This is a genomic window from Haladaptatus salinisoli (assembly GCF_020614375.1).
GTDB lineage: Archaea > Halobacteriota > Halobacteria > Halobacteriales > Haladaptataceae > Haladaptatus > Haladaptatus salinisoli.
Window position 1 is genome coordinate 1425035 of record NZ_CP085327.1, and the last position, 877463, is coordinate 2302497.

Consider the following 877463-nt stretch of genomic DNA (forward strand, 5'->3'; position numbering starts at 1 on the left):
GGTTTCCCAGACGGCGTCGACCGGCGGGAGTTCCTCGCGGGCGGCGGCGAGGTGTTCTTCGACATCCTCGCGCATCTCGTTCGCCGCCTCGCCGAACAGTTCGTCGTCGAACGTCGATTGGCTCATGGGAGACGATTCGGCGGGAATACATTTAAACGGTGACCCGAAACTGAAAGTGAAATCCCGCCTTTCGCCGCGCTCGGTGGCGGAATCCGGGGTGAAACCCCGGCACTTCTTTCGATCCGAGCCGAGTCCGCTCGCGGTACGAGCGCCGATCCCCCGCGAAGTTCGGATGGGCGACCGCCCCCGGCGGTCGCTAACCGGTTCGATTGCGGTGGTAATCCGCCGCGCCCCCCTCGTCAGTCCTCCCGAACCGACTCTATCTTCATCAGCGGGTAGCCGTCCTCCATCGCCATCCGCGTGACGACTTCCGTTCCCTCGCGCTCGACGGCTATCTCCACTTCCATGAACCGACCCGTCAACTCGGTGTACCCGTGGTCGATTTCCGCCGCGAGTTTCTCGGTCAGGATGTCAACCGAGACCGACTCGCAGAAGGGTTGGTTTTCGATGCTCTCCTCGACGGCGCGTTCGAGACTCGGCGCGCTCTCGGGGCTGACGGGGGTCCCGGCGAACTGGTGGTAGAGCGCGCCGAACTTGATTCCCGCCTCGAAACAGGCGGCGTCCCGTGCGGTGGGTTCCATACCCGCCGTGAGGCGGTCGGGGGTTAAATTCGTGGTGACGCGCGACACGGAGCACCTTTACGTATCCATCACCTCGTGTGCATATGGATTACAATTCTGCCCTCGACAGAGGAATGGACGCGGTTCCCGATCTCGAAACCAGCGACGAGCGATTCAGCTTTCCCGACCCGGCGGTACAGAAGGACGGTTCGTTCACGCGACTGACGAATCTGGACGACATCGCTGATGCCCTCTCGCGCGACGGCGAGCACGTCCACAGCGCGCTCCAGCGCGAACTGGGGACGAGCGGGAAGTACGAGGCCGGACAGGCGCGGTACAGCGGGTCGTTCTCGCCGTCCGACTTCGATACGGCGCTGGACGAGTACGTAGAGGAGTTCGTCATCTGCTCCGAGTGCGGCCTGCCGGACACCCGCCTCGTGCGCGAGAACCGCAACCTCATGCTTCGCTGCGACGCTTGCGGCGCGTTTCGACCGGTGACGAAGCGAAGTTCGACGAGCCGAACGCAGCAGCAGAACGCGGTTGAGGAAGGGCGCACCTACGAGGTCAAGATAACCGGTACCGGGCGCAAGGGCGACGGCGTCGCGGAGCGCGGCAAGTACACCATCTTCGTCCCCGGGGCGCAGGAAGGAGACGTCGTCACCATCTTCATCGAGAGCGTGCGCGGAAACCTCGCGTTCTCCCGTCTCGCGTAATTTCTCGAACGATTTTCTCGAATCGACTTTCTCTCTCACGCCTGGCGTCGTCACTCGGTCAGCGGGAGGACGATGCCGAACACGAACGGGGAGAGCAGTCCGAGCAGGATGCCGAGGATTTCGAGGTCGGTGAAGAGAGCGTTCTCCCAGCCGGGTAGCGAGCCGTACAGCGCGGTGCCGACGAACTCGCCGAGCGCGCCGAGCGCGAGCAGCGAGACGCCGAGGAGGAAGCCCGTTTTCGTGAGTTTCGGATAGTCGAGGTCGCCGTATCGTCCCATAGAAGCAGTTCCGCGGCTGTCGAGGAAAAGCGTTTTCGTCGAACGCCAGCGAAACGTTCTTGCGTGTCACGTTCGGAGACGGGGTATGTACGAACCGCTCCTCGAAGCCGGCGCGTTTCTGTTCTACCTCCTCGGGTCGGGACTGCTGACCGCGCTCGGCCTGCTCGCAGAGTACGACGGAATCCAAAGCGCCGCGTCCGGCGACAGCGTGCTGGCGGTGTGGCTCATCTACATGGGAACCGTCGCGCTCGTCGCCGGCGTCATGCTCGCCCGAGAGAAAGTCCTCGGGCGCGCGCTGGCGTAACGCCTCGAAATCGCATGGTTCTTATCGGCCTTGTGCCTCTAGCCGACTGAATGGACGACCCCGTTCTGCTCACGGGCTCCGAGGGCCGCGTCGGGTCGGCGATTCTCGGCGACCTCGGTTCGAAGTACGACTGGCGACTGCTCGACCGTGAACCGCCGACGGAAGAACCGTCTCACGAGTTTTTCGTCGCGGACATCACCGACTACGACGCGGTTCGCGAGGCGGCGGAGGGTGCGGGGGCCATCGTCCACCTCGCGGGCGACCCGCGACCGGAAGCGCCGTGGAACAGCGTCCTCGGCAATAACATCGACGGGACGCACACCATCCTGCAGGTCGCCGCCGACGTGGGCGTCGAGAGGTTCGTCTTCGCCTCCTCGAACCACGCGGTCGGGGCTTACGAAACCGAGGAGCGAACGCCCGACCTCTACCGGGACCACGACGAGTTTCGACTCGACGGCAGCGAACTCCCCCGCCCCAGCAACCTCTACGGCGTGAGCAAGGCGGCGGGCGAGATACTCGGGCGCTACTACCACGACGAGTTCGACATCAGCGTCGCCTGCGTCAGAATCGGAAATCTCACCGAGGGCCACCCGCCGAAGGACTACGAGCGCGGGCAGGCGATGTGGCTCTCCTACCGCGACTGCGCCCATCTGTTTGACCGCTGTCTGGCGGCCGAGTACGGCTACGAAATCGTCTACGGCATCTCCGACAACGACCGGAAGTACTACTCCATCGAGCGGGCGCGCGAGGTGCTGGGGTACGACCCGCAGGACAACTCCGCCCACCACGATTAGGGCGTTCGAACCGTCGCGCGGAGCGCCCCGACCCTCCCGCGGAATCGACCGATCGACCGGCGACGTCCCGCCGCCTCGCGGGCGAACCCCAACATTCCCATACTTCCAGCACCTAGGGCCACCCAATGACCGAGACCGAGACAAAATCCACGGACGCGGCGGACGACCTCAAATCGCGGGTCGAACGCTGGCTCTCCGCCCAGATGCCCATCATCCAGATGCACGGCGGGACGAGCGCGGTTCGCAAGGCCGACCCCGAGGACGGCGAGGTCGTCATCGAACTCGGCGGCACCTGCAGCGGCTGCGCCATCAGCTCCGTCACGTCCCAGAACATCGAGGCCGACCTCCTGACGGAGTTCGACGAGATAGACGACGTGACGGTTCGCGTCCCGGACGACGGAACCGGCGAGTGGAAGGTCGACCAGCCGGAGAGCGTGATGGGCATCGACCGCTCCGAAGGCGGCCGGGGCGGAAAGATGGGCACCTCGAACGAGAACGAGCACTTCTAACCACCTTTTACGACGGTCGCAGGCAGGAACGACGCGGTTGTCGTTCCTGCTGGCTCCCTGGAAAAGCCGAACCAAAAGCACGGCGCTCCTCCCTGCGGTCGTCGCTTGGCCCGCTCGTTCGTCACTCCGTTCCTCACTCGCGGCGGGTGTGCTAGCCTTCGGCGGTCGCGTGGCGAAACCGGGTTTCCTTGTCGCAGTTACTTGTCTAACACCCTCTCCACGCTCGCCGCCACGCTCCGGGCCTTCTCGGCCAGTTCCTCGGAGACGTGGTCCGCCTCCACCGCCGCGTCCAGTTCGTCGTCGTCCACCCGCTCGACGCTCCCGTCCGGGCGCTTGACGACGTCGACGTGCAGGTCGACGTAGCGCACGGATTGAGGAAACAACTCGACCGGCGTGCAGACGTTGACGTAGGTTCCCTTCGACTCGCCGTCCTCCCCTCGGTAGGCGGTGGGGTACCACCACCGTCCTTCGCGGAACTTCGTGATGGCGACGTCGCCCGACTCGCGGTCGGTGCCGAGGGCGTCGTAGGTGCCCGACCCGCGCATCTCCCGGCGGACGGTGTACGTCCCCTCCTCGGGATCGCACTCGGTCACCTCCCCCTTTCCGAGCGAGAAACAGCGCCCGTCCGGCTTGCCGTGGTCGACGAACACCTCGCCGCCCTCCTCCGGCCCGAACTGTCGGAGGGTCGCGCCCATCGGAAACTCCCCGTCGGAGTCGTAGAGGTCCTCCGCGAAATCGACCGCCGCGCTCGCCGCCGAGTCGGCGGCTTTGATTCGGTGGTGGCCGGGGATGGTGGTCGTGACGTCCCCGCGCGGGCCGTCCAGTTCGAATCGGGACTCCCTGCCGAACCAGATCCACGCCGTCGCCTCGGGTTCTGCGAGGGTCCGCGGAGCGTCGCTCTCCTCTCCTCCCTCGTCCGCGAGCGCTGCGTCGATGGTTTCGGCGCGCTCGACGGCCCGAGAGAGCGCGGCGTCCATCTCGCTCACGTCCGCGTCGCTCGCGGCGTACTCCCAGCGGACGCCCCACCCGTCGGGGACGTCGGTCCGGAGCATCTCGGTCGTCCGCGCGAGTTCGCGCCTGCCGGCGTCGTCCGGGGCGTCGGCGACGACGCGACTAACGCCTTTCGAGAGGCCGGCGACGCCGCCGAACACACGCACCTCGGTTCCGAGCAGGGGCCGGTCGCGCGCCCACGGCGGCGCGGGTTCGTGCACCTGTACGCGCACGCGGTCGCCCTCGTCGATTCGACGGTCGACCTTCCCGTACGGGAGGAAGCCGTCGCGGTCCCCGAGGTTCACGACGGCACCGCTTCCGAGCGTCTCGTCGACGACGCCGTCGAAGAGCGCGCCGCGGGCGGCGGCGTCCCCCCAGCGGAAGGTGTCGACGCCGATATCCGCCAGTCGCTCGGCGAGCGTTCCGACCGCGCCCGGGTCGCCGAAGATTCCGACGCCCTGCCTGTCGTCGGTCGTCTCGACCGTCGCGTCGTACTCCCCGGTCTCGAACTCGCGGTCGAATCGGCGACGGATGGGCGGCGAAGCCTGCACCACGTCGAACTCCTCGGCGAACAGGGCGGTGAGGGCCGTGGTGTAGATGCCGCGAACGCGAACCCTGCTCATGGCTGGACGCGATGGCGGCGCTCGTCAAGAAAACGGCGGTCGGCGGTCGTCGCGGAAAGGAAGGTAGTTCGCATACCCCTCGCTTGGCGCGGAGGGGTTTTCAGCGTGACGAGGTCGGTCGTCGGCGACCGGGTCAGTCGTCCGCGGGGACGGTGCCGGTCCAGTTCGCGTCGGTTTTCGCGGGCGTCGGTCCCTCGTCGGTCGATTCCGCGGATTCGTCTTCGGCCGACGCGTTCTCGTCTCGTGTCGTTTTCTTCGGCGGTGCCGAGTACAGGATTCCTCGGCTCGGGCTCGTGGGAGTCATCGTGTATCACGACTCGGCGATTGCCGCTATTAAACCCACCCCTACATGAATATATGTAAAATATATTCGTATAAGGTGTACTAGGTCTCCGCCGCCGAACGCTTTACTCCCCGTCCGCGTGAATACGCGCCATGGACGAGAAACGCGACCCGGTCGCGGAAGGAACCGACGACTCGGTCGATCTCTACGGGGTCTCGACGTGGGAGCGGCGAACGCGCCTCGACCGGTTCTCCTCGAAGCTTTACGGGGGCATCGTGGTGACTGCGCGCGCACTCGTCGTCTTACTCGCGCTGGCGATCCTCCTCGTGCAGTTCGCGCTCGGGGGATTGGCGGCGATAACCGAGTCGTGGGTCGGGATGTTCGTCATCCTCTCCATCGTCCCGGCGTTCGCCTTCGCCATCTACATCTGGCGCGCCGACGTGACGATGTCCGAACCGCTGCCGACCCTCGTCGTCACGTTCCTGCTCGGCGTGCTGTTCGCCGGATTCGCGGCGGTGTTCAACTCGTACCTGCAGCCGTTCTTCACGGGGATTCCGGTCGTCGGGATGGTGCTCTTTTTCTACCTCGTCGTCGGCCCGATCGAGGAGACCGTGAAGTGGCTGGCGGTGCGCCTGTACGCCTATCGAAGCGACAAGTTCGACGCGGTCATCGACGGCGCGGTGTACGGCGCGATGGCCGGACTGGGGTTCGCGACCATCGAGAACGCCATCTACATCAGCCAGGAGTACCTCAGCGCCGCGGGAACCGAGCAGTTCCTTCGGACCGGCCAGACCGCCGTCTTCCGGCTGTTCGCCGGACCGGGCCACGTCATCTACTCCGCGTTCGCGGGCTACTACCTCGGGCTGGCGAAGTTCAACCGCGAGAACGCGGGCCCCATCGTCGTAAAGGGGCTCCTCATCGCGGCGTTCATCCACGCGACGTACAACACGCTGGTCGGGTTGGTTCCCGGAGTGGTCTCGTACTTCTTCCCGTCCGTCACGCCCGTGATGGCCTACATCGCGTTCGTGTTCGTCTACGACGGGTTCTTCGGTTACCTGCTCTACCGGAAGATCGAACGGTACCGGGAGCTGTACGACCGGGCGGACCGGCGGAAGTCGGTGGCGTTCGACGACGAAGAGCGGTCGGCCGACTCGGTCGAGTTCGACTCCGAGTAGCTCGTTTCTCGCGACTCCCGGACCGCGTCGTACGATACGACTATCGTGTGCGGCGTCGAATACGAAGCTAGCGTTATCGGTGCTGACGGGGGGGATGTCGAGGAGCGTCGAGATGAACGCTGAAAAAGGGGGGTTACGATGGCAACAGAAACGACCGAGGAGAACAAGCGACTGGCGCGTCGCGTCCCGGAAGAGATAGCCACGGAACGGAACTTCGACCTCGTCGAGGAGGTGTACGCCGAGGACTGCGTCGAACACGCACCGTTCGGGGAGCCCGCGACGGGGAGGGAAGCGACCGAGGAACAGCTTCGGAGTTTCATCGGCGCGTTCCCGGACTTCGAGGCGACGGTGGAGGACGCCGTCGCCGAGGGCGACACGGTCGCCATGCGCGTGACGCTCCGGGGTACGCACGAGGGTGAGTTCATGGGAATCGAGCCGACCGGAAACTCGTTCGAGGTACAGAACGCGGTTTTCACCCGCGTCGAGGACGGGAAGATAGCCGAGCGATGGGTGATGCCCGATACGCTCGGGATGTTCCGACAACTGGGCGTCGTCGAGTCGCCCGTGAACTGACTCGAAATCGAACGGCCTCGTTTTTTGTCGGGTCTCGAACTACTCCGCGAGCAGTCGCTCGGCGTACTTCGCCAGCACGTCGACTTCGAGGTGAACAGGGTCGCCGGGTTCCTTCTCCGAGAGGTTCGTCACGTCGCGGGTCGTCGGGATGACGGCGACGGTGAAGGCGTCCTCCCCCCTGTCTGCCACCGTGAGACTGATGCCGTCCACCGCCACGGAACCTTTCTCCACGATGTACTTCCCGTACCCCTCGGGTACGGCGAACTCGTACTCCCAGTCCTCCCCGACCTGCCGAACGTCCACGACCTCGGTCGTCGTGTCGACGTGACCCTGCACGAAGTGCCCGTCGAGGCGGGCGTCCGCCCGGAGCGCGCGTTCGAGGTTGACGGCGTCGCCCTCCGCTATCTCCCCGAGGTAGGTCTTCGCCACCGTCTCGCTCGCAAGAAACACCTCGAACGTCTCTTCGTCGAACCGCTCGACGGTCAAGCAGGCCCCGTTGACGCTGATGCTCGCGCCGTGTTCCACGTCCGAGAGCGCCTCGTCAGCCGCGATGACGAGTCTCCGACCGCCGTCCGCGTCTTCGACGCGGCGCACTTCGCCCGCCTCCGCAACAATTCCGGTAAACATAACGGAACTGTGACGCCGAGGGGTTGAAAACCGTTCCGAATCGTCCGAACCGCGTCGGGGGGCGGTCACGTTTTCGCCGGTCCGTGGCGGCGGACTTTTGGTCGGCGGCCGGGTACGGGACGGCATGAAACTGGGAATCCTCGACACCATCAGTCTGGCGGCGACGCTGGTGTTCGCCATCCCCATCGCCCTCTTCGGTATCGAACGCCTGCTCGCGGGCCAGACGCTCTTCGGCGGCGCGTTCGTCGTCGTCGCCGTCCTCATGGTCGTCCTCCGCGAGTGGCTGACGACGCCGACCGACGTCCCGGCGAGCGCGGCGCAGAAGGTGGTCGGGAAGGTCGCCAAAACCGAGGACGAGAAGGAGTAGCGGCGACTCGGGGCGGGGGAGAGTCGGAAATCGGGAAATAGAACCCTAGTCGAGGTCGTAGATGTCCGAGTACTTCTCGGTCACGTACTCCAGGAAGTAGTCGGCGGTCAGCGGTTCGCCGGTCGCCTCCTCGATGAGTTCGTCGGTGGTGTACTTCTGTCCCCGTTCGTGGACGTTTTCGGTCAGCCACTCGCGGATGGGGTCGAAGTTCCCCTCGCGAACGAGCTCCGTCGGGTCGTCCAGTTCCTCCTCGATGGTCGCCCAGAGCTGGGCGGCGAAGACGCTCCCGACGGTGTAGTTCTGGAACCCGCCGAACCGGCTCGTCCAGTGGATGTCCTGCAGACAGCCCTCCGAGTCCGTCTCGGGTACGACGCCGAGGTACTCGTCCATCAGCTCGTTCCAGCGACCGGGAATCTCGTCCACGTCGAGGTCGCCGCCGACGTACTCCCGCTCTATCTCCGACCGGAGGATGATGTGCATGTGGTAGGTGAGTTCGTCCGCCTCCACGCGAATCAGATTATCCGTGAACACACGGTTGACCGCCTCGTACGCCTCCTCGACCGTCACGTCCTCCGTCTCCGGGAACCGGTCGCGCACCGTCGGCAGGAACAGCTCCCAGAACGCCTTCGTCCGCCCGACGTGGTTCTCCCAGAACCGCGATTGGGACTCGTGGATGCCCGAACTCCGCGGTTCGCCGAGCGGCGTTCCGTAGGCGTCGTCCCGCAGGCCGAGCTGGTAGGTCGCGTGCCCGAACTCGTGTATCGTCGCGGTGAGGGAGTCGAGAGGGTCGTCCTCGTTGTACCGCGTCGTCACCCGCGCGTCGAACTGCGTGCCGGACATGAACGGGTGGGGCGCGGTGTCGAGACGACCGCGGTTCCAGTCGTAGCCGAGCAGGTCGAGCGCGTCCCGGCAGAGCGCTTCCTGCGTCTCGGCGTCGAACGTTCCGGAGAAGGCGTCGCCCGCGATGTCGGCGCCGTTCTCCTGGATGTCCTCGACGAGGGGAACCAGCCCCTCGCGGAGTTCGTCGAAGATTCGCTCCACGGTGTCGAGCGGGAGGTACGGCTCGCCCGCCTCGAACATGACCTCGTAGGGATCCTCGTCCGGGTCGATGTGGTTCGCGCGTTCGACGTGGAGTTCGCGCAGTCGGTCGAGGTAGGGCGCGAACGTCTCGAACTCGTCGTCCGCTTTCGCGTCGCGCCACGCCCGCTGGGCTTCGCTCGACGTCTCGGCGAGTTCCTCGACCAGTTCGCGGGGAACGTCGACGGCGCGGTCGTACCGGCGACGAACCTCCCGCACCACGGCGGCCCGTTCGTCGTCCAACGCCTCGCGTTCGAGTTCTTCGAGCAGTTCGCCCGTGCGCTCGTCGGTCAGCAGTTCGTGACTAATCGACTGGAGCGCCGAGAGCTGTTTCGAGCGGGCGGGCGTCCCGCCCTCCGGCATCTTGGTCTGCTGGTCCCAGTAGAGGACGCCGGTCGCGTTCCCGACGTTCGAGATTCGTTTCACCCGGTCGAGCAGTTCGTCGTACGCCGATTCGGATTCCCGTTCCGTGGTCGCCATGCGACCCACTGCTCTGCGGGACGGTATCAATGCACGGGTATCGGAAAACGGAAACGAACGGCGTTCGACCCGCCTACTTCGCTTCGACCTCTTCGACTTCCCCGTCCTTCTCGTCGAGGATGTCCTCGACCGACTTCCCGTTCGGTTCGTTGAACAACAGCACGTCGAGTTTGAGGGTCGGCGCGCCGCTGACGAGGTTCTCCATTATCACGAGTCGCTCGCGGGCGCGGCTCATCCCGACGTAGAAGACGCGGCGCTCGTTGTCGGTGAGGATGGGGACGGGGTCGGTTCCGGCGGTGAACTCCCCGTCGATGGGAACGTCGATACCTTCGTTCTCGACCGTCGCCGCCATCTGCTCGACGACCTTCTCGGTGAGGTCGGTGGCGACGAAGACGTGGTCCGCCTCGCGGCCCTTCGCGCTGTGGATGGTGCCGATGCGGAGGCGGTCGCGGTCCATGTCCCGGTACTTCCCGTTGAAGTAGGCGTCCATGGAGCGCTTCTGGTAGCTCGTGACCTTCCGAACCATGTCCGACGCCGACTTGGGACCGGGCATGAACGGCGCGAAGTTCTTCACGAAGTCGGGTTCGAACTCCAGTTCGGTGAGGTCGTCCGCGCCTTCTCTCTCCTTGCGCTCGTCGATGGCGTCGAACATCTCGTCGCGCTCGTTCGTCCCGAACGTCGAATCCGCGAGCATGTCCGCGAGTCTGCGCGCCTGCAACCCGTCGATGGGTTCGCCCGCGTCTATCTGCTCGACGGCGTCCACGTACTGGTTCAGTCGGTCGGTCCACATCCGCTGGTCGGTGAGCGTCTTGAACGGGATGCCCTCGTCGATGAACTCGTCGACGAACCGGAACATCTGGTAGCGGGCGCGGAACAGCACCATCGCGGTGCCGTCGAACTCGCGGATGGTGTAGCGGACGTTCCGCACGAGGTCGAGCATCGACGGGTCGGTGACGGCCTCCACCACGCCGCCTTCCTTGCGCGGTTTGAGGTTCTTCTCCTGTCGCTCCTCGATGTGACTGACCTCCTTCTGGACGACCTTGAGAACGCGGGAGGGAAGTCGGTGCGAGGTGTCGAGAATCACGTCCTCGCCGCCCTCGCCGAGCAGCAGTTTCGGGTCCGCGCCCTGCCACGCGTAGACGACCTGGTCGTCGTCGCCCGCGATGAGGACGCTCTTCATGTGGGGTTTCCACTCCTCGTAGATGTCGAACTGTAACTGCGTGATGTCCTGAAACTCGTCGATGATGAGGTAATCGACGCTCGGGAGGAGCGAGCGCTGTTTCACCCGTTCGAGCATGTCGGCGAAGCCGACGAGTCCCTCGTCGCCCTTGTACGCTCGCCACGCCCGGATGGCCTCCGGAACGTCGAACCGGTCGTCGCTGCTGGGCCACGTCGGGGTGTACTTGTTGCCTTCCTGCGCGTTCGGATCGATGTCCGGCGGGAGTCGAACCGTCTCCACGTCCCACTGGAAGGGAACGTCGTACCAGTCGGCGACCTGTCGGCGCGTGCGCTGGAGCCACTGCGAGGTGGCGATTATCTTGTTCCCGAGCGTGGTCGAACGCGCGGTTCGGCGACCGGAGCCGCTGTACTCGTCCTCGTACTCCAGTCCGAAGTCCTCGCAGAACTCCTTCTTGTGCTTCTCGCCGACCACGTCGCCGCGCGAGAGGTTGAGCAGTTCGTACGCCTTCGCGTGCATCGTACAGACGTTGCCCTGCAGGGAGCGGGGGTCGACGTCGAGTCGCTCCGCGAGTCGTTCGCGGACTTCGTTCGCGGCTGCGCGGGTGTACGAAACGACGAGGAGGTCGTTCACCGTGACGCCGTCCCTGGCGAGAATCTCCTCCACTCGGTCCAGCAGTTCGGTCGTCTTCCCGCTACCCGGGCCACCGAACAACCGGGTTACTTTCGCGTCCGTCTCCGCCGTTGGCGCGGTCATTACACCACCTCAGGGGCTAATGACGTATAAAACGACGTGAATCGAAGCGGATATTTTCGCGGCTCAGGTGCCGCGCGGCGAACGCGCGGTGCGTATCTCGGCACCGTCCCGAATCTTATCCTCGCAGTCGGGACAGACGCGGGGATTCTCCGTCCCCGGCGGCGTGAACACTCTCGCGTAGGCTGCCGTTACGAACGAACCACAGTTCTGACACTCCGGCATTTTTCCCTCCCGCGAACGGTTCACAATATTACAGTATATGTCTATCGACATCGACTCGAACGAAAGTTAAGCCCTCGGCCGAAAATCCCCCGTGATGGCGCTCCCCGTCGAAGTGTACCTCCTCTCGCTCGTTCCCGCCGTCCTCTGGGGGTTCGAACCGGTCGTCTCGAAGCGAGGAATGGCCGCCGGAGGCGGCTCGCTCCAAGCGTCGTTGATCGTCGTCGTCGTGGACTCGACCCTGTTCTGGGTGGCCCTCGTCGCTCTCGAAGGGACGAACCCGCTCGCCGACCTCTCGCGGGCCACCGTCGGCGTCTTCCTCTTCGCGGGATTCGTCGGCACCGCGGTCGGCCGATTGGCCGCGTTCGGCGGCGTCCGGCGCGTCGGCGCGAGCGTCAACAGCGCCGGTATCAGCACGCGGCCGCTCTTCGCCACTGTGCTGGCGGTCGCCGCGCTCGACGAACCGGTCTCGCTCGCCACCGCCGTCGGAATCGTCGTCCTCGTCGCGGGACTCGCGGTGCTCGCGCTGGCGAAGGGCGGCGACCTCGGCGGGTGGGAACCCCGCGATCTCTCGTTTCCGCTGGCGGCCGCGGGGGCGTTCGCGGTCGGTAACGTCGTCCGACGGTTCGGACTGGAGACGACGCGGGCAACGCCGCTCGAAGCGGTCGCGCTGAACGAGACGGCGGCGCTCGTCGCGCTCCTCGGGTACGCCGTCGCGCGGAACCGCCGGGACGTGCTCGCCGCGCCGCGGGAGACCTACGGCCTGTTCGCCGCGAGCGGCGTGCTCACCGCCGTCGCGCTGCTGTCGCTGTTCGCGGCGCTGTCGCTCCCCGACGGGCGGGTCGCCATCGTCGACCCCCTCACCGGAACCGCGCCGCTGTTCACGACCGTCTTCGCGTACTTCCTGCTCCGGGACGTGGAACGGGTCACCCGCGGAATCGTCGCGGGCGCGACGCTGGTCGTCGTCGGTGCCGGTATCATCACCGCGTTGTGAGCGTGGAGAGCGCCTTCGACGCCCTCCACGGAGCGAGCGCGTCTACGGATGCCACCCGCAGACCGAACACTCGCTCGCCGAGAGGTCGTGCAGTCCGCCGCACTCCGGACACTGCTTTTTGTTGTACTCCGGTTCCCAGTCTACTCGTTCGGTTTCGTGACCGCGGTCGGCGAGGAACTGGTCGAAAACGGACTCGTCGTTGCCGGTTGGTGCGGAGGCCATACGTGCTATGGTAAGGCACACCACCCATATAACGCTGGTGGTTGGACGGGTTTCGGAACGCGACTTTCGTCGAAATCGCGCGCGAATAGCCCCGATGCGCCTGATTTCGACTCGTCGCTCGAGGTGCGCGGATGCCGGGACCCGTTCGTAGGCGCGGACTACCGGAGGTAGGCGGCGTCAGCGTCGTTCGAGGGAGGGGCCGAGACCGGTGAACTCGAAGCGCGCGCCGCCCGCCTCGCTCTCGGTGACGGCGTACGTCCAGCCGTAGCCGTCGGCGATCTGAGCGATGAACGTGAGTCCGAGACCGATGCCGTCGCGGCGCGTCGTGTAGCCCGCCTCGAACACGGTCTCGCGTTTCGTCCGCGAAATCCCCGCCCCGTCGTCGGCGACGTAGAAGCCGCGGGCGGAGTCGTCCGTCGAGTCGATATCACCGACGCGAACGGTCACGTCCTCTCCGCCGTGTTCGATGGCGTTCCGGAACAGGTTCTCCAGAAGTTGTTCGATGCGGGTCTGCTCCGCGTGGACGACCCGTTCGGTCGCGACGTCCAGCGTCGCGGCGTCGGTGGTTTCGGCGTCGATGGCGGCCCACGCGTCGGCCGCGGCGTCCGCGAGGTCGACCGCCTCGCGGTTGGCGACCGGGGCGCTCCCGCGGGCCATGAACAGCAGCATCTCTATCATCTCCTCCATCCGGTCGTGCGCCCGGTCGACCTCTTCGTAGGCGGACTCGGACCCTTCCTCCCACGCCCACCCCAGATACCCCTTCGCGATGGAGAGCGGGTTGCGCAACTCGTGGGCCAGCATGCTGGCGAAGCTCTCCAACCGTTCGTTCTTGTCGCGGATTTCCCGCTCGCGTTCCTTCCGCTCGGTGATGTCGCGGACGACGCCCACCCTTCCGTATCGCCCGTCTTCGAGCGGAAACAGCGACACCCGAACCTCGGTCGGGAGGTAGTCGCCGTCGACGGTTTCGAGCGTCGCTTCAACCGTGACGACGTCCTCGTCGCTACGTTCGAGGTGCGCTTGCGCGCGCTCGAACTCCGCGGCGGCGTCTTCGCCGGTCACCATCGTCGCTTTCGACCCGAGCAACTCCGCGCGGGAGTAGCCGGTCATGTCCGCGTACGCTCGATTCACTGCGACGAACCGCCCGTCGTCGTCGAGCGCGTACACGCCGTCGCGCACGGTTTCGAGCATCGCTTCGTCGCGTTTGAGTTCCCCCTCGCGCTCCTTGCGGTCGGTGATGTCGCGGAAGTAGACGGAAACGCCGCTCTCCGAGGGGTAGACGTGAACCTCGAACCAAGCGTCGAGGGGAGACCACCGCTCCTCGTAGGTCACCCGTTCCTGGGTTTCGACCGCTCGGTGGAACGCCTCGTACCCTCTCGTCCCGCGCGAGTCCGGGAAGGTCTCCCAGACCACGCGACCGAGTAACGCAGATTCCTCGCGTCCGAGCAACTGCTCGGCTCGTTCGTTCACGTAGGTGAATCGCCACTCGTCGTCGAGCGCGTAGAACGCGTCGTCGATGCGGTCGAACACCTCGCTCAGTTCCCGCTCCAGATCGTCGCGCTGGCGTTCGAGCGCGCGCTGGTAGCGTTTGACCTGCGTGATGTCCTTCCCCGCCGTGATGACCTGCGTGACCGTCCCGTCGTCGCCGTGAACCGGCTTCGCGTTCACGATGAACCAGCGTCGTTCGTCGGTCGGCCCGTCGACGTAGAACTCGACGTCGTGGACGGGGCGTCCCGACTCGACCACGCGGTTGAACGGGAGTTCGGCGGCGGTGAGGAGTTCGCCGTCTGGGCCGTAGATCCGAGTCTCGTCCGCGACGTCCTCCGCGGCACTCAGGATGTCGACCAACTCGGCGGCGCGCTCGTTCATCCGGAGAACCGCGCCGTCCGCCGAGCGAATGGAGAGGGCGATGGGACTCGCGTCGAACACCTCGTCCAGATGCTCGGTCTTCTCGTCCAGGCGGTGTTCGATGCGCTTCCGGTCGGAGACGTCGCGTAGCACGCCGATGAACCGCTGGTCGTCCGTTTCGGCGTCGACGTGGAACGACATCGAGAGCGGAATCTCGGTGCCGTCGGCCCGAAGGCCGGGTAGCTCGATGGCGTTCCACGGGATCGTCCGCTCGCCGGTTCGCACGTACCGCTCGAACGCGGCACGATGGCGCTGACGGAGGCGTTCGGGAATGAGCGTCGTAAGTTCGCGGCCCTCCAGCGCCGTCGGAGCGTAGCCGAACACGTCCTCCACGGCGCGGTTCGCGAACACGATGGTGCCGTCGCTGGTCGCGATGACGACGGCGTCCGTCGTCTGCTGTACGAGGCGTCGAAACACCGTATCCTCGACCGCCGCGACTTCGGAAGACGCGTCGTCACCTTCGGACGGCGTCATATCGTGCTCACTTGCGGGAGATGTACGCTCTCCTCGTATGTATGTTGCTCTCCGGCGGAGCCCGGCGGACGAGCGCGGTTCGTCGGTCAGGGTGTCGGGTCGAAGTAGCGCGCGAGTTCGACGCCGAACTCCTCGGCCAGCGTGCCGACCTCGTCGCCGGAGAGCACTTCGTACCCGTCCGCCATCGCCGTCTCGACGCGAACCCCCAGCGCGGCGTCGAAGACGGCGTCGCTTTCGAGGTACTCCACGGCGGTCGTGAACTCCCGTTCTCGTTCCACGACGTAGCGGTCGCCGTCGATGAAGGGACCGTAGGCGTCGGAATCGGCGTACTTCTCGTAGAATCCGCCCGCGTGTGAACGCACGTGGACGGGCGGTCCGTCGTGGCGCTCGACCGTCGGCCGCTCCGCCACCGCCAGTTCGAAGAAGAGCGCCGCCGCGTCGTCCGCGAACAGCTCCGCCCGGAGGACTTCGAATCCCCGCCGGTCGAGGACGTCCTCGACGCCCGAGAGCGACTTCTGAAGTTGCGGGTAGAGCTGGTCGTCCACCACGTCCGGCGCGTCGAAGCGGAGGGCGACCGGCGCGGTTCCGCGCTCGGCGACGAACTCGCGGACGTCGGCCGGCGCGAGCGGGGCGGGCGGGTCGGGAAAGAAGAGCGATTCGCGCGGCTCCGCGAGCAGGTCGCGGGCGTAGTGTTGGAGCCGCGCGACGTTCTCGGCGGAGAGGACGGCGGCGACGTTGCGCTCCGGGTCGGTGGGGTCGACGACCGCCAGCGGGTCGTCGAACGACCGCGTCCCGTGGTCCTCCGGGTCGAAGCGGACGGGCGGGTGCCACTCCGCCGCCGCTTCGAGCAGGTCGCGGAAGCCGCCGAATTCGAGGACGAGGAGTTCGGTCAGGTAGCCCGAAAATCCCCGCGTCCGGAGGTCGCTCCCGTACGCGCCGATACCCTTCAAGAACTGCTTGAACAGCAGCACCTCGCGGGCGAGTTCGTCGTCCAACCGCGCTTCGAGGTATCGCGTGTGAAACGGGGTGCGGTCGACCGCCGACTGGATGGCCGACGCCGACTCGACGCGGTAGCAGGGGACGAGGTCGACGTCGAACCCTTCGAACTCGCCTTTGACGTAGGGGTGCTCGGCGAACTCCTCGTGCCCGTCCGGAAGCACCGCGTGGCCGACTTCCAACCCGTAGGATTCCAGCGTCGCGCGGTCGACGTCGGGGGGAAATCGGACGAACAGGTCGATATCCCGGTCGCCGCTGACCCACGTCCCTCGGGCGGTGCTCCCGACCCGCTTCACGTCGGCCTCGACCGGCAGGCGGGCGACCGCTTCCTCGGTTCGCTCCACCAGTTCGTCGCCGACGCGTCGGAGGTGCGCTCGCTCGTCGGCGTCCGGTTCGACCCGTTCGAGAACCGCCGCGACGACATCCTCGAAGCGTTCCATCACGCGATGGTTTTCCACGAACGCGGGAAAGCGTATCGATGCCGCCGGGGGAAAACGAAAGCCCTATCAAAGAACTCCATCTATGGACTGATGCAGTCGGAAGCCGCCGTAGCTCAGTTGGTAGAGCACCTGGTTGTTACCCAGGTTGTCCCAGGTTCGAGCCCTGGCGGCGGCGCTTCTCTCGGGTCCCCGCGCAGTCGCCGAAACCCGGTACGTTAAAGAGGCGCCGTAGATTATCGACTGCCGAGCGGGCCCTTAGCTCAGTCTGGTTAGAGCGCTCGGCTCATAACCGGGTGGTCGTTGGTTCGAATCCGACAGGGCCCATCCGGATTTTGGTCGATTCTGTACCACCGGTTTCACGATCGTGAGCGGCTGTATCGGTCATTTTCGCAGTTGGGCGGTCGGTTGGTAGAATTGGGGTTGGCGTGACCATCCAACTGTTAGACGGGGTCGCTGCCGTCGTGCGTCTGGCTCCGTTACAATCCTCGGTAACAGATAGAAGTCGAGCCCCCGTCACTGAGGCGAGCCGTTACCGTGAGTAGTTCCGTGAGCTAGCGTTGATGCCGGGACGGATTTCGGTGAGGTCCTCCGGAGTTGGCCCGTTCACGACCGTTACGGTTCTTCCGTCACGAACGACGTAGAACGCGTCGGCGAAGCCGCCGTCCGAGATCACCCAGACGTTATCGCTGACGCGCTGAGCGTCGTTGAGACCGAGGAGTTCGAGATACGCCCGGTGGAATTGGCGCGCATCTCGGGAGCTTCGCCACTTCGTGAGCCAAACGTAGCCTCGTTTCGCCCCGTTTTGATACGGGATGAGTCGGTCGTTTACCCATCCTTCGGACGGGGCGCTCGTATAGTTCAACGAATCGTACCCCCTTTGCTCCGGCACGAAGTTCGATCTCGGGTCGATGACGTTCTCCTCGTGACGCTGACTTTGATACCAGAACATCGTGTAGATCCCGGCTTCTCCGACGGTATCCGATCCGTTTTCTCCCCAGACCTGACTCACGGCCGCGTTCCGATAGGTCGTCCAGTTGTTCCGGGACGTGTCCGTGAACGATAGCGGTGCGGTCGTATTGGTCGACTCCTGTGCCGGGTGAATGATCCGCTTGCTCGTCCTCGGCGGGTGTCGGTACGCTTCGTTTACGGCCTCCCATCCGCCGGAATGGAGGAGCTCCTGAACGTAAACCGGGCCGTCCGAATACGGTTGAAATCCGTACAAAGCGAGACCGATATTTAGATTGCTAACGTTATTCGAGTAATCGAATAGACTCCGCGTTTCGTGGCACTTCCAGATGTTGCCACAGCGCGCCAAGTACTGCTGGTGAATGTAGGTCGCATCACCTTCGCTCAATCCCTGCTCCCCGAGTACTTCGTCCCAAGTATTGATGTGCCGATAATAGCGAGCGAGCCCGATGCCGAAGTGCTGGTCTTGCAACGCATGGGTGAACTCGTGAGCAAGAACTACGTCGTTGTACTGGTTCCCCTCGTCGGACTCCGGTAGAACCATGGTGTCAGTAGAGGGGTCGTAAAAGCCGAGAGTGGTCGAACCGACTGTCGCCGCGTACTCGCTTCCGAAATTCGATGGTTCGTCGACGATAAACAGTGCTTCCCAGACCTGATTTTGCCACTCGCTGACCCCGGATTGATTGTAGAACTGGAGCTGGTTGCCCGTTCGGGTGCGGTACTCTGACGGTGAAATCGTCTCGATCGAAACCGGTTGTTCGAACTCGAGTTGCCGGAGATGCTCGACGCGGGCCTTGATCTGAGCGACGTACAGTTGTCGTTCACGCTTCGTCAGGCCGTCGTCCTTGTTCACCTCGATCGGTTCGTTGTACCAGACGCCGTCCTCCCACCCGAGTACGTCCTGATCCGGGTCCCCGTAGGACGATTTTTGGTCGCCAGCGGTGGTATTATTTTGAACGACCGAACCGAAGGAAGCCGCGCGCTTCTCGTTCACACCCACCGGTTCTTGGGGGAGATGGGAGGCGGCGCTGCTCACCGGACTTGCGAGGACGACCAGCGTGAGAACCAAGGCTATCGACCGGGACTTGAATGCTCGCATACCTTTTCCACCTCCCCGGCAGTGTTAGTTATTAGTACGTATCTTCGCGGGTTCTTTCGAGTATTTTCTAATTCGGTGGGGAATTCGCCAAATAATCCCGCGGACGGAGAGGTGAGCATCCGAACGCTGCGGCCGGATCATCGAAACCGAGGTTCGTGGCGTCGTTCGTCGAGGGACATCCGTCTAGCCGTGGTCGGGGCGAGGTTCGTAGCTAGGTTTCCGTTTATCGAAGGCACGAGCCAGCGTTCGGTGGGCCTCGATTTTAGCGGTTCGTGGGCCCGTCAACAGCTAGCCGATGGGGCGACACATTCCGGACGCGCCCCGTCCAAATTTTAACCGATTTCCCGTCGAGTGTCGGCGAGAGCGTTCTGGTCCTATCGATAGCAGAGACAGTTCGCGTCGACACCGTTAGAGGGGAGCCACCCGTAGACTACGGTGAGAGGCGCGGACGGCCGAAAAGCCGGGCCACGGTGCTGCAACACCGCGACCGCGCTTCGGACTACCCAAAGCAATGTCGACCGAACCAACGAATACAAATAACGACATCGAACCGAAGTCCGACGCCGACGATCCGCTGGAGTACACCCGTAGTTCGCCGACCCCCGACGCGTCGGCGACCGATGACCGCACCGCCGGCCGGGGCGAAACTGCGCGGCGAACGTCCCGCGATGCGGGTCCGCGAGCAACCGTCGAGCGTGCTCGCCGACCGACTCGCGTCGGAGTCCGGTTCGCCGACCCCGCCGGGAAGGGTGATGGACGATGGTGCTCTTAGACCGTCGCGACGAGTTCGCGGGGAGCGAGTCCGATTTCGAAACGATCGCCGCGACAGCGCACGAACTCTATCACAGCGACGAGTTCCACGAGGCGTTCGTCCGAGCGGTTCGCTCCGTCCTGACCGCTCACGTCGACGCCGACGAAATCGACGATGCCGCCGAAGCCGTGCTCGCCGAGTGGTTGTGGACGGACGGAAGGGGCGGACTGTTCCAACTCCGTAATCACGTCGTCTCGAACGAACGTGCCGACCTCGCCGAGGGCGATATCATCCGCATGACGAGCGCGGTGGACGCCGACCGCGTCGTCCCGTTCGTCGTCGAATCGGCGGTTCCCGAGGAGACGGGAGTCTCCGCGTGGCGAATCGACCCCGACGACGGAGACGTCAGCAGTCGCGAACACGCTACCGGTCACGTTCTGTTCTGCGACCGCTTCTCCGTCGACCGAAGTCGTCGAAACGCCCACGAGAATCCGTACCTCGTCGTCGAAGAGCTTGCTCGGGAGTTCACCGAAGACGGCGAGCAGGACGAGACGGAACGTTCCGGATTCTGCTCTGACACCGGTTAGTGAATCGCCGAACGATCAACCTTCAGAATGCTAACGACATTTACCATATCATCCATCGACCGTATCCAATTCTGACCGTTTGGGAAAATAATTAGCGGGAGTAGAATCACGTAGGAGTATGCGTCGACGCACCTACCTGAAAGCGACGAGCATTGCACTCGGTGGCCTCGTTCCGACCGGTACGGCGGTCGGAAACGGCGCTAACGACCGTCGCGGGGACTACCGGCCGGGAGGGCCGTGGCCGGGCAACGAGCAGGCGTACAATCTCAACGCCTTCCACTCGAACGAGGAACTCACGGCCCAACTGAAGAAAATCGACCGGCAGAGCGACCGCATCGCGCTCGCCGAAATCGGACGGTCGGCCGGCCGTGGCGATCCGCTCTGGGAGGTTACCGTCGGTGACGGGGACGCGAGCGTTCACCTCATCAACCAGATTCACGGTGACGAACCGGTCGGGACGGAGGTTACCCTCGAGTTGATTCGCGAACTCGCGTTCGGTAACTCCCGCCGAGTCGAGCGATTACTCGACGGGCTCTCGTTCACCATCGTTCCGAGGGTGAATCCGGACGGGGCGATGTTCGAGTACGACATCGACGCCGACGGGAGACGGGAGTGGATCGGCCGCCGGACGAACACGCAAGCGTGGCAGTCGGGAGACTCGAAGTACGAACCGTACTACCACTACGCCGTTCCCGACGATGCGCCGCCGGGGTACGACATGAACCGCGATTTTAACGTCGCTCTCGACGCCGACGCGATCGACGACCAGACGGCGTCGTGGTCCCGGGAGCGGTACTACGACGTGGAGTACGAGGGATACACGCTACGAAGTAGCGGTCTCATGCTCTCGCCCGAAGTTCGCGCGGTCGCCGCCTCCGCGCTCCGTGCCGACCCGGACTACGCAATCACGCACCACCATCAGGGCCGGTACCTCTACCCCGGTTCCGGTGACGGGAACCGACCGTCGAAACAGACCGTCATGAGCGTGATGCCCGCGTACGGCCCGGCGTACCGAAACCGGTCCCCCTTCAACGACCCCGACGCGCCGGTCGAGCAGGTCGTCGACCCGTTCGTCGACGCGGAGACGAGCGAGCGGTCGCTCCAACTGAACGTGCTCGTCGAAGAGGCGCTCGCCGAGCGCGGTAACAGCGTCTTCGACAGCGTCACCCGATACGGGTACTATCCGCTGTGGGGGTCGTATCTCGATACGGTCTGCCCGCGGACGGGCGCGGCCGGGCTTCTCTACGAAGTGACCGGACAGACCGACGACCGGGGCCAGCAGGGTATCGGACGGATGGTTCAGGCGACGACCGTCGGCTTCCTGGCGACGTTCGAAGCGATGGCCGACGGCTCCATCGCGGACGTGGACGCGGAGAAATACTGGGACATCCCCCTCGCGGGTGACCCCCTCGACAATCCGCACGGCGTCGAAGTCCCGACTCGCTAACGTATCGAGTCGGCATCCTCCCCCGGAGTCGTTCCTCGCACCGAACACCGTCCTTCGGTTTCCGTCGAGACTCAACGCCCGACGACGCTCCGATCGATTTCGACGCCGAGGCCCGGTTCGGAGGGTGCTTCGACCGCCCCGTTTTCGGCCGCGATGGTCTCTGTCAGGGGGAAGTCGCGCACCTCGGCCGTCCAAGGGGGCTCTATCGGGAACTCGCACCACGGCGAGCGCGCGGCGGTCATCGAGTGGAGGTTCGCCGCGAGTCCGACGCCGTTCGTCCACGTGTGCGGCACGAACCGAACGCCTCGCTCGCGGGCGCTCGCCGCGATGTTGACGCCCTCCTGAATCCCGGTGGCGAGCATCGCGTCGGGTTGGAGGACGTCCACCGCCCCGTGACGCAGCAGTTCCCGGACCTCGTGAGGGCCGTCGTTGAACTCGCCGCCCGCGATGGGAACGTCGGTCCGCTCGCGCAGTCGGGCGTACCCTCGGTAGTCGTGACGCGGTAGCGGTTCTTCGAGCCACGCGATATCGAGCGGTTCGAGGTCGCGCGCGACCGCGAGCGCTTCGGCGAACGACCACCGCTCCTCCTCGCCGACGGCGCGCACCGCCCAGCCTTTGTTCGCGTCGACCATGAGCGTGAGGTCGGGAAACGCCTCGCGTACCCGCCGGACGATTTCGATGTCTTCGCGCGAGGTAATGCGGAGTTTGACCGCCTCGAACCCGTCGGCGAGGCGGTCTTCGACGTACTCGATGCGCTCCTCGGCGGATTTCACCTCGCCGGTGCTTGCGTAGCACCGAATTTCCCGGCTCATTGCGCCGAGAACTTCGTAAATCGGCTTACCGGCGTCCTTTCCGATGATGTCCCACAGGGCGACTTCGACGTGCCACGGCCGCGGACCGAGGAGGTCGAGCGAGGCGAGTTTTCGGCGGATGCGCGAAACGTCGTGGGGATTCTCCCCGAGCAGGAGCAGTCGAAGCGTGTCGCCGTAATCGATTCCGCCGGGGAAACTCGGACTCGCCGTAACGCCGGTGATTCCGGCGTCGGTTTCGATCTCGAACAGTTCGAGTTCGTGTCTGCTCTGCGGGTACCCCGGTACCCACGTCGGGTCGAAGGAACCGTCCAAGTTGCGTGCGAGGTGGTACTGGTCGACGCCGGTAATCTCCATGTACGGTTCCCCGCCGTCGGGGGGAAAACGGTTTAGCCGCCCATGCGAGCGGTTTTATTTCGGCGACCGTCGCGTAAACGAATGGGACGTCGACCGCCGTTCGTCTCACCGCCCCCGTTTTTCCGCGACCGCTGAGCGGACGGCACCGATGACTTCGAGCCCCCAGAAGACGACGACGGCGATACCGCCCACGGCGAGCAGGGAGAAGACGACGCGAAGTAGGTACTCGAGCGCCGTAAGTTCGAGGACGGGGCCGCCGTGCAAAACGACGAAGGATACGGAGACCATCCGCGATTCGGTCGGGCGCACGCTACCGCTCGGTCGCGTTCAAGCCGCGATACGCCATCACGACGCCGACGACGAAGACGACGGTCGCCGCGTAGATGGGACCCAGGTGGGTCACCCAGTCGTGGGCGAACGCGTCCGCCGTGTAGTGCATCGGTAACGCGAGCGCCAAGCCGGTGACGGCGACGACGACCGCGGTCGCCCACGCCCAGGTGAGCCGCTGGCGCACGCCGTACCACGACAGGGCGGTGACCGCGATCCCCGTCGAGATGATGAACGCTGCGGTGGCGACGTGGAGGTGGCTGATGTAGTACGCGACCGTCGGGTTCAGTTCGGCTTTCGTCATCCCGCCGAGTGTACTGACCCCGAGTTCGAAGCCGCCCCCCACGAAGTTCAACGCGAGGAAGACGATTCCGTATCCGACGAACGCGACGCCCGCGAGCGCCATCAGTAGGGAGCCGTTCCGTAGCTGCGATTCGATATCGACCCGTTGCTGCTGTTCACTTGCGATTGATTGATCTGTTGCCATAGGTATCACTTCCGTGCGCCGAGCGAGATGCTCTTCACGCCGTACTTCTGACACGCGTTCGCGGCCGACTCCGAGACGAACTCGTACTGCGCGTTATCCCGGACCTCCGCCACCTCGAATCCGGCCGCTTCGATGAGCGCCGTGTAGCGGTCGATCTGCTCGGCCCCGCCGATGCAGGCCGCCCACAGGTCCTCGCTGTTCTTGATGCTCTCCGGCATCAGTTTCTCGCTGATGATGTCGGAGACGGCGAGCCGTCCGCCCGGCGCGAGAACCCGATTCGCCTCCCCGAACACCCGTTCTTTGTCCGGAGAGAGGTTGATAACCCCGTTCGAGAGGACGACGTCGAACGCTCCGTCTTCGAACGGGGCGTCCTCGATGTACCCCCGCTCGAAGGAGACGTTGTCCAGTCCCGCCTCGTCGCGCAGCTTCCGCGCGTTCGCGATCTGTCGGTCGGTCATGTCCAGTCCGGTCACGCTTCCGGAGTCCCCGACCCGTAACGCTGCGACGAACGCGTCCGTCCCGGAACCGCTCCCCAGGTCGAGCACGTCGTCCCCTTCCCGCAAGTCGGGGAGGTCGAAGTGGTATCCCACGCCCGCGAAGGACTCCGTGGCCCGCGCGGGAACTCGGTCGAGAACGCCCGCCGGGTAGCCGAGACGTTCCGCCAACGGGCGACCCATCTCGAAGTGGTACTCCTCGTTCGGGGCCTCCGCGACGTCTCGATAGACGCTCTTGACCGCCCGTTCGAGGCGTTCGACGTCGAGTGGTCGTGCCATTCGTCGTCACCTCGTTAGTCGTCGGCCGCCACCTCGGCCGGGGTGTTCACCGTGAGTTGGACGTCCTGGGCGAGCGAGACGAGCGTGTAGACCGGTGCGCGCCGCGCCCACTCGTCGACCTGATCCTTGTCGAGATGCGGGCTCTCGATTTCGACTTCCGCGGTCAGGTTCTCGAAGACGGCGTCGGCCTCTCCGAGGTCCGCCAAGCTGAAGAGGACGCCCGGATCGCAGTCGGTTCGAACCCGAGTCTGGAGGCGTTCGACGTCGACGCCGTTCGCGACGGCGTTGATGGTGATGCCGACGTTGATGCACGAGGCGAGCGCGGAGAGCGCGACCTCGATCGGTTCCATTCGGTCGGTCGGGCCGATCCAGCCGCCCGCGTCCAGTACTTCCCTCCAGCCGCCGTACTGGATGGTGTACTCCCGGGTATCGCGCGCGATGGTCTCGTCGCCGAGCCTGTAGGAGTCCATCTTCGCCAGGCTGTGGGCGCACGTCCCCTCGTAGGTCGAGCGTGCGCCGAGTCCGAGCCGAACCTCGTCGGGGTTCTCGGCCGCGCGCGCTGCGAACTCCCCGAGTCGTTCGACGTCAACGCCGTGGTTGACCTGTCGTTCGGTAGCCATGGTTCAAACGACCTGGAGGTGTTCCTCCCGGAGTTCCTCGTCCGTGTAGTCTCGGCCGTGGACTTCTTTCATGTGATTTTTGGCCAGTTCGACCGCTTCTTCTTCGTTCTCCGATTGGATGATGAACCGGCAATCGGACGCCGCCGCCTCGCAATCGAGTTTGTGTGCTGATGCCATGGTAGTCTTTGTCACCCGGCGTGAGACGATGCGAGGCCGAGCGTTAGATAGCTAACTCGTGGCGCACCGGCAACCGCTGACGTCCGCGCAGACGGTGGACGGTGCTCACTGGCTGCGGGTCGGAGCCGACAGAGAACCGTCTCTCACATCCGACGAGCTTCGAGAACGGCGACGCGGGGACGCGCGATAGCGCGTCGGCGTCTCGCGGTCGCCCGAATAACACCGGTCGAGGTACGACCGCTCTCGCGTGACACTACGGCTTCGCTTCGAAGACCATACTGGTCGGCGTCTCGGCCGCACGGCGGAAGCGCGTGAATCCGCCCTCGGTGACGACTTCGCGGGTCCGTTCCTCTCCCGCTTGCGCGCCGAGTCCGTAGCCGACCTCCTGACTCAACGAGGTCGGCGTACAGGCCACCGTCGAAATCGAGTACGCGAGGCGGCCGAACGGGGTGAGATTGTCCTCGACCCGATCCTCGGCGTAGGGTTCGACGATCATCCACGCGCCGCCCTCGGCGAGCGTCTCCCGAACGTGAGCCGCCACGCCGACGGGATCGCCCATGTCGTGAAAACAGTTAAACATCGCTACGAGGTCGTAGTCGGTTCCCTCGTACTCTTTCGCCGTCGCCACCTCGAAGCTGACGCGGTCGGCGACGCCGGCGGTCTCCGCGCGCTCGCGCGCCACCGCTATCGACTCCTCGTGGTAGTCGATACCGACGAACGACGAGTCGGGGTACGCCTCGGCCATGCGGATGGTCGGTGCGCCGTGTCCACAGCCCACGTCGGCGACGCGCCCTCCCGCTTTCAGCGTGGCGTCCACCCCGTCGAGTTCCGCGATCCAGTCCATCAGATTGGCCCCGTAGGCCGGTCCGAAGAAGCGTTCGGTGCCGTGGAACACGTCCTCGTCGTGTTCGTGCCAGCCGACGCCCTCGCCCGTCCGAAACGCCTCCTCGAGCTTCGGCTCGATCTTGGTCGCCGACGCGACCAACTGGAACGCCCCCGGCATGAACACCGGACTCTCCTCGTCGGCTAACACGAACGCCTGCTCGGGCGAGAGGCCGTAGCGGTCGGTCTCGGGGTCGTAGGTCACGTATCCGCCGGCGGCCTGCGAGCGCAGCCACTCGCGGACGTAACGCTCCGCCGTGTCCGTTTTCTCGGCTAGCTCGGCGGACGTGAGCGGCCCGGCGTCGTCCAGTACCGCGTAGAGACCGAGTTCATCGCCGATGACGGCCAGCGCGGCGTGGACCGTCGCGCCGAGGTCGACCAAGGACGTTTCCACGAGTTCGTTCAGTTTCCGTTCGTCGATCGGGTTGTCTTCCGCACGGGTTTCTGTAGCCATGACTCTGTGCCTTTCGGCGAGCAGCCATTCGGGTGGGACCAACATATCGGCAACTAGTGAAAATCGTGCGACCCCTGACGTCCGTGTAGAGGGTGGAAGAACCCCGCTAGCTGCAAGACGGTGGGTTCGTCAGCCGGTCGGATTCGGACGCCAACCGGGGCGTCAGCGGTACGGCGCTATAATCCGCTACGCTCGAATCGGAAGGGCCGAGAGCGGCGGATTCGACCACGGCCGCTTCGCGTCACAACTCCATGACCGTTTCGAGCGGAACCGTCGGGGTCTGCCGCCGGTAGAACGAGTACTCCGACTCCGCCCACTCGCGCGCTTCCGGCGAGTCGGTGTCGACCAAGACGCGAACGGTTACGCTGTCGGGGTCGTGGCCGCATATCGCGATTCGGTGGTCGAAGATGCCGATTCCGTACGGCGGAAGGTCGTCGTGCAACCGGATGGTGAGATTCCCGCTCGCGAGGGTTTCGGCGGACAGCTCCGGGTAGGTCGAGCGGATGTACCTGGCGACGCTCGGCGGATCGATGATTTCCGTTTGCATGCCGTCGATGACCCGTTGGCAGAACTCGTCCCGACACGGTTCGAGGAGGGCGAGGTCGGACCCGACGAACCGGAATCGATCCGTCTCCCTGAGGAGCGTGAGGAAGCGATGGAGGGGGCCGTACGGATTGTCGGCTTCGGCGACCGTCACGACCGCATCGGCGCACATTTCGATCGTGAACCCGCTCTCCTCGCCGGGAAGCCAGTGCCAGACGTGACGGAGGTTCCGCTCGGTTTCGACTCGTTCGATAAGTTCCGCCATCGCGTCCGCGATGAACGCGCCCAGCGGGGTCGTCTCGTACTGATACCCGTTCCGACGGATCCAATTGCGGTCCTCGAACTCGCTCAGCGTCCGTCGAATGGTGGACGACGAGACCCCGGTCATCTCCCAGAGTTCGGATCGGCTACGGGGACGGACGGTCAGAGCGACGAGCGTCGGAGCACGGTGCTCGGACCGCGCGAGGTACGCGATGTCGTCGATAGGTGAACCCGCGGTCGATCCCATGACACTAGTACGCACGATTCTATAATAACTATTCGCCCCCTCCGATAGCGGGGACGCGCTACTCGACCCGCCCGGCGACTTTTGTGTAGTCGGCACGTACCGAGGACGATGGCACCGGAACTCTCACTCGAGGCGGATTGGAACAGGCTCTATCTCGACGGAGAATGGGTACCCTCGGAGGGCGGCGAGGAAATCGCGGTCGAGGACCCGTCGTCGCGCGAGGAAATCGCCCGGGTCCCCGCGGGAGTCGAAGCCGACGTAGACGCCGCCTACGAGGCCGCCGTCGCCGCGCAGAAGGAGTGGGAACGGGCACCGCCCGCCGAGCGCGAACGGGTCGCGCAGAACTTCGCACGGTTGCTCCGGGAGTACGAGGACGAGATTATCGACCTGTTGGCTCACGAAGCGGGCGGATCGCGAATCATGGGCGAGACGTCCGTCAGAATCGCCGGCGACCAAGCGGCGGAGGCGGCCACCTTCCCGCGTCGAGCGAAGGGCGAACAGGTCGATTCGAACATTCCCGGCAAGGAGAATCTGGTTCGACGCGTGCCGGAGGGCGTCGTCACCGTCATCTCGCCGTGGAACTTCCCCCTCAACCTCTCGGGACGGGCCGTCGCCCCGGCGCTCGCCGCGGGTAACGCCGTCGTTCTCAAGCCCGCGACCAACACCCCGATTACCGGCGGACTCCTCATGGCGAAACTGTACGAGGAGGCGGGCCTCCCCGACGGGTTGCTCAACGTCGTAACCGGCCGCGGTTCCGAAATCGGCGACCGGGTCGCCGGCCACCCCGAGAGCGACGTCGTCGCGTTCACCGGTTCGACTCCGGTCGGTCGGGGGGTCGCCGCCACCGCCAGCGAGAACCTCTCCGTGGCGGCGATGGAACTCGGCGGAAATAACGGACACGTCGTCACCGCCGACGCCGACGTGGAGGCGGCGGTCGACTCGGCCGCGTTCGGTTCGTTCGTCCACCAGGGCCAGGTGTGCATCTCCATCAATCGCCACATCGTCCACGAGGATATCTACGACGAGTACGTCGAACGCCTCGTCGAGCGCGCCGAGGCGCTTCCGACCGGAAGCGCCCACGACCCCGAAACGGTCGTCGGGCCCATCATCAGCGAGTCGCAGCGCGACCAGATGCTCGAGTACGTCGACGAATCCGTCGAGGCCGGCGCGACCGTAGAAACCGGCGGCGAGACCGTCCCGATGGAGGGCGTCGACGACTCGCTGCTCGTCGCCCCCACGGTCCTCTCGGACGTGACCAACGACATGTCTGCGGCGTGCCACGAGCACTTCGGTCCGATCGCCCCGGTCATCCCCTTCTCGGATATCGACGAAGCCGTCGATATTCACAACGACACCGAGTACGGGCTCTCCGGGTCAGTCCACGCCCGCGACGTCGGCGCGGGCCTGCGGATCGCCGAGCGGATGGACACGGGGATGGTCCACGTCAACGACCAACCGGTCAACGACGAAGCGCACGTCCCGTTCAGCGGGACGAAGGCCTCCGGCGTGGGCGGCTACAACAGCACCGACATTCTCGACGAGGTCACCGAGAAGAAGTGGATATCCCTGCAACACGAGCGGCGGGAGTATCCCTTCTAGCGGGCGACTCGAGGAACGTGCCGCGGCCGGCCCGATGATTCGTCGGCCCCGAACGACGCCGGGTGAAGAGTCGAACATTTACCGCTGGACGCCGGAGAAGACGACGTGGGAGCGCTACCGACGCGCGTTGACGAGCGAACCACTTCCCGAAAACCGGTGAACGACCGATGAGCGACCCCAATCCGACCGACGTCGACCCGGCAGAGCGAGCGTCCGTCGCCGAGCGGGCCGCCAAGGCCGGCAGCGACGTCGGACTGAAGTGGTTCCGGGAGCGCCTCGACGTCGATACGAAGACCGGCCCGACGGACTACGTCACGAAGGCCGACCGCGGTTCTCAGGAGCGGATAGTGGAGGTCATCCGCGACGACTATCCCGACGACGTAATCGTCGCCGAGGAGGGAACGGCGCGGAAGACGCTCCCCGCCGAAGGAACCGCTTGGCTCGTCGACCCCATCGACGGCACGTTCGAGTTCGTTCGCGGCCTCCCGCTGTGGGCCGTGAGCGTCGCGTGCGTTCGCGACGGCGAACCGGTCGCCGCGGTCAACGCGCTGCCGGCGCTAGACGAACTCTACGTCGCCGCCAACGCCGCCGCCACGACGTACAGCTTCGTCGACGGAAACGCGGCGACCGTCGACGGGACGCCCGCGTCCGTCAGCGAACGCGACGACGCCGAGACGTTCGCCGCGGGCATCATCGACTGGCACGATTTCGACGCCGACGAGCCGTCGACGGGTCTGGTGAGGGGGTTCGCCGAGCGGTTCGGCGAGGTTCGTCGCCTCGGGTCGTCGCAAACCACGCTGACGTACGTCGCGAGCGGCGCTCTCGACGTCGCAGTTTCGACCAACCCGAACCCGTGGAACAACGTCGCCGGCGCGCATCTCATCGCCCGCGCAGGCGGAACCGTCACCGACGCCGAGGGTCGTCCGTGGAAACCGGGTGCCGAGTACCTCGTGGCCTCGAACGGAACCGCCCACGACGTCGTCCTGGAGACCGTCGGAAACCACCGTCCTTGACCGGCACCGGCCGGTTGCAATCTGGACCCCCTCTATCGGCCGTCGACTCGGACGGCGCGGACGCATTTACGACACCCCTCCGAATCGAGGTCCTATCACGGAGTACGCGAATTTGCCGATACTGTCAGGAAACCGGTCTCGGTCGATGACCGCGGACGCCGCGACCGTCGGCAACGTTTCCGCGACGAAATTTGAGCTTACACTGTCGTTTTTACCGTTTACCGCGGCCTCACCCCCTCTCTTCTGAGGAAACCAACCGACCCGTTCCTCCGCGCATAATTCAATATACCTAACAACTCTCAGAGGGCGTACCGAGGTACCTGCGCTCGACGGCTTCCTCTTATGATTTCAATAACAATGTGGCCGGCAGTCGTGGTGGTAAGAGGAATTATGTCAGATATCTCAGTGGCTGTCGCGGGTGTCGGCAACTGTGCCAGCGCGCTCGTTCAAGGCGTCGAGTACTACCGCGAGAACGACACGAGAAGTGGACTCGCACACCCGGAACTCGGCGGCTATCGTCCGTCCGACGTGGAGTTCGTCGCGGCGTTCGATATCGACCGCCGGAAGGTCGGGCGCGACTTGAGCGAGGCCATCTACGCGGGTCCGAACTGTACGGGGGTCATCAGCGAGTCGGTGCCCGAACAGGGTGTCGACGTGCGGATGGGGCCGCCGCTCGACGGGGTCGCGTCGCACATGAACGAAGCCCCGGCGGAGGAGTCGTTCCGCGTCGCCGACCGCGACCCCGTCGACGTCGCGGAGGTTCTCCGGGAGACCGACGCGGACGTTCTCGTCAACTACATGCCCGTGGGGTCGCAGGAAGCGGTGGAGTACTACGCGACGAGTTGCCTCGACGCGGGCGTCGCCATGGTCAACTGCATGCCGGTGTTCGTCGCCTCCGATTCCGAGTGGGGGAACGAATTCGAGGACGCCGGCCTACCTATCGTCGGCGACGACATCAAGTCGCAACTCGGCGCGACCGTCCTCCACCGGACGCTCGCCCGTCTGTTCGACCAACGCGGCGTCGACCTCGACGCAACCTACCAGTTGAACGTCGGAGGGAACACCGACTTCCTGAACATGCTCGAACGCGAGCGCCTCGAAACCAAGAAAATCTCGAAGACGGAGGCGGTTCAATCCCAGCTCACCGAAAAACTCGACGACCGGGCCATTCACATCAGCCCGTCGGACCACGTTTCGTGGCTCGGCGACAACAAGGTCGCGTTCGTCAGGATGAAAGGCGACGGCTTCGGCGGCGCCGAACTCACGCTCGAAGCGCGCCTATCGGTCGAGGACTCGCCTAACAGCGGCGGGATGGCCATCGACGCCATCCGAGCCTGTAAGCTCGCGCTCGAACGCGACGTCGGGGGGCCCCTTTCCGCGGCGTCCGCGGTCACGATGAAACACCCGCCCGTCCAGTACACCGACGAGGAGGCCGAGCGACGGTTCACTCGGTTCGCGGAGGAGAAATCGCCGTGACGCGGTACGTGGTGTTGGCGGCGGGAGAGGGGAGCCGGATGCGCGAGCGGACGTCGCTACCGAAGCCCCTCGTCGAGGTGGGCGACCGCGCGTTGCTCGAACACGTCCTCGACCGCATCGCCGAGACCGACGTCTCCGCGGTCACCGTGGTGGTCGGGTATCAGCACGAACGCGTCGAAGCGTTCCTCGACGGGGCGAGCTACGACTTCCCGGTCGAGACGGTCGTCAACCCCGATTACGAGCGCGAGAACGGATTTTCGCTGCTGCGGGCCGCCGCGACCGTCGACGGACCGTTCGTGCTCGCCATGGCCGACCACATCGTCGACCCCGAGATCTACCGCCGAGCGGGCCGTCACGACGGCTTCGGCCTCTGTACCGACGATTCGCCGCCCCCCGGAGAGGACGAGGACGAGGCCACCACCGTGCGGGTCGAGGACGGTCGCATCGTCGCCATCGGCAAAGACCTCCGAGAGTGGGACGCGGTCGACACCGGCGTGTTCATGCTCGCGCCCGAGATATTCGAGGCCCTCGAGGAGCGGACGTCGAGTCACGAGGTGACCGTCACCGACGGCGTCCGCGAACTCATCGCCCGCGGTCGGGACGTCGAGACCATCGACGTCGCGGGGTGCCGGTGGGTCGACGTCGATACGCCGGACGACCTGCGGATCGCCGAGCGCGTTCTCGCGAACGAATCGGGAGGCTGAGCGATGAAGGCCGTCGTCGTGAATCCATCGACGGAACGAATCAGCGGCGTGCCGCTCGTCGAGCGACTGGTTCGGGGGCTCGAGGAGGCGGGGATCTCCGACGTCCGCGTCTACGGTCTCGACGACGCGGTGGGGGAAGCGCCGCACGCCGTGTCCGCCGACGGCGGCGAGACGTCGGACGGCGGGGTTCTGTACGTGGACGGCCGCCACTACGTCGACGAGCGGATCTTCGAGGCGGTCGCCGACCGTCAAGGGACGTACCTCGTCGTCGACGACCCCCGCGACGACGGCGGAGCGCCGAACCCGCGCGGGGGAATCCCGGTCGGGGTCGACGGCGACGCGGTGACCGCGGTCGGCCGAGACGGTGATAAACTGTGGACGGGCGTGGCCAGACTGGACGCCGTCGACGAAACGCGAACCGACGCCGAATCGTTCCTCGACGAGGTGGCGGCGACCGACGGCCTCGGATGGTTCGACGTCGCCGAAATCGATACGTACGTCACCAAACTGCGGCGGGACGTGCCGCTGCACTGGTACCGCGTCGACGACCGGAAGAGCCGCCGGGCGGCCGAACGGGCGGTGCTCGACGCGAGCAAGAAGAGTCCGGCCGACCTCGTGGCGACGTACGTCCACGACCCCATCGAGGACCGGGTCGTCCTGCGACTCGCCAACCGTTCGATCACGCCGAACCAGATCACGCTGCTCGTCAACGTCGTCGCGTACCTCGCGACCGCGCTATTCGCGACCGGCTACCTCCTGCCGGCGTCGCTGTTGACGTTCGTCGTCGGACTCGCCGACGGGTTCGACGGGAAACTCGCGCGGCTCACGGGGATGAAGACCCGGGTCGGGGCCATGGAGCACTCCTTCGATCTGCTGTACGAGTTCTCCTGGATCGTCGCGCTCGGATACTACCTCTCCCGGAGCGCCGGGGCGCGACCGCTCCTGCTCGCGGCCGGCATCGTCACCGTCGTGGCCTTCTACCGGGACCTCTACGACCGCTTCATCGACCAGACGGGCTACAGCGTCGACGTTGCGAGCCCCTTCATGGAGCGCTTCCAACTCGTCACCGGCCGCCGGAACGTGTACAACCTCCACATCCTCGCGTTCGTCCTCCTGGGATACCCGCTGTTCGCCCTGTACACCATCGGCGCGCACGCCGTGCTGACCGCTACCGTTTACTCCGTCCAGTCGTTCGTCCGGCTTCGCCGCCTCGATACCGAGTAAGTTCGGCGCCGTCGCCTCGCACCTCCGCACCGAGGCTCGGGGCCGCTACGCCTTTTCGTCTCCGTCGCCTCCTCGTAAGCGATACGCGATGCGCCAGCGAGTCGAACGGGGCGTCCGGCGAGTCGTCCCCGACGGGGTCGCTGATTCCGTCGAGGGAGCGTACGCCGCCGCCCGGCGCGGGATTCGAGCGCGCCGCGCGAACCGGTCGTTCGAGCGACGCGACGCCGGGGACCCGACGTCACCGGCGGCGGACGCGCCCGACCACGTCGTCCTCGTCGTCGTGGACGCCCTCCGCGCGGACGCCCTCGACGCGGAACGGACGCCGTTCCTGTCGTCGTTGGACGGGACGGACGCCGTCGCACCCGCGACGTGGACGTTCCCCTCGGTCACGTCGCTCCTCTCGGGAACGTATCCCCACGACCACGGCGCGATGCGCCGGTCGGACGACTACGAGAACTCGGTGGCGGACGTCACCGGTCTACCGCCGCAGTCGGACGTCCCCCTCCTCGCCGATCACCTCGACGCCGCCGGCTACCGCACGTACGGCGCGTTCGGCTTCGTCGTCCCGTTCCTCGCGCTTCGCGGCCGGTTCGCCGAACACCGGCTCTACGCCGACGCCGACGCCCGCCGACTCCTCGCCGACCACGCCGAGTGGCTGGCCGACCGCCGCGACGACCGGACGTTCTCCTACCTCCACCTCGCGGATCTGCACGAACCCGTCGAACCCCCCGCTCCGTACGCGGCCGAGCACGACGTGGATACCTCCATCCCCGACATCGAGGGCTGGAACTACGAGGACGTGGTGACCTCGACGCCGACCGCGGATCGCTACCGCAGGAACCGGCGGCGTCTGTACGAGGCGGCGGTCGAATACGCGGACGACCGCCTCGCCGCCCACCATCGCCGCGTCGCCGACCTGGTGGACGACGCCGCGTTCGTCGTTACCGGCGACCACGGCGAGGGGTTCTGGGAGCGCGCGCGGTTCCACGCCGATACCTTCGCCGACCCCCGTCCCGCGTACTGCGTCGGCCACGGCGGCGCGCCCCACGAAGCCGTCACCCGGGTTCCGGTGCGAACCGACGGGTTCGCCGTCGCCGGGACGGACCGCCCGACCTCGTTGGTCGACATCGCGCCGACGGTTCTGCGGGCCGCGACGGGAGAAGACGGCGTCGGAGGGGATTCCTCGGCCGACGCCGACCCGGACGCGGGGGGTGTCCCCCTCGACGAACCGGTGCCGGACGACCGAATTCGACTCGTCGAGGGGACGCGCTACGGGTACGAGAAGAAGGCGGTCTACGCCGACGGATGGAAGTTGATGGTGTCTCGTGGCGACGACGCGTCCGTCGGGTTCTCGCTGCCGTCGGAGACGGAGACGACGATTCCGCCGGACGCGGCGACGCGTCTCTCCGACGCTCTCCCGCCGTGGCCGACGTCCGGCGACGCGGCGGCCGTGCGAGACGACGTCGCCGGCGACGTCGCTCGCCGACTCGAACGACTCGGATATCGCTAACGCTTCCGGACGACGTCGTTCGAAAGCGGAGTCCGGGGACGGCGCTCCCACCGGTTGTCTCCGGCAACGACGATAACGGTCTCACCGACGACGTCGAGGGACGCTTCGACGTCGGGGCCGAAGTCGACGGTGATGACGTTTTCCACCTCGTATTCGCGGCGAGTGATCGTAACGTCATCCCGCTCGTTCGCGGCGGACTGAAGCGGGCGCGGAGTTTCCGTACGTCGGATTGACTCGTCGCGCCTAAGTTCCGCGCCCGTCGTTCGACGGGTATCGAAGGGCGCTCAATTCGTCCCGGAGGGTATCGAGGGTCGATTTCCCCGCGAGTCCCCGAAGCTTCCTGAGGGTCTTTCCCTCCTGTCCGAGGTTATCCTCCAGCGGGGTCGTCACGCCCTCCCCGACGCCTATCTTCTTGGCTATCCTGAGAAGTTCCTCGTAGCTCGTTATCTCGATGCGTTCCGTCTCGATTCCGAAATCGAGGTAGCGGAGATTCCGAAGTTCGTCGTCCTTCACGCCGGCGTCGAACCGGTCCCTCTCTTCCAACAGACCGTCGACGACTCGGTTGTCCCGCCGGGTCGGCTCCTTCCCGAGCGCCTCGAACGCCTCCTCCACGCGTCTCACTTGCGTCTCCGTCTCGGTGCGGTGGATGGCGAACCCCGCGCTGAGATTGTCGTTAGTGGCCAGTTGCGACATCTCGTCGAGGGCGTCGACCAGCTTCACCTCCATGTCGTAGACCGCCTCGAGGGTGAACACGAACAGGTCCTCCGGGTTTCGGAGTTCGGTCTGTGGTGCGCTCATGGACGTTCCGTAGACGGTTCGAGAGGGAGTCGTAAAGCCGTTTTTCCGACGGAGTAGTTCGTTCTCGAAGTAACACGGATACCTCGAGAGGGGTTCCGGTCGGGTCGCTGCTCTCGGCGGAGCGCGTTCCGCTGGCTCCTTCGGGCGTTCCGTTCGCGGCGTTCGGTCACCGGTTCTGATACTCGCTCGCCCGATGGTGGCGCGCGAACCACCACAGGAGGAATCGTCTCGCCGGATAGGAGGTGGCGATTCGGACGCCGAAGTCCGTGGCCGGAGTCCGCAGCGACTCGGGGAGCAGGGCTTCGATAACCGTGCCCGCCTTGGCCGCCGACCCGACCTCGTACCGTCGCTTCGGGGCGTCGCTGTTCGCGGCTTCGAGCATGGTTTCGGCGACCGTTTCGGGGGACGCGATTCCCGGCCCGCCGCTTTTGACGGTGTGCAGCAGTTCGAGCACCTCGTAGAGGTCGGTGTACGCCGCTTTGTGGTCGACGTCGACGAGTTCGTCGCGCACTCGGTCGTAGAAGTCCGTCGCGATGGCCGTCGGTTCGACGACGACGACGTCGATACCGTGTTCCCGCACCTCCTGACGAACGGTCCGGCTGACGGTCGCGAGCGCCGACTTCGAGCCGCTGTAGACGCCGTTGCCGGCGATCGGGTAGCGGTCGGTGATGCTCGTGACGTTGATGATCGTCCCCGAGCCGCTATCACGCATGTGCGGCAGGGCGGCGCGCATCAATCGATACGGGCCGAAAACGTTCACCTCGTACTGCTCGCGCACCTTGTCGATCGGAACGTCCTCGACGGGGCCCATCTGCCCGAAGCCGGCGTTGTTGACGAGGCAGTCCAGGCGACCCCGCTCCTCGACGACGCGCTCGACGACCCGCACCGCGTCCTCGGTCGAGGTGACGTCGAGCGCTGCCGTCCTGGCCCCCGCGTCCCCGAGCGCGGCGAGTTCGTTCGGATCGCGGGCGGTCGCGTAGACCTCCCACCCGTCGGCCAGAAACTCGCGAGCGGCCGCGCGCCCGACGCCGGACGAACAGCCGGTAATGAGAGCCGTGGTACCCATCGTGAACGTTCACGCTCCGCAAGCGCATAGGTTCACGGGCGAAACGCACTGCGAACCGGAGACGAGTTACTCAGCTTCCTCGTCGTTCGCTTCCGCCGCTTCTTCCTCGCCCTCCTCGTCGACTCGTTCCTCCGCCTGCTTCTGTTTCTGGACCAAACTCTCGCTATCCTCGTCGTTCGGTTCGCTCCGTTCTTTCTCCTCGACCGCTTCGGTCAGCGGGTCGTCGTTCTCGTCCGTCATGGTTCCCGTTCGGGGTACCTTCCTGAGAGACTTAATCGCGTCGGCGGCTACGGTCGTCGTCCACGACGCGACGAATCGAACGCGACCGGCTTCCGGGTGACTACGAGGAGTACCGACCGTCGTTCGGCTGAGGTTTATCCGTCTCGCCGCCGGAAATGGAATATGCGAGTCGCAGTCGCCGGGACGTTCGGCCCGTTACACGACGGTCATCGAGCGATGTTTGAAGCGGCGCTGGAGCGCGGCGACGAGGGCGTGGTCGTCGGCCTCAGTAGCGACGAGTTCGCGCGCGAGACGCGACGACCAAATCCCCGCCCGATTCCACCGTACGAGGAGCGCAAACGGCGGGTGGAAGCGACCCTCGACGAACTCGACGAGCGGAACCGAGAGGTCGAAATTCGCCGGTTCGGCGACGAACACGGCTTCGCGGACGACGATCCGTCGTTAGATGCGCTGGTCGTCTCACCCGAAACCGACGAGGAGGTCGCCGCGATCAACCGCCGGCGGACGGACCGAGGAATGGAACCGCTCGAATCCGTCGTCGTTCCGTACGCGTACGCCGAAGACGGGGAGCCGATCTCGTCGACGCGCATCGTGAACGGGGAGATCGACGAACACGGCACCCTCCTCGGGTGATTTTTCGCGTAACATCGCGCCGCTCGCCGGGCGCGGTGACGGGGTGCATCGGACGAACCCGACCGACGAAGCGACGACTCCTTTGCAACCGCTCGAACTTCGGTCGGACTCGCTACCGACCTTCGTCGTGAGCGCGTTCGAGCGACCGCGTCGGACGGAAATAATCACCGAACGCTTCGTCGCTGAATTACAGCGACGTTCGACGCTAGTAAAATCGCCGACATATATAAGTAGACCATCGGCTAGCCTCCAACCGGTGGGGGAGAATGTCCGAGAATCCAGAAAACACCGGCGAGACGCGCATCACGACCGACCGGGAGACGATCAGAACGTGGGCCGACGAGAGCGGCTGGCAGCCCGCGTACCGAACCGACGCGGAGACGCGGTCGCCGTTCGCCTACTCGCCGGAACGACACGCCGACGTGGAGGTCGAGGAGGCCGAGTGGGAGGAGTTCCTCGAAGCGTTCGACGACGAGGAGATGGCGGTCATCCGATATCCGGCGACGGACGAGGAGACGGAGCGGTACGAGGTCGTCCCGCGCTCGGAGGTCGCTGAGCGGGCGACGCTCGAAAGCGCCGAGGTCGAACAGGCGCTGCTGGACGGCGAAACCGTCCGGAGCGAAATCACTGAAACTCGCGTCATCGAGCGCGAAATCGTCGAAACCGAGACCATCGAGAGCGAGGTCGTCGACTCCGAAATCGTCGCCGACCGAATCGTCGACACCGAACTCATCCGGCGCGAACTGACCGACACCGAACCGGAGTTCGTCGACGACGACACGCTCGTCCTCGAGTTCGACGAGACGAGACTGGTGCGCCGCGAGGTCGTCGAGCGCAAGCGAATCGAGAGCGAGGTCGTCGACGTCGACGTCGCCGAGCGAGACGTTCTCGAAGAGGATTCGCTCGAGAGCGTGGTCGACATCGAAGGCGTCCAGCGAACGCTCCTCCAGAGCAACCTCTTCGGCGAGATGCCGGTCGAGGAAGCCATCCAAGCCGGGCACATCGAGAGCGAGTTCACGGAGGGCAGGATCATCGAGAGCCTGCTGTTCGAACGCCGACTCGTCGAGGACGAAATCGTCGACCGGGTGGAGAACGTCTACGACTTGACCGAGAGCGAGGTCGTCGAGACCACGACGGCGACCTCCGACCTCGTCGAGAGCGGTATCGTGGACGCGGAGTACGTCGAGCGCGAGTTCGGTTCGGAAGTGGTCGCGGGGACGACCGAATCGGTGACCATCGAGGAGGAGACGACCGAGACGGAGACCGAAACGATGGGGACGACCGAGGACGAGACGATGGAGACGGGGACGACCGAAACCGAGACGACGGGAACGGCGGAGGACGAGGGCGAAGCCGTCTCCCTCAACAACCGCGACACGGGGAAGAAGGTCGTGAACCGCGACGGCGAGAAGATCGGCATGGTCGCCGAAGTCGAAGGGGACACCATCTACGTCGACCCCGACCCCAGTTTCACCGACCGCGTCAAGGCCGAACTCGGCATCGAAGAGCACGACGAGGACACGTATCCGGTCAGAGTCGACCAGATAGACGAGGTCACTCGAACCGAGGTTCGAATCGCCGGATAGCCGACGGTCGAATCGCCGGTTCGGCTCCGCGTCGGGGAAGGACCCCGACGTTCGACCCCTTCGAAACGTTCCCGGCGGCGTTACCGTCCGAAACGGAAGGAGCCGCCGGAAAAACGGAGCGGCGCGATACCATCTCGCTCACCTCCGGCAGTTGATTCTTTAAACGGGCCATAAATAAGGTAGGCGGTGAGAGAGCGTTCCGGTATGTCCATTCGGGGTCGGTACAATCTTCGGAACGCCCTCCGAGTTCTCAGAGACCCGTCTCTCGTTCGCGGAGAGACGCGGCGACTGCGCAAGGACGCGCTGCGGGCGAACGCCTACGTATCCCGGCTGTTGAACGACGAAGAACGGGTGGACGTGATGGCGGAGGAGTGGGACAACCTCGTCATCTTGGACGCCTGCCGGTACGACATGTTCGCCACGCGGGCGAACTTCGGCGACCGAGTCACGAGCAAGCTCTCGCCGGGGAGCGAGAGCTGGGAGTTCATGGAGGAGAGCTTCGTCGGCCGCGAACTCCACGACACGGTGTACGTCACGTCGAATCCGCACGCGTACAAACTCCCCGACGACACCTTCCACGCCGTGGTCAACCTGCTGGACGACCACTGGAACGAGGAGTTCCGGACGGTCATGCCCGAAACCGTGGTCGAACGGACGCTCGCGGCGTTCGAGGAGTATCCCGACAAGCGCATCATCGCGCACTTCATGCAGCCGCACTTCCCGTTCATCGGCGAGAAGGGCCGCGAACTCGGCCACGCCGGCATCGAGATGCAACTCGACGCCGACGAACACAGCGGAGAGCCCCACCCGTGGAACGCCCTGCTCTACGGCGAGGAGACGAACAGGTCGGCGATAATCGAGGCGTACGTCGAGAACCTGGACGTGACGCTCCCGCACGTCGAACGACTGGTGGAGGAGTTGCCGGGCAAGTCGGTGATCACGGCCGACCACGGCAATCTCATCGGCGAGCGAACGTATCCGATTCCGATGCGGACCTACGGACACCCCGGCGGACTCCACAAGCGCGAACTCATCGAGGTTCCGTGGGCGGAGATCGACGCCGACGAACGGCGCGACGTGACGGCGGAACCGCCGGAGTCGCGCGAGGAGATGACGGACGACGTGATAGAAGACAGGCTGCGAAACCTCGGCTACGCGGAGTGACTACAGCGACGCGAGTTGAGCGATGTAGACGAGGCTCGACACGTGGTCGTTCGTATCGAGGTCGGCCGGGCCGGCCGCGCCGAACCGGTCCGCCTCCGAGAACCCGTACATGTACGACCGCAGGCTCTCGTGGGCCGCTTCGCTCAGCCAGCCCACGTCCTCGTAGTACGAGAGCGCGTTGCCGGTGTTCTCGAATCCCGCTTTCTCGACGAGGAGATCGAGCCACTCGAAAACGATGACCTCGGCACCGTACCGGTTCGGAAGCGACGTCAGGTAGGGTTTCTCCGGGAGCGACCCGGACGCCAGTAACTTCGTCTGGAGCTTCAGTAGCTCCTCGCGCCTGCCGAGTCGGTGGAGTTCCGCTGCCGTTTCCCCGTCGCCCCCCGCGGAGAGGTCGAGCGGTTGCTCGTCCTCGTCGGCCATCCTGCGAGACTCGCGCAGGTCGTAGTCGGCGGGTTCGATAGTCATTCTGATATTTCGAATACAACCCCCTCACCATATATAACTCTTGGCACGGCCCGATTGGGGTATCCGATTTCGGAAAAACGTCAGGTTCGATTACTCGTCCGGCGACCCGCCGCGGACCTTTCGCGCGACGACGACGATACCCAGCAGGCTTCCCAGAATCCCCACCGCGCGGGCGGCCTTCCGACCGCGCGCCAGTCGAGAACCGGATTCGTCCGTCTCGGGGTCGGTCGGCTGTTCGAACGTCTCTTCCGTCGCTTCGTCGTCCGACGACGAGCGGAGCTTGCGAAAGAGCATCCCGAGGCCGGCGAGTACGACCAGCCCGAGTACCGGGGCGAGCAGCTTTCCGACCGACCGACCTCCGGACGATTCGGATTGGGACTTCGTCCGCGTACCGGCGGGTACGGCGTCCTCGTCGCTGTACACTCGTTCTTCGACGAGCGCGGGTTTTTCGAGGTTGATTTTGAAGAGCGCCATCACGGTTCCTTCGTTGCCAAGCGTCATTATACCTTCTGGCTTTCCGTCCGTTCGACCGATTCGCGGACGCCGGGAGGGGGTCCGGACGTCCGTCGGGGAGGGCCGGACGAGACCGCGAACGAGTCGGCGGGTCGAGTCGACTGGTCAGGGCGGCGCGAACGTCCCCCGAACCGCCTCGTCGAGCGTGCGCCTGGTCTCCGGACTCGCGGCGAGGAGGACGCCGACGTAGACGATCCCGCCGAGCGAGACGAGCACCGCGAGGTCGCTCCACGACCGGACGGGGAGCGAGGCGCGGGCCGTCGACACGACGACGAACATCACGAGGCTCGCCCCGACTTGGGCGACCATCGGGCGCGAGAGGGGAGCGAACCCCGACACCGCCCGCCGGAGGAAGAGGAGGGTGCCGAGATACCGGAGCGTCTCCGCGACTAGCGTGGCGACGACGACGCCGATGGGACCGAACCGCAGCGTGAACAGGACGCCGAGGACGAGGTTCACGGCCACCGCGACCGCGGAGAGCCGCATGGCGATATCCGGCCTGTCGAGCCCGTTGACGGCCTGGAGGAGCGGACCGCTCTGCGTGCGGACGACGCGATAGCCGGCCAGTCCGACCAGCAGGAGGGCGGCTTCCCGATACGCCGGCCCGTACACCGTCACGACGAGCGATTCGGAGAGCGCGAGCGCCCCGAAGAGGATGGGGAACGCGAGCACCCCGGAGTAGGCCACGGTGTTCGACACGTCGCGTCCGACGCTCGCACCTTGCGCCCTGCGGGCGCTCACCGCCGCCATCAGCCCGCGCCCCGCCACGTCGGCGACGAACACCGCCGGAAGCGTGAGCATCCACGCCACCTCGTAGAACCCGGCCGCGGCGGGCGCGAGCAGGAATCCGAGCAGGAGCACGTCGAGGCGGTCGTAGGTCGTCCCCAACGCCGTCGTCGGGATGCTGTACCGGGCGTAGTCGGCGAGGCTCCGGACGAACGTCCGTGACGGGAGTGCGGGCCGCGCCCCGACGAACGCGGCCGCGAGGGGGAACGTCAGCGCCGAGGCGGCCGCGAGTCCGTACACCATCCCGGCGGCGACGACCGTTCCGGCCGTGCTGAGGAGCCAGACGAAGCCGATCTGGAGCGGGAGGGTGAACACCGACCGAACCGCGTCTATCCACGTCGCGACGCTGATTCGGCCGCGACCCTGGACGAGGCTGTCGACGGTCTCGTACGCCGACTCGGTGGCGAGCAGGAGGACGAGCAGGAGGGGTGCGGCCGCGAGCCCCGTGTAGCTCCGGAGGGCGTCGCCGGCGACGAACGCGGCGATTCCCGCGAGAACGACCCAACCGGCGTCGAACAGCAGTTGCGCTCCGAACGCGGGCGGCCGGAGCGCGTCGGACTCGGAGAGGCGTTTCTTCGCCGCCAGCGACCAGCCGTTCATCGGTCGATCCGCGAGCTTCGTCAGCGCGTACAGCAGGTAGACGCCTCCGAACGCGCTCGGCCCGAGCCACCGCGCGAAGATGACCGTTCCGGCGAACCCGATGGCCGCCATCGTGAACTGGGCGACCGTGCCGCCCAGCGTCTCCTTGCTGAGGCTGATGTCGGCCGCTTCGCTCACGCGTAGCCTAAGTCCCGGAGTTGGTTCTCGACGGCCTCCGAGACGGCCACGTCGTTCTCGACCGCTCTTCGTTCGAGTCGATCCACGAGCGTTTCGATTCGCTCCCGCGGCTTGTCTATTTCGCCCAGTTCGCGGAACCCGTCCGGCGTCTCCCAGCCGTAGTAGTCCGGGGCGACCAGCGCGTGCCTCTCGGCGTCGAGCGGCGCGGTGTCGAAACCGTCCCCGGTGAGCGACGTCCGGTGACGGTTCGTCAGGCCGTGGTACTCCGCCAGCCACGACCGTCCGTCCAGTTCGCCGAGCAGGCATCGCCCCCGGGATTCGGCGTCGAGGTCCGCGACGTCCACCATCGTCCCGTGAACGTCGAGTAAGCTCACCGTCTCGTCGCGGGTTCCGTCGAGTCCGTCGCCCCAGACGCAGAGCGGAATCCGCGTCACGTCGGGGTACAGCCCGCAGAGGTGCTCCCACGCGCCGTACTCGCCGAGCGCCTCGCCGTGGTCGGCGAGGGTGACGACGTAGTCGAACTCCTCGCGGAGTTCCGCGAAGATGTCCCGGTAGGCGTCCGAGAGGTAGCGGACGCAGTCGTCGTACGCCCGCCGAACCCTCTCCGGGTCGGCGTCGGGGGCGTCGAGCGTGGCCCGCAGCCCGTTCAGTTCGGGCGGTTCGACCGTCCGGTACTCCCCGGGGGGCGCGTAGGGCGTGTGAGCCTCCATCAGGTTGACGAAGAGGAACTCGTCGTCGCCGAAGTCCGTCTCGCGGACGAACCGGAGCGCCTCCGTCGCCCCGTCGTCGCGGGTCGTCCGGCCCCAGCCCATATCTCGGAGTTTGAGCAGCGCGCCCCGCTTGAGCGAGGGGAGCGTATCGCTGTCGCCGACGAGCACGTCGCGCAGGGCGAACAGGTAGCGTTCCGGCCCCATCCCCCGCGTCTCGGCGATGAAGCCGTCCCAGTCGAAGACGTTCTCGGAGAGCGCCCTGAGCCGCCAGCTCCCCTGGAACTGGTCGAAGCCGCGGTGGAAGTCGAACGGCCGGGAGACGTTCACGTTCGCGCTGAACGCCCGGGTCGTGTAGCCCGCGTCCCGGAACGACTCCGCGAGCGCCGGTTCCGGGCAGTCGAACAGTTGCGCGCCGGCGTAGACGCCGAGTTCGCTCGGGTACTTCCCCGCGAACAGGGAGGCGTGGGCCGGGACGGTCCAGTGCGACGTGGAGTAGGCGTTCTCGAACCGCTGGCCGGGGAGCCAGTCGAACCGCTCGTCGAAGGCGTCCTTTCGCAGGGTGTCGAGGACGACGAGCGCGACCCTCATCGCTCCCCTCCGGGGTAGCGCACCCTGTCGACCGCGTCCCAGAACCCGCGTCGCCAGAGCCAGTCGTTGACGCGCCCGAGCGTCGTGTCCGGAACGATTCGCTCCTCGTAGCGGGTCGGGTACTCTCGTCGCAGGCGCGCTCCCTTCTCGGCGTCGATGCTGGCGCGCGTGCGGTCGGGGTGGTGCATCACCAGCGTCGGGTCGTAGCGACACGGGCCGTACCCCTCGATGCGCCACCCGAACTCGGTGTCGTCGCGCCAACCGGCGTACTCGCTTCGAAATCCGCCGGCGGCGAGGGCGGTTTCGCGGTCGAACGCGAGGTTGCAGCCGACGTACTTCCCTTCGCCGCGGTAGGTGCGCCCGCCCTTCACGCGCCCCTCGACGCAGACGACGCCGTCCGAGAGCGCCCCGTCCGCGCGGGCCACCCACTCCGGCGGAGGGCGACAGTCGTCGTCGGTGAGGGCCACCGTATCGGCGTTCGCCGCCTCGATACCGGCGTTTCGCGCCTCGCAGATGTCGAGCGTCGCGTCGTCCACCACCAGCACCTCGAAGTCGCGCATCGTCTGTTCGCGCAGGTCGGCGATCACCCGGTGGTGGTCGTTCGCCGGGAGGGTCGGAATCACGACCGAGACGCGGGGCTCAGCTGACTCGTAGGGTTTCCGTATCATCGTCGACCGCGGAGCGCTTCGAGGCGGCTTCCGCGCGAGTTCTGTTGACGAGGTTCAGGAGGCTGTCCGCGAACGTCGCCCTGTCGTACCGCTCGGCGAATCGCCGAATCTCGGCGGCGTCGAAGTCGTCGGAGTCGAACCGCTCTCCGCCCCCGATTCCGGGAAATCGGTCGTGCAACACCGCCGCGTTCCGTGATTCCTGTCTCATTCGTCCACCCCGTGGAGTCTGCCGACCCTACACCACGTTAGAACATAAATTCGGGGACGTCTTTGAAACCGATGGGCCACAAATCCCTCGGGGATACGAACCGCACCATCTAGTATGCCCACGTGTATCGTCTGCGGCACCGAGGTCGACGCCGAGAACCCGCAAGAGACCGACTTTCAGGAGACGGAGTTCGCCCCCGCGACGATGGTGTACGAGGGCGAGACGTACTACTTCTGCTCGTCGGAGCACGAAACCGAGTTCGAAAACGACCCCGAACGGTACGCCGAGTGACGAGGGTTCGGTCGATTCCCGTACGTCCGTCGCCCGCGCACCCCCCGAGTTTTAAATCTTAAGCCGAATCCAAGAGGGGGTGTGAGCCGCGCACCTCCGAGACGAGTTCCCGCACGTCCTCGTTCGCCTCCTCTTCCGAGACCACCGGTTCCATCCCGTCGAACACCTCGTGAACCATCGCGACCCCGTCGGAGAGCGTGTCCAGTCCGTACCCGCCTTCGAGGACGAACCCGAGGGCCGCCCCCGCCTCGTCCGCCGTCTCCCGAACGCGCGCCGTCAACATGCCGTAGCCGTCGGTCGAGACGCGCATCCGCGAAATCGGGTCGTGGCGGTGGGCGTCGAACCCCGCGCTCACCAACACCAAATCCGGGTCGAACGCGGCGAACGCGGGCGCGACGAGTTCGTCGAAGACCGTGCGGTACTCGGGGTCGCCCGACCCCGCCGGAAGCGGCGCGTTGAGCGTCGTTCCCGCTCCGTCGTCAGTCCCCGACTCGTCGATTTCGCCCGTGCCGGGGTAGAGTCCGTCCTCGTGTATCGAGGCGTAGAACACGTCTCCGACGTCGTAGAAGATGTCCTGCGTGCCGTTTCCGTGGTGCACGTCCCAGTCGAGAACCGCGACTCGCTCGGCGTCGCCCGCGTCGATGACCGACCGGGCCGCGACGCCGGCGTTGTTGAAGAAACAGAACCCCATGGCGTCGTCGGCCACGGCGTGGTGTCCCGGCGGGCGTCCGAGCGAGAAGGGCGTTCGGCGTCCGTCTTCGCCCGCTAGCGCCGCGGCCGCCGCCCAGCACGCCAACCCGGCGCTTTCGAGCGCGGCGTCCCACGTCTCCTCGACGGCGACCGTGTCGGGGTCCCAGTTGCCGCCGCCGCTCGCGCAGAACTCGCGGAACTCGTCGACGTAGCCCGCGTCGTGGACGGCGGTTATCTGGGACTCCGTCGCCGGGTCGGCTTCGACGTACTCGACGCCGTGCTTCCGCGTGAGCGCCTTCCGGATGGCGCGGAGGCGGTCCGGATTCTCGGGGTGACGCTTCCCCGTGTCGTGTGCCAGGCAAACTTCGCTATAGCCGAACTTCATTCGAACAGCCTAAAGTAGGTCTCGATGTCTTCGCCCTTAACCGTTCGCCGGTCCGCGTGATGAGCGAGTATCGCCGCCGCGGCCGCGACGTTGTCGGCGTAATCTTCGAGGATGTCCGCCAGCGCGATTCGCGCGTCCATGGCGACGCGGTAATCGTCGTTGATGTCGAGGCGAGCGATGCGGTCGACCGGCGCGACCGGCAGGGTGAGGTCGTCCTTGTCGACGACCTGCTCGACGCCGAAATCCTCGGCCATCAGCGTCTTCCGTCCGTCCGCCGTCGCCCGCTTCGCGGCGTCCTCGGCCAAGTCGGCCCCGTGAACCTGAATGCGCCGCGCGAGTTCCTCGGCGGCACCCGCACTCACTCGAAGGTCACCTGCGTTCCGTCGAATAATCGTGTCGACCGGCGCAAACGGAAGCTCAACGCTCATAATCCAACAGCGGGAGGCGGTCGCCCTTAATCTTTCCCTACCGGCGTTTGCGGCAAATTGCGTTCGGCCGGCTGTGAACCGCCAGTACGAATAAGGAGGTCGGAACCGAATTTTTGAACACGATGAGTGACCCACACGAACGCGACCGAACGATGGCGAAGGAGAAAGAAGAATCGGAGGAAGCGGAAGGGGAGGAGGAAGTCGAACAGCAGCGCGAGGAAGAACTCGAAGACGAGACGAAGGTCGAGAACGACCAGGCTCGCGAGGACGCCGCCGCCGACGAACAGAACGTGGACAATCACCGCGACGAAGAGCCGTTCCAGAGCTAAGCATCCGGAACGACCGTTTTCGAGAGTCCGCGGGTCGAGTGGTCGGCCGATCGAGCGTTAGAACACGTCGTCGGCGTCGAGCGTTCCGTCGCGGAGTTCGCCGCGCGCCGTGACCTCTTGGCCGAGGTGGACGTCGGCGTCCGTCTCGACGCTCACCGTCTCTTGGCCGTCGTCCAGCACGACGGGATTACCGGCCTGCACGACGGTTCCGGTGAACTCGACGTGTTCGCCGCCTCCGCCGGTCGCGTCCGTGGCGGTCGAATCGGTGTCCGTCGGCGTCGTTTCGTCGGCGTCCGCGGTCGTCGATTCGCTTCCGGAGTCGTCGGCGAACGCGTCGAGTCCCGTGGCGTCGCCGTCCGCGTCGCCGTCCGCGGCATCCGTCGGCGAGCTACTGTCGAGGACGGTGACGGTCGATTGCCACCCGGCGGAGCCTTCGATATCGTCCGCCCACCCGTCCTTGACGTCGATATCCGCGAACTGGACTTTGTCGCCCGGGGCGAGTTCGCGGTCGGCCTTCTCCCCCCAGAGGGCGACTCGAATGTCTCCCGTCTCGTCCTGCACGCGAACGTTCTTCACCTGCCCTTCGGAGCCGTCGTCGCGGTCGAATGTGCGCTTCGGGTCCGACGAGCGGATCACGCCCGCGATGTCGACCGTATCGCCGATTTGGAGGTCGGCGATGGGTGTGCTCTCGGGAACGTACTCGATATCTTCCTCTATCTCTTCGACCGCCCCTCTGTTCCCGACGTGGAGTTCGAGGCTTCCGTTCCGCTCGCGCACGTACCCGTCCACGACCTCGACGGAGACGCCCGGTTCGAGCTTCTCGGCGATGTCGGCTCGCTCGTCCCAGAGCGTGACGCGAATTCGTCCGGTGTGGTCGCCGACGGTCAGGTTGGCGACCCTGCCCTCCGATCCGTCGTCGCGGTCGAAGGTGCGGACGCTGTCCGTATCGAGGAGCTTCGCCCGCACGTTCACGTCCGAGAGGCCGAGCGAGAGGTCGGAGACGGCGTAGGTGTCCTGCACCTGCACGTCTATCTCGGTGTCCTCGTCGGGTTCGACCTGGTCGACGCTGACCTCGGTACCGCTGTAGCCGTCCTTCGGGCGGCCCTTGATGCGGAGCACCTGTCCGGGTTCGAGTTCCTCCTCCGCGGCCTTGGCCTGTTCGTCCCAGAGCGAGATGCGAATCGACCCCGTCTCGTCCGCGACGTCGACGTTCAGCACGTGGCCGTCCGCGTCGTCTCCGTCGCGCTCGAACGTTCGCAGGTCGCCGACGCTCGTCACCTTGGCGACGAACTTCGCCTCCTCCATGCCGGGTTCGACGTCCGCGACTCCGTTCACCTCGTCCTCGTCCAGTTCGTGGGCGATGAGCATCGCGGCTGTTTCCTCGTCCGCGAGTCCGCCCATCTGTTCGACTTTTTCCTCGACGGCACTCCGAAACTCCTCCAGAGAGATGTCGGCGTCGAGGTCTCCGTGCACGTCCTCTATAACGCCCATAATCGTACTAAGGTGGTGGGTTGGCCGTCGCTTAAGCGTTGTCTTTGTGTCGGCGGCCCGACGCTGTCGGGCGCTTTCGGTGCGGTGCTACTCACAGAGAATACTGCCCGCGTCCTCTCGGATAAATGTACGCTTCGTCCACCTGGCCGCCTACGTACCGTCGGAGGTGGTCGTAGCGCTCGAACCGTCTCGTTTCGTCGTCGCGACCGTCTTCGTCTCGCCGAGGCTCCGATGGACGACTTTCACCGATTCCGGAATCGGCCCCCCGAACGAGAGGGTCGCTCGATACTCGAGTTCGGTGAGACACTGCGTGCAGGCGGTCGCGCCGTCTTTCTTCTTCGTTTCGACCTTGACCGTGAGGGCTCCGTCTTTCCCCACGTTCGCGCCCGCGAGAACCGGCTTCGCACAGGAGTCGCTGCCGGTGATGGTGCCGGTGACGACGACGTTCTTCTTCGACGGTTCGAACGAGACCGTCGCCGTTTGGGTCTCGTTCCCGCAGTTCGCGCCGAGCACTTTGAACGAGCGGTTCTCGATGGTCGGCCTCTCGGTCGTCGTCGTGGTGTCGCCTCCCGCGTCGCCCGAGCCGTCGTCGGGCGTCCCCTCGCCCGGAGCGCCGCCCCGGCCGAGACAACCGCCGAGTAGGCCGACGGCCGCCGCCGCGCCCGTTCGCTGGAGAATTTCCCGTCGTTGCATACGAGGAACCACCACCCGCGCCGTAAAAATACTCCCGTAGGCGAAAACAGCGATTTGAGTTACCTTCGCGCGGTTCCCGCGGTGCGCGCCGGATGCGCTTCACTCGCACGGCGTCTTCAGACCGTAACCCCTATAACCGAAACCGCGAAAGGCATGAATGAGTCCTGGTAGGGTAGTGGACTATCCTCTTGGCTTGCGGAGCCAGGGACCGGAGTTCAAATCTCCGTCAGGACGCTTTTTCGAGCGTGGCGCGATGAGCGGAGCGGGTCGTCCCCTCACTTCGTCGCCCGAATCAACACCTTCTCGTTACCGAATCCGCGAACCGCACCGTCTTCGACGGTGACGCCGTACACCGCTTTCGCCTCCGGCCGCCGAACGAGCTCGCGAAGTTCCTCCCGCCGTTCCTCGTCGGGATTCGTCCGGTCGACCCACGCTTCGTAGTCCAGTTCCTTCCGCACGGTCGTCGATTCGTCGATGGCGAATCCCGCCTCGCGGAACCGGTCGAGCCACCGTTCGACCGAGACCGCCTCGCCGTGGCTCGGGTCGCGGAGGCGCTCGAACCGGTCGAAGAAGGCGGCGAGTCGCTCGTCGTCCGGCGCGACGTTGTCCTCGAACGCGAAGACGCCGCCGGGCGCGAGCACGCGGACGACCTCGCGGAGGAACGCCCGCGGGGCCGGAAAGTGGTGGGCCGCGATTCGACAGGTGACCGCGTCGAAAGCGTCGTCCGCGAAGGGGAGGCGCTCCGCGTCGGCGACGGTGCCGACCACGTCGAACGCTTCCGCGGCGGTCGCGACCATCGCGGGCGTCGCGTCGGCGGCGACCACCGTCGGGACGCCCGCGTCGGCGAGCGCCGCGGCGGTGTGTCCGGCCCCGCACGCGACGTCGAGCGCGCGGGTCGCGTCGTCGCACCACGAGGCGAGCAGTTCTAAGTCCGCGCCCGTTCGGTGGACGTCGCTGTCGAGGTAGTCGCCCGCGAGTTCGCCGAACGACGCCGTCGTCAGTCGTTTCCGTTCGAGGTCGTCCATACCGAAACGACGCCTATCGGGGGTATGATCGTTACCGTTCGGTCAATTCTGGCCCTCCCGAACGGCGAACGCGCGCCGGTCTGCTATGCGTCCACAGGCCAAATGTCTCCTCGATCGTGACACTTTTTAACCCCTGACGAGTATTTACTCGTGTATGAGTAAAATTGAGAACTACCGACTGTTCGTACAGGACGCGAAGAAGTGGGCCGCGAAGAAGACGGGGAAGTAAACCACCTTTTCTTCCGCACGATAGCGATACCCGTAGCGAAGCGTTTCGGTACCGCTAGTCGGCGACCGGTCGCTCCACCTTCGCCGCGAAGAGGAGGAACAGTCCGAAGAGCCTCCCCGGTTCGCGGAACCGAGCCATCCCCGTCCTCGCGTCGTACTCGACGACGCCCGCGTCGGCCAACTTCGGCAGGTCGACGTTCCGCAAGCGGATCATCGTTCGCTCGCGCTCGTCGTCCGTCACCTCCTCGGACGGTTTCTCGCGTTGCCACGCCGCGACCTGCGTGGCGATGTCGTCGAGCTCGGCGGAGCCATCCAGATCGTGGAGATAGTACAGCACGTATCGTCGCTGTTCGCTCGCTAGCAAGCGGAATATCCTATTGAGCGAACGTTCGTCCGTGACCGGCCCCTGTAACATCCCTCCTTGAGTGGTACGGCACCCGCCCGAATAGTCATTGTGGTTTGCTAACAACTGCCGGTTCGGAAGGGATTTTCGCTTCCGACGAGAAGGTGACGACATGGAGAACTCCCTTCGCGCCGGCGTCGCCATCTACAACGCAGGCGAGTTCCACGCCGCCCACGACGCGTGGGAAGACCACTGGCTGGAACTCGAACGCGACTCCGACGACGAGCGATTTCTCCACGGTCTCATCCAGTTCACCGCGGCGGTGTACCACGCCCGCGGATCGAACTGGGAGGGAGTTCGAGGGCTGGCCGAGAGCGCGGTGGCGTACCTCGACGGGCTTCCGGCGAACTACCGCGGCGTCAACGTCGGCGACGTTCGGGACTACCTCCGCGCGGTCCGCGACGACCCCGAACACGCAGAGCGGGTCGCGCCGCCGCGGTTGACCCATCGCGGGGTCGTTCTCCTGCCCGACGATCTCGATTTCGACGACTCCGCGGCGGCGGCGCTCGTGCTCGCCGAGGAGTTCGGGTACGACGAGAGGACCGTCGAGCGCGCCGTCGAGTTCGCCCGCGACGACCTCGAATCGGGCGACGAGGGGAGTCATTTCGTCACCCTCGTCGTGGATTTCGTGCGGGAGGACGAGAATCGAGGACTGGTGTTTCGACGACTTCGACAGCACGCGGAACGCCGGGCGTCGCGCGAACGCGACGTCGACGGCCTGTTCGAGTAAGAACTCGGTCGAGAGAGCGGAAGTACCGCGGCGACGGTACCGGGTTCCGCCCCGGGTTCTTTTGTCGATTCGCGGCCTACGAGCGCGCATGTCACGGAGCGGAACCTCCACCGCCCAGCGGTTCTACGGTCGGTGGGCGCGGCTGTACGACCTGCTCGCGTCGACGACGCCCGGATTGTCGAGCCTGCGCGAGCGCGCGGTCTCCGAACTCGCACTCTCGCCCGGCGACACCGTCGTGGAGATGGGCTGCGGCACGGGCGCAAACTTCCCGCACCTTCGGCGTCGCGTCGGTTCCGAGGGGAGAGTCGTCGGCGTGGACTTCACCCGCGGGATGCTCGAACGAGCCCGCGACCGGGTGACCCGAGAGGGGTGGGAGAACGTCCACCTCGTGCAGGCGGACGCCGCTACGTTCGAACCCCGCGAAGAGGTGGACGCCGTGCTCGCCACCTTCGTGGTAGGGATGCTGGACGACCCCTACACGACGGTCGGGCACTGGACGAACTGGGTGCGCCCCGGCGGCCACCTCGCGCTCCTCGACGCGGGCCAGAGCGCCAACCCATACTCGTGGCCCCTGAATCAGGCCTTCCGCGGACTGGTCGTCGCCTCGACGCCCGGTAGCGTGTTGGACTTCGAGCGCCCGCCGTGGAACGTGCTGGACGAGCGAATTTCGGAGGCGCGGCGGGCGCTCTCGGAGCGCGCGGTCGAGACGCGGGACAGCGAGCACGTGATGGGAATCGTTCGAATCGCGGGCGGGCGATTGGCGTAGCGACTCGGAACCGGGCTATCGCTTTCCGGCGAACCGAGCGACCCCCCGAAAATAGGCTATCGACCGCCGACGACCGACTCCCCTCAGTCGTCCGCGGGCGACGGCGTTCCCGACATCTCGACCGTTCCGCCGACGCCGAGTTCGTCCAGCGCGACCTGCGCGGCGCGCTTGCCCGAGAGGAGCATCGCGCCGAAGGTCGGCCCCATCCGGGTCAGCCCGTAGGTCGTCGCGGTGGCGAGGCCGGTGGCGACGAGACCGTCGTGAACCTTCCCGGCGTGTTCGACCACCTCGTCCTCGCTCTTGGCGACCCACATCGAGTCGTGGCCGGGCGAGTCGTGGCCGGGCGCGCCGTACTGATCGTCCGCGGTCTTGTCCATGCCCGTGTTGTGTTCCTTCGCGTGACTGAGACCCGGCGCGTCGAGCACGCCGCGCTCCTGAAGTTTCGAGACGACGACGGCGTCGTGGCCCGTCGCGTCGATGACGAGGTCGGACTCGACCGCGATGGGGTCGACGCAGGTGAGTTCCCTCGGCAGGGCGTGAACCGGCGTCCAGTTCATGACGATACCGCCGACGCGGTGGTTCTCGCGGACGACCACGTCGGTGAACTCGGTCATGTTCTGCATCTTCGCGCCCGCGGCGCAGGCGGACTCGATGAGCGACGAGCAGGCGTGCGGGCCGTTCGCGACGTACAGTCCCTCCGCCTCGTCGGACTCCTCGTAGGGGACGCCGAGGTCGTCGAGCACGGAGTGGGCCGGGTCGCGAACCGTGACTTTGTTCATCAGGAACCCGCCGAGCCAGAACCCGCCCCCGAGGTAGTTGTTCTTCTCGACGACCATCGTCTGCACGCCGCGCTCGCCGAGTTCCTTCGCCGCCATCAGTCCGGACGGCCCGCCGCCGACGACGATGACCTCGTTCTCGGAGAACTCGTCGAACTCCTCGCTCCACGCGCCGCCGATCGCTCGAGTCACTTCCGCCTCGCTGACGTCCGCGAATCCGTCGAACCCTTGCATATCACCTAGTGGTATAACGAAGTGGTTAAAAACTGTTTCCGTCCGATGATGACACTATCGTGATGGAAAAATCGGCCCGTCCGACCGCGGAAAAGATCTTTAGTCGTTAACGACGGTCGAGTCCGACCGGTCGAGCCGCGCTTCCGCGAAACGAAAAACCGACCGCGAGAGCGCCTCGGCTGGCCGACTACACCAAGTCGTCGCGGAGTCGGACTTCCGAGTTCCGCACCGCCGTAACCATCGACTCGTCGAGTTGGTGGGTGTCGTCGTCCTCGTCCCAGTCGAGCGTCTCCCTGAGGCCGTCCGGGACGTGGTCCCAGTCCGGGTCGACGTACGCCGTGTCGCCGCTGACGTCGGTGACGGTGCCGATTCGTTCGGTGCCGCTGACGACGGTCTTTCCCCTGTCGTCGTCGGTGAGTTCGGCGGTCATCTCGCGTCGGGATACGCCGTCGCCGCCCATAGTCCCGGCGGCCACCCGGGGCGCGGCCGGTAGATTCTCGGCGGTTCGAACTCTCAGTATCGTCCATGTCGAGCGAGGTCACTGAAAACGACGAGGCCAAGGTCGTCGTCGCGGGAAACGGCGACCACATCGGCATCGTGGACGACGTGCGGGACGGAACGGCGTACGTCGACCCCGATCCGGGCGTCAGTTCGGAGCTGAAGTCGAAGCTCGGCTGGGGGTCGACCGAGCGGGACACCTATCCCCTCCGCAACGACGCCGTCGATAAGATAACGGACGAAGCCATCCACCTCCGGAGCGAGTACTGAGCGGTTCCGCGACGGGGTTCGCAAATCGGAACTCGGAAGGGGATTCCTTCGAGGGTCGTCCGCTCTATTCGTACTTCGGGAGACGCCGGGAGGCGTCGCTTCCCTCCACGAACGGGAGCGCCGCCGATTCCGCGGACACGTCCTCGCCGTCGACTCGCACCGTCAGTTCCGTTCCGTCCGTCACGCCGTAGTCCACCAGCGCCATGGCGACGGGTTCCTCGCGGGACGGGCTCTCGACGGCGCGGGTGACTTCGCCGACCGCCTCGTCGCCGTCGAAGACGGCGGCCCCTCGCTCCGGCACGGTTTCGGGGAGCAGTCCAGCGAGTCGCCGACTCGGCCGCCCGCGGTTCTCGACGCGCGAGACGACCTCCTGACCGACGTAGCAGCCCTTGTCGAAGTCGAGGGCGTTCCGCAGGCCGAGGACGTTCGGAATCTCGCCGTCGAGTTCGAACTCGAACAGCGGCGTCCCGGCTTCCAGCGTCAGCGACTCCCACGTCCGCCTGCCGAAGGGGGCGGCGTTCAGCCCGCGAGTAAGGAGTGTGTTAAAGACGAGTTCGACGTTCGGTCGCGCGCGCCCGATTTCGTCCTCCGTTTCGCCGGTCGTGCAGACGACCTCGTACCCCTCCTCGCCCGTGGGCGCGTCGGTTCTGACGACCGTCACGCCGACGTCGGATATCTTTCCCCGGACGAACGAGAGGTGTTCGTCGGGCGTGCCGGCGTGGTTCAGCACGCTGGCGACCTTCTCGGTCGCCTGCGGCCCGTGGACGCCGAAGACGGCGAACCGGTCGGTCGCCACCGAGATCTCCACGTCCTGAATGAACACCTTCTCGCGCCACTCCTCCGCGAGCGGGGTCGCTCTCCCGGGTGCCGTAAAGAGCAGGAGGCTGTCGTCCGTACAGTAGGCGTACATGTCGAGTTCGATTCGACCCTGCGGGTCGAGGAGCAGGGCGTAGGTCCCCCGCCCGTCCTCCGTGGGAATCGAGTTCGAGACGACGTTGTCCACGAACTCGATGCGGTCGTCGCCGGAGACGACCACGACGCCGTAGGGCATCTCGGCGAGTCCGACGCCGTTCCTGACGGCGCGGTGCGTTCGCTCCGGCCTGCCGTAGTCGCGCGGAACGCGGCGGTTACCGACCGAGCAGAACGTGGCCCCGTGGTCGCGGTGTATCTCTTCGAGAGCGTTCATACGGGTATTCGATGCCCGAGGGGAGTAAAAACGTCGGATGCGCTACAGGGGTAAGCGGTCGATGATTCGGTCGACGATGGACGGCTCTTCGCCCTGTTCGTCGGGGTCGGGGATGACGCGCTCGTCCGGTTTGATTCTGGTTCGTCCGTTCTCCGTTTTCGCGTTGATGAGGTCGTCCTCCTTGAGATTCGCGAGGGCGGCTTCCAAGTCGTCGATGTCGGCCTCCACGTGCGACCGGAGTTCGAAGACCGTCATCCCCTCCTCGCTCCGGTCCACGAGGGCGTCGAGCACCCGGACTTCGATGTCCGCGCGGCGTCGATACTCCCGCTTGGCCTTCATATCCGTCTCTATGTCCCCCCGGTTTTTAGCCTTACCTGCGTTCGTTTCCGAGCGTCGGTCTCGGGCGGAAAATCGAACCGCGGTCGCGGACCGACGCTCGAAGGGACGGCCGACGACGCGGCGGAAACGGCCACAGCGATTTCAAACGTAACCGCCGAACCGGGACGTATGGTCAGGGTTTCCGACTTTTGGGGGGTCGCGAAGCGGGTCGTCTCCGATTTCTCCGAGAAGAACGTGACGTTCATGGCCGCGGGCATCGCGTACAACGCCATCGTCTCGCTCGCCCCGATGCTCCTCTTGCTCCTGTTCGTCATCTCCATCTTCGGCGGCGGCCTCGAAGCGCGCATCGCCGCGGTCGCCGGGAACTGGCTCCCCGGTCCCATCGCGAGCGTCGTCGAACGGATATTCGAAGGGAGTTCGTCGGCCGCCAGCGCCTCGTTCGTCGGGCTGATCGTTCTCGTTTGGGGAACGCTCAAGATATTCCGCGGTCTCGACACGGCCTTCTCGGAGATATACGAGACCGAGACGCGCAACTCCTTCGTCGACCAGCTCGTGGACGGACTCGTCGTCTTCGTCTCGCTCGTCATCGCCATCGTGGCGACGGTGGGCGTCAGCGCCGCCTTCGCGCGGTTCTCCGACGCCGTCCCCTTCCTCGGCTACCTGACGCCCCTGATACTCGTCCTCGGCCTCGTTATCGCGCTGTTCCCCGTGTACTACCGGTTTCCCGACACCGAGGTCGGGATGGACGACGTGCTGCCGGGCGTGATATTCGCCGCGGTCGGGTGGGCGGCGCTCCAAGGACTGTTCCAGATCTACCTCGTCCTCAAAGACCCGGGGTCGGGAAGCTTCCTCGGCAGCGTCGTCGTCATCGTCACCTACCTGTACTTCACGGGGCTCGTCCTCCTGCTCGGCGCGGTCATCAACGCGGTCGTCGGCGACCACTCCTCGGGAGCGCCGGGCGGCGTCGGACGGGGCGCGACGAGCTACGACACCGAGACCACGGCGTCGCTGGACCGCGACGAACTCGCCGACTACCTGCGAGACCTCCGCGAGGAACTGGCCGGTCGCTACGAGGGGATGCGTCCGGCGGGCGACGCCGGCGACGGACACCCCCGCCCCGCCGGCGACGTGGAACTCGTCGAACACTCCTCGACTCGGGACGACACCCGTCAGTGGGCGGTCACGCTTCGGTGGGAGGTCGCCGACGAGGCGAAGTCGACGGACGATTGAAACCGGACGCCGCGACCCGTCACCGTTCGATCTTCGAACTCGCCTCGCGGAACAGCCCGTCGAGAATCTCGGGAGTCGTCGGGTGGAACGCTCTATCGGGAACGTCGCGCACGTCCATCTCGCGTTCGACGACGACCTGCATCGTCTTCGCCATCACGTCGGCGTGGTAGTGGAGGCCCTGATACCCGAGCACCGTCCCGTCGTTCGCGTCGACCACGAGCTTCGCGAGTCCCTCCGGGGCGTACTTCGTCTCGAACACGCCGTCGTCGCTCGCCCGGCGCGTCACCGCCACGTACTCCCTGTCCTCCGAGTCAGCCACGCGCTCCGAGACGCCGACCCTGGCGAAGGGGTAGACGCCGGCGGCCGAGAAGACGACGTGGTGGTGGACGTTCTCGTACCGGTCGAGGTCGTCCCCGCGAGCGTGCGCGAGGATGTTCTCGGCGGCCGTGAACCCCTGTTCTTTGGCGACGTGGAGGATGGGTTCTTTCCCGTTCGCGTCCCCCACGACGAACGTTCGAGGGGCGTCGCGGGCCTGCATGGTGTCGTCGACCCACCCCGTCCCCGGTTCGAGCGCGGTGTTTTCCAGTCCGAGTCCGTCGAGGTTCGGTCGCCGACCCGTGAACAGAAAGAGCCGGTCGGCGTCGATAGCGCGCTCCTCCCCGTCGCGCTCGACGTGGAGGCGAACCCCGTCGTCGGTCGGTTCGACGCGCTTCTCGCGGGTTTCGGTGAGGATTTCGACGTCGAACTCCTCGCGGTATATGTCGAGCAGTTCGTCCCCGAACGCGTCGTCGGCCTCGTCCAGCGGTCGTTCGTCGTGTTCGACCACGGTGACGTCCATCCCCGCCGCCTCGCTCAGGTAGGGGACGAGTTCGATGCCGACGTACCCGAAGCCCATCACGACGCCGGAATCGGGAAACTCGGTCGCGTCCAACACGTCCGCGCTGGTCGCGTACTCCACGTCGTCGATGCCGGGCAGGTCGGGAACGTTCACGACCGACCCCGTGGCGACGACGACGTAGTCCGCCTCGATTTCGCGGTCGCCGACCGCGACGGTGCGGTCGTCCACGAACCGGGCGGAGTCGTGGTGGAACTCGACGTTCTCGCGCTCCGCGAGGTCGTGGACCGCTTCGCGGCGGTGCTCCGCGAAGCCGAGGACGTGCTCGTCCTTGCGGTCGACCACCGATTCGAGGTCGACGTCGGGCGTTCCGGAGAGCCGGGGGTCGTGGCGGACGTGGTAGCGGTGGGCCGCCGCCGACAGCACCTCCTTCGAGGGCATACAGCCTTCGAGGATGCACAACCCGCCGCCCGGAACCCCGTCGTCCACGAGGGTCAACCGGACGTTCGGTTCGTCGGCGAGGCTCCGGGCGACGGCGACGCCCGCGCTTCCGTACGCTCCGACGACGAGTACGTGAATCGCCATGTGTCGGGCAACGGACGACGGAGGTTTATGGGTTGAGGTAACGACGGGAACCGCGGGTGGCCGCGTGCGGTGGTTCCCGTTCGCTCGCCGCGACGGTTCGGACGAACGCGGAATGCGGACAAACGAACGCCTTTTGAGGCAGGGTACCCGAGTGGCACCCATGGCGACTGAACAGGCATCAGAGCGACGGGCGGCCCATCTCCGAAGTATCACCGTCACGTCGCTCGCTTCGATAGCTGGAATCGTCGCAGCGTTCGTCTCCGCCGCGGTAGTGGGGACGACGGACGTGGCGGCGAAAGACCAGATGGGACTGGCCATCATGCTCGCGTTCGTGGTCGTCCAGATTCCGCTCCTTCGATTCATCGGATACGAACTCGACGGGGTCAAAGACCACCTCTTCGTAGCGTTCATGACGTTCTCGCTGTGGTTCATCACGTGGGGGATTCTGCTCATGAACCACGTACAGGTGTAACCATGGCGGAAGACAGCATCGCCGTCGTAGACCTGGAGCGATGCCAACCCGACAGGTGCAACTACGAGTGTAAGAACTACTGCCCGCCGAACCGGACCGGCAAGGAGTGCATCACGCTCCGCGGCGAGGACGCGGACGAGGGCCAACCCGACCAGATTCACATCAGCGAGGAGATCTGTCTCGGCGAGACCTGCGGCATCTGCGTCGAGAAGTGCCCTTTCGACGCCATCGAAATCATCAACCTCCCGCAGGAGCTACAGGACGACCCGACCCACCGGTACGGCGAGAACGCCTTCGCGCTGTACGGTCTTCCGATTCCGCAGGAGGGGCAGGTGACGGGAATCCTCGGCCCCAACGGAAGCGGGAAGACGACCGCCGTGAAGATTCTGGCGGGCGAACTCGCGCCGAACCTCGGTCAGTTCCAGAACCCGCCGGGGTGGGACGCCGTGCTCGAACGCTACCGCGGGACGGAGCTACAGAACTACCTCGAAGACGTGCGGGACGGCGACGTGACCGTCGCGCGGAAGCCCCAGTACGTCGATAAGATTCCCGACCGGTTCGACGGGAACACCGCCGAACTGCTCTCCCGAACCGACGAGCGCGGCGTGCTGGACGACCTGCTCGCCCGCCTCGAAATCGAGCACGTGATGGAGCAGGACATCGACAGTCTCTCCGGCGGCGAACTCCAGCGCGTGGCGCTGGTGGCGGCGCTCGCCCGCGACGCGGACTTCTACTTCCTCGACGAGATAACGCCGTACCTCGACATCAGCCAGCGCGTCAAGGTCGCCCGCCTGATTCAGGAGATGGCGGGCGAGGACGGGCGGTCGATGCTCGTGGTCGAACACGACCTCGCCATCCTCGACCTGGTGGCCGACAACCTCCACGTCGCCTACGGCGAACCCGGCGCGTACGGCGTCATCACGACGCCGAAATCGGTGCGCAACGGCATCAACGAGTACCTCGCGGGCTACCTCAACAACGAGAACATGCGCATCCGCCCGAACCCCATCGAGTTCGACGAGCACGCGCCGCGCGAGGCGACGACCGCCGACCCCCTCGCGGAGTACCCCGACCTCTCGAAGTCCTACGGCGAAGGCGAGTTCTCGCTCGACGTGGAGGGCGGGACGATATACGAGAACGAGGTGCTCGGCATCGTCGGCCCGAACGGAATCGGGAAGTCGACGTTCGCCAAACTGCTCGCCGGGCGACTGGAACCCGACGAGGGGAGCGTGGACTTCGAACTCGGCATCTCCTACAAACCGCAGTACATCGAAATCGACCAGCCGATGCGCGTGGACGCCTTCCTCTCGTCGTTGACCGACGACTTCGGCTCCTCGTACTGGAACACCGAGATAGCCCAACCGCTGCTGCTCGACCGAATCATGGAGCAGAACTTGACCGACCTCTCCGGCGGCGAGCGCCAGCGCGTCGCCATCGCGGCCTGCCTGTCGAAGGACGCCGACCTCTACCTGCTGGACGAACCCTCGGCGTACCTCGACGTGGAACAGCGCGTCCGGGCGACGCGCGCCATCCGGCGCTACGCCGAGATGCAGGACGCCACGGTGCTGGTCATCGACCACGACATCTACATGATAGACCTCGTCTCCGACCGCCTGATGGTGTTCGACGGCGAACCCGCTCAACACGGTCACGCGGGCCGCCCGAAGGGGATGCGAGAGGGGATGAACGACTTCCTCGCCAACCTCGACATCACGTTCCGCCGCGACGAGAACGTGGGTCGCCCGCGCATCAACAAGCCGGGCAGCCAACTCGACCGCCAGCAGAAGGGCGAGGGCGAGTACTACTACAGCTAACTACTCAGTTCTCTCCGGCGAAACCCTAACGAACGAATTACGACCGCTGTTTTCGAGGCCAACCGGCTTCCATGCCCGCGCCGAGGACGATTCCGAGGGCGATTCCCATGGGCAACTCGTTCATCGCGACGCCGATGGCGATACCGAGGACGAGACCGATCGACATCCCCGCGCCGACGTCTCGCCGAGAACCGTCCTCTCCGCTTGCGTCTCCTCCGTTCGCGGAAGTCATCGACTTCACATCGCCGTATTCGACGATAAAACTGCCTGTGAAAGGACCGAAAGGAGTGCTCTCATCGTTCGACCCTCCGGTTCTTCGATTCGGCCATCGTCACTGTTCTTCGACGGTGGTCGCGTCGGCGGGTCGCGCTCCCGGTGATTCACGCGAACGGCCCGCGGCAGCGACGAACCGAATCACCTTTTTTCCGGCCCGATGTAGCGCCCGACAGTGATTTCGACGCTCGTCGCGTGGCTCTCGGTCTCCGACAACCGCGCGAAACTGTTCGCCCTCCTCGCCGTCCTGTTCTTTACGACCGCCGGAGTCGGGGCGCTCACCGCACCCGACCGCCCCCACCCGACGGTCGACGAAGAGCGCCCCGCGAACAACACCCTCGTCGCCCTTCAGGGGTACGAACACGAAGGACGGGCCATCGAGGTGACCCCGCGGGGCGAAGTCGTCTGGGAGTACGCGAAGGCGGACGACGTGTTCGACGTGGAAGCCCTCGGCCCGAACCGCGTCCAGATCGCCGTGGCGGACGAGATTCCGGACGAGCGGTGCCCGCCCCGGTTCCGCGACGACGGACACCGAAACTGCGTGCGAAACGCGCTCCGCGTCGTGGAGAAAGGGACGAAAGCGACCCTGTGGGAGTACGCGTGGTTCGACGCGAAACTCCACGCGCACGAGTTGCACGACGCCGACCGCTACACCGTCGACGGCGAACCCCGCTGGGTGCTCGTGGACATGGGTAACGACCGCGTGTTCGCGGTGAACCGCGCGAAGGAGGTCCTCTGGCGGTGGAACGCGACCGACCGCTACGAGCGCCCGCCCGAGATGGGCGCGGAGGGCGACTGGACGCACGCGAACGACGTCGACAGGATCGAACCGGGCGTCTTCCGGGTCAGCCTCCGGAACTTCGACACGGTGGTCGACCTGCACGTTCGAAACGGTTCGGTCCGCGTCGAACCGGTCGTCGGTCCCGACTCGTTCTCGAAGCGCGGCGACGTGCTCCACGAACAGCACAACCCGGACACGCTCGGCGACACCCTGCTCGTGGCGGACAGCGAGAACGACCGCGTCGTGGAGATTCGAAACGGGAGCGTCGTCTGGAAGTACGGCGGGAGCGCGGTCTTCGATTGGCCGCGCGACGCGGACCGCCTGTCGAACGGCCACACCCTCGTCACCGACTCGTACAACGACCGCGTCGTGGAACTGGACGAGAATGGCGACGTCGTCTGGTCCATCGAAACCGGGTCGCTCCCCTACGAGGCGGACCGACTCCCGGGAGAGGGTAGCGACGGGCCGACCGCGCGCGAGGCGGGGATACCGAACCGGACTAGCGGCGCGTCGGTCGTCCACGAACGCAGTTCGTGGGCGATATCGATGGTGAAGTACGTCGCGCCGGACGGCCTCGCGGAGCAGTCGTTCGTCCTCCTCTTCGGTCTGCTCGCGCTCGTCGGAAGCGGCATCGAGCGCTGGCGCTAACGTTTTTCGGACGACCGTCTCGATCGGACTCGTCGGCGTTCAGAGCACCTGACGCTGACAGGTGCCACAGAGGTTCTCCTCTTTCACGTCCACCTCGCGGACGGTCGGCGAGAAGTTCATGACGCAGCGCGAGTTGTCGCAGTGTTCGAGGCCGAGCGTGTGGCCGATTTCGTGGACGACCTCCTTGCGCACGCGGTCGGAGAACACCTCGTCGGCGGGCTTGGTCGAGATGCCGCCGTCGGAGGAGAGACCGTCCGACGCGGGCTGAAGCCGAAACGTGGAGATGACGCTCCCGCTCCCGTCGAGGTAGGCGAGACCGAAGACGTAGTTTCGACGGCGGTAGAAGAGATCCTGGGGCGTGATGGCGATGTTCTTCTCTCCGGTTCCGATGCGACTTGCCAACTCGATGAAATCCTCCGCCCGGTACTGGTCGCGGTTGGGGTCGTGCGACCCCGCCGGAATCTCCTGTCGGTCGTGTACCATCACGTCGCAGTCGTAGATCGTCCGAAGGGCCGCAGACGCCTCGCGCTTGACCCGTCCCGCTACGTCCCCCACGGGGACGATGTCAATCAACATAGCAACCCCTATGGGGGGACGGCCCATAAACATCCCGCCGTGAACCCGGACACCCGCGACGGAATCGTCGCCCGCCTCGCCGACTACCGGCGCGCCGTCGAGGTCGGAATCGGCAACCGAACCGACGTGGCGGAGGCGCTCTCGGACGCGGGGGTTGCCGTCACCGCGACCGACGTCGCGCCCCGCGACGTTCCGGGCGGCGTTCGGTTCGCGCTGGACGACGTGACCGACCCCGACGCGGCGGTGTACGAGGCCGCGGACGTGCTCTACGCGCTCAACATCCCGCCGGAACTGCACCGCCCCGCGCTGGCGGTCGCGAGCGCCTGCGACGCCGATTTCGTGTTCACGACGCTGGGCGGCGACCAACCGGCGATTTCGGTGCGACGGGAGACGATTCCGGGGGAGACGCTGTTCTGGGCGCGGGAGACGCGCGCCGACCGCGCCGGAACCGAGGCGGAGCGGTGAGAGACGGTTCGCGGAGTCGAGAGCGACCGAGTACCGCTTAGGCTTCGGCTTCGTACCCGAGTTCGATGATCGCCTGACGGACGCGCTCGGCCGCTCCGGGTTCGCCCGCGACGGTGACCTCGTCCGCTTGGGCGTCGGGGTAAACGCTGCTCACCCCGCGGAGGCCCGTCACTTTCTCGCGAACCGCGTGCTCACAGCCTTTACAACTCATGCCGGTCACTTCGATGTTGTACTCTTCCATCTACGGTCGAAGATACGGGCGCTGTTCAGTTAATACCGGTGCACTTTCCGAAAATATTGATTTCACCCTTCGTTTAAATTTCTTCGGAGGGAGAGCGCCGACGTGCGTCGTTTTTACTCGTCCGGTTTGCGCGCAACGAGCGTCTCCGCCGCGTGCCGGTGCGGTTCGCCGCCGGAGTCGTCGTCGAAGACGAACTCGTCATCCGCCAGCACCGTCCAGTCGTCGTAGTAGCTCCGAAGTTCGCCCGGGTCGTAGAAGTGCTCGTTCGCCCCCCAGTCGGGCGGGGTCGGAATATCGGGGTGGTCGACGAAGGCGAACAGGACGTGGATTCCGCCGTCCGTGGTGTCGGCTTTGAACCGTTCGAACTGCCGGACTCGATTCTCCGGGCGGAGGTACTGGAGCGTGCCGCAGGAGTACACCGCGTCCATCGCGGGGAAGTCGAGGTCGTTCACGTCGGCCTCGCGGGTCCGTATCTCGACGCCGCGCTCCTCGGCCAGTCGCTCGGCTTTGTCGAGACCGTTGGGGACGGGGTCGACGGCGAGGACGTCGTACCCCCGCTCCGCGAGGAACACCGCGTCCCGACCCTCGCCGGCGCCGATGTCGACCGCGGTCGGCACCTCGCGGTCGGGGGCGAACTTCGGCACCGACTCGGCCAGTTCGTTGGGCTCCGTTCCCCAGTAGTACTCCTCGCGTCCGTAGAGTCGCTGTAGTTCCTCGGCCTTCATCGGTCGTGCGTGGCAGCGGAACCGACAAAAGCGAGTCGGTAGACCCTTGTCGCGTCGCGCGAACGCCAGCGTATGAACGCGGACGCTGTCGTGCTGGACATCGACGGGGTGCTCGTGGACGTGGCGGACTCCTACCGGCGGGCCATCGTGGAATCGCTGTCGCGGGTTTACGGCGACACCATCCCCAAACCGGACGTGCAGGCGTTCAAGGACGCGGGCGGGTTCAACAACGATTGGGAACTCACGTACGCCGCGGCGCTGTTCGTCCTCGCCTCGCGCGAGGGTCTCGGCCAATCCATCGAGGAGTTCACCGACCGAATCGCCGAGCGGGGCGGCGGACTCGACGCCGCCGAGGACGTCGAGTCCGCCGCCCTGCCCGACGACGCCCTCGCCCGCGTCCGCGAGGCGTGGAGTCCCGAGCGATTGCGCGAGGTGTTCCAGCAGCTCTACCTCGGGCGGGACCTGTACGCCGAAATCGAAGGCGCGGAGCCGACGCTCGACGCGCGAGGCTACATCAACGACGAGCCCGTGCTGGTCGAGTCGGAGACGCTCGCCGAACTCGCCTCGAGCTATCCCGTCGGCGTCGTCACCGGCAGGCCCGCGGCGGAGGCCGACATCGCCCTCGAACGCGCCGGAGTGGACGTGGCCGACGAACGCCGCTTCACGATGGACGACTGGGAGCAGGGTAAACCCCACCCGCACGCGCTGACGACGCTGGCCGAGCGATTCGACGCCGAACGCGTCGTCTTCGTCGGCGACACGCTGGACGACATCCGGACCGCCGTGAACGCGACCGAGGCCGACCCCGACCGCGAGTACTTCGGCGTCGGCGTCCTGACGGGCGGACTGACGGGGGCGGAAGGCCGCCGGAAGTACGAGGCGGCGGGGGCGGCGGCGGTCGTCGATTCGATAAACGACCTGCCCGCGTTGCTGGAGGAAGACTGATACCGAAGCGGTGACATCGAGTGATATGGTCTCCGGCGAACACGCCGTCAAAACCGTCCTGCTCGCCCTCTTGCTCGCGTTCGTCGCGGGCGCGGTTCTCACACCGCCCGACCCTTTCACGCAAGTTCTGTACGTGGTTCCGCTGTTCCTCGTCGCGCTTCCGGTGGCGCACTTCGCGCTGAAGCGCGTCGCGTAGCTCCGGTTCGGCCGGTCCAAGTGCACCCTACGCGGTGTCAGACGGAACATAACAAAGTGGGAAAGTCCCGTTTTCGGCGACGATAGTCCGCTCGACGCGGACGCCGAGAACATGAGATATCGATTCGCCACGAGCCGCCCGCACCGAACCGCGAGGTCGTATCGTCGATGAGCGGACGCACCGCGGTAATCGCCCTCCTCCTCCTCTCCACGCTCGGTACCGCCGCGGCCCTCCCGCCGCCCGGACTACCCGGCGGCGACCTTCCCGACGCGCCGGCGTCCGAGCACGACGTGTACGCCGTCGAACAGGGCGACACCTGCGTCGCGGTGAAACCCATCCAAGGAAACGAGAACGTCGTGCGATTCTACGACTACCGGAACCCCTACACCGAACCGAGCGACTGGTCGTACAGCTCCTTCGCGCCGTCGTCGCTCACCCGCGAGAACGGGAGCACGATGTTCCTCTACGAGGCCCCCGACGGGGTCGTGAGTCTCGTGATACTCCACGACCGGCGACGGGCCGGGCGCACCGGGGAGAACCTCCCGATGAGCGCGGTGTCGTTCCGGTTCGACGGACTGCCGGAGTCGGGGCGGTGGGTGCTCATGGACGACACCTACGAGGGGCGCGAAGACCGGTGGTCGCGGAACCGCATCGACTGGACGTGGACCGGTTCCCGCATCGACGGAGCCGTCTTCCGCGGCCTATCGGGCGACTTTCGGACGACCGTCTCCCCGAGTTGGAACGAGGACGCCGCGCTCCACGACCCGCGCTTCGGGTCGGAGCCGGTGAACTCGTGGACGTTCCTCTCCGGGAGCGCGAGCGACCCGACCGAGACGGACCTCGACATGGGCGCGCCCGTGACCGTCCACCCCGGCGGGTGCGGCGCTCCGCCGGAGGCCGCGCTCAGCGTGCGGGGCGCGGGCGGAGTCGGGACGGGCGAGTCGGTGACGTTCGACGCGAGCGGGACGAGCGACCCGGACGGCGACGTGGCCGCGTATCGTTGGGACTTCGACGGCGACGGGACCGTGGACCAGACGACGAACGAATCGACGGTCGACCACGCCTACGAGACGCCCGGCGAACGCACGGCGCGGGTGACTGTCGTCGACGGCGAGGGGCAAACCGACGAGGCGAACGCGACGGTTCGGGTGGCGGAGGGCACGACCGACGGTCGCTCGTCCACCACGTCGAACGGGCGAACGAGCGGTTCGGCGGACGAATCGACGGACGGAGGGGTGACGCTAGAGCCGAACGCGCTGCCGGGGACCGACGTGCTGGTCGAACACCCCGAGTGGACGACCGTCGGCGTCGCGCTCGCCCTGCTCGCCGGGGCGGTCGCGGCGAGGCGGTGACGAGCGGTTTTTATTCCCGCCCTTCGTAGCGCCCGGCAATGACGAAGATTCTCGTCGTGGACAACCACGGCCAGTTTACGCACCTCGAACACCGGGCGCTCCGTGACATGGGGGTCGAAACCGACCTCGTCGACAACACCGCGCCCCCCGAAGATATCGACGCCGACGGACTCGTCCTCTCCGGCGGGCCGTCGATGGACGACATCGGCCGCTGCGCCGACTACCTCGAACTCGGCGTTCCCGTCCTCGGCATCTGCCTCGGCATGCAGGTGATGGCGCACGTTCTCGACGGCGAGGTCGGCGGCGGCGACTACGGCGGGTACGCCGACGTGACGATCGAGATTACCGACGACGACGACCCGCTCGTCGGGTCGCTCGCACCCGAGACGCGGGTGTGGGCCAGCCACGCCGACGAGGTGAAGCGAGTCCCGTCGGGCTTCGAGCGCACCGCCACGAGCGACGTGTGCGGCATCGAGGCCATGAGCGACGCCGACCGCGACCTGTACGGCGTCCAGTGGCACCCGGAAGTGGCGCACACCGACGAGGGCGAGGAAGTGTTCGAAAATTTCCTCGCCGTCTGCGAGTAGCATTCTTTAACTCTCCCCGGCGTGGCCTTCCTTCAATGACAGCGACCCAAGGCGACTTGGCGAGCCTCTCTCGCTACATCTTCCGTGCCCCCCGGTGGTACGCGAGCGTCACCTTCGCGCTGTTCATCGCGGCCATCGCGGGAATCGGGGCGTTCGACTCGCGGTACGTCCTGCAGGACGCGTGGGAGGGCGTCTTCTTCATCGGGATTCCGACGGTCGCCGCGAGCGTCCTGACGACGCCGGTCGACCGCCGTCTGGGCGGCCAGTTGACGTACAACCGGTCGTCGCTGCTGGCGCTGACGTGCGAGGTGATCGTCGTCGCGGTGATGACGATCGCCGGAACCGTCGCGGCCCTGTCGGGATTCGACCAACAGTTCGTGTTCGACGCTCTCATCGTCAGCCTCGCGTCCGTGTTCGCCTTTCGCCTCCTCGTCGTGATGGCCGTCTCCCGGAGTTCGTTCCTGGTCTCGACCGTCCCCGCCAGCATCCAGACCGGAACCGCCGCGGTGCTCTTTTTCATCTACAGCGAGACGATTCGCGTTATCGAAGTCGGCGGTCCGCTCGTGCAGAAGCTGCTCGCCCGCGGGGACCAGGCCCCCCAAGCGCTCGGCATCATCGAGCCGAGGGATTTTCTCGTCCTCGCCATCGTCAGCGGGATGTACGCCCTCGGCGTGTACGGTTTCCTCACCGTCATCGACCGTCCGTGGCGGCGCAGCCTCGGCGTCAGTTCGCTCGATTTCATCAGGGGGTTCATCGGCCACATCGCGGAGGGAACCCGCGAACTGGAGGACTTCTTCGAACAGATCGGCCAGAAAGCGGTCGTTCCCGTCACCGTGCTCTCGTTCCGCCGGACGGACGGGAACGAGAAGGCCCGGTTCGTCCTGCCGATGATACACCCCGGACCGATGGGCGAGATAGGCGGCGGCAACCTCCCCCGCCGCGTCGCGAGCCAGTCCGAAGGCCTCGCCTTTCCGCCCCACGCCACCGCCGGGCACGACTTCAACCTCGTCACCGAGCGCGAGGTGGACACCATCCTCGAAACCGCAGAATCGGCCTACGAGCGGATCGAGTACAGCGACTCCGCGAGCCGGAGCGTCCGGACGCAGGAGGGCGACGCCAAGTTGATCGGGCAGGCGTTCGGCGACGACGCCCTGCTGGTCGCCACCTACTCGCCGAAGTTCGCCGACGACGTGGAGTACGCGGTCGGACTCGCCGCCACCGCGGAAGCCCGGTCGAGCGGGCTGGACGAGGTGATGCTCGTGGACGCGCACAACTGCAACAACGGACTGCAGGGCGAAGACCTCGGCCACGTCTACCCCGGCAGCGAGCGCTCCTTCCAGATGATTCAGGCGGCGCGGGCCGCCGCGACGGAACTCGGCGCGGCGGCCCGCGGGCGGCCGCAACTCGGCGTCGCGTGGGACGAGACGGCGTGGACGCCCGCCGACGGAATCGGCCCGCTCGGCATCCGAGTCGCCGTGGTCGAGGTCGCCGGACAGCGGACGGCCTACGTGCTCGTGGACGGCAACAACATGGAACCCGGACTCCGCGACCGAATCGTAGACGCGGTCGGGACGGACGAGGTGGAGGTGATGACCACCGACACCCACGTCGTCAACATGGTCGAGTCCTCGAATCAGGTCGGCGGAGCCATCGACCACGACGAACTCATCTCCCTCGTGAATCGGCTGGTCGAGGAGGCCGCCGCCGACCTCGAACCGGTCGAGGCGGGGATGGAGAGCGAGTACGCCGAGGTGACGGTGTTCGGAAACGACCGCACCGAGACGCTGGCGAGCCACGCCAACGCGGTCATCGCCATGGGCGGGGCGCTGGCGGGCGCGGTCATCCTCGCGGTGACGGCCATCAGCATCCTCATCTTCTTCCTCCCCTGAGACCTGTCAGACCGTCCCGCAGTCGCGTTTATCGACTCTTCGCGCCTACCCTATGACGGTGGGGAACATGGCCACGGAGACTATCGAATCGACGGAAGAAACGCTCGAATCGGCGGTCGAGTCGTTCGAATCGGAGTTGAAAGGGGAACTCGTCACGCCCGACGACGAGGCGTACGACGAGGTGCGCCGGGTGTGGAACGGGATGATAAACCGCCGACCGGCATTGATCGCGCGGTGCGAGGGCGTCGCGGACGTTATCGTGGCGGTGACCTTCGGTCGGGAGCACGACCTGCCCATCGCTGTTCGCGGCGGCGGTCACGGCGTCGCCGGGCGGGCCATCGTGGACGACGGACTCGTCGTCGACCTCGAACCGATGAACTGGGTGCACGTACGGCCGGACGACCGGCGAGTCCGCGCCGGGGCGGGCGCGACGTGGGGCGACCTCGACAGGGAGACGCAACTCTTCGGACTGGCCGTGCCGGGCGGCGCCATCTCGGACACCGGTATCGCGGGGCTCACGTTGGGCGGCGGGATGGGCCACGTCCGCCGGAAGTACGGTCTCTCCTGCGACAACCTCGTCTCGGCGGACGTGGTGACCGCGGACGGCGAGTTCGTCACCGCCAGCGAGGACGAACACGAAGACCTGTTCTGGGCGCTCCGGGGCGGGGGCGGTAACTTCGGCGTCGTCACCGCCTTCGAGTACGACTGCCATCCGGTCGGGCCGGAGGTCGCCACCTGCTTCGTCTGGTACGACGGCGACCGGGCGACCGACGCACTCCGGTTCTTCCGGCAGTACACCGAGGACGCCCCAGACGAGGTGAGCGTCCTGCCGTTCTACGCGTGGGTGCCGGAACTGGACGAGTTCCCCGAGTCGTCGTGGGGGGACCCGGCCGTCGCCTTCCTCGGCTGTTACGTGGGTGACCTCGACGAGGGCGAGGAGGCGCTCCGACCGATCCGAGAGTTCGCCGACCCGATCGTGGACCTTAGCGGAACGATACCCTACGTCGAACTCCAGATGATGCTGGACGAAGACTACCCGAACGGGCGGTTCTACTACTGGAAATCGCTCTATCTGGACGAGTTGAACGACGAGGTCATCGAGAGCATCGTCGCCTGCTCGGAGCGGTGTCCGGTGCCGCTCTCGACCGTCGACATCTGGCAACTCGGCGGCGCAGTCGCCCGCGTCGACGGGGACGAGACGGCCTTCGCGTACCGGGACGCCCCGTTCGGACTCAACTTCGAGGCGAACTGGGACGACCCTAGGGAGACCGACGCCGCCGTCGCGTGGGTGCGCGAGAGCATCGCGGAGATGCGCGAGCACCCGGAAGCGCACGGCCAGTACGTCAACTTCCCCGGCCTCGAAGAGGACCCCTCGCGGGTTCCGTTCGGCGAGAACGCGGCGCGACTCGCGGAGGTGAAATCGAAGTACGACCCGGAGGACGTCTTCCGCGCCCACGGGAACATCGAACCCCGCGAGTGAGACCGCAACGACTACGATTTCGAGAACGTTTTTTCGAGCCGGAATGCGCCTCGGAACCGCTCTCAAGCTCTTTTTCGCGCGGTTCTTCGCCACCTTCCTCGTCTCGCTCGGCGTCTCGGTTCCGCGACTCACCGCCCTCGCACTCGCGGCGCTCGCGCTCGTCGTCTTCGTCGCGCTCGCGTACACCGCCGCGAAAAGGCCCGAGGATACCGACGCCCCCGAACGAATCGGGAGGAGCTAGGCGCGCTCGGCGAACAGTTCGTCCACCGCCGCGCGGGCCGCCAGCGCGGCGTCGTTCGCCACCTTCTCCTCGTCGCGGTCCGCGTTCGACGCGTTGAGGTACACGTCCACGTCGAGGATGTCCTCCTCGAACGTGACGGTCACGTCGAAATCCTTCACCTGCGACTGCTTGATGCGCGAAAATATTACGTCTTCGGCCGCCTCCGCGGCGGTTCTAACGACTTCTTCGTCGCTGACCATCGCTTACGCGCCGCCGGCGCCGCCGGGGCCGGTCGGGCCGGACGGTCCCGCGCCCGCGCCGCCGCCGAGCATGTTCTGAAGTTCGCTCTGAAGCTGCTCGAACTGCTCTCGGACGCGATTCTCCTGCTTTTCGAGCGTCTCGACGCGAATTTCGAGGCTGTCGACCTTGTCTTGGAGGTCCTCCTGCGCCTCGTCGTAGTCCGTCTTGACGAACAGTTCGCCGACCTCGCGGAACATGGTCGTGTCCTCGTCGATGTCGTCCAGTTCGTCGAGCGCGTTCTGCGCCCCGTTCAGTTGCGTCTCGGCCTGATTCTTCTGCACCGCGACCTGCTGGGCCGTGTCCTGCAGATCCTGCAGTTGTTCGAGCTTCTCCTGTGCCTCCGGCGGAAGATTGCCCTGCATACCTCCAACCTCGTGGTCGGGACTGAAAAAGCCACGCTTTTAGCCGAGCGCGCGTCAGGGGGCCGAATCGACTGCTTGCGGTCGGTTCGGACCGTGCTCGTCGGTCCGTGCCCGTCAGACTCGCGTGCCGAGCGCGTCCGCGACCAGTCGCGCCTCGGCCCGTCGCAGGAGGTCGGACGCCGTGGAGACGGCACAGCCCAGTTCGTCGGCGACGGCGGTCCCGAATTCAGAACAGCGATTCGAACACCTTCGACTCCGCCTTCCGGAGGTGCTCCGCCGCGGTGCTCGGGGCGCACCCGAGCGCGTCGGCCACGTCCTCGTTGCTCGCTCGTCGGGGAACGTCGTAGTAGCCCAATTCGACCGCGACCGCCGCCGCCTTTCGCTGGCGGTCGCTCAACGACGCTCCGATATCCTCGCCGCCGGTCGCCCGCTCCCCGACCCGCTCGACGCGGAGTTCGACGCCCGGCGGAGCGTCGGCCATCGCGGCGCGGAGGTCGTCGGAATCGCCGACGACGGGCGGGCGACGTTCGCCGTCGTCGTGGTACTCTATCGGCGACACCTGGACAACGCTCTCGCGGGTGAACGCCGCGAACAGCGCCCCGTCGACGGCGGTCGTCTCGTTGTAGACGTAGCAGTAGAACTCGTCGCCGGCGAGGGACGTCACCTCGTAGTCCAGCACCTCCGAGATGCCGTCCAGCCTCGCCGAGAACCGCTCCGCGTCGCCCCGAACGTGGAAGAGGAGCGTGGCGATATCCTCGGCGACGTTTCCGTGGAGGCCGCGCGCTCGCTCGACGCACTCGGAACCGGTCAGAACGTCGTACACGGGGTGCACCGTGGTTTCGCCGGGGTCGAGCGTGAGGCGGAGATACTTCACACCGGCGTATCGGTCGGGATGCTTATAAATCGCCCAGACGACTGCGGCACAACCACTATCGCCGATTCGCGCCAATCACCACCTATGAACGTCTTCGTAGCCGGGGCGACCGGGGTGCTCGGTCGCCGACTCGTCGCGGAACTCGCCGACAGAAACCACGCCGTCGTCGGACTCGCGCGCGACGCGCGAGGCGACGAACTCGTCGTCGAGCGCGGCGGCGAACCCCGTCGCGGCGACGTGCTCGACCGCGAGTCCCTCCGAACCGCCGCGGCGGGATGCGACGTACTGATTCACGCCGCCACCGCGATTCCGACGGGCACGAAACCGACCGAAGAGGAGTGGCTGCTGAACGACCGAGTGCGCGCTGAGGGGGCCAGAAACCTCGTCTCGGTCGCCGCGGAGGTGGACGCCCGCCGACTCCTCCTCCAGAGCGTCACGTGGCTCGCCCGGCGACCGGACGGCGCGCCGTTCGACGAGGACGCGCCGCCGAACCCCGACCGTTCCACGCGCTCCGCGCTCGACGCCGAACGAATCGTCCGGCGGGGCGGCGAGGAACGCGGCTTCGAAGTCGGCGTCCTGCGCTGCGGGTGGTTCTACGCGCCCGACTCGTCCCACACCCGAGAGATGGCGTCCGGACTGCTCGACGAGAAGTTCCCGATTCTCGGCGGCGGTCCCCTCGGGAGACGGGACGCGACCCTCTCGATACTCCACGTCGGGGACGCGGCGCGGGCGTTCGCCGCGGCGACCGAATCCGACGCGACCGGTCTCTGGCACGTCACCGACGACGAACCGGTCGAGTTCGACACCCTCGTGCGCGCGTTCGCCGACCGACTCAACGCCCCCGAACCCCGTCGGATTCCGGGGTGGCTGGCCCGCCCCTTCGTGGGAAGAGAGCCGCTTCGACTGCTGACGCGGTCCGCGCCGACCTCGAACGAGCGATTCCGCGAGACGTTCGACTGGGAGCCTCGCTACCCGAGCTATCGGGAAGGGCTGGCGGACGTGGTCGAAACGTGGCGCGAGGAGGGGACGCTCGCCGAGTTGGCGGGCGCAAAGTCCCCCGTCGCACCGGCCGCGTCCGGGGGCGGGAGCCCCGAGTGACGCGAAAGCGGACGGTCGCCGCCGTCGCGCTCGGCGCGTACCTGCTCGCCAATCTCGCCCACGGCGTTCCGCACGCCGCCGTCCCGGTTCCGCTGACGCCGTTTCAGTCGGCGTTCGTCGCCGCGGTGACGCTCGCACCCATCGTCGGATTCGTGCTCCTGTTGCGCGGGAGCGAGCGACTCGGGAGCGCGGTGTTCGTCGTCTCGATGGCCGCGTCGCTCGCCTTCGGCGTCTACTTTCACTTTCTCGTCCCGAACCCGGACAGCGTGCGCGCCGTGAGCGGTCCGTGGAGCGGGCCGTTCTTCCTGACCGCCGCGCTGGTCGCGGCGGCCGGAGCGGCCGGCGTCGTCGCGGGAGCGTGGCCGCTGAACGGCGAGAGAAGCGAGTCGCCCGAGGCGCGTCGGCGATAGTCCGGACCGCGAACCGTATGCTCCGGCGGGCGACGGACGCCGTTAAGCAGTTAGTGACGGAATCGGTAGTAGACGGCACGGATGAAATCTGACGGACACTATCGGTCGCGCGGAGGTGAGTGATCGTGGCTCGGAGAGGGCGTCTCGACCGCGCGCTGTGGTGGCTGCTGTTTCGGGGAGACCGCCTCGTCGTCGCGACGGGGATTCTCCTCGGGATATTCGCCGTGAACGTCGTTTTCGGGGTCACGAGACTGTTCTTGCTGACCAATCCGGCTCGGCTCATGTGGATGATGAACGGGGTGGTGAACGGAATCCTGACGCTCGTCACGGTCGTCGTGGCCGTGAATCAGCTCATCCTCTCGCAGGAGTTCGGCGGGGTGAGGAACCAAAAGCGGCAGTTGGAGGCGGTGGTGGAGTTCCGGGAGGAGGTCGAAGAGCAGATCGACCCCCTCGTGAGTCCGCCGGAGACGCCGGCGTTCCTCCGCGAGCTATTTCTGGCGCTCGCCGATCGCGTTCGTTCGCTCGAGAGGAAGTGCAAGGGCTCGGACGTTCGAGAGGAGATGGAAGCGTACGTGCGACTGTTCGACCGGCTGAACGACCAGATCGCGAGACTCGACGACCCGCGCGCCGACCTCTTCGTCGTGCTCGCGGTCATCCTCGACTACAACGATTCGATACAACAGTACGAGACGCGGCGGTTCAGGGCGAAACACGACGACGCGCTGTCGGACGCGACCGAACGGATACTCGACGACATTCAGAGCCTGCTCGTCCAACTCGACACGGCGCGGCAGTACTTCAAGATGATATTCATCCAGCGCGAACTCGCACGGCTCTCCCGATACATCCTCTACACCGGCGTCCTCTCCATCGTCGTCTCGGGACTGACGATAATGAGCTACCGGTCCCTCCCGACGACGCCGCTCGGGTACGACGCGCTGGTGGTCGTCGTCAGTCTGGTCGTCACGGTGGTTCTCTCGCCGGTGGCCGTCCTCGTTTCGTTCATCCTCCGAGTCGCGACTGTCGCGCGGCGCACCGCCGCGTTCGGCTACTTCGTTCCGGAGCCGAGCGGGAGATGACCTGCGCCGGACTCCGAAACGTCCTCCGCGACCCCCACCAACGTCTGCCACGTGTTCAGGCCGGCCCGGAGCGCCACGAGGTCGTCGGCGGAAACGCGAACGACGACCGTCTCACCGTCTCGCTCGACGGTCGTCCGCGAACGGTCGCCCGCTATCTCGCCGACCTCCCGTTCGACGCTCCGAAAAATCAGTATCGCACGCTCGTCGGATTCGTAGTCGAATTCGAGAAGCGCGTCGTGGGACACGGCGTTACCGGACGTTGACTTCCTTCACGTCGCGACTTCGCTCTTTCAGCAGGACGCGGTGTCCGCAGTACGGACAGCGGACGCCGCCGTACTCGTCCAGTTCGACGTCCCGCTTGCAGCGCGAGCACTTGTAACTCATTCTTCGTCGGCGAGGGCGGCGCGGATGGAGCGCTTGACGGTTCGTCCGGCCGGCGTCTGCGGGCGGTAGGTGCCGCCGGCGAACTCGAAGCCGCACCGGCCGCACGCCCAGATGCCGGTTCCCTGCCGGTCGACGCTGTCGCTTCCGCAGTCCGGACAGGTGTGGTTCTCGTTCTTGTCCGCCTCGATTTCGGAGACGCGCTTCCGGGCGACGCGACCGTATCGCGCTCCGAACCGTCCGGCGCTGCCGGTTCGTGATTTAGAGTCTTCGGCCATAGTACCGAGAAATTACCCGAGAGGACTGATAAACCCTTTGAGTTCAGTCGCGCGGCGGCCGCGCCAGCGCGTACCCGACCACGAGCAGCGCCCCGACCAGTCCGAGCATCGCTACCGGAAGCGACGTGAACTGCGCCGCCACGAATCCACCGCCCGAGAGCGTCGGAATCGCCGCGAGCACCGCGTCGTAGCGTGAGGTCATGTAATTACATGTAATTAGAGCCACGCCCAAAAGGGCTGTGGCTACCGGAACCCCGTCTCCGCGAGCACCTCGTTCAAGTCGCCCCGCACTCGCTCGCCGCGCTCGCGGTCCATCGCCGTGGTGACGACGCGGTTCTCCTGGACGCTCGACCCGTCGCGCAGGAGGAGGCGGACGTTCCCGTTCTCGTCGGCGCGAGTCGCCTTGGCCCGGACGCCGGACGAGGAACTCGACCCGCCCGCGCTGATGGGTCCGGGGATTATCTTCTTGACGTGCGGGTGGCGAGCGACCTCCCGAATCGCGCGCATCCCGTCCCGGTTGCCGATGAGCGTGGTGTGCGCGCCGCCGAGTTTGTCGCCCGGGGCGGTCTCCACGACCTCCAGCGACCGCTCGTCTCGGCGTTCGAGCACCTCCTCCACCGGGCGCTCGTCGCCCACCCGGTAGAAATCGTGGTGCAGTTGGGCGCGCACCGCCCGAATCACGTCGCGGTCGCCCGCCGCGTACACCTCCTCCGGGCGCTTTCGCCGGACTTCGTCCGCGACCCGCCCGGCGAAGTTGCGGAGTTCGACGACCTCCCGCTCCCCGCCCTCGGGCGTCGTCCGCACGTCGGTCGCGCCCACCACGTCCTCGTCCAGCAGCATCGTCATCGTCGCGTGGTCGCGGTCCACGTCGAGAACCACCGCGTCGGCGTTGCGCGTCCGGCAGACCAGACAGTAGTCGCCGGGACGTTCGAGCGAGGACGCGCACTGCCGACACTCCATGGGCGTCACTTTCGGAGCGGGGCGTTTAGTCTCCACGTTCCGCTCCGGATTCTGTGAGGGAAAGAAACTTATCCGATAGCATACGATTTCGAGCATGCGCCCCCGAACGGTCGCCCTCCTCGCGCTCGTCGTTCTCATCGTGACGCCCGCTGTGGCCGCCCCTCCTCCGCGGCCCGTCTGCGAACCGTGCGGCTCCGGATTCGTCGACGCTTCGACGTGGTACGGCGAGATGCACGGAACGGAGAACCAGACCGGGACGGGCGTCGAACACAGCACCGCCACGGTTCGCGTCTACGGGAACGAGACCGCCGTCTGGACGGTTAAAAACCGATTGACGAGCGAACGCGCGGTTCGGTTCTTCCGCGAGAACGAAACCGCGTTCGCCGAAATTGCCCAGGATGCCGAAGGGTACGGGGAGAAAACCCTGCTCTCGGCCCGAATCGTCGGAAACGACACGGTCGTCCTCCGGTATCGAAGCGACGAGCAAGCCACCCGAACGCGCGGCGGCGTCCTCCGCTTCGACGGGTTCCGTGAGGTAGGGGGCGAGAGATTTTCCGGGTTGGGTGCCGACGAACTGACGGTTCGGGGACCGCCGGGAACCGTCGTCACGCGCGCACCGACCGGCGCGGCGGTGGCCGGAAACGAGTTCACGCTGACCGAGTATCGGGACGGAGGAGACGGCCCGTTCGTCACCTTCGCCCAATCGGGCGGCGTCGTCGGTGAGACGTGGAGTTTCGTCTCGGTGGCCGAGGCGCTCGGCGACGACGTGGTTCGAAACGTGCTCTTCGACGTACTCCTGCCAGCGGGGGCGCTGTTCGCGCTGCTCGTCGGCTTCGTTCGGGTCGGCGGTCGAATCGTGAAACGGAACGAGGCGACGGTCCAATTGGCGGCGAAGGTCGTCGGCGGTCTGGGCGTCCTCGGACTGCTGTTCGGTTTCGCGCAGGCCGTTCAGGGGGACGGACGATACTCGCTCGGCGTCCTCTTCGCGGGGGGCGCGTACGCCGCGCTCGCCCTCTTCGCCACCTCCGACGCCCGTCCGACCCTGAAGCGCGCGTTCGTCGCCGCGGTACTCGCGTGGGTGGTCGGTCTCGTCGTGACGACCGTCACCGTCGCGCTCACCGACCCGTCCCTCGTCTCGCGACTCCTCGAACTGAACTACTACGCCGTGACCGACCTCCTGTTCGCCGCGTTCGGCACCCTGCTGTTGCTCTCGATGTCGGTCGTCGGCTACGCCGCGACCGACCCCAGATACCGTCGCGCGGCCGTCGTTCTCCCGCCGGCGGTGCTCGCGGTCGCCGTCGCGGCGATGCGACCGCTCACCCGCGTCGGGACGTCGTTGGACATCTTTTTCTCCGTCCTGTTCGCCGCGTTCGTCCTCGGCTTCCTCGCGCTGTTCGGCCTGCCGGCGTTCGTCCTCGGTCGCGCGATGCCGACGAGGGAGTGAGGAGCTAGTTCCGCGGTCGTCCCCGTTCTCCCGCCGGAGTACGGGAGACGGCGGAAAATCCTACCCCATGTCGAGGGGGTCGGCTTTCAGAAACTCCCGCAGGAAGACCGTGGCGTACGACCCCGAGGGGAGCGAGAACTCGAACGAGAGCGGGTCGCGCGATAGCGCGAAATCGGTGCGAACGAGGACCGCCCGCCGGGTTCCGGTCGAGTGGAACTCGCCGGGCGAGTCGAAATCGGCGGGTTCGAGGTCGAGGTCGGCGAGCACCTCGCGCTCGATGTCGCCCTGTTCGCCCGCGGCGAGTTCCGTCTCGGTGCCCACCAGCGGCGCGGTGACGAACGCCCGGCCGCGCTCGCAGTGGCGCTCGACGGTGCGAACGCGCTTCTCGGTCACGCGCTGTCGTCGGTCGATATCCGGGACGACCAGTCCGTCGACCGCCTCGGCGAAACAGACCACGTCGCCCGCGACGGGTCCGTCGAACGGAAGCCCCCGGCGGAGTCGCTCGCTCAGGATTCGGTTGAAGACGAACGACTGGGCCGCGTTCACGAGCAGTCGCTGGAGGTTGGTCGGCAGGGCTTCCAACGCGGCCCGGAACTCCTCCGGGCCGGGGTCGCCGCCGCTTTCGGCGAGGCGGTGTACCATCGCCCGCTCGAACCCGAGTCGCTCCGGCAGGGCGTCGAGCGCGGCGTTCCAATCCGGCGCGACCTCCTCGACCCTCCGACGGGCTCGTTGAGTGTCCTCCGGTTCCGTCTCGAAGGGATTGCCGACGTAGGCCATCACCGCCTCCTCCCACTCGCCGCGGACGACGTGCAGACCCACCTCGTGGGTGACCGGCCGCCGACTGCCGAACCGCTGCTGGCCGAAGAAGTTGGGAACCGCGAGGCGTTCGGCGTCCCGCCCGCCGGCGAACGCCCGCAGTTCGTCCGCGATTCGCTCGGCGTTCGCCGGACGGTCGGGGTTCGAGACGGTTATCTCGAACTCGTTGCCCGCGAGGTCGCCGAACTGAAGCGCCCGCCCCGCCCGTCCGACGGGTTCGACGTCGGCGTCCGAGATTTCCGGGAGGTCGTCGGGCGAAACCTTCCGAAGGCTGAACAACTGCGTCGTCACCGCGCGCTTGTCCTTCGTTCCGGCCCACGAAACGCGTTCGCGGCTGATGCCGAGCGCGTCGGAGAGCCTGCGGGCGAAGTCGTTCGTGTCCCACCCGCGGAGGGTCGCCCGGACGACGAGGTGCGGGTACGAACCCGGGTCGGCGTCGAGCGGTTCGGCGTCGAATCGTTCTCTCTCCCGCACTCGGAAGTCGTCGCTCGTCTCCCGGAGTCGGCCGCCCACGCCGTCGGCGTCGCTGACGTAGAACTCCATCCCGACCGCGCTCTCGATGGGGTGTGCCTCTCGCATTCGTTCGGGAGAAGAATCCGAACGGGATTAAAACGTGTACTTCACGAGTTCGAGGTAGGTCGCGGCCGACTCGATGTCGTCTCCGGGGGCGACGAGCCCCGACTCGGGGTCGTAGGTGACGAAACCTGTCTCCGCCATCTTCGGAAGGTCGACGTGGTAGAGCAGTATCTCGACGCGCTCCACCGCGTCGGGCGGTACGTCGTCCGCGGCGGTGCCGGTTTCCAGTGCAGCGATGTGATGGGCGAGGTCACCTATCTCGATGGCCGTCGATTCGCCGTCGAGGCGGGAGCAGATGCGTCGGCGACGCTGACTCCCGAACACCTCGCATAACAGCGCGACCGGTACGTCGCGTTCCTCGTCGGCCAGCAGTGCTCCCCTGTCTACTTTCGTTTCCCGCTCGATCATCGATTGGATAGTGGCGTGTCACGACCAAGTACTCTGTACCTACGTACGTTGGTAGGGCGACGAGCGGGACGCGAACGTCGCCGAAATCGGGGCGACGAGCGAATGCGACGTTCACGTCGCGCTCGCCCGTCCCCGGCGGCCGCCCCGCTAGTCGCCGAAGAACGCGAGTCCGTGGATGCGGTCGTCGGGCGTCAACTCCGGATGAAAGGAGGTTCCGACCACGGGGCCGTCCCGAACCGCGACAGGCCGCCCGTCCCACTCCGCGAGCACCTCCGCGCCGCCGACGTCGTCGATGAGCGGCGCGCGGATGAACACGGCGGGGAAAGGATCTCCGAGACCGGTCACGTCGAGCGGGGCTTCGAAGCTGTCCTTCTGTCGCCCGAAGGCGTTGCGCTGGACCGTCACGTCCGCGAGTCCGAGGTTCTCGACGCGGTCGTCGCCCGCGTCCGCGGCGGCGACGATGAGACCGGCGCAGGTGGCGAGAACGGGCTTTCCGTCCGCGACGTGGGACCGAATTTCCGGGGCGATGCCCTCCGACTGAAGGAGACGGGAGATGGCGGTCGATTCGCCGCCGGGCATGCAGAGCAGGTCGCAGTCCGGAACGACGCCGGACTGGCGAATCTCCGTGACTTCCGCGGTTTCGCCGCGCGCGGCGGCGGCCCGTCGAATCGCGTCGGCGTGCTCGCTCACGTCGCCCTGCACGGCGATGACGCCAGCGTCGAGACTCATACCGGGGGTACGGAGAGCGCCGGGAAAAGGGACTCGTTATAGCGCGAGGAAGTTCATCACCATGATGAAGACGCCGAAGAAGACGCCGAACGCGACGACCGTCTTCGGGTCGATACGAATCGTGTTTCGGTCTTCAGCGTCGAAGTATCGCACGAGTCCGGCGCTGGACATCAGCCCGCCGGAGTTCTGGCCACTGCTCATAGTTGCGATTCGGAGAGCGTCGGGGGTAAACCTTTCGCAACATCGTCAGGCGACTTCGCTCACTACCGTCGAACGGGATTCGACGTCGTTCGCAGTTTCGAAGAAACTGCTCACCGTCGATAGATGGACGTCTACCGTAACTCGCAAGTCCTTCGGACTTGCTCACTGCCGGCAGAGCTAGCGGAGTAAGAAACCCTTATGCACGCGGCGACAGAAATTCAGGAAAGAAACGCATGACAGTCAAGCTACTCGACTTCTACGCGGACTGGTGTGGACCGTGCAAGACCCAAGACCCGATCCTTGAGGACTTGGAGGAAGACTGGAGCGACAGCGTCGAGTTCGAGAAGGTGGACGTTGACGAACACCAAGACGTTGCGAACGAGTACCAAGTGCGCTCCATCCCGACCATCGTCATCGAGGACGACGAGGGCGTCGTCGAACGCTTCGTCGGCGTCACGCAGCGCGACGACTTGGAGCGCGTCTTGGAAGAGGCGGGCGCGTAACTCGCCGGCGAACGCGAACTCGGATTTTTGGACACCGACCCGCGAGCGGTGCGGCAACGCCGCACGCCACTCGCGCGTAGCCTCGTCGAAATTTACGGGAGCAGACGGGAACTGCCCGCAAGATAAAGAGGGTGTATCTCTCGCACCCTCGTTTTCGGCGGATTGGTAGGTTTACGTCGGTGTTAAAAACGAGGCCGGTTCGACGAGACCACCGTTCGTTTGGAGTTATTTACTGAACTCCATCAACTCTCGGTTGAGTTTCTCTTTTTCTTCGTAGAAGAGCGCATGACCGCTCTCCTCGAAGGGAACGAGCTCCGCGTTTGCGATTCCGTCGTGGAGCTTTTCCGCCGTCAGTTCGAACGGACAGGCCTGATCGTGGACACCGTGACAGATGAGCGTCGGAACGGTGATGTCCGTGAGGTCGGAACGAAGATCCATCTCGCCGACCGCTTCGATCGAATCGGCCATGGCCTGCGGCGACGATTCCATGCTCATATTCTGGAGCCAATCTTTCAGCTCGGGACTCGGTGCGGAGTGAAACATCGAATCGGCGAAGTCACTGCTTACCTTCGCCCGGTCCTCGTAGCATCCCTTGGCAAGGTCCGTGAAGACAGCCTCATCAGCGCCTTCCGGAAAGTCCGGTTTTTCGGCCAGAACGGGACTCGCAGCGCCAAGCAGCGCCAGTTTTGCCACGTGTTCTTCGTTATGGCGGCTCATATATCGGGTGACGACTCCCCCACCCATCGAAAAGCCCGCGAGCGTGACGTCCTCGACATCGAGTTCGTCGAGAACCGTCTTGAGATCGTCAGCGAACACGTCGAAGTCGTATTCGCTCCACGGTTTACTCGATTGTCCGTAGCCACGGAGATCGATACCGATACACCGGATGTCCTCCCTCGGAAGCCGGATGTACTGATATTCGAACATCCTCCGACTCAGTGGCCAACCGTGAATAAACACGAACGGAGTACCCGATCCCCAGTCCTGAACGAACAGTTCTACCCCCTGTTTGACTTCTATTCGGGTCATACTGACCAAAGTCCGGTCTCCTGATGAGTGTATATCTATTTTGGCTGTATTTTCGACTGATAGAAACGTTTCCTTCTAGTACGGAGAGGTGGTGTCGAATACTCCCCCGTGGATCGTTCTCTCGTCAGTCGCGTTCTCGACGGCGGCCACGTGTTTGCAGAACGAGCTGCGGTGGACGTGATGCGGACACGCAGAGGCCATCAGTTCTTCGATCACGTCGATCTCAAAATGTTAATTAACAGGATTGGCTCTACAATAGTTCTTTATCGAGACATCTTCGTTCGAGAACGGTAGAATGTAAACTAGTGTACATGTTTGGCTACACTCGGATTTGTAACTGGAGTCATGGACGAGAGTCCCAATCCATCATACTCCAAGGGAAAACGCACGTTTTCTGTGCGAATCAGTAGATCTCATACCGTAGAACCCCATTCGTCTGTGGTCATTCACCCCGCTCGTGAGGGAAGTGGATCGATCATCGCTTTACCGTACGACCATAAAAGAATCCCTAATTCTGAAAGTCGAGGTAGATGTTCGTGTTCGAGACTGATCCTCATTTGTTCCTGTTCGGCAGGAGTAACTTCGTCGAATGGTCGGTTCTTCACACGACTGAAAAGCTCCATTGCCATCCGTGAAAGCGGAACAGCAGTGTCCTGCTCAATCAGGTAGTGAATCAAATACCGTCGGTGTTCATTTGCGAGAAGGCTATAAACTTCGTTTGGCTTCGACTCTAGGACTTTAGAATCGATCGGTTCCATCAGTTGACATAGTTCGTCAGTAATCTCTCCTTCGTCTTTGTCTGTCATTGGCTGTCTTACTCTGGGGGTGAATATGAATTGTCGCGTTTCCATTCATGTACGCCTGACCATTTACCTATGGTTTTAAATATGAAAATAATATCTCCTTCTATTACAGTATAGCGCTCAAATCAAGAACTCACAGGTGATGAGACAAGTTATAGTTGCAATCCATCGATTCGTTTTTAGCCCTCTGAGTTCAATAAAAGATACGCGGGGTGCTATGTTGATTTGAGTTGTTATTCTCTTCACCTCATTAGAATACGTTTAACCGTATTTTTTGCTAACGATCCCGTGGATTTTTGATTGTTCGGCTCTACTGACACAGAGGATTATGAGAGTGGAGAAAGAATCGGACGATGTCCCCTTCATATGCGGTGTCAGCACACCACTCGAATTCAAGTACAACCCGCAACAGGATCTCTCATTGGGTTCCGCTATTATCCAACATATGATCGAAGCAGCAGGTGTGGACCCGACAGACGTTCCCAAACCGCTGTATGCGAACGTGGATCCAGATGCCTTAGAAGCGGTGTTTCAACCACAGGAGGATGGGACCCCACCGACGGCCAGTACAGTATCATTTACGTTTGCAGGTCACTATATCACCGTTCAAGAGGACGGACACGTTCGAGTTGAGTCAGAACTCGGCCGCTTGAGACGGACCGGTGGCAACATTCTGGTCACGGGTAGCGTGCCAGAGGATGTTCTCGACCAACTGAGCGTGCACCTTCTGGGTGAACATTCACTCAATCGCTCGCTTTTCTTTGCCCAGTATGGAAAATCAGCCGAGGGCGCACAAAGACGGCTCTCGCAGATCGGGACACCAGCAGAGAACGCCCATATCCTAACGTACGAAGCAGGTGCAGGTACACGTTCAGCCGCACAATCGTACGTTAATGAGTCGCATCAGGCGAATGTTTCATCCGTGATTGGGACCCTTGAGGAGTTCCAAGCAGCAATTCAAGAGAAGATAGTCGATCTACAGGTACAGTGGAATGGATTTGATCCAGGGGAGCTACGATTCAGTTTCGACTCGCTTCGATTGCTTCTCGAAGAAGAGGACACCGATGCTGCCAGACGATTCATTGCAACAGTCACCAAAACAGTCGAAGACGCGAATGGACTCGGCCACTATCTTCTCCCGGATACATACTATTCAGACACTGTGCAAGCAGTCAAATCCGAATTTGATATCGTCATCGAACTACGGTTGAGTTTTAACGGGTTAGAACAACAACTGCACCTGCACGATACCGATCACACGACAAAGTGGTTCCCGATATAATAGGAATCGAACGAGGGGTTAGTTCGCATTCGCATAGTGGTAGCTCTCCTCCAGTGAACCAACTCCTTTGGGGAGCACCCGCAAAAAATCGCTGGGAGGGATACGTATGAACCCGATGTTCCATGCTTCTGGCGATGCAACTCTTACGATCATTGATCCGATTCAGCGGCGCCAGTATCCACTCCAATTATCCACCAATCCACATCCAGATCCCGTTGATACTAACCGGTTCTATTTTCCAGTCGATAATGCCGTATCAGTAACGACAGAGAACATCGAGTTGCCATATGTTGTAGGCGTCTTCGTTCGAAACCTGTCGGGCGATGTCCTCGTTAAAACGGAAGAGTTTGCCTACGAGGAGCTGCCAGAACGCGAGTATCTAATCGAACTTAATGGACCGATTAAAGTGTATCTCCGTGTCACCAGTGAACTCACGGTTGCATCGTCAACAGATCGGGTGGAGCTTGATTTTGGAGCAGTGACACGAGTCCAGATTGGGGCACGTTCATATCATGAACGACCGGGAATGACGATAACGACGACGAAAGAACCGTCCGACGTGATGAAAGCGATCTCCACGTTTGGTTCAGCATTAAAGACAACGAGCTGTGAGCGCTCACTTCCTTCGCTTCGCGGTCATCCTCCACAGATCACACTCGGTGATGAAATGCAGATTCCGGACGAACTCTCCGCACCTGCGTCCGGTGTCCGTATCGAAGTGCCGCCGAAATTACAAACGATCTACCCAGTGAGTTCCCTTGCATACTATCTTGGAGCAAACGTTGTTCCTGGTCCCCGTCCTCGGCTACTCACAGACCGCGGCTTTTGTCGGGACCTTCGCCGTTCGTCCGGGGACTTTGAAAGCGAAGTTGAGCGAGTGCTTAGACAGGTTTTCTTTTTCGATTGTATTACGCGGACTGAGGGGTATTATCAAGTTGAACTTTACGAGCGGCAAGCGATCGAGGAGCATCTTGACTTGGCGTTCGATGAATTGTATGAGAAATCGCTCGCTGAGCAGCTCGAAGCGTATCTCGAAGTTCCGTACCAGTCAATCCAGGATTATCTTCCCACTTGGCCCTTAACAACGTTTGTGACTGAGGAAGTCCAGAACATCGAATCGCTTCCATTCCTTGTCAATAACTTATCGCTTATTAGAACGGTCGAGAGTAAACGAAACCACGCTACTACACTTGAGTTACCCGACTCGGTTAACGGGTTCGTGCGAAGTACCGGGACTGATCACAGAGGGGAATCCAACAAGAGGTTTAATTCCTACGTAGCACCTCCCGAGACGGACTCTCTAGAACGAGCCTGGCTAGGAACCGGGAACCCTATCGGCGTGAATAAAATCATTAAGAAAGCGTTCGAGAATAAACTCTGCAGGAGAGGTTCTACCGAAGGGATCAAAATTACTGTAGTTTGTAATGATTCGGATATGAGCTCTGAATACGATGACGGTGATAGCCTCTACGGCGAACGCGACGAATTAGAGTTCAACGTCGACGTTCACCGAAATCTGACTGTAGAGGAACTACAGGCTGTATTTGCGACTGAAACCGATTTCCTCCATTATATCGGACACATATCAGACGATAAATTCGTTTGTCAGGATGGTGGCCTAAACATCGGAAAGATGGGCGATGTCGCAGTCGATACATTCCTGTTAAACGGATGTCGCTCTTACGAACAAGGCAAGCGGTTAATCGACGCAGGAAGTATTGGCGGTGTCGTAACTTACAGTCACATCGGGAACAAGAGCGCAACTACAGTTGGTCGACTAATTGCCCGGTTGCTTAATCGAGGGTTTTCGCTTCGGTCGGCACTTACGCTGGCACGCAATCAACAGATCGTTGGAAACCAGTATGTTATAGTCGGTGATGGGAGTGTGGAAATAACCCAAAGTGAAAGTGGGACCCCGATGATGTGCGAAATCAGATCGGGTGGAAAAGAGAGTAGATTCATGACTAAATTAACTACCTATCCAACACTGGAGCAAGGAGTGGGTTCTTACTATTGGCCATACATCGATGAGATTCAAACCTATTTCTTATCGGGAGGAGACCTCCCTCCATTCCCTCTCTCTACAGAAACCCTCTCTCAATTTTTACGTTTAGAACCGTTTCCTGTACTACTTGGGGACGATCTTTATTGGTCAACTGAAATCGATGTTTCGGATGTCCGATCCTTATGAGATCGTCGTACCGTGCGCTGCAGCAGCATTTCCTGTTTGTGTGAGGAGGAGGCAGATGGTGAACAGGACACCAAGCATTCGGGGATTCTCCGCGAGGTACGCCGTGACAGTGTCATTGCTTGTCGTCATGCATAAATTGCTAAGATGCCACTTGTATTATCTTTTGCTAAATAGTGTGAACAGAAGGTGAGTTGAAGATTTTACATCGATCCATGGTTTAACTGTTCCTTTTAGGATTAGTCCAAACCGGCCGCGATTTCGGGAGATAGAGCGCGTGGAAATGGGGCGATCCACGTCCCAAGAAAGCAGTGAAGGTTACGGATACGCGGTTGCTCATACAGATGCAACAAAACCGAGAAAGAGAGACGACGAACCGCTACAAATCGCGCGCTTGAAGCGGCTTACGGCACAATATCGTGGGTCCGTAAGGATGGTTACGATCGTTCCCGCTATTTCGTGAATTCGTCTGACTGATTACCTGCATACCAGATCTGCCCTTCTGGCTGATCGCGTTCAAGCCAGCCACTCTCTTTTAGTTGGTTGAGTACTTGCCGAAGTATGCTATTCGATGGCGGATTTTCTGGAATGTTCAGGCAGTCTTCGAGATCAGGAAGACGAAATGTTCCTTCTTCGGTCGCTACTTCAAGGGCTGCCAGGACGATTTTCGTCGATCGATGCGTAGTCATCAAGAACTCCTCAACTCGCTGTTCGTTCCGAGCGACTCCGGGGAGTCGTCGATACGTACTGCATCCGCCCAAATCCGTTCGAACAGCTTCGTTCCCCAAGTACGCGCCCGCTCTGTCTTCGCGATGAACACGGTCTGGACATCGTATGATCCGTCGAGGAGTGGAAGCGAGAGCAGCAAGCAGTCGTCAGTTACGGCCAATTCGAACGACACGTCGGCGACTCGTATGTCGAGATCCTCGATAGAACCGGAGATCGGACCCCCGTCATTCCGGAGAGCGGAAAGCACAGCCTCTGCTATTATGAGTCGACAACTCTCGCACCTATCGAGCAGCGCGCTCCACTGCCGTTGGTCGTAGATCGGTGCAACAACATCTGCAGAGGTCGTCGCTTCGAAACGATCCTCAACTTCGCGCACCGCTCGCGAGGGTTGTGTGTCAGTCGCTCGAATGATCGATCCCGGAACCAGTTCCGAGAGATCGAATTGAAACGAATGTGGGAGGGCGGTAACATCATGTGACTGCCAATACGTTTGATCCGTCTCGATGAGCTTTTCCAGCCTTTGCTGTCGATGGAGGAAGTTAACAACGAGTGAACCGGATCCGGTTAGGTACCATTGCTTCGACTGTGAATTGTAAACCAGCCCGTGATTCTCTAGATTCGAGAGAGCGTTGTACACTGCGGACTTGCTTGCACTCTCGTGCTCCAGTAATGCTTTGACTGAACGCTGTCCGTTAGAGATCCCTATAAGGACGGTAGTACGCGTCCGCGATCGAAGCACGTACCTGACGAGCGACTCTGATTCTCCCACCATACTTAGATATTTGATTTTTCCGCGTTTGAACCGTTCGATGCCCGATGTCGTTCTTTCTCCCGAATCGGCCGACAGGATGGTTTTTCATTGACGATGAGGGAAAACACACTGCGTCTCATAAACGACACTCCTTGCTTAGGGTAGACCCCGATTTTGTTATTTAGCTCATTCTCGGTGCTCAATCCATACATCCCGACAAGTGTACGAAAAAACACTCGCCGCTAAGAAGGTGTATTTGATATATTACATTTGGCATTAATTTACTTTCGTATCGTACGTTCCTGCGTTTTCACCGCAGGAGTAATTTAGATTCGGGATTCTTTTCGGCTAAATAGCTTTAAACCACCAGATTTAATCCGTGAGGGTTGTGGAAACATAACCATTCTGTTGGTACGCCGACTGTTTCAATCATTGCATTCTGAGCAAAATTAATACCGGCAGCCGATAATTAACAAATGTATTACATATATTCCAGTAACCATGTAATTATCCCGTTTTTGTCCAGTATGTACGGAGGAATCGAATAGTTCTGGGGTATTCTACTAATAGTAGAAAACGGGGCTTGGATTATCTTTCGAACTCCTCTTCTCGAGACACTGTTATCCCTTGTGTATGAAAGTATGTTAATCGGCCCCGGAGATTTTTTCTCTTGGCCCACGTTCGAAGCACGGGAAATTACCGAGGCCGTCACAGTCGCACTCCGCCGGTTCGGACTCGGCTTCGTCCTCCGGCGGGAAGACGTCGAGCGTTCCGCTGGCAGTCGTCGCTCTCAGACGTCCTCACTGACGAACTTCGACAGTCGTGTCTGCCATCAACCACTGGTGATCACTGTCCGCTGGGTTCCGGATCTCAACCCAGCCAGTCTCACAAACCAGCATCTCGAAGGTTGCCCCGTCAGACATTATATGCTGCCTCCGACGAGAGACGCGGTCGTTCGCGAGTGTTCCCGGAATTAATAGTGGTGAATATCAAGCTGGTCATCAGGGTTTCTTGAGGATGATTATTGCTCGAATCCCGCTTTGTTATGAATTCTCTACCGGAAGGATAAAGAGCTCCTACCGGGAAAAACAGTGGCGGTCGGGGGTGAATCTTGGCCATTAGCGCAAGGACGCTTCACGAGCATCACGGCCTTGATCTCCGTCGCCGTTGCGATTATTAAGTTAGTCCCCTCGCGAAAATTCCATACGCCCGGACAACTGCGCGAACAAATGCAGAATATCATCACGTATCGCGACCGCACCGAAGAGACAATCCAGAGAGCTACCATGCCAGCTACGCCGGCCGGCTTCCTCTCCGTTCGGCTTGACGGGACCCGAACGAACGCCCAACGGTTCGGAGGCAGAACCAAGGGCAAAGGCCATGATGACCGACTCGTCGACGAGTGTGACGAGATCGTGTCGACGACCACGGCGAACACCGACGAAATTACCGATGTTCTCTCACGGCCGGTCAAAATACTTGCACTACGCTCGCAGCCAGCTTGCGCATCGATTTCGCGCAGCGGTTAACCGAGGCTCGCCGCCTACGGACGGTGCACGATGACGAGCTGACGGAAGGTTCTAAGGAGGTACTTGAGGAGTTGATAGACAGCGTGGAGCAGGTGGATACCGCCCGGCAGTACTTCGTATCCCTCTATCCAATCCGAACTCGCCCGCCTCTCGCGGCTGTTACTGTACGTCGCCCTCCCGACGATTAGCAGCTCGATCCTGATGCACTCCTCTACGTTGGTGGCCCGAGCGAGGCCGTGGCGTTGGCGGGAATGCCAGCATTCGTCTTGTTCGTGTTGATGCTCGCGTTTAGCGTACTTGCAATCCCCTTTTCACACGTGGTGCGGATTGCGACGGTCGCCCAGCGCACTGCCGCAATTACGCCGCTTTCAACGCCCGCCGAGGAATCTCCTTTCGGAGAATCGAACAACGAAGTTGGATGACTATGCGACGAGTTGCCCAACACCGGAGTCCTCTTCACTAGTCGCCATCCTCCTAATCAACGATTACATCGAACGTCGGCCTACGAACGGTGCGCTGTCAATTCAGCCCGTTCCAAAGGACCTACCGAGAGACCGTCAGAGGTACTGTGCTGAGTACGCGCCCTGCGTTTAGCGCTGCCGTTAAAACCGATCACCAATTGAGGGTTTCAAAAGCTTTCGCGCGTCGAACCTAGTCGAATCGGACGCCGACGTCGTGCATCCCCTCGTTGTTGAGCGCGAGGTTGATGAGCAGCGGCGTCACGCTCTCGACCTCGGCGGCGTTGGCGATACCACCGGCGTCGAGCGCCCGCAAACCCTCTATCTCCTCGGCGAGCGTCCGAACCGTCTCCTTGGCGTCCTCGTCGTCGCCCACGAGGAGGGTGTCCTGCGAGAGTTCGACGTCGAGGTTGGCGAGGCGGTCGGCCGAGAGGTTGTGGAACGCGCCGACCACGGGCACGCCCTCGGGTGCGGACTCCGCGACGAGTTGCGTCACGCTCCCCGCCTTCGGCGGTTTGTAGTGGAAGCCGCCTTCGTCCCGGTCCATCCCGACGGCCGGGGTGACGAGCACGTCCGCCTCGGCGAGGCGGTCCGCGACGGCCTCGACCGTATCGCGGACGTAGAACGGCGGCACGGCGAGCACGACCACGTCGGCGCGTTCGGCGGCCATCCCGTTGGCGAAGCCGTTGATGGAGCGCGAGACGCCCAGACTGTCCAGTTCGGTCTCGTACTCCTCGGCCATCGCGCGGGCCTTCTCCGGGTCGCGCGAACCGATGACGACCTCGTGGTCGGTGTCGTACGCCCAGCGGAGCGCGAGTCCCTGCCCGATATCGCCGGTTCCCCCCAGCAGTGCGATTCGCATACACGGGGTGTCCGTCGGAGCGGGGTTAAGTTCTCCGGAACTCCCACCCTCGACGGCGGTTTCCGCGAATCGTTCGGATATAGATTTCGTACTCCGAACCGCCCGACGCTCGAAATCGCTGCCTCCGCCGGTTGCGAATCCCGCCGGAATTTCCGCCGCCGCAACCCCTTTTTTCGCGCTGACCCTTGCTCCGAGTACGATGACATACGACGCCAGCGACGGCCCGCCGAAACTCGGACTCGGAACGTGGCAGAACACCGACCCCGAGGAGTGCGTCGAGAGCGTGCGGTACGCCCTCGACCTCGGCTACGAACACGTCGACACCGCGCAGGCCTACGGCAACGAGGAGCACGTCGGCGAGGGAATCGAACGGTCGTCGGTCGACCGCGAGGACTTCTTCCTCGCCACGAAGGTCTGGATAGACGAACTCGCCTACGACGACGTGCTCGCCAGCACCCGGGAGAGCCTCGATAAACTCGGCACCGACTACCTCGACCTGCTCTACATCCACTGGCCCGCCCGCGAGTACGACCCCGAGGAGACGCTCGCCGCGTTCGACAAACTGTACGACGAGGGGACGATAGAGCACGTCGGCGTGAGCAACTTCGAGCCCGAACAACTGGACGTGGCGCGGGAGACGCTCGACGCGCCCCTCTTCGCCAACCAGGTCGAGATGCACCCCCTGCTCCCGCAGGACGAACTCGTCGAGTACGCCAGAGCGAACGACGTCAAGCTCGTGGCCTACTCCCCGCTCGCCCGCGGCGAGGTGTTCGGCGTGCCCGAACTGAACGAGGTTGCCGAGAAGCACGACGCCAGCGAAGCGCAGGTCAGCCTCGCGTGGCTGATGCAGAAGGACGTCGCCGCGATTCCGAAGGCGACCGGCCGCGACCACATCGAGGACAACTTCGCCGCCCTCGACCTCGAACTGGACGACGAGGACATCGCCAAAATCGACGGTATCGACGAGCGGGAGCGCGAGGTCGACCCGTCGTTCGCCCCGTGGTAGTCACTCCTCGAAAAACGCGGCGAGCAGCTTCTTCTCGGCCTTGCGGACGTGCTGGTGGAGTGTCGCCGAGGTGACGCCGAGCGCGTCGGCCACCTCTTCCGCGGTGCTCTCTCGTGGCCAATCGAAGTAGCCCGCGACGTACGCCGACCGAAGGGCTATCGACTGACGCTCGGTGAGGTCGACTTCGAGTTCAGCCCGTGACTCGTCGACCGTTCGGGCGGGTCGTTCGCGCTCGCGCTTCCCCACCAGTTCGGAGTCGGGGAACTCGTCTTCGAGCGCTTCGACGATGCCACGAACGTCCGCGTCCGGCGGGAGTTCGGCGACGATGTGCGCTTCGCCGTCCTCCGCGACCGCTTTCGTGATGGACGCGCCCCGTTCGATCAGCGAGAGAACCGGCGACGCGCCGGCGACCGTGATCTCGAACAGCGTCCCCCCGACCAACCTGACGTGGCGAACCGCGTCCGACTGCTCCGCGAGTCGCACCACCTCGCGTTCCGGTATCCCCTCGATGTGAACGTACTCGAGGAGCGTTTCTCTTCGAGACGGAATCATCTCTTGGAGAACGCACGTCGCGTCGAACTGAGCCGATATCGAGGTGAAAAACGCCGTTTCGTCGGTCAGTCGGAACTCCAGTTCGACGACCCGGTCCGCGTGGAGTAGCCGCTTGCTCTCGACGGCGTCGATGACGAACCCGACGAGTTCGCCGAGCGCTTCGAAGCCGGCGGCCTCGCGCTCGCTGAACGCCCCCGGGCGGGTCGCGTAGACGACCAAGACGCCGTAGATCGTCTTCCCGTGTGCGAGCGGAACCGCGATTCCGGATTGGATGTCCGTGTCGGCGATGGCCTCTTGCACCGATTCCGGATATCGGGAGTCGGTGGCGATGTCGTCCACGACCACCGGCGTTCCGGTACGGAGCACCACGCTGGCCGGGCGTTCCCACGCTCCGTCCTCGGTTCCCGCCTCGATGATGTCCCACGCCCCGTCGTCGATTCCCGCTCGGCTTCGCTGCGCGACCGACCCCGTCGTCCGGTCTCGTTCGCCGATCCACGCGAACCGGTAGAGGTTGGAGTCCGCCAAGCGAGTGCAGACCGTTCGCTCGACCTCGTCGCGGGTCGCCGTCGACGCGAGCGCCAGCACGAGTTCGCGGATGAGGGAGTTGATGCGGTCGAGCGTCCGCAGTTCGTCGCGCTGCTGGCGCAGGGTTCGCTCGCGTTCCCGGCGTTCGGTTACGTCGCGCGTGACGCCGACGACCGCCTCGGCCTCGTCGGAGAGGAAGGTGAATCGAGTTTCGACCGGGAGCAGCGTTCCGTCCGCTCGGACGAGTTCCGATTCGAGGGCCGCCACCTTGCGGCTCCCCTCCACCATCTCGGTCGCCTGTTCAACGCCTCGTTCCCACCCCGCATCGCTGCTGATGACCGACGCGTGCATGCCGAGCAGTCGGTCGCGGTCGTATCCGGTCATCGACGCGAACGCGTCGTTGACGGCGACGAACCGGAGGTCGGAGTCGAGAGCGTAGATTCCGTCGTCGACGGTCTCGAACAGGGTTTCGTACCGTTGTAGCTCCTGCTCGCGCTCCTTTCGCTCCGAGATGTTCCGCCCCGTGCCCGCCAACCCGACGACGGTTCCCTCCTCGTCCGTGATGGGCGACCCGTTGAACTCGTACGGAATTCGGTCGCCGTCCTTGGTGAGCAGATGCGCGTCGTACGTTCTCGTTTCTCCGCGTTCGAACACCGCGAGGGCCGCTTTCACCACCTCTTCGCGTTCCTCGTCGGCGATGAACTCCAACGGATGCATCTCTGCGATTTCTTCGTCGGTGTACCCGGTTCGTTCGGGTAAGCGGTCGTTCCAGCGTCGCGGCCGCCACCGACGGTCGATAGCATAGAATACGTCGGGAAGCGTGTCGTAGAGGTCTTTCTCGAACACCCCCCCTTCGGAATACTCCGTTTGCTTCCATTTCCGGTTACTCATGCGGCGATCAATGGCTATTCTAGTTAAGCAACGTACAATATAGATTGCGGCTGTGGAAAATTCCACTCCTTCTGGAATCCCGCGACCGGGCGAACTATGACTCCCGCGGCCAATCTCGTGGACATGACCGATATCGTAACGTTCGGCGAGACGATGTTACGCCTCTCGCCCCCCGATTACGAGCGAATCGAGAGCACGGCCACCCTCGAACTCCGGGCCGCGGGCGCGGAGAGCAACGTCGCCATCGCCGCCCACCGACTCGGAGCGGCGGCGACGTGGTTCTCGAAGCTTCCGGATTCCCCCCTCGGGCGGCGCGTGGTCGCGGGTCTCCGCCAGTACGGCATCGACACCGATATCGCGTGGAGCGACGAGGGCCGACAGGGCGTGTACTACCTCGAATACGGTACCGACCCGCGCGGGACGAACGTCATCTACGACCGCTCCGACGCCGCGGTCACGACGACCCGCCCCGCCGACGTTCCGCTGGACGCGATTCGAGACGCCCGCCTCTTCTACACCAGCGGAATCACCCCCGCCCTCTCGTCGACGCTGGAGTCGACCGTCGGCGAGGTGCTCGCCGCGGCGCAGGAGGCGGGGACGACGACCGCCTTCGACGTGAACTATCGTTCGAAGCTCTGGTCGCCCGCCGAAGCGCGCGACAGCCTGGCCGACCTCTTCCCGATGGTCGACGTGCTCGTGACGGCGGAGCGCGACGCCCGCGACGTGCTCGACCGGTCGGGCGACGCCGAGGAGATAGCCCGCGAACTCGCCGCCGAGTGGGACTTCGAGACCGTTATCGTGACTCGCGGCGCCGACGGCGTGCTGGCGCTCCACGACGGCGAGGAGATACGCCAGTCGGCCTTCGACACCGAGACGGTCGACCCGATAGGAACCGGCGACGCCTTCGTCGGGGGGTTCCTCGCCCGGCGACTCGCGGGCGAGGACGTGCCGACCGCCCTCGAGTACGGCGCGGCGACCGCCGCCCTCAAACGAACCATCCCCGGCGACATGGCGGTGCTGACGCTCGACGAGGTCGAACGGGTAATCGAATCCGAGGGGCGGAACATCTCGCGATAGCGCTTCGAGGAGCGACGGGAGGAGAGGTTGCAGCGCCGACTTCGAGGTCGTTCGGACCCCCCTCACGACGGTCGGAGGTTCCCCTTAGCGCTACTGGTTCGTCGAAACGATCTCCACGACGGAGCGGTGGTCCAACTCCGAACTCGCGCCTATCTGGCGCTCGCTTCGGCAGTCGATGCCGTGCAGGAACCCGTCACCGATGTCGCTGTGGAGGTGGTAGGCGAAGTCCTCGGCGGTCGAACCGCCGGGGAGGAGAAAGCAGTCGCGGAAGACGCCCTTCTCGCTAGCGGTTCCGTTCGCGGAACCGGGGAACACCGCGATGAGGTTCAGTTCGTCGAACAGCGCGGCTTCGATGGCGCGTTGGACCCCCGTCCCGCCGAACTCCGCGGTGAACTCCCGAATCCGCTCCAATCCGGTTTCCTGTTCCTCGCTCACGTCGCCCGTTATCTCGAAGTCGGCGTCGCCCGCGTCGTAGTCGACGACGCCGCGCTCGTCGGCCTTCTTCAGCGCCTTCTCGGCGTGCGCGCTGACCGGAACGACGGTGAGGTGGTCGTAGTCGGGGTCGGACGCGATATCCTCGTAGTTGGTCCGCGCTTCGGGCGTGTCCATCTTGTTCGCCGCGACGACCATCGGTTTGGTGCGCTTGCGAACCTCGCGGGCCAGCGCCTCGCGGTCGTCGTCCCCCCACGTCTCGGGGTCGAGTTCGAGCCCGAGCGAGAGGATGACCTGCTTTATCTCGTCCTTGTTCGTCTTGAACGCGCTCATCTGCTCGGCGAGGTCTTCCTCGACGTGCTTCTCGTCGCCGTCGTAGCCCGACCGGTAGCGTTCGATGCCCTTCTCCAGGATTTCGAGGTACCACATGTCGAGTTCGTTTTCGAGGAACGCGACGTCCTCGCGGGGGTCGTGGCCCTCGGTTGGTTCGCCCTCGATGTCGGTCCGACCGGAGAAGTCCACGACGTGCACCAGCACGTCGGCTTCGTTCAGGTCGGTGAGGAACTGATTGCCGAGGCCCTTCCCCTCGTGCGCGCCGGGAATCAGCCCGGCCACGTCCACGAGTTTCGTGGGGACGTAGCGGGTTCCTTCCTCGCAGAAACCGACGCTGGGGGTGCAGGATTCCTCGAACTCGGGCGCGGCGCAGTCCACCCGGACGTAGGCCTCGCCGACGGAGGGGTCGATGGTCGTGAAGGGGTACGCGCCCTCCGGCACGTCGTTCATCGTCGCGGCGTTGAAGAAGGTCGATTTTCCCACCGAGGGCTTCCCGACCAGACCGATCTTGTAGCTCATTGGGCCGGAGTCGGCCATCCGCGGGTAAAGGGGTTTTCAAACGCCGGCGCGACTGCCGAATGATAGCGATTCGCGCGGGCCTCGGGCCGGTCGCGGCGGATTCGTCACTCGGGGACGACGCCGTGTCCCGGGCCGGAGACCTCGATGGTCGGCCCGCGCTCCGAGGGAACCACGTCCTCCGCGAGCAGGAGGTTTCCGTCCAAATCGACGTGCGAGAACGACCCGACGCCCGCGACGACGTGCGCGCTGGCGTGGATGCCGACCGCGCTTTCGAGCATGCAACCGACCATCAGTTCGACGTTCGCGGCCTCCGCGACGGCCGCGATGTCCCGGGCCGCCAGCAACCCGGACTTGCCGAGTTTGACGTTTATCACGTCCGCGGCGTCCTCGCGGACGACCCGAATCGCGTCCTCGGGGGTGAACACCGATTCGTCGGCGGCGACGGGAACCGACACCGCCTCGCGCGCTCGCGCGAGACCGACCACGTCGGCCGCCGGAACCGGTTGTTCGACGAGCGAGAGGTCGATTCCCCGCGATTCGAGTTCGTCAGCGAATCGGGCGGTCTCCTTCGGCGTCCACCCCTGATTCGCGTCCACCGTCAGTCCCGCGTCGGGCGCGCCATCGCGGACCGCGGCGACCCGCGCAACGTCGTCTTCGACCGTCGTGCCGGTCTTCACCTTCAGGTGGTCGAACCCCTCCGCCGCCGCCCGCTCGGCCCGCGCTCTCGCCTCGTCCGGCGGGAGGATGGGGACGGTGAGGTCGGTGGTGACGGTTCTCGGCGACCCGCCGAACAGTTCCGAGAGCGGCATCCCGCGCTCCCGACAGTAGGCGTCCAGAATCGCGGTTTCGACCGCGAACAGCGCCGACACCATGCCGGGGAACGTCGCCCGCACCTCCGAGACGAGGTCGCGGTAGTCGGCGAGATTCCGCCCGTCTAACAGGTCGGCGGCGGCCCGAGCGGTCGCGAGGGCCGCCGCCTGCGTCTCGCCGGTGACGGGGGTGAGCGGCGAGCCTTCGCCGTACCCGGTCGCGCCGTCGGTCTCGACCGTCACGAGCAGGTTGTTCGCGTGGCGCTGCGTGCCGAGCGAGATTTCGAACGGTTCGCGGAGGGCCAGGTCGAGCGGTTCGACCGAGACGCGCTCGATCCTCATAGCACCGCCCGAACCGCGGCGAGGAGGTCGTCAGGCCCGCCCTCGTCGTAGACGTTCGCGGCGGGGACGGGGTAGTCGACCTCCGCCGGGTCGGCCCACGTCGAGACGGCGGCGACGGTGGCGTCCGAGAGTTCCTCCACGAGGTCCATCTCGGTCTCGACGCCCGCGACCGACCACTGCTCGAAGTGGGTTCTCCCCTCGCGGTCCGGGTGGTCTGCCAGCACCACGGCGTCGGGCCACGCGCCGTGGAGGAGCGAGAGCGTCACGCCCGAGTAAGCGCGGTGGGTGAGCGCGGCCTGCCCTTCGACGAAGACGACGTCGCGCTCCGCGGCGACGGCGTGGACGAGGTCTTCGACGACGCCCGCGGTGAAGTCGGCGGGGACGCGGTCGACGACGACGCCGCGGTGCGCGCCGACCATGATTCCGGTCTGGCCGGTGGCGACCCACCCCGCGTTCAGTCCGGCGCGCTTCGCGGCGCGGTAGAGTTCGAACGTCGTCGTGCGTTTTCCGACGGCGCAGTCGGTTCCGGCGGTCAGCACGACGTCGGCGTCCGCCTCGTCCACCCGCCCGTCGCCCACCCGGAGAGCGTCTTCCTCCGGCGGCTTTCGCACGTCGAAGAGGCGCGCGCCGTGTTCGTCCGCGAGGTTCCGCCACGATTCTCGCTCGGAGAGGAAGACGTGGAGGCCGGACACCACGTCCACCCCTGCGCGGACGGCCTCCTCGATATCTTCGACCCACTCGTCGGGAAGCGCGCCGCCGGCGGGCGCGACGCCGACGACGAGCGCTTCGGCGTCGGGGGCGCGTTCGAGGGCCTCGCTCGTGGAGGCGACGACCGGTACGTCGGCGACGTCCGGTCGGCCGAGCGCGTCGCCGGCGTCCGACCCCGCGCGAGTCGAGTCGACGACCGCCCGCGCGTCGAACAGCTCGCTGTGCATGACGACCCCGTTGGCCGTCTTTCCGTCCATCGTTCCGAACGCCCCCTCCGCGAGAACGATCGCGGGGGCGGGGGCGTCGAAGGCGTCCCGAAGGTTCATGTGCTAAGCAGGCGCACAGCGGACGAAAGTCTTGCCCCCTTTCATAGAAGGGTTCGTAGCGCCGGATGGGGATTTTCGGCCGGGCGTATCGGCGACCGTCCGCCGCGCGAGCGAAACGGCCACAGCCCTGAAGGCCACGCGCGGCGGATTTTCTCCCATGACGGTCGCCCTCACCAAAGACGAGGAAGGAAAGCGCGTCGTGGACGCCGACGGAACCCAACTCGGCATCGTCGAGGACGTACGGCACGGGACGGCGCACGTCGAGGCCGAACCGGCCGTGGTCGAGGAGATGAAAACCGAATTCGGCGTCGGCGGAAGCGACGAGAACACGTTCGCCCTCTCGGAGGACGGAGTCGAGCGAATCGAAGACGACGAGATAATCGTCGAAGCACGGGGCTGAGCGGTCCGTTCTATAAAAAGTATACCTCGTGTACCCCTACCCGAGGTGTCTGAACAGTGATACCGGGACGGTATATACTTTGTGTGTGCCAGTTCGTCCTCGGCAGATAAACCACCCGCATAGGCAGGCACGGTACACACCCGGCCGGCAGACCAACGAGAAGGTATGTCGCTACCCGATAGCGGAGACATTCCCGCCGAGTGGGAACGGTCGCCCCTCCGCGGCGACGAGATCGGACTCCGGCATCGGGACGCGGAGCTCGCGGTGCGGGCGGTGAAAGCGACGATCGCGGGCGAGTGGGAGCTCGCGCTGGTGGACAGCATCGACAATCGGTTCTCGACGGTTCACCCCGTCGGCCGGGTCGACGGGCGCGAGCAGGCCGTCTCGGAACTCGTCTCGTTCGCGGAGCAAGTCGACCGCCTCCGAAGCGAACGTGACGAGGTGCTGGGGGACGAAATCGTCCGCGAAGTGCGACGGGGCGAGAAGACGAAGGTGTGAGCGGGCGGGACGTTCAGACGAGCTTCCGAGCGATGTCCGCGGCCTCTTCCGCGCTGTCGGCGAGAACGTAGGTGATCGGTTCGATACCGTAGCCGCCGGTGTGATAGAGCACCGTCGCGTCGGGAGTCTCGTCCAAGGCGGCGCCGACCGCCTCGCTGAGGTTGTCGTACTCGGCGTCGAACTCAGCGGTTTCGTGCCCGAGGTCCTCGAGTCGCGCGACGATGTCGGGGTCGTACCGAACGTTGAGAGCGGCGCGAGCGTCGACGCCGTGGCTCCGCGCCGCGAGCAGGATGGAGGCGACGTGTTCGCTGACGCCGAACTCGGGTTTCGCGGGGATGGTCGCCCGCCCCTTCACGTCGAAGATGCGGCCCGGAACGCCCGCGACGTCGTCGATACCGTCCGCGCCGGGGAGGCACTCGCAGAGGTTCGACCCGACCGCCGGGATGAGCGACGTGAATCCTCCCGTCTGCTCGATAACGCGGAGCCCCCGGCGCACGGACGAGAGGACGCGCTCCGTCGCCCGGAGTTCGTCGTCCGGGTCGTGGACGTTGAAATCCCCGCCGTGGCCCTCGAGTTCCGGCATCCGCTCCTCGTGAAGCTGCGAGATGAGGTCGTGGTCTTCGAGTCGACGGATGAGCACCTCCACCTCCACGAGCGCCTGTACCCGACTCATGCTTCCCGTCGCCAACCCGTCGCCGATTTCGTCCACGAGGCGCACGATTCGCTCGTCTTCGCGGACTCGGGCGTTCTGCGCCACGTCGCCGTGGGCGTACTTCGAGACGGCGCTCTGGCTGATGCCGAGGGCGTCGGCCACCTCGCTCTGTGTCAGCCCGCGCTCTCTGAGGTCCTCGGCGAGCATCGAGCGAAACGTCGGGAGGAACTCGTCGACGACTATCTCCTCGGCGAACCTCACATCTGCTCACCCCCGTACTCGTGGTCGCTGCCGATTCGGGACGCCTGCGGACCGGCCTGGTCCTGGTACTTCGACCCGCGCTCGGAACCGTAGGGGCGCTCCGCCGAGTTCTTGAGTTCCGTGAAGATGAGCTGCGAGATTCGCGTTCCGGGCGTCAGCGCGACGGGGGCGGTGCCGAGGTTCGACAGTTCGAGCGTTATCTGGCCGCGGTAACCCGGGTCGACGACCCCCGCCGTGGCGTGGACGACGACCGCGAGCCGCCCGAGCGACGAGCGCCCTTCGACGTGAGCCAGCAAATCCGCGGGAATCTCGACGCGTTCTTTCGTCGTTCCGAGCACGAAGTCGCCGGGGTGGAGGATGAACTCGTCGCCCTCGTCGACGACGGTTTCGGTGACGTAGCTCTCGACTTCCTGCTCGCTGTCGGGGTGGATGCAGGGGATGTTCGTGCGCTTGAACTCCAGGAACTCCTCGCCGAGTCGGACGTCGATGCTCGCCGGTTGAATCTGTAGCTCCGGTTCGTCTATCGGTTCCACGACGAGGTCGCCCGCGTCGAGGCGGCGAGCGATGTCGGCGTCAGAGAGTATCATGTCGGTAGAACGGGCGTGGGTGAGTAAAGACCCACCGGTCGTCAGACGGCGCCGAACAGGAACACGAGGAAGGCGACGACGCCGACGGACGTCCCAGCCGCTTCGGTCGAGAGGTTCCGAGCGTGTTTCAGGCCGTACGTCCAGATGTACCAGTGCCAGAGCGAGGCGACCGCGGACAGGAGGAGGCTGCCTCCCCGTATCTTCGAGACGAGCAACCGCAACTGCTCCGCGACCGCCTCCGGACTGCCGCCGAGTTCGGCGTCTCTGAGGGTGAGATAGAGGAGCCCGAATCCCACGGCGGTCTGGAAGAGCGACGGGAGCATCCCCCACGCGGTGATGGAAACCGTGTTGCCGAACGACCCTTCGCCGCCCCCGAACGCGGAGAGGGCGTGAAGGACGATGGCCGACGCTATCCAGACGAGGAACGGAGCGACGAAGACGAACGGGAGCGTCTTTCCGACCAAGTCCCACATCACGTCCCCGAGGGGGACCTTCCTCGGGCGGTCACAGCCGTGGAATCCCACGTCCGTTCCGGTTCGCTCTTCGCACACCCAATCCGGCGGTCGGTTCGGATTGTCGACGCCCGTCGCCATCATCCCCCGGCTCATCTGCCACCCGATCGCGCCAAGCGCGACGGTCGTGACGAGGGAGATGACGAGGACGACGGCGAACGCGCCCCCGAGGCTCGGACGGGGAGCGCGCTTTCGGAAGAAGCTGTCGGGACGAAAGAGGGCGTCGAGGAGCACGTTCGGACGTTCATGTAAGCTATGATGACTCTTCCCGAATCGAGTAGCCAGCGTTTTACCCCATCCTCCCGGACGCACCAGCATGAAACAAGCCATCGTCGCCCGCACCGACGTCGGAATGGGCGAGGGGAAACTCGCGGCGCAGGTCGCTCACGCGTCCCTGTCCGCCTACGAGGAGACGGGACGGAAGGCGCGAAAACGGTGGAAGGGAGAGGGACAGAAGAAGGTCGTCCTGAAAGCCGACGGCGAGAGCGAACTCTTCCGTCTCGCGGAGAAAGCGCGGGCGGAGGGCCTGCCGCACGCGATCGTCCGCGACGCGGGGCACACGCAGCTCGACCCCGGGACGGTTACGGCGCTGGCGGTCGGCCCGGCGGACGACGACCTCGTGGACCGGGTGACCGGCGACCTCTCGTTGTACTAATATTCGCCAGCGACCGCCGCGACCGGGGAGTGCGACGCGCGAAGAGCGGTAAGCAAGTTTTTGGCGCTGGCCCGCTTCGGTTCCGGTATGAACGTCTCAATCGACGCGGTGCGCGTCGCCGCCACGGGTGAAGGCCCGCTCCCCGTAGTCGTGCTCGCGCCGAACGACGGCGACGACGTCCTCCCCATCTTCATCCGCTTCGAGGAGGGCGTCAGCATCGCCCGAGGCATGGAGGCCGAGGACATCGGGCGACCGCTGACTCACGACCTCCTGCTCGACGTGATGGAGGAACTCGGGGGGCGAATCGAGCGCGTGGTCGTCAGCGAACTCAAGGACAACACCTACATCGCCGACCTCCACATCCAGACGCCGCGCGGCCACGAGGTCGTGGACGCGCGGCCGAGCGACTCGCTGGCGCTGGCGTCCCGCACGGGCGCGCCCATCGAGGTCGCGGAGGAGGTGTTCGAGCACGGTCACCAGAAGCGCGCCCAGTTCGACGAACTACAGGACATCCGGGAAGTCGCCCAGATCGGTCCATGAGCGACGTGCTGGACGACCTCTTCGCCGTCATCGAGGACCGCAAGGAAACGCTCCCCGAGGGCTCGTACACCGCGTCGCTGTTCGCGCACGAGAAGGGACAGAACGCCGTCCTCGAAAAGCTGGGCGAGGAGACGACGGAACTCGTGCTGGCCGCGAAGGACGACGACCGCGAGGAGATCGCCCACGAGAGCGCCGACATCGTCTACCACCTGCTCGTCCTGCTGGCGATGAAGGATATGGACTTGGCGGACCTGCGGTCGGAGCTGGCCGAGCGGCGGTGAGTTCGGGCGGTAGCCCGTCGCTACTCCGCCCGCTCGAACCGGTGTCGGTACACCGTCGCGTCGTCGTTCCACTCGAAGTGTTCGTGGACTCGATTCAACCGCTCCCGGTACGCATCCAAATCCTCCGACCCTTCGGCCCGCGCATCTTCGTCCGTCAAATCGCCCAGTTTTCGCTCGGTGACTTCGACCACCTCGAACGTCTCGCCGTCGACGTCGAAGGTGTCGCCCTCGTCGGCGTACCGGTCGCCGCGGTGTAACTGCGAGACTCGTCCCGAGGCGACCGCTCGCCGGATGCGCTCCGCCGGAAGTACCGTGCTGGCGTCGATGTGGGCCATGGCGGTGGTTCGACCCGGCGGCGGAAAACGACTGTCCTTTCGACGCCGCCGACTTCCGCGCCCCCGTTACCGTCCTTTCAGCACGCCGCCGACCGCGCCGCCGACCGCGCTGTCGAGCGCCAACAGGAGCGCGACGAAGGCGGCGGCCAGAAAGACGCCGACGCCGCCGAACAGCGACCCCGGAGGGCCGCCGATCAGTCCGCCGATGACGGTTCCGGCGAGGCCGAGGAAGAGCGCGACGGCGATTCCGCCGAGCGCCCCGGCGAGCAGGCCGTGCCAGAAGCCCCGCCCCAGTCCGCCGCCCGCGACGTAGCCCGCCGCGAACCCGCCGATGAGCCCCGCTCCGACGTGCCCGATTCCGGGGATGGCGAACGCGACGATACCCGCGAGCACCGAGACGACGAATCCGACGAGGACCGCGTACCAGTCGGTCATGACGAAGAAGTACGACTCGGACGAGCAAAAGCTTCCCGCCGAAATCGGTCGAACGACGCTATGGACGGCCTTTTAAGGGGGGAGGCCATACGAAGGACTATGATTTTCGAGACCCTGCCGACGACGCCCACGTCGGAGGAACTCATCGACAAGGCGTTCTCGCGGGCGGCGCGGGCGGGGCGGGCCAAGAGCGGCGTCCAGGCCCAACAGTCCATGCTCCAGACCGCCTCGAACGTCCTCTCCGACAACCTCCAGAACGTCGTCACGTCGTGGCCCGACTTCCGCGAGGTGGACCCCTTCTACTACGAACTCGCGGACGCGGTGGTGGAGGTGGACGAGGTGCGAAAGAGCCTCTCCGAAATCCAGTGGGCCTCCCGAAAGACGAAGGAGATAGGACGCGAGTACCAGGGGAAACTCCGCGGCGACATCGACTACGCGCGCAAAGTTCGCAAACAAGGGTTCGCCCGTCTGGCGGACGTGGTCGAGGAGGTAGAGGACGACTTGGACCGGGTCGGCGCGGCGCGAAACGACCTCCGCAAACTTCCCGACATCTCCCCCGACGCCCCGACCGTCGTCGTCGCGGGCTACCCCAACGTCGGGAAGTCGTCGTTCGTCAACGCCGTGACCCGCGCCCGCAACGAGATAGCGGAGTACCCCTTCACGACCAAGGGCGTCCGGGTCGGCCACTTCGAGCGCGACCACATTCGCTACCAGATCGTCGACACCCCCGGTCTGCTCGACCGCCCCGCCGACGAGCGAAACGCCATCGAATCGCAAGCCGTCTCTGCGCTCACCCACCTCGCGGACTGCATCCTGTTCATCGTCGACGCGAGCGCCTACTGCGGCTTCCCCCTCGACGCGCAGCTCGAACTCCGCGAGTCCGTCGAGGAGCAGTTCGGCGACGTGCCCGTCCTCACCGTCTGCAACAAGGCCGACCTCTCGACCGACGTGGAAGCGGACCTGTTCATGAGCGTCGAGGCGGACGAGAACGTCACCGAGACGCTCGACGCCGCGGTCGAAGCCATCGGCTACGAACCCGAACTCCCGTTCGAGGGGTAGCCGGACCGCGGTTCGGCGACCTGATAATCCCGGTAGCGAACGCGAACCTCGGGCGAACGACCGGTTCGGGCGGCGATACGACGTTGAATGTCTCGGGCGAGGGTGGGATACGACCGATTCGACGTTCGGCTCAGCGTCACGGTGACGGTTCGAGACCCGGAGGGCGCGTCGTACTCGGTTCGAACCGCAACCACGTCGAGTCCGCCGTACGCCGGGCGGCTGAGCACGTCCTCGACCGCGCTCGTCGTCTCCCGCTCGAACGACAGTTGATGGTACGTGCCGAAGAGGACGCCACCGACGACGACGACCAGAACGACCAGTCCGATGATTCCCGTACCGCTCGACGGCACGCTCGAACCGCCCCCGTCCGACCGGTAGCCGAGATACTGGAGCGTCACGATGACGGCGGCGTTGATGACGAGGACGGTCACCGCCAGCAGGAGCGCCGCGCCGAGCGCCACGACGAGCGCCCCCCAGACGAGTGCGATACCGACCGTCGCCGCCCCGGGAAGGAGCGCCGCCGCGATCATCACGCCCACCAGCGCCGTCGGTCCCTCCGTGGTGAGGGCGAAGGCGGCGGCGGACCCCGCCGCGAGACCGATGGCGACCGTGATGAGCGTCGGCGCGAGGCGGACGGTCACCAGTTCCAGCGAGGAGACGTCGAGGCCGACCGGTGCGAACCCGGTCAGGCGGAGAAAGAAGCTGAACAGCGTCGCGGCGACGACCGCCACGACGAGACCGCCCACTTGAAATCCGACGCTGTCGGCGACCATCTTCCGGTCGCCCGTGACGACGCCGACGCCGGTCGTGAGGATGGGTCCGACCAGCGGGGCGATGACCATCGACCCGACCACCACGGCGGGCGAGTCGATGAGCAACCCCCCGGCGGCGATGACTGCGGAGAGGATGATCATCCAGACGAACGAGTACGGGTCGCGCGACATATCCCGCGACTTCGACCGGAGTTCGTCTGTCGCCAGCGGCGAAAAATCGCTCGCGTACCTATTCTCCAGCAGTTCCATCGTGGACGTTTCCGCGGTCTCCGCGGTGCCGACGACGATGTACGACTCCTCGTCCAGACCGGCTTCGTGGAGCCGCCCGAGCACGTCGCTGACGGCGTCGGTCGGAAGGGGAAACTCGACCAGCGTTCCGCCGTCGGCGACCCCCGACGCGGTGATGACGACGTAGTCCACGTCCCGTTCGTCGAGCACCCCGAGAACGTCCTCCTCCCGCTCCTCGGGGACGAGAACGTGTATCAGTCGCACGGAGGCAAGACCACACGCCGAGATAAAAGCGTTCAGGCCGTTACTCGGGTCGCGCCTCGTCGTCACCGCCACCGTCACCGGCCCCGACCTCCGTCTTCCCGCCAGCGTCGGCCCCCGCGGTCGTCTCGGCTTCGACGGAACCGACGGTTCCGCGGTCGAGGCGTTCTCGATGCCGGTTGTCGACGGTTCTCCGCACTCGCGGTGAGTGCGCGTCGCCCGACGATGGGAGGTAAGTACTCAGGCCGCAGACTCGTCGGTTTCGACGTACCGAACCTGCACCGGGACGTCCTGTCCGGTTCGGCGCTCGATTCGGTCGTGCAACCGATCCGCGAGTTCGGGGTAGCGACCGTCCGCCGGTCGTCCCACGGTTACGACCACGCGATCGGGTTGGCGGAACGGGAGATTGCGAGCGTACGCGCTGTCGCCGATTGGAAGCCCCCCACGGTACTGAACTTGCAATTCGATTTTCTCCGCCTGTTGATAATTGGACTCGGAGAGGACGCTCTCGACCGCCCGATTCGTCTGTTGCTCGAACTGCGCGCTCTGATAGGACGAGTAGGTGACGCCGCCGAGGAAGAGCGAGAGCAGTGCGATGCCGACGACGAGAGCGCCGATTCGGCGAACCATCTCCGACCGGGTACGTTCCACTTGGAACCAGCTTTTCGGTCGATATCCCATGTACTGGAGCGTCACGATGGCCGAGAGGTTGATGGAGAGGACGTTTACCAGCACGAGGACGCCCGCGGCGAGCGCGATCGTCGGTTGCCACCACGCGATGCCGATACCGACCGCCGCGATGGGCGGAATGAGCGCCGCCGCGATCATCACGCCCACGAGCGCGACGGATACGCCCGCCGCGAGGCTGACGACGCCCGCCGCCCCGGCACCGAGCGCGACGATGAGCGAGAGGAAATCGGGCGTCAGTCGCCCGCTTATCTGAGAGATAGACGTAATGTCGGTGTTCGGCGGGAAGAGGTAGAGGTTGCGCACGACGAACGCGAAGACGGTCGAACTGACGATGGCGACCAAGACGCCGAGCAGTTGTAGTTTCACGCCGCGGTGAAACAGACCCTGGTCGTTCAACACGGTACCGACGCCCGCGGAGAGCGCCGGGCCGACCAGCGGGGCGATGACCATCGACCCGACCACCACGGCGGGCGAGTCGATGAGCATCCCCGCCGTCGCGACGACGGCGCTCACGACGGTCATGAAGACGAACGTTCGGAGCCGGGGCGACAGCTCCCGCGCCCGCGTGAGGATTTCGTCGCGGGCGATTCGGTCGGTACCGCTCTCCGCGTCGTACCGCCTCGACAGCTGTTCGAACTCGCGGGACGTGTCCGTCTCGGCGTCGATGATGACCGTGTGAGCGTCGTCGCTCAGCCCCGCGTCGTGGAGTTCGTCGATGACCGACTGAACCGCGTTCTGCGGGAGCGGAAAGGTCGCGATGGCGGTGTACTTGCGACCCCCCGCCTCGTCCGTGAGAAAGTAGTCGATACCGATGGATTCGAGCGTCTCGACGACGGTCTGGCGCTCGCCAGTCGGGATGGAAACCTGTACGAGTCGCACGGTTTACGATGAGGAGCCGAGGGTGATATAAGGGACGGCTCGAACGCGAAACACGGCGGTTAAGCGTCGGCGGAGGAAACGGGAGGGTATGTTCGAGAACCGACCCGACAGAAGCGCCGAAATCGTGTTCGTCGGGCGTTCGAACGTCGGCAAGTCCACGCTGATGCGCGAGCTGACGGGCCACCGCTTCGAGACGGGCGGTAAACCCGGCGTCACGCGCCAGCCGAACTACTTCGACTGGGCCAGCGAGGATTTCGTGCTCACCGACCTGCCCGGGTTCGGGTTCATGTCCGGCGTGTCCGAAGAGCGTCGCGAGCAGATAAAGACCGACATCGTGCAGTACGTAGAGGAACACGCGGACGACATCCTCGTCGGCGTCCTCGTCGTGGACGGGAAGAGCGTCGTGGACATCATCGACCGCCACTCCGGCGAGGGCGAGATTCCGCACGACGTGGAGATGTTCTACTTCCTCCGGGACGTGGACGTTCCGGTCGTCGTCGCGGTGAACAAGATGGACAAGGTGGACGACAGGGACGAGCGGCTGGACGACCTCTGCGACCGCCTCGGCCTGCACCCGCCGTGGAAGCAGTGGCGGGACACCATCGCCCCCATCAGCGCGAAGCGCGGGAACGTCGACCCGCTTAACGAGGCCGTCAAGACCCACCTCCACGAGCAGAAGCGCGACGACCTGCTGAAGTTCTTCTCGTAGGCCCGTTTTTCGCGGTTCTCGTCCCTCGCTTCCGGACATCGACGGGTTTGGTCGCTCGATAAGTTATAAACGTTCGTGCGAGGAGAGTTTCGGGGCGTTACGCCGCGCGACGGGCGACTGCGGCCGGAAATACCGGGAGTTTTATTCGAACTGAACCGGGCGTTACCGTGTCAGTCGTTCTCAATAGTTTTATGCCGATGGGGTGTTTCGATTCGTAACGATGATGTCTCAGACCGAGCGGGAAGAGATAGACGACCTACCCCCGAGCGCGAAACTCGTCTTCAAAGTTCTCGAGTACAAGGGGTCGCTTACCCAAAAACAGATCGTGAACGAATCGATGCTCTCCGCGCGCACGGTTCGGTACGCGCTCGAACGATTGGAGGAGATCGGTGTCGTCGAGGAGGATATCTACTTCGCGGACGCCCGCCAGAATCTCTACGAGATAACCGTCCCGACCGAGGTCGAAACCGACCAGTCCGCGGACGCTCAGTGCGCCGAATAACCGACTTTTTCCTTTCTCACGCCGTCGTGACGGTTATCTGGTGGCTCCTGTCGATGGCGCGCTCCAGTTCCTCGGCGATGGCGCTGCCGCGCGAGACTTGGATATCGCCGCCGCGTCCGACAGTCGCGGTGAAGAGGTACTCGCCGTCGGCCTGCACTTCCACCGTCTCCCCGGCGTGGCCGTCCAGCGGAATGACGATGTGCCGGGACGTGATTTCGGGCGTCACCACGTCGCCGCGGGGCGTCGCGGCCGCCCCGCCGTCGCCGACCGACGACGGTTTTTCGTCGTGGGTTCGCACGTCGATGTCGATGCCGAGGCGGTTCTCGATGTCGTCGATTCGCCCGCCGCCCTTGCCGATGACGTAGGAGATGTCGCTCTCGTCAACGTAGACGACGGCCCTGTTCTGCCCCTGAAGGTCGACGTCCACGTGACCGCGCGCGACGGACTGTATCTCGCGCTCTATCTCCTGTCGAGCGAGGCGGGAGACGCCGGTTTCGTCGCGCTCGCCCTCCTGCAGCGGGACGGTGACGACCTGTCGGTTGAAGGTGTAGATCTCGTACTCCGGCGTGCCCGTCTCGAACTCCTCGACGAGGATGACCGGTCGCGCGAGGTCCTCTTCCATCATCCCCTCGGGCACCTTGACCTGCGTCTTCACGTCGTAGACCTTCTCTATCTGCCCGGCTTCGATGTAGACGACGGTGTCGACAATCTGCGGAATCATGCCGAGTTCGACGCGTCCGATGAGTCGCTGGAGCGCGTCGATGGGCCGGGTCGCGTGGACGACGCCGACCATCCCGACGCCCGCGAGGCGCATGTCGGCGAACACCTCGAAGTCGTCCGTCTTCCGCACCTCGTCGTAGATGGTGTAGTCGGGGCGCACCATCAGCAGGGAGTCGGCGGTCTTCTCCATCTCCCCTGCCAGCGCGGTGTACTGCGTGATCTCCGGGCCGACCTGCAGGTCGCGCGGTTTCTCCATCGTCTTCACCGCGAAGTCGTTGTCCGCGAGGAACTCCGCCACGGCCTGCGCGAAGGTCGACTTTCCGGCCCCCGGCGCTCCGGAGATGAGGACGCCGCGCTGGCGTTCGAGCAGTCGCCCTTTGAGTTCGTCGGCGTGCTCGTAGTCCTCCATGTTCGTCTTGACGATCGGGCGAACCGCGGTGATCTCCCACGCGTCGGCGAAGGGCGGTTCCGCGATGGCGATGCGGTAGTCGCGGAACTGGACGATGGTCATCCCCGGTTCGTCGATCTCGATGAATCCCTCGTTGCTCTGTTTCGCGCTCTGGATTATCTCCTGGGCGTACTCCTTGAGTTGGTCGTCGGTCGAGGGGTCGTCGCGAATCTCCTGGTAGTGCATCTCGCCGACCTCCCCTCGCTTCGCCATCGGGGGGACGCCCGCCCGGAGGTGGACGCTCATGGTCTGCTCGTCGAAGTAGTCCTCGACGCCGAGCCGACCGACGTCGCGGGTCTTCGGCGCGATGTATTCCACCTCCAAGCCTTTCGCCTGCGCCACCTCGCTCTGGACGAGGTCGCTGGTGACGAAGGTCGCGTCGTGTTCGTCCGCGAGTTCGCGGATGAGCGCGTCGATTTCGCCGCGGTGGGCGTACCCCTGCTCCTCGGGTTTCGGTCGGACGCCGACGTACTCGAGGTCGATGTCGCCCGCGTCGGCGGCGTCCGCGAGTCGCTGGAGTTCCGACAGTCCGTTCCAACCGCTCTCTTCTCCCCTGTTCGCCTGCGATTCGAGTTCGCTGACGACGGCTTCGGGAATGAGTACCGTCGCCCCCGCAAAGTCGCCGGCGTCGACTTTCTGGGATATTCGGCCGTCGACGACGGCGCTCGTATCCGGCACTACGTTCATGCACGCAACTTCGGACGGTAGCCTGATAAGGGTTTCAGCGTGGGAGTCACGTTTTTGGGACTCCGTGTCGTACTCCGTTCGATGCGCCACGCCCACTTGGTACTCACCGTCGACGCCGAAACCCGCGACCGAATCGAGGCCGACTGCGCGGACGAGACGATAGACGAGTGGCTCCTCGATGCCATCGACCGAAAACTCGACCGACGCAGGGAGTACGAGTTCACCGACGACTGCGGCATCTGAAACCGTCGGCCTGCGTTTGCAAGCGCAATTGTTAGAGCAATATTCGTTCCATTTGGGACAATGTCCACGTCAGAGTCCGCTGCGCTCGACACGATTTTCACCGTCTTGTCAGACTCCGATCGACGCGACGTTCTCTCCCACCTCGCCGACTCGCCGGACGACACCGCGACGGTGGAGGAACTGGCGGGCGTGCTCCGAGACGACCCGAACGCCGAGATCCGCCTTCGTCACGTCCACCTCCCCCGCCTCGCCGCCACGGCGATGATCGACTACGACGCCCGAACCGGAGCCGTTCGCTACCGCGGTTGCTCGCTCGCCGAGACGTTGCTTCGGTGTTGCCTCGACGAAAATCCGGTTCGCACCTGTTGAGATAGGGCACCAGTTTGAATCCGATGGCGAACGTACGCCACGTATGGCCGCGTTCGACGCACTCGTGAGGAAGCGCGACGCTCGCGTCGCGTGGGCGCTCGTCGCGGTGGTGACGGCGTCGATTCCGGCGATGGTCGCCTTCGGAGCGCTCCTCTGGGCCGGGTTCGCCACACTCCTCGTGGCCGTCGCCGTCGTTCCGCCGCTCGCCGCGCGCGATTCGTCCGTGATGCTCCCGTGGGAGACGCTGTTGTTCGCCCTGTCCCCGATATTCGTCCGAGCGTTCGGACCGCCCGCGCTGGACGGCGTCGCGCTCTCGCTGGCCGTCTCGTCCATCGCCCTCGTGCTCGTCGTGGAACTGGCGACGTTCACGTCCGCGAGGCTCGCGCCGTGGTTCGCGGTGACGCTGGTCGCGCTCACGACGATGGCCGCCGTCGGCGCTTGGGCGGTCGTCCAGTTCTACGCCGGCCGCCTCCTCGGAACGCAGTACCTCGGGTCGCAGAACGCCCTCATGTGGGACTTCGTGGCCGCGACGGGCGTGGGCGCGGGCGTCGGTATCGCCTCCCAACTGTACTTCGACCTCTCGGCGGTCGACACCGATATCGACCTGCTCGGCGGTGGTGACCGATGAGCGTTCCCGAGCGGTACAAGCGCCGTCTCGTTCGGCTCCTGCAGGTCGGTCTCCTCGCGCTCACCGTCTACGGTATCTACAGGGGCAAGGTGGGGGTCGCCGTCAACGGCGGCGTCTCGCTGCTCGTGACGTTCGTTCCGGCGCTCCTCCGGCGGGACTGGGACGTGTCGATGAGCGCCGGGTTCGTGCTGTGGCTCACGGCGGCCGTCTTCGTCCACGCGGTCGGCATACTCGGCCCGTACAAGCAGTACCCGTGGTACGATTCGGTCGCCCACGCGCTCTCGGCCAGCGTCGTCGCCGGCACCAGCTACGCCTTCTTCCGGGCCGTCGAACTCCACTCCGAGCGCGTCGAACTCCCCCGCGAACTCCGATTCCTGTTCGTGCTCGTGTTCGCCCTCGCGTTCGGCGTGCTCTGGGAGGTTCTCGAGTTCACGTCGGGTTTCCTGGCGAACGCCCTGGGCAGTAAGCCGGTGCTCATCCAGTTCGGCATGAAGGACATCATCCTCGACCTGGTGTTCGACTTCGTCGGCGGCGTCGTCGTCGTCGCGTGGAGTCGCGCTCGACCGATGCGAATCGCGTGGTCGCTCGCGGCGTCGATGGGGGGCGACGAGCAACAACGCTAACGGAGGTTCGGGTCGAAGGGCCAGTGTGCTCGAACTGTACCAGGCCGAAGACTGTCCGTACTCGACGAACGTTCGCGAGACGATGCAGGAACTCGGACTCTCGTACGTCGCACACAACCCGCGGTCGCACGAGGGCGACGTGAAAAACGAACAGACGCAGTCGGAACTGGAGGCGCTCGGCGGGGACGATCAGATTCCGTTCCTCGTCGACACCCGCCGAGAGGTGTCGATGTACGAGAGCGACGATATCGTGGAGTATCTCCGCGAACACTACGGGTGAGGCCGACGTCGAACCGTCGGCAAGGACGGCGGAACTAAGCCGCTGGGGAAACTGGGGGGTCGCATGGACGAACTGGTCGAGTTGACCCACGATCTCGTGTCGATTCCGAGCCACGAGGGCGAGACGGCGGCTGGCGATTACATCGAGGAGTGGCTTCGCGCCGAGACGGACGCCGACGTGACCCGCGACGGCGTCGGGAACGTTATCGCCCGCAGGGCGACCGACTCTCCGGCCGCGTCCGAGGGCGTCGGCGCTCCCGGGGAGGGTTCCGAGTCGGCGTCGCCCGACGCCGACCGCGAGGGGTCGAGCACCTCGCTAGCGTTGGTCGGCCACCACGACGTCGTGCCGCCGGCCGCGTCGCAGGTCGAAGACGGCGAGTACGTCGTCGAAGGCCGCGACGGACGACTCTACGGCCGGGGAACCGCGGACATGAAGGGCTCGGTGGTCGCGTCGATGCTCGCCTTCCGCGACGCGAACCCCGCCTGCGAACTCGTCTTCGCGAGCTTCGTCGGGGAGGAACTCGGCGGGAACGGGGTGCGCCACGCCATCGGTCACGGCTTCTCCCCGGACTACGCCATCGTCGCCGAAGGGTCCACGAACTACTCGAAGCAGGGGGTCACCGACGTGGTGGTCGCACACCGAGGGAGGCGCGCGAGCACCCTCACGGCCAGCGGCACGGCGGCGCACGCCAGCGAGCCGGACGCGGGAAAGAACGCCATCTACCGGGCGTGCGACGCGGTCGGCATCGTGCGCGACTGCGAGGTTCCGACGGTGTCCGTGCTCGGCCACGACATCTCCGGCAGCGTCGTCGTCACCGAAATCGACGGCGGGAGCGCGTGGAACGTCATTCCGGACACCTGCGAGGTGACCGTCGACGAGCGGACGGTTCCCGGCGAACACGCCGACCTCGGGAGCGTCGAGGAAGTCGAGGGCGTCGAGTGGACGGTCGAACAGGACCTGCCGCCGATGGAGTGCGACGACGCAGAGTTCGCCGAGACGGTGCTCGCCGCGGCCCGCGACGCGCAGGACGGCGACCCGGAGCACGTCACGAAACCGCACGCGACCGACGCCGGGTGGCTCGCGCAGGCCGGAACGACCTGCGTCGTCTGCGGCGCGTCCGAGCCCGGCGAGGCGCACACGAAAGACGAGAGCGTCAGCGTCGACGTGCTACGACGCTGCTATCGGATCTATCGGAACGCGGCGGAGCGCGTGTCGTAGTCGAATCGCGGACGGAGGGAGCCGAAATCCGATCGACGTTCGGCCGCGTGCGTCCTCGGAGCTATTTCGTTCCGAAACCCATTCATTGATAATCGGTGACAGCAAACACCGGACGATGGCAACCGAAGCCGCCACAGAAAACGCCACGTACGAGGAGTTTCTCCAGAAAGTGAAACGGATCTCGAACGTGCAGAACGCCGCTGGAATCCTGGGTTGGGACCAGGAGGTCATGATGCCCGAAGGCGGCACGCCCGCCCGGTCGCAGCAGCGCTCCGCCCTGTCGGCGATCGCCCACGACCTGCTGACCGACGACGAGATGGGCGACTACTTGGACGACCTCGAATCGCAGGAGTTGGACGACGAACAGGCCGCCGTGGTGCGGGAGGTACGCCGCGACTACGAGCGAGCGACCCGCGTCCCCGGCGAACTGGTCGAGGAGATATCCCGCACCACGTCCGAGGCGCTGCCGAAGTGGAAGGAAGCGAAAGCGGAGGACGACTTCTCCGTGTTCGCGCCGACGCTGGAGAAGTTAGTCGAGCAAAAACGGGAGTACGCCGAGCATATCGACCCCGACAAAGACCCCTACGAGGTGTTGTTCGCGGATTACGAACCCTACCTCGGCATCGAGACCGCGGAGGAGACGCTCGCCCGCCTCCGCGACGAACTCGTCCCCCTCATCGAGTCGGTGCGCGAGAGCGACGTGGAGCTCGCCACGCCGTTCGAGGGCACCTACGACACGGAGACGCAGGAAGAGCTCTCGCGGGACGTGCTGGACACGTTAGGCTACGATTGGAACCGCGGTCGACTCGACACCGCGCCGCACCCGTTCTCCAGCGGAACGCAGTTCGACGCGCGGGTGACGACGCGTTTCGACGAGGAAGACCCCCTCGGCGCGTTGATGAGCACCATCCACGAGTTCGGCCACGCGACCTACACGCAGGGGCTGCCGGACGAACACTACGGGACGCCGCTCGGCCAGTCGCGCGACCTGACGGCCCACGAGTCGCAGTCCCGCATCTGGGAGAACCACGTCGGTCGGTCGCGCGCCTTCTGGGAGCGATTCCTCCCGGTCGTCAAGGAGCGGTTCCCGGACGTGGAAGACGCCTCCGTCGAGGACGTGTACGAGGCCGCCAACCGCGTGTACGAGGACAATCTCATCCGGGTCGAGGCGGACGAGTTGACCTACCACATGCACATCGTGGTGCGGTTCGAGATAGAGAAGGCGCTCATACGCGGCGAGATAGAAGTCGAGGACGTGCCCGAACTCTGGAACGACAAGTACGAGGAGTACCTCGGCATCCGCCCCGATACCGACGCGGAGGGCTGCCTGCAGGACATCCACTGGAGCCACGGGAGTTTCGGCTACTTCCCGACCTACTCGCTCGGCAGCGTCCTCGCGGCGCAACTGTACGACAGCGCCGAGGAGGACATCCCCGACCTCGAAGACCAGATTCGGGAGGGCGAGTTCGACGACTTCCACGACTGGCTGACCGAAAACGTCCATCGGTACGGCTGTCTCTACACCACCGACGAACTCATCGAACGGGCGACCGGCGAGGAGTTCACCGCCGACTACTTCGTGGAGTACGTCAACGAGAAGTACGGCGCGCTGTACGACCTGTAAGTCCTCGAAGGCGAACCCCGGACGCGCGAACGCGACTCCGACTCCCGTTTCTCGGCGATAGGAGGGTCTGCGTTCTCGCCGCGTTCGTCGCGGTCGCGTTGCCGTTTCGGTGAGAGAGTTAGTCCGCCGGAGGGAGAACCCCTTACGCCCGCCTGAGCAGTTTCCGCAGGTGGTCCGTCGAGAAGAACGAGGAGGGTCTGTCCATGTGGACGCCGATCTCGCCCGACAGCGCCCTGAGTCCGACCGTCTGAACCGACTCCGGAAGCGAGTACGCTCGGCGCACCCAGTGGCCCAGTCGGATCTCGTTTTTCAAGTCCCGCCGCCACGCTCGCTCGTAATCGGCCAGCGTGCCGGGGTCGTCGGGGTCGACGGTTCGAACCGCGTGGTCCGCCGCGGTCATGCCGTAGAGGATGCCGCCTCCGGTGAACGGTTTCGTCTGGGCGGCGGCGTCGCCGATGAGAAATCCTCGGTGAGCCGTCACGCGCGGCGGCGGGCCGATGGGTATCATCCCCGCGCATAAGCGGTCGGTCTCCACGTCGTACTCGGCGGTGAAGCGGTCGAACAGGTCGCGGACGTTCCTTCCCGGCGGCGCGGCCAGTCCGTACTCGACGCCCGCCGCGCCGCGCGGGATGCGCCACGCGAAGAATCTCGGGGCGGTGAGATGCACGTCCACGAAGTTTCCGCTGTGGGCGTCGGGCGCGAACCCGAGAACGCCCTGTAGCTTCTCGCCCGGTTCCGGCAGGCCGAGTTCCCGCCGGACGCGGGAGACGGGGCCGTCGCACCCGACGACCATCTTCCCGCGAAACGTCTCGGTTCCGTCCGGAGTGCTCGCCGTCACGTCAACGTACTCGCCGTGTTCGTCGACGTCCGTCACGCTGTGGTCTTCGCGCACGTCCGCGCCCGCATCGCTGGCGGCGCGCGCGAGCGTGCGGTCCAGACCCACGCGGTCGATGACGTTGGAGACGACCGTATCCTTGTAGAACGGGTGTTCCGGCGAGTCGGGGCCGCCGACGTGGAAGCGCGCGCCGTAGATTTCGTTCTGGAGGAGGTGTTCGCGCGCACCGTCGGGGGTGAACGCCCAGATGTCGGTACTTACGTGGCCGGAGCAGGCGAGCGGCGTCCCCACCCGTCCTCGTTCGAGGACGAGCGCGTCGTATCCCGCGTCCGCGGCCTGCCGTGCGAACCGCGACCCGGCGGGACCTGCGCCGACAACCACGAAATCGTACATTGTGGTCGCTTACTTGTCCGTGGGTCAAATACCTTCTTTCTCGCCCCAAGTGGGTCGCCGGTTCGCGGCGAGTCTCCTACCGCGCCGAAGGAGGTCGTTCCCCCGTTCCGAGTTGCCGACGCCGGAGGTAGTGGACGAGCGCGGAGAGCGCGAACGCGGCGACGATGAGCACCCCCCATATCTCGTCCGGGATCGTGGTAAACGGCGGAATACCGAGGAAGTCCGCGAGGACGAGTATCGCGCTCACGATGGCGAGACCGAGGTAGTATCGAATCCACGGGAACTCGTCCTGCGGGCGCAGGTAGCCCTCCAGTTGCGCCGCGTTCTCCGAGAGCTCGACGACCCCCCTGCTCTGGTTGTACTCGACGATGCCCGCGTCCGCGAGTTTCGGAAGATGCGTCTGGTACAGCGAGGTGTACACGGACTTCCGTTCGTTCGCGGAGAGCCCCTCGACGGTAGTGTCGTGTTCCCACGCGGCCACCTGTTCGGCGAGCTCGCTCAGCTCGACCGGACGACCTTGCTGTTTGAGGTAGTGGAGCGTGTATCGTCGCCGTCGATTTTTCAGAACGTCGAAGATTAAATCTTCTGACAGTTCTTGAGGGGTTCCATCAGTCGAACTCATGCCACCTGTGACCCGCAATCCGTTGTTGTACCTATGCCACCGCCACCCGGACGTAACACGAGTGCGAAATTACCGCGGACGACACTTTGTTATCCAGTGCTTAGCTGGCGGTAATTTTCAAATTAATTATGTGACCCCGATTTAAGCGTGCAATTCCCCCGAGTAAGCCCGTCATTCCCTCGAAAGAGTGGAACCTCGGTCAGTCGTCCATCGCGGCGGGCGCGGGTCTGTCGGCGCGCGGTCCGTCGAGTTCGACGGCGGGGAGTTTGTCGCGGAGGTAGCGCCCGGTGTACGACTCCTCGACTCGGGCGATTTCCTCGGGCGTTCCGGCGGCGACGATTTCGCCGCCCTTCTCGCCGCCCTCCGGCCCGAGGTCGATGACGTGGTCGGCGTTCTTCACGAGGTCGAGTTCGTGTTCGATGACGACGACGGAGTTCCCCTTGTCCGCCAGTCGCTGGAGCACCGAGATGAGTTTGCGCTCGTCCTCGTGGTGCAGGCCGGTCGTCGGTTCGTCGAGCAGGTAGAGCGTGTCGCCGGTGTCCTTCTTGCCGAGTTCCTCGGCGAGTTTGATGCGCTGGGCCTCGCCGCCGGAGAGGGTCGTCGACGGCTGGCCGAGTTTCATGTAGTCGAGTCCCACGTCCTTCAGGAGCTTCAGCCGACGGCGGATGCGCGTGTCGTGCTCGAAGAAGTCGTGCGCTTCCTCGACGGACATGTCGAGCACGTCCGAGATGGTCTTCTCTCGATAGGTCACGTCGAGCGTCTCGTCGTTGTACCGCGCGCCCTCGCACTCCTCGCAGGGGACGTACACGTCCGAGAGGAAGTTCATCTCGATTTTGACGGTTCCCTGCCCGCCGCACTCCTCGCAGCGTCCGCCCTTCACGTTGAACGAGAAGCGACCCTTCTCGTAGCCGCGTCGTTTGGCGAGTTTCGTCTCGGCGAACAGTTCGCGGACGTAGTCGAAGACGCCCGTGTAGGTCGCGGGGTTCGACCGCGGGGTTCGACCGATGGGCGACTGGTCGATGAGTCGCACCTTCTCGATTTCGTCAATCCCCTCGATGGCGTCGTGGTCGCCGGGGTCGACCGAGGTGTTATTGTTCATCTCGCGGGCGAGTCCCTTGTAGAGGATGTCGTGCATCAGCGTGGACTTGCCCGACCCGGAGACGCCCGTGATGGCGGTGAACTTCCCGACCGGGATGTCCACGTCGAGGTTCTTCAGATTGTGCTGGCGCGCACCGCGAACCGTGAGATGGGCGTCGCTCTCCCGACGAGCGTCCGGCACGGGGATCTCCTCGCGCCCGGCGAGGTAATCGCCCGTGATGCTTCCCTCGTGTGCCATCACCTCCTCCACGTCGCCCTGCACGACGACCTCGCCGCCGCGCTTGCCGGGGCCCGGACCCATGTCGATGACGTTGTCCGCCCGGCGCATCGTCTCCTCGTCGTGTTCGACGACGAGGAGGGTGTTGCCCAGGTCGCGCAGTTCGCAGAGCGTGTTCAGCAGGCGGTCGTTGTCGCGCTGGTGGAGGCCGATGGAGGGTTCGTCGAGCACGTAAAGCACGCCGACCAGCCCCGACCCGATCTGCGTCGCCAGCCGAATCCGCTGGCTCTCGCCGCCGGAGAGCGTCGAGGCTTCGCGGTCGAGCGTGAGATACTGCAGGCCGACCTCCTCCATGAAGCCGAGCCGGGCGCGAATCTCCTTCAGAATCTCCTCGGCGATGCGATTCTCGCGCTCGGTGAGGTTCGCTTCGAGGTTTTCGAAGTGCTCCAGCGCGTCGCCGATGGACATCCGGTTGACCTCCGAGATGGAGGTGCCGTCGACGTACACCGACCGACTCTGGGGTCGCAGTCGGGTACCGTCGCACGCCGGACACTCGGTCACGGCCATGTAATCCTCGATGTGGCCGCGCGCGCGGTCGCTGTCGGTTTCGACGTACCGGCGTTCGAGGTTCGGGATGACGCCCTCGAACGGCTGCTCTTTCCGCCGGATGCCGTTCTTGGTGTTCCACTTGAACAGCACGTCCTCGTCGGTGCCGTGGAGGAACGCCTCCCGAACGGCCGGGTCGAGTTCCTCGAACGGCGCGTTCAGGTCGACGTCGAAGTGTCGCGCGACCGAATCGAGCTGTCGCCGGTAGTACGTTCGCTGGTAGCTCCACGGCTCGAAGACGTGCTTCAGCGGCTTCGAGGGGTCTTGGACGACGAGACCTTCGTCCACCTCCTTCGTCTCGCCGATGCCTTCGCACTCCGGACACGCGCCGTGCGGGCTGTTGAACGAGAAGCTCCGCGTCTCTATCTCGCGGAAGTCGATGCCGCAGTGCGTGCAGGCGAGGTCTTCGGAGAACTCCACGACGAGGCGTTCGTCGCCCTCCCCGCCGAGGTCGCCCGTCGAGCGCGCTTCCGAACCGAGGTTCGCGTCCGCCGGCGGGTCGGGGACGATGAGTTTCATGATGCCCTCGGCTTCCTCCAGCGCCGTCTCGACGCTGTCGGTGATGCGCGAGCGAGCGTCCTCGCTCACCTTCACCCTGTCCACGACGACGTCGATCGTGTGGTCGTAGTTCTTGTCGAGTTCGGGGCGATCGAGGGTGAGGTCGAACTCCTCGCCGTCGACTTCGACGCGGGAGTAGCCGTCCGAGACGAGGTCGTCGAACAGGTCGGCGAACGCGCCCTTCTGGTCGCGGACGACCGGCGCGGCTATCTTCGCCTTCGTCCCCTCGGGGAGGTCGAGCACCCGGCGAACCATGTTCTGGGCGCTCTGCTCGCCGACCTCCTGCCCGCACTGCGGACAGTGCGGCGTGCCGACTCGGGCGTAGAGTAGGCGCAGGTAGTCGTGAAGCTCGGTCACCGTCCCGACCGTCGAACGCGGGTTGTTCGCCGCGTTCTTCTGGTCGATGGAGATGGCTGGCGACAGCCCTTCGACGTTCTCCACCTGCGGTTTGTCCATCTGCCCGAGGAAGTTCCGGGCGTAGGCGGAGAGGCTCTCGATGTAGCGTCGCTGCCCCTCGGCGTACACCGTCTCGAAGGCGAGCGAGGACTTGCCCGACCCCGACAGTCCGGTCACCACGTTGAACTGCTCGCGCGGAATCCGAACGTCGAGGTCCTTGAGGTTGTGTTCCTCGGCCCCCCGCACTTCGATGTAGTCCTTGCTCATCTATTCACAGCCAGCCACCGAACGGGGGTATGCCTGTCGGTTGCCGACGAAAGCGGAGTGAAAGTGGAGTGCGGACGGAGAACCGAAACGGCCGACTGAAAGGGACATATTCGTCGGGGCCTTACGTGAAGTAAGTGTCTACGAATACCGCAGAACAGGAGGGTTCGGACGCGGAACGGCGCACGATGTGGCGGCTCTTTTCCGAGTACGGTCGCGGACACTGGCCGCAGTTCGTCGCGGGGATCGGCGGCACGGTGTTCTCGCGGTTGTCGGGACTGGTGCCGCCGCTCGTTCTCGGTATCGCCATCGACGCGATATTCCTCCACAGGCGACCGTTTCGTCTCCCGCTGCTCCCGGCGGCCTGGACGCCGACGACGCCAGACGGACAGCTCTGGCTCTCCATTGTCGTCGTCCTCGCGTCGTTCCTCGTCGGCGCGGCGTTCTCGTGGCTGGACGGTTGGGGGTGGAACGCGTTCGCGCAGGGGGTTCAACACCGGCTCCGCGTGGACACCTACGACCGGATGCAGCTGCTCGACATGACGTTCTTCGACGACAAGCAGACCGGCGAGCTGATGTCCATCCTCAACAACGACGTGAACCAGTTGGAGACGTTCCTCAGCGACGGGCTGAGTTCGGCGCTCCGCATCGCCGTGCTCATCGTCGGCATCGGCGGGGTTCTGTTCACGCTGAACCCGTCGCTCGCGGTCGTGGCGCTCGTGCCGGTGCCGCTGCTCGCGCTGTTCACGTACGTCTTCGTCAGAACCATCCAGCCGAAGTACGCCAAGATGCGAGCCAGCGTCGGCGCGCTCAACGCTCGACTGGAGAACAACCTCGGCGGCATCCGAGTCATCAAGTCCGAGACCGCGGAACCGTACGAATCCGGGCGTATCGAGGAGGCGTCCCGCGACTACTACGACGCGAACTGGGACGCCATCACGACCCGCATCACCTTCTTTCCCGGCCTTAGCCTGCTGACCGGCGTCGGGTACGCGATCACCTTCGCCATCGGCGGATTCTGGTTACTCTCGGGGGCGCCGGGTCCGCTCTCCGGCACGCTCGACCCGGGCGTGTTCGTCACCTTCATCGTGCTCAGTCAGCAGTTCATCTGGCCGATGGCGCAGTTCGGTCAGATCATCAACATGTACCAGCGCGCCGAGGCGTCGAGCGACCGCGTCTACACGCTGATGAGCGAGCGCGGAACGCTGGACGGGAGCGCCGACGCGCCGGATCTGACGGTCACGGACGGCGTCGTCGAGTACGACGGCGTGAGCTTCGGCTACGCGGACGAGACCGTCGTCTCGCACGTCGACCTGCGGGTCGGTCGCGGTGACACCCTCGCGCTGGTCGGCCCGACCGGCGCGGGCAAATCCACCGTCCTCAAACTCCTCCTCCGGATGTACGACGTGGACGAGGGCGCCATCCGCATCGACGGCACCGACCTCCGCGACGTGAACCTCCGGAGCCTTCGGCGCGCCATCGGCTACGTCAGTCAGGAACCGTTCCTCTTCTACGGGACGGTGAAAGAGAACATCGCGTACGGGACGTTCGACGCCACCGACGAGGAACTCGTCGAGGCCGCGAAGGCCGCGGAAGCTCACGAGTTCATCACGAACCTGCCCGAGGGCTACGAGACGAAGGTCGGCGAGCGCGGGGTGAAGCTCTCGGGCGGCCAGCGCCAGCGGCTCTCGATCGCGCGGACGATACTGAAAGACCCCGACATCCTCGTTTTGGACGAGGCGACGAGCCACGTCGACACGGAGACCGAGGCTCTCATCCAGCGGAGCCTCGCCCACCTCGTCCGCGAGAAGACGACGTTCGCCATCGCCCACCGCCTCTCGACCGTCAAGGACGCGGACGAGATCGTCGTGCTGGACGAGGGGCGAGCGGTCGAACGCGGAACCCACGACGAACTCCTGGCGCTCGACGGTCTCTACGCGAACCTCTGGCGGGTGCAGGCGGGCGAGATAGAGTCCCTCCCGCCCGAGTTCATCGAGCGCGCGATTCGACGCCGCGCCGAGGTGGACGCCGGCGACCTGCCCGCCGACGGGAGCGAGTGACGCTTCGAGCGACCGAACCGCCCTCAATTTTAAATAGCAACCCGCGGCAAACCAACCACGATGGAAGACGCTACCGGGGAGCGCGGCATCGGCGGTATCGGCGGCATCGTCCTCGACGGAAACGAGTACACGGTCGAACAGAGCTACTTCCGGAACAAGTACAAGGTGTACGACGCGAACGGGAGTCTCGTCCTGAAGTCGAAGCAGAAGATGATGAAGATGAAAGAGGAGTTCCCGTTCTTCGACCCGGACGGGAACGTCGTCTTCCGGGTGAAGGCGAGGAACATACTCGACGTCTCCGGCGACTACGTCCTTACGGAAGAGGGGTCGGACGAACCGATTCTGGTGCTGAGCAAGAATTTCACCTTCTTCCACCACCGCTGGACTATCAAGCGCCCCGACGGAACCGTGCTCGCGGAGGTCGCGTCCCGGAGCGCGGTGCTGGAAGCGCTCCGGTCGCTCGTCGACGTCCTCTCGTTCATCCCGCACAAGTACTCCATAACGACGCCGGACGGCGAACCGATAGGCGAAATCGCGGGGCAGTTCTCCATCCGCGACCGCTACCACATTCGCATCGACAGTCCGGGGACGGTGTCGAACACGGCGCTCGTCGTCGGCGCGATCGCCATCGACGCGTTGGAGGGGAACTGAACGAGGGCGAGCGTCGGGCGGGGTCGAGAATCAGACCGTCTCCGGGAGCCACCCCCCGTCGACTTCGACGTTCACGCCGCTCAGGTAGTCGCTGTCCTCGTCGAGGAAGAAGCGCACCGCCTGTGTCACGTCCTCGAATCGGGCGGGCCGCCCGCGCGGTAGGTCGTCGGGGAACGCGTCGGAGTTCTCGACCACGTAAGGCGAGACCGCGTTGACGGTGATGCCGTCGTCCTGCGTGTCGGCGGCGAGCATCCGCGTGAACATCAGGACGCCCGCCTTGGCGATGAAGTAGGGGGCGTTCTCGGGGTTGACCAACCCCTTCTCCGAACTCGCGTAGCCGACGTTGACTATGCGCCCGAACTCCCGTTCGCGCATTCCGGGGAGCGCTCGCTTCGAGCAGAGGTACGTTCCGTTGATGTTCCCGTGGAGCACCGCGTTCCACCGTTCGAACGAGATATCCTCCCAGTGGTCGGGTGCGAACGGACCGACGTTGTTCACCAGCACGTCCACCGACCCGAGGTCGGCTTCGACGGTCGAAAAGAGGTCGTCCACGCCGTCGGGGTCGGTCACGTCGCCCTGCGCGAGCGTGGCGTCCGCGCCCCGTTCCCGGGCGCTCTCGGCGACCGCCCGCGCCCTCTCGTCGCTCGACCGATAGTGAACCGCCACGTCGGCCCCGCAGTCGGCGAGCGAGAGGAGCAGTTCTCGACCGATACCCTTCGAACTGCCGGTGACCAGTGCGACTCGTCCGTCGAGGTCTGGCGCGATCATACACCCCCTTGGCGGCGACGGATAAACTATCTTGATGTCCGCGTTTTTTCAATTCCGAGTTAACGCCCCCAACTTTAATATTCTGCGTGGAGAGGTGAGACCATGGCAATCGAGACGATTCTGCTCGCCGTGGGACCGGGCGACGCAGACCGTACGGACAAACTCGCGGACGCGGTCGCGGACGTGGCCGGGCCGACGGGAGCGACGGTAGTGCTCGCGCACGTCTTCACCGACGAGGAGTTCGACGACGTGGTCGAGCAACTCGACTACGAACCGTCCGGAAATCCGCGGCCGGACGAGGTGGCGGCCCGACACGCGACGATTCGTTCGCTCGCCAACTCGCTGGACGCGGCGGACGTGGGGTACGCGATTCGCGGCGCGGTGGGCGAACACGGCGAGACCATCGTGGAACTGGCGGAGAACGTGAACGCCGACAGCGTCTTCGTTGGCGGCCGGAAGCGCTCGCCCACCGGGAAGGCGGTGTTCGGCAGCACCGCGCAGGAGGTCATCCTCTCGGCACCCTGTCCGGTGACGTTCGTGCGGGATGACTGAGAGAATCCGCGCCGCCGTCACGACGCCCGGTGTTTTCCCGCGACGGCGGGACGAATAGAACTCGGCGGCGAGTAAATGCTTGTAGTTAAGTGCACCCGATAACCTCTGTCCACCTGAATAATGGCCTACTACGCGGGCGTAGACTTGGGGGCGACCAACATCCGAGCGGCGGTCGCCGACGAGGAGGGCAACGTCGTCAGCGCGATCGACTGCGGCACGCCACAGGGTCCGGCCGGCATCGCAGTCACCGAGGCGGTACTCGACAGTTTGCGGGAGGCGTGCGCTGACGCGGACATCCGACCGACCGACCTACGGGCGGCGGGTATCGGCAGCATCGGTCCCCTCGACCTCGCCGAAGGGGCGGTCGAGAACCCGGCGAACCTGCCGGACACCATCGACCGAATCCCGCTGACGGGGCCGGTCGGAAAGCTCATCGCCAGCGACCGGGTGTACCTCCACAACGACACCAACGCGGGCGTCATCGGGCAGCGGTTCCACAGCGAGCGCAACCCCGACGACATGGTCTACATCACGATTTCGAGCGGTATCGGCGCGGGCGTCACCGTCGACGGGGAGGTCCTCTCCGGCTGGGACGGTAACGCGGGCGAGATGGGTCACATGGTCGTCGATTCGCGGGGCAGGCGCACCTGCGGTTGCGGGCGCGACGGCCACTGGGAAGCGTACTGTTCCGGGAACAACATCCCCGAGTACGCGCGGATGCTCGCCGAGGACGGGGAGTCGGTCGAGACCAGCCTCTCGCTCTCCGACCCGGAGTTCTCGGCGAAGGACGTGTTCGACCACGCGCGAACCGACGCCTTCGCGGAGCGCGTCGTCGAACGGATCGCCCACTGGAACGCGGTGGGCGTGACGAACGTCGCGCAGGCGTACGCGCCCATCGTCGTGTACCTCGGCGGCGCGGTGGCGCTCAACAACGAGGAACTGGTCGTGGACCCGATTCGGGAGCGACTCGACGACCTCGTGTTCAACAACGTTCCGGACGTGCAGTTGACGACGCTCGGCGACGAGGTGGTGCTGAAGGGCGCGATAGCGAGCGCGCTGACCGACGGCACCGGCGACCGGTCGAAGGTGCGTTAGTTCCGGCACCCGCGCTTTTATTCTTCTCGCGCCCCACTATCGAGATATGCGACGGCGAGAGTTCCTCCGTGCCGCCGCCGTGGGGGGTGGCAGTGCGACCCTGTTGTCCGGTGTAAGCGTCGCCCGCGAACCGTATCGCCCGCTCGGCAACGTCGCCGTTAGAAACGCGAAAGAAGCGGTCGTCGGAAGCGACGGGAAGATCGCCTTCGTGGCCGCCACGGACGGCTTCGCGACGGTCGACATCGCTGACCCGGCGAATCCGACCGTGTTGGCGGAGCGACGCGGCTTGCTCGGCGGAAAGACCGGCGGCCCGCTCTCGCAGATATGGGACGTGAAGGTCGACGGCGACCGTCTCCTCGTCGCCGGGCCGGCGAACCCGGTCGGCGACGACGCGCTCCACGGGTTCGCGCTGTTCGACGTGAGCGACCCGGCGAACCCCGAGCGGGTTGCGTTCCACGAGACGAAGTTCCCCATCCACAACGCGATGTTCACCGACGGAACGGCCTACCTCACCGGCAACGACGGGGACGGAAACCCCCTCGTGATGGTGGACACGTCGAACGACAGTCCGACGGAGGTCGGGCGGTGGTCGATGCTCGACGTGAACTCGAACTGGTCGAAGGTGGACTCGTGGGTTCGGTCGCTCCACGACGTGTGGGTGCGAGACGGGCGGGCGTACCTCGCGCAGTGGGACGCCGGAACGTGGGTCGTGGACGTGTCCGACCCGAAGAACCCGTCCCACCTCGCGCACTTCGGCGGACGACCGCTGGACGAACTCGCCTCGATTCCGTCGGAGAAGGAACGCGACGCCGTCATCGGTCTGCCGGGGAACGACCACTACGTCAGGACGAACGACGACGGGTCGCTGCTGGTCCGCAACAAGGAGGCGTGGGACACGGACGGGAAGGGCGGCAACGGGCCCGGCGGAATGGAACTCTGGGACGTGTCGAACCTCCGGCGGCCGAGGAAACTGTCGGAGATTCCGGCCCCCGCGACGAAGGACCCGACCTACGACCTCCAGTTTCCGAACCTCCTCCCCGTCGGCGTCGCCTCGGCCCACGGAAAGTGTCACGACTGCACCGGCGGGGCCGGGGCGTCCGGCCAGTGGACGACCTCGCACAACTTCGACATCGCGGGCGACCGCCTCTACACCTCGTGGTATCAGGGCGGCGTGAAGCTGTTCGACATCGGCGACCCGGCGAACCCGCGGGAACTGGCGTGGTGGCGAAATCCGAAGAAGACCGCGTTCTGGACCGCCCAGCGCGTCTCGGACGACTTCTTCGTCGCCAGCAGCATGGGTCGTCACGGCGACGGAAAAGGAGGCCTCTACACCTTCCCGAACCGCGCCGGCGAGCAGGAGAATCCGCCGCCGCTCACGGCGGGCGGCAACGGAACCGGCGGCGCGATTTCGGCTCCGAAGAACGAATCGACGTCGACGACGGAGCAACCGGGGTTCGGTTTCGGCGTCGCCGGACTCTCCGTGCTCGGACTCACCGCGCTGCGCCGATTCCGAAATCGGGAGTAGCTCGTCCGCTGCGCGCTCGCGGACCGAGTTCCGATCGCACTCCTTCTACACGACTCGATTGACCAGTTCCCCGTCCGCGTCGACGTGCTGGACGTTCTCCCGCACCAGCCCCGCGATGTGCCGGTAGTAGTCTATCTCCGCGGCGGCGGCGTGAGGCGTCACGAGCACCTCGTCCATCTCCCAGAGGGGCGAATCGTCGGGGAGCGGTTCCTCCTCGAAGACGTCGAGGGCCGCACCCGCGATGTCGCCCTCCCGCAGGGCCGCGACGAGGGCGCTCTCGTCGGCGCACTTCCCGCGAGCCACGTTGACGAAGTAGGCGTCCTCGCGCATGGCGGCGAACTCCGCTTCGCCCATCAGTCCCCGCGTCTCGTCGGTCAGCGGCGTCGCCAGCGCGACGAACCGAGCGTCCGCGATGGCCTCGCGCAGGTCGGCGGCGGCGAACACCTCGTCGACGTGCGGAACCGGCTCCGCCGAGCGCCGGACGCCCGCGACGCGCATTCCGACGGCGTCCGCCCGCTCGGCGATACCCTGCCCCAGCGTTCCGAGGCCGACGACGCACAGCGGTTCGTCCCGAAGCGTGAACGCCTCGTCCCACTCGGGGCGGTTCCACTCGCGCTCCGTCTGTTGCCGGGCGTAGACGTGCAGTCGACGGGCGAGCGACAGCATCATCCCCAGCGCCGTCTCGCCGACGCTGGTGTCGTGGATGCCCGTGCTGTTCGTCAGGACGACGCCCTCCGACTCGAACTCGTCCAGCGGAAATCGGTCGTAGCCCGCCTGAATCGAGTGTATCCACCGAACTCCGGCGTCGAGGAATTCGTCGCGGTAGGCGAACGTGACGATGGCGTCGCACTCGGCCAGTTCGTCCGCGTCGTCGCCCACGACGACCACTCGCGGGTCGACGGACGAGAGCGCGTCGCGGAGACGTTCGGGCGGGAAGACGGCTCCGACCGATTCGTGGATTCCGAGGTGGGAGACTCGCATGGAGGGGCGTACTCGCGGCGAGGGATTGAATCTTCGGAACGGGGCGGGTCGGGGGAAGGATAGAACGTACTCCGTAGGATCGCTGATCACCTCGCAGAGTAGCGGTGGTTCGGTGTGAAACCCATCATCACAAGGGGCTCAGTGGGGGTAACATCTCGTCATCACCACCGGTCGGCGGTAGCCGCCGGAGCGATTTCACTCTTGTCACTCGGCCCACTCGGCCAGTTCGCGCAGTTCCTCGGCGACGTCGCGAACTCCCTCGCGTCCGAGCGCGCCGCGCTCCGTGAGGTACCCGGACACCAGTTCGCCGGGCGTCGCGTCGAACGTCGGATTCAGCGCCGTCACGTCCGCGTCCCCGTCGTACACCGCCTCCGGGTCGCCCGATTCCAGCGCCGGGTCGTCGTCGGTTCGCACCTTGTCGGTCGCGGCGACGACGAACACCGGCACGCCCTCGCGGTTCGCCGCCAGCGCCGCCGCCCGCGTCCCGGTCTTGTTCACCGCGTCGCCGTTCGGGAGCACCGAGTCCGCGCCGACGACCACGTAGTCCACCTCCTCGGTCGCCAGCACGTGAGCCACCGCGGCGTCGGTGTGGAGCGTCGCGTCCGTCTCGGGCGCGAGCGACTCCGCGACGAAGACGCCCTCGCGCGCCGGCCGCGATTCCGCGACGAAGACGCGCTCCGCGGCGGGGAGCGCGCCGAGCACCGTCCCCGACCGCGAGAGCGTGAGCACCGTCGCGTCCGCGACGAGTTCGCGCGCCGCCGCGGTCGCCTCCTCGTCCGCGCGGTGGGCGCGCTCGATGCCGTCGGCGGCCGCCCGCTCGACCGCCTCCGCGAAGGTCGCTTTCGAGGAGTACGCTTCGGCCAGCGCGCGGTTCACCCGGTTCGCCGGCGCGGCCATGCTCGGGCGGGCGGCGAGCAGGTCGCGCGCGAGACCGGCCAGTTCGTCCCGGTCGGTATCGCCTCCGTCGCCGCGGACGGCGAGCGCCCCGGCCCTATCCCGGAGCACTTCGAGGGCGCGAACGGAGACGTACGCCGAGCCGTGTTCGGCGTCTTCGGCGACCGATTCGACGGAGGGAGCGACGCGCTCGTAGGACGTCCAGAGGTCGGGAACCGTCTCCCGCCGCAGGATTTCGGTCGGCGGAACCCACTCCGCCTCGGTCGTCTCCCAGTCCGTCGTCGCGTCCCGACTCGCGCAGTCGAACAGGTAGGGGTGGACGACCCACCGCGCGTCGAGCGATTCGTCGACCACCTCGAACGGGTCGCCCGAGCGAACGAACTCGCACGCGTCGAGCAGGCCTGTCTCCTCCTCGATTTCCTCGCGCGCGAGAGCGTCCGGGTCGTCCTCCGCGTGCCCGGCGACGCCGCCCCACCGACCCGAGTACGATCCGACCTCGTCGCTTCGCCGGAGGAGGAGCACCTCGCCCCGGTTTCGCAGGAAGCAGGTGACGACGTGGGTTTCGTCCATGGTGGAGTCGTCGGCCGCTCGGGAGTTGAACCTGTGGGACGGAACGGGCGACCTACAGTCCGTACGCCGAGACGACGCCGTCGAAACCGCCGACGACGACCGTCCCTCCGCGAAGCGTCGGCCGCATCCTGATTCCGCTCTCCACCTCGTATCGGCGTCGCCGAGTACCGCCCTCGTCGTAGACGGAGAGCAGGTCCCCGTCCCCTTCGGCGTCGATGGTTCCGACGACCACCGTCCCGTCGACGGCCGAGGGGGGAGCGGAGATGCTCGCGGGAAGCGCCTTCCGCCACCGCTTTCGTCCCGACCTGCGATCGTACGCGAACAGGTAGGGGTTCGCCGCCATCGTCGTCCGGGTTCCGTTCGAACCGACCGACAGCGCCGCGTACACCGTCGATTTCGTCGCCGCCGGAACCGCCGGGGCGTTCCCGACGACGCGCCTGTACCAGCGTTCGCTCCCGTCGCGCGAGAGCGCCGTCACGCCGTCGTTCGACGCGACGAAGACGGTTCCGCGGTCGCAGACGAGACGGGCGTTCTCGCTCGTTGCGTGCGTCCATCGGTGTTCGCCGTCGTCCGCGGCGTACGCTCGCACGTGGCCGGCGGCGCTGCTGACGAACACGCTATCGCCGTCCGTCGCGACCGCCGTCGGCCACTCGTTGAAGGGGCGTCGCCACGCGACCCGCCGGTCGTCCAGGTCGAGCGCGAACAGGCCGAAGCGTTGCACCCGGCCGCTGAACCCCGCGATGAACATGCGAGACCCGTCTATCGCCGGCGGGAACCACCCGAACGAGAGGTACTCGGTGTCGTAGCGTTCGAAACCGTCGGCGTTCAGCGACGCCTCGCAGACGACGCCGTCGGCCTCGACGTACGCCTCGTTTCCGCGGAGCACCGGAGAGGTGGTGGTTCTGGGGAGTTTCGTCACCCGGTCGTACTCGCCGTCGAACGTGACGGTTCCGAGTTCGCTGTCGGAGACGCGCGTGCTCCCGACGACGAGGCCGTTCTCGTACCGGGCGGGGATGCGCGAGAGCAGTCCGTTCAGTTCCAGCGTCCACAGGGTGGTGCTCCGAAGGGCGCTACAACCGCCCCCCATCGCCAGTAAACCGACGCCGGCGGCGCGAAGGAAATCGCGGCGATGGGAGCGACGAACCATACGGGAGTCTTCGAAAGCGAGGAAAAAAGCGTTCTGGGCGAAACGACCTCGAACGCTTTTCTACCGGCGCGCCGAAGCGACGACCATGCTCCGGGTCGCCGTCATCAGCGACACCCACATCCCCTCGCGCGCGAATCGCATCCCGGACTGGGTTCGGACCAGGATTCAGGACGCGGACCACACGATTCACGCCGGCGACTTCGATTCGGCGGACGCGCTGGCGTCGGTGCGCGAACTGACGGACGGCAACCTCACCGCGGTCGCCGGAAACACCGACCCGCGCTCGCTGCGGTTACCCGAGGTGGCGACGCTCGAAAGGGAGGGCGTCGCGTTCGTCGTGACGCACGGCACGGGGCCGAAACGGGGGTATCGAGACCGGGTCGCGGAGACGGTTCGAGAGACGGCGGACGGATCGGGGGGCGCGTCCGTCGTCGGCGTCGCAGGGCACACGCACGAGGTGATGGACGAGACGGTCGACGGCGTGCGCCTGCTCAATCCGGGGAGCGCCACCGGCGCGGCACCCGCCCGGGAGGCGACGATGCTGGTCGCGACCGTCGAAGACGGCGGGATGAGCGTGCAGACGCACGAAAGTTGACCGAATTCGCGGGTTTCGGGCGGGTTTTTATCCGGGCGCACCAACGACTGGACATGAACGTCTTCGCGGTACCGGGGATTCCGGAGGTCGAATCCGGCGACGACATCGCGGCGCTGGTCGAGGAGCGCGTCGACCTCGAACCCGGCGACGTACTGCTGGTAGCGAGCACCATCGTCTCGAAGGCCGAAGGACGCGCGTTCGACCTCTCGGCGTTTCCGGCGAGTCCGCGCGCGGAGGAACTCGCGGCCCGCCTCTCCGAGATATCGGGCGAGGAGAAGGATCCGCGATTCGCGCAGGCCGTGCTCGAAGAGAGCACGGAGATAATCGTGGAAGCGCCCTTCCTGCTCACGGCGACGCGGTTCGGCCACGTCGGCGTCAACGCGGGTATCGACCGGTCGAACACCGGAGACGCCGACCTGCTGTTGCTCCCGAAGCGACCGAGCGAGAGCGCCGCGCGGATTCGGGAGCGCCTCTCCGTCGACGTGCCGGTCGTCGTCACCGACACCTGCGGGCGGCCGTTCCGGCACGGTCAGCGCGGCGTCGCCCTCGGTTGGGCCGGGATGCCCGCGAGCAGGGACTGGCGGGGCGAGCGCGACAGGGACGGCCACGAACTCGAGGTGACGGTCGAGTCGGTCGTGGACGAACTCGCCTCCGCGGCCAACCTCGTGACCGGCGAGGGGGACGACGGGCTCCCGGTCGTCGTCGTCCGGGGCTGGGAGTTCGGCAACCACGAGGGGAGCGACAAACTCTTCCGGGCGGTCGAGGGCGACTTCGTCCGGCAGGCCCTCCGGGGGTGGGAGTTTGCGCGGGATTGAGCTGACGCCCGAAGACCCCGTCTCCGAACTGGTCGCCCTCGGGGAACGCGCGGAGCGCGAGGGGTTCGACGCGCTGTTCGCCAGCAGCCACTACAACAACCGCGACCCCTTCGTCGTCCTCTCCCGCGTCGCGGCGGCGACCGACGACATCCGCCTCGGGCCGGGCGTCATCAACCCCTACGAGACCCACCCCGTCGCCCTCGCCTCCCGAATCGCCACCATCGACGAGGCCAGCGGCGGGCGGGCGGTCTGCGGGTTGGGCGCGGGCGACCGCTCGACCCTACGGAACCTCGGCATCGACCGCGACCGCCCCCTGCGACGCGTGCTGGAGGCGATGAAGGTGTCCAAACGCCTCTGGGCCGGCGAGCGCGTGAACCACGACGGAACCTTCGCCGCGCGGGACGCGGGACTGAACTACTCGGCGGGCGAGATTCCGGTGTACGTCGGCGCGCAGGGGCCGCACATGCTCCGGATGAGCGCGAAGCACGCCGACGGGGCGCTGGTCAACGCCGCGCACCCGCGCGACTTCGCGTGGGCCGCTGAGCGACTCGCGGAGGGCCTGGACGAGCGACCCGACGACCGCGGCGAGTTCGACTTCGCGGCCTACGCCTGCGTGAGCGTCGCCGAGGACGGGGACGAGGCGCGCGAGGCCGCCCGCCCGCCGGTCGCGTTCGTCGCCGCGGGCGCGGCGGAGCAGGTGCTCGACAGACACGGAATCGACCGCGAACGGGCCGGAGAGATCGGCGAGAGAATCGAAGCGGGCGACTTCTCGGCCGCCTTCGAGCGGGTGACCCCGGAGATGGTGGACGCCTTCTGCATCGCCGGGACGCCGGGGACGGTGGCCGACCGAATCGCCGCCGTCCTCGACTACGCGGACAGTTTCGTCGCCGGGTCGCCGCTCGGTCCCGACCGCCACGAGGCCGTGAGCCTCACCGCGGCGGCGCTCGACCGGGCGAATCGGGGATGAGCGGCGACACGAGGCCGCCGAGGGCGAGGAAACCGAAGAAGGCGGACGAGAAGCCGATGAGGAGCGCCCCAACGAGCAGGAGGAGCGCGGAGAGGGGGTGCACCGCCGCGATGTCGATAAACAGACGAATCATTTCGGTGACGTTCGCGATGAGTCCTGCCATGGTCGACAGTGCGTACCGGGGGTACTTGTTTGCTCCGTCACGCTTACGACGGGAGGCTTCGTAGGCGAGGGCGTGTCGAAGGATACGTCGCTGTCGGAGTTCGCGACGACGGACCCCGACGAGGAGGACGGCGATGCGTCCGAGTCCGTCGGCGCGGGCGAGGACGGCGGAGAACCGTCCGAATCGGTCGGCGCGGACGGGGAGGTCTCGGCGACCTCCGAGTCCGTCGCGGAGGCCGAGAAGGACGCGAAATCCGCCGCGCCGGACGACGAAGCGGCGGTCGAACCGGCCGGCGCGACGTACGGGTGGACGCCCGACGGGGCGGCGTGCGAGCGCTGCGGCGAGTCGGTCGAACGGCGATGGTCGGACGACGACGGGATGGTCTGTTCCGACTGTAAGGAGTGGTAGCGAACCGGGAGTCGTACCGTTCGACCCGCGTTCGTCGTGCGCCGACCAACGGTCCGCGTCCGTCTTCGCGCCGCCCGGGTAGCGTCGGTAATCCACAAAGTATTCAATCGAAACATGTACTCCTCTTTGAGTAGCGACAAAAGTTACAAAGGTACGTCCCCACAGTACAGGTAACGAGGGAGACGCCGATGCTGGCGTTTCCAGGACCAGAACCACCCGTCTCGATTTAACCGCCGCACCCAGAGCATGAAGGAAGCTAACAAAGAACCCGAGCCGACTTCCGTGGAACGACCGACAGACGAGTTCGCAGACCCACTCTCCATCGAGGACGCAGCGGATTTGGCCCAGCGAATCATCGAGAACATCGAACACGTCATCGTCGGTCAGCACGACGTGGCCGAACACATCCTCACGACGATTCTCGCTCGCGGCCACCTCCTGCTGGAAGACGTTCCGGGCGTCGGAAAGACGATGTTGGCCCGGTCGCTGGCGCGCTCCATCGACTGTTCGTTCAAGCGCGTGCAGTTCACGCCCGACCTCCTCCCGTCGGACGTGACCGGCGTCAACGTCTACAATCAGAAGGCGAACGAGTTCGAGTTCCAACCCGGACCCATCTTCGGAAACGTCGTCCTCGCGGACGAGATCAACCGCGCGCCGCCGAAGACGCAGTCGGCTCTGTTGGAAGCGATGGAAGAAGAGCAGGTCACCATCGACGGGATGACCCACGACGTGCCGAACCCGTTCACGGTCATCGCCACGCAGAACGCGGTCGAACAGGACCGGGCCTACGAACTGCCGGTCGCCGAGATAGACCGATTCATGAAGAAGCTCTCGCTCGGCTATCCGAGTCCGGAGGACGAGTCCGAGGTGCTCCGGCGCCTCGTCGGCGAACACCCCATCCGACGACTCGACCCGGTCGCGAGCGCGAGCGACATCCGACGGGCGCGTACGACCATCGCGAACGTGACCGTCCGGCCGCCGGTTCGCGATTACGTCACTCGGCTGGCGAACTACACCCGAGACCGCAGTCGACTCGGCGTGAGTCCGCGCGGGTCCATCGCCCTGCTCCGGGCGGCGCAGGCGCGGGCCGTCCTCGAAGGGCGGGAGTACGTCGTCCCCGACGACGTGAAATCGGAAGCGGTGACGGTGCTCCCCCACCGCATCCGCAGCGACACCGGCGCGATGGGCGGCGACGAGGGCGACGCCGTCGTTCAGAACGCCCTCGACAGCGTTCCGGTGGAGTGAGATGCTGACGCGACGCGGACAGGCGTTCGTGGTCGTAGCGGTCGCCGGATTCGTGCTGGCGTTCTCGTTCGGCGCGCGGTCGCTGAACGCCGTCGTCGGTCCGCTCCTCGTCGCGCTCGTCGTCGGGTACGTCCAGTTGAAACGAACCGAGCACCCCGACCTCGACGTGACGGCGCCGAGCGTCGGCTTTCGCGGCGACGAGGCGACCGTCGAACTCGACTTCTCGGCACCCGACCCCTTCGGCGGAAGCGTCTCGCTACGGCTCGCGGACGGACTCGAACACTCGGGCGAACCGGTCGACGCCAGCATCGGCGAGACGACGCTGGCGTTCGACGTTCGCCTCGCGGAACGCGGCGAACAGGCCATCGGCCCCGTTCGCGTCGTCGGGGAGGACGTGTTCGGCCTGTTTCGACGAACGTTCACCCACCAAGTTCGGAAGTCGATACTCGTGTTTCCGCGAATCAAGCAGGTGGACGACGTGAAAACGGTGACCGCGTTCGAGGAGAGCCTCGGCGTCGCGGCGCGACGCGAGTTCGACCAACTCCGCGAGTATCAGCGCGGCGACCCGCTTCGGGACGTCCACTGGAAATCGAGCGCGAAACGACCGGACGACGGCCTCCTCGTTCGGGAGTTCGAAACGGAAGAGGAGCGACAGCGGATCGAAATCAGCGCCGAGGCCGACGCGGGCCGAGTCGACGTCGTCGCGGACGCGGCGGCGAGCATCGCGGCGGCGCTGCTCGACGCCGGCGTCGCCGTCGGGATGACGACCCCGGAAGGCCGCGTCGCCCCCGACTTCGCCGAGGCGCAACGGACGCACGTTCTCACCCTGCTCGCGCGCATGGAGAGCGGTCGCGTTCACGAGCGCGACCGAGAGCGGGCGGACGTCGTCGTCGGCGCGGCGACCGGGCGCGAGGACGCCGAGATTCGGTTCGCCGGGCGCACGGTCGCGTTCGAGGAGTTCGCCTCCGGCGGAAGGGCCGGTTCGGCCGCGCGGGCGGTGCGCGCCGACGGCGGTGCGCGAACGTCGGAGGGCCCGCGACGCCCGTCGTCCGGGGGTGAGCGACGATGAGTACGGCGCGCGACGATGCGTTCCGCCTCGGCGGCGTCGCCGTCCCCTACCACTGGTTCGCCGTCGGTGCGACCGCGGCGCTCATCGCGTCGTACATGCGGATTTTCTACTACATCACGAACGTGGTGGGCGGCACCGACGACCTGCTCCTGTTCGTCGCCGTCGCGCTCGTCGGGGCGACGATACTGGCGCGCAAGCTTCCGGCGTGGACGGCGTTCGTGCTCGGCGGGGTGCTGCTCGGCGGCGGGTTGTTGAGCTACTACTCGACGGTTCCGCAGGCGAACCTCTCCCAGACCGGCCGCATCATCGCGGACAACGTGGCGCTGTTGACCGGGCTGTCGATTCTCCAGATGCGCGCGGTCGGAACGTGGGCGCTGGGCGTCGCGCCGGCGACCGCCTTCGTCCCGTGGTACCTCGTCTTCCGGCGACGGTACGTGCTCGCCGCCGCCAGCGGCGGGGCGGCGCTCGGCTTCTTCGTCCTCACCAGCGACGCCGGGTCGTTCGTGACGCTCACGGGGATGCTCGGTATTCTCGGCATCATCGCGTTCGGAACGATGGCTCGGTACGGCGGGAGCGTCGCGCAGGTGGACGTGCTGGCGGTGGCGTTGGTCGCGGTGGTGCTCCTCTCGACGACCGTGAGCGTCGTCCCGGGCGGAAGCGTGAGTCCGATTCTGCCGAGCGGCGGGGGCGGCGGCTCGGGCGGGGGCGGCGGCCTCATCAGCAACGAGCGACACGTCGCGGTGCAGGGGAGCATCGAACTCTCGCCGAAGGTACAGTACACGGTGACGGCGAACCGCTGGGCGTACTGGCGGGTGGCCGCCTACGACCGCTACACCGGGATGAACTGGATGCGCACCGACGGCAGTCGACCCTACGAACGGCAGTCGCCGCCTCCGGGCGGTTCGTACGAAGTGCGCCAGACGTTCACCGTCAAGGTGAACCGGGTCGACGCCATGCCCGCCGCGTGGAAGCCGATACGGGTCGTCGGAAACCAGAAAGAGAACGTTCGAATCGGGAGCGCCGGAAGCTTCGCGCCGAAGAGCGCGCTGACGAAAGGGCAGACGTACAGCGTCGTCAGTCGCGTCCCCGCGAAAAACCCGTCGCAGTTGCGAGACGCCGGAACGGACTACCCCTCGACCGTCGAGCGCCGGTACACGCGACTTCCCTCGAACACCCCGGATAGGCTGGAGCGACGAACGGACCAGATAACCGCCGACGCGGACAACCCGTACGAGAAAACCGTCGCCATCGAGCGGTGGCTCGAGGAGAACAAGCGATACTCGCTCGACGTACAGAAGCCGAGCGGGAACGTGGCGGACTCGTTCGTCTTCGAGATGGAGAAGGGCTACTGCGTCTACTTCGCCACGTCGATGGCCGCCATGCTGCGGACGCAGGACATCCCGGCGCGGTTCGTCACCGGCTACACGCCGGGACAGCGGGTGGGCGATGACAAGTGGGTCGTCCGGGGTCTCGACGCGCACGCGTGGGTCGAGGTGTACTTCCCGGACGTCGGTTGGGTTCAATTCGACCCGACGCCGTCCGGTCCGCGGTCGGACGCCGAACAGTCGGTGGTCGAGGAGGCCCGCGCGAACAACGTGAGCAACGTCGACGCCGGCGGAAGCGAGAACGGAACGTGGACGCCGGAGACGACGACCACGACCACCACGACGGAATCGACGACGGACGAGAGCGAGACGACGAGCGAGGTGCGAGACGGCCCCCGGCCCGACCGCGGTCAGCGCGGAAACGGCGGCATCGCTCCCGAGACGAGCGCCGGGACGACGAACACGTCGGCGGTCACGACCGCCGCCGGTGGCGGGATTCCCATTCAGATGCCGTCGACCGAGCAACTGGTGTACGGCGGGTTGCTCACCGCCGGACTGCTGCTCGCGGCGCGACGAACCGGCGCCCTCAGGAGCGCCTATCGCGCGGCGTGGGTGCGCTGGCAACCGCGCGACGACCCGGAGACGGACGTGGAGCGCGCGTTCGGCAGACTGGAGTACCACCTCTCCCGGAAACACCGCGAACGACGACCGGGGGAGACGCCGCGCGAGTACATCGACGCGCTCTCGCACGTGGGTGTCGACGAACGGGCACGACGAGTGGGTTCGCTGTACGAACGGGCGCGCTACGCGGGCACCGTGACGAGCGAACAGGCGGACGAGGCGGTGTCGCTCGTGAACGACATCGTCCGCGGGTCGAGGCGTCGGAACGCGAGCGGACAGTGACCTCTCGACATGGCAACATACCCGACAATGTTTAATAGGTTGCTTTCGTAGCCCCATGCGTAATGTCGGAAGTCTGCTCGACGTGCGGGCTGCCTCAGGAGCTTTGCGTCTGCGAAGACGTCGCAAAAGAATCCCAGCAGATCACCATCCGCATCGACGAGCGCCGTTACGGAAAAGAGGTAACGATAATCGAAGGATTCGACCCCAAGGACGTGGACTTGGACAGCCTATCTTCGGATCTCAAATCGAAGTTCGCCTGCGGCGGGACGGTCGAACAGGGCCAGATAGAACTCCAAGGAAACCACACCGGCCGCGTCGAGGATTTCCTGCGCGACAAAGGCTTCAACGTCGCCTGACGAACAGGTCGGTCGATCTCCCGGGCCGGCGAGCGGCATCTTCTTCATTTACGACCGGTTTCGGTAGCGCGCCGAGCGACGGCGTCGAACGCCGCGGACGCGACGGTGCTCCGGTTAGAACGGTGCGTCGGCTTCCGCGTCGTCCGCCGATTCGAGTTCGTAGTCCCAGTCGTCCAGTCCGCCCGCCATGCTCTCGACGCGGGCGTCCGACGGAACGCCTTCGTAGGAATCGATGAGCCGGGCGGCCTGCACGCTCGACTTGCCGAGCGGACAGACGGTGACGACGTGCTCGGCGTCGTCCAGTTCGGAGACCCGTTGCGGAAGCGCGTGGAACGGGATGTTCACGCTTCCGGGGATGTGACCGCGGTCGAACTGCGCCTGCGGTCGGATATCGACGATTCGAGCGTCCGCGTCGGACTCGACGAGTTCGTGGACTTCCTCCGTGGAAATCTCGGCGTCCATGAGCGCGGGCTACGGCCCCCGGCGGAATAAGCGGCCCGGTCGAACGACCGAAGCCTCTCGCGAACCGGTACCGTACTTCGCGGTACGCGACGAAAGGCGACCGTCGTGAAGGCGCTTCGAAATCCGACCCGGACGGCCGGTGTAGCGCGACCATCGAGCGCCGGTCGGGACGCGGTTAGAGCAGTCCTTCTTCGCGTGCGAGCAGCAGCGGCGGGAGCGACCAGCCGCAGGTCGGTGCGGCGCGAACCGCGTCGACGGCGTCCGCGACGGGAACGGTTCGCACGTCGATGAACTCGTCGGATTCGAGGCGCTGGCGGCCCGGGGTGAGCTCCGAGGCGAAGACGATTCCCCGCCGCTTTCGCATCCCCGCCGCCGGGTAGTACGTTTCGAGGTGTCGAACGCTCCCCGCCTCGTACCCCGTCTCCTCGCGGAGTTCCCGTCTCGCCGCCGCCTCGAACGACTCGCCGGGTTCGACGCGGCCCGCCGGGCAGGACACCACCGTCTCGCCGAGGCGCGGCCGGTACTCCTCGATGAGGACGATTTCGTCCCCCGTGCGGGCGACTATCGCCACCGAATCCGGCGGGTCGAACCAGACGCGCCGAACGGTCTTCCCGTCGGGTCGTCGGAGGGTGTCGTACCCCACCGTGTACTTCCCCAGCGAGACGCTCGTCCCCCCGCGCCGCTCCCAGTTCATCCGTCGAGCAGTCCGGCCTCGCTCGCGAGGAGCAACGCCTCGATGGTCGCGTCGTTGGCCGGCGCCTCGCGGGCGGCGGCGAGCGCGTCTTCGACCGGTATCGTCCGCACCGAGAGGAACTCGTTGTCGTCCAGCTCCCGCTCCGCGGGGGTCAACCCCTCCGCGAAGACGATACCGCGCTCGTGGCGCAACACGCCGGTGGCGACCCAGAACGATTCGAGCAGGGCGAGGCCGTCCGCCTCGAAGCCCGTCTCCTCGCGGAGTTCGCGCGCTCCGGCGGCGGTGTAGGACTCGCCGTCCTCCACGATTCCGGCGGGACACTCGAGACAGCGCTCCCGGATCGCGGGGCGGTACTGCTCGACGAACACGACCTTACCGTTCGCGACCGCGAGGACGACCACCGCGGGCGGTAGCTCCGCCCAGTAGTACTTCTTCGTCGTCCCGTCGGGCTGCTCGACGAGGTCGTACCCCCCGGTGTACCAGCCCGTCTCGTACTCCGCCTTCGATTCGAGCACCGACCAGTCGTGGTCGCGCCAGTCGTCTCGCAGGTCGTCGGTCATGGTTCGAGTTGAAGCGGCGAGTGCTTAAAATCGGGAGGAAGTGTCGGAGTCGTCGGGCGGCGAGGACGATCGGGCATGAAGGCTTTATTCCAGCGCGACGAACCCCCTCGGTGTGACCACCACCGCGAGCGAGGCGGGCTCCCCGACGATTCGCCCCGCGGAGGACGCGGACTTGCTCGCCGTCTTCCGCATCGAGAAGGCGTCGTTCAACCAGCCGTGGCCCTTTTCGGCGTTCGAGCGCTTCGTGGGCGAACCCACGTTCCTCGTCGCGGTGGACGGGGGGAAGGTCGTCGGCTACGTCGTCGCGGACGTGATTCCGAACCACGGTCGGGGACTCGGACACGTCAAGGACATCGCGGTGCACCCCGCCCGCCGCGGCGAGGGTATCGGTCGGACGCTGCTCCAGCGCGCCCTCTCCGGACTCCGGGCGCACGGCGCGCACTCCGTCAAACTGGAGGTGCGCGCGAGCAACGAGGGTGCCATCTCGCTGTACCGTAAGTTCGGCTTCCACTACCTCCGAACGGTGCCGCGCTACTACGGCGACGGGGAGGACGCCATCGTGATGGTGGTCGAACTCGACTGAACGGTTTTTCAGTCCGCGCTCCGTACTCGCGGACATGGGATTCGCGTGTCCAGTCTGCGAGACGCCGCAGTCCGACGGGGAGCACCTCGCCAACCACCTCGCGTTCGCCGCCATCATGGGCGACGACGAGCACGAAGCGTGGCTGGACGAACACGCGCCGGGATGGGACGACCAAGGGCCCGACGAACTCGCGCCGCGCGTCGCCGAGCGCGCGCCGGAGACGGAGTATCCGCGGGTGTTCGACGACACGGTCGACGACCGACACGACCACCGGTTGGAGGACGAACTCCGGGAGGCCGGCGGGTACGGGCGGAGCGTCGGAGGCCAGGGCGCCGAAATGGGCGCGGAAGCGCGGGCGATTCTGGACGAGGCGCGTCGGATGACCGAGGAGATGCGGGACGAGGGCGGCGCGGAAGACGAAAACGAGTAGTTCCCGGCCCGGGAATCACCGCGCATGGAGACGCACGGGATACTCGCTCCGGACGGCGCGGAAGACGCGAGAGAGCAGTACGAGGCCGTCGGTCCGGCGGCGCAGACCGTCGTCAAGGAGACGGCGAAGGCGATGCGCTTCGACCGCGAGGAGTACGGCGAACGCGTGACGAGCGACGTGGTCGAAACCGCCCGAGACGCGCTCTTCGCGTCGCTCCTCGAAGTCCGCACCGGAACGCGCGAGGAGTTCGAAGGCGCGGTTCCCGACGGCTTCGACGTTCACGAAGAGGGGAGTCGGAACGTGGCGTCCGTCGCGTGGCACGTCGCCCCCGCGGCGGAGACGGTCGTCGCCGCCACGTACCAGCAGAAAGAGGAGGCGGCGGTCGCGACCCTCCGGCGAATTGCGTTCGGACGGGTGTACCGGGATATCGTCTGACTCAGTGAAGCGCGTCGTCGCGCACGTCGTCGAGACACTCGCTGTACTCGTTCTGCGGCGCGTGACACTCCCCGGCGCACGGGTGGTCGATTCGCTCGCGGAGTTTGGCCGCGACCTCGTCGGAGAGCGCGTTGCCCATCTCCCGCGCCTCCTCGCGGTCGTCTATCTGGAGGTCGTCGGCGAAGAAGTTCTCCGCGAGGCAGTGTTTCCACATCACTTCGCGGACGGTCTCCTCGCCCTCGTCGGTGAGCGTCGCGCCCTTGTACTTCTCGTAGGTCGCAAGATCGCGCGATTCGAGGGTGGCGAGCATCTCGGTCACGCTGGCGGCGCTTACGTCGAGGGCAGACGCCAGTTCGCCGGTTTTCGCCGGGCGGCCGGCACGCTGACTGACGAGGTGTATCATGCTGAGGTAGCGCCCGACGCTCGCTGAAACCTCGCTCATGCTACGAAACTAGCGCGCGGCGGAGGCATAAATCATTCCCCGCGGCCGTTTGCCGTCGTTCGAAAAAGCGAGGTGCTCGTCGCTCCCGTCGGCGACCGTCGTAAAAGATGGAAGCGTCGCGTTCAGTCGTCGGCGGGGGTCGCGCCGCTGTCGCCGGACTCGGCCTGCTTCTTCGTGTGGGGCAGTTTGCCACCGTCGGCCAGAATCTGGCGTTCGCGCTCGGACGCGTCGAGGGTGGCGGTGAGTTCCCAGTCGTCGTTCACGCGAACCGTGAACTCGTCCTGACCGGAGCGGACCGCCTCCGCCACGTCGTCGACGATCTGGATGTCGTCGCCCTGCTCGATCTTCTCGTAGTCGTCCGCGTCGATTTCGAGCGGGATGAGACCGAAGTTGAACAGGTTTGCCTTGTGGATGCGAGCGAAGCTCTGGGCGAGGACGCCCTGCACGCCGAGGTACATCGGGCACAGCGCGGCGTGCTCGCGGGAGCTACCCTGTCCGTAGTTCTCGCCGGCGACGAGGAAGCTGCCGTCGGAGTCGAGCGCGCGCTGCGCGAACGTGTCGTCCACGCGCGAGAGGGTGAACTCGGAGAGCTTCGGGATGTTCGACCGGTACATCAGGATGTCCTGGGTGGCCGGGATGATGTGGTCGGTCGTGATGTTGTCCTGCATCTTGAGCAGGGCCGGCCCCTCGAGGTCGGATTCGAGTTCGTCCTTCAGCGGGACGTCGCCGATGTTCGGTCCCTTGATGAGTTCGTCGTCCACCGCTTCGTCGGGGGAGATGAGGTCGGGGTCGTCGACGCTGGTGCCGTAGTTGTCGCCGAGTTCGAAGCCGGGGTCTTCGAGGTCGCCGAGTTCCTCCGCGAGGTCGCGGGGGTCGATTATCTCGCCTTTGATGGCCGCCGCCGTGGCGACCTCGGGCGAGCAGAGGTAGACCGAGTCGTCCTCGATGCCGGAGCGACCCTCGAAGTTGCGGTTGAACGTCCGGAGCGAGACGGAGTCGGACGCCGGAACGTGGCCGATACCGATGCAGGCACCGCAGGTCGCCTCGGAGAAGTTGACGCCGGCCGCCATCAGTTCGGCAACCCACCCCTTGCGGGCGAGCATCTCGGAGGCCTGCTTCGAACCGGGCGCGACGATCATGTCCGTCTTCCGGTCGACCGTGCGGCCTTCGAGCATCTTCGCGGCGGGGAGGATGTCCTCGTAGCCGCCGTTCGTACAGGAGCCGATGATGACCTGGTCGACCGACTGGCCGGCGACCTCGCGGACGGGCACGACGTTGTCCGGCATCGACGGCTGCGCGATGAGCGGTTCGAGGTCGGAGAGGTCGATGACGAGTTCGTCGTCGTACTCCGCGTCCTCGTCGGGCTGAAGGTCGACGTACTCGTCCTCGCGGCCGAGGCGGGAGAGCCACTCCTCGGTCTTCTCGTCGGTCGGGAAGATGGAGGTCGTCGCGCCGAGCTCCGTCCCCATGTTGGTGATGGTCGTGCGCTCGGGCACCGAGAGCGTCTCGACGCCGGGGCCGGTGTACTCGAATATCTTGCCGACGCCGCCCTTCACGGTGAGGCGACGGAGCATCTCGAGGATGACGTCCTTCGCGGTGGCCCACTCGGGCAGTTCGCCTTCGAGGCGGACGTTGACGATTTCGGGCATCTCGATGTAGTACGGGCCGCCGCCCATGGCGACCGCGACGTCGAGACCGCCGGAACCGATCGCGAGTTCGCCGAGACCGCCGGGGGTCGGCGTGTGCGAGTCCGAACCGAGCATCGTCTTACCGGGTGCGGCGAAGTTCTCCTTGTGGACGTTGTGGCAGATGCCGTTGCCCGGACGGGAGTAGTGCGCGCCGAACGTGCCCGCCGCGCTGCGGAGGAATCGGTGGTCGTCGGTGTTCTTAAAGTCGAACTGGTACGTCTGGTGGTCGCAGTACTGGGCGGCGATCTCGGTCTGAACTTCGTCCAGTTCGAGCGCCTCGAACTGGAGCCAGACGAGCGTCCCCGTCGTATCCTGCGTGAGAACCTGGTCGATCTCGATTCCGATCTCCTCGCCGGTCTCGAGCTCGCCCTCGACGAGGTGGTCGTCGAGAATCTTTTCCGTAAGTGTCTGTCCCATATCGGCTAAATATCGACTCTCCGGAGGTATAAATCCCGCGTGTTTCCGTTTCCATCGTTCGTGGTAAATTCGGCCCTCGTGCGGCAATTTTCGCCTTCGGAACGTGTCCGTTACTCGAACCGAACGTCGCACTCCACGTCGGTCACGGTCGGCGTCCCGTCGTCGGCGCGCCCCCACGAGAGCGTCGGTACCACGTCGTACGCCTCGCTCCCGTTCTGGAGTTCGAGCCGCGCCGCCGCGCCCTCCGCGAGCCGACGGTTCACCTGCGCCCGCTGGTCGGCGGCGAAACGGTTCGTCGCCGCGGTGTCCTTTCCGCGTCGCACCGCGACGACGTCCACGTCGAGACCGTCGGCGCTCGTCCGGAGGTTCACTCGCAGGGGCACCCGCGCGCGGTCGTCTTCGAGGAACGGAAACGAGAGGGTGGCGTCCTCCGCGTCCTCCAGTCGGTCTATCTCCACGCCGAGTCCCTCTCGAACCGCGTCCATCGACTCCTCGACGGTGTCCATGGACTCCCGCACCGAACTCTCTATCTCCCGCCGGAGCCGGTCGCCGAAGTCGGGGTCGAACGGACTCGGATGCTCGCCGCGGGCGCGTTCTCGTCCGCTCGCGTGGGGCGGTTTCGGGGGGTGTCGGTGGTGTCGATGGTGCTCGGCCCTCCGTCCCGTCGATGATCCTCGTCCGCGCTCCAGACCGCGGCGGAGCGCTTCCTCCCACGAGAGGTCGAGTTCCTGCTTCCGGCGTTTCAGGCGCTCGAACACTTCGTCGTCGTCGATGGTGATCCGAATCTCTCGGCCCATGGCCGGGAGTACCGACCCCGCCGCCATAACTGTTGCCCTTCGACTCACATTACACTCACATCGGGCTCACAATTGATGCATAGATTTATGGGGTGGGTCGTGCAACTCCGACTGCGATGGAAACCCACACCAGACGAAACGAGGACGGACGGCACCGAATGATTCGCGTTACGGGGATAACCAGCTTCGAGGAGGTCGACGCGCAGCGGTTCGACGTTTCCGGCGTGGCGACGGTCGACGGCGACGTTCGCGTCGACGCCGCCTCGCTTTCGGGGGCGACCCGCATCGGCGGCGAGTTCCGCTGCGACTCGGCGGAGATTTCCGGAGCGACCGACGTCGACGGGGACGTTCGCGCGGACGGCGTCGTCGTCTCCGGGTCGCTGAACGTCGGGGGAACGACCGTCGCCGACGCGTTCGAGTGCTCGGGGTCGGCCGGTCTCGAAGCGGTCGAGGCGGAGTCGTTCGAGGCGGCCGGCGCGGTCGAACTGGCGACGCTCGACGCCGGGACGGTTCGCGTCCGCGGCGCCATCGACGCCGACGTCGTCGAGGCGGACGACCTCGGCTTCGACCTCGTCTCCGACTCGGTCGTCGGCCGCCTCGTCGCCGATTCCGTGGCGGTCACCCGACAACGGCCGGGCGGGTTCCTCCGAGCGGAGCGCGTCGAGGGTGACGATGTCGCCCTCGACCACGTCGCGGTCGGGACGGTCGCCGGCGACCGCGTGCGCCTCGGCCCCGACGCGAGCGTCGAGACCGTCCGAGCGCGCGAACTCGACGTCGCCGACGGCGCGCACGTCGGATCGGTGGAGCGAACCGAGTGAGAAAGGCAACGATTTTGCCCCCGTGCGAGGTTCCTTCGAGTATGTTCCAGAGCGGAACGTTCGTCGCGGAGCACGTCTCGGAGATCATGAGCGGGCAAGTACAACCGAACGGTCTCGATTTGACGCTCGAAGCGGTCTACGAACAGATCGACTCGGGTCGTATCGGGCGCAACGAAAAGGAGATCGGCGACCGCCAGCGGGTCGAACCCGAGCAGGTGACCGAGAAATCGCCCGAAACCTACTACCTCCCGCGAGGCGGGTACGTCGTCCAGTACGCCGAGACCGTCCGAATTCCGGAGGGACACGTCGGATTCATCTTCCCCCGTTCGTCGCTCATGCGCAACTCCTGCATGCTCAACACGGCGGTCTGGGACGCGGGCTACGAGGGCAAGGGCGAAGGGCTGTTGCAGGTTCACCACGACATCGAACTCGAACGCGGCGCGCGCATCGCGCAACTCGTTCTCAGCGAGGCGGAGCACGAGGGAACCTACGACGGCGATTACCAGGGCGAGAACGTCGAGCAACCGACCGTCGAGTAACCGACCCGAACCGTTATTTCGACGTTATTTCTCTAGACATTGCATCTCCGATTACCTTTCAAATATCGGCGGAAATCGTTTAGTTCGCTCGTGATGTGATGGAAATTGGGATGGTTGACAACCAGTCACATGGACGGCGGCGATTTCTGAAAGCGACCGGCGCGGCGGCGGTCGCGGCGGCGATTCCGTTCAGCGGGACGGCGACGGCGGGCGACGGAATCCTCGACACCGCGTTCGACCTGACGACCAGCGCCCTACAGCAGGCGCTGGTCGTCTTCGAGAGCAACGACGACGTGGACCAGCTCGGCGCGTTGGACCTCGTGAACGGCTATCACAAGTTCGAGGTGCTCCCCATCGGCTTCACCGAACTCACGGTCGGTCAACTGGAGACGCTCGCCGACTGGGATTCGGTCCGGTACGTCCAGAAGAACGTCGAACTCGACTACTACAACGACGACACGCGCGAGGTGACGCGCGTGTCGGAGGTGCAGTCGAGCGGCTACACCGGGGAGGGCGTTCACACCGCGGTCATCGACTCCGGCGTGGACGGCGACCACCCCGACCTCCAGTCCAGTCTCGTGGAGAACTGGCGCTGGGCGGGCAACCCGCTCGGGTCGCCGACGCTCTGGGTGCAGGCGGGGAGCCTCGACACCGACGACAACGGGCACGGCACGCACTGCTCGGGCACCATCGCGGGCGACGGTACGCGGAGCGGCGGGCAGTACAAGGGGATGGCTCCGGACGCCGACCTCACGGTGTACTCGGCGGGGCTGACCCTGCTCATCGTCAAACCCGTCGCCGCGTTCGACCACCTGCTCGCGCGTCAGCGGGCGGGCGAGACGGACGTGTCGGTCGTCTCGAACTCCTACGGTTCCTCGAACGGAAACGCGTTCAATCCGGACGACGCGCTCAACGTCGCCACGTGGGAAGCGTGGAAGGAGGGTCTCCTGCCGGTGTTCGCGGCGGGCAACTCCGGGCCGAGCACGAACACGCTCAATCAGTACGCCAAGGCGCCGAACGTGCTCGGCGTCGCCGCGACGAAGGACAACAAGAAGGTCACGAACTTCTCGTCGCGGGGCCGCAAGCAGAGCGCCGACCCGAGCAACTGGGACCGCAAGACGGCGCTGGACAACCTGGAGCAGTACCGCAACGGCGGGTCGCCGTCCGGCCCGCTCGGCGTCTACCGACCCGGCGTCGGCGCACCCGGCAACGCCATCGTCAGCACGATGGCTCCGACCGACCCCTTACAGGCCGAGAGCGCGGACGACGGACTGCTCTACTACGCGACCATCAGCGGAACGAGCATGTCCTGTCCGGCGGTCGCCGGAATCGCCAGCCTCGTCGTCGACGCCTACCGGCAGAACAACGGTGGGTCCCCGACGCCGGCCGAAGTGCTGAACACCGTCTCGGCGGAGGCGAAAGACGCCGTCAGCGGTTACAAACCGTGGACCATCGGTTCGGGCTTCGTGGACGCCGCGGCCGCCGTGACCCGCGCCGAGAACGGGAGCATGGCGACGCACGGTGATGTCAGTCTCGTAAACTACTGAAACGGGTTCCACTTCTCCGGAACCGACACCCCTATTCTAATCGACTCGCTACCGACAGGCGAAGAGTCGTGACAGCCACGGACGTACTTAAACAGTGTGACAGCTGCGGGGAGAAGATGCTCGATATCTACCTCGACGACGGCTTGTGTTCGAGTTGTCGGAAGAAGTAGACGGGCAAGTCCGCTACTGCTCGCCGTTCCCCGATTACCGTCGAAGACGAAGAGGAGACCCCGGTCGCCGCGACGCCGAGCGTACCCACTTCCGCCGCGCTCGCATCGAGGACGGCGTTCTCTTCGGTGGTTTCCGGTAGCGACCGCTACGTCGCTCGTCGGTGCCGTACTCGACCGAGCCGAAGCCGTACGACCCCGTTCGGTCGAGGAGCGGTGCTCGACGCCGTCCGCGGGGAACCCGCCTCCGTCGGCGAGTCGGCCGACGAACTGAAGCGCGACCCGAGCACCGTCACGCACCATCTAAAACGGCTGGAGAAAGAGGGGTTGGTCGAGCGCGACGGGCGAGCGGTCGTCAGCCGGCTCCCGGCGGGAGCCCGCGTTTTCGCGCCGGAGCCCGGTCGGCGGGGACGACCGAGTACGTCGCGTCGGGAACCGCCAGCGGGTCGCACCGTTCAGTTTCCGAGGTCGAACAGCTCGGCGGCCTGCTCCATGTCCTTGTCGCCCCGCCCGCTCAGGTTCACCAGGATGACGTCGTCCTCGTCGCGCTCTTCCGCCAATTGCTTCGCCAGCGCGACGGCGTGGCTCGATTCGAGCGCGGGGACGATTCCTTCGTACTCGCTGAGTTCGCGGAACGCTTCGAGGGCCCGGTCGTCGGTGACGCCGCGGTACTCGCAGCGACCCGACTCGCGGAACTGAGCGTGCTCCGGGCCGACGCCGGGGTAGTCCAGCCCCGCCGAGACCGAGTGCACTTCCACGTCGTCGTTCAGGATTCGGGTTCGCATCCCGTGCAGGATGTCGGTCTTCCCGCTCGCGAGCGGCGCGGCGTGGCGCTTCGAATCCGCGCCCTCGCCGCCGCCCTCCGCGCCGTACAGTTCGACGGGGTCGTCGCGGAAGGCGTGGAACAGACCGATGGCGTTCGACCCGCCGCCGACGCAGGCGACCGCGGCGTCCGGCAGTCGCCCCACCCGCTCTCGAATCTGTTCGCGGGCCTCCTCGCCGATGACCGACTGGAAGTCGCGCACCATCCGCGGGAAGGGGTCGGGACCGACGACGCTGCCGACGAGGTAGTGGGTGTCCTCCACGTTTCCGGCGAAGTCCTCCAGCGCGGCGTCCACCGCGTCCGCGAGTCCCGCGTCGCCGCGGGTCACTTCGTTCACCTCCGCGCCCATCAGGCGCATTCGGAAGACGTTCATCTTCTGGCGCTCCGCGTCCTTCTTCCCCATGTATATCTCGGTGGGAATGTCGAGGAGCGCGCCGACCATCGCCGTCGCGGTGCCGTGCTGACCCGCGCCGGTCTCCGCGATGAGTCGCTCTTTCCCCGCCTTCTCGGCGAGGAGCGCCTGTCCGAGACAGTTGTTTACCTTGTGCGCGCCGCCGTGAAGCAGGTCCTCCCGCTTCAGGTACACCTGCGCGCCGTACTCCTCCGAGAGGCGCTCCGCGTGGTAGACGGGGGTCGGTCGTCCGGCGAAGTCCGCCAACAAGGAGCGGAACTCGCGCTGGAACTCCTCCGTGTCGTAGATTTCGTCGAACGCCTCCGCGAGTCGTTCGAGCGGTTCTTCGAGCGCGTCGGGGACGTGTCGGCCGCCGAACGTCCCGAACTCGGCCGCTTTATTTTCCGGCATGGGAGAGCAATGATATCCCGATGTACATAAACCTGCTCCGGTGGTCGGATTCGGTGACGGACGAGCACGTCCGTCGGCGCTGGAAGCGCCGCGGACTCCGCGGCCGCCGTCCCGCTCTCGGTCACTTCTTCGGCAGGTTCCGCACCGCCGGCCCGTCGAGCACCTCCCCTTCGGAGTCGAACCGCGACCCGTGGCACGGACAGTCCCACGTTCGCTCCGCGTCGTTCCACTCCACGAGACACTTCATGTGGGTGCAGACCGCCGACAGGCGGTGCAGTTCGCCGTCCTCGTCGCGGTACTCGGCGACGGCGTCCCCGTCTTCGCGGACGACCCGCGCGTCGCCGGGTGCGAGCGACTCGCGCGTTTCCCGCGGCTTTCGCACCCAATCTTCCACGAACCGCGAGCCGACGTTCGCGTTCTCCGAGAGGAATTTCCGGGCGGTTCCGAGCGGCGGCAGGCGGCCCGGGTCGAACACGTCGGCCCACTCGCTTCCGTCGCCCGCGATCTCCTCGGCGAGGATTCGCCCCGCCGCGACGCCGCTCGTCATCCCCCAACCGCCGAACCCAGTGGCGACGAAGACGTTCCGCCGCCACGGGGCGATGGGGCCGATGAAGGGGACGCGGTCGGTCGGCGTGTAATCCTGCGTCGACCAGCGGTAGACGACCTCCTCCACGTCGAACCGGTCGCGCGCCTCCCGTTCGACCTCCCGGTACCGCTCGCTCGTCGACCCGCCCTGTCCGGTCTTGTGGTTCTGGCCGCCGACGAGGACGAACGACTCGTCGTCCGTCTCGTGCGGACGAACCGAGAAGTAGGGGTCGCCCGACCGGTAGTACATCCCCTCCGGCGGCGGGTCGCGCGTGCGGAGCGCCAGCACGTACGACCGCTTCGGGTACTGCCGGGCGAAGTAGCCGGCCGGGTCGGTAATCGGAAAGTGCGTGGCGACGACGACGCGGTCGGCGGTCACCGTCCCGCGTTCGGTCTCGACGCGGCAGGGTCGACCCGCGCGGAGGTTGGTCGCTTTCGTCTCCTCGTAGACGTCGCTCCCGTCCCCCGGAATCTCGTCGGCGAGCGCGAGCAGGTACTTCCGGGGGTGGAACTGCGCCTGGTCGTCGAACCGAACCGCGCAGTTCGCGTTCACCGGAAGCGGCGTGTCCTCGACGAACGAGGCCGGGAGGCCGACGCTCCGGGCGGCCTCGACCTCGCGGCGCACCTTACCGCGGTCGTTCGGATCGTTGACGTAGGTGTACGCCGGACGGCGGCGGAAATCGCAGTCCACCTCCTCGGCGCGCTCGGCGACGATGTCGACGGCCGCCTCGTTCGCGTCCGCGTACTGGCGGGCGCGTTCGCGGTCGAACCGCGACAGCAGTTCGCGGTAGATGAGGCCGTGTTGACTCGTCAGCTTGGCCGTGGTTCGCGCCGTGACGCTCGAAACCACCCTGTCGGCTTCGAGCACGGCGACCGTCTCTCCGGCGTCTTTCAGCTCCGCGGCGGCGGACAACCCCGCGATGCCGCCCCCGACCACCGCCACGTCCACCCGACGGTCGCCGTCCAGCGGATCGAAATCGGTCGGCGGCGTCGTCTCCAGCCAGAGCGATGCGTCCTCCCCCGGTAGGTCGTTCGTTTCCATCGAACCCCTCGATACCCGAGGTTCGACGCCGCGTCGGAAAAGAGAGGTGGCCGCGCGGCGCTCGCGTTCGACGAGAGGTTACTGCATGTAGCCGAGGTCGGCCAGCCGCTCCTCCAAGTTCTCCTCACCCTCCTCGTCCATCGCCGACCCGTCGCCGTTCGCGTACTTGGGGTAGGACTGCGCCCCGGCGTCGTCGACGATGGGAACAACCGTCCCGTCCATCCGGTCGCTGTACGGGACGCCCAGCGCGGACATGATGGTCGGAGCCACGTCGAAGATGTGCGCCTTCGCGGGCATCGCGTCGGGGTCGATTCCCGCCCCTTTCGCGGCGAGGACGCCGTCCAGCTTGTGGTTCCACGGCTCGGTCGGCGGCGCGAAGTGGTCGCCGAGCAGCTGGGCGGAGAGGAACTGGCCCATCTCGTTCGGTATCGTCACGATGTCCGGGGCGTTGTCCGCGTTCTTCCCGTGGAAGTACTTCTCGCGGGGCGAGACCTCGCCGAAGACCGGTTCGCCGTCGGGGGTCTCGACCCCCCGGAGTTTTTCCATCAGTTCGTCGCGCACCTCGTCGTACTCGTCCGGGGAGACGATACCGTTCGGTTCGCGCCCCTGCAGGTTGATGCGCACGCCCAGCTCGGTTCGAGCGCGCATGTAGGCGACCGAGTTCGGAAAGTTGACCTGCTCGTTGGCGGTCCGAGCCACGTTCTTCGGCGCGTACTGTTTGGCGATGTCCGCGAGGCCGACCTTCTCCAGCCCGGTTCGAATCCGGTGTGCGGTCAGTCCGAACTTGGCGGCTTTCGCCGCGATTCGCTCGACGGCGTTCGGTTCCCACGTCCGGGTGTCCTTTCCTTCGCGCAGTTCCTCCTGAATCGGGTTCCACGACGGCATCCCTTTCCCGCCTTTCATCGCCTTCACGTAGCCCTCGTCGCGCAGGAACTCGTTGACGCGGAACTCGTACTTCTCGTAGGGACCCATCCCGTGGTCGCTGGCGATGAAGACCGTGTTGGGGTTGCACTCCTCCAACAGCTTACCGACCTGCCTGTCCGTCTCCTCGTAGACGGTCTTCACCTTCTCCCAGTCGCCGTCGAACTCGTGGAAGACGGTGTCAGGCTTCTGGAACTGGACGAATCCGAAGTCGGGTTCGTACTCGTCGGCGAGGTAACGGAACGCCTCGCCGCGCATCCGGACGAGCGTCGTGTACTCGTCCATCTTCTGCTCGTCGGTGAAATCGGAGTGTTCGCGCGAGTAGTTCGGATAGACGCGGTACTCGCCGATGGCCTCGCGCACCTCCTCAAGCGTTCCCTCGGGGTGGCACTTCGGGTCTTCGGGACCGATGAATCCAGGGATGAGCGCGCCGTCGAACTCGTCCGGCGGATGCGTCACCGGCACGTTGACGACGACGCTCGACCGGTCGTGTTCGTCGAGCAGCGACCAGATGGCGTGCTCTTCGACGTCGTTTCCGCTCACCACGCGGAAGTCGTAGCCGTCGTACGTGACGAACCCGCAGACGCCGTGCTGACCGGGGTTGACGCCGGTGTACAGCGACGGCCACGCGCTCGGCGTCCACGGGGGCATCTGGGACTCCAACGGAGCGGCCGCGCCGCCCTCGCAGATCGATCGGATGTTCGGGACGACGTCGTCCTCGTAGAGACGCTCGAAGACGGGGAGACAGCCCGCATCGATACCGATGAGAAGGACATCGACGTTGCCGGTCATCGTTTTTCACCTCGGATACAGTTTCGGTCCATATATATCGTTTCGTTCGTCGGACAGGGTAACCCACCCTGTTGCGCGACGCTCGCCGGACTCATTGGACACCACTACTCGGTCTACGCATTTTATTATGGCACGCTTAATCTCGACAGCCAAAAATCAGTCGCCTTCGCCGTCCGCGACAGCGACATCGGGGTCGTCGATGACCGTCCGCTTCCACGTCCCCCGCGTGAACCAGAGCGCGGCCGCGACGGCCCCGACGATGTTTCCGAACGCCATCCCGATCCAGATGCCCGTCGGGCCGAGGTCGCGGACGAACGCGAGGTAGTACACCGTCGGCACCCGTCCCAACCACAGCGTCACCATCGAGAACGCCATCGCCGTCTTCGTGTTGCCCGCGCCGCGGTACGCGCCGAGCAGCACCTGCAACAGCGCCATGAACGCGAACTCGGCGGATCGGATCCGGAGGTAGTCGCTGCCGTACTCGATGGTCTGGGCCGCGTCCGGCGTCCCCGTCGCCATGAACACGCTGACGATGGGGTCGGGAAACAGGGCCGCGACGAGCGCGACGGCGAGCATCACCGCGGAACCGACCTTCGCGGCCATCCAAACCGCCCGTTCCGCGCGTTCCGGCTTCTTCGCGCCGAGGTTCTGCCCGACCATCGTATTCGTCGCCCGTCCCAACCCCATCGCCGGGAGGAAAACGAGCGACGCGAGGCGATTACCAAGTCCGTAAGCGCTGACCACGGGGGGCGCGAACTGGACGACCATCACGGTCATCGTTATCATGGCCAGCGAACTGGTGGATTGTTCGAGCGCGCTGGGCGTTCCGAGGCGCACGATGTCCCAGATGTATCCGAGGTCGGGGACAAGGTCGTCGACGCTCACGTCCGGGCCGGCGCGCGCCCCGAAGAGGACGTACAGGCCGAGGACGCTGGCGACGGCCCGCGCGGCGATGGTGGCGACCGCCGCGCCGACGATCTCCAGCCTCGGAAACGGGCCGAGGCCGAAGATGAGGAGCGGGTCGAGCACGACGTTGAGGGCGACGCTGACGAGCATGATGCGCATGGGCGACCGGGTGTCGCCGTAGCCGCGCATTAGCGAGTTGAAGACGAAGAAACCGAACAGGAAGGGGAGACCGAGGAAGTACACCTCCATGTATCGGCGGGCGAGGGGAACGACCTGGGCGGTCGTCGCGGCCTGCGTCGGCATGAGCGTGAGCATCGGTTCGGTGAGGAAGTATCCGGCGACCCCGAGGACGACCGCGAGGACGGAGATGAACGTGAGAACCTGGCCCGCGACCCGTCCTGCGGAGCCCTCGCTTTCGGCCCCGGTGTACTGAGCGACGAGGATGGCCCCCGCCGCGGTGAACCCGCCCGCGACGGAGATGAGAAAGAAGATGAGCGGGAAGGCGATGCTCATCGCGCCGACCGCGTCGGACGACAGTCGCCCCAACCAGAAGGTATCCGCGACGTTGTACATCACCTGTAGAAGCTGGATGACGACTATCGGCCACGCGAGTTCGAACATCGGTCGCACCAGCCCGCCGTCGGTGATAGAACTGCTGGGCTGTGTGCTGGTCATCGTACCTTCGAAACGAAACAGGTCGGTTTCAATATTTCGACTCGCGGACGGAGCGGTAAAATATGACGGCGTTCACTCGATGCTCAGTTCGTCGTCCTCGGGAATCTCGTCGGCGTCCCAGCGAAGTTCGAATCCCACGCGCTGCGTTTCGTCGGGGCTGACCAGCGACGAGTCGGAGTTCACTTCCACGACGAACGAAACGGTTTCGGGCGGATTGACGGTCGCGCTGTCGTTGCCGACCATGAACGTCACCTTCTCGCCCGTGCTGCGTTCGGAGTCGGCGTTCTCGTCCGATCCGATATCCGGTTCCGGGCGACCGTCGCCGCGGTCGCTGCCGTCTCCGCCGTCTAGTTTGTCGGCGAACTGCCGGAGATAGTCGGCGACTTCCGCACGCGAACGCTCTCGCTCGGCGCTTATCTCGGACATGGATTCGTAAAGGACGGACGAGAAAGGATAATTATGGACCGCCTAATCCGCCGAGGCAGAGGGCGGAATCGGGGGCGGCTCGAGTCCGTCGCGGCGCGAAGATCGGAGCGTCGTCCGGTTCCGGAGAGCGCCTCGAACGTCCCTTCGAATTACTCGCGGAGCGTCGCTATCGCGGCGGCGGGCGTGGAACCGCGGGCGGAGCGACCGTCCGCGTCGCTGGCTACCCACTCGCCGTCTCGGATGCGGCGAACGGTCGGACAGTCGGCGGGGTCTCGGATGGGGTGGTCGCGGCGGCGCATGGACAGCCCCTAGGTACGGAACACGTTAGTTACTCGCCACCTGACGTCGCGGTAAGGAACACCTGAGGCGTAGACGAACGCCGCGGGGAGAAGAGGAAAACGGCCGCAAGCTTTTTATCACATCTGTTTGTGTAAGCAACCATAAGTATGTCCGACGATGTTATCTTCAATTCGGGTCTAGATATAAAGGAACGAAAGTACGGCGACGAAGCGGGCCAGAAGTCGCTCGATACCGTTTTCGAGATACTGGCCGACCGCCAGCGGCGATACGTCCTCCGTTATCTGCGCGAGACCGACGACGGTATCGGTTCGTTCGACGAGTTGGTGGAGTACGTCGTCGCTCGCGACCCGGAGTCCGGAGGTCCGGAGCGGGTCGTTACCAGACTCTACCACACCACGTTGCCGAAGTTGCAAGCGGCGAAGTTTCTCGCGTACGATTCCCGGAGCGGAACCGTTCGATACCGCTACGACTCGACGGTCGAGGAGTTACTGGACTGCGTTGCGTACGTCGAGTAGCGCCGACCCGACGCGGCCCGTCCTCCGCCGGTCGTCTCGTACCGAGAACGACCGGACGTCGACCGCGAGACGATTAATCGACGCCTAAATCGCGAGGGGTCGGGAGCGCTCGTCCGGCCTCCACCGAACGAGCACGTGATGTTCACGCGCGAGGAGCGGTCGACGCTCCGGAGGTTTCGCGACGTCCGACGGATCCGCCCGGTTGCCCGCGGTGAATCCGACATCGGCGCACATTTTCCAGCAGGAGAAAGACGTGGAGATTTTATTTCACCGTCCCAGCAAATACGCACCATACCCCCGAGCACATCGACGTAGCCGCCGTCGATGCCGCGATGCAGATTGACTGTTTCGTGCAGTTGGCTTTCGAGTCGTTCGATTCGAAGGAAATCGGCGAAAAAATCACCGAAGACAGGCGGTCGTCCACGACGTCAGAGGAACTCGACGAACGGAAGCCGTCCCGGGACTCCCCCGTCTTCCAGACCGACGGTGTATATCAAGGCCCACGTCCCCGAGAAAACGAGCGACGGAAGCCTATTATCGTGGTCACCGTTACTTATCGCCTTTCGAAGGCCACTCTCGCGCATCAGATTCGACGAGGCCAAGAAGCATCCGCCGTCGTTCGTCTAGTTCCGTAAGCGACGTAGCGAACTCTTTGTCGGAGAGAGTTGGCACGCCGACTTCGTGGATTGCATCGAGATCCGGCGAGGGAGGGGACTGTTCTGCAGGCTCGATAAACGCACTGTCAAGGGTATTCAGGTAGCTTTGGACGCTTGCACGTGCGTTTGTGAGAATCATCTCGCTGGGCTGATTTTGTTCAGGGACGCCGAATCGAAGTATCGTCAACGCTCCGTCGAGAACCGTAATACCGATCGCTGACGCCTGTTCGGGTTGCCTGCTGTAGAAGTAATGAAGAATGGGGTATGCTTTGTGATTCGTGGTGAGGGTGTTGAGCTGTGACGTCAACGTATTCAGGGTCAACTCGAGTCCGCCGAACTCTTCGCCGTTCCAGCTCGCTTGGACGAGGTCTTCGCTCTGCATACCAAGACCAGTGACACTGCTCGCAAAGGCGCGCTTCTGGGTAACCGCGTCGAGCACCGAGAGGACGTAGGTAACGCTCAACGTGACGAAGAGGAGTCCACTCCCTGAAGCGAGTGTCGTGGCGAGCTGCCAGATACCGTCGTGAGGAACGAAATCTCCGGTTCCCAGTGTGAAGAACGTGTAGCCGGTGAAATAGACGAGATCGAACCACGAGATAGGGCCCCGACTAAGCGTGTCAATGAGAGCACTCTCAGCACTGGCGAAGATCAACGTCCACCCACCCCAGAGCAGCAGTATCCACGCTGTAAGGCCGGCGATGAAGATAAATGGGCCTGTGAGGCTCAGGACCCACGAGTTTCGATTCCCCAATCCTCGTGCCGATCGCCACGACCACGCCATCAATCGAGAAGTGAGTGGGCCGGCACCACCTTCGACCCAGACTGTCGTCCACAATAGGTCTACGATAGCGGTAGTGAGCAGGACGATTCCGAGAAGGAAGTGTACGAGATTCATGCTGATCTTGGCGATGAGTGGTGACTACCGAGTTCATCGAGCGCTTCTGTGAGAGATACAGTACCGTAATTGTTCGTACTACTCTCGGTCAACGCTTTCTTTTGCCCCACTATCGTTGTCATCGTGAATGGTCCTTTTTAGTCTCGGCGGCGCTAGGTACCTCGTTATCGCTGACTCGAACCGCGGTCAACGTTTGTGAACTCGAACCGCGCCCCGTCAGACTCACTTTCGGTCACTCGACAGTCCCATTCGTACACGTCGGCGAGCCGTTTGACGAACGCCAACCCGATTCCGGTACCGCCTCGTTCGACCGTCGTCGTAAATCCGAGTTTGAACACGTCGTCTCGGTCGGCGACCGGGATACCGGGGCCGTCGTCGGCCACGAAAAATCCGGTCGGAAGGTCGCCGACCGTAATCGTGACGTCCGGTCTCCCGTGTTCGACGGCGTTATCGAACAGATTCCGGAACAGGTGTTCGACGTACGTCTCGTCGGCGTGTACCGTGCGGTCGATAGAACCATCGACAGTGGCGTCGGGTGCATCTACGTCGTCCCACGCTCTCCGCGCTACGTCTGTGAGATCGACCGGTACTCGCTCGCCAACTGCCTCATGCCCGCGCGTCACCGCCAGTATGACGTCGATCATCTCCTCGATGCGGTCGAACGCCTCCGCGACGTATCCGACTGCCTCCGAGTCGGCCTCCGGTAGTTCGTTACAATACATCTGGCCGATCATCACGGGATTTCGGAGTTCGTGAGCGAGCGTGCTGGCGAAACTCTCGAGGCGGTCGTTCGATTGCTCGAGTTTCTCGACCGTCTTCTCCAGTCGTTGCTCGCGCTCGACGCGTTCGGTGATGTCCTGTGCGAAGCTGAGTCCGGCGAAAATATCGCCGTCCGCGTCGCGCAGCGGGGTCGCCCAGACACGCCAGGTTCGGCCACCGAACTCGGTCGTAGTGCTATCGGTTTCGCCGTCCTCGACCGCTGCTCGAAACAGCGGTTCGAGATCATCGACGGTGTTTGAGGGGAACACCTCCGGCATCGTCCTGCCTTCGAGCTGGTCTCGACCGGGGAGCGTGTCGCCCAGCGTGGCGCCCTGGGTCAACGTGTAGCGGAGGTCGTGGTCGTACACCCCGACCGCGCCGTTCGGGAAGTGCTCGGCGAGCGTCCGATATCGTCGTTCTGACTCCTCGAGTGCTCGCTCGTGCTGTTTCCGCTCGGTGATGTCGCTCGCCATCCCGATCCACTCCTCGATTTCACCGTCCTCGTCCAGCATTGGAATCGCTCGCGAGAACGTCCAGCCTGCGCTCCCATCTTCCTGCTCCACCCGGTGTTCCAACTCGAACAGGCTCTTCGTCCGGATTGCTTCGTCGATGGCCTCCAAGACTCGCGGCTGTTCGTCCGGATGAATGTATTTATCGAGCCAGTTGCTGGTCGGTTCGGCCGTATCAGCGAGGAACTCTTTCCCCTCGAGTTCGTGCATCTCGCTCCAATCGGGGCTCATGCGATACACCACGTCCGAACTTGCGGTGATTAGCGCTCGGAATCGCTCTTTGCTCTTCTGGCGTGCCTCCTCGGCCTGCTTGCGTTCGGTGATGTCGTCGAAAAGGACTGCGACTTGTTGACTCTCGTGCCCTCCAAAAGGAAATGCGTACACGTTGTACCAGCGGTCCAATGCTTCTGCCTTCGCTTCGAAGGTTTCCGGTTCACCGGTCAGGGCGACGTCACCGTAGCGGTCGAACCAGTATTGCTCGTGATCCGGCTCCAAGTCGCGCATCCATTCGCCCTCTGCGTCTGTGAACCCGGTGTGCTCCTCAAACGCCGGATTCGTCTCCAGAAAGCGATAATCCACGGGGTCGCCTTCATCAAACGACATCTCGATGATGCAAAAGCCCTCATTGATGGATTCGAACAACGTCCGGTACTTCTGTGCGGAACGCCCAGTCGAGGAGTCAGCAGGACGCCACCAGACACGTACGCGGGCGCAGACTTTCTTAGTGTGAATTGCACCGCGGTCGTGAAGTTCCTCAAGTTTCTTGTAGGCGGCGCGCCGAGTACAGCCGAGTGCGTCGGCGATTTCGTCCGCCGTGACTGGTTCGTGGTCTGCCCCCACGTTGCCGAGCGCAGTGAACGTCTCGGAGTCAGTCACCCGGTCAGAAGCCATAATCGGTTTTCATAACAGAATGACTAAAAGGCTTCCGCTGACGGGACGGACGGGCGATTGACTACGTGAAAGACGGCGATGACTAATGTTTCACCACCGAACACGATCCACGCTCCGTATCCAGCGGATTGTACTCGTTAGATACCGAGTAGAATGATGGCCAGCGCGTATCCTCACTCCTCTGTGTTAGCCGATTCACAGAGAGATGTCGTTCAAGAGTACGGTCCTTCGGGAGAACCGAAAACGCTGGTCAAGAGCAGGTAATAACGTCGGACCAAGCAATACTCAGATACGGGCGCGGATTGCTGGACAGAATCAGTCGACCGGTTCGACTGTTTCCTCGCCACAGTGGGGGCAATATTCATGTTCTTCGTCCACGGGTTTTTCACATGACACACAGGCGTACTCCGCCCGTCCGCCTTCGATAAACGCCTGTTTCGTTTTCTCGAACTTCCTTCCGACGTTACTGAACAGACTCATTAGGTAAGACTGGATCGCGAGGCGAATAAGCATTAGCCCGAGATTCAGTTCCAGTCCGATGACGATAAACGGGGGCGTAGTGGAAAGATCACTAGATGAATAGCGCATGGCCCGGTAGTTTCGTGAGAGTTCTGGTTAGGAATTGGTATCAGAAATCGTTCACAACACCAGAAGAAACGCTATTCGTCTGAGCTGCCACGTATCTGTCAGTTCCAGGAAGTAGATATTTAGGGAGTGGTCTCGTGGTGCTACACGCATCGCCATGAAACCGTGCCATAACTGTCAGTCGGTCATCGACGAGTATAACTTGGATAAACAACTCGAACCACTGCGCGACCTCACAGTTGACGACTTCAACGTCTGCGCGGACTGCGCGACTATCGTTGCGGATGCGTGCGTGGAGTGCGGCGGCGCGGTGTACGTCCCTCGAAGCGAATCTGTCACCCCAGACTATTGCCCAGCGTGTCGTTCTGACCTTATCAACCGCACCGGTCACGACCCCAGTTGGAATTGCGACCCCATGTCTTCCTGAACGGCACCCTATCTCTCAACCAATATTTCGGCAGACACAGCCATTCAATAGGCGTCTACTTAGCGGTTGGTTCAGCGTCACTGAGGCGAAATAAGCGAGGCATCCATGATGGATACGTCCTCTGTATGCAGCACGACGTTTGTAACAGCAGCTCGGCCCCCAATCAAATCGAAAGATACAGAGGGTACACGTCTCGAACCCAGGGATGGCCGACTAGCAAGACGGGGATGACTGAGCCGCCTTCACTAGCGGTGTATTAGTCCCAGTATCCGACTTCGAGCGTCATCGGCGGAGACGTACGTTTGGTCATCAGTCGAGGCAAGTACTTCTTCGAGAGATTCCGTCCCGCCCTGAGTTTCTATTTCGTAGTCGCCATAGGCCTCGACCAGTTTGTTCGTCGTGGTTGGATAATTCTGGGTTTCGAGTGCTTCGTCAAGGTCGCCGAGCTGTCCACCAGGGTCGCCGGGCATCGCTTGGTCTTCTTGGGCGTGATCACGTACTTCCTCTCGCTTCCGCTCTGGCTGGCGTCGCTCTTCGTCATCTGCTTTTGCATCTCGGCCCTGTTTGTCATCTGCCATCCCTTTTAATAGCTGACCGATTCAGATAAAGGTGTGGTCGTTCCTCGGTGTAACCACTTCGAGCACATCTGAGAGAATTTAGTTCTCGCGAATCACACCACAGCGGCGACCCGCGTCATGCAGCACGACGAACTCTCCCGCCGGAGCACTCGGTCATTTATAAGCAACTCCACGCCATCTGTTAGATGTAAATCGTCATGAAACGTGACGGGCGCGACGGGATTTGCACCACGTCCGAGAACCTACGCTTCGCGCAGAACCTCGGTCTACTTCAGAATCCCACGTGCCGGTTCGCTCGTCACTACGTTCCTCGCTACACGGGCGCGACGGGATTTGAACCCGCGACATCTTGGTCCGGAACCAAGGACTCTGTCCACTGAGCTACGCGCCCTCATCCAGTGCTACTCTCCCGCGAATATTAACCTTGTGACCCGGTCAATCTTCGACGCTGCTCCGCGAGTTCTGGTTCGACTCCGAATCGCGAACGGAAAAGGGCCGAAGACAGAAGACGGTCAGGGCGTCTCGTTCGTTTCGATGCTGATGTCCGCCTGCGGGTACGCGGTGCAGGACAGGATGTAGCCCTGGTCGAGTTCGTCGTCGCTGAGCGTGTCGTTGTTGCTGTGAACGACGTCCTCGGGTTCGCCTTCGGTGATCTTCGCGCCGCATGAGAGACACGAACCCTCTCGGCAGGAGTACGGTAAGTCCCAGCCCTCGTCTTCGCCCGCTTCGAGGAGCGTCTCGTTGTTTGCGACTTCGATGGTCGAACCTTCTTTGACGTACTCGATTTCGTAGTACTCGATCTCGTCTTCCGGGATGGCGGCGGGGTCGAAGCCCTCCTCTTCCTCCTCGGCCCCCTCGCCTTCGAGTTCGCCTTCCGCACCGGCACCGACGGCCACCGCACCGCCACCGCCGATGGAGCGGTTCATCGGTTCGGGGAAGTCGGTTTCGGGGACACTCGCCGCACGCCGGTCGAGCACTTCTTGGGAGATGTCGTCCGCGACGCGCCACTCGGTTCCCTTGGTGAAGTGCAGAGCTACCGCGACGAGCGTGAGCAGTAGCCCGAGTCCCAGACCCAGTTCGTTTACCATATGGCGGAAGCTACGGAACGGTGGTTTAACAGCATTGTGATTGACGCGAGTGCGGGAGGGTACGAGGGGTGCGAGCGGGAGAAGAGTTACACGGGTTCAGTGCGTCGGACCGATCGTGTTCTTCGATACCCTCCTCGACCGCGCTTTCGGGCATCCCTCCGGCGTACTCGGGCGACTCGGCGGAAAGCTGATGGTCCGGTCGAAACGGGCCTTCGCGGGGTGGGTCGTCTCCGAACTCGACCTCGACCCGGACGACCGCGTGCTCGAAGTCGGCTTCGGCCCCGGCGTCGGTATTCAGCGCCTCGCCGAAGCGGTTCCGCGCGGATTCGTCGCGGGAGCGGACGCATCCCCGGTGATGGTCGAACAGGCGCGGAGACGAAACGCGGCGGCGATTCGCTCGGGGTTGGTCGAACTACGGCGCGGTCTCGCGGACGACTTACCGTCCGACGACGACGTCTTCGACGCGGCGATGACGATGAACTCCGTGCAGGCGTGGCCCGACCCGGTGGCCGGCCTTCGGGAGCTACGACGCGTCGTGAAACCCGGGGGCACCGTCGCGGTCGCGTTCACGCCCCACTCCGGGCAGTCGCGCGAAGAACTACCGTCACTGCTCGCCGAGGCCGGATTCGAGGACGTTCGAATAGAGAATCACCGAGACGGGTTCTGCGCCTTCGTCGAGTCGTGAGTCGCGGGTTTCCGTTCGACTACTTCCGCGCGACCTCGTGCCGACCGAAACCGTACCGCAGTCGGTTCGCCAACCGCCGCGAGAAGCGACCCTCCGACCGACTGCCGAACCGCTCCGCGAGCGACTGGTAGATGAGCGGAACCGGAACCTCCTGTTCCAGCGCCTCCTGGACGGTCCACGTCCCGGTCGAACCGCCCGCGACGTGGTCGGCCACGTCGCCCAGGTCGGTCCCCTCCTCGCGGAACGCTTCCTCGCAGAGTTCGAGCAGCCACGACCGAACGACCGCGCCGTTGTTCCACGTCCGGGCGACGGCCTCCAGGTCGAGGTCGTAGCGTCCCTCGCGGAGCAGTTCGAACCCTTCGCCGTAGGTCTGCATCAGCGCGTACTCGACGCCGTTGTGAACCATCTTCACGTAGTGGCCCGACCCCGCCTCTCCCATTCGGTCGTGGCCGTCAGGGCCGGTCGCCACCGCGTCGAAGACCGGGGTTAGCTCCTCGTAGGCCCACTCCGGCCCGCCGATCATCAGCGAGAAGCCGAGTTCGGCCCCAGCAGGGCCGCCGCTCGTCCCGCAGTCGAGGTACGCCGCCGGGGTCGTCTCGGCCCGGCGCGCCGAGTCCTCGAAGTGGGAGTTGCCGCCGTCGACCACGACGTCGTCCCCGTCGAGGTGCGGTTCCAGATCTTCGAGCGCGGCGTCCACCGGTTCCCCGGCGGGCACCATCAGCCAGATTCGTTTCTCGTCGCCGAGTTTCTCCGCGAGGTCGGTCACCGAATCCGCGGGCTCCGCGCCCGCCTCCGCGGCCGACTCGATGGCTTCCTCGGACACGTCGTAGGCGACCACGTCGTGCCCGGCGGCGAGCGTTCTGTCCGCTACGATTCGTCCCATGCGCCCCAGTCCGATGACGCCCAGTTGCATGGGCGTAGGTGGCGTAGGGGGAGAGGTAGGGGTTGCGGTTCCGGTCGGGGATTACGCCGCGACGTTCGAGGCGGAAACGTCACCCCGTGCCGACTGTAGGCGTACGCCGCGATGGCTCCGTTGTCGACGAGCGTGACGAGACCGCCGGGACCGCCGTATCGGAGCGCGACGAGTCCGACCAGCGCGCCCCCCGCGAACGCCACGACGGCGAATCCCCACGCCCACGCTCGCGCTCGGAAGAGTCACGTAGTAGACGGGGAACCTGGCGACGAGGAACGGCGACAGGAGGAGGCTCGTCTTCGCGACGGACGGCGGTATCGCGGTTACCGAGAGCGACAGCGCGGGGACGAACGGGTCGACGAACAGGGCGAGAACGCGGATCGCTTCGATGTCTTCGGGGTCAACCGTCGGCGATGACGCGTCCGTCGGCAGCACGGGGCGTCAGAAGCGCGGAACGACCGTTTCGACCGCGTTCGTCACCCCGTCCGCGTGCTGAATCAACAGCGTACCGAGGATGCTCATGACGAGGACGTACCCCACCGCGAACGCGGGAATCAGTTCGGCGAGCGCGCCGGTGCCGACGCTCGTCGCGAGCGCCGCCAGCACCAGCGAGAATTCGCCTCGGGGCACCATTCCGAGGCCGACGCGGATCGAGCGCCGTCGGTCGAGTCCGTAGAACGTCCCCGACAGCGTCCCGCTCGCGAACTTGCCGACCGTGGTGATGACGACGGCGGCGAACAGGAGCGCGACGACGCCGGCCAGGAGCGTGACGTCGGTCGTCAGGCCGATGGAGAAGAAGAACACCGCGGCGAACAGGTCGCGGACGGGTGAGAGCACCTGTTCGATGCGCTGGACGTGGGCGGTCTGGCTGAACGCCGTCCCGACGAAGAAGGCGGCGACCGCCTCGCTGATACCCAACGCCAGGGCGGCACCCGCGACGAGGACGGTGACCCCGGTCACCCTCAGTAAGAACAGTTCGTTCGACTCCGCGCCGAAGAGGCGTTCGACGTGCTCGGATCCGTACCACGCGACCGCGACGAGGAGGGCGAGAAAGACCAACGACGTGGCGACGGAGAGGGCGGCGTCGGAGGCGCTCCCCTCGCCCAGCGCGACCGCCGAGAGCAGGGCCAGGTAGACGGCGATGAAGATGTCTTCGAAGACGAGCGTCCCGAGGATCGGTTCGCTCTCCGCGTTCGCGATCCACCCCTCGTCGATGAGCGACTTCGTTATCACGGCGCTGGACGAGATGTAGACGATTCCCGCGATAAAGAGCGTCTCGAGCCACGAGAAGCCGAACAGCGCGCCGAGTCCGAGACCGAGCGCGAAGTTGACGCCGAGGTCGACGAGACCGATTCGCACGAGCTTCTCGCGGTTCGAGACGAGCTGTTCGAGGCTGAACTCCAACCCGAGAAAGAAGAGCAGAAAGACGATGCCGAGTTCGGCGAGGAGGTCGATGAACTCGCTCGTCCGGACGAGCCTGAGCGAGATACCCCCGACGCTCGTCGGTTCGTTCGGTCCGACGAGTATGCCGACGACGATGTACGCGGGGATGACGGAGAGACCGACGCGAACCGCGAGCGCGCCGACGAGAGCGATGGCCGTCACCGCGATGCCGAACTGGACGAGGAGCGACCCCGCCATCGTCAGGACTGTGCGTCCTCTGCGTCGCCCGCGTTCAGCAGTTCCGTGAGCGCCGCCTGCTCCTCGCGGGTTCCGATGGCGACCAGAATATCGCCGGCCTCGATCTCCGTCTCGGGGTCCGGGTTCGCGATGGTCTCCTCGCCGCGCTGGATGGCGATGACCGAGACGCCGGTCTGCCGGCGAATCGCGGCGTCGGCGAGGGTCCGTCCGACGGGCGGCGCGCCGTCCTCGACCTCGACCCACTCGATGATGGCTTCGCCGAGCGGGACGTGTAGCTCGTCCATCTCGACCGGTTGGAAGTACGCGCCTTCGAGGATGGAGCCGAGCTGTCGCGCCTTCTTCCCGGTCAGGGAGGCCAGTTTGACGCTGTCCTCGTTCGGGCCGGGGCGGCGGTAGAGTTCGCGCTTCCCGTCGTGGTGGATGATGACGACGAGTCGCTCCTCGCCGTCGAGTTCGAGTTCGAACTTGTGTCCGACGCCGGGAATCTCGGACTCGTAGATGGTCATACGGAACGAGACGGGCGAGAAAGTATAAAAATCACGTTGCGGGGGTCGCCTACGCGCGGTGGGCGTCGAGCGCGTCCCGAATCTCGGCACCCCTCGACAGTCCGTGGAGGAAGACGGGCAGTCGCGGAGCGACCCGATATCGAAGCGTCGCTTTCGCGGTGCCCGACTCGGGGGTCGGCCGAATCGCGGCGACGACGAACCCGGTACCCGTCCGGAATTCGACGGCGCCGTCGGTCCGGACCACGCGAAGGTCGTCCACCGCCTCCCGCACGACGTCGACCGCCTCGTCCGGCGGTATTCGGAGGTCGACGCGCTCGAAGCTAGTCATCTCGGTAGCCCCACCTACGGGACGAACGCGGTAATCGTTTCGGCGAAAGCGTTAGCGAAGTCGTCGAGACGCGTGGCGAGAACGAACGATTCAGTGCGGTCGGATTTTCGGTACGATTAAACGAATTCCGACGAGAACCGAAGTGTGACCGACGATAGAATCGTCCGACGGCTGAACGTCGTCATCGCGCTCCTCGCGCTCATCGCCGTTTTCGTGGCGATGCCGTACCTCCTGCTCGTCCTCGAGCGAGTGCCGCAGTTGCTCCTCCCCGTCATCGCCGCCGCCGCGACCGCAGTGGTGTTCGTTACGATTCGGACGTATCGCGCGATTCGAGGTTGATTCCGGGGTGCCGTCGGACGGGAACCTTTATCAGCGACGACGCGCAGAGTCAAGGTATGAGCGCGATGGTGTCGGTAGTACGTCTCTAGCGCAGACGATGAGTCGACCGTGTTTCTCGCCGAATCACCATCTAGCGACAGCAATCTGCAGCCATGACTGACGTTCCAACCGACTACGACCCCGAGCGCATCGAGCGAAAGTGGCGCGACGAGTGGCAAGACTCCGACGTGTACAGTCCGGACGGCGACCCGGACTACGTCATCGACACGCCGCCGCCGTACCCCACCGGAAACCTCCACATCGGCCACGGTCTCCAGTGGAGTTACATCGACTTCGCGGCGCGCTATCACCGCCTCAAAGGCGAGGAAGTCCTCTTCCCCCAAGGGTGGGACTGCCACGGCCTGCCGACGGAGAACAAGGTCGAGGAGATACACGATATCCACCGGACCGACGTGTCGCGCGAGGAGTTCCGCGACCTCTGCATCGAGCACACGGTGAACATGATCGACTCGATGAAGGAGACGATGAACGAGTTGGGCTTCTCCATCGACTGGAACTCCGAGTTCCGGACCATGGATTCGGAGTACTGGGGGAAGACTCAGCGGTCGTTCGTCGATATGGAAGAGTACGTCTACCGCGACGAACACCCCGTCAACTGGTGTCCGCGCTGTCAGACCGCCATCGCGGACGCGGAGGTCGAGAACGAGGACCGGACGGGGACGCTGTACTACGTCACGTTCGAGGGCGTCGATAACGACGACATCGAGATCGCCACGACGCGCCCCGAACTCCTCCCCGCCTGCGTCGGCATGGCCGTCGACCCCGAGGACGAACGCTACGCCGACCGAATCGGCGAGACCTTCGAAGTGCCGCTCTTCGGACAGCAGGTCGAACTCATCGGCGACGACGCGGTCGACGGCGAGTTCGGTACCGGCGCGGTGATGATCTGTACGTTCGGCGACAAGCAGGACGTGGACTGGTGGGCCGAACACGACCTCGAACTGCGTCCGGCGGTCACCGAGGACGGTCGCCTGAACGACCTCGCGGACGAGTTCGCGGGGCTGTCGATAGACGACGCGAAGGGAGACATCGCCGCGGCGCTGGACGAGGAGGGTCATCTCAACGACTCGGAACCGACCGAACAGTCCGTCGGCACCTGCTGGCGCTGCGACACGCCCATCGAAATCCTCTCCAAGGAGCAGTGGTTCGTCGAGGTCCATCCCGAGGAGATACTGGAGAAGGCGGCGGAAGTCGAGTGGATCCCGGAGCACATGCACTCGCGCTTGGAAGAGTGGACCGAGGGCATGGACTGGGACTGGGTCATCTCCCGGCAGCGCGTGTTCGCCACCCCGATTCCGGCGTGGGAGTGCGGCGAGTGCGGCCACTGGCACATCGCCGAGGTCGAGGAGCTGCCGGTCGACCCGACCGAGACCGACCCGGCGGTCGGCGACTGTCCCGAGTGCGGAGCGGACTCGTGGCTCGGCGAGACGGACGTCATGGACACGTGGATGGACTCCTCCATCACCCCGCTCCACATCACCGGGTGGCCCGACGACCTCGCGCTCGACGAGTTCGAACCCGTGGCGCTCCGCCCGCAGGGGCACGACATCATCCGAACGTGGGCGTTCTACACGCTCCTGCGCGTCGGAAAGCTCACCGACGAGCGTCCGTGGGACAACATCCTCGTCAACGGGATGGTGTTCGGGCCGGACGGACACAAGATGAGCAAGTCCAGGGGGAACGTCGTCGCGCCGACCGAAGCTGTCGAGAAACACAGCGCGGACGCCTTCCGCCAGTCGCTCGCGCTGGGCGGCCAACCCGGAAGCGACGTCCAGTTCCACTGGAAGGAGGTCAAGTCCGCCTCCCGCTTCCTGACGAAGGTGTGGAACATCTTCCAGTTCTCCGCGAGCCACTTCGACGAGAACACCCCGGAGGTCGCCGACCCGGCCTACCGCGACGCCGACCGCTGGATCCTCTCCCGACTGTCCGAAACCGCCGAGAGCGTGGGCGACGACATGGAGGCCTACCGCTACGACAGCGCCCTCCGCACGCTCCGGGAGTTCGTCTGGGACGACCTCGCGGACGACTACCTCGAACTCGTCAAGGGTCGCCTCTACGAGGGTCGACCGGGCGAGCGAAACGCGGCGCGTCACGCCCTCTACACCTGCGTCTCCGCGACGGTTCGGATGCTATCGCCGTTCTCCCCCTTCCTCACCGAGGAGGTGTACAGCCACCTCCCCGGAACCGAAGGGAGCGTCCACCGCGCGGCGTGGCCCGACGTCGAGATGCACGACGACGAGGCCGAACTCGCCGGGGAGATAATCGCCGAGGTCGCCGGGGCGGTTCGGGCGTGGAAGTCCGACGAGGGCATGGCGCTCAACCAGGAACTCGGTCGCATCGAACTGTACGCCGACTGCGAGCGCAAGCCGGACACCTACGACCTGAGCGAGGCGGTGAACGGGCCGGTCTACCTCGAAGAAGGCCGGCCGAACGTCGAACTCGTCCCGGTCGGCGTCTCGCCCGACCACTCGTCCATCGGTCCGAAGTTCCGGGACCGGGCGGGCGCGGTCATCGGCGCGCTGGAGTCGGCCGACCCCGCCGAACTCAAGGCGCAGTTGGACACCCACGGCGAACTGACGCTGGACGCGGCGGGCGAGGAGGTCACCCTCGCCGGCGATTGGGTGGAGATAGAAGAGGAGTACCGCGCCGAGAGCGGCGAGGAGGTCGAGGTGCTCGAAACCGAGCACGCGACCGTGCTCGTCTTCCCCTGAAGCGGGGTTTCCGAACCGTCATTTTCTCGCTTCGACCGTCGTCAGTGGCGACGTTCGGCGGTCGCCCGCGGTTCTCCTCGCCGCCGCCGGAGCGCCGTATTAACAATCTCGTACCCATGAATAGCAGAAGTTATTAAGATTGGGTACTGAGTTGTTAATAGCATGGCGACCGACATCAGTCGAAGACGGGTACTCGAGATGGGAACCGCGCTGTTCGCCGCCGGGAGCGTCGCCGGTTGCCTCGGGGCCTCCTCCGGCGAGGGCGGAGGGAGCACGAACGCAGTTCGAGCGACGTTTTTCGTCCTGACCGATTTCGCGCGGAACGTCGCGGGGGACGCCGCGACCGTCGAGAGTTTGGTGCCGATCGGCCAGCACGGTCACGGGTGGGAACCATCGGTGCAGGTTCAGCGCGACGCGTTCGAATCCGATGCCGTCGTCTACATGGGCGAAGGATTCCAGCCGTGGGCCGACGACGTGGTCGAAAACGTCCGGAACGAGCGTCCGGAGCTCACCGTCGTCGCGGCCAGACGCGGTATCGACCTCCTCCCCGCTCGGAGGCACGAGGAGCGACACGCGGGCGAGCACGCAAACGAGTCGGAGGAGGGGGAACACCGCGGTCAGGATCGTAACGGAAACCGCTCGGAGGCGAGCGAGGAGGACGAAGGCGGCCGCGACCACGGGGCGATCGACCCCCACTTCTGGCTCGATCCGCGGCGGTCGAAACGGGCCGTCTCGACCATCGAGGACGGTCTCTCCGGGATGGACGGCACCATCGCGGACGCGCTCGCCGAAAACGCCGCGCGTTACCGGAATCGACTGAACGAACTGGACGAACGGTTCGAGTCCGAACTCGAATCGGCGGAGAAGAGCGCGGTTCTCGTCGCGGGACACGACGCTTTCCGGTATCTCGTCGATCGATACGGCTTCGAGGTTCACGCCCTGACGGGACTCGCGCCGGACTCCGCGCCGAGTCCGGCGGACGTTCGACGCGCGCAGGAACTCATCGCGGAACACGAGATCGAACACGTCCTCGCACCGGTGTTCGAGTCCGGCCGAGCCGCGAAACAGCTGGTGGCGGAAACCGACGCGAAAGACCACCTCCCCATCACGCCGATTCCGGGCGTCACCGAGGAGTGGAACGAGCGGGGCTGGGGCTACGTCGAAATCATGGAGCGGGTGAACCTCCCCTCGCTGAAGACGGCGCTCGGGGCGAAATGACGGTCGTCGAAGTCGAAAACGCGACGTTCGGCTACGGAGATCGACCGGTTCTTTCGGGCGTTTCGCTGACGGTCGAAGACGGCGAATTTCTCGGGATCGTCGGGCCGAACGGGTCGGGCAAGAGCACGCTCCTCGAACTCGTTCTCGGCCTGCGCAACCCGGACGAGGGGTCGGTTCGACTGTTCGGCGAACGCCCCCGAAAGGGGAGGGAGAACGGACGGGTGGGCTACGTCGCGCAGAACGTCACCGCGGTATCGGGAATGCCGGCGACGGTCAGGGAGGTCGTCGCCGCGGGCCGCGCCCCTCACCTCGGGTTCGGATTCGCGGGGGAAAGAGACCGGAGCGCCGTCGAACGCGCCGTGGAAACGGTCGGAATCACCGACCTCGCCGACCGCCGCATCGACCGGCTCTCGGGCGGCCAGCAACAGCGCGCCTTCATCGCCCGCGCGCTGGCCGCCGCCGCGGACGTGCTCGTACTGGACGAGCCGACCGTCGGCGTCGACGCCGAATCGCGCGCATCGTTTTACGGACTGCTGCGCGACCTGAATCGGGACGGGTTGACCGTCGTCCTCGTGGAACACGACATCGGCGTCGTCACCGAGCACGCGGACAGAATCGCCTGCGTGAATCGGAAGCTGTACTTCCACGGCGACGCGGACGAGTTCGACGCCGGCGACGCGCTGGCGGACGCCTACGGCGCGAACCAGCGCCAACTTCACCACGACCATGATTGATTTCGCGGAGATGCTCAGCTATCGGTTCATGCGTCTCGCGTTGATCGCGGGGCTCTGCGTGGGCCTCGTCGCGCCCCTCGTTGGGTCGTTCCTCGTCCACCGGGGGATGGCGCTCATCGGCGACACGCTCGCCCACTCGGCCTTCGCGGGCGTCGCGGTCGGGCTGTTTCTCGGAAGTTTGAACGTCGCGACGTCGCCGTATCTCACCGCACTCGCGGTGTCCGTCCTCGCGGCGCTGGCGATACAGACCCTCGCGGAGCGCACCGACGCGTACGGAGACGTGTCGATGGCCATCGTGCTCTCGGGCGGGTTCGCGCTGGGAAGCGTGCTCATCAGCCTCTCGGACGACGGTATCGCGGTCGGCATCGACCAGTACCTCTTCGGGAACCTGGCGACGGTGACGGCGGAGAGCGTCACGATGATGGTCGCGCTCTCGGCGCTCGTCGTCGGCGTCGTGAGCGCGACCCGGCGCCGACTGTTCGCGGTGACGTTCGACGAGACGGCCGCCCGCGTTTCTGGGATTCCGGTGCGTCGGTACAACCGTCTGCTCGTCGTGCTGACCGCGCTGGTCGTCGTCGCCGCCATGCGGATTATGGGCGTCATCCTCGTGGCGGCGATGCTGGTCGTCCCCGTCGCCGCGGCGGCGCAGGTCGCGCGGAGTTTCCGCCAGTCGCTCCTCCTCGGCGTCGTCGTCGGTGAAGTCGCCGTCGTCGTCGGAATCACGCTGTCGTACGCCTACGGACTGGCCGCCGGCGGCGCGATCGTGTTGGTCGCCATCGCCGCGTACGCGGCGGCGACCGTTGTCGCTCGGTGACTCGCTCGTTTCGGGAGTTCGACCGGTGTTCGATAGCGGAGCAACCGACTCGTTAGTGACGGGATCAGCGAGGCGCAATCGCCGCGGTTCTGAATCGCGGGAGCTTTTCGTTCGCCCTCCGAGCGTCGGGTATGGACGAACGAATCCACGAGCACGCGGACGTGTTGGTAGACTGGAGCGCGCGGGTCGAGGACGGCGACGACGTCGTCGTCCTCGTCGGCGAGGAAGCGCACGACCTCGCGGTGGCGGTCGGCGAGAAGGTGGGCGAACGAGGTGCGAACCTGCTGACGGTGTACGACTCCGGCGAGGTCACGCGGGCGTACCTCCGCGCGCACGAGGGGGACTTCGACGAGGACCCCGCACACGAACTGGCGCTCTACGAGAACGCCGACGTAGTGCTCGTCCTCGCCGGCGGTCGGAACGCGACGGCGAAGGCGGACGTGCCCGGCGAGGTGCAACAGGCGCACTCGAAAGCGACGACGGGGATTCAGGAGGCCCGCCTCGGCACCGACTGGGTGTCCACGCTCCACCCGACCCGCGCCGGCGCGCAACAGGCCGGGATGGCCTACGAGGAGTATCAGGACTTCGTGTACGACGCCGTCCTCCGGGACTGGGAGTCGCTCGCCGAGGAGATGGCGAGGATGAAGACGATTCTCGACGAGGGGAGCGAAGTCAGAATCGTCAAGGAAAACACCGACGTCACGATGTCCGTCGAGGGCCGAACCGCGGTGAACAGCTGCGCGTCGGTGGCCTACGACTCGCACAACCTGCCCAGCGGCGAGGTGTTCACCGCGCCGCACGCGACCGAAGGCGAGGTGTTCTTCGACGTGCCGATGACCCACCGCGGAAAACGAATCCGGAACGCCCGCCTCGCGTTCGAGGGCGGCGAGGTGGTGGATTTCGACGCCGAGGTCGGCGAGGACGTGCTGGCCGACGTCCTCGACACGGACGACGGCGCGCGCAGGCTCGGCGAACTCGGCGTCGGGATGAACCGCGGTATCGACCGGTTCACCGGCAGCATCCTCTTCGACGAAAAGATGGGCGACACCGTCCACCTCGCGGTCGGTCGCGCCTACGACGCCTGCCTCCCAGAGGGCGAATCCGGCAACGACAGCGCCGTCCACGTCGACATGATAACGGACATGAGCGAGCGCTCGCGGATGGAAGTGGACGGGGAAGTCGTCCAGCGGGACGGAACGTTCCGGTGGGAAGACGGCTTCGAAGCGTAGCGGAGGACGCCGGCGAGACGCGCTACGTCCACCACCGACTCCGCCGCTCCTCGGCGGACGCGTCCCGGAACGGCGGCGCGAGTTCCGAGTCTTCGAGGCCGAATCCGTACCCCAACCAGTAGCCGACGTACCAACCCACCGCGTCCGTGTCGACGCTCGAGATGGATATTTTCAGTCGCTTGTACTCCTCCAGCGCGCCGTCCCGGTCGGGGTCGACGCCGCGGACGCCCCCGCAGGAACCGCTCGACCCCGAACTGCAGGGCAGTTCGTCGGGGAATTGAATCACAATATCCGCCGCGGAGCGGTCGCGGGTGAACGAGAACGAGACGTTCGCGGGGACGGTGCCCGCGGCACCCCGGGCGTAGTAGTCGAGGGCGTGTTGCACCTGCCGTTTCACGGCGGCGCGGTCGTCGGTCGGGCCGAGGTAGACCGTGAAGTGCGAGTCCGCCCACGGGAGCGGGCGCTCCGTCGCGTTCCGCATCGGGCGCATCGAGAGGGCGGCCTCGGCGGACATTATCGACTGGGGGGCCGAACTGTGGTTCAGCCCGAGCGTGTGGCCGAGTTCGTGTTTCAGGACGAGGACGGTCGAGTCGGTCGAGAAGGAATCGCCCACGTCGACGCGCATCGGTCGCGATACCTGCGAGGCTTTCGTGATGTACGGCGCGCAACCCGCGGCGTGCTGGATGCTGGGACAGCTTCGAACTTCCTCGACGAAGTTGACGACGAGATCGGGATTCTCGGCGTTCGGGGCGAGTTCGTACCGAACGGCGTACCCCGCGTACTGCTCGCTGTGTCGCTCCCAGTAGTCGAGCGCCCGCCGGACTTCGGCGCGACGGTCGCGCGGGTTCTTCGCGCTTCGGTTGATGGCGACCGTTAACACCCGCTCGCCCCACGGATTGGCGCGGTCCACGACCGTACCCTTCGAGGTCGTGCTAGTCGTTCCGGTCGTTCCGATCGTACCGGTCGTTTCGGTCGTGCTAGTCGTGCCAGTCGTCGCGTTCCCGTCGGTCGTCTGCGACGTCGTCGGCCGGTCGAACTGTGCGCCGGCGCACCCGGAGAGAACGATACAGAGGGCGATCAGGAGCGTACGCCGCTTCATTAACGTATCATGGAACGTCGTGATATCAAACTTTGCGGCTCCGGAAGTAGCAGTCGAAATCGAGGGTGTGGCTGTACGACCCCGATTCGACCTGGATGGTCGCGTGGTCGATGTCGAATCGGTCGGCGAGTTCGGATTGGCAGTGCCGAAGCACCGCGTCGGGGTCGACGTCGTCTTCGACCACGACGTGCGCCGAGAGGGCGTGTTTCGTCGAACTGATCGACCAGACGTGAACGTCGTGGGCCTCCACGACGCCCGGCAGGTCGGCGAGGTACTCGCGCACCTCGTCCACCGCGATGCCGGACGGCGTGCCCTGCAGGAGGATGTTCAAGCTCTCCGCGAACAGGTCCTTCGCGGAGTAGACCACCAGCGCGGCGACGGCGAGGGCGAACAGCGGGTCGAGCAGGAGGAAATCGGTGAACGCGAGCGCGATACCGACGGCGATGGCGGCCACGCTCCCGGCGGCGTCGGCGAGCAGGTGGAGGAACGCCCCTTCGACGTTCAACACCTCGCGGTGGCCCGACAGCGCCCACGCCGCGGCGAGGTTCGCCGCCAGTCCGAGGACGCCCACGACGACGACCAGTTCGGCGTCCACCGGTTGCGGGTTCCGAAAGCGGCGGAGCGCGTCGAAGAGTACGTAGCCGACCGCGACGAGCAGGAGGAGTCCGTTGCCGAGCGCCCCGAGCACCTCCGCGCGCTGGTAGCCGTAGGTTCGCTTGGCGTCGGCGGGACGGGCCGAAATCCACGCCGCCGCGAGCGCGAGGCCGAGGCTGGCGCTGTCGGCGAACATGTGAACCGCGTCCGCGAGGAGGGTGAGCGACCCGCTGTAGACGGCCCCGAGGAGTTCGACGACGAGGAAGACGGTGTTGATGGCCAGCGCGAGCGTCAGCGCGCGAACGCTGGCGTCGCCGCGGTCGTGGCCGGCGTCGTGGTCGTGGGCCATCGGCGGAGGGTACGGGGCGCAGCTTAACAGTAGTGGCGGCAATCGGAAGAGGACTCGGCGGTTGGCGGCGCGATGCGGTAGTCGGCGACCGAATCGGCGAACTCAGCAGATGGCGTAGACGACTTGAACCCCGTCGTCCCGAACCGTCACGTGAGCACTGCCGTAACATTTGCTCGTCCGGATGGTCGCGCAGCCACGGCGCGGCGAGTTCGTCGTGGGGGCTCCGGTCGTCGCAGAGTCGACCAGTTCGCCGCAGACGGAGAACGCCTCGACGCCGTCGGGGTCGGCCTGCTTCAGATTGTACGCGCGGACGCCGCCTCCCGACGAGAGTTCGTGCGTCTCGTCGTACGCCGTCTCGCCGGTCTCCTCCCGGACGACTCGGAGGCGGACGACTCTAGCATCGTCGCTCTCGTTCCGGAGGGTGATCGCGTGGTCGGGATCGGGCGTGTTCGAGGCCGCGGACAGCCAATCGTCGGTCGTCGTCTCGTCGACGGCGGTCGTGTCGTCGGACGTGGTCGTGTCGTCGGTGCCCGGCCCGCCGATACCGGTCGGGTCGCTCACGCACCCGGCGGTTACCAACGCGCCCCCGATAGCGGCGAGGACGGAGCGGCGTTTCGGTTCGTGCATACGCCGTGAAAATTCGCGCTCGGGAATAAGTCTTCTATAGGTTCAAACGGCTCTTTGCGTTACGTCGACGGAGGCGAACCGACGGCGGGGTTTCACTCGTCGTCGGGACTGACGCCGGCCAACCGCATCGCGTTGCTCGTCACGCCGAGGCTCATGCCCATGTCGCCGACGACGATGGCGTGGACGACGGTGACGAGGCCGAGCGGCGCGCCGACCGCGAGCACCGCCTTCACCGCGAGACTCGTCCAGATGTTCTGGCGGATGACGCGATTGGCCTTCCGGGCGAGATTCCGCAGGTAGGGAAGTTTTCCGAGGTCGTCGCCCATCAGCGCCACGTCGGCCGTCTCGATGGCGGTGTCGGTGCCCGCCGCGCCCATGGCGATGCCGACCGTCGCGGCGGCCATCGCGGGGGCGTCGTTGATGCCGTCGCCGACCATCGCGACGCCGCCGTCGGCGAGTTCCTCGACGGCGGCGACCTTCTCCTCCGGCAGGAGTTCGGCGCGGTACTCGTCCACGCCGACCCGCTCCGCGATGGTGCGTGCGGTTCCCTCGTTGTCGCCCGTGAGCATGACCACGCGGGAGACGCCGAGGTCGCGGAGGCGCGCGACCGCCTCGCCGGCACCGTCGCGCACCTCGTCCGCGACGGCGACGACCCCCTCCAGTTCGTCCTCCGTGCCGACGATGACCACGGTCTTTCCGTCCCGCTGGAAGCGCGGGACGACCTCCGAGAGCAGGTCGAGGCAGTCGTCCCGACCGTCGCAGATGCTCTCGGTTTCGAGCGAGTCCCCGTCCGCCTCCTCGCCGACCACCATCCCGCCGTCCGTCGTCAGGTGGGTGTGTTCGAGGTCGAAGCCCAACTCGGCGAAGAGCGCCGGTTTCCCGGCGTAGTGGGTCGCGCCGTCCAGGTCGGCGCGGACGCCCTTCCCCGTCAGGCTCTCGAAGTCGGACACCTCGCTCTCCTCGACGCCCCGCTCGCGGGCGTAGTCGACGATGGACTCCGCGATGGGGTGCTCGCTCCGGTGTTCGAGGCTGCGGGCGCACCCGAGCACGTCGTCCTCGTCGTTTCCGTTGAGCGGAACGACGTCGGTGACGGTCAGTTCCCCTTTCGTCAGCGTCCCGGTCTTGTCGAGGGCCACGGCGTCGAGTTCGCCCATCGCTTCGAGGTGGTCGCCGCCCTTGACGAGGACCCCGTTTCGCGCCGCGCTGGTGATACCCGAGACGACGCTGACGGGCGTGCTGATGACGAACGCGCAGGGACAGGCGACGACGAGCAGGGTGAGACCGCGGACGAACCACTCCTCGAATGCCTCGCCGAACAAGAGGGGCGGAACCGCGGCGGTGAGGACGGCGCCCGCGACGACCACGGGCGTGTAGTAGCTCGCGAAACGGTCGACGAACTGCTCGTGTTCGGTCCGGTTGCTCTCGGCGTCCTCCACCAGTTCCACGATGTGCGAGAGCGTCGAGTCGCTCGCCTTCGCGGTCGTTTCGACTTCGAGGTACCCCTCCTCGTTCACCGTGCCGGCGTACACCTCGTCGCCCTCGCTCTTCTCGACCGGGACGCTCTCGCCCGTGATGGGCGCCTGATTGACCGAACTCGTCCCTTCGCGCACGTCGCCGTCGACCGGAATCTTCTCGCCGGGGCGGACCACCACGGTGTCGCCGACCCGAACCTCCTCGACGGGAACCGTCTCCTCGTCGCCGTCCCGGCGCACGGTCGCCGTGTCGGGCGAGAGGTCGACGAGTTCGCGCAGGGAGTTGCGGGCGCGGTCCATCGAGAAGCGTTCCAGCAGTTCGGCGACGCTGAACAGCACCGCCAGCGTCGCGGCTTCGAAGTACAGGCCGACCGCGATCGCGCCGACGATTCCGGCGGCCATCAGCAGGTCGATGTCGAGGCTGGCGTTCTTCGCGGAGTAGTAACCGTTTCGAACGACCGCCTGCCCGCCGACGGCGGCGGCGGCGAGAAAGCCCACGTCCGCGACGGTGAACGTCCGACCGAGGGCGGCGAAGAGGTCGGCGTTCGCGGCGGGCAGCAGGAACTCGACGAAAAGCGCGCCGAGGAGGAAGGCCGCCCCGGCCCACGTCTTCAACGCGCGAGCGCTCGTCCACACCGCCCGCGACGACTCGACCGCCGGTTCGTCGTCGGTCGATACGTCGGACACGTCGTAGCCCGCGCCCTCCACCGCCTTCACGAGGTCGTCGCGGGAGGCGTCCGTGGCGGTGACGACGACCCGGCCCGACGCGGGTTGGGCGTCGAACCCCTCGACGCCGGGAACGTCGCCCAGCGCGTTCTCGACCTTCCCGGCGCAGGACGGGCAGTCCATCTCGGGGACCGAGAGGGTCTCCGTCCGCGCGTCGACCACGTCGTAGCCCGCGCTCTCGACGGCGGCGCGAACGTCGGCGGCGTCGGCCGTCTCGGAGTCGAAGGTGACCACGAGTCGGCCGGCCGCGACCTGCGCGTCCGTCTCGGTGACCCCGTCGACGGACTCGACGCTCGCGGTGACCTTTCCGGCGCAGGACGGACAGTCCATCTCGGGAACCGATAGACGAAGCGTCTCCGTCCGATTGTCGCTCATCGGACGAACCTACTCGCCGGAGCGTTATTAATCGCTCTGCCAGAAAACGGGGTTTGACTAGGAGTCTCTAGTAAATAAGGGGTTATTATTTACTAGGCCGGTCGGTGCGCCGGGGCGTCGGTACCCACGAGACGAGCGTTTCGTATCGTACAATCGTCACTTTAAACCGTTTAATCGGTTATTGTACCGTTGAAAACGGAAACGATGGCGAACCATCGTTCTCACTTATTGAGGTTGGTATCGATGCACGAACCGGGCAGCATGAGGCACATCAAAGCAGGAGCGGGCCTGGCGGTGGTTCTGATCGAACTACTCGCCGTGGTCGCGTTACTGGCGCTCGCGTTCGGCATATGAAAAGCGGCTGAGGGGAGTAAGCCCCCTTCTGTTCGGCCCGGCATTCGGCTGAGCGTCCGCACCGCGGCCGGAGACCGGCCGTGTCCGAGCTACCAAGCGGTGCGGACTTGCACCGGCAAGGATTCGCCGTTCCATCCCTTCTTCGCAGTCGTCCCTCGGTGGGTTAACTCCCTCCCCTTGCGGGTCGGTTCGCGCACCGCATCGGTCGTGCGAAGTGGTCTCGTTTCTGTTCCAGAGCCAGCGGTCTCCCGCTCCGGACTTGCGCCCGGTTGCCTGCCCGGACGGTGGGGGGACTTTCCTCACGTGGGTGTCGGTAACCGACACCGTGAACCGCGGGAACCGGGCTCCCTCTGCCGTAGTAAGCTAGCCCACAGACGCGTTTAAGCCGTTCGGTCCGCGCGGTCACGGGGGCTTAAAGACGGCCAGATTGAAGGGAAGCGTTGAAGATGCTTCTGTGCATAAGGGTAGTCTGTATGTCTGAGGCACAGGCAGTTACCCTCACCTACGAGGATGGCACGCGCGCGGTCGAACTCGCACGGGAGGCGGTCACTTCGTACGTAATCAACGGGCAGCGTGAACAACCCGGCAGCATGCGGGAAGCGTTCTACGCTCGAACCGGCGTCTTCGTTCGACTGGAGTCAACCCGTGGGCGCGGAAGCCTGCGCGGGTGTGCCGGTGCCTACGAGACGAGCGAACAGTTGGGTCACGCGATAGTCGATTCGGCCATCGCGGCGGCCAGCGGGGACTCCTGCGGGTCGGAAGTCGAACCGGCAGAGTTGTCGAATCTCAACATCTCGGTGTTCATCGTCGAGAACACGGTGTTAACCGACGACCCCGCGAACGACATCAAACCGGGACGCCACGGCGTCGCCGTCGAAGGACGCGGCCAGCAGGCGTGGATGTACCCTACCCTGCCCGTCGAGCACAACTGGAGCGTGTTCGAGTACCTCGACCGCACCTGCCGCAAGGCCGGTCTCCCCCACGGCGCGTGGGAGGACGACGACGTGTTCGTCACCCTCGTCGACGGGCCGGTGTTCCGCGAGCGCGAACCCGAAGGGAGCATCGAACGGCTCTAATCTCCGAACCCAACTGCCGCCGCGTCGTCGCCGGCACGCCGGGCCGCATCGTCCACGGCGAACTCCCGCACGAGTTCGCCGTCGCGGAGGAGCGGTTGTAGCAGCGGTTCACCCTCCGCGTCGTGGCGCGCGAGACCGACGTGATGGCCGCCGTCCGCCGTGCGATACGCCTGTTTCCTGCCCGAGAGTTTCCCGCGCTTCGACACCGGTTCGCCGTCGACCTCCACGATGTCGAGCGCGAAGTCGACGGGGTCCGCGTTGCTGATGTAACTGCCGACGCCGAAGCCGTCCGCCACGTCGCGGAGTTCGCGGAGTTCGTTCGGGCCGAGGCCGCCGCTGGCGAAGATGCCCACGTCCTCGAAGCCGCGCGAATCGAGTTCCCAGCGAAGTTCGCGCAGTATGTGTCGGAAGTTTCCTCGGCGCGAACCGGTCGTGTCGATGCGAACGCTGTCGAGCGACTCGCCGAGCGCCGCCGCCGCGCGGAGCACCTCGTCTTTCTCGTCGGAGAACGTATCGCAGAGCGCCACCCGCGGCACGTCGTCGCCGACCGCGTCGTCGAACGCCCGCCACGCGTCCTCCTGATTTCCGTTGCCGAAACAGATGAGCAGCGCGTGGGGCATCGTTCCGCTAGCCTCCGCGTCGAGCAGTTCGCCCGCCGCGACGTGCGAGATTCCGTCCAACCCGGCGACGAGCGCCGACCGCTCCACGACAGCGGCGATGGAGGGGTGGACGTGTCGCGCGCCGAAACTCAGTACGGTCGAGTCCGGGGCGGCGAGGCGCGTCTCGAGCGCGTTGGTCGCCATCCCCGAGGCGTGCGAGAGGAAGCCGAGCAAGGACGTTTCGTACCGCGCGAAGTCGAGGTAGCGCCCTTCGACGGTGAGCACCGGGCCGCCGTCGAACAGTCGTCCCTCTTCCATCGCGTCCACGTCGACGGGGAGCCCTTCGAGGAGGTGGGCCGCGTCTTTCACGCCGGAGAGCAGTTCGAACTCGCCGGTCGGGAACTGGTCGGCGGTCACTTCGGCGACGACGTTCGGATTCTTCCCCGCGGCTTCGAGCGTCGTCTCGGTGCGGAGGAAGTAGGCGTCCGTCGCGGTGCCGTCGCGGATGGCCGCCTCCGAGACCACGTCGAATCGGTCACTCACGCGAACCACCTGTCGTTCATGTGTAGAGGGTTCTCGTAGGAGAGCGAAAAAGCACCGGATTCGTCGAGCGAGAAAGCGGTCGAAACCCCGACCGCCGAGTCAGGCCTTCGGCGCCGCGCCGCTCCGCACGTCCGAGAGGTCGGAGACGGTGGGCGCGTTCACGATGACGACGGTGTTGCCCCGCTGTTGGACGTAGAAGGCGTCGCCGAAGCCGGTCTTCGTCGGCATCGTCCACGTGTTCCGTCGGCCGTCGACTCGCTTCGCCTTCCGGTATTTCAGCAGTTTCTCGTAGGCCGCGACGAACTCCTTGGCGTCTTTCTTCGAGTCCCACTTCGTCTTGAAGACGTAGCCGGTCTCGTTCCGCTTCGCGTTGTCGTTCGTGTAGACGACTATCTTGTCGCCGTCCCAGCCCTCGGTGGGTTTACTTCGGTAGTTTAGCGGGTCGAACTCGTCGAGACTCCGGCCGTTCCCCTTCGTGTTGAAGAACTGCTGGGCCGGGATGATCTGGGTGTTCCCCTGACTCTCGTAGTAGGGGTACATGAACATCGTGAAGAGGCCCGCTTCGCCGACTTCGCCGAAGTTCGGGCGGCCCTTCGGCTTCAGGCGCTTCCAACCGTTGCTCGTCCTGTCTCGCACCGTGACTTGGGCGGGTCTGTCGCTCCGATACTTCTTCGGGTGGATGACCTGCTCGGTGCTGGCGGGCGGGTTCTCGTAGAGGGCGTTGACGCCCTTCCAACCCCGATTTTCTCGTATCTGCTTCACGAACGGCGGTCCGTCGCTGTACGGTTGGTACTTGAGCAGGTACGGGCCGATGTTGGCGAGTTGGCCGCCGCCGACGTTCTGGCTTTTGTTCGGCGTGAGGCAGGTGCCTTTCCACTGGTTTTGACAGCGCTGTTTGTAGAGGTACTGGAGGTAGTTGCTGTCGCCTTCGATGAGGCCGTCGATGGCGTTGTGGCGTTCACGAGTGGACTGGTCGTAGGACCCGATGCCGAACTTCTGATCCTGTAGCGCGTGGAGCAGTTCGTGACCGAGCGTGAGTTCGTCCATCTTCGGCGCACCGTTGTTGCTCGAGATAACCACGATGGACTTCTTTTTCGGGCTGTAGTAGCCACCGACGGACGTCCCGGAGTTTTTGCTCTGCACGGCGACGGAGTCGGTCGATTCGCCGATCATCATCAGCGACTCGAACTTCACGTTGTCGAACAGTTGGCGCTTCGCGGGCGTCGTCTGGTTCGCCTGCTGCTTGCGGAACTGCTCGCGCGAGATGACCTTCACCGGAACCGGCTTCTCGAACTCCAGTTTCCGTATCTTCTCGACGCGAGCCATCGACCGGTTGACCACGGCGTCCATCTCGGAATCGTTCAGACCGTCGCCCCGAGTGACGTTGACAGTCTCGTTGTACCAGTAGCCGTTCTCCCAGCCGAGCACGTCGGAGTTCGGGTCGGGCGGATGAACGACCTCGGTCGGGCCGGACGCCGGGGCTCCGGGCGTCTGCGACGTTCCTGTTGTGCCGGGGTTGCTCGTCGTATCGCCCACGCCGGGAGCCTGCGAACAGCCGGCCAACACGAGCATCAGAGCGACCGCGACGACGGTTATTGTGCGCATTCCTGTGGACGACAACAGGAACTACTGTGTAAAAAAGGTCGTGAAAGAAGAGCGGAACGTTACGTACGATGCGTCGACGGCCTACGAAACCGTTTCCTACGAACCGACCGTAGCGTCGGACATGAACTTCGACCCCGATTCGACCGCCGTCGTCGTCGTCGACATGCAGAACGGCTTCTGCCACCCGGACGGGAGCCTCTACGCGCCGGGAAGCGAGGACGTCATCGAACCGATTCGTGACCTTCTCTCACGCGCACGCGAGGCCGGCGCGTCGGTGGTGTTCACCCGCGACGTTCACCCGCCGGAACAGTTCGAGGACAACCACTACTACGACGAGTTCGAGCGCTGGGGCGAGCACGTCGTGGAAGGGACGTGGGAGACGGAGATAGTGGACGGCCTCGACGTGCGCGAGGACGACCACGTCGTGACGAAACACACCTACGACGCCTTCTATCGGACCGACCTCGAAGGCTACCTCGACGCCCACGGTATCAAGAATCTGCTCTTCTGCGGGACGCTGGCGAACGTCTGCGTCCTCCACACCGCCGGGAGCGCCGGACTGCGCGATTTCAAACCGGTCATCGTGGAGGACGCCGTGGGCTACATCGAAGAGGGTCACAAGGAGTACGCCGTCGAGCACTCCGCGTGGTTGTTCGGCGAGGGCGTCGAGTTGGACGACGTGGAGTTCGAGTGAAGGGAGAGGAGTCCGGACTTGCGAAGGTTTATCCCCGAAGACGGGGCCAGAGCCGCCACGATGTGAGAACGACGAAACGGCGAAATCGCGCGGTAGTTAGCCCAATCCCGACTCAGCGCACGCTCACGGAGAGCGAGTCGCCGACCCGGAACTCGTGGCCCGGACAGACGAGTTTCGCGCCGAACTGGTCGCGCGAGACGAACAGCGAGAGGCCGGTGATTCGAACGCCGTTCGCCAGAATCTCCACGTCGTCCCACGTCACGGTTCGCCCGTCGACGCGGCCGACAGGCGAACCCGCGAGCGAGACGCGATCGCCGTCGGGCGAACGACTGCCCTCCGCGGATAGCGCGCCGCCGCCTTCGTAGTGCGGAAGTCCGCCATCCAGCACGACGGATTCACCGCCGGCGACGCCCGCGATGCCGGCGAATCGCTCGCCGGGCGCCGGATGAGTTGGCGAGTCCAGCACGACGAAGGTATCGGCGGTTGCGACCACGCGGCCGGAGCCGTCCCACGCGAGCGGTTCGACCTCGACCGGGAGGTCGATGGGAAGCGACCCCGATGCGCGCAGGGGGTTCGCGTCGCGCTCCCGAAGGCCGAGGTGGATGTGGTTCGACACCCACGGCGCGAAGAAGCCCGAGCGAACCAACTCGCCGAGCGGGTCGCCGACTTCCACCCGGTCTCCGGGTTCGACGCTCGGGTCGACGTGGAGCATCCGGGCGAGGTGCTCGCCGGTGTCGACCACGACGAGGTGGTCGCGGGCCACGGCGTAGGGTTTCGGCGGTGCCGTCACCGACCGCACCGCGACCACCTCGCCGGCGACGGGACTCGGCGCGCTCGTCTCCCGAGTCGCTTCGCTCCCCGCCCGACTCTCCGGCGGTCGCCCCGCGCTCCCCGGGTAGAGGTCGATGGCGCACCCCTCGTCGTGCGCGACGTACGGCGAGTTGTAGAGCGAAAAGCGCGGATAGCGCGAGAGCACGTCCGGCGGAAGTCCGACCATGTGTCTACTCCAGACCGCGAGCGTTTACATACGTCGGGTTACAATGGGGTGCTATGCGCGTGCTGCGTGGTCGGGCCGAGACGCGAGAGGGTGACGGAGAGGTCACAGCCGCGATGCTCTCGGAGACGGCTGAAACCGGCGAACCGGCGGTTCGGGTCTGGACGCCGCACAGGCAGGTCGCCTTCGGGCGGCGAGACGCGCGAGCCGAGGACTTCGAGGTGGCGAAGTCGGTCGCTCGGGCGTGCGGATTCGAACCGGTCGAACGGAGCGTCGGCGGGCGCGCGGTCGCCTACACCGGGACGACGGTCGCCTTCGCTCGCACGACACCGCTCGAAGACATGCGAACCGGGATGGAAGAGCGGTACGCCGAGGTGACCGAGGCGGTTCAACGCGCCTTCTGGCGGCTCGGCGTCCCGGCCCAGCGCGGCGAACCGCCGCGGTCGTTCTGCCCCGGCAACTACTCGCTCCAGTGGAAGGGGAAACTCGCGGGCGTCGCCCAGCGCGTTCGAACCGGGGCGGCGCTCGTCTCCGGCGTCATCGTGGTGGACGACCACGGGGAGATCGCGGGCGTGCTCGACCCGATATACGCCGCCCTCGACGTACCGTTCGACCCGGATTCGGTCGGCAGTATCGCCAAGGTGGGAGGAGACGCCGACCCCGGCCTCGTGGTCGAGACGGTCGAGGAGTTGCTGGTCGGCGACGCGGACCCCGCGGTCGAGCGGGTCGAGGCGAACGCGCGAGACGAACGGGCCGAACCCAACGCGCGGGCCGAACACGTCGGCGACCGAGACACTTAGGACGCTCGCGGAGACACTGGCCGATATGCTCACTATCCGGAACGCGACGCTCGCCGACGGGAGCAAACGCGACGTTCGCATCGACACCGACGCGGGGCGAATCGCCGCGGTCGGGTCATCGCTCACGGAGTCCGGCGAGGTCATCGACGCCGCGGGGAAACTCCTCCTACCGGGAGCCATCGACGCCCACGTCCACTTCCGCCAGCCCGGATTTCCGCACAAGGAGACGTGGGAGACGGGCAGCAGGAGCGCCGCCGCGGGCGGCGTGACGACTGTCGTCGACCAACCGAACACGAACCCGCCGACCGTCGACGGCGAGTCGTTCGACGCGAAATCGGACCTGGCCGCCGACTCCTACGTCGATTACGGTATCAACGGCGGCGTCACGCCCGACTGGAAGCCGAGAGAGCTGTTCGACCGACCCGTTCTCGCGCTCGGCGAGGTGTTCCTCGCCGATTCGACGGGGAAGATGGGCATCGAAGAGGACCTGTTCCGCTCCGCGGTGGAACGCGCCGCGGACGACTACCTCGTCGTGACGGTACACGCCGAGAACGCCGAGCTATTCGACCCGGACGCGAAATCGCGCGACGACCCGGACGCGTGGAGCGCGTACCGCACGGCGGAGGCCGAAGTCGACGCCGTCGAGCGCGCCTGCGAAATCGGGGAGGAACTCGGGGCACGGCTCCACGTCGCCCACACCAGCACGCCCGAGGGGATCGACGCGGCCCGCGATGCCGGGGCGACGTGCGAGGTGACGCCCCACCACATGTTCCTCTCGCGCGACCACCTCGAAGAACTCGGGACGTTCGGTCGGATGAACCCGCCGCTTCGGAGCGAGGAGCGACGAGAAGGAGTTTTCGCTCGCGTGGCGAACGGGACGGTCGACGTGATCGCGACCGACCACGCGCCGCACACCCGCGAGGAGAAGGACGCGAGCATCTGGGACGCGCCGAGCGGCGTCCCCGGCGTCGAGACGATGCTCCCGCTCCTGCTGGAGCAGGCCCGTAAGGGCAATCTGAGCTACGACCGCGTGGCCGACCTCACCGCCCGCAACCCCTCGGAGGTGTTCGGCCTACCGCGGAAGGGTCGCATCGAGGAGGGCCGGATGGCCGACCTCGTTCTGGTCGACCCCGACGAGACCCGCGAAATTCGGGGCGACGACCTCCACTCGAAGTGCGGTTGGACGCCGTTCGAGGGGTGGGTCGGCGTCTTCCCCGAGTTGACGATGGTGCGCGGGAACGTCGTCTTCGAGGACGGCGAATTCGGCGACCCGGTCGGCGAGAACGTCCGGGGCTGATTCGGCGACGCTACGGCAGGTCGGGGAGCCCCGCTTCGATTTCGTCCCGCCTGCCTTCCAACCACTCGGGTAACACCAGTCGCTCGCCGAGTTCGTCGATATCCTCGTCGACCGTGTAGCCCGGCGACTTCGTGGCGAACTCGAAGAGGACGCCGCCGTCTGTGCGAGCGTAGACCGACTTGAACCACTTGCGGTCGATGATCTCCGTCGGCCTGATACCCCGCTCGATGAGGGCGTCTCGCCACTCGGCTTGGTCGGACTCCGTCACTTGGAACGCCACGTGGTGGACGGTGCCTGCGCCGGGGCGTCCGCGGGGTGCCTGCGGGTCTTCGAGGATATCGACGACGTACCCCAAGTCGCCGTCGGATTCGTGGCGGTGGCGGTCGCGCTCGCGGTCGGTTTCGCCGAACCCCATCGTCTCGAGGAGGTTCGCGGTGGGCTCCGCGGACGTGAGCGAGAGCGTCACGCCGAAGAAGCCGCGAATCGCGCGTCGCTCGGGAACCGGTCCGTCCGGCGGGTCGCCGTCGGGCGCGTCCGCGCGAGCCACCAGTTCGAGCGGGAGTCCGTCCGGGTCGCGAAACGGGAGGACGGTGTCGCCGAACCGTTCGAAGGGGTCGGCGGCGTCGACGTCGGCGTCGGCGAGTCGGTCGACCCAGTAGTCGACCGATCCCTCCGGAATCAGGAACGCGACCGCGCTGACCTGACCGGTGCCGACCTGTCCGGGGCGGGCGGACGGGTACGGGAAGAACGTCATGCTCGTTCCGGGGCTCCCGCCGCGGTCGCCGTAGAAGAGGTGATAGACCGACACGTCGTCTTGGTTCACGCTCCGTTTTACCAGCCTCAGACCGAGCGTTCGCGTGTAGAACGAGAGGTTCCGACTCGGGTCGCTGCCGATGGCCGTGACGTGGTGGATTCCGGGGATGTCGTCCGGCATGGGTAAAACTACCCCTCGAACACGGAATAACCCTGCGGGCCGGGCGGTATTCGGTCGGTTCGCGCCGCGAGCGCATCGGCGCGACCGCATCGGTCGTGACGGGGTTCGAGTCGATTCTCCGCAAGTTCGAAGCGGTTTCGGACGCGATGGAGACCCATGCAAGCAGTCGTCCTCGCCGCCGGAGAGGGAACGCGCCTCCGACCGCTGACCGAAGACAAGCCGAAAGCGTTGGTCGAAGTGGCCGGTGAGCCGATTCTCACGCGCTGTTTCGAGACGCTGGTCGACCTCGACGCGGAGGAGTTGATCGTCGTGGTGGGCTACCGGGGGGAGCAGATTCGGGAATGCTACGGGGAGTCGTTCGCCGGGGTGCCGATAACGTACGCGCGACAGGACGAACGGTTGGGGATGGCGCACGCGCTCCTTCGGGCCGAACCGCACGTTCGGGGCGATTTTATGTGTCTCGACGGGGACTGCGTGATTCGGGCCGACCTCCGACCGCTGGTCGAACGTCAGCGCGAAGACGGGGTTGACGCGGTGCAACACGCCGAGGAAGTCCCGTCCGAGGCGGCGCGCTCGAAGGCGATCTGCGACGTGGCGGAGGACGGCGAACTGCTCGGTATCGAGAAGGAACCCGACGACCCGCCGGAACCGAGCCTCGTCGCGGCGGGATTCGCCGTCTACGGTCCCGGAATCTTCGACGCGTGCGCGGACACCGAACTCTCGGAGCGAGGCGAGTACGAACTCGCGGAGTCGCTCCGGCGGTTCGCGGACGACCACGCGGTGGTGGCGATGACGGCGGACGGCTGGTCGACGAACGTCAACACGCCCGAGGAACGGGCGGCGGCGGAGCGGCGACTGCGTCGGTGATGCACCCGAGTCGTTCGGTCGCTACGGTTACCGGCCTGCGCATCGTGGCTCGATTCGATCCGCCGGGAGGGACGAGCGCGGCGGTCGCCGACCGCACGGCGATCGGTTCGCGTCGCACCTCTAGCCGACGGTAAAACCGTCGCCGACACCGCCGTTACGGGAGGAAGAGCGACGCGAGCACCAGCACTAGTCCGACGAGTAGACACACCAGTCCGTAGACCTGATAGCGCGCGACACCGAACTCGCCGAAGTCGCGGGACGGAACGACCGAAACGGACTGCCTGACGGTGAATATTTCCCGAGGTCTTGTCACCGCCGTGACGCCGATTCCGGCGAGTAGAAGCCCCGCGAGCGTCGATTCGAAAACGACCATACCACTCCCAACTATGATAAATGGCCAAAAATCTTACGGCTCAATATGACGCACGCAAGACAAGCGTCATCGCGCTCGCGCCGACCATCCCGCCGGCGCCGAGACTGCCGACGACCGTCATCGCGCGCCGGGAGTCGGCCTCCGTCCAGTTCGAGTTCGTGTCGAGATACTCTTGTGCGTTCTCGACGGTCCGACCCGCGAACACCGACCCCGACCAGCCGAGCAGGGCGAACCCGAACGCGAGCGTGCTCACGGCGAACGCCTTTCGACTGGCGAAGGCAAGCGACTCGCCCGCCGCGACCGCGAGCAGGACGCCGGCACCGCCGAGGACGATTCCGTAGCGTCCGAACCGCCAGACGAGACGAACGCGGGGACGCAGATAGCCGGACGGGATCATCAGTCGACGGCTTCGCGCATCCGCGGGTCGAGCGCGTCGCGCATCCCGTCGCCGAGCAGGTTGAAACCTAACACCGTCACGGCGAGGAACAGGCCGGGGAAGAACGACCACCACCAGATACCGGTGAGGAGGCCATTTCTGACCCCGTTCGAGAGCATCAGCCCCCACGACGGCGTCCCGACGCTCGCGCCGACGCCGAGGAACGACAGCGCCGCGATGTCGATGATGGCCAGTCCGAAGTTGAGCGTGCTCTGGACGGTGATGGGCGCGAGCGAGTTCGGGAGGATGTGTCGCAGGAGGATGCGCGGATCCTTGGCCCCGAGCGCGACCGTCGCGTCGATGTACTCGTCTTCGAGCACCTTCAGCGCCGCGCCGCGGACGACGCGGGCGAACCGCGGCGTGTAGACGAGCATCAGAGCGACGACCGCGCGCCAGATACCCCACCCGTTCGGGAAGATGGCGACCAGCGCGAGCGCCAGCAGCAGGGCGGGGAACGCGAGCAGCACGTCCATCGTCCGCATGATGACGTTGTCGGTGAGGTCGCCGTAGTAGGCGGCGAGCGTTCCGAAGCCGACGCCGAGTATCGTGGACGCGCCGACCGTGATGGTGCCGTACTTCAGCGCGATCCACGCGCCGTACATCGTCCGGAGGAAGACGTTTCGGGAGAGGCCGTCGGTCCCGAACGGGTACGGTCCGCAGGAGAACGCCGATAGCAGCGCGGGGACGAACGCCCGGTGACCGCACGGCGGTGCCAGCGAGGGATTCGACCCCAGATTCGAGGACGTGAGTCGGGCGAAGTTGAGATTCGTTCGGGCGTACACGGCGATCACCAGCATCAGGACGATGATGGAGAGGCCGACGACTGCGAGCCGATTCGACAGGAGTTCTGAGAGGAACGGCGACGCCCGGAGGCGTTCGACGATGCCCCGGTTCGGCGCTACGTCCTCGCGTTCGGTTTCGGTTTCTGCGCTCATTGTTCGATCCTCGGGTCGAGGTAGGAGTAGGTGATGTCGACGCCCAGGTTCACCAGCGTGAACAGGAACGCGAACATCAGCACGGTGCCCTGAACCACGGGGTAGTCGCCGACTCGAATCGCGTCGACCAGCAGCAATCCGATGCCGGAGATGCCGAACACCGTCTCGGTGAGCACCGCCCCGCCGAGCAGCGTGCCGAACTGGATGCCGATGACGGTCACGACCGGAATCAGCGCGTTCCGGAATCCGTGTTTCATCGTGGTTATCTTCTCGCCCTGCCCCTTCGCGCGGGCGGTTCTCATGTAGTCCTGTCGGACGATCTCCAGCATCGACGAGCGCATCATCCGCGAGATGAGCGCCATCTGGTAGATTCCGAGGACGAGACACGGTAACAGCAGGTGACGCGCCGCCGAGCGGAACGCGGCGAGGTCCGCGTTGAGCAGCGCGTCGACGGTGATGAGACCCGTGAATCGCTCGACCGAGTACGCGGTGGCGATGCGCCCGCTCGTCGGGAGGATCCCGAGCATCTGGGCGAACAGCAGGATGAGCAGCGGACCGCTCCAGAAGATGGGGACGCTGATGCCGGTCAGCGCGCCGACACGGGTCAGGTGGTCGGTCAGCGTGTTCTGTTTGACCGCGCTGAGCACGCCGAGCGGAATCCCGAGGAGGATGCCGAAGAACTGGCCGTAGATGGCCATCTCCATCGTGACGGGGAGTTTATCGGCCAACACCTTTGTGACGTCCGTTCCCTTCCGAATCTGGTAGGACTGGCCGAAGTCGAGTTGCGCCGCGTCGAATAGGAATCGACCGTACTGCACCCAAATCGGGTCGTCGAGCCCGAGCTCGTGCTCTATCTGTCGGACGAACTCCTCCGACGCCCGCTGCCCGGCGATAACGCGGGCCGGATTCCCCGGAGACAGGTGGAGAATCGCGAAGACGAACGTCGCGACTCCCAGCAGAACCGGGACGAGCAACAGGAGTCGTTTGAGCACAAACCGCTTGCTAATCATCATCTAAGCGCATGAAAGGGGCCACTAAAAAAGATGCGTTCGCCGTCTACAGTTCGACCTGCGTGAGGAACGGTCCGCTGATCGGCGCGATGGTGAAGTTCTTCACGTCCTTGTGGACGCCGCGAAGGACCTCGGTGTGGGTCACGAACACCCACGGCGCTTCGTCGTGGGCTATCTGGCCGGCCTGCTTGTAGAACTCCTTGCGCTTGGCGTCGTCGGAGGTCTTCTGGCCCTTGTCGGTGAGGTTCATGAACTTCTCGTTCGCCCACGCCGCGTAGTTGCCCGTGTTCGTCATCTTGTCCCAACTCATCCAGTCCTTGCCGGACGGCGAGGGGGACTGCGGGTGGAGCAGCGGGTAGTAGAAGTTGTCCGGATCGCCGTTGTCGGACATCCAGCCGATGAAACAGGCGTCGTGTTTGCCGCTGCCGATGTAGTTCAGGTGCGGGTCCCACGACTGCTTCTTGATGGTCACGTCGATGTTGACCTTGGCGAGGTCGGATTTGACCGCGTTCGCGGTCTGACTGGGCGACGGGAAGTACGGGCGCGGGTTGGTCATCGTCGCCAGTTCGAACTTGAATCCGTCCTTGTAGCCCGCCTCTTCGAGCAGTTTCTTGGCCTTGTCCGGGTCGTGCGGGTACGGGTCGAGGCTCTCGTTGTATCCCATGACGCCCGGCGGAAGCGGGTGGCTGGCCTGCGTCGCCATCCCCTTGTATATGTTCTCGACGATGGCCTTCGTGTTGATGGCGTAGTTGATTGCCTGTCGAACCTTCTTACTGCGGAACTCCTTCTTGCGGGCCATGTTCATCGGCATGTAGCCGATGTTCATCCCTTCCGTCTTCTCCAGTTTCGCGCCGCTGCCGTTCTTGACCTGCTTCGCGGCCTGCACGCCCAGTCCGTCCACGATGTGGGTCTCGCCGCTGACGAGCGACGACGCGCGCGTGGAGTTCTCGGTTATCGCCTCGAAGACGACGCCGCCGAGTTTCGGCCCGTCGCCCCAGTACTCCTTGTTGGCCGTCAGTCGAATCACGCCGTTTCCGGTGTTCCACTTCTCGAACGAGAACGGACCGGTGCCGACCGGGTCGCTCTTTATCTTACCGGCGTCGTTCTCGATCTGCTTCTTCGAGAGCACGGCGAGCGCGAATACAGCGAGGTTGGCGAGGAACGGCGCGTACTTCTGCTTGAGATCGATGGTCAGCTTGTGCTTTCCGTCCTTCTTGACGTTCTTGACCTTGCTGAGGAGGTACGGACCGTAGACAGACTGGTTCTCGTCGCCGATGAAGTGCTTGTAGTCCGAGTCGACGAACCGGCGGTAGGTGGCGACGAAGTCGTCCGCGGTGAACGACTCGCCGTCGTGGAACTTCGCGTCCTTTCGGAGCGTGAGTTTCGCCTGTTTACCCTGGAGCGAGAACTCCTTCGCCAGTCCCTGCTGGAGGCTGGTTCCGCCGGACTTGAAGTGGATGAGGCGGTCGAATATCTGGTTCAGCACCTTCGCGTCTTCGCCGCTGGTCGTCGCCTGCGGGTCGAGCGTCTGCGAGTCCTGCCCGCGGGAGTAGGTGAGGGTCTTTCCGCCGTTACCGCCTCCGCCGCCGCCGCCGAGACAACCGGCCGTGACCGTCGTCGCCGCCGCCGCCGCACCGCCGGCGGCTTTGAGGAAACTTCGTCTATCGTGTGATACCATAAACCACTGTGCTCACAAGGGCTATAAAAACATACCGAACATTTGTTAGAACAGTTCTAAGTAAAAAATCGACTCGCTGCGGTGATTCCCTCCGGTCGAAATCGGCGGGATAGAAACGGTCGCCGCTACTTCGGTTGGTCGTAGAGGTGGCAGGCCGCCGGGTGCGCCGAGTCCTGCAGGACCGGATTTATCCGCTCGCAAACGCTGGCGAACTCGTCGCGTAGGAGCGACTCGGCTCCCTTCCAGTCGCCCTCCGCGAGGCGGTCGAACGACCGCTCGACGACGGCGCGTGGTTCGCCGGTCGGTTCGGTCTCGAACAGGCGTTCCCACAGCGCGGCGCGCAACGCGTCGTCGGGCGGCGTTCCGCCGTCGGTGGCGGTCGCTTCCCGCGCCGGTGCGTCGCTCGCCGGAACCTCCTCGCGCACCGAGTCGAGGTTGATGGCGCGGTCCTCGACCCGTTCTCGGTAGTCCATCACCTCGCGGTACGCTCGCTGGTCGATGTCCATCCCCTCCGGCGGGATTATCTTCGGACAGCGGGTTCGGAACCGGCAGCCCGACGGCGGGTCGATTGGCGAAGGGACGTCGCCTTCGAGGATGATGCGGTCGTCGGTGTCGACCCGCGGGTCCGGTTCCGGAATCGCCGAGAGGAGCGCCCGCGTGTAGGGGTGTTTCGGGTCGGCGAACAGTTCGTCCGTGTCCGCGATTTCGACGATTTGGCCGAGGTACATCACCGCGATGCGGTCGGAGATGTGGCGCACCACCGAGAGGTCGTGGGCGATGAACAGGAACGTCAGCCCGAACTCGTCCTGCAGGTCTTCGAGCAGATTGATTATCTGAGCCTGCACGGACACGTCCAGCGCCGACACCGGTTCGTCGGCGACGATGAAGTCGGGGTCGACCGCCAGCGCGCGGGCGACGCCGACGCGCTGGCGCTGGCCGCCCGAAATCTCGTGGGGGTAGCGGTCGCGCTGGCCGGGTTCGAGGCCGACCGCCTCCATGAGTTCGGTCACCCGTTCGCCCCGGTTCCCCTTCGCGAGTCCGTGAATCTTCAGCGGTTCGGCGATGGTCTGCTCGACGGTCATCCGTGGGTCGAGACTGGAGAGCGGGTCCTGGAATATCATCTGCATGTCCTTTCGCCTCTCCCGGAGTTCGTCGCCGTCGAGTTCGCCGAGGTCGGTTCCGGCGAAGACCACGCGCCCGTCGGTCAACGCTTCGAGGCGGAGCAGGGAGCGACCCGCGGTCGATTTCCCGCAGCCGGATTCGCCGACGAGGCCGAGCGTCTCGCCTTCGTAGATGTCGAAGCTCACGCCGTCGACCGCCTTCACGCTCTGGTCGTCGTCCGAGAGCCACTTGTCGAGGAAGTCGTCGGCGCGCGAGTAGTGCTTTTTCAGGTCGTCCACCGCCACCAGCGTCTCGTCCGTGGCGTGGCTCTCGGTCGTGACGCTCTCGTACTCCTCGACGTACTCGCCCTCGTCGAAGTCCTCGAGGATGCACTTCGCCCGGTGGTCCACGTCCGCGGGACCGTGCTGGAGGTGCGGAATCTCGCCCTGCGTGCACTCCGGTTGCGCCCACGGGCATCGCGGCGCGAAGTGGCACCCTTCGGGCATGTCGATGAGGTCGGGGACGTTCCCCTCGATGGGCGTCAGACGCTCCTTGTCCTCGCGCGGGACGGATTCGAGTAGGGCGTAGGTGTAGGGGTGACTCGGGTTGTGGAAGATCTCGTCCACCGGCCCGACCTCCACGAGGTCGCCCGCGTACATCACGGCGACCCGGTCGCAGGTCTCGGCGACGACGCCGAGGTCGTGCGTTATCATGAAGACGGACATGCCCATCTCCTCTTGGAGGTCGTTGATGAGGTCGAGAATCTGGGCCTGGATGGTCACGTCGAGCGCGGTCGTCGGCTCGTCCGCGATGAGCAGTTTCGGGCGGCAGGCGAGCGCGATGGCGATGAGCACGCGCTGGCGCATCCCGCCGGAGAACTCGTGGGGGTACTCGTCCACGCGGGACTCGGGTTCCGAGATGCCCACCTCCTCCAGGATGTCGATGGTGTCCTGGAGGAGTTGCTCGTCGATATCGCCGCCGCCGATTTTCGGGGCGATCTCCCGCACCGCGTTCCACCAGTTGTCCTTCCGCTTCCCGTCGTACTGGTGGAGGCGCAGGCTCTCCGCGACCTGCTCGCCCACGGTGAGCGCGGGGTTGAGCGAGGTCATCGGATCCTGGAAGATCATCCCCATCTCGCCGCCGCGGATGTCCCGCATGGCCGACTCCGGCGCGGCCATCAGGTCGACGTACCCCTCCTCGATGGTGAGGAACGCCTCGTCGTTCTCCGCTCCTTCGACCGCGATTCCGTCGGGGTGCTCGCTGGCCAGTCGGGCGGCGCGTTCGGCCTCCGACAGTTCCGGATCGTCGAGGAGTTCGTCGTCGGGAGCGCGGCCCCGGTCGACGGTCGCGCCTTCGACGACGACGAAGCCGCTCCCGGCGTCGGCGGTGACGCCCGACGGGTACTTGCGGGCGAACCGGGCGACGGTTTCGACGTCGTGAAACCGCAGGTCGCCGTCGACGACCTCGCCGGGGTCGTCGATGAGCTGCATCGCCGAGAGCGCGGTGACGCTCTTACCGGAGCCGGACTCGCCGACGAGGCCGACGGTCTCACCCTCGCGGACGGTCAGGTCGAAGTCGTCCACCGCTTTGACAGTCCCTCGCTCGGTGTGGAACTGGGTTTTGAGATTCGAGATGGACAGTAAATCGGACACGATTATCCGGCTATGGTCGTCGGGTCAGCAAAAATCGTTCGATCGAGTGTAGCACGCGGCACGGAATCTCCGCGGTCGCTACAGCCGCAACACCATCTCCAGTTCGAAGCTCTCCGCGTCGGCGGTCTCGAAGCCGACGTTTCGGTAGAGGTTCACCGCGGCGCGGTTCCACCGCTCCACCGTGAGCCACACCTTCTCGACGCCCCGCTCCCGGCCGTGGCCCAACAGGGTGCGGATGAGGTGCGACCCGATACCGGCGCGCTGGTACTCCTGGTGGACGAAGATGGCGAGTTCGTACGCGTCGTTACTGCCGGGGACGAGCGTCGCGTGGCCCGCGACGCGGTCGTCGTGCCACGCGACGACGTTCAGCCCCTCGGCCAAGGTGCTCACCCAGTCGCGCACTCGCGGTTCCGTGGCCGGCGGAATCCCCTGCGCGCGGTCGGCGGGGTCGAAGTCGAGGTACATCGAGACGAGGGCTTCCTCGTCGTCCTCCTCGTAGGGGCGGATCGCTATCTCGCGTCCCTCGCGGTCGTTGAACGAGAGCGGCGGCTCGGAAAACGGGCCGGCCGGCTCGTCCGGAAAGCGACGAGGCTCGCTCATCGTACCAGTTTCACCGTGACGTGCGAGTTCAACAGGACGAACTCGGCGATGTGACCGAGTCGAATCTTCCCCATCGGACTGCGCTGGCCCCCGCCGAGGACGATCTGGTCGTACCCCTCGCTCTCCGCGATGTCGAGCAGTCGACTCCCGGGGTCGCCCGACACGTTTCGAACGGCGGCGTCGAAGTCGGCGTCCGCCAGCACCGCCTCGACCTTCTCCCCGATTTCGTCTTTCGACCGGTCGCTCTCCGGGTTGTCGAGGACGGCGACGGTCAGGTCGTCGTCCGCCGCCTTCGCGCGCGAAACCGTCCGTTCGAGCGCGGTGAAGGAGTCGTCGCTTCCGCCGATTCCCAGTAGCACCTTCATACTTCTCCCATGCCCGCCGGCTATCAAAACAGTTGGGTGCGATACGCTTTTGCGTCCCGCTCGGTAACGACGGCGTATGTCGAACGACCCCTCCTCGCCGAAATCCGAGACGGAGGACGACCGAGACGACGCACCGAGAGAGACGACCGACGCGCCGCGAGAGTCCGACGCATCCCCGGCGTCCGACGAGGTATCGCCGGAGTCAGACTCGCCGGCCGCCGCGCCGGACGACGCCGCCCCGACGCCGGGCGATTCGGACGCGTCCGACCCCGCGTCGGGCGCGCCCGAACTCCCGCCGGACGTGCAGAAGTACGCGCGATTCAAGAAAATGGACGGCGCGCGGTACGAGCGCGTCAACGAGTTCCTGCGCGACCGAACCTACGTTACCGCTCGGGAGTGGGCCATCGCTCGGCTCTGCGCCGACTTCCGAACCGAGACGGGCGTCGAGATGACGAAGATAGGGAACAACCTCCCGCACCTCGTCCCGTTCATGACCGACACCTACACCCCGCAGGCGGTCAATCAGGCGCGGTCGGCGTTCGAGGAGAAGGTTCGGAAGGCCGGCGCGACCTTCCTCTACGGCGCGATGTCGGGGTTCTTCACCGCCGAGGAGTTGGACGACGTGATGTACGAAGTGACCGAGGTGGCGAAGTTCCTGCTCGAAGTCGAGGGCGTCGACCTCTCGGTGGACGAGGAACTCGCCGCAGAAGATCGGATTTCGAGCGTCATGCGCGAGGTGCGCGAGTCGAGCGAGCAGTTGCGCCACGACGAGATGGAGTGTCCGCACTGCGGGCGCGACATCGGCGACACGTAGCTATTCTTCGGCCGTTTCGGACGATTCGTCCGCGTCCTCAGGCTCCGGCGGTCGGAACACGTTCGGGTCGTCGTGGGTGAATCGGATGCGGTCGTCGCTCAGGACCCTGATGTGGGTGCGCATCTCCCCCGCGTCCGCCGCGTCCGCCAGCATCTTCTGGCCGCCCTGCGCGTCGTAGTACGCCGGATAGCAGACCGCCGTCTCGGCGTCGCGGTCTTCCATGACGACGACGAGGAAGACGAGGCCGTCCCCGAGCGCCCGGTAGGCTTCGAAGGCGTCGAACGCGACGCCGTCGTCCAGCAGCGTCTCCAACGCTTCGAACTCGTCGTCCGGTACGAGCACGTCCAGTCCGAACTCGTCGTCCCGCTCCGTCCAAAGGGGCGTCACGTCGCCCGGATGGAGTTGCAAAACGTTCCACCCCGACTCCTCGTACTCCGCCGCCGTCGCCTCCATATCGGCGAGGACGTCCTCCCAAAACGGCATCGCTCGCTGATGCGCCGTGAAATTCGGCGTCGTCCCGTCCATACAGCGATGGGCGGCCTTCGGGGGTAAAAGGATTGTGTCATCGCGGTTTCTGCGGGCGTGAAAGCCGGGCGTCGTCGGAATTTCAGTTCGCGGCAATCCTGGGAGAGACCAGATACTCGACGGAGCCCGCGCCCCCGGCGAACGCGTAGCGAACCGCGAGGGGCAGTTCGGTTCCGAGCCGGAGGTCGAGTTCGAGATCGCGGGGCATCGCCCCCTCTATCGCCTTCAGATAATCGATGGAGAACAGCGAGCGCGCCTCCCCGGGTCTGAACTCGACGAGGTCGTCGGCCGGTAACGCGAGCGACACGTCGTCGGTGTCGCCCTCCGCCTCGACGTAGAAGGCCGCCTCCGCTTCGTCGATGCCGAACGTGACGTGGTCCGACACCATGTCCGCCGCTCGCACCGTGCGACGGATATCCTCGGCGTCGGCGGTGATACCGCCCGCGAACTCGAACTTGAAGTTCGCCCGGTCGGGCGGCGAGCGGACCGTGTCCGGGTCCAAGAGCGCGAGGGTGTACGCGAGTTCGCCGATGCGAATCTCCAGCGCGCGCGTCTCCGCGTCGAGCGCGAAGCGGACGAGTTGGTCGCGGTCGGCCATCCCAACGATATCGCCGAGTCGCGAGACGTCGACGCCGACGTGGGCGTCGCTCGCCTCGTACGCCTCGAACGCGTCGCTTTCCAACCGGAGGTCGACCGCCGCCACGGTCGCCGGGTCCATCGCGGGAATTCGCACGCCGTCGTCGTCGAAGTAGACGTGACACTCGTCGACCACCGCGTCCACGAGTTCGACGGTCGTCTGAATAGCTTCGGCGTCAACCACCGCTTCGAACAGTCGGCTCTCCGCACCGTCGGAGTCGACTTCCGGATCTGATTCGCTCATTGTTTTCCGCGTAATTTATCACGTATCTGTCTCATAAGCGTTTTGTTAACTATCCCATCAGATAACCTGAAACGGGTTACAACTATATATTCTCGGTCTACAATATAACCCGAAGCCGATTATGAAAGGAAGCGAGCGAAAGCGCGGTATTCTGAGTCGGGCGGACAGGGCGTACCTTCGCGGCGAGGCGGACCTCGCGAGCACCCAATCGGAGCGGAACGCTCGCGCGCGAATCCGCGATCGAATCCACGACTCCGTTCTCGACTTCGAACTCCTCGTCGAGTGCCTCTCGGAACGCGACCGCGAACTCGTCTTCGAGAAGCGGTTCGAGAACGCGGACGGGACCGAGGCGTTCGACGCCCTCGTGTCCGCCGTTTCATTCCTGTATCGAGCGATCGAGGACACCGGCTTGGAGTTCGAAACGGTGCTGCACGAGGGAATCAACGTGGCCGAGGCGAAAGACGACCGGGCCGCGACCGTTCGCCTCGACGTGACCTTCCAATCGCTCACCGCGGAGCAGTTGCTTCGCAAGTTAGAATCGGGCGAGACGCTGTCGCTCACCGAGATAGCGTACCTCCACGAGAGCGACGAGGTGCGGGCGGACGAGTTGGCGCGGTACTTCAGGGACGCCGAGGCGACGTCGGAGATAGACGACGGACGGATTCAGTCGAAGGTGACCAACTTCTGAACACCCTCTCGTCGTTCGGAACGGCGATATCAGACCGAAAGGACGGGTTGGCTCGCGTACAGCAGCACGTACTCCGCCGCCTTCTCCAGCACCTCACCGGGTTCGCCCGACAGCGGTTCCCGCGGGATGACGAGGAAGTCGGCGTCGATTTCGTCCGCGCAGTCGAGGACGGCGCTGCCGGGGTGTTGGAGCTTTCGCCGGGTCGAGAAGCCGTAGGCGATGGAGTTGCGCAGGACGACGCCCGCGTCGTCCGCGACGGCGCGGGCGCTCTCGATGAACGACTCGGTTTCGTCGATAACGTCGTCCTCGTCGACGGTGCCCGTCTCTATCGCCCGGGACATTCCCTCGCCGAGGACGTAGAGCGCGTGGACGTCGGCCTCGTACCGCTCGGCGACGTCGACCGCGTACTCTATCGCTCGCACCGACTCGTCGCTCCCGTCGACGGGGACGAGCACCGTGTTCACTTCGACTGGCGACTCGGTCATACCTGTGAGTGTGCGCAGACGAGCCAAAAACCTTCTCCCGCCGCTCGAACAAACCGCAATCGGAGAGATTGCGGTCTGGGTGCAACCTTGCCCCGTCGGGCGATTGATAACACACGGCACAAGGACTTAGCCGTTTGGATAGACGCAATTTAATCCTCGCGTCGAAAGATTAGAACGCGAAGCACCGCTCGCAACGAGCGGGTCGTTCGGGGTGCGACGGTCGCTCCTGAGAGTTTAAGAACGATGGGGCGAGAAAGAAGAACGATGCTAGACACCGTCGTCATCGCCACCGATGGCTCCGAGAGCGTCGTGCGCGCGGTCAGGGTCGCGCTCGACCTCGCGCGCCGGTTCGACGCCGAAGTACACGCGCTCTACGTCGTGGACGCCGGCGAAGTCGACTCCTCCCCCGAGAGGCTCCGCGAGGAACTCCACGCCGCCCTCGAATCGGAGGGGGAGGACGCGCTGGAATCGGTACGCGACCGCGCCGACCGCGACGTGGTCACCGCCGTCCGTGAGGGCGACCCCGCTGCCGAAATCCGGGAGTACGCCCGCGAACACGACGCCGACGTCGTCGCCACCGGCACCCGAGGCCGCCACGGGGAGAACCGATTCCTCATCGGCAGCGTCGCGGAACGCGTGGTCCGCACCTGCCCGACGCCCGTGCTGACGGTTCGACAACTCGAATCCGACGAGGCGTGAAGAAAGTATATATCAACCCGACGCAATTTTCCGGCATGGCCGCCATCGAATTGGACGACGTAACCAAGCGTTTTAGCGACGTCGTCGCCCTCCGCGACCTCTCGCTTCGCGTCGAAGAAGGCGAGGTGTTCGGCTTCCTCGGCCCGAACGGCGCGGGCAAATCCACGACCATCGACATCCTGCTCGACTACGTTCGCCCGACGAGCGGCACCGCCCGCGTCTTCGGACGCGACGCGCAGCGCGAGAGCCGCGCGGTTCACGAGCGACTCGGCGTCCTCCCCGACGCCTACCACGCCTACGACCACCTGACCGCCCGCCAGCACGTCGCGTTCGTCGTCGAATCCCGCGGCGCGGACGACGACCCCGACGAACTCCTCCACCGAGTCGGCATCCTCGACGCCGCCGACCGCCGGGTCGAGGGGTTCTCGAAGGGGATGCGTCAGCGCCTCGTCCTCGGGATGGCGCTCGTCGGCGACCCCGACCTGCTCGTGCTGGACGAACCGACGACGGGGCTCGACCCGAACGGCGCGCTGGCGATGCGCGAAATCATCCGCGAAGAGCGCGAGCGCGGGACGACCGTCTTCTTCTCCAGCCACATCTTGGAACAGGTCGAGGCGGTCTGCGACCGCGTCGGCATCCTCCGCGACGGCGAACTCGTCGCCGTCGACTTCATCGACGGCCTCCGCGAGACGGCCGGAGCCGGTTCGACGCTCACCGTGCGAGTGGACCGGGTTCCGTCGGACGCGCTCGACCGGGTGCGGTCGGTCGAGGGGGTCGCCTACGTCTCCGCGGACGGCTCGACCGTCACCGTCGCGTGCGCCGACCGGGCGAAGAAGGCCGCCCTCGATGCGATCGAGCGGGCGGGCGCGACCGTCGAGGATTTCGACGTCGACGAGGCGTCGCTCGAAGACCTGTTCGCCACCTACACGACGGAGGTTCCCGCGTGAACTGGCGCGTGCTGGCGAAAAAGGACGTGCTCGACGCCTACCGGAAGTGGACGCTCGGAACCCTCGTCGTCTTCTTCGTCCTCTTCTTCGGCGTCCCGACCTACCTCCGGGTGAGCAACGTTCCGGAGAGCGCGAACGTGAGCTTCTTCGGGAGCGTCGCCATCGCGGTCTTTCTCGTCCCGCTGGTCGGCCTGATGATAAGCCACGACGCCGTCGCCGGGGAGCGCGAACTGGGGAGTCTCAAACTCCTGCTCGGCCTGCCCTACACCCGACGCGACGTGGTGATGGGCGCGGCGGTCGGACGCGCGATTCTCGTCTGGGTGGCGACGCTGGCCGGCGTCCTCGCGGCCGCGATCGTCTTCCTCGCGTTCGGCGGGTCGGTGTCGCCGGTCGATCTGGTCGTCTTCCTCGCGCTCGCCCTCCTCCTCGGGGCGGCCTACACCGGGACGGGGGTCGGCATCTCGGCCGCGGTGAGGACGAAGAATCGCGCGCTGGTCGGGAGCGTCGCCTTCTTCCTCCTGACGCTGGCGGGTTGGGCCGCCATCCCGAACCTGCTCCGATACGTTTTGAACGGTTTCTCGACGCCGCGGGGGCCGCGACCCGAGTGGGCGGCGCTCCTCGACGGACTCGGTCCCGTGAACGCGTACCAGACCGCCACGAACGCCCTGCTGGAGACGGGCGGGACGTGGACACCGCCGGGCGACGCCTTATACGACACCGGTTGGTTCGCCCTCTTCGTGCTCGTCTGCTGGGCCGTGGTGCCGGCGGCGCTCGGCTACCGACGATTCCGCACGGTCGACCTCTAAGTACCGGTCGGTGCGCGAAGAGCGACGCGAGAAAAAGGGGTACCGTCGGGATTCGGCCGACATAATTTCAATATTATATTATGATTATCCATATTATTTTAGATTATATATATATATATATACTCTATTAAGAAAGTAATATAAACAACATCGTTGTCTGATTTTTCGGATGGCAAACGAAAATCGTAAGCAGAAGTCGGATCGAATCGCCATCGACTCCGCCAGTTCGCGCCGAGCGTTCGTGCGGAAGATGGGGGGAACACTCGCGGCAACCGCGATCGTCTCGTCCGGAGCCGGCGCGGTTTCAGCCGCCGAAACGCGCCGCTCGTACACCATCCGTGAGGGGACGGAAGACGAAACACGGGTGTACGTCATCGACGCCGGGGAACCGGGGCCGACGGCGGTCGTCGTCGGTGGAATCCACGGGAACGAGGAGTCCGGATACCTCGCGGCGGACGACGTCGCCACGTGGTCGATCGACAAGGGAAAACTCGTCGTGATACCGCGGTCGAATCCCGTCGCCATCGACCGCGGGACGTACGTGAACGACAACGGTAATCTGAACCGGAAGTTCCCGCCGGGCAAGGAGCCGACGACGGCGCTCGCCCGGGCGCTGTGGAACGCCATCGACAGCCACAACCCGAACACGGTGTTGAACCTCCACGCCTCGCAGGGGATTTACCGGGAAGACGACGGACCGGACGGGTCGGGACAGGCTATCTACCCGACGTACTCGGAAGGGGCCGGGGAGGACGCCGTGATGACCGCGAGGTACATGAATCGGTACCACGTTCCCGACTCCTACCCCGAGTACCTCGCGTTCAAACGCGGGAACACCATCGACGCGGATCGGCCGTTGTTGATACATAAAGTCGCGGGGGACATGCGGATTCGGGGGTACATCCTCGAAGTGACGACGTACGACACGGAGCTCGATACGCGCGTCCGGTGGCACCTGAACATGGTTCGTCACCTCCTGCGCCGGAACGGAATCGACAGAACGTACGACTAATCAACGGTGGGGTGCGTCCGGGTCGCGACGGATAGCCCGACCCCTCCCGCGATATCAAGCAACTCTTTGCGCCGGGCGTCTGAGAAGACGTATGGAAGACTGGGTCATCGACGACGAGAACCTCTCGCTCGAACGGAAATCGCTGCTGCCGGGCGAGGGCTTTTTCGTGCCCGATTCGTTCGAGGAACGGAAAGAAGAGCAGGAAGCACAGGAGGCGCTGTCCGGCGCGGACGTGGCGGTGGTCGCCGACCCGGACGCCGACGGACTGGCCGCGACGGCGCTCGTCCGCGAAGCCTACGGCGACGGTGCGCTCATCGACGCCGGGCCGCACGACCTGGACGACGCGTTGGAGCGTGTGGCGGCGTACGGCGAACCCGGCGCGACGGTGTTCGTCTGCGACCTCTGCCCTGACGCCTACGAACCCATCGCGGAGGAGCTGACGGCGCTCGTCGCCGAAGCAGACGCGGTGTACTGGTTCGACCACCACCAGTGGGACGACGCCGTCGCCGACGCGGTGCGCGACGTCGGCGTCGAACTCGTCGTCGGCGAGTCGGAAGAGGAGTGTACCGCGGACGTGGTGGCTCGGTCGCTCGACTACGACTTCCCGGAGTACCTCGTCGAACTCGCCGCCGTCACGCGCGACCACGACCTCTGGCTCCGCGAAGATCCGCGCAGCGACGACCTCGCGGACTACTCCTACTGGTCGGAACCCGAGGAGTACATGGCGGTCGTCCAGAGATACGGCGCGAATCTCCCCGAGGAGGTGCGGCAGTTCCTCGCCGAACAGCGCGTCGAGAAGGACGCGCTCGTCGAGCGAGCGGTGGAGCGCGCCGACATGGAGGAGATAGGAGACTGGACGGTCGGCGTCACCTACGGTCGCTGTTCGCAGAACGAGGTCGCCGAGGCCATGCGCGAGCGGGGGGCGGACGCCTCGGTCGTCGTCAAACCCGCCGGGAGCGCGAGCATACGCGGCACCGACGAGTTCCAGCGGTGCCACGAGGTCGCCCGGCAGGTCAACGGCGGCGGCCATCCGAAAGCCGCGGGGTGTAAGCCCGACATCTACGACGACATGCTGGACTACGCCCACCACTGGACGACGCAGGGCGCGGTGGCGAAGCAGGTGATTCTCGACGGCTTCCGGAATCTGGAACCAGACGACTCCGAGGAAGCGAGCGAAGAATGAACGCGCTATCGGGCGACGCCATCGTCGGCATGGTACACCTGCCGGCATTGCCCGGCGCGCCCGGGTACGACGGCGATTTCGACGCCGTCCGCGCCCGGGCGCTCGCCGACGCCCGGGCGCTCGAAGCGGGCGGCGCGGACGCCATCGTGGTCGAGAACTTCGGAGACGCGCCGTTCTTCCCCGACGACGTGCCGAAACACGTCGTGGCGTCGATGACCCGCGTCGCGACCGAACTCCGGCGGGCGGTGGACCGCCCGCTCGGCGTGAACGTCCTCCGGAATGACGCCGAGGCGGCCCTCTCGGTCGCGGCCGCCGCCGGAGCCGAGTTCGTGCGCGTGAACGAACGTTCACGCGGGCGCGCGCGTGACCGACCAGGGCATCGTCGAGGGGCGGGCGCACGAGACGCTCCGCCTCCGCGACGAACTCGACAGCGACGTCGCGATTTTCGCCGACGTGGAGGTGAAACACTCCGCGCCGCTGGCGGAGCGGCCGCTCGCCGAACTGGTCGCGGAAACCCTCGAACGGGGTCGCGCGGACGGCCTCGTCGTCAGCGGATCCGAGACGGGCCACGCGGTGGACGCGGAGACGCTCGCGTCGGTCGTCGCCTTCCGTGACGACCTCGGCGCGGACGCGCCCGTGCTGGTCGGCAGCGGTACCACGGCGGAAAACGTCGCGGAGTTGGTGGAGATCGCGGACGGTGCGATCGTCGGAACGGCCCTAAAAGAAGACGAAGAGACGGTGAACCGGGTGGACGAGTCGCGAGTTGAAAACCTCGTCTCGCGCGTTCGAAATCGGGACGGACCGTAGCGACCGGGGTCGAACGGACTCCCTCGAAAGGTGACGAGCACTGAGAAGTTCCGACCGAAGCGATTAATTTTCGTTACCCCTCGCATCCCGACCCCCATCGATAAAATACGATACCGTCGGTGAGTTCGGATTCGGGTTTTCGACGACGGGACTGATCTTCGCGTTCCGACGGAGCTATCGGAGGTCTCGAATCCGTCCGTCAAGTCGTTAGCACGACTTCTGCGCGTTCTTCTTGCCGTTGTCGTGGTGCTTGCCCTTCTCGCCGTGGTCGTGGCCCTCGTTGGTCGCTTCCGCCTCGGCGATCTGCTCGTTCTGGTTGACCTGGTAGTTGAACTGCTCCGCGAGCGCGGTGCCGTCGTTCTCGGCGTACGCGACCGCACTGTACTGCTCGTTGACGTTCAACTGCTCGACGTACTGAGCCTGGTCGATGTCGGCGATGGCGGTCTGTTGGTTGAGCTGTGTGCTGCCGTTGTCGTAGCTAACCGCCCAGGAACCATCGCCCTTGGCGTCTTCGCCGTTCAACACCTTGGTGGCTTCCCAGTGTCCGTCCCCGATGTTCACCGCGGTCGCCTCCGCGATTTGCGCGTTGAGGTTCGCCTGGTAGCTGGACTGCGTCGCGTACGAATCGCTTCCGCCGAGGGCGACGGCGATGGCCGCGTTCTGCAAGCTGATGTTCTGCTGGCTGACGTCTTGGAACTGGTCGATGCTGGCCGACGCGTTCTGCGTGTTCGACTGCTTCCCGCCGTCGTCCGTCCGCTTCACGTCCGATTTCGAGACGTTACCTTGCATTCTGGCGGAGGCCGCCGCTTCACTGACCGACTTCGGATCGAAGTTGATCGCCGCGGCGTTCGCAACCTGCTCGTTGACGTTGAACTGGCAGCTCACCTGCCACGCCTTGGCGACGCTTCCCTCGCCGACCGCGATGGCGACCGCGACGCCCTGTTCGTTGACGTTCAGTTGGTCGACGTCCTGCCATTGGACGACCGACGAGTCGGCGTCTTGGTCGTGCTTTGTCTTCTGGTGATGACCGTCGCCGACGTTCGCCGCCAGGGCGTCCGCTTCCTGCACGTTCTGGTTGCGCTGGTAGCTTCGTTGGAACGACCGGGCGTAACTGCCGCCTTGCGCTATCGCGACGGCCGTGCTCTGGCTGTTGTAGTTCAGTTGATCGACTTCCTGTTCCTGTTCGATCTCCGCTTGCGCGGTCTGTTCGCTCTGGTAGGATTGGTCGCTGACGACCCACCCCGAGAACTCGCGCGAGTCGGTATCGCCCGCGAAGATCACGTAGGCATCGTTGACGCCTTTGAACGTGTGTTCCCTATCCTTCTTTTTCGCGTTGATCGACTGCGCGTTACCTTCCTGCGCGTTCGCGTTGGTCTGATAGGCGCGCTGGATCGCGTCCGCCTGTCCGCCGTTTATCGAGATCGCGACGGCGTTTTCCTGCTGGTTGACGTTTAGCTGGTCGACGTCCTGGTACTGAATGACCTCCGACGAGGATTCCTGCGAACTCGACTGCGCGCTTCCGCTCCGATCTTCCAACCACGATTCGAGGTCGGTCGATTCGGTGTCGACACCGAACACGAGGTAAACGTTCCGTCCGTTCGCGTCCGTCGCGGCGCTCGATGCGGCCGAGAACACGGTGCCGGCTCCGATTCCCGCCGCGATCCCTTTCACGTAGTCTCTGCGGTTAAGGTTGCTTTGACTTCCGTTGTTTTTTGGCATGCTACGGAATGGACGAAGACCGATTCCTACTTCGTTATGAGCACGCTGATAGAATAATTAGACAGTAATCAGTACCTACAACGATAGGAGATGCATAATTATCGTCCGAAGAACGAAAAATAACGTCGTCGTTTCGATTTGTTCCCATTCCGGTAGCTTGGATGGAGTACCGGAAGGGTGCTAGGAGTGACGGATCTGAAAGCGAAAATCGGCGACGAGCGATGAACGCGCGGTACCGGTCACGGGAGGGGTCCGCTCGTCGAGAGCGGGATTTTCACACCGCTGTTCGGGCGGAACTCCGAACCGACGGCTACGCTCCTCGCGATCGTGATCCCCTACGGCCTGCGGAACACGTAGGTCGATCCCGCTCGTTCGACGCGAATCGCACCTCCGTCGTGGTCGAAGACGAGCGAGTCGGCGCGGCCGTCGAAATCGTGCAGCAGCATCCCGGCGGTCACTCGGCCGTCGCGCATGACGGTGAATCGGGCCACCCCCATCCGGGAGACGAGTCTCGCGTCGGACGCGTCGACTTCCCCGGCGAACCGACGGAGGTTCGACTCGACCGCGTTCCAGTCGGAGAGCGGTACGCGTTCTACCATACCGAATCCGTCGGCGGGCGCGAGCAAAGCGGTGACGGTCGGTGCGGTCGCGAGTCGGGCGGTGCGGTCGAACCGGTCAGCGCTCGCCGGCGACCCACTTCTGCGAGAATGCGGTTCCGCACTCGCAGTACGCGTAGGCGTGAATCACGTCCCCCTCGGCGTAGAGGCCGCCGACCTCGTCGTTCTGCGCTTCCGCGAACGCGAAGACGAACTCCACGTCGTGGTCGCCCTCCGGGCAGTCGCCGCCCGCGAGATTCGGTGCGATTTCCCCGTCGGTTCCCATCGCCCGCTTTGCGAAGCTCATCGCGTCCATCCCGGTCGCCTTCCGGAAGACGCTTCGGCCCGTCTCGCCGGAGACGACGACGAGCGTCCCGCCGGGAACCGACTCGCCGTGCTCGGCGAGCGAGTCGCCCGAGACGAACGAATCGGCGAGGAAAAGGGCGACGTCGTCCGTGCGCTCGCCGGCCAGGAACTCGTCTCGTTTACTCATCGGTCTTCGACCTCGCGCGCGATGTCGGCGAGGCTGTCGTCCGGTTTCTCCGTCGCCGTGTACACCGCCCGCTCGCCGGGATTTCGGAGCCCGTACTGGAATCCTTCCTCGACCACGTCGACGAGCACGGACTGGCCGAGTTCGCGGTCGCTCCCGGCGAACCACTCGACGAGCCGATTCTCGCCGTCGCCCGGGTTGCGAGCGAGTCGCGGCGTGTCGTACGCGCCGCGGATGAGCCGACCGTCGCCGGTCAGCGGACGCTCGATTCTGGCGCGGTACTCGGTGTCGTCGATGACGAGTCGGACGAGTTCGTCCGCCGGAAAGGCGTCCGCGTCGTCCGCCGATATCTCGATGCGCGGACGGTTCGTCGCGCCCGCCTGCGCGAGCGTCGCCCGGACCGTCTCCGTGGTGTCGCTGGAAACCCGCTGGGTCATGCTGATGAAAAGACTGTGAACGTGTTTGAATGCTGTGTCGCGCTACTCGTCTTCTTCGTCGCCGCCTTCGCCGTACAGCTCGTCGACCGACTGGTCGCCGCGCTCGGCGATCTTGACGTTCAGTTGGGCGACGGCCTCGCTGACTTCCTTGCCGCGGACGGAGATACGACGGCGCTCGCCGTCTCGCTCGGGATTGTAGCCCGTGCCGCCTTTGAGGAGCACGTCCTTCAAGTTCGGGCCGGCGACGTCGCTGCGCATCGGGCGACCGGCGTTGTCGGAGCCGCCCGTTATCTCGACCGTGTAACCGTCGAGTCCGACGGCGCTCCCGTCCACGTCCTCGCCGATGGATTTGCCGAGGAATCGGTTCGCGTCCTGTCCGTCGATGTCGCGCTGATACGCCGCCCCGGAGTCGGGGTCCGCGACGACGACCTGAAAGTTTGCCATACGGGAGAAATATCGGGCGCTCCCTAAAAGGACATCGAAACCGACCGTCTTCCGGACGAAACTCCTTTCGCCCGCGCGGTCGTTGTCTCCCGACGGAGGAGGGGATGGCCGAGGTCTACTACTTCGTCAGCGACCTTCACGTCGGTGGCGACGAGCAGTTACAGGAGTGCGAGTTCGAGGACGAGTTCGTCGAGTTCCTCCGACGGCTCGAAGAGGCCGACGAGGACGCGGAGCTGATAATCCTCGGCGACGCGTTCGGCCTCTGGGAGTTCACCGAGACGGACGGGATGGCGAAGTTCGAGGAACTCGTCGAGCACCATCCGAAGCTCTTCGACCAGCTTCGGGCGACCGGCGAGAGCGTCACCATCACGCTCATCCCCGGCAACCACGACGCCGAACTGGCGGGGTACGCGGAGTACGTCGAGCGGTTGGGCGAGTACAACGTCGAACTCGACGCGACGCTCTCGCTGACCAGACCCGTGGCCGGGCGAACCATCTGGATAGAACACGGGATGCAGCGGGACCCGCACAACCGGATGCCCGACTTCGGTAATCCGCGGGCGAATCCGCTGGGGTACTTCGTGAACCGCCACGTCACGAGCAAGGCCGGACAGCTCTCGGGACGCGGGCGGTACAACTGGCTCAAGGACATCCAGTCGGTGACGCCGCTCGAAGAGATACCGGACTGGATCGCCTCGAACTACTTCTACCGGGAGATGAGCCCGTTCCTCCGGTACGCCGCGCTCCCGTTTCTGTTGCTCTTTCAGGCGAGCCTCGTCTATCTGGTCGTTCTCCTGCTGGAGGACAGCGGACTGCTCGGAACGACCGTCGTGACCGATTTGACGACCGCGTTCCTCCGCCGGTTCGGGCTGGTCGGCGACCTCGTCGAGTTCGTCGTCTACGTCAACCTCGTCGTCGTCGGCCTCCTGTTCGTCCTCTCGATACCGCTGTACTTCTTCGCCCGCGACGCGCGAAAGACGCTCGAACGGTTCGACCTCGTCCGGTCGAACTCGGACGCGGAACCGTCCGACGCCACCTACGTCGAGGCCGCGCTCGACGTGTTCGAAACCGAACCGGACGTCGCGGCGTTCGTCTACGGGCACACCCACCGAGTGTCGTTGACGAGGGTCGGAAAGCGCGTCATCATCAACACCGGCACGTGGCTCAAGCGACTGCACCGGACGCCGACGTGGATCGGAATCCTCCCTCCCGTCTACTACCCGTCCTTCCGGCTGAACTACTTCCGAATCTACGAGGAGGCGGGGAACGTCGTCGTCGAGTACGAGACCGTCGAGAAGGACGCGCCGAGGGAACTCACCGTGCTCCAGCGACTGCTGACCCGGCGACCGAAGCCCGACCCCGAGATTCCCGAGCGGACGGTTCTCGAATCGCCGCGGAAGGAGACCGTCGAATCGCCGACGCAGGCGGACGGCGGGGAGTAGCGAACCGAACTCGGAGGCGCGGGTTATCGCGCCCGGACGACCACGGTGTCGGCGGCCACGTCGCCGATTCGCTGGCGGTCGTCGTTGGTGAGCATGACGACGAGCGCGACGGCGTAACTCAGGATTCCGTCGATGATTCGAAGCAGATTGCGGACGAGCGAGGCGCCCATCGTACACGGGTCGCCCGAGCGCTTGACGACGACGATGCCGAGCAGACGCTTGCCGAACGTTTGGCCGAACAACCCTTCGAGGACGATGAAGTACCCGAACATGCCCGAGAAGACGCCGAGAAAGATGCCCGCTCTGCCGAGAGAGAGTCCGAGCGCCACGCCGAGGGCGACGCCGGCGACGAACGAGATGACGTGGTCGACGACGAACGCGGCGACGCGACTGAGGATTACGTCCTGTTCCGTTTCTATGACCGGTTCGACCATGGAATCCGGTTATTCACCGGAAGAATAAGTTTTCCGTTCGCCGAGAGAAGATGACCGAGACGGCGATGGAGCGAGGCGTTCCTCTCGCGATCGGCGGTGAAGGCTCCGCCTGACATCCCCCGAACGCCGGTCCACGCGCGGGAACGGGGAATTGGCCGATTCGCTCGATGCGCGAAACGGCCGACATAACGGAATTCGAGACGGCGTGGATTTTAGTATCATAACGGTAATTTTCACATTTCTGTGGAAATGTTCTATAGCGGCGTGTGCAGTACACCCCGACATGAGGATCGAGAGAACATGACGCTGGGAGAACAACGCACACCTTCGACGACGCTCCCGGTAAACCCGTTTCGGCGCGAGCTCCTCCCGCTCGTGCTCGTACAGCTCTTTCTAGTTCCCCTTCTCTTCGCCGACGTGCTGCTCCGAGCCACGAACAGGCCGGAGTGGGTCAGCGCGTTTCACCTCAACCTCCTGTACGTGCTCTTTGCCCCGGTTCTCCTGTTCGCGTACGCCTACTATCGGCCGGACCGGAACCTCTGGCTCCACGTCGCGCAGTTGGCGATACTGATACTGCTGACGTTCGCCCTGCTCCGACAGGAGTACAAGTACATACCCCCCGCCGACGAGGGGCGCACCATCCACGTCGCCATCCTCTACCTCTACTACCTCGCGTACCCCCTGCTCGGGTACGACCTCGTGTCGTTCTTCCGCGAACGCGCGGTGTATATTGCGGCGTACGCCACCGTTCTCGGCGTCTACTTCTTCCACGTCGACGGAATGGCCGCCGGGTCGGGGAAAGCGCGGTTCGTCGTGATGGTCGCGCTGATCTTCGGGATGAACCTCTTTTTCATCCCGCGACACGTCTCCCGCGACGTCTTCCTGTGGGCGCTGAGCCTCGCGGCGACGTTCGCGGTCGGGCTCGGACTGCCCGCCTACCTGTTCGGGGAGTACCAGGTGTCGTGGTTGCAGATGCGGCTGTTCGCGGCCGAGTTCACGGCCCCCCTGCTCGGCGTCAAACTGCACTACCTGCAGTCCATCTTCGCGAACCCGAACACCCTCGGCGGACTCGCGTTCGCGGGCGCGTTCGCGGCGCTCGTGCTGGCGGGCGAGGCCGCCCGGCGTCGGTCGTTCGCCGTCGTGCCGATCGCGGGGGCGATGTTCCTGTTGAACGGTATCGGCGTGTACGCGAGCTACTCCCGGGCGAGCTGGCTCGCCTTGGCGCTCGCGTCGACGGTGTACGCCTCGTACCTCGCGTTCGACCGACGAACCGTCGCCTACGCCACCGTCGCGCTCGGCGCGCTGACGGTGCTCTTCTTCGCGGGCATGTTCCTCTCCGTCGTTCCCATCGACCCGCACGGTCGGTTCGCGCTCTGGCGGGGCGGACTCGGCGCAGTGCTGCACGCGCCGAGTCCGTTCGGGTACGGGGTCGTCGCCGAAGATCAAGTCATCGCGCCGTTCGTGCCGGACGCCAACTTCCGAGGCTACTCGCCGCACAACTCCTACATGGTGATATTCCTCAACACCGGAATCGTCGGCGGACTCGCGTATCTGGTGTTGACGCTCGGGAGCATCGCCGAGGGGCTGTTCCGCTACGAGACCGTCGACGTTCCGATGCTCGGCTTCGCGGTGGGCTTCTCGGTTCACCACCTGTTCGAGGCGTACACGATGTTCAACATCGCCGTCGCCTCCGTCGTCTCCGCGCTCGTGTTCGGCTACCTCATCTGCGGCTATCGCCGGTAACCCGAAGGCGGTCGGGGAATCGTCACCGCGCGACGCGGCGCGCGACCCGTTTCGCCCCTTCGAGGTCGACGCCGAACCGCTCCTCGAAGCTCTCCACGAGCGCGAGTTCCTCCTCCTCGATGGCTCCGAGCGCGAGTATCGCCGCGACGTAGACGGCGCAGAACAGCGCGAACGCGCCGACGAGGGTGACGAGGGTGATATCCAGCAGGATCGACGCGCCGCCGTAGGCGACCGCGGCGGCGACGCCCGCCGCGGTCGCGGTTCGGAACAGCGTCCCTCTGAAGGGGTGGAGTCCGACGGCGCGGTAGAGCTGCGCGAGATACAGGACGTTCATCAACAGGTAGCCGACGGTGGTCGCGACCGCGGCCCCGAGGTACGAGTACCGGGGGATGAGGACGACGTTGAGCGCGACGTTCACCGCCGCGACGGCGACGTTGTCGTACATGATGAGCCGCGTCTTCCCGACCGAGGTCAGCGTATTTCCGGCCGGTCCGGCGACGGCGTGCGCCAGAAACCCGAACGCGAGGAGCGAGAGGGTGAACGCCCCCGCGACGTACTCCTTGCCGAACGTGTTTCGAATCACGACCTCGGGGAAGAGGACGACGACGAGGAAGATGGGAGTCGTCGCCAGGAACACCCACTTGGAGACGAGTTGGTACATCCGCCGCATCTCCCCGAACTCGCCGTTCGAGTGAAGCTTCGAGATGACGGGCATGAAGATGAAGCCGAACGACGTGAGCACGACCGTCAACATCGACGCGATGGGGTACACCGAGTTGTAGACGCCGATGCCGCCGGTTCCGTCGGCGAGAACGCCGAGCATGAAGATATCGATGTTCGCCAGGATCATGTTCATCGTCGCGGTTATCATGATGGGAGCCGAGAACAGCAGCAACTCGCCGTGCATCCGCGCCGGTTCGACGCGCTCGAAAAGCGGCGTGTGGCGGACGAGGTAGTAGCACCCGAACAGCGCCGCGACGCCGTAGGAGGCGGCGTACGCCCACGCGACCCCCGTCGTCCCGAGACCGAAGAACACCGCGCCGACGATCAGCGCGAGGCGGGAGACGGGGACGGCGAGGTTTTCGAGGTACACCTTCGGAATCGAGTCCTCCATCCCCCGGATGCTGCCGATGGTGAGCTTGACGAACGCCATGAACGGAACCGCCAGCCCGAAGATGCGGACGATGGGCGTGAGCGCCGGGTCGCCGAACACCACCGCCGCGATCGGCTCGGCGAGGAGCGCGACGCCGACGCCGACGGCGAGCGCCAGCGGCACGACGATCTGAAACGCGGAGAGGAGCACGCCGCGCCTGTGCGCTCCCTCCTCGAATCGAGGGAGGTAGCGGCCGATACCGGTGTCGGTGCCGACCAGCGCGAGAACCGAGAGCATCGTCATCATCGTGATGCCGAGCGAGACGCTCCCGTAATCCACCTTCCCGAGGGTGCGGGCGATGAGGAGCTTCGAACCGAAGTTGATCCCGAGTTGAAGCATCATCCCGCCGAAGAGGAGGGCCCCCGACGACGCGAGCACTCGCGAGAACTTCGTGGCGTTATCGGACATGGATGTGGGGTTGGTGAAGGCGGCTCTTTGCTCTCGTCCGGTTCACGCGTACCCGAGATCTTCCAGTCGGTCTTTTATCTCGTCGGGAACGTCGTTGTTCCGCTCCACGTCGCGCGTGTCGAGGTCGTCCCGAAGTCGCCGGATTCGGTCGGTCACGGCGGCCGCGTCGGGCGCGTCCGCGGAGCCGACGCGTTCGACGCCGTCGAGCGTCTCGAAGCCGTAGTAATCGCGCGGCGCGACGTAGCCGCGGAGTTCGCGGTCGTACGATTCGGCTTCCGTCTCGTACCCGTTCGTTTTGAGCTTCTCCTTGCCCCACGAGGTGAGACCCCGGTACTCGGCGAGGAACTCGCCGTCCGACGGGGGTTCGAGGAGGTTCCGACCGCGCGATTCCCCGTCGACGTCGGCGAGCGCCTGTATCGTCCCGTGGGCGTCGAGGATGCTCGCGGCGGCCGAACTGCGTCCCGACAGCCCCTCGCCGGAGACGACGAACGGGACGTGGGTCAACTTGGGATAGACGCCGTACTCGTGGCCCCACGCACCGTGTTCGCCGAGCAGTTCGCCGTGGTCCGAGAGCGTGATGACGTAGTCGAACTCCTCCGAGAGGTGCTCGAACATCTCGCGGTAGATGTCCGAGAGGTACCGAACGCAGTCTTCGTAGGCCCGCTTCGTCCGCTCGCCGTCCACCTCGCCGATGCTGATATCCCCGACCGAGTTCGTGAGGTCGGGTTCCTCGACCGTCCGGTACTCCGGCGGAGCGCGGTACGGTTCGTGCGCCTCCATGAGATTCAGGAAAAGGAACTCCCGGTCGCCGAACTCCGTCCCGCGTATCAGTTCGAGGGCGTCGGTGGCCCCGCCGTACTCGGTCGGCGCGTCCTTTCGGAGGAGGTCGAAACCAGTCTTGAGCGACGGGATGGTCGCCGAATCGTCGCGGATGCAGGCGTAGAGCGCTCTGAGATACTTCTCGACGCCCGTACTGTCCGTGGTGCGGTTGAACTCCTTCCAATTGAACTGGTTCTCGTCGTTCAGGTAGTCCATTCCTTCGGGCGCGGCGAACGCGTCGAATCCCCTGTCGAAATCGAAGTGCGAGGAGACGTTGGTGTTCGCGCTGAACGCCCGTGTCGTGTAGCCCGCGTCCCGAAGTTCCTCGGCGAGCGCGGGCGTCTCGCAGTCGAAGTACAGATTCTTCGCGTGAACGCCGACCTCGCTCGGATACCGTCCGGTGAAGAGCGATGCGTGGGAAGGCACGGTCCAGTTGGACGTGGAGTACGCCCGGTCGAACCGTCTGCCGGGCAACCAGTCGAAGTGGCGATCGAACGCGTCTTTTCGCAGGGTGTCGAGGACGACGAGTGCAACGTTTGTCATTCCGTATCAGTCTCCGTTACTTGTAGCCGAGCGATTCCAGTCGTTCGTCGAGCGTCTCCTGTTCGACCGCGTCGTACTCGTTCGCGGTCGGCGGTTCGCCGGTGATCGTCCGTCGGGTTCGAGCCGGATAGACGTGCCACGGCACCTTCACCAGCGATTCCGCCGTCGCGTACTTCGGGTGGGCGTAGCGGTGGGGACTGGCCGACAGCACGCTGTACGCCGATTCGTCCAGCAGATTTCCGTGGTCGGAGGTGATCACGGTCTTCCCGTCCAACCGTTCGCACAACTCCTCGATTATCGGCACGACGACCTCCAGATTCTCGTCGTAGGCGCGTTTCAGCGTCTCCGGGGAGAGTTCGCCGTCTCGGACTCGCGCCCAGACCTTCTGCTTCGCGCTCCCCTTCGACGTCTCGCCGAGCGCCCGCTGTCGGGCGGAGTTGTTCCCGCTCATCACGCCGATCTCCTCCATGGCGGTCGGGCCGACGAAAGGGTGGTGCGGCTGCATGAAGTGGGCGACGACTCGCTTGTTCGGGTAGCGTTCGACGGCGCGGAGGGTCTCGTCTCGAATATCCCCGGGGAGGACGGTGCCGTGTTCCTCGTCCCAGTGGGTTTTCCACACCTCTTCGAGCGCGTGGAACGAGTCGCCGGCGTCCATCGACACGAAAGGGTTTCCAGTCACGTACACGGTGTCCAAGAACTCTCGCCCGGCGAAGTTGTTGGCGACGAACTCGCGGGTCGCGGACCCCTTCGATCGGCGGGACTGGAGGTCGCCGGGGAGGTCGACGAGTCGCTCGAACATATCGTACCGACACGCGTCGAGGATCAGGAGGTTGTCCCAGTCCTCGGCCATCACGTCGCAGCCGAGTATCCGATTCTCGGTCCGCCCGGCGTACCGTCGCACCTTGTACAGTATCTTCACGGGGTCGTCGATAGCTTTTTTTACCTTATTCATATTTTCCAAGATATCGGTGAAGGAGTTGGATTCTATTGCGGGTAGACAGGGTGGAAGCATAATACTTGTTGCAGGCGAACCGGGAGGTTACTTATACTAACGAAAAAAGTTGCCTGCTATGGCTCGAATCGCCGTCGTCCACCCCGACTTTTCGGTCAAGGGCGGTGCGGAAGCCGTCTCGATGAACGTTCTCGAAGCCCTCCAAGCCGACCACGATGTGACCCTCTTCACGACGGTGCGTCCGGATTTCGACGCGCTGAACCGCTACTACAACACCGAGGTCGGCGGCGTTTCGGTGGCGGTTCCGGCGGTCAACTCGCTCGCGCGACGGCTCGTCGGTTCGCGGTTCGGGCTGGTGCAGTACGCGATCTTGAACCGCGCGATACGGTCGAAGACGGACGCGTTCGACCTCGTCGTCGGGACGTACAACGAACTGGCGGCCGGCGATTCCGCCCTGCTCTACGTCCACCACCCCCTGTATCGCCAGCCGGAGGAATCGCTCGACGCGCGCGAACAGACGAGCGCGCGTCGGGCGTACGAGCGGCTCTGTTCCGCCGTCGCGGGCGTGACCGACGAACACCTCCGGCGGAGCACGGTGTTCGCCAACTCCGGCTGGATGGCGAAACTCGTGAACCGCGTGTACGACGCCGACGCGCGACCGCTCTACCCGCCGGTCGATACGACGGAGTTCGACCCCCTCCCGCCGGACGAACAGGAACTCGGCTTCGTCGCCATCGGTCGATTCGCGCCCGACAAGAACACCTTGCGGAACATCGAGATAATCGAGCGCGTTCGGGAGCGCGGCCACGACGTCCACCTCCACCTCGTCGGGCCGTCCCACCTGTCGGACTACCACGAGCGGGTGCGGCGGACGGCGGCCGAGTACGATTTCGTCCACGTCGAGGAGGAACTGCCCCGGGAGGAGTTGACGAAACTGGTGGACGCGCACCGCTACGGACTGCACGGGAAGGAGAACGAACACTTCGGGATGGTCGTCGCGGAGATGCTCGCCGGGGGCGCGATACCCTTCGTCCCGAACAGCGGCGGGCAGCGCGAAATCGTCGACGAACGCCCCGAACTGCTCTACGACTCCGTCGAGGGCGCGGTCGAGAGGATAGACGCAGTGTTGTCCGATTCCGCGCTCGAAGCGGAGCTCCGAGGCGACCTCGCGCGAGCGAGCGAACGGTTCGGCCGCGCTCGCTTCCGCGAACGAATCCGCGAGACGGTGCGCGAGTCGGTGGCCGACTGAGGTTTCAATCCCGTCCACTGTCCGGAACGACGATAAAATAGATTATGTGGGCGCTCCGACGACGTAGGCACGATGCACGTCGGACTCGACGCGCGGACGCTGACCGGTAACATCTCGGGCGTGGGTAACTACCTCGGAAACGTCGTCGAGGCTGGCGCCTTCGACGGACACACCGTCTCCGCCTACTACGACGCCTCCGAGGGCGAATCGCCGGTCGACCTCGACGTTCCGGACGGAACGACGCTGGAGTGGCGCGCACTCGCACCGCCCGCCGGAATCGACGGACTGCTCGGCCCGGCCGCCCCCGTCTGGTGGGTGAACGTCAGCCTCGCCAAGGCGCTCCGGGACGACGACGTGGACTGCTTTTTCGGCCCGAACTTCGTCCAACCGCTCGCGTTCGGCGGCCCGAGCGTCGTCGTCGTCCACGACATGGTTCACAGGCGGTATCCGGAGACGCATCCGACCGCCTACCACTGGTATCTCAGGACGTTCCTCGCGGGGTCGCTGTGGCGCGCGGACCACGTCGTCGCGGTGTCGGAGAACACCGAACGGGACGTTCGGTTCTACCACGACGTGCCGGAGTCGCGCCTGACCGTCGCGTACGGCGCGGCGAACGAGACGTACCGACCCCGCGACATGTCCGACGAACTCGCGGAGCGACTGCGGGAGCGGTACGACCTCCCGCCGGAGTTCCTGCTCTACGTCGGGAACCTCGAACCGCGGAAGAACCTCGTCGCGCTGCTCCGGGCGCTCCGGGCGTTCGACGACGACGAGCGGCCGCCGCTCGTCGTCGTCGGGCAGGAACACCTCGCGGACGAGGAGTTCGCCGCGGAGTACGAGCGGTGCTCGTTCGCCGACCGAATCACGTTCACGGGGTACGTCGCCGAGGACGACCTCCCGCTGCTCTACGACCTGGCGTCGGCGTTCGTCTACCCGTCGCTGTACGAGGGGTTCGGACTGCCCGTGCTGGAGGCGCTCCAGTCAGGAACGCCGGTGGTCACCTCCGACCGGTCGTCGCTCCCCGAGATAGTCGACGACGCCGCGCTCACCGTCGACCCGCAGAACCCGAGCGCGCTCGCCGACGCGATTCGCACCCTCTGGTTCGACCCGGACGCCCGAGAGCGGTATCGGCGGCGAGGGCGTCGGCGGGCGAGCCGATTTTCGTGGACGCGAACCGCGGCGAAGATAGCGTCGGTGCTCGAATCGGTCGGGGCGGACGACCGAAGTCGTCGCCCCCGCGTTACGACGTAAATTCGAATACACATGGCACGCATACTCGTCCTCTGTTCCCGCACCCCCTACCCGCTCGTCGGGGGCGCGAAAGTTAGACTGTTCAACACCGCCCGATTGCTCGCGGACGACCACACCGTCGACCTCCTCGTCGTCGACGAATCGCCGGTCGACCAGTCGGCCGTTTCGGCGCTCGACGAGGCGTTCGACGACGTGACGGTGTTCTCCTACCCGGGGTATCGATTCCACCTGAACACCGTTCCCGGTCTCGCCTCCCGCCGCCCGCTCCAGACGCACTACTTCTCGTTTTCCGCCGTGGAGCGGTGGCTGGACGGGAACCTCCGGAAGTACGACTTGGCGTTCTGCAACCACGTGCGGACGACGGAGTACGTCCGCGGGTACGACATCCCGAAGGTCGTCGATTTCGTCGACGCGATATCGCGGAACTACGAGGCGTCCGGCGAGCACGCGGAGGGCATCTGGCGGGCGATATACCCGATAGAATCGCGACGCTTGCTCCGATACGAGCGCAGAATCGCCGAGGAGTTCGACCACTCGTTCATCATCACCGAGGAGGACAAGCGGTACGTCGAGGGGTCGAGTCGGTACGAGTCGCTGTCCGTCCTCCCCAACGGCGTCAAAGGCGAGATACTCGAACGCGGGCGGGACGACGCGGAACCGGACGCCCCGGAAGACGGGGCGCGCCTCGTTTTCCTCGGGAAGATGGACTACTTCCCGAACGAGGACGCGGCGACCTTCTTCGCCGAGTCGGTCTTCCCGCGCGTCCGCGCCGACCGTCCGAACGCGGAGTTCCTCGTCGTCGGCGCGAGTCCGACCGAGAGGGTTCGAGCGCTCGATTCGCTCCCCGGCGTCACGGTGACGGGCTTCGTGGACGACCCCGTCGACTACCTCGAAGACGCTCACGTCGTCGTCGCCCCCATGCGACACGGGGCGGGCCTCCAGAACAAGATCCTCGAAGCCATGGGACTCGGCAAGGCCGTCGTCACGACGCCCCTCGGTCGGGAGGGCATCGACGCCGAGAGCGACGAACACCTCCGCGTCGGGGAGACGCCGGACGAGCTCGCGCGACAGGTGGTCGAGTTGCTGGACGACGGGGCGGAGCGCGAGCGAATCGGCCGACGGGCGCGGGAGCGCATCGAGGAGCGGTACACGTGGGAGGAGATTCGACCCCGACTGCTCGGGCGGGTGAACGACGTGCTCGGGTAGAACCGAAGGGTACCGCCTCGGGCCAGAAACGTTACTTCCGCGCGTCTCGTCACCGCTTCCACCCCGACGAGGGGGGAGGTGAAACGACATGGCACACCAGTTCGAATGCACGCAACAGGACTGCGACTTCATGGTACGGGCGAACGACGAAAACGAAGTCGTCGACGTGGTGCAGGAACACGCGCGGGAGAAACACGGCATGTCGATGGAGAGAAACGACATCCAAGGCGCGATACGACAGCGATAACCCACCAGTCGCCTTTTCGCCGACACTATTGTCGCTGGCGAAGGATTAAGTACCTCGGGAAGCGTGGTGAAAGTGATGGCAGACGACCCCGACGAGGGGATGTTGTCGTGGGACGAGTCGGTGTTCCGCGAGGAGCACGTCTTCGAAATCGACTACGTGCCGGAGACGTTCGAACACCGCGCATCCCAGATGCAGAGCCTGCAGTACGCGCTCCGCCCGGCGGTTCGCGGGTCGCGCCCCCTCAACGTCATGGCACGCGGTCCGCCCGGAACTGGCAAGACCACCGCCGTGCAGAAGGTGTTCGACGAGCTTTCGGCCCAGACCGACGTGCGAACCGTGCGCGTCAACTGCCAGGTCGATTCGACGCGCTACGCTATCTTCTCTCGCATCTTCGAGGGCATCTTCGAGTACGAACCGCCGTCCAGCGGTATCTCGTTCAAGAAGCTCTTCCGACAGATAACGGACAAACTGGTCGAGGACGACGAGGTGCTCGTGGTCGCGCTGGACGACGTGAACTACCTGTTCTACGAGGGCGAGGCCTCGGACACGCTCTACTCGCTCCTGCGCGCCCACGAGGCCCACAGCGGGGCGAAGATCGGCGTCATCGTCGTCTCCTCCGACCTCAACCTCGACGTCATCGAGGAACTCGACACGCGCGTCCAGAGCGTCTTCCGCCCCGAGGACGCCTACTTCCCGGTGTACGACCGCAACGAGATAGTGGACATCCTCGGCGAGCGCGTGAAACGCGGCTTCCACGAGGGCGTCATCGGCCCTGACGTGCTCGACCGCGTGGCCGAACTCACCGCCGAGAGCGGCGACCTCCGCGTCGGCATCGACCTGCTCCGCCGGGCCGGACTGAACGCCGAGATGCGCGCCAGCCGAACCGTGAGCCTCCAGGACGTGGAGGACGCCTACGAGAAATCGAAGTTCGTCCACCTCAGCCACAGCCTCCACGCGCTGAGCGACAACGAGGTCGCGCTCGTCCGCGTCATCGCCGAACACGACGGCGAACAGGCGGGCGACGTGTACGAAGCCTTCCACGACGATACCGATTTGGGCTACACGCGCTACTCGGAGATCATCAACAAACTCGACCAACTCGGCATCATCGACGCGACCTACACCAACGTCGAGGGGCGCGGGCGGTCGCGGTCGCTGTCGCTGCGGTACGACCCGGACGCGGTGCTGGCGAGGCTCGAAGACTGAGGGTCGGCCGCCGTTTTCTCGGAATCCGAATCCCCGCCGACTACGACGTCTCCGCGACGAACTCCTTGACGATGCGACTCTCGGCCCGGTGAAGCAGCCTGCTCGCCGCCGATTTGTGGACGTCCAACGACTCGGCCAGTTCGGTGACGGTACAGCCGCGAGGGGTATCGTAGTAGCCGCACCGAACCGCCTCGGTGACGATCTGGCGCTGGCGTTCCGTGAGAAGCTCCCCCGAGTCGTACGACTGGGTCAGCGACAGAACTCGGTACGGGATGTCGGCCGCCGCTAACTCGTCCGTGTACTTCGACAGCCGTTCGTGCGAGGCCACCAGGGTCACGGAGAACCATCCGTCGCGAAGGACGGTCGGATAGAGCGAGACGTTCTTCGACCTAAAGAGCGGGTCGTACGCCCTCGTAACCGAGGTCGTGAACCGAATCAGCACCGTTCGTTCGTCGGCGTGGAGCACCTCCGGCGCGCGCGCCTCGGGCGCGCTCTCGAATCAGCGAACGACCTCGTCCCCCTTCGACGTCCGAACTTCGAGGATCACGTGCGCACCCTCGTCCCGCAGTTGGGTCGCCAGCAATCGGAACTCGGCGTCGGGGAACTCGGTGGAGATTCCGGCCAACCAGCCGTCCACCGCCGTCCCGTCGAGTTGCAACCGGATTCGGGGCATAGCATCACGAAGTCGGCCGCCGAGTCGCTTAAAGATGGGAACCAGTTCCCACTCCGACTCACGGGGATCCTCCGCCTACTAGCTCGCGCGGGTCGCGGATTCGCCGCGACCCGAGAACGGAGAGTAAGAATCCATGACGAACGCATCAACGACCGCCCGACAAGAACGGAACAAGAAACTCGCCCGCCGTATCCCCGAGGACGTCTTCGCGGAGGGGAACCTCGACCTGCTCGACGAACTGTACGCCGAGGACGCCGTCGAACACACCCCCTTCGGAGAGCAGCGCGGTCGAGCGGCGATCAGAGAGTCCTTCGAGGGCTTTCTCGCCGCGTTCCCCGACATCACCCAGACCGTCGAGGACGTCGTCGCCGAGGGCGACACGGTCGCCGTGCGAATCACGAGCCGCGGGACGCACGAAGGCGAGTTCGTGGGAATCGAAGCGACCGGAAAGGAGATCGAGGTACAGCAAACGGCCTTCGTCCGCATCGAGGACGGGAAGATCGCCGAACGGTGGCTCCTCCCCGATAACCTCGGACTACTCCGACAGATCGGCGTCGTCGAGTTCCCCGTCGAATAGCGCCGAGGTCGGGACTCGACGCACCGGTCGTCGGGAGCACACCGACCCGGCAAACGACCGTCTCAAGTAGCTCGAATCCCTACGGAAGATACCATGAGCGACACGCAGTCGGGGCCACTCAGGCCGGACGACCCGGACGCGGAAACCGACTTCGGGGTGGACGCCCCCTTCGACCCGGCGGGCGACCAACCGGAAGCCATCGAGCAGTTGGCGGCGGGGTACGAGCGGGGAATGGACAAACAGACGCTCCTCGGCGTCACGGGATCGGGGAAGACCAACACCGTCTCGTGGGTGGTCGAAGAGATTCAGAAACCCACGCTGGTCATCGCGCACAACAAGACGCTGGCGGCGCAGTTGTACGAGGAGTTCCGCAACCTCTTTCCGGACAACGCGGTGGAGTACTTCGTCTCCTACTACGACTACTACCAGCCCGAAGCCTACGTCGAGCAGACCGACACCTACATCGACAAGGACGCCTCCATCAACGACGAGATCGACCGCCTGCGCCACTCGGCCACGCGCTCACTATTGACCCGAGACGACGTCATCGTGGTCGCCTCCGTCTCCGCGATTTACGGGCTGGGCGACCCGCGCAACTACGAGGAGATGAGCCTCCGCCTCGAAGTCGGACAGGAGATCGACCGCGAGGAACTGCTCGCCCGCCTCGTGGACTTGAACTACGAGCGAAACGACGTGGACTTCACGCAGGGGACCTTCCGCGTCCGCGGCGACACCGTCGAAATCTTCCCGATGTACGGGCGCTACGCGGTTCGCGTCGAACTGTGGGGTGACGAGATCGACCGGATGGTGAAGATCGACCCCCTCGAAGGCGAGGTGAAGTCCCAGGAACCCGCCGTGCTCGTCCACCCGGCGGAGCACTACTCGATTCCGGAACAGACGATGGAGGAGGCCATCGCGGAAATCGAGGAGGACTTGGAGAACCGAATCCGCTACTTCGAGCGCAACGGCGACCTCGTGGCCGCCCAGCGAATCGAGGAGCGCACCACCTTCGACTTGGAGATGATGAAGGAGGCGGGCTACTGCTCGGGCATCGAGAACTACTCGGTCTACCTCTCGAACCGCGACGTGGGGGACGCCCCCTACACCCTGCTCGATTACTTCCCCGACGACTTCCTCTGCGTCATCGACGAGTCCCACCAGACGGTGCCGCAGATCAAGGGCCAGTTCGCGGGCGACAAATCGCGCAAGGATTCGCTCGTGGAGAACGGCTTCCGCCTGCCCACCGCCTACGACAACCGCCCGCTCACCTTCGAGGAGTTCGAGGAGAAGACCGCGAAGACGCTCTACGTCTCGGCGACCCCGGCGGACTACGAGCAGGAAGTGAGCGAGCAGGTGGTCGAACAGATCGTCCGCCCGACCCACCTCGTCGACCCGAAGGTCGAGGTCAGCGACGCCTCCGGGCAAGTGGACGACCTGATGGCCCGCATCGACGCCCGCGTCGAGAACGACGAGCGCGTGTTGGTGACGACCCTGACCAAGCGGATGGCCGAGGACCTCACCGAGTACCTCGAGGAGGCGGGCGTCGCCGTCGAGTACATGCACGACGAGACGGACACGCTCGAACGCCACGAACTCGTCCGGGGGCTTCGACTGGGCGAGTTCGACGTGCTGGTCGGCATCAACCTGCTCCGCGAGGGACTCGACATCCCCGAGGTGTCGCTGGTCGCCATCCTCGACGCCGACCAGCAGGGGTTCCTGCGCTCCGAGACCTCGCTCGTCCAGACGATGGGGCGCGCGGCCCGGAACGTCAACGGCGAGGTCGTCCTCTACGCCGACGAGGTGACCGACGCGATGGACGCCGCCATCGACGAGACGCAGCGCAGGCGGCACATCCAGCGGGAGTTCAACGAGGAGCACGGCTTCGAACCCCATACCATCGACAAGGAGGTCTCGGAGGCCAACTTACCGGGGAGCAAGACCGACACCAGTGGCGTGACCGGAACAGACCCCGAAACGGACGAGGAGGCCGCCGAGTACGTCGCCGAACTCGAAGAGCGGATGCAGGAGGCCGCGAGCAACCTCGAGTTCGAACTCGCCGCCGACATCCGCGACAGAATACGGGACGTTCGCGCGGAGTTCGAGGTGGATACGGGCGTCGAACCGGAGGGCGGCGTCGAACCCGAACTCGACGAGTTCTGAGCGGGTCGCCCGCTCTCGCCGCGACCGCTCAGCGCCGACTTCTCAGCGCGATTTTTCGACCGACTCGCGTTCGCGCTCGTCGGCGATTTCGGTCACGTCGACCGCGTCGTCCAGCTCCGCGAGCGTCGCGTCGATGTCGTCGAGTCCGAGCAACGCCTTCGTCTCGGGATCGAACTCGTTCGGTTCAAGCGTCGTTCCGTCGCCGCGAACGTCGCTCCCCGTGAGGTGTTTCCCGAACCGCCCGAAGAGCGAGGTGAGTTCCTGCGGCAGGACGAACGTCGTCGAATCGCTCGTGCCGATTCGCTGCAGCGACTCCAGCCCTCGCTCCACGATGGCGCGTTCGCCCATCGATTCGGCGGACTTCGCGCGGAGGACGGTCGAGACCGCGTCACCCTGCGCCTCCAGAATCTGGCTCTGCTTTTCACCCTGCGCGCGGATGACGTTGGACGCCTTCTCGCCCTCCGCCCGTTCGACGGCGCTCCGGCGCTCGCCCTGCGCTTCGAGGATCATGGCGCGGCGCTTGCGCTCGGCGCTGGTCTGCTGTTCCATCGCCCGCACCACGGGCTGGCTGGGGAGCACTTCCTTCACCTCGACGCTCTCGACGCGAATCCCCCACTCGTCGGTCGGCGCGTCGATCTCCCGCTGGAGGCGGGCGTTGATCTCGTCCCGGCGACTGAGCGTATCGTCGAGTTGCATGTCGCCGATGACCGCCCGGAGCGTCGTCTGGCCGAGATTCATGACGGCCTTCTCGTAGTCGTCGACTCCGAGGTACGCGCGCTCCGCGTCCATCACCCGGACGTAGAGCACGGCGTCGGCGGTGACGGGCGAGTTGTCCTCGGTGATGGCCTCCTGTCGCGGCACGTCGAGCACCCGCGTCCGCACGTCGAAGCGGTGGGTGGCGCTCACGAACGGCGGGACGAAGTGGAGGCCGGGGCCGAGCAGACCGCGGTACTCGCCGAACACCGTCAGCGCCCGCTTCTCGTACGGACCGACTATCTCCACCGCGCTGTTCACCGTGACCGCCGCGAGGGCGAGCAGGAGGAGTCCCGCAACCGTCACCGGATTCAGCGACGGGAGGGCCAAGAGAACGAACAGGACGATAGCGGCGGCGAGGAGGGCCTTCGCCGCGCTCACCCCTCGGGAGAGTTTGCCGAGGTAGTAGAAGGGGTGTGCCATACCGGAACTATACGCACCAATCGCTTAACAGTTCTGTTGGGGCGGGCGGCGAATCTTTCACCGCGGTGTCCAAAAATCGGACGCTTTACCACGCGTCCCGACGACGCCACCCCATGCAGGCCATCAAGGACAGCGTCCACGACTACGTGGAACTTCCCCCCGTCGTCGAGGCGTTGCTGGACACCGCCCCCGTCCAGCGACTTCGGCACATCAAGCAGCTGAGCACCGTCCAACTCGTCTACCCCTCCGCGAACCACACGCGATTCGAACACAGCCTCGGGGTCGCCCACCTCGCGGGGCGGGCGCTCGACCTGCTCGAAATCGAAGGGCAGCGGGCGAACGCGGTGCGGGCCGCCGCGCTCCTCCACGACGTGGGCCACGGTCCCTACGGCCACCAGACCGAGGGTATCATCGAGCGCCGACTGGGCAGACACCACGACGAGGTCGGCGACCTGCTCTCGTGGGGGGAAATCGCGGACGCGCTCGAACGCCACGACCTGAACCCCGAGGAGGTCGCCGCGCTCGTCGCGGGCGAGGGCGAACTCGGCCAACTCGTCGCCGGGGAACTCGACGTGGATAGAATGGACTACCTCGTCCGCGACGCCCACCACACCGGCGTCCCCTACGGGACGGTCGATTACGGCCGCCTCCTCGGCGCGCTCCGGTTCGCCGACGAACGACTCGTGCTGGCAGAGGGGAACGTCCAGACCGCCGAGAGCCTGCTGGTCGCTCGCGCGCTGATGAACGCGACGGTCTACCGCCACCACGTCTCGCGAATCGCCGGGGCGATGCTGGAGCGGACGAGCGAACGACTGCTCGATTCGACCGACTGCACCCCCGAGGAGTTCCGACGATTCACCGACGCGGAACTGCTCGCGGCGTTACGGGACTGCGCGGAGACGGCCGAGATGGCCGACCGGATCGCCGGACGAAAGCTGTTCAAGCGCGCCGTCTGGGCCGAGTGGGAGGCGGTACCCGCCGAAATCGTCGCGGCGGACCACGCCGAAGTGCGGGAGTTCGAGCGCGACATCGCAACCGCGGCCGGAGTGCCGCCGGAGGCCGTCCTGCTCGACAGCCCCGGCGAGCCGAGCATGCCCGAGTCCTCCACGCGCGTCGTCGTCGACGGCGAAGTCCGGCGGTTGGCCGACCAGTCGCCGCTCGTCCGGGGGCTCCAGGCCTCCCAGCGAACCCAGTGGCGATTGGGGGTGTACGCCCCCGACGAGCGGACCGACGAGGTCGAACGGGCGGCGAAGGCGGTGCTGGGCCTCCGCGACGTCACTCCTTGAGCGCGCCCGCCGTCAGACCGCTGACGATCCTTTCCTGCGCCACGACGACGAGGATGGCCACGGGGAGAACGCCGACGATGCTCGCCGCCGCCATCAGGTTGTAGAACGCCTGAAACTGGCCCTGGTAGTTGAGGATACCCCAGACGATGGGCGCCCAGTGTTGGGGCTGTCCGTCGGTCATCAGGAACGAGAAGAAGAACTCGTTGTAGACCTGGATGAACGTTAGCACTCCCGCCGTCGCCACGCCGGGCGCAGACAGCGGGATGATGATACGAAACAGCGCGCCGATTCGGGTCGATCCCTCGACGCGCGCGGCGTCCTCCAGGCCGTCCGGAATCTGGCTGTAGAACGTCGTGAGGATGAACACCGTGAGTGGCATGTACAGTCCGCTGAACGGCGTGACGAGCGCCCCCGGCGTGTTGAACCAACTCGGACTCGAAACGCCAAACACCGAGACGTTGCCGGTAAAGAAGTTGAATAAGGGCAGAATGAACGCCGCGGGCGGGAAGTACGAGATCGCCAGCAGGAGGAGCAACAGCCCGGTTCGGCCGCGGAACTCCAGTCGACCGAAGGCGTACCCCGCGAAACTCCCGACGAGGAGGACGACGACGGTCGTCGCCAGCCCGATGACGATGCTGTTGAACATGTAGCGATGGAACGGGAGAAGTTGGAACATCTCGACGAACGCGCCGGGGTTGAACCCCTTCGGGACGAGTCCCATATCGACGATCCTGTCGAGCGGCGTCAGCGCGAGCACCAGCAACCAGTAGAACGGAAACAGCGTCGTGATGATGAAGAAGACGGCGGCGACGTAGAACATCGCCCGGTACGCCTTCTGCGGGTTCCGGATCGTACTCTGCACCCAGCGCGTGTACGGTCCTTCCTCCGGCTGGTGTTCCTCCGCCATGTTAGCTCACGTCCGCGAACCAGACGATGTACACCATCGCCACCGATCCCACGATGAGCGCTGTGATGAACGCCACCGCCGCCGAGGTTCCGTATCGACCCGAACTGAACGTATCGACCACGAGGCAGGTGAGCGTCGGTACCGTGCTACAGCTCGTTATCGTCTCGACGGTTCCGAACACCCGCATCGCCTGGATCGTTCGGAACAGCATCGCCACCATGAGCGTCGGCAGGACGAGCGGGAGCGTGATCATCTTGAACATCTGCACTCTCGACGCGCCCGACACGCGACCGACCTTGTACAGCGTTCGGTCGACGCTCTGAAGCCCGGCGAGGATGAGCAGGGCCATGAACGCCGACGCCTTCCAGATGTCGGCGACGATGAGAATTATCATCGAATCGACGCTGTTGATGAGCGGCGTCGGCGTGAAGATGCCGAGATCTTGCATCACGCTCGACCCGAAGCCGATGCCGGGCTGGAACAGCAGGTAGAAGATCATGCCCTGGATGGCGATGGGCACCGCCCACGGGATGATGATGGCGACGCGCACCCAGCGCCGCCCCCGGAAGTCCTGGTCGAGCACGAGCGCCTGCCCGAACCCGATGATCGTCTCGAACGCCACCGAGACGATGGTGAAGATAAGCGTCACGACGATGGCACTCGAAAACGGCTGGCTCAGGCTCAAGAACGGATTCCCGAGGATGCTGTCCCGCTCGCCCGTCAGGAGAGCGACGTAGTTTTCGAGTCCGACGAACTCGTCGACGTACCCGCCGCCGAAGAGGTTGTCCGCGTGCAACGACAGTTCGAACGTCCGAATCAGCGGCCAGAACGCCATCGCACCGACCAGCAGGAACGCCGGGAGGATGAGCAGGTAGGCGAACTGCTCTTCGTCCATCCGCTCCGTCCAACTGGCGGGGCGTTTGACCCACGCCCACACGGATCGTCGCTCCGCACTCATCGGGTCAGAGGCTCCCTTCGATGTCCTGCAGCGTACTCTGGAGCGCGGACATCGCCGGTTGCGGAGCCTGCTGCTGGGCGAGCGCGCCGTTCACACGGTCGGCGATGGCCGTCGACTCGTCCGGCCAGACGACGGTGACGGGGCGCGGAATCGCCGTTTCACCGGCTAGCCGGAGCGTGTCGAGGTAGTTACCCCAGATGCTCACCTGCTGGGCGCGCTGGCTTTGCAGGTAGGTGTTGTCGGGCGGCACGTAGCCGAGAGTCCGGAACTCGAACTCCCGGAAGGGAACCTTGGCGACCGCGTTGAGCACCTGCACGGCGGCCTGTTTGTTCTGAGAGTTCGGATTGAGTGCGAGGTGCCACCCACCGAGCGCGGCGGCGGTTCCGCCGGTTCCCTCGTACTTCGCCTGATTCGGCCTGACGCCGTACGGAATCGGCATGACGCCGAGCCGGTCGCCGAACTTCTGAGCCGCGTCGTAGAGACCGGACGGCCACCAGCGCATCGCCACGGCGTTCTCGTTCATGAACGCCGACTGCGACGGCCCTTCGGTCCACTGCAAAACCGCCTGCGGGGAGATCTGCTGGTATCCCTGCATCGAGAACTGATCTTGCTGGCCGTGGATGAACGTGCGACCCATTCGGAGCGCCTGAATCACGGGCTGTTCGTTGACCGTGATGGGTCGCTCGCCGACCGGGCCGAAGAGGTTGTCGCGGCCGCCGAAGTACGCGCCGCCCCACGTCGTCATCAGTTCGTTGAACGTACAACAGGACAATCCTTCGTAGGCGCTCGCCTGCCACGAGTAGCCGTACTGGGTGTTCTGCTGTTGTTGCGTCTTGCTGATGACGTTCGAGAACCGTTTCCACGATATGGGTTCGGTGGCCCAGTTCTGACCGTCCGGGTCGAATCCCGCGTTGGTCACCCAGTCCTTGCGATACTGGATGGTCGGCAGGTCGGTGAAGTACGGCACCGCGTAGAGGTCGCCGTTCGGCGCCGAGGCGGTGTTGACGCTGGCCGTGAAGTTGTCCTGTTTGATGCGGTTCAGCGAACTCTGCGATAGCTCCTGGTTCAGGTTGGCTATCTGCCCTCGGGCGATGAACGGAATCGTCCACCCGCTGTCCATCCGGAGGATGTCCGGCTGGTTACGGCCGGCCTGCAACCATTGACGGTACTGTTGTTGGACGTCGTCGGAGATGTTCGAGGTTACGATGACCTCGATGTTGATGTTCTGGGGCAACCCCGCGTTGTGGAGCGCCTGATTTATCTTGCCGACGTTCTGCTTGTCGACCGGATTACCGGCCCACTGGATCGTAGTTTGTCCCTGTCTCGCTGCCGTGGCAAGCCCCGAGAGTCCGGAAAGTGCCCCGGTTGCGCCGACGGTCTTAACGAACCGTCGGCGCGTCGATCGTGTCATGTGTTCCCCCACCACTGACCGGGTACCATTGGTGCCCCCAAAGGCATTACTCATCAGTAGACACGGTTCGTATCATAATCGTACAACTCTCCGTCGTTGGTTGAACCGATCTCGATGAATCCGGATGGAAGCGCCCTCAGTCGGAATCGGGCGCGATCCGCCTCGCTTATACGTTCGGTAAGATGGATTATGTGACGAATAGTATTCACCAAACCCGTCGTGGATTCGAATATGTCCGCGATGGAACTCGTCACCGCGCTCGTCGCACAGGTTATCGTTGTCCCGATACAGTTCGTCAGCTTCTGGGTGTCCGTGACCCTGCCCCTGTTCTACGTTCCGCTTCTGTTCACCGAACTCAGGCCCGGTGCGAGCATCTTCGTCGTCTTGTTAGCGATTCACCTCCTCTCGCTGATGGTGGGTCACGGATACGGACGGGAGGAAACGCCGCGGTCGGTGAACGTCGAGTAAACGTAGGGACGAACGCAGCGGGAACGCGAGGACGGAAGCGGTCGGCGGTGAAAGGGGCCGATTCGGTTCGCCGGCGCGGAACGTCCGTCAGAACTTCCCGCCGATAACGTTCGCGAGTTTCTGCCGGTCGAACAGTTGCTCGTCGGCGGGGATTTCCGGATACGGTTCGCCGGTCACGTAGCCCGGCCACTCGCCGAACCGCTCGGGATACAGCTGTTTGGCCGTCATCTCCAACTGGAACAGGTTCATTATCGGACCCTGATACCGCATCCCTGCCGCGTAAAAGCGGTCGTTCCGGATGGCCGAGAGCTTCCGTCCGGCGGGGTGGCTCTCGATTTTCTTCTGAATCTCGTCGATGTAGTATCCCGGCGAGATTCCCCAGAGGTGGAGGATAACGTCCGGGTCGGCGTCGAGCATCGTCTCCAGATCGACCGTCCCCCAGAGGTTCGGCCAGTCTTTCTCCGCGAACGCATCGATCGCGCCCAGCGGACGCGTGTCCGCCAGCCAGTAGCCGGGTTTGTTGAGGTGGTAGGTGTAGAACGACCCGTCGTTGTAGGTGACGCGCACGGCCGTCGGTCGCTCGTTTTTCGGCGGGAGCTTTTGTTCTATCGTCGAGAGCACGTTCGCGTGAATCTCCGCGAGCGCCCGAGCGCGCTCCTGCTCCCGAAAGACCGCCGCGACCTTCTCGAACATCTCCCACAGGCCGTAGTACCGATACCCCTTCCGGTAACCTTCCGGCGGCTTATCGTGGGTACCGCTGTAGAAGTTTCCGAACCACGGACCGACGTTGTTTCGAACGTCCTCGATGTCGGACTTCGACCAGCCGTTTTGGGTGCTGACGTACGCGGGGTCGACGAGGTGGACATCGCTATCGAGTTTGTAGAGCAGCTCCCTGTTCAGCCCGTTCTTCAGGGGGTCGGGAAGCCCCTTCCACTCGAAGGAGACGCCGTCCAGCCGGTCGTAGTATGTGTTCATCGTCTTGCCGGACATTTCGGGGACGTAAATCGAGTTCACCGCATCGCCGTGACCGAGCGCGACCGCCATATCCGCGTACTGCGGGAAGATCGTGAAAACGCTCTCCGGGACGTCCTCGAACTCGACCGTCCCCATCGGTGCCATCGTCACCGAATGGGAGTCGGCGTTCGCGGTCGTTCCGTTCGGAGCGTCTCCGCTCCCCCCGTTCGAACCGTCGCTCGTACAGCCCGCCAGTAGTCCACCGCCGACGAGGGCAGCACCGCCCTTGACGTACTCGCGGCGGGTCGGAATCTCCGCAGGTGTTCCGGACATATGCTTTTAGGCTTGCCTAAACACCGACTTAGAGGTTTTGATTCGACTAAAAACAGCCGTCCGACATAAATCGAGTCGTCCGCAATCGCATTCGCGCGTTCGTCGGACCCGGAGATGACGAAAGGACGAGATTTCGTATCTCGACATGCAGTTTATCGCGGTCGTCGATACGGACGACCGCGCCTCAGCGAAACCGAATCGTTCGGCTCGAGCCGTCGATCTCGACCTCGGCTCCGATGGGGAGCGGTAACACGGGAGCCGGGTGGCCGAAATCGAGGTCGAAGACGCACGGCACGTCGGCGTACTCGTCGACGGTACCCGCTATCGCCTTCCGCTGTTCGCGGCGGTACCGATCCCGAGCGGCGCGGTCGCCGCCGGGCGTCTCCGGTTTCCCGACGAGGACGCCCTCGAGGTCGTCGAGGACGCCGCGCTCTCCGAGCGCCATGAAGAACCGTTCGACCTCGCTCGCGCCGGGCGTTTCTCCGGAGGTTTCGACCGCCAGAACGGAGCCCGAGAGCGCGTCGCCGCCGAAGCGGGGCGACCCCGCCAGTAGTTGCGTCCGGAGCATCGAGAGGCACCCGCCGACGACCGGGGCGACGACTCGTCCGTCGGCCCCGTGCCAGTGCCAATCGTCGGCCGGAAACCACGTTCGCGTCGTTCGTTCGTCGAAGTCGTAGTACTCGTCCGTCCAGTGAGACGCCGGCCGGACAACGCCGAACGGCGTCGCCGAGAGCGCGCGCGAGACGTTGGCGCGCGTGTAGGGGTGTATCGCGGGGTCCGCCGTGAGGTCGGGGAAGAGCTGTCCGCCGTAGAACGAGACGAGTCCGGCGCGGTTCAAAAACAGGTGGAGGTGGGTGTTATCGCTCGAACCGAAGAATCGCTTCGGATTCCGGCGGACGACCTCCTCGTCCAGATGGTCGAGGATCTGGAGTTCGCGGTTCCCGCCCATCGCGGCGACGACGGCGTCCACCTCCTCGTCCCGGAACGCCGCCATCACGTCCGCCGCCCGCGCTTCCGGATTGTCGCGGAGCCAGTCGGTGCTTCGAGTCGCCGTCTCGTACACCTTCGGTCGGACGCCGAACGACCGGAGGCGGCGCAGTCCCTGTTCGAATCCGTCCGGCGGGGCGTGCGAGGGGGCGACGACGGCGACCGTGTCGCCCGCGGTGACCGGCGGCGGGTACTCGCAGTCTGGCATCGCGTGAACGAAAACCGGGCGACGGGTTACGCATTACGGCCGGCGATGAATCGAATGTCGCTATAGGAAATCGAGCTGGCGGCGGTTCGAGGCTCCGGACGAGAGGAGCAGTCGTTCGAATGTGCTACTCGGTTGAAACGCGGTGGGACTATCCGGTCGAACGGTCTACGTTACACCATGCCGTACCTTTCCGCGAACGACGAAACGCGGCTGTACTACACCGATCTCGGCGACGGTCACCCGGTGGTGCTGATTCACGGCGACATGATGAGCGGCCGACTTTGGGAGCGCCAGACGTCGTTGCTGGCGGACCGTTACCGCCTCGTCGCGCCCGATCTCCGCGGTCACGGACGATCGGACGCGCCGATGGGGGAGTACTCCGTCTCCGTCTTCGCCGAGGATCTCCGAGCGCTGATCGAAACCCTCGACCTCGAAGACGTGACGCTGGTCGGCTGGTCCTACGGAGCGCTCGTGGCGGGGACGTACCTGCGAAAATCCGACGACAGGATTCGAGACGTCGTCCTCGTTTCATCGGTGTTGTTTCACCGCTTGGCCAGCCCCGACGAGGACGTGTTCGTCAACTTCAGCGATCTCGTGGAGGATCTGAAAGCGCGCCGCCCCGAGCTGGTGTGGGAGCTGTTGGACGAACTGTTCGGCGATCGAGCGGGCGGCCGGACGAAACGGTGGGTGTGGCACGTCTGCATGGAGTCCGCGCTCCACGCCAACGTCGGGGTATTCGAGGATTTCGCGACGATCGATTGGTCCGGTCTGCGCGAGACGTTCGCAGAGTTCGACCGACCCGCGGCCGTCTTTCACGGCGCGCAGGACGACTCCGCGACGCCGGAGGACGTCGAAACGGTCGCACGCGATATCCTACGGGACGGATCGTCCGCCGTCTTCGCGGAGAGCGGTCACTTCCCGTTCCTCGTCGAAACCGAGCGGTTCAACCGCGAGATAACGGCGTTCGTGGGATAAAGCGGCTCGGTCGGCACCCTCGCCCGGCGGCGGAGTCGCTCGACGGTGAACTCGCCCCGTCGGGTTTCCGAGTATCGATAAAACGAGTCCGGATCAGGCGTTCTGAATCTGCTTCAGCACGTCCGGTGCCTCCGCGAGCGCCTCGTCCAGTTTGTCGGCGTCGGGACCGCCGCCCTGCGCGAAGTCCGGCGGACCGCCGCCGCCCCCGCCGACGCGGGAAGCGAGTTCGCCGACGACCTCGCCCGCGTTCAGGGAGACGCCGTCGGGAACCGCGACGACGAACTGCGCGCCCTCGGCGCCGCTGCCGAGGACCGCGACCTTCCCCTCGTCTGAGAGGGCGTTCGCGGTCGCGCGGAGTTCGTCCATGTCGGCGTCGATGCGCTGGACGACCGCCGTCGTGTCGCCGATTTCCACCTCCTCGCCGCCGCCTCCGCCGCTGGCGCGGGCTTCGGCGAGTTGTTCTTTCAGGGATTCGATCTGCTTGCCGCGCTCTTTCCACTCCTCGAAGAACCGCTCGGCCGTGTCCGGAACCTCCGGGGGAGCGACGTCGAGGACGTCCGCGGCGGCCCGGAGCGAGTCGTCGGTTCGCTGGGTGGCCTCGATGGCGGCGTCGCCCGCGGCGAACGTGAGTCGTTCGACGCCGTCCTGCACGCGCTCCGTGTTCAGAATCTTGATACAGCCCACGTCGCCGGTTCGGCGGACGTGGGTACCGCCGCAGGCCTGCACGTCTTCCGCGACGTGGATGAGTCGGATGTTCGTCCCGGCGGGGATTCCGCCCTGATAGAGGTCGAAGCCGAACTCCTCTTCGGCCTCGTGGCGGTTGGGCCACTCCTGTTGGACCGTCGTGTTCTCCATCACGATGTCGTTGGCGAGGAGTTCTATCTCCTTGGCCGTCTCGCGGTCGATGCGCTCGTAGTGGCGAACGTCGATGCGCGAACTGTCGGTGCCCTTCTGCGCGCCGGCCTGTCGGATGTGGTCGCCGAGTATCTGGCGGGCCGCGTGGACGACGATGTGCGTCGCCGTGTGGTGGCGCATCAGCCTGCGGCGACGCTGGGCGTCTATCTTCCCGCGGACGATGCCGCCCTTGTCCACCGGTTCGTCGGTGCGGTGGAGGACGACGCCGTTCCGAATCTGGGCGTCGGTGACCTGCACCGTCCGCTCGTCGGTCGAGAGTGTTCCGTGGTCGCCCGGTTGTCCGCCGCCTTCGGGGTAGAACATCGTCTGGTCGAGCACCACGTCGTAGCCCTCCTCGCGCTCGAACACGTCGAGGACCACGGCCTCGAAGTCGGTTCGGTTCTGGTCCTCGTAGTAGAGGCGCTCGGTCTTCGGGAGGTCGTCGAGGCGGTCGTCCTCGGCTTCCTTCTCCTCGAAGGCCTGCCCGCCGTCGTGGCGCTCCGCGACGAGGCTGTAGAAGTCGTCCGGAACGTTCACCGAGACGCCGAACTCGTCGGCGATCTCCTCGACCATGTCGGGCTGGAGTCCGTGGGAGTCGTACAGTTCGACGAGCGTCTCGGTCGGAATCGGCTTGCCCTGCTCGGCGTGGTCGCGGGCGATGCGGCGCACGCGGCGGCCGCCCTGCTCCAGCGTCTCGCGGTACTTCTCGACCTCCGTCCGGACGATGTCGCGGATGGTGTCGCGGTTCTCGTAGCTGAGACGCTCGGCCTGCATGTCCACGAGTTCGTCCAGCGGCGCGTCGACGCCGACGTTGTCGCAGAGGCGCTTGGTGCGTCGGAGCACCATCCGGGCGAGGTAACCGGTGGAGACGTTGCTCGGGACGATGCCGTCGCCGAACATGTAGGCCATCGTCCTGCTGTGGTCGGCGATGGCGTAGATGGTCTCCAGCGGCACCATCAGCGCTTCGAGACGCGACGTGGAGACGTCGAGTTGGTCGGCGATGTTGTCGCGAGCCGCCTCCATGTCCTCGGCCTCGTCGATGTCCATGTGGCCCGCCAGCTTCGCCGCGCGGTGGACGAGTTCCTCTTCCTCCTCGGAGTGTTCGAGTCCGGCGTTATCCCTCAGGAACTCTATCATGTCCGGGTAGACCGCCTCGTAGACGGTCGGCGTCCCTTGGGACACCCACGTCCAGCGTTCGAGTCCGTACCCGGTGTCCACGATGTACGTGTCCATCTTCGAGTAGCGGTTCCCGTCTTTCATCTCGTACTCGCCCTCGGGGTCCTGCTCCATCGACATGAAGACGAGCGTGGCGAGTTCGACGCCCCTGTAGATGACCTCTATCGCGGGGCCCGCGTTGCCGCCGCCGACCCACGGGTCCTCGATGTAGATTATCTCCTCGGGGTTCGCGCCCATCGACTCGAAGAACTCGTCGCAGTAGGCGACGGTCTGGTCTTTCCAGTAGACCTCACCCTCGTAGGCGTACTCCTTCTCGGCGTCCTCGCGGACGTTGAAGGCGTGGTGGGCCATCATCTCGAACGCCATCGTGTGCCGACCCGTCTTCCCCACGTTGTCGATGTCCTGCATCCGGATGCAGGGCTGGCTGATGGTCAGCGGGTTCGCCGGCGGCGGGGTCTGGCCCGACGTTATCAGCGGCTGGAAGTCGTAAATCGACGCTTGGGTCAGCAGCACGTCGTCGCGCCAGCGGTTCGCCGCCACCGGATAGGGGTCGATTCGCTCGTGGCCGTGCTCCTCGAAGAACGAGAGGAACGCCTCCCGCATCTCCGAGAGCGAGTACTCCTCGTCGAGGCTCGGGTTGTCGATGAACCCGTACTCCTCGCACGGGGGTTCCCCGCACGTCGTTCGGTCGTGGTCGCGCGTCCAGAAGTGGGCTCCGCACTCGGAGCACTCCTTTCGCACGAAATCATTTTCCTCGAAATAATCGAGGCGGTACTCCTCCTCGAGTTCGCTCATTCTTGGTAGTTCTACGCCCATCGGTGCGTAAAACAGTTCCGCAAGGCCGCTCAGCCGAGGACGTACGATTCGAACCGCCGAGCGGCGTACCGGTACGCGACCGGCGGCGTGACGACGCCGAGCAGCACCGCCACCGCACCGCCGACGACGCGGAGCGCCATGGTCGGAATTTCGACCGGTCGCCAGAGCAAGGTCGACCAGAACGTTATCGCGTTCGAAACCAGCGACGCGCCCTCCGGCACCGCCGCGACGGCCGCGCCGACGAATCCGGCGAGCAGCGCGACCGTGTAGACGACGAACGCGGTCTTGCTCGGGACGACGACGCGTCGGCTTCGCGTGACCCGCACCTCGCCGAACCGCGGGAACACGGTGCCGACGCCGACGGCGACGACCGCTCCGGCCACCCCGAGCAGGGCGCTCGCGGCGGTGAGCGCCAGCCAGACGTCAGGTTCGAGGGGACTCAGCGCGCCCGAGACGGCGGTCGCAACGACCACCAGGGGGAGGGTGACGAGCGTGGCCGCGAGGACGTGCCCCCGGACGAACTGCTCGCCGCGGAGCGTCGAGGTGAGCGTCACCGGGAGCATCGCCCCCTCGTCGCCGAGCGGGTTGAGCGCCGTCGCGCCGACGACCCACGCGCCGTAGAGCGCGACGATGACGGGGAACCCCGACGGAATCTCGCCCGACGAGACGACCTCTTGGAGGAAGCCGGTGAAGAAGAACACGGGGTAGACGGCGTAGATGAGCCGAATCGGGGCTCGCTTCGTCCGCCGCCAGACGTTCGCCGTCACCGAGCGGGTCGGTCGGGAGGCGACGCCCGCGAGGGGTCCGTCCCCCGAGAGGAACCCGTCGTCGGCGCGTTCCTTCGATCGGTCCGTCTTCGGTCGCTTCCCGCTTCCGGGTTTCACGGCGTCGCCGTACCAGAGTCGAGTCGCCGCCCGCACGTCGAGCAGTAACAGGACGGGAACGGCGACCAGAAAGAGGGCGAGCGCGCCGAGCATCCGCAGCGGGGAGGGCTCGGCCGCCGGAAAGCCGGCGACCAGCACGTCGCCGAACCACGCCGTCGGAGCGTCCTGCAGGTGGCGTCCGAGTTCGACCATCGCCGAACCGAGCGCGTTCGACATGATGGCCGCGAAGTACGCGACGAAGATGGCGGCGAAGACGAGCGTCTTGTAGCGCGCGAGCAGTTTCGAGCGCGCGAACGCCATCTTGAACAGGACGCCGAGCAAGTGTCCGACGAGCAGCGCGAGGACGAGCAGCGCGGCGGCCGCTGAGACGATGGCGACGAAGGGGACCGGCGAGCCGAGAACGACCGCCCACGTCGCGCTCAGGGCGAGCAGCGGAACCGCGGCGACCGACGACACGCGGGCGAACTCCGCGAGCAGCAGGCCGCCGACCACGTCGCGGGCGGGAACCGTCGTCAGAATCCCGGTTTCGTGGTCGATGCGGGCGGTCTTGCCGACCGCCCGCGCGGCGAGCATCACGACGATGCCGAGCGACGCGACCGCCGTCGCGCCGCGCGCTCCGTCGAGCAGGAAGGGTAGCTCGGCGATTCTATCGCCGAAACGGTAGACGGCGTAGCTCCCGCCGACGGTCGCGCCGCCGACGAACACCAGGACGAAGACGCCCATGCCCAGCAACTGCATCGGATTCTTCGCCACGGCGCGGACGCTCCTAAGGTACTCCACGCGGGCGATTCGAACGCTCTTTCGGGGCGTCGGCCAGTTCATTGCTCCACCGGCCGCGCCGTCTCGTCGCCGCTCGTCACGTCGAGGAACACCTCTTCCAGCGTCTGCTCTCGCTCCGCGCGGTGGGTGAGCCGGTCCGGCGAGTCCTCGGCGACGAGCGACCCGTCGGACAGCACGCCGACCGTGTCCGCGAGCTCCTCGACCACGGGGAGGATGTGCGTCGAGAGGAAGACGGTCATGCCGTCGTCGGTGAGTTCCGAGATGAGGTCGCGCACGGTGCGAGCGGCGCGGGGGTCGAGCCCCGAGGTGGGTTCGTCCAGGAAGACGACCTCCGGTTCGTGGAGGACCGCCTGAATCGTCGCCACCTTCTGTTTCATCCCCTTCGAGTAGGTGCTCACGCGCTCGTCGGCGTCGTCGGCGAGGTCGAGGCGGTCCAGCAGGGTGTCGATGCGGTCGTCGGCGTCCACGTCGCGCAGTCCGGCGACGTACTCCAACTGCTCGCGCCCGGTGAGTTCGTCGTACAGCGGCGGTTCTTCCGGAAGAAATCCGATGCGAGAGACGACGGCGTCCCGGTCGTCGATGGGCCGCCCGGCGACTCGCGCGGTGCCGCTCGTCGGGCGGGTCAGCGTCGTCAGCATCCGCATCGTCGTCGTCTTCCCCGCGCCGTTCGGGCCCAAAAAGCCGTAGACGGATTCGGCGGGAACCGTGAGGTTCAGATTCGAAACGACCGCGGTATCGTCGAATCGTTTCGTCAGTCCGTCGGTTTCGATGGCGAGCGTCATCGGAGCACCTCGGAACCGGGGAGGGTGGTACTGTAAACCGCGACTGCGTCGGGGACGGTTCGAACCATGCACCAGTGACGGTGCCGAGGTGTGAAAAAAGCGACTGAACCGTTCGTCGGTTTCCGGCCGTGCTATGGCGGCGTCTCCGACGGGGTCACCGCGCGCCGCGAGGTCGCACGAACTACCGCGGGTTCGTCGCGGACTCGTACTCCTCGCGCGTGATGGAGTACCGGTGTTGGTCGGTCACGTCGCCGTTCGGTCGCGATTTGTACTGCCGGAGCAGTCCCTCGTGGCGGCCGCCGAACGCCTCGACGTACGACTCGATCATCCGGCGCGAGCGCTCGTTTCCGGCCGCGACCGTGGTGTAGTAGGCGTCCAGGTCGAATCGCTCGAACGTCAGTTCGACCATCGCTCTCGCCCGCTCCCTGCCGTAGCCCCGGCCCCAGAATCGCTTCGCGAGGACGATCCCCGACCCGGCTCGTCGCTCGTCCCACTCCGGGCCGAACGCGGCGAGTCCGGCGAGTTCGCCCGCGCCGTCCTCGCCGGACTTCGGTCGAACGGTGTACCTCGCCGTCTCGCGGTCGTTCCACTGCGATTCGGCGTGTTCGACGAACCGCGCCGCGTCCGAGAGCGTCCGGAAGCGAAACCACGGCATGTGCTCGGTCGCGTCGGTTCGCCACGAGTCGGTCGAACAGAGGTCGTAGAGTTCGAAGACGTCGGTGCTCTCAGAGGGGATTCGTTCGAGGACGAGGCGGTCGGTCTCGATTCGCTCGGGAAAGATGGATTCTGCCACGGTCCTTAGAGAGAACCGGCACCCTTCAAACGGTTCGGGTGGTGGACAAGTCTACCGCAAGACACAAGAGGTTATAAACCGTCGTCCTAATCGTGACTCTGTCTCGTTCGCCGGTTACTCCCGGTCGAGCGCCAGCGAGGCCAGCATCGCTTCGAGTTGCACGCGCTCGTTCGCGCCTTCCGTGATGCGGTAGTCGGCTTCCCCGACCTGTTCGAGGACGCGCACGGCGTCCTCGTCGTCCAAGTCGAACTCCCAGACCGAGCGGTGGAGTTGGTCGATGATGTCGCCGCCCGCCATACCGCGCTCGGTGAGCAGTTCGTCCAGTTTGGAGCGCGCCCGGGTGAAATCGCCGACCAGCGTGTCTTGCACCATCTCCTTGATGTCCTCGGGTCGCGCCGTGCTCGTGATGACGAAGACGCTCTCCTCGTCCACCCGCTCGCCCATGACCGCGGCGGCCTGCAGTGCGTTGATGGCCTTCCGCATGTCGCCGTCCGCCGCGTAGACGAGCGCGTCGACGCCGCCCTCGGTCGTCTCGATTCCTTCTTGCTCGGCGATGAAGCGGATTCGCTCGGCGACCGCCTCGTCCGAAATCGGGGCGAACCGGAAGACGGCGCACCGCGACTGGATGGGGTCGATTATCTTCGAGGAGTAGTTACACGACATGACGAAGCGCGTCTTGTCGGAGAACTGCTCCATCGTCCGGCGGAGGGCGGCCTGCGCGTCGTTCGTCAGCGAGTCCGCCTCGTCTAAGAAGATTATCTGGAAGTCCACCGGGCCGGGATCGTGCCGGGCGAAGTTCTTTATCTGGTCGCGCACCACGTCGATGCCGCGCTCGTCGGAGGCGTTCAGTTCGAGGAAGTGCGACTGCCAGCTATCGCCGTACAACTCCTTGGCGATGGCGACCGCGCAGGTCGTCTTTCCGATGCCCGCCGGGCCGGAGAAGAGCAGGTTCGGCAGGTCGTTCTTCTCGATGTAGCTCTGCAGTCGCGCCGTGATGTCCTCGTGGCCCGCCACCTCGTCCAAGGTCTGCGGGCGGTACTTCTCGACCCAGATGGTTCCGCGCCCGGGGACGGTTTCCGATTCGGCCTCGCTCATGTCCCAGCAGAGGCACTTGCCGTTCTTAAAGGCCCCGAGACGCCGCTCCCGGTTCGTCCGTCGAATCGTCGCGCCCGATTAGCCTGTCGATTCCTCGCGCGCAACCCACGATGCTCGCGGACAACGACTCAATTACTATCCGCCCGGTACCCGACCGTCGGGACATGCGAACGCGCGCGGTCCTGCTGGCGCTCGTCCTGGTCCTCGCGGCGGTGCCGGCGACGGCGACGGCACAACAGACGCGAACGGGTGGAACGGTCGTCGTTCAGGAGGGAGAGACGGTGGACGGCGGCCTCACGACCGCCGCGGGAACCGTCGTCGTCCGCGGGACGGTGAACGGCGACCTGAGCGCGTTCGCCGGGAACGTCCTCGTCGCACGAACGGGTACCGTCAGGGGGGACGTGTCGGCGTTCGCCGGGAACGTCCGGATAGGGGGCGAGGTCACGGGAGACGTCGAAGCGGGCGGCGGCAACCTCGTCGTCGCCCGAACCGGCGCGGTCGGCGGGTCGCTCGAAGGGGCCGCGGGATACACGCTGTTGGCGGGAACCGTCGGGGGGGACGCCGAGGTCACGAGCGAGACGCTGCGGGTCGCGGAGACGGCGCGCATCGGCGGCGATCTCGTCTACGACGCCGAAACGTTCGAGCGCGCGCCGGGGGCGACCGTCGCCGGGACGGTTCGGCAAGACGAGACGCTCGCCGACGTCGGGCCGGCGCCCGCGCTGCGCGTGCCGAACTGGGTCGGCGCGCTGTACGGCTTCCTCGTAAACCTCCTGTTGGGCGCGGTGCTGCTGGCCGTGTTCCCGACGTTCTCCGGGCGCGTCGCCGAGCGAGCGCGCGACGACCCCGTCCTCTCGGCCGGCGTCGGCCTCCTCCTGCTCGTCCTCGTGCCGATTCTGCTCGTCGTCTTCGCCGTGACCATCATCGGGATACCCATCTCGCTGCTGGGGGCGCTGCTGTTCGCCATCCTGCTCTGGATCGCCGCGGTGTACGGGTCGTTCGCGGTCGGCCTCTGGTTGCTGTCGCTGGTCGACGAGACGAACCGCTGGCTGGCGCTGGCGGTGGGACTGCTCGTCGTCGCGCTCCTCGGTCGGATTCCCGTCCTCGGCGGTCTCGTCCGGTTCGTCGTCCTCCTGCTCGGCCTCGGCGCGCTGGCGATGGCGCTCCGGGCGCGCTACCGCGGGCGGCGCGCGACGCCGACCCCGACACGCTGAAGGCGCGACGCCGGTAAGAGGGGCCATGAACGTGACCGTCGAGGTGGTCGGCGAGGGCACTCACGAGTTCGACGCGGAGGGCGCGACGTACGCCGACCTGCTGTCCGAGGTCGGTTTGAGTCCGCACGAGGTGTCGGTGATGGTCGACGGGCGACCCGTGCCGGAGGACCAACCGGTCGAGGCGGAGCACGTGAAGGTGCTGCGGCTGATAAAGGGCGGATGACCGTCCGCCGCGCGACGCCCGACGACCACCTCACCGTCGTGCGGATTCTGGACGCCGCGATGCTCGAAACCGACGCGAGCGAGGTTCGGAAGCGAATCGACGCGGGCGACGTGCTAGTCGCGGAAGACGACGGGCGGATCCTCGGCGCTGCGGTGACCGAGTCGCGCGAGTCGGACGGCTACCTCGACTCCATCGCGGTTCGACGGGCGCGGCGCGGACAAGGAATCGGAACGGCGCTGGTCGAAGCGGCCCGCGACCGTCACGGAACGCTGACCGCGGAGTTCGACCCGAGCGTTCGAGCCTTCTACGAGTCGCTCGAATTCGACGTCGAATCGACGGAGGAGCGGAGACTGCGGGGGGTGCTCGAAAGCGAAGACTGATACGCCGCGTTTGCCAACGACGGCGCATGGACCAGAGGAAACGCCGCCGTCTCGCCGCCGTCTGGGTCGCGTTCGCCGGACTGATGGCGTTCTACGTGCTTCGAGACGGGGTCGACGCGTCGACGAGCGACCTGCTCGGACTGGTCACGGCGGCGCTCGGCGTGGGACTCGCGGCGCTGTACTACCTGAATCCGGGCGACGTGCTGTCGTTCGAGTGACGGCGGCGGGCGCGTTCAATCGGCGGTTCGTCGGTCCGACTCGGCACCGACGACCGGCGTCTCGACCGCGCGGACGGCGACGGAGGCGAGAACGAAGAAGCCGCCGAGAGCGGCCACCGCGACGAGCGGAGCGGTCGCGTCCGCCACGACTCCTGCCAGCGGTTTGAGGGGGATGCGAACCAGCGCGTACACCATCGACGCCGCGCTCAGGAGCGTGGCGCGTCCGGCCGACTCGACGCGGTCGTTGAGGTAGCCGCTCGCTATCGGGGCCATCACCGCCCGCGCGCTCTTCATCGCGAAGAAGAGCGGGAGCGCCGCGACCGGCGCGAGCAGCGGTACGACGAAGAACGCGGCCACCAGACCGGGGACGAGCAGCACGGCCCACCGGGTCGAGAGCAGTTCCTCTATCGTCGCCGCGTGGTAACTGGCGACCGCGGCGACGACGGTGAATCCGGCGTAGAGGGGCCCTAAGCCCGCCGCCGGAAGACCGAGCGTCCGGGTCGTAATCGGCTGGATGAACGTGTCGGCGGCGTTGACGATGCCGAAGAACAACGCCACGTACAGGACGAACGAGCGAAGCGGCGGTTCGGTCAACCGTCGGCGAATCACGGGGAGTGCTTCGCGGACGGTCAGTTCGTCCGCTCGGTCGGCGCGCCTCGAGCGGGGCATCGAGAGGAGGACGGGGATGGAGCCCGCGACGAGGAGCCCCCCGGCGAGAAACGGGAGCCACGGACGAACGGCGTACAGTCCGCCGGCGACGAGCATCGTTCCCGCGCTCACCCACCGGTTGACCGACCCGCCGCGTCCGCGGACGCGGGTGTACTCGTCCTCGCGGAGTCGGGATTCGAGGGCGTCGTAGAGCCACGCGTCGTCGGTTCCGGAACGGAACGATAGCCCGAGCGCCCAGAGGACGTACAGAACGGCGAATCCGACGAATCCGCGAGCGACGACGAATCCGAGGAGCGAGAGGGAAAGAAGGACGGAACCGACGAGGAGGCCGTTTCGACGCCCGATGCGGTCGCCGACGTACCCCGTCGGAATCTCCCCGAGGACGACGAACGCCGCGGAGACGGTGCCCAGGAGGCCGATCTGCGTGTAGGTGAGGCCGCGGTGGAGGAGAAAGACGGTGAAGACGGGCCAGAAGAAGCCGAACGTGACCGTCGCCTGGTAGAGGTAGTACTTCAGGACGAGCGGGGGCGGGGCGTCGGGGAGTCGCACGCCGAAGGATTGTCGAGTTTCGGGAAAAAAGTTCGCTGAATCGATTTATTGTATATCGTCTTTCACTTCCCCGGTATCGGCCGACCCGTTAAATCAGCGGTTCGACCAGTTCCTCGCCCGCCGCGAGAAGGTCGTCGACGCGCTCGTCGCTGTCGGCCTCGGCGTAGACGCGCATCTTGGGTTCGGTTCCGCTCGGCCGGACGAGCAGCCACGACCCGTCCTCGAGCAGAATCTTGAACCCGTCTTTCGTCACAACGTCCTCCACGTTCCGGCCCGCGACTTCCTCGGGCAGGTCGGCTTCGAGATCCGAGAGGACGCGCTCTTTCTCGTCGTCGGGGCACGCGAGACTTATCTTGTCCTGATGAATCTCGCCGAACTCGTCCAGCAGGTCGTCAACCCGCTCGTCGAAGGGGCGCTCCGCGGCGACCGCGGCGGCGAGCAGCGCCATCAGGACGCCGTCTTTCTCGCGGACGTGGCCGCGAATCGTGAACCCGCCGCTCTCCTCGCCGCCGACGAGGGCGTCGTGCTCGGCCATCGCCCGCGCGACCCACTTGAACCCGACGGGTGTCTCGTGGACCTCCTCGCCGTGCGCCTCGGCGATGCGGTCGATGAGGAAGGTTGTCGAGACGGTCCGAATCGCGGGACCGGAGTCGGCTTCGAGCAGGTAATCGTACAGCGCGGCGAAAAAGAGGTTCTCGTCCAGGAAGCCGCGGTCGGGCGTCGCGACGGCGATTCGGTCGGCGTCGCCGTCGTTGGCGATACCCAAGTCCGCGTCGTTCTCTCGAACCGCCGCGACCAACTCCTGCAGGTGGTCGGCGTCGGGTTCCGGCGGCGTGCCGCCGAACTCGGGGTCCTGCTCGCAGTGGAGTCGTTCGACGCTCGCGCCCGCCGCCTCGAGGAGGCGGTCGGTGACGCCGCGCCCGCTCCCGTGCATGGCGTCGTAGACGACCGAGAGGTCGGCGAAGTCGCTCTCCACGAGGTCGAAGGCGTGCTCCTCGTAGGGCGCGACGAAATCCTCCTCGCGGACGACGCCGTGTTCGTCCTCCGGGAGGGGGTCGGGGTCGGCGAGTCGGGCCTCGATGTCGTCGGTCACCTCGGGAAGCGCGGGCGCGCCGTCCGCCGGGATGAACTTCACGCCGTTGTACTCCGGCGGGTTGTGGCTCGCGGTTATCATCAGACCGCCCGCGAGGTCGCGGTCGGCGATGGTCCACGCGAGGACGGGGGTCGGCGTGTCCCGCTCCGGGATGAGCACGTCGAAGCCGTTCGCCGCGAGGACGCGACAGAGGTCTTCCGCGAACCCGCGCGACGTTTCGCGGGCGTCGTAGCTCACCGCGACCGTCTCGCCCGCTCGATCTTCGACCTCGCGGAGGTAGTCGGCGACCGCCTGTCCGACGATTCGGACGCGCGGCGACGTGAACTCGTCCAGCGTTGCCCGCCAGCCGTCGGTTCCGAACGAAATCGGCGTATCCATACTTCGTCCGTCGTCGTCGCAGTCGAAAAAACCACCGTGTCGGAGGCACGGTCGTGACAAAAACGATACCGGGGCGACGTCGAGCCGAGTGGATTAAACGTTCTCGGCACCGAGAGACGAACAATGACAGCAGTACCGAAGGTCGTCGCGCTGTGCGGAAGCATGCGCGACGGCAGCCACACGCGAACCGCTTTGAGGCACGTACTCGACGCCGCGGAGGAAGCCGGAGCCGAGACGGAGTTGCTGGACGTGCGCGACTACGACCTTCCGGTGTTCGACCCGGACGAGGACGAACCGGAGGACGCGGTGGAGATTAAACGGGCGATTCGGGAGGCCGACTCGGTCATCCTCGGCAGTCCGGTCTACCACGGATCGTACAGTTCGGCGTTCCGAAACGTCCACGACTACTGTAGTTTCGACGAGTTCGAGGACACGACGGTCGGCCTGCTCGTGGTCGCCGGCGGCGGGTCCTACGCCAGCACGCTCGACCACATGCGGATTACCGTTCGCGGCGTCCACGGCTGGGTGCTCCCGCACCAGGTCGGCATCCGGCGGGCGTACGACCAGTTCGAGGACGGCGAGTTCGTCGACGAGGACTTAGAAGAGCGCACCCGAAAGCTCGGACGACAGGCGGTCGAGTACGCCTTCATCACGCCGGACGTGACCTCGACCGAGGCGGCCGAGGACGCGGCGGAGGAGGCGGCGGCGGACGACTGAGAGCCGCCGCTCGCTCACCGGTTCTTCTCCGGGCTTTCAACCGGACGCTCCTCCACCAGTCGTTCCTTTTCGGCGCGGCTGAACTGTTTTATCTCGTACTCGCGGGACATGGCGGCGGACTTCGACTCGAACCGCTCCGCGTGGACGAGTTCGATGGGCGTCCGCCCGCGGGTGTACTTCGCACCGTCGCCGGCGTCGTGTTCCGCGACGCGGCGGGCTACGTCGGTCGTGTATCCGGTGTAAAAAGTGCCGTCACTGCATTCGACGACATAGACCCAGTGGGTAGTCACATCTGACAGGCTTCGCGTGGTTCGTCTTGTTCCTGTCGATCCCACCCGTTCGCCTCGTCGGGCTATACGTTTTGCGCGCGCTGTCGCGCTACCTCGGCGATTCCGGCGTTCGCAGAGCAGGCGGGGCAAGCGCGGATGTGACCGTCTTCGTCAGCGAAGACGCGCGCGAATCGTTCGGAGACGTGCGCGTTGCAATGGTCGCAGTTTGGCATGCTTTCAGCCGACGACAGCGCCGTCGGCATCCAGTTCTTGGCGGCGAACACCTAAAAATCCTTTCCAAATTCTCACCCAAATTCAGGAATGCCAAAGAAATGTTTTCATAATACGGAATTCACGCCGCGAAGGGAACCGTTCGATGGCGAATCGAAAGACAAATTTCGGGCATCAAAAACTCGGTCGCAACCCCTTCCCTTCCGGTGGAGATGGATATCGCCGCCGCGTCTGGCGGTCTCAGCGGTCGTCCCGCGTCCGCTCGCCGGCGCGAACCGCGACGTCCAGCCAGTTCTCCTCCGGCGGGAGGGGGCACGAGAACGTCTCGCTGTAGGCGCAGAACGGCGAGTAGGCGAGGTTGAAATCCAGCGTGACCTCGTCGGCGTCGGTCAGCGCGTCGTCTGGATGGAGGTCGAGGTAGCGCCCGTTCTCGTAGCTCTGCTGGCCCGTCGTCTTGTCGCGGAACGGAACGAACAGCGACTCCTGACCCTCCTGCTGGTACGCCGAGAGCGAGCAGTTCTCGCCGCCGATTTCGAATCGAAACGTCACTGTCCGGAGATACCGCTGGGGTGGTCCGGCGGTCGTTTCAAGTTCGAGCGGTTCCGGTTCGTCGTGCGTCTCGACCGCGGCGGTCACGCGATACTTCGGATCGGGGTCGAAGTACGGGAGACCGTCGAACTGGTCGCGCCGGTCGGGCGGAATCGGCGACTGCGGGTGGTCGCCGAGGAACTCGTCCTTCTCGTCGCGCAGGGACTGCAGTTCCTTGCGCCAGTCGTCGTCCGAGAGTTCGGTCGGGTTCGCGTCGGCCATAGCGGGCGGTAAGAGTTCGCGGCGGGTAAACACTGCGTCGTGAGTCCTCGACTTCTCGCTCCCACGCCACTTCCGGCCCGCGCCAAGGTTTAAATACCGAGACGGGACCACTCCAGTTCAACAGCCCTAAGCACGTGGCTGACGGAACAATGATGATGGCGGATTGGCGGACGATATTCGGACACGACGAACCCTACGACGAGCAGGTGGACGGCATCGAGACGGCCATCGAGACCGCCCGCGACGACGGTTTCTCGGTCATCGAGGGGGCCTGCGGGACTGGCAAGACGATGCTGGCGCTGACGGCGGGTCTCCACCTCGTGCGGGACCCAGACAGCCGCTACGAGCGCGTGTTCGTCCTTACGAGCGTCAAACAACAGCTCCGCCAGTTCGAGACCGACTTGCGAACGATCAACGCGAACCTCCCCGACGACTGGAAACCCGTCTCCGCGCTCACGCTCGTCGGGAAGGCGGACGTCTGCCCCTACAACCGCGAGAACGCGGGGGGGATCGACGACGGCAACGTCTACGAACGATGCGAGGGGTTGCGCGAGCGCACTCGCGACCTGACCGGCGAAGGCGGCTCCACGACCGCACAGAACCTCGCCTCACGAGCCAGAAGCCAGCAGACCGGGCTGGCCGATTCGGGAAGTCGCGGCGGCGCCGCGACGTACCTCGAAACCGCGGACGAACCCTCCCCGTACCCGCCCGAAATGCCGGAGTACAGCGACGTGGAGTACTGTCCGTTCTACGCCCAGTTTTTGGACGATCTGCCGGAGGACGGCGACCCCGTCGAGGCGGTTCCCTTCGATTTCGACGGCGGGGGTCTCATCGAACCCGACGACCTCGTTGCCCACTCGGTGCAGTGGGGCACCTGCCCCCACTCGATGATGGGCGCACTACTGAGTCACGTGGAGGTCGTCGTCGGAAACTACTACCACGCCTTCGACCCGGTGACGACGGCGGGGTTCACGGGCGCGCTGGTGGACGACTCCACCTTCCTCGTCTGCGACGAGGCGCACATGCTCGAACCGCGCGTCCGCGACCTCGTGAGCCAATCGGTCGGCGATTCGACGCTCCGGGACGCCGAATCCGAATTGACGCGCGTCATCCAACCGGTGAAGTTCGACGATCGGGAGTCGAAACACACCACCGCCGACGCCGACCTCGTCCGCGCCGAACTCGAAGACGCGAACGTCACACTCCGCGAGCTGGAAGAGACCCGCGACTTCGTCCGCGACCTCCGCGAGGAACTCGACCGGCGCGTCGCCGCGCACCTCGACAGCGAACACCGGGGCTGGAAGGCGAATCTCGCCGACCTCCCGGACGCGGAGATTCCCCTGCGCGACCCGACCGTCCCCCAACCCGACGAGATATCGAAGTGGGCCGAGAACGCGGGCTACGACGGCGGCACGTGGGCGCGCGCGGAGGCGGTCGGTGCGGTCGTCGCCCGCATCCTCAACGAAGCCGACGAGGAGGACAGGGAGCGCGCTTCCCTCCCGGCGGGTCGCACCCTCGGCGAGTGGTACCGAAACGACCACGAGGAGTACTTCCGCGAAATCGTCCTCGAACGGACGTGGAACGACCGCGAACCCGACGACTCGTGGCGACGGGCGTACAACGCGAAACTCGCCATGCAGAACTGCGTTCCGAGCGACGCCATCGGCGAGCAGCTCGGGGAGTTCGGCGGCGGCATCCTGATGAGCGCGACGCTCGAACCGCTCGAAATCTTCGAAGAGGTGTCCGGACTAGTGCACATCGAAAACGACGGACGGCCCGTCGTCGAACGAACTTACGGACTGAACTTCCCCGAACCGAACCGCGAGAGCTTCGCGATCGACGCGCCGAAGTTCACCTACGACAACAGGGGTGCGCCGGGCGAGGAGACGCGCGAACGACAGGTGTACGCCGACGCCATCCGCGACGTCGCCAGGTCGCCCGGCAACGTCCTCGTCGGAATGCCGAACTACGCGGAAGCGAAGTGGGCCGCGGAACACCTCCGCGAGGTGGTGGACAAGCGAGTCCTGCTGGACGAGAGTAGCGCGGACGACGCCACCGAAGCGTTGAAAGACGAGTTCTTCGACGGCGAGGCGAAGGTGCTGGTCACGAGCCTCCGGGGAACGCTCACCGAGGGCGTCGATTACCGGGGCGACCGACTTCGCGCCGCCGTCGTCTGCGGCGTCCCCATCATCAACACCGCGAGCCCCCGAACCCGTGCTGTGCGAACCGCCTACGAACGAAAGTTCGGAGACGGGTTCACGTACGCGCTCACGGTTCCGGCGGTGAGAAAGGCGCGGCAGGCGCTCGGGCGCGTCATCCGCGGTTCCGACGAGCGGGGCGTCCGCGTTCTCGTCGATAGCCGCTACGCCCGCGATTCGTGGGACAGCGTCAGGGAATTCTTCCCCGAGACCGAACGTGAAGAGTTCCAACCGGTCAGCCCCGACATGCTCTCGCTCGGATTGGAGCGGTTTTGGCGGGAGAGGCAACCGAACGAAAGCTTCTGACGGGCGGGAGCAGACGACCGACCGCGGTCAAGCAAACGTTTCGGCGAGGGAGGGATCGATAATCTCCGTATCCGGCGTATAGTTCGATATTACGACGCCGAACGGTGCACGCCGTTTTTATTTCGAGCCGACGTCCGATGCGCGGAGGAAACGCATGACACGAGAGGGCTCACCGAAGTCACAGCGCCGGGCGATTCTCAAGGCGACCGGAGCGGCGGCGGGCGTCGGACTGCTCGGCCGCATGGCGATGGCACAGGACGGCGGTGGAAACGGCCAGACGACTACGACAACCACGACGAACGGGACCGAGACGACGAACGGCGGCACCCAGACGACGGACGACGGCGGGCAACGAACCATCATCCTCGGCGGCCGCGTCGACTACTGGCTCGGACTCGCTCCCGAGGTCATCGCGGGTGCCGAGAACCCGACGCTCGGGTTGGTTCCCGACGAGGAGTACAGGCTCATCTGGATAAATCTCGACGGAAACAGACACAGATTCCAGATACTCGACGACCAAGGAGACGTGATTCAAAGCACCGGAGACACCGCTCAGCAGGGAGCGACGCGCGAGATGACGTTTCGGGCGGACGAGGATATGCGCCGCTACCGCTGCCGATACCACCCGGACACCATGCGGGGGGACATCAACCAGTCGGGCGAGTTCAGAACGACGTCGGGAGCACCCCCGGAAACGAACGGAACGACCAACACGACCCAGACGACGAACGGCGAGGATACGGCGACCGAGACGACCCAGACGACGAACGGCGGAAACACCACGACCCAAACCACCGAGACGACGGACGGAACCGCCACCACCCGAACGACCGACACGACGACCCGGTAGTCGGTCGCGTCCGCTTTCTCGGAAGCGCGTCGGAAAGGAGTCTCACGAAACGACCGAGCCGCCGCTTCTCATCGCTGTTCGACCAGTTCCGCCCGCCCGTCGATGACGTGCGCGTCGTCGGGGTCGAAGCCGACGCGAATCCGCTCGTCCCCGGGGGGTTCGGATACGCGGAGTGTCATCGGTCGTCCCTCCCAGTCGAGGCGGACGCGAAACGCTTCGCCGAGGAACTCGACGGTTTCGACGGTCGCCGAGAAGGCGTTTTCGTCGGCGTCCGGTCGGAGCGCCTCGGGGCGAACGCAAAACGTGACGCGGCCCGTCGTCGAACCGGAAACGCGGAACTCGCGGTCGCCGACCGCGACGCGCGACCCCTTCGTTTCGTGTGCAACCGTCGTCCCAGAAAAGACGTTGTTCTCGCCGACGAATTCGGCGACGAACCGCGACCGGGGTCGGCGATACACGTCCTCCGGGCGACCGATCTGTTCGATTCGGCCGTCGTGCACGACGGCGACGCGGTCGCTTATCGCCAACGCCTCCTCCTGATCGTGGGTGACGTAAACGGTCGTGATTCCGAGGTCGGACTGGATGCGGGCGACCCGCGTTCGCAGGTCGTCGCGGAGGCGCGCGTCCAGGGCGCTCATCGGTTCGTCCAACAGGAGCACGTCCGGACCGGGAGCGAGGGCGCGCGCGAGGGCGACGCGCTGTTGCTGGCCGCCCGACAAGGCGTCCGGGTCGCGGTCCTCGAACCCGTCGAGGTCGACCAGTTCGAGCAGTTCCGCGACGCGCTCGTCGCGGGTTCGCGTTCCCGGCGGGTCGCGGAAGCGAAGGCCGTAACCGACGTTCTCCGCGACGCTCATGTGCGGGAAGAGCGCGTAGTTCTGAAAGACGATTCCCACGTCCCTGTCCTCGGGCGGGACGCCCGCCATCTCGCGGTCGCCGAACCGTATCGCGCCGGCGGTCGGTTCTTCGAATCCCGCGATGGCTCGGAGGGTGGTCGTCTTGCCGCATCCCGACGGGCCGACGAGGGTGAAGAACTCGCCGTCTTCGACGCGGAACGACACGTTTTCGAGGGCGGTCACGCCGCCGTACTCCTTGCGGACGCCCGAGAGGCGAACGTCAACCACACCCCCACCTCCCGGGGGACGGACTACCCATCCTCCCACCTCCCGCCGAGGCGGTCGATGACGACGAAACTGACCGCGGTGACGACGAGCAGGACGGTACCCATCGCGGTGGCCGGGCCGAGCGTGCGGTTGCCGAGGTAGCGTTCGACTGCGACCGGCATCGTGTAACTGCTGCTGCCCGTGGCAAGAATAACTGTCGAGTCGAACTCGCCGATGCTGATGGCGAACGCGAAGGCCGCTCCGGCGACGATACCGGCGGCGACGAGAGGAAGTTCGACGTCCACCAGCGCGCGGGCGCGCGACGCGCCGAGCGCGCGGGCCGATTCCACCATCCGGGGGTCGATTCCGGAGAGCATCGGCGCGACGTTCCGCGTGACGAACGGATAGGCCGCGACGGCGTGCGCCGCGACGATGGCGAGCGCGCCGCCGACCCGGATCCGGGTTCCGGCGACCGGAACCCCGAACACCAGTCCGCGGAGCATCCCGAGTCCGACCATCACGCCGCTGACCGCGAGAGGGGCCATCGCCAGCGCTTCGACCGCGCGACCGCCTCTCGCGCGGGAGAGCACCGCGACGACGACGCCCATCGGGAGCGCGACGAGCAGCGTGCCGAGGCCGAAGACGAGCGAGTTGCGAACCGCGACGCCGGGTTTCGTCTGGAAGGACGCGCCGGTCGCCTGCCGCGTGACGAGGAACTCGTAGTAGCGAAGGGTGAATCCGGTCGGACCGGTCACGCTTTCGAGCACGGTGCTGACGAGCGGGCCGACGAAGACGACGCCGACGACGAGGAGGTAGGCGGCGACGCCCGCGCGTTCGAGCGTCCCCGCCGCGTCGCCGTCCGCGAGCAACCGCTTTCGGGGGAGGGGTCTGGTGGCCCGCGACGCGGCGGCCTGTCGCGCCTCGTAGCGGAGGTACCCGTATGTCAACGCGAGCGAGAGGAGCGTCTCGAGTACGGCGAGGACGGCGGCCTCGGAGTAGTCGAGTTCGCGGGCGAGGTCGTATATCCACACCTCGACGGTGGCGTACTCGAGGCCGCCCAGTTCGAGGACGATGGCGAACGACATGAACGTGAAGATGAACGTGAGAAGCGCGCCCGTGAAAATCGCGGGGAGCAATTGGGGAACCAACACGTCTCGGAACGCCCGGAACCGACCCGCGCCGAGGCTTCGAGCGGTCTCCACTTCGCGGGCGTCCACGCTCTCCCAAGCGGCGTTCGTCACTCGGGCGACGAGCGGGGCGTTGTAGAAGGCGTGGGCGACGATTATCGCGGGTAGGTTGTAGAGCAGCGAGTACGGACCGAGGCCGACGACCGAGAGCAGGTCGTTGAGCAGACCGTCCGTCCCGAACATCGCCACGAAGCCGATAACGACGAGGATGGAGGGCATGACGAACGGGAGGATGGTCAGCGAACGAACCGTCCGTCTGCCGGGAAACTCGTACCGCGAGAGGACGTACGCACCCGGCAGTCCGAGCGCGACGCTGGCTATCGTCGACAGCGTCGCCTGGTACGCCGTGAAGCCGAATATTTCGCGGACGTAGAAGGGGTCGGTCAGCACGTCGACGAAAGCGGCCGCCTCACCCGCTTCGGCGAAGACGATGGCGACCGGGAGGTAGAAGAGAACGACGAGGACGGCGCCGGTCGCAACGCCGAGGAGGGCGAGCGCGCGTCGCTCCAGCCAGCGGCGGGGAACCATCTACTTGCTCGCTATCTTCCGCGCCCACTGTTCGACCCACTCTTCGAGGTTGCCCTGCAACTCGTCGTAGGAGTAGGTGACCGGCTTCGCGGGCGCTTTGGCGTACTTGTCGAACTCCTTCCCGGGTGCCGCCCAGTCGGTCGCCGGGAACTGAACGTTGAGCGTCGGAATCTTCGACTGTACGGGCTTTGAGAGCATGAAGTCGAGGAACGCGTCCGCCAGTTTCGACCGGTCGGTGCCCGCGAACTTCGCCATCCCTTCGGGGTTCGCGTAGCCCTCCCCGTTCAGGAAGCCTATCTGGTGTTTCTTCATGTCCGCGCCCGAGCGGTGGGCGTACACCTGGTCGGTGGAGTAGGAGATGACGATGGGGCGCTCGCCGTTGGAGTACGCGGTGTAGGAGGCGTCCCACGAGCCGAGGATTTGCACGCCGTTTTCCTTCATCCGTTGCCAGTAGTCGAGATACCGTTCCGGGCCCGTCTGGTGGATGGTCCACAGGAGGAACGCCCGCCCCGTCGCGGCCTGCTGGGCGTTCTGCGTGATGAGTTTGCTCGCGTACTTCCGCTTCGCCAGCGCGTCGAACGTTCCGGGGTTGTCCGCTCGGTGGGCGTTGTAGACGAGGCTGATGTATCCGGTGTCGTACGGAATCGCGCGCTTTTTCGGGTCGAACGTTAGGCCGTCTTTGACGTGCCCGTAGTTCGACAGCGAGTCGGCGACGGGGGCGAACAGCTTCTTCCCGCCGAGTTTGTCGTCGATGGTGATGAGGTGGTCGACGTTTAGCCCGACGTACACGTCCGTATCGATATCGACGTTCTGGGCCTTCCGCTGAACGAAGTGGTTGACCTCGTTCTCGGGGGTCTGCCACCGGAGCGTCGCTTTCGGGTACTCCTTCTCGAACTTTTTTTTCACCCACGAACCGGGCGACGAACTCGGTGCGTCGACGAACGAACGGTACGTTGCGACCTTCAGCGTGCCGCCCAGTTCGGTCTGCGCGGTCGTCTTCGCGGTGGTCCCGGCGGTCGTCCCCGTGGTACCGGAACCGGGCGACTCGGAGCTTCCGTCTAGACAACCGGCGAGGCCGGCGAAAGCGGTGCTTCCGGCCGCGAGGAACGTTCGTCGTTTCATTACTCGGTGGTTACAGTGGGTGGTACTTAACGGACGTGATGCGCCCCGAGTATGTAATAATTCCGATAAGAATCGGGCGAATGGCGGTCGATGGATCGAATAGCGCTATATCAAATGTCCTATATTTCAATTCGCGTCGGAAATTATGCGGCGTTCCGCGGGCGGCGCAAAACGTTCGAGGCTTCTCGACGCCAGAGCGCGGGTGCCGAACTCGAACCGTGCTCGGCGTCGGCGGGGTCGTCTACTCGGCGGGGGAGAGCAGGCCGCCGTACTCCTCGTTTTCGGGGAGTTGGGAGATGACGTCCTGAAACTCCCCCGTTCCGACCGCCTCTTGAACCGCGTCCGAGACGGCCTGCGACGCGGTTCGCGGGTCGTCCGCGACCGCGTCGGCGTCGGCGCGGTCGGCGACCTTTTCGGCGAACTCCTCGAACGAGAACTGGTTCGCGTGCGAGTCCGCCTCCGTGAGTTGGTCGTCGAGTCCGGCTGGGAGTTGCGCCGCGAGGTCTTCGGCCTCGTTCTCGGTGATGCGTTCACCGAGCGTCGTCAGCACTGCTTGCGTCGCGTCTGTCGCTTCTTCCCGCGAGGAGAAGTCCGCGCGCTGCTGAACCGTATCGATGAACGTATCTCGATCCATGCGTCGTAACGTATGCACAGTTCGCTTGTGAGAATTACGGCCGCGACGAACCGACGGGAAACTAAACCGGCGCTACAGCCTCGTCAACGGGGCCTCGATGAGGTTCAAGTTGGAACTGAAGTAGGTGGCGTCCTTCTCGAGCCGATAGCGACTCCCCGTCGGTAGATATCGGCGCGAGAAAAGGAAAGCGAAGATGGGCGTTCCGCGGTACGCGTAGTTGATGACGTAACCGTTGTAGTCGTCGGGTTGCGATATCACCTGAATCTCGTCCGGCGGTTGGTCGAGGATGGTGACCGTGACGAAAATCGGGAGGTTCGCCGCGATACGAAACGATACGCCCGGATAGTAGTCGCGCGCGAACACCAATGCGGTATCCGTCGGCTGAACCGCGGTCGATAATCGACCGCGCGCGATCGGTTCGGATGGAATCCCGTCCGATGGTGAGATGCCTTCGAATTCGCCGTTCATCGCTTTCCCCCTGACATAGCTTTGCTTGGTACGGTCGCGGTGGACGTAAATGGGCCGCCGTCTCACGGACGGATCGATAGCGGCGAAAAATGGTGCGAAATCGTGTCTTTTCTCCGATACGACGGCGAATCGATTAGCTGCCGCCCTCGAGACTGGTGCTGAGCAGGTTGAGCGTGCTGCTGAACACCGACGCGTCGCCCGAGAACCGGCGAGTGGTACCCGAATTCAGCGAGAGGTCGCGGCCGAACACGAACGTCGTGATCTGGCCCTGTCCGCCGCCGCCGCCGCCCAACAGGTAGCGGATGATGTACGCGTTGTAGTCGTCCGGTTGGCTGATTTCGGGGACGTTGCCGCCGCCGGGGCGCTGGAGGAGTCGAACCGTCGTCGACTGTTCCAGCGACTGGATAACCCGGAACTGGACGTTCGGGTGGTAGTCGTAGGTGTACACCAGCACGTTCTGTCCCTGCGCCGACGCGCTGCCGGCGCTGCCGAGACCCAACGCGAGCGCCCCCGTCGCGAGCGCGCCCTTCTTCATGAACGACCGACGTTCTTTCGATTCGACGTTCTCAGTGTCTTGTGTTTCTCGTTCAGTCATCCCTTTCCCCCCTCCAGGGGTGACAGGCTATAGGCCGGAACCGGAGATAAATGGCCGCGACCGTTTCGGTAGCCAATGGAAAACTATCATTGTTAGGTTTGGACCCACGCGAACGCCGGGAGCGGGTGTACCAACGCGTAACGCGGTATTCTCCGTTACGACGCCGTCTACGGCGATTACCGAACGGCAACGGGAGCGCATCCGCGCCCCGTCAGCGGAGGGTTTTTAGGGGGAGTTCGAACGCGAGGGGAGACGACGCGTGCGGGAATCGGTCCGTGGCGAGCGAGGGTTACTTCGTTTCCAGTTCGCCGTCCGTCTCCATCCACTCGGTGAGACTCCCCTCGTAGAACCCGATATCGTCGTACCCGAGGTACGAGAGCACGACGTAGGTGTGGCTGATTCGCCGGGCGGTGTTACAGTAGAGGACGACTCGCCGGTCGGGCGTGACGCCGTTCGCCTCGAGAATCGAGCGGAGTTCGTCGCGGGGTTTCAGACCCCGCGTCTCGTCGTCGACGAGGTCGAGCCAATCGACGTTGACCGCGCCGGGGAGATGTCCCTCCGCGAACTCCTCGGGGGTCCGAGTGTCGACGAGCACCGCATTCGAATCGTCGGCGGCGGCTTCGACCTCCTCGCGTCCGACGACCGGGGAGTTTTCGGGGTCTCGAACCGCGTACTCGATCGGTTCGATGTCGGGTGCGTCGGTCGTCGTCTCGTGGTCGTTCTGCCACGAACTGAAATCGCCGTCCAGCAGGTAAAGGTTCTCGTGGCCGTACAGCTCCGCGGTGACGAGGAATCGGGCCGCGAACACGCCGTGCATGTCGTCGTAGGCGACCACGACGTCGTCTTCGCCGATGCCGACGCCGCCGAGGAGGTCGGCCCACGTTTCGGCTCCGGGGAGCATCCCCGCGTCGTCCGCGTCGGCGGAGCGGAATCGGTCGAACGGGACGTTGACCGCGCCGGGTAGGTGGCCGATTCCCTCGTACTCCCAGTCGTCGCGCACGTCCACGACGCGAACCTCGTCCAGTCGCTCGGCGAGCCAGTCCGCGGAGACCACGACGTTCTCGTGCATCGTTCGGGGGTAGCGACGCCAAGGCCTTAGCGCTCCGGGTTCCGTCGAAGTACGCGGATACTGGAGTTCCCGGCAATCGTTACCGCATCTTTCCGGGTGGCGGTCACGTGACCGAAGAGTGACACTGAAAGCGATCGGAATCGTCCGCATATCCCGGCCGTATTTGCCGGTATACTCGACAGAAGGCGGAAGCTTCCGGCAGTAACAAGAATATAACCCGAGCGCAGAGATGTAGACGTGCATGAGCGACAGTGACTACGCCAAGGACGTGCTCGTCACCGCCGACTGGGTGGAAGAGCACCTAGACGAGTTCCAGAGCGACGACTCGGAGTATCGCCTCGTAGAAGTGGACGTGGACACCGAGGCCTACGACGACGCCCACGCGCCGGGTGCCGTCGGCTTTAACTGGGAGACGCAGCTCCAAGACCAGACGCAACGCGACATCCTCGAAAAGGACGATTTCGAGGAACTGCTGGGCAGTCACGGTATCACCGAGGACTCCACCGTCGTCCTCTACGGTGACAACTCGAACTGGTTCGCGGCCTACACCTACTGGCAGTTCAAGTACTACGGCCACCGCGACGTGCGCCTGCTCGACGGCGGCCGCGACTACTGGCTGGAGAGCGACTACCCGACGACCGACGAGGTGCCGGAGTTCTCCGAGCAGAACTACGACGCCCGCGGCCCGTTCGAGGGCATCCGCGCCTACCGCGACGACGTGGAGAAGGCGATCGACCGCGGCGTTCCCCTCGTGGACGTGCGAAGTCCCGAGGAGTTCAGCGGCGAAGTGCTCGCGCCGCCGGGACTCCAAGAGACGGCCCAGCGCGGCGGCCACATCCCCGGCGCGTCGAACGTCTCGTGGGCCGCGACGGTCAACGACGACGGGACGTTCAAGAGCGCCGAGGAACTCCGCGACCTCTACGAGAGCGAGGGCGTCACCAACGATCAGGAGGTCGTCGCGTACTGCCGCATCGGCGAGCGGTCGTCCATCGCGTGGTTCGCACTGTCGGAACTGCTCGGCTACGACAACGTCGTGAACTACGACGGGTCGTGGACCGAGTGGGGTAATCTCGTCGACGCGCCCATCGAAACGGGTAGCGGGGAGTAACCGCTGAGCGGTCGAAGGCGGCGATACAGCAGTTTTCTGCGAACGGAATACCGACCGAACGCGACCGGGGAGCGGTACGTACCGCTATAGAGAACAACTAGCAGGGATTATCGAGAGTCGGTCGAACCTCGCTAGCGTGGCATCCATCAACCCTCACGAAGACGAGACGACCGGCCGTTTCGACTCCGGCGAGCCGACCGAACCGAAACCGAGCGCCACCCCGTCGCGGTTCGAGCTGTCGGCCGTCGTCGTCGGGTACGACGACCGACCGGACAGGTGCACGATATTCCCGACCGAGGCCACCCGCCTACAGCGGATGGCCCGCTGGATAACCGCCGACGCCGACGCTTTCGTCTCGCTGGACGAACGCCGCTGAGCGTTCCGTCTCTTTCCGGGGTCGGTGGTTACAAGCCCGGCGGCTCCGTATCTCGACGCATGAACCCGGACGAATTCGTCGAAGCCGTCCGCAAGGAGAACGAAACCGCCCTCTCGCGGCTCGGCTCTTCGAAGTCGCTGTACGCCGCGACGGGGGGCGAGATGGAACCGGACGAGGTGTTCCGCGCCGCCGCCACCTCCGAACGCGCCGCCCGTCGAACGTTCGAGGGGTGGGCAGACGAGGAAGACGACGCGGACGCGAAGGAGTTGTTCGCCGACCTCGCGGAGACCGAAGCGGAGCACTACGAGAGGGTCGCCGGGAAAGTGGACGACCACGAACCCGGCGAGACGCCCGCTCTCCACGAGTACCTGCGCGGACTGGACGACACCCGCGCGCGTCTCGGCGGACTCGTCGGGCGCGTGCTGGCGAGCGAGAAGTCGAAATCGCAACTGACGGGCTTTTTCACGGGGCAAGCCGACCCGCAGACGGCCCAGTTGTTCCGCGACCTGAAGGGGGACCTGGACGAGCAGTTGGAGGGCGCGCTCTCCGCGCTCGCGAACGAGTGCGACACCGACGAGAAGTGGAACGAGGCGAAAGAAGCCGCCGGCGGTGCTATTTCGGCGGCCTACGAGGAGTACACCGAATCGCTCGAGTCGATGGGAGTCAACCCGAAACCCGTCTGCTGACGGAACGACTCACACCCCGCTCACGGTCTCGCGGTGCGCTTTCACGTGGTCGTAGGCGCTGTCGATCCGCTCCGCCGTCTCCTCGTCCACGTCGTTTTTCAGTTCGGAGAGCACGTGCATGATTCGGTCGAGTCGACCGTGGTCCGGGCCGTGCTCGGCCTCGGCGAGACCGCGGAGCGATTCCGCCTGCGATTCGAGTCGGTCTTTCGTCTCGCCCGAAACGCTCGCGCTGGCCTCTTTCAGTTCCTCCGCCGCCTGTATCAGTTGTTCTCGTGGCACGCGCGGGAAGACGGATGCGAGGAAGTTAGTGCTATGGGCGCTCTGATAACGCGAAGAACCGTGGCGATCGGCGAGTTCGTTTCGAACTTGGGCACCACATCGTCCGAAGACTGACTCGGGCGCGACGCGGGCGTCGCAGGTTCACAGGAGAGTCCCCACCCACCCAGAATGCGGGGGGCGACCGCATTCGACCGAACGGGGGAACGCGGACCACCTGTAGCTACGGCTTCGATGTTCCAGCCTTTTTCACGCGCTCAGTCCCCCCGACTCGAGAGCGTCGCAATCGCCGTCGAGACACCGCCGTCCGGTTCGCGTCCGGAACGCGGGAAGGCCGCACGCGCAGGACTCGACAACTCTACCCGCGGGAACTCCGAACGCGGTCTCGCAGTCGGGATAGCGGTCGCAACCGGCGATGATCCCGCCGCGCCGTAGTATTCGGAGGTCGGCTCCGCAGTCCGGGCAGTCCCACTCCCGGTCGAATCGCGCCCGCACCGCGTCCAGGATGGTCCCGCAGTCGCGGTCGATGCAGAGTTCGAACCGCTCGCCGCGCTCGACGCGCATCGTCGGCAGGCCGCAATCGCAGGTGTCCCCGCCGACGCTCGCCCGGCGAGGGATGCGGTACTCCCGCCGACAGTCGAGACAGGAGACGGTTCCGTCCGCCCGCGTGAGCGCGCCGTCGCAGTGCGGACAGGTGCCGACCGGGATGCCCGCCTGCGAACCGGGATACCGGGAGATACCGTAGCAGGTGTGACAGTCCACTCGAAGGCGGCGGTCGCTCGTCGCGGCGACGAGGGTGAAGACGTCGCCGTCGAGCGTCGCGCGGGCGGTTTCGGCGCGCGTCAGCCACTCGACCGGCTGGTATCCGTCCACGTCGTGAACGAGCAGGGTATCGTCGGGTTTCAACACGGCGACCACCTCGCCGCGACGGCGACGCTCGGCGTCGCCGTCGGTCGTTATCGTGCAGTCGCCCGCGAACACGCGTATCGTGTCGGTCATGGCCCGGAGTGGTCGCGGTTTCCGATTTAAACGTTCGGGCGAAGGGCTTTGGGTCGCTCGGCAGAAGGAAAGGGTATGGACGCAGTGCTGTTCGACATGGACGGCGTCGTGGTGAACTCGGAGGACTTCTGGGTCGAACTCGAGGAGGAGACGATCTTCCCCGAGGTCGGCGTGGACGACGTGTCCGCCGACGAGATAACCGGGATGAACTACCGCGAGATATACGACTACCTCGATTCGGAGTACGGAACGACGGCCACGAAAGCGGAGTTCGTCGCCATCTACGACGAGGCCGCGAAGAAAATCTACGGCGAGCACGTAGCGCTGATGGACGGATATCACGACCTGTTGGACGAGTTGCGCGACCGAAGGGTCGAGGTCGCGCTCGTCTCCTCGTCGCCCCACGACTGGATAGAGATCGTGCTCGACCGCTTCGACCTCGAGTTCGACGAGATCGTGAGCGCCGAGGATATCGACGTACCGGGCAAGCCGGAACCGGCCATCTACGAGTACGCGGCGGCGCGACTCGACCGACGCGCCGACGAGTGCGCCGCGGTCGAGGATTCGGAGAACGGCGTCGAGTCGGCGGTTCGGGCGGGAGCGTACTGCGTCGGCTACCCGAACGGCGCGAAGGAACTCGACCTCTCGGCGGCGGACGTGATCGTCTCGTCGCCCGCCGAACTGCGCGACGAACTGCTCAGTCTACGCGCACCGACCGAGAATCGGTGACCGGCAGGAGCGGGAGGTCGGGGAACGCGACGCGAACCACGAACTCCATCTCGTCGTCGGTGCCGCCGAAGACGCCGACCGGAACCGTCGTCTCCCCGTCGAGGAAGGTGCTCTTCGCGGTCATCTCCACGCCGTTGACGGTGACCTCGACCGCCGCCTGCTCGCCCCGTCCGCGGTTCCGCAGGACGACTTCTTGCATGTCGTTCTCGCCGCGAGCGATGCGCTCGGGGAACGCGCCCCACTCGATTCCCACGTCGGGGAGGTCGCGGGCGCTCGCTTCGACCTGTTCCGCGACGCCCTCGGAGAGCCCCGCGTCGACGAGGCCGTCGACGCCGGCGTCGCGCACGTCGGCGGGCGTTTCGAGACCCTCCGTCGCCAGTTTGCTCGCCCGGCCTGCGCCGACCCCGTCGATGGCGGTGAGGCCGACCGCGTCCGCGCCCACCCCGTTCTCGACGCGGGCTTCGACGCGGGTGACGAGGTTCGCGGCGGCGGGGCGGTCGAGTCGCTTCAGGAAGGCCCGGAGCGCGGCGAGGAGTCGAACCGCGTTCTGCTGGATGACCCACGCGTCGCTCCGGAGTTCGCCGGGCGTCGACCCCGTCATGCTGGAGCGGAGGATGGCGAGTACTTTCCGCCCGCCCGCCTCGAGGTCGCCGGAGTCCTGTCCGACGAGCACGGAGTTGACGGCGTCCCGCTCCGACTGGCGGGCGCTCACGCTGTCGAACTCCGCTGCCCCGGCGACCGCTTCGAGGACGGCGGGCGCGTCGATGTGCTCGCGTTCGGACAGCGCGCGGAATCGCTCCGCCGTGTCGAGGTCGAGGTAGAACTTCGAGGCGAGCATGGCGAGAGGGGTTCCCTCGATGCCGAGGTCGTCGCCCGTCTCCACGAACCCGCGGTCGACGAGGCGTTCGAGGGTGGCCCGGACGCGCTCGCGGTGGTTCTCGAAGTCGTACCGGTCGGGCTTGCTTCTCGCGCGGACGTAGTAGAACGTCGTTTCGAGCCACGACATCACGTCCTCCAAGTCCGAGATGGTGCCCATCGCGATCTCGGCGTTGAGGTGCGAATCGAGGTCTTCCGCCAGTCTGGACTCTATCTCCTTTCCGTCGCGGAGCAGTTTACGGTACTTGTCGGCGTCCGCGTGGTCGCAGACGACCCAGCCGTAGCCGACGTCGTCGTAGCCGGGCCTGCCCGCCCGCCCGAGCATCTGGAGCACGTCGAGGGGACTCATGTCGACCTCGCCTTCGAGGGGGTCGTGGAGCTTCGTGTCGCGCAGAACGACGCACCGGGCGGGGAGGTTGACCCCCCACGCGAGCGTGGAGGTCGAGAAGAGGAACTGAATCTTCCCGGCCCGGAACCACTCCTCCACGAGGTCGCGGTCGTTCTTCGACAGTCCCGCGTGGTGGAAGGCGACGCCGTCGAGGACGGAGTTGCGGAGCGTCTCGTTCCGGAGTTCCTGGGTCTCGGTGTGAAAATCGTAATCGCCGCGCGCGGCGATGGGCAGGTCGCGCTCCGCGATTTCGTCGCGGGTCTTCTTCGCGGCTTGCACGGTGTCCTGTCGGGAGGCGACGAAGACGAGCGCCTGCCCGTCGTCGCGGACGTGCGGTTCGGCGAGGTCGAGCGCCCGGTAGAGTCGGCGGTACTTGTCCGCGAAGGAGTTGTCGCCGTGGGTGTACGTTTTCACGTCGGCGTGGAGGTCGACCGGGCGGTAGTCGTCGCCGAACTCGAAGGTGGTCTCCGGCGGGGCGTCCAGCCACTCGGCCACGTCGTCGACGTTCGGCATGGTCGCCGAGAGCGCGACGATTCGGGGGTCGCAGAGCCGGCGCAGCCGGGAGATGGTCACCTCGAGGACGCTGCCGCGCTTCTCGGAGTCGAGGAGGTGTACCTCGTCGATGACGCAGCAGTCGATGTCCGTGATGAAGGAGTAGCGCGCCGAGTCGTGTTTCCGGGTCGCGGAGTCGGTCTTCTCGGGCGTCATCACGAGGATGTCGGCGCGCTCCGCCCGACGCGGGTTGAGGTCGCGCTCGCCCGTGACGACGTAGACGGAGTGGCCCAGTTCCTCGAATCGCTCCCAGTCGCTTTCCTTCTCGTTCGTCAGCGCCCGGAGCGGCGCGATGAAGAGCGCGGTGCCGCCGTCGCGGAGCGCCTTACAGATGGCGAGTTCCGCGAGCGCGGTCTTGCCGCTCGCCGTGGGCGCGCTGGCGACGACGTTCTCTTCGCTTTCGAGCAGCGCGGGGAGCATCTCGCGTTGCATCCGGTTGAACTCCTCGAAGGAGAACGCCTGCTCGAACTCGGGAACCACCTCGGAGACCTGCATCGTTTCGTAGGCGGGGCGGGGAGGGGAAAGGCGTTTCCTTACCGGATTGATGTATCGGAAAACGAGTGTCAGGTCGCGGGAAGATGGGGACGACGGCGGAGACGCCGCCGAAACCCGCCGCCGTTCGAACCGCCCGCCAAACTTCCCAAACCATAAAGCGACCCCGAAAACTACCGACCACCATGCTCGAATTCGACGACGTGCTGGCGGCCCGAGAGCGGGTGGCCGAGACCGCTCGGCACACGCCGCTCGACTACTCTCACACCTTCTCTCGGATGACGGGGGCGGAGGTGCACCTGAAACTGGAGACGTTCCAGCGCACCGGGTCGTTCAAGATTCGCGGTGCGACCAACCGCATCGAAACGCTCTCCGACGAGGAGAAGGAGGCGGGCGTCGTCACCGCCAGCGCGGGCAACCACGCGCAGGGGGTCGCGCTCGCGGCCACGCGGAGCGGCGTGGACTCGAAGATCGTCATGCCGAAACACGCCCCCATCTCGAAGGTTCGAGCGACCCAGAGCTACGGCGCGGAGACCGTCCTCCACGGCGAGGACTACGACGACGCCGCCGAACGAGCCCACCGAATCGAGGAGGAAGAGGGGCGCACCTACGTCCACGCCTTCGACGACGAGGCGGTGATGGCCGGGCAGGGAACCATCGGACTGGAGATACTCGACGACCTGCCCGAGGTCGAGACCGTCGTCGTCCCGGTGGGCGGCGGCGGCCTCATCAGCGGCATCGCCACCGCGGTCAAGGGCCGCAACCCCGACGCGCGAATCGTTGGCGTGCAGGCCGAGGGCGCGTCGAGCGTCGCCGACTCGCTCCAAAAGGGGTCGGTGCAGACGTTGGAGAGCGTGGACACCATCGCGGACGGCATCGCCACTCGGAGCGTGGGCCGACGGACGTTCGAGGTCATCGAGTCCCGCGTCGACGAGGTCGTCACCGTCTCGGACTCCGAAACCGCGGTGGCGCTCGCCTACCTCCTCGAACGCGGCAAGACGCTGGTGGAAGGAGCGGGCGCGGTCTCCCTCGCGGCCACCCTCGAAGGGAAGTTCGAGTACGACGACGACGAGGTCGTCGTCCCGGTGTTGAGCGGCGGCAACATCGACATGAACATGCTCACGACGGTCATCATGCGCGGACTGGTCGAGACGGGACGCTACCTGAAGATACGGACCGTGCTCAAAGACCGGCCCGGGTCGCTCCGCGAACTGTTGGACGTCATCGCGGAGGCGCAGGCGAACATCTACGCAATCCAGCACGACCGCACCTCCCGCGACATCGGCATGAACGCGACGGAGGTGGAGCTCGACCTCGAAACGCGCGGACCCGAACACGTCGACGAATTGCTCGAATCGCTACGCGAAAGCGGCTTCGACGTGGAAGTTCTCGTCTGAATTTCGTCTCCTCTTGACGTAGGTTTAAGTTCCGTCGGGTGAACACACCTGTATGAAACGCGTCATCAGCACGCAGGATGCCCCTGAGGCGGTCGGTGCGTACAGTCAGGCGACGACGAACGGCGACCTCGTGTTCACCGCCGGACAGATTCCGATGACCCCCGACGGCGACCTGCTGGACGACGAGGATATCGCGGTGCAGACGCGCCAGAGTCTGGAGAACGTCAAGGGCATCCTCGAGGAGGAAGGGCTGACCATGCAGGACGTGTTGAAGGTGACCGTCTTCTTGGACGACATCTCCAACTTCGACGAGATGAACGAGTCCTACAAGGAGTACTTCCAGGACAACCCGCCCGCTCGGAGCGCCGTCGAGGTCGCCAACCTCCCGAAGGGCGTCGGCGTCGAAATCGAAGCCATCGCCAGCAGCGAGTGAGCGTGGATCCCCGCGTCAAGTCGAGTCTCCTCTGGGGGGTCATCGGCGTCCTCGCCTTTCTCGTCCTCCTGCAGGGGTACGAACTGTACACGAACTATCGCTACCCGCTCGGGGTGAAGGTCGGCGCGGCGCTCGTCGTGGGAATCGGCGCGCCGCTCCTCACCTACGTCGCGGACGGGTACCTCGATTAGAACAGAAGCCTTTAAACGCGACACCCGGTTACGAATTGATGGGCCGGGATGGCCGAATGGCAAAGCGCACGCCTGGAAAGCGTGTTCCCTTACGGGATTCTGGGTTCAAATCCCAGTCCCGGCGTTCTATCGATTGTTTAACTCCCAACGTCACTGCCTCCTACGAAGTCCACGACGGGTATCGAAATAGCGATCCAATCGCTATGAGCGTGGGGGGGTTCACCATTATCGTCGAGATCGGTATGCCGCTCGAACCGATCATCGTCATCAAAACGAGCGTTCTGCTGTTCATCCTCGTCTTCGGGCTCATCGACATCTGTTCGTCGTTTTTTGGTTCACCGGTGTTTGGTTCATCTGGAGCGTATTCACTGTCATTCGTCTCTCTTTCAGTTCACCCGATGCCCGTCGCCACAACCATCTCGCGGTTTAGATCCGGTACGTGCGGTCGACATCGCTGGAGTACGTCCCGGCGGAGTTGGTGAAGACGCTTCGCGCCAGTGGCGCCGAATCGCGCGGTAAGTGAGTCGCGTCGCCGACCGAGTTCCGTCGAGAAAAAGGAGATGAAGTGCGGTTACGCTACCACTTCGACCGCGGAGCCGGGCGCGTTCTCCCGAACGCTCTCGATACCGTTTCTCGCCGTCTCCCGCCGTTCGTACCCTTCGCCGCTGTCGGCGATGATGTTCCCGTTGTCGTGAACCAGTCGCCAGCGCCACTCGCCGCGAGCGTCCCGATACAGTTCGAAGGTTGCTTTGCTCATCTGCGCGTGTAGATACGGGTGCGACCGACGTAATTCCCCCATTTATGACGATTTTCCGAACCGTCGGCTCGTCGGATGCGCGCCACGGTACGAATCCGACGGAACGGGGAGGACGTCGACCGCGGGAGGAGGAGGGAGGTTCGAAGGGAGCGAAACCCGAGCACGGGATTCATCTTTCGTCGGGGCGAAGGAAGGACGAATGCGCTCGCTCGCCCCGCTCGTCCTCGTCCTCGCCGCGACGCTGTTTTTCGGCGCGTATCTCACCGGCTATCCCGTCCCCGGCGATGGGACGCTCGATTCGCTCCAAGGAGCGGAAGTCGTCGAAGTGCCCGACGACCGACCGTCGACGTTGACCGACCCGAGCGACCCGCGCTTCCGTCGCTGGGTGGAGTTCTACATCCACGTCTACGTGAACGAGGAGCGAACCGAGCGGGGACTCGCTCCCCTCGAATTCGACGCCGCGCTGCGCGACGTCGCGCGCAACCACAGCGCCGAGATGGCCCGCGAGAACTACTTCGCGCACGTCTCGCCCTCCGGCACCGACCCCGGCGACCGCTATCGAAACGCGGGCTACTACTGTCTTCGGGGCGCGGGCGAGAACATCGCGTACACCTACTTCGACCGGCGGGTCAGAGCCGACGACGGGTCGGTGGTGCGCCACCGAACCGCCGAGGAACTCGCCCGGGGCGTCGTCTCGCAGTGGATGAACTCGACGGGGCACCGGAAGAACATCCTCTCCGAGAACTGGGAACGCGAGGGAATCGGCGTCTACTACGCCGAAAACGGGCGCGTCTTCGCCACGGAGAACTTCTGTTGAATAGTACCAAAAATTAAGTGTACTCGCTGATATTATCGAGAACGAGTGGTTGATTCGGACGAGCGATAGATGAACGAGCGAACGAGCGAGACAGAGAGGACGGTCGCCGCGCTGTCGAGAGATATCGTCTTCCAAGTGCTGAGCAATCGGCGGCGGCGGTACGCGCTCCACCATCTCCGGCGGTGCGAAGGGTCGGTCGAAATCGGCGAACTGGCGACGCAGATCGCGGCGTGGGAGAACGACGTGAGCACCGAGGAAGTGACCTCCAAGCAGCGAAAACGAGTGTACAACACCCTCCAACAGGCGCATCTCCCGAAACTCGACGAGACGGGCTTCGTCGAGTACGATCCGGCCCACGGGAACGTCACGCTGACCGGGCGCGCCCGGATGTTGGACGTGTACCTGGAACTCGTCCCCGACAACGACTTCCCGTGGTCGGAGTACTACTTCGCGCTGGGTTGCATCAGCCTCGTCCTCGCGGCCGGCGCGTGGCTGAACGCCGGTCCGCTCGGTCTCGTTCCGACCTCGTTGTGGGCCGTCGGACTCGGTTCGCTGGTGACGCTCTCGGGAGCGGCCCACATCTACCACCAGCGAAACGTCTACCGCGGGTACACGGAAGTGTCGGAGGAAGTCTGACCGGCGACGAGAATCGGGCGGGAATCGCGGACGAGCGACACGTCGTATCCGAACGCGGACAGCAGTTCGAGGCTCGTCTCGACGTGGTCGGTCACGCGGGGAATCGACACGCGCCCGCCCGCGAGCGCGAGGAACACGAGCAGTTGGTCCGCCGCGTGCTCGTCGACCGAAGCGCGGCCATCGTCGAAGTCGAGAAACGAGTCCACGACGCCCGCGGCCACGTCTTCCGCGGGAACGCCCCGTTCGCCCAGCGCGTCGAATCCGGCCAGCGAGCGGTCGTAGTCCGCGCGGACGAGCAGGGAACTGCCGGGCGAATTCGATTTCGCGTACGTCACTCGGCGCTCGGCGACGGAGTGGCCCGCCTCGCCGAGTCGTTCCCGCGCCGCTTCGGCCTGACGCTCCGCGACGTTCTGCGCCGCGAGCGACGTCGACGCCTTCGAGTACACCCGAACGCCCGCGAGCGACCCGCGGTCGGCGAACTCGATTTCGGAGAGCGAGGACGGGGCGAGCCACAGCGTCGCTTCGCCGCCGCCCGCCGGATAGTAGCCGGTTCGGGCGACGTCGACCGCGGCCTGGAGCCCGAACCGACGACAGAGGGGGAGTTTGACTTCGCGGTAGTACTCGGCCGGCGGCGACCATCTCGCGTCGGTGCCGCCGGTGACCGTGACGGCGAGCGGTCGGTCGAGCGTCGTCGCCAGCGGCAACAGCGCGTCGAAGACGAGCGCGACGCTCCCGGCGGTGCCCACGTCCACGTCGAACCGGCCGCCGTCGGTCGCACCGGGATGGAACGTCAGCGCCTCGGAACCGACCGCGTCGCCGTGGATATCGGCGTCGCACGCGCGTGCGACGCCGCGGACGGCGGCGAGGTGCTGCGCTCGAAGACCCGGGTTCGTACGGTTCGCTCGAATCCCGGTCATCCGGAACGACTCGCCGGAGAGCGCCGCGAGCGAGAGCGCGGACCGGAGCAGTTGCCCGCCGCCGGTCGACCCGTCGAGCGAGTGCATCGGCCGAGATACGGAGCGGGGCGTGAAAAGCGCCGCCATCGCCGCGAGAGTATATAAACGGTCGTTTCGCACGGCCGGCGGACGACATAGACTCGTGCTAACCACCACCACGGTTGTCCGGAATAAACGCCGCATTCGTGCGATTTTTCGGGGATCGGAAAGCGTTCGCGGAACGAGCGCCGACGGCGCTTGGCAAAAGTTTATATAGAATCGCAATCATAGTCGCTCCTGTACTATGAGTCAGCGAATGCAAGGTCAGCCGATGATCGTCATGTCCGAGGACGCCCAGCGCGTCAAAGACAAGGACGCGCAAGAGCACAACATCACCGCGGCCCGAGCCGTCGCGGACGCGGTACGCTCCACGCTCGGCCCGAAAGGGATGGACAAAATGCTCGTCGATTCGATGGGCGACGTGACCATCACGAACGACGGCGTCACCATCCTCAAGGAGATGGACATCGACAACCCGACGGCCGAGATGATCATCGAGGTCGCCGAAACGCAGGAAGACGAGGCGGGCGACGGCACCACGACCGCCGTCGCGGTCACGGGCGAACTCCTGAAGAACGCTCAGGACCTCCTCGAACAGGACATCCACCCCACGGCGGTCATCAAGGGCTTCCACCTCGCCAGCGAGAAGGCGCGCGAGGAGATAGACGACATCGCCGAGAAGGTCGACACCGAGGACGAAGACCTCCTCCGCAAGGTCGCCGAGACCAGCATGACCGGTAAGGGAGCCGAGCTCAACAAGGAGGCTCTCAGCCGGATCATCGTGGACGCGGTTCGCGGCGTCACCGTCGACGGCACCGTCGACCTCGAATACGTCAACATCGAGACGCAGACCGGCCGCGCCGCGGGCGAGTCCGAGCTGCTCGAAGGCGCCGTCATCGACAAGGACCCGGTCCACGACAACATGCCCACGTCGGTCGAGGACGCGAAGGTACTCCTGCTCAACGAGGCCGTCGAGGTCGAGGAGACTGACGTTGACACCGAGGTCTCCATCACCGACCCCAACCAACTCCAGAACTTCCTCGACCGCGAGGAGGCCCAGTTGAAGGAGAAGGTCGAGCAGATAAAGGAGACGGGCGCGAACGTCGTCTTCTGCCAGAAGGGCATCGACGACCTCGCGCAGCACTACCTCGCGAAGGAAGGCATCCTCGCCGTCCGCCGCGTCAAGAAGAGCGACATCCAGTTCCTCCGCGAAATCCTCAACGTCAACATCGTCTCCGACCTCGACAGCGCCTCCGAGGACGACGTCGGAACGGGGAGCGTCACCCGCGACGAGAGCGACGAACTGTTCTACGTGAAAGGTGGCGACGAATCCCACGGCGTGACGCTGCTCCTGCGCGGCTCCACCGACCACGTCGTCGACGAACTGGAGCGCGGAATCACGGACGCGCTCGACGTGGTGGCCCAGACCGTCAGCGACGGCCGCGTCGTCTCCGGCGGCGGAGCCATCGAAGTCGAACTCGCCTCCCGACTCCGCGACTACTCCGACAGCGTCGAAGGCCGCGAGCAGCTCGCGGTCGAGGCGTTCGCCGACTCGCTCGAACTCGTCCCGCGCGTGCTCGCCGAGAACGCCGGACTGGACTCCATCGACACGCTGGTCGACCTCCGCGCGGCCCACGAGGACGGCGAGAAGCGCGCCGGCCTGAACGTCTTCAGCGGCGACGTCGAGGACACCTTCGACAGCGGCGTCGTCGAACCGGCCCACGCCAAAGAGCAGGCGCTCTCCAGCGCGACCGAGGCCGCGAACCTCGTGCTCAAAATCGACGACATCATCTCCGCCGGCGACCTGTCCACCGACAAGGGCGGCGACGAAGGCGGTGCGCCCGGCGGTGCCCCCGGCGGCATGGGCGGCATGGGCGGTATGGGCGGCATGGGCGGCGCGATGTGAAGTCGGGCGTAAACTGACTTCCGCGCCCGTTTCGACGAATCGTTGCCGAGCAAATCCATCGTTTTTTCGAAGGGACGACGGTCGGCGGTGCATTTTCGGTACGTTCCGAAGCAGTGACGCGTATTTTCGATAATCGTGCCAGAATCGCTATCAGGTCGACGCGAGGACTCTCGACTACCGTGTCTACCAACGAAAACAATCCGACCGGAGACGGAACGAAAGCACGACGAACGAGTCGCCGCCGACTGCTGAAAACCGGCGTCGGCGTCGCCGTGACCGCGCTCGGAGTGCCGATGCTCGGCGGCACCGCGGTCGCCCACTTCCCGACGAAACTCGAAATCGACGTGAAGCCGGGAAGCGACTCGAACGCCGTCAACCCGCGCAGTCGCGGCGTCGTTCCCGTCGCCGTCCTCCGGACGGACGAGTTCGACCCCACCGGCGAGGACGTACGATACCGATTCGGTGCGCCCGAGGCGGTCGGGTCCGGCGGCGGCGCGCGGCCGGTTCACGAGGGACACGTCGAAGACGTCGATGGGGACGGCTCCGACGACCTCGTCCTTCACTTCCCGGTTCGGGACGCCGGGTTCGACGGCGACGAGTCCGAGGCCGAACTCCGCTGGGAGCGGGACGAGTCCGGCGAGCACGGATTGGCCGGACGGAACCAGGTGCGAATCGTCGGGTGCGGACGCGACTGAGCGACGCGCCGACCCCTCCGGAGCGGTCGTTCGAAACCTCTCTTCGAAATATCCGCGAGTAAACCGAGAACCACCGAAACCGGGCAAAAGATGGAACTAAGTGGTGTCCATCGGAACCTCCGGAGTATGGAAACGCTACTGCTCAATCGGGACGCCGTGGACGAGAACACTCAGATGCCCGAACTCATCCGGGCCGTCGAGGACGCGTTCGCGGCCTACGCGCGCGGGGACGCGCAGATGCCCGCGAAATCGTACATCGACCTGCCGCAGTACAACGGCGACTTCCGCTCCATGCCCGCCTACTTGGAGGCGAATGACTGGGACGCCGCTGGCATCAAGTGGGTGAACGTCCACCCGGACAACCCGGATCGGTTCGACCTGCCAACAGTCATTGGGACGATGATCTACAGCGACCCGGAAACCGCGTTCCCGCTGGCCATCATGGACGGCACCGAACTGACGATGAAGCGCACCGGCGCGGCGGCGGCGGTCGCGACCGACCACCTCGCGGTCGAGGACGCGACGAGCATGGGTCTCATCGGCGCCGGCGTCCAATCCTACACGCAGTTGGAGGCCATCTCGGAGGTGCGCCCCATCGAGGAGGTCGTCATCAGCGACCTGGACGAGGAGGCGGTCGAGCGGTTCATCGACCACTTCGACGACGAGTTCGACGTTCGCGCCGGGTCGATTTCGGACGCCGCCTCGTGCGACGTGCTCTCGACCGTGACCCCGGTCGAAGAACCCATCGTCTCCCGCGAGGCCGTCGGCGAGCGCACCCACATTAACGCGATGGGCGCGGACGCGGAGGGCAAGCACGAACTCGCCGACGACCTCCTGTTGAACGCGAAACTCGTCATCGACGACCACGCCCAGACCACCCACTCCGGCGAAATCAACGTCCCGTACAGCGCTGGCGTCCTCTCGGACGACGACATCCACGGCGACATCGGCGACATCGTCGTCGGGGAACTGGACGGCCGGACGAACGAGGACGGCGTCACCGTCTTCGACAGCACCGGGTTGGCGATTCAGGACGTGGCGGCGGCCCACGTCGTCTACGAGCACGCGAACGAGAACGACAACGGCTATCCCTTCGACCTCGTCGGATTCTAGTTACTTTCCTCGCCGATCGGTGCTTTCTGCGCGAGTTGCTCGGTCAGTTTCGAGATGAGCCACACGATGACCAGAAACGGCAAGAGCGGAATTATAAGGACGACCAGACCGAGAAACAGCGCGATACCGATGGCGTTCATCTCGCTGTCCGGGCGGCCGTGGTACGGTGGCGTGACGGTACGGAACGCTTTCTTGACCGGTTCGATCTGTGAATCCCCCTGACTCATGGCGGAAAGGACGGCGGAGAAGACGATAAACGTTCGCGCGGGGGATAGTTCGACTTTCGGTGGCATCCCACACCGAGGGCCGTGGCGCTACCCCTCCAGGTGCACGGCGGGGCGAAGCGGCGTCGCGTGACGCGCTTTGTCCGCGGGATCGTAGGCGTCCTCGCCCTCGCGGTATATCTCCACCTCGGCGTCGAACTCGCGTTCGAAGAAGTCGCTACTCTCTTCGTACACCGCCAGTTCGTCCACTTCTGACAGGGCAGCGACCTGCTCGTTCGGACGCTCGCGCACGTCCTCCGCGAGTTTCTGCACCAGTTGGTTCACCTCGTCGCCCTTCTCGCGCAGCTCCTCGTCCTGCATTACCTCGCCCATCACCGCGCCGACGTTCGGGCCGCTCTCGACGACTTCCGAGAGCACCCTCCCCTTCCAGTCGGCGGCGACGTACACCCGAACCGTCTCGGGGTCGGTGTCGGTCACGTCGACGATGTCGCGCACGTCCTCGGTCAACCCCGCGACCAACTCCTCTTCGAGTTCGGTCGCGGTGCTCTCGAACTCGGGGTTCGGTTCGGGCCACTCGGCGTCGGCGATGGGGTCGCCCGTCAGGCGCTCGTGGAGTTCCGTCGCCATGAACGGGACGAAGGGAGCCAGCAGGCGCAGGCGGGTGCGCAGGACCTCCCGCAGCGTCCAGCGCGCGCCCGGCCTGCTCGCGTCGGTTCGCTTGCGGTACCACTTCAGGTGCTCCTCGAAGCCGTAGAAGGCGGCTTGACTCGCGGTGCGCGTCTCGAACCGGTCCATCGCTTCGGTGGCCTCCCGCACCGTCGCCTGCAGTTTCGACAGCAGCCAGCGGTCGATGCGTCGCAGGTCGCGCTCGCCGTCGTCGGTTTCTATTACGTCGACGGCGCGGTTCCAGAACCGCCGCAGTTGGTTCTGCGTGCTCTCGACCTGGTCGGAGCGCCAGTCGTAATCCTGCCACGGTTCGGCGCTGTTCATCAGGAAGAAGCGCACCGTGTCCGCGCCGTACCGCTCGATGGCTTCCTCCGGCAGGACGACGTGGCCCTTCGAGGAGGACATCTTCTCGCCCTCCAGCAGTCCCATGCCCATGACGGTGATGCCCTGCGGCCAGTTCGGCTTCTCGAACAGTTCCGCGTGGTGGAACAGGAAGAAGGTCAGGTGGTTGCTGACGAGGTCGTTGCCCGAACAGCGGTAGTCGACCGGATACCAGTAGTCCCACTCCTCGCGCAGTTGCATCGCAGTCTCGTCGGGGTCGTCCACCGCCTCGCTACCGAAGAAGAGCGTGTCGAAGAACTCCCCGTCCATCTCCTCCGGCGGCACGTCCGCCAGTCGGTGGGCGACGGTGTAGTACGCCATGTAGATGGTCGAATCGGACAGCGGTTCGATGACGAAGTTCGGGTCCCACGGCAGGCGCGTCCCCAACCCGTAGTTTCGGATGCAGGGCCACTCGTTCAGCCAGTCGACGGTGTGGTCGTACTGTTCGCGAGTGTTCTCCGGAATCGCGTCCAGTCCGGCGACCGCGTCGTGGGCCTTCTCCTTCCACTCGGGGTCGTTGTAGCGCAGGAACCACGTCTCCTGCTCGGCGACCTCCACGGCACCGCCGCAGCGACAGACGACCTCCTCGCTGAACTCGTGCATCGACCCGAACGACCCCCGCCGCTGGAAATCGGCTTTCAACTCGTCGCGCACGTCCTCGACGACCTCGCCGGCGTAGTCGCCGTACATCTTGCGCAGGGTTCCGCCGTGGAACTCGCGGTTGTAGACCTCCTGCGTGGCCTCCTTCAGCGCGGGGTCCGCGGCGTCCTCGATGCCGCGCTCTTCGACCGCGTCCCGCGCGGGGAACTCGCCGTATCCCTCCACGTCGATGATGGCCTTCGGTTCGATGGCGTCGACCTCGGCGGGGTCGATGCCGTACCGCTCCATCCGTTCGTCGTCCGCCTTCGCCTCCTGCAGGGCCACCCAGTCGTCGGGGCTGTGGGCCGGGACGGACATCACGACCCCCGTGGCGTTGTCGGCGTCCACGAACCCCGCGGGCAGGACGAGCACGTCGTCGCCCGTGACGGGATTCGTGACGCGCTCGCCGACCAGTCGTTCGCCCGCGAAGTGGTCGCGGACTTCGACTTCGTGGGCCTGCAGTTCCAGCTTTCCGGCCGCGCTCTCGGAGACCAACCACCGCTCGCCGTCCACGTCGGCCTCGACGTAGTCGGCGTCGGGGTCGATGTAGGCGTTCGTGACGCCCCGAACCGTCTCGGGGCGCAGGGTCGCCATCGGAACCGTGACGTCGCGGCCGTCCTCGGACCAGCCGAACTTGACCAGCGTGTACTCCTGGAACTCGGCCTCCTCGCCTTCCGCCAGGTCGTGGGTGGTGACGGGGTTCTTCTCGTTCGTGCAGTACTTGACGGGGTGCAGGCCCTTCTCCAGCAGACCGCGCTCCTTCAGGGTCTCGTACTGCCACGTGATGAACTTGGAGTAGCGGTCGTCGTCGGTCGTGAACTCGCGCCGCCAGTCGATGGACAGCCCCAGCGACTTCATGTTCGCCTTGTAGCTGTTCTCGATGAAGTGGCGGGCGTACCCCATCGGCGTCTCCATCTCCTTCAGGTCCTCGTCGGAGATGCCGTAGACGTCCTGCAGGACCCGCATCTGGTTCTCCTCGCGCTTCTTCAGGCGTTCGACGGCCCCGACGATGGGCGTCCCGGTGACGTGCCACGCGATGGGGAACAGAACGTTGTCGCCCCGCAGTCGGCGGTAGCGCGCCCACACGTCCGGCACGGTGTAGGTTCTGGCGTGCCCGATGTGCATCCCCCCGCTCGGATAGGGGTACGGTACAGTGACGAAGGTGGCCTCCTCGTCGGACGGGTCGACCTCGTATCGGCCCTCGTCCGCCCATCGAGACTGCCACTTCGATTCAATTTCCCGTGGGTCGTAGTCCATACACCCTCTTTCGCACTGACGATTAAAAGAACAACCATACTTGACTGGCCGCCCTGTCAGGTTGCGGCAATTCTTGCTCAGAGGTCGAAAGATTGATACGACCGACCCGAGTGGGGCCAGCTCGTGGGCGAGTTCGCCGAGGCCGCGCGCGACCGCATCCGCGACACCCTCGCCGAGCGACTGCCGCGCTTCGCGTGGGGGACGGAGCACCGAATCCGGCGCACCCCGGTCGACGTCGCGGGCCGCACCGACGACCGTTTCGTCGCGGTCGAACTGGAGTGGCGCAGGGCCGACCCCGTCAACAACACGGCGAAACTGTTCTACTACGTGGACGAGGGCGAACTCGCCGAGTACGAGCAGATCACGGTGTTTCAGGCGTTCACGGGCTACTACAACCTCGACGGCGGCGGCATATCCTCGAAGCGCGAAGTCGCGGAGTTCGTCGGGAACGTCGCCGCGGAGTCGTTCGAGCGCGTCTCGTTCCACCCCGTGACGTTCGGGCTCACGCCGCCGAAGCGCGGCGGCGAGTGGCCCGAGGGGTGGGAGTCGGTCGCGCGATCTCCTCGACCGTCCGATCCGCGACTGGTTTGATCCACTCGCTACGGGGGATGGTTTCGGAGAACGAACCGAACGTCTCCGTCGCTGCGGTCGCCCGGTTTCGTCCGAGAACGCGACTTCCGAGGCGACCGCGAGGCGACCGAGGAAAACCGATCGAAAACGGGTCGAAGACGCCCTTACTCCAACGTTACGAGTTGCTCGTCCAGCATCTCGGACAGCACTTCGCGGGCGTGTCCGTCGGGGTCGACCCCGCGATAGACCGCCTGCACTTCGTCCTCCGCGAGGACGAAGGTCGTCCGGGGAGCGGCGTCACGTTCGACTTCGACGCCGAAGGCGTCCGCTATCTCCCCCTCCGGGTCGGCCAGCAGGTCGAAGCCGATGTCGTACTTCTCCGCGAAGGACTCGTGGCTCCGCACGTCGTCGGTCGAAACGCCGTACACCGCGACGCCGGCGTCGCGGTACGTTTCGAGTTCCTCGTTGAACTGCTTCGCCTCGACCGTGCAACCGGGCGTGTCGTCGCGCGGATAGAAGTACAGCACCGCCGGGGCTTCGAAGGACGGCGAGACGGTCTCGCCGTCTTGGTTCGTCGCGGTCACGTCGGGCGCGTCGTCGCCTGCTTCGAGGGTCATGTTCGGCGATAGCGCCCGGAGGAAAAAGCCGCTTGTGGTTGCGCCGAGCCTCGAGTCAGCTACCTCGCTCGGGGTTAGCTGACCTCGATGTCGTGCGATTCGTCGCTCCCGTCGGCTTTCGGCAGCGTCACCGTCAACACGCCGTTTCGGTACTCCGCGGAGACGTTCGATTCGTCCACTCGGTCGGGCAGCGTGACGGTTCGGTTCATCGAGCGTCGGCTTCGCTCCTTTCGGATGTACTCCTCGTCGCCCTCCTCCGTCTCCTCTTCGTGCTGGGCCGCGATTCGGAGGCGGTCGTCCCGCAGCGTGAGGTCGATATCCTCCTTCCGGAATCCGGGCAGGTCGGCGGTGACGACGAACTCGTCGCCGCGGTCGGCCATATCGAGTGACATCCCGCCGCTCTGCAAGTCCATTCCGCCGGATTCCAATTGTCGACCCATACCTTCGAACTGGCGGCTCATTCGTTCGAACATCTCCTCGATTTCGTCGAATGGATTCCTTCGTCTGGCCATCCTTTCACCCCGAGGGAGATTCGACGCGCGGAGCCTAATAGTTCACGCCGAGCCGAACAGGACGTGCTCGGTGTCGTACGAACCGAGGCGGCGCACCCAGCCGTTCTCGGCGAGGGCTTCGATCTCCGCGACGGCCTGCTCGGCGCGGTTTTCGTACAGACCCGCCTCGAAATCGAGGTGGAAGACGTAGTCGCCGAGGCGCTCGCCGCTCGGACGCGACTCGACCCGGGTGAGGTTGATGTCCCGCTCCGCGAACGGTTCGAGGAGCGCCAGCAGCAGTCCGGGGTAGTTCGCCCCGGGATAGACGACGAGGGAGGTCTTCCCGCCCGCGAGAGAGCGCTCGTTCGCGGGGGCGACGACGAAAAAGCGCGTCGCGTTCGAGGTTCGTTCCTGAATATCCTCGGCGAGGACGGTCAGTTCCTCGGCGTTGTCCGGGTGGGCGATGGCCGCCACGGAGGGGTCGTCGCGGGCGCGCTCGACGCCGCGCGCGGTGCTGGCGACCGCCTCTCGCTTCACGCCGGGATACTCGGTTTCGAGGTACGTTCGGCACTGCGCGAGCGCCTGCGCGTGGCTGGCGACCGTCTCGAACTCCTCGCCGCGGGCCATCAAGGCGTGGCGGATCGGCGTCACGAGTTCGCGGACGACCGCCACGTCGTTCCCGGCGAGGGCGTCGAGCGTCCCCGTGACGCTCCCTTCGATGCTGTTCTCTATCGGTACGACGCCGCGAGGGTACTCGCCGTCGACGACCGATTCGACGATGGCGGTGACCGACTCGCGGAACTCGACGTCGTCGGCGACCGCGCTGGCGGCGCGGTGCGAGTAGGTTCCCGCCGGCCCGAGCGTAACTGCTTGCATGCGCGGTTGGTTTCGGTTCGGCGGGCAAAAACGCGTCGGGGGCGACAGATTCTGCGCCGCTCCGTCAGGAGTGTCGTCGGGCGGTCTTCCTGTCGACCAGTTTGTAGAATCGGCTCGTGTTTCCGCTCTCGGTCTTCACCTGGTAGACGAACGCGAGGTCTTCGGACTCGAACTTCTCGAACCACTCGTCCCACTCGACGGGCACCAACTCGTCGTGATCGTCGGCGGTATCCGGAAACTGGAGACGGAGGATGCCAGCCCCGCCGTCGGCGGTGGACTCGACGGTCGCGGGTTCGCCGCCGCGGTCTTCGACCCACTGTTCGATGGTCTCGTGCTCCGTCGTCACCTGACTGTATTTCGAATCGAACTCGATATCGGTTTCCATGAATCTCCCGTTTCGGGCGTTTCTTTCGTTCAACCGTTCGACGGGTGAACGTGACGCCTGCAAACGCAAGTCGATAAATCCGTGCCACGGTCGCCGGAAACGGAAACGCGGCCGACCGGTCGCATTCGACGACTACGAAACCGATCGTCGGCGGTCGGATTTAAGGGGGTGAACGACGAAACTTCTGACATGGTGGGCGATTCTGGAGAGAAACCGAACGAGGATACCAACGTGGAACAGCTCGACCTTGGACAGGCCGTCTACGACGAGGACGGCCAGCAGATCGGCAGCATACGGGGCTTCGACGAGGCCGGCTTCTACGCCACGATGCGCGACGGCTACGAAGCCCTCTCCGTCGGCCACGCTCGGTCCGGCCACGAACTCGGCGAGGCCGAGTTGATGTGGCGGTGCACGAACTGCGGGGAGATGGGCGACTTGGACGAGGGGCTTCCGGACGAGTGCCCGAACTGCGACGCCCCGAAAGAGGAACTCTACTACTGGAAAGAGGACTGAATTTTTCACCCCCGACCGCCTCGGTCGGGTATGGACATCGTCGTGTTCGGTGCGGGCAGCCTCGGGAGCCTCGTGGGCGGACTGCTCGCCCGCGAGCACGCGGTCACGCTCGTCGCCCGCGACCCCCACGCGACGGCGGTGCGCGGGTCCGGGTTGCGCGTCGGCGGCGAGTTCGATTTTCGCGCCCGGCCGGACGCGACCGTAGACGGAACAGAGTTACGCGCCGACTGCGCGGTGGTGACGGTCAAAGCCTTCGACACCGAGGACGCGGCGCGCCGACTGGCGACCGGCGAGTTCGACGCCGTGCTCTCGCTCCAGAACGGGATGGGCAACGAGGAGACGCTGGCCGAGCGCGTGAACTGCCCCGTCCTCGCCGGCACCGCGACCTACGGCGCAGTTCGCACCGCGCCGGGCGAGGTCGAGTGTACGGGCGTCGGCGAAATCGTCCTCGGCGCGCGCGAGGGCGGTCGCTCTGACGCGGCGCGCCGCGTCGGAGCAGCCTTCGCCGAGGCGGGAATCGAGGCGGAGGTCGCGGAGGATATGCCCCGCCGCCTCTGGGAGAAACTCGCCGTGAACGCGGGGATCAATCCGACGACCGCGCTCGCCCGAGCGGAGAACGGGGCGCTCGCGGCGGGGGACGCCCGGGAGATAGCGGCGGCGGCGGCCCGCGAGACGGCCGCGGTCGCTCGCGCGGAAGGCGTCGAACTCGCCGACGAGGACGCCGTCGCCGCGGTCGCCGCGGTCGCGGAAGCGACCGCGGCGAACACCTCCTCGATGCGACAGGACGTGGAGGCGGGTCGCCGGACGGAGATCGGCGCGATAAACGGGTACGTCGCCTCGCGAGGGTGCGAACGCGGCGTCGAGACGCCCGTGAATCGGACGCTCGCCGGTCTCGTCAGGGCGTGGGAACGCGAGAACGTCGACGGGGTGAGTCCGCTCACGAGCGCATGATGACGAACAGCGCCGCCAGACCGCTCACGCCGAGGACGAACCAGTAGCTCGCGAACCGATAGATGAGCGCGGCCGCGACCGCGGACCCCGGTGCGATCGTCGGGACGAGCGCGACGATGAGGACGACCAGCGCCGCCTCGACGCCCGCCAGCCCGCCCGGCGTCGGGGTCAAACCCGCCAGCGTGCTCGCCGGGACGATGAAGAGCACGAGCACCAGTTCGAGGGGGAGACCGAGCGACCGTCCCGCGAAGTACAGCGGGAGGGCGAAGAAGACCCAACCGGTGTACGAGAAGACGAGCGCGAACAGCAGTTCGCGGGGTTCGTCCGCGATGCGCTCCAACGAGTTGTAGAACCGGTCGATGCGCGCTCTGACGCCGTCGAGCGTGATTCGGCTCGTTCGGTTGGCGAGGGGCCCAATGAGCGTGAGCACGATATCTTCGACCCCCTGCCGGTATCGCCATCCGGCGTACGCTATCGCCGGGACGCCGAACGCCAGCACGACGAGCCCCTGCGCGAGCCGCTTCGCGCCGTCCGGTAGCGACGCCCGGAGGAGCAGGTAGCTCAACCCGAGGGCGGCGAAGTTGAAGAACGGAAGCAGGTTGAGGAGGTCCGCCGTCACGACGCTGGCGAGGCTGTCCTCGTAGCTCGCTTCCGTGTCGCGCGAGAGGATGTACGCGATGAACGGCTCGCCGCCCGCCTGTCCGAGCGGGGTGACGTAGTTGGCGAACGTCGCCGCGAAGTAGGTGACGACGAGGCGTTTGAACCGCACTTCGATGTCGAGCACCGCGAGCACGATCTGCCACGCTTTCCCCCACGCGGCCAGCCCGATGACGGTCGAAGCGCAGGCGACCCAGACCCACGTGTAGTCCGCCCCTTCGAGGGCGTCCAACACCCGCCGCCAGCCCGCGACCATGACGAGCAGGTAGATGAGGATACCTGCGACGACGAACCCCAGCAGTAGCTTGCCGGTGCCGAACCGCTCCGTAAGTCCTGCGGACAGCGCCTTCCCGCCGTCCGATGCCGACTCGTCCGTCACGCTAGTCGATGTAGCCGAGGTCTTGCAGCCGGTCTTTCGCGTCGTCGCTCATATCGCCGAGCACGTCCTCGTCGCCGACTTCGTTCCACTCGCCGCCGACGGTCTCCTCGAACGCGGAGAGCGCGGCTTCGAGTTCGACTTCCTCGTCGCTTCCCTCGCCGCGGGCGTTGCGGCGTTCGCCGGGGTCCTCGTCCAGATGGTAGAACTCGTCTTCGATGCGCTCGTTTCGGATGTACTTCGCGTCCGGCCTGCGCGCGGCCCGCATCCGCGAGTAGAAGCGAGAGTCCTCGTCGAGCGTGATGTTCGCCCGCTTGGCCTTCTCCTCGAGCTGTTTCAGTTCGACCACGGGGCGGTAGTACTCCACGAAAGCGCACTCGCCGCCGCCCGGCACGTCCTCCGCGAACGACCGGTAGTCCGCGCCGAGCAGCGACCGCGCTTCGTCGAGGGGTCTGGTCGAGTTCGACCCAGAAACGCCCGCGTGGTCGAGAACGGTGTGGTAGAGGTCGACGAGTTCGACCTGTTGGTCGCTCACGCCGGGGTCGAGGTCGGGGTGTTTGACCAGCAGCGGAACGTTGATGACGGGGTCGTAGATGCAGAACTCGTGGCCGTATAGGTCGTGTTCGCCGTGGAGTTCGCCGTGGTCGGCGCAGACGACGACCATCGTGTCGTCCCACTCGTCGTTCGCTTTGAGCCACGAGAACAGTCGATCGAGTTGGTCGTCGATATGCCGGATTTCGGCGTCGTAGAGGCCGCGGATGTCCTCCCACTCGTCCTCGTCGATGTCGCGCGCGCCGCAGTTGTACTCCTTCGAGTTCTGGCAGACCTCGGTCGAATCGACGCCGGGTGCGAACTGCTCCCGGTACTTCTTCGGCGGGTGGTAGGGCAGGTGGGCGTCCATCAGGTTGATGAACGTGAAGTAGGGGCCGTCGGCGTCGTCGATGAACTCGATGGTGCTGTCGATGACCTGCGGCGTCTTCGAGTCCGCACCCTCGCCGCTGGCGAGGTACTCGTGCGCCACGTTGCCGAGGCTGACGAGTTTGTCGGCGACGGCGCGGAGCTTCTCGTTGTCGTTCATCACCTTCCACGCCTTCGCCATCGGTCCGGAGAGGAAGTCGCCGGGCATCACTTCGAAGAAATTATCCTGGTCGTCGAAACCGTCGGTGAGATGGGTGTACGGCGTTATCCACGCGTTCGAGGAGTAGCAAGCGGTGCCGTATCCGGCGGCGGAGAGCGTCTGCGCGAGCGTCGTCGCGCCTTCCAGATAGGGATTTTCCTGGCTCGCACCGTGCTCGCTGGGATACATTCCCGTGAACAGCGAGGCGTGTACCGGCAGGGTCCACGGAGCGGGGGCGACCGCCTGCTCGAACACGGTCGCGTCTTCCGCGAACCGTTCGAGGCCCGGCGTCGTGGGTCGGTCGTATCCGTACACCGAGAGGTGGTCCTTCCGGACGGTGTCCATGACCACGAATACGACGTTCTGCGCCGAGGCGTCGTCGTTCGTCATACTGTCGGCTGCTACATCGTCCGATGGGATAAATATCGTGATTCCCGGCGTGGAACGGCCGAAAGCTAAAAATACGGGATTAGAACGGGGCCTGCGGACCTTCGTCTTCGTCGGAGTCGTCGCTCGATTCGCCGGGGAAGGACGGGCTCATACCGCCGCCCATTCCGCCGCCGCCCATTCCGGTGTCGGCGTTGACCTTCTCGATTTCGGGAATCTCCTTGACCATCCGGCTCTTGATCGCTTGAATCGTCATCGGGGAGATACCACAGCCGCTGCACGCGCCACCGAGCATGATGGTGACCTCGCCGGTTTCGCGGTCGATGTTCTGGATGGCGGCGCTCCCGCCGTGCATTTGGATCTGGGGGAAGTTACGGCGCAGGAAGTTGCTGACCCGTTCTTCCAAGTCGTCGGCTTCGTCCTGAGTCTCGGTGCTCATGTTCCGGCGTAGGGGGCCAGCCTCCTTAGGCCTTTCCACTAACCCGGACCCGAATTCGGTGATTTTCGCCGGTTACGAACCGCGTTCTACCGGTTCCGTCGATTCCCGACGGGACGCTCGGCCGCGAGCGCTACTCGTTCGATTCGAAACCGAAAACGCGACGCAGTTCGGACTCGATACGCTCGACGTAGACGTCCACCGTCTCCGCGATCTTCTCGTCGTCCGCGAGAACGCCCTGCACGCGGTCGGCCGGATTCTCGGGGAGTTCGACGCGGAACTCGCCGTCTCCCTCGTAGAACGGTTCGCTCTCGTTCAGCACCTGCTGGTCGATCGCGTGAACGAGTTCGGAGTCGTACCGGTCGTTCATGTAGTTGAAGGCGTCCTTGTACGCTCGTTGGAGTTCGTTGAAGTAGTGGACGTACTTATCCTCGAACTTCTCGGGGTCGAACTCGGTCATGCCCTGAACGTGGAGCGGAGCGGGTAAAAATGGAATCGTTCCGCGCGAACCTCCGACCGACCCTCGCGTCGAAAAGCCGCCGTCGATGCGGTTCGTCGCGTTTCGAAGGGGACCGCACGACCCGTCGTTCGGTGATGAAACCCCGACCCCTCGACAACGGTTCGTTCGCCCGGCTCGGTGTACGACACCGGAACGACCGCCCCCAATTCCGTATAGCGATATGTGATGTATCTTCGAAGCGTGGAGGAATCCCGGTACCGGCGGGTACGCCCGGCTCGGCCGACTTTCGAGCCGCTTCGGCGATTGAGAAGTCGACGGTGACGAACGAGGCGGCAGCGGAAGCCGCGAGTGAGGTCCTTCGGCGCGCCTCATGCCGGTCCGAACTCCGATAGAATTCGGTGGGAGAGCCGAATCGCGCGAACGCGGTTCGTCTTCCCGCGTTCGAAGTCGACCGCGAATTTAGCTCTCACGAACGGTGGAAGCGCTCCGCCGCCTTCCGGACGGCATTTCGGAGGAGCGCCAGGAACTTCGTCCGGGCGTCGAGCCGACCGGTTCACCAGCGGAAGTTCGCTCCCTCCCATCGGATGTTCCTCCGCGTACGGCGGGAGCGACCGTCCCGAGTGACGAGTCGGCCGGTAATCGGGCACTCTTCGATACGCTTCCGGGAACTCCCGGCGGTCAACCGGCCGTTTCTGGGCGATGCCGTATATCGACGGTTTCGCCGAAATAAATCGTTTATCGCTATACGAAATCTTCAGAAGCGGTTCCACCGACGGAAGCGCCGCTACCTTCGGAATCGACTTTCTTCGGGTTGTGCTGACCACATTCGGACGAGCGGGAGCGCTTCGCGTTCGGAACGCATATGATATCTTAGAAGATGTCGCAGACATGAAGTTCCGGCCGTCCGCGGTTCGAATCGGAGTCGCTCTCGCCGGGTTCGGCGTTCTCGTCCACGCGGCGACCGTCTTCGTTCTGTTCGCACTCCCCCAACGTTTCCTCGCCGAGGCCGTCGCGCGCGTTTCTCGATGCGTGGTTTCAGCCGATCGCCACGGTCGGCGGGAGCCTCGCGTTCTTCGGAGTACCGCTAGTCGCGGCGGTCGGCGGATTCTACCTCGTACGCACCGAGGAGGCGACCCTCGAGGGGGTCGTCGTCGGATTCACCGTTGGTGGCGTCGCGTACGGTATCGGAATCGCACTCGTAAGCTGGACGGGAACGGCGGTTTCGCTGCGCCCGTCCGCGACGGAGTACGCCGTTCAGTCTGCCCGTCTCTGAGGACGGTTCGTGGGAGCGGCGCTGTTCGGTGCCCTCGGCGCGACGTTCACCGACCGGGGCCGGCGGCCGGCGTCCGACGAGTACGGTACGAGTAGCGAGTAATCAGGTCGGCGTTCGAATCGCCGAACGACGGGAGGCTCGAAGCGCGAACCTACAGAAACGAAGTAACTACCGGAGCTGTTCGCCGACCAGTTCGTCGGCGTGCGCGACGAACGCCGCTTCTCGTCCCTTCGGCACCGTCGCCCCCGCCGCGACGTTGTGGCCGCCGCCGTCGCCGCCGACCGCGCGAGACGCCTCTTTCATTACGACGGAGAGGTCGAGACCCTTGCGGGTGAGGGCCGGCGTTCCGCGCGCCGAGACTTTCACTTCCTCGTCGTTCTTCTGGGCGAAGGCGACGATGGGCGTTCCGCGGTCGATGCCGTCCGCACCGACCGCCATTCCCGCGACGATGCCGACGATGGTCTCGCGGACGCGGTCTTCGGCGTGGAACCACTGGACGTGGTCCTCCCGAGTGACGCCCTCGGACCGCACCCAATCGATGGCTTCCGAGAGATTCCGTCGGTGGTTCGTCAACAGGGTTCGCGCCCTATCCAGCGCGGCGTCGCGGTCGCCGAGGCAGACGGCGAGACCGACGTCGGCCCGGTCGTAGCGCGCCGTGGCGTTGAGCAGCGTCGAGAACTCGCTCACGTCGCGGAGTTCCGTCCCTTTCACTTCGCCGGCGAGCGTGTAGGAGGTGCCGACCAGTCCGTCTATCTTCTCGGCGGGGACGCCCTTTCGCACCGCGCGCCGGACGAGCGCGCTGGCGACGGTCTGTTTCTCGTCGCCGGTCAGATCGACCCAGCGCCGCCAGTCGCCGTCTTCTCGGAGGTCGATACCGAGCCCGTCGAGGAACCGAAGGACGCCGTTCTGGTCGTTCGAGATGCCGGGAATGTATACGTCGGTCGCGTACTCCAACAGCTTCGGGAGGGGGCGGGTCTGCTTACCGTACAGCGCGAGGTCGGTTCCGATTTCGAGGACGCCGGCGTCGATGCCCTCCTCCACGACGTTCGCGTTCGCACCGACGAGTTCGCCGTCCGAGACCTGCATGTCGCCGACGGCCCCGACGACCGCGAGCGCCGCGAGGTCCCGGTTGTCGGCGTCTTCCGGTTCGAGCGCCCGCGCGAGAACGTAGCTCGCCCCCGCGCCGGAGAGCTCCGACGAACCGTCGATACCGAACAACAGCGGATTGAGGTGGAACTCGGTGTCCGCGTCGGCCGGCTGGTGGTGGTCGGCGATGACCGGCGTGAAATCGCCCGCCGACTCGTGCTCCGCGATGACGTCGAGTTGTCCGCTTCCGAAGTCGGTGAACAGGACGGTGTCGTAATCGGTCGCCGCGACGGACGCTATCTCGTCCGCGTCGAGTTGCTTGCTGAACACGGACTCGAACCGGATTCCCGCGCGTTCGAGCGCGGACGACGCGATGGCGGCGCTCGTCAGACCGTCGGCGTCGATGTGCGAGGCGAGCAGGACGCCGTCGGCGTCGCGCAGTCGGTCCGCGCACGCCGTCGCGCGCTCCGTCAGTTCCGGAACCGGGGCACTCATAGGTACATCATGGGGAGGTTCTATCGTTTAAAGTTCAGCTTTTTCGCGGAGACGGTCGACCGCATCGCGCGCCAACCGGTCGAAGGAGGCGACGTCGGGGACGACGTCGACGCGGAGACCGTGCTCTCGTGCCGTCTCGCGCGTCGGATCTCCGATCACGCCGACGACGGTCGCTTCGAGACCCGCGACCGCTTCGTCCCGAATGCCGCGCTCTTCGGCGGCGGCGAGGAAGTGCTCGACCGTGAGCGACGACGTGAACAGCGCCGCGTCGAGTTCCCCTTCCGCGGCGAGTTCTGCCGAGCGTCCCGCACCCTCCGGGCGGACGAGTTCGTAGAGAACGGTCTCGTGAACGTCGGCTCCGGCGTCGGCGAGGCCGTCGGTCAGCACCTCGCTCCCGTGGTCGCTTCGGGCGACTTCGACGCTCTCGCCCTCGACGCGGTCGGCGAGCGTCGAGACGAGGCCGTTCGAGGAGAACTCGTCGGGAACGACGTCCGCGTCGTAGCCGCGCTCGCGGAGCGCGGCGGCGGTCGAGTCGCCGATGGCGCAGACGGTCGCGCCGTCGGGAGACCAGTCGGCCTCGTGCGTGAGTTCGACGCCCGTCTTGCTCGTCAGCACGACGAAATCGGCGCTCCGAGGGGTGTTTCCGGTCGGTTTCACCGCGAGCATCGGGTCGGCCACGGGGTCGACACCGAGCGATTCCAGCAGGGTCACCGCCTCGTCGAGTCGCTCGTCGTCCGGGCGGAAGACGGCGACCCTCATTCGTCCTCCCGGGCCGCCTCGATGAGCTCCCGAGCGCCGCGCTCCGCGAGTTCGCCGGCGACCCGCTTCGCGCCGGAGACGTGCGTCTGCACGGGTACGTCGCGCTTGATCGAGACCGCCTCCGAGCCGTCAGCGCTGAACACCTGCGCCTCGACGTGGACGTTCTCGCCTTGGATGATGGCGTGAACGCCGATGGGTGCGATACAGCCGCCGTTCAGTTCGCGGAGGATGGTTCGCTCGACGGTCGTCTCGACCCGCGTTCGCGGGTGGTCGATGACGGTGTGCACGTTCTCCGCGAGGTCGGTGTCCAGCGTGACGACCGCGAGCGCGCCCTGTCCCGGGGCGGAGACGAACTCCTTCTGCGGGAGGGACTGGTACTCGACGTGGTGGGCGAGACCGCTCCGCTGGAGGCCCGCTTCCGCGAGCACGATGGCGTCGTACTCCGTCTCCACCTCCCGCTCCAGCGCCCGGCGCTCGACTTCGGCGAGGTCGTCGAACCACTCCTCGACCGTCTTCTCGTAGGGGAACTCGTAATCGTCGTCCTTTCCGACGTGGGCCTTGCGCTCGCTCTCTTCCTCGCTTCGTTCCTGATGTTCCAACTGGAGCGTCGGAGCGAGCAGTTTCTCGACGCGCGTGTCGACGTTGCCGCGCAGGGGTTCGACGACGAGGTCGGGCCGGTAGTTCAGCAGCTGCGCCTTCCGGCGGAGGCTCGACGTTCCGACGACCGCGCCCTCCGGAAGTTCGTCGATGGATTTGCCGTCTGGCGTCACGAGCGCGTCGTTCGCGCTCGCGCGCTCGGGAACCCCCGCGACGATGAGTTCGTCGGGGTGTTCGGTCGGCATATCCTTCATCGAGTGAATCGCCCCGTCCACGTCGCCGTCCAGCACGCGCTGGTCCAGGTCCCGGACGAACGCGCCCGTCTTCCCGAGTTCGGTGATGAGCGCGTCGTCCAACCGGTCGCCCGTCGTCTCCACCTCGACCAGTTCGACCGTGAATCGGCGGTCTTCCAGCGCCGCCTTTACCTCCCCCGACTGTCGAACGGCCAAATCCGAACCCCGCGTGGCGAGACGGAGTTCCGTTCCGCGATAGCTCATATCCGTCAGTGAGAACCCGACGTTGAAACCACCTTCGCAACGCGGCCTTTTACGACGGTCGGTGGGGCGACGGGGTCGCGGTCTTCGGACGGCTCTTCCCTCGACGCGGTCGGGGCTTCGAATCGCCGCTCACGGGACGCCGACGTGTTCGTGGCGTTTTCGGAGGTAGTAGAGGGAGAACGGAACGCTCAGGACGAACCCGACGATGACGGCGAGCGAGAGGTCGGTGAGCGCGAGTCCGGCCAGCGCGACGAGACCGACCAGCGCGACGAGGGCGTAGTTCCCGCTCGGCTCCCAGTCGAGTTCGGCGCGGTTGATGGCCTGCGTGTCTTGAAACACCGCGAACGGAAACAGCGCAGTGAGCACGACGAAGGGGATGCCGACCGCGACCAGCGAGACGAGCGTCGCTTGGGGAAGGGCGAGAAAGAGGCGAACGACGAACGGAGGCCCGGACTCGCCGACCAGTCCGGGGTCGACCGATATGGCGAACGCGACCCACGCGACGGTCACCAGCCAGAAGGCGAAGACCGTCGGCACCGCCGCTATCCAGTACCACCAGCGGGAGTTCACGCGGTCGCCGGAGAGCTTCGGACGTTGCATCTGGTCGCTCGTTAGGGCGGGGGGATAAAACGAATGTCGCCTCTCGGACGCCGCCCGGTGCTCGATTCACCCGGAGGTCGGGACGCGAATCTCGCGGTAGAAGGCGACGGAGAACGCCGCCATGATTCCGGTGAAGAGCCCGGAGAGGGCGACGAACGCGATGGCGATTCCGAGGAGTCCTCCGACCGAGGTGACCGGGTCGACGAAGGGGGCTTCCGCGTCGGGCATCGTCAGTAGGGTGAGCACCACCCCGCCGAGACCGAAGGGGAGACCGACCGAACCCGCGAGAAGCGAGTAGCCGAGGGTGGTCACGAGATGCGCCCGAACGCACCGGAAACTGTGCTTGATCGCGGTGCGACGACCGCTACGGCGGGAGGTTCTACAGCGCCTCTTTGTACGCCTCCAGCGTCGCCTCGACGTCCTCCTCGGTGTGCGCGTAGCTGACGAACTGCGCTTCGAACTGGTTCGCCGTGAGGAAGACGCCCTGGTCCAGCATGGCGGGGCGGAATAGGCGTTCCCACCGCTCGGTCTCGGCTCGGTCGACGTCGGCCCCGGACTTGGGACAGTAGTCGAACCGGGGGCAGTTCGCGTCCTGCGTACAGCCGGCCTCGCAGTGGCCCTCGCGGTCGCTCGGTCCCTCGCGGGTGAAGATGACCTTGAAGATGCTGTCGGTGCCCGCCACGGTGTACTCGGGGGCGCGGTCGGCCACGATGTCGGTCAGTCCCCTCCGGAGTCGCTCGCCGAGGTCGTCGACGTGGTCGTACACGTCGTTCTCCGCGGCGAAGCGGAGCGTTTCGAGTCCGGCGGTCATCGTCACGGGGTGGCCCGAGAACGTCCCGGCTTGGAAGACGGGACCGGTCGGCGCGAACTGCTCGACGATCTCCGCCCGGCCGCCGACGGCACCGATGGGGAAGCCGCCGCCGACGATCTTGCCGAAGGTCGTCAGGTCGGGCGTGACGCCGAACTTACCCTGCGCGCACTGCAAGCCGCCGACGCGGAATCCCGTGATGACCTCGTCGAAGACGAGGAGCGAACCGTGCTCGTCGGTCACCTCGCGGAGCGTTTCGAGGTAGCCCTCGACGGGGTGGACGACGCCGTGGTTGCCGAGGATGGGTTCCGCGAGGACGCAGGCGACGTCCTCGCCGTGCTCCTCGAACGCATCGCGGAGCGCCTCCTCGTCGTTGAACGGGACCGGAATCGTCTCGCGCGCGAAGGCGGCGGGGATGCCGCCGGAACTCGGTTCGGCGGGACGGCCGGACTCGCCTTGCACCAAGGTCGACTCCTGCGCGCCGTGATAGCCGCCCTGCATGACGACGATTTTGTCCCGGTCGGTGTAGCCGCGGGCGAGGCGCACGGCGGAGACGGTCGCCTCGGTGCCGCTGTTGACGAACCGGACCATCTCGACGCTCGGGACGTGGCGGGCGACGAACTCCGCGAGTTCGACCTCCACCTCGGTCGGCGCGCCGTACATCGGACCGTCCGAGAGGCGCGACTGAATCGCCGACTGAACGGGCTGGGGCAGGTCGTGGCCCAACAGCAGCGGGCCGTAGCCCATCGCGTAGTCGAGGTACCGGTTTCCGTCGGCGTCGATGACGTGCGCGCCGTCGCCCCGCTTCACGAAGAAGGGGTAGGGGCGAACGGCCCGGACTGGGGAGTTGACGCCGCCCGGAAGCACTGACAGTGCGCGGTCGTACAGGTTTCGAGAGCGCTCGCGGTTCATGGTCGGCGGGTTCGAACTCCCGGGTAAAGTTTGTGTCGAGAATTGCGCGCGAAGCGATTCTGTCGCAGGGGGCTCTTCGAGGTTCCCGCGACCCGTCGTGACTCCGGCGAGCGCTGCGGTTCCGGTCGCTACTCTCGGTCCGATTTGAGTATCTCCGTGATGAGCCGATTTACGCCGCGGCGAATTCGTTCCGATGCGGCGTTTTCGGAGATACCCAGTCGAGCGGCCAACTCTGCGAGCGAACTCTCGCGGGGAATTTCGAAGTAGCCGCAATCGACGGCCGTTACGAGCGTCTCTCGTTGTATTTCGGTCAATCCCGGTATCGAGTCGATCGAATCGGATCGCTGTTCGTAAATCCTGTCGACGTCCATGGTAATCCGATGCTCATGACAGAAATAGTAGAATTGCTGGAAGGAGTTCCTGTCGGGAAAGGCAACGCGGAACTTCCATCCGTCGTGCGTGGCGATGAGGTTGTGGATGACGCCACCTTCCTCGATGAGGATCGGATAGATACTCGTCTGCCGACCTTCGCCGATCAACTCCAGTTGATAGAGACGTCGGTCGCCGACTTCGATAACCTGCAACGGTGTCGTGACGGTCGGGTCGGCTTCGAGAGCGTCCTCGAACGCGTCGAAATCGCCGCCGTGTGCCCACAGGAGCACGCGAATGCGATCCTCCACCGGGTCGGACCGTTCCCACGCGAGTTCCATATCGGGAACGCGTTCCAAGGTCTCTCGTAAAATCGGATGATCCAGAGTGAACTCCACGATGATCATGGTATCGTCCCCCCCTGCCGCATCGTGTGCTCGGGAGTCTGTGACGGGGTTAGATCGAGATACATATAAAGAGCGGGAAAACTCCCGCAATCTCCCTTTTCAATAGCATAAATAACGACTCCCCCGATGGAGGCCGAGAACACCGAGGAGGAAACCCTCGACGCGTGCTGTGACGTTCTGAGCGACCAGCGACGTCGGTACCTGTGTTCTCACCTACTAGAATCGGGCGAGGATGTCTATTCGCTCGATGAACTCGCCGAACGGGTGCGAGAGCGAGGGCGAGACGACGCTCCCGAGTTAGAGAAGCACCGACAGCGAATCCGTCACGAACTTCACCATTGGCACCTCCCGAAACTGGCCGATACCGGCCTCATAGATTACGACGCCGGGACTCGCACCGTTCGGTATCGAGAGTCGCGGGTGCCACCTCGCATCCGTACACTCCTCGGGCGGAGAACCCTCACTAAAGAGGAATCTCCGGGTAACCGAGGTTGACGCTCCTTGTACCGACCGACGGTCGTCCGTTCTACGCCCGCTCTGCCGGGTTCGTTCCCGTACGGCGGGTGATTTGCATCGGTCGGTACGGATTTCGACGGGGCCGTCTCGCCGCGTGGTGCCGGTCGAAAGCCGACACGTTCGAAGAAAACTCGAAACCGTAACCGCGAACCCGTTACTGCTGGAAGTGGTCTTGCAGAATCTCCAGGGTCTGCTCGCGGTCGTCCCATTCGACGAACACCGCGACGCTGGTCGCGCTGGTTATCATGTCGTGGATGTTGATGCGAGCGTCCGCGATGGGATGGACGAGTTCGTGGATGATTCCCGGTCGGTTGGGGAGTTCGCCGCCCGTGACGCGAACCACCGCGACGGGGTCGTCCACGGAGATGGAGGAGAGCGACTCCTCGTCGATGACCTCCTGGTGGAGGATGTTCTCCGCGCGCTCGGCAACCTCGGTGTCGACGTAGAACGTGATGCTGTCCATCCCGCTGGCGACGGCGTCGACGTTGATACCGCTGTTTCCGAGCGCGGACGAGAGGTCGGCGAGGATGCCGGGGCGGTTCCGAATCGCCCGACCGGCGACGGTGAGGCAGGCCAGCGGTTCCTCCCGCATGTCGGTGAGGTTCTCGAACTGGCCCGTGACGCTCGTCCCGCCCGCGAGCAGGTCGCCGTGCTGGTAGTGAACCACGCGGACGTGGAGGTCGTCGTCCTTGTACGAGAGCGCCGAGGGCGCGACCACTTCGGCCCCGCGGAACGAGAGGTTCCGGAGTTCGTCCACCGTTATCTTGCCGACGTTTCGCGCGCCTTCGACGACGCTCGGGTCGCCGGTCATGACGCCCTCCACGTCGGTGACGATGACGACCTCGTCGGCGTCCATGAACGTCCCGAGCATCACCGCGGTCGTGTCGCTCCCGCCGCGTCCGAGCGTCGTCACGTTACCGTCCCCGTCCTCGGCGAGAAAGCCCGTCACGACCGGGACGGTGTCGCCCAATCGTCCGGCGAGTTCGGCGGCGCGCTCGCGGGTCTCCTCGGCGTTCACTTCCCCGCGCGAGTCGGTGACGACGGGCCAGTCGTCGCCCCCCGGTTCCACGAACGTGGCGTCCACGCCGCGGGCGGAGAGGGCGGCTTTGAGCATCCTGACGCTGGTTCGCTCGCCCATGCTGACTATCTCGGCGCGGTCGGGTTCGTCCGCGTCGAACTGAATTTCGTCGAGGAGTTCGTCGGTCGAGTTGCCCATCGCGCTGGCGACGACGGTGATCTCGTGCCCCGCTTCGACGGCGGCGGCGACGGAGTCCGCGGCCCGGTTGATGCGGTCGCCGCTTCCGAGGCTGGTACCCCCGAACTTGGCGACTACGCGCACCGAACCACCACCGGTTCCGGTGAACGATGATTCATGCCCGGGGATAGCCACGGTAGTCAGATAACTGCTTTCATGTCCGGAATTTCTGCCAGTTTACTCCGTTCGCGCGACGTTCGACCGTGTGGTTTCGGCGAGGTCGGTTGCGGGTTTCCGTCGAACCCTCACTCCGACGGGTCGCCGGAGGACGATTCGGACGAGTCGTCCGTCGCGGATTTCGACCGCTCCTCCCCCTCCGAGTCGGCGGAATCGGAAGGTCGTGAGTCCTCCTCGGATCGTTCGTCGGACGCGGGTTCGGGCGAATCGCCCAACAGTTCCGCCGACCGCTCCAGTTCTTCGAGGGGGTCGAACGTGACCAACCCGTCGCCGCCGGTGTACTCGTACGCGACCCACTCGGGGATCACGAGGACGCCGTTCATCTTCCGGATTCGAACCTGCTTGACGAGCACGTTCTCGATTATCGATCCGTTCAGCTGCAGGTCGACGAGACCGTCGATGACGTACCCCAAATCGTGCGGGAAGACGTCGTCCTCCCCGGCGAACGTGGCGCCCGCGAACACGGGAACGAACCGACCCTTGCACACGTCCGCTCGGAGGTCTTTCACGAAATCGTAGGCCTGAACCGGTTGGACGAGCGTCCCGAACTCGGTCAGCGAATCGATGACGACGATTCCGGCGTCGCCCATCGACAGGGCTTCGAGGCAGTTGTCGAGTTTGTGCTGGAGTTCGCTGGTGTCGCTGGGGTCCCGAACCGTCGCGGTCGCGGCGGCGGTGACGCGGTGGAGGAACTGGTTCCAGTCGTCCATCCGGGCGAACATTCGCCTGCGGTCGCCGACGCGGTAGGTGAAGCAGTCGACGATGCGCAGTTGGCCCGTTTCGAGGTACGGGAGGACGTTCCACTCCAGCGATAGGAACTGCTCGACGACGGAGACGGGCGGTTCGGTGAAGCTGACGACGACGGCGGGTTCGTCGCGCTGGAGCGTCCGCCAGACGAGTTCGGCCTGTATCGCGTTGTTCCGGGTACCTTCGTCGCCCGAGAGCAGGACGAATGAGTTTCGCGGCAGCCCCTCCGGCAGGTGGTCGTCCAGCGCCGAGACGCCCGTCTCAATCTGGCGAAAGCCGTGGTACTCGGTGAACACGCGGTCGTTCTTTCGCATCTCGTCCCGGCACGTCGTCGAGCAGAACTCGTACGTGTCCGACCCGTACTCCAGCGTCACCGACTCCGCCGGACGCGGGAGGCGACAGAAATCGCACCGGTTCCGGTCGTCGCCGGGTACGTCGCTCATGGCCGGGCGTATGTGTCCGAACGAAATGAAGCTACTCCCGCGGAACCGGTCGGCGACCCCCCTCGAAGCGGGCGCGAGTCGCGTGCTTGCTGGATAAAGCGACGAGCGTATCCACCGCAGGGGAGGGACGGTCGACCGACCGTCGACCGTATCTCGGTTCTCACCGAGGGAGAGACGTCGGACGAGCGCTGTCGGACGCCGCTTCTCGCTCGTTTACGATTCGATATCGACTCCTCGCCGAATCGCATCACCCGTCGAATCGCTTACGAAAATCGGTCGCTACGAACGACGGTCGTTTGATACTGAAAGCTCTGGCCTATTGCTCGCACGATGCGCTTCACGACCTATGAAAGACGCGACCACCGACGGTAGCGGAGAGGAGTTCGTGCGCCGAAAGGGCGAACGAAAGAAATCGACCGGAGCACCGACGGAACCGTTCGAGCGACCGCTTCCGACGGAGAGCGGTAGCCGCGCCGACGTCGGCGCTGGCCGAAAACGACGAGTACTCGTGCCGATCGACGGCTCCGACCCGTCGCTGAAGGCGGTAGAGCACGCTTGCGCGGCGTACTCGAACGCGGACGTGACGGTTCTTCACGTGTTCAAATCGTCGAGCGCCGACGCCCGGCAGTCGAGTACCGGCGAAGGATCGGACGATTTCCAGGAGTCGAGACGCGCACAGCGACGGGAACGGGGGCGGAGTGTCGAACGGATGTTTGACGAGGCGAGGGGAGTAGCCGCCGAGTACGACGTCGAACTCGTCACGGAGACCGCCACCGGAGATGCGACACGCGGAATCATCGCCTACGCCGAAGAGCGCGCGTTCGATCACATCGTCATCGGGAGCCACGGTCGTTCCGGTTTCACTCGAGTACTGCTCGGAAGCGTCGCCGAGGGAGTCCTTCGCCGCGCGACGGTTCCCGTCACCGTCGTCCCGACGCGAGGGGAGGCCGACGGTCGAGTGGAAGTAAGTCACGTCTTCATCCCGGTTGACGCATCGACGATGGCGACCGTTCCATTGACGTACACCGCCGAAATGTTCCCCCGCGCGAAGTGTACGGTAGCGTATCTAATCGATCCGGCGGAAGGGTACGTCGAAACGGAGGGGCAGTCGCGTCACCGCGCCGAACGGTGGCAGGAGAAGACGAAACGCCGAATGGAACGGGCGTTGAAGGACGCGAGGCGGGTCAGCGAGCGTGGCGTCGACTGTTCAACCACGACGCTCCTGGGCACGCCGCCGCGTGCGGTCGTCCTGTACGCGGAAGAACACGATGTCGATCACATCGTCGTTAGGCGCCGTGGTCGCACCCGCTTGGCTCGGATACGGCCGGATGGCGTTTCGACTTCGATAGCGCGCCGATCGCCTGTCCCTGTCACGGTTATTAACTGATTTGAGGGTGATTTGAGAGTCATGTTGCACAATCAAGGAATCCACGGAGGCGGCGTCCCGTCTCGTTCGATTCCGCTCGCCGGTAGTGAACGCGTCCCCGTGAGCACCTTCGAACCGCGTGCTTCGACGTCCCACTCACCCTCGGCCAACCGTCGGCGAGTCGTCCGCGGTACCGGCCGAGGAGGTGACCGATGACGACCATCGAACCGCTCGGACACCACGAGCTGTTCCTGGTCATCGTCCAGCTAACGCTGTTGCTGTTCGTCGCACGAACGCTGGGCGAACTGTTCAGTTCGATCGGACAACCCGCGGTCGTCGGCGAGCTGCTCGCCGGGGTTCTTTTGGGACCGTCCGTTTTGGGCGCGGTGGCTCCGGGGCTCTACGGGACGCTGTTCGGCGTTTCCGAGAGCCAGTTCCACCTCCTCGAGATCGTCGCGTGGATCGGCCTCATCATGCTCCTGATCGTCACCGGGCTCGAAACCGATATCGACCTCATCAGGAGCAAGGGACGAACCGCGACCACCCTCTCGATCGGGGGAATCGTCGTCCCGTTCGCGACCGGCTTCGCACTCGGGTGGTTCCTTCCGGTGGAGTTCATCGCCGCACCTGACCAACGGCTCGTGTTTAGCCTGTTCATCGCCACGGCGATGAGCATCTCCGCGATTCCCGTAATCGCGAAGGTGCTCATCGAACTCGACGTCATTCGACGCGACATCGGCCAACTCATCCTCGCCGCGGGGATGGTCGACGACACGCTCGGATGGATCCTCCTCGCGACGGTCGCCGGACTCGCGCGGAGCGGCGGCGTCGACGTAAACTCGGCCGTGACGACCGTCATCTCGGTCATCGTCTTCCTCGGGCTCGCGTTCACCGTCGGCCAGCGTCTGGTTCGCGAGATCATACGGTGGGTCGATAACGTCGTCGGCGGCGAAACGTCGATGCTGACGGCGCTGATGGTTCTGGCGCTCGCCGGGGGGATGATCACGCAGTATCTGGGGCTCGAAGCGATCCTCGGCGCGTTCGTCGTGGGCATCCTGGTCAGTCAGGTGAAACGCTTCGACTACCACCTCCGGCACACCTTCGAGATGATGACGCTCGGAATCTTCGCGCCGATCTTCTTCGCCATCGCGGGGTTGCGGATGAACGTCGCGAGCCTGTTCGACCCGACGGTGTTCGCCGTGGGGCTCGTCGTCCTCGGGGTGGCGTGTTTCGGGAAGTTCGCCGGAATCATGGGCGTCTCTCGACTGGCCGGACTCTCGCGCTGGGAGGGGATCACGATCGGCGGCGGGATGAACGCTCGAGGGGCGATGGAGATCATCGTCGCAACCATCGGCCTCGGGCTGGGTATCTTGACCACGGACATGTACAGCATCATCGTCGCGGTCGCTATCGTGACGTCGCTGATGGCGCCCGCGATCATGCGCTGGTCAATTCCGAAGATCGAGATGAGCGAGGAGGAGCGTCGACGGCTGGAGCAGGAGGATCAGCGACGGCGGAGTTTCATGGGCGGAATCAATAAGGTCTTGCTGCCGACGCGTTGCGATCTCGACTCGCAGTTCGCCGCCCAACTCGTTGGAGCGTTGAGCCGCGGCCAGGAGATCGAGGCAACGAGCATGTACATCGATCGCAGCGAGCAAGGCGATCGAGGGATTCTAGCCCCGTTACGGACGATGCTCGGCGACGGTATCCCGCGGACGATCCGAGGCGACGGAGGAACGATTTCGGAAGACGACGCTGGAGACGAGCGAGTGGACGCAACCGAGAACGACAGTACGCTCAGCGACGATTCGAAGCGGTGTCGAGATCTAATGGAACTGCAACTCAACCTTCCCGGCTCGCAGACCCGCTCTATCGTCCGATCCGAGCGAACAAACGCGACTGAGACGGTGCTTCGGGAGGCGAACGAGGGATACGATATGCTGGTGCTCGGCGCCTCCGAGCACGGTGCGCACGCCGACGATCCGCTGTTCAGTGCGACCATCGACGAGATAATCCACGACGCGCCGTGTCCCGTGATGGTCGCGAGTACGGATCGCGAAACCGACGAGGAGGGGACTCTCCTGCAGGACGAGGTTCCGATTCGACGCATTCTCCTGCCGACGGTCGGAACCGAGTACAATCACCACGCGGCGGAGGTGGCGTTCGCGATAGCACTCGACCGGAACGCCGCGGTGGATATCGTCCACGTCGTCAATCCGCTGCAGACGGGTGACGTCTTCGCCAACCGGCCGAACAGGGATTCGGCGCTGCGCCTCGGCGAAGAGATCGTTGACGGCGAAGCAGACCTCGGTCGTCAGATGGGTGCGGAGGTTCGCACGAACGTGTTCGTCGGCGAGAACGAACCGGAAGAGGAACTGGTCGCGCTGGCCTCCGAGGAGGGCTACGACCTTATCGTCTTGGGGAGTAATCTCCGCCCGCTCTCCGGTCGCGCCTTCTTCGGCCACCGCGCGGAGTACATCGTCAAGCACGCCGACTGCCCCGTGGCGGTTCTCGCCTCGGCATAAAACGAAACCCGGTGCGCCGTCGCGCTTCCGGTGGTCCGCGGTACCGCGACGGCGCACGCGTCGCCGGTTGCGAAGTGAACGAATCCGTCGGAGGAACCGACGTCTCCGTCCGCGCGGTCGGTTATCGCATCGTCGAAAAGCGCGCCCGGTGAGCGTCCTCGAAGACCGCGACCGGCATCCGTTCCGCGTCGGCGCGCCGCGCCGCTCGGTACCGCTCGGAACGTGGTGGCGGCGGAAACCCGAGAGGAATTTCCGTTCGGTACTTCTCGTCGCGTCTCGATTGCGATTACTGCGAAACCGGTCGTGTCAGAGTGGAAGAGTATCGACAACGCTTTCGGTCACAGCGTTTGAGTCACAGAGAAGGGGATTCTCATGGGTGTCATCGCGCAGGTCGAAATACCGGCGAAGGAGTTTGCACTGGGGACGACGCTCGAAAAGGCGCCGCGCGTGGAATTCGACATCGAACAGGTCGTCGCTCACGGCACCGACCACGTCTTTCCGTTCGTGTGGGCCATCGGAGACGATCTCGAATCGCTGGAGGACCTGTTGCGCGAGGATCCGGACGTCAACGACTCCGAGCTACTCGCCGAACTCGAGGATCGTCGGCTGTATCGGATGGACTGGGTGGCGCACATCCGACTCATCGTTCGTATCGTGATCGAAGAGAAAACGACGATTCTAGACGCGCACGGAAAAGACGAACGATGGAAACTTCGAATCCTGTTCCCCGATCACGGCGCGCTTTCGCGAACGCGCGAGTTCTGCGAACGAAACGGCATTCCGTTCGACGTGAAGGCCGTCTACAGGTTGAGCGAGGGGAAACAGCGCATGTTCGGACTCACCCAAGAGCAGTACGAGGCGCTCGTCGCGGCGACCAAACGCGGGTACTACGACGTCCCGCGCGCCATCGACGCCGACTCGCTCGCCGCTGAACTCGGTATCACGCCGCAGGCGCTGTCCGAACGCCTTCGACGCGGACAACGAACCTTGAACAGGAACACCCTCGGTATCGGGAGCGAGCCGGACAGCGACCACGACGGGTAATCGACGACGACGAGGCTCGTTCGACAGACTTTCTCGAAGGACGAGTGGTCGGAGTAAGAATTACTGCACGGGGGCGACAATGGCCATCATGCGCGTCCGAGACGCAATCGAAGCGGACGGCGACCACCTCGCCGAACTCGCCGATGTTCCGACGGAGGTGATGGCCGACGTGGTTCACGATCGAACCCTCCGCGTCGCCGAGTCGGACGAGGAAATCGAGGGGTTCGTCGGCTTCGACGCCCACGAAGACACGGTTCACGTCACCCACCTCTTCGGGACGGAGTCCTCCTGCGAACGCCTGCTGGACGAACCGATCCGATTCGCGGCGAACGAGGGGATGGCGGTCGAGATACTGCTCCCCGAGTCGGAAGCCGACGCCGCGACGGCCGCCGAGCGCGCCGGGTTCGAGCGGACGGGGTCCGGACCGCGGTTCGAGGGGCAGCGGACCCTTCGGTTTCGACTGGAGAACCCCGAGACTGCGGCGGAGTGAGTCGGTTTTTCGAACCCGAGAAAACCACGCCCGCTTCCGAAACGTATTTTAATCTCACCCGACAACCACGACATGCGTGTCCGGGTTGGGGTAGTGGACTATCCTCCAGCCTTGTGGAGGCTGGGACGCGGGTTCGATTCTCGCACCTGGACCTTTTCCGAGCGATACTCCGCGAGCGGACGTGCAGGTCGACGGGAGCCGCGCCAGACGACCCCGATCGGTCAGCGGTACCCGTATCGGTCTCTCCCCGAGAGCGTTCGATGTTTACGACGTCGTTATGAGGCATTTTCTGACGCCTCCGAGGATAGCGTCCGCGGTTAATCATAATACATTCTACTATTATTCGACGTGTGTCAGAAATGCCGTATAGTACCCGGGTGAGAATTTCGTCTCCGCCGACTGGACGACGCGAGAAGCGTCCTTTCCGACGCGTGAGGTCGCGTCGCGCCGGTCGAACTGTCGCGGAAGAGGCCAGAATACCTTAGTGAGAACCGGTAGAACTTAAAACGAAGTTGGTCACCATGTCAGAAACTGCCGAGCGTAGCGATTCAACCGGTCAGGAACAGGGAGATGCCACCCGCGAGGGCAGCCGCGTCGACGACGCTTCCGACGAGCGGCGGTTGTTGCCCGATGGTGGCGAAGAGGAGGAAACGGACGAGGCGAACGAGTCGGAAGGAAGCGACGAGGGGTCGAACGAGGAGGCTGAAGAAACGGACGAAGAGTCGCAGGACGAATCGGCGGAAGAGACGGAAGAGTCGCAGGAGGAGACCGAGGAGTCCGAAGAGTCGCAGGAAGCCTCCGAAGAAGAGGAAGGAGAAGAAGAGGACTATCGAGAGGAGGGGGAGACGACGGTGTTGTATCTCGACCTCGAAGGACTGTTCCTCGACCTCCTCGGCCTCGAAGTCGACCTCAACGAGGTCGAACTGGGCGTGACGGCGGTGAGCGGCCCCGGTCGACTGCTGGGGAACCTGCTCTCCGGGGTTGGAAACCTGCTCGGTAGCGGTTCGAAAGGCCTCCTGGGGAACCTGTTCTCGGGAAGCCTCTTCGAGGGTCTCTTCGGCGGCTCCGACGAGGAGTCGGAGGACTCCGGCACCGGTCGGGTCTCGTCGGCGGTTAGTTCGGCTCGCGATTCGGTGAGCGACGCGCTGGCCGACGTTCCGCTCGACGAACTGCTGACGACGCTGCTCAAAGAACTCGTGGACCAGATGTTCGGCTCCGAATCGGCGGACGAGTCCGGCGAGGAGTCCGGAGCGGAATCCGAAGCATGAGCGACGACACTCCGCCGCTCGACCTCGGATCGGCGATTCGGAACATCGATTTCGAGGAGGTGTTCGCGGACACGCCGCTCGCCGGGGAGTTCGACGACGAGACGTCGGCGGAGTCGCTCGGCGAAACGATCGGGGAGTTCGTCGGTCGCCACCTCGGCGGATGGCTCGGCGGGCTCCTCGGCGGCCTGCTGTTGGACTCGCTCCTCGACTCCGCGTCCGAGGCGGAATCGGACGAGGACGGCGGAAACGGAGCTGACGAGAGCGAGACGAGCGAGGAGGGCGAAGCGGACGCGAGCGACGACGAGAGCGACGAAGGAGGCGAGGACTCGTGAGCGAGGCACCCGACCCGAAGGAGGCGGTCGCCGACGAACTGACCGAGCAACTCGACGTCGGTTCGCTGGTGACGGGCGACGGCGTGACCGAGCAGGTCGACGGGTCGTCGCTCGGGCGGGCGTTCGGCGAAGCGGTCGGCGCGCTCGCCGGCCGCCGACTCGGACGACTCGCGGTCGACCGGGTCGTCTCCAAGTTGCCGTTCCGGAGCGAGGACGAGAGCGAACCCTCGCCGCTTCGCCGCCTCGGAAGCGCGTTCGGCGTGGCGCTCGTGAGGACGCTGCGCCGACCGCAGTTCCGCGAACCCATCGAGGACGCGCTCCGGGGGTACGTCGAAAAGCGAGAGGAGGCGCTCGACGAGGCGGAGAAAACCGCCCAACAGGCCGCGGAAGAGGCCGCCGGAACCGTCGAGCGAGCGGCGGACGAGGCGACCGACGCCGCCGAGGAAACCGCCGAAGAAGCGGCGACGGAGGCGGAAGCGGCCGCCGACGAGGTGACCGACTCGGACGTCGGCGACCTCACCGCCGACGACGTGCAGGCGATCAAGGAGGAGACGTACCGCGAACTACTCGAGACGATGGAGTACTCGGAACTCCAGTCCATCGCCAAGGAGGTCGGCGTGAGGGCCAACCTGAAACGGGAGGAGATGCTCGACGCCATCGTGGAGAACTTCAAAGCCAAGTCGGAGGAGAACGAAGACGAGGATGGGGAATAGCGCGCTCAGCGACCGACCCACGAACGCCCGCTCGAACCATGAGTAACGACGAATCCGACCTCGAACGGCTCCTCGCCGACGGGGTAGAAGAAATCCGAACGGCCCTCGACGGTGTGGAAGACGACGAACTGCCCGACGAGGAGGCCGAATCCGTGCGCGAGACCGCCGACGCCGCGGCCGAGGCGGTGGCCGACGCGTCGTTCGACGAACTGCTCGCAGCCACCGGCTTCGGGGACACGTCGGACGACGTCGCCCCCGCCGACCTCCCGAGGTTGATGCAGGACGCCGACGCCGACGCGGTGCTCGGCCTCCGCCGCCTGCTCGAACTGGCGGACCTCTCGGAGGAGTGGTCTGATCTCGACGCCGGAGAGCGAATCGACCGACTCGAACGCATCGACGGCGACGCGTCGTCCGGCGGGGGCGACAGGAGCGTGAGCGACCTGCTGTCGACGGTGTTCTCGACCCGCGACTCCGGCGAGGAGGCGGCGACCGATGAGGCGAGCGAGGAAGCGGACGGTGAGAGAGACGGGGAGGAAAGCGACGCGAACGGCGACGAAGTCGAGAGCGAGGACGGCGAGGAAGACGCCGCCTCGGCGACCGAAGGGACGCTCGCGGAGCTTCGGTCGCTGTTCGACGCGGCCGGACTCGGCGACGACGCTGACGACGAGGCTGCGGACGCGACGGAGGAAACCGAGGACGAACCGGTCGACGTGGGCGGGCGCGGCGAGCGCGAGCGAGTCACGACCAAAGTCTCCACGGTGCCGTCCTCGCGGTCGGACGTGGGTCGCACGGCGCGCCCCTCGACGATGCCGAAGAAGAAGAAGTGACGGCGGTGCCGCCCGATTCGAACCGGCCGAAACGAGCGGACGGACGAGAATCGCCGTCGCGGGGTCTCAGACCCACAGCTGTTTGTACGTGGCCAACACCGGCTCTTCCGTGACGTTGAGCGCCAGTTGGACGACGCCGACCAGGAAGTCCGCGTCCGGAACCGCGTTCGGCCACTCGGTGGCCGAGGACACCGGTTCATGGACGCCGCCGACTCGAGGAGCGGAGCGCCCGTCGCGGTCGACGTCGACCCACGCGGAGAGTCCGACCGAGAGGTCGGTCTTGTGATCGTACATCGACAGCAGGAACTCGGTCGGGACGTCCTCCTCGCGGCGTTCGGCGCGGTCGTCCTCCGACGGGTCGTACGCGACCGCGAAGAGGTACTGCCACGTCGTCTTCTCCCTGTCGCGCTGGTCGGCCCCCGCTTCGACGCCGGGGACGTTCGGCGTGCCGAACAACTGAACGAGGCGGTACAGCGCGGTTCCCGTCTCGACCTCCGTGGCGAGCTTTCGGTCGAGGTGGGACGGGATGTCGAGCGTCGTCAGGGCTGACTCCGGGAGTCGTCGCTCGATCTCCTCGGGGGAAACCGGTTCGACGGTGAACCGGTCGAACCAGTCGGCGTCCGCGAAGTCGCGCTCGGGTTCGCGGTTATCGACCATTCGTCACCACCTCCCGAGGGACAGCGACCCTCGGACGATGCCCGCTCCGACGACCATCGCGACCAGCGAGACGCCGATGAGAATCAACCGGTCGGTCGTCGACCGGAAGTACGGTGCGGGAGGCGTCGTCGTTATCGTCACGCCGAGCAGGAGAAACGCGCCGCCGAGCGCGAAGACGATCACGCCGACGAGGAGGCCGAGGTTGAACAGCAGTTCGCGGTGGCGGTTGACGAGGCTCCCTCCGTCGCTTCCCGCGGCGGTGGATTTCGCGCTCACGCTTCCCTCCGTTGGGGGTTCATCACGTCTTCGAGGCTGTAGCCGACGAAGTAGAACGACGCCGCGACGAGCATGATCATGATTCCCGGCGGAACCATCCACCAGAGGGCGTCGTAGACGTGACCGGTCGCTTTTACCCACTGGAGCATCCACCCCCACGAGACGTTCGACGGGGCGAGACCGATGAACGCGAGACTCGCCTGCGTCAGGATGGCGAACGCCGCGTCCTGCGCGAGGTAGACGAACGCCAAGGGGAGGACGTTCGGCAGGATGTGTCGGAAGATGATGCGGAGGTCGGAAGCACCGCTGACCCGCGCGGCCTCGACGTAGGAGCGTTCCTTCAGCGTGAGCGTCTGCCCGCGGATGACGATGGCGTTGTTGAGCCAGGATTTCACGGCGATGGCGATGATGATGTTCGTCGTCGTGACGCCCCGGAGCGTCACCAGCACGATGACCAGCGGGAGGAACGGGAGGCCGTACATCACGTCGACGATTCGCTGAATCGCTTCGTCGATCCACGTGTCGCCGTAGAATCCGCTGACCAGTCCGAGCGGGACGCCCACGAGCGACGAGAGCAGTCCCGCCGCGAATCCGACGTACAGGGTCGTCCGAGCGCCGTACACCAGTTGCGTGAACACGCCGTTCCCGTTCTGGGTCGTCCCAAGCGGTGCGAAGTACGGGTCGCCGAACTTCGGCGGTGCCGGGTGGGTGAGCGTCTGCTTGCCCAGTTCCGCCAGCGTCTCGGCTCCGCCGCCGTTGCCGAGATTGGTCGGAGCCTTCCAACTGAGCGGATGGGGCGCCAACAACGGGGCGAATATCGCCATCGCGGTCAACCCCGTGAGGATGACGAGTCCGGCGACGCCGAGGCTGTGGTTCGTGAACCGCGACCAACCGCGGCCGAGCGAGTGATACAGTCTGTGGTGCCGATCCCTGTGCTGCCGCAGTACCGACGACAGTTCGTCCTTGATTCCGCTCATTCCGACTCACCGAATTTGATTCGCGGGTCGAGGTAGGTGTACGCGATGTCCGTCAGCAGGCGCATCGCCACGATGAGCACGCCGAGCATGAAGAACGCGGCGAGCGCCACGGGGAAGTCTCGACTGATGACCGCTTCCACGAGCAGTTTTCCGATACCCGGCCACGAGAACACCGTCTCGATTATCACGCTTCCGTCGATGATGAACGCGATGCCGACGATGGCCTGCGTCGCGACCGGAATGAGCGCGTTACGAGCGGCGTGTTTGTACTTGACGGCGGTCGGGGAGAGACCCTTCGCGCGCGCCATCCAGACGTACTCCTCGGCGAGCACCTCCTGCATCGCGGTGCGCATCACCAGCATGTTCCCGGCCCAGCCCACTATCGCGAGCGACAGGGCCGGGATGAACAGGTGCCAGAGCACGCCGGTGGTGAAGTCGAGCCAACCGAACTTCGACTCGAACGCCGGCGTCATGTGGGCGCTCGGGAAGAGCGTGAAGCCGAACCCCTTGTACGAGAACCCCAGCAACAGGAGCCACGCGAGCCAGAAAAAGGGGATGCTGTACAGCGTCAGCCCCGTCGAGAAGCCGAGCTTATCTTCGACCGACCCGCGGTTCCACCCGAACTGGATTCCGAGCAGCGTACCGACGGTGATGTTGATCAGGTACGCCGTCCCGAACAGCACGATCGTCCGGGGGAGTCGGCGAGCGATGAGCGCCACAACCGGCTCGGCGTTGCGAAGCGAGTAGCCGAACTGCAGGGTGGCGTAGTTGCGCAGCCACTTGAGGTACTGCACCCAGAGCGGCTGGTTGAGACCGTACTGTTGTCGCAGTGCCCTGAGGTCGGACGCCTCCAAGTTCGGATTGAGCAGCAGCGATGCGATGTTGCCGGGCATCGCCTTCAGCAGGAAGAACAGGAGCGTCAACAGTACCCAGAGCACGAGGACGGAAACGCCGAGTCGCTTAGCGAGATACCGTCCGCTGATTCTCGTTGTCATCCGTCGAACCCGTGTGATGCTGTCATATCTTCGTCGTTATCGTCCGATGAACGCCGAAATCGTTCGGAAGCGGACACGCTACTTACCGGTGGACTTGTGGATGTTGAGCCACGTTTGCGCGTTGGTGACGCCCCCGACGGACCGTATCCGACCGTCGAACTTGGTCGTCACCGGTTGCAGGACGCGAGAGTAGAAGTTTATCAGCGTCGGCGCGTCGCTGTAGATTCGCGCGAGCGCCTTCTTGACGATGGGCTTTCGCTCGTCGATCGTCATCATGCTCGCCTGCTTGAAGATGAGGTCGTCGGCGTTCGTGTACCCCATCGGGTTGAACTTCTGCGACTTCTTGTTCCCCTTCATGTCGGCACCCGCGCTGCTGTAGAACTGACGGTAGTGGTCGTTGACCCACGTGATGCCGGTCCATCCCATCTCGAACATGTCGAAATTCTCGTTCGCGTACACCTTCGGAAGCTGGGAGTTGAACGACTGGACCTGCTTGGTCACCGGAATACCGACCGTCCGGAGCGCGTTTATCCACTGGTTCTCCAGTTGCGCCTTCTTCGGCGACTTCGACGGCGGGTTCATGCTCATCTCGAGCGGCCCCTGCCCCGGATTCCCGTTGTTGTCGGTGTGCGCCTTCCCGAGGGGCTTTCCGTTGACGTATATCGCCTTGTTGTCCGGCGATTTGACCTTGTCTGACTTCGCCGGGCCGATGGAGTAGTCGTGTTTCGCCCGGTCGTTGTTGAGGAGGAACTGCCGCGCCTTTTTGACGCCCGACGAGGAGAGTTTGAACTTCCCGCGCTTTCCGGGGAACGTCGTGTCGGGGATGGAGATTCCCTCGTACGAGCCGTTTTTGATCTTATCCGGCGTCGGCGGACGCCAGTCGTTGTACGCGCTCGGCGTCGCGTAATCGCCGTGCTCGGCGGCGAGACCCCGGTACAGGTTTTCGACGACCCACTTCTTGTCGAACAGTTTGTTGAGGAGTTGGCGGAACGCGGGGTCGTCGAGGGGAACGCGGCGGACGTTGTAGGAGTTGTGTTCCCACCCGTCGTCTTTGGATTTGAGGACGGTGAGGTGGTTCTTGTTGGTGGCCTTCGAGGCTTTCTCGACTTTCACGGTGCCGTACGTCTGGTCGATCTTCCCGTCGAGCAGCGCCTGATTGAGCGCGGTCTGCGAGCCGAAAATCTCGATGCGGAGGGCGTCGATGAACGGGCCCTTCTCGTGGAGCCAATCGGTGTGTTTCAGCCCGTTCCACGGAATCGCGGAGTCCTTCCGGGGGACGAGTTCGAACCAGCTCTCCCACTTGTAGTTTTTCAGTTTGAACGGGCCGGAGCCGATCGGTCCGCCTTCCTTCCGCGGCGTGTACTTCGAGTAGTCGGAAACGTTCTTCCAGACGTGTTTCGGGAGGATGACGTTCCCGACGATGTTCGTCAACCACGCGCGGTCTTTCTCCTTCAGGTAGTAGAGAACCGTGTGCTTCCCCTCCGTTTTCACCTCCTTGACGGAGGAGAACTGCGACGCGGAAACCGTCCCGGCCGGTTTCTGCTCTTGGACGTAGTTGACGGTGAACTTCACGTCCTCCGCCGTGACCGGTTTTCCGTCGCTGAAGGTGAGGCCCTCGCGGAGGTTCGCCTTCACCGTCCACTTGTCCGTCCCGGCGTTCTCCGGGCGCACCTTCCAGTCTTTCATCCCCCACGGGGCCGGCTTGTACGTCTCCGGGTGCTGAATCGTTCCCCACGTGTAGACGTTGTCGAGAATCGTCCACGCGTACGCCGTACTCGACGCGAGGGGGTTGAGGTTGTTCGGCGCCGTCGCCATCCCGAGGACCGGCTTTCCACCTTTCTGGATGTTCTTCGGCTTGTCCGTCTGTCCGTTACCGTCGCCGCCCCCGTTCCCGGATTTTTGGTCACCGGAGCAACCGGCCAGTCCGGCCGCGATACCGGTTCCGGTTCCAACGATGAACTTCCGTCGGTTGATTCGTTCGGATCGATCGAGTTTCTCGTTCTCGCTCATAGTTACGTTCGAATCGGGTGTCACGCCAACCCGTGCTACCTCCTCTCAAACAAACAACCGACTTTATTTATTAATTCCCGTTTGGGATTGGGTTATTTATCCTAAAAAATATATAGGTAAAGTATATTATACTGTAATGTTTCGCTCAACGTCGCTGTATCATCGCGAAACGGCTCCCGTCGAAACCTGAGACCGACCGCGGCGGGAGTTCTCAGCCGAAATCATCGAGTCCGGTCTGTCGCTCGTTCTCGGGCGTCACCCGTTCGACCAGCGCAGATGAGTCGTTCTTCGGGTCGTTCACCGCCTTCGACACGGGATAGGCTCGCATCTCGTCGGCGGGAAACGGGTCGAGAACCGATTCGAGTTCGGCCCCCTCGCCGTGAAGCCACGTCTCCTCTTCGCCGGGTGCGAGGACGACGGGCATCCGGTGGTGGACGTCGCGCACGAGGTCGTTCGGTTCGGTGGTGACGACCGTAAACGACGTTTTCTTTCCGCCGCCGTTTCCGTTCCACGGTTCCCACAGCCCCGCCATCGCAAACGGTTCGCCGTCGCTCCTGGTCATTCGATAGGGTTGCTTCCCGGTCGCCGTCCGCTTCCAGTCGTAGAAGCCGTCCGCGAGGACGAGACACCGACGCTCGCGGTAGGCGTCGCGGAAACTCGGTTTTTCGGCCAGCGTCTCCGCCCGGGCGTTGGTGTGTCCGTCGCGGAACTCGTCGGCCCAGTGCGGGATGAGTCCCCACGTCGGAAAGCGCATCTCCTCGGGCGCGTCGTTTCGAACGACCGGGTGTTCCTGGCCGGGTGCGACGTTGTATCGGGGACGGAGCGTTCGAGCGGGCACGGCGTCGAATCGCTCCGCGAGGTCCGCTTCGAGGGCGAACAGCGAGAGGCGGCCACACATGGGTCGAGAGAGGACGCGAGCGGGCAAAAAATTACCCGAGAACGCGACCGAGGAGCGCCTTACTGACTTAAAGGATTTTAAATCCGGTTAACTATCCAGCCGTCAGATATGCATGGTCTCGTCCCCTCATTACGACCATGGGCGAGCAGCTCGGATTGAAGGAAGCGATAGCGATGGCTCTCGGAGGGATGATCGGCGGCGGCATCTACTCCGCGTTCGGTATCGTCGTCGCCATCTCCGGAAAGATCGCGTGGCTGGCGTTCACCGTCGCTGGGTTCGTGGCGATGTGTGCCGGCTACAGCTACGTCCAGTTGAACAAGCTGACCGAGAACAAGGGGGGTGCGCCGACCTACATAGCCGAGATCGTCGACCGGTCAACCGCGGCGGGGATGACGGGGTGGACGCTCCTGTTCGGCTACATCGGGTCGATGGCTCTGTACGCCTACGCCTTCTCCTCGTTCTTCTCGGAACTGGTCGGGCGACTCCACTACGCGTTGGTGGTTCCGGTGGTGAGCTACGAACTGGTCGTTCCCGTTCCCAACGTCGTCTCCATACTGCTCATCGGCGCGTTCGTCGGGCTGAACCTCCTCGGAGCCACAGAGACGGGGAAGGTGGAGGACGTGCTCTCGTTCTTCAAGGTCGGCATCATCGCCGTCTTCGGCGCGTGGGGCGTCTGGTTCGCCTACACCGGCCAGACGCTGAATCTCGGATTCTCCGAACTCGGCTTCAGTCCCATCATCGGCGCGTCGATGTCGTTCGTCGCGTTCCAGGGCTGGCAGTTGCTGATGTACGACCAGTCGCAGTTCGAGGAACCGGTCGAGAACATCCGGAAGGCCATCTACATCTCGATTCCGATAGCGACCCTCCTCTACGTCCTCGTCGCGTTCACGACCGTCAGCATCCTCGAACTGTCGGTCATCGCGGTGTCGCCCGAGGTGTCGCTGTTGTACGCCGCGCTCCCGTACATGGGGGCGATAGGCGCGTTCGTCATCGGTATCTCGGCGCTGTTCTCGACCGCGAGCGCGGTGAACGCCACGCTGTTCAGCGGGGCGCAGTTCTCCCGAAACCTCATCAACCGGGGACTCCTCCCTGAGCGGTTCAGCACCAGCGAAGAAGGCGTCCCCTCGAAGCTCGTCGTCGTGCTCGGCGTCCTCTCGGCGGCGTTCGCGGTGTACGGAAGCCTTCGCAGCATCACCTCCTTCGCGTCGCTCGCGTTCATCGCCGTCTTCGGCGCGATGAGCTATCTCGCGTTCCGCAAGCGCGACGAGATCGACGACATGATAGTCGCCCTGCCGGTCGTCGGCATGGTGGGCTGTACGGTCTTCTTTCCCCTCCTGCTCTACGACCTCTACCTGAACAGTCCGAGCACGTTCTTCATCGTGCTCGTCATCGCCGTGCTCGTCATCGGCGTGGAGCTGATATACTTCGAACGACAGCCGATCAAAGCGGCGGTTCCCGGCATCAACACGGACTAAGCATGAACGAGAACGCACGCGAACTCGATCGTCGCACCGCACTGAAAGGAATCGGCGCGGTCGCCGGGTCGGCGGCGCTCGCGGGTTGCGCGGGGGTCGTCGGGGGGTCCGGCGACGGCGAACAGCTACGCTACGCGCAGGTGCTCACGCCCGTCTCGCTCGACCCCATCGCGGTCGACGACCCGTGGTCCGGGCAGGTACAGTCGCTCATCTTCGAGGGGCTGTACACCTACGACTACGGGATGAACCTCGTCCCGGTGCTGGCGAACGGAAAGCCGAATCAGCGCGACGGCGGGAAGCGATACGCCGTCGAACTGCGGGACGAGGCGCGCTTCCAGAACGGAAAACCGGTCACCGCGGAGGACGTGAAGTACAGCTTCGAGAAGCCGAATCAGGAGGAGACGCCGCCGCCGACGAAGTGGCACGTCGACGCGATAGAGACGGTGAAGACGCCCTCGAAGCGGACGGTGGAGTTCGTGCTAGAACACCCCTATCCGGGGGTCGAGCACGCGCTGACGCGACCCGTCGTGCCGAAGTCGGTTCGGGAGAAGAACCCGAAGGCGTTCGGGACGAAGACGACGATCGGGTCGGGACCGTACCGACTCGACCGATTCAAGCCCGGGAAGTACGCCACGCTGACGTCGTGGGACGACCACTGGCGCTCGCGGGGCGGGACCATTCCGCGGGCGAAGTTCGTCCCGAACCACGCCGGACTGGCGCGAACGATGAGTTTGAAGACGGGACAGAACGACATCGTCGAGCGAATCCAGCCGAAGCTGTGGGGGCCGACGCAGCACTTCCCCGACTCGACGGTCGTCTCGAGCGAGAGCTACCACTACCACTTCGTCGGCTTCAACTGTAGCAGCGGCACGCCGACCGCGAAACCGAAGGTGCGAGAGGGAATCGACGCCCTCGTCTCGATGGACGAACTGGTCAAACACGTGGTCGAACCGTCGGGGCGGCGGCAGTACGGTCCGCTGCCCCGGCAAGTCGCCGAGGCGTGGAACGTGCCCGTCGAGGAGTGGAAGAAGATTCCCAAGAAGAAGAGCCACCACGAGGCGAAGAAGCTGATAAAGGAGGAGGCGGGGGTGAAATCGTGGAGTCCGAAGATAGCGGTGCCGGGTACCAAGAGTTCGGGCGACAAGATGCGCGAGAAGATAGCCGAGACCATCGTCCACGGGCTGAAGAAGCTGGGATTTCGCAAAGCCCGAACGCAGAAGTACCCGTGGCCGAAGTTCCGCGAACTCGTCACCAACGGCGACCAGGGGAACTACGCGATGTTCGTGGGGTCGTGGGCCGGCTACCCCGACCCGGATACGTTCCTCTATCCGCTGTTCCACAGCAACAACGAGGGACTGACGAACGGCACGTACTACCGCGACGAGAGCCTGATGGAGGACATCGAGGCCGCCCGGCGGACGACGAATCGCGAAAAGCGCGAACGGCTGTACGAAAAAAGCATCCGAACCGTCCTCGAACAGCGCGTTCACCTCCCGGCGTACACCCTGCACAACAGCTTCGGCGTGAAGAATCGCATCTCCGGTTTCCGCCCGCACCCCGTCTCGCAGTTCAATCCGCGGCTCGTGGGGCCGGACGGGTCGGTGTCGCTCCGCGAGTAGCGGCGTCCGTCGCGTCGTGACGAACGCCGGTTACGACGGTTGCTCGCTGGGCGCGAACTCCTCCTCCGAGCGCCCGCTGCTCTTGATGATGTCGAACGCGGTCATCAGGTCGGTTCGGGAGATGATACCCGCCACGTCCCCGTTCGCGTCGATGACGGGAAGGCGACCGATGCCGTGCTGCTGGATGGATTCGAGCGCGTCGATGGCGTCGCTCTCGGCGGAGATGGTCTTCACGTCGGTCGACATCACCTCCTCGACGGTGTAGGCGTCGCGTTCGACCTGCCGGACGCTCCGCGCGTCGTCCAGCGTTATCATCCCGACGAGTTCGCCGTCGCTGACCACGGGGTAGCCGGTGTGACGCTGTTGGAACATCATCTCCAGCAGGTCGGCGATGGAGGTGTCCGGCGAGACGGTCTGCAGGTCCCGCGCGGGCGTCATCACGTCGCGGACGCGGACGTTCCGGAACGCCGCCGAGAGGACGGTCTGTTGGGCCTCGCTGGACGCGCCGATGTAGATGAAGAAGGCGATACCGATGAGGATGATGTTGCCGCCGAGCAGGCCGAACAGGCCGAGCAGGATGGCGAACAGTTTGCCGACCTCTGCGGCGGTCTGGGTCGCCTGCGCGAACGGTCGAGTGCGGGCGAGCAACGCGCGCAGGACGCGCCCCCCGTCCATCGGGAAGCCGGGCAGGAGGTTGAACGCGGCGAGCACGAGGTTCATCAGCGCGAGGTAGCCGACGACGAATCTGATAGCCTCCTGTTCGGCGGGGATGAAACCAAGCGCGAGGAAGGAGCCGACGCCGAGGACGACGCTGACGAACGGGCCGGCGATGGCGATGAGCAGTTCTTCGAGCCAGTTCTCCGGTTGGTCGGTGAGCCGAGCGACGCCGCCGAAAATCCACAGGGTGATTGAGTCGATGGGGAACCCGAACCGCATGGCGACGACCGAGTGGCCGAGTTCGTGGAGCACGACGCCGACGAAGAGACCGACCGCGGCCACCGCACCGAGGAGCCACGGCATCGACCCCGACGAGAGCGGTTCGGCGGTCAGACCGAGGTTCCAAAGCTGATTCATTATTTCGACCCACTGGCCGACCTGCGTCCCGATGAGCCACGCGAACACCGGGAGGATGAGGAGGAATGTGAGGTCGAGTTTGATCGGGATGCCGAACGCGCTCCCGATTCTGAAGCTTCGCATGGGTGTATCTAGCGGCGGAAACGCCTTAAACTTCCTCGCGGTCGCGCCGTCCCGAGATGTCACCGAACGCGACCGTCGGTCGCCCGTCCCGCGGCGACCCGAAGTATTCAAGGGGGCGCTCCGGGGAGAAAAGAGCGTGAGTGGTTCCGACTACCTCAAGCGGACGGCGGTAACCCGGCTCGCGGTCGCGGAGGACGACCGCGAGCGCCTGTTGGCGATGGTGCGCGAGTGGAAGCGGGGGTGTCAGATAGCGGTCAACGCCGCGTGGGGCGTCTGTCACACCCGCAACGAGGTGCAGCAACTCGCCTACGACGAACTGCGCGAGCGCACCGACCTCGGGAGCCAACACGCCGTCCTCGCCACCCATCGCGCCGCCGAAGCGATAAAGCGCACCCTCGACCGCGACGGCGACGAGGCGGCGAAACCGGAGTTCACCAGCCCGAGCGTCGTCTACGACACGCGGACGATGACGCTGTTCGACGACCGAAGCGTCAGCCTGACGACGACCGGGGAGCGCGTCCACTGCGACCTCGATTTTCCGACCGACGGCTACCAGTCGCGGTATCTAAACGAGGAGTGGGAACCGGCGAAGAGCGTCCTCCGGTACCGCGACGGCGAGTTCCACCTGCACCTCGGTTTTCGTACGCCCCACCCCGAAATCGAACCGCCGGGCGACGACGCCACCGTCCTCGGCGTCGCGCTCGGCGTCGAGAATCTGGCCGTGACGAGCACGGCGCGGTTCTTCTCGGGGGGCGAACTGGCGCACCGCCGCCGCGAGTTCGAGGGATTACGCGCCGACCTGCGCGAGGCGGGGACGCGGAACGCGCGCCGAACGCTCCGTCGAGCGGGCGACCGCGCCGACAACTTCGCCCGCGACGCGCTCCACGAGGTCGCGGGCGGCATCATCGAGGAAGCGGAACGACACGGCTGTTCCGTCGTCGCGTTCGGCGAACTCGAAGCCGTCCTCGAGATGCTCTCGGAGGCCGAGGGGTTCCACTCGTGGGCGTTCGAGCGCCTGTTCGAGTTCGTGGCGTATCGAGCGGCGGAACGGGGAATCACGGTCGTACAGGTGAACCCCGAGTACACGAGTCAACGCTGTACCGCCTGCGGGTTCACCCACCCGCAGAACCGCGACGTGGAGGACAACCACTTCGAGTGCCTGAAGTGCGGCAACGAGGCCAACGACGACTACAACGCGGCGAAGAACGTCGGGTTCCGGTGTATCCGACGCGGTCCGCTCTCCTCGCGGGGCGTCGGCGCGAGGTACTGCGCGCTCAAATCCGGGCGGGTGACACCGGACGGGGAGTTCGTGCCGAACGCGGAACTCGAAGAAGTGCAAAAAACTTAGCCCTCCCCGCTCGAAGCGCCGGGTATGACTGACCCAGACCCGGTCGTTCGGAAGGCGGACGACGTCGAGTACGAAGCGGTCGGAGCAGCCGAGGGGATGGAGAAGGGCGTCCTCATCGGCGACGAGCAGGGCGCGCCGAACTTCGCCATCCGCCGGTTCACGCTCGAACCGGGCGCGGAAGTTCCGGAGCACACCAACGAAGTGGAACACGAACAGTACGTGCTGGAGGGCGAGTACGTGGTCGGAATCGACGGCGAGGAGTACGAGGTCGAGGCGGGCGATTCGCTGCTCGTTCCCGCCGGCGTCGTCCACTGGTATCGAAACGAGGGCGACGCTCCGGGTGCGTTTCTCTGCGCCGTGCCGAACGGGGACGACGAGATACGGCTCGTTTAGCGGTGTTCGGAGAGCGAGACGACGGTTTCGATGGACGATTCGACCCACGCTTCGTCGTCGCTCGCGTCGCGCATTCGAACCAGCGGTCGTTCGCGGTCCGCTCCGTCTTCGATTTCGAGGACGATTCGGTCGTCGAACCGTTCCGGGAGTTCTTCTTCGTGCGTGCCTTCCATGAGTGCCACCTGTCGAACGCTACCGCGCGCTGTCTGCGCTTTCCGAGCGAGCCCGCTTTGTTATGAGCCGATTTCGGGACGGTAGCGGCGGAATACCGTTTTCTCGCTTTCGTTATCGACGGATTACCGCGATTCAACGGCGGATTTCGGGCCCCGTCGGCGGTGCCTACCGCGGCCCGGCGGCGGGGCGGAGAAGGCGCCCGACCCTCGTCCGGTTCGAATCCCTGAAATAGCTCCGACGTGTAGCACGCACCGTGTCGAAGCAGGCCCAGCAGGTGGAGACGCTCTTCTGCCACGAGACCGACCGGGGCTACTTGGTCGTCGCGCGGCGGAACGGCCAGCGACAGTTCCGCGCCGTCCTCGAACTGAAGGAGACGAGCGCCGGACCGCGACCGGGGCGATATCTCCTGAAGGAAGGGTCGAGCGAGAAACCGCGCAGCCCCGACGAGTTCGTGGAACTGGCGCGAGGAGCGAACCGCATCCGCATCTCGCAGCAGACCTCGCCCGAAGCGCGGGAGGAACTGAAGGAGATGCTCGCGGGGTACCAGCTCGACGCGAAGGCGGTTCGAACCTGCCGGTACTGCGCCAACAGCGGGCGCTACTCGCCCATCAACGGCGAGACGGCCGTCGACGCTGGCGAGGAGTACATCTGCCCCGACTGCGCGACCAAGGAATTAGAACGCGAACTCTCGTTCAGAGGCGACCTGACCGGGGCCGCGCAGGACCGACTCGAAGACCTCCTGCTGGAAGTGCAGGATTTGGAGCGAATCACGAACCTGCTCAAGGGGCGACTCGACCCCGACCTGACGAAGTTCGACGAGATAAGCGCGAACGTCGAGGACGTGGAGACGGTGCCGGTCGATTCGCTCGACCTGCACCCCGGCATCCAGAACCTGCTGGAACCACGATTCGACGAACTGCTCCCCGTCCAGAGCCTCGCGGTGCAGAACGGGCTGCTCGACGGCGACGACCAGCTCGTCGTGAGCGCGACGGCGACCGGGAAGACCCTCGTCGGCGAGATGACGGGCATCGACCGCGTGCTGAACGGACGGGGAAAACTGCTCTTTCTCGTCCCGCTCGTCGCGCTGGCGAACCAGAAACACGAGGACTTCGAAGAGGAGTACAGCGACCTCGTGAACGTCACCATTCGAGTGGGCGCGAGCAGGGTGCGCGACGACGGCAACCGGTTCGACCCGAACGCGGACGTCATCGTCGGCACCTACGAGGGCATCGACCACGCGCTCAGAACCGGGCGCGACCTGGGCGACATCGGCACCGTCGTCATCGACGAGGTGCACACCCTCCAGGAACAGGAACGCGGCCACCGCCTCGACGGGCTCATCTCGCGGCTGAAGTACTACTGCGAGGAGCGCGCGAAACGACGCACGGAGTACGGCGGAGCGCAGTGGGTGTACCTCTCCGCGACGGTCGGCAACCCCCGCGATCTGGCGGGGGCGCTCGAGGCGAACCTCGTGGAGTTCGAGGAGCGCCCGGTCGCGCTGGAACGCCACGTCACCTTCGCCGACGGGCGCGAGAAGCCGAACATCGAGAACAAACTGGTCAAGCGCGAGTTCGACCGCGAATCCTCGAAGGGGTATCACGGACAGACCATCATCTTCACCAACTCGCGGCGGCGCTGTCACGAGATTTCGAGGAAGCTGGAGTACAACTCCGCGCCCTACCACGCCGGACTGGACTACGGGCGGCGCAAGCAGGTCGAGCGCATGTTCGCCGAACAGGAACTCGCGGCGGTCGTCACGACCGCCGCGCTCGCCGCGGGCGTCGATTTCCCCGCCTCGCAGGTCGTCTTCGACTCGCTGGCGATGGGCATCGAGTGGCTCTCGGTGCAGGAGTTCCACCAGATGCTCGGCCGCGCCGGGCGGCCCGACTACCACGACCGGGGGAAGGTGTACGTCCTCGTGGAACCCGACGGGAGCTACCACAACAGCATGGAGATGTCGGAGGACGAGGTGGCGTTCAAACTCCTGAAAGGCGAGATGGAGGACGTTCGCACGCGCTACGACGAGAGCGCCGCCGTCGAGGAGACGCTGGCGAACATCACGGTCGGCGGGAAGGCCGCCAAGCGCCTGAACGACCGGATGATCGGCGATGTGCCGACGAAGCACGCGCTCGGTAAACTGCTCGAATACGAGTTCATCGACGGCTTCTCGCCGACCCGCCTCGGCCGCGTCATCACCACCCACTTCCTCGCGCCGGACGAGGCGTTCAAGATGGTGGACGGGATCCGGAAGGAGAAACACCCGTACCACATCGTCGCCGACCTCGAACTCCACGGCGAGGACGAGTAGGTCACCTGCACGCCCGAAGTCGGCGCTAGTGGAAGTCCGTTGGTCGGCGAACGGTGGACTGCCGCGGAGGAGAATTCCACCAACAGCGTTAATTAGTGATGTATCCGAGTGACCGACGATGGACTCCAGAGAACAGGTTGACTTTCTCGCTAGCTCGCCAACCCGTCTCTGTCTCCTCCGAAAACTACGTGACCAACCGTTAGACCCGAGTACGCTCACGACTCGCTGTACGTGTTCACGAGCGACCGTCCATCGGAACTTAGAGACAGTACAGCAGTACGGGTGGGTGAAGTCGGTCAATGGTAGCTACGAACTCACCGTAGTGGGTAAACGAATCCTCGACCAGTTCGGCTCGCTCCTCGAAACGATTTCCACCGTGAACGCTCACGAGATGTTCTTCCAGCACCTCGGCGATCTCGGTCTCGATATTCCGCTCGCCGGGTTCGACTCCGGTACGGTCGTGACCGCGACGCCGGAGAACCCGCACGCACCGCTACAGTATTGCACGACCGAGATCACCGAGCTTTCGAGCGAGCGATACTACGGCGTCTCACCGATAGTGAGCCCCGAGTTCAACGAATCGACCCAGTCGTTCATCGAAACGGGAACCGAGATAGAACTCATCATCGACGAAACCGTCTGGAGCGTGGCTCAAGCGGCGTACCCGAACGACATCGCCGAAGCGTTCGAGACCGATCACTTTTCCCTCTACGTGTATCCGGACGACCTCTCGTTCGGCTTCGCCCTCTTCGACGATCGGGTCTTCGTCGGTGCCCACACCGACAGCGGGCAACTGCAAGCGTGTCTCGATAGCACCGACGAAGAACTGTTCGACTGGGTGGAGGACCAGTACAACCAGTTCCGTGCGGAGGCGGATCGGGTCGAGCGCTAATCTAACAGAGCGTGAACGTCTAGAAACCGCCGGAGGGCCGAAGTAACCATTCACTCACGTAGATGAGCGGTGTCGAAGGAATGGTGCGGGGCTGGTGATGACGCCAGAACTCCGACATCAGCCACCGTAAGTAGCTGGGACCTTCCATCGACAAAATATATTCTCCCAGGTACTCCCTTATAATTACCCCGTGATCGATAGTACACGGTGTGAACGTTCGTTCACCCCGTGAAACACGCCGCCGAACGTCGTGCGACGAGTGGAGAAAACGCTTCGCCAACGTCGCCGCCGACCGGTGCGGGCCTACCGCCGGAAATCGCAAATCGCGTCGAAGCGAGTCCGACGTGGGACGAGACCGACGCGAGGTCGGTGCCAGCTTCAAATTAAACGAAACGCTTTACAAGGTAAACACGCTATTGCGTTGTACGGGATCGTGGGGTAGCTTGGTATCCTTTCGGCCTTGGGTGCCGATAACCCCGGTTCAAATCCGGGCGATCCCATCCGGTTTTGCACGGTTCGTAGCCAACGCGTTTGGTCACCCGAGCGGCTGTATCGAACGGTGATACGGCCGCCCTCGACGTGAGGTTCGTCGTACAGTTCCCGGACGATCCGAACGAATCTCCGGATCATTGCACCGGTAGCAAGATGTTCCACCGTGTAGCGGTGTTACCCGGTGCTATCTGGCTCGGTCCTAACCGCTAGATACTCTTTTCGACGTTCTCTCGGTTCGCGTTTGTACAGAAACGTGCAACTCGGTCTGGGGTATATTCGCCAGTACGCAGCGGGTGCGTGGGCCGGTGTGATGTCGTGGTCGCGGCGGAATTCATCCGTATTTTGTCAGCACTTCGACTAGATCCTCTGAGCGAGCTAGGCAACTGGTGCAACTCCTGCTGGTAATCCTGAAAGGATGACGTCCCTCCATTCATCTAGCAGGCGTTTCTATCCGGTTTCAGGAAATGATCTATCAAAAGATCTGGTCGGGTATGTGAAGATATATGATCCATTTCCATTCCAAAAGATATAATGAGGGAACGTTTCTAAATCCGATGGAACATGAGCGAGAAAAAGCGTGGACGGCGACGCTTCCTCCGATCGGCTGCGACCCTTGGAATCGGGGTTGCCGGTGGAATCGCCGCGACTGGGACAGCAGCAGCTAACTCGGATGAAATACGGGTGTATTCCAACAGCAATTACTGGGAATATCAGGTGCACACTACCACAGGCTACGACGACCTAAAAAGGGGTTCAGAGGCTGAGCAACACGACACATTCCCAGGCTCTGGAGATGACTTTGTAGCTGGGGAGGTTAGTGACGGAGGAGTAGACAACTTCTGGATGGATTCTGGCGATTCGATCACTCAGATTAATGTCACCTATAACGATTATGGATGGATAAAGATCAGCGAAGAAACAGCAAATATGAAAACGGCAGTTAAAGTGGATAGAGACGAGAACCCGGACTGGCCCGGGTATAATTACACCATTGACATCAGCGGGCAGGTGCAACCTCATGATGAGTATTTCGATTACGGTCAAGACGAGATTCGGAATGGTGACGCTGGTCCATTCGTAGGTACTATTGACCCCGGCGATGTGGACGCAGTCTGGAAAACGGGAGTTCCTACGCGCGTATTTATTGAAGATCCAAACTCTCCCGGCCTTGGGCTGACCATCACTCTCCCGAGTTGATCGTGTTTTTATAATTTCCGCATAGGGCGTGTACGAACGCGCAAAGAAGGCTCTTTAGCGGACCGCAGAAGCCGGGGTAGCGGTCCTAGTACCGATTTAGCACTCCTCGTCGAGGCCCCTAATCAGTATGCTCGCTACTCCGCTTGCCGGCTCGGATCGTCGGATTCAACGCTCTCGTCGTGCCCGTCGGCCTGCTCCGACGCCGCGTCTTCGCGGCGTCCCTGCGTCGCCTTCGATTTGAGCTTTCGTTTGACGAGGTAGTAGCCGCCGACGGACCCGGCGCCGAACACCACGGCACCGGGCTTGCCGAACCGCCGGTAGCCGAACTTCGCCGCCTTCTTGCCGACCGTCAGTGGTCCCAGCATACCTTACGATGGGGCCTCCGACGCCGAAGGTAACGGGGTTGTGCACGCAAGTCGTTTATCCGCTGACCACCCTAGCGGTGCGGACATATCTTCCGTTCGATTTAATATTTGTTACTGCATATACGAGGGCGAGCATGAGACTCGTTGGACGCCGATCGGTGGCCGGCAGTAAACTCATCGAGCGGTTACGCCGCGCGATTTCGCGGGTGAACGCCGGAATCGTCGGCGCGAAATCGGCACCGGCGGGACACGGAGAACGCGACGCGAGCGAGTCCGCTGGCGGTCGGTCGATGGCCGACTTCGCGCTGGAGACGGGCGTCACGCCGGAGGAGTACGTCGTGAGCCTGCTCGAAGAGCGCGGTGGCAACCAGCGCCAGCAGGCGATACTCGCCGAGACGGGGTTGAATCGGTCGAGCGTCAGTCGGCTCCTCCGCGAGATGGAAGCGAACGGGCGGATACGTCGCGTCAGACTCGGCGCGGAGAACCACGTGTACCTGCCGGACGCCGCGCCCGACCTCGCCGGCCCGGAAGACCCCGCATCGACGGCAGATATCTGACACGACTTTGCGAAACTTCTTACGTAATCGAGCACCAATGGATACTGAATGGCACGTGCGGAGAATACGGAACTGGTAGACCGGTTCGAGCAGTTCTACCGGCGGTACTACGGCGACGAGGTCGGGGAGCTCGCACAGCAGTACCCGAACGAGAAGCGCTCGCTGTACATCGACTGGGACGACCTCTATCGGTACGACGCGGACATCGCCGACGATTATCTCGCGCAACCGCAGCAGTTACAGGAGTACGCCGAAGAGGCGCTCCGGTTGTACGACCTCCCCGTGGACGTGAGTCTCGGTCAGGCTCACATCCGAGTACGAAACCTCCCGGAGACGACGGAGATCCGCGCGATTCGCGCCCGGCACGTCAACACCCTGGTGAGCGTACAAGGCATCATCCGCAAAGCGACGGGGGTTCGACCGAAGATTCAGGAGGCCGCCTTCGAATGTCAGCGCTGCGGGACGTTGACGTACATCCCGCAGGCGGGCGGGGACTTTCAGGAACCCCACGAGTGTCAGGGCTGCGAGCGACAGGGACCGTTCCGCATCAACTTCGATCAGTCCGAGTTCATCGACTCCCAGAAGCTTCGCGTTCAGGAGAGTCCCGAGGGCCTGCGCGGCGGCGAGACGCCCCAGAGCATCGACGTCCACATCGAGGACGACATCACCGGAAAGGTGTCGCCAGGCGACCACGTGACGGTGACGGGCGTGTTGCACCTGGAACAGCAGGGGAGCGGGCAGGACAAGTCCGCGGTCTTCGACGTCTACATGGACGGTACGACGGTCGAAATCGAGGACGAAGAGTTCGAGGACATGGACATCACGGACGAGGACAAAGAGGAGATCATCCAACTCTCGAACGAGGACGACATCTACGAACAGATGGTCGGTTCCATCGCGCCGGCCATCTACGGCTACGACCAGGAGAAACTGGCGATGATACTCCAGTTGTTCTCCGGCGTGACGAAGCACCTCCCGGACGGGTCGAGGATTCGCGGCGACCTCCACATGCTCCTCATCGGCGACCCCGGGACGGGGAAATCGCAGATGCTTTCGTACATCCAGCACATCGCGCCTCGGTCCGTCTACACCTCCGGGAAAGGGTCGTCCTCGGCGGGTCTGACCGCCGCCGCGGTTCGCGACGACTTCGGCGACGGCCAGCAGTGGACGCTCGAAGCGGGCGCGCTGGTGCTCGCGGACAAGGGTATCGCGGCGGTGGACGAGTTGGACAAGATGAGCCCCGACGACCGCTCCGCGATGCACGAAGGGTTGGAACAGCAGAAGATCAGCGTGAGCAAGGCCGGAATCAACGCGACGCTAAAGTCGCGCTGTTCGCTCCTCGGCGCGGCGAACCCGAAGTACGGGCGGTTCGACCAGTACGAGTCCATCGGCGAGCAGATCGACCTCGAACCCGCGCTCATCTCCCGGTTCGACCTCATCTTCACGGTGACCGACCAGCCCGACCCCGATAAAGACGCGCAACTCGCCGAGCACATCCTCCAGACCAACTTCGCGGGCGAGTTGAACACCCAGCGAACGGAGATCAACGCGCCGAATATCAGCGAGGAGGACGTTCAGAGCCAGACGGAGGAGGTGGCTCCGGCCATCGACGCCGAACTCCTGCGGAAGTACATCGCCTACGCGAAATCGAACGTTTACCCGACGATGACGCCGGAAGCCCGCGAAGCGATACGGGACTTCTACGTCGACCTGCGATCGAAAGGTGCCGACGAAGACGCCCCCGTCCCGGTCACGGCCCGAAAACTGGAGGCCCTCGTCCGCCTCTCGGAGGCCAGCGCGCGCGTCCGGTTGTCCGACACGGTCGAGCAGGAGGACGCGGACCGCGTCATCGACATCGTTCGAACGCAGCTACAGGACATCGGCGTCGACCCCGAGACGGGGCAGTTCGACGCCGACGTGGTCGAGACGGGAACGTCGAAGTCCCAGCGCGACCGCATCAAGAACATCAAGCAGCTCATCGCGGACATCGAAGAGGAGTACGACGAGGGCGCGCCCGTCGAAACCGTCCTCGACAGAGCGGACGAAATCGGCATGGACCCCTCGAAGGCGGAGCACGAGATCGAGAAGTTGAAACAGAAAGGCGAGGTGTACGAGCCGTCCACCGACCATCTGCGGACGACCTGATATGGACCGGATCTCCGCGCTTCGAAACATCGAAGACGCTCTCTCGGATTTCGAATCCGACGAGAACGGCCTGAAGGAGACGGAACGACGGGTGGTGGCCGTACTCCGAACGTACGCGACGGAGTTCGAGAGCGAGCGCGACCTGTCGGCGTACCGAGCGCGCGGCGACGAGCGAGCCGACGGTATCGTCGTCGTCGCCGATTCGAAGGACGAAGCGCGCGAGCGAGTCGGCGACCTGTTCGATGCCGAGGATCTGGAATTCGAGATGGAAACTATATAGAATGTAGTGATAACTTTGATATGGAAAAATAGATAAGTATGTTTGTCGAATACTAGAGACGAAAACTGCGTGTTTAGGTGTGTGAAACGTGACAGCTCGGACGGTGGGTTCAGAACTTATCAGCTCCATAATAATGGAGGTGGCCCGATAATGTACGGGAAATGTCATGGGAGAGACCACGCGGCGAACGAGCGCGGTATCGCCGAGGCCGACCACTCATGAGCGACGTTTCGACGAAGTTGGACGACGAATCGAGCGTCCTCGTGCTCGGTTCTTCGATGAGCACGGAAACCGACGAACTCTGTATCGACCTGCTCACGCGGACGACGCCGGAACAGGAGAACGTCCTCTGGATTACGTTCACGCGCTCGCCGGACGGTTGCCTTCAAGATTGGCTCTCGCACGCCGGTGAGCGACCGGCGAACCTTCGATTCCTCAGCGTCGGAGAGACCGTTCGCTCGGTGACCGCCGCGACCGCGGTGCAGGCGACGACCGACGTGAGGGCCGACCCCGTCATCGACACGCTCTCGAATCCCGGCGACTTGACGGGGCTGGGAATCAAGACCAGCGAGGTGCTCCGGCAGTGGCACGGCGACGGCAACCGGACCGTCGTCTGTTTCCACTCGCTGACCGCCCTGCTCCAGTACTCCGACGCGCAGACCGTCTACAAGTTCCTCCACGTCCTCACCGGGCGGTTCGCCACGGCGGGCGTGACCGCCCACTTCCACCTCGACCCGGACGCTCACGACGCACAGACCGTCAACACGCTGAAGACGCTGTTCGATGCCGTCGTCGAATTCGACGACGGAGAATGGATAGTCCGAACTCGGTGAGGTAATTTTAAATCGATTACGTCGGTAACTTTCGGCGTGTTGCTGATAGTTACGTACTCGCGTTCCGCCCGGCAGACGCTTCGAAACGTCTGTACCGCTCACGAGGGGAGTGTCGTCCGGCGGTTCGGGCGTGTAGCACTACTGGAAGCGACGGAGCTAGGAGCCTTCCTCGCGCTTCGTCTACGCGAAAAACACGGTGAGGACGTGCAGATAGAGCGCACCGTTCCGCTGAACGAGTTCTCCGACGTGCCGGACTCGGTCCGCCGGGCCGCGAGAGCGTACGAGAATCGCGAACATCCGAGCACGCCGTATCACAAGTTCGCCGCGGGGACGGAGCATCCGAGTCCGGAGACGATGCGCGACGGAGAGCTATGAGGATCGAAGTCGAGGGCGAGGCGCTGTTCGGGCGAGCCGTCGACCTCTCCGAACGGCCGGTTTCGCCGGAGGCGATTGCGGAGGCGATTCGGGGCCACGCCGAGTCGCCGGTCGTCGACTGTCCCGAACCCGGCCCGGCGCACGAATACGTGGGCGTCATCGAACCGGGAATGTCGCTCCGTACACGATCCGCCTCGGCCGCCGTCGCGCGCTCGCTCGAAACGAGTGCGCCACAGGACGACGAGATAGCGGCGCTCGCGAGCGAACTGGATTCGATCGACGTGACGGACGTATCGCTTCGAGCGGAACGGCGACGCGCGGCGGACGTCGGGGGGTCGGAGACGGAACTTCGGGAACGGATCGCCGCGCTTCGCGGGCGGGTGCGGACGCTTCGAGAGGCGGGAGACGATTCGACCGACGCCGAGTCGAAGTTGCGAGAAACGACGAGACGGCTCTCCGAAGCGGAGACGGGTAGAATCGCCGCAGAACAGGCGCTCGAACGCGCACGGGCGAACCGGCGTTCGACGAGAGACCGACGAGAGAAACGGCTCCGCCTCCGCGACCGAAAGGAGAACCTCGAACGGGACGCTCGTCGATACCTCTCGCGGGAGGTTCACGAATCGTTCGTCGCCGCGGTCGATGCGGTTCCGGGCCGGGGACGGGTTCCGGAACCCGGAGCGTTCGAGGGTGACGCGGTGACGGCGGCGTTGGCGCTGGCGCGAATCGCCGCCCTCGACGCGCCGGTCGTGTTGGCGTGCGACCGATTCGAAACGCCGGAATCGGCCGCCGAGTGTCTCGACGCGGCCGTACTACAGGTTTAAGGCCGAAGACGGAACCAACGCGGGGCATGGTGACGCTCCGCTGGTCCACAGACGCGCGATGCGGACGATACGAGACCGTCACGGTGGTCGAACTGATGGTCGAGAATCCGACCGAGACGCCCGTCAGGGTGCGGGTCGGAAATCGACTCGACGGTGAGGTGTGGCCACCTCGAACCGAGGGAGTCCCGGAAGCCGGCTGGGACTCCGGCGGTTTCGAAGGTGTCGTCGGTGCGGGCGACCGTCGCTCGCTCGGTTACGCTAGCCGCGCCGAACCGGTCGAACCGCCCGCGGAAATCGTCTGGACGGAACGAGCCGCCGAAACGCGAGGGGCGAGCGCAGGAACCGAGACGACCGTCCCGGCTGGTGCGGGTCTCGACGGTTCGGACGTATCGATCGACGTCGAACCCACCGCGGAGGGCGTCGTGCGAGCGCTCGGCGACTCTCGACCGCCCGCGGACGCCGTTCCGGCTCCCGCGCATCCCTCGCTTCCGACCGCGGTTGAGTCGTGGCTCTCGGCCGTCGAGACGCACGTCGAACGAGGCGAGGCGCTCGGCGAGTGTCGACGGGCACTTCGTGCGGTCGCGGAGCGCGTGGACGACCTTCGAGCGCGCGCCGAACCGACTTCGGACGAGATAACGGGAGGGAACGCGTGATTCTGGCCGTTACCGGCGGGAAAGGAGGCGTCGGAAAGTCGACCGTCTCGTTGAATCTCGGAGCCGAGCTCGAAGCCGTCGTCGTCGACGCCGACCTCGCCATGGCGGATCTTCCGACGGCGCGCGGGCCGGACTTACACGACGTGCTCGCCGGGCGAGCCGAACCGTGCGAAGCGGTTTCGTCCGCGGGGAGCGTCACCGTGCTCCCTTGCGGTCGCACGCTCGCGGGTGCGCGGGCGTGCGACCTGACCGCCTTCGTCGGAGCGATGGAACGGGTCGCGGCGGAGTACGAGCACGTCGTCATCGACTGTCCGGCGGGGATGGCCGCCGACGCGGGGCTACCCCTGGTCGCGGCGGACGCGTGCCTGCTCGTGACCGCCCCCCGAGCCTTCGCGCTGGCGGACGCGGTTCGGACGAGGGCGCTGGCGCGACGACTCGACGCGGGCCTCGTTCGGGCGGTGCTGAACAGGGTCGTCTCGGATCCGCCGGTCGAAACCGTCGAACGAACGCTCGGCGCACCGGTGACGACGTTTCCGGAATCGGAGACTGTCGCGCGCGCACAGCGACACGGTCAACCGGTGGCGGCGATAGCGCCGGAGAGCGTGCCGGCGGAACGGTTCGCAGAACTCGGACGGGCGGTTCACTCCTGCAGGTCGTGATACGTCGAACGGAGCGTCACGGGCGTCACGTCGGCGACGTCGGCGGCTTCGCGTTGAGTGATCGCCGCACCACACTCGCGGGAGGCGGCGTAGAGGCAGGCCGCGGCGACGCCGCCGGGGTTGCGACCGCTGACGAGATTTCGGGACTCCGCCGCCGTCACGAACTCCTCGGCGCGTCGTTCGACCGCCATCGGGAGGTCGAGTCTGCTGGCGAAGCGGGGGAGATACTGGCGAGGGTCGATCGGCCCGGTCGGCAGGCCGAGTTCGCGGTTGAGCGCGTCGTACGCCGCGGTCAGTTCGTTCCGCTCGGCGCGGGCCTTCTCGACGACCTCGTCGAGCGTGCGCGACACGGCGGCGGTGCGGCAGGTCGCGTACACCGTCGCCGCGGCGAACCCTTCCAACGAGCGACCGCGGAGTAGATCTTCGGACTGTGCGGACTCGAACAGCACGCACGCCCGGTCCCGAACGCTCGCGGGCAGTTGGAGCGCGCCGACGAGTCGGCGAATCTCGGTGAAACCGTACACCCGATTGCGCTCGGATTTCGACGATATCTTGGCGCGCTTGTGCTGGCGGCGCATCCGCATCACGCGCCGTCGCTTGCGACCCGTGAATCGAACCGCACCGTCCCGATAGCCGATTTCGGTCGACAGTCCGCGGTCGTGGCGCGAACGGGTTAGCGGTGCGCCGGTTCGCTTGCGGTCGGTATCGTCGTCACTGAACGACCGCCACTCGGGACCGCGGTCTAAGTTGTCCTCGGCGACGACCAGCCCGCACTCCGTGCAGACGGACTCGGCGCCGCGTTCGCGGACTCGGTTGTGACATTCGGGACACGTTTCGGTCGGTGTCGTCGTACTCATCACAGTCGAAACTTCTCCCGAGATGGTATTTAAACGAGCGCAGGATTCGGGGAAAGGATCGACTTCGGCGGGAGAGAACGTACCGGTTACCGGTACGCTCCCGTCGAAAAGGATTATCAGATTTGATACTTGTCACCAACGTTGAAGTCGGAGGGAGAACGAGGGATGGACATGGCGCTGTCGGACATCGCCGCGGGGCTGGAGGTGACGACCGAGCAACGGGACCGCGGTGTCGCGACCGTGGACGACACCGGACGAGCGCTCCACGAGCGACTAGCGGAGTTCGCCGAATCGTTGCCGTGCGACCCCGACGCGGCCGTCGCGGTGCTGGAATCGTACACGACCGGTTCGTCGGTCGGCGAGAGCGCCCGGCGCGCCGGTGTCGCACCGATAACCGCGGCGAAGGCGCTCTACCTGCTCGGCGCGGACGGCGTCTCACCGCTCCCGCCGATGGGTCACGAAATCATCCGAGACTGGCTCTCCGCCGACCTCTCCCGGTCGGAGGCGCGAAGCCTGACGGGGGCGAACGAAACCGAGTTCGCGCTGGCGACGTTCGTCGAAACGCACGAACCGTTGGACGGCGCAAAAGAAGCGGTCGAAGGTGCGCTGGCGCTCGGCGGCGACGCGACCGTCAGAAAGCGCGACGCGCTGGCCGAGACGATGAGCGGCGTCGGCGATCTACTCTGAAAGGAATTTCGGCGAAACTCGAAGCGTAGCCGAGAGTCTCAGGAGAGGGCGTCCGGCAGGTACTTTTCCGCGTCGATATCGAGCAGACCTTCCTCCGGGAACTCCACGTCGAGCGACGTGTCGAAGACGGATTCTGCCGCGTCGGCGATAGCGGGCGAGAAATCCGGGTCGAGGTCGGGCGCACTCGTCGGAACGCGCTCGACGGCGGCCGCATCGCTCGTCGGAATCGCCGTGGCGTCCGCGAACGGATGCTCGCTCTCGGCATCGTCCGCACGATTTACGAGAACGGCGTCGGCACTCGTCCCGAGGTCGGCGAGTCGACCGCGCATTCCCTGTACGGCGTCGGCACCGAACCGAGACGCGGGTGCGACCAGCGCGACGGAGTCGACGGCGTTCACCGCGGCGAACGATTGGTTCGCGGCGACCGGCGGCGTGTCGACGAGAACGTGGTCGAACTCGCCGTCCGCCCGCTCGACCAGCGTCTCGAATCGCCGGGCGGCGCGGGCCGTCTTGGCGCGGGCGAGTCTTTCGAACGGCGCGTAGGTCGGACAGAGCGCGAGTCGTCCGGCGGTTTCCGCGGGATGGTCGACCAACGCATCGGCGAGGTCGGGGTCGGCGTCGTCGGTCAGGAGTGCGGTGGTGTCGGTGTCGATGCGACCGGGCGCGTGACGGGCCAAACCCTGCGTGGCGAACGCGGCGTCGAGGATCGCAACGTCGCGTCCGTCGTGTGCGAGGATGGCGGCGAGTTCGAGACAGAGACGGGTCGTTCCGGCCCCTCCGGTCGCGCCGACGAGTGCGGCAGTTCGTTTCACGGTTTCGAATCGGAATAGATCCGGAATGGTATAAAAATCTGGGAGTTACCGCGCGTTCCGGATGTCGGCGGCGATGTCGTCCAACTCCTCGTCCGAGAGGTCGGGGCGGGAACCCGCGATGGCGTGGATGGGTCTACCGCCGTCGCCCTCGAATCGCGGGATGATGTGTCCGTGGACGTGCGGAACTTCCTGTCCCGCCGCCTCGCCGTTGTTGAACGCGACGTTGCTCGCGTCGGCGTCCACCGCGTCTTCGACGGTCGGTGCGAGGCGGTGGAGCGCCGCGAACACGTCGGCGGCGGTGTCGTCGGGCAGGTCGCCGAGCGTCTCGTGATGGTCTTTCGGGATGACGAGGGTGTGGCCCGGCGCGAGGGGATTCACGTCGAGGAACGCGAACACGGTGTCGTCCTCGTAGACGGTTCTGCTGGGGATGTCGCCCGCCACGATCTGGCAGAAGATGCAGTCGTCCGGCATACGTCGCTAGTTGCGGGTCGGCATCAAGAAAGTTGAGGCTTCGAGGAACTACCCCCGCAGTTGGAGCAGTTGCCGACGCCGCGATTCGATGTCGAAGTTGGGTTCGAGTTCCGGATCGGCGGCGAGCCTATCGAGGGCGAGCAACGGGTCGATTCCCGCCCGTTCCACCCGGTCGAGCAGGGCGTCGATGCGCTGACGGTGGAGCGCGAGCGACGAGAGGAGCGCGGCGGCGAGCGCCACGGCGGCGGCCGCCTCCTCGTCGTCGGGAAGCGCGTCGCTGATTCGGGAGAAGTCGGTGAGTTCGGTCTCCGGACTCTCCGCGGGTTCGAGCGAGAGACACCGCGGACAAACGAACACCGATGCCGGTTCCGACGGAACGTGTTCGCGCAGGTCGGGCGGAACCGCGAACGGAAGTCGCTCGTCTCCGCACTCGGGACAGTTCATCGGACGAGTAGAGGGGCGCACCCCACAAAAGTCTAGCACCGACGGCGGCGCGAATCAGGTCGGCGGGGGCGTCTCGGTGCGGTCTTCGCCCTCGTCGGTCACGTTGATGGGAATTCCGGCGTCGCTGTTCTCGCCGAACCCGGCGCTCAGGATGCGCGTCAGGGCGTCCTCGACGGACTCGTCGGTTTCGGTGAACTGGTCGGGTTCGACCTCCACGACGAACCCGGTCGTGATGTTCGGTGCGGTGGGTAAAAAGAGGAGTTCGCGGCCGTCGTCGGTCGATTTTCCGGTTTTGAACGCCGTCATCCGAAGTCCGTTCCACGTCTCTATCTTAACCGGTTTCTGGAGTTGGTTGGTGTCCGAAAGCGCGGTTTCGGCGGCCATCTTGGACGCGTTGTAGACGATTCGGAGGCCGGGCAGTCGATTCATGATTCCGTCGATGGTGTTCTCGACGATGCCGCCGACCGTCGTTCGCATGAGGTAGCCGACGCTGAGCACGAGCATCGAGAACACCACGAGGACGATGCCGACGCGGACGAGGTCGCCGGGAATTACGCCGAAGAAGGTAGTCTCCGAGATGTCTCCCAAAAACGGTAAGTTAGCTATTTTGAGGAACAGCCACGCGACGATGTACGCGGTGACCAAGAGGGGGGCTAAGACGATGAGTCCGCTACCGGCGTCACGTTTCCACGAGGACATTTAGGTGTAGCATTTGTGTGCAGGAATATAAACCAGTTGCAACGTTCGCGTTATCGACCGAGAACCGCGCGGGCCGCGAACAGCAGATTCTCCTTTCGCTCCATTACGCGGCGGTAGAAGTACGACAACCACTTCCCGCCGTAGGGGACGTACTGCCAGACCTCGTAGTCGCGGGCGAGGTCGTACTGGGCGTCCTCGCGCACGCCCATCAGCATCTGAATCTCGAAGTCGGTGCCGTACTCCTCGTGGAGGTCTTTGGCGTACTCGATCATCGCCGGGTCGTGGCTCCCGACCGCGACGCCGCCGTCGAACTCCTGAAACATGTACGCGAGGTACTCGCGGTAGACGGCGTCGACGCGCTCTTTTTGCTTGTACGCCACCTCCGAAGGTTCGTCGTACGCGCCCTTCACAAGTCGCACCTTGCCGGGAACGTCGGCGAGTCGTTCGAGGTCGCTTTCCGTCCGTTTCAAGTTCGCCTGCACGCAGACGCCGACGCCGCCGCCGCGTTCGCGGGCGAGTTCCTCGTACGCGTCGAGCGTCGCGTCGGTCGTCGTGTGGTCCTCCATGTCGATCCAGACGAAGGTGTCGTCCGCGGCGTCGACGATGCGCTCCATATTCTCTCGGAAGACGTGCGTGCCGACGTCGAGACCGACCTGCGAGGGTTTGACCGAGACGCAGGCCGAGAGGTCGGAGCGGTCGATATCTTCGAGCAGTCGGACGTAGTGTTCCGCGTCCTCGTCCGCCGGTCCGCGGTCGTCGTAGTGTTCGCCGAGGAGGTTGAGGATGGCGTTGACGTTTCGTTCGTTCAGTTCCTTCACGTGGTCGAGCGCCTCCGCCGGCGTCTCGCCCGCGACGAATCGATTGGCGATGGGTGGAATCATACTCCGGGGTTTGCACCCCCGCGTCTTATGGTTATATATAACGACGTCAGACCGTCGGTTCTTAAGACCCCGAGGGTTTCTTCTCGATTATGGAGTTGTTCGACGTTGTCGTTTTCGATGTCGTGGTCGTCGCGGTCTGGGCGATGTTGCCCGCTTACGTGCCGAACAACGTGGCGGTGGTCGCCGGTGGCGGTGCGCCCATCGACGGCGGGCGAACGTGGAACGGGCGGCGACTCCTCGGCGACGGAAAGACGTGGCGGGGGACGCTCGCCGGAATCGCCGCCGGGGCGGTGCTGGCGTGGGGACTGAACGCGGTTCGTCCGGGGTTCGCCGACGCGCTGGACGTGTCGCTCCCGGCGTTTCCGCTCGCGGTCGTCCTCGCCATGCCCGCCGGAGCCATGCTCGGCGACATGGCGGCCTCCTTTCTGAAGCGTCGGACGGGCAGAGCGCGCGGGGCGTCGTTTCCGGGCGTCGACCAACTCGACTTCGTCGTGATGGCGCTCCTCTTCACCTCGCTCTCCGCGCCGGAGTGGACGCTCGACACCTTCACGCTCCCCGTGCTCACCGTGGTCGTTCTGGTGACGCCGCTCCTCCATCTGCTCACGAACGTCGTCGCGTACGTGCTCGGGTTGAAGAACGAACCGTGGTGAGTCGGCGTCTCGAAGAACTACCTTTAAACCCGCTCCGCGCCCGATTTCCGGCATGGCGAGCCAAGAACTCATCGACGCCCTGCGCGACGCGGACGCCGTGCGGTACGGCGAGTTCGAACTGTCCCACGGCGGGACGAGCGACTACTACGTGGACAAGTACCTCTTCGAGACCGACCCCCGCTGCCTCGAACTCGTCGCCGAAGCGTTCGCGGAGCGACTGGGGGAGACGAAGTTGGCCGGCGTGGCGCTCGGCGCGGTGCCCCTCGTGGCGGTCACGAGCGTCGAGACGGGGCTCCCCTACGTCATCGCCCGGAAGCAGAAAAAGGAGTACGGCACCGCGAATCTCGTCGAAGGCCGACTGAACGAGGGCGAGGAAGTCGTCGTGCTGGAGGATATCGTGACCACGGGCCAGAGCGCGGTGGACGCGGTCGAGGCCCTGCGGGAGGCCGGGGCGGAGGTGAACCGGATTCTGGTCGTCGTGGACAGGGAGGAAGGCGGACGCGAGAATCTGGCCGAGGCGGGCGTCGAGATGGAGGCGCTGCTCTCCGCATCGGAGTTGCTCGACGGGCGGGACGGATAGCGGGAAGTCGTTGCGGTCGTTTTCGGTCGGCGACGGCGATTCCATCGTCGGCAGACGGTCGTGTGACTTCCGATTCTATTTTCGCCGCGGGACGAACGGTGCGACCGATGGATTCGCGGTGGTAGCGATTCCCCCCCGCGCAGAGTGCGATACTGAATGCGCGGAAGATATTTATACGATACCGCGATTATTTCCCGTCGAGCAACACGATGCTGGGTGACTGCTTTACACGCCGGGTTCTCGCCCGCTAATCTAGTCACCACCATCGTCGCTTCTCCGCCCGCTCTCGACACGAGGAGCGGAGCGTCTTCGCGCTCGAACCGCTCCGCCGAACCGGGAGCGTGGCGAGACGGATTTTCATCCAACCACGAGTTACAACCATGAGCAAACGATCAGCATCCGAAGTAGTCGTATCGCTTCCCGACGGGTCGAACCGCGCCTTCGACCGCCCGATTTCGGTCGAGGCCGTCGCGTACGACATCGGTCCCGGACTGGGCGACGACTGCGTCGCCGGAGTCGTCGACGGCGACCTCGTCGCCCCGGAACATCGAATCGCCTCCGACGCCGACCTGCGGGTCGTCACGCCCGACTCGGCGGAGTACGTCCGCGTCCTGCGCCACTCCGCCGCGCACGTGCTCGCGCAGGCCGTCCTGCGCCGGTTTCCGGACGCGAAACTAGCCATCGGTCCGCCGACGGACGAGGGCTTCTACTACGACTTCGACGGCGTCGAACTCGACAGGAACGACCTCGCCGCTATCGAGGCGGAGATGCGCGACATCGTGGCCGAGGACGACCCCATCGTTCGAGAGGAGGTCTCGCCCGACGAGGCGCGCGACCGACTCGCCGACCAGCCGTACAAACTGGAACTGCTGGACGAAATCGAACGCGAGGGCGGCCCCGTCACGTTCTACCGCCAGGGCGAGTTCGAAGATCTCTGTGCGGGACCGCACGTCGAGTCCACGGGCGAAATCGGCGCGCTCTCGCTCCTCGAAATCGCCGGGGCGTACTGGCGGGGCGACGAGGACGAGGCGATGCTCGCGCGAGTCTACGGCACGGCGTTCGAGGCGGAGTCGGAGCTAGCGGCGTTCCTCGACCGCAAAGAGGAGGCCGCGAAGCGCGACCACCGCAGGATCGGCGAGGAGATGGACTTGTTCTCGGTGCCCGACCACTCGCCGGGATGCGTTCACTTCCACCCGAACGGGATGGCGATTCGCCGCGAGTTGGAGGCGTTCGTGCGCGAGAAGAACGCCGAGTTGGGCTACGAAGAGGTTCGGACGCCCGAACTCAACCACGCCGACCTCTGGAAGAAGTCGGGTCACTACGAACACTTCAAGGAGGAAGGCGAGATGTTCGCGTGGGAGCAGGACGGACGCGAGTACGGACTGAAGCCCATGAACTGCGCGAACCACGCGTCCATCTACGACCACCGACGACGCTCGTACCGCGACCTGCCTGTTCGCTTCTCGGAGTTCGGCACGTGCTATCGTAACGAGCAGTCCGGCGAACTCTCCGGGATGTTGCGGGTGCGCGGGTTCACGCAGGACGACGGCCACGCCTTCGTCCGTCCGGATCAGATTCGGGGCGAAATCGCCCGCACGCTGGCGGTCATCCGCGAGATGTACGCGGCGTTCGACCTCGACGTCCTCCTCGAACTGGAGACGAAACCGGACGACGCAATCGGCGACGACGCCCTCTGGAAACGGGCCCACAACGCCCTCCGAGCGGCGCTGGAAGAGGAGGAACTGGACTACCAAATCGCGGAGGGGGAGGGCGCGTTCTACGGGCCGAAGGTCGCCATCAACGCGAACGACGCCATCGGACGCGGGTGGACGATAGGGACGGTGCAGTTGGACTTCGTGCAACCCGAACGACTCGACATCGGTTACGTCGGCGAGGACAACGAGGAACATGGCCCCGTGATGATTCACCGCGCGCTCCTCGGTTCGATGGAGCGGTTCATGGGCGTCTGCATCGAGCACTTCGCCGGGAACTTCCCGCTCTGGCTCGCGCCCGAACAGGTGCGCGTCCTCCCCATCACGGACGACGACGCGGACTACGCCGAGAAAGTGGCGGACGAACTCGCGGACTTTCGGGTCGAGGTGGACGACCGCGACCGGACGCTCGGAAAGAAGATTCGCGCGGGTCACGACGACCGCGTTCCGTACATGGTCGTCGTCGGAAGCGACGAAGCGGAATCGAGCACGATATCCGTCCGCGACCGAGGAGAGCGCCAGCGGGACGGCGTCGAACTCGCCGCCTTCCGACGCCACCTCGAACGCGAGCGCGAGGAGAGACACCGCGAGCCTAACTTCCTCGACTGAGGTCGACCGGTTACACGGTTGTGCTTAGACGACCATCGTTTCGCATCGAAGTGTTCAAGGTTGCACGAAGGTGAGGGTAGGGGTATGAACCGAGCAGAGAAGGCCAATCTCCAGTTGCAGGCCGTCTCAGTTCTCCGAATGCTGAAGGAGACGCGCACCTACGACGAACTCGCCGCGACGACCGGCCTACCCGCGGGGGACCTGAACCGTTACGTGAACGGTCACGTCCTGCCGAGCACCGACCGCGCGGAAGCGGTCGTGGAGGGCGTCGGGCGCGAGGAACTCGCGGCGGAACTCGAAGCCCGCACCCGTCTCGACCCGGAGGGGTACGTGGACAACTCCGGCGTCGTCTTCGACCAGTCGTTCCTCGACCTCGTCGCGCCCGTCGCCGCCGAGACGTTCGACTTCGGCCACCCCGACGTGGTGCTGACCGCCGCGACCGACGGCATCACCCTCGCCGCCGCGATGGCGAGCTACTTCGGCGCTCGGTGCGCCTACGCGAAGAAGTCGAAGGAGACCGCCGTCGAGGAGTTCATCGAGGCCCGTCAGCGACTCGCCTCGGGTATCGAACTCACCTACTACCTCCCCGCCTCGGCCATCGCGCCCGGCGAAACCGTGCTCGTCGTGGACGACCTCATCCGCTCCGGCGAGACGCAGGAACTGCTCCTCGACATCGCCGACGACGCGGACGCCGACGTGGGCGGCGTCTTCGCCCTCATCGCGGCGGGGACGGAAGGTATCGAGCGCGCCGAGGGGCGAACCGAGGCACCCGTGGGCGCGCTCACGTCGTTCGAGTAGCGGGCCGCTCTCCCGTCCGTCCGAGAGTAAGCACGTCTGTGCGAATTTTCATCGAGGGACGGCGAAAAACCCCGGATTTTATACACGCATGCGCATAGGTGCTCAGATTCGATGAGAACAGTTAAGTACGTATTCGCGGTTATGCTCATTCGTGTACCATGGGGATTAACGACACCAGCGAGAAACCGGCGAACTCGGGTACGTTCGGCGCGCTCGGTGAGTACTTCGGCTTCGAGGAGCACGGGACGGACCTGCGGACGGAGATCATCGCGGGCGTGACGACGTTCCTGACGATGAGCTACATCGTCGTGGTCAACCCGGGAATCCTCGCAGACAGCCCGCAGGTTCCGATTCAGGACGGCATCCAACTGGCGAACTACTCCTACGGCGCGACGGTGTCGATGCTCGCCGTCGTAACCATCATCGCGGCCGCGGTTGCGACGCTGACGATGGCGTTCTACGCGAACCGGCCGTTCGCACAGGCGCCCGGACTCGGTCTGAACGCCTTCTTCGCGTTCACGGTCGTCGGCGCGCTCGGAATCTCGTGGCAAACCGCGTTGGCGGCGGTCGTCGTGGAAGGAATCGTCTTCATCGCGCTGACCGCGGTCGGCGCGCGAAAGTTCGTCATCCGCCTGTTTCCGGAACCGGTGAAGTTCGCCGTCGGTACCGGTATCGGCCTGTTCCTCGCCATCATCGGATTGGAAGCGATGAACGTCGTCGTCGCCGACCAAGCGACCTACGTCACCCTCGGTCCCGTCGCCTCCGACCCCGTCGCCATTCTCTCCGTCGTCGGCCTCTTTCTCACCTTCGCGCTCTACGCTCGCGGCATCCCGGGTTCCATCATCATCGGAATCGTGGCGACGACCGCGATGGGTTACGGCGCGGAGTGGCTGGGACTCGTGCAGGCGAACACGCTCACCCCGGCTCCGGTGAACGCGACGTACAACATCGCGCCGCTCGCGGGCGCGTTCATCTCGGGGCTCCAGAGCGTCGAGGCGTTCTCGTTCGCGCTCGTCGTCTTCACGTTCTTCTTCGTCGACTTCTTCGACACCGCCGGGACGCTCGTCGGCGTCGGGCAGATGGGCGGGTTCCTCAACGACGAGGGGAACCTCCCCGACATCGACAAACCGCTGATGGCGGACGCAGTCGGCACCACCGTCGGCGGCATGCTCGGCACCTCGACGGTGACGACGTACATCGAATCGGCGTCGGGCGTCGAGGAGGGCGGACGCACCGGCATGACGGCGCTCGTCGTCGGCGTCCTCTTTCTGATATCGCTGGCGTTCGTTCCCGTGGCCGCGGCGATTCCGCAGTACGCGTCGCACATCGCGCTGGTCGTCATCGGCGTCGTGATGCTCGGCAACGTGGTCGACATCGCGTGGGACGACATCACCAACACCGTTCCCGCCGGGCTGACGATTCTCATCATGCCCTTCACCTTCTCCATCGCCTACGGTATCGCCGCCGGCATCATCTCGTATCCCATCATGAAGCTCGCGGCCGGCGAACGGGACGACACCCGCCTCGGACACTGGGCGCTCGCGGCGGCGTTCGTTCTTTACTTCTTCGTCCGAACGAGCGGCGTCTTGGAAGGAAACGTCTGACGACGCGACTCCTTCGGGTCCGCTCACCGTCGAAGGACGACCGTACCTCCCCTATTTCGCCAATGCTCCGGATTCGTGCACCAACAACAAACTCTTAGTTCGCCCGTTCATACGTTCGCGCATGTCGAACCTCGAACTATACGAACTCGAAGGCTGCCCGTTCTGCGCGAAGGTGAAGCGAAAACTGGACGAACTCGGACTCGACTACGAATCCCACTTCGTCCCGCGCGCCCACGCGGAGCGCGACGAAGTGGAGGAAGTGAGCGGTCAGACCGGCGTTCCGGTGCTGGTCGACCCGGAACACGGCGTGGAGGGCATGGCCGAGAGCGACGATATCGTAAACTACCTCGAAGAAACGTACGGGCGTTAAAACTACTGCAAATATTAACGCGGAAGACTAACTAGAACGCCATCTATCGCACAGCTACGACGAAACGTCGGTAAGCGACGAATCGAGTACAGCGCGCAAAACGACCGTACCGACCGCCGAACGACGCGAAGCCACACCGTCTTCAACCTTGGTGCTATCGCTCCCCACGCGGGGATCGTCGTCACTTTTGCCGTCGGGCCGTCCGATTTACCACAGTCCCGCGCGTAGCGACGAGCATGACGACTCGACGCCAACTGCTCGGTGCGGTCGGACTGTTCGTCGGCGGCCTCTCCGGTTGCGCGCGATTCGGCGGAGGCGGCGAGGAGAGCGGCGGCGGCGAGGAGGGAGGCGGCGGCGAAGGCGGAGAAGGCGGAGAAGGCGGTGAGAACGGCGGAGGCGGCGAGGGCGGTGAAGGCGGCGAGGGCGGCGAAGATGGAGAGGGCGGTGGGGACGGATAGAACGGCGAGGAAGGAGGCGGAGGCCGAGTCGACGGATTACGCCTTCGCCCGCTCGCGAATCAGCTTCCGAAGTTCGTCGGGGTCGTCGATTCCTTCGACCTCCTCGCGTTCGACCAGCGCGGTGTCGTCGACGGTCTCGCGCCGCGCCGAATCCACGAAGTAAACCGAACGAGTCCGCGCGACGTGGCTGATGGAACTCATGATTCGAGCGCGCTTCTCGGCGGTGCGGTTGAACGCCGAGTGACTCGTCAGGACGCGGTCTTCCTGTTCGTCCTCGCTCACGGTCTTGAACGGCGCGCGGGTCGTCGGGTGCACCGTGAAGCCGACGCGGGTGAGCACGGTGAACATGTGCTGGTCGTCCGGTTCCGCCTCGGGTTCGTCCAGTTCGGCGTCCTCGACGACCTCCTCGGTTCCTTCGAGCACGTCCACCGGACTCGTCAGCTCGCGGTCGAACAGGTCCTCGAGTTCGATCGCCACGTCCACGCTGGCGTTCATACCGTCCTCGTACTTCGAGACGGTTCGGCGGGAGACGCCGAGTTCGGTGGCGAGCTGTCCGAGGCTCCACCCGCGCTCTTTGCGCTCGTCCTGCAGCACGTCGCCGTCGATGTTGACGTACAGACCGCCGGGCGCGGCGTACACCAGCGGCGGCACGCCTTCGACGAAGAGGTCGAGCGCCGTGTCCGGACTGAACACCGGGACGCCGTGGCGGAAGTACACCACGCCGGGTTCGAGGTCCTGGTTCCGCGAGCGCAGACCGATGACCATCGGCGTCGCTTCGAGGTAGGTGCCGAGCCGTCGCATCTCCACGCCGGTCTCGGCGTCGAACGCGTCGATGTTTCCGAGGATCTTCAACAGTAGCAGGTCGGAACCGCGCCGGGCCGCCACGTCGAAGCTCTTCGGTCGGATGGCACACCGGTCGCTAACCGCGAACCCCGCGTCGTCGAGCATCGCAGTCACGTTGCCGACCAGTGCTGACCGGGACATGGTGAGAGGTAAGTGATTCCGATATAAATACGTTTTGCCAGGACACCGGAGCGCAGTCTTGCGATTGCGGGGAACGGCCGCGGTAGATTCATATACCGGAACGGCGCTCCGAAAGTCGTTAATTCGCCACGCGGTAATCCTCCGACGTGACGGTCATCGGTCTCGACGACACCGACTCCCGCGAACGCGGGATGTGTACGACCTACCTCGCCGCGTGCATCGCGGAGCGCGTTCGAGGGGGAGGAGGCGACGTGGAGCGACTGCTCCTCGTCCGCCTCAACCCCGCGGTGAAGCACAAGACGCGGGGGAACGCCGCGCTCGCGATTCACACCGACCTCGACCCGGAGCGGGCGTTCGAACTCGCCCGCGACGAACTCGAAGCCGCCGCGGAGACGGGCGACCCGAAGACGAACCCCGGACTCGTGGTCGCGCCGCACGCCCCCGACGAGGCACCCGACGAAGTCGCCGCGTTCGCCCGCGCCGCGGTTCGAGAGCACTGCTCCCGCGAGGACGCCGAGCGACGCATCGAATCGGCGAACTACCGCCACGCGGGGTGGAAGAACGCCCGCGGGAAAATCGGCGCGCTGGCGGCGGTGGGCAGTTGGGTGGCCTTCTCGGAGTGGACCTACGAGCGCATCTCCTACCGCGAATCAGAGCGGTGGGGGACGCCCCGCGAAGTGGACGCGGAGTCGGTGTTCGTGGCCGCTGACGACGCCTACCCGGCGATCTGGGACACGGTCGACCGCGGAACCGGCGGGGCGGTCTGCGTCCCGCGCACGCCCTGTCCCATCCTGCACGGGATCCGCGGCGACGACCCGGACGCGGTGCGGCGAGTCGCCGACCGAATCGACGGCGAACCCGTCGCGCGAACCGCGCTGTTCGTGACGAACCAGGGCACCGACGCCCACCTCCGGGACGCCGACCTCGGGGAGGTGGCGGGCGGCGTCGGAGCGGAGGCGGAGGGGCGCGCCTACCGGGTCGCCGGCACCGTCGCGTCGGAACCGGAGACGCGGCGCGGCGGCCACGTCTTCTTCGACCTGGCGGACGAGGGGAGCGAACTGCGCTGTGCCGCCTTCGAACCGACGAAGCGGTTTCGGAACCGCGTCAGGAACCTCCGGCCCGGCGACCGAATCGCGGTCTGCGGCGAGGTCTCTCGAGGAACCCTCAAACTGGAGAAGTTCGCGGTCTGCGACCTCGATACGACCGAACTCGCCACCCCGAACTGCCCGGACTGCGGACGGTCGATGAAGAGCGCGGGGGCCGGGCAGGGCTATCGCTGCCGAGACTGCGGGACGCGGGCGGAGGGAAAAATCGAGCGAGAGGTCGAACGCGAACTGGAACCGGGATGGTACGAGGTTCCCCCCGAGGCGCGCAGACACATCGCGAAACCCCTCGTTCGGGGCGGGTTCGACGCGCCGACGCATCCGGAGCGGTAGCCGAACGGTCGCGAAGTAGCGGCGTTAAGCGAACACCTCGGACGGTTCTCGAATCGTCGGCGAGGTTCAGGCCGTCCACGTTCCGTCGCCGTACATGTGGTACTTGTACGTATCGTCGCCGTACCAGTGGTCGTCCCTGAAGAGCCAATCGGTCGTGTAGGAGTAGTTCGCCGTGGTCGTCCCGTCCGCCGGGTCGATTCGGTAGCCGGGGTAGGCGTTGAACGTCGTCTCCGAGACGTTCTCGCCGAACTTCAGGTCGAACTTGTGCGTGGCCTTCTCCGCGACGAGGTCGATGGTCTCCTCGATGTTCGTGTGCGAGTGGGTCGTCGACCAGCCCCAACCGAGGTTCGTGCCGACCTCAGGGCCGGTGGCCGAGACGCCGACGTTGACGCCGACGCTGAACGAACTGCTGCTCGATCCGCTCGTGGACGGCGGCCCGTGTTTCGCCAGTTCGTCCTCGAAGTCGACCGTTCGCAGGACGTAGTCGTTCATCCAATCCGAGCGGCCGAGCGCCTTGCCCGGCGTCATGCTTAGTTTGGTCTTCCACGAGAAGTAATCGCGGTTCGGGTCGGTCTCGTCGGCGGCCTTCGCGCACCAGACGAACTTCTCGATCTGCCCGTGTTCGTTCAGGTCCTTCTCCTCGTGACTCCGACCGAGACAGTCCCAGCCGCTCTCGGCGTCGGGACAGGTGTACGCCGTCGTCGCGCCGCTCGTTGTTGGATCGCTCGTCGAACCGCCGAGTTCGAACGTCCGGTCGATCCGGGAGAGGACGTAGCGCTGCGACGGGCTGTCGGTTCGGTACTGGTACGTGTCGACGGCGTCGCCGCGCGGCCACGCGACCGCGACGGAGGCGGAGGCGTTTCGGTCGTACTCGACGCCGAAGCTCGCCGAGAGGTCGGCGGGTTTTTCGAGCGCGGACGACTTCGACGCGTCCGCGACCTTCGAGGGACGCACGTCGTACAACAGGGAGACGAGCGCGTCGTCGGCACCCGCTCCGACGAACGAGATCGGCGCGCCGCGTTTCAGCGCGCCCACGAGTCGCCCGCGCGGAATCGACGTGTCCGAGGACAGGAGCAGCGCGTCGGCGGCGGCGGGACTCTCGACGCGGTTCGCTCCGGCGGGCAGGTCGAGACCGACACCCGATTCGAGGAAGACGCGTCGTCCGACGAGACTCCGTCCTCGGTCGGGTCGTTTCGCGCCCGCCGGAACCGCGAGCGCGGCCGCTCCCGCCGCGACACCTTTTAATACTCTCCGTCGAGTATTTGAATCTCCGTTATTCATACTCGAAATAAAACTTTCTTCCGCGAAATAAATCTATCCCTTGTCGTAGTGGAAGTATGGGACGGTGAGCGCGAAAACGTGGAGCGGGCTACGATTTCAGTCCGTGACCCGTGAGCGGGACGACCACGTCCGCGTCCTCGTCGAGAACGCCGCGCTCGCGGTACGCCGACAACCCGGCGACCGCCACGGCGCTCGTCGGTTCGACGTAGAAGCCCGTCCGGTGGAGTCGGTCGAGCGCCTCTCGGGTCGCCTCCGCGTCCAGCGCGACGGCGTCGCCGTCGGTCCCCTCGATGGCGTCCGTAATCTGGTCCCGGCGGGCGGGATGGGCGATCTGGATGCCGTCCGCCACGTCGTTTCGTCCGTCGTCGATGTCGCCCTCGTCGGCGTCGTGTCGTTCGTCGGCGATGGGTGCGACGCCCTCGGCCTGCACGCCGAGCAGTCGCGGCACGTCGTCCGTCCACCCCGCGTCGAGCAGGGCGCGAAAACCCCGGTACGCGCCGAGAAAGAGGGTGCCGTGGCCGAGCGGGCAGACGACGGCGTCCGGCACCGACCAGTCGCGCTGGGCGGCCAGTTCCAGCGCGAAGGTCATCGTGCCCGCGAAGAAGGCCGGGTTCCACGCGTGGCTGGCGTACCAACCCTCGCCCGCTTCCACCGCGTCGACGCAGGCCTCGGTCACGTCTCGCCTGCTCCCTTCGACGCGAACCGGGGTCGCGCCGGCGCGCTCGATGGCGGCGAGTTTCGATTCCTTCGCGTCCGCCGGAACGTAGATTTCCGCGTCGATACCCGCCCGCGCGGCGTACTGGGCGATGGCCGCGCCCGCGTTGCCCGAGGAGTCTTCGAGCACCGTCTCGACGCCGAGTTCGGCGGCGCGGGAGAGGGTCGTGGTCGCGCCGCGGTCCTTGAAACTACCCGAGGGGAAGACGCAGTCGAGTTTGAACTGAGCGTTCCAGTCGTCCGCGTCCACAAGCGGGGTGAAGCCCTCGCCGAGCGTCACGACCCGCCGAACGGGGAGGAACTCCGAGAAGGCCCAGAGACCGTCTCGGGTGTCGATTTCGCCGAAATCGGGAGCGGGGCGGTCGGGGAGCGGTCGCTTGGCGAAATCGAGGGGGTGGCCGCACTCGCACCGCCACGGTTCGTCTGGGCCGGCGGGGTACTCGCGCCCGCAGGCCGAACAGGAGAGGTCGGCGGACATCAGTACCGGTCGACGTCGGTTCCGACCGAGCAGACGTACTCGCCCGTGGCGACCTGCGGCAGGCGGCGGGAGCGCCAGAGGATGCCGGTTCTGTCGGCGGTGACCTCGGCCTTGAGTTTGCCGAACACGTCGGTGACCTCGAAGAGCACGTCGCCCGCGTCCACCTCGTCGCCGAGGTCTCGTCGGAAGGTGACGAGACCGCCGCTCGGCGCGCCGTAGCGGTCGAATCCGGTCGCCCGCGTCTGGGGTTCGAGTTCCACGTCGCCGTCGAGGAAGCCGTAGTGGCGCAGGACGTTGAACACGCCGTCGACGCCGTACTGGATGCTCTCTTCGTCCCAGCCGACGCAGCCGCCGAGTTCGGGGTCGATGGTCGGAATTCCCTCGTCGGGGGCGGTGCGGGCGAGTTGTCCGTCCGGTCCCTTCTGGTCGAGCACGTACCCGCAGCCGAACACCTTGGCGAGTTCGAGGCACTCGTCGTGGAGGCGGTGGCGCGGGCCGCAGCGCACGCGAGCCTCGTTCAACATTCGGCTCGTGGAGCCCTGGTGCAGGTCGAGCGCGAGGTCGGCCCGCGACGTGATTTCGTAGGTGGCCGCCGCGATTCGCTCGCTCGACGTTCCCGACTCGTTGCCGGGGTACGTGCGGTTCATCTTCGTGTCGTCGATGGGATTACGGTGTTCCGCGACCTGGAACGCGTGGTAGTTGACGATGCCGACGATGAGAATCGTTCCCGATAGCTTCTCGGGCGCGAGTTGCGGGACGACGCGCTTTACGACGCCGAGACCGTTGAGTTCGTCGCCGTCGCTGACGGCCTGGATGTACAGCGTTTTCCCCTCTCTCGCACCGTTCACGACGGCGACGGGGAGGCCGAACTGGCTCCCGTCGCGGGTCTCACCCACCGGGAGGCGGCCCGTATCGACCTCCCCGGGAGCCGCACTCGCCGTTCCGAGCGTTGTCATTACCGATACACCGTTTCCGAACACCCTTAGCAGTTCGGTATTCCCGTTATGGCGTCCCATCGGAGCGTGCGGAATCGGTGAAACGACTCGCTCGTGGTGACCGCGGTCCAACCGGCTGGAACCGCGTCGTTCGTCATCTCCGGACGCGAGTTAGAGGCCGACGCCCGACCGCGGTTTTTTCGTCCCCGTCATCGTGTACCGAACGTGAACCGAGAGAACGTCTCAAGCGGAACGGAGTGGGAGTCGCGCGTCGGCTACTCGCGGGCGGTTCGAGTCGGGAACGAAGTTCGCGTCTCCGGGACGACGGCCACCAACGAAGACGGGACCGTCGTCGGCGTCGGGGACGCCTACGCGCAGACGAAGCGAACGCTCGAAAACGTCGAATCGGCGCTCGAAGAGGCGGGCGCACGTCTCGACGACGTGGTTCGGACGCGGATGTACGTGACCGACATCGGGAACTGGGAACCGGTCGGCGAGGCCCACGCGGAGTTCTTCGGCGACGTGCGACCCGCCACGAGCATGGTCGAGGTGAGCGGGCTCATCGCGCCCGAGATGCTGATCGAAATCGAAGCCGACGCCGTCGTTTCGGACTGACCGACGCATCTTTTATCCGAGCGCGCCAACCGCCGGGCGTGCAAGAGGAGATTCCCGAGCGACCGGCGACCGCGAAGCTCATCGAGGCGCTCAACGTCCGCCGAAACGCCGCGATCGGCTTCGCCGTGAGCATCGCGCTCACCGTACTCGTGTACGTCTACCGCGTCGTAATCGTCGGCGAGGTCCCCGGACAGGCCGGAACGCCGGTGTACTACCTCGCGCTCGGGTTCGTGCTGGCGATATCGCTCGGCGCGCTGCTGACGGCGGTGTTGACGTTCGTCTCGGCGCGGCGGATCGCGCGCGAACTCGACTAGTCCTCCGCACCGGCTCCGCCGGCCAACTCTGCGAGGCGCTCCGCGCCGGACCGGGTTCCTTTCGCCAGTAGCACGTCTGAAGCGTTAATTTCCGTGGCCGGGCCGGGGGAGATGACCCAGTCGTCCGGCGGTCTGCGAACCGCGATGACCCGCATCCCCGTCTCGGTTTCGACCCGTTCCTCGCCGAGCGTCGTCCCGTCGAAGGCGCTCCCCCGCGCGACGGTGACGCGAACGATGACCTCGTCGCTCTCCTGTACCGCCTGCTCGACGACCGGGTGGGTGCCGAGGCCGTGAAGGACGCCTTCGCTGATTTCGACCGCGGCGTCGCTGATGACCTCCGTGCTGTTGGCGAGGTGAACGAGACCGCGCAGGGAGACGGGGTCGTCAACGTGGCTCGCCGCCTGGAGCGTCCACGCCTCGAAGCGCGACTGGAGCGCGTCCACCTCGGCTTCGAGTTCCACCACTTCCTCCGCCACCTCCTCGCTGTCGAAGAGGACGCTCCCGTAGGCGAGGTCGACCGCGAGTTCGCTCATGTTCTTCATCAGCACGATGGAGTCCACCGCGCGTTCGAGGTCGGTGTCGCCCGCCTCGGGCGGGTCGGGGGGGGCGTAGCGCTCGCCGGTCGCTCGCTCGTACACGTTCGCGATGCCCTCGTCCGGGCCGCGAAGGAGGAGTCTGTCGTCCGCCCGGAGGTCGGTGTTCCTGTCGGGGTTCGGAATCCAATCGCCGCCGCGGTGGATGGCGATGATGCGGACGCCCGTCTCGGTTTCGAGGTTCAGCGCGCCGAGCGTCTGCCCCGCGAGCGAGGAGGTTTCGACCACCGACGCGCGAACGAGGGTTTCGATGGCCTCGGGGAGCGTCGCCCGCATCGCCGACGGGAGACCGATGTCCTCCAAGACGACCTTGGCGATGTCGCCCGCGGCGTCGCTTATCTTCTCGGCGGCCCCGACGACGCCCAGCACGGGCGCGAGTTCCTCCGCGTCCTCCGGACTTCTCGCGGCCATGAGCAGGCTCATCCGGGCCTGTAATTCGAGCACGTCCATCTTGCGTTCGAGCGCAAGCACCTCGGTGGCGATGTCGTCGCTCCCGTGGAGCACGGCGGAAAAGGAGAGGTCGATGAGCAGTTCGGCGGTGTCTTTCATCTCCGCCAACACCTCCTTCACGCTCCGCGGTTCGTACTCCACCTCGCCGCTCGCGGGTTCCATACGCCGACGTTGGTCGTTCTCTCGTAAAAACGTTCGCAGAACCGGGGAGTCGACCGCAGGGAGACGGCTCCGTCCCTCGGTTCCGCTACCGACGAACGAAAACCGCGGTTTCGACTCGGGTAGAACGCCGACGATCCTCACGCGAAAATTACACGCCGACCCGAAGGTCGTCTACCACCTCGCGCCGAGTTCCGTCGAACGCGCGGAATGAAACTGAGCGACCGAGGGGGACTGCTGCCCCGTTCGGTAGAACCGCGACCATCGACGAAAGGGCGACGGCGACGGGGCCGCCCCCAACCAGTCCCGGCAGAACGACCACGAAAGATAATCCTTTTCGGGGTTGGCCGAGAACTGTCACGGTATGTCAGACGAGGTCAAACGAGGCCTAGAGGGCGTGGTAGTCGCTGAGTCCGAACTGAGCCACATCGACGGCGACGTGGGCAAACTCGTCTACCGAGGGTACACCATCGAAGACCTCGCGCGCGGGGCGAGCTACGAGGAGGTGCTGTACCTGCTCTGGCACGGCGAGCTTCCGACCCGCGACGAACTGGAGTCCTTCACCGAGGCGATGGCCGACGAACGCGCGGTGGACGACGGCGTCATGGCGACCGTGCGCGAACTCGCCGAATCGGACTCGAACCCGATGGGCGCGCTCCGCACCGCCGTCTCGATGCTGGCGACCTACGACCCGGACGACTCCGAGACGGACCCGGAAGACCGCGAGGCGAACCTCCGGAAGGGTCGGCGCATCACCGCGAAGATTCCGACCATCCTCGCCGCGTTCGCCCGCATCCGGGACGGCTCCGACCCGGTCGAGCCTCGAACCGACCTCGGACACGCCGCGAACTTCCTCTACATGCTCAACGACGAGGAACCCGACGACGTGACCGCGGACGTGTTCGACCAGGCGCTCGTCCTGCACGCCGACCACGGCCTGAACGCCTCGACGTTCTCGGCGATGGTCACCTCGAGCACGCTCTCCGACCTCCACAGCGCGGTCACCAGCGCCATCGGAACGCTCGCGGGACCGCTCCACGGCGGCGCGAACGCGAACGTCATGAAGATGCTCAAGGAGATCGACGACAGCGACCGCGACCCCGTCGAGTGGGTCGACAACGCCCTCGACGAGGGACGACGCGTCGCCGGGTTCGGCCACCGCGTCTACGACGTGAAGGACCCGCGCGCGAAGATACTCGGCGAGCGGAGCGAGGAACTGGGCGAGGCCGCGGGCGACACCAAGTGGTACGAGATGAGCGTCGCAATCGAGGACTACATACAAGAGCAGAAGGGACTCGCCCCCAACGTGGACTTCTACTCCGCCACCACCTACTACCAGATGGGCATCCCCATCGACATCTTCACGCCCATCTTCGCGCTCTCGCGAGTCGGCGGCTGGGTCGCCCACGTGCTGGAGCAGTACGAGGATAATCGACTCATCCGGCCGCGCGCGAAGTACGTCGGGAACGAGGACATGGAGTTCGTGCCCATCGACGAGCGGTAACGAGGGGCAATCGAACGCTCGCCTGCAAGGTAACTTTTGGTCGTTCGCGCCGTGCACTCGACCATGATGGCTTCTTCGGGACTGCGCAGCGATAGAATCGCGTGGGGAGCGGTCGGCGTACTCCTCACGCTCCTCGTCGCGTACACGCTGTACACATACCTCGGCGCGGTCGTGTTCGGCGTGTTCCTCTACTACGCGAACAGGCCGGTTCATCGCCGAATCGAGCGACGAATCGGCCATCCGATACTCAGCACGACGGCGACGCTGCTTTTCTTCTCGGTGCCGATACTGCTGGTCGTGGGGTACGCGGGCCTCGTGGGGGTGCAGGAGCTAAACCAGTATCTCACGTCGCACTCGCTCGGCCCGCTTCGGTCGGCGCTGAACCGGTATCTCCCGGGGAAGAGCCTCACGAACTGGGGGCGAATGCTGAGCGTGCTCGCGTCGAACCCGCAACGACTGCTCTCGGGGAACGTCGTGAGCCTGCTCCAGCGGGCGCTGGGACGAATCACGACCGTCGCGGCGTTCATCTTCAGCGTGCTCTCGCACCTGTTCGTGATGTTCCTCTTCGCGTACTACCTCCTCAAGCACGACGACGCCATCGCCGACTGGTTTCGGCGCAGTTTCGACTATCACGGCACCACCGTCGCGTTCGGCGAGCGCGTCGACGACCAACTGGAGACGATATTCTTCGGTAACCTCATCACCATCGTGTTGACCTCGATCATCGCCACCGCCACCTACTACGGCCTGAACCGCCTCGTCGGGTCGACCATCGTCGCCTACCCCGTGTTGCTCGGGATACTCACGGGCATCTTCACCCTGATTCCCGTCGTCGGGATGAAACTGCTGTACGTCCCCTACACCGCGGCTCTGCTCGTCGCCGCGTTCCGAAACCCGGGGGTTCCCCTCTGGTATCCCGCGCTCTACTTCGTCGTGACGCTGGTCGTCGTGGACACCATCCCCGACTTCTTCATCCGCTCGTACGTCTCGGCCGGCAGCATCAGCATGGCGCTGATCCTGTTCGCGTACGTCCTCGGCTCCATCGCGTTCGGCTGGTACGGGCTGTTTCTCGGCCCGATAATCCTCGTTCTGTTCTACAACTTCGCCCGCCTCGTCTTCCCGCAGTTGGTCAGCGGCGAGTCGATTCGACCGGAGTGAGCCGAGTCGGTCGAACGACGAAACGCAGGGTCGCCGCCCCGCCGCGACGGGGGGCGTTCACGGCGACTTTTCGCCGAGGAGGTCGTCCAACATCGCGTCGACGTGGTCGATTTCCTCTTGGACGACCCCGTGGCCCATCCCCTCGAATATCCGCTCGGTCACGTCGGCGTCGAGTTCGCCGAGCACGTCCCTCGTCTCGTGCACCCGCTCGACCGGGATGTGGGGGTCGACGTCGCTACAGCCGAGGTAGACGGGCGTTCCGCCGAGCGACCCGTCGTAGTCGCGGGGGGTCCCGTCGGGGCCGATGAGACCGCCGCTGAACCCGGCGACGCCGCCGTACCGCCGCGCGTTCCGCGCGACGAACTCGGTCGTCAGGCACGCCCCCTGCGAGAAGCCGAGCAGGAACGCTCGTTCGGACGAAATCCCGGCCGCGTCGAGGTCGTCCACCACCGCGCCGAGCAGGGCCAGCGCGGACGAGAGGTACGGTTCGTTCGATTCCATCGGCGCGAGAAACGACTGCGGATACCACGTGTTTCTGGTGGCCTGCGGCGCGACGTACGCGACGTTCGGGCGTTGGAACTCGTTCGCCAGTTCGAGGATGCTCTCCGCCGTCGCGCCCCGACCGTGCGTCAGGACCATCGCGGCGTCGGCCTCGTCGAGCGTCGCGCCCGCCGTCGCGACGGGTTGGCCCGAGTGCGGCCCGTCGATTCCGTCAGTGGTGAAGTTGGCGTCCGACATCGGCTCGATAGTCGCGCTCGTCGTCCGTATTCTTTCCGTCGGCGCGGCGCGTTCGTCACGTCTCGACGCCCCCGCGCTCTTCCATCATCGCCGCGGCGCGCGACGTCCAGCCACCCCGGTAGAATCCCGCTCCGACCACCGACATCGACCAGACGTAGTGGAGCAAGATTCCCGCGTAGACGCCGACGACGCCGTACCCCAGCCGAACGCCGACCAGCCACGAGAAGCCGACCATGAAGAGGAACATTCCGGAGACGCGGGCGAAAAACGGCGTCGTCGTGTCGCTGCCGCCCTGCAGCGAGCCCGCGAGGACGACGAACGTGACGAGGAACGGCGCGGCCAGTCCGTACACGCGGGCGAAGTCCGCGGCGTACCGCAGGGTCTCCGGGGAGGAGGTGAACAGCCTGACGAGCGGTTCCGCGGCGAGAAAGAGCGCTCCGCCGATGCCGCCGACCGTCAGGAGTCCGAGCGCGGCGGTCGCCCAGCCCTCGAATCGCGCCCGCTCGGGGTCGCCGTCGCCGAGCGCCTGCCCGACCACGACGCTCGACGCCACGCTGTACCCCCGCGAGAGCGGGCCGGTCACCTGCTGGTACACCCGGCGGCCGATCTGGTAGGCCGCGTTGACCTCCGTTCCGAACGCGAGCAGGATGGCGTTGAAGGGGAACTCCGCGACGGTCGCCGCGAACCCCTCGGCGATCCGCGGCGCGCTGACGACGAGCAACTGCTTCGTGATGATTCGATTTCGCGGCCGCGCGAAGGAGGCCCGCGTCCAACCGCCGTAAATCGCCAGCAGGAGCGCCGTCGCGGTGAACAGGTTGCCGCCCGCGGTTGCGACGCCGGCCCCGACGATTCCCAAATCCGGAAACGGACCCGCGCCGAGGCCGAGCGCCACGGTGCCGCCGATGTTGAGGAGGTTGGAGACGACGTTGACGTACATCGGCGTCCGGGTGTCGCCGGTTCCTTGCAGGGAGCGCGCGGCGACCAGCGCGACGTGTCGGGCGGGCGCGGTGAGGAAGATGACGGTGAGGTAGGTGCCGCCCATCTCCGCGACGGGTTCGGACGCGCCGAGGACGGAAATCGCGGACTCTGCGAACAGGAGACCGAAGAGGACGAAGGGAAGTCCCGCGAGCGCGCCGACGAGGATGGCCTGCGTGACGGCCTCGTCGCGGTTGGCCGTCGCGCCGCGTCCGGTGTCCTGACTGGAGAGCGCGATGGCACCGCCGCCGAGACCGAGGCCGATGCGGAGCGGGAGGCGCGCGTAGAGATCCGCGAGACCGATGGCGGCGACGGCGGCGGGCGATATCAGTCCGACGACGATGATGTCGGTCGTCCGCATCAGCGTCCGGAGCACCTGCTCGGCCATCACGGGCCACGAGAGACCGACGACTCGTCGCCAGACCGCGACCACTCGCTCGCGAAGCGTCACGCGACGCGGTTCTTTCCGACGGGGTTTGGCTGTACCGGAACGGGCAACCCCCACGAGCGCGGATCAGAGCAGGCCGAGGACGAAACCCGCACCCATCAGAATCAGCACCGCCGCCGAGAACGCCGGGAGGTGCTCGGCGTAGCGCTCGACCCGTTCCCCCGACCGCTCGTAGCCCGCGATGAGCAGGAGCGTCAGTCCCACGATGCCGACGATGACCGTCAGCGCGTAGACGACCATCAGCTCGAGACAGTGGTTCGTCGTGCTGCAGATGGCGATTATCTCGAACTCCTCCTCGTGGGCGAAGCCGAGCACGAAGGCGAATCCCGCGATTCCCCACAGACCGCGGTCGGTCGCGTCCTCCGCCGACCTGTGGGAGTGACCGCCGACGAACGGAAGCGCCCGCTTCGCCTTCCCGAGCAAACCGTCCCCGTCGCCGCGGTGGTCGTGCGAGTGAGCGTGTCCGTGGTGGTCGTGCTCGTCGTGTGAGTGGTCGTGCGAATGCCCGCTTCCGTGGGAATGGGAGTGACCGTGGAAGTACTCGCGAACCCCGAGCAGAATCAGCACGACGCCCGCCACGACGCTCACCGGACCGCCGATCTGAACTCCGCCGACCGTCAGCGGCTCGTTCACCCGCGCGAGGTCGAAGTACTTCTTCGCCCAGAAGAACGCGAACACCATCGCGACGCTGCTTATCAGGTGTCCGACGCCGAGCACGAAGCCCGCCGCGAGGCCGGAGAGCCACTTGTTCGTCCGGTCGAGCGCGTACGAAGCGGCGACCGGCCACCCGTGCCCCGGTTCGACGCCGTGTACGAAGCCGAGCGCGACCGTTCCCAACAGCACTCCGAGTTCGACGTTCCACATCCGGTCGGAGTTACAGACCACCGACGCATACCGGTTGTTATTACCGAATTGCTGAAGGGGTAATATCTCGAACCGATGGTCATGCGAACGAGTCTCAGCGTCCCCGACGACGTGCTCTCGGCGTTCGACGAGACGTGGCGAGCGCAGGGGTTGGAATCGCGCTCTCGGGCCGTGCGCGAGGCGATGTCCGAGTACACCGAAGCCCACTCCCGGTTCGAGGACGTGTCGGGCGACATCGCCGCGGTGCTCGCGTTCGATTACGAACACGGGTCGGTCGTCGGCGACCTCCACGCCATCCAGCACGAGTTTCACGAGGTCATCAACACGACCAGTCACGTTCACCACGACGACTGGTGTCTCGAAACGGTGTTCTGTCGCGGCCCGGCGGAGCGAGTCCGCGAACTCGCCTACCGGCTCAGGGATTTCGACGCCGTCGGGCGCGTGAAGGTGCTCTCGATTCGGCCGAGGTGACCGATGCGGGTGTTCGTCTACGGAACTCTCACGGACCCGAACCGCGTCGCGTCCGTGGTCGAGACGTTCGAGTTCGTCGGCGACGCGGTGCTCTCGGGACTGCATCGCGTCGACGGTCGCTATCCGACGCTCGCACCGGGCGGCGAGACGGACGGTCGACTCCTCGAAACCGACGACGTCGCCGCGCTCGATGCGTACGAGGGCGTCGAATACGGACTGTACGTCCGGGTCGCGGTTCCGACGGCGGAGGGAGGCGAAGCGGAAGTGTACGTCGGAGACGCGAACCGTCTCGGCGTCGCCGAGTCCGTATCGTGGCCCGGCGGCGGAACGCTCGAACGGCGCGTTCGTCGGTTCGTCGACGACCGAGACGTCCGCGTTCGGGTGACCGAATGATTTATGTGTGACGTGCGTCAGACTCCGGCGTCTGCCTTCCGTCTGACGGAGGGATTTTGGCGGCGCCTGCTATCGGTTTTCACTTTCACTCCAGCCCCCGTGGCTTTAAGTACCCCGGAGTGCACTTTCCGGACGCGGTCACACGCTCCGCGCTCCCATTCTTTCCCCTTTGGCCGGCGAGTGGAGACTCAGTCCGCGGGATTCGTCGCGGCCTCGACGGCGCGCTCCAGCATCCCGTTGTTCGACGTGTAGTAGTAGTACGCGCCGGCACCGACCGCTGCGACGCAATTCGAAATCGTGACCGCCCAGAACACGGTGTGGACGCCGCGGTCGAGCCACAGAACGCCGAGGGCGGCGACGGGAAGCCTGATGGCCCAGTACTTCATCATATCCGCGATCATGGTCGTCTTGGTGCGGCGAGCACCGTTGAATCCGGCGTTGAAGAGGTACATCGCACCGATACCCCAGTAACCGTAGGCGAGTATCCTGAGATAGTCGATGGTGAGCGCGAGACCGTCCTCGCTGATGTCGGGGACGAAGATGTTCGTCAGCAGTTCGGGGATGAGCCACTGGACGACTCCGACGATGGAGAGACCGACGGCAGCGATGGCGACGCCGACCCACGTCGCCCTACTCGCCCGTAGCGGGTTGTCGGCACCGATGTTCTGGCCGATGACGCTCTGTGCCGCCTGTGCGAGGCCGCTGGCGGGGATGAAAGCGACGCTCGCGATTCGCGCGCCGACCGTGTACGCCGCGACGGCGGCGGTGCCACCGGCGGCGGCGACGATGCCGATGATGAGAACGCGAACCGACTGGCCGGCGAGGCGCTGGCCGAGCATGGGAAGTCCGATATCGACGAGTTCGCGGTAGTCGCCCATCCGGAACGTCATCGAGTTCCGCGTGAGCGTGTACCCGTCCCGGCCACGAAGCATCATTCCGAGCGCGAGAAGCGACGAGATACCGTATCCGAGGATGGTGGCGAGAGCGGCACCGGCGATTTGGAGTCCGTCGAATCCGGGAATCAAGTAACCGAAGATGAGAAACGGATCGAGGATGATGTTGACGGCGACCGCGACGACGTTGATGTAGAGGGCGGCCCGCGAATCGCCCCATCCGATGAACCCCATCTCGATGGTATCGCCCACGCCTATTATCGGCAGTCCGAACGCGTACGTCGTCAGATAGACGATGGTGAGCGACGTGACCGCGGGGGTCGCACCGAACAGGGAGATGACGTTGGGTGCGAAGAGGAACACGAGGCCGAGGAGGACGAGGCCCATGACGAACGCCAACGTGATGCCGTGGAACGCCGCGCGGCGAGCACCCGCCTCGTCGTCCGCTCCGACGCGCTGGGAGACGAGCACCTGCGTCCCGACGAGCGGAATCATGAAAACGGCGAACAGAATGGCGGTGAGGGGGAAACTCAACCCGACCGCGGCGACCGCGTCCTCGCCGAGACGACCGACCCAGAACGTATCGACGACTTGTTGGGCGACTTGTACGAAGTTCTGTAAGACGAGGGGGGCGGCGAGGAGTACGAGGGCTCGTATTAACGACCCGTCGGTGATTTCGTCCCGTGATAGCTCGGGCATGGTTTTCAGCTATACAAATCATGAAATCCTGATGGTATTTATAAGTATTGTAGGGAGGATATGACAATGGACGTCACCATGAAATAAGGAATTAAACGGTTTAATCGGAGAAATGTGGGATATTCATCGATTGAGTTAAAACGGTGTGTGAAGAATACTCTACTCCGTCTGCTGCGGGGCTCGTTGACGCGTCCGCCGGCTCGCGCGACCGATCTTGTAGCTGGTGTAGATGAAATACAGACCCGCGAGGCCGACGAGCACGTAGATGAGGTACGTGACCGTCAGGGCGACGTCGGGGAGAAACAGCAGTCCCATCGCCTGCTGGACGACGTTCAGCGGTTCTCCGATCAATCCCGTCAGTCCGACGATGCCCCAGTTGAGCGCGCCGACCACGACCAGGAGAATGCTGAACCAGTCCAACCCGTTCGTGTTCATGCCGTCGTTCGTCCTCATACGGTCGTCCGTGGCCATGTCGAACCGATAGGCGAGTGACTGCCATTGTTATTGGCTACTTGCTCCGCGACCGGAGCGGGTACCCCCGGATTTCCGATCGACAACAGCGGGATACGCGCGGCCGTCGAGTCACAATGGCGGTGAGAACGGGGCGAGTCTCCCTCGAATACCCTATCCTTTTGTCGCGGTAGCCCCAAGCCGTTACCAATGAGTGGGCGGCGCAAGCCAAACTGGCTGAAGATGCGGCCTCCGTCGGGACAGGAGTTCACGGGAATCAAGCAGACGCTCCGGGAGCACGACCTTCACACCGTCTGCGAGGAGGCCAACTGTCCGAATCTCGGCGAGTGCTGGAGCGGACGAGGCGAGGACGGCGGGGGGACGGCCACCTTCATGCTGATGGGCCACCAGTGTACGCGCAGTTGCGGCTTCTGCGACGTGGACACCGGCGGCGGTGAACCGCTCGACCCGGACGAACCAACGAACGTGGCGAGCGCCATCGCGGAAATCGGCCTCGATTACGTGGTTCTCACGTCGGTCGACCGCGACGACCTCGAGGGACAAGGCGCGGGCCACTTCGCGCAGACGATTCGAGAGATAAAGAAGCGCCACCCCGGCATCCTCGTGGAAGTGCTGATTCCGGACTTTCAGGGCGAAGAACGTCTCGTCCGGAAGATAATCGACGCCGAACCGGACGTCATCGCACACAACGTCGAGACGGTCGAACGGCTCCAGCGTCCCGTCCGCGACCCCCGAGCGGGCTACGAACAGAGCCTCGGCGTTCTCGAACAGGTCGAGCGCGAGTCGGACATCTACACGAAGACCAGTCTGATGCTCGGCCTCGGGGAGTACGACCACGAAGTGTACCAGACGCTCTCGGACCTCCGGGAGACCGACGTGGACATCGTCACGCTCGGCCAGTATCTCCAGCCGTCGCGCACCCACCTCGACGTCGAGGCGTACGTCCATCCCGCGAAGTTCGAGACGTGGCGACAGGTCGCCGAGGACGAACTCGGCTTCCTCTACTGCGCCAGCGGCCCGATGGTTCGGTCGTCGTACAAGGCGGGTGAGCTGTTCGTCGACGCCATTCTCCGGGACGGGAAGACGGTGGAGCAAGCGAGGCGGGAAGCTCGGAGAGCCTCCGTGTGAGTGAGCGGGCGGAACGACCCGCGAGGCGGGAATTGCGCTGTTTCTTGTCAATGAAATCGCCAATCGATGCACAACGTTGTTCATCGGCTCTCAAGACCGTACGAGTATGTCCATCGACAGACCGGTATTCGGCCGGCAATTTTATAATTGGAAATTCTATCGGCGTTTGCGGGACAAACCCACAAAAATGGCATGTGGAGCGGTTTCTATGGGAAGTTAATTACGAAAACCCTATAGTGTGCGCGAGAGTTTTTTCGCGCATGTCAGGATGGGTTCGACCGTGAGCATCGTACACCGAGACCCCCAGGAGCGAGTACAGATACTGGACGAAGACGGAACGGTGCTGGACGGTGCAGAGGTGCCGAACCTCTCCGACGAGGAACTGGTGGACATGTACCACCAGATGCGTCTCGCCCGCCACTTCGACGAGCGGGCGGTTAGCCTCCAGCGCCAGGGTCGAATGGGAACGTACCCCCCGCTCTCCGGGCAGGAAGGCGCGCAAATCGGGAGCGTCTACGCGCTCGACGACGACGACTGGATGTTCCCGAGCTATCGCGAGCACGGCGCGGCGCTCGTCCGCGGCCTCTCGCTCAAACAGACCATGCTATACTGGATGGGCCACGAGGCGGGCAACGAGATCCCCGCGGACTCGAACATCTTCACCGTCGCGGTGCCCATCGCGACGCAGGTGCTTCACGCGACCGGCGCGGCGTGGGCGTCGCGCCTGAAGGGCGAGGAGAGAGCGTTCCTCTGTTACTTCGGCGACGGGGCGACCAGCGAGGGCGACTTCCACGAAGGGATGAACTTCGCGGGCGTCTTCGACGCGCCCGCCGTCTTCTTCTGTAACAACAACCAGTGGGCGATATCGGTGCCGCGCGAGCGCCAGACCGCCTCCGAGACCATCGCGCAGAAAGCCCAGGCCTACGGCTTCGAGGGCGTGCAGGTCGACGGGATGGACCCGCTCGCGGTGTACAAGGTGACGAAAGAATCCGTGAACAAGGCCAAAAACCCCGGCGAGGACGAGCTACGTCCGACGCTCATCGAGGCGGTGCAGTACCGCTTCGGCGCGCACACCACCGCCGACGACCCGACCGTCTACCGCGACGACGACGAAGTCCAGCGGTGGAAACGCAAGGACCCGATTCCGCGGATGGAGGCGTTCCTGCGGAACACGGGACGGCTCGACGACGAGTCGGTGGACGCCATCGGGGAGGACGTCAAAGAACAGGTCGCGGACGCCATCGACGAGGCTGAGTCGGTCGAGCGACCCGACCCCGATGAGATATTCAAGCACGTGTACGCGGACATGCCGCGGCGACTGCGCGAACAACGCGAGTGGTTCGAACGCATCCGCGAACAGTACGGGGACGACGCACTTCTGGAGGAGTAACTATGAGTCAGGCAACTACCGAATCGGAAAATCTCACGCTCGTGCAGGCAGTCCGCGACGGACTGTACACTGAAATGCAGCAGGACGACGACGTCGTCGTCATGGGCGAGGACGTCGGCAAGAACGGCGGCGTGTTCCGCGCGACCGAAGGCCTCTACGACGAGTTCGGCGACGACCGCGTCATCGACACGCCGCTGGCGGAGTCCGGCATCGTCGGCACCGCGATAGGCATGGCCGCCTACGGTCTGAAGCCCGTGCCCGAAATCCAGTTCATGGGCTTCATCTACCCGGCGTTCGACCAGATCGTCTCGCACGCGGCCCGTCTGCGTACGCGCTCGCGCGGCCGGTACACCTGTCCGATGGTAATCCGCGCGCCCTACGGCGGCGGCATCCGCGCGCCGGAACACCACTCCGAATCGACGGAGGCGTTCTTCGCGCACCAGCCCGGTCTCAAGGTCGTCATCCCGAGTACGCCGTACGATACGAAGGGACTGCTCACGTCGGCGATTCGAGACCCCGACCCGGTCGTCTTCCTCGAACCGAAGCTCATCTACCGCGCGTTCCGCGGCGACGTGCCGACCGAGTCCTACGAGGTTCCCATCGGGGAGGCCGCGGTGCGCAGGGAAGGCGAGGACATCTCGGTGTTCACGTGGGGTGCGATGACCCGCCCGACGATGGAGGCCGCCGAGCAGTTGGAGGGCGAAATCGACGTTGAGGTCGTCGACCTTCGAACCGTCTCGCCGCTCGACACGGACGCCATCGTCGAGTCGTTCAAGAAGACCGGACGCGCGGCGGTCGTCCACGAAGCCCCGAAGTCGGGCGGTCTCGCCGGCGAAATCGCGGCGACGATTCAGGAAGAAGCCCTGCTGTACCAGGAAGCGCCCGTCGAGCGCATCACCGGCTTCGACACGCCGTTCCCGCTGTACAGCCTCGAGGACTACTACCTGCCCGAACCGGCACGCATCAAGGAGGGCATCCGCGACGCGGTGAACTTCTAACATGGTACGCGAATTCAAACTTCCGGACGTCGGCGAGGGCGTCGCCGAGGGCGAACTCGTCAGTTGGCTGGTCGAGGAGGGCGACGCGGTCAGCGAGGACCAGCCGGTCGCAGAAGTCGAGACGGACAAAGCCATCGTGGAGGTTCCCTCGCCCGTGAACGGGACGGTTCGCGAGCTGCGAGCCGAAGAGGGCGAGGTCGTTCCCGTCGGGAACGTCATCATCACGTTCGACGTGGAAGGCGAGGAAGCGGACGAACCGACCACCGAGAGCGCCGAATCCGAAGCGCCGACCGAATCCCAAGAGGAGGTCGCCGAGGAGCCGGACGTCTCCGAGGAGACGACGACGCCGGAGGGTCGCGTGTTCGCGGCCCCGAGCGCGAGGCGACTCGCGCGCGAACTCGGCGTGGACATCGGCGAAGTCGAGGGCACCGGTCCGAGCGGTCGCGTGACGGAACGGGACGTGCGGACGGCGGCGGACTCGGGCGAGTCTGACGAATCGGACGAATCGACGGAGAGCGCCCGAGACCGCGACGAGGCGCTCGCCGAAGCCGAGGAGCCGATGGGCGGCGCGCAGCCGACGCGGGAGCAGGGCGCACAGCCCACGACCGAGGGCGCGACCGCCGACCGCGACCGGACGCTGGCCGCGCCCGCGACCCGGCGACTCGCCGACGAGCAGGGCGTCGACCTCAACGCGGTGCCCGCCACCGAGGAGCGCGACGGCGAGGCGTTCGTCACGCCCGAAGCCGTGATGGAGTACGCCGAGGCCCAGCAGCGGGCGCAGGCCGCCGACGCCGCCGAAATCGCGGCGGGCGAGACCGGCCCGCGCGAAGAGCGCGTCCCCTACCGCGGCATCCGGCGCACCATCGGCAAGCAGATGGAGCGCTCGAAGTTCACCGCGCCGCACGTCACCCACCACGACACCGTCGAAGTGTCGGAACTGGTCGAAACGCGCGCCGAGTTGAAGGAGGTCGCGGAGGACCGGGGCATCAAGCTGACCTACATGCCCTTCGTGCTGAAGGCCATCGTGGCGGCGCTGAAAGACTACCCGTACCTCAACGCGTCGCTGGACGAGGAGAACGAGGAAATCGTCCTCAAGAACTACTACAACATCGGCATCGCGGTCGCCACTGACGACGGGCTGATGGTGCCGGTCGTGAAGAACGTCGACCAGAAGGATATGCTCCAGCTATCCTCGGAGATGAACGAGTTGGTCGAGAAGGCCCGCGACCGCACCATCTCGCGCGAGGAGATGCAGGACGGCACGTTCACCATCACGAACTTCGGAGCCATCGGCGGCGAGTACGCGACGCCCATCATCAACTACCCAGAGGTCGGCATCTTCGGACTCGGGTCGCTGGAGAAGCGACCGGTCGTCGTGGACGACGAGGTCGAAGCGCGCCCCACGCTCCCCATCTCGGTGTCCATCGACCACCGAATCGTCGACGGCGCTATCGTCGCGGCGTTCGCCAATCAGGTGCTCGAATATCTGCGGAACCCGAAACTGCTCCTGCTGGAGTAGTCGGGAGCCGTCGAGGTTCTGATTTTCTCGATTCGTAGCGCGAAATCGTCTCACGGCGAGTCGCCGCGCTCGTGTTCGAACGCGACTCCGGCGGCGAAACCGAACGCGGCGAGACCGTAGCCGAGCACCACCACGGCGAGGTTCGGCTTCGAGCCGACGCCCATCAACAGCCCGAAACAGGCGAACGTCGAGACGCCGGCGAACGCGCCGCTGGCCCACTTCGGACCGTCGGTGCTTCGAAGAATCGAACCGTACCGAAGGGCGACCGCCGCGCCGACGACGTACACTTGTGCGATACCGACGAGCAGAATCGCCGATTCGGTCGTCTGCGGTTCGAAGAAAGTCACGCTGGCGGTCACGACCGCACCGACGACGACGGCGACGGAGTACCGGAGAGAACGGTTCATGATTTCGGTTGTTGTAAACCGAACGTAGTGTTTTCCCTCGGCGATACCGACTCCGACGCGAAATCGCGCTAACGGAAAACGCGCGTCCACCCGACCGTCCGTAATCCGCCTGATTTTTTACCCGGTAGCCACTCTGTCCGCGTAATGGTCGTCGGAGACATCTCGACAGGAACGGACGTGCTGGTTATCGGCGCAGGACCGGGCGGCTACGTCGCCGCCATCCGCGCGGGTCAGTTGAGACTCGACGTGACGCTCGTGGAGAAGGACGCCTACGGCGGAACCTGCCTGAACTACGGCTGCATTCCGTCGAAGGCGATGATAACGGCGTCCGACCTGGCCTACGACGCGAACAACGCCGAGGAGATGGGAATCTACACCAAACTGGACGTGAACTTCGGCGAAATGGTCGAGTGGAAAGACGGCGTCGTCTCGCAGTTGACCGGCGGCGTCGAGAAACTCTGCAAGGCCAACGGCGTCTCGCTGATGGAAGGCCGCGCCGAGTTCGCGGACGAGAACTCGGTTCGCGTCGTCCACGGCGGCGAGGGACAGGGCGCGGAGACGGTCGAGTTCGAGCACGCCATCGTCGCCACCGGCAGTCGAGCCATCGAGATTCCCGGCTTCGAGTTCGACGGCGAGCACGTCCTCAACTCGCGGCAGGCGCTCGCGCTGGACGACGTGCCGGAGAGCATCGTTCTCGTCGGCGCGGGCTACATCGGCATGGAACTCGCGGGCGTCTTCGCCAAACTCGGCTCCGACGTGACGGTCGTGGAGATGCTGGACTCGGTGCTCCCGGGCTACGAGGACGACCTCGCGCGGCCGGTCAAGAAGCGAGCCGAGGAGTTGGGCATCGACTTCCACTTCGGGCAGGCCGCCAAGGAGTGGGAGGAGTCGGGCGGGGGCATCACGGTCGTGACCGAGAACGAGGACGGCGAGGTCTCGGAGTTCGGCGCCGAGAAGGTGCTCGTTGCGGTCGGTCGCCAACCGGTCACCGACACGCTCGAACTGGAGAACGCGGGCATCGAGACGGACGAGAAGGGCTTCATCGGGACGGACGACCGCGCGCGCACCGAGCAGGAGCACATCTTCGCCATCGGCGACGTGACCGGCGAACCGATGCTCGCGCACAAGGCGAGCAAGGAGGGACAGGTCGCCGCGGAGGTCATCGCCGGCGAACCCTCGGCCATCGACTACCAGGCCATGCCCGCCGCGGTGTTCACCGACCCCGAGATCGGCACGGTCGGACTGACGGAGGGGGAGGCGGAAGAGCAAGGCTTCGAACCCGTCGTCGGGCGGTTCCCGTTCCAAGCCAGCGGGCGCGCGCTCACCACGGGCCACGCGGAGGGCTTCGTCCGAATCGTCGCCGACGAGCCGAGCGGGTTCGTCCTCGGCGCACAAATCGTCGGCCCCGAGGCCTCCGAACTCATCGCCGAACTGGGACTGGCCATCGAGATGGGCGCGACGATAGAGGACGTGGCCGCCACGGTTCACACCCACCCGACGCTCTCGGAGAGTACGATGGAGGCCGCCGAGAACGCGCTCGGACACGCGATTCACACGCTGAATCGGTAGGCGGCAGCCAAGCGGTCGGTATTGGTCGATAGAAATCCGTTTTCCGAGGTTTCGTCGTCGCTCAGCGGAGACCAACCCCTTCGTTTCGACTGGAAAACCGGAAGCGGGCGGACGGTTAGGCCTCTCCGACGTCGGCCGCTTCGTCCATCCGGACGAGTTCGCCGACCGCTTCGAGCCAGTCGACGCCCCATTTCATCGTTATCGGGACCAGCGCGGTCGTCAGCATGGCGAGGAAGACCAGAATCGAGAACAGTTGCTGGTCGATGATACCCGCGTCCAAGCCGATGGAGGCGAGGATGATTTCGACGGTTCCCCGGCCGTTCATGCCGAATCCGACGACCAGTCCTTCGCGGGAGGTGAGGTCGGTCGGGAGCGAGAACGACCACGAGCCGACTATCTTTCCGACGAACGCCACCGTGACGAGCAACGCGAGGAGGCCGACGTCGTTCGCGAACACGTCGAGCGTCAGTTCGAACGCGACGGTGACGAAGAATATCGGCGCGAAGAACCCGATGGCGAGGTCGTACATCACGCCGTACATGTGGTCGTACAACCCCGGTTCGAGGTCAGCCTGTCGGAGGAACAGTCCGGCCATGAACCCGCCGATTATCATATGCAACCCCGCGAGGTGCGCCAGTTCGGCGAACAGGAGCGCGACGAGGAGGGCGATGGTGAACGCCGACGTCTTGTCCACGAACCCGTATCGCTCGCGGAGGCTCTCCAACTGCCGCCAGACCAGCGGGAGGAATCGAACGCCGATGAGCAGCGCGATGGCGAAAAACGCGAGCGCCTTGCCCGCGATGGTGGCGATGCTCACGGGGTTAACCGCACCGGCTTGGATGAAGCCGATGACCCCGGCGAACACGACGAGGACGCCCACGTCGGAGACGAGCGCACCGCCGAGCAGAACGCCCGCGATCCGCGTATCGAGGAGGTCGAGGTCGACCAGAATCCGGGACTTCGTCGCTAGCGACGTGGCGGCCATGGCCAGTCCGACGAACAGCGCTTGGTCGACGGTCGCACCGATGAGTAGCCCCGCGGCGTACCCCAATCCGAAGGGGAGGACGAATCCGCCGACGGCGACGATGAACGACTGCGGACCGAGTTCGAGGAGGTCGCGGATATCGACCTCCATTCCGACGTAGATCATCAGCAGAAACACGCCCAACTCAGCGAAGATCGTGAGTTCTTCCGCCGGGTGGATGAGGCCGAGCAGCGGCGGGCCGAAGACGATTCCCGCGAGCAGTTCCCCCATCAGCGCGGGATAGCCCAATCGTTCGGAGAACGAACCGAATACCCACGCGACGCTCAGAACGAGCAACAGGTTCAGAATATCTATTTCGAGCGTTTCTACCATATTAGCCTCCGAGGGGTCCGTCGGGTGATTCGAGGGCGGTGCGGGTACCGGTCGGTGGTGGTTCGTTTGAAATCATGGCTGGTCGAGAAGCTACGCGCGGTTGTCGAGGCGGCGCGGACGCCGTCTTTCGCGCGGTTCGAGCGCGGTTTGGAGTTCGCTGGCGAGCGCGTTCGCCGCGTCGATCGTCTCGATTCCGGCGTCTTCGAACGGTTCGCAGTTTCGCGGGTCGTTGACGCGAGCGACGACGCGCTCGGCGTCGAACGCGGTGCGCATCAGTTGCGCCACGAGGAGGTTGACGCTATCCTCGTCGGTCGCCGCGACGACGGTCTCTACCCCGGTGACGCCGAGGTCCCGAAGTTGCCGAACGTTCGTGATGTCCGTTTCGTGGGCGGTCACGCCGGCTTCGGCGGCGAGCGAGACGACGGCGGGGTCGCTGTCGAGGTACGCGACGGCGTCGTCGACCTCCTTGAGGCGAACCGCGAGCGTCCCGCCGGCGTAGTCGCCACCAACGATGAGCGTGCGAATCATGGTTCGTTTGGCGCGGACGGTGTGTCGTTTTGCGAGCCGCGTCCGAACGCCTCGGTGGATGCTCTGTCACGGATACGTATAAATATCCCGGCTAGAATACCGGTTCGGGATTTTATAGAGTTATTTTTTCTCGGTTCGTGATTAGCGTTGCGCGGACTACCGCTCGTCGGCGGACCGAAACGAATCGAAGGGATTGACGTACTCGTTTCGAATGAGGTCCTCGTCGGCGACTTCCAGACCGATCGCGCTCAAGTCCTGCCCGATGCGGCTCAAGTCGTCGTGGTCGGCGCCGAGGGCGCTGACGTGGATGTTCTCGCCGCCGGTCATGACTTCGCGGACCGCGACGACGCCCGGTACGTCCAGCGCCTCGCGGGCGAGTTGCTCCCTCGCGTCGATCGGGGCGGTGCAGACGATGAGCGTGTGCAGTTGATATCCCGTGCGCTGATAGTCGATGTCCGCGTGGTAGCCGCGGATGATGCCTCGGTCTTCGAGCCGGGTGATGCGCTTGCGAACCGTACTCGGGGAGACGTCCATCTCGTCCGCGATATCGCTCGTCGAGGCGTGTCGGGAGTCTCGCTGGAGCGTGTACAGAATGCGTTTGTCGAGGGCGTCGAGGTCGTCCATGAACCCACATACTCGTCGGAGAACAGGTGTTTTTTGGACTCAGACGAACTTCCGAGCGGTCACGTCGAGGGTGTCCAAATCCACGATGGGCGCGTACCCCCAATCGGGGTCGATGTTCACGCTCTTCTGGAAGTCGGTCTGGGACTGCCAGCAGCCGGAGTTGATGGCGAGCACGTTGTGGTACTTGCCGAAGCCGAGTTTGTGGACGTGGCCGGTGTGGAAGATGTCCGGCACCTCGTCGATGACGAGGTAGTCCCGCTCCTCCGGCGCGACGCGGGTGTGGCCGCCGTACTGCGGGGCGACGTGGCGTTTTTTGAGCAGTTGGTACATCGCCTTGTGCGGTTCGTCGTAGCTCGCCTTCTCGGCGGGGAGTTCGGCGATGACTTCGTCCAGCGAGACGCCGTGGTACATCAGCACCGAGACGCCTTCGATGGTCACCGTCGAGGGGTTGCCCGTGATGCGAGCGTCGTGAACGTCCATTATCTCGCGCAGTTCGTCGTCGAATCCCGGTTGGGGTTCGGCGAGGCGCACAGCGTCGTGGTTGCCGGGGATCATGACGATCTCCATGTCGTCCGGCACCTCCTTCAGGTGCTCCGAGAATTGCTCGTACTGATCGAAGATGTCGACGATGTCGAGTTCCTCGTCCTGATTCGGATAGATTCCGACCCCCTCGACCATGTCGCCCGCCACGAGCAGGTACTCGACGTGTTGGGCTTCGTCGGTGTGGAGCCAACTCGTGAAACGCTGCCACGCGTCGATCTCGAACTCCTGACTGCCGACGTGAACGTCGCTGATGAGCGCCGCCTGCACGTGACGGTCGGCGGTGGACGGCTGGTAGGTGCGCGGCACGTCCGGAAAGTGGAGCGAGTCGACGAAGAGGATGCCCGCGTCGCTCGATAAGCTCCCCTCGACCGCGACGGTCTCGTCCAACAGCAGTTCGTCCACGAGACCGGCGAACTCCTTGTCCTTCATCACGAGACAGGGGAAGGTTCCGTTCGTATCTTCGAGTTCGACGAGCCAGTGTCCGTTCGCCGTCGAGCGGATGTCGCTTATCATCCCGACGATGGCGGCGTCGCTCCCGCCCGGCATCTCCGCGACGGCGTTCGTCGGGCGAGCGTTCACCCGACCGCGGAGTTTGCCCGAGAGTCGTTGGAAGCGGTCGCGGAACACCGCGACGAAATCGTCGTACTCGCCGGTTCCGGTGCTCTCGCCGGTGATGTCGCCGTCGATGGTCGGTTGGTGCGGGCTTCGAGGCGTCGACGCCGACCCCTTCGTTTCGACTGGAGCGGCACCGCCGTTGGCTCGCGGTTCCGCGACCGCGGTTCCAGTTGAAACGGAGGGGTTTCCGTCACCGGCAACCGAGGAGTCGAGAACGCTTCTGACGTGGTCGACGGAGAGTTTGAGGGCGTCCTCGGGGGCGCGTTCGACTGCGCGTTCGAGCGCCCCCGATGGGTCGGACGCGCTCGCGAGGAGCGTCACCGCCTCGCGGTCCGCGTTGTACCCTCGGCTCGTCAGCTCTCTGACAATTCGAGCCGGGGTTTCCAGTGGCACGTTTTTGCCCACACACGGAGAGGCAAAAAACGTAGCGAACCAACCCAGAAGGTTAACAACTGGAGGCGGTCTACGGGTATCGTAATGAGTCCCCCAGACGAGTCGTCGCCGGACGGCGGCCGGGATACTGGCCCCGACGGGACGGGACCGGTCGCGTGGATTCGTTGGTTCCGACGCACCGACAACGGGACGGTCGTGTTCGTCCGCGAGATGTTAGAGAGCGTCGCCGTCGTCGCCGCAATCGGTCTCGTACTGTTCGCCGTCAGCGGGGTGTGGCCGCCGATGGTCGCCGTCGAGAGCGGGAGCATGGAGCCCCAGATGGAACGAGGCGACCTCATCTTCATCGTCGACGAGAACCGGTTCGTGCCGAACGCCGCCCAAGACGGGACGGGCGTCGTCAGCTATCAGCAGGGAAAGCAGTCGGGATACAAGAGCTTCAACGACTACGGCGACGTGATAATCTACCGACCGGACGGAAGCCAGTACGAGACGCCCATCATCCATCGAGCGCGCTTCTGGGTCGAGAGCGGGGAGAACTGGTACGACGAAGCCAACCCGGCCTACATCGCCGGCGCGGACAACTGCGAAGAGTTGGCACACTGTCCGGCCCCGCACGCCGGATTCATCACGAAGGGGGACAACAACGGCGCGTACGACCAGGTCGTCGGCATCAGCGAGCCGGTTAAACCGAGTTGGATTCGCGGCACCGCCGAGGTGAAGATACCGTGGCTGGGGCACGTTCGCCTCATTTTCTCCAAAGGGGACGTCCCGACGAGCGTGCAGTATCAACTCCACCAGCCGATGACGAACGGAACCCGGTACGCGCCGCCCGCGTAGTCGAACGCGACGAATCGAAACGCCGGGACGGTCGCCGCCGAAACGTCCCCGCGTCGTACCCGACGAGTTTTATATATCCGGCGTCACATTGACCCCTCATGAGCGATGAGAACGACCCCGAACCGTGTGACGACTGTCGAGAACCGCTGACGGACGCGCTGGCCCGCACCGTCCGTCTGACGGTCGACCGTTCGCAGATAGACAGCCAACGGCTCTGTCCCGAGTGTTTCGCCGACTGGATCGACCGCTACGAGAACGAAATGACGCCCGGTTCCGACGAATCGGAGAACGAAGGCTCCGAGATAATCGTCGATTGAACCCCCTTCTTTCGGGTCGAGATCCGGATGAAAACGTCCGGATCGGTGGCGGTTCGGCGCGCCGAATCGACCTCGTACCGCGGCGTCGCTCGCGCGGAGTGCCGTACCCCGACTTCGACGAGGCGACGAACCGCTTCGGATAGCGTCAACGAGGACGAAAGAACCGAACGAGAGACCCCCTCGTTTCCGGTGAAAAACCGATAGCCCGCGGTGTACTTATCGAGAATACGTCCCCGAACGAAACGTACCCCACTATGAGAATAGTTGTCGCTATTCGCCTCCGTCGTCGTCGGTTTCGTCGGCCTCGTCGCCCTCCGCCGCGGAGAGTCCGTCGTCGCCGCGCTCCAGGGCCTTCGGCGCGTCGTGGTGGTCGGAGTAGCCGTCGAACCAACGGGCGATGCGCTCCAACCGGTCGACGACGTGGGCCGGTTCGCCGCTGCGGGAGAGTTCGTGGCCCTCGCGCGGGTAGCGCACGAGCCGGGTCTCCACGTCGTTTTTCTTGAGAAGCAGGTAGAGCATCTCGGCGTTGTTCACCGGAACGCGGAAGTCCTCGTCGCTGTGAACGACGAGCGTCGGCGTCGTCACCCGGTCGGCGTAGGCCACGGGCGAACGCTCCCAGAGGAACTCCGGTTCCTCCCACGGCGTCGTGTCGAAGTCCCACTCGACCAGTTTGAAGGCGTCCGTCGACCCGTAGAAGCTGTTGAGGTCGTACACGCCGCGCTGGGTCACCGCGCCAGCGAACCGGTCGGTGTGGCCGACGATCCACGAGGTCATGTAGCCGCCGAAGCTACCGCCGGTGACGAACATGCTGTCCTCGTCCACGTAATCGCGTTCGGCGACGAGGTCAGTGCCGGCCATCACGTCGGTCATCGTCACGTCGCCCCAGTCGCGCTCGATCGCGGCCATGTGCTCCTCGCCGTACCCGGTCGAACCGCGGGGGTTGCACCAGAAGACGACGTAGCCCCGCGCCGCGAGCGCCTGGAACTCGTGCCACATGGTTCCGCTGGTGGACCACATGGCGTGCGGACCGCCGTGAATCTCGACCACGAGCGGATACGTTTCGGCGGCGTCGAAATCGGGGGGCGTCAGCACCCACCCCTGCACTTCGACTCCGTCGTCCGACTCGAATCGAAGCTCCTCGGGTTGACCGACCGCCCGTTCGTCGAGGTACTCCGCGTTGACCCGAGTGAGTCGCCGGGTTTCGGCCCCGCCGAGCGTCGAGGCGAACACGTCGCCCGGATGGTCCCACTCGGATTTCGCGTAGGTGACGGCGTCCGAGCCGACCGAGAAGTCGGTGACGTGGCCATCGTCGACGACGAGTTCGGGGGCGTCGCTCCCGTCTCCGGGGACGCGCCAGACGACGAAGTCGCCCTCGTCGGGCGTCCCGAAGTAGACCGTCTCCTCGTCGTCGTCCCACTGCGGCGGAATCGAGAGCGTCCTGTCGAGCGACTCGGTGAGCGTCACCGTCTCGCCGGTTTCGCGGTCGAACACCTCTATCTCGGTCTGGCGAAGCGTCGCCTTCTCCTCCGGCGAGTAGAGGTAAGCGACCCGTCCGTCTTCCGTCGCCGCGATGGACGCCCCCCAACCGCTCGTCCGGACGACCTGCTCTTCCTCGCCGGAGTCCGTGTCGTGGGCGACGATGTCGACCGTGATGTTGTCGTCAGGGTCGCCCTCGCGCCGGGCGCCGTAGTAGAGCGTCGTCGCGTCGCCCCACTCCGGCTCCGCGAAATCGAAGTCGCCGTCGGTGAGTCGTTCGACGGAGTCGTCAGAGAGGTCGACGATGTAGACGTGGCTCCGCCTGCTGTCGAAGTACCGTTGCCCCGCGCGGTAGATTTTCCGGTCGATGACGCGGGGGTCGGGCGTCTCCGGCTCGTACTCCTCGCCGTCCAGCGAGATGTCGCGCCCCTCCTCGCGGTCGTCCTCGGTGCTCTGCTGGACGAACGCGATTCGCATCCCGTCCGGCGACCACGCCAACTGCGAGACGCCGCCCGCCACGTCCGTGACCCGTCGCGCCTCGCCGCCCTCCGCGGGGAGCACCCACAACTGCGGGCGGTCGTCGTCCGCGCCGCGCGTGCTCACGAACGCGAGGCGGTCGCCGCTCGGACTCCATCGCGGGTCGCTGTCCGCGCCCTCGTTGATGGTGAACCGGGTCGGCTCGCCGCCGCCGAGCGGGACGACGTACACGGTCGCCTCGTACTGCTCGTCGTCCTTCGGGACGGAGCGAACGAACGCCACTCGTTCGCCGTCCGGCGATAGCTGTGGGTCGCTCACTTTGGCGATATCGTGATACTCGTTGGCACGTATCGTTTCCATATCCTCCTCCTCGGAACGGGAGGTCAAATACATTTTCGATTCGAAACCCCTTCCGACAAGCGAGCGTTTCCCGGCGATACCCGACGTTACCGCCGAGTATCGCCGTATTTCCGCCACGAAGCGTCGGGTGGCTATATGAACTCTTGGAAAGAGGTCAGTTGATGTATGGTGGGGGAATTCAACAGACGCACGTTCGTGAAAGCCGCGGGGGCGGCGGGACTTCTCGGACTCTCCGGAGACGCGCTCGCCCAGCAACGACGATTGACGTGGTTCGCCGGCGGAACCGGCGGGACGTACTTTCCGCTGTCGAATCAGTTCAAGACGATCATCGAGAACAACACCGAGTACACGGTGCAGGTGCAGTCCACGGGCGCGAGCGTGGAGAACGTCGGCGGCCTCGCGCAGGGGAACGCCGACTTCGCGCTCATCCAGAACGACGTCGCGTACTTCGCGTACAACGGGAGCGGTATCGAGGAGTTCCAAGGGAACGCCATCAGGAGTTTGCGCGGCGTGGCGACCCTCTACCCGGAAACGATACACATCGTCACGCTCCAGGGAAGCAACATCAATCGGCTCCAGGATCTCCGAGGGAAGACCATCAACACCGGCGACCTCGGGAGCGGAACGCAGGTTAACGCCCTCCAGATCCTGGAGGCGGTCGGCATCCAACAGAACGACTTCACCGAGCAGAACACCAGCTTCTCGCAGGCGGCGGACCAACTTCGCAACGGCGACATCGACGCGGCGTTCGTCGTCGGCGGCTGGCCCGTCGGCGCGATAGAGGAGTTGGCGACGACGAACAACATCGCCTTCGTGGAGATTTCCGGCCAGACGCGCCAGAACATCAAAGACCAGGCGTCGTGGTTCGCGGACGACAGGATTCCGCCGGGAACCTACAGCGGGCAGAACGAACCCGTCCAGACCGTCGCGGTTCGGGCGATGATAGCGACGACTCGGAACCAATCGAACCAGTCGGTTCGCGCGGTGACGCAGTCCATCTTCAACAACACCGGACAGCTGAGTTTGAAAAAGCAGTTCATCAGCCGGGAGAACGCGCTGGACGGGATGTCCATCCCGCTCCACCCCGCGGCGAGGGAGATTTTCGGCCCGGCGACGACGCAGGGTGGTGGCAACCAGACCGGTGGAAACCAGACCGGCGGGAACCAGACGGGAGGGAACCAGACCGGTGGGAACGAGAGCTCGTAGCGGGGCCTCCGCCGGCGTGATCCTCGCGGTCGTTTTGCTCGCGGTGTCGGCGATCGCGGTTCCGGCGGTCGGGCAGGCGGACGACCGCGGACGGCCGAGCGCGCAAGCGACCGAGAAGGTGCTCGTCGTCGCGGACGCTGACACCGGCGAACCGATACTCGTCGCGCCCGTCGAGAACGGAACTCGGGTGACGCTCGCGTACACCCACAGCGTCGAAAAGACGCCCGTTCGGGACGTGTACGCGGTCGACGGGAGCCGGTTGGAGATGGTCGAGATGCGGTTCCAGTCGTACGGCGCGGGGCTCCCGGCGCGGGCGGACGTCACCCGCGAGAACGGGTGGTTCGTCTTCGACCCGGCGGGTAGCTACGCCACCGTGCCCGCCGCGCCCGGCGAGGTCGCCGGTCACGAACTGCGCGTGGGCGACCGGCGCTACGACCTCGTCGCGCTGTCGGGCGGCGAGTCGGTCGAACTGTTCGTCGTCCGACGGTGTCCGTCATGAGCGACACGCTCACCGAGGAACAGCAGGAGGAACTCGTCCAGGAACTGGAGCGCAGGCGCAGACTACAGGGGCTCGCCGCCGTCGTCGCCTCCGCCATCGCTATCGCGTTCTCCGCGTTCCAGATGTGGCTCGCCGCGCAGGGATTCATCTTCGCGGCGACGCTTCCGGTGGTCGGCGAGGTGCAACTGGCCGCGCTCCAACTGCTGCAGGTGAACGCCGTCCACGTCACGTTCGCCCTGCTGTTGACCTTTCTGCTGTTTCCGACGACGACCGGACGGGGAGCAATCGCGCGGCGGTTCGGTCGAATCGCTCCGTACTCCCGGGAACGACTCGGGGAAGACAGCCCCGTCACCCGCGGTCTCGCCGGGGTGCGCCGGGGAGTCCGCTGGGCGATGGTCGACCCGGACAGGACGCGGGTAACGCCCGTCGATTTCGTGATGATGGGGTTCGCGCTGCTCTCGGCCTGGTACATGCTCGTCGACTTCGACGAGATTCGCCAGATGCGGGCGCTGGGATTGGGATTCGGACGCACCACCGCCGAGGTGTACCCCGCCCTCTCGCCGGCGCTCGACGCCCTTTCGACCGTCGGCGTTCCGGTCGACGAGGTGTCCTACGCCTTCGTCCTCGGGGCGCTCGGCGTCCTGCTCGTGCTCGACGCGACCCGGCGCGCGCTGGGGGTGTACCTGATGGTCATCGTCGCGTCGTTCATCGTCTACGCGCGCTGGGGCTACCTGATCCCGATCGGCGCGCCCGTCGTCGGCGTGCTCTCCATCCCGCCGCTCGACTGGAGTTCCATCGTCCAGAACCTCTGGTACAACACCGAGAACGGCGTGTTCGGGATTCCGGTCACGGTGAGCGTTCGGTTCATCTACATCTTCATCCTCTTCGGCGCGTTCCTGGAGATGAGCGGGGCGGGCCAGTGGTTCATCGAGTTGGCCTACGCCGCGACCGGGCGGCGCAAGGGCGGTCCCGCCAAGGCGTCCATCCTCGCGTCGGGGTTCATGGGCACCATCAGCGGTTCGTCCATCGCCAACACGGTGACGACGGGGGCGTTCACGATTCCGTTGATGAAACGCTCCGGCTACCGGTCGGAGTTCGCTGGGGCGGTCGAAGCCTCCGCCTCGTCGGGCGGGCAAATCCTCCCGCCCGTCATGGGTGCGGCGGCGTTCCTCATTGTGGAGTACACGCTGACGCCCTTCCGGGACGTGATAATCGCGGCGGCGATTCCGGCCGTCGTCTTCTTCTTCGGCGTGTGGGTGATGGTGCACCTCGAAGCGTCGAAGGAGAACATCGGCGGGCTGGCGGACGCGGAAATCGTCTCGTTCCGCCCGCACCTCCTGCGAGGGTGGTTCTACCTCGTTCCGCTGATACTGCTCCTCTACTACCTCATCGTCGAGCGCCTCTCCATCGAGCGGGCGGCGTGGTACACGCTGGTCGCCATCGGGGCGCTCATCGCGCTCGTCGCGGCGTACAATCGGCGTTCGCGGGTTCCGCTCCTCGGAGCTATCGCCGGGGTGTGCGCGCTCCAGTTCGCCGCGTTCGCGACGGCGGGCGTCGGAATCGTCTCGCTGCTCGCCGACGGCGGCGGTGGTGCGGGGATGACCACCGCCGCCGCGCTCGCCGTCGTCGCGGGGCAACTCGGCTGGATCATCCTCGCCGTGAGCCTCGTCACGCTCCTCGTCCGTCCGCACGCCGACGCGCCGCTCCTCGATTTCGACGGGCAGGTCGATAGCGCGGTGGCGAAAGGAGCGAAGGTGCTTCGGCGACCGCGACTCGCGGACAACCGGGCGTTCCAGTACGGCGGATTCGTCCTCGAATCGATGGACTCGGGGGCGCGAACCGCGACGACGGTGGTCATCGCGGTGGCGGCGGCGGGCATCATCCCCGGCGTCATCAGCGTCAGCGGACTCGGGCCGAACCTCACCGCGCTCATCGAGACGGTGAGCGGCGGTTCCATCGTCGCCCTGCTGGTGCTCACGGCGGTCTCCTCCATCATCCTCGGGATGGGGATGCCGACGACGGTGACCTACATCATCCTCGTCTCGATGCTCGGCCCCGCCATCTCCGGGTTCGGCATTCCCATCCTGTCGGCGCACCTGTTCATCCTCTACTTCGGCGTCATCGCCGACATCACGCCGCCGGTCGCGGTGGCGGCGTACGCCGCCTCCGGCATCGCCAAATCCGATCAGTTCCGGACGGGGGTGGAGGCGTTCTCGCTGTCGCTGAACAAGGCCATCGTTCCCTTCGCGTTCGTGCTGACGCCCGGCATCCTCCTCCTGCGCGGCACGGGAACTGGAGAGGAGGTTCGCGTCATCGGCCTCGCCGACGTCACCGAACTCGGCTACTTCGTGCCCGACGTGCTGATTCCGGTGACGGGGGTGTTCGTCGGCGTCGTCGCGCTCGGCGCGACCGTCATCGGCTACCTCTACACCGACGTTGGTCGGACGGACAGGGCGGCGTTCGCGCTCGCCGCGCTCCTGCTCATGGCACCCCTGTTGCTGTTCAACACCGCGACCGGTCTGCTCGGACTGCTCGGCCTGCCGACCTTCGATCCCGGTTCGTTCGACCTCGTGCTCCGGGCGATCGGCGCGGTCGCCTTCGGCGCGCTGGTGCTCAAGAATCGCCGACGGGCCGACAAGGTGGCCGCGGACGAGCGCGGCGCGACCGAGGCCGCCTGACGGACCTGAGCGGGTCCGTTTCGACGAGCCGACGCGCCGCCGCTAGCCGACGGTAATTCGAGAAGGATACGCCGTTCCCGGCAGTTCGGCGTAGCTGGCTGAAATCTGTCGTGTCTCGCTCAAAGGAGTTGCGCCCGCGCAGCGTTCATGGCATGGCACGCGACAAACGGCACGCGGGCGCACTAGATAGTACGCTCCTCTCGCTGTTAGGTCTATCGCTATGGTAAAACGGCGACAGTTCCGAAACAAACTGTCGTCGGACGGCGGTTTTTCGCACGGGGCGCGAGTGTCAGCGAGAAGCGAAGACGCCTAGAACGGGAGCGAATCGAGGAGACCGAGTTTGATGGTGTAAATCGTGAACACGGTGAGCCACGTCTGGAAAATCAACGTTCCGATCGCGGAGAGGACGATGAACTCCCAGTCGCGCATCTCCGCGAATCCGGCGGGGACGGTGAGCATCCCACGGGTGAACAGCAGGGCGTTGCTCACCGGAACGACGACGCGGCCCCATCGCTGGAACCAACCGTCGAATCGGTCGAGCGAGGATTCGGAGATTCGGAACCACGGTTTTTCCAGCAGGTACTCGCGACCGCCGCGTTTCGCCAGCGAAAACAGCGCGTACTGGCCGATGGTCGCGCCGACGACGGCGACGAAGATGATGATGGCGATACTCCGAATGTCGTTCGGTGACGCGAGGGCGGTCACGGTGAACGGCACGAGACTCTCGCTCGGCGCGAAGTACAACAGCATCGCACCCTCTAGAATGAGGATGAGAAAGAGCGCCACGAGACCGTACTGGTTGAGCCACTGCTTGGCGAGTTCCTCATCGCCGAACACGAAGAGGAGGATGCCGATGACGGCGGCGATGAAGACCGCGCCGACGAGCAACAGCACGCCGTAATCGGCGACGAACGTCCGAAGCGACCGCGTATCGGGGGCGAACGAGAGGAGCGCGAGGCCGAAAACCGAACAGGCGAACAGGGCGACGAGAGGGGTCGTCTCGACCGCGACGAGCGAGGCGATGTTCATCTGATACGAGTATTGCCGCCGTACAGTAAATGCGTTGTGACCCGGGATGGAACGACGCGGTTTTGGGCGTTCCGCGGGTAATACCGGTATGAACCCTATCGAGCGCCCACGTCGTCTGCGTCGGGACGGCCTCCGAGAACTCGTCAGCGAGACGACGCTCGACGCGAGCGACCTCGTCACGCCCGTGTTCGTCGACGCGACGACCGACGAGCGAGTCGCGATCGAGTCGATGCCGGGCCACGAGCGCGTCCCCGTCGAGGAGAGCGTGTCCCGCGTCGAGGAAGTGCTGGAGACCGGCGTCGAGGCCGTGATGCTGTTCGGCATCCCGGAGTCGAAAGACGACCGCGGCAGTCGGGCGTGGGCCGCGGACGGCGTCGTGCAGGAAGCGACGCGCCGAATCACGCGGGAGACCGACGCCACGGTCATCACCGACGTGTGCCTCTGCGAGTACACCGAGCACGGCCACTGCGGCGTGTTGGAGGACGATGCCGCGGCCGACCCGCGACTCACCGTGAAGAACGACGAGACGCTCGACCTCCTCGGGAAGATAGCCGTCTCGCACGCGGAGGCCGGAGCCGAGATGGTCGCGCCGAGCGGGATGATGGACGGGATGGTCGGCGCGATTCGCGACGCGCTGGACGACGCGGGCCGCGCGGACGTGCCCATCATGAGCTACGCCGCGAAGTACGAGTCGGCGTTCTACGGCCCCTTCCGCGACGCCGCGGACGGCGCGCCCGCCTTCGGCGACCGGCGACACTACCAGATGGACCCCGCCAACGCGCGCGAAGCGATGCGCGAGGTCTCCCTCGACGTCGAACAGGGGGCGGACGTGCTGCTGGTCAAGCCCGCTCTCCCGTACCTCGACGTGATCGGCGCGATTCGAGCGGAGTTCGACCGACCCGTCGCCGCGTACAACGTCTCCGGGGAGTACGCGATGCTCCACGCCGCCGCCGACAGGGGATGGCTCGACCTGCGGGAAACGGCGCTGGAGTCGTTGGTGTCGATAAAGCGCGCCGGAGCGGACATCATCGTGACGTACTTCGCGGAGGACATCGCCGACGCGCTCGGCCGGTGAACAAGGAGCCCGCTATCGGTTCTCCAGTTGAAATGACCGGGTCGGAGACGTGTTTTATCGTCCGATAAATTCGGAGCGCGACTCCCGCCGCCCGCTCGTTTTCGTGCGCACCCTATACGGAAGCGGACGGGGAGAACGCCTCGCCGGCGGTCGACGTTCGTCCAGAATCGAAACGACGGACGGCCACTTTTTGGGCGCTTTACAACCTTAAATAGAGAGTATACGATTATAATCCGGTCGTCCGTCCACCGAAGCCGGTGGAAATCTTCGTTTTTCAACGGTTAACCTTATCAATGGGAATGCTGTTTCGTTATGACGTAATGAAGCGCTCAAACGTCGAAGAGTATTCGATATTCATAGACAGTTGTCCAGACGATATCGTCATCGTGCGGAAAAGGGAGGAGAGCCCGTGAACAGCACCGTTCTCGCTCAGGGGAGCGACCTCGCCGTCATCGCGGAAGGGGTCAATCTCCTGTGGATGCTGGTCGTCACCTTCCTCATCTTCTTCATGCACGCCGGGTTCGCCATGCTAGAGGCCGGACAGGTGCGTTCGAAGAACGTCGCCAACCAGTTGACGAAGAACCTGCTCACGTGGAGCGTCGGCGTCCTCGCCTTCTTCCTCGCGGGCGCGGCGCTCTCGAACGTCGTCGGCCACCTGACCGGGGCGAGCGGCGCGTGGACGCTCGGCGGCGAGTTCGGGGCCGTCCTCGAACCCGGCGGCGTCAACGCGTGGGTCGACTGGTTGTTCGGCGCGGTGTTCGCCATGACCGCGGCGACCATCGTCAGCGGGGCCGTCGCCGGGCGGTGCAAACTCCGCACGTACGTGACCTACACCGTCCTGTTGGCGGCGGTCATCTACCCGGTCGTCGTCGGATTCACGTGGGCGGGCGGGGTCCTCGCCACCCTCGGCTTCCACGACTTCGCGGGCGGCATGGTCGTTCACGGGATGGGCGGCATCGCCGGACTGACCGCGGCGTGGATCGTCGGACCGCGTCTCGGTCGGTTCGACGACGACGGCACCGCGAACGTCATCCCCGGCCACTCGCTTACCTTCGCCGCGCTCGGCACGCTCATCCTGGCGTTCGGCTGGTACGGCTTCAACGTCGGCACCGCGGCCACGGTGTTCGCCGCCGAGGGAAGGTCGCTCTCGCTGGCCGCGTTCGCGACGGTCGGTCGGGTCGCGCTCGTCACAACGCTCGGAATGGCCGCGGGTGCGCTCGGCGCGAGCGCGGTGTCGCTGCGCCGCACCGGTAAGGTGGACACCCTCTACGTCGCGAACGGCCTGCTCGCCGGACTGGTCGGTATTACGGGCATCGCCGACGATATCGTCTGGCCCGGTGCGCTCGCGGTCGGCCTGCTGGCGGGGGCACAACTCCCCTACGTCTTCGAGTTCGTCGAGAAACGCCTCCGCATCGACGACGTGTGTGCTGTGTTCCCGGTTCACGGCTCCGCCGGAATCCTCGGAACGTTGGCTTATCCGTTCGGCGCCGTCGGAACGTGGGAGAGTTTCGGCCTCGGTGCGGTGCTCTCGGAACTCGCCGTGCAGGCCGTCGGCGTTGCCCTCATCGCCCTCTGGACCGTCGCCGCGACCGGCGCCGTGTTCGGCGTCGCGCGCGCGCTCGGACAGGCCCGCGTCACGCCGGAGCACGAGCGCGAAGGACTGGACACCGCCGAACACGGCGTCGAGACCTATCCCGAGTTCAACATCGACGGCCCGGGCGAGGTGGCGACCGAACAACTGCGCGCCGACGGCGGCCAACGTCCGAACGACGGCGGAATAAAGCTCGTCACCGCCATCGTCCGTCCCGACCGTCTCACGAAGGTGAAGCGGGCGCTGGCGGACGTCGGCGCGCCGAGCCTCACGGTGACGAACGTCAGCGGACGCGGAAGTCAGCCCGCCAAACTCGGCCAGTGGCGCGGCGAGGAGTACGTCGTCGACCTGCACCAGAAGGTGAAGGTGGAGTGCGTGGTCGCGGACGTTCCCGCGGAAGACGTCATCGACGCCATCCGCGACGCCGCGAACACGGGCGAACCCGGCGACGGGAAGATATTCGTCGTCCCCATCGAGGACGCCTGTCAGGTTCGAACCGGGAAACGGGGCACGGAGGCGGTCTGAGGAGGGAGTCGCCGACGGATTTTCAGTTCTCTGCGGTAAACGAACACCGTTGTGGGAGAATCGAACGGCCTCACCGTCGGCGATGAGGAACGGGGCGGAACCGTCGAGAGCGCGAAGCGGTGGTTCCTCCTCGACGGAAATCGGCTGACGGTCGCGGCGCTGGGGGTGGCGTTCTTCGTCGTCGTCGTCGCGCTCCTCGAGGTCGGTGGAGCGGTTCCACTCGAAAACCGCCAACCGTTGTTTTACATCTTTAGCAGCCTCATATCCGGAAATCTGACGCTCATCACGGTCGTCGTCTCAATCAACCAGCTGTTGTTGTCCCGCGAGCTAAAGTCGCCCGGGGAGCTTCGGTCGCAAATCGACAGCATCGTCGAGTACCGAACGAAGGTCGAGGAGAGCGCCGGCGAAGTCGCGCCGGTTCAGCCCCTGGGATTCCTGAAACTGCTCTTTCAGAACACCAGACAGGAGGCACAGCGCATCGGAGGACTCGTCATCGAACGCGAGAGCGAGGCGAGGGACGAAGTGGAATCGCTCGTGACGCCGCTCACCGAGCATCTCGACGAAGTGGACAAAACGCTCGACGACCCTGAGATGACGACCTTCGAAGTGCTCTCGGTCACGCTCACGACCAACTACGCGAACGAGATAAACCGGGTGCGCCGAATCCGTTCGGCGTACGAGGACGACCTTCCCCCGCACGTCTACGACGCGCTCGGACGACTCGTCGACCACCTACAGCGCATCGACATCGCCAGACAGTACTTCAAGAGCGTCTACCTCCAGAGCGAACTCTCGTCGCTGTCGCGGGTCCTCTTTTACGCCGGCATCCCCGCCGAAGCGATTTCCGTCGCGGCCCTCCTCACCTTCACGAAGACGGCGGGCGGCGCGCTCCAACCGGCGCTCGAACGACTCCTGCTTCCCGTCGTCGTCGGCGTCGGATTCCTCCCATTGGCCGTGTTGTTCGCGTTCATCCTCAGAACCGCGACCGTCACCCAGCGAACGACGGCGACGATTCCGTTCACGACGATGGAGCAGGAGGGGTGACTATCCCAGCGTCTTCTCCGCCCACTTGACGGCGTAGTCGACGCCGTGGTCGCGGTACGCCTGCGTGTCGAGCGCGGCGAAAGGAGCGGGCGGTTCGACGCCGTGCTTGATGGCGCTACAGGCGAACTCGGCGGCGTCCGAAAAGTCCGTCCGTCCGGAGGCGACTTCGCGGGTGACGTTCGCCAGTCGCGGCTCGATTCGCTCGCCCGCGTCCCTCCACGCCTCGAACAGACGGGGGTGAGCGTCGCGCCAGTCGGCGAACACCTCGCGGGTGTGCAGCCCTTTGTAGGCGTCGCACAGCGCGGCGGCGAGTTGATACGTGCTCCCCGAATCTAACGGGACGGCGTCGGCGAACTCCGGATATCGCCCCTCGAAGAATTCGAGGAACTGTTCGGGTAAGCCGAGACCGACTTCGACCAGCGCCTCCGCGAGCAGGAAGTCGACGAACGCCTCCGGCGACCCCTGAACCCGCGCTTTCACGAAGAGGACGGGCGGGTCGGTCTGGCGCGTCCATGCGACGCTCCCGTCGCCCGGCATGCCGACCACGAGGTCGGTTCCGGCGAACCGCCGCAGGAGTTCGGGGGCGTCGTCCGGAAGCCACTCTTCGGGCGCGGAAAACGGACGAATCTCGTCCGTCAGCAGCGCGAGGTCGTCCCGCGCCGGAACCGGGAGCGTCTCGAAATCCCGCTCGCAGTCGAGGACGAGCGCGCCCGGCGCGTGCTCGTCACGAACCGCCGCCACGTCCTCGGGGAGCGTCCGTTCGCCGAACATCAGGCCGCGAACCAGAAGTTGAAGACGACGACGATCGCGGCCAGTGCAGTTAGTCCGACGGTGCCGATGACGATCTTCGTGGGCGTGCTCATACCCCATCGTTTCCACTCGAACGCTTAAAATCTGCCTACTCCGGGCGGAACCCCTTCGTTTCCACTCGAAATCCGCTCTTCGGGGTTCGCCGAGACGCAGGCGGGGCGTCAGCGACCGCCCGAAGCGTCAGTCGGCGCGCGCCCCCGCACCCGCCTCGGATTCGCGGGCGATCCGCTTCCACTCGCCCGTCCAGAACCGGAAGGTGTTGACGCCGGCCCGGAGGTACATATCGCCGAGGATGGCGGCGTAAACGCCGAGCAGGCCGAGGCCGACGCCCGGCGAGAACGACCAGTTTCCGAGCGAGAAGAGGACGACGCCCGGCGGAACCGCGAGGAACGCGACCGGAAGCTTGTAGAGGAAGGTTCCCGCGAACGTCCCGTACAGCGGCCACTTCGTGTCGCCCGCTCCCCGAAGGCTCCCGCGCATGGTGCGCGAGACGCTGAACGCCGCGACGCCGAGTCCGAACACGCGGACGAACTCGACGGTCAAATCGAGGTTCGCGGTGCCGAACCCGCGGGCGATGGGACGGGCCGCCGCGATGAGGACGACGGCGAGGAGCAGTTGGGTCGCCAGCGCGATTCTGAGGGTCTGCCAGCCGTACTCGTTCGCCTCGTCGTCGTTCCCCGCGCCGATGCTCTGGCCGACCAGCGTGCTGGAGGCGGTCGAGTACCCCCACGCGGGCATCAGCGCGAGGAGCATCACCCGCCGACCGATGGCGTAGGACGCGACGACCCCCGTTCCGAGCGTGCCGAGCACGAAGAGGAAGGGGAATCGCCCGAGCGTCCGCGAGAGGCGGGTTCCGGCGAGCGGAAGTCCGACGCGAACGATTTCGCGGGCGATGGCGGTGTCCCACTGTCTTCCGCCGAGGCGGAGTCGAACCGAGAAGCGACCCGAGAGCAAGACCCCCGTGAAGAGCACCGCCGCGAGCGTGTTGGCGACAGCGGTTCCCCACGCCGCGCCCGCGACGCCCATCGGTTCGAACGGACCGAGGCCGAAGATGAGCACCGCGTTCAGCGCGATGTTGGTCGGGAGCGTGAGCAGGCGGATGTACATCGGCGTCCGGGTGTCGCCGCTTCCGGCCAGCGCGCGGGCGGCGATCATGCTCCAGAAGCGGAAGGAGACGGAGAGCATGATTATCTTGAGGTAGACGGCCCCCTGTTCGACGACGCGAGGGTCGTCGGTGAGCACCGCGATCATCGGTTCCGCGTAAACCCACGTGACGACCGTCGTCGGCACCGAGACGAGCAACGCGAGCCACAGCGACTGCTTGATGGCGAAGTCCGCTTTCGCGTGCTCCCCGGCGCCTTTGAACCGCGAGACGACGCTGATGGTTCCGCTCGTGAGCGCAAGAGAGAGGCCGAACGGGATGAAGAAGTACTGGAAACCGAACTCCAGCGCGGCGACCGCGTTCTCGTCGAGGGCGATGCTGACCATGAAGAAGTCCGCGACGCGAAGCAGGGTTCGCATCCCGCCGGTGACCATCACCGGGATGGCGAGGTCGAACGCCTCCTCCCCTTTCTTCCGGTCGAGCAGTCCAAGACCGGCGAGGGCGGCGGGAAAGAGAAAGAGCACCCGCTGGACTCGTCGTCTTGCGTCACCCAACATTCGTTCGTGGTTCACGGTCTGTACTGAAGGCTCTTGGCAATGCGGACACCGGTTCCGGTGCAACGGAGCGGGGACGGGCGCTCCGGAAAGGGTACCGTTTCGGGTGGAACCTCACTCCGGCGCCTCGTCGAACGCGATCACGTTCCGGTGCTCGCCCCGTCGAACGCCGCCGTGATGAGCCGTGCGAACCCGTCCTCCAGGAGCAACATCAGGTTGTACGTGAGCGTCCCCTCGAAACCGACGACGAGGAACGCCCAGTTCGACGGGAAGCCGGGGTTGAGCGCCACGAGGATGGCGTAGCTCAGCAGGAGATTACCGAACGTCGCGGCGACGTGAACCATAGATACGACGATGAGATTTCCGTCGTACCCGGTGTCGAGGTCGTCGAGTAGACTGTCGAAGGCGACACTCGCCAGCGCCCCGAAGGCGAGTAGCGCGCCGATGGCGTAGAGGAAGATATCGAGGACGTTCGGCGACCCGTACTGGTTCATCAGTATCGCACCGCCGCCTCAGATAGTGAGCGTGTATCCGTAGGCTTTCGACTCCGCGAGCAAGTTTCGTGCGAGTTGCTCGGTCGGCTCCATGCGATGATGTGTATCTTCATCGGGTAAAGGTCACGTCCCTGCTATCGACGGGCTTTTCGAGCGTTCGAGAGGGGGTCGAATCTCCGAGCGAGAGCTCTTCGGGGGAAGGGTTTCGTCGTCGGTCGAGGCGCGACGGAACGCAGAGTCGGGGTGCGACTGAAAACGAGTCGAGACGTGACGGAAAGCGGAACGGCGGTTAACTATCGTCCGAACCGGACCACGAGTCGGACACCTGAATCACGTACCGTCCGTTCTCCTTGAGCGCGATGATGTACTCGTCGCGCTCGTACAGTTCCATCAGGTTGAGTTCGTACTGGCCGGGTTCGACGACCTTGATGCTCTCGAACTGGCTGTTGAGTTCCTCTCGAAGTTCCTCGAGGCTCGGCTGGTTCTCCCCTTGCGGTTCGACGACCGTGTCCGCGTCGGCCGTCTCGGGTCGCTCGGGGAGTTCGTCGTCAGCGACGACCTCCGAACGCGCACTCGCCTGCGCACGGTCTTCTCCCGCCCCGGCGTCTTCTCCCGTTTCAGGACCGGGTTCGTCCGCCTCGGATTCGGGCACATCCGGTTCGGACACGTCCGATTCTGGCGACCGTTCGCGTGCAGTCTCCGTCGCGGCGGAACCCCCGGGAGTGCTCGACCGCGCCGATTCGGCCGGCGTTCGGTCGGCCCGTTCGGTCTCCGGATCCTCCCCCGACCCGACCCACCCTTTTACGGTCGACGCAGCGCGTCCGACCGCACCGGAGCTCGATGCGGCGTCGGCGCTCGACGCGGCCGATTCGGGCGATTCGGAGGCCTTCGTTTCGTCTGGAGACGTCCCGGCGGGGCGGAACTGAAACTTGTTACCCCCGCAGTCGGGACAACCGGAAAGCATCTCCTTCGACCCGTCGGCGAACGTGCGCCCGCAGTTCGTGCACTTGTGCGGCATTATTTCCGAGAGATGAGGGCGCTAATGAGATTCTCGTCCTTGTGGAGCGTCTCGATCTGGTTCGCGGGACCGATGACAGTGAGTTTCGAACCGGTCGATTCCCGGCCCATCAGACGGCCGAGAAGTCCGTTGTCGGAGGTTTTCGAGCGCGGGTACGTCTCGATCTCGATGCCGCTGAACTCGTCGGGACTGATTTCGGTCATCGTCACCTCGATGAGTTTGCTCTCCTCGTCAGGGGAGAGACCCTCCTCCAGGATGACGATGTTTCCCTCGCGGACGCCGTCCAGTATCATCCGGATCTTCTCCATGCTGGTCTTCCCGGCCATCCGTTCGCCGCCGATGAGGTCGATCTGAACCCCGTCGTCTGAATTTTTTATTTCCGGCATTGGAATCACCCGAAGTACTCCGCGATCTTCGTGTACACTTCGTCCATGTTGTCGCCCTCCAGCGCCGAGAGCGGAATCGTCTCGTGTTGCGGATACGCGTTGCGGATGCGCTGTACGCTCGAATCTTCGAGGTCCGTCTTGTTGGCGAGGATGAGCACCGGCAGATCTTGGCTCTCGATGATGCCGATGAGCATCGTGTTCACCTGCGTGAACGGGTCGGTCGAACTGTCGAGCACGTAGATGACGCCGTCCACGTCCTCCCGGAGCCAGTGCATCGCTTCCGCGACGCCTTCGGTCGCTTCGCGGGAGCGACGCACCGCGTCTTCCTTTTCCATGTCGTGTTCGAGGAACTCCTCGTAGTCCACCTTCGTCGTGACACCCGGCGTGTCGACGATGTCGATGGTGACGGTTCTGCCGTTTCGCTCGATTTCTACGTTTTCTTTTCTTCGCGCGCGTCGCGTTTCGTGTGGAACGTGGCTCTCGGGGCCGACGGCATCGCCGGTCCAATCCCGGGCGATGCGGTTGGCGAGCGTCGTCTTTCCTGCGTTCGGCGGTCCGTAGATACCGATCCGTTTCGGCTCCTCTGACGCGAAGAGCTTGTCGGTCACACGTGTAATACTGCTTTTGAGACCTGTAAACAATCCCATCCTTTTTCCTCCCAGACCCCGTTGTCGGGTAATCACACCGGAGAGATCTACTGACGGGCGATTATGCCGGGCGCGGGGCTGTTGCACGTAGAACTTTACGCCATTCACTTAAATCTACGTCAGACAACTCTTGACACAAATCTCGCGACGAGTCCGGAAGAAACGAACTGAAGAGCGCGTAGAAAGGTGAACGGGAAACGAAGCCCGGAGAGTAAACACAGGAGGGGATCCGAACGCCATTCGGACGAGAGAAACCGAACACCGTACGTGGCCGTTCCACCCGAAACGGAGGGGTCGCGGAAGGCGAAGAACGGGCGAAGAGCGTCGATTTGGCGGAGAACTCGACGAATAGGTGGTGAGTTCGATGGCGGTTGACGATTCAGCGATAGTCAATGGCGGTTGAGGACGGTTCTGGCGGTTGAGGATGGTTCTATGACGGGTTAGCGGCAAATCACCGATGGGTTGGTGGCACCCCGGTGATCAGTTGGAGAGAATTCGCTGTTAGATCGATGACGGGTCGATGACGGGTCAATGACGAGTCAATGACGGTCGACGGTGAATCCGATGCCTGATTCGATGTGAGGTCGATGAAACGGACGTGGTCAGCTCGGAGAATGAAGGGAAGAAAATAAGGAACGGAGAGCGAGGGGGAGAGAGAGAAAACGAGCGAAGGAAAACGATGCGAGACAGTCGGTCGTTCGGTGGGACCCCCACCCCTTTGTTTCGAGTGGAGTCGGAAGGGAGCGGGATCGGCGTGTCAGAACGGGGTAACTTCCAGACAACACTTCCTTCTAGAAAAGCCAGCGCTCTAGTTTGCGGGTATGGTTTGTTTGATGTAGTGATAAAGGTTTCCGTACTAGACGCCCTCTCCACCCCCACCCACCGTTATTCCATTCTACCCGAAACGAAGGGGTGGGGGGCGATCGAGTCAAGCGCTACCACGGACCGTCCCCCTCGAACCTCACGCCCGTTTCAATCCGGGCTAACGCTTATCGCCGTTCTCCGTGTCCTGCGTCTATCCGTTGACGACCGGAAACATCCGCGTATTCCACCTGAAACGGTGGGGGTTCCGACGGTTACCTCGACCGTGGGCTCCAACGGAAATGGGAGGGGTCGTCGACCGGAAACGGGCGGAGTCGTCGGCAGTACGTGAAACGAAACTCGGAAACGAGAACTCATCGCGGTGGCGGACATCACCGCGAAATTCGGAGTCGATGACGAAAGGTGCAGTGACGAAAGTCGACTGGCCGCGCGAGGAACGACGACGAAGCGAGGGGAGCGCTGACAAAGCGAGAGGAATGCCGACAAAGTGAGAGGAACGCCGGCAGAGAGTTCGCGCGGGTGAACCGAGGACGGCGCTGCGCTATTTCCACCTATTCGAGCGACGGAACGGCGACGAAGCCGATCGGACACGACGACTCGATTTCGGCGAATCGAGTCGGGGGCTGCCGTGAATCGCGTCGAAAGTTCATTCGACGTGAAACCGAGGGCGGGAACCGTATTTCGTCCTTCATTTCCCGAATGAGAAAGATTTTAATACTGTGCTCCACCTTTTGTTCATCTGCATCAACTGGACGCGCTGTCATTCTCCCGGGAACGATTCGGGACGTTCTTCCCGACGGTATCCCGTCTCTCTCCGCACAGCGCGATAACTCCAGTGGAAACGAAGGGGTAGTAGCCGACGAATGCCAAACGAAAACACCGATCCACCGGACGAACCGGGCGACGCGACGAGCGGTTTCGAGGGCGTCGATCTGGACGACGTCGTGTTGGACGACGCGGACGAGGGCAATCAAGGGTTGTTCGACGATCTGCTCAGCGGTGAGCCTATCTTCGAGAACAAGGAAGTTCTCCGACCCTCGTACACGCCACACGAGCTTCCACACCGAAAAGAGCAGATCAACCGGATGGCGACCATCCTCGTCGCCGCGCTTCGGGGCGAGACCCCTTCGAATATCCTCATCTACGGGAAGACGGGAACCGGTAAAACGGCGAGCGCGAAGTTCGTCAGTCAGGAACTCGAACGAACGTCTTTGAAGTACGAGGTCCCCTGCGAGGTGGAGTACATCAACTGCGAGGTGACCGACACGCAGTATCGCGTGCTCGCCCAACTCGCCAATAAGTTCATCGAGAACAACCACGTCGCCATCGAAGAACGCGTCGAGGAGTTGGAGGACATCCGAGACAGCACCGCTGCGGAACCCGCGCAGATAGCGAACACCGAGTTTTCCTCCGTCGAGGAGATAGACGAGCGAATCGGAGAACTCGAAGCCGACGCCGAGGAGATGGAGGCGGTTCCGATGACCGGGTGGCCGACCGACCGCGTGTACAACACCTTCTTCGAGGCCGTCGATTACCGGGAGCGAGTCGTCGTCATCATGCTGGACGAGATCGACAAACTGGTCGAGAAGTCGGGCGACGACACGCTGTACAACCTCTCGCGAATGAACTCGGAACTGGAGAACTCGCGGGTGTCCATCATGGGTATCAGCAACGACCTGAAGTTCACCGACTTCCTCGACCCCCGCGTCAAATCGAGCCTCGGCGAAGAGGAGATCGTCTTCCCGCCGTACGACGCGAACCAACTTCGGGACATCCTCCAACACCGCGCCGACGTTGCGTTCAAACCGGACGCCCTGTCCGACGACGTGATTCCGCTGTGCGCCGCGTTCGCCGCGCAGGAACACGGTGACGCGCGGCGCGCGCTCGACCTCCTCCGCACCGCGGGCGAACTCGCCGAGCGCGACCAGGAAGAGCGCATCGAGGAAGTCCACGTCCGGAAAGCGCAGGACAAGATAGAACTCGACCGCGTGGTCGAAGTCGTCCGAACGCTTCCGACGCAGTCGAAGCTCGTCCTCTTTTCCACCATCTCGCTCGAAAAGAACGGCGTTCGCAACATCAACACGGGAGAGGTGTACAACGTCTACAAACACCTCTGCGACGAAATCGACGCCGACATCCTCACGCAGCGTCGCGTCACCGACCTCATCAGCGAACTCGACATGCTCGGCATCGTCAACGCCGTCGTCGTCTCGAAGGGTCGCTACGGCCGCACGAAGGAGATCAGCCTCTCGGTTCCCATCGACGAAACCGAAGCCGTCCTCCGCTCGGACTCACGACTGGGCGACATCGACGATACGCAGCCGTTCATGCAGCAGGCGCGATTCGACAACTGAACGCGAGAGTACCGGCGTTCTCCACTTGAAACGCTACCCTTCGGATGACGAAACTGCTCTCCGGAAGTTACCCTTCTCAGACGATTTGCTCGCCGTCGTCGTCGAACACTTTGATGGCGTCGACGGGACAGACCCGCGCGGCCATCTCGGCGTCGAATTCGGCGCCTTCCGGCACTTCGCGGACGAAGATGTCCTCCTCGGCCTCTTCGCTCTCCAGCAGGTCCGCCTTCCCTTCCTCGCGGTTTTCGACGAAGGCGTCCCACTCGGCGGTACACTGATACATCCCCGTGCACGTGTCGCGGTCGAACTCGATCCTCATGCACGAACGTCGGTCGGGACGGGTGAAATGGTTGACGGAGCACCCGACAGTTTAAACCAGAAGACGCGCCAAACGGAGGTAATGACCGGACTCGCGGCACGCGCGCGGGGTGAGCGCGCGTGAAAGTCGCAGACTTGACGGGACTGCCGGACGGCGTCCCCGAACACTTCGAAGCGCAAGGGATCGAGGAACTGTATCCGCCGCAGGCCGAAGCGGTCGAGGCGGGCATCACCGACGGCGAGAGCGTCGTCGCCAGCATACCGACCGCCAGCGGGAAGACGTTCATCGCCGAACTCGCGATGCTCTCGAGCGTCGCCCGCGGCGGGAAAGCGCTCTACATCGTCCCGCTCCGCGCTCTCGCCAGCGAGAAGAAGGCCGAGTTCGAGGAGTTCGAACAGTACGGCGTCTCCATCGGCGTCTCGACCGGAAACTATGACAGCGACGGCGATTGGCTCGCGACGAAGGACATCATCGTCGCCACGAGCGAGAAGGTGGACTCGCTGGTGCGGAACGGCGCGAAATGGGTGGACGACCTCTCCTGCGTCGTCGCGGACGAAGTCCACCTCGTCAACGACGCCCACCGCGGCCCGACGCTCGAAGTCACCCTCGCAAAACTCCGGCGCGTCAATCCCAACCTCCAGACCGTCGCGCTCTCCGCGACGGTCGGCAACGCCGACGAGATGGCCGACTGGCTGGACGCCACGCTGGTCGACTCGACGTGGCGACCAATCGACCTACGAAAGGGCGTCCTCTACGGACAGGCGCTCCACTTCGACGACGGTAGCCAGCGGGAACTCGCTCGCGGAAACGAGAAGGAGACCGCCGCCCTCGTCCGCGACACGCTCGGCGACGAGGGGTCGTCGCTCGTGTTCGTCAACTCCCGCCGGAACGCGGAGGCCTCCGCGAAACGACTCGCGGACGTGACGAAGACGCACCTGACTGACGAGGAGCGCCGCGAACTCGCGTCCGTCGCCGCCGAGATTCGGGACGTGAGCGACACCGAGACGAGCGACGACCTCGCGGACGCCGTCGAGAAGGGAGCCGCGTTCCACCACGCGGGACTCGCCAGCGAACACCGTTCGCTCGTCGAGGACGCTTTCCGCGACCGCCTCGTGAAGGTCATCAGCGCGACCCCGACGCTCGCAGCGGGCGTGAACACGCCGAGCAGACGGGTCATCGTCCGCGATTGGCGACGCTACGACGGCGACGTCGGCGGGATGCAACCGCTCGACGTGCTCGAAATCCACCAGATGTTCGGACGCGCGGGGCGGCCGGGACTCGACCCCTACGGCGAAGCGGTGCTCATCGCCAAGAGCCACGAGGAGCTACAGGAGCTGTTCGACCAGTACGTCTGGGCCGACCCCGAGCCCGTCTACTCGAAACTCGCCGCGGAACCCGCGCTCCGGACGCACATCCTCGCGACCGTCGCCTCCGGCTTCGCGGGGACGGAGGCGGAACTCCTCGACTTCCTCGAACGGACGCTCTACGCGACCCAGACCGACGAAACCGGTCGCCTCGAAACGGTCTCCCGGAGGGTGCTCGAGTACCTCGAACGAAACGGATTCCTCGAGCGCGACGACCGTCTGCGGGCGACCGGTCTCGGCCACCGCGTCTCCCAGCTGTACCTCGACCCGATGAGCGCCGCCGAGATTATCGACGGCCTTCGCGCGACGGAGGGGAAACCGACCGCACTCGGTCTCTACCACCTCGTCTCGCGTACGCCGGACATGTATCAGCTCTACCTGCGGTCGGGCGACCGCGAGCGATACACGGAGATCGCCTACGAGCGCGAGCGAGAGTTCCTCGGCTCGATGCCGTCCGAGTTCGAAGACCACGCCTTCGAGGATTGGCTCTCGGCGTTGAAGACCGCCCGCCTGTTGGAAGACTGGGCGAGCGAACTGGACGAAGACCGAATCACCGAGCGATACGCCATCGGTCCCGGCGACATCCGCGGGAAGGTCGATACGGCGGAGTGGCTGTTGAACGCGGCAGAGCGACTCACCGCGGAACTCCAGCGCGACGAGGCCGAGGGCATCCCGTCGGAGACGACGACTGCCGTCCGCGAAGCGCGAAAGCGGGTCGAGTACGGCGTCGAAGAGGAACTCCTCGACCTCGCGGGGATTCGAAACGTCGGTCGAAAGCGCGCCCGACGCCTGTACGAGGTCGGTATCAAATCGCGAGCCGACCTCCGCGAGGCGGACAAATCCGTCGTCCTCGGCGCGCTCCGCGGCAGGCGAAAGACGACCGAGACGATTCTCGAAAACGTCGGGCGGCAAGACCCATCGCTGGACGGCGTCGAGGCGGACGCGGACGCGAAAGCGAGCGCGACGACCGAATCGTCGGCGGACGGCGGGCAACAGAGTCTCGGTGATTTCGAATGAGACTGGTCGAGGGGCGGGCGAACATCGACGACCTCGATAGCTTTCTCACCCGACTGGGAGCCATCGGCGAAGAGTTCGACTGCGCGGTACAGGCGTTCGACGCGCGCTACGTGGTCGGTCGAGAACACCTCGAATCGGCGGTCGAACACGCGAATCGCGCGTTCGACCGCGGGGAGAACGTCGCCCGCGACCCGGCGGTCGAAATCCTGTTGTACGCCGCCGGTCGCCGCCAGATAAATCAGGCGCTCGAAATGGGCGTCTCGGAGGGCGAACGACCCGTCGTCGTCGCGGTCGACGGCGGACGAGAGGGGGACGACGAGAGAGAGGCGCACGCCGCGAAGGAAGTCGCGACTCTCCTCGAACCCGGCGAGGCGCTCGGCCAACCAGATCGCGAACGCGTGTTCGAGTTCTTCGACATCTCAGAGCGGGAGTTGGCCGCCACCGGTACCGCGCTCACCGACCTCGTCTGCGAACGCGTCGCCCTGCTCGAAGTCGAGAAGTGATCGAGCGCCGCTACTGACAGTCGGGAAGTGCCGTCGCGGAACGATTGTGGCGGGCCGGTACGGATTTCCGACGTCCGGACGTACGTCCTTCCATGCCCCGAGACGACCACAACGCCGAGGACGTGATGGACAGCGCCCGCGAGCGACAGCACGAGCGCGCGGAGAGCGTCGAAGATATGCTCGGGCAGGCGGGCGAGATGCTCGACGAGCATAAGTATCCCACGACGAGCGAGGAACTCGCGGCGGAGTACGGCGACCAGCAACTCGACCTGCCGAACGAGACGGAGTCGCTGGGGAGCGTCTTCGACCGCCTCGTGGACGAACGGTTCGAATCCGCGGACGAAGCCCGCGAAGCGGTGTACAACGAAGTGACCGGCGAGGCGAGCGGGATGGAAGAGTACAACGACGAGCGGGCGTTGAGGGAGTTGGACGACGCCGAGACCGACGAGGAGTCGGAGACGAGCGGACGGTAGCCGTCGTCGGTTCCAGTCGAAACGAAGGGGTTGGGGAATTTCGTTTCGCTATCTCCGGAAAACCGTCACGACCGACTCCCCCACCCGAACGCCAGCCAGCCGCCGTCGGCGTGGAGCACTTCGCCCGTCACGAAGTGGTTCCCTTCGGCGAGGAAACGCGCACAGTTCGCGATCTCCTCCACGGAGCCGAATCGACCGAGCGGCGTCCTGTCGACGACGTCGTCCTCGTCGAACCCGATTTGGTCTTGCGCCTCGTCGACCATCTCGGTTCGGATGTAACCGGGCGCGATGGCGTTGACGTGGATGTCGTGCTCGGCCCACTCCACCGCGAGACAGCGCGTGAGATTGTTCACGCCGCCCTTCGACGTGTTGTAGGGGGTTCGCCCCGTCTGTCCCTGTTCGCCCATCATGCTCGATATGTTGACGATGTGCCCCCCGGAGCCCTGTTCGATCATCCGCTTCCCGGCCAGTTGCGCCCCGTAGAACGTTCCGGTCAGGTTCACGTCCAGGACCGTCCGCCAGTCCTCGGGGGTGATCTCCTCCGCGGGGCCCCGAACGTTGATCCCGGCGTTGTTGACCATGACGTCCAGCGACCCGAACTCCTCGACGGCGGCGTCGACCAACGCCCGGACCGACTCGTAGTCGGTCACGTCCGCCTCGACGGGCAGGACGGTTCCGGCGTCGGCGTCGATGGCTTCCGCCGCGCTCACCGCTCGCTCCCGCGACCGCGAGTTCAGGACGACGTTCGCTCCGCGTTGCGCGAACTCGCGTGCGATTCCCTTTCCGATACCGCTGCTCGACCCGGTGACGATGGCGGTCTTCCCGCCCAGTTCGCTCTGCATACGGGATGGTGATACTCGCGGGATTTCGTTCTTCGGATGTGGTGACGAGTCGGTGCCGAACGCTAACGAAAATGAAAATCGAAGGATAGTCCCACACGGATAGCTACGCAGTGTCCCCGTTCACGGACGCCGCTGCTGAGTATCGCCCGCTATCTTCTCAGACCGAGCGAGTCCGCGCCGACTCGCTCACGCGTCCGGCGGTATTCCTTGAGGTCCGTGATTCGCATATGTGCTTGCCCGAGCGTGAATATCGGACGCGCTGGCGTCGGAACGCCGCCGATCGTCGGATTCGTCTCAAGCCGTACTGGCTCGCCGAGAGATCGACCGTCTAGCACCGCTTCTGCGGTGTCGATGAAGAATATCTGTTCCGGCATGATGACGGTCTCGTGCCCGGTCGGTGAGGTGAACGAGAGACGGATGTCGCCCATGCCGAGAAGCCGCTTCGCTATCAACTCTCGCGCACGAAGCAGTGGACTGGCCCTCCACGACCAAAGCGGCAACGACGCGCTCACCGCGTTCAATCCTCGGAGAAGCGGTGACGCTCTCATCGACATCGTCCACTTGAGTTGTGGTTCGTCCATTTCGACCCGCAATTCGTTCGGACCGGTCCAGGTGACGTCGACGCTCGCGAGGTCGGCTCGCTCGAGTACCGGTTTCCAGTACCGCGGACACGTCGTATCGAGGGAGGGCCCATCGTTGAACATCGACCACTCGCCCTCGGGCGTTCGGTGCCAGACTGACACCCACGGGGTAAAATCGCTTTGCGGCCAAACCCGTAAACCGAGTAGATCGCCCGACGAGAACGGGAGTTCCAGCACGGCATAACCGCGCACGTGTTCGTGGTCGGGCCACGGAGATGTCCCGCTCTGGGTCTTGACAGCGCTCGCTTTCCCCGCTAGATTCATCGGTGTACCTCGTTCATCTCTGCGGTCGGTCTGTCGCGCCCTTGTCGGTCTGCGGTCGGAGCGTCATCGTCACGGTTTGGCTTCGAGTATTAGATTGAACGGCGTCTCCGCGGCCCGGCGGAAGCGCGTGAAGCCGCCTTCAGTGACAACCTTGCGCAGCCGCGCCTCGCCAGCTTGCGCCCCCAGTGCCGGGTCTGCTCCTTGATCGAGCGAATTCGGCGTACAGAACATCGTCGAAAAGCCGTAAAACACCCGACCCACTGGATTTAGGTTGTCCTCGACCCGATCGGCGGCGAACGGTTCGACCAGCATCCAAGTGCCGATTTCGGCGAGCGTCTCCCGGACGTGCGCCGCAACGCCGACCGGATCACCCATGTCGTGGTAGCAGTCGAACATCGTCACCACGTCGTAGTCGACTCCGTTGTACTCCTTCGCGGTCGCCACCTCGAAGCTGACGCGATCAGCGACACCGGCCTCTTCTGCTCGTTCGCGTGCGACGTCGATCGAGTCCTCGTGGTAGTCGATGCCGACGAACGTCGAGTTGGGGTAGGCTTCGGCCATGATGATCGTCGATGCACCGTGACCACAGCCGACGTCGGCGACGCGCCCACCCTGTTCCAGCTTCGCGTCCACCCCGTCAAGGGCGGGAATCCATTCGCTCACCAGACTGGCCGCGTAGCTGGGCTTGTAGAAGCGTTCCGTGGCGGAGAACAGCTTCGGGTGGTGTTCGTGCCACCCGACCCCCTCGCCAGTCCGGAAGGCCGCCTCGATGTCGTCTTGGACTGCTGCGATGACGGTGTTGGTTCCCTGGAAGCCGCCGAGCATGAACGCCGGACTGTCCTCGTCAGCCAACACGAGCGCCTGCTCGGGGGTGAGACTATAGTTCTCCGTCCCGGGATCGTAGGTCACGTACCCCCCGGCGGCCTGCGAGCGCAACCACTCGCGGACGTAGCGTTCGTGCGTACTGGTTCGCTCAGCCAGTTCCGCTGGTTCGAGCGGCCCAGCATCGGCCAAGGTCGCGTAGAGACCGAGTCTGTCGCCAATCTCGGCTAGCGCGGTCTGGAACGTCCCCCCGAGGTCGTTCACGGCAGTCCCGACGAGGTCGTTCAGCTGTTCTTCGTCGACGGTTGGTTCTTCGGTAGACATGGTTTGTGTGTCTTTCAGCGTCGTGTCGCTGATGTTCGGCGACGCGCCTCCCGCAGAAAATCAGTACGGTCTGGACAGGAATGTAAATTCCTAGTGAAATCAGTTCACGCGATGAAAGTAGCCATCAGTATAGCGACACCAGACCGGAGCAGGCCGGTCAAGTGACCAAAGCCTCGTCGTCGAGGAGCCGAGCTTCGTTCTGGTATCGCTCGTAGACCGACTCAGCCCACGCGAGCGCCGCCGGCGAATCGGTGTCGACGACCGCCTTTAGCATGCCAGTTTCGACGTCGTGACAGCAGATGCCGACGCGGTCGTCGTAGATGCCGAGTCCACACCAGTCACTGTCCGGCAGCTCGTCGTGCACGAAGGTGGTGCAGTTCTCGCAGGCATCCGCTTGGGCGACCTTTTCAGGGTTCCAGGTCACGATCGTCTCCAGGACTCCGGGCGAATAGATGAACTCGAACTCCATCCCGTCGATGATGGCTCGGCACGCCGCCTCGAGATTGCTGGATTTCACTATCGTGGTCCCGAACCCGCGCATCGACTCGGTGCCCTCGATGAGTTGCGTGACGCGCGCGACGGGTTGGTACGGATACCCCGGGCCTGGGTAGGAGACGGTGGCATCGGTGAACAGGTCGACGGTGAATCCCTCCATCTCGCGCGGGAGCCAAGGTACGACGTCACGTAATTTCTGTTCCGTCTCCATCGCCTCGCGGAGGTCCATGAACCGCTCCGCGACGAATTCGCCCAGTCGCGTCAACTCGTAGGTTCGTCCGTCTCGGTCGATCCAACGTCGATCTTCGAAGTCGGCGAGAATCCGTCCCATGGTGGGCGAGGATGCCCCCGTCGTGACGCGGAGGTCGTTGCGATCACAGGGGCGTTCTGCCAGCGCGTCGAGTACTTCGACACGATGGTCCGAGCGTGCGAGAAACTCGATCTCATCGAGGGGCGTGTTCATACTCGTGCTACGAGTTACCACGCTATACTCTTATCGTGCAGCTACCGTTTGGGAGACCCCTTCCTGATGGCAAGAACGCGGACTTCCCGCCATATATAGGGCAAACGGTGGGCCGTCACTACCCTTCAGCACCGCGGTAGAGACGCCGGGAACTTTCTCACTAGCTGTCTTAGATCATTTCGTCCCGATGCCGATATGCACCGGGCTGGTGAGGACTGCAGGACCGTTACCGCCGGAACGCTCACGCAGCATTTCGTCCAGTATCTGGCGAGCGGCGGCGCGTTGTTCCTCGGTGGTATCGGTCACCAGTGCCCCCGAGATGGGGTTACTGTTCATCAGCCAATCCCACAGCTGTCGCCCGGACTGGAACTCCAGCTCCTCGGCGACCGTTTCCACGCGCACGTCCTCCAGTCCCGCTTCCTCGAGCCGTTGGCGCAGCTTCCGGGGATCCGAGGCCTGAAACGGGAGCGGCGTGGGATCCAACGGAAGCCCTTCGAAGTCGGGGACGGCAGTGCGCATGGCGCGCGTGAAAAACTCGAGGAACTCCACCTCCTCTGGGTTGCCGTACACGACCAGGAAGACGCGGCCTCCGGGCTTGGTGACGCGCACCATCTCCCCGAGCGCTCGGGGGAGGTCGGGGAAGAGCATGACCCCGTACTGCGAACCGGAGACGTCGAACGCGTCGTCCTCCAGTTCGAGGGCGTGGCCGTCCATGACCCGCGCCTCCACGTTGGAGAGCTCCTCCTTCTTCGCGTGTGCTGCGAGGTGCTCGACCATGGCGGGGGAGATGTCCGTCGCTACCACCTCTGCGCCGAGGCGTGCCGCGGGGAGGCTGAGAGCACCGGTGCCCGCCGCCACGTCCAAGAACCGCACTCCCGGTCGAAGATATGTCGCGTCTAGGGCCGCCTTCGAAACGTGTGCGTGCGTGGGAGTGACGAACTCGTCGTAGCCCGCCGCGATCGCGTCCCACGCCTCCTGGGGTTGCTGTTGTTGCTGAGTGGTCATTTTCCCTCGAGTCCCACTACGCCCGCCAAAGAGATGTAGATATCTCGTAAAATATTTCATTGCGTGAAAGCGCTGAGGTGATGGAATCCCGAGCCGATGAACGGTTGCAGGCTCAAGCAGGTACGATTGACCGGCCAACAGTGACTGCGAGGGCGACTGATGACGAGCGTCCTGAAATGACGTGGAGTGCTCGCTGGCTAAGAGGTTCCTTCTGTTGACAGAGACGGCTCGAACATCAACGGGTCGACTGGTTTCGCTTCCCGACGAACGCGGTCGAAGACTGAGATGGCCCACTCGCGTGCTGCCGGGGCATCAGTATCGATGACACAGACTAGAGCACCGGTGTCGGCGTCATGACAGCAGATCCCGACACGGTCGTCGACGATCCCGAGACCACAGCGATCACCGTCAGGGAGGTCGTCGTGGACGTACACGGTGCAGTTGTCGCAGGTGGCGGCCTCCATCACCCGTTCGGGATTCCAGGCGTACGTTCCCTCGAGCGCCTGCGGCGAGTAGACGTATTCGAGTTCCATTCCGTTGAGGACAGCCTCACAGACGGTTTCGTTGTTAGTCGACTTCTGTACAATCGTATCGAACCCGCGCATTCGATTGGTATTCTCAATGAGGTGCGTTAGGCGTTCGACGGGTTCGTAAGGGTAGTTAGGACCAGGCCGAGAAACCACAGCGTCAGCAAATAGATCGACGGAGAATCCCTCCATTTCTCGAGGAAGCCATTTCCAGACATTGCGTAACCTGCGTTCGATTGCCATCGCGTCCCGGAGTTCGAAGAAGCGACGGGAGACGAACTCTCCTAATGGTGTCAGCTCGAATATCGGACCCTCGCGAGCGATCCAGCGACGCTGTTTGAAATCCGATAAGATACGTCCCATGGTGGGCGACGAGGCGCCAGTCTCCGACCGAAGTTTCGAACGATCCGCGGGTCCGTCTCCTAGAACTTCGAGCACACCGATTCGGTGTGCAGAACTTGCGAGGAATCCTATCTCCTCAATCGAAGCGTCCATGTGTAATATTGGCACGCCAGACGAAAAGGATTTCTCTGGCGAGTCTGGTTCACGGGGCAGCCCTGATGGACCAATTTCGGGAAAATCCGGACTGGATTTCAGCTGCCTAAACAAGAGCGATGGACAAAAGGGCAAAAGGTCGGCCAGTCAAAGAACGGACCGTCACCGTCAAAACGCTAATTGAGCGGCGAGGATTGGTGGAGGTCCCACTCGACGTGTAGCATACCTCTTTTAATCACTGTGAGTTGATGGTCGCGACTCACAACCGTTAGACGCTCTTAGTCAACGCTGAGAGTGCCTGCAATTTCACCTCGAAAAAGAGGATTCGCACCGTTTTGGGTATAGTCCCACACGGATTCGAACCGCGGTCGTCGCCCCCAGAAGGCGACAGGATTGGCCACTACCCCATGGGACTGCTTGCGGTAACACTCCCTATTGCGCGCTTGCTTGTAAGCGTTGCGCGTTTCGACCGCGCATGTTACTCCTGAACACCCCGTAACCATGCACAAACCGGCACCTATTTCTGCTCCAGTTGAGCACAGTCGTGTATGTACGTCGGACGCTTCATCGTAATCGGCCCCGATATCGGCGCGTACCGCGTCTCCTCGCGCTCGTTCCCGAACCGCGAGGCCGTCGCTCGCGGCGACACCGTCACGATCGCGCCGACCGAGGACGCGCCGGAGACGGACAACCCTTACATCGCCTACAACTGCGTTCGCGTCGCGGGTGACACCGCCGTCGTGGGTAACGGTTCGCACGTCGACCCCGTCGCCGAAAAACTCGAACTCGGCTACCCCGCGCGGGACGCGCTCGCGGAGACTCTGCTGGCACTGGACTACGAGAAGGACGACTACGACACGCCCCGAATCGCGGGCACGGTGGGCGAGGAGTCCTACGTCGGCGTCGTTCGCCGGGACGCCCTGCTTGTCGAGGAGGTCGCGGAACCGACGCTCGTTGCGACCTACGAGAAGGACGCCCCCGAACCGTTCGACCTCGAATCGTTCGACTTCGCGGCGAGCGAGGACGAACCGACGACCGCCGACGGGGCGAAACGCGCGGAAGAAGCAGCGGACGCGGTCTACGACCTCGACTTCGAACATCCCGTCTGTTCGGTCGGCGTCGCACGAACCGCCGAGGACGGTGGCGCGGAGCTCGAACTCGCCGTCGAGAACGGGAATTAAGTCCGCGGAAATCGTATCGCTGGGTATGAAAGTCGGGGTCATCTCGGACGTTCACGCGAACCGCGTCGCGCTCGACGCCGTGTTCGACGATATGCCGCCGGTCGACGCGCTGCTCTGCGCCGGCGACGTGGTCGGCTACAACCCGTGGCCCGCCGAGTGCGTCGAGGTGCTCCGCGACCGCGTGACGGCGGGCGTGATGGGGAACCACGACCGGGCGGTGGTATCGGAGACGGCGTTCGGGTTCAACAGCATGGCGAGCGCCGGCGTCGAGTACGCCCGACGCGAACTGAACGACCTGCAGCGCGAGTGGCTGGCCGCCAGACCCGACAGCACGAACGCGTGCGACGGACGGGTGCGACTCGTCCACGGTCACCCGAACGACCCCGACCACTACACCTACCCGGAGGAGTTCGGGCCGCACCTGCTCGGCGACGAAGACGTGCTGGTGATGGGCCACACGCACGTCCAACACCACGAGGTGTTCGACGAGGGTGCGGTGCTGAATCCGGGCAGCGTCGGCCAGCCGAGGGATAGAGACCCCCGCGCGGCCTACGCCGTCCTCGACCTTTCGTCGCTCTCGGTCGAGGACCGCCGCGTGGAGTACGACGTCGAGGCGGTGCGGGAAGCGGTGCGGGAGGCCGGCTTACCCGAGCGAATCGGCGCGCGGTTGGCGGACGGGCGGTGAGATGTCGCGCCGATTTCGGCGCTCGGAAGGGTCGTAAAACGGTTCTCGCCGTCGCGGACGTAACCGTCGAACGACGGAAGGAGAGCTTCGCCGCTAACGGCGGGGAGAAGGATCCGCATCGAAACGAAAAAACTCCGAATCTCGCGCGACTCTTTACTCTATCTTCCCGTACTGCTCCGCGAGCTTATCGGCGGCTTCGCCGAGCTGTTCGCGCTCGAACTCGGTCAGGTCCCACTCGACGATTTCCTCGACGCCGTTCTCGCCGAGTTTGACCGGAACGCCGAGCGCCACGTCGTCGTGGCCGTACTCGCCGTCGAGTTTTACCGAAGCGGGGAGCACCTCGCCCGTGTCGCGCAGGACGGCCTCGACCATGTGGCCGACGCCCGTCGCCGGACCCCACTCGGTCGCGCCCTTCTTCTCGATGACGTTCATCGCGCTTTCCTTGAGCTCGTCGAGAATCTCCGACTTCTCGTCGTCCGAGAACTCGGGGTCGGTGCCGTTCACGCGCACCTTCGAGAAGACCGGCACCTGCGCGTCGCCGTGTTCGCCCATGATGGTCGCTTCGACGTTCCGAACCGGCGCGTCGAACCGCCGGCTCAGGACGTAGCGGAATCGGGCGCTGTCGAGGCGGCCGCCGAACCCGATGACCTTCTCCCGCGCCCGGTCGCCCGTCTCGTAGAGGTGGCGGTTGAGCAGGTCGACCGGGTTCGAGGTGGTGATGGTCACGAAGTCGTCGTTGTGCTCCGCGATGGAGGAGCCGATGTCCTCCATGATGGGCGCGTTGTCGCCCGCGAGGTCGATGCGCGTCTGTCCCGGTTGGCGCGGGATACCGGCGGTGATGACGACCACGTCCGACCCGGCGGTGTCCTCGTAGGTTCCCTGCCGGACGACCGTGTTCGAGTCGTAGGCCGCCCCGTGGTTCACGTCCGCGGCCTGCCCGATGGTGTCGTCCTCCTTGTCCGGAATATCAACGAAGACGAGTTCGTCCGCGATGCCACGCAGCGCGATGTTGTAGCCTGCGGCGGCCCCGACGGTGCCCGCCGCGCCGACTACGCTAACTTTCGCCATATCACTCGAAAGAGAACCTGCGATTCGGTTAAATCCTCCGGAACCGCGCTTTCTTACGTCCTATCTCGTCGCGGAGGGGATTCGCGGCTCGGTCGGCGTTCGTCGGCGACGGTGCGAGTGGCTTCTTTCGTTCCACTTGAAATGAAGGGGTTCGAGTCGAGACGCGTATCGTGAGGCGCGCTCGAATCGGGACGTCGGTCGCGGTGCTCACGGAGCGACGCCGACCGTCAGCAGGGTTCCGAGTTCGCGGTATCGTTCGACCATCTCCTCGCGGCTCTCCCAGTCGTCGGTCGGGAACGCCGCTTCGTCGGGGATCTCCGTCTCGCGGTCGGGAACGTTGTCCTGCTCGGCGACGTACAGCCCCGCCTCGCGGAACGCTTCGCGGTACTCCTCGGCGCTCCAGCGCGTCATCTCGACCGAGATGTTCTCCTGCCACGCGTGGGAGTGGACGTTCTCCTCGTAGTAGTTCACCGCGCAGAAGACGGTTCCACCGGGTCGGAGCACGCGTCGGAGTTCGCGGAGCGTCTCGTGCGGGTCGTTCGCGTAGTAGAACGCCTCCATCGTGAAGGCGTGGTCGATGCTGTCGTCCGCGAACGGGAGGTGGTCGAAGTCGCCGACGAGGTACGCGACGCGGGAATCGTCGGCGTACCCGCGCGCGTTTCGGGCCATCTCGGGCGACCCGTCCAGTCCGTACACTCGTCCCGCATCGTTCGCGTCGCGGAGCGCCCGTCCGGCGTAGCCGCTTCCCGACCCCAAATCGAGGACGACGTCGCCAGCCTCGACGGGCATCCGGGCGAGCACGTACTTCGCGGTGTGCCAGTGGCGTTCCTCCATTCCCTTGTCGCGGCCGTCCGCCGCCCACTCGTCGAACTCCTCGCGTACGCTCATGGGCGGGGGGAAGGACGCCGGAGACAAAACCTCCTCGAAACGCGCGAGGGCTTTACGTTCCTTCGGTCCTTCGTCGCGGGTATGGTCGGTCCGAAAAAGCGATTCGCACTCGCCGACACCGCCCAACAGATCGTCGGCGGTTTCCTCCTCGCCGGTCCGTTCGTCGTCACCGAGGAGGTCTGGCGACTGGCAGAGAACATGACGGCGTTTCACGCGCTGATGACCGTCGGCATCGTCTTCGCCATCGGCTACAGCGCGCTCTACAAAGCCGACCACGAACGCGACCCCGACCGGGAAGCCGAGGTGGCGGGCGTCCCCGCGCGGTTCATCTCGCTGATGATCGTCTCGTTCGGGTCGGTGGCCCTCCTCGCCGTGGTGTTCACCGCGCCGGAGACGTTCTATAACGACAGCCTCCTCGACGGTCCGACCTCCGGGCGGGTTCTGACGAACGCGCTGAAAGCTATCAGCGTGGGATCCATCTTCAGCGTCGTCGGCGCGGCCACCGCCGACAGCGTCTTCTGACCCCGAATCCCGTATATTTTAAGTCGATGCCACTGGTTACCGGACGATATGGAGTATCGACTCGCCGTCGAAAACACGCCGGACACGATTCCGGGTGGCACTGGCATACTTCTCTTGCATCCGAGCACCGGGGAGACGGACCGAATCGACACCGACTTTCTGAAGACCGACACCGACCGCTTTCTCGTCATATCGACCCGCACGACGGCCCGCGAGGTGAAACAGAAACTCGACCACTACGACGTAGACGAGCGCAAAGCCGACATCCTCGACACGCTTTCCATCGAACGCGGTTACTCCCGCCGAAACACCGACGACGTTCACTACGTCTCCGCGCCGGACGACCTCGAAGGCATCCTCGCGGTAACCGAGCGATTCCTCTCCGGAACCGACGGAAAGCGACGAATCAGTTTCGACTCCATCACCGAGATGGCGTACTACGCCGACGAACAGCGCGTGTACAACGCGGTACTCCAGGTGCTCGAACTGCTCGAAGAACACGATGCGGTCGGCCTCTTCCACCTCTCGAAGGGCGTCCACGACGAGGAACAGATCGAGCGGTTCCTCGGTCTGTTCGACGCCGTCGTCGACTTGGACAGAGACGGCAACGTCGATACCGATTTCTCGAAAGTGGAGTAGTCGTCACCGCCCGCGAGCCATCTCCACCTGAAACGATACCCTTTTCGACGGCCTTCGCCGCGCCGACGTTCGGAGACGGACCCGGAGGGTGTCAATCCTTTTACTCTCGGCGACCGTATCTCCTGTGAATGGGGGGAACGAACGAGTATCGAGTCGCGGTTGCAGCGGCACATCCGACCAACGCCCCGCAGTTGACCCGCACCGCGGTCGACCTCGCGCGGGAGCGAGACGGCGAGGTGCTCGTGTTCAGCGTCGTCGTCACCGAACGCGAGTCGCCGTTCGCGCTGTTCACCGACGAGGTCATCATTCGTGAGTTCGGCGGCGAGCGACGGACGATCCTCGACCGAGTGGTCGAAACCGCCCGCGGGACCGTCCCCGTCCGCGGCCAGTTGCTCGTCTCCCACGACGTGGCGCGGGCGCTCACGGACGCCGTGGTCGAGTTCGACTGCGACGCGCTGGTCGTCGGGTGGCAAGAGCGCGACCGTCCGAGCACGTTCGTCCTCGGAAGCAACGTCGACCGACTCGTCGCACGCGCTCCTTGCGACGTGCTCGTGGAGAAAATCGGCCCCGCGGACGGCGTCGACTCGATTCTCGTCCCGGTCGCGGAGGGACCGCACGCGGAACTCGCGGCGGACGTGGCCCGCGCCATCGCGCTGGCGAACGACGCCCGCGTCCGCCTCCTTCGAGTCGCCGACGACGGACGCGACGAAGCGGAGCGCCTCCTCGCTCGCGTCGCGGCGCGGGTTCCCCCGGCGCGAGTCGAGACGGAGGTTAGAACCGGAGACGTCGAGGAAACGGTCGTCGCGGAAGCGTCGAAACACGACGTGACCGTCCTCGGTTCGACCCGACGGGGGATGCTCCGACGACAGCTCGTCGGCACCGTGCCGCAGACGGTGGGCGGGCGAGCGGACACCACCGTCATCATCACTCGCCGTAACGTCGGTTTCCGACCGCGATTGAATCGCCTGATTCGAGAGGCGCTGTGACGACGGGAACCGTCGTCGTCGTCCTCGTCGCGGTGGTGGCGAGCCTCTTCATGGCGTGGGCGCTCGGCGCGTCGAGCAACTCGCCGCCGTTCGCCCCGGCGGTCGGCGCGAACGCGATTCCGACGATGCGCGCGGCCTTCTTCATCGGCGTGTTCGCCGCGCTCGGTGCCGTCGCGCAGGGCGGAAACATCTCCGAAACTATCGGCAGAGGTCTCATCGACGGCGTCGCGATAACGCCGCTCGGAGCCGCCGCGGGGCTGTTCACGTCGGCGCTATTCATCGCCATCGGCGTTTGGACCGGCTATCCGATTCCCGCGGCGTTCGCCACGACCGGCGCGATAGTGGGCGTCGGACTGGCGCTCGGCGGCGACCCCGCGTGGGAAACCTACCGTCGTATCGTCACCTTCTGGGTGTCGGTCCCGTTCGTCTCGGCGACCATCGCCTACACGACCGCCTCCCTCCTGCGAAGCGAGTCGATACCCGAAACGGTCGGCGTCCCGCTCCTCGGCGGATTGGTGGGGTTCGTGCTGGCGAACATCGACATCGCCGTCGTTCCCGGTTCGACCGGCCGACGAACGGTTGCGCGCTTCGCCTCGCGGCAAATTGGCGGCGCGCCGACGCTGTTCGGCACGTACGACGTGGTGATGGTGACTGTGAGTCTCGTCGTCGGAGCCGTCGTCTTCGTCGCGTTGCGGCGCGAGATGAGGCGGTCGATGGAAGCGGGCATCAAGCGATTTCTCGTCGGCCTCGGGGCCGTCGTCGCGTTCTCCAGCGGCGGGAGTCAGGTCGGCCTCGCCACCGGCCCGCTCGAACCGCTCTTCTCCGACCTCGGGGTTCCCGGCGTCGCGCTGCTCGTCTTGGGCGGCATCGGTATCCTCCTCGGCGCGTGGATGGGGTCGCCGCGCCTCCTGCAAGCGGTTTCGCGGGAGTACTCGCAACTCGGCGTGCGGCGGTCCATCGCCGCGTTGGTACCCGGATTTCTCATCGCGCAGGCGGCCATCGCGTTGGGTATCCCGATCTCGTTCAACAACATCATCATCTCCAGCGTCGTCGGAAGCGGTCTCGTCGTCGGGTCTGCGGGCGTGTCCGGCCGGAAGATAGCGGTCACGCTCGCGGCGTGGCTCGTCTCGCTCGTCGGCGCGGGAGCGACCGGCTACGGGACCTACAGCGTCCTGGCGGCGGTGACCGGTATCCGATAACGGCGATCCGAATCAGAGGGTCGCGAATCCGAGCAGACCGAGCAGTCCGGCGAGCAGGTCGCCGTAGCCGAGCGCCACGACCAATCCGACGAACATGGGGACGATGAACGGGATGCCGGGCGACACCCACACCTCGTCTTCGGTGACGAGCACCTCCAACCCCTCTCGCAGTTTCGCGGGCGTCGTCCCGTAGGCGTCGCGGTCGATGTCGGCCAGGAACCGAGCCGCGCCCCACGGGTCCTCGTAGCCGGACTCGCCCGTCGTTCGTCTCGTTTCGACCACCGTCCCGCCGTCGGTCACCGCTCCGCCGGTCACAGCGCCGTCGGTCGGCGGGTTCGGCTCTTTCGGCAGGGTCGCGGGGTCGCGCAGGTCGTGCGCTCGCTCGCGCAGGTCGCCGAGCGTGACGCCGCGCCACCGGAGGTACATCCGAATCGCGTCCAGGTCCGCGCCGCTTCGCGTGGTTCCCTCGGGAGTTTCGAGCAGTTTGCCGTGCGTTTTCGGAATCTCGTCCCACGGAACGACGCGCCCGACGAACATCGCCGACGAGAACCGCCCGGCGAGCAGATTCCGGACGAACAGCGCGGCGGGGTAGAGCGCCCCGACCAGCACCGTGTTCGTCAGAATCGTGAGCGAGAACACGCCGAGCACGGTCCGTTGAACGGGAAACACCCAGCCGCCGTGGTAGTACATCGGAAAGGTCGGGAACAACACCGCGACAACGAGGAACGCTTTCGCGTCCGCCCCGCCGAACGCCCGGAACCACCAGAACGCGAGAACGAGCGGCGCGACGAAGAGGAGGCTCACCGCGACCCGAAAGAGAAACCACCGCCGTTCGAGGGCCCCCGACTGCATCGCCGTCAGACCGTCCCACGCCAGCAGCGCGACCGCGAGCGCGGCCAACGGATACCACGTCCGGTTGTCCACCCGCCGCGTCTCGACGTCGCGCCACGCGGCCCAGCCGAAGACGGGAACGGCCAGCAGTCGCAGGAGGTCGGGAATCGAAGCGTGCACCACGCGGTAGCGCTCGGTCAGACATGTTAGGTGTTGCGGTCTTCGAAAAATGAAGGCGCGTCACCACCAATTTATATCCGCTCGCTGCGAGCGTCGTAGCGATGAGCGACGATGCAGAAATCGTCAAACTTCGGGCGGCGGTCTTCATCCCGTCGGCGTGGCTCTCGCGCGCCAACGACGCCGACCGAACACTCGAGTTCCGCGGCGACGATCGGGAGTTCACGCCGCACGCCGTCAACACCGGAAGAAGCCGGGTCGAACAGGAAGCGGTCGTGGATTTCGCCCGCGAAACGCTGTCCGAGTTCGCCGACACCGGACGCTCGGTGGAACGAATCACCCGCCCCGACGGAACCGAGGAGCGCCGCGAGGGGAAGGCGTCCGCGGACGGAATCTTCTGCACCGACCCCGAGTGGCACGATGGGGGCGTCGAGTTCGTGATACACGCCAGCGCGAGCAACCCGTTGGTTCCGCACCCCCACCCGGTCGATTACCAGGTCGAACTCGCGGTGGACCGCGACGGCGGCGTCGAAGCGCGCGGCCGGCACGACGGGTTCCCGTGCTTCGAGTTCTACGCGCAGACCGACTTCGGCGAGTTCCGAACGCTGTACCGCCACGACTTTCGGGAGACCGGCGACTCGCTGTCGGCGCTGGCAGGGCCGATGGAGTACGAGTTCGAAGCGACCCTCCCGCTCGACCCGGCCGAGTGACGCCGACGTTCGAAGCGGACCCGGTGTTTCGAACTCGAGAGTATTTCCCTCCGGTCGCCGTAGGATACGAGGAACTTCATGACCGGACACGATTCGATAGCGCCGGAGCGGACTCGTTCGCGTTCGAACGGGTCGGCCGCCGAAACGGGAGTGGAGGACGAACCACCGTCGGCGATCGAAGCGGACGACCTGCGGGTGACCTACACCGACGGAACCCGCGCCGTCGACGGCGTCTCCCTGACGGTTCCGAAGGGCGAACTCTTCGGCTTCCTCGGCCCGAACGGAGCGGGCAAGACGACGACCATCAAGGTGTTGGCGACGCTGCTCCGCCCGACCGCGGGCGACGTGCGGGTGAACGGGTTCGACGTGGAGACCGACGCGCGGAGCGTTCGGGAGTCCATCGGCTACATGGCGCAGGAGACGAGCGTCGACCTCGAACTGACTGCCCGGGAGAACATCCGATTCGCGTGCGAGGCGTACGGCGTTCCCCGGGACGAGCGGTCGAATCGAATCGACGAACTGCTCGACCTCGCCGATTTGGCGGACGTGGCCGACAAGCGAGCCGAGGATTTCTCCGGCGGGATGAAAAAGCGCCTCGACACGGCGACGGCCCTCGTCCACCGACCGCCCCTCGTCTTCCTCGACGAACCCACGACGGGGCTGGACCCGAAAGCCCGAACCCGGCTGTGGGACTACTTCCGACGGATCAACGACGAGGGGACGACGATATTCCTCACCACCCAGTACCTGGAGGAAGCCGACCAGCTCTGCGACCGCATCGCGGTCATCCTCGACGGAAAAATCGTCGCCGTGGGGTCGCCCGCGGAACTGAAGCGGCGCGTCGGCGGCGAAATCCTCGACGTCGAACTGGAGGACGAGGACGACCGCCGACGCGCCGTCGAAGTCGCCCGGGAGGCGGACGTCTTCGATTCGGACGCGGCGATAGAGGCCACCGACGACGGTTTCACCGTCACGGCCGCGTCGGCGCGAGCGAACGGCACCGACCTCCTCGTCGCGCTCCGCGACGCCGGGCTGACGGTCACCGGCTTCAACGTCAGAGCGCCCACGTTGGACGACGTCTTCCTCGCCATCACCGGCGAGCACGTCGAGGAGACGCGGGCGATGGACGAACCGGTCGCCGGACGGGGTGAACGGGGATGAGCGCGCCCTTCGACGCCGACCCGTCGGACGCCCCCGTTCGACGGTCGAGTAACACGTTCCTCGGGGACGTCTGGGTGAACTTCAAGCGCTGGAACGTCAAAGCGATTCGAAACCCGTTCGTCCTCGTCGTCTCGCTCGTCCAGCCGATAATCTTCCTCGTGCTGTTCACCCAGGTGTTCGGGCAGGTCGCCACCGGTGCCGTCAACCGCGGCGGCGGCGCCGCCATCTCCTACGAAACCTACCTCGTTCCGGCCATCTGCATCCAGGTGTCGCTCGCCGCGGCGGCGACGTCGGGCGTCGGACTGGTGAACGACATCGAGAACGGGATGTTCGAGAAGGTGCTGGCGACGCCGATGAACCGTACCGCCGTTTTCGTCGGGAAGACCGCCGCCGAGGTGCTTCGCATCGGGGTGCAAATCTCCATCATCATCGGCCTCGGCGTCCTGCTCGGCGCGGAGGTCGCGACCGGGGTCGTGGGCGCGGCGGGAATCGTCGCCGTCGGCGTCCTCTTTTCCCTCTGGTTCATCTCGCTGTCGAACTCGCTCGCGGTGCTGACCAGGGACCAAGAGTCGACCATCATCGGAGCGAACCTGCTCCAGTTTCCCCTCCTGTTCGTCTCGACCGCGTTCTTACCGCTGGCGGCGCTTCCGGAGTGGATTCGGACGGTCGCCGGATTCAACCCGATCACCTACGGCGTCGACGCCGCGCGGGCAATCATGCTCGGCGCGGACGTGATGACCGTCGTTCAAGTCTCGCGGTTCGACGGACTGTGGAACGCGCTCGTCCCCGCTCTCGTCGTGCTCGTCGCGCTGGATTTGGTGCTCGGTTCCGTCGCCGTCTACTTGCTCCGGCGGGCGTCGAGTTCGAACGTACGATAAAGAGCGTCGCAACCGTCTGCCGTTCGACGAAACCCCCGGATATACTCGGGGCCTTAGATGACGCGGTTCTGCAGGTAGTCGAGGTGCTTCGCGTTGTAAACGATCTTCACCTCGTCGGTGGCCGCGCTGCCGATACAGGTCAGGCGCACCTGCTTCTCTTCGACCTCCTCGTCGCTGAGGATCTGCTGCATGTCCATGTCGATTTCGCCCTCGAAGAGGATGGCGGCGCAGTTCGCGCAGGCACCGGCGCGGCACGAGAAGGGCCAGTCGTAGCCCTGCGCCTCGGCGGCCTCGAGGATGTACTCGCCCTCGTTGACGTCGAGCGAGCCGTAATCCTCGTCGTCGAAGTCGGCGTCTGCGGCCTTGTCGAACAGGTCGTCGTCGTTCATATCCCAGCCCTGGTCGTCCAGCACTTCGTAGTTGAGGTATTCTACGGTAGGCATCAGCCGAGGCTTCGTCCGCGGGATGGTTAGTAGTTATTGTTTCGACCGGCAAGGAGTATAAACCGGAACGGGCTCAGGCGAGCGGGACGAGCGAGAACAGGAGGTACGACGCGATGGCGGAGATGGAGGGCGTCAGTATCCAGAGGCCGACGACCCGCGCCGTCGTGGACGGGTCGAAAAGGTCGCTGGCTTGCAGCGTGTTCGGGTCCTCTTCGCCTATCTTCGCCACCTCCTCCTGCTCCGCGGTGAGCGCGTTGACCGACATCTCCGGTCGCTCTTCCTCGTCTTCGGCGCGCCCGCGAACCGCGGCGGCGGCGGCGTCGGAGATGCGCACCGTCCGGGTCGCTCGACCCCACCCGAGTCCGACGATGCACATCGTCGCGCTCACCGCGAGGCTGGCCGGAATGCCGATGGCGGAGAGGAAGGTGATGAGACTCGCGCTGACGACCTCGACGATGAGCGCCGCGAGTAGGGGCAGGTCGGTCAGGTCGTTACCCACCGTATCGAGGGTTCGCCGGGCGATGGTGAACGCGCCCACCGCGATGGCCACTCCCGCGAGCAGGACGCCCTCACTCTCGCCGATCGCACCGCTTCCGACGAGCGGTGCGACCGCGTTGGCGACGTTCGACGCGCCGGCCGAGAACGCCATGTAACAGCCGATACCGACCACGAGGACGGTGACGAAGAACTCCTTCGGCGTCGCGTTGGCGGAGACGGTCGGGTACGGTAGCGACCCGACGCGGTCGAACTCCACCAGCGGTCCCTCCGACTGTTCGAGTTGGAACCACACGTCGAGGTAGGGGTAGAGGTAGCGCCCGATGACGGCGCACATCCAGAAGGCGAGGACGGGCGCGATGAGCCACCACGAGATGATTTCGAACATCACCTGCTCGTGCAGGGTTCCGGTCGCCACGCCCAGTCCCGCTATCGCACCGACCGCGGTCATCGACGTGGACGCGGGTACGCCGAAGAGGTTCGAGATGAGCAGGGCCAAGCCGACGAAAAAGAGGACGCCGACGCTGGCGGCGAGGGTGAACTGCCCGCTCGGGACGATGTCCCCGCCCATCGTCTCGATGACGTTCCGCCCGACCGTCCAGCCGCCGAGGAGCGCGAACGCGGTCATCAACCCCGCTGCGCCGAGTTTCGACACGGTGCGACTGCCGACCGCTGGACCGAACGCGACGCCGGTCGAGGAGCCGCCGATGTTGAATCCGACGAACATCGCGACTGCGAGACCGACCACCAGCAAGACTTCGACCATATTCGTACATTCTCCTCCGCATCTTAAACGGTAACGACTCGCTGGATTTACGCGCTCCCGAAACCCAATCGCGAGTATGTTTCCGACGTTCGAAATCGTCCCGGCGGTCGACATGCAGGACGGCGAAGTCGTCCAACTCGTGCAGGGCGAGAAAGGCACCGAGACGGCCTACGGCGACCCCGTCGAAGCGGCCGAAGAGTGGGTTGAACAGGGTGCGCGGACGCTCCACCTCGTGGACCTGGACGGCGCGTTCGAGGGCGAACGAAAGAACGCCGACGCGGTCGAGTCGATTCTGGACGCGGTCGAAGTCGAGATCCAACTGGGCGGCGGTATCCGCACCGCAGAGGACGCCATCGACCTCCTCGAACGCGGGGTCGACCGCGTCATCCTCGGCACCGCCGCGATAGAGAATCCGGACATCGTCGCCGAGATAAGCGACGAACACCCCGACTCGGTGATGGTGAGCCTCGACGCGAAGGACGGCGACGTCCTCGTCTCCGGGTGGACGGAATCGACCGGCCTCGACCCGGCGGAGGCGGCGACGCGGTACGAAGAACTCGGCGCCGGCGCTATTCTGTTCACGGACGTCGACGTCGAAGGACGAATGGAGGGCGTCCGGGCGAATCCAGTCAGTCGAGTCGCCGAGGCCGTCGACATCCCCGTCGTGGCGAGCGGCGGGGTCGCAACCGTAGACGACGTCCGCTCGCTCCGAGAGACGGGTGCCGCCGCGGTGGTGGTCGGCAGCGCGCTCTACCGAGGGGCGTTCTCCCTGGCGGAGGCGCGGGAAGCTCTCGACTAACGGGTCTGTCTGGCGAGCCGCCGGAACACGTCCTGCCCGGAGCCGAGCCGCGGCTCCGCGAACCAGTACGCGCCGGCCGCGGCCATCGGTGCGCCCAGAACGACGCCGGGAACCGTCCCGCACAGGAGCACTCCGATGGCGACCATCAGCCCGCTCAACACGTCACGCTTCATTACGGTTTGTATATTCGCGCGCGATACAGATATAATTACGTCAGACGTATGTCGGGCAATCCGAGTGATACGATACCTGACCGGTAGCCATTCCGACGGAGCGAGACAGCGAACGGAACCACCTTGTAGCTCCGGACGAATATCCGACCATGAGCGACCGAACCGCCGCCGTGACGCGCGAAACGGCGGAGACGAGCATCGAAGTGACCCTGGACGTGGACGGCGACGGCGACTCCACGGTCGAAACGGGCATCGGTTTCTTCGACCACATGCTCGATAGCTTCGCGCGCCACGGCCTGTTCGACCTGACCGTGCGGGCCGACGGCGACCTGCACGTCGACGACCACCACACGGTCGAGGACGTGGCCATCACCCTCGGGCGGGCGTTCGACGAAGCCCTCGGCGACCGGCGAGCCATCCACCGATTCGCCGACCGAAGGGTTCCGCTGGACGAGGCGGTCGCCGACATCGTCGTGGACGTGAGCGGTCGTCCCCTCTTCGAGTTCGACGGCGAGTTCTCGCAGGGCAGGGTCGGCGACCTGACCAGCCACATGGCGAAACACTTCCTCCGTTCGCTGGCGATGAACGCCGGGTTGACGCTCCACGCGGGCGTTAGGGGTGAGAACGCGCACCACGAGATAGAGGCCCTGTTCAAGGGGTTGGCGCGCGCGTTGGACGACGCGACGATGATCGACGAACGGCGGAGCGACGTGGCGAGCACGAAAGAGTCGCTGTAACAGTCGCTGGTGCCGATTTCTCCGTTCACCTCGTGCGCTCTGATTCGACACCGAGGACAGTCCGGACGGAACCGGCGTCTCGGACGCCGGAGCGTATCCGCGACCGAATGCTGGCGACGGTACGAGCCGCGACAAACTCGGCGGTGGGAACCCGCCGACGATTGCGCCCAAAGTACGAATTCGTCACTTACGCGGGGTTTACAGGCCGAAAACAGAAGCGCACGAAAACACCCGTGTACGTTAGTACTCCCTCCGGCGTACGCGCTATCGTTAGTATCTATTCCATACTTGACAAACGTCGGGACCACAGCGAATTTGGAACTATCGTCGGTGTCTTACGCAGTACCTCCGCGATCGGATTGAAGAACGGGAGACCCAGAACAAACGGATTAGCGACCGCTGAGATAAATTCGTACGTGGTTGGGTAGCGGACTCTCAAGCCGTATCGTCGACCATCTCGGCGAACTCCTCGCCCGTGAATCCTCGAAGCGTCTCGGCCGTCGCGTTCCCCTCCTCTAGTACGCTTAACACCGCTTGCGCCGCAGTTTGATCGTCCGGGAAGTCACAGATCGATACGGAGTCGTACTGCCCCATTAACAGGTAGTACTCGCGGAGTTCGCCGCCCAGTTCTTGGAACCGGTCGGCGACGCGGTCGAGGTTCGATGGGCTGTCCCGCACCGTTTTAGCGCCCTCTGGGGTGAAGTTCCAAAGGGTGATATACGTTGGCATCGCACACAGTGAGACGACGGCAATAGTGATAACCCTAGTGTAATAACATTCAACTTGTAAGTCGGACATCCTCACATTACTGGTCCCAGCTAGGCGCTTTTACTGCATAATATAAATTCTCTGATTATTCGGTCTTCTCTTCGTTTCGAAAACCGTGCCGCGGTCGTGCCCGGTCGCGGACCCATGATTCCTTCAGCGGGGGTGCGGTTGTCGAGCGTTTGATTCGGTCGTTGCGTATTATAATAAGAGACGAAGGTGGACGAACCGCGTACGATCGTTACCGTTCGGAACTATCGTCGGACGACGACGTCCCAATCCGTGTTTCTCCGGTCACGGTTCGGGAACGCGGCCGGACTTACCCGAAGACGAGTGCGGTGATGGCAAGCGCGCCGAGGAGTACGATTCCGAGGCCGCTGAACACCCGCACGAGTCGTCGATACGCGGTCGTTCGCTTCGAACGATCGCCGGTAGCCGTGCCGATCGCCCACGCGAGAGCCCCGAGACAGACTGCCGTGATACCACCGACGGTGGTAACGGCGATCCAGTTCTGCCAATCTATTCCGCTCGTCCACAGCGCGTACAGTCCCCAGAGTGCCCATAATCCGACGAGAATCCCGAGTGGAGTTCGATACGTTCGGCGAGTAATTTCCGTCATTTGCCACGAAGAGGACTCCCACTACGATAAACACCATTTCCGTTGATCTGTCCGTTACGTTGGCTCTTTCGCCCGCGGATCGATCGCACTATCTGCGGTTTTTCCGCGGAGTAACGAGCGATTCGCGCCCTGCATCCGACGGCGGTGCGGACTGGCGCTGAGCGGGAAAAACCGAGATACCGAATCCCTCTCTACGGATAGACGCGCCGAAACAGGCCGGGATAATCCAGCACGAGTCCATCGGAATCGACCGGCAGCTCCGCGGTGAACTCGCTGTCCAAACTCTCGTACCGAAACACCCCGCCGGACGAATCCAGCGGTTCGAGACAGGTGTATCGCTGTTCGACTGCCTCCGTCGTCATCGCCGGTACGTCGACGTAGACGACCGAAATCGTCGCGCTCTCGCCGGAGTTCCAGTCGAGTCGGCGGATCGGAATCGCGTTCGTGAAGGGCGTCACCGCGATATCCACGTCGCGGCACCCCCCGAGTTCCGGTGCGGCGTCCCCGTTTTTCGTCCAGTTTCCCTCGCCGTCGTGCTCGAGTTCGATTCCGGTCTCCTCTCCGAGGGGGTCGATTTCGACCCGCCGAACCGTCCACGACGCGTCGCACCGCACGCGGTAGCGAATTCGGAACGGTTCCTTCGTGCCTTCGCCCTCCGCGACTCCCGCGAGGACCCCGTCCGCGCGGACGGGGTCCTCGAACTCGACGGTGAGGTGTTCGGTGCCGATTCCGCCTCTCGTCTCCCAGACGACCTCTCGTTCCATGGCGCGTCCGACGACGGGAGCGGCGATGAATCCACCCCTTCGAACCCCACAGGACTAAATCGTCGGGCGCGTCTACCTTCGACAAGGATGTTCGACAGAATCATGCAGAAGTTCGAGGGCAGTCCGAGCCAGCAGCGGGTCATCAGGCTGTTGCTCGAACGCGGTTTCTCGGTGAGCGACGAGGGTCGCGTCGTCTCGGGCGGCATCGAGATTCCGAACACGCAGATAGCGCGCGAAATCGGGGTCGACCGTCGGGTGGTCGATTCGACCTCGGACGCGATTCTGGCAGACGAAGAACTGCGCCGCATCTTCCAGAACATCTCCTCGATTCCCAGCCTGCGGGACCTGGCTCCGGTGCTCGACCTGTCGGTCCTCACTATCGACGTGACCGACGCCGACCAACCGGGCATCGTCGCCACCGTCACGACGATGCTGGCCGACAACGACATCTCCATCCGCCAGACGATAAGCGAAGACCCGGAGTTCACCGACGACCCTCGACTCTACCTCGTGACCGACGAGGACATCCCCGGCGACGTGCTGAACGACCTGAAGAACCTCGAGTTCGTGCGGCAGATTCGACTCAGCTGAATCGGGGTGGCCGGAGTCGACCACCGACCCCTTCGTTCTCCCCTATTCTCGACCTCCCTTCTCGGCTCCTCCGCCCGTCCCAACATCCGCGCCTTTTCGGTGTTCGCTCCCGAACCCCCCGTCGATGGGCGGCACGACGTACCGAACCGTGGCGAATCGAGGCGAATCGGCGTTCGAAGTCCGCGGCTCCGAGTTCATCGGCTACGCGGCCCCCGCCGAGAGCGTCGAGACCGCCGAATCGTTCGTCGCCGAAATCGACGACCTCCACCCGGACGCCACGCACAACGTGCCCGCGTACCGAGTTCGGGCCGACGGAAACGCCCCCGACCGGGACCGCGGCGGATACCTCCGGGAGTATTCGAGCGACGAGGGCGAACCGTCCGGAAGCGCCGGCAAACCGGCGCTGAACGTCCTCCGGCAGCGCGACGTGGAGAACGCGGTCGTCGTCGTCACGCGCTACTACGGCGGGACGAACCTCGGGGTCGGCGGGCTGGTGCGGTCGTACTCCCGCGCCGTCAAGGAGGCGGTGGACGACGCCGGACTCGTCGAGGAGCGCCCGCACGAGCGCATCGCCATCGCGGTCGAGTACGACGATTCGGGGACGGTTCGAGGAATCCTGGAGAGCGAAGGCGTGGAGTTCGACGCGGAGTACGGCGCGGACGTGCGGTTTTCGGTTCGCGTTCCGGTCGCGGCGACCGACGCGCTGTGCGACCGCCTCCGCAGCGCGACGAGCGGCCGAGCCGACATCGAGACCGCGACGTAGCTCACGCGACCGACCGAACCGCGGTGAACACGCCGTATCCGACGCCGAGCGCGAGGGCGAGCGAGAGCACCCACGCGAGCACGGTGTACCCCATCTTTCGCCCGCTGACGCCGCCGTCGCTCGCGGCGTATCCGCTCCCGATGATGGTGCTGACGATGATTTCGTTGAACGAGACGGGGATGCCGAAGAAGACCGCGGCCTGCGCGATGGCGAACGCCGGGATGAGCGCGGCGATGGAGCGCCGCGGCCCGAGCGCCGAGTAGTCCTGCGCGAGCGCCTTTATCATCCGCGGCGCGCCCGTCCACGACCCGGCGAGGAGGCCGAGTCCCCCGGCGACCAGCACCGCCACGAGCGGAATCGTAAAATCGTCCAAGAGGGGGAGCAGCGGACCGATTGCCAAGCCGACCTGACTTCCGCCCGCCGAGAACGCGACGAGGCCGCCGAGCGCGAGCAGAAAGCGCCGCTGACCGCGGGTGTCGTCCGCCGCGAGCTCTCGCCGGAGCGCGAGCGTGACCGCGCCGGCGAACGCGACCGACGCGAGGACGGCTCCCGAATCGACGCCGCTGATTCGGGGGGACGAGAACGCACCAGCGGTGGCGTCCGCGATGGACGCGTTCACCCCCGGCGGGCCGAGGAAGACGAAGCCAATGTTCGCGACGATGAGGCCCACCACGCCGCCGAGGAGGGGGATGGCGACGCCTTCGGGCACGGCCTCGTGCCGGAGCGTTCGGGCGGTCGCGTAGGCGATTCCCCCGCCGACGAAGGGAGTGAGCACCCAGAGCGCGATTATCTGCTGGTACTTCGCCCACGCGGGGTCGCCGCCGAGCGCCAGCCCGACGCCCACAATCGCGCCGGTGACGGTGAACGCGGTGGCGATGGGATAGCCCGTGAAGACGCCGATAGCGACCAGTATCGCGGCGGTGAGGAGTCCCGTCGTCGCGGCGAGCGGCGACAGTTGCACGCCGATTATCAATTCCCGGCCCACCGCCTCGGAGACGTTCGCCCCCTGCAAGGCGGCTCCGAGAAATCCGAGGATGCCGACGAGAAATCCGGCGCGCATCACCGAGAGGGCGTTCGCGCCGACCGCCGGGGCGAAGGGGGTCGAACCGCTCGACCCCGCGCCGATGGCCCACGCCATGAAGAGACTCGCCATTCCGGCGATGACCACCGTCACCAACCCTGCCATGTCCGCCAGTTTTCCCCTCTCGGGACAATAGTGTACCGACTCGAACGCCCGCCGCGATGCGCCTCGTGACGAGTCGGTTCCGTCGACGAACGGAAGATTATCTATGGGGGATAGGTGACTTACGGTCGAGTAACCATGGTCGCGGTCGCCGGCGTCGTTGGAAGCGTTCTGCTGGGGCTCGGACTCCTCGGCGTGAGACACGCCTACGGGGTCGCTCGATTCGAGGAGCGACTCGACGCCGTCGGGAGCGCTCGGCGGACGGGAAGCGTCGAACCGGCCGAATGGAACGTCGCCCTCACGAGAGTTCTCGGCGGCTGTCTCGCCGCCGTCGGCGCGGCGATTCTTCTGTTCGCCGCGTTCGGTTGAGTCGGTAGAACGTCGAAACGCTGCCGAGCTACCGCCGCAGACTTCAGTTCGTGTTCGCCTGCGGTCCGTCGCCCCGCTTCGGGGGTTCGACGCCCTCCGCGGCTTCGACGGTTTCGGTCTCCTTCTCGGTGTCGACGTGCCAGCGGTCGTACTCGTCCTCGTAGGATGCGAGCAGTTCCGAGACGCGCTCTTTGAGGTCGTCGTCGTTGACGTTCACCTCGAAGATGAACCCCTCCTCGCCGTTCTCCATCCGGCTCGTCTGCTGGACGTTCGCGCTGACGAGGTCGTTGTCGAAGTAGTACGGCGCGAGTTGGGTCATCACCTTCTGGTAGACGGTGTCCTCAACCTTGCGGATGGCTTTTCGACCGGCGGAGTCGGCGGCGCGGGCGACGTAGTTCACGGAGTCGTGCCACCTGTCCATCGCACCTTCGGTGTCGTCTTCTTCGAGCTTCTCGTAGGATTCGGTCAGCTTCTCGCCCGCCGTCTTGAGGTCGTCGTCCGGCGACTCGCCCGCTCGCTCGCCCTTTCCCTCGGCGACGTGGGCCTGTTCGGCGGTCTTCTCGGCCACGTCCTCGCCGAGGCGTTCGTGGGATTTCGGCCGCCATTCGTCCCACTCCTCGAACGCTTCGCCCGACGCACCCGTTTCTCGGAGGGCCCGTGTGATTCGCTCACCGTGCTCGACGATGTCTCCCCAGCTACCGCGGAGCTTGAAGCCAGAGATGCTTTCTTCCATCTAGTCGGTGGGCCGTATGGCGCGCACGGATTTACCTCTTACTGCCGGTCGATTTTCGGCCGTTTAGGGGTTCGTCTCGCACGTCCTCGGTTCGCGCCGAGGGCCGCTATTCTCGCGGCTTTCCGTACGCGAATCGCTCGGCGAACGAGTCGAGTCGCCGCTTCGCCCGGCCGAGGAGTTCGACGTGCCCGTTGACCGCCCGCAACTCCGATTCGGACACCTCGATTCGCGCGTCGCCGTAGGGATCCCGCGGTTCCCCGTCCGACGTGGCGTCGACCACCGACGAGAGACCGCATCGACCGCACGCCTCCGTCCACTTTTCGCTCATATCCCGCGGTACGGTCGCGACCGTGTTATGCGTTGTCCCTACTCACTGTCTCCTCTCCTCCCTTCGACTCGGCTCCGTCCTTCGTCAGTTTCGCCTTGTAGAACCCGCCCCGCGACTGTACCTCGGCGACGCGCCACGGCGTTCCGACGGTCACGTCGCGGAGTCGGTCGGGCGAAAAGAGGACGAAGTGGAGGCTTCGCCCGACCTCTCGGTCCCCGTCGCGGACGTACTCGAAGTGGAAGGTCCGGTGCGCGACCCCCGGTCGCGGGTCGGGGCGGTAGCCGAACAACTCGCCCGGTTCGAGTTCCGTGGGGTCGTAGTTGTCCACGACCGCGACGCCCGACTCGTCGGTGATACGGGCGAGGTCGGCGAGGAAGTCGCGCGCCCCCGCGAGCGACTGCGCGAGGCCGATTTGCGTTCCGCTGACGAGCGCGGACCGAAACCGGTCGCGCGGAAAGTCCAGCTCGAACATGTCCATGACGCGAGCGTCGCGGACGCCGCGCTCGCTCGCCGCTTTCACGGCGGCGGAACTCACGTCGATGGCGACGACTTCGCCCCGGTCTTGCAGGAACTCGGCGTGCTGGCCCACCCCGCATCCGACGTCCACGACGGGGAACGCCAGCGATTCGAGCAGTTCGCGCCAGTCGTCGCGCCACTCCTCCGGCGGCGTGAAGTAGTGTCCGCGGACGTTCCCGTCCTGCACGTCCGCACCGTCTCGGTACAGACACTCGCCGCGCAGTCCGCCCCGTTGGTAGTCGAGCATCGCTCGACCGAGTGGATCAGCGCCCATCACACTCTGTCACACACTATCACTTGTAATAAATCTACGATGAGCGTCGGTACCGACTAGCATCCAGCAACGGTTATTTATCGCTCCCGAGCGAGCGACCCGATATGGATAGCGGTGTCGGGCCACACGACGCGTCACGAGTACGGGGGGAGGAGTCCGGAGCGGAGAGCGAAATCGACGTCCCCGACTGGGAGGACGAGTACGTGGACAGGGTGAGCGATCGGTTGTTCGTCAACTTCGACTTGGAGAAATCCTACTCGGTTCGCGGCGAGCGGTTCACGCTCTACGGGCGTATGCTGATGGAGAATCAGAAGCAGTTCTTCCACCGGTCGCTCAACTACGCCAACCACACCATCGAGGAACACCTGTTCGTCCGCCGCGTCGAGTCGGTTCGCGTCTCGGACATCGAATCGCTCGTGGAACTCGGGCACGACCTCGCCGACGAGTGGATCGACGCCGACGAAGAGCACTTCGGCACCGAGTTCACGTTCGCGCTGGTCGCGCCCGAGATTCCGGCCGACGTGCGGGAGTTCGTCTCCGGATTCCGCGACCGGACGCTCCTCAAGTTCGGCTACTACGGACGCTACGAGATAAATCTCGTCGTCGTCGCGCCGGAGAGCGAAGAAATAGTCGCCAGCAAAAACGCCGACGTGAGCGCGGCGTTCGCCCTCTGGCGACCGCTCGAATCGAAGAGAGAGGGATTGTTCGGGCGCGTCGTGCGCCGACTTCGTTCCTAGTCGTCCACCTCGCCGCCGTCGGCCTCACCCCCGTCGGCGACCGGCGTACTGGGTCGCTCGCGTCGGGCGGACGCGATGTTTCGATAGCCGATTCGCGCCAGTGCCAGCGCCAGTCCCGCGAGGATGAGCGAGATGATGGCCTGCGCACCGAGCGAGACGGCCTCTATCGTCGAGCTAGCGTCCATGATTCCCTGCGGTGCCTTGATGAGCGCGATCCACAGTAGGGCGACGATGGTCACCGCGAACATCAACACCAACGGCCCGCCCGTGCTGAGCAACTGCTTGCTGTCGTCCCAGTTGACGAGCCAGATGGTCGCCGTCAGCAGGGCGAGCGCCGCGAGCAGTTGGTTCGCGCTGCCGAACAGGGGCCAGAGGCTCTCCCACGTCCCGCTGGTGACGAGGACGTACGCGATGACACACTGGATGCCCGCGTTGACGTAGCGGTTCGTCAGCGACTTCTGCGCGCTCGTCTCCGGCGTTCCGACGATCTCCTCGAACATGTACCGACCGAGGCGAACCGCCGTGTCGGTGCTCGTCAGCAGGAAACTGACGAACACCAGTCCGATGAACGGGACGCCGTACGCGACCGGTATTCCGAGGCTCGACAGCATGACGCCGCCGCCGGTCGGGAAGTTCGCCAACGCGCCAGCAAGTCCGCTGGTGAACTGCGTGGTTGCGACGATGGCGAGCGCGGCGACCGCGGTGGTGGCGAGCAGTCCTTCGCCGAGCATGCCGCCGTAGCCGATGACGCGGGCGTCGCTCTCCGTGTTCAACTGCTTCGCCGTCGTGCCCGAGGAGACGAGCGAGTGGAACCCGCTTATCGTTCCGCAGGCGATGGTGACGAAGAGGAACGGGAAGATAGGTCCAAGCGCGTCACTGTAGAATCCCGTGAACGCCGGTAGCTGCGTCGACAGCGACGAGTACGTCGTTCCGTCGATCGTAACCGGGCTGAACAGTCCGAGCGATCCGGCGATTATCGCCACCAGCATTCCGCCGACGCCCGCGTACAGCAGGAACGACGACAGGTAGTCGCGCGGTTGCAGGAGCGTCCACACCGGGAGAACGCTGGCGATGAACGCGTAGAGGATGACGACCGGTACCCACGCCGCCCGGTTGGCGTTGTGATCGGGCGACTGGGCCAGCGGGAGCCACGACCCGCCGTCGCCGAACAGGACGATGACGTCGGACGAGAGTCCCGAGTGGTTGAACAGCGCGATCGGGTACTGTATGCCGATCCACACGCTGGCGAACACGCCGGCGACGAAAATGACCGTCCCGATTCCGAACGGGAGGTCCAACTGGTAGAGCCACACGCCGAACACCAGCGCGAGCAGGATGTAGAGCATGCTCGCGGTCGCCGCGCTCGGGAAGGCGTCGAAGACCACCGCCACCACCAGCGCGAACACCGCGATGACGAGGATGATGGTCAGGAACGCGAACCACAGCAGCATGTTCTTGCCGCGTTCGCCGACGTACTCGCCCATGATGTACCCGATGGACTTCCCTTCGTGCCGGAGGCTCCCCGACAGCGCCATGAAGTCGTGAACCGCCCCGAGGATGGGATTCCCGATGGCGATCCACAGGATTGCGGGAAGCCACCCGAACGCCGCGCCCGCCGTGATCGGCCCGACGATGGGCGCGCCGCCCGCGATGCTCGAATAGTGATGCCCGAGGAGGACGGTCTTCTTCGCAGGAACGTACTCCTGCCCGTCCTCGTACTTATGTGCCGGCGTGTCCCGACTGTCGTCGAGTTCGACGAATCGTGCGAGGTAGCGCGAGTAGCCGAGATATCCGACGCTGAAAAGTACCAGCACGCCTAGTACTAGCCATATGATTGCTGTAGCCATGGTATTAAGCCCCACGGGATACAGAATGACGAAGCACAATAAGTGTTCCTTCTGTTCTCGACGGTATGATGGGTTTGAAAACCTCTTTTATGCGGCAATGAGTCCTTGTTATTGACAGCTATCCGGTGGATTTTGGCGTCCGTTCGGCCGCCACGTCCAACTCGTCCGCGACGTCCGAGAGCAGCGTTCCTTTCACCTCTTCGACCCGCGACTCGACGACGGCGACCACGGGTTCGTCGAACGACCCGCGGATATGGTCGATTCGCTCGCGCTCGGTTCGACACCGTTCGCGGAGGTATTTCGCCCCGCGACCGTCCTCGCTCTCCTCCGGTTTCGGCGTTACCTTGTTGATGACGAGTCCGGACACCGCGAGGCCGGACTCGGTGAGTTCCTCGATGGCACGGCTGGTCTCGCGAATCGACAGTTCGTCGGGATTGAGCACGAGGAAGAACGCCGCCTCGTTTCGGAGCACGTTCCCCGCGAACTCGAAGGTCTCCTTTCGTTCCCGAAGGCGTGCGATGATGGGGTCGTTCTCGGCGCGTCTGCGGGCCTCCCGCTCTCCGATTGCGGCCTTCTCGAACAGGTCGATGCTCTTCGTCCGTTTCTCCAGTAGGCGGTCTATCCACCCTTCGAGGAAGTCCGGAAGCGCGAGGAGGCGGAGCGTTCCGCCGGTCGGCGACGTGTCGAAGACGACTCGGTCGTACTCCTCGCTGTCGCGCATCACGTCGACGAATCGGTCGAACAGCGCCGCCTCGTACGCGCCGGGCGTGCGGTGGGCGAGCTCAATCTGACGGTCGATTTCGTTCACGATGGCGGGGCTCACCTGGTCGCTCATCGTCCGCTTTATCTCCATCATGTGTTCTTCGACCTCCTCGTCCGGATCGATCTCCATCGCCCAGAGGTTCTCGTGCCCCTCGACCGACGCGGGTTCGTCGCCGAACTGTTGGTCGAACACGTCGGAGGTGCTGTGAGCCGGGTCGGTCGAGACGACGAGCGTCTTCAACCCCGACCGGGCGCACTTCAGCCCGTAGGCGCTGGACACGGTCGTTTTACCGACGCCGCCCTTCCCGCCGAAGAAGACGAACTTTTCCATATCAGAAGTGGTACTGTTGGCCCTTGCGTTCGACGAGCGATTCACGGTCCCACATCCGGCGCTCGAACGCCTCGAACTCGTCGGCGAGGTAGGGAAGCAGTTCGACGGTGTAGTAGGAGACGGGGCTCGGGATGCCGAAGGCGTCCGAGAAGCAGGCGAACAGGAACTCGTCTTCCACGTCCTCCGCTTCATTCTCGATGAGTTCGAACGACGGGTGTTCGATCATCCCGTGGTAGAGCCCGTGCAGGACCTCGTGGAGCCACGCTCGGTACGCGGATATTCGCTCGTGGAGTGACATACGTTGACAACGACCTTCGTCCGGTTAAGGCGTTCGCTATTCGACGAACGCCGGCCGGCTGCGACCCGAAGCGGCGTGACACTCTCCACCGCGGGTTCCCTCGTATCGTTACCTTATAGCCCCCTCCCGCGCACGAATCGCGTATGACCATCGAAAAACGCGGTGACGCCCACCTCATCACGCACGCCATGGCGAAAGACACCCTCTCGAAGATTCGGGACGAGCGGACGGAGCAGGTCGGGTTCCGCAAGGGGCTGGTGAAACTCGGCCGCATCTGCGGCTACGAGATAATCGACGGCGCGATGGATACCGAGTACGTCTCCATCGACACGCCGCTGACCGAGACGACCGGCGAGCGCGTCAAAGGGCTGGACGACGTGGTTATCATCAACGTCCTCCGGGCCGCGACGCCGTTCGTGGAGGGTCTGCTGAAGGCGTTCCCCCGCGCGAAGCAGGGCGTCATCAGCGCCGGGCGCGACGAGGAGGCGGGCATGGACGAGGCGGGCGAGTTCCCCATCACCATCGACTACGTGAAACTCCCCGAAATCACCGAGAAGGACACTGTCATCGTCGCCGATCCGATGCTCGCCACCGGGAGCACGATGTGCGCCGTCCTGGAGGAGGTGCTCGGCGAGCAACCGAACCCGGAGAACCTCTTCGTCCTCTCCGCCGTGAGCGCCCCCGACGGCCTCCTCAACGTCCACGAGAAGTTTCCCGAGGCCGACCTGCTGACGGTGAGCATCGACGACCACCTGAACGACGACGGTTTCATCGTGCCCGGCCTAGGCGACGCCGGCGACCGCGCGTTCCGCACGACCTGAGGAACGCCGTCCGCGAACGTCCGCCGTCTTTAGGCCGACCGGCACGATTTCGAGGATAGCGGCGGGTCTTTTGAGATAATGGCTAAAACTGTTTTTCGAGTCGGGGACAGACACGGTACAAATGGCAAAGTACGTTGCACTCGTCGACATCCGCGGACAGATACAGAACGTGCAGGAACTGGCGTCCGTCTGGGGCGATATCCGCATCGAGTTCGAGGAGTTCGGCGTCGATCTCGAGGGGAGTTACGCGGTGCTCGGCGAGTACGATTACCTGCTCATCTTCGACGCGCCGGACAGGGACACCGCGTTCAAGGCGGGCATCGCGGTCGAGAGTCACGGGATGGACATGCAGACGATGGAGATAATCCCGATAGACGACTTCGCCCAACTCGTCGAGGACTGATTCCGCCCGCGCTCGTCGCCGCCGCCGCGAGCGTCCGACCGAACCTCCCGTCCGGAGCGAAAAAGCCTATTTCGCCCACCACTCACGTTTCCACTATGACGGAACCGTCCGACGTCGCCCTCGCCTTCGACGAGAACGAACTGCTTCCCGCCGTCGCGCAGGACGCCGACACCGGCGACGTGCTCATGCTGGCCTACGTCTCGCCCGAGGCGGTCGAACGGACCCTCGACACCGGTTTCGCGCACTACTACTCCCGCAGTCGGGACGAACTTTGGCGGAAAGGCAACACTAGCGGTCACGTCCAGCGCGTCGACGAGGTTCGCGTCGACTGCGACGGCGACGCCCTCCTCTACCGCGTCGAACAGGAGGGCGGCGCCTGTCACACGGGCTACCGCTCCTGTTTCTACCGCAGACTCGACTCCCTGAGCGACGAGACGACCGCCGAAACCGAGGTCGTCGGCGAGCGAGCGTTCGACCCCGACGAAATCTACGAGTGACATGAACGACCCGCTCTCCACCCTCCGAAACGCGGACGAGGCCTGCCGAGAGGCCGAAGCCGCGGTCGCGGAGCACGGCGAAGAGCGAGTCGAAGCGGTCGCCGACGCCCGCGACCGCGCGACGGGCCTCCTCGACCGCTACGAGAGCAGAGCAACCGGTACCGGGGACTTTCAGGCGTTCGTGGAGTTCCAAGGCGCGTTCGCCGACTTCGTGGAGAACCTGCCTGACGATCTGCCGGAGCGCGAGGCGTTCGAACGCGCCGAGGCGGCCATCGACAAGCGTCGACTGGCAGAACGCGACTTCGAGAAGGCGCGCGCCGCGCTCGAACCCGCCGCCGAGGTCGCGGCCCTGCTGGACGAACGTCGCGCCGCCCACGAGCGATACCGCGACGCTCGTCACGCGGTCTCTCGGAAGCTCACCGAACTGGACGAGGAAATCGCCCACCTCGAACGACTCCGGGAACTCGGCGACGCCGATCTGGACGCCCCCACGGAGGAGATTCGCGAGCCCATCGAGACCGCCGACGAGGCGGTCACCGACGCGTTCCGCGCGTTCAAACGCGAGGCCAGCGCCCGCGAGGTGGTCGCGTTTCTCGCGGCGACCGAACGGTATCCGCTGGTCGGCTTCGAGTCGCCGCCGGACGACCTCCGCGACCACCTGCGCGAGAGCGACGCCGGGACGAGATCGCTCCCCGACCTGCTGGAGTTCGCCCGCTACTCGCGGTCGAAACTCGACCACTACGTCCCCGACCCGGACGCGCTGAAACGGACCGTCGCCACGAACGAGACGTACCTCGAACGACTCGACGCCGACCCCCTCACGGTCGGCTGGCCGCCGCCGCCCGCCGACGAACTCCGGTGGTGGTGCGAGGAAGCGATTCGTGTCGCTGCTCGGTTCGCACCGCCCGAGGCGGTCGCGCGACTCCGCGAGGTGCAGCGACTCACCTACGACGGAACCCGATTCGACCGCCTGCGGACCGCCGCGCAGGCGCGCGCGGAGCTAACCGACGAGGAGCGCGACCGACTCGCTCGCGGAGCCGTCGACGACGAACTCGAGCGAGCGCGCGAACGAAGGACGGAACTCGCCGACGCGCTCTCCGACCGTCCGGAGCGCTAGGCGCTGGCTTTCGCGGTTCGGAGCGCGTCTTCTATCTCCGCCACCAGCTCTTCGGCCCGTTGGCGTTCGCGGGCCTCGGCGTAGATTCGGACCATCGGCTCCGTGCCGCTCGGTCGCGCGAGCACCCACGCGTCGCCGAAGTCCAGCCGATAGCCGTCCCGGGTGTTCAGCTCCGCCTTCGACTCGTTCGCCTTCCGCTCGGCGGCCGCGAGCAGCGCGTCGTGTTCGGCGTCCGTCGTGTACGGGACGTTCGTTCGAACGTTGTGGTAGCCGTCGTACGGCGCGACCACCTCGCTAGCGCGGCGTTCGGTCAGCAGTTCGAGGAACTTCGCGGCGGTGTACGCTCCGTCGCGCGTCAGCCGATAGTTCGGGAAGAAGATGCCGCCGTTGCCCTCTCCGGCGACGGGAACCGCCACGTCTTGGTCATGTAGCTCTCGGATGCGGGTGATGATGTTCGTGCTTCCGATGGGCGTCAGTTCCAGCGTCGAACCCGTTTCGCGGGAGACGTCCACGAGACGCTGGGAGACGTTGATGGCGGAGACGACGGCGTCGCCCGGTTCGAGTTGCGCGGACGCGAGCGCGGCGAGCGTCGCGTCGCCCTCGATGTACTCGCCGTTCTCGTCGTAGAAGATGGCGCGGTCCGCGTCACCGTCGTGAGCGATTCCCACGTCCGCGTCGCTCGCTTCGACCAATCGACCGAGGTCGTCTAGGTTCTCCGGAATCGGCTCGGGATTGCGGCCGGGAAAGTGGCCGTCCGGCTGGCTGTTGGCGGTGACGACCTCGCAGCCGAGTTTGCGGAAGAACTCGGGGGACGTGAGCGACCCGGCACCGTGTCCCGGGTCGAGCGCGACGGTGAGGTGCGCGTCGGCGATTCGCTCCCTATCGAGCGCGTCGAGCAACTGCGAGACGTACCACTCGCGGGCGTCCTCGATGTAGTCGCTGTGTCCCGTCTCGCTCCAGCGAACTTCGTCGAACGCCTCGGTCAGGAATTTCTCTTCGACGCGCTCCAAACTCCCGATGTCGAGTTCGATTCCGTCGTCGCCGATGAGCTTCACGCCGTTGTACTCCGGCGGGTTGTGGCTCGCGGTTATCATCAGCGCCGGAATCCCCTCGCGCTCGGCGTACGCCTGCGCGCCGGGCGTCGGCAGGACGCCGAGGCGGTCCACGTCCGCTCCGACGCTCGCTAGCCCGCTGGCGGCGGCGTCCGCGAGCATGTCGCCCGTGGCTCGCGTGTCTCGAGCGAGGGCGACTCGGTCGGAGCGCCAGACCGTCCCCGCCGCCTTCGCTATCTTGAGCACGAACTCGGGGGTGAGTTCGTCGTTCGCGACCCCCCGCGTTCCGCTCGAGCCGAACACCTTCATGTGCGGGCGTGGGGTTTCCGCCTTCAAAGAGATTCCGAATACCGGTGCTGTTCCGCCTCTGTCGGTCGCGCCGCGGCCGCTTCGACCGGCGACGCCCGGCCGAGGACGGTGACCGACCGACCGCCGAGCGCGCCTCCGGCGACCGGTACCGCCGCGAACCCGAACGCTTTCCCCGGTTCGAGTCCCTCGTTCGGGCATGAGCAGCATCGACGAAAAGCGAGTTTACGGCGACCGGAAGGGGACGACCACCGTCTACGTCGCCACGGAACTCGGCGTCGCCCGCGTCGAAGTCTCCGCGGACATCGTCGGCGAGTTCTCCATCGCCCACCGCTGCGTCGCCCGGGACGTCGCCGGAACGGACGGACGCATCGCGGTCGCCACCGACGAGGACGTTCTCGACCGCGAGTTCGCCCCGCTGGATTTCGGTTCCGCGGTCGCCGTCGGGTTCGACGGCGACGATTTAATCGCGGCTGGGCCGGACGGACGGCTCGCGCGCTACGACGACCGGTGGCGCGAACTGGCGTCGCTGGACGACGTGCGGGCTATCGACGGAGACCTGGTAGCGACCGCCGACGGCGTCTACCGACTCTCGGGCGACGGCGTCCGACACGTCGGACTGGACGACGCCAGAGACGTCGCCACCGCCGGGGTTCCGCTCGCGGCGACCGCCGACGGACTGTACCGACTCGGCAACGGTTGGATGGACGCGGCGGCGGGGGACTTCCGAGTCGTGAGCGCGACGGACGAGAGGGCGTACGCCGCGACCGGCGACGCGTTCTTCGTCCGCGACGGTGACGAGTGGCGGGAAGCGTCGCTTCCGGTCGCCGAACCCGTCGTCGACGTCGCGTTCGGCGACGGCGTGTACGCCGCGACCGAGTCGGGTGCGTTTCTGGCGACGGTCGGCGACGGCTGGCGAAGTCGCCACCTCGGGCTGACCGGCGTGTCGGCGCTCGCGGTTCGCTAGTCCGCGTCGAGCGCGTACAGTCCGCGGTGCGCCTTCCGAACGAGGCCGAGGCGGACGAGGTCGCGGAGGCGGTCTTTCACGCACTCCGGCGTCACGTCGAGTTCCTGCGCGAGGTAGGCGGGGGACGCCCGTCCCTCGACGAGGAGATTCAACACGCCCCGTTCGACCGGCGAGAACTCGTCGTCCTCGAACGGTACGTCCGCGAGGAGCGTCTCCGTCTGCCGGTACTTCGAGTCGTTTCCTTTCTCGCCGAGTCGGAGTTCGTAGAGACCGCGATAGGCTTTACCGACGAGGCCGCGCTCGCGGAGCCCGTCCAACGTGATTCTGGCCGTTTCCGCTCCTATCGCTAGTTCGCTGGCGACGTACGCGGGGGTACACCGACCTTCGGCGAGCAGGTTCAAGATTCCCGTCTCGGCCGGCGTGAGGTCGTTTTCGTCTACCCCCGGCGGCGCGTCGATATCGAGCCGAGTTACCGAGACCATCGACTGTCGTTACGACATTATAACATAAATATAATGCTATTAGGCTGGCGTATAGAACCGTATTCGTCAGTCTGTGTACGTTTGTCTGGGTCGGCATCGCGCTTCGGTTCTTTCGGAACGGTTCCACGTACGACGATGGAATCTAGTGATAGCACCAAGGCCGAGTCGGACGAGGGGAATCCGCGTCGAGACGTCGCGAAACGTGGAACGTCGGCGTCGTCCTCGGACTCACCGACGCATCGCCGAGTGAAAACGGGTTTAACCCGTGCTACCCAGTTTTTTCGTATGATACTCAGTGGGTCCGCCTCGCAGTCCGTGGCGACCGCGCTCGCCGACGAGCTGGACGAACCGCTCGCACCCGTGGAGTACCGGACGTTTCCGGACGGGGAACTGCTCGCGAGCGCGCCGGGATTCGAGAACGACCGCGCCGTCGTCGTCGCTTCGACCGTCTCCAGCGACGCGCACCTCGAACTCCTCCAGTTGCAGGACGCCGCCCGCGAGTGGGGTGCCGAGGAGGTGACGACGGTGCTCCCGTACATGGGCTATGCCCGGCAGGACAAACCGCTCGCACCCGGGCAGGCGAAGGAGGGCTCCGCGCCGGGCTACCCCGTCTCCGCCCGCGCGGTCGCTCGTGCCATCAGCACCGGCACCGACCGCGTGCTCACGGTCAACCCCCACGAGGACGCGGTCTGCGATTTCTTCGACGTGCCCGCCGAACCGGTGGACGCCGCCGGTCGACTCGCCGACCCGCTTCCGGACGACCTGATCGACCCCGTCTTCCTCTCGCCGGACGACGGCGCGCTCGTCATCGCCGAGACGGTGCGCGACGCCTACGGTCGCGGCGCGACCGACTACTTCGAGAAGAAGCGCCTCTCGGGAACGGAGGTCGAGGTGACGCCCAGCGACACCGACGTGACCGGCCGCGACGTGGTCGTCACCGACGATATCATCGCCACCGGCTCGACGATGAGCGAGGCCGTCTCCCTCCTCCAGCAGCGCGACGTCGGCCGCGTGTTCGTCACCTGCGTCCACCCGATGCTCGCGCGAAACGCCCGGACGAAACTCGCGCGGGCCGGCGTCGAGGCGGTGTACGGCACCGACACCGTCGAGCGGGCGGTGAGTCGGGTGTCGGTCGCGCCGGCGGTCGCGAACGCGCTGTAACGCGAAGCCGACGAAAAAGGAGTTTTACGCCTGCGCTTCCGCCAGCGGCGAGATAGCGACCGTCATCTCGACGCCCTCCACGTCCCACTCCTTGCGATACCCGTCCTCGACCGGACCGACGCTCTCGGCGCGAACCTCCTCCTTCACGAGTTCCACGTGACGCTCGACGAGGTCGGCCACGCGGTCGTCGTGTACGTCGAGTTCGAGGCGGATGCCCTCCTCGATGTCGAGGTCTAGGTCCTTGCGCATCTCCTGCACGCGGCGGATGACCTCCCGGGCGTAGCCCTCGCTCTCGATGTCCTCCGTGAGCGTGGTATCGACGTAGACGACGCCGAGTTCGTCGCCGTTCACGTCGAACGTTGCGCCCGTCACGTCGTCCGGCGTCCGCGTGACGAACTCGACCATCTCGTCGTCCAACTCGACGTCCTCGCCGAGGGCGTCCTCGACCGCGCCTTCGAGCGCGGCCAAGGTCGGTTCCGTCACGCGGGCGTCGTTGAGCGCGTTCATCACCCGTCCGGCGTCGTCGCCGAAGGTCGGACCGAGCACGCTCATGTCCGCCTCGGCGCTGTAGGCGAGTTCGCCCCACTCCTCATCGGGGGCGACGAGTTCGACCTCGCGGGCGTTCAGGCGGTCCGTCAGCAGGTCGCCGTGGTTCTCGACCGCGCGGACGACGCGGTCGTCGTTCGCGTCCACGACGATTCGAGAGACGGGCCAGCGAAGCTTTCGTTCCGCCTGCTGGCGGGCGTTCGCGCCCGACTCCTCGACGGCGCGGAGCACCGACACGTCGGCTTCGAGTTCGTCGTCGCGCCAGAACTCGTCCGTCTCCGGCCAGTCGAGCATGTGGACGCTGTCCGCGCCGGCGTCGCCCGTGAGGTTCTGGTATATCTCCTCGCTGACGAACGGGGCGAAGGGAGCGAGCAGGGCGACCACCCGCCGCAGGACGTGGTAGAACGTCGCGTAGGCGGCCCGCTTGCTCGCGCTGTCCTCCTCCTCCCACATGCGCTCGCGGACGACCTGGATGTAGAACCGGGAGACGTCCTCTACCACGAAGTCGATGAGCGCCCGAAGCGCCCGGTCCTGGCGGAAGTCGTCCCACTGCTCGGTCATCTCGGCCGTCACCGTCTGCAGGCGCGAGAGCAGCCACTCGTCCACGAGTTCGAGGTCGGCGTCCTTCACGTCGACCGCGTCCGGGTCGAACTCGTCCAACCGCATGTACGGCAGGGGGAACCGGAACACGTTCCAGAGGATGTTCAGGCTCCGTTGCATGTTCTGCATCTCGTCCCACGAGAAGCGCATGTCCTCGCCCTGCGGATTCTGCGAGAGGAGGAACAGGCGCATCGGGTCCGCGCCGTGGCGCTCGATGGCCTCCTCCGGCGAGACGATGTTCCCGATGGATTTGGACATCTTCCGCCCGTCCTCGGCGAGCGCCCAACCGTGCATCAGCACCTCGTCGTAGGGGACCTCGCCGAGCGCGGCGGTGCCCATGCCGAGCTGCGACCAGAACCAGCCGCGAGTCTGGTCGTGGGCCTCCATGATGAGGTCGGCGGGCCACAGCTCCTCGAAGTCCTCCTCCTCGCTCGGGTAGTCGAGGGTGCCCCACGAGGCGACCGAGGAGTCCAGCCACACGTCGAACACGTCGGGAACGCGGGTGTAGGTCGTCCCGTCCTTCGTGATGGTCAACTCGTCCACCGTCGGGCGGTGGAGGTCGACCTCCTCCGGGTTCACGTCCTGGTCGACCGCCTCCGCGAGCTCCTCGCGGGTGCCGACGACCACCACGTCGTCCATGTCGCCGTCCCAGTCCTCCGGCGTCCAGATGGGGATGGGGACGCCCCAGTAGCGCTGGCGCGAGACGTTCCAGTCCGGCGAGTTCTCCACGAAGTTGTAGAATCGCTCGTCGCGGGCCTCCTGCGGGTGCCACTCGCTGTCCTCGATGTTGTCGAGGAGTTCGTCCTTGATGTCGGTGACCGTGATGAACCACTGGTCGGTGACGATCTGGAGGACGCCCGTGTCACAGCGCCAGCAGTGGCCGTAGCTGTGGACGACGGTGCCCGACGAGAGGAGGTGACCGTTCGCGTCGAGGTCGGCCGTGATGTCCTCGTCTGCGTCCTTGACGAACTCCCCGGCGTACTTGCCGGCCTCCTCGCGGTAGACGCCGTCGCCGCCGACGGGACAGAAGATGTCGAGGCCGAGTTCCGTTCCGCGCTCGAAGTCCTCCTCGCCGTGGCCGGGCGCGGAGTGGACGAGTCCCGTCCGGTCGGCTTCGACGTAGTCCGCGGTGTACACCTGCAGCGCCCCCTCGCCCGCCGGGTGTTCCGGTACTTCCTCGGCCAGCGGGTGTTCGTACTCCCAGCCGACCATCCCCTCGCCGGTGACCTCGTCGACGACCTCGTAATCCTCGTAGCGGCCTTCCTTCAGGACCTCCTCGACGGTCGGCTCTGCGACGTACAGGACTTCGCTCTCGCCCTCTTTTTCCGCCTTTACCCCGAGGTAGGTCATCTCGCCGTCCACCGCGACGAAGGTGTTCGCCGGGATGGTCCACGGCGTGGTCGTCCAGACGACGAGGTTCCCGTCGCGCCCCTTCAGCGGGAACTTCACGTAGATGGACGGGTCCTCCACGTCCTCGTACTCCACCTCGTTGTTGGCGATGGCGGTTTCGCAGCGCGGGCACTGACTGATGGAGCGCATCCCCTGCTCCACGAGACCGCGCTCGTAGGCGCGCTGGAACCCCCACCACGCCGCCTCCATGTACTCGGGGTTCACCGTCTTGTAGGGGTCGTCCCAGTCCATCCAGACGCCGAAGGACTTGAAGTCCTCGTCCATCGCGGCGAGTTGGTCTTCGGCGAACTCCTTGCACTCCCGGATGAAGTTCTCCATCCCGAACTCCTCGATGTCCTTCTTGTTCTCGAAGCCCATCCGCTCCTCGACCTTCGTCTCGATGGGCAGACCGTGCATGTCGTAGCCCGGGCGGTCGGTGACGTCGTAGCCGGCCATCCGGAGATAGCGGATGTAGGCGTCCTTCAGCGACTTGTTCCACGTCGTTCCCATGTGCGCCGCGCCGGAGGTGTAGGGCGGGCCGTCGACGAAGAAGAACCGCTCCGCGCCCTCCCTGTTCGCCTTCGTCTTCTCGTAGGCGTTCGCCTCGTCCCAGTAGTCGAACACTCGGTCTTCGACCGAATGTGGTTCGTACTGGTCGGCTACTTCCTCGAATCTGCTCATGTGCGATGTGAGTGCTCCCGACAATAAAGTGGGTTCGGTTATGCAGTTGACCTGTACGCCGTGATGTGGGGTTGATTCGGGTTCGAGTCTACACAAAATACTTGCAGTATCAGTTCGAATTCATCTCCGTGCCCTCTTCATCTCTTACGTACCTTTCGTATCTCGCCGCTTTCGCCACGTATGCCGTCACGGTACTGTCGGTGAATTACTGGGTGTACTCCGACGCCAGTGCTCGGGGAAGCTCGTTTCCATCGTTTTGGAGCATTTCGTCCGTCCTCTTTTTGCTCCCCGCACTTTACTACTTCATCAGGTATCGTCACTTGCACGAGCGACAGCGACCGCCGACGCGCGGAAATCGCATCGCCCTGACGCTCGCACTCAGTAGTCTCTCTACGACGATTGCCTCGGCGATTCTCGCACCCCCCGACCCGTTCACGCAGGTACTCTACCGGCTCGCCGCCTTCGCGGTGGCGCTTCCGGTCGCGTATCTGCTCGTCTATCGGCAGCAGCCAGAGCGAACGTCGGGGAGCGCGTAGCGTCCGGTCGCAACTTCCGCAATCCCCGAGACCGGCTCCCCACTCCCGGACGAACCGCGTTAGCTGGATTCCGACCGTTGTCTGAGTTGGTCTTGGAGGTCGGTTGCGAGCGACCGCAGTTCCTCGTCGGACATCTCTTCGAGGGACGGTATTCCGCCAGTTTCCTCCTCTTCGGTTTCCTCACCGCCTTCCTCATCGGGTTGTTCCACTTCGCCCTCCTCTTCAGTTCCTTCCTCGCCTTCGGTCTCTTCTTCCTCACCCTCTTCTTCCTCGCCTTCGCTTTCCTCTTCGTCCTCTTCGGCTTCTTCGCCACCTTCGGCTTCCTCACCCTCTTCGCCGCCGGTATCCGAACTCGGCGCGGAGAGCAGATTCCCCATTTTCGTTCCGATTCGTCGTCCGAGGACGGCACCGAGACGCCGACCGAGCGCCTCTCCGAGCGACGCCAGTTTGTCCGTCCCGAGCGACGGCGTCGGAACCGAATCGAGGGTTTCCGAGTCACCACCGCCGACTCCCAACTGGTCGGTCAGTTGGGAGAGTTTCTCCTGCGTTTTTTCCTTCTCGCTCATGATTCACTTACCTCCTCGTCGGTCGATTCGTCCTCGCCGAGCGTATCGAGTAGCATATCGAGAAACTCGTTTACGACTCGGTAGCCCATCTCCGAGATGTCGCTTTCGTCCGGCATAAAGTCGGAGATAGACGGGAGGTCGAAATCGGGCAATACACCCCGAAGGCTATCTAACGGATTTTTGTCCACCAATCCCGCAACCCCCGAGAGGAGGTTGCCGAGTAGCGCGCCGGGGCGAGGGACGGCGCTGATATCCAGTTCGATCTCGTTCAGGTCCACTTCGAGACCGAGGAGGTTGAGGAACAGCCCTTCTAAATCGAGATAGAGCACCGTCGTCCCTTCGTCGTCCTCGCCTTCCTCACCTTCCTCGGCTTCTTCGCCTTCCGCCGATTCCTCGTCCTCGGCGGATTCCTCCTCGTCACTGCCTTCGGCTTCCTCGTTCGATTCTTCCTCCTCGGACGAGGCTTCTTCCCCACCGCCTCCCTCCGCGGTGGATTCTTCCTCGCCGTTCGTTTCCTCTTCGGTATCGGATTCCTGCTCATCGTTTTCACCCCCGTCGGTTCGCAACCGCTCATCTTTCAGCAGTGGTACTTTCCGCTCGCCATGCCGTTGTGGCTCCCCCCTCATTTGCATACACCCTGTCAACCTTCACCGGTTTATAACTAGGTAGACGTTCGAAACCGACGCCGGACGTTATCCTTCGCCGCCGATACCGAACTCGTCGGCGAGGTCTTCGACCATCTGCTCTCGTTTCGTATTCGCCTTGACGCCGACGTCCATCGCGAGCTTCTGAAGTTCCCTGTACGACATCTCTTCCAGTTCATCCCGACTGTTCGGCGTTTCGGACGGCGTTTCGTCGTCGGTGGTGGATATCTCATCGGTTCCCCGTTCGGGCGAACTCCTCTCGCGGTCGAGTTTTTGTCCGAGCCACTCCCCGAGTTTTCGACCGATTTTTCCCCCGAGTTCCCGACCGATTCGTTCGCCTGTCGTCTCCCACCCACTCATTCTCGGAGAGAACGGCTCGGTGGCCCATTAAAATCCGCCATTTCTACGAGACGGGTCTGAAATGAAAATTGAGTGAGGTGAACCCGCAAAATCGGGCGCGAACACCACGTTCCGTGATATTCGCCACCTCAGCAGGCTACTGACGGTTCCGAATTACACCGGCGATGGATTCGAGGCATAGACCTCGAAAATCGATTTTCGAGGGGCGGTCCTGGTTTTCAATAACAGCGAATGAATTTATAAGCACCCGTCCCGGAGACCGACTCCGGTGACAAACGATGCCCGACGCCCAATTCGACGACCTCGCGGACCAGTTAGAACAGTCCCTTACGGAGTTCGATAGCGACCGATCAGAACGGCCACCTTCGGAACCCGACGCCGATAGCTCCCGCGAGGAACTCACGGAACGAGTGCGAGCGTCCGTCATGCAGTTCGCGGACGTCTTCGAGTCGGCGGATTCGTTCGAGGAAGTCACCCACGCCGCCGAGAAACTCTGGACGATTCTGGACGAGGCCGAGGACGTACGCGATTCGTTCGACGCGGAGGCGTTCTCCGAAACGGTCGATGCCAGCAAGTTACCGGACGCGATAGAACTCTCCGCCGTACCAGACGCGGTCGAGAGCGGCGAGCCTCGGAAGGCGCTCAACCTCACGAAACTGATGGAGGCCGTCGACTTCCGCGAGTACTGGAGTTCGGAGGAGATGCAGGAACTCTGGAACGAGAGCAAGGAGTTGTCCGACGCGGTCGGCGCGCTGAGCGACGAGGACGACGCCGACGAGGAGGACCCGGACCTCGTCGAGTCCACCGCGGAGAAGACCGAGATGGCGTCGGAGGTAACCCAGGGAAAACTCCAGTCCGAACTCGGGGATAACGTCGAGGAGTTCCGCGAGAAGATCGACGTCGCCCGCGACCGACTCGAAGAGCAGATAGCGCAGAGCGAGTTGGGCTCCGGCGGGGAGGGGGAGTCCGCCGCGCGGAGCGTCACCGCCGTCTCGACGATGCCGGAAAACCGCCCCGACATGGAAGTCGGCGTGGGGCGCTCGACGATGCAAAGCGAACGCCCGGATATGGACGTTACGGCGCATTACTCGACGATGCCGAAGGGGAGAGGGGAGCGGTCGGCGGACGAGTAATCGAACGCGTATCGGAGCGTATCGAGCGGGAATCAGCAGAAGGGGGGAGTCGGTTTACACGCCGGTCGAATAGCGAAGGATACCGGCGACGCCGCCGAAGGCGTTCATCAGCTGTTCGCCCTTCTCGAAGTCAGTGCTGATGAACTTGGTCTCCGTGCCGCGCTGTTCGGCGATGGTCATCAGGTACTCGATGGCGTCCTCGCGTTCGACCATCTCGGCTTCCGATCCGTCCTCGCAGGTGTGCTCGGGCGTGTTCTTCCGGCGGTCGATGAACTCGTACTCCTCCTTATCGCCGCAGTCGTAGACGACCACGTCGCGGCGGAGGTCCTCGGAGAGGAGCAGGCGGTCGACCGCGCCCATCACGAGGTTCCTCCGGGTGGGCTCGAACCCGTAGGTTGCGAGGTCGCCCTCGTGGAGTTCGCGGAAGAACTCCTCCATCTCCTGTTTGTCCTTTATCACCTCGGCGTCGGCCAGCGCGTCCGAGGCGGCGTCAACGAGGTCGTAGAGTCCGGACTCGTCGGTGTACGCGATGTCGAACTTGCCGAGCACCTTGTCGTCTACCTCGTGGTGGAGGTAGCCGCCGTCCAGGAACTCGTCTTTGGTCGGCGAGGGACCGCCGACGAGCACGCCGTCGAGTTCGTGGCGCTTCGGGACGAACAGGTCGTCCGCCATCTCCGCGACCTCCTGATAGAAGTTGTCGATGGCCTCCAGCCGCAGGCGGTGGAAACGCTGGGCGGACTGCCCACCTTTGCGCTGTTTGCCCGGCACGAGCGACGAAGCGGACTTGACGGGTTCGACGCGCTTGCCCTTCAGCCAGCCGACGTTGGCCTCGCGCCGGTCGAGCACGATGAGCCCGTACAGCCCCTTGTCGCCCAGCATCTCCTCCAGCGGCTCCGTGAGGAACATCGAGTCGCAGTGGTAGCGGAACGACTGAATGGGCTCCGGCGGGTTTTCGAGCACCTTCGTGACCATGTCGGTCTGGCCGCCGCCGGTGTCGATCGCGCCGCTGAAGATGACGATTCCGTTGTCCGGGGGAAACGTGTCGTAGTAGCGCAGGCGATCTTTGATGGACGTAAGCGCGTCCTGCACGTTGGTTCGCGTCTGCTTCGACTTTATGTTGCTCGCCTCGCTGTGCTCCTGCGTGATGTGCGCGACCACGTCGCTGATCTGCTTGTCCGGCGGGATGTAGATGGTGACGAGTTGCGTTCCGGAGCCCTCGTACTCCCGGAGGTCTTCGATGACCTTCTGGAACTCGTACCGCTTCCTGTCGGACGGTTCGCCCTCCTGCTGGCTCATTACCGTATCTAGCCGCCCCAACCGGTAAGTAACCTTTGACCTCCCGTCGTCTCCGCTGGCCGACGTATCTCCAGATCGGCCAATTATATTTTGCTGCCTCGGGATATATTTTCTCGACGAGGTACAGAATATGAATGACGAAAATAAAGCGGCGTTACCGCTTGCCGCCTCTCGTCGGTCGTTTCTGCGGGCGACCGGGCTCACCGCCGGACTCGTCGGCGTCAGCGCGCCAACCGCCACCGCAGAGACGAACGACGAAACCGACAAACCAAACATGACGTACGAACTCCCTCCGCTCCCGTACGGGTACGACGCACTGGAACCGAGCATCGACGCGCGCATCATGGAGCTGCACCACGACAAGCACCACCAGGGGTACGTCGACGGTGCGAACGCCGCGCTCGAAAAGCTATCCGAGATGCGACAATCGGGCAACTTCAGCGACGTGAAAGCGGTCAAGCGCGACCTCTCGTTCAACCTCTCGGGCCACGTCAACCACTCCGTGTTCTGGGAGAACATGTCGCCGGACGGCGGCGGTAAACCGTCCGGCGAGTTCGCAGACGCACTGGACCAGCACTTCGGCTCGTTCGACGGGTTCAAGCAGGACTTCTCCGCCGCGGCGAAGAGCGTCGAAGGCTCAGGCTGGGGAATGTTGGTCTACGACCACGTCGCGGACAAGCCGATCGTCATCCAGGCCGAGAATCACAACGACATAGCGGTTCAAGGGTCGACGCCGCTCCTCGTGCTGGACGTGTGGGAGCACGCCTACTACCTCCAGTACGAGAACGAGCGCGGAAAGTACGTCGACAACTTCTGGAACGTCGTGGACTGGGGCGACGTGGCGAACCGGTACGAGGCGGCTCGGAACGCGAACGTGCTCGGCGAGTGCTGAGCGATCGCTCGGATCGGTCGCTTCGCGGGCGAACCTCTCGACGGACTAACTTTATATACGTGTCCTTGTTCGGTCTGATATAACAAACATGACCGGGACAGTATACGCGGTTGCAAGCGGTAAGGGAGGTGTGGGGAAGACGACGACCGCAATCAACCTCGGTGCGATGCTCGCGGCGGCGAACTACGAGGTCGTCGTCGTCGACACCGACCTCGGGATGGCGAACGTCGAGGGGTACCTCGATTTCGAACTCGCCGGTCCGACGCTCCACGAGGTGCTCGCGGGCGAGGCGGACGTCGCTGACGCCATCTACGAAGCTCCGGGGGACATCGACGTTCTCCCGAGCAGCACCGACATCCACGCGTTCGCCCAGTCGCAGACGGCGAACCTCCAGCGGGTCGTCGCCGAACTCCGCGACTCCTACGAGTACGTCCTGCTCGATACGGGCGCGGGCATCAGCTACGACACCATCCTCCCCCTCTCGCTCGCGGACGGCGTCCTGCTCGTCACCACCCCGGACGTCGCCGCGGTGCGCGATACCTCCAAGACGGGCGAACTCGCGGCCCGCGTCGAAGCGACCGTGCGCGGCGCGGTGCTCACCCAGCGAAGTAACGACATCCTAAACGCGGACGACGTGGAAGGGACGCTCGACACCGACGTGCTCACCGTCGTCCCCGACGACGAGGCGGTTCCGATGGGTATCGACGCGGGGCGACCGCTGGCCGCGTTCGCCCCTAACAGCCCCGCCGCGAAGGCGTACCGCGAACTCGCCGACATCCTCACCGGCGCGACGGACACCCCCGAACTGTCCGGCGAACCCCGGCCCGCCGACTCCCGCGCGCCGACGCGCGCCGACGCCGAGGCGGAACTGCCGGACGACGACCCGGCGACCGCCGCGTCGAAGGCGACCTTCGACGCGGACCCGGTTCACGACCTCATCGACGAGCGAATCGTCGAAGACGCCGACCGGCGGGAGGCCGCCGAGTCGACCGCCGAGAACGCCTCCGAGTCGTCCGACGACGACCCCTCCGAAACTCCACCCGCCGAATCCGACGCGGCGGAATCCGACGCGACGAACCCCGACGCGGGCGATTCGGACGACTTCGACACCGCCCTCGCGGAACGCGCCGCGGAGTTCGACGAACCGATGGGCGAGGACGGGCCGACGAGGCAGGTCGTACCGACCGCGTCGGACGAACCGACGAACGGGGCCGACTCGATGGAAGACGCCGATTCGTCGACCGCGGACGAACCGACCGGCGACTCCGACCCGATAGCGGAGGCCGAACCGGCGGGCGCTGGCGAAGCCGACCGGGAAGCCGGTCCGCCGGAGGAGTCTCCGGACCTACCCGACGAGATAGTCGACGCCGAATCGGACGACGTGGACGACGTCCCCTTCCAGGACGACCCCGTCCCGGCGGAACTGAACGCCGCTTCCGAGGACGAAGACGAGGACGACGGGAAGGACGGTTTGTTCGGTCGAATCGGTTCCCTGTTCCGGTAATCCGGAAATAACGAAGTAGTCGGAGGTGTTCTAGCGGGGTAGAATGGCGGATCAGGGTTCGGTTCCGTTCTGGTGGATCGTTCTGTTCGCGCTGGTCGCGCTCGGTCTCGGCGCGGGTGCGATACTGTTCGTCGGCGGCAGCCTACTCGCGTCGCCGGGGTTCGTTCACATCGACTCGGGCGCTTCGACGCCGATGACGCCCAGCGCGTTGGCGACGGTGTGCTTCGCGGCGGCGACCAGCGCGAGGCGGGCGTCGCGCAAGTCGTCGTCCTCCGCCGCGAGGACGGGACACTCGCGGTAGAAGGCGTTGAACGTCTCCGCGAACTGGCGGGTGTAGGTGGCGACGGCGTGGGGTTCGAGGTCCTCCGCGGCCGTTTCGATGACGTGCGGGAACCGCGCGATGACCTCGACGAGTTCGCGCTCTTCCTCGGTATCGAGCAGGGAGGGGTCGACGTCGGCGGGAACGTCTCCGCCTGCCTCCGCGATGATGCCGCAACAGCGCGCGTGGACGTACTGGACGTAGGGGGCGCTCTGGGCCTCGAAGTCGAGCGCGCGGTCCCACTCGAAGGTGATGGTCTTCGTCGGCTGCTTCGAGATGATGTCGTAACGCACCGCGCCGATTCCCACTTGGCGGGCGATGCGGTCGACGTCCGCCTCGGTGAGGTCGTCGTCGCGGATGCGGTCGTCCATGCGCGATTCGACCTCCTCGCGGGCGCGCTTTTCGGCCTCGTCCAGCAGGTCGTCCATGTCGACGCCGGTCCCGTGGCGGGTGCTCATGCCGCCCTCGGGGAGGTTGACCCACGAGTAGTGGAACGAGGTCAACCGGTCGGTGTCGTTGCCCAGAATCTCCAGCGCCTGCGCGAGTTGTTCGCCCTGTAGCTTGTGGTCCTCGCCGATGACGGTGACGGCGCGGTCGTAGTTGTCGAACTTCCACTCGTGGTGGGCCAGGTCGCGCGTCGTGTAGAGGCTGGTGCCGTCCGAGCGCAGGAAGACGAGGTTCTTCTCGAAGCCGAACTCCGAGAGGTCGAGCTGCCACGCGTCGTCCTCGTAGACGGCGTACTCCGTCTCTTTCAGGCGCGAAACCACGTCGTCGGTGCTCCCGTCGCGCATGAACCGCGTCTCCTTGACGAACTCGTCGAACTCCGCGGGGAGGCGGTCCAGCGTGACGCGCATCCCGGAGAGGACGGTGTCGACCACCTCGCCGACGCGCTCGTAGGTCGCCTCGTCGCCGTCCTCCAACCCCTGCAGGATGGACTGAATCTCGGTTTCGGCCGCCTCGGCGTCCTCGGGGGCGGCCTCTTCGAGGTAGGCGTTGCCCTTGCGGTAGTAGCGCACGAGGTCGTAGTCGGCGCGTTCGCGCTCAGGTTCCGGCAGGTCGTCCTCGTCGAACGTCTCGTAGGCCCACGTGAACACCGCCATCTGGCGACCCGCGTCGTTGACGTAGTAGTGGCGGTCGACGTCGTAGCCCGCGAAGTCCAGGATTCGCGCGACGGCGTCGCCGGTGATGGGGTTGCGGGCGCGACCGACGTGGATCGGGCCGGTCGGATTCGCGCTGGTGTGCTCGACCACGACGCTCTCGTCGGTCGGGTCGAGGCGACCGTACTCCTCGTTCTGTCCCGCCCCGACCGTCTCGTCGTAGTACGCGTCGCTCGGCAGGAAGTTGACGTAGGGACCCTGCGCGGTCGCGGCGGCGACGTAGTCGTACCCCTCGACGTCGATTTCCTCGGCGACGTCGCTCGCGACTTTCGGCGGGGGTGCGCCAACCTCCCCGGCGAGTCGGAACGCCGCGCTGGAGGCGAGTACGGCGTCCACGCCCTCCGGAGGCGTCTCGATTCCGAGGTCGTCGGTCGGGAGGTCGAGGGAAGATAGCGCCCCGCGAAGGGCGTCCTCGACTTCCCCCCTGAAGGTCAGGAACATACCGGTTCTTCCGAGTCAGCCGGTAAATGGGTTTCTGAACGTCACGACGCCTCACGTGGTCGCCCGAACCAACCGCCCGCCGAGCGAATCGATCCAGAGGATTCCGAGACCGACGCCGTAGGCCAGCGTGGCCGCGATTCCGACGCCGACCATCAGCAGGACGCCGCCCGGCAGGAGCGAGGACGCGACCAGCGCGCCGACGGCGACCTGTCGCCAGTGGGTTCGCATGGTCCGATAGCGGACGACGCCGCCGTGGTGGAACAGCAGCATCGTCACCGGCACTTCGACCCAGAGGCCGACGCCCACCGTCGTGGCGAAGACCAGCCAGAAGAACGAGGCGGTGCGGTACGCGATGACCATGTCCGCGGCGAGCGCGTCGGCGACGAGGTAGGAGACGACCGCCGGCGCGACGTACCGGTAACCGACGAAGCTTCCGCCGAGGAGGCCGACGGCCAGCACGCCCGCCCAGACGAGGAACACGTCGCGGTTGGCCCGCGCCAACCCCCGCGACTCGATGGCCGGCCACGCGTAGTAGAACAACAGCGGGAGCACCGCGACGACCCCCGCGATGAGACTGACCTTCATCTCGAAGGCGAGCGCCTCGACGGGGTGCAGGAGGACGATGTCAACGTCGCTCGCCCGGAACCCCGCCGGAAGGTGCGCGAGGAAATCGCGCTTGATGGCGCCGATGCCGCCCCCGTAGAGGTAGGTGAACACCAGCGCGACCACGGTCATGAACGCGCCGACGAGTCGAAACGACTTGCTCCTGAGGCTGCCGACGACGAACCGGAGGTCGTAGTAGTAGCCGCCGATGTCGTCCTCGGTCGTCTCCTCCTCGGCGAACGCCGCCGCCATCCGGCTCGCGGTTCGCTCGACGGTGTCGGGCACGCCGGCGTCCTCTCCCGTTCGGTCGGCGACTCGTCCGTCGGACTCGTCGCGTTCGTCGAACCGGTCGAGAAGCGCTTCCGCCGTCTCCGAATCGCCTGCGTCGAGCGCCGCGTCGGCGAGTTCGAGGGCCTCGTGTTCCGTGAGGTCGGCGAACGCTTCGGGCGGCGCGGCGCGGACTCCCGCCGCGTCGAGCGCGGCGAGGTCGATTCCGTCGGTATCGGGTCGTCCGTACCGTCGAGCGCGACCGCTCCACTCCACGATTCTCGCGCACCCGATACCGACGAAGTACAGCGCGCTCATCGGTATCGCCACGAGCGACATCGAGAAGGGGTCGGGCGACCCGTTCGCCATCGAACTGACGACGACGATGGCGAAGACGGCGTGTCGCCAGTAGTCCCGGAACAGGTCGGCCGAGACGACGTTCGCGTACACCAGTCCGCCCATCACGAGCGGGAGTTCGGCGGTCAGCCCCAGCACGAGCGTCAGCAGGAAGACGAACTGCGTCCACTCGACGATGGAGTAGGTCGGCTGGAACCCCGCCGCTATCGCGTTGGTGATGAGGAATCCGAACAGCAGGGGAAGGAAGACGACGTAGGCGTAGACGACTCCGCCGACGAACAGGCCGACCGCCAGCGCCGCGACGAACAGGTGCGTGCGGCGGCGACCCGGGAACGAGACCCCTCGTTCCCGGAGTTTCCACCGAGAACGATACAGAATCCACCCCGCCGCCGCCAGCAGCCCGGCGAACAGTCCGATCTTCGCCTGCAGGAGTACCACGTCGAACGGCGTCACCGCGACGACGACCGCCTTCGTTTCGAGGAGTCGCCGCGCGAGCGCGGGCCACACCCAGAGGCGAAGGGCGTAGAACGTCGCCAGAAATACCGCGACGAAGACGACGAACGCTATCCGCAGTTCCGACCGCACGCTCCGCAGCGCGGTACCCAACACTCCCTCGAACCCGAAGCTCTCGTTTTCCCCCATTGGAACCCCCGCGTAATCGCGGTGGTTAGTTCGTCACGCTCGGCTATCAACTTTCCTCGCGTTTCCTCGTTCACGGGTCGCTTCGCCCCGCCCACCGAAGCATATCGGCGAACTTCAGCGCCGACTCGTGACGGTCGTCGGGTCCGACGCCGTGGCTCTTCGGAGCGCGTCGCCGAGAGTGGCGTCGCGCGATTCGATACGTTCGATGGCTTCGACTCTCCCGTGGCCCGTCAGGAGTTCCGCCGCGAGCAGTCCGAGGTCGCACACGTCGTCTTCGGAGGTCCCCACCGACCCGGCGCGGTATCGCCACTGCTCGTTTCCGTAGACGGAGAGCGCGTGGACGGCGCTGTTTGTTCGGGCGTACAGCATCCCGCCGACCACCTCAGTGATGTTCGCCGCTTCGCCGGTGTTAAACGTCCACGATATCGTCGGTTCGGGCGCGGACGAACGGGCCGGATTCGACGGGTTCCAGAGGGGAACGCTCGCCCCCGCGCTTCGCACGAACTCCCGTCCGGTCGGCGAGTCCTCCCGTCCGCGCTATCCGCACCTCACGATTCGTCTATCGTCTCGATGACTCGCTGGGAAAAGTCCACCTCGGAAAGGTCCTCGCTTTCGAGCGCCCCGGAGCCACTCGGCCTCGGTTCGCCAGCGACCTACCCGCTCGCCGTCGAGGTCGGTCACCGACCCGCGGAGGTTTCTCGGCGTTTCCGTCAGGTCGCGAACCGCGTTGATGACGCGCCCCACCTCCCGATGCGGCACCGCGTCCGTTCGCCCGGCGGCGATGGACTCGTACTCGATGTCGATTCGCTCCTCGTCGTACTCGAGCGACGTGACGTAGACTCCGTGGCTCATCAGTCGCGCTTCGAGTCGGTCGGCGTCGAAACCCATGCCCGGGAGCGCGTCGTCCATCGGCAAAGGGATTGCGCGAGGACTTCGAAGCCGAAACGGGCGGGACGTTTTCGGTTCGAACTCCGTTCGGACGCCGCTACGCGTTCGACGATTCGGGCCGCCCGGAGCGACTAACCGCCGGGCGCTCGAACCGACTCCACCGCGTCGAATCGGCGGGACCGAACCGCGACCGCAGCGTCGCAACAGACCTCGCCGACGCGACCGGGGGTGGGATATTCGATGACGCTACGAACCGACTTCGAACGGCGGGGGTGCGGACGCGACGGAACCGAACGACGAACCGACCGAGGAGGGTGCGTGCGGGACGACTTCGGAGGAACCCGATGACCGAGCCGTCGCGGAGGGACGTGCTCTCGGGTCTGCTCGCTGCCGCCGCGGGGTCGGCCGCGGCCGAGTCCGGTGGAGCGTCCCGGCGGCAGTCCCGGTTTCCGGACACGGTCGTCACCTCGCGGGAACAGCTAGAACGCACCTTCGAGAACCTCTCCGCCGGGGAGACCGTCTGGATCAGCGACGAGGGCGCGCCGTACCGCACCACGCGGTGGCTCGACGTCGACGTCGACGGGGTGACCGTCGTCGGACCGGGCGTCCGGCGACTCGTGATGCCCGCGGACGGGGCGAACGTCGGCGGAATCCGAATCGGACACAACGGTCGCTGCGAGAACGTCGAGGTGCACGGCGTCGGCTACCACGGCAATCCCGACGGACAGCGTCCGAGCGCCAAGCGACTCCACGGGTTCGTCGTCCGCGACGCGACCGCGGTCCTGCTGTCGGGCAACTCGACGACCCGAACCCACCCGTACCACGAGCACAACACGGGCGGGAGCGGCATCAGCGTCGAGCGCCGGGCCACGGACGTCGTCGTCGCGAACAACTACGTCTACGACGTCGGCGACCGGGGTATCCAACTCGCCGGCGACCGCATCGCGGTGGTCGGCAACACCGTCGTGAACGGTTTCGACCACTCCGTCGCGCTGGACGCGTGGGTGCCCGACGAGCGCCACGCCACCAACGTCCTCGTCCGGGGGAACGTGATGGGCGGCAATCCGCAGGGCGCGCTGGTCGGCGCGAGCGGGGGTCGGCAGGAGTCGAACGTCGGTTACTTCGACGTCTCGAACAACCTCGGCTTCGGCGAGCACAAGTCGCTGTGTCTCGTCGGCTTCGGGCAGGCGCTCCGGGGTATCCAGATAGCGGGTAACGTGAGCGTCCAGTCGAAAAAGGGGAAGTTCTCCGGCGTCTCGCTCGCCATCGAGCGCGCCGAGGACGTGACCGTCAGGGGCAACGACCTGTACGACTACGCCGGGCGGGGCATCGACATCGGCGGCGGTATCGAGGACTTCACCGTCAGCGACAACGCGATTTACGACGCGGGCGAGGCCGGGATACGCGTCGCGGGAGCGACGGACGGCGTCGTTCGGGACAACTACGTGGACGGTGCCGGGGGTGCTGGCATCCTCCTCGACGGCGCGCGGTACGTGACCGTTGGCGGGAACCGCGTCCGTCGGGTCGGCGGCGCGGGCGTCGTCTCGCGGAACGCGCCGAACCTCGCCCGTCACCTCATCGCCGACAACTATCTCAAGGAGTTCGGTCGGAGCGACGGAACCTCGCCGGGCATCCTCGTCGGCGACTCGGGCGTGAACGTCCGGCGGAACTACGTCCTCCGGTCGGGAGCGCCCGCGATTGTCGAACGCGGCGGCGCGGGACGGAACCGCTACGAGGACAACTGGGCCGACGCCGACGGACCGAATCCGTGGCGCATCGGTTCTGCGACGTCGGCGGTCGCGGGTCACTCGCCCGCCGTGGACGCGCACCGCGGTCTCACGCCCGACGGCCGGGGAAACGCGATTCGGGTCGAGTTCGAGAAGCCCTACGCCGACCCGCCGAAACTCGCGTTCGGACGGCGCGGCGGCGGCGTTCGGGGCGTGTCGTACGCGACCGACGGGAACGGCGATTTCGTCGGCGCGACGGTGACGCTGGCCGGACGCGGCGGGGTCGTGGACGTCTTCGTCGAGTCCGTCTGAGGGCTCGCCGGATTCGACCATCGCAAGGTGATGCGGGGTCGCGTCTCGGAGAAAACCCTCGTTGCCGTGGATTGGTGGCACGACGCGCGTCGCAAACTTACCCTCCGCGGTTGATCGTGATCGATGGATTCGACCGCTGGATACGGTACGGTCGCTGCGAATTCTACCCCGAGTCGTCGTACGGGCGACCATTTTTTAGGGTGTGACTCGGGACTACGCGCATGGGTCACGATTCCGAACTTGCGGGCCGTATCCAACACACCGAAGTCGGGCCGACCGCAGACCGCGGTCGAATCCTCGACGTCCTCGATGCGTGTCTGGAGTACGGCTTCGACGGAGCGATGGTTCAGCCGTGTTGGGTTCCACTGGCGGCCGACCGACTGGGCGCTACCGACGTGTCGGTCTGTACGGCGCTTGGCTATCCTCTGGGCGGCGACTCGCCGCTCACGAAGGCGACGGGAATCCGCGATGCCGTTGCAGCGGGTGCAGACGAACTGGACGTGATGGCGAACATCGGCTTTCTCAAATCCGGCAAGGATGCGGCGTTTCGCCGCGAACTGGAAACGCTGGTCGAGGCGTCCGGCGATGCGACCATCAAGCTCATGTTGGAACTCGGCGGGCTCACCGACGACGAGGCCGCCCGGGAAATCGAGTACGCCGTCGATGCGGGATTCGACTACCTGAAGAACTCGAGCGGGTTCGGTGCTGGCGGGCGGGCAACCGCCGAGAACGTCGAATTCGTCGCCGAACGCACACCCGACGAGGTCGGAGTAAAAGCAAGCGGCGGCATCAAGACGGCGGCCCAGGCCCGCGCCCTCCTCGACGCTGGCGCTGATCTCCTCGGCGCCTCGAGCGGCGTCGAAATCGTCACGGGAAGCGAAGGCGATGACGGATACTAACGGAAACGCACGCGTCACGGTCGTTGGCTCGTACAATCACGGATTGACGGTATCGACGCCGCGCATCCCCGTCCCCGGAGAAACGGTACTCGGGAGCGATTTCGCGGAGGGTGTCGGTGGAAAAGGCTCGAATCAAGCGGTGGCGGCCGCCCGCCTCGGCGGGGACGCGTCGTTCGTCGGTTGCGTCGGTACCGACCGCTTTGCCGACGACGCGTTCTCGCTCTGGGCGGACGAAGGTGTCGACGCTGCCGTCGACCGTATCGAGGACGAACACACCGGCGTTGGCTTCGTCATCGTCAAAGAGGACGGCGAGAACGCCATCGTGGTTGCCCCCGGAGCGAACTCGCACCTCGACCGCGACGCGGTGGAGGATTCGGCGACGGCCATCACCGCGGCGGACGTCCTCTTCTGCCAGTTGGAAACCACCGACGAACCCGTCGTTACGGCGGGTGAGATTGCCGCCGCGAACGAGACGGAGTTCGTCCTGAATCCGGCGCCGGCACGCGAGGTGCCCGCCGACGTCCTCGCGAACGTCGACGTCCTCACTCCCAACAGGGCGGAAGCCCACGTGCTCGCGGGGTATCCACCGGACGCCGACCTCGACGCGCTGATTCTCGCCGAGAATTTGCTCGAAATGGGGCCAGATGCCGTGGTGCTCACGCTCGGCCGTGACGGTGCACTCGTCGCGACGGCTGAACTGACGAAGCGCGTTCCTCCGGTCGACGTCGACGTCGTCGACACGACGGGCGCAGGCGATGCGTTCAACGCCGGATTTGCCGTCGCTCGCGGCGAAGGAGCGACCCTCGTCGACGCCGCTCGCTTCGGGTGTCGCGCCGGTGGATTCGCCTGCACCGCCTACGAAGTCGTCCCGGCGCTCCCGGACCGGGGGACGGTCGAGACGCTTTGAGGGTGCCAGCGAGCGTTTCACGGGGCGGATGACCCGCGGTCGTTCGTGCGCGTCCGAATCGCGGTCAGTACCTATTTGGCGGGGCTTTCCATACCGCTTCCCATGAGTGACAAGCCTCGTCGGGTTATCATCGACACCGACACCGCCGGTGACGATACGCAAGCGCTCTTGCTCGCGGTGACGTCCGAACGCCTCGACATCGAGGGCGTCACCATCTGCGCCGGCAACGTCGAGTTCGAGTACATGGTGGAGAACGCCAAGTACACGCTCGAATTAGCGGGCATCGCGGACGACGTCACCGTCTACGAGGGTGCACGGGAACCGCTGGTGAAGACGCACGAGTTCGCAAGCTACGTGCACGGCGAGGGTGGCCTCGGCGGCGACCTGTTTCCGGATACCGGCCTCCCCTCCGGAGATATCCACGGAGCCGACTACATCGTCGAGCGGGCGCGGGAGAATCCGGGTGAGTTGACGCTCGTCTGTATCGCACCGCTCACGAACGTCGCACTCGCCCTGCGGAAAGAGCCGAATCTGAACGAGTTGCTCGACGAAGTGTGGGTGATGGGCGGCAACGCCAACTGCCTCGGTAACGTCACACCCGCGGCCGAGTTCAACTTCTGGGTCGATCCTGACGCGGCGAAAATCGTACTCCGGGAGCTCGATGTGATGCTTTTCGACTGGGGCGTCACCGTCCGCGACACCGCGTTCGACGCCGAAACGCTCGCCGACTTCGCCGACCGTTCCGAGACCGAATTATCGGCGTTCTTTACGGAGATTTCCGATTCGGTTCGGGCGTTCAACAACGAGGCACACGGAGAGGATATGACGACGCAACCGGACGCGGGTCTGGTCGCGGGACTCATCGAACCGTCGCTCATCGAACGGACGGGGACGTACCACGCCGACGTCGACGAACGGGAGGGGCTGACTCGCGGGTACCTTTCGGTCGATGAGGACGACGTCACCGGCGGCGACGCCCGGACGACCGTCATCGAATCGTTCGACAACGAGCGATTCCGACGGATGTTCGAAGATATGTTGTTCGAGAACGCCCCCGAGATATCGCTCTAGAGGAGGATCTCCGAAAACCGGTGAAACAGCGTCTCCAGAGGAAAGAACGTTTTACCCTCGAACGACATTCTCCACCCGATGAGCGAGTCCGACGGGCCGAAACAGGTGGACAGCCCGAACTACCACCACGAGAACCACACCGCCGCCCAGACCTGCGGGTGGACGGCCAACGCGCTGCGAGGTGAGGGGAAGTGCTACAAGAACATCTTCTACGGCATCCAGTCCCACCGCTGCATCCAGATGACGCCCGTCGTTAAATGTAACGAGCGCTGCGTCTTCTGCTGGCGCGACCACCGCGGCCACGCCTACGAGTTGGGCGACGTGGAGTGGGACGACCCCGAGGCGGTCGTGGACGCGAGCATCCGCCTCCAGCGAAAGCTCCTCTCGGGGTTCGGCGGGAACGACGAGGTGCCGCGCGAGGTGTTCGAGGAGTCGATGGAACCGCGCCACGTCGCCATCTCGCTGGACGGCGAACCGACGCTCTACCCCTACCTGCCGGAACTCATCGAGGCGTTCCACGACCGGGACATCACCACATTCCTCGTGAGCAACGGGACGAACCCGGAGATGCTGGCGGAGTGCGACCCGACGCAACTCTACGTCAGCGTGGACGCCGCCGACCGCGCCACGTTCGACCGCGTGGTTCGGGCCGTGGACGACGACGCGTGGGAGCGACTCCTCGACACGATGGACGTGCTGGCCGAGAAGGACGAGACGCGAACCGTCCTCCGGACCACGCTCGTCGGCGGGGAGAACGTCGACAACCCGGACTGGTACGCCGCCTTCTACGAACGGGCCGACCCGGACTTCGTGGAACTCAAGGCGTACATGCACGTCGGCCACTCGCGGGGTCGCCTCGACCGCTCGGCGATGTTGGACCACGAGGAGGTCGTCGAGTTCACCGAGAAGGTGCAGGAACACATGCCCGATCACGACGTGCTGAAACAGGTGCCCGCCTCGCGGGTCGCCCTGCTCTCGAAGACCGACGACACGTGGGTGCCGAAGCTGAATAAGGGAAGCGAGTTCTGGGAGCGCGACGCCGTGAGTTGGACGCGATTGGGCGAGTGAGGACCACCGACTCGCTTAGCGGTCGTCGTTCCGCCGCTAAGCGATACCACTCTCGCTCCGCTTCTCGTCGGCGCGACGGGTAGCTCACCGGTTCATCTCCCCCCCATCCGTATCGAAATCGCCGTAAAACCAGTAAATTTAGATGCGATGCCCCGGTATCTGTTACGCCGACTTCCCGATTCGCACCCGCACCATCACGATTCTGTTACGCATCTCGATGCCGATATGCTTAAAGGAGAGAAGCGCACAGTTACGAGTATGTCAGCGACATCGCTCGTGGTCGGATACGACGAACTCGCCGCGCTGAAGCTTCTCGCCCTCGACGGAGCGCTCGAAAGCGAGGTCAAGGTGTCCTGCGCCGACCTCGCGGAGCGCCTGGACGCGTCCAACCAGACGGCCTCGCGCCGCCTCCAGCGGTTGGACGACGCGGGTCTCGTCACCCGCGAAATCGTCAGCAACGGGCAGTGGGTCGCCATCACCGACGACGGCGAGTGGGAACTGAAACGCGAGTACGAGGATTACCGGCGCATCTTCGAAAACCTCTCCGGCGTCGACCTCTCGGGCACGGTGACGGGCGGGATGGGCGAGGGTCGCCACTACATCTCCCTCTCGGGCTACATGGAACAGTTCGTCGAGCGACTGGGCTACGAACCGTTCCCCGGCACGCTGAACGTCGAACTGACCGCGGAGAGCGTGCGCTCCCGGTCGGCGATGGACGCGCTCGACCCCGTCCCCATCGACGGATGGGAGGACGGCGACCGAACCTACGGTCCGGCGGTCTGTTACCCCGCCGCCGTGGAGACGACCGACGGGAAGTCCTACGAGCGGGCGCACGTCATCGCGCCCGAACGAACGCACCACGACGAGGGCCAGTTGGAGCTCATCGCCCCCGAGAAACTCCGCGACGAACTCGGACTGGACGACGACGACCACGTCACCGTCCACGTCGAGGAGGCACCATGAGCCAGACGGCAGCCGTAACGGTCGAGCGGGCGGTCGAAGCGTTCCGCGACGGGTCACCGCTGCTCGTCCACGACGCCGCCGACCGCGAGGGCGAAACCGACCTCGTCTACCCGGCGGAGGCGATCACGCCGGAAGCGGTTTCGCGCCTCCGAAACGACGCCGGAGGGCTGATCTGCGTCGCACTTTCGCACGACGTGGCCGAGGCGTTCGACCTGGCCTACTTGGACGAAATCATCGACCACCCCGCGAGCGAGGGACACGACCTCGGCTACGACTCCCGGTCGTCGTTCTCGCTCACCGTCAACCACCGCGACACCTACACCGGCATCACGGACGACGACCGCGCGCTGACGATAACCGAACTCGCCGCCGCGGCGAACGCTCCCCGCGAGATCGACTTCGCCGCCGAGTTCCGCGCGCCGGGTCACGTTCACCTCCTGCGCGCCGCTCCCGCCCTCCTCGCTGAGCGACAGGGCCACACCGAACTCGGCATCGCGCTCGCGGCGGCCGCCGGCAGCGCACCCGCCGTCGTCGTCTGCGAGATGCTGGACGACCAGACGGGCGGGGCGCTCTCGCCGGAGGATGCCCGAGCGTACGCGGAGCGCCACGCGTTTCCGTATCTGGAAGGGTCGCAGATTATCGAGACGTTGGGGTGAACCGGACGTTTCTCTTTCCGACGACGGTTCGCTCTTTCCCGTGCGAGTTCGCGTCCTTTCGATTTTCGGAGCGGAGTACTAAAACCACCGCAGAATTTGAACCCCTCGAGAATTCAAAACGCGAGACTAATTCTACTAGTATCGGAAGGTTTCTATCATAACCAATCAATTCGGTAGCAATCGTTAAAAGGCGTAACTCGCCTTAAAGTCCCAGTAGACGAACTGTAGCTCTCTATATTAGTAAGTTCGTTAATATTATATACAACTATTGAAAAAGTGTATGTACTTCCATGACACGGAAGATATCACCACATAGCATATCGAGTCAGATGCAGCGACGTGACTACCTAAAGAGCATCGGCGTGCTCGGTGCCGGTGCTGCTCTCGCTGGCTGTTCTACTAAGAGCGACGACCCTGACACTACCGGAACGTCCTCCGGCACGCCCTCCGAAGGAGACGCGAACCCCCCCGAAGACGTCGAGGTCGGCGGCACGTGGATCAACGGTCTCACCAGCGACGCGAAAACGCTCGTCCCGTTCCTTTCGGCGGACGAAAGCTCCTCGGAAGCCCTCATGCGCATGGTGGATTGGGGTGCGACGATGGACGAGGCCCAAGAGATGCAGGGCCTCTTTTTCGAATCGTGGAAACAAAACGACGCGAACGACCAAATCACGTACAAACTTCGGGAGAACCTCAAGTACGGCGGCGACTACGGTCAGCTCACCGCCGACGACTACCTGTTCACCATCGAGAACCTCCACAGCGTGAAAGAGAGCTGGACGGGATACTCGTACGCCGACCAGTTTTACATCAACGGCGAACCGATAGAGCTGGAAAAGCTCGGCAAGTACGAGTTCCGGGCGACGCTTCCCCAAGCGCGAGCGAACTACAAGTACAACGATTACATTTCGTACATCACTCCGCTTCCGCAGGACCTACTGAAGAAGTACCTCCCGTCGTTTCAGGACGACTCGAAGAAGGCCAAGGAGAACTTCGTCCAGAGCATCAAGAAGGACTCTGAACTCCAGGACGGGAGCTGGACCGGCAACCTCGGCGCGTTCAACCTGAAAGATTGGAAGCGCCAGTCGAAGATCGTCTTCGAGCGCAACTCCGACTACTACCTCGCCGACGCCGACGACTACCACGACGACATTCCGTTCTTCGACAAGTTCGTTATTCAGATCTTCAGCGAGGAGTCCACGATCACGTCCGCGCTGAAAAACGGCGGCGTCACGAGCGCCGGCATCGACGAGTTCAAGGCGGAACAGTTCAAGCAGCACCCTGAGGTCCAAGTCTGGCACAGCCGATACGGCGAGGGCCTCTTCTACGTCAGCCTCAACCACCGCATCAACAGCTGGGAAGGCCTTCGAAACCAGGAGGTTCGTCGGGCGATGGCCATGTCGCTCGACAAGAACGTCATGGTCGACCAGATCGCGCAGGGCTACGCCGACCCGGCCCACACGTGGTCTCCGGTCTGGGGACCGTACTACGACGAGAACGGCGTCTGGAAGCCCAACGGTCCGCGTATTGAAGCGGCGAAGACCAAGATCGAGTCCGCCCTCTCCGGAAAGGGCTACAAGTACAACGGCGACAAACTCGTCGACTCCAACGGCGACCAGGTCGAACTGAAACTCGTCTGGCTCACCGGTTCGAAGTCCGTGAAGCTCACGAAGGACTACCTCAAACAGCAGTTCGGTAAAATCGGCATCAAGGTCGTCCTCGAAGGCGTCGGCTGGACGACGCTCCTGGGCAAGTACGCCGCCAACTCCCACAAGAATCTCCCCCAGAAGTGGCGGAGCAACCTCGACGAGAGCGGAGAGCCAGCGTACTCCGCCGGACCGTACAACGGCGGTCCGTGGAACCAGTCGGTCTCCGAGAAAGACTGGGACCTGATGACCGGTATCGGCTTCGACCACGGCGCGTACAGCCCGTGGTCGGTCATCAAGATGCAGTTCTCGAAGGAAGGGTCGTTCAACTGGTTCGGTCTCGACCCCGATATCGACGTCGCGAAACTCTGTGACGAAGCCGCGGCGGCCGCGACGCGGGGCGAGACGAAACGGAAGCTCCAGAAGGCCCTCGTCTACCTGAGCAAGTATCAGCCGGTTCTATTCACGCAGTCCGAACACGCGCTCACGGGCTACCGAAAGAAGGTCGGCGGTCTCGAACCGGCGAAGAACTTCTTCACGGAAAACTCCGTGAACCGGGAGCTCTACTTCGAGAAGTAATCCCGAGCCAAATTCAATTTTACGTGATAAGCATGTCGCACGCAATTTTACGGTGATACCATGGCAATGTACGCATATATCGGAAAGAGACTACTGTGGTCCGTCTTCGTCACCTGGTTCGCGCTGACCATCGTCTTCGGCGTCGTCCTCATCTCGCCCAACACGGGCAAGATGCAGGCGTCGTTCCAAGCGGCGCAGGCGGGGTCGAGCATCGAAGACGCCCAAGCGGCGTACGAGGCGAGAAACGACCTCGATCGCCCCGTTCACGAACGCTACCTCGATTACATGAAGAACATGGCGACGGGGAACTGGGGGTGGAGTACGACGCGCAACCAACCCGTGATGACGGCGATGGGAGAAGCGTGGCCGTATTCGGCCCAAATCATGATCCCGTCCACCATCATATCGGTGTTGGTCGGGTTCGCCATCGGAACGTACACGGCGATCCACCAGCACACGTGGAAGGACTACGTCGGTTCGTTCATCGCGTTCTTCGGAATCAGCGTCCCCAACTTCTGGTTCGCTATCATGGCGATCTTGGTCGTCATCGTATGGGGGAGCGACCTGGTCATCCTCGGCTTCCCGCTCGATAACATCCTCCCGCGGGCGTACTACAACACGAGCATCGAACTGGTTTCGCTGGCGAATTTCGCCCAGATCGTCATTCCGATCTTCGTCACGTCGACGGCGCTCATGGCGGGACAGATGCGGTACGTGCGCGCCGAAACGCTCGAGTACATGGAGCGTCAGTGGGTGAAAGCCGCGAAGGCGAAGGGCGCGAACAACTGGCGAATCATGACGCGCCACGTCCTCCGGGTCGCTATCATCCCGCTCGTGACCATCCTCGTCGGGGACGTTCTCGCTCTCCTGTGGGCGGGGGCGTTCTTCGTCGAGATTATTTTCCAGATTCCGGGCATCGGACTGCTCGGTTACAAGGCGTTCACGACCCAGGACACGTCGCTCATCATGGGCGTGACGCTCGTGGGCGTGTTCCTGGCCGTGATCGGCAATCTATTGCAGGACATCGCCTACGTGTGGCTCGACCCGCGGATCAACTACGGTGATCGGACGTGAGTACCGGTACCGACACCGACGTCGGCACCGCGTCGGCCGCGACGCAGTCTGCGCGCGACCTCCCCGACATCACGTTCGACCAGGTCGACTGGAGCGAGTACGAGACGGAGGGAATCGACTTCACGCCGATACTCATCGCGGAAATCGCAGCGTTCGGGCTCCTCACCGGGCTGTTCCTGTACGATTACTTCGTCGTACCGAACGGCGAGGCCACCCTCACGTGGCCGTTCGTGTGGGACGTGACGAAACTGGATTACACGTTCATACTGACGGTGCTCGGGTTGTTCTTCCACGGGGTCGTCCCCGCCTACAAGAACAAGCGCCTGACGATGTACTACTGGCAGGAGTTCAAGAAAAACAGGGCCGCCGTCATCTCGTTGGCGTATCTCGGAGTCCTGTTCGTCGTCGGGACGGTCGGGCCGTTGCTGATAGAAAAACCCGAACTGAGTTTCTCGACGATGACGCACCCGCCGGTGGGGATCACCGCCGCACCGACGGGCGAGGCGATCACCGGGACGTGGGCCCACCCGCTCGGAACGGATCAACAGGGGAAGGATATCCTGAAACTCATGATATTCGGAGCGCGAGTCAGTCTCGAAGTCGGGCTCATCGGAATGCTCATCCTCATCGTCATCGGAACCACCGTCGGTGCGACCGCCGCGTTCTTCGGCGGTCTCGTCGACGAGGTGCTGATGCGGTACGTCGACATTCAGATGACGTTCCCGGCGTTCATGCTCCTCTTGCTGTTCGTCTACCTGTTCGGTGGGAGCCTGTTCATGGTCATCCTCCTCTACGGCGTCCTGAGTTGGGAGGGGACGGCGCGCCTCGTCAGGGGCGAAGCCTTGCAGAAGCGCGAGGAACCGTTCATGAAGGCCGCCAAGACGTTCGGTGCATCGAACCTCTACATCATCCGCAACCACCTCGTGCCGAACGTCTCTCGAACCGTCGTCACGAACGCGACGCTCATCATCCCCGGCTTCATCATCGCCGAAGCGGGACTCTCGTTCCTCGGACTCGGCGACCCCGACGCCATCTCGTGGGGACAGGTGATTTCGAGCGGGCGGTCGGTGCTCGACTCGGCTCCGTGGATAGCGACCATTCCCGGTATCGCTCTCTTCGTAACGATTCTCGCGTTCAACTTCGTCGGGGACGCCGCACAGGACGCGCTCGATCCGAGGAAATCAAACTAATCATGACAGAACCACTACTTTCCGTCGAGAACCTGAAGACCCACTTCGAAACGGACTCCGGGCTCATCCGGGCCGTCGACGGCGTGAGCTTCGAGGTGAACCGCGGCGAAACGGTCTGTATCGTCGGCGAGTCCGGCAGCGGTAAGTCGGTCACCAGCGAATCGGTCACGCGATTGTTCGAGTCACCGCCCGGAAAAATCGCCGACGGTACGGTGACGTTCGACGGCCACGATATCACCGCGGCGACCGAAGCCGAGCTTCGGTCGCTCCGCGGCAGTCGCATCAGCTACATCTTCCAGAACCCGCAGGGGGCGCTCAACCCCGTCTACACGGTCGGCACGCAGATCGTCGAGTCGCTCCAACTCCACACCGACCTTCGCAAGGACGAGGCGCGGGAACGCGCCATCGAACTCCTCGACCAGGTCGGTATTCCGGAAGCGACGACTCGCGTGGACGACTACCCGCACGAGTTCTCCGGCGGGATGAAACAGCGCGTCGTCATCGCCATGGCGCTCGCGTGCCAACCGGACCTGCTCATCGCGGACGAGCCGACGACCGCGCTCGACGTGACGATTCAGGCCCAGATTCTGCGCCTGCTCGACGAGCTTCAAGAGGAGTTCGACATGAGCGTCCTCCTCATCACCCATGACCTCGGCGTCGTCGCGGAAGTCGCGGACCGCGTCGTCGTCATGTACGCGGGAAAGGTGATGGAGCGAGGTGACGTGTTCGAACTCTTCGACAATCCCGCGCATCCATACACGAAGGCGCTGCTCGAGTGCCTCCCGGGGGAGGGAGAGATGGAGGCGATCGGTGGCGCACTCCCGAGCCCCGCAAACCCGCCGAACGGCTGTCGGTTCCATCCCCGCTGTCCGTACGCCGTCGAGGAGTGCGCGGTCGGCGACCAACCGCCGCTGCACGACGTAGACGAGTCGGCCGACGACCACGTCGCGGCCTGCCTCTACTTCGGCGACGACTACGATCCGTCGGTCGTCGGATACGGATCGGACGAACCATCGCGGGCCAAAGCCGACGGAGGTGTCCGCGAATGAGCGCGGACGATTCGATCCTCGAAGTCAGGAACTTGAAAAAGCACTATCCGGTGAAAGGCAACTTCCTACAGGGAGAGGTCGGCAGGGTCAAAGCCGTCGACGGTATCAGTTTCGAAGTCAGTGAGGGCGAGACCGTCGGCCTCGTCGGCGAATCCGGCTGCGGGAAGTCGAGTGCCGCCGAGAGCATCATCCATCTCGAAGAGCCGACGAGCGGCGAGATACTCTTCGACGGGAAAGACGTCTCCGAGTTCACCGACCGGGAGTGGAAGCGATTCCGTCGGAACGCTCAGATGATCTTCCAGGACCCGGATTCGAGCTTCGACCCGCGGATGAGCATCGGAGAGTGCGTGGCGGAACCGCTGAAGATTCACGGAATGCGAGACCGGGCGAAGCGTCGCGCCATCGTCGAGGATCTCCTCATGCGCGTCGGTCTCACCCGGGAGGACGCCGACCGCTACCCGCACGAGTTCTCCGGCGGGCAGAAACAGCGCATCGCCATCGCGCGGGCGCTCGCGACGAATCCGAAGTTGATAATCGCCGACGAGCCCGTCTCGGCGCTCGACGTATCCATCCAGGCCAACGTTCTCTCCCTGTTGAACCGGCTTCAAGCGGAGTTCGGTATCGCCATCGTCATCATCAGCCACAATCTGGGCGTCGTTCGAGAAGTCTGCGACTACGTGAACGTGATGTATCTCGGCGAAATCGTCGAGTCCGGGCCGACCGACGCGGTGTTCGAACGGCCGCAACACCCCTACACGCGGGCGCTCCTCTCGTCGATGCCCACTCCCGATCCGCGCCGGCGGGGACAAACAGTCGAACTCACCGGGGAAGTGCCGGATCCGTCGAATCCGCCGTCCGGCTGTCGATTCCATACCCGATGCCCCGAAATCATCCAACCCGACGGGTACGACTTCGAACAGTCGAACTGGCGGGCCGTCATGAACCTCCGGGTTCAGCTCCAGACGAAAGGTATCGACCTCGACGCGGTTCACGAGTTCATCGAGGCGGAGCACGACAGACCCGTCGCGGAGCTCGACGATTCGACGAGTATCGTCGGGAACGTCATCAGGGACGAGTTCGAGATTCCCGAGTCGCTCTCGGATTCGCGCGCCGACGACGTCCTCGACAGGGCGCTCGCACACGTCGCGAACGAGAACCAAGAACGGGCCCGCGAACTCCTCGCCAAGGAGTTCCACACCGTCTGCGAGGATACTCACCCCGAACTAGGGGAAACGAAGAGCGAGACGGTGGCCGCGTGCCTCCTCCGAGACGACTCCGGCACCGAACGCGACGCGATAGAGGCCGGGGACTAACCCACTTCTGTCTCTCGAACGGTGAACCGGATGGGAACATTTTTTATGTAGTGAAAGGTGAGGATAGGTGCGGAAAGCAGGGGTTTATCGAGTTGCGTCGCCTAACCTCCTGCCTTCCATTGCTTACTTTAGCGTCGTCCCACTCGGAGGCACCACCGCAGCTCGGGCTCTCTCGTCCGCCGGACGTCCCGGTCGACGACCGGCGCATCGATCACCCGTCTTCGGGGCGCGGTAACGCGACGAACTGTGGCTTTTTGATGCTAAACGGGTCGTAGATCGATTGGTGGCACGCACAGTACACCTCGTCCGCCGCGCCGAACTTCGTACTCTGCGTCGTGCCTTTGAAGGACGGCACGCAACAGAAGTGTGTGCACTTGTCGAACCACGCCATGAATCCCCGTTGCGTGCTCGCCTCGAGCCACTCGTCGCTCCGTGCCGACCGTTCGATTCGCGGACTGCGGAGCACTTGAACCGGTATCTCCTGTCCCCCTTCCGGCGTCCGCCACTTCGCCATCGCGGGTTTTCCGAGTCCAGATTTACCGACCGCGTTGCCCCACGTCTCGTAGTCGCTGAAGTGCTCCGCTTTCAGCGGCTCGCCGCCGGAGAGGCGTTCGCGTTGCCACGCGTACTCCTTCGGTGGATTTTCGACCGAGCGGAAGACGTTATCGACGTCCGCATCCGGCTCGAGTCCCTCGTAGGTCTGCGCGCCGCAGTACTGGAACCACTCGGACGAGTAGGTGATACCGCCGAGTTCCATTTCGGCCTTCGTCACGGTTTCGCCGGCGGGGTTCTGCACCTTCTTGATATCGGGCCAGCGACCTTCGAGCGTGCCATCGTCGGCGATTTCGACGGGGATCTGCGGCATCTCGCGCGGCGCGGGTCCGTCGACGTTCTCGATGCCGTAGTACTGGACCGTCCCCCGCCCTCACCGGTCAGGGAGGTCGTAGATTTCAGCGAAACAGCCCCCGCGGTGCCGAGGGCGGCGAGCGTCGAACTGCCGACGACGCCTTTCACGAAGCGTCTCCGACCCGAACCGTCGGGGTACTTATCGTCGGAGGGCATGTCGTCTTACGATCGGCTCTCGTTTCGCATACTTTCACGGCGTGAATCTCGGCGGGCGATAATGACAAAAAGAATTAAATAATATGGGAGAAAGTGAAGAAATCGAACGGATTTCGATACGACGCCGCACCGAACGGACCCGATACGAGCGTCTCGTTCACGCCGTCACGCGACCACCGATCGTCACGTTCGCGACGGAGCACGATTTCGACCGGTTATTCGGGGAGTACTCCTCTCCGAACGTCCGGAACTAATCGCCAAAACTCATTACCGTGGCCTTCGATGGGACGATTGTATGAGCTTTGATGAGATGGACGTGGACACCATCTGGATGAACGGCGAGTTCGTCGACTGGGACGACGCGAACATCCACGTCCTCAGCCACGGATTACACTACGGGACGGGCGTGTTCGAAGGGGTGCGCTGTTACGACACCGAGAACGGTCCCGCTATCTTCCGGTGGGAAGAACACTTAGAGCGTCTCTACAACTCCTGTAAGCCGTACGATATGGATATCGAGTACGATCCGGAGGAACTCACGGAGGCGACGCTCGAACTCCTCGATCGGCAGAATCTCCGCTCCTGCTACATCCGGCCGATCGCCTACTACGGCTACCACAGTCTCGGCGTCAGTCCCGGCGACTGTCCGACCGACGTGGCCATCGCCGCGTGGCCGTGGGGCGCGTACCTCGGCGAGGAGGCGCTCGAAAACGGCGTGAAGGTGATGGTCTCCTCGTGGCGCAAACACTCGTCTAGCCAGATTCCGACGAACGCCAAGACGACCGGCCTGTACGTCAACAGTCTGCTCGCCGGCGAGGAAGCCCGGCGCAACGGATTCGTGGAAGCCATCGTCCTGAACAAGGAGGGCAACGTCGCGGAAGGTCCCGGCGAGAACATCTTCCTCGTCCGCGACGGCGAGATATACACCCCCGGACTGGCCGAAGGCATCCTCGACGGCATCACCCGCAACAGCGTCATCACGATGGCCCGCGAGATGGGCTACGACGTCAACGACAACGCGACCATCAGTCGCGGCGAACTTCACACCGCGGACGAACTGTTCTTCACCGGCAGCGCGGCGGAGGTCACCCCCATCCGGCAAGTGGACAACGTCGAAATCGGCAACGGAAGTCGCGGCCCCGTGACGGAGGAGATACAGTCGCGCTTCTTCGACCTCGTGAACCGGCGCATCGACGATCACGAAGAGTGGTTCACGTACGTCTAAAGGCCACCTTTTTGCGGCGTCGAGTGTCCCCGCTCAGGAGACGCTTCCGTCTCCTTCGCTGCGGGCCCCGTTCCGTGTGAAAATTCGGACCAAAAAGGACTTCTCCCTTCGGTCGCTCGCATCTTCGAGTCGCTTGTGCCTCACCGAGACGGAACGCGCTCAGTCCGCCTTTTCCTCGAATAGCTCTTCGACGATTTCGGTTACTGCCGCATCCTCCGCTATTGGGTATTTGAACCCCAACTCTCCTCCGACCTCCTCCGCCACCCACCGAAACAGGTCCATCGTGGCGAACAGCGCCCGCCAGAGGTCGTCCGCGTCGTAGCGGGCGAACGCGTCGCCGAGTTCGTCGACCGCCCTGTCGTCGGCCCACTCCTCCAGAAATCGCCCGCCGTGCCACGTGTCCCGGTCGGTTCGAGCGCGGGCGTGCCACCGAATCATCGGGAGCAGGCAGTCGTGTTTCATGTACCCGTCGACGCACCCCATCGCGGTCCATCGCTCCCCGCGTCGAAGTTTCTTCGCGGCCCAGACCGCGTGGTACCAGAAATCGGCGACCGACTCCCGAAACTCCTCGCCCGAAGGGGGTTCCGTTTCGGGTGGAGATTCCGGCACCGCGGCGGCCAGCGCCTCGCCGATACCGCCTTCGTCGTAGGCGACGCGGAAGCCGCGAGCGAAGGTTTCTGCGACCTCGGGGTCGACGTCGCCGCGTTCCATCGCCTCAATTCGCCCGGGGGGAACCAGCACGAAATCCACGTCGAGACCCCCCTCGAACAGAACGCGGCGCTCGGTTCCGTCCCCGGTCGCGGTCGATTCCAGAAACGTCAGCACCGGCGTCCCGAGTTCGGAGAGCCAGTCGGTTTCCGAGAGATAGCCGTCCGGGTCGGTCGTGACGACCACCAGGTCGAGGTCGGACCATTCGTCCGCCGGGCGGCGCTCTCGCGCGCGCGATCCGAGAACCACGATTCCTCGCAGGTCCGGTGCCGCCTCGGCCCGAGCGACGAATCGGTCGAGCAGTCGCTCGTAGGCGGCGTCGGCTTTTCGGTCGGTCATACTGCTCGTGCGACGGTAGAAGAAAAAACGCTGTCGAGAGCGGTTAGCTCGTGACGACGACTTCGCCCTCGGCCACTTCCGGTTCGCGTGCCCGCTCTTCTCCCCGCTCCTCCTCTTCTTTCTTCGCCTTTATCTTCTTCATCCGGAAGATCTCCTCGCGCTCCTGCTCTTCGAGTTTCTGCTCGATGTAATCCTGCGCTTCGTACAGTTCGGGCAGGAGTTTGAACTCCAGCGCGTTGACGCGTCGCTTCGTCGTTTCGATCTCGGTGAGCATCTTCTTCATCGCGGTCTCGACCTCCGCGGCGAGAATGATGCTCTCGATGAGTTCCTCGTAGGCGTCCGCGGTCTCGTCGATGCGGGCGCTGGTTCCGAGCACGCCGTACCCCCGCTCGTCGAGCGATTTCTTGACCTTCGACGACTCGATCTGCGGAACGACGACCCCCATGATGTTCTTCGACTCCGTCGTTATCTCGGGGTGTTCCTGCAGCGCCGCGGCCGCCCCGCGAACCGCCACGTCCCCCTCCATCGCGCGGGCCATGTTGATGGTCTGTTGCGCGCGTTCGTAATCCTCCTCGAGACCGGAGCGTACGTCCTGCGCTTGGTCGAGGATGTCCATGAACTCCATGATGAGGCCGTCACGCTTCTTCTCCAGCGTGCCGTGGCCCCGCTCGGAGAGGTCGATGCGATCCTCTATCTGCATCAGTTCTTTCCGAGTGGGTTTGACGTCCTTAGCCATCTTGCTTGATGGTAAAAACTCGAAGGGGATAATTCTTTACAGTCGGGATTCGCCGCGTCGACGCGCAGCGCACCGAGAACCGACCTCGAACCGCGATACGGGGGCCCTTCGACGATCGAATTTTATATCGATGGGCCGAGAACGTCCGATACCGGTCCCCCCGGACGCCGACCTCGATATGAGTCCACCGCACGACCCCTCCGACGAGAACCGACCGCTCCGCGTCCTCCACTTCGCGGACCTCGAAACCGTCTACGATTCTCCCGAACACGTCGGTCGCCTCGCCGGGCGCATCGACGCGCTTCGAGACGAGAGTACGTTGGTCGTCGGCGCGGGGGACGACACGGCGCTCGGATCGCTCGCGCTCGTCACCGCCGAGGGACGGGCGCAGGCCCGCCCGTTCTTCGAGGCGGTTCGCCCGGACGCCGAGACGTTCGGCAACCACGACCTCGACCCCGGCATCGACCGCGCCCTCGAACTCACCGACGGGACGCCCCAGGAGTGGCTCTGCGCCAACGTTCGGGGTCTCGATTCGGTCGCCCCGTCCGCGCGCTTCGAGGTCGGCGGCCGCCGAGTCGGCGTCGTCGGCGTCGCCCACCCGCAAACGGCCGAGATGTGCGGGGTCAACGTGACGTTCACCGACCCCGTCTCGGCGACGAACCGCGAAGCCGCCGCCCTCCGCGAACGGGGAGCGAAGTACGTCGTCTGCCTCGCGCACCTCGGCGACGACCCGAACTTTGCGGCGGCGGTCGACGTCGACGCGGTGCTCTGCGGACACGAAACAACGCGACGAACTCGTCGCGTCGAAGGCACGCTCCTCGTGCAAACCGGCGGCAACGGCACCGAAATCGCGGAGGTCGTCTTCGACGGCGGCGAGCCGACCGTCACGTTCCACGCGACCGCGGAGGCACCGATCGACCGGAGCGTGGCTGCGACGTACCGCCGTCGTCGAAACGCCGCCGGACTGGACGACGTGGTCGCCACCGTCGCCGACCCCGTCGAGCGCACGGCCGACGTCAGGTTCGGAGGCGAGTGCCGTCTCGGCAACTTCGTCGCGGACGCCTACCACGAGGAGACGGGCGCGGACGTCGGCCTCGTCCACTCCGCGTCCCTGCGCGAAGGGCTGCCGCTCGCAGACGAGGGGACGGTCGCGGACGTACTCGGCGTCGTCCCCTTCGAAACGCCGCTGGTCGAACTCGAACTGACCGGCGGCGACCTCCGCGCCGCGCTCGAATGGAGCGGCGAACCGTTCGGCGACGAGGGCGGGGTCAATCTCCACCTCTCGGGCGCTCGCGTTCGCCTGGACGGCGGGCGCATCGCCGAATTGCGAATCGGCGGTGGCGCGTTCGACGCGGGGAAAACGTATCGCGCGGCGCTGATGAACTACCTCCCGCGGACCGAGTACTTCCCGACCCTGTCGGCGGAGAACGTCGTCGCCGAACGCGGGCCGCAGTACGAAGCGGTGGTCGCGCACGCGAGAGACGGCGGTCTCCGCGTGAACTGCGACGGGAGAATACGGAGAGGGTAAAACCGACTAGTCGGCCGCGACTTCTTCGGCTTCCGGCGTCTCTTCTTCGGGGTAGTACTTCTCGATGTACTCCTCGTCGATGCGGTTGAGTTCCTCCTTCGGCAGCATGCTGAGGAGGTCCCAGCCGATGGTCAGCGTCTCCTCGATGTCGCGGTTCGTCTGGAATCCCTGGTCGACGAACTCCTTCTCGAAGCGCTCGGCGAAGTCGAGGTACTTGTTGTCGCGCTCGCTCAGCGCCTCGCGACCGACGATGTTCACGAGGTCGCGCAGGTCCTCACCCTCCGCGTACGCCGCGTACATCTGGTCGGACACGCCGGAGTGGTCCTCGCGGGTGAGACCCTCGCCGATACCGTCGTCCATCAGCCGCGACAGGCTGGGGAGCGGGTTGATCGGCGGTTGGATACCCTGCGAGTTCAGGTCGCGGTCGATGTAGATCTGTCCCTCGGTGATGTAGCCGGTGAGGTCGGGAATTGGGTGCGTGTCGTCGTCGCCGGGCATCGTGAGGATGGGAATCTGCGTGACCGAGCCCTCGCGACCCTCGATGCGACCCGCGCGCTCGTACAGTTGCGCGAGGTCGGTGTACATGTATCCGGGGTAACCGCGTCGACCCGGCACCTCCTCGCGCGCTGCGCCGATTTCGCGCAGCGCCTCGCAGTAGTTGGTCATGTCCGTCAGGATGACGAGCACGTGGTAGTCCTTGTCGAACGCGAGGTACTCCGCCGTGGTGAGCGCGAGTCGCGGGGTGACCGTCCGCTCGACAGCGGGGTCGTCCGCGAGGTTCATGAAGACCACGGAGCGCTCCAGCGCGCCGGTGCGCTCGAAGTCCTCCATGAACTCGTTCGCCTCCTCCGCGGTGATGCCCATCGCGCCGAACACCACTGCGAACTCGCTCCCGCCCTCGCCCTCCTCGTCGGCTTCCTCGGGCACGCTCGCCTGTCGCGCGATCTGCAGCGCGAGCTCGTTGTGCGGCAGTCCCGACGCCGAGAAGATGGGAAGCTTCTGTCCGCGAACCAGCGTGTTCATGCCGTCGATGGCGGACACGCCGGTCTGGATGAACTCCTCGGGGTACTCGCGGGCGTAGGGGTTGATGGCCGCGCCCACGATGTCGCGGCGCTCGTCCGGGACGATTTCGGGGCCGCCGTCGATGGGGTTACCGGATCCGTCGAGCACGCGCCCGAGCAGGTCCTCCGTGACGGGCATCTTCATGGTCTCGCCGAGGAACCGAACCGACGACTGGCGGTCGATACCTTCGGTGCCCTCGAACACCTGAATCGAGACGAGTCCCTCGCTCGATTCGAGCACCTGTCCGCGCAGCGTGTCGCCTGCGGGCGTCTCGATTTCGACGATTTCGTCGTAACCGATCGGCTCGTCGACCTCGGCGAACACCAGCGGACCGCTGATCTCCGTGATGGTCTGATACTCTTTCATTAGTATTTCTCCCTGAGCTGTTCGGTGATGTCTTCCTCGACTTCGCTGATGAAGTCGTCCCACTCCTCGGCCGTCCCCATGCGGTTCAGGCGCGGAGCGGCGTCGATGTCGGTGATCTCCTCGACGGGGACGCCCGCTTCGAGCGCGGCGAACGCCTCCTCGTTGAACGTCTGGATCGCTTCGAGCATCCGGTAGGTCTTCTCCGGCGAGCAGAACATGTCAACGTCGTGGAACGCGTTCTGCTGGAGCCACCCCTCGCGCAGGTAGCGCGCGACTTCGAGGGTGAGCTGCTGGTCTTCAGGCAGCGCGTCCTTCCCGACGAGCTGGACGATCTCCTGCAGGTCGCCCTCCTCGTCGAGCACGTCGGTCGCCCACTGGCGCTTCTCCGGGAAGTCCGGCTCGACGTTCTGCTCGTACCACGGATCGAGTTGGTCTTTGTACAGCGAGTAGGACTCGTCCCAGTTGATGGACGGGAAGTGACGCCGTTCCGCGAGGTCGGCGTCCAGCGCCCAGAACGTCTTCACGATGCGCAGGGTGTTCTGCGTCACCGGCTCGGAGAAGTCGCCGCCGGGCGGCGACACCGCACCGATAACCGACACCGAACCCTCCGTTCCGTTGATGTTCTCGAACTTGCCCGCGCGCTCGTAGAACTCGGCGAGGCGGGCGGCGAGGTACGCCGGGTACCCCTCTTCGCCGGGCATCTCTTCGAGACGCGAGGAAATCTCGCGCATCGCCTCCGCCCACCGCGAGGTGGAGTCGGCCATCAGCGCCACGTCGTACCCCATGTCGCGGAAGTACTCTGCGATGGTGATACCCGTGTAGATGCACGACTCGCGCGCGGCCACGGGCATGTTCGACGTGTTGGCGATGAGGCACGTCCGCGACATGAGCGGTTTGCCCGTTCGCGGGTCTTCGAGTTCCGGGAAGTCCTCGATAACTTCCGTCATCTCGTTGCCGCGCTCGCCGCAGCCGACGTAGACGACGATGTCCGCGTCGGCCCACTTCGCGAGCGAGTGCTGCGTCACCGTCTTCCCGGAGCCGAACGGTCCCGGAATCGCGGCCGTCCCGCCCTTGGCGATGGGGAAGAGGCCGTCGAGGATGCGCTGACCGGACACGAGCGGCGTCCGGGGCGTCTGCTTGTCGACGGAGGGCCGCGCTTCACGAACCGGCCACTCTTGTTGCATCTGTATCTCTTCGCCGTTGTCGAGTTCGACGACGGTGTCCGTGACGGCGTAGTTGCCCTCCTTCACGGCGACGACTTCGCCGCCCTCGTAGTTCGGCGGCACCATCACCTTGTGTTCGATGCTCTCCGTTTCGGGGACGATGCCGACGATGTCGCCGGCTTCGACGTCGTCTCCTTCCTCGACCGAGGGGGTGAACTCCCACGTCTTCTCCTGGTCGATTCCGGGTGCGTCCACGCCGCGGTCGAGGAACGCGCCCATCTTCTCTTCGAGCACGTCGAGCGGGCGCTGCACTCCGTCGTAGATGGAGTACAGCATGCCCGGCCCGAGGTCGACCGACAGCGGCTCACCCGTATTCTCGACGGGTTCGCCGGGGGCGACGTTCGAGGTTTCCTCGTACACCTGAATCGTCGTGCTGTTTCCTTCGATTTCGATGACCTCGCCCATCAGCCCTTCCTCGCCGACGTACACCACGTCGTTCATCCGGGCTTCGAGGTCCGTGGCGGTCACGACCGGACCGCTCACGCTCTGAATGACGCCGTCCTCGCGGACGACGTCGGTGTCTGTTGCCTGGCTCATTCGTTGTCACCTTGTTCGTCTTCGTCCATGAGGTCGATACCGATTGCGCGCTTGATCTGGTCGCGGAGGCCGCCGCTTCCCGCGCCACCACCCAGCGTCACGAGGGTGGGTTCCACGCTCGTCTCCACGTCGTTTCTGACGTTGCGAGAGAGGTGTGCAAGGTCGTCGTCGTGCATCACGATGATGCCAACGTCGTCGTCGTCCAACATCCCGGAGACCGCGTCGTCCAGTTCGGATTCCTTCGCGTCGTCCGAAACGTTCGCGAACTTCCGGACGCCCGCGAGTCGGAACCCGGTCGTGAACTCCGAACTTCCGATGACGGCTATCTCCTGGCTCATAGTACCACCAGTTCTTCTTCTATCTCGTCCTCGGATAATCCGGCTTCGCGCCCGCGCGCGATGGCACGAATGTTGTCCACCTCGCGCTGTTTGGCGAGCACGTACGCCAGCACCGGACACACCGACAGCGGAAACACGTGCGAGAGGTGGTTCGAGTATTCGAGCAGTGCAGCATCTAGTGCGTGCTCGAATCCGATGAGGCTGTCGGCTCGCTCCAGTTCGTCCAGCGCCTCGTCGAGTTCGCTCCCGTACGGACTGTCTCGAACGCGGGCGATGAGCTCCTCGGTGTTACCCGCGAGCTGTCCCAGTTCGCTCGCGCTGAACAGCCGACCGCCCTCGATGAAGTACTCCGAGGGGTCGATGTTCGCGCCGCTTCGGCTGATTCGAAGCGCGTTTCTCACGTTCCGGAAGTCGATCTCGGCTTGCAGGAACTCGACGTACAACTGCGTCGCGCGGTTCTCGGTATCCGAGACGCCTCCCATCAGTCCCTCGTAGTACGCGCGGTCGACCGCGTTCTCCAGCGGAATCAATAGTCCGGTGGATTCGTAGTCCTCGTAGGCGGCTTCGAGGTGGTCGCCGAAGATGGTCGTGTCGAGCATCTCGACGACGTCCTCGATGGTTCCCACGTCGGAGAGACGATCGAGCAACTCCTCGTCGAACTCGCCCGCGCGAATCAGGTCGTCGCGAATCGACTGGCTGTCGGCGTCCGCGTAGATGCCGCGAAGCGCCGTCTTGACGTTCCACGCGTCGAACTTCCGCAGGTACCGGGCGATGAGGGTGTACAGCCTCCCGTCGGCCCAGTCCAGCAGGTCGTCGAAGTGCTTGGCGAGGTTGCGGTTCAGCGCGTACTCCACGAGGTCGACGCCGTCGTAGCGCGCGCCGAGCGCGTTGACCTCGGACTCGTACTCGGTCTCCTCCATGTACCGTGCGATCTCGCCCGGTCCCATGCGGAGGAGCTTTCGGTAATCCTCCTCGTCGAACAGGGCCGCCCGTCGCGCCCTGACTCGCGCGGAGACGTACTCGTAGTTCGAGGTCCCTTCGGTCGTGCTCATTGCTCGAACAGCCGCGAACTGATTGCTTGGAGGTTATCCTCCCACACGTCTTCGAGCACCGAATCGAACGTGTTGTTCACGCGAACGCGGGACGCCTCGCTCTCGGCGACGACCCCGCCGAGGCAGTCGTACTCGCCCGCGTACTCGAAGCCGTCGTAGTCGGCGACCACGTCGGTGAGCAGCGCCTCGTCGTCGGCGCGTCCGTACACGCGGACGGTGTTGCCCGCCTCGAACTCCTCCGCCGCCGCGTCGAGCAGCGACCGCGTCAGTTCTTCGCGGTCGTCGCCGCCGAGTGAGGCGATTCGCTCTTCCACGTCGGAACGAACCTCCTGCAACACGTCGCGGCGGGCTTCCAGCCGCTTCTGCTTGGCTTCGAGCTTCGCGCTGGAGAGCTTCTGCTCTCGCTCCCGCTTGATCTGGCTCTCGATGTCGTGCTCTTTCGCCGCGAGAATCTCCTCGGCGTCCGACTCCGCCTCGGCGACTATCTCGTCCGCTCGGGCTTCGCCTTTCGCGCGAATCTCCTCCGCACGCTCGCGGGCTTCGTTTCTAATATCCTCAACTACCGTTTCCAGGCTCATTGATGAAGAGTGGTTAAAGTGCGTTTAGACCACGAACACGACGACGAGTGCCAGAATCACGAGCGTTTCCGGCAGCACCGTCATGATCAGCCCGGTACCGAACAGGTCGCGGTCCTCAGCGATAGCGCCGACCGCCGCAGCACCGATACCGCGCTCCGCGTAGCCCGCACCGAACGCCGCGAGACCGACGGCGAGTGCTGCACCAGTTTTTGCTGGGATGGCGGCTATGTCTCCACTCTGACCGGTTTCCTGTGCTAGTAGTACAGCCGCGTCAACGAACGCGAGTATGAATTCCATCATGGTTTAGTCCTCTGTAGGCTCTGTAGCCGAACAGGTCGTAGTTCGCGCCAGCAGATTCTTAAAACTTCCCAAAGCGTTTCGCCGGATTTGCTGGTATCGGGGGCTGTAAGCCCAAAATCATGGTAGCAAATGCCAGTGTGGAAAGACGACCGAGGCCAGTTCGGTCGTAAAAGAAAAAACGAGGTATAGGGGCTCAGTCCTGTGTCGTGTACGTCCGCTCGTAGCCGAACGGTTCGTACTCCTCGCCGCCGCCCTCGTAGAACTTACCGAAGAACTCCACGTACTCGAGACGAACCGCCTGCAGGCCCGCGCTCGTGATGCCGAGGGCGAGGACGAGCAGGTGGCCGATTATGAGGATAAGCAACCCGCCGACCAGTCCCGCGACGCCCGAGTGCATCAAGCCGGGGAACATGATCTCGGCTTCGTGGTGGTGTTTGGCCACGTACTTCGGGCCGTGGTTCAACATGAAGTGGTACTCCTCTCCGTGTCCGTGATTGATGGTGTACACGCCGAAGAACAGCAGGTTGACCACGAACGCCATTCCGGCCTTCGCCAGCAACACCGCCGCGAGACGAGTGTACGAGAGGACGTTCACCAGCACGTTCAGGAACTCGACGGCTTCGATGGGTTCGCCCAACACGAGGAGGACGAGCCCGACGAAGAACACGCCGAGTCCGATGAGACCGATCGGTTCGGGGAAGCCGGCGAATCCGAGCGGGAACGGATGGCCGGCGAAGACGCTCTTCTCCCCGACGAGAATCTCGGGTGCATTACCGGACGCGCCGGCGAAGATCCACGCCCAGAGGCCGAACATCATCAGCAGCCACGAACCGCTCTCGGTCATCGCGTCCTTGAAGCCGTGTTCGAGGTTCTCGATGAAGTCGAATCCCCAACCGATGGTGAGGTGAGCGATACCGGCCAGCAGGCTCAGCACCAGCCAGCCGAGGGCGTAGGTGCCTTCCGCGGGCTGGAGACCCTTGTGAATCGGTGGTCCGCCGCTACCGTAGATAATCTCACCGAGCAAGTGCAAACCGAATATTTCGCCGTACAAGATACCGAACAGCGCGGTGAAGCCGCCGGCCCAGATGGCGATACCGCCGAGGCTCTTGATGGCGTCGCTGTCGAAGCTACTGTACAGCCAGTAGCCGATGCCCATGTACAGGAGGCCGTAGCCGAGGTCGCCGATCATGAATCCGAAGAAGAGCGGGAACGTGAGGAACAGGACGACCGTCGGGTCGAACTCGAAGTACTTCGGTCGGTTGATGGTCTCGACCAGCAGTTCGAACGGTTTGGCCGGGCCGGGGTTGTTCTGGATGACGGGCGGACTGTCGTCGCCCATCCTGTGGCCGCCGTCCGTGGCGACGCCCGTCTCCTCGGCCTGTTCGAGGGGGGCGTGGTGACCGTCGTGCGCCTCGTAGTCGGCGCGTTCGAGTTCGTCCACTTCGACGTGGTCGCCGACCGTCTCGTCGAGCGCGGTCGTCAGTTGCGCGTAGCGGTCGGTCGGAATCCAGCCCTCGGCGACGAAGGCGTTCTCGGTCGTCGCGAACTGGAGCGGCGCTTCCGCCTTCTGCACCTCGATGGCCAGTTTCTCCTCGGCAGCGAGGATGAATCCGGCCGCGTCGAGTTTCACGTCGTGGAGCTCGTTTTCGACGCCGCTGAGCTTCGATTCGAGCTTCTGGCGCTCGTGTCGAAGCTCCGAGACGTAATCCTCCGGGCTGCCGGACGCCTCCGGCACTTCGTACGACGCGAAGTCGACGCCGACCAGCGCGTCGGCCAGCGCCTCCTCGTCGGCCCCGTCCACGGGGTACGCGAAGACGGCGAGCGTCTTCCCCTCGGTGAACAGTTCGAACTCTCGGATGTCGTCGGCGTCGGCGAGTGCGTGCTCGATATCCTCCGCGTTGCCTTCGCCGACCGCGACCTGCAAGCTGTCGTAGCCCGACAGCAGGTCGAGGTCGATTCCGAGCTCGGCGAACGGCTCCATCGAGTCGATGCGGTCCTCGACGGCGCGGAGTTCGTCTTCGAGTTCGTTCCGGCGGTCGTCGAGTTCGTTGACCTGTGCCCGGATGCCCGCCAGTTCGTCGTCCAGCGCGTCGTCCGTGACGATTCGCTGCGGCCCGGCGTCGTCGTCGTCCACGTCGAGGATGCTCTCGAGTGAACGGACGGTGACGAGCTTGTCGGACGCCTCGTCCGCACCCTCGATGGGGTTACCGGGGTCGAATCCTTCCCACGACCCGTCGTAGTCCGACAGGTGAACGAGGTTCAGGTCGTGGACCGTCTCGATGACCTCGGGCATGACTACCCGCGACCCGGTCACCGAGACCTTGCTCATCTGCTCAGGTCTGAGCATGCACCGCCTCCCGGAACTGCTCGATGACGAATTCGATGGTGTCGTCGACGTTCCCTTCTGCGCGCGTTTCGAGCTCCTCGCGCTCCCGCTCGCCTTCGGCGAGCAGGGTCTCGCGTTCGGATTCTATCTCCTCGCGCGCGTCAGCCAGCCGTTTTTCTTCCAGTTCCTTGGCCTCCTCCTCGGCTTCCGCGCGGATCTCCTCCGCGCGCTCGCGGGCCTCGGAGATCCGCTCCTCGCGGTCGTCCTCGGCTTCCGCGACGATGTTGTCAGCCTCGTCTTCGGCCTCACGTACCCGTTCGAGAACCTCTGGCCTCGGCATACAGTAATCACGGAAAGGTTGCGCCACTGGCTATAAACTACTTGCGAAACCACTACGCGCCCCTTTGACCGCGACCTTTTACGACGGTCGGTGGTCGCCGCGCGACGCCGCGAGCGCGTGCTGACCGTCTCCCTGTGAACGATCGCGTCGAAAGGTGGGGATTCATGGCAACCCGGTTCCAAGCGCCGGACAATGGGTATCCTCGAGGACAAACGCCGAGCACGAATCTTCTACAAGTACCTCTCGAAGGTGTACGACCAGGTCAACCCGTTCATCTGGAACGAGGAGATGCGCGCCGAGGCGTTGTCGATGCTCGACATCGAGGAGGACGACCGAGTGCTCGACGTGGGTTGTGGCACCGGTTTCGCCACCGAGGGTCTGCTCGAACAAACGCGAAACGTCCACGGCTTGGACCAGAGCGTCCACCAACTGGAGAAGGCGTGGGCGAAACTCGGCAAACACGACCCCGTCAGCTTCTACCGCGGCGACGCCGAGCGACTCCCGTTTAGAGACGACTCGTTCGACGTGGTCTGGTCGTCCGGCTCCATCGAGTACTGGCCCGACCCAGTCGCGACGCTCCGCGACCTGCGCCGCGTGGCGAAACCCGGCGGCGAGGTGCTCGTCGTCGGACCGAACTACCCCGGAACGAGCGTCATGCAGAAACTTGCCGACGCGATAATGCTCTTCTACGACCGCGCCGAGGCGGATCGGATGTTCCGCGAAGCGGGATACGAGGACATCCGGCACCGGGAGATGGGGCCGAGTTACGACCCCGACATCGCCATCACGACCGTCGCTCGCGTGCCCGAAAGCGACCGATAACGCGGCGTCAACGCGCGATCGTCTCCACCCCCACGACGAGCACTCCGTCCGCCGATATTCGAACGACGACCGTGTCTCCGGGTTCGAACAACGGCGCGTTCGTACCGGCGAGTTCGACGCTCGCGGTTTCGCCGACGCTCCACGAGGAGTTCGTCGCGCTGTTGAACGGCCCCGTCGGTCCCGGTCGGAACCCCGCCGCCGAGAAGAACGGTATCGGGGGTTGTCGTTCGAGCGGCGTTCCGTTCACGCTGACGCGAACGGCGAGGCCGTCGACCGAAAGCGGGTCGCCCGCGCGATGGACGAACGTCAGGCGGTCGGCGTCCGCGTCGGCGGAGACGTCGACGGCGACTTGCGTCGGTTCTCGGAGCGTCGCCGACTCCAACGCCACCGTTCCGACCGTTCCGGCGAGGACGAGCGTGACGACTATCAGAAGGACGGTTGCGACGACGGGTGAGAGGGCGCGATTCGACACGGCTCGGAGTGGACCCGTTTCGGCACTTCAAGTTTCGGGTGGGCCGGTCGTTGAGTTCGTCGCCGTCACACCATACGGAACGAGCGTCACGTTCACCGTCTCGGAATTGCGCGTGGTCGAGACGGTGAACGTTTGTCTCGGGGAGACGGTCCACAAGACGCCGTCGTCTCCGGTTTGTCCGACGTAGGTCTCTCCGATCGAGACGCTCCCGTTGACGGGGTCGCCGCCGGCGTCGGTCAGGTTGATTCGAAGCGGTCCGCCGGAGTACGTCCGGTTGACGGCGAGGTTGAGAGTCGTCGAGTTGTTCCGGACGGCCGTTCCGTACGGGATGTGGTTGGTGCCGGTCAGATACTTGTACTGCGTCTCGCGGAATATTTTCTCGGTGCCGCTGTCGAGTACGGGCTTGACCACTCCCTGCGAATACGGGATGATGCTCGGGTAGACCCCCGCGCCGTAATCCGTGCTGGGCGATTTTTCGTGCCCGTTCAGCCACGGATACTGCGATAGCGTGATGTTCGCCGCTCGCTGGACCAGCAACGCTTTCGCCTCGCCGGGCTTCCGGTAGTCAGCGCGAAACGCCTCCCTGACGTACCGGCTCCCCTCGATGGTCGATAAGACGACGCCGGTGTTCGTCGTCGCGACGTAGATGGGACGCGGTTCGGACCGCCCTCGGAACCGATCAGCAGCGTACTGGCGCACTTGACCTCGTAACGAGTAGAGGTTGGCCCTGAGTCTCCGCACCGGCGGTGCGAAGCTCGGAACGGCGTCTCCCTTATCGTCGAAGTGCTCGATGGAGCGGGCGATGTTTCTCGCTTTCACGTCGAGAACGGCGAGTCGCCTCACGTACTGCTGGGTGGTTATCTCGCCGCTGTTGAACCGCTTGCTGATCGTCCGCTCCGTGTAGTTCAGCGACGATAGCCGCGATTCGAGTTCGGCCGTGTGTCGGATGAGCACCTGCTCTTTCGCCTGCTGAGTGTCGGCGTTCGCCAACCGCTCGTTGAGCGTGTACATTCGTTTCTGCGTTCGGACCTCGGCCCTGTCCATCGTCAGCGCCGCACCGAGGTCGACGGACGGAGTGTACGTGTCGGTTCGATCCGGTTTCCCGATGCTCAGATGGGACGCCGTGTCGTTGAAGTCGGGCGGCTTCACGATGTTTTTCGGGTCTCCCGAGCCGGAATCGAGGTTCGGCGACCCGGTTTCGAACGCGGCGGCGGGTGAGCAGAGGACGAGGAGGACTGCTAGCGCGACGGGGAGAACCCGACTCATATCGGATACGTACGAACCACCTCGTTAAAATACGTATGGTATTCCGGAACCGTTGTATGAACGGTTCCGACGACGGGAATCAGGTTGGCCGCCCGCTGATGTTTTATTGATTAGATGGAAAGTATTTTCTTACCTGGTTGACCACACAAGGGTATGCGGTTACACCCCGCCCTCCTCGTGGTCCTCCTCTCCCTCCTCGTAGCGGGTACCACCGTCACTGCCGGCGGTACGCGGTCGGTCGATTCGATCGGTGCCGGTGGTGCGGTTGCTCACGGTGTGGCAACGAACGAGACGGCGGTGAACGGAACCACGATTCGGATCACACCGCAACCCGACGGTGACGCCAAGTGGAACGTTTCGATGGAGTTCGCGCTCCGAAGCGAGAACGAAACGGCCGCGTTCAAGGAACTCGGAACGGAGTTCGCCAGGGGGAACGAGGAGGTGGGCTTCTCCGTGGACACGTTCCGTCGTATCATCCGCGCGAAGACCGAGACAGGACGCGAGATGAAGATTCGGGACGTGAACCGGGGGTACACGGTCAACAACGACACCGGGACGCTGTATCTGTCGTTCATCTGGACGAACTTCACCCGAGTCGAGGGTGATAGGCTGCTCCTCCGCGACGCGTTCCTGCTCGACGACGAATCGACGTGGCTGCAGTCGCTCTCCGCGGAGCAACGACTCGTCCTCGCGAGCCCCGACGGGTATCGAATCCAGAACTCGCCGAACCTCGGCCACAACAACGGGACGATTCGTTTGGAGGGACCGAGATCGCTGTCGCCCGGCGAAATCGACGTGACGTACGTCAAAGAAGGCCAAGGGCAGGGAGGGCTCCCCGTGTCCGATTTCTCCGGCATCGCCCTGCTCCTGCTCGCCCTCGGTACCGGCGGCGCCGGCCTCTACGTCCTGATACAGCGCCGCGACGAGTCGGTGGACGACTCGTCTTCGGACGAACGCTCGCCCGTCGCACCGCCGGACCCCGAACCCGTGCCGGAATCGGACGACGAACCCGACCTCGACCTCCTGTCCGACGAGGAGCGCGTGGAACACCTGCTGGAGCAGAACGGCGGCCGGATGAAGCAGGCCAAAATCGTCACGGAGACGAACTGGTCGAACGCGAAGGTCTCCCAACTGCTCTCCTCGATGGCCGACGAGGGACGCGTCGACAAACTCCGCATCGGACGCGAGAACCTCATCACGCTCCCCGACGAGAACGTCGCCGACTTCGACGACGAATAAGAAAATCGAGGGGTACGGGAGTTGCATTGTCGCCAGTTTCGAAAACGTTTACCCCCTTCCCGGAAACGAATTGATTATGAAGGTCCTTGTAACGGTGAAGGAAGTCGCCGAACTCGCAGACGACTTCGAAGTCGAAGGGACCGAGGTTGACGACCGATACCTCGAGTACGACCTGAACGAGTGGGACGACTACGCGGTCGAGGAGGGCGTCCAGATGAACGAAGCCGGCATCGCCGACGAGGTTGTGTCGGTCACCATCGGCCCGGAGCGCGCGGAAGAGACGATTCGGATGGCGCTCGCGAAGGGTGCCGACCGCGCGATTCGCGTCTGGGACGAGGCGCTCGAAGACGCCGAACTCCTCGACGTGAAGACCAAGACGCAGATTCTGTCCGCCGTCGTCGAAGCGGAAGACCCGGACATCGTGCTGACCGGCGTGCAGGCCGGCGACGACGCCTTCGGCGCGACCGGCGTCGCGCTCGCCGACAGCATCGGGTTCGAGTGGGCCGCGGTCGTGAACGCCCTCGAGATGGACACCGACGACGGCGTCGCGCACGTCCACCGCGAACTGGAGGGCGGCGTCGAGGAGATCACCGAGGTGGAACTCCCCGCCGTCCTCACGATTCAGACTGGTATCAACGAACCGCGGTACGCCAGTCTGCGGGGTATTCGCCAGGCCCAGAGCAAGGAAATCGCGCCGAAGAGCTTCGACGACCTCGATCTGAACGCCGACGAACTGAAGAGCGACCTGACGCTGACCGAGATGTACGAACCCGAAAGCGAGAGCGACGCTAAGATATTCGAAGGGAGCGCCGAGGAGACCGCCGCGCAGTTAGCCGACGTTCTCCGCGAGAAGGGGGTGGCAGAATGAGCGACGTTCTCGCCGTCACGGAACACCGCCGCGGCGAACTCCGCGACGAGAGCTTCGAGGTCATCACCGCCGGGCGCGAACTCGCGGACGACGCGGGCGGCGACCTCCACCTCGCGGTCATCAGCGGCAACGTGGACGAGTTCGCGGACGACCTGAACCGGCAGGGCGTGGACGCCATCCACACCGTCGAGTACGGCGAGGAGTTCAACCACGACGTGTACGTGCAGGCCGTCTGCGCGCTGTACGACGACCTCACGCCGACGTTCCTCCTCATGCCGAACAGCGTCAACGGACTGGACTACGCGCCGGCGGTCGCCAACCACCTCGACCTACCGCTCGTGACGGACGCGGTCGGCTTCGAGTACAACGACACGCTCGTCGTCACCCGCGAGATGTACGGCTCGAAGGTCGAAACGTCGGTGGAAGTCGACGGCGACCGGTTCGCCGTCACGACGCGCGGAGCCGAGTGGCCCGAGGCCGAGGGCGTCAGCGAAGCCGAGGTCTCCGCGTTCGACTTCGAACCGGACGAGTCCGCGATTCGTTCGTCGGTCACCGGCTTCGAGGAGGTCGGCGGGGGCGACGTCGATATCAGCGAGGCGGAGTTCCTCGTCAGCATCGGACGCGGTATCGAGGAAGAGGAGAACCTCCCGCTCATCGAAGACCTCGTCGAGGCGACGGGCGCGACGCTCTCCTCGTCGCGTCCCATCGTGGACAACGGCTGGCTCCCGAAGAACCGACAGGTCGGCCAGTCCGGAAAGCAGGTGACGCCGAAGGTGTACCTCGCCATCGGGATCTCCGGCGCGGTGCAGCACGTCGCCGGCATGAAGGGTGCCGACACCATCATCGCCATCAACACCGACCCCAACGCGCCCATCTTCGACATCGCCGACTACGGAATCGTCGGCGACCTGTTCGACGTGGTTCCGGAACTCACCGAGCAGTTCGAGTCGTAACTTTTCTCCCCGCGAAAATGCGCGTTTCCATCGATTCACGCCGTTCTGATGGGCGACTGAACCCGTCACGTATTTGCGTCCCCCGTTCCGAAGCACACACGAATGGAGTACCTGATGGCCCGCAGGACGCTCGTCGAAGACCGGTTGGAGGAGGTCGTCGAGCGGGTCGACCCACGCGAACTATCGGAACGGCTGGCACACACGGCGCTCTCGGGTGGGAAGCGAGTTCGCCCGACGGTGGCCGTGTTGGTCTGCGAGGCGGCGGGCGGCGACGCCGAGGACGCCGTCGATTTCGCCGTCGGCGTCGAACTCGTCCACGACGCTTCGCTCGTGGTGGACGACATCATCGACCGCTCGAACGTGCGCCGAGGGACGCCGAGCGCGTGGGCGGAGTACGGCCACGGACCGGCCATCATCGCCAGCGACGGGATGCTCGGCGAGGCGTTCGAACTGTTCTCGCCGGACCCCCGCGCGATGGAGGTCGTCGCGGAGTCGATGATAGAACTCGGGATGGGCGAGGCGTCGGAACTGGTGGATTTCCCGTCGAACCAGTCGGAGTACATGGAACTCGCGCGTCGGAAGACTGGGGCGTTGTTCCGCGCCGCCGCCGAACTCGGGGCGCTGGCGGCGGGGAGCGACCCGGAGACGGTCGACGCCTTCGGCGAGTACGCCGAACGAGTCGGCGTCGCGTTCCAGATTCGGGACGACGTGCTCGACGCCACCGCGGATCCGGACGAACTCGGCAAGCCGACGGGGCAGGACGAGGAGATCGGCCGCCCCTCCATCGTGCAGGTCACCGACCTCGGCGCGGACGAGGCGAACCAACTGGCCCGCGAGCAGTCCGACGCGGCGCTGGCCGCCCTCGACAGGGTGGACGCGCTGGACTCCGAGGCGCTGGAGTATCTGCGCGACTTCGCGGAGTTCGTCGTCACGCGCGAACACTAAGCGGAAAGCAGAACCGCTCCGAGTTCGGTCTCCTAAACGCATTTGTCGGTACTGGTCGAACTAACAGCCGTGAAGAAAGTCGCCATCGACGACGTGGAATCGAACGCCGCGGGGAACGACGGCGACCGGCGGAAACTGTCCGAACCGCTGGGAACGACCGGCGTCGCGCTCAACCACTATCGGCTCCCTCCCGGCGAGAGACTCCCCGGCGGGCTTCACGCCCACGCGGACCAAGAGGAGGTGTTCGTCGTCGTCGAGGGTGAAGCGACCTTCGAGACGTACGCGCCGCGGAGCGGCGATAGCGCGAACGACGTATCTTCGGGCGAAGGTGGAGAAGTCACCGTCGGCGCGGGCGAGGCCATCAGGTTCGCCCCCGGCGAGTTCCAGTCGGGCGGGAACGAATCCGACGACGAACTCGTCGTGCTCGCGCTCGGGGCACCCCGCGACAGCGAGGACGTGCGCATCCCCGTGGACTGTCCCGAGTGCGCCCACGACGGTGTGCGCTTGGAGACCGGCGATGCGGTGCCCGCGTTCGTCTGCCCGAACTGCGGGGCCGAGCGCGTCCCGCAGGGGTGTCCCGAGTGCGGTCGCGAGTTGCGCGTCACCATCGGGGAGACGGGGACGGTCGTCGTCTGCTCCGACTGCGGTGCCGCGTTCGAGAAGCCTCCGCTCGCCGAGTAGTCGCCGTTCGCCGAGCGACCCCCCGACTCGACGACACCCTTATCCGGGGGAATCGAGTAACCTCCGCTAAGCGTGGCTATCACGGACAAGATATACGTCAAGAACCACCGCCAGATCTCCTCGCAGTTGGACACGAACATCCCGAAGGGGGCGTTCAAGGGCGCGACGCTGGATATCCTCTTTCAGGGCGAGGGGCTCCAGAAACTGGACGAGGCGACGCGAGACCGCGTCCTCGACTTCGCGGAGGACTTCCTCGACTGCGACTGTCAGAGCAATCCCTACTGCGGCTGTCCGGAGCGGAAGTTCATGCGCTACCTGCTGGAACTGCGCGAAAGCGGTTTCGGCCCCGACGCCATCGTGGACGTGATGAGCGACGACTACATGGTGTACGCCTACTCGGGCGACATCCTCTCGTTTCTGGACGATTCGGTGCGGACGCTCGAAGCCGTCGAAGAACTCGCCGACGTGGAAGGAAACGACTCGATGGAAGCGCGCGCTCGACAGAAGAAACGCTCGCTGTCCGGGTAACCGTCGGTTTCGACGGCTACCGACTACCCGAGGCGGAACGGTTCGTCGCTCTCCATCTCGTCGTCCAGTTCCTCCAACTGAATGACCTCCTCTTCTGCCTCGTCGTCCACCTTCGTCTGGAGGTGGCGGACGAACTGCTTGTGCTCCTGTAACTGCTCGCGGAGGTGTTCGGCCTCCAGTTCGAGGCGCTCGTGCTCGCGGACGAAGCTCTTCGGCACCTCGACCTTCGGCGGGAACGACTCCCCGTCGCTCTCCTCGACCTGATTTTCGGGAACGACCCGTATCTTCCCGTCGTGGGCGACGAGCATGTCCACGTAGTCGCGGAACACCGCCGACAGGGAGATGTCGCGCTTCTCCGCGATCTCCCGCAGGGTTTCGAAGGCGTCTTCGTTGACCCGGAAGGAGATCGTCTTGTTCTTGTTGCCCATCGTTAGGTACATTCGCGTTCTAACACCACTTAAGGTTTCGTCAGACGGTCGTTGGCCATAACCCTGAGGTGCGCGTCGGCCATCGGGAATCGACGTGCAGGGAGGCGTCTTCGTCCGGCTTCGGTCGCTGTTGGGGAGGTTGCTCGACAACCTGGAACTGCTCGATAAGATTCCGGAGTACGCCGTGGGGATGACGGTCTTCGTCGTCTCGCTCGCCGTCATCCACGCCGCCGGCCGGTTCGCGTTCGAACCGCTGGCCGAGCGCGCGCTCCGCGTTCGCGACGTCAATCTCACCGTCCGGGGAGCGATACTGCGCGTCGTCCGCGCGGGAATCTGGTTCGCGGGGATACTGCTGGCGCTCGACCTCGCGGGGATCGACGTTTTCGGCGCTTCCGCGACGCTCGCGGCCGCGTTGACCATCGCGGTCGGCTTCGCGACGCGCGACATCGCGTCGAACTTCGTCAGCGGCGTCTTCATCGTCACCGACCCGCGGTTCAACATCGGGGACTGGATTCGGTGGACGGAAAACGAGGGCGTCATCGAGGACATCACCTTCCGGGTGACCCGCGTCCGAACCTTCGACAACGAACTCATCACGGTGCCGAACTCCGTGCTCGCGACCAACGCCGTGACGAATTCGGTCGCCGGAGACGCCCTCCGCGTCACCCACGTGTTCCCCGTCGGCTACGGCGCGGACGTCGACGCGGTGAGCGCGATTCTGTTGGAAGAGGCCGAGCGCAACGACGCCGTCTCGGACGACCCCGAGCCGTCCGTTAGAATCGTCGATATGAACGACTCCCGAATCGACGTGGAAGTACGCTTCTGGATAGACGACCCGAACCACTCGGAGTTCGTGGCGGCCCGCTCGGAGTTCTTCCGGCGGGTCGAACGACGCCTCGACGAGGCGGGCATTTCGCTTTCCGGCTAATCAGTAGAACGACACCATTCCCGCGACCAGTTTGTTCTCCGCCCGCCGCAGGTGTTCTTCCGCCGTCCGGCGTCCGACCCCCATCTCCGCGGCGACGTCGGCCGTCGTCGTCTCGCGCGGAATCCGGTAGTAGCCCCGTTCGTGGGCCGTAACCAGCGCCTCGCGCTGGCGGGGCGAGAGGTCGGGCAGGGCGGTCTCCGGCGTGAGCAGCGGACGGTCGCCAGGCACCGCGGAAATCTCGCGCTTCGACTCGACCGTCACCGGGAACTCCTCCGCCAAATCGCGGTAGAGGTCGGTCAACCTCCCGGAATCGAGCGCGAGCACTCGACACCACTTCTCGCCGTCCGCGTAGCGCAAGGGCGGCACGAGCAGGCACCCGTGCCGGGCGAGAAACGACTCGACGGTGTCCGCCTCGCGGTCCCGCAGGCACGCCTCGGTCATCGCCAATCGCTCGTCGCCGTCGACCAGCAGTTCCCGCACGCCGACGAGTCCGTCGACGTGCTCCAGCGCGGCCCGCCCCGCCGGACCACTCACGTGGAGGAGGTCGCAGTGGTCGTTGCACCACAACTCGATGGTCGTCTCGCTCCCCTCCGTCGCGTTCGCGCACGCGCTGGCCTGTTCGATTCGCATCGCGACCTCGTGCATGACCCGCCGTTCTCGCGGCGAGTATTTAAAGAACCCTCCGTAGGCGTGGCCTTGGCTATTTGCACTTCGCGCACCAATGACACGGTATGGAAGAGCGAGTCGAATCCCACGGCGTGGGCGAACCGAGCGCCCAGTGGCGCGAACACCAGGGCGCGCGGACCGGGACGGACATCGAGTGCGAGGGGTGGCGACAGGAGGCGGCCCTCCGCATGCTGAACAACAACCTCGACCCGGAGGTGGGCGAGAGACCGGAAGACCTCGTCGTCTACGGCGGCACCGGGCGGGCGGCCCGCAGTTGGGACGCCTACGACGCCATCGTGGCCGAACTGCGCGAACTCGAAGACGACGAGACGCTCCTCGTCCAGTCGGGCAAACCCGTAGGTCGATTCACGACTTACGAACGCGCCCCACGCGTGCTCATCGCCAACTCGAACCTCGTCGGGAAGTGGGACGACTGGGAGCACTTCCACGAACTCGAAGCGAAGGGCCTCATCATGTACGGCCAGATGACCGCCGGGTCGTGGGCGTACATCGGAACGCAGGGCATCATCCAGGGAACATACGAGACGCTGGCCGCGCTCGCGGACGAGCACTACGGCGGTAGCCTCGAGGGGAGAATCGTCGTCACGGGCGGACTCGGCGGGATGGGCGGTGCCCAACCCCTCGCGGTGACGATGAACCGCGGCGTCTGTGTCGCCGCCGAGGTGGACGAATCCCGCATCGACCGCCGAATCGAGACCGGCTACTGCATGGAGAAGACCGACGATTTGGACGAGGCCATCCGCCGAGCGGAGGAGGCCGCGGAGGCGGGCGAACCCTACTCAGTCGGCGTCCACGTCAACGCCGCCGACATGCTGGAGGGGATGCTCGACCGCGACTTCGTCCCGGACGTCGTCACCGACCAGACGAGCGCCCACGACGAACTGGAGGGCTACTACCCCTCGGGATACTCGGTCGAAGAGGCCGACGAACTCCGCGACGAGAACCGCGAGCGGTACGTCGAGGAGAGTCTCGATACGATGGAGCGCCACGTGCGGGGCATCCTCGACATGCAGGACCGCGGCGCGGTGGCCTTCGAGTACGGCAACAACATCCGCGGGCAGGTGAAAGAACACCGGGGGATGGCGGACGCCTTCGACTATCCGGGCTTCGTCCCGGCGTACATCCGACCGCTCTTCTGTCAGGGGAAAGGTCCGTTCCGGTGGGCCGCGCTCTCGGGGAACCCCGACGACATCCACCGCACCGACGAGGCGGTGAAAGAACTGTTCCCCGAGAAGGAACAGCTCCACCGCTGGATCGACCTCGCGCAGGAGCGGGTCGCGTTTCAGGGCCTCCCCTCGCGCGTCTGTTGGCTCGGATACGACACCGATGACGACGGACTCACGGAGCGCGCCCGCTTCGCCCTCCGAATCAACGACCTCGTCACGGAAGGCGAAATTGAGGCCCCCATCGTCGTGACGCGCGACCACCTAGACGCCGGTTCGGTCGCCAGCCCGAACCGCGAGACGGAGGCCATGCGCGACGGCTCCGACGCCGTCGCCGATTGGCCCATCCTGAACGCCCTGCTCAACTGCGCGGCGGGCGCGGACATCGTGAGCGTCCACGACGGGGGCGGCGTCGGCATCGGCAACGCGCTCCACTCGAACAACCACGTCGTCCTCGACGGCTCCGATCTCGCGGCGGAGAAGGCCCGCCGGGTGTTCACGACCGACCCCGGTACGGGCGTGATTCGCCACGCCGACGCGGGCTACGACGTCGCGCTCGAACAGGCGGAGAAATCGAACGTTCCGATTCCGATGCGAAACCGACGATGAGCGAGTTCACGCGCACTTTCGAGTGGACGGGGGCCTCGTCCGACCCGAACGACGAGCAGTTCGGCGACGCGGTCGAACCCGTCGACTCGCTCGACGCCGCGGGCGAGTACGACGCCGTGCTCCTCGGCGAACCGTTCGACCGGGCGGTCATCGGTCGGAAGGGCGCGGCGGACGGCCCCGCCGCGCTCCGCGAGGCGCTCGCGTCGGTGAAGACGCACCACTTCGACGCCGGACCGGTCGGACGCGTCGCCGACGCGGGCGACTGCGCCCTCCCGTTCGACGCCGCCGAACCGCCGACCGTCGAAACCGTTCAGCGGCACGTCGGCGTCCTCTCGGAGCGACTCCACGACGCCGACGCCTTCCCGGTCTTCCTCGGGGGCGACAACTCGCTCACCTACCCGAACGCCGCGCCCCTCCTCGACGGCGGTTCGCTCGGCGTCGTCAATTTCGACGCGCACCTCGACGTACGCGAGGTGCGCGACGACCCGACCAGCGGGACGCCCTACCGCCAACTGTACGATGACGGACTGGACGCCTACGCCTGCGTCGGCGCGCGCCACTTCGAGACGAGCACCGAGTACGCGGAGTTCGTCCGCGAGCGCGGCGGCGAAATCGTCACGGCGGAGGAGGTGGTCGAGGACTCCGTGTCCGCCGTCGACACCGCGCTTTCCGCGATGGCCGACGCGGACGCCGTCTACGTCAGCGTCGACTTGGACGTGCTGGACGCCGCCGCCGCGCCGGGGGTTAGCGCGCCCACGCCGGGCGGCGTCACGACCCGCGAACTGTTCCGGATGCTCCGACTCGCCGCAAGCGACGACCGGGTCGCGGGCTTCGAGGTGGTCGAGTGCGCGCCGTCGCTCGACCGCGAGAACCTGACCGCGGCGGCGGGTGCGCGGGCAATCGCTCACTTCCTCGCCGCGCTGGGAGGTGGCCGATGAGCGACTCGAACGGCGACCCCGACCGCGGTTCGGACTCCGCCTCCGGCGGCACCGCCGTGGTTCACGGCGCGGCGCAGGTAGTCACCGTGGAGGAGGACAGTTCGCTCGGCATCTACGAGGACGCCGCGATAGCGGTGGTCGACGGCGAGGTCGCGCGGGTCGGCGCGACCGGCCCCGTAACGCGCGAATATCCGCCGGAGAACGCGGAGTACGCGATCGACGCCCGCGGCAAGGCGGTCGTTCCGGGCTTCGTCGACCCGCACACCCACGCCCTGTTCGCGGGCGACCGCTCCGACGAGTTCGAGGCGAAACTGCGCGGGAAGACGTACCAGGAGATTCTCGCTGAGGGAGGCGGCATCCTCCGCACCGTCCGGGCGACGCGGGAGGCCAGCGACGAGGAACTGCTCTCGAACCTCCTCTCTCACCTCGACACGATGCTCGCCCACGGGACGACGACGGTGGAGGTGAAATCGGGCTACGGCCTCGATACGGGGACGGAACTGCGGATGCTCGACGTCATCGCCCGCGCGGACGACCGGCACGCCGTCGACGTGGTGCCGACCTTCATGGGCGCGCACGCGGTTCCCGAGGGTCGGGACGCGGACGACTACGTGGACGAGGTGGTCGAAGAGCAGATTCCGACGGTCGCGGAGCAGGGCATCGCGCGCTTCTGCGACGTGTTCTGCGAGGAGGGCGTCTTCAGCGTCCCGCAGTCGCGCCGCGTGCTGGTGACGGGCGAGGAGCACGGGCTGACGCCGAAGGTGCACGCCGAGGAACTCGCGCACATCGGCGGGACGCAACTCGCCGCCAGACTCGGCGCGACCAGCGCCGACCACCTCCTGTACGCGACGCGGGAGGACGTCGACGCCGTCGTCGAGGCGGGCGTGGTGCCCGTCCTGCTCCCCGGAACCGCCTTCGGCCTCGGCGCGGAGTACGCCGACGCGCGGGCGTTCCTCGACGCCGGTGCGCCCGTCGCCGTCGCAACGGACTTCAACCCGAACTGCTACTCCCAGAGCATGGGCTTCGCCGCGTCGCTGTCCTGCGTCGAGATGGGGATGACGCCCGCCGAGGCGCTGGTCGCCGGCACGAAGAACGCCGCGAAGGCGCTCGACATCGAGGACGGGACGGGGACGCTCCAGCCGGGAGCACCTGGCGATATGGCGGTGCTCGACGCGCCGAGCTACGTCCACGTGCCCTACAACTTCGGCGTCAACGCGGTGGAGACTGTCGTGAAAGGCGGCGAGGTGGTTCATCGTGAATAAAACGAAACTGACGCTACGTCGGGCGATTGCTTCGAGTGGACTGCGTCAGCGCTGTAACGTTGTCCCGGAAAGCCCCCGAATCCTTTCGATCCACCTAAACTACACCACCACCGCAACCCACACCCTCCCCAGCCGACTGCGCGCTTCGCTTCGCTCCAGTGCTCGTCCACCGTCAGGGCAAGGGGCGAGGTCGGTACGCGAAGCACGACCCCGTAAGCATCGCAGGGAGCGAGTACAACGAGCGGGCGAGGGCTTTCGAGGTCACGTTTACTGCAACTGCGACTGTCTCAACGCCAAAATGATCAGCTGTAACGACCTTTCGAAGGAGTTGATAAAGAAATGACCGAAATCAGAATCGACGGCGAATCCCTGACACCGGAAGACGTAGAGCGAGTCGCGCGCGACGACGCGACGGTTTTCGTCCCGGACGAAGCCCGCGAACGAGTCCGAACCTCCCGTGAACGCGTCGAAGCGGTCGTCGAGAGCGGCGAGGCGGTGTACGGCGTCAACACCGGCTTCGGCGAACTCGTGGACGAGCGAATCCCCCAGGAGGACATCGAGACGCTCCAGACCAACCTCGTCCGGAGTCACGCCGCCGGAGCGGGCCGGGAACTGACCCGCGAGGAAATTCGGGCGATGATGGTCGGGCGCGTCAACGCGCTCGTCAAGGGCTACTCCGGCGTCCGCGAAATCGTGGTCGACCACCTCGTGACGATGCTGAACGAGGGCGTCCATCCCGTGGTCAACTCGCGCGGGAGCCTCGGGGCCAGCGGCGACCTCGCGCCGCTCGCGCACCTCGCGCTGGTGCTGATGGGCGAGGGAACCGCGACCATCGGCGAGGTGCGGATGGACGGCGAGGACGCCCTCGGGATGATCGGACTCGAACCGCTCACCCTCGCCGCGAAGGAGGGGCTGGCGCTCATCAACGGAACCCAACTCTCGGTCGGTCTCGCCGCTCTCGCCGTCTGCGACGCGGAGCGCGCGATTCGCGCGGCGGACATCGCCGGGGCGCTCACCACGGAGGTGACGATGGGAACCACCGCGTCGTCGGACCCGGCCATCGCCGACGTTCGCCCCCACGCCGGCCACGCGAAGAGCGCGCGAAACGTGAAGTGCCTCACCGCCGACTCCGAAATCGTCGAGTCGCACCGCAACTGCGACCGGGTGCAGGACGCCTACTCGATTCGCTGTCTCCCGCAGGTTCACGGCGCGGTTCGGGACGCCGTCGCCCACCTCCGGGACGCGGTCGAAATCGAACTCAACAGCGCGACCGACAACCCGCTCATCTTCCCGGCCGATTCGGTGAACAGTCGGGCGAGCGGAACCGGCGACGCCGCCGTCCTCTCGGGCGGTAACTTCCACGGCGACCCGCTCGCGCTCCCGCTGGATTACCTGACGAACGCCGTCACCGAACTCGCGGCCATCTCGGAGCGCCGCGTCGACCGGATGCTCAACCCGAACGTTCAGGAACCGCACCTCCCGCCGTTCCTCACCGAACGCAGCGGCTTGCGGTCGGGCTACATGATCGCACAGTACACCGCCGCCGCGCTGGTGAACGAGAACCGCTCCATCGGCCGCGCCTCGATGGACAACACGCCCGTCAGCGGAAATCAGGAAGACCACGTGAGCATGAGCGCACAGAGCGCGTTCAACGCCCGGCGGGCGGTGGAGAACGCGCTCGCCGTGGTCGGCATCGAACTCGCCTGCGGCGCGCAGGCCGCGGAGTTCATCGACGACCTCACACACGGCGTCGGCACCGGCGCGGCCTACGATGCGGTTCGCGAGGTCGTGCCGCCGCTCACCGACGACCGACCGATTCACGAGGATATCTCCGCGGTCGAAACTCTCGTCGGGTCCGGTCTGCTCGAAGAGCGCGTCGAAGACGCGCTGAACGAATCGCTCGAGTAGCGGGCGTCGATTCTCAGTCGTTTCCCGTCGCGCCCGCCATCTCGGTCGGCCCCTCGTCGCGGGTCACGTCCACATCGGTCCACGACACTCTGCGGAACCAAAGGTAGGCGATGACGCCGCCCGAGACGTTCGAGACGACGAACGCGATCCAGACCCCGGTCGAACCGAGTGCGTTCGCGCCGACCCACGCCACGGGGAATCGGATCACGCCGAGCATGGCGATCGCGATGGCCGCCGCGACGAGCGTCTTTCCGGCCCCGCGGAAGCCGCCGCTGTACGAGCGCATCACCCCGATGAAACCGAACGTCAGGGCCGTGTACCGCATGAACGTCGTGCCGACTTCGACGACGTTCGGATCGCTCGTGAACACCGAGACGATCGGTCTCGCCGCCAGGAAGGCGATCACGCCGAGGGCCGTCAGCGTGACCAGCATCACCTTCGCACCGAAGTGGTTCGCCCGTTTCGCACGGTCGACCTCACCGGCACCAATGTTCTGTCCCGTCATCGTCTCGACCCCCTGCGAGAACGCGATGGCGGGCAGGAAGATGACCGAGAAGACGCGCGTCCCGATCCCGTAGGCCGCGACGACGGTCTCCGGAAACGACGCGATGATGAACAGGAGGAGGTTGATGGACAGCGCCCGTCCGGTTCCCTCGATGGAAGCCGGAACGCCGATGTCGACGAGTCGTTTCGCGTACTCGAAGTCGGGAGCCATCTGGTCGAGGCGGATTCGAACGCCCCTGTCACCCTCGAACATGATGGCGAGGCCGACCGCGAGCGCCAGCAGTCGCGAGAACACCGTCGCTATCGCGGCCCCTTCGATGCCCGATCCCGCGTAGCTGGTCAGTTCGAACAGCGTCGCCTCCAAACCCCGAAGGCCGAGGAAGCCGAACAGCGGGTTCGCCTCGAAGCCGAAGATAAGGAACGGATCGAGGAAGATGTTCAACACGACGGAGCCGAACATGACCAGCATCGGCGTCACCGTGTCGCCGTAGCCACGCATCAGCGCGATGAACACCGCGAACCCGAACACCGCGACTAACCCGACCGAAAACACCTGCATGTACGAGGTCGCGAGCGGGGCGACGTCGGGGTCCGCCCCCAGCAAGTTGAGGAACTCGTCCACGAACACGTAGCCGACGGCTCCGAGGACGAGCGACGCGATGATCGAGAACGTGACCGTCTGGGAGGCCGCGTACTCGGCTCGTCGTTCCCGTCCCGCGCCCACGTTTTGCGCGACCAGCACGCTCCCCGCGACCGACAGTCCGAGCGCGAGGGCGATGAGTAGGAACACCATCGGGAACGCGAAGGAGATCGCCGCGAGCGCGGTCGTGCTGTACTGCCCGAGCCAGAAGGTGTCCGCGAGGTTGTACGCCGTCTGGAAGAGGTTCGTGATGACGATCGGGAGCGAGAGGTAGAGCAGGGGTTTCCCAATGCTACCCGACGTGAGATCGAGCTCCTCCGGCGACTTGAACAGCCCTCGGAGGTGACGGCTCAGGCTCACTCCGGAACGACCTCCGCCGCGTCGTCGCTCAGCAGTTGCTCACGGACGAACGCGACGAGCGTCCGTTTCGTTCGAGCGATGTCGTGGTCGACCGCGACGTGCCGAGTCTGCGCGCCGTTGACGACGGTCACGATGAAATCCGCCACGTCGTCCGCGTCGACGCTCGTTCGGAAGGACCCGTCTTCCTGTCCCGACTCCACGATCGAGCGTATGCGGTCGTGGAGCAGTCGGTCGAATCGCTCGAGCTTTTCGCGATACGCGTCGTCGTACGGTCCTTGCGCTTTGACTTCGAGGATGGCAGTTCGAAACTCCCGTTTACTCTCGGACGCGTCCCGTTCGAGCAGCAAATCGACGAGGCCGAACAGTTGCTCTGCCGGCGATTCGTCGTCGTCCGCCTCGATGCGCTCGGCGAACGACTCGTAGAGGTAGTCGAGGAACGTCTCCAGCAGTTCGTGCTTGCTATCGTAGTAGTAGTGGAGGGTCGCCTTGCTCTTCGAGGACTCGTCCGCGATATCCTGCATCCGAAGCGACGCGAAGCCGTTCTCGCAGAGCGCGCTGTAGGTGGCCTGCATCAGTTCGTCTTCGGTTTCACTGTTCACGATTTCCGTTCACCTTGTACTGACTAACTGGTCAGTCAGTAAAAGGTGTTTCGAGACGTAGGATATCACACCCCATCTCATCGCGCCCCGGATCGCGCTGGTCAGTCGGCTTCCGACCGCTCGGGGTCGGTTCCGGTTCGCGGTTTCCCCGTCCTGTCGAGCGCCCAGACGCCGTGTTCCTCGCACTCGAACACGCGTCGGAAGATGCGCGTCGATTCCGCGCCGCACTCCGGACACGGGTGTGCCGGCCCTTCGGCGGACGTCTCTACGTCCATCGAATCGTACACGTCTTCCCAGCCGCCGCTCGGCGAGGTGCGCTCGTCAGGCATCGCTCTCGATGGGCTCGTTCGTTCGTCGCACGCGTCGCGCGTTGCACATCATGCTAACTCGTCCGGCTCTCGTAGTCCGCCGGTTCGTTCGATAGACGGTGCTCTCTTCGACTCTCTCCGCGCAAACGCGTCACCCCCCGAAAGCGGTGTTCGCTACTGTACCGTCGGTTCGGCTCCGTCGTTCGGTTCGCCGTTCGATTCGTCCGTACCGCCCGTCTCGCTCGTGTCGAGGCTTTCGAGCGCCCGGATGGCGCTGTCTCGGTACGACTCGACGTCCGCGTCGTACTCCTCTTTCGCCATTGCGGCGTAGCGGTTCGAATCGTCGTCGAACGCCTCGATGCGTTCGAGCGTCCGCTCGGCGGTTTCGACCACCCAGCGGTCGCGGGTCGATTCGTCCACCACGGTGATGGATTCTGGGCGGAGGGAGACGTTCACGGTTCCGTCGTCCATCTCGAACGTCCGGGGTTTTCCGGCGATGGCGACGTAGGCGGGCGGCTCCAACTCGCGGAGCATCGCCGCCGCGTCCGGCTGGTACTGGCCCGCGTAGACGAAGAAGGTGTCTCCGTTCGGGTCGACGACCCGACCGCGCCAGTACTCGCTGTCGTCGCCGACGTCCTCTTTCTCGGTGAGGGTTCCGACGACGAACACGCGGTTCGCCCGCTCGCCCGTGGGGAGGAGCAGGTAGACCGGTGCGCGCTCGTCCTCCGATTCTTTGAAGGTGTAACTCGCGTCGTTGAACTCGGCCGCGAAGGTGCGGCGTGCGACTTCTCGTGTTGGTGCTCCACTCATGTTACATCGACCTCGCTTTGATGAGCGCCGCTTCGACGTCCACCGGCCCGCTGAGCAGTTCGACGTCGTTCGCCAGCAGGTATCGGCCCATGGTCGGCCCCGACACGCGGTAGTAGTGTCCGAGCGTCATGTCGCGCATCTCGTCCGCCACGACCGTCGTGTCGAGCGCGTCCATCGCCATCTGCTTGGCTTCCTCCAGTTCGATGCCGGTCAGTTCCTCGGTCGCTTCCTTGTTGAAGATGACCTCGTGGACGTCGACTCCGTCGTCCACGACGCCCTTGATTCGGAGGTCGAACTCGCCGTCCACCTCGCCGTGTTCGGAACAGCGCCCGTTCTGGAGGACGCGCGTGCAGTCCTCGTGCGGGCATCGCTTGATGAGGCCGCTCCCGGACTGGATGTCCACCAGCGCGCCCTCTACCTCGCTCTCGTTGTCGCCGACTTCGATGTCGGTGTCGAGTTCCTCGATGGTCGTCGTGCGGTTGAGTTTCACCGAGTAGCGACCCTGGTACTCGTCGGTGACGACGTTACCGAGTCGGTAGACCGCGCCCTCCTCCAGTTCGGGGAGGTCGGATTTGGCCCACTTCGTGAACTTGATGGTACCGCTCTCGTCGCCGAGCAGGCCGACTTGCCCGATGGAGTCGCTGCGCGGTTCCCAGAGGTCGACGACCTTGGCGGTGAGGTTCACCCACTGCTCGTCGGTTTCGATGTCCGCGACCTGCACGTCGCTCGTGCCGCCGGAGTGGATGTCGTCGCGCTCGAGGCCCGCCTGGTCCAAGTAGTGGCTGGTGACGCTTCGTCGCGCCTCTTCCACCGGTACCTTGTACTCGTTGACGAGGCTGTCTAGACGCGAGGCTACGTCGTCTACGGTTACGTCGAGATGGTCGGAGAACTGTTCGTGTATCTCTTCTGCGTGCTGTCGCACATCGGTCATGGTTGCTCCGTCTCCGCTTTGGTTTCAGTGGGAGACGTATCGAGGTTGGTGCGCGATGGTATAAAAGGTTACGTGCGCGTGCGGAGTGAAAGTGAAAGTGGAGCCGTCGAAGCGCCTCGCGGCCGATTCGGGGAACTCCGAAAGCGGACATCTCGCCCGCGGAGCGCCGCTCCGGATGGGGAAACCTTTCGTTCCCCCGCCGCCTAACGGGGGTATGGACGACCGCCTCGAACGCTTCCTGCGAATCAAACTTCGGGAAGCGGGGAAGAAGTACGCCGAGGCCCGCGAGTCGGCGAATCGCCAGATGGACGAGGCGAGAGACGCCTACAGGAACGCCCGCGACGCCGCGCTCGCGGACCTGCCGCAGGACGAACGAGGGAGGGCCAAGATCGTCTGCCGCCGGTACGCCGAGCGCCGGGCGGTGACCCTCGACGCGGAGGGACGACCGGCCTGCTTCGACCCCGGCCATCCCGACTGCGAGGGCTGCGCGGAAGATATCCGCGAGAGAACGGTAGAGACGTGGTGACCGACGGGCGAGCGTGACGAAACCGACGGCGACGGAGATTCGGGCGTACCGGTTCGAGCGCGCCGGAGTCGACCGCCCGATAAAAGACCGTCCATCACCCCGAGAATCGTCTTGGGAACGTGTGTCGAAGGACGGGGTATGACGAACTGGTTTCCGTCCGAGGAGTGGCTCGCGGCCTACCGAACGAACCTGAACGGAAGCGACCGGTACCGGCGGGAGAGCGAGGGGTGGGGCGTCGAGTTCGACGGTCGCTTCGTCTTCGAAATTCGACGCCTCCCCGTCGAGGAGACGACCCTCGGGGAGTTCCCCGACGAACTCTCCGAGGGGCTCGGCGAGAACCTCTCGAACCTCCCCGAGGAACGCGCCACGGCGCTCGTCGAAGACGCCCCGGAGACGCTGCGCGAACGCACCGACTACGGGGACGACGGAGACGACGACCGAGAGCGACTCCTCGGCGCGCTGTTTGCGACGCCCATCGTCGAACTGCCCGACGCCGTCCGGCCGCCCCTCCGCGAAGAGTTCCCCGGCGACCTCGCGAACTTGCTCGACCAACTCGAACGCTACGTCGAGGACGGAACCGTTCGCGTCTACCTCGACCTCCGCGACGGGAACTGCCGCGAAGCCGAAGTGCTCGAACCGGGCGACGAGCGCGACGTCGGCTTCGTCCTCCGCGGGGATTACCCCGAGTGGAAGAATCTCACCGAAGGCGCGGACGTCATGGGAGCTGTTCTCGGCGAGCATCTCGACCTCGACGGGTCGGTCACCACGGTCATGAACTACGCCGACGCCGCCGACGAGATGGGCGTCGTCGCCAGCCGAATCGAGTCCGCCTCCCTCTTCGTCGCGGACTCGTAGCCGGTCGAGGGCGCTGACCGCGGTAAAAACCACCTCCTATGCGGAGAGGAACCGTCTTTTCGTTCCCATTCGTTTGCTATGGTATGCCAATGCAAGCAGGAGGTGCTCGAGCGGCGTACGAAGGACAGCGCGTCGACACGTCGAGCAAGTGGTATCGACTGTTCCAGAAGGGGGTCGAACTCGGAACGTGGAACGTCGAGAAACTGTTCGAAGAGGTCGGTCTCGAGGCGGACCGCGAGCAGTGGGAGTCGATGGCGCAGGACGAGCGCGATCAGGTTCGATACCTCCTCTCCGGTTTCCTCGACGGCGAGCGCGAGGTCGCCGGGGACGCGGCCACCAACCTGAGTCGGATAATGAGCGCCCCGTGTCTCGACGAGAACGAAGAAAAGGAGATGTACATGACGATGCTCACGCTCACCGAGCACAAACACACCCAGTTCATCGACATCTACATGCGGGAGGTGATGGACGACCGCGACAACTACGCCGAACTCGACCCGAGGCGCGGAACTCGCATCCCTATCGTCCAAGCGACCGGCCTTGGCGAGGTGTTCGAGAACCAGGGCCTCCAAACCGCGAAGGCCGCCCAGACCCTGGACCCGGTCGATATCGCCAAGGCGGCGACCGTCTACCACCTCAACGTCGAAGGTATCCTCGCGCGCGTCGGCGGGTTCGCCATCAACCGAATCTCGGAGGCGGCCTATCTCCCCCTGCTGAACCACGGGTTCAAGTTCGTCAGCACCGACGAGGGTCGCCACATCACCCACGGCGTCACCCTGTTGAAAGAACTCATCGAGAAGGAAGAGCGGGGCGAACCGGAGTTCCAGGGCGTCAAACAGGGCATCGTCGACATGCTCCACCACGACGCCCCGTACATGGCCGATTTCGCGTACATGTTCACCGAGGCGATGGAAGATCCCCTCGGCGTCGACATCGACGACGTTCTGTTGCGCGGCGGGCACCTCATCGACGGGATGTACAACGAGTCGCTCGGACTCGACGTCGACTACCTCCGGATGATCAATCGCGTCAGCGACCGCTACGAGGAGATACAGGGGTGGAATCTTCGGGAAATCGTCGAACAGCAGGAAGCGCACTACGACCGCAGACGAGGCGTCGCCGCCGACGGCGCGGGGGGTGATTGAGATGGGACGCGACCTCGAACTCCGCGAGTTCGCTCGCGGGGCCGAGTTCACCGCGAGCGAGGAGGAAGTCGACGAAGCCATCGCCGACGCCGCCGAGGAACTCGGACAGAGCGAAGAGGAGGTTCGGGAGAACGTCGCCTACATCATCGACTCGTCGTTCGGCGAGGAGGAGTTGACCACCTCCTTCAACGAGATGGTCAGCGGTGCCGGTCTCAACGACGATACGGAGTCCACCGGCGACCCTCGACTCGAAGCGCTCAAGATGTACAAGATGCGGCAGCGGATATAAAAGCGAACGCGACCGCCAATGTCTCGAGAACACGAGGTCACCATCGACTACGAGGAAACCGACCGGACGACGACCGTCACCGTCGCCGAAGACGAGTATCTCCTCGACGCCGCGCTCGACGCCGGGATGGAACTCCCCTACTCCTGCCGGAGCGGGAACTGCACGACCTGCGCCGGCGAACTCCGCGAAGGGGGGGTCGACCAGAGCGAGGGTACGGCTTTGGAACCCGGCCAGAAGGACGACGGTTACGCGCTGTTGTGCGTCTCCTATCCCCGCGAGGACTGCGAGATTCGAGCCGGCGAGTCGGTACGAGACGAGATGCTCGGCCTCGATATGGACATCTTCTGACCGTAGAGCGTCCGATTCTTTTCTCGGTAGTAATATAAATAATCGGTAAAAATGACCGTTGGATTCGGACCCGTTTCATCTAGTTGTCATTGGTGCTCGATCTAGTTTTTGCCGTTACAGGCTCTCTACGGCTTTGAATCTCCGAATACGGGTCTGACTCTTGGAATGTCTTTCAAATAGCTAACATTATTTATGGGGTCTCCGAGCCTACGTATAGACGGTGAAATTACGATGAGCACTAAAGTAGAACGCGGTACCGAGGTTGTATCGAGCACTGCCGGAGAGTCCCGGCGAACCATGATGGGGGCGGGAGCTCTCATCGCCGTGCTGGGTATCCTCGCGGTTCTGTTCCCGTTCGTAACCGGAATCTCGCTGTCGATACTGCTCGGGGCGCTGCTGGTCGTCGGCGCTCTGGTACACGTCGCACACGCCTTCTCGGGCGGATGGAAGCGATTCGTCGTGCAGGGGCTGCTCGCGGCCGTCTACGCGGTTGCCGGTATCGTGCTGATGGCGAACCCCGTCGTCGGACTGACCACGTTGACCATCATCCTCGTGGCGTTCCTGCTGGCGGACGGCGTCCTCGAAATCATCATGGGCTACCGACTTCGCGGCGAGAGGGGTGCCTCGTCGCTCATCGTGAGCGGCGTCCTCGGACTGGTGATCGCCGGTCTCATCTGGGCCGGATTCCCGAGCAGCGCGCTGTGGGCGATCGGCCTCCTCTTCGGGGTGAACCTGCTCGTCACCGGCGTGTCGATGATGTTCATGGCCCGGGGGAGCGGAACCAAAACCCGCGAAGAAGCCGCGCCGACGGAACCTCGCGGAGCGTAAACCGACCGATTCGTTTTTTTTTTCGGACGCCGTCTTCGTCCCTCGATAGGGCGATTTTAGACGCCGCGCGTCCTCGCCGAACACATGCACCGTCCACTCGTCGCGCTCGTGATGGCCGGCGGAACCGGAACGCGCCTCTACCCCGCGAGTCGGAGCGATCGACCGAAGCAGTTCCTTCCGCTCCTCGGGGACGAATCGCTTCTCGCCCGGACCGTCGAGCGAGCGGGCTTCGCCGACGAGACCTTCGTCTGCACCGCGGCGGCCCACGTCGACCTCGTCCGCGAACACGCGCCCGAGGCCGGACTGTTGGTCGAACCCGAGCCGAAGGACACCGGCCCGGCGCTCGTCTACGCCGTCCATCGAATCCGCGAACTGGTCGGCGACTGCGCGGTACTCTGCCTGCCGAGCGACCACCACGTCGCGGGGGACTTCGAGACCACCGCCCGCTGCGCCGCCTCGGTTGCAGTCGAAACGGAGGGGGTCGTCACAGTCGGCGTCGAACCGACCCGCCCCGCGACGGGGTACGGCTACATCGAACCCGGAGCCGACTACGGCGGCTATTTCGGCGTGTCTCGGTTCCGTGAAAAACCCGACGCGGAGACCGCGGAGCGATTCGTCGACGACGGTTTCTACTGGAACGCCGGCCTGTTCGCGTGGACGCCGGACGCGTTTCTGCGGGAGGCGCGCGACTCCCCGCTCTCGCCCCTCGTGACCGCGCTCGAAGACGGCGACCCGGAACGGGGATTCGACGCGGTCGAACCGGCGAGCGTCGATTACGCCGTACTGGAGCGAACCGACGAAGCCTACGTCGTCCCCGCCGGGTTCGAGTGGGACGACCTCGGGTCGTGGGACGCGCTCGAACGACTCGTCTCGGGGAAGAACGTCGTCCTCGGCGACGCCCTGACCGTCGACGCCGGCGGAAACGTCGTCGCGGGCGACAAGCACGTGACCCTCGTCGGGGTGGACGACCTGGTCGTCGCGGCGTACGACGACCGCGTGTTGGTCGTTCCGAAATCGGACGCCCAGCGCGTGCGCGAGGTCGTGGCGAGATTACGCGACGACGACCTGTTTTAACGAGTCGTTTTCCGCCGGCCTGGTCACCACCCGGCCATCACCTTTCTCAGCCTTCGCGTCGTACTCCGTACGCTATGACACCGTCAGTCCAATCGGTCGAGACCGAAGACGAGTACATCCACGTCCGGTTCCGCGACCCCGACGAGTTCGACACCATTCGAACGCCGGATTGGGCTGCGCACGCGGCGCAGGACGTTTCCGAGGGGTCGGAGGTTCGAACCGGCAAACAGAAAGACAGCGACGATTGGGAAGTCCAGAGCGTTCTGATAAAGAAGCAGGTCGGCGAGGACAAGGCCCGCGACGAGGCGAAACAGATCGTCGAGAAGATCGAGTCCTGACGAACCGAACTCTCGAACGCGTCTACCGCAGATCGCGGTAGTGAAACTCGCCGTCGCCGACCTCGCGCGTGACCGCCTCCCCGAGTTCGAACGACACCGGCGAGTCGAACCCGGGGCCGTCCCAAACGAACGTGTGAAACTCGCCGTTTTCGCCGCAGGGGTCGACGCCGGTCGGGAGGTCCGCGAGAAACGCCTCGTCGAGTTCGCGGCCGGCGAACGACGCGCCGAGTTTCGAACCGTCGACGGCGACCACGGTCGCGCGAAAGCCCGCGTCGAGAAACGCCCGTATCTGTTCGTCCGTGTCCCGACCCCACAGCGGCCAGCACCCGTCGATTTCCGTTCCGGCGAGTCGCTCCTCGCGGTAGGCCCGAACGTCTTCGAGGAAGAGGTCCGCGAAGGCGACGCGCTCGATTTCCCGCGATTCGTACTCGGCCATCGCGGCCGCCATGCGCGATTCGTACCCCTCGTTCGGGCAGTCTTCGGGCAGTTCCACGAACCGAATCGGTAGGCCGACGCTCTCGGCCTGCGCTTCGTACAGTTCACGGCGCACGCCGTGCATGCTGCTCCGTCCGTTCTCGGACACCGTCGTCAGCAACTCCGCGACGTCGTCCAGTTCGCGCAGGGCGAACGCGGCGTCCTTCCCGCCGCTCCACGAGAGCACCGTCGTCGGTTCCGCCGCCGCGAGTTCCGTCATCAGCTTCGCAGCCGTCCGCCGTCCACCGGGAGCGCCGCTCCGTTGATGAAACTCGCCCGGTCGCTGGAGAGGAACGCCACCGCGTCGCCGAGTTCCATCGGGTCGCCGACGCGTTCCATCGGGATGCCGTTCGCCCAGTCCGCGAGTCCCTCCTCGTAGCTGTCGTACTCGCCGCGTTCGAGGGCGGCCTCCACGAGTTCCTGAATCCGCGGCGTCTCGTGCGCGCCCGGCAATACCGCGTTGACCCGAACGTCGGGGGCGAACTCGCGAGCCTGCGTCTGCATCAGTCCGATGACGCCCCGGCGAACCGCGTTCGAGAGCACCAGCCCGTCGATGGCCTCGCGGACGCTCGTCGAGGTGATGTTCACGATGGTGCCCGCGTCGCTGTCCACGAGGTGCGGGTGCGCGCGCTTCGTCAGCCAGACGACGCTCATCACCAGCAGGTCGTAGGCGGTGTACCAGTCGCGCTCGGTCGTGTCGAGAAACGGCCCGCTCGGCGGCCCGCCGGCGGAGGTGACGACGTGGTCGATACCGCCGAACTCGTCAACGGTCGCCTCGACCAGCGTCTCGATCTCGTCCGGGTCGGTGATGTCCGTCGGAACCGCGAGCACCCTTCCCTCGCCCACGTCGTTGATTTCCCGCTCGGCGTCGGCCAGTCCGTCCTCGCTCCGGGCGCAGATAACCACGTTCGCCCCTTCCCGGGACAGCGCCTTCGCGCTCGCCAGACCGAGTCCGCTCGAACTCGCCGTTACCAGTGCCGTGTTGCCCTCCAGTCCGAGGTTCATATCTTCGTATTACCGGGAGGCGCTAAAATTCCTCGGGGACGGGTTGCCGAACCGTCACCTCGCCGTCGTGCGTCACGCCGATGAGGAGCGACCTGCGAACCTCCCGCCCTTCGACGGCGTCGCCGGCCTCGTCGCTGATTCGCTTCATCAGTTCGGGGGCGGCGTGGTTCACCTTCACCCCGGCTTCGTCGCAGGCGTCGTAGACCCGCGAGGGAACGTCGTAAAGGTCGGTGCTCGGTTCGACTTCGATTCGAACCGGCGCGCGGAGAGCTTCCGCGAACGCCACCGTCTCGTGCGCTTTGCTGACGTTCTCGCGTGCGCTCGCTTCGATGCTGGAGACGTTCGCGCGCGAGGTGCCGAGGCGGTCGGCGATGACGGCCTGCGCCACGCCTCGCTCGCGGAGCGCCAGCACCTCCGCTTGCCGCCGGGTGAGCACGCTCGTTTCGGCGTCGAAGCCCGCCCGGTGAAGAATATCGTCCGCATCCGGTTTTTCGCTCATCTGGTTGCCTCCGACATATCCAGGTGTACGCCCCTCCCCCGCAAAGAACTGTCCACTCGGCGGACTATCCGCCCCAGAAGTTGTCACGACTTCCGAGGCGCTGGCGGCGGCCCGCTCGCTCGTCGCCGCCGGCGGTCTCCGGCTCTTCATCCCCTTCGTCTTCGGGGTCCATCGGGAGTCGCTCGACGGGGTCGGCGGTCGCGTGGTTGCCCTTCACGTTCGTAATCTTCACCTTGGCGCGAGCGTCGGGGAGGATACCGTCGACGAGGACGATGAAGCCGTCCTCGGTTCGACCGACGCCCGACCCGCTCTCGTGGATGTCGTCGATCTCCACGACGACCTCCTCGCCGAGTTTGACGGGTGCGGTCTTCAGCTCGCGGATCGGTTGGTTGTAGTGGTTGCACCACTCCGCGCCGCCGCGGTCGCCGTAGTGGTGACAGCCCATTCCTGCGATTCGTTCCTCGAAGCTTGGGCAGTCGTCGGCGAGTGGACAGTCCGGCATAGTGAACGGTTTTGCGGCACGCGCCTAAACACTTCCGCAACCCTTTCCGCGGTCGGGAGCCTCGTCGCTCGCTCCGTCGGGGGTTCGTCGGTCGAAAAACGGGTTAGCGGAGCCGATATCGAGCGATCCGCGCTCAGGCGAGCGGGGTCCGTTCCATGACCTGTCCGTCGTAGGTCGGATACTGCTCCACGATTTCGCCCCTCTCCACGTCGCCTTCCTCCACCATCTCCTCCAACAGCCACCACGCGACCTCGATGTGGTTCGTCTTGACCGTGTAGAACTCCTCGGGGACGCCGAGTTCGCGGAACTCCTCCTCGCTGGCCCACGTCTTTCCGTAGACGAGGGTGCCGTCGTCGGTCACGTCGTCGAACTCGCGGCGAATCTGGCGGGCCATGCGCTTCAGGCGGTTCCGGTGCTGGGCGGCGTCCTTGAACACGGAGGTGCAGAAGTAGACGCGCTCGTGGTCGCCCATCACGTCGAGAATCTCCTCCTTCGAACCGTCGACCGCGGACATGTGGCCGTCCTGCAACTCGTACCCCGCTTCCTGCATCCGGCGGTAGTTCCCCTGCGACATCTCGAACTCGTTGACGTTGCAGAACTCCGCCGCGCCCTCGTCCAGGAAGTCGAGGAACTCCTCCTCGGCGCGGATGCCCGGTATCTCGAAGGAGGGGGTGAGTCCCTCTTCGCGGGCGACGTAGAGGATGTCCTCCCACTCCGTGCCGTGCAGTTCGCCCCACTGCTCGTAGGGCGGGTGGAACCGAATCTCGTCCAATCCGGCCTCCGAGAGGCGGCGCATGTTCTCCCGTCCGCCCGTGATGCCGGTGTAGAGGTGCGTGTGGTGGTCGTCGCCGAACTCCTCTTTGAGCATCGAGAGGTACCGACAGGTCTTGCTCATCGCCTCCTGCGGTTCCCCGCCCGTGATGGACGTGCCGAGGGCGTCCATCCGCTTCGCCTCCCGAATCACGTCCTCGTCCTCCTCGACGAGTCGCTCGTTGGCGTACACGTCGGTGACGTTCTTCCGGTTCTCGCCGAGGGGGCAGTAGAAGCAGTCGCGCTGGTCGCAGTAGCCGTAGACGAAGAGCACCATCTTCCCGCCCTCGGCGCACTGTTCGCAGCCCTTGGAGATCATTCGTTGTTCCGTTTTACCCGCCGAGCCTCAAAAAGCGTGCGAATCGCGCTACCCGTCGCCACAGACCGTTCCGAGGAGCGCGTTCATCAGCGACCACATCGCGTCCCGATTCGTCTCGAAGACGCGTTGGCCGTGGGCGCTTCCGCCGACGATTTTGTGGCGCTTGGGTCCCGGGGCGTTCTCGTACATCCGCTTCGTCGTCCGGACGAACCGCTCGTCGTCGCCCCTGCTCACGACGAACAGCTTCCAGCCTTGCATCGCGCTCGCGCTGTCCACCGCCCTCCCGGGCGAGAGTGCGAGGGTCCCGTCGACGGTCCCCCGCTTCGCTCGCGCGTTCGCGCGCACGACCGCGTTCGCGCCCGCGCCGGCCCCGACGAACACCACCCGCTTCGCGCCGACTCGCCGGCGGAGGTAGCGACTCGCCGCGAGGACGTAGTCGGGGGTCGTGCTCCGGTCGTTCAGGTTCAGGTCGATGGTGAGACAGGCGTACCCATTTTCGGCCAGCCTCCGGGCTTGCGGGAGCCAGCCCTTTCGGCTGTACCCGGCGTCGTGCGCGAAGACGACGCCGCACGACCCGTCGCCGAGGAGCGTCCCCTGCACCGTCGCACCCCCGCCGGTGGCGAACTGGACGTCGCCGCCCCCTTCCGGCGGGGCCGTTCCGGCGGTCGTCTCTTCGGTCGTTTCGGTCGTTCCGTGGGTCGTTTCGTCGGTCGTCGCGGTCGTTCCGGCTTCCGTTTCGGTCGTTCCGGACGAGGTCGTCCGGTCCGTCGTGGCCGTTCCGTTCGTCGATGTCCGCCCGCCGGTCGTTCCCGCGTCGGTGGTCGTTTCGTCGCCACCGATGAACGAACACCCGGCGAGCGCCGTCGTCGTTGCGACCCCGGCCGCGCGAAGGACGCGGCGACGGGTCGGCGTTCGAGTCATCGGTCGAGAACTCGTCCACGGTGGCATTATTATAAACCGCCTAATGTCGCGCGAGAACACCGTCTCCGCCCTTTCGGACGATTTTCGGCGCGCCGAAGCTACCCCCGTCGCTCCCGAAAACAGTTAAACGTCCCCCGCGTACCAACCGCCAATGCTGTTGGTGCTGTGCGTCGACTTGGACGACGACCTCGGTCGAAAAACCGACTTCGACACGCCGGTCGTCGGCCGAGACGAAGTCGAGGCCGCCGCGGTCGCGCTCGCCACCGCAGACCCCGAGGACAGCGACGTGAACGTCATGTTCGAGGGCGTTCACCTCTACGACCGAATGCGGGCGGACGAGAGCGTCGAGGTGGCGGTCGTCACCGGGAACGAGGGCAGCGACATCAGCGCCAATCGGGAGGTCGGCGAGGAGGTCGACACCGTGCTGGCGAGCATCAGCACGAGCGAGGAGATAACCACCGTCATCGTCACCGACGGCGCGCAGGACGAGAGCGTCGTCCCCGTCATCCGCTCTCGCATTCCCGTCGACGGCGTCCGGCGGGTCGTCGTCAGGCAGGCGCAGGACCTTGAATCGATGTACTACACCATCAAACAGGTGTTGAACGACCCGGAAACCCGCGGAACGATTCTCGTCCCGCTCGGCATCCTGTTGCTCATCTACCCCCTCGCCCTCGCGGCGGATCGCCTCGGCATGCCCGGCGGAGCAGTGTTCGGCGGCACGTCCGCGCTCCTCGGCCTGTACGTCCTCTTCCGCGGACTCGGACTCGAACGAGTGGTCGACCGGGTCGCCGAGACGGCGAGAACGAGCCTCTACTCCGGCCGGGTGACGCTCATCACCTACGTCGTCGCCGCCGCCCTGCTCGTCATCGGCGGCGTCAGCGGCGTCGAAACCCTCGAAACGGTGCGGGCGGACTACGGCGGTAACGAACTCGGCGCGCTCAGGGTGCTCGCGTCCCTCGTATACGGCGCCGTGGTGTGGTTCTCGGCGGCGGGCATCACCTCCAGCCTCGGCCAGATAACCGACGAGTACCTCGCCGACGAGTTCCGGTGGCGCTACCTGAACGCGCCGTTCTACGTACTCGCCATCGGCGGCGTTCTGCGCGCCGTGAGCGCCTACTTCCTCGATTACGTCGAACTGGAGTTCCTCGCGGCGATGCTCACCGCAGGGACGCTACTGGGATTGACCAGTACGCTGGTGTTCGCCATCGCCGAGTCGCGGTACTCCCGTTCGGGACAGGCGCGGGCGAGTTAGGAAAATCACGGATAAAAAACAGGGATTACATGAAGTCCGCGATACCGGACTGCTTGTTCTTGTCGTTCTCGAAGACGCTTTCGAGCGACCGATTCAGGATTTCGAGTCGCTGTTTCGTGTACTCGCGGCAGTCGTACTCCTCGGCCACCTGCGTGGCGGTGCCCATGTACTTGTTCACCGACCCCTGATGGACGGTGAGGTTCACCCGCCCGCCGCACTCCCGGCACTCGCCCGAGAGCGGCATCCGCCGGTACTTCTCGCCGCAGTCCAAGCATCGCGTCTCCTGCCGCGAGAACGCCCGCAGATTCCCGATGAGATCGGGTAGGAAGTGACCCTCGATGACGCGCTCCGCCACGTCCGTCTCGTCCACCGCCCGGAGCTTTCGGGCCAACTCCAACTGCGCGTCCATCTTGTCCATCATCGACCCGAGCGTCTTGTACGCCGAGAGGTCGGGACCGAGCGCGATGTTCGAGGTGTCGTGGGTGTGCCGGAAGTCGGTGTACTCGCGGTCGGTGCCGAGGTTCTCCTCCGCGATGGTGACCGCCACGTCCTCGGGGTCGGCCATCTCCAGCGTGGCCTCGTAGAACTCGCGGGGATACTGCTCCACGATGTCCATGTTGTGCGCCTCGTCGTCTATCTCCGAGGGGTCGATGCGCGAGGACATCACCAAGGGGGCGTCCATCTGCCCCCCGCGCTTGTCCGGCAGGAACTCCTTCGAGAAGTTGAGCAGGCCGTCCATCAGGAGCATCACGCAGTCCTCGTCGCCGTCGCAGTTGCGTCTTTTCGCCGCGTGGAAGTACGGATGCGCGTAGCCGACCGCCGCGCTGGTGAACCCGACGATGCGTCCGACCACCGCCGCGGAGGTGTGGGGGGCCATCCCGAAGACGAGTTCGCCGACCAACTCCTCGCGCTCGTCCATCTCGTAGAACGGGTCGAGACCGTAGTAGTCGGTGAGCAGTTCGTCCACGAAGTCGGCGGTCTTGAGCAGGTGCTCCGCCGCGCCGTCGGAGAGGACGATGTCCTGCACGCGGAGTTCGACGAGTTGGTCGTCGTGCCGAAACGGTTCGCCGTAGACGTCCTCCTCGTACCCCAAGGCCCGAAGCTGTTCCGCGCTCACGTCGAGTTCGGACGGGCGAACCGCGGTCACGGGCAGGTCGGTCATGTCGTAGCGCACCGTCCCGTCTTTGAACGCGCTGACGCCGTGTTTCGCCCGGAGGACGCCCTTCTCGATGGGTTCGGGCGTCTTGTTCGACGAGGTGAGTCCCTTGACGCCTTTCAGCACGTCGAATGCGTTCTCGCGTTCGCCGACCGCGTCGAGCGCGCTCCGGAACTCCTCGTTCATGTTCAGGGCGCGGCGCTCGACGCTCGTGGCGGGGATTTCACAGCGCGGGCACTCCGCGCGCCCGGACTGGTCGGGTTCGACCTCGGTGCCGCAGTCGGGGCACTCGTAGTGCGGGAATGCGTTGCCGCCGCACTCCGGGCACCGCGACTTGAAGGTGCGATTGCCGCAGGCCTCGCACTCCCGCCGCCCGACCTGCACCTCGATTTCGCCGCGCGTTCCGGACATCCCCTCCGTGTGCTGCGCCGCCTTCGCCACGTCGCGCTGGTCGCCGCCGGCCTCGCCGAGCGGGAACAGCGTGTGGACCGCGGGGCTGAGTTCGCGCTTCTCGGACTTCTCGGGGCGACCCATCCGATTCCCGATTCGCGTCGGGGCGCGTTCCCTGACGCGGAAGGGAGCGACCTCGTTGACGGCCTCGATGGCGTTGTCGCCGTCCTCGCGCTCGCCCCACTCGCGGGCCGTCTGGGAGAGGTCGTCCCACGTGCGAGTCAGGTCGCCGTCGATTCCGAGCGAGCGAACGAACGGCTCCCAGTCGGGAATCTCGATCTCCTCGCCCTGCGAGTGCCGGACGAGGAGTCGTTCGAGCGCGCCTCGCACCTCGCCGGTGTTCGGCAGGACGAGCAGTCCGTCGCGCACCTCGCCGTTCTCGACGGCGTCGGCGAGCGCCTCGAACTCTGCGACCGAGATATCGTGCCAGAGGTAGGTGTACTTCGGGTGGAGCGGCGCGTCGTACTCGGCGGCCCAGTCGAGCGCCTCCTCGGCGGACGGGTCTTCGAGGTCGACGTGGGGGTTGTCGCGCATCGCTTGCACGTCCGCGCCCGCGTGCTCGAAGTCCTGCACCCACCACTCGAACGCGTAGGAGGCGGGCGCGAGCGGGTGGTTGTTCTCCACGAACTCGCCGTAGTTGACGAGATACTCGCCGAGGTCGAGTATCTTCTCGACCCCGTTCCGGACTTCGAGGGCCTCCTCGGCGTCGTCGATTCTGCGGACGTCGCCGTTCGCGAGGCGGACGGTCGGTCCTTCGATGGTGTCGACCGGGATGACGCCCGCCGCCTTTCCGGGGCGCTCCGTCTTGATCTGGGTTCCGGTCGCGAGGAAATCGTCCACGAGGTGCATCGTGGCCGGGTGGACGCCCGCGGTCGCGAACCCGTGGTTTCTCGCCCTGCCGTACCGCAGGCGAAACCCGCCGGGTCGACACGGATGGGTGAAGACGGGGCGTCCGGCGATGAGGTCGCGCAGGAACTTCTTCGCGGGTTCGACGCGCGGCGGGCCCGCCGGTTCGTCGTTTTCCTGCTCGACGTCGCTCTCCGTTTCTTCGGCGTCGTCGTCCGCCGCCTCGTCCTCGGTTGCGTCGCCCTCGCCGATGGTTCCGTCGATGAGGTCCTGGAGCCACGGCCAGTCCACCTCGTCCAGATTTCTGGTGTACCGCTGAATCTTGGGCGCTTTGAGCGCGATACCCTCCGCGAGGACGAGACACATCCCGCCGCGGGCGCTGTTGGTGTCGACGCGATCCAAGTCGCGGAACCCCGAGACCTCCTCGTCGCCCGTCGCCTCCCCGTCCAGCATGACGGGCATGTTCTCGGCGATGAACTTCGTCTCCTTGTCCTTCGGCGTGTACTGGAGTCCGGTCTCGGAGTCGTAGAGGTTTATCTCCTCGGCGTAGCGCTCGATCTCGTCGTCGCGGGCCTTGTACTCGTCCAACCCGATGAGCGCGCGGGTGTAGTCGGCGACGAGCACGGAGAGCGCCTGCGCCGTCCCGCCCGCGGAGCGAATCGGCCCGGCGTAGTAGACGTTGACGAACTCCGTCCCGTCGTCGTTTTGGAGGAGTTCGACGCGGTCGATTCCCTCGATGGGCGCGGCGACCACGCCCTCGGTCAGCAGGGCGACCGCGGTTCGAACCGCGCCTTCGACCTTGCCGGCGCGGGTTTCGTAGTCGCCGACGTTCCCGTCCGCGAAGTCCTCCGCCAGTTCGAGGGCGGCTTCCTCGCGGGACATCCGCCCCTCGAGTTCGCGGACGCGCTCGGCGACGCCCTCGATGCCGAGGATGTTCTCCACCCGGTCGGCCATGTCCTTCGCGACCGGAATTTCGACCTCGGGTTGGGGGTCGCCGCTGTTCGCGCGAGCCGTCTCGGCGACCTCGAACGCTCGGTCTAACTGCGACTCCAGCCCTTCGAAGTACCGCCGATCTTCCTCGCGCATGTTAGAGCCAGAGATCCAGGTCGGTCGGTTCGTCGCGTTCCCGAACCAGCTCTTCGTCGAACGTTCGCATGTACAACTCCCCCGCGAACACCGTCGCCGAATCGAGGTGTCCCGCGAGCGCCTGTCCCGACCGCCGAGAGAGCACGGCGTGCGTATGGGCGAACCGCTCCCCGTCGAGGAGCGAGACGTTGCCGACGCACGCGGCCACTTCGAGCGGCTCGTCGAACCGCACCTCGCGGTACTCCTTCTCCGTTTGGTCGTAGAACCACACTTCGGCGTCCCGTACCGCACCCATGGCGACGAACCACGCGGCGTCCACGTCCTCGTCGTCCGCCAGCGACTCGATTTCCGCCCGCCAGTCCGCGCCGTGTCCGAGTCGAGCGACGAACTCCCGTTCCCCGGAGACCTCCCGATAGTTCATGTCCGGATGGAACTGCACCGGGGACAAAAAAGGTTCAGTATTGGTTCGTTTCCCGCCCCCCGACGGGCGAAGGGTCCGCGTATCCGAAGCCGGCACCGTTTCCGGTCGCGGAGCTGACGGGGTGTCGTTACTACGAAGCAGGAAAGAGCGGTCGGTGGGAGGGCTGTTCAAGTAGCGGAGTATCGGGGGACTACTGCCGGTCCGGAAGCGAGACTACGTCCGTCGTCTGCATGGAAATCCACGCATCCTCGCGGGAGATGTCTGCGATAACGAGCCGCTCCGTGCGTCCGTCATCGTCCACCGAGGCCATGACCTCGGCGTCGTCTGCAACCGACACCGACACTGCTGCCGTATCCGGCGTCATGCTTTGAGAAACTGTACCAAGGGATATAAGCGCACCGAAACGCTGATTCGTGCTCTAGTGGGTGACACTATCCGACGCCGTAACCGGACGACATGCGCCGTAACGGTGAATTACGCGCGATAGTGACCCGTTTCCCCGCCGATACCTTCTCCCTATCGAACCCGTAGTTCGATGTTATTTACTGCAGCCGTACAAAACACTTGGATACGCACAACGAAACCCGAACCGACGCTGTTTTGTAAGAAACTGGCTGCTAACGACCGTAACGGTGCAATCCCAAACGGTAAGTTTATCCGCCGTGACACACAAGGCGAGTGTGGATGACAGATACTGACAACCTGACCCGTCGGCGGTTCTTACAGGCGACCGGGGGTGCGGCTTCGGCTGCTGCGCTCGCCGGCTGTACCGGCGGCGGCGGCCAAGGCGACGGTGACAGCGGCGGTAAAACGCTTCAGCTGATGAACTCCCCGATGACCACGCTGGACCCGATCAAGGCGACCGACACGGCGTCCGGTACGGTCATTCAGCAGATTTTCGACCCGCTGATGAACTACCCCAACGGGGAAGTCGCCGTCGAGAATCTCCTCGTCGAGTCCCACGAGGTTTCCAAGGATAAGAAAACGTACACCTTCAAGCTCAAGAAGGGTGCCAAGTTCACAACGGCAAGGAAGTCACGGCGAAAGACGTCGTCTACTCGTGGCGGCGCCTCGCGGAGTCGAAGAACTCCCGCCGCGCGTACTTCATCCTCGATTCCATCGGCGTCAAACACGACTCCAAGACTGTCACGTACAAGGACAGCGATGGAGAGAAACACGAGATGACCGTCGCGAAGCCGAACTCGCTGGCGCTCAAGACGAAGGGCAAGCACGAACTCGAGATGACGCTGGAGCAGCCGTTCCACGCGACCCTCGAGATGCTCGCCTACACGTCCTTCGCAGTCATCCCCGATGGAATCGTCGGCGACATCCAGGGCTACGACGGCGAGAAGAAACACAGCAAGTTCGCCACGAAAGAGCCCGTCGGTGCCGGACCGTTCGAGTTCAAGTCGTGGCAGAGCGACGTGAAAGCGGAAGTCACGAAGTTCAAGAACTACCACGGTGAACCGGCGAAGGTCGACGGTATCCACTGGAAGATTTCCGCGAACTCGGACGCGAAGTTCACGTACGCCGTCACGAACCAGAACGCCGACATGGGGTACGGCAGTCACTTCATCCCGACCCCGAAGTACCAATCCAGCAAAATCAAAGACACGAAGACCGACGACCTCGGTCGGAAGGTCGGAAAGTACGGCCCGATTCAGGGTAGCACGCTGAACTACCTCGCCGTCCCGACCATCAACTCCTACTACATCGGGTTCAACACGAACGTCGTCCCCAAGCCGGTTCGGCAGGCGGTCGCGTACGCGATGAACCAGCAGGAGCTAGTCAAGGAAGTGTTCAAGAGCCGCGGCGAACCCGCGTACCACTTCACCCCGCCGATGATCTACCCCGGCGGCGCGAAGAAGTACAAGTCGCACGCGGAGAGCAAGTACCCGTACGGCTACAACCAGACGCAACTCGACAAGGCCAAGCAGGTCATGAAGGACGCGGGCTACGGCCCGAACAACCGATTCAAGTTCGATTTCACGGTGTACCAATCCTCGAAGACCTGGCCCGAAGTGGGGAAACTCCTGCAATCGAAGCTCAGAACGGCCTACATCGACATGAGCGTCAACTCCGCACCGTTCAACACGCTCCTGTCGCGCGGCCGAAAGGGTAACCTCCAGGCCTACTCGCTCGGCTGGATCATGGACTGGCCCGCGCCGGACAACTTCCTCGGACTGCTGTACCCGCCGCTGACGGACACTTCGAAGTCCTCGCCGCAGGCGTACACGAACTGGTCCGGCACCGCCGCCTCCAAGAAGGCGAAGAAGGCGTGGGAGAAGATTCAGAAGAACACCGCCCCCACGGACGCGGCACTCAAAGCACGCGAAGAGGCGTACGTCACCATGGAGGAGGCGAACTGGGAGGACATGGTGTTCCTCAACACCTACCACGGTCTCAGCGAGCGGTTCTCCTACGACTGGGTCGACGCACCGAAGTACGGCGGTGCCGGCTACAGTCGACAGATGTACAACAAGGTCAAACTCAAGAAGCGCAACTAATAACGCCCTTTAAGCGTTTATTTTTTCCGCGTATTTCCCCAGCGAGCGGTGTCTTCGACCGAGATTCGGTGATGCTATCGCAAGACATAATGAGGGGAACGCAAAATACCCTCCCGTATTAGCTATGAACGCGGTAAACATTGGGTGCAACATACCGCACAACACGAGTGAGAGAGAGCAGGGGGTGAGCGAGACGGCATGAGTCGATGGCGTTACTTCGCTCGACGCCTGCTACTGTCCATCCCCGTCCTAATATTCGGGGCGTCGATAACGTTCGTCGTTATCCGCGCGGGACCGCTCGACCCGGTCGCGGCGATTCTCGGGCCGACGGGCGACCCGCAGGCGTACAACCGAATCGAGAGACAACTCGGATTAACCAAACCGCTCTGGGAGCAGTACATCGACTACATGATCAACCTGTTCACGCTCCAGTTGGGGAAGTCGTGGGTTCTCGACCCCGACAGGAGCGCGTACTCGCTCATCCTCAGCTACGCGCCGCGAACCATCTGGCTCGGATTCTGGTCGGTGCTCATCGCCATCTTCGTCGGCATCCCGCTCGGTTTCTACGCCGGACTCAATCCGAACACGTGGAGCGACTACACGGCGTCGTTCGGCGGTATCGTCTGGCGCGCGATGCCGAACTTCTGGTTGGCGGTTATCCTCATGCAGGTGCTCTCGCAGTCCGAGTCCCTCATGTTCGGCTTCGACTGGGAGAGCTGGCTCGTGCCGACGACGGTCACCGGAGTGCCGGACCTAAGCAACCTCACCAACCCTCGGAATCTCATCGCGGCCATCAAGAAGATAGCGCCGGCCGCACTCGTGTTGGGTTCCGCGTCGATGGGGAACGAGATGCGCATCGGCCGCACGGCGGTGCTGGAGACGGTGAACTCCAACTTCATCGAGACGGCACGTGCGAAGGGCGTTCCGCCCCGCTCGCTCGTCTGGAAGCACATCTTCCGGAACGCCCTCATCCCGCTCGTTCCAATCATCACGGGCGAGGCGTTCCTGCTCATCGGCGGGTCGGTGCTCGTCGAGACCGTGTTCGACATCAGCGGCATCGGCGCGCTGTTCTTCCAAGCAGTCATCCAGGGCGACCTTCCGCTGGTCGGTTCACTGATGTTCGTCTTCATCCTGCTCGTCGTGTTGATAAACATCCTCCAGGACTTCCTGTACACGGTCATCGACCCCCGCGTCGGCTACGAGGGGGGTGCCTGAGATGAGCCGCGTTCCCGACGCCGAAAGCGAAAAAGCCCTCCGCGAGCGCATCGCGGACAACCCGCAACCGGCCACGATGTGGCTCGCCGGCCTCGTCCTCCTCATCGCGCTCGAATTCGGCGCGCTGGCGAGCGGCGTGATGGCGATTCCGTGGGAGCTGTTGATGAACAAGCTGGCGTTCTTAAAACCCGTCGCTGCACCGCTCGCGACCGCCGGCGACGCGCTCGCGGATCTGCCGACCCTGCTCACGCGGGAGAACTTCGACAACACCGGTTGGAAGACGCCGCAAGGGGGATGGGAGGGAACCTTCCTCAACTTGCCTCCGTCCGTCGTCTGGGCGCTTCGCGTCGTGCTCGTGTACGCGTACGCGCTGGCCTTCCTCTACTGGATCTGGCGCGGCTACCTGACGTTCCGCGAGCACTACCGGTACGCCGAGTGGACGCCCCGCGACGACATGGTCAATCGGTTCCGGGGCCACACGTGGGGGAAGTTCGGGTTCGTCATCGTCTTCCTGTTCGTCGTGATGGCGATATTCGCCCCGGCGCTCGGCCCGACGACGGTCGAGAAAAACATCCACAACCCGTACTCATACGAGATCAAGTATCTGAACGAGGACACCGGAAACGTCGAAACGATTCTCATCGGTGATGCGAACTTCGGGTCGCGCTCGAAGGGTGCCGGCGGAAACATCGCTCCGTGGACGTACGACGAGTACGGCCGATGGCATCCGTTCGGAACGATGCCGACCGGGAAGGACATGTTCACCTTCATGGTCCACGGCGCTCGCGTGTCGCTGTTCATCGGCGTCGTCGCCATCGGACTGAGCGGAATAATCGCGGCGAGCTTCGCGCTGCTGACGGCGTACTACAAGGGTCTCGTCGACCTCGGCGTCGTCATCGTGGGCGACTCCATCATGTCGCTCCCGAGGCTGTTGTTCCTCATCCTGCTCTCGTTCGTCCTCCAAGGGACGTGGATCGCGGGCGTCTACAACGGCGGGCTCATGTTGGCGCTGCTGTTCGCCGCAACCGGTTGGCCGTTCCTCTGGCGCGCGGTGCGCGGCCCGGCGTTCCAAGTGGCCGAACAGGAGTGGATCGACGCGGCGAAGAGCTACGGCCAGAGACCCCACGTGACGATGCAGAAACACATGGCACCGTACATCCTCGGCTACCTGCTCGTGTACGCCTCGATGAGCCTCGGCGGCGTCATCATCGCCACCGCGGGCTTGTCGTTCCTCAGCTTGGGTATCAATCCGCCGACGCCCGAGTGGGGGCGCGCCGTGGCCGTCGGTCAGAGCTACGTGGCGACGCAGTCGTGGCACATCCCGTTCATCCCGGGCGTTCTCATCGTGCTGGTCGTGACCGCGTTCAACGCGCTCGGCGACGGTATCCGCGACGCCATCGACCCGCAGAGCGAGACCGGCGAGGACGGCGGTGCTGAGGTCGCCGCGGCAGGAGGGAGTGGTGCGTAATGGCGTCGAGCGAATACACCACCTCGGAAACCCGCGGGGACTCCATCTTGGAGGTCGAGAACCTCCAGACCGCGTTCTTCACGGACAAGGAGGTCATCCGCGCGGTCGACGGCGTGAGCTTCGACATCGAGCGCGGCGAGACGGTCGGCATCGTCGGCGAATCCGGCTCCGGCAAGAGCGTCACCGCGCGCTCCATCATGGGTCTCATCAAGTCGCCGGGCCGCATCCTCGGTGGAAGCATCCGGTTCGACGGCGAGGAACTGACGACCAAGAGCGAAAAGGAGTACCGTCAGATTCGCGGCGGGGACATCGCCATGGTGTTCCAGGACCCGCTGACGAGTCTGAACCCCGTTTACACGGTCGGCAACCAGATAAAGGAGGCGCTCCGTCTGCATCAGGGACTCACCGGAACGGAGGCGACCAAGGAAGCCATCAATCTGCTCGAAGCGGTCGGGATTCCGGACGCTTCTCGGCGCGTCAAGGAGTATCCCCACGAGTTCTCCGGCGGGATGCGCCAGCGGGCCGTCATCGCCATGGCGCTCGCCTGCGACCCCGAACTGCTCATCTGCGACGAGCCGACGACCGCGCTCGACGTGACCATCCAAGCGCAGATTCTCGAGCTCCTGGAGGAGCTACAGGAAGAGCGCGACCTCGCCATCATGTTCATCACGCACGATATGGGCGTCATCGCCGAAATCGCGGATCGCGTGAACGTGATGTACGCGGGCGAAATCGTCGAAACGGCGCCCGTCGTGGAACTGTTCGAGAATCCCCGCCACCCGTACACGCGAGGCCTGTTGCGGAGTATCCCCGGAAACAACCCTGACGAGGATCGCCTCACGACCATCGAAGGCGACGTGCCGACGCCGAACGAACCGGCGACGTACTGTCGGTTCGCGCCTCGGTGTCCCGAGGCGTTCGACGAGTGTGACGAGGTGCACCCGGTTTCGCTGCCGGTCGAGGCGGGCGCGGACGACCACACCGCCGCGTGTCTGCTCTACCCCGAAGACGTATCGCAGGAACGGGCGATCGAACTGCATCGAGAGGCGGAGACAGAAAGCGAGGAGGAACTATGAGTAAAGTACAGCAAACCGAATCGGTAAGCGTCGAGGAAGGCGAGACGCTCGTTGAAGTCAACGACCTGAAGACCTACTACGGCGAGGGCGGACTCATCGATTCGAACCCCGTCAAAGCCGTCGACGGCGTATCGTTGAACATCAAACGCGGCGAGACACTCGGCCTCGTCGGCGAATCGGGCTGCGGAAAATCGACGCTCGGCAGGACGCTCATCCAGTTGGAGAGCGCCACGTCGGGTGAGGTGCTGTTCGACGGCACCGACGTGACGGAACTCTCCGGGGCGGACCTCAAGAACTGGCGACGAAACAGCCAGATGGTGTTCCAGGACCCCGAATCCAGTCTCAACGACCGGATGACCGTCGGCGAGATAATCCGCGAACCGCTGGACGTTCACGATTGGAAGACGCCCCGCGAGCGCAGAAAACACGTCCGCGAACTGTTGGACGTGGTGGGACTGCGACCCGAACACTACTACCGCTACCCCCACCAGTTCTCGGGCGGCCAGCGCCAGCGCATCGGCATCGCGCGGGCGCTCGCGCTCGAACCGGAGTTCGTCGTGCTGGACGAACCGGTGTCGGCGCTGGACGTGTCCGTGCAGGCCCAGATTCTCAACCTGCTCGAAGACCTGCAGGACGAGTTCGGGCTGACGTACCTGTTCATCGCCCACGACCTCTCGGTGGTGCGCCACATCTGCGACCGCGTCGCGGTGATGTACCTCGGTCACATCATGGAACTCGGCGACACCGAGGAGCTGTTCGAGAACCCGAAGAACCCCTACACCATCTCGCTCCTGTCGGCGATTCCGGAGCCCGACCCGACCAGCGACCGCGAACGAATCACGCTCCGCGGGACGCCGCCGAGTCCGCGCGACCCGCCGAAAGGCTGTCCGTTCAGCACGCGCTGTCCGACGAAGATACGGCCGGAGGAGTTCGAAGACGTCGACGACGACCTCTGGGTCGCCATCGAGGTGTTCCGAGAAGTCGTCCGCGAACGTTCGCGCGCGGAGCGGTCGACCACCGACCAGCTGAAAGAGCTGCTCGGGATGGAGACGCGCTTTTCCGACATCGGCGAGATTCGACAGGAGCTGTTCGGCGGGCTCGACGTTCCCCGGAATATCGAGAAACACATCGACGAGACGGCGGGCTACATCGAGAACAACGACGACGAACAAGCCCGCGAGTACCTCCGTGACGTGTTCGGAAGCATCTGCGACACCGACGAACCGGACGACTTCGTGGTGAGCGACAGCGGTCGATTCAGCCACTGTCACCGCCACCTGGACGAGTACGAGGAACCGGACGAGTTCACGCCCTACTCGATGCGGTGATGGCCGACGCAGACCGACCCCCGAGGAGATTCCGACAGGTAATCGATGCGCTCGTCTACGCGGTCGCGGTGACGAGCGTCGTGTTCCTCGTCGGAGGGGCGCTGAGTTTCTCCCTCGGCAGGGGTCTGGTCGGCGTAAAGTACGTGCTGTTTCTGGTCGGCCTCCTGCTCTTCGGCTACGCGACGTTCCAACTGCGCCCGTCCCAGCCGTGGGACGTGGATCGGACCGGCGACGGGGTCGAAATCGTGCGTAACGACGATCGAGCCGAAGCTATCGGCTCGCGCAAGGAGACGCGATTTCAGGCCGCGGTTCAGCGAATCCCGCCGTTGACGCGCTACTCGATTCCGCCCGAGGAACGGCTTCCGGCCGCCGTGAAGCTGTTCCTCACGAGCATCGCGGTGCTCGGGACGTCGTTCGCCATGGAAGCCGTGTTCGGCGTCGGCGTGTAGCAACAGTTTTTACCGCTTCGAAACCTGACATGGCACCATGCCAGAGACCGGCGACGACGGAACTGAGTACGCCGAGCGGATCGCCGCCAACGCGGACGTGGAGAAGGACGCGTGGCGCTTGACGCTCGACGACATGGAGGCGATGGCCGCCGACCTCGAAGACGAAGGGTGGAACGTCATCGCCATTCCGGCCAGCCACACCGCGCCCGAGAGCCCCGACGCTGGCGAGACGGACCGGTTCGGTTTCGTCCACGTCATCCCGGATAACTACGCCGAGGAGTTCAGCGACGCCGTCGAGGCGGGGACGTTCCCGACGTATCGGGTCTTCCGAAAGGAAGTATCGTCGCGGGTGTTCATGATGACGCAGTATCTGGACCCCGACACCGACACCGCGATTCTCATCGCCGGAGCGTACGAGATGATGCACGCGCCGCCGCTCGTGAAGACGGCCATGCGCGAGGACGAGATGTACAGTCACGTCCAGACCATCGACGGGACCGTACTCGGGTCGTTCCGCCACGGCGATTACACGAAGTTCTTCCCGAACCCGGAAAAGTACGAGAACTACGTCGTCGAACCGCAGGTCGGGGAGAGCGACGAGTAACGGTTCGCCGGTCGTACTCGTTTTCCGGTTCCTCCGGTTCCGTCGCGCTTCGAACCGACGCGATCCCCGAACCGCGATTCACCGGTCGGTTCGTAGGGTACAAGAAGGGTGAAACCGTATCCGGCGCGTATGAACGTTGCCGAAGCGATGACGCCTCGCTCCGACGTGGTCACCGTCGAGCTTCCGGGTACGCGCGACGACGTGCTCGAATACCTACAGGAGCGGTCGTTCTCCTCCGTTCCGGTCGTTAAACAGACCGACGACGGCGAACAGTACCGCGGTCTCATCTCCCGCGACGACCTCATCGAGAACCCCGACGAAGACCAACTCGCGCTCCTGATGCGCGAGGTGGCGACGACGACGCAGGACGCGTCGGTCGAGGAGGTCGCCGCCCTGATGCTGGCGGAGGGCACCCGCCGCGTGCCAGTCGTCGACGGCGAACTGGAGGGAATCGTCACCGTGACCGACGTGGTTCGGGCCATCGCCGAGGACGAAGCCGACGGCGACACCGAAGTCGGCGAACTGGCGAACAGCGACGTGAACACCTGCTACGTCGAGACGCCGCTGACGGTCGCCGAGCGCGAGATATTCTACGCCAACGTCCCCTACGCCATCGTGCTGGACGACACCGGCGAGATGGACGGCATCCTCACCGAGGTGGACATCATCGAGGTCGCGCAGGTGGTCGAAGGCGAAGACGACACGGGGGGAAGCATCGCCAACGAGGACGACGACTGGATGTGGGAGGGCATCAAGTCGGTCGGCAACAGCTACATCCCGACCCGGAACGTCAAGATTCCGTCCGCGCCGGTCCGGGAGTTCATGACCGACGACGTCGTCACGGTCTCGAAGCGAAAGACGGCCCGCGACGTGGCCCAGACGATGCTCACGCAGGACATCGAGCAGGTTCCGCTCGTGAGCGGCGACCAACTCGTCGGCATCGTGCGGGACGTGAACTTGCTGGAGGCGCTTCGATGAGCGACGAACTGGTCGAACTCGCCAAGCGACGCGGATTCTTCTTTCAGGCGGCGGAAGCGTACGGGGGCGTCTCCGGCTTCTACGTCTACGGTCCGGAGGGTGCGGCGCTGAAACGCAACCTCGAGGATTCGTGGCGCGACCGCTTTCAGGTGCAGGAAGGCCACCGCGAAATCGAAGCGCCGACCGTGATGCCCGAACCCGTCTTCGAAGCCTCGGGCCACCTCGACGGCTTCGACGACATGCTGGTCGAGTGCCCCGAATGCGGCGAGAGCCACCGCGCCGACCACCTCATCGAGGACAACACGGGCATCGAGGACGCGGAGAGCCTCCCGCTGGACGAGGTCGGCGCGCTCATCGCGGAACACGACCTGCGCTGTCCGAACTGCGACGCCGAACTCGCGGGCGAACCGGTCGAGGAGTTCAACCTGATGTTCGAGACGGCCATCGGCCCCGGCTCCGGCCACCCCGGCTACCTGCGCCCCGAGACGGCGCAGGGTATCTTCGTGGAGTTTCCGCGTCTCAAGGAGTACGCCCGCAACCAACTCCCCTTCGGCATCACGCAGGTCGGGCGGGCGTACCGAAACGAAATCAGTCCGCGGAAGTCCATCGTCCGCGTCCGCGAGTTCACGCAGGCCGAACTGGAACACTTCATCGACCCCGAGGAGGACGAACCGCCGCTCCACCGGGTCGCCGACGCGGAAGTCACGCTCTACTCGGCCGAACAGCAGAACGCCGAGGACGGCGGTCACGTCCGGATGACCATCGGCGAAGCGGTCGAGCAAGGCGTCATCGCGAGCGACTGGGTTGCCTACTACCTCGGCGTCGGTCAGGAGTGGTACGAGCGAATCGGCGTCGATATGGATAGATTCCGCTTCCGCCAGCATCTCTCGGGCGAGCGCGCCCACTACGCGAGCGACTGCTGGGACGCCGAGGCCGAAGTCGACGGCGACTGGATAGAGATAACCGGCAACTCCTACCGAAGCGACTACGACCTCTCGAAACACGGCGCGAACTCCGACGAGGACTTCACCGTCTTCCGCCAGTACGACGAACCGAAGGTGGTCGAACGCGCCACCGTCGACCCCGACATGAGCTACCTCGGCCCGGAGTTCGGCGGCGCGGCGGGCGACATCGCGGACGCGCTCCGAACGCTCGCCGAACGCGACCGAACCGCCTTCGAGGGCGACGAGGTGACCGTCGAGGCCGACGGCGAGTCGTACACGATTCCGGTCGAGAAGACCGGCTTCGGCGTCGAGGAGGTTACGGAAGCGGGCGAGCACATCACCCCGCACGTCGTGGAGCCGTCGATCGGTATCGACCGCGTGCTGTACACCGTCCTCGCGCACGCCTACGAAACGGACGAGGTGGACGACGAGACGCGCACCCGACTGGCGCTCGAACCCGAACTCGCGCCGACCACGGTCGGCGTCTTCCCGCTGATGGACAAGGACGGGATGGGCGAGACGGCCCGCGACATCGCCGCCGACCTCCGCGCGCACGGTCTCGACGTGACCTACGACGATTCGGGGAACATCGGTCGGCGCTATCGGCGACAGGACGAGGTCGGCACGCCGTTCTGCGTGACGGTCGACTACGAGAGCCTCGACGACGACGCCGTGACGCTCCGCGAACGCGACTCGACCGAGCAGGTCCGGGTCGCCATCGCCGACCTCCCCGACATCCTCGCCGACCTGCGGAGCGGCGACCGCGCGTTCGCCGACCTGTAACCGTGGCGAGCGAAATCAAGCGCCGACTGGTGCACGTCAGCGGAACCGGAGTGCCGGCGCTCTACCTGCTGGACTTGCTGACGTGGCAGCAGTTGCGCTTGATGCTCGTGCTCGGCTCGGCCGTCGCGCTTGTGCTGGAGATAGTCCGCCTGCTGGTCGGTCTCGACTGGCGGATTTACGACGAACTCACGCGCTCGTACGAGCAGAACAACCTCGCAGGGTACGCGCTCTACTTCTTCGGGATGACCGTGACCGCGTGGGCGTTCCAGCCGCGAGTGGCGATTCCGGCGCTGCTCATGCTGACCATCGCCGACCCAATCAGCGGTCTGCTCGGCTCGGGCGAACTCGGCATCAAGGCCGTCCACACGCTCCTCGTGACGTTCGCGGTTTGTCTCGTCATCGCGTCGCTGCTCGACCTGCCGCTTCCGGCCGCCGTCCTCGGCGCGCTGGCCGCGACGCTCGCGGACGGCGTCAAGCCGGTCGTCGCGGGCTACGTCATCGACGACAATCTCACGATTCCCATCGGCGCGGCGGTGGCTATCTTCCTCGGGTTGCAGTACGCGCCGACGCTCGTCTGACTATCCGTATCCGTACGTCGGCGTTCGGGGGCCGGTGTCGCCGGGGGTGGCGCGGCGTCGCTTTCTCTGCGCCTTTTCGGCCGTCCGCCGAACCGACGAGCGTCTCCGCCGAAGAGCGAACCACGCGAGCAGCCACCGGACGAACCTTGATACGATTCTCGGCATTCGATTCGTCGGGGCTGGTTCGTCTTTCGATAAAAACCTCCGCCGACCACTTTCACCCCGCCACGCGAATCCTTTAACCGGATGACGACGAAACGCTACGACGAATGGCGACCACGGACGCTGAACCGAACTACGTGGAACATCCGTATCTCGCGCCGCAGTTCATCGAGCGGCGACTCTACCAGATTCAACTCGCCGGCACCGCACGAAACCACCACACCCTCGTCTGTCTCCCGACGGGGCTGGGAAAGACGACGGTCAGTCTGCTGGTCACGGCGGAGCGGCTGAACGAGGTCGGCGGCAAGTCGCTCCTGCTCGCGCCGACGAAACCGCTGGTCAACCAGCACGCCGACTTCTACCGGGAGGCGCTCTCGGTTCCGGACGAGGATATCGTCGTGTTCACCGGAGAGGTGCGCCCGGCGGAGCGCTCGGAGCTGTGGGAGTCGGCGACCGTGATCATCGCCACCCCGCAGGTCGTGGAGAACGACCTAGTGGGCGGACGCATCGACCTCGCTCCCGTCACGCACGTCACGTTCGACGAGTGCCACCGCGCGACCGGCGACTACGCCTACAACTACATCGCCGAGCGGTACCACGCTGACGCGCGCACGCCGCTCGTCACCGGGATGAGCGCCTCGCCGGGCGGCGACAAGGAGTCGATTCTAGAGGTGTGCGAGAACCTCGGTCTCCGTGAGGTGGAGGTGATGACCGAGGAGGACAGCGACGTTTCGACCTACACCCACGACACCGAGGTCGAGTGGGTTCGCGTCCAACTCCCTGACGAGATCATCGAGATTCGGGACGCGCTGAACGAGGTCATCTCCGACCGACTGGAGCGCCTGAAGCAACTCGGCGTCGTCAACACGACGCGGCCGGACATCTCCCAGAAGGATTTGAACAAGGTTCGGGGCGAGTTGCAGAAGCTCATCGACAACGACCAGTCGGAGGGGTACAAGGGCATGTCAGCCCACGCGGAGGTGATGAAACTCCGCCGGGCGGTCGAACTCGCGGAGACGCAGAGCGTCGAATCCCTCCGCCGCTACTTCGAGCGCCAGCGCAACTCCGCCCGCTCGTCGGGCGCGTCGAAGGCGAGCCAGCGGATGGTCTCCGAACCGAAAGTGCAGGAGGCGATGCGGAAAGCGGTGCGGTACGACGACCGCCACCCCAAGTTCCGCAAGGCGCACACCTTCGTCGCACAGACGCTCGTGGACGGCGGGCAGCGAATCATCGTCTTCACCGAATCGCGCGACACGGCGGAGACGCTGACCGAGTTTTTCGGCCAGCACTTCGACGCCCGGCGGTTCGTCGGGCAGGGCGACAAGGAGGGGAGCGACGGAATGACGCAGAACGAACAGCAGGAAGTGCTGGACGACTTCCGGGCCGGCGAGTTCGAGGTGCTGGTGTCCACCTCCGTCGCCGAGGAAGGGTTGGACGTGCCCGAGGTCGACCTGGTGCTCTTCTACGAACCCGTGCCGACGGCGGTGCGATCGATTCAGCGCAAGGGTCGAACCGGTCGGCAGGCGCAGGGGCAGGTCGTCGTCCTGCTCGCCGAGGACACCCGCGACGAGGCGTACTTTTGGATTTCGAAGCGTCGGGAGGACGAGATGGAAGAGGAACTCCGGAAACTGAAAGGCGTCGCCGCGGAGGTCGAGGAGGAACTCGACGAATCGCAGCAGACGCTCGGCGATTTCGGCGGCGACGGCCGAACTGCCGAGGTGAATCAGGGCTTGCAGGAGTTCGAGACGGAAGGCCGCGGCGCGGACGAGTTGGACGGCACGATAGCGACCGCCCGGCGGCGCGAGGGCGGCGAGGACGGCGATACCGTCGAGATCGTCGCCGACCAGCGCGAACTCGACGCGAACATCGCCCGCGACCTCTCCGCCCGCGACGGCGTGGACGTGCGACTGGAAACGCTGGCGGTCGGCGACTACGTGCTGAGCGACCGGGTCGTCGTGGAACGAAAGTCAGTGAGCGACTTCCTCGACACGCTCGTCGGCGGCGACCGGTCGGTGTTCGAGCAGGTGGGCGACATGAACCGCCACTACGCCCGTCCCGTCGTCATCATCGAGGGCGACGGACTGTACGAACAACGGAACGTACACCCCAACGCGATCCGCGGCGCGGTCGCCTCGCTGGCGGTCGATTTCGGCGCGAGCGTCCTCCGAACCGAGGACGAGGACGACACCGCGGATTTGCTCGAAGTCGTCGCGACGCGGGAACAGGAGGTGAGCGAGCGGGAGGTTTCGGTTCACGGCGACAAGCACGCGAAGACGCTCCCGGAACAACAGGAGTACGTCGTGGCCTCCATCGCGGACATCGGCCCCGTAACCGCCCGGTCGCTGCTACGGACGTTCGGGACGGTTCAAGCCGTCATGACGGCGTCGAAAGACGAACTTATGGAGGCCGAGGGTGTCGGCGAGGTGACCGCCGACCGTATCCGCGAGGTCGTCTCGGGCGAGTACGACCCGTAATCGGTGGTTACTGGGGGACAGTATCGGAGCACAACCCGCACATCTGTACGTACAGTCCGCTCGGCTTACCACCGCTCGTTCGTGCCGAGAACGGGTAAGTTGCGATAGTCGAAACGGATTGAACGGTCAATCCACGTTAAATGCTCTCGATTCGTTTACCCGAGCGAGAGTTAAAACCCATGCTGACCCCACCGCAGTCGAGAGACGACGACGATGGGCGGCGCGTCGAGAGGTTGTACGGAGAGCCACAGCACGAAACGCGCGGACGAGCGAGCGAACAGGAACTGTACGGCGAACCCCAGCACGACGTTTCGGACGGTCGCTTCCCCCCGGAGTTCGACCCGGATTTGGGATACGCCCTCGACTGGCTCGAATCTCCGATCGATGCTGCTACCGTCTCTCGCCGACGGCCGTCCTCCCTCAGGGAACGATAGTCACCGGAACCGCTTCGGCGCGTACGATGGTTTCGGCGGCGCTCCCGAGTATCGCCCGTTCGATGGCTCCCGACCCGTGGTGGCCCATGATGACGTGGTCGTAGTCGTTCTCTTCCACCAGTTCCAAGACGTTCTCCCCGACGCGATCTCCCGGTCTGAACTCCAGTTGTACGTCCTCCGAGAGCCGCAGTTCCGCGTCGACGTCCTCCGCGTCGAGCACGCTGCGGGCGCGCGAGAGGATTTCGTCGGTGGCGTCGGTCGCTTCGTCGGAGAAGTGAACGACGTGAAGCGTGGCACCGAAGTTCCGGGCGAAGTTCGCGGCGAACTGAAGCGCGCGAAAGCTACATTCGGAGCCGTCGATGGGCACGAGCACGTCCATAACCTGAAGTCGGCAGGTTCGGGCTTAACGTTTGGCCCGGTCGAGCGCGGCCAGCGCCTCCGCCGCTTCGCGCGTCGCAGCCAGTAGCTCGCGAGCGTACCCCACGTCGTCCGTCCGCTCCGCCTCGTGCGCGAGCCGCGTCAGCTTCCGCCGGAGCGCGTTCCGGGCTTCGGTGAGATCGCTCGCATCGCCGCTTTCTCCCCGATCGGCGTCCGTCCGCGGCTCCGACCGACGCGCTTCTCGTCCTCGTTCTCGCGACGCTTCCGTCCGACTCGGCGGCGCGTGTCCCGGTTGACGCGGCCGTGGTGCCTGCTCCGACGGCTGCTCGGGTTCGTCCGACCGCGTGCTCGGTTCCGGCTCGGATTCGGTCCGTTCGACCTCGATTTCGGTCGCTGCCTCGGAAGTCGTCCCCTCGGAACTCGCTTCCCCGGCGGCTTCCCCTCGACACGTCGGGCAGAACTCGGTTCCGTTCTGGCGGAAGATGGGGTCGCCGCAGTTGTCGCAGTGTTTCCCCGTCATCGTCGCCCCCTGCAACAGCAGTTCGCTCATCCGCTGTGTGGATTTTCGCTCCTCCTTGTCCCGCTCGTACTGCTGGCGGAGTTTCTCCCGCTCGGCTTCCTTATCGAAGTCGCTCATGTGCGACCAGAGACTGTCCAGACTCTTGCCGCTTTCCCTCGCTCCCGGAGATTTATGTACGAACCCGCGACCAGAATCGCCGTGTCGAAGATACCGTTCAGCGAACTCGAAACCGCCGCCTACTGCCCCCGAAAGCTCTACTATCGGCGCGCGGACGACGTCGAGATACCCGACCTCGTCGCCGACCGCCGGCGACTCGCGTTCGAGTACAACTCGCTCCGCGACGCCGACCTCGCCTCCCGCCCACTCGCCGTCTCGCCCGAGCGGTTCCGGTCGAACCTCGACCGCGCCGCCGAACTGGACGCGTGGTCGGAACTCGTCACTCCGACCGACCGCGAACGACTGGTCGAGGGGAAGGACTGTCGCGGCGTCGTTCACAAGGTGCTCGACCTCGAAACGCCCGTCCCGTCGATGGTGTTCACCGGAACGCCGCCGGAAACGGGCGTCTGGGAACCGCAGAGCGTTCGAACCGTCGCCGCCGCGAAGGTGCTCTCGTGGGAATGCGGACGAACGGTCGACCGCGCGTTCGTGGAGTATCCCGCGTACGGCGTCGTTCGCGAGATTCGGCTGTCCGTCCGGCGGAAAGCCGCGTATCGCCGAACCCTCCGCACCGCTCGCGCCATCGACGGGCCGCCGCCGCGGTCGAAAAACGAGTCGAAGTGCGACGCCTGCGAGTATCGGACCGAGTGCGGCGTGAAAACCCGCACCCTCCGATCACTCCTCGACGGCTAGCCACGCCGCTATCGCGTCCGCGTTCGCCCCCCGACGGAGTATCTCGCCGCGTTCGACGTTCACGACGGTGCTCGCCGTCCCGCCCGTCTCCCCTCCGTCGAGGACGACGGTCGCGGCGTCCCGAATCTCCGCGTCGAGGTCGTCCTCGCGCGTCGCGCTCGCTCGTCCGCTCACGTTCGCGCTCGTGCTGGTGACCGGCGTCGGCGCGACGCGCCGGAGGAGTTCCAACGCTAGCGGCTGGTCGGGAATTCGGACGCCGACGCGCGTCCGGCCGGCGGTGAGCGCGTCGGGAACCGCGTCGCGCTTCTCGCAGAGGACGGTCGCGGGGCCGGGCAGAAACTCCCGCATGAACTCCCGCTCCCGCTCCGTCGGTCGGACGAGCGACAGCGCCGACTCGACGTCGGGAACCGCGAGCGAGATGGGTTTCTCGCGCGCCCGTCGTTTCGCGTCGAACACCCGCCCGATGGCGTCGGGGTCGAGCGCGTCGGCTCCGAGACCGTACACCGTCTCGGTGGGGTAGACGACGAGTTTCCCGTCTCGGATGGCCGTCACTGCCCGTTCTATGTCGTCCATACCCTCCCTTCGATCGGCCTGCGAAAAAAGCGTAGCGTCCTCGCAGCGGGCCGAGGCTCGTTCGCCTTCCGCTCGACGGAGAAAATGTGGTGCGTGCGAGACGACCGCTGTGGTGCTCCGACCGCCGCGACGACCGCTCCGGTTGGGGTCGACCGGGGTTATCGCTCCTCGATGGCGCGTTCTATCTCGTCGTAGTCCGGGAACTCCGGCCACTCCGTCGCCACCCACGCGAATTCGATAGTTCGGTCTTCGTCCAACAGGAAGACCGCGGGGCGCGGTTCGCTGATGCCCGCCATCCCGTCGAGGTCGTGGCTGATGCCGTACTCCTCGGCGACTTCGTTCGCCGGGTCGCTGAAGAGTCGGTAGTCCATCCCGCGCTCCTCGACGAGCGTCTTGTGCTCGTAGGGCGTCGAGATGGAGAGGCCGACGATGCGCAGGTCGCGGTCGTCGTCCCACGCGCGCTCCCGTAGTTCGTTCCAGACGTAGGTCGCCGGGAACGCGCCGTCCATGCTGTGAAAGACGAGGAGGGTCGGCCCGTCGGCCGTCACGTCGGAGAGCGACGCGTCCTCCCAGAACTCGTCGTTGACGAGCGGTCGCGTGAAGTCGGGTGCGGTCTCCCCGACTTCGGGGTGGTTCGCCGGCCCCAGCTCGACCACGTCGAACTCGGGCATCACTCGTCACCTCTCCGTCCGTAGGTGTCGTCGAGGTACTCCACGATGTTCGCGCTCTCGCTCATCGTCACGCCCGTCTCCTCGTCCACGATGGCGGGGACGGTCCGCTTCCCGCTGATTCGCTTGACGACGTTCCGGTCCGAGTGCATGGGTTCGACGAACCGAGACCGATACGGGAGGTCGTACTCCTGTAGCTTCCGAACCACGCGCTCGCAGTACGGACACGCCTGCAACCGATACAGCGTGATGGCCGGCTCTGTCGTTTCGGCGCTCATGGACGGGGTTTGGGGCGAAACGCCCGTAAGGGCTTCGTTCGCGGTAGTTCCACCTTTTTTGGGTTCGGCAAAAGAATAAAGAGTTAATCCCGTTGACGCTCAAGGTGGGTTACTGAATGGCACTCTCTCCGAAACCGGTCATCCTCGCGCAGACCGCGCCGCTGGATAGCGCGTTCGGTATCACGATCACCGACGCGCTCATCCAGTGGGGCGGCATCGCGGCAATCGTCATCCTGCTCGGGCTATCGGCGTTCTTCTCTTCCTCCGAGATCGCGATGTTCTCGCTCGCGAAGCACCGAGTGGAAGCGCTGGTCGAAGACGACGTGGAGGGTTCGAAGACGGTCGCTGCGCTCAAGAGCGACCCGCACCGCCTACTGGTGACCATCCTCGTCGGCAACAACATCGTCAACATCGCCATGTCATCGATCGCGACCGGTCTGCTCGCGTACTTCCTCGGCAACCAGGGACAGGCCGTCGCCATCGCCACGTTCGGCATCACGGCGCTCGTCCTGCTGTTCGGCGAGAGCGCGCCGAAATCGTACGCGGTCGAGAACACCGAGTCGTGGGCGCTCAAAGTCGCTCGACCGCTCAAGTACTCCGAGTACCTCCTCCTCCCGCTGGTCATCACGTTCGATTATCTCACGCGTCTCGTCAACCGCGTCACGGGCGGACGCTCGGCCATCGAGACGTCCTACGTCACGCGCGACGAGATTCAGGACATGATAGAGACGGGCGAGCGCGAGGGCGTCATCGAGGAGGACGAACGCGAGATGCTCCAGCGCATCTTCAGGTTCAACAACACCATCGCCAAGGAGGTGATGACCCCCCGCCTCGATATGACCGCCGTACCTCAAGACGCGGACATCGACGAGGCCATCGAGACGCTCGTGCAAGCCGGTCACGAGCGCGTGCCGGTGTACGAGGGGAGTCTGGACAACGTCATCGGCATCGTCACCGTCCGCGACCTCGTGCGCGAGAAGGACTACGGCGAGGGAGGCGACGGTCTCAAACTCGGCGACCTGATTCAGCCCACGCTCCACGTCCCCGAGAGCAAGAACGTGGACGAACTGCTCACCGAGATGCGGGAGAACCGCATGCAGATGGTCATCGTCATCGACGAGTTCGGGACGACGGAGGGGCTCATCACCATGGAGGACATGGTCGAGGAGATCGTCGGCGACATCCTCGAAGGCGAGGAAGAGGAGCCGATAGAGTACGTCGACGACGACACGGTCATCGTCCGCGGCGAACTCAACATCGACGAGGTGAACGAGGCGATGGACATCGAACTCCCCGAGGGCGAGGAGTTCGAGACCATCGCGGGATTCATCTTCAACCGCGCTGGCCGCCTCGTGGAGGAGGGCGAGAACATCGACTACGACGGGGTTCGCCTCCACGTCGAACAGGTCGAGAACACCCGCATCATGAAAGCACGCATCACCCGCCTGAGCGACGCCCAGGCGGAGGCGAGCGCGGTGGAAGAGGGCGTCGAATCGGGCGTCGAATAGCGGTTTCGTCCGCCGGTTCGGTGCGTCGTTCGCGTTTCTGTTCCGCGTCGTCAGAAGGAAACGTTCGTTTCCATCCCCTCGGTCGCGTCGTCCAACCCGTCCTTCTGGATGTCCCGCGTCATCTGGTCGGATATCTCACGGTCTTGGAGGATGTTCTCGAACTCGTTGGTGTACTGTCGGTTGACCGTCCGCGCCGCGTCCTTCGCCTCGGCGATTCGCCGGTAGCGCCGGACGGTCGACTCGCCGACGCCGAGTTCCGCGGCGCACTCGGCGGTCGGCGTATCGTCCGCGAGGAGCGAGCGGAACTCGGCCACGTCGAACGGGGCGTCGTCGTCCGATTCGCGGAAGAGGTGGAGGTCGATGCGCGCCCGCGCGACGGTCTGCTCGTCCGCCCCACCGCCGAGTTCGTCGGCGATCTCCTCGTCGTCGTTCCCGGCGTAGAACCGTCGGACGACCGTCACCAACTCCTCGTCGGAGAGCGCCGTGTCGAAGGCGTACCGCTCGCGCATCTCCTCGACGACCTCGCGCAGTCGCTCGCCCACCTTCTCCTCCGAACCGAGCGACCCGTGCGTCTCCTCCTGCTCTTCCGTAACCGTCGCTTCGTCCGTCACGTCCATGAAGATGTCCCGAAGTTCCTCCGTCTTCTTGTCCATGGCGCGTTTGTGACGCCTGAATCGTATAAAAACCTGTTGGGCGGGCGCTAAAATTTTCCATGCGATGATTCGACGAACCAAGGTCGTCAACCGAAGCTATCATACTGGTTGACGAGCGACGCTTCGCCATGGCAACCGAAACCGGATCGGTCGAACTCGTCGGCGAACAGACCGTCGGCAACGTCGCTCGCACGGCGCTGTTCGCGGCCGTCGTCGGCGCGTTCGCGCAGGTGTCGTTTCCGAATCCCCTCGCTCCCGCCATTCCGGTCACCTTGCAGGTGCTGGGCGTCTTCCTCGCCGGAATCTTCCTCGGCCCGCTGTGGGGGAGCGCGTCGCTCGTCCTCTACCTCGTCGCGGGCGCGGTCGGCGCGCCTGTCTTCGCGGGCGGTTCCGCGGGACTGGCCGAACTGGTGGGGCTGACCGGCGGCTACCTGGTCTCGTATCCGGCCGCCGCGTTCGTCGTCGGCGCGATAGTCCACGGCGGTCTGACGCTCCGCGACCCGAAGACGGCGGGCGTCCCCCGTCTCGTCGCGGGGACGCTCGCCGGCACCGTCGTCATCTACGCCTCCGGAACCGTCGGCTTCTCGCTCGTCGGCGACTACGCGCTCGCCGAAGCCTTCGCGCTCTCGGCGCTGGCGTTCGTCCCCTTCGAGGCGTTCAAAATCGCCGCCGCGGTCGGTATCGTCCAGAGCGACCGCATCGCCGCCGAATGATAGCGACGCGGAACCTCGTCCACCGCTTCGACGGGACGGCGGCGCTCGACGGGGTGAGCCTCTCGATTCCCGACGGACAGTTCGTCGTCCTCACCGGGCCGAACGGGAGCGGGAAGACGACGCTCGTCCGGCACTTCAACGGACTGCTCGCGCCGGACGAGGGGGAGGTGCTGGTGGACGACGTGCCGGTCGCGGACGACCTCGTGGCCGCGCGAACGCGCGTGGCCATGGTGTTCCAACACCCGCGCGACACCTTCGTCGCGGCGACCGTCGGCGGGGACGTGGCCTTCGGCCCCGAGAACCTCGGTCTCTCGCACGGCGAGATTGACCGCCGGGTCGAAACCGCGCTCTCGGCGGTCGGGATGGCGGAGCGCCGCGACGACCGAATCGACGCCCTCTCCGGCGGCCAGCAACAGCGCGTCGCCATCGCGGGAGCGCTGGCGATGGAGCCGAACCACCTCGTGCTGGACGAACCGTTCACCGGACTCGACGCCCGAGCGCGCGAGTCGGTCGTCGCGCACCTCGAACGCCTCTCCGACGCCGGAACCGGCGTCGTCGTCGTCACGCACGACCTCCGGGACGCGTGGTCGCTCGCGGACAGGGTGGTCGCGCTCTCCGACGGCCGGGTCGCGGCGGACGGTCCACCCGGCGAGGTCGAAGCCGGTCTCGCCGAACTCGGGGTTCGCGTCCCGTGACGCTCGCGTATCGCCCCGCCGAGTCGTTCGCCGAACGCCTCGACCCGCGGACGAAGCTGCTCTTTCAGGCCGCGTTCGCGGTCGCCGTCTTCGCGTACGCGACGCCTCGCGAACTCGCGACGTCGACGGCGCTGGTCGCGCTGGTGCTCGCCGGGGCGGCCACGTCGCCGCTCTGGGTCGTCCGGGAGTTTCGGCACGTCCTCCCGTTCCTGCTCGGCGGCCCGCTGTTCGCCGCGCTGTCGCTCGGCCCCCCGTGGGTGGTTCCGGAAGAGGCGGTCGCGCCCGCGCTGGCGAGTTATCGCGTCTTCCTCGTGCTCTGCGTCAGCGCGGCCTACGTCCGGACGACGCCGGTACGGGAGTCGCGGGCGGCCATCCAGTGGCTCGTTCCGGGGCGACCGGGACAGTTCTTGGGGATGGGCGTCGCGTTCGTCTTCCGGTTCCTGCCCGTCTTGCAAGCCGACCTGCGGGCGATTCGGGAGGCGATGTCGGCGCGCCTCGGTGCGAGACGACCGCTCGCGGAGCGGATGCGTCTCGTCGGAGCCGCCGGGCTGGTGCGAGCGTTCGAGCGCGCGGACGGGTTCTCGCTCGCGCTCCGGGCTCGTTGCTTCGCGTGGAACCCGACCCTTCCCCCGCTATCGATTTCGCTTCGGGACGCGCCGGTCGTTTGTCTGTCGGTCGCGCTGGTCGCGTCGGCGCTGTTGTAAACTCGAAACTAGTTTTCTATTCTCGCAAGACGGCGCGGCGACGGCGGGGGGTAAGATTTAAGCGGGTCGTCCCCACCTGATAAAACATGGAAAATTTCGCGCTCGCGCAAGCGACGGGTACCACGCGCCCGACGTTTTGGAAGATCGGGCTTCTCGGTGAGGCCGTGTTTTACTACCTCGCCGCGGTGGCCGTCCTCATCTTCGCTTACGGCGTCTACGACCGCTTCTCGCGGTATACGCGGGGCGACGAGGACTGGTTCGACCGGCTGAACGACCTTCCGGGACGCATCTCCCGCGCGGCGAAGGTCGTGGTCTCGAACGAGAAGCAGTTCAACCGCGACCTCTACGGCGGGTTGATGCACTCGTTCATCATGTGGGGCTTTCTGACCCTGCTCATCGGGACGACCATCCTGATGATCGACATGGACCTGTGGACGAAGGGTCTCGGACGAGAGTCGTTCTTCCGCGACGCGTTCTACCTCTCCTACTCGCTCGTGATGGACGCGATGGGCCTGCTGTTCGTCGTCGGCGTCGGGATGGCCATCTACCGGCGCTACTGGGTGCGCAACCACCGCCTCTGGGGGCGGCACACGAGCCTGGAGGACGACCTGTTCATCTGGACGCTCTTCCTGCTCGGCGTCGGCGGCTACGTCACCGAGGGCGTGCGCATCCTCGGCACCGACTTCCCGACCTTCGAGAGCGTCAGCTTCGTCGGCTGGTTCGTCGCCGACGTGTTGCGGCTAGCCGGCGTCTCTCAGGGGGCGGCCGTCGCTTGGTATCCGGTCGTCTGGTGGGCGCACGCGATTCCGGCGCTCGTCTTCGTCGCCGCGATCCCCTACGCCAAACCGTTCCACATGCTCTCGTCGTTCGCCAACGTCGTCACCCACGACGAGAAGGCGGGCAAACGCCTGCCGGGCGTCCCGTCGGACGCCGGCCCCGAGGAGATCGGCGCGACGGACATCGACTCCTTCTCGTGGCGACAGTTGCTCGACCAGGACGCCTGCACGAAGTGCGGTCGCTGCTCGGCGGTCTGTCCCGCGAAGGCGTCCGACCGCCCGCTCGACCCCCGCAACGTGATTCTCGACCTGAAACAGTACCGCGAAGACCTCGACGCGGGCCGCACGGACGAGAAACCCATCATCGCCGACGGCGGGGACAGCGTCATCGATAGCAGAACGATGGAGTCCTGCATGGCCTGCATGGCCTGCATGGACGCCTGCCCGGTGGACATCGAACACCTCACCTCCTTCACGGACATGAACCGCCGGCTCACCGAGTCCGGCCAGATGGACGCCAACGTGCAGGACGCGATGATGAACGTCTTCCAGAACGGGAACACCTTCGGCGACCCCGGACGCAAGCGTCCGGAGTGGACCGACGAACTCGACTTCGAGATTCCGGACGCCCGCGACGAGGACGTGGAGTTCCTCTGGTACGTAGGCGACTACCCGTCCTACGACGAGCGCAACCGCCGGGTCGCGCGCTCGCTGGCGACCATCCTCCACGAGACGGACGTCTCCTACGGCATCCTCTACGAGGACGAGCAGAACGACGGGAACGACGTGCGCCGGGTCGGCGAGGAGGGGCTGTACGAGATGCTGGTCGAGGACAACGTCGCCGCCTTCGAGGAGTGCGAGTTCGACAAAATCGTCTGTACCGACCCGCACAGCTACAACACGTTCAAAAACGAGTATCCGGAACTGGCCGAGGAGTTCGACGCCCCGGTCTACCACTACACGCAAGTGGTCGAAGAGCTGTTCCGTGCGGGCCGGTTGGGTCTCTCGGGCACCGAACTCGACTACACGGTCACCTACCACGACCCGTGTCACCTCGGGCGCTACAACGACGAGTACGAGGCCCCGCGCGAAATCGTCCGCGCCACCGGCTGCACGCTGGACGAGATGCCGCGCAACCGCGCCAACTCGTTCTGCTGCGGCGGCGGCGGGGGCGGCCTCTGGATGGACTTCGACGAGAACCCCAAGCCGAGCGAGGAGCGCCTCCGGGAGGCGCTGGAGGACACCGACGCCGCGAGCGCCGTCGAGAAGTTCGTCGTCGCCTGCCCGATGTGCATGACGATGTACGAGGACGGGCGGAAGACGGGCGACTACGAGGACGACATCGAAATCGTGGACGTCGCCGAACTCGTGGTCGAGGCGTTGGGCGTCGACGAGCGGGTCAAGGTGTCCGCGTAGCTTCACGTCGCACGGTTCCTGGCGCTTCGCCGGTGACGGCGGACGCTAACCGCCGAGAGCGATACGAGCACCGCGAGAGCGAGCCAGAGCGAGGGATACCCCGACTCGATTCCGAGTGGCTCCACGCCGGCGAAGACGACCCAGAGAAGCGCGAACAGCGCCTCCGTAAGAACGACGAACCGCGACGTTCCCCGCCTGACGTTGGCAGACAGTACGACGGTCTGGGCGACGAGGCAGACCAGCGCGAACCCGACCAGCGGCGCGTTCATCGTCGTCGTATCGGATTCGAATCGAAATAATCGTTCGGTCGAAATCGGTTCTCGACCGTCCTTCGGTACGTCCCGCCTCTGGAACCGCGGCTACTCCGTCGTCGCCGAATCTATCGCCCGCGCTATCAACCCGGCCTGCGCGCCCGCGACGAACCCGGCGTCGATGTTCACCACGGAGAGGACGGTACAGGACTGCAACATCCCCGAGAGCGCCGCCTCGCCCGCGCCGGCGTGGCCGTAGCCGTTCGACACCGGGAGTCCGATGACGGGGGTGTTCACCAGTCCGGCCACGACGGTCGGAAGCGCGCCCTCGCGCCCGGCGGCGACGACGAGCACGTCCGCGGCGCGGAGGGCGTCCACCTCGTCCAGCACGCGCACCAGCGACGCGACGCCCACATCGTGCACCTCCTCGACTCGCGCGCCCATCTCCTCGGCGACGACCGCGGCTTCCCCGGCGGGAACCGCGTCGCTCGTACCCGCGCTGACGACGCCGACCGTGGCGTCGAGTTCGGGCGGGTCGAACGCCGCCGCGTGCGCGACGAGCACGCCCGCCCGCGCATGAGTTCGCACGTCCGCGTCCGGACGGGTATCCGCGAGGCGCGCGCGAACCGCGTCGGTCCGCTCGTCGTCCGCGCGCGTCACCATCGCGCGGCCCGTCGTTTCCACCGCGGTCTCGGCGAGCGTCGCCACCTCGTCCGGCGTTTTCCCGTCGCAAAGAATCGCCTCCGGCACGCCCCGCCGAGTCTCGCGGGCGGCGTCGAACCGCCCGGCCTCGCTGGTCGCGTATCCCGACAGTTTCGCCTCGGCCTCGGCGACGCTCACCTCGCCCTCCGCAACTGCTTCGAGTAATTCGCGCATATTTGACCCTCTGTAGTGCTCCTACTCCCGTTTGTCGCCTTACGACCCTCGAGTCTTCTATACTTAAATCCTTCGGCCATGTCGACAGAGTAGGAGAGAGTCTTCGAATCGTGGCCGTTCGCCGGATAATTTGGGAAGCTTTATTAATAGGGATGCGGAACGTCGAAGTTGTATGGCAGACCTTATTGTCAAAGCCGCTGTGAAGGAAGCGCTCGACGACAAAAACGTTGCGTCGGACTTCTACGACGCCCTCGACGACGAAGTCGCCGGTCTCCTCGAGCACGCCGCACGCCGCGCCGAGGAAAACGACCGAAAGACCGTCCAGCCGCGCGACCTGTAAACCCGGAACTTCCTTCCATTTATCCCCGACCGGCGAGCGACCGCTACAGCCGTTCGACGTCGACGCCGTCGTCGGTGCCGACGTGTATCTCGTCCGCCATCCCGACGAACAGGCCGTGCTCCACCACGCCCGGAATCGTCGAGAGGTCGTCCGCCAGTTCGCCGGGCGACCGAATCTCGCCGAAGGCGCAGTCGAGGACGAGATTCCCGTTGTCGGTCACGACCGGTCCGTCTTTCCCCTCCGCCTCGCGCAGGTCGGGGTCACCGCCCAGCACTCGCACGTCGCCGGCCACCGCGGTCCGCGCCGCCGGGAGCACTTCGACGGGGACGGGGTGGGTCAGTCGCTCCGCCGCCTTGCTCGGGTCGGCGACGACGACGAACCGGTTCGCCGCCGCGTCGACCACCTTCTCTCGGGCGTGCGCCGCACCGCCGCCCTTGACGAGGTGCGGTCCGGCGAACTGGTCGGCCCCGTCGATGGCGAGGTCGATGGCGGCCACCGAGTCGAGGTCGGCCAGCGGAATCCCGACGTCGCGGGCCAACTGGCGCGACTGGAACGACGTCGGCACGCCCCGCACGTCGAGTCCGGCGTCCACCTTGCGACCGATGGCTCGAATCGCGTGGGCCGCCGTGCTCCCCGTCCCCAATCCGACCACCGTGCCGTCTTCGACCGCCTCCGCCGCGCTCTCGCCCGCGTTGCGCTTCGCCGCGTCGCTCCCGCCCGTCGTTTTCATGTGTGTGCCGATTGCCCCGCGTCGGAAAAAGCTTGCTAGCACGCGGCTGGCGACCGCCCGTTTCGAAATCACCCTTCTCGCCGTCGCCGGAGAGTCGCAGTGCCTTTGACGACCCGCGCCGCAGGGACGGTATGGACGGACGCCTGCGCGACGACGAGGTACTCGTTGGCGGCGACGCCCGCCAGCGCTACTACGATTCGCGGGGATACGGTCGCCCGCTCGATGGCAACGAGGTGGCGCTCTCGCGCGTCGAGGCCGCCCACCTCATGCTCCGCGGCGACCTCGATTCGATCGACGGAAAGGGGTTCCGCGAGTTCCTGCGCGATTCGACGGGCGACGGCTTCGCCGCGCGATTTCTCGTCTACGCGGACCTGCGGGAACGCGGGTTCTACCTCTCGCCCGACCGCTCCGGCTGGGTGTACGACCCCCTCCCCGGCTCGGACCTCGTCGTCTACCCGCGGGGGAGCGGCCCGTGGGACGACGAGGTGCAGTACCGCCTCCGGGTCGTCAGCGAGCGCGAGACGATTCCGGCGGCGCACCTCGGCGACGTGGCGCTGGCGGTCGTGGACGAGGAGAGCGAGATAACCTACTTCGAGACGGACCGCCTCGACGTTCGGGGGACGACCAACCACGACGTGCCGAGCGACATCACCGGGTCGCTCGTCGCCGACCGGGTTCTGCTCTGGGACGCGCCGGACGAACTCCACCGGCGGTCGTTCTACGGCCAACCGATCGGCGGGCGCGAACCGACGGGGGCCCTCCAGTTGTCGCTGGTGGAGGCGGCCCACCTCGTCGCGGACGAGAAACTCGCGGTCGAGGGCGGCTACGAGGAGATCGTCGCGCGCGGTCGAGAAGTGGAAGGCGAACGATTCGACCGTCGTCTGGCGGTCTATCGCGCGCTCCGCGAGCGAAACGTCGTCCCGAAGACGGGGTTCAAATTCGGCGCGGACTTCCGCACTTACGCCGACGTGGAGTCGGTGGAGAACCTCGGCCACTCCGAGTTTCTGGTTCGGGTGCTCCGGGACGACCACGAGTTCGTCCCGAGAGACCTCGCGCTCGACGTTCGGCTGGCGCACGGGGTGCGGAAGCGAATGGTTTTTGCGCTCGTCGACGATACCAAACGAACGACGACTTTCCTATCGGTTACGCGACTCACACCATGACACGAGATACACGAGACGACACCGACGACGGATTCGAGACGGACGGAGCGGCGCTCGCGCCCGACGGCGGTACCGCCGCGGGAGGGGACGAAGTCGCGCTCGACCCGTGGGGGTCGGCGACCGTCTCCGACTACCGGAAACTGTTCGAGGAGTTCGGCATCGAGGAGTTCGACGACGTGCTCCCCGGCGTTCCGCACCCCCACTACCTGATGCGCCGCGGCGTCATCTTCGGCCACCGCGATTACCGCCGCGTCGCGGACGCGATGCGGGAGGGCGAACCGTTCGCCGCGCTCTCGGGGTTCATGCCGACGGGCGACCCGCACATCGGGCACAAACTCGTGTTCGACGAACTCATCTGGCACCAGGAGCAGGGCGGCGACACCTACGGTCTCATCGCCGACCTCGAAGCCCACAGCGCCCGCGGCCTGTCGTGGGAGGAGATAGACGAGCACGCCCGCGACTACCTGCTCTCGCTGCTCGCGCTCGGCTTCGACGCCGAGGACGGAACGCTCTACCGCCAGTCCGAAAACCGCGTCCTCCAGGACCTCTCGTTCGAACTCGGGTCGAAGGCGAACTTCTCGGAGTTCCAGTCCATCTACGGCTTCGACGGCGAGACGAACGTCTCGCACGTCCAGAGCGTCGTCACGCAGATGGCCGACATCCTCTACCCCCAGTTGGACGACCCGAAACCGACGGTCATCCCGGTCGGTCCGGATCAGGACCCGCACGTCAGGCTGGCCCGCGACCTCGCGGCTCGGATGCGCTACTTCGGCGTGACGAGCGCCTACGCGAGTTTCGAGGCGGACGAGACCGAACTGTCGCACGTCGCGGCGGCCTACGAGGCCCGCGAGGAGTACGCCGAAGACCCCGAGATGCCCAGGTGCGAGGAGGCGGCGGAGTGGCTGGCCGACGCCGGCGACACCGAGATTGCCGCGGTCAGGACGGCGGTCTCCAAGCTCGAAAACGCGGGCATGGAACCCCTCCGACCCCGCGTTCGGTTCCTCGACCGCAACGCCACCGAGGAGGCCTTCGAAGCCCTCATCGAGGCCGTCGACGGCGAGAAGCGCGTCTTCGAGGAGCACGTCGACACCTTCGACCTCTCGCGGGAGGAGGCCGAGGAACTCGCCCGCGAGGTGGAGACGGAGACCGGCGGGTACGGCTTCGTGATGCCCTCCTCCATCTACCACCGGTTCATGACCGGTCTGACGGGCGGGAAGATGTCCTCGTCGGTTCCGGCGAGTCACATCAGCCTGCTGGACGACCCCGAGGAGGGGTACGAGAAGGTGAAGTCGGCGACGACGGGGGGACGGGAGACGGCGGAGCTTCAGCGCGAGTTGGGCGGCAGGGCCGACGAGTGTCCGGTGTACGAACTGTACGCCTACCTCCTCGCCGGCGACGACGACGAGTTCGCGAAGGAGGTGTACGACGAGTGCGTCGGCGGGGAGCGACTCTGCGGCGACTGCAAGGAGCAGGCGGCGGTGTTGATGAAGGAGTTCCTGAAAGAGCATCAGGAGAAACGCGAGGAGGCCGAGGAGGTTCTGGAAGGGCTGGACATTCAGTTGGAGTCGTCGCGGCGGTAAGGCGAGTTGAATCGACTTCGTCTCTGCGCATCGGTCAAACGGTTCTTCGACCCTACAGAACTCCTGCGCGAGTGAATTCGCACGTAGAAGGTAGATGAATTCGATTCGCGTGCTACAGGGTGTCGGTGCGCTCGGTGTCCTCAGCGGTGCCGTCCCGATTTGGCACTCGTTTCAGCGCCGGATGTGCACCCTGGCGAGCAATGCCGGCGACCGATGCGGCCCGAATATCGTCTGGTTCCCGGCGCGCTCGCCGCGCTTCTCGAAATCGGACTTTTTCCGTTCGCGTCTCGTCGCGGACTCGTTGGCGCTTCGAGCGCGGATGGACGAGAAATCGACGGGCGCTCTCGGACGTTCGAAAATGGCGGCCGCGATGCGGTGTGTCTAGCTATCGGAGTCGGTATCACCATCATCGCTATCGGAGTCGGTATCTCCGTCGTCGCCATCGGAGTCGGTGTCCCCATCGTCACCGTCCGAGTCCGTGTCCCCGTCACTTCCGTTCGAGTTCCCATCACCGCTAGCCGAACCGCCGTCGGAACCGCCACCCGCGTCCGTCGCGGACTCGAGTCGGTGCGTATCCGGTGGTGTGGACGTTTTCCCGACGTCGGAACCGAGACTGTAGAGGATGATGGGCGGGCAGACGTACGCGGCAATCGCTAACAGCACGAACAGTCGGTCGATGAAGATGAGTAGACCGAACGCGGTGAGCGCCGCCGCCGAGGCGGCGTGAATCGCGGTGTGGGTGTACTCCAGATAGTAGTCCCAGAGACCACGTAGCCACCGCGCCGTTCCCGATACCACCTCGTTTTCGGTTGCGATTAAGGACATTCACAACTACTACGGCGTCTACGTCTAAGAACCCGTAGCCCCGCCGCTACTTTTCCGCGACGACGCAGGGGGTCGCGGAATCGGCGAACTCCTCGTCCTCGGCACCGACCAGTTCCCAGTAGTTTCGCGTTTCAGCGCCGGTGACCTCCCGAACCACGTCCTCGCTGATCAGGTTGGCACCGCTCAGCACGAGTTCGAAGGATTCGCGCTTTCGACCCTCGAACTCCTCGTCGAACTGTTCTCGACTCGCCTCGTTCGGATAGTTCAACACGAGGTGGCCGCCGTCTCGAACGCGAGCGTACAGACTCTCGATTGCACGTCGCGGTTCCTCGACGAAGTAGAGCGTGGCGACGCAGTACACCACGTCGAACTGGCGGTCGGTGTCGAGGTCGGGAAGCGAGCCGACCGCGAACTGGAGATTTTCTACTCCCTCCACCGTCGCCTTCTCGTTGTTGTCCCGAACCACCGTCTCCGAGAGGTCGAAGCCGAAAAACTCGGTGTCGGGGTAGCGCTCCGCGAGGCGGAACGGAACGACCGCCGGGCCGCACCCCACCGAGGCGAAATCGTCGGGCGTTCCCACGCGGTCGAACAATCGCCCGGCGAGGTCGGCCATTCGCTCCCCGCCGATGTAGGCGCAGCGGTCGTAGTCGGCCCGCCGGTAGAACCGCTCCCAGTCCATCATCACTCCCGCATGGTGCTCCTCGAAATAAACACCTCCGGAACGTTTTTGTCGATTCTGACCCATCTTCCAGCCATGCCATCCGAATCCCATCGTGGCAGCATTGCAGCCGAGCACCGGTCAGCGGCGGGATTCGGCTTTTTTAGCGGGGTTTGAGCGCGCGGCGGATTCCTCTCGCGGCGAGGGGACGAAACCGCACGCAGTACGCCCGGTCTTCAGAAGGGCTAAACCGCCGGACAGGAACATACGACCAACGACCACCGAGTGGAGATGAAATTACCAGAATCACAGGTTGCGGTGTTGGAAACCGCAAGCGCGACCGACGAACGGACGATAGAGGAACTGGCCGAACAGACCGACCTGAAACCGGAGACGGTGACGGGTGCGGTCTTCGAACTCGAAGAGGAAGGCTTGCTCTCCGTGGACGAGCGGACCGAGGAATCGGTCTCGCTCACCGAGGAGGGCGAGGAGTACGCCGAGGACGGCTTGCCGGAAATCAAGCTCTACGAGGCGGCGCTTTCGGCGGGCGCGGACGAGGAACCGATTCAGATGGGCCAAGCGATCGGTCAGTCCGGACTCGGGGGTCCGCAGGTGAACATCGCCCTCTCGAACTACGCCCGGAAAGGGTACGGGAGCATCGAAGACGGCGAAATCTCGGCGAACGCGGGCACGAACCCGGAGGACGACGAGGAGGCGAGCGCGCTGTCCGCGCTCGCCGCCGGCGAATCGGTCGATGACGCGGACGTCCTCGACCAACTGGAGAGCCGCGGACTCGTCGAACGCGCCGAATCGACCGTTCGCTCGGTCACGCTCACCGAGGCGGGCGTCACGGCGATGATGGAGGGCGTCGAGGCCGCCGAGACGGTCGGCCAGTTGACCCCCGAGATGCTCACGACCGGCCGGTGGCGCGACGTCGAGTTCGCGGAGTACAACGTCGCCGCGGACGCCGAACGAATCGACGGCGGGAAGGTGCACATCCTGCGCCAGACGGCGAACCGCGTGAAGGACGTGCTCGTCGGCATGGGCTTCGAGGAGATGGACGGGCCGCACGCGGACGCGGACTTCTGGATCAACGACTGCCTGTTCATGCCCCAGGACCACCCGGCGCGCACCCACTGGGACCGGTTCGCGCTGTCGAACCCGACCGAGATTCGCGACCTTCCGGACGATCTCGTGGAGCGCGTTCGCCGGGCGCACCTCGAAGGCATCGGCGAGAACAGCGACGGCTACCACTCGCCGTGGGACGAGGAGTTCGCGCGGGCCATCGCGCTCCGCGGCCACACCACGTCGCTGTCGATGCGCTACCTCTCCGGACACGCCGTCGGCGAACTCGAACCGCCGCGGCGGTTCTTCAGCGTCGAGAAGGTGTACCGCAACGACACGCTCGACCCGACGCACCTGCTGGAGTTCTTTCAGATCGAGGGCTGGGTGATGGCCGACGACCTCTCGGTGCGCGACCTGATGGGCACCTTCGAGGAGTTCTACGAGCAGTTCGGCATCACCGACATCCGGTTCAAACCCCACTACAATCCGTACACGGAGCCGAGCTTCGAACTGTTCGGCAACCACCCCGAGACGGGCGAACTCATCGAGATCGGCAACAGCGGGATGTTCCGCCCCGAGGTGCTCGAACCCCTCGGCGTCGACTGCGACGTGATGGCGTGGGGGCTCGCGCTCGAACGGTTGCTCATGCTGATGTACGGCTTCGAGGACATCCGCGACGTGCACGGGACGCTGTGCGACCTCGAACTGCTCCGCGACGTGGAGGTGATTCACTGATGCCGACCGTAGACGTTTCCCCCGACGAACTGCGCCGACTGACCGGCCACGATGAGAAGAGCGACGAGGAACTGAAAGACGACCTGTTCGCGCTCGGACTGGAGTACGAGGGCGAGACGGAAGACGGCGACATGCAACTGGAGTTCGCGCCCGACCGCCTCGACCGCCTCTCCATCGAAGGCGTCGCGCGGTCGCTTCGCTACCAGTACGGCGACGACAGGGGCGTCTACGTCCCGAAACCGAACGACCCGGACTGGACCATCGAGGTGGACGAGAGCGTCCCCGAGGAGCGCCCCTACGTCACCGGCGCGGTCGCCCGCGGCGTGAACCTCGGCGAGGAGGCGCTCGACTCGCTCATCCAACTGCAGGAGAAACTCCACGCGACGATGGGCCGAAAGCGTGCGAAAGGTGCCATCGGAATCCACGACCTGACGATGTTGAAGGGGTCGTCCGCGACCGACGAGGGCGAAAACAGCATCCGGTACGTCGGCGTCGCCCCCGACGGCGACCGATTCGTCCCGCTCGACGCGGACGCGGAGATGACGCCCGAGGAAGTCCTGCGCTCCCACCAGACCGGCGAGAAGTACGCCGACCTCGTCGCCGAGTACGAACGCTACCCGGCCATCTACGATGACATCGGCCTGTTCTCGTTCCCGCCGGTCATCAACGGTCGGCGAACCGAGGTGGCGGCGGACTCGCGCGACCTGTTCGTCGAACTCACCGGCACCGACCAGTGGACCATCGACAAGATGTGCACCATCATCTGCTACGCGCTGGACGCCCGCGGCGCGACCATCGAGGAGGTCGAGGTCGAGTACCCGGACCGCACGCTCGTTCGGCCTGATTTGGAACCGACGACGAAATCCGTTGCGCACGAGCGAATCGAGACGCTCCTCGGCATCGACCTCGGGTCCGACGAAGTGCTCGACCTGCTGGAGCGCTCCGGGCTGTCGGGCGAGGCGAGCGAGGAAGGCGACTCGGTCGCGTACGAGGTCGAGATACCTCCCTACCGCGTCGACGTGCTCCACCCGGTCGACATCGTGGACGACGTCGGTCGAGCGTACGGCTTCAACGACCTCTCGCCGCGCTACCCCGACGTGGGAACGGTCGGCGGACGCCACGAGCGCTCGCAACTCGAAGACGCCGCCCGCGAGGTGCTCGTCGGACTGGGCTTCGAAGACCTGCTCAACTTCCACATGATCAGCGAGGAGGAGAACTTCGAGCGAATGCGCGCGGAACCCGGGTCGGGCGTGGTCGGCGGTGACGCTCCGGCGACCATCAAGAACCCCTACAGCGAGGACTACACCATGCTGCGGACGTGGGCGCTCCCCTCGCTCGTGATGGTGCTGGAGAACAACACCCACCGCTCCTACCCGCAGGACCTCGCGGAAATCGGGCTGGCGGTGCGGGTGGACGAGTCGGAGAACATCGGCGTCGCGGAGCACCGCACCGTGGCCGGCGTCCTCGCGCGTCACGACGCCTCCTACGAGGACGCGAAAGCGCGCCTGCAAGCCATCGCGCGGAACTTCGACGCCGAACTGGAGACGCCGCCGACCGACCATCCGACGTTCATCCCCGGACGCGCGGCGGACGTCGTGCTGGACGGAACGAAGGTCGGCGTCGTCGGCGAGGTGCACCCCGAGGTGCTCGTCGAACACGACCTCGAACTGCCGGTGGCCGGATTCGAGTTCCGCCTCGACGCGCTGGAGTAGGGTTATCGCTCGCCGGCTTCGCCGTTCGCACCGCTCCCACGCGCCGGAGTGGTCGTCTTAGAAGGCGATAGAAAGAACCGACGCCCTGCTATCCGACTATCGAGCATGAACTACGAGCCTCGCTCCTTCACCGTCGAGGACGCGGACGCTATCGTCTCGTGGCACTACGATCCGCCCTTCGACTTCTACGACGCGGCGAGCGATCCCGACGACTTCGCGCGGACTGAGTACGACCCCGACGAGTTCTCTCTGGCGGTGGCGGCGTTCAACGAACGGACGATTTCGGTCTACGAGTCGGTCGGCTTCGAGCGCGTCGAGACGTTTCCGCAGGAAACGAGCGGCGGGGAGTACGAATTTCCGGCGATGGCTCGGTCCGCGTGACGCGGGCGTTCAATCGAGGTCCGCGCCGATGGCGGCTTCGACGCCGTCGAAGCCGTCGCGCTCCAACAGTTCGAGTAAGCCTTCGTTGATGTCGCGGGCGATGGACGGGCCGCGGTAGACGAGACCGGTGTACAACTGGACGACGTGCGCTCCGGCGCGAATCTTCCGGTAGGCGTCCTCGGCGGTGAAGACCCCGCCGACGCCGACGACCGGAACGTCCGCGCGCTCGGCGGCGAAGCGAATCATCTCCGTCGCCCGCGATTGGATCGGTCGTCCCGAGAGGCCCCCTTCCTTGTCGCGGTGGCGACTGCGGAGGCCGTCCGGGCGTTCGGTCGTCGTGTTCGTGGCGATGACGCCGTCGAGACCGAGTTCCGTCACGAGGTCGAGCGCGTCGGCGACGGCCGATTCCGGGAGGTCGGGCGAGAGTTTCACGAGCAGCGGACTCGCCCCCGCATCCTGTAGCGTCGTCAGGATTCGTTCGAGGTTCTCGCGGTCCTGGAGTTCGCGCAGTCCCGGCGTGTTCGGGCTGGAGACGTTGACGGCGAAGTAGTCCGCGTGCGCCGCCACCCGCTCGTAGGTGTACAGGTAGTCCGCCTCGGCGCTTTCGAGGGGAGTCGCCTTCGACTTCCCGATGTTCGCGCCGACCGGAACGTCGGGGAGGGACTGCCGCGCCATGCGCGCGCCGATTCTGTCCGCCCCGTGGTTGTTGAACCCCATGCGGTTGATGATGCCCTCGTCTTCGCGCAGGCGAAACATTCGGGGGCGAGGGTTACCGTCCTGCGCGTCGGCGGTCACGCCGCCGATTTCGACGTGACCGAATCCGAGGCCGGCGAGCGCCGATGGTATCTGGGAGTTCTTGTCGAATCCCGCGGCGACGCCGACGGGATTCGGAAACGACAGATCGAACGCGTCGACGGACAGTCGCGGGTCGTCGACGCGGTAGCGCGCGCGGAGCAGTCGCTCGACCGGCGTTCCTTGGACGGTTCCGAGTAGCCTGTGGACGGTTCCGTGAGCGGTCTCCGCTGGTAATCGAAACAACAGTGGTCTGACGGCGTCGTATCCGTTCATCGTTCTATCGGTAGAGAAAGACATCGCCTGCGGCTCGCCCGCGGCGCGTTAGAACTCGTGTTCGACCTCGTCCTTGTCGGCCTTCTGGATGATGATCTTGTCTTCCCGAACTCGTACGAAGACTTCGTCACCGATTTCCATGCCTGCGACAGCTAGTTCGTCTTCGTGCAGGTTGACGTGGACGTTGTGGTACTCACCGTCTTCGTCTTTCGCGCCACTCGGGCTGAGCTTCTTTTTCCGTACCATCGCGGTATCTTATGCAGTCCTTCGCCGTAGGATGTACTTAAGTGTTTTCTACTATACTATCCCGCTTCGACCGTTTTCGGAAGTTGCTATGTACCGTAGCCACTTACCTTGCTCGGCCCGTCGCTACGCGTCCCCCCGTTACGGAAATCACGGAACTGTAGTATTCTACTATAAATATCTGCCGCTGAAAACCGCTCATATCGGCGATATATTTATAACGACCCCTGTGCTGGGTTGGCATGGAGGATAAAACCATGGTACGTGACGATGGTAAGCGAAACTTTGCACTGCGCGCAACTGACGGAGACGAATCGAGTGTCTTTTCAGGTAACACTCCCCGACAGGCCGCTTTAAAGGCAGCACGTCGACTCGAACCAGGGAGCTCCGAAGACGAAGCAGACCGGATCGAACTCCGTCTCCGCGAGAAGGGTACCGACAAGGTTCACATCTACGAGGGCTGGGCGTGGCACGAGGCGGCGCCCGACGATAAGCCGGACTGGATGCCGGACGAGATAACCGAAGCGAACGTCTCCAAACAGGGCATCGAGCACTTGGACGAGTGAAACGCACGAGTGGTCGAGTACGTGCGTTTTTATCGTACATTCCTCACTACATTCCCACACTAGGACTCTTCGCGCGTACGCGTGAACCGATCAAGCTGAAAGATTTCAAGCTGAAAGATTTTTACTCGTCCTGTTCGACGATAGAGACGCGCGGGGCACATCCGACCGGACTGAGCGCACGACGCGTAGGATGATGGCTCGGCCTCCACTCGCGCTATAGATTTACTCGAAGCCGACCTGCTCGTCACTCGGGTCGGCGAGTGCTAGGTACTCTATCCCGAAGCGCATCCGCTTCGACGGTCTTAAGTGTAACTCCGCCATCCGTAGGAATGTGAACGCCGCCCGGTGGTTTCCCCCACCCGGTGGTCGCTCGAATAGGACGTCTTTACATACGAAGGCGTCCGTCGGGTGGAAGCAAGCCGATTCAATGGCCTTAAGTGTATAGGGTGATTCGAACGTGACGTGGACGACGTCTCTCGATTCGAGGCGTTCGAACGCGCTCGATTCGGTGCCTTTATACGTAGGGGCCTACTCGAATCGAGTACGACGCGCCCTCGGCGGTCATCCGTCGAGGGCGAGCGGAATCCGACGCCCTTAAGTAAACGAGGGCGTTTGGATAATAACGCGAAGAAAGATACGCTGTGATTCGCGGGGCGTTCGATTCGTCCCGCAATCTCGGGCTACACTGGCTCGGCACGTCGGCACCCCGCCGACGCAGTTCGATGGGTTTAATACCTGTCCTCGCCTACCAGTAAGTCCGAAGGAAATGAGGATCTCACCCCTGCGGTCTTCCGTACACGATGGGATCTGATGTTAGCCCTGGCAGTTCGGTGACGCCCGGCCAGTTACTTGGCTTGGGGTCGTCGAACTGACGGACCACGTATATGCGACCAATGTACATGCGTTAGCATGTCTCCGCCAGACCCACCGAGCAGTATGCTCGGCAACCATTCCGGTTGATCCTGCCGGAGGCCATTGCTATTGGAGTTCGATTTAGCCATGCTAGTCGCACGAGTTTAGACTCGTGGCGGAAAGCTCAGTAACACGTGGCCAAACTACCCTATAGACCAGCATAACCTCGGGAAACTGAGGCTAATACTGGATAACGCTCCTACGCTGGAATGCGAGGAGCCGGAAATGCTCCGGCGCTATAGGATGTGGCTGCGGCCGATTAGGTAGACGGTGGGGTAACGGCCCACCGTGCCGATAATCGGTACGGGTTGTGAGAGCAAGAGCCCGGAGATGGATTCTGAGACAAGAATCCAGGCCCTACGGGGCGCAGCAGGCGCGAAAACTTTACACTGCACGACAGTGCGATAAGGGAACTCCAAGTGCGAGGGCATATAGTCCTCGCTTTTGTGTATCGTAAGGTGGTACACGAATAAGAGCTGGGCAAGACCGGTGCCAGCCGCCGCGGTAATACCGGCAGCTCAAGTGATGGCCGCTATTATTGGGCCTAAAGCGTCCGTAGCCGGCCGAACAGGTCCGTCGGGAAATCTGCTCGCTCAACGAGCAGGCGTCCGGCGGAAACCAGTCGGCTTGGGACCGGAAGACTCGAGGGGTACGTCTGGGGTAGGAGTGAAATCCTGTAATCCTGGACGGACCGCCGGTGGCGAAAGCGCCTCGAGAGAACGGATCCGACGGTGAGGGACGAAAGCTAGGGTCACGAACCGGATTAGATACCCGGGTAGTCCTAGCTGTAAACGATGCTCGCTAGGTGTGGCACAGGCTACGAGCCTGTGCTGTGCCGTAGGGAAGCCGAGAAGCGAGCCGCCTGGGAAGTACGTCTGCAAGGATGAAACTTAAAGGAATTGGCGGGGGAGCACTACAACCGGAGGAGCCTGCGGTTTAATTGGACTCAACGCCGGACATCTCACCAGCACCGACAGTAGCAGTGACGGTCAGTTTGATGAGCTTACTAGAGCTACTGAGAGGAGGTGCATGGCCGCCGTCAGCTCGTACCGTGAGGCATCCTGTTAAGTCAGGCAACGAGCGAGATCCGCGTCCGTAATTGCCAGCAGCACCCTTGTGGTGGCTGGGTACATTACGGAGACTGCCGCTGCCAAAGCGGAGGAAGGAACGGGCAACGGTAGGTCAGCATGCCCCGAATGTGCTGGGCTACACGCGGGCTACAATGGCCGAGACAATGGGTTCCTACCTCGAAAGAGGACGGTAATCTCGGAAACTCGGTCGTAGTTCGGATTGAGGGCTGAAACTCGCCCTCATGAAGCTGGATTCGGTAGTAATCGCGCTTCAGAAGAGCGCGGTGAATACGTCCCTGCTCCTTGCACACACCGCCCGTCAAATCACCCGAGTGAGGTCCGGATGAGGCCATCAGGCGATGGTCGAATCTGGGCTTCGCAAGGGGGATTAAGTCGTAACAAGGTAGCCGTAGGGGAATCTGCGGCTGGATCACCTCCTAACGATCGGGATCAGGCCGACGCGCCTGACCCACCTTTCCCGTTTTCGACGACCTCGGCCACGTTTCTGGCCGGGCACCTTTGAACTGCCAGGGTTAACACAACCCCTCGCCGTAAGGTGAGGTGGGCCCATAGCTCAGTGGTAGAGTGCCTCCTTTGCAAGGAGGATGCCCTGGGTTCGAATCCCAGTGGGTCCATTACTCGGGACAGAACGGAATCGTTCCTCTTAAGTAATCGAGGGCGAAAGGTTCTCTCCCGAAGTTAACCGATGCACCATCCCGCGAAAGCGCGGTTGGGAAGGGTTCGACGCACGCTCTTGGCGACCACCGAGACGTGTAATGACGACCGTATGTACGTGCAATCCAGGCGTCCACTGGACTCACATTAGTGAGTTCTACAGTGAATCCAAAATCAAGTACGTGGCTACTGTGCCACTTGGTGGATAGCTCGGCTCGAGCGCCGATGACGGACGTGCCAAGCTGCGAAAAGCCTGAGGGAGCCGCACGGAGGCGAAGAACTCAGGATCTCCGAATGGGAATCCCCACCGCAATTGCTTCGCGCAATGGGGAACGCCGAGAACTGAAACATCTCAGTATCGGCAGGAAAAGAAAGCAAACGCGATGTCGCTAGTAACGGCGAGTGAACACGACACAGTCCAAACCGAAGCCTACACAGGCAATGTGGTGTGCGGACTGGCTCTCATCGTCGGAAAATTTCTCTGAAGTCTTCTGGAACGGAGCATGAAACAGGGTGACAATCCCGTAAGAGAAGCGAGTACGACGTGCGTCAGCTCCCGAGTAACAGGGGTCGGATATCCCTTGTGAATATCGCGGGCATCGACCGCGAAGACTAAACACGACTCGAGACCGATAGCAAACAAGTAGCGTGAGCGAACGCTGAAAAGCACCTCGAAAAGGGAGGTGAAATAGGACTTGAAATCAAGTGGCGATAGAGCGACGGGGCTTACAAGGCCCATCGAAAAACGAATCGGGAGCAATCCCGTAGTAGGAATCGATGGGAGCCGGAGTTCCGTCGTACGTTTTGAAAAACGAGCCAGGGAGTGTACCTAATTGGCGAGCCTAACCCGAGCATCGGGGCAGGCACAGGGAAACCAATACGGCCGCAGCATTGCGAGGGCCACCGTCTTCAAGGGCGGGGAGTCAACTGGGTACGACCCGAAACCGGGTGATCTACGCATGGGCAAGGCGAAGCGTGGCGAAAGCCACGTGGAGGCCTGCTAGAGTTGGTGTCCTACAATACCCTCTCGTGACCTATGTGTAGGGGTGAAAGGCCCATCGAACCCGGCAACAGCTGGTTCCAACCGAAACATGTCGAAGCATGACCTCTGCTGAGATAGTTCGTGGGGTAGAGCGACCGATTGGGAACGCCGCCTCCGAGAGGAGTCGGCCTCCCTGTCAAACTCCGAACCTACGGACATCGCCGACGCAGGGAATCCGGTGCGCGGGGTAAGCCTGTGTACCGTGAGGGAGACAACCCAGAGCTGGGTTAAGGTCCCAAAGTGCGAGCTAAGTGCAATCGAAGGTGGTCGCAAGCCCTAAACAGCCGGGAGGTGAGCTTAGAAGCAGCTACCCTCTAAGAAAAGCGTAACAGCTTACCGGCCGAGGTTTGCGGCGCCGAAAATGATCGGGGCTCAAGCTCGCCACCGAGACCTGGCGGCACTCATCATTGAGTGATCCAGTAGGTTGGCAATCTGTGCGGGTGGAAGTACGGGCGAGAGTTCGTATGGACCGCTCAGTTTAGAAAATCCTGGCCATAGTAGCAGCGTTAGTCGGGTGAGATCCTCGACGGCCTTACGAGTAAGGGTTCCTCAGCAATGCTGTTCAGCTGAGGGTTAGCCGATCCTAAGTCTCGTCGTAATTCGAGCGAGACGATAGGGAAACTGGTTAATATTCCAGTGCCATCGTGCACTCAAAGTCGACGCTTCAGGAAACATCGAGCCGGGCAGTCGCCCGGTCGAACCGTCAAAATCCGTGGAAGCCGTAATGGCAGGAAGCGGATGAACGGCGGGATAGCGCAAGTCGGTGGTACCCGGAGCCCGTGAAAAGACGAGCACGATGATCGTACCGAGATCCGACACAGGTACTCTGGCGGTGAAAGCCAAGGCTTGTCGGGAACAACCGACGTTAGGGAATTCGGCAAATTAGTCCCGTAAGTTCGCGATAAGGGATGCCTGCCCTGCAGAAGGGCAGGTCGCAGTGACTCGGACGCTCCAACTGTCTAGTAACAACATAGGTGACCGCAAATCCGTAAGGACTCGTACGGTCACTGAATCCTGCCCAGTGCAGGTATCTGAACACCCGGTACAACGGGACGAAGGACCTGTTAACGGCGGGGGTAACTATGACCCTCTTAAGGTAGCGTAGTACCTTGCCGCTTCAGTAGCGGCTTGCATGAATGGATCAATGAGAGCGTCGCTGTCCCAACGTTGGGCCCGGTGAACTGTACGTTCCAGTGCGGAGTCTGGAGACCCCCAAGGGGAAGCGAAGACCCTATAGAGCTTTACTGCAGGCTGTCGCTGGGACGTGGTCGCTACTGTGCAGCATAGGTAGGAGCCGTTACCCAGGCACGCGCGCCAGCGCGTCGCCGAGGCACCCGTGAAATACTACCCGGTAGTGACTGCGACCCTCACTCCTGGCGGAGGACACCGGTAGCCAGGCAGTTTGACTGGGGCGGTACGCGCTCGAAAAGATATCGAGCGCGCCCCAAGATTTCCTCACCCGAGTCGGAGACTCGGAGAAGAGCGCAAGAGCACAAGGAAGTCTGACAGTGTCCTACACAACGAGGGACGCTGACGCGAAAGCGTGGTCTAGCGAACCAATGAGCCTGCTTGATGCGGGCCATTGATGACAGAAAAGCTACCTTAGGGATAACAGAGTCGTCACCGGCAAGAGCACATATCGACCCGGTGGCTTGCTACCTCGATGTCGGTTCCCTCCATCCTGCCCGTGCAGAATCGGGCAAGGGTGAGGTTGTTCGCCTATTAAAGGAGGTCGTGAGCTGGGTTTAGACCGTCGTGAGACAGGTCGGCTGCTATCTATTGGGGGTGTTACGGTATCTGACGGGAACGTTCGTATAGTACGAGAGGAACTACGAATGGGTGCCACTGGTGTACCAGTCGTCTGACAAGGCGCGTGCTGGGCAGCCACGCACCACGGGGTAAGAGCTGAACGCATCTAAGCTCGAAACCCACCTGGAAAAGAGATACCACCGAGACCGCTCGTAGAAGACGAGTTCGATAGACTCGGGGTGTACGCACCGAGGCAACGAGGTGTTTAGCCCGCGAGCACTAATTGGTCAATGCCACACACTCATACCGCATATTGGAATTCACACTCTCCAGTGTGAGTCCAGGCGCTAACTGGATTGCACGTACACACGGTCGCAAGGACCACCGATGGCTGGTGTCACTAATGCGCGGTTCGATTCCGTGCGTCGGCGTTAAGGCGGCCAGAGCGGCAGGGTCACACCCGTACCCATCCCGAACACGGTAGTTAAGCCTGCCTGCGTTTCGGTCAGTACTGGAGTGCGCGAGCCTCTGGGAAATTCGATTCGCCGCCTCCATTCATACCACATCAACCCTCGCACAGAGCAACAGCTCCGTGCGGGGGTTTTCTATTTCCGGCGGTTTCACCAGACCGCTATATTTAAAGCGAGCGAATACGAAGCAGGACGTGCGCCAAGGTGGCAGAGTCCGGCCGAACGCAGCGGCCTGCAGAGCCGCCCATCGCCGGTTCAAATCCGGCCCTTGGCTTTTGTACCGAACGGACGTTCGATTAGCCGCGGCGCGCGGGGAACAAGTCGCGGTTCGCATTCGAGGTTTCTGGCGACGTTCATTCTCCAACTCGATGGGACTGCTGGTCGAGACGAACGGTGCCCCGCTTGTCCGTCACCCCCGACGTAAATGTCGTAGATTCGACAGCCGTCCCTCCATCGGCTAATACTGAGAGTAATACACATCGCCCGCAAAGCATCGAGTAGCTGACAACGATTACGGGCGTTATTGAGAGTGTGCTATCATTCAGTCTGTCCGCGCGGAAGAACGACGAGCGCGTAAACCAGTCATCCGCGAGCACGGCGTGTCGAGCGCGCTCGGCGGGCACGTCCTCGGCGTTCGCTGCCTGCCACGCCATGAGGAGCATGGGGACGATGAGACACGCCGCCCGGATGAACGAAGTCGGTATCAGCATCGAGAGACCGGCCCCTTCGCCGGCGAGGATGGTCAGCGGAAGTCCCCATTGACCGACGACGTAGAGACCGGAGACGGCGTCGTCTTCGTTACGGCTCGTTCGTGGCCGACTTCCGTCGCGCCGTGCGCGGTCCGTATCACGCAGACGGAACGTCCGAACGGTGTCGCCAAAAAGTAACCATTATACTGCACGCGGCCCGGGGCTAGGATATGCAACGACGAGCAGCGGGCGTTTACGTCGCCGTCTTTCTCGTTATCGCTGCCGGGGCGTACTCGCTTATCGGAGTCGCTCAGGAGCCGACGGTTTCGGTCGAGAACCCCGACAAGACGCTCTCGAAGCAGGGACAGAAGTTCAGCGTCGACGGGCGGCAGTACAACGTCACTTCCCTCAGCGACGGTTCCGCGGAAGTCGCGTGGACGAATCAGTCGGCCACCCACTCCGCGGCGTTACAGAACAACTCCACCGTCGAGCGCGGCAACACGACGTTCCGCCTCCTCATACCGAACCAGTCGAACCCGAACAAGGCGACGCTCCGCGAGGTACAGAACTTGACCAACAACACGCAGACGGTTCAGCAGAACAACCAGACCTACGTCGTGGTCAACGGAAGCGGCGGCAACAAGTCGCTCGTCCCGGTCGACCAGTACAAGCGCCAGCAGTTCGGCGCGCCCGAGACGCGAACGCTGCGCGAGGGGAACAACTTCCAGTACCAGAACAACTCCACGACCATCGCGAACATCTCGAAGGAGTCGGTGACCCTCCAGTGGACGGCACCGAAGACGACGACGACCTCGCTGTCCGACGGCGGGAGAGCTCAACTCGGTCCGAACAACAAGACGTTCGTGGCGCACAGCGAGGGCGGAAAGGTACTGCTCTCGCAGAACGTGAAAGCCTACAGCGAGCAACAGGCGGAGATACGACACTTCCACGAGCGAATCGCGGGTCTCTGGGGCGTCTCCATCCTCAGCTTCATCGCGGCGATGCTGTTGGCGATGCTCGCCTACATGCCGTTCAAAGGCTAAGAGAGCGACTCCGTTAGACCATTTTTCGCGTCGATTTCCGTTCGAACGGCCCCCGCTCTGCGAACGGGCGCCGATTCGTTAGCAGCGGGTGTCCGAACTCTGTAAGAACGTCGGTTCCGCGCCCATCCCGTACTCGAAGAGGACGCGAAGACAGACGCCGCCGGTTTCCCCTCCGCCGACGCCGACCAACTCGCCGCTCGTCGGGTGGTCGTCGACGACGCCGTGAATTGCGACGGGATCGTACCCCCCGGGCGGTTCGCGCACCACGGATTCGCGGGTTTCCGGGGCCACGTCCCGCGACTCCCACTCTCCGAGTCCTTCGGCGGCTTCGACGGCGAAGTGAAACATCTGCCGGACGTTCGTCCCGTTCACGAACTCCACCTCTAGTTCGGCGACGGTGGCCGCGCCGTCGCCGAAGCGCGTACACCCGGAGAACGGTGCTACCGTGCTAACACCCCCGAGCAAGAAGCGGCGTCGAGTGGAGGACATCTCTGGATACGTTACGGCGACACGTCGTGGATTTTGTCATTTTGCACCGACCGCCGAGGCTGGCGATACGTATCGGCTGAGGGGAGTTCGAACGCCCTCGAACGAACGTTACGTTCGCGCGACCCACGCCAGCGCCGCGCCGATACCGACCGCGGCGAGCGCCCCGAGCACCTGTCCGAACATGAGCAGGACGCTTCCCGACTTGTGCGCCCACGGCGTCCCGACGAGCGTCGCGAGCCCTATCAGGGCGAGGAGAACTCCGAAAACGATTCCGAGCGGTTCGAGCGGATCCGAGGCGTAGCGGTTCACGTTCGTGCTCTGTGTCGGGCTAACTTATAATATCTGCTGAACGACGGCGACTCGCGTCGCTCGCTCGGCGTACCGTCGAACGGACGCCTCTCGGCGTCGGTTCCGATAAGAAGCTGTATCGCGGACGTTCGCACCCTCGAGGGAGAACTATTGGATGTGGCCTTCGCGCCGAAGCTGGTCGGCGTCCTGCCCCGTGTAGCGCCACTCGATGTTCGCTTTTTCGTCCTGCCAGTCCCACGGTTCGACGAGAACCACGTCGCCCTCGTCGATCCACGTGCGGTATTTCATCCGACCGGGAATCCGCCCCATCCGGTTTTCGCCGTCCTCGCAGTGGACGCGGACGTGATTTCCGCCGTCGTGCTGGGTTACGACGCCGAACAGCTCGTCGTCCGTGGGCATCCGAAGATTTCGGCGCTCTGTTTTTTCACTCACACGTATTTGTAGGGGGCGGACACGGATAAGTCATGGGAGACGTAGGGTATCAACTACCACGGGGGCAGCGGTGACGAGTTCTGCGAGCGTTCGAGCGTCGAAAACGCCGTGCGCGTTCTTCTCCTTCGCTCCTCGCTATCCTTGTTCGCAAAAGCGGGCTGGAAGGGATTTGAACCCCTGGCCGTCTGGTTAAAAGCCAGACGCTCTGCCTAACTGAGCTACCAGCCCTCAACTGCTGTTGCGGGTGGCGACGGTTAAACGTTTACCATTCCCGCCCGGATCCCGACGCCCGCCCGATGTCAGCAAGATTTACCGTACCGGCCGCGACTGTCGAACCATGACGGAGTTCGCCGACGCGCAGGGTGACCAGTTACGCGAGTTCACCGAACGACTTCTCTCGTTCGACACGACCGGGGGGCGGGAAGCCCCGGCGCAGGAGTGGTTCGCCGACCGTCTCGCCGAGTTCGGCTTCGAAACCTACGAGTGGTTCGCGGACGCCGAAGAATTGGCGGCCCACCCGTCGTTTCCCGACGACCCCGCCGACATCGAGCGCACCGAGGCCAGCGCCGACGGGCCGAGCCTCGCCGAGCGTCCGAACGTCGCGGGCGTGCTGGAGTTCGGGCGTCCCGAGGCCGGCCCGACGCTCGTCCTGAACGGTCACGTGGACGTGGTGCCCGCGGCCCGCGATTCGTGGGCCGCCGACCCCTTCGAACCGACGTGGGACGAGTCCGGCGAGGAACTCGTCGCCCGCGGCGCGGTGGACATGAAATCCGGACTGGCTACCTGCGTCTTCGCGGCGAAACACCTCGCGGAGCGAACCGAACCGGGAACGCTCGACGGACGAATCGTCGTCGAGAGCGTCGTCGGCGAGGAAGAGGGCGGACTGGGCGCGGCGGCGGCCGCGCTCTCCTCGCCCTACCCGTTCGAGCGCGACGCGGCCATCGTCGCGGAACCGACGGACCTCACGCCGGTCGTCGCCACCGAGGGGAGCGTGATGAAACGCCTTCGCCTCGCGGGGCGCTCCGCGCACGCGGCCACGCGCTGGCGCGGGGAGAGCGTCCTCCCGCACTTCGAGCGGATTCGTCGAGCGTTCTTCGAACTGGAAGCCGAGCGAAGCGAGGCGGTCACCCACCCGCTCTACGAGGGGTTCGAGGTTCCGTGGCCCGTCGTCGTCGGCACGGTCGATGCGGGCACGTGGTCGTCGACCGTTCCGGCGACCCTGACCGCCGAGATGCGCCTCGGCGTCGCTCCGGGCGAGACGGTCGCGGAAGTCGAGGCCGCCTACGAAGACCGCCTCGCCGAACTGGTCGCGGAAGACGAGTGGCTCGCCGAACATCCGCCCGAGTTCGAACGGTTCTCCATCCAGTTCGAGGCCGCGGAGACCGACGCCGACGAACCGGTCGTCGCCGCGCTCCGGTCCGCGATGGCCGACCGCGACCTCGACACTACCCTCCGCGGGGCGACCTACGGCGCGGACTCGCGCCACTACGTCGCCGCCGGAATCCCGACCGTCCTGTTCGGGCCGGGTAACATCGAACAGGCGCACTTCCCGAACGAGACGGTTCGCTGGCCGGACGTGGAGACTGCTGGCGCGACGCTGGCCGACGCGGCTCGAACGTTCCTCGGCTAATCGTCCTCCGCCAGGCCGAGTTCGCGCTTCAGCGCCCGAACGACCACGTCCTCGGGTTCCTCGCCCGCGAGCGCGGCCTCGCGCCGGAGTTCGCGGTACACCTCGGAAGGGAGGGTGAGCGCCACCCGTCCGGGGGTGACGCCGTGGTCGCGCAGCGCCCGCTCCGCGGGCGTCCCGTCGTTTATCTCGCTGACGATGGACCGCACCTCGCGGACGGTCAACGAGTCGTCGAGGATGGCCCACGCGAGTTGGTAGCGGGCGTCGCCGTCGACCCGCGCGACGTGTTTGGCCGCGGTCGGCGCGATGTAGCCGAGCGCGACGTGGCGTCGAATCGACCGCGGGAGGTCGTGTACCCGCGCCCACTTTCGGATGAACGCCACCGTCGCGTCGCCGCCCGCCCGCTCCGCCGCACCCTTGTACGACCCTTCGCCCCGGACGAGTGCGGCGCAGGCCGCGGCCCCCCGGAGCATGTAGACGTTGTCCTCGCTCCCGGCGCTCCCCTCGGCGAACGCCCGGACCGTCGCCGCCGCCTCGTCGACGCTCTCGGGGTCGGTCGGATCGAACGCCTTCGCCTCGTCGGCGCGTTCGCCGGTGATGGTCTCGTCCCCGCGAATGACGGGTTTTCCGACCGGCGATTCGCGGTCAGCGGGGGGTTGGGATTCGGCGGATGGCTCGCGGTCTGCGGGCGATTCGCGGTTCGCGGGCGATTCCTCGGGGCCTTCGGTCATCGGACGATTATTGTTCTGACGCGGCAAAAAGGAACCGTTCGTGGAAGCGGATTCGACGGAATCGATGACGTTCGCCACCCCTGGCGCGCTTTTCCACCGTACGTTTATACGCAAAGACGCCAAAATTCTCACCGTGACGGGTCGCAGCACGGACTACGCGCCGAACGAACGCCAACTTCGTCCCCGCGAGGAAAAGGAGGGCGTCGAACGGTGGCTCGAGGACGTGTTCTTCGCCCTCGGCGAAGTGACGTTCCTCTCCCTGCCCGCCTTCGTCGCGCTGATGGACGCCGAACCGAACGCCCCGGTGAAGTTCACCCTGCTGGTCGCGTGGGCGACGCTCACGCTCACAGTCGGTACGCTCCGATACGGGCGGTTCGGCGTCGAGTGGCCGCCGATGACGCCCTCGCAGTTCGTCGTTCGACTGGCGTTCTACAACGCGACGGTCACGCTGATCGCCTACGCGGGCGCGAACGTCGACCTCGCGCTCCGCTCGCCCGCCGCGACTGCCGGGGTCGCGGCGCTGCTGTCGGTCTGTGCGACGTGGGGGTTTGCGCGACTCGTTCGGACGGCCGCCGCTCGCGCGGGTCGAACCGAGAGCGGCGCGTCGAAGTAGAATCCAAACAGACACATGCAAGAAGACGAGTACGACCCGACCGTGTGCCCGGCCGCCGGATGTGACTACGAGGACGCCATCCGATCCGTGGCCGCGCACGTCAGCCGAACGGACGACGACCGCCACTCGTGGGACGACCTCGCCTTCGAGGGGGCCCGCGATTTCGTGATGCGGGAGAAACGACGCCAGCGCGACGGAGAGAGCGAAACGTCCGGTAGCGACTCGGTCGCGCCGTCCGCGGACGAATCGCCCGACGCCGACGAATCGGTCGAACTCGACCTCGGATTCGCCCGGGACGCGCTCCTGTTGCTCGACACCGTCCGCCGGTACGACGTCGACTCCCTGGACGAACTGGACGCGTCCCGACTGGTGAACCTCTACACGCTGCTCTCCGACGTGAACCGCGGAGCCGACGACGCGCGAAAGCGGGTGCGCGACGTTCTCACCGAGGTCGTCCCCGACGACCGCGAGGTGTCGTCCGACTTCGGGTCGGTGCGCCGCTACACCGCCCGGCGGCGGAACAGGAAAGACGACGACGTCGTCCGCGCCGAACTGGAGCGCGCCGGCATCGACCCCCGCGAAGCGATGAGCTTCGACGACGGGAAGATACGACGGTTCGTCGAGGAGCGCGGTCTCGACGAGTCCGCCGTCTTCGACCGCGAGGAGCGGGCGTACGTGCAGAAGGCGAGCGAGGACGACGGCGGTCGCCGGAGGGCGTTCGACGACCTCGACCCGGAGATTCGAGCGCTATTGGACGACCGGTGACGCGACCGTTCCGGTTCGCACTGACACCGGTGTAACGAGGTGTCGTCGCCGTCGCCGAGAGTATATCGTCGTTCGCCGACAAACCGTAGGCAGGATACCAATGTCCGACAACACCGACCACAGCGAACCCCCGGTTACGGCCGAACGCCCGGACAGCGCGTTTCACGTCACCGGAACCGACCACATCACGCTCATCGGGAGCAACGTCGAGGACACGGTCGAGTTCTACCGCGACGTGCTCGGGATGCCGCTCGTCCTGAAACAGCCGAACCTCGACGCCCCGCACGTCACGCACCTCTTTTTCGACACCGGCGACGGTCGCATCATCACGTTCTTCGTCGAGGAGGGGCGGCAGTCGAACCCGGCCCCGCAGCGAACCGGCATCGGCGCGGTACACCACATCTCGTTCCGGTTCGACCCCGAGCGCATCGAGGAGGTTCGCGCGGGACTCGAGGAACGCGGTCGCGGGTACAACGAGTTCGACCGGAGCATCTTCTACTCGCTGTACACCAGCGACCACAACGGTCTCACCATCGAACTGACGACCGACAAGTTCGACATCCCCGACGACCGGCGCGGCGAGGTGCTCGCGCTCGCCCAACGAAAGCGCGAGGAGGCCGGCGCGGAGTACGCCAAAGAGGAGCACCTCGAAGCCGCGCTCGAGGAACTCGGCATCCCGGTCGAACCCGTCGACCTCCCCGACGCCCCTACGGGGGCGGGCGGGTTGAACTGACGGCCGACGAGACGGTCGCCGACGATCCGCGATTTCGCGCGTCGAGAGGAGTACGGTTAATTACCGAGCGGACGACCCCGGACCCATGGGCGTCAAGATTCGTTTGACGGCGGTCGAGGAAATTCCGGAGAACGGTTCGTTCCTGTTCACGGTTCGAGAGCGCGACGGGACGCGAGAGGAGGTGATTCTGGTCCGGGGCGAGGGCTGCATCGAAGCGTGGAAGAACTTCTGTCAGCACGAGACCGACCAGCGACTCGACCGCGGATTCGGCGCGGCGATGCGGGAGGGCGAGATTATCTGCCCCAAACACGGTTCGATGTTCGACGCCTGCTCCGGCTACTGCGACAACGGGAAAGCCGCCGGTTCGACGCTGGTTCCCGTGGACGTGACCGTCGACGACGGGGTCGTCTACCTGACCGACGACGAGTGTGCGTTCCTCCACGAGGGCGGTATCGAGGACGACGACGGGATGCCGGGGTCGTCGTCGCACCTAACGTTTTAGATCGCATCCCGGTCGTCTCCCCCGTCTTCACCGTCGTCGCGCCCGCTTCGTATCAACAGATAACCGTCTCCCCGAGTTCGGGCGCGCTCGCGTCGTACCCCTCGCTCCGCAGTTCCTCGGCGAACGCCCCGCACCTGTCGCCGTGGTTCACGAGCACGCGCGAGTCGCGGTACGATTCCAAGAGCGCGAGCAGTCCGTCGCGGTCCGCGTGCGCCGAGAAGTCGAACTGTTCGACATGCGCGCTGACGGGCATCACCCGTCCGTCTATCTCCGCGCGCCCCGAGTCCAGCAGTTCGCGTCCGGGCGTCCCCTCGACCTGATACCCCGTCATCGCGAGTTTGTTGACCGGGTTCGAGCGAATTTCGGGGATGTAGGTCATCGCCGGGCCGCCGGAAAGCATCCCGGAGGTGGTGACGATGACCGCGTTCTTCGCCGCGATTCGCCTCCGCTGTCCGTCTCTTCCGGTCACGAATCGGGCGTTCGAAATCGCCCGCCGGAGGGCGTCGGCGTCGCGGACGAACGCCGGGTGTCGGCGGAACGTCCGCGTCACTCGCTTTCCCATCCCGTCGACGTAGCAGTCGATGTCGTGGGCGTCGCAGACCAATAGCATCTCCTGCGTGCGTCCGATGGCGAAGGCGGGGACGACCACCGTGCCGCCCTCCCAGAGCGTCGTCTTCACGCTCTCCGCGAACCGCTCCTCGACCGCTCTCCTGTCGTCGTGTTCCACGTCGGAGTAGGTGCTCTCGCAGATGACGACGTCGGCGTCCGGCCGCGCCGCGGTGCCGGACAGCAACCGCTGGTCCCCGGTGTGGAAGTCGGCGGTGTAGAGCAGGCTGGTTTCGCCGTCGTCCACGAGAACGTGCGCGCTCCCGGGGATGTGTCCCGCGTCGAAGAACGTCACCTCGTGACCCGCGGCGTCGAACGGTTCGCGGTAGCCGTGCGTCTCCGAGACCTGCGTGACGCGTCGAATCTCCTCCTCGGTGAACGGGCAGTCGTAGCTCCCGCCGTGCAGTTTCAAGGTGTCCCGCGCGAGCAACAGCGTCAGCTCGCGGGTCGGCGGCGTCCAGTGAATCGTCGGGCGGGCGTCGCCGGAGAGGAGCGACGGAATCGCCCCGACGTGGTCCAGGTGGCCGTGGGAGACGACGACCGCGTCGGGGTCGACGTCGCCGACCGGAAACCGAGGCGGATTTCCCGTCAGCATCCCGTAATCGAGCAAGAGGGAGTCGTTGACGAGCACGGCGCTCCGACCGACCTCGCGCGCCCCGCCGAGAAACTCGATGTCCATCACCGAACGTTACTCGTCGGACGCCTTTTCGTCCGTCGGTTCGGGTTTTCGAGCGGAGGCCGCCGTCGGCGATTTATAACGATTGTGCCTTTTTCCTATATTACAACGGTATGTACATTTAAGAAAAATACACGTTACAGTAACACGATAGTTCACGTGCATGTCGGAGAACACCGCACAAGCGTATCTCGCAGAGCACCCACGAATGATCGGCGTCCTGTTCGCCATCTGTCTCGCCGCGTCGGCGGCCGGAAACGCGGCGGCGGCGGCGGGCGGCGCGAATCCCGGACCGTAAACCGACTACAGGTCGGAGACGGAGAGTTCGTCGCTCCAGTAGAGTTTGTCGTCGATTTTAACGGGGAGGAGTTCGAGATCTAACACCGGTTCGAGTTCTCTCGCGGAGAGGTGAAACTCCGTCAATAGGCCGGATGCGAGGTAATGCGTCGAATCATCTTCGATCTCCGATTCGACGATCGTTCCGAGTCCGTAGTGTGCGGCGGGATACGTGTAGTGTTCGAGGAGGTACGTATCCCCGCTGCGCTCGATTCGGAACATCATCGGAGCGCCGCTCTCCCCCTCGCAGAGCGTTAGCCCCCCGTCCCCGATGGTGATGTACTCGGTTCCGACGACGACCTCCTCTTTCGCTATCGAGAGCGCCGCGCGGAGCGAGAACCCGGAGTTCAGCAGTCGGGCGAGCGCCCGCCCGACCTTCGTCGCGGGGGTGTTGACGACCTCCGCCAGCGTCACGACGCCTCCCCGACTCCCCTTCTCGATGAGCGTCGCACCCTGCTCGTAGGAGCGACAGGCGTTCAGGAGGAACGCGTCGACGTTCACCTCGTCGAGCGAGCGCGCGTCGAGGTAGCCGTCGGCGCAGCGGAATCCCTCCTTGTCGACGTGGCCGATGTAGTGAACGAAGTCGGCGTCGGTTGTGAACAGCGCGGTCAGTTCGCCGGTCGTCACCTCCTCGTGTATCGACACGTCGTAGTTGATGAAATCGCGCAGCCCGTAGAACTCGCCGACGACGTTCTCTTCGGCCATCTTCCGGTCGTTGCAGACGACGTGAATCGTCAGCGCCGAGTCGTCGGGCGGGGTCCGCTCGACCTGCCGCCGGAGCGATTCGAGCGTTACCTTGTTGGCCCCGACGGGATAGCCGTTTCCGACCCACGCGTGCTCCATCGTCTCCACCGGTTCGACCTGGAACATCTCCTCGTCGTCCCAGTCCCACGCGTCGCTCGCACCGCGGGTGAAATCGCCCGCGGCCACGGCCGACCGCGTGAACTCGTCGAATATCTCCGGCGTCGGCGCGACGGTGTGTTGCCGCGGATTCCGCGGCGTTCGCAGGAGCGAGAGTTCGTCGGCGAAGTAGGAGAGCGCGGGGAGATTCTCCGCGGTCGGGACGACGTCGGTCGTCAAGTGCCAGTCCAGAACGTGCGGTTCGAGCGTCTCGAACGGTACCGAGAGGTACGCGGTCAACTGGTCCGCGAGCGGGCGTCCGTACAGGTCGGCGAAATCGAGATCGACCAGCGGTTCGACCCGTTGGCGCTCGTGGAGGTCGACCCGATAGTAGCCCTCGGTTCGAACGAGACAGTCGAGGAAGAACGCCTGTCGAAGCACGCGGTTGACCGTCGCCTCGTAGCCGCCGGGGCCGTCGAGCGAGCGTTCGAAGCCGTCGGCGACGAGGCGGGGATCGGCGCCGGGGACGAGTTTCGCCCCGAGATAGTACGCGAGCGACGCCGCCGGATAGACGTGTTCGCGGTCGGGCGGCACGACGAGTTCGACGCCCGTCTCCGGGCGCTCGATGCCGGGCGGAACCGAAAACCGGTCGCCCAGTTTCACGAGCGGGGGGTGGCCGCGCAGCGTTGGAAACGACCGCTCGGGGCTGGTGGTCTTCAGCGCCGACCCGAACAGCGATATCGCGCGCATCGCGTCCTCGACGTCGTCGGTGACGGTTATCGTTCCCGCCGGACGGTCGTGGAAGGACCGCGCGCCGATGCGGACGCGCCGAGTTCCGTCGAATCGCACGGTGACGGACGTCCCGCCGGGACGCAGTTCGAGCCGCCCCTCCGCGGCGACGTAGAGCTTCATCGGCGTGCTGTTGAGTTCGAGCAGGTACGCTCCGGCGGCGAACGTCCGGTCGTCGCTCGTCGTCGCGTCCGTGACCATCGTTCCGTCTTGCGTTCGGACGACCGTGGAGACGAGTTTCGGAATCTCGATGGACGCGGTTTCGAGGCCGATGGCGGTGTCCACCGGGAAGTAAAATTCGGACGCTGCGACCGGTTCCGGCGTAATCGGTTCGTCGGTGTAGAGTTCGAACCGGACGTTCTCGATGGGGTCGAAGATGGCGAGTCCCGGACGCCGGTCGAGCGTGTCGAACTCCATTCGTGTCCTCACCCAGTTCTGCCAGCCGTATAGTTCTGCCCGCACCGTCGTTCGCCGCGTTCGGGCACGGCGTTTCGTCCAGCTCCGATTCCGGTCCGTTCCGGAGTTCGATACGCGCGCCGAACGGTAATCGTTATCGTATCACATTCCGTATTGATAAAGGTATTGGAGGAGTCCCCCGCGACGAACGGTACGTCGCCGTCTTTCGTTCGAACCCGTACGAGACGCCGAGTTCACGCGACGAGCAGGAACGCACCGCCGAGCACCGCCAACGAGCCGAGACCGATGCAGACCGCCCAGAAGGAGACGCGCTCTACGACCCGCATCAGCGCGTCGATGGTGAGGTAGCCGACGACGGCGCTGGCGGCGAGCGCCACCGCCGCCGCACCGGGTTCGACCGCCGGGAGACTGCCGGTGTCGAGGACGACCAGCACGCCCGCTCCCGCGGCCGCCGGGATGCTGAGCAGGAAGGAGAGGCGGAAGGCGCTGGGTCCGTCGTGACCGCGGAACAGGAGCGCGCTCGCGGTCGTACCCGAGCGGGAGACGCCGGGGATGATTGCGATCCCCTGCATCGCGCCGACGAGCACCGCGTCGAGCAAGTCCGGCGACTCCCGGCCGCCCATATCGAGGCTGTCCACCGTGCGGAGGAGGACGCCGGTGCCTATCAGGAGAACGCCGATGAGCGCGACGAATCCGCCGCCCGCCAGTGTGGGGACGATCTTGTAGAGGGTAAAGTACGCGAGGAGGCCGACGACGCCCGAGACGACCGTGGCGACGGCGAGGAACGTGAGTTCTGCGCGGTCGCCCTCGAAGGCCGAGGGGGGCCGCCAGCGCGGAAGTTCCCGGAGGACGTCCTCGAGTTCGCCGCGGTAGTAGACCGCCGCTGCGATGGCGGTTCCGGCGTGTAAGAACAGCGAGAATCGCACCGCGGCCTCCGGCGCGGTTCCGACCGCGGTGAGAAAGAGGGTGATGTTCCCTTCGCTGGAGATGGGGAGCCACTCGAAGATGCCTTGGAGGACTCCGGCGAGGAGCGCGATGAGGAGCGAGCGGTCGACCATGTCGAAGGTGGGTCGGGCGGAAGTGAAAGGTGATTCGGTTTCGGCGCACTCCTGTTAGCGAACCATCCTCTCAGGGCGTTTACCTGCTCGGTTCGTCGTTTCGTAGCGGCCGCGTCTCCGCGCTCACATCGTGTAGCCGAGGTCCCGGAGCTGCTGTTCGACCGCCGAATCGTCGTACTCCTCGCCCTGTTCGGGCGGTTCCGAGCGAATTTCCTTGCGCTCCCCGTTCCGCGTGACGAACCACGGTACCTTCACCAGTTCGTCCATGTACACGCCGTTCGGATGGCCGTACGTTCGAATCGGCGTCGGGAACAGGCGCTCGCCGAGGAGTTCGCCGTGGTCGGCCGAGACGACCGTTTTTCCGGGGAGTTCCGGGAGGAGTCGCTCGACCTCGTCCAAGACGAGGTCCACGTTCTCCTCGTAGGCGCGTCGGACCAACCCGTCTTCGAAGCCGTACTTCGAGGTGATCGCATTCAGTTCGTCCGTCGCGTCGAAGTGCTCCTGGCCGGTTGGGCCGAGAAACGGGTAGTGCGGTTGGACGTAGTGGACGAGAAGCCGCTTGTCCGGATACTCCTCGGCGGCGTCCATCGCGGCCTCGGTCAGCGTCTCCGGTCGAGCGATGGTGTTCTCCTCGCCTACCCGGTGTTCGTCCTGCCAGACGCCGACGTGCGCGTGTAGTTCCGAGTTCAACTCGTCCAGTATGTGAACGTAGTTTCCGTTCGCGTCGACGTAGACCACGTCGTGAAGCTCCCGATTCGAGAAATTCGCCCGAATCCACTCCCGCGTCATGCTCCCCCGCGAGACGCGCGATTCGAGCGTCCCGTCCAGCCTGTCGGCCTTGGCTTCGAACGCGTCGTACCGACAGGCGTCCAAGATGACGAGGTTATCCCAGTCCTCCTCGAACACGTCGATTCCGTCGTTGTACTGGCCGTCCGTCCGTCGATCGTAGTAGAGTCGGCTGAGTTGCCGACCGACTGCGTACCTGTCGGGGATGTTGCCCTCTTTGATTCGTCTCAGGGCACGGTCGATCATACTCGAAAACGGGTCGATAGCCTATTTATGTATTGTGTCCGTTCGGCGGAACGACCTCCGCGGGTTCGTTCCGTCGCTCGCCCCGACAATCGTAACGAATGGACTTACCCTCGCAGATAGAATACTCTTATAGCCCACCCTTGTCTCAGCTACTCGTATGGATCTGATTGCATCTAACGATGCGAGAACGAATCCTTGGTCACGGGTGCTCCTCCTCACCGTCACTCTCGTTCTGGGTCTCATGTTGGTCGCCCCGCTCTTCCGCGTCTTCGTTCGGCTCACCGGACTTCCCCTCCCGCTCCCGCTGCTGTGGGGCGTCGGATTCGCCGGACTCGCCTACGCGGCGGTCGTCGCCCGCGAGCGAGCGTGGATACTCGGAGGCATCGTCGCGCTGGTCGTCTTCGCCACCTTCAACGCCGACGTACCGTTCATGGCGGCGGCGCATCGATACCCCAAGGACGTGGTCGCTCGTCTCCTCCTCGTCCACTTCCCGCTCGCGTACCTCTGCGCGGTGGCGGTCGCGAAGGGCTGGTATCGAGACTCGGCGAGCGTCCCCGTCTACCTCCTCGCGGGCTTCGTCGCGGCGACCCTGCTCTCCGCGCTCCTCGGCGTCCGCCCGAGGCTCGTTCCGGCCGGGTTCTTCGTCCTCTACGCGGTCGAACTGGTCGCGCTCGTCTGGCTCGTCGAAACCGCCATCGCTCGCGATCTCGTCGCGCCGCGCCAGCTCGCGGTCGTCTTCCTCATCGCGGTAATCGGCCACTCGCTCGTCGGCGTCGCGCAATTCCTCAATCAGGACCCGTTCGGCATGACGTACCTCGGCGAGGGTGGCATGCACAACCGGGTGTGGCTGACGCTTCCGCTCGCGGGAACCTTCAGCATCGGCCCGTTCGTCGCCGGATTCACGGGGATATCGTTCACGCTCGCCGTCTTCTGTACGGCCGCGGTACCGCTCGCGATCGGGATGGCGTTTCGGGCGCGCGACTGGCGGCGTCCCGCGCTCGTCGCGGGGCTCGTTCTACTGGTCGTCATCATCAGATTCTCGGCGTCCGATTCGGTTCGCGGCGCGTTTCTGCTGACGCTACTGGCCTACGGCGGACTGCTGGCCGTCCTCGCTCGGCGGAACGCCTCCCCCCTCCGACCGTCGAGGGGGACGGTCGTCCGCGCCGCCTGTCTCACGCTCGTCCTCGTGTCGATCGTCGCGCTGCCGTCGATGGCGTCCGACACGTCGTTTTCCATTCCCGACGGCGATTCCGCGTCCGCTCCGACGGACCCCGCTTCGCACGGTCAGTCTCCGTCGACCACGACGACCGAGACGACTACGACCGAAACGACCGAAACGACCGAAACGACGACCGAGACGGCGACCACGACGCGGGACGCGCCCGAGACGACCGGCGGCGAGGCCACGAAGGAGGTCTCGATTCCGCTGTTCTCGACGAAACACCTGGGAGTTCGATTCCGCCAGTACGCCGTCGCGCTCGACGTGTTCGCCTCCCACCCCGTCGTCGGCATCGGCGGCATGAACTTCGTCCACGTCGCGGAGGAGTACGGACTGCCGGTTCCCGACGGGTACGCGCATCCTCGACTCATCCACAACACCTACCTCGCGCTGCTGACCGAGACCGGACTGCTCGGGTTCGCGCTGTACGCCGGGGCGATCGCCGTCGTCGGCTACTACGGCTGGCGACTCCTTCGGTCCCGCTCGACCGGGACGCTCCTCGTCGCCGGAACGCTGGCCGGGCTACTCGGTATCGCGGCGTACTCGTTCTGGAATCCGCAACTCTACAACGCGAAGATCACGTTCGTGTTCTGGATTCTGGCCGCGACGATATCGGGCGAGTATCGAAAGCGTCGACCGTAACGGAGTTCTGCTCGCGGAGGGCGGTTCCTCTATATAAAGACTGTATCGTCTAATCCGACAGTACTTATGTTAGTATTCTGTACCGACAGGTAATGGCCCGGGCCGAAATCGAATGGACGGTTCCCGACTTCACCGACTTCTGGAAGGGAATCTGTTTCGCCGCGCTCCTCTCCCTCTCCCTCTGGTACGTCGTCTTCCTCGCGCTCTAACCCCGTTCCGAACCGCTTTTCGGATTCGTTCCGACGCCCCGGAACGCCGTTCGACGCACCGACGGAAACGACCGAGTCGGCGACTCCGCCGAGTTCGGACGCGGTCTCCGATACGGCCGGTGCGTTCGACGTTGCAATTTGGAAATGATATAATAGAACAATATACATTTCGAGTGTGATATCAAGATTTTTATTAAAATTAGCGGCATACAGCATTTATACAGTACTCCTGCCCTTACTCAGCTAATGGTCTCCGGTCTCCGCTATCGACTGGCGAGCGTCGGTGGTACTGTTCTGACCGTCGTCCTCGCCGTCTTACTCGCGAACCACGCTGCCGTCCAGCAGACGTCGACGACGCTCCTCCCCGTCGTCAGCCAGTTAGAGCCGCAGATACTCGCCGCGGAGCGCTTTACTATCACGATTCTCGCGACCGCGACGGTCGTGACCGCCAGCCTCGTTCCCCTGTTCAAGCCCCGCCCTCGGCGAATCCTGGACATCGTCTTCGTCACGGAAAAACGAGTGCTGATAGCGTGTTTCGCGCTCGCGACCATCGGCTACTTCGATTACACCTACCGACTACCGCGTTCGACGCTCATCGTCGTCACGGCGCTGCTCGGCCTCGCTCTCCCGCTCTGGTTCGTTACGATTCGGCGTCCGCCCGTCGGCGACTCCGAGCGAGCCATCGTCGTCGGCGACGACATCGACCAGATCGGCTCCGTCCTCGAAACCACCAGCATCCCGGTGTTGGGGTACGTCTCCCCGCCGAACAAGTACGAGATTCAAGGGAAACAGCGCCAACCCCTCGTCGCCGACGGTTGGGGCGAACAACCGTTCTCCGAGGTCGAGCGGCTCGGCGGCCTCTCCCGGTTGGAGGAAGTGCTGGTGGAAAACGACATCAACACCACGATACTCGCCTTCTCGACCTCCGACCGGGCCGAGTTCTTCGGCGCGCTCGACACCTGCTACAAGCACGGCGTGACCGCGAAGGCCCACCGCGAACACACGGACAGCGTGCTCACGCGGTCGGAGACGACGGACACCGACGAACTCGTCGACATCGCCCTCGAACCGTGGGACTGGCAGGACTACCTGTTCAAGCGAATCTTCGACGTGACGTTCGCGGCCGTGAGCCTCGCGGTGTTCGCGCCCGTCCTCGTCGTCATCGCGCTCGCCATCAAGCTCGACAGCCCGGGGCCGGTCTTCTACAGTCAGGAGCGGACGGCGGAACTCGGCGACACGTTCCCGGTGTACAAGTTCCGAACGATGCTGCCCGACAGCGAGTCGGCGGAACCCGAGGAGGACGAGGACAACGACCGCATCACGCGCGTCGGGCGGGTGCTCCGGAAGACCCACCTCGACGAGCTTCCGCAGCTCTGGACGATACTCACGGGGAAGATGAGCGTCGTCGGCCCGCGCGCCGTCTGGACGGACGAGGAGCCCCTGTTGGAGGCGGAGACGAAGACGTGGCGAAAGCGGTGGTTCGTCAAACCCGGACTCACCGGACTGGCCCAGATTCACGACGCCAAGAGCACGAGTCCGAAGACGAAGCTCCGGTACGACCTGGAGTACATCCGCCGTCAGTCGTTCTGGTTCGACCTCAAAATCGTCGCGCGGCAGATATGGCAGGTCGCCGAGGACACGGTTCGGTTCACGAAGAGCGACGGGTCCGCGGGCGAGTAAGCCGCTCGCCCGACCCGGCGATTCTCGGCAATTACCCTGATAATCCCGGCGAGCGAACGGTACGTATGCGCCACGCACCGACGGACGACGACGAAGGAAAACCGGTGTTCAACGTGGACGACCAGAAGATCGGCATCGTCGCTCGGGTGAGCGACGGCACGGCGTACATCGACCCCGACCCGAGCATCGTGGACGAGTACAGGGTGATGCTCGGCTGGGGCGACGAGTCGAAGGACGTCCACCCGCTCCCGCCGGACGCCATCGACGAGATAACCGACAAGGAGATTCGGCTGCGAACCAGCGACGCGTGACGGCGAACCCACAGCCTCAAGTCGGCGGTCTGCGTGCACCCCGCCGTAGATGCGCGTCAGAACCGTCGGCGACGGGACGCCCGAACTCGCGGTCGTCGCGTGCCTCCACGGCGACGAACCGTGCGGGAAGACCGCCGTCGAGCGCGTGCTGGCAGAGGAGCCGACGTTCGAACGCCCCGTCCGATTCGTCGTCGCCAACGAGGAAGCTATCGCGGCGGACGCCCGGTGCGTCGACGAGGACCTGAACCGCGCGTTCCCGGGCGACCCCGACGGGCCGACGCACGAATCCGAACTCGCGGCGGCGCTCCTGTCGGAACTGCGCGGCTGCGCCGTTCTCGACTTCCACTCGACGCGCTCGCACCCCGACCCGTTCGCGCTGGTCTCGCGGCTGAACGACCGGACGAAACGAATCGCGCGGGCGACCGGCGTCGGTCGCGTGGTGGACATCAGCTACGTCGCCGGCGGTCTCGTCGACCACGTCGACGGCGCGGCGGTCGAGTGCGGACTTCGCGGCACCGAGCGGGCGGCGCGAAACGCGGAGCGCGTCCTCCGCAACGTCCTCGGTTCGACGGGCGCGCTCGACGCGCTCTCGGAGGGGGGGACGCCCGAACTGTACCGCGTGTTCGACGCGGTGACGGGGCGCGGTTACGAGTTCGTCGGCGAGAACTTCGTCCGCGTCGAGGAAGGGGAGGTGTTCGCCCGGAAGGCGGGCGAGGAGTTGCGCGCCGACCGCCCCTTCTACCCGGTGTTGATGTCCACCGACGGGTACGACGAGATGGTCGGCTTTCGCGCGGAGCGGGCGGGAAAACTCTGAGGGTCGGTCACCGGCGCGCGCCGGTTCCCGGCCGCCCGGTTTCGAGGTCTATCCGCCCGTTCGGCATCGGGACGCCCTCGTACTCGTCCTCGGCGAGCAGGAGCGACCCGTCCACGTCGGCGTAGTCGAGCAGCGGCGCGAGGTGGCAGGCCGCGGCGATGCTGGCGTTGCTCTCTATCATGCAGCCGAGCATGACCTCCATCCCGTGCGCTCTCGCGGTGTGTATCATCCGCATCGCCTCGCGGAGTCCGCCGCACTTCATCAGTTTCAGGTTGGCGATGTCGGCCTTGTCGGCGATTCGCGGGACGTCTTCGAGCGTCACGCAGGACTCGTCGGCCGCGATGGGGAGGGCGGCGCGCTCCCGGACGAACCGCATCCCGTCCGGATTCTCGGCCGGAACCGGCTGTTCGACGAACTCCACGTCGTACTCGGCGAGCGCGTCGATTTTCCGTATCGCCTCGCGCGGACTCCACGCCTGATTCGCGTCCACTCGAATCGTCGCGTCGGGGGCGGCGTTCCGAACCGTCCCGACTATCTCCTCGTCGCGGTCGGTGCCGACTTTCACCTTCAGCGTTCCGTAGCCGGCTTCGACCGCCTCCTCGGTCTTCTCGCGCATCACCTCGGTCTCGTCGATACCGATGGTGAACGAGGTCTCGACGCTTTCCGCGGGGTCGAGCCCCCAGTACCGGTAGAGCGGGAGGTCGGCGCGCTTCGCCGCGAGGTCGTGGAGCGCGATGCTCACCGCGCAGCGCGCCGCCGGGTTTCGGTTCACCGTCTCGCGCATCTCGCGCTCGATTCGGGCGAGCGCGTGGGGGTCGCCGGCCGATTCGACGACGGCGAGCAGGTCGGGCAACACCGCCTCGACCGTCGCCGCCGTCTCGCCGTAGTGTTCGGAGGGAGCCGCCCCGCCGATGCCGACGTTCCCCGCGTCGTCCTCGATTCGGACGACGACGTTCTCGGCGGTCGTCTGGGTCCCCCGCGAGATGGTGAACGGGCGTTCGAGCGGGAGGGTGAGTCGCTCGAACGAGGTCGTGAGGGTCACAGTATCGCCTCCAGCACGTCGTCCGCGTCGTGGCGGACCGGGTCGGTCGCCGGCGCGCCGAGGGCGGATTCGTACAACCGAATCGCCTCGCGGGCCGCGTCGCCGTCCTCGATCCCCGAGGTGTTGATGGCCCCGGCGACGACCTCCGTCTCGTGGACCGGTCGGGCGAGGTCCTCGTAGAGCGAGACGTACTCGGAAATCGGCGGCAGGGAGAACGATTCGTACCCGTGGATGACCTCCTTGCCCGCCTCGTGACAGAGGACGAGTTTGTCGGCCATCGACCCGTGGAGGATGCCGCAGGTCACGGCGGAGTAAGCGGGGTGGACGATGCTTCCCTGCCCCTCCACGAAGAGGTAGTCGTACTCGTCGCCGCGCTCCAGGATCATCTCTTCGACCGCCCCGGCGGCGAAGTCGCTCACCACGCGGTCGATGGGGTTCCCCCACCCGTCTATCATGATTCCGGTCTGGCCGGTCGGGATGAAGCCGGCGTCCGCGCCCCGCTCTCGGGCGGCTTCCAGCAGTTCGAGGGTCGCGGTCATCTTCCCGACGGAGCAGTCGGTGCCGACCGTGAGCACGACCTCCGCGTCCACGTCCTTCGCCACGCCTTTGCTGACGGTGAGGTCGTCGCGCGGCTTCCGCACGTCCCAGATGTCGCAGCCGTTCTCCGCGGCGAGTCGGGCGAACTCCTCGTCGTCTTCGAGGAAGTAGTGCAGTCCCGAGACGAGGTCGCAGCCGCGCTCCAGCGCCGTTCGAACGTCGGCGCGCCAGGAATCGTCGAAGCCGCCGCCGATGGGCGCGATGCCGACGACGAGCGCGTCCGCGTCCGGCGCGTCGTCCATCCCGGCGACGATGGGGGCGTCTTGCACGTCCGGCAGATAGTCGCCGACGCGCTCGCCGGCCCGGTCGCGGTCGAGCACGGCGACCACGTCGTAGTCGGCGTAGCGCAGGATTCCGACCGCCGTCTTCGCGCGGTCGGGGAACTTCTCGTGAGCGAGTATGGCCACCTGCATGCGTGTGCGGTGGTGGCAGGGCGGCTTAAAGCCCCCCTTCGCGGTAACGCGGGGAGCGACCCGAAGTCGCGGCACCGACGTGGCGAAAATCGACGGACGAGCGGCGCTCGGGCGTCGCCCGGCGTCCGGGCGTCACTCGGGATACTTCGGTTCGCGCTTCTCGGCGCGTTCGAGCGCGGTTTCGACGACGTCCCGAACGTCCCCGTGGAACTCGTCGCCGTGTCCCGCGTACATGTGCTCGACCGAGTCGGGCATCCGGTCGAGTATCTCGCGGATGCTTTCTATCAACTCCTCGCGGGACTGGCCGGCCATGTCGGTGCGCCCGAAACTCCCGTAGTCGAACGCGCCGTCGTCGTGGACGACCACGTCGCCGCTGAAGATGGTCGAGTCGCCGACGAAGGCGACGTGGTCGTCGGCGTGCCCCGGCGTGTGGACGACCTCGAACTCCTCGTCGCCGATTCGAACGGCGTCGCCGTCCTCGAGCGCGACGTCGCGGCGCGGGTGGGAGCCGTAGGCGGCGAGGTCGGCGTCGAAGGCGTCCAGCACGGCGTCGAGTCGTTGGACGTGGTCGCCGTGCTGGTGGGTCAGTACGACCGCGTCGAGTTCGTCGGTGCGTTCGCGTATCGCGTCCACGACGCCGTCCATCGCCCCGGCGTCCACGAGGACCGGACGGTCGCCGAGCGCGAGGTAGGCGTTGCACGTGAACGTCTCCGCGTCGGCAGTGACGTTGACGACTTGCATGGTGGGCCGTTTCGCATCCCGTACCAAAGATGTGACGGGCGGCGAGCAATTTTAGTATCCCAAGTCCCTATCGTGATACACACATGGGTTTTGGGAGCTACGACGAGTCCGAACAGGAGAACCGGGAGTACGACGCCGATTTGGACGACGATAGCGGCGTAAACACGTCGGAGCACAACCACGAGGGGAGCGTCGACTTCGAAATCGGCGCGTCGAACGACGAACTCTTGGACCGCCTCTCGGAAATCAAAAACGACGAGTAGCGTGAAACCCGGCGTCCGGGCGCTCGGGGTCGCGGAATCGTACGACGGACCGACCAGCACGCTCGCCGGCGTCGTCGTGCGCGCGAGCCGAGTCGTCGACGGCTTCGTTTTCGGAACCTGTACCGTGGGCGGAACGGACGTGACCGACTCGGTCGTCGACCTCGCGGAGCGCCTCGACCGCGAGGACGTGCGCTACGTCCTCGTCAGCGGCATCGCGCTGGCGTGGTACAACGTGCTCGACATGCACCGCGTTCACGAGGCGGTCGACCGCCCCGTCATCTCCGTCACCTTCGAGGAGAGTGACGGCCTCCGGGACTCGCTCGAAGCCGAGTTCTCCGGCGACGAACTCGACCGGCGACGGGAGGTCTACCGGAGACAACCCGCGCGGCGGAGACTCGCGGTCAACGACCAGACCGTCTTCGTCCGGAGCGTCGGCATCGACGGGGAGGAGGCCCGCGACGTGGTCGGGGCGTTCACGCCGGAGGGCGGCCGACCGGAACCCCTCCGAGTGGCGCGCACGGCCGCCCGCGCCGCCGACGAGTGGCGGGCCGAGGGGGTTTAATACGTCCCCTCCGTTGCGCCGATTATGGGTACGATGGAGGGACTGGAAGTCACCGAGTGCACGCGCTGTCCGGCGTTGGTCGACTGCCGGAGCCGAATCGTCAACGGCGCAGGGCCGGAGGACGCGGACGTCCTCTTCGTCGGCGAGGGGCCGGGCGCGCGCGAGGACGAGCGGGGCGAACCGTTCGTCGGCAGGAGCGGGTCGGTGCTCGACGAGGGGTTACGCGACCACGGTCTCTCGCGCGCCGACGTTCGAATCACGAACTGCGTGCGCTGTCGCCCGCCGGAGAACCGCGACCCCACGAAGGAGGAACTCGACAACTGCCGCGAGTACCTGGAGCGCGAGATAGCGCTCGTCGACCCCGACGTCGTCGTCACCCTCGGAAAGGTGCCGAGCGAACACCTCCTCGGCCGCGACGTGGCGGTGACGCGCGAGGCCGGGACGATGGCCAACGCCGAACTCGGCGGCGAGGTGCGCGACGTGCTCGTCTGCGTCCATCCGGCGGCGACGCTCTACGACCGGAGCCAGGAGTCGACGTTCCGGAACGCCATCGACAAGGCGGCGACGCTGGCGGGGTCGAGCGGCGGCCAGTCGAGTCTTGGCGAGTTCTAGGGACCGCATCACCGAACGATGGTCACCGTCATCGGCGCGCGGCGCGCGACCGTCTCGGCGACGGACCCGAGGAGGACGTTCGAGATGTCCCCCGGACCGCGCGTTCCGACGACGATGTGGTCCACGTCGTTCTCCTTGGCGTAGACGAGTATCTGGCGCGACGGCGACCCCAACTTGACGACGCTCTCGAACGGAACGCCGCGTTCGTCCGCCCGCTCGCGCAGCTCCTCGTGCAGTTCCTTCGCGCTGTCCCACTCCTTCTGGTACCACTCCTGCGAGTAGGCGGGCATCCCCGCCTTCCCCAGCGGCGACTGATACCCCGGCGACAGCGAGTCGGTGTCGAAGGGGTTGACGACGGTGATGACGGTGATTTCGACGTCGGGCATCGTCAGCGCGTAGTCCAGCGCCGCCTCCGCCGCTTCCGACCCATCGAGCGAAACGAGTACGTGCTCCCCCATACTCGCGGAAACAACCGCGGGTCAGTAAAGCGATTTTCTCTCTTTCTGCCACGAGCGGCGGGGGACTTAGCCCGTGCTCAAGACGAACTCGAAGAGGACGTACGAGCCGACCGCCGAGAGGGTCGGCGAGAGAATCCACAGCACGACGATTCGGCTCGTCGCCGCGGGGTCGAAGAGGCTCTCCGCCGCCAGTTCCTCGATGTCCTCCTCGCCGATGGGCGGAACCTCGGGCGTCTCGCCGCCGTCGCGGGACGCGGGCGGAGCGGACGTCTCGCCCTCCGCGACCTCGCCGATGGTCGGGCCGGGCGGAACCTCGGTTTCGCTCGTCTCGGCGATGAGCGCGCCCGTCGAGAGGTCGGCGTCCGGCGTCGGGTCGCTCGTCACGGCGGTCTCCGCCAACTCGGCGACGGTCACCGCGCGGCTGGCGCGACCCCAGCCCAGTCCGATGATGCACGAGGTGGTGCTCACCGCGAGACTCGCGGGGATGCCGAGGCGCGAGAGGACGGTGATGACGGTCGCGCCGATGAGCGAGACGATGAGCGCCGCCAGAATCGGCAGGTCGGTGATTCCTTCGCCGACGGTGGCGAGCGTCCGGCGAGCGATGGTGAACCCGCCGAGGCCGATGGCCCCGATGGCGAGCAGGATTCCCTCTTCGACGGTGATCGCGCCGTTCCCGACGAGCGGCGCGACCGCGTTCGCCGCGTTCGACGCGCCCGCGCTGAACCCCATGTAGCAGGCGATGAGGAGCACCGAGAGCGACCCGACCACGTCGCGCGCGCTGACCCCCCTCCCGAGCGCGGGCCGCGGGATCGATCCGGAGCGGTCGATTCGAACCAACCGGTCTTCGATTCGGGTGAACGTGAGTCGAGCCTCCATGTGCGGGTAGAGGTAGCGCCCGATGAACAGTCCGACCGCGAACGCGAGCAAGGGCGCGACGATCCACGCCGAGACGATGGTGAACATGAGCGACTCGTTCAGCGTGTCGGTGGCGAGCCCCAGTCCGACGATGGCTCCCACGGCGGTCATCGACGTGGACGCGGGCACGCCGTAGAGGTTCGAGATGAGGAGCGCGAACCCGGCGAAAAAGAGCACGACGATGCTCGACCCCAGGGTGAACTGGCTCGCCGGAACGATGCCCTCGCTCATGGTCTCGATGACGTTCCGCCCGACCGTCCACCCGCCCCAGAGCGCGAACCCGGTGAAGAGCGCCGCCGCTCCGACCTTTCCGATGATTCGACTCCCCACGGCGGGGCCGAACGCGACCCCCGTGGACGAACCGCCGATGTTGTAGCCGACGAACGCGGCGACGAACAATCCCACTACCAGTAGCGCGGTGACCACACTCGATACCCCCGAACTGTCGGACGTCTTCGAGCTATTTCGTTCTTTCCCGGACGACTCAAGCCCGAAACGCCGCCCACCGGAGCATGTCGTCGAACTTCACGACCGACTCGTACCGGTCGGTCGGGTCGTCGGCCAGCGCGGTCGATAGCACCTCGTCCACCGCTCGCGGGAGCGTCGGGTCGGCTCGTCGGACCGCTCGCTCGATTTCGCCCGGCGAGACGTCGGCGGGTGCCGCTCCGGTCACGAGGAAGTACGCGGTCGCGCCGAGGCGGTAGACGTCGGTTCGTTCGTCGGGTTCCCCGCCCGCGACCTGCTCGGGCGGAGCGTACGGCGAGGGGTCGCCCCGCTCGCCGAGCGCGGCGGCGAGTTCCCAGTCGCTCACGTCCGCCGTCCCGTCGCCGTCGACGAGAATCGTTCCCGGGTCGAGTCCGCCGTGGACCAGTCCGTCGGCGTGGGCGCGGTGAACCGCCGCGTTCGCTTCCGAGAGGGCGTCGATTCGCTCCGCCAGCGGTCGGCCGTCGTCGGCGAGCGACCCGCCCTCGTACTCGGGTAGTTCGATCCACTCGTCGCCGTGGTCGAGCACCGGTACGACCCCCGTCCGGTCGCTCAGGTCGGCCCATCGCTCGACCGCCGCGCGGAACGTCTCCGCGAGATCCGGGTCGGTCAGACGCTTCTCCCGCACGACCGACGGCCCGTCGTCGGTGTGCTTTCTGACGAGGTACGTTTCGGTGAACTCGTCCGCGGCGAGGCGCTCGAGGCGACCGTACTCCAATTTCGGCTCCGGGTCGACGGCGGGCGGGTCCTCGTCCTCGTTCAGTCGGCGGTACGCCGCGAACGCGCCGGTTCCGACGAGAATCCCGGAGAAGGCGAGACCGACGCCGGACCCGAGAAAGTCCGTCGTGTCGTCCACGACCGCGGCGAGAAACGGGCGTCGTCGGTCGAATCCGTACAGCGCTCCCTCCGTTCCGACGACGATTCGATCCCCCGCGGCGGTCGCCATCGTGACGGACGGGTCCGCCTGGAACGACCACCGAAGCGTTCCGTCGTCGGCGGACAGCGCGTAGAGGCGGGCGCCGTGCAGGAAGTAGCCGATACCGTCGTGGACGTCGCCCCAGAATCGATAGAAGTCGTCGCCGGTGGGGAGTTCGAACGTCCAGCGTTCCGTCCCGTCGAAATCGACCGCGGAGATGGCTCCTCGCGTCGCCGAGAACACCGCGCCGTCGCCCACGATGGGTTCGTATCCGTTCACCATTTTGGCGTCGTACCGCCAGCGTACGCTCCCCTCTGTCACGTCTATCGCGGAGAGCTTCTTCCCCCACCGGTACAGCGTGCCGTCGTGCAAGACCGGTCGCGGGACCGTACCGTCCGTGGCAACCGACCACAATCTGGAGCCGTCCGCGGGGTCGAGCGCGAGCGACGCACCCTCGCTCTCGCAGTACGCGCGCTCCCGGTCGGCGAGCGTCAGGCGAACGCCGTCCAGCCCCCGCTCCGCCGCTCCCCAGCGTTTTCTACCGTCCTTCGCGGAGCGAGCTTCGATATCGTTCGACGAGCCGACGTACACCGTATCGCCGACGTGAACGAGTCGATAGACGTGTCGTTCCATCCCGAACGACTCCTCCCACGCCTTCTCTCCGGCGTTCAGGTCGATTGCGGTGACTTCGGATTGGTTCGATACGTAGGCGTTTCCGCCGCCGAACTCCACGCCGTACGAGTGGTCGCCGAGCGGACACCGCCATCGTTCGTCGCCGCTCTTCGGGTCGAGCGCGACGAACGCAGATTCTCGCCCCGTCCGCCCCTCGCCGACGGTCGCCACGGCGTAAACGGTGCCCCCCTCGACGAACAGGTTGTACAGCGACGGGAACGAAACGGTCCACTTCTCGTTCCCGTCCGCGAGTCCGAAGGCGTGAACGGTAAGCCGTCGCGGGTCGTTCGCGTTCGAATCGGAGACGCTGACCGCGTACACCGTCCCGTCTCCAGTGGCGAGGGGATAGTACGCCTCGACGTTCGACCCGGACACCGTCCACTCCGGTTCCGGCGCGTCCCCGGCGGGCGGTTCGGTGGTGGTCGTCTGAGCGCGGCCGACCGCGGCGGCCGCGCCGAGGGTTCCGGAGGCCGAAAGAAAGCCCCGTCTGGAGAGCGAGGAGGGCGAGGAATCCATGACCGTACTCACCAGCAGGAATTATTTAAACGTAGTGACGAACGGCGGAAAGTCAGTTCCCCTCGCTCGTGCCGAACCACCGATTCGCGTCGCCGAGGTTCCGGACGGATTCGAGCAGTCCCGCGCGCTCGTTCTTGACGCCGAGCGCGGCGGCGAACGGGCCGGTTTCGGCGACGTCTGCGGTTCCGCTGTCGAGCGCGGTGAGCGTCGCGCTGTAGTCGCTCGCGTACTTCAGCTCGACCGAGTCGACCGCTCCGACGTAGCTCTCGAATCGGTCTTCGATCGGCGTGTACTGCGCCATCATCTGCTCTTGCGACTCCTCGGCGACAACAGGAACTCGAGCTTCCCGTCGACGTACGGCTGCTCGCCGAGCTTTCCGACACAGCCGGCCGCACCCGTCAAACCGAGCACACTCGCCGCGCTTGCTGCCTTGATGAACGTTCGCCGTTTCGTCATTATCGAGTCATTTTACTCTTATGCAGTTTAATGATACGTCTTCATATTTTTCTATCATAGCTTCACTATCCATACAGAAGAGAACGGTTATCGAACGACGCGCCTCGAAGGTTCCCGAAACGGAAGGAACTTGCGTACTTGGTTCGTACCCGCGACCATGGACGCGACTCTCTCCGACCGGACCGAACGGACGGCGTCGGTCGTCGTGGTCGATTACGGACTCGGCAACCTCAGGAGCGCCGTCAAGGGACTCGAACGCGCGGGAGCGAACGTCGACGTCTCCGACGACCCCGCCGCGTTCGATGCGGCGGACGGAATCGTCCTCCCGGGCGTGGGGGCGTTCCGCGAGGGGGTCGAAAACGCCGACCCGTACCGAGACGCGCTCGTCGACGCCGCGCGAGGCGGGACGCCGGTGTTCGGCATCTGTCTCGGGATGCAGATGCTGTTGACGACGAGCGAGGAAGCGGAACACGTCGGCGAGGGCGACGTGACCGGACTCGACCTGATTCCGGGGACGAACGTTCGATTCGCGGACGGACAGAAAGTTCCGCACATGGGGTGGAACGAACTGTCGGTGGAGCGCGACCACCCGCTCGTGGACGGCGTCGACGGCGAGTACGCCTACTTCGTCCACTCGTACTACGCCGTCCCCGAGAACGACGACGCCACGGTGACCGCGACCGACTACGGAACCCGGTTTCCCAGCGTCATCGCGGACGAGTCGGGAACCGTCTTCGGCACCCAGTTCCACCCCGAGAAGAGCGGCGAGACGGGGTTGCGAATACTCCGGAACTTCGTCGAGATCTGTGGCGAGGACTGAGTCCAACGGCGCATCGGGATGGGGTGGCGTCGGGATTTATAACGAGTTGAAATTTTAGTGGTGCGAGCTCACCAGTTCCCCTCTCCGACATTTACACCGGTATCTCTCCGAGAAGTAGCATCTCTACCCGAAGTGGTGAGCAGGTCCGACCGCTCGGCTGGAAAACAGATTCCGTATCGATTTCTGAAAAAGCGGGGATATACAACGAGGTTCGTCAATACTACCAATACGAATGCCCGGCCCAGCGTATCTCCGCGGCGATACGATCACTCTACACACGGTCGAAGAGGAAGATCTCGCGTTTATACGAGAAGGGTTCAACGACCCGCGAATCCGCAATAACGTCGGACGATACACTCCCTCGAATCACGCGCAACAGCAGACGTTTCACGAAGAACGAGTCACCGAGAGCGAGGATTGCATCTACTTTCTCATCTGTGTCGATGAGACGCCGGTCGGTCTCCTCTGGCTTTTCTCGCTCGACTATCAGCGAGGAAAGGGTGAAATCGGCCTCTGGATCACGCCGGACGAATGGGGCAACGGTTACGGAACAGATGCCGTGGCGCTCGTCGTCGACTACGGCTTCGAGCAACTTCGTCTCCACAAACTCATCGCACGCGTCCAAGAATCGAACGCCGCCTCGAAGCAGATTTGGGAGTCGCTCGGCTTTACGCAGGAAGGGTTTCAACGCGACGAGTTCTACTCCGACGGTGAGTATGTGAGCTACTATTACTTCGGAATCATTGCGGACGAGTGGGATGCGGACCCCGTGTGAACTCGGGACGGTGGAGACTTTCGACAGCACCATCCAGGAGCGAACGTTCGAACACGTCTAACGGCAGGATCGATATCGAATAATGCTCACTTTTTTCTTCTGATATCCATACGAGTGCGCATGGACGTTCGTGTGCTAGAAGGGGAGAGTGAACGCCGAGCGGCAGCGCCACTCCTTCAACAACTGTGGACTGACCGTGATCGTGACGAAATCGTTGCGTGGACTGGCGAGGAAGAGTACCGATTGTTCGGTGGATTCGCTGACGACGAACTCGTCGGAGTAGCGGGAGTCGTGATTCAACAAGTGCTCCATCATCGGCGCCACGCGTGGCTCTACGACCTCGTTGTCGACGAACCCCGGAGAGAAGAGGGATACGGAACCGAACTCGTTCGGTTCGTTGAAAAGTGGGCGAAGCAGAACGATTGCGAGTACGTCGCGTTGGCGTCGCCTGTCTCGAAAGAGGAGGTGCACCAGTACTATGAGAAGCGAAATTACGACCGATGGGGGTACGTCATCGAGAAAGAGCTCTGATGGGGAGGAGGTGCATTCGCGAGGTGTCCTTATTCGGCGGCAAGCGCACGGTCTTCGGCGTCCTCGTCCGACAGGGTAGACGGTGCTATCGTCGACTGTGTGGACGTTTCGGACCGTGTGGGAGTCGTCGTGGACTTCCGGGTAGTCTTCGAGACGGTGATTTCGTGAGATTCGGGATCGTTCCGTGATGCTCCGAGACAGCCCGCGGTTCCGAGGCCGATAGCGACGCCGCAGAGGGCGAGAACGTCCCTTCGAGAAACGAAGAGGACATGATTTCAGATAGACTGGAGTTCGCTAAATGCTTTCTGTGTCGGTCAGGCGCTCGATCGATAGCAACGAGACCGCGTTCACAGGAACTCGCGCACGTCCGAGTACCACATATCGTGGTTATCCATCGCGTCGACGCGTCGGGCGATTTCCGCGGCCAGAACGTGCCAGCACAGCGCGGTCGGGTCGTCCGGATCGAGATTGTACTCGCTGTCCCTGCACGTGCAACCGTTCTCCACGATGTACTCGTCCTCGAAACCGACGACGACCACGAAATCGCGGTACTCCTTGACCCGTCGCTCGGAGACCGCCTCGATGGCCTGTCGCCCCCGGTCGTCGTGAACCGCGAGGATGCGCCGGACGACCGCCGGGGTGAGCTTTCCGACGTCGGCCAGTTCGCCCTGCCACCGCTCGACGGGGGTCACGGCGTCCCCTCCTCGGACGAGCGCGGACGACTCTCGGGAGACACGGTCCGTCGGTTCGGACGGGTGAAATAAACTCGTTCCGGTACCTGACGGCGATCGTCCCGTTCGTCGTCGGAACCGCCGACGACGGGAACGCGGTCCCGCCTCCGGAAGCACCTCGCCCGCCGGCCGCCGCCGAAACGCGACCATCCTCCCGAGCGGCGTTTTCGCGCTCGTTCCGTACGCCTTTTCGCGCCGCGACCCCGACTTCGGACCATGAACGTCCGCGAAGGTGACGTCGAGGTGGCCGTCCCCGAACAGGACGGCGATAAAATCACCGACGACGTGTTCTTCAACCCGGTACAGGAGTTGAACCGCGACCTGACGGTGGCCGTCCTGCGAGCGTACCGCGACCGCGAACCGCGGGCGGAGAGCTACCTCGACGCGATGGCCGCCTCCGGTATCCGCGGCGTGCGCGCCGCGAAGAACGACTGGGACGCGACCTGCGCGGACATCGACCCCGAGGCGGTCGAACTCTGCCGGGCGAACTTCGAGCGCAACGACCTCCCGGGCGAGGCCGTCCACCGGAACGCCAACGCGCTCATGCACGAGTCGGTGTTCGACGTGGTGGACATCGACCCCTTCGGCACGCCGATTCCCTTCGCCGACGCCGCGTTCGCCAACACCCGCGACCTCGTCTGCGTCACGGCGACCGACACCGCGCCGCTCTGCGGGGCGCACTTCCGCAGCGGCGTCAGAAAGTACGGCGCGATTCCGCGGAACACCGATTACCACGCCGAGATGGGCGTCCGCATCCTCCTCTCCGCGCTCGCCCGGACCGCCGCCCGGTACGACGCGGGGGTCACGCCCGTCCTCACGCACGCGACGAACCACTACGTCCGGACGTACCTCGAACTCGACCACAGCGCGACCGACGCGAACGCCGCCGTCGACGAACTGGGTCACATCTACCACTGCGAAGACTGCCTCCACCGCGAGTACGACCACGGACTCGTCGCCGACCCCCTCGACGCCTGTCCGGCGTGCGAGAGCGACCGCGTCCTCACGGCCGGCCCCGTCTGGCTCGGGCCGACCCACGACGCCGAGTTCGTCGCCGACGTTCGCGGGGAAGTGACCGAGGAGATGGGAACCGCGAAACGCGCGAGAAAGCTCCTCGACGCGCTCGAAGGCGAACTCCGCGAACCGACCCACTACGACCAACACCGCCTCTGCAAGGAGTGGACGCGCTCCGCCTCCGGCATGGACGAGTTCCTGACTCGACTTCGAGACGCGGGGTACGAGGCGTCGCGCACGCACTACGGCGGAACGACGTTCAAGACGCCGGCGAGCGTCGCGGAGATTCGAACCGCCACGCGACCGTAGCGAAATTTTTTGTGCGATTTCGTGGAAACAGCGCACGTGACTCTCCGAGCAACCGCGCGCGAAATCGTCGAGCGGGCACGTGAACAGGAGATAACGTTCCTCGCGGCCGGGATCGCTTACTACGCGTTCGTCTCGATACTCCCCGCCCTGCTGCTGGCGCTCGCGCTCGCGTCGTTCGTCGGCGGCGAGACGTTCGCCAACGACATCCTCGCGACCGTCCAGAGCTATCTCTCGCCGAAGGCGCAGCGGGTCGTCGAAAACGCCCTCACGGACGTGTCGGGACGGGGCGGTGCGACGGTCGTCGGCGTCCTCGTCCTCACGTGGGGGACGCTTCGGGTGTTCCGCGGCCTCGACGAAGCGTTTTCGCGCGTCTACGGCGTGGACACCGAGGAGTCGTTTTTCGAGACGTCGACCGACGCGCTCGTGGTGCTCGCGGTTATCTCGCTCGCGGTCACGGGTATCGCTCTCGTCAACATCGCCCTCTCGTCGCTCCCGTGGCTTCCGTTCGCGGAGACCATCACCTCCCTCATTCTCCTCTTCGCGCTCGTGCCGATATTTCTCCCGCTGTACTACTTCTTTCCGGACACCGAACTCACGATTCGAGAGGCGCTTCCCGGCACGGCGGTGGCGACGGTCGGCTTGACTGCCCTGCAAGCGTTCTTTCAGGTGTACGTCTCGCTGAGCCAGTTCACCGCGTTCGACGTGCTCGGCGGTGCGCTCCTGCTCGTGTGGTGGCTCTACTTCGGAGCGATACTCATCCTGCTCGGCGTCGTCGTGAACGCCGTCCTCGCCGGACAGGGGTACAGGAAAACTAAAGACGCGGGAGGAACCAAGAAAAGACAGCAGGAAGACCGAGGAGAGTACATGACCGACGATACAGAGCAGTCCGCACCGGACATTCTCGAGCTACACGACGACGTGGAACGCCTTCGGTCGGAGTTCGAGGAGTTCGAGCACGACGTCGACGAGCGCACGGTTCGAAAACCCGAACTGGAATCGGAGCTGAAACGATACGTCCGGAGCCGCATGCGTCGCGGGCACGCGCGCGGGTGGGGTCCGTATCTCGTTCTCTTGTACGGAACGGCGATGACGGTCGCCGCGTTCCGCTGGCTCGAAGCCGGTTGGGCCATCGGCGCGATGCTGGTAATCTGGCTCTCGACGCTCGGGCTCTACACCCTCATGGTGCTCGTCGGCTTCGGCGTCAGCGCGGCGGGCGTTCCGGCGCGCGTCGGCGGGCGCATCAGGGACTGGCGTTCCTAACTATGTCGAGGGGTTGGGGCGTCATCGAGTTCCTCCGCGAAGTCCTCCCGGGGTGGGCACCCGAGGCGTTCGTGTACGTGACGCAACTCGGAGACGCGTGGTTCCTCTTCGTCCTCCTCTCGTTGCTCTACTGGTTCGGCGACGACCGCGAGCGGTGGGGTTTCGTCCTCGGCGCGACCCTCGGCGCGCTCGCGCTGACGCTCCTGTTGAAGGGGCTGTTCGGCCTCCCGCGCCCGCGCGCGGCGCTCCAGTTCGTCCACGCGTCGGGCTACGGCTTCCCGAGCGGTCACGCGATAGGCTCGACGGTCGTCTGGGGACTGCTGGCGCTGTCCATCGAGCGCTCCCACCATCACGTCCGCGTGGCGGTCGCGGCCACCGTCGTCGCGCTGGTCGCGCTCTCCAGACTCGTCATCGGCGTCCACTTCGCCGTCGACGTGATAGTCGGCGTCCTCGTCGGCCTCGCCTACCTCGCCGTCGTCGTTCGGGGGCTGGACTGGCGACCGCGGCCGACGTTCGCGCTCGCCGCCGGAATCGCGTTCGCGGCGATGGTCGTCGCGGTGCTCGTCGCTCCGCGAAACTGGACGGTCGACTCCGTCGCCGCGTTCGGCGGCACGACCGGCGCGCTGGTGGCGTGGTTCGCGATGGACCATCCGTTGAACGACCGGGTCGGCCCCGCCGCGGCGGTCGTCGGCCTGCTGTTGCTCGGCGCGTTGTCCTACGTCGGACTCCGCCTGTCGGTTCCGCTCTCGGCGGTGTTCGTCATCAACGCCGTCTCGCAGGGGGGTATCCTCGCCTATCCGCGCGTCGTCGGTCGGGTCGGTGGGCGACGAGTAGATTCGTGAAAGAAGGGTTCGCGGCGACCGTCTCAGAACTTCTCCAAGTACTTCGCTTTCTCCCAGCCGGAGACGTAGGTCTTGTACTCGTCGTACTCGCTCCGCTTCGCTTCGATGAACTTCTCGGTGACGTGGTCGCCGAGGGCCTCGCACACGACTTCGTCGGCTTCGAGCGCGTCTAGCGCGTCCATGAGCCGTCCGGGGAGGAGCGTGATACCGTGTTCTTCCCGCTTCTCCTCGTCGAACTCGTAGATATCGTCGCGGACGGGGGTGCCGGGGTCGATGTCGTTCTTGATTCCGTCCAGCCCGGCCTCGATGATGACCGCCAGCGCGAGATAGGGATTGCACGACGGGTCGGGGCTGCGAATCTCGAAGCGCGAACTCGTCCCGGCGGCGTCCGGGACGCGGATGAGCGCCGACCGGTTCACGTCGCTCCACGCGATGTAGACCGGTGCCTCGTATCCGGGGACGAGACGCTTGTAGGAGTTGATGGTCGGGTTGGTGATGGCGGTGAACGCCGGGGCGTGTTCGAGGACGCCGCCCATGAACTTGTACGCCGTCTCCGAGAGGTTGAACTCGTCGTCCTCGTCGGCGAAGGCGTTGCCGTCCTCGTCGAAGAGGCTGATGTGGGCGTGCATCCCCGACCCGTTAATCTCGGCGATGGGCTTGGGCATGAACGTGGCGTGGATGCCGTTCTGCTCGGCGACGGCGCGAACCACGGCCCGGAAAGTGGCGATGTTGTCCGCCGCGGAGAGCGCGTCGTCGTACTTGAAGTTGATCTCGTGCTGGCCGTCCGCGACTTCGTGGTGGCTGGCTTCGATTTCGAAGCCCATCTGTTCCAGCGTGAAGATGACCTCCCGACGCACGTCGCTCGCCATGTCCTTCGGTGCGAGGTCGAAGTAGCCCCCGGAATCGTGCGGGACGGTCGTCGCCTTTCCTTCTTCGTCCTTCTCGAAGAGGAAGAACTCGGGTTCGGGGCCGATGCTGACGGTGTAGCCCATCTCCTTCGCCTTCGAGAGAACGCGCTTCAGCACCTGCCGGGGGCCGCCGTCGAACGGCGTCCCGTCGGTGTTCACCACGTCGCAGATGAGACGGGCGCTCGCGGTCTCGCCGTCGGAACGCCACGGGAGGACGGTGAACGTCGACGGGTCGGGGTCGAGTCGCATGTCGCTCTCTTGGATGCGCGCGAACCCTTCTATGGAAGAGCCGTCGAACCAGATTCCCTCGTCGAACGCCTTCTCGACTTGGTGGGCCGGGATGCTGACGTTCTTGACCGTCCCAGTGATGTCCGTGAACTGGAGCCGAACGAAATCGACGTTCTCGCGCTCGATTTCGTCGAGCACCTCCTGCTCTTCTTTCGACAAACCGGACTCCTTCGCGGTGGCAATATTTCCATCCGTCATCTTTATCGACACCACATGCAAATACATCCATCATTAAAACAGTAACGGTTGGTCAATCGTGCAATTTTTGCCCAGAATTGGATATTCGTTAAATTCTAATGTGAGGAGCGGGTTGGTTGGTGTAATGACGTACGAAAATCTGGATGCTAAACTGGTAAATGAGCTACTCGGTGACGGTCGAGCAAGTTTGCGAAGCCTCGCCGAGAAACTGGACGTGTCGGTGACGACCATCTCGAACCACCTGACGGATTTAGAGGAAAAGGGCGTCATTCGGGGGTACACCCCCCGCGTCGATTACGACGCGCTGGGGTACGACGTGACGGCCATCGTCCAGTTGAAGGTCGAAGGGAACGCGCTGCCGGAGGTGACCGAACGGCTGCAGGACCACGACCAGATGATAAGCGTCTACGAAGTGACGGGCGACTACGACATCATCGCCATCGGGAAGTTCAGGGACACGGACGGGATGAACGAGCAGATAAAGAAACTGCTCATCGACCCCGACATCAAAGAGAGCAACACGAGCGTCGTGCTGAACGCTCCGAGCGAGCACGAGCAGTTCAAGCTCGAAGTGGACGAATGACCAGTCGCTCTTAGAGCACGGGACGCGTCGTCTCGCTCGTAAGCGTCATCGCGGAGTTCACGATTCGCGCTCCGTACCTCGTTCTCGTATCGACGCTCGAAGCAGTCCCGGAGATGACCGTCAAACTCGAACAGCAATTAGTGGCGACGGCGTGCTCCTCCGTTCATCGTCCGGGCGACCGGCGGCGAGTTCGAGGCGTTCGTCGACGCGAGGCGGCTTTCCGCCCGACTCCATCACGGTCCACTCCCCGAGGCTCGAAGACGCGGGCTTCGTCACCGTCGAGGGCGACAGCGTCGCGCTCACCGAACGCGGGAGCGCCCTCGAACCGTACCTCGCGCTGACCGAGTAGTACGAGGCCGCGAAAAGATAGGTCGCGTTCGAAACGGGAACTCCGTCGAAAACGGTTCGTCTGCGGCGTGAGATGTTGCGCGGCCGATTGGCCGATTTTACATCGCGCCGCCCATGCCGCCCATGCCGCCCATGCCGCCCATGCCGCCGGGGGCACCGCCGGGCGCGCCGCCTTCGTCGTCGTCGTCGCTGCCGCCGCCCTTGAGGTCGCCCGCGGCGATGACGTCGTCGATGCGCAGGAGCATGACGGCCGCCTCGGTGGCGCTCTCGACCGCCTGCGTCTTCACGCGGAGCGGTTCGACGACGCCGTCCTCCTCCATGTCGACGATGTCGCCGGAGTAGGCGTCGAGACCCGCGCTGGTGCTACCGCCGTCGTGCTGGCTTCGCAGGTCGACGAGCGAGTCGATGGGGTCGAGACCCGCGTTCTCGGCGAGGGTGCGCGGGATGACTTCGAGCGTATCGGCGAACGCTTCGACGGCCAACTGCTCGCGGCCGCCGACGCTGTCCGCGTAGTCGCGCAGGGCGAGGGCGAGTTCCGTCTCCGGAGCGCCGCCGCCGGGGAGCACTTTGCCGTCTTCGAGCGTGACGCGAACGACGCCGAGGCTGTCCTCGACGGCGCGCTCGACTTCGTCGACGACGTGTTCCGTGCCGCCGCGGAGGATGAGGCTGACGGACTTGGCCTCTTCGACTTCCTCGACGAAGATGCGCTGGTCGCCGCCGACGTCCTTCTGGGCGACGCTACCGGCGAACCCGAGGTCGTCCTCGGTGATGTCGTCGACGCTGCTCACGAGGCGAGCGCCGGTCGCTCGGGCCAGTTTCTCCATGTCGCTGGACTTCGCGCGGCGGACGGCGAGGATGCCTTCCTGCGCGAGGAAGTGCTGGGCCATGTCGTCGATGCCGCCGTCCACGAAGACGACGTCCGCGCCGACGTCGACCAGCGTGTCCACCATGTCACGGAGCTGTTTCTCTTCCTGGTCGAGGAACTGCTGGAGCTGGTCGGGGTCGGTGACGTTGACCTCGGCGTCTATCTCCGTCTCCTTGATTTCGAGTGCGCCGTCGATGAGGGCGACGTTGGCGTCCTCGGCGAAGTACGGCATGTTGTCGTGGACGCGCTCCTTGTCGATGATGACGCCCTCGACGAGTTCGGAGTTGTCGATGGTGCCGCCGACGACCTTCTCGACTTTGATGTTGTCCGTGTCGATACCCTCCTCGTCGGCGACGCTCTGGACGGCGTCGACCACGAGTTCGGCGAGGTGTTCCTTGGCGCTCTCCGCACCCTTGCCGGTCATCGCCGTGGCGGCGATCTTCCGGAGGTACTCGGAGTCGTCGGCGTCGACGTCGATGGCGATGTCTTCGAGGACTTCCTTGGCCTTCTCGGCGGCCTGTCGGTATCCCTGCGCGAGCGTGGTCGCGTGGATGTCCTGTTCGAGGAGGTCCTCGGCCTTCTGGAGGAGTTCGCCCGCGACGACGACCGCGCTGGTCGTTCCGTCGCCGACTTCGTCTTCCTGCGTCTCGGCGACTTCGACGACCATGTTAGCCGCCGGGTGCTCGATGTCCATCTCCTTGAGGATGGTGACGCCGTCGTTCGTGACGACCACGTCGCCCATCGAATCGACGAGCATTTTGTCCATCCCCTTCGGGCCGAGCGTGGTGCGTACGGCCTCCGCAACCGCCTTGCCGGCGGTGATGTTCATGGACTGGGCGTCGCGCCCCGAGGTTCGCTGGCTGTCTTCCGAGAGAACGATGAGGGGTTGATTACCCATTGGCTGTGACATAGTCAACAGATGGGTTGAATGCGATTCTATATAAACCTTTTCTTAGGCGTATGAGAACCTACCGCAACCGCCGGACGTGACCGAGCAGTACGCGACGACGGCGAATATTTATAAGTGAAAACGAACTGTCGGTGAAAATCAGCCGGTGAACTGGTGGTACTCCATTCCCTGTCGTTTCATCTCGTTGCGCTTCCGTTCGAGGAACGAGTACACCGCGCCGTGGGGGGCACCGTCGAGGAGCATCTCGGCGGCGCTCCGGACGGCCTCGACCTGCTGCGGTTGGCCGATGATGCCGAGCGTCGTCCCGTAGATGACCACGTCCGCGCCGGTGAGTTCCTCCATCAGTTGGCGCGTTCGACCGTTCTCGCCGATGAGTCGGCCTTTCTGGCGCTGGAGGTCGTTCTTGTTGCGGGCGGCGGCGTCGATATCCACGATGTCGAACAGCATCAGGTCGTCGGCGAGCAGCGCGAGCGCGTCTTCCGGGGCGAATCCGCGACCGATCGCTTTGACGATTTCCGGCGCTTTCAGCCCCCGGACCGGATCGCCCGTCTGTTCGACCCGGACCGACCCGTTATCGGAGTCGATGTCGAGGCGCACGTCCGCACGACTCTCGATTTCTCGCATCGTCTCACCGCCTTCGCCGATGAGAACGCCAATTCTGTCCTGCGGAATCGTCACGTGCTTCATGGAAAATTGTACCACCCGACGCGGTTTAAGCCCTTCCCCGCGACCCTCGTTCGCTTTCGAGCGTTCGAATCAATTCCGTCCGGGGCGCTAGCACACGCCAATCGGAAAGCGCCTCCGTTTTCCGGGTTCGGTTAAACGCGGAGTCCCTACCGCGGGGTATGTCCAACGAACTCGCATTCGAAGAGCGCGACGTAGCACACGACGCCGAGTTCCCCGAAGCCATCGAGGCGCTTCGCACCCGGCGGTCGGGACACAACTTCGACCCCGACGCGGACCTCTCCGACGAGACGCTGGAGGAGTTGATTCGCGACGCGGCGCTCGCGCCGTCCTCGTACAACCTCCAGCCGTGGGAGTTCGTGGTCGTGCAGGACGACGATCGACTGGACGAAATCGTCGACATCGCCTACGGACAAGAACACATCCGCGAGGCGGGAACCGCGATACTCGTCGCGGGGCACACCGACGCGAAGACTGCGGACCGGGTCTTCGACGAGTGGGCCGAAGCGGGCCGGATGGACGAGGAGGCCGCCCAGCAGACGAAAGCGCAGTCGGTCGAGATGTACGAGGACGACCGAACCGGTCGCGATTACGCGATCCGGAACGCCTCGCTCGCGGCGGAGAACCTCCTGCTCTCCGCGCACGCGCGCGGATTGGCCGCCACGCCGATGATAGGGTTCGACCAGGAGCGCATCGCCGAGTTCCTCGACCTGCCGGACGACGAGATTCCGGTGGTTCTTATCGCCGTGGGGCCGAGCGGCGGCGAGGAGTCGGAGCGACTCCCCCGGCGGTCCGTCGAGGAGATACTGCACCGGGAGACGTACTGACGGGCCACGCTTTTACCCTTCCTCCACATAGACGGAGCTAGATGACCGAGGAGTACGGACTGCTCGACCCCGAAAACGCGACTGGCCCCGGCGATGAGTGGGAGGAGATAGACGTTTCCGACACCGAGGCCGATCGCATCGCGCGTCGGCGCGACCGCGAGTTCAGCCAGTTCCGCGAGCGGGTCAAGGACTCCGACCAGTTCAAAGTCGAGCAGTCCGTCTTCGACGACGCGACCCTCGCCGCGCTCTACAAACTCGTTCAGGACGGGTACGTCCGCGCGTTCGGCGGGCCGATATCGTCCGGGAAGGAGGCGACCGTCTACAACGCGCTGGGCGACGACGAGCACGAGGAAGTCGCGGTGAAGATCTACCGAATCAACGCGAGCAACTTCCGAGACATGCGGGAGTACCTCGTCGGCGACCCGCGGTTCGAGGAACTCGGCGGGGACAAAAAACGGGTCGTCATCGCGTGGGTGCGAAAGGAGTTCGCCAACCTGAACCGCGCCCGGAACGCCGGGGTTCGAGTGCCCGACCCCATCGCGGTTCAACGAAACGTGCTGGTGATGGAATTCATGGGCAACGACGGCCGCCGCGCGCCCACGCTCGCGGACGCGCGACTCGAAAATCCCGAGACGGCCTACGAAGTCGTCCGGGAGTACATGCGCCGACTGTTCGACGCGGGCCTCGTTCACGGCGACCTCTCGGAGTACAACATCCTCGTCAGCGACGGCGAACTCTGCATCATCGACGTGGGGCAGGCGGTGACCATCCACCACCCCAACAGCGGCGAGTTTCTGACCCGCGACTGCGCGAACGTCGCCTCGTTCTTCCGGCGACAGGGGCTCGACGTCCGGGGCGACGAACTCGAAGACTGGATTCGAGAGAACGCCGACCCCGAGACGTAGCCGAGCGCGAACGGTTCTACGCCGCTCGCCGGACGAGTTTTCGCCCGACGTATCCCGACGAGACGGACGCACCGATGTACCAGACCAACCACACCTTCAGCGGGCCGACGACGGTCGCGGTCCACGCGACCTGACCGACGACCGGGAGGAAGAACGCCACGGGAGCGACCGCGGCGGCGGGCGACGTGAACACCCATCTGAGCCAGATGAACGCCGGAGCCGTCACCAAGAGGCTCCAGACCATCGGCCGGAAGTTCCCTTTCATCATCTGGACTTGGTGGTGCATTAGCTCCCGCTGTTCGGATCGGAGTCGTTCCATCTCGTCGTCGTCGCTCTCGTCGCGGGCGGTCTGGAGTCGCTCCCGAAGCGTCTTCATCTTCCGCTGCAGTCGCTCCATCTGCTCCGCATCTCGGAGCTTCGCCTGTAGAACCGCCGTGTAAAGACCCGTCGACCCCGCGAGGAGGAAGACGAACAGCGAGAAAGGAAGCCAGACCGCGAGCGGCGAGAGGACGGGGGAAACGACCGCGACGACGATGGACTCCATCGGCCGGACGAAGTAGCCCGCGAACAGCCCGACGGCGAGTAGTCCCGCGAGTTTGTCGTGCGTCGACCACGAACCGCGGTTCGACGATGCCATACCCGGATTTAATTTCAATCGATTATCAACTTTCTCCTCGGGTCGGTTCGTCGGCTCTCGAATCGACTCGACAGCCACTCGACCGCCGCTCGCCACGGAGTTCGACGGCGCGAAATCGGCAGGGACCGACCGGCGCTCGGTAACATCCTCGCGGTGCGGCGACACTGCTCTCGGCTAGTTTACGCGAGCGTCGCAGGACCGTCGTAAAAGTCGTTAGCTGATGTGGCCTTCGCGTCGAAGCTGGTCGGCCTGTTGCTTGTCGTAGCGCCACTTGATGTCGGCCTTCTCGTCCTGCCAGTCCCACGGCTCCACGAGCACGATGTCGTCCTCGCGAATCCAGATTCGCTTCTGCATCTTGCCCGGAATCCGGGCGGTTCGCTCCTTCCCGTCGGCGCAGCGTACCTTCACCCGGTTCGCCCCGAGCATGTTCGTGACGGTAGCGAAAACCTCGTCGTCGTCCGGCATCCGGAGGTTCTTCCGTCCGCTGTTGTCACTCATATCTCACTGTTTGAGCGGGATACTTTTAAATCCGCCGTCCCGAGCGGCGGGTTAGCGGCGCACCCAAAGAGTCACGGGGCGGGAGGAAGTCCGGCCATCCATGGCGACCACCGGCGCGGAAGAGCTGGCGACGACCGACGACTGGGCGACCGCCGTTCCCGTCCTCCGGCAACTGTGGACGGACGCGGACGAATCGGAAATCCTGTCGTGGCGCGACGAGGACGGCTACCGACTCCTCGGTCTGTACGCGGACGACGAGTTGGCCGGCGTCGCCGGCGTCTGCGTTCAGCGCGTGCTCCACCACGCCCGCCACGCGTGGATTCACGATTTCGTCGTCGACGAGGCGCACAGGGGCGAAGGGTACGGCACGACCCTGCTCTCGGAGGTCGAGGAGTGGGCGCGCGAACGAGGGTGCGAGTACGTCGCGCTGGCGGCCCGACTGGAAAACGAACCCGCCCGGCGGTTCTACGAGGAAAACGGCGTGGAGCGATGGGGGTACGTGATGGAGACCGAACTGTAGACCCGCCCGGCATCTGCCGGTTTTAAGGCGATTCCGAACCCAGTTCGCGCCATGCTCGGAAAGCTCGGTGCGAAAGGTATCGTCGGTCTGCTCGCACTCCTCGCCGGAATCGGGGTCATCGCCCTCCAGAACCTCGTCATCGCGGCGGGGATGGGTCTCGTCGTCGTCGGCTTCGTCCTGACCGCGTGGGGGCTGGTGTCGGGACTGTTGGAGAGTTTCGGAATGGCCGGAATGATGGGCGGCGGGTTCGAGTAGCGAAGTCGACCCGTTTCCCTCGGATCACTCCATCTGTCGAATCTTCTCTCGTCCCGGCGCGATGAGTTCGTCCAGGTACGTCGCCAGCGCGCTCTTGGCGTCCGCCGGGTGTAGTTCGCCACTCTCCAGATCCTCGGCGAGCGACTCGTAGTCGTCGTACTCCAGATTTCCGCCGTACTTCTCGGGGCGCTCGACCACGACGCGCTCGAAGCGCGGGAAGACGTGGTACTCGAAGATCTGGAGGACGGGATTTTCGAGGTCGCCCTCCGGGTCGCGGGTCGGCGGGCAGAACGCCGAGTTGACCTTCTCCTCGATGTCCTCGGTCGAATCCTCCATCGAGATGGTGACGCCCTCGCTGGAGGACATCTTGCCCTCGCCAGACGAGAGTTCGGCGATGATCGGCGTGTGAAGCGCGGGCCGGGACTCGTAGCCGACCTTGGGAAGTACCTCGCGGGAGATCATGTGGACTTTGCGTTGATCCATGCCCCCGATAGCGAGGTCGAGATCGAGGTACTCGATGTCGAGCGCCTGCATCAGCGGGTAGACCACCTGCGACACTTTCGGGCTCTCCCCGCTCGCTATTTCCGCCATCGCGCGCTCGGCGCGGTTCAACGTCGTTTCCAGTTCGAGGCCGTGGAGGTCGAGCACGTACTCGTCGTCCATCTGGAACTCCGAGCCGAGGCGGAACTCCGTGTTCTCCTCGTCCAGCCCGTAGGCGATGAACTGCGCTTTCATCCGCTCCGCCGTCTCGCGGATCTCCTCGAACGTCCCCTTGTCGTTCAGGTAGGCGTGCACGTCCGCGAGCAGGATGACGATCTCGAAACCCGCCTCCTGTAAATCGATGAGCTTGTTGGCGGTGAGCATGTGGCCGAGGTGGAGCACGCCGGAGGGTTCGTAACCGACGTAGGCACGCTTCCCGTCGGGGTCGGCGGCGAGTTCGCGTACCTCCTCCTCGGTCACCAACTCCTCGGCGTTCCGGGAGATTAGCTCGTAGGTGTCCATGCGCGGAAAAAGATGGTTCACCGGCTTTAGGGTTACGTCATTGGATAAGGAACAAGTCGCCGGGGACGAAACGAGGGGTATGAACGGCACGAGAGTCGGACTCTGGTTGGTCGTCGTCGGCGGACTCGCGCTCTATCCCGCGGTTCGCCTCGGGCGAGACATCGGCACCACGACGAACGAACTCGTCCTGCTGTACGCGGCGATACTGGCGGTCGGCTTCGGGGTCGTCCTCTGGGGACTGAGCGTCCTTCGGACGCTGACCGGCGAGTGGACGAGGTGACGCGACGGCGGAACGAAACGCATACTCTTCCGGACAAAAACGGTCCGACGCGAAACGAGCGACGCGCGCCGGACTCCGGTCGGTCGTCGTCGGAACGCTCCCGCTCGGCGCGACGGTCGCGACCAGACCGACGGGAGGATGCAAACCGCCGGTCGGGAGGAGAACCAGCGCCCACTTCCGCGGAATCGGCGAACCGGCAGTGCACTACGCGCTCGCCGGGAGAACTCCTTACGTCGAAATCGCGCACCTGCTCGGCTTCGTCGGCTTCGCCCTCGCCGTCTTCGGTGCCCTCCTCCGGAGCAGTGCTCAACTGACGAGCGAGCGACCGTCGGACACCGACCTGCGAGCCTAATCGCCGAACGGAGACGACGAACCGCGTCCGTTCGCCCGCCGCTCCGCGCGGTGTTCGCTGATGAGTTGGTCGAGTTGCTCGGTCTTCTCCTCCCTCCGACGCTCCTCGGCCCGTTCGCGCCAGTTCTCGACGACCGCCTCGACCTCGGATTCGCGCGCCACGGCGAGTTCGTCCACCTCCTGAATCGTCACCTCGCTCGCCGGACCGACCGGAATCTCGCGTTCGAACAGCACGTCGTCGGCCGCGTCGGAGATGCCGCCCGCCTTGAGCACGACCCGGGGGCCGATGTCGGCCAATCGCTCGGCGGTCGACCGCCCCGCGCCGCTCGCGTCGCGGAGGTAGATAACGTCGTCCTCGGCGAGACCGTAGCTCTCGTGGGCGGCGTCGATGGCGTCGTTCGTGAACTTGTCGACGGGCTTGACGGCGACGAGTCCGGCCTTCTTCTCCGCCACGTCGCTGAAGTTCGAGTGGTCGAGTTTCCACAGCTCCTTGAGGCGGGCGAGTTTGCCCTCCAGTTCCTCGACCTCCTCGTCGCGCTCGTCGAGTTCGCGCTCCAGTCGGTCGTTCTCGCGTTCGAGCCGCGATATCTCCCGGCGTTCGCGGGCCTTCCGCCGTTCCTCTCGCCGGGCGTCCACGAGTTCGCCTTCCAACTCCTCGATTCGCTCGTCCTTCGTCTCGACCGTCCCCCGCAGGTCGTCGACGTGCGACTGCAGGCGGTCGACCTGCGATTCGAGTCGCTTGATGCGTTTTTCCTCGTCGGAGAGTTCCCGAACCGTGTGTTCCGGTTCGTCCTCCTCGGGTTCGGGGTCGTCCGAGAGGTCGGCGAGCACCGCCTCGACGCTCTCGCCGCCCGCGACCACGCGGGCGGTCACCTCGCCGCGACTCATCTGCGCGGGCACCTTCCGGGCGATGCGCCGGAACTGGTCCTCGTGGCCGTCGAACGCGAACAGCGCGGCCGCCATCGCGTCCCGCTGGTGGTCGTCGTCGTAGTTCTCGTTCCGCGTCCGGTGCTGTTTCTCGTCCACCGGAAGGTCCCGCTCCGGCGTCCACGCGGCGGCGTCGAAGCTCCGGCGGATCTTCTCGACGGTCTCGGGCATCGGCGTCACGTCCGCCGCGACGACGACCGGCCGCCCCCGTTCGATTATCCACTCGATGACGTCGGCGGTGTCGGCGGTGCGCGTGCTCCACACGTCGAGGAGGGTGCCGTCCAAGTCGGTCAGCGCGACCGCGGTCGTCGTGCCGGGGTCGACGCCGACGATGACGTGGTCGCGGCGCTTGGCGAGGGGGTCGAACTCGATGCCGTCCCTGCGGAGGCGCTCGACTTCGATTCGCACGTCCCCCGACCGCCGCGACGAGACGGGGATGTCGCCGGGGCGCGCCTCGACCTCGAAGACGGCGTTGGCGTAGCCGCCGTACTTCTCGGTCACCTCCCGCTCGTAGTCGAGTCCCGCGCTTCGAATCTCGGACTCGACGTCGCGGGCGCACTCCTTCACCGACCCGTGGATTCGCCGGGTGAAGCGGTCTTCGCTCCACCCGCCTTTTCCGGTCGAACGCCCGCGGGACACCTTGACGCGGGTGGTGTCGGTGAACGCCGACACCTCGTAACCGACGTTCATCGCGGCGAGGCGGGCCGCCGCCTCCGCTTCGCGCATCGGCTCCTTTCCGTAGGGAACGCCGTGACGGGACGCGACCCGCGAGAGCGGTTCCGGTCGCTCCGCGCCGGTCACCTGCACCAGCCGAGTTCCGTCCGGGAGACCCTGCAGGAGGCGGACGAGGGCGTCCTTGTCGGCGGCGAGTTCGTACATGTTGTCCGTGGCCACGAGCGCGGGTTCGTCGCGTTCGACGAGGCGCCGGAGCTTCCGGTGAGAGACCACGTCGCGGTCTATCCCCTCGCCGTCGTAGACGACGAGCGCGTAGGAGGGAGAATCGCCCCGCACGTCCCCGCTCTGGATATCGACTCCGAAGACGAGAGCGCCGAGGGCACTCGTTCGCTCACTCACGGTTCGCGCTAGGTGCCCTCGAAATATAAATCCGGCGCGGAAATCACCGCGTGAGACCGCCGACGAAGCCGCCGATTCGACGGACGGACTCCTCGCGCGGGATCGGCCGAACGCGAGACCGCACCGGACGACCGCGACCCGCGGACGTGACCGCCCGCGTACTATGTTCCATTCGTCCACGTTTTCCGACAGACACACCGCGTTCGGTCCGTTTCGACGGAAAATATATTACGAATGGGAACCGACTCGGCGGTATGTCCGACGTGGTCACCAAGGCCGCCGACGCACGGCCACGGGAGTACAGCGGCGTGACGTTCGAACTGTTGGCCGTGGGCGATGAGTCGATGGTGACGAAGATGCTCTACGAGGCGGGGGACGCCGTTCGGCCGCACAGCCACCCGAACGAGCAGAGCGGGTACGTGGTCTCCGGCCGGTACAGGCTCGTCGTCGAGGGGGCGGAAGAGGTCCTCGAAGCGGGCGACAGCTACGCCATCCCCGAAGGCGTCGAGCACGAACTGGAGGCGCTCGAATCGGGCGAGGTAATCGACGTGTTCGTGCCGCCCCGCGAGGAGTATCGCTAGTTCTCGGGATACGGAACGTCGACTATCTCGCCGTCGTCGGGGACGAACACCTCGCCGTCGAAGGCGTCGTCGGCCTCCCGGAGGTGGGCCGAAACGTCGCCCGCGTAGCGCGAGGAGATGTGGGTGAGCGCGAGTCGAACCGCCCCGGCCCGGCGAGCGACCTCCGCGGCCTGTTCCGCGGTCGAGTGGGCGGTCTTTTTCGCGCGGTCCTTCCTGTCGTTCGCGAAGGTCGCGTCGTGGACGAGCAGGTCGGCGTCCTCCGCGACGGAGACGACCTGCTCGGAGGGGCGAGTGTCCCCGGTGTAGACGAATCGCCGGCCGGGGCGGGGGTCGCCGACGACCTGCTCCGGCCGGACGACGGTTCCGTCTTCGAGTTCGACCGGCGTCCCCGCGTGGAGTCGCTGGAACTTCGGGCCGACCGGAACGCCGAGTTCCTCGGCGCGCTCGCGGTCGAACCGCCCTTTTCGGTCGTCCTCGACCAGCGCGTAGCCGAGCGAGTTGGTATCGTGGTCGGTCCTGAACGCGCGAACCTCGTACTCCTCCCGCCGGACGGCCACCTCGCCGGGGGAGACCTCCGTGATGTGAACCGGGAACGAAGGCTGGTTGCCCGCGGCGTGGACGAGCGCGTCGATGTCGTCCCCGGTTCCGCGCGGCGCGTAGACGGTGAGCGGGTCGTCGCGCTCGTTGAAGTCCCACGTCTGCACGAGCCCGGGAATCCCGAGGACGTGGTCGCCGTGGAGGTGGGTGACGAAGAGGTCGGAGACGGTGAAGCCGGTTCCGAAGCGCATCATCTGGCGCTGCGTCCCCTCGGCGGCGTCGAACAACAGGCGGTCGCCTTCCCGGTTAACGAGGATGGCACTCGGGTTTCGCTCCGTCGTCGGCACTGCCCCGCTGGTTCCGAGGAAGGTCACGCGCATCGACATTCCTTCGCAGTTCGAACCCCGACGACTAAACAGCCTTCGAAAGCGTCGGCCGGGAGAGACGCCGAGGCGGGTCGGCGCGCCGGGACGAGGTGCACGGCCGGTCGCGTCCGACGGATAAGCGGGCGTTTCTCCGCCCCGTCGCCCTCCGTCCGTTGGTCGACAGGACGGCCCTAACCCCCCGAATCGCCGGCCTAGCCCGTGAACGGTCGAAGCCGTTTATCGGGCGCCTCCCCGTCTCCCCGGTCGCGGATGAGGAGGGAGATATGACACGCATTCCGAGAACAGTTAGTGCCGTACTCGTTGCTCTTCTCGTGATACTCGGCGGCGGCGTCGCGGTATCACTGGGGGCCTCAGGCCAGACGGATACAGCAGCAGAAACGCAGGTTACGGACCTGCGGGAGGACGCTCAATCGAACGAATCTCAAGCGAACGTAACCTTCGACGACCAGCAGAGCGACGGTCGCACCGTCGTCGTCTCGTCGGTGACCGTTCCCGAGGGCGGCTTCGTCGCCATTCACGACCAGAGCTTGCTCGACGGGGACGCCATCGGTAGCGTGCTGGGCAACTCCGTGTACCTCGAACCGGGGACGCACGAGAACGTCACCGTGACGCTCGCGCGCCCCATCGAGGACAACGCGACGCTCATCGCGATGCCGCACAAGGACACCAACGAGAACAGAGTGTACGACTTCGTCATCGGTGACGGAGCCGTCGACGGTCCGTACACCGCGGACGACCAGGCCGTCGTCGACGACGCCCGAGTCCTGGTGGAGGAAGGCGAACGTCCGACGCAAGACGGACAGCTTCCCGAACAGCTCGTGTTCCATGTCGAATCGCTGAGCATCGCGGAGTGGTCGTTCGTCGTCGGTGACAGCACCGACCCCGACCGCACCGAGATCATCAGGAACCTCGAACTGGAGGACGAGACGGTTCGCCTCAACGCGACGGCCCTGCTCCGGAACGAATCGATGCGGGACGTCGTCCAACGCGAACGAGGCGTCTCGCAGGAAGACGCCGAGGCGGCGGCCAAAGACGCGCAGAAGTCGGCCGAAAAGCACGACGCGACCGTGCCGAGCGACCTCGACACCGTCCGCGTCGTGCTCCGCGACATCACCGTCCAGAACGTGACGTTCGTCGTGGAGTTACCGCAGAACCTGAACGTTTCGGAGATGCCGGGTCAACCCGGAATACCGGAGCAGCCGCAGCAACTCGACGCGAACGTCACCTTCGAGAACCAGACCAGCGACGGCGAGACGGTCACCATCGATTCGGTCACCATGTCGGAGGGCGGCTTCGTCACGCTCCACAACCGGAGCCTCCTCGACGGTAACGTCGTCGGAAGCGTCGTCGGTTCGTCGGAGTACCTCGAACCGGGGACGCACGAGAACGTCACCGTGACGCTGGACGAACCGCTCACCGAGAGCCAACCGCTCATCGCCATGCCGCACCTCGACACGAACGGCAATCAGCAGTACGACTTCGTCGCATCCGGCGGAGCCGAAGACCTGCCGTACGTCGTGAACGGGGAGGTCGTCGTCGATCCGGCGCTGGTGCGCGTCGAAGGCGGAGCGGAGACGACCGCGGAAACGACGACGACCACGACCGCGGAGACGACCACGGCGGCCGAAGAGACCACGACGCCCGCGGAGACCACCGCAGCCGAGGAAACGACGACGACGCCCGAGGAGACGACCACCGCCGCTGAAGAGACGACCACGACGGCGGAGACGACGACCGCCGCCCGAGAGGGCGGACAGGTCCAGACCGTCTCCGACCTCGGCCCGTCGCTCGCCGTCGAAGGCAGCCCCGAAGCGCCGCTGAACGCGACCGTCGGCGAGACGCTGGTCGTGAACGCGACGGTCACCAACCCCACCGAGTCGGAGCTCACGCAACCCGTCGACTACCGACTGGAGGGCGCGGTGCTCCAGCGCCAGAACGTCACGCTCGGACCCGGTGAAAGCACGAACGTCACGTTCGAGATCGACACGAGCAACGTCGACCCCGGAACGTACACGCACGGCGTGTACACCCGAAACTTCGGCAGAGTCAGTGCGATAACGCTCGAAGCGGCCGGGGGCGCGAACCAGACGACCACGGCGAACGCGACGACGACCACGACGGCTAAGGAGACGACCACGGCGGCGGAGGAGACGACCACCGCTGCCGAAGAGACGACCACGACGGCTAAGGAGACGACCACGGCGGCGGACGGGACGACCGTTGCGGAGACGACCGCCGCGGAAACGACGCCCGCTGACGGAGCGACGACCACCGCCGCGGAGACGACGACCGAAGCGAACGCGACGACCGCCGGAGAGACGACGACCGCGTAGGTACCGCTCGGCTCCGCGACTGACCCATTTTTCGCGCGGGGCAACCGACCGATTCTTGTTCGGCGACCGTTTAGGATAGCTCGATGGAGTCGCCGCTGTGGACCGAGACGTACGCGCCCGACCTCTCCGACCTGCCCCAGCCGGAGGTACGCGACTACCTGGAGCGGGCGGTGGACGAGCCGATAAACCTCGTGCTCTACGGGCCGGAGGGGAGCGGGAAGACCGCCGCCGTGCGGGCGCTGGCGAGCGCGGCGCACGACGACCCGGACAACGACCTCGTGGAGATAAACGTCGCGGACTTCTTCGACCGAACGAAAAAGGAGATTCGGGAGGATCCGCGCTTTTCGAACTTCCTCCAGGGCCAGACGGAGTTCTCGAAGCAGTACCGTCGCGGGTCGGGCCAGTCGAAAAAGTACAAGCGAAACTGGTCGAAGCGGGAGATGATAAACCACGTTCTCAAGGAGTACGCGGGCTACGCACCCTCCTCGGGCGAGTACAAGACCATCGTACTCGACAACGCCGAGGCCATCCGCGAGGACTTCCAGCAGGCGCTCCGCCGGGTGATGGAGCGGTACCACGAGACGACGCAGTTCGTCATCACGACGCGCCAGCCGACGAAGCTCATCCCGCCCATCAAGTCGCGGTGTTTCCCCGTCTCGATGCGAAAGCCGACGGAGGCCGAGGTCGTCTCCGTGCTGGAGTCGATTCTGGACGCGGAGGGCGTCGAGTACGACGAGGGCGGCGTCGAACTGATCGCGGGCTACTCGAAAGGGAATCTGCGGCAGGCGATTCTGTACGCGCAACTGCTCTACGAGCAGGAAGGCGAGGTGAGCAGCGAGGGGTACCGTGTTCTCCGCGAGTTCGGCATCCAGGGTCGCGTCGCGGAGATGCTCGACGCGGCCGAGGCGGGCGAGTTCAAAGACGCCCGCAAGGAACTGGACGAACTGCTCGTCGACGAGGGGTACAGCGGTACCGAGGTGCTCGAAGAGATACTGGAGAACTTCGGACAGAACCGGTATCAGGGCGACGAACTCGCCGAAGCCGTCCTGCTCGCGGCGGAGGTCGATATGGACCTGACGCAGGGGACGAACGACAGGCTCCACATCTCGCACCTGCTCGCCGAACTGGGTGCGGACTGACGGCGGTTCGACCGATTTCGTGGATTCGGACACCGACTCCGGTTCCGCGTCCGGCGCGAGTAACGCTATCACTTCTCACGAACGTTTTTCTCGTCCGTCACCTTGCTATCGTGATATGCCCGGCCCCACCTTTCTCTCCGGCGACCGAATCGACCTCCGAACCGTCGAGGAAGAGGACCTCGATTTCCTGCAAGCGACCGTCAACGACCCCGCCGTCCGACCGACCATCGGCGGTCACTCGCCCGTCAACGGCCACCAGGAGCGCGAGTGGTACGAAGAGCGCGCGTCGGACGACGACCACACCTACCTCCTCGTCTGTCGGGACGGGGAACCGATGGGCATCGTCAGTCTCCATCCGAAGGACTCGACGGGCGTGAACGGGGAAATCGGCATCTTCCTCGCAGAGGAGTTCTGGGGCGAGGGGTACGGCACCGAGGCCAGTCGGCTCATCACCGACTACGCCTTCCGCGAACGCCGCCACCACCGCGTCGTGGCCCGGGTCTTCGAGGGGAACGTCGGTTCGGCGCGCATCTGGGAAAAACTCGGCTTCCGCCACGAGGGAACCCACGTCGAAGCGGAGTTCGTGGACGGCGAGTACGTCGACGTCGAGTTCTACGGAATCACGGAAGACGAGTGGTTCGACCGGGACGGATAGATTAGAACGCGGAAATTCGACCGAGACGCGCGGCTCGCGGTCGGTTCTCGTCGGCGGAAGGGAGGAGGATTACGCGCTCCGCGATTCCTTGCTCTTCGGGCGAAGATTGCTGTACCCGCACTTGCGGCAGCGGTCGGCTCGCTTCGGGTTGCGGGCGTTACACCGCATACAGATCATCTTTTCGAGCGTTCGTCTCTCCGCTGCGTCGAAACTGGCCATACGGACCGATTTCTTCCGGCGCGGTTAAACGCTTTCGAGTCGGCGCGCCCTCCTCGACCGAGTCGCTCTCGCACTCGGCGAGTCGCGCCGGTCACTCGCCCGCGTCGAGGTACTCCCGCTGTACCGCGACCACCCCGCTCGAATCCTCGCAGTCCGCGTACCGCCGGAGCGGTTCCGCGTTCAGTTCGAGGAACGTCTCGCCCCAGCGGAACTTCGAGAGGATTCGCTCGGCGTGGTCGCGCTCGCCGAGGACGCAGAGCGCCGCCGCGAACGCTTCCACGGTGTTCAGCCGAAACGGTTTGCCGTAGTTGACCGGGTTCGCGGCGACGAGGAAGGGGAGCGCCCGGTGGACGCCGGGCATCTCGAACAGCGCCCGCTCGGCGCTCTCCCACGAGCAGTCGAGGGCGACGAGGTTCTCGCTCTCCTCCCGGTCGGCGGGCGAGAGCGCCCGCTCCGCGTGCGGATTGAGCACGATTCCGTACGGCGTGGCGCGGGTCGTGCGGTGGAGCTCTGCGAGGTCGAATCGCGCGAGTTTTCGCGCCGTGCACTTCTTCGGGTCGTCGTCACCCTCGTAGCGGACGTGGAGGTTCACCGTTCGACGGTTGGCGCGGCGCACTCAAAAGCGGTGCGGAGCGGGACGAAACGCGACGGAAGCGGCTGAGGCGGAGAGACGGGCGCGGGGAGACGGGAACGGCGGAGCGGTGTACGGCGGAGGGCCGCCCCGCCGGGGACGCGGGGCGGCGTGGAAACAAAATCGCTCGGAGTACTGACTGGGCCGGGCGGGTCTCCCGGCGAGTGGTCGTTTCGTCGGATTCGGTATGATGTTTTATATGAACGCTACGAACCGGTCCCGAGCGCTCCCGAGAACTCGGACCCTCTCGATAGACTCGCGCCGGGACGCTGAAGGGGGTCGTCTCCGTCTGCTTCCGTATGAACGCCGAATCGGCCGTCCGCGGCTACTACGACGCCATCGACGCGCACGACTACGAGACGTTCGCCGGCCTGCTCGCGCCGGACGTGGTTCACCGCCGGCCCGACCGAACCATCGAGGGCCGCGAGACGCTCGTCGGATTCATGCGCGACGACCGCCCCGACAAGCGGACGACCCACGAGGTTCGCCGCGTGTTCGAGGGCGGGGCGTCGGCGGTCGCTGAGGGCCGACTGCTCGACTCCGGCGGGGAGGAACTGTTCGCGTTCGTCGACGCGTTCTCGATTTCCGACGGGCGAATCGAAGAAATCAGGACGTACACGCGCTGAGAGTTCGGTCGAGGGATTTCTCGCCCGAGCGATAGAAGCTCGATTCGGCAGTTTACATATCAACCCGCCGTTTTTCGTCATTTGCTACCCTGGTACACGGAAAGATGGCATCTACACGACCACGTCCGACTTCGGGTGCGAGAAACCGTTTGATGGGCCTCCTCGCCCTCCTCTCGGCAGGCCTCTTGATTGCGGCGGCGACCGGCGTGTACCGCGTCTTCTCGTACCTCGCGGCGCTGCTCATCGCGGTCGTCTTCGGCGTCGCGTCGGTCGAGCGAAACGACGGCGAGTTCGACCTCGCGCCGTACGGTCGACTGCTGATCGGATTGGGTGCGATCTTCGTGACGGGGCTGACCGTCATCTGGCTCAGTTGGCACCCGGGCGTATCGGAGTACACGTACCTGCTCGGACTCCCGGTTCCGACGCTGGCGTACGTCGTCTTCATCTGGCTGCTCCCGATTCTCGGAGCGTTCTACTACGCACTCGTGTTCCCGCGGATCGGAGACGAGGAACTCGTCGACGAGCTCATGACCGACGTGCGCCGAGCGCAGCGAACCGGCGAGTTTCCCCTCACCACCGCTCGACCCGAAGCCGACGGGGGCGGGTCGACCGACGGTTCGAGAGCGTCGTCTGACGGTGCCTCCGACGGGGGTGAACGACGATGAACGTCGTTCCGCTGCAGGAGATTCCGATAACCGACAGCCCCTACGTGTTGCTCTTCGGCGGCGTCTACCTCCTGTTGGTGCTCGCCATCGGCGTCTGGGGGTACCTCCAGACCGAGAGCACGGAGGACTTCCTCATCACCGGCAAGAGTATCGGGACGTGGGTGCTGGCGCTCACCGCGTTCTCGGTCATCCAGTCCGGATTCGGCTTCGTCGGCGGTCCCGAACTCGTCTACTCGTTCGGGACGACCGCGCTCTGGATCTTCTTCACCGCCCCGCTCGGCTTCATCGTCACGTGGGCGTTGCTGGCGAAGCGGATGCGCCTGCTGGCGGATATCCGCGACGTGCTGACGCTCGCCGACGGGATGTACGTTCGGTACGAGAGCGCGTGGGTTCGCGGGCTGACCGCCGTCGCGGTCATCGTCGGCGTGATGGCGTACCTCGCAACCAACCTCGCCGCGTTGCAGTACGTCATGCGGGCGATTTTCGGCCTTCCGGTGATGTGGGGGCTGTTCATCGGGGCGCTCATCCTCCTGCTGTACAGCATGCTCGGCGGGATGATAGCGGGGGTCTGGACCGACTTCGTGCAGGCCATCACGATGATCGTCGGCTCCGTCTTCGTCTTCGCCTTCGCGCTCTCGTTCGGCGGCGGGATGGAGTCGATTTCGCGGAACCTCGCAAGCGCCGACCCGGCGTTCATCTCCCCCTTCGGCGCGATGGGCGCGCCCGCCGCGACGATTTTCACGGCCCTCGGCTGGTGGATTCTCTTCTCGGTCGGCGCGGCGGGGCAGCCCCACCTCATCACCAAGTTCTACATGAGCCGTAATCTGCGGATTCTGCGCTGGGGCGCGCCCATCGCCGCCGTCACCTACGCGATTTCGAGCCTCCTCGCCTTCTCGACCGGACTGTCGATGCGCGCGATGGTCGAGGCGGGGCAAACCGCGGCCCCGAAGAGCGCGTCCGTCGTCGGGCCGGTGTTCGTCCTCGAACACACGCCCGGGGTCGTGGCGGGACTCATCTTGGCGGCGCTGCTGGCGGCCATCATGAGCACCAGCGACTCGTTCCTCAACATCGGCGCGGCGGCGGTCTCGCGGGACATTCCGCGCGCGCTCGGACGGCCCATCGACGACGACAAGACCGAGCTTCGCGTGACGCAGGTCGCGTTGGCGGGTATCACCGTCGCATCGACGCTTATCGTCTACTTCTCGGAGACGCTGGTCGGTATCCTCGGCACCATCGGCTGGGGATTCTTCGCGGCGGCATTCTTCGCAATCGCGGCCCTCGGGCTGAACTGGAAGGGTGCGACGAAGGAGGGAGCAATCGCCGCGATCGTCGGCGGGTTGTCGGTCAACCTGTTCTACAGCGCGGTGCCGTCGATAGCGGACACCGTCGGACTGTCGAGCGTCGGCACCGCCGTCTCGAACCTGTACCCCTTCCCCGCATCGTTCCCGGTCGGGACGGTCGCGCTCTTGGTGACTATCGTCCTCTTCGTCCTCGTCTCGATTGCGACGCAGGAGGGACGGACGGTACCGAACGATATCGGCGTCCTCATCGAACGATAGCGCGATGACCACCGAATCGAACGAGTCCGAGGAAACCCTGCTCGCACACCTCTCGGGGTGGTTCCGTCAGCGACCCACGTCGATGGAATACTGGGACCTGCTCGTCACCGACGAGCGCGCCATCTGGTGTTTCGTCGGCGAGTCGTTCAAGTCGATGCTCTTACGGGCGGACACCGGCGAACGTGGCCGCCGCGAGATAGCGGCGGGCACGCCCGAGCGAGCACTGACGCTCAGCGAGCGGAATTTCGCCGTTCCGCTCGATTCGCTCGGATCGATTCACGTTCGGGAGGGCTCTCGATTCCGGCGCGAGAGCGCGATCGTGACATGGCGCGAAGACGGCGAACCCACCTCGTTCGAACTGTATCGGACGAAATCGTCCGACTCGAAGGTCGGCGACATCGAGTCGCTTCGGAACGATTCCCGACTTTCGCACGTCGATATCGACATCGAGACGAGAGGACTGTTCTGAGTCTGGGACGTAGAACAGTTCCGCGTCGGGACGGCGATTCTGATTTCGGTTTTGAGCGACTACTCGCGGGCCAACACGTCTTCGTCGTCGATATCGGGGAGGGCGGAAACGACTCGCTCCAAAATTTTCTCCTCGGCGCGGCGCAGGTTCTTCGAAGCCGCCGTCTTCGAAACGTCGAACGTCTCCGCCAGCGTGCCGAGCGTCGCGTCGCGCGGGGTTCGAAAGTAGCCGCCGTCGACGGCCTCCCGGAGGGTTCGCCGCTCTATCTCCGACAATTCCCGGCAGCCGTCGAGGACGCTCTTCGTCGCGCCGAGGTGCTGGATAACGTCGAGGTAATCCTCGAACGACGTGGCGTTCCGGGACTCGACCCGAAAGTCGTTCCCGACCTCCAACTCCGCGAGCGCGCTGTCGGTGTTGTCGGCGGTGTCGAAACCGACGCTCCAGAGTTCGCTTCCGTCGCTGATTCGAAACGGGCCGGTTATGTACCCGTCGTGTTTCCGTATCGTCCGCATCGCGTTCGTCTCCCCGATGAACGATTTGATGACCGCCGTGTTCTCGCGTCTGGACAGCAGCTCGAACCCCAGCGTTCCCTCGTGGTTCTGGAGCGCGTTGAGACCGTTCGTCAGCGCGCCGCGGTCGTTTCCGGTCACGAGGATTCTGGTCTCCAACTCCTGCTGGGCGGTGTTGAAGTCCCAGTGCATGGTGTGAAACGAGACGTCGACGTCGTCCGTCACGTCGATGTACGGACAGTCGTACTGCACCATGTCAATGGTTACCGAAATCATGGGCCACTATCGTTAATTACGAACAATAAACGTTGGCATCGACGACGTCGTCCACGGCTGTACAGGCGTTTTAGCCCCCGCCCCCTCGCCGATCGGGCTCCGCGGAGAAACGGTCGAGCGAGACGGCGTCGGCCCCCGAGCTACTCCCGCTCGCCCGAACCGAGGGCGCTCTCGCCGACCGGTTCGTGACCCTCGATGACCTCCTGTCCGCCCATGTACGGGCGCAGGACTTCGGGCACCGTGACGGTGCCGTCGTCGTTCTGGTAGTACTCGAGGATGGCGACCATCACGCGCCCGATGGCGGTGCCCGACGCGTTCAGTGTGTGGAGGTACTCCGCCGACTCGTGGCGCTCGGGCCGGTAGCGCAGTCCGGCGCGGCGGGCCTGAAAGTCCTCGAAGTTCGAGGCCGACGAGACTTCGAGCCACCGGCCGCCGCGTTCCGGACCGTCCTCCATGTCGTCGCCGGGCGCCCAGACTTCGATGTCGTAGGTCTTCGCCGACCCGAACGTGAGGTCGCCCGTGCAGAGGTTCAGAATGCGGTACGGGAGTTCGAGTCGTCGGAGCACCTCCTCGGCCTCCGCGAGCAGTCCTTCCAGTCGGTCGTAACTCGTCTCGGGTTCCACGAAGTTGACCAACTCGACCTTGTTGAACTGGTGGACGCGGACGATTCCCCGGGTCGCCACGCCGTGCTCGCCCGCCTCGCGGCGGAAGTTCGGCGTGTAGGCCTGATGTTTCAGGGGGAGGTCGTCGCGCAGGAGGATGTCCCCGGCGTACATGTTCGTCACCGGAACCTCCGCGGTGGGACAGAGCCAGAGGTCGTCGCCCTCGATCTTGTACGCGTCGTCGGCGAACTTCGGCAACTGCGTCGTCCCGGTCATGGCGTCGCTGTTGACCGGAATCGGCGGGAAGACGTCCACGTACTCCTGTTCGCGGTGCACGTCGAGCATGAACTGGACGAGCGCGTGTTCGAGTCGCGCGCCGTCGCCCTTGAGGAAGTAGAAGCCGCTCCCCGAGACCTTCGCGCCGCGCGCTTCGTCGATGACGTCCAACTCCTCGCCGAGGTCGTAGTGCGGGACGACCGATTCGGGCAGGTCGCGCAGGTCGTCGAACCCCTCCCGCCGAACCTCCACGTTGTCCTCCTCGCCCTCGCCGACCGGGACGCTCTCGTGCGGGACGTTCGGGATTTCGAGCGACCGCTCCTGGAGTTCGTCCTCCAGTTCGCTGGCGCGCTCCTCGACCTCCTCCAGTTCCGCCTTGAGTTCGCTCGAGCGTTCGATGGCCTCCTCGGCCTCGTCGTCTTTACCCGCCTGTTTCAGGTCGCCGATGCTCCGGCTGACCTCGTTTCGCTCGTGGCGCAGGTCGTCGCCGCGCGCTTTCAGTTCGCGCCACTCCTCGTCCACGTCGAGAAATTCGTCCAAGTCCACGTCGTCGGTCCCTCGGTTTTCGAGGGCCGCCCGAACTTCGTCGGGGTGGTCCCTGATAAACTTCCTGTCGAGCATTCCTACGTCGGTTTTCAATCCGCCTGCAAAAAACCGTATCGCTCTCGGGACTTTGCGGGGATCCGATTTCGTGCGGCCGAGGGTCGGTTCGCGAAAGACGCGACAACGACCGAAAGATCGCGAGCCGGTGACGATGCTAAAATCGTGACGCGGAAAGCCCTCGGGCGCATCGCTGCGCGCTTCGATCGCTCGCGGCGGTCGCTCCTTCCGGAGGTTCCGTTTCCGTCCCCCGTCCGGCGCGATAGTCGGCCGCTTTTCGGTGGCCGCTTCACCCTCGCCCGTTCGATGCCGGTTCGCTCCGCTTCGTTCCTGACCGTTCGCAACTCCGGAATCGGCGCGGAGCACCGGCGTCACTCCAGTTCCACGACACCGAGGAACGCCAGCACGGAGTAGCCGAACAGCACCGCGACCAACGCGAAGGCGACGAACATGGTCGGCGCGGAGAGGTAGCGCGCGGTTCGGTAGGAGAGCAGGAGTCGCCCGAACCCCAAGAGGAGAAAACTGACGACGACGAGGCCGAACGCGCCGAGCCCGAGCCACACGAACGTTCGCTTTCGCATCGTTCGCGTCGAGTCGCCGAACCGACATAGCCGTGTCGCTCGCGGGGTCGGACGCGCGGCTCGGGGTCTCGCGTCCCTCACGTCCTGAGCATCATCTCCCGGCGGTCGGAACGCGGTGCTCCGCGCTCGGCGTCTTCCCCGGCACCACCGGCCACCCGTTCCGCCAGACCAGTCGGTCGAGCATGAGCACCCGGCGGGGCATCTTGCCGACCCACGGGTTCGACCGCTCGTAGGCGTGGTAGAGGAGCCAGCGGTCGCCGTCCGGGCCGCGCGCGACGGCGCAGTGCCCCGGCCCGGCGAACTGCTCGCCGCCGTGGAGAATCGTCGTTCCGGTCGCCGAAAGCAGGTTCTCGCCGTCCCGGTTCCGGTACGGGCCGCGCAGGGAGTTCGCCCGCCCGACGACGACGCGGTACGTGCTCTCGGCACCCTCGCAGCAGGTCCCGCGGGAGCCGAAGAGGTAGAAGGAGTCGCCGCGCCGAATCACGTAGGCGGCCTCGACGCCCTCGCCGGCGACCTGAAACTTCCCCCCGACAGTGCGCAGTCCGTCGTCCGAGAGGCGAATCCCGTAGATTCCGGCGTGGCTCCCCCAGAACAGGAAGGGCGTTCCGCGGTGGACGAGGAGGCAGGGGTCGATCGAGTGAGGAACGCCGATTTCGGCGCTCCGGAACAGCGGACCGTGGTCGTCGAACGTCCCCGCAGGGTCGTTCGACGTGGCGACGCCGATTCCGGGGTTCCCCGCCTGAAAGGAGGCGTAGGAGTAGTACAGCACGTACCGTCCCGCCAGTCGTCCGATATCGGGTGCCCACAGGCCGCCCCGTTCGCGCCAGTCGGGCTTGGTTTCGAACGCCTCGCCGACGTACTTCCAGTCGACGAGGTTCTCCGAGCGTATGATGGGAATCAGTCTCCGCCGCCCGGGATTCCCCCAATCTTGGTACGTTCCGTAGGCGTAGTACGACCCGTCGCGCTCGACGACCGTCGGGTCGGCGAAGACGCGCTCGAACACCGGATTTCGATACGTTTCGGCCGCCCACGCGCAGCCGGCGCTCGCGCCGACGACTCCCGCGACCGCCGAAGCGAGGTACGAACGTCGATTCACGCTAGGGGTACGCGCCAGCGCTCCAAAAGCGGCGTGGCGCTCGGCGGCGCAAACGTTGCCGTAACTGAGGGTTATAAAATTCTCCGAGAATATGCTTACTACACATGGACGACGACCAGCCCCGATTCGGCACCCGGAGCGTTCACGCGGGGCAGGAACCGGACCCCGCGACGGGAGCGGTTGCGCCGCCCCTCTACCAGACCACGTCGTACGCCTTCGAGGACGCCGACCGCGCCGCCGACCTGTACGCGCTGGAAGCCGACGGTCACGTCTACTCCCGACTGAGCAACCCGACCGTCGAGACGCTGGAAAACCGCGTCGCGTCGCTCGAAGGCGGCACCGGCGCGGTCGCCACCGCCAGCGGAATGGCCGCGCTGGACGCTCTCACGCTCGTCCTCGCCGAATCGGGTGACAACGTCGTCGTTTCGACCGACACCTACGGCGGAACCACGGCCTACTTCTCGCACACCGCCTCCCGCCGGGGAATCGAAGCCCGATTCGTTAACACGCTCGACTACGACACCTACGCCGAAGCCATCGACGAGGACACGGCCTTCGTCCACGTCGAGACGGTCGGCAACCCGTCGCTCGTCACGCCCGACTTCGAGCGCGTTTCGGAGGTCGCCCACGAGCACGGCGTCCCGCTCGTCGTCGACAACACCTTCGCCACGCCCGCGCTCTGTCGCCCGCTCGAACGCGGCGCGGACGTCGTCTGGGAGTCGACCACCAAGTGGCTCCACGGAAGCGGCACGACGGTCGGCGGCGTGCTCGTCGACGGCGGCACCTTCGACTGGGAGGGGTATCCCGAACTCGCGGGCGAGAACCCGGCGTACCACGACGTCGACTTCTCGCGGGACTTCTCGGACGCGCCGCTCGCCGCCGCCGTCCGGTTCCGGTCGGTTCGGAGCCTCGGCAATCAGCAGTCCCCCTTCGACGCGTGGCAGACCCTCCAGGGCATCGAAACGCTCCCGCTTCGGATGGAACGCCACTGCGAGAACGCGGCCGTCGTCGCGGAGTACCTCGCGGACCACGACGAGGTGGCGTGGGTCGCCTACCCCGGCCTCGAATCCCACGAGACGCACGAGAACGCCGCCCGGTACTTGGAGGGCGGCTACGGCGGCATGATAGCGTTCGGACTCGGCGAGTTCGAGGCCAGCAAGGCGTTCTGCGAGACGGTGGAACTCGCCTCCTTCCTCGCGAACATCGGCGACGCGAAGACGCTGGTCATCCATCCGGCGAGCACGACGCACGCGCAGCTCTCGCCCGAGGAGCAGAAGGAGGCGGGCGTGACGCGCGACCTCGTCCGCCTCTCGGTCGGCATCGAAGACCCCGCCGACATCCTCGCCGACGTCGACGCGGCCATCGAGGAGGCGACGCGATGACCGTCTCGCTCGGGCGGTTCGAGTTCGAACGCGGCGGGAGCGTTCCGAACTTGGAAGTCGCCTACGAGACCTACGGCGAGTACACCGGCGACAACGCGGTGCTCGTCTGCCACGCGCTGACCGGAAGCCACCGCGTGAAATGCGGTCCGCGAGGGGTCGACGGACAGGGAACCGGCTGGTGGGACGACGTCGTCGGCCCCGGCAAGTTCGTCGACACGCGCGAGCACTTCGTGGTCTCCGTCAACGTCCCCGGTTCGTGCTACGGCACCACCGGTCCGGCGAACACGAACCCGGAGACGGACGACCCCTACGGCTCCGACTTCCCGAGCGTGACCGTCGGCGACTGGGTGCGCGTCCAGCGCCGCCTGCTCGACCGCCTCGGAGTCGAGACGCTCCGGGCCGTCGTCGGCGGCAGCGTCGGCGGCATGAACGTCCTCGAGTGGGCGAAGCGATACCCGGACCGCGTCGAACGCGCGATTCCCATCGCCACCGCCGCCCGCCTCGACCCGCAACTGCTCGGCCTCTGCGCGGTCGCCCGGCGGGCCATCACGTCCGACTCGGCGTGGCAGGGCGGCGACTACTACCCCGACCATCCGGACGCGGGCCTCGCCCTCGCGCGGCAACTCGGCCACGTCTCCTACCTCTCGAAGGAGTCGATGGAACGCAAGTTCGGCAGGCGACCCGCCGACTGTCCGCCCCGGCCGTTCGCGTCCGACGGCGGCCCGGGCGGGTTCGCCCCCGACACCGAGACGTACCGCGACGTGGAGAGCTACCTCGACTATCAGGCGCGGAAGTTCGTCGAGCGGTTCGACGCGAACAGCTACCTCCACCTCACCCGCGCCATGGAGAACTACGACCTCGCCGCCGGCCACGAGTCGGACGCCGACGCGCTGGCGGGGTTCGATGGCGAGGCGCTCGTCCTCTCGATCTCGGGCGACTGGCACTTCACCGTCGAGCAGGCCGACCGCCTCGCCGGCGCGTTCCGCGAGGCGGGCTCCGAGGTGACCCATCGCGTCCTCGACAGCGACCACGGGCACGACGCCTTCCTCGCCGAACCGGAGTTGGTCGGCCCGCCGATTCGCCGATTCCTCGCGCCCGCGAAACGCTTCGCGCCGGTGCACGCCAGCCTGTTCGCGCACTGAAAGCGGAACGCGCAGGCCGAGCGAGTCGCACGCCGCCGAGTCGTCCGCGCCGGCCGTGGCACTAATTAGCGTGCGAACCGTCCGCAGTTTGGGATGTCCAATCGACTGCTCGTTTCCGCGCTCGTTCTCGTACTGGTGGTGGGGAGCGTTCCGGCGTCGTTCGGAACCGCGGCGACCGCGCAGGACGCTACCGCGCAGGATGCTACCGCACAAGACGCTTGCAACTTCACGCGACTGTACGACCGGACGATGGACTCCGTCGTCTCGGTTCGCGTCGGCACGCGGGGCGGCGAGTTCGGTCAGGGGTCCGGGTTCGTCTACCGACTCGGAGCCAACGGTAGCGGCCTCGTCGTCACGAACAACCACGTCGTCGCGAACGCCTCGACCGTCGCGGTTCAGTTCGACCGCGGCGAGTGGCGCGCCGCGCGCATCGTCGGCACCGACCCCTACAGCGACCTCGCGGTGCTGCGCGTCCGGCGCGTTCCGTCGTACGTCGACGCGCTCTCGCTCGCCAACGAGACGGCCGAACCGGGCGAAGGAGTCGCGGCGCTGGGGAGTCCGCTCGGACTGCAAGGGTCGATTACGGAGGGCATCGTCAGCGGCGTCAACCGCTCGCTCCCCTCGCAGCAAGGATTCTCGATTCCGAACGTCATCCAGACCGACGCGGCCATTAACCCCGGCAACAGCGGCGGTCCGCTCGTCGACTGCAACGGCGAAGTGGTGGGCGTCAACACCGCCGGAATCAGGGGCGGCGAAAACCTCGGATTCGCCATCCCCGCGGGCGTCGTTCGGCGGGTCGTTCCGGCGTTGGTCGAGAACGGAACCTACCGCCACAGCTACCTCGGCATCTCATCGGGCGACGTATCGCCCATCGTCGCCCGCGCGAACGGATTGAATCAGGCGCAGGGCGTGCTAGTTACGAGGGTCGTCCCCGGTAGTCCCGCGAGCGGCGTCCTCCAAGGGAGCGAGCGAACGGAAACCGTGCGCGGCGTCTCCGTCCCGGTCGGCGGCGACATCATCGTCGGAATCGACGGGCAGCGGATTCGGTCGGGAGAAGACCTCTCCAGCTATCTCTCGACCGAAACGCGTCCGGGCGAGACGGTTCGACTGACGGTTATTCGAGACGGAGAACGTCGAACCGTGAACGTAACGCTCGGGGCGCGCCCGCAACCGTCGCGCGAAAAAATCAGTCGCTGATCTCGATCTTGCTTCCGGTCTCCGCTTCCGCCTCGGCGACGGGGAGGCGGACTTCGAGCACGCCGTTGCGGTAGGACGCCGAGATGTCGTCCTCGTTCACCGCCTTCGGCAGGGTCACGCGCTCGGAGACCTGACGGGAGCGGGCGAACTCGTCGCCGGTCACCTCGTGGTTCGCGGAAATCGTGAGCACGTTCTCGCGGAACGAGAGGTCGATCTCATCCTTCTCGAACCCGGGCAGGTCGGCGACCAGGACGAACGCGCCGTCGCGTTCGCTCAGGTCGATGTGGGTTCCTCGGCGGGGTTCGCTCTGCGACTCGCCGAGCCCCCACATTCGAGCGCGCATCTGTTCGAACATGCGGTCCATCTCCTCGAAGGGGGTGTATCGTTCCATGACAATCACCGATGATAGTAGAGGCTTCGCGAAAAGATAAAGTTGTCGAGGGGCGGAATATCACGTGCCTCGGGCCTTCTCGCTCGGATACTCGTCCGCGACGTTCGCATCAGATCGCGTTTCTCGTCGCCAGCACCTCGCGGAGTTCGTCCATGTGCGAGACGATGGTGTCGCAGGCCGGCGCGACGGCGGGTTTCGGGTCGAAACCGACCGCCAGCCCCGCGACTTCGAGCATCGGCAGGTCGTTCGCCCCGTCGCCCACCGCGACGGTGTTCACCACGTCCGCCCCCCGATCCGCCGCCAACCGCTCCAGCGCGTCGTCCTTCGTCCCTTCGACGAGCGGCCCTTCGACGTCGCCCGTCAGCGCCTCGCCGTCGTCCGGCAGTCGGTTGGCGATGATCGTGTCCACCGAGACGCCCTCGCGGTCGAGCGCGGCCCGCACGCCGCGCTCGAAGCCCCCGGTCAGGATGGCGACGTGGGTTCCCTTCTCGGCCAGCGCGGCGAGCACGTCCGCCGCGCCGGGGCGGAGGACGACCTGCGAGTACGCCTCCTCCGCCCGTTCCAGCGACAGCCCTTCGAGCAGCGCCGCGCGGTCGCGGAGGCTCCTCGCGTAGCTGATTTCGTCGTTCATCGCCCGGGCGGTGATGTCGGCCATCTCCTCCGCCACGCCCATCCGCTCGCCGAGCAGAACCGTCATCTCCGAGTCCGAGAGCGTGCCGTCGAAGTCGAACGCGACTATCTTCATTCGAATCTCGATTCGTCGGCCGGCGTGTTAAAAGAGCGTGATTGTCGGGGAAATTGCCGCCGGTCCCCCGGCTATTCTTTGATTTGTTCGGGAACTGCGTCGAGTTGTTCGAGCATTCCGAGGGCGTCGAACGTTCCCCACATCTCCGCGATCTTTCCGTCTTCTAGCCGCATTTCGACCATTCCGTTTATCTCGACGCTTTTCCCGGTCGGCTCGACCCCCATGATTTCCCCCTCCTGCGTTCCGTGCAGAATCCACCGGTACATCACCGTATCGTCCTCGGCGGACATGCTCTCGATGCTCTCGTGGTAGTCGGGGAACGCGGTTCGGTTCATCTTCACGAACTCCTTGTACTCGTCGACCCCGCGAACGTCCTCGGCCGCCGGGTCGTGACGAACGAAGTCCTCGGCGACGTACTCGTCCACCGCATCCATGTTTCCCTCGTTGAACGCCTGTTCGACGAACGTTCGAACGGTCTCTTTGTTCTCCTCTGCCGTCGTCATGGCTCCAAAATTCGCACGCTACCGCTTTAGTTAGCGATTTTGGCTACCGGTACCTCGCCCGGTCCGTTTCGGAACGCTCGATCACAGCCCCCGTCGTATCAGGGTGAGCAGTTCCCGCGCATCGTCCAGCTTTTTCCGCCGCATCTCCTCCTCGATACTCGGTGCGTCGAGACCCGCCAACGCGTTGTGCGCCCGGTCGATGCCGATGACGCTCTCGACGAGTCGTTCACCCTCTTCGAACGAGATATCGTCCCGGGCTATCCGCTGTTTTCGTTCGAGTCGCTCGCGTTTCAGTTCCGTCTTCATCTCCTCGATGCGTTCGCGCTCGTCCTCGGGGATGGTGTCGAGACGTTTGCATTCGAAGACGAACGCGTTCAAGTCGATAGTCGTCCCCCCGAGGGTGAGTTCGTCGGGCATCTTCTTTCCGACGGTTCCGGAGGGGCGCCGGAGTCGGTCGAGGAGTCGTCGTCGTTCTTGCTCGTTCATGTCGGTGTTCGGTGTCGGTCGCGGTCGTCCGTCGGCGATTCGTCGCGGAATCGATTTACGGTAATAACTTCGACCGGCGGTGATATATCTGTTCGGTGTACCGATGCTCCGCGCGGAGCATCGAGGACGCCTCGGCGGGAAACGGGAGAGACCCCGTCGCTCACGCCGACCCGCGAGGGAGCGAACGGGCGACTTCATTCCGCCGGTTTCGAATAGGAATTATTATGGCAATCTTCGCTGTGAGAGAAAGCGTTAACGGGCGTGGAGTGTATGCTCTCCAGCAATGAAGATTCTGGTCACCGACCCCATCGCCGACGCGGGACTCGATCGACTCCGCGATGCGGGGTACGACGTGGAGACGGCCTACGACGTGACGGGCGACGCGCTCTTGAACGCGGTTTCGGACGCGAACGGACTCATCGTCCGCTCCGGGACCGACGTGAACCGCGACGTGTTCGAGGCCGCGTCGGAGCTCGTCATCGTCGGGCGCGCCGGAATCGGCGTGGACAACATCGACATCGAGGCCGCGACCGAACACGGCGTCATCGTCGCCAACGCGCCGGAGGGGAACGTCCGCGCCGCCGCCGAACACACGGTCGCGATGGCGTTCGCCGCGGCGCGCTCCATCCCGCAGGCCCACGTCCGACTGAAGGCCGGCGAGTGGGCGAAAGGCGAATACCTCGGCACGGAACTCAACGGGAAGACGCTCGGCATCGTCGGCCTCGGTCGGGTCGGACAGGAGGTCGCCAAGAAACTCGACAGCCTCGGCATGGAACTGGTCGCCTACGACCCCTACATCAGCGAGGACCTCGCCCGGCAGTTGGGCGCGGAACTGGTCGAACTCGACGAGTGTCTCGACCGCGCCGACTTCCTCACGGTGCACACTCCGCTCACGCCCGAAACGGAGAATCTCATCAGCGACGAGGAACTCGCGCAGGTCGAAGGCGGCTACGTCGTCAACTGCGCCCGCGGCGGCGTCGTGGACGAAGTGGCGCTCGCGGCGGCGGTCGAGGACGGCATCCTCGCGGGTGCCGCGGTGGACGTGTTCGCCGAGGAACCGGTGCCGGAGGACAACCCGCTGCTCGACGTGGACGACGTCATCGTCACGCCCCACCTCGGCGCGAGCACGGAGGCGGCGCAGGAGAACGTCGCCACCAGCACCGCCGACCAGGTCGTCGCCGCGCTGCGCGAGGAACCCGTCATCAACGCGCTCAACGCCCCCTCGGTCGAGGAGAGCGCGTTCCCCCGCGTCCAACCCTACATCGAACTCGCGGAGACGGCGGGCAAGATAGCGACGCAACTCCTGGACGAGCGCATCGAGCGCATCGAGGTGAACTACGAGGGCGACATCGCCGAGGAGAACGTGGAACTCGTCACCGCGAGCGCCCAGAAGGGGGTCTTCCAACCGCTCGAGTGGCAGGTCAACGCGGTCAACGCGCCGCAAATCGCCGAGGAGCGCGGCGTCGAAGTCACCGAGAGCAAGACCCGACAGGCCGAGGACTTTCAGAGCCTCATCGCCGTCACCGTCGAGAGCGCGGACGAGGAGATCACGGTCGAGGGGACCCTCTTCGCCGGCGACGACCCCAGAATCGTCCGCATCGACGGCTTCCGCGTGGACGCCATCCCGCACGGGTACATGCTCGTCGCCCGCAACCGGGACGTGCCCGGCGTCATCGGCTTCGTCGGCACCGTCCTCGGCGAACACAACCTCAACATCGCGGGGATGTTCAACGCCCGCGAAACCGACGGCGGCGAGGCGCTCTCCGTTTACAATCTGGACGACGAACTCACCGAGGACGCCAAGGAGGCCCTCGAAGCCGACGAGCGCATCATCGAAGTGCGGAGCATCGCGCTGAACGGATAGGCGAGCGACGGGCGACGAACCTTTTTATACGAAGACGGGAGCAATTCCGACGTGATGACCTGACGCTTCGAGAACTCCGTCCCCGCCCTGCCGCGAAAGCCGGACTCAAGTACGCGCCCGCCTTCGGTCAAACCAGTGGCCGACCGACTTCGAAACGGCGACCGACTCCGAAACGACGACCGACTCCCGAACGACGAGCAACTCGTGACGGGCTACTCCGGACGACTGCTGCTCGCCATCTCGCTCGGCTGGGCGATGATTCAGGCGGGCCGACTCGTGCTCTCGCCCATGCTCCCGACCGTGATGGATTCGCTCGGCATCACGGAGTTCCAAGCGGGGCTCGCGCTCTCCCTGCTCTGGGGACTGTACGCGCTCGGCCAGTATCCCAGCGGAAGGCTCTCCGACCGCCTCTCGCGGAAGAGCCTGCTCGCCGCCGGACTCGCGCTGCTCGTCGTCGGCTTCGCGGCGCTCGCCAGCGCGCCGACCTACTCGGCGTTCCTGCTCGGCGCGGCGGTCGTCGGCTCCGGTGCCGGCCTCTACCCGACCCCGGCACGCGCGCTCGTCTCCGACCTGTTCGTCGCCCGTCGGGGGCAGGCGTTCGGCCTGCACACAGCCTCGGGCGACTCGGGCGGCGCGGTGGCGGCCGGCCTCGCGGTCGTCGTCCTCGCGGTCGCCACGTGGCGGTTCGCGTTCCTGCCGGTCACCCTCGTCCTCGTGACGGTGCTCGTCCTGCTCCATCGCTGGAGCCGCGAGGCGTACACCCGACCCCGATTCGACGCGGGCGCGGGTCGAGTCGTGCTCCGCGACCTGGGCGTGACCGCTCGCCGATTCGGCGACCGTCGAACCGCGTCCCTGCTCGTCGCCTACTCGCTGTACGCCTTCGTCTGGCAGTCCGTCGCGGGCTTTCTGCCGACGTTCCTCCAAGCGGTGAAGGGATTCTCGCCCGCACTCGCGGGCGGCGGCTTCGCCGCGCTGTTCGTCGTCGGCGCGGCGGTGAAACCCCTCTCGGGGTCGCTCGGCGACCGTATCTCGCGGCCCGTCGTCGCCGCCGGGGCGCTCACGCTCGCCGCCGCCGCCCTCGCCGCCCTCCTGCTCGCCTCCGGCACGCTCGCCATCGCGGGGTGCGTCGTCGTCTTCGCCGCCGGGTTGATGGCGTACCCGCCGGTCATGCAGGCGTTCCTGATGGACGCGTTCCCGGACGGGAGCATGGGCGGCGACCTCGGCGCGACCCGCACCGTCTACATCGGTCTCGGAAGCCTCGGGCCGACCTACGTCGGCTTCGTCGCGGGACGCGCGTCGTACGTCGCGGCGTTCGCGGGGTTGCTCGGCTGTCTGGTCGTCAGCGCCGCCGTCGTCGTCTGGCTCGCGCGAACGGAGGTCGGATAGGGTTTCGACGCCCCACGAGCGGACTCTCGCGGCTCGTCGGCGCGACCGTCGCGTTCGGACCCGCGGTCGTCACTCCCGGAGCACGTCTGACGGCAGTTCCTCCGCCGGCGGGAGCGGACCGAACTCGTCGAGCGCCCCTCGAAGCGCGTCGGGGTCGTCGCGGCCGGGCAGCGGTTCCGTCGCGGTTCGGCACGGTTCGGTCACGCCGAGCGCCGAGCAGACGCGGTCCGCGACCGCCTCGGCCATCTGTCGGTAGGTGGTCAGCTTCCCGCCGACGATGGTCGTCATCCCCGGGCGGTCGTCGCGCTCCTCGTGGTCGAGGAGGGTGAAATCGCGGGTCAAGGAGCGCCCGTCTTCGATGTCGGCGTCCGTCCCGCCGAACAGCGGTCTGACGCCCCAGTACGACCGGACGACCCGCGCCGTGGCGACGTCGGGAATCATCTCGCTCGCCGCCTCGACCATCCGGTCGGTCTCCCGCTCAGTCTTCGGATAGTCGTCCGGGTCCTCCACCTCGGCGCTCGTCGTCCCGAGGACCACCGTCCGTTCGTGCGGGACGACGATGTCGCCGTCGGACGCCGGGCGACCGCGATTGAGAACCGCGTCGAGCGCCGGGTAGTCGACGACGACCATGACCCCTTTCGACGGCCGCATCGGAATCTCGACCCCGGCCATCGCGCCGACCGATTCGGCCCACGCGCCGGTCGCGTTGACGACGTGATCGGCGCGAATCTCCTCGGTTCCCGACGCCTCCCGGTGTCGAACCTCCGCCCCGACGACGGCGCCGTCTTCGACGAGCACGTCCACGACCTCCGCGTGCGTCCCGATGGTTCCCCCTCGCTCGCGGGCACCGACGGCGTTCGCCACGGTGAGCGGAAACGGGTGGACGACGGCGTCCGGCACTCGAAACGCTCGCTCCGCCTCCGGGGATAGCCGCGGGCAGTCGTCCCGAACCGCCTCGACGGCGACCGGTTCGGCGTCGATGCCGCAGTCGAGACAGCTCCGGCGCGCCCGCTCGAAATAGGACTCGTCGTCCGCCGACAGTTGAACGAGGTAACCGCCGGTTTCGTCGACGCAGTGGCTCGCCACGTCGCGAAGGATGCGGTTCTCCTCGATGCAGTCGGCCGCGCTCTCCGGGTCGGCGACCGCGTAGCGAGCGCCGCTGTGCAGGAGTCCGTGCATGTTCCCCGTCGCGCCGTCCGCGAGTCGCCCGCGCTCGACGACGACCGTTTCGAGGCCGCGCAGTCCGAGGTCGCGCGCGACGCCGGTGCCGGTGATGCCGCCGCCGATTATCAGAACGTCCGTTTTCCCCACCATGCCTCCCTTCGGGTCGGGCGTCGTTTTACGCTGTCGGGCGCCCGACAGCCGGACGGGTCACCGAGAGAGCAGCGAGAGCACGTCGTCCGTGTCGGCGGGGACGGGCTCCGGTTCGACCCCCGCCGCGGCGGCCGCGTCGGGGTCCTTCAGGAGGTGGCCCGTCGTCAGGCAGACGACGCGCTCGTCCGCCGAAATTTCGCCCGATTCGCGGAGCGTTCGCAGGCCCGCGACGCTCGCCGCGCTGGCGGGTTCCACGCCGACGCCGTCCCGCGCCAGCGCGCGCTGCGCGTCGGTTATCTCCCCGTCGGAGACGGCGACGGCGGTTCCGCCGGTCTCCCGAATCGCGGGGAGCGCCTTCGGCGCGTTCACCGGGTAGCCGATTCGGATGGCGGTCGCGACGGTTTCGACCTCGTCCCAGCGCCGGACCTCGTCGGCTCCCTCCTCTATGGCTTCGACCATCGGGGCCGCGCCCTCGGCCTGCACGCCGGTCAGCGTCGGCACCTCCTCGGGCGCGAGTTCCCCGGCGGCGACGAGTTCGCGGAACGCCTTGAACAGCGCGCTGGTGTTCCCGGCGTTACCGACCGGGAGGACGATTCTGTCCGGCAGTTCGCCGGTCTGGTCGCGGAACCCCTCGAGTATCTCGAGGCCGATGGTCTTCTGGCCCTCCAGTCGGAAGGGGTTCAGCGAGTTGAGCAGGTACGCCTCGCCGCGGTCGGCGAGGTCCGAGACGACGTCGAGGCAGTCGTCGAAGTTACCGTCCACTTCGAGGATGCGCGCGCCGTGGAGGCTGGCCTGCGCGACCTTTCCGGCGGCGACCTTTCCGGCGGGGAGGAGCACGAGCACCTCGCTTCCGGCGCGCGCGCCGTAGCAGGCCAGCGCGGCGCTGGTGTTGCCCGTGCTCGCGCAGGCGAGCCGGGAGACGCCGAGTTTCTGCGCGACGCGAACGCCGAGCGTCATCCCGCGGTCTTTGAAACTCCCGGTCGGGTTCATCCCCTCGTGTTTGACCCGCAGGGCCGAGACGCCGACCTCGTCCTCGATGGTCGGCACCTCGTAGAGCGGCGTGTCCCCCTCCTCGATGCTCACGCCGGAGTCGACCGGGAGCGCGTCGGCGTAGCGCCAGACGCCCCGCTTCGGGCCGCGCTCGCCGAAATCGTCGAACGTCGGGTGGTCGTCGTAGCGCACTTCGAGCAGACCGTCGCAGTCCGGACAGCGATAGCGAATCTGGTCGAACGGCGGACCGGTCCACCCGCATTCGATGCAGGCCAGCCAGACGCCGTCGTCCGCGACGTCGGGGACTGGCGCGGTCGGATTCGAGAGCGTGAGGTTCATCGCGCGGTGGAATGGGCTCCGGGGAGAAAAAGGCGCGGACGGTGGCAACGCTGACGGCATCGCCCGCGCGGTCAAAAATCGAAAGCGGGAGGATTCCCTGCGCCTCAGATGAGGCTCATGTAGTAGTCCCAGTCCCAGTACTGACCGGGGTCGGTGTGGTCGTTGTAGCCGCAGTCGGTCTCGGGGACCTGATGGTGTCCCATGATGCCGCTCTCCCCGCCGCAGGACGCGACACCGGAGACGCGACTCTTCGGGATGTTGTACTCGTTGCAGAGCCAGCGGACGAGTTCGGCGGAGCTTCGGTACTGCGCGTCCGGGAAGCCGCTGCTCACGTAGCCGCCGTGCTCGATGCCGATGGTGGCGTCGTTGTACCACCCGACACCGCCGGCGTGCCAGCCGATGTTGATGTCGCTCAAGCTCTGGTACTTGTACCCGTCGTCCCTGATGGTGTAGTGGGCGCTGACGTTGGCGTCGGGGTCCTGGAACCAGTTGACCGTACTCTCCGCCGACCCCTGCGCGACGTGGATGACGATGGCGTCGATCTCCGCCGCGCCGCGGTTCGCGGCCGTGTAGTTGCTCGAATGGGCCGGCTCCCAATCGACGGTCGGCTTCGCCGCCGCCGTGTTACTCGAGAGGACCGCCGCCCCTACTCCGGCCGTACCGGCCGCACCGATTCGTTTCAGCATGTTGCGCCTTGTTGGCATGGTGCGCCCTATTATTTTCACGAATAAATTTAGTTCTTTTTTCTAGATTATTACAATACTATAACTACCCAAGAAAAGTAACCCGGGTTCGCGAGCCCGGCGGATTTCTGACGCGCCCTCGGAGCGGCCGCGGTCGCCTAGAGCGGCAGGCGGAGTTCGTCGTCCTCGCGCTCGAACTGCGTTCCGAACGCCGACGAGAGGGTGTCCATCCGTTGCATGCTCCAGTTGCCGGCGTAGTGTTCCGCCTCGTGGACGGCGAGGTCGTAGACCTCGGTCGGCGAGAGTCGGAGTTCGGTCGGGTCGCCCCCGTCGACGCGAACCTCGAAGAGGAAACTCCGGTCGTTGCGGAGCGAGTCGTCCACCGCGTAGTCGTCCACGAAGTCGCCCGTGTCGTACAGCACGAGCGTCCCGTCGACCACCTCGACGCCCTGAAAGACGTGCGCGCTGTGGCCGTGGACGACGTCGACGCCTCTCTCGGCCAACCAGCGGACGAACTCCCGAAATTCGACGGGCGGTTCGGTGCGCATGTTCGGCCCCCAGTGGAGCGACGCCACGAGCAGGTCGGGGTCCGCCTCGCGGGCGCGGGCGAGCGCCTCGCCGACGACGCGCGTCGTCTCGTCGTCGGTCACGTCGAACTGGACGTGGGCGGTTCCCGGTTCGTCCGGCCCCGCCGCGAACTCGGGCGTGTTGTCGGTGAACGAGACGAACGCCACGTCGAGGTCGCCGACCGAGACGAACGCCGGTGCGTGGGACGCGTCCGCGTCGACGCCCGCCCCGGAGTGGGCGATTCCGGCGTCGTCGAGGTGGTCGATGGTGTCGCGGAGCGCGGTCGGCCCGTAGTCCAGGATGTGGTTGTTGGCGAGGTTCGCCCAGTCGACGCCGACCGACTCCAGCGCCGGAATCGCCCAATCGGGGTCGGCCCGGAAGTGGAACGGTCGGTAGGTGTCCGTCCACGGCGTTCCGCGAACGGAGAGGCAGCACTCGAGGTTGATGAAGAGTCCGTCCAGCGCGCGGAGCCGGTCGTCCACGTTCCCCCATATCGCGGTCACGTCCCGCTGTCGCTGCCGCTCGTCCACCAATCGACCGAGCATCACGTCGCCCGTAAAACCGAGTTTCGTCATCTTCCCCCTCACCGCACCACGGTTCGAGTGACAGCGATAAAAGGCTACTCGCCCCGCCGCCGCCCGAGACCGGCCATCGACACCCCGTCGTCGACCGCCTCCCCGAGCGCTCAGGCGAGGAACGTCAGCAGCGCTTTCTGCGTGTGAAGCCTGTTCTCTGCCTGGTCCCACGAGAGCGAGCGGTCGCTTTCGAGCACCTCGTTCGTTATCTCCTCGCCGCGGTGGGCCGGCAGGCAGTGCATCACCGGCGTCGAATCGGGGAGCAGCTCCGCGTTCAGTTGGAACCCCTCGAAGTCGGCCAGTTTCGACTCGCGCTCCTCCTCTTCGCCCATGCTGACCCAGACGTCGGTGTAGACCACGTCGGCGTCGGCGACCGCCTCGGTCGGGTCGTGCGTCAGGGTCGGGGCCGGCCCCCGCGATTTCGCCCGCGCCAGCGCGTCTTCCGACGGTTCGTACCCCTCGGGCGTCGCTATCGTCAGGTCGAGACCGACCATCGAGGCGGCGACGGCGAAGGAGTTGAGGACGTTGTTTCCGTCGCCGACCCATCCGACGGACACGTCCTCGAACCCGCCGAAGCGCTCGCGGATGGTGAGCAGGTCGGCGAGCGACTGGCAGGGGTGGGCGACGTCGGAGAGTCCGTTGACGACCGGTATCGTCGCGTGCTCGGCCATCTCGACCAGATTGCCGTGGTCGAACACGCGCCCCATGACGAAGTCCACGTAGCGCGAGAGCACGCGGCCCGTGTCGGAGACCGGTTCGCCCCGTTCGAGTTGCGTGTCGTTCGGGCCGAGGAAGATGGCGTGACCGCCGAGTTGCGTCATCCCCGTCTCGAACGAGACGCGGGTGCGCGTGCTCGGCTTCTCGAACAGCATGGCGAGCGTTCGCCCGGCCAGCGCGTCGGGCGACCCCTCCGATTTGAACTCCTCCGCGACCGCCAGCACCTCGGCCAACTCGCCCGGCGACAGGTCGTCAGTGTCGAGGAAGTGGCGCGTCACGCGTCCCCCTCCAGCGATTCGCAGACGTCGGCGAGCACCGCTATCGACCGGTCGAACTCGGCCAGTTCGATGCGCTCGTCGGGGGTGTGGTCGAGCGACGAGTCGCCCGGCCCGTAGGTCACGACCGGACAGTCCCACGCCTCGGCGTAGAGGTTGGCGTCGCTCGTCCCCGTCTTGCGAAGCAGTCGGGGGTCGCCGCCCTCGTTCCGCACCGCGACCCGGAAGGCTCTCGCCAGTTCGGTCCGCGGACTCGCCATCGTCGGCGGGATGGGGTCGTTCCACGAGACCGACCCGGCGTCGAGTTCGGCCTCGGCCGCCTCGCGCACCTCGGCGACCGAGGCCCCCGGCGGCACCCGGAGTTCGACGTCGACCGTCGCCTCGGTGGCCAGTCCGTCTGCCGCGACGCCGCCCGCGAACTCGACCGGTTTCGCCGTCACCGATTCGACCGTCGGCCCGTCGGAATCGAACGCCGACTCGACCCGCGAAAGCCACCCGACGGCGTGCTGGATGGCGTTCGGCTCCGGCCGAGAGGTGTGCTGGGACTCGACCGCGACCGAGTAGGTGCCGGACTGGAAGCCGCGGTAGCCGAGCGTCAGGCCCTCCCAACCGCTCGGCTCGCCGTTCACGACGAAGTCGGGTTCCTCGCGGTCGGTGACGAGGTGGCGCGCGCCGCGCGACCCCTCCTCCTCGCCGACGACGCCGACGAAACTCGCGCCGGTTTCGACCGCCGCGACCGCCATCGCCGAGAGCGGTCCCTTCGCGTCCACGCTCCCGCGACCCCGGAGAACGCCGCCGTCCAGTTCGACCGGGATGTCCCCCGAAACGGTGTCCATGTGGGAGGTGAGCAGGACGCCGTTTCCGGGGGCGCGGACGTTGCCGACCTCGTCGATCCACACCTCCCTGTCGTTCGCTTCGAGGAACGCCGCGAGGCGCTCCGCGCAGTCGGCTTCGTTCCCCGACACCGAGGGCGTCTCGACCAACTCGACCAGCAGGTCGCGGGCGTCGCCCCGCGAGACGGTCGCGGTCGCCGTCATTTCCCTCCCCCCAGGGCGTCGGAGAGCGCGGCGACGACGGCGTCGACGTGCTCCGTTTCGACCGTCAGGGGCGGCAGGAGTCGCAGGACGCTCCGCCCCGCCGGGAGCGCGAGCACTCGGTGCGAGAGCGCGAGCTCCTTCAGCAGGCGGTTGGCCCCGCGCTTCACCTCGATGCCGACCAGCAGCCCCGCGCCGCGAATCTCGCGCACCGGGAGGTCCGCGGCCGCGAGTTCCGACCGGAGGTACTCGCCCACCTCGGCCGCGTGGGATGGGAGGTCCTCGTCCACGACGACCGAGAGGGTCGCCTCCGCCGCGGCGCTGACGACCGGGCTTCCGCTGAACGTCGAGCCGTGCGACCCCGCGCCCTCGGCTATCCAGTCGGCGCAGAGCGTCGTCCCGACGGGGAGGCCGCTCGCCAACCCCTTCGCGGTCGTGAGCACGTCCGGAACGACGTCGGCGTGCTCGCAGGCCCAGAGCTCCCCCGTCCGGCCGAGTCCGGTCTGAATCTCGTCGAGCACCAGCGCGGCCCCGGCGTCCGCCGTCAGGTCGCGCGCCGCCCGGAGGTAGCTCGCGGTCGCGGGGTTGACGCCGCCCTCGCCCTGCACGGGTTCGAGGATGACGGCGGCGGTATCGTCGTCCACCGCCTCGGCCAGTTCGTCCTCGTCGCCGTAGGCGACGAACTCCACGTCCTGCACGAGCGGTTCGTACGGACCGCGGAACTTGGACTTCCACGTCACCGAGAGCGACCCCATGGTGCGCCCGTGGAAGCCGCGCTTCGCGGCGACTATCTTCGAGTTTCCGGTCGCGCTCCGGGCGAACTTCAGCGCCGCCTCGTTCGCCTCCGTGCCGGAGTTGCAGAGCCAGACGTTTTCGAGGCCGCCGGGAGCCACCGCCGCCAACTTCTCGTACAGCGCGTCGCGGGAGGGGGTCGGGTACGACCCCTGGACGAACAGCAGTTCCGCGGCCTGTTCCTGCACCGCCGAGACGACCTCGGGGTGGCAGTGGCCGACCGGGGCGACCGCGTAGCTCGCGCCGAAATCGAGGTACGCGGTTCCGTCGTCGGCGTACAGGTACGGTCCCTCGCCGCGCTCGATGGAGATGGGCTTCTCGGAGTAGACGAACCCAGTCACGTCGACACCCCCACCGAACCGGGGGTGAAGCGCGTCCCGTGGCCGTTCCTCGCCGCCGTGATGGGGTCGCGGTTGTTCGCGTCGGCGACGACGACCGACGCCGCGCCGCCTTCGAGGGCTTCGGTGGCGGCCATGACCTTCTTCGTCATGAACCCCTCCGCGGCGTCCTTCGCGGTCGCCAACTCCTCGGGACTGCCGACCCGCTCGATGAGCGTCGCCTCGTCGTCGGGATCGGAGAGGATGCCCGGCACGTCCGTCAGGACGACGAGTTCGCCGCCGAGCGCGCCGGCGATGGCCGCGGCGGCGCGGTCGGCGTCGGCGTTGACCGGCGTCCCGTCGTCGGCCAGCATCGGCACGGTCACGACCGGCGTGTAGCCCTCGTCGAGCAGCGTTTCGAGGAGCGAGGCGTTCACCTCCTCTATCTTGCCGGAGTGGTCGCCGCGGCGAATCTTCCGCTTGCCGTCCTCGACCACCCTGACCGCGGATTTTCTGGGACCTGTCAGCAGCGCGCCGTCGACGCCGGAGAGGCCGACGGCGCGGACGCCCTCGGCCTGCAGGTCGGCGGTCAGGTCGGTGTTGAGTTTTCCGGGCATCACCATCTCGAACACCTCCATCGCGCGCTCGTCGGTGAACCGCCCGACGACGCCGCTGGTCGATTCGACGTACTCGGGCTCCTCGCCCAGCGCTTCGAGCGTGTCGTCCACCGCTGTCGAACCGCCGTGGACGACCACCACGTCCTGTCCGTTGGCGGTCAGGTGCGCGACGTCGCCGAGCGCGCTCTCCGGGTTCACGGCGCGCGCGCCGCCGATCTTCACGACGACCGGCGACGTTTCGTCTTCGACCGCGCCGCCGTCGGTGCGCAGTCCGTCGTCGGCGTCGTTGTCGACGAGCCGGTCGTGCGCGGCGAGCAGTTCGTCGCGGGTGTATCCGCCGGTCATGGCGCTCCCACGGGGTGCAACCCCTGGAACTCCAGTCCGGCGGTTTCCTCGAATCCGAGCGCGACGTTCGCGGCGTGAACCGCCTGCCCCGCCGACCCCTTCATCAGGTTGTCGATGGCGCTGAAGACGACGACGCGCTCGTTGCCGGGGTCGAGTTCGAAGCCGACCTCGGCGTTGTTCGTTCCGGCGACCGCCTTCGGTTCGGGGTAGCGGTAGACGCCGCCCCCGCCCGCGACGAGGCGGACGAAGGGTTCGTCCTCGTACGCGCCGCGGTAGGCTCTCCAGAGGTCGCCCTTCGAAACCGGCGAGTCGGGGAAGACGTGGCTCGTCGCGGAGGCACCGCGAACCATGTCCACCGCGTGGGCGGTGAACGAGACGCCGGTTCCGAGGATGGCTTCGATTTCGGCCTCGTGGCGGTGGCCGGTCGGCGCGTAGGGGCGGACGACGCCGGAGCGCTCGGCGTGACTTCCCGCCTTGCTCGCGCCCGCGCCGCCCTCCGAGGAGCCGACCTTCACGTCCACGACGATTCGCTCGTCTCCGTCCAGAACCCCCGCGTCGAACAGGGGATAGAGGCCGAGGAGCGTCGCCGTCGCGTTACAGCCGCCGGCCGCGACGAGGTCCGCGCCGGCCAGTTCCTCGCGGAACAGCTCCGGCAGGGCGTAGACGGCCTCGTCCAGGTACTCGGGGCAAACGTGGCCGTCGTACCACTCGTCGTACTCCGCCTCGGAGTCGAGGCGGAAGTCCGCGCTCAGGTCGACCACGGTGTCGGCGGCCTCGCGGAACGACTCGATGTGCTGCATCGACACGCCGTGGGGCGTCGCGGCGAACAGCGCGTCCACCGATTCGAGGTCGCCGGGGTCGGAAAAGCGCAGGTCCGCCCCGCGGAGGTTGGGGTGCACCGATCCGACCGTCTTGTTCTCGTACTCCCTGCTCGTCGCCTGCGCCACCTCGAAGTTGGGGTGGGCGACGAGCAGGCGGAGCAGTTCGCCGCCGGTGAACCCGCTGGCTCCGACCACGCTGGCCGAGAGCGTTTCCGCGGTCGTCTCCGACTCCGCGTCGGTCGCGGCGGCCATCAGGCCACCACCTCCCGCGGAACCTTCGTCTCCAGCCAGTCCACGACCGCGGCGGGCACGTCAGCCTCGACCGCCTCGTTCAGGGCCTTGAACTCGACGGTGTGGTTGACCTCGTGGACGGTGTAGCCCGACTCGGTCTCCATCAGATCCACGCCGAGCAGGCCGCCGCCGACCGCGGCGCTGGCCTGCTCGACCAGCCTCTCGGCCTCGTCGTCCAGTTCGAACGCGGCCGTCTCCGCGCCCTTCGCGGCGTTCGTCAGCCAGTGGTCGGAGTGGCGCACCATCGCGGCGACCGGTTCTCCGTCGAGCGCCAGCACGCGCACGTCGCGCTCCGGCTTGTCCACGAACTCCTGCACGTAGAACACCTTGTGCTCGTAGTGGCCGAGCGTGGCCTTGTGCTCCAGCACGGCCTCCGCCGCGCTGCGGGAGTCTATCTTCGCCATGAGGCGGCCCCACGACCCGACGACGGGTTTGAGCACGCAGGGGTAGCCGAACGACTCGATCGCTTCGAGGGCGCTGTCGGTGGTGAACGCGACCTTCGTCGCGGGCGTGGGGACGCCCGCGCCCGCGAGCGCGAGGCTCGTCTTCGCCTTGTCCGCGCACACGTCCGCGGTCTGGGGGTCGTTGACGACGGGAATCCCGTACGCTTCGCAGAACCGCGTGGCGTACAGGCTCCTGCTCGTCGCCAGACAGCGGTCGAGAACGAGGTCGAGGCTCGCGAAGTCGTCCGGCACCTCCGACAGGTCGAACGCTTGCTTCCGCACGTCTATCTTCGTCACCTCGTGCCCGCGGTCGCGTAGCTCGGCGAGCAGGAGCTTCTCGTCCTTTCGAATCCGGGAGTAGAGCAGTCCAACCTTCACGCGAACCACCTCCGGTTCGCGTGAGCCAACTGAATCGAAGGTTCGTTGACGTGCAATTTACTCCCCCCAATCCTCTTCGAGCTCCGGCGCTCGCTCGAGGACTGGCGGGTTCACGTCGACGACTTCCAGTTCGACACCGCAGGTGGGACAGTCGATTATCTCTCCGGTTTCCAGGTCGTCGTGCAGGGTCACGTCGGCCCCGCACTCAACGCATTCTACCATCGTACCCTCCCCTATCGCTCCAGCGGACTTAAATCCATCGTATTTAATAATGAATAAAACTCGGATACCGTCGTCTAAGCGCGTGAGAAGTCGAACGCCGCGAGTCGGAATTCAGTGATCAAGTAGTACCCCACGAGGGGGTCGCGGTAGCTCAGGCATAGTCGTTCACCTCGTTTTGGAGCAGTTTCTCCGCGTTATCGAGCGATTCGACCAGCCCCGCGACGCGTTCTCGGTCGGCGACGAGCGCCGCCTCCGCGTCGGACAACTCCTCGGCCGTCGCGTCGGCGGACGGTCCGCCGCGCGAATCGCGCATGGCGACGCTCGCTTCCGGTTCGAGCGCCGATTCGACTTCCTCGCGGGGGACGTACTCGGACAGGGAGTCGCCGAGCACCTCCCGCGCGGCCGAGTCGAGGGCGTCGTAGCTCGCTTCGCCCGCCTCCGCGACCACCTCGTGCGCCGTCCGGAAGGGAATCCCCGACATCGCCAGCAGGTCGGCAACGCCGGTGGCGGTCGAAAAGCCCTCGCCCGACGCTTCGGCGAGGGCGCTCTCGTTCCACGTCGCGGTCGCCACCGCGCCCGCCGCGACCTCGACCGCGTCCGTCACGGCGTCCGCGGCGTCCCACGCGTGGGGGGTCGCGCGCTGGAGGTCGCGGTTGTACGCCCGGGGCAGTCCCTTCAGCGTCGAGAGCAGGCCGGAGAGTCCGGCGTGGGCGTCGCCCGCGACAGCGCGGACCAGTTCGAGGGTGTCGGGGTTCTTCTTCTGGGGCATGATGGACGACGTGGAGGCGTAGTCGTCCGACAGCTCCACGAAGCCGCGATTCGAGTAGACGACGAGGTCTTCCGCCAATCCGGAAACCGTCGTGGCGAGGTTCGCCAGCGCCGCGACCGTCTCCACGAGGAAATCGCGGGTCGAGGCCGCGTCCATCGAGTTACCCAGCACCGCGTCGAACCCCAGCAGTTCCGCGACGCGCTCGCGGTCGATGTCGAAGGGCGTCCCCGCGAACGCCGCCGCCCCGAGCGGACACCGGTTCACCCGCCCGTAGGCGTCCAGCAGGCGGGCCGTGTCGCGCGCCACCGCCCGCTCGTAGGACGCGAGGAAGTGCCCGACCGTGGTCGGCTGGGCGGGCTGGAGGTGGGTGTATCCCGGCATCACCGTCTCGGCGTGCGCGTCCGCGGCGTCGAGGAGCGCCGCCCTGAACGCGAGCGTCGCGTCGAGCGCCGCGAGCACGTCCTCGCGGAGGCGGTAGCGGATGCAGGTCGCCACCTCGTCGTTCCGGCTCCGGGCGGTGTGCATCCTCCCTCCGTCGGGGCCGACCCGCTCGACCACCGCGGTCTCGATGGCGGCGTGCACGTCCTCGCCCGCGGGGAGCGAACCGTGTCCGTCGACCTCGACCACGTTCAGCGCGGTGAGTATCTCTCCCGCCGTCTCGTCGTCCACGATACCCCGCTCCGCGAGCATCACGACGTGGGCGCGGTCGACCGCGAGGTCGGCCGCGAAGATGCGCTCGTCGGCCGCGAGCGACGAGAGGAACTCGCGGGCGGGACCGCCGCTGAAGCGGTCGCCGCGAACCACGTCGCCGTCGCCGGTACCGCCTCCGAAGCCGCCGCCCTCGCCGTCCGCGTCAGTCATCGCTCGCCAGACGCGCCTGGAACCCGTGGTACTTCGCCACGCCCGTCGCGTCGGCCTGCTCGATGTCGCCGACCGTCTCGGTGTTGAACGAGGCGGCGTCCTCGGAGTAGACGGCGCGGTCGCTCTCGCGGCCGACCGGGCGGGCCTGTCCGCCTTCGAACTTGACCGTCACCGTGCCCGTCACCTTCTCCTGCGTGGCGTCGATGAAGCCGTCGAGGGCGTCGACGAGCGGCGCGGAGAGCAGACCTTCGTAGGCTTTCTCCGCCCACTGCCGGTCGATTTGCGTCTTGAACGAACGCTCCTCTTTCGTCAACACCAGTCCTTCGAGGGCCTCGTGGGCGTTGAGGAGGGTCGTCGCCGCCGGATGCTCGTAGTTCTCGCGCACCTTCAGACCGAGCATGCGGTCTTCCATGAGGTCGGTGCGCCCGACGCCGTGTTCCCCCGCGACCTCGTTCAGGTGCTCGATGAGTTCGACCGCTTCGTAGGACTCGCCGTCGACCGCGACGGGCGTTCCGGACTCGAACTCTATCTCGACGAACTCGGTCTCCGAACCGGGCGAGGCCGTCCACTCGTAGATGTCCTCCGGCGGGACGTAACCGGGATCCTCCAGATTACCGCCCTCCACCGAGCGACTCCAGAGGTTCGTGTCGATGCTCCAGACGCCCTCGTTGCCGCCCTTCACGGGCAGGTCGTGTTCGTCGGCGTAGCCCATCTCCCACTCGCGGGTCAGGCCGAGTTCGCGCACCGGGGCGACCACGTCGAGGTCGGAGGCGCGCCAGACCGCCTCGAAGCGCAGTTGGTCGTTGCCCTTTCCGGTACATCCGTGCGCGAGGGCCTCGCAGTCGTTCTCCTTCGCCACGTCGAGTATCGCTTCGGCGATGACCGGGCGGGCCAGCGCGGTGCCGAGGGGGTACCCCTGATACGTCGCGTTCGCCTTCACCGCGTCGAGGCACTGCTCGGCGAACGCGTCTTTGGCGTCCACCACGTAGTGTTCCAAATCCAGCGCCTCCGCCGTCTCTTCCGCTTCCGCGAACTCCGCTTCGGGTTGGCCCACGTCGACCGTGACGCCGATGACTTCGTCGTAACCGTACTCCTCTTCGAGGAGCGGGACGCAAACTGTCGTGTCGAGCCCGCCGGAGAAGGCGAGTGCAACCGTTTTCATGTACACGTCTCCAGTAGCTCCACACACTTAAATTCTTCTCAGAAAGTTTAGAAATAAAGGCGGAGAGTAGACTAAAGGCCAGTTGGTAACACGTGAGTACCGCGTTGAACGAACGAAAGGTCGAGGGGAATTGGGATTAGTGGGGCTAGAAAAGCCCCGGTCGTCGTCGCGGAGAGAAGGAGGCGGACTCGTCGCTCGCGGCGGGGGCGATCCCGATAGCGCGAGTCCGCGACATTAGCGAACCCTTGCGCCGTTAGGGGTATAAAGCCTTTCGGCGCGGCAAGGGTTGCCAGCGAGTCGCTTCGACCGGCTAAAATTTATCCCCGGTCGAACGAAATACTATGGAATGCGACGACTCCCCGCGCTCCTCCTCGCCCTCCTCGTCGTGTCCTCCGGCTGTGCGGACTCGCTTCCGTGGGTAGAGAACGAACCGACCTCGGAGAGGACTCCGCAACCGACGCCGAATCCGCCGCCCGGCGCGGACACCGAGTGGATTTTCGACGCGGAGCGACTGCTCTCCGCCCACGCGTCCGTGCTCGCGGGAACGAACTACCGGAAGGAGGTTCGCATCCGCCCCAATCACAGCACCGGTCCGCTGAAGTGGTCGAACTCGACGCTCGTCGCGCACGTCGGGGATGGTCGAGTTCGAATGCACGGGCGGGGCGAACTAGTGGCGCTGCGCGGCGTGGGCAGCCACTATCGGAGCTATCTGACGAACCGTACCGCGATGGTGCGCGTTCCACGGAACGACGACGACGAGTACCACTACGTCGCCGACTCGACGCACCCGTTTCGGAAACCCGTCGAGAACGATACTCGGATGGAACGGGTGCTCACGAGTTCGGATTTCGTCTGGAACGGAACGACGGTTCGCGACGGGACGACGCTGTACCGATACAGCGCGACGGGATACACCGAACTGTCGGGCGTAACGTCCCTCTCGGCGACCGCGTTCGTCGACGAACGCGGACTCGTCCACGATCTCTCCGGGACGATTCGAATCTCCGACTTCCGACCGACCACGGTCGATTTCTCGTACCGCTTCTTCGAAACGACCTCCCCGCCGACGAAACCGGAGTGGACTCGTCGCGTTCCGCGGGTGAGCGTGACCCGCGAGTCCGGTACTATCGCCGTCGAAAACACCGGCAATGCGATCTTTTCGGCGGGAACTAAGGGTATCGTGGTCGTGGCCAACGAGTCGGCGAGCATCGCGGACGGAATCGAATTCTCGGAACCGCTCGAACCCGGCGATGTCACGTACCTCTCCCTCGCGGACGTCGGCAACCGGACCGAAAACGGGTTGACCGACGGCGAAATTCGGATCGGCGAACGCCGGCCGCCGCCGAACGAATCGATACGGCCACCGTTCGAGTGGCGGCGGCTCAGTTTCGAGAGCGCCGACGGCGACGCGTCGGTTATAATCGTCCGGGGGTCGCGGAGAAACGAAAACTAACAGCAGTTGGTAACACGGTTCCTTTATTCAGAGTAAGCTGCGAAACTCACGGTCAGGCCAGACGAGGTAGGTCTCACGATCGCACCAACAAGCGCCGGTACTCATCCCCTAGCAGTTATTCAGAGCGACCCGACTTTTTGGCCTTGAGGAAGTTATCGCGGATGTATTCCAACTCGTCGAACCCATAACTACCTAGAAGATCCTCGACTTCCTGCTTACTACTTCCAAGACGTTCTAAAGGCTGGTCGTGGGTAACGATGTATGCCAGCCGCGTTGTTGGCGACGAGAAGGTTGTTGAACCGCCACGGAGCAAATCGATTTCTTCGCCCTCGATGTCCGACATGAGAACGGTTGGCGATGGGACTCCATCTTCCTTGATGATACTATCGAGCGTTCGGACCGGTGTTTCTATCCTCTGCCCCGAATGGCGAACTTCGCCCATCCCACCCGGTGTATCGCGTTGAGTGTCGAATGCTATCGTCCCATCCGAATTTGAGATGGCACAATCCATAACGAGGGCCTCAATCCCGTTTAACTCGAGGTTCGCCTCTAGGCTCTCTCGTGTCCGTGGGTGAGGCTCGAAACAGACGATATCTATTTCAGGATACCTTCGACCGATCACACAGCTATTGATGCCAATGTGAGCACCAATATCGAAGAAGACATCGTTCTCATTCATTTCGAAAAACATACCCTCAAATATCTCATCATATATTTCGACATCGTCGGGGAGAAATTGGCGTTCTCTCTCCGATGCCACACGGAACCGCACGTCGACACCGCCGATCGTAGTTTGCACGGGTTCATCGGACGGATGTTCTTCGTTTTGGTCCATGATCGTGACTCGCAGATAGTAGAGGATGCAACATAAAGCGATGCGGCCTGACACCATCTCGGTTACTTCGTACACGTAGTTAGCGTACTGTCCGACTCGCTTTCAGATATCATTCCGAATAAAGAAATCGCGCTACTATCTACTGCTAAGCGTCACGCTCATACCGCTCCGGTCTCTCGCAACGAACGGTGTACAGCCTCAACGTTCCCGTTCCGGGCGAGGTCGCCCGACTCGCCGAAGAACTGCGCCCGTCGCTCCACCGGTTCGACGCCGTGCGCGACCGCCACACCCTCGTCGTCAAGCGGTTCGGCGAGCGCGACAACTACGACCGGCTCGAAATGCAGGTACGAACCGCGCTCGTCGGGACGCCGGCCTTCGAAGCTCGAATCACGGAAATCGACTACTTCGAGCGTCCCGCACGGGGCGATGGCCCGGTCGTCTATCTCGGGGTCGAGAGCCCCGGCCTGCGCGAGATTCACCGCGAACTGGTGGTCGAGTTCGACCGCATCGAGGGTATCGAGGGCGAGGATTACGTTCCGCACGTGACGCTGGCTCGCGGCGGGAGCCTCGACGCGGCCCGGCGACTCGCCGAGCGGGACGTCGACCCGATCACGTGGAACGTCAATCGACTCCACCTCTGGGACGCGACCTACGAGGAACCCGCAGCGACGCTCTCGCTTCCGGCCTGACGCGCCTTCTCCTCCGTTATCAGGGCGTCGGCGGTTCGCCGCCCCACGCCCCTCGGTCGGTGAAGAAGTTCAGCATGGCGAACTTGAGCTTCTCCGGCTCGATGTCTATCATCTCCTCGCGCTCCTCCGGCGGGAACGTCTCTCTGACGCTGTACTTACCCATCTCCCGGACGCTGTTCGCGGTGTAGCGTTTGTCGAGGAGGACGCGGACGCCGAAATCCTCCGGCGAACGAATCACGCGCCCGAGAGCCTGTCGCGTCTTCCGAATCGTCGGTATCTCGACGGCGTACTCCCACCCCGAATCCCGTCCGGAGCGGTCGGAGAACACCCTGTCGTAGGCGTCCTGCACCGCGTCCATCCGGTCGTCGAGGTGGGGGTACGGGACGCCGACCACGACCACGGTTCGCGCGTCGTCGCCGTCGAAGCTCACGCCCTCCGCCAGCGTCCCCCAGAGCGAGGTGAAGAGGACGCCGTCGTCGTCCGCCGTGAACCGCCGCCGGAGTTCCTCCACGGGGGTTCCGGCCTCGTCGAAGTAGAGGTTTCCGTCGATTCGAGCCCTTACGAGGTCGCGGTAGCGCTCGGCCTCCGCGTAACTCGGGAAGAAGACGAGCGTGTTTCCGGCGGTGAATCGAACGGCGTCGCTCAGCACGCCCGCGATGGTCTCCTGCGTCTCGGGGTTGCCGCGCTCGCTGGCGAAGAGCGCCGGCGTCTCGACGGAGAAGGTGCGGCGGTTCTCCTCCGGAAACTGGAGTCCGTACGCCAGCGTCACCGGTTCGGTGAGCCCGAGCACGTCCGACAGCACGTCGAAGGGTCGGAGCGTCGCGCTCATCAGCACGGTCGCGTACACCTCGTCGAAGAGGGCTTTCGTCACCTCTCGCGGGATGCAGGTGTAGAGTTCCGCGCGTCCGTACACCTCGTCCGTACCCTCGTCGCGCCGAACCGCGACGACGGGGTACTGGCCGAGTTCGGCCCCCTCGTCCATGTACGATTTGACGAACCGCGCGGCCTGCAGCGTCCGGCACTCCTTTCGCGTCGTCGCGGTGCCCTCCTTGTACGCCTCCTCGTACTGCTGGTCGAGCTCCTTGCCCAGCGCCAGCGCGTCCTCCAGTTCCGCGTCGATGCCCGTGCCCGTGTACTCCTGGAGGAAGTTGAGCGTGAGGTCGTCGCGCTTGTCGTCGTTCGCTATCGACACGTCGCGCCAGTTCTCGTTGACCTTCTCGCGCTCGCCGAACCCGAACGAATCCTCGTAGGTCTTCTTCAGCGCGCGCTGGAACGCGGCGAGCACGTTGTAGCCCGACTCGCTCCGGAAGTCGTCGCTCTCCTGTAGTTCGTCCAGCGCGCCGTCGACGGTGTTCTCGGTCAGCGTCCGGGAGGCGTGGTCGCGGGCCGTCCCCTCGATGTTGTGGGCCTCGTCGAAGATGGTGATGACGTCCTCCGGGTCGCGGCCCAACCACCGGAAGAACTGCTCGCGGATGGTCGGGTCGAGCAGGTGGTGGTAGTTGCAGACGACCAGGTCGACGCCTTCCATGCCGTCTTTCAGCAGTTCGTAGCCGCACAGCGTGCGGCCGTCGGCGTACTCGTAGATGTCGTCGGGCGTGCGCACGTCGTCGTAGAGCCACTGATAGAACTCGCCCGTGTCCTCCGTGAGATTGTTGTAGTAGTACTCGCAGATGTTCTGCTCTTGTAGGGCCTCGACCTCGTCCCGTATCTGCTGGAGCTCGTCCATGACGGCGCTCCGGGCGTCCGCGGCGTCCGAATCGCCCTCCTGCATCTCCTCCAGCAGTTCGCTCTGACGCCGTTCGAGTTCCCGCTTGTCGCGCTCCGCATCGACGACCTCGTAGGTGTTGTCCCGGAGCACCTGACACTCCTGATAGTCCACGTCGATGTGGCACATCGACCCCTTCCCCCGGAAGACGACGGCGCGCAGGGGTTCCTTTCGAGTTATCTCGCGCGCTTCCGTGACGAACTGGCGCATCTGCTGGTGGACGTTGGTCGTGATGACCACGGTCTTGTCCTCCTCGCGCGCGTACTCCAAGGCGGGGACGAGCGAGGAGAGGGTCTTGCCCGTTCCGCAGGCACCCTCGAAGACCACGTCCTGTCCGCGCGACAGTCCGTTGTAGATGCGATCCATCGCCTCCCGCTGGTTGTCGTAGGGGGCGTCGTAGGGGAAGAACCGCATGTACTCGTTCGTTGTCGACACGATACGGGGTATTCGCGTCTTAGTTCAAAAACCCTTGCCTACGTGAGAGATACGCCGCCCGCCCTCGTCGCGTCTGCCGTCGCGGAGTCGTCCCGCGAGCGTCGAACCGAACGATTTGAAACGCCCGCGCCCCGTAGGTTCCGCCGAAATGCCATTCGCGGAACACGACGGCGTCTCGCTCTACTACGAGACGGACGGCGCGGGCGGCCGCGACACGGTCGCCTTCGTCGAGGACGCGGGCTACGGCGCGTGGCAGTGGGGCTGGCAACACGCCGCCGTCGCCGGGCCGTTCGAGTCGCTGGTGTGGGATAACCGAGGGACGGGGCGCTCGGACGCCCCCGACGGGCCGTACACGGTCGGGGAGATGGCAGACGATTTGGACGCGGTGTTGGCCGACCACGGGGTTCGGAACGCTCACATCGTCGGCGCGGGACTGGGCGGGATGGTCGCGCTCCGGTACGCCCTCGACCGCTCGCGGGCGAAGACGCTGACCCTCGTCGGCGCGTCCCCCGGCGGGTCGCGGTTCGGAACGCCCTCCGAGGTACGCGAGCGACTGCTCGCAGAGAAGACCCCCGAGGCGCTCCGCGAGTCGCTCCGTCCGGTCGTGAGCAGCGAGGCGTTCGAGGCCGGACTGGAGGAGGTCGTGGAGTGGCGGCTGGCGGACGACGCGGCGCTCCCCGCCCAGCGCGCCCAGTTCGCGGCGGTCGACGCCTTCGACGCGAGCGACCGCCTGTACGAGATACCGACGCCGACGCTGGTGCTCCACGGCACCGCGGACCGCGTGTTTCCGGTCGACGCCGGCCGGGCGCTCGCCGAGGGACTCCCCCGCGCCGACCTGCGGGAGTTCGAGGGCGCCCCGCACCTCGTCCACGTCGAGCGGTCGAAGGAGGTCAACGACGAACTGCTCGCGTTCCTCGAAGCGCACTCGGACGAGCGCGGCTAAGAGATGCGCAACCCGGGAAAACCGTCCGTAGCGTACTTCCGATTCGTCGCTCACTCGCCCCGGCACTGCGGGCAGGCGCCGTCTTCGATGTAGACGCTCAGGAACGACTCGCCGCATCGTTCGCACTCCCGTAACGCTCGTTCTCCCTCCGAGGCTTGCTCGTCCGCCGTGGCTCGATCGCCCTTCGAGACTCGCTCGTCCTCCGGTGCCTGTTCGTCTTCCGCTGCCCGTTCGCGTTCGTCTCGGTCGTTCGTAGCCATCGTGGAAAACCGTTTGATATCAAGCGCGGCCTTGCACATTAACGTATCTTATAAAGTACGATAAGTGGAAACTGGATTTCGCAGCGCGTTCACGACCCTCCGAAACTCCCACGACGAGTGCAGAACTGCTAACACCGTGCACGTCCCAACGAAGCGTATGTCGCTGTTACTGGCGCGACACGCCGACCTCTGGAGCGACCGAACGGCAGTCGTCGACGGCGAGGAGAGCGTCTCGTACGCCGAACTCGCCCGGCGAGTCGAGTCCGCGGCGGGGCGACTCGCGGCGCTCGGCGTCGGGTCCGGAGACCGAGTGGTCGTCGTCTCTCGAAATCGCGTCGAGGTGCTCGTGCTGCTGTTCGCCGTCCGACGGGTCGGCGGCGTGTTCGCACCCGTCTCGCACCGGCTGACGCCCGCGACCGTCTCGCGTCCGGTGGAGCAAATCGACCCCGCGTTGGTGGTGCACGAATCGGCGCAACGAGACCTCGTTCGACCCTTCGAGGACACCCGGTCGTTCGAGGAGTTCGAGCGCGTCGAACCCGCCGAGCACGACCCGGTCGAACCGGAGCGGGGCGACGACAGCCTCCTCTTTCACACCGAGGGCGGTGCGGAGGTCGTTCGCCTGTCCGCTCGGGCCGTCGAACGGAACTGCGTCGCCGCCGTCTCCGGTTGGGGACTCGGACGGGACGACCGCGCGCTCGCCCCCCTCCCGCTGTCGCTTCCCGACTGCCTGCTTCGGTTCGTCCTCCCGCTGCTCACCGTCGGCGGGAGCGTCGTGCTCCGGCGCGCGTTCGACCCGGAGGACGCGCTCGCCGTCATCGAGCGCCGCGGGGTGACCTGCTTCGACGCCGGGCCGACGGAGTTCCGCGAACTGGCCGACGCCGACGTCGACGCGGAACTCTCGTCGCTCGACTGGCTGGCGACGCGCGCCCGCGTGCCGCCGGACGTGCGCGAGGCGTTTCCGATTCCGATACTTCGCGCGTACGGCCGTCCGGAGACGGGTCCGAACGTCCTCCGCGGGACGCCGAGCGACGAGCGCGTCGGCAGACCGCTCCCCGGCTGCGACGTTCGCGTCGAAGGCGAGACGGGCGAACTCCTCGTCCGAGGTCCGGTCACCGCGAGCGGCCACCTCGGCGGCGAAGAATTCGGCGAGTGGATTCCGACCGGCGACCTGTTTCGCCGGGAGGGCGGGGGATACGTCTTCGTCGGGGGAGCGAGCGAACCGTTCGAGAGCGAGGGGAAGCGGATTCACCCGCAGGCGATAGAGACAGTCCTCGAATCGCACTCCGGGGTCCGGGCGGCGGGCGTCATCGAAACCGTCTCGGAGACCGGGGGAAGCGCGCCGAAGGCGGTGGTCGTCGGCGACGTTTCGCCCGGAGAACTCCGGGAGTTCGCGGAGGAGCGACTCGCGCCCCACGAGGTACCGCGCGCGGTCGAACTGGTCCCCTCGCTCCCCCGACGCGCGACCGGCGAACTCGACCGAGGGGAGCTACGAAAGCAATTCGGCGGATAGCGAGCGTCGGCGGCGGACTCCTGCTCGTGCTCTCCGGACAGCGACGTCGGGTCGAAGCGGAGACGAGAAGCGGTCGCGAAGCGACGAAATCGGGCGATGGCGAAGCGCGAAGGTGGTAATCGAAAGTACGGGCGAGTTTCCCGGTAGCGAAACCCACTTGACGGTTCGGGTTGCTAGTAGTATTCGAATGAGTCGGCCACGAATCGCGTTTTTAAATGCCGCGCACAGCGATGCAAATACGCGGCGGAACTTCCGACGCGAACTCGACGCGGACCTCGTCGAGTTCGACGCCACCGACGGTCATCTCCCCGACAACTTCGACTTCGACGCCGCGGTCGTCTCCGGGTCGCGGGCGTCGGTCTACTGGGACGACGGGTGGATTCCGCCGTTGAAAGAATGGGTTCGGGAAGCGGCCGAAACCGGGCTACCCATGTTGGGAATCTGTTACGGTCACCAGCTACTGGCGGACGTGCTCGGCGGCGAAGTCCGCGACATGGGCGAGTACGAAATCGGGTACCGCGAAGTCGAACACTCCGGCGAGTCGCCCCTGTTCGACGGTATCAACGACCGATTCGTCGCGTTCACGACCCACTCCGACGAGGTCGTCGAACTCCCGCCGGGCGCGACGTCGATCGCGGAGAACGACTACTCCAACCACGCCTTCCGCAAGGGGGACGTGTTCGGCGTTCAGTTCCACCCCGAGTACGACATGGCCACCGCCGAGGCGGTCACGCTCGGCAAAGACCTCCCCGAGGAGCGCCTTCAACGCGTCTTGGACGGCATCAACGAGGAGAACTACGCCGCGGCCGCCGAAGCGAAACTCGTCTTCGAGAACTTCACCGACTACGTCGGTACACGAACGACGAAACGAGACGATATTCCGCCGTCATCGGCATAAACAACCTGAATAGTTAACCACCAGAGTCACCCCCGTCGGGGGCGTGATGATAGTCCATGGCAGACCGGACGACCGACGATGAGAATTCGTCTAACGCTTCCGCTTCGCCCGATGGCCCGAGTGCCAACGTCCCTCCGCTCTCGCAAGACGCACTCTTCAACGCGCTCTCCTCCCGTCGGAGTCGCTACATCCTCCACAACCTTCGGAGCGAAGAGACGCCGCTGACGCTCGCGGACATCGTGGACACCGTCGCCGCGTGGGAGACCGACAAGTCCATCGACCTCGTCTCCGACGAGCACCGCCACAACGTCTCCATGTCGCTCCAGCACACGCAACTCCCGAAGCTCGCGATGGCCGGGCTCGTCCAGTACGACGAGGAGCGCGAACTCGTGGACAGGGGCGTTCACGCCGACCAGGCGGACGCGTACCTCGACATCGCGGTGGCGCGGGACGACGCGGTGCCGAAGGACGATTGAAACGTTTTTCCGAGCCTGAACGACACCGAGACGCGGAGCGAACGCTCTCGGACGCGAAGTAGGGGCGCAGCCCGTCGTCAGCTTCCGGAGTAGGAGCGCTTTTTAGCCTCCCCTCCGGAGGGTTTTTCATGCTCGATTACGCGGAACTGGAGGCCGACCTCGGACAGGAAGAGCGGATGGTGCGGGACACCGCCCGCGAGTTCGTCGCGGAGCACGTCACGCCCGACATCGGCGACCACTTCGAGGCGGGGACGTTTCCGGAGGAGATAATCCCCGAGATGGGGGAACTCGGCTTTTACGCGCCGAACCTCGACGGGTACGGTCTTCCGGGGGTGAGCGAGACGGCCTACGGCCTGCTGATGCAGGAGTTGGAGGCGTGCGACTCCGGCCTGCGCTCGATGGCGAGCGTGCAGGGCGCGCTCGTGATGTACCCCATCCACGCGTACGGTTCGGAAGAGCAGAAGGAACGCTGGCTGCCCGCCCTCGGCGAGGGGACGGCGGTGGGCTGTTTCGGCCTGACGGAACCGGAGCACGGCTCGAACCCGTCGGGGATGGAGACCTACGCCGAGAAGGACGGCGACGAGTACGTCCTCAACGGGTCGAAGACGTGGATCACCAACTCGCCCATCGCGGACGTGGCGGTCGTTTGGGCGCGCGACCGCTCCGCCGACGATACCCCGGTTCGCGGGTTCCTCGTCGAGACAGACCGCGACGGCGTGACGACGAACAAGATAACCGAGAAGCTCTCGCTCCGCGCCTCTATCACGGGCGAAATCGGCCTCCAGAACGTCTCGGTTCCCGAGGACGCCGTCCTGCCCGGCGTCGAGGGGATGAAGGGACCGCTGTCGTGCCTCACCCAAGCCCGGTACGGCATCGCGTGGGGCGCGGTCGGCGCGGCCCGCGACTGCTTCGAGACGGCCCGCGAGTACGCGATTAACCGCGACCAGTTCGGCGGCCCCATCGCGCGCTTCCAACTCCAGCAGGAGAAACTGGCCGAGATGGCGACCCAGATAACGACCGCGCAACTGCTCGCGCACCGCCTCGCCGAACTGAAAGAGCGCGGCGACATGCGCCCGCAGCACGTCTCGATGGCGAAGCGAAACAACGTCCGGATGGCCCGCGACCAAGCCCGCGTCGCCCGCGAGATGCTCGGCGGAAACGGCATCACGACGGACTACTCGCCGATGCGCCACATGGCGAACATGGAGACGGTGTACACCTACGAGGGCACCCACGACATCCACACGCTCGTTCTGGGGCAGGATTTGACCGGAATCGCCGCCTTCGAGTGAGCGGCGCGAGCGAGGGCTCGAAAGGCGCTATTCGTCTTTCGGCGTTCGAATAGACGCAGTCGTCGAAAAAGACAAGTATACCCTTCTCGAATCATCCCCCGTCCATTCTCTCGGTCGGAGCGACAGCGCCCGCGCTCGAATCGGCCCGTCGCTCCGACCGGTCGTCGCCCGTCACGCGACGAACATCATGCACGAAGACGAACGAGAGTTACGGAAGAGACTCGCACAGCACGCAAAACGGTACGAAGTCGTCCGGAAACTCCACGACGTACCGCCGCACGTAACGCACGAAGTTCGGGTAGACGGGAAGCGAGCGGTTTGCAAACGGGCGACGAGCGATGAAGGCAACCCGACGATGGAGGCGCGAGCCATGCGGTTCCTCGAAACGAACGCGTCGGTTCCGGTGCCGCGCATCCTCGCAGTCGGGGACGACTACTTCGTCGCGGAGTGGTGCGACGACGTGCCGGCGGAGAGGACGCTCGACCGTGAACGCGCCCGAACGATGGGCGCCGGAATGGCGACGCTTCACGACGAAACGGCCTTCGAGGCCACGGGGTTCCTTCGGGACGACGGCGGGAAACTCGCGCTCGACGCCCGCGAGACGTGGCACGAAACGGTCTGCGCGTTCCTCGCCGACCTGCGAGATTTCCTCGAACCGCTCGGTTACGACGATGTGGCTTCCGACGCGCTCACGTTCGTCCGCGAGCATCCCGATCTGTTCGACGGGGCGGGCGACCCCGTTCTCTGTCACGGCAACTACCTGCCGGAACACGTGGGGACCGACGGCGACGAGGTGACGCGCGTCATCGACTTCGAACACGCGCTGGCCGCCCCCGGCGAGTACGATTACTGGCGGACGGTCCTTCCCCTGTTCGCGGATTCGAACCGGTCGGACGAGGCGCTCGCCGAATCGTTTCGCGCGGGCTACGAGTCGGTTCGCTCGCTTCCGGACGAATTCGACCGGCGGCGGAAGGCGTACTGGACGGTCAACACGGTTTCGTACTTTCGGTCGCTCTTCCTCCAGCGCCAACGGACCGGACAGGAGGCGGCTCGAACGGCGTCTTTCTTCCGAAAGTACGTGTACGATACCATCGACTCGCTGCGGGACGAACGGTAGCGACGACCGCTGATTCAACCGCCATCGACCTCGATTTTATACCGTCGGCCGGTAACTGAGGGACATGAACGGAACTGGCGAGGTCGAGGCGATTCACATCGCGCGGGAGGCGGAAGCCCGGACGGAGGCGGTCGAGGAGGTCGAAGCGGTCGCGGGGCGAGGCCTGCGCGGCGACCGCTACTTCTACGACGAGGGGACGTTCTCGGGCGACGACATCACCCTCATCGAGGCGGAGGCGCTCTCGGCCGTCGAGCGGAGTCCGGCGTCTCGCTCGAACCGGGTGCCCATCGCCGGAACGTGACGACCCGCGACGTCGCGCTGAACCACCTCGTCGGCGAGCGGTTCAGAGTCGGAACGGCGGTCTGCGAGGGCGTTGAACTCTGCGAACCGTGCTCGCACCTCGAGTCGCTGACGCAGGAGGGGACGCGCTCCGCGCTGGTGCACCGCGGCGGACTCCGCGCCGCCATCGTGGAAGACGGTGCGATTCGAGTCGGGGACGGCGTGGAACCGCTGTGACGGGCGGCGACGTCGGCGCTTCGGCGGGTTCGCCGGACTAGCGTTTGCGGAGCTTCCCCCACCACGCCCGACGGTCGGCGGCCCAGCGGTAGGCGGGTTCGCGGATGCGGGCGCGGGCCGGGCCGGGCAGGAGGCGAAACAGCGCGACGACGGCGCGCTCCGGGGAGTCGAGTCGGGCGAGCACCTCCTCGGTCGCCTCGCCGCACGAGTACACCCGGTCGTCGGTGAGGAGGTGAGCGCACCGCTCGTAATCGGCGGGGAGGCGCGCGCGTTGGTCGGGCGTGAGTTCCGAGAAGCCCACGAGCTCGAAGTCGCCGCGAGCGTCGGCGTACTCCGCGGACCACGTGCAGAAACCGCAGTCGTCGTCGTACACGAGTCGAGGCGGATGTCGGGGCACACGCCCGCTTCGTGACCGATTCGGATACTCCCTTCGAATCGACGGGACGCTTCAGGAAGCGGGAACCACCATCCACCGACTATCGGTCGGAACGCATACCGTAATTATCAGAAAACGAACGTCTTACGGAGCCTTTATTTAACCGCCCATATATAAATTACCCATGCGCCGTAGAAGATTTCTGACGGCGTCCGGAGCAGTGCTCGTCGGGGGGGTCTTGGCGGGTTGTGCCGGTTCCGGACCGAACGACAGCGGAAACGGGGAGGTTTCGAAGACGAAAACGAAGGGGTCGGGCGGATCGGCCTCGAACGGGGGCGGAACCGCCGGAGAGGGCGGGACGACCGCGAAGGGCGGTTTCGAACTCGTCTCGGCGAACGTACCCGACCAAGTCACCGCGGGCGAGGAGTTCGCGCTCAAACTCACCGTCGAGAACCGCGGCAACAGCCCCGCCGCGTTTCGGTCGCCGATTCGGGTTGATGCGGGCGGCGGTACGCAGCAGTCCGGCACCATCCGAACCAAGGAGGTCGCGCCGGGGAAGACGGCGACGTGGTCGACGAAACTCTCCTACCCGTACGTCGGCGCGGTGACCTACCGAATAGCGAACCTCGAAAAGACGTTCACCGTGAAGTTCGTCGGCGAACGCCTCCCGGTCGGCGAGACGTTCCTCAGTCCGACGGAGATGGCGGTCACGGTTCGGGACGTCACCCTGACCGACCAGTATCGGTACGTCCGGGGGAACGGTCGAAGGGTGGACGTGGACGCCAGCGAGGGTCGACAGTGGGCGTTCGTCACCGTCCGCGCGGAAAACCGATTCCGAATGGGCCAGACGCTGCCGAAAGCGGATAGCTTCCGGCTGGTCGTCGGCGATAAACGGGAAGCGCCCACCGATATCGCCAAAGAGAACGGTCAGTACAAGTTGGAACGGTTCGGGCGTCGCGAGGTCAAACCCGGCGGCAGCAAAAGCGGTTGGTTGGCTTACGACGTCTCCGCCGACCGCTCCGCGAGCGACCTCGCGGTCGAATGGAAGGGAAGCGACGGTACCGGTACGTGGACGGCGCTGTGGCGTCCGTAATCGGTCGAACGGCCCGCGGCGACGTCGTCGATTCCACGGGGCCTCGTCGGGGTCGACGAGGCGCTCTCCGCGGTCGAGAGCGTCGATAGCCGTCACGTCCTCGCGGTCGAGTTCGGGGACCGCGAGGTTCTCTCGAAGGTGGTCTTCGCCCGTCGATTTCGGGATGGGGACGACGTTCTCCTTCCGCTGGTGCCACGCGAGACCGACCTGCGTCGGCGTCGCGTCGTACTTTTCGGCTATCTCGCGGAGTTCGGGAACGTCGTCGGCGTCGCCCTTCAGAATGGGTGCGTACGCGACGAGTACGAGGTCGCGTTCTCGGGCGTAAGACCGGAGTTCCGCCTGCTGAAAGAGCGGGTGCATCTCGACCTGATTGGCGACGACGGGCGCGTCGAGAACCGCTCGCGCCTCGTCCAACAGGTCGGGCGTGAAGTTGCTCACCCCGACGTGGCGGGTCTTTCCCTCGTCGTAGAGTCGGTCGAAGGCGGGTAGGGTGTCCCCGGCGTCGTAGGCCCGCGTGGGCCAGTGGACGTAGAGCAAGTCGACCCGGTCCGCGCCGAGTCGGTCGAGGCTCTCGTCCGCGGTCGCGAGCACGTCGTCGTACGCGAGGTTGTCGGGGTGAATCTTCGTGGCGAGGAACACCTCCTCGCGGGGGACGTCGGCGCGAGCGATGCCCGCGCCGACCGCCGCCTCGTTTCCGTACATCTGCGCGGTGTCGACGTGTCGGTAGCCCAGTTCGAGCGCGGTTCGGACGGTCTCGGCGCACCGCTCGAAATCGTCGTTGCCGGACGTGCCCAGTCCGGGTGACGGTATCTCTATCACGTCGCCATCGAGGGGCGGGAGGGCGAAAAAGCTCGGTGTCCCGGAGGAACGCGGGCGGGTTTCGGCGCGGTGCGATTTCGTCGGGTTCGATCGTGGAAGCGGTCGAATCCGACTCGCTTCCGGTCGTCCTCGGTTTCGGGCTCCCTCGATGCGTCATCGCCGTCGGCTCTTCCCGTACAGTCGAAGCGAGGGGGTTCGAACCCCGCCGTCGAATCCACGCCGGGCGCGAACTCGCCCGTTTCGGCCTGCGAGTCGAAACGGTCTCCCGTCGGACGCGCGTTCCGTCGGCGGGGGTGACTTTGTGATTCGTTGTCGAACCCCTCGGTTTCCGGTGGAGAAGTTACGAGTAGGTTTTTCGGCCGCTTTCGTTTCGCGTGCGGTCGATCGCCCTCGGAATAGGGCATCGTTTCGGGTGGAACGGAGCGCGGTGTCGTCTGCGAGGGAGCGCTCCCTCCGGGTACGCACCCCCGCGTCGACGGCCCGAAGAACCGCGCCCGATACCCGAACTCAGTCGAACCGTCCGGTTTCGGCCCCGCACTCGATGCACAGCGTCACGAGCGCGTCCCTGTCCTCGGTCATCTCGATGGTGTTCGGAGTTCGTTCGCCGCAGTCGGGGCACTCGCGGCGCATCTCCACCAAGTCGGATTCGCGCGGCGCGCCGATCGCCAGCGCGACGACGCGCTCGTCGCCCTCGTTCACGCCCCGCTGGAACTCGCCGGGGCCGAACCGAACGACCTCGCCCGCCTCGACCGTCACTTCCCCGTCGTCCGTCTCGAAGGTGGCGGTGCCCGACTGCACGTAGAACACTTCCTCTTGCTCCTCGTGGGCGTGGTAACCGAACGCGAAGCTCTCGTCCGGCGCGAGTTCGTAGTAGTTGACCGCCACGTTCACGGCACCGAGGGGCTTCGAGAGCTCTCGTCGCACGTCGGCGGCGCTCATCCGCGCGTCGACCGCTTCGATGGTGACTTTCTCCATGCGGGCTTCTCCGGAACGGGTCGCCGTAAAACCACCCGCTGACAGCGGTCTGTTATTTAAAACCTTTGTTAGTCGAAAAACGGGAATCCGCGCCTACGGGTCGCTTCCGCCAGTTTTTAGCCTAACCTAAAAAATCGGGCGCGAACGAACCTTTAAGTTGAGAGCGGGGATTTAAGTACCTCTCCCCCGTTGCTTCGAACAGGTGGACGACCGTATGGCTATTGACCCACAATTCACTGAGAACCGCGAAAAAGTAGACGAGCACGAGGGCCACGACGTTTGGGGGCCGGTCGACGAACCCGAGCAACTCGGTATCCACGGCACGCACGTCGCGGTGGACTTCGACATTTGCATCGCCGACGGTGCCTGTCTGGAAGACTGCCCCGTGGACGTGTTCGAGTGGGTGGACTCCCCCGGACACCCCGAGAGCGAGGAGAAGGCGGACCCGGCCAACGAAGCGCAGTGCATCGACTGCATGCTCTGCGTGGACGTGTGCCCGGTCGACGCCATCGACGTGGACGCCGGTCGCGTCTGAGCGTCGATAACGAAAATCGCTCTTTGTTCTACCCTCGAACTTATTTATATCCTCGGTCCAATAGAGTGGTATGAACCCCAGCACCCTCCGACGAGGCAGTTCAAGGTGGTGGCCGTGAGTCCCGAGACGGAGCAACGAGACGACGTACTTTCGCTCGACCTCGGAGAGTCTCCGATGCCGTTCGACCCGGAGGGCGTCCTCGGCACCGACCACGACGGGGACGTGCTCACCGTGTTCACGGTCGCCGGCGGCGGTGCGTCACTGGTGCTCGCGCGCGAGTCCGCCGCGTCGGACCGACCGACCCCGCTCGACGAGGACGACCTCACGACGGCGCTCCGAACCGGCCTCGCCTACCTCTTCTGCGACGGCGTTCGGACGGTGCGAGTCCGGGCCGACCCGGACTCCGTCGCCGACGCGCTCGACGCGCTCGGCGGCGACGCGCTCCATCGCTACGAGGACGTGACGTTCACCGCAAAACTCGAAGATTAGTCCGGTCGGTCGATGTCCAGTTCCTGCCGCAGGGACGCCAGCGCCTCCGACTCCGCGAGGTCCTCGAATTGCTCACGGAAGTGCGCGTCGCAGAGGCCGACCTGCACGCCGCCCAGTTCCGGCGCGAACGACGCTGTTCGGTCACAGTAGTGACACCGCATGCGCCGGACTACGGTCTCCATCGAATTGAACCCTGCGCTCAGAGCGTCACCGCGCTCCGGAAGTGACGATACTCGGCCTTCGAGAGTCCCGCCCGTCCCAACTCGTGGTCGTGCGCGTCGCTCCCGCCGGTCGGGACGAGACCGTGGTCGGCGATGGCGCGCTCGACGGGTCGCGGATCGACCTCGCGCCCGTACGGGTAGTATCGCTCCACCGCGTCGAGTTCGGCCGTCAGCTCGAGCGCCGCCTCCGGGTCGTCGTACCGATAGGGGTGCGCTAACCCGACGAGTCCGCTCGCCTCGGAGAGCAGTTCGACCCCCCGGTCGAAGCTCGGCACGTCGCGGGCGACGTAGCACGGTTTGTCGGCGCCGATGAGGTCGGCGAACGCGCCTCCGAAGTCGTACTCGGCGTCCGGGTGGTCGTCGATGGCCCGGGCGATGTGCGGCCGACCGATCCCCTCGCGCGGTTCGAGGTCGAGGTCGATGCCGAGTCGGTCCTCGACGCGGTCGATGATGGCCCGCCCGCGCTCGACGCGGTCGGCCTGTAGTCGCTCCAGTTCGTCCGCGAGGTCGGGCGTCGGGTAGACTCCGTACCCGAGCAGGTCGACGTGCTGTCCGTCGGGCGCTTCCACCCGGAGTTCGATACCGTGAACGACCGTCACGCCCTCGACGGACGTGACGGGCGTCGGCAGGTCGGGATGCAACCGGTCGTGGTCGGTGACGGCGACGACCGACACGTCCGCGGCCCGCGCGGTGGAGGGAACTTCCTCCAACTCCATCGCTCCGTCGGAGTTAGTCGTGTGGACGTGAAGGTCGGCGAAGACGCTCATACACGGTTTCGGTCGTACGGCAGGAAGGGACTTGCGGTGCGTAACGGCGGCGTTCCGGGTACGTGATTATACTGATTGTACATCCTTATATTCGTGGTGATTCATTGGCGACAAAGTTTATAATGAACTTTACTGTCCATCAGTTTACGATGACGCTCAAGCAAGCGACCGAGTTGCTCGACGCGCACCAGTATCCGACCGACACCGAGCAGCTGATAGAGGCCCACGGCGACTACGAAATCGACCACCCGAACGGAACCGAGACGCTCAGCGACGTGTTCGGTCGCGTCGGCAACGAGACGTACGAGTCCGCGGAGCAGGCCCGCGAAGCGATGTACTGCGCGCTCGGCCACGAAGCCGTCGGTCGCCGCCACTACAGCGACCGCGACCCGACGACGATGGGGACGCTCGGCCCGGAGCAGGTGTCGTTCTAAACCCACTCGACCGCTCGGTTCAGCGACAGCGGCACCGACCCTTTTCTGTACGCTTCGACGCGCCCGGAGGGTCGAGCGCGGAAGACGACGGCGGGTCGATGGCGGACGCCCGGTCGCTCGCCGACGACCGCGGACCACTCGTCGTCCCGGAAGCCGGAGCAGTCCACGAACAGCACCGCGCCGCCTCCGTGTTCGCGCAGTTGACCGGTCGATTTCGTCGCCGCCGTCTCGCGCACCGCGGCGACCGGCGTGTCAGCGGCCCTGCGCGTGGGGGGGTTCGGTCGCGTGACCTCGACGAGCGGAGACTGGCCGCCGTCGCGCGGGACGGCGCGGAAATCGAGGGAGTGTCCGGTCGTCACCTCGATTTCGGGCTCGAGGTCGTAGCCCGCGTCCACCAGCAGCTTCCCGACGGTGAACTCGCTCATCGCGGCGCTCATGCGAGTTTCGTCGACGTACTCGCTGGTGCCGAGCTTCGACGCCATCGTGTAGCGGTGGTCGTCCAGCGCCCCGGTGCGGAGGAATCGCTCGTAGAACGAGAGCGCCTCGTCGCGCGTCGCGTCGGGGAAACCGGCGGCGTGGTCGCGGAAGAACGTCCGCGACGTCTTCCGACCGTCCTTGGAGAAGAGAACCGGCAGGAAGAACCACGAGAGGTAGTCGTACTCGGCCAACCACGGGGATTCGACGGCGAGGTCGGCGAGCAGTTCGCGCTGACCCCACCGGGCGACCGGATACGGCACCTCGTCGAACGTGTACTTAGTCGTGCGCCAGAGGGCGGGCGGCGTCTCGGTGTTCCCGAGCCAGAACGCGCGGTCGTCGTCCCACGCGAACAGCGCCACGTCGCCGTTGTCCATCTCGAACCGAACCGCGTCGAAGCCGTTCGGTTCGACGTAATGCGGCGTCGTCGAGCGCGCGCCGACTTTCGAGTCGAGGTGCGCGTACAGCTGGGAGGTGATGCGGTCGTCGTTCCACCGCTCCGGAGAGCGGCGAAAGCGGAGCGGGCTTGCCACGTGGGACGGTAGTAACCGTGAGCGTTTACGTGTTGTGCACGCCCCGTTACGCGCCGCTGTCTCCGTCTGACGATTTTCCAACTTGGTCGAATGATGTGAATATCCGTTACATTAATAACCAATTGCCGCCAAGTATGAGTGTGGTTGTCATGTCAATGGGTGCCTATGACGAAGATGAGCACGAGCGCCGTGAGCGCAAGAACAGTACCGTAGACGCGAGTTTCGACGACGTACGCTCGGATTATCACGGGACTGTGGAGTACGACTCCGGCGACTCGGCGGAAGACCTGCTCAAGCAGTTCGAGAAGATAAAGTCCCAGTAGCTCGGCGGTTTTCCGTTCGCACTCACCACCCGGGGGTGGGTGGTGCGCCGCGTTCTTCCTCGACACGCTTCGTTACCGCCGGGTCCGGCTCGTCGTCCGCCGCCATCGCCTCCCACTCGGCGGCGGCCCGTCCGACCCACGAGTCCGCCGCGCGCGCTTTCACCAGCGCGTCGTCGTACGCCTCGCGGTCGGTGCCCGTCGTTCCGGGCCGCCCGGCGACGGCGGCGGCGACGAACCGGGCGCGGTCGTCGTCGGTCGACTCGTCAGCGAGCAGGCGGTCGACGACCCCCCGCAGTTCGTCGGGGTCGGGGTAGACGAAGACCTTCTCGCCGATGGCCTGCGGGCCGAGGAGGAGCCCCGAGAGCGCGCGCGGCGGTTCGTCGTCCAGCAGGCGGTCGCCGCCGAAGGCCGCTTCGACCCGCTCGCACTCGGTCTGTTGGCCGAGTTTGAGGTTGTGTCCCGGGTACTCCGCGCACTCCGTCGGATACGTCTCCTCGTCGTGGATCCGACACTGGAGCGTCTCCGGGTCGAGGAAGGCGCACGTCGGGAGCCACGCCGGGACGACGGCGTCCGAGTCGTCGGAGCCGTCGGCGTCGCCGGAGTCGTCCGAGTCGCCGACTCCGAAGGGTGCGACCGGTTTCGGCGGTTTGCGGAGTCCGAGGAAGAAGGCGGGTTTCCCTTCGATGGCGGCCAGTTCGACGCCGTCAACCTCGACGCCCGACTCGTCCTCCCAGAGTCGGGGCGTCAGGGCGTCGGCGAGTCCGGCGTCGAGAAAGGCTCGGACGTCGCCGCGGGTGAGCGGAACGAGGTTGTAGGCGTCGTCCAGCGGTTTCCGCGCCCCCCGGCGCTCGTGCTCGGAGGCCTCCGGCGCGATGGCGCGCCAGTCGATACAGCAACCGGCGCATCCCTCGCAGTTCACTTCCATGGCGTCGGTCGTACGAGATTGAGTGGCATAAACCGTGCGACCGGAATTATGTGCCTCCGCCTACGACTACGGGCATGGACGACAGCGTGCGCGTCTGGCTGGTCGAGCGAACCTACTCGGACGACGAACAGAACCTCATCATCCTCGTCTACGCGACGCCCGACGGAACGCGGTACTTCCGGAAAGAGCGGGCCCTCCCGAGTTTCACCGGGTCGGCTCGCCCGACGCTCGCGGCGCTCGACGTGTCGCCCGACCAGTTGGGGTCGGTGGACGACGAGGAGACGCGGGAGCGGTACGCGAGCGAGGCCGGTCGAATGGCCGACGAACACGACCTCGACGACGAGATCTGATACTGACGGCGTTACAATCCGTACTCGTACGTAGCTATAAGTATGCGAACGTGTAATATACGTTGGAATATTAGAATAATTCATGTGATTTCGGTCGTTATCTTCAGACGATGCGAAGACGCACATTCATGTCCGCGCTCGCAACCGCCACGGCCGCGGGGTCGATCACCGCGACCGTAAGCTCCGACGTGCGGGCCGCCTCGGGCCAGATTTCGCCGCTCGAATGCTACTCGACGTCGAGTTTCCTCGACCACGCGTACGGCGAACTGACCGACGGTTCCGTCGTCGCCGTCTGGGCCGAGGGCACCGCCACGAACGGCGACGGCGACGGAAACGGCGACGCGACGCTCTACGGCGAGAGTACGGCGATTCCGCTCGTCGTCGCCGACTGGAACGTCGTCGCGTTCGGTTCGACGCTCGTCGAGGACGGTTCCAACTGGCAGCGGGGCAACGAGGAGTTCGTCCTCAACGTCTGGGACGACGAACTCGGCGGCTCCGGCACCGTCCTCTGGGACGAGGGCCACGGCCAGTACTACACCCTCTCCAAGTTCTCGAACTTCGAGAGCTACGCCGAGGACAACGGCTACACCGTCGCGGCGACGACCGACCTCTCGAACGACCTCGGTTCGGCGGACGCGGCGGTCGTCACCTCGCCGTCCACCGCCTTCACTACCAAAGAACTGAGCGCCCTCGGCGACTTCGTCGCCGGCGGCGGTTCCCTGTTCCTCCACGGCCAGTCCGACTACGGCGACTACGACGAGACGGCCAACCTGAACGACGTCGCGGGGTATCTCGAACTCGCGTTTCGATTCAACGACGACGAGGTGCTCGACGCGTCGAACAACGGCGGTGCCGACTACAAGCCGGTGACCGACCGCTTCAACACCTCGTTCGACTACTTCGGCGACCGCGCCGGTCTGGGTCTCGACAAGAGCGAGACGTACACCGTGGACGTGACCTCGGTCACCGACGGCGACACCGTGGACGTGCAGTTCAGCGACGGTTCGACCGAGAGCGTCCGCATCCTCGGCATCGACACGCCCGAGAAGTCGTCGAACAGCCAGCACGAGCGCCCCGAGGAGTGGGAGGGTATCGAGTCGATGGACTACCTCGGGACGTGGGGTTCGAACGCGACCTCCTACGCGCAGGGCGAACTCGGCGGGAAGACGGTCGAACTCTCCTTCGACGAGAACGAACCCGTGCGCGACGCCTACGGTCGGGTGCTCGGCTACGTCCACTACGACGCGGACGGGGACGGTTCGCGCGACGCGTTCTACAACCGCAACGCGGTGCGGGACGGCTACGCCCGCGTCTACGGCTCCGGCTTCTCGCACCACGACGACTTCCGGTCGGCGGAGGCGACGGCCCGCGCGAGCGGCACCAACGTCTGGGGCGCGAGCGACCCCGAGAACTCCGCGGAGATTCGCAACCGCGCGGTGGACGACCTGTTCTTCCCGACGACGGCGAGCGTCCGCACGTCCGCGGGCGCGGTCGCCGACTCCCGCGTCCCGGTGTACGCCGAGAGCACGGCCGCGCAGAGCGGCGGTTACGCCTACGGCGGCGACATCCCGCTCGTGGCGGTGGACGAATCGGCGAACGTGGCGATGGTCGGGAGCCCCCTCATCGACGAAGCCTACGAGAAGGCCGAGGGCTTCGCGGTCGACACGTCGGGGTACGAGAACTTCGTCTTCCTGACGAACCTCGTCGACTACCTCGCCGACACGACGGGCGACGTGCTCATCGACGGCGGCCACGGCCAGTTCGACGCGGGGTACGCGCTCTCGAACGAGGACGCCGCCTACTACCAGCGGTTCCTCGAAGGCGTCGGAATCGGCTTCGAGCAGTCGAACGACCTCGACACCTTCGACCTCTCGGGGTGGCGGGCCGTCGTCGTCACGACGCCCGTCTCGGCGTTCACGCAGGCGGAGATCGACGCCCTCAACGGCTTCGTCGCGGACGGCGGTGCGGTCGTCCTCGTCGGCGCGGGCACCGCCCCGTCGAGCGCCCGCGCGAACCTGAACGACCTCGCGTCCGCGCTCGGCACCGACCTGCGACTCAACGGCGACCAGGTGACCGACGGCACGAACAACGTCGACGGTGACTCGGCGATTCCGACGACGACGGTCTTCGACGCGTCCTTCCCGCTGTTCGACGCCTACGCCGGTTCGGGCGGCGGTGGCGGCGGCAGCGGCGAACTCTCCGTCGTCCGGATTCACGCGGACGCGTCGGGCGACGACACGAACAACCTGAACGACGAGTACGTCGTCTTCGAGAACACCGGCGGCTCCAACCTCGATTTGACCGGCTGGTACGTGGAGGACGAAGTCCAGAAGCGGTACGACTTCCCCGGCGGTTTCACCCTCGCGGCGGGCGCGCGGGTGACGCTCCGCTCCGGAACCGGCACGGACACCCAGACCGACCTCTACTGGGGCCGAACCGGTTCGGCGGTGTGGAACAACGGCGGCGACACCGTCTACGTCTACGACGACTCCGGCAGCCTGCACACCAGCAAGTCGTACTGAGCCGCACCAATACACACGTTCGGTTTCGCTCTTTTCCGGCGGTTCAGGACGGTCCGGAGATGAGTCTCCGATTAGGGAGTTCTTCGTGACGACGTTCGCGCTGCCTCTCGTTCACGTTCGTTCGCGGAAACCCCGCTGGGCGCTTTGCCTCGTTCACCGGTGTGGACGTCCGGCGGCTGGTCGGCCAAATCGACTCCGCACCTCGCAATCGCCCGAACGTTCTTTCTTCCGCCCGTTCCAACCGTCTCGTATGGCCTCCGAAGAGTGCGACGGCTGCGGGGCGTCGGTACCCATCGCGGGCGGCATCGCCGACCTCTGGAACGCGAACCGGAAGTCGTCCGGCGGGATGACGCTGGAGTTCGAGGACGGGAGCGAACACTTCCTCTGTTACGCCTGCATCGAGCGGTTGCCGGACTACCCGACCGAGGAGGACGTGGCCGAACTGGCCGAGTAGGACGTCGATTCCTCCGACGCTGGCGGTGCCGCGGTGCCGAGGGCGGTCGCCCCCGCGTCGAATCGACCGCCCCGCCGGTCGCAATATTGACCCGTTCTCGCGCCCTTACTACCTGTTGTGAGGGGGTTTCACTTCGGGTCGGTGTGGGGGATTCCCGTTCGAATCGACGCCAGCCTGCTGTTGGCGCTCCCCGTCGTGGGATGGTGGATTCAGCGCGGCGTCTCGGTTCGGGTCTGGATAGACGTTCTCACCGCGATTTCGCCGCACACGCTCGTCTACTCGTCCATCGACACGGGGGTGACGCCGTGGCTCATCGGCACGAGCGTCTTCTTCGGCTTCGCGGCGAGCCTCTTCGCCCACGAATTGGCGCGCGTGTGGATGGCGAGGCGGTACGGCGTCAACACCCGGTACGTCCTCCTCTGGATTTTCGGCGGCCTCTCGGAGTTCGAGTACGACCCCGTCTACTTCGAACACGAGACGCCCATCGCGCTCGCCGGAATGGTCGCGAGCGCGCTTCTCACCGGAATTTTCACCGCCATCCTCTGGTTGCTCCCCGGCACCACCCCGGAGTTCGTGGCGTCGTTCGGTATGCTCGCGATGTTCAACGGCGTGGTCTGGCTCGTCAACCTGTTGCCCATCTTCCCGTTCGACGGCGCGCTGTTTCTTCGCTCGCTGGTGGTCCGCGTCGCGGACGTGAAAACGGCGACGCGGGTCGCGAGCCTCGTCGGGCAGGCGCTGGCCATCGGGATAATCTTCTACGCCGCGGTCGTGCTCGGCAACGTCCTCCTGGGTCTGGTCGCCGTCTTCTTCTACTTCTCGTCCGTCTCCGAACACCAGTCGGTGTCGAACTGGTCGTTCCTCGACGACATGCCCGTGTCGGCGTTCGTGCGGCGGAAAGCGGAGTGCGTTCCGTCGGGAACGCTGGTGGAGGACTTCCTCGCCGACGAACGACCGGACCTCGACGAGATAACCGCGTACCCGGTGTGCGACGGCGACGGGACGCCGGTCGGCGTCCTCACGACGACCGCACTCCAATCGTGGGAACGGCGAGCGAGACCCTCGAGCACGACGAACGTCGGCAAACTCGCGTCGGAGGACGCCGTCGCCGTTCGACCGGACGAAAACGCGTTCAGGGTCTACCTGCTACTTCGGGAGGATACGAAGTACGTCCTCGTATCGTACCCGGACGAGATCGGCGTCCTGACCAAACCCGACTTCCTCCACATGCTCGAGACCAGACAGGAGATCGCCGGCGTGCGGCCGACGACCTGGCCGTAACGCCGGTCGCGCCGTCGGGAATCCGTTCCGGCCCCCGGAGCAGTCAAGGCTATGTTCTTCCGTGTTCTCTTCCCTATCAGGTCGCAAAGACCACAAGTGGGGACGAGGGTTATCATGTTACTCGAAACGGCGAGCGGAGTACTTCCGCCGCTCAACGAACATCAGCTACTGTACCTGTTCGTTCAGCTGTTCCTGCTGTTGTTCACCGCTCGCATCCTCGGCGAAGGAGCGAAACGCGCTGGTCTTCCGTCCGTGTTGGGGGAGTTGCTCGCGGGAATCGTGCTCGGGCCGTCGCTGCTGGGTGCCGTCGCGCCCGGTCTGTTCACCGCGCTCTTTCCGCAGAACGCGGTGCAGTACCACCTGATAGAGGTCGTGTCGTGGATCGGCCTCCTCATGTTGCTCGTCGTCACGGGCTTCGAAACCGATCTCGACCTCATCGCCAAAGAGGCCAAGCCGGCGACGTACACGGCCGGCGCCGGAATCATCATCCCGTTCGCGATGGGATTCGGGTTGGCGTATCTCCTCCCGTCGCAGTTCCTCGCCGCCGATAACCAGCGACTCGTGTTCAGCCTGTTCATAGCGACTGCGCTCTCCATCTCTGCGATTCCGGTCATCGCGAAGGTGCTGATCGACATGGGAGTCATCGACCGCGACATCGGGCAGATAACCATCGCGTCGGGGATGATAAACGACACCGTGGGGTGGATCTTGCTCGCCGTCGTCGCCAGCCTCGCCCGAAGCGGGGGCGGCGAGGCGTTCGGCACCGCGGGCGAGACCATCGTCCTCTTGGCGCTCTTCCTCGGCGTCGCGTTCCTGCTCGGCGGGAGGGTGATTCGCTGGCTCTTCCGCTGGGTCGACACCCACATCGCGGGCGACCTCGCGCTCCCGACCACCGTTATGGTGCTCGCGCTCGGCGTCGGGTCGATCACCCACTACCTCGGCTTGGAGGCCGTTCTCGGCGCGTTCGTCGTGGGCATCCTCGTCGGTCGAGTCAAGCGGTTCGACCAGGCCGCGCGGCACACGTTCGAGGTCATCGCGCTCGGCATCTTCGCCCCGATATTCTTCGCGACGGCCGGACTGCGCGTCGACCTGACGGCGCTGCTCGCCCCGACCGCGTTTCTCGCCGGAGTCGCCGTGCTCGCGGTCGCCATCGCCGGCAAGTTCGTCGGGTCGTTCGTCGGCGCGAAACTCGCCGGGATGTCGAACTGGGAGGGCATCGCGCTCGGGTCGGGCCTGAACGCGAGGGGGGCGCTGGAGATAATCGTCGCGACCATCGGGATAAGCGTCGGAATCCTCACCGGCACGATGTACACCATCATCGTCATGGTCGCCATCATCACGTCGTTGATAGCGCCGCCGCTGCTCCGGTCGTCGCTCGCCCGCGTCGAGATATCCGAGGAGGAGGCGGAACGACTCGCCCGGAAGGAACGGGAAGAACGGAGTTTCCTCGGAAACATCGTCAGCGTACTGCTGCCGACCCGCTGTAGCGTCGACGCGCTGTTGGCGGCGCGGCTACTGGGACACGTCGCCCGGAGCCGGGACATGGAGGTGACGTGCACGTACGTCACGTACGACGAGGAACGCGCGACGAGCGGCGGTTCGCTGACGCGGCGCGTGAAGCGGGCGCTCTCCATCGCTCGGCCGCCCCCGCAACGGACGGAGATAGACGGAGGTATCGTCCAATCGACGGCGGAGTCCGACGAACGGGCCGACGCGTGCCTCGAATCGATGGGCGAGCAGTTTTCGCTGCCGTCGAACCGGGTGCGCTCGACGGTCCGGAACGTGACTGAGAACGCGAGCGACGCGGTTCTCGGCGAAGCCAACCGGGGCTACGACCTGCTGGTTCTCGGGGCGGGACGGGGGCCGCGCGGAACGAGCGGCGCGCTGTTCAGCACCGAAATCGACGACGTGCTCCAGGCGAGTCCCTGTCCGGTGATGGCCGTGAGCGCCAACGGGCCGAACGTGGAGCGGTCGCTCCGAGACGGCGCGATACGGCGCATACTGCTGCCGACCGTCGGTACCGAGTACAGCCTCCAAGCCGCCGAAATCGCGTTCGCCATCGCGAGCGAGTGCGACGCGCAGGTCGAAATCCTGTACGTCGTCAATCGATCGCAGGTCGAGGAACCGCTCGTCGGCGAAACCGACCTTCACGAGGCCATCGAGTTCGGCGAGGACATCGTCGACAGGGAGGCCGAACTCGGACGACAGATGGACGCCGACGTGACCACGAGGGTGTCCATCGGCGACAGGCCGGAGCGGAGCGTCGTCGAGCGGGCGATGGTGGAGGAGACCGACCTCATCGTCCTCGGCACCGAAACCCGTCCGGTGTCCCGGCGCGCCTTCCTCGGCCACCGAACCGAACACATCCTACGAAACGCCCCGTGTTCGGTCGCGGTCGTCAGTTCCACCTGACCCCCGTCTCCCGAATCGGCAGGTTTTACGCCCCTCCTCGCCGTTGGGCTAACAGTGAACCCCGAGCGGATTATAGACGAGTTCCCCGCGCCCTCCTTTCGCGGCAACCAGCGAGACGCCCTCGACGACGTTCGAAACGCCTTCGAGGGCGGTAACGACGTGGTGCTGGTGCGCGCGCCGACGGGGAGCGGCAAGTCCCTCCTTGCGCGCTCCATCGCGGGGTGCGCCCGCCGCGCGGACGAGGCCGCGCCGAGCGACGCGACGGGGGCGTACTACACGACGCCGCAGGTGTCCCAACTGGACGACGTGGCGAGCGATAATTTGCTCGACGACCTGAAGATAATCCGCGGCAAGCGAAACTACTCCTGCATCCTGCCGGGCGAGCGCGACACCCCCGTCGATAGAGCGCCCTGCGCCCGGGAGAAGGGGTACGACTGCTCGGTGAAACACCGCTGTCCGTACTTCTCCGACCGCGCCATCGCCAGCAACCGCGAAATCGCGGCGATGACGCTCGCCTACTTCATGCGCACCGCCGGGTCGGAGGTGTTCCGCAAGCGCGACGTGGTGGTCGTCGACGAGGCTCACGGCCTCGCGGAGTGGGCGGAGATGTACGCGACCATCGACCTGAACCCCCGCACGGTGCCCATCTGGGACGACCTGAAGGTTCCCGAGGTGACCGGCCTCAACAGGGCGGTGGAGTACGCCGAGCGCCTCGCGGGAACCTGCAAGCGCCGGAAGGACGACCTCGTCGCCAAGCCTGAACTCACCGCCCCGGAGGCGGCCCGGCGCGACCGATTCCAGGAACTCGTCTCCGAGTTGGACTGGTTCGTGGAGGACTACCGCAACCCCGACAGCGCGACGGAGTGGGTGGTCGACCAACCCGACGGGGAGGGCGGCCCCGTCACCATCAAGCCGATGAACCCCGAGCGCTACCTCTCGCACACCGTCTGGGAGCGCGGGAACAAGTTCGCGCTCCTCTCCGCCACCATCCTGAACAAGGACGCGTTCTGCCGGCAGGTCGGCCTCGACCCCGCCCGCGTCGCGCTCGTGGACGTGGGCCACACCTTCCCCGTCGAGAATCGCCCGCTGTACGACGTGACGCAGGGAAAGATGACCTACGAGCGCCGGGAGGAGACCCTGCCGAAAATCGCGCGAACCGTCGTCCGCGTCATGCAGGCCCACCCGAACGAGAAGGGTATCGTCCACGCTCACTCCTATCACATCCAGCGGAAACTCGCCGAGAAACTCCGCGAGTTCGGCGTCGGCGACCGCGTCCGCGCCCACGAACGCGACTCCCGCGACGCCGACCTCGAAGCGTGGAAGGCGACCGACGACTCGGACGTGTTCCTCTCCGTGAAGATGGAGGAAGCCCTCGATCTGAAAGGCGACCTCGCGCGCTGGCAGGTGCTCTGCAAGGCTCCGTTCCTGAACACCGGCGACTCGCGGGTCGCCCACCGACTCGAAGACGGCCAGTGGGCGTGGTACTACCGGGCCGCGCTCCGCACCGTCATCCAGGCCTGCGGGCGCGTCGTTCGGTCGCCCGACGACTACGGCGCGACCTACCTCGCCGACTCCAGTCTCCTCCAGTTGTTCGACCGCGCGCGCACCGACATGCCCGACTGGTTCGCGGAACAGGTGGACCGGATGTCGCACCCCGACCTGCCGGAGTTCGACCCCGGCGGCGCGGGCGGCGACGGGAGCGGGGCCGGCGGCGCCGGTCGGAGGACGGAGGGCGAGTCGCGGACGCGACGCTCGCGCGACCGGAAGAGCCCGATGGCGGACGTGTGGGACACCGAGTAGCGAACGCCGGTCAGAACAGGGTGACGGTGTAGGCGACCGCCGAACTCAGCATCAGCAGGACGAAAAACAGCGATATCAGCTTCTGTCGGAGGTTTTCCATACGAAAGACGATAGTTCGAGGGGAATAAATCTTCGGTCACTCGACCCGCGCGTCCACGACGACGTGCCAGACGCCCTCGCTGTGGCTCTTGACCCGCCTGCGGTCGAGCACCTCGATTTCGCGCCCGCGCTCGCCGGCCGCCTCCCGGATTCGCTCGACGGGTCGCTCCCAGAGTCGATTCTCGGGGGTCGTCTCGTGCGCGTGGAGGACGCCGCCGGGTTCCAGCGCCGCCAGCGCGGTGTCGAGGTACTCGTGGGCCTCGTAGTATCCCATGACGACGCGCTCGGCGCTCGCGTCCACGTCCCGGCAGTCGGCCCGATAGGCGTCGATTCTGCCGGTCACGTCGTTCAACACGGCGTTTTCGAGGAGGAACTGGAAGGCGGTCGGGTTGCGCTCCACCGCCGTCACCCGCGCTCCGGCGCGAGCCATCGGAAGCGCGAAGTAGCCGACTCCGGCGAACATGTCGAACACGCGCTCGTCGGGTTCGACCACCTCGCCCATCCGGACGCGTTCGCGCTGGTTGCCCGGAGCGAACATCACTTCCCGCAGGTCGAGGGCGTACTTCGTCCCGTGCTCGGTGTGGACGGTCTCGGTGTCGCCCGACCCCGCGACGACCGTCACCTCCGGTTCGCGGTGTTCGCCCGAGATGCCGCCGCGCGCGAGCACCGTGTCGGCCTCCCCGTGCAGTTCGAGGAGCGCCTCGCCGACCTCCTCTCTCCGGGGGCAGTCGCCGAACCGCACGAGCACGACGCTTCCGACGACGGCCCACGAGTTCGGCGCGCGAGCGAGTTCGTCGTCCGACCACCCCCGCGCTCGGAGGCGGGATTCCAAATCGGGGAGACGGCGCTCTGCGGTCGCCTGCTCGACGACGTCGAGAACCGGCGTGGTCTCCGGCGCCCGTGTCACGGGTAGTTCGACCGTCTCGTCGTCGTGCTCGCGCACCTTTCGGGAGTCGTCGTAGACGCCTTCCGACGCGAGGTCGTCGATGGCGTCCTCGGCGCGCGATTTCTCGACCAGCGCGGCGAGATTACGCATCGGGCACCACGTAGAGACCGGTACGGCTCTTGAACACCGGCACCGTCTCGGCGTCCTCGTCCATGTACGAGGGGCGGGCGATGGTCTTCGTCTGGAACGTCTCCGGGTCGAGCACCTGCACCGCGCGTTCGTCCTCCACCGCCACGAGGGTGGTCTCTTGTCCGTCTTCGAGGGTGCCCAGCTTTAGAGCGTCGGGGGCGTGACCGTCCTCGAATCGAGCTTCGTACTCCTCGCCGGTCGTGATTCGCCTGCCTTTCAGGTTCCCCCGCACGCTTCGGACGAGCACCGGCCCTCCGTCGTCGTCCGGGTCGATGATGTCGCCGGGCGTGAACGGCGGGAGGCGGACGGCGTAGGTGACGCGGTACACCTCGTTGCCGTCCTCGTCCTCCGTGACGAGCGTCTCAGAGTCGGAGACGTTGCCGCCGAACTCCTCGACCAGTTTGTTCGATATTTTCTTGCCGATGTTGTTGGTCGAGACCTTGATGTTCAGCCCGTCCGGCGTCTCGTCCATCTCGGTAACGAAGGCGTTTCGGTCGCCGGTCGACTCCATGTCGGCGACTATCTCGTTCGCTATCTCGCGGGCGCGCCGCTCCTCTTCCGGCGTCGGCGTTCGGTCGACGCCCCGAACCTGGACGATGCTCGCGTAGTAGTCGCCCGCGATGCGACCGCACCGGGTGCAGGTCTGGCGGGAGATTCTGACGGGGACGACCACCTCCTCTTCGACGAGCGTCCCGCGGACGACGCCCGAGAAGTAACAGTGCATCCGGATGGTGTTCTGGTCCACCTGCTCGGGGTCGACCTGCCACGACACGTCCTCCGCGTCGACGTGGACCCCGAGCGATTCGCTCACCTCCTCGACGGCGACGTCGGTGTAGTCGCGCGCGCCGACGTCCACCCAGCGTCGCCCTCGATACACCGCACCGCACTGGGCGCACACTCGTACCTCGATTCGCTCCGGGGCGTCCACGAGGTCGAAGCGGTCGAAGTAACAGGCGTCACAGAGCTTCCGCTCTCGGCGGGACGCGGACGCCGGATAGTCCCGTTCCGCGGCGTCCACGGAGAGCGGTTCGCCGCAGTTCGGGCAGAACTCCCGAGACTCGGTCATTACCGGGCGTAGGGCGCTCTCACTTTTAAACCTGTAGAACGCTCACGCGAGGATGGTGCTGTTCTCGTCCATCGAGTCGCGCCACGTGTTGGTCGGTCGCCACCCGAGCATCGACCGAATCTTTTCCGTCGAGAGCGCCGAGTCGTTCCCCGTGACCCCGCACTCGTCGGGGAGTCCGCCGAAGAACTCGCGGAGGGCGTCCTCGATGGGTCGGTCGAGATAGTTGTCCTCCGCGCCGACGAGAAACGGTTCGTGACCCTCGAACCCCGCCGCGATGGCGCACTCGATGGCGGTCGCGACGTCCCGAACGTCAACGTACGACCAGAAGTTACCGGCCCCGGCCGCGAGGTCGCTCCGGGCGTCGAGACAGTCGTACTCGCCGGGAAACTGCACCCACGACGCGCGAATCGACGCGACGGGAACGTCGTACCGACGGGCCACCATCCTGCCGATCTCCTCGCCGACGACCTTCGACGTTCCGTACGGGTCTTCCGGACGGAGCGGATACGACTCGTCCAGCGGTAGGTACTCGGGAAGCGACGGCGCTCCGGAGAGCGGAAAACCGTACGCGCTCTCGCTCGACGCCCACGCGATGCGGGCGTTCGCCCGACCCGCCGCGGTGAGAACGTTGTACGCGCTGATGACGTTGTTCTCGAAGACGCGCATCCCGGCGTGGCGCTCCGGCGACGGGAGGGGCGTCCAGTGGACGACCGCGTCGGGATTCTCGCTCGAAACGACGTCCGCCATCTCGACCTGTTCGGTCAGGTCAGCAGTGCGAAACGAAAGCCCCCGACGCTCTTCGAGTTCCCACTCCGTTCGGGAGAGACCGACGCAGGTCACGTCCCACCCCCGTTCCGCGAGATGAACCGCGAGCCACCGGGCGGTACGGTCGAGACTCCCGGCGACGAGAGCCGTCCCGGTCATCGCCGTACCCTCGCTGGTCCGTAGGTAGACATGCTCGTTCGTAATCCGCGTTCGTGGGTAAACGTTCTGGCTCCCCGGGGGAGAAACCATCTATTTCGGCGGCGTTCGCGCCGCTGTGGCGCATTTTCACCCAGATTTGAACAACAGGTTTGGTCGGTTCTCGTCCGTTTCGCTCGCCGGGCGTGCCACTTTCTCGCACTCACGACGAATACTTATAAACGGTCGGAATGCCTAGATTGGGGCATGAAGTGGAAAGCAGACTGGGGACTTCGTGCCAGGATGGGCCTGACGATGTTCCTGTTGTTCGCGCTATACATCGTGTTCATCGGCGTACTCGCATACATGAGGCTGAGTGTGTTGGTGATCGCGCTCGTGTTCGGAGGTTTCTCGCTCGCCCAGTTCTTCTTCAGCGACCGCCTCACGCTGTGGAGCATGGGCGCACACGAGGTGAGCGAGGAGGAGTACCCGCAACTGCACGCGATGGTGGGCCGCCTCTCGCAGCAGGCCGACCTGCCGAAACCGAAGGTGGCCGTGTCCGACCAGCGAGTTCCGAACGCCTTCGCCACCGGCCGCTCGCAGAAGAAGGCCGCCGTCTGCGTGACGACCGGACTGCTGCAGACGCTGAACCAGGAGGAGTTGGAGGGCGTCCTCGCCCACGAACTCGCGCACGTCAAGAACCGCGACATGATGGTGATGACCATCGCGTCGTTCCTCTCGACCATCGCGTTCATGGTCGTCCGCTGGGGCTGGTTGTTCGGCGGCGGCGACCGGCGCAACCAGGCGCCCATCTGGGTCGCCATCCTCGCGTCGCTCGTCGTCTGGATCGTCAGCTACATCCTCATCCGGGCGCTCTCGCGCTACCGCGAGTTCGCCGCGGACCGCGGCGGGGCGACCATCACCGGGAAGCCCTCGGCGCTCGCCTCGGCGCTGATGACCATCGACGGGCGGATGGACAAGGTGCCGAAAGAGGACCTGCGCGAGGAGGCGGAGATGAACGCCTTCTTCATCATCCCCATCAGGAGCGGGTTCATCGGGCGACTGTTCAGCACGCACCCGAGCACCGAGCGCCGAGTCGAGCGACTCCGCGAGATGGAGCGCGAGATGGAGTCCTATTAACGACCGTCCCCCTTTTTCTTCTCGCGCCCGTACCCCTTCGCCATGGGACTGCTGGACGGACTCCGCGAAGTGCTCGGGATTCGCGCCGAGACGGACGCCGGACGCGACGCCGACCCCGAAGACCTCTTCGGCATGAGCACTGCCTACGTCACGATGGAGGCCGACCTCGGATACGAACCGGTCGGGATGGCCGCGCTCTGCTTCTCGCAGGTCGACAGCGCGGACTTCCGCGAGGCGGTGGACGAGGTGCACGCGATCCTCGAAGCCGGGAAGGAGGAAACCGGAACGGAGGCGCGTGCGCACGAGGACGACCACGGCTACTCGTGGGTCATCCTCGAAGACGACGACTTCGAGGACCTCGTGACCAGCCTCCACTTCGCCGCGGACACGTTCGTCGAGGAGGGGTACGGGTCGCGCCTGCTCGCCGCGCTCTTCGGATTCCGGCGCGACGGAAACTACGTCTACTGGGTGTACTCGTTCCGCAGGGGGGCGTACTACCCCTTCGCGCCGACGTCCGGCCACGACCGCGACTCCTCCGCGGAGTTCAAACTGGAGAGCAACTTGGACGGGGAACTCGAAGTCGAGTCCGACAAGGAGTACTGGTACCCCCTCTGGCCCGACCGCTCCGGCGAACATCCGTGGCAGTAGTCCGCACACTACCGCGGCCTCTTCTCTAAAACTTGCCACCTCTTCCCTCGGACGTCTCGTTTCCGTCTTCCATTTTCACTTTCGGTCCGGTGTTAACGGGGGTTTATATGATGGGGGGCACAAGGAGCAGGTACGATGGCAGACGCAGACCTCGAAGCGCTGCCGGGTGTCGGCCCGGCGACGGCAGAAAAGCTCAACGATGCAGGATTCGACTCCTATCAAAGTCTCGCGGTCGCCAGCCCCGGCGAACTCGGCAACACCGCCGACGTGGGCGAGAGCACCGCCGCTGATATCATCCAAGCCGCGCGGAAGGAAGCCGACATCGGCGGCTTCGAAACCGGCTCACAGGTACTCGAACGCCGGGAGCGAATCGGCAAACTCAGCTGGCAGATCGACGAGGTGGACGACTTGCTCGGCGGCGGCGTCGAGACGCAGTCCATCACGGAAGTGTACGGCGAGTTCGGTGCCGGTAAGTCGCAAGTCACCCACCAGCTCGCGGTGAACGTCCAACTCCCCCGCGAACAGGGCGGTCTCCGCGGGAGCACCATCTTCATCGACAGCGAAGACACGTTCCGCCCGGAGCGCATCGACGACATGGTTCGCGGACTCCCGGAGGAGGCCATTCAGGCCGCCATGGACGACCGCGAAATCGAAGGGTCGCCCGATGACGACGCGGCGATGGACGAACTCATCGACGACGTCCTCGACAAAATCCACGTCGCCAAGGCGTTCAACTCCAACCACCAGATGCTCCTCGCGGAGAAGGCCCAGGAGCTCGCAGGCGAGCACGAAGATAGCGAGTGGCCCGTCCGCCTCCTCTGCGTGGACAGCCTCACGGCCCACTTCCGCGCCGAGTACGTCGGTCGCGGACAGCTCGCCGAGCGCCAGCAGAAGCTTAACAAACACCTCCACGACCTGGATAAGGTCGGCAACCTCTACAACACCGCTACGGTCGTGACGAATCAGGTCTCCTCCAACCCCGATTCGTTCTTCGGCGACCCGACCCAGCCCATCGGTGGTAACATCCTCGGTCACAAATCGACGTTCCGGATGTACCTCCGCAAGTCGAAGGGCGACAAGCGTATCGTCCGCCTCGTGGACGCGCCGAACCTCGCGGACGGCGAAGCGGTCATGCGCGTGCAGGACGGCGGGCTGAAGCCCGAATAGACGGCGACCGACGAACCGGCCCGCAGCCTTTTCGCCGACAGACCCTAGCCGCGGAATATGCGCGCTCGTACCGGCTTCGCCGTCGTACTCACGAGCATCCTCGTCGCGCTCTCCGTTCTCATCGTCGAACCGTTTCTGAGCTACGTCTTCGCGGCGATGCTGTTGGGGTTCGTCCTCTATCCGGCGCAGCGGCGGCTCGCTCCGGTCGTCGGCCAGCGCGTGGCCGCGTTCGCGCTCGTCTGTTTTTCGGTCGCGCTCGTCGTCGTTCCGACCGGGCTGTTCCTCCGAACCGCGCTGGAACAGGTCGGAAACGTCCCGACCTCGATGCGAGAGCTACCGGCGTTTCGACCGCTCGAAGAACTGCTCCGGCGTCGATTCGGTCTCGAAATCCAGGTCGGTGCGCTGGTGGGGCGGCTCCTCGACCGACTCGCCAGCGCGGCAACCGGTCGAGCGTCGCGAGTCGCGCGCTCCGGTCTCCACGCCGCTCTCGGGATCCTCTTGCTCCTGTTTCTCCTCTACTATCGCCTCAAGGACGGCGACGAGCTCGTCCGGTGGGCGAAGCGGGTCACGCCGCTCGTGCGACCCGTCCAGGACGAACTGTACGAGGAGGCCGAGGATGCGACGTGGGCGGTGTTGAAGGGGCACGTCTTCGTCGCCGTCGTACAGGGATTCGTGTCCGGAATCGGCCTTCTTCGTCGCCGGCGTTCGGAACGCCGCCTTCGGGACGATGGTGATGATGTTTCTGGCGATGGTTCCGATAATCGGCGTCGCGCCCGTGCTGGGCGGTGCGACCGTCTACTTGCTGACGGTCAGTCGGCCGCTCGCGGCGGTGTCGTGGATGGTGTACGGGATGACCGTCGTCGCGGCCACCGACGACTACCTGCGGGCGCTCGTCATCGACAGGGCGTCGTCGCTCCACTCGGCCACCGTTCTCGTCGGGGTGTTCGGCGGGGCGTACGTCTTCGGCGCCATCGGACTGTTCGTCGGACCGATTCTCCTCGCCCTCTCGAAGGCGACGGTCGAAGTGTTCGCCGACTACTACGACCTCGCCGGGTAGGGTTATTCGCCGCTCCGTCGAGAAGAGAGCGAAAGAAGAGAATCGCGGCGAAACGGTGCTCTCGGGTTCGGAATCTAGTCTTCGGTCGTCGTCCGGTCGAGTTCCTTCTCCCCCTCGTAGATCTCCGCGCCGTCTTGGACGACCTTCTCGGCGAGCACCGCGCACTTCACTCGCATCGGGCTGATCTCCACCCCGAGCATGTCGATGACGTCGTCCCTGTCCATCGCGTCGACTTCGGCGAGCGTCATCCCCGGGAGCTTCTGGGAGAGCATGCTCGCGCTGGCCTGACTGATGGCGCAGCCGTCGCCCCGGAACGCGACGCGTTCGACGGTTTCGCCGTCGTCCCCGAGCACCACGTCGAATTCGAGTTCGTCGCCGCAGGAGGGATTGACCCCCTCGTGGGTGAAACTCGGCTGTTCGAGTTCACCGTAGTTGCGCGGGTTCCGGTAGTGGTCGAGAATCTGCTGCCGGTACATGTCCGAACCCATGCTCATAGTTGCATCTGAGTAGGCGAGTCCGGCCTAAAAGGATTCCGACGATTCGGCCCGCGGCGGGCGGGCCAGCCCGTATCGCTCGCCCTCGATGTCCTCGACCGTCGACAGGCCGCGGAGCAAGGGGTGTGCCAGCCAGTACAGCGAGAGGAAGACGAAACCGAACCCCGCGCAGGTCACGACCGCGCCGCTTCCGACGGAGTCGCCGGCGATACCGCCGAGGAGCGCCCCGACGGGCATCGCGCCCGCGGAGGCGCTGGCGTTCACGGACGCCACGCGCCCCATGAGGTCTTCGGGGACGACGGACTGTATCATCGCGGCGAAGATGACGTTCGTCGCGCCGACCGGAATCCACGCGACGAAGAACAGCCCCACGGTCGCCGGGAACCAGCCAACCGCGACCGCGGCGAGCCACGCGACCCCGCCGAAGGCGAACCCGGCGACGCTCAGGCTGGCGAGCGAGAACCGCTTCAGCGGCGTCGCCGCGAGCGACCCGACGAGCAGTCCGCCGACGATGCCGGCGAGCATGAATCCGTACGCGTCGGGGCCGCCGTTCGCGTTCGCGTAGGCCGGGAGCACGGCCATCGTGGTGCCGACGGTGAAGTTGACGACGAGGCTGGCGGCGAGCAGCCAGACGAGCACCGACCCGCGAACGTAGCGAATCCCCTCCCGAAGCCGGGTGAGATAGTCGTCCACGGCGGTGGTGACGCCCCCGTCCCCGTCGTCCGACTTCTCGGCCGACTTCTCGGCCGCCGGAACGCGGACGGTGAGGAAGACGAGCGCGGCGGCCGCGAACGTCACCGAGTCGACGAGGTAGAGCGACACCGCGCCGACCAGCGCGACGAGGACTCCGCCGAGCGCGGTGAAGGCGAAATCGACGCCCTGATAGGCGAACGAGAACGCCGAGTTGGCCTCGACGAGTTCGTCTCTGTCGACGATTCGAGGCAGCGCGGCCTGCTGCGCCGGGTAGACGAACTGGTTCAGGAGCGAGACGACGGGCATCACGACGAGCACGACCCAGACCGAAAGCCGGCCCGTCGCGGCGGCGAGCGGGATGGTGAGGACGAGTATCGCCTGCGCGACCTGCGTCGCGACCAGCACTCGTCGAAGCCGCCATCGGTCGACGAACGGTCCCACGAGAAACTGGAGCGTCTGCGGGAACATGGTCAGAAAGCCCGCCAGCCCGGTGTAGAACGACGAACCGCCGAGTTCGAACGCGAGCCACATCGCCGCGACGGCGTAGACGCTGTCGCCCGCGTTCGTTATCAACCGACCCGCGAAGAGTCGGGCGAACGCCCGATTTCTGAACACGGAGTGCATGGGCGAGAGCAGGCGTCCTCCCCGAATATATGTTAGCAGAAATACATTTCTGTAAACGCGCCGGCCGAAACGCGCTTCTGTAACGTCAGTTACCCTTGTCGGACGGCGACCTTCAGGTCGCTATCCACGGTGAGTTCGAGTTCGTCGCCGCCGAGTTCGACCGTGTACTCGACCGACAGCGGGTCCTCCGAGACGATTCGGGCGTCGTCCTCGCCGAGCCATTCGAGTTCCCACGCGGAGTCTCGGCTCAGGTCGACGCCGCGGTCGTAGTGGAACGCGACGACCGCCGGGTGCTGGAGGAGGTACGTTCCGACGTTGCCGGACACGTAATCGCCGCAGCGTTCGCAGACGAACTCGACGCCGGCCGTCTGGTCGTCGCCGAAGTGCTCCGAGTCGGTGACGAGCGCCCCGACCGTGCGCCCCGAGCAGTTCAGACAGATTCCGTCGGCCGCGACCGAGAACGCGTTGCGGAGCCACCGCTCGAACGTTCGTGGGAGGTCCTCGACGCTCCGACCCTCGAAGGCCCCCGGCGGAAACCCGAACATCGCCCGCTGCTCGTCGCAGGACGAACAGCGAACCGTAACCATCTCCTCCTCGTACTCCGCCTCCAGCGTCCCGCCGCACTCGATGCACCGCGTATCGAGTTCGAACGTCGCCGATTCCCCGTGGCGGGTGTACGTTCCGGAGAGAATCGCCCCGATGACCCGGTGCCCGGCGAACGGAAGCTGGTACTTCCCGTCTTTCTGCCGGACGAACAGCCCGACGAGCTTGTTCAGGTGGTAGTTGAACTGACCGCTGTCGCGGAGTGCGATCCGGTCGTGAAGCTCGGAGAACGACAGGGGTTCGTCGGCCTCCCACAGCGCCCGAACGATGTCGATTCGGGTGTCGTTCCCGAGGAGGGAGAACGCCTCCTCCGGGGGGATAGCTCGTTCGTCGGAGTCCATAGCACGTCGTGCGCCGGAGGGCTGAAAAGTTTTCAGTCTTCCGTCCTCGGTCAGCGCTCCCCGGTCGCTTCGCGCTCGAAGCGGTCGACGAACTCGACGACGAACGCCCGGCGCTCGTCGGCCAACTCCCGGCCCGCGTCGGTGTACATTCGCTTCGGAAGCCGGAGAATCTTCTTGTGGAAGTGGTTCACGGCGGTCGAACCGGCCCGCGTGTCGTCCGTTTCTATCGGTCGGTCGGGGTCGTACAACGGTTTGCCGTGTTCGCCGCTGTAGCAGAAGTTCCGCGCGATTCCGACCGCGCCGAGGGCGTCCAAGTTGTCGGCGTCGGAGAGGAGCTTCGCTTCCAGCGTCCGGGGTTCCACGTCGTTCGAGAAGCGGTGCGCCCGGATGCAGTGTTGGACGGCTTCGACGAACTCGCGGTCGCGGTCGAACTCGGCGAGGATCCGTCTCGCTTCCCTCGCGCCCCACTCGGCGTGGTCGTCTATCTCCCCCCGGTCCTCCCGCTCTCGCCCGATGTCGTGGAGCCAGACCGCGGTGAAGAGAACCGTCTCGTCAGCGTCGTACTCCTTGACGAGCGTCTCCGCGAGCGTAGCGACTCGCCGGACGTGGTGCCAGTCGTGGGCGGGGGCGACGTTCTCGAAGTAGGTCTTCGCCCGAGCGCGAACCGCGTCCGGGAGGGACCGGGTCGTCATCCGTCTCTGTCGTCGGCGACACCGTTAGTATTCTGCGATCGTCGATTCCGAACGTCGACGAACGAACCGCGATCGGTTTCACACGAACCGCGCGAAAAATGGGTGTCTGCGCAGCTTCTCCCCTCGGCCGCGATCACATCGCGTCTTCGAGCGCCGCCCGAAGCGGGGTGACGTCCCACTGCTCGTCGTAGCGCTCCCCGTTGATGAAGAACGTCGGCGTCCCCACAACTCCGCTCTGAGCGCCGGAGACGAGATCGTCGCGGACCCGGTTGCGGTGGGTGTGCATCGCGAGTTCGTCGTTGAACTGGGTGCGGTCGAGGTCGAGGTCCGCGGCGAAATCCTGGAGGTCCGTTTCCGTTATTTCGCTCGGATGCTCGAAGAGCATGTCGTGCATCTCCCAAAACTTCCCCTGTTCCGCCGCCGCTTCCGCCGCTTCCGCCGCCCGCTGAGCGTGCGGATGCAGTTGCGTGAGCGGGAAGTGACGAAAGACGAACCGCACTCGATCACCCATCGTTTCTCTCAGTTCTTTCACCGCCCGGTGTGCCTCTTCGCAGTACGGACACTCGTAGTCGCCGTATTCGACGAGCGTGACGGTCGCATCGGCGACGTCGTCGACGTGGTCGCGCTCGTTCACCGGCACGGCAAGCTGCGTTACGTGTGATTGACTCATCGTACCCCGTCTAGAACTACCGCCGTCGTCGGTCATAGACCTACCGCGAACCGTCCGGCGATCCACGGGCGGCGCAGGCCGAACGCCTCGGGGGCGCACCCCCGGGACGGTTCACTGCGCGAACAGCTGTCGGGCGTCGTCGACCGCCTCGACCAGCTTATCGACTTCTTCGCGGGTGTTGTAGAGGTAGAAGGACGCCCGCGCCGAGGCCGCCACGCCGAGTTTGTCGTGGAGCGGCTGCGTGCAGTGGTCGCCCGCCCGGATGGCGACGGCGTGGTCGTTCACGATGCTGGAGAGGTCGTGGGCGTGGACGCCGTCGACGTTGAACGAGACGAGGCCGCCCCGGTCGTCGCCAGGCGGTCCGTAGATGTCCACGTCGCCCTCCTCGGTCAGGCGGTCGTAGGCGTACTCCGCGAGTCGCTCCTCGTGGCGCTGGATGCGCTCCATGCCGATGTCCTCCAGGTAGTCGACGGCGGCGGCCAGCGCGACGCCCTGCGCGATGACCGGCGTTCCGGCCTCGAACTTCCACGGCAGGTCCTCCCACGTCGAGTCCTCGTAGGTCACCTTGCGAATCATGGATCCGCCGTAGAGGTACGGCTCCATCTCCTCCAAGAGGTGCTTCTTACCGTACAGGCAGCCGATTCCGGTCGGCCCGGCCATCTTGTGCCCGGAGAACGCGTAGAAGTCGGCGTCGATGGCTTCGACGTCGACGGGGCGGTTCGGCACCGCCTGCGCGCCGTCCACGAAGATGTAGGCGTCGTGGTCGTGGGCGAGGTCGGCCAGTTCTCCGACCGGGTTGACCGTCCCGAGCGTGTTCGAGACGTGCACCGCGCTCACCATCTTCGTGTCGTCGGTGATGAGGTCGGCGGCGGCGTCCATGTCGAGGTACCCCCGCTCGTCGACGGGGATGTACTTCACGTCCGCGCCGGTCTTCTTGCCGAGTTGTTGCCACGTCACGAGCGAGGCGTGGTGCTCCATCTCGGTCAGGACGACTTCGTCGCCGGGGCCGAGTTCTTCGAGGCCCCACGCGTAGGCGACGAGGTTCTCGGATTCGGTCGTGTTCTTCGTGAACACCATCTCCTCGCGCTCGCCGCTCGCGCCGACGAACTCGGCGAGGCGGTCGTGCGCCTCCTCGTAGGCGACGGACGCTTCCTGGCTCAGGTGGTGGATGCCGCGGTGGACGTTCGCGTTGTAGTTCCGATAGTAGTCACAGATGGTTTCGACGACCTGCTCCGGCGTCTGGGTCGTCGCCGCGTTATCGAGATACACCAACTGCGTTCCGTCGAACTCGCGCTGGAGAATCGGGAAGTCCTCCCGAATGCGCTCCACGTCCAGCGCATCTGTCTGTTGGGTTTCCATTACCATCCCGTTGGTGTTCGAGTCAAAACACTCCTTCGGTCCGACGAGACGAGCGAAACCGATTCCGGTTACGCCGCGGGCAACGCGGCTTAAGGCGCTCCGTCCCCTCGGGTTGGTATGGTCTCGAAACGACGACTCGGCGCGAGTCTGCTCTTCCTCGGCCTCGCGTTCGTCGGCGCGTTCCACGCCTTCCTCGCGGTCGCGTTCGACACCGGATTGGCGACCGTGGGCGGCGGCGTCGCGGTCGCCTCGCTGCTCTGTCTGGTCGCGGTGAACGTCCCGGCGCTCCTCGACTAGCCCCGCTCGCCGGAACCCCGCGTACCCGTCGAGCTACGTCGCCGCAGCGGGGTGCGCTTCGATTTCGGGCCGACGGTTTTCTGTCAGGTCAGCATCTATAAGTAGTCCGTTCCGTTTCCCTCCGACATGGTCGACGTCGTGCTGACGAAACGGAAGATAAAACCGGGAAAGACGCGGCGACTGAAGGAGTGGATGGCAGAGATTCGGTCGCGCGAGGACGAGGCCGTCGAGACGTACGAGAGCGAGGGGATGCACAGCGAATCCGCCTTCATCGAGCGGACGGACGAAGGCGACTTTCTCGTCTACTACATGGAGTCCGAAGACGCACGGCGTGCGTACGAGGCCTTCGAAAACTCGACGCACGAGATAGATAGAGAACACAAGGAGGTGATGGAAGCGACCCTCGAAGACGAACGGAGCGTCGGCGAGTACGAACTGCTCTACCACCTCGCCCATCCGAACCGACCGTAGGTATCCGGTTCCGCCTCACGAGCGCGGCGGAGACTACATCCGCAGGAACTGCGCGTGCCGAGTCGAATCGAGGTCGAGGACGTTCGCCTCGTCCACGAACCCCGCCTCAACCGCGAGCGCGACGGCGTCTGTGCCGACGATGTTCGCCACGCTGGCGCGCGCGAGGCTATCGACGACCTCGTTCTCGTCGACCTCGTCGCCGCCGTAGAACTCCTCGGTGACGGTGAGCGAGACGTTCTCGGCCTCGAACGTCTCGCCGAGCACGTCGTCGTCGCAGACGGCGACCAACAACCCTTCCTGCGTGTCGCGCTCCCGGAGTATCATTCCTGAATCAACTCTTGCTCCGCCTGCTTTCGCATCTCCTCGGCTTCCTCCGCGAGTCGCTCCGCTTCCTCGTCCTCGCCCAGTTCCTCCAGCGCGCGCGCCTTCTCCTCGACGACCTGCGCGTTCCTGAACCCGAGTCGAATCGCGTTGTCGAGGCAGTTCAGGGCGTCCTCGGCGAGGCCGCGTTCGAGCAGGAAGAAGCCGCGGTTGAACCACGCTTGCGGGAACCGCTGGTCGATCTCGACCGCGCGCTCGGAGTGTTCGAGCGCCTGTTCGGTCTGGCCGGACTCCCAGAGGGCGTAGGCCAGATTCGTTTCCGCGGTGGCGGCGTGTTCGCTGTCGTCGTCGATTCGCAGGGCCTCTCGGTACGCGCCGATGGCTTCGTCCCACTCCTCGAGTTGACCGTGCGCCGCGCCCTTGTTCACCCAGGCTTCCTGCGCTTCGAGGGAGTCCTCCTCGGCGTAGCGCGCCGCGCGCTCGAACGTCTCGGTCGCCTGCTCGAAGCGATTTATCTGCATGTAGCTCAGGCCGACCTCCACGAGGTCCTCGACGGACACGCGGTCTCGCGGAATCGCCTGCTGGTCCAGCATGTCGGTGACGACCCGGGAGTCGACGGGGTCGACCTCGTCCGGATTCACTTCCAGTTCGGGCGGGTCCAGATCGAACTCGTCGTAGGGGTCGCCGAAGCCTTCCCCTTCGGAGAACTTGTGACTTCGCTCGTCGCTCATTATCGGTCGGTTAGGGCGGCGTACTGTTAAGGTCTGCGCCATCGCGCCTTGGAGATCCGATCGAAATCACCTGACACAATCCACTTTTTAAGTATTCCTGCTCAATTAGTGAACACGATGATCACCGTGCGAGACCTCGATTTTACCTATCCGGGGTCTCAGGCACAGACACTACACGGTCTCGACTTCGAGGTCGAGGCGGGGGAGGTGTTCGGCTTCCTCGGGCCGAGCGGCGCGGGCAAGAGCACGACCCAAAAAGTTCTCACGGGACTCCTCGACGATTACGATGGCTCTGTCCGGGTGTTCGACCGGGAAGTCCGAGAGTGGAGTAGAGAGTACTACGACCGTATCGGCGTCTCCGGCGAATCGCCGAACCATTACCTGAAGCTGACCGGACGCGAGAATCTGGCTCTGTTCGCCTCACTCCACGAGGGCGAGACCAGGGATGCCGAGAAACTCCTGTCCCTCGTCGGTCTCGGAGACGCCGTCGACCAACCCGTCGGAGCCTATTCGAAAGGGATGCAGATGCGCCTCAACTTCGTCCGTGCGCTACTACATGATCCGGAACTACTCTTTCTCGACGAACCGACGAGTGGTATCGACCCAGGGAACGCGAAGATCGTCAAGGACACGATTGCCTCACTCGCCAACGAAGGAAAGACGATCTTCTTGACGACACACGACATGACCGTCGCAGATCAACTCTGTGACCGCGTGGCCTTCCTCATCGATGGCCGGATGCCGCTTGTCGACGCTCCGAGTGACTTGAAGCGCGAGTACGGTTCGCGAACCCTTCGCGTCACCTATCGCCGCGACGGTGAGGTGATAGCAGAACGCTTCGCGCTTGACGACCTCGTCGCCGCCGACGGCTTCGAACGCATCATCACCGAAGAGCGCGTCGAAACCATCCACACCGAGGAAGCGACGCTCGAAGACGTTTTCCTCGAAGTAACCGGGACGACGCTCGTATGATACGCACTATCAAAAGGACGATACCGACACTCCGTTCGATGCTCTCGTGGGATATCCGATTGCAGATTCGCTACGGGTTTTACGCAGTCTATGCAGTGGTGACTCTCTTTTATCTCCTCATCCTCGACACCCTCCCCGCCGACCTCGTGGAACCTGCGCTCGTCCTCGTCGTCGTCACCGACACCGCGGTTCTCGGTTTCTACTTCATCGGCGCGCTCGTCCTGATCGAGAAGCGGGAAGGTGTACTCGATGCACTCGTCGTCACGCCGCTCGGCATCCGCGGCTATGTCATCTCGAAGACGATCTCTCTGACGGCGCTCGCTGCGCTCGCATCGACGGTAGTCGTTGCCTTCGTGTATCCCACAGGGGTCGACTTCTTGCTGTTACTCGCAGGTGTCGCGCTGACCGCGTCGTTGTTCGTTCTGGTCGGTGTCGCCGCCGTCGCCCGGTTCAACACGATAAACCGCTACTTCTTCAGCGCGGTGCTCTACGGGACGGTACTCTACACACCGCTCGCCGGATATCTCGGCGTCTTCGAGACACCATTGTACTACTTCCTCCCGATTCAGCCTACGCTCGTCCTCGTCGAGGGAGCATTCGGCGGGTATAGGTTAGCGACGATCAGCTACGCCCTCGCCTATCTGGGTCTCGGAAACGCCGTCGCGTACGTCCTTGCGCGTCGCCAGTTCCGCTATCACGTCGTGCAGGGTGGTGAGAAACGGCGGACTGCTTCGACCCACGAACCAAATCGACTCACGTCGTGGGTGAACGAACGAGTCGGTTCTGTCGGTGGGATGGCGCTCGCGGATATCCGAAATTGGGTTCGAGATCCGATTCTCCTCCTCGCCGCGACCGGCCCGCTCGCGTTGGGGGTCTTCGCCCGTCTGGTTCTGCCCGTGATAGACCGTCAGTACGTCCCCGGTCTCGACCTTTCGGTGTACTTTCCGGTCGTACTCGCCTTCCTCGTCGCGTTCCCGCCGTACATCTACGGATTCGTCGTCGGCTTCTTCGTCCTCGAAGACCGTGAACAGGGGACGCTGTCGGCGCTGGTCGCCTCGCCGCTCACACGCAGCGGCTACCTTCGCTATCGTGGATTGTCTGCCTACCTGCTCAGCGTCGTCGGCGTGGTGCTGTCGGTCGCCCTGTTCGGCTTGGCCGACATCCCACCGCTTGCTGTCGGCAGTATCGCACTGGTCGCGGCGTTGGCGGGGCCTGCCGTCACGTTCCTCTTTGCAAGCCTCGCACGGGATTCCATCGAAGGACTGGCGATCAACAAACTGCTCGGACTCGTGGTCGTCCTCCCGGCGCTCGCTATCCTCGTCCTTCCCGAACCGATAGAGTACGTCGCCGGTATCGATCCGCTCTACTGGCCGATGAAGGCAGCCGTCGCCAGCGCAGAAACAGGAGTGGGCGTCGCAGTCTTCGTTTACCTCGCTCTCGGTATCGTCTCGCTGGGTCTGGTTACGGTGGGCTTTGCCCGTCGATTCGATGTGGCGACGTAGCCTTGTCGAGGGATAGATGTCAGTCAGATAACTCTGAGACGGTCGTTAGCACGACCGAACCGACCGCCGGAACTCCCATATCAATATTCCGTCCCGAGAGCGTTCATAAAGGCCATTTGAGACGTGTCAGTAGGGACTACCAACCTTTATAAACCTTAAATACGACATTTAAGTCGCGCTATGACCGACCCCAAGGAAACCATCAACATTGAAAACGTGGTCGCCTCGACGGGCATCGGGCAGGAACTCGACCTTCAGAGCGTCGCTATGGACCTGGAGGGCGCGGATTACGACCCCGAGCAGTTCCCCGGTCTCGTCTACCGCACCCAGAACCCCAAATCGGCCGCACTCATCTTCCGCTCCGGAAAGATCGTCTGCACCGGCGCGAAGAGCACCGCCGACGTTCACGAGAGCCTCGAAATCGTCTTCGACAAACTGCGCGAGTTGAACATCGAAGTCAACGAGGACCCCGAAATCGTCGTCCAGAACATCGTCACCAGCGCCGACCTCGGCCGCAATCTCAATCTCAACGCTATCGCCATCGGCCTCGGTCTGGAGAACATCGAGTACGAACCCGAACAGTTCCCCGGACTCGTCTACCGTCTCGACGAACCCGAAGTCGTCGCGCTGCTCTTCGGCTCCGGGAAACTCGTCATCACTGGCGGGAAGAAACCCGAGGACGCGGAGCAAGCGGTCGACAAAATCGTCTCGCGTCTCGAAGAGCTCGGTCTGCTGGAGTAACGCTCTCCCTTTCCTTTCGAACGGCGGAACGACATCGCCACGCACAAGCCGCCTCGTTTCTGAATCTCGCACATGCCACTGCTGGGTGAACTGACGCCTGTCGTCGGAACGTATCTCCTCCTCGCGGCGTTCCTCACGCTGACGGGCCACGTCGCCGCGCGAAACGTCCTCGGGAGCGTGCCGCTCACGCGCGCGCTGGCGGTCGGCCTCCCCGTCGCGGCGCTTCCCTTCCTCCTCCAGCGGTACTTCCCGCCCGCGGTGCTCCTCCTCGCGCTCGTCCTCGACCTGACCATCTTCCACGTCGTCTACCGGCTGAAGTGGCGCACCGCGGGCTTCGTCACCTTCATCCACGTCATCGTCAGCGTCCTCGGCGGCATCGTCATCGGCGGCATCGCGTACCTCGTCTCGCTCGGGCCCCCGCCCGCGCCGCCGGGATAGTCGACAGAAGACTTATTCTACGCGGCGACGGCCCCTCGGTATGTCCCTCCCCCGCCGCCTCGAACAGGTCGGCATCGTCGTCGGAAGCGTGCTGATGGTTTCGCTTCCGGTCAGCGTACTCACAGCGCTGCTGATAGCGGACCCCACCGTCTGGCAACTCGCTCTTCTCTGGTGCGTGCCGGGAGCGCTCGTCGGGGTTCTCATCGCAACCAACCGCGTTCCAGTCGCGTACGATCAGGTCTGGGCGTTCGGCATCGTCAGTTGGGCGGTGACGCTGCTGCTCTGGACTAATCTCGACGTTTCGATGACCGCCGTCCTCGAAGGAAACGCCGACCTCTCCGCCTCGCTCGGCGCATGGGTCGTCGGCCTGCTCATCGGTCTTCTGGCGGCGTATCGCCGCCGCCCTGAAAAAACCGCTTCGAACGCGAGCTAACGCTCGTACCGCACGAAATCGAAGTCCTCTCGTTCTTCTCGTTCGACCTCCCGCCACTCCTCCGCGTCCCACTCCGGGAACTCCGTATCTCCCTCGTACGCCTCGTGAATCTCGGTGAGAACCATCTCGTCCGCGTGCGGAAGGAACTGCTCGTAGACGGTCGCGCCGCCGCCGACGAAGGCGACGTCGTCCAGTTCCGACACGGCGTCCATCGCCTCCTCGACGCCGTGGACGAGCACGACCTCCTCGGGAAGGTCCGGGGTCGACCGGCTGAGCACGACGTTCGTCCGCCCCGGCAGCGGGCCGTCGATTCGCGCCGCGATGCTCTCGTAGGTCGCCCGCCCCATGACCACGGGGTGACCCATCGTCGTCTCCTTGAAGTGGCGCAGGTCCTCGGCGTAGTGCCACGGCATGTCGCCGTCCCGTCCGATGACGCCGTTCGCCGCGACGGCGGCGACGAGGACGAGCCGCATCACTCGGCCACCCGGAAGCGAATCCCGGGGTGAGCGTCGTACTCCCGGAGGGTGATATCGTCGTAGGTTAACTCGTCTATCGAGTCGGCCGTGATTTCGATTTCGGGGCGCGACTTCGGTTCGCGCGAGAGTTGGGTGAGCAGGCCGGGGACGTGGTCGAAACCAGCCTCATCCTCGGCGGGGGCGGTCGATTCGAGCCATTCGCGGACCTCCCCGAACTCCGCTTTCGCGCTCACGTCGTCCAGCCGCGCTTGCAGGTCGCCGAGGTTGTCGCGGTACCACCCGCCGCGTTCGCCCTCGCCGCAGTAGACGTGCGCGTCCACGATGGTGTGCGCGAACTTCCCGACCTCGAAGCCGGTTTGCCGGGCGAGGACGGTCGCCAGCAGGGCGTAGGCGGCGACGTTGAACGGGATGCCGAGCGCCACGTCGCCCGAGCGCTGTGTGAGGTGGAGGTTCAGCGTCTCGCCCTGCACGTTCACGACGAACGTGTAGTGGCAGGGCGGCAGCGTCGAGACGGCGGCGTTCGCCGGGTGCCACGCCGAGACGACGAACCGCCGCGAGTTCGGATTCTCGCGCAGGCCGTCGACGACGTACTGAATCTGGTCGAAGGTTCCCTCGTCGTTCATCCATCGGTGGTCGTCCTCGGGCCACGATTCGCCCGGTAGTCCCTCCTCGGGCACCGGGAACCGACGCCAGAAGCGACCGTAGGCGGTGTCGAGGTTCCCGTCTTCGTCGGCCCACTCGTCCCAGATGCCGGTCTTCTCGCGCAGGTCGCGGACGTGCTCCTCGCCTGAGAGATACCAGAGGAGTTCGTGGAGCATGGAGTCCCAGCGAAAGCCGTCCATCCGCTTCGTCGTCAGGAGGGGAAAGCCCTCCCGGAGGTCGACCTCGTAGTGTTGGCTGAACGTCGAAATCGTGTCCACGCCGGTTCGGTTGGGTTTGTACTCCCCGTCCCGGAGTACGTCGTCTACCAGCCCGAGATACTGCTCCATGGGCGTGATTCGTACCGGGGATAAAATACGTGTTCGATTCGGAACCCCGCTATCGGGAGAGCACCGCGACGTACCGCGTCAGAGATCGATGCACTCTGCGCTCGAACGTCCCCTCGACCGTCCACCCGGCATCGCGCGCTTCGTCCGTCCACGGGCGGTCGCCGACGATCACCGCGCGAGGCGCGACGCGACGGGCTTCCGCCAGCGCCCCCGCGACGAGGTCGTCCAGTTCGAGGTTGGCGATTTTCGACTGCCTGCCGTACGGCGCGTCGAACACCACGCCGTCGATGGAATCGTCGGAAAACGGGAGGTGCGTGGCATCCCCGCGAACCGTCGCGAAGTCGCTGTCGGGGGCGTAGTGCGCGAGATTTCGACTCGCGCCGCGAACCATCTTCTCCTGCGCGTCCGCGCCGAGCGGACGCGCTCCCGCGAGGGCGGCTTCGATGAGCACGCCGCCGGTCCCGCACATCGGGTCGAGGACGGTCGCGCCGGGCCGCGCGCCGGCCACGTTCGCCAGCGCGCGGGCGAGCAGGGGGTGCATGCTCCCCGGTTGGAAGAACGGTCTGTCGGTCGGTTTGCGGCCGCCGTAGTCGCGGACGCTCTCGCGTTCCAACCAACCGAGAAAGCAGGCGTCGTCCGAGAAAACGACCCGGAGTTCGTGGTCCGGGTCGTCCAGGTCGACCGCGAAACCCCGCTCGACGAGCACCCGCCCGAGTTCGCGCTCCGCCCGCCGAGTGCTGACGCCGACCGTCTCGCGCACGGTTCGCGCCCGCACGGCGACGGTTCCCTCGCGGTCGATGGGTGCGGCGGAGAGCAGCGCGCGCGCGCCGTCCACGTCGGCGTCGGTCTCCCCCACCAGCTCGCTCGCCCGGCGGGTGTACGCGAGGTTCTCGATTCGTTCGGTGATGGTCGTCGCTCGCGCGACGCCGGGCGCGACCACTTCGACGCCGGTCGCCGCGCTCTCGGCCTCGCAGGCCGCGAATTCGTCGTCTTGTCCGCCGAGTTCGAGCAGGTACACGGGAGTTCGTCGTACGCGATACGTGTCGCGCATCGCTCTTGGGGGTTGCGACTGTCGCTCGCGGTGGCCGGATTTCCTCGCATCGACCCGCCGCTGTTCGTTGGATCGGTATCGACCGCAGAGAGTTACGGACGACGAACGAAGATGAGCTATGTTAGCTATTGTCTAGCAAACTATATGCCTTCCGGTGTAGTACACTATTATTGGTGAAGAACAATGGCATCAGCCGCGGCTAAGAGCAACGTTCGAATCGTGGAGGACACGTACGAGGCCTTCAACGACGGTGACATCGACACCGTCCTGTCCTCGATGGCCGACGATATCGAGTGGGTCGAACCCGAGGGGAGCCCGTACGGCGACGTCCACCGCGGCCCCGAGGCCGTGCTGGAGAACGTCTTCCAGCCCTGCTTGGAGGACTTCGCGGACTTCCGGGTCGAGACCGACCGGTTCATCGACGGCGACGACATCATCGTCGTTCTCGGCACCTTCCGCGGGACGAACAGGGAGACGGACAAAGAACTCGACGTCCCGTACGCGCACGTCTGCGAGTTGGAGGACGGTCGGATGAGCCGGTTCGTCGACTACTCGAACGCGCTCCCCATGCTACGGACGTACGAGAAGTGACCGTAACGGACGAGAACAGAACCCTTCGTTTTGATACGGGACCCGACTTCGAAAACGGGCGTCCCGACTACTCCGCTTCGTCACCGAGGAGTCGAGCGACGAGCGTGTCGGGGTCGAATCGTTCCAAGTCGTCGTACTCCTGCCCGACGCCGAGGAAGAGGATTGGCTTGCCCGTGACGTGGGCGATGGAGATGGCGGCACCGCCCTTCGAGTCGGCGTCCGCTTTGGTCAAGATGGAGCCGTCGATTTCGGCGGCGTCGTCGAACTCCTTTGCGCGCTGAACCGCGTCCTGCCCGGCGACCGCCTCGTCCACGAAGAGGGTCATGTCCGGGTCGACGACGCGGTCTATCTTCGCCAACTGGTCCATCAGCCCCTCGCTGGTGTGGAGTCGCCCCGCCGTGTCGCCGAGCACCACGTCGATGTCGTGGGCGTCGGCGTACTCCACGGCGTCGTAGATGACCGCCGCGGGGTCGCCGCCCTGCTCGTGAGCGATGAGCTTCTTGTCCAGCGATTCGGCGTGCACCTGAATCTGCTCGTTCGCGCCGGCGCGGTAGGTGTCGCCGTTCGCCATCACCGAGGAGTAGCCGCGCTCTTCGAGATAGCGCGCCATCTTGGCGATGCTCGTCGTCTTTCCGACGCCGTTGACGCCCGTGAAGATGATGACGAGGGGTTTGTCGGCCTCCGCGATCCGCCCGTCGAAGTCGAACTGCCCGACGCTGATGACCGACAGCAGGGCGTCGCGCAGGGCGTCCTCGACCACGTCGCTCGTCTCGGCGCTGAACTTCCGGGTCGCTCCCACGAGGTCGTTTCGGATGTCGGAGAGCATCTCCTGGGCGACGCTCATCTCCACGTCGCTTTCGAGGAGCGCCATCTCCAACTCCCAGAGGGGGTCCTCGACGTCCTGCTCCTCGATGACGATTTCGCCGCGGGCGAACGACCTCGCTTTCTGTGCGAAGCCCCCGCGTCCGTCGCCCTCCTCGGGTTCCGCCTCCGCCGCGTCGGCTTCGATCGGCTCCTCGACGGGTTCGGATTCGACAGCCTCGTCCTCGACCGACGCGTCCTCTTCGACTTCTTCGACTTCTTCGACTTCCTCCGTCTCTTCCGCGGCTTCCTCGGCCTTCTCCTCGGTCGTCTCCTCTACGTCCTTCCGGAACCCGCTGAGTTTATCCTTCAGACTGTCGAACATCGCCGGTTACTCGTCCTCGTCCTGTTGCCCCTGCATCTGCTGCATCTGCTGTTGCATCTGCTGCTGTTGCATCTGTCGCGCCTGCTGTTCCAACTGGTCGCTCTCCTCTTCGACTTCGCTGATCTCGTCCTGGATGCCGTCGATTCGGTCGTCGACGACGTCCTTCCGACTCCGCAGCGATTCGATGGCGCCCTGCTGGTCGCGCTCCGCGGCGTAGCCGCCGCCGAGTTCCACGACGACCTCGTCGATATCCTCGACGTTGGCGCGGATGTAGGCCCCGCCGCCCAGCGGAACCTGAACGACCGACCCCGTTTCGAGCGTCTCGATGGCTTCGATGGCCTCGTCCATCTCGTTCTTCTCGTCGCGCAGTTGCTCCACCTCCGCCTCCAACTCCTCCTTTTCGGCCTCCAACTGCTGGAGTTGTTGGGAGAGCTGCTGGAGTTCTTGGTTGCCGCCGCCCATCATCGAACTTCGACCTCCGCTCCGCGAGTAATCGCTCTCATACCCACACCTGCGGGAGCGAGCGGGAAGAATCTTCCTAACTCGTCTCCTTCGGCCGGCCGGTGGAAGCGGCGCTCCAAAAATCGAGCGGGTAGCCCCCTCCGATGCCCCGACTCCTACCGCCCTTTCTTCCCGCTTTTTCCGCATCTCCGGCGGCACGTCGTCTCCGAGCCGAGTAGACCGGAAGTCCATCGACTAGCGGTTACACCCTCGGACCGGTTCGTGACCGATCCGTGCCGTTAGACGCGGGACGGTGACGCACCGGGTTACGGACGGAGAATCTAGTCGATATACCCTAGCGCGTCCTCGATTCGCCCGAGTTCCGGCCCGGTCGTATCCTGTCCGACCACGTACCCGTGCGCGTTGGCGAGGAGTCCCGAGCCAACGAGCGGGCCGCCGTAGTTGATGGTGCCGATGTCGGCCGGAACGCCGAGCGCGTCCTCGATGCGGTCGAGTTCGTCGTCGGTCGCCTTCGGGTGACAGAGCACGCCCGCGTTCGTGGCGACCGCGGCGGTGCCGACGGTCCGAACGCCGGCGACCTCGCCGCGCTCGACCGGGACGCCGAGACCGTCCGAGACGGTCTGCACCGCCTCGCGCGAGAGGTCGGGATGGACGTACGCCCCCGTATCGTTCGCCAGCACGACGTTTCCGGCGGCGTTGATGCGCCCCGGCAGTTCGGTGATGGGAGCGTCGACGACATCTCCGATGCGCTCGCGTTCGTTGTCCGTCACGCGACTGCTCACGAGCAGGCCGTTCTCGTTGCCCGCGATCAGCGCGCCGACGGTGGACGACCCGCCGAGGGTCGTTTCGACGACGTCGACCCCCAGTTCGTCGCCGAGCGATTCGGTCAGTTCGTCGTCCAAATCGGGGCGAATCAGAAGATACTCGTCAGTGACGCGAGCGAAAACGCCGACGTACGACGACCCGTTGAACGCGGTACGAAGCAACGCTCTACTCGTCGTACTCCGCCTCGACGACGGCTTCGCCCTCTTCCTCGAAGCGGGCCGCGTGCACGCGGAGCTTCCGCGGGGGGTTCTTGCGACCGCGCGACCAGACGGCCTCGTTGATGGAGGGGTCGAGGCGCACGTCGTCCTCGTCGACCTTGAAGTGTTTGGCGAGGTGGCCGCGCACCAGCTTCATCGCCTTTCCGGCGCGTTTGTGCTTCGGTTCTGCCTTCACGTCTCGGAGCGGAACCGTGACGACTCGCTCCTCGAAATCACTCGCGCTCATTATTCGTCAGTGTCGCTGCGCCGCCAGCTTCGACGCTTCGGGTTTCGCATCACGTTGCGGTCGGTCTTCATCATAACCCACGCCGGGACGCGGGTGTTCTGCCGCTCCAGCTTGGCGAGCCGCTTCTTTTTTGCCTTCGACTTCTTGCCCATAGTGGTTGCCACTTTTCCGCCGTCGCTTAAAATCTTGTTCCTTTCAGCCGGGGTCACAGGGGGAACGCCGCGACGGTCGAGTACTCCGGTCCGTCCGCCGTCAACTCGCTCTCCGTCAGCCGGACCTCCTCGACCCGCATTCGCCCCACCGTGGGGTCATGTTCGCGGACGTTCTCCTGCACGAGTTCCTTCCCACCGGCGTGTCGCATCCGAGCGAGCGTGACGTGGGGAACGAAGTCGTTCTCCTCCGGTTCGAACCCGAGCTCGTACAGCCGCGATTCGACGGCGTCGTGGAGCAGGGTCATCTCCTCCTCGCCGTCCTCGAACCCCAACCACACCACGCTGATGTAGTCCGGACTGGGGAAGACGCCGAGACCGCCGAGCGTCGCCCGGAAGGGGCCGAAGTCGACGTCGTCGGTCACGGCCGATTCGACGGCCTCCTCTACGTCCGGAACGCGCTCGGACTCCACGTCGCCGAGGAACTTCAGCGTCACGTGGGCCTGCTTCGGGTCGGTGAAGTTCAACCCCTCCGCCTCGCGAAAGCTGTCTTGGACGCCTTCGACGCCCTCCGCGAGGTCGTCCGGCAGGTCGATGCTCACGAACAGTCGCATACGCGACTCCACGCCCCCGGGCGGCTTCAAGCTTGGTTCCGCCCGACGAACCGAGCGCCTTCGGAACGTCGTCAGGGATAGGATTTTTGCGTTGGATTCCCTACCACTACGCGTGAGTTCCCCGTTCGATATCTTGGGAGTCGATTCGGATGCGGACGACGCGGAAATCGTCGAAGCGTACAGACGGCGGGTGAAGGAGACGCATCCCGACGTGGGCGGCTCCGCGAGGGAGTTTCAGCTGGTGCAGACGGCGTACGAACAGCTCCAAGAGGGATACGGAACCGAGGAGTACGACGCCGAGCACGAGAGCGTCGAAGAGCGGTACCGACGGGAGCAACCGCGGGTCGAGTACTTGAACTACGAGATTCTCGACGACTACGGGTGGGAACTCGACGACGACGACCTGTTCCGGAAAGCCTCCGATGCGGGACTCGACTCGGCGGACTACGGTCGACTGGAGGTCGAACCCCACGAATCTCTCCTCGAAGCCGCCGAGGATTGCGGTTTCGAGTGGCCGTTCGCCTGCCGAGGCGGGGCGTGCGCCAACTGCGCGGTCGCGCTCGTGGAGGGCGAGATGGAGATGCCCGCGAACCACGTCCTTTCGTCGAACATGGTCGACCGCGGTTTTCGACTGTCCTGTATCAGCGCGCCGACCACGGACGAGATGCGGGTCGTCTACAACGTCAAACACCTACCGGGACTCGACGAACTCCGGTTACCGCCCCAGCAGTTCGGACAGGCCCACTCCGACGATTGAACCCGGCGTCGTCTCTTCCTGAAAGCATTTAAACCGATAGACGGCCAAACACCTCCTAACGATGGTGCTCGACAATCTCGGCAGTTCTCTTCGCGGCTCTCTCGACAAGTTGAGCGGGAAATCCCGCGTCAGCGAGGAGGACATCGAGGAGATCGTGAAGGAGATTCAGCGTTCGCTCCTGCAGGCCGACGTGGACGTGAGCCTCGTGATGGAGCTTTCGGACTCCATCAAAGAGCGGGCGTTGGAGGAAGAACCCCCGGGCGGAACGACGGCCCGCGACCACGTCCTCAGTATCGTCTACGAGGAACTCGTCGGACTGGTCGGCGAGAGCACGGAGATTCCGCTCGAGGAGCAGACGATTCTCCTCGCCGGTCTGCAGGGCTCGGGGAAGACGACCACCTCCGCCAAGATGGCGTGGTGGTTCTCGAAGAAGGGACTCCGCCCCGCGGTCATCCAGACCGACACCTTCCGCCCCGGCGCGTACGACCAGGCGAAGGAGATGTGTTCGCGCGCCGAGGTAGAGTTCTACGGCGACCCGGACAACGACGACCCGGTGGACATCGCCCGAAAGGGGCTGGAGGAGACCGCCGACGCGGACGTTCACATCGTGGACACCGCGGGTCGGCACGCGCTCGAAGACGATCTCATCGACGAGATAGAGAATATCGAGTCCGCGGTCGACCCCGACCGCAACCTGCTCGTGCTCGACGCCGCCATCGGGCAGGGCGCGAAGGATCAGGCGCAGCAGTTCGACGCCTCCATCGGCATCGACGGCGTCGTCATCACCAAACTCGACGGGACGGCGAAGGGTGGCGGCGCGCTGACCGCCGTGAACGAGACCGACTCGTCCATCGCGTTCCTCGGGTCCGGCGAGACCGTCCAGGACGTGGAGCGCTTCGAACCGAACGGTTTCATCTCCCGCCTGCTCGGGATGGGCGACCTGAAACAGCTCACGGAGCGCGTCCAGCGGGCGATGACGGAGACGCAGGAGGAGGAGGAAGATTGGGACCCCGAGAACATGCTGAAGGGCCAGTTCACCCTCAAGGACATGCGCCACCAGATGAACGCGATGAACAAGATGGGCCCGCTCGAACAGGTGATGGACATGATCCCCGGCTTCGGGGGCGGCATCATGGACGAACTGCCGGACGACGCGATGGACGTGACGAAAGACCGAATGCGCTCGTTCGAGGTCATCATGGACTCGATGACCGAGAACGAACTGGAGAACCCCCGCTCCATCGGCGCGAGCCAGATTCGGCGCATCTCCCGCGGCAGCGGGCAGGACGAAGAGCGCGTCCGCGAACTGCTCCAGCAGCACAAGATGATGGCCCAGACGCTCAAACAGTTCCAGGGGATGGGCCAGGGCGGCGACATGGAGCGCATGATGAAGAAGATGCAGGGCGGTGGCGGCGGTGGAATGGGCGGCATGGGTCCGTTCGGGTAATCTGTCTCGGAATCCCGATTCCTCGCGTCCGCCGGTTCCGAATCCGAGTACCGGACCGCAACCGACTCGACGAACGAACGACGGTGAACCGACGGACCGGTTCGCCCGCGCGCATCCGGCGGCAAGCGTCGAACGAACACACGCGGTTTTTTGTTTCGCGGCCGTGACCACACACAACAGATGACCGTCCGGGAAGTCGCCGCCGAGGCGTACCGCGAGGCACTCCCTGCGCTGGCCGCGAGCATGATCGGCGGGTTGTTCGCGGGCGTCGTCCTCAGCGGGATGCGCGCCGAACTCCGCGAGGTGAACGGGTTGCTCGTCCTCGTCCCCGCCCTGCTCGCCACCCGCGGGAACGTCTACGGGTCGCTCGGCGCGCGCCTCGCGTCCGGTCTCCACCAGGGGTTGGTCGAACCGTCGTTCGTCCCCGACGACGAGCGAGTGTGGGCGGCCATCGTCGCGTCGCTGGCGAACGGCATCCTCGCCAGCCTCTTCGCGTCGGTGGTGGCGTTTCTCATCCTTCGCCTGCTCTCCGACCCCGTCGCGCCGCTCTCGACGCTGGTCGCCATCGCCCTCATCGCGGGTCTGCTCTCCGGCGTGGCGCTGACCGTAGCCGTGGTCCTGGTGGTGTTCGCGGGCTACCGGCGCGGCCAGAATCCCGACACGCTCGTCGGACCGCTTGTGACGACGACCGGCGACGTGTTCGGCATCTCGTTTCTCCTGCTCGCCGTCAGAATCGTCCTCGCGCTCGGGGGTGGATGAGTGCCGACCCAGTGGACCGTCCGCGCGATAATGCGGGCGATGCTTCCGGTGTTGCTCGTCCTTACCGTGGTCGAAATCGGCAGCGGTCTCGTCCTCGGGTCGTTCGAGAGCACCTTGCTCCGGTATCCGACGCTCCTCGCGCTGGTTCCGGTGACCATCGGGACGGCGGGCAACCTCGGGAGCATCCTCGCCGCCAGACTCTCCACCGCGTTCCACCTCGGTACGCTCTCGTTCGGGCGCGAAGACGACGTGCTCGGAGGGAACGCCGTGGCGACCGTCGCGCTCGCCGTCACCATCTTTCCCCTCGTCGGGGTCGGCGCGTGGACGCTGACGTGGCTCGTCGGCGGGACGGAACTCGGCCTGCCGACCGTCGTCCTCGTCTCGTTGATGAGCGGCATCGCGCTCGCCTTTATCGCGGTGTTCGTGACGCTCGTGGCGACGTACGCCGCCTACCGCTTCGAACTCGACCCGGACGACGTGGTCATCCCGGTCGTGACGAACGCCTGCGACGTGCTGGGGGTCATCGTGCTGTTCGTCGTCGTCAGAATAGTGGTGTGACTACCGGCTATCGCGGGCCTCGTCCGGTATCGGTTTTCCGTCCTCGGTCGGCGGCGCGAGGTGGTCGATGAACTCCTCGACCGGCGGGTCGTTCACCCGGATGCGGACGCGGAGGTCACCGAGTTCGTCGGGGTTGCCGACGGCGAAGTTGACGACGCCGTGGAACGCGGCCTGCTTTTTCAGCGAGAACGCGAGGGTGTCCCCCTCCCGTCCGGAGAAGAACTCGCCGCGGGCCGTGTCGAGTATCTCCTGTCGGTGGAGCAGTTCCGAGAAGTGTTCGACGCTGTGCGCCTCGGCCAGCAGTTCGCCGCGCCCCGATTCTACCTCCGCACCAGGAAAGACGTTCTCGATGGCGTCCGCGACCCGCGCTTCGACCTCGGTGTCCCGCACGGGAGCCGTGATCTGGACGTCGACGCTGTATATCATGGTTGCTCGGCGGTTCGTACGTTCTCCAGCCCCGAAAGTCCGTCTTCGAGGAGGGCGCGAATCCGCTCTCGAAAGGCGTCGAGCGAGTCCGTGTTGTCGATGACGGCGTCGGCCCGCGCCATCGCCCGGTCGAGGCCGAAGCCGAGTTCGCGCTCGTCGCGCTCCCGGAGGCTCTCCTCGTCCTCGTCCGAGCGGTCACGTCCCCGCTCGCCGAGTCGCTCGGCCCGGACTTCGAACGGCGCTTCGATGCTCACCAGGACGAAATCCTCGCCGAAGGCGTCCTCGAACCGCTCGACCTCGACGCCCGAGCGGATCCCGTCCACGAGCACGGTGTCTTCTTCCTCCAGCGCGCTCCGAATCTGCGGAAGCGACTCCTGCGCGATGGCGTCCGGCCCGTTCTCCTTCCGGAGCGCCTTCGCGATTTCGCCGTGGTGCTCCGCCGGGTCGAGACCCCGCTCCCGGCACGCGTCCCGGATGACGTCGCCCATCGTGACGACCGGGACGCCCGACTCCTCCGCGACGGTCGCGGCTTCGCCCTTGCCGCTTCCCGGTAGTCCGACGGTTCCGATTACTCGCATCGGTTTGACTTTCTCGTGAACCGTGCTTAAGGGCTGTGCTCTCGCGTAGAATCCCTATCTCTTATGACGACGCGCCGAGAACGAGGAACGAGGGCACGTAGCTCAGTCCGGATAGAGCGTCGGACTTCTAATCCGACGGTCGTGGGTTCGAATCCCATCGTGCCCGTGCAGCGAGAAGCGCCGCGACGAGCGAACCGGTGCGGAAGGGGATTCGAAGTAGACCGAGGTTCTGCCCGCAGCGCAGGTTCTCGGGCGTGGTTCGAATCCCATCGTGCCCGTCGATTTCTGCGACGAACTGTCGAGACTAGTCGAACTTCCGCAGCAGTCGTTCGTAGAAACCGCTCTCCCCGCCGTCGGCCAGTTTCTCCACGATGAGCTCCGGGGTCGACCGCGCGAGGTGGTCTTTCACCGGCGACCGCTCGACCACCAGTTCGCCGTCCTCCAGTCCCTTCGCTTCGATACCGTCCACCGCCACGTCGGACTCCGCCACGTCCCGAATCTCGTCCGCGAGGTGGGAGACGAACACCCCCGTCACGTCGCGCTCGCCGAGTTCCTCCAGGATTCCGGCGATTATCTTCGCGCTCGCGCCGGGTTCGGTGATGCTCTCGAGTTCGTCCACCAGCACGAGTCGGCCAGTCGTTCCGTCGGCGAGGGCCGCGAACTCCCGGAGCGTGCTCTCGAACGCCCCCGCGTCCAGCGTCCCCTGCGTCTTCCCGTGGTAGTGGAGTTCCTCGAACCGCCGCAGCCGAACCGACTCGGCGGGCACGGGCAGCCCCATCTGCGCGAGGATGACGACGAGCGCCACGAGGTCGAGCGTCGAGGTCTTTCCGCCGCTGTTGACGCCCGAGAGGAGCGCCACGCCCGAGACGCAGTAGTCGACCGGTTCCACCTCCGCGAAGGGAACGTCGAGCAGCGGCGAGCGTCCGCCGCGAACGTCGAACCCCGCGTCCCCGTCGAACTCGGGCATCGCGCACTCGAAGTCGCGGGCGAATCGCGCGATCGCGAGTTCCACGTCCAGTTCGAGCGCGTCGCGGACGAGTTCCTCCGCCGCCTCGCGCTCGTCCGCGAGCGTTCGCGCGAGTTCGCGCTTGCGACGCTCCGCGCGGCGAGACTTCTCCGCCTCCAACTCCTCGCGGAGGCGGGACACCACGACCTCGTCGTGCCCGACCGGGAACGTCGGGTCGTCGGGAAACGCCTGTCGGGCGATTTCGGTCTCGCCGGCGTCGAGCGCGAGCGTCTCGACGAGGTGGTCGCGCGCGGCGTCCACGGCGGCGTCGTACTCGTCGGCCAGTTCGCGCGAGAGGAGCGAATCGACGCCCGCTCCGCGTTCGACCAGCGAGAGCAGGTCCGCCCCCTCGATGGTCACGTCGCGCTCCCGGATGGCGTCGCGCATTCGGTCGTTTGCGACCCCTTCCGCCATCGAGACGGCGGCGTCCAAGTCGGAGATGGCGTTCGTCAGTCGGTCGAGTTCGTCGTCGCCGGCGACGCCGCCGTCCGGGGTGACTCGCTCCAGCGCCGACTCCAACTCCTCGACGTCGAGCGGGGCGTCCATCCCGGCGGCGCGGTGCACCTCCGCGGCAGCGAGCAGGCTGTCGCGGTTCGCCGCGAAGAAGGACAGCGGGCGCTCGGGGACGAGGTCCGCCGGGCGGTCGAGCGCGTCGGGTTCGACGCGAACGTCGCCGTCGACCGCGACGCCCGAGAACGTCTCGTCCAGCGCGACGACGGTGGAGTAGCCGCGGGCGAGTTCGGCCAACTCGCGCGCGTCTTCGACGACCTCGACGGGGAGTTCGGGCACCGCCTCGCGCGCCTTCGCGTATCGTTCGGCGTCCGTCGTCGCCAGACAGCGGTCGCGGACGGTCACCTCCCGCGGCGTCGAGAGCGGTTCGACGCCCGCCAGCGCGTCGCGCACCGCCGACGTCGGGTCGCGCTCCATCGCTCGGACGGCGAACTCGCGCGCCTCCTCGATTCGGGACGCGGACGCGCTGGGGTACAGCGTTTCGAGGCGCTTTTCGGCGTAGGTCGTCACGGTTCGGGCTTGGAGCAGCGCGAGCACGTCCCGGTACAGTTCGCGCGCCCGGTCGGTGGCCAGGAAGCCGCCGGGGTCGTCGTGTCGAATTCGGATGGCGGCGCGCGCGATGGCCGCGGCGCGTCCCTCCGTGATGCCGGGCGCTCGCGCGAGCGTGGCGACGTCGCCGGTCTCTAACGCGCGCTCCGAGTCGTCGAGTTCGGAGAGCGCGTCGGCGGTCTTCGCACCGACACCCGGTATCGCCTCGAAGTCCATTCGCTCCGAGGTATTGCGTCACCCGTAAAAAACGTTCCCGACGCGTCGGCGCGGGATCTCAGCAGCAACCGTTCGCCGACCACGGTTCGCACTCGACGGAGCCGTCCGCGTACTGACAGCACTCCCGCTGGAGTTCGAGATACCGACCGCCCGTCGCTTGGTCGCAGGGGTACGTCGAGCACTTCGTTTCGGTACCACAGAACTTCGTGGGGTTCACGTCCCCGGCGGCGTTCCCCGCGCCGAGCGTGATTCCGGCTAGCGCACCCGCGCCGACCGCTTTCAGGAGCTTTTATTCTAGCAATATAGAAAATAGACGCGTTGCCGAAATCGATCACTATCTCGGACAGCGTCCGTCGTCCGAGCGGAACGGCGGGGAGTCGACGACGAATCAGTCGCCGATCTCGTGGTCGAACTCGTCGCTCGCGAGTTCCTCGACCGTGTCTTTCACCGTTCGTTTCGTATCGTCGTCGATGCCGTCGATCGCTTCGACGCTGTGCGCGCCGCCGTGTGCGGTTTCGAGCGCGTTCAGGTTCAGTTCCCCGTCGGGATTCACGACGGGCAGTTTCAGATCGGTGAAATCGTCCGGCGGGAACCCCGACGACGAGAGCAGGAAGTGATCGGCGATGGTCGAGAGGTCGTCGGTGTCGAAGTCGTTCTCCCGCGGCGAACTCCACTCTCCGGTCGTCGTCCCCGAATATTCGGGCCGGTGGAACGAGTAGTCGGGCATCGGGTAGACATCGACGCAGGCGGAGTTCAAAATAGCGGCCGGACGGGTAAAACGGGCCGCGTCCATCACGAGATTCTTTTGCCCGTCCAGCAGAGATGGGGAAGTATGCCGACCATCGAGGAGAAACTGGCCGCGGCGAAGGCTGACCTCGCCGACCGAGACGGCGTCCTCGTCGCGTTCAGCGGCGGCGTCGATTCGAGCGTGGTGGCCGCCATCGCCCACGACGCGCTGGGCGACGACGCGGTCGCCTGCACCGCCAAGAGCGAAACGCTTCCGGACGCCGAACTCGAAGACGCGCGCCGCGTCGCCGAGGAAATCGGCATCCGGCACGAACTCGCGGAGTTCAGCGAACTGGACGACCCCGCTTTCGTCGCCAACGACGACGACCGCTGTTACCACTGCCGAACGATGCGACTCGGCACGATGTTCGAGACCGCGGAGCGACTCGGCATCGACGTCGTCTGCGACGGGACGAACGCCGACGACGTGGACGCGGGCCACCGTCCCGGCCTGCGCGCGGTGGACGAACTCGACGCCTACTCGCCGCTCCTGCAGCACGATATCTCGAAGGCCGAGGTGCGCGAACTCGCGGATAGCTACGGCCTCTCGGTCGCCGACAAGCCCTCGATGGCGTGCCTCTCCTCGCGCATCCCGACGGGCCTCGAAGTGACCGAGGAACGACTGTCGCGGATCGAACGCGCCGAAGCGCTGCTGCGTCGGTGGGGGTTCTCCCAGTTCCGCGTCCGCGACCACGACGGGCTTGCGCGCATCGAGGTCGGCGACGACGAACTCCGGCGCGCGCTGGACGAGGAGTTCGTCCGCGCCGCCCGCGAGCGATTCACGGAACTCGGATTCGACCACGTCACGCTCGACCTGCACGGCTATCGGACCGGGAGCGTGAGCCCGGAGGACGACCGCGCGGATTCGGGGGGCGAATCGCCGTCAGACGGTCCGCTGGTCGAGGACGTGTTCGCCGCGGAGTACCCGACCGACGAAGCGTGAGCTCATCCCGTCGTCTTCGTAGAAATCGAGCGTGTGCGTTCGCACCCAAAGGGTGGCAGTTTGCTGGCACGCGAACTGCGGTCTGTAGCTGCTGGCACGCGAGCTAAGGGCAGGCGCGAACGCTACTATCGTCTTGGGAAGCTATCTCCTTAGTTATAACCCGATTACGGGTATCGCAAGCGACCATTGTGTGACGTTTCACGGCGAGGAGCGGGACCGAGTACGGCGGTTCCCTTACCTGCCCGTCCACTTCAACAGGAACAGCGTCCCCTCGAAGAGACCGACCATCGTGAGCGCCACGAGGAAGGGAGCCATCCCGGTCGGGTCGGGGCTGAAGAGGAACGCGAAGCCGAGGAATCCGCCCCAGAAGTAGAGTCGGCGGTCGGCCATCCACCGTCGCGTCGTCAGTCCCATCATGATCGCGAGCATGATGAGCAGGGGAATCTGGAAGACGACCGCGAGCACGCCCATCATCATCAGGATGAGGTTGAACGTCTTCGTCAAGCCGAACGCGATGACGACGTCCGCCTTCTGCGTGTACGAGAGGAAGTAGGTGAAGATGGCGGGCAGGATGAGGAAATACGCGAAGCTGACGCCGACGAGCGCTAGCACGAGGCTGGTCGGCACCGCCGCGAGGTAGTAGCGACGTTCGTGCGGGTACAGCCCCGGACGCATGAACAGGTACGTTTCGTAGACCAACACGGGGAGGGCGACGATGAGTCCGCCGAGGCTTGCGACCTTCAGCCTCGTCATCACCAGCGCGAGCGGGTGGTAGAGTCGGGGACGGGTGTTCGGTCCCGGCCCCGAGCTAACCGGAAGAACGGAGTTCCAGAGGAAGTTGATGACGGTGTCCGCCAGCGGCAGAACGACGACGCTCACGACGCCCGCGACGACGATGACGACCGCGAGGCGCTTTATCATCTCCTCGATGTGGTCCGCCAGCGGCATCTCCTCGTCGTCTATCGGCTGGCTCGGCCTGTCGACCGCCTGCTCGGGGTCCTCCGGCGCGTACAGGTCCTCTTCCGGCGGCTCCGGTGCCTCCTCGGAGGCCGGAGCCTTCGATAAGTTGTTCCCTGCCGCCGCCTCCGATTCTTCGCCCATTCACCCGGTGCTAGGTATCGCGGTTATTATAGGCTTTCTTCATCTCGTGAGACGAGAAGATTGATAACTGGCACTCGGCTACCCTTCGCAAGGAATGTCTACTTCGGGGAGCAGCGTAATCGACGAGGATACCGCTAAGACGGTCGCGACCGGGCGCGAGGCGCTCGGCTCGATGCTCTCGACCGCACAGACGCATCTCCAGAAGGTCTTCATCGCGTTCGTCATCGGCTTCATCGCCACGTTCTGGGCGATGGCGGAAGTCGTCTGGCCGTTCCTGAAGGAGGTCACGACCTCAGGAATGTCGGAGAGGGTGATGAGGCAGGTCGACATCGTCGCGAGGACGCCGTTCGACGTCATCCTGTTACAAGCGAAGATAGCGATGGTGGCCGGCGTCATCGTCGCCATCCCCGTCCTGCTCTACTACGCCCGCGACTCGTTCCGCCACCGAAGCTGGTACCCCGATTTCTCCGTCTCCTATTGGAAGGTCGTCCCGCTGGTCGTTCTCGCCGTCGCGCTGTTCGTCGGCGGTCTCTCCTACGGCTACTCGCTTTTCTTCCCGATAATGTTCGAGTTCCTCGCCAACAACGCGACCAGCGCGGGGTTCAGTCCGAAGTACGGCATCGTCGAGTGGACGGAGTTCGTGCTCGTCCTCACGCTCTCGTTCGGACTCGCCGCCGAGATGCCCCTCATCATGAGCGCGCTCGGCTACACCGGAATCGTTCCCTACGAGACGTTCCGCGACAAGTGGCGGTACGCCGTCGTCGGCATCTTCACCTTCGGCGCGTTCTTCTCGCCCCCCGACCCGTTCACGCAGATAATGTGGGCCGCGCCGCTGCTCGTCCTGTACGCTTTCAGCCTCTACCTGACGAAAATCGTCGTCACCGTCCGCCGCGGAAGCAGCGAGGTGAGCCTCCGAAAGACGATGCGGGCGAAGTGGAACTACATCCTCGGCATCGCGCTCGTCGCGGCCGGCGGCGCGTACCTGTTCATCTCGCGCGGCGGCGGCGCGTACGTCGAGGAACGGTTGCTTCCGATGTTTCCCGCGAAGTACCGCCCCGTGAACGACATCCCGCCCGTCGAGCAGTTGTTCGGGGTTCCGCGAGAGACGGCGATTCTCGTCGCCGCGGCGGGGTTCGCGCTGCTCGCGCTCGTCGTCGCCCTCCTCTACTACCTGTTCGCCTCGCTCGAAGCGGGTGCGACCGCGGAGCGGGCCGGAGCGCCCTCCGCCATCGACGTCGACGGACTCGACGCGGCGGGCGTGCGCGCGGCGCCGCCGGAACTGTTCGAGGGGATGAGCGAGGGCGAGTCGCTCGACTACGCCCGCGCCGCGATGGAGAACGACCAACCGGAGAAGGCGCAGGCCATCTTCGACCGCTGGGACGAGGTTCACGAGGAAGAAGAGGAGGACGAACCCGAAGTCCGCGAAGCCGAGGGCGCGCCGCTGGCGGAAGACGTCGCTAACCAGCCCCGGTCGAGCGAGGGCGAGGACGGCAACGTCTTCCAGAGCACCGCCGCGGGCATGGCGAACGCCTTCACGGAAGACGAGACGACCGAGGACGACATCGGCGGCTACTACTACGACATCGCGTTCATCTTCCGCAGTCTCACGTCGAAGATGTTCCGCATCGTCGGCGTCTTCATGCTCGTCCTCGCCGGCGTGTTCGTGGCGCTGTACAGAGGCGGGATGAAGACCATCAACGAGGACTTCACGCGACGCGTTCCGCAGCAGATCGTCAGGGACGGCGACCTGCTCAACATCGTCACGCTCCACCCCGTCGAGGCGCTCATCTTCGAGGTGAAGGTCAGCACCCTCCTCGCCGCCGTCTCGGTGCTCCCGATGGTGCTCTACTACGGGTGGCCGGCGATGAAAGAGCGCAACCTCGTCAGGGGGAACCGCAACATCTTCTTCCTGTGGGGCGGCGTGCTCGTCGGCGGTCTCCTCGTCGGAAGCGCCATCGGCTACGGTCTCGTCGCGCCGCGCATCATCTCGTGGCTCGTCACCGACGCGCACCAGGCGAACATGGTCATCTACTACCGAGTGAAGAGCTTCTTCTGGCTCGTCTTCTTCACCACGGTCGGCGTCGGATTGCTCGCGGACGTCCCCCTCACGATGCTCCTGTTCCACTCGGGCGGCATCCTCCCTTACGACACGATGCGCGAACGCTGGCGCGTCTTCGTCGTGGGCACGTTCGCCGTCGCGGGACTGGTGACGCCGGACAGCCTCTACACGATGTTCCTCGTCGCCATCCCCGTCTCGCTCGCCTACGGCCTCGGGCTGGCGACGCTCGGCTCCAGTCGGCTCGTCCGGGCGAAGGGCATCCAACTCGTTGGCATCGTCATCGTCGGCTTCCTCGCGACCTACGCGACGCTCCTCCTCGGCGGTGACGTGTGGCTGACCAACGAGATTCTGCCGATGCTCCCGGCCGCGATACGACCCGAGTCGCTGCTGGCCGACGGACTGCTCGGCCGTCCCCGCACGACGGCGATGATCCTGGTTGCCGCGACGGTCGGGGCGCTCTCCTTTTTCGTCGGCCTGCTAGCGTACGGGGTGCGCGGTCACCGGGCGCGACGCCGCTGACACCGCTCCCGTTCAGCCCGAACGACTTATTATATTCTTGCGATAATCTCCGGGTATGAGCAAGATAAGCGTCGAAGTTCCTGACGAACTGCTCGCGGATCTGGACGAGCACGTCGGCGACGACGGCAAGTTCGTCAACCGAAGCGAGGCGATTCGAGCCTCCGTCCGAAAGATGCTCGACCTGCTGGACGAGATAGACGAGCGTCACGGGAGACTCGAAGATGACTAGCGAGCGCCGACCGCGGGCGCTCACCACCGGCCAACTCGAAATCGCGGCCCTGTTCGTCACGGCGCTCGTGACGGCCCAACTCACCGCGGCCAAGGTGTTGGAGTTCACCATCCCGTTCTCCCTTCCCGTCACCGGAAACGCGTTGGTCCTTCCGGGGGCGGCGCTGGCCTACGCGCTCACCTTCTTCGCGTCGGACTGCTACGCCGAGTTGTTCGGCAAGCGGGCGGCCCAGCGACTCGTGAACGTCGCGTTCGTCATGAACTTCGTCATGCTGGCGCTGGTGTGGTCGACCATCGCGGCGCCCGCCGCCCGATCCAGCGTCGACCCGGCGCAGTTCCGCACCGTCCTCGGGGCGAGCACGAACATCGTCGTCGGAAGCCTGCTCGCGTACCTCGTGAGCCAGAACTGGGACGTCATCGCGTTCCACAAGATACGCGAACTCACCGACGGCGCACATCTCTGGGCGCGGAACATCGGTTCGACGGCGAGCAGTCAGGCCATCGACACGGTCATCTTCGTCGGCGTGGCCTTCTTCGTCATGCCGCAGTACGTCGGAATCGGGCCGAAGCTCCCCGCGGACATCATCCTCTCGCTCGTCGTCGGCCAGTACATCCTGAAACTGCTCATCGCCGTCCTCGACACGCCGCTCGTCTACGCCGTGGTGGGCTACCTGCGCTCGCGCGACTACGCGCCGGCGCATCCGAGCACGGCGGACTGAGACGGAACGCGGCCGACGCCCGCGTTCGAGGTTCGATATCGAACGTCGACGATTCGTCCGTTTCTCCGGTCTAGCCCGCGATGCGGTGCACGCCGAACGCGGGTATCTTCAGTACTGCGCTCGGGTCGGACGGCCCCCGCGACCGGTTCGTCCGATGATGAAGTAGAGCAGTAACCCCAGTAATCCGCCGAAGAACACGACGAGCGCCCAGAGGACGGGGCTGTGCGGACTGTTTTTCTGCGCGTCGCTGTACACCCAGAACGGGAGGATGATCGCCAGAGCGAAAAACAACAGGGCGAACAGGAGGAGTAATCCTTCTCCGGCCATACGCCGAAACTAGTTAGCTCAGATAAGTGCTTTCTGTTATCTGTCGGGTGCCTGACGGTTTCAGTCCACTCGCCGCGCGAACCCGAACCGCGGCTTCACCGCTTCGACGCGAATCTCGACCGTCTCGCCTTCCTCGGCGTTCGGAACGAACAGCGTGTACTCGTCGACCTTCGCCACGCCGTCGCCCTCGCTTCCCACGCCCTCGATGGTCACTTCGAGGGTGTCGCCGGCCCGGACGGGGGCGGTGAGGCGGTTCCGGGCGACGAGATACACCTCGGAGGACTCGTCGCGCGAGGCGTCCGGACTCACGGTTCTGACGTACTCGAACTCGCGGTCGATGTCCTCGCGCAGGTCGTCCAGGTCCGGCCCTTGGAACACCTTCACGACGAGGTCGCCGCCGGAGTCGAGCACGTCGAGCGCCGTCTCGAACGCCTGTCGAGCGAGGTGGACGGAGCGGGCGTGGTCGAGGCTGTACTCGCCGGTCATGTTCGGGGCCATGTCCGAGAGCACCACGTCGGCGGTGCCGGCGACGTCGCGGACTCTCTCGCGGGTCTCGTCTTCCGTCATGTCGCCCCGGATGGTTTCGACGCCGTCCAAGTCGTCGATTCGCTGGAGGTCGACGCCGACGACGGTGCCCGACTCGCCGACCTTCTCGGCGGCGACCTGCAACCATCCGCCGGGGGCAGCCCCGAGGTCGACGACCGTCTCGCCCTCGTGGAGGACGTGGGCGGTCTCGTCCAACTGCTTGAGTTTGTAGGCCGCTCGGGAGCGATAGCCCTCCTGTTTCGACTTGTTGTAGTAGTGGTCTCTTCCGGTCATTGTTCGAAGTACTGTACAGACCCGTTTACGGGCTTCGACTCCGTGGCGGGTCGCCGTGAACGGACGCGGGCGTGGTCGTCGTCGAGTCGAAAACGATCGGTGCCGGCGAAGAATCGCCCGTCAGCGGTGCTCGCACTCGTCCTGATGCCGAACGAGGTCGGATTTGTTCTTCCCGCCGACGAAGACCTTCTTCTTGCAGTACTCACAGATTCCCCAACGAGGATCGTCTTCGTCGAGCGTGTACCCTTCTGGCCGCCACTCCTGCGACATACTCGTTCAGATAACCTTCATCCCTAAAACGTTTATCAAAAATCTGTTCGATGCCTGGTGTAATAATCCGGGTGATCCGGAGCGTTTACGTGTTTTATTTTACATGTTTTACTATGTGTTTCTCGCACGCACACGCCGCGCGCGCGAACGGGTGACTTTTTATGCCGCGGTTTCGTAGCCATCGTCAACATGTTCAAGGCTATCGTGAGCGCAGAAACGCTCCGGACGACGATTGATTCCGTGGGCGTGCTGGTGGACGAATGTAAGATCCACCTCGACGAGGATGGCCTCGCTATCAAGGCGGTCGACCCCGCGAACGTCGGCATGGTCGACCTCCAACTCGACGCCGAGGCGTTCGAATCCTACGAGGCCGACGGGGGCGTCATCGGCGTCAACTTGGACCGTCTCGAGAGCATCGCGGGGATGGCGAGCTCCGGCCAGCTCGTGGAGATGGAACTCGACGAGGAGACCCGCAAACTCCACATCCAGATCGAGGGGCTGGAGTACACGCTCGCGCTCATCGACCCCGACTCCATCCGGCAGGAACCCGACATCCCCGACCTCGACCTCCCGGCGGTCATCGTCGTCGAAGGATCCGACATCGACCGCGCGGTCAAGGCCGCAGATATGGTCTCCGACCACATCGCGCTCGGCGTGGACGAGAACGAGGAAGTGTTCTACGTCGAAGCAGAGGGCGACACCGACAACGTCGACCTCAAACTCGACACCGACGACCTCATCGACCTCACCGTCGGCCCCGCTCACTCCCTGTTCAGTCTCGACTATCTGAAGGATATGAACAAAGCGCTCCCGAACAACGGCGAAGTCACCATCGACCTCGGCGAGGAGTTCCCGGTGAAGGTTCACTTCGAAATCGCGGAGGGCATGGGACAGGTCACGTACATGCTCGCGCCGCGCATCCAGAGCGATTGAGCGTCCCCGTTTAGCTACAGATTTCGGTCGATGACGGCCTTCGCGGCCTCCGCCTTCTCCTTCCAGCCGTACCCCGCATCGTAGACGTGGCGCTTGTTCTCGACCAGTTCCTCGGGCGTCGATTCCTCGAACCCGCCCCTGGCCCACGTCCCGCTGTCGTGGAGCCACTCGACGACGTTCTCGCGCGTCTCCGGCCACGACAGGCCGACCATCTCGTACCACGCGATCATGGCGAAGACGGCGTTGTCGTGACACCCCGGCACGCTTCCCTTCTCGTATAACGTCTGCATCGGTTCGAACGTCGGCTCCGACACCGTCTCCCGGAACTCGTCGGCGGTGAGCAGTCGGAGCGCGCCGTCGCTCTCGACCACTCGCTTCTCGTGGCGGAGGCGGTCGAGCGCGGCTGCGCGGAGGGCGTCCCAGCGTCCGTGAGCCGACTCACGGAGTTCCTCCTCGGTGCGCGAGTCGGTGGAGAGCGCCGCGACGATGTCCGTGTACGCTTTCTCGATGTCCGTCCACGGCTCTCCGTCGAACTGACAGTCGGGTCCGTGGAGGTTCGTCGTGGTTCGGCAGTCCGGACACGGATACGCGAAACGTGGCACGAAACCGGCTTCTCGCGCCGCGGTAATAGGTGATTGGATTCGACGGTCGAGGGGAAACGCCGCGTTTCTTCGTCCGTGAATCGGGAAATCTCACGTTACTCCGCGACCGTCGCGTTTATCGGGCGTCGGCGGGAAGGGCGAATCATGGACTCGCTTCACGCCCGATACCCGTTCCTCGCGTCGGCCCGCGAGGCGGTTCGGGACGCGAACGTCGACCTCGCCGAAATCGTCGCCGGTGAGGGCGACCGCCACCCCGCGGTCGAGCGCGGCGTGGAGCGCGTGCGCCGGGCGCTGCTGGACGGAACGGCCCGACCGCCGGAGGACGGGCGGCGGTGGGGAACCGCCGCCGAGGTGCTTTCGTACCCCATCGCGCGGATGTTGGTGTCGCTGCTCGACGCGCCGGGAGCGGTCGAGAAGTACGCGAGCGCCGAGGCGGCCACGGCCTACGAGCGGTTCACCGAGGACTTCGAGGCCGCCGCCGGCGATTTGAAGAGCACCCGCGGCGCGTCGCTCACGCTCGATACCTTGCTCTCCGACTTCGATCTCTCCGAGTCGGTCGTGGAGCGCGACGATTTCGGCGTCGCGGTCGGCACCTACCTCTCGCTCGTCGAGGGCGTCGACGGCGACGACTGGCGACTCGTCACGCGCCGACTCTCGGACGGCGTCGTCGCCGTCTCGGAGGCGGAGCTACACGAACTGCTCCGGACGGCGGTGGAGGCGCGCGTCGCCGCCGACCTCCCGCTGTCCGTGCCGGAGGAGATCGCCGACGCGCTCGACGAGGAGGTGGCGGAACTCGAGTCGTCGTTCACGGACGCCGATTTCTCGCACGACATCGACACCCTCGCGCCCGGTCTGTTTCCGCCCTGCATGAAGCATCTGCTCTCGCAGGTGCGGGACGGCGAGGCGCTCGCCGACCACTCCGAGTTCGCACTGACCGCCTTCCTCACGAGCATCGGTCTCGACGCGGGCGAGATTCTGGCGCTCTGCGAAGTTCGAACCGCGTCGCGGGCGGACCGCCTGCGCTACCGAGTCGAGCGACTGCGCGACGAGCGAACCGCCCAGTACGCGCCGCCGAGTTGCGCGTCGCTACAGGCCTACGGCGACTGCGTGGAACCGGACGAGCGCTGCGAGACGATACGACATCCGCTCGCGTACTACGAGAAGGCGCTGGACGAAACGGGAACCGTGACCGACTGGCGCGACAGGGAAGATACCAGATTGGCGTGACCGCGTCGCTCGAACGGCTCAGTGCTGGTGCGCCAGCCAGAAGCCGACGCCGGTCATGAGCAAGACGAATCCGACGATGACGCCGACGAGCGCGAGCGCTCCCTGCGACGTGAGGCCGCCGCTGTCGAACTGGGTGCCGACGAAGAGAGTGGCTACGATGAACAGTCCGACCGACGCGACGGAGACGACGATGTCGCGGAGCGTCTCGCCCTCGATATTCATGTCCGGGGTTTCCCGCGGTCCCATCAAAAGTTCTCCGTTTCGAACGCGGACGGGCGAGGACGGGAGAGGGCGTCCGAGGAAATCCGGCGTTGCGGCGTCGGTCTCGATTTCAACGAGCCGTTACCCCCGAATCGGCCGCGAAATCGCCCCGAACTCGCGGGAGCGGGTGAAAGCTTTAGGGTCGTCGAGCACCTACTAATGATACGCAGAAACGCCGCTGATACGTAGTTCCCCGCCGATTTTCGCCGTTTGCGTTTCGCGCAACAGGAGGAAGCAACATGACGAACACAACAGCTTCCGGAAAAGTATCGCTCGCTCCGCTGGCCGACACCGGCGAGGCCGACCCTCGCTCGCAGCGCGCCAGAGCGGAGCGAATGGCCGTCACGACGCTCGGTGGCGGTCTCTACGAGGTCGAAAGCCAGAGCGACAACACGTACTTCGTCGACCTGCTCGGCGGTCGCTGCACCTGTCCCGACCACATGATGCGTGGCGTGCGGTGCAAGCACATCCGCCGGGTGGCCATCGAAATCAACGAGGGGCGAACGCCCCCGCCGGGAAAGGAGGCGGTCGAGTGCGCTCGATGCGACTCCGTCGTCTTCGTGGACGAACGGAAGGCGGACGAGACGCACTTCTGTGACTACTGCGAACTCCAGTCCGGCGACGCCGTGGTCGACCGAGCGACGGGCGACCTGCTCATCGTCGTCCGGATGACCGACCGGCGAGCCGACGAGGTGGAGGTGCCGGACAAGGACTGCACCATCGCCGAGTACCCGACGAACCGGGAGTACCCGGCCGACGACCCGGTCGTGGAGGTGCTCTACCCGATTCCGTCGGGGCTGCGACCCGAGCAGTTGAAAGAGCACCACCTCCGACGCTACTCGTTCCCGCGCTCGCGGCTCAAGTACCCCGAGCGCCCGAGCGACCAGTCCGAGCTGACGGACTTCCCGGAACCGAACTAACCTACGGTATTTTCTCGGTCGCCGCGAGGAGGGCGTCCGCGTCTTCCCGCGCGTAGAGGCGTCTTCCTCGTCGAGGAGCGCGAAGACGCTCTCTTGCATCCAACTTGTACGGCGACTCGCCTTCGTACTCTCGTCGGAGCACGTGCGTCTTCTCGAAGTACGACTCTTCGGCCACGAACAGCCCTTGCTCGACGAGGAAACCGCTTCGGTCGTGTTCGACGACGCCGACGATGTAGTCGGCGAAATCGGCGAGGACGCGGAACTTGAGCGCGCCGTTTTTCCACCCGCCGCGAACGTCGACCATCAAAAACGCGCAGGCGTTCGGACGGCGATTGAGTCGGTCCTCGACGAGTTGCAGGCGACGAATCTCGTCTCGACCGTAGCTGCCGAGGACGAAGTATGAAGCGTCCGTTCGAACGAGAGGCGCGAGTTCGCTGACGGCGTCCGAGAGCTCCTCGTACTCCTCGAGCGAGAGATTCGCGTCGTGGAGATGCTCGCCCGCCTTCGCCGCGATTTCGGAGAGTCCGGGAAGTTCGCCGGAGCGAGAGACCACGCCTTCCCTGATTCCGCTCGGACCATATATTTTAACCGCCGAGTCGAGCATCGAACGGCCGCCGTCAGTTCGATTGCGACCGATTCGATCATCACTGAAACGATTACGTCGCGCGGGAAACAGTGGATGAGTATGGGCAGCATCTCGGGCGACCCGAACGTCGAGTCGGAGCGCGGAGACCCTGTACGTCGTAACGCAGGAGACGCGCTTCACGCTCCTCCAGAACATCCTCGGGCACCCCCAGCAACTGCCGTCGTTCAAGGAACTCGCGATGGTCAACCCGAGCAAGAGCGAGAGCACCGTTCACACGCACCTGAAAACGCTCCGCGACCACGGCGTCGCGAAAGCGGTGCGACTGCCGGAAGGCGAGCGTCGCCGCGACCTTCCGCACACGTTCTACGGCCTCACCGACGCGGGGCGGGCGTTCCTCGACCGACACAACGTGCTCCGCGCGGAGGAGACGTTCCGGACCATCCACGAGCGGATCGACAAACCGGACGAACTGCTGAAGTACGAGAACGCGCCGCGACCCGAGTAACTACTTCAGTATCGTCTCCGCTTCCTCCACCGAGAGGACGCCCTCCGCGACCGCGTTGAGCACGTCCCGGACGTCGTGCTCCGAATCGACCTCCTCGCCGTCGCTCCGGAGGTCGTCCATCGAGTCGCCTTCCTCCAGCGCGGTCTCCTTCTTGACACGGTAGTTTCCGCCGTCCGTCCGGTGCACGTCCGCCGGATGGAAGAAGTACCAGTCCTCGCGGTCGAACCGCACGCCGATCTTCGGTTTCGCGCCGAAGTTCTGCGAGAAGTACACCAGCGCCTCGACCTCCTCGCCGGAGAGGTAGATGGGGTCGCCGGAACTCGATTTCGCCTCGATGGCGTAGAACACGTCCCCGTTCCCCGCCAGCACGTCCGGCAGTTCGCGCTGGGTCGCACCCCCGCTCGCGGGGGCGCGCATGACGGCGAATCCCGCTTCGTCCAATCTGTTGACGAGTTCGCGCTCCCGACGGTCGCCTTTCGCGTTCGCCATTCGTATCCGACACTAACGTCTCACGGTTAATATAGGGGTCGAAGCGGCGCGGCCACGTCGTTTTTCTGTTCGTGATTCGAAACGACCGCCAGTGGCCGAACAACGGGGACTCCACGACGACCGCGAGCGCGGCGATCAGCCCGCGCCGGACGACCAGAAACCCCGCCAGACCATCCTCGCACAGGAGATAGAATCGGGGCTGAACGAACTCGAACGACCGGCGGACGGACTGCTCCTGTCGGGACTGTCCGCGGGACTGGACATCGGCTTCGGCCCGCTCTTCATGGCGGTGCTGACGACGCTGGTCGCGACTTCGTGGGGGGAACCGCTCACGGAAATCGTCGTGGCGAACGCGTACGCCGTCGGCTTCATCTTCGTCATCCTCGGTCGCTCCGAACTGTTCACGGAGCACACCACGCTGGCGGTTCTGCCGGTGCTCGACGGGCAGGCGTCGATACGACAGTTGAGCCGGCTGTGGGGGCTCGTCTACCTCGGGAACGTCGTCGGCGGTGGCGTCTTCGCGGCGGTCGCGGTCTCGCTAGCGCCGGCCTACGGAATCGCCGAATCGGGAGCGTTCGTCGATATCGCCAAGAACCTCCTCAACCACGGCGCGCCGCTCCTGCTCGTCGGCGGCGTCCTCGCGGGCTGGCTGATGGGGCTGCTCTCGTGGCTCGTCACGGCGGCGCGCGAGACGATGGCTCGCGTCTTTTTCGTCTGGCTCATCGCGACGACCATCGGTCTCGCCCACCTGCCTCACTCCATCGCCGGCAACGTGGAGGTGCTCGCCGGAATGCTGCTCTCGCCGTCGATAACGGCGCTCGACTACGCCCGATTCCTCGTCCTCGCGACGGTCGGTAACGCCATCGGCGGCTCGACGTTCGTGGCGCTGTTGAAGTACGGTCACGTCGTGCGCGGCAGCGAGTAGGAAAGAGAGACGGTTGCGACGAGTTACGTTCCGTGCTGCCAGCTACCCATGTACTCCGCTTGCTCGTCCGTGAGGGAGTCGAACTCCACGCCGTCGGCGTCCAGCTTAATTTCGGCGATTTCGCGGTCCAACTCGTCCGGCACGTCGTGGACGCCGGCGTCGTACTCCTCGCCGTTTTCGACCATCTCGCGGACGCAGGCGGCCTGCACGCCGAAGCTCTGGTCCATCACCTCGACCGGGTGGCCGAGCGCGATGGGCGCGGCGAGGTTGACGAGGCGGCCCTCGGCGAGCACGTTGAGGCGTCGGCCGTCTTCGAGTTCGTACTCCCTGACGCCGTCGCGGGCCTCGCGCTCGGCCACGGCGAGGTCGGACAGTTCGGGGAGGTTGATTTCGATGTCGAAGTGGCCCGCGTTGGCGAGCAGGACGCCGTCTTTCATCTCCCGGAAGTGCGCCTCGGTGATGACGTCGCGGTTGCCGGTCGTCGTGAGGAACACGTCGCCCTCCTTCGCGGCCTCGGCCATCGGTTTGACCTCGTAGCCCTCCATGTGGGCTTCGAGGGCGCGACGCGGTTCGACCTCCGTGACGACGACCTTCGCGTTCTGGCCCGCGGCTTTCTTGGCGACGCCCTTTCCGCAGTAGCCGTACCCTGCGACGACGACCGTCTTACCGGCCCACGAGAGGTTGGTCGTCATGGCGATGGTGGCGAGCGAGGACTCGCCCGTGCCGTGGACGTTGTCGAACAGGCGCTTCATCGGCGTGTCGTTGACGGCGAAGACCGGATACTTCAGCGCGCCGTCCGCGTCCATCGCGCGGAGTCGGTGGACGCCAGTGGTCGTCTCCTCGCAGCCGCCGACGACGCTGTCGATGAGTTCGGGGTGGTCCTCGTGGATGGCGGCGACCATGTCCATCCCGTCGTCCACGGTGACGGTGGGTTCGATGTCGATGACCGCCTCGATGGCGGCGTAGTACTCGTCCTCGTCCACGCCGCGCTTCGCGTAGCTCGTGATATTGGGGTGTTCGTCCAGCGCGGCGCTCACGTCGTCGTGGGTCGAGAGGGGGTTACAGCCGGTGACGGCGACCTCCGCGCCGCCCTCCGCCAGCGTCTCGACCAGCACCGCTGTCTTCGCTTCGACGTGCATCGCCATGCCGATACGCTGGCCGTCCAGCGGTTTCTCCGCGACGAACTCGTCTTGAACCGTCGTGAGAATCGGCATGTGTTGGCGCGCCCAGTCCATCTTCCGATGCCCTTCGACGCGAGCAGCCTCCACGTCGTCCAACTGCTCGCTGATCGATGGATACTCTGCCATACCTCGGAGATGGGTGACCGCACCCAAAACGCTACCGAAGGCGGTCGGCCTCGGTATCGAAAGTGATCGTATCGGCGGTCGGTCGACGATTCCGTCGACGGTTCTGAACGGCGGTTTCAGCGACCGTTTCCGCGGCCGTTCTTCCCGTTGCCGGGATGGTCGTCCCGCTCTTCGCCGTCGTCATTCGCGTCCTTCCCGTGTCCCTTTCCGGGGTGGTCGTCGCCTTTCTCCTTTCCGTTCTTCCCCGCGGAGCCCTTCGACCCCGCGCGGTCGGACTTTTTGTCGGCGGCGGGGTTGTGCTGGGTCACCCAGTCCGAGATGGCTCGGCCCGGGTGTTTCACGTCCTCGCCGGAGATGAGCGCGTGGACGAAGGCCGAGACGCGCTGGCCGAACGGCCCGTCGCCGGTCTCCTCTTTCTCCTGCGGTGCGAGCAGCGTCGCGGCGGTCGAATCGGTCAGGTTGCCCTTCGTCGCCGCGATTTCGACCGTCGTGTTGTTCGCCGGGGTCGGGAGGGAGACCGTTCCGTTCGCGTCGGTGGTGTAGCTTCCTACTCCCGAGTAGGTGGAGTTGTTCAACGCCGTCACGGTGACCGAGGCGTTCTCGACCGCCGTTCCGTTCGACGCCACCGTCACGACGACGCCGTCGGTCTGGGAGACGCCGACCGTCATCCCGTCCGTCGTCTCTTCGCCGGTGCTTGCGAACGCGGGCGCGGCGACGGAGAGCAGAACTGTCACCGCGAGTATCGGTGCGAGCGTTTTCGGATTCATGCACTCTCTTTCACCCCGGACGACCCCATAAACCCCGATTCTCGTTCGAGACCGTTATATCCGTACTCGGACAGTTCAGAACGGGCGAGACAGTTTAAAACCCGATATGATAGTTCAATTTCTATCTCGTGAAAGCGGACATGAAGTTCGCGTTGCTGTGGAAATTGGGGTGGGAGGTTCGAACGAGTCGAATCACTTCTCCGCCCGCTCGACGAGCGCTCTCGCCCGCTTCTCCGCTTCCTCCATAACGGACCGTTCGTCCATCGTCAACACTTCGCGGTCCGCCATGACGACGTTCCCGTCGCACACCGTATGTCTCACGTCGCCGCCGTGCGCGGCGTAGGCGAGGTGGCTGACGAGGTCGTGGTGCGGCGTGAGGTGGGCCGCCGAGAGGTCGAGCACCGCGAGGTCGGCGTTCGCACCCGCCTCGATTCGCCCGCCGTCGAACCCGAGCGCGCGGGAACTTCCCGCGGTCGCCATCCCGACGACCGACTCGGCGCTGACCGCGGCGGCGTCGTTCGCGGCGAGTTTACCGAGCATGGCCGCGTCTCGAATCTCGCCGAACATGTCGAGGTCGTTGTTCGAGGCCGCGCCGTCGGTTCCTAGCCCGACCGTGACGCCCGCGTCCAGCATCGCCTGCACGGGGGCCATTCCACTGGCGAGTTTCATGTTCGAGGCGGGACAGTGGACGACCGCGGTTCCCGTCTCCGCGAGCAGTTCGATTTCGGCGGTGTTGAGGTGGACGCCGTGGGCGACGAAGTCCCCCGATTCGGTCATCCCTTCGTCGCGGGCGTACTCCATCGGGCGCTCGCCGCGCTCCTCGACGATGGGGACGACCTCCTCCTGCGTCTCGTTGGCGTGGTAGTGGAGCGGAACGCCGACCTCGCGCACGCGGGGAACGTACTCCTCCAAGTACCGCTCGCCGACCGTCGTGAGACTGTGGGGCATCACCGCGGTCGAGATGCGCCCGTCCGCCGCGCCGTCGAACTCCATGGCGACTTCGAGACCGGTCTCGAAGTCCGCGCGGGCGTCGTCCTCGTCCTTGCCGACCGTGACGACGCCATGGCCGAGGCGGGCGCGAACGCCGGCGTTCTCCACCGCTTCGACGACCTCGTCGACGTGGAAGTACATGTCCGCGAAGCCGGTCGTCCCCGACCGTATCATCTCCAGCAGGGCGAGTTCGGTTCCGGCGCGCACGTCCTCGGGCGTCAGGGCACTCTCGACCGGCCAGACGTCCTCGCGGAGCCACGATTCGAGCGGTTTGTCGTCCGCGTACCCGCGCAGCAGCGTCATCGCGGCGTGGCAGTGGGCGTTGACGAGGCCCGGAATCACCAGGCCGTCGCTCGCGTCGAGCGTCTCGTCGCCCTCCGAAACGTCGCCGACGGCGAGTATCTCCCCCGCGTCTCGGTCGACCAGCACGTCGGCGCGTTCGACGGTCATGTTCGGTCGGAGCACCCGCCCGTCCGCGATTCGAAGCGTCGTCATGCGTGCAGATTGGCCGGGCCGTCGCATGACTCTGGTGGATCGTAGTTCGCGCCGGGAAAGCAAGAGTAATCCGTTTGGCGACCCGAACCGGAGACAATGCGAATCGCCGTCCCCAACAAGGGTAGGTTGCACGACCCGTCGATGGAGCTGCTCGAACACGCGGGATTGCATACCGTGGACGGTACCGACCGAAAGCTGTACGCGAACACGGTCGACCCCGACGTGACGCTGCTGTTCGCCCGCGCCGCCGACATCCCCGAGTACGTGAGCGACGGCGCGGCGGACGCGGGAATCACGGGATTGGACCAGATGCGAGAGGCCGACCCGGGCAACGTCGAGGACCTCCTCGACCTCGACTTCGGGCAGTGTCGCCTCGTGCTCGCCGCGCCGGAGGACGGCGACATCGACGCCGTCGCGGACCTCGCGGGCAGAACCGTCGCCACCGAGTTCCCGCACATCGCGGAGACATACTTCGCCGAGACCGACGTCTCCCCCGACATCGTGGAGGTCAGCGGCGCGACGGAACTCACGCCCCACGTGGACATGGCCGACGCCATCATCGACATCACGAGCACGGGGACGACCCTGAAGGTGAATCGCCTCGCCGTCATCGACGAGGTGCTGTCGAGTTCGGTTCGGCTGTTCGCCCGCGAGGACGTGGTCGGCGACGAGAAGGTCGAACAGGTCGTGATGGCGCTTCGGTCGGTCATCTCGGCGGACGGCAAGCGCTACCTGATGATGAACGCCCCCGAGGACAAGTTGGACGAAATCCGGGACGTGATACCCGGTCTCGGCGGCCCGACCGTGATGGACATCGCCGGAAACGGGAAGGTCGCGGTTCACACCGTCGTGGACGAGCGGTCGGTGTTCGAGACCATCAACGAGGTCAAGCAACTCGGCGCGAGCGGAATCCTGGTCACCGAAATCGAGCGATTAGTGGACTAGAAACGAGACGGCGGGCGGTTATTTCCACCTCGTCAGCGTTCTCGGCGGCGACACCTCCGGCGAGCGTCGCGTCACGGCAACGGACAGAGGCTCGCCGTGAGGACCACCGTTTCGTCCGTCTCGTTCCGCGCCCCGTGGACGACGCCGCGCTCGTGGAGCACGACGCCGGGGGCCGAGACGATCTCCTCCGAGTCGCCCTGAATCACGGTCGCGTCGCCGTCGAGAACGTGGAAGACGTTGGTGCTGTCGCCGTGTTCGTGCGGGGAGAGTTCCGCGCCCGGCCCCAGAGCGAATGCTTTCACGAGCACGTCGTCGGTCACGACCAGTTCCTCGGTCAGCACCTCGCCCTCGTCCGGGTCGAGGTCGGGATAGCGGTCGAGCATACCGGGAGGACGACCCGTCGGAACTTAAAGTCCGGTCGACTTCGTCGAACCGACGCGGCGCGCCTCGGGCCGAATTCGAACTTCGGGGTATCGGTTCGTCCCCGCGACTTCAGTCCGATTGTCCCCCGTGCTCGGCGTTCTCGGTGATGAACCCAGATTTGAAGCCGATCCACGCGAGCACGCTGATGAAGAGGATGGGCGGGAGGATGGCGAACCCCCAGAGCGGGTCCATCCCCCAGCCGAGGATGAGCGCGAGGTCGAACAGTCCGAGCGCGAGAAACGGGATGACCGCCTTCGCGGCGCGCTTCCTGTTTACCCCGGACGACTCGGTCGGCAGTGGCGTTCCCATGACCGACCTTCGGCGTTCCACGACCAAAAACTACCCGTTCACGCTGAAGTGTCCGGCGGTCGTAGCGCCGGTATGGCGACCGAACTCGCGGACGGCCTCTGGTGGTTCGACCTCGGAAGCGTGAACTGCTACCTCGCGGACGACGGCGGCGACCTGACGCTCGTCGACGCCGGGACGCCCTTCGACCGCGGCGACATCGCCCGGGGCGTGAAGGACGCGGGGTACGGCCTCGACGCCATCGACCGCGTGCTCGTGACGCACTTCGATTTCGACCACGTCGGCGCGCTCTCGCGCCTCCCCATCGACGCGCCGGTCTACGTCGGCGCCGAGGACGCCCCGTACCTCTCGGGCGTGAAATCGCCGACCTGGCGAAACCACAAGGGCGCGCTCCAGCGCGTCGCCCGAACCCTGCTCTCGCCGCCCGAGGGTCCGGTTCGCCCCGTGGAGGACGGCGACGAGGTCGGAAGCTTCGCGGCCTACGCCACGCCGGGGCACTCGCCGGGCCACACCGTTTTCGTCAGCGACGAACTCGGCGTCGCTTTCCTCGGCGACCTCGTAATCGAGAGCCACGGAAAGCTCGAAGCGTCGAAGTGGGTCGTGAGCTACGACACGGACGAGGTGCGCGACAGCATCGTGACGCTGGCGGAGCAGGCGCCGGCGTTCGACGTCGCCGCGATGGGCCACGGCGTGCCCTTCATCCGGGACGGGAGCGAGCGCCTGCGCGAACTGGCCGAGACGCTGTAGCACCGATTTTTTCGCCTTCCGGCCGCTCCGACTCCCCGTCTACGGGCCTCGGTGCGAACGTCGGTTCGGCCGGCGGAATCAGCACGTCCGGCACTCGTCGTACTCCTCCGCCATCGCGGGTTTCGAGCGCCGAACGACCAGCACGCCGCCGACGATCAACACCGTCCCGAGCACCTGCACCGCGCCGACGGGTTCGCCGAGCAGGAGCGCGCCGCTCCCGAGCGCCACGACGGGAACCGCGTTCCCGTACACGCCGGTCGTCGACGGGCCGACGGCCCGAACCGACGAGTTCCACCAGACGATGGCGATACCTGTTCCGAGCGCGCCCGCGAAGACGACGGCTCCCCAGACGAGCGGTTCGATGGCTCCCCACGCGACGCCCCCGTAGTACGGCACCGCGAGCGCGTGGAGCAGCGGGAGCGCGACCAGCAGGCCGAAGAAGGTGAGCGCGAGCGGCGACACTCGGTCGAGCGCGGGACGGTTGAGCGCGGTGTACGCGCCCCAGAGGACCGCCGCGAGGAGCACGACCGCGTTTCCGAACAGCGTTTCGCCGCCGAGCGAGATGTCCGTCCCGCCGAGCACGACCACCGCGGTTCCGACGACCGCGACGAGGAGGCCCGCCCACGCTCGCCCGCCGAGTCGCTCGAGACCGGTGAACTGGCTCACCATCGCCGTCCAGAGCGGCGCGCTCGCCATGATGAGCGCCGCGTTTCCCGCCGTCGTCGCGTCCATGCCGACGATGAAGGCGACCGGGAAACACCAGTAGCCGAGGACGCCGAGCGCGACGACCTGCCACCCTCCCGCGCGAATCGGTTGCAGCAGGCCGCGGCTTCCGCGCCGTCCGGCGACGTACGCGCCGCCGAGGACGAGCACCGAGACGGTGAACCGAAGCGAGTTGACGACGAACGGGTGGAGGTCGGCGAGCGCCACTTTCAGCACCGCGAAGTTGACGCCCCAGACGAGCACCGTCGCGAGCAGCGTGAGGTCGTTCCGTTCCCGAAGTCCGCCGATTGCCGGTCGAGACACGGAGGCGGTACGCGCCGGACGAGGATAACCTCGCGCCCGGTCGGGCGACCGCTCCGAGCCGGCGATTCACATCCGCCGGTACATCCCTCTGGACGCGGGGGCGGTGTACTCGAACCCGAACCGCTCGTAGAATCCCTCCACGTCCGCCATGAGGTTCACGTAGGCCGTCTCCGGCGCGTTTTCCTCTAAGTACTCCATCAGCCGCTCCATCATCCGCGAGCCGAGCCCCCGCCGCTGGTGGTCGGGACGAACCGCCATATCACAGACGTGGTACACGGAACCGCCGTCGCCGACGATTCGGGCCATGCCGACGACCTCGTCGCGGTGGACGACCGTCACGCCGAACACCGAGTTCGGGAGCCCTCGCTCCACCGCTTCGAGGCCTCTGGGTGCCATGTCGGCGGCCTCGCGGAGGGCGACGAACTCCTCGGGCGTCGGGAGTTCGTCGCGGAGTTCGTAGGTCGGGGAATCGGCTTCCGGGTCGTCGGAGACGGAATCGTCTCGAGGTTCGCCGGGAAGCGACCCGTCTCCGTGGTCGGGGGACATGGAGGACGGTTGAACGACGAGAGGAATAGGTCTGTCCGTTCCGGCCTATCCGGCCAGTTCCTCAGCGACCGCGTCCGCTCCGAGCAGGTTCGGGTCGACGATGAGGTCGGCCTGCCCGCGGGCGAACTCCGGAATCGTGTTCTCGTCGTAGACGACGACCCGGAGGCCCGGGTTCACGTCCTTTCCCACCGCTATTGCGGTCGCCTGCCTCACGTCGGTCAGGACGAACAGGTCGGCGTCGTGGATACCCGCGTCTTCGAGCGCGGGTCGGGAGGCGATGCCGTCGACGCGGGTGGTCTCGACGCCCTCCGCCTCGAGCGCCGAACCGAGTCCGCTCTCGTCGGGTCCTGCGATGACTGCGCGCATCACTCGTACTCGATGGTCGCCGGAGGTTTATGCGTCACGTCGTAGACGACGCGAGCGACGTTCTCGTTCTCCCCCGTGATGCGCGACTGGATGCGCTGGAGCGTCTCCCAGTCGAGTTCCTGCGCTCGGGCGGTCATGCCGTCGCGCGATTCGACCGACCGCACCGCGACGATCCACCCGTGGACGCGGTTGTCGCCTTTCACGCCGGTTCCCTTGCCGACGACCGCGGCGAACGCCTGCCACGGGTCGTACTCCTCCAGCTCCTCCTCGACCACGTGGCACGCGTCGCGGGCGACTTCGACCTTCTCGGGCGTTACCTCGCCGAGGACGCGCACCGCGAGTCCCGGCCCGGGGAAGGGCATCCGCTCGGAGATTATCTCCTCGAGGTCGAGCGCGCGCGCCACCTCGCGCACCTCGTCCTTGTAGAGGTCGCGGACGGGTTCGACGATGCCCTCGAAGTCCACCGCATCCGGTAGTCCGCCGACGTTGTGGTGGGATTTGATGCCGCCCTCGCTCTCGATTCGGTCGGGGTAGATGGTGCCCTGCACGAGGTACTCGGCGTCCGTCTCCTTCGCCTCGCGTTCGAACTCGCGGATGAACTGCTCGCCGATGACGGCGCGCTTCTCCTCGGGGTCGGTGACGCCCGAAAGCGCCTCGAAGAACCGCTCTCTGGCCTCCACGACCTCCAACGAACGCATGTAGGAGAACGTCTCCCGGATCTGGTCGGTCTCCCCTTTGCGCATCAGTCCGGTGTCGACGTAGACGGGGGTGAGTTGGTCGCCGATTGCCTCGTACGCGAGCGCGGCGGCCACCGATGAGTCGACGCCGCCCGACAGCGCGATGATGGCGTGCTCGTCGCCGACCTCCGCTCGAATCTCGTCGACGGCCTCCGCGACGAACGATTCGGCGTCGACCATCAGACCTCCACCTCCCGTTCGACCTCGGTTTCGCTCAACACGGCGTCGAGTAGACCGACGAACGGCGGACTCGCCCGCCCCGGCCGGGAGCGGAACTCGGGGTGGAACTGGGTTCCGAAGAAGTACGGGTGGTCTTCGAGTTCGAGAATCTCCATCCGGTTGCCCGCGCGCCCCGAGAAGACGAGGTCGGAACCCTCGAAGTCGTCGAAGTACTCGGGGTTCACCTCGTAGCGATGGCGGTGGCGCTCCGTGCACTGGGTCGCGCCGTACACCTCGTGCGCCAGCGTACCGGCTTCGATGTCCGTCTCGTGCGCGCCGAGGCGCATGGTGCCGCCCATGTCCTCGATTTCGTACTGCTCGGGCAGAATGTCGATGACGGGGTGGGGCGTGTCGGCGTCCGCCTCGGCGGAGTTCGCGCCCTTCAGTCCGAGGACGTTCCGGGCGTACTCCACGACCGCCATCTGGAATCCGAGACAGAGGCCGAGGTAGGGGACGCCGTTCTCGCGGGCGTAGCGGACGGCCGCTATCTTCCCCTGCGTGCCGCGACTGCCGAAGCCGCCGGGGACGACGATGCCGTCGGCCTCCTTCAGTCGCTCTTCGTGGGCGTCGTCCATCTCGTCGGAGTCGACCCAGAGGACGTTCACGTCCACGTTCTTCTCCAGTCCGGCGTGTTTCAGCGCCTCGTGGATGGATATGTAGGCGTCCTCGAGCGCGTACTTTCCGACCAGCGCGATGTCCACCTCGCCGTCCGTCTCCTGGGTGACGAGTTCGCGCCACTCGTTGTCGCGTTCGGCGTGCGGGATGGCCCGCTCGGCCAGTCCGAGTCGGTGCATGACGTACTCGTCCAGACCCTCCTCCTCGACGACCAGCGGGACGTGGTAGATGTCCTCCACGTCGGGGTTCGAGAAGACGGCGTCCGTCGGCACGTCGCAGAACAGCGCGATCTTCTCCTTCGTCGCCGGTTCGAGTTCGTCGTCGCAGCGTCCGACGAGCACGTCGGGTTGGAGGCCGATGCTCCGCAGTTCCTTCACGCTGTGCTGGGTCGGCTTCGTCTTCTGCTCGCCGTTCTTCGAGTAGGGGACGAGCGTGACGTGGGTCAACAGGAAATCGTCGTCGTCCTGTTCGGTGGCGAACTGGCGGAGGGCTTCGAGGAAGGGCATGCTCTCGATGTCGCCCACCGTGCCGCCGACCTCGACGATACAGACGTCGTGGCCCTCGGCGGCCTCGCGGATTCGGCGCTTTATCTCGTCCGTGATATGCGGGATTATCTGGACGGTCTTGCCGAGGTAGTCCCCGGCGCGCTCCTTCTCGATGACGTTCTGGTACGCCTTTCCGGTGGTGACGTTGTGGTCGGAGGTCATGTCCACGCCGAGGAAGCGCTCGTAGTTTCCGAGGTCCAAATCGACCTCGCCGCCGTCTTTCAGCACGTACACCTCGCCGTGCTGGTAGGGGTTCATCGTCCCCGCGTCCACGTTGAGATACGGGTCTATCTTCACGGCGGTCACGTCGAACCCGGCGTTGGCGAGCAGTCGGCCGGTGCTTGCGGCGGTGATGCCCTTACCGAGTCCGGACATGACGCCCCCTGTGACGAAAATGAACTTCTCCCCCATCGTGGGGTCGTAGTCTGTCTCGGGGTTAGTCGGCATACTGAGTGTGGGCAATCGTTCGTCAAAACGATTTCGGAGGCGGATTGCTTCGACAGAAAGTGGCACGCCGACGCCGGTCAGCCGAGGTGCTCGACCAGAAACTCGCCGACCCGTCCCGCCACCTTCCGTTCCTGTCCGACGAAGAAGTGGTCGGCGCCGAACGCCTCCGTCTCGAATCCCAGTTCCTCCGCGCGCTCCACGAGCGGTTTCCAGTTCGCGGTGTCGTCCCGCGTTCCGTAGACGACCTTCAGCGGAACTTCGACCGCGTCCAGCGCCGCCACCGCGTCGAGGTCCTCCGCGAGGCGCGAGGCGGGCGCGAGCAAGGCGATGGCGTCAGCGCCCTCGTCCGCGCCCGCCAACGCGGCGACTCCCCCGCCGAAACTGAAGCCGAAGACGCCGACCCGGTCGTGGCGCTCACGCGCCCACCGGAGCGCGTTGCGGGCGTCCTCGCGCTCGCCGTACCCTTCGTCCCACTCGCCGTAGTCGAACCGGAGGCAGGCGACGCCGCGCTCGGCGAGTACCTCGCCGAGCGCGACGAGTCGGTTGTCGCTCCGGTTACCGCCGAACTCGGGGTGCGGCGGGCACGCGACGGTCACGGCGTTCGCCTCCCCGTCGGGAAGGTCGATTGTCGCGCGTACGTCCCGCACGCCGGGGAGAACGACTTTGTTCGACTCCATGACCGCGTGTTGGCTTGGTGAGGATTTTAAGGGTCGGGTTCTGAATGTAGTGGTATGGGAGTACTCTCACGCATGTCGTACGTGGTCCGGTCGAAGATAAACGCCCTCCTGAACAGGGCCGAAGACCCCACCGAGACGCTCGACTACTCGTACGAGCAGATGCGCGACGAACTACAGGACGTGAAGAAGGGCATCGCCGACCTCACGACCCAGAAAAAGCGCCTCGAGATCCAGAAGCGGAACCTGGAGGAGAACGTCGATAAGCACAACTCGCAGGCGCGCGAGGCGATAAATCAAGGGCGCGAGGACTTGGCCCGGCGCGCGCTGGAGAAGAAAAAGCAGAAGATGACCCAGATAGAGGACCTGGAGGGCCAAATCGCGCAGTTGCAGAACACGCAGGACAACCTCATCGAGAAGAAAGACACGCTCCAGAACCGCATCGAGGAGTTCCGCACGAAAAAGGAGAGCATGAAGGCCCGCTACGAGGCCGCGGAGGCGAACTCCCGCGTCTCGGAGGCGATGACGGGCGTCGGCGACGAGATGCAGAACGTCGGGATGGCCATCGAGCGCGCCGAAGAGCAGACCGAGGAGATGGAAGCGCGCGCCGAGGCGATGGACGAACTCCACGAGTCGGGCGCGTTCGAGGACGCGCTTTCGGACAAGGACCAACTCGACCGCGAACTCGAGGAGATGCGCTCGTCCGGCGAAGTGGACGCCGAACTCGACACGCTGAAAGCCGAGATGGGAATCGAGGACGAGACGGAAACGGAGACCGAGACGGAAACGGAGACCGAGGCGGAAGCGGCGTCCCCCGACGAGGAGGTCGACCTCGCCGACCTCGAAGCCGAGGTCGCCGCCGAGGAGTCGAACGCGGAGGCCGAACAGGCGACGGAAACCGAGCAGGCGACGGAAGACGAACAGTCCTAATCGCTCTCCGGCAGTGGCTATTTGAGTTCGGTCGTCCTGGTGACGGACATGGACGAGTCAGACGGTGGTTCCCAGCCCAGTGACACGATGCGCGAGCGGATCGACGAGAGTCGCGTCAAACTGTGGGTGCTGATGGAGGCGAATCGGTGGCTCGTCGCCGGGGTCATTCTGGTCGCGTTCTTTCTCGCGCTGGTCGTCCTCGGCATCGCCGACCCGTCGCCGCTCGAACAGTACATCGGGCCGGGCGACGACCCCGTGGACACGACGTTTCAGGGATTCATCGGCGCTATCATCACCGGCGTGACGCTCGTCGTGACGCTCAATCAGCTCGTGCTCTCGCAGGAACTCGGACCGGTCGGCGACCAGCGGACTCGGATGGAGGGTGCGATGGAGTTCCGCCGCGACGTCGAGGAAGTGCTCGGCCTCCGGACCGCGCCGCCCGAACCGGCGGCGTTCATGCGGTCGCTCATGGAGGAGACCCAAAATCGGGCGAACGCGCTCGCCGACGCGGTCGAAGAGAGCCGGGACGAAGACCTCAAAGAGGAGATTCGAAGCTACGTCGACGGGTTGAGCGCGAACGCGGACGAGGTGAGCGAGACGCTCGAAAACACGCAGTTCGGAACGTTCGACGTGCTTTCCGCCATCCTCAACTTCAACTACTCGTGGAAGATATTCGTCGCGCGGCGGATTCGCAACGAACACGAAGACGCCATCACCGAGGAAGTGGACGAGGCGTTCGACGACATCATCGAATCGCTCAACTTCTTCGGACCGTCGCGCGAACACTTCAAGACGCTGTACTTTCAGTGGGAATTCGTCAACCTCTCGCGGGCGATGCTCTACACCGCGATTCCCGCGCTCGTCGTGACCGTGGCGATGATAAACTACTTCGACGCGCGGGCGGTCCCCGGCGCGACGGTCGGCATCAGCAACGACGTGTTGGTGCTGAGTCTGGCGACGACCATCGCGGTCGTCCCCTTCGTCATCCTGCTCTCGTACATCCTCCGCATCGCAACCGTGGCGAAGCGCACGCTCTCCATCGGCCCGTTCATCCTGCGCGAGACGAGACGGAGCGACGAGTTGGACTGAGACTCGGCGTTCCCCTTCCTCACCGTTCACAACCCCGACGAGCGTGCACCCGTCGAGCGATATTCGGTCCGCCACGCGGGAACGTCCCGGAGAAAACATACCAGTTCGGACCGGACGGCCGAGGGTTTCGACGAGGTCGGATTCGACCGGTACGAACCGCTCAGGCGAGGAAGTCCGGGTCGGTGCGCTTCTCCTCGCGCTCGCTTCGGAGGTGGTCGCGGAACGATTCGAGCGACACGTCCTTTTCCTCCCGTTCCTTGCGGTCGCGGACCGATATCGTCCCGGCCTCCTCCTCGTTGCCGCCGACGATGACCATGTACGGCACGCGGTCGTCGTGGGCCTGCTGGATCTTTCGTCCGACGGTCCACGAGCGGTCCTCGACCTCGGTGCGGAAGTCGCCGAGTTCGTTCGCGACGCGGTGGGCGTAGCCGAGGTTGTCGTCGCTGACCGGGAGGACGCGCACCTGTTCGGGCGAGAGCCAGAGCGGGAACTTCCCGTCGAAGTGCTCGATGAGCACCATGAAGAACCGCTCGTAGCTGCCGTACAGCGCGCGGTGTATCATGACCGGACGCTCCCGCTCGTTCTCCTCGGTGACGTACTCGAGGTCGAACCGCTCGGGCATGTTGAAATCGAGTTGCACGGTCGGTCCGTCCCACTCGCGCCCGAGGGCGTCCTCGAAGGCGAAGTCGATCTTCGGCCCGTAGAACGCGCCGTCGCCCTCCTCGAGGCGGTAGTCCATCTCCGACTCCTCGAGGACGGATTCGAGTTGCGATTCGGCCCGCTCCCATATCTCGTCGCTCCCGACCGACTTCTCGGGGCGGGTCGCCAGGGCGACCGAGTAGTCGAGGTCGAACGTTTCGAGCACCTCGAATATCATCTCCATGATGGTGTCCACCTCGGCCCGAATCTGGTCGGGGCGGACGAACAGGTGCCCGTCGTCGATGGTGAACGCCCAGACGCGCGAGAGGCCGGAGAGTTCGCCGCGCTGTTCCTTGCGGTACACCTTCCCGTCCTCGAAGTACCGCACCGGCAGGTCGCGGTAGCTCCAACTGTGCTGGTCGAAGATGGTCGCGTGGCCGGGGCAGTTCATCGGCTTCAGCCCGTACTCCTCGTCGTTCACGTCGAGCAGGAACATGTCGTCGACGTAGTTGTCGTAGTGGCCCGACCGCTGCCACAGTTCGGTGCGGAAGAGGTGGGGCGTCTCGACCGGTTCGTAACCCGCGTCGAGGTTCAGGTCGGCGACGTAAGTGGAGAGTTCGTCGAGGATGCGCTTTCCGTTCGGGTGGTAGAGCGGGAGCCCCGGCCCGGTGACCTCGGGAATCGAGAACAGGTCGAGTTCCCGCCCGAGCTTCCGGTGGTCGCGCTCCGCCGCCTGCTCGCGGCGTTCGAGGAACTGTTCGAGTTCGCTTCCGGTGGGGAAAGCGGTGCCGTACACGCGGGTCAGCGTCTCGTTCTCCTCGTCGCCGCGCCAGTAGGCCGCCGAGGTTTCGAGGACGGCGAACCCGCCGATTTCGCCCGTCGATTCGACGTGCGGCCCCTTACAGAGGTCGAAGAACTCGCCCTGTTCGTAGAACGAGATGGGGTCTTCGCCAGCCGCCTCGGTGTCGAGGACGTCCTGCTTGTAGGGGTTGTCCTCGTACAGGTCGAACGCCTCCTCGCGCGACTTCTCGGTGCGCTCGATGGCGACGTCCTCTTCGATGATGTCCTGCGCCTCGTCCTCGATTTCGGCCAAGTCCTCGCTGTCGAGTTCGACGCCGGAGACGTCGTAGTAGAAGCCCTCGTCCGTCCACGGTCCGATGGCGAGCTTCGCTTCCGGGTGGAGTCGCTGGAGAGCCTGCGCGAACACGTGGGCGGCGGAGTGGCGGAGCACGTCCACGTACTCGTCGCTCTGCTCGGTGACGATGACGAGTTCGCAGTCCTCGGTGAGCGGCGTCGCCTTGTCGACGAGGTCGCCGTCCACCACTCCCGCCACCGTGTCCTTGCCGAGTCCGGGGCCGATTTCGTACGCCACGTCCTCCACGGTCGACCCTTCCTCCATTCGGAGCTCCGAGCCGTCCGGAAGCGTGACAACGATATCGCTCATAGGGCAGTTACGGGATAGGCGCAAGATAAGTGTGTTGAGACGGCGGCGGCGAGGCGCGGTCGAGCGCTCGCAGGGCGCTCAGAACCGCCGTCGCAGCGCCGCGACGGTCTTCTCGCCCACGCCCTCGATGCCCCGAAGCTCCGCGTCCGACGCGCTTCGAATCCCGTCGAGGCTGCCGAACCTGCGGAGCAGCGACCGCCGGGTCTTCGGCCCGACGCCGGGCACGTCGTCCAGTTCCGTCGAAACGTCGTCCCGAAGCGTCTGGTGGTACTGCACCGCGAACCGGTGGGCCTCGTCGCGCACCCGCTGGAGGACGTGGAGGTGCGGCGCGTCGCGCGGCCAATCGTAGGTTCCGCTCGGCGTGACGACGATTTCTTCGGCCTTGGCGAGTCCGACGGCGGGTACGTCCCAGCCGACCTCGGCGAGCGCCTCGCGCGCCGCGTCGAGCTGACCCTTCCCGCCGTCGATGAGGAGCAGGTCGGGGTCAGGGCGGTCGTCGTACCCGTCGACCGCCCGCTTCGCGCGCCACCGCAGCAGGGCGCGCATGTTGGCGTAGTCGTCGTTTCGCTCGTCCAGCTTCTTCCGGCGGTAGTCGGCCTTCTCGGCCGATCCGCCCGCGAAGACGACGTTGCTGCCGACGACCGACGACCCCTGCGCGTGACTCACGTCGAACCCCTCGATGCGCTCGACCGAGGGGAGCGAGAGCGCGTCCGCCAGCGCCCGGAGTTCGTCGGGGTCGGTCGCCCCGCTCCGGGCGTTCTTCAGCGCGAGGTCGACGAGCGTCGCTTCGCGCCCCGCGCCCGGGACGCGCACCGCGACGCCCTCGGCTTCCAGCCAGTCGAGCACGTCGTCGTCGTCGGGGCGCTCCGAGAGCAGGAGGGCGTCGGGCATCTCGCGCTCGGCGTAGAACTGCGGCAGGAAGGCTCCGAGCACCGCCGCCACGCCGTCGCCATCGTCGTCCGGCACCGAGAGGGTGTGGCGGTCGCGGTCGACGAGTTGCCCGCGCTCGCTGTGCAGGCGCGCGACGGTCGCCCGTTCGCCCCCGACCGCGGCCCCGAGGACGTCGACGGTTCGCTCGTCGGTCTGGGACGCGATGGCGTCGGCGTCCCCGCCGTGGAACGCCTCGACCGCCTCGAGCCGGTCGCGGAGGTTGGCCGCGCGCTCGAACTCCTTTTCCTGCGACGCCCGTTCCATCTCCCGGCGGAGCGGCGCGGCCAGAATATCGGTCTCGCCGCCCAGAAATCGCTCGACGCTCTCCACGTCGGCGAGGTACGATTCGCGCCCGATTTCGTTCGTGCAGGGCGCGGTGCAGAGGCCGATGTCGTAGTCGAGACACGGGCGGTCGCGGTTCGCGTACTTGTGGTTCGAACAGCCGCGAACGCCGTACGTCTCCCGGAGCGCTTTGACCACCGTCTCGACGCGCGACTTGTTCGTGAACGGGCCGAAGACGGTCGCGCCTTTTCGGTCGGGGTCGCGGGTGATCTCGATTCGCGGGAACTCGTGGGCCGTCAACTGCACGAGCGGATACGATTTGTCGTCCTTCAGCCGGACGTTGTACCGCGGCTGGTAGCGTTTGATGAGGTTCGCCTCCAGCAGGAGCGCCTGCGTCTCCGTGTCGGTGACCGCGAAGTCCAGCGCGTCCGCTCGATCGACCATCCGCCCGATGCGGTTGCTCCGGGGGTCCGCGTAGGAGCGCACGCGCGCCCGGAGGTCGACCGCCTTGCCGACGTACCGAACGGTGTCGTCCTCTAAAAACTGGTAGACGCCGGGTTCGCGCGGTAGCTCCGACGCGCGTTCCCTGACGGTCGCCGAATCCATCGACCGCGCTTAGTCGGCGCTCGGCTTTGAACTTGTCCCTAGCGTCTCCCGAAGCCGGCGGGCGGCGTCCTCGGCTTCCTCGCCGTCGACCGGCACGCGGATGGGGTCGCGCCCGGCGCGCTCGATGACCAACTCCTCCGACCGACTGGCGAGATAGAGGCCGCAGAGCGCGACGGCGGCGAGCACCAACACCGCGCCGACCAGCAAGAACACGTCGAGGAGCACCGAGAACAACCCGACCGTGAGCGTTATCATCTGGTTCACCCCGCCCACGACCTGCCCGCCCGATTCCTGCGCCCCGCCGAGTTGCGCGAGGATACCGCTGCTGGTTATCAGATAGCCTCCGCCGAGGAGAAGCGCTCCGTAGACGAGGCTCCGGACGCTCCACGAGAGGTAGCCGTGCTGTCCGGCGGGCTGGACGCTCGCGTCGAGGACGTTCGGCCTGTCTTCGTGGTCGAACCGTCGCCCCCCGCCTTCCGGCATGAACGCGAGCACGCGGTGGCTCGTCACCGCGATCCGCGCCCCTTCGAGTTCGATTTCCTCTTCTATCTCTTCTCCCGCGAACAGCATGTCCAGCAGGCGGTCGTCCGACGCCTGGGACAGCGGGGACTGTTGCATCGTTTGTCGGGTCGGCGACTGAGATAAATAAGGTTGCGGCTAACCGTCCTCGCCAGATACAAATCGGCGACGGACGAAGGCACGACCATGGACGATTCGGACGGTGCGACCGACGGAACCGAGGTGGACGACGGGGACGACGTGCGCGTCTGGTTGGTGGAGCGAACATACTCCGACCGCGACCTGTTGACGCTGGTGTACGCCACGTCCAACGGCGGACGGTATCTCCGGAAGGAGCGGGCCGGACGCCTCGGCGGCGAGACGACCGCCGCGATATCCGTCGGAGATGACAGACTGTCGACGGTGGACGACGAGACGACCCGAAAACGGTACGCCGAGGAAGCCGTACGGATGAAAGAGAAACACGCGCCGGACGACACGGTGTGACACGGAACAGTAACGTTTTACGGCAGTTGGCATAAGCGGAAAGCATGGCCGCCATTCGAATCGACGAAGTGACCAAGCGGTACGACGGCGTCACCGCCGTCGACGACCTCTCGCTCGAAGTCAGGGAAGGAGAGGTGTTCGGCTTCCTCGGCCCGAACGGCGCGGGGAAGTCCACGACCATCAACCTCGTCCTCGATTTTATCCGCCCGACGAGCGGCGAGGTGGAAGTTCTCGGCCGCGACGCGCAGGCCGAGAGCGTCGCCGTCCGTAGCCGAACCGGCGTCCTCCCCGAGGGTTTCTCGGTGTACGACCGACTTACGGGTCGCCAGCACGTCGAGTTCGCCATCGAATCGAAGGAGGCGGAGGACGACCCCGACGCGCTCCTCGACCGAGTCGGCATCCTCGACGCCGCCGACCGGAAGGCCGGCGGCTACTCGAAGGGGATGGCCCAGCGACTCGCGCTCGCCATGGCGCTCGTCGGCGAACCGGAGTTGCTCATCCTCGACGAACCCTCGACCGGTCTCGACCCGAACGGTGCCCGCGAGATGCGCGAAATCGTCCGCGCCGAGCAGGAGCGCGGCGCGACCGTCTTCTTCTCCAGTCACATCCTCGGACAGGTCGAGGCGGTCTGCGACCGCGTCGGCATCCTCCGCGACGGCGAACTCGTCGCCGAGGATTCCATCGACGGCCTGCGGGAGGCGTCCGGAGCCGAGACCCGGCTTCGAATCGAGACGACCTCGCTCCCGCCGGGCGCGCTCGACCGAGTCCGCGAAATCGACGGCGTCTCGGGCGTGAACCGGGACGGAGACACGCTGTTCGTCGCCTGCGAGACGAGCGTCAAGACGACGGTCATCGCCGCGCTGGAGAACGCTGGCGCTAACATCGACGACTTCGAGACCGAGGAGGCGTCGCTGGAGGACCTCTTCGTGGCCTACACCGAGCGGGAGGTCACGGCATGACGTGGCAGGCAGTCGCGCGAAAGGACTTCCGGGACTCGCTCCGCTCGCGGTGGCTGTGGGCGTTGACCGCGCTGTTCGTGCTCGTCTTCTCGCTCCCGCCGCTGTTGGTGTTCTACCTCGAGATGGGCGGGGGAGGCGGACGAGGCGGCGGAACGACCGACGCGTTCCTCTACCTGATGAAGCAGGGGACGGCCACGCTCGTCCCGCTCATCTCCATCGTCATCGGATACGCCGCCGTCACCCGCGAGCGCGAGTCGGGGTCGCTGAAGCTGTTGCTCTCGCTCCCCCATTCGCGCGACGACGTGGTGTTCGGGAAGGTGCTCGGTCGGAGCGCCGTGGTCGGCGTTTCGACCCTCATCGGATTCGTCTTCGCCGCCGTCGTTCTGCTGCTCACGAGCCTCGAGTTCGCCGCCGTCAACTACCTGCTGTTCGCGTTGCTCACGCTCCTCCTCGGCCTCGTGTTCGTCGGCCTCTCGGTCGGCATCTCCGCGGCCGCGAGCACCAGCCGACGCTCGATGGTCGCCTGCGTCGCGCTGTACATTTCGTTCGTCGTGCTGTGGAGCGCCCTCACCAACCAGATAGTCACCGCCCTCACGAAGCGGTTCAACATGGAGGTGGCGGGGCAGGCCAAGGTGTACCTCTTCGTCACGTTACTCAACCCCACGACGGCGTACAAGACGCTCGTCGATACGGTTCTCATAGAGAAGCAGCTGGACGCCCGGCTGCAACTGTTCAACCAGTTCGTTCGGCCGGCCGTCGCCCAAGCGTTCGGCGGTTCGGTCCCGTTCTACCTCAGCGACGTCTTCGTCGTGGCTTACCTGCTGTTCTGGCTGTTCGTGCCGGTTGCCATCGGCATCCTCGTCTTCGAGCGAGCCGACCTCTAAGCTTCGACGCCGTTCTCCTCCAGCACGTCCCAGAACTCCTCCTCCTCGAGCACCGGCACCCCTCGCTCCTCGGCGTCCTCGCGCTTCGTCCGCCCCGGATTCTCGCCGACCACCAGGTAGTCGGTGTTGCCCGAGACGTTCCCCGTCGCGTTCGCGCCGTGACCTTCGACGAGGTCGGCGACGTCCGAGCGCGGCAGCGAGAGCGACCCCGTGAACACGAAGGTGAGTCCGGCGAGTTCGTCGCCGCCCTCGGTCTCCTCGCGCTGCGGTTCGACGTGCGTCAGAAGTTCGCGGATGACCTCGCGGTTTCGCTCGGAGTCGAAGAACTCCCGAATCTGTCCGGCGACTTTCGGCCCGACGTCCGGCACCGACTCCAACTCCTCGGGGGTCGCGTCCATCACCGCCTCGAACGAGCCGAACCGCCGGGCCAACTCGCGGGCCGTCTCGGTTCCGACGCGGGGGATGCCGATGGCCGAGATGAAATTCGCGAGCGACGGTCGCCTCGAATCCTCGATTTCGCCGAGCAGGTTCTCGGCGCTCTTCTCGCCCCAGCCGTCGAGTTCGAGCAGTTCCTCCCCGTCGAGTTCGTAGAGGTCGGGCAGGGATTCGACGATACCGGCGTCGATGAGTTGTTCGACGCGCTCCTCGCCCAACCCCTCGATGTCGAGTCCGTCGTCGCCGGCGTAGTACGCGACGGCGCGGCGTAGTTGGGCGTCGCAGGCCAACCCGCCCGTGCAGAACGCTATCGGCCCGTCGCGTTCGACCGGACTGTCGCAGACGGGACAGCGGTCTGGGAATTCGTAGTGGCCCTCGGCGTGCTTCTCGACCACTTCGTCGACGTAGGGAATCACGTCGCCGGCGCGTTCGACCTTCACCTCGTCCCCGACGTTGACGTTCTTCTCCGCTATCTCCTCCGGGTTGTGGAGGCTGGCGCGCGAGACGGTGACGCCGCCGACGTCGACCGGTTCGAGCAGCGCGACGGGAGTGAGTCGACCCGTGCGCCCCACCTGCAGGATGACGTCGGTTATCTTCGTCTCCTCCGCGCGCGCCGGGAACTTGTACGCGTACGACCAGCGGTAGGAGCGCGCCGTCGCGCCGAGTTCGTCGCACTTCGCCCGGTCGTCCACCTTGATGACGACGCCGTCGATTTCGTAGTCCAGTTCCTCCCGGTCGGCCATCAACTCGTCGCGGTAGACGATGGCGTCCTCGATGTCCGAAACGCGGGTCGTTCGGTCGGTCACCTTCAGGCCGTACTCCGGCAGCGCCTCGTACTCGGCCCAGTGGGATTCGAACTCCTCGCTAGCGTCCAGCACGTCGTAGAAGAAACAGTCGAGCGGGCGTTCTGCGGTCACGGAGGGGTCGAGTTGGCGGAGCGACCCGGCGGCGGCGTTTCGGGGGTTGGCGAAGGGGTCGTCGCCCCGCTCGACTCGCTCCCGGTTGAACTCCCGGAAGGCGTCTCGACCCATGTACACTTCCCCGCGCACCGCGAGGAAGTCGGGGTGGTCGCCGCGGAGGTGGTGGGGGACGCTGGCGATGGTGCGGACGTTCTCGGTCACGTCCTCGCCCGTCTCGCCGTCGCCGCGGGTGGCGGCGCGGACGTACTCGCCGTCCTCGTAGACGACTTCGAGCGAGAGGCCGTCGAACTTCGGGTCGCAGACGTACCGCACGTCGCCGACCTCCCGGCGAATCCGGTCGTCGAACGCGCGCACGTCGCCGGCCTCGCCGCTGGAGTCGATGGAGAGCATCAGGGCGACGTGCTCGACCGTGCCGAGTTCGTCCAGCGGTTCGCCGCCGACCCGCCGGGTCGGACTGTCCTCGGTCTGGATTCCGAAGGCGTCTTCGAGTTCCTGCAGGCGTTTGAAGAGGGCATCGTACGTCCGGTCGGCGATGACGGGGTCGTTCTCGACGTAGTAGCGGTAATCGTGGTGGCGAATCGCCTCCCGGAGCAGTTCGGCCTGTTCGCGCGCTTCGCGCTCGTCCACCCGGTCTATCGGATCGAAGTCGGTCCGCGGGTCTTCGACGTACGGATTCTCGTCCGCGCTCACCTCTGCCATCGTCCGGGGATTGTTCGTCGTCCGGTAAAAACTTCAGCAACCGCGCGACGCCCGCCGCTCGGTTCCGGAAATTTGGATCCATCCGGCCGAGCGTTCGCGAGTTCGACCGTCGGAAACGGACCGTTACCGACGGTCGTCGGAGGCGAAACGACTTTCAACGCGCCGTTGCTCCTCGGCGTATGGTCGACGACGGCCCGCACGCGTACTCGCTCGCCACGCTGGACTGGGCGCGCGAGGAACACGCCGTGTTGGGTGACCGGCGGAGGATCGACGGCGAACGGCTGCGCGCGCGGTTGTTATCTCGCTCGCTCGCGCGGATTTGGCGTTTTTCGCTAGCGCGGGCTACAGCAACTCTGCGACGTTCTCGATGACGTTCCGGCAGAACGGACAGCGGTAGTTCGTCGAGAACCCGCTCGACTGGGCGACGGTCTTGGTTTCCAGTTCGTGAAAGGCGATGTTCCGGCGACAGTCGGGGCAGGGTACTTTCGGCACGCGAAACGCTATGCTATCGCAGCCACTTAAATTCCGCGGGCCACAACGGTTATATAGGCGAATTCCATCGCGCGTTGTCGTCGCGAGGACAGAAGTGGCGACCGAACTATCCCTCGAACCCGTCCTCGAATCGGAACGTCCCGTTCCGCTGGACGACCTCCCCGTCCACTTCGATGAATGAGTTCTCGCTCATGTCGACGATTATGTCCACGTGAACCGCGCTCTCGTTCTTCTCTACGTCGTCGGGGACGCAGATGTCGTAGGCCATGCCGACCGCGAGGTGGACGGTGTCGCCCATCTTCTCGTCGAACAGCATGTTGTAGCTGAACCGGTCGATGTCGCGGTTCATCCCGATGCCGAGTTCGCCGAGGCGGCGCGCACCCTCGTCCGTATCGAGCACGCCCGCGAGCACCTCCTCGTTCTTCTCGGCGCTGAAATCGACCACGTCGCCGCCCTCGAATTCGAGCCAGACGTTCTCCACGATGTGGCCCTGATGGACGAGCGGTTTGTCGAAGAGCACCTCGCCCTCGACGGAGTCGGGCACGGGCGCGGTGAACACCTCGCCGCCGGGGAGGTTGTTCTTCCCGTGGTCGTTGATGGTCTTCATGTCCGCGACGGACATGGTGAGGTCGGTCGTGTCGCCCGAGACGATACGAACCTCGTCGGCGGGGTCCAAAATCTCGACCATCTGCTGTTGGAACTCTCGCTGTTCCTCCCAGTCTTTGTTCATCGCGCCGTAGACGAACTCCTCGTAGGAGGACGTGCTCATCTCGGCCAACTGCGCGCTCCCCGGCGACGGGAACTGGGTGAGACACCAGCGACCGGCGAGGATTTCCTCCTGTATCGGCTGGTACGCCTGGTTGTACGCGGCGTGCGTCTCCGCGTCCACGTCGCTCATGTCGGAGGCGTTCTCGTGCGCGCGGACGTGAACGACGGCGTCGGCGGCTTCGAACAGCGCCCGCTCGTGCTCCGGCGTGTCGAGGGCGTCGGGGTCGACCGCGTCGAGAAACGCGGCGCGCTTTCGGTCGCGTCGCCCGGCGGTGACGAGGGGGAACGCCCCGCGCTCGCCGAGCAGTTCGGACAGCGCGACCGCGAGGTCGTCGGCGACCGACGGGACGCGAAGCACCACGTTGTCGCCGGCTTCGATATCGAGCGAATGGTCGACGACGATTTCGGCGTGTTCCCTGATTCGAGAGTCCATAGTGGTGGATTTCGCGGATACCGGATACCGCTTTCGATACTTCGTCTCGGCGTTCGACCCCGGCGGGACGGCGACGTCGTTTCGCCGGCTCCTCGCTCGCCGGGAACGTCGGGTATTTGCACCGCGAGTACCACCGCTAGCACATGATAGACCTGCGGAGCGACACGGTGACGAAACCGAGCGACGAGATGCGAGCGGCCGCCCGCGACGCCGACGTGGGCGACGACGTGTACGGCGAAGACCCGACGGTGAACGAACTGGAAGCCCGCGCCGCCGAACTGATGGGGACGGAGGCCGCCCTCTACGTTCCGACCGGCACGATGGGCAACCAGATAGCGGCGCGCGTCCACACCGACCGCGGGCAGGAGGTGCTGGTCGAACGCGAGAGCCACGTCTACAAGTGGGAACTCGGCGGCCTCGCGCAGCACGCCGCCCTCCAGGTTCGAACCATCGACGGCGGCGACCGCGGGATTCCGACGCCCGAGCAGGTGCGCGACGGCTACGTCGAGGAGGACGCTCACCGACCCGGAACCGGGCTACTGACGCTCGAAAACACGCACAACAGCAAGGGCGGCGTCGCCATCGCGCCGGAGGAGATAGACGCGGCGGCGGAGGCGGCCCACGACCTCGGCGTCCCCGTCCACCTCGACGGCGCGCGGGTGTGCAACGCGGCCGTCGCGCGCGACGTGCCGCCCGCCCGGTTCGCGGAGAACGTCGACTCCGTGATGTTCTGCCTCTCGAAGGGCCTCGGCGCGCCCGTCGGTTCGATGCTCGCCGGAAACGAAGATTTCATCGCGCGCGCACGTCGTACGCGAAAGCTGCTCGGCGGCGGGATGCGCCAGGCCGGCGTCATCGCCGGGCCGGGCCTACTCGCGCTCGACAACGTCTCCCGCCTCGCCGACGACCACGAGAACGCCCGCGTCCTCGCCGAGGGCGTGGCCGACGCCGACGGTCTCTCGGTCCAGCCGCCGGAGACGAACATCGTCCTCGTGAACACCGAGGGAACGGGACTCACCGCCGACGAGTTCCTCGCCGCGTGCGAAGAGCGGGACGTGCTCGGCACGCAGTTCGACACGCACGTCGTCCGATTCTGTACGCACTGGGACGTGAATCGGGAGGACGTAGAAACCGCGGCGGAAGCGATTCGAAGCGCGGTTTAACGCTGCCCTTTCCGCATTCCTTCCTGAAATCCGGTGAGCGTGCGGCGGATGAACAGGTAGATGAAGAAGACGAACGCGAGTATGGCGACGAGAAGTCCGACGAACACGGGGTCGCCGAACGCATCTCCGAGCAGTCCGAGTGGTTCCATAGCAGTGTCTATCAGTTCACGAACCAAATTCGTTTCGCCGCGCTAGTGACAAAGTTGATTGATGAGTAGTCGTATACGCTCAGGTATGGCAGATCTCTTGCCCTCCAGTTCGGACGTAGAAGCCCCGACGGGCGGAAGTCCGCGGGTTCTCGGCGTCGACAGCGACGACGCCGACGACCTGCTCGGGGCGCTCTCGTCCGGGACGGCGCGGAGCCTCCTCTCCGCGCTCCACGACCAACCCGCGACGGCGTCCGAACTCAGCGATAGAGTCGATACATCGCTCCAGAACGCCCAGTACCACCTCGGCAAGCTCGAGGACGCGGAACTCATCTCGCCCGTCGACACCATCTACTCCGAGAAAGGACGCGAGATGAAGGTGTACGCGCCCACCGACGGCCCGCTCATCCTCTTCGCGGGCCGCGAAGACCAGACGACGGGGCTCAAAGACGCCCTCTCGCGCCTGCTCGGCGTGGCCGTGTTGCTCGGCGTCACGAGCGCCGCCATCCAGTACGCCGTCACGGAAGGGCTGTTCGGACTCGGGGGAGAAACCGCCGGCGGGAACGCCGATACGAGCGGACAGGTGGGGACGTTTTCGATGCAGTCCGCGGAGGCGACCCGGACCGCGGCGGACGCCGCGGCGACCGCGATTCCGCCGGGAGCGCTCTTTTTCGCCGGCGGTGCACTCGTTCTCGCCCTCGGTGCCGCGTGGTGGTTTCTCCTGAACGACCGATAACTAAAATGCGTTTTTGTGCTTACCAAGAGTACTTCATGTCTGCCCACCTACCGTAAGGTGGAGCCGCCCTGCTTCGGCCCTCCGCCCAACGCCATTAGCTTTCCAGCCCTCCGACGTGGAACTCCTCCACGAGTTCCCCGTTCCGCGTGTAAATTCCACCAGCGAAGCCACCGTCCTGCGGCTCCAGTTCGATGTGCGTCGGCAGATTTCCTCGCGGACGAGCGTAACTTCCCGGATTCAACAGCATCACCTCGCCGGCCCTGCGAGCGAGGTGCCGGTGCGAGTGACCGAAGACGACCGCGTCCGCCCCCCGCTCCCGGCCGAACATCTCGAGTCCCGTGCTTCCGCCGTCCCGGCGGTGCGCGAGCGCGAACCGAACCCCGTTCTCCTCGAACGTGCGCACCTCCGGAAGTCGCTCGCGCACCGCCGGGGTCGCGTTATTTCCGTGAACCGCCAGCAGGCGAGCGCTCTCGGCTTCGAACGCGTCGAGCACGGCTTCGGTGGTGAAGTCCCCCGCGTGGACGACGAGGTCGGCGTCCCGAACCGCCTCCATCGTCCGTCCCGCGAGTTCGTGGTCGGTCGTGCCGTGGGTGTCGGAGACGATGGTTATCACGTTTCGCGGTAGACGCCGAGGGCTCTTGGGTGCGTCGTAAGGGCTTTGTCACCGCACGGACGCTAGTCGAACAATGGCGAGCAGCAAGTCCGTCGTTATCGCCGCCCTCGTCGCCAACGGAGCTATCGCCGTCCTGAAGTTCGTCGGATTCCTCCTCACCGGGAGCGCGGCGATGCTCTCGGAGACGTACCACTCCATCTCGGACACCGGGAATCAGGTGTTCCTGCTCATCGGCATCCGGTACGGTCAGCGCGAGGCGACCAGAGGACACCCCTTCGGCTACGGCAAGGCACAGTTCTTCTACAGCTTTCTCGTCAGCGTCCTCCTCTTCGGCATCGCCGGGTGGGAGAGCGCAAAACACGGGTACAACGCGCTCGTGCACCACCACACGGTCGGCGCGGGACAATCGGTCACCCTGCTCGGACAGACGTTCCCGCCCGTCTACGTGAACTACGCGGTGCTCGTCGGAGCCATCCTCTTCGAGGGCTACGCCTTCAAGAAAGCGTACACCTCGATGAAGTTGGAGATAGAGCGCCGGGAGTGGAGCGGCTTCCGCGAGGCGTTCCGCAAGACCAGCAACGTGACGACGCTGACGGCGCTCACGGAGGACACCATCGCCCTCGCCGGCGCCGGCATCGCCCTCCTCGGGATCTTCCTCTCGCGCTGGCTCGGAAACCCGATGTACGACGCGGGGGCCGCCCTGCTCATCGGGTTCATGCTGATGGGCTTCGCCGTCGCGCTCGCGTGGGAGAACAAACGCCTCCTGCTCGGCGAGAGCCTCCCCGAAGAGGAGGAGGATAAGCTCCGCGCGATGCTGGACGAGTGGGACGGCGTCACCGGAATAATCGACTTTCGCACCGTCTACTTCGGACCGGACCGCCTCATCGTCACGGCGGACGTGGCCTTCGACCCGACGCTCGACACGGGCGAGATAGACGAGCGAATCACCGACATCGAGGACGGGATGTTCGACGCGAACGACCACATCAAGAAGGTGTACATCGAGCCGGAAGTGCAGGCGGAGACGGCGTCGCGCTCGGTCGTGTGAGTCGCCGGAGTTCCGGAACGCCGTCGTGAGAACGCGCGAATCGAACTTCTTCCGGAGGCGACCCGCCTCGATTCCGAAAACCGTGTGAATCGCCGAGAAAGCAGGTCATCGAGGAGTCACGAGGCCACGAGGGCTATGCATCTGCGGGGTGTGCCTCAGGCGGGCATGGAGTACGAGATCACGAATCGACCGTCGTTCGCCGAACTCGTCGCGACGCTGGACGAAGGCGATCGAATTCGGTTGGAGTCGTCGTCGTTAGTCAGCCACACGCAGGGCGTCGAGATCACGTCGAACGACCGGGGCGGGTTGACGGCGTCGCTGAAGGAAACGCTCCTCGGCGACGACGCGACCTTCTCGACGGTGCTCACCGCGAACCGCCCCGGCACCGTCACGGTAGCGCCGCCGTTTCCGGGCGACATCGTCCACTACGAACTTCGCGAGGAGACGCTGTACGTTCAATCCTGCTCGTTTCTCGCCGCGCAACCCGACGTGGAGTTCGACGCCGAATTTAGCCGCGACAAGACGTTCGTCGAGAACGAGTCCGATTTCCTGCTCGAACTGACCGGGTCCGGCCTGTCGTTCATGGCGAGCTACGGTGCGATTTCGGTCGTCAGCCTCGACCCGGGCGAAACGTACGTCGTGGACACGGGGCACGTCGTCGCGTTCGAGGAGACCGTCGACTTCTCGGTTCGGCGCGTCGAGGGCGTGAAATCGCTGCGCGGGACCGAGGAGGGCTGCCTCGCCGAGTTCGAAGGCCCGGGAACCATCTGGACGCAGTCGCGCAGTCCGTCTGCGGTCCTCGCGTGGCTCGTGCCGAACCTGTCGGACGAACCGTAACAAAACGTCTTTATTCTCTGTCGTATCGTCTCACGCACGCTCTCGGTCCGCTAGCTTCACGTCCTCGGAATGGCCGGCGCGCTCGCCGGCGAGGCGCTGGTTCGGGTCGCCCGCCGCCTCGAAAACTAGTCGGTTTCCGCTTCGCTCCGTGACCGGTCCGCCTCGTCCGTCGCCCGCGACGGCGTTCGGGCAACAAGTGGCGGAATTTGCGCCCCGCACGACGCTTATTTACCGGGACGTCGAATGGTGCGATATGCGAGAGGACTTTCTCCTACTCAATCCCGGCCCGGTTCCCCTCGCGCACGACGTCCGAACCGCGATGAGCGAACCGATGGTCTCCCACCGCTCCTCGGAGTTCGAGTCGGTGTACGAGCGTGCGCAGGACGGTCTCGACCACATCTTCGAGCGGTCGTCGCTCGACGGAACCCCGACCACGAGCGGCGGCACCAGCCTCATCTTCAACGGGACGGCGACGATGGCGATGGAAGCCGCGGTCGCCAACCTCGCCGGTGGCGACGACGAAGTGGTCGCCGTCGTGAACGGGAAGTTCGGTCGGCGGTTCAAGCGCATCGCCGACCGACACGCGAACGTGACCCCAGTCGCGTTCGACTGGGGCCAGCCCGTCGACCCCGACGCCGTCCGCGAGGCGGTGAGCGACGACACGAGGGTCGTAACGATGGTGCACAACGAGACGAGCACGGGCCTGCTCAACCCGGTCGCCGAGGTCGGCGATATCGCCGCGGAGCACGACGCCTACTACGTCGTGGACGGGGTCACCTCGCTCGGCGGCGACGAGTTCCTCGTGGACGAGTGGAACGTCGACGTGGCGGTCACGGACGCCCAGAAGTGCCTCGCGGCCCCGCCGGGAACCAGCGCGCTGTACGCCACGCCCCGGGCGCAGGACGCTTTCGACGGCGAGGACGCGCCGTTCTACGAGGATCTGGACTGGCACCTCCGGAAGGCGGAGACCCACCAGACCCCGTTCACGAGCGCCGTCCCGCTGTTCCGCGGCCTCGCCGTCGCGGTCGAACACATCGCCGAGGAGGGGATGCCCGAGCGCATCTCCCGCCACCGCAAGCAGTCGCGGGCGTTCCGGTCGGCGTTCACCGCGATGGGGCTGTCGATGTTCCCCGAGCGGAACGACGCCTCGGACTACTCGAACACCCTCACCGCGGTCTCGCTCCCCGCCGACGTCCGCGAGCGTCCGGACGACTTCTTCGACGCGGTGACCGAGCGCGGCGTGAGCATCAGCGGCGGACAGGCCCACCTCGGCGGCGAGATATTCCGGGTGAGCAACATGGGTAACCTCTCCTCGGAGCAGGTGCTCCGGGGCGTGCGCGCCGTGGGCGAATCGTTCCACGCGGTCGGCGCGGACGTGGATTTGGAAGCCGCGATGGCGGCGGCGCGCGAGCAACTGCGGTGAGGGAGTCCGCGACCCCGAGGGTAAACGCGAACCGTTTTTCCTTCCCGCGGTACGAGGTGGCGTATGGCAATCGGCGATCTGCGGAAAGTCACGACGGGCGACTGCTCGGACCTATACTGCCTCGACACCGGGATGTACGACACCGAGGAGTACGGCGCTGTCTACATCCTCGACACCGAGCGCCCGGCCATCGTGGAGACGGGCATCGGCACCAACTACGAGTACATCCTGGACGCCCTGGACGAACTCGACATCGCGCGCGAGGACGTGGCGGTCATCGCGCCGACGCACGTCCACCTCGACCACGCCGGGGGCGCGGGGTTCCTCGCGGAGGAGTGTCCGAACGCCGAGGTGTACGTCCCCGAAATCGGTGCGCGCCACCTCGTCGACCCCGGACGACTCGTGGAGGGGACGAAGCGCGCCGTCGGCGACCAGTGGCGGTTCTACGCCGATCCGAAACCGGTTCCCGAAGACCGCGTGGTCGAACTGACCGACGGGGACGTCATCGACTGCGGGAGCCACGAACTGGAGGCCGTCAACGCGCCGGGGCACGCCCCGCACCAGATGATATTCTACGACCGTCAGAACGACGCGGTGTTCACGGCGGACGCGGCGGGTATCTGGGTGCCGAGCGTCGAGGAGATTCACGTGACGTCGCCGCCCTCGAACTTCGACCTCGACGCCTGTCTGGACGACGTGGAGACCATCCGCGAAATCGCACCGACGACGCTCCTCTACACCCACTACGGCCCGCGCCCGTACTCCGACGAGGCGATGGACGAGTACGAGGACGTGCTCTCGCAGTGGGTCGCCGCGGTCGAGGCCCGGCGCGCGGCGGCGGAGGACGACGAGGCCGTCGTCCGGCACTTCGTGGCCGAACAGGAGATGGACGACGTGTGGGGTTCGGAGAAGGCCCGCGCCGAGGCCGCGATGAACACCCGCGGCGTTCTCCACTACCTCGACACCCACGACGACGAATAACTCGTTAGTCTACGAACCAACTGGAATAAACTACTTAATCGTTTTACACTACCTTAATGGGCTTCGAGTCAGAAGCCCGTGACATGGATTGGCGTGACGCCGAGCAGGAGTTCACCGACCCGGTCATCGGGCAGACGACGATACCTCGAATGTTCGAGGATAGCGCCGAGCGGCACGCGAACCGTCCCGCCCAGCAGTACAAGGGCGGCGTGTACGACCGGTCGCTCACGGAGAGCGTCCTCGCGGCGGCCCCGCCGGGCGAGTTTCGGTCGCTCTCCTACGCCGAGATGCGCGATATCGTCCGCAACCTCGCGGCGGGGTTCCGCGACCTCGGCGTGGAGTCGGACGACCGCGTCGGTATCTTCGCCGACACGAGGATGGAGTGGGCGCAGACCGACTTCGCGCTGCTCGCGGCGGGCGCGGTCGTGACGACCGTCTACCGGAACTCGTCCGTCTCGCAGGTCGAGTACCTCCTCGGCGACCCGGAGGCGACCGCCGTCGTCGTCGAGAACGAGGACCTACTGGAGCGCGTGTTCGAGGCCGAGGAGAACCTCGACCTCGAGTTCGTCGTCGTGATGGACGGCCTCTCTCGCGACTACGACCGCGACGACATCCACACACTCGCGGAGGTTCACGACCGCGGCGCGGAGGCGTTCGACCGCGACGAGTACGAGTCGTGGCTCGACGCCCGAGACCTCGACGACCTCGCCACGCTCATCTACACCAGCGGGACGACGGGGCAGCCGAAGGGGGTTCGACTCACCCACCGGAACTTCCGCGCGAACGTCAACCAGTGTTACAAGCGGTTCGGCCCCCGACCGGACAAGGACGTGCCAACCATCGACGAGAACGCCAGCACCGTCTCGTTTCTCCCGCTCGCGCACGTCTTCGAGCGACTGTCGGGGCACTTCCTGATGTTCGCCGCCGGGGCCACCGTCGCCTACGCGGAGAGCCCCGACACGCTCCGAGACGACTTCCAGTCGGTTCGCCCGACGACCGGCACCAGCGTCCCCCGAGTGTACGAACGAATCTACGACGCCATCCGCTCGCAGGCCGAGGAGAGCGACGCGAAACGCCGCATCTTCGAGTGGGCGACCGACGTGGGCGTGGCGTACCACGAGGCGGACTCGCCGGGCGTCGGCCTCCGAGCGAAAAAGCTCCTCGCCGACAAACTCGTCTTCGACAAGGTCAAAGACGGACTCGGCGGTAACGTCGAGTTCCTCATCAGCGGCGGCGGCAGCCTCTCGGCCGACCTCTGTGCGCTCTATCACGGCATGGGCCTCCCCATCCTCGAAGGCTACGGGCTGACCGAAACCTCCCCGGTCGTCGCCGTCAACCCGCCCGAAGAGCCGAAGATAGGCACCATCGGCACGCCGGTCGTGGACGAAGCGGTGAAAGTCGACGCGTCGCTCGTGGGCGACGGGTTCGCCGACGCAGAGGGGGAGGTCGGCGAACTGCTCGTGAAGGGGCCGAACGTCACCGACGGCTACTGGAACAAGCCCGAGGCGACCGATGACTCGTTCACCGAGGACGGCTGGTTCCGAACCGGCGACATCGTGGAGCTTCGACCGGACGGCTACATCGAATTCCGCGAACGCGCGAAGGAACTGCTCGTGCTCTCGACCGGGAAGAACGTCGCACCCGGTCCCATCGAAGACGCGTTCGCCGCCTGCGACATCGTCGAGCAGTGTATGGTGATGGGCGACGGGCGGAGGTTCGTCAGCGCGCTCATCGTCCCGAACGTCGAGGAGGTGCGAAAGCGCGCCGAGCGCGAAGGCGTCTCGCTTCCCGACGACCCCCGCGAACTCTGCCGGAACGACGCGGTGTACGAGTGGATAGAGGAGGAAGTGGAGCGGGCGAACCGCCGGTTCGAGTCCTACGAGCGGATAAAGCAGTTCAGGCTCGTTCCGGTCGAGTTCACCGAGGACAACGACCTGCTCACGCCGACGATGAAGAAGAAGCGCCGGAACATCCTCGACCGATTCGCCGACGACATCGAAGCTATCTACGCGAATTAAGAACGGGCGTTTTTATACCATCGGGTTTCTCACTTCGAGTACATGGAGGGACGCTCGTGAGCGCCGGATCGGGAGCCGGATTGATACCGCTCGTCGTCGCAATCATCGGTCTCGGCGTCATGTCGCAGGTGTTGGCCGATCGGTTCCGCGTGCCGAGCGTGCTGTTTCTCCTCTCCGCCGGTGTCGTCTTCGGTCCGGTGGGTCTCGGCCTGCTCGAGCCGTCGTCGTTCGGGAGCGCCCTCTCGGCCATCGTCGGGTTGAGCGTCGCCATCATCGTCTTCGAAGGCGCGTTCCACCTCAAACTGAACAAGCTCCGCGAAGCGCCGTCGGCGCAGATTCGCCTCGTCACGCTCGGCGCGAGTATCGCGTTGCTCGGAACCGCCATCGTCGTCCACTTCGCGCTCGATGCGGCGTGGGACATCTCGTTTCTCATCGGCGCGCTCCTCGTGGCGACCGGTCCAACGGTCATCAGCCCCATACTCTCCGTCGTTCCCGTCCGCAATCGGGTGGCGGCCGCGCTCGAAACCGAGGGCATCGTCAACGACGTGACGGCGGCGATTCTCGCCATCGTGATGTTCGAGGTGGTCGTCCTCACCGGCGGGGAGGCGTTCGCCCCCGTCGAGTTTCTGAGCCAGTTCGTCAGCAAACTGGGCACCGGCATCTTCGTCGGACTCCTCGTTTCGCTCGCCATCTGGTACGTGCTCAGCCACGTCGACCTCTCGCGGGAAAACGCGCCGCAGAACGCGCGTCTCCTCGTGTTGGCCGGCGCGCTCGTCGCGTACGCCACGGCGGACTTCTTCGCGCACGAAGCGGGCATCGCCGCGGTCGCGACGGCGGGTATCCTGCTCGGAAACGCCGACCTCCCCTACGAGGAGAAGATAGAGGAGTTCAAGGGCGACATCACGCTCATCGTGCTCTCGTTCGTGTTCATCACGCTGGCGGCCCTGTTGGAGCCGAGCGACCTGTTCTCGCTGGGAATCGGCGGCGTCGTCGTCGTTCTCACCGTGATGCTCGTCATCCGCCCGCTCCTCGTGTTCATCTCGACCACCGGAACGCGGTTCACGCGCGGCGAGAAGTTGTTCCTCAGTTTCGTCGGCCCGCGCGGCATCATCCCGGCGTCCGTGGCGACCCTGTTCGCCTTCCGACTGCAGAACAACCAGGCGATTCCGAACGCGGACGCTGCGGCGACCGCGCTCATCGGAACCGTCTTCCTCGTCATCGTGGTCACCGTCGTGTTCGAGGGCGGCTTCGCCCGCCACATCGCGGAATATCTGAACGTGATTCCAATGCGCGTACTCATCATCGGAGGCGGGAAGGTGGGCCGTTCGCTCGCCGAACGCCTCGAAGACCGTGGAGAGAACGTCGTGCTCATCGAGCAGGACGAATCGATAATCGAAATCGCCCGCGACCAAGGCTTTACCGTCCACCGAGGGGACGGCACGGACACGAACGTCCTCCGGTCCGCGGGTGCCGACAACGCGAGAATCGTCGTGGCCGCGACCGGCGACGACGACGTGAACTTACTCGTCGCCCAGCTCGCGGACTCGAAGTTCGACGTGGAGACCATCATCGCCCGGGCGAACAACCCGGACAACGTGGACGCCTTCGAGGACCTCGGCGTCCGTACCATCTCCTCGTCGCTCGCCACCGCGTGGGCCATCGACAACGTCATCGAGCGCCCCGCGCTCTCGAACTGGATGACCGAACTCGGTCGGACCGGCGACGTACAGGAGATCGAGGTGACGGAACCCGACCTCACCGGCAAGACCATCGCCGAACTGGACGACGAACTGCCGGGCGGCGTCCTCATCGCGCTCGTCGGACGGAACGGCGAGACTCAAGTGCCGAGCGAGGAGTTCACGCTTCAGAAGGGGGACCACGTCACGTTCCTCGGACGGAGGGAGGCGGTTCGGGACGCCATCGACCTCTGCCACCCGCGTTAAACGCCGCGTTCCCGATTTCTGTGAACGAGCCCCATGTTGGCCGCCGAGAGGAGCGCGAACGACCCGAGGAGCACCCCGACGTAGGCGAACACCGGTGCCTCGGTGAAGGGGTACATCCCGACCAGATGGCCGCTGACGGCGATTCCGGTGACGACGGCGAGCGCGAGATAGTAACCGCTCCAGTTCGGCTTCTCCGCCGCGGGAGAGAGGTAGTCGTCGAGTTCGTCCGCGGTGTCTCGAAGTCGCACGACGCCGCGTTGTCTGTCGTACTCGACGACGCCGGCGTCCGCCATCTTCGGGAGGTGCGTCTGGTACAGCGAGGTGTAGACCGATTTCCGCTCTTTCGAGGAGACGAGTTCGGTGGTGGTGTCGTGTTCCCACGCGGCGACCTCCTCGGCGAGTTCGCCGATGGAGACGGCGTCCGCCTGTGACCGGAGGTATGCGAGGGCGTAGCGGCGTCGAGCGTTCGTGAGGATTTCGAACGCCACGTCGCGCGAAAGCGTCCGCGACCCGGACGATGACTCGGTGCTCATTGTCGACTATTTCTGTGATTCGGCTTTCCCGGGCGTACACCCTTCACTTCGGCGAGCGTGCGCAAAAAGATACTCGTCCGTTTACGCTTTTTCGCGGCGGAAAACAAGCCGTCTCGAAAGAGCGCTACGATTGAGCCATTTTTATTGCCTCCAGTTCCGAAGGTGCTCACATGCTCCACACCGAGGGTTCGCTTCTAACCATCGACGTCGGAAACCGAGAGACGCGCACCGAGGACATAGACGACGTTCTGTCGTCGTTCGTCGGCGGTCGCGGCGTGGCGACGAAACTCGCTCACGACCGGATTCCGTTCGACGCCGACCCGTTCGGCCCCGAGAACAGCCTCTACTTCACGACCGGCCCGTTGCAGGTGTCGAACATGAGCTTCACGGGGCGGATGAACTGCACCGGCGTCTCGCCGCTCACGGGCGGACTCCTCTCCTCGAACGCCGGGGGCTTCCTCTCCCGTAACTTCGGCGCGACGGGGTACGGCGCGGTGGAACTGACGGGGGCGAGCGACGAACTGGTGGCGATTCACGTCACGGACGAGGGCGTCGAGTTCGAGGAGGTACCCCACCTCGCCGAAGCCACCGTGGGCGAGGTCGGCGAGTACATGGACGACGAGCGCGGTCTCGGCGACGACCAACTCGTCGTCGCCGGCCCGGCGGGCGAGAACCGCGTCCGGTTCGCGGCCATCATGACGACCGAACACCGCGCGTTCGGTCGCGGCGGCCTCGGCGCGGTGATGGGCGCGAAGAACGTGAAGTGCGTCAGCTTCGACGGCGACAGCGCACCCGACATCGACATCGACCCGATACAGATGGACGTCCACCGGGAGGCCGCGACCGCGAACGACCATCCGATGAAGAAGGCCGGCACGACCAGCGTGACCGAGTACGCGAACCACGTCAGCGCGCTCCCGACGCGCTACTTCTCGGAACTGGAGTTCGAGGGCGCGAGCGACATCGGCGGCGACGCGGTCGCCGAGAAGAAGTTCAAGCGCGGAACCTGCTCGCAGTGCGCGTTCGCCTGCAAACTCCCGACGAGGGACGAGGAGACCGGACTGGAGACGGAAGGCCCCGAGTACGAGACGGTGATGTCGTTCGGGAGCAACGCGGGCGTGGACGACGTGGTCTCCGTCATGAAGTCCAACGACCTCTGCGACGAGTTGGGGATGGACACCATCTCCTGCGGCGACGTGGTCTCGGCCTACCTCGCCGCGAACGACGAGTTCGGCAACAGCGACCTCATCCACGAACTGGTCGAGAAGATTGCCTACCGCGAGGACGAGGGCGACCTGCTCGCGGAGGGCGTCCACCGCGCCGCCGACGAACTCGGCGTCGAGGACTGGACGGTCAAGGGTCTCGAATTCGCCGCCCACGACGGACGCACCCTGAACGGACAGGGACTCGCGTTCGCGGTCTCCAACCGCGGCGCGGACCACATGTACGCCGAGTTCTACTCGAAGGAGTACCCCCTCGTCGGCAAGGACGAGGCGGTCGACCCGGAGGGCCTGGAGGGTAAACCGCCGCTCGTCGTCGAGAAGGAGAACCACAACGCGGTCCTCGACAGCGGCGTCGTCTGCAAGTTCTCGCGGGACTTCATGACCGAGGAACGGCTCGAAACGCTCCTCGACGAGGAGTACGACGAACTGCTGGAGATGGGGGCCGCCGTCGTCGAACTCGAACGCCACTTCAACAATCGGCGGGGCTTCGACCGCGAGGACGACACCCTACCCTACGATCTGCCGGAGTTCGAATCGGCGCTCTCGGAGTACTACGAGGTGCGCGGCTGGAACGACGACGGGACGGTGCCCGAGGGGTCGACCGCCGCGAGCGCGGACGACTGAACTGTTCGGTTCCTCCCGGCCAGTTCGACTCCTCGAACGCGAACGATGACCACGTCCTCGTTCCGGAACGCGACCTCCGTACGGTCGCCCGCGTCCAAACCCTCGACCAGCGCCCGCCACTGCGCCGAACTCCAGTCCTCGCGTGCGACCCAACTTCGAGACCCTTCGCGGGTGAGGTACACGTAGTCCGGCGACACCCCGTCACGGGCGAGCACCCGCTCGATGCAGCCCGGCGACGCGCAGGTCGCGCTCTTCCGGTACAGTGCGACCTGTCGCTCGCGCTCGTCGGGCGGGAGCCACTCGGCCCCCCACGGGGAGGAGACGACGGTTCGACGCGCGAACGCGGGGAACCACTCCGCGGCGTCGCCCGCGACGAGGAACGTCGCGTCGGGGTGCGTTCGGTCGCGCGCCCACCGCATCGCCGCCACGTCGTCGCCGTCGATGTACGACGGGAGCGGTTCCTGCTGCAGTCGGTGCAGCGGTCGCTCCGGAATCGGCTCGTAGTTCGCCGCGTAGAGCCCCCCGGTTACGACCCCGTACGTGGCGAGCAGGCCGACCAGCAGGAGCGGGAGCGTTCGACGCTCCGCTCGGTCGGCGTCTCGCCCCGCGTCGACCAAGCCCGGTATCCAATCGAACGCCGCCGTCGCGACGACGAACGCGCCGACCAGCACGAGGAACCGCGGCTTCGGAAACGCGAACACGGTCGCGACGAACCAGAGCGGGAGTAGGTATCGTCTTCGAGCGACGAGGTGCGCGATGCCGAGGAGCGCGAGGACGTGCCACACGGCGAGGAACCGCGTCCGGTGTGCGTAGAGGAACTTCGAGGGGAACCAGAGGAGACCCCGTCCGATTCCCAGCCGCGACCCCGCGGTTCGGGCGAACACGTCGAACCCGTGAACGGCGACGACCTGCCCCCACCACGGCGACGCGAGGAGGAGGCCGCCGACCGCGACGAGCGCACCGCGCCGGAGTCCCGCGAGCGACCGGTCGAGGTAGCCGTAGAAGACGAGGTAGCTGACGCCGAAGAACACCGGATACGACGGGTGCGTGAGGACGGTCAGTCCGAACAGCCCCGCGCCCGGAACGACCCACACCGCCTTCCCGTCCCGAAAGAGTCGAAGCCCCGCGTACAACCCCGCGACGGTGAACAGGAACGCCGGTGCGCGAACGATTCCTCCCGCCGAGAGGTGCCACTTGAAGACGGCGGGACTCGTCGCCACGACGAGCGCCGCGAGTCCCGCGCGGCGGTTCGGCTCCGGGCGGTCGGCGAACAGTTCCCGGCCCAGCAGGGAGACCGGGACGACGTACGCGACGGTGACGAACCCGGGCAGGTAGCGGGTGAGCACGAGCGGGTCGACGCCGAACGCGTCCCGAACGAGCGCGACGGCGTAGAACGCGAGCGGCGGATACGCGAACGGAAGCCCCCCGTTCGTGTACCCGGGGACGCGGGCGGGGAATCGATAGCCGTGGTCGCGTATCGCCTCCGCCATGGCGAGGTACAGTCCGCCGCCGGTCGCCGGATACGGATGGGTCAGGAGGTACGCCGCGAACACGACGACGCTCGCGACGAGGGCTGGAACCGTCCACGCCAGCGTCGCGGGGAGGCTGCGATTTCGGGGCACGCCTCACCCGTCGCTCCGAGGAGTGATTATTCCTCTCCTTTTGTCTTAAAATAAGCGGGGAGTTTACCGCCGCTCGAACGTTATCGCTCCGCCCTGACCGAAGCCGACGCAGAGCGTGGCGAGTCCCTTCTTCGCGTCGCGCTTTTCCATCTCGTGGACGAGCGTGACGGGGAGGCGCGCGCCGGAGGCGCCCAGGGGGTGGCCGATGGCGATGGCCCCGCCGTTGACGTTGAACTTCTCGTCCGGGACGCCGAGCTGGCGCTGGGAGTAGAGCGTCTGGCTGGCGAACGCCTCGTTCAGTTCGACGAGGTCGAAGTCGTCGATGCTCTCGCCCGTGCGCTCCAACAGACCCTGCGTGGCCGGCACCGGGCCGATGCCCATCACCGTCGGGTCGACGCCCGCGACGTTGTTGTCGCCGACGTACGCCAACACGTCGAGGCCGTGGTCTTCGGCGAACGCTTCGCTGGTGACGAGGGTGGCCGCCGCGCCGTCCGAAATCTGCGAGGAGTTGCCGGGCGTGACCGTTCCGTCGGCCTTGAACACGGTCGGGAGGCCTTGCAGGGCTTCCAGACTGGTGTCGCGGCGGATGCCCTCGTCCTCTTCGACGAGACCGTTCTCGGTCTCGATGGGGACGATTTCGTCGTCGAAGCGCCCGGAGTCGGTCGCGTCGGCGGCGCGCTGGTGACTCCGGAGCGAGTACTCGTCCTGGTCTTCGCGGGAGATGTCGTACTCCTCAGCGACCTTCTCGGCGGTCATCCCCATCTGAAGTTCAGGGAGGTTGTACAACTCCGCCATCTGCGGGTGGATGTTCCGTCCCTGATAGCCGCCCTCCATCGGGACGCGGGACATGTGCTCCATTCCGCCCGCGATGATGGCCTGTCGCTGACCCGCCCGAATCGCGTCGCTCGCGCTCATGACCGCCTGCATCGAGGAGGCGCACCAGCGGTTGACGCTGGTGGCGGGAACTCCCTCGCCGAGGTCGGAGAGGAGCGCGATGACTCGACCGACGTTGTTGTCCTGTTCGCTCCGCTGCTGCGCGACGCCCCACATGAGGTCGTCCACGTGGTCGCCCGTCAGCCCCGTCTCGGAGAGGATGGTGTTGACGAGCGGAACCGACAGGTCCTCCCCCCGGACGTCCTCGTACACGCCGTCTTGTTTCCCCTGCGGCGTTCGGATGGCCTTCGCGATGACTGGTGTGGTGTCGCTACCCATAGTTCATGATTTTCGTCCAGCCCCTTAAGTGGCGGTAGAACTCGTGGTAAATGAGAAACGGTTTGTAAGTTTAATGACTGTGAAGGGGGCTTCAGAAACTATTTGGTCGAACCCCGTCCATACAGTTCATAACTTCGCGACGATGCAACGCTCCGACACCGATACCGCCCAGAAACGCGCTCGTCCTCGCTCTCTCGCGTCGAGTGAAGCATCGTGGACGGAGCGACTCGCGAACCCGGTTCCCCTCGTCGTCCTCATCGCGCTGGTCGCGCTCGCGCTCCGTCTCGTGGACCTCGGCGGTCGCGTCGCCCACCAGGACGAGGCCCGCGTCGCCTACTGGATCGCTCGATACGCGAAGACGGGCGTCTGGGAGTACCGGCGCATCGTCCACGGGCCGTTTCTCGTCCACGTGAACTCGGTCGTGTTCTCCCTGTTCGGAAAGAGCGACTTCGCGATGCGGTTGATCGTCGCCCTCCTCGGCGGTCTCCTCCCGCTCGCGGCCCTGTTATTCCGCGAGCGCCTCCGCCCCTCCGAGACGGTCGCGCTGGCCGCGCTCTTCGCCGCGAACCCCGTCCTCCTCTACTACTCGCGGTTCATGCGCAACGACGTGCCGCTGGCCGCGGCCATGGTGGTTGCGCTCGGGCTCTTCGTCAGATTCGCGGACACCCGAAAACTCCGGTACGTGTTCGCGGGCGTCGCCGCGACCGCCCTCGGGTTCACGATGAAGGAGAACGCCCTGCTCTACCTCGCCTGCTGGGTCGGCGCGGCCGCGCTCCTCTACGACCACCGCCTCTTCCTCCGGCGCGTCGGTAACGAGGGCTTCACCGCCGCGTTCCCGCTTTGGTTGCGTCGGGGAGCGGTTCGCCTGCTGGACGGCGATAGGCGCGTCGCCGTCTCCGTCCTCCGCGGAATCGGCGTCGCCCTCCTCGCGGCGTTGGAGTTCCTCGTCATCATCGTCTTCTTCTACGCCCCGCGCTCGCAAACTCGACCCGGCCCCGGCCTCTGGAAATCCCTCTCGCGCCCCGAGATGATCCCCGAGGTGCTCGGGGCCGCGACCATCGGAACGTGGAACGAGTTTCTGGGCTGGACGGGACACACCGAACACTCCTACCTCCCGTTCCTCGGCGACTTCCTCCGGACGCTCAAAGTCGGCGCGTTGGCGCTCTGTCTCCTCGCCGTGGTCGGTTTTCTCGTCGACCGCTACTCCGGCGACCGGCCGAACGACGTGGTCGCATTCGGCTTCTACTGGGGCGTCGCCAGCGTCCTCGGCTACCCACTCGTCATGGATATCCAGGCCGCGTGGGCCACGGTGCACGCCATCGTCCCGCTGGCGTTTCCGGCGGCGGTCGGGTTGGCGCTCGTGTTCCGCTGGGGGTGGGAGGGGTACGAGCGGCGGGACGACGTGAGCGTCGTCGCCGCCGTCGTCCTCCTCCTGCTCGTCTCGGCGCAGGTCGGCGCGACGGCCTACGACACGACGTATCAGCACTCGCAGAGTCCGGACAACCAACTCGTCCAGTACGCCCAGTCGTCCAGCGAGGCGAAACCCCTGCTGAACGACCTGCAACGAATCGCGCGGGCGAACGAGGGAACCGACGTGCTGTTCTACGGCGAGGAACTGTACTCGCCGAACGAGTCGGCCCACGACGTGCCGCCCGCCGGGGCGGGCTGGTTCGCCCGCCTCCCCTTGGCGTGGTACTTCGAAGCGGCGGGCGCTACCGTCACCAGCACGACCGACGCCGGCGACCTCAGCGGTGAGAAGCCGCCCATCGTCGTCGCGTTGAACGACGCCGAAACCTGTTCCGACGAGGGCGGCACCGCCGAGGATGTCGACCGGTACATGGACGGCTATCGACGCCACGAGTTCCACCGGTACGGCTTCGATAGCGGCTGTACCATCAGCGGGATATCCATCTACGTGGACGAGAGTCGACTTCCGACGAACGAGAGCACCGGATAGCGTCGCCACGCCCGTCTCGCAACCGCCGACGAACCCTCCTGCGCGGCGAGAAGACGCGTATCACAAATTATTAGTTACCGAAGATGACTGTCTACTGGTATGCCACCCGCCCTCCGTTCCGCTAATCGACCGTCCCTCCGCGCGAGTTCGCGCCGATCATGGCTCCGAAGATAGAGTCACGGCCGACGTTCTCGGCCGCCGCCCTCCGGGGGGTCCTTCCCGCCTCCGTCACTCGAACCCATCTCGCTGTCGGGGGTATCACCGTCTTCGCCCTGTTCGTTCGCCTCGTCGCGCTCGGCGCGCGCGTCGCCCACCAGGACGAGGCCCGCGTCGCCTACTGGATGCTCCGGTACTCCGAGAACGGCGTCTGGTTCTACCGGCGCTTCGTCCACGGGCCGTTCTTCTTCCACGTGAACTCGGTCGTGTTCGCGGTTCTCGGCGCGAGCGATTTCACGATGCGCCTCGTCGTCGCGCTGATGGGCGGCAGTCTTCCCCTCGCGGCCCTGCTGTTCCGCGAGCGCCTCCGCCCCTCCGAGACGGTCGCGCTGGCCGCGCTCTTCGCCGCGAACCCCGTCCTCCTCTACTACTCGCGATTCCTGCGCAACGACGTCCCGCTAGCGACGGTGATGGTGTTCGCCTTCGGCTTCTTCGTCAGATTCGCGGACACCCGGCGACTGCGCTATCTCTTTGCAGGAGTCGGGTCGTTCGCCTTGGGGTTCACGATGAAGGAGAACGCCCTGCTCTACCTCGCCTGCTGGGTCGGCGCGGCCGCGCTCCTCTACGACCATCGCCTCTTCCTCCGGCGCGTCGGTAACCAGGGAGTCGCCGCCGCGTTTCCGCCCCGCGCCCGCGCTGGATTTCGGCGACTGTGGTACCGAGACGCGTCCGTCGTCGCCGAGAATCTCGGGCGGGTCGGTATCGCCCTCCTCGCGGTGCTGGAGTTCCTCGTCATCATCGTCTTCTTCTACGCTCCGCGCTCGCAGACCCGGCCCGGCCCCGGCCTCTGGAAATCCTTCACGCACCCCGGGATGATTCCGGAGATACTCTTCACCGCGACGGTCGGCACGTGGCGGAAGTTCGTCGGTTGGACGGGACACACCGAACACTCCTACCTCCCGTACTTCACCCACTCCGCGCGGACGCTCGAGATCGGCGCGGTGGTGCTTTGCGCCTTCGCCGTGGTCGGTTTTCTCGTCGACCGCTACTCCGGCGACCGGCCGAACGACGTGGTCGCATTCGGCTTCTACTGGGGCGTCGCCAGCGTCCTCGGCTACCCACTCGTCATGGACATCAAGGCCGGATGGGCGATGGTACACGCCGTCGTTCCGCTGGCGTTCCCGGCGGCGGTCGGGTTGGCGCTGATGTTCCGCTGGGGGTGGGAGGGGTACGAGCGGCGGGACGACGTGAGCGTCGTCGCCGCCGTCGTCCTCCTCCTGCTCATTTCGGCGCAGGTCGGCGCGACGGCCTACGACACGAGCTTTCGGAACTCGCAGAGTCCGGACAACCAACTCGTCCAGTACGCCCAGTCCTCCTCGGAGGACGCGAAGCCGCTGTTGCGCGACCTGCAGCGAATCGCGCGGGCGAACGAGGGAACCGACGTGCTGTTCTACGGCGGGGAGTTCTACTCGCCGAACGAGTCGGCCCACGACGTGCCGCCCGCCGGGGCGGGCTGGATGGCTCGCCTCCCGCTCGCGTGGTACTTCGAAGCGGCGGGCGCTACCGTCACCAGCACCGACGAGTCGTTCGACCTCAGCGGTGAGAAACCGCCCATCGTCGTCGCGCTGAACAACGTCTCGACGTGCGCCAGCGAGGACGGCACCGCCGAGGACGTCGACCGGTACATGGACGGCTATCGACGCCACGAGTTCCAGCGGTTCGGATTCAACAGCGGTTGCCACGTGAGCGAGATGACCGTCTACGTCGCGGGGAGCGAGCGACCCGCGAACTCGACAGCGTAGCCGACTCGACACCGTCGCGGCGTACGATCTCCCGCGTGCGGACTACTCGCCGAACCGTCGCCGAAGCGCGGCGGCACCGCCGACGCCGACGACCGCGGCCAGCCAACCGAACCCCGGTTGTCCGTCGGCGACCGTCGTCTCGGCGGTCCCGGTCGTTTCCCGCTGCGCGGCGGCCAAGCCGTCGTCTCCCGCCTCGGTCGTCGCGGAGCGCGTTCGAGTCGTCGTCCCCGTCGTTCCCGTCGTTTCGAACTCCGAGAGCGCGTCGCGGAGCGTGACGATGTCGATGTTCCGCGCCTTCGCCATCCGAATCGCGGTGCGGATTCGACCCGGGGGAAGTCGCTCCTGCCACCAACTGTGCCCGCCGAGGATGCCGAGCGCGTCGGCGTCGGCTATCCGGTCGAGGAACGCCCCCAGTTCGGCCTCGGTCATCTTCCCCCGCCGGAACATCGCCCTCGACAGGTGCGGTAGGGTGGTGTTCTCGGGCCGGTGAATCTGCGCCCGGCCGCCGATGGCGAGCCCGCCGTTGGCGACGGCGGTGTAGTACTCCCCGGCGAGTTCCTGCGTCCGAGCGCCGTACGCGCCGTACGGCATCACAATATTCGTGACCGTCACGCCGTGCGCTTCGAGTTGCTTCCTCGACTCCCCGAGCGCGGCGCGCAACACCTCGTCGGCGTACCGTTCGGTGACGCCGTCGCTGGCCGCGAACGACTTCCCGACCCGCGACTCGAGTTCGACGAACTCGCCGCGGTCGTCGGAGCCCCTCCCGGCGGCCGTGACGGTCGTCGAGCGCGACCCGTCGCTGACGACGAGCGGGTCGCCCGGTCGCTTCCCGTGGAGGTTCGTCTTCACGTACAGTCTCCGGTCGTCCGGGGCGACATCCTCGGTCACCGTGATATCGCCCAGCGCGCGGTGGTGGAGGGAGTGGGACATGATCTCCCACCCCTCGTCTTCGAGCGTGCGAAGCTGCGCCGCGCTGAGGTGGTCGCCCTTCCCGACGCTTCTCGCCGGTACGGCGGAGCAGCCCGGGACGCCCTCCTTTCGGTGCGCTCTGCGATACGTGTGCGTGAAGTCCTCTATCGGCCCGTCGTCGTACGTGAACACGAGCTTTCCCGTCGAACCGGGGGCGGCGGTGGTTCGGGCGACCAGCGTCGCACCGCCGACCGCCGCGCCCATCGCACGGAGGGCGCCTCGCCGCGTCGTCGCGAAGGATCGTCGGTCACTCACGGCGACTCACTCCCGTGACGTTCCCCGCCGCAATCGAACGAACCGCTCTCCCGACGCGGGTTCCTTCGACGAACCGACCGCCCGCTCGCTGGACGGCGTGGGCGCCGTTCGCGACGACCTTCCCGGCTTCGGCGGCGACGTCCCAACTCGACCGTTCGACGGCCTGCAGCCGCGACGTCGCCCAGCGACTCGGATGCGCCAACACGTACAGGGCCGGACACGCGCCCGATTCGACGACTTCGACGACGTCGTCGGTCGAGCGAACGTCTCCAAGACCCGGCACGTGGGCGCTCCAGTCGCGGCCGGTGTCCGACAGGTACAGCAGTTCGGACAGCCCGATGGCGTCGAACTCCAGCGCGTCGTAGGCTTCCCCGATGAGGTCGTAGTGTTCCGGCGTCCGCGCGTCCTCCCACATATCCGTGTTCAGGTGCGGCGAGAGCGGACTTCCGTGGGCGCAGGCAGTCTTCACGTCGACGTACTCGCGGAACAGTTCCAGATTCTCGGCGAACCGACCGTGGGCGGCTTCGACGTTCCCGCGCGTCGCCGCGAGGTCCTCGTAGTGATAGCCGACTTCGTGGCCGCGGTCCTCCATCGCCCGGGCGATGTCTGGTTCGAACGTGCTCGTCCGGAAGTAGTAGGTCGCACCGACGCCGCGCTCGGCTTCCGCCTCGGCCAACGCGACGGCGTTCCCGACGCGGCGGTCGACGTCGTGTCGCAGGACGACGTGCGGTTCCTCCGCCGCGTCCGCTTCGACGTACTCGGAGACGGTGTAGAACCGATACCCCGCCTCGAGCGCCGCGTCCAGTATCCGCTCGTAATCGGCTAAATTGAATCCCGATATTCTCATGGCTCCGACCGATAGACTCGATGTAACAGTACTTCGTTACGAGCAACCTACGCAAAATGCAGACGAGTCAGACCCTATCTAAACGGAGTTCTCTCGGATCGAAATCCCCGATGCGGCGCATTGAATCGCCTCCGACGCGCCGCGGTGGGCCGGCGGAGAGAATCGCCGAGCGTCGATACCCGGAATCTCCGTCGTCTTCCGTCCGACGGGCTTAAGATTCTCCCGCGTCAAGTCACGGAAGAATGAACAGCGGGGCGCTGGACGTAATCGAGTTCTTGCTCACCGCGGAGATCTACAGCGAGAACCGAGACTTGGACGAAAACGACCTGCCGCCGAAGATTCGGCAGGTGTTCTGGCACGACGGGACGATCGAGCGACCGCTCCGAACGTCGGTCGAGACCGCCCGCGAGGCGACCGGTCTCGACCAGCCGTGGGAGGCCGTCTCGGAGCTAATGTTCACCGAGCGGGACACGTTCTCGGGAAGCATCGAGTTGACCCAACGGGATATGGCGGAGGAGTGGTTCGCGGAGCGCGACGACGGTCGAATCGCCGAGAACCCGACGCTCGCGCACGCGCTCTCCGGCTACGACGGCGTGGACGTGGACTACGAAGCGGTGCGCGAGGCGAACCGTCCCGTGCAGTCAGACCGGGCGTGGATAGACAGCCTGCTCGAAGAGCACTTCGACGAGGAAGACGAGGACGAGGACGGCGAGAGCATGCTCGACCTCGTGGACATCCACGCGCCGGAGGAGGTCGAGTTGACCCTGGACGACCTCGTGCTCACCGAGGACCAGGAGGCCGAGATTCACAAGATCGTGAAGGCCATCGAGCACCGCGAGTACCTCGCGAACATCGGCCTGCGCGAAATCGGGAAACTGCTCTTCGTCGGGCCGCCCGGAACCGGAAAGACATCGACCGCGCGGGCGCTGGGCTACGACCTTGACCTCCCGTTCGTGGAGGTCAAACTGTCGATGATAACCAGCCAGTATCTCGGCGAGACGGCGAAGAACGTCGAGAAGGTGTTCGAGGTGGCGAAGCGACTCTCGCCCTGCATCCTCTTCATGGACGAGTTCGACTTCGTCGCCAAGACGCGCCGGAGCGACGAGCACGCCGCCATCAAGCGCGCCGTCAACACCCTGCTGAAATCCATCGACAACATCTCGCTCATCCAGGACGACGTGCTCCTCATCGGCGCGACGAACCACCCCGACCAACTCGACGCGGCGGCGTGGCGGCGCTTCGACGAGATTCTGAACTTCCCGAAGCCCGACGAGCAGATGCGGTCGGACATCCTCCGCGTCATCACGCGCCGGATGCGAATCTCCGACTTCGACCCCGACGAACTGGCGACGAAGACCGAGGGGCTGACCGGCAGCGACCTCCGACTCGTCCTCCGCGAGGCCGTGCTGGAGGCGCTGACCGAGAACCGGACCGAACTCCGACAGGAGGACCTGATCCACGCCATTCAAGACTTCGAGGAGCGCGACAACCTCAAAGACCTCGACATGATCGACGGCGACCACGACGCGCTGGTCGCGGGCGGAGATATAAGCGGTCACTCGCACGACCACTGAGCGATGGAAGTCACCCTCCTCGGCACCGGCGACACGACGGGAACGCCGACGCCCGGTTGCGACTGCGACACGTGCTCCGAAGCCCGCGATCGCGGCGTCGAGCGCTCGCGCTTTTCGGTGCACGTCCGCAACGAGGAGACGGGAGAGAGCCTCCTGATAGACGCCAGCCCGGATTTCCGCCACCAGTTTCTCGCGCGCGACGTACCCCTTCCGGACGAACTCCTCGTCACGCACGTCCACTTCGACCACCTCGACGGACTCGGAAACGCGTACCGGCTGTTCGATTCGCTGCCCGTCCACGCCGCGGACGAACGCGATCCCGAGACGGGCGAGAGCGTCGCGGAGACGGTGCGGTCGAAGTTCGACTACCTTGACCGAATCACGGTTCACGACCGAACGCCGCTGTCGGCGTTCTCGGCGTGCGGGTTCGACGTGACCCTCGTTCCGGTCGACCACCCGCCCCTGCTCTGTTACGGCGTAGTCGTGGAGGGGAACGGCGCGAAACTCGCGGTCACGGGCGACACGAGCTACGCGATTCCGGAGGCCTCCCGCGAGGCGCTGGCCGACGCCGACCTGCTGCTGGCGGACGCCATCGTTCCGGCCTCGCTCTGCGAGTACCACCCGGCCGGGGGACGGCACCGCGACGAGGACGGCGTGCCGCGCACGTTCGGCCACAAGCACGCGACGCGCGAGGGGGCGCTCTCGCTGGCGGACGAACTCGGAGCGGAGGAGACGCGACTCGTCCACGTCTCGCACTTCTACCCCGCGGACGAAGCGTTCGAAGAACCGCTGACGGTCGACGGCGAGCGGTATCTGCTGTAACGCCGACCCGTTCCGTCGCGTCGACGCTCCCGACCGATTCTCGCGCCGACGCTACCGCCGCCGGACGAACAGCGCGATGGCGACCAGAACGCCGACGGCACCGACCGCGAAGCCGAAGCCGGGAAGCGGAGCCTCGTGTTCGGTGACGGTGCCGGGGTTCGTCGGCCCGCCGAGGCTCCCGTCGTTGCGGTCGTCGTCGTCGTTCACGCCGGAACCGTTCGTCGCGGTCGTCGTCTCCGGTTTCTGCCCGTCCGCCCACCCGTCGATGGACTGGAGGTAGCTGTGGCACTTCTTCATGGTCTCGGCGTCGTACTTCTCGGTGTCCCCCTTCACGCGATAGCTCCCCGTGGCGTTCTGGTCGGCGATGGTCGGGCCGCTCGACCCGTCGCCGGTGCCGATGCGCTCCACGTCGTACACCAGCCACGGCGTGTAGAACTCCCAGACGACGTCGCCCGTCGGCGTCACTTCGAGGACGCGCTGGTGTTTGGTGTCGCCGATGAGCGTGTTCCCGTTCGGTAATCGGTCGGCGTCGCGGGGCCACCTGAGGTCGTCGCGCTTGCCGAGCGCCCAGGTCCGCTTCCAGTCGTCGCCGCGCTTTTCGTACTCGACGATGCGGCCGTTATCGGAGTCGGCGACGAGGAGCGTCGGGTTCCCGTCTTTGCTCTCCAGATAGTCCGGGTTGTGCTGTTTGTGGAGGACGTCGTGATTATCGTCGGAGCCGAGTCGCATCTCGATTTGGTTCGTGGAGCGGTTGACGACGATGGCCTGGTCGAAGTTGCGCGGCGAGGCGAGGTACCGCCCCTCGCCGATTTTGTCCACGTCGTTGACGTGCGTCCAGTCGTTCGAGTAGTTCTTCGCGGTGCTCTTCGGGTAGTGTTTGCGGAAGTACCAGCGCCAGACGACCTCGTCTTTCTTCAGGTCGTAGACGAAGATGCTGTCGTCGTTCCGTTGGGCCTTCTCGTTGTAGGCGCGCATGTTGGCGACGAGCAACTGCGTCCCGTTGTTGATGAGGTCGACGTCGTGCGTGTCGTGGATGGGGAGCGTCTCCTTCCAGACGTGCTCTTGCGTTCGGGGGTTGAACTCGTAGACGACCGTCCCCCCGTTCGCCGTCCCGGTGACGAAGAGGTTCCCGTTCGGCATGGGGTCGACGTCGTAGCCCCAGACCATGCCGTGTTTCGCGGTGTGGTGTACCCACTTCACGTTCCCTTTCGGTCCGATGGCGACGAGTTTCGCGGGTTCCTTGCCGCCGTCCTCGAGCCACGAGTAGCCCTGCACCGCGACCACGGTGGTTCCGTTCGCCGGGTTCGCGATGGTTCCGGCGCAGGGGTTCTCGCCGCGTCCCTGCCCGCCCGATTGGGCGGCGAGCGCCGGAGCGAGCAGGGAAAGACAGCACAGGAGTATCGCACTGACGGCGAACAACCGCCGTCGAGAGGGCGTCTGCATACCCCCCACTATCCTCGTCCTCGTTCTTGTATGTTTACGAATCTCTCCGAAATCTGTCGAGTCCCGCCTGCCGCCGCGCTCGTCCCGCGGGGTCCGCGACCCACGGCGTCCGCGAATCGCGCTCGGCGTCGAGGTCGATTTCGGCCGGGTCGGCCGGGTCGTGGCCCGGACAGTCCGCTCCGCAGCGCGCCGGGTTCACGACCCGGCCCTTCCACCGGCAGTACGGCAGACCGCCCTCCCGCGGCGCTATCTCGGCGCAGGCCGGGAACTCGTAGGTTCGCCACCCCTTGCCGTAGGCGCGCTCCGCCATCCGCCTGCGCCGCCGGGCCTTTTCGTCGGCGCTCACGACGCGAACGTCGGTTCGCCCGGCGTGCTCCTCGACGAGTTCGGTTCCCGCCTCGTCGCTTTCGAGGGGCGTCGGCTCCCTGACGACTTCGAGTTCTCCGGCGTCGAACCGCCAGACGCCGACCTCCTCGGGGATGCGGTTCAGGTGCGCGCGGGTGACGTAGCTCTCGGTCGCCAGCACGACCTCGTCCACGAGGGCGAGGCTCACGTCCTTGCGGAGTTGGGTTCGCAGGTCGCCGGGTTCGCCGAGGTCGGGTTTGTTCTCGATGCCGACGAGCCGCCCGAACCAGTCGGGGTAGCGCGCGACCTGCCGGACGTACTCCCGGCCGCCCCTGCGCTCGCGCTCGAAGAAGCCGATTTCGACCGCTCGGTCGACGACCTCGCGGGCGTACTCGGGCGACGTATCGAAGGCGCTCCGCCAGTAGCGCGCCCGCCCGACGCCCACCTCGCTCTCGATGGCGGCGGCGGGAATCCGCTCGCCGGTCAGTTTCGTTCGGGCGTCGAACGCCGGGCCGGGTTCGACGCAGAGCACGTCGATGATTCGATTGGAGGGCGCGCGGACGCCGCCGCCGATCTGCCGGGCGACGAGGCGGTCGGTCGTCGCTTCGAGGTGGGCGCACAACGCCAGTTCGAACGGGAACTCTCGCACGAGATTCCGGAGGCGGCGCTGCGGGAAAAATCTCGCGGGACGGCTCGGCGGTCACGTCGCCCGTCCGACGTCGCCGGGTCGGAATCTCCGCGGCCATCGGAGAGAGCAGGAACGCCGCCCGCGTGAGTCCGATAACGTCCGTTTCGTACCCGCGACGGTCGGTGAGGTGCAGGATTCCGACTAGGAGGTAGAATCCGTACGAGTACGAGAGACAGTAGGCGTAGTACCGCCGGACGACTCCCCGCGAATCCGCCATCGAGCGATAGCTCTCGTCCCGACGGAGAGCGTTTCCTGAAATCCGAATTTGTATCGGTTACTACCGTTGTCGGTCCGAACGTCGCGCACCGTCCGACGCGAAACCGCCCGCGGAAGAAAACGGGTTTCGACGACCCCGTCAGTCGTCGGCGGGAATCGGCTCTTCTTCCTCGTCAGCCTCGGGTTCCGCCCGGCGCTCGCCCGCTTCGCGCAGGGTCGTCGGCTCCGGCGCGGGTCGTTCGTCCTCGAATAACGACGCGAATCGCGCTCTCGTCCGCGCCACGAGGCCGTCTCGTCGGCGGGTTCGTCCGCGCTCGTCTTCCGACTCGCGCTCAGTTTCGGCGGTCGGTTCTCGTTCCTCGGTACGGTAGTAGCTATCTCTCGGATGGCACATCGTCACACCCCGCCGGACGTTGCGTTCGAAGTTCGATAGTCATTCGCGTCGGGTCCGACCGAGCGGTCGAGAAAGAAGGGTTCTTCGCGGTCGCAACGCGCCGAGAACGGCGCTCGGCACTCGGACCGCGCTTCTGCGCGGTGCGCTACCGAAGCCCGCCTCGTAACTTCCCCGTCACGCCGCGCTCTTCGCGTCGGTCGCCGCCGACCGAGTTCGCTCGGTTTCGACGACGTTCAGTTCGTCGTCCAGGGTGACGCGCAGTTCCTCGTCGTCCAGCGGAATCGCGACGCGGACGCGCCACGGGTCGTCCGAGAGGATCGTCGTGTGCTCGTCGCTCACGCACCACGAGAGCGACCAGTAGGGTTTCGTGCAGAGGTCGATGCCGTGGTCGCTGTAGAAGGTGACGACCGCCGACTGGTCGAGCAGTTTGAGACCGACGGCCGAGTGGAGTCGGTGGCGACACTGCTCGCAGCGGTGGTCGACGCGAACGTCGAGTCCCAATCGGTCGTCGTCGTCGCGGACGATGGTCGTCGCCATCTTCCCGTTGCACTCGTGACAGACGCCGTCGGCGGCGAGACAGTGGAGGTGGCGAACCCGCTGGTTGAACGCGTCCATTATCTCGCAGTCCGTCCGGTCTTTCAGGCCGCCCGGCGGGAAGGGGTATCGGCCGTGGGTCTTCCCGCAGTCGGGGCAGTTCACCGCCAGCATCTCGTCCTCGTAGGTGGCGCGCAGGTTCTCGCCGCAGTCGGCGCACGTCTCGTTCAAGTCGATGGGGTCGAGCCGGGGGTGTTCGTTGAACGACCCGGCCAGAATCGCGCTGACGACCTTCTTTCCGGCCTGTCGGAAGTCGTAGCCCGCGTCGGTGTGGACGACGAAGTGGTCGGTCAACTGCTGGAGGTGGTAGTTGAACTGGGCGCTGTCGCGCATTCCGACCTCCTTGCGCAGTTCCGAGAAACTGACGGGGCGCTCGGGCGCTTGCCAGAGCGCCTCCAGAATCGAGAGACGGGTCTCGTTGGCGATGACCGAGAACGCCTCCGCCGGGGCGATGCAGTCCTCGCACTTCTGGAGACCGCCCTCACCGCTCGTATCACTGCTCATATCGAGAGATAACGGGGGCGGGGAATAAAACGTTACGTGAATTACATTTTTGTACCGTAACTGTCACGAACGTCCCCTCGCAGGAGAACAGTAGGTTTATCAGTCGTTCGGGCCGAATCTACGACAACATTACTATCAGGAGGTCAACGTTGACAGGAACACACAACCAACCGGAGGTGAACATCGGACTCGTCGGCCACGTCGATCACGGAAAGACGACGCTCGTGCAGGCCCTTTCCGGCGAGTGGACCGACCAGCACTCCGAGGAGATGAAACGCGGTATCTCCATTCGACTCGGCTACGCCGACGCAACGTTCCGGCGGTGTCCGGGCGTCGACGCGCCGGAGTGTTACACGGTCGAAGAGACGTGCCCCGACGGCACCGAGAGCGAACCCATCCGCACCGTCTCGTTCGTGGACGCGCCGGGCCACGAGACGCTGATGGCGACGATGCTCTCGGGCGCCGCGCTGATGGACGGCGCGGTGCTCGTCGTCTCGGCCACGGAGAACGTTCCGCAGGCCCAGACGGAAGAGCACCTGATGGCGCTCGACATCATCGGCATCGAGAACATCGTCATCGCGCAGAACAAGATCGACCTCGTCGACCGGGACCGCGCCGAGCGAAACCACGAGCAGATTCGGGAGTTCGTGTCGGGAACGGTCGCGGAGGACGCCCCCATCGTCCCCATCAGCGCCCAACAGGAGGTCAACATCGACCTGCTGATGCAGGCCATCGAGGAGGAGATTCCGACGCCGGAGCGCGACCCGGGCGACGAACCGCAGATGTACGTCGCCCGCAGTTTCGACATCAACCGCCCCGGCACGACGTGGGACAGCCTCGTGGGCGGCGTCCTCGGCGGCAGTCTCGTGCAGGGTAAACTCACGGAGGGCGACGAAATCGAACTCCGACCCGGCCGGGAAGTCGAAGAGGGCGGCCAGACCCAGTGGGAACCCATCGAGACCGACGTGCGCTCGCTGCAGGCGGGCGGCGAGATGGTGGACGAGGTGACGCCGGGCGGTCTGCTCGGCGTCGGCACGGGTCTCGACCCGAGCTACACCAAGGGCGACGCGCTGGCCGGACAGGTCGCGGGGACGCCCGGAACGCTCCCGCCGACGTGGCGGAAGTTCACGATGAAAATCGATCTGCTCGACCGCCTCGTCGGGCTGGACGACCAGGACATCGACGAGATAAGCACGGGCGAACCGCTCATGCTGACCGTCGGCACCGCGACGACCGTCGGCTCGGTGACCAGCGCCCGCGCCGACGAGTGCGAGGTCGCGCTCAAACGCCCCGTCTGCGCGCCGGAAGGCGCGAAGATAGCCATCAACCGCCGCATCGGCGCGCGGTGGCGACTCATCGGTATCGGGACGCTCACGGGCTGATGGTTCCCACGGTCGCCGCGGACACGAGCGCGCTCATGATGCCGGTCGAAAACGGCGTCAGGCTGTTCGACGAACTCGACCGACTCCTCGGTCGGTACGAGTGCGTCGTTCCGCGCGCGGTCGCCGCCGAACTCGACGGGCTGTCGCGGGGCGGCGGCGAAGAAGCGACCGCCGCGAGCGTGGGACGGGACCTGGCGACCCGGTGTCGAACCGTCGACCACGAGGAATCGTACGCCGACGACGCGCTGGTCGAACTCGGAGACGAGGTCGACTTCGTCGTCACGAACGACGCGCCTCTTCGGAACCGCCTGCTCGACGCCGGCGTTCCGGTAATCCATATAAGGGGCCAGAACAAACTCACAATCACTCAACCATAGCATGTACAAACGGGCCAGACTGAAAGATACGGTCGAGGTGCCACCCCAGTTCCTGGCGGACGTAACGCCGGAACTGGTGAAGCGGCTACTACAGGATAAACTGGAAGGCAGGATGGACGAGGACGTCGGGAGCGTCGTCAGCGTCACCGAAGTCCACGACATCGGCGAGGGCGCGGTGCTCCCCAATCGTCCCGGCGTCTACTACGAGGCGGAGTTCGACGCGCTCACCTTCGACCCCCAGATGCAGGAGGTCGTGGACGGGGAGGTCGTGGAAGTCGTCAACTTCGGAGCGTTCGTCGGCATCGGGCCGGTCGACGGTCTCCTTCACGTCTCGCAGATATCGGACGAGTACCTCGCGTTCGACGAGGAAGGACAACAGCTCGCCTCCCGCGAGTCGAACAGCACGCTCGGCGTCGGCGACTCGGTGCGGGCGCGCATCGTCACGAAGAGCATCGACGAGCGCAACCCCCGCGAGAGCAAGATCGGTCTCACGGCCAAGCAGGTCGGACTGGGCAAGCACGGCTGGCTGAAGGCGGAGCGCGAACGGCGGCAAGCGACCACCGAGAGTGAGTGACCATGGCCGGTAATCGACTCGCCTGCCGCGACTGTCACGCCGTCCTCGAAGCGGACGAAGAGATATGCCCGGTGTGTAACTCGACCAGCCTCACGGAAGACTGGAGCGGCTACGTCATCATCGCGCACCCCGAGAAGAGCGAAATCGCCCAGGAGATGGAAGTCACCGAGCCGGGTAGTTACGCGCTGAAGGTTCGATAGGGCGATGAGCGAGGGACCCGGTTCCTCGGACGACGTCGTCGTTTCGCTCCCTCCCGCGCTCCGGAGCGAGCTGAAGGTGCCGCTCGGGACGATATTCACCGACGCGGAGGCGCTCCTCGATTCGGCGGGTCGTCCGCTCGTCGCCGTCGGCGACGTCGTCACGTTCCACCTCGAATCGGCGGGCGTCACGCCGGACGTGGCGCTCGTGGACGGCTTGACCAAGCGCGACGCGGTCGCCCCCGAAATCCGCGACGCCGTCAGCGACGACGCCCGGCGCGTGTCGGTGACGAACCCGGCCGGAACGCTCACCGCGGACCTCCTCTTCGCGCTCGCCGAGTCGATTCGCGCGGACGAAGCGACGGTGCTCGTCGTCGACGGCGAGGAGGACCTCGCGGCGCTTCCGGCGGTGCTCGCCGCGCCGGAGGGTGCGAGCGTCGTCTACGGCCAGCCCGACGAGGGGATGGTTCTCGTGCGAGTGACGCCGGACGTGCAGGCGCGGGTCGCCGACCTACTGGCGCGGATGGACGGGGAGGCGGAGCGACTCTTCTCGCTCGTCGACTATCGCGACCGCACCGGAGAGTAGTCGGAATCTTTCGACCGCGTTTCTGTCGATTAGTAGCGGTGAACGCGTCCTCCGGCCTCGGCGCGCTCACCCGGCGGAATCGTGCACTTCGAAATCCTTTTACACGCTACGGGGAGAAAAGGAGTATAACTGAGTGTTACACATGGAAGTCGAAATCCTCTCACAGGAGCAAAATCCGATGCTCCACAGGACCGAAGTGCGGTTCCAGATCGTTCACGACGAGGCGACGCCCTCGCGGCTCTCGGTGCGGGACAGCCTCGCCGCGAAGCTCGACAAGAACGCGGACGAAGTCGTCGTTCACGAGATGAGCACGAAGTTCGGGATGCGAAAGACCGTCGGCTACGCGAAGGTCTACGACAGCCCCGAACACGCCCGCGACGTAGAGCAGAAGTACATGCTCGAACGCAACAAGATAACCGCCGACTCCGACGCGGACACCGACGCGGAAGCCGAGGAGGCCGAATAATGGCGCTCTACGAACTCTACGGCGACGACGGCACGACCGACCGCGAGCAGTGTCCGCGGTGTGGCGACTCGTTCCTCGCGGACCACGGCGACCGCCTCCACTGCGGCAAGTGTAGCTACACCGAGTGGCAGTAATGCGAATCCTCGGCGTCGAGGGTACCGCGTGGGCGGCCAGCGCGTCCGTCTACGACGCGAACACCGGTTCCGTTTTTATCGAAACCGAAGCCTACCGACCGGAGAGCGGCGGCATCCACCCGCGAGAAGCGGCCGAACACATGAGCGACGCGATTCCCCGCGTCGTCGAGACGGCGCTGGCGGAAGCGGACGGCGACGTCGACGCCGACGAACGAAGCTCATCGAACCGGGCGTCGCCCGTCGACGCGGTCGCCTTCTCGCGCGGGCCGGGACTCGGACCGTGCCTCCGAATCGTCGGCACCGCGGCGCGCGCGCTGGCGCAGACGCTGGACGTGCCGCTGGTCGGCGTGAACCACATGGTCGCGCACCTCGAAATCGGCCGCCAGCGGTCGGGGTTCGACTCGCCGGTCTGCCTGAACGCGAGCGGCGCGAACGCCCACGTGCTGGGGTACCGAAACGGGCGGTATCGCGTGCTCGGCGAGACGATGGACACGGGCGTCGGAAACGCCATCGACAAGTTCACCCGCCACGTCGGGTGGTCGCATCCTGGCGGGCCGAAGGTCGAGGAAGCCGCGACGGACGGCGAGTACGTCGACCTCCCCTACGTCGTGAAGGGGATGGATTTTTCCTTCTCGGGCATCATGAGCGCGGCGAAGCAGGCGTACGACGAGGGGGAGGCCATCGAGGACGTCTGCTTTTCGTTGCAGGAGAACATCTTCGCCATGCTCACCGAAGTCGCGGAGCGCGCCCTCTCGCTCACGGGGCGGGACGAACTCGTCCTCGGCGGCGGCGTCGGGCAGAACGCCCGCCTCCGCGAGATGTTGGAAGCGATGTGCGACCAACGCGGAGCGGACTTTTTCGCCCCCGAACCGCGATTTCTGCGGGACAACGCCGGGATGATAGCCGTCCTCGGCGCGGAGATGCTGGCGGCGGGCGACACGATACCCGTCGAAGCGTCCGCGGTGAATCCGAACTTTCGGCCCGACCAGGCCGAGGTCGGATGGCGGGACGACCGCGAGGAGGTGTTTCGAAACGTCGGCGAGCGCGAGATCCGCGGCGCGGAAGCGACCGTCACCGTCGGTTCGGAGCGCGTTACCAAGCGCCGCCTCCCGAAATCGTACCGCCATCCCGCGCTGGACGCTCGCCTGCGCCGTGAGCGGACGACCCTCGAAGCGCGCCTGACGAGCGACGCCCGACGCGCGGGGGTTCCGACGCCGGTCGTGTACGACGTCGACCTCGCGGAGGGCGTCATCGAGTTCGAGCGCGTGGGCGACGCCGACCTCCGCGAGGAGTTGACCGCGCCCCGCGTGCGCGACGTGGGACGCCACCTCGGCGCGATGCACCGGGCCGGTATCGTCCACGGCGACCCGACGACGAGGAACGTGCGGTGTTCGTCGGAGCGAACGTACTTCATCGACTTCGGACTCGGCTACTACTCCGACGACGCGGAGGACTACGCGATGGACTTGCACGTTTTCTCCCAGAGCCTCGCCGGCACCTCGGACGAGGCCGAGGGGCTTCGCCGGGAGTTCGAGGCGGCCTACTCGGCGTCCGGCGACGAGGAGGTGTTGGCGCAACTGCGCGAGATAGAGGGTCGCGGCCGATATCAGTGACGCCATCGGGGTTCGAGGTTTCCGAAACGGGTTGGTCGTCGTTCGAGCGAGTCCACGCTCTCACCGTGGCGGGAGGGATTTCGACGAGATACCCCGGGAACTGACGTCGTTCTGCCAAATCAACCCGCGAACGGCGAGGACGCGACCGCGCTCGGACGCGCGTAATCGCTCGCCCTTCGGCCCTTCTTCCCCGCTCGCCCCTCGACTCGAACGCCCCAAACGCTATAACCAGAGCGAACAATGTCTATCACATGTCCGACAAAGAGACCACCGGTTCCCTCTTCGGCGTCCCGTACAACTTCGAGCGACCCAGCATCGGACGGATGCTGTCGGCCTACTGGAAGCCCGGCGAAGGGATGCTGGTCGAAAAACCGTTCGGCGTCGGCTACACCATCAATCTCGCCAACTGGCGGTCGTGGATAGTCCTCGCCGTCGCGGGCGTCCTGCTCTGGCACGAGCGCAAGGGCTCCGACGTGGAGGAGATGGAGGACGAACCCGTGGAAGTCATCGTGGACGACTGATTCGACGCCTCTTTTTCCCCGCGCCGCGCCGTTTCGGACGTGATTCGATTCGTCACCGGTAACGAGGGGAAAGTCCGCGAAGCGCGCGAGTACCTGGACGACGAGGTTCGCCAGGTCGAGTACGACTACACCGAGATACAGAGCGACGACCTCGCCGAAATCGCCCTCCACGGCGCGCGCGAGGCGTTCGAGGAGACGGGCGGCGAGGACCCCGTGGTCGTGGACGACGCGGGCCTGTTCGTCGACGCCGTGGGCGGTTTCCCCGGTCCCTACTCCGCCTACGTCGAGGACACCCTCGGCGTCGAGCGCGTCTGGCGAATCGCGGAGCGGGAGGAGAACCGCCGAGCGCACTTCCGCTGCGTCGTCGCCTACCACGACGGCGAGCGGAGCGAGACGTTCTCCGGCGCGGTTCCGGGCCGCCTCGTCGCCCCGCGCGGCGAGGGCGGGTTCGGCTACGACCCCATCTTCGAACACGAGGGCAAGACGCTGGCCGAGATGAGCACCGAGGAGAAGAACGCCATCTCCCACCGCGGGCGGGCGCTGGCGAAGTTCGCGGACTGGTTGGCCGAGCGGTAACGTCGGAGGGTCGAGGACCGGTCGGCGGGTCGGTTTTCCGACGTCGAAACGGCGGACGAGCCAGCGGGTCGAACGGTCGAACTCGTGAAACCTACTCCCTCGCGTCCCCGTCCGGACCCGGGTACTCCCCGCTGACGACTTCCTCGTACAGGCTTTCCGCGTCGAACAGCCGCGCGAACCCGTCCGGACGCTTGACGCTCACCGAGATTCGACCCTGCAGCGCGGTTCCGGTCTCCGCCGTTCGAAGCGAGTCGTCGTAGGAGAGGACGTGCGCCGCGTTCCCGGCGTGGGCGCTGGCGAGGGCGGGGTGGTCGCCGGGCGACTGCTCGACTCGAACCCGCAGTTCGTCGATTTTCTCGCGCCAATCGCGCGCCAGTTCGTCGTCCGCCAGTTCGCGGACGACCCACTCCGCGTCGGCGAGCAGCTCGTCGCTGGCGACGAGTTCGATCCACGAGTGTTCGCGGGCGACGTCCAGCGCCTCGCGCGCGTCGCCGCCGACCAGCAAATCCGCGGCCAGCACGTCCGCGTCCGCGACGATACGGGCGGGATTCGGGTCACTCACGGCGTCGCTCCGTCAACGTATCGCGGATCGTCTCGATGTCGGTGTCGAACTCCTCCGCGCGGTCGAACAGTTCGCGCCACGTCATGTGCTGATGTGCGTACCGGAGGGTGAAAAACGCTCGTGGCCGCCGATTCGGTGTGGTATCTGATAGCTCGAATCGGACTTCAGTGTGGCAATTACTCATCGTATCCCAATCGTTTTAACACATAAGCAATACGGTAATTTCATGGATGGGAAACCAACGACACAGACACTCTTCGCGGTCGCGCAGGCGCTGCTGTTGCTCGTCGCGCCCGTCGCGGCCGCCGCCCCGGCGACCGCGCCGCAGTCCGCCAGCCAGTCCTCCCTCCCCGACGACGTCGAGCCGGCGGACGCCATCTACGTGATGGAGAACGGCGACGCGGTGCTCGCGTACAACGGGAGCGGAACCGGCGGCACGACGGCTACCTACGGTGCGAACGTCACCGCCGGTCTCGTTCACATGCTCGTCACCGACGATGTGGAATCGAACGCGACCGCCGCGGCGTCGCTCGTGATGACGCCCGACGGGTTCGCCGGAAACGGATCGATCACCGCCGAGCGACCGCCGTCGCTGAAGCGACTCTCGCTGGACGCGACCGGCGAGCAGAACGCGAAGACGGCGAAAGCCGACCTGACGCTCGACGCGGCATTCGACAGCCGGTCGGCCGGCACGTCGGCGTTCGAAGCCGCGAGCACGAACGGTCACGTGACGATAACCCCCGACTCCCTCAGCACGAAGGGCGAGGCCGTCGTCACGGCGACGTCGTCGATGGGTTCGGAGAGCGAGCTCCGCTACGACCTCCGAGAGACGGAGGACGGCTACGTCCTGAAAGGGTCGCGGAGCGGTACCGTCTCGTTCTACATGAGCGACTACTGGAGCACGCGCGAGGCGGCCAAGTCGTACCTGCGAACCCAGTACGCGGGCATCGCCGAGCGGTACGGCGGCTCCGCGACGGTCACCATCAGCCGGTACGATTACCAGGAGAGAGACGGTCGACCGACCCTCGACATCGAGTACACGGTCGAGTACACCGGCCTCGAGGCCGCCATCACCCGGTCGCTCGTGGCCGGCCTCAAGGGTTCGCAGGACGTCTCGCTCTCCGACGAGGAGATCGACGCCCTCGCGGAGGACGTGAAGGCGCTGAAGGTCGACCACGTGACCTTCGAGATGACCCAGCGGTCGAACGAGATGCGAGTCAACTGGGACGCGAAGATCGAGAACTACGACGAAGCGGCGTCCGCCGCCATCACCGTCGCTCGGAGCATGAACGGTGAGGCGAGCGTCGACCGGCAGAGCGTCGAGCAGATGAAGACCGCGTTCGAAGCCCAGCAGGCCGCGAACCTGAAACAGACCGTCGAGTGGTCCGGCGAGATGACGCGACCCTCGTCCGGGACGACCGCCGCGACCGCCGAAATTCACTACCGGACGAAGAACTGGGACGCCTACGTCGCCGAGATGGAACGACGCGGCGTCGAGCTGGGCAGTTCCTCCTTCGAGTTCCACGCGAAATCGAACGGCGGGGACGTGACCGCGGAAGCGTCCGTCGAACTGAAACAGAAGGAACTGCTCTCGAAGATGACCGACGCGGTGGTCTCGTCGCTCGATCCCGAGACGGACGCCGAGGCGCTGAAGGTCCTGCGCGCGTTCGAACGAAGCGAATTCCGGACCGCCCGCGTGGACGTGAACGTGGACCAAGGGACGGTCACCGTCGAAGGCGGCGCGAAGTTCGACAACCTCTCCGCGCTCAGCACCGCCCTCGGCGACTCCTACGGCGGCCTGAACGTCGCCAGCGTCGCGGGACGGTCGAACGACGGAAAGACGACGACCTACGTCCGCGTCGAAGGTCTGGTCGGCGAAGACGCGACCGAAGAGGACGTGCGCGCGCTGGCCGTCGCCGACTCCGAGACGACGATACACCTTCCCGGCGAGTGGGACCGGGAGTTCCCCTCGATGGAGACGGGGAACGTCTCGGAGTACCTCGGCGTCGAACAGGAGAACGCGACCGGAACGAACTCCGATAGCAAGTCCGGCGGACAGCCCGGCTTCGGCGTCGCCGCCGCGCTCGTCGCCCTCGCGGGCGTCGCGATGCTCGTCCGCCGCGACTGAACTGAACACCGCTTTTCACGCCGTCTCTACCGTCGTCGCAGGGTCAGCTCTCCGAGTGAATCAACCGGTACCGATCAGTGCTTCGACGCGACGCTTCCCGAGGGCGATGGTATCGTAGTCTTCGGTTCCGATTTCGAGCGTCGCCGTCCCCGACCAACCGGCGTCGGCTAAGCCCGAAAACACCGTGTCGAAGTCGATGCGACCCATCCCGACCGGCAGATGCTCGTCGCTATCGTTGCGGGTGTCGACCAGATGGAGATGACCGATTCGGTCGGCGTGTTCGCGGCAGAAGTCGGCCATCTCGGCCTCCGGCATTCCGGCGAGTAGCGCGTGACTGGTGTCGAACGTCATCGACGCACCGGGGTACCGTTCCAGCAGCTCCGGAAACGTAGTCGCGTCGTAGTAGCTGGAGACGACGTTTTCGAGGCACGGTTCCAAGCCGCGTTCGTGGGCTGCGGGGAGCAAGTCGTCGAGTCCGCTGTGGACGAACTCGCGGCACTCGTCGGCGGTCCAGCCGAGATCCCACGCGTCGGATGACGGGTGAAAGACGACCTTTTCCGCGCCCACGGCGGCGGCGAGATCCATACCGGCGGTGAACTCCGCGACGACACCTTCGCGAACGGGCGCGAACGGTGACCCCGGATCGACGGCGAACGGGAGGTGAACGACGATGTCGACGCCGGCGGCGGTGAGCGTCCTCCGCATCGACTCGCATCGATCGGCGATTCGTTCCCGAGCGTACGAGCCGTCGAGCAGGACCTCGACGAATTCGAACCCCTCGTTCTCGGCCCACTCGATCGCGTCGTCGAACGCCATACCGAGACCGACGGTGAAACCGAGATCGAGGTCGACGTCGTACCCTGAGTTGGACTCGCTCGTCATCGGAATCGTATCTCGAGGGTTCGACGAATATGAGTTTTGGTCGCGTCGGACCACGGACTTCGAAAAATCGACGATCGCTTACGCCGTCTCGTTACCGAGAACGTCCGTCGTCACCGTCTTCTCGTAGTTCAGCGCGTCGAGTTCGACCCGCTCGCTGTGGCCGCGGTACTCGACCACGACGTAGTAGGAGACCGCGAGCGTGCTCTCCTCGCCGCGGCGCAGGTGGGTCTTCCACCACGCGCCGAGTTTCGAGTTGTCGAGCGGGACGGTGTCCCGAATCGTCGTCTCGCTGTACGGGGCGATTTCGACGGACTTCGGCTTCGACTCGTCGGACAGGACGACGTCGTTCATCGTCACGCGGTAGCCGATTTCGGTGATGCGAACCGACCCGCCCCGGTCGTTCCGAATCGTCGCGGACGACCGTATCGGCGTCTCGGCCATCGTCGCGCGGCCCCACTCGGCCCGCGTGTTCGAGACGCTCCCGATGCGCTCGCCGGCGACCGAGAGCGGCATCGTCGAATTCGGGTCGACGGGGCCGAGCATGTCCGTCGCCACCGTGCCGCGCTCCGCCGCGCCGCCCACGGGGAGGCGCGCGAATCCGGCGTCGACCGTCACGTCGCGCTCGACCACGCGGGCGGTCCGTTCGCCGTTGTTGACGTGGCTCACCCACCAGCGCTGGATTTCGCGGTCGGTGATTTCACCCGAGAGTTCGAGTTCGGTGCGACCCGGGCCGATCTCCCGAGTCGTCGCGCCTTCGACCAGCGGTTGGTCGTTCATCAGCACCCGGTAGCGCGCGTCGACCGAGAGGTGCTCGGCGAACACCGACCCGGGTTCGTTCGGGTTCGTCACGACGGCGCGCGTTCGAATTCCGGTGTTGCCCGTCTCGGGGACGACCCACTCGCTCTCGACCGATCGGAGCTGCGGCGGGCGGAACGACGCCCCGGAGTCAAGCGGCACCGTCTTCGTGGTCGTCCGACCGCCGCCGAGCACGTCGGTCGTGAAGACGGCCCGCTCGCTCAGGAACGGGAGGGCGACCCTCTCGGTCTTCCCGTCCTCGCGCACGAGTGCGTAGAACTCCACGTCCATCGTCGTCTTCTCGCCGTTCTTCACGTGACTCACCCACCAGGCCGGGAGTTTTCCGTTGTCGAACGTCGAATCGATTCCGAACGAGGTCGTCTCGCCCGGCCCGATCCGCACCTCGCCGTCGGTCGTCCCCTCGGCGACGGTCACGTCGTTCATGGTGACGCTGTAGCCGAGTTGCGAGAAGACGACCTCGCCGCTGGTCGGATTCTCGACCGTGGCGGTGACGGTGAGCGGCGTCTCGGCTTCCGTCGCTTCGCCCCACGCCGCCTCGGTCTTCGTCACGCGGAGCACCGTCCGGTTCCCGGCGGTCATCGTCCGGGTCTCGTCGCTCTCGAAGGCGGCGAGGATATCGGTGGAGAAGGTGCGGGTCTGGGCCGGCAGGTCCCGCGAGAACGGCGGCAGGCTGACGGTCGGCTTGACGCTGACGGTCGTCCGCTCGCCGTTGTTGATGTGGCTCGCCCACCACGCCGGAATCTTTCGGTTGTCCATCTCGGTGGAGACGGCTATCGTCGACCGCCCGGCGGGGAGTCCGACGTTCTCGCTCGCCCCCTCGGCGACGGTCACGTCGTTCATCCCGATTTCGTACCGCACGTCGATCACGCCCGGAACGCCGACCGGATTCGGATTGTTCAGGGCGATTTCCGTTCCTATCTCCGTCGTCTCGGCGTTCACGGTTCCCCAGTCGGTCCGGACGCTCTCGACGGTCGGTTGGCCGACCGTCACGAGGCCCGACGTGAGCGCCACGCCGACTCCGCCCGCTGTCACGAGACAGAGCGACAGCGCCGCGACGACGAACTTGCCGAACAAGCTCCGCGCCGCCATCTACGCTCCCCTCGCTGACGTATCGTCGAACGTACCGTTCATCGAAGTGTCGATTCGACTCGAACTCCAAGTACCTTTACCTGTAATTGTCCACCGTACGAGTCGAGATTCGGTTAAAAGTGACTATAGGTTTACAACAATCGATCCGTCGTCGACCGACGAACAGTTCGGATTCGAGCCACGTCCTCGCCGAGCGGGGACGACCCGGCGTCGCCTCGGTTCGGGTTCAGGGCTCCGCGGCGCGCACCAGTTCGGCCAGTTCGGCGCGAACGTCGTCGCTCACCGGTCGGTGCGGCCTACGAGGCTTCCCCGCCGGCGCGCCGCGCTCCCGCATAGCCGCCTTCGCGCCGGGGACGCCGTACCGCGTCGTGATGGCGCGGTTCAACTCGACGAGGCGGGCGTTCACCTCCCGGGCCTGTTCGTCGTGCCCGCCGCGATGGAGTCGGTGTATCTCGTCGGTTCGCTCCGGCGCGACGTTCGCCAGCGCGAGGACGCCCCCGTCGGCACCCGCGTCGAGTCCGGGGGCGTAGATGCTCCCGCTCCCGACGAGGAGGTCGAAATCGGCGTCCTCGGTCCGGGCGCGTTCGCGTTGGAGGCGCGTCAGATTCCCGCTGGAGTCCTTCATCCCCGCGACGTTCTCGTGGTCGGCGAGGTCGCCGACGAGTTCGGGCGAGAGCGCGACGCGGGTGTACGCCGGGACGCTGTAGAGGTAGATCGGAATCGGACTCTCGTCGGCGACGGCGCGGTAGTGGTCGGCCAGCGCCTCCTCGTCGTGACCGAAGTAGAAGGGCGTCACGACGAGCGCGGCGTCGGCTCCCGCCTCCGCCGCGAGGTCGGTCTGGCGCAGCGTCTCGCGGAGGCCGGGATGGCCGGTTCCGGCGAGGACGGGAACGTCGGCCTCCTCCGCGACGACCTCGACCACCCGGGCGCGCTCCTCCACGCTCATCAGTTCCGCCTCGCCGTTCGACCCGCAGGGGACGAGGAAGTCCACGCCGCGCGATTCGACCCAGCGGACGAGTTCGCGGAGGTCGTCCTCTCGAAGGTCGCCGTCGCCGTCGAACGGTGTCACCAGTGGCACGCCGGTTCCGTGCATGTGCAACCGCTCTCGCGCCGCGACCATGAATCCGACGGCAGTCACACGGCTGTCTGACGCGGTTTTAAGTCCTCGCCGTCCCCAGTCGTGGATGGGCGCGCACGACACCTCTCTCCCATCCTCCCACTCCGCGCGCCCGGCACACCACCCACACCCTCCCCTCCCCGCTTCCCGCTCCTCCACACCGTTCAGCCCCGTTACGACGAGCCGCCGGCGTCGGATTCGACGGACCGCCGTTCGCTCGCGTTCGAACGGGACCGCGTCACCGTTTCGGCGAGAAAACCGGACCGCGAGACCGACGTTCTAAATATCCTTGATGGCCATAACGGCGTCTTCCAGCGCGGGAGCGTCGAAGAACTCCTGGTCGACGTAGGCGTTCGTCCCGGCGCAGTAGAGGCCGCGGGCCGCCGCGAGCACCTCGTCCGGGAGGGGTTCCGGTTCGGCCTCGCAGAGCGACTTCCACTCGGCGACGTCCCGCGCCTTCGCCTCGCGCTTGGCGTCCCGAACCGCGTCGACCCACGCGGACTGCTCGCGCTTGTGGTACTGGCGCAGGAACTCCTTGCTCACCTGCTGGCCGTGGAACGTGAATCGGTTCTCGTCGAAGGTGCCGACCACGTCGGCGACGCGGACCTCGCCGTCGTAGTAGAGGCACTCTATCTTCCCGTCCTCGTGGGTCAGGTCCGTCTCGGAGGCCCGTCGGGTGACGAGGTCGTTCACCTCGCGGGCGACGCGCTCCAGTTCGTCCACGCTCGCTTTCCCCGCGATTTCGTCGGCTTCCGCCCGCGAGAGGTAGCGGTCGCCCTCCTCGAACTTCGTCGAAAACTCCACCACGGGGTCTTCCAGTTGCACCGCCCCGTCGGGCCACTCGGGAAAGTCGAGTCCGTGGTCGGCGGGGGAGGAACGCCGCCGGAGGCTCGACCCGACCGGAACGCTGTTCCGGAAGACGATTTCGAGCGGAATCAGGTAATTGTCGTCCGCGCCGCTGTGAAAGAGGTCGTAGTCGTAGTTTCGGCCCTCGCGCGGGAGGTTCGGCACCTGCGTGAGGTCGATGGCCATCTCGGTCGGGGGACTGGTCGCGTTCGACAGGGGGACGACGTCCCCGTCGGAGACGACCCCTCGGTAGTGCGTCGGGATTCCTTCCTCCTCCAGCAGCTCGAAGTTGAACGCCCCCATGGTGCAGAGGCTCGCGCCCTTGTCAGGAATTCGGTCGGGCATCTTGCCCCAGTCGAACACCGAGTAGTCGTCGGTGAAGAGGAACGACCCCCGTCCGAGCGAGTCCGGGGTCGGTTCGCGGTCGACCCGGAACTCCTTCACACTCGTCATGGTGCGAAATCTACCGCGCCCGGACTAAGAGGTTTCCCATCTCCGTGCCGAACCGACCTCTCGGCGCGGCGAAGCTGTGCACGCCCGTGCGAATCGCCTGCCGCGACCAACCGCTTTTTGAGGGTCGAACCGGTTGATGCGAGTGATGAACACCGCGCGCGCCGAGAGCAACGTTCCCCGGGGGAAGTTCGGTTTCGAGCACGTTCCCGAAACCGACCAGTCGTTCGAGAACGCGCTCGAAAAGGCGCGAAACGGCGACCGATTGACGGTCGCCGACGGCGTCGAACTGCTGACGACCGGCACCGACCGCCCCGGAATCGACCTCGTCCGGAAAGAGCGCGTGCTGGAGGCCGCGGACCGTCGGCGCGAGGAGACGGTCGGCGACCGCGTCACGTTCGTCGCCAACCTGAACAACAACGTCACGACCGCGTGCAACACCGGCTGTCTGTTCTGCAACTTCAAAAACACGGCGCAGAACTTCGAGAAGGGCGGGGGCGACCACGGCGGATTCACGAAGACGCCGGAGGAATCGCGCGAAATCGTCGCCGACGCCCGCGAACGAGGCATCTACGAGGTCACCTCGGTGAGCGGTCTCCACCCCGCCCTCGCGCTGGACGACGAACACCGCGAGATTCTCGAATCGAGCGAGCGCGGCGACCTGAACTACAAATCTCCGGAGGCTTACGAAAAGGACCCGGCGACCTACGCCGACCAGCTCCGCGCCATGAGCCTCCCCGGCGTCCACGTCCACTCGATGACGCCCGAGGAGGCCTACCACGCCCGCCGCGGCACGGAGTGGAGCTACGAGGAGGTGTTCCGCCGGCTGAAGGCCGCGGGGCTGGACAGCGTGCCGGGTACCGCCGCGGAGATTCTGGTGGACGAGGTTCGCGGCGTCATCTGCCCCGGAAAGATCGGCGCGGACGAGTGGGTCGAAGCGATAGAGGCCGCGGCGACCGTCGGTCTCGACACCACCGCGACCATCATGTACGGCCACGTCGAGAACGAGATGCACCGCGTGATGCACCTCGAACGGGTCCGCGACGTGCAAGACCGGACGGGCGCGATAACCGAGTTCGTCCCGCTCTCGTTCGTCCACAGGAACACGCCGCTCTACGAGCGCGGCATGGTCGACGGGGGCGCGACGACGCACGAGGACGAACTGCTGATCGCCGTCTCCCGGCTCTTTCTGGACAACGTCGAGAACGTCCAGTCCTCGTGGGTGAAGTACGGCGACGAGCAGGGGCTGAAGATGCTCTCCTGCGGCGCGAACGACTTCATGGGAACCATCCTCTCCGAGGAGATCACGAAGCGCGCCGGCGGCGAGTTCGGCGAGTTCCGCTCGTTCGCGGAGTACGTCGATATGGTGAGCGCCGTCGGTCGACGGCCCGCGGAGCGGTCGACCGACTACCGCCAGATAGTCGACATCGACCCCGACGACCCGCCGTTCGGGCCGACGCTCGGCCCGTGCGCGGACGGGACGCCGCTCGTCCCGTGAGCAATCTCGAAACGGGCACCCTCGTCCCTCGGTTCGGCACTCCGTTCGAGAGGCGACCCCGCGCGACCCCGCTTCGCGGGCTCAAACGTCGGCGAGTAGGTCGCGGAATCGTCGACCCCCGCCGTCCGCGTCGATGGCGGTTCGGATGGAATCGGACAGCCACTCGCCCCCCACGAATCGGTCGTACACCGGGAGTCGCTCGCGCAGCGGAACGCCCGCTCCCTCGGCGATGTCCTCCAGTTCGCGCAGCGCGGGCCACGCGTAGTCCGGATTGATGTAGTCGTCCGTCACGGGCGAGACGCCGCCGAGGTCGTCCACGCCGCAGTCCAACAGGTCGCGCGTCGGCGAGAGGTTCGGCGGGACTTGCACCGACACTTCGTCGGGGAGCGCCGCCCGCGCCATCGCCACGGCCCGGCGCATCGTCTCGACGGAGGGTCGCTCGAACCGCGACCGCTCGTTCGGGACGACGTTCTGGACGATGACCTCCTGCACGTGGCCGTATCGCTCGTGCAGCGCGCGGATGGCGAGCAGGCTCTCGGCCCTGTCGCGCCAGTCCTCGCCGATGCCGACGAGGATGCCGGTGGTGAACGGGACGCCCAACTCGCCCGCGGTTCGAATCGTGGCGAGTCGCTGCCCCGGATTCTTCCGCCGCGGGCCGGCGTGGGCCGACACGTCCGCCGTGGTCTCCAGCATGACGCCCATGCTGGCGTTCACGTCGGCGACGAGTTCCATCTGCTCTCTTGTCTGGTCGCCCGGATTCGAGTGCGGGAGCAAGCCCTCGTCCAGCGCCAGTTCGCACACCTCGCGGAGGTAGGAGTGAATGGAGTCGTGTCCCCACTCGGCCAACTGGTCGTTGACGCGCGTGTAACGGTCGTCCGGGTCGTCGCCGAAGGTGAACAGCGCCTCGGTACAGCCGGCGTCCGCGCCCGTCCGGAGTATCTCCCCGACCTCCTCGGTCGAGAGCAGGGAGGCCTCGCCCGGTGGGTCGAAGTAGGTGCAGTAGGTGCAGGTGTACCGACAGGCCGTCGTGAGGGGGACGAAGACGTTCCTCGCGTAGGTGAGCGCGTCGGCGGCGGACACGTCCTCGGGGGTGACGGAGAGGAGGCGGTCGATTTCGGACGCTTCGATGGCGATGTCGATGTCGTACTCGTCGGCCCCCGGAATCATTGGCTGGTGGTAGGTCGCGCGGGTAAAAGTGGGTTTGGAAGCCGGAAGCGAGATGCGGGATGGTTTGAGTAGCGCGATTCGGAGGGGTCCGTCGTATCCGCGCTCGCCCTTCTGTTCATCAAAACATTCAAACGAGGGAAAATAAAACCCGGACAACAGATGTCCCCTCCGACCGACGCCGGCCCCGCCGAACTGCTCCGCTGGTTGCGAACCACCGACGAGGAACCCGTCGCCTTCGTTCGCGACGTCCTGAACACGGTGCTGTGGGTCGTCGCGATCGGTCTCGTACTGTTCGCCGTCAGCGGAGTGTGGCCGCCGATGGTCGCCGTCGAGAGCGGGAGCATGGAGCCCCAGATGGAACGCGGCGACCTCGTTTTCGTGATGGACGAAGGCCGACTCGCGGGCGACGGTTCCCACGCAGACACGGGCGTCGTCACCTACCGCGCTGGAGAGCGGTCGGGTTACCAGAGCTTCAACGACTACGGCGACGTGATAATTTTCGCACCCGACGGCAACGCCCGGGAAACGCCCATCATCCACCGCGCGATGTTCTGGGTCGAGAGCGGAGAGAACTGGTACGACGAAGCCAACCCGGCGTACATCGCCGGCGCGAGTAACTGCCGAGAACTGGCCAACTGCCCCGCCCCGCACGCCGGATTCATCACGAAGGGGGACGACAACGCGGGCTACGACCAAGTGGGATTCGCCCCGCACAGCGGTCCCGTCAAACCCTCGTGGGTCGTCGGCAAGGCGAAACTCCGAATCCCGTGGCTCGGGTGGATTCGACTCTCGCTCGCCGCGACGCCAGCGCCCGAACCGCTGGAATCCCCCGGTCGCCCGGCGATCGGTTCGGCCACCGCTCCGGCGGTCGTCCCGACGTAATTTCGACTCGTCCCTCACTTCTCCCGACTCGCTTCGACGCGCCCGTCCGCCACCGAGAGCGAGAACCCCGCGTCGAGAAGCCAGTCGCGGGCAGCGCCGTCGCCGTGCGTCAGCACTTCCGCGAGGTCGGCGATTTCGTCCACGTCCGTGGCGAGTCGATTCGAGTCGACCTCCGCGACGGAGGCACCCACCTCCCGCGCGATTCGGAGGTGGTCGAGGTACGACGTCCCGTGGTAATCGACCCGGAACTCGGGATGGCGCGCGACGAGCGCGTTCGTCCCGCCCCCGCGTCCGGGCGCGAGCACCACGTCGCCCGCGGCGGAGAACAGTCGTTCCAACGCGCGCGGCGTCGCCAGCGCGAGGTCGGCCATCACGACCGCGGTCGTCCCCTCCTCGGCCAGCACCGCGTTCACGGCGGGCGTCAGCGGTCGGGAGTCGACCACCTGCGGCGCATCGACGTCGATTCGGCGGGTGGTGAGCACCGCGGGTTCCCGACCGGTCGCGCGAACGGCGGAGAGCACGTCTCCGAGCATCGCGCGCGCGAACTCGCGGCGCTCGTCGCGCGCGAGCACGTCGGCGAGTCGGGTCTTCGGTTCGCCCGCCGCGAACGGCACCACCACCTGCATGGGCGGTGCTACTCGGCTAACGGGTTAAGGGGTTGCGAAAATCGAGTCCGACGGTCGGCGATGTCGGCGGTCAGCGCAGGCGGTAGTTGGTCTGCTGTCGGGACCGGTACCAGTAGCCCGCACCGCCGACGACGACCAGGCCGAGAATTGCGGCCCCGCCGTACGTCAGCAGTTTGGTCGTCTGCGCCGATTGCTGGGCCTGCTTCGAGGCCGACCCGGCGCTCTCTTTCGCCTTGTCCGCGAGACTCCCCGCGAGTTCGAAACTCTCGTCGTTGTACGCCGTGACGGCGTCGTTCAGCGAACTCTCCGCGTCCGACGTGTCGGCACCCTTCGGCGCGTCGTCGATGGCCTGCCGTGCGGCGACGATGGACGCGCGGGCCGCTTTGCTCTCGTCGGTGTGGTGGTTCGCCGTCCACGTTTCGATTTCGTCGCTGCTACCGCCCTCGCGGGACTGGCCGAGTTTCGCGAACGTGAACGCTTGCTGGTCCTCGTAGCTGAAGTTCTCGACCTCGGGGACGGTGCCGGTCACCGTCACGCGCACCTCGCTCGCGTCGCTGTCGAGGCTGAGCGCGTGCTCGAACGACTGTCCGTCGTAGGACTGCTTTTCCTTCTGGTTCCCCGCTTGGTCGTACGTCGTGACGGTCCACGTCACGTTGGTCAGTTCGGTCTCTCCGCCGAGCGTCCACCGTTCGTACTCGCCGTAGAGGTCGGTCAGCGTGAACGTCCCGCTCACCTGCTCCCCCACCCTCGCGTCGTCCGGAACGCCCCGCTGGTCGGTCGAAATCGCCGCGGCGGGCGCGACTGCCGAGAGGGTCAGCGCGATGACGAGGAGGAGTGCTGTCAGGTTAGAACAGCGGGTCGAGTTCATCCTCTTCATCCTCGACGAGACCTTCGAGGTTCGTTTCGCTCTCTTGGCGGATCTCTTCGATGTTGTCCTGCGCCTCGATGGCGACCTGTTGGAGTTCCTTGATTCGCGGCACGTTCGTCACGCCCGACAACAGGACGACGCTCGCGACGTGCGGTTCGTGGACGGGGTAGTCGCCGCCGCGAACTTCCATGCTGCCGGTCTGCTCTTCGAGCCACTTGCGACCGCGCTCGATACCTTTCCGGTTCAGGTGCTGCGACGGACCGCTCAGGACGAGCAGCGCGCGTTCGGTTCCCTGAATCTCGCAGGGGAGGGTCAGTCGACCGAGCGCCGCCTTCCGGACGAGGCTCGTGATGCGGTTCGTCGTGTGGGCGGTGTCTTCGCCGGGACCGCCGCCGTTTCCGGTGAACCGCGAGAGGAGGCCGCCGGAGCTCTGCATTTCGACGTCTTCCGCGGCGTAGCCGATGGTCGAGACGCCGCCGCCGGCGAGCGTGTTGATGATCTCGCTGGAGTCGACGACGCTCTCCGCGACGTCGTCGCCGCCGCCGACTTCGCCCGCTCCGAAGAGGATGCCGAATCGCGTGACTATCTCCTCGTTGATTTCGGAGTAGCCGCTCTCGACGCTCTCGCCCGACTGACGCCACGAGTCGTTGTCGAACACCATCAGGTTGTCCACTTCGCGGACGAACGTCTGGAACGAGCGCGCCGCGTTCAAGGTGTAGATGCCCCCTTCGTCGCTCCCGGGCAGGATACCGAGCCCGTAGACGGGTTCGGTGTAGATGCGCTTCAGGTGCTTCGCCACCACGGGCGCGCCGCCGCTTCCCGACCCGCCGCCCATTCCGGCGATTATGAGGAAGGCGTCGACTTCGTGGACGGGGATGTTGTCGATAGCGCCCTGCACTTCGTCGATATCCTCCTCGGCGATTTCCGCGCCGAGTTCGTTGTCCGCACCCACGCCGTGTCCTTTGACGCGGGACTGTCCGATGAGTACACGGTTCTCTTGTGGAACGTGTTCCAGGCCCATGAGGTCGGCACGCGCGGTGTTGACCGCGACAGCGGCACGAACGATGCCGCTCCGTGTTCGCTGGTCGTATTCCAGGAACTTGTCAACGACCTTTCCGCCTGCCTGACCGAATCCGATCATCGCGAGTTTCATTTTTCGATACCGTTCTCCGTTGTGAGAATACCAATATGAATAAGAGTATAAATCTTGTGGTGCAAGCCGTTTCAGTACGGTGACAATCTCAGCCAGAAAACGGTGGACGGCGGCGCGTTGACAATTCTATCGAGGTCGACTGGATGGCTTTCATACACCCCCTCTTTAAGTCTGGATATATCCACTCCGATCTTTTTTCTGTCAACTAAATTCGCCGGACGTAACCCCGAGATACTCGCCGAGGGTCGTCATCTCCTCCGGGTCGACGCCGAATTCGGTCGCGTCGTTGTCGGGGACGGTGTTGTCGAACTTCAACGACCGATACTGGTCTGCCCCCATCGGAAAGCCCGGAATCGCGCCGCCGACTTTCAGGCCCGCCCCCGCCAGCGCCATCGGCAGTGGAACGACGGTGACCGGCTGTCCCTCCGCGCGACGGACGAGCTTCGCCACGTCCGCGAGGGTCAACACCTCCGGTCCGCCGATCCGGTAGATTTCGCCGTCGTGGGCTTCGTCGAGACCGTCCGCCAGTATCGGGACGAAATCTTCCACCCAGATGGGCTGGAATCGGGTCTTCCCGCCGCCCGGGAGGGGCGCGAGGTAGGGCGGCGTGAGCATCTTCGTGAACGAGAGGAACTCGCTCCCCTCGCCGAAGACGATGGACGGGCGGAATATCGTCCACCGCAGGTCGGACCTTTTCACGACCTCCTCGGCCTGCCCCTTCGCCCGGATGTAGTCGGTCGGCCCGGTCGGGTCGGCACCGAGGGCGCTTATCTGAACGATCTTCCCGACGTCGTGTTCCTCCGCGGCTCGGACGATGTTCTGCGTACCCCCGAGGTGGACGCTCATGTGCGTCAGTCCGCGCGGCGGTTTGAACAGCGGCGAGAGCGCGACGAAGTTGACCACCGCGTCCTGTCCCTCGAACGCACCCTCGATGGACGCGAGCGCGGTCACGTCTCCCATCGCTCGCTCGACGCCGTCGGGAACGTCGGCCTCGTCCGGGTTGCGCGCGAGAACCGTCACCTCGTGGCCCCGCTCGTGGAGTTCGCGCACGAGATTCCTCCCGATGAACCCGGTTCCGCCGGCTACGAGAACCTTCATAGTTTAGATATGTGCACGAAAGTAGGTAAATCTACTTGCTGAAAAACCCCGAAGATTTTATCGCTCGACTCGAACGTCCGGACATGCTGATAACGCTGGAAGGGTTGGACGGGAGCGGAAAGACCACCGTCTGGGAGGTGCTCCGCGAGGAGTACCCCGACGCGGTGTTCACCCGCGAACCGACCGATTCGTGGTACGGCGAGGCCGTCGAACGCTCCGTCGAGGACGACGACGCCGACCCCATCGCCGAGCTGTTCCTCTACACGGCCGACCACGCGGCCCACCTCTCGAACACCGTCCGACCCGCGCTCGACGACGGCAAACTCGTCATCTCCGACCGCTACTCCGACTCGCGGTACGCCTATCAGGCGGTCGCGCTGGACGGGCGCGTGACGCGCCCCATGGAGTACATCGTCGGCGTTCACAAGCCGTGGACGCGACCGCCGGACTGCACCGTCTACCTCGACGTCGACCCCGAAACCGGGGCGGCGCGAAGCGGCGCGACGAACAAGTTCGAACAGGCCGGATTCCTCGCGCAGGTTCGGTCGAACTACGAGCGACTGATGGACGCCGAACCGGGGCGGTTCGTCCGCGTGGACGCCACGCAGTCGCCCGAAGCCGTCATCGACGGCGTCGTCTCGACCATCGAGCGCGTGACCGACGACGCGGACGAGTAGGCGACGCGGAGGTGCGACCGGCGAACGAGCAGTTTTCACGCTCGACGTCGTACTCCATCCATGGCAGACAGGGACGACGATTCGGGAATCCGATTCACGCTCCCGCCGATGAGCCTCCCTCCGATCACGCTCCCCGGCCGGATTCGGCTCGTCTTTCCCGCGTTCGAACGCCCGGAGCGTCCGGAGCGTTCGACCAAAGTTCGCGTGCGCACGCGGAACGTCGTCGCCGCGCTGCTCGTCTTCGACGCCCTCGACGCCCTGCTCGCGCTGAGCGGGTCGCCGACGCCGTGGCTCCGGGCCGTCGTCGGAACCGTCGTCGCCGGGGTGGTCGTGGGCCCGGTCGGCCTCGTCCACCTCTGGGAGGGAATCGCGGTCGCGGCGGGCGCGGGGTGGCTCGCGGTCGTCCCCTCAGCGACCCTGCTGTTGCTCGCGCGACTTGTCGGGAAGGTCGATCTCGTCGGGGGGAGGCATCCAGAACAGGTCGATGGACACGCCGAGCGTGAACGGGAGCACCCAGATGAGGATGAGGGCGGTGCCCCTGTCCCTGACGCCGCTCCCGCCGAAACCGATCACGCCGCTCAACACGAGCGTCGTGGCGACGTAGACGAGGGGAATCAGTAGCAGGGTGTACACCACGGCTCCCCAGCGCGTCGAGAGCCGTAATCGGAAGAAACGGACGACGACGGCCGTGATGACGGTGTTGACTGCGATGATGACGAGAAAGCCGAGCGTCGTAGCGGCCGAGACCATGTCCGGAGCTAGGATGTCATCGTTCTTTTGCGTACCGGAAGGCGGCCGTGCCACCGCGACAGGTCCTCGCCGTCCGGACGCGTTCTACTCGAAATCGCGGCGCATGGCGATTTCGAACCACGGGCAGAGGCGCAGTTGGCGGTACCACTTGGGGTGTTCGTACAGGCGCTCGTAGGGCACCCACATCAGGCCCGCGACTTCCTCCTCGTCCGGGTCGAGCGCGGTGTCGTGCAGGGTGAGTTTCAGCACGGCGCAGACCTCGTGCTCGACGCCCTCGCGGGCGTAGTAGCGTTTGTACTCGAACTGGTCGGTCTGGCGCAGGTCGTCGTACTGGTCGGGCGAGATGCCGAGTTCGTCGTCGAGGCGCTGGCGGGTCGCGTCCACCTGCGACTGGCCCGGACTTGGGTGGGACGCGACGGTGCCGTCCCAGTAGGTGTCCCAGAGGCGCTTGGTCGGCGCGCGCTGGGCGAGCAGGATGTCGCCGTCCTCGTCGAAGATGAGCGCGGTGAACGCTCGGTGGCGGATGCCGTCTCCCGTGTGCGCTTCGAGGCGGTTGACGACTTCCTGTTCGTTGTCGTCCGCGTCCACGGCGACGACGGACTTTCGGGCGTTCTTGTGGACTTCGTCGGCGTCCTCGGAGAGCGACTCCCCGGGCGAGTCTGCGGCGCTGTCGGTGCTCATACTGGTACAGAGAACCATCCGTCTCAAACGTTCTTCGGAACGCGTCCGCCCCGAGCGCCGTCCGTCGGCGCGAGTCGCGTCATTTACCTTGGCGCGAGTTCGAGTTTCGAGCGATGACCGACGCCGCAACCGCCGAAACTGACGACTACTCCGGCCTCCTCGGCGCGTTCCGCTACAGTTTTCGCGCGTCCGACTCGATGGCCTTCAAGTTCTACGTCCTCGTCAGTTTCGTCCTCGGCGTCTTTCTCGCTATCATCTTCGTGCTGGCGCTGGTGTTCTGGTTCACCGAGGTCCTCGGGCAGTCGGCGCTGACGACGACTTCGAACGCCTTCCTCGGCGTCATCGCCATCTTCGTCCTCGGGCCGCTGTTCGCGCCGGTGCTGTTCGTCGCGCGCCGCCACCGACGCGGCGAGACGCCCCGCCCCGCCTACGACACCCTGCTCGCCCTCTCGGGGTTCGTCTTCGTCGTCTCGCTGTACGTCGGACTCGTCATCACCGTCCCCCCGAAGTACCAGTCCCCGAACCCCGGCGCGGTCGGCGGGTTCCTCTACTCGCTCCCGCAGTTATCCGGTCTCATCCCGCCGCTCGTCGCCGCGCTCCTCGTCTTCGTCCTCCACCGTCTCGTCCGGTGAGCGGTTCGGCGAGCGCGACCGGGAGAGCGGAATCCGGAAAAGGACCGACGACCTATCCCCGCCCATGACCGAGAAGTCGAGCACGTTCCTCGTCACCCACGCCGAGGACGATTCGGCCGTGCTGAAGGACGTTCGCGACGGACAGGTGCACACCCTCTCGACCAACCCCGGCGTCGAACCTCGCGACGCCGTCGACGCCACGGTCGCCCCCGAACCGCCGATGGAGGTGACGTGGGAGGTGGTGGACATCGACGATCGGCGACCGCTTTCGGTCGAGGAGAGCGACGAACCGCCGACGACGCAGGAGCGCGAGATGGCCGCCGAACAGGACGTGGGCGACCTCGCCCGGACCGAGCGCGCCGGAATCGGCGAGATTCACGTCCTCTCGGTGCCGCCGGAGGAGACCGAAACCGCCGCGAGCGACGTGCTGGACGACGAAGGAACCCTCGCGCGAGCGGCCCGACTGGGCGTGAACCGCGTCGAGGTTCGGTCGGAAGACGGCGTGGTGAGCGTTCGCTACTTACCGTGACTATCCGTCGTCGCTCGCGCCGAGAATCGCGCCGCGGTGCGGGCGCTCCCGGACGGTCGCCGCGCTGACGGTGTGCCCGCGGACGCGCTTCCTTTCACCAGTTCGTCGACCTCGTCGCCGCAACCGGGACAGTGGGACGTGCCGAGTAAATATGACTAACGTGACAGAATCGTCCCGTCGCACCCGAACCCGGACGCTTTTTCTCGCGTTCCCGAGAACCCATCTCGCATGGCAACGCAACCGCACCTGCTCGTGGACGAGGGCGACCTGAACGACATCGCGCTGATTCCGGGCGACCCGGGGCGCGTCGACCGAATCGCGGCGCAGTGCGACTCCTCCGAGGTCGTCTCGGAGAACCGCGAGTACAAGGTCGTCAACGCCGAGTACGAGGGCGTTCCCCTCACGATCTGCTCGACCGGCATCGGCTGTCCCTCCGCGACCATCGCCATCGAAGAGATGGCGGCCGTCGGCGTCGACACCGTGATTCGCGTCGGGACGACCGGGGCGCTCCAGGAGTACATCGAAATCGGCGACATGGTTATCGCAACGGGCGCGGCGAAAGACGAGGGGACGACCCGACGCTACGAGAAGGACACCTACCCCGCCGTGCCGGACTACGAGGTGCTCTCCGCGCTGGTCGATTCCGCGGAAACGAACGACGAGGACGTTCACGTCGGCCCCATCGCGAGCGACGACGCCTTCTACGCCGAAACAGACGAGTACGTCGCGGACTGGGAGGAAGCGAACATCCTCTGCGTCGAAATGGAGGCCGCCGCCGTCTTCTCCATCGCCCGCCGGAAGGGGATGCGCTCGGGAGCCATCTGCACCGCGGACGGAAACCTCGTGAAGGGAACGCAGAAGGGAACCGACACCGAGGACGACGAACTCCCCGAGAAGGCGAAGAACAACGTCGAGCGCGCCATTCGCATCTCGCTCGACGCGGTCGTCTCCCTCTCCCGGTAACGGAACGCATTTATTTTCGACTCCCGCAGTTTTTCTCATGTTCGACGACCTGCTGATGCGGTATCACGCGATGCTCCGCCGCATCCGCCGGTTCGAGCGGCGCGAGGCTCGACAGTTCTGGCGGTGGGTCGAACACACCCAGAATCTGACCCGGCTGACGATACTGGTGGTCGCACCCCTCCTCATCGCCGGCATCACGTGGCTCTCGAATAGGCTGGAACCCGTGTCGTTTCTGCTGTGGCCGCCGCTCGCGTCGGGTACCTACACCCTCTTCGCCGACCCGGAGGGGAAGTACGCTTCCCCGACGAAGTTCGTCGGGGGGATGACCGCCGGGGCGCTCTGCGGTTGGGGCGCGCTGGGACTGTCTGCTAAATTCCTCTATCACGTCTCGCCCGGCGAGATGACGATTCACGCGGGCGGTGCGGCGCTCGGTATTTTTCTGACGGTGTTGACGACGTGGTTGCTCGACCTCGAACAGCCGACGGCGTTCTCCACGGCGCTGCTCGTCCTCATGTTCCCGTTTACGGGCGTGGACAGCTTCTTCAATGGTTTCCTCTACGTCCTCGGCATCGCGATTTCTAGCAGTATCGTCGCCGGGGTGTTCGTCGTCTGGCGGCGCGAGTTCTACGAGCGCAGGGCGCGCTACCTCTACCGCTCGACGAAGGGCGACGACCACGTGCTCGTCCCCGTGCGCGGCGCGCACGCCGAGGCGGCGGCGATGTTCGGCGCGAAGCTGGCGGCGGCGCACGACGCCGGGAAGGTCGTACTGGCCGACATCGTCGACGAATCCGCCATCGAAGAAGCCGAGGAGACGATGGCGAAGTCCGACGCGAATCGGCAGCGCTTCGTCGACCCGGACGCGGCGGAACTCGCTTCCCAGGAGGAGGCCGCCGAAGCGCAGGCGGCCGACGAAGCCGCCAATCGGCTGGAAACGCAGGCGCACCGAATCCGGACGCAGATGGGCGTCCCCTGCGAGGTCGTCGTCACGGGCGACGGGACACCGTCCGCCAAGACCGTCTTGAAGACCGCCCGCGAGGTGAACTGCGACCTCATCGTCGTGCCGTACGAGGAGAAACACGGCGGCCTCTCGCCGTTCATCAGGGGTCTTTTCCGAGGTCGGATCGACGCCATCGCGTACCGACCTGCACCCGATAGCGAACCGCGTCGGCGCTGGAAACGCGTTCTCGTTCCGGTCAGACGCGCCGGCGACACGGCTCACACGATGATCGACTTCGCACGACGACTCGTCGGACGGTCGGGGTCGGTGAGCGTCTGTACCTGCATCGATCGCGAAGCGGAGCGTAGGAGCGCCGAATCGACCCTCGCCGACCTCGTGGAGGCGTTCTCCGGGTCGTTCGAGACGCGCGTCTCGCGGAGCAACATCGAGGACTTCCTCGCGGCGAACGACGGCCACTACGACCTCGCCATCATCGGGGCGAGCACGGACCGGAGCGCGGCCTCGCGGTTCATCTCGCCGCCGACGTTCGAGCGAATGCACGAAATCGACTGCGACGTGGCGGTCGTCCACCGCGGGTGAACGCCACGGTCGCCCGACCTCATCTTTGAAATTCGTCGAGCGTTCGATTCGCGTCGTCGCCGGCCAACCGGTCGGCCAGTTCCTCCACGTGCTCTCCGCCGAGCGCCGCCTTGACGAGTAGCCGACCGATGAACGACGGACTGACGACGACGTCGGCGCCCGCCCGCCGCAGTTTCGCCACGTTCTCGCTCTCGGTCGCCCCCGCGACGATACGAACGTCGGGGTTCAGCTGTCGGGCGGTCAGCACCGCGAGCGCGTCCTCGGCGTCGTTGTCGGTCGCGACGAGCACCGACTGCGCCCGTTCGATGCCGACGCGCCGGAGCAACTTCTCGTCGCTCGGGTCGCCGTGAAGGACGTTTTGCCGCCGCTCCCGCAGTTCGCTTGCGAGGTCGGTGTCGTCGACGACGAGTAGGTACTCGGTTCGACCGCCGAGTTCGTCGATAATCGATTCGGTGAGTAGCCGTCCGTATCCGAGCACGAGCAAGTGGTTCTCCATGAGTTCGACGTTGGTGTCCGTGGTTCTGCCGAGGGCGCTGGCGAATCTGTTCTCGACGATGGGCGTGAATAGAACGCCCAACGCGACCGCGAAGCTGCCGGTACCGAAGATGATGACGGTCATTCCGAACGCGCGAGCGAAGGTGGTCATCGGATAAATGTCGCCGTATCCCACCGTACTCGCGGTGATGACGGTGAAGTAGAAGGCGTCGAACAGCGAATCGAGATTGGCGAAATCGTCCTGAAGCGCGTACGCGCCGAACGTTCCGTACAACTGCGCCCCGACGACGGCGGCCGCGGCGGCGAGTTGCGCCGCCGTCAGCGCGAGCGGTCGCTCGAACCGTCGACGCGTTCCGAGCAGCAGGGGGAAGGTGACGAGGGAAGCGCCGATGAGCGGTAGCGAGTACGGCGACGACTGCAGCAGTCCGTGAATCCCGGCCAGGGGTACCAGCACGCTGCTCGCGTACCAGGCGGTGCGGAGGCCGCGTCGGAGACCGACGGCGGAGATGAGCAACAGGAATCCGACGATGGTGCCGGTGTACGACGCCGTCGTTCGAACCGCGATGGGGATTGCGCCGCCGAACAATCCGCCGTCGCCGGTGGCGGTCGCGACCAACCCGGTGGCGATGGAGAGCAGCGCGACGCCGATCGTCAGCCACGCGACGATGCGCGCCGAGACGCCACCCTGCAGCACACCCCATTCCATACGAGCGTCCTCCTACGCCGCGAATGATAAATCAGATGGCCGATCGGTCCGTCGAAACCCACCCACCGCGAACCGATCGTCGCCCGGGGCGTCACCGTGACCAACGTTCCCGACCTTGGGGGTCGGTACGTCTTTGTGCTCGCCGGGTCTGCTCGGTGTATGGAGTACCCGCTTCCGGTCGCACTGCTCCTCGGCCTGTACCTCGGAGCGCTCACCGGCGTCGTTCCGGCGCTCGTCGCGTGGAGCCTCGGGTTCGTGTTCCGGTACGTGACCGGCGTCACGCTTCCGGGGTTCGCCGTCGTGGTGCTCGGGGTCGCCATCGCGGGCGTGCAGGGCGGACTGCTCGGCCTGCTGGACCCCCCCGTCGTCAACTCCCCGATCGGCGTCGTCGGGGTCATCGTCGTGATGCTGGCGACGCAGTACGCCCACGCGAAAGGCGACGCGATGGGCGCGTCGTTCCCCCGGCGCATCGGCCTTCGGCGACTGCGGGAGCACCGCCTTTCGAGCGACGTGATAGAGCGGGTCGGGCGGTTCGGCCGGGTTCGCGTCACCGTCGCGGGCGAAATCGGGGATATCGAGGGCTACCCGCCGTTGTCGGACGACCTGCGGGCGAAACTGCGCGAGGGGGAGTGGACGTTCCCCGCCGACCTCCCGCTTCGGGAGTTGGAGTCGCGGCTGGCCGACCGTCTCAGAACCGAACACGAGTTCGCGGACGTGACCGTCGAAATCGACGCGACGGGGACGGCGACGGTGAGCGCCGCCCCGCCGGAAGGGTCGCTCTCCCGCCGGGTTCCGCCGAACCGACGAGCTGTGTCGGTCGACACGCTCGTGCCGACCGGTCTCGCTCGGGGCGACGAGGTCGCGTTCGCGGTCGCCGACGACGAGGTGGCCGGAACGGTTCTGAGCGCGAAAACCGACAGCGAATCGACCGACGACGCGGCCGATGACGGCGAACCGGTTTCGCGCGCGCCGACGACGACCGGCGGGGACGGACGCCTGACGGTTTCGGTTTCGAGGGCCGACGCGACGAGGCTCCTCGAAGGCGAGCCGTCGAAACTGCGAGTTCGTTCGCGCGGACGGCGCTCCGAGTTCCAACTCGTCAACCTGCTCGAGCGCGCGGGACAGCAGTTCGGGCGGATGTCGATACGGGCGGGGAGCGAACTCGACGGAGCGACGCTCGGCGAAACGCGCGTTCGAGACAGCTACGGCGTGGCGATACTCGCGGTCGAGCGGGACGACGACTGGACGGTCGCGCCGCCCGGGACGACCGTGCTCGCCGACGGCGACGAACTGTACGTCGCGGGAACGCGAACCGCGCTGGACCGGTTCTCGGAGGCGGTCGGATGATACAGCAACTCCCCTCGACTCCGGTCGATACACTGGCTCGCATCGTCGGACTCGCCGTCCTCTCGGGGGCGGTCGCCGGCGCGGTCGCGTTCGCCCATCGCTGGTACGCCCGCGAACGGATACCGAACGGGGTCGCGGTGCTCGCCGGAATCGGTGCGGTTGGCATAGCGACGAGCACATGGCGGACGCTCCAACCGTTCCTCGGCGGAACTCAGGACCTGGTGGCACCGACGGAGGCGGCGGTAACCGTGGTCTCGTTCGTCCTCGCGGGACTCACCGCCCTCGTCGGCGCGCGGCTCGGCGACCGACTGACGACCAACGTGGCGGCGCTTTCGGGGGCGACGAAGCTCGACGACGACGTGAGCAGAATCGTGGGCGCGGTGGGGCGCGTCGTCGCGGTCACGCTTCCGGAGAGCATCCACGACATCGACGGCCACGACGCCGTCTCCGAAGGAACGAAGGAGGAACTGGCAGGTTCGACCTTCCTGTTTCCGCGGGGGCTGACCGTCGCCGAACTCAGGGAGCGTCTCGTCGCCCGACTCAAGGACGACCACGGCGTCGGCTACGCGGACGTCGACCTCGCCGCCGACGGAACCGTCGAGTACCTCGCGCTCGGAAGTCGCGTCGCCGGTCTCGGCCCGACGCTCGCGCCCGGAACGGTCGCGGTCGCGCTTCGAGCGGACCCGGCCTTCAGCGCGGGCGTCGGCGATGCGGTCGCCGTCTGGCGACGAGACGAAGACGGTGCCGAGCGCGTCGTGACCGGCGAACTCCGAGGCGTCGCGGAGGACGTGGCGACGGTGGCGGTGGACGCGACGGAAGCGAGGAAGCTCGACGCGACGGAGCGGTATCGGCTGGTGACGCTCCCGACGCGGGACCGACCGGAGCGCGAGTTCGCCGCCCGACTGCGGGCCGCCGCCGAGACCATCGGCGCGGTGACGGTCGCGCCGGGAAGCGACCTCGTCGGGGTTCCGGTCGGCAGTCTCGACGCGGCCGTGGTCGCGGTTCACCCCGAATCCGGCCCCGTCGAGCCGCTCCCCCTTCGTTCCCGAACGCTCGCGGAAAGCGATACGCTCTACGTCGTCGCCCGTCCGAGCCTCCTCCGACGAATCGAACGGGCGGCGGACGACCGGGCGGGCGAACCCGCGCGAGTATTTAAGTAGGATGACGAAACCAAACTCGGGCGATGGTCGCCCCGACGCCGGCGTTCGTCGCGCTGCTCGTCCCCCTGACGGCGAGGCCGACACCGAACGCCATCCTCCGAGAGAGAAAGCCACTTCCCGCACCCACCCGTCACGGCAACTATGCAGTGGAAACTCTTCGCGGACCTCGCGGAGCTCGCCGGAGACAAGACGGTGTCCGTGGACGTCGAACCGGGCGACACCGTGGGCGACGCCTTGGACGCGCTTCTCGAACCGCGCCCGGAACTCGAAGACCGCGTGCTCGACGAGGACGGCCGCCTCCGCGACCACATCAACGTCCTCCGAAGCGGGACGAACGTCTTCACCGAAAACGGGCTGGAGACGGAGCTAGAGTCGGGCGACGAGCTCGCGCTCTTTCCGCCCGTGAGCGGTGGCTAAGCCGTGCGTCCCGACGAACGACCGCGCGGACGGCCTCGCCACAGGCGCGCTCTTCGAGACATCCCGGCCGCCGTCGAGTGATTCGCATAACCGGGTCATTTGCTTTCTTGTTCAAGCAGAATTACTTCCCGCGACTGGCACCTCGTTTCGAACGAGAACTGTGACGCTTGGCGAGCAATCGTTCGACGAGTACGTTCCGGGCGGTGAGGCCGACGACCGACTGTCCGTTCACCAGCGGCTGAGCCAGTGGTTTCTCCTTCGCGGCACGCGCCTCTCGGTCACCGTGTTCCTGCTGACCGGCGTACTCGCCGCCCTGTTACTGCTGTCGGTGGTTCGCCCGGTGGACATGCACAATCTGTTGTCGGAGACGAACACGGTGCAGTCGATGTTCAACACGCTGTTGAGCGGCATCATCCTGCTCGTCTCCATCGTCGTCTCCATCAACTCCATCGTCTTCTCCCAGGAGATAACCGACATTCAGAACCAGCGAGAGCGCATCGACGCCTCGATACAGTACCGCGGCCGCATCGAGGAGTTCCTCGAATCGAACGTCAGCCCCGCCCGTCCCGCGGAGTTCCTGCGGGTCATCCTCCGAGTCATCGACCAGCAGACGACGGCGCTCGCCAACATCGCCGCCAAGAGCGACGACGACGAGTTCCGCGAGGAGGCGGAGGCGTTCTCCGACCGCGTGACCGCCGACACCGAGCGCGCCGGGGAGACGCTGTCGAACGCCGAGTTCGGCACGTTCAAGGTGTTGCTCGCCGGGCTGAACTACGACTACTCGCGGCAACTCAACGCCGCGCGGCGGTTCAAGCGCAAGTACGGCAACAGTCTCGCCGACGACGAGCGGGAGGCGATAAACGACCTCATCGACACGCTGAAGTTCTTCGCCACCGGCCGCGAGTACTTCAAATCGCTGTACTACAAGCGCGAGTTGGCGCGCCTCTCCAGCCGTCTGCTGTACGTCTCGCTGCCGACCATCGTCTTCACCTCCTACGTCCTGCTGGCGTTAGACACAAACATCTTCCCGTCGACGTCGGTGTTCGGAATCTCGCCGCTGTTGCTGTTCGTCAGCGTCTCCTACACCATCGCGCTCGCCCCGTACGTCATCCTCACCGCGTACGTCATCCGAGCGGTGACGGTGACGCTCAACACGCTCGCCGCCGGCCCGTTCATCCTCCAGCGGGGCGCGGAGCTCGACGAGTTCGACTGGAGCGAGCACGCGAGCAACGACTGGAACGTCACCAGTCCGAAAAAGGAGTTTTCCGACGACTGACGGTCAATCCGCGGCGGTGAGGTCGGCTCCGAGCACGAAATCGGGTTCGTCCGCGACCGCGACGCGGCAGTACGCCGCGTCGCTGACGCACCGGGGCGTCTCGGGAATTAGGACGCGCGTTCGGTCGGCACCGCGTCTTCCGGCGTCGCGGGCGATGGCGGCGAACAACGACCGCGCGGCGTCGGCGTCGGCCCACGCGCCGACGCCGTACTCGACCCACGTCCGTTCCTCGCCGTCCTCGCTCTCGCGTTCGTACTCGCGGAGCGCGTAGGAGAAGCCGCGCGTTCCGTCCCCCTGCACGACGAACAGGTCGTCGTCCGCGGCGGCGCGGTGGAGGTCGTCGCGGGTGAGTTCGGAGAGCGCCCACGACTCCGCGAAGTCGAGCGCGAGGCCGCGGAGATGGGCGCGGGCGTCGCTTCCGCTCCAGAAGCGCCACGCGGCGTCCGCGTCGGCGGTCACCGCCATCGCGGGGGTGGCGTCGGGGTCCGGGTCGGGGTGCGCCCACCGGAACTCGGTCACGGGGTCGTAGCCGACCGCCCGCGATTGGCCGAGTCCGGCGACGTTCCACGAGAACACCATGTTCCGGAAGACGGTCGCCCCCTGTCCGCGCGCCCAGTCGAACAGGTCGCGGGTCATGTCGGTGGCGACGCCTCGTCCCCGGAAGTCGGGATTGACGCGCATTCCCTGTCCCCACGCTTCCCACTCCGAGAGCGCGACCGCCTGCACGATTCCGGCGATGTCGTCGCCCGCGGCGGCGACCACGGTTCGCTTTCCGTCGCCCTCTATCCAGTCGTGGTAGATGTGCGGGATGTAGTCGCCGCCGTCGCGGTCGGGCCACGTGTTCTCGGTGAACGCGGCGACGGCCTCGTAATCGTCGTGGGTGGCCTCGCGGAGTTCGATTTCGGTCACTCCCATGGCACCGACCGCTCGGAGATTTCGCCCGCGAGGGGTTCTCGCATCGTCGTCGCCGGGGCGTCGCTGTTCGCCAGCGTCCACATCAGTTTCACTTTGGCGGTGCCGGGGAGCATATCTTCACCCTCCACGACGCCCGCGTCGATCAGGTCGCGTCCCGTGTCGTAGACCCGGTCGCAGACCCGCCCCTCGATGCACTGGCTGGTCATGACGACGGTGGTTCCGGCGTCGACCAGTTCCGCGATGCGGTCGACCCAGTCCGAGTGGACGTGGCCCAGTCCGGTTCCTTCGAGGACGAGTCCGGCCTTTCCGTCGGCGAGATCGAGCGCCTCGACGCCCATCCCGGGCGTGAACTTCAGCAGTTCGACCTCGCTTTCGAGGTCGTCCGCGAGCGCGAGTTCCTGCGCGCCGCGCTCGGCGTACTCCCGACGGAACGTCACCGCTCCGGTGTCGTAGTCCACCTCGCCGAGCGGTTTCGCGCCGACGGTCTCGAAGGCGTCCCGGCGCGACGTGTGGTTCTTCCGGACGCGCGTGCCGCGGTGGAGCGCGCAGGCGTCGTCGCTCTCGGTGGCGTGCATACAGACCAGCACCTCCGCGCAGTCGGATTTCGCGGCCTCAACGGCGCAGACCGCGTTCATCACGTTGTCCGAGGAGGGGCGGTCCGCCGACCGCTGGCTCCCCGTGAAGACGACGGGAACCGGCGCGTCGAGCATGAACGAGAGCGCGGCGGCGGTGAACTGCATCGTGTCGGTGCCGTGCATGACGACGACGCCGTCAGCCCCGTTCGCTATCTCGTCGTGCACGGCGCGAGCCAACTCCCGCCACACGTCCGGCGTCATGTTCTCCGAGAGGATGTTGGCGACGACGCGGCCGCGGTAGTTCGCCCGCCCGGCGAGGTCCGGCACCGCGCGGAGCACGTCTTCGGCGTCGAACTGCGCGGTCACCGCGCCGGTTCGGTAGTCCACGGTCGAGGCGATGGTTCCCCCCGTGCTGATGAGCGAGACGGTCGGCAGGTCGGGATCGAACTCGACCACGGACGAATCGCCCGTCTCTCCGTCCTCGATGTCGTACACGGACGACTCGAGCACGTCGACGTCGGCGTCCTCGCGGTCGATACCGACGTTGTAGCCCCCGTCGAGTTTAACGACGAGATTGTCCGCCGTCGTGGATGGCAACAACACCCCCTCGTAGGTCTGGTCGGCCCGCTCGACGCGGACGCGGTCTCCGGAATTCATGTGTCGAGGTTACGCGGCGTCCGACTTGAATCCACTCGTTTCGGGGAAAGGCACATTATCGCAGGGCGTCAACTCCGAGTCATGACCCAGCGCACCCGGACGCGCGAGACGAGCGACGACCTCTCGGACGTGCTCGGCGACTCCGAGACGGTGGAGCAGGCGGGCGGGGGCGAGAGCTACAGAAGTCGCGCGAAGAAACGAGCGGTCGCGTTCTTCTCCCCGCGGTACTTCCTGCTGGCCGCGGTGGTGCTGACGGTGGCGATGTTCGTCGGCAGAACGGTTCTCTTCGTCGACGGTCTTACGGGTCTCCTCGCGCTGTTCGCCGCGTCGTTCGTCCTCGGCGCGGCGACGGGCGACTCGCGGATCCTCGAAACCGCGACCGGCGGGGCGGTCGCGGCCGGAATCTCGCTCCTCTTGGGTTCCCTCACCCTGCTCGCGGTCGGCGGAACCCTCGTCGCGGCGGTCGGCCTCGGCGCGGCGTTTCTGGTGGCCGGTCTCGGCGCGTACTTCGGCGGCGACCTGCGCGACGGACTGACCCGCGACCTCTAACCGTCGACCGTCGATTTTCGACCGCTATCTTGCGACCGTCGTCCCGACGCCGCTAGCCGGACAGCGCCCAGCGGTCGCCGTCGCGTTCGACGATGCTCCGTTCGGCCATGCTCGCGAGATGCGCCTCGACGATGTGCTCGGGGGCGTCGGCTTTCCGACTCACCTCCGGGACCGTCTCCGCGCCCGCCGCCAGCGCGGCCAGTATTTCGGCGCGGATGCGGTTTTCGCCGGTTCCGTCCACCGCCTCGCTCATCGTATCGAGGACGGAGGTTATCTGCCCGTGAACCCACCGCTGTGCGAGCGAGAGTTCGCTTTTCAGTTCCTCCAGGCAGTTGAGTTCCTCCGCGAGGTCGGCGATCTGCCCCGCTTTGACCTCGCTCACCGGTTCGTCGCTCGCGTCCTCCTCGTCGCCGTCGCGGCCGTACTTCACGTCGAGCGAGAGATACTGGCATGTGCTCACGTCGAGGTTGGCGCTCGCCGGATAGGCGCTTTTCATGCCGAATTCGTAGGGAGAAACGTCGACTTCGAGGCGGAGATTCCGCGAGATGTGGAAGTATTTGCGGCGCTGGTCGTCGGTTCGACTCTCTACCAGACCCGCCTCTTCTAACTTCCGAAGGTGGTCGATGACGGCCTTCGGACTCACACCGAGATACTCGCTTATCTCCGTGACGTAGCAGGGCTTGTGCGAGAGCAGACGCAGAATTCGTCTGCGATTTTCATTCCCGAGGATGTCGAGCAGCGCAGCGGAGTCCATTCACGTCAGTAACTTGGTAACGCGAACGGAAAAGGGTGTCTCTCGGCGCGGGACGCCGTTCCGTTTCGGATCAGGGGATGATCGACAGGCCGTCGCCGAACGGTCCGCCACCGTTACCGTCGCTACCGTTATCGGTCGAGTTGTTTCCGTTGCCGATAGCGGAGCCGTTCCCGTTGCCGACGGTCGAATTGTTTCCGTTGCCGACGGTCGAGTTGTTTCCGTTGCCGATAGCGGAGCCGTTCCCGTTGCCGACGCCGACGGTGGTGTTGTTCCCGACGTCGGGTACCGTACCGTTACCGACGTTCGGTCCCCCCGTCGAGTTGTTCTCGCCGGGAGTGGAGACGCTGTTGAGCGAGCGGGCGACCTCCGCGACCTCAGGACCGCCGACGGTGTCCGCCTGCTTGTCCAGTTGCTGGAGGTCTTCGACGCCCGTTCCGACCGTCGTGGCGCGCGACTTCGTCGCGTTGATGGCGTGTTCGAGCGAGCGAATCTGGCCGATGACCTCGCTCATCTCGGCCTGGTACTTGAGCCGGCTGATATTGCCGCTCGCTCGCCGTTCGACGAGCGTCTGCTTGCGCTCTCGAAGCGAATCGAGTCGAGTTCGTATATCGCCGACCTGGCTTCTGACGAGTTTCTTTTTGGCGGACTCGTTTTCCGTGTTGTTGAACCGGGCGGCCCACAGACCGGTTTCGATCGTTCCTTTCGTCTGTGACGTGCTGACCTGCATGAACGACGAAATCTCGGCACCGAGCGACACGTTGGAGGTTGAGACGTTCTCCTGGCTCTGGAACACGTTAGAGGACGTGTCCGTCGGGACGGTCGGTGTCGGTGCGGCGGCTGTCGGCACCGCGACGGCGAATCCGCAGAGGGTGAGCGTCGCCAACAGGACGGCTCGAAGGGAGTGCATCGGTTCTCAGTACCGACCCCTCCCTTAAAAAGACGACAATTCGTTCGTTCTGTTCACGAACCGAAACGAGTGAACGAGAGGCAAAGAGAGCGTTTAAAATCACGTCAGGCGCGTCCTAGGCGCTCGAACGCACGTGAGGCTGCGAGAACCGACGCGAACGAAAGTGCAACTGTTGCAAGGGGGAGGAGGAGGCCGGGTTCGTAGCGGAGCGGGGGATGGAATCCGAATCCGTAATCGAGAACGTCGCTCGCCAGCGCCACCGCGAGCGCCGCGACCAGCGCGCCGCGAGTCGTTCGCCCGTAGTGCGGGACGAGGTACGCTTCGGCGACGAACGCGAGGTGCGTGACGACGATTCCCCAGTAGTCCCAGAGGGCGCTCGGTTCCCACGGCGGGCCGAAGTACGCCGAAAAACCGAGGTTGAGCGCGACGAACGTCCAGAGTCCGAACTTCACGAGCCAGACGAACGCGAACGTGTGGAGGTACGCGAGCGGGAGGTTCTGCGGCGCGTCGGAGAGGCGGTTTCCGAGGTTGGGGAGCAGCGTCACGAGGGAAGCGGTTACGAGCGCGAGCGCGGTCGGCGAGTCCGCGTACAGGGGCCAGAGGAACGTCGGCACCTCGGGCATCGACTCGACGTAGAACCGGATTCCGACGAGGATGGCGGCGCTGTTGACGACGAGCAACCAGACCAGACTCGGGGCGTTCTCGAGGTAATAGCGCGCGTACCGCTCCGGTATCTCCATATCCCCTGCGCGTAGGGAACGATTAAAAGGACTGCTGTCGTCGCGCCGGTGCTGAAACGGATGGAACGGTTTATATGTGGTTTTGAGCTTCGATATAAATGTTTTGCGTAACAGCTATATATTTATTACTCTGTGGGTGGTAGTGACACACATGTTCGAGACGTTTTCAAGCGGCTACTATCTCGGACGGCTGTTCGTCGAACCGCACGAAGGCGACCACGCCGTCATGTCTCAGGAGGACCACGAGCGCGTGAATCAAGCGTTGTACGCCACCGGGGAAGGGGTCGAGCGGCTCGACTGGCCGCTGGTGATGAAGATAGAGCAACAGCACTTCTCGGTTCACGGGGACGAGCGGGTTCCCGACCGCACGCTCGCGGTTCCCGACTCCCTGCTCGAGAACACCCGCATCGAGAACCCGCCGGAACTGAAGGAGGTGCTGCTGGCGAAAGCCGACCGCGCCGAACAGCTCATGGGGTTCCAGCGCGACCGACCGGAGTTCGGAACCGGCGGGGCGGTGTGAGTCGGCGGTAGCGGCGCGTCGAAGCCACCGCTTACGGCGCTTAGTGGGATATTAAACGCGGCCGCCTAGTTCCCGCGGCCCTGCATCTTCTCGTCGTCGGGCAGGTCGACGTTGGCCTCGCCCTTCATGCCCGCGCCGATATCCTTGCTGATGTCGGCGAGTCGCTCGGGGTCGTCCCAGTTGTTCGTCGCCTCGACGATGGCGTTCGCCATCACCTTCGGGCTCTCCGCGCCGAAGATGCCGGAACCGACGAAGATACCGTCGCAGCCGTGGTGCATCATCAGGGCCGCGTCCGCGGGCGTCGCGATGCCGCCCGCCGCGAAGTTCACCACCGGGAGGCGACCCGCCTCGGCGGTTTCGTGGACGAGGTCCGCGGGAGCTTCGAGTTCGCGGGCGAGCATCTCGCGCTCCTCGCGGGTCTTGCCCGCGAGTTCTCGAATCGCGCCCTTGATGGTGCGCTGGTGGTGGACGGCCTGGTTCACGTCGCCCGTGCCGGCCTCGCCCTTCGTTCGGATCATCGCCGCGCCCTCGTCGATTCGTCGCAGGGCCTCGCCGAGGTCGCGCGCGCCGCAGACGAACGGGGCCGTGAACTCGCGCTTGTCGATGTGGTACCTGTCGTCCGCCGGGGTGAGCACCTCGGACTCGTCTATCATGTCCACGCCGACGGATTCGAGGATCTGGGCCTCCGTCGTGTGCCCGATTCGCGCCTTCCCCATCACCGGGATGGACACCTCGTCGATTATCTCCTCCACGTCGGCGGGGTCGGCCATCCGCGCCACGCCGCCGCGCTTTCGGATGTCCGCCGGAACCGCTTCGAGCGCCATGACGGCCACCGCGCCCGCGTCCTCCGCGATGCGGGCCTGCTCGGGGTTCACTACGTCCATGATGACGCCGCCTTTCTGCATGCGGGCGAAGCCGCGCTTGACCAGTTCCGTTCCGCGCTTCAGTTCTTCGATGTCTGTCGCCTCGGCCATGCCCATCTCTACCGAATCCGGGGCTTAAGGCGTACCGATTGCGGCGCGATGCGACCGATCGAAGCCTCTTTGCCCCGACCGTTCCTCGCCGTGACCATGACCGACCTCCCGCCCCGCGAGGACTTACCGTGGTACGTCGCGCCGCTTCCGCGGTGGCTGGAGGACTTCGGCTTGCGCTTCGCGTGGGCCATCGTCGCCATCAACCTCGTCGGAACCGCGTTCGGTTTCTGGTACTACGGCTTTCACCCCCTCCCGCTCTCCGACCCGCTGGTGACGTGGCAGTTCGCGGTCGAACCCCCCGCGATGTGGGCGTTCGTGCCCGACAGTCCGGTCGCCACGCTGTTCATCGCGCTCTCGCTCGGACTGTGGAAACTGGGTCGGAACGCCGAGTGGGTGAACGCGCTGGCCTTCTTCGGCTGTATCAAACTCGGCGCGTGGACCCCGTACGTGCTGACCGCCTTCTTCTCGGGGTTCATCGGCGTCGGCTGGCCGATGTACGCCTTCCTGTTCGTCAGCCACCTCGCCATGGTCGCGGAGGCGTTTCTCGTCCACCGCTACAGCGACTTTCCGGTCGGGGCGGTGTTCGTCGCCGTCCTCTGGTACGGCCTGAACGACCTCGTGGATTACTTCGTCCCGCTCGTCGGCACGCCCCACCACACCGCGCTCCCCGCGCAGGAGGCGCTGGCGCCGGGCTACAGCCATCCCACGCCGGCCCACGAAATCGCGGCGGCGGGCGCGGTGACGCTCACCCTGCTGGCGACGTTTCTGGCGCTCTCGACGCGCGTGAAGAAGTTGGAGACGGACTCGTAACCCCCGACGGCGGGGGAGTTAGCGCCGCATCAACCGAGCCGCCCAGCGGCTAGCGATTCGACGCTCGAATCCCCTCGCGACGATAGCCTCCTACTCCCCGTTCGCGTGCGCTCGAACCCACAACTCCCCGATGCGCGAGAGCCGCGTCCGGTAGGACTTGCCGTGCTCTTCCTGCTCGACGTACCCCTTCCCGCCCGGGCCCAGCCTGTCGACGTTGTAGATGACCTTCGACCGGAAGCTGTCGGTGTACTCCTCGTTCAGGTCGCGGGCCAGCGCCTGCGCGAGTTCGCTCACGCTCTCGAACTCGCCGTGTTCGCCGAGGGTGAAGAGGATGAGTTCCTCGAACGGTTTGACGTTCGAGAAGGAGGCGACGGGGAGTTCCACGATGTGGCCCCCGCCGATTCGCTTCGCGCCGATGGTCGTCCCGCGCTCGTCGAACTCCGAGAGCAGTTCGCGGGCGCTGTCGAGGCGCGCTTCGATTCGCTCCTCGTCCACGTCGCCGTCGAGCGCGGACTCGAGCAGGGTCATCTGCTCGCGCAGTTCCTCGGCGAGTTCGGTTTCGAGGTACTTCTCCGGGGCGGTGTAGTACGTGTGAATCTTCTCTCGGTCGGCCTGTCGCTCGACCATGATGGAGTGGGCCGCGGTGGCGAAGGCGAAGCTCACCGTGCGGGGCATCGCGCTGACGTTCACCCACACCTCGCCTCCGGCGTCGAGTTCGGCGTTGATTCGGTCGTAGGCCTGCTCGAACGCCCCGTCGTAGTCGTACACGTCCTCGACGACGACGCGCTCCGTCTCCGCGCCCAACAGGTTCTCGAAGTCCTTGCCGAGTTTGCGCGAGAGGTTGCGGGAGTACTCGACGTTCGCCTCGCTGCCGACCGCGCCCTCCAGCAGGACGACGCGGTCGACGTCGAGTTGGTCGCGCACGAGGGGCGCGATGAGCCGGTCGTAGTCGAAGCCGACCGGGACGATGTGCGTCTGCATGGGCGTGGCTTCTCGTGAAACGGTTTTAAAGTCGTCGCGCTCGCTTCGAGACGAACGAGCGACGTCCGTCCGGTCGTCCTCGAACGTCTTCGGGTGGTCTCGGTGCGACACCGAACTACCGCGGTGACGGTGTTCTCGAAAGTCCCGAACGCTCCCGTCGATCGGTTCGGGGTCGCGGGACTTTCACATCGCTGCGGCGGCTCGTTCGTCCCGGACTCGAAAACCATCCGAGAATTAAACGACCCCTTAGTCGGCCCGAAGGTCGAAGTAGAGGTTCGTCTCCTCGGCCGGCGCGGGCGAGGTCGCGGCCGAGACCGAGACGGTCAGCGCAAGTCCGAGGAGCATCCCGACGATAGCGGCCGTCCACCCGGCGTAGGTGTCCGGCACGGACGACAGGAAGACGCTGGCGAGGTAGAAGATCTGACTGCCGACAATTCCGACGTACATCCCCGCTCGCGTCACCCGCGACCAGTAGAGCGCGACGATGACGGGAAGCGCGAGTTGGGCGAACCCGCCGAACGCCGTCGAACCGATTTGGACGATGGCTTTGGGCGAGTAGAGGCTGGCGACGAACGCGGCGATTGCGAAGACCGCGACGCCGATTCGTCCGAGGGCGTCCTCCCGTCCGTCGCTGGCGGTCGGGTTGACGAACGGGCGGTAGAGGTCGCGCGTGAAGTACGACGACCCCGAGAGGAGCATCGAGTCCGAGGAGGACATCATCGCCGCCATCGCGCCCGCGACGACCAGCGCGGCGAACCACGCCGGGGCGTACTCCGCGAGGAGGATGGAGAGGACGTTGCCGTTCTCCGGCACGGCGATGGGAAGGCCGCGCGCCCACGCGCCGAGCATGAACGCCGGGACGAACAGCAGGACGACGAGGACGGGCCACAGCGAGAACGTGCGCTTCAACACCTTCTTCGACCCCGCCACGAAGAATCGCTGGTTGACCTGCGGAAACATCGCCACGCCGAAGGCGATGCCGACGGCCTGCGAGAGCATCCACTGCGGGGAGTACACCCCCCCGCCGAGCGAGAGGAACTCCGGATTCGATTCGGCGAGCGACGCGGTCGCGGAACTCATTCCGCCCAGTTCGGCGAGCACCCAGAGCGCGGCCACCCAGACCATGACGAGCATGAACGCTCCTTGCAGGGTGTCCGTCCACGCGATGCCCCGCATCCCCGCGAGCGCGACGTAGGCGATCATGAACACCGTCACGAGACCGGCGCCCATCGCGTAGGATACTTCGCCCCCGGTCAGGGCCTCCAGCGCGGTTCCGGCCCCGACCTGCTGGAGCATCACGTAGGGAAAGAGCCAGAAGAGGCTGATTCCGGCCACGAGACCGCGAAGCACGGGCGAGCCGAATCTGTCGCCGAGCATCTCGCCGAGGGTGACGTAGCCGCGTTCGCGCCCGAGGAGCCACTGCTTGTAGCCGACGACGTACCACAGCACGGCGAAGAGGACGCCGTCCATCAGCCCCATCACGAGAATCCACTCCGGTCCCGACCGATAGGCGAGGTTCGGCCCGCCGAAGAACGTGAACGCCGAGAGGAGCGTGGCGAACGTCGTGAACAGCAAGACGACGGTGCCGAGCGTCCTGCTGGCGAGGTAGTAGTCCTCCGCGCTTCGGTCGGTCAATCTGTACGCCAGCAGGCCGACGAGCAACGACAGCAGGAGGTACCCCCCGACGATACCCATCTGCAACGTCGTCTCGCTCATGCCCCCTCCTCGATGCCGAGTCCCCACGCCCGACGCGCGAAGGCCCCGAAGACGAGCGCCGCGAGCGCCATCCAGCCGACGTGCCACCAGAGCCACACCGGCAACCCGTACGCGACCCGTCCGTCGCCCCAGAGGAACCACGGTATCGTGAGCGCGATGAGCGCCGCGAACGCGACCGTCCAGCCGATTCGTGCGGAGTCGTCCGTCATCGTTCTCACGTCCTCTTCACCGCGTGATAAGAGTTGCTAATCGTGACCAAATGAGGTGTTCGAAGACTATTCGTCTTCAAAGATTCGCTCTGCTCGCCTATCGTCACGTATCGCGGCGCTCTCTCGGAAGACGGGCGTCCCCGGGTTCCCCGCGTCCTCGTAGCCGAGCGTCCTGAGCAGGGAGACCAGTTGTCCGATGGAGTACGACTCGCGGTCGGTGATGGGGTCGTCGCCCCCGGCCCGTACCGCGAGTTCGGAGAGCGGAACCTCCCCCTCGAACTCCGCCAGCGCGCCTTCGACCGCGGCGTCGTGGTCGCTCGGCCAGCGGTCGTCGAGTTTCCCCTCGACCCGGCTGGCCATGTCGTCGTACGTCTTCTTCCCGGAGCGTTCCGGATCGCGGACGGTTCGGACGTGCGCGAGCATCCGGCGGTTCTCTTCGACCGCCTCGTCCCAGTGTTCGACAGCCCACACCGCGAGGTCGGCGAGTTCGTCGACGTTCCCCGCGAGTCGGTAGTCGTTCGGGATGCAGTCGAACACCCACGGCTCCGCTCGGACGACGAGCACCTGTCCGGACGCGGCCTGCTCGAACCACGTCCGGGCCAGCGTCTCGTACTCGGTCGCCGAAACCGTCAGGTCGCCCCGCCGCAACGCGTCCTCGAACGTCCGGCGGGACGCCTCGGAGTGCGCTTCGACCCACGGTAGTTCGGCGTACTCCGCGGGAACGTGGCCCATGCTCGTCATCAGGGTTCCGATGCCGAACTCCTCGTGGAGTCGCTCGGCGATGTCCATGATGAGCCCCGTCTGTTTTTTCTCCCACACCGACCCGGCGACGTGGAACCACTCCGGTCGCTCGCTGTACGATTCCTCGAAGTGGTCGAAGTCGATGGGGCTCCACGTCTGTACCGCGTCGTCCAGCGCGGCCTCCAGGACGCCCTCGTCCAGAAACTCCCGACCGTACTCGCGCATTCCGTCGGCGTCCACGCTCGCCTTGAACCACATCCCGTCGCCGAGCACCGCTTCCGCGATTTCGGTCTGGCGCTGGACGCGGTTGCGCCACCCGGTGCTGGCGTACTTGAACGGGAGTTGCAGGTCGTGGACGTTCGTGATGACCGAGAACGGTTCGACCGCGTCCGCCGGACGACCGTCGAGCGCGAGGAGCCACTTGGTGAGGTCGGCCCGCCCCCGGCGCAGCTGGTCGACGACGATATCCACGTAGCCGAACCGGTCGTAAATCGCCTCCTTCAGCGCGTACAGCTGCTCCCTACTGTATCCGCTCTCCGTGAAGATACCTTCGTGCTCCGCCCCGTTCATGTACGGTTCGGCCTCCACGAGCGTCACCCGTTCTCGGTCGGCGAGCACGTACTCCGGGTCGTAGTTCGCGTCGCCGGGCGACGGGAGCAGCCAGTAGACGTGCAAGCGCGGGTCGATGTCGAGCCACTGCTCGACCCAGACGACGGCGTCGTTTACCGTACCGTTCGCCGTCAGTTCGTCCGGACGGTACAGCTCGGGGACGATGAGGACGCGCATTACCGCCGATTGTTCGACGGGGGTCTTAGTTCTGCTCGGCGAAAACCGCTTTACCCGCGGTGGTCTCAGTCACAGCCATGGTCCGTACCGCGATTCAGCTCTACACGCTCCGCGAACTGGACGACTCGCTCCTCGACCTGCTCGCGCGCGTCGGCGAAACGGCGTTCGACGGCGTGGAGTTCGCGGGGCTGGGGGACGCGAGTCCCGCGGACGTGGCTGATGCGCTCGACGAGGCGGGACTCGACGCCGCCGCGGCGCACGTCTCGTTCGACGAACTCGAAGCCGACCCGGAGGGCGCGGTCGAGACGTACCGAGAACTCGGCTGCGACACGCTGGTCGTCCCGTACCTCGACGAATCGCACTTCGATAGCGAAGCGTCGGCCCGCGAGACGGCGCGCCGACTGGACGAACTCGCCGCGCGGGTCGAACGCCGCGGGGCGACGCTCTGCTATCACAACCACGACCACGAGTTCGTCGACGCGGGCGACCGGACGGGATTCGACGCCTTCGTCGCGGAGTCGGCGGTGGGTATCGAACTCGACGTGGGCTGGGTCGTCGCCGCGGGGCGCGACCCGCTTTCGCTGCTCGACCGCCTCGAAGGGCGGGTTCCGCTGGTGCACCTGAAAGACACCGCCGCCGGAGCGCCGGTCGAACTCGGCGAGGGCGACGTGGACGTCGATGCGTGCGCGGACGCGGCGCGCGACGCCGGGGCGGAGTGGCTGGTGTACGAACACGACGACCCGGACGACCCGCGAACGTCGCTTCGACACGGTGCGAGCCGACTCGCGGAACTCGCCGAGCGACGATAGCCGTCGTCGGTCGACGTCGTCTCATCTCGCCTACCGTTTTCCGGCTAGATTTGCGCCAGAACACCGGTGACGACAGGTATTTGGGCGTTCGAGCGCCAAGAATAGACGTATCCATGACTACGTTCATGGACACATCACAATCACGCCCCGTGCAGGGGCAGTTCACCACTCATGGACGATACAGCGAAATATCTCATTCACGCGGACATCACCGCCGACGGGGTGGTAGAGCGGAGTGACGTCGTCGGCGCTATCTTCGGTCAGACCGAGGGGCTGCTGGGGGACGACCTCGACCTGAGGGACCTCCAGCAGTCCTCGAAGGTCGGTCGCATCGACGTTCACGTCGAGAGCGAACAGGGGCAGTCGTTCGGCACCATCACCATCGCCAGCAGCCTCGACAAGGTCGAGACGGCGATTCTGGCGGCGTCGCTCGAAACCATCGAGCGCGTCGGCCCGTGTCGGGCCAGCGTCAGCGTCGGCAACATCGAGGACGTGCGGGCCGCGAAACGCCGGGAGGTCGTCGACCGCGCGAAGGAACTGCTCTCGTCGTCGTTCGACGAGAGCGTCATGACCAGCCGGGAGATTCTGGAGGAGGTTCGCCAGAGCGTCCGCGTCGAGGATATCGCGGAGTACGAGGGGTTCCCGGCGGGACCGAACGTCACCGACAGCAACGCCATCATCGTCGTCGAAGGGCGGGCCGACGTGCTGACGCTGCTCCGGTACGGCGTGAAAAACGCAATCGCGGTGGAGGGGACGAACGTCCCCGACGCCGTCGCCGAACTCACGCAGGACCGCACGACCACGGCGTTCCTCGACGGCGACAGGGGCGGCGACCTCATCCTCCGCGAACTGGAACAGGTCGCCGACGTCGACTACGTCGCCGTCGCCCCGCCGGGCAGGTCGGTCGAAGACCTTTCGCGCGACGAGGTGATGACCGCCTTGCGCGAAAAGCGCCCCTTCGACCGATTCCGAAACGACGAGACCGTGGTTGCCGCCGCGACCGACGGGAGCACCCTCCCCGCGCCCGAAAGCGACGAATCGGACGCCGAGCGCCCGGTCGAACCGACCATCGAAGCGGACGAATCGACGCCCGACGACGCCGGAACCGACTCCGTGGAGTTGCCGGACGAACGGTCGAAAGGCGGATTGGAAGACGACGTTTCGGAGGAGGCCGACGCGACGAGCGGTTCGGTCGACGGCGAATCGGCCGCAGAAGAACCGGCGGAGCGCGACTCGGACGACGAACGGGCGCGCGAACCGGAGACGCTCCGCGGTCACGCCCGGGCGGTCATCGGCGACGAATCCGGCACCGTGCGACTGCTGGACGACGGGTTCGGCGTCCTCGGCGAAGCGCCCGCGGACGAGGCGTTCGACGCCATCGAGGGCGCGGACGCGGTTCCCCACGCGGTCGTGTTCGACGGAACGCTCAGCCAGCGCATCCTCGACGTCGCGGCCCAGCGCGACGTCGAGCAGATAGTCGCCCGCGACGAAGGCGAGTTCGTCAAGAAGCCGACGACGGTTCGCATCCTGACCGCGGATCGCCTGTAGCGCCGAGCCTGAACTACTGTTATTCGTCGGCGAACTCCGAACTGCACGGTCCGACTTCTCGCACGCTCCGTACGGATACGTCCGAGAGGCGGGCGCGGCCTACTCCGAATCGATACCGAACACCTCTATCTCGTTCCCCTCCGTATCGAGGAGGCGGAAGGTTCGGTACGTCCCGAATTCGAGAATTTCGTCGTGAACCATCTCCGGCGCTATCGTTTCGATTCGGTGACACGCCGCGTCGACGTCGTCGACCTCGAAATTCGGGATGCAGTTGGTACCGGACTCGAACCCGAAATCGTCGTACTCGGGGTTGTAGAGGCCGAAATTGGCGGCGTCGAATTCGAACGTCGAAAACCGGTCTACCTCCTGGGCGGGTTCCGCCTCGAACAGCGCCCGGTAGAAGTCGAGGGCTCGCGCCATATCCTCGACGCAGACGTACACCGAACTCAGCTCCATTCTGGCCGCTCCTCCTTCCGCCGGAGATCCGTCGCCACCATCGGTTTCCGGTTCTGACGGCTGTCGGATAATGACGCGCTTGGGGGTGGAACTGTGTCGAACGAGCGTTCAGTCACCCCTCTCCGCCGTACTCGCCGCGAACTACCCGGTCGGTCGAGAACGACGACCTCGACTCCGTTCGCTGCTAGCACTCCCTTCCCAGCACGAGCGCGGTTCCGCCGTCGGCGTAGTAGTCGGGTTCCTCGCGCCGCAGTTCGAAGCCGAGCGAGTCGTACAGCGCCCGCGCCGCGTCGTTCTCCTCGTGGACCGTGAGCGACACGCCGTCGTAGCCCCGCTCGCGCGCCGCCGAGACGACTATTTGGAGCAGTTCGGTGGCCCGCCCCTCGCGGCGGTACGCCGGTTCCACCGCGAGTTCGGCGACGTACGCGTCGTCCCCGAGCGTCGCGAGAACGTAGCCGACCGGTCGCCCCTCGGCGGTCGAGACGAAGACGAGACCCGACCCGGAGAGGGTGGTTTCGAGCAGTCCGGGCGTCGGCTCGGAGAGCCACGTTCGAATCTCGCGGAGGCGAGCGCGGTCGTCCGGCGCGGCGGCGCGAATCACGCCGAAAGCCCCGCTAGCAGCGCGAGTCCGGCACCCAACAGCGCCCCGGAGAGCGTGGCGAGGAAGTTGACGCTCTGGTTGCCGAGCTGCTCGCCTTCGACGGTCGCGCCGAGGATGCTGTCCACCGTCATGCCGCCGACGCCCGCCAGCGCGATGACGACTCCACCGACGGTCCCGACCGACCCGAACAGCGCGACGGCGATGAGCGCGACGACGCTCGCGCCGAGCACCCCGGCCAGTTCGCCCTGCCACGTGACGCCCCCGTCCGTTCCGGGTTCGACGCGTTCGAGCGTCGTGATGAGTCTCGGCCGGTCGAAGACGCCGCCGATTTCGCTGGAGAGCGTGTCGCTCATGGCGGTGGCGATGCTGCCCGCGAACGCGAAGAGGAACACGGCGCTGTCGACCGGGAGGCGGTCGCTCGCGGCGAACGCCAGCACCGCGACCAGCGCGACGGCGGCGTTGCCGAGGACGTTGCCGCCGCCCCGCGCGCCTTCGTTCGCCTCCGCGACGCCGTTCCGCCGCTTCTCCTCGTATCGGAACTTCGTGGAGAGCGCGCCGAGCGCGAAAAAGGAGATGAGGACGGCGAACCACGGGTAGCCGCCGAGAACGATGGTGAGCAGCGCGAGCAGGACGCCCGTGAGCATCCCGGTGACGGAGGCGGTGTCGAGCGCCCACGAGAGGTAGCCGAACCCGGCGGTGATGGCGATGGCCAGCGCGACCTCCACCGGCGTCACCGTCACCGTGAGGTCGGCGAAGAACCAGAGGAGGAACGCCACGGAGAACATCACCAGCGGGTCGTCGCGCTCGAAGAGCACGGAGCGGAGCAGACCGGCCAACAGCGCGCCGCTGGCGGCGAGGAAGACGAGGTCGGGAACCATCGGTTCGATGGGGTCGCCCGTCACGCGGAGGACGACGGTCTGCGCGGCGATGGCCGCGAGGAAGCCGCCGATCGTGAAGCCCGCCGTCGCGGTGATGGCGGCGTCGCTTCGCGTCCGGGCGGCCTGTTCGACGAGATTGCCGTAGGCGAGCAGGCAGACGGCGGCGGCGAAGACGCGCGTCGGGAGGCCGACGAGCATGACGAGCATGGCGAGTCCGGCGGTGGCGAACGCGAACGCGGCGAGACCGCGGAGTCGTCCTTCGCGGCGGTCGCTCGGGCGCGCGAAGAGGTCGAACACGGGCCCGTCGTCCACGACGAGCGCGAGCGCGCCGACCGCCGCGAACAGCGCGGCCACGCCCGCGACCAGCACCGACGCGGCGAGCGCGAGCGTCCCCACCCCTGCGAACGCCGCCGCGCGTCGAATGCTCGTAGTCACGGTGGGGATTTTCGGGGACGAACACTTAATCTTCCCGAACGGCGCGGGGCGTGACGGGTCACGACGTACCGGTGGAGCGCCCGTCTCCGTTCGGCGGTGGCGCGCGACGGTCGTTTCTCGGTGGAAGTGCGTGACGTTTAAGAATCGATGGTGGGAACTCGGTGGCAGTGGGACTCTACGACCGGTACCTCTCCGCGCGCGTCCGCCGACACGGGGCCGACTCGCCCAGTCACGTCGCCGTCGTCATCACCGAGCGCGACCTGTTGGAACAGGGCGCGTACGAGACGCTCGAATCCTTCTTCGGGTGGGCGTTCGACTACGGCGCTGAGCGCGTCACCGTCTACGTGAGCGTGCTCGACTCCGGCGCGGTGCCGACCCTCCAGCGCGAGTTGGAGAACGTGCGTGCGCCCCGGGAGACCGCCGTTCGGGGTCCGGACGACCTCACGCCCGCCGACGCCCCGATTCAGGTGAGCATCGGACTCGGCGGCAAGAGCGAGTTCGCCGAGGCGGTGCGGGCGGTCGCCCAAGACGTGGAGTCGGGTACCGTCTCGGCGGACGCCGTCGACGAGGCGGAGATCGAATCGAGACTGGTGTTCCCGACCGACCCCGACCTCGTCATCAAGACCGGTGCCGAGCGACTCTCCGATTTCATGATCTGGCAGTCGGTGTACTCCGAACTGTACTTCACCGACGTGAACTGGCGCGATTTCCGCCAACGGGACTACCTGCGGGCGATACTCGATTACAAGAATCGGCAGCGGCGGTTCGGGCGTTAGCTCGCCTCAATCCACCGTCTCGCCCTCGACCTCTATCTCCTCGACGGATGCACCGTCCGGCACGTACTCCTTGAACTTCCGCAACACCGACCGCGCCTCGTCCAACTCCACGCCGCCGACGGCCCGCACCAGCGCCAGCGCGCGCTGCACCTTCGCCTGCCGAAACGACTGCTCGCGCGATTCGTAGGTTCGTACCGCGCGCAGGAAGTCGATCTTCGAGAACTCCGGCCAGTACGGGGTACAGAAGAAGACGGCGGCCTCGTTGCCGTTGGCGTGCCACGGGAGGAAGTTACTCGTGCGCTCGTCGCCCCCGGTTCGGATGATGAGGTCCACGTCGCGGAGCGGGCGCTCGTAGAGCCGTTCCTCGATGGTCTCCACGGAGATGTCGTTCGGGCTGAGGTCGCCCGCCTCGACCTCGCGGGCCACGTCGCGGGCCGCGCCGAGGAGTTCGTTGCGACCGCCGTAGGCCAGCGCGATGTTGAGGACGAACGCCTCGTAGTCGCGGGTTCGACGCTCGGCGTACTCGATGGCTTCGCGCACGCGGGCGGGGAGTTGCGGCACGTCGCCGATGACGCGGATGCAGACGCCGCTGTCGTGGACGCGTTCCGCGTCGGCGAACTCGTACAGTTTGTCTTCCAGCAGGTCGAACAGCGCTTCGCGCTCGTGCTCGGGGCGGTCGAAGTTCTCGGTGGAGAAGGTGTACAGCGTCAGCTCTTCGACCCCGAGGTCGTCGCACCAGTCGAGCACGCGCTCGGTCGTCTTCGCCCCCGCGCGGTGGCCGTCCGGGGCGTCGTCGCCTTGCTCGGTGGCGTATCGCCGGTTTCCGTCTTGGATGACCGCGACGTGGGTCGGGGCACCCGTTATGGTTCGTCGCAGGTGTCGCTCGTAGGCCGTCTCCAGTTGTCGCCGAACCCGCGTTAGCATCGTCTTGGTGGCTCCACTCACCCGACCGGTATCAGCCTTCTCCTCCGAGATGCCGTGCGGGTCGGTCCCAAATGTGTCGGACCGTCGGGGACAGGTGCATACCTTTTTAAGTGTGGGGTTACTTTGGTAGGATGCAATGGCGAAAGGTACGGTTGACTTCTTCAACGAGACCGGCGGTTACGGCTTTATCGACAGCGAAGACTCTGACGAAGACGTGTTCTTCCACATGGAAGACGTCGGCGGCCCAGACCTCGAAGAGGGCCAAGAAGTCGAATTCGACATCGAACAGGCGGACAAAGGTCCCCGAGCGACCAACGTTCAGCGCCTGTAAACGAATCGGTAGCGACTAATTCTCGCGGGAGTTCACGCTGCCGCGCGAAAACTACGATTTTTGAGTGACGGCTACAACCGTAGGTCGTATAACCACCGGTGCGTATCCTCGAACATGGACCGCGTCATCGACGACGACCTCTACCGGCGGACGAAGCGACTCCTCGAACCCGGCGATATCGAACTCAACGGCGCGATAGTTCACACCGACCTCGGAAGCGACGAGGACATCGAGATGCACCAAGCGTCGGTGGACATCGGCGACATCATCGCGGAACACGCGGGTTACGACCCGCGCGACACTTACGCCTACTCCGGGACCGACGACCCGGAGTTCGCCTCGAACCAGCACCAAGGGCTGACGCTCGACGGCGACGAGTTCGTCTGGGAGTGCCAGCAGTTGCTCCGGGACGGAACGTTCGACGTCGTGTTCTACTACGAGGCGAGCGCCGACCAGCGGGGAATCGAGGATGGAATCCGCGAACTCGGGTTCGAGGTAACCGGCGTCGAAGGATAGGTTAGAAGGCTTTACATGCAGGCCATTCTAACGGCCTGATAGCAAGTTCGGAGTGTTTCGTATGAATCGTATGTTCTCTCTCCCCCGGAGGCGATACGCGTGACGCCGAGCACCGGCGTCATCTCCGGCGTGCGCGTCTCCCACGACCGAGCGAGCCTCGACGACGTGGCGGCGGCGTGCCACGCCGACGAGCGGGAAGTCGTCGCTCGGCTCGTCGAGGAACCCTGCGTCTCGGAGGCGTTCGCGCTCCAGACGTGCAATCGTTTCGAAGCGTACGTCGTCACCGACACGCCCGCGACCGGACGGGCCGTCCTCGCCGATTTCGCGCCCGACGTCGACACCCACTCGGTCGTCGAGATGGGTCACGAGGAGAGCCTTCGTCACCTCCTCCGAGTCGCCGCGGGACTGGAATCCATCGTCCTCGGCGAGGACCAGATAATCGGGCAGGTTCGGGACGCGTACCAATCGACCCGGGAACGCGACGCGGTCGGCCCGATGCTCGAAGCGGCGCTGACGAAGGCGCTCCACGTCGGCGAACGCGCCCGAACGGAGACGGCCATCAACGAGGGCGTCGTCTCCATCGGGAGCGCGGCGGTGACGCTGGCCGGCGAACAGGTCGACCTCGACGGAGCGACGGCGCTCGTCGTCGGCGCGGGCGAGATGGGTACCATCGCGGCCAACGCCTTCGCCGACGCGGGCGTCGGGACGCTCGTCGTCGTCAACCGGTCGGTCGAACGCGCGGAGACGGTCGCGCAGGGGGTCGACCTCGACGGCGTTCGCGCGGTCGGACTGGACGCGCTCCCGACCTACCTCCCGCGTGCGGACGTGGTGATAACCGCGACCGGCAGCGACGGACACGTCCTCGACGCCGACTCGCTCTCCGACTGCGGCGAGACGCTGGTCGTGGACATCGCCCAGCCGCGGGACGTATCGCCCGCGGTGGCCGTGCTCGACGGCGTGACCGTTCACGACATGGCGGCGCTGGAGTCGGTGACGGACGCGACCCGCGCGCGCAGACGCGCCGCCGCCGAGTCGGTCGAGGCGATGGTCGACCGCGAGTTCGAGAACCTGCTCGAACAGTACAAGCGAAAGCGAGCGGACGAGGTCATCGCCGCCATGTACGAGGGCGCGGAGCGGATGAAAGAGCGCGAACTCCAGACCGCGCTGTCGCAACTCGACGCCCGCGGACTGGACGACGAACAGCGAGCCATCGTGGAGTCGATGGCCGACGCGCTGGTCTCGCAACTGCTCGCGCCGCCGACCAAGAGCCTGCGAGACGCCGCCGCAGAGGACGACTGGACGACCATCAACACCGCGCTCCAACTGTTCGACCCGGAGGCCGCCGAGGAACCGCCCGCGTTCGTCGCGGAGCAACTCGAATCGGCGGCGGACGACTAGCGGTTTTTCGGCGCGACTATTCGCGACCGCCAAAAGGCAGCCGGCGACACGACCGTCAGTAAGCTAGCACACCCACCGCGAGCGAAGGAGCAACGCGACCGACCGAGCGGGCGCAAGGCCGACCGTCGGGAGGCCGCCGCGCTTTTGATCGACGTTTCGCCAAGGAGGAAGACCAGCAGGGCACGCGCCCGCCGACACCCACCGCGGAAAACGGTCGTGGCGGATGCTTTTATTTGAGTTCCACCCGTCTCCTCGCGCATGGCAGACCTGCTCTCAGACGACGAGATAGAGACCCGAATCCCGAGCGGATGGGAGCGCGACGGCGACGAGATAGTCCGCGTGTACGAGTTCGACGATTACCTGAAAGGCGTCGCGTTCGCGTCCGAAGTCGGCGAAATCGCGGACGAGGAGTTCCACCATCCGGAGATGATAATCCGGTACGACGAGGTCGAGGTGCGCCTGACGAGCCACGAGGAAGGCGGCATCACCGAACAGGACGTGACGATGGCCGAGCGGTTCGACGACGTGCGCTGATGGACGCGCGGTACGTGTTCGCGGTTCGATTCCGCCTCGACCCGACGAGCGCGGATATCGCGCTCGAACCGCGCGAGTTCGAGACGCGTCTGTCGCGGCGGGCCGACCCGCCGGGCGAGGACGGGTGGCTCTTCTTCCGCGACAACCTCTGGCGCGGAAACATCGGCGACGACCGCTACTTCCGCGAACTGACGAGCGAAGCGCTCGGCGTCCCCGTGACGAACGTGGAGTACCGAGCGTTCGAGACGGACGAGGAGTACTACGACGCGCTGAAGGCGGAGATTCGCGATAATCTGGCGGAGTTCAAGGCCGACTCGGTGTCCGAGGTGGTATCGAAGTACCTCGGCAGTTCCGTCGAGGTCGAGTACTAAGGGACCACCCGGAGTCTTTTCGAAGGGCTGTTCGGCGAATCCGCGTTCGACGCGACGTGCGCGTCCGCGGAATCGACAGGCACTTTCCCCCGACGACCCGACCACCGTGTATGAGCACGATTCGGGTCGTCTGGGGGACCGCCAGCGGGCCGACGAAGATGTCGTCGTACGACGCCGCGCTGGCGGAAGCGAACGTCCACAACTACAATCTCGTCGCCGTCTCGTCGGTCATCCCCGCCGACGCGACCGTCGAAGCGGTGGGCACCGCGCCCGACCTCGGCCCCGCCGGGAACCGCTTGACCGTGGTCGAGGCGCGAGCCACCCGCGCCGGACCGGGGCACGTCTCCGCCGGTTTGGGTTGGACGACCGGCGACGGCCCGGGCCTCTTTTACGAAGCCGCGGGCGAGACGGACGCGACGGAGATCGAAGAGCGCGTCCGGGCCGGACTGGCGGCGGGGCGGCAACTCCGCGATTGGGAGTTCGCGGGCGAATCGACCGAGACGGTGACCGCGAACGCCGAACCGGGCACGTACGTCACGGCGGTCGTTCTCGCGGCGTACGGCGAGAGCGAACCTATCTGTTAGTTTCCGGGGACGACGGGTTTATACCGCGGTCGGACCTACCGAAGGGTAGCAGACCGCATGAACGGAAACACTCCTTACGCTGGTATTCCCGACGTGACGCAGGCCGGACAGCGCGCGTCTGTCGACGTCGACGAGCTCTCTCCGGAGCAAAAGCGGGCGCTCCGGAACAGCGTGGCCGACATCGCCACGCTGACCCGAAAGTACCTCCCCGACGAGTACGTCATCGGGTCGCAGGTCACGAACGGCGCGACCGGCCCGCAGGCTACCGTCTCGGTACAGCCGCCGGTCGGCCACATCGTCAGCGCCGGATTCGAACCCGACGGTGACGAACTCGACGCCGACGAACTCATCGACGCGGACGACCGGGACGAAGTCGCCCGCGGTCTCGCCGCCAGCGCCGTGCTTCAGGTGAAACAGGCGGTCGAAGATCAGCTCACGCCGACCGCCCGGTAGGCGGTCGTTTGAACATCGCGTCGGCGAGGACGAACGCGGCCGCGAGACCCGCCGCCGTCGTCCCGACGTGGAACGGAACCGAGAGCGTCGCACCGACGACCGGACCGGCGAGCAACACGACCGGCAGCGCGAGCAGGACGAAATCGTAGTACGAGAATCGAGCGAGCCGTGCGCACCGAGCGATGCGACTGGTGAATTTGGTTTTCGCGCTCATACTATCCCTCCACGCGATGCTATTACTGCCAGAAACTAAAAGTTAACTTCGCTCGTTTCGGGAAAAGCGGCGTCGAAATCTACTTGCCCCAGAACGGGTCGCGTTTCCGCTGTTTGTCGAGGTACATCTGTAAGGCTTCGAGTTCGTCCGACGGGATGTCGTCGGAGAGCTCCTGTTCCAAAATCTTGGCGTGCTTCTCCGGCAGTTCCATCCAGAGTTCGTCGCCCTCCTCTATCTGCCGACCGACCGTCGGCCCGTCGATAGCGACGCTGACCCGATTCCCGGTTCGGGCCTCGTCCACGTCCTCGCCCTGGTCTTTCAGCCCCTTGATGGTGCCGACCCGCGTGGGTTCGTTCCCCTCGAACTTGGCGACGAAGGCGTTGTTCTTCACGGTGCCCGAGAACACTTCGATGCCGACCACGGCGGGGTCGTTCTGTCGGAAGACGTGGTCTTCCAAGATTCGGAACCGAGCGGGGCGGGTGATGTTGTCGAGGACGGTCTGCTGCTGGGCGCGCTCCATCTCCTCGACGTACTCCTCGTACTCGTCGATGAGCTGGTAGATGACGTCGCTGCCGAAGAGGCGCACGTCTCGCTCCTCGGCTTCGTCCGCGGCGTCGGCGAGCACGTTGACGTTGAACGCCAGAATCGTCCGGTGTTTCGGCTCGTCAGCGGTCGTCGCGAACCGCACGTCGCGCGGGGCCACGTCGCCGACCTCGGCGCGCATGACCGGAATCTCCGCCTCTTCGAGCGTGCTGACCATCGCTTCGAGGCTGCCGAGCGTGTCGGCTTTCACGACGATACCTTCGTCCTGCGTGCTGACCTCGACCTCCGCGAGTTCGGCCTCCACCTCGGCGACGACGTCCTCGATTTCACGGTCGCGGACGACGCGGACGGGCGCGCCCGCCATCGCCTCGTCCAGGTCGGGCGCGGCGATTTTCACACCGGCCGCCGCGCCGATGGAATCGACCTTCTCGAAGCGGTCTTCGGTTCGAATCTCGGCGAGCGGTCGCGGTTTTAGCAGGGCGCGAACGTCCGTCACGATGGGTTCGTTCGTTCCGCCGACGACGATGGTCTCGTCCGTGCCGACGGTGCCGTCGTACAGCACCACGTCGAGGGTCGTCCCGAAGCCTTTCTCCTCTTTGACTTCGAGCACGGTTCCAGCGCCCGGTCCGGCCACGTCTATCTCCATGTCCTCGCGCATGTAGCGCTGGGCCAGTCCCATCAACACCGTGAGCAGGTCCGGAACGCCCTCGCCCGTCTCGGCGCTCACGGGGACGACGCCGACGTTGTTCTGGAAGTTCTGGACGCGCCAGTAGAGGTCGGCGGAGAAACCGGCGTCGCTGAGCTCGCCGATGAGTTCGTACAGGCGCTGGTCGAGCGTCGACCGCGCCCGGTCGCTCTGGGCCTCGTAGGTCTGCTGGATGGGCGCGTCCGGCTGCGGGTTCCACCCCGGCGTCGTATCTATCTTGTTCGCCGCGACGACGAACGGGGTCTGCGACTGCGAGAGGATGTTGATGGCTTCCTCGGTCTGCGGTTGGAAGCCGTCGTTCACGTCCACGACGAGGATGGCGATGTCCGCGAGGGCACCGCCGCGCGACCGAAGCGTCGTGAACGAGTGGTGGCCCGGCGTGTCGATGAAGAGCAGTCCGGGGAGGTCGAAGTCGTCCGGGTCGACCAGCCTCCCGGCGACCTTCGACACGATGTCGAGCGGCACCGCCGTCGCGCCGATGTGCTGTGTGATCGCGCCCGCTTCACCCTCGATGACCGTCGAACCCCGAATCTTGTCGAGCAGGCTGGTCTTGCCGTGGTCGACGTGACCGAGGACGGCGACGATGGGGGTTCTGAAAGTTTCCGTCTCGTGTGTATCTGTGTCCGACATACCTACCACCCGGGAGAAGTTCTTATCACAGAACAGCCCGGCACGGCATTTAACTCCATCGCCATGCGGGTTAGGACGCCGCGACGAAACCTCTCGTCTCGATACCGCTCGGAGGTATCGTTTCGGCTGTAACTAAGCCGATCTCCGCCTTCGCGGTGACGGTCGGAAGTCGCGTCCGAAGGATTCCATATCAGATTTCTTATGGCATCGCGCGGAAACAGGCAAACTACTCGTCAGGTCGCTCCTCGTGGTCGTGTCCATCGGTACCGTGTCCTGCAGTGGCGGTGGCCGGCGGCGGTCTTTGCCGGGTTGACCGAAGACGACGTTACTCCCGGCGGTCGGCTGTTCGGCGTACTACCGCTCCCGTTCGGTTCGTACTTTGCGACGTTCTTCCTCGACGAACTCGTCAATCTCCCGTTCGTCCCGGGGCCCACGCTCACCATCGTCGGAGTTCTACAACGGTCGTTGCCCGTATCGCTTCCGACCGACCGAGGCCGGCCGTCCGGAAACGCCGGAGTCGCTCTCGCGGTCGTCGGGGTCGGACTACTGGTCCTCGGTACCCTCTGACGCCCGCGGAGGAGTTTCGCGGAGAATCTCCCGCACCACGACCTCCACCGACCCCGTGGAGTTTATGTAGTAGCGCTCGGTAACCCCCACGTATGCCGGACATACTCGCGGAGAATCTCTCGGGGAAGGCCGTCATGGGGTCTGACGGCACCGAACTGGGGATGCTCTACAACATCACCATGAACCTGAAGACGGGGGAGCTATCGAGCCTCGTCGTCGAACCGGACGAACAGATCGACACCGACACCGTCGACCTCGAAGTGGACGACGACGGTCACTTCGAACTGCCGGTCAACCGGGTACAAGCGGTCAAAGATTACATCGTCGTTCAGCGGTAATGTACGTTCTAGACGCCTCAGCTTTTATCAACGAGTACCACACCACCGAACAGACAGCGTCGATTCCGATGGTACAGGAGGAATTGGAGGGCGAACACGCCTTCCGGTTCGACGCGATGGAAGGCTCCGGGATGCACATCCACCTGCCGCGCGAGGACGCGGTCGACAAAGTCCGCCGCGCCGCGGGCGAGACGGGCGACCTCGACGTACTCTCGGACACCGACGTTCGACTCGTCGCCGCCGCGTTCGAACTCGACGGAACGCTCGTCACGGACGACTACGCGATGCAGAACGTCGCCGACCGGATGAACGTCAGCGTCGAGGTTATCGCGCAGGACGGTATCGAAGAGCAGCGAAACTGGAAGTTCCAGTGCGCCGGGTGCGGGCGGGAGTTCGACGAGAACAGGGACCGCTGTCCGATCTGCGGCAGCCCACTCTCGCGGAAGAACCCCTCGAACCCTTAACCGGCGAATTGGAGGTACATGAGAGCGAAGAGGATGGCGTCGAACGTTCCGTGAACGAGGGCCGAAACCGTGACGTTCCCCGTTGCGAGGTAGAGATATCCCAGCACGAGCGAGAGGAAGAAGATGACGACGAGCGTCCCGGCGGTCGCCACGAGCGTCGAACCGGCCGCGTAGGCGGGGATGTGCGCCAGCGCGAAGACGACGCTCGCCACGACGACCGCGCCGTACTCCGAGAAGGGTCCGTACAGCGACTTCTGGATGATGTTCCGGTAGAGTAGCTCCTCGCCGGGTCCGATGATGAGCCACGAGGCGGGGATGAGCACGAGCAGTATCTGGGGGTTGCCCTGACTGGCCGTCTGTTCGATGTTGTGGTCCGCGGTGCCGACGCCGACCTGCGTTAGCACGACGACGACCGCGATCTGTAACGCGAACAGCGCGATGATGCCGATGGAGGTGTATCCGAGGTCGCGTTTGTTCGGCAGGTCGAAATCGAGGTACGAGAGTCCGTATCCCCGCCCGGCCATGAAGATGAGGGCGACCGTCCCGGTGCCCAGACCGAGCGCGAGCGCGGACAGAGCGAGTTTCTGCATCGGCCCGAGGCTCTCCCGTCCGAAGACGACGAGTAACGCGCTCGCCCAGAGGGAGATGGCGAACAGCCCCGAGAAGCCGAGTACGGCGCTTCGGATTACTGCGAGCAACATCGCGAGCAACATCTGACCGAACGAACCGCCGGTCGAAGACTCGTCGCCGACACCCGCTGTACCGTCTGCCATGCGTTAACCGAAGGACTGCGGTAGTAAAGATGCTACGACCGGTGCCAACCGCGGCGTGCGAGTAACCCGACGCCAGCGAGGGCGGCCAGCGCGACGCCGAGACCGAAGCCGGGTTGTCCGCCGCTGTCGCTCGACCGGACGGTCGTCGCGGTGGCGGTGGTGGTGGCCTCCTCTTCGACGGTCGTTCCGCTGGCGGCCGTCTCGGTCGCGGCGTCGGTCGTGGTCGAGAGCGAAGTCGTCGCCGACGAGTTTCGGAGGACGCCGTCGACGACGAGGAGCGGTTTCCCGTGGGTCGAGTTGTTACCGGGAAGCGCGACGACGACGCCGAACTCCGTCCCGTTCTCGTACTCCGCGAAGTCGAACGTCGCGTTGAACGTCCCGTCCGGTTGCACCGTGACGGTCTGCGATTTGTAGAACTGGCCCGTCGAGTGGACGGAGATGCCGAGTTCCGAACCGGGGTCGAACGTCGTCTCGCCGCGAATCGTCCGGTTCGAAGCGGTGTCGAGAACCAGAATCTCCCCCTCGCGGTCGAGCGAAACGGAGTCGTTGTTCGCCTCGGTCAGTTCGTGATCGAACAATGCACCGTCCGCCGAGTTCGCGGAGCGGTCGGTGAGTGCGCTCGCCGCACCCGCGAACAGCGAAACGACGACGAGCGCCGAAAGAACCATCGAAATGTACTGAGCCCTCATGATATTTGATGCGTCGTTCGGTCTTCGACGCAAAGACAATCGACCATCTTCCCCGTCCGGTAAATGCTTTGTGAACGCGGTTACTCGACTTCCAGCGTGGTCTTCTCGGCGACCGCCTCGGCCTCCTCGAAGTCGCCGCCGCCGAGCAGGCCCCGGGCCGCGCGCTTGCCCCACTCGACCGCGGGCTGGACGAACGTTTCGACGCCGTACAGTTCGCCCGCGAGGACGCAGGCCGCCTCCATCCCGTAGCAGAGTTCGCCGAGTCCGCGCTCGTCGACGCTGTCGATTTCGACCCTGACGTTCGGTCGCCCGGACGCGGCGAGGCTCGCTTCCGTCGCGTCGAACTCGGCGTCCAGGAGCGTCCCGAGGCTCCGGCCGCCGAGATACCTCAATCCGGGCAGGTCGGTCTCCGGAATCGCTCGGTCGTCGCGGTCCGCGGGGCGGACGAACGTCACCATCTTGTCCCGCGGCCCGGCGCGGTACAACTGAAGCTGGGAGTGCTGGTCGGTCGCGCCGAGCGCCCTCGCGGGCGTCTGACCGAGACCGTCCTTGCCGAGGCTCTCGGCCCACAACTGCGCGAACCACTCGGCGAACGTCTCCAGCGATTCGGCGTAGGGCATCATCGCGTTGACGCCCGCGCCGCGCTCGTCCAGCGCGTAGCACGCCGCGCCGTAGGCGTAGGCCGGCGACTCGAACAGCGACCCCGCGAGGCGGTCGGCTTCGTCCCGCGCGCCGGCGAGCACCGCGTCGACGTCGTGACCCTGAATCGCGGCGCACGCCAATCCCACCGTCGAGAGGACCGAGAACCGACCCGGCACGCCGTCGGGAACGTCGAGCGCGGGCAGGTCGTGACGCTCCGCGAGGGCGCGGAGGTTGCCCTCTTCGCCGGTCGTGACGAAGGTTCGTTCCGTCCAGTCCACGCCCGCCGATTCCATCGCGTCGCGGACGACGAGGAAATTCGCCAGGGTCTCCGCGGTCGTGCCGGAGCGCGAGACGACGTTGACCGCGGCGTCGGCGAGCGAGATGCCGTCGAGCAGCCCGGAGACGTGCTCCGGGTCGACGTTGTCGAGGAAGTATGCGTCCACGTCGGAGTCGAGGCCGCGGGCCAACGTCGCCGCACCGAGGGCGCTCCCGCCGATGCCGACCGTCAGCACCGTTTCGGCGTCCGCGAAGGATTCGACCGCGGTTCGAATCTCGTCCGGGTCGGTCGTCTCCGGCAGGTTCAACGCGGCGTAACCGTGCTCGTGATTCTCGCGCCCGGCTTCGATTCGCTCGTGGGCGTCGGCGACGCGCTCGTCCAGCCGGTCGAGCGCGTCGCGCGAGACGCCGGGTGCGGCGACGGTGTCGAGGGCGTTACCGAGGTCTACTCGCATACGAGAGTCGGCACCGCCGGGGGGCAAAAAGCCACCTTCTTCGGCGCGACGTCTCGGCGGGGGTTCGAACGATTCGGAAGACGAAACGGCCGTCGGCAACCAGCGGGTGACACGGCCGCCGGAAATCGGCGAGCGACGCGTCGGTAGAGGGTAGCACACCATCCGCGAACGGAGCGAGCGGGCCGTGTCACCCTCCAAGGAGTGCGAAGCGTCCGCTGGCCACGATTGAGGGGGTGACGAACTGCTTTTGGCCGAGCTTTTTCCAGGGAAGGAGGCCGAGACGCGCGTCGCGTCTCGGCACCTGACAGCAGAAATAGGCCGGTATTAGTAGGCGTACCGCAGGTTCGGCACCGCGGAATCGCCGTCCTCTATCTTCTCCAGCGCGTCCTCGAAGTCCGTCATCGAGACTTCGGTGCGCTCGTCGCGGATGGCGAACATCCCGGCCTCGGTCGTCAGGCTCTCGATTTCGGCCCCGCTGAAGCCGTCAGTCTCGTCGGCGAGTCGGTCGAAATCCACGTCCTCCGCGATGTTCATGTCGCGGGTGTGAATTTCGAGGATGCGGTGGCGGCCCTCCTCGTCCGGGTTGGGGACCTCGATGAGGCGGTCGAACCGACCCGGGCGCAGGATGGCCTTGTCGAGCATGTCGAAGCGGTTGGTCGCCGCGATGATGCGGATGTCGCCGCGGTCCTCGAAGCCGTCCATCTCGGAGAGCAGTTGCATCATCGTGCGCTGCACCTCGGCGTCGCCCGACGTCTTCGAGTCGGTCCGTCGGGACGCCACCGCGTCTATCTCGTCGATGAAGATGACCGCCGGCTCGCGCTCCGAGGCGAGTTTGAACAGGTCGCGGACGAGGCGGGCACCCTCGCCGATGAACTTCTGGACGAGTTCCGACCCGGCCATCTTGATGAACGTGGCGTCGGTCTGGTTGGCGACGGCCTTCGCCAGCATCGTCTTCCCCGTGCCCGGCGGGCCGTGGAGGAGCACGCCGCTCGGGGGTTCGATACCCGCCGCTTCGAACTGCTCGGGATTGACGAGCGGTTCCTCGACCGCTTCCCTGACCTCCCGAACCTGCTCTTCGATGCCGCCGATGTCGTCGTAGGTCACCGCCGGCGAGGCGTCCACCTCCATCGCCTGCGCTCGCGCGTCCTTCTCCGTGTCCAACTTCGTCTCGATGGTGAACGAATCGTTGACCGCGACCCGGTCGCCGGCGTCGACGTCGTTTCGAAGCTGGACCGCGGCGTCGGTCAACACCTCCTGATTGTTGCCGTGTTGCTTGATGATGACCCCGTCGTCTGTCACGTCTTCGACCGTGGCGACGTACAGCGACGTCGTCTTCAGCGTCTCGTTCTCGCGCTGGAGGCGGTCGACCTCCGCCGCGAGGTCCTCTCTGCGTTCGCCAGCAGCCTCGACGCGCTCCTTCAGCTTCTCGTTGACCTTCGTGATGTCCGTGTAGTGCTCCAAGAGCGCCGACAGACGCTCCGCGTCGGACATGTCGGGGTCGAGTTCGAGCGTTGGTCGATCAGGAACGGATGGACTGCGCGACATTTCTTGTTCGTTTGTACGTCGCCACATTAAAAGTGCCTTTGGGTCGCGGAGGAACGAGATGCCGGCGCGAAGCGGTTCGCCGGTCACGGTTTTCGAGCGATCTCGGCCCTCCGAGGGCGGAATTCTCCGATTTCGCCGTCTCCGACCGTTCCCGAGCGTCGTCCCCGACTATCTCAGATCAGCGCCTCCATCTCGTCCAGGTGGTCGCCGTACACGTCGAGGGCGCGCTGAATCGGCTCCGGCGAGCGCATGTCCACGCCCGCTCCTTCGAGCAGTTCGAGCGGGTACTCGCGCGACCCGCTGCGGAGGAACTCGAGGTAGCGTTCGGCGGCGGGCTCGCCCTCCTCCAGAATCTTGTCGGCCAGCGCGACGGCGGCGCTGATGCCCGTGCTGTACTGGTAGACGTAGTACGCGCGGTAGAAGTGCGGGATGCGCATCCACTCGCGCTCGATTCGCTCGTCCACGACGGCCGGTTCGTAGAACTCCCGCTTCAGGTCGCCGTATATTTGGTCCAACCGGTCGGGCGTGAGCGCCTCGTCGTTCTCGACGACCTGGTGGGCCTGATACTCGAAGTCGGCGAAGAGGGTCTGTCGGTACAGGGTCGAGCGAAACCGCTCCAGATACTCGTTCAGGACGTGCTGGCGGAAGTCGGGGTCGTCCACCGTTTCCAGCAGGTGGTGGGTCAGCAGGGACTCGTTGACGGTGCTGGCCACCTCGGCGACGAATATCTCGTACCCGCTGTACACGTAGGGCTGGGTCTCGCTCGTCAACTGCGAGTGGAGCGAGTGGCCGAGTTCGTGCGCGAGGGTGTACATCGAGGCGATGTCGTCCTGATAGTTCATCAGGATGAACGGCTGGGTGTCGTAGGTGCCGCCGCTGTACGCGCCCGCCCGCTTGTTCTCCGTCTCGTACACGTCGATCCAGCGCGACTCGATGCCCTCGGCGACGCGCGACCGGTAGTCGTCGCCGAGCGCGCCCAGCGACTCGGTGACGTACTCGACCGCTCGGTCGTAGTCCAACTCGGGACTCTCCGTGTCGGTCATCGGCATGTAGAGGTCCCACATCCTGAGCTCGTCCACGCCGAGGCTCTCGCGTTTCAGTTCCGCGTGTTGGTGGAGTTTGTCGAGGTTGTCCCGGACGGTGCCGAGCAGGTTGTCGTACACCTCGGGCGGGACGTTCGGGCCGTCCAGCGCCGCCTCGCGTGCGGTGTCGTAGTTCCGGGCCTGCGCGTACTTCACGTCCGATTTGACGCTGTTCTTGTACGCCGCGCCGACCGAGTTTCGTACGTCGCTCCACTCGTCGAAGTACCCCTCGTACACCGTTCGTCGGAACTCGCGGTCGGGGTTCTTGAGCAGGTTGACGAAGTTGCTCTGGGTGATTTCGACCGCGTCCCCGTCGGGTTTCTCGACGGTCGGGAAGGTCATGTCGGCGTTCGAGAGCATGTTGTAGATCTCGCCCGACGCGCCCGTGACCTCGCCGAACTCCGCGAGCAGGTTCTCGATTTCCGCGGAGCGGGTGTGTTCTTTCGTCCGCATCACGTCGTCGAGGAAGTGGCCGTACTGCTCGAGTCCGTCCGTCTCCTCGACCATCCGATCGAGTTCGTCGCGGTCGAGCGACTGGATCTCCGGTTCGATGAAGCTCCCCGCGCTCTGGGCGCGCGACGCGAGCGACTGCGCGCGCGTGGTGAGCGCCTGATACTCCTGGTCGGCGGTGTTCTCGTCGCTTCGCATCCGGGCGTAGGAGGCCACCATCGACACCTCGCGCCCGATCTCGTCCGAAAGCTGGAGCACTTCGAGCAGCGTCTCGCCGTCCTCGGTCGCCCGCCCCTCGTAGGCTTCGAGGTCGCCGAGTCGCTCCTCGACCGCCTCGTACGCTTCCTCCCAATCGTCGTCGTCCGCGTAGATGCTCTCTAAATCCCACTTGTACTGCGCGTCGATATCGCTTCGTTCGGGAACAGAACTCATACCACGCCCATAAGGACAGCCGCACCGTAAACGTTGATATTCCGGAACGATGCTCGCCGCCGGACGGAGGTTTTTGATGGATGGCGACACAGTGGTGAACATGACCGACGCGGTAAACGGCGCACTCGGCGAGCTGTGGCGGGACGACTACCCGTGGAAGTTTCTGACGAAGCTGACCGAACTCGAAGACCGAATGGGGGGCCATCCCGGCGAACGACGGGCCGCCGAACTGGTCGCGGACGGGTTCGAACGCGCCGGGGCGCGAAACGTCCGCACCGAATCGTTCGAGATGAACCGCTGGAGTCGCGGCTCGGCGAGGCTCGCGGTCACCGACCCGGTCGAGCGTTCGTTCGAGACCATCGCGCTCCCCTACTCGCCCGCGGGCGACGCGCACGGCGAACTGGTGGACGTGGGACACGGCATGCCGGACGAAATCGACGAGAAGGACGTCGCCGGGAAGATCGCCGTCGCCAGCACGACGACGCCCGCCGGCAGTCGCTTCATCCACCGGATGGAGAAGTTCGGCTACGCCGCCGCGGCCGGCGCGGAGGGGTTCGTCTTCCACAACCACGTTCCGGGACAGCTCCCGCCGACCGGTTCGCTCACCTTCGGCGACGAAACCGCGATTCCGGGCGTCGGCGTGAGCGAGGAGACCGGCGCGTGGCTGACCGAGTACGCCGACCGGGGCGCGACCGCGAGGCTCACCGTCGACGCCGAGACGACCGCGGGGACGAGCCACAACGCCGTCGCGGAACTCGGCCCGGAGACCGACGACGAAATCGTCGTCGTGGCGCACCACGACGCGCACGACATCTCGGAGGGCGCGCTCGACAACGGCTGCGGCATCACCGTCGTCGTGGCGGCGGCCCACCTGCTCGCGGAGATGAACCTCGACGCGCGCGTCCGAGTGGCCGGCGTCGGCTGCGAGGAGGTCGGTCTCCTCGGGAGCGAGGCGCTGGCCGACTCGCTCGACCTCTCGCGGGTTCGCGCCGTCGTGAACGTCGACGGCGCGGGACGGTTCCGCGACATGCGAGCGTTCACCCACGACTCCGAGACGATGCGGTCGGTGGTCGAGACCGTCGCCGACGAGGCGAACCAGCCCATCGCGCTCCAGGAGGGCGTCCATCCCTTCAGCGACCACTGGCCGTTCCTGAAACGGGGCGTTCCGGCGCTCCAGCTACACAGTCAACGGGATTTCACCGCACCCGGCGCGCGCGGACGCGGCTGGGGGCACACCCACGCCGACACGCGGGACAAGGTGGACGACCGGAACCTCCGCGAGCACGCGATGCTGGCCGCCCTCCTGATTCGGGAGGTCGCCTCGCGCGAGGTGATTCCGCGCAAGGAAGCGGACGACGTGGCCGCGAACCTCCGGGAGCACGAGTACGAGGAGGGGATGCGGGCGGCGGAAATCTGGCCGGAAGACTGGGACTAGGTTTCGATTCGCTTTCCGTCCGCGACTGCCCCGACGAGGATGGCGAGTCCGCGGAGGACGAGGTAGACGCCGAAGAACAGCGACGCGAGGGAGACGAAGAGCGACAGAAAAACGCCGAACGTGTCGAGCGCGAGGACGAGGACGGCCACGACTCCCGAACCGAGGAAGGCGACTATCACGCCGAGGGTAACGTAGACGGTCGACCGCCAGAGCCAGTCGGTGTCGTCGGTCAGTTCGATTCGGCTCACGTTAACTTCGGTGAGTTATCTCTCGCCGCACGACGTCCTCCACGAGCTTTCCGAGTCCGCAAACGACGAAGTACGCGCCGGCGACGAGCGAGACGACGTAGAAGGGAACGAACAGGACGATCCCGATTTCTCCGAACTGCGCGGAAACAGCCGCGCCGAGCCACCGAACGAGAACGCCAGCGCGCCGACCGCCACGTCTATCGTCACTTCCCACAGGAGACCGTCGTCGACCATAGAAATGGTTGTGCGGCTGTCGATTATAAATCTATTCGAGTCGCCCTCGGATTTCGCCCGCCACCCGCGACCGCGTTCGGCGCTCGATTCGGAGACCGTCGAACACTTCTCGCGCGCTTTCTACCGCGTCCTCGTCCACCGAGAACTCGCAGTCGTAGCCAACGTCCGCGAGCACGAGGGGGTGGGCCGGCGCGGGCGGGACGCCCTCCGGTCCGTCCACGGGTTCCGGCGCGAGCACGCGGTCGACCTTCGCGATCGGCGCGTCGCCGGTCGCGACTGCGCGGACGAGCGAGACGACGCGCCGGACGAGGTTGCGGGCGAACCCGCCCGCGCGGAGCGTGAAGACGAGATACTCGCCGTCTCGAAGCGCGCGGACTCGAAGGTCGCGCACGGTACCCTCGACGTCGGGCGTCAGATTGTGGAAGTCGTGCTCGCCGGAGAGTCGCTCGCAGGCGTCTTTCGCCAGCGCGAGGTTCGCCCGCGGCGCGTAGCAGTGGTAGACGTACTCCCGGAAGTAGGCGTCGTGGGTCGCGTGGAACTCCGGAACGACCTCGGCGCTGGCCCACGCTCGAACCGAGGCGGGAAGTTCGCTGTTGAGCGCCGAGGGGGTGAGCCAGTCGGGACACTCGAACGCGACGGTCTGAGCGACCGCGGAGACGCCCGCGTCGGTGCGACCGGCGGCGGCGTACCCGTCGGGCGCGCGGTCGGCCACACCGAGCGCGCGCAAGCCGTCGAACAGTGCGTTCTCGACGGTGGGAACGTCCGGTTGGCGCTGGAAGCCGTGGAACGGGCGACCGTCGTAGGCGACTCGGAAGGCGCGCATCTCACTGTGATAGAGGAGGGCGACCTTTAGTTTGTGTGGGATTACCGGGGAGAACGGGAGTCGTCGGGCGCGTGTACCGGATCGTAGGGCGCGAGTGAGCGCGGAAGTCGCGAAGCGTCGTCCGGAGTCGCGGTCGAACGGAGCGTCATCCGCGCGTCAGGAACCCCGTAACGTAGGTCTGTTCGTGGTCGGGGAACACCTCGTCCACCGTTTCCTCGCCGTGTTCGCGGGCGAGGAGGGCGCGCAGTTCCGCCTCGTAGTCGGCCTTGCGTATCTCGTCGCTCGGACCGGACTCCACGTCGAGGGTGGCCGCGACGAGGCGGTCGACCGCCCCGCGCCCGAAACCGGAGAGCGGGACGATGTAGTCGACGCCGTGGCGGTCCTCGAGGCTCTGGGCCTGCGCGCGCGAGACGGTGGGGACGCGGTCGTCCCTGCGCGTTCCGTCCGCGATGGCGTCGAAGCCCATGCCCGCCACGGTTTCCAACGCGTGGCTGTGTACCCGTTGGATACCGTTTCGCGGGTAGCCGTCCTCGGCCATCCGTTCGACCGCCTCGGTGGCCGCGTCCCGGTCGAGTTCGACCGTCTCGAAGTCGAAACCCGTCGCCTCGGCGGTGTCGCGGGCGTACTTCCAGTCGTCCGTGACGCCGAAGCGGGCGGTGACGAGCGTCACGTCGTAGAAATCGGCGAGCAAGAGGGCGGCGAGCGTCGAGTCCTTTCCTCCGCTGTAGAGGAGTCCGAGTTCCATCTCAGCGCCGTTTGATGTTGAAGCTCTTCTTGTCGGGCTTCAGTTCGCGCAGTATCTCTTTCATCTTCTGCTCGTCGATTTGGCCGTTGATTCGCCCGCTCTGGGCGATTGCGAGCACCTGTTGTTCCACTCGGTCGGCGAACTGCGGCTTGCTCATCCGGACGGAGTTGAGTCGCTTCCGCGCGCCGTCGGTGAGGTACTGGCGGAGCAGCGCCTGTTTCTGCGCGTCGGCCTGCTGTTGGGCCTGCTGCTGGGCCTCTTCTTGCTGCTGTTGGTCCTGTAGCTCCTCCATCTTCTGTTTTCGAAGCTCTTCGAGTCTGTCGTCGTCGGGACTACCACTCATGCCTTATCTGTTGCTTACCGGCCATGACCAAAAACAATTACGGAGAACACCGTTTCGACGGGGCGGAAAAAACGGTCCGATATCGGATACGCCGAGAATGGAAACACCGCTCGGCGATGGGTACGGGGAGGTACCTTCTCTACTCCCCTCACCGGGAATCGCGAGAATGTCCCTTGCAACTGCGTTCTTCGAATGTGCGTTCCGCGTCTCGAACGCCGGTTCGCGGGCGGTTCACCCGAACTATCAAAAACCACTTCTTTCTACTATTCGACACGGCGTTATGGAATTACTCGAGATAGCGCTTTTCACGGAGGACGTACCGATCACGTCGACGTTTTACGAACGCCTCCTCGGAGAGTCGGAATCAGCTAGCGATTCGACGGCGATCTTCGACGTGGAGGGCAACGAAGTTCTCGTCCACGAGGCGTACGACGAAGCGGAGAGCGACCCGCCTCGCGAAGACCACTGGAGTCCTCGCTCCGTCTCGACGGCGCTCGCCTTCGCCGTGGAAGACATCGGCGAGTCGTTCGCCGCATCGGTTGAAAGCGGCCTGACCGTGTTTCGAGAACCGGATGACTACGACCGGGAGAGGTCGGCATATTTGGAAGATCCGGACGGTCGACTCGTCGAACTCACCGAAAGGTGGACGGGATACCTAACCGCTCGTAACGGGTTCGCGTCGAAGGAATCGAACCCGTACTGCTCGCGAAAGAACGAACGAAAAACGAAACGGCCTGGTCAGGCGTAGCGTTCGAGCTCCGGTCGGTCGAGGTCGGCGAGGACCTCGCCCGCCGTGTCGTCGAGGAGGCTGCGACCCTCGGCGGTGATCTCGCGACCGCGGGCCTCGCTCGACTGCACCAGTCCCTCCGATTCGAGTTGCTGGAGGATGGTTCGAATGATCTTCTTACTGCCGTCGGCGCGGTGGGTGGGCGCGACGCGGTAGCGGGTCGAGCCCTTCTTTCCGCCGCCGTACTCGGTCGAGAGGCGCTCGACACCGATCGGCCCGTTCATGGCGACCTTTCGCAGGAGGCTGGCGGCGCGGATGTGCCAGAAGTTCTCCTGCTCCGGGGGTAGTTCGCGCTGCGCGCCGGTTTTGGTGAACTCGGCCCAGTCCGGTCGGTCGAATCGATCTTCGAGGTCGTCGGCGAGCGCTTCGATGAGCGCTTCCGCCGGAACGTCGTAGAGCGTCGTCATACGACTGATTTCCCTGCGGTGGCGTTTAAAGCCATCGTTACGGAGTTCGACGGGGCAGGTCGCCGTCGCTTCCTTTCGCGGTCTCTCGACCCGAGTCGCGGACGCGGAGACGCCGCGAAACTTCGTCACCATCCCGCGGCCGAACGCCGCGTCCCGAGCGATCGAGCGACGACGTCGAAAACGGGGAGTCGGAACCGCGGAAGTGAACGCGCAACCGCGCTTAGTCCCCGTTCGCGTTGTCCGCTTCCAGCATCACCGTCGCCGTCCACCCGAACATCACCGGCAGCCAGTACGTCGCCCCGCGGTGGATGACCGCCGCCGCCCCCGCGGTCGCCGCCGTCACGCCCGTGATCGGAACGAGGAGGAGCACCAGCGCCGCCTCGACGCCGCCCAGTCCGCCCGGGAGCGGCGCGACCCCGGCGATGCTTCCGATGGGAACGACGAACAGCACCGCCGCGAACGAGACGGGGTGGCCGAGCGCGTAGAGCGACAGCCACAGCGACACCGCGGACAGGAACCACCCGAGCGCGGAGAAGAACAACGCCAGCGCGAGTCGCCGACGGTCGTCCGCGATTCGCTCGATGGCGCGGAAAAATCCCTGAATCCGCCGTCTGACGGCCGGGCGAGTCGTCGGCTTCACCGTCGGTACGATGCGCGCGACGACGTCCACGACGGAGACGATGCTCGCGGCGATGCTCGACTCCACTCGACTGCGGTTTCGCCACCCGACGACGGCGGCGACGGGCACCGCCATCGCCAGCGCGACGATGGTAACCGCGACCATCTCTACCGTGTCGCCGAGCGTGAGTACGGTCGCGTAGTAGGCCACGCCGACCAGCGCGAACGAGATGGACGGGACGAAGTTGATAGCGTCGACGCTGGCGATGGCGCCGAGGCCCGTCTCGTACTCGGCGTCCGTGGTCCGCGAGATGAGCAAGGCGGCGAACGGTTCGCCGCCCGCTTGCCCGAACGGGGTCACGTTGTTGGCGAACGTCGCGCCCGAGTAGAGGAGGAACGCTCGAAGCGGTGAAACGTGAACGCCGAGGCTACCGAGGACGGTTCGGAGCGACATCGCCCACGAGAACAGCCACGCGAGCGCGACGAAACAGACGAGCGCGACGACGCGACCGTCCGTCACCGCGAGCGCGGACGCCACGCGCTCGATACCGACGAGCGAGAAGACCACGAGTAAGACCGCGACCGCGGCCACGAAGCCGACGGTTATCGTCCGCAGGTCACCCAAGTCGAGACGCATCAGTTCGCCAATATCGGGCCCACCGCTTGAAGCCAGCGAAGATCGTTCGGCTTTTTTCCCGGCGTGATAGAAAGCCGGTATGGACGAACGGGCCGCGCTCAGACTGCTAGCGGGCGAACTCGCCGACGCGGGCGACGACGCGGCGGTCGTGGACGGACACGTGCTAACGACCGACATGCTACACGCGACGACCGACTTCCCCGCGGGAACGACGCGATACACCGCCGGATGGCGCGCGGTCGGTGCCTCCTTATCGGACGTCGCGGCGATGGGTGCGGAGGCGGTCGCCGCCGTCGCGGTTTACGCCGCCCCGGAGTTCGTCGCGGACGAACTCGAAGCGTTCGTCGCGGGCGCGAGCGACGCGTGCGAATCGGTCGACGCGCGGTACGTCGGCGGCGACCTCGACACCACCGCGGAGTTCACGGCGGCGACGACGGTGCTCGGACGGACCGACGACCCCGTCCTGCGGTCGGGCGCGCGCCCGGGTGATGCACTGTGCGCGACCGGAACGTTCGGACGGAGCGGCGCCGCCCTCCGCCTGTTCGAGCACGGCGAAATCGAGCGCGCGAACGCCCTCTTTCGCTTCGAACCGCGGGTCGCCGCGGGGCGGGCGCTCGCTCCGCACGCGACCGCCATGATGGACTCCAGCGACGGACTGGCGCGGTCGGTACACCAACTCGCGGAAGCGAGCGACTGCGGGTTCGCGCTCGACGGTGACGCGATTCCGGTCGCGGAGAGCGTTCGCGAAGTAGCCGAGGACGCGGACGACGAGCGCGAACTGTCCGTCTTCTTCGGCGAAGACTTCGAACTCGTCGTCACCCTACCCGAGGAGCGAGTGGCAGACGCGCGCGAGGCGTCGCCGACCCCGCTCTCCGTCGTCGGGGAAGTCACCGACTCGGGCGTGACGATGGACGGCGAACCGCTTCCGGACCGCGGGTACACCCACGGGTGACGGGCGGTCCGGTCGAGCACCGGTCAGGGAATTATCTCGATGGGCGTGGGGGTGAAACAGAGAAGTCCGAGCACGAACGTGAACAGGCCGAGCAGCTTTCGATTTATGTCGAGTTCGCCGTCGTTGATCGGCGTCGCCGGTCCGACGTAGGCGAAGAACATCGAGAGGAAGCCCCAGATGACCCACAGCACCGTCGCGTTGCTCACGTCGAGGACGTAGAAGACGTAGGCCGCGAGTCCGAACAGCACGGCGGGGACGAGCGCCGCGACGCTCTCCTGTCGTTCGCCGATGATCGCCCGGACGATGTGTCCCCCGTCGAGTTGACCGACCGGGATGAGGTTCAGGAACGTGACGAACATTCCGACCCAACCGCCGATGACGACGGGATTGACGGACTTGGCCGGGTTGTCGTACTTGAGCGGTTCGCCCATCGCCGACGCGATGGCCTTCAACAGGGGCGGATAGCCGAACTCCACTTGGATGGTGTTCGCGCTGTTGAGGGTCGCCTGCGTGACCGTCACCGGTTCCATCGTCAGTCCGATGGCCGTGACGACGACGGTCGCCACGAGACCCGCGAGCGGTCCGGAGACGCCGATGTCGAAGAGCGCCTTCCGGTCGGGCATCTGGCCTTTCATCCGGATGACGGCCCCCATCGTCCCGATGAGGGTCGGCATCGGGATGAAGTACGGAAGCGTCGCGTCCACCCCGTGGTAGCGACTCATCACGTAGTGACCGAGTTCGTGGGTTCCGAGGACGCCGAGAACCGCCAGCGTGAACGGCCACGCCGTTAGCATCGCCTCGACCGGGTTCGTCACGGGGTTGACGTGGTACCACGACGCGCCGGCCCACAGCGTCGAGAGCACCGTCGCGAGGAACAGAACGACGTTCTTCCACGGGATACCGTCCGGGCCGAGCGTGACGGGTTCGGCGACGAGCGCGTACTCGCCCATCTGGGTCGAGAGCGCGACTTCGTAGCCCTGTTTGCGGAAGAGCGGCCACACCGTCTTCATCAGTTGGTCTTGTGGCACCAGCGGTTCGCCGTAGTACACCAACTGCTCGCCGTCGGTTCGAACGTCGTACACCCGAAACACCGAGCGTAACCGTTCGAGCGAAGGGCCTGCCTCGGGCGGCTCGGTCGAATCCATCCACTCGTAATACGCAACGAATCGGTATAAACCCTTAGACGCCGCCGCGTCTCAGACAAGCGCGCCCGACTGGAGGAGGGCGATGAGGAGGGTCAGCGCCGGCACGCTGGCGAGCGTGCTGACGAATATCGCCGTGCTCACGTACTCGGGTGCTCTGAGCCCCGGCCCTCCCTCGTCGTACTCGATACAGAGGATGAGCGGGGTTATCGCCGCCGGCATCGCGCACTCGAGGACGAACACCCGTGCGACGGTCGCGTCCTCGAATCCGAGCAGGAAGACGACGCCGACTGCGACGAGCGGCGCGACGACGAGTTTCATCCCGTTCGAGACGCCGACGCGGGCGATGGCGGCACCGGAATCGGTGTTTGCCAGCTGGATTCCGAGCATGAGCAACATCACCGGAATCGCGGCGTCGCCCGTCAGTTTCAGCGTCTCCATCGCAGCCGAATCGACGGGCGGAACGACACCGAGCGCGCGGGCCGCCCCCGCGGCGAAGACGGCGTACACGAGCGGGAGTTTGAACACTTCCCTGACGGCCGCGAAATTCGACGTTCCGTTGCCCCGCGAGGCGACGTAAACCCCGACGGTGTACGTGAGTACGGACTGGGCCGCGATGTAGAGGATGGCGGTGCTCCGACCTACCTCGCCGAAGGCGAACTGCGAGAGCGGAATCCCGTAGTTTCCCGCGTTCGGGAACGAACTCGACAGCACGAGCGCGCCGAGGACCGGCTCCGACTCGCCGAGCGCGCGCCCGACGAACTCCGCCAGCGCGGCCATCGCCAGCGTGAACGCCGCGACGCCGACCGCGAGCGTCAGCGCCGTTTTCCCGCCGAGCGACGTGGTCGTGAGGCTGTGGAAGACGAGCGCGGGGGTCAAGATGTAGATGGTGACGGTGCCCAGCGCTTCCACCTCGACGTCGCGGATCGCGCCGAGGAGAAAGCCGACGGCGGCCACCGAGAGGACGGGCAGGATGGCGTTCGTCAAAGCGGAGAGTAACGACACTGGTCGAACGAAAACGGCGGGAGGTTACAAAGGCGTCGAAGGCGGAAGGGGGGCTGCTGCGGCGGGGCGTTCGGGGAACCGAGCGTGACGTTGGGCGTTGGTGTGACGGGGCGGAGGTGTGGGGGTCGCGTTCGCGAGGACGGTTACAGGGCGGGCGTGGTCGAAAGGCGTGCGGGGGAGGCGCGGGAACCGCGAGCGGGGACGCGGGGCCGGAGCTTACGCGGGAGCCACGCGCCACGTGGTCGCGCTCGTGTACGACCACTTCTCGACTTCGAGTTCGGCGCAGTCGGTCAGCTTCACCATCAGCGCGCCGATCTCCTTCGCGGAGAGTCCGACTTCGTCGGCGATGAACTTGCTCTTGAAGTAGAGCTCTCCGTCGCTCGCCTTCTCGCAGAGGTACTGCTTGAGGCGGTCTTCTTTGGATTCCGGTTCAGGGCTTTCGGCGGCGAGTTGGGTGGTTGCGCTCATATGCTGACTCCGGTTTCCCCATGGAGCGGGGGGATGTTATAAAGGGCAGAAGCTTAGGATAGTTTCGGGAATCTTTAGCCTCGTCCGCCGGAAATCGACGTGAACGCGGGTGAAAGTCTCGTTTCACGAATCGATCAGAACCGGCTAAAAAGTTCAAAAAAGAATCTCGCCTTTTATTTCCCCGTTCGAAAGGTACTGTCCCAAGTGCGGGAACATGAAACCGAATCGCACCGATACGCTCGACCTATCGTTCGTGCACCCAGAACTGTTCGTCCGTCGTCGCCTCTTTTTTGAATATCGGCACCTCGGCTTTGAGCCGGTTGATACCGTCTTCGACGGTTCGAAACGCCTCTTCGCGGTGTCCCGCGAGCACGACGACGAACACGATGTCCTCGCCGTACTCGATGCGGCCCGTCCGGTGGTGCATGAGCACGTCGAAGACGCCCTCGCGCGCTTCGAGTTCCTCGCGGATGGCGTCCATTCGCGCCTCCGCGACGCCCTCGTACTTCTCGAACTCGAGGAACTCGGTCGGCGAGTCGTCCGCGCTGTCTTTCGCCCGGACGCGCCCCGTGAACGTGGCTATCGCGCCCGAACGCTCCGCGCTCGCCGAGCGTTTAGCGCGCGCGACGAGCGATTCGAGCGTCTCGTACTCGCCCACGTCGTCGAGCGCGTCCACGACGGACTCGATATCGAGCGCGTCCGCGTCCGGCGCGCTGACGAGGGGTTCCCCGGCGGGGTCGGCGTCGCCGAGAACGACTCGCGGAACGTTCGCGTCCGGGAACCCCGACACCACGGCGAACTCGTGGTCCGGCGCGAGTTCGTCGAGCGCGTCGGTCAACGAGCGGTTCGCACCGCGCGCGCGCCACCCGCCGTCGCCGAGTTCGAACGCGGTCGAATCGGTCGCCTCCGGCGACCCCTTCGTGACGGTGCCGACCGCACCGCGTTCCGCGAGCCGCTCGGCGAGTCGGTCGGCGACGGCGGCCGACTCGCTCCCGACGACGCTCAGTACCTTCATGTGCGTATCGCGGGCGGCGAGGCGCTTTTACCCTTCGGTCGGAAGTTGAGAACGCTTAAGGCCGCGTCCGGGTAAGACGGCGATAGCATGAAGGTGGTCGTTTCTATCGGCGGGAGCGTGCTCGCGCCGGACCTGAAATCCCAGCGCGTCCGCGGACACGCCGAAGTCATCGAGTCGCTCGCGACGGAGGGGTGTACCGTCGGCGCTGTCGTCGGCGGCGGCGGCGTCGCCCGAGAGTACATCGGAACAGCCCGTAATCTCGGCGCGAACGAGATAGAACTGGACGACATCGGTATCGACGTGACCCGACTGAACGCTCGACTCCTCATCGCGGCGTTGGGCGAGCGGGCCGCGCCCAGTCCGGCGGAGACCTACGAGAAAGCCGGTACCGCGATGCACCGCGGCGACATCGCGGTCATGGGCGGCGTGATGCCGGGGCAGACGACCGACGCCGTGAGCGCGGCGCTGGCCGAGTACACGAACGCCGACCTCCTCGTCTACGCGACGAGCGTGGACGGCGTGTTCAGCGACGACCCGAACGAGATAGACGACGCGACGAAGTACGACGAACTCTCGGCGAGCGACCTCGTGGACGTCATCGCCGACCTCGAGATGACCGCGGGGAGTTCCTCGCCGGTCGACCTGCTGGCCGCGAAACTCATCGAGCGGTCGGGCGTCCGCACCATCGTCCTCGACGGCACCGAACCGGAACGAATCGCCGACGCCGTCCTCTCCGGCGACCACAGCGGAACCGACATCATTCCGGAGGGCGCGGACGACGAGATGTCCTACTGGGTACAAGGATGAGCGCGGACTCGGCACCGGCGGACGACCGCGACGGGGGCGGGGACGACCACCACGTCTTCTGGGCCGACGAGGTGGCCGACCGAATCGAGGCGCACGACCCCGACGACCCCATCATCATCAAGGGCGGCATCTCCCCGTCGGGGGTGCCGCACCTCGGCAACGTCAACGAGATCATGCGCGGCTACTTCGTCGCGGAAGCCCTGCGCGACCGGGGCCACGAGGTGCGGCAGGTGTTCACCGCGGACGACCGCGACCCGCTCCGAAAACTTCCCCGGAAACTCGCCGACCTGGAGGGGAACATCGTCGAACTCGGCGACGTTAACGCCGGAGCGCTCGGGCGCAACCTCGGTAAACCGTACACCGACATTCCCGATCCGTTCGGCTGCTGCGACTCCTACGGCGACCACTTCTCGAATCTCATCCAGCAGAGCGCGGACCTGCTCGGCGTCCCCATCGACGTGGTCTCGAACACGGAGCTGTACGAGTCCGGCGAGTTGGAGGAGGTGACTCGCCACCTCCTCGAACGCGCCGAGGAAGCCCGCGAGGTGCTCGCGGAGTATCAGGACAAGGTGGACGACGACTACGTTCCGTTCAACCCCATCTGCGAGGAGTGCGGGAAGATAACGGAGACCGTGACGGACTTCGACGTCGAGGAGGGCACCGTCGAGTACGTCTGCACCGACCTCGAGGCGGGCGACAATACCATCGAGGGCTGCGGCCACGAGGGGACCGCGACGCTCCGCGAGGGTAAACTTCCGTGGCGCTTCGAGTGGCCGGCCCAGTGGAAGACGCTCGGCGTGGACTTCGAACCCTTCGGCAAGGACCACGCCGAGGGCTCGTGGCCGAGCGGCGAGGACATCGCCCGCAACGTCATGGGCTTCGAACCGCCCGTGCCGATGACCTACGAGTGGTTCACGCTCGACGGGAAGCCCTTCTCCTCGTCGGAGGGGAACGTCGTCCTCGTCAAGGAGGTGCTCGAACTGCTCGAACCCGAGGTGCTGCGGTACTTCTTCACCAAAGACCCGAGCAAGGCGCGCGATTTCAGCATCGAGCGTCTCGATCTGCTGGTGGACGAGTTCGACCGCTTCGAGCGCGTCTACTTCGGCGAGGAGGACGCGGACGAGCGGGAACGCGCCCTCGCGGAGCGCGCCTATCCGATGGTCGCGAGCGAGATCCGCCCCGACCGCATCCGCATCCCCTACACCTTCGCCGCCGTGCTGGGGATGACCGACGACCCCGACCTCCGCGAGGATATCGCGCGACGGGAGGGTCACATCCCCGACGACGCGCCCGACTGGGCCGTCGAGGGTGCGCTCGCGCGCGTCGAGCGCGCGCGAGCGTGGGCGCGCCGAACGAACAACGAGTACGACTACGACCTGAAGCGAACCGAACTGCCCGACGTGGCGCTCGACTCCGAGACGGAGGTCGCGCTGGACGAACTCGCCGACTTCGTCGAAGCGGGTCACGACGGCGAGGCGATTCAGGGCGAGATTTACGAGACGGCCAAGCGCCACGACATCGACATCGGCGAGTTCTTCGGCACGGGCTATCGGCTCTTTTTCGACGAGAAACAGGGGCCGAAACTCGGTCCGTTCCTCTCGAACTTGGACCGCGAGTTCGTGCTCCGCCGACTGCGTCGAGAGGGATAGCCCGCCGTCAGCGGCGTCAGCGCGGTAACTGCCAGCAGAGTTAAGACCGATGGCAGACAATATACACTTACCTCCGACTAACAAGTGCATAACAAAGAACGTGCCGATACTACGAGGAGGTGTGAGGTCTGTCTGACGACCAATCACGTCAGCGACTGAACGGTGATATTACCATGGCCCTGATAGAACTCAATCTCGAGAAACCGGCGTTGAAACGGACCGAACTCGTCAAGGAAGACGAAGCAACAACCCAAAAGGCGGAATCGCAGACCGCGGACATCGAGACGGAGGCCGAATCCGAGGAGACGGAGGAGACCGAATCGACGAAGGGAGGAAGTCGAACTCGGACGTTCGCCCGCCGCGCCGCGGTGCTCGGCGGCACCGCCGCCGGAATCGCCGCCGCTCGAAAGTTCCGCCAGCGCCGCCAGAGTAAGCAGGCGGAACAGCAGGAACTCGAAGAAGACTGGCAGGCGGCGGAGTAGCGCTCCAACTTTTTCCGTTCTTCCCAAACGCCTTTGAGCGACGGGGACTTTCTTTCGCTCGATGGATACGATTGTGTGGGTGCTTCTCGGAATCGCGGCCTACTGGTTCGCCCTGCTCGCGCTTCGGGCGAACGATATGCTGCCGCCGTATCTCGGTATGCAGGGGCCGATTCTGACGCTGCACACGCAGAGAGGAAAGCGACTGCTCGACCGCCTCGCCCGTCCGAAGCGATTCTGGCGAGCGTGGGGGAACTTCGGTCTCGGCATCGCGCTGGTCGTGATGGCCGGGACGTTCCTCCTCCTCGTCGTACAGGCGATTCTCGTCCTCCAAAATCCGCCGGAGCCGTCCGCGGTCACGCAACCGCGAAACGTGCTCGTCATCCCCGGCGTCAACGATTTCCTCCCGCTCTCGGTCGCCCCGGAGATAATGTTCGGGCTGCTCGTCGGACTGGTCGTCCACGAGGGGGGACACGGTATCTTCTGCCGGGTCGAGGACATCGAGATAGAGTCGATGGGCTTGGCGCTGCTCGCCGTCCTTCCCATCGGCGCGTTCGTCGAACCCGACGAGGAGAACCGGAGGCGAGCCGACAGGGGGAGCCAGAGCCGGATGTTCGCGGCGGGCGTGACGAACAACTTCGCGGTCACGCTGCTCGCGTTTCTGCTCCTCTTCGGTCCGGTGATGGGGTCGATAACCGTCGCGTCCGGCGCGGCGGTCGGCGGCGTGTTCAAAGGGTCGGCCGCGGACGACGCCGGACTCCAGCGCGGCGATAGAATCGTCGCGGTCAACGGGAAGGCGGTCGAGAACAACGCCGACCTCGAATCGAAACTCGCCACCATCGAGAGCAGGAGCGTGTCCGTCACCGTCGAGCGCGGGGACGAAAAAACCAACATGACCATCCAGCGCTCGCTGCTCGTCACGGGAGTCGCGGTGGACTCGCCGTTCGCGTCGGAGCAAAATCGGAACTCCGGCGTCGATAAGGGCGAACGAATCACCGCCGTCAACGGCACCCGGGTCTACACGGAGCAGGCGCTGAACCGACAGCTCGCGAACAAGAAGGTCGCCACCCTGACGGTGAACGGCTCGCAGGTGACCGGGCCGGTCGGGGCGCTCTCGACCGTCCAGGAGGGCGGCCCGGCCAGCGAGACGCGACTGAACTCCGGCGATTCCATCGTCATCACGGCCATCGACGGAACCCGAATCACCAACAGCAGCGACTTGACCCGCACCCTCGACCGGTACGAACCGGGGCAGACCGTGACCGTCGAGGCCTACGCGAAGGAGGGCGGGGAGTACGTCCGTCACACGTACGACGTGACGCTCGGCCGGAACAGCGGCGGCGAGGCCATCGTCGGCATCCTCGTCGCGCCGGGCACCTCCGGCGTCGCGGCGAGCGGTTTCGGGACGGAGCTCTACCCCGCGGAGACGTTCCGCGACCTCGTCGCGGGGCAGTTCCTCTCCGTCTTCGGCGGCGGCGGCGACGGACCGCTCAAGACGTTCCTGCTCGGCGTCGGCGGGACTCTGTTGCTCCCGTTCGCCAGCCTCTCGATGCCCGTCAACTACAACTTCGCCGGATTCGTCGCGTCGAACAGCAACTTCTACGCGGTACAGGGGCCGCTGTCGGTACTCGGCGGCGGCGCGTTCCTGCTGGCGAACGCCCTGTTCTGGACGGGGTGGATAAATCTCAACCTCGGCTTCTTCAACTGCATCCCGGCGTTCCCGCTGGACGGCGGCCACCTCCTGCGGATGGGTGCCGAGGCGGTCGTGTCGCGCCTCCCGACGAGCCAGGGTCGGCAGGTGACGACGATGATAACGACGAGCGTCGGATTGACGATGCTCGCCAGCCTCGTCCTCATGGTGTTCGGACCGCAACTGCTGGCGGGGTAGTCCGGTTTCGAAACGCCCCGGTTACTCCTCGAGACCCATCCGCTCGTAGAACTCCTCGGGCGTGTCGGGAATGCGATCGAACTCGCCGAAATCGCGCTCGTGGTGGCGGATTATCTGCTCGACGATCCACGAACTGAACGTCTCGTCGAACTGCCACTCGCCGGCGGGACTCGTCACTTCGAACCGGTCGTCGGTGGCGAAGGCGACGTAGACGTGGTAGAAACCGAGGATGACGTCCGCGAACTCGCGCGCTTTCGTGCCGCTCTCTTCCCGTTTCTCTTCCAGTTCCTCGTAGCCCGCGTCGGTGAGTTCGAAGTACTTCCGGTCGGGTTCGTCCTCGCGCTCGATTCGTTCGGCCCACCCCTTCTCCTCGAACTTGTAGAGGATGGGGTACACCGACCCGTAGGACGGTTCCCAGTGGCCGCCGCTTATATCACGGATCTCTTTCAGTATCTCGTACCCGTACCGCGGCTTTTGATTCAGAAGTTCGAGCACTAGGTACGAGATCAGGCCTTTCGGCGGGCCACTTTTCCGCATCGACTGGGGGTTTAAGTCGTGTTTTTGAAAGGCTTTCGGTACCGGCGGTACGCCGAAGAATTACATCAATTGTCAAAAACGGGTAACAATACCGCCTCGCCGAACCGACCGACCGTCGCGGCGTCCGACGGCCGAGACGGACTCAAAACATCCTTGTCCGGTCGCTCCCAACCCCCGCGTATGCCGAGAAAGGCCCCACCGACCCGCGAAGGGTGGTACGCGCTCCACGACTTCCGAACCGTCGACTGGAAGGCGTGGCGGGACGCCCCCGAGCGAGTCCGCGAGAACGCGCTGAGCGACGGAGTCGAGTTCCTGCAAGCCCGCGAGAACGTCGTCGACGCCGAGGACGGGTCGTCCGCCGTGTTCAGCGTCATGGGACACGGCGCCGACCTGCTGGTCCTCCACTTCCGCCCGACGATGGCCGACCTCGACACCGCGGAGCGAGCGTTCGAACGAACGGGATTCGCCGACTTCACGGAGCGGACCGATTCCTACGTCTCCGTGACCGAAGTGGGCGGATACACCTCCGACGAGATGGTGAAAGACCCCGACGAGATCGAGGACACCGGGATGGCCCGCTACGTGGCGAGCAAACTCTACCCCGACGTGCCCGACGCCGAGTTCGTCTGCTTCTACCCGATGAACAAGCGCCGACTCGGGGAGGACAACTGGTACGACACGCCGTTCGACGAGCGGAGCGAGATGATGGCGAGCCACGGCGAAATCGGGAAGGGGTACGCCGGGAAGGTCACCCAGATAATCACCGGCAGCATCGGGATGGACGACTTCGAGTGGGGCGTCGACCTGTTCAGCAACGACCCGACGAACATCAAAGACCTGCTGTACGAGATGCGCTTCGACGAGGCGAGTTCGCGCTACGCCGAGTTCGGGTCGTTCTACTTCGGGCGGCGGTTCCCGCCGGAAGACCTCCCGGCGTTCATGGCCGGCGAGGAGATTCCGACGCCCGAGGACGCCCACCCGCACGGAGGCGGTCGCGGACGGGCGGGGGCGCACGATCACGGCGAGCAGGGGGGCGCAAGTGCGCACGCCCGCGGAACCGAAGGCGGACACCCGCACGGCGGCGACGGATCGGACGACGTCCGCGGCGAACTCGAGGACCTCGACATCTACGCCGGAAAACCGCACGGCGAGGACGTGTACGCGATGGTGCTCTACTCGGAGGCCGACGCCGAGGAACTGTTCGACGAGGTCGACGGCTTGCGGAGCAACTTCGACCACTACGACACGCACGTGAAGACGGCGGTGTACGGCGGCGAGGTGCGGTCGGCGGTCGTCAGCATCTGGGAGACCGAGAGCGCCGCCGAGACGGCGGGCGGTTTCCTCGCCGACCTGCCGGGCATCGTCGGTCGCGCCGGCGAGGAGAGCGGGTTCGGCACGATGGGGATGTTCTACACCGTCGAACCCGACCGTCGCGAGGACTTCGTCGCGAAGTTCGAGACGGTCGGCGACGTGCTGACCGACACGGAGGGCCACTTCGACACCGAACTGCTGGCGAACCACGAGGACGAAAACGACATGTTCATCGCCAGCCAGTGGCGCTCGAAGGAGGACGCGATGGACTTCTTCCGGAGCGACGCCTTCCGCGACACGGTGGACTGGGGCCGGGACGTGCTCGCCGACAGACCGCGGCACGTGTTCCTCGCGTAGGCGTTCGCGTCGCTCCGTCTCTCGCACGGAACGCCGGAGCGTTCTCGCGTGCGAAGTAGACCCCCGGCGCGCCGAAGTTCGACGGCGCGGGGTGAAAGTGAAATTCGGCCACAAAAAACTCGGCACCGTCATTCGATTTTCGAGTCGAAACGAAGGCCGCCGGAAGGAGCACTCCGCGCCGCAACCAAAACCCCCTTGCCTACGGGTGAGTAACTAACCTATAAGAAAATCGAGGGTGAAATAAGCGCATGACAAAGCGACACGTTACGCTCCCCGAGTCCGCCGAAGCGGGCGTCCGCGGGTTCATCGACGAAGTGGACGACCGCCTCGCAGGCGACGAGGACACGTGCGACGTGGTCGAGGAAGTGCTCGTCGATCTGCACGGCGACCGCGACGCGTACGAGGCGTGGCAGAACGGCGAACAGGTATCGAACGCGGAGCGCGTTCGCCTCCAGAGCTACGACCCCTGCAACGCGACGCTGGAGAGCGAGTACTACGCCGAGAAGGACGAGGAGACGTTCCGCGAGTCGAAACACCTCCAGTGGCTCTGGCGGCAGTTCGACGCGACGCCGATGGCCGACAACGTGGAATTCGCGCTTCGCTTCCGCCAGATGCTCGCGAACCACCTCTTCGAGGAGTGCGGCGACGACTGTCGGTTCTTCAAGGGCATCTCGTTCACCTACGGACACAACATCCGAATCGGCGACAACACGGTCGTCCACGACGACGTGCACCTGGACGACCGCGGAAAACTGACCATCGGAAACCGGTGTTCCATCAGCGACGGCGTCCACATCTACAGCCACGACCACGACGTGGTCGACCAGACCGAGGTGACGAACTACCACACCGTCGTCCGCGACGACGTGCGACTCACCTACGACGCGATGGTTCGCGCCGGCGTCGAAGTCGGCGAGAACGCGCTCGTCGGCGCGCGGGCGGTCGTCCAGAGCGATATTCCGGCGCATCACGTCGCGGTCGGAATGCCGGCGAAGAGCATCCGCGTGAAACCGGGGTGGGAAGACGAGGCCGTCCCCGTGGACGACGTCCCGCCGACCGAGAAGGAAGCGCGGCGCATCGACTACGAACTCCCCGACGACCTGGACCAGTTCGACGAGTTTCGGCGCGACTTCGACCCGTCGGACTAACCCGCACTGTTTTTCTCCCGTGAGGTCGTGGTGCGGACTATGCGACGCCGTACGTACCTCCGGTCGATTGCGCTCGGCATCACCGGGCTCGCCGGATGCACGGAGTCGTCCGGCGGTACGACTCAGACTCCGACGACGAAGCGCGTTCCGGGGGTGCGCGTTAAAACGGTCGCTATGAATCTCGAAGTGCCGTGGGGTGTCGACTTCGACTCGAACGGCGACCTCTATCTCGCCGAGCGACCGGGCCGTATCCGGCGTATCCGCCCGAACGGGAACAAAGTCGTCGCCGACTTCACGAAGCAGGTGGCTCACAGCGGCGAAGGCGGTCTACTCGGACTCGTCTTGCACCCGGAAGACGAGGAGCTAGCGTACACGTACCAGACCTACAAACGGGGCGGAAAACTCCAGAACCGAGTCGTCCGCCACCGCGTCGACGACGGGTTCGAACCGGAACGAACCATCCTCGACGGAATCCCGGCCTCGTCGATTCACGACGGCGGTCGACTCGCCGTCCACGACGGTTCGCTGTACGTCACCACGGGGGACGCCGGAAGCGGGGGACGAGCGCAGGACAAGCAGTCCCTCGCCGGAAAAGTTCTCAGGCTGACGCTCGACGGAAAGCCGCATCCGGACAACCCCTTCGGAAACGAGGTGTTCACCTACGGCCACCGCAACCCGCAGGGACTCGCGTTCCGCGACGGAACCCTCTTCAGCACGGAACACGGCCCCGACGAGGACGACGAGATAAACGTCCTCGAAGCCGGAAACAACTACGGCTGGCCCGAGGTGACCGGAAAGAGCGAGCGGTTCACCGACCCCCTCGCGACGTACACGCCGACCATCGCGCCCGGCGGCGCGACCTTCTACGACGGCCCGATAACGGAGTGGCGCGGTGATTTCTTCTTCGGGACGCTCGCGGGGAGACACCTCCGCCGAGTGCGATTCGACGGTCGACGGGTGGTCGAACAGGAACGCATCCTTGACGGTGCGTACGGTCGCCTCCGGACGGCGTTCACCGGGCCGAACGACCACCTGTACGTGACGACCAGCAACCGGGACGGTCGCGCGGAGAGTCCCGCACCGCAGGACGACCGCGTTCTCATGCTTCAGCCCGCGTAATCTCGATAGGCGACGACCGCGACTTCGGCGCGTCGTACCCCCCGACGCCTTCTTTTCCTCGTACCCCCCGACGCCTTCTTTTCCTCGTTCACCCCGACGAGCTCGCCCTTTCACCCGTCGGTTCGGAGGCTTCCGAGCGAGTTTTCGAAGTCCGTCGGCGACCGCTCGGCTGGACATCGGTCGGGACGACGCGAGAGGCAAGAAGCGCGGCGAGGACCCGAACGCCGCGGCGAGATACCGCAAGCGAGAGCGAGCCCAGCCGACTCGTCAACGAGCGTTCTAAAGTTGGCAGATAGGTACGTGCGAAGCTACCAAGTACCACGACGACGTATGTCACCATGGAGCATGAACGTCTGGGGGTGGATCGTCCTGTACGTCGTCCTCTTCGCAGGGTTACAGCTACTCATCTATCGGTTCCTGCGCAGCGACGAGGACTCGCCGCTGTTGCAATCGACGCCGCCGAGTCCGGAGCAGAGCGCGCCGGACGACGTGCGAAAGGAGAGCGTCTTGGAGGAGTTCCGCGAGGACGACCCCGACGTGCGCCAGTGTCCCCACTGCGGAACCGAGAACGGGACGGAGTACACCTTCTGCCGCGAGTGCGTCGAACCGCTCGGCGTGTGGTAGCTCCGCGTCGTTCGGCTCGTCGCAATCCGGCGCGGTGTAGCCACGCTTTTCCCGCTCGGGCTCCCACTCGAAGCCAATGGCCCGCGCCGTCGCCATCAACGTCGCCGCGAACACGAACCAGCCCGGCGTCCGCGGCCCGATTCGGCCGGACGGAAGCTTCGAGTACGTCCCGATTCCGGAGTCCGAGCCGACGACTCGCCCGGTGCCGACCTACGCCGACCTCGACCTCTCGGTGGAGTTGCCGGAGGGGGCGAAAGCGTCGCCGGTTCACCTCGATCCGGAGTTCGCGGAGTACCCGTGCTGCGAACGCTACACCTACGGCGACCCCTTCGGGGTGAAAGCCCGGCCATTGTTGGAACTCGACGAGGGCGATTACGTCTTCTTCTACGCCACGCTCTCGACGGTCGGGAAACCGGAGCGGGAGTGGATTCCGCCGAGGTGGGGCGCGTACGTCATCGGGCAGTTCCGGTTGGCGCGGGAGCCGATTCCGGGGGCGGAGTTCGCGGCCCTCGACGCGGAGGTGCGGGACCTTTTCGACAACAACGCCCACCTGAAACGCGACGAGTTCGACGCGGCGGTGCTGTTGGAGGGTGCGGCGGACGGGTCGGAGCTGTACGACACCGCGATTCCGCTGAGCGGCACCGAGGGGGCGACGGCGAATCGGCTGGTGACGGAGCTATCGAGCGATTCGGGGAAGGGGCCGTGGTGGCGCAGGCCGATGCGGTTCGAGCAAGACGGTGTGGAGGAGATTTTGGGACTGCGGGAGAATCGGTAGTACCGGTAGTGATTCCCGCGATAGGCGGGTGGAGTGACGCGGGCGGAAAGTCCACGGTGCGAGTTCCGGAGCGTACCTTCAGACTCCCCACGCGATTCTGTCCCACAACCGCTCGTAGCAGTAGTACGTGCCGGTTTTGACGACGTTCGTGGCGACACCGATGCTCACCGCGTCCGTCGTGTTTCCGGTGATTAACAGCGCGACGCCGACGGTGACGACGAGCATGAACACTCGATAGCAGAGCGTCTTGACCACCGCCCGCGAACGGAGTTGGTTCGGGTACCGCGTGACGTACCGCCTCAGACCGGTGTTCATGTGCTCACGCACTCTTACATAAGGTAAAGTAGTTACGCTAGGTTCTGAATGTAATCTCGATGGGTTACGTGTGATCTTGCAGGTCGGCGAGGACGGGCGTTCCACTACTCGAAGCGCTTGCGAGATGTTGGGTTCGGAGGGAGAAACTGACGAAAAGGGTGCGGTATGCGCCGACCGGGAGTCGAACCCGGGCTATGAGCTTGGGAAGCTCATGTCCTACCACTAGACCACCGGCGCGCACCGCACTCGATTTCTTCGCTCCACCGTCACTTCAACGTAGCGCTTCCGGACGTTCGTCGAGAAATTCGCGACCGGCGGGGAGGTTTTAGTCATCAGCCGACCAACAGCCGACGATGATCGACCTCGAACTCTCGGAGGAGGAACTCGAAGCCCACCGCGAGCACATCACCGCGTTCGTCCGCGAGAAAGCGGCGGAGGCGGGCACCGATTCGGCGGTTCTCGGGCTGTCTGGCGGCATCGACAGCACGCTGACGGCGCACCTCGCGGTCGAAGCGCTCGGGAAGGAGAACCTCCACGGACTCGTCATGCCCGGCGCGGTGAGTCGGGAGGACAACATGAGCGACGCCGAGTGGGTCGCCGCGGAGCTGGAGATTCCCTACGACGTATTCGAGATAAACCCCGTCGTGGACGAGTTTTTGAACACTTACTCCGAAGCCGCGGGCGACCAACTGGCGGTCGGCAACGCTCGCGCCCGCACGCGTGGGGTGTTCAACTACCTCGTCGCCAACCACGAGGGGGCGATAGTGCTCGGCACCGGAAACCGCACCGAGGCGCTGGTCGGCTACTTCACGAAGTACGGCGACGGCGCGGTCGACTGCCACCCAATCGGCAACCTCTACAAACAGCAGGTTCGCCAACTCGCCGCGCACGTCGGCGTGCCGGACGAACTCGTGGAGAAAGAACCCACGGCCGGGCTGTGGGCGGGTCAGACCGACGAGGGGGAACTGGGTATCGACTACGACACCCTCGACGCGATTCTGGCGCTCCACGTCGACGGACCGCTCTCCGTCGCCGCGACCGCCCGACAGGTCGAAGACGCGACCGAGGAGGACGTGCGGCGAATCGACGCGATGTACGACCGAAGCGCGCACAAACGCGCCGTCCCGCCGTCGCCCGACCCTCTGTAACTTCCCTTTCGCTACTTCCACTCGCCCGAATCGCGACGCGCCGCAATGTCGTCGGCGTTCGACGTCACGAGTTCGCCGAACGCTTCGGCTTCGCGTTCGGCCTGCACCTCCACCGGGGAGCGGTCGCGGACGCGAGTTTTGACGATACTGAGCGCGTCGGATGCGTTCGCCGCCAACTCCTCGGCCACCGAACGCGGCTCCTCGACGATGCGCGAGACGAGACCCATCCGCCGCGCCTCCTCGGCGGTCACGACCCGACCGGAGAGCGCGAGGTCGAGCGCCTCGCCCAGTCCGACGGTGTCCGGGAGGCGGGCGGTACCGCCCCACGCGCCGAAGAGACCGAGTCGGACGCCCGGTTCGGCGAACGTCGCGTCCGGCGTGGCGACCCGCACGTCGCACGCCAGCGCGAGTTCGACGCCGCCACCTCGCGCCGCGCCGTCGATTCCCGCGACGACGACGCTGTCGGCGCGCTCGATCTCGTTGGCCACCCGTTGGCCGCGCTCCGCGAACTCCTCCGCCGACTCGCGGTTCAACCCCGCCACGACGTCGAGGTCGGCGCCGGCGCAGAACGCCGCACCTTCGCCGCGCACGTAGACGACCGGTTGGTGCGCTTCGCGGACGGCGCTCGCGAGGTCGTCCAGTCCGTCGGGCGTGAGCGCGTTGCGGCGCTCCGGACGGGCTATCGTTACGGTTCTGATCTCCGGACCGTCGAGTATTCGAATCATACCGTCCGGTTGGCGACGCTTTCCAAAGGTCTTTGGCGGTTCCGTCGTAACCCCCCGACAATGGAAGAGGCCGTCCGGGCGCGCGGAGCAGCGCGCGAGGCTATCGGAGATATCACGCCAGCGCGACTCCGCGACCGCATCGTCGGACTGCTGGACTCGTCGGGGATGGTTCCGGGCGTGTTGACGCTGTTGAGTGCGCGAGCAGCCGGTGACGGTGCCGGCACGACCGAAGTCGAGAGTCGCGCCGCCGGCGTCCAACTCATCTACGAGGGACTGCAACTCACCCGACGGCTCGCGCTCGACGAACCGTGGGAGACGGAGTCGCAGCACACCGAGAGTAACATCGCCGTTCTGGCGGCGGACGTGATGGTCTCTCGCGGTTTCTCCCTCCTCGCCCGCACGGAGGCCGCCGACACCGCGGTTCGGACCGTCAAATCGTTCGGTCGGAACCAGACCGAACTGCGCGCCGACCGCTCGCTCGAAACCGACGTGTTCGAACTCGCTATCGTCGCCGGAACGACGGTCGGCGGCGGCGACGTACCGGCCGGAACTCGGCGGTACGCGGAACAGCTCGCCGCGTCGATCACGGACCACGAGTCGGCGGAGTTGCTCTCCGACGACGCGATCGACACGCTGGTGAAGCTGTCCGGCAGACGAACGAACTGGCCCGACGAGGCCCCGTCGTCCGCCACCGACCCCTGATGCGAATCGAAACGCCTAAAGTCGGTTCCACGTGTAGGAATGAATGCCGCGCCTGGGTAGCTTAGCGGTAAAGCGCGTCCTTGGTAAGGACGAGAGCCCGGGTTCAAATCCCGGCCTAGGCTTGCTGTAACTTGGTTAAAATCCGCGCAAATGAAGGTCCACAGTGACCACGTCGATCATCTGGGGTGATCGTATGAGCCGCGACAATTCGGTGGGTCGCGGCCGTTCGATGCCACGCTGCCCGCAGGACGCCGTCCGTTCTGCCGCCCCGGGGACGTACTGTGACTCTCGAACGACTCCTCCAACGGGGGTTCGGTAGCTCACGGCCGACGGAGACGACCCGATCGCCCGTCAGAGCGCCACCCGAACGGCATCCAGGAGCGTCTCAGGGCCGTCCTCGTGGTAGACGTTCGCCGTCGGGAGGCCGAACCGATTCCGCTCGGTCGCCGGGTCGCCCCACGTCGAGAGGGCGGCGACCGAGGTATCACACAGGCGTTCGACGAGTTCGCGCTCGACGTCGACGCCGCGGACGGGGAACCGATCGAAGTGGGTGCGGCTGGTTCGGTCGCGGTCGTCAACGAGCACGACGGCGTCGGGCCAGGCGCCGTGGAGCAGCGAGAGGGTCACGCCTGAGTAGGCGCGGTGGGTGAGCGCTCCCTGACCCTCGACGAGGACGAGGTCGTGGTTCGCGCCGACGGCGTGGACGAGGTCCTCGACGACGCCGGCTGCGAAGTCCGCGGGCACGCGGTCGACGACGACGCCGCGGTGCGCGCCGACCATGATGCCCGTCTGACCGGTGGCGACCCACCCGGCGTTGAGGCCTGCCCGGCGAGCCGCCCGGTACAGTTCGAACGTCGTCGTGCGCTTGCCGACCGCGCAGTCGGTGCCGACCGTGAGGACGATGTCGGCATCAACATCGTCGACCCGCCCGTCTGCGACCCTGAGGTCGTCGTCCGTGGGGGGTTTGCGGACGTCGAACAGGCGAACGCCGCACTCGTCAGCGAGGGTAACCCAATCGTCGCGTTCACTCAAGAAGACGTGGAGCCCGGAGACAACGTCACATCCGGCGCGCATCGCCGCCCGTATGTCGGTTATCCACTCCTCGGGGAGGGTGCCTCCGGCTGGCGCGACGCCGATGACGAGGGCTTCCGCCTCGGGAACCGTTTCCAGGGCGGCCGACATCGACTCGACGACCGGCACGTCGGCAACGTCCGGGCGGGCGAGCACGTCCGCGGCCGACCGGCCGGCCCGCTCGGAGTCTACGACGGCGCCGACGTCGAACAGTTCGCTGTGCATGACGACACCGTTGGCGGTCTTGCCGGCCGTCTTCCCGAATGCTCCCTCCGCGAGGACGATGGCCGGTGCCGGCAGGTCGAACGCGCTTCGCAGATTCATGGCCTCACGTTGGCGGGGAGCGAGACAAAGAGCCACCACCTCTCATGAGAGGGAGTGATTATTACCCACTGTACCGGGAGATGGGATCACATGCCACGCGAAAGCGTCTCATCCGACGCCCGTGACCAGCGCACGATCAGTATTTTCGCCCGTCTGCTGCAGGGTCGATTTGGATCGATCGTCCTTCCGGCGATCATTCTCCAGTCGCTGCTCATCGGGGGCGGTTACGCTAGCGGCCGCGAGGTCGTCGCTTACGGCGCCAAGTTCGGCTCCGCCGGACTGCTCGCCATCGCGGCCATTTTCATCGGGTTTACCGTCATGTCGGTAGTCGTGTTCGACCTGTCTCGAACGTTTGGTACGTACGACTACAAGAGTTACATGCAGGCGATCATCTGGAAGGGTTGGCCGCTGTTCGACGTCCTATTCGTGGTGATGGCGACCGTCGTTATCGCGGTGATGGCCTCGGCCGCCGGGTCGATTATGGAACAGACGCTCGGCATCCCCTACATGGCCGGTATCATCGCCATCATCGCCGTCGTCGGCGTACTCACGTACTACGGAGCAAGTCTCATCGAGCGGTTCAAGACCGTCGGTACCGGCTTCCTCTACCTCGCCTACGTTGTCTTCGGCGTCATCGTCCTCTCGGCGGTGTGGGGCGACGTGACGAACGTGCTCGCAACCGGAAACACGTCCTACGTCGACGACGCGAGCACGGGCGAGGTGCTCCAGTCGGGCGTGCTCTACGTCGGATACAACCTAGCAATCTTTCCGGCGGTGTTCTTCGCGCTGCACCGACAGGACACGCGAAAGGAGACGATCATCTCCGGCGTGCTCGCCGGTGTTATGATGACGGTTCCGTTCCTGATCACCTACCTCTGCCTGATGGGCTTCTACCCGAGCGAGTCGGTGATAGGCGCGGAAGTTCCGTGGCTCCCCATGTTGGAGAGCGTCGGCGGCCCCTTGCTGATCGGCTTCTACGGGATCGTCATCGGCTGGACGCTCGTTGAGACGGCGGTTGGGGCGATCCACGCCATCATCCACCGCGTCGACACCGACTTCGCGGAGATCGACGCCGGGCGGTTCGCCGAGGTCGACGGCCTCACTTCGCTGCAGAGCGCCGCGATCGGCGTCGGTATTCTCGTCGCTGCGACGCTACTCTCCCAGTTCGGGATCATCGCGCTCGTCGCGCAGGGGTACACCATCATGGCGTACTTCTTCATCGCCCTGTTCGCAATCCCGACGCTCACGATCGGGCTCATCCGCCTGTTTGAACCGGACTGGAAACGGGAGTTCTGGAGCCGCGCATAAGCGACCAACGCTCCCCCGTTTCGGACGAACCGTTTTATCGGATCGGGACGTACCCGCGTACCATGGCTCAGCCGTCGACGAACATCGCGGGAGATACGGCATGCCTCCGGCTGGTTCTCGACATCTGGCACCCCAACTGCTGGACGCTCGAGGTGACCGAGCGGACGGACGCCGGTCTGCTCGGCCACGGCGTGTACGAGGTCGACGGGCTCGCAGTCGGTCGGTTCACAGCCTTCGGTGACACGACCGACGCGGTCGCCGACCTGATCACCGCCGTCGATGCTTCCCCGCTCACCACCTCCGTGCAGGAGATCCCCGGTCGACGCCTCTCACCCGCAGGGGGGATCGGTGCCGATGTTGCCCCCGGCAACGCCACCCGCGGTCTCTTGGTCACCTACGAGCCAGCTAACAGCATCACGACGCCGCTGGTCTCCCGCGGACTCATTCCGGATGCACCGGTGCGCATCAGCGGCGGCCGCGAGCGGTGGGCGGTGCTGACGGACGACCGTCGCGACACGATTCGCGACCGGCTTGACGAGGTGCGGTCGGAGGCCGACGCCGAGATCGATATCGTCTGCATCACGACGCCAGACGCGACCATGACGTCGCTGTTCCCCGAAGATTCGCTGTCGGAGCGTCAGCGGGAGGTCTTCGAGTACGCCCGCGAACGGGACTACTACGAGCGTCCCCGAGGGATCTCTGCGGCTGACCTCGCGGCGGAGCTCGGCATTTCGAAGGCGACGGTGCTCGAACACCTCCGAAAGGCGGAGTCGAAGTTGCTGGATCCCTGAGATTACGACGGAACGTCAGGAAGCCCGGTCCAAGGATTACCGAGAGGGGCCGTCCGGCTTCTACGGGTAATCAAGGCGAGCGCCTCTTAGGGCGCGAACAACGCAGAGGGTAGCACGCGGCGAGCGGGGGGCCGTGAATCGAACGGCAACCTACTCTGGTGGTTCGGGAGGTCCCCACTCGTCGTGGCCGATTCGGTGCGATAGCGTGAGCGAGTAGTTCAAAGGTGGTCTGGCTTCCGTACGATTTCGGACTTACGTGGGCGCAGATCGCCTTATAAGGAGCCGAAATGCATCGGGAAAACGACTGTTTCCACTGGTGGCGTACAGTGGATATGGACCGACGGACTTCCTCGAAGCATCAGGAACAGTTGGAGCGTAGTCAGCGCAAGTGGGACTTCTGGAGCGCACGCGAATCGCTCTGGGGATTCTATGAGCGAGATACGCGTGAGTTTCGCCGCGCTGCGGTGTCCCAACTGCATCTCGAACAGGGCGACGTCGCTCTCGATATCGGCTGTGGACCGGGGACCAATTTCGAGTTGCTCCGCGAGGCGGTTGGCTCCGAAGGTCGAGTGGTCGGTGTCGACCTTAGCCCCGGGATGATCGAAAGAGCTACCGAGCGGATCGAAACACACGGCTGGGAAAACGTCGAAACCATCCGTGCGGACGCGACGGCGCTCCCTCTGGGCACCGACCGATTCGACGGAGCGCTGGCCACAACTGCGGTGAGTTCTACGCCGGATGTGCGGGCGACCGTCGAAAACGCCTATGGCGCGCTCAAGCCGGGCGCACGGTTCGCCGTCCACGAAATTCGGCTCGTCCCCTCCGGTCTCGGTCGAGTCCTAAACCCGCTCATCGAGCGCTTCTATCGCGTATTCGGAAACTGGAACGATGAGGAAGACGTGTTCACAGAGCTCGAACGCGCCTTTGACGGCGCGACGGTTGTCGAGGCGTTCGCACTAGGGACGAACTATATCGCGGTCGCAAACAAGGCCGACGAGGGAAAGTAGCGGTCTACGGGGAGGGATTCGGTGGTCCGAGCCAATTTCCCACCTAGCCGGATATCACGAATGTACCGCAGTTCTGACGGCGATTCTTTCCGTACTCGGTCGCTCGTTTAACGACCCGATGGTTTAGCCGTTGTTCATTCGCTGGCTGGTGGTGGTCTCACACATCGGGCACCTGCTTACTCGATACGGCTCGCGCGAGAACACGGCATTATCGTTCGTTGGACTCTCGGTGCGGAGTTCGATCGTCACCCGATGAGGCGTTTCACTGAGGCAATTGATACAGGATTCTACCCGTTGGTTACCGTGTGAGTCGTTATTGTCGAATGCCATAGGTTACCGCTCTATTCGGAATCAGTGACGGCGCTCCGATTCCGCCGTGATGACCGCGCAGATCGAGTCGCGCGTAGTGAGACGGTACTCGACATCCCTCGAATCCTTCGCTTGGCGTCATTCGGACCAAAATACGCGGTGTGTCATTTGTTAAGTGACGAGCCCATGGTTCTTGACGATTGCGTCGCTGCCACGAGATTTGGTCGAATCCACTCGCCGAGACGCTGCTGCTTCTCGTCCCGCGCCCGGCCACCACCGCAACCGGTCTCATCACGTTCGCGCTAGCGGGGGTGATTCGCTAGCCTAATTGCTTCCACTCGACGCAGACACTCTCAACAGCCGAGATAGTGGTAACACAGCCAGTGTAGCTCACCCCGAGTTTTACGATGAAAATGAACCAAACTACGCTTCTAGTTGTTTACGGGATGTAGAATGTATTTTTAGGCATCCCGAAGAATTGTTTCTGAGGTGAGAAGTTATAAGAGGATGGCTCGCCTACTACCGGCTACGATGAGTACTCAAGAAACCGTCCGTCAGAAAGCCGGTACCGTCGAGGAAAACCCGGTACGACTCGACCAGGACAAAGCCGAACAGGTCATTGACGCGCTGAATACGGATCTCGCCGATGCGTACGTCCTGTATCACCAACTCCACAAGCACCACTGGCACGTTGCGGGTGCCGAGCACCTCGATGTTCACGTCTTCCTTCAGGAGGCGTACGAGGACGTTGAAGAGGCGGCGGATGAAATCGCCGAACGCGTTCAGGCGCTCGGTGGCGTTCCTCACGCGAGTATGACGGCGCTTGCGGACGCCGCGACGGTCGAATCAGAGGACGAGGACGTCTACGATATTCGCACATCCTTCGAGCACGATCTCGGAATCTACGGTGATATCATCGAAAGTTACCGTGAACACATCGAACTAGTCGATGGACTCGGTGATTTTGCCACGGGAGAAATGCTCCGCGAACAACTCGTCGATCTCGAGGAGCATGCCCACGTCATCGACCACTATCTCGAGAACGACACCTTAGTGCTTGAGTCAGCAACTCACTGACGCTCGGGGCTCTATTCGTAGAATTTTTCCACTCGATGGTGCTCAGTCAGACGTTCGATTACCGTGGGGTAGAGCCTCGTCCGTTCCGATGGGAAGACCGTCACGGGCGAATCTCTTCGACGGTGTCCGTCGCGATCCACCCGTCAGTGTTCCCCGTTTCCAGAAAGACGAGCCGACCGGGACAGGTTTCGCACACCGAAACAGCGGAGATAGCGTCGACGTCTTGGTCCCGCATCGCGTCCGACTCCGATCGTGACTGAGCTGCCATATGGGGTGGTTTAGGTAGACCTAAACCAAAAAGATTCGGGTATTGACCGAGTCACATCCCCGTACGACACATCGGCACGAGAGGACGCCCGAGTCACGGATTACGGATGGCTCTCACCAGTTCGTCCGTACTATCTTCGTCGGCTGAGTCGCCCGAGAAATCGCCTTTCCCGAATAACTGCGCGTAGAGATACACTCCCGCGAACGACGCCGTATAGTTCCAGTACGGCACCGTCGACCCACCTCCCACGGTTCGGGTTTCTTACTGGTGGAGTTGTCCGCCGACACTACTTGGCAAGTACGATTAAGACAGTGGCAGTGATTCTCAAACATATGTTGAATCGTCTCCACCTGCGGTCAGCGACTGAAACCATGCCTACTGAGCGATCGAAAGCCACCGACGGGGGGACCGACACCGAAGCCGTCACGAAAACGGCACTCTTCCGACTCGGCCGATTAGTGTACGGTGGAATACTGACGATGATGGCCGTGGACGGACTTCGAAACGTCGAAGAACGCGCCCAGTATGCGGAGGCGAAAAACGTGCCTGCGCCCGAATTAGCGACTGTTTCCTCCCATTGGGTGTTGCTGTTCGGTGGCATCGGAATTACATTGTGGCGGTTCCCCGCGCTTGCGGCAAGTGCCGTCGTAACCTTCTTTCTAACCGTGACCCCTGAAATGCACGACTTTTGGACCATCGACGATTCCGAACGGAAACAACAGCAGATGACGCACTTTCTCAAGAACATGGCGCTTCTCGGGACGGCACTACTCCTGCTCGGACTCGCCGAGCACGAAGACTAGCCTCGAACCACGCCGAGAGAGGCACCACGCGAACGGTGAACCATCTCGGGGGCCAAGTCCCGGAGGTACTTGGCCCGTTCCGTCTGTGGAACGGAGATAATTCGGAAGACGAGCCCGATAGCATCGGTGATCCTACTGAACGGTCGAGCAAGCGTTTGCCCACGAGTGACGCGGTTCGTGCGGTGTTCTCATCACCACGGACGGTAGTAATCACTCGATGGCTGGGCGCTCTCGAGGAGGTGCGAAACTAGCCAGTCCATTTACTTACGCCCCGCTTGGCGCTTCTATATCACCGCTGAGCACGTACGAGGTAGCGGAGGAATTACCCTCCGCGAGGAGAGCGAGGCCCATGACGCACGCAATCAATTGGTTCGAACTTCCAAGTACCGACTTCGACAGAGCTGTTGGTTTCTATGCAACGGTCCTCGGTCGCGAGATCGAGGTGTACGAGCCGGAGGAAGAAGAAGTCCACAACGGAAGGGCGGGAATGTTCCAGACCAACGACGGTGAGGTTGGGGGCATAATAGTCGAGACCGACGAGTTCACCGCCGAGAGCGGAGCGAGCATCCCCTACACGCCGACCGCTGACAGTGGGGTCGTCATCTACTTCTCCGTTGATGGTGACTTAGCTGACGCACTCTCACGGGTTGAATCAGGTGGCGGAGAGATTCTCATCCCGAAAGAGGAGATTCCAGAGATGGGTGGTCACTACGCGGTCGTCGCGGATACGGAGGGAAACCGAGTCGGGCTGACGTCCGCCGAATAGCGCATGGCGGACGCTGATATTTCGTTGCAGGCAGCACTCAACGGTGGCCGTGAGCATCCTGCAGTGCCTCGTACGCCGGAGGAACTCGCTACGGAGGCGCGTGCGGCTGTCGACGCTGGCGCCGAATCGCTCCATCTGCACCCGTACGACGAGCGGGGTCACCAAACACTCGCGGCGGAGCCGTGTGCCGTGACGCTACGGGCGGTCCGAGACGCGTGCCCCGGGATTCCGATCTCCCTCAGCACGTCAGCGGACATCGAGCCTGATTCCAAGCGTCGACACGAGTTCGTCGCCGCTTGGACGGTGCTTCCGGATCTCGTGACCGCCAATATGGGTGAAGCGGGAATCCTCGAACTCTGTGAGTTGCTTGTCGAACGTGGTATTGGAATCGAGGCCGGCCTGTTGTCGCTTGACGACGCGCGGATCTTCGTCGAGTCGGGAATCGCGTCGCGTTGCGTCCGAGCGATGGTCGAGCCGCTGGACTCCGACCCGGACGACGCGGTCAGCCACGCCAAGGCCATTGAACGGACCCTCATCGAGGGGGACGTCCCGCTCGAGCAGATCCACCACGGAGATGGTATCGCCTCTTGGGCGGTCAATCGGCGCGCTGTGGCACGCGGCCACGGCATCCGCACTGGTCTGGAAGACACGCTCGTTCTACCCGACGGGCGTACGGCTTCGGGAAACGGTGAACTTGTCGCTGCCGCTGCGTCTCTGGTGGCAGTGGGTGAGTGAGTCTGTGCTATAAGTAGTCCGACACCACGACCGGACTGCTCGATGCTTCGACGGTGCGTGTGCAGTCGGAAACACTGGCGGTGTCGAGGTCACGAAGGCAACTTTGCTCCTCCAACTGTCACGAGTGACCGAAGGGATCGATACGCGTCGCGGCCCTACGAGCGCTCTTTTCACCTCGCCCCCGGTTCGCGGAGACGGCGTACCGGATTATCCGACGCATAATTCGAATAGTGTAGCGTTTAACGTAATTATAGGAAAAATGAAGTGGGAGAAAACTCCGCCCGCAATGCCCTCAGAAGAGAGACGCACGCTTCTCAAGACGGTCGGCGTCGCGGTCGGCGCGACCGGACTAAGTGGAACCGGCGCGGTTCTCGCACGGGAGAACCGCGATGACGAGGACGGTGGCGGTGGCGACGAGGACGATAGCGGCGGATCGGACGGCGTCACGGGATGGTCGATGTACCGCGGCGACGTCGGACGAACCGGTTCGATGGACGACGGCGGACCGGTCCCCCACGCGACGACGGACTGGTCGATGGGCGTCGGCGGCGCGATGCGGGTGAACACCCGCGCGTACATCGCGGAACCGGTTCTCGCCGACGGGACGCTGTACCTCGCGGCGGCCACGGCGACCGGAACCTACGATAGCGACGGGTTCGTCGCCGCTTACGACCCGGAAACGGGCGACGAACTGTGGAAGCAGAGCGACGTTCCCGCGCCGCAAACTCCCGCGGTGAGCGACGGGGCGCTTTACTTCGCCACCCACCCGCCGGGGAACACCACCGCGGTAGAAAAAGGTGGATTGTACGCGCTCGACGCGGATGACGGGACGATACTGTGGAGCCGAGACGACCACCTCGAATGGGCCGATCCGCTGCTCGCGGACGGACGCCTGAACACCGCCTACGGGCGATTTTCGAGCGATTCGGGAACGGTCGCACTCGACCCGGAGACGGGAGAGACGGTCTGGGAGAATAGCGACGTGGACGCCGACGAAGTGTGCTACGCCGACGGGACGCTGTTCGCCAGAACCGGCACCGCGCTGAATGCCAGCGACGGGTCGGTGAAATGGGAACGAAGCCTCGGTTCGCTGGAAGCGGTTCGCGGCGGACTCGTGTACGGAACCAGACTGCGAGACGCGAAACCGGGCTATCGCGTCAGCGCGTGGGCGACATCGGACGGCACCGAGCGGTGGTCTCAGAAAATCGACATCAACTCGGACGAATACAGCATCACCAATCTCGCCGTCGGAAACGGGACGGTGTTCGTTCAGACCCACTACGATCATCCGGACCTCGACGCGGACGACGTACAGACGCTCTACGCCTTCGACGCCGAGACTGGCGAGCGTGAGTGGACGTTCGAATCGCTCGCCTCGATGTACGGCGACCCGGCGGTCGCCGACGGAACCGTCTATCTCGGCGGTCGGTACGCTCCCGAATCGGAGTCCGACCCGACTCCGGCCGATTATCGGGCGTTCGTGTACGCCATCGACGCGGACTCCGGCGAAGAACGGTGGAACTACGTGATGGATCGACGACAGGATGCTGGCACACCCGTCGTTTCGGACGGAAAGGTGTACGTACCGACCTTCGAAGCCGACTCCACCTACGCCCAGGACACGGAGTCAGCGCTGTTCGTCCTCGAATCGACCGACGACCGACCGGACGCGGACCACCGAATCGCAAACGACGAACCGGGAGCGCAAGACGAACCGCCGAAAGCGTGCATCGAGGCTTCGCCGGACCCCCGCGAGTGCGATGTAAGCGCCGGAGAGGAAATCACACTCGACGGGTCGTGTTCGACCGATTCGCTGAGCAGTCAGTTCGTCTACGAGTGGGACACTGACGCCGACGGCGAGTACGACGAACACGGCGAAACCGTCGTCGTGACGGTTCCGAGTTGTGGTTCGCTGAAGGTCACGCTCGAGATAAGCGACTCGAACGGAAACTCCGACGCGGAGAGCATCGTCATCTCCGCGAACTGATCTGAGCGTCTATTTTTATTAGCGGCGTATAATATGTATCATTAGTTGATATATAATCTGCAGATATGACAATTTAATATAATTATAGGAAAGGACCAAAGTCAGAAACGCGTAGTCGCATGCCCTCGGATGACAGACGCACGTTCCTCAAGACGGTCGCGTCGCGGTCGGCGCGGCCGGTATCGCGGGTAGCGGAATCGGCGTGGGTTCGCGACGTATCGTTCTGGCTAACGGGCGTGACGACAGCGGACGGGGTAGCCTACGTCGGCGGCCAGTACGACCCCGGTGACGACGACCTCGACCGCGCCCACGGACTCGTCCACGCCATCGACGTCGCGTCCGGTGCGCCGAAGTGGGGCTACCGACTCGAGCGACAGGAACACGAAGCGCACGAACCGGTCGCCGGTTTACCCGTCGTCGCGAACGGGCGGATGTACGCCACCACGGGCGCGAGCCAGCCGGTCGAGGACGCCCACTACGGTCACCCTCACGTCCCCGAAGCGAGCGACGAGCGACCGGACGAAACCCATCGACTCCCGGACGACGTCGACGGCGACGGGTCGAACGACGACGGCGAACCCGAGTCGGACGGCGAAACCGGCGGCGACGAAGACGACGGCTGCTGACTCCGACGACGAGTCGTCGTTTCGGCGAACTGACGCGCGTCACCAACGCTTTTGTCCCACCTCCGCCATTGAACAACCATGCGATTTGTTATCGTCGGTTCCGGTCGAGTGGGAATGCGAACCGCGCGGGTGCTCGGCGAGGAAGGCCACGACGTGGTCATCGTGGAGAACAACCGCGAGAAAGCCGAGCGGGCGCGTCAGGAGGGCTTCGAGGTCATCGAAGGCGACGGGTCGGACGAGAACGTTCTGACCGACGCCGACCTCGAATCGGCCGACGCCATCGGCGGATTGACCGGCGACCTGAACGTCAACTTCGCCGCCTGCATGGTCGGCAAACACCACGGCTGCCGAACCGTCATGCGGATCGACGAGGACTACCGGGAGGACATCTACCACAAGTTCGCCGACGACGTGGACGAGGTCATCTACCCCGAGCGCCTCGGCGCGGCGGGAGCGAAGACCGCGCTACTCGGCGGCGATTTCGACGTTATCGCGGACCTGACCGAGCAGCTGCAGCTGACCACGATGCGGATTCCGGACGACTCGCCGCTGATCGGCACGCACATCGCGTCGGTCGAACTGCCGACCGACGCGCGCATCTACGCCCACGGGCGCTCGCGCGACAGATTGACGATACCGCTCCCCGGAACCGAGATCGAGGCGGGCGACCGCGTCGCGCTCATCGCCGCGCAGGACGCGCTTCCCGCGGTACGAGAACGTCTCCGCGGAGCCGCGTAGGAAAGGAAAAACGATTGGGCAGCGCGGGGTTCTAAGGTCGTCCGGGACGAGAACTTTCGTGGGAGGATTGGTGACACTGTAACGGGAAGCCAACCCGCCGCCAGAGCCCCCGGCACCGCCGGACGCCCACCGCGAGACTGCGACACGCTTCGCGCCCGAGCCGTCGGGCGCAATTCTACGAAAGACCGGACTCCTCTTTGTTATGTTCCGTTTGACGCGGTGATAGGTATCGACTGCACGTCTCAGGATACGATTAAGTCGGGGCAGGGACGTCCTGCGCGAAATTGGTGCGACAGTGCGACGGTGCGACGAGGTGGCCGGCGGAGGGACGAATCCGCGAGCGACGGACCGTTGAACTTTCGTCCAACTTCTCGGCGATCCCCGAATCGGCGTCGCCGGTTTCGGAACGTCTTTGAAACCGGACTACATCCCCGCAGGCATGAACCGAATCATCGGGGAACGCGAACTGGCCGAGACGCCGTTCTCCGCCGAGGACGCCCGCGAGACCTTCCGACGGATGGTCCTCGCCCGGCGATTCGACGAGCGCGCCATCGCCCTCCAGCGGCGGGGCTGGATGAGCAGTTGGCCGCCGTACCGCGGCCAGGAGGCCTCGCAGGTCGGCGCGGCGCTGGCGCTGGCGGATGACGACTGGCTCTTTCCGACGTATCGGTCGAACGCGATGCAGGTCGCGCGCGGCGTCCCCATCAGCGACGTGCTCCTCTTCCGTCGCGGGCGGCCCGAGTTCCACTCCGGCCACGACGTGCCGAACTTCCCGCAAGCGGTGCCCATCGCCACCCAGATACCCCACGCGACGGGCGCGGGCATGGGGATGAACTACCGGGGCGACGAGAACGCCGTCCTCTGTTACTTCGGCGACGGGGCGACCAGCGAGGGCGACTTCCACGAGGGGCTGAACTTCGCGGGCGTCTTCGGCGCGCCGGTCGTCTTCTTCTGCGAGAACAACAACTGGGCCATCAGCCTCCCGCGGCACCAGCAGACGGCCAGCGAGAGCATCGCCGTCAAAGCCGGGGCGTACGGGTTCGAGGGCGTGCAGGTCGACGGCAACGACCCGCTCGCGGTTCGGGAGACGGTGGGCGAGGCGCTCGACTCGGCGCGACGGGGCGACCCCGTCCTCGTCGAGAGCCTCACCTACCGGCAGGGTGCCCACACCACGAGCGACGACCCGAGCAAGTACGAAGACGCGGCGCGAGACCTGCCGGAGTGGCGGACGGCGGATCCCCTCGACCGGTACGAATCGTGGCTTCGAGAGCAGGGGGTCGTCGACGACGAGTTCGTCGACCGGGCGCACGACGAAGCGGACGAACTGTTAGAAGAAGCGGTCGAGGAGGCCGAATCGGTCGAAGACCCCGACCCGCACGACGTGTTCGACCGGGTGTACGCCGACGCGCCGCCCCGACTGCGCGAGCAGCGGGCGTGGCTGGACTCGTTCCTCGAAACCAACGACGTGTACGAACTCGACCATTGACGGGGAGGAACGTCGTAGAATTCGACCGCTAGTCGATGGCGATGTACGTTTTCGTATCCACCACGCCTTCGAGCCCCTGAACGTCCCCCGAGGCGGTCTGGAGGACGTCGTAGACTTCGCCCGCGTCGACCTCGACCACGATGTCGTAGTCCCCGGCGACGATGTGCGCTTCCTGCACGCCGTCGAGTCCGCGCACCGATTCGAGCAGCCCTTGTGACTTTCCCGCGCTGGTGTTCACCATGATAAACGCGTGCACCATAGTGGTGTGGGATACTCTATCATGCTAGAAAAACCTTCCCCCGGCGTATCGTCCCCGCGAGGCGCTCTCCGTCGGAGACGACGAGAAGCGGGAGTACCGATCTCCCGCTCGTCGAGCGGTTCGAGCCGCAACGCCCGGTTCACCCGAACGCCGAACGAATCGCGCTCCGAATCCTCCCGGCGGCGGCTCCGACGACCGCCAGCGCGTCGTCGACGAGCGGTAGTCCGTCGCCCGAGTCGCCTTTCGTCCGCCGATCCTCCTCACCGTGCGGCGTCGTCCGTCGACGCCCGCCGTTCCGTCCTTCGCCGCCCCGCTTCTTCGCGCTTTCGCGTTCGGACCGCTCGCCGCCGCGACCGTTCGGCGTCGCGCCAACTTCAGGCGGCTTCGGAAGCGGTGGCTCGGAATTCGGCGGGTTCGGCGTCCCCAGTTCGAGGTTCTCGTAAACGCGGCCGTCGCGTTTCTTCGCGTTCTCCCCGCCGACGACCCCGCTGACGGTGCCGAACCGCTTCGGCTTCCCGTACAGTCCGACCGCGGGACGGTCCTCGCTGTTGTTCTCGATGTCAACGTTCTTCAGCGTCAGCTTCTCCAACCGTTCCTTACAGTGAATCTCGACGGGGCTGCTCCGATTGCCGTCGTACCGTATCCGACAGTTCGAGACGCAGATCTCCTGGGTCGGTGCGTGGGCGACGACCGGAGCGTCGGTGCTCTCGTGGCGGTGGGTGAACGAGAAGTCGCAGTTGTCGACGGTGACGCGACCGGGGTACGCGTCCTCGTCGTCGCCCTCGACGTGGACGCCCCGCATCAACATCGACCCCGACCACCCCTGTTTGGGAAGCTTGCCGTCCTTGACGAACGTGCAGTTCTCGATGTCGGTGTCGCCGCCGACGCGGAGGCCGACGTTCGTGTTCCGGAAGAAGCTGTTCTTGATCGTCGTCTTCCCCTGGACGTTGTTACCGTAAAAGGTGTTCTCGCCCCACTGTTCGAGCCACACGCGGTCGAGCACGAGGTGACCGCAGTGGTCGTTCTTCACGAGGAACGCCCGGCGGTTGCTCCGCTCGCCGGGCGGACCGGAGCCCTCGTGGAGATAGACGTCCCGGATGGTGCCGGTCGCGCCCTCGCTTTCCACGAGCGGGCGCATGAACGAGACGCCGTGGACGTCCATGTCCTTCCCGTTCGTGCCGCAGTGGCCGCGGACGACGACGTTCGAGAACCGCCAGTCGTCGGCCTGAACGTCGATTCGCGGCGGGTAGGCCACTTCGCGGAAGTCGAGTTCGAACCCGTCGAAGACGAAGCCGTCGCCCGTCGCGTCGATGAGGTTCGTACACTCCTGTCGGTTCGTCGGGACGAGCGTCGCGTTCGTCCCGACGAGTTCCAGGTCGTCGTGGTCGGTTTCGATGCGCTCGACGCGGTAGGTTCCAGGCGGGAACTCGACGGTCGCGCCGTCGCTCATCGCGTCTTCGAGTACGTCGTCTATCGGTTCGTTGCCGTTCGGGTCGGCACCCTTCTCGGTGATGTCGATAGTCATAGCTGTTGGAGCGTTTCGGTTCGATGCTCGATTCGAGCTCTTCGGACGGTGCGTCGGTGGACGGGGTGACGGAGGACCCCGGTGCGACGCTCGACAGCGCCGGCCCGAAACGGAGCTTCGGCGAAAAGTCGGAGAAGCAACTGGGAGACCGGAAGTCATCCGCGCGGAGACGCGTCGTCCGGGCCGAGCGCTCGTTTTATACTTTCCACCACTGCACAAAAAATACCCCCGACTGGTGGGACGCGCGGACATCTTTCGCCCCGTTTACGCCGTTCGCCCGCACCGAGAGACGGGCGGTGCTCGGCGTAGCATCCGGCTATCGACGCGATTCGCTCGGACGGGAACGTCGATAGCGACGCGCATCTCGGCGTCGCGCACGCCGCGTCGCGACTTCCGCTTCACCCGCGGCGTCGGTCGAATCAGCGTGACAGTCGCACCGGAGAAAGGTTATTCAACCTCTCTATCGTACGGTGTGACATGCGATTCGTTATCATTGGTGCCGGTAGGGTCGGTCTGCGAACCGCCCGCGTCCTCCGGGAGGAAGGCCACGACGTGGTGATCGTGGAGCGCGACGTACAGAAAGCGGAACGCGCACGAAACGACGATTTCGAGGTCGTCGAAGGCGACGGGTCGCGCGAGGAGGTTCTCGAACGGGCGGGTCTCGACGCCGCGGACGCCATCGGCGGGTTGACCGGCGACCTGAACGTCAACTTCGCCGCCTGCATGGTCGGCAAACACCACGGTTGTCGCACCATCCTCCGCATCGACGAGGACTACCGGGAGGACATCTACCGGAAGTTCGCCAGCGACGTGGACGAGGTCATCTACCCCGAGCGCCTCGGCGCCATCGGCGCGAAGAACGCTCTCCTCGGCGGGAACATCCGCGCCATCGCCGACATCGCCCAGAACCTACAGGTGGTCGAACTCACCATCACCGAGGACTCCCCGATGAAGGGTTACTCCATCAGCGAACTGGAACTCCCCGCCAACTCGCGCATCCTCGCGTTCGGGAAGCGCGACGAACCGATGGGCATCCCGCTCCCCGACGACTCCCTCCAGGTCGGCGACCGGGTCGCCGTCCTCGCCGATTTCGAGGTGTTGGAGGACGTGCGGAGAATCCTCGTCGGCGACGAGAGCCGAGCGACCGCGGAAGCGGGGGGTGCCTGAGATGGTCGCCGCGTACGTCATGGTCAAAGCGAACACCGGGGAAGCGGACCGGTTGAAGAACGCCGTCCTCGGCATCGACGGTGTCCGGGACGCCCACATCGTCGCCGGGGACGTGGACCTCATCGTGAAAGTACGGGTCGAGAACCCCGCCGAGGTGAAGACCATCGCCGCCGACGGTATCCAGGGCATTCAGGGCGTCGAGGATACGCAGACGTACATCTCGATGGACTAGGCGACCGGCCGCCGTCTCCGGTGGTCAGTCGTAGTTCTGGCGCGCCCGCGCCAACAACCCCGCCGCCGGTTCGCCGTACTCGTACCCCGGGATGATTCCCTGCACCCACGTCCCTTCGACGTAGTCCACGACGGCCATCGCGTCGTCCGCGGCCTCGTCCGGATATCCCGAAAACGAAAGCGAGAGCACCACCTCGTCGCCGTCGCGCTCGACGTCCGGCGGAGTCGCTTCCTCCCCGGAAACGACGGTGTGCGCGTCTTCCAACCGCAGTTCGAGCGTTTCGAACCAGCCGGTTTCGACCACGTCGGCGACGCTGTCGTCCTCGACGACGGCCGACAGCATCGGCGCTCGAACCGTCACTTCGACCCGTTCGTCGTCCGTTCGGGCGATCCCCTCGAACGGCGTCGTCGTCGCCACGTAGGCGCCGGAGCCGTCTCGTTCGAACCCGTCGTGCGACGAGAACGCTCGCTCGATGGTCGTCTTCCGCGTCATTGCCGTCGATAGGCTGCGGGGACTGAAGGGCGTTACGTAAACCACCGCCCGTTAGGGCGAGGAGCCGTCACGAGAACTCTCGGGAGACGTCCGTCTCGGACGACCAGAACAGGTCGCCGTCGTAGACGACCGGCACGTCCTCCAGTTCGAGGTAGCGCTGTAACCCCGCTTCCGAAACCGTGAACGTCGGGAGGTCGCCGCCCGCGAGGAACTGCGTCCGCACGCCGTCGATGAAGGGCATGGCGGTCGAACCCATCGAGTGTCCGTTCGTCGGATACAGCCGCGACCGGATCGCGTACTCCCCATCGCCGAGCGATTCGACGAAGGCGACGTAGGGGGTGCCTCCCTCCGATTGGGCGATCGCGACGCTCCCGTCGCCGACGACCGCGTACTGATTGCCGACGAGTCGCCGACCGCGAGCCACCGAGAGCGCGGCGCGAAGCGGAAATCCGGCGTTGAGAAGCCGAGCGACTGTCCGTCCGATTACCGTCGCGCCGCCGTTTCCGATTTCGCTGTGGGTGACGATACCCCCGATGCTCCCCGCCTCGACGAGGCGCTTTCCGGGGACGTACGACCGACACGCGTTCAGGAGGAACATGTTCGCGCCCGTTCTGTCCACGTCGGCCGGGTCGAGCGCGCCGTCGGAACAGACGAGCGCGCCGTCCTCGACGTGACCGATGTAGTGGAAGAAGTCCGTCCGTCCGCGCAGGAGTTCGCGGAGTTCCTCCGTCGAACAGTTCCGACGAGCGGTCACGTCGAACGGGAGGTCGTCGCGGTTTCCGTACAGCGCGGCCTCCCACTCGGCTCGCATCTTCGAGTCGTTGCAGACGATGGTTATCTCGATGTCGGCGGTCGTCCGCTCGCGGGCGAGACGATTCTCGAACCCAGACCGGAGGAGTTTGTTGCCGCCGATCGGCGCTCCCCTCCCGAGCCACGCCCGTTCGAGCGCCTCGTCGTCGGGTATCGTGACGTACTCCTCCTCCGGAACGCGCTCCGCCGGTCGGTTCGCGTCCGACTCCGCGGCTCGCGCGAACGCCCGGATGTCGGCGGCCGTCGCCATCGCGTCCCCGGTCGCTCGGGTCTCGTTCGCCGTCCGAATCACCGGCAGGTTCCGAAGCACGTACGGGAGGTGCGTCACGTTCTCGGACTCGTTCGTGGCGTACACCGCGAGCCGCCACGTCGGAACCGCGTCGGCCAGCGTCGAAAACGGGACGTCGAGGTACGCTTCGAGTCGCTCGGCCACCGGCGCGTCGTAGAGCGCCGCGAAGTCGAGGTCGACCAGCGGTTCGACCCGTTGGCGCTCGTGGAGGTCGACCCGGTACAGCCCTTCCGTGCGGGTCACGCAGTCGAGGAGGAACGTCTGTTTCAGCACGCGCTCGACCTCGCCCTCGAAGCCACGCTCCGGGTGGTCGAGCGCGTGCGCCGTCCCCTCCGTAACGATTCGCGGGTTCCGCCCCGGCGCCAATTCCGCGCCGAGGTAGTACGCCAGCGGCGCGACGGGGAATATCGACTCGTACCTCGGAGGTATCTCGATTCGAATCCCCGTTTCGGGCGGTCGCAGGTCGTCCGGCACGCGGAGGGCGTCGCCGAGTTCGACGGCGGGCGGGTGGCCGCGGAGGGTGGGGAACGACCGCTCGGGGCTGGTGGTCTTGAGCGCCGACCCGAACGTCGAAATCGCCGCCATCACGTCGACCGGATCGGCCGTCGTCGTCACCGTCCCCGCCGGGCGGGAGTGACGCGACCGCACGCCGACCTCCACCGTCGTCTCGCCGTCGAAGTTGAGCACGAGTCGCTCGCTCGAGGCGTCGACTTCGACGGCGGAGCGGAAGCGGAGGTAGGTCTTCACGGGCGTCGACAGTTCGACGTAGTACTCGTCGTCGGGGAACGTCGTCGCCGTCTCGGGGCCGACGGTGAGTAGCAGGTCGGCGGCGGCGTTTCGTACGTACCCCGCGACCATGGGTCGAAACCGGAGGCGGCTCGTCGCGAGACTGGCCACGGTTCCGACCGGCGCCGCGAACTCCGAAACCGGAGCGCGCCGCGGGTCGACGGGACGCGAGGTTTCGACCGTGTACTGGCTCCGTTCGAGCGGGTCGAGTATCGTGAGACCGGGCAGGTCGTCCCGCGGTCGGAACCGCGGCGTTACGCTTTTCCCCGTTACGTCGGATATCTTGCTCATCGTCGAGTTCAGAGGTCGAACCACTCGGTCGTGAAGTCGGTCTCGCGGAGGTGCCACCGCTGTTCCGGTCCGGCGTCCCCCGCCCGGAGTTCGATCACGGCGTCGAACTTGGAGGCGATGGCCTGCACCTGCGGCGCGTCGCGCTCGATGGGGAGAACGTAGTGGGCCATCCCCGACGCGTCTTTGACCGCCTCGCAGATGGGGCCGAGGAACGCGTCGACAATCGCCTCGTCGTGCGCCTCGACCAGCGGGAGGAGCGTGTCGAAGCAGAAGCGAAGCTCCGCCGGGTCGAAGCCGTTACGTTCGGCGCCGAGTCGATGAATCGTCGCGAGAATCTCGTCCCGGAAGTCGTCGACGTCGCCGTCGACGCGTTCGACGGTCGGGCCGACCCGCACCGTCGATTCGGCGCTCGCCGACCGCGCATCGGCGTGGTAGTCGATGATGTGGGCGTCCTCGCCGACGGTGCCGGCCATCGACAGGCGGCTTCGCGCCGTCGCGACGCTCCGGTCGTGGAGGGCGAACACGCGCGCCCGACTCCGGTTCGTCTCGCCGAGGAGCGGCGTGCTCGCCGCGTCGACGACCGCGTCGGGAACCGACCCGACCACGAGGAGGTTGCCGCCGAGTTGTTTGATGCGGGCGAGCCCCGATTGCACCGCGACCTCGCCGTCGCCGCGGACGGTCACGTGGTGGCCGTGGAGGGAGAACGACAGTCGACCGCCGCGACGCGGCGACCCGTCGTCGCGGCATTTGAACAGCTTATCGAGCGCTTCCGGGTCGATGACGTCGTACAGTTGTTCGGGGATATCCGACGGTTCGACGCCGCACACGTCCGCGACCGCCACCGTCACCGTCGTACTGAGCGACCGGTCGCTCGACAGGTCGTGTTGCACGCGGTGGACGCCGCGCTCGTTTGGGGAACCGTCATCGTCCATACGCTTCCTAAGTCTCTGCAACCGACGTTCAAAAACCCATCGTCACTTAATTGACGCTCGAGGAGGAGGTTGGGAAAGATATCAGGCGACCCGCACTCGACTCGCTGCGTTTCGAGACGGACCGCGGCGGGCCAACTCCCGGTGCAGGCCGCGGGATTCGAGGAGGTCGGAACGATGGCTGGAACCCGAGGTCGCGGATAGTGAAAGAATAGGAGAGTACTCGCATTTTCTAGCGGCGTCATCGACCGGGCCGATTCTCCTCCCCCGAGAACCCCGGCGTTTATTTCACGGTCGAGGAGGGACCCCAGACGAGCTAGTCGCCGTGGATACTCGGCCGACCCAACCGCTCGTCGCCACACGTTCGCGGGAGTCGCGCCTTCCCCGCCGACCACGTGTCGTACCCCGCCATACTCACCATACACGACTCCGGGGGAACCCGCTGGTCGATGAAGTGTCGGTCGACAGTCCGCGTGGCCTGCTCGGGCCAGTGTCGCCCCGTGAAATCCTCGTGCGCGGGAACGAGTCCGTTCGCCGCCATCAGCACGACGAGGACGGACACCACGAGTCGGTCGCGCTTTCGGAGCCGACCAACGAGCAAACCGACGCCCATCGCAGCGAACACGACGAACAGCATCACGTCGGGTTGGGTATCGAAATCAAGCCGAAGCAACTGGAGGAGCGTCCATCCGACACCCGCCGCCACCCACCAGTTTCGTCGGTCCCGATACGCGGCCGCGAGGCTGCCGACGACGCCGAGGCCGTAGAGCGGCCACAGTCGTAGCGTGTACTCGTACAGTTTGTGGAGGCGTTCGGCCAGCGCTACACCTTCGTCCCCCTGAATCGGCGTGAACACCACCTGATTGAGCATCGCCACGCCCCCGCCTCGAAGGACGATGGGCGCGACGACGAGCAGGGTAACCCCGCCACAGACGCCGACCATCTTCGCGACGCGGTCGTACTCGCGCCGGCGGAGTACCTCGCCGAGCGCGATTCCCACGAAAACCGCGCCGAACTGCCAGAACCCCGCGGAGGCGGTCGCGAGGGCCGCCCCGAGGAGATAGCGCCGTCGGTCGAGGACGCAGTACACGCCGGCCAACCCGAACGCGAAGGCGTAGAACTTCGGCATGATGCCGCGGGTGGGAACGAACAGGAACGTCGAGTACGAGAGGACGGTCAGTCCCGTCGCAACCGCCCCGAGTTGACCGCGGGTGCGCCGGTCGACGAGGAGGGCGGCCAGTACGATCGTCGCGACGCTCGCGGCCATCGTGAGGAACGACCCGAGGTAGAACTGCGTCCACGGGTCGTTCGGTGCGAGCCACGCGAGGGCGGCCGTGACGTAGTAAATCATCGGAGGTTTGATGTCCCAGAAGTGGAGGTACGGGGCGTATCCGCGGGCGAGTAGGACGCCGCCGTAGTGAAACTTCGCGGCGTCACCGCCGATAGTCCGGCCGTACGTTATCGGCCAAATCGCGAGCAGGCCGAGGAAACCGCTCAGGGCCGTCAGACCGTACAACCACGCCCGCTCGGAGAGCCGTCGATGGATGCGGAGGAGTCGAGGGAAGACACGTACACGTTCCACGGTAGTGTCATCGTTTGTGGATTAAACGTTTATATTTACGTGAGAAATATGTGACCTATCTTCCATCTAAATAAGCGAGATGAGTACGTTCTGTCATCTTCTTCGCGCGCCCGACGAAAGCGTTCGTATTCGACGAGTTCGCGAGCGTTCTTCGTCGAACGACCGGCGGTGAGTCCGCCGAAGCGTTCGACGGTTTCCGTCTCGATTTCTAAATAATTCTGCCCGAACGCAACCGACGACCGACGAAAACACGACGCAGTGCGAGGGATGGGATTTGAACCCATGGACGCCTACGCGAGCGGGTCTTAAGCCCGCCGCCGTTGGCCTGGCTTGGCAACCCTCGCCCGTCAGTCGATTATCCCTTCCCTCGCAAGTGGGTTTCGGTTGGCCTCCTCGCTTATACCGATTCGTACCGAATCCCCTGCCATGCTCGCCCTCTCCCGCGAAGTGTACGACACGCTCGTCAGTCACGCGCGCCGGGGCCGTCCTGCCGAAGTTTGCGGTCTCCTCGCGGGCACCCGGCGCGACGATCGGAACGACGCTCGGGTCGAAGACGTCCTCCGCGCGGAGAACGTCGCGGAGACTCCGCGGACGAACTACGAAATCGACCCCGAGGAGCAACTGGCGCTCATGGAGGAGATCGAGTCGCGCGGGCAGGACGTGGTCGGTTTCTATCACTCCCACCCCGCGGGGCCGGACGCGCCGAGCGAGGCCGACGCGGCGGACGCGACGTGGGACGGCTACTCCTACGTCGTCGTCTCGCTGAACGGGTCGTACCCCTTCGTCGGGTCGTGGCGCTGGACCGGCGAGGCGTTCGACCCCGAAATCGTTCGGCTCGAATAGTCGCCGGTCTCCCCGGTCGGACGATAGGATTTTGAGGGCGCTCCGAGCACGGTGGCGCATGGACGACGCTCACCGCGCACGGCTTGCGCTCCAACGCTGCCGAACGAGACACGCACCCGACTCGCGGGTCGCCGTCTTCGACGTGACCCCCGACCCGACCGCGGACGGACTCGCCCTCCGCGGACGCGTTTCGACGCCAGAACTCGAACGCGAGGCCCGCGACGCGGTCGAACGCGCGACCGGGCGAGCGGTGACGAGCGAGGTGTCCGTGCTCGCCGAAACGAGGAGCGAACGAACCGTGACCCCGCCGGTCGCGCCCGTCCGCGCCGACCCCGAGGACGACGCCGAGCAAGTGACGCAGGTGCTCTACGGCGCGTCGGTCGCCGCGTTCGACCGCGAGGACGGGTGGACGCGGGTGCTGACGCCCGGCGGGTACCTCGGCTGGGTCGAGCGAAGCGCGCTCGCGACGGCACGGAGCGCGGAGACGAACGCGGTCGTAACCCGGGACGTGACGTCCGAGGGAGCGGGGCGTCCGGTGTACATGGGGACCGCGTGTCGAATCGAAGGCGAGGGCGGGGACGCGAGCGAGGGCGCGAACGACGAACCGACCGGGACGGCGACCGTCGTCTTCCGAACCGGGGAACGCGCCGCGCTCCCCGGGTCCGCGGTTCGCCGACCTCCGGAAGAGCCGACCGGCGACGCCGTCGTCGCGGCCGCCCGGCGGTTCCTCGGCACGGAGTACCTCTGGGGCGGGATGACGACCGAGGGCATCGACTGCTCCGGGCTGGCGTGGGTGGCGTACCGAACGAACGGAATCGACCTCCCGCGCGACGCCGACCAGCAGCGAGCGATGGGGGAGTCCGTCTCCCGGGACGAACTCCTGCCGGGCGACCTGCTCTTCTTTCCGGGTCACGTCGCCGTCAGCCTCGGCGGCGACGAGTACGTCCACGCCTACGGCGGCGCCGACGCGGTCGTGGTCAACAGCTTCGACGCCGAACGCGACGACTACCTCGCCGACCTGGACGAGGAGTTCGAACTCGCGCGCCGACTCGTCTGACGGCGAACGCTCGCAAAACGGACTCGATTCGGCATCGAATCGCCCGCGACGTTCGCGCATCGGTACCCTCGCGTCGCCTTCGTACAAATAGTTTCGCACGCCGGTGACGTGAATCTCCGAAACGTTTATTCTCGTTTGCTATTCTCTAACAAGTATGCCAGGGATGAGCACGCTCGACTGGTTGGGACTTGTCGTCCCCTACGTCGTCTTCTTCGTGATGTTGATTGCCTACTACGTTCTCGAAGGGAGGCGCGAGGAGCGTCTCCGGGAGGAGTACGAGGAGGACAGCTATGCCTGAGGGACTCGCGGGAGGGGCGGGCGTCTGGGTGTTGGGAACGTTCGCCGCGTACCTGCTCGTCCTCGTCGGTATCGGGCTGTGGGCTTCGAGGATGATGGACTCGGTCGGGGACTACGTCATCGGCGGTCGGCAGATCGGACCGGTCGTCACCGGCTTCTCCGAGCGGGCCTCCGAGATGAGCGGTTGGCTCACGCTCGGGGTGCCCGCGGACGCCTACGGAACCGGTATCATGGCGTTCCTGAACGGACTCGGCATGATTCCGGCGGACCTGCTCGCGTGGGCCGGAATCGCCAAACGACTCCGGAAGTACACCGAAATCGTGCGGTCGGTGACCCTGCCGACGTTCTTCGAGACGCGCCTGCAGGACGGTACCGGGATGGTGAAAGGCACCTCGGCGGTCGTGTTGATGCTGTTCGAGGGCGGCTACGTCGGCGCGCAGATAGTCGCCGCCGGCACGCTGTTGCAGGTGCTCACGGGCGTCGAACCGGTGGTCGGCATCGTCGTCGGCGGCGTCATCGTCGTCGGTTACACGCTGCTCGGCGGCTACTTCGCGGTCGCGTGGTCGGATTACTTCCAGGGCGCCATCATCCTCGCCGCGTTCATCATCCTCCCCGTCATCGCGTTCTCGAACTACGGGCTGCCGTTCGGAGAACTGGCGAACGTGGGCAGCGGGTCGCTGACGAGCATCACCGCCGGGCTGACCGGCTGGGCCGCCGTGTTCGGCGTCATCAGCTACGCCGCGATCGGACTCGGCGTCCCCGGCAACCCGCACATCATGGTGCGGTTCATGGGCATCGACCGGGTGAAGAACGTCCGACTCGCGGCGCTGGTCGCGCAACTGTTCATGTTCGTCGCGTACATCGGCGCGGCCCTCGTCGGACTGTACGCCATCGTCGTGTTCGGGCAGGGCGACCTCGCGCAGGCGGACAACGCCATGCCGCGGCTAACGCTCGCCCTCCTGCCGAGTGCCGTCGCCGGTATCGTCCTCGCGGCGGCGCTGGCCGCGATGATGTCGAGCGCCGACTCGCAACTGCTCGTCGCCACCAGCGCGGTGGTGGAGGACGTGTACCACGGATTCCTCAACAAACAGGCGACCGAGGCGCAGCTCGTGCTCTACTCGCGGATCGTCACCCTCGCCCTCGGCGGCGCGAGCATCCTCTTCGCCTACGGCGCGAAGGGGACGCCCATCTACACCCTCGTCCTCGACTACGCGTGGGGCGGTCTCGGGGCGGCGATCGGGCCGACGCTCATCGCGGCGCTGTGGTGGAAGCGCGTCACGGCGAAAGGCTCCGTCGCCAGCATGATCGTCGGCGCGACGACGATGATCGTCTGGACGCAACTCGGCACCATCCTCGAAACGCTCGGGATGATGCCCTCGCAGGAGGCCTCGCCGTTCCTCTACAACCTCGTCGGCGTCTACGGCCTGTTTCCGGCGTTCATTCTGTCGGTGCTCACGCTCGTCTCCGTATCTCTCGTGACGAAACCGCCGTCCGGCGTCGACGAGCACTTCGACGTGTTCGACAAACCGCTGTCGCAGGTGACGAGCGGAACCGGGGGCGGAACCCCGAGCTACGTGACGGACGGCGGGCGCGACGTCTCGCCGAAAGCCGTGACCGAGGCGGACAACATCCGCGCCCACGTCGACGCCTCCGGCTACTGGGATGACGAGTGAACTCGTCGGCGAGCGGCGCGAACGCGCGGAACTCGCGGTCATCCCGCCGGCGATTTCGCGCGCGGAGGTCGGCGAGGGACGGGTCGGCGCGGTCGCGTACCCCTACCTGGTGTACGAGGCCGAGGTGACGATGGCCCGCCCGCTCGTCGGCGACCGCACCGACCGGTTCGTCGCCACCGTCGACCGCTCCCGGCGGCTGGTGGTGCGGGCGGACGCGTTCCCCGACGCGGAGACGCGGGAGGTGGACGACGTGCTGGTGCTCCCCGCGGAACTGTCGAACGAACAGTCCCGGACGAAGGCGCGGGAAGCGGTGTTCAAGTGGACGCTCCGGCGCTACTCGCTGAACGACGCGCCCGACATCGAGTTCGTGCGGGACGCGGACGCCTACAAACTGTTCTGGCTCGTCGAGCGCCCGGACGGCGACGTCATCGTGGACAGCCTGCAGGGAACCGAAGACCCGCTACGGGAGTGAGCGAGGGCGACTCGTCGCCGTCTTTAGCGCGGTTCGACGAGGTTGTACGGATTCCCGTAGAGGTCCTCGACCACCGCGGAGACGCCCCACGGAACCTCCTCGGGGGCGTCCGCGACGGTCACGCCGCGCCCCTCCAGTTCGGCGACGGTTTCCCGGCAGTCGTCCGTTTCGAGCACCCACACCGTCCCCTCGCCGATTCGGGAGCGGAGCGCCGCCGCTTCCTCGCCGAAGAACTCCTCGGTCGGTTCCTGGAGGACGAACTCCGTCTCGCCGTCCGGCGGCGCGACCGTGACCCAGCGCATCCCCGGCGCGAACTCCTCGTCGCTCCGCTTTTCGAAGCCCAGTTTCTCGGTATACCACGATAGCGCCTCGTCGGTGTCCTCGACCAGTACCGTCGCGTACGTCAGTTTCGTTATCATCGACGACCGGTTCGCTCCCGGGAAGGATAATGCCCCACCGCGTTCCGAAAGTGGTCCGCGAGCGCGGCCGGCAACCCGCTCACAACTTGACTACGCCCGCGCGGTGTTAACGACCCAGACGCCG

General features: G+C 65.4%; 933 protein-coding genes, 15 tRNA genes, 3 rRNA genes, 1 other RNA gene and 10 pseudogenes (2 of these 962 running past the window's edge). 475 read left to right on the forward strand and 487 right to left on the reverse strand.

Annotated elements, in window-relative coordinates; genetic code table 11:
• Positions 1-126 carry the start of a DUF5790 family protein gene (locus LIX00_RS07785; RefSeq protein ID WP_227355634.1) on the reverse strand. The gene continues 381 nt to the left of window position 1, outside the view, so the window shows 126 of its 507 coding nt (coding positions 1-126); the start codon lies at positions 124-126; the stop codon falls past the left edge of the window.
• Between the two features lie 233 nt (positions 127-359).
• Positions 360-701, reverse strand: coding sequence for a dihydroneopterin aldolase family protein (locus LIX00_RS07790; protein ID WP_227355635.1), 342 nt, complete (start codon positions 699-701; stop codon positions 360-362).
• An 83-nt stretch (positions 702-784) separates the two neighbouring features.
• On the opposite strand from LIX00_RS07790, the gene LIX00_RS07795 reads away from it, so the two are divergent.
• Complete coding sequence (locus LIX00_RS07795; protein ID WP_227355636.1) at positions 785-1393, forward strand: translation initiation factor IF-2 subunit beta; 609 nt, start codon at positions 785-787, stop codon at positions 1391-1393.
• Between the two features lie 50 nt (positions 1394-1443).
• On the opposite strand, the gene LIX00_RS07800 is transcribed toward LIX00_RS07795, so the two are convergent.
• On the reverse strand, positions 1444-1671 hold the full coding sequence (locus LIX00_RS07800) for a DUF7860 family protein (protein WP_227355637.1): 228 nt from the start codon (positions 1669-1671) through the stop codon (positions 1444-1446).
• 85 nt (positions 1672-1756) lie between these two features.
• On the opposite strand from LIX00_RS07800, the gene LIX00_RS07805 reads away from it, so the two are divergent.
• The 3 genes from LIX00_RS07805 to LIX00_RS07815 all read left to right on the forward strand — a co-directional run bounded on the left by LIX00_RS07805 (position 1757) and on the right by LIX00_RS07815 (position 3278).
• Positions 1757-1975 carry a DUF8151 family protein gene (locus tag LIX00_RS07805; protein WP_227355638.1) on the forward strand — a complete coding sequence of 73 codons (219 nt, stop codon included), beginning with the start codon at positions 1757-1759 and terminating at the stop codon, positions 1973-1975.
• A 50-nt stretch (positions 1976-2025) separates the two neighbouring features.
• Positions 2026-2769: an NAD-dependent glucose-6-phosphate dehydrogenase Azf gene (azf, locus tag LIX00_RS07810; protein WP_227355639.1), complete on the forward strand. Its 744-nt coding sequence runs from the start codon at positions 2026-2028 to the stop codon at positions 2767-2769.
• Between the two features lie 125 nt (positions 2770-2894).
• Complete coding sequence (locus LIX00_RS07815) at positions 2895-3278, forward strand: NifU family protein (protein ID WP_227355640.1); 384 nt, start codon at positions 2895-2897, stop codon at positions 3276-3278.
• Positions 3279-3475: 197 nt separating this feature from the next.
• Here LIX00_RS07815 and LIX00_RS07820 read toward each other — a convergent pair whose 3' ends face one another.
• The gene (locus LIX00_RS07820; RefSeq protein ID WP_227355641.1) at positions 3476-4891 is read right to left on the reverse strand and encodes a ribonuclease FAU-1 family protein; all 1416 of its coding nucleotides are present in this window, start codon (positions 4889-4891) and stop codon (positions 3476-3478) included.
• A 133-nt stretch (positions 4892-5024) separates the two neighbouring features.
• The gene (locus LIX00_RS07825) at positions 5025-5195 is read right to left on the reverse strand and encodes a hypothetical protein (protein ID WP_227355642.1); all 171 of its coding nucleotides are present in this window, start codon (positions 5193-5195) and stop codon (positions 5025-5027) included.
• Positions 5196-5326: 131 nt separating this feature from the next.
• Between LIX00_RS07825 and LIX00_RS07830 the strand changes: the two genes are divergently transcribed.
• The gene (locus tag LIX00_RS07830; RefSeq protein ID WP_227355643.1) at positions 5327-6349 is read left to right on the forward strand and encodes a PrsW family intramembrane metalloprotease; all 1023 of its coding nucleotides are present in this window, start codon (positions 5327-5329) and stop codon (positions 6347-6349) included.
• 138 nt (positions 6350-6487) lie between these two features.
• Positions 6488-6922 (forward strand): ester cyclase, encoded by a 435-nt coding sequence (locus LIX00_RS07835; protein ID WP_227355644.1) that lies wholly within the window; start codon positions 6488-6490, stop codon positions 6920-6922.
• Positions 6923-6961: 39 nt separating this feature from the next.
• Here the strand turns inward: LIX00_RS07835 and LIX00_RS07840 are convergent, their stop codons facing one another.
• On the reverse strand, positions 6962-7549 hold the full coding sequence (locus LIX00_RS07840) for a riboflavin synthase (RefSeq protein ID WP_227355645.1): 588 nt from the start codon (positions 7547-7549) through the stop codon (positions 6962-6964).
• Positions 7550-7673: 124 nt separating this feature from the next.
• On the opposite strand from LIX00_RS07840, the gene LIX00_RS07845 reads away from it, so the two are divergent.
• Positions 7674-7916 carry a DUF7533 family protein gene (locus tag LIX00_RS07845; protein ID WP_227355646.1) on the forward strand — a complete coding sequence of 81 codons (243 nt, stop codon included), beginning with the start codon at positions 7674-7676 and terminating at the stop codon, positions 7914-7916.
• A 45-nt stretch (positions 7917-7961) separates the two neighbouring features.
• Here LIX00_RS07845 and LIX00_RS07850 read toward each other — a convergent pair whose 3' ends face one another.
• From LIX00_RS07850 to LIX00_RS07860, 3 genes are all read right to left on the reverse strand, one after another.
• Positions 7962-9473, reverse strand: a complete 1512-nt coding sequence (locus LIX00_RS07850; protein WP_227355647.1) for a carboxypeptidase M32 — start codon at positions 9471-9473, stop codon at positions 7962-7964.
• Between the two features lie 73 nt (positions 9474-9546).
• Positions 9547-11406, reverse strand: a complete 1860-nt coding sequence (locus tag LIX00_RS07855; RefSeq protein ID WP_227352623.1) for a UvrD-helicase domain-containing protein — start codon at positions 11404-11406, stop codon at positions 9547-9549.
• Between the two features lie 63 nt (positions 11407-11469).
• Complete coding sequence (locus tag LIX00_RS07860; RefSeq protein ID WP_227352625.1) at positions 11470-11628, reverse strand: DUF7563 family protein; 159 nt, start codon at positions 11626-11628, stop codon at positions 11470-11472.
• A gap of 94 nt (positions 11629-11722) precedes the next feature.
• Between LIX00_RS07860 and LIX00_RS07865 the strand changes: the two genes are divergently transcribed.
• A complete protein-coding gene (locus tag LIX00_RS07865) occupies positions 11723-12619 on the forward strand; it encodes a DMT family transporter (protein ID WP_227352626.1) in 897 nt (298 codons plus the stop codon).
• Positions 12620-12661: 42 nt separating this feature from the next.
• Here the strand turns inward: LIX00_RS07865 and LIX00_RS07870 are convergent, their stop codons facing one another.
• The 3 genes from LIX00_RS07870 to cca all read right to left on the reverse strand — a co-directional run bounded on the left by LIX00_RS07870 (position 12662) and on the right by cca (position 16656).
• Complete coding sequence (locus LIX00_RS07870; protein WP_227352628.1) at positions 12662-12841, reverse strand: HVO_0416 family zinc finger protein; 180 nt, start codon at positions 12839-12841, stop codon at positions 12662-12664.
• A 177-nt stretch (positions 12842-13018) separates the two neighbouring features.
• Complete coding sequence (locus LIX00_RS07875; protein ID WP_227352630.1) at positions 13019-15220, reverse strand: PAS domain-containing protein; 2202 nt, start codon at positions 15218-15220, stop codon at positions 13019-13021.
• Between the two features lie 86 nt (positions 15221-15306).
• The gene (gene cca / locus LIX00_RS07880; protein ID WP_227352632.1) at positions 15307-16656 is read right to left on the reverse strand and encodes a CCA tRNA nucleotidyltransferase; all 1350 of its coding nucleotides are present in this window, start codon (positions 16654-16656) and stop codon (positions 15307-15309) included.
• A 102-nt stretch (positions 16657-16758) separates the two neighbouring features.
• On the opposite strand from cca, the gene LIX00_RS07885 reads away from it, so the two are divergent.
• Together LIX00_RS07885 and LIX00_RS07890 are read left to right on the forward strand one after the other, a co-directional pair.
• Positions 16759-16831: transfer RNA gene (locus tag LIX00_RS07885), tRNA-Asn, on the forward strand.
• A 74-nt stretch (positions 16832-16905) separates the two neighbouring features.
• Positions 16906-16980, forward strand: a tRNA-Ile gene (locus LIX00_RS07890).
• Between the two features lie 205 nt (positions 16981-17185).
• On the opposite strand, the gene LIX00_RS07895 is transcribed toward LIX00_RS07890, so the two are convergent.
• Positions 17186-18721, reverse strand: coding sequence for an Hvo_1808 family surface protein (locus tag LIX00_RS07895; protein ID WP_227352633.1), 1536 nt, complete (start codon positions 18719-18721; stop codon positions 17186-17188).
• Between the two features lie 511 nt (positions 18722-19232).
• Here LIX00_RS07895 and LIX00_RS07900 point away from each other — a divergent pair.
• From LIX00_RS07900 to LIX00_RS07910, 3 genes are all read left to right on the forward strand, one after another.
• Positions 19233-19493: a hypothetical protein gene (locus LIX00_RS07900; protein ID WP_227352635.1), complete on the forward strand. Its 261-nt coding sequence runs from the start codon at positions 19233-19235 to the stop codon at positions 19491-19493.
• Positions 19481-20059, forward strand: coding sequence for a hypothetical protein (locus LIX00_RS07905; RefSeq protein WP_227352637.1), 579 nt, complete (start codon positions 19481-19483; stop codon positions 20057-20059). The genes LIX00_RS07900 and LIX00_RS07905 overlap by 13 nt, the downstream gene beginning before the upstream one ends.
• Before the next feature lie 118 nt (positions 20060-20177).
• Positions 20178-21506, forward strand: coding sequence for a M14 family zinc carboxypeptidase (locus tag LIX00_RS07910; protein ID WP_227352638.1), 1329 nt, complete (start codon positions 20178-20180; stop codon positions 21504-21506).
• Positions 21507-21577: 71 nt separating this feature from the next.
• Here the strand turns inward: LIX00_RS07910 and LIX00_RS07915 are convergent, their stop codons facing one another.
• The 8 genes from LIX00_RS07915 to LIX00_RS07950 form a co-directional block, all read right to left on the reverse strand.
• Positions 21578-22672, reverse strand: a complete 1095-nt coding sequence (locus LIX00_RS07915) for a mandelate racemase/muconate lactonizing enzyme family protein (protein ID WP_227352640.1) — start codon at positions 22670-22672, stop codon at positions 21578-21580.
• Between the two features lie 105 nt (positions 22673-22777).
• Positions 22778-22981, reverse strand: coding sequence for a hypothetical protein (locus tag LIX00_RS07920; protein WP_227352642.1), 204 nt, complete (start codon positions 22979-22981; stop codon positions 22778-22780).
• A gap of 1 nt (position 22982) precedes the next feature.
• Positions 22983-23486: a hypothetical protein gene (locus LIX00_RS07925; RefSeq protein WP_227352644.1), complete on the reverse strand. Its 504-nt coding sequence runs from the start codon at positions 23484-23486 to the stop codon at positions 22983-22985.
• Positions 23487-23491: 5 nt separating this feature from the next.
• On the reverse strand, positions 23492-24259 hold the full coding sequence (locus LIX00_RS07930; RefSeq protein WP_227352645.1) for a methyltransferase domain-containing protein: 768 nt from the start codon (positions 24257-24259) through the stop codon (positions 23492-23494).
• A gap of 14 nt (positions 24260-24273) precedes the next feature.
• Positions 24274-24879, reverse strand: coding sequence for an OsmC family protein (locus LIX00_RS07935; protein WP_227352647.1), 606 nt, complete (start codon positions 24877-24879; stop codon positions 24274-24276).
• 3 nt (positions 24880-24882) lie between these two features.
• Complete coding sequence (locus LIX00_RS07940) at positions 24883-25056, reverse strand: DUF1059 domain-containing protein (RefSeq protein ID WP_227352649.1); 174 nt, start codon at positions 25054-25056, stop codon at positions 24883-24885.
• A 253-nt stretch (positions 25057-25309) separates the two neighbouring features.
• Entirely contained in the window at positions 25310-26392 is a 1083-nt protein-coding gene (locus LIX00_RS07945) for a class I SAM-dependent methyltransferase (RefSeq protein WP_227352651.1), read from the reverse strand.
• A 241-nt stretch (positions 26393-26633) separates the two neighbouring features.
• Complete coding sequence (locus LIX00_RS07950) at positions 26634-27443, reverse strand: helix-turn-helix transcriptional regulator (RefSeq protein WP_227352653.1); 810 nt, start codon at positions 27441-27443, stop codon at positions 26634-26636.
• A 108-nt stretch (positions 27444-27551) separates the two neighbouring features.
• On the opposite strand from LIX00_RS07950, the gene LIX00_RS07955 reads away from it, so the two are divergent.
• The 6 genes from LIX00_RS07955 (at position 27552) to LIX00_RS07980 (ending at position 34969) form a co-directional block, all read left to right on the forward strand.
• A complete protein-coding gene (locus tag LIX00_RS07955) occupies positions 27552-29042 on the forward strand; it encodes an aldehyde dehydrogenase family protein (protein ID WP_227352655.1) in 1491 nt (496 codons plus the stop codon).
• A gap of 167 nt (positions 29043-29209) precedes the next feature.
• Entirely contained in the window at positions 29210-30055 is an 846-nt protein-coding gene (locus LIX00_RS07960) for an inositol monophosphatase family protein (RefSeq protein ID WP_227352657.1), read from the forward strand.
• 390 nt (positions 30056-30445) lie between these two features.
• The gene (locus tag LIX00_RS07965; protein ID WP_227352659.1) at positions 30446-31531 is read left to right on the forward strand and encodes an inositol-3-phosphate synthase; all 1086 of its coding nucleotides are present in this window, start codon (positions 30446-30448) and stop codon (positions 31529-31531) included.
• Entirely contained in the window at positions 31528-32235 is a 708-nt protein-coding gene (locus LIX00_RS07970; protein ID WP_227352661.1) for a phosphocholine cytidylyltransferase family protein, read from the forward strand. The genes LIX00_RS07965 and LIX00_RS07970 overlap by 4 nt, the downstream gene beginning before the upstream one ends.
• Before the next feature lie 3 nt (positions 32236-32238).
• The gene (locus LIX00_RS07975) at positions 32239-33459 is read left to right on the forward strand and encodes a CDP-alcohol phosphatidyltransferase family protein (protein ID WP_227352662.1); all 1221 of its coding nucleotides are present in this window, start codon (positions 32239-32241) and stop codon (positions 33457-33459) included.
• Between the two features lie 88 nt (positions 33460-33547).
• Positions 33548-34969: a sulfatase-like hydrolase/transferase gene (locus tag LIX00_RS07980; protein ID WP_227352664.1), complete on the forward strand. Its 1422-nt coding sequence runs from the start codon at positions 33548-33550 to the stop codon at positions 34967-34969.
• On the opposite strand, the gene LIX00_RS26485 is transcribed toward LIX00_RS07980, so the two are convergent.
• The 4 genes from LIX00_RS26485 to LIX00_RS08000 form a co-directional block, all read right to left on the reverse strand.
• Entirely contained in the window at positions 34966-35199 is a 234-nt protein-coding gene (locus LIX00_RS26485; protein ID WP_497007343.1) for a DUF7127 family protein, read from the reverse strand. The two genes, LIX00_RS07980 and LIX00_RS26485, sit on opposite strands and share 4 nt — an antisense overlap.
• Before the next feature lie 13 nt (positions 35200-35212).
• Positions 35213-35767, reverse strand: coding sequence for a YciE/YciF ferroxidase family protein (locus LIX00_RS07990; RefSeq protein WP_227352668.1), 555 nt, complete (start codon positions 35765-35767; stop codon positions 35213-35215).
• 166 nt (positions 35768-35933) lie between these two features.
• Positions 35934-36833, reverse strand: a complete 900-nt coding sequence (locus LIX00_RS07995; protein WP_227352670.1) for an SDR family oxidoreductase — start codon at positions 36831-36833, stop codon at positions 35934-35936.
• A 66-nt stretch (positions 36834-36899) separates the two neighbouring features.
• Positions 36900-37073, reverse strand: a complete 174-nt coding sequence (locus LIX00_RS08000) for a hypothetical protein (protein ID WP_227352671.1) — start codon at positions 37071-37073, stop codon at positions 36900-36902.
• Positions 37074-37235: 162 nt separating this feature from the next.
• Between LIX00_RS08000 and LIX00_RS08005 the strand changes: the two genes are divergently transcribed.
• The 3 genes from LIX00_RS08005 to LIX00_RS08015 all read left to right on the forward strand — a co-directional run bounded on the left by LIX00_RS08005 (position 37236) and on the right by LIX00_RS08015 (position 40456).
• Positions 37236-37706 (forward strand): phosphopantetheine adenylyltransferase, encoded by a 471-nt coding sequence (locus LIX00_RS08005; protein WP_227352672.1) that lies wholly within the window; start codon positions 37236-37238, stop codon positions 37704-37706.
• A 266-nt stretch (positions 37707-37972) separates the two neighbouring features.
• Positions 37973-39292 carry a DUF8593 domain-containing protein gene (locus LIX00_RS08010; protein WP_227352673.1) on the forward strand — a complete coding sequence of 440 codons (1320 nt, stop codon included), beginning with the start codon at positions 37973-37975 and terminating at the stop codon, positions 39290-39292.
• 204 nt (positions 39293-39496) lie between these two features.
• Entirely contained in the window at positions 39497-40456 is a 960-nt protein-coding gene (locus tag LIX00_RS08015) for a hypothetical protein (protein WP_227352674.1), read from the forward strand.
• On the opposite strand, the gene LIX00_RS08020 is transcribed toward LIX00_RS08015, so the two are convergent.
• The 6 genes from LIX00_RS08020 to LIX00_RS08045 all read right to left on the reverse strand — a co-directional run bounded on the left by LIX00_RS08020 (position 40457) and on the right by LIX00_RS08045 (position 45174).
• Positions 40457-40924, reverse strand: a complete 468-nt coding sequence (locus tag LIX00_RS08020; protein ID WP_227352675.1) for a FlaD/FlaE family flagellar protein — start codon at positions 40922-40924, stop codon at positions 40457-40459.
• A 90-nt stretch (positions 40925-41014) separates the two neighbouring features.
• Positions 41015-41425: a hypothetical protein gene (locus LIX00_RS08025; RefSeq protein WP_227352676.1), complete on the reverse strand. Its 411-nt coding sequence runs from the start codon at positions 41423-41425 to the stop codon at positions 41015-41017.
• Positions 41426-41542: 117 nt separating this feature from the next.
• A complete protein-coding gene (locus LIX00_RS08030) occupies positions 41543-43000 on the reverse strand; it encodes an oligosaccharide flippase family protein (protein ID WP_227352677.1) in 1458 nt (485 codons plus the stop codon).
• Positions 42997-44298: a sulfatase-like hydrolase/transferase gene (locus LIX00_RS08035; RefSeq protein ID WP_227352678.1), complete on the reverse strand. Its 1302-nt coding sequence runs from the start codon at positions 44296-44298 to the stop codon at positions 42997-42999. Before LIX00_RS08035 ends, LIX00_RS08030 begins: the two co-directional genes overlap by 4 nt.
• The gene (locus LIX00_RS08040; protein WP_227352679.1) at positions 44295-44966 is read right to left on the reverse strand and encodes a glycosyltransferase family 2 protein; all 672 of its coding nucleotides are present in this window, start codon (positions 44964-44966) and stop codon (positions 44295-44297) included. The genes LIX00_RS08035 and LIX00_RS08040 overlap by 4 nt, the downstream gene beginning before the upstream one ends.
• Positions 44938-45174: a hypothetical protein gene (locus LIX00_RS08045; RefSeq protein WP_227352680.1), complete on the reverse strand. Its 237-nt coding sequence runs from the start codon at positions 45172-45174 to the stop codon at positions 44938-44940. Before LIX00_RS08045 ends, LIX00_RS08040 begins: the two co-directional genes overlap by 29 nt.
• A gap of 114 nt (positions 45175-45288) precedes the next feature.
• Between LIX00_RS08045 and LIX00_RS08050 the strand changes: the two genes are divergently transcribed.
• The gene (locus tag LIX00_RS08050) at positions 45289-45465 is read left to right on the forward strand and encodes a YHS domain-containing protein (RefSeq protein WP_227352681.1); all 177 of its coding nucleotides are present in this window, start codon (positions 45289-45291) and stop codon (positions 45463-45465) included.
• A 58-nt stretch (positions 45466-45523) separates the two neighbouring features.
• Here LIX00_RS08050 and LIX00_RS08055 read toward each other — a convergent pair whose 3' ends face one another.
• The gene (locus LIX00_RS08055) at positions 45524-46540 is read right to left on the reverse strand and encodes a histone deacetylase family protein (protein WP_227352682.1); all 1017 of its coding nucleotides are present in this window, start codon (positions 46538-46540) and stop codon (positions 45524-45526) included.
• A complete protein-coding gene (locus LIX00_RS08060) occupies positions 46537-46968 on the reverse strand; it encodes a histone (RefSeq protein ID WP_227352683.1) in 432 nt (143 codons plus the stop codon). The genes LIX00_RS08055 and LIX00_RS08060 overlap by 4 nt, the downstream gene beginning before the upstream one ends.
• Positions 46969-47090: 122 nt before the next feature.
• Here LIX00_RS08060 and LIX00_RS08065 point away from each other — a divergent pair, with 122 nt between their 5' ends.
• Positions 47091-47297 (forward strand): hypothetical protein, encoded by a 207-nt coding sequence (locus tag LIX00_RS08065; protein WP_227352684.1) that lies wholly within the window; start codon positions 47091-47093, stop codon positions 47295-47297.
• A 57-nt stretch (positions 47298-47354) separates the two neighbouring features.
• On the opposite strand, the gene LIX00_RS08070 is transcribed toward LIX00_RS08065, so the two are convergent.
• The gene (locus LIX00_RS08070) at positions 47355-48788 is read right to left on the reverse strand and encodes a single-stranded DNA binding protein (RefSeq protein ID WP_227352685.1); all 1434 of its coding nucleotides are present in this window, start codon (positions 48786-48788) and stop codon (positions 47355-47357) included.
• A 150-nt stretch (positions 48789-48938) separates the two neighbouring features.
• Positions 48939-49481, reverse strand: a complete 543-nt coding sequence (locus LIX00_RS08075; RefSeq protein ID WP_227352686.1) for a hypothetical protein — start codon at positions 49479-49481, stop codon at positions 48939-48941.
• 161 nt (positions 49482-49642) lie between these two features.
• On the opposite strand from LIX00_RS08075, the gene LIX00_RS08080 reads away from it, so the two are divergent.
• Positions 49643-49715, forward strand: a tRNA-Arg gene (locus LIX00_RS08080).
• Between the two features lie 41 nt (positions 49716-49756).
• Here LIX00_RS08080 and LIX00_RS08085 read toward each other — a convergent pair.
• Together LIX00_RS08085 and LIX00_RS08090 are read right to left on the reverse strand one after the other, a co-directional pair.
• Positions 49757-50506 (reverse strand): class I SAM-dependent methyltransferase, encoded by a 750-nt coding sequence (locus LIX00_RS08085; RefSeq protein WP_227352687.1) that lies wholly within the window; start codon positions 50504-50506, stop codon positions 49757-49759.
• 283 nt (positions 50507-50789) lie between these two features.
• On the reverse strand, positions 50790-51149 hold the full coding sequence (locus LIX00_RS08090) for a DUF7344 domain-containing protein (RefSeq protein ID WP_227352688.1): 360 nt from the start codon (positions 51147-51149) through the stop codon (positions 50790-50792).
• 100 nt (positions 51150-51249) lie between these two features.
• Between LIX00_RS08090 and LIX00_RS08095 the strand changes: the two genes are divergently transcribed.
• Complete coding sequence (locus tag LIX00_RS08095) at positions 51250-51867, forward strand: DUF309 domain-containing protein (protein WP_227352689.1); 618 nt, start codon at positions 51250-51252, stop codon at positions 51865-51867.
• An 88-nt stretch (positions 51868-51955) separates the two neighbouring features.
• On the forward strand, positions 51956-52633 hold the full coding sequence (locus LIX00_RS08100) for a class I SAM-dependent methyltransferase (RefSeq protein ID WP_227352690.1): 678 nt from the start codon (positions 51956-51958) through the stop codon (positions 52631-52633).
• Between the two features lie 83 nt (positions 52634-52716).
• Here the strand turns inward: LIX00_RS08100 and LIX00_RS08105 are convergent, their stop codons facing one another.
• On the reverse strand, positions 52717-53643 hold the full coding sequence (locus LIX00_RS08105) for a sulfide-dependent adenosine diphosphate thiazole synthase (RefSeq protein ID WP_227352691.1): 927 nt from the start codon (positions 53641-53643) through the stop codon (positions 52717-52719).
• 187 nt (positions 53644-53830) lie between these two features.
• Positions 53831-54073 carry a DUF8593 domain-containing protein gene (locus LIX00_RS08110; protein WP_227352692.1) on the reverse strand — a complete coding sequence of 81 codons (243 nt, stop codon included), beginning with the start codon at positions 54071-54073 and terminating at the stop codon, positions 53831-53833.
• Between the two features lie 95 nt (positions 54074-54168).
• On the opposite strand from LIX00_RS08110, the gene LIX00_RS08115 reads away from it, so the two are divergent.
• Positions 54169-54411 (forward strand): DUF8593 domain-containing protein, encoded by a 243-nt coding sequence (locus tag LIX00_RS08115; protein WP_227352693.1) that lies wholly within the window; start codon positions 54169-54171, stop codon positions 54409-54411.
• 64 nt (positions 54412-54475) lie between these two features.
• Here the strand turns inward: LIX00_RS08115 and ygfZ are convergent, their stop codons facing one another.
• Positions 54476-55597: a CAF17-like 4Fe-4S cluster assembly/insertion protein YgfZ gene (ygfZ, locus tag LIX00_RS08120; RefSeq protein ID WP_227352694.1), complete on the reverse strand. Its 1122-nt coding sequence runs from the start codon at positions 55595-55597 to the stop codon at positions 54476-54478.
• 42 nt (positions 55598-55639) lie between these two features.
• A complete protein-coding gene (locus tag LIX00_RS08125) occupies positions 55640-55936 on the reverse strand; it encodes a DUF6432 family protein (RefSeq protein ID WP_227352695.1) in 297 nt (98 codons plus the stop codon).
• A 168-nt stretch (positions 55937-56104) separates the two neighbouring features.
• On the opposite strand from LIX00_RS08125, the gene LIX00_RS08130 reads away from it, so the two are divergent.
• Entirely contained in the window at positions 56105-57166 is a 1062-nt protein-coding gene (locus LIX00_RS08130; protein ID WP_227352696.1) for a YihY/virulence factor BrkB family protein, read from the forward strand.
• Positions 57167-57185: 19 nt separating this feature from the next.
• Here the strand turns inward: LIX00_RS08130 and LIX00_RS08135 are convergent, their stop codons facing one another.
• On the reverse strand, positions 57186-58586 hold the full coding sequence (locus tag LIX00_RS08135; RefSeq protein ID WP_227352697.1) for a dihydrolipoyl dehydrogenase family protein: 1401 nt from the start codon (positions 58584-58586) through the stop codon (positions 57186-57188).
• Between the two features lie 160 nt (positions 58587-58746).
• On the opposite strand from LIX00_RS08135, the gene LIX00_RS08140 reads away from it, so the two are divergent.
• Both LIX00_RS08140 and LIX00_RS08145 read left to right on the forward strand, forming a co-directional pair.
• Positions 58747-59058, forward strand: coding sequence for an EMC6-like membrane protein (locus tag LIX00_RS08140; RefSeq protein ID WP_227352698.1), 312 nt, complete (start codon positions 58747-58749; stop codon positions 59056-59058).
• A 2-nt stretch (positions 59059-59060) separates the two neighbouring features.
• Positions 59061-60872, forward strand: a complete 1812-nt coding sequence (locus LIX00_RS08145) for a ribosome biogenesis/translation initiation ATPase RLI (protein ID WP_227352699.1) — start codon at positions 59061-59063, stop codon at positions 60870-60872.
• 37 nt (positions 60873-60909) lie between these two features.
• On the opposite strand, the gene LIX00_RS08150 is transcribed toward LIX00_RS08145, so the two are convergent.
• The gene (locus LIX00_RS08150) at positions 60910-61104 is read right to left on the reverse strand and encodes a glycine zipper domain-containing protein (RefSeq protein ID WP_227352700.1); all 195 of its coding nucleotides are present in this window, start codon (positions 61102-61104) and stop codon (positions 60910-60912) included.
• Positions 61105-61320: 216 nt separating this feature from the next.
• On the opposite strand from LIX00_RS08150, the gene LIX00_RS08155 reads away from it, so the two are divergent.
• Positions 61321-62574 carry a hypothetical protein gene (locus LIX00_RS08155; protein ID WP_227352701.1) on the forward strand — a complete coding sequence of 418 codons (1254 nt, stop codon included), beginning with the start codon at positions 61321-61323 and terminating at the stop codon, positions 62572-62574.
• A 39-nt stretch (positions 62575-62613) separates the two neighbouring features.
• On the opposite strand, the gene LIX00_RS08160 is transcribed toward LIX00_RS08155, so the two are convergent.
• On the reverse strand, positions 62614-63150 hold the full coding sequence (locus LIX00_RS08160; RefSeq protein ID WP_227352702.1) for an archaemetzincin family Zn-dependent metalloprotease: 537 nt from the start codon (positions 63148-63150) through the stop codon (positions 62614-62616).
• Between the two features lie 39 nt (positions 63151-63189).
• Here LIX00_RS08160 and LIX00_RS08165 point away from each other — a divergent pair, with 39 nt between their 5' ends.
• Positions 63190-63615 carry a UPF0146 family protein gene (locus LIX00_RS08165; RefSeq protein WP_227352703.1) on the forward strand — a complete coding sequence of 142 codons (426 nt, stop codon included), beginning with the start codon at positions 63190-63192 and terminating at the stop codon, positions 63613-63615.
• A gap of 37 nt (positions 63616-63652) precedes the next feature.
• Here the strand turns inward: LIX00_RS08165 and LIX00_RS08170 are convergent, their stop codons facing one another.
• Complete coding sequence (locus LIX00_RS08170) at positions 63653-63856, reverse strand: heavy-metal-associated domain-containing protein (protein WP_227352704.1); 204 nt, start codon at positions 63854-63856, stop codon at positions 63653-63655.
• A gap of 113 nt (positions 63857-63969) precedes the next feature.
• Complete coding sequence (locus tag LIX00_RS08175) at positions 63970-64581, reverse strand: methyltransferase domain-containing protein (RefSeq protein WP_227352705.1); 612 nt, start codon at positions 64579-64581, stop codon at positions 63970-63972.
• Positions 64582-64653: 72 nt separating this feature from the next.
• On the opposite strand from LIX00_RS08175, the gene LIX00_RS08180 reads away from it, so the two are divergent.
• The 7 genes from LIX00_RS08180 to LIX00_RS08210 all read left to right on the forward strand — a co-directional run bounded on the left by LIX00_RS08180 (position 64654) and on the right by LIX00_RS08210 (position 71271).
• Positions 64654-65526, forward strand: a complete 873-nt coding sequence (locus tag LIX00_RS08180) for a TIGR01548 family HAD-type hydrolase (protein WP_227352706.1) — start codon at positions 64654-64656, stop codon at positions 65524-65526.
• A gap of 25 nt (positions 65527-65551) precedes the next feature.
• Entirely contained in the window at positions 65552-65722 is a 171-nt protein-coding gene (locus LIX00_RS08185) for a twin-arginine translocase subunit TatC (RefSeq protein WP_227352707.1), read from the forward strand.
• A gap of 167 nt (positions 65723-65889) precedes the next feature.
• Positions 65890-67074, forward strand: a complete 1185-nt coding sequence (locus LIX00_RS08190) for a PKD domain-containing protein (protein ID WP_227352708.1) — start codon at positions 65890-65892, stop codon at positions 67072-67074.
• Positions 67075-67112: 38 nt separating this feature from the next.
• Positions 67113-67661 (forward strand): GMP synthase subunit A, encoded by a 549-nt coding sequence (locus LIX00_RS08195; protein WP_227352709.1) that lies wholly within the window; start codon positions 67113-67115, stop codon positions 67659-67661.
• A gap of 35 nt (positions 67662-67696) precedes the next feature.
• Positions 67697-69550 carry a DUF2070 family protein gene (locus tag LIX00_RS08200; protein ID WP_227352710.1) on the forward strand — a complete coding sequence of 618 codons (1854 nt, stop codon included), beginning with the start codon at positions 67697-67699 and terminating at the stop codon, positions 69548-69550.
• A 67-nt stretch (positions 69551-69617) separates the two neighbouring features.
• Positions 69618-71030 (forward strand): FAD-binding oxidoreductase, encoded by a 1413-nt coding sequence (locus LIX00_RS08205; protein ID WP_227352711.1) that lies wholly within the window; start codon positions 69618-69620, stop codon positions 71028-71030.
• A 43-nt stretch (positions 71031-71073) separates the two neighbouring features.
• A complete protein-coding gene (locus LIX00_RS08210; RefSeq protein WP_227352712.1) occupies positions 71074-71271 on the forward strand; it encodes a hypothetical protein in 198 nt (65 codons plus the stop codon).
• On the opposite strand, the gene LIX00_RS08215 is transcribed toward LIX00_RS08210, so the two are convergent.
• From LIX00_RS08215 to LIX00_RS08225, 3 genes are all read right to left on the reverse strand, one after another.
• The gene (locus LIX00_RS08215; RefSeq protein WP_227352713.1) at positions 71268-71510 is read right to left on the reverse strand and encodes a DUF3194 domain-containing protein; all 243 of its coding nucleotides are present in this window, start codon (positions 71508-71510) and stop codon (positions 71268-71270) included. The two genes, LIX00_RS08210 and LIX00_RS08215, sit on opposite strands and share 4 nt — an antisense overlap.
• A gap of 3 nt (positions 71511-71513) precedes the next feature.
• Positions 71514-71912, reverse strand: coding sequence for a prefoldin subunit beta (locus tag LIX00_RS08220; protein ID WP_227352714.1), 399 nt, complete (start codon positions 71910-71912; stop codon positions 71514-71516).
• Between the two features lie 226 nt (positions 71913-72138).
• Entirely contained in the window at positions 72139-72786 is a 648-nt protein-coding gene (locus tag LIX00_RS08225; RefSeq protein WP_227352715.1) for a helix-turn-helix domain-containing protein, read from the reverse strand.
• 84 nt (positions 72787-72870) lie between these two features.
• On the opposite strand from LIX00_RS08225, the gene LIX00_RS08230 reads away from it, so the two are divergent.
• The 3 genes from LIX00_RS08230 to LIX00_RS08240 all read left to right on the forward strand — a co-directional run bounded on the left by LIX00_RS08230 (position 72871) and on the right by LIX00_RS08240 (position 75373).
• Positions 72871-73884 (forward strand): NAD-dependent epimerase/dehydratase family protein, encoded by a 1014-nt coding sequence (locus tag LIX00_RS08230; protein ID WP_227352716.1) that lies wholly within the window; start codon positions 72871-72873, stop codon positions 73882-73884.
• The gene (locus LIX00_RS08235) at positions 73881-74294 is read left to right on the forward strand and encodes a hypothetical protein (RefSeq protein WP_227352717.1); all 414 of its coding nucleotides are present in this window, start codon (positions 73881-73883) and stop codon (positions 74292-74294) included. Before LIX00_RS08230 ends, LIX00_RS08235 begins: the two co-directional genes overlap by 4 nt.
• Positions 74295-74419: 125 nt before the next feature.
• The gene (locus LIX00_RS08240) at positions 74420-75373 is read left to right on the forward strand and encodes a DUF7972 family membrane protein (RefSeq protein WP_227352718.1); all 954 of its coding nucleotides are present in this window, start codon (positions 74420-74422) and stop codon (positions 75371-75373) included.
• Here LIX00_RS08240 and LIX00_RS08245 read toward each other — a convergent pair.
• The 5 genes from LIX00_RS08245 to LIX00_RS08265 are packed head-to-tail and all read right to left on the reverse strand — an operon-like array spanning position 75343 to position 76992.
• Positions 75343-75618: a KEOPS complex subunit Pcc1 gene (locus LIX00_RS08245; protein WP_227352719.1), complete on the reverse strand. Its 276-nt coding sequence runs from the start codon at positions 75616-75618 to the stop codon at positions 75343-75345. The genes LIX00_RS08240 and LIX00_RS08245 overlap by 31 nt on opposite strands.
• Positions 75619-75622: 4 nt before the next feature.
• Positions 75623-75757: a DNA-directed RNA polymerase subunit P gene (locus LIX00_RS08250; RefSeq protein WP_007979966.1), complete on the reverse strand. Its 135-nt coding sequence runs from the start codon at positions 75755-75757 to the stop codon at positions 75623-75625.
• Positions 75754-76032, reverse strand: coding sequence for a 50S ribosomal protein L37ae (locus LIX00_RS08255; protein ID WP_227352720.1), 279 nt, complete (start codon positions 76030-76032; stop codon positions 75754-75756). Before LIX00_RS08255 ends, LIX00_RS08250 begins: the two co-directional genes overlap by 4 nt.
• Positions 76033-76075: 43 nt before the next feature.
• The gene (locus LIX00_RS08260; RefSeq protein ID WP_227352721.1) at positions 76076-76234 is read right to left on the reverse strand and encodes a DUF8015 family protein; all 159 of its coding nucleotides are present in this window, start codon (positions 76232-76234) and stop codon (positions 76076-76078) included.
• A 41-nt stretch (positions 76235-76275) separates the two neighbouring features.
• The gene (locus LIX00_RS08265) at positions 76276-76992 is read right to left on the reverse strand and encodes a DUF2103 domain-containing protein (protein ID WP_227355679.1); all 717 of its coding nucleotides are present in this window, start codon (positions 76990-76992) and stop codon (positions 76276-76278) included.
• 94 nt (positions 76993-77086) lie between these two features.
• On the opposite strand from LIX00_RS08265, the gene LIX00_RS08270 reads away from it, so the two are divergent.
• Positions 77087-78436 (forward strand): hypothetical protein, encoded by a 1350-nt coding sequence (locus LIX00_RS08270; protein ID WP_227352722.1) that lies wholly within the window; start codon positions 77087-77089, stop codon positions 78434-78436.
• 60 nt (positions 78437-78496) lie between these two features.
• On the opposite strand, the gene truD is transcribed toward LIX00_RS08270, so the two are convergent.
• The 4 genes from truD to LIX00_RS08290 form a co-directional block, all read right to left on the reverse strand.
• Entirely contained in the window at positions 78497-79831 is a 1335-nt protein-coding gene (truD, locus tag LIX00_RS08275) for a tRNA pseudouridine(13) synthase TruD (RefSeq protein ID WP_227352723.1), read from the reverse strand.
• A gap of 27 nt (positions 79832-79858) precedes the next feature.
• The gene (locus tag LIX00_RS08280) at positions 79859-80236 is read right to left on the reverse strand and encodes a DUF7344 domain-containing protein (protein ID WP_227352724.1); all 378 of its coding nucleotides are present in this window, start codon (positions 80234-80236) and stop codon (positions 79859-79861) included.
• A 147-nt stretch (positions 80237-80383) separates the two neighbouring features.
• Positions 80384-80965: a pyridoxal 5'-phosphate synthase glutaminase subunit PdxT gene (gene pdxT, locus LIX00_RS08285; RefSeq protein WP_227352725.1), complete on the reverse strand. Its 582-nt coding sequence runs from the start codon at positions 80963-80965 to the stop codon at positions 80384-80386.
• A 36-nt stretch (positions 80966-81001) separates the two neighbouring features.
• Positions 81002-81166 (reverse strand): preprotein translocase subunit Sec61beta, encoded by a 165-nt coding sequence (locus LIX00_RS08290; protein WP_227352726.1) that lies wholly within the window; start codon positions 81164-81166, stop codon positions 81002-81004.
• Positions 81167-81399: 233 nt separating this feature from the next.
• On the opposite strand from LIX00_RS08290, the gene trxA reads away from it, so the two are divergent.
• Positions 81400-81669: a thioredoxin gene (gene trxA / locus LIX00_RS08295; protein WP_227352727.1), complete on the forward strand. Its 270-nt coding sequence runs from the start codon at positions 81400-81402 to the stop codon at positions 81667-81669.
• A gap of 225 nt (positions 81670-81894) precedes the next feature.
• Here trxA and LIX00_RS08300 read toward each other — a convergent pair whose 3' ends face one another.
• Entirely contained in the window at positions 81895-82698 is an 804-nt protein-coding gene (locus LIX00_RS08300; RefSeq protein ID WP_227352728.1) for an alpha/beta fold hydrolase, read from the reverse strand.
• Positions 82699-83144: 446 nt separating this feature from the next.
• Complete coding sequence (locus tag LIX00_RS08305) at positions 83145-83504, reverse strand: DUF7344 domain-containing protein (protein WP_227352729.1); 360 nt, start codon at positions 83502-83504, stop codon at positions 83145-83147.
• Positions 83505-83835: 331 nt separating this feature from the next.
• Between LIX00_RS08305 and LIX00_RS08310 the strand changes: the two genes are divergently transcribed.
• Positions 83836-84783 carry a DUF7504 family protein gene (locus LIX00_RS08310; RefSeq protein WP_227352730.1) on the forward strand — a complete coding sequence of 316 codons (948 nt, stop codon included), beginning with the start codon at positions 83836-83838 and terminating at the stop codon, positions 84781-84783.
• A 106-nt stretch (positions 84784-84889) separates the two neighbouring features.
• A complete protein-coding gene (locus LIX00_RS08315; protein WP_227352731.1) occupies positions 84890-86974 on the forward strand; it encodes a hypothetical protein in 2085 nt (694 codons plus the stop codon).
• Here LIX00_RS08315 and LIX00_RS26275 read toward each other — a convergent pair.
• From LIX00_RS26275 to LIX00_RS08325, 3 genes are all read right to left on the reverse strand, one after another.
• Positions 86969-87103: a DUF7503 family protein gene (locus LIX00_RS26275; protein WP_438267037.1), complete on the reverse strand. Its 135-nt coding sequence runs from the start codon at positions 87101-87103 to the stop codon at positions 86969-86971. The two genes, LIX00_RS08315 and LIX00_RS26275, sit on opposite strands and share 6 nt — an antisense overlap.
• A 320-nt stretch (positions 87104-87423) precedes the next feature.
• Positions 87424-87660, reverse strand: coding sequence for a hypothetical protein (locus LIX00_RS08320; protein ID WP_227352732.1), 237 nt, complete (start codon positions 87658-87660; stop codon positions 87424-87426).
• Entirely contained in the window at positions 87660-88472 is an 813-nt protein-coding gene (locus tag LIX00_RS08325; protein WP_227352733.1) for a helix-turn-helix transcriptional regulator, read from the reverse strand. The genes LIX00_RS08320 and LIX00_RS08325 overlap by 1 nt, the downstream gene beginning before the upstream one ends.
• Positions 88473-89542: 1070 nt before the next feature.
• Here LIX00_RS08325 and LIX00_RS08330 point away from each other — a divergent pair.
• Together LIX00_RS08330 and LIX00_RS26490 are read left to right on the forward strand one after the other, a co-directional pair.
• Positions 89543-89980, forward strand: coding sequence for a DUF7972 family membrane protein (locus tag LIX00_RS08330; RefSeq protein WP_497007338.1), 438 nt, complete (start codon positions 89543-89545; stop codon positions 89978-89980).
• A pseudogene (locus LIX00_RS26490) lies at positions 89953-90402 on the forward strand (DUF7972 family membrane protein). The gene LIX00_RS08330 and the pseudogene LIX00_RS26490 overlap by 28 nt, the downstream one beginning before the upstream one ends.
• Positions 90403-90631: 229 nt before the next feature.
• Here LIX00_RS26490 and npdG read toward each other — a convergent pair.
• Positions 90632-91300, reverse strand: coding sequence for an NADPH-dependent F420 reductase (npdG, locus tag LIX00_RS08335; protein ID WP_227352735.1), 669 nt, complete (start codon positions 91298-91300; stop codon positions 90632-90634).
• 199 nt (positions 91301-91499) lie between these two features.
• Here npdG and LIX00_RS08340 point away from each other — a divergent pair, with 199 nt between their 5' ends.
• A complete protein-coding gene (locus LIX00_RS08340) occupies positions 91500-92306 on the forward strand; it encodes an aldo/keto reductase (protein WP_227352736.1) in 807 nt (268 codons plus the stop codon).
• Here LIX00_RS08340 and LIX00_RS08345 read toward each other — a convergent pair whose 3' ends face one another.
• Positions 92307-94274: a bacterio-opsin activator domain-containing protein gene (locus LIX00_RS08345; protein WP_227352737.1), complete on the reverse strand. Its 1968-nt coding sequence runs from the start codon at positions 94272-94274 to the stop codon at positions 92307-92309.
• Positions 94275-94397: 123 nt separating this feature from the next.
• On the opposite strand from LIX00_RS08345, the gene kdgK1 reads away from it, so the two are divergent.
• Positions 94398-95351: a bifunctional 2-dehydro-3-deoxygluconokinase/2-dehydro-3-deoxygalactonokinase gene (kdgK1, locus tag LIX00_RS08350; RefSeq protein WP_227352738.1), complete on the forward strand. Its 954-nt coding sequence runs from the start codon at positions 94398-94400 to the stop codon at positions 95349-95351.
• A gap of 90 nt (positions 95352-95441) precedes the next feature.
• Here the strand turns inward: kdgK1 and LIX00_RS08355 are convergent, their stop codons facing one another.
• The 3 genes from LIX00_RS08355 to LIX00_RS08365 form a co-directional block, all read right to left on the reverse strand.
• On the reverse strand, positions 95442-96635 hold the full coding sequence (locus LIX00_RS08355) for a redox-regulated ATPase YchF (protein WP_227352739.1): 1194 nt from the start codon (positions 96633-96635) through the stop codon (positions 95442-95444).
• A 104-nt stretch (positions 96636-96739) separates the two neighbouring features.
• On the reverse strand, positions 96740-97786 hold the full coding sequence (locus tag LIX00_RS08360) for a dipeptide epimerase (RefSeq protein ID WP_227352740.1): 1047 nt from the start codon (positions 97784-97786) through the stop codon (positions 96740-96742).
• Positions 97783-98820: a DUF1611 domain-containing protein gene (locus LIX00_RS08365; protein ID WP_227352741.1), complete on the reverse strand. Its 1038-nt coding sequence runs from the start codon at positions 98818-98820 to the stop codon at positions 97783-97785. The genes LIX00_RS08360 and LIX00_RS08365 overlap by 4 nt, the downstream gene beginning before the upstream one ends.
• 157 nt (positions 98821-98977) lie before the next feature.
• On the opposite strand from LIX00_RS08365, the gene LIX00_RS08370 reads away from it, so the two are divergent.
• The gene (locus tag LIX00_RS08370; RefSeq protein ID WP_227352742.1) at positions 98978-99220 is read left to right on the forward strand and encodes a DUF8593 domain-containing protein; all 243 of its coding nucleotides are present in this window, start codon (positions 98978-98980) and stop codon (positions 99218-99220) included.
• 165 nt (positions 99221-99385) lie between these two features.
• A complete protein-coding gene (locus LIX00_RS08375) occupies positions 99386-99718 on the forward strand; it encodes a hypothetical protein (protein WP_227352743.1) in 333 nt (110 codons plus the stop codon).
• Between the two features lie 13 nt (positions 99719-99731).
• Here LIX00_RS08375 and LIX00_RS08380 read toward each other — a convergent pair whose 3' ends face one another.
• From LIX00_RS08380 to LIX00_RS08390, 3 genes are read right to left on the reverse strand one after another with little or no spacing between them, the layout of a single operon-like run.
• A complete protein-coding gene (locus LIX00_RS08380; protein WP_227352744.1) occupies positions 99732-100631 on the reverse strand; it encodes a thiamine-phosphate synthase family protein in 900 nt (299 codons plus the stop codon).
• On the reverse strand, positions 100628-101218 hold the full coding sequence (gene dcd / locus LIX00_RS08385; protein WP_227352745.1) for a dCTP deaminase: 591 nt from the start codon (positions 101216-101218) through the stop codon (positions 100628-100630). The genes LIX00_RS08380 and dcd overlap by 4 nt, the downstream gene beginning before the upstream one ends.
• 41 nt (positions 101219-101259) lie before the next feature.
• The gene (locus LIX00_RS08390) at positions 101260-101964 is read right to left on the reverse strand and encodes a Yip1 family protein (RefSeq protein ID WP_227352746.1); all 705 of its coding nucleotides are present in this window, start codon (positions 101962-101964) and stop codon (positions 101260-101262) included.
• 82 nt (positions 101965-102046) lie between these two features.
• Between LIX00_RS08390 and pth2 the strand changes: the two genes are divergently transcribed.
• The 3 genes from pth2 (at position 102047) to hisE (ending at position 103206) form a co-directional block, all read left to right on the forward strand.
• Positions 102047-102385, forward strand: coding sequence for a peptidyl-tRNA hydrolase Pth2 (gene pth2 / locus LIX00_RS08395; protein ID WP_227352747.1), 339 nt, complete (start codon positions 102047-102049; stop codon positions 102383-102385).
• Positions 102386-102472: 87 nt separating this feature from the next.
• The gene (locus LIX00_RS08400; protein WP_227352748.1) at positions 102473-102925 is read left to right on the forward strand and encodes a bifunctional nuclease family protein; all 453 of its coding nucleotides are present in this window, start codon (positions 102473-102475) and stop codon (positions 102923-102925) included.
• A complete protein-coding gene (hisE, locus tag LIX00_RS08405; protein WP_227352749.1) occupies positions 102922-103206 on the forward strand; it encodes a phosphoribosyl-ATP diphosphatase in 285 nt (94 codons plus the stop codon). Before LIX00_RS08400 ends, hisE begins: the two co-directional genes overlap by 4 nt.
• 20 nt (positions 103207-103226) lie before the next feature.
• Here hisE and LIX00_RS08410 read toward each other — a convergent pair whose 3' ends face one another.
• Entirely contained in the window at positions 103227-103541 is a 315-nt protein-coding gene (locus tag LIX00_RS08410) for an ASCH domain-containing protein (protein ID WP_227352750.1), read from the reverse strand.
• A gap of 66 nt (positions 103542-103607) precedes the next feature.
• The gene (locus tag LIX00_RS08415; RefSeq protein ID WP_227352751.1) at positions 103608-103976 is read right to left on the reverse strand and encodes a DUF5518 domain-containing protein; all 369 of its coding nucleotides are present in this window, start codon (positions 103974-103976) and stop codon (positions 103608-103610) included.
• A 99-nt stretch (positions 103977-104075) separates the two neighbouring features.
• Between LIX00_RS08415 and LIX00_RS08420 the strand changes: the two genes are divergently transcribed.
• The gene (locus LIX00_RS08420; protein ID WP_227352752.1) at positions 104076-105035 is read left to right on the forward strand and encodes an NOG1 family protein; all 960 of its coding nucleotides are present in this window, start codon (positions 104076-104078) and stop codon (positions 105033-105035) included.
• Here the strand turns inward: LIX00_RS08420 and LIX00_RS08425 are convergent.
• The 3 genes from LIX00_RS08425 to LIX00_RS08435 are packed head-to-tail and all read right to left on the reverse strand — an operon-like array spanning position 105005 to position 107866.
• Positions 105005-106300 (reverse strand): TIGR00341 family protein, encoded by a 1296-nt coding sequence (locus LIX00_RS08425; RefSeq protein ID WP_227352753.1) that lies wholly within the window; start codon positions 106298-106300, stop codon positions 105005-105007. The two genes, LIX00_RS08420 and LIX00_RS08425, sit on opposite strands and share 31 nt — an antisense overlap.
• Positions 106301-106340: 40 nt before the next feature.
• Positions 106341-106496 (reverse strand): hypothetical protein, encoded by a 156-nt coding sequence (locus LIX00_RS08430; RefSeq protein ID WP_227352754.1) that lies wholly within the window; start codon positions 106494-106496, stop codon positions 106341-106343.
• Between the two features lie 41 nt (positions 106497-106537).
• Positions 106538-107866 (reverse strand): TIGR00341 family protein, encoded by a 1329-nt coding sequence (locus LIX00_RS08435; protein WP_227352755.1) that lies wholly within the window; start codon positions 107864-107866, stop codon positions 106538-106540.
• An 88-nt stretch (positions 107867-107954) separates the two neighbouring features.
• Between LIX00_RS08435 and engB the strand changes: the two genes are divergently transcribed.
• The gene (gene engB / locus LIX00_RS08440; RefSeq protein WP_227352756.1) at positions 107955-108575 is read left to right on the forward strand and encodes a GTP-binding protein EngB; all 621 of its coding nucleotides are present in this window, start codon (positions 107955-107957) and stop codon (positions 108573-108575) included.
• Positions 108576-108798: 223 nt separating this feature from the next.
• The gene (locus tag LIX00_RS08445) at positions 108799-109077 is read left to right on the forward strand and encodes a MarR family transcriptional regulator (protein WP_227355680.1); all 279 of its coding nucleotides are present in this window, start codon (positions 108799-108801) and stop codon (positions 109075-109077) included.
• A gap of 16 nt (positions 109078-109093) precedes the next feature.
• Here the strand turns inward: LIX00_RS08445 and LIX00_RS08450 are convergent, their stop codons facing one another.
• Positions 109094-110932 (reverse strand): PINc/VapC family ATPase, encoded by a 1839-nt coding sequence (locus tag LIX00_RS08450; protein ID WP_227352757.1) that lies wholly within the window; start codon positions 110930-110932, stop codon positions 109094-109096.
• Positions 110933-111013: 81 nt separating this feature from the next.
• Between LIX00_RS08450 and LIX00_RS08455 the strand changes: the two genes are divergently transcribed.
• The 7 genes from LIX00_RS08455 (at position 111014) to LIX00_RS08485 (ending at position 115917) form a co-directional block, all read left to right on the forward strand.
• Complete coding sequence (locus LIX00_RS08455; protein ID WP_227352758.1) at positions 111014-111175, forward strand: hypothetical protein; 162 nt, start codon at positions 111014-111016, stop codon at positions 111173-111175.
• A gap of 60 nt (positions 111176-111235) precedes the next feature.
• Entirely contained in the window at positions 111236-111544 is a 309-nt protein-coding gene (locus LIX00_RS08460; RefSeq protein ID WP_227352759.1) for a hypothetical protein, read from the forward strand.
• Between the two features lie 43 nt (positions 111545-111587).
• Positions 111588-112172 (forward strand): hypothetical protein, encoded by a 585-nt coding sequence (locus tag LIX00_RS08465; protein ID WP_227352760.1) that lies wholly within the window; start codon positions 111588-111590, stop codon positions 112170-112172.
• Positions 112169-112795: a DUF2238 domain-containing protein gene (locus LIX00_RS08470; protein WP_227352761.1), complete on the forward strand. Its 627-nt coding sequence runs from the start codon at positions 112169-112171 to the stop codon at positions 112793-112795. Before LIX00_RS08465 ends, LIX00_RS08470 begins: the two co-directional genes overlap by 4 nt.
• A gap of 25 nt (positions 112796-112820) precedes the next feature.
• Entirely contained in the window at positions 112821-113075 is a 255-nt protein-coding gene (locus LIX00_RS08475; protein WP_227352762.1) for a glutathione S-transferase N-terminal domain-containing protein, read from the forward strand.
• A gap of 63 nt (positions 113076-113138) precedes the next feature.
• Positions 113139-114293: a M20 family metallopeptidase gene (locus tag LIX00_RS08480; RefSeq protein ID WP_227352763.1), complete on the forward strand. Its 1155-nt coding sequence runs from the start codon at positions 113139-113141 to the stop codon at positions 114291-114293.
• A gap of 115 nt (positions 114294-114408) precedes the next feature.
• Positions 114409-115917, forward strand: a complete 1509-nt coding sequence (locus LIX00_RS08485) for a carboxypeptidase M32 (protein WP_227352764.1) — start codon at positions 114409-114411, stop codon at positions 115915-115917.
• A 142-nt stretch (positions 115918-116059) separates the two neighbouring features.
• On the opposite strand, the gene LIX00_RS08490 is transcribed toward LIX00_RS08485, so the two are convergent.
• From LIX00_RS08490 to uvrA, 3 genes are all read right to left on the reverse strand, one after another.
• Positions 116060-117145 carry a geranylgeranyl reductase family protein gene (locus tag LIX00_RS08490; RefSeq protein ID WP_227352765.1) on the reverse strand — a complete coding sequence of 362 codons (1086 nt, stop codon included), beginning with the start codon at positions 117143-117145 and terminating at the stop codon, positions 116060-116062.
• Between the two features lie 76 nt (positions 117146-117221).
• Complete coding sequence (locus LIX00_RS08495) at positions 117222-117767, reverse strand: DUF7344 domain-containing protein (RefSeq protein ID WP_227352766.1); 546 nt, start codon at positions 117765-117767, stop codon at positions 117222-117224.
• Between the two features lie 199 nt (positions 117768-117966).
• Positions 117967-120909, reverse strand: a complete 2943-nt coding sequence (gene uvrA / locus LIX00_RS08500) for an excinuclease ABC subunit UvrA (protein ID WP_227352767.1) — start codon at positions 120907-120909, stop codon at positions 117967-117969.
• Between the two features lie 185 nt (positions 120910-121094).
• Here uvrA and LIX00_RS08505 point away from each other — a divergent pair, with 185 nt between their 5' ends.
• Together LIX00_RS08505 and LIX00_RS08510 are read left to right on the forward strand one after the other, a co-directional pair.
• A complete protein-coding gene (locus tag LIX00_RS08505; RefSeq protein ID WP_227355681.1) occupies positions 121095-122966 on the forward strand; it encodes an ABC transporter ATP-binding protein in 1872 nt (623 codons plus the stop codon).
• A 60-nt stretch (positions 122967-123026) separates the two neighbouring features.
• Complete coding sequence (locus LIX00_RS08510; RefSeq protein WP_227352768.1) at positions 123027-123617, forward strand: LURP-one-related/scramblase family protein; 591 nt, start codon at positions 123027-123029, stop codon at positions 123615-123617.
• Between the two features lie 30 nt (positions 123618-123647).
• Here LIX00_RS08510 and LIX00_RS08515 read toward each other — a convergent pair whose 3' ends face one another.
• Positions 123648-124385 carry an SDR family NAD(P)-dependent oxidoreductase gene (locus tag LIX00_RS08515; protein ID WP_227352769.1) on the reverse strand — a complete coding sequence of 246 codons (738 nt, stop codon included), beginning with the start codon at positions 124383-124385 and terminating at the stop codon, positions 123648-123650.
• Positions 124386-124487: 102 nt separating this feature from the next.
• On the opposite strand from LIX00_RS08515, the gene LIX00_RS08520 reads away from it, so the two are divergent.
• The 3 genes from LIX00_RS08520 (at position 124488) to LIX00_RS08530 (ending at position 127557) form a co-directional block, all read left to right on the forward strand.
• The gene (locus LIX00_RS08520) at positions 124488-124937 is read left to right on the forward strand and encodes a universal stress protein (protein ID WP_227352770.1); all 450 of its coding nucleotides are present in this window, start codon (positions 124488-124490) and stop codon (positions 124935-124937) included.
• 120 nt (positions 124938-125057) lie between these two features.
• Positions 125058-126032, forward strand: coding sequence for an ROK family protein (locus LIX00_RS08525; protein WP_227352771.1), 975 nt, complete (start codon positions 125058-125060; stop codon positions 126030-126032).
• A gap of 46 nt (positions 126033-126078) precedes the next feature.
• Complete coding sequence (locus tag LIX00_RS08530) at positions 126079-127557, forward strand: LVIVD repeat-containing protein (protein ID WP_227352772.1); 1479 nt, start codon at positions 126079-126081, stop codon at positions 127555-127557.
• 45 nt (positions 127558-127602) lie between these two features.
• Here LIX00_RS08530 and ddh read toward each other — a convergent pair whose 3' ends face one another.
• The 3 genes from ddh to LIX00_RS08545 all read right to left on the reverse strand — a co-directional run bounded on the left by ddh (position 127603) and on the right by LIX00_RS08545 (position 131149).
• On the reverse strand, positions 127603-128538 hold the full coding sequence (ddh, locus tag LIX00_RS08535; RefSeq protein ID WP_227352773.1) for a D-2-hydroxyacid dehydrogenase: 936 nt from the start codon (positions 128536-128538) through the stop codon (positions 127603-127605).
• A 204-nt stretch (positions 128539-128742) separates the two neighbouring features.
• Positions 128743-130002: an eIF2B alpha/beta/delta subunit family protein gene (locus LIX00_RS08540; RefSeq protein WP_227352774.1), complete on the reverse strand. Its 1260-nt coding sequence runs from the start codon at positions 130000-130002 to the stop codon at positions 128743-128745.
• A gap of 52 nt (positions 130003-130054) precedes the next feature.
• Positions 130055-131149, reverse strand: a complete 1095-nt coding sequence (locus LIX00_RS08545; RefSeq protein ID WP_227352775.1) for an outer membrane protein assembly factor BamB family protein — start codon at positions 131147-131149, stop codon at positions 130055-130057.
• 85 nt (positions 131150-131234) lie between these two features.
• Between LIX00_RS08545 and LIX00_RS08550 the strand changes: the two genes are divergently transcribed.
• Genes LIX00_RS08550 through LIX00_RS08560 form a run of 3 tightly spaced genes read left to right on the forward strand, consistent with a single transcriptional unit; the run spans position 131235 to position 133526 of the window.
• Positions 131235-131744: a metallophosphoesterase family protein gene (locus LIX00_RS08550; RefSeq protein ID WP_227352776.1), complete on the forward strand. Its 510-nt coding sequence runs from the start codon at positions 131235-131237 to the stop codon at positions 131742-131744.
• A gap of 53 nt (positions 131745-131797) precedes the next feature.
• Complete coding sequence (locus LIX00_RS08555; RefSeq protein WP_227352777.1) at positions 131798-132559, forward strand: coenzyme F420-0:L-glutamate ligase; 762 nt, start codon at positions 131798-131800, stop codon at positions 132557-132559.
• Positions 132546-133526, forward strand: a complete 981-nt coding sequence (locus tag LIX00_RS08560) for a 5,10-methylenetetrahydromethanopterin reductase (RefSeq protein WP_227352778.1) — start codon at positions 132546-132548, stop codon at positions 133524-133526. Before LIX00_RS08555 ends, LIX00_RS08560 begins: the two co-directional genes overlap by 14 nt.
• On the opposite strand, the gene LIX00_RS08565 is transcribed toward LIX00_RS08560, so the two are convergent.
• Entirely contained in the window at positions 133489-133689 is a 201-nt protein-coding gene (locus LIX00_RS08565) for a DUF8024 family protein (RefSeq protein ID WP_227352779.1), read from the reverse strand. The genes LIX00_RS08560 and LIX00_RS08565 overlap by 38 nt on opposite strands.
• 72 nt (positions 133690-133761) lie before the next feature.
• Here LIX00_RS08565 and LIX00_RS08570 point away from each other — a divergent pair, with 72 nt between their 5' ends.
• From LIX00_RS08570 to yciH, 5 genes are all read left to right on the forward strand, one after another.
• Positions 133762-134097 (forward strand): DUF7573 domain-containing protein, encoded by a 336-nt coding sequence (locus tag LIX00_RS08570; protein ID WP_227352780.1) that lies wholly within the window; start codon positions 133762-133764, stop codon positions 134095-134097.
• Positions 134098-134343: 246 nt separating this feature from the next.
• Entirely contained in the window at positions 134344-135342 is a 999-nt protein-coding gene (locus LIX00_RS08575) for an AAA family ATPase (RefSeq protein ID WP_227352781.1), read from the forward strand.
• Between the two features lies 1 nt (position 135343).
• Positions 135344-136411, forward strand: coding sequence for a DUF58 domain-containing protein (locus LIX00_RS08580; RefSeq protein WP_227352782.1), 1068 nt, complete (start codon positions 135344-135346; stop codon positions 136409-136411).
• Entirely contained in the window at positions 136408-138639 is a 2232-nt protein-coding gene (locus LIX00_RS08585) for a transglutaminase TgpA family protein (protein ID WP_227352783.1), read from the forward strand. The genes LIX00_RS08580 and LIX00_RS08585 overlap by 4 nt, the downstream gene beginning before the upstream one ends.
• Before the next feature lie 62 nt (positions 138640-138701).
• The gene (yciH, locus tag LIX00_RS08590; protein WP_227352784.1) at positions 138702-138995 is read left to right on the forward strand and encodes a stress response translation initiation inhibitor YciH; all 294 of its coding nucleotides are present in this window, start codon (positions 138702-138704) and stop codon (positions 138993-138995) included.
• 114 nt (positions 138996-139109) lie between these two features.
• Here the strand turns inward: yciH and LIX00_RS08595 are convergent, their stop codons facing one another.
• The 3 genes from LIX00_RS08595 to LIX00_RS08605 form a co-directional block, all read right to left on the reverse strand.
• A complete protein-coding gene (locus LIX00_RS08595) occupies positions 139110-139457 on the reverse strand; it encodes a rhodanese-like domain-containing protein (protein ID WP_227352785.1) in 348 nt (115 codons plus the stop codon).
• A gap of 175 nt (positions 139458-139632) precedes the next feature.
• Positions 139633-140151 (reverse strand): NUDIX hydrolase, encoded by a 519-nt coding sequence (locus LIX00_RS08600; RefSeq protein WP_227352786.1) that lies wholly within the window; start codon positions 140149-140151, stop codon positions 139633-139635.
• Entirely contained in the window at positions 140148-140711 is a 564-nt protein-coding gene (locus tag LIX00_RS08605) for an NUDIX hydrolase (protein ID WP_227352787.1), read from the reverse strand. The genes LIX00_RS08600 and LIX00_RS08605 overlap by 4 nt, the downstream gene beginning before the upstream one ends.
• A gap of 112 nt (positions 140712-140823) precedes the next feature.
• On the opposite strand from LIX00_RS08605, the gene rimI reads away from it, so the two are divergent.
• Genes rimI through LIX00_RS08620 form a run of 3 tightly spaced genes read left to right on the forward strand, consistent with a single transcriptional unit; the run spans position 140824 to position 142159 of the window.
• A complete protein-coding gene (rimI, locus tag LIX00_RS08610; protein ID WP_227352788.1) occupies positions 140824-141294 on the forward strand; it encodes a ribosomal protein S18-alanine N-acetyltransferase in 471 nt (156 codons plus the stop codon).
• 34 nt (positions 141295-141328) lie between these two features.
• Entirely contained in the window at positions 141329-141724 is a 396-nt protein-coding gene (locus tag LIX00_RS08615) for a DUF5810 domain-containing protein (RefSeq protein WP_227352789.1), read from the forward strand.
• A gap of 24 nt (positions 141725-141748) precedes the next feature.
• Complete coding sequence (locus tag LIX00_RS08620; protein WP_227352790.1) at positions 141749-142159, forward strand: DUF5809 family protein; 411 nt, start codon at positions 141749-141751, stop codon at positions 142157-142159.
• Position 142160: 1 nt separating this feature from the next.
• Here the strand turns inward: LIX00_RS08620 and LIX00_RS08625 are convergent, their stop codons facing one another.
• From LIX00_RS08625 to LIX00_RS08635, 3 genes are all read right to left on the reverse strand, one after another.
• Positions 142161-142601 (reverse strand): metal-dependent transcriptional regulator, encoded by a 441-nt coding sequence (locus LIX00_RS08625; RefSeq protein WP_227352791.1) that lies wholly within the window; start codon positions 142599-142601, stop codon positions 142161-142163.
• Between the two features lie 122 nt (positions 142602-142723).
• Entirely contained in the window at positions 142724-144706 is a 1983-nt protein-coding gene (locus LIX00_RS08630; RefSeq protein WP_227352792.1) for an aconitate hydratase, read from the reverse strand.
• A 110-nt stretch (positions 144707-144816) separates the two neighbouring features.
• Positions 144817-145503, reverse strand: a complete 687-nt coding sequence (locus LIX00_RS08635; protein WP_227352793.1) for a hypothetical protein — start codon at positions 145501-145503, stop codon at positions 144817-144819.
• A gap of 158 nt (positions 145504-145661) precedes the next feature.
• Here LIX00_RS08635 and LIX00_RS08640 point away from each other — a divergent pair, with 158 nt between their 5' ends.
• From LIX00_RS08640 to LIX00_RS26110, 4 genes and pseudogenes are all read left to right on the forward strand, one after another.
• Entirely contained in the window at positions 145662-146321 is a 660-nt protein-coding gene (locus tag LIX00_RS08640) for a hypothetical protein (RefSeq protein ID WP_227352794.1), read from the forward strand.
• A 41-nt stretch (positions 146322-146362) separates the two neighbouring features.
• A complete protein-coding gene (locus tag LIX00_RS08645; protein WP_227352795.1) occupies positions 146363-146860 on the forward strand; it encodes a deoxyuridine 5'-triphosphate nucleotidohydrolase in 498 nt (165 codons plus the stop codon).
• A 110-nt stretch (positions 146861-146970) separates the two neighbouring features.
• Entirely contained in the window at positions 146971-148407 is a 1437-nt protein-coding gene (locus LIX00_RS08650; RefSeq protein WP_227352796.1) for a S8 family serine peptidase, read from the forward strand.
• A gap of 383 nt (positions 148408-148790) precedes the next feature.
• A pseudogene (locus tag LIX00_RS26110) lies at positions 148791-148916 on the forward strand (helix-turn-helix domain-containing protein); the annotation flags it as partial.
• A gap of 113 nt (positions 148917-149029) precedes the next feature.
• On the opposite strand, the gene trpB reads toward LIX00_RS26110, so the two are convergent.
• The 6 genes from trpB to LIX00_RS08685 all read right to left on the reverse strand — a co-directional run bounded on the left by trpB (position 149030) and on the right by LIX00_RS08685 (position 155845).
• Entirely contained in the window at positions 149030-150199 is a 1170-nt protein-coding gene (trpB, locus tag LIX00_RS08660; RefSeq protein WP_227352797.1) for a tryptophan synthase subunit beta, read from the reverse strand.
• A gap of 121 nt (positions 150200-150320) precedes the next feature.
• A complete protein-coding gene (locus LIX00_RS08665; RefSeq protein WP_227352798.1) occupies positions 150321-151826 on the reverse strand; it encodes an FAD-dependent oxidoreductase in 1506 nt (501 codons plus the stop codon).
• 78 nt (positions 151827-151904) lie between these two features.
• Complete coding sequence (locus LIX00_RS08670) at positions 151905-153539, reverse strand: alkaline phosphatase family protein (RefSeq protein ID WP_227352799.1); 1635 nt, start codon at positions 153537-153539, stop codon at positions 151905-151907.
• A gap of 156 nt (positions 153540-153695) precedes the next feature.
• Positions 153696-155120, reverse strand: coding sequence for an MATE family efflux transporter (locus LIX00_RS08675; protein WP_303659895.1), 1425 nt, complete (start codon positions 155118-155120; stop codon positions 153696-153698).
• Between the two features lie 72 nt (positions 155121-155192).
• Positions 155193-155546, reverse strand: a complete 354-nt coding sequence (locus LIX00_RS08680) for an amphi-Trp domain-containing protein (RefSeq protein WP_227352800.1) — start codon at positions 155544-155546, stop codon at positions 155193-155195.
• A 149-nt stretch (positions 155547-155695) separates the two neighbouring features.
• Positions 155696-155845, reverse strand: a complete 150-nt coding sequence (locus LIX00_RS08685; RefSeq protein WP_227352801.1) for a hypothetical protein — start codon at positions 155843-155845, stop codon at positions 155696-155698.
• 147 nt (positions 155846-155992) lie between these two features.
• Between LIX00_RS08685 and LIX00_RS08690 the strand changes: the two genes are divergently transcribed.
• Positions 155993-156361 carry a DUF7344 domain-containing protein gene (locus LIX00_RS08690; RefSeq protein ID WP_227352802.1) on the forward strand — a complete coding sequence of 123 codons (369 nt, stop codon included), beginning with the start codon at positions 155993-155995 and terminating at the stop codon, positions 156359-156361.
• A gap of 549 nt (positions 156362-156910) precedes the next feature.
• Here the strand turns inward: LIX00_RS08690 and LIX00_RS08695 are convergent.
• The 3 genes from LIX00_RS08695 to LIX00_RS08705 form a co-directional block, all read right to left on the reverse strand.
• Positions 156911-157912 (reverse strand): potassium channel family protein, encoded by a 1002-nt coding sequence (locus LIX00_RS08695; protein ID WP_227352803.1) that lies wholly within the window; start codon positions 157910-157912, stop codon positions 156911-156913.
• Positions 157913-158076: 164 nt separating this feature from the next.
• Positions 158077-160071, reverse strand: a complete 1995-nt coding sequence (locus LIX00_RS08700; RefSeq protein WP_227352804.1) for a PAS domain-containing protein — start codon at positions 160069-160071, stop codon at positions 158077-158079.
• Positions 160072-160386: 315 nt separating this feature from the next.
• Positions 160387-160551, reverse strand: coding sequence for a hypothetical protein (locus tag LIX00_RS08705; RefSeq protein ID WP_227352805.1), 165 nt, complete (start codon positions 160549-160551; stop codon positions 160387-160389).
• Between the two features lie 262 nt (positions 160552-160813).
• Between LIX00_RS08705 and LIX00_RS08710 the strand changes: the two genes are divergently transcribed.
• Complete coding sequence (locus tag LIX00_RS08710) at positions 160814-161083, forward strand: DUF7571 family protein (RefSeq protein WP_227352806.1); 270 nt, start codon at positions 160814-160816, stop codon at positions 161081-161083.
• 245 nt (positions 161084-161328) lie between these two features.
• Here LIX00_RS08710 and LIX00_RS08715 read toward each other — a convergent pair whose 3' ends face one another.
• The 3 genes from LIX00_RS08715 to LIX00_RS08725 all read right to left on the reverse strand — a co-directional run bounded on the left by LIX00_RS08715 (position 161329) and on the right by LIX00_RS08725 (position 162749).
• A complete protein-coding gene (locus LIX00_RS08715) occupies positions 161329-161661 on the reverse strand; it encodes a DUF5789 family protein (protein ID WP_227352807.1) in 333 nt (110 codons plus the stop codon).
• 318 nt (positions 161662-161979) lie between these two features.
• A tRNA-Arg gene (locus tag LIX00_RS08720) sits at positions 161980-162052 on the reverse strand.
• A gap of 121 nt (positions 162053-162173) precedes the next feature.
• On the reverse strand, positions 162174-162749 hold the full coding sequence (locus LIX00_RS08725; protein WP_227352808.1) for a 2Fe-2S iron-sulfur cluster-binding protein: 576 nt from the start codon (positions 162747-162749) through the stop codon (positions 162174-162176).
• Positions 162750-162864: 115 nt separating this feature from the next.
• Between LIX00_RS08725 and LIX00_RS08730 the strand changes: the two genes are divergently transcribed.
• The gene (locus LIX00_RS08730) at positions 162865-163434 is read left to right on the forward strand and encodes a class I SAM-dependent methyltransferase (protein ID WP_227352809.1); all 570 of its coding nucleotides are present in this window, start codon (positions 162865-162867) and stop codon (positions 163432-163434) included.
• A 19-nt stretch (positions 163435-163453) separates the two neighbouring features.
• Here LIX00_RS08730 and gnd read toward each other — a convergent pair whose 3' ends face one another.
• Positions 163454-164347: a phosphogluconate dehydrogenase (NAD(+)-dependent, decarboxylating) gene (gnd, locus tag LIX00_RS08735; RefSeq protein ID WP_227352810.1), complete on the reverse strand. Its 894-nt coding sequence runs from the start codon at positions 164345-164347 to the stop codon at positions 163454-163456.
• A gap of 111 nt (positions 164348-164458) precedes the next feature.
• On the opposite strand from gnd, the gene LIX00_RS08740 reads away from it, so the two are divergent.
• Positions 164459-164764 carry a hypothetical protein gene (locus LIX00_RS08740; RefSeq protein WP_227352811.1) on the forward strand — a complete coding sequence of 102 codons (306 nt, stop codon included), beginning with the start codon at positions 164459-164461 and terminating at the stop codon, positions 164762-164764.
• Between the two features lie 24 nt (positions 164765-164788).
• Here the strand turns inward: LIX00_RS08740 and LIX00_RS08745 are convergent, their stop codons facing one another.
• The 3 genes from LIX00_RS08745 to LIX00_RS08755 are packed head-to-tail and all read right to left on the reverse strand — an operon-like array spanning position 164789 to position 166822.
• Entirely contained in the window at positions 164789-165988 is a 1200-nt protein-coding gene (locus LIX00_RS08745; protein ID WP_227352812.1) for a cation:proton antiporter, read from the reverse strand.
• A gap of 2 nt (positions 165989-165990) precedes the next feature.
• Positions 165991-166494 carry a cation:proton antiporter regulatory subunit gene (locus tag LIX00_RS08750; protein WP_227352813.1) on the reverse strand — a complete coding sequence of 168 codons (504 nt, stop codon included), beginning with the start codon at positions 166492-166494 and terminating at the stop codon, positions 165991-165993.
• Positions 166495-166543: 49 nt separating this feature from the next.
• A complete protein-coding gene (locus LIX00_RS08755) occupies positions 166544-166822 on the reverse strand; it encodes a hypothetical protein (protein WP_227352814.1) in 279 nt (92 codons plus the stop codon).
• 144 nt (positions 166823-166966) lie between these two features.
• On the opposite strand from LIX00_RS08755, the gene LIX00_RS08760 reads away from it, so the two are divergent.
• From LIX00_RS08760 to LIX00_RS08785, 6 genes are all read left to right on the forward strand, one after another.
• The gene (locus LIX00_RS08760; protein WP_227352815.1) at positions 166967-167161 is read left to right on the forward strand and encodes a hypothetical protein; all 195 of its coding nucleotides are present in this window, start codon (positions 166967-166969) and stop codon (positions 167159-167161) included.
• Between the two features lie 152 nt (positions 167162-167313).
• Positions 167314-169932 carry a valine--tRNA ligase gene (locus LIX00_RS08765; protein ID WP_227352816.1) on the forward strand — a complete coding sequence of 873 codons (2619 nt, stop codon included), beginning with the start codon at positions 167314-167316 and terminating at the stop codon, positions 169930-169932.
• A gap of 162 nt (positions 169933-170094) precedes the next feature.
• Positions 170095-171150 (forward strand): metal ABC transporter substrate-binding protein, encoded by a 1056-nt coding sequence (locus tag LIX00_RS08770; RefSeq protein ID WP_227352817.1) that lies wholly within the window; start codon positions 170095-170097, stop codon positions 171148-171150.
• On the forward strand, positions 171147-171884 hold the full coding sequence (locus LIX00_RS08775) for a metal ABC transporter ATP-binding protein (RefSeq protein WP_227352818.1): 738 nt from the start codon (positions 171147-171149) through the stop codon (positions 171882-171884). The genes LIX00_RS08770 and LIX00_RS08775 overlap by 4 nt, the downstream gene beginning before the upstream one ends.
• A complete protein-coding gene (locus LIX00_RS08780) occupies positions 171877-172698 on the forward strand; it encodes a metal ABC transporter permease (protein ID WP_227352819.1) in 822 nt (273 codons plus the stop codon). Before LIX00_RS08775 ends, LIX00_RS08780 begins: the two co-directional genes overlap by 8 nt.
• 131 nt (positions 172699-172829) lie before the next feature.
• Entirely contained in the window at positions 172830-173927 is a 1098-nt protein-coding gene (locus LIX00_RS08785) for an aminopeptidase (protein ID WP_227352820.1), read from the forward strand.
• A gap of 22 nt (positions 173928-173949) precedes the next feature.
• On the opposite strand, the gene LIX00_RS08790 is transcribed toward LIX00_RS08785, so the two are convergent.
• From LIX00_RS08790 to rnpB, 5 genes are all read right to left on the reverse strand, one after another.
• Positions 173950-175026: a matrixin family metalloprotease gene (locus LIX00_RS08790; protein ID WP_227352821.1), complete on the reverse strand. Its 1077-nt coding sequence runs from the start codon at positions 175024-175026 to the stop codon at positions 173950-173952.
• Positions 175027-175051: 25 nt separating this feature from the next.
• A complete protein-coding gene (locus LIX00_RS08795; RefSeq protein ID WP_227352822.1) occupies positions 175052-175969 on the reverse strand; it encodes a cation diffusion facilitator family transporter in 918 nt (305 codons plus the stop codon).
• A 102-nt stretch (positions 175970-176071) separates the two neighbouring features.
• Positions 176072-176596 (reverse strand): hypothetical protein, encoded by a 525-nt coding sequence (locus LIX00_RS08800; protein WP_227352823.1) that lies wholly within the window; start codon positions 176594-176596, stop codon positions 176072-176074.
• A gap of 92 nt (positions 176597-176688) precedes the next feature.
• A complete protein-coding gene (locus LIX00_RS08805) occupies positions 176689-179169 on the reverse strand; it encodes a heavy metal translocating P-type ATPase (RefSeq protein WP_227352824.1) in 2481 nt (826 codons plus the stop codon).
• Positions 179170-179528: 359 nt separating this feature from the next.
• Positions 179529-179878: RNase P RNA component (gene rnpB, locus LIX00_RS08810), an RNA gene on the reverse strand.
• 118 nt (positions 179879-179996) lie between these two features.
• Between rnpB and LIX00_RS08815 the strand changes: the two genes are divergently transcribed.
• On the forward strand, positions 179997-180599 hold the full coding sequence (locus LIX00_RS08815) for a TIGR00296 family protein (RefSeq protein WP_227352825.1): 603 nt from the start codon (positions 179997-179999) through the stop codon (positions 180597-180599).
• On the opposite strand, the gene LIX00_RS08820 is transcribed toward LIX00_RS08815, so the two are convergent.
• Both LIX00_RS08820 and LIX00_RS08825 read right to left on the reverse strand, forming a co-directional pair.
• Positions 180596-181741 (reverse strand): nicotinate phosphoribosyltransferase, encoded by a 1146-nt coding sequence (locus LIX00_RS08820; protein WP_227352826.1) that lies wholly within the window; start codon positions 181739-181741, stop codon positions 180596-180598. The two genes, LIX00_RS08815 and LIX00_RS08820, sit on opposite strands and share 4 nt — an antisense overlap.
• A gap of 99 nt (positions 181742-181840) precedes the next feature.
• Positions 181841-183346 carry an Hvo_1808 family surface protein gene (locus LIX00_RS08825; RefSeq protein ID WP_227352827.1) on the reverse strand — a complete coding sequence of 502 codons (1506 nt, stop codon included), beginning with the start codon at positions 183344-183346 and terminating at the stop codon, positions 181841-181843.
• Positions 183347-183467: 121 nt separating this feature from the next.
• On the opposite strand from LIX00_RS08825, the gene LIX00_RS08830 reads away from it, so the two are divergent.
• Positions 183468-184040 carry a cysteine hydrolase family protein gene (locus tag LIX00_RS08830; RefSeq protein ID WP_227352828.1) on the forward strand — a complete coding sequence of 191 codons (573 nt, stop codon included), beginning with the start codon at positions 183468-183470 and terminating at the stop codon, positions 184038-184040.
• Between the two features lie 112 nt (positions 184041-184152).
• Here the strand turns inward: LIX00_RS08830 and LIX00_RS08835 are convergent, their stop codons facing one another.
• The gene (locus LIX00_RS08835; RefSeq protein WP_227352829.1) at positions 184153-185037 is read right to left on the reverse strand and encodes a DUF8155 domain-containing protein; all 885 of its coding nucleotides are present in this window, start codon (positions 185035-185037) and stop codon (positions 184153-184155) included.
• A gap of 53 nt (positions 185038-185090) precedes the next feature.
• Between LIX00_RS08835 and LIX00_RS08840 the strand changes: the two genes are divergently transcribed.
• Positions 185091-185834, forward strand: coding sequence for a lipoate--protein ligase family protein (locus LIX00_RS08840; RefSeq protein ID WP_227352830.1), 744 nt, complete (start codon positions 185091-185093; stop codon positions 185832-185834).
• Between the two features lie 25 nt (positions 185835-185859).
• The gene (locus LIX00_RS08845; RefSeq protein ID WP_227352831.1) at positions 185860-187131 is read left to right on the forward strand and encodes a dihydroorotase; all 1272 of its coding nucleotides are present in this window, start codon (positions 185860-185862) and stop codon (positions 187129-187131) included.
• Between the two features lie 10 nt (positions 187132-187141).
• On the opposite strand, the gene LIX00_RS08850 is transcribed toward LIX00_RS08845, so the two are convergent.
• Positions 187142-188065 carry a ring-cleaving dioxygenase gene (locus tag LIX00_RS08850; RefSeq protein WP_227352832.1) on the reverse strand — a complete coding sequence of 308 codons (924 nt, stop codon included), beginning with the start codon at positions 188063-188065 and terminating at the stop codon, positions 187142-187144.
• An 8-nt stretch (positions 188066-188073) separates the two neighbouring features.
• Positions 188074-188223: a hypothetical protein gene (locus LIX00_RS08855; protein ID WP_227352833.1), complete on the reverse strand. Its 150-nt coding sequence runs from the start codon at positions 188221-188223 to the stop codon at positions 188074-188076.
• Between LIX00_RS08855 and LIX00_RS08860 the strand changes: the two genes are divergently transcribed.
• Positions 188222-188932: a sugar phosphate nucleotidyltransferase gene (locus LIX00_RS08860; protein WP_227352834.1), complete on the forward strand. Its 711-nt coding sequence runs from the start codon at positions 188222-188224 to the stop codon at positions 188930-188932. The genes LIX00_RS08855 and LIX00_RS08860 overlap by 2 nt on opposite strands.
• Positions 188933-189086: 154 nt before the next feature.
• Here LIX00_RS08860 and LIX00_RS08865 read toward each other — a convergent pair whose 3' ends face one another.
• From LIX00_RS08865 to LIX00_RS08910, 8 genes are all read right to left on the reverse strand, one after another.
• Entirely contained in the window at positions 189087-189305 is a 219-nt protein-coding gene (locus LIX00_RS08865) for a hypothetical protein (RefSeq protein WP_227352835.1), read from the reverse strand.
• Between the two features lie 40 nt (positions 189306-189345).
• A complete protein-coding gene (locus LIX00_RS08870) occupies positions 189346-189702 on the reverse strand; it encodes a DUF7268 family protein (RefSeq protein ID WP_227352836.1) in 357 nt (118 codons plus the stop codon).
• Positions 189702-190676 carry an ABC transporter permease gene (locus LIX00_RS08875; protein WP_227352837.1) on the reverse strand — a complete coding sequence of 325 codons (975 nt, stop codon included), beginning with the start codon at positions 190674-190676 and terminating at the stop codon, positions 189702-189704. The genes LIX00_RS08870 and LIX00_RS08875 overlap by 1 nt, the downstream gene beginning before the upstream one ends.
• Positions 190673-191686: an ABC transporter permease gene (locus LIX00_RS08880; RefSeq protein ID WP_227355683.1), complete on the reverse strand. Its 1014-nt coding sequence runs from the start codon at positions 191684-191686 to the stop codon at positions 190673-190675. The genes LIX00_RS08875 and LIX00_RS08880 overlap by 4 nt, the downstream gene beginning before the upstream one ends.
• 46 nt (positions 191687-191732) lie before the next feature.
• Positions 191733-193364, reverse strand: coding sequence for an ABC transporter substrate-binding protein (locus LIX00_RS08885; protein WP_227352838.1), 1632 nt, complete (start codon positions 193362-193364; stop codon positions 191733-191735).
• Between the two features lie 125 nt (positions 193365-193489).
• A complete protein-coding gene (locus tag LIX00_RS25950; protein ID WP_255679255.1) occupies positions 193490-196117 on the reverse strand; it encodes an ABC transporter ATP-binding protein in 2628 nt (875 codons plus the stop codon).
• 78 nt (positions 196118-196195) lie between these two features.
• Positions 196196-196717: a GNAT family N-acetyltransferase gene (locus tag LIX00_RS08905; protein WP_227352839.1), complete on the reverse strand. Its 522-nt coding sequence runs from the start codon at positions 196715-196717 to the stop codon at positions 196196-196198.
• Positions 196714-197082 (reverse strand): universal stress protein, encoded by a 369-nt coding sequence (locus tag LIX00_RS08910; protein WP_227352840.1) that lies wholly within the window; start codon positions 197080-197082, stop codon positions 196714-196716. The genes LIX00_RS08905 and LIX00_RS08910 overlap by 4 nt, the downstream gene beginning before the upstream one ends.
• A 76-nt stretch (positions 197083-197158) precedes the next feature.
• On the opposite strand from LIX00_RS08910, the gene LIX00_RS08915 reads away from it, so the two are divergent.
• Positions 197159-197896: a DUF5806 family protein gene (locus tag LIX00_RS08915; protein WP_227352841.1), complete on the forward strand. Its 738-nt coding sequence runs from the start codon at positions 197159-197161 to the stop codon at positions 197894-197896.
• Here LIX00_RS08915 and LIX00_RS08920 read toward each other — a convergent pair whose 3' ends face one another.
• Entirely contained in the window at positions 197897-198421 is a 525-nt protein-coding gene (locus LIX00_RS08920; protein WP_227352842.1) for a DUF7529 family protein, read from the reverse strand.
• Positions 198422-198503: 82 nt separating this feature from the next.
• Positions 198504-199253, reverse strand: coding sequence for a DNA polymerase sliding clamp (locus LIX00_RS08925; protein WP_438267071.1), 750 nt, complete (start codon positions 199251-199253; stop codon positions 198504-198506).
• A 169-nt stretch (positions 199254-199422) separates the two neighbouring features.
• Here LIX00_RS08925 and LIX00_RS08930 point away from each other — a divergent pair, with 169 nt between their 5' ends.
• The gene (locus LIX00_RS08930; protein ID WP_227352844.1) at positions 199423-199989 is read left to right on the forward strand and encodes a DUF8102 family protein; all 567 of its coding nucleotides are present in this window, start codon (positions 199423-199425) and stop codon (positions 199987-199989) included.
• A 29-nt stretch (positions 199990-200018) separates the two neighbouring features.
• Here the strand turns inward: LIX00_RS08930 and LIX00_RS08935 are convergent, their stop codons facing one another.
• Positions 200019-200474, reverse strand: a complete 456-nt coding sequence (locus tag LIX00_RS08935) for a universal stress protein (protein WP_227352845.1) — start codon at positions 200472-200474, stop codon at positions 200019-200021.
• Between the two features lie 264 nt (positions 200475-200738).
• Here LIX00_RS08935 and LIX00_RS08940 point away from each other — a divergent pair, with 264 nt between their 5' ends.
• From LIX00_RS08940 to LIX00_RS08965, 6 genes and pseudogenes are all read left to right on the forward strand, one after another.
• A complete protein-coding gene (locus LIX00_RS08940; protein WP_227352846.1) occupies positions 200739-201173 on the forward strand; it encodes a universal stress protein in 435 nt (144 codons plus the stop codon).
• A 35-nt stretch (positions 201174-201208) separates the two neighbouring features.
• Positions 201209-202120, forward strand: coding sequence for an ABC transporter ATP-binding protein (locus LIX00_RS08945; protein WP_227352847.1), 912 nt, complete (start codon positions 201209-201211; stop codon positions 202118-202120).
• On the forward strand, positions 202117-202926 hold the full coding sequence (locus LIX00_RS08950; protein ID WP_227352848.1) for an ABC transporter permease subunit: 810 nt from the start codon (positions 202117-202119) through the stop codon (positions 202924-202926). The genes LIX00_RS08945 and LIX00_RS08950 overlap by 4 nt, the downstream gene beginning before the upstream one ends.
• 169 nt (positions 202927-203095) lie before the next feature.
• The gene (locus LIX00_RS08955; protein WP_227352849.1) at positions 203096-203938 is read left to right on the forward strand and encodes a M14 family metallopeptidase; all 843 of its coding nucleotides are present in this window, start codon (positions 203096-203098) and stop codon (positions 203936-203938) included.
• 91 nt (positions 203939-204029) lie between these two features.
• Positions 204030-205121, forward strand: coding sequence for a DHH family phosphoesterase (locus LIX00_RS08960; RefSeq protein ID WP_227352850.1), 1092 nt, complete (start codon positions 204030-204032; stop codon positions 205119-205121).
• A pseudogene (locus tag LIX00_RS08965) lies at positions 205118-205928 on the forward strand (BtpA/SgcQ family protein). The gene LIX00_RS08960 and the pseudogene LIX00_RS08965 overlap by 4 nt, the downstream one beginning before the upstream one ends.
• A gap of 207 nt (positions 205929-206135) precedes the next feature.
• Here LIX00_RS08965 and LIX00_RS08970 read toward each other — a convergent pair.
• From LIX00_RS08970 to LIX00_RS08990, 5 genes are all read right to left on the reverse strand, one after another.
• Complete coding sequence (locus LIX00_RS08970) at positions 206136-207599, reverse strand: hypothetical protein (protein ID WP_227352851.1); 1464 nt, start codon at positions 207597-207599, stop codon at positions 206136-206138.
• Positions 207600-207982: 383 nt separating this feature from the next.
• Positions 207983-208246, reverse strand: coding sequence for a hypothetical protein (locus LIX00_RS08975; protein ID WP_227352852.1), 264 nt, complete (start codon positions 208244-208246; stop codon positions 207983-207985).
• Positions 208247-208322: 76 nt separating this feature from the next.
• On the reverse strand, positions 208323-208736 hold the full coding sequence (locus LIX00_RS08980) for a DUF5807 family protein (protein WP_227352853.1): 414 nt from the start codon (positions 208734-208736) through the stop codon (positions 208323-208325).
• Positions 208733-209170 carry a DUF7112 family protein gene (locus LIX00_RS08985; protein ID WP_227352854.1) on the reverse strand — a complete coding sequence of 146 codons (438 nt, stop codon included), beginning with the start codon at positions 209168-209170 and terminating at the stop codon, positions 208733-208735. Before LIX00_RS08985 ends, LIX00_RS08980 begins: the two co-directional genes overlap by 4 nt.
• Before the next feature lie 42 nt (positions 209171-209212).
• Entirely contained in the window at positions 209213-209614 is a 402-nt protein-coding gene (locus LIX00_RS08990; protein ID WP_227352855.1) for a 30S ribosomal protein S6e, read from the reverse strand.
• Positions 209615-209718: 104 nt separating this feature from the next.
• On the opposite strand from LIX00_RS08990, the gene LIX00_RS08995 reads away from it, so the two are divergent.
• Positions 209719-211056, forward strand: coding sequence for a metallophosphoesterase (locus LIX00_RS08995; protein WP_227352856.1), 1338 nt, complete (start codon positions 209719-209721; stop codon positions 211054-211056).
• Positions 211057-211079: 23 nt separating this feature from the next.
• On the opposite strand, the gene LIX00_RS09000 is transcribed toward LIX00_RS08995, so the two are convergent.
• Entirely contained in the window at positions 211080-211490 is a 411-nt protein-coding gene (locus LIX00_RS09000; protein ID WP_227352857.1) for an RDD family protein, read from the reverse strand.
• Between the two features lie 300 nt (positions 211491-211790).
• On the opposite strand from LIX00_RS09000, the gene LIX00_RS09005 reads away from it, so the two are divergent.
• Positions 211791-213233: an O-antigen ligase family protein gene (locus tag LIX00_RS09005; protein WP_227352858.1), complete on the forward strand. Its 1443-nt coding sequence runs from the start codon at positions 211791-211793 to the stop codon at positions 213231-213233.
• A 22-nt stretch (positions 213234-213255) separates the two neighbouring features.
• Here LIX00_RS09005 and LIX00_RS09010 read toward each other — a convergent pair whose 3' ends face one another.
• The 3 genes from LIX00_RS09010 to LIX00_RS09020 are packed head-to-tail and all read right to left on the reverse strand — an operon-like array spanning position 213256 to position 217108.
• On the reverse strand, positions 213256-214794 hold the full coding sequence (locus LIX00_RS09010; RefSeq protein WP_227352859.1) for a flippase: 1539 nt from the start codon (positions 214792-214794) through the stop codon (positions 213256-213258).
• A 42-nt stretch (positions 214795-214836) separates the two neighbouring features.
• Entirely contained in the window at positions 214837-216156 is a 1320-nt protein-coding gene (locus LIX00_RS09015) for a sulfatase-like hydrolase/transferase (protein ID WP_227352860.1), read from the reverse strand.
• 16 nt (positions 216157-216172) lie between these two features.
• Entirely contained in the window at positions 216173-217108 is a 936-nt protein-coding gene (locus tag LIX00_RS09020) for a hypothetical protein (protein ID WP_227352861.1), read from the reverse strand.
• A 118-nt stretch (positions 217109-217226) separates the two neighbouring features.
• Here LIX00_RS09020 and LIX00_RS09025 point away from each other — a divergent pair, with 118 nt between their 5' ends.
• The 5 genes from LIX00_RS09025 (at position 217227) to LIX00_RS09045 (ending at position 222267) form a co-directional block, all read left to right on the forward strand.
• The gene (locus LIX00_RS09025; protein WP_227352862.1) at positions 217227-218357 is read left to right on the forward strand and encodes a glycosyltransferase family 4 protein; all 1131 of its coding nucleotides are present in this window, start codon (positions 217227-217229) and stop codon (positions 218355-218357) included.
• A 72-nt stretch (positions 218358-218429) separates the two neighbouring features.
• On the forward strand, positions 218430-219608 hold the full coding sequence (locus tag LIX00_RS09030; RefSeq protein WP_227352863.1) for a glycosyltransferase family 4 protein: 1179 nt from the start codon (positions 218430-218432) through the stop codon (positions 219606-219608).
• Positions 219609-219620: 12 nt separating this feature from the next.
• Positions 219621-220814 carry a glycosyltransferase gene (locus LIX00_RS09035; protein ID WP_227352864.1) on the forward strand — a complete coding sequence of 398 codons (1194 nt, stop codon included), beginning with the start codon at positions 219621-219623 and terminating at the stop codon, positions 220812-220814.
• A gap of 88 nt (positions 220815-220902) precedes the next feature.
• Positions 220903-221061, forward strand: coding sequence for a DUF1059 domain-containing protein (locus LIX00_RS09040; RefSeq protein ID WP_227352865.1), 159 nt, complete (start codon positions 220903-220905; stop codon positions 221059-221061).
• A 75-nt stretch (positions 221062-221136) separates the two neighbouring features.
• Positions 221137-222267, forward strand: a complete 1131-nt coding sequence (locus LIX00_RS09045; protein WP_227352866.1) for an ORC1-type DNA replication protein — start codon at positions 221137-221139, stop codon at positions 222265-222267.
• 40 nt (positions 222268-222307) lie between these two features.
• Here the strand turns inward: LIX00_RS09045 and LIX00_RS09050 are convergent, their stop codons facing one another.
• Together LIX00_RS09050 and LIX00_RS09055 are read right to left on the reverse strand one after the other, a co-directional pair.
• The gene (locus LIX00_RS09050; RefSeq protein WP_227352867.1) at positions 222308-222733 is read right to left on the reverse strand and encodes a helix-turn-helix domain-containing protein; all 426 of its coding nucleotides are present in this window, start codon (positions 222731-222733) and stop codon (positions 222308-222310) included.
• A gap of 33 nt (positions 222734-222766) precedes the next feature.
• Positions 222767-222940: a hypothetical protein gene (locus LIX00_RS09055; protein WP_227352868.1), complete on the reverse strand. Its 174-nt coding sequence runs from the start codon at positions 222938-222940 to the stop codon at positions 222767-222769.
• A 133-nt stretch (positions 222941-223073) separates the two neighbouring features.
• On the opposite strand from LIX00_RS09055, the gene LIX00_RS09060 reads away from it, so the two are divergent.
• Positions 223074-223517: an ester cyclase gene (locus LIX00_RS09060; protein ID WP_227352869.1), complete on the forward strand. Its 444-nt coding sequence runs from the start codon at positions 223074-223076 to the stop codon at positions 223515-223517.
• Positions 223518-223610: 93 nt separating this feature from the next.
• On the forward strand, positions 223611-225677 hold the full coding sequence (gene uvrB / locus LIX00_RS09065; RefSeq protein WP_227352870.1) for an excinuclease ABC subunit UvrB: 2067 nt from the start codon (positions 223611-223613) through the stop codon (positions 225675-225677).
• 42 nt (positions 225678-225719) lie between these two features.
• Here uvrB and LIX00_RS09070 read toward each other — a convergent pair whose 3' ends face one another.
• Positions 225720-226853 (reverse strand): SPFH domain-containing protein, encoded by a 1134-nt coding sequence (locus LIX00_RS09070; protein WP_227352871.1) that lies wholly within the window; start codon positions 226851-226853, stop codon positions 225720-225722.
• A 113-nt stretch (positions 226854-226966) separates the two neighbouring features.
• Here LIX00_RS09070 and LIX00_RS09075 point away from each other — a divergent pair, with 113 nt between their 5' ends.
• A complete protein-coding gene (locus LIX00_RS09075; protein WP_227352872.1) occupies positions 226967-228139 on the forward strand; it encodes an HD domain-containing protein in 1173 nt (390 codons plus the stop codon).
• Here the strand turns inward: LIX00_RS09075 and LIX00_RS09080 are convergent.
• From LIX00_RS09080 to LIX00_RS09090, 3 genes are read right to left on the reverse strand one after another with little or no spacing between them, the layout of a single operon-like run.
• Positions 228129-229046, reverse strand: coding sequence for a carbohydrate ABC transporter permease (locus tag LIX00_RS09080; RefSeq protein ID WP_227352873.1), 918 nt, complete (start codon positions 229044-229046; stop codon positions 228129-228131). The two genes, LIX00_RS09075 and LIX00_RS09080, sit on opposite strands and share 11 nt — an antisense overlap.
• Before the next feature lies 1 nt (position 229047).
• The gene (locus LIX00_RS09085) at positions 229048-230004 is read right to left on the reverse strand and encodes a carbohydrate ABC transporter permease (protein WP_438267038.1); all 957 of its coding nucleotides are present in this window, start codon (positions 230002-230004) and stop codon (positions 229048-229050) included.
• Between the two features lie 4 nt (positions 230005-230008).
• Positions 230009-231415, reverse strand: a complete 1407-nt coding sequence (locus tag LIX00_RS09090; RefSeq protein ID WP_227352874.1) for an extracellular solute-binding protein — start codon at positions 231413-231415, stop codon at positions 230009-230011.
• Between the two features lie 231 nt (positions 231416-231646).
• Here LIX00_RS09090 and LIX00_RS09095 point away from each other — a divergent pair, with 231 nt between their 5' ends.
• Entirely contained in the window at positions 231647-231883 is a 237-nt protein-coding gene (locus LIX00_RS09095) for a DUF8028 family protein (protein WP_227352875.1), read from the forward strand.
• Positions 231884-231970: 87 nt separating this feature from the next.
• Here the strand turns inward: LIX00_RS09095 and LIX00_RS09100 are convergent, their stop codons facing one another.
• Positions 231971-233170 carry an ABC transporter substrate-binding protein gene (locus tag LIX00_RS09100; protein ID WP_227352876.1) on the reverse strand — a complete coding sequence of 400 codons (1200 nt, stop codon included), beginning with the start codon at positions 233168-233170 and terminating at the stop codon, positions 231971-231973.
• A gap of 184 nt (positions 233171-233354) precedes the next feature.
• On the reverse strand, positions 233355-234365 hold the full coding sequence (locus tag LIX00_RS09105) for a S66 family peptidase (protein WP_227352877.1): 1011 nt from the start codon (positions 234363-234365) through the stop codon (positions 233355-233357).
• A gap of 177 nt (positions 234366-234542) precedes the next feature.
• On the opposite strand from LIX00_RS09105, the gene LIX00_RS09110 reads away from it, so the two are divergent.
• Positions 234543-235340 (forward strand): alpha/beta fold hydrolase, encoded by a 798-nt coding sequence (locus LIX00_RS09110; protein ID WP_227352878.1) that lies wholly within the window; start codon positions 234543-234545, stop codon positions 235338-235340.
• A gap of 93 nt (positions 235341-235433) precedes the next feature.
• Here LIX00_RS09110 and alaS read toward each other — a convergent pair whose 3' ends face one another.
• From alaS to LIX00_RS09135, 5 genes are all read right to left on the reverse strand, one after another.
• On the reverse strand, positions 235434-238205 hold the full coding sequence (alaS, locus tag LIX00_RS09115; RefSeq protein WP_227352879.1) for an alanine--tRNA ligase: 2772 nt from the start codon (positions 238203-238205) through the stop codon (positions 235434-235436).
• A 50-nt stretch (positions 238206-238255) separates the two neighbouring features.
• Positions 238256-239932 (reverse strand): hypothetical protein, encoded by a 1677-nt coding sequence (locus LIX00_RS09120; RefSeq protein ID WP_227352880.1) that lies wholly within the window; start codon positions 239930-239932, stop codon positions 238256-238258.
• Positions 239929-240672, reverse strand: coding sequence for an ABC transporter ATP-binding protein (locus tag LIX00_RS09125; RefSeq protein WP_227352881.1), 744 nt, complete (start codon positions 240670-240672; stop codon positions 239929-239931). The genes LIX00_RS09120 and LIX00_RS09125 overlap by 4 nt, the downstream gene beginning before the upstream one ends.
• 181 nt (positions 240673-240853) lie before the next feature.
• A complete protein-coding gene (locus tag LIX00_RS09130) occupies positions 240854-241465 on the reverse strand; it encodes a GNAT family N-acetyltransferase (RefSeq protein WP_227352882.1) in 612 nt (203 codons plus the stop codon).
• 114 nt (positions 241466-241579) lie between these two features.
• Positions 241580-242560, reverse strand: a complete 981-nt coding sequence (locus LIX00_RS09135; protein WP_227352883.1) for a replication factor C small subunit — start codon at positions 242558-242560, stop codon at positions 241580-241582.
• A 164-nt stretch (positions 242561-242724) separates the two neighbouring features.
• Here LIX00_RS09135 and LIX00_RS09140 point away from each other — a divergent pair, with 164 nt between their 5' ends.
• Genes LIX00_RS09140 through LIX00_RS09155 form a run of 4 tightly spaced genes read left to right on the forward strand, consistent with a single transcriptional unit; the run spans position 242725 to position 244592 of the window.
• The gene (locus tag LIX00_RS09140; RefSeq protein ID WP_227352884.1) at positions 242725-243771 is read left to right on the forward strand and encodes a DUF8173 domain-containing protein; all 1047 of its coding nucleotides are present in this window, start codon (positions 242725-242727) and stop codon (positions 243769-243771) included.
• Positions 243772-243796: 25 nt separating this feature from the next.
• On the forward strand, positions 243797-243994 hold the full coding sequence (gene samp2, locus LIX00_RS09145; protein ID WP_227352885.1) for a ubiquitin-like small modifier protein SAMP2: 198 nt from the start codon (positions 243797-243799) through the stop codon (positions 243992-243994).
• Entirely contained in the window at positions 243991-244374 is a 384-nt protein-coding gene (locus LIX00_RS09150; protein ID WP_227352886.1) for a GNAT family N-acetyltransferase, read from the forward strand. The genes samp2 and LIX00_RS09150 overlap by 4 nt, the downstream gene beginning before the upstream one ends.
• A gap of 26 nt (positions 244375-244400) precedes the next feature.
• The gene (locus LIX00_RS09155) at positions 244401-244592 is read left to right on the forward strand and encodes a hypothetical protein (RefSeq protein WP_227352887.1); all 192 of its coding nucleotides are present in this window, start codon (positions 244401-244403) and stop codon (positions 244590-244592) included.
• Between the two features lie 15 nt (positions 244593-244607).
• Here the strand turns inward: LIX00_RS09155 and LIX00_RS09160 are convergent, their stop codons facing one another.
• The gene (locus tag LIX00_RS09160; RefSeq protein WP_227352888.1) at positions 244608-245810 is read right to left on the reverse strand and encodes an MFS transporter; all 1203 of its coding nucleotides are present in this window, start codon (positions 245808-245810) and stop codon (positions 244608-244610) included.
• Between the two features lie 88 nt (positions 245811-245898).
• Positions 245899-247281, reverse strand: a complete 1383-nt coding sequence (locus LIX00_RS09165; protein WP_227352889.1) for a phosphoglucomutase/phosphomannomutase family protein — start codon at positions 247279-247281, stop codon at positions 245899-245901.
• Positions 247282-247404: 123 nt separating this feature from the next.
• Here LIX00_RS09165 and LIX00_RS09170 point away from each other — a divergent pair, with 123 nt between their 5' ends.
• Positions 247405-247998 (forward strand): NADPH-dependent FMN reductase, encoded by a 594-nt coding sequence (locus LIX00_RS09170; RefSeq protein ID WP_227352890.1) that lies wholly within the window; start codon positions 247405-247407, stop codon positions 247996-247998.
• 14 nt (positions 247999-248012) lie between these two features.
• On the opposite strand, the gene LIX00_RS09175 is transcribed toward LIX00_RS09170, so the two are convergent.
• From LIX00_RS09175 to LIX00_RS09185, 3 genes are all read right to left on the reverse strand, one after another.
• Complete coding sequence (locus LIX00_RS09175) at positions 248013-248288, reverse strand: GIY-YIG nuclease family protein (protein WP_227352891.1); 276 nt, start codon at positions 248286-248288, stop codon at positions 248013-248015.
• A gap of 62 nt (positions 248289-248350) precedes the next feature.
• Positions 248351-248500: a DUF7563 family protein gene (locus tag LIX00_RS26280; protein WP_438267072.1), complete on the reverse strand. Its 150-nt coding sequence runs from the start codon at positions 248498-248500 to the stop codon at positions 248351-248353.
• Between the two features lie 238 nt (positions 248501-248738).
• Positions 248739-249308, reverse strand: coding sequence for a DUF1684 domain-containing protein (locus LIX00_RS09185; protein WP_227352892.1), 570 nt, complete (start codon positions 249306-249308; stop codon positions 248739-248741).
• 155 nt (positions 249309-249463) lie between these two features.
• Between LIX00_RS09185 and LIX00_RS09190 the strand changes: the two genes are divergently transcribed.
• Entirely contained in the window at positions 249464-251812 is a 2349-nt protein-coding gene (locus tag LIX00_RS09190) for an ATP-dependent DNA helicase (protein ID WP_368410742.1), read from the forward strand.
• A 154-nt stretch (positions 251813-251966) separates the two neighbouring features.
• On the forward strand, positions 251967-252662 hold the full coding sequence (locus LIX00_RS09195) for a hypothetical protein (protein WP_227352894.1): 696 nt from the start codon (positions 251967-251969) through the stop codon (positions 252660-252662).
• Positions 252663-252730: 68 nt separating this feature from the next.
• Here the strand turns inward: LIX00_RS09195 and LIX00_RS09200 are convergent, their stop codons facing one another.
• The 7 genes from LIX00_RS09200 to LIX00_RS09230 all read right to left on the reverse strand — a co-directional run bounded on the left by LIX00_RS09200 (position 252731) and on the right by LIX00_RS09230 (position 259365).
• On the reverse strand, positions 252731-253783 hold the full coding sequence (locus tag LIX00_RS09200; protein WP_227352895.1) for an ABC transporter ATP-binding protein: 1053 nt from the start codon (positions 253781-253783) through the stop codon (positions 252731-252733).
• Positions 253784-253806: 23 nt separating this feature from the next.
• Positions 253807-255477, reverse strand: a complete 1671-nt coding sequence (locus LIX00_RS09205) for an ABC transporter permease (RefSeq protein ID WP_227352896.1) — start codon at positions 255475-255477, stop codon at positions 253807-253809.
• Positions 255478-256599, reverse strand: coding sequence for a thiamine ABC transporter substrate-binding protein (locus LIX00_RS09210; RefSeq protein WP_227352897.1), 1122 nt, complete (start codon positions 256597-256599; stop codon positions 255478-255480). It lies immediately after the preceding gene.
• A gap of 241 nt (positions 256600-256840) precedes the next feature.
• On the reverse strand, positions 256841-257233 hold the full coding sequence (locus tag LIX00_RS09215) for a DUF2267 domain-containing protein (protein WP_227352898.1): 393 nt from the start codon (positions 257231-257233) through the stop codon (positions 256841-256843).
• Between the two features lie 72 nt (positions 257234-257305).
• Entirely contained in the window at positions 257306-257701 is a 396-nt protein-coding gene (locus LIX00_RS09220) for a hypothetical protein (protein WP_227352899.1), read from the reverse strand.
• 133 nt (positions 257702-257834) lie between these two features.
• Complete coding sequence (locus LIX00_RS09225; protein ID WP_227352900.1) at positions 257835-258296, reverse strand: twin-arginine translocation signal domain-containing protein; 462 nt, start codon at positions 258294-258296, stop codon at positions 257835-257837.
• 289 nt (positions 258297-258585) lie between these two features.
• Positions 258586-259365 (reverse strand): sulfurtransferase, encoded by a 780-nt coding sequence (locus LIX00_RS09230; protein ID WP_227352901.1) that lies wholly within the window; start codon positions 259363-259365, stop codon positions 258586-258588.
• Positions 259366-259606: 241 nt separating this feature from the next.
• On the opposite strand from LIX00_RS09230, the gene LIX00_RS09235 reads away from it, so the two are divergent.
• The 3 genes from LIX00_RS09235 to LIX00_RS09245 all read left to right on the forward strand — a co-directional run bounded on the left by LIX00_RS09235 (position 259607) and on the right by LIX00_RS09245 (position 261535).
• Positions 259607-260473 (forward strand): sulfurtransferase, encoded by an 867-nt coding sequence (locus LIX00_RS09235; protein ID WP_227352902.1) that lies wholly within the window; start codon positions 259607-259609, stop codon positions 260471-260473.
• A 136-nt stretch (positions 260474-260609) separates the two neighbouring features.
• On the forward strand, positions 260610-260849 hold the full coding sequence (locus LIX00_RS09240) for a DUF7511 domain-containing protein (RefSeq protein WP_227352903.1): 240 nt from the start codon (positions 260610-260612) through the stop codon (positions 260847-260849).
• 59 nt (positions 260850-260908) lie between these two features.
• On the forward strand, positions 260909-261535 hold the full coding sequence (locus tag LIX00_RS09245) for a ferritin family protein (protein WP_227352904.1): 627 nt from the start codon (positions 260909-260911) through the stop codon (positions 261533-261535).
• 9 nt (positions 261536-261544) lie between these two features.
• Here LIX00_RS09245 and LIX00_RS09250 read toward each other — a convergent pair whose 3' ends face one another.
• The gene (locus LIX00_RS09250; protein ID WP_227352905.1) at positions 261545-261814 is read right to left on the reverse strand and encodes a DUF7553 family protein; all 270 of its coding nucleotides are present in this window, start codon (positions 261812-261814) and stop codon (positions 261545-261547) included.
• A gap of 246 nt (positions 261815-262060) precedes the next feature.
• Positions 262061-262810 (reverse strand): topoisomerase DNA-binding C4 zinc finger domain-containing protein, encoded by a 750-nt coding sequence (locus tag LIX00_RS09255; RefSeq protein WP_227352906.1) that lies wholly within the window; start codon positions 262808-262810, stop codon positions 262061-262063.
• A 75-nt stretch (positions 262811-262885) separates the two neighbouring features.
• Here LIX00_RS09255 and LIX00_RS09260 point away from each other — a divergent pair, with 75 nt between their 5' ends.
• Complete coding sequence (locus LIX00_RS09260) at positions 262886-263539, forward strand: HAD family hydrolase (RefSeq protein WP_227352907.1); 654 nt, start codon at positions 262886-262888, stop codon at positions 263537-263539.
• Here LIX00_RS09260 and LIX00_RS09265 read toward each other — a convergent pair.
• Positions 263508-265850, reverse strand: coding sequence for a DEAD/DEAH box helicase (locus tag LIX00_RS09265; protein ID WP_227352908.1), 2343 nt, complete (start codon positions 265848-265850; stop codon positions 263508-263510). The genes LIX00_RS09260 and LIX00_RS09265 overlap by 32 nt on opposite strands.
• 182 nt (positions 265851-266032) lie before the next feature.
• Between LIX00_RS09265 and ilvA the strand changes: the two genes are divergently transcribed.
• The 4 genes from ilvA to LIX00_RS09285 all read left to right on the forward strand — a co-directional run bounded on the left by ilvA (position 266033) and on the right by LIX00_RS09285 (position 267992).
• Positions 266033-267244, forward strand: a complete 1212-nt coding sequence (gene ilvA / locus LIX00_RS09270; protein WP_227352909.1) for a threonine ammonia-lyase — start codon at positions 266033-266035, stop codon at positions 267242-267244.
• A 52-nt stretch (positions 267245-267296) separates the two neighbouring features.
• Entirely contained in the window at positions 267297-267677 is a 381-nt protein-coding gene (locus LIX00_RS09275) for a Rid family detoxifying hydrolase (protein WP_227352910.1), read from the forward strand.
• A 2-nt stretch (positions 267678-267679) separates the two neighbouring features.
• Positions 267680-267868 carry a DUF7981 family protein gene (locus LIX00_RS09280; RefSeq protein WP_227352911.1) on the forward strand — a complete coding sequence of 63 codons (189 nt, stop codon included), beginning with the start codon at positions 267680-267682 and terminating at the stop codon, positions 267866-267868.
• A gap of 42 nt (positions 267869-267910) precedes the next feature.
• Positions 267911-267992, forward strand: a tRNA-Ser gene (locus LIX00_RS09285).
• 447 nt (positions 267993-268439) lie between these two features.
• On the opposite strand, the gene LIX00_RS09290 is transcribed toward LIX00_RS09285, so the two are convergent.
• Complete coding sequence (locus tag LIX00_RS09290) at positions 268440-268625, reverse strand: HVO_2922 family protein (RefSeq protein WP_227352912.1); 186 nt, start codon at positions 268623-268625, stop codon at positions 268440-268442.
• Between the two features lie 199 nt (positions 268626-268824).
• Here LIX00_RS09290 and LIX00_RS09295 point away from each other — a divergent pair, with 199 nt between their 5' ends.
• Positions 268825-269442 carry a CAP domain-containing protein gene (locus LIX00_RS09295; RefSeq protein ID WP_227352913.1) on the forward strand — a complete coding sequence of 206 codons (618 nt, stop codon included), beginning with the start codon at positions 268825-268827 and terminating at the stop codon, positions 269440-269442.
• Positions 269443-269511: 69 nt separating this feature from the next.
• On the forward strand, positions 269512-270078 hold the full coding sequence (locus LIX00_RS09300) for a DUF7344 domain-containing protein (RefSeq protein WP_227352914.1): 567 nt from the start codon (positions 269512-269514) through the stop codon (positions 270076-270078).
• On the opposite strand, the gene rtcA is transcribed toward LIX00_RS09300, so the two are convergent.
• Positions 270042-271082 carry an RNA 3'-terminal phosphate cyclase gene (gene rtcA, locus LIX00_RS09305; protein WP_227352915.1) on the reverse strand — a complete coding sequence of 347 codons (1041 nt, stop codon included), beginning with the start codon at positions 271080-271082 and terminating at the stop codon, positions 270042-270044. The genes LIX00_RS09300 and rtcA overlap by 37 nt on opposite strands.
• A 235-nt stretch (positions 271083-271317) precedes the next feature.
• Between rtcA and thsB the strand changes: the two genes are divergently transcribed.
• From thsB to LIX00_RS09320, 3 genes are all read left to right on the forward strand, one after another.
• Positions 271318-272979, forward strand: a complete 1662-nt coding sequence (gene thsB, locus LIX00_RS09310; protein WP_368410692.1) for a thermosome subunit beta — start codon at positions 271318-271320, stop codon at positions 272977-272979.
• A gap of 179 nt (positions 272980-273158) precedes the next feature.
• Positions 273159-273674 carry a hypothetical protein gene (locus tag LIX00_RS09315; protein WP_227352916.1) on the forward strand — a complete coding sequence of 172 codons (516 nt, stop codon included), beginning with the start codon at positions 273159-273161 and terminating at the stop codon, positions 273672-273674.
• A 126-nt stretch (positions 273675-273800) separates the two neighbouring features.
• On the forward strand, positions 273801-274787 hold the full coding sequence (locus LIX00_RS09320) for an ornithine cyclodeaminase family protein (RefSeq protein WP_227352917.1): 987 nt from the start codon (positions 273801-273803) through the stop codon (positions 274785-274787).
• On the opposite strand, the gene LIX00_RS09325 is transcribed toward LIX00_RS09320, so the two are convergent.
• Both LIX00_RS09325 and leuS read right to left on the reverse strand, forming a co-directional pair.
• A complete protein-coding gene (locus LIX00_RS09325; RefSeq protein ID WP_227352918.1) occupies positions 274784-275014 on the reverse strand; it encodes a DUF7535 family protein in 231 nt (76 codons plus the stop codon). The two genes, LIX00_RS09320 and LIX00_RS09325, sit on opposite strands and share 4 nt — an antisense overlap.
• An 87-nt stretch (positions 275015-275101) precedes the next feature.
• Positions 275102-277954, reverse strand: coding sequence for a leucine--tRNA ligase (gene leuS, locus LIX00_RS09330; RefSeq protein WP_227352919.1), 2853 nt, complete (start codon positions 277952-277954; stop codon positions 275102-275104).
• Between the two features lie 123 nt (positions 277955-278077).
• Here leuS and LIX00_RS09335 point away from each other — a divergent pair, with 123 nt between their 5' ends.
• Complete coding sequence (locus LIX00_RS09335; RefSeq protein ID WP_227352920.1) at positions 278078-278545, forward strand: hypothetical protein; 468 nt, start codon at positions 278078-278080, stop codon at positions 278543-278545.
• Between the two features lie 143 nt (positions 278546-278688).
• Here the strand turns inward: LIX00_RS09335 and LIX00_RS09340 are convergent, their stop codons facing one another.
• The 4 genes from LIX00_RS09340 to LIX00_RS09355 form a co-directional block, all read right to left on the reverse strand.
• Positions 278689-279141, reverse strand: a complete 453-nt coding sequence (locus LIX00_RS09340; RefSeq protein ID WP_227352921.1) for a peroxiredoxin — start codon at positions 279139-279141, stop codon at positions 278689-278691.
• Between the two features lie 74 nt (positions 279142-279215).
• A complete protein-coding gene (locus LIX00_RS09345) occupies positions 279216-279653 on the reverse strand; it encodes an Hsp20/alpha crystallin family protein (protein ID WP_227352922.1) in 438 nt (145 codons plus the stop codon).
• Between the two features lie 42 nt (positions 279654-279695).
• Positions 279696-280508 carry a prephenate dehydratase gene (pheA, locus tag LIX00_RS09350; protein WP_227352923.1) on the reverse strand — a complete coding sequence of 271 codons (813 nt, stop codon included), beginning with the start codon at positions 280506-280508 and terminating at the stop codon, positions 279696-279698.
• Between the two features lie 64 nt (positions 280509-280572).
• Entirely contained in the window at positions 280573-280893 is a 321-nt protein-coding gene (locus LIX00_RS09355) for a hypothetical protein (RefSeq protein WP_227352924.1), read from the reverse strand.
• Between the two features lie 189 nt (positions 280894-281082).
• On the opposite strand from LIX00_RS09355, the gene LIX00_RS09360 reads away from it, so the two are divergent.
• Positions 281083-281406: a DUF7130 family rubredoxin-like protein gene (locus LIX00_RS09360; RefSeq protein ID WP_227352925.1), complete on the forward strand. Its 324-nt coding sequence runs from the start codon at positions 281083-281085 to the stop codon at positions 281404-281406.
• A 30-nt stretch (positions 281407-281436) separates the two neighbouring features.
• On the forward strand, positions 281437-282357 hold the full coding sequence (locus LIX00_RS09365) for a ketopantoate reductase family protein (protein WP_227352926.1): 921 nt from the start codon (positions 281437-281439) through the stop codon (positions 282355-282357).
• Here the strand turns inward: LIX00_RS09365 and LIX00_RS09370 are convergent.
• The 11 genes from LIX00_RS09370 to LIX00_RS09420 all read right to left on the reverse strand — a co-directional run bounded on the left by LIX00_RS09370 (position 282344) and on the right by LIX00_RS09420 (position 293593).
• Positions 282344-283393 (reverse strand): lysylphosphatidylglycerol synthase transmembrane domain-containing protein, encoded by a 1050-nt coding sequence (locus tag LIX00_RS09370; RefSeq protein WP_227352927.1) that lies wholly within the window; start codon positions 283391-283393, stop codon positions 282344-282346. The two genes, LIX00_RS09365 and LIX00_RS09370, sit on opposite strands and share 14 nt — an antisense overlap.
• Before the next feature lies 1 nt (position 283394).
• A complete protein-coding gene (locus LIX00_RS09375) occupies positions 283395-284897 on the reverse strand; it encodes a sulfatase (RefSeq protein WP_227352928.1) in 1503 nt (500 codons plus the stop codon).
• A 79-nt stretch (positions 284898-284976) separates the two neighbouring features.
• On the reverse strand, positions 284977-285333 hold the full coding sequence (locus LIX00_RS09380; RefSeq protein WP_227352929.1) for a NifU family protein: 357 nt from the start codon (positions 285331-285333) through the stop codon (positions 284977-284979).
• Positions 285334-285463: 130 nt separating this feature from the next.
• The gene (locus tag LIX00_RS09385) at positions 285464-285790 is read right to left on the reverse strand and encodes a DUF5783 family protein (protein WP_227352930.1); all 327 of its coding nucleotides are present in this window, start codon (positions 285788-285790) and stop codon (positions 285464-285466) included.
• A 1441-nt stretch (positions 285791-287231) separates the two neighbouring features.
• Positions 287232-288644, reverse strand: coding sequence for a RecJ family nuclease (recJ, locus tag LIX00_RS09390; protein WP_227352931.1), 1413 nt, complete (start codon positions 288642-288644; stop codon positions 287232-287234).
• 27 nt (positions 288645-288671) lie between these two features.
• A complete protein-coding gene (locus LIX00_RS09395) occupies positions 288672-289403 on the reverse strand; it encodes a uroporphyrinogen-III synthase (protein WP_227352932.1) in 732 nt (243 codons plus the stop codon).
• Positions 289400-290497 (reverse strand): hydroxymethylbilane synthase, encoded by a 1098-nt coding sequence (gene hemC, locus LIX00_RS09400; RefSeq protein ID WP_227352933.1) that lies wholly within the window; start codon positions 290495-290497, stop codon positions 289400-289402. Before hemC ends, LIX00_RS09395 begins: the two co-directional genes overlap by 4 nt.
• 129 nt (positions 290498-290626) lie before the next feature.
• A complete protein-coding gene (locus tag LIX00_RS09405) occupies positions 290627-291097 on the reverse strand; it encodes a hypothetical protein (RefSeq protein ID WP_227352934.1) in 471 nt (156 codons plus the stop codon).
• A 66-nt stretch (positions 291098-291163) separates the two neighbouring features.
• Complete coding sequence (locus LIX00_RS09410) at positions 291164-291445, reverse strand: DUF7847 domain-containing protein (RefSeq protein ID WP_438267073.1); 282 nt, start codon at positions 291443-291445, stop codon at positions 291164-291166.
• A gap of 31 nt (positions 291446-291476) precedes the next feature.
• Positions 291477-292817: a glutamate-1-semialdehyde 2,1-aminomutase gene (gene hemL / locus LIX00_RS09415; RefSeq protein ID WP_227352936.1), complete on the reverse strand. Its 1341-nt coding sequence runs from the start codon at positions 292815-292817 to the stop codon at positions 291477-291479.
• Positions 292818-292945: 128 nt separating this feature from the next.
• Positions 292946-293593 (reverse strand): helix-turn-helix domain-containing protein, encoded by a 648-nt coding sequence (locus LIX00_RS09420; RefSeq protein WP_227352937.1) that lies wholly within the window; start codon positions 293591-293593, stop codon positions 292946-292948.
• Between the two features lie 126 nt (positions 293594-293719).
• Between LIX00_RS09420 and LIX00_RS26285 the strand changes: the two genes are divergently transcribed.
• Positions 293720-294088, forward strand: coding sequence for a DUF7344 domain-containing protein (locus tag LIX00_RS26285; RefSeq protein WP_438267039.1), 369 nt, complete (start codon positions 293720-293722; stop codon positions 294086-294088).
• A 175-nt stretch (positions 294089-294263) separates the two neighbouring features.
• Here LIX00_RS26285 and LIX00_RS09425 read toward each other — a convergent pair whose 3' ends face one another.
• Complete coding sequence (locus LIX00_RS09425; protein WP_227352938.1) at positions 294264-295448, reverse strand: aspartate kinase; 1185 nt, start codon at positions 295446-295448, stop codon at positions 294264-294266.
• A 161-nt stretch (positions 295449-295609) separates the two neighbouring features.
• A complete protein-coding gene (locus LIX00_RS09430) occupies positions 295610-296731 on the reverse strand; it encodes an ATPase domain-containing protein (protein WP_227352939.1) in 1122 nt (373 codons plus the stop codon).
• Positions 296732-297077: 346 nt separating this feature from the next.
• On the opposite strand from LIX00_RS09430, the gene LIX00_RS09435 reads away from it, so the two are divergent.
• From LIX00_RS09435 to LIX00_RS09475, 9 genes are all read left to right on the forward strand, one after another.
• Positions 297078-298118, forward strand: a complete 1041-nt coding sequence (locus LIX00_RS09435; protein WP_227352940.1) for a universal stress protein — start codon at positions 297078-297080, stop codon at positions 298116-298118.
• 191 nt (positions 298119-298309) lie between these two features.
• Entirely contained in the window at positions 298310-300622 is a 2313-nt protein-coding gene (locus tag LIX00_RS09440; RefSeq protein ID WP_227352941.1) for a cation:proton antiporter domain-containing protein, read from the forward strand.
• Between the two features lie 372 nt (positions 300623-300994).
• Complete coding sequence (locus tag LIX00_RS09445; protein WP_227352942.1) at positions 300995-301666, forward strand: helix-turn-helix domain-containing protein; 672 nt, start codon at positions 300995-300997, stop codon at positions 301664-301666.
• 88 nt (positions 301667-301754) lie between these two features.
• The gene (locus LIX00_RS09450; RefSeq protein ID WP_227352943.1) at positions 301755-302156 is read left to right on the forward strand and encodes a hypothetical protein; all 402 of its coding nucleotides are present in this window, start codon (positions 301755-301757) and stop codon (positions 302154-302156) included.
• Between the two features lie 79 nt (positions 302157-302235).
• Positions 302236-302308 (forward strand) — tRNA-His (locus LIX00_RS09455).
• A 369-nt stretch (positions 302309-302677) separates the two neighbouring features.
• Positions 302678-303424, forward strand: a complete 747-nt coding sequence (locus LIX00_RS09460; RefSeq protein ID WP_227352944.1) for a hypothetical protein — start codon at positions 302678-302680, stop codon at positions 303422-303424.
• Entirely contained in the window at positions 303421-303756 is a 336-nt protein-coding gene (locus tag LIX00_RS09465; RefSeq protein ID WP_227352945.1) for a hypothetical protein, read from the forward strand. The genes LIX00_RS09460 and LIX00_RS09465 overlap by 4 nt, the downstream gene beginning before the upstream one ends.
• Positions 303753-304469: a hypothetical protein gene (locus LIX00_RS09470; RefSeq protein WP_227352946.1), complete on the forward strand. Its 717-nt coding sequence runs from the start codon at positions 303753-303755 to the stop codon at positions 304467-304469. The genes LIX00_RS09465 and LIX00_RS09470 overlap by 4 nt, the downstream gene beginning before the upstream one ends.
• A 38-nt stretch (positions 304470-304507) precedes the next feature.
• Positions 304508-305296, forward strand: a complete 789-nt coding sequence (locus LIX00_RS09475; protein ID WP_227352947.1) for a hypothetical protein — start codon at positions 304508-304510, stop codon at positions 305294-305296.
• A 66-nt stretch (positions 305297-305362) separates the two neighbouring features.
• Here the strand turns inward: LIX00_RS09475 and LIX00_RS09480 are convergent, their stop codons facing one another.
• The 6 genes from LIX00_RS09480 to LIX00_RS09505 all read right to left on the reverse strand — a co-directional run bounded on the left by LIX00_RS09480 (position 305363) and on the right by LIX00_RS09505 (position 311109).
• A complete protein-coding gene (locus LIX00_RS09480) occupies positions 305363-305953 on the reverse strand; it encodes a hypothetical protein (RefSeq protein WP_227352948.1) in 591 nt (196 codons plus the stop codon).
• 3 nt (positions 305954-305956) lie between these two features.
• Positions 305957-306229, reverse strand: coding sequence for a hypothetical protein (locus LIX00_RS09485; protein WP_227352949.1), 273 nt, complete (start codon positions 306227-306229; stop codon positions 305957-305959).
• The gene (locus tag LIX00_RS09490) at positions 306226-307206 is read right to left on the reverse strand and encodes an ABC transporter permease (protein WP_227352950.1); all 981 of its coding nucleotides are present in this window, start codon (positions 307204-307206) and stop codon (positions 306226-306228) included. Before LIX00_RS09490 ends, LIX00_RS09485 begins: the two co-directional genes overlap by 4 nt.
• On the reverse strand, positions 307203-308201 hold the full coding sequence (locus LIX00_RS09495; protein WP_227352951.1) for an ABC transporter permease: 999 nt from the start codon (positions 308199-308201) through the stop codon (positions 307203-307205). Before LIX00_RS09495 ends, LIX00_RS09490 begins: the two co-directional genes overlap by 4 nt.
• A 78-nt stretch (positions 308202-308279) precedes the next feature.
• Positions 308280-310211: an ABC transporter substrate-binding protein gene (locus LIX00_RS09500; protein ID WP_227352952.1), complete on the reverse strand. Its 1932-nt coding sequence runs from the start codon at positions 310209-310211 to the stop codon at positions 308280-308282.
• A gap of 211 nt (positions 310212-310422) precedes the next feature.
• Positions 310423-311109, reverse strand: coding sequence for an SOS response-associated peptidase (locus LIX00_RS09505; RefSeq protein WP_227352953.1), 687 nt, complete (start codon positions 311107-311109; stop codon positions 310423-310425).
• 137 nt (positions 311110-311246) lie between these two features.
• On the opposite strand from LIX00_RS09505, the gene LIX00_RS09510 reads away from it, so the two are divergent.
• The gene (locus LIX00_RS09510) at positions 311247-312584 is read left to right on the forward strand and encodes an APC family permease (protein WP_227352954.1); all 1338 of its coding nucleotides are present in this window, start codon (positions 311247-311249) and stop codon (positions 312582-312584) included.
• Positions 312585-312586: 2 nt separating this feature from the next.
• Complete coding sequence (locus LIX00_RS09515) at positions 312587-314203, forward strand: ABC transporter substrate-binding protein (RefSeq protein ID WP_227352955.1); 1617 nt, start codon at positions 312587-312589, stop codon at positions 314201-314203.
• Between the two features lie 30 nt (positions 314204-314233).
• On the opposite strand, the gene LIX00_RS09520 is transcribed toward LIX00_RS09515, so the two are convergent.
• Positions 314234-315400 carry a M50 family metallopeptidase gene (locus LIX00_RS09520; RefSeq protein ID WP_227352956.1) on the reverse strand — a complete coding sequence of 389 codons (1167 nt, stop codon included), beginning with the start codon at positions 315398-315400 and terminating at the stop codon, positions 314234-314236.
• 136 nt (positions 315401-315536) lie between these two features.
• On the opposite strand from LIX00_RS09520, the gene LIX00_RS09525 reads away from it, so the two are divergent.
• Together LIX00_RS09525 and LIX00_RS09530 are read left to right on the forward strand one after the other, a co-directional pair.
• Positions 315537-316748, forward strand: a complete 1212-nt coding sequence (locus LIX00_RS09525; RefSeq protein ID WP_438267074.1) for an RNA-guided endonuclease InsQ/TnpB family protein — start codon at positions 315537-315539, stop codon at positions 316746-316748.
• A gap of 24 nt (positions 316749-316772) precedes the next feature.
• Complete coding sequence (locus LIX00_RS09530; RefSeq protein ID WP_227352958.1) at positions 316773-317141, forward strand: cupin domain-containing protein; 369 nt, start codon at positions 316773-316775, stop codon at positions 317139-317141.
• Here the strand turns inward: LIX00_RS09530 and LIX00_RS09535 are convergent.
• On the reverse strand, positions 317138-317314 hold the full coding sequence (locus LIX00_RS09535) for a hypothetical protein (protein WP_227352959.1): 177 nt from the start codon (positions 317312-317314) through the stop codon (positions 317138-317140). The two genes, LIX00_RS09530 and LIX00_RS09535, sit on opposite strands and share 4 nt — an antisense overlap.
• 254 nt (positions 317315-317568) lie before the next feature.
• On the opposite strand from LIX00_RS09535, the gene LIX00_RS09540 reads away from it, so the two are divergent.
• The 4 genes from LIX00_RS09540 (at position 317569) to LIX00_RS09555 (ending at position 322204) form a co-directional block, all read left to right on the forward strand.
• The gene (locus LIX00_RS09540) at positions 317569-319623 is read left to right on the forward strand and encodes a DEAD/DEAH box helicase (RefSeq protein ID WP_227352960.1); all 2055 of its coding nucleotides are present in this window, start codon (positions 317569-317571) and stop codon (positions 319621-319623) included.
• 118 nt (positions 319624-319741) lie between these two features.
• Positions 319742-320515 (forward strand): helix-turn-helix transcriptional regulator, encoded by a 774-nt coding sequence (locus LIX00_RS09545; protein WP_438267040.1) that lies wholly within the window; start codon positions 319742-319744, stop codon positions 320513-320515.
• A gap of 427 nt (positions 320516-320942) precedes the next feature.
• Positions 320943-321015: transfer RNA gene (locus LIX00_RS09550), tRNA-Pro, on the forward strand.
• A 553-nt stretch (positions 321016-321568) separates the two neighbouring features.
• Positions 321569-322204 carry a hypothetical protein gene (locus LIX00_RS09555; RefSeq protein ID WP_227352962.1) on the forward strand — a complete coding sequence of 212 codons (636 nt, stop codon included), beginning with the start codon at positions 321569-321571 and terminating at the stop codon, positions 322202-322204.
• 134 nt (positions 322205-322338) lie between these two features.
• Here the strand turns inward: LIX00_RS09555 and LIX00_RS09560 are convergent, their stop codons facing one another.
• On the reverse strand, positions 322339-322569 hold the full coding sequence (locus tag LIX00_RS09560; RefSeq protein WP_227352963.1) for a hypothetical protein: 231 nt from the start codon (positions 322567-322569) through the stop codon (positions 322339-322341).
• A 134-nt stretch (positions 322570-322703) separates the two neighbouring features.
• On the opposite strand from LIX00_RS09560, the gene LIX00_RS09565 reads away from it, so the two are divergent.
• From LIX00_RS09565 to LIX00_RS09600, 8 genes are all read left to right on the forward strand, one after another.
• Positions 322704-323126 carry a helix-turn-helix transcriptional regulator gene (locus LIX00_RS09565; RefSeq protein WP_227352964.1) on the forward strand — a complete coding sequence of 141 codons (423 nt, stop codon included), beginning with the start codon at positions 322704-322706 and terminating at the stop codon, positions 323124-323126.
• Between the two features lie 48 nt (positions 323127-323174).
• On the forward strand, positions 323175-325271 hold the full coding sequence (locus LIX00_RS09570; protein ID WP_227352965.1) for a minichromosome maintenance protein MCM: 2097 nt from the start codon (positions 323175-323177) through the stop codon (positions 325269-325271).
• A gap of 1 nt (position 325272) precedes the next feature.
• Positions 325273-325551 carry a DUF7854 family protein gene (locus tag LIX00_RS09575; protein ID WP_227352966.1) on the forward strand — a complete coding sequence of 93 codons (279 nt, stop codon included), beginning with the start codon at positions 325273-325275 and terminating at the stop codon, positions 325549-325551.
• Positions 325552-325769: 218 nt separating this feature from the next.
• Positions 325770-326384, forward strand: coding sequence for a DUF7504 family protein (locus LIX00_RS09580; protein ID WP_227352967.1), 615 nt, complete (start codon positions 325770-325772; stop codon positions 326382-326384).
• A gap of 36 nt (positions 326385-326420) precedes the next feature.
• Positions 326421-326759, forward strand: coding sequence for a DUF7855 family protein (locus LIX00_RS09585; RefSeq protein WP_227352968.1), 339 nt, complete (start codon positions 326421-326423; stop codon positions 326757-326759).
• Complete coding sequence (locus tag LIX00_RS09590; RefSeq protein ID WP_227352969.1) at positions 326756-327580, forward strand: DUF7856 family protein; 825 nt, start codon at positions 326756-326758, stop codon at positions 327578-327580. The genes LIX00_RS09585 and LIX00_RS09590 overlap by 4 nt, the downstream gene beginning before the upstream one ends.
• A 26-nt stretch (positions 327581-327606) precedes the next feature.
• Positions 327607-328233 (forward strand): DUF7857 domain-containing protein, encoded by a 627-nt coding sequence (locus tag LIX00_RS09595; RefSeq protein WP_227352970.1) that lies wholly within the window; start codon positions 327607-327609, stop codon positions 328231-328233.
• Positions 328230-328892, forward strand: a complete 663-nt coding sequence (locus LIX00_RS09600; RefSeq protein ID WP_227352971.1) for a P-loop NTPase — start codon at positions 328230-328232, stop codon at positions 328890-328892. The genes LIX00_RS09595 and LIX00_RS09600 overlap by 4 nt, the downstream gene beginning before the upstream one ends.
• On the opposite strand, the gene LIX00_RS09605 is transcribed toward LIX00_RS09600, so the two are convergent.
• Positions 328874-329749, reverse strand: coding sequence for a transcription initiation factor IIB (locus LIX00_RS09605; RefSeq protein ID WP_227352972.1), 876 nt, complete (start codon positions 329747-329749; stop codon positions 328874-328876). The genes LIX00_RS09600 and LIX00_RS09605 overlap by 19 nt on opposite strands.
• 171 nt (positions 329750-329920) lie before the next feature.
• On the opposite strand from LIX00_RS09605, the gene LIX00_RS09610 reads away from it, so the two are divergent.
• Positions 329921-330436 (forward strand): DUF7858 family protein, encoded by a 516-nt coding sequence (locus LIX00_RS09610; RefSeq protein ID WP_227355687.1) that lies wholly within the window; start codon positions 329921-329923, stop codon positions 330434-330436.
• Positions 330437-330474: 38 nt separating this feature from the next.
• Here the strand turns inward: LIX00_RS09610 and LIX00_RS09615 are convergent, their stop codons facing one another.
• Genes LIX00_RS09615 through LIX00_RS09635 form a run of 5 tightly spaced genes read right to left on the reverse strand, consistent with a single transcriptional unit; the run spans position 330475 to position 333743 of the window.
• Complete coding sequence (locus LIX00_RS09615) at positions 330475-331248, reverse strand: ParA family protein (RefSeq protein WP_227352973.1); 774 nt, start codon at positions 331246-331248, stop codon at positions 330475-330477.
• Positions 331249-331293: 45 nt separating this feature from the next.
• Positions 331294-331719, reverse strand: coding sequence for an HIT family protein (locus LIX00_RS09620; RefSeq protein WP_227352974.1), 426 nt, complete (start codon positions 331717-331719; stop codon positions 331294-331296).
• A gap of 48 nt (positions 331720-331767) precedes the next feature.
• Positions 331768-332163 (reverse strand): DUF6276 family protein, encoded by a 396-nt coding sequence (locus tag LIX00_RS09625; RefSeq protein WP_227352975.1) that lies wholly within the window; start codon positions 332161-332163, stop codon positions 331768-331770.
• A 54-nt stretch (positions 332164-332217) separates the two neighbouring features.
• Positions 332218-332862 carry a DUF502 domain-containing protein gene (locus tag LIX00_RS09630; RefSeq protein WP_227352976.1) on the reverse strand — a complete coding sequence of 215 codons (645 nt, stop codon included), beginning with the start codon at positions 332860-332862 and terminating at the stop codon, positions 332218-332220.
• Positions 332863-332912: 50 nt separating this feature from the next.
• Positions 332913-333743 (reverse strand): proline dehydrogenase family protein, encoded by an 831-nt coding sequence (locus tag LIX00_RS09635; protein ID WP_227352977.1) that lies wholly within the window; start codon positions 333741-333743, stop codon positions 332913-332915.
• Between the two features lie 89 nt (positions 333744-333832).
• Between LIX00_RS09635 and LIX00_RS09640 the strand changes: the two genes are divergently transcribed.
• The 7 genes from LIX00_RS09640 (at position 333833) to LIX00_RS09670 (ending at position 340524) form a co-directional block, all read left to right on the forward strand.
• Positions 333833-334393, forward strand: coding sequence for a CDP-2,3-bis-(O-geranylgeranyl)-sn-glycerol synthase (locus tag LIX00_RS09640; protein WP_227352978.1), 561 nt, complete (start codon positions 333833-333835; stop codon positions 334391-334393).
• Between the two features lie 52 nt (positions 334394-334445).
• The gene (pyrE, locus tag LIX00_RS09645; protein ID WP_227352979.1) at positions 334446-334973 is read left to right on the forward strand and encodes an orotate phosphoribosyltransferase; all 528 of its coding nucleotides are present in this window, start codon (positions 334446-334448) and stop codon (positions 334971-334973) included.
• A 380-nt stretch (positions 334974-335353) separates the two neighbouring features.
• A complete protein-coding gene (thrS, locus tag LIX00_RS09650; protein ID WP_227352980.1) occupies positions 335354-337294 on the forward strand; it encodes a threonine--tRNA ligase in 1941 nt (646 codons plus the stop codon).
• Positions 337295-337378: 84 nt separating this feature from the next.
• Positions 337379-338092: a phosphoribosyltransferase family protein gene (locus LIX00_RS09655; RefSeq protein WP_227352981.1), complete on the forward strand. Its 714-nt coding sequence runs from the start codon at positions 337379-337381 to the stop codon at positions 338090-338092.
• Between the two features lie 158 nt (positions 338093-338250).
• Positions 338251-339696: an NCS2 family permease gene (locus LIX00_RS09660; RefSeq protein WP_227352982.1), complete on the forward strand. Its 1446-nt coding sequence runs from the start codon at positions 338251-338253 to the stop codon at positions 339694-339696.
• Between the two features lie 121 nt (positions 339697-339817).
• Positions 339818-340066: a glutathione S-transferase N-terminal domain-containing protein gene (locus LIX00_RS09665; RefSeq protein WP_227352983.1), complete on the forward strand. Its 249-nt coding sequence runs from the start codon at positions 339818-339820 to the stop codon at positions 340064-340066.
• A gap of 236 nt (positions 340067-340302) precedes the next feature.
• Positions 340303-340524: a hypothetical protein gene (locus LIX00_RS09670; RefSeq protein WP_227352984.1), complete on the forward strand. Its 222-nt coding sequence runs from the start codon at positions 340303-340305 to the stop codon at positions 340522-340524.
• 36 nt (positions 340525-340560) lie between these two features.
• Here the strand turns inward: LIX00_RS09670 and LIX00_RS09675 are convergent, their stop codons facing one another.
• Positions 340561-341508 carry a transcriptional regulator gene (locus tag LIX00_RS09675; protein ID WP_227352985.1) on the reverse strand — a complete coding sequence of 316 codons (948 nt, stop codon included), beginning with the start codon at positions 341506-341508 and terminating at the stop codon, positions 340561-340563.
• A 146-nt stretch (positions 341509-341654) separates the two neighbouring features.
• On the opposite strand from LIX00_RS09675, the gene LIX00_RS09680 reads away from it, so the two are divergent.
• Positions 341655-342944 carry a tRNA(Ile)(2)-agmatinylcytidine synthase gene (locus LIX00_RS09680; protein WP_227352986.1) on the forward strand — a complete coding sequence of 430 codons (1290 nt, stop codon included), beginning with the start codon at positions 341655-341657 and terminating at the stop codon, positions 342942-342944.
• Between the two features lie 66 nt (positions 342945-343010).
• Here LIX00_RS09680 and LIX00_RS09685 read toward each other — a convergent pair whose 3' ends face one another.
• From LIX00_RS09685 to LIX00_RS09695, 3 genes are all read right to left on the reverse strand, one after another.
• On the reverse strand, positions 343011-344225 hold the full coding sequence (locus tag LIX00_RS09685; protein WP_227352987.1) for a hypothetical protein: 1215 nt from the start codon (positions 344223-344225) through the stop codon (positions 343011-343013).
• A gap of 88 nt (positions 344226-344313) precedes the next feature.
• Positions 344314-345417, reverse strand: a complete 1104-nt coding sequence (locus LIX00_RS09690) for a threonine synthase (RefSeq protein ID WP_227352988.1) — start codon at positions 345415-345417, stop codon at positions 344314-344316.
• Positions 345417-346373, reverse strand: a complete 957-nt coding sequence (locus LIX00_RS09695; RefSeq protein WP_227352989.1) for a succinylglutamate desuccinylase/aspartoacylase family protein — start codon at positions 346371-346373, stop codon at positions 345417-345419. The genes LIX00_RS09690 and LIX00_RS09695 overlap by 1 nt, the downstream gene beginning before the upstream one ends.
• A gap of 204 nt (positions 346374-346577) precedes the next feature.
• Here LIX00_RS09695 and LIX00_RS09700 point away from each other — a divergent pair, with 204 nt between their 5' ends.
• Together LIX00_RS09700 and LIX00_RS09705 are read left to right on the forward strand one after the other, a co-directional pair.
• Positions 346578-346967, forward strand: a complete 390-nt coding sequence (locus LIX00_RS09700) for a RidA family protein (RefSeq protein ID WP_227352990.1) — start codon at positions 346578-346580, stop codon at positions 346965-346967.
• 38 nt (positions 346968-347005) lie between these two features.
• Complete coding sequence (locus tag LIX00_RS09705; RefSeq protein WP_227352991.1) at positions 347006-347281, forward strand: DUF7536 family protein; 276 nt, start codon at positions 347006-347008, stop codon at positions 347279-347281.
• Here the strand turns inward: LIX00_RS09705 and LIX00_RS09710 are convergent.
• Both LIX00_RS09710 and LIX00_RS09715 read right to left on the reverse strand, forming a co-directional pair.
• Entirely contained in the window at positions 347278-348486 is a 1209-nt protein-coding gene (locus LIX00_RS09710) for a potassium channel family protein (RefSeq protein ID WP_227352992.1), read from the reverse strand. The two genes, LIX00_RS09705 and LIX00_RS09710, sit on opposite strands and share 4 nt — an antisense overlap.
• 148 nt (positions 348487-348634) lie before the next feature.
• Positions 348635-348805, reverse strand: coding sequence for a hypothetical protein (locus LIX00_RS09715; protein WP_227352993.1), 171 nt, complete (start codon positions 348803-348805; stop codon positions 348635-348637).
• A 42-nt stretch (positions 348806-348847) separates the two neighbouring features.
• On the opposite strand from LIX00_RS09715, the gene citZ reads away from it, so the two are divergent.
• Both citZ and LIX00_RS09725 read left to right on the forward strand, forming a co-directional pair.
• Positions 348848-349987: a citrate synthase gene (gene citZ, locus LIX00_RS09720; RefSeq protein WP_227352994.1), complete on the forward strand. Its 1140-nt coding sequence runs from the start codon at positions 348848-348850 to the stop codon at positions 349985-349987.
• Positions 349988-350050: 63 nt separating this feature from the next.
• A complete protein-coding gene (locus LIX00_RS09725; protein ID WP_227352995.1) occupies positions 350051-351145 on the forward strand; it encodes an AI-2E family transporter in 1095 nt (364 codons plus the stop codon).
• A 57-nt stretch (positions 351146-351202) separates the two neighbouring features.
• On the opposite strand, the gene LIX00_RS09730 is transcribed toward LIX00_RS09725, so the two are convergent.
• From LIX00_RS09730 to LIX00_RS09740, 3 genes are all read right to left on the reverse strand, one after another.
• Positions 351203-351883: an alpha/beta hydrolase gene (locus LIX00_RS09730; protein ID WP_227352996.1), complete on the reverse strand. Its 681-nt coding sequence runs from the start codon at positions 351881-351883 to the stop codon at positions 351203-351205.
• 55 nt (positions 351884-351938) lie between these two features.
• Positions 351939-353246, reverse strand: a complete 1308-nt coding sequence (locus LIX00_RS09735) for an MATE family efflux transporter (protein WP_368410743.1) — start codon at positions 353244-353246, stop codon at positions 351939-351941.
• Positions 353247-353372: 126 nt separating this feature from the next.
• Complete coding sequence (locus LIX00_RS09740) at positions 353373-354170, reverse strand: hypothetical protein (RefSeq protein WP_227352998.1); 798 nt, start codon at positions 354168-354170, stop codon at positions 353373-353375.
• A gap of 81 nt (positions 354171-354251) precedes the next feature.
• Between LIX00_RS09740 and LIX00_RS09745 the strand changes: the two genes are divergently transcribed.
• Positions 354252-354641 carry a CopG family ribbon-helix-helix protein gene (locus tag LIX00_RS09745; protein ID WP_227352999.1) on the forward strand — a complete coding sequence of 130 codons (390 nt, stop codon included), beginning with the start codon at positions 354252-354254 and terminating at the stop codon, positions 354639-354641.
• Positions 354642-354644: 3 nt separating this feature from the next.
• A complete protein-coding gene (locus LIX00_RS09750) occupies positions 354645-355034 on the forward strand; it encodes a gamma-glutamylcyclotransferase family protein (protein ID WP_227353000.1) in 390 nt (129 codons plus the stop codon).
• A gap of 188 nt (positions 355035-355222) precedes the next feature.
• On the opposite strand, the gene LIX00_RS09755 is transcribed toward LIX00_RS09750, so the two are convergent.
• Complete coding sequence (locus tag LIX00_RS09755; protein ID WP_227353001.1) at positions 355223-356626, reverse strand: MATE family efflux transporter; 1404 nt, start codon at positions 356624-356626, stop codon at positions 355223-355225.
• A gap of 159 nt (positions 356627-356785) precedes the next feature.
• Positions 356786-357079: a DUF378 domain-containing protein gene (locus tag LIX00_RS09760; protein ID WP_227353002.1), complete on the reverse strand. Its 294-nt coding sequence runs from the start codon at positions 357077-357079 to the stop codon at positions 356786-356788.
• A 207-nt stretch (positions 357080-357286) separates the two neighbouring features.
• Here LIX00_RS09760 and lipA point away from each other — a divergent pair, with 207 nt between their 5' ends.
• The 4 genes from lipA (at position 357287) to LIX00_RS09780 (ending at position 362132) form a co-directional block, all read left to right on the forward strand.
• Positions 357287-358225 carry a lipoyl synthase gene (lipA, locus tag LIX00_RS09765; protein WP_227353003.1) on the forward strand — a complete coding sequence of 313 codons (939 nt, stop codon included), beginning with the start codon at positions 357287-357289 and terminating at the stop codon, positions 358223-358225.
• 280 nt (positions 358226-358505) lie between these two features.
• On the forward strand, positions 358506-359615 hold the full coding sequence (gene pdhA / locus LIX00_RS09770; protein WP_227353004.1) for a pyruvate dehydrogenase (acetyl-transferring) E1 component subunit alpha: 1110 nt from the start codon (positions 358506-358508) through the stop codon (positions 359613-359615).
• A gap of 2 nt (positions 359616-359617) precedes the next feature.
• Positions 359618-360613 carry an alpha-ketoacid dehydrogenase subunit beta gene (locus tag LIX00_RS09775; protein ID WP_227353005.1) on the forward strand — a complete coding sequence of 332 codons (996 nt, stop codon included), beginning with the start codon at positions 359618-359620 and terminating at the stop codon, positions 360611-360613.
• A gap of 1 nt (position 360614) precedes the next feature.
• Positions 360615-362132 carry a dihydrolipoamide acetyltransferase family protein gene (locus LIX00_RS09780; RefSeq protein ID WP_227353006.1) on the forward strand — a complete coding sequence of 506 codons (1518 nt, stop codon included), beginning with the start codon at positions 360615-360617 and terminating at the stop codon, positions 362130-362132.
• A gap of 50 nt (positions 362133-362182) precedes the next feature.
• Here LIX00_RS09780 and LIX00_RS09785 read toward each other — a convergent pair whose 3' ends face one another.
• The gene (locus tag LIX00_RS09785) at positions 362183-362539 is read right to left on the reverse strand and encodes a hypothetical protein (RefSeq protein ID WP_227353007.1); all 357 of its coding nucleotides are present in this window, start codon (positions 362537-362539) and stop codon (positions 362183-362185) included.
• Between the two features lie 144 nt (positions 362540-362683).
• Here LIX00_RS09785 and lpdA point away from each other — a divergent pair, with 144 nt between their 5' ends.
• Positions 362684-364108, forward strand: a complete 1425-nt coding sequence (gene lpdA, locus LIX00_RS09790; protein WP_227353008.1) for a dihydrolipoyl dehydrogenase — start codon at positions 362684-362686, stop codon at positions 364106-364108.
• A 115-nt stretch (positions 364109-364223) separates the two neighbouring features.
• On the opposite strand, the gene LIX00_RS09795 is transcribed toward lpdA, so the two are convergent.
• From LIX00_RS09795 to LIX00_RS09810, 4 genes are all read right to left on the reverse strand, one after another.
• Entirely contained in the window at positions 364224-365465 is a 1242-nt protein-coding gene (locus LIX00_RS09795; protein WP_227353009.1) for a cation:proton antiporter, read from the reverse strand.
• Positions 365466-365555: 90 nt separating this feature from the next.
• Positions 365556-365993 (reverse strand): NAD(P)-binding protein, encoded by a 438-nt coding sequence (locus LIX00_RS09800; protein ID WP_227353010.1) that lies wholly within the window; start codon positions 365991-365993, stop codon positions 365556-365558.
• A 156-nt stretch (positions 365994-366149) separates the two neighbouring features.
• A complete protein-coding gene (locus tag LIX00_RS09805; protein WP_227353011.1) occupies positions 366150-366617 on the reverse strand; it encodes an Lrp/AsnC family transcriptional regulator in 468 nt (155 codons plus the stop codon).
• Positions 366618-366656: 39 nt separating this feature from the next.
• Positions 366657-368168, reverse strand: coding sequence for a DNA-directed DNA polymerase II small subunit (locus LIX00_RS09810; protein ID WP_227353012.1), 1512 nt, complete (start codon positions 368166-368168; stop codon positions 366657-366659).
• A gap of 84 nt (positions 368169-368252) precedes the next feature.
• On the opposite strand from LIX00_RS09810, the gene LIX00_RS09815 reads away from it, so the two are divergent.
• Both LIX00_RS09815 and LIX00_RS09820 read left to right on the forward strand, forming a co-directional pair.
• Complete coding sequence (locus LIX00_RS09815) at positions 368253-369005, forward strand: S24/S26 family peptidase (RefSeq protein ID WP_227353013.1); 753 nt, start codon at positions 368253-368255, stop codon at positions 369003-369005.
• 98 nt (positions 369006-369103) lie between these two features.
• Positions 369104-369322 carry a DUF7569 family protein gene (locus LIX00_RS09820; protein WP_227353014.1) on the forward strand — a complete coding sequence of 73 codons (219 nt, stop codon included), beginning with the start codon at positions 369104-369106 and terminating at the stop codon, positions 369320-369322.
• Between the two features lie 270 nt (positions 369323-369592).
• Here the strand turns inward: LIX00_RS09820 and LIX00_RS09825 are convergent, their stop codons facing one another.
• Positions 369593-371635 carry a S9 family peptidase gene (locus LIX00_RS09825; RefSeq protein ID WP_227353015.1) on the reverse strand — a complete coding sequence of 681 codons (2043 nt, stop codon included), beginning with the start codon at positions 371633-371635 and terminating at the stop codon, positions 369593-369595.
• 165 nt (positions 371636-371800) lie between these two features.
• On the opposite strand from LIX00_RS09825, the gene LIX00_RS09830 reads away from it, so the two are divergent.
• Genes LIX00_RS09830 through LIX00_RS09840 form a run of 3 tightly spaced genes read left to right on the forward strand, consistent with a single transcriptional unit; the run spans position 371801 to position 376018 of the window.
• Positions 371801-372841 (forward strand): TAXI family TRAP transporter solute-binding subunit, encoded by a 1041-nt coding sequence (locus LIX00_RS09830; RefSeq protein ID WP_227353016.1) that lies wholly within the window; start codon positions 371801-371803, stop codon positions 372839-372841.
• Positions 372822-373340: a DUF1850 domain-containing protein gene (locus tag LIX00_RS09835; protein WP_227353017.1), complete on the forward strand. Its 519-nt coding sequence runs from the start codon at positions 372822-372824 to the stop codon at positions 373338-373340. The genes LIX00_RS09830 and LIX00_RS09835 overlap by 20 nt, the downstream gene beginning before the upstream one ends.
• Positions 373337-376018, forward strand: coding sequence for a TRAP transporter permease (locus tag LIX00_RS09840; RefSeq protein WP_227353018.1), 2682 nt, complete (start codon positions 373337-373339; stop codon positions 376016-376018). Before LIX00_RS09835 ends, LIX00_RS09840 begins: the two co-directional genes overlap by 4 nt.
• Positions 376019-376327: 309 nt before the next feature.
• Here the strand turns inward: LIX00_RS09840 and LIX00_RS09845 are convergent, their stop codons facing one another.
• On the reverse strand, positions 376328-377047 hold the full coding sequence (locus tag LIX00_RS09845) for a DedA family protein (protein WP_438267041.1): 720 nt from the start codon (positions 377045-377047) through the stop codon (positions 376328-376330).
• Between the two features lie 88 nt (positions 377048-377135).
• Here LIX00_RS09845 and hemB point away from each other — a divergent pair, with 88 nt between their 5' ends.
• The 3 genes from hemB (at position 377136) to LIX00_RS09860 (ending at position 381282) form a co-directional block, all read left to right on the forward strand.
• A complete protein-coding gene (gene hemB, locus LIX00_RS09850; protein WP_227353019.1) occupies positions 377136-378122 on the forward strand; it encodes a porphobilinogen synthase in 987 nt (328 codons plus the stop codon).
• Between the two features lie 409 nt (positions 378123-378531).
• Positions 378532-380238 carry an ammonium transporter gene (locus tag LIX00_RS09855; RefSeq protein ID WP_438267042.1) on the forward strand — a complete coding sequence of 569 codons (1707 nt, stop codon included), beginning with the start codon at positions 378532-378534 and terminating at the stop codon, positions 380236-380238.
• Positions 380239-380289: 51 nt separating this feature from the next.
• On the forward strand, positions 380290-381282 hold the full coding sequence (locus LIX00_RS09860; protein WP_227353020.1) for a DUF7972 family membrane protein: 993 nt from the start codon (positions 380290-380292) through the stop codon (positions 381280-381282).
• Here LIX00_RS09860 and LIX00_RS09865 read toward each other — a convergent pair whose 3' ends face one another.
• The 7 genes from LIX00_RS09865 to LIX00_RS09890 all read right to left on the reverse strand — a co-directional run bounded on the left by LIX00_RS09865 (position 381283) and on the right by LIX00_RS09890 (position 386293).
• Complete coding sequence (locus tag LIX00_RS09865; RefSeq protein ID WP_227353021.1) at positions 381283-382053, reverse strand: DUF7089 family protein; 771 nt, start codon at positions 382051-382053, stop codon at positions 381283-381285.
• Positions 382053-382145 carry a hypothetical protein gene (locus LIX00_RS26290; RefSeq protein ID WP_438267043.1) on the reverse strand — a complete coding sequence of 31 codons (93 nt, stop codon included), beginning with the start codon at positions 382143-382145 and terminating at the stop codon, positions 382053-382055. Before LIX00_RS26290 ends, LIX00_RS09865 begins: the two co-directional genes overlap by 1 nt.
• A gap of 127 nt (positions 382146-382272) precedes the next feature.
• Positions 382273-383751: an MATE family efflux transporter gene (locus LIX00_RS09870; protein ID WP_227353022.1), complete on the reverse strand. Its 1479-nt coding sequence runs from the start codon at positions 383749-383751 to the stop codon at positions 382273-382275.
• A gap of 137 nt (positions 383752-383888) precedes the next feature.
• Complete coding sequence (locus LIX00_RS09875) at positions 383889-384242, reverse strand: hypothetical protein (protein WP_227353023.1); 354 nt, start codon at positions 384240-384242, stop codon at positions 383889-383891.
• Between the two features lie 289 nt (positions 384243-384531).
• Positions 384532-385260, reverse strand: a complete 729-nt coding sequence (locus LIX00_RS09880) for an OapC/ArvC family zinc-ribbon domain-containing protein (RefSeq protein WP_227353024.1) — start codon at positions 385258-385260, stop codon at positions 384532-384534.
• Positions 385260-385646, reverse strand: a complete 387-nt coding sequence (locus tag LIX00_RS09885) for a DUF2073 domain-containing protein (RefSeq protein WP_227353025.1) — start codon at positions 385644-385646, stop codon at positions 385260-385262. Before LIX00_RS09885 ends, LIX00_RS09880 begins: the two co-directional genes overlap by 1 nt.
• 5 nt (positions 385647-385651) lie before the next feature.
• Entirely contained in the window at positions 385652-386293 is a 642-nt protein-coding gene (locus tag LIX00_RS09890; protein WP_227353026.1) for an Era-like GTP-binding protein, read from the reverse strand.
• A gap of 1685 nt (positions 386294-387978) precedes the next feature.
• Between LIX00_RS09890 and LIX00_RS09895 the strand changes: the two genes are divergently transcribed.
• Positions 387979-389469 (forward strand): AAA family ATPase, encoded by a 1491-nt coding sequence (locus LIX00_RS09895; protein ID WP_227353027.1) that lies wholly within the window; start codon positions 387979-387981, stop codon positions 389467-389469.
• Between the two features lie 76 nt (positions 389470-389545).
• Here LIX00_RS09895 and LIX00_RS09900 read toward each other — a convergent pair whose 3' ends face one another.
• Complete coding sequence (locus LIX00_RS09900; RefSeq protein ID WP_227353028.1) at positions 389546-389788, reverse strand: ferredoxin; 243 nt, start codon at positions 389786-389788, stop codon at positions 389546-389548.
• A 119-nt stretch (positions 389789-389907) separates the two neighbouring features.
• On the opposite strand from LIX00_RS09900, the gene LIX00_RS09905 reads away from it, so the two are divergent.
• The 3 genes from LIX00_RS09905 to LIX00_RS09915 all read left to right on the forward strand — a co-directional run bounded on the left by LIX00_RS09905 (position 389908) and on the right by LIX00_RS09915 (position 393145).
• Positions 389908-392169: an ATP-dependent DNA helicase gene (locus LIX00_RS09905; RefSeq protein WP_227353029.1), complete on the forward strand. Its 2262-nt coding sequence runs from the start codon at positions 389908-389910 to the stop codon at positions 392167-392169.
• Positions 392166-392672 carry a KEOPS complex subunit Cgi121 gene (cgi121, locus tag LIX00_RS09910; protein ID WP_227353030.1) on the forward strand — a complete coding sequence of 169 codons (507 nt, stop codon included), beginning with the start codon at positions 392166-392168 and terminating at the stop codon, positions 392670-392672. Before LIX00_RS09905 ends, cgi121 begins: the two co-directional genes overlap by 4 nt.
• A gap of 92 nt (positions 392673-392764) precedes the next feature.
• The gene (locus LIX00_RS09915) at positions 392765-393145 is read left to right on the forward strand and encodes a DUF5789 family protein (RefSeq protein WP_227353031.1); all 381 of its coding nucleotides are present in this window, start codon (positions 392765-392767) and stop codon (positions 393143-393145) included.
• 65 nt (positions 393146-393210) lie between these two features.
• Here LIX00_RS09915 and LIX00_RS09920 read toward each other — a convergent pair whose 3' ends face one another.
• The 7 genes from LIX00_RS09920 to LIX00_RS09950 form a co-directional block, all read right to left on the reverse strand.
• Entirely contained in the window at positions 393211-393987 is a 777-nt protein-coding gene (locus LIX00_RS09920; protein ID WP_227353032.1) for an SDR family NAD(P)-dependent oxidoreductase, read from the reverse strand.
• Between the two features lie 149 nt (positions 393988-394136).
• Positions 394137-394730: a hypothetical protein gene (locus LIX00_RS09925; protein ID WP_227353033.1), complete on the reverse strand. Its 594-nt coding sequence runs from the start codon at positions 394728-394730 to the stop codon at positions 394137-394139.
• Between the two features lie 231 nt (positions 394731-394961).
• The gene (locus LIX00_RS09930) at positions 394962-396038 is read right to left on the reverse strand and encodes a class I SAM-dependent methyltransferase (protein ID WP_227353034.1); all 1077 of its coding nucleotides are present in this window, start codon (positions 396036-396038) and stop codon (positions 394962-394964) included.
• A gap of 157 nt (positions 396039-396195) precedes the next feature.
• Positions 396196-396996, reverse strand: coding sequence for a helix-turn-helix transcriptional regulator (locus tag LIX00_RS09935; RefSeq protein ID WP_227353035.1), 801 nt, complete (start codon positions 396994-396996; stop codon positions 396196-396198).
• A 174-nt stretch (positions 396997-397170) separates the two neighbouring features.
• A complete protein-coding gene (locus LIX00_RS09940; protein WP_227353036.1) occupies positions 397171-398001 on the reverse strand; it encodes a class I SAM-dependent methyltransferase in 831 nt (276 codons plus the stop codon).
• A 197-nt stretch (positions 398002-398198) separates the two neighbouring features.
• Positions 398199-399023, reverse strand: a complete 825-nt coding sequence (locus LIX00_RS09945) for a helix-turn-helix transcriptional regulator (RefSeq protein WP_227353037.1) — start codon at positions 399021-399023, stop codon at positions 398199-398201.
• A 342-nt stretch (positions 399024-399365) separates the two neighbouring features.
• Positions 399366-399438 (reverse strand) — tRNA-Gln (locus LIX00_RS09950).
• A 133-nt stretch (positions 399439-399571) separates the two neighbouring features.
• Here LIX00_RS09950 and LIX00_RS09955 point away from each other — a divergent pair.
• Both LIX00_RS09955 and LIX00_RS09960 read left to right on the forward strand, forming a co-directional pair.
• The gene (locus tag LIX00_RS09955; RefSeq protein WP_227353038.1) at positions 399572-400204 is read left to right on the forward strand and encodes an IMP cyclohydrolase; all 633 of its coding nucleotides are present in this window, start codon (positions 399572-399574) and stop codon (positions 400202-400204) included.
• A 25-nt stretch (positions 400205-400229) separates the two neighbouring features.
• Complete coding sequence (locus LIX00_RS09960; RefSeq protein ID WP_227353039.1) at positions 400230-400889, forward strand: metallophosphoesterase family protein; 660 nt, start codon at positions 400230-400232, stop codon at positions 400887-400889.
• Between the two features lie 153 nt (positions 400890-401042).
• Here the strand turns inward: LIX00_RS09960 and mdh are convergent, their stop codons facing one another.
• On the reverse strand, positions 401043-401957 hold the full coding sequence (gene mdh, locus LIX00_RS09965) for a malate dehydrogenase (protein ID WP_227353040.1): 915 nt from the start codon (positions 401955-401957) through the stop codon (positions 401043-401045).
• Between the two features lie 207 nt (positions 401958-402164).
• Positions 402165-402845: a class I SAM-dependent methyltransferase gene (locus LIX00_RS09970; RefSeq protein WP_227353041.1), complete on the reverse strand. Its 681-nt coding sequence runs from the start codon at positions 402843-402845 to the stop codon at positions 402165-402167.
• An 81-nt stretch (positions 402846-402926) separates the two neighbouring features.
• Here LIX00_RS09970 and LIX00_RS09975 point away from each other — a divergent pair, with 81 nt between their 5' ends.
• From LIX00_RS09975 to LIX00_RS09990, 4 genes are all read left to right on the forward strand, one after another.
• Positions 402927-403367 (forward strand): DUF2391 family protein, encoded by a 441-nt coding sequence (locus LIX00_RS09975; protein ID WP_227353042.1) that lies wholly within the window; start codon positions 402927-402929, stop codon positions 403365-403367.
• 48 nt (positions 403368-403415) lie between these two features.
• Positions 403416-404006: a DUF7090 family protein gene (locus LIX00_RS09980; RefSeq protein WP_227353043.1), complete on the forward strand. Its 591-nt coding sequence runs from the start codon at positions 403416-403418 to the stop codon at positions 404004-404006.
• A gap of 128 nt (positions 404007-404134) precedes the next feature.
• Positions 404135-404992, forward strand: a complete 858-nt coding sequence (locus LIX00_RS09985; RefSeq protein ID WP_227353044.1) for a universal stress protein — start codon at positions 404135-404137, stop codon at positions 404990-404992.
• 50 nt (positions 404993-405042) lie between these two features.
• Positions 405043-406191 carry an inorganic phosphate transporter gene (locus tag LIX00_RS09990; RefSeq protein WP_227355690.1) on the forward strand — a complete coding sequence of 383 codons (1149 nt, stop codon included), beginning with the start codon at positions 405043-405045 and terminating at the stop codon, positions 406189-406191.
• 12 nt (positions 406192-406203) lie between these two features.
• Here the strand turns inward: LIX00_RS09990 and LIX00_RS09995 are convergent, their stop codons facing one another.
• Positions 406204-407202 (reverse strand): A24 family peptidase C-terminal domain-containing protein, encoded by a 999-nt coding sequence (locus tag LIX00_RS09995; protein ID WP_227353045.1) that lies wholly within the window; start codon positions 407200-407202, stop codon positions 406204-406206.
• 101 nt (positions 407203-407303) lie between these two features.
• On the opposite strand from LIX00_RS09995, the gene LIX00_RS10000 reads away from it, so the two are divergent.
• From LIX00_RS10000 to LIX00_RS10010, 3 genes are all read left to right on the forward strand, one after another.
• Positions 407304-407909, forward strand: coding sequence for a DUF3238 domain-containing protein (locus tag LIX00_RS10000; RefSeq protein ID WP_227353046.1), 606 nt, complete (start codon positions 407304-407306; stop codon positions 407907-407909).
• 78 nt (positions 407910-407987) lie between these two features.
• Positions 407988-409070: an ABC transporter ATP-binding protein gene (locus LIX00_RS10005; protein ID WP_227353047.1), complete on the forward strand. Its 1083-nt coding sequence runs from the start codon at positions 407988-407990 to the stop codon at positions 409068-409070.
• Positions 409067-409948 carry an ABC transporter permease gene (locus LIX00_RS10010; RefSeq protein ID WP_227353048.1) on the forward strand — a complete coding sequence of 294 codons (882 nt, stop codon included), beginning with the start codon at positions 409067-409069 and terminating at the stop codon, positions 409946-409948. Before LIX00_RS10005 ends, LIX00_RS10010 begins: the two co-directional genes overlap by 4 nt.
• A gap of 53 nt (positions 409949-410001) precedes the next feature.
• On the opposite strand, the gene fer (LIX00_RS10015) is transcribed toward LIX00_RS10010, so the two are convergent.
• Positions 410002-410391, reverse strand: coding sequence for a ferredoxin Fer (gene fer, locus LIX00_RS10015; RefSeq protein WP_227353049.1), 390 nt, complete (start codon positions 410389-410391; stop codon positions 410002-410004).
• A gap of 73 nt (positions 410392-410464) precedes the next feature.
• Positions 410465-411652, reverse strand: coding sequence for an inorganic phosphate transporter (locus tag LIX00_RS10020; protein ID WP_227353050.1), 1188 nt, complete (start codon positions 411650-411652; stop codon positions 410465-410467).
• A gap of 76 nt (positions 411653-411728) precedes the next feature.
• Here LIX00_RS10020 and hisA point away from each other — a divergent pair, with 76 nt between their 5' ends.
• A complete protein-coding gene (gene hisA, locus LIX00_RS10025; protein WP_227353051.1) occupies positions 411729-412451 on the forward strand; it encodes a 1-(5-phosphoribosyl)-5-[(5-phosphoribosylamino)methylideneamino]imidazole-4-carboxamide isomerase in 723 nt (240 codons plus the stop codon).
• On the opposite strand, the gene LIX00_RS10030 is transcribed toward hisA, so the two are convergent.
• Entirely contained in the window at positions 412448-412624 is a 177-nt protein-coding gene (locus LIX00_RS10030) for a hypothetical protein (RefSeq protein ID WP_227353052.1), read from the reverse strand. The two genes, hisA and LIX00_RS10030, sit on opposite strands and share 4 nt — an antisense overlap.
• A gap of 149 nt (positions 412625-412773) precedes the next feature.
• Between LIX00_RS10030 and hisB the strand changes: the two genes are divergently transcribed.
• Positions 412774-413361, forward strand: coding sequence for an imidazoleglycerol-phosphate dehydratase HisB (gene hisB, locus LIX00_RS10035; protein WP_227353053.1), 588 nt, complete (start codon positions 412774-412776; stop codon positions 413359-413361).
• A 435-nt stretch (positions 413362-413796) separates the two neighbouring features.
• Here hisB and LIX00_RS10040 read toward each other — a convergent pair whose 3' ends face one another.
• From LIX00_RS10040 to LIX00_RS10050, 3 genes are all read right to left on the reverse strand, one after another.
• Positions 413797-414090, reverse strand: a complete 294-nt coding sequence (locus LIX00_RS10040) for a GYD domain-containing protein (RefSeq protein ID WP_227353054.1) — start codon at positions 414088-414090, stop codon at positions 413797-413799.
• A 355-nt stretch (positions 414091-414445) separates the two neighbouring features.
• Positions 414446-414745: a hypothetical protein gene (locus LIX00_RS10045; protein WP_227353055.1), complete on the reverse strand. Its 300-nt coding sequence runs from the start codon at positions 414743-414745 to the stop codon at positions 414446-414448.
• Positions 414746-414936: 191 nt separating this feature from the next.
• Entirely contained in the window at positions 414937-415509 is a 573-nt protein-coding gene (locus LIX00_RS10050) for a putative glycolipid-binding domain-containing protein (protein WP_227353056.1), read from the reverse strand.
• Positions 415510-415596: 87 nt separating this feature from the next.
• Here LIX00_RS10050 and trpY point away from each other — a divergent pair, with 87 nt between their 5' ends.
• Together trpY and LIX00_RS10060 are read left to right on the forward strand one after the other, a co-directional pair.
• Positions 415597-416100 carry a TrpY family transcription regulator gene (gene trpY, locus LIX00_RS10055; RefSeq protein WP_227353057.1) on the forward strand — a complete coding sequence of 168 codons (504 nt, stop codon included), beginning with the start codon at positions 415597-415599 and terminating at the stop codon, positions 416098-416100.
• Between the two features lie 124 nt (positions 416101-416224).
• Positions 416225-416863 carry an IMPACT family protein gene (locus tag LIX00_RS10060; RefSeq protein ID WP_227353058.1) on the forward strand — a complete coding sequence of 213 codons (639 nt, stop codon included), beginning with the start codon at positions 416225-416227 and terminating at the stop codon, positions 416861-416863.
• 1 nt (position 416864) lies between these two features.
• On the opposite strand, the gene LIX00_RS10065 is transcribed toward LIX00_RS10060, so the two are convergent.
• Positions 416865-418049, reverse strand: a complete 1185-nt coding sequence (locus LIX00_RS10065; protein WP_227353059.1) for an inorganic phosphate transporter — start codon at positions 418047-418049, stop codon at positions 416865-416867.
• Between the two features lie 135 nt (positions 418050-418184).
• Between LIX00_RS10065 and LIX00_RS10070 the strand changes: the two genes are divergently transcribed.
• The gene (locus tag LIX00_RS10070; RefSeq protein ID WP_227353060.1) at positions 418185-418415 is read left to right on the forward strand and encodes a DUF6199 family natural product biosynthesis protein; all 231 of its coding nucleotides are present in this window, start codon (positions 418185-418187) and stop codon (positions 418413-418415) included.
• Positions 418416-418458: 43 nt separating this feature from the next.
• Here the strand turns inward: LIX00_RS10070 and LIX00_RS10075 are convergent, their stop codons facing one another.
• The 3 genes from LIX00_RS10075 to LIX00_RS10085 all read right to left on the reverse strand — a co-directional run bounded on the left by LIX00_RS10075 (position 418459) and on the right by LIX00_RS10085 (position 420266).
• Positions 418459-419148 carry a DUF5828 family protein gene (locus tag LIX00_RS10075; RefSeq protein WP_227353061.1) on the reverse strand — a complete coding sequence of 230 codons (690 nt, stop codon included), beginning with the start codon at positions 419146-419148 and terminating at the stop codon, positions 418459-418461.
• 106 nt (positions 419149-419254) lie between these two features.
• Positions 419255-419476, reverse strand: a complete 222-nt coding sequence (locus tag LIX00_RS10080) for a DUF8007 family protein (RefSeq protein ID WP_227353062.1) — start codon at positions 419474-419476, stop codon at positions 419255-419257.
• 25 nt (positions 419477-419501) lie between these two features.
• Positions 419502-420266, reverse strand: coding sequence for a class I SAM-dependent methyltransferase (locus LIX00_RS10085; protein ID WP_227353063.1), 765 nt, complete (start codon positions 420264-420266; stop codon positions 419502-419504).
• Between the two features lie 104 nt (positions 420267-420370).
• Between LIX00_RS10085 and LIX00_RS10090 the strand changes: the two genes are divergently transcribed.
• Entirely contained in the window at positions 420371-421003 is a 633-nt protein-coding gene (locus LIX00_RS10090; RefSeq protein WP_227353064.1) for a DUF8052 family protein, read from the forward strand.
• Here LIX00_RS10090 and LIX00_RS10095 read toward each other — a convergent pair.
• The 3 genes from LIX00_RS10095 to LIX00_RS10105 all read right to left on the reverse strand — a co-directional run bounded on the left by LIX00_RS10095 (position 421000) and on the right by LIX00_RS10105 (position 424241).
• Positions 421000-422850 (reverse strand): carbon starvation CstA family protein, encoded by a 1851-nt coding sequence (locus tag LIX00_RS10095; protein ID WP_227353065.1) that lies wholly within the window; start codon positions 422848-422850, stop codon positions 421000-421002. The two genes, LIX00_RS10090 and LIX00_RS10095, sit on opposite strands and share 4 nt — an antisense overlap.
• Before the next feature lie 118 nt (positions 422851-422968).
• On the reverse strand, positions 422969-423943 hold the full coding sequence (locus tag LIX00_RS10100; RefSeq protein WP_227353066.1) for an ArsA family ATPase: 975 nt from the start codon (positions 423941-423943) through the stop codon (positions 422969-422971).
• Position 423944: 1 nt separating this feature from the next.
• On the reverse strand, positions 423945-424241 hold the full coding sequence (locus tag LIX00_RS10105; protein ID WP_227353067.1) for a DUF7990 family protein: 297 nt from the start codon (positions 424239-424241) through the stop codon (positions 423945-423947).
• A 143-nt stretch (positions 424242-424384) separates the two neighbouring features.
• On the opposite strand from LIX00_RS10105, the gene upp reads away from it, so the two are divergent.
• From upp to LIX00_RS10125, 4 genes are all read left to right on the forward strand, one after another.
• Positions 424385-425062 (forward strand): uracil phosphoribosyltransferase, encoded by a 678-nt coding sequence (gene upp / locus LIX00_RS10110; protein WP_227353068.1) that lies wholly within the window; start codon positions 424385-424387, stop codon positions 425060-425062.
• 121 nt (positions 425063-425183) lie between these two features.
• The gene (locus LIX00_RS10115) at positions 425184-425465 is read left to right on the forward strand and encodes a GYD domain-containing protein (protein ID WP_227353069.1); all 282 of its coding nucleotides are present in this window, start codon (positions 425184-425186) and stop codon (positions 425463-425465) included.
• A 95-nt stretch (positions 425466-425560) separates the two neighbouring features.
• The gene (gene hisI / locus LIX00_RS10120; protein WP_227353070.1) at positions 425561-425962 is read left to right on the forward strand and encodes a phosphoribosyl-AMP cyclohydrolase; all 402 of its coding nucleotides are present in this window, start codon (positions 425561-425563) and stop codon (positions 425960-425962) included.
• 1 nt (position 425963) lies between these two features.
• The gene (locus tag LIX00_RS10125; protein ID WP_227353071.1) at positions 425964-427079 is read left to right on the forward strand and encodes a DUF7118 family protein; all 1116 of its coding nucleotides are present in this window, start codon (positions 425964-425966) and stop codon (positions 427077-427079) included.
• On the opposite strand, the gene glmM is transcribed toward LIX00_RS10125, so the two are convergent.
• Positions 427076-428440, reverse strand: a complete 1365-nt coding sequence (gene glmM, locus LIX00_RS10130) for a phosphoglucosamine mutase (RefSeq protein WP_227353072.1) — start codon at positions 428438-428440, stop codon at positions 427076-427078. The two genes, LIX00_RS10125 and glmM, sit on opposite strands and share 4 nt — an antisense overlap.
• A gap of 44 nt (positions 428441-428484) precedes the next feature.
• Between glmM and LIX00_RS10135 the strand changes: the two genes are divergently transcribed.
• Together LIX00_RS10135 and LIX00_RS10140 are read left to right on the forward strand one after the other, a co-directional pair.
• Positions 428485-428640 carry a hypothetical protein gene (locus LIX00_RS10135; protein WP_227353073.1) on the forward strand — a complete coding sequence of 52 codons (156 nt, stop codon included), beginning with the start codon at positions 428485-428487 and terminating at the stop codon, positions 428638-428640.
• Entirely contained in the window at positions 428637-429404 is a 768-nt protein-coding gene (locus tag LIX00_RS10140) for an HVO_0234 family beta-propeller protein (protein WP_227353074.1), read from the forward strand. Before LIX00_RS10135 ends, LIX00_RS10140 begins: the two co-directional genes overlap by 4 nt.
• Here LIX00_RS10140 and LIX00_RS10145 read toward each other — a convergent pair.
• Complete coding sequence (locus LIX00_RS10145) at positions 429401-429886, reverse strand: helix-turn-helix domain-containing protein (RefSeq protein WP_227353075.1); 486 nt, start codon at positions 429884-429886, stop codon at positions 429401-429403. The genes LIX00_RS10140 and LIX00_RS10145 overlap by 4 nt on opposite strands.
• 285 nt (positions 429887-430171) lie before the next feature.
• On the opposite strand from LIX00_RS10145, the gene prs reads away from it, so the two are divergent.
• Entirely contained in the window at positions 430172-431047 is an 876-nt protein-coding gene (gene prs, locus LIX00_RS10150) for a ribose-phosphate diphosphokinase (protein ID WP_227353076.1), read from the forward strand.
• A gap of 24 nt (positions 431048-431071) precedes the next feature.
• On the opposite strand, the gene ileS is transcribed toward prs, so the two are convergent.
• A complete protein-coding gene (ileS, locus tag LIX00_RS10155) occupies positions 431072-434263 on the reverse strand; it encodes an isoleucine--tRNA ligase (RefSeq protein WP_227353077.1) in 3192 nt (1063 codons plus the stop codon).
• 281 nt (positions 434264-434544) lie between these two features.
• On the opposite strand from ileS, the gene LIX00_RS10160 reads away from it, so the two are divergent.
• Positions 434545-434799 (forward strand): DUF7534 family protein, encoded by a 255-nt coding sequence (locus tag LIX00_RS10160; protein WP_227353078.1) that lies wholly within the window; start codon positions 434545-434547, stop codon positions 434797-434799.
• A gap of 59 nt (positions 434800-434858) precedes the next feature.
• Here the strand turns inward: LIX00_RS10160 and LIX00_RS10165 are convergent, their stop codons facing one another.
• The 3 genes from LIX00_RS10165 to LIX00_RS10175 all read right to left on the reverse strand — a co-directional run bounded on the left by LIX00_RS10165 (position 434859) and on the right by LIX00_RS10175 (position 436369).
• A complete protein-coding gene (locus LIX00_RS10165) occupies positions 434859-435365 on the reverse strand; it encodes a hypothetical protein (protein ID WP_227353079.1) in 507 nt (168 codons plus the stop codon).
• On the reverse strand, positions 435362-435991 hold the full coding sequence (locus LIX00_RS10170; RefSeq protein WP_227353080.1) for a hypothetical protein: 630 nt from the start codon (positions 435989-435991) through the stop codon (positions 435362-435364). Before LIX00_RS10170 ends, LIX00_RS10165 begins: the two co-directional genes overlap by 4 nt.
• A 66-nt stretch (positions 435992-436057) precedes the next feature.
• On the reverse strand, positions 436058-436369 hold the full coding sequence (locus tag LIX00_RS10175) for a hypothetical protein (RefSeq protein ID WP_227353081.1): 312 nt from the start codon (positions 436367-436369) through the stop codon (positions 436058-436060).
• Between the two features lie 278 nt (positions 436370-436647).
• Here LIX00_RS10175 and LIX00_RS10180 point away from each other — a divergent pair, with 278 nt between their 5' ends.
• A complete protein-coding gene (locus LIX00_RS10180) occupies positions 436648-437502 on the forward strand; it encodes a hypothetical protein (RefSeq protein ID WP_227353082.1) in 855 nt (284 codons plus the stop codon).
• Between the two features lie 54 nt (positions 437503-437556).
• Here LIX00_RS10180 and prf1 read toward each other — a convergent pair whose 3' ends face one another.
• Entirely contained in the window at positions 437557-438798 is a 1242-nt protein-coding gene (prf1, locus tag LIX00_RS10185; protein WP_227353083.1) for a peptide chain release factor aRF-1, read from the reverse strand.
• A gap of 130 nt (positions 438799-438928) precedes the next feature.
• Here prf1 and LIX00_RS10190 point away from each other — a divergent pair, with 130 nt between their 5' ends.
• Both LIX00_RS10190 and minD read left to right on the forward strand, forming a co-directional pair.
• Complete coding sequence (locus LIX00_RS10190; RefSeq protein WP_303659896.1) at positions 438929-439690, forward strand: superoxide dismutase; 762 nt, start codon at positions 438929-438931, stop codon at positions 439688-439690.
• Between the two features lie 88 nt (positions 439691-439778).
• Positions 439779-441194 carry a cell division ATPase MinD gene (gene minD / locus LIX00_RS10195; RefSeq protein ID WP_227353084.1) on the forward strand — a complete coding sequence of 472 codons (1416 nt, stop codon included), beginning with the start codon at positions 439779-439781 and terminating at the stop codon, positions 441192-441194.
• Between the two features lie 165 nt (positions 441195-441359).
• On the opposite strand, the gene argS is transcribed toward minD, so the two are convergent.
• The 4 genes from argS to LIX00_RS10215 all read right to left on the reverse strand — a co-directional run bounded on the left by argS (position 441360) and on the right by LIX00_RS10215 (position 445889).
• Positions 441360-443111: an arginine--tRNA ligase gene (gene argS, locus LIX00_RS10200; protein WP_227353085.1), complete on the reverse strand. Its 1752-nt coding sequence runs from the start codon at positions 443109-443111 to the stop codon at positions 441360-441362.
• A gap of 51 nt (positions 443112-443162) precedes the next feature.
• Positions 443163-444980 (reverse strand): twin-arginine translocase subunit TatC, encoded by a 1818-nt coding sequence (gene tatC, locus LIX00_RS10205; RefSeq protein WP_227353086.1) that lies wholly within the window; start codon positions 444978-444980, stop codon positions 443163-443165.
• Between the two features lie 114 nt (positions 444981-445094).
• Positions 445095-445481: a hypothetical protein gene (locus tag LIX00_RS10210; RefSeq protein WP_227353087.1), complete on the reverse strand. Its 387-nt coding sequence runs from the start codon at positions 445479-445481 to the stop codon at positions 445095-445097.
• 36 nt (positions 445482-445517) lie between these two features.
• Positions 445518-445889: a DUF8159 domain-containing protein gene (locus LIX00_RS10215; RefSeq protein ID WP_227353088.1), complete on the reverse strand. Its 372-nt coding sequence runs from the start codon at positions 445887-445889 to the stop codon at positions 445518-445520.
• 11 nt (positions 445890-445900) lie between these two features.
• Between LIX00_RS10215 and LIX00_RS10220 the strand changes: the two genes are divergently transcribed.
• The 12 genes from LIX00_RS10220 to LIX00_RS10275 all read left to right on the forward strand — a co-directional run bounded on the left by LIX00_RS10220 (position 445901) and on the right by LIX00_RS10275 (position 460322).
• Entirely contained in the window at positions 445901-447907 is a 2007-nt protein-coding gene (locus LIX00_RS10220; RefSeq protein ID WP_227353089.1) for a right-handed parallel beta-helix repeat-containing protein, read from the forward strand.
• A gap of 221 nt (positions 447908-448128) precedes the next feature.
• The gene (deoC, locus tag LIX00_RS10225; protein WP_227353090.1) at positions 448129-448806 is read left to right on the forward strand and encodes a deoxyribose-phosphate aldolase; all 678 of its coding nucleotides are present in this window, start codon (positions 448129-448131) and stop codon (positions 448804-448806) included.
• On the forward strand, positions 448793-449713 hold the full coding sequence (locus LIX00_RS10230; protein ID WP_227353091.1) for a ribokinase: 921 nt from the start codon (positions 448793-448795) through the stop codon (positions 449711-449713). Before deoC ends, LIX00_RS10230 begins: the two co-directional genes overlap by 14 nt.
• 102 nt (positions 449714-449815) lie before the next feature.
• The gene (locus tag LIX00_RS10235) at positions 449816-450784 is read left to right on the forward strand and encodes a nucleoside hydrolase (RefSeq protein ID WP_227353092.1); all 969 of its coding nucleotides are present in this window, start codon (positions 449816-449818) and stop codon (positions 450782-450784) included.
• 78 nt (positions 450785-450862) lie between these two features.
• Positions 450863-451852, forward strand: coding sequence for a 4-demethylwyosine synthase TYW1 (gene twy1, locus LIX00_RS10240; protein WP_227353093.1), 990 nt, complete (start codon positions 450863-450865; stop codon positions 451850-451852).
• A gap of 258 nt (positions 451853-452110) precedes the next feature.
• On the forward strand, positions 452111-452815 hold the full coding sequence (locus LIX00_RS10245; protein WP_227353094.1) for a DUF120 domain-containing protein: 705 nt from the start codon (positions 452111-452113) through the stop codon (positions 452813-452815).
• Positions 452812-453471 carry a 3,4-dihydroxy-2-butanone-4-phosphate synthase gene (ribB, locus tag LIX00_RS10250; RefSeq protein WP_227353095.1) on the forward strand — a complete coding sequence of 220 codons (660 nt, stop codon included), beginning with the start codon at positions 452812-452814 and terminating at the stop codon, positions 453469-453471. Before LIX00_RS10245 ends, ribB begins: the two co-directional genes overlap by 4 nt.
• 329 nt (positions 453472-453800) lie before the next feature.
• Complete coding sequence (locus tag LIX00_RS10255; RefSeq protein WP_227353096.1) at positions 453801-455696, forward strand: ABC transporter substrate-binding protein; 1896 nt, start codon at positions 453801-453803, stop codon at positions 455694-455696.
• A 60-nt stretch (positions 455697-455756) separates the two neighbouring features.
• Positions 455757-456770: an ABC transporter permease gene (locus LIX00_RS10260; protein ID WP_227353097.1), complete on the forward strand. Its 1014-nt coding sequence runs from the start codon at positions 455757-455759 to the stop codon at positions 456768-456770.
• A complete protein-coding gene (locus LIX00_RS10265; protein ID WP_227353098.1) occupies positions 456767-457960 on the forward strand; it encodes an ABC transporter permease in 1194 nt (397 codons plus the stop codon). Before LIX00_RS10260 ends, LIX00_RS10265 begins: the two co-directional genes overlap by 4 nt.
• A 2-nt stretch (positions 457961-457962) precedes the next feature.
• Positions 457963-459009 carry an ABC transporter ATP-binding protein gene (locus tag LIX00_RS10270; protein WP_227353099.1) on the forward strand — a complete coding sequence of 349 codons (1047 nt, stop codon included), beginning with the start codon at positions 457963-457965 and terminating at the stop codon, positions 459007-459009.
• Complete coding sequence (locus LIX00_RS10275; RefSeq protein ID WP_227353100.1) at positions 459006-460322, forward strand: ABC transporter ATP-binding protein; 1317 nt, start codon at positions 459006-459008, stop codon at positions 460320-460322. The genes LIX00_RS10270 and LIX00_RS10275 overlap by 4 nt, the downstream gene beginning before the upstream one ends.
• 211 nt (positions 460323-460533) lie before the next feature.
• On the opposite strand, the pseudogene LIX00_RS10280 reads toward LIX00_RS10275, so the two are convergent.
• A pseudogene (locus tag LIX00_RS10280) lies at positions 460534-461384 on the reverse strand (ubiquinol-cytochrome c reductase iron-sulfur subunit).
• Positions 461385-461679: 295 nt separating this feature from the next.
• On the opposite strand from LIX00_RS10280, the gene LIX00_RS10285 reads away from it, so the two are divergent.
• Positions 461680-462609 (forward strand): branched-chain amino acid transaminase, encoded by a 930-nt coding sequence (locus LIX00_RS10285; protein WP_227353101.1) that lies wholly within the window; start codon positions 461680-461682, stop codon positions 462607-462609.
• Positions 462610-462768: 159 nt separating this feature from the next.
• Here LIX00_RS10285 and LIX00_RS10290 read toward each other — a convergent pair whose 3' ends face one another.
• Complete coding sequence (locus tag LIX00_RS10290; protein ID WP_227353102.1) at positions 462769-463656, reverse strand: aminoglycoside 6-adenylyltransferase; 888 nt, start codon at positions 463654-463656, stop codon at positions 462769-462771.
• A gap of 43 nt (positions 463657-463699) precedes the next feature.
• On the reverse strand, positions 463700-464392 hold the full coding sequence (locus LIX00_RS10295; protein ID WP_227353103.1) for a V-type ATP synthase subunit D: 693 nt from the start codon (positions 464390-464392) through the stop codon (positions 463700-463702).
• Positions 464393-464570: 178 nt separating this feature from the next.
• Between LIX00_RS10295 and LIX00_RS10300 the strand changes: the two genes are divergently transcribed.
• Positions 464571-465920 (forward strand): bifunctional metallophosphatase/5'-nucleotidase, encoded by a 1350-nt coding sequence (locus tag LIX00_RS10300; RefSeq protein WP_227353104.1) that lies wholly within the window; start codon positions 464571-464573, stop codon positions 465918-465920.
• A gap of 6 nt (positions 465921-465926) precedes the next feature.
• Here LIX00_RS10300 and LIX00_RS10305 read toward each other — a convergent pair whose 3' ends face one another.
• From LIX00_RS10305 to ahaH, 8 genes are all read right to left on the reverse strand, one after another.
• On the reverse strand, positions 465927-467348 hold the full coding sequence (locus LIX00_RS10305) for an ATP synthase subunit B (protein ID WP_227353105.1): 1422 nt from the start codon (positions 467346-467348) through the stop codon (positions 465927-465929).
• Positions 467348-469108: an ATP synthase subunit A gene (locus LIX00_RS10310; protein WP_227353106.1), complete on the reverse strand. Its 1761-nt coding sequence runs from the start codon at positions 469106-469108 to the stop codon at positions 467348-467350. Before LIX00_RS10310 ends, LIX00_RS10305 begins: the two co-directional genes overlap by 1 nt.
• Positions 469105-469446 (reverse strand): V-type ATP synthase subunit F, encoded by a 342-nt coding sequence (locus tag LIX00_RS10315; RefSeq protein WP_227353107.1) that lies wholly within the window; start codon positions 469444-469446, stop codon positions 469105-469107. Before LIX00_RS10315 ends, LIX00_RS10310 begins: the two co-directional genes overlap by 4 nt.
• The gene (locus tag LIX00_RS10320; protein WP_227353108.1) at positions 469443-470498 is read right to left on the reverse strand and encodes a V-type ATP synthase subunit C; all 1056 of its coding nucleotides are present in this window, start codon (positions 470496-470498) and stop codon (positions 469443-469445) included. The genes LIX00_RS10315 and LIX00_RS10320 overlap by 4 nt, the downstream gene beginning before the upstream one ends.
• Positions 470495-471076, reverse strand: coding sequence for a V-type ATP synthase subunit E (locus LIX00_RS10325; RefSeq protein WP_227353109.1), 582 nt, complete (start codon positions 471074-471076; stop codon positions 470495-470497). Before LIX00_RS10325 ends, LIX00_RS10320 begins: the two co-directional genes overlap by 4 nt.
• Before the next feature lie 24 nt (positions 471077-471100).
• Complete coding sequence (locus LIX00_RS10330) at positions 471101-471376, reverse strand: ATP synthase subunit C-like protein (RefSeq protein ID WP_227353110.1); 276 nt, start codon at positions 471374-471376, stop codon at positions 471101-471103.
• Positions 471377-471569: 193 nt separating this feature from the next.
• A complete protein-coding gene (locus tag LIX00_RS10335) occupies positions 471570-473723 on the reverse strand; it encodes a V-type ATP synthase subunit I (RefSeq protein ID WP_227353111.1) in 2154 nt (717 codons plus the stop codon).
• Positions 473710-474042 (reverse strand): ATP synthase archaeal subunit H, encoded by a 333-nt coding sequence (ahaH, locus tag LIX00_RS10340; RefSeq protein ID WP_227353112.1) that lies wholly within the window; start codon positions 474040-474042, stop codon positions 473710-473712. The genes LIX00_RS10335 and ahaH overlap by 14 nt, the downstream gene beginning before the upstream one ends.
• 192 nt (positions 474043-474234) lie before the next feature.
• Here ahaH and LIX00_RS10345 point away from each other — a divergent pair, with 192 nt between their 5' ends.
• Positions 474235-474864 (forward strand): methyltransferase domain-containing protein, encoded by a 630-nt coding sequence (locus LIX00_RS10345; RefSeq protein ID WP_227353113.1) that lies wholly within the window; start codon positions 474235-474237, stop codon positions 474862-474864.
• A 7-nt stretch (positions 474865-474871) separates the two neighbouring features.
• Here LIX00_RS10345 and LIX00_RS10350 read toward each other — a convergent pair whose 3' ends face one another.
• Entirely contained in the window at positions 474872-475336 is a 465-nt protein-coding gene (locus LIX00_RS10350; protein WP_227353114.1) for an archaellin/type IV pilin N-terminal domain-containing protein, read from the reverse strand.
• 27 nt (positions 475337-475363) lie between these two features.
• On the reverse strand, positions 475364-476602 hold the full coding sequence (locus LIX00_RS10355; RefSeq protein WP_227353115.1) for a DUF7096 domain-containing protein: 1239 nt from the start codon (positions 476600-476602) through the stop codon (positions 475364-475366).
• A 276-nt stretch (positions 476603-476878) separates the two neighbouring features.
• Between LIX00_RS10355 and LIX00_RS10360 the strand changes: the two genes are divergently transcribed.
• From LIX00_RS10360 to LIX00_RS10385, 6 genes are all read left to right on the forward strand, one after another.
• Complete coding sequence (locus LIX00_RS10360; protein WP_227353116.1) at positions 476879-477841, forward strand: helix-turn-helix transcriptional regulator; 963 nt, start codon at positions 476879-476881, stop codon at positions 477839-477841.
• A gap of 76 nt (positions 477842-477917) precedes the next feature.
• Positions 477918-478709: an electron transfer flavoprotein subunit beta/FixA family protein gene (locus LIX00_RS10365; protein ID WP_227353117.1), complete on the forward strand. Its 792-nt coding sequence runs from the start codon at positions 477918-477920 to the stop codon at positions 478707-478709.
• Entirely contained in the window at positions 478706-479662 is a 957-nt protein-coding gene (locus LIX00_RS10370) for an electron transfer flavoprotein subunit alpha/FixB family protein (RefSeq protein WP_227353118.1), read from the forward strand. The genes LIX00_RS10365 and LIX00_RS10370 overlap by 4 nt, the downstream gene beginning before the upstream one ends.
• A 102-nt stretch (positions 479663-479764) precedes the next feature.
• On the forward strand, positions 479765-480607 hold the full coding sequence (locus LIX00_RS10375; RefSeq protein ID WP_227353119.1) for a polyprenyl synthetase family protein: 843 nt from the start codon (positions 479765-479767) through the stop codon (positions 480605-480607).
• A 69-nt stretch (positions 480608-480676) separates the two neighbouring features.
• Complete coding sequence (locus LIX00_RS10380) at positions 480677-481288, forward strand: cupin domain-containing protein (RefSeq protein ID WP_227353120.1); 612 nt, start codon at positions 480677-480679, stop codon at positions 481286-481288.
• 72 nt (positions 481289-481360) lie between these two features.
• Positions 481361-481816 carry a DUF5814 domain-containing protein gene (locus LIX00_RS10385; protein ID WP_227353121.1) on the forward strand — a complete coding sequence of 152 codons (456 nt, stop codon included), beginning with the start codon at positions 481361-481363 and terminating at the stop codon, positions 481814-481816.
• Positions 481817-481839: 23 nt separating this feature from the next.
• On the opposite strand, the gene LIX00_RS10390 is transcribed toward LIX00_RS10385, so the two are convergent.
• On the reverse strand, positions 481840-482244 hold the full coding sequence (locus tag LIX00_RS10390; RefSeq protein ID WP_227353122.1) for a DUF8146 domain-containing protein: 405 nt from the start codon (positions 482242-482244) through the stop codon (positions 481840-481842).
• A 94-nt stretch (positions 482245-482338) separates the two neighbouring features.
• Here LIX00_RS10390 and LIX00_RS10395 point away from each other — a divergent pair, with 94 nt between their 5' ends.
• Positions 482339-483172: a mechanosensitive ion channel family protein gene (locus LIX00_RS10395; protein WP_227353123.1), complete on the forward strand. Its 834-nt coding sequence runs from the start codon at positions 482339-482341 to the stop codon at positions 483170-483172.
• Here the strand turns inward: LIX00_RS10395 and LIX00_RS10400 are convergent, their stop codons facing one another.
• The gene (locus LIX00_RS10400) at positions 483173-483817 is read right to left on the reverse strand and encodes a helix-turn-helix domain-containing protein (RefSeq protein WP_227353124.1); all 645 of its coding nucleotides are present in this window, start codon (positions 483815-483817) and stop codon (positions 483173-483175) included.
• Between the two features lie 86 nt (positions 483818-483903).
• Here LIX00_RS10400 and hutU point away from each other — a divergent pair, with 86 nt between their 5' ends.
• The 4 genes from hutU to hutH all read left to right on the forward strand — a co-directional run bounded on the left by hutU (position 483904) and on the right by hutH (position 489739).
• Positions 483904-485631: a urocanate hydratase gene (hutU, locus tag LIX00_RS10405; RefSeq protein ID WP_227353125.1), complete on the forward strand. Its 1728-nt coding sequence runs from the start codon at positions 483904-483906 to the stop codon at positions 485629-485631.
• Complete coding sequence (gene hutG, locus LIX00_RS10410) at positions 485628-486569, forward strand: formimidoylglutamase (RefSeq protein WP_227353126.1); 942 nt, start codon at positions 485628-485630, stop codon at positions 486567-486569. The genes hutU and hutG overlap by 4 nt, the downstream gene beginning before the upstream one ends.
• Positions 486566-487831: an imidazolonepropionase gene (hutI, locus tag LIX00_RS10415; RefSeq protein ID WP_227353127.1), complete on the forward strand. Its 1266-nt coding sequence runs from the start codon at positions 486566-486568 to the stop codon at positions 487829-487831. Before hutG ends, hutI begins: the two co-directional genes overlap by 4 nt.
• Positions 487832-488170: 339 nt before the next feature.
• Positions 488171-489739, forward strand: coding sequence for a histidine ammonia-lyase (gene hutH, locus LIX00_RS10420; protein WP_227353128.1), 1569 nt, complete (start codon positions 488171-488173; stop codon positions 489737-489739).
• Positions 489740-489752: 13 nt separating this feature from the next.
• Here the strand turns inward: hutH and LIX00_RS10425 are convergent, their stop codons facing one another.
• The 5 genes from LIX00_RS10425 to LIX00_RS10445 form a co-directional block, all read right to left on the reverse strand.
• On the reverse strand, positions 489753-491243 hold the full coding sequence (locus LIX00_RS10425) for an MATE family efflux transporter (RefSeq protein ID WP_227353129.1): 1491 nt from the start codon (positions 491241-491243) through the stop codon (positions 489753-489755).
• Positions 491240-491842 (reverse strand): TetR/AcrR family transcriptional regulator, encoded by a 603-nt coding sequence (locus LIX00_RS10430; RefSeq protein ID WP_227353130.1) that lies wholly within the window; start codon positions 491840-491842, stop codon positions 491240-491242. Before LIX00_RS10430 ends, LIX00_RS10425 begins: the two co-directional genes overlap by 4 nt.
• Before the next feature lie 101 nt (positions 491843-491943).
• Entirely contained in the window at positions 491944-492171 is a 228-nt protein-coding gene (locus LIX00_RS10435) for a hypothetical protein (protein ID WP_227353131.1), read from the reverse strand.
• 153 nt (positions 492172-492324) lie between these two features.
• Entirely contained in the window at positions 492325-492960 is a 636-nt protein-coding gene (locus LIX00_RS10440) for an RPA family protein (protein ID WP_227353132.1), read from the reverse strand.
• A gap of 1 nt (position 492961) precedes the next feature.
• Entirely contained in the window at positions 492962-493891 is a 930-nt protein-coding gene (locus LIX00_RS10445; RefSeq protein WP_227353133.1) for a replication factor A, read from the reverse strand.
• A 214-nt stretch (positions 493892-494105) separates the two neighbouring features.
• On the opposite strand from LIX00_RS10445, the gene LIX00_RS10450 reads away from it, so the two are divergent.
• The 8 genes from LIX00_RS10450 (at position 494106) to LIX00_RS10485 (ending at position 499294) form a co-directional block, all read left to right on the forward strand.
• Positions 494106-494417: a DUF7091 family protein gene (locus tag LIX00_RS10450; protein WP_227353134.1), complete on the forward strand. Its 312-nt coding sequence runs from the start codon at positions 494106-494108 to the stop codon at positions 494415-494417.
• Positions 494418-494555: 138 nt separating this feature from the next.
• Entirely contained in the window at positions 494556-495272 is a 717-nt protein-coding gene (locus tag LIX00_RS10455; protein ID WP_227353135.1) for an SCP2 sterol-binding domain-containing protein, read from the forward strand.
• Positions 495273-495355: 83 nt separating this feature from the next.
• Positions 495356-496417, forward strand: coding sequence for a ferritin family protein (locus tag LIX00_RS10460; protein WP_227353136.1), 1062 nt, complete (start codon positions 495356-495358; stop codon positions 496415-496417).
• A gap of 1 nt (position 496418) precedes the next feature.
• Positions 496419-496706, forward strand: a complete 288-nt coding sequence (locus LIX00_RS10465) for a hypothetical protein (RefSeq protein WP_227353137.1) — start codon at positions 496419-496421, stop codon at positions 496704-496706.
• 18 nt (positions 496707-496724) lie between these two features.
• Entirely contained in the window at positions 496725-497054 is a 330-nt protein-coding gene (locus tag LIX00_RS10470; protein WP_227353138.1) for a 2Fe-2S iron-sulfur cluster-binding protein, read from the forward strand.
• A 231-nt stretch (positions 497055-497285) separates the two neighbouring features.
• Complete coding sequence (locus LIX00_RS10475; RefSeq protein WP_227353139.1) at positions 497286-497882, forward strand: HdeD family acid-resistance protein; 597 nt, start codon at positions 497286-497288, stop codon at positions 497880-497882.
• A gap of 84 nt (positions 497883-497966) precedes the next feature.
• Entirely contained in the window at positions 497967-498956 is a 990-nt protein-coding gene (locus LIX00_RS10480; protein ID WP_227353140.1) for a mannose-1-phosphate guanylyltransferase, read from the forward strand.
• 74 nt (positions 498957-499030) lie between these two features.
• Entirely contained in the window at positions 499031-499294 is a 264-nt protein-coding gene (locus LIX00_RS10485) for a hypothetical protein (RefSeq protein WP_227353141.1), read from the forward strand.
• A gap of 22 nt (positions 499295-499316) precedes the next feature.
• Here the strand turns inward: LIX00_RS10485 and LIX00_RS10490 are convergent, their stop codons facing one another.
• From LIX00_RS10490 to LIX00_RS10515, 6 genes are all read right to left on the reverse strand, one after another.
• The gene (locus LIX00_RS10490; protein WP_227353142.1) at positions 499317-499988 is read right to left on the reverse strand and encodes a Dph6-related ATP pyrophosphatase; all 672 of its coding nucleotides are present in this window, start codon (positions 499986-499988) and stop codon (positions 499317-499319) included.
• Entirely contained in the window at positions 499988-500773 is a 786-nt protein-coding gene (locus LIX00_RS10495) for an SDR family oxidoreductase (RefSeq protein WP_227353143.1), read from the reverse strand. Before LIX00_RS10495 ends, LIX00_RS10490 begins: the two co-directional genes overlap by 1 nt.
• A 22-nt stretch (positions 500774-500795) precedes the next feature.
• Entirely contained in the window at positions 500796-501272 is a 477-nt protein-coding gene (locus LIX00_RS10500) for a Tfx family DNA-binding protein (protein ID WP_227353144.1), read from the reverse strand.
• A gap of 64 nt (positions 501273-501336) precedes the next feature.
• A complete protein-coding gene (locus LIX00_RS10505) occupies positions 501337-501774 on the reverse strand; it encodes a TRAM domain-containing protein (protein ID WP_227353145.1) in 438 nt (145 codons plus the stop codon).
• Between the two features lie 133 nt (positions 501775-501907).
• Positions 501908-502903, reverse strand: a complete 996-nt coding sequence (locus LIX00_RS10510; RefSeq protein ID WP_227353146.1) for a radical SAM protein — start codon at positions 502901-502903, stop codon at positions 501908-501910.
• A gap of 48 nt (positions 502904-502951) precedes the next feature.
• The gene (locus LIX00_RS10515) at positions 502952-503824 is read right to left on the reverse strand and encodes an alpha/beta hydrolase (RefSeq protein WP_227353147.1); all 873 of its coding nucleotides are present in this window, start codon (positions 503822-503824) and stop codon (positions 502952-502954) included.
• Between the two features lie 151 nt (positions 503825-503975).
• Here LIX00_RS10515 and LIX00_RS10520 point away from each other — a divergent pair, with 151 nt between their 5' ends.
• Complete coding sequence (locus LIX00_RS10520) at positions 503976-505076, forward strand: DUF373 family protein (RefSeq protein ID WP_227353148.1); 1101 nt, start codon at positions 503976-503978, stop codon at positions 505074-505076.
• A 25-nt stretch (positions 505077-505101) separates the two neighbouring features.
• On the opposite strand, the gene LIX00_RS10525 is transcribed toward LIX00_RS10520, so the two are convergent.
• The 3 genes from LIX00_RS10525 to LIX00_RS10535 all read right to left on the reverse strand — a co-directional run bounded on the left by LIX00_RS10525 (position 505102) and on the right by LIX00_RS10535 (position 509399).
• Positions 505102-508614 carry a DNA polymerase II large subunit gene (locus LIX00_RS10525; RefSeq protein ID WP_227353149.1) on the reverse strand — a complete coding sequence of 1171 codons (3513 nt, stop codon included), beginning with the start codon at positions 508612-508614 and terminating at the stop codon, positions 505102-505104.
• 1 nt (position 508615) lies between these two features.
• A complete protein-coding gene (locus tag LIX00_RS10530; RefSeq protein WP_227353150.1) occupies positions 508616-509035 on the reverse strand; it encodes a PPC domain-containing DNA-binding protein in 420 nt (139 codons plus the stop codon).
• 190 nt (positions 509036-509225) lie between these two features.
• Positions 509226-509399 carry a DUF7556 family protein gene (locus tag LIX00_RS10535; RefSeq protein ID WP_227353151.1) on the reverse strand — a complete coding sequence of 58 codons (174 nt, stop codon included), beginning with the start codon at positions 509397-509399 and terminating at the stop codon, positions 509226-509228.
• Positions 509400-509719: 320 nt separating this feature from the next.
• On the opposite strand from LIX00_RS10535, the gene LIX00_RS10540 reads away from it, so the two are divergent.
• From LIX00_RS10540 to LIX00_RS10600, 13 genes and pseudogenes are all read left to right on the forward strand, one after another.
• Positions 509720-510220 carry a twin-arginine translocation signal domain-containing protein gene (locus LIX00_RS10540; protein WP_227353152.1) on the forward strand — a complete coding sequence of 167 codons (501 nt, stop codon included), beginning with the start codon at positions 509720-509722 and terminating at the stop codon, positions 510218-510220.
• A pseudogene (locus LIX00_RS10545) lies at positions 510115-511542 on the forward strand (ABC transporter substrate-binding protein); the annotation flags it as partial. The gene LIX00_RS10540 and the pseudogene LIX00_RS10545, both read left to right, overlap by 106 nt.
• A 198-nt stretch (positions 511543-511740) precedes the next feature.
• Positions 511741-512757 (forward strand): ABC transporter permease, encoded by a 1017-nt coding sequence (locus LIX00_RS10550; RefSeq protein WP_227353153.1) that lies wholly within the window; start codon positions 511741-511743, stop codon positions 512755-512757.
• A 1-nt stretch (position 512758) separates the two neighbouring features.
• Positions 512759-514225 (forward strand): ABC transporter permease, encoded by a 1467-nt coding sequence (locus LIX00_RS10555; RefSeq protein WP_227353154.1) that lies wholly within the window; start codon positions 512759-512761, stop codon positions 514223-514225.
• Positions 514225-515301, forward strand: coding sequence for an ABC transporter ATP-binding protein (locus tag LIX00_RS10560; protein ID WP_227353155.1), 1077 nt, complete (start codon positions 514225-514227; stop codon positions 515299-515301). The genes LIX00_RS10555 and LIX00_RS10560 overlap by 1 nt, the downstream gene beginning before the upstream one ends.
• Positions 515298-516629 (forward strand): ABC transporter ATP-binding protein, encoded by a 1332-nt coding sequence (locus LIX00_RS10565; RefSeq protein ID WP_227353156.1) that lies wholly within the window; start codon positions 515298-515300, stop codon positions 516627-516629. Before LIX00_RS10560 ends, LIX00_RS10565 begins: the two co-directional genes overlap by 4 nt.
• Complete coding sequence (locus tag LIX00_RS10570) at positions 516629-517078, forward strand: DUF7555 family protein (protein WP_227353157.1); 450 nt, start codon at positions 516629-516631, stop codon at positions 517076-517078. Before LIX00_RS10565 ends, LIX00_RS10570 begins: the two co-directional genes overlap by 1 nt.
• A gap of 37 nt (positions 517079-517115) precedes the next feature.
• Positions 517116-517682: a DUF7529 family protein gene (locus LIX00_RS10575; protein ID WP_227353158.1), complete on the forward strand. Its 567-nt coding sequence runs from the start codon at positions 517116-517118 to the stop codon at positions 517680-517682.
• A 129-nt stretch (positions 517683-517811) separates the two neighbouring features.
• Entirely contained in the window at positions 517812-518660 is an 849-nt protein-coding gene (locus tag LIX00_RS10580; RefSeq protein ID WP_227353159.1) for a CBS domain-containing protein, read from the forward strand.
• Entirely contained in the window at positions 518657-520387 is a 1731-nt protein-coding gene (gene glyS / locus LIX00_RS10585) for a glycine--tRNA ligase (protein ID WP_227353160.1), read from the forward strand. The genes LIX00_RS10580 and glyS overlap by 4 nt, the downstream gene beginning before the upstream one ends.
• Before the next feature lie 2 nt (positions 520388-520389).
• On the forward strand, positions 520390-520965 hold the full coding sequence (locus LIX00_RS10590) for a diacylglycerol/polyprenol kinase family protein (RefSeq protein ID WP_227353161.1): 576 nt from the start codon (positions 520390-520392) through the stop codon (positions 520963-520965).
• 269 nt (positions 520966-521234) lie between these two features.
• Positions 521235-523601: a DEAD/DEAH box helicase gene (locus tag LIX00_RS10595; protein WP_227353162.1), complete on the forward strand. Its 2367-nt coding sequence runs from the start codon at positions 521235-521237 to the stop codon at positions 523599-523601.
• 179 nt (positions 523602-523780) lie between these two features.
• A complete protein-coding gene (locus LIX00_RS10600; protein ID WP_227353163.1) occupies positions 523781-524035 on the forward strand; it encodes a hypothetical protein in 255 nt (84 codons plus the stop codon).
• Here the strand turns inward: LIX00_RS10600 and LIX00_RS10605 are convergent.
• Together LIX00_RS10605 and LIX00_RS10610 are read right to left on the reverse strand one after the other, a co-directional pair.
• On the reverse strand, positions 524022-524414 hold the full coding sequence (locus LIX00_RS10605) for a universal stress protein (RefSeq protein ID WP_227353164.1): 393 nt from the start codon (positions 524412-524414) through the stop codon (positions 524022-524024). The genes LIX00_RS10600 and LIX00_RS10605 overlap by 14 nt on opposite strands.
• A gap of 24 nt (positions 524415-524438) precedes the next feature.
• On the reverse strand, positions 524439-525050 hold the full coding sequence (locus tag LIX00_RS10610; RefSeq protein ID WP_227353165.1) for an Sjogren's syndrome/scleroderma autoantigen 1 family protein: 612 nt from the start codon (positions 525048-525050) through the stop codon (positions 524439-524441).
• An 81-nt stretch (positions 525051-525131) separates the two neighbouring features.
• On the opposite strand from LIX00_RS10610, the gene LIX00_RS10615 reads away from it, so the two are divergent.
• Positions 525132-525782, forward strand: coding sequence for a CRISPR-associated protein Cas4 (locus tag LIX00_RS10615; RefSeq protein ID WP_227353166.1), 651 nt, complete (start codon positions 525132-525134; stop codon positions 525780-525782).
• Here the strand turns inward: LIX00_RS10615 and LIX00_RS10620 are convergent.
• The 3 genes from LIX00_RS10620 to LIX00_RS10630 form a co-directional block, all read right to left on the reverse strand.
• Positions 525765-526355: an L-threonylcarbamoyladenylate synthase gene (locus LIX00_RS10620; protein ID WP_227353167.1), complete on the reverse strand. Its 591-nt coding sequence runs from the start codon at positions 526353-526355 to the stop codon at positions 525765-525767. The two genes, LIX00_RS10615 and LIX00_RS10620, sit on opposite strands and share 18 nt — an antisense overlap.
• A 158-nt stretch (positions 526356-526513) precedes the next feature.
• Positions 526514-527026 carry a redoxin domain-containing protein gene (locus tag LIX00_RS10625; RefSeq protein ID WP_227353168.1) on the reverse strand — a complete coding sequence of 171 codons (513 nt, stop codon included), beginning with the start codon at positions 527024-527026 and terminating at the stop codon, positions 526514-526516.
• Positions 527026-527301, reverse strand: coding sequence for a glutaredoxin family protein (locus tag LIX00_RS10630; RefSeq protein WP_227353169.1), 276 nt, complete (start codon positions 527299-527301; stop codon positions 527026-527028). The genes LIX00_RS10625 and LIX00_RS10630 overlap by 1 nt, the downstream gene beginning before the upstream one ends.
• 116 nt (positions 527302-527417) lie before the next feature.
• Here LIX00_RS10630 and LIX00_RS10635 point away from each other — a divergent pair, with 116 nt between their 5' ends.
• The gene (locus tag LIX00_RS10635) at positions 527418-528809 is read left to right on the forward strand and encodes a hemolysin family protein (protein WP_227353170.1); all 1392 of its coding nucleotides are present in this window, start codon (positions 527418-527420) and stop codon (positions 528807-528809) included.
• 50 nt (positions 528810-528859) lie between these two features.
• Here the strand turns inward: LIX00_RS10635 and LIX00_RS10640 are convergent, their stop codons facing one another.
• Complete coding sequence (locus LIX00_RS10640; RefSeq protein WP_227353171.1) at positions 528860-529462, reverse strand: conditioned medium-induced protein 4; 603 nt, start codon at positions 529460-529462, stop codon at positions 528860-528862.
• Between the two features lie 128 nt (positions 529463-529590).
• On the opposite strand from LIX00_RS10640, the gene LIX00_RS10645 reads away from it, so the two are divergent.
• The 4 genes from LIX00_RS10645 (at position 529591) to LIX00_RS10660 (ending at position 533766) form a co-directional block, all read left to right on the forward strand.
• Positions 529591-530175, forward strand: coding sequence for a biotin transporter BioY (locus LIX00_RS10645; protein WP_227353172.1), 585 nt, complete (start codon positions 529591-529593; stop codon positions 530173-530175).
• Complete coding sequence (locus LIX00_RS10650; protein ID WP_227353173.1) at positions 530172-530870, forward strand: energy-coupling factor ABC transporter ATP-binding protein; 699 nt, start codon at positions 530172-530174, stop codon at positions 530868-530870. The genes LIX00_RS10645 and LIX00_RS10650 overlap by 4 nt, the downstream gene beginning before the upstream one ends.
• Complete coding sequence (locus tag LIX00_RS10655) at positions 530867-531574, forward strand: energy-coupling factor transporter transmembrane component T family protein (protein WP_227353174.1); 708 nt, start codon at positions 530867-530869, stop codon at positions 531572-531574. Before LIX00_RS10650 ends, LIX00_RS10655 begins: the two co-directional genes overlap by 4 nt.
• 86 nt (positions 531575-531660) lie before the next feature.
• A complete protein-coding gene (locus LIX00_RS10660; RefSeq protein ID WP_227353175.1) occupies positions 531661-533766 on the forward strand; it encodes a heterodisulfide reductase-related iron-sulfur binding cluster in 2106 nt (701 codons plus the stop codon).
• A 2-nt stretch (positions 533767-533768) separates the two neighbouring features.
• Here the strand turns inward: LIX00_RS10660 and LIX00_RS10665 are convergent, their stop codons facing one another.
• Together LIX00_RS10665 and larB are read right to left on the reverse strand one after the other, a co-directional pair.
• Positions 533769-534035 (reverse strand): hypothetical protein, encoded by a 267-nt coding sequence (locus LIX00_RS10665; RefSeq protein ID WP_227353176.1) that lies wholly within the window; start codon positions 534033-534035, stop codon positions 533769-533771.
• Between the two features lie 90 nt (positions 534036-534125).
• Positions 534126-534893: a nickel pincer cofactor biosynthesis protein LarB gene (gene larB, locus LIX00_RS10670; RefSeq protein WP_227353177.1), complete on the reverse strand. Its 768-nt coding sequence runs from the start codon at positions 534891-534893 to the stop codon at positions 534126-534128.
• Positions 534894-535065: 172 nt separating this feature from the next.
• Here larB and LIX00_RS10675 point away from each other — a divergent pair, with 172 nt between their 5' ends.
• Positions 535066-535233, forward strand: coding sequence for a DUF1931 family protein (locus LIX00_RS10675; RefSeq protein ID WP_227353178.1), 168 nt, complete (start codon positions 535066-535068; stop codon positions 535231-535233).
• A 43-nt stretch (positions 535234-535276) separates the two neighbouring features.
• Here the strand turns inward: LIX00_RS10675 and rpiA are convergent, their stop codons facing one another.
• Positions 535277-535963: a ribose-5-phosphate isomerase RpiA gene (rpiA, locus tag LIX00_RS10680; RefSeq protein ID WP_227353179.1), complete on the reverse strand. Its 687-nt coding sequence runs from the start codon at positions 535961-535963 to the stop codon at positions 535277-535279.
• A 131-nt stretch (positions 535964-536094) separates the two neighbouring features.
• Between rpiA and endA the strand changes: the two genes are divergently transcribed.
• The 3 genes from endA (at position 536095) to LIX00_RS10695 (ending at position 539091) form a co-directional block, all read left to right on the forward strand.
• Entirely contained in the window at positions 536095-537126 is a 1032-nt protein-coding gene (gene endA, locus LIX00_RS10685) for a tRNA-intron lyase (RefSeq protein WP_227353180.1), read from the forward strand.
• Positions 537123-538706, forward strand: coding sequence for a tryptophan--tRNA ligase (locus LIX00_RS10690; RefSeq protein WP_227353181.1), 1584 nt, complete (start codon positions 537123-537125; stop codon positions 538704-538706). The genes endA and LIX00_RS10690 overlap by 4 nt, the downstream gene beginning before the upstream one ends.
• 94 nt (positions 538707-538800) lie before the next feature.
• Positions 538801-539091 carry a hypothetical protein gene (locus tag LIX00_RS10695; protein ID WP_227353182.1) on the forward strand — a complete coding sequence of 97 codons (291 nt, stop codon included), beginning with the start codon at positions 538801-538803 and terminating at the stop codon, positions 539089-539091.
• On the opposite strand, the gene LIX00_RS10700 is transcribed toward LIX00_RS10695, so the two are convergent.
• Both LIX00_RS10700 and LIX00_RS10705 read right to left on the reverse strand, forming a co-directional pair.
• On the reverse strand, positions 539088-539531 hold the full coding sequence (locus tag LIX00_RS10700) for a hypothetical protein (protein WP_227353183.1): 444 nt from the start codon (positions 539529-539531) through the stop codon (positions 539088-539090). The two genes, LIX00_RS10695 and LIX00_RS10700, sit on opposite strands and share 4 nt — an antisense overlap.
• 46 nt (positions 539532-539577) lie before the next feature.
• Complete coding sequence (locus LIX00_RS10705; protein WP_227353184.1) at positions 539578-540213, reverse strand: class I SAM-dependent methyltransferase; 636 nt, start codon at positions 540211-540213, stop codon at positions 539578-539580.
• A gap of 267 nt (positions 540214-540480) precedes the next feature.
• Between LIX00_RS10705 and pheS the strand changes: the two genes are divergently transcribed.
• From pheS to LIX00_RS10720, 3 genes are all read left to right on the forward strand, one after another.
• Positions 540481-541989: a phenylalanine--tRNA ligase subunit alpha gene (pheS, locus tag LIX00_RS10710; RefSeq protein WP_227353185.1), complete on the forward strand. Its 1509-nt coding sequence runs from the start codon at positions 540481-540483 to the stop codon at positions 541987-541989.
• Positions 541989-543701 (forward strand): phenylalanine--tRNA ligase subunit beta, encoded by a 1713-nt coding sequence (pheT, locus tag LIX00_RS10715; protein ID WP_227353186.1) that lies wholly within the window; start codon positions 541989-541991, stop codon positions 543699-543701. The genes pheS and pheT overlap by 1 nt, the downstream gene beginning before the upstream one ends.
• A 105-nt stretch (positions 543702-543806) precedes the next feature.
• The gene (locus tag LIX00_RS10720; protein WP_227353187.1) at positions 543807-544082 is read left to right on the forward strand and encodes an N-acetyltransferase; all 276 of its coding nucleotides are present in this window, start codon (positions 543807-543809) and stop codon (positions 544080-544082) included.
• A gap of 9 nt (positions 544083-544091) precedes the next feature.
• On the opposite strand, the gene LIX00_RS10725 is transcribed toward LIX00_RS10720, so the two are convergent.
• Both LIX00_RS10725 and LIX00_RS10730 read right to left on the reverse strand, forming a co-directional pair.
• Positions 544092-545150 (reverse strand): quinone-dependent dihydroorotate dehydrogenase, encoded by a 1059-nt coding sequence (locus LIX00_RS10725; RefSeq protein WP_227355692.1) that lies wholly within the window; start codon positions 545148-545150, stop codon positions 544092-544094.
• A gap of 48 nt (positions 545151-545198) precedes the next feature.
• Positions 545199-545396, reverse strand: coding sequence for a hypothetical protein (locus LIX00_RS10730; protein ID WP_007982308.1), 198 nt, complete (start codon positions 545394-545396; stop codon positions 545199-545201).
• A gap of 254 nt (positions 545397-545650) precedes the next feature.
• Between LIX00_RS10730 and LIX00_RS10735 the strand changes: the two genes are divergently transcribed.
• The 6 genes from LIX00_RS10735 to LIX00_RS10760 all read left to right on the forward strand — a co-directional run bounded on the left by LIX00_RS10735 (position 545651) and on the right by LIX00_RS10760 (position 552151).
• The gene (locus tag LIX00_RS10735) at positions 545651-545959 is read left to right on the forward strand and encodes a non-histone chromosomal MC1 family protein (protein WP_227355693.1); all 309 of its coding nucleotides are present in this window, start codon (positions 545651-545653) and stop codon (positions 545957-545959) included.
• A 949-nt stretch (positions 545960-546908) separates the two neighbouring features.
• Positions 546909-548380 (forward strand): 16S ribosomal RNA (locus tag LIX00_RS10740).
• Between the two features lie 124 nt (positions 548381-548504).
• A tRNA-Ala gene (locus tag LIX00_RS10745) sits at positions 548505-548576 on the forward strand.
• A 217-nt stretch (positions 548577-548793) separates the two neighbouring features.
• Positions 548794-551709: ribosomal RNA gene (locus LIX00_RS10750) — 23S ribosomal RNA — on the forward strand.
• Positions 551710-551839: 130 nt separating this feature from the next.
• Positions 551840-551961: ribosomal RNA gene (gene rrf, locus LIX00_RS10755) — 5S ribosomal RNA — on the forward strand.
• The 16S, 23S and 5S rRNA genes sit together here with 2 tRNA genes alongside, the layout of an rRNA operon.
• 114 nt (positions 551962-552075) lie before the next feature.
• Positions 552076-552151 (forward strand) — tRNA-Cys (locus LIX00_RS10760).
• 79 nt (positions 552152-552230) lie between these two features.
• Here the strand turns inward: LIX00_RS10760 and LIX00_RS26495 are convergent.
• Positions 552231-552731, reverse strand: coding sequence for a DUF8059 family membrane protein (locus LIX00_RS26495; RefSeq protein ID WP_497007344.1), 501 nt, complete (start codon positions 552729-552731; stop codon positions 552231-552233).
• Positions 552732-552796: 65 nt separating this feature from the next.
• On the opposite strand from LIX00_RS26495, the gene LIX00_RS10765 reads away from it, so the two are divergent.
• Complete coding sequence (locus LIX00_RS10765) at positions 552797-553609, forward strand: DUF8231 family protein (protein ID WP_227353188.1); 813 nt, start codon at positions 552797-552799, stop codon at positions 553607-553609.
• Between the two features lie 78 nt (positions 553610-553687).
• Here LIX00_RS10765 and LIX00_RS10770 read toward each other — a convergent pair whose 3' ends face one another.
• The 4 genes from LIX00_RS10770 to LIX00_RS10785 form a co-directional block, all read right to left on the reverse strand.
• On the reverse strand, positions 553688-554098 hold the full coding sequence (locus LIX00_RS10770) for a hypothetical protein (protein WP_227353189.1): 411 nt from the start codon (positions 554096-554098) through the stop codon (positions 553688-553690).
• Positions 554099-554206: 108 nt separating this feature from the next.
• Complete coding sequence (locus tag LIX00_RS10775; protein ID WP_227353190.1) at positions 554207-554407, reverse strand: DUF8123 family protein; 201 nt, start codon at positions 554405-554407, stop codon at positions 554207-554209.
• 147 nt (positions 554408-554554) lie between these two features.
• Positions 554555-554839, reverse strand: coding sequence for a translation initiation factor eIF-1A (eif1A, locus tag LIX00_RS10780; protein ID WP_227353191.1), 285 nt, complete (start codon positions 554837-554839; stop codon positions 554555-554557).
• A 154-nt stretch (positions 554840-554993) separates the two neighbouring features.
• Positions 554994-555067: transfer RNA gene (locus LIX00_RS10785), tRNA-Lys, on the reverse strand.
• A gap of 109 nt (positions 555068-555176) precedes the next feature.
• Between LIX00_RS10785 and LIX00_RS10790 the strand changes: the two genes are divergently transcribed.
• Positions 555177-556469 carry a M20/M25/M40 family metallo-hydrolase gene (locus tag LIX00_RS10790; RefSeq protein WP_227353192.1) on the forward strand — a complete coding sequence of 431 codons (1293 nt, stop codon included), beginning with the start codon at positions 555177-555179 and terminating at the stop codon, positions 556467-556469.
• Here the strand turns inward: LIX00_RS10790 and LIX00_RS10795 are convergent.
• Entirely contained in the window at positions 556466-557197 is a 732-nt protein-coding gene (locus LIX00_RS10795) for a DUF7119 family protein (protein ID WP_227353193.1), read from the reverse strand. The two genes, LIX00_RS10790 and LIX00_RS10795, sit on opposite strands and share 4 nt — an antisense overlap.
• 133 nt (positions 557198-557330) lie before the next feature.
• Between LIX00_RS10795 and LIX00_RS10800 the strand changes: the two genes are divergently transcribed.
• From LIX00_RS10800 to LIX00_RS10815, 4 genes are all read left to right on the forward strand, one after another.
• Positions 557331-557810, forward strand: a complete 480-nt coding sequence (locus LIX00_RS10800; protein ID WP_227353194.1) for a DUF8215 family protein — start codon at positions 557331-557333, stop codon at positions 557808-557810.
• Positions 557811-557825: 15 nt separating this feature from the next.
• Positions 557826-558575: a DUF7983 family protein gene (locus LIX00_RS10805; protein WP_227353195.1), complete on the forward strand. Its 750-nt coding sequence runs from the start codon at positions 557826-557828 to the stop codon at positions 558573-558575.
• A gap of 100 nt (positions 558576-558675) precedes the next feature.
• The gene (locus LIX00_RS10810) at positions 558676-559308 is read left to right on the forward strand and encodes a VOC family protein (protein WP_227353196.1); all 633 of its coding nucleotides are present in this window, start codon (positions 558676-558678) and stop codon (positions 559306-559308) included.
• A gap of 85 nt (positions 559309-559393) precedes the next feature.
• The gene (locus LIX00_RS10815; protein ID WP_227353197.1) at positions 559394-559810 is read left to right on the forward strand and encodes a Rieske (2Fe-2S) protein; all 417 of its coding nucleotides are present in this window, start codon (positions 559394-559396) and stop codon (positions 559808-559810) included.
• 52 nt (positions 559811-559862) lie between these two features.
• Here LIX00_RS10815 and LIX00_RS10820 read toward each other — a convergent pair whose 3' ends face one another.
• Positions 559863-561095, reverse strand: a complete 1233-nt coding sequence (locus LIX00_RS10820) for an MBL fold metallo-hydrolase (RefSeq protein ID WP_227353198.1) — start codon at positions 561093-561095, stop codon at positions 559863-559865.
• Between the two features lie 160 nt (positions 561096-561255).
• Here LIX00_RS10820 and LIX00_RS25955 point away from each other — a divergent pair, with 160 nt between their 5' ends.
• Entirely contained in the window at positions 561256-561390 is a 135-nt protein-coding gene (locus tag LIX00_RS25955; protein WP_255679271.1) for a DUF7503 family protein, read from the forward strand.
• 5 nt (positions 561391-561395) lie between these two features.
• On the opposite strand, the gene LIX00_RS10825 is transcribed toward LIX00_RS25955, so the two are convergent.
• The 3 genes from LIX00_RS10825 to LIX00_RS10835 form a co-directional block, all read right to left on the reverse strand.
• On the reverse strand, positions 561396-563474 hold the full coding sequence (locus LIX00_RS10825) for a hypothetical protein (protein ID WP_227353199.1): 2079 nt from the start codon (positions 563472-563474) through the stop codon (positions 561396-561398).
• A 233-nt stretch (positions 563475-563707) separates the two neighbouring features.
• The gene (locus tag LIX00_RS10830; protein ID WP_227353200.1) at positions 563708-564532 is read right to left on the reverse strand and encodes an undecaprenyl-diphosphate phosphatase; all 825 of its coding nucleotides are present in this window, start codon (positions 564530-564532) and stop codon (positions 563708-563710) included.
• A gap of 123 nt (positions 564533-564655) precedes the next feature.
• Positions 564656-565564 carry an alkaline phosphatase family protein gene (locus LIX00_RS10835; RefSeq protein WP_227353201.1) on the reverse strand — a complete coding sequence of 303 codons (909 nt, stop codon included), beginning with the start codon at positions 565562-565564 and terminating at the stop codon, positions 564656-564658.
• Positions 565565-565721: 157 nt separating this feature from the next.
• Between LIX00_RS10835 and LIX00_RS10840 the strand changes: the two genes are divergently transcribed.
• From LIX00_RS10840 to LIX00_RS10855, 4 genes are all read left to right on the forward strand, one after another.
• Complete coding sequence (locus tag LIX00_RS10840; protein ID WP_227353202.1) at positions 565722-567425, forward strand: O-antigen ligase family protein; 1704 nt, start codon at positions 565722-565724, stop codon at positions 567423-567425.
• Positions 567426-567880: 455 nt separating this feature from the next.
• The gene (locus LIX00_RS10845; RefSeq protein WP_227353203.1) at positions 567881-569314 is read left to right on the forward strand and encodes a sugar transferase; all 1434 of its coding nucleotides are present in this window, start codon (positions 567881-567883) and stop codon (positions 569312-569314) included.
• A gap of 65 nt (positions 569315-569379) precedes the next feature.
• The gene (locus tag LIX00_RS10850) at positions 569380-569625 is read left to right on the forward strand and encodes a DUF8593 domain-containing protein (protein ID WP_227353204.1); all 246 of its coding nucleotides are present in this window, start codon (positions 569380-569382) and stop codon (positions 569623-569625) included.
• Between the two features lie 49 nt (positions 569626-569674).
• Positions 569675-570439, forward strand: a complete 765-nt coding sequence (locus LIX00_RS10855) for a M14 family metallopeptidase (protein ID WP_227353205.1) — start codon at positions 569675-569677, stop codon at positions 570437-570439.
• 7 nt (positions 570440-570446) lie between these two features.
• Here LIX00_RS10855 and LIX00_RS10860 read toward each other — a convergent pair whose 3' ends face one another.
• The 3 genes from LIX00_RS10860 to LIX00_RS10870 all read right to left on the reverse strand — a co-directional run bounded on the left by LIX00_RS10860 (position 570447) and on the right by LIX00_RS10870 (position 573232).
• The gene (locus LIX00_RS10860; RefSeq protein ID WP_227353206.1) at positions 570447-571481 is read right to left on the reverse strand and encodes a dipeptide epimerase; all 1035 of its coding nucleotides are present in this window, start codon (positions 571479-571481) and stop codon (positions 570447-570449) included.
• Complete coding sequence (locus tag LIX00_RS10865; RefSeq protein ID WP_227353207.1) at positions 571478-572491, reverse strand: N-acetyltransferase DgcN family protein; 1014 nt, start codon at positions 572489-572491, stop codon at positions 571478-571480. Before LIX00_RS10865 ends, LIX00_RS10860 begins: the two co-directional genes overlap by 4 nt.
• Before the next feature lie 132 nt (positions 572492-572623).
• Positions 572624-573232, reverse strand: a complete 609-nt coding sequence (locus LIX00_RS10870) for an MBL fold metallo-hydrolase (protein ID WP_227353208.1) — start codon at positions 573230-573232, stop codon at positions 572624-572626.
• An 83-nt stretch (positions 573233-573315) separates the two neighbouring features.
• Here LIX00_RS10870 and LIX00_RS10875 point away from each other — a divergent pair, with 83 nt between their 5' ends.
• The 3 genes from LIX00_RS10875 to LIX00_RS10885 are packed head-to-tail and all read left to right on the forward strand — an operon-like array spanning position 573316 to position 574669.
• Positions 573316-573495 (forward strand): DUF5786 family protein, encoded by a 180-nt coding sequence (locus LIX00_RS10875; RefSeq protein ID WP_227353209.1) that lies wholly within the window; start codon positions 573316-573318, stop codon positions 573493-573495.
• A gap of 1 nt (position 573496) precedes the next feature.
• Positions 573497-574057: an endonuclease dU gene (locus LIX00_RS10880; protein ID WP_227353210.1), complete on the forward strand. Its 561-nt coding sequence runs from the start codon at positions 573497-573499 to the stop codon at positions 574055-574057.
• A gap of 24 nt (positions 574058-574081) precedes the next feature.
• A complete protein-coding gene (locus LIX00_RS10885) occupies positions 574082-574669 on the forward strand; it encodes a uracil-DNA glycosylase (RefSeq protein ID WP_227353211.1) in 588 nt (195 codons plus the stop codon).
• An 8-nt stretch (positions 574670-574677) separates the two neighbouring features.
• Here the strand turns inward: LIX00_RS10885 and LIX00_RS10890 are convergent, their stop codons facing one another.
• From LIX00_RS10890 to LIX00_RS10910, 5 genes are all read right to left on the reverse strand, one after another.
• The gene (locus LIX00_RS10890; RefSeq protein ID WP_227353212.1) at positions 574678-575127 is read right to left on the reverse strand and encodes a universal stress protein; all 450 of its coding nucleotides are present in this window, start codon (positions 575125-575127) and stop codon (positions 574678-574680) included.
• A 66-nt stretch (positions 575128-575193) separates the two neighbouring features.
• Positions 575194-576468 (reverse strand): inorganic phosphate transporter, encoded by a 1275-nt coding sequence (locus LIX00_RS10895; protein ID WP_227353213.1) that lies wholly within the window; start codon positions 576466-576468, stop codon positions 575194-575196.
• A 58-nt stretch (positions 576469-576526) separates the two neighbouring features.
• A complete protein-coding gene (locus tag LIX00_RS10900) occupies positions 576527-578629 on the reverse strand; it encodes an outer membrane protein assembly factor BamB family protein (RefSeq protein WP_227353214.1) in 2103 nt (700 codons plus the stop codon).
• A 52-nt stretch (positions 578630-578681) separates the two neighbouring features.
• Positions 578682-578933: a PhnD/SsuA/transferrin family substrate-binding protein gene (locus LIX00_RS10905; RefSeq protein WP_227353215.1), complete on the reverse strand. Its 252-nt coding sequence runs from the start codon at positions 578931-578933 to the stop codon at positions 578682-578684.
• Entirely contained in the window at positions 578930-579085 is a 156-nt protein-coding gene (locus tag LIX00_RS10910) for a hypothetical protein (RefSeq protein ID WP_227353216.1), read from the reverse strand. Before LIX00_RS10910 ends, LIX00_RS10905 begins: the two co-directional genes overlap by 4 nt.
• A gap of 157 nt (positions 579086-579242) precedes the next feature.
• Here LIX00_RS10910 and hisH point away from each other — a divergent pair, with 157 nt between their 5' ends.
• The 3 genes from hisH to LIX00_RS10925 all read left to right on the forward strand — a co-directional run bounded on the left by hisH (position 579243) and on the right by LIX00_RS10925 (position 581211).
• Positions 579243-579905, forward strand: coding sequence for an imidazole glycerol phosphate synthase subunit HisH (hisH, locus tag LIX00_RS10915; protein ID WP_227353217.1), 663 nt, complete (start codon positions 579243-579245; stop codon positions 579903-579905).
• 232 nt (positions 579906-580137) lie between these two features.
• Positions 580138-580680 (forward strand): GNAT family N-acetyltransferase, encoded by a 543-nt coding sequence (locus tag LIX00_RS10920; RefSeq protein WP_227353218.1) that lies wholly within the window; start codon positions 580138-580140, stop codon positions 580678-580680.
• Between the two features lie 120 nt (positions 580681-580800).
• Positions 580801-581211 carry a GNAT family N-acetyltransferase gene (locus LIX00_RS10925; protein WP_227353219.1) on the forward strand — a complete coding sequence of 137 codons (411 nt, stop codon included), beginning with the start codon at positions 580801-580803 and terminating at the stop codon, positions 581209-581211.
• A gap of 347 nt (positions 581212-581558) precedes the next feature.
• Here LIX00_RS10925 and LIX00_RS10930 read toward each other — a convergent pair whose 3' ends face one another.
• Positions 581559-581903 carry a hypothetical protein gene (locus tag LIX00_RS10930; RefSeq protein ID WP_227353220.1) on the reverse strand — a complete coding sequence of 115 codons (345 nt, stop codon included), beginning with the start codon at positions 581901-581903 and terminating at the stop codon, positions 581559-581561.
• Between the two features lie 255 nt (positions 581904-582158).
• Here LIX00_RS10930 and LIX00_RS10935 point away from each other — a divergent pair, with 255 nt between their 5' ends.
• The 3 genes from LIX00_RS10935 to LIX00_RS10945 are packed head-to-tail and all read left to right on the forward strand — an operon-like array spanning position 582159 to position 585367.
• Positions 582159-583265 (forward strand): tRNA (guanine(26)-N(2))-dimethyltransferase, encoded by a 1107-nt coding sequence (locus tag LIX00_RS10935; RefSeq protein ID WP_227353221.1) that lies wholly within the window; start codon positions 582159-582161, stop codon positions 583263-583265.
• Positions 583266-583301: 36 nt separating this feature from the next.
• Positions 583302-584525 (forward strand): YihY/virulence factor BrkB family protein, encoded by a 1224-nt coding sequence (locus tag LIX00_RS10940; RefSeq protein WP_227353222.1) that lies wholly within the window; start codon positions 583302-583304, stop codon positions 584523-584525.
• A gap of 2 nt (positions 584526-584527) precedes the next feature.
• The gene (locus LIX00_RS10945) at positions 584528-585367 is read left to right on the forward strand and encodes a phosphatase PAP2 family protein (protein WP_227353223.1); all 840 of its coding nucleotides are present in this window, start codon (positions 584528-584530) and stop codon (positions 585365-585367) included.
• 23 nt (positions 585368-585390) lie between these two features.
• Here the strand turns inward: LIX00_RS10945 and glnA are convergent, their stop codons facing one another.
• The gene (gene glnA, locus LIX00_RS10950; protein WP_227353224.1) at positions 585391-586761 is read right to left on the reverse strand and encodes a type I glutamate--ammonia ligase; all 1371 of its coding nucleotides are present in this window, start codon (positions 586759-586761) and stop codon (positions 585391-585393) included.
• A gap of 124 nt (positions 586762-586885) precedes the next feature.
• Here glnA and lrp point away from each other — a divergent pair, with 124 nt between their 5' ends.
• Together lrp and LIX00_RS10960 are read left to right on the forward strand one after the other, a co-directional pair.
• Positions 586886-587344, forward strand: a complete 459-nt coding sequence (gene lrp, locus LIX00_RS10955) for an HTH-type transcriptional regulator Lrp (protein WP_227353225.1) — start codon at positions 586886-586888, stop codon at positions 587342-587344.
• Positions 587345-587495: 151 nt separating this feature from the next.
• Positions 587496-587693 carry a hypothetical protein gene (locus LIX00_RS10960; RefSeq protein ID WP_227353226.1) on the forward strand — a complete coding sequence of 66 codons (198 nt, stop codon included), beginning with the start codon at positions 587496-587498 and terminating at the stop codon, positions 587691-587693.
• A 97-nt stretch (positions 587694-587790) separates the two neighbouring features.
• Here the strand turns inward: LIX00_RS10960 and thsA are convergent, their stop codons facing one another.
• Together thsA and LIX00_RS10970 are read right to left on the reverse strand one after the other, a co-directional pair.
• On the reverse strand, positions 587791-589455 hold the full coding sequence (thsA, locus tag LIX00_RS10965; RefSeq protein ID WP_227355694.1) for a thermosome subunit alpha: 1665 nt from the start codon (positions 589453-589455) through the stop codon (positions 587791-587793).
• 150 nt (positions 589456-589605) lie between these two features.
• Positions 589606-590154: a KH domain-containing protein gene (locus LIX00_RS10970; RefSeq protein WP_227353227.1), complete on the reverse strand. Its 549-nt coding sequence runs from the start codon at positions 590152-590154 to the stop codon at positions 589606-589608.
• A 158-nt stretch (positions 590155-590312) separates the two neighbouring features.
• Here LIX00_RS10970 and LIX00_RS10975 point away from each other — a divergent pair, with 158 nt between their 5' ends.
• Together LIX00_RS10975 and rio1 are read left to right on the forward strand one after the other, a co-directional pair.
• Entirely contained in the window at positions 590313-590978 is a 666-nt protein-coding gene (locus tag LIX00_RS10975) for a nitroreductase family protein (protein WP_227353228.1), read from the forward strand.
• 41 nt (positions 590979-591019) lie between these two features.
• Complete coding sequence (gene rio1, locus LIX00_RS10980; RefSeq protein ID WP_227353229.1) at positions 591020-591883, forward strand: serine/threonine-protein kinase Rio1; 864 nt, start codon at positions 591020-591022, stop codon at positions 591881-591883.
• A 16-nt stretch (positions 591884-591899) separates the two neighbouring features.
• On the opposite strand, the gene LIX00_RS10985 is transcribed toward rio1, so the two are convergent.
• Together LIX00_RS10985 and eif1A (LIX00_RS10990) are read right to left on the reverse strand one after the other, a co-directional pair.
• Entirely contained in the window at positions 591900-592520 is a 621-nt protein-coding gene (locus tag LIX00_RS10985) for a DUF106 domain-containing protein (protein WP_227353230.1), read from the reverse strand.
• Positions 592521-592733: 213 nt separating this feature from the next.
• Entirely contained in the window at positions 592734-593018 is a 285-nt protein-coding gene (gene eif1A / locus LIX00_RS10990; protein ID WP_227353231.1) for a translation initiation factor eIF-1A, read from the reverse strand.
• A 100-nt stretch (positions 593019-593118) separates the two neighbouring features.
• Here eif1A (LIX00_RS10990) and LIX00_RS10995 point away from each other — a divergent pair, with 100 nt between their 5' ends.
• Both LIX00_RS10995 and LIX00_RS11000 read left to right on the forward strand, forming a co-directional pair.
• Positions 593119-593538: a GNAT family N-acetyltransferase gene (locus tag LIX00_RS10995; RefSeq protein WP_227353232.1), complete on the forward strand. Its 420-nt coding sequence runs from the start codon at positions 593119-593121 to the stop codon at positions 593536-593538.
• A gap of 51 nt (positions 593539-593589) precedes the next feature.
• Complete coding sequence (locus LIX00_RS11000; protein ID WP_227353233.1) at positions 593590-593793, forward strand: DUF7470 family protein; 204 nt, start codon at positions 593590-593592, stop codon at positions 593791-593793.
• Between the two features lie 24 nt (positions 593794-593817).
• Here LIX00_RS11000 and LIX00_RS11005 read toward each other — a convergent pair whose 3' ends face one another.
• A complete protein-coding gene (locus tag LIX00_RS11005; RefSeq protein ID WP_227353234.1) occupies positions 593818-594795 on the reverse strand; it encodes a tyrosine--tRNA ligase in 978 nt (325 codons plus the stop codon).
• A gap of 79 nt (positions 594796-594874) precedes the next feature.
• On the opposite strand from LIX00_RS11005, the gene LIX00_RS11010 reads away from it, so the two are divergent.
• Positions 594875-595075 (forward strand): hypothetical protein, encoded by a 201-nt coding sequence (locus tag LIX00_RS11010; RefSeq protein WP_227353235.1) that lies wholly within the window; start codon positions 594875-594877, stop codon positions 595073-595075.
• A 199-nt stretch (positions 595076-595274) separates the two neighbouring features.
• The gene (locus LIX00_RS11015; RefSeq protein WP_227353236.1) at positions 595275-595427 is read left to right on the forward strand and encodes a hypothetical protein; all 153 of its coding nucleotides are present in this window, start codon (positions 595275-595277) and stop codon (positions 595425-595427) included.
• On the opposite strand, the gene LIX00_RS11020 is transcribed toward LIX00_RS11015, so the two are convergent.
• Both LIX00_RS11020 and LIX00_RS25960 read right to left on the reverse strand, forming a co-directional pair.
• Positions 595424-597427 carry a DUF460 domain-containing protein gene (locus tag LIX00_RS11020; protein WP_227353237.1) on the reverse strand — a complete coding sequence of 668 codons (2004 nt, stop codon included), beginning with the start codon at positions 597425-597427 and terminating at the stop codon, positions 595424-595426. The two genes, LIX00_RS11015 and LIX00_RS11020, sit on opposite strands and share 4 nt — an antisense overlap.
• 43 nt (positions 597428-597470) lie before the next feature.
• Positions 597471-597599, reverse strand: a complete 129-nt coding sequence (locus tag LIX00_RS25960; protein WP_255679272.1) for a hypothetical protein — start codon at positions 597597-597599, stop codon at positions 597471-597473.
• A gap of 82 nt (positions 597600-597681) precedes the next feature.
• Here LIX00_RS25960 and LIX00_RS11025 point away from each other — a divergent pair, with 82 nt between their 5' ends.
• Complete coding sequence (locus LIX00_RS11025; RefSeq protein WP_227353238.1) at positions 597682-598008, forward strand: cupin domain-containing protein; 327 nt, start codon at positions 597682-597684, stop codon at positions 598006-598008.
• On the opposite strand, the gene rnz is transcribed toward LIX00_RS11025, so the two are convergent.
• Complete coding sequence (gene rnz, locus LIX00_RS11030; protein WP_227353239.1) at positions 598005-598931, reverse strand: ribonuclease Z; 927 nt, start codon at positions 598929-598931, stop codon at positions 598005-598007. The two genes, LIX00_RS11025 and rnz, sit on opposite strands and share 4 nt — an antisense overlap.
• Before the next feature lie 263 nt (positions 598932-599194).
• On the opposite strand from rnz, the gene LIX00_RS11035 reads away from it, so the two are divergent.
• The 3 genes from LIX00_RS11035 to LIX00_RS11045 all read left to right on the forward strand — a co-directional run bounded on the left by LIX00_RS11035 (position 599195) and on the right by LIX00_RS11045 (position 603058).
• Entirely contained in the window at positions 599195-601264 is a 2070-nt protein-coding gene (locus LIX00_RS11035; RefSeq protein WP_227353240.1) for a DUF7282 domain-containing protein, read from the forward strand.
• Positions 601265-601347: 83 nt separating this feature from the next.
• Entirely contained in the window at positions 601348-602403 is a 1056-nt protein-coding gene (locus LIX00_RS11040; protein ID WP_227353241.1) for an AAA family ATPase, read from the forward strand.
• 115 nt (positions 602404-602518) lie between these two features.
• Positions 602519-603058 (forward strand): GNAT family N-acetyltransferase, encoded by a 540-nt coding sequence (locus LIX00_RS11045; protein WP_227353242.1) that lies wholly within the window; start codon positions 602519-602521, stop codon positions 603056-603058.
• Between the two features lie 69 nt (positions 603059-603127).
• Here LIX00_RS11045 and LIX00_RS11050 read toward each other — a convergent pair whose 3' ends face one another.
• Positions 603128-603277 (reverse strand): 50S ribosomal protein L40e, encoded by a 150-nt coding sequence (locus LIX00_RS11050; RefSeq protein WP_227353243.1) that lies wholly within the window; start codon positions 603275-603277, stop codon positions 603128-603130.
• A 91-nt stretch (positions 603278-603368) separates the two neighbouring features.
• A complete protein-coding gene (locus LIX00_RS11055) occupies positions 603369-603869 on the reverse strand; it encodes a DUF367 family protein (RefSeq protein ID WP_227353244.1) in 501 nt (166 codons plus the stop codon).
• A gap of 338 nt (positions 603870-604207) precedes the next feature.
• On the opposite strand from LIX00_RS11055, the gene LIX00_RS11060 reads away from it, so the two are divergent.
• The 4 genes from LIX00_RS11060 to LIX00_RS11075 all read left to right on the forward strand — a co-directional run bounded on the left by LIX00_RS11060 (position 604208) and on the right by LIX00_RS11075 (position 607227).
• Positions 604208-604534 carry a nuclear transport factor 2 family protein gene (locus LIX00_RS11060; RefSeq protein WP_227353245.1) on the forward strand — a complete coding sequence of 109 codons (327 nt, stop codon included), beginning with the start codon at positions 604208-604210 and terminating at the stop codon, positions 604532-604534.
• A 152-nt stretch (positions 604535-604686) separates the two neighbouring features.
• A complete protein-coding gene (locus tag LIX00_RS11065) occupies positions 604687-605199 on the forward strand; it encodes a hypothetical protein (protein WP_227353246.1) in 513 nt (170 codons plus the stop codon).
• Positions 605196-606758 carry a sodium/proline symporter gene (locus LIX00_RS11070; RefSeq protein ID WP_227353247.1) on the forward strand — a complete coding sequence of 521 codons (1563 nt, stop codon included), beginning with the start codon at positions 605196-605198 and terminating at the stop codon, positions 606756-606758. The genes LIX00_RS11065 and LIX00_RS11070 overlap by 4 nt, the downstream gene beginning before the upstream one ends.
• Before the next feature lie 4 nt (positions 606759-606762).
• Positions 606763-607227, forward strand: a complete 465-nt coding sequence (locus LIX00_RS11075) for a hypothetical protein (RefSeq protein ID WP_227353248.1) — start codon at positions 606763-606765, stop codon at positions 607225-607227.
• A 59-nt stretch (positions 607228-607286) separates the two neighbouring features.
• On the opposite strand, the gene LIX00_RS11080 is transcribed toward LIX00_RS11075, so the two are convergent.
• From LIX00_RS11080 to LIX00_RS11095, 4 genes are all read right to left on the reverse strand, one after another.
• On the reverse strand, positions 607287-608012 hold the full coding sequence (locus tag LIX00_RS11080; RefSeq protein ID WP_227353249.1) for a helix-turn-helix domain-containing protein: 726 nt from the start codon (positions 608010-608012) through the stop codon (positions 607287-607289).
• 140 nt (positions 608013-608152) lie between these two features.
• Entirely contained in the window at positions 608153-609511 is a 1359-nt protein-coding gene (gene serS, locus LIX00_RS11085) for a serine--tRNA ligase (RefSeq protein WP_227353250.1), read from the reverse strand.
• 350 nt (positions 609512-609861) lie between these two features.
• Positions 609862-610071: a hypothetical protein gene (locus LIX00_RS11090; protein ID WP_227353251.1), complete on the reverse strand. Its 210-nt coding sequence runs from the start codon at positions 610069-610071 to the stop codon at positions 609862-609864.
• A gap of 91 nt (positions 610072-610162) precedes the next feature.
• Positions 610163-611167, reverse strand: coding sequence for a family 43 glycosylhydrolase (locus tag LIX00_RS11095; protein ID WP_227353252.1), 1005 nt, complete (start codon positions 611165-611167; stop codon positions 610163-610165).
• A gap of 104 nt (positions 611168-611271) precedes the next feature.
• On the opposite strand from LIX00_RS11095, the gene LIX00_RS11100 reads away from it, so the two are divergent.
• From LIX00_RS11100 to LIX00_RS11110, 3 genes are all read left to right on the forward strand, one after another.
• A complete protein-coding gene (locus LIX00_RS11100) occupies positions 611272-612549 on the forward strand; it encodes an O-acetylhomoserine aminocarboxypropyltransferase/cysteine synthase family protein (RefSeq protein ID WP_227353253.1) in 1278 nt (425 codons plus the stop codon).
• The gene (metX, locus tag LIX00_RS11105) at positions 612546-613691 is read left to right on the forward strand and encodes a homoserine O-acetyltransferase MetX (protein ID WP_227353254.1); all 1146 of its coding nucleotides are present in this window, start codon (positions 612546-612548) and stop codon (positions 613689-613691) included. The genes LIX00_RS11100 and metX overlap by 4 nt, the downstream gene beginning before the upstream one ends.
• Before the next feature lie 93 nt (positions 613692-613784).
• The gene (locus LIX00_RS11110) at positions 613785-614888 is read left to right on the forward strand and encodes a S1C family serine protease (RefSeq protein ID WP_227353255.1); all 1104 of its coding nucleotides are present in this window, start codon (positions 613785-613787) and stop codon (positions 614886-614888) included.
• Here the strand turns inward: LIX00_RS11110 and LIX00_RS11115 are convergent.
• The 4 genes from LIX00_RS11115 to LIX00_RS11130 all read right to left on the reverse strand — a co-directional run bounded on the left by LIX00_RS11115 (position 614878) and on the right by LIX00_RS11130 (position 617013).
• Complete coding sequence (locus tag LIX00_RS11115) at positions 614878-615279, reverse strand: Hsp20/alpha crystallin family protein (protein ID WP_227353256.1); 402 nt, start codon at positions 615277-615279, stop codon at positions 614878-614880. The two genes, LIX00_RS11110 and LIX00_RS11115, sit on opposite strands and share 11 nt — an antisense overlap.
• Positions 615280-615388: 109 nt before the next feature.
• The gene (gene serB, locus LIX00_RS11120; protein ID WP_227353257.1) at positions 615389-616024 is read right to left on the reverse strand and encodes a phosphoserine phosphatase SerB; all 636 of its coding nucleotides are present in this window, start codon (positions 616022-616024) and stop codon (positions 615389-615391) included.
• A 71-nt stretch (positions 616025-616095) separates the two neighbouring features.
• Positions 616096-616527: an ester cyclase gene (locus LIX00_RS11125; RefSeq protein WP_227353258.1), complete on the reverse strand. Its 432-nt coding sequence runs from the start codon at positions 616525-616527 to the stop codon at positions 616096-616098.
• An 81-nt stretch (positions 616528-616608) separates the two neighbouring features.
• Positions 616609-617013, reverse strand: a complete 405-nt coding sequence (locus LIX00_RS11130) for a DUF5788 family protein (protein WP_227353259.1) — start codon at positions 617011-617013, stop codon at positions 616609-616611.
• A gap of 283 nt (positions 617014-617296) precedes the next feature.
• Between LIX00_RS11130 and serA the strand changes: the two genes are divergently transcribed.
• Both serA and LIX00_RS11140 read left to right on the forward strand, forming a co-directional pair.
• A complete protein-coding gene (serA, locus tag LIX00_RS11135; RefSeq protein WP_227353260.1) occupies positions 617297-618877 on the forward strand; it encodes a phosphoglycerate dehydrogenase in 1581 nt (526 codons plus the stop codon).
• Positions 618878-619012: 135 nt separating this feature from the next.
• Positions 619013-620263, forward strand: coding sequence for an MFS transporter (locus tag LIX00_RS11140; protein ID WP_227353261.1), 1251 nt, complete (start codon positions 619013-619015; stop codon positions 620261-620263).
• A gap of 69 nt (positions 620264-620332) precedes the next feature.
• Here LIX00_RS11140 and LIX00_RS11145 read toward each other — a convergent pair whose 3' ends face one another.
• The 13 genes from LIX00_RS11145 to LIX00_RS11205 form a co-directional block, all read right to left on the reverse strand.
• A complete protein-coding gene (locus tag LIX00_RS11145) occupies positions 620333-621577 on the reverse strand; it encodes an FAD-dependent oxidoreductase (protein WP_227353262.1) in 1245 nt (414 codons plus the stop codon).
• 57 nt (positions 621578-621634) lie between these two features.
• Positions 621635-622906 (reverse strand): threonine synthase, encoded by a 1272-nt coding sequence (thrC, locus tag LIX00_RS11150; RefSeq protein WP_227353263.1) that lies wholly within the window; start codon positions 622904-622906, stop codon positions 621635-621637.
• 104 nt (positions 622907-623010) lie between these two features.
• Complete coding sequence (locus LIX00_RS11155; RefSeq protein WP_227353264.1) at positions 623011-623610, reverse strand: N-acetylmuramoyl-L-alanine amidase; 600 nt, start codon at positions 623608-623610, stop codon at positions 623011-623013.
• Between the two features lie 137 nt (positions 623611-623747).
• The gene (locus LIX00_RS11160; protein ID WP_438267075.1) at positions 623748-624701 is read right to left on the reverse strand and encodes a CapA family protein; all 954 of its coding nucleotides are present in this window, start codon (positions 624699-624701) and stop codon (positions 623748-623750) included.
• 140 nt (positions 624702-624841) lie between these two features.
• Entirely contained in the window at positions 624842-625726 is an 885-nt protein-coding gene (gene argF, locus LIX00_RS11165) for an ornithine carbamoyltransferase (protein WP_227353266.1), read from the reverse strand.
• Positions 625723-626760, reverse strand: a complete 1038-nt coding sequence (locus LIX00_RS11170; protein ID WP_227353267.1) for a [LysW]-lysine hydrolase — start codon at positions 626758-626760, stop codon at positions 625723-625725. The genes argF and LIX00_RS11170 overlap by 4 nt, the downstream gene beginning before the upstream one ends.
• A complete protein-coding gene (locus LIX00_RS11175) occupies positions 626757-627890 on the reverse strand; it encodes an aspartate aminotransferase family protein (protein WP_227353268.1) in 1134 nt (377 codons plus the stop codon). Before LIX00_RS11175 ends, LIX00_RS11170 begins: the two co-directional genes overlap by 4 nt.
• Positions 627887-628828 carry an acetylglutamate/acetylaminoadipate kinase gene (locus LIX00_RS11180; protein ID WP_227353269.1) on the reverse strand — a complete coding sequence of 314 codons (942 nt, stop codon included), beginning with the start codon at positions 628826-628828 and terminating at the stop codon, positions 627887-627889. Before LIX00_RS11180 ends, LIX00_RS11175 begins: the two co-directional genes overlap by 4 nt.
• A complete protein-coding gene (gene argC, locus LIX00_RS11185) occupies positions 628825-629901 on the reverse strand; it encodes an N-acetyl-gamma-glutamyl-phosphate reductase (protein ID WP_227353270.1) in 1077 nt (358 codons plus the stop codon). The genes LIX00_RS11180 and argC overlap by 4 nt, the downstream gene beginning before the upstream one ends.
• A complete protein-coding gene (gene lysX / locus LIX00_RS11190) occupies positions 629901-630761 on the reverse strand; it encodes a lysine biosynthesis protein LysX (RefSeq protein WP_227353271.1) in 861 nt (286 codons plus the stop codon). The genes argC and lysX overlap by 1 nt, the downstream gene beginning before the upstream one ends.
• A 57-nt stretch (positions 630762-630818) precedes the next feature.
• The gene (gene lysW / locus LIX00_RS11195; RefSeq protein WP_227353272.1) at positions 630819-630983 is read right to left on the reverse strand and encodes a lysine biosynthesis protein LysW; all 165 of its coding nucleotides are present in this window, start codon (positions 630981-630983) and stop codon (positions 630819-630821) included.
• A 151-nt stretch (positions 630984-631134) separates the two neighbouring features.
• Entirely contained in the window at positions 631135-632613 is a 1479-nt protein-coding gene (gene argH / locus LIX00_RS11200; protein ID WP_227353273.1) for an argininosuccinate lyase, read from the reverse strand.
• Positions 632606-633775 (reverse strand): argininosuccinate synthase, encoded by a 1170-nt coding sequence (locus LIX00_RS11205; protein ID WP_227353274.1) that lies wholly within the window; start codon positions 633773-633775, stop codon positions 632606-632608. Before LIX00_RS11205 ends, argH begins: the two co-directional genes overlap by 8 nt.
• Before the next feature lie 346 nt (positions 633776-634121).
• Between LIX00_RS11205 and LIX00_RS11210 the strand changes: the two genes are divergently transcribed.
• Complete coding sequence (locus LIX00_RS11210) at positions 634122-635228, forward strand: hypothetical protein (protein ID WP_227353275.1); 1107 nt, start codon at positions 634122-634124, stop codon at positions 635226-635228.
• A gap of 115 nt (positions 635229-635343) precedes the next feature.
• On the opposite strand, the gene LIX00_RS11215 is transcribed toward LIX00_RS11210, so the two are convergent.
• Positions 635344-636063, reverse strand: a complete 720-nt coding sequence (locus LIX00_RS11215) for an FkbM family methyltransferase (RefSeq protein WP_227353276.1) — start codon at positions 636061-636063, stop codon at positions 635344-635346.
• 188 nt (positions 636064-636251) lie between these two features.
• Here LIX00_RS11215 and LIX00_RS11220 point away from each other — a divergent pair, with 188 nt between their 5' ends.
• Positions 636252-636752 carry a 2'-5' RNA ligase family protein gene (locus LIX00_RS11220; RefSeq protein WP_227353277.1) on the forward strand — a complete coding sequence of 167 codons (501 nt, stop codon included), beginning with the start codon at positions 636252-636254 and terminating at the stop codon, positions 636750-636752.
• Between the two features lie 19 nt (positions 636753-636771).
• Here the strand turns inward: LIX00_RS11220 and LIX00_RS11225 are convergent, their stop codons facing one another.
• Positions 636772-638931 (reverse strand): ATP-dependent DNA helicase, encoded by a 2160-nt coding sequence (locus tag LIX00_RS11225; RefSeq protein ID WP_368410746.1) that lies wholly within the window; start codon positions 638929-638931, stop codon positions 636772-636774.
• A gap of 169 nt (positions 638932-639100) precedes the next feature.
• On the opposite strand from LIX00_RS11225, the gene LIX00_RS11230 reads away from it, so the two are divergent.
• Positions 639101-639895: an alpha/beta fold hydrolase gene (locus tag LIX00_RS11230; RefSeq protein WP_227353278.1), complete on the forward strand. Its 795-nt coding sequence runs from the start codon at positions 639101-639103 to the stop codon at positions 639893-639895.
• Between the two features lie 50 nt (positions 639896-639945).
• Here the strand turns inward: LIX00_RS11230 and LIX00_RS11235 are convergent, their stop codons facing one another.
• Positions 639946-640155, reverse strand: a complete 210-nt coding sequence (locus LIX00_RS11235) for a hypothetical protein (protein WP_227353279.1) — start codon at positions 640153-640155, stop codon at positions 639946-639948.
• 157 nt (positions 640156-640312) lie between these two features.
• On the opposite strand from LIX00_RS11235, the gene LIX00_RS11240 reads away from it, so the two are divergent.
• The 6 genes and pseudogenes from LIX00_RS11240 (at position 640313) to LIX00_RS11265 (ending at position 645964) form a co-directional block, all read left to right on the forward strand.
• A complete protein-coding gene (locus LIX00_RS11240) occupies positions 640313-641665 on the forward strand; it encodes a class I adenylate-forming enzyme family protein (protein WP_227353280.1) in 1353 nt (450 codons plus the stop codon).
• Positions 641666-641852: 187 nt separating this feature from the next.
• Complete coding sequence (locus LIX00_RS11245; RefSeq protein WP_227353281.1) at positions 641853-642563, forward strand: type 1 glutamine amidotransferase; 711 nt, start codon at positions 641853-641855, stop codon at positions 642561-642563.
• A gap of 56 nt (positions 642564-642619) precedes the next feature.
• Complete coding sequence (locus LIX00_RS11250) at positions 642620-643039, forward strand: DUF7344 domain-containing protein (protein WP_227353282.1); 420 nt, start codon at positions 642620-642622, stop codon at positions 643037-643039.
• Between the two features lie 128 nt (positions 643040-643167).
• Positions 643168-644331 carry an acyl-CoA dehydrogenase family protein gene (locus tag LIX00_RS11255; protein WP_227353283.1) on the forward strand — a complete coding sequence of 388 codons (1164 nt, stop codon included), beginning with the start codon at positions 643168-643170 and terminating at the stop codon, positions 644329-644331.
• Positions 644332-644518: 187 nt separating this feature from the next.
• Positions 644519-645448, forward strand: coding sequence for a phosphotransferase family protein (locus LIX00_RS11260; protein WP_227353284.1), 930 nt, complete (start codon positions 644519-644521; stop codon positions 645446-645448).
• 64 nt (positions 645449-645512) lie between these two features.
• A pseudogene (locus LIX00_RS11265) lies at positions 645513-645964 on the forward strand (MOSC domain-containing protein).
• Positions 645965-646001: 37 nt separating this feature from the next.
• Here the strand turns inward: LIX00_RS11265 and LIX00_RS11270 are convergent.
• A complete protein-coding gene (locus LIX00_RS11270; protein WP_227353285.1) occupies positions 646002-646361 on the reverse strand; it encodes a thiol-disulfide oxidoreductase DCC family protein in 360 nt (119 codons plus the stop codon).
• 163 nt (positions 646362-646524) lie between these two features.
• Between LIX00_RS11270 and LIX00_RS11275 the strand changes: the two genes are divergently transcribed.
• Positions 646525-647433, forward strand: coding sequence for a DUF4352 domain-containing protein (locus LIX00_RS11275; RefSeq protein WP_227353286.1), 909 nt, complete (start codon positions 646525-646527; stop codon positions 647431-647433).
• Positions 647434-647460: 27 nt separating this feature from the next.
• Here LIX00_RS11275 and LIX00_RS11280 read toward each other — a convergent pair.
• Positions 647461-648252, reverse strand: a pseudogene (locus tag LIX00_RS11280) (aldo/keto reductase); the annotation flags it as partial.
• 35 nt (positions 648253-648287) lie between these two features.
• Between LIX00_RS11280 and LIX00_RS11285 the strand changes: the two are divergent.
• Positions 648288-648557 (forward strand): hypothetical protein, encoded by a 270-nt coding sequence (locus tag LIX00_RS11285; RefSeq protein WP_227353287.1) that lies wholly within the window; start codon positions 648288-648290, stop codon positions 648555-648557.
• A gap of 202 nt (positions 648558-648759) precedes the next feature.
• On the opposite strand, the gene LIX00_RS11290 is transcribed toward LIX00_RS11285, so the two are convergent.
• Positions 648760-649227 carry a cupin domain-containing protein gene (locus tag LIX00_RS11290; protein ID WP_227353288.1) on the reverse strand — a complete coding sequence of 156 codons (468 nt, stop codon included), beginning with the start codon at positions 649225-649227 and terminating at the stop codon, positions 648760-648762.
• Between the two features lie 214 nt (positions 649228-649441).
• Between LIX00_RS11290 and LIX00_RS11295 the strand changes: the two genes are divergently transcribed.
• Entirely contained in the window at positions 649442-649762 is a 321-nt protein-coding gene (locus LIX00_RS11295) for a 4Fe-4S dicluster domain-containing protein (protein WP_227353289.1), read from the forward strand.
• 114 nt (positions 649763-649876) lie between these two features.
• Positions 649877-650251, forward strand: coding sequence for a hypothetical protein (locus LIX00_RS11300; protein WP_227353290.1), 375 nt, complete (start codon positions 649877-649879; stop codon positions 650249-650251).
• On the opposite strand, the gene LIX00_RS11305 is transcribed toward LIX00_RS11300, so the two are convergent.
• Positions 650248-650433 (reverse strand): DUF6757 family protein, encoded by a 186-nt coding sequence (locus tag LIX00_RS11305; RefSeq protein WP_227355720.1) that lies wholly within the window; start codon positions 650431-650433, stop codon positions 650248-650250. The two genes, LIX00_RS11300 and LIX00_RS11305, sit on opposite strands and share 4 nt — an antisense overlap.
• A gap of 17 nt (positions 650434-650450) precedes the next feature.
• Positions 650451-651239 carry a PHP domain-containing protein gene (locus LIX00_RS11310; RefSeq protein ID WP_227353291.1) on the reverse strand — a complete coding sequence of 263 codons (789 nt, stop codon included), beginning with the start codon at positions 651237-651239 and terminating at the stop codon, positions 650451-650453.
• Between the two features lie 149 nt (positions 651240-651388).
• Here LIX00_RS11310 and LIX00_RS11315 point away from each other — a divergent pair, with 149 nt between their 5' ends.
• Positions 651389-651673 (forward strand): DUF5789 family protein, encoded by a 285-nt coding sequence (locus LIX00_RS11315; RefSeq protein ID WP_227353292.1) that lies wholly within the window; start codon positions 651389-651391, stop codon positions 651671-651673.
• Here LIX00_RS11315 and LIX00_RS11320 read toward each other — a convergent pair.
• The gene (locus LIX00_RS11320; RefSeq protein ID WP_227353293.1) at positions 651670-652680 is read right to left on the reverse strand and encodes a DUF5784 family protein; all 1011 of its coding nucleotides are present in this window, start codon (positions 652678-652680) and stop codon (positions 651670-651672) included. The genes LIX00_RS11315 and LIX00_RS11320 overlap by 4 nt on opposite strands.
• A gap of 149 nt (positions 652681-652829) precedes the next feature.
• Here LIX00_RS11320 and LIX00_RS11325 point away from each other — a divergent pair, with 149 nt between their 5' ends.
• On the forward strand, positions 652830-653003 hold the full coding sequence (locus LIX00_RS11325) for a DUF5786 family protein (protein ID WP_227355696.1): 174 nt from the start codon (positions 652830-652832) through the stop codon (positions 653001-653003).
• A gap of 22 nt (positions 653004-653025) precedes the next feature.
• Here the strand turns inward: LIX00_RS11325 and LIX00_RS11330 are convergent, their stop codons facing one another.
• Positions 653026-653928: a YkgJ family cysteine cluster protein gene (locus LIX00_RS11330; protein ID WP_227353294.1), complete on the reverse strand. Its 903-nt coding sequence runs from the start codon at positions 653926-653928 to the stop codon at positions 653026-653028.
• A 74-nt stretch (positions 653929-654002) separates the two neighbouring features.
• Here LIX00_RS11330 and LIX00_RS11335 point away from each other — a divergent pair, with 74 nt between their 5' ends.
• The 6 genes from LIX00_RS11335 to LIX00_RS11360 all read left to right on the forward strand — a co-directional run bounded on the left by LIX00_RS11335 (position 654003) and on the right by LIX00_RS11360 (position 662744).
• The gene (locus tag LIX00_RS11335) at positions 654003-654278 is read left to right on the forward strand and encodes a DUF7967 family protein (protein ID WP_227353295.1); all 276 of its coding nucleotides are present in this window, start codon (positions 654003-654005) and stop codon (positions 654276-654278) included.
• A gap of 110 nt (positions 654279-654388) precedes the next feature.
• Positions 654389-656800 carry a lamin tail domain-containing protein gene (locus tag LIX00_RS11340; protein ID WP_227353296.1) on the forward strand — a complete coding sequence of 804 codons (2412 nt, stop codon included), beginning with the start codon at positions 654389-654391 and terminating at the stop codon, positions 656798-656800.
• A 250-nt stretch (positions 656801-657050) separates the two neighbouring features.
• A complete protein-coding gene (locus LIX00_RS11345) occupies positions 657051-657254 on the forward strand; it encodes a DUF7561 family protein (RefSeq protein WP_227353297.1) in 204 nt (67 codons plus the stop codon).
• Between the two features lie 117 nt (positions 657255-657371).
• Positions 657372-658532 carry a hypothetical protein gene (locus LIX00_RS11350; protein WP_227353298.1) on the forward strand — a complete coding sequence of 387 codons (1161 nt, stop codon included), beginning with the start codon at positions 657372-657374 and terminating at the stop codon, positions 658530-658532.
• Positions 658533-658646: 114 nt separating this feature from the next.
• Positions 658647-660944 carry a cation:proton antiporter domain-containing protein gene (locus LIX00_RS11355; RefSeq protein ID WP_227353299.1) on the forward strand — a complete coding sequence of 766 codons (2298 nt, stop codon included), beginning with the start codon at positions 658647-658649 and terminating at the stop codon, positions 660942-660944.
• Between the two features lie 54 nt (positions 660945-660998).
• Positions 660999-662744 (forward strand): helicase C-terminal domain-containing protein, encoded by a 1746-nt coding sequence (locus LIX00_RS11360; RefSeq protein WP_227353300.1) that lies wholly within the window; start codon positions 660999-661001, stop codon positions 662742-662744.
• Between the two features lie 136 nt (positions 662745-662880).
• Here LIX00_RS11360 and LIX00_RS11365 read toward each other — a convergent pair whose 3' ends face one another.
• Genes LIX00_RS11365 through LIX00_RS11375 form a run of 3 tightly spaced genes read right to left on the reverse strand, consistent with a single transcriptional unit; the run spans position 662881 to position 665908 of the window.
• A complete protein-coding gene (locus LIX00_RS11365) occupies positions 662881-663879 on the reverse strand; it encodes a class I SAM-dependent methyltransferase (protein ID WP_227353301.1) in 999 nt (332 codons plus the stop codon).
• Complete coding sequence (locus LIX00_RS11370) at positions 663872-664984, reverse strand: 60S ribosomal export protein NMD3 (protein ID WP_227353302.1); 1113 nt, start codon at positions 664982-664984, stop codon at positions 663872-663874. The genes LIX00_RS11365 and LIX00_RS11370 overlap by 8 nt, the downstream gene beginning before the upstream one ends.
• 42 nt (positions 664985-665026) lie before the next feature.
• Positions 665027-665908 carry an NAD-dependent epimerase/dehydratase family protein gene (locus LIX00_RS11375; RefSeq protein WP_227353303.1) on the reverse strand — a complete coding sequence of 294 codons (882 nt, stop codon included), beginning with the start codon at positions 665906-665908 and terminating at the stop codon, positions 665027-665029.
• A 243-nt stretch (positions 665909-666151) separates the two neighbouring features.
• On the opposite strand from LIX00_RS11375, the gene htpX reads away from it, so the two are divergent.
• The 5 genes and pseudogenes from htpX to LIX00_RS25970 all read left to right on the forward strand — a co-directional run.
• Entirely contained in the window at positions 666152-667024 is an 873-nt protein-coding gene (htpX, locus tag LIX00_RS11380; protein WP_227353304.1) for a zinc metalloprotease HtpX, read from the forward strand.
• Positions 667025-667066: 42 nt separating this feature from the next.
• Entirely contained in the window at positions 667067-667672 is a 606-nt protein-coding gene (gene pspAB, locus LIX00_RS11385) for a PspA-associated protein PspAB (RefSeq protein ID WP_227353305.1), read from the forward strand.
• Between the two features lie 135 nt (positions 667673-667807).
• Entirely contained in the window at positions 667808-668839 is a 1032-nt protein-coding gene (radA, locus tag LIX00_RS11390; protein ID WP_227353306.1) for a DNA repair and recombination protein RadA, read from the forward strand.
• Between the two features lie 156 nt (positions 668840-668995).
• Positions 668996-669466: pseudogene (locus LIX00_RS26115) on the forward strand (hypothetical protein); the annotation flags it as partial.
• Between the two features lie 73 nt (positions 669467-669539).
• Positions 669540-669896: pseudogene (locus LIX00_RS25970) on the forward strand (AI-2E family transporter); the annotation flags it as partial.
• Positions 669897-669970: 74 nt separating this feature from the next.
• On the opposite strand, the gene LIX00_RS11400 reads toward LIX00_RS25970, so the two are convergent.
• The 6 genes from LIX00_RS11400 to LIX00_RS11425 all read right to left on the reverse strand — a co-directional run bounded on the left by LIX00_RS11400 (position 669971) and on the right by LIX00_RS11425 (position 675372).
• Positions 669971-670390: an iron-sulfur cluster assembly scaffold protein gene (locus tag LIX00_RS11400; protein ID WP_227353307.1), complete on the reverse strand. Its 420-nt coding sequence runs from the start codon at positions 670388-670390 to the stop codon at positions 669971-669973.
• 27 nt (positions 670391-670417) lie between these two features.
• Entirely contained in the window at positions 670418-671707 is a 1290-nt protein-coding gene (locus LIX00_RS11405) for an MFS transporter (RefSeq protein ID WP_227353308.1), read from the reverse strand.
• 89 nt (positions 671708-671796) lie between these two features.
• Positions 671797-672651 (reverse strand): ArsR/SmtB family transcription factor, encoded by an 855-nt coding sequence (locus tag LIX00_RS11410; RefSeq protein WP_227353309.1) that lies wholly within the window; start codon positions 672649-672651, stop codon positions 671797-671799.
• Positions 672652-672701: 50 nt separating this feature from the next.
• Positions 672702-673343, reverse strand: a complete 642-nt coding sequence (locus tag LIX00_RS11415; RefSeq protein ID WP_227353310.1) for an HD domain-containing protein — start codon at positions 673341-673343, stop codon at positions 672702-672704.
• Positions 673344-673476: 133 nt separating this feature from the next.
• On the reverse strand, positions 673477-674013 hold the full coding sequence (locus LIX00_RS11420; RefSeq protein WP_227353311.1) for a DsbA family protein: 537 nt from the start codon (positions 674011-674013) through the stop codon (positions 673477-673479).
• A gap of 111 nt (positions 674014-674124) precedes the next feature.
• Positions 674125-675372, reverse strand: a complete 1248-nt coding sequence (locus tag LIX00_RS11425; protein ID WP_227353312.1) for an aminotransferase class V-fold PLP-dependent enzyme — start codon at positions 675370-675372, stop codon at positions 674125-674127.
• A 117-nt stretch (positions 675373-675489) separates the two neighbouring features.
• On the opposite strand from LIX00_RS11425, the gene LIX00_RS11430 reads away from it, so the two are divergent.
• The gene (locus LIX00_RS11430; RefSeq protein WP_227353313.1) at positions 675490-675669 is read left to right on the forward strand and encodes a hypothetical protein; all 180 of its coding nucleotides are present in this window, start codon (positions 675490-675492) and stop codon (positions 675667-675669) included.
• A gap of 126 nt (positions 675670-675795) precedes the next feature.
• Positions 675796-676140 carry a DUF6176 family protein gene (locus tag LIX00_RS11435; RefSeq protein WP_227353314.1) on the forward strand — a complete coding sequence of 115 codons (345 nt, stop codon included), beginning with the start codon at positions 675796-675798 and terminating at the stop codon, positions 676138-676140.
• 33 nt (positions 676141-676173) lie between these two features.
• Here the strand turns inward: LIX00_RS11435 and LIX00_RS11440 are convergent, their stop codons facing one another.
• Together LIX00_RS11440 and LIX00_RS11445 are read right to left on the reverse strand one after the other, a co-directional pair.
• The gene (locus tag LIX00_RS11440) at positions 676174-676464 is read right to left on the reverse strand and encodes a DUF424 domain-containing protein (protein ID WP_227353315.1); all 291 of its coding nucleotides are present in this window, start codon (positions 676462-676464) and stop codon (positions 676174-676176) included.
• Positions 676464-677192 (reverse strand): annotated as a pseudogene (locus tag LIX00_RS11445) (tetratricopeptide repeat protein); the annotation flags it as partial. The pseudogene LIX00_RS11445 and the gene LIX00_RS11440, both read right to left, overlap by 1 nt.
• Positions 677193-677240: 48 nt before the next feature.
• Here LIX00_RS11445 and LIX00_RS11450 point away from each other — a divergent pair.
• From LIX00_RS11450 to LIX00_RS11470, 5 genes are all read left to right on the forward strand, one after another.
• Positions 677241-678164 carry an ABC transporter ATP-binding protein gene (locus LIX00_RS11450; protein WP_227353317.1) on the forward strand — a complete coding sequence of 308 codons (924 nt, stop codon included), beginning with the start codon at positions 677241-677243 and terminating at the stop codon, positions 678162-678164.
• Positions 678161-679666, forward strand: a complete 1506-nt coding sequence (locus LIX00_RS11455) for a fluoroquinolone export ABC transporter permease subunit (RefSeq protein ID WP_227353318.1) — start codon at positions 678161-678163, stop codon at positions 679664-679666. Before LIX00_RS11450 ends, LIX00_RS11455 begins: the two co-directional genes overlap by 4 nt.
• Before the next feature lie 180 nt (positions 679667-679846).
• Positions 679847-680407 carry a TATA-box-binding protein gene (locus LIX00_RS11460; protein WP_227353319.1) on the forward strand — a complete coding sequence of 187 codons (561 nt, stop codon included), beginning with the start codon at positions 679847-679849 and terminating at the stop codon, positions 680405-680407.
• Between the two features lie 72 nt (positions 680408-680479).
• Complete coding sequence (locus LIX00_RS11465; protein ID WP_227353320.1) at positions 680480-680845, forward strand: DUF7473 family protein; 366 nt, start codon at positions 680480-680482, stop codon at positions 680843-680845.
• A 40-nt stretch (positions 680846-680885) separates the two neighbouring features.
• On the forward strand, positions 680886-681278 hold the full coding sequence (locus LIX00_RS11470) for a hypothetical protein (RefSeq protein ID WP_227353321.1): 393 nt from the start codon (positions 680886-680888) through the stop codon (positions 681276-681278).
• On the opposite strand, the gene LIX00_RS11475 is transcribed toward LIX00_RS11470, so the two are convergent.
• Genes LIX00_RS11475 through LIX00_RS11485 form a run of 3 tightly spaced genes read right to left on the reverse strand, consistent with a single transcriptional unit; the run spans position 681275 to position 683761 of the window.
• Positions 681275-681751 (reverse strand): dihydrofolate reductase, encoded by a 477-nt coding sequence (locus tag LIX00_RS11475; RefSeq protein WP_227353322.1) that lies wholly within the window; start codon positions 681749-681751, stop codon positions 681275-681277. The two genes, LIX00_RS11470 and LIX00_RS11475, sit on opposite strands and share 4 nt — an antisense overlap.
• Positions 681751-682743 carry a thymidylate synthase gene (thyA, locus tag LIX00_RS11480; RefSeq protein ID WP_227353323.1) on the reverse strand — a complete coding sequence of 331 codons (993 nt, stop codon included), beginning with the start codon at positions 682741-682743 and terminating at the stop codon, positions 681751-681753. The genes LIX00_RS11475 and thyA overlap by 1 nt, the downstream gene beginning before the upstream one ends.
• 49 nt (positions 682744-682792) lie before the next feature.
• Complete coding sequence (locus tag LIX00_RS11485) at positions 682793-683761, reverse strand: methyltransferase domain-containing protein (protein WP_227353324.1); 969 nt, start codon at positions 683759-683761, stop codon at positions 682793-682795.
• Between the two features lie 216 nt (positions 683762-683977).
• Between LIX00_RS11485 and LIX00_RS11490 the strand changes: the two genes are divergently transcribed.
• Complete coding sequence (locus LIX00_RS11490; protein WP_227353325.1) at positions 683978-684385, forward strand: nuclear transport factor 2 family protein; 408 nt, start codon at positions 683978-683980, stop codon at positions 684383-684385.
• A 67-nt stretch (positions 684386-684452) separates the two neighbouring features.
• Here LIX00_RS11490 and ftsY read toward each other — a convergent pair whose 3' ends face one another.
• The 6 genes from ftsY to thpR all read right to left on the reverse strand — a co-directional run bounded on the left by ftsY (position 684453) and on the right by thpR (position 688065).
• The gene (gene ftsY / locus LIX00_RS11495) at positions 684453-685571 is read right to left on the reverse strand and encodes a signal recognition particle-docking protein FtsY (protein ID WP_227353326.1); all 1119 of its coding nucleotides are present in this window, start codon (positions 685569-685571) and stop codon (positions 684453-684455) included.
• Positions 685572-685577: 6 nt separating this feature from the next.
• Positions 685578-686036 carry a prefoldin subunit alpha gene (gene pfdA, locus LIX00_RS11500; RefSeq protein ID WP_227353327.1) on the reverse strand — a complete coding sequence of 153 codons (459 nt, stop codon included), beginning with the start codon at positions 686034-686036 and terminating at the stop codon, positions 685578-685580.
• Between the two features lie 317 nt (positions 686037-686353).
• On the reverse strand, positions 686354-687019 hold the full coding sequence (locus LIX00_RS11505; RefSeq protein ID WP_227353328.1) for a translation initiation factor IF-6: 666 nt from the start codon (positions 687017-687019) through the stop codon (positions 686354-686356).
• A 4-nt stretch (positions 687020-687023) separates the two neighbouring features.
• Positions 687024-687302: a 50S ribosomal protein L31e gene (locus LIX00_RS11510; RefSeq protein WP_227353329.1), complete on the reverse strand. Its 279-nt coding sequence runs from the start codon at positions 687300-687302 to the stop codon at positions 687024-687026.
• On the reverse strand, positions 687302-687454 hold the full coding sequence (locus LIX00_RS11515) for a 50S ribosomal protein L39e (protein WP_227353330.1): 153 nt from the start codon (positions 687452-687454) through the stop codon (positions 687302-687304). Before LIX00_RS11515 ends, LIX00_RS11510 begins: the two co-directional genes overlap by 1 nt.
• A gap of 53 nt (positions 687455-687507) precedes the next feature.
• Positions 687508-688065 carry an RNA 2',3'-cyclic phosphodiesterase gene (gene thpR, locus LIX00_RS11520; protein ID WP_227353331.1) on the reverse strand — a complete coding sequence of 186 codons (558 nt, stop codon included), beginning with the start codon at positions 688063-688065 and terminating at the stop codon, positions 687508-687510.
• A gap of 112 nt (positions 688066-688177) precedes the next feature.
• On the opposite strand from thpR, the gene fer (LIX00_RS26065) reads away from it, so the two are divergent.
• The 4 genes from fer (LIX00_RS26065) to LIX00_RS11545 all read left to right on the forward strand — a co-directional run bounded on the left by fer (LIX00_RS26065) (position 688178) and on the right by LIX00_RS11545 (position 691586).
• A complete protein-coding gene (gene fer, locus LIX00_RS26065) occupies positions 688178-688822 on the forward strand; it encodes a ferredoxin Fer (RefSeq protein ID WP_303659897.1) in 645 nt (214 codons plus the stop codon).
• A 61-nt stretch (positions 688823-688883) separates the two neighbouring features.
• A complete protein-coding gene (locus LIX00_RS11535) occupies positions 688884-690269 on the forward strand; it encodes a signal recognition particle protein Srp54 (RefSeq protein ID WP_227353332.1) in 1386 nt (461 codons plus the stop codon).
• A gap of 180 nt (positions 690270-690449) precedes the next feature.
• Positions 690450-691028, forward strand: coding sequence for a magnesium transporter (locus LIX00_RS11540; protein WP_227353333.1), 579 nt, complete (start codon positions 690450-690452; stop codon positions 691026-691028).
• A complete protein-coding gene (locus LIX00_RS11545; RefSeq protein WP_227353334.1) occupies positions 691029-691586 on the forward strand; it encodes a magnesium transporter in 558 nt (185 codons plus the stop codon). It begins immediately after the preceding gene.
• On the opposite strand, the gene LIX00_RS11550 is transcribed toward LIX00_RS11545, so the two are convergent.
• Both LIX00_RS11550 and LIX00_RS11555 read right to left on the reverse strand, forming a co-directional pair.
• Entirely contained in the window at positions 691587-692012 is a 426-nt protein-coding gene (locus LIX00_RS11550; protein WP_227353335.1) for an RNA-binding domain-containing protein, read from the reverse strand.
• Positions 692009-692590, reverse strand: coding sequence for an AAA family ATPase (locus tag LIX00_RS11555; protein WP_227353336.1), 582 nt, complete (start codon positions 692588-692590; stop codon positions 692009-692011). Before LIX00_RS11555 ends, LIX00_RS11550 begins: the two co-directional genes overlap by 4 nt.
• Positions 692591-692681: 91 nt before the next feature.
• On the opposite strand from LIX00_RS11555, the gene LIX00_RS11560 reads away from it, so the two are divergent.
• Positions 692682-692756: transfer RNA gene (locus LIX00_RS11560), tRNA-Arg, on the forward strand.
• A gap of 138 nt (positions 692757-692894) precedes the next feature.
• On the opposite strand, the gene LIX00_RS11565 is transcribed toward LIX00_RS11560, so the two are convergent.
• From LIX00_RS11565 to LIX00_RS11575, 3 genes are all read right to left on the reverse strand, one after another.
• Complete coding sequence (locus LIX00_RS11565) at positions 692895-694871, reverse strand: MutS-related protein (protein ID WP_227353337.1); 1977 nt, start codon at positions 694869-694871, stop codon at positions 692895-692897.
• Between the two features lie 58 nt (positions 694872-694929).
• A complete protein-coding gene (locus LIX00_RS11570) occupies positions 694930-695088 on the reverse strand; it encodes a hypothetical protein (RefSeq protein ID WP_227353338.1) in 159 nt (52 codons plus the stop codon).
• 171 nt (positions 695089-695259) lie between these two features.
• Positions 695260-695598, reverse strand: coding sequence for a hypothetical protein (locus tag LIX00_RS11575; RefSeq protein WP_227353339.1), 339 nt, complete (start codon positions 695596-695598; stop codon positions 695260-695262).
• A 105-nt stretch (positions 695599-695703) separates the two neighbouring features.
• On the opposite strand from LIX00_RS11575, the gene larE reads away from it, so the two are divergent.
• Positions 695704-696600: an ATP-dependent sacrificial sulfur transferase LarE gene (gene larE / locus LIX00_RS11580; protein WP_227353340.1), complete on the forward strand. Its 897-nt coding sequence runs from the start codon at positions 695704-695706 to the stop codon at positions 696598-696600.
• A 234-nt stretch (positions 696601-696834) separates the two neighbouring features.
• On the opposite strand, the gene tatC (LIX00_RS11585) is transcribed toward larE, so the two are convergent.
• Entirely contained in the window at positions 696835-697701 is an 867-nt protein-coding gene (gene tatC, locus LIX00_RS11585) for a twin-arginine translocase subunit TatC (protein WP_227353341.1), read from the reverse strand.
• A 94-nt stretch (positions 697702-697795) separates the two neighbouring features.
• On the opposite strand from tatC (LIX00_RS11585), the gene LIX00_RS11590 reads away from it, so the two are divergent.
• From LIX00_RS11590 to LIX00_RS11600, 3 genes are read left to right on the forward strand one after another with little or no spacing between them, the layout of a single operon-like run.
• The gene (locus LIX00_RS11590) at positions 697796-700279 is read left to right on the forward strand and encodes a twin-arginine translocase subunit TatC (protein ID WP_227353342.1); all 2484 of its coding nucleotides are present in this window, start codon (positions 697796-697798) and stop codon (positions 700277-700279) included.
• 55 nt (positions 700280-700334) lie between these two features.
• Positions 700335-700508: a ribbon-helix-helix domain-containing protein gene (locus LIX00_RS11595; protein WP_227353343.1), complete on the forward strand. Its 174-nt coding sequence runs from the start codon at positions 700335-700337 to the stop codon at positions 700506-700508.
• Complete coding sequence (locus tag LIX00_RS11600) at positions 700501-701226, forward strand: queuosine precursor transporter (RefSeq protein WP_227353344.1); 726 nt, start codon at positions 700501-700503, stop codon at positions 701224-701226. The genes LIX00_RS11595 and LIX00_RS11600 overlap by 8 nt, the downstream gene beginning before the upstream one ends.
• 108 nt (positions 701227-701334) lie before the next feature.
• Here the strand turns inward: LIX00_RS11600 and LIX00_RS11605 are convergent, their stop codons facing one another.
• The 3 genes from LIX00_RS11605 to LIX00_RS11615 all read right to left on the reverse strand — a co-directional run bounded on the left by LIX00_RS11605 (position 701335) and on the right by LIX00_RS11615 (position 702642).
• Positions 701335-701553, reverse strand: coding sequence for a PLDc N-terminal domain-containing protein (locus tag LIX00_RS11605; RefSeq protein ID WP_227353345.1), 219 nt, complete (start codon positions 701551-701553; stop codon positions 701335-701337).
• A 60-nt stretch (positions 701554-701613) separates the two neighbouring features.
• Complete coding sequence (locus LIX00_RS11610; RefSeq protein ID WP_227353346.1) at positions 701614-702372, reverse strand: 23S rRNA (uridine(2552)-2'-O)-methyltransferase; 759 nt, start codon at positions 702370-702372, stop codon at positions 701614-701616.
• 120 nt (positions 702373-702492) lie between these two features.
• Positions 702493-702642, reverse strand: a complete 150-nt coding sequence (locus LIX00_RS11615; RefSeq protein WP_227353347.1) for a hypothetical protein — start codon at positions 702640-702642, stop codon at positions 702493-702495.
• A 189-nt stretch (positions 702643-702831) separates the two neighbouring features.
• Here LIX00_RS11615 and LIX00_RS11620 point away from each other — a divergent pair, with 189 nt between their 5' ends.
• Positions 702832-703575, forward strand: coding sequence for a DNA polymerase sliding clamp (locus LIX00_RS11620; protein ID WP_227353348.1), 744 nt, complete (start codon positions 702832-702834; stop codon positions 703573-703575).
• Positions 703576-703589: 14 nt separating this feature from the next.
• Here the strand turns inward: LIX00_RS11620 and LIX00_RS11625 are convergent, their stop codons facing one another.
• Positions 703590-704177, reverse strand: coding sequence for a DUF7474 family protein (locus LIX00_RS11625; protein ID WP_227353349.1), 588 nt, complete (start codon positions 704175-704177; stop codon positions 703590-703592).
• A gap of 144 nt (positions 704178-704321) precedes the next feature.
• On the opposite strand from LIX00_RS11625, the gene LIX00_RS11630 reads away from it, so the two are divergent.
• Positions 704322-705404: a DNA primase large subunit PriL gene (locus tag LIX00_RS11630; RefSeq protein ID WP_227353350.1), complete on the forward strand. Its 1083-nt coding sequence runs from the start codon at positions 704322-704324 to the stop codon at positions 705402-705404.
• Between the two features lie 18 nt (positions 705405-705422).
• Here LIX00_RS11630 and LIX00_RS11635 read toward each other — a convergent pair whose 3' ends face one another.
• Positions 705423-705650: a DUF7472 family protein gene (locus LIX00_RS11635; RefSeq protein ID WP_227353351.1), complete on the reverse strand. Its 228-nt coding sequence runs from the start codon at positions 705648-705650 to the stop codon at positions 705423-705425.
• 254 nt (positions 705651-705904) lie between these two features.
• On the opposite strand from LIX00_RS11635, the gene LIX00_RS11640 reads away from it, so the two are divergent.
• A complete protein-coding gene (locus LIX00_RS11640; protein WP_227353352.1) occupies positions 705905-706585 on the forward strand; it encodes an SWIM zinc finger family protein in 681 nt (226 codons plus the stop codon).
• A gap of 1 nt (position 706586) precedes the next feature.
• Here LIX00_RS11640 and LIX00_RS11645 read toward each other — a convergent pair whose 3' ends face one another.
• Positions 706587-707138, reverse strand: coding sequence for a DUF8170 family protein (locus LIX00_RS11645; RefSeq protein WP_227353353.1), 552 nt, complete (start codon positions 707136-707138; stop codon positions 706587-706589).
• Positions 707139-707409: 271 nt separating this feature from the next.
• On the opposite strand from LIX00_RS11645, the gene LIX00_RS11650 reads away from it, so the two are divergent.
• Positions 707410-707676, forward strand: a complete 267-nt coding sequence (locus tag LIX00_RS11650; protein WP_368410693.1) for a hypothetical protein — start codon at positions 707410-707412, stop codon at positions 707674-707676.
• Here LIX00_RS11650 and hjc read toward each other — a convergent pair whose 3' ends face one another.
• On the reverse strand, positions 707677-708165 hold the full coding sequence (hjc, locus tag LIX00_RS11655; RefSeq protein ID WP_227353354.1) for a Holliday junction resolvase Hjc: 489 nt from the start codon (positions 708163-708165) through the stop codon (positions 707677-707679).
• 91 nt (positions 708166-708256) lie between these two features.
• Between hjc and LIX00_RS11660 the strand changes: the two genes are divergently transcribed.
• Positions 708257-709090: a formate/nitrite transporter family protein gene (locus tag LIX00_RS11660; protein WP_227353355.1), complete on the forward strand. Its 834-nt coding sequence runs from the start codon at positions 708257-708259 to the stop codon at positions 709088-709090.
• A gap of 23 nt (positions 709091-709113) precedes the next feature.
• Here the strand turns inward: LIX00_RS11660 and LIX00_RS11665 are convergent, their stop codons facing one another.
• The 3 genes from LIX00_RS11665 to LIX00_RS11675 all read right to left on the reverse strand — a co-directional run bounded on the left by LIX00_RS11665 (position 709114) and on the right by LIX00_RS11675 (position 712649).
• Positions 709114-710397 (reverse strand): adenosylhomocysteinase, encoded by a 1284-nt coding sequence (locus tag LIX00_RS11665; RefSeq protein ID WP_227353356.1) that lies wholly within the window; start codon positions 710395-710397, stop codon positions 709114-709116.
• 116 nt (positions 710398-710513) lie between these two features.
• Positions 710514-711164 (reverse strand): hypothetical protein, encoded by a 651-nt coding sequence (locus LIX00_RS11670; protein WP_227353357.1) that lies wholly within the window; start codon positions 711162-711164, stop codon positions 710514-710516.
• Positions 711165-711356: 192 nt separating this feature from the next.
• Positions 711357-712649, reverse strand: a complete 1293-nt coding sequence (locus LIX00_RS11675; protein ID WP_227353358.1) for an amidohydrolase — start codon at positions 712647-712649, stop codon at positions 711357-711359.
• A gap of 96 nt (positions 712650-712745) precedes the next feature.
• Here LIX00_RS11675 and hisG point away from each other — a divergent pair, with 96 nt between their 5' ends.
• Positions 712746-713594, forward strand: coding sequence for an ATP phosphoribosyltransferase (gene hisG / locus LIX00_RS11680; RefSeq protein WP_227353359.1), 849 nt, complete (start codon positions 712746-712748; stop codon positions 713592-713594).
• A gap of 71 nt (positions 713595-713665) precedes the next feature.
• Here the strand turns inward: hisG and LIX00_RS11685 are convergent, their stop codons facing one another.
• Together LIX00_RS11685 and LIX00_RS11690 are read right to left on the reverse strand one after the other, a co-directional pair.
• A complete protein-coding gene (locus LIX00_RS11685; protein WP_227353360.1) occupies positions 713666-713977 on the reverse strand; it encodes a cupin domain-containing protein in 312 nt (103 codons plus the stop codon).
• 109 nt (positions 713978-714086) lie between these two features.
• The gene (locus LIX00_RS11690; protein ID WP_227353361.1) at positions 714087-714326 is read right to left on the reverse strand and encodes a DUF8142 family protein; all 240 of its coding nucleotides are present in this window, start codon (positions 714324-714326) and stop codon (positions 714087-714089) included.
• A 72-nt stretch (positions 714327-714398) separates the two neighbouring features.
• Between LIX00_RS11690 and LIX00_RS11695 the strand changes: the two genes are divergently transcribed.
• Positions 714399-715070, forward strand: a complete 672-nt coding sequence (locus LIX00_RS11695) for an MBL fold metallo-hydrolase (protein WP_227353362.1) — start codon at positions 714399-714401, stop codon at positions 715068-715070.
• A 78-nt stretch (positions 715071-715148) separates the two neighbouring features.
• Here the strand turns inward: LIX00_RS11695 and LIX00_RS11700 are convergent, their stop codons facing one another.
• From LIX00_RS11700 to LIX00_RS11725, 6 genes are all read right to left on the reverse strand, one after another.
• Positions 715149-716096 (reverse strand): DMT family transporter, encoded by a 948-nt coding sequence (locus LIX00_RS11700; protein WP_227353363.1) that lies wholly within the window; start codon positions 716094-716096, stop codon positions 715149-715151.
• A 66-nt stretch (positions 716097-716162) separates the two neighbouring features.
• On the reverse strand, positions 716163-716642 hold the full coding sequence (locus LIX00_RS11705; RefSeq protein WP_227353364.1) for a GNAT family N-acetyltransferase: 480 nt from the start codon (positions 716640-716642) through the stop codon (positions 716163-716165).
• Between the two features lie 45 nt (positions 716643-716687).
• Entirely contained in the window at positions 716688-717011 is a 324-nt protein-coding gene (locus LIX00_RS11710; RefSeq protein WP_438267044.1) for a DUF7126 family protein, read from the reverse strand.
• On the reverse strand, positions 717008-717925 hold the full coding sequence (gene guaA, locus LIX00_RS11715; protein ID WP_227353366.1) for a glutamine-hydrolyzing GMP synthase: 918 nt from the start codon (positions 717923-717925) through the stop codon (positions 717008-717010). The genes LIX00_RS11710 and guaA overlap by 4 nt, the downstream gene beginning before the upstream one ends.
• Positions 717925-719571, reverse strand: a complete 1647-nt coding sequence (pyrG, locus tag LIX00_RS11720) for a CTP synthase (protein ID WP_227353367.1) — start codon at positions 719569-719571, stop codon at positions 717925-717927. Before pyrG ends, guaA begins: the two co-directional genes overlap by 1 nt.
• A gap of 77 nt (positions 719572-719648) precedes the next feature.
• Complete coding sequence (locus LIX00_RS11725; protein ID WP_227353368.1) at positions 719649-720248, reverse strand: alpha/beta hydrolase; 600 nt, start codon at positions 720246-720248, stop codon at positions 719649-719651.
• A 54-nt stretch (positions 720249-720302) separates the two neighbouring features.
• Between LIX00_RS11725 and LIX00_RS11730 the strand changes: the two genes are divergently transcribed.
• Positions 720303-721175, forward strand: a complete 873-nt coding sequence (locus tag LIX00_RS11730; RefSeq protein ID WP_227353369.1) for a PspA/IM30 family protein — start codon at positions 720303-720305, stop codon at positions 721173-721175.
• A gap of 48 nt (positions 721176-721223) precedes the next feature.
• A complete protein-coding gene (locus LIX00_RS11735; protein WP_227353370.1) occupies positions 721224-722264 on the forward strand; it encodes a DUF7972 family membrane protein in 1041 nt (346 codons plus the stop codon).
• A gap of 160 nt (positions 722265-722424) precedes the next feature.
• On the opposite strand, the gene thrS (LIX00_RS11740) is transcribed toward LIX00_RS11735, so the two are convergent.
• From thrS (LIX00_RS11740) to LIX00_RS11750, 3 genes are all read right to left on the reverse strand, one after another.
• Positions 722425-724347 carry a threonine--tRNA ligase gene (gene thrS / locus LIX00_RS11740; protein WP_227353371.1) on the reverse strand — a complete coding sequence of 641 codons (1923 nt, stop codon included), beginning with the start codon at positions 724345-724347 and terminating at the stop codon, positions 722425-722427.
• A 78-nt stretch (positions 724348-724425) separates the two neighbouring features.
• A complete protein-coding gene (locus LIX00_RS11745) occupies positions 724426-726165 on the reverse strand; it encodes an excinuclease ABC subunit C (protein WP_227353372.1) in 1740 nt (579 codons plus the stop codon).
• Positions 726166-726174: 9 nt separating this feature from the next.
• A complete protein-coding gene (locus LIX00_RS11750) occupies positions 726175-726783 on the reverse strand; it encodes a hypothetical protein (protein ID WP_227353373.1) in 609 nt (202 codons plus the stop codon).
• An 87-nt stretch (positions 726784-726870) separates the two neighbouring features.
• On the opposite strand from LIX00_RS11750, the gene LIX00_RS11755 reads away from it, so the two are divergent.
• From LIX00_RS11755 to LIX00_RS11765, 3 genes are read left to right on the forward strand one after another with little or no spacing between them, the layout of a single operon-like run.
• Positions 726871-727170: a DUF7967 family protein gene (locus LIX00_RS11755; protein ID WP_227353374.1), complete on the forward strand. Its 300-nt coding sequence runs from the start codon at positions 726871-726873 to the stop codon at positions 727168-727170.
• A gap of 44 nt (positions 727171-727214) precedes the next feature.
• Complete coding sequence (locus tag LIX00_RS11760; protein WP_227353375.1) at positions 727215-728129, forward strand: ABC transporter ATP-binding protein; 915 nt, start codon at positions 727215-727217, stop codon at positions 728127-728129.
• The gene (locus LIX00_RS11765) at positions 728126-729013 is read left to right on the forward strand and encodes an ABC transporter permease subunit (RefSeq protein ID WP_227353376.1); all 888 of its coding nucleotides are present in this window, start codon (positions 728126-728128) and stop codon (positions 729011-729013) included. Before LIX00_RS11760 ends, LIX00_RS11765 begins: the two co-directional genes overlap by 4 nt.
• Here LIX00_RS11765 and ligA read toward each other — a convergent pair.
• From ligA to LIX00_RS11780, 3 genes are all read right to left on the reverse strand, one after another.
• A complete protein-coding gene (gene ligA, locus LIX00_RS11770; RefSeq protein WP_227353377.1) occupies positions 729010-731067 on the reverse strand; it encodes an NAD-dependent DNA ligase LigA in 2058 nt (685 codons plus the stop codon). The two genes, LIX00_RS11765 and ligA, sit on opposite strands and share 4 nt — an antisense overlap.
• A 342-nt stretch (positions 731068-731409) precedes the next feature.
• Positions 731410-731559 (reverse strand): phage terminase large subunit family protein, encoded by a 150-nt coding sequence (locus LIX00_RS11775; RefSeq protein ID WP_227353378.1) that lies wholly within the window; start codon positions 731557-731559, stop codon positions 731410-731412.
• Positions 731560-731665: 106 nt separating this feature from the next.
• Positions 731666-732760: an aminopeptidase gene (locus tag LIX00_RS11780; protein WP_227353379.1), complete on the reverse strand. Its 1095-nt coding sequence runs from the start codon at positions 732758-732760 to the stop codon at positions 731666-731668.
• 143 nt (positions 732761-732903) lie between these two features.
• On the opposite strand from LIX00_RS11780, the gene LIX00_RS11785 reads away from it, so the two are divergent.
• On the forward strand, positions 732904-733920 hold the full coding sequence (locus tag LIX00_RS11785) for a threonine aldolase family protein (protein WP_227353380.1): 1017 nt from the start codon (positions 732904-732906) through the stop codon (positions 733918-733920).
• Here LIX00_RS11785 and LIX00_RS11790 read toward each other — a convergent pair.
• On the reverse strand, positions 733917-734069 hold the full coding sequence (locus tag LIX00_RS11790; RefSeq protein ID WP_227353381.1) for a DUF7859 family protein: 153 nt from the start codon (positions 734067-734069) through the stop codon (positions 733917-733919). The two genes, LIX00_RS11785 and LIX00_RS11790, sit on opposite strands and share 4 nt — an antisense overlap.
• A gap of 85 nt (positions 734070-734154) precedes the next feature.
• Here LIX00_RS11790 and LIX00_RS11795 point away from each other — a divergent pair, with 85 nt between their 5' ends.
• On the forward strand, positions 734155-734802 hold the full coding sequence (locus LIX00_RS11795) for an ArsR/SmtB family transcription factor (protein WP_227353382.1): 648 nt from the start codon (positions 734155-734157) through the stop codon (positions 734800-734802).
• A gap of 94 nt (positions 734803-734896) precedes the next feature.
• Here LIX00_RS11795 and LIX00_RS11800 read toward each other — a convergent pair whose 3' ends face one another.
• Entirely contained in the window at positions 734897-735415 is a 519-nt protein-coding gene (locus LIX00_RS11800) for a metallophosphoesterase (RefSeq protein WP_227353383.1), read from the reverse strand.
• Between the two features lie 73 nt (positions 735416-735488).
• Between LIX00_RS11800 and LIX00_RS11805 the strand changes: the two genes are divergently transcribed.
• Positions 735489-736463 carry a cation diffusion facilitator family transporter gene (locus LIX00_RS11805; RefSeq protein WP_227353384.1) on the forward strand — a complete coding sequence of 325 codons (975 nt, stop codon included), beginning with the start codon at positions 735489-735491 and terminating at the stop codon, positions 736461-736463.
• Positions 736464-736628: 165 nt separating this feature from the next.
• Positions 736629-737300, forward strand: coding sequence for a TIGR00266 family protein (locus LIX00_RS11810; protein WP_227353385.1), 672 nt, complete (start codon positions 736629-736631; stop codon positions 737298-737300).
• 30 nt (positions 737301-737330) lie between these two features.
• Here LIX00_RS11810 and LIX00_RS11815 read toward each other — a convergent pair whose 3' ends face one another.
• Positions 737331-737519, reverse strand: a complete 189-nt coding sequence (locus tag LIX00_RS11815) for a hypothetical protein (protein ID WP_227353386.1) — start codon at positions 737517-737519, stop codon at positions 737331-737333.
• Between the two features lie 34 nt (positions 737520-737553).
• Between LIX00_RS11815 and LIX00_RS11820 the strand changes: the two genes are divergently transcribed.
• The 4 genes from LIX00_RS11820 (at position 737554) to LIX00_RS11835 (ending at position 743665) form a co-directional block, all read left to right on the forward strand.
• The gene (locus tag LIX00_RS11820) at positions 737554-738723 is read left to right on the forward strand and encodes a pyridoxal-phosphate-dependent aminotransferase family protein (protein WP_227353387.1); all 1170 of its coding nucleotides are present in this window, start codon (positions 737554-737556) and stop codon (positions 738721-738723) included.
• A gap of 63 nt (positions 738724-738786) precedes the next feature.
• Positions 738787-739704, forward strand: coding sequence for an MBL fold metallo-hydrolase (locus LIX00_RS11825; RefSeq protein WP_227353388.1), 918 nt, complete (start codon positions 738787-738789; stop codon positions 739702-739704).
• Between the two features lie 83 nt (positions 739705-739787).
• Positions 739788-741722, forward strand: a complete 1935-nt coding sequence (locus LIX00_RS11830) for an AMP-dependent synthetase/ligase (RefSeq protein WP_227353389.1) — start codon at positions 739788-739790, stop codon at positions 741720-741722.
• A 56-nt stretch (positions 741723-741778) separates the two neighbouring features.
• Positions 741779-743665: a cation:proton antiporter domain-containing protein gene (locus LIX00_RS11835; RefSeq protein WP_227353390.1), complete on the forward strand. Its 1887-nt coding sequence runs from the start codon at positions 741779-741781 to the stop codon at positions 743663-743665.
• Here LIX00_RS11835 and LIX00_RS11840 read toward each other — a convergent pair.
• Entirely contained in the window at positions 743662-744198 is a 537-nt protein-coding gene (locus tag LIX00_RS11840; RefSeq protein WP_227353391.1) for a DUF7344 domain-containing protein, read from the reverse strand. The two genes, LIX00_RS11835 and LIX00_RS11840, sit on opposite strands and share 4 nt — an antisense overlap.
• Positions 744199-744368: 170 nt before the next feature.
• On the opposite strand from LIX00_RS11840, the gene LIX00_RS11845 reads away from it, so the two are divergent.
• Positions 744369-746045, forward strand: coding sequence for an aldehyde ferredoxin oxidoreductase family protein (locus LIX00_RS11845; protein ID WP_227353392.1), 1677 nt, complete (start codon positions 744369-744371; stop codon positions 746043-746045).
• Here the strand turns inward: LIX00_RS11845 and LIX00_RS11850 are convergent.
• Together LIX00_RS11850 and LIX00_RS11855 are read right to left on the reverse strand one after the other, a co-directional pair.
• A complete protein-coding gene (locus LIX00_RS11850; RefSeq protein WP_227353393.1) occupies positions 745973-747667 on the reverse strand; it encodes an ArnT family glycosyltransferase in 1695 nt (564 codons plus the stop codon). The genes LIX00_RS11845 and LIX00_RS11850 overlap by 73 nt on opposite strands.
• 63 nt (positions 747668-747730) lie before the next feature.
• Entirely contained in the window at positions 747731-748879 is a 1149-nt protein-coding gene (locus LIX00_RS11855; protein ID WP_227353394.1) for a thiolase family protein, read from the reverse strand.
• Positions 748880-749021: 142 nt separating this feature from the next.
• Here LIX00_RS11855 and LIX00_RS11860 point away from each other — a divergent pair, with 142 nt between their 5' ends.
• Positions 749022-750836, forward strand: a complete 1815-nt coding sequence (locus LIX00_RS11860; RefSeq protein ID WP_227353395.1) for a flippase activity-associated protein Agl23 — start codon at positions 749022-749024, stop codon at positions 750834-750836.
• A gap of 158 nt (positions 750837-750994) precedes the next feature.
• Positions 750995-752794: a flippase activity-associated protein Agl23 gene (locus tag LIX00_RS11865; RefSeq protein WP_227353396.1), complete on the forward strand. Its 1800-nt coding sequence runs from the start codon at positions 750995-750997 to the stop codon at positions 752792-752794.
• A gap of 42 nt (positions 752795-752836) precedes the next feature.
• Here the strand turns inward: LIX00_RS11865 and LIX00_RS11870 are convergent, their stop codons facing one another.
• Complete coding sequence (locus LIX00_RS11870; protein ID WP_227353397.1) at positions 752837-754018, reverse strand: polysaccharide deacetylase family protein; 1182 nt, start codon at positions 754016-754018, stop codon at positions 752837-752839.
• Positions 754011-754865, reverse strand: coding sequence for a hypothetical protein (locus LIX00_RS11875; RefSeq protein WP_227353398.1), 855 nt, complete (start codon positions 754863-754865; stop codon positions 754011-754013). The genes LIX00_RS11870 and LIX00_RS11875 overlap by 8 nt, the downstream gene beginning before the upstream one ends.
• Positions 754866-755107: 242 nt before the next feature.
• Between LIX00_RS11875 and LIX00_RS11880 the strand changes: the two genes are divergently transcribed.
• On the forward strand, positions 755108-756439 hold the full coding sequence (locus LIX00_RS11880; RefSeq protein ID WP_227353399.1) for an ATP-binding protein: 1332 nt from the start codon (positions 755108-755110) through the stop codon (positions 756437-756439).
• A gap of 3 nt (positions 756440-756442) precedes the next feature.
• Positions 756443-757261, forward strand: coding sequence for an MBL fold metallo-hydrolase (locus tag LIX00_RS11885; RefSeq protein ID WP_227353400.1), 819 nt, complete (start codon positions 756443-756445; stop codon positions 757259-757261).
• 51 nt (positions 757262-757312) lie between these two features.
• On the opposite strand, the gene LIX00_RS11890 is transcribed toward LIX00_RS11885, so the two are convergent.
• The 4 genes from LIX00_RS11890 to LIX00_RS11905 form a co-directional block, all read right to left on the reverse strand.
• Entirely contained in the window at positions 757313-758704 is a 1392-nt protein-coding gene (locus LIX00_RS11890) for an arylsulfotransferase family protein (protein ID WP_227353401.1), read from the reverse strand.
• Positions 758705-758738: 34 nt separating this feature from the next.
• On the reverse strand, positions 758739-759698 hold the full coding sequence (locus tag LIX00_RS11895) for a DUF5787 family protein (RefSeq protein ID WP_227353402.1): 960 nt from the start codon (positions 759696-759698) through the stop codon (positions 758739-758741).
• Positions 759699-760092: 394 nt separating this feature from the next.
• Positions 760093-760347, reverse strand: a complete 255-nt coding sequence (locus LIX00_RS11900; protein ID WP_227353403.1) for a hypothetical protein — start codon at positions 760345-760347, stop codon at positions 760093-760095.
• A gap of 174 nt (positions 760348-760521) precedes the next feature.
• Complete coding sequence (locus LIX00_RS11905; protein WP_227353404.1) at positions 760522-761445, reverse strand: winged helix-turn-helix domain-containing protein; 924 nt, start codon at positions 761443-761445, stop codon at positions 760522-760524.
• Positions 761446-761594: 149 nt separating this feature from the next.
• Here LIX00_RS11905 and LIX00_RS11910 point away from each other — a divergent pair, with 149 nt between their 5' ends.
• From LIX00_RS11910 to LIX00_RS11955, 10 genes are all read left to right on the forward strand, one after another.
• Positions 761595-762827 carry a translation initiation factor IF-2 subunit gamma gene (locus LIX00_RS11910; protein ID WP_227353405.1) on the forward strand — a complete coding sequence of 411 codons (1233 nt, stop codon included), beginning with the start codon at positions 761595-761597 and terminating at the stop codon, positions 762825-762827.
• Complete coding sequence (locus LIX00_RS11915; RefSeq protein ID WP_227353406.1) at positions 762827-763204, forward strand: type II toxin-antitoxin system VapC family toxin; 378 nt, start codon at positions 762827-762829, stop codon at positions 763202-763204. Before LIX00_RS11910 ends, LIX00_RS11915 begins: the two co-directional genes overlap by 1 nt.
• A 1-nt stretch (position 763205) precedes the next feature.
• Positions 763206-763778, forward strand: coding sequence for a DNA-directed RNA polymerase (locus LIX00_RS11920; protein WP_227353407.1), 573 nt, complete (start codon positions 763206-763208; stop codon positions 763776-763778).
• 2 nt (positions 763779-763780) lie between these two features.
• Positions 763781-763978 carry a transcription elongation factor subunit Spt4 gene (spt4, locus tag LIX00_RS11925; protein WP_227353408.1) on the forward strand — a complete coding sequence of 66 codons (198 nt, stop codon included), beginning with the start codon at positions 763781-763783 and terminating at the stop codon, positions 763976-763978.
• A 4-nt stretch (positions 763979-763982) separates the two neighbouring features.
• A complete protein-coding gene (locus tag LIX00_RS11930) occupies positions 763983-764561 on the forward strand; it encodes a GTP-dependent dephospho-CoA kinase family protein (protein ID WP_227353409.1) in 579 nt (192 codons plus the stop codon).
• 142 nt (positions 764562-764703) lie between these two features.
• Positions 764704-765027 carry a 30S ribosomal protein S24e gene (locus LIX00_RS11935; RefSeq protein ID WP_227353410.1) on the forward strand — a complete coding sequence of 108 codons (324 nt, stop codon included), beginning with the start codon at positions 764704-764706 and terminating at the stop codon, positions 765025-765027.
• Positions 765027-765161, forward strand: coding sequence for a 30S ribosomal protein S27ae (locus LIX00_RS11940; RefSeq protein ID WP_227353411.1), 135 nt, complete (start codon positions 765027-765029; stop codon positions 765159-765161). The genes LIX00_RS11935 and LIX00_RS11940 overlap by 1 nt, the downstream gene beginning before the upstream one ends.
• A complete protein-coding gene (locus LIX00_RS11945; protein ID WP_227353412.1) occupies positions 765161-766774 on the forward strand; it encodes a bifunctional N(6)-L-threonylcarbamoyladenine synthase/serine/threonine protein kinase in 1614 nt (537 codons plus the stop codon). Before LIX00_RS11940 ends, LIX00_RS11945 begins: the two co-directional genes overlap by 1 nt.
• A gap of 251 nt (positions 766775-767025) precedes the next feature.
• Positions 767026-767295 (forward strand): DUF5808 domain-containing protein, encoded by a 270-nt coding sequence (locus tag LIX00_RS11950; protein ID WP_227353413.1) that lies wholly within the window; start codon positions 767026-767028, stop codon positions 767293-767295.
• Positions 767296-767334: 39 nt separating this feature from the next.
• Entirely contained in the window at positions 767335-767871 is a 537-nt protein-coding gene (locus LIX00_RS11955; RefSeq protein ID WP_227353414.1) for an XTP/dITP diphosphatase, read from the forward strand.
• A 91-nt stretch (positions 767872-767962) separates the two neighbouring features.
• On the opposite strand, the gene LIX00_RS11960 is transcribed toward LIX00_RS11955, so the two are convergent.
• The gene (locus tag LIX00_RS11960) at positions 767963-768433 is read right to left on the reverse strand and encodes a DUF7384 family protein (protein ID WP_227353415.1); all 471 of its coding nucleotides are present in this window, start codon (positions 768431-768433) and stop codon (positions 767963-767965) included.
• A 226-nt stretch (positions 768434-768659) separates the two neighbouring features.
• Here LIX00_RS11960 and LIX00_RS11965 point away from each other — a divergent pair, with 226 nt between their 5' ends.
• Entirely contained in the window at positions 768660-770561 is a 1902-nt protein-coding gene (locus LIX00_RS11965; protein WP_227353416.1) for a PGF-CTERM sorting domain-containing protein, read from the forward strand.
• A 60-nt stretch (positions 770562-770621) separates the two neighbouring features.
• Here the strand turns inward: LIX00_RS11965 and LIX00_RS11970 are convergent, their stop codons facing one another.
• The 4 genes from LIX00_RS11970 to LIX00_RS11985 all read right to left on the reverse strand — a co-directional run bounded on the left by LIX00_RS11970 (position 770622) and on the right by LIX00_RS11985 (position 775764).
• Complete coding sequence (locus LIX00_RS11970) at positions 770622-771443, reverse strand: sugar phosphate isomerase/epimerase family protein (protein WP_227353417.1); 822 nt, start codon at positions 771441-771443, stop codon at positions 770622-770624.
• A 78-nt stretch (positions 771444-771521) separates the two neighbouring features.
• Positions 771522-773348 (reverse strand): LEA/WHy family protein, encoded by a 1827-nt coding sequence (locus tag LIX00_RS11975; RefSeq protein ID WP_227353418.1) that lies wholly within the window; start codon positions 773346-773348, stop codon positions 771522-771524.
• Between the two features lie 226 nt (positions 773349-773574).
• A complete protein-coding gene (locus tag LIX00_RS11980) occupies positions 773575-774441 on the reverse strand; it encodes a dihydrodipicolinate synthase family protein (RefSeq protein WP_368410749.1) in 867 nt (288 codons plus the stop codon).
• Between the two features lie 303 nt (positions 774442-774744).
• On the reverse strand, positions 774745-775764 hold the full coding sequence (locus LIX00_RS11985) for a phosphoribosylaminoimidazolesuccinocarboxamide synthase (protein ID WP_227353420.1): 1020 nt from the start codon (positions 775762-775764) through the stop codon (positions 774745-774747).
• A 145-nt stretch (positions 775765-775909) separates the two neighbouring features.
• Here LIX00_RS11985 and cofH point away from each other — a divergent pair, with 145 nt between their 5' ends.
• Positions 775910-777259, forward strand: coding sequence for a 7,8-didemethyl-8-hydroxy-5-deazariboflavin synthase subunit CofH (cofH, locus tag LIX00_RS11990; protein WP_227353421.1), 1350 nt, complete (start codon positions 775910-775912; stop codon positions 777257-777259).
• A gap of 81 nt (positions 777260-777340) precedes the next feature.
• Here cofH and cofG read toward each other — a convergent pair whose 3' ends face one another.
• On the reverse strand, positions 777341-778426 hold the full coding sequence (cofG, locus tag LIX00_RS11995) for a 7,8-didemethyl-8-hydroxy-5-deazariboflavin synthase subunit CofG (protein ID WP_227353422.1): 1086 nt from the start codon (positions 778424-778426) through the stop codon (positions 777341-777343).
• Between the two features lie 159 nt (positions 778427-778585).
• Here cofG and LIX00_RS12000 point away from each other — a divergent pair, with 159 nt between their 5' ends.
• Positions 778586-779308, forward strand: coding sequence for a S24/S26 family peptidase (locus LIX00_RS12000; RefSeq protein ID WP_227353423.1), 723 nt, complete (start codon positions 778586-778588; stop codon positions 779306-779308).
• 14 nt (positions 779309-779322) lie between these two features.
• Here LIX00_RS12000 and cofC read toward each other — a convergent pair whose 3' ends face one another.
• The 4 genes from cofC to LIX00_RS12020 form a co-directional block, all read right to left on the reverse strand.
• A complete protein-coding gene (cofC, locus tag LIX00_RS12005; protein WP_227353424.1) occupies positions 779323-779934 on the reverse strand; it encodes a 2-phospho-L-lactate guanylyltransferase in 612 nt (203 codons plus the stop codon).
• Positions 779935-780004: 70 nt separating this feature from the next.
• Positions 780005-780802 carry a hypothetical protein gene (locus LIX00_RS12010; RefSeq protein ID WP_227353425.1) on the reverse strand — a complete coding sequence of 266 codons (798 nt, stop codon included), beginning with the start codon at positions 780800-780802 and terminating at the stop codon, positions 780005-780007.
• A complete protein-coding gene (locus LIX00_RS12015) occupies positions 780780-781955 on the reverse strand; it encodes a tubulin/FtsZ family protein (RefSeq protein WP_227353426.1) in 1176 nt (391 codons plus the stop codon). The genes LIX00_RS12010 and LIX00_RS12015 overlap by 23 nt, the downstream gene beginning before the upstream one ends.
• A gap of 201 nt (positions 781956-782156) precedes the next feature.
• Positions 782157-783053 carry a complex I NDUFA9 subunit family protein gene (locus LIX00_RS12020; protein WP_227353427.1) on the reverse strand — a complete coding sequence of 299 codons (897 nt, stop codon included), beginning with the start codon at positions 783051-783053 and terminating at the stop codon, positions 782157-782159.
• 83 nt (positions 783054-783136) lie between these two features.
• On the opposite strand from LIX00_RS12020, the gene tmk reads away from it, so the two are divergent.
• Positions 783137-783730, forward strand: coding sequence for a dTMP kinase (tmk, locus tag LIX00_RS12025; protein WP_227353428.1), 594 nt, complete (start codon positions 783137-783139; stop codon positions 783728-783730).
• 408 nt (positions 783731-784138) lie between these two features.
• Here the strand turns inward: tmk and LIX00_RS26500 are convergent, their stop codons facing one another.
• A complete protein-coding gene (locus LIX00_RS26500) occupies positions 784139-784480 on the reverse strand; it encodes a DUF7991 family protein (RefSeq protein ID WP_497007339.1) in 342 nt (113 codons plus the stop codon).
• Between the two features lie 84 nt (positions 784481-784564).
• The gene (locus LIX00_RS12035; protein WP_227353430.1) at positions 784565-785161 is read right to left on the reverse strand and encodes an NUDIX hydrolase; all 597 of its coding nucleotides are present in this window, start codon (positions 785159-785161) and stop codon (positions 784565-784567) included.
• Positions 785162-785274: 113 nt separating this feature from the next.
• Between LIX00_RS12035 and LIX00_RS12040 the strand changes: the two genes are divergently transcribed.
• The 4 genes from LIX00_RS12040 (at position 785275) to LIX00_RS12055 (ending at position 788822) form a co-directional block, all read left to right on the forward strand.
• Complete coding sequence (locus tag LIX00_RS12040; RefSeq protein WP_227353431.1) at positions 785275-785793, forward strand: DUF8056 family protein; 519 nt, start codon at positions 785275-785277, stop codon at positions 785791-785793.
• Between the two features lie 64 nt (positions 785794-785857).
• Complete coding sequence (locus LIX00_RS12045; RefSeq protein ID WP_227353432.1) at positions 785858-786322, forward strand: DUF5812 family protein; 465 nt, start codon at positions 785858-785860, stop codon at positions 786320-786322.
• A 228-nt stretch (positions 786323-786550) separates the two neighbouring features.
• Positions 786551-787285 (forward strand): guanosine phosphorylase, encoded by a 735-nt coding sequence (locus LIX00_RS12050; protein WP_227353433.1) that lies wholly within the window; start codon positions 786551-786553, stop codon positions 787283-787285.
• Between the two features lie 37 nt (positions 787286-787322).
• Positions 787323-788822, forward strand: a complete 1500-nt coding sequence (locus LIX00_RS12055) for an HPP family protein (RefSeq protein ID WP_227353434.1) — start codon at positions 787323-787325, stop codon at positions 788820-788822.
• 19 nt (positions 788823-788841) lie between these two features.
• Here LIX00_RS12055 and LIX00_RS12060 read toward each other — a convergent pair whose 3' ends face one another.
• Positions 788842-790023: an NAD-binding protein gene (locus LIX00_RS12060; protein ID WP_227353435.1), complete on the reverse strand. Its 1182-nt coding sequence runs from the start codon at positions 790021-790023 to the stop codon at positions 788842-788844.
• Positions 790024-790182: 159 nt separating this feature from the next.
• On the opposite strand from LIX00_RS12060, the gene LIX00_RS12065 reads away from it, so the two are divergent.
• The 4 genes from LIX00_RS12065 to LIX00_RS12080 all read left to right on the forward strand — a co-directional run bounded on the left by LIX00_RS12065 (position 790183) and on the right by LIX00_RS12080 (position 794223).
• The gene (locus LIX00_RS12065) at positions 790183-791370 is read left to right on the forward strand and encodes a potassium channel family protein (RefSeq protein WP_227353436.1); all 1188 of its coding nucleotides are present in this window, start codon (positions 790183-790185) and stop codon (positions 791368-791370) included.
• Entirely contained in the window at positions 791367-792530 is a 1164-nt protein-coding gene (locus LIX00_RS12070; RefSeq protein ID WP_227353437.1) for a DUF8167 domain-containing protein, read from the forward strand. The genes LIX00_RS12065 and LIX00_RS12070 overlap by 4 nt, the downstream gene beginning before the upstream one ends.
• A 141-nt stretch (positions 792531-792671) precedes the next feature.
• The gene (locus LIX00_RS12075) at positions 792672-792947 is read left to right on the forward strand and encodes a ubiquitin-like small modifier protein 1 (RefSeq protein ID WP_227353438.1); all 276 of its coding nucleotides are present in this window, start codon (positions 792672-792674) and stop codon (positions 792945-792947) included.
• A 160-nt stretch (positions 792948-793107) separates the two neighbouring features.
• Positions 793108-794223: a DUF7972 family membrane protein gene (locus LIX00_RS12080; protein WP_227353439.1), complete on the forward strand. Its 1116-nt coding sequence runs from the start codon at positions 793108-793110 to the stop codon at positions 794221-794223.
• A 3-nt stretch (positions 794224-794226) separates the two neighbouring features.
• Here the strand turns inward: LIX00_RS12080 and LIX00_RS12085 are convergent, their stop codons facing one another.
• Both LIX00_RS12085 and gatD read right to left on the reverse strand, forming a co-directional pair.
• Positions 794227-795138 (reverse strand): GNAT family N-acetyltransferase, encoded by a 912-nt coding sequence (locus LIX00_RS12085; protein WP_227353440.1) that lies wholly within the window; start codon positions 795136-795138, stop codon positions 794227-794229.
• Entirely contained in the window at positions 795129-796370 is a 1242-nt protein-coding gene (gene gatD, locus LIX00_RS12090; RefSeq protein ID WP_227353441.1) for a Glu-tRNA(Gln) amidotransferase subunit GatD, read from the reverse strand. The genes LIX00_RS12085 and gatD overlap by 10 nt, the downstream gene beginning before the upstream one ends.
• A gap of 81 nt (positions 796371-796451) precedes the next feature.
• Here gatD and LIX00_RS12095 point away from each other — a divergent pair, with 81 nt between their 5' ends.
• A complete protein-coding gene (locus LIX00_RS12095) occupies positions 796452-796919 on the forward strand; it encodes a DUF8526 domain-containing protein (protein WP_227353442.1) in 468 nt (155 codons plus the stop codon).
• Between the two features lie 52 nt (positions 796920-796971).
• On the opposite strand, the gene LIX00_RS12100 is transcribed toward LIX00_RS12095, so the two are convergent.
• From LIX00_RS12100 to LIX00_RS12110, 3 genes are all read right to left on the reverse strand, one after another.
• On the reverse strand, positions 796972-797673 hold the full coding sequence (locus LIX00_RS12100; protein ID WP_227353443.1) for an ArsR/SmtB family transcription factor: 702 nt from the start codon (positions 797671-797673) through the stop codon (positions 796972-796974).
• A 70-nt stretch (positions 797674-797743) separates the two neighbouring features.
• Positions 797744-798580, reverse strand: coding sequence for a DUF7096 domain-containing protein (locus LIX00_RS12105; protein ID WP_227353444.1), 837 nt, complete (start codon positions 798578-798580; stop codon positions 797744-797746).
• A 104-nt stretch (positions 798581-798684) separates the two neighbouring features.
• Positions 798685-799320 (reverse strand): DUF1405 domain-containing protein, encoded by a 636-nt coding sequence (locus LIX00_RS12110; RefSeq protein ID WP_227353445.1) that lies wholly within the window; start codon positions 799318-799320, stop codon positions 798685-798687.
• Positions 799321-799471: 151 nt separating this feature from the next.
• On the opposite strand from LIX00_RS12110, the gene LIX00_RS12115 reads away from it, so the two are divergent.
• The gene (locus tag LIX00_RS12115; RefSeq protein WP_227353446.1) at positions 799472-799840 is read left to right on the forward strand and encodes a DUF5802 family protein; all 369 of its coding nucleotides are present in this window, start codon (positions 799472-799474) and stop codon (positions 799838-799840) included.
• Between the two features lie 65 nt (positions 799841-799905).
• Here LIX00_RS12115 and pdxS read toward each other — a convergent pair whose 3' ends face one another.
• The gene (pdxS, locus tag LIX00_RS12120; protein ID WP_227353447.1) at positions 799906-800814 is read right to left on the reverse strand and encodes a pyridoxal 5'-phosphate synthase lyase subunit PdxS; all 909 of its coding nucleotides are present in this window, start codon (positions 800812-800814) and stop codon (positions 799906-799908) included.
• A gap of 96 nt (positions 800815-800910) precedes the next feature.
• On the opposite strand from pdxS, the gene LIX00_RS12125 reads away from it, so the two are divergent.
• On the forward strand, positions 800911-801624 hold the full coding sequence (locus LIX00_RS12125) for a DUF1405 domain-containing protein (protein ID WP_227353448.1): 714 nt from the start codon (positions 800911-800913) through the stop codon (positions 801622-801624).
• Positions 801625-801714: 90 nt separating this feature from the next.
• Here the strand turns inward: LIX00_RS12125 and LIX00_RS12130 are convergent, their stop codons facing one another.
• From LIX00_RS12130 to LIX00_RS12145, 4 genes are all read right to left on the reverse strand, one after another.
• Positions 801715-802605: an HFX_2341 family transcriptional regulator gene (locus LIX00_RS12130; RefSeq protein ID WP_227355699.1), complete on the reverse strand. Its 891-nt coding sequence runs from the start codon at positions 802603-802605 to the stop codon at positions 801715-801717.
• A gap of 246 nt (positions 802606-802851) precedes the next feature.
• Positions 802852-804321, reverse strand: coding sequence for a sodium:solute symporter family protein (locus tag LIX00_RS12135; protein ID WP_227353449.1), 1470 nt, complete (start codon positions 804319-804321; stop codon positions 802852-802854).
• On the reverse strand, positions 804318-804530 hold the full coding sequence (locus tag LIX00_RS12140) for a DUF3311 domain-containing protein (protein WP_227353450.1): 213 nt from the start codon (positions 804528-804530) through the stop codon (positions 804318-804320). The genes LIX00_RS12135 and LIX00_RS12140 overlap by 4 nt, the downstream gene beginning before the upstream one ends.
• A gap of 66 nt (positions 804531-804596) precedes the next feature.
• Positions 804597-806057: a hypothetical protein gene (locus LIX00_RS12145; protein WP_227353451.1), complete on the reverse strand. Its 1461-nt coding sequence runs from the start codon at positions 806055-806057 to the stop codon at positions 804597-804599.
• A 77-nt stretch (positions 806058-806134) separates the two neighbouring features.
• Between LIX00_RS12145 and LIX00_RS12150 the strand changes: the two genes are divergently transcribed.
• Positions 806135-806866 (forward strand): sugar phosphate isomerase/epimerase family protein, encoded by a 732-nt coding sequence (locus LIX00_RS12150; protein ID WP_227353452.1) that lies wholly within the window; start codon positions 806135-806137, stop codon positions 806864-806866.
• A gap of 171 nt (positions 806867-807037) precedes the next feature.
• Positions 807038-808414 (forward strand): DNA primase DnaG, encoded by a 1377-nt coding sequence (gene dnaG, locus LIX00_RS12155; RefSeq protein WP_227353453.1) that lies wholly within the window; start codon positions 807038-807040, stop codon positions 808412-808414.
• A gap of 99 nt (positions 808415-808513) precedes the next feature.
• On the opposite strand, the gene LIX00_RS12160 is transcribed toward dnaG, so the two are convergent.
• From LIX00_RS12160 to LIX00_RS12170, 3 genes are all read right to left on the reverse strand, one after another.
• Positions 808514-808870, reverse strand: coding sequence for a VOC family protein (locus LIX00_RS12160; protein ID WP_227353454.1), 357 nt, complete (start codon positions 808868-808870; stop codon positions 808514-808516).
• A gap of 184 nt (positions 808871-809054) precedes the next feature.
• Positions 809055-809471, reverse strand: a complete 417-nt coding sequence (locus LIX00_RS12165; protein WP_227353455.1) for a GNAT family N-acetyltransferase — start codon at positions 809469-809471, stop codon at positions 809055-809057.
• Complete coding sequence (locus tag LIX00_RS12170; RefSeq protein WP_227353456.1) at positions 809468-810784, reverse strand: DUF92 domain-containing protein; 1317 nt, start codon at positions 810782-810784, stop codon at positions 809468-809470. The genes LIX00_RS12165 and LIX00_RS12170 overlap by 4 nt, the downstream gene beginning before the upstream one ends.
• Before the next feature lie 167 nt (positions 810785-810951).
• Between LIX00_RS12170 and LIX00_RS12175 the strand changes: the two genes are divergently transcribed.
• Positions 810952-811560, forward strand: a complete 609-nt coding sequence (locus tag LIX00_RS12175) for an undecaprenyl diphosphate synthase family protein (RefSeq protein WP_227355700.1) — start codon at positions 810952-810954, stop codon at positions 811558-811560.
• Positions 811561-811566: 6 nt separating this feature from the next.
• On the opposite strand, the gene uppS is transcribed toward LIX00_RS12175, so the two are convergent.
• Positions 811567-812484 (reverse strand): polyprenyl diphosphate synthase, encoded by a 918-nt coding sequence (uppS, locus tag LIX00_RS12180; protein ID WP_227353457.1) that lies wholly within the window; start codon positions 812482-812484, stop codon positions 811567-811569.
• 136 nt (positions 812485-812620) lie between these two features.
• Between uppS and LIX00_RS12185 the strand changes: the two genes are divergently transcribed.
• The 7 genes from LIX00_RS12185 to LIX00_RS12215 all read left to right on the forward strand — a co-directional run bounded on the left by LIX00_RS12185 (position 812621) and on the right by LIX00_RS12215 (position 816671).
• A complete protein-coding gene (locus LIX00_RS12185; RefSeq protein WP_227353458.1) occupies positions 812621-812815 on the forward strand; it encodes a cold-shock protein in 195 nt (64 codons plus the stop codon).
• A 114-nt stretch (positions 812816-812929) separates the two neighbouring features.
• Positions 812930-813331 carry a DUF5778 family protein gene (locus LIX00_RS12190; protein ID WP_227353459.1) on the forward strand — a complete coding sequence of 134 codons (402 nt, stop codon included), beginning with the start codon at positions 812930-812932 and terminating at the stop codon, positions 813329-813331.
• Between the two features lie 99 nt (positions 813332-813430).
• Positions 813431-814729, forward strand: a complete 1299-nt coding sequence (gene hemA, locus LIX00_RS12195) for a glutamyl-tRNA reductase (protein ID WP_227353460.1) — start codon at positions 813431-813433, stop codon at positions 814727-814729.
• Positions 814730-814987: 258 nt separating this feature from the next.
• Positions 814988-815263: a 4a-hydroxytetrahydrobiopterin dehydratase gene (locus LIX00_RS12200; RefSeq protein ID WP_227353461.1), complete on the forward strand. Its 276-nt coding sequence runs from the start codon at positions 814988-814990 to the stop codon at positions 815261-815263.
• Complete coding sequence (gene lwrS / locus LIX00_RS12205; RefSeq protein WP_227353462.1) at positions 815263-815634, forward strand: LWR-salt protein; 372 nt, start codon at positions 815263-815265, stop codon at positions 815632-815634. The genes LIX00_RS12200 and lwrS overlap by 1 nt, the downstream gene beginning before the upstream one ends.
• A gap of 110 nt (positions 815635-815744) precedes the next feature.
• Positions 815745-816218 (forward strand): pyruvoyl-dependent arginine decarboxylase, encoded by a 474-nt coding sequence (locus LIX00_RS12210; RefSeq protein WP_227353463.1) that lies wholly within the window; start codon positions 815745-815747, stop codon positions 816216-816218.
• Positions 816219-816275: 57 nt separating this feature from the next.
• A complete protein-coding gene (locus tag LIX00_RS12215) occupies positions 816276-816671 on the forward strand; it encodes a DUF5811 family protein (protein WP_227353464.1) in 396 nt (131 codons plus the stop codon).
• Here the strand turns inward: LIX00_RS12215 and LIX00_RS12220 are convergent.
• Together LIX00_RS12220 and infB are read right to left on the reverse strand one after the other, a co-directional pair.
• Complete coding sequence (locus LIX00_RS12220) at positions 816652-816885, reverse strand: DUF8015 family protein (RefSeq protein ID WP_227353465.1); 234 nt, start codon at positions 816883-816885, stop codon at positions 816652-816654. The genes LIX00_RS12215 and LIX00_RS12220 overlap by 20 nt on opposite strands.
• Before the next feature lie 79 nt (positions 816886-816964).
• Positions 816965-818764, reverse strand: coding sequence for a translation initiation factor IF-2 (gene infB / locus LIX00_RS12225; RefSeq protein ID WP_227353466.1), 1800 nt, complete (start codon positions 818762-818764; stop codon positions 816965-816967).
• Between the two features lie 309 nt (positions 818765-819073).
• Here infB and LIX00_RS12230 point away from each other — a divergent pair, with 309 nt between their 5' ends.
• The 3 genes from LIX00_RS12230 to LIX00_RS12240 all read left to right on the forward strand — a co-directional run bounded on the left by LIX00_RS12230 (position 819074) and on the right by LIX00_RS12240 (position 820133).
• On the forward strand, positions 819074-819331 hold the full coding sequence (locus tag LIX00_RS12230; protein WP_227353467.1) for a hypothetical protein: 258 nt from the start codon (positions 819074-819076) through the stop codon (positions 819329-819331).
• 92 nt (positions 819332-819423) lie between these two features.
• Positions 819424-819669 carry a PRC-barrel domain-containing protein gene (locus tag LIX00_RS12235; RefSeq protein ID WP_227353468.1) on the forward strand — a complete coding sequence of 82 codons (246 nt, stop codon included), beginning with the start codon at positions 819424-819426 and terminating at the stop codon, positions 819667-819669.
• On the forward strand, positions 819669-820133 hold the full coding sequence (locus LIX00_RS12240; RefSeq protein WP_227353469.1) for an NOB1 family endonuclease: 465 nt from the start codon (positions 819669-819671) through the stop codon (positions 820131-820133). The genes LIX00_RS12235 and LIX00_RS12240 overlap by 1 nt, the downstream gene beginning before the upstream one ends.
• Here LIX00_RS12240 and LIX00_RS12245 read toward each other — a convergent pair.
• From LIX00_RS12245 to pepF, 5 genes are all read right to left on the reverse strand, one after another.
• Complete coding sequence (locus tag LIX00_RS12245) at positions 820130-820906, reverse strand: CPBP family intramembrane glutamic endopeptidase (protein ID WP_227353470.1); 777 nt, start codon at positions 820904-820906, stop codon at positions 820130-820132. The genes LIX00_RS12240 and LIX00_RS12245 overlap by 4 nt on opposite strands.
• Before the next feature lie 32 nt (positions 820907-820938).
• A complete protein-coding gene (locus tag LIX00_RS12250; RefSeq protein ID WP_227353471.1) occupies positions 820939-821595 on the reverse strand; it encodes a BGTF surface domain-containing protein in 657 nt (218 codons plus the stop codon).
• 80 nt (positions 821596-821675) lie between these two features.
• Positions 821676-822968, reverse strand: a complete 1293-nt coding sequence (locus LIX00_RS12255) for a phosphoglucose isomerase-related protein (RefSeq protein ID WP_227353472.1) — start codon at positions 822966-822968, stop codon at positions 821676-821678.
• 324 nt (positions 822969-823292) lie between these two features.
• Positions 823293-824513 (reverse strand): proteasome-activating nucleotidase Pan2, encoded by a 1221-nt coding sequence (gene pan2, locus LIX00_RS12260; RefSeq protein WP_227353473.1) that lies wholly within the window; start codon positions 824511-824513, stop codon positions 823293-823295.
• A 173-nt stretch (positions 824514-824686) separates the two neighbouring features.
• A complete protein-coding gene (pepF, locus tag LIX00_RS12265) occupies positions 824687-826477 on the reverse strand; it encodes an oligoendopeptidase F (RefSeq protein WP_227353474.1) in 1791 nt (596 codons plus the stop codon).
• A gap of 76 nt (positions 826478-826553) precedes the next feature.
• Between pepF and LIX00_RS12270 the strand changes: the two genes are divergently transcribed.
• The gene (locus LIX00_RS12270) at positions 826554-827912 is read left to right on the forward strand and encodes a M28 family peptidase (protein WP_438267045.1); all 1359 of its coding nucleotides are present in this window, start codon (positions 826554-826556) and stop codon (positions 827910-827912) included.
• Here the strand turns inward: LIX00_RS12270 and LIX00_RS12275 are convergent.
• The 5 genes from LIX00_RS12275 to LIX00_RS12295 form a co-directional block, all read right to left on the reverse strand.
• Positions 827909-828160, reverse strand: a complete 252-nt coding sequence (locus LIX00_RS12275) for a hypothetical protein (RefSeq protein ID WP_227353475.1) — start codon at positions 828158-828160, stop codon at positions 827909-827911. The genes LIX00_RS12270 and LIX00_RS12275 overlap by 4 nt on opposite strands.
• Before the next feature lies 1 nt (position 828161).
• Positions 828162-828374 carry a hypothetical protein gene (locus tag LIX00_RS12280; protein WP_227353476.1) on the reverse strand — a complete coding sequence of 71 codons (213 nt, stop codon included), beginning with the start codon at positions 828372-828374 and terminating at the stop codon, positions 828162-828164.
• Between the two features lie 51 nt (positions 828375-828425).
• Positions 828426-829217: a tRNA pseudouridine(38-40) synthase TruA gene (gene truA, locus LIX00_RS12285; protein WP_227353477.1), complete on the reverse strand. Its 792-nt coding sequence runs from the start codon at positions 829215-829217 to the stop codon at positions 828426-828428.
• Positions 829218-829362: 145 nt separating this feature from the next.
• On the reverse strand, positions 829363-829962 hold the full coding sequence (locus LIX00_RS12290) for a DUF7411 family protein (protein ID WP_227353478.1): 600 nt from the start codon (positions 829960-829962) through the stop codon (positions 829363-829365).
• A 1-nt stretch (position 829963) separates the two neighbouring features.
• Positions 829964-830305 carry a DNA-binding protein gene (locus LIX00_RS12295; protein ID WP_227353479.1) on the reverse strand — a complete coding sequence of 114 codons (342 nt, stop codon included), beginning with the start codon at positions 830303-830305 and terminating at the stop codon, positions 829964-829966.
• Between the two features lie 280 nt (positions 830306-830585).
• On the opposite strand from LIX00_RS12295, the gene LIX00_RS12300 reads away from it, so the two are divergent.
• Entirely contained in the window at positions 830586-831053 is a 468-nt protein-coding gene (locus tag LIX00_RS12300; protein WP_227353480.1) for a VOC family protein, read from the forward strand.
• Here LIX00_RS12300 and LIX00_RS12305 read toward each other — a convergent pair.
• Together LIX00_RS12305 and LIX00_RS12310 are read right to left on the reverse strand one after the other, a co-directional pair.
• A complete protein-coding gene (locus LIX00_RS12305) occupies positions 831044-831499 on the reverse strand; it encodes a 30S ribosomal protein S19e (protein ID WP_227353481.1) in 456 nt (151 codons plus the stop codon). The genes LIX00_RS12300 and LIX00_RS12305 overlap by 10 nt on opposite strands.
• Positions 831500-831719: 220 nt before the next feature.
• Positions 831720-832754 (reverse strand): lysylphosphatidylglycerol synthase transmembrane domain-containing protein, encoded by a 1035-nt coding sequence (locus tag LIX00_RS12310; protein ID WP_227353482.1) that lies wholly within the window; start codon positions 832752-832754, stop codon positions 831720-831722.
• A 79-nt stretch (positions 832755-832833) separates the two neighbouring features.
• Between LIX00_RS12310 and thiL the strand changes: the two genes are divergently transcribed.
• Positions 832834-833706: a thiamine-phosphate kinase gene (thiL, locus tag LIX00_RS12315; protein WP_227353483.1), complete on the forward strand. Its 873-nt coding sequence runs from the start codon at positions 832834-832836 to the stop codon at positions 833704-833706.
• Positions 833707-833729: 23 nt separating this feature from the next.
• Here the strand turns inward: thiL and LIX00_RS12320 are convergent, their stop codons facing one another.
• From LIX00_RS12320 to LIX00_RS12335, 4 genes are all read right to left on the reverse strand, one after another.
• Positions 833730-834851, reverse strand: coding sequence for a site-2 protease family protein (locus tag LIX00_RS12320; RefSeq protein WP_227353484.1), 1122 nt, complete (start codon positions 834849-834851; stop codon positions 833730-833732).
• A 51-nt stretch (positions 834852-834902) separates the two neighbouring features.
• The gene (locus tag LIX00_RS12325) at positions 834903-835853 is read right to left on the reverse strand and encodes an AEC family transporter (protein WP_227353485.1); all 951 of its coding nucleotides are present in this window, start codon (positions 835851-835853) and stop codon (positions 834903-834905) included.
• 216 nt (positions 835854-836069) lie between these two features.
• Positions 836070-836321, reverse strand: coding sequence for a DUF7123 family protein (locus tag LIX00_RS12330; RefSeq protein ID WP_227353486.1), 252 nt, complete (start codon positions 836319-836321; stop codon positions 836070-836072).
• 244 nt (positions 836322-836565) lie between these two features.
• Positions 836566-837336, reverse strand: a complete 771-nt coding sequence (locus LIX00_RS12335; protein ID WP_227353487.1) for a molybdopterin synthase — start codon at positions 837334-837336, stop codon at positions 836566-836568.
• Positions 837337-837423: 87 nt separating this feature from the next.
• Between LIX00_RS12335 and pyrH the strand changes: the two genes are divergently transcribed.
• The 4 genes from pyrH (at position 837424) to LIX00_RS12355 (ending at position 842159) form a co-directional block, all read left to right on the forward strand.
• A complete protein-coding gene (gene pyrH, locus LIX00_RS12340; RefSeq protein ID WP_227353488.1) occupies positions 837424-838143 on the forward strand; it encodes a UMP kinase in 720 nt (239 codons plus the stop codon).
• A complete protein-coding gene (gene lysS, locus LIX00_RS12345) occupies positions 838140-839792 on the forward strand; it encodes a lysine--tRNA ligase (RefSeq protein ID WP_227353489.1) in 1653 nt (550 codons plus the stop codon). The genes pyrH and lysS overlap by 4 nt, the downstream gene beginning before the upstream one ends.
• 173 nt (positions 839793-839965) lie before the next feature.
• Positions 839966-840274, forward strand: coding sequence for a hypothetical protein (locus tag LIX00_RS12350; protein ID WP_227353490.1), 309 nt, complete (start codon positions 839966-839968; stop codon positions 840272-840274).
• A 61-nt stretch (positions 840275-840335) separates the two neighbouring features.
• Positions 840336-842159, forward strand: coding sequence for a site-2 protease family protein (locus LIX00_RS12355; protein WP_227353491.1), 1824 nt, complete (start codon positions 840336-840338; stop codon positions 842157-842159).
• 21 nt (positions 842160-842180) lie between these two features.
• Here the strand turns inward: LIX00_RS12355 and LIX00_RS12360 are convergent, their stop codons facing one another.
• Positions 842181-842696 carry a PadR family transcriptional regulator gene (locus LIX00_RS12360; protein ID WP_227353492.1) on the reverse strand — a complete coding sequence of 172 codons (516 nt, stop codon included), beginning with the start codon at positions 842694-842696 and terminating at the stop codon, positions 842181-842183.
• A 180-nt stretch (positions 842697-842876) separates the two neighbouring features.
• Here LIX00_RS12360 and LIX00_RS12365 point away from each other — a divergent pair, with 180 nt between their 5' ends.
• From LIX00_RS12365 to LIX00_RS12385, 5 genes are all read left to right on the forward strand, one after another.
• A complete protein-coding gene (locus LIX00_RS12365; protein WP_227353493.1) occupies positions 842877-844364 on the forward strand; it encodes a heme-binding protein in 1488 nt (495 codons plus the stop codon).
• Positions 844365-844612: 248 nt separating this feature from the next.
• Positions 844613-845512: an acyltransferase gene (locus LIX00_RS12370; RefSeq protein WP_227353494.1), complete on the forward strand. Its 900-nt coding sequence runs from the start codon at positions 844613-844615 to the stop codon at positions 845510-845512.
• A gap of 39 nt (positions 845513-845551) precedes the next feature.
• Entirely contained in the window at positions 845552-846631 is a 1080-nt protein-coding gene (locus tag LIX00_RS12375) for a PQQ-dependent sugar dehydrogenase (protein ID WP_227353495.1), read from the forward strand.
• A gap of 330 nt (positions 846632-846961) precedes the next feature.
• Positions 846962-847255: a DUF7577 domain-containing protein gene (locus tag LIX00_RS12380; RefSeq protein WP_227353496.1), complete on the forward strand. Its 294-nt coding sequence runs from the start codon at positions 846962-846964 to the stop codon at positions 847253-847255.
• A gap of 76 nt (positions 847256-847331) precedes the next feature.
• Entirely contained in the window at positions 847332-848030 is a 699-nt protein-coding gene (locus tag LIX00_RS12385) for an Nmad3 family putative nucleotide modification protein (protein ID WP_227353497.1), read from the forward strand.
• Positions 848031-848108: 78 nt separating this feature from the next.
• Here LIX00_RS12385 and LIX00_RS12390 read toward each other — a convergent pair whose 3' ends face one another.
• Both LIX00_RS12390 and LIX00_RS12395 read right to left on the reverse strand, forming a co-directional pair.
• On the reverse strand, positions 848109-848345 hold the full coding sequence (locus LIX00_RS12390) for a DUF2061 domain-containing protein (RefSeq protein ID WP_227353498.1): 237 nt from the start codon (positions 848343-848345) through the stop codon (positions 848109-848111).
• Positions 848346-848511: 166 nt separating this feature from the next.
• Positions 848512-848582 (reverse strand) — tRNA-Gly (locus LIX00_RS12395).
• A 116-nt stretch (positions 848583-848698) separates the two neighbouring features.
• Between LIX00_RS12395 and LIX00_RS12400 the strand changes: the two genes are divergently transcribed.
• Positions 848699-849493 (forward strand): NAD+ synthase, encoded by a 795-nt coding sequence (locus LIX00_RS12400; protein ID WP_227353499.1) that lies wholly within the window; start codon positions 848699-848701, stop codon positions 849491-849493.
• 11 nt (positions 849494-849504) lie between these two features.
• Here LIX00_RS12400 and LIX00_RS12405 read toward each other — a convergent pair whose 3' ends face one another.
• Positions 849505-850218, reverse strand: a complete 714-nt coding sequence (locus LIX00_RS12405) for an enoyl-CoA hydratase/isomerase family protein (RefSeq protein ID WP_227353500.1) — start codon at positions 850216-850218, stop codon at positions 849505-849507.
• Positions 850219-850278: 60 nt separating this feature from the next.
• On the opposite strand from LIX00_RS12405, the gene LIX00_RS12410 reads away from it, so the two are divergent.
• Both LIX00_RS12410 and LIX00_RS12415 read left to right on the forward strand, forming a co-directional pair.
• A complete protein-coding gene (locus LIX00_RS12410; protein ID WP_227353501.1) occupies positions 850279-850920 on the forward strand; it encodes a DUF7114 family protein in 642 nt (213 codons plus the stop codon).
• Between the two features lie 50 nt (positions 850921-850970).
• A tRNA-Thr gene (locus LIX00_RS12415) sits at positions 850971-851042 on the forward strand.
• Between the two features lie 229 nt (positions 851043-851271).
• On the opposite strand, the gene LIX00_RS12420 is transcribed toward LIX00_RS12415, so the two are convergent.
• Entirely contained in the window at positions 851272-852315 is a 1044-nt protein-coding gene (locus tag LIX00_RS12420; RefSeq protein ID WP_227353502.1) for an N-acetyltransferase DgcN family protein, read from the reverse strand.
• A gap of 90 nt (positions 852316-852405) precedes the next feature.
• Between LIX00_RS12420 and LIX00_RS12425 the strand changes: the two genes are divergently transcribed.
• From LIX00_RS12425 to LIX00_RS12435, 3 genes are all read left to right on the forward strand, one after another.
• Positions 852406-853623: a YkvI family membrane protein gene (locus LIX00_RS12425; RefSeq protein WP_227353503.1), complete on the forward strand. Its 1218-nt coding sequence runs from the start codon at positions 852406-852408 to the stop codon at positions 853621-853623.
• 62 nt (positions 853624-853685) lie between these two features.
• Positions 853686-854414, forward strand: a complete 729-nt coding sequence (locus LIX00_RS12430) for a helix-turn-helix domain-containing protein (protein ID WP_227353504.1) — start codon at positions 853686-853688, stop codon at positions 854412-854414.
• Positions 854415-854746: 332 nt separating this feature from the next.
• Entirely contained in the window at positions 854747-855421 is a 675-nt protein-coding gene (locus tag LIX00_RS12435) for a class I SAM-dependent methyltransferase (protein ID WP_227353505.1), read from the forward strand.
• A gap of 123 nt (positions 855422-855544) precedes the next feature.
• On the opposite strand, the gene LIX00_RS12440 is transcribed toward LIX00_RS12435, so the two are convergent.
• On the reverse strand, positions 855545-855751 hold the full coding sequence (locus LIX00_RS12440) for a DUF7835 family putative zinc beta-ribbon protein (RefSeq protein ID WP_227353506.1): 207 nt from the start codon (positions 855749-855751) through the stop codon (positions 855545-855547).
• A 510-nt stretch (positions 855752-856261) separates the two neighbouring features.
• Between LIX00_RS12440 and dpsA the strand changes: the two genes are divergently transcribed.
• Positions 856262-856807 (forward strand): DNA starvation/stationary phase protection protein DpsA, encoded by a 546-nt coding sequence (gene dpsA, locus LIX00_RS12445; protein ID WP_227353507.1) that lies wholly within the window; start codon positions 856262-856264, stop codon positions 856805-856807.
• Between the two features lie 100 nt (positions 856808-856907).
• Here the strand turns inward: dpsA and LIX00_RS12450 are convergent, their stop codons facing one another.
• The gene (locus tag LIX00_RS12450) at positions 856908-857075 is read right to left on the reverse strand and encodes a hypothetical protein (RefSeq protein WP_227355721.1); all 168 of its coding nucleotides are present in this window, start codon (positions 857073-857075) and stop codon (positions 856908-856910) included.
• 371 nt (positions 857076-857446) lie between these two features.
• Between LIX00_RS12450 and LIX00_RS12455 the strand changes: the two genes are divergently transcribed.
• The 7 genes from LIX00_RS12455 (at position 857447) to LIX00_RS12485 (ending at position 864216) form a co-directional block, all read left to right on the forward strand.
• The gene (locus LIX00_RS12455) at positions 857447-857878 is read left to right on the forward strand and encodes a DoxX family protein (protein ID WP_227353508.1); all 432 of its coding nucleotides are present in this window, start codon (positions 857447-857449) and stop codon (positions 857876-857878) included.
• A 349-nt stretch (positions 857879-858227) separates the two neighbouring features.
• Positions 858228-858644, forward strand: coding sequence for a VOC family protein (locus tag LIX00_RS12460; RefSeq protein ID WP_227353509.1), 417 nt, complete (start codon positions 858228-858230; stop codon positions 858642-858644).
• Positions 858645-858647: 3 nt separating this feature from the next.
• A complete protein-coding gene (locus LIX00_RS12465) occupies positions 858648-859379 on the forward strand; it encodes a 3-keto-5-aminohexanoate cleavage protein (protein WP_227353510.1) in 732 nt (243 codons plus the stop codon).
• Between the two features lie 286 nt (positions 859380-859665).
• A complete protein-coding gene (locus LIX00_RS12470) occupies positions 859666-861366 on the forward strand; it encodes an outer membrane protein assembly factor BamB family protein (protein WP_227353511.1) in 1701 nt (566 codons plus the stop codon).
• Between the two features lie 119 nt (positions 861367-861485).
• The gene (locus LIX00_RS12475) at positions 861486-861992 is read left to right on the forward strand and encodes a hypothetical protein (RefSeq protein WP_227353512.1); all 507 of its coding nucleotides are present in this window, start codon (positions 861486-861488) and stop codon (positions 861990-861992) included.
• A gap of 78 nt (positions 861993-862070) precedes the next feature.
• Positions 862071-862730, forward strand: a complete 660-nt coding sequence (locus LIX00_RS12480) for a potassium channel family protein (RefSeq protein ID WP_227353513.1) — start codon at positions 862071-862073, stop codon at positions 862728-862730.
• Between the two features lie 439 nt (positions 862731-863169).
• The gene (locus tag LIX00_RS12485) at positions 863170-864216 is read left to right on the forward strand and encodes a thiamine pyrophosphate-dependent enzyme (protein ID WP_227353514.1); all 1047 of its coding nucleotides are present in this window, start codon (positions 863170-863172) and stop codon (positions 864214-864216) included.
• Positions 864217-864244: 28 nt separating this feature from the next.
• Here LIX00_RS12485 and LIX00_RS12490 read toward each other — a convergent pair whose 3' ends face one another.
• Both LIX00_RS12490 and LIX00_RS12495 read right to left on the reverse strand, forming a co-directional pair.
• Positions 864245-864475 carry an Lrp/AsnC ligand binding domain-containing protein gene (locus LIX00_RS12490; protein ID WP_227353515.1) on the reverse strand — a complete coding sequence of 77 codons (231 nt, stop codon included), beginning with the start codon at positions 864473-864475 and terminating at the stop codon, positions 864245-864247.
• Between the two features lie 139 nt (positions 864476-864614).
• On the reverse strand, positions 864615-866000 hold the full coding sequence (locus LIX00_RS12495) for a pectate lyase family protein (RefSeq protein WP_227353516.1): 1386 nt from the start codon (positions 865998-866000) through the stop codon (positions 864615-864617).
• Positions 866001-866477: 477 nt separating this feature from the next.
• Between LIX00_RS12495 and LIX00_RS12500 the strand changes: the two genes are divergently transcribed.
• Positions 866478-867167: a potassium channel family protein gene (locus LIX00_RS12500; protein ID WP_227353517.1), complete on the forward strand. Its 690-nt coding sequence runs from the start codon at positions 866478-866480 to the stop codon at positions 867165-867167.
• Between the two features lies 1 nt (position 867168).
• Positions 867169-867399, forward strand: coding sequence for an Lrp/AsnC family transcriptional regulator (locus LIX00_RS12505; RefSeq protein ID WP_227353518.1), 231 nt, complete (start codon positions 867169-867171; stop codon positions 867397-867399).
• 24 nt (positions 867400-867423) lie between these two features.
• Here LIX00_RS12505 and LIX00_RS12510 read toward each other — a convergent pair whose 3' ends face one another.
• The 5 genes from LIX00_RS12510 to LIX00_RS12530 all read right to left on the reverse strand — a co-directional run bounded on the left by LIX00_RS12510 (position 867424) and on the right by LIX00_RS12530 (position 872922).
• A complete protein-coding gene (locus LIX00_RS12510; protein WP_227353519.1) occupies positions 867424-867891 on the reverse strand; it encodes a DUF5813 family protein in 468 nt (155 codons plus the stop codon).
• A gap of 67 nt (positions 867892-867958) precedes the next feature.
• Positions 867959-870067 (reverse strand): caspase family protein, encoded by a 2109-nt coding sequence (locus LIX00_RS12515; protein ID WP_227353520.1) that lies wholly within the window; start codon positions 870065-870067, stop codon positions 867959-867961.
• Between the two features lie 8 nt (positions 870068-870075).
• The gene (locus tag LIX00_RS12520; protein ID WP_227353521.1) at positions 870076-870999 is read right to left on the reverse strand and encodes a DUF7504 family protein; all 924 of its coding nucleotides are present in this window, start codon (positions 870997-870999) and stop codon (positions 870076-870078) included.
• 313 nt (positions 871000-871312) lie between these two features.
• The gene (locus LIX00_RS12525; protein WP_227353522.1) at positions 871313-872578 is read right to left on the reverse strand and encodes a DolP-mannose mannosyltransferase; all 1266 of its coding nucleotides are present in this window, start codon (positions 872576-872578) and stop codon (positions 871313-871315) included.
• Positions 872579-872837: 259 nt separating this feature from the next.
• Positions 872838-872922 (reverse strand) — tRNA-Leu (locus tag LIX00_RS12530).
• 82 nt (positions 872923-873004) lie between these two features.
• On the opposite strand from LIX00_RS12530, the gene LIX00_RS12535 reads away from it, so the two are divergent.
• The 5 genes from LIX00_RS12535 to LIX00_RS12555 all read left to right on the forward strand — a co-directional run bounded on the left by LIX00_RS12535 (position 873005) and on the right by LIX00_RS12555 (position 876920).
• Positions 873005-873421 carry a desampylase gene (locus LIX00_RS12535; protein WP_227353523.1) on the forward strand — a complete coding sequence of 139 codons (417 nt, stop codon included), beginning with the start codon at positions 873005-873007 and terminating at the stop codon, positions 873419-873421.
• Between the two features lie 58 nt (positions 873422-873479).
• Entirely contained in the window at positions 873480-874478 is a 999-nt protein-coding gene (locus tag LIX00_RS12540) for a C40 family peptidase (RefSeq protein ID WP_227353524.1), read from the forward strand.
• A gap of 154 nt (positions 874479-874632) precedes the next feature.
• Entirely contained in the window at positions 874633-874776 is a 144-nt protein-coding gene (locus tag LIX00_RS12545) for a hypothetical protein (protein ID WP_227353525.1), read from the forward strand.
• Positions 874769-876448: a sodium/proline symporter gene (locus LIX00_RS12550; protein WP_227353526.1), complete on the forward strand. Its 1680-nt coding sequence runs from the start codon at positions 874769-874771 to the stop codon at positions 876446-876448. Before LIX00_RS12545 ends, LIX00_RS12550 begins: the two co-directional genes overlap by 8 nt.
• Positions 876438-876920: a hypothetical protein gene (locus LIX00_RS12555; protein ID WP_227353527.1), complete on the forward strand. Its 483-nt coding sequence runs from the start codon at positions 876438-876440 to the stop codon at positions 876918-876920. Before LIX00_RS12550 ends, LIX00_RS12555 begins: the two co-directional genes overlap by 11 nt.
• A gap of 23 nt (positions 876921-876943) precedes the next feature.
• Here the strand turns inward: LIX00_RS12555 and LIX00_RS12560 are convergent, their stop codons facing one another.
• Together LIX00_RS12560 and LIX00_RS12565 are read right to left on the reverse strand one after the other, a co-directional pair.
• Positions 876944-877339: a VOC family protein gene (locus LIX00_RS12560; RefSeq protein ID WP_227353528.1), complete on the reverse strand. Its 396-nt coding sequence runs from the start codon at positions 877337-877339 to the stop codon at positions 876944-876946.
• A 90-nt stretch (positions 877340-877429) separates the two neighbouring features.
• Positions 877430-877463: the 3' portion of a DMT family transporter gene (locus LIX00_RS12565; RefSeq protein ID WP_227353529.1), read on the reverse strand. The gene runs 851 nt beyond the window's last position; 34 of the gene's 885 nt are visible here — the last part of the coding sequence; its start codon lies beyond the right edge, outside the window; it ends in the stop codon at positions 877430-877432.

Coding starts and splice junctions, on each gene's coding strand:
- LIX00_RS07790 (WP_227355635.1), bottom strand. CDS start 701: ATGGAACCCACCGCACGGGACGCCGCCTGTTTCGAGGCGGGAATCAAG.
- LIX00_RS07795 (WP_227355636.1), top strand. CDS start 785: ATGGATTACAATTCTGCCCTCGACAGAGGAATGGACGCGGTTCCCGAT.
- LIX00_RS07800 (WP_227355637.1), bottom strand. CDS start 1,671: ATGGGACGATACGGCGACCTCGACTATCCGAAACTCACGAAAACGGGC.
- LIX00_RS07805 (WP_227355638.1), top strand. CDS start 1,757: ATGTACGAACCGCTCCTCGAAGCCGGCGCGTTTCTGTTCTACCTCCTC.
- azf (WP_227355639.1), top strand. CDS start 2,026: ATGGACGACCCCGTTCTGCTCACGGGCTCCGAGGGCCGCGTCGGGTCG.
- LIX00_RS07815 (WP_227355640.1), top strand. CDS start 2,895: ATGACCGAGACCGAGACAAAATCCACGGACGCGGCGGACGACCTCAAA.
- LIX00_RS07820 (WP_227355641.1), bottom strand. CDS start 4,891: ATGAGCAGGGTTCGCGTTCGCGGCATCTACACCACGGCCCTCACCGCC.
- LIX00_RS07825 (WP_227355642.1), bottom strand. CDS start 5,195: ATGACTCCCACGAGCCCGAGCCGAGGAATCCTGTACTCGGCACCGCCG.
- LIX00_RS07830 (WP_227355643.1), top strand. CDS start 5,327: ATGGACGAGAAACGCGACCCGGTCGCGGAAGGAACCGACGACTCGGTC.
- LIX00_RS07835 (WP_227355644.1), top strand. CDS start 6,488: ATGGCAACAGAAACGACCGAGGAGAACAAGCGACTGGCGCGTCGCGTC.
- LIX00_RS07840 (WP_227355645.1), bottom strand. CDS start 7,549: ATGTTTACCGGAATTGTTGCGGAGGCGGGCGAAGTGCGCCGCGTCGAA.
- LIX00_RS07845 (WP_227355646.1), top strand. CDS start 7,674: ATGAAACTGGGAATCCTCGACACCATCAGTCTGGCGGCGACGCTGGTG.
- LIX00_RS07850 (WP_227355647.1), bottom strand. CDS start 9,473: ATGGCGACCACGGAACGGGAATCCGAATCGGCGTACGACGAACTGCTC.
- LIX00_RS07855 (WP_227352623.1), bottom strand. CDS start 11,406: ATGACCGCGCCAACGGCGGAGACGGACGCGAAAGTAACCCGGTTGTTC.
- LIX00_RS07860 (WP_227352625.1), bottom strand. CDS start 11,628: ATGCCGGAGTGTCAGAACTGTGGTTCGTTCGTAACGGCAGCCTACGCG.
- LIX00_RS07865 (WP_227352626.1), top strand. CDS start 11,723: ATGGCGCTCCCCGTCGAAGTGTACCTCCTCTCGCTCGTTCCCGCCGTC.
- LIX00_RS07870 (WP_227352628.1), bottom strand. CDS start 12,841: ATGGCCTCCGCACCAACCGGCAACGACGAGTCCGTTTTCGACCAGTTC.
- LIX00_RS07875 (WP_227352630.1), bottom strand. CDS start 15,220: ATGACGCCGTCCGAAGGTGACGACGCGTCTTCCGAAGTCGCGGCGGTC.
- cca (WP_227352632.1), bottom strand. CDS start 16,656: ATGGAACGCTTCGAGGATGTCGTCGCGGCGGTTCTCGAACGGGTCGAA.
- LIX00_RS07895 (WP_227352633.1), bottom strand. CDS start 18,721: ATGCGAGCATTCAAGTCCCGGTCGATAGCCTTGGTTCTCACGCTGGTC.
- LIX00_RS07900 (WP_227352635.1), top strand. CDS start 19,233: ATGTCGACCGAACCAACGAATACAAATAACGACATCGAACCGAAGTCC.
- LIX00_RS07905 (WP_227352637.1), top strand. CDS start 19,481: ATGGTGCTCTTAGACCGTCGCGACGAGTTCGCGGGGAGCGAGTCCGAT.
- LIX00_RS07910 (WP_227352638.1), top strand. CDS start 20,178: ATGCGTCGACGCACCTACCTGAAAGCGACGAGCATTGCACTCGGTGGC.
- LIX00_RS07915 (WP_227352640.1), bottom strand. CDS start 22,672: ATGGAGATTACCGGCGTCGACCAGTACCACCTCGCACGCAACTTGGAC.
- LIX00_RS07925 (WP_227352644.1), bottom strand. CDS start 23,486: ATGGCAACAGATCAATCAATCGCAAGTGAACAGCAGCAACGGGTCGAT.
- LIX00_RS07930 (WP_227352645.1), bottom strand. CDS start 24,259: ATGGCACGACCACTCGACGTCGAACGCCTCGAACGGGCGGTCAAGAGC.
- LIX00_RS07935 (WP_227352647.1), bottom strand. CDS start 24,879: ATGGCTACCGAACGACAGGTCAACCACGGCGTTGACGTCGAACGACTC.
- LIX00_RS07940 (WP_227352649.1), bottom strand. CDS start 25,056: ATGGCATCAGCACACAAACTCGATTGCGAGGCGGCGGCGTCCGATTGC.
- LIX00_RS07945 (WP_227352651.1), bottom strand. CDS start 26,392: ATGGCTACAGAAACCCGTGCGGAAGACAACCCGATCGACGAACGGAAA.
- LIX00_RS07950 (WP_227352653.1), bottom strand. CDS start 27,443: ATGGGATCGACCGCGGGTTCACCTATCGACGACATCGCGTACCTCGCG.
- LIX00_RS07955 (WP_227352655.1), top strand. CDS start 27,552: ATGGCACCGGAACTCTCACTCGAGGCGGATTGGAACAGGCTCTATCTC.
- LIX00_RS07960 (WP_227352657.1), top strand. CDS start 29,210: ATGAGCGACCCCAATCCGACCGACGTCGACCCGGCAGAGCGAGCGTCC.
- LIX00_RS07965 (WP_227352659.1), top strand. CDS start 30,446: ATGTCAGATATCTCAGTGGCTGTCGCGGGTGTCGGCAACTGTGCCAGC.
- LIX00_RS07975 (WP_227352662.1), top strand. CDS start 32,239: ATGAAGGCCGTCGTCGTGAATCCATCGACGGAACGAATCAGCGGCGTG.
- LIX00_RS07980 (WP_227352664.1), top strand. CDS start 33,548: ATGCGCCAGCGAGTCGAACGGGGCGTCCGGCGAGTCGTCCCCGACGGG.
- LIX00_RS07990 (WP_227352668.1), bottom strand. CDS start 35,767: ATGAGCGCACCACAGACCGAACTCCGAAACCCGGAGGACCTGTTCGTG.
- LIX00_RS07995 (WP_227352670.1), bottom strand. CDS start 36,833: ATGGGTACCACGGCTCTCATTACCGGCTGTTCGTCCGGCGTCGGGCGC.
- LIX00_RS08000 (WP_227352671.1), bottom strand. CDS start 37,073: ATGACGGACGAGAACGACGACCCGCTGACCGAAGCGGTCGAGGAGAAA.
- LIX00_RS08005 (WP_227352672.1), top strand. CDS start 37,236: ATGCGAGTCGCAGTCGCCGGGACGTTCGGCCCGTTACACGACGGTCAT.
- LIX00_RS08010 (WP_227352673.1), top strand. CDS start 37,973: ATGTCCGAGAATCCAGAAAACACCGGCGAGACGCGCATCACGACCGAC.
- LIX00_RS08015 (WP_227352674.1), top strand. CDS start 39,497: ATGTCCATTCGGGGTCGGTACAATCTTCGGAACGCCCTCCGAGTTCTC.
- LIX00_RS08020 (WP_227352675.1), bottom strand. CDS start 40,924: ATGACTATCGAACCCGCCGACTACGACCTGCGCGAGTCTCGCAGGATG.
- LIX00_RS08025 (WP_227352676.1), bottom strand. CDS start 41,425: ATGACGCTTGGCAACGAAGGAACCGTGATGGCGCTCTTCAAAATCAAC.
- LIX00_RS08035 (WP_227352678.1), bottom strand. CDS start 44,298: ATGAGGGTCGCGCTCGTCGTCCTCGACACCCTGCGAAAGGACGCCTTC.
- LIX00_RS08040 (WP_227352679.1), bottom strand. CDS start 44,966: ATGATACGGAAACCCTACGAGTCAGCTGAGCCCCGCGTCTCGGTCGTG.
- LIX00_RS08045 (WP_227352680.1), bottom strand. CDS start 45,174: ATGAGACAGGAATCACGGAACGCGGCGGTGTTGCACGACCGATTTCCC.
- LIX00_RS08050 (WP_227352681.1), top strand. CDS start 45,289: ATGCCCACGTGTATCGTCTGCGGCACCGAGGTCGACGCCGAGAACCCG.
- LIX00_RS08055 (WP_227352682.1), bottom strand. CDS start 46,540: ATGAAGTTCGGCTATAGCGAAGTTTGCCTGGCACACGACACGGGGAAG.
- LIX00_RS08060 (WP_227352683.1), bottom strand. CDS start 46,968: ATGAGCGTTGAGCTTCCGTTTGCGCCGGTCGACACGATTATTCGACGG.
- LIX00_RS08065 (WP_227352684.1), top strand. CDS start 47,091: ATGAGTGACCCACACGAACGCGACCGAACGATGGCGAAGGAGAAAGAA.
- LIX00_RS08070 (WP_227352685.1), bottom strand. CDS start 48,788: ATGGGCGTTATAGAGGACGTGCACGGAGACCTCGACGCCGACATCTCT.
- LIX00_RS08075 (WP_227352686.1), bottom strand. CDS start 49,481: ATGCAACGACGGGAAATTCTCCAGCGAACGGGCGCGGCGGCGGCCGTC.
- LIX00_RS08085 (WP_227352687.1), bottom strand. CDS start 50,506: ATGGACGACCTCGAACGGAAACGACTGACGACGGCGTCGTTCGGCGAA.
- LIX00_RS08090 (WP_227352688.1), bottom strand. CDS start 51,149: ATGTTACAGGGGCCGGTCACGGACGAACGTTCGCTCAATAGGATATTC.
- LIX00_RS08095 (WP_227352689.1), top strand. CDS start 51,250: ATGGAGAACTCCCTTCGCGCCGGCGTCGCCATCTACAACGCAGGCGAG.
- LIX00_RS08100 (WP_227352690.1), top strand. CDS start 51,956: ATGTCACGGAGCGGAACCTCCACCGCCCAGCGGTTCTACGGTCGGTGG.
- LIX00_RS08105 (WP_227352691.1), bottom strand. CDS start 53,643: ATGCAAGGGTTCGACGGATTCGCGGACGTCAGCGAGGCGGAAGTGACT.
- LIX00_RS08110 (WP_227352692.1), bottom strand. CDS start 54,073: ATGACCGCCGAACTCACCGACGACGACAGGGGAAAGACCGTCGTCAGC.
- LIX00_RS08115 (WP_227352693.1), top strand. CDS start 54,169: ATGTCGAGCGAGGTCACTGAAAACGACGAGGCCAAGGTCGTCGTCGCG.
- ygfZ (WP_227352694.1), bottom strand. CDS start 55,597: ATGAACGCTCTCGAAGAGATACACCGCGACCACGGGGCCACGTTCTGC.
- LIX00_RS08125 (WP_227352695.1), bottom strand. CDS start 55,936: ATGAAGGCCAAGCGGGAGTATCGACGCCGCGCGGACATCGAAGTCCGG.
- LIX00_RS08130 (WP_227352696.1), top strand. CDS start 56,105: ATGGTCAGGGTTTCCGACTTTTGGGGGGTCGCGAAGCGGGTCGTCTCC.
- LIX00_RS08135 (WP_227352697.1), bottom strand. CDS start 58,586: ATGGCGATTCACGTACTCGTCGTCGGAGCGTACGGAAGCGCGGGCGTC.
- LIX00_RS08140 (WP_227352698.1), top strand. CDS start 58,747: ATGGCGACTGAACAGGCATCAGAGCGACGGGCGGCCCATCTCCGAAGT.
- LIX00_RS08145 (WP_227352699.1), top strand. CDS start 59,061: ATGGCGGAAGACAGCATCGCCGTCGTAGACCTGGAGCGATGCCAACCC.
- LIX00_RS08150 (WP_227352700.1), bottom strand. CDS start 61,104: ATGACTTCCGCGAACGGAGGAGACGCAAGCGGAGAGGACGGTTCTCGG.
- LIX00_RS08160 (WP_227352702.1), bottom strand. CDS start 63,150: ATGTTGATTGACATCGTCCCCGTGGGGGACGTAGCGGGACGGGTCAAG.
- LIX00_RS08170 (WP_227352704.1), bottom strand. CDS start 63,856: ATGGAAGAGTACAACATCGAAGTGACCGGCATGAGTTGTAAAGGCTGT.
- LIX00_RS08175 (WP_227352705.1), bottom strand. CDS start 64,581: ATGAAGGCCGAGGAACTACAGCGACTCTACGGACGCGAGGAGTACTAC.
- LIX00_RS08180 (WP_227352706.1), top strand. CDS start 64,654: ATGAACGCGGACGCTGTCGTGCTGGACATCGACGGGGTGCTCGTGGAC.
- LIX00_RS08185 (WP_227352707.1), top strand. CDS start 65,552: ATGGTCTCCGGCGAACACGCCGTCAAAACCGTCCTGCTCGCCCTCTTG.
- LIX00_RS08190 (WP_227352708.1), top strand. CDS start 65,890: ATGAGCGGACGCACCGCGGTAATCGCCCTCCTCCTCCTCTCCACGCTC.
- LIX00_RS08195 (WP_227352709.1), top strand. CDS start 67,113: ATGACGAAGATTCTCGTCGTGGACAACCACGGCCAGTTTACGCACCTC.
- LIX00_RS08200 (WP_227352710.1), top strand. CDS start 67,697: ATGACAGCGACCCAAGGCGACTTGGCGAGCCTCTCTCGCTACATCTTC.
- LIX00_RS08205 (WP_227352711.1), top strand. CDS start 69,618: ATGGCCACGGAGACTATCGAATCGACGGAAGAAACGCTCGAATCGGCG.
- LIX00_RS08210 (WP_227352712.1), top strand. CDS start 71,074: ATGCGCCTCGGAACCGCTCTCAAGCTCTTTTTCGCGCGGTTCTTCGCC.
- LIX00_RS08215 (WP_227352713.1), bottom strand. CDS start 71,510: ATGGTCAGCGACGAAGAAGTCGTTAGAACCGCCGCGGAGGCGGCCGAA.
- LIX00_RS08220 (WP_227352714.1), bottom strand. CDS start 71,912: ATGCAGGGCAATCTTCCGCCGGAGGCACAGGAGAAGCTCGAACAACTG.
- LIX00_RS08230 (WP_227352716.1), top strand. CDS start 72,871: ATGAACGTCTTCGTAGCCGGGGCGACCGGGGTGCTCGGTCGCCGACTC.
- LIX00_RS08250 (WP_007979966.1), bottom strand. CDS start 75,757: ATGAGTTACAAGTGCTCGCGCTGCAAGCGGGACGTCGAACTGGACGAG.
- LIX00_RS08255 (WP_227352720.1), bottom strand. CDS start 76,032: ATGGCCGAAGACTCTAAATCACGAACCGGCAGCGCCGGACGGTTCGGA.
- LIX00_RS08260 (WP_227352721.1), bottom strand. CDS start 76,234: ATGACCTCACGCTACGACGCGGTGCTCGCGGCGATTCCGACGCTCTCG.
- LIX00_RS08265 (WP_227355679.1), bottom strand. CDS start 76,992: ATGGAGTGTCGGCAGTGCGCGTCCTCGCTCGAACGTCCCGGCGACTAC.
- LIX00_RS08270 (WP_227352722.1), top strand. CDS start 77,087: ATGCGCCCCCGAACGGTCGCCCTCCTCGCGCTCGTCGTTCTCATCGTG.
- truD (WP_227352723.1), bottom strand. CDS start 79,831: ATGCGAGAGGCACACCCCATCGAGAGCGCGGTCGGGATGGAGTTCTAC.
- LIX00_RS08280 (WP_227352724.1), bottom strand. CDS start 80,236: ATGATCGAGCGGGAAACGAAAGTAGACAGGGGAGCACTGCTGGCCGAC.
- pdxT (WP_227352725.1), bottom strand. CDS start 80,965: ATGAGTCTCGACGCTGGCGTCATCGCCGTGCAGGGCGACGTGAGCGAG.
- LIX00_RS08290 (WP_227352726.1), bottom strand. CDS start 81,166: ATGAGCAGTGGCCAGAACTCCGGCGGGCTGATGTCCAGCGCCGGACTC.
- trxA (WP_227352727.1), top strand. CDS start 81,400: ATGACAGTCAAGCTACTCGACTTCTACGCGGACTGGTGTGGACCGTGC.
- LIX00_RS08300 (WP_227352728.1), bottom strand. CDS start 82,698: ATGACCCGAATAGAAGTCAAACAGGGGGTAGAACTGTTCGTTCAGGAC.
- LIX00_RS08305 (WP_227352729.1), bottom strand. CDS start 83,504: ATGACAGACAAAGACGAAGGAGAGATTACTGACGAACTATGTCAACTG.
- LIX00_RS08315 (WP_227352731.1), top strand. CDS start 84,890: ATGAACCCGATGTTCCATGCTTCTGGCGATGCAACTCTTACGATCATT.
- LIX00_RS26275 (WP_438267037.1), bottom strand. CDS start 87,103: ATGACGACAAGCAATGACACTGTCACGGCGTACCTCGCGGAGAATCCC.
- LIX00_RS08320 (WP_227352732.1), bottom strand. CDS start 87,660: ATGACTACGCATCGATCGACGAAAATCGTCCTGGCAGCCCTTGAAGTA.
- LIX00_RS08325 (WP_227352733.1), bottom strand. CDS start 88,472: ATGGTGGGAGAATCAGAGTCGCTCGTCAGGTACGTGCTTCGATCGCGG.
- npdG (WP_227352735.1), bottom strand. CDS start 91,300: ATGCGAATCGCACTGCTGGGGGGAACCGGCGATATCGGGCAGGGACTC.
- LIX00_RS08340 (WP_227352736.1), top strand. CDS start 91,500: ATGACATACGACGCCAGCGACGGCCCGCCGAAACTCGGACTCGGAACG.
- LIX00_RS08345 (WP_227352737.1), bottom strand. CDS start 94,274: ATGAGTAACCGGAAATGGAAGCAAACGGAGTATTCCGAAGGGGGGGTG.
- kdgK1 (WP_227352738.1), top strand. CDS start 94,398: ATGACCGATATCGTAACGTTCGGCGAGACGATGTTACGCCTCTCGCCC.
- LIX00_RS08355 (WP_227352739.1), bottom strand. CDS start 96,635: ATGAGCTACAAGATCGGTCTGGTCGGGAAGCCCTCGGTGGGAAAATCG.
- LIX00_RS08360 (WP_227352740.1), bottom strand. CDS start 97,786: ATGAGGATCGAGCGCGTCTCGGTCGAACCGCTCGACCTGGCCCTCCGC.
- LIX00_RS08365 (WP_227352741.1), bottom strand. CDS start 98,820: ATGAACCTTCGGGACGCCTTCGACGCCCCCGCCCCCGCGATCGTTCTC.
- LIX00_RS08370 (WP_227352742.1), top strand. CDS start 98,978: ATGACGGTCGCCCTCACCAAAGACGAGGAAGGAAAGCGCGTCGTGGAC.
- LIX00_RS08375 (WP_227352743.1), top strand. CDS start 99,386: ATGTCGCTACCCGATAGCGGAGACATTCCCGCCGAGTGGGAACGGTCG.
- dcd (WP_227352745.1), bottom strand. CDS start 101,218: ATGATACTCTCTGACGCCGACATCGCTCGCCGCCTCGACGCGGGCGAC.
- pth2 (WP_227352747.1), top strand. CDS start 102,047: ATGAAACAAGCCATCGTCGCCCGCACCGACGTCGGAATGGGCGAGGGG.
- LIX00_RS08400 (WP_227352748.1), top strand. CDS start 102,473: ATGAACGTCTCAATCGACGCGGTGCGCGTCGCCGCCACGGGTGAAGGC.
- hisE (WP_227352749.1), top strand. CDS start 102,922: ATGAGCGACGTGCTGGACGACCTCTTCGCCGTCATCGAGGACCGCAAG.
- LIX00_RS08410 (WP_227352750.1), bottom strand. CDS start 103,541: ATGGCCCACATCGACGCCAGCACGGTACTTCCGGCGGAGCGCATCCGG.
- LIX00_RS08415 (WP_227352751.1), bottom strand. CDS start 103,976: ATGACCGACTGGTACGCGGTCCTCGTCGGATTCGTCGTCTCGGTGCTC.
- LIX00_RS08420 (WP_227352752.1), top strand. CDS start 104,076: ATGATTTTCGAGACCCTGCCGACGACGCCCACGTCGGAGGAACTCATC.
- engB (WP_227352756.1), top strand. CDS start 107,955: ATGTTCGAGAACCGACCCGACAGAAGCGCCGAAATCGTGTTCGTCGGG.
- LIX00_RS08445 (WP_227355680.1), top strand. CDS start 108,799: ATGTCTCAGACCGAGCGGGAAGAGATAGACGACCTACCCCCGAGCGCG.
- LIX00_RS08450 (WP_227352757.1), bottom strand. CDS start 110,932: ATGAACGTAGTGCCGGATACGAGCGCCGTCGTCGACGGCCGAATATCC.
- LIX00_RS08455 (WP_227352758.1), top strand. CDS start 111,014: ATGCGCCACGCCCACTTGGTACTCACCGTCGACGCCGAAACCCGCGAC.
- LIX00_RS08460 (WP_227352759.1), top strand. CDS start 111,236: ATGTCCACGTCAGAGTCCGCTGCGCTCGACACGATTTTCACCGTCTTG.
- LIX00_RS08465 (WP_227352760.1), top strand. CDS start 111,588: ATGGCCGCGTTCGACGCACTCGTGAGGAAGCGCGACGCTCGCGTCGCG.
- LIX00_RS08470 (WP_227352761.1), top strand. CDS start 112,169: ATGAGCGTTCCCGAGCGGTACAAGCGCCGTCTCGTTCGGCTCCTGCAG.
- LIX00_RS08480 (WP_227352763.1), top strand. CDS start 113,139: ATGGACGAACTGGTCGAGTTGACCCACGATCTCGTGTCGATTCCGAGC.
- LIX00_RS08485 (WP_227352764.1), top strand. CDS start 114,409: ATGGCAACCGAAGCCGCCACAGAAAACGCCACGTACGAGGAGTTTCTC.
- LIX00_RS08490 (WP_227352765.1), bottom strand. CDS start 117,145: ATGTACGATTTCGTGGTTGTCGGCGCAGGTCCCGCCGGGTCGCGGTTC.
- LIX00_RS08495 (WP_227352766.1), bottom strand. CDS start 117,767: ATGAGTTCGACTGATGGAACCCCTCAAGAACTGTCAGAAGATTTAATC.
- uvrA (WP_227352767.1), bottom strand. CDS start 120,909: ATGAGCAAGGACTACATCGAAGTGCGGGGGGCCGAGGAACACAACCTC.
- LIX00_RS08505 (WP_227355681.1), top strand. CDS start 121,095: ATGTGGCGGCTCTTTTCCGAGTACGGTCGCGGACACTGGCCGCAGTTC.
- LIX00_RS08510 (WP_227352768.1), top strand. CDS start 123,027: ATGGAAGACGCTACCGGGGAGCGCGGCATCGGCGGTATCGGCGGCATC.
- LIX00_RS08515 (WP_227352769.1), bottom strand. CDS start 124,385: ATGATCGCGCCAGACCTCGACGGACGAGTCGCACTGGTCACCGGCAGT.
- LIX00_RS08520 (WP_227352770.1), top strand. CDS start 124,488: ATGGCAATCGAGACGATTCTGCTCGCCGTGGGACCGGGCGACGCAGAC.
- LIX00_RS08525 (WP_227352771.1), top strand. CDS start 125,058: ATGGCCTACTACGCGGGCGTAGACTTGGGGGCGACCAACATCCGAGCG.
- LIX00_RS08530 (WP_227352772.1), top strand. CDS start 126,079: ATGCGACGGCGAGAGTTCCTCCGTGCCGCCGCCGTGGGGGGTGGCAGT.
- ddh (WP_227352773.1), bottom strand. CDS start 128,538: ATGCGAGTCTCCCACCTCGGAATCCACGAATCGGTCGGAGCCGTCTTC.
- LIX00_RS08540 (WP_227352774.1), bottom strand. CDS start 130,002: ATGGACGAAACCCACGTCGTCACCTGCTTCCTGCGAAACCGGGGCGAG.
- LIX00_RS08545 (WP_227352775.1), bottom strand. CDS start 131,149: ATGGTTCGTCGCTCCCATCGCCGCGATTTCCTTCGCGCCGCCGGCGTC.
- LIX00_RS08550 (WP_227352776.1), top strand. CDS start 131,235: ATGCTCCGGGTCGCCGTCATCAGCGACACCCACATCCCCTCGCGCGCG.
- LIX00_RS08555 (WP_227352777.1), top strand. CDS start 131,798: ATGAACGTCTTCGCGGTACCGGGGATTCCGGAGGTCGAATCCGGCGAC.
- LIX00_RS08565 (WP_227352779.1), bottom strand. CDS start 133,689: ATGGCAGGACTCATCGCGAACGTCACCGAAATGATTCGTCTGTTTATC.
- LIX00_RS08575 (WP_227352781.1), top strand. CDS start 134,344: ATGAAGGAAGCTAACAAAGAACCCGAGCCGACTTCCGTGGAACGACCG.
- LIX00_RS08580 (WP_227352782.1), top strand. CDS start 135,344: ATGCTGACGCGACGCGGACAGGCGTTCGTGGTCGTAGCGGTCGCCGGA.
- LIX00_RS08585 (WP_227352783.1), top strand. CDS start 136,408: ATGAGTACGGCGCGCGACGATGCGTTCCGCCTCGGCGGCGTCGCCGTC.
- yciH (WP_227352784.1), top strand. CDS start 138,702: ATGTCGGAAGTCTGCTCGACGTGCGGGCTGCCTCAGGAGCTTTGCGTC.
- LIX00_RS08595 (WP_227352785.1), bottom strand. CDS start 139,457: ATGGACGCCGAGATTTCCACGGAGGAAGTCCACGAACTCGTCGAGTCC.
- LIX00_RS08600 (WP_227352786.1), bottom strand. CDS start 140,151: ATGAACTGGGAGCGGCGCGGGGGGACGAGCGTCTCGCTGGGGAAGTAC.
- LIX00_RS08605 (WP_227352787.1), bottom strand. CDS start 140,711: ATGACCGACGACCTGCGAGACGACTGGCGCGACCACGACTGGTCGGTG.
- LIX00_RS08615 (WP_227352789.1), top strand. CDS start 141,329: ATGGGATTCGCGTGTCCAGTCTGCGAGACGCCGCAGTCCGACGGGGAG.
- LIX00_RS08620 (WP_227352790.1), top strand. CDS start 141,749: ATGGAGACGCACGGGATACTCGCTCCGGACGGCGCGGAAGACGCGAGA.
- LIX00_RS08625 (WP_227352791.1), bottom strand. CDS start 142,601: ATGAGCGAGGTTTCAGCGAGCGTCGGGCGCTACCTCAGCATGATACAC.
- LIX00_RS08630 (WP_227352792.1), bottom strand. CDS start 144,706: ATGGGACAGACACTTACGGAAAAGATTCTCGACGACCACCTCGTCGAG.
- LIX00_RS08635 (WP_227352793.1), bottom strand. CDS start 145,503: ATGGGCCGAGAGATTCGGATCACCATCGACGACGACGAAGTGTTCGAG.
- LIX00_RS08640 (WP_227352794.1), top strand. CDS start 145,662: ATGATTCGCGTTACGGGGATAACCAGCTTCGAGGAGGTCGACGCGCAG.
- LIX00_RS08645 (WP_227352795.1), top strand. CDS start 146,363: ATGTTCCAGAGCGGAACGTTCGTCGCGGAGCACGTCTCGGAGATCATG.
- LIX00_RS08650 (WP_227352796.1), top strand. CDS start 146,971: ATGGTTGACAACCAGTCACATGGACGGCGGCGATTTCTGAAAGCGACC.
- trpB (WP_227352797.1), bottom strand. CDS start 150,199: ATGCCGGAAAATAAAGCGGCCGAGTTCGGGACGTTCGGCGGCCGACAC.
- LIX00_RS08665 (WP_227352798.1), bottom strand. CDS start 151,826: ATGGAAACGAACGACCTACCGGGGGAGGACGCATCGCTCTGGCTGGAG.
- LIX00_RS08670 (WP_227352799.1), bottom strand. CDS start 153,539: ATGACCGGCAACGTCGATGTCCTTCTCATCGGTATCGATGCGGGCTGT.
- LIX00_RS08675 (WP_303659895.1), bottom strand. CDS start 155,120: ATGACCAGCACACAGCCCAGCAGTTCTATCACCGACGGCGGGCTGGTG.
- LIX00_RS08680 (WP_227352800.1), bottom strand. CDS start 155,546: ATGTCCGAGATAAGCGCCGAGCGAGAGCGTTCGCGTGCGGAAGTCGCC.
- LIX00_RS08685 (WP_227352801.1), bottom strand. CDS start 155,845: ATGCGCCGCCGCGACCACCCCATCCGAGACCCCGCCGACTGTCCGACC.
- LIX00_RS08690 (WP_227352802.1), top strand. CDS start 155,993: ATGTCCGACGATGTTATCTTCAATTCGGGTCTAGATATAAAGGAACGA.
- LIX00_RS08695 (WP_227352803.1), bottom strand. CDS start 157,912: ATGAATCTCGTACACTTCCTTCTCGGAATCGTCCTGCTCACTACCGCT.
- LIX00_RS08700 (WP_227352804.1), bottom strand. CDS start 160,071: ATGGCTTCTGACCGGGTGACTGACTCCGAGACGTTCACTGCGCTCGGC.
- LIX00_RS08705 (WP_227352805.1), bottom strand. CDS start 160,551: ATGAGTCTGTTCAGTAACGTCGGAAGGAAGTTCGAGAAAACGAAACAG.
- LIX00_RS08710 (WP_227352806.1), top strand. CDS start 160,814: ATGAAACCGTGCCATAACTGTCAGTCGGTCATCGACGAGTATAACTTG.
- LIX00_RS08715 (WP_227352807.1), bottom strand. CDS start 161,661: ATGGCAGATGACAAACAGGGCCGAGATGCAAAAGCAGATGACGAAGAG.
- LIX00_RS08725 (WP_227352808.1), bottom strand. CDS start 162,749: ATGGTAAACGAACTGGGTCTGGGACTCGGGCTACTGCTCACGCTCGTC.
- gnd (WP_227352810.1), bottom strand. CDS start 164,347: ATGCAACTGGGCGTCATCGGACTGGGGCGCATGGGACGAATCGTAGCG.
- LIX00_RS08740 (WP_227352811.1), top strand. CDS start 164,459: ATGGCTCCGTTGTCGACGAGCGTGACGAGACCGCCGGGACCGCCGTAT.
- LIX00_RS08745 (WP_227352812.1), bottom strand. CDS start 165,988: ATGGCGGGGTCGCTCCTCGTCCAGTTCGGCATCGCGGTGACGGCCATC.
- LIX00_RS08750 (WP_227352813.1), bottom strand. CDS start 166,494: ATGACCATCTACGAGTCCGAGATTCCCGGCGTCGGACACAAGTTCGAA.
- LIX00_RS08755 (WP_227352814.1), bottom strand. CDS start 166,822: ATGACTAGCTTCGAGCGCGTCGACCTCCGAATACCGCCGGACGAGGCG.
- LIX00_RS08765 (WP_227352816.1), top strand. CDS start 167,314: ATGACTGACGTTCCAACCGACTACGACCCCGAGCGCATCGAGCGAAAG.
- LIX00_RS08770 (WP_227352817.1), top strand. CDS start 170,095: ATGGCGACCGACATCAGTCGAAGACGGGTACTCGAGATGGGAACCGCG.
- LIX00_RS08775 (WP_227352818.1), top strand. CDS start 171,147: ATGACGGTCGTCGAAGTCGAAAACGCGACGTTCGGCTACGGAGATCGA.
- LIX00_RS08780 (WP_227352819.1), top strand. CDS start 171,877: ATGATTGATTTCGCGGAGATGCTCAGCTATCGGTTCATGCGTCTCGCG.
- LIX00_RS08785 (WP_227352820.1), top strand. CDS start 172,830: ATGGACGAACGAATCCACGAGCACGCGGACGTGTTGGTAGACTGGAGC.
- LIX00_RS08790 (WP_227352821.1), bottom strand. CDS start 175,026: ATGAAGCGGCGTACGCTCCTGATCGCCCTCTGTATCGTTCTCTCCGGG.
- LIX00_RS08795 (WP_227352822.1), bottom strand. CDS start 175,969: ATGGCCCACGACCACGACGCCGGCCACGACCGCGGCGACGCCAGCGTT.
- LIX00_RS08800 (WP_227352823.1), bottom strand. CDS start 176,596: ATGCACGAACCGAAACGCCGCTCCGTCCTCGCCGCTATCGGGGGCGCG.
- LIX00_RS08805 (WP_227352824.1), bottom strand. CDS start 179,169: ATGAGCGACAATCGGACGGAGACGCTTCGTCTATCGGTTCCCGAGATG.
- LIX00_RS08815 (WP_227352825.1), top strand. CDS start 179,997: ATGTCTGAGGCACAGGCAGTTACCCTCACCTACGAGGATGGCACGCGC.
- LIX00_RS08825 (WP_227352827.1), bottom strand. CDS start 183,346: ATGCGCACAATAACCGTCGTCGCGGTCGCTCTGATGCTCGTGTTGGCC.
- LIX00_RS08830 (WP_227352828.1), top strand. CDS start 183,468: ATGAACTTCGACCCCGATTCGACCGCCGTCGTCGTCGTCGACATGCAG.
- LIX00_RS08835 (WP_227352829.1), bottom strand. CDS start 185,037: ATGGTCGGACTTCCGCCGGACGTGCTCTCGCGCTATCCGCGCTTTTCG.
- LIX00_RS08840 (WP_227352830.1), top strand. CDS start 185,091: ATGCGCGTGCTGCGTGGTCGGGCCGAGACGCGAGAGGGTGACGGAGAG.
- LIX00_RS08845 (WP_227352831.1), top strand. CDS start 185,860: ATGCTCACTATCCGGAACGCGACGCTCGCCGACGGGAGCAAACGCGAC.
- LIX00_RS08850 (WP_227352832.1), bottom strand. CDS start 188,065: ATGCCGGACGACATCCCCGGAATCCACCACGTCACGGCCATCGGCAGC.
- LIX00_RS08860 (WP_227352834.1), top strand. CDS start 188,222: ATGCAAGCAGTCGTCCTCGCCGCCGGAGAGGGAACGCGCCTCCGACCG.
- LIX00_RS08855 (WP_227352833.1), bottom strand. CDS start 188,223: ATGGGTCTCCATCGCGTCCGAAACCGCTTCGAACTTGCGGAGAATCGA.
- LIX00_RS08865 (WP_227352835.1), bottom strand. CDS start 189,305: ATGGTCGTTTTCGAATCGACGCTCGCGGGGCTTCTACTCGCCGGAATC.
- LIX00_RS08870 (WP_227352836.1), bottom strand. CDS start 189,702: ATGATCCCGTCCGGCTATCTGCGTCCCCGCGTTCGTCTCGTCTGGCGG.
- LIX00_RS08875 (WP_227352837.1), bottom strand. CDS start 190,676: ATGAGCGCAGAAACCGAAACCGAACGCGAGGACGTAGCGCCGAACCGG.
- LIX00_RS08880 (WP_227355683.1), bottom strand. CDS start 191,686: ATGATTAGCAAGCGGTTTGTGCTCAAACGACTCCTGTTGCTCGTCCCG.
- LIX00_RS08885 (WP_227352838.1), bottom strand. CDS start 193,364: ATGGTATCACACGATAGACGAAGTTTCCTCAAAGCCGCCGGCGGTGCG.
- LIX00_RS08905 (WP_227352839.1), bottom strand. CDS start 196,717: ATGAGCGAGCCTCGTCGCTTTCCGGACGAGCCGGCCGGCCCGTTTTCC.
- LIX00_RS08910 (WP_227352840.1), bottom strand. CDS start 197,082: ATGAAGGTGCTACTGGGAATCGGCGGAAGCGACGACTCCTTCACCGCG.
- LIX00_RS08915 (WP_227352841.1), top strand. CDS start 197,159: ATGTCGAACGACCCCTCCTCGCCGAAATCCGAGACGGAGGACGACCGA.
- LIX00_RS08920 (WP_227352842.1), bottom strand. CDS start 198,421: ATGGACGGGACGACGCCGAATTTCACGGCGCATCAGCGAGCGATGCCG.
- LIX00_RS08930 (WP_227352844.1), top strand. CDS start 199,423: ATGAAAGGAAGCGAGCGAAAGCGCGGTATTCTGAGTCGGGCGGACAGG.
- LIX00_RS08935 (WP_227352845.1), bottom strand. CDS start 200,474: ATGACCGAGTCGCCAGTCGAAGTGAACACGGTGCTCGTCCCCGTCGAC.
- LIX00_RS08940 (WP_227352846.1), top strand. CDS start 200,739: ATGCTAGACACCGTCGTCATCGCCACCGATGGCTCCGAGAGCGTCGTG.
- LIX00_RS08945 (WP_227352847.1), top strand. CDS start 201,209: ATGGCCGCCATCGAATTGGACGACGTAACCAAGCGTTTTAGCGACGTC.
- LIX00_RS08955 (WP_227352849.1), top strand. CDS start 203,096: ATGGCAAACGAAAATCGTAAGCAGAAGTCGGATCGAATCGCCATCGAC.
- LIX00_RS08960 (WP_227352850.1), top strand. CDS start 204,030: ATGGAAGACTGGGTCATCGACGACGAGAACCTCTCGCTCGAACGGAAA.
- LIX00_RS08975 (WP_227352852.1), bottom strand. CDS start 208,246: ATGGTAGAACGCGTACCGCTCTCCGACTGGAACGCGGTCGAGTCGAAC.
- LIX00_RS08980 (WP_227352853.1), bottom strand. CDS start 208,736: ATGAGTAAACGAGACGAGTTCCTGGCCGGCGAGCGCACGGACGACGTC.
- LIX00_RS08985 (WP_227352854.1), bottom strand. CDS start 209,170: ATGACCCAGCGGGTTTCCAGCGACACCACGGAGACGGTCCGGGCGACG.
- LIX00_RS08990 (WP_227352855.1), bottom strand. CDS start 209,614: ATGGCAAACTTTCAGGTCGTCGTCGCGGACCCCGACTCCGGGGCGGCG.
- LIX00_RS08995 (WP_227352856.1), top strand. CDS start 209,719: ATGGCCGAGGTCTACTACTTCGTCAGCGACCTTCACGTCGGTGGCGAC.
- LIX00_RS09000 (WP_227352857.1), bottom strand. CDS start 211,490: ATGGTCGAACCGGTCATAGAAACGGAACAGGACGTAATCCTCAGTCGC.
- LIX00_RS09005 (WP_227352858.1), top strand. CDS start 211,791: ATGACGCTGGGAGAACAACGCACACCTTCGACGACGCTCCCGGTAAAC.
- LIX00_RS09010 (WP_227352859.1), bottom strand. CDS start 214,794: ATGTCCGATAACGCCACGAAGTTCTCGCGAGTGCTCGCGTCGTCGGGG.
- LIX00_RS09015 (WP_227352860.1), bottom strand. CDS start 216,156: ATGACAAACGTTGCACTCGTCGTCCTCGACACCCTGCGAAAAGACGCG.
- LIX00_RS09020 (WP_227352861.1), bottom strand. CDS start 217,108: ATGAATAAGGTAAAAAAAGCTATCGACGACCCCGTGAAGATACTGTAC.
- LIX00_RS09025 (WP_227352862.1), top strand. CDS start 217,227: ATGGCTCGAATCGCCGTCGTCCACCCCGACTTTTCGGTCAAGGGCGGT.
- LIX00_RS09030 (WP_227352863.1), top strand. CDS start 218,430: ATGCACGTCGGACTCGACGCGCGGACGCTGACCGGTAACATCTCGGGC.
- LIX00_RS09035 (WP_227352864.1), top strand. CDS start 219,621: ATGGCACGCATACTCGTCCTCTGTTCCCGCACCCCCTACCCGCTCGTC.
- LIX00_RS09040 (WP_227352865.1), top strand. CDS start 220,903: ATGGCACACCAGTTCGAATGCACGCAACAGGACTGCGACTTCATGGTA.
- LIX00_RS09045 (WP_227352866.1), top strand. CDS start 221,137: ATGGCAGACGACCCCGACGAGGGGATGTTGTCGTGGGACGAGTCGGTG.
- LIX00_RS09055 (WP_227352868.1), bottom strand. CDS start 222,940: ATGCCCCGAATCCGGTTGCAACTCGACGGGACGGCGGTGGACGGCTGG.
- LIX00_RS09060 (WP_227352869.1), top strand. CDS start 223,074: ATGACGAACGCATCAACGACCGCCCGACAAGAACGGAACAAGAAACTC.
- uvrB (WP_227352870.1), top strand. CDS start 223,611: ATGAGCGACACGCAGTCGGGGCCACTCAGGCCGGACGACCCGGACGCG.
- LIX00_RS09070 (WP_227352871.1), bottom strand. CDS start 226,853: ATGGCACACCCCTTCTACTACCTCGGCAAACTCTCCCGAGGGGTGAGC.
- LIX00_RS09075 (WP_227352872.1), top strand. CDS start 226,967: ATGCAGGCCATCAAGGACAGCGTCCACGACTACGTGGAACTTCCCCCC.
- LIX00_RS09080 (WP_227352873.1), bottom strand. CDS start 229,046: ATGGCGGAGGAACACCAGCCGGAGGAAGGACCGTACACGCGCTGGGTG.
- LIX00_RS09085 (WP_438267038.1), bottom strand. CDS start 230,004: ATGAGTGCGGAGCGACGATCCGTGTGGGCGTGGGTCAAACGCCCCGCC.
- LIX00_RS09090 (WP_227352874.1), bottom strand. CDS start 231,415: ATGACACGATCGACGCGCCGACGGTTCGTTAAGACCGTCGGCGCAACC.
- LIX00_RS09095 (WP_227352875.1), top strand. CDS start 231,647: ATGTCCGCGATGGAACTCGTCACCGCGCTCGTCGCACAGGTTATCGTT.
- LIX00_RS09100 (WP_227352876.1), bottom strand. CDS start 233,170: ATGTCCGGAACACCTGCGGAGATTCCGACCCGCCGCGAGTACGTCAAG.
- LIX00_RS09105 (WP_227352877.1), bottom strand. CDS start 234,365: ATGCCAGACTGCGAGTACCCGCCGCCGGTCACCGCGGGCGACACGGTC.
- LIX00_RS09110 (WP_227352878.1), top strand. CDS start 234,543: ATGCCGTACCTTTCCGCGAACGACGAAACGCGGCTGTACTACACCGAT.
- alaS (WP_227352879.1), bottom strand. CDS start 238,205: ATGAGCGAACTCGAGGAGGAGTACCGCCTCGATTATTTCGAGGAAAAT.
- LIX00_RS09120 (WP_227352880.1), bottom strand. CDS start 239,932: ATGAACTGGCCGACGCCCCGAAAGAGCGTTCGAATCGCCCGCGTGGAG.
- LIX00_RS09125 (WP_227352881.1), bottom strand. CDS start 240,672: ATGACGCTCGCCATCGAAACCGACGGACTGACGAAACGATTCGACGAT.
- LIX00_RS09135 (WP_227352883.1), bottom strand. CDS start 242,560: ATGAGCGAGGCCGAATCGGAAACCGTCCCCGGGCGCGGAACCATCTGG.
- LIX00_RS09140 (WP_227352884.1), top strand. CDS start 242,725: ATGCGAACGCGCGCGGTCCTGCTGGCGCTCGTCCTGGTCCTCGCGGCG.
- samp2 (WP_227352885.1), top strand. CDS start 243,797: ATGAACGTGACCGTCGAGGTGGTCGGCGAGGGCACTCACGAGTTCGAC.
- LIX00_RS09150 (WP_227352886.1), top strand. CDS start 243,991: ATGACCGTCCGCCGCGCGACGCCCGACGACCACCTCACCGTCGTGCGG.
- LIX00_RS09155 (WP_227352887.1), top strand. CDS start 244,401: ATGGACCAGAGGAAACGCCGCCGTCTCGCCGCCGTCTGGGTCGCGTTC.
- LIX00_RS09165 (WP_227352889.1), bottom strand. CDS start 247,281: ATGGATACGCCGATTTCGTTCGGAACCGACGGCTGGCGGGCAACGCTG.
- LIX00_RS09170 (WP_227352890.1), top strand. CDS start 247,405: ATGACAGCAGTACCGAAGGTCGTCGCGCTGTGCGGAAGCATGCGCGAC.
- LIX00_RS26280 (WP_438267072.1), bottom strand. CDS start 248,500: ATGCCAAACTGCGACCATTGCAACGCGCACGTCTCCGAACGATTCGCG.
- LIX00_RS09185 (WP_227352892.1), bottom strand. CDS start 249,308: ATGGCCGACGCGAACCCGACCGAACTCTCGGACGACGACTGGCGCAAG.
- LIX00_RS09190 (WP_368410742.1), top strand. CDS start 249,464: ATGGCGGATTGGCGGACGATATTCGGACACGACGAACCCTACGACGAG.
- LIX00_RS09195 (WP_227352894.1), top strand. CDS start 251,967: ATGACACGAGAGGGCTCACCGAAGTCACAGCGCCGGGCGATTCTCAAG.
- LIX00_RS09205 (WP_227352896.1), bottom strand. CDS start 255,477: ATGGTTCCCCGCCGCTGGCTGGAGCGACGCGCGCTCGCCCTCCTCGGC.
- LIX00_RS09210 (WP_227352897.1), bottom strand. CDS start 256,599: ATGAAACGACGAACGTTCCTCGCGGCCGGAAGCACCGCTTTCGCCGGC.
- LIX00_RS09215 (WP_227352898.1), bottom strand. CDS start 257,233: ATGGATCGAGATACGTTCATCGATACGGTTCAGCAGCGCGCGGACTTC.
- LIX00_RS09220 (WP_227352899.1), bottom strand. CDS start 257,701: ATGAACGGCGAATTCGAAGGCATCTCACCATCGGACGGGATTCCATCC.
- LIX00_RS09225 (WP_227352900.1), bottom strand. CDS start 258,296: ATGACTGAACGAGAAACACAAGACACTGAGAACGTCGAATCGAAAGAA.
- LIX00_RS09230 (WP_227352901.1), bottom strand. CDS start 259,365: ATGCACGAGAACGTCGTGGTCTCCGCGGACTGGCTCGCCGAGCGACTG.
- LIX00_RS09235 (WP_227352902.1), top strand. CDS start 259,607: ATGAGCGACAGTGACTACGCCAAGGACGTGCTCGTCACCGCCGACTGG.
- LIX00_RS09245 (WP_227352904.1), top strand. CDS start 260,909: ATGAACCCGGACGAATTCGTCGAAGCCGTCCGCAAGGAGAACGAAACC.
- LIX00_RS09255 (WP_227352906.1), bottom strand. CDS start 262,810: ATGACCGACACGATACGCGTGTTCGCGGGCGACTGCACGATAACGACC.
- LIX00_RS09260 (WP_227352907.1), top strand. CDS start 262,886: ATGGACGCAGTGCTGTTCGACATGGACGGCGTCGTGGTGAACTCGGAG.
- LIX00_RS09265 (WP_227352908.1), bottom strand. CDS start 265,850: ATGCAGGTCTCCGAGGTGGTTCCCGAGTTCGAGCAGGCGTTCTCCTTC.
- ilvA (WP_227352909.1), top strand. CDS start 266,033: ATGCTCGAATTCGACGACGTGCTGGCGGCCCGAGAGCGGGTGGCCGAG.
- LIX00_RS09275 (WP_227352910.1), top strand. CDS start 267,297: ATGAAACGCGTCATCAGCACGCAGGATGCCCCTGAGGCGGTCGGTGCG.
- LIX00_RS09290 (WP_227352912.1), bottom strand. CDS start 268,625: ATGAGCAAAGCAACCTTCGAACTGTATCGGGACGCTCGCGGCGAGTGG.
- LIX00_RS09295 (WP_227352913.1), top strand. CDS start 268,825: ATGCGCTCGCTCGCCCCGCTCGTCCTCGTCCTCGCCGCGACGCTGTTT.
- LIX00_RS09300 (WP_227352914.1), top strand. CDS start 269,512: ATGAACGAGCGAACGAGCGAGACAGAGAGGACGGTCGCCGCGCTGTCG.
- rtcA (WP_227352915.1), bottom strand. CDS start 271,082: ATGCACTCGCTCGACGGGTCGACCGGCGGCGGGCAACTGCTCCGGTCC.
- thsB (WP_368410692.1), top strand. CDS start 271,318: ATGAGTCAGCGAATGCAAGGTCAGCCGATGATCGTCATGTCCGAGGAC.
- LIX00_RS09320 (WP_227352917.1), top strand. CDS start 273,801: ATGGAAACGCTACTGCTCAATCGGGACGCCGTGGACGAGAACACTCAG.
- LIX00_RS09325 (WP_227352918.1), bottom strand. CDS start 275,014: ATGAGTCAGGGGGATTCACAGATCGAACCGGTCAAGAAAGCGTTCCGT.
- leuS (WP_227352919.1), bottom strand. CDS start 277,954: ATGGACTACGACCCACGGGAAATTGAATCGAAGTGGCAGTCTCGATGG.
- LIX00_RS09340 (WP_227352921.1), bottom strand. CDS start 279,141: ATGACCCTCGAAGCAGGCGACGACGCGCCCGACGTGACCGCGACGAAC.
- LIX00_RS09345 (WP_227352922.1), bottom strand. CDS start 279,653: ATGGCCAGACGAAGGAATCCATTCGACGAAATCGAGGAGATGTTCGAA.
- pheA (WP_227352923.1), bottom strand. CDS start 280,508: ATGCAAGCAGTTACGCTCGGGCCGGCGGGAACCTACTCGCACCGCGCC.
- LIX00_RS09355 (WP_227352924.1), bottom strand. CDS start 280,893: ATGGAAACCGATATCGAGTTCGATTCGAAATACAGTCAGGTGACGACG.
- LIX00_RS09360 (WP_227352925.1), top strand. CDS start 281,083: ATGGTGGGCGATTCTGGAGAGAAACCGAACGAGGATACCAACGTGGAA.
- LIX00_RS09365 (WP_227352926.1), top strand. CDS start 281,437: ATGGACATCGTCGTGTTCGGTGCGGGCAGCCTCGGGAGCCTCGTGGGC.
- LIX00_RS09375 (WP_227352928.1), bottom strand. CDS start 284,897: ATGACGAACGACGACGCCTCGGCGCAGAACGTCGTATTCGTGGTCATG.
- LIX00_RS09380 (WP_227352929.1), bottom strand. CDS start 285,333: ATGAGCACCGAGACTCAGGACGAAGCCGACGACTTGGAAGAACGGGTC.
- LIX00_RS09385 (WP_227352930.1), bottom strand. CDS start 285,790: ATGACCGAGTTCGACCCCGAGAAGTTCGAGGATAAGTACGTCCACTAC.
- recJ (WP_227352931.1), bottom strand. CDS start 288,644: ATGAGTGCCCCGGTTCCGGAACTGACGGAGCGCGCGACGGCGTGCGCG.
- LIX00_RS09395 (WP_227352932.1), bottom strand. CDS start 289,403: ATGAGGGTCGCCGTCTTCCGCCCGGACGACGAGCGACTCGACGAGGCG.
- hemC (WP_227352933.1), bottom strand. CDS start 290,497: ATGAGCTATCGCGGAACGGAACTCCGTCTCGCCACGCGGGGTTCGGAT.
- LIX00_RS09405 (WP_227352934.1), bottom strand. CDS start 291,097: ATGCAACGTCCGAAGCTCTCCGGCGACCGCGTGAACTCCCGCTGGTGG.
- hemL (WP_227352936.1), bottom strand. CDS start 292,817: ATGAACCGCGAGCGCTCTCGAAACCTGTACGACCGCGCACTGTCAGTG.
- LIX00_RS09420 (WP_227352937.1), bottom strand. CDS start 293,593: ATGATCATCGTGGAGTTCACTCTGGATCATCCGATTTTACGAGAGACC.
- LIX00_RS26285 (WP_438267039.1), top strand. CDS start 293,720: ATGGAGGCCGAGAACACCGAGGAGGAAACCCTCGACGCGTGCTGTGAC.
- LIX00_RS09430 (WP_227352939.1), bottom strand. CDS start 296,731: ATGAGCGACGTACCCGGCGACGACCGGAACCGGTGCGATTTCTGTCGC.
- LIX00_RS09435 (WP_227352940.1), top strand. CDS start 297,078: ATGAAAGACGCGACCACCGACGGTAGCGGAGAGGAGTTCGTGCGCCGA.
- LIX00_RS09440 (WP_227352941.1), top strand. CDS start 298,310: ATGACGACCATCGAACCGCTCGGACACCACGAGCTGTTCCTGGTCATC.
- LIX00_RS09445 (WP_227352942.1), top strand. CDS start 300,995: ATGGGTGTCATCGCGCAGGTCGAAATACCGGCGAAGGAGTTTGCACTG.
- LIX00_RS09450 (WP_227352943.1), top strand. CDS start 301,755: ATGCGCGTCCGAGACGCAATCGAAGCGGACGGCGACCACCTCGCCGAA.
- LIX00_RS09460 (WP_227352944.1), top strand. CDS start 302,678: ATGTCAGAAACTGCCGAGCGTAGCGATTCAACCGGTCAGGAACAGGGA.
- LIX00_RS09465 (WP_227352945.1), top strand. CDS start 303,421: ATGAGCGACGACACTCCGCCGCTCGACCTCGGATCGGCGATTCGGAAC.
- LIX00_RS09475 (WP_227352947.1), top strand. CDS start 304,508: ATGAGTAACGACGAATCCGACCTCGAACGGCTCCTCGCCGACGGGGTA.
- LIX00_RS09480 (WP_227352948.1), bottom strand. CDS start 305,953: ATGGTCGATAACCGCGAACCCGAGCGCGACTTCGCGGACGCCGACTGG.
- LIX00_RS09490 (WP_227352950.1), bottom strand. CDS start 307,206: ATGAGCGGAATCAAGGACGAACTGTCGTCGGTACTGCGGCAGCACAGG.
- LIX00_RS09495 (WP_227352951.1), bottom strand. CDS start 308,201: ATGACAACGAGAATCAGCGGACGGTATCTCGCTAAGCGACTCGGCGTT.
- LIX00_RS09500 (WP_227352952.1), bottom strand. CDS start 310,211: ATGAGCGAGAACGAGAAACTCGATCGATCCGAACGAATCAACCGACGG.
- LIX00_RS09505 (WP_227352953.1), bottom strand. CDS start 311,109: ATGTGTGGCCGCCTCTCGCTGTTCGCCCTCGAAGCGGACCTCGCGGAG.
- LIX00_RS09510 (WP_227352954.1), top strand. CDS start 311,247: ATGGGCGAGCAGCTCGGATTGAAGGAAGCGATAGCGATGGCTCTCGGA.
- LIX00_RS09515 (WP_227352955.1), top strand. CDS start 312,587: ATGAACGAGAACGCACGCGAACTCGATCGTCGCACCGCACTGAAAGGA.
- LIX00_RS09520 (WP_227352956.1), bottom strand. CDS start 315,400: ATGCGAAGCTTCAGAATCGGGAGCGCGTTCGGCATCCCGATCAAACTC.
- LIX00_RS09530 (WP_227352958.1), top strand. CDS start 316,773: ATGACTGACCCAGACCCGGTCGTTCGGAAGGCGGACGACGTCGAGTAC.
- LIX00_RS09535 (WP_227352959.1), bottom strand. CDS start 317,314: ATGGAAGGCACGCACGAAGAAGAACTCCCGGAACGGTTCGACGACCGA.
- LIX00_RS09545 (WP_438267040.1), top strand. CDS start 319,742: ATGGACTCCAGAGAACAGGTTGACTTTCTCGCTAGCTCGCCAACCCGT.
- LIX00_RS09555 (WP_227352962.1), top strand. CDS start 321,569: ATGAGCGAGAAAAAGCGTGGACGGCGACGCTTCCTCCGATCGGCTGCG.
- LIX00_RS09560 (WP_227352963.1), bottom strand. CDS start 322,569: ATGCTGGGACCACTGACGGTCGGCAAGAAGGCGGCGAAGTTCGGCTAC.
- LIX00_RS09565 (WP_227352964.1), top strand. CDS start 322,704: ATGAGACTCGTTGGACGCCGATCGGTGGCCGGCAGTAAACTCATCGAG.
- LIX00_RS09570 (WP_227352965.1), top strand. CDS start 323,175: ATGGCACGTGCGGAGAATACGGAACTGGTAGACCGGTTCGAGCAGTTC.
- LIX00_RS09575 (WP_227352966.1), top strand. CDS start 325,273: ATGGACCGGATCTCCGCGCTTCGAAACATCGAAGACGCTCTCTCGGAT.
- LIX00_RS09580 (WP_227352967.1), top strand. CDS start 325,770: ATGAGCGACGTTTCGACGAAGTTGGACGACGAATCGAGCGTCCTCGTG.
- LIX00_RS09590 (WP_227352969.1), top strand. CDS start 326,756: ATGAGGATCGAAGTCGAGGGCGAGGCGCTGTTCGGGCGAGCCGTCGAC.
- LIX00_RS09595 (WP_227352970.1), top strand. CDS start 327,607: ATGGTGACGCTCCGCTGGTCCACAGACGCGCGATGCGGACGATACGAG.
- LIX00_RS09605 (WP_227352972.1), bottom strand. CDS start 329,749: ATGAGTACGACGACACCGACCGAAACGTGTCCCGAATGTCACAACCGA.
- LIX00_RS09610 (WP_227355687.1), top strand. CDS start 329,921: ATGGCGCTGTCGGACATCGCCGCGGGGCTGGAGGTGACGACCGAGCAA.
- LIX00_RS09620 (WP_227352974.1), bottom strand. CDS start 331,719: ATGCCGGACGACTGCATCTTCTGCCAGATCGTGGCGGGCGACATCCCC.
- LIX00_RS09625 (WP_227352975.1), bottom strand. CDS start 332,163: ATGAACTGTCCCGAGTGCGGAGACGAGCGACTTCCGTTCGCGGTTCCG.
- LIX00_RS09630 (WP_227352976.1), bottom strand. CDS start 332,862: ATGTCCTCGTGGAAACGTGACGCCGGTAGCGGACTCATCGTCTTAGCC.
- LIX00_RS09635 (WP_227352977.1), bottom strand. CDS start 333,743: ATGATTCCACCCATCGCCAATCGATTCGTCGCGGGCGAGACGCCGGCG.
- LIX00_RS09640 (WP_227352978.1), top strand. CDS start 333,833: ATGGAGTTGTTCGACGTTGTCGTTTTCGATGTCGTGGTCGTCGCGGTC.
- pyrE (WP_227352979.1), top strand. CDS start 334,446: ATGGCGAGCCAAGAACTCATCGACGCCCTGCGCGACGCGGACGCCGTG.
- thrS (WP_227352980.1), top strand. CDS start 335,354: ATGAGCAAACGATCAGCATCCGAAGTAGTCGTATCGCTTCCCGACGGG.
- LIX00_RS09655 (WP_227352981.1), top strand. CDS start 337,379: ATGAACCGAGCAGAGAAGGCCAATCTCCAGTTGCAGGCCGTCTCAGTT.
- LIX00_RS09660 (WP_227352982.1), top strand. CDS start 338,251: ATGGGGATTAACGACACCAGCGAGAAACCGGCGAACTCGGGTACGTTC.
- LIX00_RS09665 (WP_227352983.1), top strand. CDS start 339,818: ATGTCGAACCTCGAACTATACGAACTCGAAGGCTGCCCGTTCTGCGCG.
- LIX00_RS09670 (WP_227352984.1), top strand. CDS start 340,303: ATGACGACTCGACGCCAACTGCTCGGTGCGGTCGGACTGTTCGTCGGC.
- LIX00_RS09675 (WP_227352985.1), bottom strand. CDS start 341,508: ATGTCCCGGTCAGCACTGGTCGGCAACGTGACTGCGATGCTCGACGAC.
- LIX00_RS09685 (WP_227352987.1), bottom strand. CDS start 344,225: ATGAATAACGGAGATTCAAATACTCGACGGAGAGTATTAAAAGGTGTC.
- LIX00_RS09690 (WP_227352988.1), bottom strand. CDS start 345,417: ATGTCCGCCGACCTCTCCTGTTCGGCCTGCGGGCGCGAGTACCCCGCC.
- LIX00_RS09695 (WP_227352989.1), bottom strand. CDS start 346,373: ATGACAACGCTCGGAACGGCGAGTGCGGCTCCCGGGGAGGTCGATACG.
- LIX00_RS09710 (WP_227352992.1), bottom strand. CDS start 348,486: ATGGAACCCGCGAGCGGCGAGGTGGAGTACGAACCGCGGAGCGTGAAG.
- citZ (WP_227352994.1), top strand. CDS start 348,848: ATGTCAGACGAGGTCAAACGAGGCCTAGAGGGCGTGGTAGTCGCTGAG.
- LIX00_RS09725 (WP_227352995.1), top strand. CDS start 350,051: ATGATGGCTTCTTCGGGACTGCGCAGCGATAGAATCGCGTGGGGAGCG.
- LIX00_RS09730 (WP_227352996.1), bottom strand. CDS start 351,883: ATGTCGGACGCCAACTTCACCACTGACGGAATCGACGGGCCGCACTCG.
- LIX00_RS09735 (WP_368410743.1), bottom strand. CDS start 353,246: ATGGCCGAGCAGGTGCTCCGGACGCTGATGCGGACGACCGACATCATC.
- LIX00_RS09740 (WP_227352998.1), bottom strand. CDS start 354,170: ATGTGGAACGTCGAACTCGGAGTGCTGTTGGGAACGGTCGCGCTCGGC.
- LIX00_RS09745 (WP_227352999.1), top strand. CDS start 354,252: ATGCGAACGAGTCTCAGCGTCCCCGACGACGTGCTCTCGGCGTTCGAC.
- LIX00_RS09750 (WP_227353000.1), top strand. CDS start 354,645: ATGCGGGTGTTCGTCTACGGAACTCTCACGGACCCGAACCGCGTCGCG.
- LIX00_RS09755 (WP_227353001.1), bottom strand. CDS start 356,626: ATGCCCGAGCTATCACGGGACGAAATCACCGACGGGTCGTTAATACGA.
- LIX00_RS09760 (WP_227353002.1), bottom strand. CDS start 357,079: ATGAGGACGAACGACGGCATGAACACGAACGGGTTGGACTGGTTCAGC.
- lipA (WP_227353003.1), top strand. CDS start 357,287: ATGAGTGGGCGGCGCAAGCCAAACTGGCTGAAGATGCGGCCTCCGTCG.
- LIX00_RS09775 (WP_227353005.1), top strand. CDS start 359,618: ATGAGTCAGGCAACTACCGAATCGGAAAATCTCACGCTCGTGCAGGCA.
- LIX00_RS09780 (WP_227353006.1), top strand. CDS start 360,615: ATGGTACGCGAATTCAAACTTCCGGACGTCGGCGAGGGCGTCGCCGAG.
- LIX00_RS09785 (WP_227353007.1), bottom strand. CDS start 362,539: ATGAACCGTTCTCTCCGGTACTCCGTCGCCGTCGTCGTCGGTGCGGTC.
- lpdA (WP_227353008.1), top strand. CDS start 362,684: ATGGTCGTCGGAGACATCTCGACAGGAACGGACGTGCTGGTTATCGGC.
- LIX00_RS09795 (WP_227353009.1), bottom strand. CDS start 365,465: ATGGTAGAAACGCTCGAAATAGATATTCTGAACCTGTTGCTCGTTCTG.
- LIX00_RS09800 (WP_227353010.1), bottom strand. CDS start 365,993: ATGATTCGCACGCTCATCGTTGGTGGCGACTACGCCGGCGGGACGCTC.
- LIX00_RS09805 (WP_227353011.1), bottom strand. CDS start 366,617: ATGGACGACCTCGACGCCCTCGACAAACGCATTCTGTACACGCTCCAG.
- LIX00_RS09815 (WP_227353013.1), top strand. CDS start 368,253: ATGAGTCCCCCAGACGAGTCGTCGCCGGACGGCGGCCGGGATACTGGC.
- LIX00_RS09820 (WP_227353014.1), top strand. CDS start 369,104: ATGAGCGATGAGAACGACCCCGAACCGTGTGACGACTGTCGAGAACCG.
- LIX00_RS09825 (WP_227353015.1), bottom strand. CDS start 371,635: ATGGAAACGATACGTGCCAACGAGTATCACGATATCGCCAAAGTGAGC.
- LIX00_RS09830 (WP_227353016.1), top strand. CDS start 371,801: ATGGTGGGGGAATTCAACAGACGCACGTTCGTGAAAGCCGCGGGGGCG.
- LIX00_RS09840 (WP_227353018.1), top strand. CDS start 373,337: ATGAGCGACACGCTCACCGAGGAACAGCAGGAGGAACTCGTCCAGGAA.
- LIX00_RS09845 (WP_438267041.1), bottom strand. CDS start 377,047: ATGAACATCGCCTCGCTCGTCGCGGTCGAGACGACCCCTCTCGTCGCC.
- hemB (WP_227353019.1), top strand. CDS start 377,136: ATGAACCCTATCGAGCGCCCACGTCGTCTGCGTCGGGACGGCCTCCGA.
- LIX00_RS09865 (WP_227353021.1), bottom strand. CDS start 382,053: ATGTTCGGCGAACGGACGCTCCCCGAGGACGTGGCGGCGGTTCGTGAC.
- LIX00_RS26290 (WP_438267043.1), bottom strand. CDS start 382,145: ATGAGCACGCCCACGAAGATCGTCATCGGCACCGTCGGACTAACTGCA.
- LIX00_RS09870 (WP_227353022.1), bottom strand. CDS start 383,751: ATGTTGGGTGACGCAAGACGACGAGTCCAGCGGGTGCTCTTTCTCTTT.
- LIX00_RS09875 (WP_227353023.1), bottom strand. CDS start 384,242: ATGAACCAGTACGGGTCGCCGAACGTCCTCGATATCTTCCTCTACGCC.
- LIX00_RS09880 (WP_227353024.1), bottom strand. CDS start 385,260: ATGCCGCACAAGTGCACGAACTGCGGGCGCACGTTCGCCGACGGGTCG.
- LIX00_RS09885 (WP_227353025.1), bottom strand. CDS start 385,646: ATGCCGGAAATAAAAAATTCAGACGACGGGGTTCAGATCGACCTCATC.
- LIX00_RS09890 (WP_227353026.1), bottom strand. CDS start 386,293: ATGGGATTGTTTACAGGTCTCAAAAGCAGTATTACACGTGTGACCGAC.
- LIX00_RS09895 (WP_227353027.1), top strand. CDS start 387,979: ATGCCAAACGAAAACACCGATCCACCGGACGAACCGGGCGACGCGACG.
- LIX00_RS09900 (WP_227353028.1), bottom strand. CDS start 389,788: ATGAGGATCGAGTTCGACCGCGACACGTGCACGGGGATGTATCAGTGT.
- cgi121 (WP_227353030.1), top strand. CDS start 392,166: ATGAGACTGGTCGAGGGGCGGGCGAACATCGACGACCTCGATAGCTTT.
- LIX00_RS09915 (WP_227353031.1), top strand. CDS start 392,765: ATGCCCCGAGACGACCACAACGCCGAGGACGTGATGGACAGCGCCCGC.
- LIX00_RS09920 (WP_227353032.1), bottom strand. CDS start 393,987: ATGCAGAGCGAACTGGGCGGGAAGACCGCCATCGTCACCGGGTCGAGC.
- LIX00_RS09930 (WP_227353034.1), bottom strand. CDS start 396,038: ATGTCTACCGAAGAACCAACCGTCGACGAAGAACAGCTGAACGACCTC.
- LIX00_RS09935 (WP_227353035.1), bottom strand. CDS start 396,996: ATGAACACGCCCCTCGATGAGATCGAGTTTCTCGCACGCTCGGACCAT.
- LIX00_RS09940 (WP_227353036.1), bottom strand. CDS start 398,001: ATGACCACTCAGCAACAACAGCAACCCCAGGAGGCGTGGGACGCGATC.
- LIX00_RS09945 (WP_227353037.1), bottom strand. CDS start 399,023: ATGGACGCTTCGATTGAGGAGATAGGATTCCTCGCAAGTTCTGCACAC.
- LIX00_RS09955 (WP_227353038.1), top strand. CDS start 399,572: ATGTACGTCGGACGCTTCATCGTAATCGGCCCCGATATCGGCGCGTAC.
- LIX00_RS09960 (WP_227353039.1), top strand. CDS start 400,230: ATGAAAGTCGGGGTCATCTCGGACGTTCACGCGAACCGCGTCGCGCTC.
- mdh (WP_227353040.1), bottom strand. CDS start 401,957: ATGGCGAAAGTTAGCGTAGTCGGCGCGGCGGGCACCGTCGGGGCCGCC.
- LIX00_RS09970 (WP_227353041.1), bottom strand. CDS start 402,845: ATGAGCGTACGCGAGGAGTTCGACGAGTGGGCGGCGGACGGCCGCGAC.
- LIX00_RS09975 (WP_227353042.1), top strand. CDS start 402,927: ATGGTCGGTCCGAAAAAGCGATTCGCACTCGCCGACACCGCCCAACAG.
- LIX00_RS09980 (WP_227353043.1), top strand. CDS start 403,416: ATGGAGTATCGACTCGCCGTCGAAAACACGCCGGACACGATTCCGGGT.
- LIX00_RS09985 (WP_227353044.1), top strand. CDS start 404,135: ATGGGGGGAACGAACGAGTATCGAGTCGCGGTTGCAGCGGCACATCCG.
- LIX00_RS09990 (WP_227355690.1), top strand. CDS start 405,043: ATGGCGTGGGCGCTCGGCGCGTCGAGCAACTCGCCGCCGTTCGCCCCG.
- LIX00_RS10000 (WP_227353046.1), top strand. CDS start 407,304: ATGAGCGACGATGCAGAAATCGTCAAACTTCGGGCGGCGGTCTTCATC.
- LIX00_RS10005 (WP_227353047.1), top strand. CDS start 407,988: ATGACCGGACACGATTCGATAGCGCCGGAGCGGACTCGTTCGCGTTCG.
- LIX00_RS10010 (WP_227353048.1), top strand. CDS start 409,067: ATGAGCGCGCCCTTCGACGCCGACCCGTCGGACGCCCCCGTTCGACGG.
- fer (WP_227353049.1), bottom strand. CDS start 410,391: ATGCCTACCGTAGAATACCTCAACTACGAAGTGCTGGACGACCAGGGC.
- LIX00_RS10020 (WP_227353050.1), bottom strand. CDS start 411,652: ATGGTCGAAGTCTTGCTGGTGGTCGGTCTCGCAGTCGCGATGTTCGTC.
- hisA (WP_227353051.1), top strand. CDS start 411,729: ATGTTTCCGACGTTCGAAATCGTCCCGGCGGTCGACATGCAGGACGGC.
- LIX00_RS10030 (WP_227353052.1), bottom strand. CDS start 412,624: ATGAAGCGTGACGTGTTGAGCGGGCTGATGGTCGCCATCGGAGTGCTC.
- hisB (WP_227353053.1), top strand. CDS start 412,774: ATGAGCGACCGAACCGCCGCCGTGACGCGCGAAACGGCGGAGACGAGC.
- LIX00_RS10040 (WP_227353054.1), bottom strand. CDS start 414,090: ATGCCAACGTATATCACCCTTTGGAACTTCACCCCAGAGGGCGCTAAA.
- LIX00_RS10045 (WP_227353055.1), bottom strand. CDS start 414,745: ATGACGGAAATTACTCGCCGAACGTATCGAACTCCACTCGGGATTCTC.
- LIX00_RS10050 (WP_227353056.1), bottom strand. CDS start 415,509: ATGGAACGAGAGGTCGTCTGGGAGACGAGAGGCGGAATCGGCACCGAA.
- trpY (WP_227353057.1), top strand. CDS start 415,597: ATGTTCGACAGAATCATGCAGAAGTTCGAGGGCAGTCCGAGCCAGCAG.
- LIX00_RS10060 (WP_227353058.1), top strand. CDS start 416,225: ATGGGCGGCACGACGTACCGAACCGTGGCGAATCGAGGCGAATCGGCG.
- LIX00_RS10065 (WP_227353059.1), bottom strand. CDS start 418,049: ATGGCAGGGTTGGTGACGGTGGTCATCGCCGGAATGGCGAGTCTCTTC.
- LIX00_RS10070 (WP_227353060.1), top strand. CDS start 418,185: ATGGTCGCGGTCGCCGGCGTCGTTGGAAGCGTTCTGCTGGGGCTCGGA.
- LIX00_RS10075 (WP_227353061.1), bottom strand. CDS start 419,148: ATGGAAGAAAGCATCTCTGGCTTCAAGCTCCGCGGTAGCTGGGGAGAC.
- LIX00_RS10080 (WP_227353062.1), bottom strand. CDS start 419,476: ATGAGCGAAAAGTGGACGGAGGCGTGCGGTCGATGCGGTCTCTCGTCG.
- LIX00_RS10085 (WP_227353063.1), bottom strand. CDS start 420,266: ATGGGCGCTGATCCACTCGGTCGAGCGATGCTCGACTACCAACGGGGC.
- LIX00_RS10090 (WP_227353064.1), top strand. CDS start 420,371: ATGGATAGCGGTGTCGGGCCACACGACGCGTCACGAGTACGGGGGGAG.
- LIX00_RS10095 (WP_227353065.1), bottom strand. CDS start 422,850: ATGGCTACAGCAATCATATGGCTAGTACTAGGCGTGCTGGTACTTTTC.
- LIX00_RS10100 (WP_227353066.1), bottom strand. CDS start 423,943: ATGGAAAAGTTCGTCTTCTTCGGCGGGAAGGGCGGCGTCGGTAAAACG.
- LIX00_RS10105 (WP_227353067.1), bottom strand. CDS start 424,241: ATGTCACTCCACGAGCGAATATCCGCGTACCGAGCGTGGCTCCACGAG.
- upp (WP_227353068.1), top strand. CDS start 424,385: ATGACCATCGAAAAACGCGGTGACGCCCACCTCATCACGCACGCCATG.
- LIX00_RS10115 (WP_227353069.1), top strand. CDS start 425,184: ATGGCAAAGTACGTTGCACTCGTCGACATCCGCGGACAGATACAGAAC.
- hisI (WP_227353070.1), top strand. CDS start 425,561: ATGACGGAACCGTCCGACGTCGCCCTCGCCTTCGACGAGAACGAACTG.
- LIX00_RS10125 (WP_227353071.1), top strand. CDS start 425,964: ATGAACGACCCGCTCTCCACCCTCCGAAACGCGGACGAGGCCTGCCGA.
- glmM (WP_227353072.1), bottom strand. CDS start 428,440: ATGAAGGTGTTCGGCTCGAGCGGAACGCGGGGGGTCGCGAACGACGAA.
- LIX00_RS10140 (WP_227353074.1), top strand. CDS start 428,637: ATGAGCAGCATCGACGAAAAGCGAGTTTACGGCGACCGGAAGGGGACG.
- LIX00_RS10145 (WP_227353075.1), bottom strand. CDS start 429,886: ATGGTCTCGGTAACTCGGCTCGATATCGACGCGCCGCCGGGGGTAGAC.
- prs (WP_227353076.1), top strand. CDS start 430,172: ATGATACTCAGTGGGTCCGCCTCGCAGTCCGTGGCGACCGCGCTCGCC.
- ileS (WP_227353077.1), bottom strand. CDS start 434,263: ATGAGCAGATTCGAGGAAGTAGCCGACCAGTACGAACCACATTCGGTC.
- LIX00_RS10165 (WP_227353079.1), bottom strand. CDS start 435,365: ATGAGCGAGAAGGAAAAAACGCAGGAGAAACTCTCCCAACTGACCGAC.
- LIX00_RS10170 (WP_227353080.1), bottom strand. CDS start 435,991: ATGAGGGGGGAGCCACAACGGCATGGCGAGCGGAAAGTACCACTGCTG.
- LIX00_RS10175 (WP_227353081.1), bottom strand. CDS start 436,369: ATGAGTGGGTGGGAGACGACAGGCGAACGAATCGGTCGGGAACTCGGG.
- LIX00_RS10180 (WP_227353082.1), top strand. CDS start 436,648: ATGCCCGACGCCCAATTCGACGACCTCGCGGACCAGTTAGAACAGTCC.
- prf1 (WP_227353083.1), bottom strand. CDS start 438,798: ATGAGCCAGCAGGAGGGCGAACCGTCCGACAGGAAGCGGTACGAGTTC.
- LIX00_RS10190 (WP_303659896.1), top strand. CDS start 438,929: ATGAATGACGAAAATAAAGCGGCGTTACCGCTTGCCGCCTCTCGTCGG.
- minD (WP_227353084.1), top strand. CDS start 439,779: ATGACCGGGACAGTATACGCGGTTGCAAGCGGTAAGGGAGGTGTGGGG.
- argS (WP_227353085.1), bottom strand. CDS start 443,111: ATGTTCCTGACCTTCAGGGGGGAAGTCGAGGACGCCCTTCGCGGGGCG.
- tatC (WP_227353086.1), bottom strand. CDS start 444,980: ATGGGGGAAAACGAGAGCTTCGGGTTCGAGGGAGTGTTGGGTACCGCG.
- LIX00_RS10215 (WP_227353088.1), bottom strand. CDS start 445,889: ATGGACGACGCGCTCCCGGGCATGGGTTTCGACGCCGACCGACTCGAA.
- deoC (WP_227353090.1), top strand. CDS start 448,129: ATGGGTCACGATTCCGAACTTGCGGGCCGTATCCAACACACCGAAGTC.
- LIX00_RS10230 (WP_227353091.1), top strand. CDS start 448,793: ATGACGGATACTAACGGAAACGCACGCGTCACGGTCGTTGGCTCGTAC.
- LIX00_RS10235 (WP_227353092.1), top strand. CDS start 449,816: ATGAGTGACAAGCCTCGTCGGGTTATCATCGACACCGACACCGCCGGT.
- twy1 (WP_227353093.1), top strand. CDS start 450,863: ATGAGCGAGTCCGACGGGCCGAAACAGGTGGACAGCCCGAACTACCAC.
- LIX00_RS10245 (WP_227353094.1), top strand. CDS start 452,111: ATGTCAGCGACATCGCTCGTGGTCGGATACGACGAACTCGCCGCGCTG.
- ribB (WP_227353095.1), top strand. CDS start 452,812: ATGAGCCAGACGGCAGCCGTAACGGTCGAGCGGGCGGTCGAAGCGTTC.
- LIX00_RS10255 (WP_227353096.1), top strand. CDS start 453,801: ATGCAGCGACGTGACTACCTAAAGAGCATCGGCGTGCTCGGTGCCGGT.
- LIX00_RS10260 (WP_227353097.1), top strand. CDS start 455,757: ATGGCAATGTACGCATATATCGGAAAGAGACTACTGTGGTCCGTCTTC.
- LIX00_RS10270 (WP_227353099.1), top strand. CDS start 457,963: ATGACAGAACCACTACTTTCCGTCGAGAACCTGAAGACCCACTTCGAA.
- LIX00_RS10275 (WP_227353100.1), top strand. CDS start 459,006: ATGAGCGCGGACGATTCGATCCTCGAAGTCAGGAACTTGAAAAAGCAC.
- LIX00_RS10285 (WP_227353101.1), top strand. CDS start 461,680: ATGAGCTTTGATGAGATGGACGTGGACACCATCTGGATGAACGGCGAG.
- LIX00_RS10290 (WP_227353102.1), bottom strand. CDS start 463,656: ATGACCGACCGAAAAGCCGACGCCGCCTACGAGCGACTGCTCGACCGA.
- LIX00_RS10295 (WP_227353103.1), bottom strand. CDS start 464,392: ATGGCTAAGGACGTCAAACCCACTCGGAAAGAACTGATGCAGATAGAG.
- LIX00_RS10300 (WP_227353104.1), top strand. CDS start 464,571: ATGAGTCCACCGCACGACCCCTCCGACGAGAACCGACCGCTCCGCGTC.
- LIX00_RS10305 (WP_227353105.1), bottom strand. CDS start 467,348: ATGAAAGAGTATCAGACCATCACGGAGATCAGCGGTCCGCTGGTGTTC.
- LIX00_RS10310 (WP_227353106.1), bottom strand. CDS start 469,108: ATGAGCCAGGCAACAGACACCGACGTCGTCCGCGAGGACGGCGTCATT.
- LIX00_RS10315 (WP_227353107.1), bottom strand. CDS start 469,446: ATGAGCCAGGAGATAGCCGTCATCGGAAGTTCGGAGTTCACGACCGGG.
- LIX00_RS10320 (WP_227353108.1), bottom strand. CDS start 470,498: ATGAGCACGACCGAAGGGACCTCGAACTACGAGTACGTCTCCGCGCGA.
- LIX00_RS10325 (WP_227353109.1), bottom strand. CDS start 471,076: ATGAGCCTGGAAACGGTAGTTGAGGATATTAGAAACGAAGCCCGCGAG.
- LIX00_RS10330 (WP_227353110.1), bottom strand. CDS start 471,376: ATGATGGAATTCATACTCGCGTTCGTTGACGCGGCTGTACTACTAGCA.
- LIX00_RS10335 (WP_227353111.1), bottom strand. CDS start 473,723: ATGCTCAGACCTGAGCAGATGAGCAAGGTCTCGGTGACCGGGTCGCGG.
- ahaH (WP_227353112.1), bottom strand. CDS start 474,042: ATGCCGAGGCCAGAGGTTCTCGAACGGGTACGTGAGGCCGAAGACGAG.
- LIX00_RS10345 (WP_227353113.1), top strand. CDS start 474,235: ATGGGTATCCTCGAGGACAAACGCCGAGCACGAATCTTCTACAAGTAC.
- LIX00_RS10355 (WP_227353115.1), bottom strand. CDS start 476,602: ATGAGTCGGGTTCTCCCCGTCGCGCTAGCAGTCCTCCTCGTCCTCTGC.
- LIX00_RS10365 (WP_227353117.1), top strand. CDS start 477,918: ATGAAGGTCCTTGTAACGGTGAAGGAAGTCGCCGAACTCGCAGACGAC.
- LIX00_RS10370 (WP_227353118.1), top strand. CDS start 478,706: ATGAGCGACGTTCTCGCCGTCACGGAACACCGCCGCGGCGAACTCCGC.
- LIX00_RS10375 (WP_227353119.1), top strand. CDS start 479,765: ATGGAGTACCTGATGGCCCGCAGGACGCTCGTCGAAGACCGGTTGGAG.
- LIX00_RS10390 (WP_227353122.1), bottom strand. CDS start 482,244: ATGGGCAACAAGAACAAGACGATCTCCTTCCGGGTCAACGAAGACGCC.
- LIX00_RS10400 (WP_227353124.1), bottom strand. CDS start 483,817: ATGCACGAGGTCGCGATGCGAATCGAACAGGCCAGCGCGTGCGCGAAC.
- hutU (WP_227353125.1), top strand. CDS start 483,904: ATGGAAGAGCGAGTCGAATCCCACGGCGTGGGCGAACCGAGCGCCCAG.
- hutG (WP_227353126.1), top strand. CDS start 485,628: ATGAGCGAGTTCACGCGCACTTTCGAGTGGACGGGGGCCTCGTCCGAC.
- hutI (WP_227353127.1), top strand. CDS start 486,566: ATGAGCGACTCGAACGGCGACCCCGACCGCGGTTCGGACTCCGCCTCC.
- hutH (WP_227353128.1), top strand. CDS start 488,171: ATGACCGAAATCAGAATCGACGGCGAATCCCTGACACCGGAAGACGTA.
- LIX00_RS10435 (WP_227353131.1), bottom strand. CDS start 492,171: ATGCCTGACGAGCGCACCTCGCCGAGCGGCGGCTGGGAAGACGTGTAC.
- LIX00_RS10440 (WP_227353132.1), bottom strand. CDS start 492,960: ATGAGTGGAGCACCAACACGAGAAGTCGCACGCCGCACCTTCGCGGCC.
- LIX00_RS10445 (WP_227353133.1), bottom strand. CDS start 493,891: ATGACCGATGTGCGACAGCACGCAGAAGAGATACACGAACAGTTCTCC.
- LIX00_RS10450 (WP_227353134.1), top strand. CDS start 494,106: ATGGACGACCGCCTCGAACGCTTCCTGCGAATCAAACTTCGGGAAGCG.
- LIX00_RS10455 (WP_227353135.1), top strand. CDS start 494,556: ATGACGAACTGGTTTCCGTCCGAGGAGTGGCTCGCGGCCTACCGAACG.
- LIX00_RS10460 (WP_227353136.1), top strand. CDS start 495,356: ATGCCAATGCAAGCAGGAGGTGCTCGAGCGGCGTACGAAGGACAGCGC.
- LIX00_RS10465 (WP_227353137.1), top strand. CDS start 496,419: ATGGGACGCGACCTCGAACTCCGCGAGTTCGCTCGCGGGGCCGAGTTC.
- LIX00_RS10470 (WP_227353138.1), top strand. CDS start 496,725: ATGTCTCGAGAACACGAGGTCACCATCGACTACGAGGAAACCGACCGG.
- LIX00_RS10475 (WP_227353139.1), top strand. CDS start 497,286: ATGAGCACTAAAGTAGAACGCGGTACCGAGGTTGTATCGAGCACTGCC.
- LIX00_RS10480 (WP_227353140.1), top strand. CDS start 497,967: ATGCACCGTCCACTCGTCGCGCTCGTGATGGCCGGCGGAACCGGAACG.
- LIX00_RS10485 (WP_227353141.1), top strand. CDS start 499,031: ATGACACCGTCAGTCCAATCGGTCGAGACCGAAGACGAGTACATCCAC.
- LIX00_RS10490 (WP_227353142.1), bottom strand. CDS start 499,988: ATGACGGAACTCGCGGCGGCGGAACCGACGACGGTGCTCTCGTGGAGC.
- LIX00_RS10495 (WP_227353143.1), bottom strand. CDS start 500,773: ATGAACCTCGGACTGGAGGGCAACACGGCACTGGTAACGGCGAGTTCG.
- LIX00_RS10500 (WP_227353144.1), bottom strand. CDS start 501,272: ATGAGCGAAAAACCGGATGCGGACGATATTCTTCACCGGGCGGGCTTC.
- LIX00_RS10505 (WP_227353145.1), bottom strand. CDS start 501,774: ATGCCGGACTGTCCACTCGCCGACGACTGCCCAAGCTTCGAGGAACGA.
- LIX00_RS10510 (WP_227353146.1), bottom strand. CDS start 502,903: ATGATCTCCAAGGGCTGCGAACAGTGCGCCGAGGGCGGGAAGATGGTG.
- LIX00_RS10515 (WP_227353147.1), bottom strand. CDS start 503,824: ATGACTCGAACGCCGACCCGTCGCCGCGTCCTTCGCGCGGCCGGGGTC.
- LIX00_RS10520 (WP_227353148.1), top strand. CDS start 503,976: ATGCTGTTGGTGCTGTGCGTCGACTTGGACGACGACCTCGGTCGAAAA.
- LIX00_RS10525 (WP_227353149.1), bottom strand. CDS start 508,614: ATGCGCGAGGAAGATCGGCGGTACTTCGAAGGGCTGGAGTCGCAGTTA.
- LIX00_RS10530 (WP_227353150.1), bottom strand. CDS start 509,035: ATGAACTATCGGGAGGTCTCCGGGGAACGGGAGTTCGTCGCTCGACTC.
- LIX00_RS10535 (WP_227353151.1), bottom strand. CDS start 509,399: ATGACGCCGGATACGGCAGCAGTGTCGGTGTCGGTTGCAGACGACGCC.
- LIX00_RS10540 (WP_227353152.1), top strand. CDS start 509,720: ATGACAGATACTGACAACCTGACCCGTCGGCGGTTCTTACAGGCGACC.
- LIX00_RS10550 (WP_227353153.1), top strand. CDS start 511,741: ATGAGTCGATGGCGTTACTTCGCTCGACGCCTGCTACTGTCCATCCCC.
- LIX00_RS10555 (WP_227353154.1), top strand. CDS start 512,759: ATGAGCCGCGTTCCCGACGCCGAAAGCGAAAAAGCCCTCCGCGAGCGC.
- LIX00_RS10560 (WP_227353155.1), top strand. CDS start 514,225: ATGGCGTCGAGCGAATACACCACCTCGGAAACCCGCGGGGACTCCATC.
- LIX00_RS10565 (WP_227353156.1), top strand. CDS start 515,298: ATGAGTAAAGTACAGCAAACCGAATCGGTAAGCGTCGAGGAAGGCGAG.
- LIX00_RS10570 (WP_227353157.1), top strand. CDS start 516,629: ATGGCCGACGCAGACCGACCCCCGAGGAGATTCCGACAGGTAATCGAT.
- LIX00_RS10575 (WP_227353158.1), top strand. CDS start 517,116: ATGCCAGAGACCGGCGACGACGGAACTGAGTACGCCGAGCGGATCGCC.
- LIX00_RS10580 (WP_227353159.1), top strand. CDS start 517,812: ATGAACGTTGCCGAAGCGATGACGCCTCGCTCCGACGTGGTCACCGTC.
- glyS (WP_227353160.1), top strand. CDS start 518,657: ATGAGCGACGAACTGGTCGAACTCGCCAAGCGACGCGGATTCTTCTTT.
- LIX00_RS10595 (WP_227353162.1), top strand. CDS start 521,235: ATGGCGACCACGGACGCTGAACCGAACTACGTGGAACATCCGTATCTC.
- LIX00_RS10600 (WP_227353163.1), top strand. CDS start 523,781: ATGCTGACCCCACCGCAGTCGAGAGACGACGACGATGGGCGGCGCGTC.
- LIX00_RS10605 (WP_227353164.1), bottom strand. CDS start 524,414: ATGGACGTGCTCGTGCCCATCGACGGCTCCGAATGTAGCTTTCGCGCG.
- LIX00_RS10610 (WP_227353165.1), bottom strand. CDS start 525,050: ATGAGCGACTTCGATAAGGAAGCCGAGCGGGAGAAACTCCGCCAGCAG.
- LIX00_RS10620 (WP_227353167.1), bottom strand. CDS start 526,355: ATGGACGACATAGAACGGGCAGTGACGGCCATCCGAGACGGGAAACTC.
- LIX00_RS10625 (WP_227353168.1), bottom strand. CDS start 527,026: ATGCCCGAGTTCGACGTGGTCGAGCTGGGGCCGGCGAACCACCCCGAA.
- LIX00_RS10630 (WP_227353169.1), bottom strand. CDS start 527,301: ATGAGCGCCGAAACGACAGAGCCGGCCATCACGCTGTATCGGTTGCAG.
- LIX00_RS10635 (WP_227353170.1), top strand. CDS start 527,418: ATGGCACTCTCTCCGAAACCGGTCATCCTCGCGCAGACCGCGCCGCTG.
- LIX00_RS10640 (WP_227353171.1), bottom strand. CDS start 529,462: ATGGACAAGAAGACGGAGGAACTTCGGGACATCTTCATGGACGTGACG.
- LIX00_RS10645 (WP_227353172.1), top strand. CDS start 529,591: ATGGCAACCGAAACCGGATCGGTCGAACTCGTCGGCGAACAGACCGTC.
- LIX00_RS10650 (WP_227353173.1), top strand. CDS start 530,172: ATGATAGCGACGCGGAACCTCGTCCACCGCTTCGACGGGACGGCGGCG.
- LIX00_RS10660 (WP_227353175.1), top strand. CDS start 531,661: ATGGAAAATTTCGCGCTCGCGCAAGCGACGGGTACCACGCGCCCGACG.
- LIX00_RS10665 (WP_227353176.1), bottom strand. CDS start 534,035: ATGAACGCGCCGCTGGTCGGGTTCGCGCTGGTCTGCCTCGTCGCCCAG.
- larB (WP_227353177.1), bottom strand. CDS start 534,893: ATGCGCGAATTACTCGAAGCAGTTGCGGAGGGCGAGGTGAGCGTCGCC.
- LIX00_RS10675 (WP_227353178.1), top strand. CDS start 535,066: ATGGCAGACCTTATTGTCAAAGCCGCTGTGAAGGAAGCGCTCGACGAC.
- rpiA (WP_227353179.1), bottom strand. CDS start 535,963: ATGAAAACGACGGGCGGGAGCGACGCGGCGAAGCGCAACGCGGGCGAG.
- endA (WP_227353180.1), top strand. CDS start 536,095: ATGGACGGACGCCTGCGCGACGACGAGGTACTCGTTGGCGGCGACGCC.
- LIX00_RS10690 (WP_227353181.1), top strand. CDS start 537,123: ATGACACGAGATACACGAGACGACACCGACGACGGATTCGAGACGGAC.
- LIX00_RS10695 (WP_227353182.1), top strand. CDS start 538,801: ATGAATTCGATTCGCGTGCTACAGGGTGTCGGTGCGCTCGGTGTCCTC.
- LIX00_RS10700 (WP_227353183.1), bottom strand. CDS start 539,531: ATGTCCTTAATCGCAACCGAAAACGAGGTGGTATCGGGAACGGCGCGG.
- LIX00_RS10705 (WP_227353184.1), bottom strand. CDS start 540,213: ATGATGGACTGGGAGCGGTTCTACCGGCGGGCCGACTACGACCGCTGC.
- pheS (WP_227353185.1), top strand. CDS start 540,481: ATGAAATTACCAGAATCACAGGTTGCGGTGTTGGAAACCGCAAGCGCG.
- pheT (WP_227353186.1), top strand. CDS start 541,989: ATGCCGACCGTAGACGTTTCCCCCGACGAACTGCGCCGACTGACCGGC.
- LIX00_RS10720 (WP_227353187.1), top strand. CDS start 543,807: ATGAACTACGAGCCTCGCTCCTTCACCGTCGAGGACGCGGACGCTATC.
- LIX00_RS10725 (WP_227355692.1), bottom strand. CDS start 545,150: ATGAACGGATACGACGCCGTCAGACCACTGTTGTTTCGATTACCAGCG.
- LIX00_RS10730 (WP_007982308.1), bottom strand. CDS start 545,396: ATGGTACGGAAAAAGAAGCTCAGCCCGAGTGGCGCGAAAGACGAAGAC.
- LIX00_RS10735 (WP_227355693.1), top strand. CDS start 545,651: ATGGTACGTGACGATGGTAAGCGAAACTTTGCACTGCGCGCAACTGAC.
- LIX00_RS10765 (WP_227353188.1), top strand. CDS start 552,797: ATGCAACGACGAGCAGCGGGCGTTTACGTCGCCGTCTTTCTCGTTATC.
- LIX00_RS10770 (WP_227353189.1), bottom strand. CDS start 554,098: ATGTCCTCCACTCGACGCCGCTTCTTGCTCGGGGGTGTTAGCACGGTA.
- LIX00_RS10790 (WP_227353192.1), top strand. CDS start 555,177: ATGACGGAGTTCGCCGACGCGCAGGGTGACCAGTTACGCGAGTTCACC.
- LIX00_RS10795 (WP_227353193.1), bottom strand. CDS start 557,197: ATGACCGAAGGCCCCGAGGAATCGCCCGCGAACCGCGAATCGCCCGCA.
- LIX00_RS10805 (WP_227353195.1), top strand. CDS start 557,826: ATGCAAGAAGACGAGTACGACCCGACCGTGTGCCCGGCCGCCGGATGT.
- LIX00_RS10810 (WP_227353196.1), top strand. CDS start 558,676: ATGTCCGACAACACCGACCACAGCGAACCCCCGGTTACGGCCGAACGC.
- LIX00_RS10815 (WP_227353197.1), top strand. CDS start 559,394: ATGGGCGTCAAGATTCGTTTGACGGCGGTCGAGGAAATTCCGGAGAAC.
- LIX00_RS10820 (WP_227353198.1), bottom strand. CDS start 561,095: ATGGACATCGAGTTTCTCGGCGGGGCGCGCGAGGTCGGTCGGAGCGCC.
- LIX00_RS25955 (WP_255679271.1), top strand. CDS start 561,256: ATGTCGGAGAACACCGCACAAGCGTATCTCGCAGAGCACCCACGAATG.
- LIX00_RS10825 (WP_227353199.1), bottom strand. CDS start 563,474: ATGGAGTTCGACACGCTCGACCGGCGTCCGGGACTCGCCATCTTCGAC.
- LIX00_RS10830 (WP_227353200.1), bottom strand. CDS start 564,532: ATGGTCGACCGCTCGCTCCTCATCGCGCTCCTCGCCGGAGTCCTCCAA.
- LIX00_RS10835 (WP_227353201.1), bottom strand. CDS start 565,564: ATGATCGACCGTGCCCTGAGACGAATCAAAGAGGGCAACATCCCCGAC.
- LIX00_RS10840 (WP_227353202.1), top strand. CDS start 565,722: ATGGATCTGATTGCATCTAACGATGCGAGAACGAATCCTTGGTCACGG.
- LIX00_RS10845 (WP_227353203.1), top strand. CDS start 567,881: ATGGTCTCCGGTCTCCGCTATCGACTGGCGAGCGTCGGTGGTACTGTT.
- LIX00_RS10850 (WP_227353204.1), top strand. CDS start 569,380: ATGCGCCACGCACCGACGGACGACGACGAAGGAAAACCGGTGTTCAAC.
- LIX00_RS10855 (WP_227353205.1), top strand. CDS start 569,675: ATGCGCGTCAGAACCGTCGGCGACGGGACGCCCGAACTCGCGGTCGTC.
- LIX00_RS10865 (WP_227353207.1), bottom strand. CDS start 572,491: ATGCAGGTGGCCATACTCGCTCACGAGAAGTTCCCCGACCGCGCGAAG.
- LIX00_RS10870 (WP_227353208.1), bottom strand. CDS start 573,232: ATGCAAGTCGTCAACGTCACTGCCGACGCGGAGACGTTCACGTGCAAC.
- LIX00_RS10875 (WP_227353209.1), top strand. CDS start 573,316: ATGGGTTTTGGGAGCTACGACGAGTCCGAACAGGAGAACCGGGAGTAC.
- LIX00_RS10885 (WP_227353211.1), top strand. CDS start 574,082: ATGGGTACGATGGAGGGACTGGAAGTCACCGAGTGCACGCGCTGTCCG.
- LIX00_RS10890 (WP_227353212.1), bottom strand. CDS start 575,127: ATGGGGGAGCACGTACTCGTTTCGCTCGATGGGTCGGAAGCGGCGGAG.
- LIX00_RS10900 (WP_227353214.1), bottom strand. CDS start 578,629: ATGGATTCCTCGCCCTCCTCGCTCTCCAGACGGGGCTTTCTTTCGGCC.
- LIX00_RS10905 (WP_227353215.1), bottom strand. CDS start 578,933: ATGATGGCGCAGTACACGCCGATCGAAGACCGATTCGAGAGCTACGTC.
- LIX00_RS10910 (WP_227353216.1), bottom strand. CDS start 579,085: ATGACGAAACGGCGAACGTTCATCAAGGCAGCAAGCGCGGCGAGTGTG.
- hisH (WP_227353217.1), top strand. CDS start 579,243: ATGGACGCGACTCTCTCCGACCGGACCGAACGGACGGCGTCGGTCGTC.
- LIX00_RS10920 (WP_227353218.1), top strand. CDS start 580,138: ATGCCCGGCCCAGCGTATCTCCGCGGCGATACGATCACTCTACACACG.
- LIX00_RS10925 (WP_227353219.1), top strand. CDS start 580,801: ATGGACGTTCGTGTGCTAGAAGGGGAGAGTGAACGCCGAGCGGCAGCG.
- LIX00_RS10935 (WP_227353221.1), top strand. CDS start 582,159: ATGAACGTCCGCGAAGGTGACGTCGAGGTGGCCGTCCCCGAACAGGAC.
- LIX00_RS10945 (WP_227353223.1), top strand. CDS start 584,528: ATGTCGAGGGGTTGGGGCGTCATCGAGTTCCTCCGCGAAGTCCTCCCG.
- glnA (WP_227353224.1), bottom strand. CDS start 586,761: ATGACGGATGGAAATATTGCCACCGCGAAGGAGTCCGGTTTGTCGAAA.
- lrp (WP_227353225.1), top strand. CDS start 586,886: ATGACGTACGAAAATCTGGATGCTAAACTGGTAAATGAGCTACTCGGT.
- thsA (WP_227355694.1), bottom strand. CDS start 589,455: ATGGGTAATCAACCCCTCATCGTTCTCTCGGAAGACAGCCAGCGAACC.
- LIX00_RS10970 (WP_227353227.1), bottom strand. CDS start 590,154: ATGAAGCACGTGACGATTCCGCAGGACAGAATTGGCGTTCTCATCGGC.
- LIX00_RS10975 (WP_227353228.1), top strand. CDS start 590,313: ATGTCCAACGAACTCGCATTCGAAGAGCGCGACGTAGCACACGACGCC.
- rio1 (WP_227353229.1), top strand. CDS start 591,020: ATGACCGAGGAGTACGGACTGCTCGACCCCGAAAACGCGACTGGCCCC.
- LIX00_RS10985 (WP_227353230.1), bottom strand. CDS start 592,520: ATGGCATCGTCGAACCGCGGTTCGTGGTCGACGCACGACAAACTCGCG.
- eif1A (WP_227353231.1), bottom strand. CDS start 593,018: ATGAGTGACAACAGCGGACGGAAGAACCTCCGGATGCCGGACGACGAC.
- LIX00_RS10995 (WP_227353232.1), top strand. CDS start 593,119: ATGGCGACCACCGGCGCGGAAGAGCTGGCGACGACCGACGACTGGGCG.
- LIX00_RS11000 (WP_227353233.1), top strand. CDS start 593,590: ATGCTCGGAAAGCTCGGTGCGAAAGGTATCGTCGGTCTGCTCGCACTC.
- LIX00_RS11005 (WP_227353234.1), bottom strand. CDS start 594,795: ATGGACACCTACGAGCTAATCTCCCGGAACGCCGAGGAGTTGGTGACC.
- LIX00_RS11010 (WP_227353235.1), top strand. CDS start 594,875: ATGAACGGCACGAGAGTCGGACTCTGGTTGGTCGTCGTCGGCGGACTC.
- LIX00_RS25960 (WP_255679272.1), bottom strand. CDS start 597,599: ATGGAACATAGTACGCGGGCGGTCACGTCCGCGGGTCGCGGTCGTCCG.
- LIX00_RS11025 (WP_227353238.1), top strand. CDS start 597,682: ATGTCCGACGTGGTCACCAAGGCCGCCGACGCACGGCCACGGGAGTAC.
- rnz (WP_227353239.1), bottom strand. CDS start 598,931: ATGTCGATGCGCGTGACCTTCCTCGGAACCAGCGGGGCAGTGCCGACG.
- LIX00_RS11035 (WP_227353240.1), top strand. CDS start 599,195: ATGACACGCATTCCGAGAACAGTTAGTGCCGTACTCGTTGCTCTTCTC.
- LIX00_RS11040 (WP_227353241.1), top strand. CDS start 601,348: ATGGAGTCGCCGCTGTGGACCGAGACGTACGCGCCCGACCTCTCCGAC.
- LIX00_RS11045 (WP_227353242.1), top strand. CDS start 602,519: ATGCCCGGCCCCACCTTTCTCTCCGGCGACCGAATCGACCTCCGAACC.
- LIX00_RS11050 (WP_227353243.1), bottom strand. CDS start 603,277: ATGGCCAGTTTCGACGCAGCGGAGAGACGAACGCTCGAAAAGATGATC.
- LIX00_RS11060 (WP_227353245.1), top strand. CDS start 604,208: ATGAACGCCGAATCGGCCGTCCGCGGCTACTACGACGCCATCGACGCG.
- LIX00_RS11065 (WP_227353246.1), top strand. CDS start 604,687: ATGGGCCTCCTCGCCCTCCTCTCGGCAGGCCTCTTGATTGCGGCGGCG.
- LIX00_RS11070 (WP_227353247.1), top strand. CDS start 605,196: ATGAACGTCGTTCCGCTGCAGGAGATTCCGATAACCGACAGCCCCTAC.
- LIX00_RS11075 (WP_227353248.1), top strand. CDS start 606,763: ATGACCACCGAATCGAACGAGTCCGAGGAAACCCTGCTCGCACACCTC.
- LIX00_RS11080 (WP_227353249.1), bottom strand. CDS start 608,012: ATGATTTCGGTAACCATTGACATGGTGCAGTACGACTGTCCGTACATC.
- serS (WP_227353250.1), bottom strand. CDS start 609,511: ATGCTCGACAGGAAGTTTATCAGGGACCACCCCGACGAAGTTCGGGCG.
- LIX00_RS11090 (WP_227353251.1), bottom strand. CDS start 610,071: ATGCGAAAGCGAACGTTCGTGTGGCTCGGGCTCGGCGCGTTCGGCCTC.
- LIX00_RS11100 (WP_227353253.1), top strand. CDS start 611,272: ATGGACGACGACCAGCCCCGATTCGGCACCCGGAGCGTTCACGCGGGG.
- metX (WP_227353254.1), top strand. CDS start 612,546: ATGACCGTCTCGCTCGGGCGGTTCGAGTTCGAACGCGGCGGGAGCGTT.
- LIX00_RS11110 (WP_227353255.1), top strand. CDS start 613,785: ATGTCCAATCGACTGCTCGTTTCCGCGCTCGTTCTCGTACTGGTGGTG.
- LIX00_RS11115 (WP_227353256.1), bottom strand. CDS start 615,279: ATGGAACGATACACCCCCTTCGAGGAGATGGACCGCATGTTCGAACAG.
- serB (WP_227353257.1), bottom strand. CDS start 616,024: ATGAAGATAGTCGCGTTCGACTTCGACGGCACGCTCTCGGACTCGGAG.
- LIX00_RS11125 (WP_227353258.1), bottom strand. CDS start 616,527: ATGACGACGGCAGAGGAGAACAAAGAGACCGTTCGAACGTTCGTCGAA.
- LIX00_RS11130 (WP_227353259.1), bottom strand. CDS start 617,013: ATGAACGAGCAAGAACGACGACGACTCCTCGACCGACTCCGGCGCCCC.
- serA (WP_227353260.1), top strand. CDS start 617,297: ATGAAGATTCTGGTCACCGACCCCATCGCCGACGCGGGACTCGATCGA.
- LIX00_RS11145 (WP_227353262.1), bottom strand. CDS start 621,577: ATGGTGGGGAAAACGGACGTTCTGATAATCGGCGGCGGCATCACCGGC.
- thrC (WP_227353263.1), bottom strand. CDS start 622,906: ATGAACCTCACGCTCTCGAATCCGACCGCGCCAGTCCCCGACGTCGCG.
- LIX00_RS11155 (WP_227353264.1), bottom strand. CDS start 623,610: ATGCCAACAAGGCGCAACATGCTGAAACGAATCGGTGCGGCCGGTACG.
- LIX00_RS11160 (WP_438267075.1), bottom strand. CDS start 624,701: ATGCTCGGTCGATTGGTGGACGAGCGGCAGCGACAGCGGGACGTGACC.
- LIX00_RS11170 (WP_227353267.1), bottom strand. CDS start 626,760: ATGACGGCGACCGCGACCGTCTCGCGGGGCGACGCCCGCGACCTGCTG.
- LIX00_RS11180 (WP_227353269.1), bottom strand. CDS start 628,828: ATGACCGGCGGATACACCCGCGACGAACTGCTCGCCGCGCACGACCGG.
- argC (WP_227353270.1), bottom strand. CDS start 629,901: ATGGCCGCCGCGACCGACGCGGAGTCGGAGACGACCGCGGAAACGCTC.
- lysW (WP_227353272.1), bottom strand. CDS start 630,983: ATGGTAGAATGCGTTGAGTGCGGGGCCGACGTGACCCTGCACGACGAC.
- argH (WP_227353273.1), bottom strand. CDS start 632,613: ATGACTGACGCGGACGGCGAGGGCGGCGGCTTCGGAGGCGGTACCGGC.
- LIX00_RS11205 (WP_227353274.1), bottom strand. CDS start 633,775: ATGAAAACGGTTGCACTCGCCTTCTCCGGCGGGCTCGACACGACAGTT.
- LIX00_RS11210 (WP_227353275.1), top strand. CDS start 634,122: ATGCGACGACTCCCCGCGCTCCTCCTCGCCCTCCTCGTCGTGTCCTCC.
- LIX00_RS11215 (WP_227353276.1), bottom strand. CDS start 636,063: ATGGACCAAAACGAAGAACATCCGTCCGATGAACCCGTGCAAACTACG.
- LIX00_RS11225 (WP_368410746.1), bottom strand. CDS start 638,931: ATGCGGTTCTTCCCCTACGACGCCCCCTACGACAACCAGCGGGAGGCG.
- LIX00_RS11230 (WP_227353278.1), top strand. CDS start 639,101: ATGCCATTCGCGGAACACGACGGCGTCTCGCTCTACTACGAGACGGAC.
- LIX00_RS11235 (WP_227353279.1), bottom strand. CDS start 640,155: ATGGCTACGAACGACCGAGACGAACGCGAACGGGCAGCGGAAGACGAA.
- LIX00_RS11240 (WP_227353280.1), top strand. CDS start 640,313: ATGTCGCTGTTACTGGCGCGACACGCCGACCTCTGGAGCGACCGAACG.
- LIX00_RS11245 (WP_227353281.1), top strand. CDS start 641,853: ATGAGTCGGCCACGAATCGCGTTTTTAAATGCCGCGCACAGCGATGCA.
- LIX00_RS11250 (WP_227353282.1), top strand. CDS start 642,620: ATGGCAGACCGGACGACCGACGATGAGAATTCGTCTAACGCTTCCGCT.
- LIX00_RS11255 (WP_227353283.1), top strand. CDS start 643,168: ATGCTCGATTACGCGGAACTGGAGGCCGACCTCGGACAGGAAGAGCGG.
- LIX00_RS11260 (WP_227353284.1), top strand. CDS start 644,519: ATGCACGAAGACGAACGAGAGTTACGGAAGAGACTCGCACAGCACGCA.
- LIX00_RS11275 (WP_227353286.1), top strand. CDS start 646,525: ATGCGCCGTAGAAGATTTCTGACGGCGTCCGGAGCAGTGCTCGTCGGG.
- LIX00_RS11290 (WP_227353288.1), bottom strand. CDS start 649,227: ATGGAGAAAGTCACCATCGAAGCGGTCGACGCGCGGATGAGCGCCGCC.
- LIX00_RS11295 (WP_227353289.1), top strand. CDS start 649,442: ATGGCTATTGACCCACAATTCACTGAGAACCGCGAAAAAGTAGACGAG.
- LIX00_RS11305 (WP_227355720.1), bottom strand. CDS start 650,433: ATGGAGACCGTAGTCCGGCGCATGCGGTGTCACTACTGTGACCGAACA.
- LIX00_RS11310 (WP_227353291.1), bottom strand. CDS start 651,239: ATGAGCGTCTTCGCCGACCTTCACGTCCACACGACTAACTCCGACGGA.
- LIX00_RS11315 (WP_227353292.1), top strand. CDS start 651,389: ATGACGCTCAAGCAAGCGACCGAGTTGCTCGACGCGCACCAGTATCCG.
- LIX00_RS11325 (WP_227355696.1), top strand. CDS start 652,830: ATGTCAATGGGTGCCTATGACGAAGATGAGCACGAGCGCCGTGAGCGC.
- LIX00_RS11330 (WP_227353294.1), bottom strand. CDS start 653,928: ATGGAAGTGAACTGCGAGGGATGCGCCGGTTGCTGTATCGACTGGCGC.
- LIX00_RS11335 (WP_227353295.1), top strand. CDS start 654,003: ATGGACGACAGCGTGCGCGTCTGGCTGGTCGAGCGAACCTACTCGGAC.
- LIX00_RS11340 (WP_227353296.1), top strand. CDS start 654,389: ATGCGAAGACGCACATTCATGTCCGCGCTCGCAACCGCCACGGCCGCG.
- LIX00_RS11345 (WP_227353297.1), top strand. CDS start 657,051: ATGGCCTCCGAAGAGTGCGACGGCTGCGGGGCGTCGGTACCCATCGCG.
- LIX00_RS11355 (WP_227353299.1), top strand. CDS start 658,647: ATGTTACTCGAAACGGCGAGCGGAGTACTTCCGCCGCTCAACGAACAT.
- LIX00_RS11365 (WP_227353301.1), bottom strand. CDS start 663,879: ATGCGTAATCTCGCCGCGCTGGTCGAGAAATCGCGCGCCGAGGACGCC.
- LIX00_RS11370 (WP_227353302.1), bottom strand. CDS start 664,984: ATGACCGAGTCTCGGGAGTTCTGCCCGAACTGCGGCGAACCGCTCTCC.
- LIX00_RS11375 (WP_227353303.1), bottom strand. CDS start 665,908: ATGACCGGGACGGCTCTCGTCGCCGGGAGTCTCGACCGTACCGCCCGG.
- htpX (WP_227353304.1), top strand. CDS start 666,152: ATGAAGTGGAAAGCAGACTGGGGACTTCGTGCCAGGATGGGCCTGACG.
- pspAB (WP_227353305.1), top strand. CDS start 667,067: ATGGGACTGCTGGACGGACTCCGCGAAGTGCTCGGGATTCGCGCCGAG.
- radA (WP_227353306.1), top strand. CDS start 667,808: ATGGCAGACGCAGACCTCGAAGCGCTGCCGGGTGTCGGCCCGGCGACG.
- LIX00_RS11400 (WP_227353307.1), bottom strand. CDS start 670,390: ATGAGCATGGGTTCGGACATGTACCGGCAGCAGATTCTCGACCACTAC.
- LIX00_RS11405 (WP_227353308.1), bottom strand. CDS start 671,707: ATGCACTCCGTGTTCAGAAATCGGGCGTTCGCCCGACTCTTCGCGGGT.
- LIX00_RS11410 (WP_227353309.1), bottom strand. CDS start 672,651: ATGGACTCCGACGAACGAGCTATCCCCCCGGAGGAGGCGTTCTCCCTC.
- LIX00_RS11415 (WP_227353310.1), bottom strand. CDS start 673,343: ATGACGACCCGGTCCCTCCCGGACGCGGTTCGCGCTCGGGCGAAGACC.
- LIX00_RS11420 (WP_227353311.1), bottom strand. CDS start 674,013: ATGAGTCAATCACACGTAACGCAGCTTGCCGTGCCGGTGAACGAGCGC.
- LIX00_RS11425 (WP_227353312.1), bottom strand. CDS start 675,372: ATGGAAACCCAACAGACAGATGCGCTGGACGTGGAGCGCATTCGGGAG.
- LIX00_RS11430 (WP_227353313.1), top strand. CDS start 675,490: ATGGTCTCGAAACGACGACTCGGCGCGAGTCTGCTCTTCCTCGGCCTC.
- LIX00_RS11435 (WP_227353314.1), top strand. CDS start 675,796: ATGGTCGACGTCGTGCTGACGAAACGGAAGATAAAACCGGGAAAGACG.
- LIX00_RS11440 (WP_227353315.1), bottom strand. CDS start 676,464: ATGATACTCCGGGAGCGCGACACGCAGGAAGGGTTGTTGGTCGCCGTC.
- LIX00_RS11455 (WP_227353318.1), top strand. CDS start 678,161: ATGATACGCACTATCAAAAGGACGATACCGACACTCCGTTCGATGCTC.
- LIX00_RS11460 (WP_227353319.1), top strand. CDS start 679,847: ATGACCGACCCCAAGGAAACCATCAACATTGAAAACGTGGTCGCCTCG.
- LIX00_RS11465 (WP_227353320.1), top strand. CDS start 680,480: ATGCCACTGCTGGGTGAACTGACGCCTGTCGTCGGAACGTATCTCCTC.
- LIX00_RS11470 (WP_227353321.1), top strand. CDS start 680,886: ATGTCCCTCCCCCGCCGCCTCGAACAGGTCGGCATCGTCGTCGGAAGC.
- LIX00_RS11475 (WP_227353322.1), bottom strand. CDS start 681,751: ATGCGGCTCGTCCTCGTCGCCGCCGTCGCGGCGAACGGCGTCATCGGA.
- thyA (WP_227353323.1), bottom strand. CDS start 682,743: ATGGAGCAGTATCTCGGGCTGGTAGACGACGTACTCCGGGACGGGGAG.
- LIX00_RS11490 (WP_227353325.1), top strand. CDS start 683,978: ATGGCATCAGCCGCGGCTAAGAGCAACGTTCGAATCGTGGAGGACACG.
- ftsY (WP_227353326.1), bottom strand. CDS start 685,571: ATGTTCGACAGTCTGAAGGATAAACTCAGCGGGTTCCGGAAGGACGTA.
- pfdA (WP_227353327.1), bottom strand. CDS start 686,036: ATGATGGGCGGCGGCAACCAAGAACTCCAGCAGCTCTCCCAACAACTC.
- LIX00_RS11510 (WP_227353329.1), bottom strand. CDS start 687,302: ATGAGCGCGAGTGATTTCGAGGAGCGAGTCGTCACGGTTCCGCTCCGA.
- LIX00_RS11515 (WP_227353330.1), bottom strand. CDS start 687,454: ATGGGCAAGAAGTCGAAGGCAAAAAAGAAGCGGCTCGCCAAGCTGGAG.
- thpR (WP_227353331.1), bottom strand. CDS start 688,065: ATGCGACTGTTCGTGAGCATCGACCTGCCGGACGACCTCGCGGAGGGC.
- LIX00_RS11535 (WP_227353332.1), top strand. CDS start 688,884: ATGGTGCTCGACAATCTCGGCAGTTCTCTTCGCGGCTCTCTCGACAAG.
- LIX00_RS11540 (WP_227353333.1), top strand. CDS start 690,450: ATGACCGTCCGGGAAGTCGCCGCCGAGGCGTACCGCGAGGCACTCCCT.
- LIX00_RS11550 (WP_227353335.1), bottom strand. CDS start 692,012: ATGATATACAGCGTCGACGTCCAGATCACGGCTCCCGTGCGGGACACC.
- LIX00_RS11555 (WP_227353336.1), bottom strand. CDS start 692,590: ATGCGAGTAATCGGAACCGTCGGACTACCGGGAAGCGGCAAGGGCGAA.
- LIX00_RS11565 (WP_227353337.1), bottom strand. CDS start 694,871: ATGGACTTCGAGGCGATACCGGGTGTCGGTGCGAAGACCGCCGACGCG.
- LIX00_RS11575 (WP_227353339.1), bottom strand. CDS start 695,598: ATGCCCGACTACTCGTTCCACCGGCCCGAATATTCGGGGACGACGACC.
- larE (WP_227353340.1), top strand. CDS start 695,704: ATGCCGACCATCGAGGAGAAACTGGCCGCGGCGAAGGCTGACCTCGCC.
- tatC (WP_227353341.1), bottom strand. CDS start 697,701: ATGGGCGAAGAATCGGAGGCGGCGGCAGGGAACAACTTATCGAAGGCT.
- LIX00_RS11590 (WP_227353342.1), top strand. CDS start 697,796: ATGTCTACTTCGGGGAGCAGCGTAATCGACGAGGATACCGCTAAGACG.
- LIX00_RS11595 (WP_227353343.1), top strand. CDS start 700,335: ATGAGCAAGATAAGCGTCGAAGTTCCTGACGAACTGCTCGCGGATCTG.
- LIX00_RS11600 (WP_227353344.1), top strand. CDS start 700,501: ATGACTAGCGAGCGCCGACCGCGGGCGCTCACCACCGGCCAACTCGAA.
- LIX00_RS11605 (WP_227353345.1), bottom strand. CDS start 701,553: ATGGCCGGAGAAGGATTACTCCTCCTGTTCGCCCTGTTGTTTTTCGCT.
- LIX00_RS11610 (WP_227353346.1), bottom strand. CDS start 702,372: ATGACCGGAAGAGACCACTACTACAACAAGTCGAAACAGGAGGGCTAT.
- LIX00_RS11615 (WP_227353347.1), bottom strand. CDS start 702,642: ATGTCGCAGGAGTGGCGGCCAGAAGGGTACACGCTCGACGAAGACGAT.
- LIX00_RS11620 (WP_227353348.1), top strand. CDS start 702,832: ATGTTCAAGGCTATCGTGAGCGCAGAAACGCTCCGGACGACGATTGAT.
- LIX00_RS11630 (WP_227353350.1), top strand. CDS start 704,322: ATGGACTCGCTTCACGCCCGATACCCGTTCCTCGCGTCGGCCCGCGAG.
- LIX00_RS11635 (WP_227353351.1), bottom strand. CDS start 705,650: ATGGGACCGCGGGAAACCCCGGACATGAATATCGAGGGCGAGACGCTC.
- LIX00_RS11640 (WP_227353352.1), top strand. CDS start 705,905: ATGACGAACACAACAGCTTCCGGAAAAGTATCGCTCGCTCCGCTGGCC.
- LIX00_RS11650 (WP_368410693.1), top strand. CDS start 707,410: ATGGTCAACCCGAGCAAGAGCGAGAGCACCGTTCACACGCACCTGAAA.
- hjc (WP_227353354.1), bottom strand. CDS start 708,165: ATGGCGAACGCGAAAGGCGACCGTCGGGAGCGCGAACTCGTCAACAGA.
- LIX00_RS11665 (WP_227353356.1), bottom strand. CDS start 710,397: ATGGCAGAGTATCCATCGATCAGCGAGCAGTTGGACGACGTGGAGGCT.
- LIX00_RS11670 (WP_227353357.1), bottom strand. CDS start 711,164: ATGAATCCGAAAACGCTCGCACCGATACTCGCGGTGACAGTTCTGCTC.
- LIX00_RS11675 (WP_227353358.1), bottom strand. CDS start 712,649: ATGACGACGCTTCGAATCGCGGACGGGCGGGTGCTCCGACCGAACATG.
- hisG (WP_227353359.1), top strand. CDS start 712,746: ATGCGAATCGCCGTCCCCAACAAGGGTAGGTTGCACGACCCGTCGATG.
- LIX00_RS11685 (WP_227353360.1), bottom strand. CDS start 713,977: ATGCTCGACCGCTATCCCGACCTCGACCCGGACGAGGGCGAGGTGCTG.
- LIX00_RS11690 (WP_227353361.1), bottom strand. CDS start 714,326: ATGGGAACGCCACTGCCGACCGAGTCGTCCGGGGTAAACAGGAAGCGC.
- LIX00_RS11695 (WP_227353362.1), top strand. CDS start 714,399: ATGGCGACCGAACTCGCGGACGGCCTCTGGTGGTTCGACCTCGGAAGC.
- LIX00_RS11705 (WP_227353364.1), bottom strand. CDS start 716,642: ATGTCCCCCGACCACGGAGACGGGTCGCTTCCCGGCGAACCTCGAGAC.
- guaA (WP_227353366.1), bottom strand. CDS start 717,925: ATGGTCGACGCCGAATCGTTCGTCGCGGAGGCCGTCGACGAGATTCGA.
- pyrG (WP_227353367.1), bottom strand. CDS start 719,571: ATGCCGACTAACCCCGAGACAGACTACGACCCCACGATGGGGGAGAAG.
- LIX00_RS11725 (WP_227353368.1), bottom strand. CDS start 720,248: ATGGAGTCGAACAAAGTCGTTCTCCCCGGCGTGCGGGACGTACGCGCG.
- LIX00_RS11730 (WP_227353369.1), top strand. CDS start 720,303: ATGGGAGTACTCTCACGCATGTCGTACGTGGTCCGGTCGAAGATAAAC.
- LIX00_RS11735 (WP_227353370.1), top strand. CDS start 721,224: ATGGACGAGTCAGACGGTGGTTCCCAGCCCAGTGACACGATGCGCGAG.
- thrS (WP_227353371.1), bottom strand. CDS start 724,347: ATGAGCGATATCGTTGTCACGCTTCCGGACGGCTCGGAGCTCCGAATG.
- LIX00_RS11745 (WP_227353372.1), bottom strand. CDS start 726,165: ATGGATTCGGCGACCGTCAGGGAACGCGCGTCGGAGCTACCGCGCGAA.
- LIX00_RS11750 (WP_227353373.1), bottom strand. CDS start 726,783: ATGCAACAGTCCCCGCTGTCCCAGGCGTCGGACGACCGCCTGCTGGAC.
- LIX00_RS11755 (WP_227353374.1), top strand. CDS start 726,871: ATGGACGATTCGGACGGTGCGACCGACGGAACCGAGGTGGACGACGGG.
- LIX00_RS11760 (WP_227353375.1), top strand. CDS start 727,215: ATGGCCGCCATTCGAATCGACGAAGTGACCAAGCGGTACGACGGCGTC.
- LIX00_RS11765 (WP_227353376.1), top strand. CDS start 728,126: ATGACGTGGCAGGCAGTCGCGCGAAAGGACTTCCGGGACTCGCTCCGC.
- ligA (WP_227353377.1), bottom strand. CDS start 731,067: ATGGCAGAGGTGAGCGCGGACGAGAATCCGTACGTCGAAGACCCGCGG.
- LIX00_RS11780 (WP_227353379.1), bottom strand. CDS start 732,760: ATGGACTCTCGAATCAGGGAACACGCCGAAATCGTCGTCGACCATTCG.
- LIX00_RS11785 (WP_227353380.1), top strand. CDS start 732,904: ATGATAGACCTGCGGAGCGACACGGTGACGAAACCGAGCGACGAGATG.
- LIX00_RS11790 (WP_227353381.1), bottom strand. CDS start 734,069: ATGGAACCACTCGGACTGCTCGGAGATGCGTTCGGCGACCCCGTGTTC.
- LIX00_RS11795 (WP_227353382.1), top strand. CDS start 734,155: ATGGCAGATCTCTTGCCCTCCAGTTCGGACGTAGAAGCCCCGACGGGC.
- LIX00_RS11805 (WP_227353384.1), top strand. CDS start 735,489: ATGGCGAGCAGCAAGTCCGTCGTTATCGCCGCCCTCGTCGCCAACGGA.
- LIX00_RS11810 (WP_227353385.1), top strand. CDS start 736,629: ATGGAGTACGAGATCACGAATCGACCGTCGTTCGCCGAACTCGTCGCG.
- LIX00_RS11820 (WP_227353387.1), top strand. CDS start 737,554: ATGCGAGAGGACTTTCTCCTACTCAATCCCGGCCCGGTTCCCCTCGCG.
- LIX00_RS11825 (WP_227353388.1), top strand. CDS start 738,787: ATGGCAATCGGCGATCTGCGGAAAGTCACGACGGGCGACTGCTCGGAC.
- LIX00_RS11830 (WP_227353389.1), top strand. CDS start 739,788: ATGGATTGGCGTGACGCCGAGCAGGAGTTCACCGACCCGGTCATCGGG.
- LIX00_RS11840 (WP_227353391.1), bottom strand. CDS start 744,198: ATGAGCACCGAGTCATCGTCCGGGTCGCGGACGCTTTCGCGCGACGTG.
- LIX00_RS11845 (WP_227353392.1), top strand. CDS start 744,369: ATGCTCCACACCGAGGGTTCGCTTCTAACCATCGACGTCGGAAACCGA.
- LIX00_RS11855 (WP_227353394.1), bottom strand. CDS start 748,879: ATGGGTAGCGACACCACACCAGTCATCGCGAAGGCCATCCGAACGCCG.
- LIX00_RS11860 (WP_227353395.1), top strand. CDS start 749,022: ATGCAACGCTCCGACACCGATACCGCCCAGAAACGCGCTCGTCCTCGC.
- LIX00_RS11865 (WP_227353396.1), top strand. CDS start 750,995: ATGGCTCCGAAGATAGAGTCACGGCCGACGTTCTCGGCCGCCGCCCTC.
- LIX00_RS11875 (WP_227353398.1), bottom strand. CDS start 754,865: ATGAGAATATCGGGATTCAATTTAGCCGATTACGAGCGGATACTGGAC.
- LIX00_RS11880 (WP_227353399.1), top strand. CDS start 755,108: ATGAACAGCGGGGCGCTGGACGTAATCGAGTTCTTGCTCACCGCGGAG.
- LIX00_RS11885 (WP_227353400.1), top strand. CDS start 756,443: ATGGAAGTCACCCTCCTCGGCACCGGCGACACGACGGGAACGCCGACG.
- LIX00_RS11890 (WP_227353401.1), bottom strand. CDS start 758,704: ATGCAGACGCCCTCTCGACGGCGGTTGTTCGCCGTCAGTGCGATACTC.
- LIX00_RS11900 (WP_227353403.1), bottom strand. CDS start 760,347: ATGTGCCATCCGAGAGATAGCTACTACCGTACCGAGGAACGAGAACCG.
- LIX00_RS11905 (WP_227353404.1), bottom strand. CDS start 761,445: ATGAGCAGTGATACGAGCGGTGAGGGCGGTCTCCAGAAGTGCGAGGAC.
- LIX00_RS11915 (WP_227353406.1), top strand. CDS start 762,827: ATGGTTCCCACGGTCGCCGCGGACACGAGCGCGCTCATGATGCCGGTC.
- LIX00_RS11920 (WP_227353407.1), top strand. CDS start 763,206: ATGTACAAACGGGCCAGACTGAAAGATACGGTCGAGGTGCCACCCCAG.
- spt4 (WP_227353408.1), top strand. CDS start 763,781: ATGGCCGGTAATCGACTCGCCTGCCGCGACTGTCACGCCGTCCTCGAA.
- LIX00_RS11930 (WP_227353409.1), top strand. CDS start 763,983: ATGAGCGAGGGACCCGGTTCCTCGGACGACGTCGTCGTTTCGCTCCCT.
- LIX00_RS11935 (WP_227353410.1), top strand. CDS start 764,704: ATGGAAGTCGAAATCCTCTCACAGGAGCAAAATCCGATGCTCCACAGG.
- LIX00_RS11940 (WP_227353411.1), top strand. CDS start 765,027: ATGGCGCTCTACGAACTCTACGGCGACGACGGCACGACCGACCGCGAG.
- LIX00_RS11945 (WP_227353412.1), top strand. CDS start 765,161: ATGCGAATCCTCGGCGTCGAGGGTACCGCGTGGGCGGCCAGCGCGTCC.
- LIX00_RS11950 (WP_227353413.1), top strand. CDS start 767,026: ATGTCCGACAAAGAGACCACCGGTTCCCTCTTCGGCGTCCCGTACAAC.
- LIX00_RS11965 (WP_227353416.1), top strand. CDS start 768,660: ATGGATGGGAAACCAACGACACAGACACTCTTCGCGGTCGCGCAGGCG.
- LIX00_RS11970 (WP_227353417.1), bottom strand. CDS start 771,443: ATGACGAGCGAGTCCAACTCAGGGTACGACGTCGACCTCGATCTCGGT.
- LIX00_RS11975 (WP_227353418.1), bottom strand. CDS start 773,348: ATGGCGGCGCGGAGCTTGTTCGGCAAGTTCGTCGTCGCGGCGCTGTCG.
- LIX00_RS11980 (WP_368410749.1), bottom strand. CDS start 774,441: ATGCACGGAACCGGCGTGCCACTGGTGACACCGTTCGACGGCGACGGC.
- LIX00_RS11985 (WP_227353420.1), bottom strand. CDS start 775,764: ATGACGAGTGTGAAGGAGTTCCGGGTCGACCGCGAACCGACCCCGGAC.
- cofH (WP_227353421.1), top strand. CDS start 775,910: ATGAACACCGCGCGCGCCGAGAGCAACGTTCCCCGGGGGAAGTTCGGT.
- cofG (WP_227353422.1), bottom strand. CDS start 778,426: ATGATTCCGGGGGCCGACGAGTACGACATCGACATCGCCATCGAAGCG.
- LIX00_RS12000 (WP_227353423.1), top strand. CDS start 778,586: ATGTCCCCTCCGACCGACGCCGGCCCCGCCGAACTGCTCCGCTGGTTG.
- cofC (WP_227353424.1), bottom strand. CDS start 779,934: ATGCAGGTGGTGGTGCCGTTCGCGGCGGGCGAACCGAAGACCCGACTC.
- LIX00_RS12010 (WP_227353425.1), bottom strand. CDS start 780,802: ATGAACTCGACCCGCTGTTCTAACCTGACAGCACTCCTCCTCGTCATC.
- LIX00_RS12015 (WP_227353426.1), bottom strand. CDS start 781,955: ATGAAACTCGCGATGATCGGATTCGGTCAGGCAGGCGGAAAGGTCGTT.
- LIX00_RS12020 (WP_227353427.1), bottom strand. CDS start 783,053: ATGAAGGTTCTCGTAGCCGGCGGAACCGGGTTCATCGGGAGGAATCTC.
- tmk (WP_227353428.1), top strand. CDS start 783,137: ATGCTGATAACGCTGGAAGGGTTGGACGGGAGCGGAAAGACCACCGTC.
- LIX00_RS26500 (WP_497007339.1), bottom strand. CDS start 784,480: ATGGTCTCGGCCGCTACGACGCTCGGCTTTCTCGTCATCATCGCAGTC.
- LIX00_RS12035 (WP_227353430.1), bottom strand. CDS start 785,161: ATGAGCACCGACAGCGCCGCAGACTCGCCCGGGGAGTCGCTCTCCGAG.
- LIX00_RS12040 (WP_227353431.1), top strand. CDS start 785,275: ATGACCGACGCCGCAACCGCCGAAACTGACGACTACTCCGGCCTCCTC.
- LIX00_RS12045 (WP_227353432.1), top strand. CDS start 785,858: ATGACCGAGAAGTCGAGCACGTTCCTCGTCACCCACGCCGAGGACGAT.
- LIX00_RS12050 (WP_227353433.1), top strand. CDS start 786,551: ATGGCAACGCAACCGCACCTGCTCGTGGACGAGGGCGACCTGAACGAC.
- LIX00_RS12055 (WP_227353434.1), top strand. CDS start 787,323: ATGTTCGACGACCTGCTGATGCGGTATCACGCGATGCTCCGCCGCATC.
- LIX00_RS12060 (WP_227353435.1), bottom strand. CDS start 790,023: ATGGAATGGGGTGTGCTGCAGGGTGGCGTCTCGGCGCGCATCGTCGCG.
- LIX00_RS12065 (WP_227353436.1), top strand. CDS start 790,183: ATGGAGTACCCGCTTCCGGTCGCACTGCTCCTCGGCCTGTACCTCGGA.
- LIX00_RS12070 (WP_227353437.1), top strand. CDS start 791,367: ATGATACAGCAACTCCCCTCGACTCCGGTCGATACACTGGCTCGCATC.
- LIX00_RS12075 (WP_227353438.1), top strand. CDS start 792,672: ATGCAGTGGAAACTCTTCGCGGACCTCGCGGAGCTCGCCGGAGACAAG.
- LIX00_RS12085 (WP_227353440.1), bottom strand. CDS start 795,138: ATGGGAGTGACCGAAATCGAACTCCGCGAGGCCACCCACGACGATTAC.
- gatD (WP_227353441.1), bottom strand. CDS start 796,370: ATGAATTCCGGAGACCGCGTCCGCGTCGAGCGGGCCGACCAGACCTAC.
- LIX00_RS12095 (WP_227353442.1), top strand. CDS start 796,452: ATGACCCAGCGCACCCGGACGCGCGAGACGAGCGACGACCTCTCGGAC.
- LIX00_RS12100 (WP_227353443.1), bottom strand. CDS start 797,673: ATGGACTCCGCTGCGCTGCTCGACATCCTCGGGAATGAAAATCGCAGA.
- LIX00_RS12105 (WP_227353444.1), bottom strand. CDS start 798,580: ATGCACTCCCTTCGAGCCGTCCTGTTGGCGACGCTCACCCTCTGCGGA.
- LIX00_RS12110 (WP_227353445.1), bottom strand. CDS start 799,320: ATGGAGATACCGGAGCGGTACGCGCGCTATTACCTCGAGAACGCCCCG.
- LIX00_RS12115 (WP_227353446.1), top strand. CDS start 799,472: ATGTTCGAGACGTTTTCAAGCGGCTACTATCTCGGACGGCTGTTCGTC.
- pdxS (WP_227353447.1), bottom strand. CDS start 800,814: ATGGCCGAGGCGACAGACATCGAAGAACTGAAGCGCGGAACGGAACTG.
- LIX00_RS12125 (WP_227353448.1), top strand. CDS start 800,911: ATGACCGACCTCCCGCCCCGCGAGGACTTACCGTGGTACGTCGCGCCG.
- LIX00_RS12130 (WP_227355699.1), bottom strand. CDS start 802,605: ATGCAGACGCACATCGTCCCGGTCGGCTTCGACTACGACCGGCTCATC.
- LIX00_RS12135 (WP_227353449.1), bottom strand. CDS start 804,321: ATGAGCGAGACGACGTTGCAGATGGGTATCGTCGGGGGGTACCTCCTG.
- LIX00_RS12140 (WP_227353450.1), bottom strand. CDS start 804,530: ATGACGGACGACTCCGCACGAATCGGCTGGACGGTCGCGTTCGCGGCG.
- LIX00_RS12145 (WP_227353451.1), bottom strand. CDS start 806,057: ATGCGCGTCCTCATCGTCCCCGAGCTGTACCGTCCGGACGAACTGACG.
- LIX00_RS12150 (WP_227353452.1), top strand. CDS start 806,135: ATGGTCCGTACCGCGATTCAGCTCTACACGCTCCGCGAACTGGACGAC.
- dnaG (WP_227353453.1), top strand. CDS start 807,038: ATGGACGATACAGCGAAATATCTCATTCACGCGGACATCACCGCCGAC.
- LIX00_RS12160 (WP_227353454.1), bottom strand. CDS start 808,870: ATGGAGCTGAGTTCGGTGTACGTCTGCGTCGAGGATATGGCGCGAGCC.
- uppS (WP_227353457.1), bottom strand. CDS start 812,484: ATGCTAACGCGGGTTCGGCGACAACTGGAGACGGCCTACGAGCGACAC.
- LIX00_RS12185 (WP_227353458.1), top strand. CDS start 812,621: ATGGCGAAAGGTACGGTTGACTTCTTCAACGAGACCGGCGGTTACGGC.
- LIX00_RS12190 (WP_227353459.1), top strand. CDS start 812,930: ATGGACCGCGTCATCGACGACGACCTCTACCGGCGGACGAAGCGACTC.
- LIX00_RS12200 (WP_227353461.1), top strand. CDS start 814,988: ATGGCAGACCTGCTCTCAGACGACGAGATAGAGACCCGAATCCCGAGC.
- lwrS (WP_227353462.1), top strand. CDS start 815,263: ATGGACGCGCGGTACGTGTTCGCGGTTCGATTCCGCCTCGACCCGACG.
- LIX00_RS12210 (WP_227353463.1), top strand. CDS start 815,745: ATGAGCACGATTCGGGTCGTCTGGGGGACCGCCAGCGGGCCGACGAAG.
- LIX00_RS12215 (WP_227353464.1), top strand. CDS start 816,276: ATGAACGGAAACACTCCTTACGCTGGTATTCCCGACGTGACGCAGGCC.
- LIX00_RS12220 (WP_227353465.1), bottom strand. CDS start 816,885: ATGAGCGCGAAAACCAAATTCACCAGTCGCATCGCTCGGTGCGCACGG.
- infB (WP_227353466.1), bottom strand. CDS start 818,764: ATGTCGGACACAGATACACACGAGACGGAAACTTTCAGAACCCCCATC.
- LIX00_RS12235 (WP_227353468.1), top strand. CDS start 819,424: ATGCCGGACATACTCGCGGAGAATCTCTCGGGGAAGGCCGTCATGGGG.
- LIX00_RS12240 (WP_227353469.1), top strand. CDS start 819,669: ATGTACGTTCTAGACGCCTCAGCTTTTATCAACGAGTACCACACCACC.
- LIX00_RS12245 (WP_227353470.1), bottom strand. CDS start 820,906: ATGGCAGACGGTACAGCGGGTGTCGGCGACGAGTCTTCGACCGGCGGT.
- LIX00_RS12250 (WP_227353471.1), bottom strand. CDS start 821,595: ATGAGGGCTCAGTACATTTCGATGGTTCTTTCGGCGCTCGTCGTCGTT.
- LIX00_RS12255 (WP_227353472.1), bottom strand. CDS start 822,968: ATGCGAGTAGACCTCGGTAACGCCCTCGACACCGTCGCCGCACCCGGC.
- pan2 (WP_227353473.1), bottom strand. CDS start 824,513: ATGTCGCGCAGTCCATCCGTTCCTGATCGACCAACGCTCGAACTCGAC.
- pepF (WP_227353474.1), bottom strand. CDS start 826,477: ATGAGTTCTGTTCCCGAACGAAGCGATATCGACGCGCAGTACAAGTGG.
- LIX00_RS12270 (WP_438267045.1), top strand. CDS start 826,554: ATGGATGGCGACACAGTGGTGAACATGACCGACGCGGTAAACGGCGCA.
- truA (WP_227353477.1), bottom strand. CDS start 829,217: ATGCGCGCCTTCCGAGTCGCCTACGACGGTCGCCCGTTCCACGGCTTC.
- LIX00_RS12290 (WP_227353478.1), bottom strand. CDS start 829,962: ATGGAACTCGGACTCCTCTACAGCGGAGGAAAGGACTCGACGCTCGCC.
- LIX00_RS12295 (WP_227353479.1), bottom strand. CDS start 830,305: ATGAGTGGTAGTCCCGACGACGACAGACTCGAAGAGCTTCGAAAACAG.
- LIX00_RS12300 (WP_227353480.1), top strand. CDS start 830,586: ATGGAATTACTCGAGATAGCGCTTTTCACGGAGGACGTACCGATCACG.
- LIX00_RS12305 (WP_227353481.1), bottom strand. CDS start 831,499: ATGACGACGCTCTACGACGTTCCGGCGGAAGCGCTCATCGAAGCGCTC.
- LIX00_RS12310 (WP_227353482.1), bottom strand. CDS start 832,754: ATGCGTCTCGACTTGGGTGACCTGCGGACGATAACCGTCGGCTTCGTG.
- thiL (WP_227353483.1), top strand. CDS start 832,834: ATGGACGAACGGGCCGCGCTCAGACTGCTAGCGGGCGAACTCGCCGAC.
- LIX00_RS12320 (WP_227353484.1), bottom strand. CDS start 834,851: ATGGATTCGACCGAGCCGCCCGAGGCAGGCCCTTCGCTCGAACGGTTA.
- LIX00_RS12330 (WP_227353486.1), bottom strand. CDS start 836,321: ATGAGCGCAACCACCCAACTCGCCGCCGAAAGCCCTGAACCGGAATCC.
- LIX00_RS12335 (WP_227353487.1), bottom strand. CDS start 837,336: ATGAAGGTACTGAGCGTCGTCGGGAGCGAGTCGGCCGCCGTCGCCGAC.
- pyrH (WP_227353488.1), top strand. CDS start 837,424: ATGAAGGTGGTCGTTTCTATCGGCGGGAGCGTGCTCGCGCCGGACCTG.
- lysS (WP_227353489.1), top strand. CDS start 838,140: ATGAGCGCGGACTCGGCACCGGCGGACGACCGCGACGGGGGCGGGGAC.
- LIX00_RS12350 (WP_227353490.1), top strand. CDS start 839,966: ATGGCCCTGATAGAACTCAATCTCGAGAAACCGGCGTTGAAACGGACC.
- LIX00_RS12355 (WP_227353491.1), top strand. CDS start 840,336: ATGGATACGATTGTGTGGGTGCTTCTCGGAATCGCGGCCTACTGGTTC.
- LIX00_RS12360 (WP_227353492.1), bottom strand. CDS start 842,696: ATGCGGAAAAGTGGCCCGCCGAAAGGCCTGATCTCGTACCTAGTGCTC.
- LIX00_RS12365 (WP_227353493.1), top strand. CDS start 842,877: ATGCCGAGAAAGGCCCCACCGACCCGCGAAGGGTGGTACGCGCTCCAC.
- LIX00_RS12370 (WP_227353494.1), top strand. CDS start 844,613: ATGACAAAGCGACACGTTACGCTCCCCGAGTCCGCCGAAGCGGGCGTC.
- LIX00_RS12375 (WP_227353495.1), top strand. CDS start 845,552: ATGCGACGCCGTACGTACCTCCGGTCGATTGCGCTCGGCATCACCGGG.
- LIX00_RS12380 (WP_227353496.1), top strand. CDS start 846,962: ATGTCACCATGGAGCATGAACGTCTGGGGGTGGATCGTCCTGTACGTC.
- LIX00_RS12385 (WP_227353497.1), top strand. CDS start 847,332: ATGGCCCGCGCCGTCGCCATCAACGTCGCCGCGAACACGAACCAGCCC.
- LIX00_RS12390 (WP_227353498.1), bottom strand. CDS start 848,345: ATGAACACCGGTCTGAGGCGGTACGTCACGCGGTACCCGAACCAACTC.
- LIX00_RS12400 (WP_227353499.1), top strand. CDS start 848,699: ATGATCGACCTCGAACTCTCGGAGGAGGAACTCGAAGCCCACCGCGAG.
- LIX00_RS12405 (WP_227353500.1), bottom strand. CDS start 850,218: ATGATTCGAATACTCGACGGTCCGGAGATCAGAACCGTAACGATAGCC.
- LIX00_RS12410 (WP_227353501.1), top strand. CDS start 850,279: ATGGAAGAGGCCGTCCGGGCGCGCGGAGCAGCGCGCGAGGCTATCGGA.
- LIX00_RS12420 (WP_227353502.1), bottom strand. CDS start 852,315: ATGAATCTGCGAAGCGCGTTCGACCTGCCGGCACCGGCCATCGTCCTC.
- LIX00_RS12425 (WP_227353503.1), top strand. CDS start 852,406: ATGCCACGCGAAAGCGTCTCATCCGACGCCCGTGACCAGCGCACGATC.
- LIX00_RS12430 (WP_227353504.1), top strand. CDS start 853,686: ATGGCTCAGCCGTCGACGAACATCGCGGGAGATACGGCATGCCTCCGG.
- LIX00_RS12435 (WP_227353505.1), top strand. CDS start 854,747: ATGGACCGACGGACTTCCTCGAAGCATCAGGAACAGTTGGAGCGTAGT.
- LIX00_RS12440 (WP_227353506.1), bottom strand. CDS start 855,751: ATGGCATTCGACAATAACGACTCACACGGTAACCAACGGGTAGAATCC.
- dpsA (WP_227353507.1), top strand. CDS start 856,262: ATGAGTACTCAAGAAACCGTCCGTCAGAAAGCCGGTACCGTCGAGGAA.
- LIX00_RS12450 (WP_227355721.1), bottom strand. CDS start 857,075: ATGGCAGCTCAGTCACGATCGGAGTCGGACGCGATGCGGGACCAAGAC.
- LIX00_RS12455 (WP_227353508.1), top strand. CDS start 857,447: ATGCCTACTGAGCGATCGAAAGCCACCGACGGGGGGACCGACACCGAA.
- LIX00_RS12460 (WP_227353509.1), top strand. CDS start 858,228: ATGACGCACGCAATCAATTGGTTCGAACTTCCAAGTACCGACTTCGAC.
- LIX00_RS12465 (WP_227353510.1), top strand. CDS start 858,648: ATGGCGGACGCTGATATTTCGTTGCAGGCAGCACTCAACGGTGGCCGT.
- LIX00_RS12470 (WP_227353511.1), top strand. CDS start 859,666: ATGCCCTCAGAAGAGAGACGCACGCTTCTCAAGACGGTCGGCGTCGCG.
- LIX00_RS12475 (WP_227353512.1), top strand. CDS start 861,486: ATGCCCTCGGATGACAGACGCACGTTCCTCAAGACGGTCGCGTCGCGG.
- LIX00_RS12480 (WP_227353513.1), top strand. CDS start 862,071: ATGCGATTTGTTATCGTCGGTTCCGGTCGAGTGGGAATGCGAACCGCG.
- LIX00_RS12485 (WP_227353514.1), top strand. CDS start 863,170: ATGAACCGAATCATCGGGGAACGCGAACTGGCCGAGACGCCGTTCTCC.
- LIX00_RS12490 (WP_227353515.1), bottom strand. CDS start 864,475: ATGGTGCACGCGTTTATCATGGTGAACACCAGCGCGGGAAAGTCACAA.
- LIX00_RS12495 (WP_227353516.1), bottom strand. CDS start 866,000: ATGACTATCGACATCACCGAGAAGGGTGCCGACCCGAACGGCAACGAA.
- LIX00_RS12500 (WP_227353517.1), top strand. CDS start 866,478: ATGCGATTCGTTATCATTGGTGCCGGTAGGGTCGGTCTGCGAACCGCC.
- LIX00_RS12505 (WP_227353518.1), top strand. CDS start 867,169: ATGGTCGCCGCGTACGTCATGGTCAAAGCGAACACCGGGGAAGCGGAC.
- LIX00_RS12510 (WP_227353519.1), bottom strand. CDS start 867,891: ATGACGCGGAAGACGACCATCGAGCGAGCGTTCTCGTCGCACGACGGG.
- LIX00_RS12515 (WP_227353520.1), bottom strand. CDS start 870,067: ATGAGCAAGATATCCGACGTAACGGGGAAAAGCGTAACGCCGCGGTTC.
- LIX00_RS12520 (WP_227353521.1), bottom strand. CDS start 870,999: ATGGACGATGACGGTTCCCCAAACGAGCGCGGCGTCCACCGCGTGCAA.
- LIX00_RS12535 (WP_227353523.1), top strand. CDS start 873,005: ATGCTCGCCCTCTCCCGCGAAGTGTACGACACGCTCGTCAGTCACGCG.
- LIX00_RS12540 (WP_227353524.1), top strand. CDS start 873,480: ATGGACGACGCTCACCGCGCACGGCTTGCGCTCCAACGCTGCCGAACG.
- LIX00_RS12545 (WP_227353525.1), top strand. CDS start 874,633: ATGCCAGGGATGAGCACGCTCGACTGGTTGGGACTTGTCGTCCCCTAC.
- LIX00_RS12550 (WP_227353526.1), top strand. CDS start 874,769: ATGCCTGAGGGACTCGCGGGAGGGGCGGGCGTCTGGGTGTTGGGAACG.
- LIX00_RS12555 (WP_227353527.1), top strand. CDS start 876,438: ATGACGAGTGAACTCGTCGGCGAGCGGCGCGAACGCGCGGAACTCGCG.
- LIX00_RS12560 (WP_227353528.1), bottom strand. CDS start 877,339: ATGATAACGAAACTGACGTACGCGACGGTACTGGTCGAGGACACCGAC.